This window comes from Chryseobacterium sp. C-71, assembly GCF_020911865.1.
Classification (GTDB): domain Bacteria; phylum Bacteroidota; class Bacteroidia; order Flavobacteriales; family Weeksellaceae; genus Chryseobacterium.
The window spans coordinates 461,369-1,384,114 of the sequence record NZ_CP087131.1 but is presented as its reverse complement, the minus strand read 5'-3'; the positions used below and the strand labels follow the sequence as shown (position 1 = coordinate 1,384,114).

Here is a 922,746-nt window from a genome sequence, read left to right as displayed (position 1 = left end):
TCCTCCATGCTTTAACCCAAATGCATAATAATCGTTTTTATCTACAATGACCGCTGCGCCGCCTTCTCTCACAAAGCTTAATCTTACATTTCCTAAATGATCGTTATAGTTGTAAATATAGCGATTATTTACAAAATCAAAATATCCTTCTGAAGTGGTAAAAAACTTTAAATTCTGCCCGGCAAGGCCAATATTTGCGGTATCTTCACTATATTGAAACCCATCTAAATAATCTGTTGTTTTTACTGCAAGAAGCTGACTTCCAAATTCTTTATAATAGTGTGTTTTTTTAGTTTAGTACCATCTGCACGATAAAGATATTCTGTATTTACATATTGTTTATTACCTTTTCTTTCCACATAATTTTTAAACTTAATATATTTTGGAAGATTAAGGTCATTATATTTAATCTCCAAAATTCCTTTATCAATATGGTCAGTCATATTCCCGTTAAAGTCATAATTGATCGTATTTCCTGATGTATCGGGATATCCGCTGTAATTATTCTTGTGGTCAACCACAGAGGTCAGCCTGTTACCGTCATTGTAAGCATATACCAGATCATCAATTTCCTGTAAAAGTCCACTGTCTTTTTCGTTTCGTTTCAGATTGACAATGTTTCCGTTGGCATCATAATTCATCGTTTCATTATAGAAACCAGCTTGCGGAAGAGTAGATTCAGGTTCCTGATAGAGTGCTGCTGTCAGCCTGTTGTAGGGGTCGTATTGGTAGCTGTATTTTTTCAGTACACCGTCTTCTGCATTCTTCCATATGGCTTCGGTGATGTTTCCGTTATAATTTGCCTGAGCTACAGAAGGATTAGAGGTGGCATCAAATTTAAGTTCATACCCGAAAAGCTTACCGCCCAGATTGGCAGGATCATTCACTTTGGTCATCCATCCTCTGATATTGTATGCATAATCTATGCTCTGCAGGTTATTTCCCACTTTTTTGTTGATGACCTGTCCCAGTTCGTTGTAGGTGTAGTCTGCCAAAAGTTCTTCTGCATTGCTGTTGACTTTATGATACTGCTGTTTGAGTCTGAAATTATTATCATAAACAAATCTTTCATTAATGACTACTTCGGCATCTGCGTTTGATCTTTTGTGAAAAGTATTGGCAGAAAGTACAGCTCCCGAGAAATCAAGCTCTTTCTCTGTTTTTAATAATATTTTTTGAATAACCGTTTTTGCAAATTCCTGTATCACTAACTCTGATACACGAGGAATGGTCTTCAGTCATTTGAATATATTTTTATCGCCAAAAATAAACAAGAGTAGGGAATGCCTACTCTTGTTATGATTGTTTAATTATTAATAGCTATTGAAAATCAGTGATTTAAATTTTGGAAAACTGTCATCACTAACTTTGATACATTACCGGATTGAAAGATTCTTCTACAAACTTTATATACTCATTAGTAGTAAGATATAACATATCGTAATAAAAATAGGCGTGACGTTTTAAACCTTCACTAATTTTGTCAATGTTATATAATCTTACATTACCATCATCTAAAAACTCTTTTTCTGTACCATTATCGAAAACTGTTTCGTTTTCACTTACATCAAACATTGTTTTTGAGCCAAAGAATGCCGCAAAATTGAGTGCAGGAGGATCAAAGTGTGGGTGTGCAAACCTTTCAAAAGTAACAACTTTGTTTATTTTTTTGGCGCCAAGCTTTTCAAAAATAATGAGTTTATATTCCGGTTCCTCCCACCATCCCTTTCTGAAATTGTTCTTACAGGATTGGTAATCTGTTTCTATCCCTAAAAAATATTTTCCCTTAAAAGGTTTATACTTTATAATGATTTTTCCAGAAACTATTTTTTCCGAAAATTCAGGGAACTTGACATCTAATAATTTTTGATAATATAATATCCAGCCTTTTACATTAAAGAACGGACTGTTTACCAAAACATGATAAAGTTTTTTTTCGGAAACTATTTTATCTTCAAAACTATTAAAACTGCAGATGTTTTGATATACCTTTTCTTCATCTTCACTTGCCCAAAATATTTCCTTAGAGAAATTTTCCTTTTCATACAGCAAAGGAGATAAAATTCTGGAATTATCATAAGTTCGTCCTAGATTATCTAGTGCTAAAACCTGATAACCTGACATTTTGTTTTTGTATTCTACTGTTTCATAATCAATAATAAACTCTAAATGAGACAACCTTTCTTTTAAAAACTCTATATGTTTATTCAAATCACCATATCTAATTCTAGGATCTAAGATATTTATGAATAGACTGCTTATCAAACTGCTATTTTGATTATTAAGTATATAATCTACAGTTTGATTGGCTAACTTTTTCTCATCAAGTTCTATATGTGAAAATTTATTCATATTTAATTATCATTAATTTGGGATTAACCTTACTAAAATGCTTAAAATAAGCATGGTAACAGCCGCTGTTGCGCCAAATTCATTTACTGTTTATTAAAGTAATTAAAACCAATGATAGTATAAGTAAAATGTTATTTTTATTCATTTAAAGATTCTCTATTAATGGGTAAATTGTAAGTATCTAATTTATTACAAGCCTCTACAATTACCTTCTTTAATTGCATGCTAGGTGGTAAAATTACTTTTTCAAGTTTTATACACCTATGTAATTGTAGTTTTTCAATGTGTGGATTTTCTGTTAAATTAAGTTCCATAATAGATCCGTTATAAATATAAAACTCCTTTAAGTTTGGGAAATTCTCTAAAATAGTATTTGATTTTTGATTTTCATACCATAAAATGAGCTTCTCTACAGTCTTAAATTTGTCCAATATCTTTCCTTTAAAAGTTTTCACCGATAAAAAGGTAATCTCTTTTAAGTTTTTAAAATTCTTTTCTGAGATATTGATTTTGGATTTTTGTCCAACAACTAAATGTTCTACATCCAAAACTACATCAGATAAATCTGCCGTAGTTTCATGAAAAGCAATCGTCTCAAATTTATATTTGGCAAATACTTCTTTTATACTTTGGAAATATGTATTATCAACATTATCAAATCCAAATCCTTTAATTTCATATTTATTAAGGTCTGTTATAGATGTTTTTATAAATTCTATAACTGGATCCATACCGATATCCATTCTTTTCTGAATCTCAGCAAAATTGCTTGTTATTAATATCCCTTTATCTTTTGGAATATAGTAAATATTTGTATCTATCATATTTTTAATATCCATCTTGTTTCATGTATAAATACCCCCATGATTGTATTACATTATAGTTTATAGGATTCATATATCCTTCAGGATATTGGGGTAAAACTTTATCTCTCTGCATTCTCTTGTACTCATCTTTATGTGATTCTCTTTCTGATATTGAAGGTGTCCATTCAAAAGATGTTGCTAATCTTTGATGTTGACCTATCCTATATACAGCAGAATCAAACATTCTATTAATAGGACCTTTTCCGTGATATTTATAACCTCCTTCAAAAGTTATTGTATAAGAACCGGGCTGCCCCATTCTTTCTCTTATAGGGAAAGATTTAGCTTCTGATTTTACATCACTTAGAGAAAATGTTCTGCTACCGAAAGTACGATAAAAATATCTAGTACCTGCATACTCTGGAATGTGTGCAGAACTAAAGGTTTTGTCAAGTACATACCACAGAGAAAGAACACCAGCTCCTGATGAGATTGTAAACCCTCTTGCTAAAGTTAAAGCATCGGGACAGCAATTTTGTACTAAATTCTCTCCAGAATTATTCGATTGAGCAAATCCAAGCTGCGAGAAATTAATTCCACCACCAATATTCGACTGCATCCAAGAACTCAATCAGCTTCCTCCACCACCGCCACCTGCGGAACCACCAGCATCAATGTAACTAAAGTTAAATGACGGAATTCCGTTATTTGAACTGTTACTATATCCCGAAGACATACCTTGGAGCAAACTAAGCATACCCGCAGCATCGTCTCCATTATATACCATGTGACTTCCATCTCCATTTACGTCTATTACATTTCTTCCGTCAGGATCAATAAACCTCATTGGATTATTTACAGCATAATTGTAAGGTGAGTGTCTTGTGTATATCTCCGCTAGCGGATCTACCACACCCCATCTACCCAAGTCGGGCATATAGAATCTTGCTCCGTAATCATACATTCCAGTCTCTTGGCGTTCTTTACTATTTAATATTTCTTTTAAAAAATAACAAGAGTAATTTATTACTCTTGTTATTGGGTTATTATAGTCATAGTCTTTGATACATTACCATTTTTAATACTTACCAAATTTTAATGGATAAAGCAATTATGAATAAATTGATTATTATCAGAAGAAGTATAATAATTTGATTGATTTTATTATTTTTATTTAGGAAAGCATTAGCAAACATAGACATAATAAGAAAAAAATATATTAAAGACTTAATTTCTGGTATCTTATAATTAAAAAAAATATAAATATTGTCGAAAACATTCTTGTTTGATAAGCTATAAAAAATTCTTAAAGCAAAAATAAGTAATGCAGTAATTGTATGTACTAAATACAGGATTTTGATTTTCATTTCTATATTACTTGTAATTTCTATGAATAATTTTACCCCCACTTAAATATCTATGTGTGGATATGTCATATATTTTAATATCGGTATATCCACCGCCACCATTTTTTCCAATAACTACATTCACATTTACTGTTACACCTTTATCAAGCATTGGATTTCTCTTGTGTAGTTGATCATACCTATAGTCAGCATTTTTATAAATATCCATAAGTTGACTAAATCTATCACCTTCCATATTAACAGAAGTTCCTATAACTCCTGTTATTGCACCTACCACTGATGCCAAGCTTGGGTTAAAATTTTTAAATTTCTCTACCGTCTCTTTAATAGTTTTCAAATTGTCAATAGCAAAAGTACCATAACCAGCTCCCCCCATTTTATCTCCTACAGAATCAAAATATTCTTTTAATTTTCCTAAAAATTCCATAGTCCCTTGATATTCATCAGTCCAATTTGCATGATCTAATTGATATTGATCTATACTCTCAATAGCACCAAAATAAGAATTTGTTGTTTGTTGAAGATATTTTCTAAACGGATCTCCAGGACCAAAACTATTTCCAATATTATTCTGCATCCAAGAACTCAGCGAGCTTCCACCGCCACCGCCTCCACTAGAACCACCTGCATCAATATAACTATAACTGTAACTTGGGAACGTAAAACTTGAGCTGTTATTAAATGAATTAAACATATCTATTGCATCCTGACCATCATATACCATGTGACTTCCATCACCATTTACATCAATAACACCACGCCCGTCGGGATCTGTAAATCTAGTAGGATTATTTACAGCATAATTGTAAGGTGAGTGTCTTGTATATATCTCCGCCAATGGATCAACAACTCCCCATCTTCCCAAGTCGGGCATATAAAATCTTGCACCATAGTCATACATTCCGGTTTCCGCTTGTAGCTCCTTACCATTATATTCATAGTTGTAACCTACACCGGATTGATCAATTACACTTCCTCCATGCTTTAATCCAAACGCATAATAATCGTTTTTCTCTACAATGATCGCTGCGCTGCCTTGTCTGGTAAAGCTTAATCTTACATTTCCTAAATGATCGTTATAATGGTAAATATAGCGATTATTTGTAAAATCAAAGTACCCTTCTGAAGTGGCAAAAAACTTCAGTGTGTAAGGACTTATATTTTGTATTTCTTCATACTGAAAACCATCCAGATAATCTGTGGTTTTCTTTCTGTAAATAGATGTTTCAGAGTATCGGTGTTCTTTTCTCAGTTTTGTTCCGGCTGCGTTGTAGAAATACTTAATGTTGACATTATCCCAAAATCCTCTCGTAAAGTATTGTTCATTAAACTTTATATAAGAAGGCAGGTTAAGGTCATTGTACTTAATTTCCAAAATTCCTTTGTCCACATGATCGGTCATATTCCCGTTCAAGTCATAATTGATCATATTTCCTGATGTATCGGGATATCCGCTGTAATTATTCTTGTGGTCAACCACAGAAGTTAACCTGTTGCCATTGTAAGCATATTCAAGATCATCAATTTCCTGTAAAAGTCCACTGTCTTTTTCGTTTCGTTTCAGATTGCTAATGTTTCCGTTGGCATCATAATTCATCGTTTCATTATAGAAACCTGCTTGCGGAAGAGTAGATTCAGGTTCCTGATAGAGTGCTGCGGTCAGCCTGTTGTAGGGGTCGTATTGGTAGCTGTATTTTTTCAGTACACCGTCTTCTGCATTCTTCCATGTTGCTTCGGTGATGTTTCCGTTATAATTTGCCTGAGCTACAGAAGGATTGGAGATAGCATCAAATTTAAGTTCATACCCGAAAAGCTTACCACCCAGATTGGCAGGATCATTCACTTTGGTCATCCATCCTCTGATATTGTACGTATAATCTATGCTCTGCAGGTTATTTCCTACTTTTTTGTTGGTGACCTGTCCCAGTTCGTTGTAGGTATAATCTGCAAGCAGTTCTTCTGTATTGCTGTTGACCTTGTGATAATGCTGTTTGAGTCTGAAATTATTATCATAAACAAATCTTTCATTAATGACTACTTCCGCATCTGCGTTTGATCTTTTGTGAAAAGTATTGGCAGAAAGTACAGCTCCCGAGAAATCAAGTTCCTTCTCTGTTTTGGTATATCCGCCCAGATGGTTTTTCCCCTGACTTCCGATGGCTCTTCCCAACTGATCGTACCAGATATGGGTAGAAGACCATGCATCATCGTCCAGATTTTTCACCAAAGACGCTGTAGGCATAGATTTAAGGTTTCGTATACTGCTTACATTATTAACGGTAAGATTCACAAAACTGCTGAGTGTCTGCACACCCAATATGTTTTGAGGCACTGATGGAGTTCCCGGATAGGTATCATAATAATTGACAGAATAAGGAATAAAAGCTGCTGAAGGATAAGCGGTATTGGTATAGAATATTTCCTGCCCGTTCAGTGTAAAAGATTCAGTGCTTCTTGTTTCATTATTTAAGCCTTTCGCATTTGCATTGGTTTGTTCCTGCGCTCTGGTACCTCCCGTGAAAACTCCGGTATACAATACCCTTCCGAACTTGTCATATCTTGTAAACATCCACCTGTTAGGATTGGCAGTATTGTTTTTCATATTGGCATCCTGAGAAGCCACCATACGGTTCTGCTGGTCGTAGACCATATATTCCCATCCTTTTCCGGGAAGCTTTTTCTCGACCTGCCTGAACCGGTTGTCATACACATACTGATAACAAAGGTCATTTAAAATCTGAGAAGTGACTACATTACCATTGGTCGTGATCTTTTCATTTCCTTTGGGTGAGATGACGAATGCCAGCTGGCTGTAATTGTTATAAATATAATAGGTATCCAGCTTTCCGGCTGAGCTTTCTTTCCTTAGAAGCACTGTTTTTCCTTCAGAGTTTTTAAAATCAATCGTGATGTTTCCGTCTTCATCGGTTACTTTATTCTTAGACAACTGATTCGGTGCATAAAACGTAACATTGGTAATGGATGTAGTGAGTACACCGTTACTCCATGATGCTGTGGTATTGAATCTTTTAACCTGATCTCCTTCAATATTCGTGAGATACTGCATTTTGGTGGTGTGTCCCGAACTCATTGCCCATGCTGCACCGGGATGTGCCACTTCTAGCACTCTACCCAAAGGGGAAGCTTCTAGTTTTTGCTCAGAATAGGCATTGGCAACTCCGTAATAGCTGTTAACGGAGTTTTCATCTACCGCCTGTATTCCAGAGTTGGCTGTAGATACAGGGATGGGAAGCAGTGTTTTGGTCTGTCTTCCTAATGGATCATAAGTTATGGGTACCACAAGATCCTGACCTAACGGGGTAGCTTTTACCTGAACGACCTGCTTGGGTCTTCCCAATCCGTCAAAATACTGTACGGTTTCAGATTTTTTGCTTCCGTCCGGAGAAAGATAGACTTTGGTGTAAACATAGTTTTCACTTGTGGTAAGAGTTTGTGCCAGAATGAGGTTGACCGCAAACAATAAAACTAGAATGATTATTTTTTTCATGATTTTGGTTTTTAGTGTTTGTAGTTGTACTTGTGCTCTTTGATGGTATTGCCGTTAACATCTACGGTTTTCAGCAGTCTGTTGAAAGAATCGTATTTGTAGAGTTCCATCATCCCGTTGGGCGGTATGGTGGTGGTGATTCCTATCAAAGGATTGTAAGTATAACAGGTAATCATGAAATTCTGAAGGGAAACATCATTTTTAAAAGTATTCAAAGCATTGATCAAAGCCTGTTCTTTAGCTTCTTCCTGAGCCACTGTAGCCATTCCGTCTTCATTGGAAGCGTTCACTATCGCTGTAATGAATGATGCAGGAATGTCAGATAATTTAGCACCTTCTATTTTTGCAATAGGAAGGGTTTTATCATATCCATAGATAATGGTCGTAGATATTCCGGTACTTCCTACCTCAGGAAATGAGGTATACTGAACAAGGTTTCCTTTATCGTCATAGATGTCGAAAGATGCATTTTTAAGAGACTGCGAAAGATTATCCGGCAGAAAGCTGAGCTGTGAGGTTGGATAGAAATGGGAAGTGTTTTCAAACTTCGTTTCAGATTTTGAAACTACAGAGCCGTTGCGTTTAGCTTCCACCGTTAGAGGAATGCTTCTCATATTTTTATTCCAAAATCTGTTTGATCGTCCAAATGGATAGGTAATATTGGTTTCTGAAACTGCTCCATCAGCACCTGTACTTTTTTCATACACTACGTTATAGCTGCTCAAGTCACGTTTAATTTCTGAAGTATTGGAATATGCACCTGATGGATTGTAGATCTTAGAAATTGTTTTCTGTTCTTCAATAAGGCCGTTTCTTAAAACATCATAGTAATTCCCGTAAATGCTTCCTCCTCCTTCAAAAACCGCTAAAGGACTAAGTTTAGATACAATGCTGTCTTTCTGAACAAGAGAATGATTAACGTCAAAAACTTCTCTTTTTTCCAATAGTCCGTTGGCTAAGATATTGACATAGCGTAACTCGTTAGAAGGTCCCGCCGGGCTGTTGATGTCAAGAGGGTCATGCAGTGTTTTATAATAGTATTTTGTGTATCCCAGACTTTCTCCTACAGTCTCTTTTATATTTTTATAAACGACAAATTCCTGTTCATCAATTTGATTAAGATATCCGCTTGTTGGCATGCTTCCATCAAATTTCTCATAGTTGAATTTTCTGGTCAAAGCATCATTTACAACATTGTTTTCCAGATATTGTATGTGTTTAATTCTGACTCCCTTTCCGGTAGAATAATTTGGAAGAGGAACAGATTTATATCGCAGTCTTCTTATTTGGAAATTTCCTGTACCTCCTGTTCCGCTAATGACAATCGTATTGTTACCGGGAGGATATTTTTTATATCCGTTTACGTCAGTTATTCCTCCGGTGATAGCACCATTCAGAAAATAATTGCCATCACTCGGCTGAAATGGTCCGTTCGTATATAATGTACCTACAGCCAGATGCTCAAACAAATAACTATAGCCGTCCGGCTCATCAGGATTGTATGGAAGATTAAAGGTGATGTATTTAGGGCCTGCAAGAAAATCAAAAGAAAAATCGCCGATATTTTCAAAATACTGAGCGTCACGGTCTGTAATCTCATAAGGAGTTGCTGTATATTTATAATCAGGAAAGCTCTTATCTACATAATATTGGTTGGGCTCAAAAGTGTATTTAACCTCCGTTCCGTTGGGATGTTTTATAGATTTCAAAAGACTGATACCTAGATATTTGGGATTTTTATATTCTTCGGGAAAACATTTGTTTAAAGGATCTACATTGGGGAATTCCGTCCAGCTGTCATTAAAAGATAAGTTATCAAAGTAGTCAGGATAGGTAAACTCCGTCTTTTCATAAGCAGAACCGGTATCGTATTTAAGCACCTTGGTCAGCCTTCTTTTCCATTGATTTTCTTTAATGTAACATGGAGCGGGATTTCCTCCGGGGATGAAACCCAGCGGATATTCGAATTGTGCAGACTGCGATTCCAATACATATCTTTCAATTTGCCTGCCTGCTTTATTTTTCAAAATGACAGAGTTGAGTTGATAAGGATCCTGGTAAGATTTTCTGTCTCCACTGTTGAAAGTATAATTAAAATGTACACTGCCAAAGTCATTAGATGTAATCGTGCTTATCTTCATCGATTTCACAGGTTTAGGGGTATTGTTTCCTAAGCTTGTTGGGACAGTGTAATTATCTTCCTGATAATCGAATAACACTAATTGATTTCCGTTTACATCATCAATTCGGGTCAGGTAGTAGCATCCGGTATAACTGATATTTGAAATTAATGCAATATCAGAATAGTATGAAATATCCAGAGTCTCAAAATAGTAAGAGATTCCGTTTTCATCAATAATTTTAAACTTATAAAGATTAGTTCCTGTTCCTGTTTCTGTTACTGAAATCTGATAGCGATTTTCTGTAACTTTCTTCAAGTCTAAAGCGCCACCATGTGGCGTAAATTGAAAAGTTCCGGACTTCCCAAGAAAATTGAAGTGATAATTGTAACCAGGCATTCCGGACGAATTAATTTCCCTGTAAATTAAATTGGTAGCTCCTGCTACGTTCCATCCTAAACCTACATCACTGGCTTTACTTTCCATGAAAGTATTGTTGGGATGATAGGTAAGCCCAAGGTTAATGGCAACCCCCTTTTGATGGGTAGCCAATGAAAAAAAAGGAATTTCAATCTCAGGAATTCCTGTTGACATTGCTGATGGTGATTTTATTTTACTGGCAATCCCAGATGCCGTAGGAGCAGTAATATTTGACCCTAGAATTGTTGATTCGTAACCCTGTGCGTTCAAAAAAGCAGAGCAGATCATTATTAGAAAAACTAAAAATTTATTCATTGTTTTGTGTTTTTATTTCTTAATTAATTTAGCATTAGCAGTTTTATTCGCATCCGTTTTCACCGTCACCAAATACGCCCCTTGAATCAGATTCTGCGTATTGATCTTCGTTACCTTATTTTTAGTTTTTAGGCTTTGAATCTGTCTGCCACCCATATCGTAAAGCGTGATATCAGCTTCTTTAAAACCTTGCTCTGAGCCTGTCGAAGAGTCAAAACCAATCTCAACATAACAGTAATCAGATACCGGATTTGGGTAGATCTTAATGTCTGATTTTTCGATCAGCTGATCCAGTTGTTTATCACCCAGCTTCACAATTTTCCAGTTTTCTTTCCCCAACTCTTCTGCACTGGTACCCGCCAACACAATAGAGCCGTCTCTGTTTAATTTAATGTCAGATAACCTTTCCTCCTTTTTTCTGGATTCTCCTTTCACATGCTTTCTCCACTGCTCATTTCCGTTTTGATCAAGATAGATCATCCAAAAAGTCTCATCATCTGATTCTATTCTGCCTTCCGCCTGAGTATAACCGCCAAGCAAAATTCCTTTTGAAGTTTTATCGTCTCCGGTTTTCACCACATTCATGCCCATCAGAACATCTCTGTTCTTAAAATTGTAGGATTTCTGCCACAGTTCTTCACCTCTTTCATTAAGGGAGATCAACCAAAGGTCTGTTCCTTCTTCAATGCTGACGGTTTTATTTCCGGATCTTTCAGATCTCGATTCACCACCCACGATAAATCCTGTGGAAGTCATTGCCAAAGTTCTTAAATGGTCATCGCCTTTTCCTCCAAAGTTCTTCTCCCATTCTACTTTTCCGTCTTTATTAAGCTTGACGATCCAGTAGTCACCTTCACCAAAGTTTTCAGACTTTTTTGAAATGGATAAGACTTCGTTTGAGATCGCATGGGTTTCTTTACTTCCAGCTTCAGACTTCAGACTTCCAGCTGAATTTCCGCTTCTCGAATACATCCCTAGCAATGCACCTCCATCTAAGGTCGGAATCATCTTCTCCACTTCATCCAGACCTTTTCCACCTAAAATAATCTGTGAAAGCTCTTTTCCGTTTTTATCGATTCTTGAAATTAGTACATCTTTAGATCCATATCCTTTGGGTGCGTTCTGAACATTTCCGGCAACAAAAAATCCGAAATCTGTAGTTTGAATCACTGCTCTGGCTTCCTCATCCTGAGAAGTTCCCAAAGTTTTCTGCCATAGCTCATCACCATATTCATTGATTCTAATCAGCCAGATATCAGATCCCCCTTTAGCATCCTCTTTTTTATCTAACCCTTTTCCGGAGTAAGAAGTCCCGGCCAACAGAAAACCACCTTCCTGAGTAGCGACTGTTGCGGAAAGAAAATCATGGTTCTGTCCGGAGAAATACTTTTCCCAGACTTCTTCACCTTGTTGGTTGAGTTTTACCAAGTGAAAATCGTAACCATTGTTAGCCTGTTGTTTATCTGAAGCTGAAATGGTACTTCCTGCACCCAGCTTCCCGCTTCCTGCTTGGATACTGCTTCCTGTAATGAGATATTGCTGGTCGATTGTTGTGGTGACCTGCGAAAGAAAATCCTGAGTAGAGGATTTAATGTCTTTTTGCCATACCACATCCTGAGCATACCATACTGCGGTAGTGCATAGTAGAACTGCACTCATGTAGAGTTTTTTCATGATTTATGTTTTTAATAATTGTTATTTTTTTGCTAATATAAAAATATATTTAACTCCTGCTATAAGGAAAACCTTAAAAGAAGTAAATATTGATTATAATTTAATTTTCCATGTTTTTTCATATCATTTTTTATCTTTACGAATGCCCGCAATAGTAATAAACCAGTTTTTACCATTCACTTTTCACCGTTCTTTTTTTATCATTCACTTTTAGCAGCCACTTTGTCATCCCGTAGGGATCTGGACACAGTAAAAAAATGAGTTATGATTCCTCCAGAAATCATACAAAGTCAATAACAAAGTGACTGCTAAATTTCATTAATACGATTAATAAAAGACATTCATTTTTATTTTTTTTATACTCTCTACGCAAATATCAATATCTAATGCGACAGAAGATGACGTGTTATTTTAATTCAAATTTATTATCTCTAGAAAATAAAAAGGCGTGGAGCTATATCTACTGCCTTGGAGATACTAGTATATCTAATGAACAAATAGACAAGCCCACGCCAAGCGTGAACACTGCTATTCTTGTTCATCTTATAAATTACCTTAATCACTTGTCAAGATTTCTTTCCGAGACATACAGAAACTATTCCGTGATATACATTTTGTTTTTCGAAGCGTACAGATGATATTCCGAGTAACACATGAAGCATTCCATAGTGTACAGCTCATTTTCCGAAGCAGACAGATGGTATTCCGAGATATACAGAAAGCATTCTTTGATGTACAGATCATATTCCGAAGCGTACAGCGACCATTCCGAGGCATAAACTTGTCATTCTCTGTTAAACATTTCGTATTCAGATACTTTCATCTAATATTAAGAATTGGCAAGCTGATATTCCTCAACTGTTAGACCGTATTCAGCAATAAACAGAACATATTCATATTATATAGATGTAGTTTCAAATCAAATAAATCTTATTTCTATTCATTGAAAGAAACAATCCACCTTCAGAATTGATATTATTAAAAATTCATAAGCTTCTTCATTACTCTCTGTTTAGAAAAAAAATAAAATCAGTATGTTTGCAGCGAGGCAGTTTTACTTAAAAATTAAAATAAAATCACACGCTTAGGACAGATTATTCTATTCTGAATCGCCCAGCAGTGATTTGCCCGATTGTATTTCTTTTTGATTTTTTTTAATAAAGGTGATAAAGATTAGTCTGATGGTTTTATCTATAATCAAAGAAAAATAAGTAAATTTGTGAGCATTAATAAAAATAAATTAAAACAACAATAAAATGTCAATTTTAGTAAACAAAGATTCTAAAGTAATTGTACAAGGTTTTACAGGTAACGAAGGTACTTTCCACGCTGGTCAGATGATCGAATACGGAACCAACGTAGTAGGTGGTGTTACTCCAGGAAAAGGAGGTAGCGAGCACCTTGGGAAGCCGGTATTTAATACCGTTGCTGACGCTGTTGCAAAAGCTGGGGCTAACGTAAGTATCATTTTTGTACCACCTGCATTTGCTGCAGATGCTATCATGGAAGCTGCTGAAGCGGGTATTAAAGTAATCGTATGTATTACAGAAGGTATTCCTGTTGCAGACATGGTAAAAGTAAAATCTTATATCGCTGACAAAGAGTGCAGATTGATCGGGCCAAACTGTCCGGGAATCATCACTTCTGATGAAGCTAAAATTGGTATTATGCCAGGTTTCGTTTTCAAAAAAGGGAAAGTAGGGATCGTTTCAAAATCAGGAACGCTTACTTATGAAGCTGCTGACCAAGTTGTAAAAGCTGGTTACGGTGTTTCTACAGCGATCGGAATCGGTGGTGACCCAATCATTGGAACTACTACAAGAGAAGCTCTTGAATTGTTCATCAACGACCCGGAAACTGAAGCGGTTGTAATGATCGGTGAAATCGGTGGTGGTCTTGAGGCTGAAGCTGCCAGATGGTACAAAGCTAGTGGTTCTACAAAACCGGTTGTTGGTTTTATCGCTGGGCAAACTGCTCCTAAAGGCAGAACAATGGGTCACGCAGGTGCTATTGTTGGAGGTGATGAAGATACAGCTCAGGCTAAAATGGAAATCATGAGAGAAAACGGTATCAATGTAGTAGATTCCCCTGCTGACATTGGTGTTACTGTTGCAAAAGTTTTAGGATAATTAAACAACAAAATGATGTGAAATCGCTTTACTGTCTTAGAGCTAAAAACTCAGATAGTTAAGGGATAACATATTTCCTTTAAAAACAATACAAACTACATATGAAAAAATTTTTATTAGCATCAGCTTTAGCATTTTCTGCTTTATCATTCGCACAGATTGATTTTAGCAGTACAAGATTCGGTGTTACTGCTGGTGGAAACTATTCGAGAGTGAAAAATGCACACAATCCTTCTGGGCCAAGATTTGCTTTTCAGGGTGGTGTTTTAGCTTTAATCCCAATGGGAGGTTCTAACCAGTTTTATCTTCAGCCGGAAGTAGTTTACTATGGTGCCGGAGAATCTGGAAAAGATAAGGATGCTAAAGGTATAAAAGGGTATGACGCTGTTTATGCTAATAACTACATCAGTGTTCCTGTATCTTTCAAAGGATATTTTTCTGAAGCAGAATCAGAATTCTTTGGATTGATTGGCCCGAGATTTAATTTTTTACTTGATCAGAAAGTTAAAAATGAATCTCGTGAAATCTATAAAACAGATCAATTGGGTAAAGCAAAATCATTTAACTTCGCAATAGGTGCAGGTATTGGTTACAGCTACAAAAGACAGCTAGAATTGGCTTTAAAGTATGACTTTGGTTTATCAAATACTTATCCAGATCTGGATGAAAGCAAGATTGATGCAAATTCTTCTAAAAAGAAATCTGAGCAGGTTCTTAGTTTAAGCTTAAGCTATATCTTCGAATAAAAATTTTTCATTCGACACATAAAAAATCCCGGGATATTATATCTCGGGATTTTTTTATCTTAAATATGATGTTTGATAGCAAACAGATTTAACTCCTAATCCATTTCCAAAGCTCCTTTAAGGTCGCCTTATTTCCATACATCAAAATTCCTACTCTGTAAATTTTTCCTGCAAGAAAAATCATGAAAATAGTGGTTGCTAATAATAAGAAAATAGATAAAGCAATTTCCCAAGCCGGAACGCCGTAAGGAATTCTCGCAATCATCGCTACTGGTGACGTGAAAGGAATGATGGATAGCCAAAATCCTAACGGTCCGTCAGGATTATTCATCAGAGAAAAACTTCCGTACATCCCCAAAGTCAAAGGTAAAATGGCAAATAAAGTAAATTGCTGTGTTTCCGTCTCGTTATCCACTGCAGAACCAATTGCTGCGTAAATTGAACTGTAAAAGATATATCCTAAAAGGAAAAACACGATAAACACAAAGATGATTAAAGGGAAATTAAGCTCCAACAAGCTATGGGAAATCTGTGTAAAGATCTGTAGAATATCCAATTTACTTAAAATACTTTGATCACCTCCCGGCATGTTTTTCTGCATGGAAGAAAATCCGGTGTTCAAAACTAATGCGCCAATTACAGACATAGATATCCAAACGATAAATTGTGTCAAAGCAACCATTGTAACCCCGAGAATTTTTCCCATCATCAGTTCAAAAGGTTTTACCGATGAAATGATAATTTCCACAACACGGTTGTTTTTTTCCTCAAGAACGCTTCTCATGACGCGTACTCCGTAAATGATGATGAACATAAAAGTAACATACATTAAACCTAGGCTTAAAGCTGTTTTTACCCCAAAAGCAAGGTCAGAGTCTTCTTTGTTATCTTCAGAAACATTGATGGTTTTCAGTTCAAAGTTTTTATCAAGATTATTAAGCTGAGATTCTGCGATACCTAATTGCTTGATCTTCTCTTTCTTAATCACATTGCTGATGTCAGAGATAATCCGCTGTTTAGTATCAAGACCGATTTTAGTGTTGACAACTAATCTTGTATTTTTCTCTAAATCATCAAAATTCTGACTTGCTATTTGAGGCAAGATTAAAATACCATCTAAAGACTCGTTGCCTTTAAGGTTTTTAAGTTTAGATTTTTCATCAGCCGTCGGAACAAAAATGTATTCAAGTTTATCATTAGATTTTAGCTGACCTTTAAAAAGTCCGCTGTTGTCTACAACTTCAATAATATTATGAGACTCGTTGGCTTTAAACATCAGTCCGATAACCGCTCCGAATCCTATAATCATTAAAGGAGCCAATAATGTCAGTAAAATGAAAGATTTTTTCTTAACCTGCGTAAGAAATTCTCTTTTTGTAATTAAATATATATTGTTCATAAATTTAAGAATGATTACCTACGGCATTAATAAAGACTTCATTCATACTCGGAATTTTTTCGTCAAATGATCTTACTTTTCCTGCCTGTACAAGATCAAGCAGAATGTCATTTTGATTTACCGTGTTTTTAAGATCAAAAGAAATCAGATTATTTTGCTCAGACAAATTGAAAACTTCATACTTATTCTGGAAGCTCTGAAGCTGCTCGCTGTTCACATCAGAAAGTGTAATTCCAAAAATATTTTTCTTGAATTTTTCTCGCACGTCAAAAACTCTTCCGTCGATTATTTTCTTAGAATTGTCAATTAAAGCAACATAATCACACATTTCTTCCACACTTTCCATTCTGTGGGTAGAAAGAATAATGGTCGTTCCGTTATTTTTAAGTTCAATGATTTGATCTTTAATTAAATTGGCATTTACGGGGTCAAAACCTGAAAACGGTTCGTCAAGAATCAACAAATGTGGTCTGTGAAGAACAGTCACTACGAACTGTATTTTCTGCGCCATTCCTTTGGATAGTTCAGAAAGTTTCTTCTTCCACCATTGATCGATATGCAGTTTTTCAAACCATTTTTTGGCTTCATTCAGCGCATCATTTTTTTTCATTCCCTTCAGCTCTCCGAAGTAAAGAATCTGATCTCCGACGCTCATATTTTTATATAAACCTCTTTCTTCAGGCATATATCCGATGTCTTTGATGTGATTGGGATTGAGCTTTTCTCCATTGATGAAAACATCTCCGGAATCTGCTTGTGTAATTTGATTGATGATACGGATAAAAGAGGTTTTTCCTGCTCCGTTGGGTCCTAGAAGACCGTAGATACTTCCTTTCGGCACATGTATGCTAAAATCATCCAATGCTATTTTTTTTCCTGCATTGTAGGTTTTAGTAATATGTTCAGCTTTTAGCATTCAGTTGTTTTTTATAATGAGTATAAAAATAATCCGAAAGTTACGGAATTAAAAGAATTTTGCTAAAAGAAAAAATCCTGATGTTGATCAGGATTTAATATTATTGTTTTACTATTTGAGTAACCTTTTGCGTATTGTCGCTGAGAATGTAGCGAATCAGATACTTACCGGGTTTTAATTTTTCAATATTAATTTCAGCCTTATTCGTATTTACATTATAGTTGGCAACCTGCGTTCCCAATATCGAATAAAATATCACTGATTTAATTTTTAAAGAAGAGTCTTTGGCTTTTACCACCAAAAAGTCTTTCGCAGGATTTGGGTAGGCAGTAAGAACACCATCATCAGACTTTTGTGAAGTAGAAGAAGGCTCTTTGATTTGTGCTTTAACATTGTCGGAAAAACCAACAAAAGCGCCCATAAATATAATTAAAAGTAAAAGTTTTTTCATCTAACGTATAATTTGCATAACTATTACTAACAAAAGTAATAAATTCTATAATCATCTGCAATAGTTTTTTATAGAACTTATATTAAATTTGCAATAAATTATTCAAAAAGTATTCCAAAATGATATATTCGAGAAACAGAAGATTGAGAGTAAATGAATCTATGAGAGGTTTGGTAAGAGAATGCAGCCTTTCTACAGACGATTTTGTAATGCCGATCTTCGTAATGGAAGGTGAAAATAAAGAAGAAGCAATCTCATCAATGCCAGGAATTTTTAGAAGAAGCATTGATTTGACGGTTAAAGAATGTAAAGAATTATTTTCTTTAGGTGTAAAAGCAGTCAATCTCTACATGAAAGTTTCGGAACATTTGAAAGACAACACCGGAAAAGAAGCCTGGAACAAAAATGGATTGATGCAAAATACCATCAAAGCCATCAAAGATGCCGTTCCTGAAATGGTGATTATGCCTGATGTGGCTTTAGATCCATATTCAATCTACGGTCACGACGGAATTATAGAAAACGGAAAAATCCTGAACGATGCCACAAACGAAGCTTTGGCAAGAATGTCTGTTTCACACGCAGAAGCAGGAGCAGATATTGTGGCACCAAGTGACATGATGGATGGGAGAGTTTTGGCGATTCGTGAAGCGTTGGAAGAAAGTGGTTTCCATGATGTTGGAATTTTGAGTTATGCAGCAAAGTATGCAAGCTCATTTTACGGGCCTTTCAGAAGTGCTTTAGATAGTGCACCGAAAGACAATATGGAAATTCCGAAAGACAAAAAAACGTACCAGATGGATTTTCACAATTCTCGTGAAGCTTTAAATGAGGTTTTCAAAGATGTGGAAGAAGGTGCAGATATCATCATGATCAAACCAGGTTTGCCGTATTTGGATATCGTTTCAAAAGTGCGTGAAGCCATCGATTTACCGATTGCAGTTTATAATGTAAGCGGAGAATATGCCATGTTGAAAGCCGCTGCACAAAACGGTTGGCTCGATAATGACAAAGCCATCATTGAAAGTTTAACGTGTTTCAAAAGAGCGGGAGCAGACATGATTTTCACATATGCTGCAAAAGAAGCTTCGATTCTTTTAAACAGGTAATTAGTTTGAAGTTATTAGTTATGAATTATAAGTCAAACGTTTCGCTGATTTTTTTCAACTTAACAAACTCATAATTCATAACTTTTAACTTTCAGAAAACCTATTTGAAGTCAAAATCTTTACCTTTGGTAAATTTAGCCGCAAAAGGAGCCTGATTTCCGGAATATTTTAAAACAAAATGTTTCTTCGTATCCGTATCCACTTTGGCTTCCACTTCTACATCCTGTGTCTGAAAACTGACATCTAAGCCAACTCCAGATTCTTTTTCTAAGAAAATTTCTACACTTTCAGCATAGAATAATGAAGTGCTTAAATAATTAAATTTGATATTTTTCCGATACGTTTTTGATTCTGAATCTGTGAATTCAGAATATTTTCTAAGAATTTCAATTCCTGGAGAATCGATATTGGTAATTCTAGATTTTGTCACTCCGTTGACACGCACAGAAAAACTTTTCGCACTGTTGATATTTCCATTGATTCCGATATTAAAAAGAGAAGGCAACGCGAGACCATATTCGACCATGCTTCCTTTGGTAAATTCAAAATCAGGAATCAAAGCTGGATGTTTGGGAATACTTAAAAGTTGATCTTTTACGGTTTTTAAGTGTTCATCTGAGAATAAGAAACCAATCAGATTATTATTAGTTGTTCTCCAGTTTCTGCCGTTCCATTCGTAAATTTCACAAAGCAACGTGTCTGCGGAAGAATGGGGAAGAAGGTCGATATCCTGCCATTTGAAAACCTCTTTTGCGTAAGGTCTGCGGTTGATGAGATTAATTCCTAAATCTAATGCGAGTAAATCGGTTAATTGTTGATTATTTTTCATAAAATTTAAACTGTGGTTGGTGTTTTAAATTTAATAAAAATATCAATTAATCAGATTCATAAAAGGAAAATTTATATTAAAATTACAACCAGCCTTTTTTGTTGTGAACATAAGTATTGTCAAATTGCTCGTCGCTCATAAACAGATAAATAATTCCCTCGATAAATGGAATGATTGAAGCTACTCCACAAGTAACAACATTTAATACCAATTGAATAACTCCTTCTTTTGTATATCCCAAATAGAATTTGTTTAAAGCTAACCAACCGACAAGAAGACCTAAAAGTGCAGCCGGAATTTTCTTCTCTGATTTATAAGGCATATTGTTTTGTTGTTGAGCATTGCCGTCTTTTGTGTAACCGTAATTTTCCATATAAAATTTTGTTTTGTTGTTTTTGATAAGTAGCAGTAATACAGCCATCGTTACAGAAGATTTCAGGATTAATGAAAAATTAATATTGATTTATACAATTGTTCGCAATTTGTCGTCATCAAAAATACATTGTATTTCATTGTTAAGTTTACGCCTTTGTTTAACTTAACAACGGTCAAGATTTAAAATTCTTTATTTGGCTTTGCGTTAAATTAAATGTTATGACAAATTGCGGATGTTCAATTTAATTTATTAAAATATCATAAAACTGAAACAACCATTTTTAATCTGAAATTTAAATTCAAAAAAACTTTATCTTTGCCTTTATGATTTTACGAGGAGAAAACTTAATCAAAGAATACGGTCCCAAAAAAGTTGTAAAAGGCGTTTCTGTACAGGTTCAGCAGGGAGAAATTGTAGGTTTGCTGGGTCCGAACGGAGCCGGGAAAACCACTTCATTTTATATGATCGTAGGTTTGGTAAAGCCGACTTCGGGAAGAATTTTTCTTGATAAGCAGGAAATTACAACCGATGCGATGTACCGAAGAGCCCAAAAAGGAATCGGTTATTTGGCACAGGAAGCTTCCGTTTTCAGAAAACTGTCTGTGGAAGATAATATCATGGGAGTTTTGCAATTGACGAAACTTTCGAAACGTGAACAGCAGATCAAATGTGATGAGCTGATTGAAGAATTTTCATTGCAACACGTCAGAAAAAACCGTGGAGATTTACTGTCCGGAGGTGAAAGACGTAGAACGGAAATCGCAAGATGTTTAGCAACAAGTCCGAGTTTTATTCTTTTGGATGAGCCTTTTGCCGGAGTTGACCCGATTGCCGTTGAAGATATTCAGAAAATTGTAAGAAGCCTTACCGACAAAAACATCGGAATTCTGATTACCGACCACAACGTACAGCAAACGTTGGCAATTACCAATAAAACGTATATTATGTTCGAAGGGAAAATCTTAAAAGAAGGTCTTCCGGAAGAATTGGCAAATGATCCGCAGGTAAGAGAAGCATATTTAGGTGAAAACTTCGTCTACCAAAGTATTTTCGATAAGCCGAGTAAGAAAACTTACGCATACAATATCTGGGCAGGAAATTTTGAATCTAAATCTCAGCTACAGGGCTTTGTGAATGAACATTTCGCTCAATATGATGATTTAAGATTAATGTATGGTTTTGAAGATATCAGTTTTGCATCTTTAGCCAACTCTGAAATTGAGCATATTTTTGCAGATGTTGTTGATAAAAACGCCAATAATTCTTTTGTTTTCCAAAAAAAGGAAATCAATTCACAATATTCTTTGGATCAGGCTGAAACGGAATCTAAAACTGCGAGTAAATCTAAGTTGCATTATCTGACGACTTATGTTTACGAAGGATAAAAAAACTTTCTGCTTAAAAATAAACTCAAAATTTTTAACATTAAGAATCTTCAGAAAATAAGAACGATTCTTAATGAATTATCGAAGAGAATCTTAAAAAATTCTATTAGTATTTGTTCTTAAAACTTTAATCTCCTTAATGTTTAAAAAACATAAATTTATTAAAACATTTGCCCTGAAAAATAATAAAACGTACCTTTTCTCTCTGAAACGGTACGTTTTTCTTTTAAAACCAATTCATGGCAAAACCATTCACAAGAGCACTGAGTATTTTCGGGATTTACAGACAACTTAAACCTTTCATTAAGCCGTATCGGCTGATGATTTATGGAACCTTGTTTCTTACTTTTTTAGGAGCAATCACGGCTCAGGTCAACGCAGTGGTTTTAAAATATACTGTTGACGAAGTTGAGAAATTAACCAAACTTCCCAATCCGATGTCGCAGGGAATTCATGTGCTTTTGGTGATTTCTGCAATACTTTTAGGAAAAGAGATTGCTAATATTTTCATTAGTTTCGGGCAGAAATTTTATGGTGAGAAAATAAGAATTAATGTTAGTTCGGTTTTAGCGCAATCAGCAATTGATAAAATTTTGACCTACAAAGTTGCCTATTTCAGTGATGAAAACCATGCTTCAGGAAAATTACAAACCAGAATCGACCGTGGAATTGAAAGTTTGACCAAGCTCGTTCAAAATTTTTTTATAGATATTTTGCCGATGTTCTCTAATGCTATTATTGCTTTGGTCATTATGTACATGCAGAATGTGTATGTAGGTTTGGTTTCTACAATTATTGTCCCGATTTATTTTTATGTAACCTCAATGCAGGCGAAAAAATTGGGTGGTGTAAGAAGGCAGCTTCGAAATCAACGCGAGCAGAAAACTTCGGGATTATTGAATTTAATCAATTCAATATTGGTAATTAAAAGTTTCGTTAGGGAAAAATTTGAAGGTAAAAAGCAATTTGATCTTCAGATGCAACTGATGGAAAGCCAAATGTACACCCGGAAAACCAGTTTTATCTACGAAGGTTTAAAAACATTCATCGAGCAGATTGGTGTCGTTCTGATTATTTTGCTGACGGTTTATTTAGTACTGAATCAGCAAATGACAATTGGTGCAATAATGCTCCATATTATGTTATTTAATAACGTTTCGTCACCCATACGACAGCTTCACAGAATTTATGATGATATGAATGATGCGATGATTTATGCCGAAGGTTATTTTGAAATTTTAAATGCTGACGAAGAAGCAGAGCCCAACGGAACTGTAAAGCAAACCAAAACTTCTGAAAATTTTGAACTAAAAAACGTCAATTTCACCTATCCAAACGGAACGCAGGCTTTGCATCAAGTCTCAATGACCATTGAAAATGGAAAAACGACAGCTTTGGTTGGCTTAAGTGGTGCCGGAAAATCTACAATTATTAACCTTTTATGCAAATTTTATCTTCCGAATGATGGTGAAATTTTATTGGATGGAATCAATCTCAATCAGTATGATAATGCCTATCTGCGAAATGATGTAGGTCTGGTTTTACAGAAAAATCATATTTTTCAGGGGAGTATTGAAGACAACATCCGCTATGGAAATATGAACGCTAGCTTTCAGGAAATCGAAGAAGCTGCCAAAAAAGCGTATCTCCACGAACAAATTTTAGATCTTCCTGAAAAATATCAACATGATGCAACTCAACTTTCTGGAGGACAACAGCAGAGAATTGCCATCGCAAGATTATTCCTGAAAAATCCACCGATTATTTTTCTGGATGAACCAACAGCAAGTTTGGATGCGATTGCAACTGAACAGATTAAAAACTCTCTGGATGCTATCAAAGAAGGAAGAACGGTAGTTATTATTTCGCATTCGCTTTCGCAGATTTTAGATTCAGATAAAATTTATGTCATGAAAAAAGGACACGTCGTGGAAAGCGGAACGCATGATGAACTAGTACAAATGAATGGAACTTATAGAGAAATTTTTGATGCCTCGGCAAGAAGTTTGAATTTGGATAAACTGATGAATACGTTTAAAGATAATTAATTTAGTAATTAAGACTTAGTAATTAATTTTACTAAAACACTAAAACACTAAAACACTAAAACACTAAAACACTAAAACACTCGAACTCTCACACTCAATGAACGATCACTACCTCAAAAAACTCGACCGCGTCACTGCCATTCTCACCCAATTACAATCAAAACCGATTGTAAGAGCACAAGATTTGGCCGAAAAATTTGAAGTAAGCATAAGAACGATTTACCGTGATGTAAAAACATTGGAAAACGCAGGAATTCCCATTGTTGGGGAAGCGGGAAGCGGTTATTCTTTGATGGATGGCTACAAACTTCCACCTGTAATGTTTACCAAAGAAGAAGTTTTAAGTTTCATTACTGCTGAAAAACTGATGCAGAAATTTTCACATGAAAGTTTGGGAAATCATTATAAAACGGCAATGGAAAAACTGCGGTCGGTATTAAGAAATTCAGATAAAAATTTAATTCAGAATATTGAAAATCAGATTGATATTTTTGATTATAGTCCAAAATCTGATGATTCTATCAAAAATGTTATCCCGATTATTCTTGAAAGTATTGCCGAGAAAAAACAGCTTTCTATTGAATATCAAAGTGTTGGTGCACAGGTTTCAAATCGTACCATTGAAGCCATTGGAATTTTTTACGAATTTACCTATTGGTACATCATGGCTTTTTGTACGTTAAGAAAAGATTTCAGACAGTTCAGAGTCGACAGAATTTTGAAAATTTCAAAAACAGAAGTTTCTTTTTCACAGGAATACGGAAAAATCAATGACCATCGAAGAATAACCTCAAAAACCACCACCAAAGTAAAATTGCTGGTCGATAAAAAAATAATGGGATATTTAATCAATTCTAAAAGCTATTATGGATTGATTGAAGAAAAAGAAACTGATCAAGGCATTGAAATGACCTTCGAAACCGAGTGGATTGATGAAGGATTTCCACGCTGGCTGATTACTTTCGCAGATTACGCAACAATATTGGAACCTGAATTATTAAAAACTAAAATGAAAAATTTAATTACTAAAATTGCAAAAGATTTTAAATAAATGAAGACCCTATTTTTACGAAGCTTACTTTTAATTTCACTTACTACTTCTATTTCCACTTCTGCGTGTTCAGCATTTTTACTGAAAGGAAAAGATTACTGCGTGATTGGTTTTAATGAAAACTGGAAAACGATGCCCGGAATGATTGTCGTTAATAAACGAAATGTTCAGAAAAGAAATATCAGCTGGGAAAATCTAACGACCGACAATTTAAATTCAAAAAAAGAATGGAATTCAAAGTATGGTTCGGTTACTTTTAACCTTTTAGGGTGTGATTTTCCTTGTTATGGAGTCAATGAAAAAGGACTTTTTCTAGTTGAATTATATCTTGAAGAAACCACAAAAGTTTTTAATCCTAAACAGTCGAATATGTTTTGGGCACAGTGGATTCAATATCAACTGGATAATTACAAAACAGTAAAAGAAGTTGTGGATCATTTGAATGACGGTCCGAATATCGATTGGTGGCCAAATGCAGCGGGAAGCCATTTTTTTGTTACAGATGCCAAAGGAAATACGGCAACTATTGCTTTACTTGACGGCAAATATAAAGTGCTTACCGATAAAGAAATGCCGATGCCACTTTTATGCAACAATCAGTACAGAAAAGATTTTCAAAGTGCTCAAAAATTTGATTTTATGGGAGGAAAAGAAAAGTTTGATTTTGCGCAACAGGGAAAATGGGAAGACCGTTACAATCGTGCCTATTATATGCTACAAAATTATCAATACGACCAAAAACCGGTAGCGTATGCCTGGAATATTTTAAATTCAATTCATGCGGGAGAATGGCAAACCGTGATTGATGTAAAAAATATGAATCTCACTTTTCGTTCAGACCTTAAAAAAGAAGTGAAAACCATTGATCTTAAAAAACTTGATTTTTCTAAAAATACTGAAGTGAAATTTTTAGATATTCATACCGATCATTTGGGTGAGGTTAATAAAGATTTTCAGGTTTTAACTTTAAATAAAAACAACGAATATGTTGAAAAAGGATTTCCGATTGGCTATGACAACAAAGAATTCGGAACTTCTGATATTTTTATTAAACTGAAAGAAAATATCAGGAAATTCTTTCAATCTGTATTACCTGACTAGATTTTTCAATTCGTCAATTTAAGTATTTTTCATAGCGTAGAAAAATGTATCGAGAATCAGTGAAACACTAACAGCCATTTAATCAAAAACTTCTCGATACGATTTTTTGCAAAATTTACACGAAATGACGGTAGTGTAAACTTAAAAAAAGCTTTCAGAGAATTTCTGAAAGCTTTAAAAATTCATTAAAGGCTAAATCTTTCCCAGAAGAAAGGCGGCTCAATTCCTAGAGCTCTTAAATAGACAAATCCCTGTCCACGGTGATGCACTTCATTATCCACAAAATAAAGAATATTCTGATATACAGGAAATTCGTACTGACCGAACAAGTTAAAAGTTTCCTGAAATCTTTCCTCTGAAATCTGATTAAAATAATGGTTGATCACTTCCGTTTCAGAATCCCATTTCGCTAAAATTTCTTCTTTCGTTTTCGGTTGAAAAGCTTCTTCAGAAAACTCTTCGATTTGTGTTTCAACGATTCCTTTCAATGCAGGACCAGCAATGCTGATTAGTTCAACTGCTAATTTTGCAAAAGGTCTCATTCCTCCAATTGAAAACTCGAATAATTCTTTTTCAGGGAACATTTCAATCACTCTTCTTGTCAGGTTTCTGTGTCCTTGCCAATGCTCTAATAGTTGTGCTGAAGAGATAAACTGTGTCGTTGCAGTTGCTGTAGTTGTCATAATTTTTGTTTTAAGTTGTTAATCTTATGACAAAGATAATTCGGGTTGATGACAACAGTTTGTCAGTAGGATTTTTGATGTTTAAAAATTATTTTAATTTTTTTCAAATAATTAAATATTTCTCACGTTAGATGGATATCCGATACACAAATGTTTCAATTGTAAATATGTAGAGGTAGATAAATAATTTTGAATGAGGCCAATCTTTCGGGGTTGGTCTTTTTTATTTTATTAAATTTTTAGGAGCTTAATCCGGCTATCCGCTGTATCTTTTTTTTTCAAAAAAAGGATGCCGCTTCTATCCGGGCTAGGAATTCAGTTTTTTTTCCAGAACATTTGTGTTTTCATTTTTTCCTCTTTGTAAAAAAAACTAATTTAGTAACATGAAAAGCCTTGATTGATGGGCATTCAGAAACCAAGATAATTTACCTATGAAAATATATACCAAGACAGGAGATAAAGGACAAACCGCTTTGTACGGCGGCACGAGAGTTTCAAAAGCCAGCGCACGAGTAGAAAGCTACGGAAATATTGATGAACTCAATTCCTTTATCGGAATTTCAAAGAGTCATATTACGGACGATGAAGTTTTAAAACAACTGAAAAAAATTCAGTTTGACTTATTTACAGTCGGTTCTGAAGCAGCAACTCCGGTTGATAAACTGATGTTAGCGAATGGGAAATCACGTCTTCCTTTAATTATTTCTGACACCGAAATTGAAGAACTGGAAAACTGGATGGATGCTTTTGAAGAAAAATTAGAACCATTACAATATTTCATCCTTCCGGGTGGAGGAAGATCAGCCACTTTTTTACATGCTGCGAGAACGATTTGCAGAAGAGCAGAACGCTCATTGGTTTTCTTAAATGAATCTGAAGAAGTACGGCCAGAATTGATAAAATATCTTAACAGACTTTCAGACTATCTGTTTGTTTTGGCAAGATATATATCAAAAATCAACAACGAACCGGAAGAATATTGGAATCCGAACGAGAGATAAAATGAAAAAAATATTTCTACTATTCATACTTTTATTTTCTCACTCTGTTTTTTCTCAGGATATTACGGTTTATCTTGATGAAGGAGATGAATTGATCTCTAAAAATAAATTTTCTGAAGCTGAAAATACTTTTAGAAAAGGTTTGAAAGAAAGTCCCGAAAATCCGATTTTAAAATCACAATTGGCTTTGACGTTGATCAATCAGGATAAGAATGATGAAGCGGAAAAAGTTATTACCGAAATTTTGACTATTCAACCTGAATTTACTGCTGCACTTTGGTATGGCGGAATCAATAATTTTAATAAAAAAGTACCGGATTTTAGAAAAGCAATTTCTTATTTTGAGAAAGCCTATCCTGTGATTGATGTAAATTCCTCACAATATTTTGCGGTAAATTATTACATCGGAAGATCTTACAGGAAGCTGTTGTACAGAGAAGGTTTAACGTATCATGAAGTCGACAGAATGCTCGAAACCTACAAGAAATACATAGAATTGCAGCCCAATGCCGAAGACATCATCGACGCAAAAAGTTTTGTAAAAAAAGTGGAAGAAAAAAGACCCGGTAAAAATGTAGGGAAATGGATCATCACAACAGAGCAAAACGTTGAAGAATTAATCAATAAAACAACAGCTCAATGACAAAAGTTTTATTATTCATCAACGGCGATGCTCCGAAATCATTTCCTGATCCTGAAAATTATGATTTGATTGCCTGTACTGACGGTGCATTTCATTATCTTAAAAATCTAAATTTCCCTTTAGAAAAACTGGATTTTATCTCTGGCGACTTTGATTCACATTCGGGAGTTGATGAAAATGTATATGAAGATAAATTTATTTACACTCCTGATCAGGAAAAGACCGATTTTCATAAAGCTTTAGAGATTATTGCAGAAAAAGGCTTTAAAAATATTGATGTTTTTGGGGGAAGTGGAGGAGAACAGGATCATTTTTTAGGAAATCTCACCGTTGCTTACACCTTTAAAGAAAATTTAAACATAAAATTTTATGACGAGTTTTCTGAATATTTTTTTATTCCTAAAACTTTTGTCTTGAAAGATGTAAAAAATAAACTCGTTTCACTATACCCTTTTCCAACTGTTGAAAAAGTTACAACAAAAGGTCTAAATTGGGCTTTAAATGATGAAAATCTGAGCATTACCTCAAGAATCGGAACGAGAAATTTTGCAATTAAAGAGAATGTTTCGATTGAATATCAAAGAGGAGATTTGCTGGTATTTGTCGGTCGAAATTATCTCTGATTTTTACATAGAAAATAACGATTTCAGTAATATAAAATCTGTGAAAACTTTAAGAAAATTTAAAACTAAAAAATCAAACTTTTTTAGCAATTTTGCATTCTTAATTCACTTGTCAAAAAATGAAAATAAAATACTCGGAACTTATTGATCAGACATTGTATTTTCCAACGGAAGAATTCAATGTTTCTGAGAACAATTTGTCTTTTCACGATATTCCTTTGATGGAAGTTGTTGAGAAGTTTGGAACGCCTCTTAAGGTAAGTTACCTCCCGAAGATTTCTCAAAATATTCAAAAAGCAAAAGGCTGGTTCAAGGAAGCTTTTGAGAAAATCGATTACAAAAAAAACTACAGATACTGTTACTGTACAAAATCCAGCCATTTCAAATTTGTGATTGAAGAAGCTTTGAAGAACGATATTTCTATCGAAACGTCTTCGGCTTACGACATGGATATTGTGAAATCGCTTTACAACGAAGGTAAAGTGACCAAAGATATTGAAGTGATCTGCAACGGTTTTAAAACTGACGATTATCTGGCGAAAATTTCAGATATGATCAACAGTGGTTTTGAAAACATTACTCCGATTTTGGATAATTACCGTGAGCTTGATAAATTAACGGAAAGCATCGATACCACTTTTGACATCGGAATCAGAATCGCTTCAGAGGAAGAGCCTAAATTTGAATTCTATACCTCAAGATTAGGAATCGGATACAAAGATATTATCCCATATTACAGCCAGAAAATTGCAGAACACCCGAATGCAAGACTGAAAATGCTTCACTTTTTCATCAATACCGGAATTAAAGACACGGCGTATTACTGGAATGAACTGTACAAATGTCTTCGAGTTTACGCACGTTTGAAGAAAATTGCTCCCGAAGTAAATTCATTGAACATCGGTGGTGGTTTTCCAATCAAAACTTCTTTGAATTTCGATTACGATTATCAATACATGGTAGAGGAAATCGTTTCTCAGATTAAAAAATTCTGTGAAGAGGAAGGAGTAGAAGAACCAAATATTTACACTGAATTCGGAAGCTTTACAGTAGGAGAAAGTGGCGCCAATTTATATAAAATCATTTCTCAGAAGCGTCAGAACGACAGAGAAAAATGGAACATGATCGATTCATCTTTCATGACTACACTTCCTGATACCTGGGCGATTTCCAGACACTTCATTATGCTTCCGTTAAACCGTTGGGAAGATTCTTACGAAAGAGTTTTCTTGGGCGGTTTGACTTGTGATTCTGATGATTATTATAATTCTGAACAGCATACGAACGCAATTTATTTGCCTGTTTTCAGCGATACAAAACCGTTATACATAGGTTTTTTCCATACCGGAGCATATCAGGAAACCATCGGAGGTTACGGCGGAGTTCATCACTGTTTGATGCCTCAGCCGAGACATATCCTGATTCAGAAAGATGAAAATGGAGAATTCCAATATGAAATCTTTAGAGAAAGACAGGAACCTGAAGATATTTTGAAGATATTGGGTTACTAAGTCATTCAATAGGAATGGGCTTTAGCCCGTTTTCATAAAATAAAAAATCAATTGGCTTTAGCCTAAACTTACAAAAGCAGCTCTCAGTTTTTTGAGAGCTGCTTTTTATTTAAAAGAATTTCGAAATCTTGCCAACTTCCAACTCAGAATAATCTGAAACGATAATATTCGCCAAACTGTAGTCCTGATTATGAGTATGCAGACTTTTATACGCTGCACAGAAAATATTGGCACGATTTGCCGCCAATATTCCGTTGGTAGAATCTTCAATGACCATACAGTTTTCAGTAGGTTCGTTTGCCATTTCAGCAGCCTTAATGAAAATCTCAGGATGAGGTTTTGATTCTTTCAAATCGGCACCGCTGATTTTTCCACTAAAATATTTTTCAAGTTCAAATTTTTCAAAAACCATGTTGATGGTCGTCATTGTTGCGGAAGATGCGAGAATCAGAGTAACTCCGTTTTCATAATAATGCTCGATAAGTTTTCTGACGCCGAGAATTAAATCAAACTCTTCATCATGATAGAAGTAATCTTTGAAGTGTGCTCTCTTGATGCCTGCAATCTCTTCAAAGGTTTGAGAAAGATTGAATTGATGAATTAACGTGTCACAAACTCTCTTCGTTGAAGCACCTGTGAACGATGTGTAAAGTTCTTCCGAAACCTCAATTCCCAATTGATTAAATGTTTTGAAATATGCTTTTCTGTGCAAAGGTTCTGTATCTACAATAACGCCATCCATATCGAACAGCACAGCTTTTAAGGACATGTATTGAATTTTTGACAAAGGTAGGGAAAATTGATTGGAAGCTTTAACCGAAAAAGAAACAAAAGATTCAACTGGAATATAAGATTATTAAAAGGAAGCAAAATAAGAGTATTACATTTTGCAAACTTCTGTAATTCTCTATTCCCAATCATTTCTTTTGTTCCTTTTGCGGTAAAAATCAGCAGTTCGCTTTCTTTTCATGTAATCAATAAACTACTTATCAATTAAATTAAATAAAAATTCCACACGAAACGGATTTTTTCTTTCGGTTTTTCTTTGGAAATTTGTGATACAAAACAAAATGTAAATGTCCACACAAGACGAAATAGATTATCAGAGAATTGCCAAAGCAATCCACTATATCCAAAGCAATTTTAAACTTCAACCCAATTTGGATGAAGTTGCTGAAAAGGCCAATTTGAGTCCGGCACATTTTCAGAAGATATTTACAGATTGGGCAGGAACAAGTCCAAAGAAATTTTTGCAGTTTATCAGCCTCGAGCATGCGAAAAGTTTATTAAAAGAAGAAAAAGCTACGTTGTTTGATGCAACTTTAGAGACAGGACTTTCAAGTACGAGCAGATTGCACGATTTGTTTGTGAAGATTGAAGGAATGTCACCTGCAGAGTATAAAAACGGCGGTAAAAATTTAAAGATCAGTTACAGTTTTTCTGAAAGCCCATTTGGAAAAATAATCACAGCTTCCACAGAAAAAGGAATCTGTTATATGGCTTTCGAAGAAGATAAAGAAAATGCATTGAGAGATTTACAAAATAAATTTCCCAATGCATCTTTTATGGAAAAGGAAGATGAATTTCAACAGAATGCTTTGTCAATTTTTAATAAAGACTGGACGAAACTCAACACGATAAAACTTCATTTAGAAGGGACCGATTTCCAGCTCAAAGTCTGGGAAAGCTTACTGAAAATTCCACTTGGAAAATTATCAACCTACGGAAATTTAGCGAATGAAATTGGAAATCCAAAAGCTTCAAGAGCAGTTGGAACGGCAATCGGAAGTAATCCTGTTGCATTTTTAATTCCTTGTCACAGAGTGATACAATCTTCGGGAAAAATTGGAGGTTATATGTGGGGAAGTGACAGAAAACAATTGATCATTGGTTGGGAAAGTGCGAAAATTTATTCTGATGATTCTGTTTTACTTTAAATAATTTTCTCCCGCAGATCACACAGATTTTCACAGATTTTTTGTGCTTATTCGTGAAAATATTTGTGCGATTTGTCTTTCAATATTTAATCTAAATAATAAATAAAACTGATGAATCTATTTGAAGAAATGCACGATTTTCCCATTAATATTCTTCCTAAAGATGGAAGAGTTGAGTATTACGGAAAGATCTTTTCTGATGCTGAATGTGGAAAATATTATCAATATTTATTCAATAACATTCTCTGGGAAAATGACGAGGCTGTGATTTTTGGAAAACTGATTATCACCAAAAGAAAAGTTGCTTGGTTTGGTGAAAAACAATTTGAATACACCTATTCCAATCGAACAAAATATGCTAAACTCTGGACTCCTGAACTATTGGCTTTAAAACAAAAGTGTGAAGAAGTTTCCGGCGAAACTTACAATTCATGCCTTCTGAATTTATACCACGATGGAAGCGAAGGAATGGCCTATCACAGCGACGGCGAAAAAGATTTAAAGAAACATGGAGCGATTGCTTCTCTCACTTTCGGAGCGGAACGCAAATTTTCTTTTAAACATAAATTCTCCAAAGAAAGAATTGATTTGATGCTTGAAAACGGAAGTTTACTCGTGATGAAAGGGACAACTCAGGAAAACTGGTTGCACAGACTTCCGCCAACCAAAAAAGCGATAACTCCAAGAGTAAATTTGACTTTCAGAACTATTGAAGAATGAATTTTAAACATAAGAATATATTAAATATAAAGTTTGCCATTCCGAAGGAATCTAAGCAATAGTATTAAAATTTAATCTCTAATAATTGCGTCGAGATTCCTACAGAATAACAAACTAAATGTTTATTTTATCTCGCAAATAGAGCAAATTTAGCAGATAGCTATTTTGAAAATCTGCGTCATCAGCAAAATCAGCGAGAGAAAAAATAAAAAAGCTGTTCAAATCGAACAGCTTTAAAATTTATTTCAAAACCTCAACCTCAATCGCAGAATCTTCAAAAACTTTAATAAACGCTTTAGTATAATCTTCCTTAGAAGCCATATTCGGATTGTCTAAAAATTTCTGTGGATTCACCGAGAAAAGTGGAAACCATGTTGACGAAATCTGGATTTGTATTTTATGTCCTTTCTTAAACGTATGCACAACATCCTGCAATCTAAAATTCACCGCAGTTTTCTGATTCACAACCAATGCTTCAGGTTTTTCTTTCGAATTTCTGAATCTTGCAGGCATAATTTCGCTTCGTACCATCTGATGATAATTTCCGTAAATCACACCTTCTTTCTTTTCCTTTGGTTTAAAATCTTGTGGATAAACATCAATTAATTTCACTGCAAAATCTGCATCTGTGGAACTTGAAGCGATATTTAATTTAGCTAAAATTTCTCCTGCAAAAGTCATGTCTTCCGTCAAAACTTCTGTTGTGAAAGTCAGAACATCAGGTCTTCCGACTGCAAAACGCTGATCTTCCGACATGTAATTTCTTGGAGTAAATCCGTTAAAATCTTTAAGATTATCCGAACTTAAAACCGGATTGTTTGGGTCGCTGTAATATTCTGAAGCACCTTGTCCGGCGGTGTTTTTTAAAGTTTCATTCGCTAAATAGAAGTTGACTTTCTGAGAATTTTTTGGTGGATATTGCGCAAATTCTTTCCATTCTTTTGCTCCGGTGTCGTACATCATCGCTTCGGGTAAACCTGCGTCCTGCTTAGAGTTTCCTTTTAAATAATGATTGAAAAATTTGGTCTCCAAATTCTTTTGGTAGTATGTGGCAATACTATCACCGAAATAAGTTTGATTATGAAAATGTTTTCCATCTTCACGTCCCCAGCCACCATGAGAAAAAGGTCCCATAACAATCGTATTTTTGGCTTTTGGGCTTGTTTTTTCAATCGTTTTGTAAATATTTAGCGGTCCGAAAAGATCTTCGGCATCGTACCAACCTCCAACTGTCATTACGGCATGATTGATATTTTTAAGATGAGGTAAAAGACTTCTTTTCTGCCAGTATTCATCGTAATTCGGGTGATTCATAATTTCGGTCATGAAGAAGTTGGCTTTGTAATATTTGTCATATCCATCTTTCAAAGTTCCCATATCTCTGTAGAATTTAAGACCGTCTTCTGAAGTAGCTTTAATCATAGAATCTGAATACCAAGCTTTGTTTTCAGCCTTTGTTTTCTGCACTCCGAAAACAGGGAAGGTTCTGAAATAACCCAACATAAATTTTCCGTTATGAAGAAAATCGTCATTCCAAAAATCTGAAATAGGAGCTTGAGGTGAAGATGCAACCAAAGCCGGATGTTGCGCCAAAGTTCCTACAGCGGTGTAAAATCCGGGATATGAAGTTCCGTATTGTCCTACTTTTCCGTTATTGTCTTTGATGTTTTTAATTAACCAATCAATGGTGTCATAAGTATCGGTGCTTTCGTCGACATCTTTTTTTGTTTTACGCTCAACCTGTGGCGTCATGTTGGTAAAAGTTCCTTCACTCATATATCTTCCTCGCACATCCTGAAATACAAAAATGTATTTGTCTTTCATCAAATATTGATTCGGACCGAGTTTGTTTCTGTATTCATTTTCACCATATGGCGCAATGCTGTAGCAGGTTCTCTGCATCAGAAAAGGATATTTTTGCTTTTTCGAAATATCTTTTGGAATATACACCGCAGTGAAAAGTTTTATACCGTCACGCATCGTGATATAAAATTCTTTTTTAGTGAAATTATCTTTGACAAAAGAGTCAGATGGAGTGCTGCTTTGTGCTTTTCCGAAAATAAAAACCAGAATTAATAAAAAAGAAAAAGGAATCTTCATAATTGAAATTTGCGGCTAATTTAAATAAAATTCTTCTTTATATTTGAGATAAATTTTAATATAGATGGCTATATGGCAATATACTTTAATATTAATTCCAATTGATAATTTTGAAGAAAATTACAAAGAGTTTATCAGTCAGATAGAAACTGATTACAGAAAGGAAACGTATTTTTTTTGGAAAAACTTTTATTTAAACAAGAAATTGATTAGTGAGAAGATTGATTATCATATTTCTGAATATAAAAGAGAAACAAAAAATTCGATTTTTTGGAAGGGCAATGTCGAAAAATTTCAAGACAACGATTGCAGTTTGTTTTTTGAAGGAGATAGTATAAAAGAATTTACTATTCGATTCGATATTAGAAATAAGGAAAATACAGAAAAATTCGTTGAATTAATTTTGCAATTAGCAGTTGAGCATAAACTTAAATTGATGAATTTAAAATATCGTTTTTTTGAACCTCAAAAGGAATTACTATTAAAAGATATCATGGATTCTAATGCAAACAAATTTCTGAGCAATCCAGAGGATTTTTTAAAATTACTTACGGGTAATAAATTCTAATAAAAAAACATGGTGAATGCTTTACTTTACTTCTAAAAAAGAAAATGATCAGAATTTCTCCTGATCATTTCTAAATATATAAAGGTTTGGTTTGGTCTTTCCCAGTGCGGTAATGCGACGGAAACTTACAATCAAAATCGTTGCCAAAATTTACTTTTTTAATTAATTTTTTAAAATACTTGTAAATATAATTCGTGAATAAAAAAACACCTCCAAAAGAGGTGTTAGCTATTTATAAATGCGAAATTAAACTTATGCTTTCAAATATCTTGAGTATGCGTAACCTTCCTGCCCGTCAGCAGTTTTTACTTTCCACCAATCGTCAGAAGTTTGCTCCACCAAAGTTACTGAAGAACCTTTTGCAGCTTTGCCAACAATAGCAGCTTCCGTAGAAGGCTCTTGTCTGATGTTCAGGTTAGAGTCTTCTGTTGCAATCGTAAGTGCTGCACCTGCTGCAAGACCTGCAACCTGTACATCGATATTGATATCTGAAGCAGAATAGGTAGAGTCGATTGCTCCTAACGCGTTCCAAACTGCATCTTTTGCTGCAGTATTAGATGCGTTTCCTGAAACATAAAGAATACCGTCTTGCTCCTGAACCTGAAGATTTGAAACTCCCGCAGACTGAGCCGCAGAAACCACACTTGAATATTTATCTTGTAATGTGCTCATCTCTAGTTATTTTACAGTATAGTTAAAGTTTACTTTTCCAACTTTCAAAGCATCTACAGATTCTTTGATTTTTCTAGCTTGTACAGAAGATGCAGTTCCTGTAAGAGTCAATTCTCCATTTACTACTTCTACGTTTACAGATGGGAAATCTTTCAATGCATCTTTCACTTTTTGCTGAACCATAGGATCTACAGCAGCTGTAGTTTCTACCGGTGGTGGAGGTGGAGCTACCTCAGCGATAGTCGCCATATCGTGTACATCTTTTACTCCTTTGATTTCTTTTAGAGATTTGATAGCTGCGTCTTTTTCAGCTTGTGAAGCAAATGTTCCTCCTAAGTGAGCAACACCTTCTTTTACTTCTACTGTTGCAGCAGGGTTAGCAGCAACAATTGTAGTAGCTGAGGTCTGAAGATCAGCATCAGATACTTTCTTTTTACACGAAATAGATCCAAACGATACTGCCAAAGCTAAGGCAGACATTGCGATTGTTTTTTTCATAATTGATTTTATTTAATGTTTTAATTAGACTCAAATGTAATAATAAAATCTATACCATTGATCTAAAAAATAAATAAATATATCAAGGTTTTAATTTAATCGTTTCATTATCTGTATATTAATTTTTTCTCATTGAATTTTAAGTAATTTTAACATAAGTTTAGGCCTCATCAATAAAACCATTATATTTGTGGCTATTGAACTCTATATATGAAAGGACAGAATAAATTATTTATAGCAATTATCATTGCATTGGTTGTGGGCGTTGCAATTGGTGGATTTGTACATATTCAATATCCTGAAAGTGCGATACCATTCTCTCAAAACATTAAACTTTTGGGAACCATTTTCATCAGATTGGTACAGATGATTATTGCGCCATTAGTTTTTACAACTTTGGTGGTTGGAATCGCCAAAATGAGTGATATCAAAATGATCGGAAGAGTAGGTTCTAAAGCGATGCTTTGGTTTATTTCAGCTTCTTTGGTTTCTCTTTTTATCGGTTTGATTTTGGTAAATTGGTTAGAACCGGGACACGTTACTAAGCTTCCTATTCAGGATGCAGCTTCTGCCGATGAGCTTTTAAAATCGAGCAAGGGTTTTTCTCTGGAAGACTTTGTAAAACATATTATTCCTAAAAGTATTTTTGAGGCTTTTGCAACCAATGAAGTTCTTCAGATTGTGGTTTTCTCCATAATGTTTGGAGTTGCTTTAGCAAATTTGGGTGACGAATATGCGCAGCCTGTCATCAAATTATTTGATGTCATTGCTCATGCAATCCTGAAAATGGTAGGATATATCATGTGGTTTGCACCGCTTGGAGTTTTAGGAGCAATCGCTGCTGTTGTTGCTACCAATGGTTTTGAAATATTTAAAGTCTACGCAATTTATCTCAGAGACTTTTTCTTTGCGATCGCAGTGTTGTGGGCTGTACTTTTATTGGTTGGATATCTGATTTTAGGCAAACGTCTTTTTGAATTATTAAGAAGAATAAAATCTCCATTATTAATTGCTTTCTCTACGACGAGTTCTGAAGCTGTTTTTCCTAAATTGGTTGAAGAATTAGAAAGATTCGGATGTAACAATAGAGTAGTGTCGTTTATTTTACCTTTAGGATATTCATTTAATTTGGATGGAAGCATGATGTACATGACTTTTGCATCAATCTTCATCGCTCAGATCTACGGTATTGAAATGTCAGTAGGACAACAAATCACCATGCTTTTAGTTTTGATGCTAACTTCTAAAGGGATTGCCGGAGTTCCGAGAGCTTCTTTGGTCATCATCGTGGCAACCTGTTCTATGTTCGGAATTCCACCGGAAGGAATCGCCTTAATTTTACCGATTGACCATTTCTGCGATATGGCGAGAAGTATGACCAATGTTCTAGGAAATGCTTTAGCAACGTCTGCAGTTTCAAAATGGGAAGGGCAACTAGATAATCACGGTGGAGATATGTAAAATATTAATTTAACTTAAAAAAACGGTCAATAGAGAATTTCTTCTCTGTTGACCGTTTTTTTTATGAAATTTGTATTACTTTGCTGAGTGAAACGCCTTTGCGAACAAAAAATATTTTCAATCATTTAAATAGAAACTTTGCGAACTTGCGTTAAAAATAGATTAAGAACCTATCATTAAATGAATTTACAACAACATAAAAAGACAATTGCTGATAAAGGATTTTCTGTTATCAGCAATGTTTTTTCTACGGAAGAAATTGAAAAAATAAGTGATGTCATTCAAAATATTGACACTTCAAAAGAAACATTCAGAAAATCTGAAGATCTTTTTGCAATCAGACAGTTTTTAAAGGAAATTCCTGAAGTGAAAGATTTGATTTTTAATAAAAATTTAAAAACTATTATTAAAGAAATTTTTGGAGAAAACTATTTTGTAGTAAAAAGCATTTACTTTGATAAACCTGAAAAATCCAATTGGTACGTTGCCTATCATCAGGATTTGACGATTTCGGTTGATAAGAAATTAGAATTGGAAAATTTCGGTCCTTGGACGACCAAACAGAATCAGTTTGCTGTTCAGCCACCTTTAGATATTCTTGAAAATATTTTTACCATAAGAATTCATTTAGACGATACCGATGAAAATAATGGTGCATTAAAAGTAGTTCCGAAATCTCATTCAAAAGGAATTTACAGACCCGAAACAATCGATTGGGATGTTGAAACAGAAACCATCTGCAACGTCAATAAAGGCGGAGTAATGATTATGAAGCCGCTTCTTCTTCACGGTTCAAACCGAACAACAAATGGTAAAAAGAGAAGAGTGATTCATATTGAGTTTTCAGATAGAGAATTGCCGGATGAGTTGCAGTGGTCGGAAAGAATGAATTAATATTGCTCATGATTAGTAATAAAATGTAAGTTTTAAAGTGTGTTTGTCATTCCGGAGGAATCTCTACGTTGTAATTTAAATATAAACGTTGTTGAGATTCCTGCGGAATGACAAACTATGCGTTCATTATTACTCTAACCAATAAAAATAAAAACCTCTTCCAAATCGAAAGAGGTTTCATTATTTAAATCAAAAATTTTACTTCACAGAAATCTCATCCACAAAAATATAAGCATCTCCACCTGCGCCTTGATGCCATTCCGGAAGTTTTCCAAAATGATACGCTTTTACTTTCAGATAACGGGCTTCGGTAGGAAGAACTTCAGTTGTAAAATCTTTTATCTGAACATTTTCATCTTTAGCGTCAATGTTATTTTCCAAAGTTTTCAGGAGAATGAAAGTTTTTCCATCCATTGAAGCGTAATATTCGACTTTCTTTGGCATTAAAATCCATGCTCTGCTGTCTTGAAGATATGTCGAAGAAATTTGATTGATCTGCTGAGGCGATTTAAAATCAATAATGGCTTCAAACGTTTGTCCTTGGTAACCTTGCCATTCGCCTTTTCTCCAGTTCACGTCGCCGTTGATTCCGTCGATGATCGCCAGTTTTCCACCTGCTGTGTACTGCGGATTTACCGTTGCATTAATCGTTACGTCCCAATGATTTGGTCTTTTATTGAAATTAGATGTTGTAATCGAACTCTTCTCACCATTTCTTTCAGCATAAGTAGAAACTTGTGTTGTTTTGCTGATGGTAAATGGTTCTTTATACACTTTAAAAGTCTTTCTAACGTTGGCATCATTTTCATCCATCGTCATGTAATAGACTTTATCTTTTTCGTTCAATGGTGTGATTTTCACCTGAGTCGTAAAATCAAACAATCTGTCGGCAGCAATGACCGGAGAAGCGGTTTGTTCAGGATATTTTAAATCTTTCGCAACTTTTACATTTTCAAAACCTAAATGTTTAAGCTCACTTTTTGGAGTACTTTTCGTAATAACTCTTGTCGTACCGTCTTCTAAATATAATTTAATTTCATCAAAATAAGGTGTTACCGTTTCCCATTCAGGTTTCCCTGGAGTAACTGAATAAATTCCCATTGAGCTTAAAATAAACCATGCGCTCATCTGTCCACAATCTTCATTTCCAATCAAACCATCCGGAGCATTTTTGTAGAAATTATCTAGAATATATTTTATTTTCGCTTCTGTTTTCTGCGGTTTGTCAACGAAATTATAAAGGTAAGCGATGTGATGACTCGGTTCGTTTCCCTGTGCATATTGTCCCATCAATCCTGTAATATCAACTTGTTCTCTTCCTGTCGTTTTATCAGAAGCTGAGAAAATCGCATCAATAAATTGTTCAAATTTTTCTTTTCCGCCATGGGCTTCAATCAATCCCGGAATATCCTGCGGAACGGAATAAGAGTAATGCCACGAATTTCCTTCTGTATAATTATTGTTGACTTCACTTGGGTCAAATGGCTCATACCAGTTTCCGTTTTTTCTTGCCTGCATAAAACCGTTGTTCGGATTGTAAAGATTTTTCCAGTTTTGAGAACGTTTCATGAAATATTCGTAATCTTCTTTTTTGTTTAAAATCTTCGCCATCTGAGCAATACACCAGTCATCATAGGCATATTCTACAGTTTTAGAAACACTTTCATGCTCATCATCAATACTGATGTAGTTATTTTGTTTGTAAGCATTTAAACCAAAAATATCCTTCATTGCTGAATTTTTTGAAGCCTCAAACGCTTTTTCATAATCAAAACCTGTAATTCCTTTAGCCATCGCATCTGCAATGACTGAAACTCCGTGATAACCGATCATACATTCCGTTTCATTGGAAGCGAGTTCCCAAACCGGAATTCTTCCACCCTGTTCACGTTGCTTAATAAAAGTGTTAATGAAATCTGCCGTTCTTTTTCTGTCGATTAAAGTCATCAACGGATGCGCTCCTCTGAAAGTATCCCAAAGCGAGAAAACAGAGTAGTACCCGAAATCCTTCGCCATATAGAATTTATTGTCTCTCCCGCGGTATTTTCCGTCAACATCCATATTAATGTTGGGTTGCGTGAAAACGTGGTACAAAGCGGTGTAGAAAACCGTCATTTTATCTTTGTCGGCAGATTTAACTTCAATTTTGGATAGTTCTTTGTCCCAATCTGCAACTGCCTGGTTTTGAATTTCGTTGAAATTATTCGATTTTCCTTCAGCAAGCATATTTTTTCCGGCACCTTCATAACCTGTTGGAGAAATCGCCACTTTCACACTGATTTTTTCACCTTTCTTAACCGCTGAAGTTAATGCTAGAACTAATTTCGTTCCGGAAAAAGTATTGTTTTCATTCTCACCGTTGAATTCCTTTTTTGAAATCTTCATCGGTTTTGAAAACTCAATTCTTGCATAAATGTGTTGGTTCGTCGCCCAGGCTTCACTTCTTCTGAAAACTTCGATGGTTTTACTGTCGATGATTCTTACTTCACCTTCCAATAATTTATCTCTGTGATTTAAATCTAAAATAATATTGCCATTTCCGGCTTTGTTAAATTTATATTCATGATAGCCGACTCTTTTTGTCGTGGTTAAACGCACGTCGATGTTGTGTTTGTCTAATTTAACCGAATAAAATCCGGCAGTTGCTTTTTCGTTTTTATGCGAAAATTTTGATGAATATTCTTTTGGCGTTAAACCCGGATTTCCCATTGTAGGCATCAGCATAATGTCTCCGTAATCCGAAACTCCCGTTCCGTTGAGGTGCGTATGAGAAAATCCGTAAATCACCGAATCTGAGTAGTGATAACCGCTACAGCCATCCCAGCTTCCGTCGATTCTGGTGTCGGGTGAAAGCTGAACCATCCCAAAAGGCACTATTGCACCGGGAAAAGTATGACCGTGACCGCCTGTTCCGATAAACGGATTAACGTATTGAGAATAATTCTGAGCCTGTAAATAAAGGGTGAAAATAGAAAAAAAAAGTACGAATTTTTTAGAACTCATTGTAAATAATTTGATGTAAAAATGGTCTTAATTGATTTTAACAAATCTAACAAAAATCAACTACATATTGAAGATTCGTAAATAAATTTATTAATAAGCTAAGTAAGGAATCACCATAAAGTAGTATATCAATCAATCTATAAATTACCTAAATTTGATTATAACTAATAATTACAAACGCCATGAACTTTAAATTAATTGAAGTCGCCATCGGGCTTATCTTCGTGTATCTTTTACTCAGCATTTTTGCGATGGTTTTTATGGAAATGATCTCTACATTTCTGCGAATGAGAGGCGAGTTGCTGAAAAATACAATTGAAAAAATGCTTTTTAATAAGAATGAAAATCCAGAAAAAATCAACAAATTTTATGATCAGCCGCTTGTACTTTTTCTGGGTGATGATGTGACAACGTGGTCATTTCTGGATCGATTTATTTCAAAAAAATTTAAAAAGCTTCCCAGTTATCTTAAGTGTGAAGATTTTTACAGCACGTTTCTCACTTTTATCAATGATGAAAAATTCTCAGATTCTCTCACAGAAATCGAAGAGAAAATCTCTGCCGCTCCATTTGCTGAAAATACAAAATCACATCTCCGTTTTCTAATTCAGAAATCAAAAGGTGATGTCGTGAACTTTAAGAAGGAAATCTCTGCATGGTTTGAAGAATGTATGGCTCGTGCAAACACCTGGTATTCCAGAAAAGTACAGTATATCTTACTTTTCTTGGGTTTTGTAATTGCTGTTTCGGTAAATGGAGATACTTTGAGAATGATTCAAAAACTTAATAACGACGAAAAATTAAGAAATGAACTGGTAAAATCTGCAAGTGATTACATAAAGGAAAATCCTGATGCTCCTAAAGTTAAAACAGATGTAATTAAAACAAAAATAGGAGAAGAGTACAACAACCTCATCAGCGAATCTCATCAATTATTAGGTTGGGAAAAGAATTTGGATAAAAAATATTTTGATGATAAGCTAGACTTTCAGAATATTTTAGTTAAAATTTTCGGATTTTTACTCACAGCTGTTGCTATAAGTCTGGGTTCAAATTTTTGGTTTGATCTGCTCAAAAGACTTTTGAATATCAGAACTTTAGGAAAACCAACACAAAAATAATTTTGCCATGATTTTATATCTGTTTCTAATTGTTGCGCTCGCATTCATTGGCGCATATTTTTACGACAACTATTCTTCTTCATCAAGAAAAAATGAAGAGATTATTAAGAGTACAAGTATTCAATTTCCATACTATTTTGTTCCTCAGAAAGCTGTACAATGGTTTGATTTTTCAGGGCTTATCAATACTTTTAGGAGAGTTTCTCTGTCGGCAGATATTTTATCGGTTATTGATAAAAGGGAAGTTCAGACTGCGATGGGAAAAGATTCCGGAAAAGAACTTATCGAGAACAAATTCAATGCTTCCAAGGATGAGTTTTGGTTTGATTTTGTAGCGGATACTGGTGATGGTTTCGATCCTACGACTACTGTTCTTTATCACATGACTAGAGATTCTTACAATTATGAATACGAAAACCGGAATGATAACAACAAAGAAAAAATCACTTTAAACAGAGGTTATGCTTTGGTGATTGGCGGAGACCTGGTGTATCCTGCAGGTTCTGAAATGAATTACAGAGACCGATTCAAAGGACCCTTAAGATTTGTAGCATCAGCTACTGGAAAAGAAAGTCCGATATTGATTGCTACACCCGGAAATCATGATTGGTATGATGGTTTGAGTGCTTTTTTCAGACTGATGTGTCAGCAATGTAAGATTGGGGGTTATAAAACGGTGCAGAACAGAAGTTATTTTGCGTATTCTTTGAGAAAAAATGTTCATTTATTAGGAATAGACAATCAGCTTTTAGGTGATATTGATATTCCGCAGATGGATTTTTTCACCAGATATGTCAAAGATAACTCGCCCGAAAATTCTAAAAACCATATTATTCTTATCATTGCAGAGCCTTATTGGTACAATTACGATATTAAAGACCGCTACAAAAGAAGACAGAGAATGGATAGTCTCGAATTTATCATTCGCAGGCTTACTAATGCAGTTGTCAATCTTAAAAATAATTCCGAAATTATTTTCGATGTTATTGTAAGTGGTGACATACATCATTATTCGCATTATGAGATCGGTCAAAATCCTCAAAACGATAGTATAAACACAAAACATCTTATCACATCAGGCGGTGGTGGAGCATTTGGTCACGTCACCGATTTTTTGAAGGATAAAATAGCAATTCCGATATTGAACAAGGCTTCGGAGAAAGGAGTTGATTATGAATTGAAAAAAGTATATCCCTCTAAGGGAAAATCGCGTAAAAAAGTATTTTGGAATCTTATTTTCTTTATTCTGAATTACAAATTTACTGCTTTGATGCTTTTCTTTTCTCTTGCAATCACGTACATCTATAACTACAATGAAGATTTTATTCTTAGATTGATCATGTTATCGTTTTTCCCGCTAGTCCTGAATCTTATTGTGAATCAGGTGGCAAATCCGGAATGTTCAAATAAAGAAAAATGGATTAACAGGATTTCACATTTTGTGCTTTTTTCCGTCTCATTGGCTATCCAGATTTTTATATTTTACATCATTCCTAAATATGGAATTATCAATTTAAATGATATACAAATTTCGTCAAACATTGGTTTTATAAAAAAATGGCTGATTATTCCTGATAAGGCAGAATATTTCATTTTTCAGTGGGTAGTTTCCGGTATTTTGCAGTCACTCATTTTCGGGTGGTACATATTTTTTAGTTATCGGTTTTTCAAAGTTCATATCACAGAGGTTTCTTCAGGGAAAGTAAATAAAAATGATAAAAACTTTCTGAAGTTTAAAGTGACAGATACCGAAATTGTAATTTATGTAATTGGGATCGAAAAGTCTTACAACTGGATGTCGGTACTCAAAAAGAAAAAAGCTTCCGACTTACAAAACGATATGAATAATAAAGATCCGAAAGATTTTCTGAAAGATAATTTTGACATCGATGCGGATGAAAATGTGAAAATAATTGATAAAATAACCATAAAACTATAAAACCATGAGTACAAATTCAAATCAATCAAATGAAGGTTCGAATGAAGCTTTAATTTCTTATCAACAACTTAGAATGTTTATCGGAGTATTGGGACTTTTTCTATCATTAATGCTGTTTGTAACTACATTTTTATTGAATGATGAATCTCCTTTTAAGGTAAGTATCAGTCATTATTATTATAGTTTTGGACATATAATTTTTGTAGGAACACTTTGTATCATGGGAGGATTATTCGGAACATACAGAGGCAAACGAAAATATGAAAATATGATTTCAAATATTTGTGGAATTCTTGCAGTATTAGTCGCTGTTTTTCCGACAAAATTTGAAGGCTACGGAGGAAGCGTTTATATCCATGTAGAAAATTACGAAGAATGGTTTTCTTATGTGCATTATGCAAGTGCAGGATTGCTTTTCGCACTTTTTTCTGTTTATTGCTTTGCGTTTTTCCCAAAAACTGATGATGTGCCTGCAACTCCTCAAGAAATATTAAAGAAAAAACGTAGGGATATTTATTACAGAATTTGTGGTTGGGGAATTATCTTCAGTATTTTATTCATCGGGTTTATTGCCGTTATGGATCTTAGTAAAGATATAATTGTATCCAGCATGTTTTTGACATACTCAACTTTGATTTTTGAAACTACGTCTTTATTTTTCTTCTCCACTTCGTGGCTTTTAAAATCAAGCTCAACATGGAAAATAAAAATGTCTTTTTTCAGATAGCGCAAAATTTCAGGATTTATTTCACAATTTTCTTCCGTAAAAGAATTTGTCTATCTGTCTCTTTATTGATTCTAAATAGCTAAAATTTCCGTAAATTTGTAGACAATTTATATTTTTATGTTGACTAAAGAAAAAGTTCAGGATTTCCTTAAAGAAATAGAAGTGGATGATTTGGTGAGTAACTTTCAGGTAATGGGCAGCGATGTGTATATCGACATGACCGCTCATTCACCGGCAATGCACGAAAAAAAGAAGCTTGAGGCAGCAATGAAACAGGCTTTTGCAAGTGAATTTGGAGAAGAGATTAATTTAAAGCTAAAAATAGTTTCTCCCGAGCCAAGCGAAGTTCAGCTAAGTCAGATCAAAGGAAAACAAATCCCTGGAATTCAAAATATTATCGCCATCGCATCCGGAAAAGGAGGGGTTGGTAAGTCTACTGTTGCTGCCAATCTTGCGGTAACTTTAGCAAAAATGGGTTTTAAAGTCGGGATTTTAGATGCCGATATTTACGGGCCATCTGTTCCTACAATGTTCGATACAGAAGGTCAGAAGCCAATTTCTGTTGACGTCAACGGAAAAAGCTTAATGAAACCTATCGAAAATTACGGTGTGAAAATGCTTTCCATCGGATATTTTTCAGGAGCAAATCAAGCGGTGGTTTGGAGAGGTCCGATGGCTTCAAAAGCTTTGAACCAGATGATCAGAGATGCAGCTTGGGGAGAATTAGATTTCTTGTTGATCGACCTTCCTCCGGGAACTGGGGATATTCATTTGTCTATCATTCAGGAAGTTCCGGTAACGGGAGCAGTGATTGTAAGTACACCTCAACATGTTGCTTTGGCGGATGTTAGAAAAGGTATTGCAATGTTTAATATGGAAAGTATCAACATTCCTGTTCTTGGATTGATAGAAAATATGGCATATTTTACGCCGGAAGAATTACCTGAAAATAAATATTATATCTTTGGAAACCAGGGAGCGCAATATTTGGCAGATGATTTAAACATTCCTGTTCTGGGTGAAATTCCGTTGATTCAGAGCATTAGAGAAGCGGGAGATGTGGGAAGACCTGCAGCGCTTCAGGAAGGTTCTAAAATTGCAGAAATTTATACAGAAACTGCAAGAAAAATGGTAGAGAGTTTAGTAGAAAGAAATAAGTTTCTACCACCTACAGAAGCCGTGAAAATCACGACGATGGCAGGTTGTTCACCGAAAAAATAAATAATGATTTCAAATTAATTTTTGAAAAACCAAATTCGAATATGGAGACAAATATAGCACACGAACAAACTGTAACCAAGGTAATGGAAGCTCTTGAAAGCATCCGTCCCTTTTTAAATAAAGACGGTGGCGATATCGAGCTTTTGGATGTAAAAGATAATACCGTTTTTGTAAAACTTCTGGGAAACTGTTCAGGTTGCTCTCTTAATTTCTCAACTTTGAAATTAGGGGTAGAAAATACCATCAAACAACACGCTCCCGAAATTGAAAAGGTAGTGAATGTAGAATAAAAAATACGACGATATATTTTTTGAAGACAGATCTTGAAGGTCTGTCTTTTTTTGTTAATCAATTCAGTAGAAACGGGCTTTAGCCCGTTTTGAAATTAAAAAATTCCATTGGCTTTAGCCAAAATTTACTGTACATACATTCCTTTCTACTGGAATATTATTATTTTTGAATTTGACGGGAAATACTTAAAGCTAAAATGAAGAAACAAAACCCTGCAAATAGTAATATTCTAGAACTTCATCTTGAAAATCTTATTGAGAAATCATATCAAAATGACTTTGGAATAGATTTAGAGAAAATCCATCGTTCAAAAAAGCCTCGGTATGGAAATGAGAAAAGACTTCTTAAGGAGATAAATGAAAATAGTAGAATTGTTTTTCAAGATGGAATTAGTAAAGAATTTAAATTAATAAATTATAACGGACTTAACTATTTGATCGGAGATAAATCTGCTTATCCTTGTTCAGACATTGTCAGAATTGGGAATGGAATGAACTGGGTTATGTGTTACGCATTACCAAATAATCATAACATATCCGGAGAAACGGATATTAGAAAATCTGGAATTATTCTTCATTATTTTTCAGAAGTAATTTCACAGTTTAAAACTGAAGAGGAATTTAAAAGATTTGTAAACGCTGTTGAATTTGCATTTGGTGAAAACGAATGGTTTAATAAAAATAACTTTATTTTAAATCATTATCGGAACGTAAAGTTTTGGACGAGGAAAGAAAAGATAGATAAAATTTTGAGTGAAGGATTGGTTTCACCAAGAAAATATCTAATATATATTCTTTTCAAAAAAGAGAATTTAAAAACTGAAAAGATTATTCATAGTCTTTTAAGAAGTTTATCATTTAGTACTAAGACAATAATTAATGATGAATTATTTTTAGAATTTTTAGATCAATTGAATTTAGAGGAGATTGAAGAATTCTTTTGCTTGGATTATCTACGCAGTAATACTAAAATTGATAAAATTTCATATACTCTTTTAGGAGATATGTTAGTCATAAATAATAACTACAGTAGACAATATGTAGATTGGGACAAGAAAATTTTTATTTCTGATGAGGTTAAAAAGATTTTTTATTCTCGTCTAAAAAACAATTATCGAAATTTAGAAAATCATATTCGGCAGGAAAAAGGATTTGATGAAGTTGGTAGTTATGTCTTGGAAAAGCATTTGCTTCAGCTAGTGTCGAAAGAATTCCCAAATTATGCCATTATAAGTCAACATTCTCCTAAATGGCTGCAAGGACAAAGGTTTGATATTTTTATTGAAGAATTACAGGTAGCCATTGAGTATAACGGTATTCAACATTTTAAATCAATAGATTTTTTTGGTGGCGATGAAGGTTTAGCTAAAACTCAATTTTTGGATAATCAAAAACGAGAACGATCTTTAAAAAATGGAGTGAAAGTCTTTAATATTGATTACAATCAAGATTTTAATGAAAGTTTTTCAAAGTTGATTATTTCACTCAAAAATTTAAAAATTTAAAATTGCTTCTTATGAATAAAAACAAAAAGCCCCGAAAAATCTCGAGGCTTCATTAAAATCAAATATGAAAATTTTACTTTACAATTACTCTCTTCACTTCTCCTTCTGAAGTTTTAATTAAATAAACTCCGGTGTTTAGTTTTGAAGTGTCGATGGTTAAGGCAGATTTTTCTTTTCCAAGAAGTTTTCCGCTCATGTCATACAATTCATAACCCTGAGCTCTGTTGAAATATAAGGTGTTTCCTTTGTTCACAGGATTCGGGAAGATGTTGAAGGTTGCTTTCTCGGTTTTAACTTCACCCGTAGATAACGTTGACGAAAGGGCAACTTCATACATCGACAAAGTTCCGCTGATCTCGTTGGCAACGATAACGTAACCTTTTCCGTTATTCATATTTGCAGGCGGAATGTACGTGATTCCTTCCGGACCGTTGTCTCCTCCAAATGCAGAAGTTGATCTTGAATGTTTGTAATCTACAAAAATCACGTTGTTCGGATCTGTAACGTTATAAACCATCACACCGCCGGTTCTTTCCAAAGTGATGAATGCGAAAGTCTGCGTTCCGATGGTTCCTAAAGTTACGCCTTCCGGTTCAGGACCTTTTGCACGACTTCGGGTTTTGGCTCCGTTGGCTTCGTTATCGGCATTGAAAATCAATGGATGGTAGGCTGCAGTGTGTCTTTCAAACTGATCTCCGCTATCGAAAACTAACTGTTTGGTATCTGTATTGAAAATTGAGAATGATCTTGCTCCCAAAGCATGAATTTCTTCGTATTCAGCATCACCATCTGTATTTCCGTTGACACTTGTTGTTCTGAATCTTCCTAGATTATGAGAAGCTTTTAAAATCGAAGCATTCGGGAAAACTGTTGAATCTAAACCATATCCATTGGCTCCCACTGTTGTTCTTTCACTAAATCCGCCTAAATCTTTTTCGTCTCCTTCGTTTGCAGTAACCAGATAATTGGTATTTCCGATTTTATAAGATGCCATTGCATCTGGATTGTAATACGCTTTTACAGGCCAGTTGGCAATCAAAACTTCACCGTTATTGTCTGAAGCGTCGAAGCCGTTTCCGGGAAGACTCATGTCTTTTTTACCTAATCCCCAAATTCCAGTCAATGCTTTTGTCGCTAAATTAACCTCAATGATCGCATTGTTTTCCTGACAAGAAACCCATGCCTTCTGGCTGTCCGGACTGATAGCAATGTATTCAGGTTCTAAATCCTGAGCCAAAGTGCTCGTTGACTTTACTTTTCTTCCTCCGGTCGCTGCCAAAGTAGCTTCCGTTCCGTTAAACTGAGTGAATCCAAGTGTGGTAACATTCGTTTGCGTCAAAGCCTGAATTCCTGCCACCGTCAAAGTAGGTACGTCAATAATGCTGATTGAACCTTCGGGATCTACTGTGTAGGCATCGTTGGGTTCGCCTTCGTTGGCAGTCATTACTTTTGTTCCGTCTGGTGTAAACGTGATCATGTCTGGCAAAACGCCAACGTTAAGTTGTTTCAGGAAAACTCCATTAATGTCGAAAAATACAACCGAACCATTTCCTTGAGGATTTGTTCCGTTCGGAGAAGCTACTGCGATAATTCCGTTCTTTACTGCGATGCTCGTAATCCCTCCGTAAGGTGCCATATTAACAGTTTGAATAACTGTTGGTGTAGTCGGATTTGAGAAATTAATGATATCAAAAACATCGGTTAACGAACTGATCGTAAATAATCTTTGTGTTGCTGCATCGTGAACTACAATTTCAGTAGAACTTGTGCTGTTTCCTGAAGGATCAAAACTTCCGATATAATTTAATGAAATTTGATTGGAAGGAACCGGAGCCGCTTTATCATTATCAATAATATAAACAGTAGAATTAGTATCGCCTGTAATCGTTGCACCAACCGGATTCTCAAGGCCAACCACAAAATATTCAGCCTGCTGCTCTTCCAAAGTATCGTCGATGATCGGAATATTAACTGTGACGCTTGTCGTTGATGGCGTAATGTTAATGGTTTGAGTAGCTAAAGTAAAATCACTGCTGTTAGCTGTATTGAAAGAAGCGGGTTTTACCACCAAATTCACAGTTGCATTCGAAGGGTTGGTCACATTGATCTTAAATGCTAAAGTTCCAGCATTTTCATTGACTTTAATTAAGTTTTTCTCCAGGACAATGCTCGTTCCTGCTGTAGTGAAAGTACTTGAAGCCGCCGCCGTTACCGCATTGTCGCTCGTATCTTCAATTAGATTGGGTTTTAAAGCTAAATAATAGGTCTGATTCGGAACCAAACCAGCGGTTGGAATTACCGTTATTGCATTGTTGGCGAAAGTCGTGGTGAAAGGAACAACAGTTCCGGTAGCGTTGTTTAATCTTAATTCAACCAAACTTTGAGCGTTCGAAGAAGTGATTGCAGAGTTGTCAATTAATCTTACGTTTTCGTTAAATGTAATCGTAGGATTTACTGTTGTAGAAGCGTTGTTCACGTTGTTTGCAGGCAAATAGGCAACGGTCGGTGGAGTCGTGTCAACACCTCCTGTCGGAGTGGCATCAACGGTGAAGTTATCAAATCTGTTGTTTCCTACAGCTCCTCCGCCACCTTGAGAGAATTCTACTTTTAACTTAAAATTTGGGTTGTTTGAAACTCCTGCAATTGCTGAAAAATCAAACGTGATCAATTGTGGGTTGGCGTCCTGTGAAGTTACTGTTTGGTAAGGGACAAAAGTAGTTCCGTCTAAAGAGTAAAACCAGTTTTGATTTCCTGCTCCTGATCCCGATCTTCTTGTTGTGAATTTTACGACAACATTGTTATATCCTGTAGTTGGTAAAAGAAACTGCACATTTCCGTTGATCGGATAATTATATCTTAAATGTGTTCCGGAAGCGTCACCGTTTCTGGCGTTCAAATTTTCAATATTGAAATTTTGATTGGTACCATTTGCAAAATCAACGTAAGTATCAGTATTTCCTGTTCCGGTAGACACTGCTGTGATTGAACCATTCAAAAGCGATGATGTTGGAGTGGTAATTGCTGCAAGAGATGTACTGTTGTTAAAGTTCCAGTAATGAACTAAGGTAGTCTGTGCAGTAAGCGCACCGTGAAATAATGCGGCGATAGGCAAGAGGCCTCTCAAAAGGTATTTGTTCTTCATTTTTACAATTTATTATTTATGCAAAAATGAAGGTTGTAGGTTGTGAGGGTTTTACGGGAAGGTTATGAAATGGTTAAATATTTAATTAAATAATGAACGTTCTTTAAATTATTATTAAATATTGTTAGCATCACAAAAATAATAAAATGACTTTTCATTTTAATTGTATTTGGTCAAATTATTCTTCATCAGGGAGAAGTCCTGTTTTATGACCGCTTACTTTTCCTGATTCTTCAATAGATTTCATTTTCTTTTTTTCTAAAAATTTTCCTGTCCATGGATTAAAAACATAAACATCAAATTTATATATAATACCTTTCCTATCTTCTGATTTTTTATAATGAATTTTGTCAACTAGATTTGTAATATAATATCTAAAATGACCATTATAAAACTCTTTAGTTTTCAAGCTTTCCCAAACTAAATAATCTTGAACTTTCCCACTATTGTTGCTGTTAAGTCCTTTTTTATTTGCAATTGCGATTGCATCATCTTTTGAAATTCTGAATATTTTATTTTTTTCTTTAATTTTCTCAAAACCAGCGTAATTATAATAATGTTCTTGGGGAACAAACTGTCCGTTCTTATCAATTTCAATTCGTAAGTAGGTTGGCTTATCAGTTTTTTTTAATCTAATACTGTAATCGAAAATAAAGCGATTGGGTCTATCTGTCAAAGGTTCATCCCACGAACCTACATATTTACTATTTTCATATGCAGAACAATAAAACTCGAAAATCACATGATTATTCATGAATTTTTCACCATAATTTTCAAGAATCAATTTATCTGCTTTTTTTTTCGTCTCAACTAATAAATCGTAATATGGGTAAAGCTTTGAATTAATAATACAAGTATTTTTATCATAATCTCTAGAGTACATCAAATCACCGTCTTCATTATATTCCTGCCAAAAGCCTAGCCGTTTATGTTGTTTTGTGGTCCAGCCTTTACTTTTTAATTTTAGTGTGTCATTGATAAATGTAACTTTACTCCAAATAGAATCTTTATACTTGTATATTTCATTAAAAACCTTGTATTTTGAATTTTTAATTATTTCAATACGGGTACTATCAGTCTCTATTATTTTCTTTTCAAATTGGGCATAAAAAAATATATTTAGAAAAGTAAGATTGATTATTATAATTTTCTTTAAATACATAATTCTTTACCTTAATTATTCAGAAACTTGAGTTATTATGATTACTTCCGTTAAGCAGAATTTGAATGAGGAAATTTTTTACTTATAACATGTATAACATTATTCCTCCCCCGAAACCCTCTCATAAATATTATGAATCAATCCATCCGCAACAGAAATTTTCGGAACAAAAATTTTGTTGATTTCTGCCCAATGCATCACGAAATTGTAGATTTTCAAGGCGTGAACCAAAACATCCGCTCTGTCCTGTCGGAAACCATATTTGGTCATTCTTTCCTCAACGGTTAAATCATTAAATTCTTTGTAAGCCTTCTTCAGATAAGCGATTGACATCGGTTTGCCGTCTTTGGTTTTGCTCATCGAGAACACTTTATTGATGTTTCCGCCTGATCCGATGGCGACAATCTGTTTTTTGCTGCTGATGTTGGCCTTTATTTCCTCTTTCATTTCCTTCCAGTTGTCTTCTGTCACGAGATTGTTGAGAAGACGGATCGTTCCGATGTTGAAAGATTTTTCGTAGACCATTTGATCGTTTTCGTAGAAAGTAAGCTCTGTAGAACCACCGCCAACATCTACATAAAGATAGGCGAAATCTTTGTCAAGACCTTCTGCAACGTGGTTTTCGTACACTAAAGTCGCTTCCTCATCTCCGGAAATAATTTCTATCGAAAGATCTGCGTAATTTTTTACTTTTTCAATAATATCTTTTCCATTTTCGGCATCTCGCATCGCACTTGTAGCGCAGGCTCTGTAATGTTCAACTTTATAAATTTTCATTAAATCACTGAAAATTTTCATTGAATCTAAGACCATTTTTTCTCTTTCAACCCCGATTTTTCCAAGGGTGAAGACATCCATTCCTAATCGTAAAGGGATTCGCAGGAGATTTAATTTAATAAATTCCGGTTTTCCGTTTTGAATTTTTACCTCGTTGATTAAAAGTCGGGCTGCATTACTTCCTATGTCTATCGCTGCAATGATCATTTTTAGATTGTATTTTATTGAATTTCAGTTGTTTAATTTAAAATCGAATGTTTTTAAAAATCGAATGTACAAAAATTTATTGTTTATAATGATTTTGAGCTACTTTAAACCCTTATCATGAACTATTTTCCAGTCGTTTTCGCTTTCAGATATTTATACGTTTCAATTTGCGAGCGGCATTCTTTCTGGTCGTTGCTGATGTACTCGTTGCTCAGTTTTTTATCTAAAATTCTTGCTTTCACATTGTCTCTCAATTGAATATCCAAAATATCTTTCAGCTCTTTTTTTAGATTTTTATCTGTGATTTTTGCAGCGGCTTCAATTCTGTAGTCCAAATTTCTGTTCATCCAGTCGGCTGACGAAATGTACATATCTTCAGAACCTTTATTGTAGAAATACATTACTCTTGCATGCTCAAGATATTCGTCTACAATACTGATGGCTTTTATTTTTTCTTTAAAATCTTTCTGATTAATGGCACAATAAATTCCACGTACAATTATTTTAATCACCACACCTGCTTCTGCAGCTTCATACATTTTTAAAATCAATCCACGATCACTTATAGAATTGGCTTTTACGATCATTTGTGCTTTTCTGCCCGCTTTTGCTTCTTCAATTTCTTTATCGATATGCTGCACAATTTTTTCACGCATAAACTGTGGACAAACCATTAGGTTTTTGCACGTTTTCAACACAGAAAGATAATCTTCTTTAGGTTTTTTAAGTACCGTGAAAACTTTATTAATATCTGCCATAATGCCTCTGTCAGAAGTCATTATCAAATGGTCACCGTAGATTCTAGCGGTTTTTTCGTTGAAATTTCCTGTGCTTACAAAACCATATTGCAACGTTTTGTTGTGTACACGTTTTTTGATGATACATAATTTAGCATGAACTTTTTTGTCAGGAATTCCTATTAAAACAGTGATTCCTTCCGGTTCAAACATTTCTTTCCACATCAGATTTGACTCTTCATCAAATCTTGCCTGAAGCTCAAGCATTACCGTCACTTCTTTGCCATTTCGGGCAGCGTAGATTAAAGCGTTGCTTATTTTTGAATTGCTGGCTAAACGATAAGCCGTAATCTGAATAGATTTTACATCGGGATCCATTGCGGCTTCACGCAACAAATCGATTACTGGCGTATAAGTATGATAAGGAAAACTTAATAAGACATCTTGTTTCAAAATTACATCAGTTACTCTTTCACCGTGCTCAAAAGCCTGATGCGTAAATGAAGTTCTTTCTACAGGTTTTTTATAATATTCAAAAACATCCGGGAAATCCATAAAATGTTTGAAATTATGAATCTTTCCACCAGGGATGATGCTGTCTTTCTTGCTTAAATTTAATTTTCGGATGAGCAGTTCGAGTAAAGCCTTATCCATATCTTTATCGAAAACAAAACGGGTAGGTTTTCCTTTTCGTCTGTTTTTAAGACCTTTTTCTATTTTCTCGGCAAAATTGGTTTTGATGTCATTATCGATGTCCATTTCTGCATCTTTTGTGACTTTAAAAGAGTTGGCAGAAAACTCGTCATATCCGAAATAGGAAAAAATGTGTGGCAAGTTAAATGTAATGACATCTTCTAAAAGCATGACATTTTTTTCTTCTAAATCTTCAGTAGGCAAAAGCACAAATCTTCCCACAAAACGTGAAGGAATCTCAATAATTGCATAATTGCTGTGATATTGCCAGTCTTTTTTTCTCATGGCAACGCCCAAGTACAAACTTTTGTCTCTGTAGTAAGGCATTGGCGTATTTTCATGAAGAAGAATAGGAATCACGTTTGATTCTACGACCTCATCAAAATATTGTCTTGCAAACTCCTTTTGTCTCGCACTCAGATTTTTTGAAGTTTTAATGAAAACTTTCTGCTCTGCCATTTCAACCTGAATTTTTTTCCAGGTTTTGTCGAAGTCTGCCTGTTGTTTGATGACAATTTCGTTAATCCTCTGAAGAATTTTCGATGGCGGCTGATAGAAAGATTCTGCAATTACTTTTTCCTTAAAATCCATTGCACGTTTAAGACCTGCAACTCGCACTCTGAAAAATTCATCTAAATTGTTTGAAAAAATACCAAGGAACCTGATTCTAAGATGCAAAGGCACATTTTCGTCCATTGCCTCTTGTAAAACTCTTTCATTAAACGCCAACCAGGTAATATCTCTGGGATTAAAATGTACTGACATAGGTATTAGTAAAATTTATCAAAAATAATAATAAAACTCATGTTTTATCTGATTCTAAAGTTAATTCTTAATTAAATTTTTAGTTGAAGGAAAAGTCATTAAAGCAATGAAATTATTTTTTAGACACATAAGTCACATTAGATTTACAGAAAATGTTTGAAAGCAACAGAAGGCTTCGACAGAATCAGTCTGACACCGGCGATGATTAAAAAAATCTAAATAATGTCATCTGAGCTTGTTGAAGGATTTTGTAAACTTTTTAATAATAAAACATTTTAAAAATCTTTGTCACTTTTGAGGTGAAAAAACAAGTTGATTACTGTCATCTTAGAACATATTATGTTTAAAATTTGTCTCGGTTTTATTTAAAAATAATCGAAACTGTCAATTTGTCACAAAAATTCTAATGGTACAGATATTGAGAAAGTGAGAGTGTAATTAAACTTTAAAATTAGAAAATAAAATATTATGAGTAAAATAATCGGAATTGACTTAGGTACTACCAACTCTTGCGTTGCAGTAATGGAAGGTAAAGATGCTGTAGTGATCCCTAATGCAGAAGGAAAAAGAACAACGCCTTCTATTGTAGCGTTTACAGAAGATGGTGAAAGAAAAGTAGGAGATCCTGCAAAAAGACAGGCTGTAACAAACCCTACAAAAACTGTATATTCTATCAAAAGATTCATCGGAACACATTTCAAAGATGATGCTTCTGAAGTTTCAAGAGTACCTTACGCAGTAGTAAGCGGACCAAATGATACGGTAAAAGTAAAAATCGACGACAGAGAATATACGCCACAGGAAATTTCTGCAATGATCCTTCAGAAAATGAAGAAAACTGCTGAAGATTATCTTGGACAGGAAGTAACAAGAGCGGTAATTACTGTTCCGGCTTACTTTAACGATGCTCAGAGACAAGCTACTAAAGAAGCAGGAGAAATCGCAGGTCTTAAAGTAGAAAGAATCATCAATGAGCCTACAGCAGCAGCTTTGGCTTATGGTATGGACAAGTCTCATAAAGACCAAAAAATCGCAGTTTACGATTTAGGTGGTGGTACTTTTGACGTTTCTATCCTTGATTTAGGAGACGGAGTTTTCGAAGTATTATCTACAAATGGTGATACACACTTAGGAGGTGATGACTTTGATGATGTAATTATCAACTGGATGGCAGACGAATTCAAAGCTGAAGAAGGTGTAGATCTTAAAGGTGATGCTATCGCATTACAAAGATTGAAAGAAGCTGCTGAAAAAGCAAAAATCGAATTGTCTTCTTCTCCTCAAACTGAAATCAACCTTCCATATATTACAGCTACAGCTACAGGTCCTAAACACTTAGTGAAGACTTTAACTAAAGCTAAATTTGAGCAGTTATCTGCAGACTTGGTAAGAAGATCTATGGAGCCTTGTAAAAAAGCGCTTTCTGATGCAGGTCTTTCTATCTCAGATATTGACGAAGTGATTTTGGTAGGTGGTTCTACAAGAATCCCAATTATTCAAGAGGAAGTTGAGAAATTCTTCGGTAAAAAACCTTCAAAAGGGGTTAACCCGGATGAGGTTGTAGCAATTGGTGCAGCTATCCAAGGTGGAGTTCTTACAGGAGATGTGACAGACGTACTTTTATTAGACGTTACGCCACTTTCTTTAGGTATCGAAACTATGGGGTCTGTTTTCACTAAATTAATTGATGCAAACACAACGATCCCAACTAAAAAATCTGAAGTATTCTCTACAGCTTCTGACAACCAGCCAGCTGTAAGCATTAGAGTAGGACAAGGTGAAAGACCAATGTTCAACGATAACAAAGAAATCGGTAGATTTGACTTGACAGATATTCCACCAGCACAAAGAGGAGTTCCTCAGATCGAAGTTACTTTCGATATCGATGCAAACGGAATCTTGAGCGTTTCTGCTAAAGATAAAGGAACTGGTAAAGAGCAATCTATTAAAATCCAAGCATCTTCAGGTCTTTCTGACGAGGAGATCGAAAGAATGAAAAAAGAAGCTCAGGAAAACTCTGCAGCAGACAACAAGAGAAAAGAAGAAGTTGAAATCTTCAACAAAGCTGACGGATTGATCTTCCAGACTGAGAAGCAATTGAAAGAATTTGGTGATAAATTATCTGCTGACAAAAAAGCAGCGATCGAAACTGCTCACGCAGAGTTGAAAACCGCTTTCGAAGCTAAAAACGGTGACGATGTAAAAGCTAAAACCGAGGCTCTAGATGCAGCTTGGATGGCAGCATCTGAAGAAATGTATGCACAAGGTCAAGGTGCTGAAGCAGGAGCACAAGACCAAAGTCAGGCAAACGGAGCGGAAGACGTTCAGGATGCAGATTTTGAGGAAGTGAAATAAGACTCAGCGAGTCAAGCAATATATAGAATCCCCGAGCTTAAGAGCTTGGGGATTTTTTGTTATTTTGTAGAGTATTAAAAAAATATATTTTCTATGATGAAGAATCTATTGAATAAAAACCTGATTTATTTAGGATTGTTTTTTGTTGGTGTTATATTGCTTATAGTTTTTTTTACTAAAATTAAAAAAACTGATGAAGATGTTCATCAAAGTAAATTTGAGGAGACGAAAAAATATATAAAAGGTTCGATAGCAAATGTAAATACAAGTCAAGTATATATTTTAGAGCCAACTCCTGAATATTCTATAAAAAAACCACTTATTCTTAAAGTTGTTGATGTCAAAACAGATACAATAAAGATGATGAGGTTTTCGAAAGATAAATTCATAAATCTTAATCCTTACTTATCTGTAAAGGAATTACTTAAAGAAGAAAATAGTGGAAGGATTGTTTCACTTTCCAAGCAAGATTTAATAAAAGCGATAAGAAATATAGACGAAGTTGTTGCATCTCCAAAATCTGATTTTCTTTTTGAAGGAGTAAAGTATTGGATTTCGACTGTTTATAATATTGAAAGCCCATTCTTTGAAGTAAGAAAGTTTCGGAAAGATTCAGGTAGTGGCAAGGATGACGGTTTTGTTATAATAAATTATGGAGGAAGCGGGAAAATTTTATCAATAAAACCTATTGAAAATGAAGTGAGGATAATTACTCAGTTTCCCAAAAAAATATCATATTTTGATAATAATGGGAGTCAAAATGCTTTTATAAAAGTTGAAGCTGAAAATCTTTATTATGATAAATATTACAATTTTAATATGGAAGTTTTAGATTCACTTAATCATAAACTTTTATTCAAGATTTGTTTGAAGTCAAATGATAACTATATTTATCAATTAAATAAAGAATAGAATATCAATTATCAATCAATTATTAATAAATGAATCCCCAAGCGAAAGTTTGGGGATTTTTTTTGTTTACAAATGAAGCATTTTAAGTTGTTAATGATAATGCGATTATATTAATTAATTGTTAAGTATTTTATAATGAGTTGTTTATTGTTTATTCTTTCCAGTGAGATTTGAGCAGGTAACTGCAGGATAGCAAAAATTTATGATAACTATACTTTTAAGAAAATTAAAACATGAGAAATATCATGTCTTTAGGATTTAACCTTTCTTAAATTTTAATACAAATAAAAGCATCAAGTAAATAATCAATAATCACTAATCTTAGAATGAAGAAATCTATAGTGACTCTGGGTATTTTATTAAGTACCACAAGTTTTATCTTCGCACAGGAAAAACAACCGACCGGTACGACCAAAAATCAAGATACTTTACAATCCAATAATAAAACTAAAGATATTGAGGAAGTAGTCATCATTGCCTATGGTACCCAAAAAAGAGGAGAAGTTACCGGTTCTGTGGGTAGAGTAAGTGCCGAAAGCTTTAAAGATCGTCCAATTTCGAGAGTCGACCAGGCATTAACTGGTCAGATTGCCGGTGTTAAGACGCGTGCAACTTCAGGAAAACCAGGCGAACCATTAGAAATTAGAGTTCGTGGTACCGCTTCAATTTCTGCAAGTAATTCACCAGTGTATGTAGTTGACGGAATGGTTGTAGACGATATGGCTAACGTTTCTCCAGATGATGTGCAATCGATTGAAGTGCTGAAGGATGCTGCTTCTACAGCAATGTACGGATCTCGTGGTTCTAACGGTGTAGTGATTGTAACTACTAAAAAAGGAATGACAGGAAAACCATCATTTACCTTCTCTCAATATTACGGTGTGCAAACCATAGAAAAGAAGCTGGATGTTATGAACAGCTCAGAGTGGATTGATTATGCTACAGAATCAATCAATAAAAGATGGGTTGCATTAGCACCGGGTAATTCAACATCAGATAGTTACGAAGTAAGGGCTAAGTATTTTAATTTAGCAAACACAACCAATTATAATTTGGCGAATGTCAATTACATGATTGATCCTCGATGGGGAACCAATCAGGTTGCTAATATCGATTGGCAGGATGCATTTTACCGTCCGGCATCTATTCAGAATTATCAGTTGTCTGTGAGAGGTGGGAACAAGAATGTGAAGTATGCTATTTCGGCTGCGTATTTCGATCAGGAAGGTTTGGCTCTTAATACCGGATTCAACAGATTTAATTTAAGTGCTGTGGTTGATGTTAATATTTCAGATAAGTGGAAAGCTGGGATTGCCTTGAGACCAAGTTACTCCCAAAGTTACGGAGCAGCAGTAGACGGAAAAGATAATGAAGCGCACAAAATGCTTTCAATGGTACCCATAGCAGAATTGTCTGCAGGTCTTTATACTAATTTCTGGAAAAATGATCGGTACCGATGGGCAAGTTCTTCACAGAGTCCGATTGGAGTGTTAGAAAATACGACCAACAATACCAATGAATTCAGGTTACTATCCAGTTTATATATGTCTTATGATATTTTGCCAAGTTTAAACTTGAAAATTTCAGGAGGAGCAACTAATAACTTTAATCTTAATAACGGATATACACCAACTTTTAACTTGGTGACCAATATTCCGGGGCAGGTGAGTATTGCCAGTAGAAGAACCGTTAATTACAACCGTTATTTAGGAGAAGCTTTATTATCCTACAAAAAAACTTTCGGAGATCACAGTGTTAATGCAATTGCAGGTTACAGTGCTGAAAATTATAGAACAACAAGTCAGTACAACCGAAACAGAGGGTTTCCTAATGATGATTTAAAGACCTTTAACTTCACACAGTCAGCATCTGTACTTAATTCAGAATATACCGCTTCAGAATGGATGTTGGTTTCTATGTTTGGTCGTGTGAATTATGATTACAAAAAGAAGTACATGTTGTCTGCCAGTATTCGTAGAGATGGATCTTCGAGATTCGGGTGGAATAATCTTTGGGGAACATTTGCAGCATTCGGAGGTGCCTGGAAAATAGATGAGGAAGAATTTTTAAAGGATTCAAGCTGGCTGACCAACTTGAAGCTGAGATACAGCTGGGGTGAGAACGGAAACAATTCTATTGGTGACTACAGAGCCTTCGGAACTCTTGCAGGCGGAAATTACTCATTTGGCGGAGCCTTATCAAACGGTTTGATACCAAATACGATTCCTAATCCGGATTTAACTTGGGAAAAAACAAGATCTTCAGATTTTGGTTTTGAATTAGGATTATTCAACAGAATTGATTTCACAGCCGATTATTATATCAAAAAAACCAATGACCTTCTTTTGCAACAGCCAATACCATACGTTACAGGATACAATATCATGTGGAAAAATGTAGGTTCAGTGCAGAACAAAGGTTTGGAATTAGATTTAACGACAAAAAATTTAACCGGAGCTTTCAAGTGGAATACATCTGCTAATATTGCATTTAATAATAATAAAGTATTGCAGTTAGGAACTGATAATGCACCTATTTATACAGGTTTTAGTAATAGTACCAATATCATTCAGGTAGGAGAAGAGTTGAATTCGTTCTATTTGTATGAAGCAATAGGCGTGCTTTCTAGCGCAGATATTGCCAATGCAGGTATTGCTAAAACCAATGGCGCAATCGCTGGTGATACAAAATACAGAGATGCAAACGGTGACGGAATTATCAATGAAAACGACCGTCACATTATCGGAAGTCCAACTCCTGATTATTACTGGGGTTTTACCAACACTTTTTCTTACAAAGGGTTTGATCTTTCTGTGTTTTTCCAAGGTCAAAAAGGTGGGTACAGCTATGCTTTGCTAGGTCGCGCAATTGACCGTCCAGGAATGGGTACCACAACCAATGTGATGGGGAACTGGGCAAACCGCTGGCGTTCTGATGCGGAACCAGGAGATGGAAGAACTCCAAGATTAGACGGTACAACAGGGAGTTTGCTAGATACAAGATGGCTGTACGATGCAACTTATATTCAGCTTAAAAATATTACTTTAGGATATAATTTTGAGCAGGATTTAGTGAATAAATTAAAAATTTCTAACCTTAGAGTGTATGTCAGCTTAGAAAACGTCTGGAGAAAAGATCATTATTATGGTGGCTACAACCCAGAATCTGTGCAGTCAGACGGTACAGATTACGGAGCATATCCGAATGCTAAAGTGTATATGATGGGCTTAAACTTTAACTTCTAAATTTAAAAAAAATGAAAATCACTAAAATAAATACTTCCCTTTTACCTATAAAGATGAAATCTCTTACAAAAGCATTGATATGTGGAACCATGATGCTGGGGATGCTCAGCTGTGAAGACGATTTGATGCTGGAACCTGAAAATAATATTACCCAAAACTCCTTTTACACTACTGAATTACAGATTCAGCAAGCTCTTTCGGGAGTTTATTCGGCAATGGTGAATGCTTCATCAAGAGGAGGGTATGATGTTAATTTTTACCTGTTGGCGTCAGAAGTTCGTTCAAATAATTTTAATGCAATTTCGCAGAACGGAAACAGAGATTATTATGCAATCAACCGTTTTCAGGATACTTCTTCCACTGATGAGATGGAAATTCTTTGGGAAGATGCTTATCAGCAGATCTCTTACGCAAATACGCTTTTAGCGAGAATAGATGCAGTGCCGTTTGCAAATCCGGCAACTAAAGAACAATACCGCTCTGAAGCTCGTTTCTTAAGATCTTACGCATATTTTGAGTTGATGAGAAGTTTTGGAAAAGTTCCGTTAATCGATAAACCGGTGAGTCCTGAAGAGGCCTCTAAAATTCCAAGAACAGATCTGGCGACCCTTTACAATTTCGTTACATCAGAAATTGAAGCATCGGTAGCAGGTCTGAAAGATGTGTATGATGCCGCAAATAAAGGAAGAATTACGAAGTCTGCAGCTCACGCAATGTTGGGGAGAATTTATCTTACGGGATCAGGATATCCGCTGAACAATGGTTCTTATGTTACAAAAGCAAAGGATCATTTGTTTGCAGTGATTCAGGGGGAAGGGCAGTTCGTGACTTTTGCTCCTAATTATGCAGATCTTTTTAAAAGTGTCAACGATAATAAATACCATATTTTTGAAATTCAGCATATCGGTGGAGGTTTGTCACAAGGTTCTTACTTACCAAGCTATGTATCGCCGAATTTTGGTTCTGCTGATCCCTATTACAATGCGCAAGGTAGTTTATTCAGCTCGGCTGAATTAGGAGTTTCTCAATCATTGATTGATACTTATGAGCCGGGAGATTTAAGACTTCCTTTAACGATCAAAACAAGTTTTATTGGGACAAACGGACAACCTGATCAGGCTAAATTTTTCGTAAAATTCCGTGAAAAAGGAATTGTTCTCAGCAACAGATACGACTGGCCGATCAACTTCCCAATTATAAGGTATGCGGATGTTCTTTTAATGTATGCGGAAATTTTAAATAATCAGGGAGCTACAAGTACTGCGGTTGAGTACTTAAACAAAATCCGTCAGAGAGCAGGTCTTACACCGGTTTCTACATCGATATCTGCTGCTAATTTTACTACAGCACTTCGCAAAGAAAGAAGAGTAGAGTTTGCCGGTGAGGGTGTGTATTGGCACGATTTGGTTCGTTGGAATACGGGAGTTACTGTCATCAATCAGGCTGCCGCTGCATTAAACTATAATTACACGATTACTACAAATGATTATTTGTATCAAGTGCCTTTATCTCAGATTCAGGTGGCGGGATATGATCAAAATCCTTAAAATATTTTTTTAAAAACTTAAATACAAAATCCCCGAGCGTAAGCGAGGGGTTTTTTATTGAAATATCTAAGTAATATTTATTTCAATAAAACGACTACGCCCAAGCTGAAAGCTTGGGCGTAGTCTATTGCAAAATTTAATTCTTCTTAAACATAATCTCATCCAGTCTCGTCTGGTTAAGATAAATCTGTTGAAATTCAACCGGCATATACTGATACAGAATATTCCATTGTTGGCTGTCAGTATGTTTTTTTAAACTTCCGAATGACCTTATAAATAAATTTTCGATAATGTGTTTTACGTTGAAAGTTCCGTTTTTGTAAATCCATTCCATCATTTTGATGTTTCTGTTGACAATGTTGATTTTAGATTCCTTTAAAAGAACTTTTAGATAATCAACGGTCGACTGAATAATGCCCGGAAAATTGTTTTGTGCAGAAAGCTGCGAAATTTCGTTCTGAATTGATGGATAAAATATTTTTAAATGCTCGATTGCCTGAGTTTCATTAATAGTATCCGCTTCAAAATTCTTCATTGTTAAAATATTTTTTTAAACATTCTAAGACTTACTAAAAGTGTACCAAAATCAGTGGAAAAATTAAAATATTTTATTATCACTATTTTGAGATTTGTTGTCTCAGTATCAAATTTTTCATATATTTAAACAAACTAATAGATTGAATGAAAATAACCTTAAACAGTTCAAAATACTTAAAAAAAATCAATAAAATTGAAGCTATAAAAAATTTATTTGATTTTAACTTGGGAAGTGCATTAACTGAAATTTTAGATGTAGATTATAGTATAGAAATGAAAGCTTTTTTACTTCTATTCAATACGTCTAGAAACACAAACTTACAAATATCGAAATCGTATGGTAAAGATCAACTCAATAAAGAATATGATTTAGTTGCAATAGCGAATGAATTTCAAAAAGAATATAAAAATTTTTTAGAACAAGAAATTACTATTACGAAAGATTTTTTTGAAAATATTTTAAAACATGATAATGGTTATTTAATAGCATCTTATAATTTGTTTAAAAGATTTTGTGATCAATTAGAAATAAAATTACCGAAAGATATAAGATACATCTATTACGTAAATTTTAGAGAAAATTTAGCAGAAGAATTTCAAAATTATCAAGAGAGATATGAGGAACTTATTGAATTTTTTAATAATCCAATTTCTTTGCAAAATGATAAGTTCTCACATTTGTTAAATAATTATAATGATTTTAAGAATCACTATACTAAACCACTTCAAGACAGAGCAGGAACTAAAGAGGCACTAAATGATCTATATATTGAGCCTACATTCTCCATTCATAAAAATAATCTTAAAAACATAGAGGAAAAGGATGAGTATAAAGATTTTCATAATTTTTCTGATATTAAAACAATTCATGATTATTTCGGAAACTTTTTTTTGTTAAATAAAAAACACGAAAATCTTAACGAAAATTATAATATGGCTTTTGTTTTGGGACAACCCGGTCAAGGAAAAACATCTTTCTGTTATAAACTTGTTTACGATTACTTAGAGAAGTATTCAGATTTACCACAAATACCAATGATTTTTGTTAAAATAAGAGATTTGGTAGCAAAGGATTTTGTGAATGATCCTCTGAGAGAAGTTGAAAAGCGGTTTAATTTTGTAGATTTTAACAATGATGAACTTGTTTTAGTTTTAGATGGATTAGACGAAGCATATATGAGTGGAGGAATTACAGATGATGATTTGAGAAATTTATATGATAGATTGAAAAAAAGAGCAAATAATAAAGTTAAAATTATTTTGACTTCTAGATTTAATTATTTGAATACTTATGATGCTTGTTTGGATAAAACTTTAATATTGCATTTAAATAATTTGAATGATCAACAAATAATTAAATATTGCGATAAATTTAAAAAATTTCACCCAAATAATTTATTTGTTAGAAATATTGATTTAATAATAGAGCAAAATCAATATAAACATATAAAAGAACTTTTAAGACAAGCTGTCCTTATTTATTTTATTGCAATTTCAGATATTAATATTGATGAAAAGGATTCAAAAGCAGTTATTTATGATAAAATATTTGATTCTTTAGCTCAAAGAAGTTGGGATTCAAATGGACAGTTAGAATATATTAATCCTAAAATTAAAGCAAATTCAAAATTATATAAATCTTATTTAAGAGAATATATCAGAAGTATAGCATTTGAAATTTATAAATCACCGAAGCTATATATAACTGTAGAGAAATTGCTTGAGCTTGAATCTACAAAACTTTTCATTACAAGATGTTTTACAAAGGATCTTTTAGCTTCAGAAGAAAAGCTTAAGGAGATAAGTAAATATCTTTTAATAAGTTTTTATTTTCAGCAATCTAATAGAGATAATTCAGATACTGCTTTAGAATTTTTTCATAATTCTTTGTGGGAGTTTTTAACTGCAGAATATTTTTGGGAAGAAAATAAAAATATTTTACTTCAAAAGGATGATTATGAAGAGTATAAAATCATTAATCAAGAAAATTATTTCAACTTTATTGATAAAATAGTAGGAAATAAGAATTTCGCGGAATTTTCTATTAAAACAAATCTTATTGAAATAATTAGCAATGAAAATGAAATTATAAAAAAAGACATTTTTACGCAATCAATTACGAATTTTCAAGAATTGTTGAGCAAACAATTTGTCTTAAGATTTAATTTTGAAAAAAACGGATTCACTGTCATTGAAAAAAGTTTTCAAATTTTTAATGTTTTTTGGTGCTTTATAAATGAATCTAATAAAAATTTGAATAGCCCGATTGAATTTTCCGGAAACGAAATTAATTATTTATTCAGAGATAATAAATTCATTAATAATAATGTAAGTAATGTAATATTGACTAATAATTTATTCGGTCTACAATTTATAATAGAATCAAGACTAGAAAATGTTACCTTTTCAGGTGGTGTTTGGGCTTTAAGAATAAATAAATGTGATTTAATTAATGTTAAGTTTGAAGATGTTATATTTGAAGAAACCGTTTTTACAAATACAGATGTTATAAATGTAAAGTTTTTAAACACTTATTTTGGGAATAAAGTTGAATTTAAAAACATGAAATTTGATAATATTATCATGGAAAATATTAATATTCCTGACGAAGAATGGTTTGAAAATTTCATAAAAAATAATTATTTTGAAACTGTATTTATTGAAAAACATAAAATAGAGAAAAGGTTAGTCGTTGATTACGAAAATATTGAAAAAGAAAAGTTTTATATAGTTTATAATGATTCTAATATTTAAGAATAGTTTTTATCTTTGCAGTCCACAAAAAATCAAAGATGTTTTCAAAAATTGCAGTACACAGAGTCGGAAATAAAATCAACGGTGAATCTCTTATTCTTTCTCAGGAAGAACTTCAGCTGGATGAAGGAACCGTAGAATTGTTGGAGAATTATTTTTTAGGTTCATTCAAAACTGAAGAAACGTATCAATTTTATAGTGATTCTTATTTGGTCAATAATCCTGTATTCAGTTCAGTGTCAGAAATTTTTGAAGACAAAGCCAAGTTCCTTTGGGAATCTGAAAATCTGGCAAAACATCTCTTTGAAGCTGCCGAAAATCCACGAGTTCAGGGTGGCGAATTGTTTGTTGTTTATTTTGAAGACGATAGAGAAGGTGACGACAAAGTGGATAAAATTGGTATTTTTAAAACTGAAAAAAGAGAATCTTTCCTAAAGATTTTTCCTAAAAATGAATCATTCGAGATCGATAAAGATCAGGGAATAAGTCTTTCGAAAATCGATAAAGCAGCATTGATTTACAACAGCAGTAAAGAAAGCGGTTACGTACTTTCTGTAGTTGATAACAATAAAAATGGTGACATGTATTATTGGTTCGAAGATTTCCTGAAAGTGAAGCAGCGTGACGATGAATATTTTCACACACAGGAAGCTTTGATGGTTTATAAAGATTATATCATCAAGCAACTTCCGCAGGAATTTGAGGTTTCAAAGGCTGACCAGGCAGATTTTCTGAATCAGTCTATTAATTTCTTTAAAGAAAAAGAAGAATTTAAGCTGGATGATTTTGCGGCTGAGGTTTTGAAAGATGAGCATGTCATTGAAAGCTTTAATAATTTTAAGACTGATTACGAACAGGAAATGCAGATTAATATTGCAGAAGAATTTCCAATCAGTGAAGCGGCAGTGAAAAAAACGCAGAGACATTTTAAAAGCATTATTAAATTAGATAAAAACTTCCATATTTACATTCACGGAGACCGAAAAATGCTTGAGCAGGGTCAGGATGAAAAAGGGAAATATTATATGCTTTACTTTGATAAAGAGGTTTAAAAAAGATGAGTAATTTAATATTTCAAGCTCCAGAATATTATGCATATCACAGAATATTTTAATAAAAATTAACTGTTATGCTTTGATAATCAGATACTTGTGTTAAATTACTATTAAAAAGTAATAATTTTTATTAATAATCAGTACAAATTTCAACTTGAGTACCACAAAGTGTTTATCAGGTAATAAAAATGATTAACTTTGATTCTTTAAGTGTTATTTATGAATTTTGTTGAATGTCATGAAGAGCCCATTCATATTCCGGGCTACATACAAAGTTTTGGTTACCTGATTGGCATTGATGCAGTATCTCACACCATTACGTTTTTCAGTGAAAATATTACAGATGTTTTTAATGTTGAAAATTCTGAAATCTTTTTCGGAAAGAAACTGACAGACTTTCCGGAGCTTTTTCAGACAGTTATGACTTCTGATATTTTCGAATCTTTAGAAAATCTTACCCGTAGAGACAACGAAACGTACTTCGATAAAATTTTTATCGGAGATAAAGAATATCACTTTTCAATTTTTAAAAATCAGAATCAGATTTTTTTGGAGTTTGAAGCACTTCTGAAAAATCATGAAAAAAGAATCACTAATAAGTACGATAATTTTTACATCATCGATAACGATCAGGAAATTTGGGATCAGCTTTTAAGCACGCTTTTCAATATCATCAATTATGACCGTATCATGGTCTACAAATTCATGGAAGATGGTTCCGGTAAAGTGATTGCCGAAAAAATCAATGATAATCTTGAAAGTTATTTAGGCTTACATTATCCCGAATCTGATATTCCGAGACAGGCTCGTGACCTTTATAAAAAGAAAAGAAAACGAATTTTTAGCAATGTGCATGCAGAGCCGGTGAAGTTGGTTAGCAAAACGGTCGATAGCATTGATCTTACTTTTGTTTCATCACGTGTAATGTCGCCTATTCATGGGCAGTACATCAAAAATTCAGGTGCTTCTTCAAGTTTCAGCGTGTCAATTATTATTGATGACAAACTTTGGGGCTTAGTGACTTGTCAAAATTCTGAACCCAAACATATTGATCTTGAAGATCGTGTGCAGGCCGGCATTTTCACAGTTTTGGCATCCAATGCCTATTCTTCATTTAAATCAAAAAAAGAATTAGAATATCGTTTAGATTTAAATTTAAAAGCATCACAGCTTAAATCTGAATTTTTAAAACACAACACCTTATTCGAATCGCTTGTAGAAAATAAATCTGAAATCAGAAATCTTCCTGAAGCTGATGGCTTGGCGGTAGTTTCAGAAAATTATGTCGTGACTGACGGTGCGACGCCGACACGTGAGGTTATTCACAAGATCGTCGACTGGGCATATCGAAATACTGAAGAAACCATATTTATGAGCCGTAGTTTTCTTAAAGATTTCGGTAATGAATTGGATCTTGATGAAACAGTAGGTGGAATCGTTATTTATTTTGTTGAAAAAAGTAAAAACGAATTGCTGATTTGGTTCAGAAAAGAATTTGACGATCATATCAATTGGGCAGGAAATCCCGAAAAGAAAATCGGAGTATTTTCTCAAAATGGAGAAGAAAGAAATATTATTTCACCGAGAACGTCTTTTGAAGTTTTTAAAGAAGAAATTAAAGGGAATTCCAGAAGATGGAGCAGCAGAAACGAAATTTCGGTACAGTCTATTCGTGATGTGATTTTGGAGACTTCTCACCGACAGTACGTCACTATCAAAAGACTGAATGAGCAACTTAAAAAAGTAAATGAAGAATTAGACAGTTTTTCATACACCATTTCGCATGATCTTGGAACACCGTTGACTGTGATGAAACTGAATGCGCAGATGCTACTGAAAAGCCTTTCTGATACTTCAGACAAAAACAAACGGCAAATCAGTTCTATAATTGACGAAATCGACAATATGGCTGAAATGATGCATGACGTTTTGCAACTAAGCAGAGCCAAGCACAGTGAAATTGAGCTGGAAGATTTAGAAACGCAGCGTACCATAGAGAAAATTACAGAAAATGCAAAAATGACTTTTGACACTCCGAAAAGTGTGGTAGTAATCAAAGATTGTCCAAACGTTATGGCAGACAAAACCTTATTGCATCAGGTGTTTTTAAATATTATCAATAATGCAATCAAGTATTCATCTAAACAGGATCAGCCTGAAATTCTGATAGAAGGAATGGAAGACGGTGAGCAGGTTATTTACAAAATTACAGATAACGGTATCGGAATTCCTGAATCTGAAAAGCACAGAATGTTTAAGATTTTTAACAGGATGGATAACGCCAGAAAATTCAAAGGAAACGGAATCGGACTTTCAATTGTTCACCGAATCATGAATAGGATTGGTGGAAACGTCGATTACGAGAGCAGTGTTAACGGAACTTGTTTTATTTTGACGTTTCAAAACCCTAAATTTGTGAAACAACTTTAAAATTAAAACAAAAAAAATGGTATCTGAATATCTAAAACAAAACACGGTTGAATTTCATGATGCAGCTGAAAAACTATTTAGTTCTGATAAAATCTTCAGCAAAACTTTCACTTTAGAAGATTACAAGAAAATCATCAATACCAATTATCTGATGCTACTTCACAGTGAGAACAAAATATTCAGTAACCTTTCAGAAAAATTTTCAGCAAAACTTCATTTAGATAAAAGAGTCAAACTTCCGTTGATTGAAAAAGATCTGGCGAGTTTAGACTTAGAAAATCAAAAGGCTTCTCACGATCTTGAATTTGCCAATGAGCATGAAGCTTTAGGAGCAATGTACGTGATTGAAGGTTCTACTTTGGGTGGAAATGTAATCGCAAAGCAGCTTTCAAAAACTGAAGGTTTTGATGAGGTAACATTCAACTTTTTTGGATGCTATCAGGAAAATACAGGTCCGATGTGGAAGAACTTCAAAGAAGTTTTGGATACTGAAGTGACGGAAGAAAACTATGACGAAGTACTGTCTGGAGCGAAGAAACTTTATACGTTTTTACTAAACGTTAATTAATTTCCTTAAATAATAATTAAAATTCCCGAAAGATTGCCCAATTTTTCGGGAATTTGTACATTTGGGAAGCAAAAATTTAAACTAACAAAATAAACAATAAATATATTATGAATCTGTAAAGATCCATAATTCAAGTAAAACAATAAATAAACATATTATGAAACTATAAGGTTCCATAATTCCATTAAAAACAATAAATAAACATATTATGAAAGTAACCGTAGTAGGTGCAGGTGCTGTAGGAGCAAGTTGTGCAGAATACATCGCAATGAAAGACTTCTGTTCGGAAGTAGTTTTAGTAGATATCAAAGAAGGTTTTGCTGAAGGAAAAGCAATGGACTTGATGCAGACTGCATCTTTGAACGGATTTGATACAAAAATTACAGGTACAACAGGAGATTACAGCAAAACAGCAGGTTCTCATGTAGCAGTTATCACCTCTGGTATCCCAAGAAAACCGGGAATGACAAGAGAAGAATTAATCGGTATCAATGCGGGCATCGTAAAAGAAGTTACTGAAAACTTAGTTAAAAATTCTCCTGAAGTAATCATCATCGTGGTTTCTAACCCAATGGATACGATGGCTTATTTGGTACACAAAACTTCAGGTCTTCCTAAGCACAAAATCATTGGTATGGGTGGTGCTTTAGATTCTGCAAGATTCAAATACAGATTGGCTGAAGCTTTAGAAGCTCCGATCTCAGACGTAGACGGAATGGTAATCGCTGCTCACAGTGATACTGGTATGCTTCCATTATTGAGCAAAGCAACAAGAAACGGAGTTCCAGTAACTGAATTTCTTGACGATGCTAAACAAAAATATGTAATCGAAGAAACTAAAGTGGGTGGAGCTACATTAACTAAATTGTTAGGTACTTCAGCTTGGTATGCACCAGGTGCAGCAGTTTCTGTAATGGTTCAGGCAATTGCTTGTGACCAAAAGAAAATGATCCCTTGTTCATTAATGCTTGACGGAGAATATGGCGAAAGTGATATCTGCTTAGGTGTTCCTGCAATTATCGGGAAAAACGGTGTTGAAAGCATCGTCAATATTTCTTTAACTGAAGAAGAGAAAGCTAAATTTGCTGAAGCTGCACAGGCAGTAAGAGAAGTGAATGGTGATTTGAAGTTTTAATATTCATTAAACTTTTCGTAAAAAAGAACCGCGCGCCCAAGGGGCGCGCGGTTCTTTTTTACTATCAAATAAAGTAAAAAAAAATTTTTCTAAAAATCATGGAATTTCTATTTTTGTTTATTAAAAAAGTTGTTTTATTGAGTGTTTAGCTGTTTTAATTTAAATGTAATATTTTATTGATAAAAAGTAAACTAATTATCTACAAGAAGAAAATAATGTAGTTTTGAAAATTATTTAAAAACACATTTATTTCAAAATGGAAAAAATTTCCGTTCTTATTGCTAACTACAATAATATCAGGTATTTTAGAGATTGCTACGATTCATTAATAAGCCAAACATATAATAACTGGGAAGCTATTATCGTTGATGATGGATCTACGGACAATTCTGTAAATATCATAAAAGATATCATCAAAAATGACAACAGATTTTTATTTTATGAAAATTCAGAAAATAAAGGTTGTGGTTTTACTAAGAGAAAGTGTGTAGAATATGCCACTGGCGAAATTTGCGCTTTCTTAGATCCTGATGATACTCTTTATCCTGCTGCTTTGAAAAAATCTGTTGAAGAATATTCTCGAAATAAAAGTATTGTTGCTACGTACTCTAAAATGATGTTGTGTGATGAGAATTTAAAACCTCAAAATGTGTTTGGTAGTACTAAAGAGATTTACAATGATAAATATTTTTTTAATTGTCCTATTCAATTTGCACATTTTTTTACTTTTAAAAAGGAAACTTATCTAAAGACTTCCGGAATAAATCCTGATTTAAAAAGTGCAGTTGATCAAGATTTATATTTAAAAATTTTAGAATTAGGTAAGGTGAAATTTATTCGAGAGACTTTATATAACTATAGACTTCATTCTAGTGGGATTTCTCAAGAAAATTCAAAGCAAATAGCCAAAGAATCATTTGCTTATGTGATTTATGAAGCTATGAAAAGAAGAAATATTAAAACTATTAATTCAATAGATGTTCCTTCAATATATAAAAGTTCCGACGAAATTTATTTTCTTCTCAATTATCAAACAGGATTGGCATATAGATTAATTATAAAACTTAAATCATTGTTTAGATAATATGACAGTTTTTTTAGTAAGTACCTTGACATGATTTTGTATAATAACAGCGATTATTTTATTTGGATTTCATGAAAAATTTCAATCTTCCTACTGTTTTCCTATTCCAAAATTAAATGATTTTTTTAGTAAAAATACATAGATGAATATGAATTTATTGTTTTGGATATTGGTAAAAGGAATTCTGAAATAAAGAAACTTTCACAATTGTTACTATATAAAACGACTTACAGAATTAGTCACTTCAGATAGCTAATACAAAGTTCGGTGAAGAAATTGGATCAGATCCCTTGCTATTGAGATTCCTCTTCAAGAAGAATCCCATAAATTCGGGATTATTAGTTATCGAATTACATAAACTAATTACATATTCAAGATAATTAACTATAAAGGTCGGGCTAATGCCCGACCATAATTAAAGTTATCAAATTTGCCTTTAGCCAAAACTTATTTTAAAATCGATGAAATCAAGATGATTAAGAAAATCACAAAAGTTCTCGATATGCTCTGCCATTCGAATTGACGATGTAGTGAACTTTCTCCTTAAAAAAAATTACTTAACAACCGTCGCCTCCATCTCAACTTTCAGCGTTTCAAACAATGTTTTGACTTCAATTACATTACTTGCCTGTTGAATGCCATGTTGAGTAATCCAATTTTGCCAGACGTCAAAATTCTCAAAAAATGCGGGATGGTCTGTCGTATAGACATTGAGGCGAACAATGTTTTTCACCTCAAAGTCTGCCTGTAGAATTACTTTCTCAAGATTTTCAAATGTCTTAATAATTTGCGTTCTCATGTCGGCATCGCTTGTAATTCCGTCATCGTTGATAGCGGTTTGTCCGGAAACGTAAAGCGTGCTCTGAACATTTTTAACTTCCACAGCTTGTGCATAATTTCTGTCGTCTTGCCAAGTCCAAGGGTTGATGATTCTTTTTTCCATTTTGAAATATTTTAATTAAATTAATGGAACAAAGTTCGGCAGAGTCGGGAAATTGATGCTGTGACGTGCGTCACTATTTTATTGCTTTTTTAAACCTGATTCTAAATACAATCTGCTTAATGTTTCTCTGGAAACTCCTAAATAAGCTGCTAAAACGGTTTTTGGAACTCGCTGGATGAGTGTGGGGTAGAATTTCAAAAATTGTTCGTATTTCTCTTTAGCATTCATTGTCATCAGTGAAAGAATTCTTCTTTGGTTTGAAATATGTCCGCCAATGGCTTTTTTCAGAAAGAAATCGGTCATTTTGGGAACTTCAGTCAGGAGCTGCTGATAATCATTAAAAGAAAGTTTTAAAACTGAAGTATCTTCCAGACATTGCAGGGATTGAGTAGCTTTGTTTTGGGTATAGAATGCTGCGTAATCGCTTTCCCACCAATCTTCCATTGAAAACGAAATGATGTGTTCTTTGGCTTCAGCGTCAGTGTAAAAAAGTTTTAAAAGTCCGGAAACAATAAAATAAACATGGTCAACCTGATCATTTTCTTTGATAATCATTTCACGTTTTTTGAAATGCTGTTCTTCAAAAAATAACTCAACAACCGAAAATTCTTCGTCGGTCAAGGAAATTGTTTTGCTGATATGATCTTTTAGGACATTCATTTATTTTAATTTAATAATCAGTTGTACTAATTATCTGTACAATTCAAGATCAAGAAAGTTATTGTTTTTAACTAAATTTTTCTTAGCTTTTTCTGTTCCTGCCTTTTTTAAAGCATTTGTATCCATTTCATTCCCGTTTTCGTCGTAGGATTTGAATTGAGTAATCTGTGGGTTCATGAGCAAAAACTGTTCGTTTGCGCTAATCGGGTTTTTCCTGAAGTCGTTCCATTTTTTATTAAACTGCTTTCTGTTGACCTCATAATTTTTCAGTAAATGAGATGGCTTGATCACAGAAGTTCCATTATTGGTTTTATAATTGGCGATGAGTTGAAAAGAATGATGTTTTTTGGAATCTTCAATAGCCACAATTAAACCCGGAAGTTTCCTGAATAAATGCGGACCATCCTGAAATGGCAATTCTGTGGTAAACCAAGCCGTCCATTCTCGCCTTCCAAATTTTAAGATTGCTTTCTGGCAATTATAGTTTTGAATCTTTTTTGTTTCATCAATTAATGTCCAGTTAAAATCAGTTTCATCCGTTACTTTATAAGATTCCATTCCGACGAATTCTGTTGAGTAATTTTTGATATTACTTTTATTTTTCCACACGAACATTTTGATATTTCCGGGTGAAAGGTCTGTGCCCACATGCCCATTTTTTTTCTGCGAAGATTTTACAACGGCAGAATCTCTTTTAGCTTTCATCTCACTCAAAAACTCCGAATGATCTTTAAAAACTGTGAGACGCATATTTTCGGTTAAAACACTGTCAATTTTTATAGAATCGGGAACATATTTGTACTCATAAATAAATCTGTGATTCTGGGCATTTAGTTTTAAAATGAATGTGAAGGTTACGAGAAAGAAGATTTTATTCATTGATATTTGATATGATTAATCAAATCTACAAAATTGATTGAATATCTATTCCTGTTTTAAAAACAATCCGTCACCAATTCCATATTCACTATTGCTCCGGCTACATTTCCAGTCATCACCGCATTCGAAACTGAACGCATCATCGAAGAATTGTCACCGCACACAAAAAGTCCGGGAACATTTGTTTTCTGAAACATATCTGTTTTGATATGCCCCATTTCTGTAAAATCACAACCCAAATCTTTAGGAATTTCAGAGTGTTGTTTGAAAGGAAACGCACCGTAAACCGCTTCAAAATCGATTTCTTTTCCGTCATCAAAGACCAGACTTTTTACATAGCCGTTTTCATTTTTCAGCTCAGAAATTTCGGTTTCAATAATGTCAATCTGATTATTTTTAAGTTTTTCCAATTGTTCAGAAGTGAAATTGGCTTTTCCTCTCGTAAGAATCGTAACATCTTCAGTTAAATTTTTAACTAAAGAAGAAATATGAACAGCCTTATCTCCATTCGCAATAATTCCAGTTTTCTTGCCTTTGTATTCGTAGCCGTGGCAATATGGGCAGTGAATCAGTGAGATTCCCCAGGATTCTTGAAAACCTTTGATATTGGGAACTTCATCGATAATTCCGGTAGCAATAATCAGTTTTTTTGAATTAAACTTTTCACCTTTTTCTGTTGTAATTTCAAATCCAAAATCTGTTTTTTGAGTTGAAATTGCTTTTCCATTATAAAACTTTACCGTATCATATTCTTCAACCTGACTTTTAGCTATTGTAGAAATCTCGGCAGGTGAGCTTCCGTCATGAGTCAGAAAATTATGCGAATGAGGCGTTTGCTCATTACAAGGTTTTCCGCTGTCGATGACCAAAGTCTTTCTTAAAGATCTTCCTAAAGCCATTGCTGCAGATAATCCTGAGTAACTTCCCCCGATGATGATAACTTCGTATTGTTCTGTATTCATGATTTTAAATGTTTAATGAATTTAAATAGATTTCAATTTCTTGTTTGAAAGTTTGGCAAAGTTAGAATAAATTTTTATTATTGCAACATAATCGCATTAACAAAATGATAAGAAGAAGTACCCCAACGAAAGATGCTGTTTTAAATATTTTAACAGATTCAAAAAAAGCCATGAGTCCCGATGGAATTATGCAGAAAGTCGACATCAGTATAGACCGTGCTACGATTTATCGTGTCCTGAACCGTTTTTGCGAAGACGGAATTCTACACCGCATTGTGGCAGAAGATGGGAAACAGTATTTTGCAGTCTGCATCAAATGTGAAGAAAAGAAACTGGCTTACCATCATTTTCATTTCAGATGTACCAATTGTCAGACGATAGAATGTTTGCCGGTTCCTGTTCAGTTTTCTTTACCACAAGGGTATCAGGTAGAAACTGTGAACTGTATTCTGACTGGAATTTGCAAAGATTGCGCATAAAAAAACCTCAGCAATATATACAGAGGTTTGATTGTTTTATATTTGGTGAAACTACTTTTTCTTTGAGTCTAAAGAATCTGTTTTGGACATTTCTTTGACAATAGACATTTTATTTTCAAAAGGTTTAGCTTCTAAAACTGTAATGCTGGTCTGTTCTTTTCCGAGATTAAATTGTACGAAAACGGTTTTTTCTGTACTGCGGATGATGTAAGTATTTACGTTTTTCCAGTTATTGCAAGAGTGCATATATCCTAAATTATAAGCCTCCGGATCTTCTCTTTTCAGGCGTTCTTCTTCACCTTCTCTTAGCGGTTCGCCGGTATTTATTTTTACACCACCCACATTTTTTATCAACTCATCAAAGCTCTTCTGAATCTCGAGCGGAGAGAATTTCTTATCTTTAAACGCCTCAGATATTCTTATTTCTGCTTTAAAGGTTTTCCCTTCCATTGCAGTGTACGTTCCGTGGTCATAGAAGTATTCTTTATCAAAATCTTTGGTTTGTCCGTTACCATGATACAAGCTGGGGTCAGTAAATGCATATCCTTCCGGAAGCTTAAAATAAGGGAAGATTCCATGAAATTTATCGGTCACCGGAATTTTGCTGATGTTGTAGCCTGTATCTGAAATAACTTCTGTTGGATTTGTATTTTTGCGATTATTAGCATTTACAGCGTCCTGTGTAACAGTTTCATTCTGATCTTTCTTACTACACGACCACAAAGTAAATGCAGCCAAAGCACTTGTTAAAAGGATATTCTTCATAATTCAATAAGCTGAGAAACATAATTCTGCCATTCTGTAGGAGCAAATTTGGTGCTAAAGAGAATGAATAAAGTTTAAAATTATGTTAAATCACGAATTGTTTTTATGTTACATTCTGCCTTTTCAATTCGGAAGGTGAAATTCCAAATTCTTTTTTAAACACAAAAGAAAAATGAGAAAGATCTTCAAATCCCAGATCGACATAAATTTCTGATGGTTTTTTGTGCTCTTTATCTAATAAAAAATAAGCTTCCTGAAGACGTTTTTTAATCAGCCATTTTCCCGGACTGTTATTGAAAACTGCTTTGAATTCCCTTTTAAAAGTTGATAAACTTCGCCCTGTCATAAACGCAAAACGTTCGAGACTGATGTTGAATTTATAATTATGATTCATAAATAGCTCTAAATCAATTTTATGCGGAACATTGAAATTGAAAAAAATATCTTTCAGATCAGGATTGTTTTTGAGCAGAATCATCAATAATTCTTCACGTTTTATGTCAACAAAAGTATCGTCCAACTGCTCGGTTCCGTTGTAATAAGGTTCCAGAGATTGTACGAAATTCTTTATTAATTTATCTTCATTGATGAACAGAAAAGAATCATTATTATCTGTTGGTTCGGCTTGATAGGGATGGCGTTCCAGAAATTTCTTTAAAAATTTTTCATCAAAAGCAATAATCACTTTTTCAAAATCTCCGTCTTCCTTGTATTTTGTATAGCGAACCAAATGATTTTTCCGTGCAATACAGTAATCGCCGGGCTTCATATTGTAATGCCTGTAACCATCGTACGAAACCATCGAACCTTTAAGCAAAAACAAAAAGAAATGCTCGGGAATAAACTGTTCCGGAGAAATTTCGGGACCGAGATGACAGGAATGTAGATTGTTAAATTTCATTTTTTAATAATTAATTTCTTTTGTCTTGAAATCGAAGATTCGACATAGTCAAACAAAAGAAACAATCTCGAAGCTTCAGAACAAGATTTGGAAACTTACGTTGAAAATTTAAAATTAATCCTAAAATCCACAAAACTTGTGCGAATTTAATATTGGTTTTTTCAGTTTAATATTTGAGCCGCACTTCGAACAGAGGGAATTTGACTCAATACTCATATTTTACATATGAATCGTCGAAACATATGGTTTTTTAACGGATTAAGTTTAAATTTTCTTAACGCTTCAGTTTTTCAATGTCGTTTCATATTTGTCAAAGTTTAACTGTTGGTTTTACATTGACTTGTCTTACAAATTTACAGATTTACCATCAAACTATCTGCACTTGCCAATAAAGCGTCTTCATGGCTTCTTGGATTCCACTTTAAGATGGTTTTTGCTTTTTCGTTGGCCATTTCTTTGTACAATTCTTTGCCGATTGGTTCTAAATTTTGAATGTCAGAAGAGTATTGAGGTCTTTCTTTTCTGAACAGCTCGGCAACATCGTAAAAGCTCATCACGCCGTCTGAAGTGGCAATGAAACGTTCTCCTGCAGCATCAGGGTGAAGCATAGCTTTGATATGAATGTCCGCAACATCTCTCACATCTACAACTCCCATAGTAAATGGTGGAGTAGTTTCAAGATTACCGTTCAGAATTCCAGAAACGGCAATATCCAACGAAGCCGAAGTGATCCCACCAATCACAGGACCGAAAATCCCTACAGGGTTAATAACCGATAATTCCAAACCATTGCCTTCACTTTGTATAAATTCCCATGCTGATTTTTCTGCAATTGTTTTCGATTTTATATAAGCCGGAAGTTCTGCATTCACATCTGTCCAGTCATCCTCAGTGAAAATATGGTTTTTCTTGTCAATACTGTAGCCGACTGCTGCAAAAGAAGAAGTTAAAACCACTCTCTTCACACCGGCATCACGAGATGCTTTCAAAACACGCAAAGCCCCGTCTCTTGCAGGAATAATAAGTTCATTTTCATCTTTTGGATCCTGCGCGGGGAAGGGTGATGCAACGTGAAGAACATATTCACAGTCTTTTGTAGCCTCACTCCAATTGCTGTCGTATGTAAGGTCAGCTTCAATAAAAGTAAGGTTCGAAAAATCTGTAATTCCTCCTTCTTCTAATGCTTTGATGATGCTGTCTTTTTTGGCTAATGAACGAATTGTGGTTTTCACCTCATATCCTCGCTGTAATAATTGCAGAATAGTATGAACTCCTAAAAATCCTGTGCCTCCTGTTACCAAGACCTTTTTGTTTGTTTGTCTGTTTTCCATTTTGTTTAAATTTTATCAGACAAAGTTGAGGATTATTGAGGAAGAGGATTTTGTTGTGAAGGTCAATTTTTGTTTGTTGTGGAGTTCAAAATTTATTTGAAAAAGAGATTTGTTTTTTTGAAAGTATACAGTTATATTTTGATTTGAATCTGGAGGACTAAATGAAATTATTTCAAATCATTCAAAACTCTTTCAAACTCTAAGTCTTTTTTATCTAAAATATCTTGGTCTTTATATTTTATCAGTTCATTGATTCTGACTCCTATTTGCTGGGTTTGGGAGTTATCAGGATAGAAGATTCCGTTTCCTGTAAATTCTAAAAGATAATCTCCGGGTAATTTTACTTTCACCAGATCACCGTCTCCACCAGAAGTTTGCTGGCCAATGGTTAATGATTGAGGAAATATTTTCTGCAGACTCATAGAATACCATTCGCTTGCACTTCGGGTTTCCGGATTGACGAGAATGAAAACTTTTCCTTTGTAATTATGTGTTGTTTTATCGGGAATTGACGGGAAATAATCGTAATCCTTATAGATAAATGTTCCGATGTTTTTTAAATTGGGTTTGTAATATTTTCCAAAATAATTTTCAGCAGGCGAGAAGTATTTGTAGATATAATGATAAGGAAAACCGCCCCAATCTGGATACGCTCTCATGTCAAAAACAATCGCTTTTTTCTGTGAAGCACTGCTTAAAATACTATCCATCTCCGCATCTATCTTGTCATCATCTACATTATTGATAAACCCTAATGTTTCATTAATTTTAAAGTAGGCAATATCCTTATGAGTTATTTTGCGGCTTTCTAACTTCTTGATTTTATCTTGAAGATAATTTACAATAATCTCGTACTTTTCCTTATTGGAAGTGTCGATCATATCAATTTTTGTAGAAACTTTCTTGTTACTCTTAGCTGATTTTAGTTCTAAAGTTTTTTGTGGAAGATCATCGGGCCAGATGAGATTATTTTCATATTTCGAAAGAACATACACCAACTTTTCTCTGTTTGAAGTAGACAAAAGTTCTCCTTTTTCTTTAATGATTTGAGAAATGCTTTTTCCATTGATGGATGTGATTTTGTCGCCCACTTTAATTTGAGCTTTTGAACAGAGTTCAGGTAAAATAAGATGCGTTACCAAAATGTGATCATCGACAATTTGAAAATCAAATGGTGCAAGATAGATCATGTGATAAATATCTTTCTTGTAATTCAGCTGTTTGTAAAAACTAAACGCATGACTGTCTTTAAATTTTGAAACCAATTTAGCTAATATAACTTCAAAATTTTTTCTCGAATTTACTTTTGAGTTTTCATCTAAACTATTGCTGAAATATTCATCAATGCCTTTGTCCATGATATACTTATGCGGGAAGAGGTAATCAACAACTCCCTGTATTTTAGCCAAAGCCAACAAACGATATTCTAAAGGCAAATTTTCTGTTTTCGGGAAAGGATATTCTTTTTCATCACTGACCAGTTTACCTTTTGGCAGATTTTCAAAATTGTATCGATGCTTATAAATATTGTTGAGTAAATCTTTATTGCCATCGCTTATTTTTTTGTTCTTCTGGAACCAGTCAAAATTCTGATTCTGCAACATTAGATCCTTTGAAGTCTCAATGGGAGCAGGTGTGGTGAAATTTTTGTTCAGCTTTGACGTTAATTTATTGATGACGGAATTAAAATCATCATTGGTATTTACACCTTTTACATTTGCCAAAAACAAACTGTCGGCATTTACTTTTCCGCTGGCAAGATCGGGATGATAATATTTAATAAAATTCCAGGTTTTGAAAAAGATAAATTGTTGTTCGGTTTGTGCGAACAAGTTTTGTTGGAAAAGGAATAATATTAAGGAAAAGATTATTCTCCTAAGATGAAATTTAGATTTAGGCATATTGATTTTTGTGATTGGAATCATTTTTAGCTGTGATTTAAACTAAAAGCTAATGTGTCAAATTTAAATAAAATTTCACATACCAAAACCCTGAAAACCCGTAAATTTGTGGTCACAAAAAAAGTTATTCAATGCTAAGGAAAATTACGATTGCTGCAGTTACTTTCATTTCTTTAATGACGGTGAACGCTCAGAAAAGCAAGAAATCACAGTTGGAAAGACCAAAATTGGTAGTAGGTTTGGTAATCGATCAGATGAGGTGGGATTATTTGTACCGTTTTTATGACAAATACGGCGATGATGGTTTCAAAAGATTGCTAAACAAAGGTTTTTCTTTTAATAATGTAATGATTCCTTATGTTCCTACGGTTACGGCGATTGGTCATACCACCATTTATACAGGTTCAGTTCCATCCATTCACGGGATTGCCGGAAACGACTGGACAGATAAGGCAACCGGAAAAAATGTGTACTGTACGACAGATACCGACGTAAAAGGGGTAGGAACAAACGATAAGATTGGTGGTCATTCGCCAAAAAATCTTTGGAGTACCACCATTACCGATCAGTTGAGAATTGCAAGTAATTTTCAGTCAAAAGTAGTTGGAGTTTCATTAAAAGACCGGGCGTCTATTTTGCCGGCAGGTCATAATCCGACCGGAGCTTTTTGGTTTGATGAAACGAATGGAAATTTTGTGACGAGTTCTTATTATACGAACAGTTTGCCGGATTGGGTAAACAAGTTTAACGATCAGAAATTAGCTGAAAAATTGGTTGCTAACGGATGGAATACGTTATTGCCTATTAATCAATATACAGAAAGCACAAGAGACGATGTGCCTTGGGAAAAACCTGTAGGAACTGCGAAGAATCCAACTTTTCCTTACAGCAATCTTGCCGCAGATTTTGCAGTAAATAAAGGTGTCTTAAGAACTACACCATTTGGAAATACCTACACTTTAAAGTTTGCTGAAGCTGCCATCGATGGATATCAGTTAGGTGAAGATCAGATTACAGATTTTCTAGCTATAAATATTGCGTCTACAGATTACGTGGGTCATGCCTATGGACCCAATGCTATTGAAGTGGAAGATACCTATTTGAGATTAGATATTGAATTGGCGAATTTTTTCAAAATGCTCGATAAAAAAGTAGGGAAGGGCGAATATTTGGTTTTCCTTTCGGCAGATCATGGTGGCGCTCATGCTGAGGGTTTCATGAAAGAAAATAAAATGATGACCGGGTTTTTTGATGATGGTTTAGAGAAAAACCTCGGTGCAGAATTAGAAACAAAATACGCTTCAACTAAACTGATTTTAGGGATTGATAATTATCAGATTTATCTTAATCATCAGTTGATTACAGAGAATAAATTAGATGAAGTTGCCATCAAAAAAAGCATCATTGAAAATCTAAATAAAGATCCCCGTGTTTTATACGCAGTTGATTTGAAAGATGTGGCCAATGCACCAATTCCTGAGCCAATTAAAACCAGAGTAATCAACGGATACAACTGGCAGCGAAGTGGTGATATTCAAATCGTTTCTCATGACGGAATGCTGCCTACGTATGCTAAAAAAGGAACAACGCACAGTGTCTGGAATTCTTATGACGCACACATTCCTCTCATATTTATGGGTTGGAAAGTTCCGCATGGCGAAAGCAATGCTTCGCATTTTATGACCGATATTGCCCCGACAATCGCTCAGTTTTTGAGAATTGAAAACCCTAGCGGAAATGTAGGACAACCATTAATGGAAGTTTTAGGAAAATAAGATTTTTAAATATTATCAAACAGGATCGGGCGCAGCTTTGCTGCGCCCGATCCTGTTTGATAATGATTTCCTCTATAGGAAACCTTAAAGGTTTAATTCTGTCGTAAATAATTTATTACTCAGTTGTTTCATCTTCATCAGAAGCCCCTTCATCGTCATACTGTTCCAGATAATATGCAAAAGAAAAATCTTTCACATCATCTTCCGTGTCTTCTAAAGTAGTAAGTAAGTCTTCGAAGATTTCTAGCTGATCTACACTCATATTGACAAATTCTAAATGCAGAGGCATTTGCAGTTCACCAGAAATGACATCTGAAAGAGCATCAAGATTATCTCCGAAATGAGCGGGAAGTTTAATTTTTTCTTTAAGCTGAGTATAAAAATCTTCGTAATCTCCAAGGTCTGCGAAGTCGATGTATGTTGTATTCATAGTTTTATTTAAATTTTACTGTGCAAATGTATGGGTTTTTATGTCATTGAAAGAGTATAGGGGTTACCGCGTCATTGCGAGAAGCGAAGCGACGAAGCAATCTCTAAACATCTCTATTTCAGAAACGATCCATAATATTTTGAATATCATCTGTCAAATCTCTCCATTCAGGATTCATTGAATTAATTAAATCTAATTTCTTTTGTCTTGAACCTGCCTTTATTTGTTTTTCCCGAAAGATTGCATCTCCAATTTCCTGAAATGCTTCCCAATATACCAACTTATTAACATTGTATTTTGCACTGAAACTCTGCTCGTGAAATTTTTCTTTATGTTCCTGAACTCTTTTCGGTAGATTTGAAGTAACACCTGTATAAAGAACGGTATGTTTTTATTGGTCATGATGTAAATAAAGCCAGATTTCATTTGTGTTGTTTTAATATTATTTATAAAGATTGCTTCGTCGCTTTCGCTCCTCGCAATGACAGATTACTGCTTCTCAAAACTCTTGTAATGATTTTTAGTTAAATAAACCTCTCCATTTTTAGTGAAAACAATTCGGTCGCCATTTCTGTTTCCACAACTGTAATTGACGTCGGCTTCAAAGTATTTTATCCCTTTCGGTAGCTTTCCTTCTCGGTTTCCAAAGTAATCTCCACCAATTGCTTTTCCTGGTAAAATTTCACAAAGATTTCCCTGAGAAGGATTCCAGCCCGATTTCTTGGCTTCATTTTTTGTAATGTAATAGTCAGGAAGCTGATGGTTTTGTTTGACGTAATTGATTACTGTATTTTCTTTGGTAAGTTCATCAATTGCTTGCCTTTCAGATTGGTTTTTTGAAGCTTTCGAGACATTCTCAGTTTTAATCGGGGTTTTCTTCTCAGCGATGAAATTATTATAAATATACATCACCGACATTCCGAAAAGAAGCCCCATGCATGCAAAAAGTACCGAGCGAATTTTAGAATTCATAAAAATAGTTTAAATGTTAAAGTGTAACAATGTAGAAAAAATGCATTGGTAAACTTTTACACAGATAAATTGTTACATTAATTAACTTCTCCATTCTTCCGGAATGTCGCACACCGGTATAGGATTGATTTTATGCTGTGCAGCCTTATTCATTCTGCTGAAAATTTTAAACACTTCCAAATCTCTTCCGCTATAGTCTTCTTCAGTTTTGGTTCCCCATTCTTTTTGGATTTTTTCCAATTCAGGGTAGGTTGCGCCAATCTGCATTTCGTCGGTTCTTTCAGCATCCCAAAGTCCGTCTGTAGGAATGGCTTCCTGAATGTTTTTAACTAAGTTTAAAGCTTTCGCCAATGCATAAACTTCAGTTTTGTAAAGATCTGCGATAGGAGAGATGTCTACGCCACCATCACCATATTTTGTGTAAAAACCAATCCCGAAATCTTCCACTTTATTTCCTGTTCCGCAAACCAAAAGTCCGTTGATTTGTCCATAATAATAGAGAGTAAGCATTCTCAAACGTGATCTTGTGTTGGCAAAAGCCAGTTTCTCGTTAGGGAATTCGTCGTCGTGAACATCAAAAGTTTTGTATAATTCCTCAAATGCTGGCGTAAGATTCACAGACATGGCTTCAACATTCGGGAATTTAGTTTTTAAATCATTCATGTGTTCCCAGGCTCTGTTTACCTGATCTTCCTTTTGACGAATCGGCATTTCAATCAGCAAAGTTTTCAAGCCGGTCATTGCTGCCAAAGTAGAAACCACTCCGGAATCAACGCCACCGGAGACTCCCAATACATAGCCTTTAACTCCTGATTTTTCGGCATAATCTTTTAGCCACTGTACGATATGATCGGTTACTTTTTGTGTCTGCATTGTATATTTTTATTATTTAAAATTTTCTTTTTTAAGTTCGTACCAAAAGCAATTATCGCCTTCGTCAATGAAGGTTTCTTTTTCCTCGAAACCTAATTTTCTCAAAACATGATTGGATATGTCATTCTCTACATCAGCGTAGGCAAAAACTTGGTCGAGTTTCATTTCGTTAAAAGCATAATTTAAAACGGCAATAGAAGTTTCTGTAGCATAACCTTTTCCCCAATACTCCGGTGTGAAACGGTAGCCAAGATCGTGAATATTCTGATGATTGTTGATTTCTTTAATCAGTTTTAAACCGCTCCAACCAACCAATTTTCCATCTTCTTTTCTGATGACAGCCCATCTTCCGATTCCGTTTTCTGTATATTGATTTCGGATGCTTTTAATCATTTCTGCACTTTGGCTGATGTCGGTTAAAGGTTGTATTCCAACATATTTTACGACTTCCGGATTGCTGTCCATCGCAAAAAAAGCTTCAACGTCTTCGAGAACGATCTCCCTTAAGATCAATCTTTCGGTTTCAAGATAAATATTCATCGTTTGTATGGTCTTATTTTAAAGATTTTAATATAATTTTTATAGCCACAAAAAAATCCTTTTTCGGCATAAGTTTATATTTATATCCTTATTTTTGTAAACTTAAATTTCATGTAAAAATAATGAAGATTTTTAGAATTGCCGCACTTTCATGCCTTTTAGTTTTAAGTTTGAATTCTTGTAAAAAAGAACAGAAAACTGATTGGAAAGTAGAAATAAAAAATCCTGCCGAAAAGGTGGAGGTTACCGATATCTCAAAAGAGTTTTATGACCAGAATGTTTCTTTGGAACAATTCACGACAAAGTTTCCCTGGTTTCAGGGCACCGTTCCTGATGAAGATTTTGGGAAAAGAAGAGCAGATGCACAAGAAATAAAAATCTACAAAGAAGCGATTAGCAAAATTGATCAGAAGAAATTGCAGAATGAGCTTCAGGATTTGTTTTCGCACATCAAGTTTTATTTTCCGCAGTTTAAAAGTCCAAAGGTTTTCCTTTTTTCATCAGCTTTACAGATGGTTCAGGAGCCACTTTTGTATGATGATAAAACCAATTTCCTGTTTATTGATATTACAGGATTTATGGGTGATAAAAATCCAAATTACAGAGGTTTGGAACTGTATTTTCAGAAATCTATGAACCCGAACAACATTGTTCCGAAAGTTTCAAGAATGTTTGCCGAAAACATTGTTCCGTATACTGGGAACAGTCAAAAATTCATTGATTTGATAGTGTATAACGGTAAAATCATGACTTTACAGGATGCATTTTTACCCGAAACGCCGGATTATCTGAAAATGGATTACACGAAAGAACAATATGACTGGTCAGCTGCAAATGAAGCCAATATTTATAATTATTTTGTTGAGAATAATTTAATTTTTGGTGATGATCACCGATTGGCAGAACGTTTCATTGCTCCCGGGCCATTTTCAAAATTTTATACAGAAATTGATAATAACTCTTCGCCGATGGTCGGAATTTACACAGGGTGGCAGATTTGCAGAGAATATTTAAAAAAGAAACCTGAAACAAAATTAGTAGATTTCCTGAAAATGGATGCTACACAAATTTTTAATGAAGCAGGTTACAAACCGAAATTGGAAGAATAATAAAGTTTAGAAAAAATAGGAAAATGAGAAAGACTCAAATTACGATAGATGTAGAACTGGATGAAAATCACATCCCGGAGTTGATGACTTGGAATGCGGCGGATGGCGGCGTAGAAAAAGAGGAAACAAAAGCAGTAATGATTTCCGTTTGGGACGAAAAAGCATCTGAAGCTCTAAGAATCGATCTTTGGACGAAAGATATGCCGGTTGATCAAATGAAAATGTTCATGCATCAGATTTTTGTTTCTATGGGAAGCACCTATCAAAGAGCAACAGGCGAAGATGATGTAGCAGCATGGATTGAGCAGATTGCCGAAGAATTTGCTGTAAAATCCGCGATAAAAATGTAAATAAGCGATTGGCTTTTGGCAATTGGCGGCTAGCTTTTTGACAAAAGTTTAAATGAATGAAAATTTTATTTTTGGCGGTTAGTATTGAAGCTAAAAGCCAAAAGCAATAAGCTAAAAGCAAAAATATTATGAATTTTAATACAAAAGTTATACACGGAGGACAACATCACGAATCTGCGACAGGTTCTGTGAATGTTCCTGTTTTTTTAACATCAACTTTCGCACAAAAAAGTCCGGGAGTACATTCGGGATACGAATATTCAAGAGCGGCAAACCCTACAAGACAGGCTTTGGAAGACTCTTTGGCAAGCATCGAAAACGGAGCGAGAGGTTTAGCTTTCGGTTCAGGTTTAGCTGCTATCGATTGTGTTTTAAAATTATTAAATCCGGGCGACGAAGTTGTTGCTGTGGATGATTTATATGGTGGAACCTACAGAATGTTCACCAGACTTTTTGAAAAATATCAGTTGAAATTTACTTTCGTTAATTTTGATGATGCTTCTAAAATCGCTGACGTTATTACAGATAATACTAAATTAATCTGGGTAGAAACTCCAACCAACCCATTGATGAAATTAGTAGACATCAAAGCAGTTGTAGAAATTGCAAAAGGAAAAGATATTCTAGTTGCGGTTGATAATACGTTTGCAACGCCGTACCTTCAGAGACCAATCGATTTGGGAGCTGATATTGTAATGCACTCTGCAACAAAATATTTGGGAGGTCATTCTGATGTTATTGCTGGAGCTTTGATTGCTAAAGATGCTGAATTGGGTGAAAAACTACACTTCATTCAGTTTGCAAGTGGTGGAATTTTAGGTCCACACGATTCTTATTTGGTTTTGAGAGGAATTAAAACCTTAGCTTTAAGAGTTCAAAGACATTCTGAAAACGGAATGGCTGTTGCAAAATATCTTGAATCTCATCCGGCAGTTGCGCAAGTAATTTATCCGGGATTGGAATCTCATCCGCAATATGAATTGGCAAAAGCTCAGATGAAAGATTTCGGAGGAATGGTTTCTTTCACTTTCAAATCAGGGAAAAAAGAAGACGCGATCAGATTTTTGGAGAGAGTAAAAGTATTCACTCTTGCTGAATCTTTGGGTGGAGTAGAATCTTTGGCTAATCATCCGGCACTGATGACTCACGCTTCGATTCCTGCAGAAAAACGTGCAGAATTGGGGATCACTGATGATTTGGTTCGTCTAAGCGTCGGGATCGAAGATGCTGAAGATTTGATTGCAGATTTGGAAAAAGCATTTTCTTAAAATAATAAATCATAAGCATCCGTTTTTACAGCGGATGTTTATTTTTAATCAATTTTAAAATGAAAAATACAAGAAAAGCCACGATTCAGGATTTACCTCAATTAGCAGAATTGTTTGATCAGTACAGAGTTTTTTATCATAAAGAATCTGATATTCCGGCTGCGAAAAATTTTTTAAAAGAAAGAATTGAGAAGAATGATTCTGAAATTTTTGTTGCTGAAATTGATGGGGGATTAGTTGGTTTTGTACAGTTATATCCATTATTTTCTTCAACGAGAATGAAACGTTATTGGTTGTTGAATGACTTATTTGTCAATGAAAATTATCGTGGAAAAGGTTTTTCAAAACAATTAATTGAAGAAGCCAAAGAATTAGCAAAATCAACAGATTCTGCAGGAATTCTCTTAGAAACGGGAAAATCAAACGATATAGGAAATAAACTTTATCCAAGTTGCGGATTTGAAATTTACGATGAAGTGAATTTCTATGAATGGACGAATAGATAATGTAACAATTTACCAATGTAACAGTTTACCAATTTTTTCAATTGTTACATTGCTAAATCGATACATTGTTACATTAAAATATTACTCATTACCAATTACTTATTATTCTTATTACATGACAGATTTCGAAAAATACATCCAGAGATATTTAGATTTAATTCCATCTGAAAATTGGTTGGAGGAATTAAAAAAAGTTGGTGAGAAAACGGTTTCTCTGTACTCTTATTTAACAGAAGAACAATCAAACTACGCTTATGCAGAAGGAAAATGGAGTTTAAAAGAAGTTTTGCTTCATCTATCGGATACCGAAAGAATTTTTCAGTACAGAATTTTAGCTTTTGCGAGAGGTGAAAAATCTGAATTGCCAGGCTTTGATGAAGAAGGTTACGCTGCCAATTCTTTCGCCAACGAGAGAGGTTTAGAATCTCTGCTGGAAGAATATCAATTAGTAAGAAATTCTTCTCAGATTTTATTGGAAACATTGAATCCTTCAGTTTTAAGTAACATCGGAACTGCTAATGGAAACAAAATTTCTGTGGAAACGATTTGTAAACTGATTGTTGGGCATAATATTCATCATTTTAATGTGGTGGAAGAGAGATATTTGCCAAAGTTGTAATTTTTTTTAATTTTATTGTCATTGCGAGGAGCGATAGCGACGAAGCAATCTCATAATTTTAAAAACCACACAAATGAAAGCCGGATTTATCTACATCATGACCAATAAAAATAATATTGTTCTTTACACAGGTGTGACATCAAACTTACCAAAAAGAGTTCAAGAACATAAAGAAAAATTTCATGAATTGAGCTTCACTTCAAAATACAATCTTAATAAATTGGTTTATTGGGAATCTTTTCAAGAAATCGGCGACGCGATTTTTAGAGAAAAACAAATTAAGGCAGGCTCAAGACAGAAAAAAATAAATTTAATAAATTCAATTAATCCTGAATGGAGAGATTTGACTGAAGACATTAAGGATATTATGAGTCCTTTTTGAGATTGCTTCGTCGCTTCGCTCCTCGCAATGACAAGAAAAATGGAAAACATCATCAACATATTAAAATCTGGCGGCACAATTTTATACCCAACAGACACCATCTGGGGAATCGGTTGCGACGCAACAAACATAGACGCCATCAATAAAATTTTCGAGATCAAGAAGCGCGAAAAAAATAAATCGATGATTATTTTGGTAGAAAATGAGAAGCGATTACAAGATTTGGTTGACGTTCCGGAAATGGCTTGGGAAATTATGGATTTAAGCGAAAAACCTGTAACATTGGTTTATCAGAATCCCAAAGGTTTACCGAAGGAATTGTTGGCAGAAGACGGAAGCATCGGAATTCGTCTCGTGAAAAATGATTTTTGTAAAAAACTGATTACAAAATTGAACAAACCTTTAGTTTCAACTTCAGCTAATTTCAGTGGTGATAAAAGTCCGTTGAAGTTTTCGGATATATCAAAAGAAATCATTGATTTAGTAGATTTTGCGGTGGAAGAAGACAGAGAAAAAGTGTCACAATATTCAGGCTCTTCAGTGATCAAAATCTGGAGTGATAACAGAATAAAGGTTTTAAGAGAATAGTTTTTGTCCCGCAGATCTCACAGATTTTTTAGAACGGCAAAATAAAAATCTTTGATTTTCAAACTTATGTGTTCTAATATTCTCTAAGTATTAAACTTAAAACTAATGTGACTCATGTGTCATAATATCTTTTTGATTTGCATTTTCCACAGATTACAATATCAGCGGTGTCAGGCTGAGCCTTAAAAATCTTTTGTCACTTTTGTAGTTAACGAAACAACGTTCTACAGTAAATATTTATCTTTGCAAAATTAATTCATCCAACATCCAGCATCAAAAAAATGTTCATCAACCTCAATCAAAATCAAAACTTAAAACTTTTCAAACTCATTTCTGAAGTCGCAGCGGCAAATAACCAATCGGTGTACATAGTTGGTGGTTTTGTGCGTGACCTTTTAATGAAAAGAAAAGCGTCTACCGATATTGATTTTGTGACCGAACAAAGCGGAATTGAACTGGCTCAAAATGTAGGAAAAGAAATTGATCCTAAAATGAAGGTTTCTGTTTTTAAAACCTACGGAACTGCGATGATCAGATACAAAGATCTTGAACTGGAGTTTGTCGGTGCAAGAAAAGAAAGTTATACCGAAGACAGCCGTAAACCTGAAGTGGAAGGCGGAACGATTGAAGATGACCAGAAAAGAAGAGATTTTACCATCAATGCGATGGCGATTTCTTTAAACAAAGATAATTTCGGGAAACTGATTGATCCTTTTGACGGAATTGGTGATTTACAAAAAGAAATTCTCAGAACACCTCTGGAACCTGCACAAACCTATTCTGATGATCCTTTGAGAATGATGCGAGCAGTTCGTTTTGCATCAACTTTAAATTTTACTATCGAAGAGAACTCTTTAAACGCCATCAGACAGGAAGCGGAAAGAATCAAAATTGTTTCTATGGAAAGAATCATGGTTGAATTTAACAAAATCATGCTTTCGAAAAAGCCTTCTGTTGGTTTGAAATTAATGGAAGAAACAGGTTTAATGAAACTGATTATTCCTGAATTAATTGACTTAAAAGGAGTAGAAGAAGTAGAAGGACAAACACATAAGGATAATTTTTACCACACTTTGGAAGTGGTTGATAATATTTCTGAAAATACGGATAATCTGTGGCTTCGTTGGGCAGCATTGCTTCACGACATCGGAAAAGCACCGACAAAAAAATTCGTTGACGGAACGGGCTGGACTTTTCACGGTCACGAGTTTTTAGGTTCAAAAATGGTGAAGACCTTATTTCAAAAACTGAAATTACCATTGAATGCTGACATGAAATATGTTCAGAAAATGGTAAAACTTTCGTCGCGACCGATTGCGTTGATTACAGATGATGCTTCTGATTCTGCGCTGAGAAGGCTTTTGTTTGATGCTGGAGAAGATATGGAAGATTTGTTTACACTTTGTAAAGCAGATATCACAACCAAAAATTCTAAAAAACAAGATAAGTTTAAAAAAAACTTCCAATACGTTGCTGTTAAGATCAAAGAGGTTGAAGAGAAAGATCAGGTAAGAAATTTCCAGCCGCCGATTTCCGGAGAAGAAATTATGGCAATGTTTAACCTAAAACCCGGCAGAGAAATTGGTATTTTAAAGGAAAAAGTGAAGGAAGCGATTTTGGAGGGTGAAATTGCCAATGACAGTGAAGAAGCTAGGAATTTTGTTATTGCAGAAGCAGAAAAGCTTGGTCTTAAAATACTTTCTTAGAAAATTAGAAAAAGATTTAATCTAAAATAAAAAACCTCTTTCAAATAATCTTGAAAGAGGTTTTTATTATTTTAAACTCATCTTATTTTGAGATAATCAACTTCAGATTTTGTTTATTGGAATTGTTATCAATCTGAATGATATAATTTCCATTAGATAAATCTGAAACATCCAATGTTTTATTAATGGTTTTTCCTTGTTTTACCAGAGCTCCGTTTACACTGTAGATTTTCACTTCAACATCCTTATTTGTATTGATTTTAATGAAATCTGATGCAGGATTCGGGTAAAGAATGATTTTGGTTTCTGCCTTTTGATTTTCTGCTGTTGATAATATATTAAATTCATTAATCACACCCACGGCATCCAAATCAAATCCTGAAGAACCGCCCGGAGTTGGGAAAGGGTCTATCGCAACATTTCCAAAGCTGTCGTATGTTCTGTAGGTCTCAATATTTGTCCCAATAACATCGATTATTTTCACATGCGTGATTTGTTCTTTATTCAAAAGCGGGTTGTCCGGAAGATCGCTGATGTCGAAAGGAGTTCCGAAACCAGAGGTATATTTTCCTGCAAAATTATTAAGATATGTCGCATCCATTGTTGCAAAACCCGAACCTCCTATATCTGTAGTATTCTGAATGAAATTTGCAGGATATTGATTATGAGAAGGGAAACGGAAGAAATTAATACCGTCTGAACTCACTTCTACAAAAGCCAATTCTAAAAATGCTCTGCCGGACTGGCCAGACATAAATCCGTTTTCAAATACGGCAAAGTCAAAGCCGCTTCCGTTGGTAATTGGTTTTGCAAAAGTGAGTATAGCATTACCACCGTCTCCCAGACTTACAATAGATCCGTTAGAAGCTCCAGTTGCATTAGCATCAACACCAGCATTAGCAACTGCAGATACGGTACTGTTAATCTGTTGGTAACCACGCAATACAGTAGCACCAGTAGCCCAAGATTTAAAAAGCGAACTGTTAGCAGGAATTGCAGTAGACCCCGCAACGCCGGCTTGTGGAGCATAACTTTGAGCCATTAGAAAGTCAGCAGAAAGAAATGCAGCAGCGATGAATATATTTTTCATTTTATTTAAATTTTATATCAAATTACTTGATGATGAATTTCTCAGTTTGCTGAACATTCTTACCTGAAATCTGAATCATATAATTTCCTTTATTTAAGTCTGAAACTGTAATTCCGTTTTGGTAAACGCCAGATTTTACAATTCTTCCTGAAAGATCAACGATTTTATATTGTGAAGCATTCGCATTTTTGATATAAAGAATGTCTGATACCGGATTTGGATAGATTGAAATGGTCTTGTTTAGTTTTGTTTCTGCTGTTGAAAGACTGGCTGGGGTAAACACATTTTTATAAACATTGTTGGCACCGATTGTAGTCGTAAATGTATTCAATAGAGTTCCGGTTTGGCTGTAAACATTTAAAGTCGAAGTAGGACCGAAATCGTTAGCATTTCCCTGAAAAATTTTCCCGTCAATTGCTGCAAAACCATAAAAATCTCCGTTAAATGTACTTGGAGTTGTAGTAAAAATAGGAGTGCTGCTGAATGTTGCTAAATCTGTATTTAAAGAATATACATTAGTACCTCCGGCAATCAAAAGTTTTGTACCTTCTGAAGTGAATTTTAGTGCTTCATATTGAGATGGTGGTACAACGGAAGTATTTGCTATACTTGCTGTCACCGTATCTGTAGTTGTATTGATTTTATAAACTATAGATCCTGTAGATCCTGTACATAAAGCGAAAATATCGTTTCCAACAACCGTGATAGACTGCAATCCAGCGCTTAAAGTAATGGTGCTCATAATTGCATTGGTAGTAGGATTGATCACTTCAATACTGTTTCCTGCTCTGTAAGAAGATTTATTCACGTATACTTTTCCGTTCACGGTAACGATCTCTTCAGGTTCTTCGCTTAAAGGAATGCTGGTGATGTACGCTAAAGTTGTTGCATCATGCACAGAAACAAAATGTACTGTATCACCATAATCGCCAGCATTGGTGGTGAAAATCTTCCCGTTGACAATGGTAGTAGATCTTGGTCTGTCTATGTTACTGGTAATTACAGCAGACTTTACAAAGCTTGCCCTGTTGGCAACGACTATTTTGTTTGAATTATTTAAAACTAAATAAGATTTATCTCCGTTAAAATAAATAGACTGCAAGATGTCTCCCAAAGCCTCACCATTGTTGGCTAAATGATAAACATTATTAGTGATATTGTTGTTGGCATCAATGTAAGAGATTTCTCCGTTTGGTGGATTTGCATTATAGTTTCCTTCATTGGAAACAATGTAACCGTTCGAATACTGTGCAGATGTCAATACAAAGCCTGCCAATGCAAAACTTAGCTTTAAAAATTTAGAGTAAAAATGTTTCATTTTTTTTTGTATTATTTATTTTAAATTATTTGTATAAAAAAGTTAAATGTCCCGGAATGTCTCCAGTTTTGACTTTCCATTTTAATTTTCCGAATTTGTTGTAGCAGAAAAGTTCGCCGGAAGAAGTGTAATCTTTAGCGTCTGAAATAAAAATATCACCATTGACAGGGTTTGCAGCAATGCCGTATGGAATGACAATTTTGGTATCTGATCCGTCTGTTATGAAATTACTGCTTGTTTTTTCTAGCGTGTCAGTATTAATGATTCCGTAGCTGCTTACAGTTCCTCCCGAAGTCCATTCATAACTGATATAGTAAAGTCTGTTTTCTACAATTGAAAAATTACTTACAGGAATATTAAATTCTTTGATAACCTGATCATTTTGAGGATTTAAAACATACGTTTTTGGAGGAATATTTCCGAAGTTTCCTCTAGAGGTTATCCAAAGCTTTCCAGTGTCATCTTTTTTAATTTTACTTAAATTGATGGCAACAGGTATTTTTTTAATCTCGGTGAAAGTATTCAGATCAATGACAGAAACAGTATTATCATAATCAGGACCACTGTATGCACCGGAATTCGCAACATATAATTTATCTCCTACAACTTCCAGTTCGTCGGGTTGTTTCCCAACATAGAGCTTACCGACAATTTGCAGGGTATTGACGTCTACTTTTACCACATATCCAGGTTGTGATGCTCCCACGGCACCACCGTAAGATGTAATGTAAGCATAATCTTTATGAAAATTAATGTATCTGCAGTTCTGAATCTGGATTTCACCAATGTGTTTAGCTGTTTTGGCATCCATCACTTCAATATAATTGGAAAGATTGATGACCGCATACAGTTTATCCTTATACGTTTTAATATCATTACCTACATCTCCCAGACTGCCTACAACATTAGGATTTTGGGCATTGTAATAATTTTCTGTAAAAACTCCGGTAGAATAATCAAAAAAGTCAATCGAAGCTTTGTTGCTTCCCATATTGCCTTCATTAAGTACATAAAGACCTTTGATGTTGATGTCTTCCGGCTCCTGAACTCCCGTGTAGACTGCACCATAGTTAATGTAATCATAATCTTCCCTACAAGACTGAGTTGTAAGAATTAAAAAGAAAACTAAGAATAAATATATTTTTTTCATGTCTGAATCTCATTAAAAGGTTACTCTCAGGCTGACTCTGTAATTTCGTCCTGGCATTGGGTAATTCTGGATAACGCTGTAATTCTGATCCAAAAGATTATTTACTTCCAGGCCTAATCTGAATTTCCAGTCTTTCATATTAAATTCTTTCGTTCCGGAAATATCGCTGGTGTACCAAGGCTGTTCGTAGTTTACCGGAATGTTTTCAGACATATTGTACCGTTCGCCAACGTAGACGAAACTGTAATTAAGCTGCCAGTCTTTATAAGTAAGACCCAATAATGCACTCGCATTATTCTTTGCGGTGTAAGGAATCTGATGCCTGTAGTAAGAAGTAATATTGGTTTTGCTAATATTTAAAGCTTCTGTAAAAGTATAAGTAAAACGGTTGCTCAATAATAAATTTTCTGAAAGAAGCCAGATTGCCAGTGCCGAAAGATCAACTCCTTTTATTTCCACCTCACCCAAATTCTCCATCGTCCAGCGGAATTGTTGCCCTTTTGGATAAGCAATGATTTTATCCCGAACACGATTGTAATAAGCATCAGCAATCAGGTTGATATTTTTTAAAACACCTGAATTAAAATCTTTATTAAATGTAAATCCAAGATCATACTGATTGGTAAATTCTGGTCTCAATTGCGAACTTCCGACTTCCGTGTAATACAAATCATTGAAAGTTGGCATTCTGAAAATTCTCTTATAAAAACCATGAACTTTAAATTCTGCAGAAAACGGCTGATAAGAAGCAAATATAGTAGGCGTAAACTCAGAGCGGTTTTGAGGTGTCGAAAATAAGGTGTTTTCTATTTTTTCCTGCACAAAAGTTCCTAAAACGCTTCCCTGTATTTTAAATTTTTTAAAATCAAACTGTGAAGCCAATGCCACAAGTTCTGTATTTCTTTCGGGATATGCAAACTGTCTTAAATTGGCATCCAAAGTATTAAATTGATAATCTACCGATAAATTGATTTTCCAAAATTTGTAAGGAGAATATTGGTGTGCCGTAGAAACGTAGACCTCTTGCTGTTTATAAGTATTATCTATAAACAGAGGTGTTCCGCCAGGATTGCCATTATAATAACGAGTGTAGTCATCAGCAAATTTAGAGCTGATTAAGAATTTGTATTTTGTAGAAAGTTCTTTCTCAAAACTCCCTTGTACAAAAAAGTTTTTATCCCATTGTCTACTCGAGAAAATATCATTGTTTTTTGTCACTGCGCCAGGAACTCCTCTTTCAGAATCATAATAATAGGTTTTCAGTTTCCATGTTCCGTTATTGATTTTACCAAAAACTCCTACTTCAGCCCTTAGAGCTTCCACATCACCGTTGGTTCTTGTACCTTGGCGTTCCCAACCGAGGCTTCCATCGGGTAAAGCAACTCTCTGATGAAATTTATATTCGCCATTTGCGGTAAGATATTCTGTGCTCAAGGCAACGCTTATATTGTCATTAAGTTTCTGTTCAAGCAATACTGATGGGTTAATTACTCCAAAAGATCCCGAACGGAAGTGAAGATTCACATTGGTTTTTTTTGAATCTGTGAAAACCGGAGTTCTACTTTTCAAATATATAGATCCCGAAGAACCAAAGTCTTTCGCAGACTGAAAAATTTCACTTTTCTGACCATTGTACAATGAGATGGATTCTAAATTGTCTAAAGAAAACCTTCCTAAATCTACCGTTCCGTTTTGCGCATTTCCAAGTGCAATTCCGTCGTAGAAAACACCAACGTGCTGTGTTCCCATCGCCCTGATATTCACGGTTTTCATTCCGCCAATTCCGCCATAATCTTTCAATTGGACTCCGGAAAAATACCTCACAGCATCTGCAACAGAAGTACTGTTCAGTTTTTCAAGCTCGGCACCGGAAAGTTTTTGTGAAGAAATAACACCGGTTTCCTGACGTTTCATATTGAGGATAAGAGCCTTGATTGTTTCTGTACGAATGCTGTCACTTTCTTTTTCTTGTGAAAAAAGAGAAACAGGTGTAGCCAACAAAAACAGCAGCGAAGCAGAGTAAAAATATGTATTCATTCAATTCTAATAAAGCCTTAGTGGTAGCTTTGTGAATGTAATGAATAGAAGGAATTAACCTATAATTGTTTGATACAAATAGGTTTTTAAACCGACTACGCCTCACTCCACGAAAGCTTCATCTATATAATGAATTTAAAAAGGTGTCTGACTTGTGTATGTTTTCTTAATATAATAAAACATCACTTACAGTAGCGGGTCTGCTTCGGATTTTCACCGAATTCCCTTTTTTAAATCAGTGCAAATTTAAGTTTTTAATTAATAAGAGGCAATGAGAAATTGTTAATTTTTAGAATGGTTTTTTAAAAATTCTATAAAACATCAATTGAGAGAATTTTCTCACACAAAAATTTTAAATTAAATTTTTAAGATCAATTTTATCTGTGCAAATCTGCATAATCTATGGGTTTTGCACTCAATTTTTAAACCCAAGTTTTGGCCTTAATCTTACCCTTAACCTACAAAAACGTCGAATCAAAATAAAATGGCAGCAAATCTTTAATAGAATTTACCTTAAAAACTTCCTCATTTAAATTTGAAAAATAAATATCAATATTTTCATTCTGCTTCGTTTCATATTCCATCAGACTTTGTCTGCACGCTCCACAAGGCGGAATTGGCGGAGTTTTTTCTGAAAAATCTCTCGGTCCGCCAATAATGAATATTTTCTTGATGATTTCATTAGGGAAATTAGCGCCAATCCAAAACAGAGCGGTTCTTTCCGCACAAAGTCCTGATGGGAATGCTGCGTTTTCCTGATTGTTTCCCGTGTATATTTCTCCATTCTCCAGCAAAACCGAGCATCCTACCAAAAAGTTGGAGTAGGGTGCGTAGCCATTTTCACGTGCTTGTTTTGCTTTTTCAAAAAGCAGTTTTTCTGTTTCAGTCAGTTCGCTGATGCTTGTGAAATGTTCGTAACCGATTTGTATATCTTTTTTCATTTTGTCGCCGTAAAAAGGGCGATAAATGTAATCCTTTTTAGGGAAGCTGGCAATATCTTTGTTACGATACTAAATTTGTAATTTTAAACTTTTAAAAATTCAATTCAATGTTATATACTCCGATAAAATTTAGAAATGTAGAGATGAAAAACCGTTGGGTGATGTCGCCAATGTGTATGTATTCTTGCGAAAACGGATTGGCTAATGATTTTCATTATGTGCATTACGGAAGTCGTGCTCAGGGTGGAACAGGTTTAATCATGGTGGAAGCTACCGGCGTAGAACCTCGTGGCCGCATTACCAATCACTGCATGGGAATCTGGAACGACGAACAAGTGGAAAAACTTCAGAAAATCGTAGAATTTGTACACAAGAACTCAGATTCAAAAATCGGAATTCAAATCGCTCACGCAGGCAGAAAAGGTTCAACTTGGGAAAATAAACAAATTTCTTTGGAAGAAGGCTGGGAAACTATTGCTCCAAGCCCGATTCCGTATCATCCGACAGAAAGAATTCCGCATGAATTGTCTGTGGAAGAGATAAAAGACTTGGTTCGAAATTTTAAGGATGCTGCAAAAAGAGCGGTCAAAGCAGGCTTCGATGTGGTTGAAATTCATGGTGCCCACGGATATCTGGTTCATCAGTTTCTTTCACCCCTTTCAAACGTACGAACTGATGAATATGGCGGAAGTTTTGAAAACAGAAGCCGATTTTTATTGGAAATCGTTGATGCTGTAAATGAAGAATTGAATGAAAATGTTGCACTTTTTGTAAGAATTTCCGGAACTGAATATGCTGAAAACGGCTGGGATATCAATGATAGTGTAGTGTTAGCTAAAATTTTAAAGAATCATTCAGTCGATTTAGTAGACGTTTCAAGCGGCGGAAATATTCATGGTGCAAAAATTTCTGTTTTTGACGGCTATCAGGTTCCGTTTTCTTCTCAGGTTAAAAACGAAGCGGATGTTAAAACAGGAGCTGTTGGTTTGATTACTTCAACTTCTCAGGCTGAAGAAATTTTACAAAAAGGTGAAGCTGATCTTATTTTTGTGGCAAGAGAGATCCTCAGAAACCCATATATTGCGGTTCAGGGTTCTTTTGAAATGAAAGAAGAAAGTTTTTTCCCACATCAATACCTCAGAGCGAAAATTTCTTCTTAATTTTAGCCTCATCAAAATCACAAAAATAAATTATGAAGATTGAAGACTATATGCTGCCATGCCCAAGCAAAAAATTCTTAGGGATAGAATGTTTCGGATGTGGTACCCAAAGGGCAATTGTATTAGTTTTTAATGGTAAGTTTACCGAGGCATTCCACATGTTTCCAGCAGTGTATACTTTGCTCTTGTTTTTTGGTTTTGTAGCCCTCAATTTTATAGATAAAAAAAGAAATTATGGTCAGATTTTAATATTTTTAGCAATTATTAACTCACTAATCATGGTATTTTCTTACTTTTATAAACATTATTTTTAAATCAAAATATTAAACATTAAAAAAATCAAATTATGAATCAAAAACTGCCAAACGCACAAACAGTGCTAATCTTGGGAATCGTGTCAATCGTTGGAACTTGTTGTTGTACAGGTTTAGTAGGTATTATCTGCGGACTTATCGGATTAAACAAATATAAAAGTGATAAGCTTTTGTATGATCAAAATCCATCAGAATATTCAGATTTTAGTAATTTGAATACTGGAAGAATTTTATGTATTATTGGGCTTGTCTTAGGAGCAATTCAGCTTATTTATACTATTTTCATTCTTGCAACTGTAGGAGTAGACGGTTATATGCAACAGTATGATCAACTAAAAAATATGGGTAGATAATTACGCCTCGTATAAATTATACTAAAAAACCGCAGCAATGCGGTTTTTTTATGCTTAATATTTTTTGGGGAAATTTATTAAGACATAAGAGTAAGTCTTATATTTGATTTAAATTTTAAACCTAAATTTCTATTTCAGAATGAAAAAAAGCAATTTTCTTAACGGTCATCAGCATATTTGTAGTCACAATTGGTTCTGTTATTTTCATTAAATTTGAAAATGACCACAAAGAATGCAGTCAGAAAATTGAATTTTCAATAGGTGAAAATGGAGAAAAAATAAAAACAGAAAGGCATATTTGTAAGGAGAAGTTTAATTTTTAAGCTAAGTTTAAATTAAATCTTATTAAAAGGAGTTTTAAAATTCAAAACAATTAGATGTAAAATTATTACTGGATTCCAAAAACACCCACACTCTCAAATAAACCATTATTAATTTTAGTGATTGACAAAAAAAACTTATTTTAGTTACACCAAATAAAATGTCACCACAAATATTAATATTGAAAAGTAAATGGGAGTATTAGTTACCAACGAAACAGTAAAACAACTTTTTCACATCGCCCAGTCAATTGCGAGAGAGAATTACAATGCGACATACGACGGTCCGCACATTCTTCAGGCTTTAATGCATAAAGATATCGGACTCAATGAATTCTTAAAAAACATCGATAAAGATCCCGGATATTTCTACGAATGGGCAGATGTGCGCATCGAAGATTATCCCAAAACAACACATCTTCCCAGTGAAGTAGGTGAGGGCGAATTTGTAGATCAGATTCTTGAAGAGGCTGACGACATCAGGTTGAAATTGGGATTGGATGAGATTACCCCAATCTGTATTTTGACGGCGATCGTAAAACCACAGGTTGCCTTTACTTTACAACAACTCAAATCTTTGCCTCTCAGAGAGCACGAAATATTTAATTTATACAGAAAAGATACCCCTTATGCTTCACCAGAAAACAGTGAAATTTCATCGCTCTTTTCTAATGGAAATGACTATTCAGACAATTCTTTTCCTTCGATTAAAAGTTATTGCATAGACCGAACTGCTCAAGCCAGACAAGGTACTTTAGAAAATATTATCGGTCGTGATAAAGAACTGAGAATGCTGGTGGAAATTCTTTGTAGAAGAACAAAACCCAATGTGATTATCATCGGTGAACCAGGTGTCGGTAAAACCGCTTTGGTAGAAGGTTTCGCTACAGAAATCATTAAAGGAAATGTCCCGGAAATGCTTAAAAATGCTACTTTACTAGAATTAGACACTGGAGCTTTATTGGCTGGGACTTCTTACAAAGGCGAAATTGAAGACCGCTTGAAAAAAGTAATCAACGAGTGCAAGAAGATTGAAAAAGCGATTCTTTTTATAGACGAAATTCATGCACTTTTAGATCCCAAAGGCAGCATTGGAAATATTGGAAATATCCTTAAACCTGAATTGGCAAGAGGGGAAATTACCGTAATCGGAGCAACCACCCATGAAGAATACAGAAAAATAATTGAACCGGAACAGGCCTTCAACAGACGTTTCGAAGTTTTAACGGTTAACGAACCAGATGAGCAAACTTGTGTCAAAATGATTGATGTTCTTCTGGATGGTTACAAAATGCACCACGGTATCGAAGTTGATAAATCGGCACTTCCCGAATGTGTACGTCTGGCAAAAAGATATGCAAAAGGTAAAAAATTGCCTGATGCTGCAATTGACCTGCTTGACCGAACAATGGCTGCCATCAAAATGCTGGATGAGCTTTCTGAAAAAGAACTTCAAGACTGGAAAGAAAATTATGAGAATATTCTGAAAGAAGAATTTTTGGATGAAAAAGATAAAGCCGACGAATTAATCTGGAATTACAATTTACTGAGGGATAAAATCAGCCCGATTTTGTGGGGATCTTTGCGAGAGCAGCCACAGATTGATAACTCTATGCCGATCGAGCATCTTCAGAAAATCATTGCAGATACTTTTACAGAATTGATAGAACATGCTTCTGTAAAAAGAGAAAAAGTAGGTAAGCTTGAATTGGCGGCTGTAATGGCGGCAAAAACCAATATTCCGATTGGGAAACTTCAGGCTCAGGAAAAAGAGAAGCTTCTGAATATGGAATCTCTTTTACTAAGCAGAGTCGTTGGTCAGGATCATGCATTGAAAGTGCTTTCTGATGCCATCGTTGAAAACCGAAGTGGGTTAAACAAACCCGGTCAACCAATCGGATCATTTTTCCTTTTGGGGCCAACTGGAACCGGGAAAACTGAATTGGCGAAATCTATGGCAGAACTCTTTTTTAATGATGAAAAAGCGATGGTTCGTTTTGATATGTCAGAATTTAAAGAAGAGCACTCAGCAGCATTATTATATGGTGCGCCTCCAGGATATGTCGGTTATGAGGAAGGTGGAATGTTAGTTAATAAAATCCGTCAGCAACCTTATACCGTAGTTTTATTTGATGAGATTGAAAAAGCGCATCATTCTGTTTTCGATGTCTTTTTACAAATTATGGACGAAGGAAAAGTGCATGATAAATTAGGAAAAGAAGGAGATTTCAGCAATGCATTAATTTTATTTACTTCAAATATCGGAAGCGAAGAAATTGTAAAACAATTTGAAGAAGGAAAAGTTCCCGAATCATCTTCTCTGATGCAGATTATGTCAAATTCAGGCAGATTCAGACCAGAATTTTTAGCAAGAATTACAGAAATTATTCCTTTTGCACCAATCACGGAATCTATTGCTGAAAGAATTTTTAATATTCAGTTAAAATCACTTCACAAATCACTTCACAGATTAGGAATGACGCTTTCCATCACTGATGAAGCGGTGAAAAATTTAGCTTTAGGCGGATTCAGCAGCAAATATGGAGCGAGACAGATTTCCGGAGTCATCCGATCTCAGCTGGCAAGACCGATCTCTAAAATGATTGTGCGCGAAGAAGTGAAATCCGGGCAAACTCTTACTGTTGATTGGAGCCAAACTGAAGAGAAAATCGATTGGAAAGTAGAATAATTGATTCAATTGAAAAAAATCAGAATGCTGAAATTTATTTATGCATTCTGATTTTTAAATTAAGATAGTAATAATGAAGATTTATTTCAATAAAATAGTATTTGCAGCAGTCTTTTTTGTTTCTTTTGAAATGGCATCTGCTCAGTATCTCTCTGCTAGTGACACTTCTGAAAGCAGTGTGAGAAAGTACAAAAACATCATCAATGCAAATAAAGACGTTGTTCAGTTTATAGAAAATTCTTTAGCTAAAAAGGGACTTCCAAAGCATTTGAGAAATTTACCTTTAATAGAATCTCATTTTGACAGAAACATTACTTCGCATGCCGGTGCAGTAGGGCTTTGGCAGTTTATGAACGCCCACGCCAATCAATACGGTCTTACCGCAGATCGTCGTAACGACATTTACAGAAGTACTAAAGTGGCAGTGGTTTCTTTGGGAAATCTTTATAAAAAATATGGCAATTGGGTAACTGTTATTGCGGCATACAATTGTGGAGAAGGGAATATTGCCAAGGCGATGCAGTCTGCCAATTCAAGTCAGTATCATGTTTTCTCTAAATATTTGCCGGCAGAAACGATTAACCATGTTAAAAAATATCTGAATGCTTGTTATGCGACAGGAGAACTCAACAGTGTTTTGACCAATTACAATTCTTCAAGAATGCAGAAAGTATTTGATGCAAGATCCGGCTTGAAAGAAGAATCATCATTATCTGAAACCGAAATTAATGCAGGATTCAGCTTAAAAATTATTGCTGAAGAATTAAAATTAAGTTTAAATGACATTCTCAATTGGAACCCTGAAATTGAAGAAGAACTTCAGACTACAGGAGAAAGTACTTTATACCTTCCAACAGATTTGATGCCTGATTTTTTATTGAAGAAAAATAAGATTTTGTCCCGCTCTATAAAAGAAGGGAACATTACTTCAAAATAAATTTTTACTAAACAAAAACTAAAAGACTTCCCTGCAAAAGAGAAGTCTTTATTTTTTTAATTAAAATAATCTTACTTCACAATAAACTTCAAGCTCGATTCATCTAATTTTAAAATATAGATTCCTTGCTGAAGATTTCGTGTTCTGATAGATTTTCCGTTTTTAAAAGGCTGATTTTCCGTTTGCATCACCTTCCCTTGAAGGTTGTAAATTTCGGCTTTTTGAATGTTTTCAGTTTCACCTTTTACAAAAACCTCTTGATTTGAAATAGGATTTGGGTAAACTTGCAACTCATAGGATTGCGTATTTTCTGTATTCATTATACTTTGTCTTGCAGATCCTGCAGAACAAGTCCAGCTTAGATTGTCGATGGCTACTCTGTTGCTTGAAGAATTATTGACCAAAGTGACAATCACATTTCCTGAAACATTGATGTTGTTAATCGTTGTTGTCGTTGCAGTTGTGCTGTACGGAATTGTTCCCACATTTGCGCCATTGACCAAAACATTAAAACTTCCGCTGCTTCCACTGAATTTCAACTGCGTTGTTACCGTTAAAGAATTAATACCATTACTGAATGAGCTCGATTTTAGCGAACCGTTTCTTACCGTAATGGCTTTATTGGAAATCGTTTGGTCACTTCTTGAATCTGTAGCTGTCCATGTAATTCCGCTGTTTGTCCATGTTTTTGTAGTGTAAGATGATGCGCCGGATGTCGGGATGGTTTCAAAAGTTTCGTTTACACAATTGGTAGGGTTCGGGTTTGTTGTTCCTGCGTTTGTGGTTGCCGAAACGGTTGAACTATTTGCAGAAGCATTACCTGCAGCATCTTTCGCTTTAATATAGAAATTATAAGTTGTCGAAGGATTTAATCCTGTAACCGTCGCTGAGGTTGTGTTTACATTAGATTTTAAACTTCCGTTCATATAAACATCATAAGAAGTCACTGCGACATTATCAGTTGCGGCAGACCAAGCTAGAGAAACACTGTTTGTGGTTTTCCCGGATACTGTAAGGTTCGCCACAACAGTAGGAGCTTGTGTATCCTGAGTCGGAGTTGGTGATCCCCAAATTTGATTCACATAATTCTGATTATCAATAAATGGATTTCTATTTCCCTGAAAAGTATACGAGGCATTATTTCTGTTGATTTCAGCCTGAGAAACGGGATCCTGATTATGCCAGGCCAGCAAAACATTCAGCTCCCAAGTCTGCAAGCCAGGAAATGCTGAACCTCCCAACATATTTCCTGAAGAAAAACCGGATAATTGATTTTGGTATCTGGTCACAAAATAAAAAACCATTCTTGCAACATCTCCTTTAAACTCATCAATCGGCTCGAAAACCGTTCCCGAAAACCCTGAAGATGACGAACTTCCCAATTTTGAACCGTTTTGAGAAGTGAACGTTGTGCTTCCCACTTTCCCGAAAGGATAATTTGATCGCATTCCGTTTACCTTTCCATCGGTGGCTCTGATGAAATGCACGTCATTTTTCATTGGTGAAGCTTCATTAAATAAGCTTTGCGGAACGATGTGTTCGCGGTTGTAACAATTCCCTTCAGTAGAATATGTTCCACATTGGTTTCCGCCAGGTGTGTAGTTGTACGGATCAGATGAGGTTGGTCTTTCAGAATAAATGTCTAAAATAGAGCCGTCATTTTCGTAATTTTTGTCAATGTCGGTAGTTTTGTAGGCAGTCCAAAGTCCGCTGTAGCCTTTGTCTTGATGTCCGCTGGTAATGATTGAGCTTAAAGCGGTTTTCAGAGGAGCTCCTGTAAGTCCGTTTGCGGAGGAGTAGTATCCTGATGGAGCTTGAGCATTAGCGAATTGTGCTATTACTAAAAATAGAAGATGTTTTTTCATATTAAATTTATTTGATGATTTGGTGATTACAATTTTAAGAATTTATAAAATATAAATGTCAGTTTTTAGATTAATTTTTGATTATTTATTTAATTTTATTAGCTCCTATCCAAAATTCAGAATTCTCATTGCTTGAATTTGAAATAATGAAAATCTATTAACATTGATAAATATTTATGATTATTTGAATTAAAACTAATTATTAAATAGTTTTAAGTTGATAAAAGTCATGAGAATTTAGAATATCATAATGAAAACTAATTTCTATTTTTGTGATTATTATTTTTATTTAGAATGATTAAAAATTTATCAACTAAACTTTTCGTAAGTTTATCAATTGCAGGTTGTGTTTCAACCTATGGGCAATGTACCCCGGTGAGTGAGTTTTCAGAAAACTTCGATACTTTATCGTGTTGCGCTTTTGGGGTTGTTCCCCCATGTTGGAACAGTTATGTTACTCAGGATGGAGGGAATCAGATTATTTCAAGTACGGCTCCTGCATCGAGTCCAAGTAATGTGTATCAGATTGGCTATAATAAGGTATCCATAGTAATTATGCCTCCGTTGACAAATATCAATGCCGGTACGCATCATTTCAAATTCAAAGCGAGAGTTAATCCAGGGTCTACTCCCGGCTTTTTAGAATTTGGTTACATTACGGACATCGGAAATATATCAACATTTGTTGTTTTGCAACCGATTACAATTGCAAATGGAACTTACGACAACACATCGGAGAGAATTTTCGATGTACCTGCTACAGTTCCTGCAAATGCGAGATTGGCAATAAGAAATCCTGGAACGACCTGGGTAGGACATTATTGGGATGACGCAGTTTGGGAGAGTAAGTCAGGACTTGGCACAAAGGAATCAGAACTTAATGATTTGAAAATGTATCCAAACCCATTTACTGATGTAATTACGATTTCAGATACAAGCGAAATTCAGAATGTAAAAATTACAGATATTTCAGGAAGAGTGATCAAAACCATTGATAAACCGACTTCTACAATTAATTTGAGCGAGTTGAAATCCGGAGTCTACTTTATGACAACTTATCATAAAGACGGAAAATCAAAAACTCATAAAATCATCAAAGAATAATTTATTTTTAACGTAAAAAGGTCAATACAAAATTTTGTACTGACCTTTTATTTTTTAGAATTTTAAAATTCTTATTTTTTCATTCCCGGAGGATAGTTTGCCATAATTTCAGCTACAATCTGAGGGATTTGTTTTTGCTTCGCTTGCGGTCTGTCTACAGAAATACCGCTTCCGATTCCCTGCCAAACTAACTTGTTGGTTTTAGAATCAATTAAATTTACGATGATTGCTCCTTCGTTATAGTTGCTCGTCCAGGTTCTGTTCATACCGATTCCCCATCCGAAGCCACCGCCCCATCCCCACATTCCGCCGGGACTGGTTGTGTTAATATCCGTGATTTTCTTATGATTAGCTTTAATGTTGACGATCAAATCAGGATTTTCTCCGGATTGAAGGCCTTTTGTCTGCAATTGCTTAGACAATTCGTTCAACACTCTGTCTTTATCAATATCATTCAGTTTCAAATCGTCAATTCTTATTTTGTAAGTTTTGTAAGAAGTGAAATTTGCAGTTTCTGCATAATCTGAACGTACTTTAAAAGGACTGCAAGAAGATAAACCTAAAGTCGCTGCCAGCAAAATAAAAATATATTTCTTCATTTTATTTATTTTTTTTAATGATTTTTATAAATGTGTCTGTCTTTTTATCGTATCCGTACGGGCAGTGTCTGCAGCCGCTTTTACAGCAATATCCACGTTTCAGATGGAATTTTTCTGTGAAAACCTTGTAGCCTTGCTCGTTGTAGTAAAAGTCTTCATGTTCTTTGATGTCAAAATGCGCCATAAGTTAAATCAAAACTTTTATATTTGTTATTATGATAATTGTGTGCCAAAAACTCCTCAAAAATACAAAAATAAACGGCATTACGCTTTATCCTTTTATTTTCATTAAAAATCCTGAAGATAAGAAGAATAGAGTGCTCATCAATCACGAAAAAATTCATCTCAAACAACAACTAGAGCTATTGATTGTCTTCTTTTATATTGCTTATGTTGCAGAATATTATTATCATTTATTTAAATTAAAAAATGGTCATAAAGCTTACCGCGCTATTTCTTTTGAAAGAGAAGCGTATGCAAACGAGCATGATCTAAATTATCTGAAAAAAAGAAAGATATGGGGATTCTGGAAATATTTTTAATTAATTAGAAATGTTATAACGTTCCGAAGATTCCCCTCCTTTGGAGGGGTGGCGAAAATTCAAAGAATTTTTGACGGGGTGGTTTAAAAAGCATATTCAAATAAACTCGTAAAACAAATATCATTTAGAACAAAGATGCTATTACAAGTTCCAACACAAAAGATTCCAATTCAGGAAATTCAGATTAATAAAAACGTAAAACTTTTCATCAAAAGAGAAGACCTCATTCATCCTCAAATCTCAGGAAACAAATACTGGAAGATTTTTTATAATCTTAATCACTATCTCGAAAGCCGTCCCGAAAAACCTTTAATTATAACCTTTGGTGGTGCTTATTCCAATCATATTTCAGCAGTTTCGGCAGTTGGAAATTTATTTGGAATTCAGACTTTAGGAATTATCAGAGGGGAAGAATTAGAGAAAAAATGGAAAGATAATCCGACTTTAGTTGCTGCCAAAAGAAATGGGATGAATCTGAAGTTTGTTACCCGTGAAGAATACCGACACAAAGAAAAACTGACTGAGTTTCTGCAACAGGAATTTCCTGAAGCTTTGATTATTCCTGAAGGCGGAACAAATGAAAACGCTGTTCAGGGAATCAAAATGATGCTGAATGACGATACAAAAGATTTTGATTATCTTTGCACCGCAGTTGGAACCGGAGGTACGATTGCCGGAATTTCAGAGTTTTGCGAAGAAAATCAGAATGTTATAGGTTTTAAAGTCGTTAAAGACACTTCTTTGGAAAACAGAATTTCAGAATTAACCTCAAAAAGAAATTATCATCTAATCGATGCTGCTCTTGGTGGTTACGGTAAAATAAATGATGAAAATATCCGTTTTGTCAATGATTTTAAAATAAAGTATGATGTTACGTTAGAACCTGTTTATACAGGGAAAATGATGCAGAAAGTTTTTGAAATGATTGATAATAATTATTTTCCTGCAGGAAGCAGAATACTATGTTTTCATACTGGTGGTTTGCAGGGAATAGAAGGAGCCAATATGCTTTTAGAGAAACAAAATAGAAATTTAATAATGTAAAGTTGTATGAAATGCTCATGACGAAATCTGAAAAGATAATTTCCAGAAGTTTTGCATTTTAGCTTTATAAAAAAATAAAAATAGAAACATGAAAAGACTTTTCTTACTAATTAGCCTTTTAGTTTTATCAAAATTCTCAGCTCAGACCTGGGCTACTGAAGATCAATACATCCAGAAATTTGCACAGTATGCAGTTGAAGAAATGGAAAAATACAAGATTCCTGCTTCAATTACGCTTGCACAGGGACTTTTGGAAACCGGTGGCGGACAAAGCAGATTGGCTCAGGAAGGGAAAAATCATTTCGGAATAAAATGTAAGGAAGACTGGACCGGGAAAACTATGAAACATACCGATGACGCTCCGAATGAGTGTTTCCGTGTGTATGAAGACCCTAAACAGTCTTATGAAGATCACTCAATATTCCTGACGACTAGAAAATATTACACCAAGCTTTTTGATCTTGATATGAAAGATTACAAAGCGTGGGCGCATGGTCTAAAAAAAGCAGGTTATGCTACAAATCCGAGATATGCATCAATTCTGATTGGAAAAATTGAAAGATATAAATTATATGAATTTGATGAAGTAAATTCCACAGAAGTTCTCTATGCCATTCTAAAAAAATATCCCGATCTGAAGGACGACAGAACCTTCATGGCTCGTCTTGAACCCGCAAAAAAAGTTAAAAAAACGGAACCAGTTACTGTGAAAGTTCCGTACAAAGCAACTTCTTATGCTCAGCAACAACAGAGGGTAGAACGTATTAAAACGAAAGCAGAAATTCTTAATTCTATTTTAATTAAAAGCCATCCGAATGGTGGTTTGAAATATGTGGTCATTCCTGAGGACACGAATGTGCAGTTTATCGCAAAAAAATTCAAAATCAGTGACAGCAAATTGACCAAATGGAATGATCTTGAATCTGATATCCTTAGAAAAGATGATATTGTATTTCTTGAATCAAAAAATTCTGAAGGAAATACGGCAACTTATAAAGCAGAATCTGGTGAAGATATGCACGACATCGCTCAGAAATTCGGAGTGAAACTCAATAAACTATACGCAAAAAACAGAATGGATGAAGGTCAAAAACCGGCTGCAGGACAGCTTATCTATCTGATTGACAAAAAACCTAGAAACTAAAATTGGTTGTTGGTTTTCAGTTGATGGTTGTTGGTTTTAATACTGATAACTATTTGCTTTAAACTAATACCTATCAACTTACTATAATGAAATACCAAAGAAGTTCAGCTTTATTTGAAGAAGCTTACAAATATATTCCGGGTGGAGTAAATTCTCCGGTTCGTGCCTTTAAATCTGTAGGCGGAGTGCCCGTTTTCATGAAATCTGCAAAAGGAGCATATCTTACAGACGCTGATGATAATACGTACATCGATTACATCAATTCGTGGGGGCCTGCAATTTTGGGACACACGCATCCTGAGGTTTTAGAAGAATTAAAAATTCAGGCAGAGAAAGGTTTTTCTTTCGGTGCACCAACAGAACTGGAAACCGAAATTGCTAAATTCATCACAGAAAATGTTCCGAATATTGACCAGATCAGAATGGTTTCTTCAGGTACAGAAGCTTGTATGAGTGCGGTAAGATTGGCGAGAGGATTTACAGGAAGAGATAAAATTGTAAAATTTGAAGGCTGTTATCATGGTCACTCAGATTCGTTTTTGATCAAAGCGGGAAGTGGTGCTGCAACTTTTGGAAATCCAAATTCTCCAGGAGTAACAGCAGGAACAGCGAAAGATACTTTGTTGGCACGATATAATGATTTTGAGCAGGTTCAGGATTTGTTCAGACATAATCAGGGTGAAATTGCTGCGGTTATCATTGAGCCGGTTGCCGGAAATATGGGTTGTGTTTTACCAGAAAATAATTTTTTGCAAAACTTAAGAAAAATCTGTGACGAAAACGGAGCTTTACTAATTTTTGATGAGGTGATGACTGGTTTCAGATTAGCTTTTGGTGGTGCGCAGGAATTGTATAATGCAAAAGCGGATTTGGTAACCTATGGAAAAGTAATCGGAGGCGGTTTGCCGGTTGGTGCTTTTGCCGGAAGAAACGAAATTATGAATCATTTGGCTCCAAAAGGGGGCGTTTATCAGGCGGGAACATTAAGTGGAAATCCTCTGGCGATGAGAGCAGGTCTGAAAACTTTGCAACTGATCAAAAGCGACGAAAATTTCTTTAATAATCTGAATAAAACCACCGAAACTTTAGATTTTGAAATCGGGAAAATTTTAAATGAAAAAGGAATTGCTCATAAAATCAACAGAAAAGGTTCTATGATGTCAGTGTTTTTCCACATCAACAGAGTTTCGAATTTTGATGAGGCACAGCAGGCAAATCATTCATTGTTTAATAATTTCTTTCATCAGATGCTGACTAACGGAATTTATCTTCCACCAAGTGGTTATGAAACATATTTCATCAGCGATGCGATTAAAGACAAAGAAATCGATATGACTTTGGAAGCGGTAAGGAAATTTGAGTATTCTTAAAATTAATTAATATAAATTCTTGAGGGATGAGGTGTAATGCTTCATCTCTTTTTTATAGGTATATATTGGTCATACATTCATATTATTTTTTAGGATAGAATTAGCTTATTATCTACATCAAAAAATAGCTAAATACTTAAGAATAATCTTTCAATAATTGTCGGTAACTCGTTAATATAGCTGACTTGGAAATAAATCCTATAAACTTATTTTCTTCATCAACGACCGGAAGATTCCATGTGGAGGTATCATCAAAAGTCTGAATAATCTTCACGGGCTTATCGCTCAACATTACTACTGCAGCAGGTACTTTTACCAGTTTTGAGAGATTCAGTTTTTCGTTTTCGTTAAATAAATAAGGTCGAACGTCGTCCAGTGTAAGAGTTCCCTTGAGCTGATGATTGTCATCAATTACTGCAAAATTGTTTTTTCTTCCGTTGCTGATGAGGTCATATAAATCCTGCAATGATGCGTTTTCATTGATGGTCTGAGAATCAAAATCTATAAAATCTTTTGTTTGTAAGGTAGATAATAGGTTGCTGTCGTGCTGATGGGTAAATATTTTCCCTTGGTCTGCCAATGTTTTAAGTTCCGGAGAAATCGGAGCAAACCATTTAGCAATTAAATAAGAAATTACAGCAACAATCATCAGCGGAATAAACAGATCATACCCAAAACTAGATTCTGCAATAAGGAAAATCGCCGTTAAAGGAGCGTATAAAACTCCACTCATGGCACCAGCCATTCCGACCAGAATAAGATTAGTGACAGGAACATCTGAGAATCCCAGATTTTGACAAATTACTGCAAATAGAAAACCTACAGACCCGCCAGCAAATAAAGAAGGCGCAAAATTTCCACCATTTCCACCACTGAAAATAGTAAATGAAGTGGCGAAAGCTTTGAGAAGACAAACCAAAATCAGAAATAGAATGATTGTCCACTGCTTGATTTCAAAATATCTGAAAAAGCTGTTGTGAATCACTGAGTTTACATTTCCGTTGGTGAAATCTTTAACGGTATCGTATCCTTCACCAAACAGAGGCGGGAATAAAACACACAACAAAGAAAGTACGGCACCACCGAACATTGCTTTTCTCAGTCTGGTAAGCTGTAAACCATTAATAAAATGTTCAACTTTTTGTGATACCACAACGAAATATCTTGCATATAATCCGGTAATAATTCCAAGGATGAGATAGTAAGGAACATTCAGGTAGTTAAAAGGTTCTCTTGTATAAAATCTGAATAGAATATCTTCCTGAAGTAAAATTCTGGACAGTAAACTTCCGCAGACCGCAGCAACAACCAAAGGAATGAAATCTGTAAAAACTACGCCTGTAAGTAAAATTTCGAATGCAAACATGATCCCAGCAATAGGTGCATTGAAAGCCGAAGCAATACCCGCAGTAGCGCCAGCCGCCAAAAGTAAAGTGCGTTCTTTGTAACTTAATCGGTAAGTACGTGCGTAGTTAGAACCGATGGCTGCACCTGTAACAGCAATCGGGCTTTCAATTCCGGCTGAACCACCCAATCCTACGGTGACAGCACTCTGAATGATTTGAGAATACATCTTAACATTCGAAACGATACTCGAGTTTTGAGCAATTTCGTATAAAATAGCACCAATTCCTTTTCTGTCTTGCCCCTTGAATATGGCAATGACAATGGCTGCTGTTAAAACAATTCCTAAAAACGGAAAAATGATGTAGAAGATAATCTGATATTCAAAATGAACATCATGAGTAATAAAATGATGAATGTTATGGACAATGGTTTTTAAGATCACCCCTGCCAAACCCGCAGTACATCCTACAAGAATTCCTGATAGCACCAAAAATTGGTTTCTGCTTAGACGGTTTTTCAGCCAATGCAGAATAATCTCGTAGCTGCGTGCTTTTTTGAGACCATATTGTTGAAAATCTCTTTTAAACTTTAGAAAGCTTACGTATTTTTTTTTGTTTTGGAAATTCAAATCAGTCTGAAAAATGAAATTAGTAGTTGATGATCTATTGCAAAGGTAAATAATTCTTAAGGTTTATGTGAAACATTAACCAATGCTTTTTTTTAATATCACAATCTTTTTTAAAAACCATTTTAACGTTTGTTTAACTCCTTACGCCATTTATTTTAGCAAGGATATAAAACTAATAGCCGTACATTTAGCCACTATAAAATTGATGTAAGATGGGGATAGTTGATATGTTTACGGAAGAGATTGCGATTGATCTTGGGACGGCTAATACTTTAATAATTCATAATAATAAAATCGTCATAGATGAACCTTCAATCGTTGCAATAGATCGTTTGACGGGGAAGGCAATCGCAGTGGGAGAGCAGGCAAAACTGATGCAGGGCAAGACGCACGAAAATATAAAAGTAATAAGACCGTTAAAAGATGGTGTTATTGCAGATTTTCACGCTTCTGAACATATGATTAAAGAATTTATCAAGAAAATTTCTGAGATCAAAGGTAAATTTATACGTCCGGCACTGAGAATCGTGATCTGTATTCCTTCAGGGATTACAGAGGTTGAAAGAAGAGCCGTAAGAGATTCTGCACAAAAGGTCAATGCCAAAGAAGTAATATTGATTTATGAGCCAATGGCAGCAGCAATAGGAGCGGGTATCGATGTGGAAAGTGCGGAAGGTAACATGATTGTTGATATTGGTGGTGGTACCACTGAAATAGCTGTGATTGCATTGGGCGGAATCGTGGTCGACAAATCAATAAAATTGGCAGGTGACGTTTTTACAAACGATATAACTTATTTCATAAGATCGCAGCATAATTTGGATATTGGAGAAAGAACCGCTGAGACAATTAAAATTGAGATTGGTTCTGCATTAGAAGAATTAGATTTTCCTTTAAAAGAAATTTCAGTTCGCGGAAAGGATCTTCTTACCGGAAAACCGAAAGAAATCATGGTCAATTATCAGGAAATTTTCAAAGCCTTAGACAAATCTATTATGAGAATTGAAGATGCTATTATGGAAACACTTTCAATTACTCCACCGGAATTGGCTACGGATATTTATAAAACAGGAATTTTTCTTGCAGGTGGCGGTGCGCTTCTACATGGATTGGCAGACCGTATTCACAGAAAAACAGGATTGCCTGTATTTGTAGCAGAAGACCCTTTGAGAGCTGTAGTTCGTGGAACGGGTATTGCGCTTAAAAACATCAATAAATTCAGATTTTTGATGAAATAATCTGATCTGAAAATATTGGTCTTAGATTATCAACTAAAAATTCCTCAGAAATCTCTGAGGAATTTTTTATTAAGGTAAAATTTATTTAAAAGATTATAATCCAGACCAGCCTGCAGCCCAGATTGGTACTAAAATACCGTTTCCTGCTCCGGTGGCATCAGATTTCTTTGTGTAAGTTGTATCAATAATTGGAACTGTTGCACCTGCAGAAGATTGTAATGAGACTTCTGTTGTTGTGTCTTCAAATAAGAGATTTGTGATTCTCTTTTTTCCGTTAAAACGTGCAACAGTAGAGTCGCTTTCTATGGTAACGCCTTTTGACCAGTTAGAAAAAACGATATTGTCTAAAACAGCATACGTTCCTTGTTTAAGTTTTATTCCGTCAGATTCGCCTGAAGTTGCACCGATAAACGTGACGTTTTTGATAGTTGGGTTTGATCTTGGCGAAGCATTATCATTACTCGCATTATTGATGCCTGTAATTCCTGTATTTCCTGTGCCGTCTGTTTTTCTTTTGGTGTAAATATTTGACGCATTGCCAACCCATCCGTCTTTATAGCTGAACGCATGATTGGTGTTGCCAACAGAAACGATGTTTGCAACATTCACTGTTCCACCATAAATTTCTATACCATCATCAGCATTATTTAAAAGTGCTATACTTTCAACTTTTGTTGCATTCCCAATTCCGAAAAGTGAAAGTCCGTTGAATTTTTTGCCAGCAGAAAATTCAGCCCCCGCATATTCAATTCGTACAAAATTTAAAGATCCGGAATTATCGGTCGCTTCAGTTCCACCATAGATGGAATTTGCAATTTCAGAAGAGCCGGAACTTCCTGTGTTAATAGGAGCTTTTCCACAAATCACGATTCCGCCCCAGTTTCCTGCTTCGGTGGTTTCTGACGTGAATACGACAGGAGATGCCGCCGTTCCGTTGACGTAAATTTTCCCGCCTTGTTCCACCAAAATATAAGATAAAGCACCTGCTGTTGCAGTAATTTTTATCCCGGCAGGAATGACTAACGTTCCACCGTTTTTAACGGTAACAATACCGCTGAGCTGATAGGATTTCAGTGGATCAAGCGTCACCACTTTTCCGCTGGTCACTTCACCTTTGAAATTATCAGGATCCTGAGCAATTCCTATAGTTGCTATTTCTGTAATTGTTTCTTCATCTTCACTGCATGAATAAATGATGGATGACGAGCCAATGACAAATGCAGTAATGATTAAAGTAAAGTAATTTTTCTTCATAATTCTCAGGTTATTCTCTTTCAACGAATTTTTTGTCAATCTATTTTGAATGAGAATACCAAATTACCATTTTTCTGCTTAGTTCCCAATTCAAACTGCAATGAATTTAAATCTTTCTAAAAAAAATAACTGCGCCCGGAAAGTAAATTTCCGGGCGCAGTTTTTAATTTGATATGAAGAAACTAATTACTTGATTGAATTAGATACCTGCCCATCCTGCAGCCCAAGTTGGTGTTGCAGTACCACTTCCAGCTCCAGTTGCATTAGCATCTTCTGTGTAAGTGTTTGGTAATAACGTAGCAGCAGCACTTCCTGTAGTTGCTTTTACAGAGGCTTTTGTCGTTACGTTGTCAAATTTCACTTTTGTAATTTTGTTCTGACCATTGAAGTACGTTACAGACTGATCGTGTTCTACGTTGATACCTGTAGTCCAGTTAGATAAAACAACGTTATCGATTGATGCGTAAGTACCTTCTCTTAATTTTAATCCGTCAGCTTCACCTGAAGTAGCACCAATAAATGTTGCATTTTTAATAGTAGGATTTGATCTTGGGTTTGCATCTTTATTATCTGCATTGTTATCAGCTTCAATACCTCTATTACCTACACCAGTTGTTCTTCTTTTTGTATAAATATTGGTTGCTGTTCCATTCCATCCTTCTGTCCAGTCAAAAGCATCATCTTCATTTCCAACAGAAATAATGTTTGATACATTCACTGTTCCACCAAAGAACTCAATACCATCATCAGTTCCATTGATCATAGATACATTATCGATTGTTGTTCCACTACCTACTCCGAAAAGAGAAAGTCCGTTAAATTCTTTAGTACCGGTATATACTGCTCCTGCGTATTCGATTCTTACAAACTTCAATGATCCTGAGTTATCATTTGAAACAGTACCACCATAAATTGCTTCTCCTACTTCTGAAGTAGCAGTAGATCCTCTATTGATTGGAGCTTTTCCGCAGATTACCAAACCTCCCCAGCTTCCCGGTGTAGGAGCAGGAGCTGTTAATACAACTGGAGATGCAGCTGTACCATTTGCAAAGATTTTACCATCTTGCTCTACTAAGATATAAGCAGAAGTACCTCCATTAGCTTCAATTCTTGTTCCTGCAGGAATTATTAATGTACCGCCAGCTTTTACTTTTAAAGCACCTGTAAGTTTGTATAACTTTGTTGCATCTAAAGTTACTGTTTCTCCAGACTTGATTTCGCCCTTAAAATTGTTTGGGTCTGAAGCAGCACCAGATCCTGGGTTTGTGATAATCAGTTCTTCATCATCACTATCGCTACAAGAGTGAAATACTACAGCTGTTGTCGACATAATGAATGCAGCAGCTAATAATTTTAAAGTGTTCTTTTTCATTTTACAATATTTTTTATAATTTATTTTCAGTAATTTAAAATTCGTAAGAAACGCTAGCACCTATACCTGCTCCTCTTTTATACTTTCTAGAAATTTGTTCTCCCACAGTGTTGTCCTGAACTCTAGTGAAGTAGGGATTAAGCAAGTTTCTTCCATTTACAGAAAAGCCCATTCCGTTGGTTAATTTAATTTTGACAGTTGCATCTAACGTACTGAATGCCTTGTCTACCAAATTTCCTTTTTCTAAAGTACCAATAGCATATACATTATCAGAGATATAAGAGTAAGAAACTACAAAATCCATCGTGTTTTTGTTTCCCCATTTTTGCTCGATACCCAAGTTGGCATTAGCCAAGAATTCTGAAGCTCCTTGTATTTTATCTTTGTCTGAATTAAAGTTTACACTAAACTTACTGTTTCGGTTTTCTCGTATTACTTTTTGATCATCAAGATCTTGTTCTGTATTTAGATATGTTCCGTTTAAGAAGGTATAAAGTCTTGTTTTACCAGAATCATAGATATCTTTTCTTATTTCTGCTTCCAAACCAAAAACTCTACCTCTGTCTCCAACATTAATAAATGAAACTGAGTTTGAAGACGAAGCAATTACTACTCTTGCTAAAGGATTTTCGATAAGTTTACCAAAAGCTGTAACTGAGATCAGTTCGTTTTTCTTCGGAAACCATTCCCATTTCAAATCGACATTGTAATTGTCTGCAAGATAAGCGTCTCTGTTACCAATACTTGATTCGTCGATATCTTCGTATTCAAAAGGAGCAACCTCCAATAATAATGGCGTGGTATATGTTTTTGAACCTGCTAATCTTAAATTATGTTTGTCATTCAGACTATATTTTAAGTTGAATGCTGGTAAAATTTTAGAGTAGTCTTTATTTACTTTTCCTCCGTCTGCGAATAGAGCAGTGTTATAGATGATTTCCTGTTTCAGGTTATCATAACGCACTCCAACCTGTGCGGTGAGTTTTTCAGAGAATTTATAATCTACGTTCAAATATCCTGCATTGTTCATGATTTCTGAAGTGAAATACTGAGGTACAAAAGCATTTTCGTTAGATTTTATATCACCTCTAAACGTAACAATATCAAAAAATCCTCCCGCCTGATAATTGGCATTGTTAAAGAAAGAATCATAATTTTTAGGGTCTACAAAATAAGATCCTTGTACAGGTAGAATTCTGAAGTTATATTGAGTTGCTTTAAAATCACTATCCTTATATCTTCCACTATAGCCTAAAGTAATTTTAGCTTTTTCACCTAATTTGTAGTCGGCATGTAAATCTCCTACATAATCATTTTCTAATAACCTATCATAATATCTGTTGTTAGCACCTGGGTTAGAGCTTGCAAAGAAACTGGTGTCATTAAGCTTATCATAAATTGTTACATTTTGCTGTCTATCAGGTCTTCTACTGTCAAGTCTATTATAACCAATATTCCAACTTATTTTTAGCGGCTCGGTGATTGTATGCTCACCCCTAAGTTGATTTACTAATAAGTCATTGGTTCTGTATGTAGCACGTCTTAATTGTGTAACATATCTCTCCTGAGACACATCCACATCATAATAATCTCTGTTATATCCGTTATAGTTACCAAGTTTTTGCTCAGTAGTGTGGATGTAATTTGAAGATAGATTGATATTGTGGTTAGAATTAATTTTATAATTGATATTTACTAGACCTGTAGTATTGGTGGTATATTTAAATTCTTCAGAATTATCATAGATTTTATTAGGCCCCTTTGCAGTATCAAATGAACCACCGGTGATTCCTTGGAAATAATCGTAGCTGTTATCAAATCCTCCAAATCCGAAAATGCTTAATTTGCCTTGTTCTCCAATCTTAAAATTAGTTCCAAAATCAAAACTTAGAGCAGAGTTAATAGGATTATTAATTTCCTGATTTTTTAAAGAAGTTGTGAAAACATATCCCCTATTTAATACAGCATTTTTAGATGGTTTTTTCAAAATTTCCGAGCCAAAATAATTAGGTCCATCTTGTAAGAAATAATTATTCTTCTGAACTGCATTAAAGTTTACAGAAGATCCCAGATTTACTTTAAAATAAGGTTTCCCAGTATAAACTTTTGTAACGATATCCACATTTGCTCCAGAAACATCTCCCCAAAGTTTCGGATTGTATACTTTTTCTAATCCTACAAAATCAATCATATCGGTTTTAATGATGCTTAAATCGATATTTTTGAATAAAGGATCGTTTGAAGGAACCTGAAGTCCATTTATAGTAGTAGAGTTGTTACGGTCACCAAGACCACGGATGAAGATTTGTCCGCTGCCTTCTTGTTTTTGTGAACCTGTTGCCTTAGTTACTGCAACCGAGACATCACCTACACCTTGTTTTTCAAGCTGTACAGAACCTACTCTTTCAATTACTTCAACAGATTTTCTCTGTACGCTGATGATGTTGGCCTCACCTCCTTTTTTTGTTGTACCTTGAATAACTACACCTTCAATTTTTTTTTCGTTCTTTACAGTGTCGTTTTTTTCTTGAGCGTAAAATAAAGTTCCGGAAGTTGTAAGGAACAAAACAGCGATACTCAGTTTTCTAAAATTCATTTCTTTTTTACTAATTACTTTCGGTGCAAAGAAATAAAACAATTGGGTCGTAATTGGTTTAGTTAATTTTAAATATTTCTTAACTAAACATTACGAAATGCCCTTTAATATTAAGTTTATGTGAATGAAAACTAATTATCAATCATGTTGCTTAAATTTTGTTAACTTTGAAATGTAAAAATTGAAAATGAACCAAAAAAAGATTCTATTAATTGATGATGAACTGGATATTCTGGAAATTCTTTCATACAATTTAGAAAAAGAAGGCTATGACGTTACCACCGCTACAAACGGAAACGAAGGTATAGAAAAAGCAAAAGAAATTATCCCGGATCTTATCTTATTAGATGTCATGATGCCAGAAAAAGACGGTATCGAAACTTGTCAGGAATTACGTAAAGTAAAAGAACTTCAAAAAAGTTTGATCGTTTTCCTTTCTGCAAGAAGCGAAGAGTTTTCTCAGTTGGCAGGTTTTCAGGCTGGTGCAAACGACTACATTGTAAAACTTATCAAGCCGAAAATTTTAATTTCTAAAGTAAACGCTTTATTACAGTTGACTTCTCAGGTTTCTGATAATGCAAAACTTATCGAAGTGGGAGACCTTATAATAGATAAGGACAACTTTAGAGTTTCAAAAAGCGGACAGCAGTTTTTACTTCCAAAGAAAGAATTTGATCTTTTGTATCTTTTAGCTTCAAATACTGAGAAAGTATTCAAAAGAGAAGAGATTTTAGAAAGAGTTTGGGGAAATGATGTGATCGTAGGCGAAAGAACCATCGATGTACACATCAGAAGACTGAGAGAAAAATTAGGAATCAATACCATTCAGACTTTAAAAGGAATTGGATATAAACTGATTGTTTAATTCAAAAAATCTTATCTTTACTTATAACCCCTTAAATATTTGTAAAATTGAAATTTTACAGACTTAGTTTCATCTCATCATGTCTGTTGACATTGGTGATGTTGGTTTTGGTCGTCATTTTTGATGCCCTGAACGAGAAATATGACCACAACTCATTTTTTAAAATAGGTTTTATCATCTCTGTTTTGGTCATGTTTGTTGTCAATTACGTAGTTCTCGAATTACTTTTCAGTTACTATGCCAAAAAGCAGGTAAGAAATATCTCCAAAATTTTGCCGGAAGAGATTGTTTACGACAATCAGGAAAACATCACCTTAAAAGAATTAGGTGAAAGATTCTCCGACTTCAACCAGCAAAAAGTCACCGAGATGGAAGTGATGAAAAAGATGGAAAGTTACCGTAAAGAATACATCGGAAACGTTTCTCATGAGCTAAAAACTCCTCTTTTTTCAATTCAGGGATACGTAGAAACCTTGAGCGAAGGTGGCGTAGAAAATCTGAACATTAGAGACAAATATCTCGAAAGAATCGGTATCTCAGTCGAAAGATTGATTGCGATCGTCAATGATTTGGATATGATCAATAGGCTGGAAGCAGGAGAAATAGATGTTACCGTTTCAAAATTTGATGTTAATATCTTGGTTAAAGAAATTTTCGATCTTCTTGATCTGGAAGCTGAGAAAAATAATACTGTTCTGCAATTACAGACTTTACAAAGTCAGATATTTGTAGAGGCCGACAAACAAAAGATATCGCAGGTTTTCATTAATCTCATTTCAAACGCAATACATTACGCCAATAGGCAGGAAGCCAAGGTTGTCGTTAAAACAAGTGTTCTCAGAAACAAAGTACTCATCGAAGTGATCGACAACGGAATGGGAATTAAAGAAGAACTTCTCCCAAGAATCTTCGAGCGTTTTTACCGTGTAGAAACCAGCCGAAGCCGACGACAGGGCGGTTCTGGTTTGGGTCTTGCTATCGTGAAGCACATATTAGAAGCTCATAACGAAAACATTACGGTAGAAAGTGTGTATCTTGAAGGTACCAAATTCAGTTTTATGCTCGAAAAAAGCAAATAAGCAGCGTAAAATGTAAGCAAAAAAAAATTCTAAAAATTTTTTAAATATTCTTTTCTAAAATCTCATTTATTATATATTTGCAACAGAATTTGATCAATAGAAATAAGGTAAAAATAGAAATTGGAATAGTAGTATGGTTTACAAAATCCGTGTAATATTAGATACAAAAGAAGATATTTTCCGTGATGTTGAAATTAAAGGAAAACAAACACTCTGGAACCTTCATTTAGGAATCAAAAGTGCTTTCAACCTTAGTGGTGATGAGCTTTCTACTTTTAATCTCCTCGAAGAAGATGGTACCATTGTGAAGAGCGTTCCTCTGGAAGATATGAGTGATGAAGGGGATGGCGAGATTATGTCAGACGTTTACATCGATGAAGCATTTGAAAATGCTGGCGACAAAGCACAGTTTCAGTACGGTTTGCTTGACCTGTGGGAGTTTTTCTGCGAATTGGTAGAAGTAAACGAAGAAACAAAAGGGGTGAATTACCCGATTACCGTTTACAGATTCGGAAATGCTCCATTGAAAGCTCCAAGCAAAAGTGGAGGTGCAGGCTCAAAAAACAAAAAATCAGCAATGCCTTTGATGGATGATGATTTTGGTTTTGAAGATGACTTCGGGGCAGTCAACAGTTTTGCAGACGAAGATGATGATAGCTTCGATGATGACGAAGATGACGACTACAACGATGATGTATTCGATGATGAAGATGACAGCGACGACGATAGAATCTAAAAAAAATACAGCCCTGAAAATTTATTTTCAGGGTTTTTTTATTAAAATTAATCACAAGATAATTCAATACTCAGACTCAAAAAAACTCTTCTACTTTATCAGGAGCTATTTCCCGTCATCCACTCATACTCCTCGCAAGCCAGCCTGTCCTGAGCCTGTCGAAGGGCTTGCTGTGGGGTAACCGTTTCTATCGGGGCTAGGGAAGAGGTCAATTTTACAGATTTCGCTGATAATAGAATATAAAGTAAAATTCACAGATTACAATTCACTTTTAAATCTTCAAATTCCTATTTTTGTTTAAATTAATCAAAGAATTGCTGCTTAACCGCACTATTTATGGGATAGATTTTTATTCTAAACCACTCAAAAACATCAGAAAAACATGGATTTACCTACAGAATGGAAACATACCACCAATATTTACGAAGTTAATCTAAGACAATATACTCAGGAAGGAACTTTCAAAGCATTTGAAAAAGAAATGCCACGCCTCAAAAACATGGGTGTGAAAACCCTTTGGTTCATGCCTGTTACTCCCATTGCCCAACTTAATAAAAAGGGGACTTTGGGAAGCCAATACGCCGCTTCAGACTACACAACCATCAATCCCGAATTCGGAACGATGGATGAATTTAAACACATGGTCAACGAAGCACATCGATTAGGCTTTAAAGTAATCATCGACTGGGTCGCCAATCATACAGGTTGGGATCATGTGTGGACAAAAACTCATCCCGAATTTTATTTAAAAGATCCGGACGGAAGCTTCCACAAAGCTTCAGGAATGGATGACATCATCGAACTGGATTACAAAAACCAGGAGATGAGAAAAGCGATGATTGATGCGATGAAATTTTGGGTAAAAGAAACCAATATCGATGGTTTCAGATGTGATTTGGCATCGTGGGTAGAATTAGATTTTTGGATCGAAGCAAGACCCGAAGTCGAAAAACTCAAACCTCTTTTCTTCATCGGAGAATATGATGAACTCGAAAATCCTGATTACGGAAAAGTTTTTGATGCAAGCTACTCGTGGAAATGGATGCACAAATCCGCAGATTATTACAAGAAAAACGAACCTCTCAGCGAATTGATAGATTTGCTTAAACAATATTCTGCCATCGGAGATTCATCCATGAGAGCATGGTTTACAACCAATCATGACGAAAATTCATGGAACGGGACAGAATTTGAAAAATATGGCGATATCACATTGCCAATGACTGTATTTTCTGCAACCTGGAACGGAATTCCGCTTTTGTATTCAGGTCAGGAACTTCCCAACTTAAAAAGATTAGAGTTCTTCGAAAAAGATGTCATCGACTGGAACGGGAAGTATGAAATGGCAGATTTCTATAAAACACTATTAAACTTAAAGTCTTCAAATCCTGCTTTGCGAGGAGGAGATTCCGCAGTTTCAACTTATCTGCTAAACACCACAGCCAACGATAAAATTTTGGCGTATGTGAGAAAATACGGACAAGATGAGGTTTTAGTGGTTTTAAATTTTTCAAATGATCCGGTGAATTTTACCATTCAGGATGAAAATTTAAACGGAACTTTCAATAATGTTTTTGACAAAACAAAAAAAGATTTTAATCAAGGAAAAGATTTTAATTTTAAAGTTTCTGATTTCGCTGTTTTTGAAAAATAAAGGATAACTTAAGGTAAAGTATTTTAAAACATCAATAGGAGCGGGCTTTAACCCGCTTTCAGCTTACAATACTAAATTGGCTTTAGCAAAAACTTAATTTTCTTCACTTCTATTTAATTTATAAACTCAAAGATTGCTTTCAAAATGAATAAAGAAAATATACTGCAAATTCTTAAAGATAAAATTTCAGAAAAAATAAAAACCTTCGAAAATCTTATTGCTGAAACCCGTGCTTCAAGCAACGACACGAAAAGTTCGATGGGTGACAAGTATGAAACTGGTCGAGAAATGCTGCAGCAGGAAATCAACAATATCCAAAGGCAATTAAACGAAACCTTAAACCAACAGAATTTCGTGAAAAAATTAAACACAGAGGTCTGTACAAAAGTTCAGAATGGAGCTTTGGTAAAGACAGATAAAGGATTTTTCTATATTTCGGTATCGTCAGGAGAAATTGTTTTTGAAGGCAAAAAAATAATGACTATTTCAAGTGAATCACCGTTGGCAAAAGCAATGTTTGGCAAGAAAATAGCTGAGACGTTTATCATCAACAATGTCAATCAAGTCATTGAAGAAATCGGATAAAATATGACATCTCTTAAAAATTTTCTGCCCGCTTTATTTTTAATTATTCATTCCTTTGCTTTTGGACAAATTAAAGCAAATATTTCAGCTAAAACCAACGACTTACAGTCTGTAGATATTACCATTGAAGATTTGACGATTCAACTAAATAGTAATGGCGAAATTTCAGGTTTTCAAACAAACAATTTAGACGGAGAGGTAGATTATTATGATGACGCGAATTTTGATACATACAGATTTGGAAAATTAAAAAACATCGGAAGTTTAAAAATTGATTATTGGGATATTTTAGATAAAAGTGATGTCAGATCTGGCAAGATTAAAAACGTAGGCAATGTTTCAATAGATTACTATGATAATTTCGATAAAGAAAAGTTAGGTAAAGTAAAGAACATCGGGAACCTAAAAATAGATTACTGGGAAAAAGATATCATAGATAACAGCAGATTGGGAAAATTACAATCCATAGGAAATATATCGATTGATTACGGGCAGAAAGACATCACAGATTCTAGCAAGTACAGGAAACTAATCAAGTTCGGTACTGTAAATTTAGACTATTGGAACGATAAAATCTTTAATAAAGAGAAATTCGGAAAATTAAAATCGATTAAAGGAAATTCAAAAGATGTTTCCGTTAGTTTAGTTTGGTAATCTAAAAATTTAAGAAAAATTTACCATTGCTTCATATTGAATCTTAAATTGATTGTCGTAAATTTAGGATAGATTAAATACAAACAAAAATTTTATCAATATGGGAATTTTAGATAATAAAGTAGCTCTGGTAACAGGAGCAGGTTCAGGAATCGGATTGGCAATTGCTCAGTCTTACGCAAAAGAAGGTGCTAAAGTTATCGTTTCTGATATCAATGAAGAGCACGGAAATCAGGCGGTAGAAAAAATAAAATCTGAAGGCGGTGAAGCATCTTTCGTAAAAGCTGATACTTCGAAAGCAGAAGAGGTAGAGGCTCTTGTGAAATCAACTGTCGAAATCTATGGAAGATTAGACATTGCTTGTAACAATGCCGGAATTGGCGGTGAAGCCAATCAAACAGGAGATTACAGTCTTGAAGGATGGAAAAAAGTAATCGACATCAATCTAGACGGAGTTTTTTACGGTTGTAAATATGAACTTACTCAAATGGAGAAAAACGGAGGTGGAGTAATCGTCAACATCGCTTCGATTCACGGAACGGTTGCAGCACCACTTTCTTCAGCATATACTTCAACCAAACATGCAGTGGTTGGCTTAACAAAAAATATTGGCGCTGAGTATGGACAGAAAAACATTCGTTGCAATGCAGTTGGTCCGGGATATATTGATACACCATTATTGAATCAGCTAGACAAAGAGCATAAAGATGCATTGATCGCAAAACATCCTATGGGAAGGCTTGGGACATCTGAAGAGGTTGCAGAGTTGGTTCTTTTTCTAAGCTCTGAAAAAGCATCATTCATGACAGGTGGTTATTACCTTGTTGATGGAGGTTATACGGCAGTCTAATAGATTTTAATTAACCTGAGTTCGGGATAAGAATACAAAATAAATTTGCAATAAAAAGCAATAATTCGTATATTTAAGTATCTAACATTCAAATATTTAAACGAACTATTGCTTATGATTTTGAAAGACCAAATTACAAATATTTTTGTACAAGTTGATGATTTCTGTAAAGAATTTGATTTCCAAATCAAACACATGAAATTTCAGGCGCTCGGCGACCAAAAGAAGAGAAGAAACAGAAGATCTATGATGTCGGATTCTGAAATTATTACGATTATGATTGGTTTTCATCTGGGTGCACACAAAACATTTAAGCATTATTATCAGGAAATAGTTTGTGGTTATTGGAATAATTTGTTTCCCAAAGCCCTTTCCTACAATAGATTTATAGAACTTCAGCAAAGAAGCTTTGTGGTTTTTGCCTTATTTTTGAAAGAAAAATGTCTGGGTAAATGTACTGGAATCAGCTTTATGGACAGCACAACTTTAAAAGTTTGCAGAAACCAAAGGATTCACAATCACAAAGTTTTCAAAGGTTTGGCAGAGCGAGGAAAATCTTCGATGGGTTGGTTTTATGGGTTTAAACTGCATTTGGTTTGTAATGAAAAGGGAGAACTTTTATCCTTTTATATAACGAAAGGAAATATTGATGACAGAAACCCAAAGCATATCAAAAAAATGACGCAGCAGCTTTTTGGAAAACTATTTGCCGATAAAGGATATCTTTCCAAGGCTCTTTGGGAAATGCTTTTTGCTGATGGAATCCAGCTTTTTACTAAACTTCGTAAGAATATGAAGAATCATATTATGAAAATGGAAGACAAAATTTTGCTCCGAAAAAGAGCCATCATTGAAACGATCAATGATGAATTAAAGAACCATTGTCAAGTGGAACATACTCGCCACAGAAGTGTTAGTAATTTTATGATGAATATTTTGGGGAGCTTAACTGCTTATTGTTTCTTCCCCAAAAAACCATCATTAAACTTAAAAAAAGTAAATGATGGTCAATTGTTTTTAAATTTTGCTTAAACCGAACTCAGGTTAATTAAATAAACGATACGAAGCATTCATCAAAATGGATGCTTTTTTTATTCCTTTTTTGGATAAGAATCTTTAAATTTGGAACTTGAAAATTCTTTTAAAATGCAAAATTATTTAGACCTTCTAAAACATATCAAAGAAAACGGAATCGACAAAACCGACCGTACAGGAACGGGAACGAGAAGTGTTTTTGGATATCAGTTGAGATATGATTTGTCTAAAGGTTTTCCGATGGTAACAACCAAAAAGGTGCATTTAAAATCAATTATTTACGAATTACTTTGGTTTTTGAAAGGCGATACCAACGTACAATATCTGAATGACAACGGCGTTAGCATTTGGGACGAATGGGCTGATGAAAACGGAGATTTAGGTCCTGTTTACGGTGCTCAATGGAGAAGCTGGAACGGAGCGAATAATAAAGTGGTTGATCAGATTTCGGAAGTGATTGATCAGATCAAAAAAAATCCGGATTCCAGAAGATTGATTGTTTCTGCATGGAATGTTGCAGAAATTCCTAATATGGCTTTGGCACCTTGCCACGCACTCTTTCAGTTTTATGTAGCTGACGGTAAATTATCTTTACAGCTGTATCAGAGAAGTGCCGACGTGTTTTTGGGAGTTCCTTTTAATATTGCGAGTTATGCGCTTTTATTGATGATGGTTGCGCAGGTTTGTGACCTTGAAGTGGGAGATTATGTGCACAGCTTCGGGGACGTTCATATTTACAACAATCATTTTGAGCAGGTTGACAGACAGCTTTCAAGAGAGCCAAAACAACTTCCTACTATGAAATTGAATCCTGAAATTAAAGATATTTTCGATTTTAATTTTGAAGATTTTACTTTAGAAAACTACGATCCGCATCCAGGAATTAAAGCTCCGGTGGCGATTTAATATTTAGTAATAATTTCATTAACTTTGATTTAAATCAGGAATTATGGAAATAAAAATCAGTTTAGACGAATACGCAGATGTTCCTTTCATCAAAAAACTTTTATCACAAATAAAAGGTATTACGAGTTTTGAGGTTTCTGAGAATGACAAAATTGATTCTTGGAAAGAGATTGAAAATTCTGATGAATTTATAAAATTGATTGAAAAAAGTCGTAATGAGATCAAAAATGGAGAATGTAAAGACTATTCGGAAGAATTGATTGATTCCATTTTTAAAAAGTAATGAAAGTTATATTTTCAAATACTGCGATTGAAGGTCTTAAAAATATTATTGATTTTTTAAATAAAAATTGGACTCAAAAGGAACTGAAGACATTTAATAAAGACTTAGAAAAATTGGTTGAGTCATTTTAATGATCAATTAATTTCATATCAGACTATAGATTCAGATAGTCAATTAAGATTTGCATTATTGGGAAAGAAGCAAGTTAAGGTATATTTTGATGTGAAAAAAGATTGTGTAGAAATTTTGTTATTTCTTCCTTCAAAAGGCAATCCTGAAAATATTCAGAAACTATTTTTAAAATAAATAAAATATAAAAAGTGAAGCCAAAAAACTTCACTTTTTTTGTAACTAATATTCATAAAATACTACTTATTTATTATGGAATCGGCATCATTGGTTTAGATTCGCAAATGTTGATGAAGATTAGGCGATAACATATAGCCTTAAAAAAAACAATAAAATCTACATATGAAATCAATTAAAATTAGCTTGGAACAAAATGTTGATGCCGAGAATTTAAAACAAATTCTTTTGCAGATAAAAGGAGTAGCTTCAATTGAGATCATCGATGAAGAAAATCCTGAAAGCGAGCTGAAAAAAGCTTTTGCCAAGACTAAAGAACAGCTCAAAAAAGGAGATTACGAAACTTTAGTCAACGATATTTTCGAAATCATTACAAAAAATAATATAAAAAAATAAAGGAAGAAATGAAGAAAATCATTTTATCTGTTGCAATATTGGGAGCTTTGTTTTCCGGAAATGTATCTGCACAAACTGAAACTTCAGGCAGAGAAAAAGTATACAGAGCAACATCTGCAAAAGTAACGGAGCTTAAGCATACCAAACTTAAAGTCAATTTTGATTATCAGAAAGAGCAGATGAATGGGGAAGAATGGTTAACGGCTTCGCCTTACTTTTATGCGACCAACGAATTGATTCTGGATGCAAAAGGCATGCTGATTCATGAAGTTGCGTTGGATGTCAATGGAAAAAAATCTCCTTTAAAATTTGATTATAAAAATGATGTTTTAAAGATTACATTAGACAAAACTTACCAGAAAAATCAAGATTATACGGTTTATATCAAATATACAGCTCGTCCGAATGAAGTGAAGCAGGAAGGAAGCATGGCAATCAGCGATGCAAAAGGTCTTTATTTTATCAATGCTCAAGGTCAGGATCCTGATAAACCCACTCAAATCTGGACGCAAGGAGAAACTGAATCTTCTTCAGCTTGGTTTCCGACGATCGATAAATCAATCCAAAAAACAACTCAGGAAATCTACATGACGGTTCCTGATAAATATGTAACGCTGTCAAATGGTATTCTTAAAGATTCTCAAAAAGAATCAAATGGTTTAAGAACCGATCATTGGGTAATGGATAAAAGGCACTCAACCTACCTTTTCTTCATGGGAGTGGGTGAATATGCCGTGGTAAAAGACAAGTGGAAAAATATTGCGGTTGACTATTACATCGAGAAAGAATACGAGCCGTACGCAAAACAGATTTACGGAAACACACCAGAAATGATTGAGTTTTTCTCTAAAAAATTGGGTTACGATTATCCGTGGTCAAAATATGCACAGATTTCCGGTAGAGATTACGTAAGTGGTGCAATGGAAAATACCACAGCAACGTTACACGGAAGTGATATTTTACAAAAACCAGGACAGTTAATCGATGAGAATAAATGGGAAGATACGATTGCTCACGAATTATTCCACCATTGGTTCGGGGATTTGGTGACGGCAGAAAGCTGGAGTAATTTAACCGTAAACGAATCTTTTGCCAACTACTCAGAATATCTTTGGAACGAGTACAAATACGGAAAAGATCAGGCAGATTATCATCAGATGGAAGATGTGAATCATTACATTCACAATCCTTCAGATTTCAAAAAAGATCTGGTGAGATTTGATTATGCTTCTCGTGAAGATGTTTTCGATTTGGTAACGTATCAGAAAGGTGGCGGAATTCTTCACATGCTGAGAAATTATTTAGGAGATGAAGCATTTTTTGCCGGAATGAATGATTATTTGAAAACCTATGAATACAAAAATGCCGAAGCTCACCAACTGAGATTATCTTTCGAAAAAGTTTCAGGAAAAGATTTAAACTGGTTCTTCAATCAATGGTATTTTGGAAGCGGGCATCCAAAATTGAATTACTCTTACACTTTTGAGCCGGTAAAAAAACAAGTGACTGTAGTTGTCAATCAGTCTCAGGAATTGCCTTTCGAGTTTCCTTTGACCATCGATGTTTACGATAACGGAAAACCAAAAAGACAACAGGTTTGGGTTAATGCAACGGCAAAAAATACATTCAGTTTTGATGTCTCAAAAAATCCTGATTTGGTCAACATTAATGCAGACGGAATATTGGTTGCAGACGTTACTGAAACTAAAACACCCGAGCAGAATCTGATGCAGTTTACAGGTTCGAAAGAATTTAAAAGCAGATACAATGCTTTAACGGCTATCAAAGATCAGGTAGGAAAAAGCCCTGCAGCAACTAAATTATTGTCTGCGGCGTTAAAAGATCCTTATTTCAGAGTAAGACAGAAAGCTTTGGAATTAATGGACTTATCAAACGCTGAACAACTAAAAGCTTTAGGAGCAGATGTTGAAAGATTAGCTTCAAATGATCCTAAAACTTTAGTTCAGGGAGCCGCAATTGCAGCTTTGGCAAAGACAAAAGATAAAAAATACCTTCCGATTTTTGAAAAAGGTGTCAATGCCGTTTCAAATTCTGTAAGAGGAAATTCTGTTGCAGCAGCTTTAGATGTTGATCCTTCCAAGGCAAATACTTTGGCTGATAAAATCGATTTGAACGGAGCTTCAGAAGATTTGTTAAGTAAAATGCTTCCTGTTATTGTTAAAAATAAAGTGACCTCACAAATGTCGAATATTGCTTCATTGGTTGCTTTCTATCCTTTTATTAAATTCCAGAATCCTGAATTGGGCAAGTCTGCCGAAGAAGGATACAACTGGATCATGACTTCCGATAATTTAAAAGCTACGGAAAGCATTACCAAAATTCTTGGTCAGGCAAAAGGTCAGATGGGAGAAAATCCTCAGGTGAAAATGATGATTTCTCAAATGTTAAAAGATGGTTTGACGAAGAAAATGGAACTTCTGAAACAAAATCCTCAAAAAGGTTCAAGCATCAATCCACAGATTGACGCAATTAATAAAGCAATTGAAAATTTCAAATAGTAAATCAATATATATTTTTCTAAGCATCTCCTTATTGGAGGTGCTTTTTTATTTAAAACTTGTTTATAATTCCTGATTTTAAGAATTGAAAGACTTTGTGTTCTCTGCTCAGTGGAACGCCTTTGCCTCAATTTATAAATTGATTATTTGAATCGGCGAAACTTCGTTTTGTGAAATTAAAAACTGTTAATAGTCAAAAAAATCTCAGCGAACTTTGCATTAAAAATAATTTTCGGACAAACACAAAGTAATAAAACTTTAATAATTCCTCAAAAATTTAGACGATAATGAAGTTTTTTTTGCAACATCTTTTATAAATTCGTGTTAAAATTAAACGATTATGGGTTTTGGAATTGAGGCAGCAAGTTATTATGTGCCTTCTTTGTATTTGGAAATTAAAGATTTAGCAGAAAAAAGAGGAATCGAACCGGCAAAATTGGAGAAAGGTTTGGGTTTACACAAAATGGGATTTCCGGATGTTCATGAAGATGCTGCAACTTTTGCAGCAGAAGCTTTGTTAAAATTAATCAAAGATTATCAAATCAATCCAAAAGAAATTTCCCGTATTTATTTAGGTACAGAAAGTGCAATCGATGCCGCAAAACCTACCGCTTCCTACTCAATGCAGATGGTAGAAAAGGTTCTGGAAGAAGAATTCGGAGAAAGATGTTTCAAAAACTGTGATGTTGTAGATATGACTTTTGCGTGTATTGGCGCCGTAGATGCGCTTCACAATTCATTAGATTTTGTAAGAGTAAATACTGATAAAAAAGCAGTAGTCATTGCAAGCGATTATGCAAAATACGAGTTGGCTTCTTCCGGTGAATATACGCAAGGTGGAGGAGCAGTTTCTTTGCTAATTTCTGCCAAACCTGATTTAATTGAGATAGAAAACAACTGGGGAATTGCTACCGAAAGTGTTTTTGATTTTTTCAAACCAAGAAGACATTTCAAAAAAGAAGATTTAATCAATGCTCCCGAAAACTTTCCCGATAAAATTGAAGTCTTCACCGACGAACCAGTTTTTGACGGGCAATATTCCAACCAATGTTATCAGGATAGAATCAGAGAAGCGTATGAACATTATAAAGTAGTTTCAAGAAAAGAAAAGCCTTACGAAAACTGGAAATATTTGATTTTCCATCTTCCATACGCATTCCACGGGAAAAGAGTTTTTACTGAAATTTACAGCTTAGAAAACGGACTATCCTATTCAAATCCTGACGAACAAAAGGCGGTTGCGAAATCTGAGGAGTATTTAAAATTTATTAGTGAGAAAATTGAAAAAACGCAGAGTGCATCATCAGAAATTGGTAATATGTACACGGCATCTATTTTCATGGCTTTACTTTCAGGTTTACAGACTTCTTTTAATGAAAATGAAGAATTAACCGGACAGGAAATCGGGTTTTTGGGTTACGGAAGCGGCTCTAAATCAAAAGTTTTTGCCGGTAAAGTTTCTGAAAACTGGAAAAGTGTCGTTGAAAAATGGAATTTATTTGAAAATCTTAATGGACGGCTAGCCATCGATTTTGATACCTATGAAAAACTTCACAGAAAACAATTGGAACATTCTGTAAATCCTGATTATGACGGATTTGGTTTAGAATCTGTAGAATTGGAAAATCCTCTGTTGAAAGGAGCGAGGTATTATACTTATAAAGGTTAAAAATCTTGGAAAGCATCTCGGTTGAGGTGCTTTTTGTAATTTTAAACAACCAACAACCAACAACCAACAACTAAAAACTAATTGATTTATTCTGATAACTCTTCGGCGTCACCCCAACCAACTGCTTAAAAACTCTGGTAAAGTAATTCGTATCTGAAAAACCAGTCTGAAAAGCAGTTTCCTTGATGCTGTTGTTTAAAGCTAAAAGTTCTTTCGCTTTATTAATGCGCTCCTGAAGAATAAAATCATTAGGCGAAGTTCCCAGCTCGTCTTTGAACATTTTGAAAAAATTAGATTTGCTCACATAAGCCAGTTTCGCAATGCTGTCGATAGAAAGTTTCTGATGAATATTATTTTTGATATAATCTACTACAAAACCAATTCTTGATTTATTTTTAGCCAAATTTTTCTCAACCATACTTCTTGCCTGTGTTTGCATAAGTCTTATCAATAGTTCTTTCAAAGCGAAATCAGCCATGATGTCTTTTTGAGAATTATCATCCATGGCGATTCTCATAATGTTATTGGTGGCTGAAGCCAATGATTTGTTATTAAATAAAAAATATTCGTCAAGCTGTAGATTCCATGATGAGGTTTCATCTACTTTGGCGAAATTATAGTTCAGATGATTCAGAGAGTTTTCGATAAATTCAGGATTTAAACTTAAAGAAATACATTGTGAAGGCGTTTCATCAGCATCAGGAAAATCAATCACCATTGTTTCTCCGGGCGCAACCAAAACACTTTCTCCGGGTAAATAATCGCAATAATTGGTTTTGTTTTCTAGCTTCATGTATTTTCTACCTTGAAGCATTGCCGTGAAAGCAATCGTGTCAAAATGCAGTTTAACATCAAAAGCTGCTTTGTGGGTTTCATAAATGCTGAATTCACAATTGTTAAGATTAAATTTAGTCTGATTTTCAACTAAGTTGATAAGCTGATTTTCCTTCTTTAATTCAGGAGTATTCAATAAAAACTTATGATTGTTCATTTCTAAATTTATTTAAGTTGCGACTTCTACCAAATATAGAAATTATATGATTAAAAACATGTTAATGAAATGATAAAGTCTGCCTTCTACACTATTGTGAAGTTTTTTTGTAGGATTTTGCTATATGTTTAATTGTAGTCGACGTAATTTGGTTGAAGATAAAATCAAAACAATACGAATATGAGCACAGCAACAGAACAAAAATCAGACACGGTATTACAGTGGCCTGAATTCAAAAAACAATACGATAACTTCATCAACGGTGAATTTACTGCACCCGTAAATGGCAAATATTTCGATGTCATTTCTCCTGTTGACGGAAAAGTTTTTACACAGGCAGCACATTCTTCAAAAGAAGATTTAGAGCTGGCAGTCAATGCGGCAGAAAAAGCATTCCAAACCTGGAAAGACACTTCATCAACCGAAAGAAGCGTTATTTTAAATAAAATAGCCGACAGAATCGAGCAGAATTTAGAATATCTTGCCATTGTAGAAACCATCGATAATGGTAAAGCCGTAAGAGAAACTTTAGCTGCAGATTTACCTTTGGCAGTGGATCATTTCAGGTATTTTGCTTCGGTTATCAGAGCAGAGGAAGGTTCGCATAATGAATTGGATAAAGACACGGTTTCATTAATCGTTCACGAACCGCTTGGTGTCATCGCACAAATCATTCCATGGAATTTCCCAATCTTGATGGCTGTCTGGAAGTTAGCTCCGGCATTGGCAGCAGGAAACTGTGTTGTCTTAAAACCGGCAGAAAGTACGCCAATTTCAATTCTTATATTGGTCGATTTAATTAAAGACTTACTTCCGGCTGGAGTTGTGAATATCGTCAACGGTTTCGGAGCTGAATTGGGAAGAGCTTTAGTAACCAATCCGAAAGTGAACAAAGCTGCGTTCACAGGTTCTACGGCGACAGGTCGTTTGGTTATGCAGTATGCAACAGAAAATATTATTCCGGTGACTTTAGAATTGGGTGGGAAATCTCCAAACGTTTTCTTCAGTTCAGTGATGGATGCTGATGATGAATTTTTAGATAAAGCTATTGAAGGTGCGGTTCTTTTTGCCTTAAATCAGGGTGAAATCTGTACTTGTCCGTCAAGATTATTGGTTCAGGAAGATATTGCAGATGCGTTTATCGCAAAAGTAATCGAAAGAGTGAAAGCCATTAAAGTAGGAAATCCTTTAGATAAAACCGTAATGATGGGAGCTCAGGCTTCTAAGATTCAGAAAGACAAAATTCTTTCTTACATCAAATTAGGGAAAGAAGAAGGGGCAGAAGTTCTTGTAGGGGGTGATGTTAACAATGTTGGAGAAGGCTTAGAAGAAGGATATTACATTCAGCCGACAATTTTCAAAGGAAATAACAGAATGAGAATTTTTCAGGAAGAGATTTTCGGACCGGTTTTAGCCTTCACTACTTTTAAGGATGAAGCAGAAGCTTTAGAAATCGCAAACGATACGATTTACGGACTTGGAGCGGGAGTTTGGACGAGAGACGCGCATCAGTTATACAATGTTCCGCGTCACATTGAAGCAGGTAGAGTTTGGGTAAATCAATATCACTCATATCCTGCAGGAGCACCTTTCGGAGGTTACAAGCAGTCAGGAATCGGTAGAGAAAACCACAAAATGATGCTCGATCATTACCGTCAAACTAAAAACATGTTGATTTCTTACAACAAAAACAAATTAGGTTTCTTTTAATTTTTAAATATTACGGGCGTGTCCGTTTGCCTCGTTATGCAACGAGGCAAGACGGTCAGGCTATCCAGGGCTACACTACGTTTCGGTGCTTCGCACCGGCGAGTTCCTCGCCGCCCTTCCTATCCCTCACGCAAAAGCAGTGTGTAAAAACACATCTCTATATTTGGTTTAAGTACAGCCTGACAATGCTTGTCTTGTCAGGCTTTTTTTAACTTTATAAAATATATTAACTTACTCAAAAGTTTCACAAACCAAATGTTGTTTCAAAGACATCAAAAGTGACCTAGGAAATGGAGGCGTTAAGAAAATAAGCTGTATGAACGTTGAAAAAATTCTTCTGTTCGAAGCGCAACACAAATTTTCAACAGAAGAAAAAATTAAGCCCTCGCGCAAGTTTAGAATTTTTAGTGAATTGAATTAATTTTCAGCGAAAGAGTCCAAGTCTTGTCCCGAAACTTCGGGATTGGTTCTTTTGCTTCAAGGCAAAAGAAGAATAAAAAAATCATTATGGAAACAAAAAAAATATCAAGACTCTCAGTAACAGAAAAAGCCCTCGAGCTCATTTGGGAACTTGAAAAAAAGCACGGCGAACTGATGTTTTACCAAGCCGGAGGATGTTGTGAAGGCACACAACCCCAATGTTTCGAAAAAGGCGGTTACTTTCCGAGAATGAATGATGCGATGATCGGAACCATCAACGGTCACGAATTCTGGATCGATCGTGACCTTTTTGAATATTGGCAGTACTCACATTTCACCTTAGATGTTCTGGAAGGCTTCGGCCCAGGCGGATTTTCTTTGGAAACACCTTTAGGAAAAACATTTAAAGTACATTACAAACTATTTACAGCGGAAGAATTAAAGAATTTAGAAGAGGTGAAACGAAGCGAGTAAACCGTTTATTTTCCCACAGATGACACAGATCTTCACAGACTAGGAATAAATATTATAAATCTGCTTAATCATTAAAATCTGCGAGAGAATGATAGCAAAATTATAAAAAATCTGTGCGATCCGTGGAGATAGTTCTCGCTGATCAAGCAGATTTTTAATGATTCAATGATTGTTATTTATTATCATTCGTGTAAATAATTCATGAAATTCGTGTTTAAAGAAACTCAGACCTTCACAAACCGATTCACAAACATTGCCGCCACAATATCTCCCACAGCATTCAAAACAGTAGCCAAAGGATCAACCAAAGTTCCGATAATAATCACTGCAGGAATTGCTTCCTGTGGCAATTGATATACAGAAATCATCAGCATTTCTCCGATATATCCGCCATTCGGAATTCCACCAGCTACGATGCTGACGAACACAGTAATTCCCAACGCCAATAAAAGATTTGAAGGTTCAAAAAAATCTCTTCCAATAATCTGAAAAGCAACGTAGATTTTAATGATAGAAGACATCGACGAACCGTTTTTATGAAGCGTCGTTCCAATCGGAATCACTAAATTCGCAATTGAACTGGGAATTCCAATCTTTGATGCTGCTAATAAGTTTGTAGGCATTGTTGCAAAACTGCTGCAGGTACTCAATGCTGTTAATGTCGGAAGAATAGCATTTTTCCAGAAACTTTTGATTCCGGTCTGTCCGTTTGCCATAAATGCATAGAGGGTGAAAAATACGAAGAAATAAATAATTCCTGCGATGTAATACAGTCCTAAAGGTTTAGCATAAAATCCGAAAAGCTGAGGTCCTAAGGTCGCTACCTGATATGCAAAATAGGCTCCCAGACCGATCGGTGCAATTTTCATAATCATTAAAAGCAATTCCTTCATTACTTCATATCCTGATGCTATGAAAACTCTGAAAGGCTTTCCGTTTTCTCCCGATTTTCTTGTGGCAAAGCCTGTCATGAAAGCGAAAATCAATAATGCAAGCATATTTTTCCGTGAAAAGAGCTCGGTGAATTCTCCTACCGTGAAGAAACTGACAATTTTGTTACCCCAGTTTTCTTCTTTTGTCGCTTCAGCAATGATTTCTGAGCTTCCCGAAATAGATGAGACCGGAAATAAATATACCGCTCCGATTGTAAACACAGCAGCCGTTAAAATGAAAAAAAGAAAAGTAAATGACATGACCATAATGATTTTGCCAAACTTAGATTCCTGTTCTAGCGAAGCAATAGAATTGGCAACAGCAAAAAATACCAATGGGACTACACTTACGAAAAGCAGATTCAGGAAAATATCTCCCAAAGGTTTTATGTACTCAACGATTTGTGGAGCTACAATTCCGATAATACTTCCGACAGTGATTCCTAGAAGGAGAAAAAGAATTCCCGAATAGTTTTTTAAGACCTCGTTCATGCCATGATTTTTATCAAAGATAGATTTATTTTTAACAATTTCTAAGATGTTTGTTTGCCTTAATTGTTCTAAATTTGAGTAAACATTCGTTTCTATGGCTTATATAGATTATTACAAAATTTTAGGCGTAGACAAAAGCGCAACGCAGGACGATATCAAAAAAGCGTATCGAAAGCAGGCAAGAAAACTGCATCCAGACCTTAACCCCAACGACAAAGAAGCTGAGCGAAAATTCAAAGAACTGAATGAAGCCAATGAAGTCCTAAGCAATCCAGAAAATCGTTCAAAATACGATAAATACGGTGAGAATTGGAAACATGGTGAACAGTACGAACAAGCTCAACAACAGCAGCAAAGACAATATCAAAGCCAAGGCGGAAATTACGGAGGTGGTTTTTCGGGTGCTGATTTTGGAGAGGGTGAAGATTTTTCAGACTTTTTCCAAAGTATGTTTGGTGGTGAAGGAGGCGGATTCGGCAGAAGCTCGCGCGGAAGTGCTTCGGGAAAATTCAAAGGACAGGATGTTCAGGCAGAATTGAATTTAAGCTTAAAAGAAGCTGCAAAAACACATCAACAGACTTTCGATATTAATGGGAAAAAGGTAAGAATTACCATTCCTGCGGGAGTTTCTGATGGTCAAAAAATCAAACTCAAAGGTCACGGGAATCCTGGCTTCAATGGCGGACCTGCCGGAGATTTATACATTACATTTAATATTACTCCAGATCCGAATTTTGAAAGGGTAGGAGATGATTTAAAATCAAAAATCAGCATTGATCTGTACACCGCAGTTTTAGGCGGAGATGTAAAAGTGGAGACTTTAGAGGGTAACGTGAATCTCAAAGTAAAACCAGAAACTCAAAGCGGAACAACGGTGAGATTGAAAGGAAAAGGTTTTCCGGTCTATAAAAAAGATGGTGAATTTGGTGATTTGTTTGTGACCTATGACGTGAAATTGCCCACAAATCTTACGGAAAAACAGAAAGAACTTTTTGAACAACTTAAAAATTCTTAAATCATGAGCGAAAGAATATCACGGGAAGAACTCGTAAAAATATACAATGTTGAAATTACTTTTTTTGATGAATTGGTTGATTATGGTTTGTTGAGAGTAGAAACTGAAGATAACATTCGGTATCTGATTTATGAAGATCTTCATGTTTTTGAAAAGTTTACCAATTGGCACTATGACCTTGAAATTAACCTGCCTGGTTTGGAGGTAATTCATGATATGCTCAGTAAAATGGAAGATTTAAAGAGAAAAAATCGCGAATTGATGAATAAACTTTCAGCAATTAGTGAGAGATATGAGGATATTTAATTTAGTTTTGTAAACTAAAACACGCATTATATGGCTAGAATCAACGACGATAAAATCATCAACTTAAAAATCAATAAAAAAGATTTTGAAGATATTTATCTCAACGGAAATCAGGGAAGTTTGTTTTTGTCGCCTACAGTAAAAGGAAAACTCATCACTACCATCGTAGTTGCAGTGATTTTGTTGATATTGTTTTACTTTAAAGACGATTTGAGCAAAGAAAAATTCGGGATTTTATACTTTGTAAGTTTTCTTTTTCTGCTTTGTGCGGTCTATTTATCTTTAGCCATCAACAAGGTTTCAAAATGGAAAAAAGAAGTCGTGAAGTATCTGAAAACACTTGAGAATACTGAGATTTATCAGATTCAGTTTAATGCTAAAGTTTTTAAAGTAAATCTTAATGACAATAAAGAAACCAGTCTTTGGACAGAATTTACAGCTGCCGAAATCAGCGATAAATTTATCGGTTTAGAAGGAAAATTCAATTATATGTTTCCGAAAAAATCAATGTCTGAGGCAGATTTTGAATTGCTGAAAGAAGCTGTTCAAAAAAATGTTTTAAAATAAAAAAATCAGAGCCAACGCTCTGATTTTTGCTTTTATAAGGAGTGTCGATTAATCTAACCAACCCATTTCTTTCATCCACTCGTCGTTGTAGATTTTCCCTACATATCTTGAGCCGTGATCATGAAGTAACACAACTATCACATCGTCTTTCGTAAACTGATCTTTCATCTGAACCAAAGCTGCCATTGCACTTCCCGCAGAATATCCACAGAAAATTCCTTCTTCTTTTGCCAATTTTCTTGCGTAGATCGCTCCGTCTTTATCGGTCACTTTTTCGAAATGATCGATGACAGACATATCGTAATTTTCAGGAAGAATATCTTCACCAATACCTTCTGTAATGTAGGTATAAGCGTTTTCTAATTTAATTTCACCCGTTTCGTGAATTTCCTTTAAGATTGAACCGTAAGTATCAACTCCAAGTATTTTAATGTCTTTATTTTTCTCTTTAAAGAACATTCCACAACCTGTAATTGTTCCACCTGTTCCGGCTCCCACTAAAAAATGAGTCAGTTTTCCGTCAGTTTGTTCCCAGATTTCAGGTGCAGTAGACTCGTAATGAGCTGCTCTGTTTGATAAATTATCATATTGGTTGACGTACCATCCGTTTTCCGTTTCTTTAGCCAATCTCTTAGAAACTGAGTAATAAGAACGAGGATCTGTAGGTTTTACGTCTGTCGGACAAACGATAACTTCAGCTCCAACAGCACGAAGAATGTCACATTTCTCCTTAGATTGTTTTGCGTTGGTCACAAAAATACATTTGTAGCCTTTGATAATGGCTGCAAGAGCCAATCCCATTCCTGTATTTCCTGAAGTTCCTTCGATGATGGTTCCACCTGGTTTTAATCTTCCGTCTTTTTCGGCATCTTCAATCATTTTCAGAGCCATTCTGTCTTTTACAGAATTTCCTGGGTTGAAGGTTTCTACTTTTGCCAACACCAATGCCGGGAAATCTTCTCCCAACACTTTATTAATTTTCACAAGAGGTGTATTTCCTATGGTTTCGAGAATATTTTCTGCGTATTTCATACTTGTTTTTTTTCTGCGGGGCAAAGATACGGCTTTCAAATGAGTTAAAAAGAAGAGATGCTATTAAATGAATTTCAAGGTTGAGTTTGTTTTTTTAGAAGCTAAGTTCCTGCTTGTAGTTTATACTGAGCGAAGTCGAAGTGCTATATCTTTTGTTCTGCCTTGCTTCACAGTGAGTCTTCAGGAGTTGAATCTGGTCTAAGTAGCTATTGACTGACCTTTGTGTACTCACGTTTTAAACCACCCCGTCAAAAATTCTAAAAGAATTTTCGCCACCCCTCCAGAGGAGGGGAATTCTTCGTTACTTATATTTGTAATGATATAGGATGTGAAGCAATTTACAAATGCATTAAAAACATTTAATCAAAATAAATGTCAGATTTTACGTTCTGCTTGTAAAATTCAAATTCAAATTCAAATTCACATTTAAAATTTATCTTTTAGCTATATTTAATAGACTTCACCGGAGAAATTTTACTGATCAGATAGCTTGGGATAATCAATGCTAATCCAGAAATAAATAATATACCGGCAGAGATTGAAAGTATAATAAGAGGATTTAAATCTACAGGAACAACGCTGACATAATAGTCTTTCGGGTCTAATTTAATAATTCCGAAAAACTTTTGAATTAATAGAAGTCCAAGACCAATAGCATTTCCAAAAAGCAATCCTGGAACCATAATGATGAGTGTGTAATTGATAAAAGTAGCTCTTATCTGACCATTCGTAGCCCCTAAAGTTTTAAGTAAACCAATAGAATTTGTTCTTTCAATAATCAAAATAAGCAGAACCATAATGATATTAATAATCACAACCGTTAGCATAATGGTAATAATGATCCCAATGTTGGTGTCAAAAAGACCTATCCAATCATTGATCTGAGGAAATTTATCAGTTGCCTTTTCTGCATAGTTTTTATAGCCAATTACTTTATCAATCTCTATCGAATCTTTGTCAATGTCATTTATATTTTTAAAGAAAATATCAATTCCGCCAATATCTTCAGGCGTCATATCCTGAATTTTTCTCACATGATTCACATCGCCAATCACAAACTGATCGTCAATCATTTTGATGTCGGTTTTGTAGATTCCAACTACCTGAAATTTTCTGTAGATCTGCTTTTGATCTTCCTTTGCAAATACCGTTACAATACTGTCGTTGAGTTTCAGATGCAGATCATTGGCTATCTTTTCCGAAATAGTAATACCGTTGTTGTAGCCTTCTTCTGTAATCTTTGGAGTTTTACCTGCAATCAGAAATTTTTTAAATCTTAAGCTGTCAAAATCTTTTCCTACACCTTTAAAGATAATTCCTGCAAAACTATGCTCGTTACGCATAATTCCTGTTACCATAGCGTATTTTTGCACGCTTTCAACATCCGGGATTTCTTTCAGTTTAGCAATATTTAAACCTTGCTTGTCAAGAATTGAAGTATTGTAAGATGAATTTGAGCGGGTTGATTTTACAGTAATATGTCCGCTGAAATCTGCCAGTCTCTCTTTAATGGCTTTTTTTGAACCAAAACCTGTGGAAACGGTAATCAAAGAAACAATGATTCCCAGAGCAACAGAAAGTCTGCCGATGAAGATGATCACCCGTGATAGGTTATTTTTGTTATCTTTGGAAAACGCTATTTTTCTAGAGAAATATAAAGGAAATTTCAAGCTTATGAATTTAGATTTCAAAATTAAAACTTTAGTTCTTATTTGCCTAATTTTTTTAGGAGTAATCAACCCATATTATTCTCAGTCTCAAGATCAGGAATGTTTCAAAACCGGTGCAGACCGACCGGAACTTTATTTGCCTTTACTGAAAGATAAAACCATCGGAATTGTAACCAACCAAACCGGTTTGATGAAAGACAAAACCCATGTCGTCGATTTTCTCGTGAAAAACGGAATTAAAATTAAAACAATTTTTGCTCCCGAACACGGTTTCAGAGGTGATGCAGATGCAGGAGAAAAAGTGAAAAATGGGGTAGATGTTAAAACAGGAATTCCTATTATATCTCTTTACGGAGCTAATAAAAAACCAAAACCGGAGCAATTAAAAGGTTTAGATATTGTTTTGTTTGATATTCAGGATGTTGGAGTTCGATTTTATACCTATATTTCTACTTTAACCTATTTAATGGAAGCCGGAGCAGAAAATAATGTCGAAATTCTGGTTTTAGACAGACCAAATCCTCATGACGGATATATTGACGGACCGGTTTTAAAAAAGAAATGGGAAAGTTTTGTCGGAATGCATGAAGTTCCTGTAGTTTACGGCTTAACGATCGGTGAATACGGAAAAATGGTGAACGGAGAAAAATGGCTGAAGAATGGGGTGCAGGCAAAATACACTTTGATTCCGATGCAGAAGTATCATAAAAAACAGCGTTATGCCATTTTAGATAAGCCATCTCCCAATTTGCCCAATGATAAATCGATTAATCTCTATCCGAGTTTATGTTTTTTTGAAGGAACTCAGGTTTCTGTGGGAAGAGGAACAGATAAACCTTTTCAAATATATGGTTCACCGTGGACGAAAAATTTACCTTACCAATTCACTCCAAAACCGAATTTCGGAGCGAAAGATCCATTTTTAAACGGGAAATTGTGTTACGGAGAAAATCTTTCAAATTATTCTCAGGATTTGAGAAGTCTGAATTTAGAATGGCTGCTCAAAGCATATCAAAATTATAAAAATCCTCAGCAGGATTTCTTTTTGAAGAATCTTTTCTTCGATACATTAGCAGGAAGCGATGAATTAAGAAAACAAATCGTTGCCGGAAAATCTGAATCTGAAATCAAGTTGTCTTGGAAAGCCGATCTTGAAAAATTTTCAAAAATCAGAAGTAAATATGTGATTTATGAAGAATAAAAAAAATGTCAACTGCTAAACTTACAGTTGACATTTTTTTATGTTTTTTCTCAATCAAAATTCTGCGGTGGGTTTTTATCATCTTTCCCTTTATTTAAAATAAAAAGTCCGATAGATAGACCAATAACTCCTGCAAAAGCGGTCATGAGTGCACGCTGCAATTTATCTGCTTCCTGATTTCCCAAATAATTCATCAAAAATAGAATTGCAAAAGTAATAACCGATATGATAATGTGGTTTCTTCCGAATAATTTCATATCACTTTAATTTATAAGATATCATTACCCCTCCTCTGTATGGGAGGATTTCGCCACTCCGATTATTTCCTTCTGCAACATCGTATCTTTTTCCTGTTTCACGATCGTAGCCTTTGTAAAAATCCTGGGATGTACCTACCGTTCCATAAATATCCATGTTTAATCTGTCTGATAATCTGAATTGGTAACCGGCTGTAATTCCAAATAAAACAGAATATCCTTTTTGATATAAATTTGACTTTGTAAAAACTTCACCATTATCATTGATGTAATCACCATCACCCCAATAATTCCATTTTTGCAAAACAAAAGACGATGCAGCAACATTTGCTCCTACATACCATCCATTGAATGCTTCTTTAAAATAATACCTCCCTTCCGCAGAAACCGAGTAGTATTGTAACTCATGCCCTGCAAAAGATTTCCAAGGAGAGATAATAACATCACCTTGTAATGTGTATTTTGAGTTGAGTTGATATTCAAGGCCGGCATTTACAATTCCCACAGGGATAAACAAAGCGTTTGCTTTTATGCGCAGACCATTTTCTTTTTCAGAAACTTGTTCCTGAGCTGTCATTTTGCTCACAGAGGCTAATGCCAGGGCTGTTATGAAAATTTTGTACTTCAAAACCTTTTTTATTTGATTTTACTTAATAACTCTGTTGCTAAATTGGCATCTTTTCCAGATTGCAAAGCCATGTTTTTTGATAATTCAGCGAAGTTTTTTGCTAAGTCTCTGCTTCCTAAATTGTAATATATTTTTGCTAAAATATAGGTGTTTTCCGGAGTTTCACCACGCATGACCGATTTCTCCGCCCATTCTGCTGCTTTCTTTAACGAAGATTGTGTTTTGATATTGTCTGAAAAAATCCAGGCTGCTTTTAAAAGTTCGTTGGGTTCAAAAGAATCTGCGTTTTTATAATATTCTAACGCTGCTTTTTCGTATTCCGGGAAATTGGCATTTTGTTCGTAATACGCTAATTTGGTTTGATTTAATTTTAAAATCGCCACTTCTTTCCCAACTAACGGTTCAGCAGTTTTTAAAAAATAATCGTCGTTGATTTTTTTAGCTTTTTCGTCAATCGATTCTTGTACTACTTTGGCTAAAACCAATTGATTATTAAATTCGTTATAGTTTTCTTCAGGTAAAAATTTGATGATGTCTGCTTTTTGAGAAACAAATGTTTTGTAGTTGAGATCTTCTGTTGATTTTAAGAAATATAAAAGAAGACCAACATCGTCTTTCGTAAACTCGTCTGTTTTTTTTCTGTTGGAGAAGTATCTTTCAGAAGCTTGTTTTGCAAATTCGTAGTCAGCACTCGAATTTAGCTTCATAATGTTGATGAGAAAATCTTTGTCTTTTTCACCATTTGCAAACCGTTCTTTCAGCGAACCTTTTTTATTATTTGGAGAATTGATATCCTGAGCCATTGCTAAGAAAATACCTTCTTCCATATATCCATAGTTTTGTGAAACCAATTCGCCGTCACCATTCAAAAACAAATAAGTAGGATAGGAGCGAACGCCAAATTTCTGCGCAACCTCTCTTCCTTCACCTTTTTCCATGTCAATTCTCGCATTGACAAAATTTTTATTATAAAAATCGCCTACAGATTTTTTGGTAAAAACATTTTTTTCCATCATCTTACAAGGGCCACACCAGGCAGCATATGCATCAATAAAAACAAGCTTGTTTTCTTTCTTAGCTTTTGCTACAAGATCTTTAAAAGGAAGATCCTGAAACTGAATTTCGTCCTGAGCAAAACCAAATATGGTGATAAAAATAAATAATCCGGAGATAATATTTTTCATTTTCAAATAAAAATTTTTAATAAGCGAAGATACTTAATTTTGACTGATAAGAATTGTTAAAAATATGTAAAAGTGTAAAAGCAATTTTGCATTTTCCATGTAATTGCTGATAAAAAAATCCCTTTCTAAGTGAAAGGGATTTGAGTTAGTATTTGTTGTGCTTAATTTTTAATGACTTTTTTTATTAGTATTCCTTTTTCTGTATTTACTTTAAATAAAAATACTCCTGAAGAATTACTGTGGATCGTAAGCTTTGTACTTTGATTGTTGATGCCGATTTGTTTCTGAATAATTCTTCCCTGTATATCATAGACTTCAATAGAGGAAATTTTAGAATCTGCATTAATATTTACCTCTCCATTTGTCGGGATCGGGAATATTGCAATTGAATTATCAATCTTAGCTTCTACTGTCTGCAGTACACTGCCACTTTCAATTGTAGTAATGGCATCGTTGGTAACAATTGGGAAATTATAATCGAAATAAATATTAGCTTTATTATTGACATTGTCTCCTGATGCTAATGTATTCTTAGATAACATTTTCATCAGAATATTTCCGTGACCTCCGTTTCCTAAATTGGCATATTCCATGATAAACTCTACTTTATTATCTTTCACTCTGGTATAAACCTGATGAGAGGCATTTTGTAGCTGAAGAGTGGAAATATCAAAATCGTTGGGATCAATATCCATTTCAACAACAATATTGGTTGCAGGAGCTGTACCGGTGTTTTCAAAATTAACAATATAGTGAAGGTATTTTCCTACCATAGATTGTGGAATAGAATTTCCTTCTATACAAACAATGTCATTAGGATCAAAAGAGTTTACTACTGTTTGTTTATAACTGAAACTATTATCTTCAGGCTTAAAGTCTCCTGCAAGAGGATTTACGACAGCTGAAAAATTTAAAATATCTCCTGAGTTCACCGGATTTGTTGGATGAGTGGGAGTATTTATTTTAAAAATAATTTCTGAAGCTGTATTAGCATATGGTTTTAGATTAGAAAAATTGAATGTTATCTGATTTCCGACAATTGATGCATATGGTAATACAGAAGACATGAAAGTCATCTTTGAGCTGTCAAAGGTAAGAGTTACATTTCCTGAAAGGGTAGTGTTACCTTTGTTTCTCCACATCAGCTTGTATTTTGCATCAAAACCGGGTGTTGCATTCGTTTCGGGAGCGATCACAACTTCCAGATCATTGGCGTTCCCATTTTTTGTTACGCAGATATTTTGAGTGAAAATATTATTATTGTTATTTGGGAAACTTGTCGTAAAAGTAAAAGGTGTTACAGTGAAAAGTGTCGGATTCTCAGGTTCTGCGGTCACAGTAAAGGTTCCAGCCGGAGTATAAAAATCGTACTTGCCGTTGTTTTTCACAAAAGTTTCTCCTGTTGAAGTTCCGTCATTAATTTTCAATTTCATGTGTTCGAAAAATTCGTCATTGGTAGCTATATTATAATTTTTCAGATGAAGAAAAGCCTGTTCTTTATTTCCCTTTTTATCAGAAATTTCAGAAAGCAGTTTTTCACAGTTCATAACAGCTTCGGGTAAATCGAGATCTCTGGAAATTTTCAGACTTTTATTAACAAAATCAGAAGATCGGTTAAGATCATTTTCATTAAAATAAATTCTTGCTAAAAATAAATAGGTATTTGATAATCCAAATTGATTCTCAGTGCTTTTACATATTTCTTCTGCTTTTAGCAAGTAATTTTTTGCAGTTTTAAGATCTTTTTTAACGACATAATACTGAGAAATATTATTGTATAATTCTCCCATGCCCCTTCCATTCGGACTTTTCTGAAATTCTTTTAAGCTTTCATCAAAAAACTGTTTGGCTTTTACCAGATTATTTTCAGTCAAATAGATCAAACCTATATTAGAGCATGAGACGGCAAGATTGGGATCTTTTATTTCTTTTTGAATCTTATAAGCTTTAAGGTAATAATTCAATGCCTTTATGTCATCATCAATTGAATCATAGATCACTCCGATATTATTGTAGATTTTTGAAAGTTGGACTTTATTATCAATACTTTCATAAAGCTTCATTGCTTTAAAATCATTTTCCAGAGCTTTTGCATAATTATTCTGTTCAGAATAAACAATTCCTTTGCTTCCGAATACTTTTGCCAGAGCTTCCTTGATTATTTTGTCATTTTGGTCTAGTCCAGAAAGTATTTTTTCGGATAGATTAAAATATTTAAGGGCATCATTATAATTTCCAAGAATAATATAAGATGTTCCCAAATTCTGAAGCGCTTTTGCTTCCTCTTTTTTATTATGTATTTTTTTTGCGTTTACCAGTGCTTTATGAGCATACTTTTGCATGGCATCAGGATCAGAATTCTTGTAGGCATCAGAAATTGTATTCAGAAGCTCTGTTTTTAGAGAAACATCTGTGGTCTGATATAAAGCATGAATCAGAGAATCTACACCGGTATTTTGTGCATGGATAAGAAATAGTGATAGTGTGAAAATAAGGACGTAAACTTTTTTCATCATTTGTGTTAAATTGAGAGCAAATTTAATTAAAATATGAAAAAATAAAAGAATGAATGAGGAAACTATCTTTTTGAATTAGAATTTGATCTTCAAATTTTTTAACATAATAAAAATGCTTCTAATTACATGAACGATTTTGAAAAATAATTTTGTTAAAAGTGTGGTATATTGTATTTTTGAAGATTCCTCTAACTCCTCTAAAAAACGATATGAAGAAATTTTATTATCTATTTCTAATTTTCTTTTCTCTGCATTTATTTTTTGCACAAAATCTCAAGTTAGAAGCGACCATCGACAGCAATATTATAGCTGCTACATCTGTAGATGATTTAAAAGAAAGAGAAAAACGTTTACTTGATTTGAAAACAGAATCTGAGAAGCTGAAATATAATGATGGAATTTTAGAAAGTGGTGATGATTTGATGCTTTTGTATATTGATCAGAGCAGATATAATGAGATGATATCTCTTGGCAGACAACTGATAGAATTTGGAAAAGACAAAAGAGATAAGCACGGTTTTATTTCCAATATATACCGTAAAATGGGCTTAGCATTAGGATACATCGGGCTGGATGACGAAAGTATGAATCACTATGACGAAGCAATAAAGCGTACTAGAGATATTGTGGACAGTGACAAGCGTAATTACATTCTTTCATTGTGTTACGTCAACAAAATAACCTACTTTAACAATAAAAGATATGAAAATAAGAACCTCAGAGATTCAATTTTGGTTAATCTTAGCAAAAGTAACAGGGCATTATTTAAAATAAAAAACAACAGCAAGACAATATCTGCTGATCTGAAATATGACTCATTTATTTTAAATAATATAAGATTAGGTATTTTCTATCTGGAGCAACCAGAAGTAAAAGGAAGCTTGCAATTAGCCGAACAATATCTTATGGAGGCTCTTGCAGTGTATGAAAGTGGTATATATAGAACAAAAGAGTTTACTAACGTCATGTTGCTCAATCAGATCAGCTGGCTCTATATGGAAAAGAAAGAACCTCAGAAATCAATCGATTTCGCCAACCGTGCTCTGGAACTCGAAAAGAAATACAGAGATCCTTATCACAGGGTGGAGTCTTATGAATTTCTGGCAAACGGATATATGGAAAAAGGAGATAAGGAAAAATCTAAATTCTTTATGGATAAATATTCTTTTCTAAAAGATAGTCTCGCTATTGTAGATAAGAATAATGCGGACACCACTGTAAAAAAAATAGTAAAAGAAGTAGATGAAGAGCATGAAGAAAATTCAAAGCTACAACTTATTATAACTGCGATACTCATAGGAATCGCTTCAATAGTGACTGCAATACTTTGGAGACGCAGAAACCGCCAGATGCTTAAAAACTACGAACTGCTGAAAAGAAAAATGGAAAATAGTGAAAAACTTTTTCAAAATTTAAACTCTAAATCTGGAAATAGCAGTAAGAGCACTGATGAAAATATTCTGATATCCATTAAAAACAGAATCAACCCTGAAACGGAGGTGAGAATCCTAAATGACCTTGAAGTTTTTGAGAAATCTGAAGCCTACCTTACCAAGGATTTTACCACAACAGTGTTGGCTAGTCAGCTAAATACCAATCCGAAGTATCTTTCTGAAGTAATAAAAAACAACAAAGCACAGAATTTTAGCGATTATATTAACACACTGAAAATTAATTATATCGTCACCAAGCTTTATCATGAGCCCAAATACAGAGATTACAAAATAAGCTATCTTGCAGAAGTCTGTGGTTATGCATCTGCTCAGGTATTTACCATAGCTTTTAAAAAAGTAAATGGGGTAACACCCTCGTATTTTCTTCAAAAACTAAAGGAAGAAAGTACTTTCTACTAAGATTTTTAATACGAATTTTCTTTTGACCCATTAATTAGCTTCTTTATTGCGTTCTTCATATGTGCGCATTAGGAAGATCACTTTATTTTTAACCAAAATTAAGGTTGAATAATCATATCCATATCGTAGAGTCACTTTGTTGTGTCATAAAATTGAATTATTAAAACTCAAATAGAAATTTAAAGCAGAGCTAAAATTTATTTTAAATTAGTTATGTAATTTATTTCAAAAAGTTTTGACTTAAAGTTATCTCTCTAAAGATATAAAACTATTGTAAATTTCTACAAAAGTTTATGATTTAAAACAACTGTAATCAAGTTGAATTTTTTATTTAAATTTTTGAAATCTCCTCTAAGTAATCTTTTCTTCTCCAAATACTCAATAACGATTATTGAGATTAATCAAGAAAATTCATATACAACTTATTCGGCAAATTTTCAACGTTCATCCAAGACTTATGATATTTTCATCATAATCATAATATTTTGATTATCAGTATTACTTAATTGTAAATAATTAAAATATTGAATGATTACCGCAAAGATGAAATCCATGTTTTTGCCCTTAGCGTATATCATAGTATTATTGTGTCAATTGTGATACAGATACACTGTATTTTTCTAAATGAGAAAATATAAATTATAAAGTGGAGATGTGTTAAGCATTAATGTGATTGCGTTCAGAATATACAGAATCAAATCATTATCATCAAAAATATATGAGGTGATAATATTCAAAATCTTTGTTTTTTTACAATTTATGCAATTTATTTAAGATTTATGCTTGCCATCAGTTATTAAATACTTCTCGCTTTAAGTTGTATCATATAATTAAATAATTTAATCAAAACTAAGCTAAATGCTTTTTTTGAAACATAACTAATAATTCCATGGTAAACAATAATTTATGATGAAATTATATTTTTTGTTCCTCATTCTTTTTCCTTTCCATCTTTTTTCTTTGCGAGATTATTCGCTGGGCGAAATAAATGTTTATAAAAACCTGAAGATCGTGTCGGAGGTATCAAGTATGATTGAAAATAAGAAAGATTTTAAATCGGTTTTCAGTAGTAAAATATACAGTGATGCCTTTATTTCGAATTTTCTTTTTGAATATGATTTAGAATTGAGACATTCAAAATTAAATGAGCATAATAATGAAGATTTTAAAACTTCCACGAAATTAAAAACAGAAGTTGGAGATAATGATAAGCGGAATTTTGTTCTGGCAAAATATTATCAAAAATCACTGGAATATTTAATCAATAAAAAAATCGAAAAAGGAAGATCCAAAGATTCTATTCTGTTGTGTTTGAACAAGAGTAGCGAAGCGTTGCATAAAATTAAAGACAATAGTAAGACAGTAACCCCTGACCTTAAATATGATGCGATTATTCGAAATAATATTCTATTTGGGATTTTCTATCTGGAACACAAAAATCTCACAGAGAACTTGGGTGTTGCAGAAAAATACCTTATGTATGCTCTTCGAATTTGCGAAACTAAGAAGTATAAATTTAGCTCCTCAAACTATGTTGTCTTACTGAATCAATTGGGGAGGCTCTACCTTGAGAAAAAAGAATTCAAAAAATCAATTGTTTTTGTTAAACGGGCTATAGCTTTGGAAAAACAATACTATGACCCCTATCACAGAGTAGAATCCTTAAAATTACTTACCAATAACTATTTACAGATCGGAGATAAAGAAAGATCTAAATAACCTGAGTTCGGGTTAAGCGAAGTTTAAAAAAAGTTGACCGTCATTTACTTTTTGTAAGTTTAATGACGGTTTTTTTGGAAAGAAACAATACGCAGTCAGCCCTCCCAAAACATTCATCATAAAGTTGTTCACGCTTCGATGTCTGGTGTGTTCCACTTGGCAATGGTTTTTTAATTCATCATTTATGGTTTCAATAATCGCTCTTTTTCTGAGCAAAATCTTGTCTTCCATCTTCATTATATGATTTTTCATATTTTTTCTAAGCTTGGTAAACACTTGAATACCATCTGCAAAAAGCATCTCCCACAAAGCTTTTGAAAGATATCCTTTGTCTGCAAATAGTTTCCCAAAAAGTTGCTGGGTCATTTTTTTAATGTGTTTCAGATTTCTGTCATCCACATTTCCTTTCGTAAGATAAAAGGATAAGAGTTCACCTTTTTCATTACAGACCAAATGCAACTTAAATCCATAAAACCAGCCCATTGAAGACTTTCCTCGTTCTGCCAAACCTTTGAAAACTTTATGGTTGTGTATTCTTTGATTTCTGCAAACTTTCAAAGTAGTGCTGTCCATAAAACTAATTCCTGTGCATTTTCCCAAGCATTTTTCTTTTAGAAACAAAGCAAAAACCACAAAACTTCTTTGCTGGAGTTCAATAAATCTGTTGTAGGAAAGGGGTTTTAGGAAATAAGTCTTTCCAATAACCACAAACTATTTGCTGGTAATAATGTTTAAAAGTTTTATGAGCTCCCAAATGAAAACCAATCATAATGGTGATCATTTCAGAATCTGACATTAGAGAGGCTCTGTTTCTTCTTTTCTTGCTATGGCAGAGTGCTTCAAACTTCATTTTTTTAATTTGAGCATCAAACTCTTTACAAAAATCATCTATTTGTACAAAAATTTTTATAATTTGGTCTTTCAAATTCATAGCAGTAATTCGTTTAAATATTTGAATGTCAGAAACTTAAATATACGAATTATTGCTTTTTTGTACAAATTTTATTGATGTTCTTATCCCGAACTCAGGTTAAATATTATCTTGAGAACTACACTTTTCTTAAAGACAGTATTGCAATCGTAGATAAAAGCAATGCAGACAAGATCGTAAAAAAACTTTTGACTGAGGCTAATAATAAACATCAAGAAGATTATAATAAACAGCTTATTTACATGGTTACTTTTCTAGCAATTGTTTCCATAGCTATGATTTTTTTTTGCATGTGGAGAAATAAATTTTTGAATAAAAATTATGGCCAGTTAAGAAATGAGTTTGAGAACAATAAAGTGTTTATTCAGAACGATACGGAAATCGATAAAAATAATACTAGTGATGACAGTAGACAGACATTAAATAAAAATAGAATAAACACCGAGACAGAAACGAGAATACTTAATGAGCTTAAAGCTTTTGAGAATTCGGAAGCTTTTCTCGAAAGAGATCTTACCACTACCGTTATAGCAAATCTTCTGAATACCAATCCTAAATATTTGTCTGAAATAATAAAAAAAAACAGAGAACAGACCTTTAGTGAGTATATTAATAATCTGAAAATTGATTATATCGTGTACAAGCTGTACAACGAACCAAAATACAGAGATTACAAGATAAGCTATCTGGCAGAAGTCTGTGGTTACTCTTCTGTCCAGGTGTTTGCAATTGCCTTTAAAAAAGTACATGGTGTAACGCCATCTGATTTTTTACGGAAACTGAAAGAATAAGTCTACAAAATTGAAATTGTATTAACCTATTTTATTTTTAAAGCAAGGGCTTGTTGAACCTGTAAAACAACATATGATAGTATTTGTTTTTTCTCAAGTAGACGTCTGAATTGTCTAAAGTATTTCTTCTCAGACTTTCATGTAGATAAAGAAATGAATTTTTATAATGAAAAATATTTTGTGGAAATAGGAGTCTTTACATCTTTTTGATTAAAATAATATAGATTTTTTAGGTTTATGATTTTGATTTTTTTTGTTTTTTTAAATAAACGGGCTTTTTGTTTGTAAAATTATCATTTGTAATATAATAAAGTTACGAAATGTTTATTGATAGTATTGTATAGCGTGTTTTTGAATAAATTTTAAAATTAAAGCTTAGTTTCGGAATATTTGTAAATAGTTGATATTCATGTGTTTTTAATTGTAAAATAAACATGATTGAAGGATTCCCGAATTGATTAATTGTTATTTTTTGTTAAAATTAAATATCAGTGTAATATTGTACAGTTCAATAAAAGTTCCCTCTGTATTATTGAAACAGAATTAAAAAACTTTAGCTTATGATGCGAAAGAATTGCAACCCAATTTCCACTTATGTGATATCAAAATGTCTCACATGGAAATTGGGTCTTTTTTTTGCAATGCTTCCTATTTTATTTTCATCTCATCTTTTGGCTTCAGAAAACCCTTCATCAGAAACTGTTGTTTATGCCGAAGCAGATGTACCAGCTGAAATGGATTATGTTGAAAATCCTATACTGTATGTAAACGAAGGAACTACAGTATATGGTTTGGAGAACGTTTCTCAGAAAACATATTCTGAATCTCCTACAGAAAAAAAGTTAGTCAAGAAAAAGGCTAAAATTAAAGTTTCTGCAGTTTCAAAAACACATCACAAAGCAACGCAGCAAGATATCAAACCACCGAAAGCGATTGCTCCCATTTTTTCAAATCACGTTAAAGATGTTTTTAAAATATCCACTCACCAGAGTGGTATGGGGATGATTACTCCGCATCATTCTTTCAAAGTAGCTTTACTCAATGAGTTGGCTTATTTTTCTTTTCAATATTTTGTCAACACAAATTCATTATATATTAACTCGCCTTTTATTGCAGGAGGCGGTGCGAAGTTATTTCTTTTCACTCGGCCGCCTCCTCGTGGTTAGTTGTTACCAGAGATTGCAGATTTCTTTTTGTAGGTAATAAATGATATCTATGTATAACACTACAGTTATTCTGAGAATGACATGTGTATTTACAAGTATATTCCTACTAGATAGCATAAGAAATTTTACACGACAATCTTCTATTACCTTTTTATTATTAATTGTCAGAAAAGCTTACTCAATCACTTTATTTATTTGATGGTAAGTACAATATTTTAATGATCGCTTATTGACGATACGTTTACAACTTTCTATTAATAAAAAACCAATAATGAAAATAAGTTATTTTCTAAAACAGCTAAGTCGTATGTTGATAGCATCAGTCTTAGTTCTTTCTACCATAATAACTGTAGAAGCACAAGGGTTAAGCAAAAGCATATCACCCTCATCCATAATAGATGGCGGTACCGCAACCTATACGTTCACGGTAAACAACACCCAAACAGGAAGTGTTGCTTTATCTGGGATCAACTTTACAGATACTTTGCCGAGCGGTCTTCGTATTGCCGGTACACCCAATGTAGTAGTTACAGGTCTTACAGGAGGTACTACCACTGCGGCCGCAGGTGGTACATCTATAGCAGCATCCGGATATTCGATTGCAGCCAATACTGCAGCCACTATTACGGTGAATGTCACAAATGTCTCAGGGCAGACTAATACCAGTTGTGGCAGTAATCCGGCAGCGTTTACCAATACAGCAGCCAACATCAGCAACCTGAGTGGTAATCTTGCTAATAATGTAGGGAATATTTGTCTATTAGTAACAGATTATCCATTCGTTTGCCCACCAGCTCCTTATGCGGCGCAGCAGACTTGGTGGTTACCCAATGGGACTTCAAAAGTGAGAGTAGATTTCCAGACAGGGTCTCCGGTACTGAATAATCCTGCTACAGGGTTTTTAGGACAGGGTGCTGCAGGCGGTTTTGAAGGAAATGTTGCAGTAACAGATCCTACAAACGGAGCATTGCTTTTTGTAACCGATGGTGCCAGAGTGTATAAAGGCTCTACAGGAGTTTTGGCATCAGGAGCTCTTATTGGAGCGAACAATTCTACATCAGAGGCAGCAGCGGTAATACCAGACAGACAGGGGATTTTGGGTAGAAATTTCATCATTTTTGGAAACACTTCATTCAATACCGGAGGTACTTTAAACAGTGCGAAATATGATCTTCAGACCAATACAGTTTCAAATGTCACCTCCCTATTACCTGCAGGTACTGTTTATGCGGCATTAGAGGTAATACCGCATACCAATGGTACTGATTATTGGGTTTTGCTGTACACCAGCAATCAAAAAGTAAATTCTTATTTATATTCAGCAACCAGTGGGTTCAATCCCACTCTGGTTTCTTCAACTGATGTTCCTAATCTTGCAGGAACTACAGCTTCATTTATTGCAACAAGTACCTTTATTTCTTGGGATCCTAGAACTCCCGGGAAAGTTTTGATAACGAGACATAATAAAATAGGTTTAGCCAACTTCAATCCTACAACAGGAGCATTGGGGGTTTGGGATGTAAAAGTGACTGTAACATCAGGTACCACTGATGAAAGTACAGGTTCAGGATATTCAGCAGCATTGTCGCCAAACGGGAGATATATTTACTATGGGGAGTATGTGAGTGCAAGCAATATTACTCGTCTTAAATATTTTGACACGGTAAATAACACCACCACAACCCTTGACAGTACTGTGGGACCGCCTACAGGCATCAAAATAGCACCAGATGGAAGAGTTTACCGAATGGGTTATTCGGGAGGCGGAATCAATCAGCTGTACTATATCAATGCAAATGCAGACACACCGCCTGCAACCACAGGATCACAGGTACTCTTCAATACAGGAGGCAGAGAAATAAGTCTGCAGTTTCCCAACAATGTGTATTGGGGATGTTTCATCTGTAATGCAGGAAGTATAGCTCCGTCACTCTCAGGAACTATGCTTAATCCTGCTTGTCCGGCAACTACAGCAGACCTCAACAGTTTGCATAATGGCACAATACCGTCAGGCTCCACTCTTGTTTGGTTTACCAACAATACTCATACAGGTACAGCATACGCAACACCTAGTGCAGCAACAGCAGGTACATATTATGCATTTTATTATGACAGTGCCAATGTTTGCTACAGCCCTGCAAGCGCAGCGGTAGTAGTAAGTTTGCCAGACTGCACAGACAGTGATAATGATGGATATATTAATTCTGCTGATCTTGATGACGATAATGATGGTATTCTAGACGCCAGTGAGATGACCTGCCTTACCATCAATGCAGTGCAGCCTACACCAGCAGGAGCAACCAATTCATTTACGAATACAGGAAGTCCTTCTTTCGCTGCCACTTTTAGAGTTTCTACTGTACAGACTGCAGCATATACTTACGTGGCTAATATTTTCGGATACACCAATGTAACCTCTGTAGCAGCTCAGACCAATACAGGAAGTCCCATACTGACAGCAAGTTTTAATAGACCCGTTTATAGTTTAGATCTAGCATTAGATGATGTTGACGGATCAGAAACAGCAACGTTGAGATTTTATGATGCTTCAAATAACTTAATTCAGGGGTCTGTAGTACAGCAGTATGTCGTTTTCACGGGTAATCAGTTAAGCAGCGTTACTTACCCTTCAGGTCAAAGTATCTATGTAGTTGGAGGAGCTGCCGCAAGTACTACAGTACAGGCTTCATTACGAATTACCTTTCCGAAGACGATAGGGGTAAGCCGTATAGAATTTGAACAGGTTACTGCTTTGAATGGGACTTCAAATAGTGGACTGGTACTAATGAATGGTTGTGTGGATGTTGACACTGATGGCGATGGCATTTGGAACAGATTAGATTTGGACAGTGACAACGATGGTTGCGTAGATGCCATTGAGGGAGACGAAAATGTAACTCCATCACAATTACTAACAGCAGCTAGCGGTCTTTCCGTAGGGACAGGATCTACGGCGTCAAATCAAAATCTCTGTGCTACAAATACGTGTATTGATGCACAGGGGGTTCCTTCAATAGTAAACGCATTAGGGGCTGCAGATATAGGAAGTGACCAAGGACAGGGTGTAGGCACTTCGCAGTTTGCCCTTCTTACGCAGTGTGCGAGTTCTGTAAACTGTAATAAACCGGGAACTACAGGTACTGCGCTTCCTACAAAGGTGGGGATTATTACCAAAGCCAGACCTGCAGCGGGATGGCCTCAGAATGTACCTGGCGGAACAGTTGTTTGAGATTACCGTTCCGCTTGGCGTTATCAAATATTATAAAGAAAACCTGAAACAACTGATGACGCCTGAAAATGTTGAAATTCCGAAAGGATTGGAAGCGACGGGAAATCGGGGTGTTATTTATAAAGAACCTTTCGGGCCGACTTTGGTCATCGGACCTTTCAACGCTCCGGTTTTATTACTGCTCGATCCTGCGATCGCTGCTTTGGCAGCTGGAAATCCCGTGATTCTGAAACCGGCGAACACTACACCTACTGTGGCTGCACTTTTTCAGGAATTGATTCCTAAATATTTTGAACCTGAAGCCGTAAACATTGTTACAGGCGGAAGAGAAGAGATTACTTCACTTCTGGAGCTGCCTTTCGATTTTATTTTCTTCACAGGAAGTTCGAATGTAGGAAAGGTGGTTATGCGTGCTGCCGCAGAAAATCTCACCCCAATTATCCTTGAATTAGGCGGACAAAACCCAACGATTGTGGACGAAACTGCTAATCTTGATATTGCCGTCGACCGCATTGCGTGGGGACACAATGCGATTTCCGGGCAGTGGTGCATCGCTCCGGGATATGTTTACGTCCACGAAAGTATTGCCAATGAATTTATCGAAAAACTGAAAGCATCCATCCGGAAAATGTATGGAGAAAATCCACAGGAAAGTCCGGATCTGGCGAGAATGATTAGCGAGCACGATGCCGAACGGGTAGCTTCCTACATTATTCCCGAAAAGGTGGTAATTGGCGGAAGGTACGATGTTGCATCAAGATATGTAGAACCTACTGTACTTTATCCGAGCACCTGGGACGACCCGGCTTTGCAGCAGGAGGTTTTCGGGCCAGTACTGCCAGTGATGGCTTATTCTGATTTGAAAGAAGTAACCAACATTATCAAAAGAAAATCAAAATCTTTAGCAGCTTATATTTTCAGTAAAAACCAGAATAATATTGACTATTTCTTGAACTCTGTTTCTTTTGGTGGTGGTTGCATCAATCAGACCAATCTGCACTGCTGGATAGACAGCCTTCCGTTTGGCGGAGTGGGGTATGCCGGAATGGGTAAATATTACGGCAAAGCAGGTTTCGATGCATTGAGCAATACCAAGGCAATGCTTGTGGGCAATCCCGATTTGGAGCTGGATGTTTTTCCGCCCTATGAAGGAAAAGATATTGGAGCATCGCTAAGTCTGTTCAGTTCTTAACAAAATTAATTCAATTAAATTTTAACTATGATTACCAACGTATTAAGAATCAAGCCTTTCAATGACAAAGAAGAGGCTACGCTAGACTGGATGCAGAAAATGGCGGCAAAAGCAGCTGAAATGGCAGGATATATAAAAACAGAAATTGTTGAAACCAACCGCAGGGTTACTGAAAAAGAATTTTTAACGATTCTGCAGTTTGATACCAGAGAAAATCTATCGGTATGGGAAAACTCCACTTTCAGAAAAGAACAGATGATGTGGGCAGAAGATAACCTTGCAGATATCAATAACACGCCACTTTTTGAAGAATTTGGTGTATATCAGGAAAGCGGTCCGGGAGAACAGCGTCATCCGAACCGTTTCAAGGTTTATCTATTGGCAGTCTGTGTTATTTTCACTTTAATCAGCACCCTTGCACAGTATGTTCTGATGCCATTGGGGAAATTCCTCGGTACGCCGCCACTGCTGATAATTCTTCTGAATGTGGCAACCTTGGTTGCTATTGTAAGCTTTGTGGTGATGCCGTTTCTTATCAAAAAGCTGTATAGATTTTTGGTTTAATCTTTCCGCCAGAATTATTAAAAATAAATAAACAGATGAAAAAAACGATACTATTATTTTCGATGCTCTTTTGTATTCTCAATGTACAGGCACAACAGAATACAGAGCCAGTAAAACCTGTGGCAACTACAGCTGCAGCTCCTCAGCCTGCGATTCCGATTGAGTTTGTTCCGGGTTCGGACAGGTTTTATTTTCAGGCGATTATTTCAAGGGATATCCCGGAGACCAAAGGAAAACTTAGATTTATATCTGTCACCAACTATGCGACGGAGTATAAAAATGACAACGCCCGTGATAACGACTTTACATCGGTTAATATCGTCAGTTACAAATTAGGAAAACATATTGGTGTGGGTCCGTCTGCAGCAAATGTTGCAGGATTGGGCTGGATTCCGAGTGTCGGATTTCAGTTCGGGTGGAGAAAATCTTCTTGGTCATTGATTTTCAATCCGGCAATCAGTATCAATAAAAATACGAATACCAACAACGTTTTGGTCGCTGAATACTTCCCTGAAATTTCTAAAAATCATAAGTGGAGATTGTATGCAAGATTTCAGGCGCTTTATATTTATGATTTTAAAAATGATATGCATTCGAGAAGTCAGTACTTCGCAAGAATCGGTGTTTCTTACAAACAGTTTACCATCGGAGCGGCAGTAAATTACGATTATTACGGAGCCTCCAAAAGAGAAAAACGCAACTTCGGACCTTTCCTGAGAGTGACACTGTAAATCAATGATCCAATTGATAACTAAGATGATGATTCAGAAAGTTTTAGTATTTACTTTATTGCTTGGTCTAATGAGTATTTCTGCACAGGAATCTAAAGAAAATTCGCTAAAAATAAGTGGATCTGCAGAAGTGTATTATCAATTTGACACTAATAACCCGGAGAATAATACTCGTCCGGGTTTTGTCTACAGCCATCATCGCAACAATGAAATCAATATCAATCTGGCCTTTATCAAAGCCAATTATGAAACCGAAAATCTGCGGGCAAATTTAGCTTTGGCGACCGGAACATATATGAATGCCAATTATTCTGAAGAACAGGGTGTTTTGAAGAATATCTATGAAGCCAACGTTGGCTTTAAAATTTCAAGGCATAAAAATATCTGGATAGATGCCGGAGTTTTTCCTTCTCACATTGGTTTTGAAAGCGCAGTTGTAAAAGACAACTGGACTTTGACGAGAAGTATCGCCGCAGAAAATTCGCCCTATTTTGAAACCGGCGCTAAAATTACGTACACTACCGACAGTGGAAAATGGTTAATGAGCGCTTTGGTTGTCAACGGTTGGCAGCGCATTCAACAGGTTGATGGCAACAGCGTTCCCTCTTTTGGGCACCAGCTGACGTATACACCAAATGAAAAACTGACCCTTAACAGCAGTTCATTTATAGGAAACGACAGACCAGACAGCATACGACAGATGCGGTACTTTCACAATTTGTACGGAATTTATAAGATCAATAAGCAATGGGCGGTGAGAGCGGGTTTTGACATTGGTGCTGAGCAAAAAACTAAAGGAAGTGATTCTTATAATATTTGGTATACCCCGGTTTTGATTGCCAAATATTCACCGACAGAAAAATTCAGTATTGCCGCAAGAGGTGAATATTATCATGACAAATATGGTGTCAAAATAGCCACAGGAACCGAAAATGGCTTTCAGACCTTCGGGTATTCTCTGAATGCGGATTACCAAATTTTGCCAAACCTGCTTTGGAGAACGGAAATCAAAAATCTCAACAGCAGAGATGCCTTATTCATGAATCGAAATAAAGAATTTGAAAGAAATAGTTTTACAACGGTGACTTCTTTGTCAGTTTATTTCTAAACTTAAATCCAAAAATTTTATGCAATCTTTTTTACTATTTTCAAGAATAATAAATATGAAGTGCTGCTTGCTGCATTGCTTCTGCATCTTTTGTAGGTATTTTAGTTACCCATATAGAATTTTATCAGGAAGTTCTTTGGCCTGTGAATATGGCTATTCTGGGACTTGCAAGCATCTGTATTTTTTCAGAGAAAGGTAAAGCTAATGTGATTATAAGAAATATTCTTATAATTTTGGAAGTGTATTGCCATTGCTTTCTTTTTGTCAATAAATTATTGGTTTGGGTGAATTTTTAACAAATCTAAAAAAATAGTTAATTACTTTAATATCTAAAGCGTAAATTCTAGTGATATTGAATTACTCCTCAATTAGATGTTCATTTTGGTCGTCTTTTCTATGAATAAAAACTAAAAGCAAATAATTTTTTAAATAAAAAAATAAGGAAAAGTAATTTTTGTCTTTGAAAGTCTGTGTCTTAGTAAAATTAGGTAATCAAATATGATGTTTTTTTTGCAAAAATTAAAAAAAGACATATATTTGCACAAGTAAAAATGACAGCAGAAATTTTTCTCAATTTATTTTTTAAAATAAAATTGATCCGGTAGTTCAGCTGGTTAGAATGCCGCCCTGTCACGGCGGAGGTCGCGGGTTCGAGTCCCGTCCGGATCGCAACTACAATATCAAAGTAGTGCAAAAAGCTTTAAAACATATGTTTTAAAGCTTTTTTTTGTTTCGTGTATTGGTAATGATTCAGGACTCAATACTGATCAATTCCAAAACTTGGGGACTAGGCAAAAAGTTTGTATAATCTAAAGAGGAAAAACGTTCTGTCTTTTACACCTTTAAACTAAACAATACAATAATTAGTAAAGATTTATCAGCTACGAATTGATTTTTATTTAAAAACAACTACAAACACCAAATTAGTAAAACTCATGGTAAAATCTAATTGAATGTCTCACTGATTTCATCAATATTAAAATTTTTATATTGGAAGTAAATATGTGAATGGAAATCATTTATTTTTCTGAGCATTTCCAAGAGTTCATTTTTTTCGTTATTTTCAAGTTTTCCGGCAAGAATTTTTGACGTCATATTCACTTTTTCTACGGAACGATGAAAAAAATCTTTACCTTTTTCGGTAAGATTCAATCTTTTACTTCTTTTATCCTCCAAATCATTTTTTTCTTCAATTAATTGATGCTCCAGAAGTCTTTTGATGATTTGCGTTCCGGTTTGTTTCTCGTGGCCGTTTCTTTCAATGAGTTGAATTTTAGTCAAATTCGGTTCGTCTTTCAGTCGGTAGAGATACGTAAATTCTTCGTTTGCAAGCTCAGGAAAATCAGCCAATCCTTTTCTGATAAGCTGTTTAGAATATCTTCCCAAAAGTAAAACCTGTTTGCAGATCTCATTTTCCGTAAAAGAAACCTGATGCTGTTCATTTTTAAAAAGTTGAGTCGGGCTTTCCTTTCTGTATTTTTTATCATTCATCCAAATACGGAAATCCTCAACCGTATAATGAGGTTTGTAAGCTTCAGAATTTTCAAATTCTTTAACCTGATGCAGCAAATCAATGAAAAAATCAGTATTCATAGCGCAAATTTAATCTAAGTATTTTAAATATTTTTTATAATCTAATAAAGAGGTTTAAGAATATAAATCCTCCAACTCTCCAACCCTAAAACTCTCTAACTCTAAAGCTTAACACTTCCCATTCCGCCATCAATTCCAAAAACCTGTCCTGTAATCCACGAAGATTTATCCGAAACAAGGAAAGCCGTCATTTCCGCAATTTCTTCAGCCGTTCCCACTCTTTGCAACGGATGTCTTTTTGCTGAAGCTTCTCTTTTCTCTGGTGTTGCCAAAAGCTGTGATGCTAAATTCGTGTCCGTTAAAGAAGGTGCAATTGCGTTCACCCTGATTTTCTGAGCCGAAAATTCCGCCGCCAGACTTTTCGTAAGACCTTCCACTGCATTTTTACTCGCCGCAATAGAAGCGTGAAAAGGCATCCCCAGTTTTGCCGCAACGGAACTGAAAAGCACAACAGAGGCACTTTCCGACTTTTTAAGATTCGGCAACAGTTTTTGAATAATTTTAACCGCTCCCAAAACATTGATCTCAAAATCATTTTTAAAATCATCTACAGAAAGTCGGTTAAAAGGTTTTAAATTAATGCTTCCCGGTGCATAAACCAATCCATCCACCACTTCAGGGAAAGTAATTTCATCTAAATTTCCGGAAAGAATATCCATTGGATGAAATTCAATATTCGGATGACTCAGTTCAGGATTTTCCGTTCTGGAAATTCCGATGATCCTGTTATGTTCTGCAAGAATTTTTGCCGTTGCTAATCCGATTCCCTTTCCGCAACCGATGATGACTATATTTTTCATAATGATTTATTTTTAATTTTTTGAACATGATGTTTACTACGTTTTCATTTTGAGACACTTCGACAGGCTCAGTGTGACATCTCTAATACTATTCGTTTAACTATCTCTTAATTGTCAGGCTGAGCTTAGTTTATCCTGAGTCTGACGAAAGAAAGTCTCTATTTACAAAGCTTTTTTGCTCTTTTGAAGAACTTTATTTCCAAACAATTCTTTTGTGCCTTTTGCGGCTAAATCAACTACCTTTTCGAGATTTTATTATTGCTGATGATTCTCTGTCTGCTGCATTTAAAGCGATCGATCGCTTCGCTTCTTTTCTTCAGATGTTTCTGGCTTATTCCCGAATTCACTCTTTTTCTCCAAAGCTTAAAACTCGATTCTTTAAGTTCTGAGCGCATAAGTTCAATTACTTCTGATTCACTTATTCCAAACTGAAATTTTATCGCTTCAAATGGCGTTCTGTCTTCCCACGCCATTTCGATGATTCTGTCAATTTCTTGTATGTTGAGGTTTTTATTCATTTTTTAAATTTTATCGTGAAATCCTTCGACAAGCTCAGGATGACATCTCTAATACTAACTTTTACTTTGCGTTGTCAGGCTAAGCTTAGTTTATCCTGAGCTTGACGAAGGAAAGCCTCTATTAACAAAGCTTTTTTGCTCTTTTGAAAAAACTTTTTACCAATCAATTCTTTTGTGTCTTTTGTGGTTAAAAAATCATTTCAGATTTTCAATAAATTCCTTTGCAGTTTTCAAATGCTGTTTTCGTTTTTCTTCAGGCATTTTCTCCAGTGTTCTCAGCATCATTCCCAATCTTGGATTTTTGGGAAAAAAATCTTGATGGTCATTAATAAAATTCCAGAACAGCGCATCCCATTGTTCCGCCCAATCTCCGTCAGGATAATCACTCATTTTTTTAATATAATTGCTTCCGCTGATGTACGGTTTTGTGCTCATCTTTCCGCCGTCCGAAAAACTGCTCATTCCATACACATTCGGAACCATCACCCAATCGTAGGAATCGATGAACATTTCCATAAACCATTGGTAAACTTCATGAGGATTGAACTGGGCAAGATTCATAAAGTTGGCAAAAATCATCAGTCGTTCGATGTGATGTGCATAACCGGTTTTCAGGATTTTCTTAAGCGAACTGTCAATCGGACGGATTCCCGTTTTGGCGGTGTAAAAAGATTCCGGAAGTTTTTGCTTATGTTTCCAGTAATTTTTATTCCGCTGATACGTTCCCTGATAAACATAAACCCCGCAAACAAATTCTCTCCAACCCAAAATCTGCCGCACAAAACCTTCCAGAGAATTCACCGGAATATCGTTGTTTTTTGCAAATGAAATCGCTTTTTCCAAAACATTTTCAGGTGTTAAGAGCCCGACATTCATTAACGGAGAAAGCACGCTGTGATGCAGAAAATGTTCCTTTTCCACGATGCTGTCCTCGTAAATGCCAAATTCCAGAAAACGGTTTTCCAGAAACTGTTCCAGCCATTGTTTCGCTTCCTTGAAGGTAGTCGGGTAGAGCTGTTCATCCGTAAGCGTTCCGTAATTCTTGGCAAAATGCTTTTCGGCGTATTGTTTTGCTTCCTCGTAAAATTCATTGTTTTTCGGAAAATGAATTGCGGGCGCTTTTTTATTTTTCGGATATTTTTTCCGGTTTTCGGTGTCGTACGTCCATTTTCCGCCCAAAGGTTTTCCCGCTTTCATCAGGATATTTCGGGTAATTCTCTGCTGCTTATAAAAATCAGTCTGATGATAGGCTTTTTTACCTTCAAAATAATCTTTCAGCTCTTCTTTGCTGTTGATGAAAAGCGGACTATCCAAAATTTCGAGTTCCAGTTTTGTTTCTTTTAATCTTTTTTCCAGCCAATTGTCGCAAACATCTGTTGTCTTTATCGTTGTAAAACTATCTTTTTCAAGCTTCGGAATTAAATTTCTGATGTCCGAAAATTTCGATGAAATTTCTATATATTCAACTTCAAAACCTGTCTTTTTTAATTCATTTTCATAAAATTTCATTGTTGCACGGTGAAACGCAATCTTCTGTTGATGAAATAAATACTGCTTAAAAAACAGAAATTCCTCTATCAAAAATACAGGCTGACTTTTATCCAGATAATCCATATCCTCAAAAAGCTGATGCGGAAAAATCAGTTGGGCGGTATGTTTTACTGTTTTAGCCATAATTTTATGAATTCTTGGTTAGAATCGTACATTTCTGCCTGTTTTTCAGGGTTAAAAGTCCGGTCACGGTTGTCATTTCCGACTCCGGCGAGATACATCCAATTGCCGTAATTGCTGTGAACATCATAATCAATCAGCATTTCCTCAAAATAAGCCGCTCCGATTATCCAGTCCTGTTTCAGGATTTTGCAGAAATACGAAGCTACATTCTGTCGACCGCGATTGCTCATCCAGCCTGTATTTTTGAGTTCGAGCATATTCGCATTCACGAAATCGGAATCCGTTTCTCCATCCTTCCATTTTTGAATCAATGTTTTATTGTTTTCAACGAAATATTTCTGATGATTGATTCCGCTTTTCGAAAAAATCAAATCTTTGTACTGTAAAGAAACATATCTGAAAAAATCCCTCCAAAGCAGCTCAAAAATCAACCAATACGTTGAATCATTGGCTCCGAATTCCTCCTCATATTTTTTTATTTCGTGGTAAATGGTTACCGCAGATATGCTTCCATCCGACAGCCAAGCGGAAAATTTTGAACTGTAATCTATTCCCACCAAACCGTTTCGGGTTTGTTTGTATTGACTCAGATTTTGCGTTTCTGAAAAATAATGATGCAATCTTTTCAATGCTTCATTTTCTCCGCCCGAAAAAGGAAAAGCTGTTCTTTCGTCCGTTTCAAAATCTTCAAAACCGATCGATTTTAATGAAATGGCATCGCTTTTAAAATGAATCTCCGATTTGTTGTATATCAAATCTTTCGATTCAAATTCAGGGCGAATCAGCAGATTTTTTTCAATTTTCTGCCGGAACGCGGTAAAAAGCATCGGAATTTTATCCAAAGTCTTAAAAACAAAAAGCGGATGAACCAGAAACTGAGAATACGATTTTTCCCAAATGGCAGCCGGAACCACACTTCGGATTTTTGTATGAAGTTCGGTTTCCTCTTTAGTCCATTCTTCCTGACAGAAAATCTTCACGACTTCAAATTCCTCGGAAATGTCTTTTAAAACGTCTTCCGTTTTGCTGTATTTGACTAAAAAAGGAATCTTCTGTTTTGCTAAATTCTGCTTTAAATTTTCTACACTTTCCAGCAAAAATTTTGCACGGTATTTTCCGATTTTTCTGGAACCGAATTGTGTCTGAGCAAAAAATTCAGAGTCAAAAACATACACTGCAATAAAAGGTAACTCTTCCTGCATCACATTGTATAAGGATTCTGAATCTCTTGTTCTCAAATCTTTGGTGATCCAGAGGATGTTGATTTTTTGTTTTTTCGGCATCTTTCGCTGCAATATTTTACTTCGTCCCAGTTTTTTTTCCACTTTTTCCGCCAGTTGAAAGGCAGTCCGCAGACTTCACAGATTTTGGAAGGCAATCCTGAAGGCATATTTTTTATATTAAACTTTAAATCAAATACAATTGTAATGTTAACAGGTCGCTCCTACGGAGCTTCCTTTTTACGGCTTTCTATTTTCTATTAACAGTACATTCCTACGGAATTTTATAATGCTCCGATAGGAGCTGACTGTTAATAGCTAACATTTTTATAAGATATGAGCTCCGTAGTAGCGACCTGTTAATGATTCATTTATTTCAACAGAATCGTTTTCAAACCTTTCGGCTCTTTTAATAACCTGTAATTCATCAAAATCTTTTGTGACTTTTGACTCCGTCGAATCTTCGATTTGCGGTTAAATATCACTTACAATAATTTTTAAAATTATTAATCGCCACATCTTTCGCTTTAAGATCGTGCATCATATTATACAGTCCGAAAAATGTTCGGTTCAGGTAAATGAAATGTCGGGAACCGCGGTTCGTATTCATTCCTTTCATATCACTTGCTTTCGCATATTTCTGTCCCAGATCGGCAATTTCCTGAAAGAACGACTCATCTGAAAAGTCAAATTTTTCCTGATTAAACGGTCTCGTAAACAATTCAAGCAATTCGTAGAATAATTTGGCAAAAAACTCTTTTTCTTTTTCTGAATCTTCTGTTCGAAGAATTTCCAGCGTGAACAATTTCTCACGGAAAATCTCAGGATTTTTCAGATTTTCTTCTTTCGCCAGTTCGAAATACGGAATGTAGAAATCTTCCGGAATCTCTTTGATACAGCCAAAATCGATAACCAATAATTCATTGTTTTCCGAAATCAGGAAATTTCCCGGATGCGGATCGGCGTGAACTTTTTTCAGAATATGCATCTGATACATATAAAAATCCCAAAGCGTCTGTCCAATTTTATTCAAATCCTCCTGCGAATTCTGTTTTTTAGTAAATTCCGAAAAATGAATTCCCGACATCCAATCCATCGTAATGATCTTTTCACACGAATATTCAGGGTAGTAATGAGGGAATTTCACATTGGGAAGATGACTGCATTCTTCTGCAAAATGCTGACTGCGTTTCAGTTCCAGATTATAATCGGTTTCTTCAAACAATTTGTCTTCCACTTCCTGAAAGTAAGATTCTGAACCTTCTTTTTTGATGTTAAACATCTTCATTGCAATCGGTTTTACCATTTTCAGGTCGCTGGAAATACTTTCTCTCACACCTGGATACTGGATTTTTACCGCTAGTTTTTTACCGTCTTTTTTCGCAGTATGAACCTGTCCGATACTCGCAGCATTAACCGATTCGGCGGAAAATTCATCAAAAATATCTTCCGGATTTTTCCCGAAATATTTTCTGAAAGTTTTCTTTACCAAAGCTCCCGACAAAGGCGGAACGGAAAATTGAGAAAGTGAGAATTTCTCTACATATTCCACCGGAAGAATGTTTTTTTCCATACTCAGCATTTGTGCGACTTTCAAAGCAGAACCTTTCAATTCTTTTAGTGAGTCGTAAATGTCTGTTGCGTTGTCTTCATTCAGAATTTTTCGGGCTTCTTCTTCATCTTTCGTGATTTTATTTCCGTAATATTTCAGGTAATTAATACCGACTTTTGCACCTGCTTTGAGCAGGCTACTTGTCCGTTTAATTTTTCCTGTGGGGATTTTATCTAATGTTTTCATTTTAAATTTTGTTTGTTTTGTATTTCTTAAACGCAAAGTGCGCACAGATTTTTTTTTAGATGCTAACTGTTTCAAGGTCGCAAAGGCGTTTGATTACATCGAATCTTTGATTTCACTCAGCAAAATCTTAAAATGTAAATAATTAGATATTTTTCAGATGCCAAGATATAAAAGCGAATCGCCAAAAGCCATTCATCAGCTCATTTTAAACTTTTCCTTCCAAATGAATTTTCCAAGGTCAAATACTTTTCTCAATGGTTCGTTGTCCATCAGTTCAAAACCCGTATCAATGGTTTTCTCGATGAAAATGTCGGTTTTTTCAAAATCGGGAGAAGTATCTTTTTTCCAGAAGTCAATGGCGGAAACCAAATGAAGCCAAAGTACTTCCTGTCTTGATTTTTCGTTAAATTTTCGGATATCTTCTTTCGCTTTCTCAATCATTTCCCATTCGTTAAAGTTTAAAGTATTGATAAATTGTTTATGATTTTCACGAAGGTTCTGAAGGATTTTGATTTTCTGAAGTTTATTATTTCCCAAAATTGACAAAACCAAAGAACGGTTCATCGTAAGATTTTCAAAGAAAATGAAATAGACATTTAATAATTTTTCTTTTGTAGCAACCTCATCAGAAGAATTGACTTCCGAAGCCAGTTCTAAAGATTTAGTAAAAAGATGATTCAGCATTTCTCTTTCAATCTGCTCAAATCCTGAAAAGTAATGGTAAAATTCTTTTTCCTCAAAATTGTTTTCTTTAGCAAAAAGGTAAACATTTTTTGGCTTTTCTCCATGATTCAAAAGATAATCACCGTATAGTTCAAATATTTTTTCCTGTGTGATATTGGCTTGTTCTTGCATAATAGAATTTATTTATTGACAAATTTAGTAATTAATTTTATTTTTAATTAAAATAAAGTATAAATTTGTACTATATAAACCATTTAATTTTTGAATTATGTTGACAATACAGGCACAATCGAATATACCTACAGATTTTGGAATGTTTACTGTTTATGCATTCTCAGAACACGAAGACGACTGGAGCCCGCATTTGGTTTGGGTTGCAGAAAATACAGATTTCAACAAAACGGTGAATGTTCGTTTTCATTCGGAATGTATTACAGGTGAAGTTTTTCATTCGAAAAAATGTGAATGCGGACAACAGCTTGATACTGCAATGAAATATGTGTCGGAAAACGGCGGAATGATTATTTATCTTCGTCAGGAAGGGCGGAATATCGGAATCATCAATAAATTGAGAGCTTATGCGCTTCAGGAAAAAGGTTTTGATACCGTGGAAGCCAATTTAAAACTGGGTTTGCCTGCAGACGGAAGAAATTTTGATGTAGCGGTGGAAATGCTTAAGATTCTGAATGTGAAAGAAATTAATTTGCTGACCAATAATCCGGATAAGCTTAAATCTCTTGAAAACAGTGGAATTATTCTCAATCACAGAGTCCCTTTGGAAATAGAATCTAACGAAGTGAACGAAGGTTATCTTTCAAAAAAGAAAGATTATTTCGGACATCTTTTAGAAAAGGTATAATTTTCTCATTATGTTGAGAAAAAACTTCCAGTCACCAAAACCAATCTTATGAAAAAAATTCTGCTTACCGGTGCTACCGGATACATCGGGAAACGAATGATTAACGTAATCGCTGCTCAAGGCTATCAAGTCATCTGCTGCTGCAGAGACAAAAACCGTTTTTCTAAAAGTGTGGATATTGATGATGCACAGATTGAAGTGGTGGAAGTGGATTTTCTGAAACCCGAAACACTGGATAACATTCCGAAAGATATTTCAGGAGCGTATTACTTGATGCATTCGATGAGCAACAGCAACGATTATGCAGAAGTTGAAAGACAATGCGCTGTTAATTTTTCAAATTATATTGAAACTACCGACTGTAAACACATCGTTTATCTTTCGGGTTTGGCGAATGAAAAAGAATTATCACAACATTTGAGTTCAAGATTTGAAGTTGAAAAAATCCTGATGAAATGTAAAGTTCCTGCAACAGTTTTAAGAGCGGGAATTATTATTGGTTCAGGAAGTGCATCGTTCGAAATCATCAGAGATCTGGTGGAAAAATTACCGGTAATGGTGGCTCCGAAATGGCTCCACACAAAATGTCAGCCGATTGGAATTGCCAATGTTCTGGATTTTCTGATCTTTACTTTATTTAAAGAACAGGCATATCACAAAAATTTTGACATCGGATGCGATAATGTTTTGACCTACAAAGAAATGCTTTTGGAATTTGCCAAAATCAGAGGACTGAAAAGAAAAATTTTCACCGTTCCTGTTATGACTCCGAAATTGTCTTCGTATTGGCTGTATTTTATTACTTCAACATCTTACAATCTGGCTTCTGCATTGGTCGGAAGTATGAAGATTGAAGTTATCTGCAGACCGGAAAGCCTTGCGGAAATCAAACATATTACCGGAGTTCAGCCTTTTTCTTATGATACGGCTTTGAGAAGAACTTTGGCTAAAATTCAGGACAACGAAATTGCTTCAAGCTGGAAAGACAGCTTTATCAGCAGCAGAAGCGATTCCAGCCTGAAAGATTATCTGGATGTCCCAAAATATGGCTGTTTTACAGATTTGAGAACGGCAGAATATGACGATCGTGAACGATGTCTTGACCGGGTTTTTTCTTTAGGTGGTGTAAACGGATGGTACGGACAAAGCCTTTGGGAAATACGGGGTTTGATGGATTTAATGGTCGGAGGTCCCGGATTGAGACGGGGAAGAACACATCCCGATAAACTTCACGAAGGCGATGCGCTTGATTTCTGGCGTGTTTTATATGCCAATAAAGAAGAAGGAAAACTGATTCTCTTTGCAGAAATGAGACTTCCCGGAGAAGCTTGGCTGATGTTTAAAGTGTACAAAGGCAAACTTTGGCAGAAAGCCGTTTTCCGGCCTCAAGGATTGACGGGAAGGTTGTATTGGTATTCTGTTTTGCCGTTTCACGGGATTATTTTTAAAGGGATGGTGAGGAGATTAGCTGATAATTCTTTAAAATAGATTTTTTAGTAGCATAAAATATTTATTATCGCTATTTTATTTAAGTCTTTTGTACCACTATTCTTACAACGTTCTGCAGATAATTAGCAAGAGCCATAAATGGCTTAATGGGTGTGAAGTACTGAAGTCGAGTTCGTATACAATTTTATAGTGAGCTAAAAAAAATGGCTATCAAAGGTAATTTTCTGCAAACTGTTGAGATAGAATTATTTAATTAAATGAATTTAATCCTTAGCCAAGTTAACCTTAAAGCATTATCTGCATAGGTTTTTCAAATGTTTATTTAAAAATTTTAATTTTCAGTGTTTTTCCTATGCGATAAACAGTGTTTATCCTGTGGTATGTAATATTATTATTGCACAACTTTGGTAGTATAAACTAATGCCATGAAAATCACAGAGTTTCTTTCGAAACTTGTTACTGCAGTAAATGCAGAAATAACAGGAATCCCTATTGTCGAATTGGCCAATATAGCTACTTTGAACGATGGAGATGAGTTTCTGTCTTCCAAATCTTCCATCATTTTATCGATTGTCAACATTGAAGAAGATAAGGTGATGAAAAATCAAACTTTATATAAAAACTATATTCCCTCAGGCAATACGGTAGAAAAATATAAGAATCCTACTCAGAATTTAATTTTATCACTTTTATTTGCCTCCTATAATATCGATCAGTCGAAATACACAGAAGGAATAGATAAGCTGGAAGCAGTGATCAGATATTTTCAGAATAATCGTGTTTTTTACTGGCAAGCTCCAGATTTATTAGAATATATTCCCGAAAGCGGATTTTATGACAAGCTCATCTTTGATATGGTCAGTCTGAAAACCGATCAGCTCAACCAGATGTGGTCTTATCTTGGGGCAAAATACATGCCTTCGGTATTGTATCAGGTACAGATGGTTTCAATACAGGCAGAAGAAACTTCGTCAGAAGAAATCATTAAAAAAGCTACAATTCAACTTTGGGAAAATGATCCCAACGATTCTACCGGACATTTGGAATCCGGCACTTTCACCAAAAACGACGATAACGAAATTATAACAACTACTTAAAACTTAGCAATCATGAATATTAGTGCCATTAAAACTCCCGGAGTATACGTCAACGAGATTGATGCATTTCCACCTTCTATCGCTCAAGTAGCAACTGCCATTCCTGCATTTGTAGGATATACAGAAAAAGCCACTTCTCTGAATGTTCCTACTCGGATTTCTTCTTTAATGGAATACGAGCAGATTTTTGGCGGAGCTCCGGTTGCTGCGAATATTACCGTAGATCTTGATAGTAATCTCATTCCATTAGATACATCTTCTGTTACAGAGAGCAACTTTAAGCTTTACAACAGCATGCGTTTGTTTTATGCCAATGGAGGAGGAGAATGCTATATCGTTTCAATCGGAATTTATACTGATAATCCCTCTTTTGATGCTACCACAAAAGGTAAATTTACTGACGGAATTGACAAGCTGGAAAAATATGATGAACCAACATTAATATTATTTCCTGATGCTGTTAATTTATCAGCAGCTAATTTAGGAGCAGTACAGGTACATTCATTAATGCAGTGCCAGAAACTGATGGATCGATTTACGATCATGGATGTCAAACAAACTGCAAACTTAATTGATGACAGTGAAGATTTCAGAGATGAAATAGGAAACCAGAACCTGAAATACGGAGCAGCTTATTATCCTTATTTACAGGCTAATTTCCCATATCAGTTCAGATTTAATGATATTAACGGAATCGGTTCGGGAAAAGTAAATTTTGCTTCTATTTACGCAACTGATTTACTGATAAGTCCATTATTAAATAATTTTGATGTCACTTATAAAAAAGTGTATCAAAGTACAGCTCCGGAAGGATTTGACACTCAATGGGATAATCTTGATAAAAGCAATTATTCGATCAATATTCTTGATGATACTCAAGATTATGTAGATCAGTTGTGGAGTTATCTGAAAATTCTTGGTCAGACCAGCAGTTTAGCCAGTCCGTTTAAGGGTTATGTTGAGACACTTATTTCAATTTCACTTAAACAATATGCACAGAAAATAGTTGATTTTTCAGCTGCTTACGGTGAGTTGCAAACTCCGGGAGCAGATCCTGAAGTAGATCCTCCTGTTGATTTAGATAACTTAGATCTAAATCCGGAAGCTGATTTTGATGATGTAATCTGGAAAAGTGTCTCGTTTACAGCTTCGGGAACAAATCCATATTCAGGAACAGCATTAAGTACTTCGGGTTTTGCGGATCAAGGAAAAATCCAGGCAGCATTAGATAAATTGAATTCTCAAATTATTGCTGCAATGAATTCAGCAATGAGCGCATTGGAAAATTATGTTATGGAAGAAGAAAATAATCTGATTTCAAACATTCCGCTTTTCTCGATCATTGTTTCAAAACTTTCCCAATCGATGAACACGGTTCCGCCTTCTGGAGCTATTGCGGGAATTTATGCTCAAACTGATGCAACAAAAGGTGTTTGGAAAGCCCCGGCGAATGTAAGTGTAAACTCAATAATAGGTTTAACGGATGACATCAACGATAAAGATCAGGAAAATATGAACATCCACGAAACCGGAAAATCAATCAACGCAATCCGAAAATTTACAGGAAGAGGAAATCTTGTCTGGGGTGCGAGAACGTTGGCAGGAAACAGCAACGACTGGCGATATGTCAACGTAAGAAGATTAGCAAATATGATCGAAGAATCTGTGAAAAAAGCCTGTATGCAGTTTGTGTTTGAGCCGAATGTTGCACAAACATGGGTCAATGTAAAAGGGATGATCGAAAATTATTTAACGACCCTTTGGAACGACGGTGCTTTGGCAGGAGCGAAACCCGAACACGCATTTTTTGTAGCAGTCGGACTTAACCAAACCATGTCTGCACAGGATATTCTTGAAGGCAGAATGATTGTAAAAATAGGATATGCTCCTTCAAGACCTGCAGAATTTATCATTTTGGAATTCAAACAAATGCAGCAAAAATCTTAATTATTAATTCTAAAACTATACATCATGCCAAATACAGATTTTCCGCTACCCAAATTTCACTTCAGTGTAGAATGGGGCGGTAGCAAAATAGCTTTTACAGAAGTGTCCGGATTAAACAAAGAAATGGATGTCATTGAACATCGCGTGGGATCAAGCCCAGAATTTTTCAAAAAGAAAATGCCCGGAATGCTGAAACTCAGTAATATTACTCTCAAAAGAGGACTGTTTGCAGGAGATAATGAGTTCTATGATTGGTACAATACTGTTGCACTAAACACAGTAGAACGCCGAAATATCACCATTTCTTTATTAGATGAAAATCACGAGCCAAAAGTGGTCTGGAAAGTAAAAGACTGTTTTATAGTTTCTTTAAAATGTACAGACATGAAATCTGATGCGAATGAGGCAGCCATAGATACTGTAGAAATAGCCAATCACGGATTTACAATGGAACACGTATAAATCTCAACATCATGCCTGACAGCAATCCCATCCCCGGTTTTTACTTTTCTGTAATCTTTGAATTATTACCACAATTTAGTGTAGATACAAAGTTTCAAAGCGTTAACGGACTGAAAGTTACGATGGAAACCGAATCTTACACCGAAGGCGGACAAAATAAATTCAAACATAATTTGCCGCTACGTTCCGGATATCAGGATTTGGTTCTGAAAAGAGGATTAACTTCAGATATGTCTGGTTTATCAATGTGGTGCAATCAAGCATTGGAAGATTTTGTTTTCTACCCGGCGAATCTGGTCATTTCTTTACTGAATGAAAAAGGAAATCCTTTGAAGGTTTGGTATGTATCACATGCTATTCCGTTGAGCTATGAATTGAGTGATTTCGATGCAGAACAAAATAAAATTGTGATCGAAACCATTACGTTGAAATATAATTTTTTTAAAGAGCTTCCGGTTCCTAATTTTTAATAATTGAAAAGATGGCCATTCAGATCAAAGAATTACATATCAAGGTAAAGATTGAGGAAGAGTCTGTAAATTCTACACTTTCTCACCAACCGATAGATTCTGTAAAAATACAGGAAATAAAATCGCAACTCGTAAAAGAGTGTACCCGTGAAGTATTAGAAAAATTGAAAGAAAAACAAGAAAGATGATACAGGCCGCATTAGGGATTATAGAAAAAATGCGAATAGAGGTTTACGATGACAGTACATATTCTACTCCCAAGAAAACAATTTTCGTACAGCTAAATCCGGAAAAATATTCACGCAGAAACAGTGTCGTATTTTCTGAAGACCAGCCATTGGGAGCTTCGGCAAATAATCTCAAATTCAACAGGACTCCGAGTGAAGAAGTAACTTTTGATTTTGTTTTTGACAGTTCAGGTGTAGTACCACCAGGAAAAATAAAAGACGGAAAAGGTGAATTGTCTTTGTTGGATAAAACAGGAGATGTTCTGGGTGCACTTGCGCCGGCAATCGTCAATCCTTTTGCAGAAGTAAAATCTGTAGAAGAAGATGTGGAAGCATTTAAAAATCTTACCATCGGCTACAACGGAGACACCCATCAAACGGCTTATCTGCAGCTACTTTGGGGAGGATTCAATTTACAGTGCCGGCTGAAGAGTATGGATATTGATTATACCCTTTTCACAAAAAGCGGAAAACCAATAAGAGCAAAAGTAAAATGTGTTTTTAAAGCTACTGCAACTCATCAGATCATGGTGGCACGGCAAAATAAAACATCACCTGATCTTACGCATCTCAGAACAGTTAATATGAATTATCATCTGACGCTTATGGCAGAAGATATTTATAAAAATCCTTCCTATTATATTGATGTTGCTCAAACCAATAAATTATTAAGCTTTAGAAAAATAGAAACCGGGCAAAACATTACGTTTCCGCCTATTAAATAAAATATTATGCCTGCTCAACCATACATACCAGCCGATGATCTTCTCAATCTGGAATTTCTTACAGATGGAACAAATAATGGTCTTGATACCTTGCTGATGGAAGGACAGGTTTCTTTTGAGCTTAATAAAATACCTTCTGCTAAATTTACTTTTATAGGATCAAACGCTGATGTGGATCAAGAAACGGTGCAGCCAACGGACGATCTTAAAAAAGGTCAGCAAATCGAAGTGAAAGTAAAAGTTGATAACAGGCCTCAAACTCTATTCAAAGGATTTATTAAATCAATTGAAAAAAGCATCAGTGAGAGTTCTGTTACGCTTAGAATAGAATGTAAAGACGATGCTTATCAATTGACAACAATTTCCGAAGAACGAGAAAATAACAGTCAGACTTTCGAAGATAAATTAAAACTTTTTACAAAAGGTCTTACGCTGAGCGACACACTTTTGGGGAAAGAGTGGGGACAGGAAAATATTTCTCACAACGTTCATACAATTCCATGGGATTATCTGGTCGGATTTTTAGATTCAATCGGGATGATGGTCAATGTAAGAAATGGAGAATTTAATGCTTTAGATATTTTAGAAGCCGTTCCGGAAGAAAAATATGCAGCAGAAAACGGTATCAATGTATTCGCATTTTCAGGAAGAGAAGACGAATCAAAAAAATTAAGCAAAGCTTCAATCGAATATTGGGATCCATCTTCTCAATCGATGGAAAAAATTGAAGCTGAACAAGACGCTGAAAAAAATATAAAAACATTGACGCTTAATGAAAGCCGTTTTCTGACTTCTACAATGACAAGGATGGCAAATACATTTCTTAAAAAGAGTGCTCACGCTGTAATTCAGGGAAATATCACAACGTACGGTAATCTGGAAGCCAAAGCAGGAGATTTTTTGATTTGTAATAAAATAAGCAAAGAGATTGATCAAAAGAAATTACTAATCAGTAAAGAATTTCACACTTTTGAAAATGCAAGCTGGAAAACAGAATATACTTTGGGTTTAGAATCCGTACAGTCTTTTACAGAAACAAATTCGCTATCAATTCCTGCTCAGCAGGCGCAAACCGGACAAACCAATTCGGTGAGCGGATTACAGATCGGTGTTGTGACTCAGATAGAAGAAGACCCTGATAATCAGTTCAGAATAAAAGTAAGAATTCCAGCACTTTCAGAAAACGGGGAAGGAGTTTGGGCAAGATTATCCAATGTATTTTCAGGAAACGAAATGGGAAGTTTTTTTATTCCTAATGTTGATGATGAGGTGATTGTAGGTTGTCTGGGAAATAATCCCGATACGCCGATTATTTTAGGAAGCCTTTACAGTGCACAAAACGCAATGCCGTTTCCTATTGAAAAAGAAAATTATACGAAAGCTTTTGTAACCAAAGAAGGGACAAAAATACAGCTAGACGACGAGAAAAAATCTATTGAGCTGAGTACAAAAAAAGGAAATAAACTTTTGATCAGTGATGATGAAAAAGGCTTTATACTCGAAGACGAAAATGGAAATAAAATATTGATGAATGCAGACGGAATCACATTAGACAGCAGTAAAGATCTTATTCTTAAAGCTAGGATGGATTTCAAAATGGATTCGGCAAAAGCGGCGCTTTCGGCGTCTGCAACAATGGATGTAAAAGGATCAATCATAAAACTCAATTAATATGCCCGCAGCAGCAAGAACCAGTGACATTCACGTTTGTCCGATGGTTACAGGAACAGTACCCCATGTAGGAGGTCCTATTTTACCGGGAGGAAATTCGACAGTATTAATTGGCGGAATGCCGGCTTCGGTAGTAGGAGACAGTTGCGTTTGCACAGGACCGCCCGATACCATTGTAAAAGGATCGTCAACAGTACTGATCGGCGGAGGTCCTGCCGCAAGAATGGGAGATTCTACAGCACATGGAGGAACAATCGTTTTAGGTTGTCCGACAGTGATAATAGGAGGTTAAAAAACTAAAAACTATGAAAACAGATGACTTCTTAGGAAAAGGATGGGGATTTCCTCCGACTTTCAATGCGATCACAAGAACGGTTGAAACAGTTTCCGGTGAGAAAGATATTCAGGAAAGTCTTCAGATTTTATTGAGTACACAGCTTACGGAGAGGATCATGCGATCAGACTTCGGCTGTGATCTCACACCACTTCTGTTTGAAAACATAACAGTAACGCTCCTCACAAAAATTAAAGGCATCATTGAACATGCTATTTTAACGTATGAACCGAGAATAGATGTAAATGATATATATTTTGGCTCAGAAACCAATGATACACAAGGAATTATTAGAATTGAGATTGAATACACGATTCGTGCCACCAACTCTAGGCTTAATTATGTATTTCCGTATTATCTAGAAGAAGGAACTTTTATTAAAATCTGACATCATGGAAAATTGTTCTTCAAAAATATCAATCCATCAGGGAATGGGAACAACCCAAAATGCAAGGTTTTTATCTGCCTTACAACCTGATTATTTTCTTCTTGACGAAAGAGAAGAAATCGATTATGTTGTATTGGCTCAGAAAATATCCAAATATCTAAAATATTTTAACGAATCTGATTCTCATAACGCACAAAGCGACTGGTCACCATTTTTTGCTTGGGAATCTACAGCAATTTTAGCCCAGATTTTCAAATGGAATATAGAAGATTATGAGAAAAAATATGAAAATGATAGAAAATCTATTGCATTAATCAATGATAACGGAGAGCAGAAAAAAATCATAAAAGAAGTTTTTGAAAAAATTCAATATGATTTTATCAAACTTACAGACAAAGTAGAAACTTTAGATAATACTATTTCAATAAAAGAATTTTTAGTAAGTTCTAAAACAGCAATTGAAGCTCAATTGAATGGTATTCTTTCAAAGATTACCACCGAAAATTCAATTTCGACTTTATTACAAAGCTATCAATTCAACAAAAATATTCAGAATCTTTTCGGATTGCTTTTATATTGGAAAAACAGCACCGAAAAAGCATTCACGCAACAGTTAGAAAGCTATCCTTCCCACACTCCGCATTATGCTTTGTTTCTGGCTTTTTTAAAGCTTTTAGGCATCGCAAAAAATCATCTGAATGACTTCACCAAAAGACATCTTGATTTTTATTACAAAGATGTTTTACAGTTGCTTCCACAGAAAGCACAACCGGATTTTGTTCATTTATTGATCGAGCCGACTCCAAATAAAAATGCTTTTCTGCTACCGAAAAACACCATTTTTTCGGCAGGAAAAAATACGGCAGGAAAAAATAAATTTTACGCTTCCACTTCAGATCAGGCGATTAATTCTGTGAAAATTAAATCTTTTCTAAGTCATCATATTGATCAGAATAGTTGGAAAAAAACAGACTTGTTTCCTTTAAATGCAACAAATACCCCTTTTTCTGCTTTTCCTTCTTCCTCAGAAAATACGGAAACAGGTTTGCTTCTGGCAAGTCCGTTATTTTATATGAAAGGCGGAATTAGAACCATTACATTAAAATTTAATCCTCAGATTTTAGATCCGAATGCATTTGATTTTTGGATTACAGGAGAAAAAAAATGGGTAGAAATTACTGAGGAAAATAAAGAATTAACTCAGGATAAATATATTAAACTTACCATTCCAGCTGCTGAAAAAGCGATTGTTCCGTTTAATAAAGAAATTCATACGGGAGAAATTATTGCAACGTTACATCCTGTACTTAAAATAATTCCTAAAAGCAATACAGAAAAAATTGACTGTAAAACTCTCGAAATCGGAATCACGGTAATTGGACTAAAAAACTTAATTGTCGCAACAGACACAGGAATTGTAGATATCAACAAACCCTTTAAACCTTTCGGAGATTTTCCTAAAAATGGAAATGGATTTATCATCGGATGTAACGAGTTTTTCCTGAAAAAAGGAGCGACTGCACAATTTTCAATTGAATCGGATGCTTTGTCGTCTTCTTTGTTTACAGGTACGGTAAATTCGAGCTTAATAAATTCAAATATAACATCAAACAGCGCTCAGATTTCTAATAAAGTTTCGGCAATTCAATCATTTACAGAAACAAATACAGCTTCGTTATTTCAAAATCTGAATATTCAGGGAATCAATGTTTCGGCCTATTCCCATCGTGATCTTGTAGACAATTCTTTGTTATTTGAAATGAAGAATGGAAAATTTAGTAATGAAGGAAATAAAACTTTTGATTCTGTTTACACAAACAATAATCCTGTAAAAGAATATTTGGAAGATGAAATTCCTAACAAGGAAACTGTTTCCGGATATATCAGAATTCAGTTGGAAGATCCTAAATATGAAGGTGAAAAATTTTTGCAGGATTATATAAAAGCAGCGAAATTAGAGTCTCCGGTTTTGCCGAAAGTTCCTGTTATTCAGTCTTTGGTGATGGATTATTCTCTCACTCAAAAATATAATTTCAATGCTTCAGATGATACTCTTAATGTGCTGGAATATTATCATCTTTTACCTTTCGGATATGAAAAATTAAACCCGAAATCTTCTTTATCATTAATTCCGGATTTACCACAAAAAGGAGAAATTTATATCGGATTTGAAAATGCAGAACCCGGAAACGGATTAAGTATCCTTTTTCAAATGGCAGAAGGAACAGCGAATCCGAGAAAAGAACCCGCAAAAATATCCTGGGAATATTTATCCGGAAATCAATGGAAATCAATAGATTCACACGATATAGGAGACGAAACGCTCGGTTTATTGCAATCCGGAATCATCAATGTAACCGTTCCCGAATTTGATAATACGCAAACTGTTGTCTTACCTAAAAATATTTTCTGGTTAAGAATTTCAGTGGATGAATTAGACAGAATCTGTCATTTTGTAGGCATTCACGAACAAGCTCTGAAAGCCGTTTTATGTGATTTTGAAAATAACGGAAGCGGTTTTCTGGAAGTTACTCCAAAAGAAACAGTTTCAAAACTTTACCAACCTAATTCTTTTGTTAAAAAAGTAAAACAGCCATATCCTTCTTTCGGAGGAAAAAAACAGGAAGAACATACGCAGTTGTACCAACGCAGCAGCGAAAGACTGAGACATAAGCAAAGAGCAATCACTTCATGGGATTATGAAAGACTCATTTTACAGGAATTTCCCGAAGTATACAGAGTAAAATGCTTAAACCATTACCGATACGATTCAGGAAGTGTTTCCAATGTTTCCGCGGGTTATGTAACGCTGATTCCTGTTGCGAAATCACTTAGTTCATCCACCGTTTGGGAATGGAAACCGCTATTAAGTTTAAGTACTTTACAGCGCATCAAAAACAGAATCATGGGATTGTGTTCTCCGCATGTTCGGTTATGTATAAAACCACCTGTTTTGGAGAAAATACAGATTACCTGTAAAGTAAAATACAAAGAAATTCCCGGAGCAGATACACGTTTGTATGCAGGTCTTTTGAAAGAAGCAATTAATTGTTACATCAGTCCATGGGCTTTTAACGATCTCGAAATTGATTTTGCCAAGAAAATAGAATTGTCCTCATTGATTCAGTTGATCGACAATCAGCCTTTTGTAGATTATATTATTGATTTTAAAGTCAATCAGCTCATTTTGGATGATGAAGAAAATACGGTCATCAAAGAAATGGCAGATGTAAAGGAAATTGTTCCGCAGACAGATTACACTTTATTTATTCCGAATGATACCCATGAAATTGAAGAACTCAAAAACAACTGTTAACCATGAATCCCGAATATTACATACCGTCAGAAAGAATATTAAAGCCTTCGCAGGATTATGATTTTTTGCGAAAAGAAGGCTTAAAATATATCGAAAAACTGGGAAACACTTTCTGGACAGATTACAATGCACACGATCCGGGAATTACTATTTTGGAAGCACTTTCTTATGTGATAACAGAACTGGGATACAGAACAGATTTTGAGACTAAAGATCTTTTGACCAACGCAAACGGACAAATCCTGAACGGGTCATTTTTCACCGCAAGAGACATAATGACCAATGCTGCTTTGACAGAACTTGATTACAGAAAACTTTTGATTGATATTGAGGGAATTACAAACGCCTGGTATTTAGGAACAAGAAAGGAAACCGATCAATATGATTATCATTCACCCCATCCTGCAGAACAAAAATTATACATCAATATTTTAGAAGATAAATTAAGCTTTGCTTCAAAAGATAAAAACAATAAATCATTAGAACAGCTTTCTGTAAGAGGTTTAAATAAAATTATCATCGAACTGGATGAAGATGTAGCTCTCGGAGATCTCAATACAACCGGACTTGAATTTGCATTTTTAAATTCTTCACGTTGGGTACAGGTGAATATAACTCCCGAATTTTCTTTGTGGAATGATCCTAAAGCTCTCCTTTTGAGCAAAATGGATAAACCTTCCAAAATAAAAAATAAAAAAGTAGAGATAAAAGATAATAAAGTGGTCATTGTTGTTGAAAGAACTATTCAAATCAATGATACTTTAAAATTTATCATAGAACCTGTTGATAAAAATGAGCTTCAACTCGTGAAAGATCATTTCAGCACAGAAAAACCAATCTGTGAAATCATTACTTTATTAAAAGAGAAAAAAGAAAAAGTGGACGGAATTTTCAGAACCGTTCAGCAAAAACTACATCAAAACAGAAATCTTACCGAAGATTTTCTTTGTGTGGAAACCATCCAAAGTGTCGAAATAAGCTTCTGCGTTGATGTAGAATTAGCTCCTGAAACCGATTCCGTAGAAACAATGGCTCAGATTCAGATGGCGATTGAAAAAATCCTGAATCCGCCCGTTCGTTTTTATACTCTTTCACAATTAGTGGAGCAGGGTTTAAATTCTACCGAAATATTTTTAGGACCAAAACTAAAACACGGTTTTCTGAATGACGAAGAACTTGAAAAAGCCCAACTTCCGAGCAGCATCCACGCTTCAGATATAATTGCTGCGATTATGGAAATCAAAGGAGTGGTTTCTGTCGAAAATCTTTTGATGACGGCTTATAATTCTTTGGGACAACCGATTACGGGAAGTATGAATCAAAAATGGTGTCTGCATTTATCAGGACAAGAAAAACCTTTGTTTTCTGCTGAAAAGTCAAAAATATTGCTGTTTCAGAAAAACATTCCTTTCCTTTTGTCTGAAAACAGCAGGATGTTGGTTGATCAGAAAGTTCAACAGCTTAAAGCTCAGATCAAAAATTACAAATTATATTCAGTTCAAAGCGATTTACCTGTTCCGAAAGGACAATTTTATCAATTGGATGAATATTACAGCATTCAGGAAGAATTTCCGGTGAATTACGGTTTAGGCGCCAACGAAATTTCTGATAAAGCTCCCGAAAAAAGAAAAGCCCAGGTGAAACAACTGAAAGCGTATCTGCATTTTTACGATCAGTTACTGGCAGATTTTTTCAGTCAGTTGTATCACGCTAAAAATATTCTGGATATTGAACCTGTACAATATACTTATTTCCCTAATTATCTGGATAAAAACCCGAAAACAGGAAAAGATTTTTACTCAAAAGAAATTTACAGAGATGATTTTAAAAATGCACTATTAAACGGCGAATCTGAATTTGATGTTTCCTTGGAAGAATCGCAATCGGTTTTCAATGACAGACGAAACCGTTCTTTAGATCATTTGATGGCTCGTTTTAGCGAAAGTTTTAACGATTATGTCTTTATGATGTACAAAGTAAGTCAGGATTCCGGAGGTTTGGGAGAAATGACTTTTCAAGCTCACGATCTGATTCACGATAAAGAAGCATTTTTAAAAAATTATGTAGAAATCAGTTCTGAGAGAGGTTTGGGAATAGATTATCTCAACACAAAAATCAACAATAATAAGTTTGATTTTCAGGATTTCTGGGAAACAGATCACAGAGGAGGCTATGAAAAAAGAACCGCAAAATTATTAGGAATCAATAACATTGGTTTGAGAGACATCGTAACAGAAGATGAGGTTCAGGCGCAATGGACATTGCCTGTAAAGATTAATAATCAATCTGTGATCTGCAAAATTGTACAGCCTGCAACAGATTTAGACGAAAAATGGAAATGGACACAGCAAAATTTACTCAATACAGGCGCTTATTTTATAGATGATCGAGATTATGTTATTAAAGATAAAGAAAATGAAAAAGAGTCGAAAATAGAAAAGCGATTTTTCATTTATATAGGCTTAAAACCAAAGAAAATTGCTACTATCGACAAAACTTTTTTAAGCTATGAAGATGCCTCAGAATTTTTGTATCAACTGATTCAATTGCTTAACGAAACTTATGAAAACTTCTACTGTTTAGAACATATTTTAATCAGACCTTTTCCTCCTTTTAATAATGATGAAGAAGATTTGTTGACGGTTTGTTTAAAAGATGATTGCAAAGACGAAGCAAATAATGATCCTTATTCTTTTAAGGCAACCATAGTGTTACCTGGATATTTATCAAGATTTAAAAATATTAATTTCAGAAGATATGCAGAGCAAATTTTCCGTCAGGAAGCTCCTGCTCATGTTTTACTCAAAATTTGCTGGGTAGGATATGAAGACATGCTGAATTTCCAGAAAGCGTATAAAAACTGGCTGGAAAACTACAGATATTTCAGACTTAAATATTGCAGTAAAACTTTAATTAAAAAAGATTTTACAATTTTTAGTCAGTATCATAAAGAGCTGATAAAAAGGCTTAAAGAACTCAACACTATTTATCCTGAAGGAAATTTATACGATTGTCAGCTTAGCGAAACCACCAATCCGATTGTACTAGGTAACACCTCATTAGGAACTCTTTAAAATTTACAACCATGAAAACTCAAAATCCATCCAAATATCCTGTTTTTGAAGCCGATCAGGTTTTAAGTCAGAAACACCTGAACCGTGCCATAAGTTATCTTGAAGAGCAAGATCGGATTACCCGTGTCGGAGGCATCGGCATTGGTATTGTCTGTGGTCTGGAAATTTCGCATCCGCAATCGAATCAGATTACCATAAGTTGCGGTACAGCCATTACTTCATTGGGTTATCAGATCAATTGGGAAGAAAAAACGTTCAGTTATTATCATCCAATCGAATTGTCTGCTGATTTTCTCGCTCCGAAATTTATCGATGGCGAATATCTTGACCTTACGTTACCTCACTCCAAAAAATATGAGCCGTTAAAAAATTCCATTGAGCTTTTACCGAGCAATACACTAGAAGTTGACCGGATTGCGATCCCGAATAATTTTTTCAAGGATAAAATTGTAATTCTGCTGTTAGAAACTTCGTTGATTGATGAAAAAAACTGTGTGACAACCAATTGTGATGATAAAGGGAAAAGAATTGAGTTTAAAATAAGACCGTTATTGATTTCGGTTAATCAGCTAAATTCTTATCTGTTCCCGGAATATCCGAAAGTGGTGAATTTTGAAAAAATTACATTACCGAGATATAATGTTCCTCATAATCAATTGATAACAGGTTCGGATGTTTTAAATGAGTTTAAAAAGAATTTGTCAGATTCTGTCATCAGCAATGTTTCAGACAAAATAAGTCTGGCGTACAAAAGTTACAAATCAATCATCAGCAATACCGTTGATTTTAATGTGTTGAATAATCCGAAAACCGCTTTGGAAACGGTAATTAATGCTCATAAAAACAGTATTAATGTACAATATTTATGGGATTGGATGTCGGATATTTCTTCCGCTTACAACGAAATTATAGAGTTTAATGAACGAAATCCTTCTTTATGCTGTGTGGATGAGACGATGTTTCCATTTCATGTTGTTTTAGGAAAAGTGGATGATAATGATGTTAATTACAGAACTCCGTTTTTCTCCACTCAAAATAGTTCGTTAAAAAACAATCAGAAAAGAAAAGAACTGTCTCTGTTGTTTGAAAGACTGGTTCATTTGATTAAATTCTGGAAAGTGCAGAATAACGGCATCAAAGTAACGCCTTCTGTTTACGGAGATGTTCCGCTTTCCAAAAAATCAATACCTTTTTATTATGACAATATTTTAGAACTAAATAAAAAATGGAGTCCTAAGAAAACAGGAAAAAATAAAAATAACGAAATCCTTTCTTACCATTCTGAAGTTGCAGGTTACACCAATCTGGATTATGTAAAAAAACCTTTGCTTTATGATATTGAAAAGTTCAATTTCTTTACTATTGAAGGTCATTTAGGAAAAAAATACACAGACGTGGTTGAAGAGCTGAATATTATGAAAAACAGCTACAATCTTCCATTTAAAATTACTGCTTTGAATGCGACTGATTTTGTCGGAAAAGTTCTGGATATTTCAAAATTTCAGGGAAGATGGGACGATCTGGAAACGGATTATGATTTGGCAAGAAAAAGATTATACAACATTACAGAATTTGTAGTAAACTGGATTACAAGCAATAAAGCGACAATCGTTCAGCAAAATTTATTGGGAGCGGAAAGTGTCGATAATTTAAAAAATATTTTAAGCCAGATCAAAAATTTACTACCAAATGATCTGAAAGATTTTCTTCCGAATTTCGTTAGTTTCAATCAGGTTTTCAAACAGTTGAACCAGACTTTCCTGATTCACAGATGGTGTATTCAGTTCACAAAACCTCAGTTATCAACGACTGCAGAAGATTTGATCGATAGATTTGATGATATTAATGAACTCTTTTTGGAAGATCCGTTTGCGGTAATTTATGAGGAAACGCAGATTCGTTGGCAGAAGATTTATAAAGATATTTTCTTTTCGACTTTTATCCAAAAACATCCAGGAATTGAACATAAAGCCGGCGTTACAAAAGGCGGAACTTTTATTTTGGTGTATGTAGATTCTGCGATTTTTAAAGCCGTAAAAACCGCTTTTACCTTACACTCAGATCCTGACTTTACTCACGAATTATCAGAATAATTTTACTCAGGTTCCGACAAGTGTAAAACAGGATATTGAAGCAAGTATCAATTTTAAAGATTATACAACACAAATTATCACTCCGCCGATCGAAGAGCTTGATAAATGCAAACAGGAAACCGAAAACATTAAAGCAAATATCCTGAAACTGGCAGATTTTAATATGTCTCCGACATACACTAAAGAAATGAAATCTTATTTATTGGGAAATCTTTCTCAGGCTATGCAATTTCAGGTGAGTACAGCGACCGATATTCCTAATCAGCAAATGGTGATTGCAGATTTTTTCCTTCCGTATTTATGTTGTGGCGAAGGAAATACTATTGAGATTAAAATAGAAAAAGCCGAACCTTTGTCTATTGCACTGAAAACTTTACAATATTGCAATACCGATGATAAAGAATATGAAGTTGTGATAAAAGGAAAATCCGGCGGAACTTTTTCGGGAACTGCAAAAGATGCAATCGTTCAGAAAAGTGATAAATATTTCTTAAAACCTAATCATGCTTCCATTAAAAAAGCCGGAAAATATACTTTACAATATGAATTTGAAGGAGAAGTTAGCAACAGCTTAGAAATTGAGATTTCCGAACCAAAAGAAATTGCTAATTGGAACGCTGTAAGAAATTCCAGAGATATAACAGCTTTTGAATTCATCAATGCGGATCAGGAAGATAAAAGCGAATATGAAATTGATTTTGGAGATAAATCTGAAAAAATCATCACTGATAAAAAATCAATCAGACACACTTTTCCATTCAACGAAAAAGTGAAATCATTCACTGTAAATATTAAACAATTGGGTGGAATATGCCAAAATACACAGAAAATTATCGTGAAAATCGGAGATTTTAACAATCCTGATTTTGATGGAAATGACTTTGATACTCAAAATAATAACCCTATAAAACCTTAATATCATGGCAACAAGAGATGTAATAGAGAAAAAAATAAATGAAATTAGTGACGGAGGAAACAATTCCGCAGCAGAAATGCGTGATGTACTTACTGATTTATTAAATTATACAGAGAATACAGATGTAAACGTACAGTTACCCCTATTTGAATTTTGGGAAGAAGGCGCTCTTTTATCTGAAAAAGGAACGGGGAATTTATGGTATTCATTTCGAGGCATTGAGAAGGCTTCTGTAAATTTTACTTTCAGATTGATTATAAGAGAAGCAAACGTAACAAACTTTATATTTAGAATAGATCCTAAAATTTCTGGAACGTTGAATAGTTTTTTTCAACAATATGACGATGCATTAATGTCCTTTGTTGTGGCTGTAACAGATTCTGGGAAGAAACTAAACAGAGTTTGGATGATGAGCTTCCAGTTTAGAGAGGATATGTTGAGGATAATGTTGAAAAAAGAAAACACGACACAAGATAGAATACAAGCAGAAGATGAAGTCTTCACCTCAATTCAGTTTCATTGTCCATCATTTAATTTTGGTAAAAGATAAATATGCATCTTCTCCAAAAACATATTGTCGATGTCCACTGCTCTTCTCAAATTTTGGGAAAAGAGATACAAAATACATTATCTGATATTCTGGAGAAAGATTTTTACCCGAAATTAGAACTCATTTTAGACCAATATTCAATAGAAAATTACGAATGGGAAATTGAAAATCTGTCGATTGAGTTACCGGAAATTTCTCAAAAAGATTGGAAAAAAGAGTTTGTAAATCAGACATTGCTCAAAATTGAAGAGTATTTAAAAGATCATTTTCCAGTTTTGGAATTAAATAAAAACAAAGGAAAATTAGAGGATTTCGGATTTGAATCACAAACAAAATTTGCAGAAAAGTTATTTTTTGAATATTTAAAAACAGGAATCATTACCGAAAATTCATACTCGAAAAATATAAATGAAATTGTTGAAACAATAGAAGTTTCAGAGCTTTTTATTGAAAGAATCATTACTATTTTTGATGGAAACAAAACTGCGTTAATCAGATTTTATTTTAATTGTAAAGATTCTTTTAAAGAAAAAGTATATTCTAAAATTTTAAAATATTCAACCTCAAGTCAACCGATTTATCAATTGGTAAAAGTCTTTTTTAATTCTGAAATTAAATTTAATTCTATTGAAGATTTGAAAAACTGGTTAGAAAATCAGAATGTTTTCCCTGAAAATAAAGATTTGCAAAGTAGAGATAATCAACGATATGATTTTAATGAAAATTATCAAAAAAGGAAGCTTTCTAAATCTGATAAAAATGTTTTAAATCAAGAAAATACTAATGAAGTTGAGGATAAAAAAATTTCTATAAAAAAGGGAAAAAACCCTGAAAGAGAAATGGAAAATAGTGTTAATTTTAATGAAGTGAATGATAAAAATATCAATGATTTAGAAACCAATACTTCAGAATTGCAAATTTCATCACTTTACATTGATAATGCAGGTCTTGTTATTCTGCACCCGTTTCTTTTAAATCTTTTTCAAAAACTAGATTTATGTAATAATGAAGTTTGGATTGATAAAGAAAGTCAGCACAAAGCTGTATTGTTGATTCAATATTTAGTTACAGGTCAGGAAGTATTTTTTGAAAATGAATTGATTTTAAACAAATTGATGTGCGGCTTTCCGATTGAAAGTGTGATCAATACCAAGCAAAAAATAAGCAAAAAAGAAAAAGAAGTCTGTAATGATCTGCTCTTAGTCGTTTTAGAATATTGGTCGGTCATGAAAAATTCATCAGTAGAAGCTCTCAGGGAAACTTTTTTACAAAGAGCGGGAAAATTATCACTTTCAGAAACTCATCCTTCGGAACTTTGGGTAGAGGAAAAGGGAGTTGATGTTTTATTAGCCAGTTTACCTTGGGGAATAGGCTTAGTACAAACACCTTTGATGAACAATTTTTTACATTGTTATTGGAACTAAAAAACTAATTATCATGATAACAAATCAACAAAAAACAAAAATATTACAGGTTATCAATGTTTTTGAAACAGGAAGTAAAGACGGAAAATATGATACCTTGGTAATCTACGCCGATGGTAAAAACGGAAGCCGACAAATTACCTACGGAAGAAGCCAGACAACCGAACAAGGGAATCTAAAAGCTCTCGTTCAAATGTACATTACCAGAAATGGAATTTTTGCTACACAACTGAAGGTATTTGTAAATAAAATAGGACAAGAAAGTCTGGTAGATAGTACGGCTTTCAAAAATTTGCTCAGAAGATCTGCTCGTGAAGACATCATCATGAGAACCTGTCAGGATGATTTTTTTGACATTTTGTATTACAAACCGGCTTTCCAGTTTTTTCAAAGCAATCGGTTTACCACTGCTCTGAGTCTGTTGGTAATCTATGACAGTTTTATACATTCCGGAAGTGTCCCTTCTTTTTTAAGAGAAAGATTTGCTGAAAAAATACCTGTAAACGGAGGCGATGAAAAAAAATGGATCACTCAATATGTCAATACAAGACATCTTTGGCTGGCCAACCATTCCAAAAAAATATTGCAAAAAACCATTTATAGAACAGAATGTTTTAAAAATCAGATTACGAATAAGAATTGGGATTTATCCAAAGAAATCATAGCTAATGGGACAAAAATAAATTAGCACATCATGGAAACACTGAAAACTCAAAAAGAACAGAAAACACAATCGAAAAAGAATCATACAAGCTTTTTCAAACCTGTTATTCAAAAGAAACTGAGTGTTGGGTCGGCTAATGATTCTTACGAAGTAGAAGCAGATCAGGTCGCAGATAAAGTAATGAAAATGAGAGAACCTTCTCCACAAGTAACTCATACAGGAGCTTTGGTTCAGAGAAAATGTGCCCATTGCGAGCAGGAAGAAAAACTTCAGATGAAACCTTTAGCCGAAAATATTTCTCCATTCATTCAGCGTTCATCACCAAAAAGTGTAGGGGAATCTCATGCTCCAAATCATGTAGAAAGCCAAATAAATTCGAGCAAAGGAGGAGGAAACAGTATGGATAACGGAACCAAAAACTTCATGGAAAGCCGTTTCGGAACAGATTTTTCAAATGTGAAAATTCATACAGGAAGTGAAGCAGTACAAATGAGCAGAGAATTGAATGCACAAGCTTTTGCTGTGGGAAATGACATTTATTTTAATGAAGGCCAGTATAATCCTGTGTCAGGTGCAGGGAAACATTTGCTGGCGCATGAACTGACACATACTGTACAGCAGGCAAATGGAATAAAAACAAAAATACAGCGGGTCGAATTATCTTATGACGATGGACCAGATGCAGCAGGAAATACAAGGGCAGTATTAACAGCATTAAATTCTGGCGGGGCCAAAGCTACTTTCTACCTGGTAGGCCAGCGGGTGCTGGAAGGAAACAATTGGGAAGTAGTTTTTGATATTGCAGCAACGGGCCATTGGTTGGGCAATCATGCATTTGATTGGAATAACACAACTGATAACCACATTTTCATGAGCGGAACTATGGAAGAGCGGGCAGTTAAGATTCTCGAAACCGAAATTGCCATTCGTTCCGCACTTCGACGGGGGAAAACACACGCTATAGCAGCAGGTCAATGGAATGCAATACCTGCACAAAACCGTACATATATTGATGATGTGATTGCGACGGGCACCGGAAGATTCAGAACTCCAGGCTTCAGGAGTCATTTTTATAGCCCGGGTGGTATCACCCAACAGGCAGCTATTGAAGTAGCCAATAGGGTAGCTGCAACTGTAGGGCTACGAAGTTTTATTGCTTCAGACGATGTTGATGTTGACCCGGAAGATTGGCGTTCCGGAAGAACAGCCGATCAAATATATGATTCGGTTCACGGGGGAGTAGACGAAAACTCGGACTCAGTATTGCTTCATTCAAGAGTGGCTGCTTCAGCTTCTGCAACGCCACGAATCGTGGCTGACTTATCTTCCCGAAGTAGTTATACTTGGGATGCGCCTACAAGAGGATCTGTAGAAAACAGGTTGCCTGGAAATGGTTTTGCCGGGATGTCTACCATTTCCAATCCTCCGACACATGCTCAAATTATGAATGCTCGTACATTCTTGATGGCAAATTTGAGTGCTGGTCCAATAGTGTTAGGCGAAACAGCGATAGCTATTTGTCAAATGGCCAGGGTTGCAGGGGGAACAGAACTTTCTGACTTTATTACTTTTCTTGAAACAACACCAGCGCCGGCGGGTTCTGTATATAGTAATATGGTTTATTATTTGTATCAGAATGCTTCATTCAGGGTAACGTATTTAATGCTTGTTTATTGGCTTGGAAGAAGGCCATTGCCAGCAGATTATGAAGCAGGAGGAAGACCAACAGGCCGATAAGAGTGTGCTCTTTTATAAAGTTGTAGATATGTCGATGAAATGAAAAGGCCACAGGAATGAAATCCATTCGTGTAAATGCTTCAATCGCTAAACACAAAGTATATTTTTTGGAAACGATTTTTTTTTGAAGTTTAATAGAATGTCCGCACTTCCATATTACCCCTGCCCCTCTCTCCAAAGTCTCCTGACTTCGGAGTATAATCAAAAAGTAAAGAAAAATTGTAATTACATTCTAAAATTCTAAACTTAAAAAAATGCCTTTTAAAGTCCTAAAATCCTATATCATTCAATCGCTTCTTCCTCCAGCGGAAGAGGGGGAGGAAAACTATGATTTCCAAAACACGTTCTCGCAAGTCTTACAACAAGAAACAACACACGATGAAGTTGTGATTTTATTATTAGCATTAGTCCCTCATGTTCTGCCGAACTTTTTTGATGATATAATTAAAGAACTCCATCCCGAAGGAGGCGAATTTCCCGAATTGGGAGGCATTCGCTTGGAAAATCACAGAGGAATGTTGCCAACTGGTGAAACAGCACAATACATTCTAGCCAAAGAAAGTATAGAAAGTCGTCTAAAAATCCAACAGCTTTTTGATACCTCTCATTGGTTTTTTAAAGACCAGATTATTACCATAGATTCTGTAAAAGAAGGTGAACCTTTAATGAGCGGAAGACTTATTCTAAAACCAGAAACCGTACATCTTTTATTATATGGAGAAAAATTAAAACCAAAATTCAGTCCTGATTTTCCGGCTAAAGAAGTTTCTACCCTGTTAGAATGGCAGGATTTAGTGGTAAATAACACCGTTCAGAATCAGATTCATCAGATGAGGCTTTGGGTAAAGCATAATCAGACTTTACGGGGAAGTTGGGGGATGGGAAAACACCTTCTTCCGGGATACAGAGCGTTGTTTTATGGCCCTTCGGGAACGGGGAAAACACTTACTGCAACTTTATTAGGTAAAGAATTTCAACGCGAAGTATATCGTATCGATTTGTCACAGGTCGTTTCTAAATATATTGGAGAAACAGAAAAAAATCTTGAAAAAATCTTTATTCAGGCAGAAAACAAAAATTGCATATTGATTTTCGACGAGGCAGATGCTCTGTTTGGAAAACGTACCCAAACCAAATCTTCAAATGATCGATATGCTAATCAGGAAGTGAGTTATTTGCTTCAAAGGGTAGAAAATTTTAATGGATTAATTATTCTTACTACAAATTTTAAAAATAATATTGATGATGCGTTTCTCAGACGATTCAATTGTTTAGTCAGTTATAGTAAACCTGATGCTGACGACAGATTTCTATTATGGAAAAAAATGATTCCGGCAAATATAACTTTAGAAGATGCTGATATTTTACGTAAAATTGCTACAAATTATGATTTAACCGGAGCTCAAATTGTTTCCGTCATTACTTACGCTTGCTTACAGGCAATTGAACAAAGAGATTCGGTTCTCAAAAATGTTTTTCTATTAAAAGGTATAGAAACTGAATATCTGAAAGAAGAGAAAACATTTAATCATATATAATATTGTATCCTTCAGTAAACAGACATTTTAATTATCAATCACTTGACAGTGTCTGCAAAATGCACAACAGGTATTATAATTATCTTACTATATTATATAAGGAAAAGTCTTTTTCCTTAGCAGTTTTTTCCCGCTCTCCATGTAAGTCTCCCCGAACGTTGGACAGAATTATACCCTCATTTTGTTTTGTAAAACTATAAAATATTTCATTCTGTTGTTGATGCTGGCAAAATTTGTTGAAAAGGAGAAAACTCGGTGTTGGGATTAGCGTCTGGCGAGTTTTCCTTTTTTAACAAATACTGCATTGGAGATAGGTTTCCCAAGCTTTCATGAGGTCTGTTATTGTTGTAATGCTCCATCCAATCAGAAGTTATTTCCCGTACTTCTATCAAATTATTGAAGATTCTTGCATCCAGAACCTCTGTTCTATAGCTTCTGTTGAACCTTTCAATAAAAGCATTCTGAACAGGTTTCCCCGGTTGAATGTACCGGATTTCAATTCTGTGTTTATGACACCAATTCGTAAAAACAGAACTCGTAAACTCGGGACCATTATCTGTTCGTATTGCTTTTGGTTTTCCTCTTTCCTTTACAATCCATTCCAATAGATCGGTCATATGCATCGCTCCGATGGAAAGCCCGGCTTCGATCCAAATCGATTCTCTGTTATGATCATCAATAATGTTCAACGTTCGGAATCGTCTTGAGTTAAACAAAGAATCACTCATAAAGTCCATACTCCAAACTTCATTGTATTTTTCAGGAACTTCCAAGTTTTGTCTTTCTCTTGAAGCAAGTCTTCTCCTTCTTTTTCTCAAAATATTCAGTCCTAATTTCTTGTAAATTCTATATACTTTCTTATGATTCCAACCAAAACCCTCATTACGAAGACTGTGAAACATTTTCTTGAATCCATAGCTGGGATGTTTTTCAGAAAGTTGATTCAGGCAATCAATGACGTCCGTATCATCTTTTCTTTTAGGATGATAGTAATAGCTGCTTCGCTCCAAATTCAAAGATTTACACGCCTGCCGAATGTTCATCGGATATTCTGAAACCAGATAAGCAACCACTTCCCGTTTTGTGGCAGGCTTTACCACTTTTTTGAGAGTACGTCTTTCAGTGCTTCATGTTCCAAACTAAGGTTGGCAAACATCTTTTTCAAGCGATTATTCTCTGATTCCAGTTCTTTAATTTTTGCCAGTTCTTTGGTAGAATTAATCCCGCTGAATTTCTTTTTCCAATCGTGCAAAGTCTGATAATGAAATCCATATTTCCGAGACAATTCTTTTGCAGTCTGTCCCGAATCATACTCCTTTAAAATAGCCAAAATTTGGCTGTCTGTAAATTTGCTCGTTCTCATAACCTAAAATTAATCGTTTTTTGTTAATATTTTCAGGGTTATAAAATGTCCAGTTTTTAGGGAGACTTACATCCATTCATATTCCTCGCGCCAATTCTTTTCCTAGCGCTTGCTGCGGGTAACCTTTTCTATGGGGGCTAGGGTGGAGGTCATTATACTAATATTTGTCAGAGTAAATAACCTTCATTTAAAAAACGAATGCTTGAGTTCGCTCAGTAGCGCCACATTCATAGCCTGACTCGTTGACATGAAAGATTTAACTCCGAGGAGCCACTGTTTATACTATATATAGATAGTCTAAAGTTTGAGATCCTTTAGGAGCGGTCTATTTGTAGATATTATTACCAAGATTAAAATTTTGAGCTCCTGCGGAGCTCACTGTTCATAGATAGTCGGATAGTATAAATTTTGAGCTCCATGGGAGCGTCCTGTTTGTAGTGTAATTTACAGTAAAGAAGATGAGCTCCGTAGGAGCGGCACATCATATTGCTAATTCTTCACCCGCTCCCTGCCACTCTGTGCTTCTCCAATCCTCCTTTTTGAATGCTCCTCGTTCTAGTCTTTCCTAACATTCACGCTCACAGTCATTCATGCCACCTTTCAAAACCTTTCAAAAGCTCCAACAAACAAACTCTCTAACTTCTCCCGACACAAACCCCCGTCCTCCATCCTCCAACCTCCAGTTTCATAAAAATTTTTCTCTCATGTTTTCAGCTATTTAGCATCAAATATGAATAAAATATGAATTTTATGTTAAATAGATTTGGAAGTAGGGGTATAAACGTACTACTTTTGCCCCACTGAAAACGAGAGTATATCAGTAGCGCAGGAGCGCCTCCGGGCGGATAATTTAAGTTACTTTAATAGGATGTAGATCAAGAAACATTCATTAAAATTTTTAGCGATAAAAATTTGTGAGTTTAGAAAAGATTTGTATCTTTGCAATCCCAATACGGGGAGCGCAGGAGTAGCGGATTAAGGGTTTGAGAAAAGAGTTTAGGGTTACTTAAAAAACTTTAAAATTTCTTCAAAAAACATTTGGTCAATTAGAAATAAGTTATTACTTTTGCACACGCAAATACGGCAACGCCCAACGACAGAAAAGGGTAGCTGAGGAAGCGGAAGAAGAGAGATCATTGAAAAATAGATATAACAACCAAGTAAGGAAAAACTAAAGCGTCAAAACTTTGAGTGAGTCAGACAAACATACAATGGAGAGTTTGATCCTGGCTCAGGATGAACGCTAGCGGGAGGCCTAACACATGCAAGCCGAGCGGTAGAAGATCTTCGGATCTTTGAGAGCGGCGCACGGGTGCGGAACACGTGTGCAACCTACCTTTATCAGGGGGATAGCCTTTCGAAAGGAAGATTAATACCCCATAATATAAGAAACGGCATCGTTTTTTATTGAAAACTCCGGTGGATAGAGATGGGCACGCGCAAGATTAGATAGTTGGTGAGGTAACGGCTCACCAAGTCAATGATCTTTAGGGGGCCTGAGAGGGTGATCCCCCACACTGGTACTGAGACACGGACCAGACTCCTACGGGAGGCAGCAGTGAGGAATATTGGACAATGGGTGAGAGCCTGATCCAGCCATCCCGCGTGAAGGACGACGGCCCTATGGGTTGTAAACTTCTTTTATACTGGGATAAACCTACTTACGTGTAAGTAGCTGAAGGTACAGTATGAATAAGCACCGGCTAACTCCGTGCCAGCAGCCGCGGTAATACGGAGGGTGCAAGCGTTATCCGGATTTATTGGGTTTAAAGGGTCCGTAGGCGGACTCGTAAGTCAGTGGTGAAATCTCATAGCTTAACTATGAAACTGCCATTGATACTGCGGGTCTTGAGTAAGGTAGAGGTAGCTGGAATAAGTAGTGTAGCGGTGAAATGCATAGATATTACTTAGAACACCAATTGCGAAGGCAGGTTACCATGTCTTAACTGACGCTGATGGACGAAAGCGTGGGGAGCGAACAGGATTAGATACCCTGGTAGTCCACGCCGTAAACGATGCTAACTCGTTTTTGGGTCTTCGGATTCAGAGACTAAGCGAAAGTGATAAGTTAGCCACCTGGGGAGTACGAACGCAAGTTTGAAACTCAAAGGAATTGACGGGGGCCCGCACAAGCGGTGGATTATGTGGTTTAATTCGATGATACGCGAGGAACCTTACCAAGGCTTAAATGGGAATTGATCGGTTTAGAAATAGACCTTCCTTCGGGCAATTTTCAAGGTGCTGCATGGTTGTCGTCAGCTCGTGCCGTGAGGTGTTAGGTTAAGTCCTGCAACGAGCGCAACCCCTGTCACTAGTTGCTAACATTCAGTTGAGGACTCTAGTGAGACTGCCTACGCAAGTAGAGAGGAAGGTGGGGATGACGTCAAATCATCACGGCCCTTACGCCTTGGGCCACACACGTAATACAATGGCCGGTACAGAGGGCAGCTACACAGCGATGTGATGCAAATCTCGAAAGCCGGTCTCAGTTCGGATTGGAGTCTGCAACTCGACTCTATGAAGCTGGAATCGCTAGTAATCGCGCATCAGCCATGGCGCGGTGAATACGTTCCCGGGCCTTGTACACACCGCCCGTCAAGCCATGGAAGTCTGGGGTACCTGAAGTCGGTGACCGTAACAGGAGCTGCCTAGGGTAAAACAGGTAACTAGGGCTAAGTCGTAACAAGGTAGCCGTACCGGAAGGTGCGGCTGGAACATCTCATTTTAGAGCGTCTTTCGACGTTAAACAAATAAAGGTACTTTACTGTACCATGTACTTACTTAAAAGAAAACGTTTTAGTTTTTTACTCGGTTGCTTATATTATAAAAATACAAAACCCACTAGAAATTAGTATCAGGGAAAGAGAGATTTTAGTTACAGAAGTTAGAGGTTAGATCATTAGAAGTTAGTATTAAAGCTAACAACTAAAAACCGACAACCGACAACTAAAAACATGAAGTCTCGTAGCTCAGCTGGTTAGAGCGCTACACTGATAATGTAGAGGTCGGCAGTTCGAGCCTGCCCGAGACTACTAATTTTGAGTACAGGAGTTTGAGAGTATAAGAGATAATGAGTTAACGCTCAAACCCTCCAACACAATCACTCGCCAACTCAACTAGAGGGGAATTAGCTCAGCTGGCTAGAGCGCCTGCCTTGCACGCAGGAGGTCAAGGGTTCGACTCCCTTATTCTCCACAATTACTGAAAAGTAATGAAAAGATTACAGAGATGTAACAAGAATAGAAGTTATTTAAAAAAGAAAACAAAGGATTTTAGCCGATAGGGGCTAGAGCATCCCGATTCATCGGGAAGGTCAAGGGTTCGACTCCCTTATTCTCCACAGTTTTGCGAGTTTGATTTAAAAGTAAGATGAATAGAGCCAAAACAAATATTCATTTATCAGACAAGCAGAAAGACATAAGATCATTGACATTAACGGTAAAAATATCACAAAGAGAAAACCGAGCGCAATTAAGCGTTTGAGTTTACAAAATAGTTTAACAGCGATGTTAGACAAAAAATACTGAACTAATTAATAATTAGGAAAGAAATCGTTAAGGGCGTATGGCGGATGCCTAGGCTTTCAGAGGCGAAGAAGGACGCGGTAAGCTGCGAAAAGCTGCGGGGATCGGCACACACGAATTGATCCGCAGATGTCCGAATGGGGCAACCCGGCATGTTGAAGACATGTCACCTCGTAAGAGGAGCAAACCAGGAGAACTGAAACATCTAAGTACCCTGAGGAAAAGAAATCGAAGAGATTCCGTAAGTAGTGGCGAGCGAACGCGGATTAGCCCAAAAGTCTTTATATATTTAATAGAATGTTCTGGAAAGAACAGCCATAGAGGGTGATAGCCCCGTACATGAAAGGTATATTTAGATGATAAATGAGTAGGGCGGGACACGTGAAATCCTGTCTGAATATGGGGGGACCATCCTCCAAGGCTAAATACTCCTGAAAGACCGATAGTGAACAAGTACTGTGAAGGAAAGGTGAAAAGCACTTCGAATAGAAGGGTGAAATAGAACCTGAAACCGTACGCCTACAAGCGGTCGGAGCCCACAAGTTGGGTGACGGCGTGCCTTTTGCATAATGAGCCTACGAGTTAATGTTACTAGCGAGGTTAAGTACTTCAGGTACGGAGCCGGAGCGAAAGCGAGTCTGAATAGGGCGCTTAGTTAGTAGTATTAGACGCGAAACCTTGTGATCTACCCATGGGCAGGTTGAAGCTTTGGTAACACAAAGTGGAGGACCGAACCGGTTGACGTTGAAAAGTCTTCGGATGACCTGTGGGTAGGGGTGAAAGGCCAATCAAACTGGGAGATAGCTCGTACTCCCCGAAATGCATTTAGGTGCAGCGTCGTGTATAAGTTTATTAGAGGTAGAGCTACTGATTGGATGCGGGGGAGTCAAATCCTACCAATTCCTGACAAACTCCGAATGCTAATAAATGTTCCACGGCAGTGAGGGCGCGGGTGCTAAGGTCCGTGTCCGAGAGGGAAAGAACCCAGACCAACAGCTAAGGTCCCCAAATCTCTATTAAGTTGAAGCAACGCGGTTGGACTGCATTGACAGCTAGGATGTTGGCTTGGAAGCAGCCATTCATTTAAAGAGTGCGTAACAGCTCACTAGTCGAGCGGTCCGGCATGGATAATAATCGGGCATAAATAGAGTACCGAAGCTATGGATTTACAACTTAGGGTTGTATCTGGTAGGGGAGCATTCTGTTTGCACAGAAGCTGAGTCGTGAGGCTTGGTGGAGCGTACAGAAAAGAAAATGTAGGCATAAGTAACGATAAAGCGGGCGAGAAACCCGCTCACCGAAAGACTAAGGTTTCCTCAGCCATGCTAATCAGCTGAGGGTTAGTCGGGACCTAACGCGAACCCGAAAGGGGTAGTGGATGGACAATGGGTTAATATTCCCATACTTGCTCACACTAAAAAGGGGACGGAGTGCCGTACTTACTGGAGACTGACGGAATAGTCAAGACCTAGCCTTCGGGCGAAGTTGCTGTAAGGAAAGTGCTTCCAAGAAAAGCCGAAGTGAAGCAACCCGTACCAAAACCGACACAGGTAGTCGAGGAGAGAATCCTAAGGTGCTAGAGTGAATCATGGTTAAGGAACTAGGCAAAATAGTCTCGTAACTTCGGAAGAAGAGACGCCAGCAGCAATGCTGGCCGCAGTGAAGAGGCCCAGGCGACTGTTTATCAAAAACACAGGACTCTGCTAAATCGAAAGATGCTGTATAGGGTCTGACACCTGCCCGGTGCTGGAAGGTTAAGGAAGGGCGTTAGCAGCAATGCGAAGCGTTTGACTGAAGCCCCAGTAAACGGCGGCCGTAACTATAACGGTCCTAAGGTAGCGAAATTCCTTGTCGGGTAAGTTCCGACCTGCACGAATGGTGTAACGATCTGGGCACTGTCTCAACCATGAGCTCTGTGAAATTGTAGTAACGGTGAAGATGCCGTTTACCCGCAATGGGACGAAAAGACCCTGTGAACCTTTACTATAACTTCGTATTGACTTTGAGTAAGTAATGTGTAGGATAGGTGGGAGACTTTGAAGCAGGCACGCTAGTGTTTGTGGAGTCAACGTTGAAATACCACCCTTTACTTACTTGGAGCCTAACTTGATTTATCAAGGACACTGCGTGGTGGGTAGTTTGACTGGGGTGGTCGCCTCCAAAAGAGTAACGGAGGCTTTCAAAGGTACCCTCAGCACGCTTGGTAACCGTGCGTAGAGTGTAATGGCATAAGGGTGCTTGACTGTGAGACCTACAAGTCGATCAGGTGCGAAAGCAGGACATAGTGATCCGGTGGTTCCGTATGGAAGGGCCATCGCTCATAGGATAAAAGGTACTCCGGGGATAACAGGCTAGTCTCCCCCAAGAGCTCACATCGACGGGGAGGTTCGGCACCTCGATGTCGGCTCGTCACATCCTGGGGCTGGAGAAGGTCCCAAGGGTTGGGCTGTTCGCCCATTAAAGTGGCACGCGAGCTGGGTTCAGAACGTCGTGAGACAGTTCGGTCTCTATCTATTGCGGGCGTTAGATGTTTGAGAGGGCTTGATTCTAGTACGAGAGGACCGAATTGAACAAACCTCTGGTGTATCAGTTGTACCGCCAGGTGCACCGCTGAGTAGCTACGTTTGGAAGAGATAAGCACTGAAAGCATATAAGTGCGAAACTCGCCTCAAGATGAGACATCTTTTAAGGGTCGTTGGAGATGACGACGTTGATAGGCTACAGGTGTAAAGTTGGTAACAGCATAGCCGAGTAGTACTAATTACCCGTAGATTTATTGCCTAATTGGCAAGCCTTAATTGCGCAATCAAGGTTCTCTCTTTGTGAACATTTTTATCGATAAAACAGTTGACAGTAGGGAGTTGACAGTTGATAGTATCATACCATCAACAATCAACCAAAAACTGACAACCATATACAACCTTTAGGGTGGTTTTAGCGGTGGGGCTCACCTGTTCCCATTCCGAACACAGAAGTTAAGCCCACCAGCGCCGATGGTACTGCGAAAGCGGGAGAGTAGGTCGCCGCCAGTTTTTATTTAAAAGTCTCATACATTCAGTTGTATGAGACTTTTTTTTGTTCTAAATCTACCTAAAAGTAAACGAATCCGCCATCTGTAAATCAAATTTTAACCTCCAATATTCAAGGTTTGAGATCCGGTTTGGGGAAAGAAGTTGATGAAAGTTCAAGTTGAATGTAATCTATCGAAAGCAAGAATCTAAACAGTTGCTCCTTAAAAGCAATATCTATGTAGAAAAAAGCTGACGCGTTCCTATGGAAGGCTATCTATTCCACCATTTATATTTTTTTAACGACATTACAAGTTGCTCCGTAGGAAGGATATTTGTGTAGGAAAAGTTAATGCGGGGAAAAGTGCATTCCGTCGGATCGATATCTGTTTATCATCTAAGAAGTGATTTGTCTCAGGGGTTGAAATAATGTACAGGTCGCTCCTAAGGAGCTTCTCCATCCGTGAGCTGTATTCTTTTTCTATTAACAGTCCGCCGCTCTGCGGCTTTTCAAGCAGTTGTACTTATTGCAGAACTATTTGTTGTACGTATTTTGAATAGTTTAAGATGATTGCAAAACCTTGGTTATAATGAAATAGTAAGAAATCATTACCTTTTAAAATATATCCAGAAAATGTAATTTTGAATATGCATCAAGCATCAAGCATCAAGCATCAAGCAAGCCTAAATCAAGCTTTTAGAACGAAAAAAAGTCATTGGTTATTTTGACAGATAATCAAAAGAATGCAGTCACCCCTAGCCCAGATCGCAACGGCATCCTTTTTTGTTGCAATGAAAAAGCACAGGCACAAAAAAGATATAGTGAAGAGCTGGATAAAGCTTCTGAAAGTCTTAATTAATTACAGGTATCAAATGATCTAAATATTGTATGATTTTATAGTATAAAAAATTACCATCATTGCTGATGGTAATTGTGGTTATTAGCTTATAATGAAATTACTTTTTTATCTCATCTATAATTTGAGTCTTTATTTTTTCCGCTGTTTTTAAGATTTTTATTTTAAAAAAACTTCTTCATTAGAATTGTTGACGATATACAATTCATTAGAAAAATGAATTTTTGTAATAATAGAATCATTTTTTGGTAAAATGGATCAAGAAAGAAAAGAAAAAACTTTCGCCGAGAGAATATTAAATACTGAGTCTTTATGCTGGTGGGCTCAAGATCAATGAAATTGCTCAGAAACTTTTTATTACAGCAGATACCGTTAAATTTCATCAAAAAAACTCTTTGAAAAAATTGAAGTGAGTAATATTGCTGGAGCTTTAAATTATGTTAAAATCAATAAATTATTGTAATCTAAATCTTTTTCCCTCATTCTAATTTTTTCAGTACCAATTAAGTACATTTGTTAGGGAAATATTTTTTCTCATTTAAATGTTTTTAGGTCTGATATTTGTATCTTAAGTACAAACTCAATGGCCTCTACTTATTTATGAAAAAATTATTTTTGAAACAATCATTATTCTACACTTTATTTTTTGCATTATTACTTACTGGATGTAGGAAAGATAACGAAAAAATAGACAACCAGTCACAAGGTACATCTTCAGGAACATCAACAGACGAAAAAAAATCGGATTCGGTAGCTACAAAAACTGAAATAAAAGAATCTGCACCACCTGCAATGCAGGAAAATGGTTTTTATAATGCTTTTGCCATTCCGAAAGATAAGAAGCTAAGAGATTCCTTATATTCAATTTTTAGTAAAAAATATACAGAAAGAGAACGTTACGCAATTTTAGCACTCAACAGATTAGATTCTAAAAGCAAGTGGAATTCTGATACGTTAGTTGTTCCTGCAAAGATTGATACTACTTTGATGGCTTATTCTCCTTTTCCAATGCAGCTTGATGTGTTGAGCGAAGTGAAAAAGTTTGTTGTTTTCTCATATCCGATTCAGGCTTATGGAGTTTATTCCAATGGAACGTTGGTGAAATGGGGCCCGACAAGTATGGGTAAAAAAACAGCTCAAACTACAAGAGGTTTAATGTTTGCAAATTGGAAGAAAAAATTGGCTATATCTACCGTAAAAAGCGAGTGGAAATTACCATACAATTTCAATATTCATAATACTCATGGGATTGGTTGGCATCAATATGACCTTCCTGGCTATCCTGCTTCACATTCTTGTTTGAGATTATTGATGAAAGATGCAATTTGGTTATACAGTTATGCTGATACCTGGATATTAAATCCGGGTGGAGCAACTACAAAAGCCAACGGAACACCAGTAATCGTTTTTGGAGATTACCCATGGGGAAAAAGAAAACCTTGGAGAAATCTTTTAAATGATCCGAATGCCAACAATATTTCTGTCGAGGAAATGACTAATTTGATTAAACCTCACGTTGAAAAAATGGTAAAAGAACAAACCAACAGAGAAAAAGTTTCCGATTCTATTAAAGCAGCAAAAGCTATGGAAGTTACAGCTCATATTGCAGAACCGGAAGCTTCCAATTAAATTTTCTTTTCATGATGTAAGGTCGATTCTTCAGCAAACTTTCTAAGTTTTTTCATCTCATCTTTAGCTTTCATTTGTCCTATCCTTGCAGCAGCATAGGTTACCGCAATACAAAAAAGCATTGCGAATGAAGCATTTAAAGCCCAAGGATATTCAAAACTTTTGATTTGCTTTTCAACGTAATACATGGTGAAAAATGTCATCCAGAGAATGGAAAACAGAAAGTAGAGAAACATAAAGAATGTCCAGACCGAAGAACTTGGCCCAAAAACTCCTCTTATAACGGTTTGATCATCTTCAATTTCTGTACGAAGAGACAATTGAGGTTGCCAATATTGTTCATATACGGTTTCTACGCAAATGGTGGCCATTTCTTTGTTGATATTGCCGGAAAATTCACCTTTATGCTCAGCCAGATATTTTTTTAGATTTTCGGCATAAACTTCTTTACTCAAATGGGTGTACATTTTGAATCTCGGCCGATTTCTTATTTTGTCTAAGGTGGTTTCTTCTGTTTGCATATTAATCTTGATAGGGTATTGGGTCTTCTAATGTAAAACTAAGGCGAAGTTCCTGATTTTTTCTGATAATATTCATATTTATTGTCTTGCCTTCATCAGATTTCATCATTTCCATGATTTTTTGCAAGGTCATATCTGAAGTTTTCTTTCCGTTGATGGTGATGAGTTGATCACCTTTTTTCAATCCTGCTTTATCGGCTGGCGAATCTTTTCTTACTCCGGCAATCGAAAAGAAAGGTTTTAGAACAAATTTATATTGTAGACTGTTGTTGATAAGTTCCACTCCATTACCTCCATTATCTTTCTTTTTGCTTTCGAGATTAAACAAATCTTTTTCCCACTGCAATCCGTCTTGTTGAAAATCTAAACCACTCATGTTGAAGTGAAATGGATCATTATAATTCTTGTTTTTTCTGAGATATAATTTTTGGTTTTGATAATCAAAAATTGCTGTGAATCTTCTAAGAATATCTCCACCAACCGAACCTTTTCTTTCTACTACCAAATTCACATGCTGAATAGAAAATTCATCGGGCATTGCCATTAGCGGTTTTTCGAATTTAAAATCACCCAGATAAAAATTGTGAATACGACTTCTTTTGCCAAAAATATCACCATTGAATCCCCTACCTAAATAATCGTCAATATTTGGTCTGTTGTAAACGAAATTTTTAATAAGAGTAGGGAAGAGCCAGATAGCATCGCTGTTTCCCATATCAATTAAAAGTTTTGAACTTTTTTTCTCGTTGGTCATTTCTATATCAGCGAAAATGTAAGGCTTATTTCTTTCAACGGAAATAGGTAATTCATCAAACTTTTTAATTCTTTTTTTGAATAAATCATCATTATTGTAAACAGTGATTTTCTTCGAACTGTAATCTATCGCAATAGGATAATTTTTAAAAAAATGATAACCAATAATGCCGTTCACAGGAATTCCAACGTGAGATGAAATATTAAAATCCTGATCCAAAATAATAAAAAGAGTAAAAGAAGTATTGATAAAATGTTCTCCTATTTTGCCAATATTGTGATCAGATTTAAAGCCTTCAATACTTGCACTTCCTCCAAGTCCGGAAAATTTCATTTTTTCTAAAGGTGAAAGTTTTAATTCTTTATTTTCGAGACTGAAAATGGTAGTTTCTGCAACTCCGGTGTCCAGCATAAAAGTAAGTTCGGCACCATTTACTGTAATCGGAATAAAAATCAAATTATTAATCAGCTTAAAAGGAATCACTATTTTTTTTGCATCTTTTATCTCAAAACTATTTTGAGCATTCGCAAAAATGCTGAACATACAAATGAATAAAAAATGCATTAATTTCATCTTATTAAATTACTAAAATAATTGAATTAAAAATAAAAAACATTCTCAAATTGTTGAGAATGTTTAAAAATGATCAAGGAAATGTCTTTTATTTCGAAAAGAATTCCATTAAATCGATATAATTTTTTTGATTGACGCCGTGACCGCTCATGTATTCTCTGAAAGTGAAATAACAACTCAGATCATACAGCAGATCTGCAGCTTTTCTTCCCCATTCCATAGGAATTATGGCATCATCTGTACCGTGGGAAACGAAAAACCGAAGTTTCTCTAGCTTCTTTTTATCTTTTACGATGTCTGTCAGCAATTTCTCTTCGGGATAACTGCTCAAACACGCAATATAATTAAAGAGATCAGGATATTTTAAAGCTAAACTGTAGCATAAAATTCCACCTTGGCTGAATCCACAAAGATGTGTCTTGTTATCCGTAAGTCCATATTTGTTGGATATAGCTATGATGTTCTGTAAAACACTCTCCAATGCTTCTTTTGCCTGATCGATGTCTATAAACTGCTCAGGATTATTAAAATCAATATCAAACCATGAATATCCTTCAAACTGGGTTTCTCTCGGAGCTCTGAAACTTACCAGAATCCAGTCAGCGGGTAAGCTTTCTCTAAAACTGAAAAGATCCTGCTCATTGCTTCCATAACCATGAAGCATAAATAGAATAGGAGTTTGAGGAGTAATATTTTCCGGCTCTCTGACGATGTAATCTAAATTCATATACTAAGAATCTATTTTTTATTGTTAAATGGAATCGCTTTAAAAATTAATTTAAATCTAAGCGATTGATAGAGCAAAGATAATTAATAATGATTTATTTATCTTGAAAATAGTAAGTTGCCAGAATGAGAATTGATCGAAGCGAAATTGATTGCTGGTGTTTTGTTGAATTGCTATTGATTGTATTTTTTTATTGGAAATTTTACATAAAAGTTATTTTTATATTGATAAAAATCCTATATTTGAAACATTAAAAATCTATTCGGAGAAATGAAGCAAATTTACAAATCAAAAAGTTTACATAGACTTTCATTAATGGTAGTCGCATTATTTTCTGTAGTATCTGTTATGAATTCTTGTAAAGATGATGACGAAGACGAGTTTCAAGATCACCTTGTACAGTTTGAAGCAAAACTGGTAAAAGGTACGGGAACAGCAGTACCAGTATTTAAAACGATAGTTACTCAGGTTGGGGTAAGTCAAAATACTAATTTTGATACACCAGGTCTTGTATGGGCGAGTGATGAATTTTTCGTAAACTCAAGCCAGTCTCAACTTAATTTAGATGCAAATGCGCTTCTTACAAATGCAGATTCTCAATTAATCGTTACATTATACGTTGATGGAGTGGTTGCAAAATCTGACACCGCTACAGGAGTAGGAACACAAGACGCTTCTATTGATTACAGCTTTTTAGAATTGTAATTAATTTAAAAATAAAATAAAAAAACCGCCAAAGGCGGTTTTTTTGATATAGATTGAAATATTATATTGCTTTTACAATAAAATAATTCTTTTTTCCTTTTTGAAGTAATAAAAATTTACCGTCGATCAGATCGCTTTCATTGGCAGTATACACTTCATTTACTTTTTCTTTATTTACAGAAATTGAATTTCCTTTCAATTCTCTTGTAGCCTCACTTTTAGATTTTAAAAATCCTGATTTTTCAGAAAGTAAATCAACAATATTAATTCCTAAAACATCATTTTTAGCTACTTCTTTTTTTGGAACTCCATCAAATATTTCAAGGAAAATTTCTTCGTCGAGACTTACCAAATCTTCAGCAGTAGATTTTCCGAAAAGAATTTCTGAAGCCTTTAAAGCTCTTTCATATTCCTCTCTTCCGTGAACCCAAACCGTAACTTCTTTAGCTAATTTCTTCTGTAGTTTTCTTTCGTGCGGAGCAGTTTGATGTTCTGTAATTAAATTTTCAATTTCTTCTTGTCCTAAGAACGTATAGAATTTTATGAATCTTTCTGCATCAGAATCTGTTCCATTTAACCAAAACTGGTAGAATTTATAAGGTGAAGTTTTCTGTTTATCTAACCAGTAATTTTCACCGCTTTCCGACTTTCCAAATTTCGAACCGTCAGCTTTCGTAATCAAAGGAACTGTCAAAGCAAAAGCTTCTCCCTGTGCTTTTCTACGGATTAATTCTGTTCCTGTGGTGATATTTCCCCATTGATCAGAACCTCCCATCTGAAGTTTTACACCATTATTTTGATATAAATGTAAAAAATCATATCCTTGAATTAATTGGTAAGTGAATTCTGTAAAACTCATTCCGTCAACACCCGCTTCTCCTGAAAGTCTCTTCTTTACAGAATCTTTTGCCATCATGTAATTGACTGTAATGTTTTTCCCAACATTTTTAGCAAAATCAAGGAATGAAATTTTCTTCATCCAATCGTAATTGTTCACCAATTCTGCTCTGTTGGTTTCATTTCCTTCAAAATTCAAAAATCTTGAAAGTTGGTTTTGCAGACAATCAACATAATGTAAAAGCGTTTCTTCATCCAAAAGATTTCTTTCGGCGGATTTTCCTGAAGGATCTCCAATCATTCCTGTAGCACCACCAACCAATGCAATCGGCTTGTGACCGTGCTGCTGAAAGTGAGCCAAAATCTTAATCTGAATAAGACTTCCGATATGTAAAGAATCTGCGGTAGGATCGAACCCGATATAGGCAGTTGTCATCTCCTTATCCAGTTGTTCGTCGGTTCCGGGCATCATGTCGGCAAAAAGGCCACGCCATTTCAGTTCTTCAATAAAAGAGTTCATTATTTTTTGTTTAAAATTTAAGGAGCAAAGATAAGTAAAATATAGAATGTGAAATCAACAGACTGTTCTGCAACTTAGTTTAAATCACCTAAATCCCAAATTCTTTTAATTTTTTAATTATTAAATCTTTTAATTTTAATAAATTTGTTAGTAATGAAAGACGAACAATTATTTTCGCTCATCCAACAGGCAAAGGAAAAAGACCAAAAAGCTCAAACCAAGCTCATCAATGTTTTTTGGGTAGATGTTTTTTCTTTTGTGATGAAAAAAGTGCACGACGAAAATGATACAGATGAAATTACCGTCAATGTTTTCTCAAAAGTTTTATCTAAATTGGATATGTACGATCCTCATTTCCAATTTAAAACCTGGATTCTGACGATTGCCCAAAATACAATTATCGATTTTTGGCGGAGAAAAAGCAGAGAAAATCAAGACCCAACAGAAAATTTAGATGAAGTAAAAAATCATTATGCAAAGTCTCCTGAAGAACTGATGATTTCTGATGAAGAACAAAAGAAAATCATCAAAACCATCGAATCTTTGGACGGTAATTATCAGGATATTATTAAACTGAGATTCTTTGAAGAAAAAAGCATCAAGGAAATAGCCGAAGAGCTTGGGATTTCTGTTGCCAACACGAAAGTAAGAGTCATGCGCGCAAAAAAAGTCTTGGCTGAATTGCTGAAAAATAATGAGTTTGAGGATAATTAATTTTTGCAAAGCAATGTTTTTTGCCACGAATGCACGAATTTTTTAATTCAAGCAAGAAGCCAATAATAATTCGTGCATTCGTGGCAAAAATAAATTATCATTTCCATCAATTTGCATCGTAGACGCAGTCGATAAAAAATTCCTTAACTTTGAAGTCAATTTGAGAGATAAATGGAGAATTTAGTTCAGGATACTACCGTTCAAAAACCAAAATGGATTCGTGTAAAACTTCCTACCGGAAAGAATTACAGAGAACTTCGTACATTGGTTGATAAATATAAATTAAATACAATTTGCCAAAGCGGAAGCTGCCCGAATATGGGTGAATGTTGGGGAGAAGGAACTGCAACTTTCATGATTTTGGGGAATATTTGTACCCGAAGCTGTGGATTTTGCGGGGTAAAAACCGGAAAACCAATGGATGTCAATTGGGACGAACCTGAAAAAGTGGCTCGTTCAATCAAATTAATGAAAATCAAGCATGCAGTTTTAACTTCAGTTGACCGTGATGATTTGAAAGATATGGGATCAATCCTTTGGGGTGAAACTGTAAATGCTGTAAGAAGAATTTCTCCAGGAACGACGATGGAGACATTAATTCCTGACTTTCAAGGATTGACAAAACATTTGGACAGAATGGTGGATGTAGCTCCTGAAGTGATTTCTCACAACATGGAAACCGTAAAACGTTTGACCAGAGAAGTGAGAATTCAGGCAAAATATGAGAGAAGCCTTGAAGTTTTAAGATATTTAAAAGAAGCTGGACAAAACAGAACGAAAACTGGATTGATGCTTGGTTTGGGTGAAGAAAAACATGAGGTTTTTCAAACAATTGAAGACATTAGAAATGCCAAAGTAGATGTGATTACGATGGGACAATATTTGCAACCAACGAAAAAACATTTGCCTGTGAAGAAATTTATAACTCCGGAAGAGTTTGATGAATTTGGCGATTTTGCGAGAAGCTTGGGTTTCAGACACGTTGAAAGTTCGCCTTTGGTAAGAAGTTCTTATCACGCAGAAAAACATATTCACTAAAAATATACATCGCTTCATTTTTGAAGCGATTTTTTTGTAAAGAAAAAATCTCATTTTAATAAAGTCAAAACAATGTTTGTCATTCCGGAGGAATCTAGACAATGTTTTTTCCCAAAAAGATTCAACAAAATAAGCTTAGATTCCTCCGGAATGACAAACTAAGTGTCACTATTGATTTGCAAATAGAAAATATAAAACGCAAACATCTTTGAGATCCGTGAGATAAATAGATCAAACTTCTACTTTATTCAAATGCTTTTTCTTAAAAGCAGTCGGGGTTTCTCCGATATAATTTTTAAATAATTTATTGAAATAAGAAAGACTTTCAAAACCGACCTGAAAAGAAACTTCCGAAATACATAAATTCTGCAACAGCAACATTTTTGCCTGATTAATTCTATAGTTATTCACAAAATCTGTAAACGTCATATTGGTCTGTTTTTTAAAATATCTGCAAAAAGCAGGTGTGCTCAGACTTACCATTTCAGCAATCGTATTCACATTTGGGTTTTTATCATAATTTTCGTTGATGTAGTCATAGATGGTTCCCATTCTGATTTTATCGTTTAAAAACCATTTTACCCTTGTGTCTTCTTTATTTAACTCTTTAACCTCATCTGATTGAGAAAGGATTTGCAAAACTTCCATCAAGGCAATCAGTGATTCAAAAGGATTTTTTTGTTTGATGAGATGAAGTTTTTTAACAACGATTTTTTTTGTTTCTCCGAAAAAAGATAATCCAAGATAGGAGCGGTCTAAAAGTTTTTTAATATTATCAAATTCAGGAACGGGAAGAATCATTTCCTCCAAAAAATTTTCTTTAAGCTGCAATACAACCTGCTTGTATTCGGTTTTAATTCCATAATCAAAATTCAAATGCGGAACATTTGAACCTACCAAAAGAAGATCACTTTCCATAAAACCGGAAATATCTTTACCTACATGACGAATTCCGTTGAGAGCTTCTACATAAACCAATTCAATTTCAGGGTGATAATGCCAGAAAAAACAATGTTTCATAGAGGGTTCGAAAATTTTGAAAGATTTACCCTTTTCAAAGTCAATGATTTCTTTCTGAATTTTCATAAGGTTCTATTTTGATTAATAATTATTACAAATTTATTTAAAATTGTCAATACGGAGCAATGATTCATCATTTCAGAACAAATAAAAACCGTTATTTCTCTCGAATTTTGCACTTTGAAATTGGAAGAGATGTTTGATAGAAGAATTTTGCCTTTGGCAATCGGTGGTTTGGCGATCGGAACTACAGAATTTACGATTATGGGATTGCTTCCCGATATTGCAAAAACACTGCAAATTACCATCCCGCAAGCGGGTCATTTGATTGCGGCGTATGCTTTGGGAGTAGTGATTGGAGCGCCCATCTTAATTGGTTATTCTGTGAAATTTCCACCCAAAAAAGTGTTGCTGGTTTTGATGGTGATTTTTACCATTTTTAATGCTTTATCGGCAATCGCTCCAGATTATAATTCGATGTTGATTATCAGATTTATGTCCGGTTTACCACACGGAGCTTTTTTTGGAGTTGGGACTGTGGTTGCGTCAAGAATGGCAGGAAAAGGGAAGGAGGCATTATATATTTCATTGATGTTTACCGGATTAACGGTGGCCAATTTAGCAATGGTTCCTTTGGTGACGTACATCGGGCATGCATTCCACTGGCGTTGGTATTTTGCCATCGTTGGAGTGATTGGTCTGGCTACTTTATTGGCGTTAAAACTTTGGCTACCAGCAATGGAAAAAAAGGAGGACAGTCATTTTCTGGAAGAATTGAAATTCCTGAAAGGCAAACAGTCTTGGTTAGTTTTAATGATTACGGCCATCGGATTTGGAGGATTATTTACGTGGTTTAGCTACATCACACCTTTGATGACGGTTGTTTCGAAGATTGAAAGCAGTCATATGGCTTACGTCATGATTCTTGCCGGTGCCGGAATGGTTGTCGGAAATTTAGCAGGAGGTTTTCTTTCAGATAAATTAGGACCGGAAAAAACCTGTGTGTTATTGCTATTTTTGATGATGTGTTCTTTGTCAGGAGTGTTTTTCCTTTCAGAATATCAAAGTATTTCTTTGGTTTTGACATTTATTTGTGGGGCTTTATCGATGTCGGTTGCTGCACCCATTAATATCATGATGATGAAAGCCGCACCTAAAAGTGAAATGATGGCCGCTGCTTTTATGCAGGCTGCATTTAATATTGCCAATGCGATGGGCGCTTTCTTGGGAGGAATTCCTTTAGAACATGGCTTGCCTTACAATTATCCTTCGCTAGTGGGAGTGGGGATGACGATTATTGGTTTAGTGATCAGTATCATTTATTTTTATCTGTATCGCTCAACCAAGGTGGCAGAAAAGGAATTGATGACGGAATGTGTTACCTGTGATCAATAAAAAAAGAGAAGCAATTTGCTTCTCTTTTTGTTTCTAATCTTCAACTTCGTTGCCGTTCTGACACCAATATAAGGCATTATAGAGATTTTCTTTTGGAAAAGATTTAAATTCTCCGGGCATCAGAACACTGAAAATATCCGTGAAATTTTGTACTCCCTCTTTATCGGTGACAATCGCTGCACGATTCCATTTTGAAAGATTTTTTATGCCTAAAAGAGCATCCTGAAGCCAGGCTCCCATGGTGAAATTGCTTAAATCTGTGTCGAGATACAAAAGATAGTTTAATTCATCAAACTGTTCTACTTTATTTTTCACATGAGGAATGACAAGATTTTCAAAATCTTCTTTAGTAACATCTCCAGTTGCATTGAATGCAGCTACATTTTCAGGGGCATCATTAATAATCGTGATCATAATTTATATTTTAAATGGTTTTGGTAGCTTTAAATTATCAATAATTAAACCAGAAATATGTAATTACTCTATTAAGGGCTCAATTATTGATTGACAATTGAAAAATAATTTCTATGGACTTGAAATCTAACGAACCTTTCTGGCTTTTGAAAAATGGCCTTGTTTCTTCTTACCCTTCTCTGAAATCTGATGAAGAATGCGATGTTCTTATTATAGGAGGCGGAATCACAGGAAGTCTCATTGCTCATCAAATGATAAAAGAAGGATACCAAACGATTTTAATTGATAAACGTGAAATCTGCAACGGAAGCACTTCTGCAACAACATCGATGTTACAATATGAAATAGATACTCCATTGTACGAATTGATTGAAATGATTGGTGAAAAAGGGGCGGTAGAAAGTTATAAAGCCTGTTCAAAATCTATTGATGACCTTGAAAAATTAACGAAAGAAATAAAAGCTCGTTCAGGTTTTAAAAGAAAGCAATCTTTGTATTTTGCTTCTAAAAAGAAGGATGCAATTTGGTTAGAGAAAGAATATGAAGTAAGAAGAAAAGCCGGATTCGACGTTACCTGGCTCGGAATTGAAGATATTGAAGATAAATTTGGTTTCCAAAATACGTATGGCGGAATTTTGTCGAAGCAAGGCGCAAGCATTGATGCCTTCAAATTTGCTCATGAGCTGCTGAGATTTAATGTCAATAAAGGTTTAAAAGTTTTTGATAAAACTGAAATGAAATCGGTGAAATATTTGCGTGATCATAATTTAGCATTGACGACTGATGGGTTTAATATTAAAGCTAAAAAGATCATTTATTGTGTAGGTTACGAAAGTTCAACAATGATTAAAGAACACTTTGTTGATCTGAAAAGTACATACGCAGTTGTTTCTGAGATCGACAATGATAAATTTAAGAATATAGAACATACACTCGTCTGGAATACCGATGATCCCTACATATATATGAGAACAACCGATGATGAGCGACTTTTAATCGGTGGTGGTGACGAAGATTTTTCTGATCCCGAAAAACGTGATTCCTTATTAAATAAAAAAGAAAAAGAGATTCTCAAAAATCTGAAAAGAATAAAACCCGATTATCATTTTTATACTGATTTTGTCTGGGCAGGAACTTTCGGAGAAACAAAAGACGGCTTGCCTTACATCGGAGCTCACGACCAATTTAAAAACTCTTATTTTGTCTTAGGTTTTGGCGGAAACGGAATTACTTTTTCGGTAACCGGAATGGAAATGGCTTCTGCGTTTATGAAAAATAAAAAACACGAGCTTTCTGAGTATTTTAAATTTGGAAGATAACTTTATTTCAAATTTACCGTTTGAAAAATTGACTGATAAAGTTTCGGGGTTCGGCGAAGCCGAGCCCCGAAATAAAATAAAACAATACTTTTGATAGGATTTCATCCTATCCTTTATTAAGTCGTCCCTTTGGGACTTTATCAACTTGAATATCAAATCTCATATCCATATATTGTAGACTCGCATTGCAAAACTAAAAACTATATCCATTTTTCTTAGCCAATTCTAGAATAGATTTTTCAATTGCTTTTCCTAAATCATCGCCTTCAGCATTTCCTCGCTTTTTCATTTCAGAGTCGATGAAACTTTGTCTTTGTTTTGCCAAAACTTCAATTTCTTTTTGGATTTTGTCACGGTCTGCAGATTTTTGAGCTACAATTTTTTGAATTTCAGCTTTGCTTTTTCCTTTTAGTTCAGAAGGCAGTTCTTCTTCTTTCATCGATGTAATGTAGGCTTTATCTTTTTCAACTTTATCTACCAAATCCCAATGATCATTTTTGTAAGCATTTTTCTTTGATTTGCTCACTGCTCTTTCCACAGCATTTGACGCAGAAAGAGATTCTGCATTAACGTCCTGAACAGACTGTTTGTTTTTCATTTCAGAACCACGACTTCCATAGGAAATATACGTGTTGTTTAATTGAGAATTGTATTGCGAAATTTTCATATCATAAGGCGTCTCAATATAAATGACCTTTCGGTCGCTATCGATATTAAAGAACTTTCCGTCACCAAGACTCGCTCCGTTTTGCCAGAAAGTTTGAATTCCCTCATCACGACTTCCGCAAAAAATGGTGTTGGTGTAAATGTTTTTTTTCTTTGCACCCGAAATTGTTTCTTTATAATTGATTTTTCCCTGGTCAAACGCTTCATTTCCGGCGATGTAAATCAGCTTCATGCTCTTTTCATTTCCGTCCCATTTCAGATTGGTTGACGCATCACGAATGACCGCTCCACAATATTCATTTCCGCCATTGGTTTTTAGAGCGAAAAGTTTTTCTGAAACCAAATCTAAATCCTGCGTAAGCGGAGTTACCTGTCTGATGTAATTTTCATCCTGCAACCCGTCATTTCCGTATTCATAAAGAGCAATTTCCACTTGTGGAGCTTTTCCGTTGTATTTTAAAGTGGTTAACGTATTGACGATATTCCAAAGTCTGGATTTTGCCTGATCGATTAATCCATCCATGCTGTTGGACGTGTCCAAAAGTAAAGCTACCTGAATTTTATTATCCTTTGAAACTGAAATTTGCGGTTGATTTGAAATAGTACTTTCTACAATTTCTCTGTCGTTATTTTTACTGCAACGATTGTCTGAAATTTTACCTGCACTCAAAAAAGCAATTACACTTGCTGTTATTGTTAAAACTTTTAATGTGTTCATATTGTATGTTTTTAATGATTTTTATTTAATTTTTACTAAATCTTTTTTGTTGGGAATCGCAAAGGCGCAATTTTTATTTTGATAAACTTTTAAAGAAGCAAGGATTTTATCTTCGATGAAATTTATTAGCAATTTCTAAATGAAAATCTTCCGTCACACTGAGCGAAGTCGAAGTGATCTTGTGCCTTAAAAACAGTTTGTTTTTCCTAAAACCTTTGCGCCTCTGCGATTAATAACTTTTTTAATAAGACTTCATCATATTCTTTAGAAGACCGTCCCTTTAGGGCTCTCTCAACTGCACTCAGACTCTCAAACCCTCAAGCCCTCAAACGTAGTTAACGACTGTAATACTGAATCTGCGTTTCTTTAGGATATTTTACTTCATAAGAGAAATTGATTTTTTCTGAACTTCCGCTGTTGATTTTTCTGTTCCATAGAATACTTCCGGTTTTAGCATCAAACTCTCCGTTTCCGATGTCTAATGTTTTGACTGTGATTTTCTGATTTTCACTTAATGGAATCTGGTCTAAAATTTCCAGCTCGATACTTTCTTTCGTGTTATTTCTGATTGATATTTCGTAAGATTCTGTTTCCAGTTTATTTGAGCTGAGAGATTTCTGAGCAGTTTTATCTTCAATTTTGATGCGTTTTACCACAATTCTTTCATCAACTCCAAGTGAAATAGGGAACTCGTCTTTTACATAATTGCTTGCAATATTGGTTTTTCCGATGTAATTATCTTCAAAATAAATATTCGCTTCACCTGAAATCAGATTTAAATTCTGCCAGTTTTTCACAAAAGCCATCAAGAAAACCTGATTGTTAAGCTTCGGAACAGTATGATATTTATAAGTAGATTCTACGTTTTTCTTATCTAAAATCACGTATTGTTCTTTTTCCTGACTTACGATAGTTTGGTCGTAATTTAATTCATACAAAATATTCATCTGATTATCCGAAACTGTTGCCACAGGAATCTGACTTGCTGCAGCAACTTCCGCTCTCATCTGGTAAGAATTAGACATATCTGCTTTTGCTTTTTGCATATAACCTACCTTTGCATCCTCATTATTGTAAGCGGTATATTCTGCGACATAAAGCGGTGATAAAATAGGTCTGTTTTGGTTATAAGAAGGTCGATAAGTGGAAACAAAAAGTTTCACATTTTTCCAGTCTTGTCCTGTTTTCTGGTAGATTTTTCCTTTGTATACAATTTCTAAAGGCTTTTTAATTGATAAAGCTCTTAAATCGTATGAAGGAACCCAACCTGCGTTGGAAACGATGTAGCTCACTCCAAGATTCAGATTCATTTCGTTTTCAGCAAGAATTTCAAGAACTAATTCTTTTCTGTTTTGCGTTTTATGAATCTGTTCTTCAGAGAATTGTTTGTTGATTTTAGTAATGCTTTCGTCAAATGTAGTTTTTTGTTCGGTCAAAAGAAAAACCTGATTGTCGATTTCCAGCATTCTTTTTCTGTAGAATTCAGTCAGTTTAATCAACTGTTGCTGTGGCGTCGATTTATCGTTGGTTGAAACTTTAAGATTATCATTAATGATGTTTTGTTCACCCGTCAGATTTTTAATCTGAATATTTAGCAAATTAACTTGTCTCTGAAATTTTTTTCTTTCATCATCCAGTTTTTTTTCGCCATCAGTCAGTTCATCGTCTTTAAGATAACTGCTTTGTGGAGTAATTGATAAAAGGGTAGTGTTTTTTTCAAGATTTATTTTATAAGTGTTTTCGTCCAAATCATTCGGAAGGTTGATAATTTTCACCGTGTTTCTTCCTTTTTGGAGAGTTACATTCGTGCTTCCGAAAACTTTCGCTCCCTGCAAAAATACGGTTGCCTGTTTCACATCGATTTCCTTTTTAATTTCCTGAGATTTAAAAAGCGAAACCATAAAAATGAGTATAAAAATTGAGTGTCGCATTGTTTATTATTTTAAAGTTCTACAGTAAAATTACCTCGATTAGAAACTGAAAATTTGAAGACTTGGTGAACTGAGGTTTTCACTTGGTGGAAGTTTTTAGACAAAAAAAGACAGCCATTTCTGACTGTCTTTTCACCACATTAAAGAATCTCGTATCTTGTTTTGATACTGTATTTCAGCTTAATGTTTTCGATGTTATCAAAAGCAAAATCAACACTTTGATCGGCTGCTTCCAATTGTACGTTCGCCATTTTGCTTCTGTAGGCTACCGGCATTACAGAGTCGCTCATGTAGTCTTCGATTTCTGTGATTTCCAAAGGCGTTCCTGTTTTTTTACCGATGCTTTCCAAAAGATAATCTGCTTTTTCTTTGGCCGCTTTCAAGGCATTGATTTTAACGGTTTTTCTGAAATCTGCAATTTTTGTGTTTTTAATTTCTGCAATATTCAGATTGCTTACCCATTTTTGATTCAAATCTTCAAAAAGCTTACTCACATTGGTTTTAGCATTGACTTTAAACTGAAAACTCTTTGTGAATTTTGTTGTTTTAGAATACAAATTCTGATACATCGATTTGAATTTGATGTCTTCATTTTTTACTCCGTTGGTTTTCAGAGTTTCAAATAAAAGTTTTTCGTTGTCTGCCAATTGATTTTTGTTGTCGGCTTTTATTCCGATGTTAAAGATGATTTCATCCGGTTCGACTTCCATTTCTGCAACTCCCGTTACTTCAATTGCGTTTTTTTTGATTTCCTGCGCATTCACCAAGCTTCCTGCTGCAAAGATTCCTACTAATAAAAGGTGTTTCAGTTTCATAATAAATTCTTTATTTTAAATTTCTAAAGTAAAATTACTGCGAATAGAAACTTGAATTTTACAAACTTGGTGAACTGAGGTTTTGACTTGGTGAAAGCGATTCTTTAGGAAAAAATCTAACTAAATAGAGCTTAGCGATTCTTTTTAAAATCATATTTAATGCTCATGTTGATAATATATTGTATTCCGATTTCAGGATCTTCGTTGTTGATTACTTTATCAAAACCATTATATGGAGTTCCTTCATAGTAAAAGGTTTTTCCTTTTTTTTCCATTTTTTTAATCATCAGATCATTGTTGTTGTAACCTCGCAATAAATCGAAATCTGAACTTTCATAAGCGGTATATTGTTGATACTGTGAAGACGGAAAAACATAATTAAAACCAGAGTTCATCGTTGGTGTTCCGATAATTTCTTTCTTGAATCTTTTAAAATAATCCTCTTTTTTCCATTTGGCAATTTTGCTTGCTTCGGTCATTAAATCCTGATGAATTTTTTCAAGATTAGTGTTCATATAATCAATTTTAATAATGTCATAAATCTGATAATCTGAGGCTTCATAGATGATTTTCTCGATTTTAGAATGGTCATTGGTTTTAATAATGATATTTTTCTTGATTTCAAAACCTTTAATTTTTTCACTGATCAATTTTTTATCATCAGAAAGGCTCACATCATACACTTTGGTCTGGGAAATAAAATCCACATAAAAATCGTCTTTATTTATCCCTAAAACTCCAAGTCTTTTGATGAAATTCTGTATTCGTATGTTCATGTTTTCAATGGCTTTTTTAGGAGATTCTGCTTCATCATTCAGTCCTAAAGTAATTTTAAACTGATCTGCTTTTTTATTCATCAATACATTGACGTTAATCACCATCGTAGAATCTGTAGCATAAAAATGCTTCACATCAGAAAGTACAGGACGATTGTTTTCATAGGAATTTCGGTTTCTGTAAGCCTGATTTCCGGACATTTGTGCTTGAATAGAATAAATAGAAATTAAAAGAAGCAGCAAAGTGAAGAATTTGGTTTTGTTGTAGTAAAAATTGTTTTTCATGAGAATTAAGTTTAAATTATATCACAAACTTAATCGTCTTTTCAAAGCAGTTTAAAAACAACTTGGTGAATGCAGATTTTCACTTGGTAAGCACAAAAAAAGACAACTCCGAAAGAATTGTCTTTAATTTTTTATAAAGAAAAATGGTTATGGTAAAAAATAAACTTTGATAATTTTGCCATCTTTAATTTCATAAATCGCCGTCGCTTCTACTTTTTGCCCTTTTCTCATACCTGAAACGCTTTCCTGATCAATGACGAAATTACCGTTTATGATTCTGTTTTTAATTTCGCAATGAAGCTCCGGAAGGTCTTTAAACATAGTGGAATAATCTTTTCGCATCGCTTCTTTTCCTTTGCTGATGAGTTGATTGGGGAACATATATAATTCTGCATCTTCTGAATATGGTTCAAGGAAAGCATCAATATTTCTTGCATTATATCCGTTTACTTGCTTCTGAACCAACATTTCTGGAGTTTCTTTGATTGTTTTTTTAGAATCTACCATTTCTCCGTTCTTGAAAACAAGATTTACTTCGGTAAGATGCTCGATATTTTCTACGGGATTTGAATTTAATAAAACCAAATCAGCAATTTTACCTGTGGAAACACTTCCCGAAATATTTTCTTTATTGAAGATTTTCGTCGGATTAATGGTTGCCGACTGTAAAACCTGCCAATTACTCATACCGCTTTTTTTCATGGCGTTCAGTTCAGAAATAAATGAGGTTGCATGTTGAGTTCCGATGTTTCCGGCATCTGTTCCGGCTGCAATGGTTACGCCTCCGTCAGATAATTTTTTGAGATTAATGGTTTGTATTGAATCTTTTTTTGAAATATAAACATCCATTTGTGGCAGATTAAATCTCGTTTTCAATCTTTTTACAGTCGCAGAATCAGAAGAGCCTGACAAATGTTTTAAATCTTGAATAGAACCAATCGCTTCAGGATTTGAATTGTTGAGCTCGAAAGTATTGTAATTGTTTTTCTGTCCATAAGTTTTGTAGTAATTGCCTGCAACAGTTAAGGTGGGATTTAAAATAACTTTTTTTGATTTTAATAATTTCACAAAGCTATCCGGAACGATCTCATCTTCAATATTGTGTACAAGAAAATCAGCACCGTTTTCAACTGCAATTTGTGCTGTAATTCTTTCTGTAGCGTGTACAGCCACTTTCAGATTGTTTTTATGAGCTTCATCAATAGCACTTTTTACAACTGTTTCATATTTTCGGGCATTTGCTTCCAGATCCTTTTCATCCCCACTTACAATGTACCATATTTTTATAAAATCGGGTTTGTAGGGAAGCTGCTCCTGAACCATTTTCCTGGCATCTTCTGCTGTTAAAACCAATTTGAAAGGTTCGTCTTTGCCACGATTTTTAAAAACCTCAGGTTCATATGTTGTCAACAAAGGCCCTGTCATGTAAACCGTAGGTAAGTTTGTTTTTTGAAGCGAATTTTTCTGAGATAAAAAGCTATAGGTTGATCCCACATCAATTACAGAAGTAATTCCTAATTTTAAATAACGATTCAGAAAATCTTCCATATTTTGATGAACCCACGAAATTTCCTTTTCGTACGATACCTGATTTCTCAGATCTAATGCATCCGGTCTTGTATATAAACCTCCGCTTTGGAAAAAATGTACATGAGAATCTGTCATACCGGGAATTAGAAATTTCCCTTCACCATTAATGATTTTAGCATTGTTAGGAATTTTTATTTTCTTTGAAGGTTTAATTTCTGAGATCAGCTCCTTTGTAAGAACTACGGTCTGATTCGGAATAAGCTTTTGGTTGATAACATCTACAAGAGTAACGTTATGAATATAAGTTTGTGAATAGAAATTGGTAATTACAAAACACAACAGAAAGACGATAGAAATTTTCTTTTTCATTTATTTCATGATTAATTTAGATTTCAAAGATAAAAAAAGCAACCTTACAGAACGGAATTAAAATTTTTGAATTAAAACTTGGTAGACCTTACTTTTCACTTGGTGAATCATTTTTCTTACGTCAATTATATGTATATCTTTGTTTTATGAATTTAATCAGGCTTTTTACATTTGTTTTTTTGCTGCTTTATGTGAATAATTTGTATTCGCAAAGTAAAGACACAAAAGAAATTGTGGCCGAAACTTCAAAGCTTAAAAAAGCATTGGATACCAAAGACGAATCTGCAGAAGCCGACTCTTATTACAATATTGGTGAAACCTACTTTAATAATGGAAATTTCCCAAAAAGTGAGGAGTATTTCATAAAATCGAAAGGGATTTATGAAAAATTGAATGACAAAAAAAATCTCGAAAAAGTAACTCGGAAATTAGCTCAATCGCAGGAAAATCAAAACAAACTGAAATCAGCGGCAAGCAATTATGAAAAAGCTTCAAATATTGGATATTCTAAATCGAAAAGAGTATTAAATGCCAATGACGCTTCCAGACTTTCATCGCCGGTTGTAGAAAATAAGGCAGAAGCCATTCAAAACAATATCGATATTAGCCGAAAGGAAAATGAAAATGCTGACTTAGCTGCAAGTTACAGCCAAATGGCAGAAGTGAATATCGAACAAAAAAATATTCCCAAAGCAGAAGAAAACTTTACGAACGCTTACAAAATTTCGAAAGATAATGCTCCACAACAAGCCTTGGCAATTAATCAGAAACTGACGGATTTTTATGTTGAAAATAAAGATTTTGATAAAGCCATTAAAGCAAAAAAAGAAGTTTTAAAAGAAGATTTTGTAAAAGATAATTCTCAGAAAAAAGTTGAGCAAATTCAGGAACTTGCTGATATTTATATCAAAAAAAATGATCCGAAGGAGGCCATAGTTCTATTAAAAAATGCTTACGATATTGCTTTAAATAAAGGTCACACTTTGGAAGCGCAAAAAAGTGTCAAAAGACTCGATAGTTTGTACGCAATTTCTCAAAACACCGATGCTTCTGTACAATTGTATCGTGATTTTTTAGGGAAATTACCTGATTTGGTTTCTAAAGACAGAAGTTTGGTTGATAACAAAATTCTCGAAGATACAGAGCAACGAATTTCACAGCTCGAACAGGAAAAGAAGCTAAAAGATGAGCTGATTCGTAAAAAGAATATTTTCAATTACAGCTTAATTGGAGCTTTAATATTATTGATAGGCTTAATTATTTTCATTTTCAGAACCTTAAAAAAAGTGCAGATTAAAAACAAAAAAATCGCTTTGCAATCGCTTCGTCGTGAGATGAATCCGCATTTTATCTTTAACAGTTTAAATTCTGTGAATCATTTTATTGCGACTAATAACGAACTGGAAGCCAATCAATATTTAACCAAATTTTCAAAACTCATGCGTGGCGTGATGGAAAATTCTACAGAAGATTTTATTCCTTTTCAGCAAGAATTAGATTTGCTTCAGAATTATTTAGCTTTAGAGAAAACACGTTTTGCAGATAAGTTTGATTACGAAATTGAAGTCGACGAAAGTTTAAATACCCAAAGTCTGAAAGTTCCCGGAATGCTCATTCAGCCGTTTCTTGAAAATGCAATCTGGCATGGCTTACGATACAGAACAGAAAAAGGATTTTTGAGCTTGAAATTTGAAAAAAATAACGATTCTTTAAACATTTTCATCGAAGACAACGGTATCGGAATTGAAGAAAGCAAAAAGCAAAAAACCGAACATCAGAAAACCAGAAAAGGCCGCGGAATGAAAAATACTTTAGAAAGAATTGCTTTGCTAAATGATTTGTACAAAAAAGATATTTCGTGTACTGTGAAGGATTCTGAAAATGGTGTTTTTGTAAAAATTACAATGAATTTCTAAAAAAAACCTCAATCTTAACCTCAACCAAAAAAGATGAAAATAAGATCAGTAATCATAGACGACGAAAAAATTGCAAGAGAAGTTCTGAGAAATTATCTCACAAAATACTGTCCGCAAGTCGAGATTTTGGGCGAAGCAGAAAACATCAAAGAAGCCGTTCCTTTGATAGCAGAAACGCAACCTCAACTCGTTTTTCTGGATGTTGAAATGCCTTTCGGAAACGCATTTGATGTTTTGGAAGCGACGAAAGAATTTTCTTACGAAACGATTTTTATCACCGCTTTTTCACAATATTCACTTCAGGCTTTAAACAAATCTGCGAGTTATTATATTTTAAAACCAATCGATATTCAGGAATTGATTTTGGCGGTAAACAAAGTTGCAGAAAGCATTCAGAACAAAGAAGAACTCAATCGAAATAAAATTCTCTTAGAAAATTTAAAATTAAAACCCGAAAAGCAACAGTTAATTCTTCCTACTTTACAAGGTTTTGATGTGGTGAAAACTGAAGATATTGTAAGACTTCAGGCAGACGGAAATTTCACTCAGGTTTATCTTACAGACGGTTCAAAAAAAATGGTTTGCCGATTTTTAAAGCATTTCGATGATTTGCTTGAAAATCCTTTTGTGAGAGTTCATCGTTCCCATATTATCAACACTAATTTTGTGAAATCTTACCATAAAAGTGGAACGGCAACACTTTCAGACGAAACAGAAATTGAGGTTTCCGGAAGTTTCAAAGAGCAGTTTCTGAAAGTTTTTTCTTAGAAACTTTCAAATCAAAAATTTATTTAAACCATTAAGACGATTTAAGTAGTTAAGTTTTATTAAGAAAATCAGATAGATTTTTTTATCAAGCTTGTTGCTTAAAGGGAAGCTCAACTTAACTATTCTAAACTTCTTAATAGACCTTAATGGTTCAAATTAAAAATGTACTGTCAACTCTAAACTCTAACTAGGCATTATTTTTGAATTTTCATGTCAGCAAAAATATTTCAATATGAAAACTTTTCAGAAAATAGCCATTCCAGTTTCTTTAGGGATTATCGGATTATTACTTTTTAATTCGTGTTCGGTGGGAATTACTAAAGGTGCAACGGCAGTTACCAATTTTAATTCAGATAAATATCTTGGGAAATGGTACGAAATTGCCCGTTTCGATTATAAATTTGAAAAAGATCTGGATAATGTGACCGCCAATTATTCTCTAAATTCAGACGGATCAATTAAAGTTCAGAACAGAGGATACAATTACGTTAAAAAAGAATGGAAAGAATCAATCGGTGAGGCAAGATTTGTTAATGATAAGTCTGAAGCGAGATTAAAGGTTTCGTTTTTCAAACCGATTTGGGCAGGTTATAATGTGATTGACATTGATGATGATTATCAAAATGCTTTGGTTGTAGGAAACAGTACAAAATACATCTGGATTTTATCCAGGAACAAAGAAATTCCAAACAGTATCAGAGAACGATTTTTAGCAAAAGCACAAAAGTTGGGTTACAATACGAGTGATTTAATTTGGGTAAAACATAATTAGTCATTGCGAGGAGCGAAGCGACGAAGCAATCTCAAAAATAATTTAACATAAAGTTTGTCATTCTGACGAAGGAGGAATCTCTACAATTAAAAAATAGATTCTTCACTCCATTTCATTTCGTTCAAAATGACAAACTTTATGTTTTAATTCAAGCTCTTGTACTCTTTCCATTCCAAAAAACGATGATCAATAATCTGTTTCATCAAATCATAGTTTTCCCAACTATCTTCAATATGATAAAAAGTTTCATATTCAAAATCATTTTCTTCCGTTACCGAATCAAAAATGTTGATGTAATCTGTCGCAAATGAACTGAATTTATCGCCGAAATCGGTTTCGTCAACGTAATAATCTTTCGCAAAGGCATTTCCTAAATCATTCAAATCATATTCAGAAAATTTTCCGTCTAATGTATCGATGACAAAGTCGGCACCGGTGATTTCTCTTCGTTTTAACTTTTCGATTTCATCTTCGGAATCTTCTTTAAATTCTTCCGAAACCAAATGATTGTTAATACACCAATTGAGAAACATTCCCGTGTGAGTTGCACTGTTTTTCTTGGGAATCCCCTCTGGAAAATCTCCTCCATAATGCCATGAAGCATCATCATATTTAGTCATATTCTTTATTATAGTTGTAGACAGTTCAAATCAAAGATATAAAAAATCATTTTCTTTTGTTCACTACAGAGATTTTCACGTCATTTGTAATGAATTTATTCAAATTTAAAATATGCAAAACGCAGTTCTTATCACCATTGGTGATGAAATTCTTTCAGGAAATACGGTCGATACCAATTCAAATTTCATTGCAACCGAACTCAAAAATATCGGAGTCAAAGTGGTACAGATTTTCACTATTTCAGATGAGATAGAAATTATTAAAAATACTCTGAAATCTGCTTTCGAATTGGGAGATTTAGTCATTACCACCGGAGGTTTGGGACCAACTAGAGATGATAAAACCAAGAAAGCTTTAGCGGAATTTTTTGATGATGAAATTGCTTTGGATGAAATTACTTTTGAACATCTTAAAGCGTATATGGAAAAACGCGGAAGAATTGAAATTCTTGAAAGAAACCGTGAACAGGCTTTTGTTCCTACGAAATCTACTGTTTTTCAGAATCATTACGGAACTGCGCCTTGTATGATGATGGAACAAGATGGAAAGCTGTCGTTCAGTTTGCCGGGAGTTCCATATGAAGTAAAACCGTTGATTAAAGACCAGATTGTTCCTTATTTAAAAGAAAAATTTAATCTGAATTATATTTCCACAAGAATTGTTTCTGTTGTAGGAATTCCCGAAAGTATTTTGGCTGATCGAATTGAAGAATGGGAATTGGCGTTGCCGGAAAACCTTGCCTTATCTTATCTTCCTGTGGGAACGAGAGTGAAATTGAGACTTACAGCAACCGGAACTAATGATGATGCATTACAAATTCAGTTGGAAGACGAAATTCAAAAGCTATTTCCAATTATCGGAGAAAATATAATTGCGACATCAGAAGACAAAATTGAAAAGATTTTAGGGGAAATTTTAAGCGAGAAAGAATTAACAATTTCTTCTGCTGAAAGTTGTACTGGCGGACATTTATCACAAATGCTCACCTCAAATCCGGGAAGTTCTAAATATTTCATTGGTGGAGTAGTCGCCTACGCAACACAAAAAAAGACAGATATTCTTCATGTTTCAGAAAGTACAATCGAAAGATTCACGGTAGTGAGCAGAGAAGTTGCCCGTGAAATGGCAGATGGTTGTCAGAATTTATTTAAATCAGATATTTCTCTTTCTACGACAGGCGTTGCCGGTCCGGGAAAAGGAGAGGATGGTAAAGATGTAGGCTTAGTGTATTACACGATAAATGTCAACAACGAATCTGAGACTTTCAAACTTCATCTTCCGCATTTAGACAGACAGGATTTTATTTATTTTGTCTCGCAGAAAATTATTCAGGATTTGGTAGGGATTTTAATTTCAAAATAAAGAACTAAACATTTGCAACTTAAAAATAAGTTAACTTTAACGTAACAAAATTTAAATTAAATATACTTATAGTATAAATTATTATTACAATGAAAAAATTAACGCTTTCTTTGTTTTTATTAGCAGGAGTTTGTTCGCAAAATACGCTGAACGCTCAGGCTAAATCAACAAAATCAGTATCTACTACTGATACAGGATTAGACATCAGTTTGATGGATAAATCTGTTCGTCCACAAGATGATTTCTACAACTACGTAAGCGGAACGTGGATGAAAACGGCTAAAATTCCTTCTGATAAACCAACTTGGGGAAGTTTCAACAAATTGGCTGATGATACAGACAATAATTCAATGACGATTTTAAATTCTCTTCTGAAAGATAAATTTGCAGATGGAAGCGAAGGCAAAAAAATCCAGGATTTGTATGCGACATATATGAATATGGAGAAGAGAAATGCAGACGGAATCAAGCCTATTCAGGAGAATATCAATAAAATTGATGCAATCAAAAATCTTACAGATTTACAGAATTACTTGACGGCTGTAACTAAAGATGGCGACAACACATTCTACGGGTGGGGCGTATATTCAGACTTGAAAGATTCTAATATGAATGCTGTTTACTTGGGTGACGCTTCATTAGGAATGGGTAGAGATTACTACCAGAAAGTGGATGTTAAAAACACAGAAGCTCTTGCAGAATACCAAAAGTATGTAGCTTCTATGTTGAAAGAATTAGGCTACAAGAATGCTGATGCAGCTGCAAAAGGTGTAGTAGACTACGAAAAAAGCATCGCAAAAAATTTGCTGACTAACGAGCAGAGTAGAGATAATACACTACAATATAACCCAAAAACGATTGCTGAGCTTTCGACTTTGGTGAAAAATATTGACCTTGCTTCTTATCTTAAAAAAGTGGGAGTAAGTACCGACAGAGTAATCATTGGTGAATTGGGCTACTACAAAAACTTTGACCAATTGGTGAACGCTAAGAATCTTCCTGTAATTAAGGATTATTTGAAGTTTCACATGATCAACGGTGGAGCTTCTTATTTGAGCGAAAAATTAGGTGATACAAAATTTGCTTTCTACGGTAAATATTTAAGAGGTCAGCAGGAGCAAAGAGCTTTAAACAAAAGAGGATATGAGTTAATCAATGGTTCTTTGGGCGAAGCTTTCGGAAAATTGTATGTTGAAAAATACTTTCCGGCTGAAGCAAAAGCTCAGATGGTTGAGTTGATCGATTATTTGAAGAAAAGTTTCGCAGTTCACATCAACGGTTTGACGTGGATGTCTTCTACAACTAAGGAAAAAGCAATGACTAAACTGAATAAATTTACAGTGAAAGTTGCTTATCCTGATACTTGGAAAGATTATTCTAAATTAAATATCACTCCGGAATCTAAAGGTGGAAATTTATATTCAAACCTTCAGAATATTGCTGAATGGCAGTACAATAAAGATTTAGCAAAAATCGGAAAGCCTGTTGATAAAACAGAATGGGGAATGACTCCGCAAACTGTGAATGCATATTACAACCCGGTATATAACGAGATTGTTTTCCCTGCTGCGATTCTTCAGCCTCCTTTCTTCAATCCTAAAGCTGATGCTGCTGTTAATTTTGGTGGAATCGGTGCGGTGATCGGTCACGAAATCAGCCACGGATTTGATGATTCTGGTGCTCAGTTTGATGCTGACGGAAACTTAGTTGACTGGTGGACTCCTGAAGATAAAGCCAACTTCGAAAAAGCAACAAAAGCTTTGGCTGCTCAATACGACAAATACGAGCCGGTAAAAGGAACTTTCGTAAACGGAACTTTTACAAACGGTGAAAATATCGCTGATTTAGGTGGTGTAAATATCGCTTATGATGCATTACAAATGTATTTGAAAGATAAAGGAAATCCTGGTGTAATCAGTGGTTATACACAAGATCAAAGATTCTTCTTAAGCTGGGCAACGGTTTGGAGAACTTTATCAAGTGAAAAATACATGGTAAACCAAGTAAAAACAGATCCACACTCTCCTGGATATTTCAGAAGTTTTGGTCCGTTGACCAACGTAGATGCTTTCTACAAAGCATTTGATGTAAAACCAGGTGACAAATTATACAAAAAACCGGAAGACAGAATCAAAATCTGGTAATCAATATCAAACCGTTCAGTAATGAGTGGTTTTTTTTATTCAATAGAAACGGTCTTTAGCCAAAACCTATTTTTTATTTTTAAACCTTTATGCATTTTTGACTATGCTTTAAATTATTGATATTTAAATGATGGTATTTCTTTGTTAAATGAAATGCCTTTGTTTATCTTAAAAAAATCAATCCGAAAAAACTTTGTCTTCCTTTGCGATTGAAAAACGCAATGATAGATAAGGGTTTATTTATTTCCGAAAGACAAAATTTAAAATGTACAATTAGGTTTAAAATATTAGAAATTCCCAAAAACAATTTAACATAAATTCCTATATTTGATCAAACTGATTACAATTCAAAATTAATTTAATGAAAAACGTAAATATTGCAGTACTTGCATTCTCTGGTATCGTATTTCTAAATTCATGTGGAACGAGAAAAAATGTTGAAGCACCAAAATTAGAAACAACTGAAGCAGTAGCTGCAGAGCCAGCGAAAGAAGAAATAAAAGAAGAAGGTATCAATTTATCTTATATGGATAAAACGGTTCGTCCGCAGGATGATTTCTTCAGTTATGTCAACGGAAATTGGGTCAAAACCACTCAGATTCCTTCTGATAAAGCGAGTTGGGGATCTTTCAATGCTTTGAGAGAAAATGTAGATGATGCATCTTTGAGTATTTTAAATAAAATTTTAACCGAAAAATATGCTGAAGGTTCAGAAGGTCAGAAAATACAAAATCTGTACGCATCTTTTATGGATATTAGCAAGAGAAATGCTGATGGTTTAAATCCTATTAAAGGTGATTTGGCAAAAATTGATGCGATTAAAAATGTAAATGATCTTCATAAATATCTTTTAGAAGCTACAAAACTTGGCGACAATTCATTCTATGGATGGAGAGTCGGCGCAGATATGAAAAATTCTAAAATGAATGCAGTATATCTTGGCGGCCCGGATCTTGGTTTGGGAAGAGATTATTACCAAAAAGTAAATGAAGCCAACACAAAAACTTTAGCAGAATATCAAAAATATGTTGGGCAGTTATTTGGCGTTTTAGGCTATAAAAATTCTGATGCAGCAGCAAAAAATGTTGTAGATTTTGAAAAGCAATTGGCCAATTATTTACTGACTTTAGAGCAAAACAGAGATGCCAATTTAAGATATAATCCTAAAAACGTATCTGAACTTTCAGGGTTGGTTAAAAATGTAAATCTTGCTAAATATCTTACAGATGCAGGTGTAAAAACAGATAAAGTAATCGTTGGTGAACTGAAATATTACCAGAATATGGATCAGTTTATCAACCAGAAAAACCTTCCTCTGTTGAAAGATTATTTGAAATATCATGTAATCAACGGCAATGCAAGTAATTTAGGTGACAGTTTAGATAATATCAGATTTGATTTTTATTCTAAATATCTTCAGGGACAAAAAGAGCAACGTGCCATGAACAAAAGAGGTTTGGCGTTGGTGAATAGTGTTTTGGGTGAAGCTTTCGGGAAATTGTATGTTGACGAACATTTCAGTCCTGAATCTAAAAAACAGATGGAAATGTACATCGATTACATTTTAAAATCATTTAAAAAACATATCAATGATATGGATTGGATGTCTGCTGAAACCAAAATAAAAGCTCAGGAAAAACTGTCTAAATTCTCTGTGAAAATAGCTTATCCTGATCAATGGAAAGATTATTCTAAATTAAAAGTAGAATCTCCTTCTCAAGGTGCGAGTTTGTATTCAAATCTTCAGAATGTTTCAGCTTGGCAATATCAGAAAAGTCTAGAAAAAGTAGGAAAGCCTGTAGATAAAACAGAATGGGGAATGTCTCCTCAAACGGTCAACGCATATTACAGTGGTTCAAATAACGAAATCGTTTTCCCCGCGGCAATTCTTCAGCCACCGTTTTACAATCCTAAAGCGGATGCAGCAGTTAATTTTGGTGGAATTGGCGCCGTAATCGGTCACGAAATTTCTCACGGATTCGATGACAGTGGATCGAGATTCGATGGTGACGGAAATTTAAATAATTGGTGGACAGAGCAAGATCGTAAAAACTTCGATGAAAAAGTCGGACAGTTAGCAGCTCAATACAATGCTTACGAACCTGTAAAAGGAAGTTTTGTTAACGGTAAATTTACGAGCGGAGAAAATATTGGTGATTTAGGTGGAGTAGCGGTTGCTTACGATGCACTTCAAATGTACCTAAAAGATAAAGGAAATCCCGGATTAATTTCAGGATTTAACCAAGATCAGAGATTTTTCATGAGTTGGGCAACAGTCTGGAGAACAAAATCTACCGATCAGTACATGATGAATCAGGTGAAAACAGATCCGCATTCACCGGGATATTTCAGAGCTTTTGGGCCTTTGGTCAATCAGGATGGTTTCATGAAAGCATTTGATATTAAACCAGGAGATAAGCTTTATAAAGCACCCGAAGAAAGAATCAAAATCTGGTAAAAAATTATTGAAATCTTAATATGGGAAACGCACCTTTTGGTGCGTTTTTTTATTTATTTTTCATAGATTAGTGACACCAAAAAGTATTAACAATCATTTAATTCTCATTCATAAATTGATTTATTTAAAGAAAAATCATTACAAAATTTTGTATGTTACAGTTTTTTTATAAATTTAAACAATGGATTGGTCATAAATTTGCTAATTCAAAACCAAAACAACAATCACAAAACAATAATAATATGGCAATGTTTAATTATGGTGTTGGCGGAAACGAGGTCAAGGTCGACGCTAATGAAGCTATTCAGGAAATTCAAGAAAATAAATCTCTTATTGTAAGTCAGCTTACCACAGATGAAACTTATGTTCCCGAAATTGTAACAGGTCTAAAAACGGTAGACGATGTTTTCAGACATTTTCAGCCCTCAGTTGCTGTACAGCACGAGACCGAAGACGGAAATATAGTAGAAGAAGAATTTCGTTTTCAGAATCTTGCAGACTTTACTCCCAAAAATCTTGTTCAGAAGTCAGATTATCTTCAAAAGCTCAGCATGGAGCAGGAGCAGTATAATAAAATTGTACGTCAGCTGAAAACTAATAAAATTCTTCGCAATATGCTGGAAAATGAGCAGACAAGAGCTGCTTTTATTGAGGCACTAAAGGATGTGGCACAAGAACTTGAAAAATAACCCAAAGAACCTACACAAATATTATGGATAGCAAATTGCAGGCTGCAGAAAGCCAACAACATAATCAACAGCAACAAGGCGGTAAACCGAAAGGAAATCCTGTTGAAGAACTAAATAAAATTGGAGGTTTTGGCTTTATAGAATCTGTCGTAGACGGAATTGCCAATATGAACCCAACCAGAAAAGCAAGAAAAGAAATTTTCTTGAATGACTCCAATAAAACGGATGAAAGAAAAGAATTGCTTCAGAAAATCAATCTTTGGGTTGAGCTATTAAGTACTAATGAGTCAGCCGAAAAAATGGCTGATACCTGCAAAACAAAAGCACAGGCAGCGGAACAAAATTTAAAAACAAATTTAAAAAACAGTCTTGATGCAAGTCGTCAGTTAGAAACTTCGTACAGAACGGTTGCGCAGTTTTACAAAAATACTGAATTAGATAAAGTTGATAACGTTAGCATTGTCAATGCGACTTTAGAGCAGATGTCAGACTTAGATAATCCTTTATTTATTGATGCGGTTGCTGAAGAATTTAAGCAGTATTATGATCGTCTGGATTTAAGAGATAACTATTCAATCCTTGCGATTCCGGGATATTTGGGATCCAATAAAGTTATTGAAAAATGGGCTAAAATCTGTAACGAAAACAAGGTAATGATGGTTACCGATTTTGCTAATCTTGATAAACCGGATGATGTTGTAGATTTATTCCACTCGGCAAATCTTACCGGTGGTGAATTGCACAGAAGTAATGTCATTATGACTTGTAACTGGCTAGTTGGCCGTGGAAGAGCTGAAGAAGTTGGTGAAGAAGAGAACGTAGAACTTCCGCCTTCAACTTCATTGGCAGGAAAAATTCACAAAACTTTAATGTCACAAGTTGCAGCAGGTAAAAAGCATGGTAACATCAACGAAGTAGACGCCGTGAAATTCGAATTGAAGAAAAGTGAAATTTCTCAATTAGAAAAAATGGGACTTGTACCAATGGTGAACGAATATGGTAAGATCATGGCTTTCTCTGCAAAAACCTTGTTTACGGGAGATAACATTGGTCTTCAGACCTATTCTGTAGTTCGTGTATTCGATTACGTAACAAAAGTTTTATTAGATTTCCTAAACAGAAGAGCCTTCGAAAACTGGAATGCGAAAAACGAAGATGATTTAAGAAAGCAAATAGTAACGTTCTTAGACGGTATCAAAGGTGCTGATAAGTTAATTGAGAAATTCAAAATTGTACGTTTCGAACAAGATAAAGTAAATAAAGACAGAGTTTGGCTAGACATTCGTTTGACTCCTTATTTCCCTACTAAAAGTTTTGTAATTAAACTTGATGGTCACAAAGGTGATGACGGTAACGAATGGGATGCAGAATATATCCAGGATTAATTTTCAATTAAAATAATAATTAAACCGATGTTTCAAAAGCATCGGTTTTTTTGTGGATTTTTTTAAAGTTAAATGCTTAATTTGAATTTAAAACTTTCTTTTTTATTTCAGTATACAGTTTCGTAGGAGCAAGATGTTTGTAGAACACGTAGCATCCAAGGTAGACTGAGCTCCGTAGGAGCGATACTTTTTTAATATAAAGCACAGAATATTTCTTTCAAATTTCTTCAGCCATCTTACAATTAATCAAATTTAAAATCATAAAAACACGACAAATAATAAATTATCTTTGCAGATATAAAACGAGACGGCTTTTTGGAACAGAACAAAAAAACATCAGACTTTCTTCATATCGGAACCAAACTTTTGAAGTGGTATGATATAAATGCAAGAGATTTACCCTTCAGAAATACAAAAAATCCCTACAAAATCTGGATTTGTGAGATTGTTTTTCAGCAAACCAGAATTGCTCAGGGCTTAAATCATTACAATAATTTCATCAAAAGATTTCCCGATGTTCAGACTTTAGCAAACGCTGAAGAAAATGAAGTTCTATTATATTGGAAAGGTCTAGGATATTATTCAAGAGCAATAAATATTCACAAAGCTGCGCAGCAAATCATCAATGATTACAACGGAGTTTTTCCTTCTCAATACGATGAAATTTTAAAACTAAAAGGGGTAGGCAAATATACAGCCGCAGCGGTCTCAAGCATTTGCTTTAATGGAAAAATGCCTGCCGTCGATGGAAATTTCTATAGAGTTTTAAGCAGGATTTTTGCGGATGATTTTGATGTTTCAAGTTCAAGAGCGTTCAATTATTTTTCAGAACTGTCACATTTAATTATGCCTGAAAATGTGGGAGATTTTAATCAGGCGATGATGGATCTAGGTTCAGAAATCTGCAAACCCCGAAATCCTTTATGTGGGGAATGTCCTCTAAATGATGACTGTTTAGCTTTTTCATTAAATAAAATCTCAGAATTTCCTGTAAAAACTAAGAAAGTAAAAGCGCAGGATTTAGGGTTAAAGTATTATTTTGTTCACAGAAACGGAGAGTTTTTAATTCGACAAAGAAAAGATGATTTTATCTGGAAAAAACTGTTTGAATTTCCGCTTGAAATTCCGGATGCATTAATTCCTTTTATTAAAAGTGCAAAAACCATTAATCATAAATTGACTCATAAGAATTTAAGTATAGAAATATTTAATGTTGAGGTAGATTCAGAAGATGTTTGGAGAAATTTTATTGCTCAAAATGAATATATTATCGACAATGTTGAAAGTTCTCACGACAAATCGTTCCCAAAACCGTTAGAAAATTATATTCAAAATTATCATACGGCCTACAGAATTCTTTAAGACTTTCATTACGTCAAAAATTGAACTTTGCTTTCTTTGCTAAGTGAAATCGAAGATTCGACGTAGTCAAACGCCTTTCCAAACTTAAAAACAGTTAGTAGTCAAAAAACTTTGCGAACATTGCGTTAAAATAAATTCTTATCAAAAGTAAAATTCAAAACTCATTGAAATGCTGAAATTTGTGTCCTAAAATCTAAAATGTAATTTGTATTTTTGCAAAATGATTAGAAAAGTCATTTTTATTTTTGCTTCAATGCTTTTAATTTCTTGTGAGAAAGAGACTCAACCGAAACCTTATGGTGAATTGAGATTAGAATATCCCACACCGAAATATCAGAAATTTGATAAAAATTGTGCTTATACTTTTGAATATTCAGATTTTGCTAAGATTGTAGATGCCAAAAAACCTTGCTGGTATTACATGAATTACCCAAAGATGAAAGCAAAAGTATTTATCACTTATTTTCCTGTGAAAGGTGATTTTGCAGACCATGTCAGAGAGTCTGAGAAAATGGTCTATAAGCACACGATAAAGGCAAGTTCGATTGATACTAAATTTTTTCAGTATCCTGAAAGAAAAGTTTATGGAAATTTCTATGAGCTGAAAGGGCAGACTGCCTCTAATCTTCAGTTTTATGCCACAGACAGTACAAAACATTTTGTCACTGCTTATTTGTATTTCGATACAAGACCAAAACCAGATTCTTTAGCACCGGCAGTTGATTATATCAAAAAAGATATCATGCACATGCTGGATACTTTTGAATGGAAAAATTAATATTAAAAAAACAAGAAAATACATATGACATCGCTAGATTGCATATGACCTTTAAAAAAATATAAAATACATATGAAACTTTTAGTTGTAGGAAGTGTTGCGTTTGATGCAATAGAAACACCATTTGGTAAAACAGATAAGATTTTAGGAGGAGCTGCCACGTATATCGGGATTACCTCATCAGTGATGGGTGTGAAATCTGGAATTGTTTCTGTTGTGGGAGGAGATTTTCCGCAAGAGCATTTGGATATGTTCACGAAAAGAGATATCAACATTGAAGGATTAGAAATTGTAAAAGAAGGAAAAACTTTTTTCTGGTCAGGAAAATATCATAACGATTTAAATACAAGAGACACATTAGCAACTGAAGTGAATGTTCTTGAAAACTTCGACCCGAAAATTCCTGAATCTATGCAGGATGCGGAGATTTTACTTTTAGGAAATCTTCATCCGGGAGTTCAATTGTCTGTTCTTGAAAAAATGAATCAGCGTCCAAAATTGGTCATCTTAGATACGATGAATTTCTGGATGGATTCTGCTTTGGATATTTTAAAGGATATGATTGCTAAAACTGATGTGATCAGCATCAACGACGAAGAAGCAAGACAACTTTCAGGTGAATATTCTTTGGTGAAAGCTGCTAAGAAAATTCATACAATGGGACCAAAATTTGTCATCATCAAAAAAGGGGAACATGGTGCTATTCTTTTCCACGAGGGTAAAATATTTGCAATTCCTGCGCTTCCATTAGAAGAAGTTTTCGATCCAACGGGTGCGGGAGATACTTTTGCTGGAGGTTTTGCTGCATATTTAGCTAAAAAAGGAAAGTTTGATTTTGAAACAATGAAGTCTGCATTAATTGTAGGTTCTGCGATGGCATCTTTCACCGTAGAAAAATTCGGAACAGAAAGAATTGAAGAAGTAAACGAGACTGATATGCTGGAAAGAATCAATCAATTCAAAGAATTGACGACTTTTACTGTTGAGTTGTAATCAAACAACTCTTTTTAAGAAATATTTATAATAAAAAATTGAGTGTAATTCGTTAAGAATTATAAATTTGCAACTCGTTTAAAATAGTAAAATGATAAATAAATTAAAAATTGCTTTTCTTTTTGGGATTTTTACTTTGTTGTTTTCAACAAAAGTGAATGCTCAGCTAAAGCCGGGTCAATTAATCGACGGTATTGCGGCTGTGATAGGCAATGAAATTGTGCTTGAATCTGATGTAGAGGAGCAGATGAATTACGGGAAGCAGCAAGGTGCTGGTACCACTGATAAATGTGACTTTTTAGAGAATTTGATCAACAACAAATTTCTTGTTTTTGAAGCTAAAAAAGACACGCTGATCGAAAACCGTTCTGCGGCAATCAAAGATCAGGCAAATGCTAAATACAACCAATTGCTTTCTCAGTTTCCTGACGAAAAAGCGATGTTGATAGCTTATAAATTCAGAACCGGATACGAGATGAAGAATGCTATCGAAAAGATAGATACAGATACCTATTACGGTCAGGCAAAATATCAGAGAATTACAGAAAAAGCTGACGTTACTCCTAACGAAGTAACAGATTTTTATAATATGTTTAAGACTCAATTGCCTGAAATTAAAGATGAGGTTTCTCTTTCGCAAATCGTAATGAATCCTAAACTGACTGAAGCTCATAAAGATGAATTGATTAATAAGCTTAAAAAAATCAAAGCAGATATTGCGGGTGGAGAAAGTTTTGAAAGCCAGGCAAGAATATATTCTGAAGATCCGGGTTCTGCAGCGAATGGTGGTTTGATGAAAAATGTTTTCAAAGGTCAGATGGTGAAACCGTTTGAAGCAGCAGCTTTAAACTTACAGGAAGGCGAAATTTCTGATCCTATTGAATCTGAATTTGGATATCACATCATACAGTTGGTTAAAAAATCTGGTAAAGTGTATGACGCAAGGCATATTCTTTTAAAATCAACTCCGACCGCTGAAGAAATTACTACTGCTAAAAAGAAATTAGACAGCATCAGAGGTTTAATCTTGGCTGAAAAAATTACTTTTAAAGATGCTTCATTTAAATTTTCTGACGATAAAAGAACGAAATTCAACGCAGGTATAATTCCTGGTGGAGATGGTTCTAACAAAATTGAAAGAGAAAGTATTCCAGGAACAATAAGCTACGAATTGGCTGGTTTAAATAAAGGAGACATTACGACAGCTTTCGATGATAAAGATGACAGAGACAGAAGCGTGGTGAAGATTGTAAAAATCGAAGATGTAATTCCTTCTCACCAAATTACTTTAGAAACCGATTACGATCGAATCAAACAGATGGCTCTTCGAAAGAAGCAGGCTGAAATGGTTGAGAAATTTGTAAATTCAAAACTTTCAACAACCTTTATTTCTATCGACGGTCGTTATGACAATTGTAATTTTAAAGGAAACTGGAAGAAAGAAGCCATGAAAAAATAAAATCAAAACCTTCAGAATGATCTGGAGGTTTTTTTTATGCAAAGTATTTAGTCTTTGCTGAGTGAAATCGAAGATTCGACGCAGTCAAACGCCTTTGCAAACTTAAAAGCATTTAGTAGTCAAAAAAAACTTTGTGGACTTTGCGTTTAAAATAAATTTGAGCATGAAATAGGCTTAAAAGTAAAATCAAAACCTTCAGAATAATCTGGAGGTTTTTTTAGGTAAAAATCTTTCGGAATGTCTTGTAGAATCTGCGTTTTTAGTATTTTTACAATATGAGCAATTTTATAGATTTCAATTCAGCGAAAAAACTTCACGAGATGCAGGAAAACAGAAATAGAATTACCGAACTCTTTAATATTCAATATCCTATCATTCAGGCAGGCATGATTTGGCATTCTGGATGGAGATTGGCATCAGCAGTTTCAAACTGTGGCGGATTGGGTTTGATTGGTTCTGCAAGTATGTATCCCGATATTTTACGCGAAAATATTCAGAAATGTAAGAAAGCTACCGATAAACCTTTTGGAGTAAATGTAGCTTTGCTATATCCGAATTTAGAAGAAATTATCAATATCATTTTAGAGGAAGGTGTAAAAATAGTTTTTACCTCAGCCGGAAGTCCTAAAACGTATACAGAAACATTACAAAAGGAGGGAGTGAAAGTTGCTCACGTCGTTTCGTCAACCAAATTTGCGATGAAGTGCGAAGATGCAGGAGTTGATGCTGTCGTAGCCGAAGGGTTTGAAGCGGGCGGTCACAACGGAAGAGATGAAACAACCACTTTTTGCCTGATTCCCAATGTTAAAAAGCATATTTCTAAACCGTTAATCGCAGCTGGTGGAATTGCTCTTGGTTCTCAAATGAAAGCGGCCATGATTTTAGGTGCAGACGGCGTTCAGATTGGAAGCCGTTTTGCCGCAACAGTAGAAGCAAGCGCTCATGATAATTGGAAGAAGAAAATCACCGAACTGAATGAAGGAGACACTCATCTTACTTTGAAAGAATTAGCGCCCGTAAGAATGGTTAAAAATAAATTCTTCAATGAGTTGGAGGAAATATATAATGTAGGAAGAAATTCAGAGTCTTTGGTTGCTGCTTTAGGACGAGCCAGAGCAAAAAAAGGAATGTTCGAAGGTGATATGGAAGAAGGCGAACTGGAAATCGGTCAGGTTTCAGCTTTGATCGATGAGGTTTTACCTGTGGAAACTGTTTTTGCAAATCTTTTGAAAGAATTTGAGGACGTGAAAATGCCTAAATTTTAATAAACTTAAAATTAGAAAGTCCCAATTCCATTCCTCTGGAGGGGTGGCGAAAATTCTGAAGGAATTTTTGACGGGGTGGTCGAAATATTTTCAAACCAATTAAAAAATATCAATAGAAGCGGACTTTAGTCCGCTTTCTTAGTTTATAATCAATCGGCTTTAGCCAAAATTTATAATTGCCCGATTTCAAATTCAATATTTTTCCTCGCTTGAATTTCATATTTTTCGCTAAAATATTCAGTTTTAAAAATACTTTCCAGCTCCAAAAAATGTTGCAAAACTTTTTTCCTTCCCGGTTTGTAAAGAAAATCTGGATAAATAGAATATTCCTTTCTGATTTGCTGAGTGTACTTTATATAGGATTCAATATCTTTTCCAAGAATTGATAAATCAGCATCCAGCAAATAATTAATGTCATTATTTTCCGATTTGTGATGAGATTTTGTCGCTAAAATCTGCTTTGGAATTTCTTCAATATCAGTTTTATTTAAACCCAATTTTTCAAGTCTTAACATTGCAAATTCTGCGCTTTCTTCTTCGTTCAGTTTTGAGCTTGCATCATCAATTACATCATGATAAAATACTGAAAATGAAATATTAGTGAAGTTTAGAATTCTATCTTTCACCAATTCCAATTCAGAAAACATATTTTCTAAATGAGTTAAGTTGTGGTAATATCTCCCTTTCCCAGTATATTTTTTCTCAATTTCAAGCCAAAAAACCTCAACCAGCATTTTGTCTTGATTGAATGGTGAACAGAGTTGAAAGAATTTTTCTTTTAAAATCATTATTAATGATTATTTGATTAACCGCATCATGTTTGAAAAGCCTTTTTTTTCTTTGCTGAGTGAAACGCCTTTGCGAGCCTTAAAAACAGTTAGTAATTTTAAAAAAGGCTTTGCGGACTTTGCGTTAAAATTAAATTCTACGAGAAATAAAAGCAGTAAAAAAAACTATATCAATTAATTTCAAATAAAATTAAGATATAAAAAAAAGGAACTTAAAAAGTTCCTTGATTTGCTTCTAAATGTGCTTTCAACTCAGCCCATCCGCCACCGTTGTAGCCGTCTTCTAAACCTTGAGACTGTAGGAAGTCTAAAGCTTTTCCGCTTCTGTTTCCGCTTCTGCAGAATAAAACAACCGGCTTATCGATTGATAAAATTTCTTCTTTTCTGTCTTCTACTTCACCCAATGGGATATTTTGAGCGCCCTCTATATTTCCGTCCATTTCCAATTCCATGGGTTCACGAACGTCGATTAATGCATAATTTCCTGATTTTAATACTTCTGCTAATGACATAATATTGCTTTCTTTTAAGTTAAATTTAAAAAAGGAAGGTGAACTTTTTTCACACATCCAAACTCCAACAAATTTATAAAATAATCTTAGTTTTGCAATGCGAAATCTATGAATTCAACTGCCGAAAAATATTCAAAATTAATCAAGTCCAAAGCTAAAAGTTTTGGGTTTCAGAATTGTGGAATTTCAAAAGCAGATTTTCTGGAAGAAGACGCTCGCCATCTTGAAAAATGGCTGAAGAATAACTACCATGGAGAAATGAAATACATGGAAAATCACTTCGACAAAAGGCTTGATCCGAGATTATTGGTAGAAGGTTCAAAATCTGTAATTTCACTTTCTTATAACTACTTTCCTGAAGAGAAAATTTCAACGCTGGAGAATTTTAAAATCTCAAAATACGCGTACGCCGAAGATTATCATGAAGTGGTAAAAGAAATTCTTCGGGATATGGTTGCTGAATTGCAGAATGAAATCGGTGATTTTGGGTTTCGGGTATTTGTAGATTCTGCTCCTGTTTTAGAAAGAAGCTGGGCAAAAAAATCAGGAATTGGCTGGGTTGGAAAAAATGCCAATCTTATTACCAAACAAAGTGGTTCGTTTTATTTTTTGGCTGAAATTATTTGTGATTTAGACCTGATTCCAGATTATGCAACGACCGATCACTGCGGAAGTTGCAGAAAATGTATCGATGCTTGTCCGACTGATGCGATTGTTTCAGAAAAAATCGTAGACGGAAGCAAATGTATTTCTTACGCAACTATCGAATTGAAAAATGAAATTCCGGATTACTTTAAAGACAGAATGGAAGACTGGATGTTTGGTTGTGATATCTGCCAGGATGTTTGTCCGTGGAACCGTTTTTCTGCACCGAATCTTCAGGCAAAATTTAAACCTAACGAAGCTTTGAAAAATTTCAAAAAAGGAGAGTGGAAAGAATTAACTCAGGAAATATTCTCCGAAATTTTCAGAAAATCACCTGTTAAGCGGACAAAATTTGCAGGTTTGAAAAGAAATATTGAGTTTTTGAATCAGTCTTCAGAGAAATTTAAGTAAAATTCTGTTTATCTGTCGTATTTAAAAATGCCTTTATGTTTTTTGCTGAGTGAAATACCTTTGCGAGCCTTAACACCGTTAGTAGTTAAAAAATCTTAGCGTTCTTAGCGTTCAAAATCAAGATGACGGCATTTTAATTTATAAAATCTAAAGGTGAAAATATCTGTTCGGAAATTTTACTTTCCAAAAATAAAGTGGGTAGTTCACCATTCCTTAAAAGTTGAGTTTTAAAGAAATAGAAGATTTTAATTTGTGAAAATTTAAAAAGCCCTTTCCACAAAAGAAAAAATGACTTTCAAAAAGAGAATATCTTTAAGAAAATCAACGTTTTTTTTGGGTTCTTTTAGGAGCTGTTTTTACTCTTACTTTAAATCTTTTCTGGGATTTCATGTTTTTATTCATATTTCCAAGTGTTTGTTCTTTAAATTTACTGATATTTCGGAATAAAACAAATACTTTTACGAAAAATTCAAAATTAAATTTTATTAAAATTATATTCAAAAAACATGAGTGCGAAAATTATATTCATTTATATTCTAAAAACCATCGGAATTATCCTGGGAATCGTTGTTGTATACTGTCTTTTGGGATATCTGCTTCCTTTTATAGAAGTTTCTGCAAAAGATGACGGAGAGAAAAAGGAAATTCCTATTTATATCTATACCAACGGTGTTCATACGGACATTGTGATGCCTGTTAAGAATGATTTGTACGATTGGAGTTCTAAAATACCTTTTGAAAATACTATCTCAAAGAAAAAAGATTATAATTATATTGGAATCGGATGGGGCGACAAAGGTTTTTATCTCGACACCCCCACTTGGGCAGATCTGAAATTTTCTACTGCGGTGAAAGCTGCATTTTGGATGAGCGAATCTGCCATGCATACGTCATTCTACAAAACCATGACCGAAGCTTCTGACTGCAAAAAAATAATGATCAGTAAAAAGCAATACTTAGATTTGGTGAAATTTATCGATGCTAAATTTGATAAAGATGCCAACGGAAATTATCTCCTGATTCCGACAAAAGCAGTGTACAGCGATAACGATGCATTTTATGATGCGCAGGGAAGTTATAGCTTTTTAAATACCTGCAATACGTGGGCAAATGATGCGCTGAAAGCTGCAGGACAAAAAGCTGCATGGTGGACGCCAACAGATTTCGGAATTTTCTTACATTATAAATAATCGAGTGAGAATTTTTTATTTCATTTTCCTAGTTACGGTTTTTTCGGCTTGTAAAAATGAGGCGAAAGATTCTGTCGTTACTAATATTTTTCAGAAAGATAAAGTTGAAGAAATCCAAAAACACAAATTAGATTCCATCAAAACAAAAAAGAAAGCACAAGAAGCTTTAGCATTTTGCAAAAACAAAAAAATGAACGAGGATTTTTGCATTTTGATTGATATGAGTCTTCATTCTGGCGTGAAGCGTTTTGTGGTTTGGGATTTTAAAGAAAATAAAATTTCAGGAAAATATTTGGTCGGTCATGGTTGTGGAAACAATTCGTGGAGCAGTGACGAATCGAAGGACAATCCGACATTCAGCAATCAAGACGGAAGTCATCTTTCATCTTTGGGGAAATATAAATTGTCAGGCAGAGGCCACAGCGATTGGGGAATCAACGTCAAATATCTGATGCATGGCTTGGAGGAAACCAATAATAATGCTTTAAAACGGTTTATTGTCTTCCATTCCTGGAATCTGATGAGTGATGATGAAACGTATCCTAAAGGTTCACCAGAAGGTTGGGGTTGTCCGACAATTTCTAATAATGCGATGCGGAAATTAGATCCTATCATTCAGAAATCTCAAAAACCGGTGTTGATGTGGATTTATAATGAATAATCTTTCTTTTTTTAAATCAAGTTCATTAATTGATTGGAAAAATCATTGAGAACACTAATCATTTTTCTTTGATCAAAATTTTCTGCGATGTAGTTTTCGATCTATGGCTAATGTCTTTGTATGATTCTTTGATGAAAGTTTTTAGTGCTGAAAAAGCAAGCGAAAATATCAGTTTTTACGATGGATGGGCTTTTTTTTCTCTAATTGAATGAAAAATTTTTCATGAATGTTGAAATTTTTTAATAATTGTAAAAATCCATATTTTATTTAATAAAATATTAATATTTATTACATAGTATTGTTTTTAGTCATATAATCTTCTTACAGTCAGATATATTAGATTAAAGATATGCATTTTTATAAAGTAATATTTTAGTTTTTAGTTAAAATTATTTAACATAATAATTTATTGGTATGCAAGTTGCAAGTAAGTAGGGACGTACGAAAAAAGTCCTGCAGTAGACACTTTTGGAATAGTGAGTATTCCAAAAACTTTAAAAGTAGCAATACTTTAATAATTAAATTTTAACGATTAAAAATAATATGAAACTAAGTTTAGCAATTTTTTCATTAGCGTTAGCTATGCCTGCTTCAATGATGGCACAAGACAGCCTGAAAGTATCAAATGGTGAATATCCTAATACATTTACATCCGGTTCTGCCAATGTAAGTCCTTTTACTCAACAATCTAAAAGATTCAATGACTGGGCAGTGTCTTTTGGTGCTGGTGTACCTTTGATGCAGTCTGCAGATTTGACGTCTATTAAAAACGGAAATGGTAAAAACCTATTTGGTTACTCTGCTTATGTGAGTATTGATAAGGCAATCACGCATGCTTTTGGAATTAACCTTCAATATGACAGAGGAGAAACAAGACAGGGTTGGTTCAATACAAAAGATGCAGCTCCTGCAAATGCTTCAGTAACCGGACAAGTTGGTGCAAGAACTCAATATGATGCGATTTCAATTTTAGGAGATATTAATTTTTCTAATTTAATGAGACGTGTTGATAACAAATCTCCTTACAGATGGGCTTTACACGGTTATGCAGGTGTTGGAACTTTAGCATACAGAGCATATCAGAAAGATGAGTTCGGACAAAGATTAATGACTGAAATTAAACCTTTTAAATTAAATTCTTTCTTCGGACAGGCTGGTGCAGGTTTAAAATATAAAATCAACAACAGATTAGATCTTGAAGGTAGAGTAATGTATGTAGTAACTACTGATGACCAGTTTGACGGTGGTGGCGAGCAGTACAGTACAATCAATAAAAGAGAAGATCAGGTTTCAGATAATTTCTTCAATGCAACCTTAGGTTTGTCTTTGAAATTAGGAAAACACGATTCGCATTTGATGTGGCACGATCCTTTACAGGAAATCTACTACAAGCTTGATGTGTTAGCTGCTAAAAACGAGGATGTAGAAGTTTGTAAGAGTGGTGACAATGATAATGACGGAGTTTGTGATGATTGGGACAGACAGCTAGATACTCCTGCAGGTGCAAGAGTTGACGGATCTGGTGTCGCTTTAGATGTTGATTTAGATGGAGTGATCGATCTTTATGACAAATGTGTAACGGTTCCTGGCCCTGTAGAAAATAACGGATGTCCTGAAGCAACTTCAGGTGCTGTGACGGAAACAGAAACAAAATTAGACGGAATTGAATTTGATTTAAATTCAGACAGAATTTTACCATCAAACACGCCAATTTTGAACAATGCTGTAAACTACATTAATTCTTCAAATGGTGCTTACACCGTAATTGGTACTACAGACACAAGAGGTTCTGAAAACTATAATCAGAATTTATCTGAAAAAAGAGCCAACAGTGTGAAAGATTATCTGATTAAAAATGGAGTAGAATCTACAAAACTAGATGCACAAGGAAGAGGTAAAAAAGATTTGAAATATCCTGAGTGTGATCCTGCAACAAAGTGCCCTGAATGGAAAAACAGAGCCAACAGAAGAGTGTATTTTGAAGCTAAATAATTAGATTTTCAAACGACAATAAACGAAATAAGTCATGCATTTTGCGTGACTTATTTCGTTTTATATTAAATTAGATTTTTATTTCAGTTCAACCCAAGAGGGAGCGTGGTCGCTGCTTTTTCCCCAATCCCATACATGTTTATTGACTCTAAATATTTAATTAAAAATATTTTCACAAATATTAGAATTTTTTCCTCTGAATAAGGTTTGTATGGCACAAATTCTGTTATAGTAAAAGCACATCAAAAAAATAAAAAATATGGAATCGATCAATGTTAAAGTGGCTTTTTGTACAGAATGTAAAGGATATTATGCAGCAACTCCTACGAAAAAAGAAGATTGCAATCACCCGGAAATTATCGACCATTATTTTTACCATGGCGAACCATATTTTACTTTAAATCAGCGTTCCTTCGAATCAAATACTCAATTATCAAATACAGAAGTTCGTATTTTAAAATTATCTGATCATCAGGCAAACGATCATCAACATTGTAACTGTGTTAAAGATATTGTACAAAGGAAAAAAATTGCCTCAAAATCGGAATACAACGAGAGTAAATTGATCACAAGCACAGAAAATTCTGAAATGGAAGCTGATGTTTATTTTACAGATTTATATTGTACTTACAATAATTTTCATGGAATAAATACATCTGTCGGCCGTTCTGCTTCTGCATAATTCTCTAATTTTTAAATAAAATTTATAGATAAAAATATTTTACTGACTTTTAAACGTCATCAAAATAACGATATTAAACAAAATTATTTTAAAATAAAAAGCCTCTGGAAATTAATTAAAACACCGCCAATAGAATCTATTAGCGGTGTTATTTGTTGTAATTTTTTTTAAATCAGATTTAGTTATTTCTTTATAAAAGATTTAGAAAAAGAAGTTTTATCGCCTTTGATCTGAACAAAGTAAACTCCGGTAGATAAAAATTCAGTATTTATTTTTTGATGGTATTGAGAATTTGAAGATGATAATTTCTTGACAGAAACAATACTTCCTTTTGCATCAATAATATTTAATGTCAGTTTTTTATCAAGTGAACTAAATCTTATATTGATTTCATTACTCGCCGGATTTGGGTAAATAACCAATTCGTTTTGTTTTTTCTCAGCATCATTTACAGAAAGTACTGCTGTGTCGCACACAGGGATTCTGTTTACACCATCAATTCCCCAAGATGATTGCACCGGAATACACAACCAGTTGAGCACAGTAGGGAAGAGGTCTGTCTGTCTCGGTGTATTCAGATAATTCTGAATGGTAAAGGTTTCTGATGTCTGAAGATTTCTCGTCGGAGATCCAGTGATGGTTGCATTATTACCTAATGGTCCTGAATCTGTCAAATTTCCTGAAGCTTCAGTCATTTTATAATTTGCTAAAAGATTAGAGTAGAAAGGATGAGCGCTCGTCACGTCCTGATTTGCCCACTGTACAATGGCTTCATTGGATAATTTTGCATTCCAGATTCTTACATCTTTGTAAGAAGCAGCCAAATTAACACCATAAGTATTGGTTCCGTCCTGATTGATGGTTAATGGTAAATTTGAAGTGATATCACCGATATTATTCATTTTTCCAATGGTTACCGGAACTCCGTCGTCATACATGGTGGCAAGACCGTCTCTGTCGAACGTTACAGCGATATGTTTCCATTGGTTTGTTACCAATTTTCCTCCGGTCAGATCCAGTCTGTTGCTGCCATCACCTATATTCATTTTAAAGGTCTGACCGGAATATCCTGAAATGACAAAACCTTTGTTGTAGCCATTATTCCAGTTTTTATTTCCGATAAATACGGGGTCGCTGGTATAACTTGCATTCGGCTTTATCCAAAATTCAATCGTAAAGTCCTGTGTGGCTCCGAAATTAAAGCCGCTCTGCACAGATGGCTTCGCATACGTTCCTGCAGGAAAATTCAGACGGTTATAAGTTGGTGTATTCTGAACTTGTGTTTTACTGATTTGCTGAGGAACAAACGATGGATTGGAATAAATTGAAAAAATATCCCGTTCTGTAAGATTTCCTCCTCCATGTGAAGCACCTTCTCCACCGTGATCGGTAGTGACCACTACCAACCAGTTTTCGTTATTATAAGTGCTTCTGTTTTTCATCGCAGTGAGAATCTCACCGATATAAGTATCGGTAGTCTGAATTGAGTTTACATACTGAGTTGATGTGGAAGAAAAACCGTATGAATGTCCTGCACCATCCACATCGTCAAAATCCACGAAAAGTGCATCAGGATTGTCATTTTGAAGAGCATTCACTGCCGCGTTTTTTACCGCAAGATCAGTTGAAAAGTTTGTTTTAACATCAGCAGTATTGATGATATTGTTGTTAATAGGAGCCCAATGAACTAAAGAAATAGTTCTCAAAGTAGGATTGTACGTCTCAATTCTTGTTAAGAAATCACGATAATTTACGTAGTTAGGATTGGTAAAATTATTATCCGGTACATTGTGCTTATCCAAACCCACTCCTGTAAGCATAGAACTCCAGCCGTTTCCGCTGATGGTTGGTGCTAATGTAATGGCATCTAAAGAATATATTGCAGTCGGTAATAATCCCTGGATGTTCGGAGTGTTGGATGACATCATCACATCAGGCCTGCAGCCATCTATTCCGATGAAGAGGACTTTTTTGGTCTGTGCGGTCATTAATGCGCCGGTCATGACCAAAAGAGAAAGAAGTTTTGTTTTCATAATAACTATTTTAAAGATTTATTTTTGAAATTGAATTAAAACTGATTACAGAATTACCTCCGTAACCAGTTCTGTGAAGGAATTAAAAAAGGATATGTTCAGCTTCTGAAAGATTGTTTAAAATATGATCGGGCAATGCCAATTCAAGTTGTGCTCTGGTTTGTGCACCGCTCAGAACGGCAATGGTCATTCCACAACCTGCATTTTTTCCTTCTTGGATGTCGATGGCAGAATCTCCGGCTTTCAAAACCTCTGTCGGATCTGTAATTCCGAATTTTTTCATTGCGAGGATGATCATTTCAGGACTTGGTCTGCTTTCCGAAACATCATCAGCAGTAATCAGTGCATCATAATGAACATCAATTTTCCAGTTGAGTTTTGTAAGCAATTGTTGAGCAATTGTCTGATTGTAACCGGTATTTAGAGCCACTTTTTTACCTTTAGATTTTACTTTTAACAAAAATTCTTCAACTCCAATAATAGGTTTTACGGTAAGATTGTTATAAGCAAGAGCCAATTCATCAGAAAAGTTTTCGAATATGGCTTCAGTATCTTCCGTATTTCCGCCAATATTTTCGAGTAAATTTTTAATAGCCTCCGCTTTTTCCATTCCGGCACAGATTTCAAGCACTTTATTTAAAGTCACTTCGTAGCCATAGTCATTCACGGCTTTTGTAAGTGTTTTATACACCACATTATCTTCATCGATCGTTGTTCCGGCCATATCCAGAACCAATAATTGTATGTTCATTTTTAAGAAAAAATTGTATTGATATTAAATTTTGAATAACCACCGCTTCCGGTCATTCCTTTTCCGCCGATACCTGTCACGATATGAATTTTGGGCGATACATTGTGCTCGAAAATATCTTTGGTTTTGCACTGAGAATAAATTCCGAACCATCTTCTCTGAATTTCGTAGGTTGGCAAATCGATAATCTTTTTTGCTTCATTAATCATAAACTCATCGATGTCCATATTTAAATCATAACCGAGATCATCTGCATTTTTGGCATCTGCATATTCATGAGAATCGCCAATAATGACTGAACCGTCTAAAGCCTGTTTGAATAAAATGTGAATCCCGAATTTCTTTTCAAATGAGTTTTTGTCTTCACCATCTTTTATTTTAGCAAAAGATGCACATTCGGTAAAAGATTCATATCTTCTGATGGAAAGTCCGGTCAGAATATTTCCTGGCAGTGAATAAATTCCCTGTGGTTTGGTTTGAAGCATCTGCAGTTTGCTGACTTCCAGATCACTATCATTAAAAACTTCAGGGTACAAAATTTTAAACTCGTGTCCGCCACAGATGATCAATTTAGATGAGGTAAATTTCTTCCCATCTGCAGTTGTAACGGTGCAATTAGAATTATTTTCAATGGTTTCCAGAACAGTGGTATTGTAAAAAATGTCCAACCCTTCCTGATTTTTCAGATATTGATGAAGTTTGACAATCATTTCACTTGAATCGACTGAAATCTCCTGCGGAAAGAATAATCCGCCTTTGCAGTAATCAGATCTCAAACCGTCAAACTTCTGAATGCATTCACTTTTAGAAAGAATTACAGATTCGTAATCGTTGTTTTTGTTGATCTGTGAAAGTTCTTCAATCAACTGAAGTTCTTCATCGTTGGAAGCAATATATACAGAACCATTTTGTCTTACGGTAAGATCAGTTTTAGACTGTAGATCTTTATAAATATTTAAACTTTCTTTTCCGAAATTCTGCCATTTAATGTCCATTCCTGATGGAACAACCTGTCCGAAATTTCTTACGGTTGCGCCTTGTGGAACAGAATTTCTTTCCAGAATGGCGACTTTCAAGTTTTTCTGTAAAGCGTGATAAGCGTGAAAGGTTCCTAAGATTCCACCACCCACAACGATTAAATCATATTGAGTATTCATATGTATTATTTTAAATTTTAAAAGCATCAAAACGAATTACCTGTGATGTTTCTTCGTCTTCAGCATTTGATTTTGACCTTGATTTTTTTTTGAATGCTAAAAAAGCAATGATCGAAAAAAGCAAAACGACGGCGGCGATGATATAATTGAGATTAATATAAAAATGAAGCCACGAGCGATCCTGTGATCCTAAATTTTTTAGAAACAGCACCGATACACTTCCCAAATATCCAAATGCGTCAACGAAATAAATGAAGAATCCTACATTTCCTTTAATTTTAAATGCAGCAATCATCCTGTCAAAATAAATTCCGTTAAATGGAATATAGCAGAGATACATCCCGAAACCCGATACCATCATCCATAAAAATGGAGAGATGATGTTGCCTTGAAATAAAATGGTGGATAAAGCAACCAAAATAATTCCGCCAAAAAGAATATAATGATAGTAAGCAAAGGCTTTTCTGTTGTTTTTTACCTTAACCATAAAACCGAGAATCAGTAAAACCATAATGGAAATCGGAACCTCTGTCAAAGTGAAAACTGAACTGTCTGCGTTACCGTTCAACTCATCCCAAATTTCACGACTGAAGTTGTCCCGGAAATCCCTTAAAACAGTCAGACAAATGTAAAGAATCGTGATGCTGACCAATGGAAGGAAAAACTTTTTGACCAGACTACTTCTTTCTTCTTCACTCAAAGGTTTTCTTTCTTTTTTAAGAGCAATATCTTCCTCATCCGGAGCAGGATTTTTATTTAATAAAACAGCAAAAATGATTAATGGAATAATGAAAATCAAACCTGTTGTAAACGGCATCCAGAATTCTGAAATTCCGAAACTGTCCATTAAAAATTTCCCTGCAGATTTTACCACTCCTGAAGAAACCACAAAGCTTGAACAGAGAAATAATCCAATAATTTCTGTGGTTTTTCTTCCTTCAATATAGGAAAAAACAATTCCCCAGATCATTCCCAAAGGAATCCCGTTAATGAACATGAATAAAATATTGTATGGTGCAGGAACGACTGCAAATCCAAGCAATGCAAGCTCGGCAACCCCGATAAAAATCAGAAGAAAAAGGATTCGTTTCTGAGGTTTCAGTTCCGAAATAAATTTAATTCCGATAAATTTTGAAATAAAATACCCGACTGCCTGTGCTATGATGATCAGGATTTTATAATCGAAACCAAAAAATTCCAGATTGCTGAATGAGGCTACAGCAAAAGGCTTTCTGAACGCATACATGCAGAAGTAGACCCCGAAAGCAGCGATGGCCGCTTTCAGAGTTACATTCAATGTATTGTTTTTTGATGGAGAAGTCATCATGGCTCTAGAAATTAAGTTTTACCCCGATATTTCCTCTTACACCATAATATTCTACCTGTTCAGGTCTTTGCTCATCTTTTCCGAAATGATAAATCAACGGTTTGTTCAGAATGTTGTTGACATCGGCAAAAACAGTGATATGCTTATTGATTTGGTACGAAGTTCCGAAGTCAAGATTGCTGTATTTTCCGTAGTAAGAATCGTAAAGATCTTCTTCGGCATATTCTACTGCAAATTTTCCTTTGTGATTGTAAGCCAGCCTTGCGTTAAATCCTTTTTTCTCGAAGAACAACTGAATATTGTACAGTTCTTTCGCCTGATAAGGTAGTTTTACCATTCTTCCGCTTGGTTTTTCCATTTCAGAAGTCATGAAGGTAGCATTCAGCTGTGTTCCGAAATACTGAAGGAATCCCGGCAAAAAATCAAATCTTCGGTTGATTCCCAATTCGATTCCGCCTAACCAAGCTGCTTTTCCGTTGTTTGGAGCACTGAATTGTACACCATTAATTCCATTATAATTTCCGATAAAAGAATCCTGGAAAATCGGGTCAGTGATTGATTTATAGAAAACTCCACCGCTCAAAATCCCGACATTGGAGAAATAATATTCACCCATTAAATCCAGATTGATAGAGTAGGTCGGGTTCAGGTTCGGATTTCCGCCTTTAAACTCATTATCTGCTTCACTGTATGTACCACCCGGAGTAAGATCCCCAAAATTTGGTCTTGAAAACGTACGGGTTGCAGCAAATCGTAAGTTGGTCTTATCGTTGATCATATATTTTAAATGCAACATCGGTAAAACCGCAAGATAGTTTTTGGTATTTTCCACTGGCGTCAATACGTCACCAACAACATTGTAACCTTTCACTTTGGTGTGCGTGTTCGATAATCTCAAACCTCCTAAAACGGTTATTTTGTCATTGATTTTATAAGTTCCCATACCGTAAGCATCTGCATGTTTTTCGAAAACATCGAAATTTCTTCCTAAAGCTTTGTTGTATTCTAATGCCTCAGAATCGGTTTTGTTGATGGTTAAATTCCCCTGATTCTGGAACCAGAACTGATCCATCCCGCCTGTAGAAAGTACAGGTCCGAAAGTGTTTCCGATATTCGTATTCATTTCACTCAGATAATTCGCAGCTCCGGGTTGAGTGGTGATATGCTGACTGAAATCTGACAACAACGGAGCTGTTCCGTTTGACCAATTGTAGAAAATGTCAGAAAAGCGTGCGTTACGTTCTTTGTCGCGGTATTTTAATCCGTATTTCAAAGTTAATTTGTCTGAAGCATTAATTTCGTGGTTGAAACCCGCAACGATTTTATCTTTCTCCTGAACATACACTTTATAAAATTCAAGATCGGTGAATCTCATTTGAGAAGCATCCATTTTAAAATTCGGGTTGCTGTAAAAACCAAATAATACATCTGGATCTTTTAAATCTAGTTTTCCGCCATCTGCTTTCCAATACGCTCTCGGGCCATTTCCTTTATCTGAAATATAATCCGGGTTGATGCCTACACCGCTTTGAGTATATTTAATCACGTAGTAAGAATTATTCTGCTTATCCGGAATATTTCCGTATTTAAAAAGATTGTTATAATAAGAAAGATCCCAGTCGATTTTACTTTTGTTCAGCTGATGAACTCCGCCCAAAGAAACCGAAGTCAGTTCTGTGATCAGTAAATTATGAATATTCTGAAGCTCAACTCTAGCCGTGTTATTGGCCGCACTGAATTTATCAAATCTCACTCTGTGTTTGTAGTGAGTTTCGTCATCAGAAAGGGTTCCGTACATTCCTTTCAGATACAAGGTGCTTTTCGGAGACAACACATATTCTAAAGCAGCATTTGCTCCTGTAGTTTTTCTTACCCCATTATAATCACGAAGTTCCATTCTGAAAACTCCTTCGTCACCACTTCGTCTTGCTTCAAAATTATCCGTTGACCAGTTTCTGATGAAGTGTGAAAAATTAACAAGATATCCGAATTTTTTATCTTTTGTTCTTCCTCCGTAAAGCAGACCCAGATTGTAAACGCCTTTATCAGACTTTGCATTGTAACCCGTTCCTAAGGTTCCTCTGAATTCCGTTTTCATCGGTGGAGTTTTGGTGATGAAATTCACACCGCCGCCAATTCCGTCTGCTTCCATATCGGGAGTGAACGATTTGTTGACGTGTACGTAAGAAATTAATTCAGTAGGGAAGAAATCGAATGCAGTAGCTCTTGAAGTTGTTTCTTCTTCTGCAGTTGGAAGCCTGTTTCCATTGATAGTTGTTGAAGCCCAGAATGGCGGAAGTCCTCTTAATGAAACAAATCTTCCTTCTCCCTGATCACGCTCGATGGAAACTCCCTGAACTCTTTGTACCGTTTCAGCAGCGTTTCTGTCCGGTAGTTTTCCGATACCGTCTGAGGCGATGACGTTTGAAATATTGATTGCGTTTTTCTGCATATTCAAGGCACGGGCTTCGCTGTTTTTCAAAGATCCGGTGACTACAACTTCATCAATATTTTTCTGTTTCTGAAACATCGAAATAATTCCCAAATCTAATGACTGATCTGATACCAAATCAATCGTCATATTTTGAGGTTCATAACCGATGTATGTAAATTGTAAATCGTAGTGACCAGGCTTAAGATCATTGACAGAGAATTTTCCGTCAACATCTGTAATAACGATTTTTGAATTGCCTTTGATCTTAACCGTTGCACCCGGAAGTGGCTGATTGTTATCTGAAACGGTTCCGGTGACAATTTGTTTTTGTGCCGATACAAATATGGTACAGCAAGCAAAAAGAGGAAATAAAGATTTTTTTATAATTGCATCCATTGTTTACATATATTAAATTTCTATTGCAAAACAACTTAATAATTTTAATATATGTAAATTTTTAATATTAATTTATATTTAATAAATAATGGATGATTATTAACCCAATCTTACGGATTTACGACACTTAATACATTGAAATTTTAGTGTTGAAATGTGTTAAAACATTGTTTAATAGGGAGTTATTTAAATAAATGAAAAATGAACTGCCTTTGAGCAATTCATTTTGTTTGATCTTGAAGTGTGGAATTTATGTTAACAATCTTAAATATGAAAAAAACTGAATTTTACTATTTGTAAACTTTTGTTTTGAAAAATATAAAAATTATATGATTTTTCAGCTTTTATCTGAGTAAAAATAAAGCACCAACATCATACAATCTTCATCGGAAATACTGACCGGAACGTGCGGTAATTTTCCATTGAAATAAAGCGAGTCGCCTTCCTGAAGCTCAATTTCTTCATTATCAATAATGTATTTTACTTTACCTTTTAAAATATATTTAAATTCCCAAGCATCCGTAATTACTTTATCTCTTTTAGAATTGGGCTCTAAGGTGAGCAAGACCGCTTCAAAGCCTAATGAATGAAGACTTTTGCTGAAAATATGCATGTATTTAAAACCTTCAGCTTCCACTTCTTTTTCTATAACCTGTTGATTTTCTTTAGGTACAAAAATGAATTTAGCATTAGATTTTTTCTCAACGCCTTCAAAAAAATAACTGGCATCAATATCCAAAGACTGTATCAGTTCAAGTAAAACAGGCAGTGATGGAATTGTCCTCCCATTCTCGATTCTTGAAACCAAACCATTACTCACATGAGCTTTTGATGCAAGATCGTTGATGGTAAGATTGTTTTTCTTCCTTATATCTTTTAATCTTTTTCCGATACCAATTAAAAAGTCACTCATGTTATATGAAATTTCAAGCTTTTGTATTATTTATTTTGAGTGTAAAAATAGCAAATAAATAAAATGCTTTAGTAAATAAATGTTACAAATAGTAAATATTTTACTATCTTATTTTTAGATTAATAATAATAATGAGTTTAGAGCTAAAAAAAACCGGAAATAAAGCGAGTGATCACCTCTTTCCGGTCTTGTACCCATAACCGAAGAGATATCGAAAGATTTGGCGAAAAATTTAGAGAGAATTTCGCAGTTGTCCGGATTAAAAACCCAATCTTATCTGCATTTATTCAATATTTTATATTAATTCTTTAGTTTAATTTTTACTGACATAATTTGATTATTATCATCTACATATTTAAGGATTATTTTTCTGTTTTTTCGGAGTAATTGATCGTATGTATAAATGTCTTTACTTACGACATTATTGATTGAGATAATCTTCTGCTCTTTTTTCAGTCCTTTTTTATAAGCGTCGGTATTTTCCATGACATTTGATATTATAATATCGTTTCTGTCGTCGCTATACTCAAAAGAGATAGGTTTAGCTAATGGTTCAAAATTTTTATTAAAGAGACCGTTAGGCTTTAAATAAAGATTTTTATTCTTATAGTCGAGTATAAAATTAAACCTATTAATGATCTCGCTTCCCAAGATCTCTAAAAGATTGTCTAAAGAACTGACCTTGCTTATCCGAGGATAAAAAAAGATTTAACGAAATAAAAAAACTCATCCCAAATATCACCGAAAAAAATGCTTTCAATTCAATTGAAAAGTTTAGAAGAGGACGGTATTATAAAAAAAGAAGTTTTTAATGTAAAACCGCCCTTAAAAGTAGAATATTCATTAACTGATTTTGGCAAAACACTTATACCTTTATTACAATATTTGGTTACTTGGGGAAGTTTTGTTGTCAAAGAAAAATCATACTCAATACACACAAAAAAGTAATCCCGAAAGCATAGATACTGCAGATATTTAATCGAAAAATATCGATACCTATTTATCCAGTTTATTCATGAAGCTACGGATTTTTTCGATGATTGCCTCACCTTCTTCTTCCATGGCAAAGTGACCTGTATCATAAATATTATAATCGATGTTTTTGACATCTTTTTTATACGCTGCTGCACCGCTTTCCGGAAAATAAACATCATTCTTACCCCAAACAACGAGTAATGGTGGCTGATAATCACGAAGATATTTTTGCCATTTTGGGTATAGCTTGACATTATTTTGGTAGTCATACCACAGATCAAGATTTACCTTGTGTGCATTGGGGCGAGACATACGCAGATAATCTAACTGCCAAGAATCAGGATTTATATTTTCTTTATTTCTGGTGCCGTGCGTGTATTCATTTTTCAGACCTTCAAGAGTAAAAGCTGGTAATAAAACTGATTCTGTTTTCTCATTCCGATCTTTCCATAATTCTCTTATAAGTTTCCATCCTTCACCGAGGCCTTCTTCATAAGCATTTCCGTTTTGTGTTATAATAGCAGTAACTCTTTCCGGATGTTTTGTAGCGATTCTAAATCCAATAGGAGCACCATAATCCTGCATTACTATGGCATAAGAGCTTAACCCTTTTTTTTCTAAAAAATCATCAATAGTATTGGCTATATTATCAAAAGTGTATTCATATTGATCAGGCGCCGAAAGGTCACTATCACCAAATCCCGGATAATCTGGTGCAATCAAATGGTAGTCGTCCGATAACTGATCAAGCACTTTTCGGTATTGATGGGATGAAGCAGGATACCCATGTAAGAGTACCAGAGTAGGCTTTTCTGAGTTCCCTGCTTCCCGGTAAGCGATGTTGATGCCGTTTACCATTAGTTTTCTAAATTTTGTTGTTTTCATATCTGCATCTGTTATAGAATGATTATTTATTTCGGTTGATTCTTTGGATGTTTTATTACATCCAAATAGTAGTAATGCAAAAAATAAAATTGTTGTGTGTTTCATAATAATAAAATTATTTTATTTACCGACCTTTCGGTAAAATTGATATTGAAATTTTTTATTTGATATATCTTTGTTCAATATTTTTCAATGCATTTTCAAAAATGGTCTTGTTATTTAGTATTTTAGAGAGAACCAAACTACCTTGAATGTCTATTAAATTTTGGATAGCGAATTGTTCTGCTTTTTCAGGTGATAAATGAAATGAAAGTCCAATGTTTACGAATGAGTTAATCCATTGTTGCATGCTTTCTTTGAGATTATTCTCAAAAAGTTGTAAACCTGCGTCCATAGATAGTGCTTTGAATATACACATGTTTTCGCCTCCTTTGTAGAGCAGTCGGATTTGTTCCAATCCTGTTTTTAATCCCGTAACTGAATCTTTTTTTTCATTCGTTAGTGCAGAAAAAACATGACTTTCAACCCACTGGTCAAGATATAATAAAACAGATTCTGCCATTTCTTGTTTTCCATTAGGGAACCGATGATAAAGACTGGCCTTTTTCAATCCTGTTTCGTCTGAAAGTTCCTTTAAGCTGGCTCCTTCATATCCAAATGCACGAAAAGTCTTGGACAGGCTTTCCATTAAATCGTTTTCTGATACTTTTTGTGGTCTCATGCTGCAAAGATAATGTATTAGATTTAATTTTACCAAACGTTCGGTAACTGTTTTATTCGATATTTTAGATAGAAACTTTAAATGCAAAAATATTTCAACTAATGATAAAAATCCCCGAACAATTGAATCGGGGATTTCTCTTTTATGAGACTATGTAATAAGAGGAAACTTGTCTTAAATAACAAATGACCTTACTTCAATAATGAGTCCATCTTTAAATTTCCAAATATCGCAGTAAGAACTTTCCTTTTTATTGTCAATATTTTCAAAAACGATCTGACCAAACTCGATGACTAGATCTTTTTCTGTGATATGATCTTCTGTGGTAAAAGTTATACCATCATAAGAAGAGTTAATATATTTAAGGATTTCTGTTTTACCATTAAATGTACTTCCGCCAACATTAATCCATTTGATATCATCAGCGCAATACTCAATAAATTCTTCATATTTTCCTTCCGCCAAAGCTTTGTTAGCCTTGATAAAAATTTCCTCGTTATTCATAATCCGCTTTATTTAATATATGTTTTAGTTACCGATTTGAACACCAATCTTTCCATAAAAATCAGGATCACTATCTCTAAATTCAAGCAGACTGTGTGCCTTACCTATTTCTGCTAATGGGAAAACTTTGTTTAGCACAGGTTTTAATTTCCCAGACTCGATTAGTTTCGTAAGTTCATCCAGTTTGTTTCTGTTCTGTCTTGTAAATACAAAATGGTAAGTCGCATTTTTGCCCCATGCATGAATTAAATTTTGTGGAATTTCAATATCAACTAAAGTAACGACTTGTCCCATTTGGTTGAGAACCTTTCCGCTGTCCGAAAGGGTAGTGCCACCAATGGTATCAATGACAACATCTACACCTTTACCGTCTGTTAGCTCTAAAATAGTGTCGATATAATTTTCTTTTTCATAGTCGATGACATAATCCGCACCCAATTCTTTAAGGAATTCATGGTGAACGCTTCTGGCTGTCGTATAAACAGTTGCGCCCATTGCTTTTGCCAATTGAATAGTCGGTATTCCTACACCTCCAGCACCACCATGTATCAGGATCGTTTGATTAATCTTAAGTTGGGCTCTCGTGTAAAGCATCTCCCATGCAGTTCCCGCTGCTAAAGGAAATGTGGCGGCTTCTACATGACTGATATTTTTCGGTTTAATACCGATTATGGATTCCTTGGCGACATGATATTCTGCATAGCTTCCATGGCCATTAAAAATTTCAGGAGTGTAATATACTTCGTCGCCCACCTTAAAGTTTTTGACGCCTGTTCCAACTTCTACAATCACACCTGAAACATCGTGTCCTGTGATTACAGGCAGTTGCAATTCATTTTTATAATCTCCTCTGCGAACCTGAAAATCCAAGGGATTCACTGATGTTGCCATAACTTTCACCAGAACTTCGTCAACTCCCGGTTTTGGGGTTGGAACATCTAGTATTTCAAATTTTTCTACTGAGCCGAACTCGTTTAATACTGCTGCTTTCATAATGATTTTATTTATTTGTTATTTATGTATTTACCTATTTAGGTAAAATTCTAATTATTGATTGAAATTTTTTTTATTTATTAATCGTGAATTATTCTTTTCTATGTATGAATTTTTCCAATACAAGTTTTGAGAAGTTGTACTTAAATTTGCGTTTATCTTCTGTTTACTAAGCAATTTAAATCAAACTATAACCATAAAATTAAATCTGATATTAAAATTACCTAATTAGGTAAATTCCTAAATATTGTTATAAAAATTTTTATAAATCTTCTTTTATCAGTCTGGCTAATTCCTGAATTGCTTTTTCATTTCTCTTATAGTATGTCCACTGTCCCTTTCTGGTTGCAATCAGAATCTCAGCAGATGACATTGTTTTTAAATAATCAGAGACCGTAGGAACAGACATTCCTGCTTTCTGAGCAATGTCAGATACGCATACTCCTAAATCGGGACTATAATTATTTAATTCTTCCTTAGGAAAATGATCAAATGGATCTTTTAACCATGTTAGGATATTAAGACGTGTTTCATTTGATAATGATTTAATTACCTCTAGTAATTTCATACTTCATTAATTTTATCTTGCAAATTTAGGCAATTTCCTAAATGTCTACCAATTTTTCGTATGTGATTTTTAATATGAAAATAATAGACAGTGACTATTATTAAATATTTTATTCTATCGATTGTATGTTTTTATTACTCAAAGCGGTTTTCATTCCCCATTCTGAAATGGATTGAAGAATAGGGATGAGAGTTTTGCCGAAATCGGTTAATTCATACTCAACTTTAAGCGGAGGTTTACTTGTATGAACAGTACGTTTAATTAAACCGTCTGCTTCCATTTCTTTTAATTGCAGGCTTAAAGTACGCTCTGTGATCATAGGACATTCTTTCCTTAATTCATTATAACGCTTCTTTTCAATTAGGTGCATCAGGATTACCGCTTTCCATTTACCGCCTATATATTTCATGGTAAGGCTTGTGGTACAAGGGAATTTTTTGTTATCTATACAATACATAGGGTACTATCATTTTTATCCGTTATTGCAAAAATAATAAACTATACTTAATTTTGCAACTATAAAAAATATAGTTTAAATTTAAAATTAGAGAATATGAATTTTTTAGAGTTGACCAAAAAAGGTACACTACCAAGAAGTATAATCCGGACCATCAATTGTTTACCTTTGGAGATAATCATCCAATCTATTTAAAATCAAATCGTAAGATAAGTATGTATATTTGAGAGTATTGGCAAGGCTAATACAAAACTTATTAATACAAATTTTCACAAGTAAAAATTAAAAATATGAAAGCAATAGGATTTAAAAAATCGTTACCTATCTGCGATCCTGAAAGTTTCATTGAATTTGAAACTGATAAGCCAAAACCAACAGGAAAAGAACTTTTGGTAAAAGTAGAAGCTATTTCCGTAAATCCGGTGGATTACAAAATCCGACAGAACAGCCTTAAAGACAAAACTCAGGATGAACCGAAAGTAATTGGTTGGGATGCTGTAGGCATAGTTGAGGAAGTTGGTAATGAAGTTACATTATTTAAAAAAGGTGATAAAGTTTTTTATGCAGGCGACATCACAAAACCCGGCTCAAATCAGGAATATCAACTTGTGGATGAAAGAATTGTTGGGTTTGCACCAAAAAACCTTACCATCGAGGAAGCTGCAGCAATGCCACTCACTGGGCTTACAGCATATGAAATATTATTCGACCGTATGGGAGTGTCAAAAGAAAAAGATGCCGGAAAATCTATATTAATTATTGGTGGTGCAGGCGGTGTAGGTTCTATTGCGATTCAAATAGCTAAAAAATTGTTGGGATTGACGGTCATCACTACAGCATCCAGACCGGAAACTGTTGACTGGTGTCAGAAAATGGGAGCGGACGTCGTTATTAGCCATGCAAATTTAATAGAAGAAGTACATGATGCAGGTTTCGAAAACATTGATTTCATTGTAGATTTTGTAGATCTTAATCAATATTGGGATGCACTTGTCACGTTAATCAAGCCACAAGGGAAAATTGCTTCCATTAGTGATCCCGTACATCCTGTGGATCTTCGACAACTCAAAGGAAAGAGTGTAAGTTTTTATTGGGAGCTTATGTTTACGAGAGCTATGTTTCAGACCAATGATATGATTCGTCAACACGAAATTTTAAATACAATTTCCGATTTATTAGATAAGGATATTATAAAATCAACTTTAAACAATACCATAAACGGTTTCTCCTCAGAGAACCTCAGAAAAGCACATCAGCAATTAGAATCAGGTAAAACAATTGGGAAATTAGTGATCAAGTATTAAAGGAAGTATAATGTTTCAATAGCATAAATAAAATGAAGAAAGATTTGCGGTCTGGTTTAGAAAGTTTTAGGTTTTTGATATACATTACCTCGAATGTTCAATTTAAATCAGATATATAGATTGTTTGAATTTTGTACTTTTATGCAATGATATCACAAACCGTCTTTCCGGATACTTACATCCAGGCAGCCCTAAAGCATAGAGGATTCAAAGTTGGCAGAAGCAAAGTGTCAAAAAGTGCCGCAAGCACATTTGGTAAAAGGCATTTCTACAAAATTGTTTTAAGTATAGGCAACGTAACTGTTCTTTATGGAGAGCATTTACTGAAGCTGAACGGTGCTTATCTTTTTGTTTCTAATCCGCATGTTCCCTATTCAGTAGAGATAGTCTCTGAAGTCCAAACGGGGTATTCTTGTCTTTTTACTCAAGAGTTTATACAGCCAGCGAGATTGGTTGAGAGCCTGCGGAAGTCTGTTCTTTTTGATAGAAGTATAATTCCTTCCTACAAACTTAGCGATGCGCAATGTGAAAGGATAAGTGATTTATTTGAGAAAATGATTACAGAAGAAACTTCGGGATATGAGAATAAAGATGATATAATGAGGCTATATGTATCTATGTTGCTTCACGAGACAATTAAAATGAGACCAAATGAGGAGAGGGTATTACCTGTAGATGCATCCTATAGAATAACAAGACAATTTTTGGAATCGTTAGAAAATCAGTTTCCTGTAGAAAACCTGAACAGATCATTAAATTTGCATACACCACAGGACTTTGCAAACCACTTGGGTATCCATGTGAATTCCCTTAACCGAGCCATAAAAAAAACAACTGGAAAATCTACCAACATACTAATTGCCAATAGAATTACTACAGAAGCCAAGGCACTTCTAGAGTTGACAGATTGGAGTATTTCAGAAATTGCTTATGCCTTGGGATTTGAATATCCGAATTACTTCAGCACATTTATGAAAAAAAATACGGGTGAAACGCCAAGATTTTATCGAAAAAGTTAGATTGATAGTTATACTTTTTGGTTTGAAAAGTGTATAAATACAACCGCAATAGCACCTACCTTTGTTTGGCTGTCTGAGAGACTGAAGTTTGTCTCAACGGATGAATAACAATAAATTCAATTGGATATATTATGGAAAAAAGAAAGGTAGGACTTAGCGGTCTTGAAGTATCGGCTATCGGCTTGGGATGTATGAATATGAGCCACGGATATGGCAATATTGTAGAGAGAAAAGATATGATAAAGCTAATACATTACGCTTTAGATAACGGTGTTACTATGTTTGATACAGCAGAAATGTATGGTCCGTTCACCAACGAAGAACTGTTAGGTGATGCTTTAATGAAAAAACATGACCAAGCAATCATAGCTACGAAATTCGGATTTGATTATGATTCAAAAACAAACGAGATAAAAGGATTGAACAGCTATCCCGACCATATAAGGAAAAGCGTTGAGGATTCTTTGAAAAGGCTTAAAACCGACCACATCAATTTACTTTACCAGCATAGAGTAGACCCTAATGTGCCGATTGAAGATGTAGCAGGTACCGTCAAAGAGCTTATTGCTGAAGGAAAAGTAGGATATTTCGGGCTTTCTGCTGCCGACGAGGAGACTATCCGCAAAGCTCATGCAGTTCACCCTGTTACGGCATTGCAAAGTGAATATTCTTTATGGAATCGTGATCTCGAGGAAACCATTTTTCCGGCATTGCACGAATTAGGTATTGGGTTTGTTGCCTATGGACCTCTAAGTCATGGTCTTCTTACTGGCAAAATTGATGCTGATACAAAGTTTGTAAGCAATGATATCAGAAATCGTTTGCCTCAGTTTTCAGAGGAAAATCGAAAAAAGAATCAATCTGTCTTTTCATTATTTTCTGAGTTTGCAGCAACTAAGGAGGCTACCCTTGCTCAACTGGCCATAGCTTGGATAATTAATAAAAATTCCGAATTTATACCGATTCCCGGGACAACTAAACTCTCTCGGTTGGAAGAAAATATCGGTGCTGCACAGATTAAACTCTCACAGAAAGATATTGAAGAAATTGAGCAAATTGTGAAGGTAGAAAAGTATCTAGATTAAAATCATTTTTCACCTTTGCTGTCTTTCTTCTATGACAGTTTCAACAATCAGCTATGGTAAGGTGTCTCCATATAGCAATAATGAAATTTTCAAAATATTTTAGTAATTTTGGAACAGTCGGGTTATAGGCTTCACGCATAATGATGGAATTCGTTGGAAAAAATACAAAAAACAAATCTTAAGAATTTTAACTCAATAATCATGCATCCTCTATTTCATTATATCAATCAATATGCTTTAATTTCCGAAGAAGATTTTGAGATCTTCAAAAGCCACTTTATTCAGAAAAAATTAAGCAAAAAACAGTATCTATTGCAGGAAGGAGAGATCTGTAAATATTTAGGGTTTATCGTAAAGGGTGCTATGCGTAAATATTATATAGATGAAAAAGGTGTTGAGCATACTGTAAATTTATATGTTGAAAACTGGTGGGCAGGCGACCGGGAGAGTTTTGTCATGCTAACTCCAAGTGCCTATAATCTAGACGCATGGGAAGATTGTGAATTACTTCTTATTTCCAGAGAAAGTACCTTAAAATTGCGTAATGAATGTCCTGCTTTCAACGAATTAACATTGAAGCTCGATGAACAGAGTACGATTTCTACTCAAAAAAGGATAACTTCTTCCATAAGCCTTACTGCTGAAAAACGCTATGAAGATTTCGTCAATAACTATCCGCATTTTACTCAGCGTTTTCCGCAACATATCATTGCTTCTTATCTTGGAATTACAAAAGATACACTAAGCAGGGTTCGTAAAAAAGCACTTAAAAAATAGGCTGAAAAACTTATAGTTGAGTCATTTACATATAAACTCAACAACGTAATCTGAAATTAAAAAATAATTAGACAAACTTTGTTAAGGGAAGTTTGTATTGATTTATAGACATTTGTCGTCTATTTTGTGGTTTGGTATTGTCTAATTTTGATTATTAATTTAAATAAATTGTATGAATAATCAAAACGTAATCAAGACTGTAGCGGTAACTAGTGCAGGTCGTGTACTCGGACTTAAGTTAGCAGTAGGGTTTGCTGAAAAAGGCTATAAAGTCTTTTGAAAAAACGATAAAATACTTTTCAGAAAAGAAAAAGAAGTAATTCATTGCTATTCTTATGAATCAACTATTTCGTTACATAAATAACTATGTTTCAACCCCCATTTCTAAAGAAGATTTTAAGGATTTACAAAGTTATTTTATTCGCAAAAAGCTAAATAAAAAACAATTTCTACTGCAGAAAGGTGATATTTGCACCCATTTTGCCTTTGTAGTAAAAGGAGCTCTACGACAATATTATATTGATGAAAGAGGGGTCATCATTCTGTTAATTTGTATACTGAAAATTGGTGGGCAGGTGATCGTGAAAGTTTTGTACGGTTTACACCCAGTATATATAGTATAGATGCGTTGGAAGATTGTGATGTGCTTATTATCACAAGAGAAAACGTATTAAATTTATGTCGTCAGTGTCCTGCTTTTAACGAATTGTTGTTGAAACTTAATGAGCAAAATAGCATTGCTGTACAAAGAAGAATAGCCTCTATTAGTTTTACTGCGGAAAAACGCTATAGATGTTTTGTTGAAAATTATCCATTCTTTATTAATCGCTTTCCGCAACATATTATTGCCTCTTATATTGGTATTACGAAAGATACTCTAAGCCGGTTACGCCGTCAATTGGATAAATAAACGCTTTATTTTTATCCTGTAATTATTAAAGTTTTGAATCCCTAATATAAACTCTGATTAATGCTTTTTGAACAAAAGCCCAACGAAATGTCGGGCTAGATTATTCTTAAAAGAACATTCTGAAGAATCTTCTTTTGTATTATTTATGATAGATTGAGCACGTTATTTATGATTACGTAATTCTTTTATTTTTTGAATGCCTGTTTCATCCATCCACTGTTCAAAACCAGTTAGTTTTGGCATCCAACTAGCTATAAATTCGTAATCGATGGGATCATAGCCTTCTTGGTCAATCATTTCAACCAATCGTGCAAATGTTTCACTTTGTTGATGAAGTATTTCTAATGGTACCTGTACGAATTCGATGGGTTGTTTCAACTTCTCTTCCAATAGTTTTAAGACTTGTTTCGGGGCGAAAAGTTCACCTCCAAAATCAACTGTTTTGCCATTAAATGCTTGATAATTCTGAAATATTATTCGTGCAAAGGTACCAATGTCGTTTGTAGTTACCCAAGAGATTGCTGTTTCTTCAGGCAGGGGATTAATAAACTTGCCTTCCCCTAATCCGAAACTTGGTAACAATAGATTTTCCATAAAAGAAGCGGGTCTTATTACAGCTCCCTGCAAATTACTTTCTAACAAATATTTTTCGATGGTAAATTTAAATTTTGGTCTAAATGCATCCTGCTTATCGGAAGCAAGAACAGATGAATAAAGAACAAATTTAACGCCTTGTTCTTCTGCTAATCTGATTGCTTTTATACCGAGTTCCGCTTCTTTCTCATCCGTTTCTTTGCTGGAAATCCATACTGGAGGAAGAACTAGATAAAGCCCGTCAATTTTTTTAAATAGATCACTTAAAGCTTCAATATTTTCTAAATCGCCTTTTACCAACACTGCTCCTGCCTTTTCTAAATTATGAGCTTCCGAAGATTGCGGATTTCTGGTAAGCGCAAATACCTCAAAATTATTTTTCAGCAATTCATATACTGTGGCAGTGCCTTGTTTTCCGGTTGCACCTGTAACTAAGATTGTTTTCATTTTAAAATTCTTTTAAGCAAAATTACTTTCATTATTTAGTAATTTTGTGTTTAGTAACCTTTAGGAAAGTGGTATGGAAAAGAAAATAAAACCTTGTATAGAAAATGAAGAAATCTTAAAACAAAGATTTTTAGCATTAAGAGATACCTTAGATTTATTAAGTGGTAAATGGCGTTTCTGTATTCTTTTAAATTTACATTACTATGAAAAATTAAGGTTTAAAGATTTTTTTGAAGTATCAGAAGGCATATCGCCTAAAGTACTGAGTTCTGAACTGACTACTTTGGAAGCACATCAGCTCATTAAAAAAAATATTGAATTTACCCCTTCACAAGATATTACGTATTATGTGCTGACGCAGCATGCTCAGGAAATCTGGACTGTGTTGAATACATTAATTGAATTTGGACTATCCAATCGTAAAGAAGTCATCAAATCACTATCGGATAAAGATAAAACTTAGTTTATATCAAAAAAAACATATTCTATTTCATATTACATTAAACTAAATGCTACTACTCTAAATAATAAAGCTTTAAACACTTTTCATATGCTTCTTACACCCTATAGCTGATAGTTATTATGTAGAAATTCAACTGCAATATTCACTATTTGCTGCATTTTCTATTTCATAGACATTTGTCTACAATTTTTTCTTTCCATTTGACGCAACTTTGAATTATTAACTTTTAAATCAAAAGAAAATGGAAAAATCACCTAAAATTGGTCTTCAAGGTTTACTTCGCCCTGAAGACAGTATCGTAGTGCTAATCGACCATCAACCGTTTCAGGTTGCTAATTTGCATAGCCATGAACCTACATTGATTATTAACAATACAGTTGGGCTTGCAAAAGCTACAAAAATATTCAACGTGCCAACTATTCTTACTACCGTTACGGAAGAACGAGGAGGCTACATCATTAAAGGTCTTCAGGATGTATTCCCGGAACAAAAACCTATTAATAGAACATTCATCAATACATGGGAAGATCCTGCAGTTACTGATATCGTAAAAGCAAGCGGTCGTAAGCAACTGATATTAGCAGGATTATGGACAGAAGTTTGTGTTGCGATGCCTGCAATTCAAGCTTTGGGAGAGGGTTATGATGTATTTGTTGTTACAGATGCTTGTGGTAGCGTTAGTCCTGAAGCGCATGATATGGCAGTGCGTAGAATGGTTCAGGTAGGTATCGTGCCAATCAATTGGTTAGCTGTTGTTTCAGAATGGCAACGTGATTGGGCTCGTCTGGAAACAGCATCTCAATTGGGGCCTATTCTGTTCGATCATGGTGGAGGAAGTGGTGTTGCTTTAGCTTGGGAATGGCAGTTACTTGCTACAACACCTCCAGAACAATAATATCTCCTATAGTTAGTATTTAGCTGAAAGGTTGTTTCATATTTTATCAAACAGCCTTTTAGTTACTTATCGAATGATTTTTTAGATAAAATAATAACAAAAATTGACCGTATGAATAATAATCTAGTCCTTCTTATGGAAGAAAATTTAGCTTTGGTATGGAGTGAAAGAGATGCTTCCAAAAGGATGAAATCCATAGAGACTATCTATTCGCCTGAAAGCACATTATATCATGTAGGACATCAGACGAAAGGGTATGAGGCTATCAATGAAAGCGTAAATAATATTCTGGCTAATATGCCTGAAGAATTTAGCTTTTTTAAATTAAAGCCAATTGTAATCAATAATAATGTAGGCAGGCTAATTTGGGGAATGGGCCCGAATGAAGAATCAATTGTTGCTACAGGAATGGATATTGCCGTTTTTGAAGATGGAAAAATAAAGTCATTATATGTATTCCTTGATTAAGCTAAAAGAAAATGGAAAATAAAGAAATAGTATTAAAAGCAATGAACGAGCTGTTTCATGAAAAAGACAGTACAGCCATCGAAAAATACTGGCATGAAAATTATCAACAGCACAACCCATCGATGATTAATGGTCATGAAGGATTAAGAAATCTATTACCTGTTTTAGATTCAAATTTTAAGTGGAAGCCAGGTATAATCGTTGAAGAAAATGATATAGTTATTACACATAGTTTGGTTCACGGTTGGGGACCAACTCCGGTTATCGTAGTCGATATTTTCCGTTTGGAAGATGGGAAAATAGCAGAACATTGGGATGTAGTACAGGAAGAAATTCCGGTGTCAAAATCAGCTAATGGAAATTCAATGACTTCTTTTTAAAATTGATAGAAATGAAAAATAAATTAACAGGAAACCGATACATAATGGATGTGGGCGAACTGAAAACCGAGCTCTTTTTCGAAACCGATGAATCCATGATCTTCACGGTGATAGAGGGTGGTTCTCTAACCGAAAGTGGCTACTCAGAAAAAGTAAAGATCACAGTGGCTAAAGTTCGTTCACAAGTATATATGATTGCATGGAAAGAAATTTCAGGAGCTACGGTAACGCATGTGGAAGATCATAAAAATGGAATTATTTACAGCAATGCGACATTGCCTGATGGTAGTTTTTATACCATGAAAGGTACAATACATCCTGTACAGGATTTAGTTACGGAATAGAAAAGCAGTAATTCTCAGAAATTATGACAAATTCAAATGAAACAAACAATCCCATTCGCATCGGTTACAGCCTTTCACTTTCAGGGCCTGTAGCCGAAAATACAAAGGCGGTGAAGCTGGCACACAGTATTTGGGAAAAAGATATCAATAATAGAGGAGGACTTCTTGGGCGTAAAATAGAGCTTGTATGCTACAATGATAACGGAGAATCTTCACAAGTAGCCGATATTTATAAAAAACTTTTGGATGAGGAAAAAGTCGATTTAGTCATTGGTGGTTATGGAACAAATACCATAGCGGCTTCTATGCCTGTTGTTATGGAACGTAATCGTTTTTTGATTGGCCTGATGGGATTAGGTGTTAATATAAATCTTAAATACCCTAATTATTTTGCGATGATTCCTACTGGTCCTAAACCAAATTCGGCACTTACAGAAGGTTTTTTTGCCCTTGCAGCTTCCCAGAATCCTAAACCGTTAACTGTAGCAGTACTTTCTGCCGATGCCGAATTTTCAAAAAATCCGGTTATAGGCGCCAGAGAAAATGCGGAAAAATATGGTTTTCAGATTGTTTATGAAGAAACTTATTCGCTTTCAACAGAAGATTTTACACCTTTAATAGAAAAGATAAAAGCAACTCATGCAGACTTATTTTTTATCTGTTCTTATTTAAATGACTCAAAAGGCTTGGTGCGAGCGATTCATAAAAGTGACTATAGGCCAAAAATGGTGGGTGGAGCTATGATCGGCCCACAAAGTGCTTCTGTAAAAACTGAGCTTGGACCACTATTAAATGGATTTGTTAATTATGAATATTGGATGCCGGTTCCAAAAATGAACTTTCCGGGTGTTGCTGATATGTTGGCTAAATATCAAGCTAAAGCCAAAGAAAAAAAGGTAGATGAATTAGGATATTATATGGCTCCTTTAGCGTATGCTCAGATGCAGGTTTTGGCGCAAGCTGTTGCTGTTACGGAAAGTCTGAATGATGAGGTTCTTGCAGAATATTGCAGATCGAATACTTTTGAAACAGTAATAGGTAACATTAGCTTCGGTGAAGGAGGCGAGTGGGCGGAGCCACGTGTTGTTCAGGTACAATTTCAAAATATTGAGAATAATGATCTTGAGACCTTTAAAGACAGTCGTGTGCAAGTGGTTGTTGAACCCTCGGAATATGCATCTGGCTCGCTGATATATCCATATGCACCATAATTTCAAAGATTTTGTGGAGGTATTATTATATTTAAAACCGTTAAAAATAAAAGTTAAGTATGGAAGAACATGAATACCCAAACGGAGAAATTACCATTCTTTGGAAACCTAAATTATGCATCCATGCAGCAGTTTGTGTAAAGACATTATCGAAAGTATATAATCCCAAAGACCGTCCGTGGATAAAAACCGAGAATGCAACTACACAGGAGCTTATTGATCAGGTTGCAAAATGCCCGTCCGGAGCATTGAGTATAAAAAAATAACGAATAGTGGAAAATATAAAAGTAATCTTTACAAAAGACAGTGTCGGAGAGGTGCAGTTATTTTCAGATGATAAGAAAGCAGGTAAAATGGATATTTCAGTTTCAGACGGAAAGCTGCGGGTGTACCATACAGAAGTAGATGCCGAGTACGAAGGAAAAGGTTTTGCAAAACTATTGCTTAATCAATTAGTAATTTATGCTAAAGAAAATAATCTCAGAATTATACCACTTTGTCCGTATGTTCTCGCACAATTCAGGCACCATCCGGAAGAATATGCAGAGGTTTGGCCTCAAAAAAAGGACATTAATGACTAAAAAATTAAATGAAGTATCTTTTAGAAAGTCTATAAAAGGAACGATAGCCGCTACCTGACAACATAAGTTAGCCGGCAAGCGAACCTGCTCCCAATGTTCTTTCGTGACTCAATAAGAGTATTCCAATAAATATAATATTTTAAAAAAAATGGAAATAGGAATTGATAGTTTTGCATCTGCCATGTACGGCAGTAATATGCTTACCGGTGTTGATGCAATGGAACAGCTGCTGGAAAGAATTGTTCAGGCCGATGAGGCAGGGCTTGCCATTTATGGTATTGGTGAGCATCATAAGAAAGAGTTTCTGGATTCTGCTCCCGCTGTAATACTTGCAGCTGCAGCAGCAAAAACAAAAAACATCCGTTTGACCAGTGCGGTTACTGTTCTCAGTACCTCTGATCCTGTACGTGTTTATCAAAGCTTTGCAACTTTGGATCTTATATCCAAAGGTAGGGCAGAGCTTGTGGTGGGAAGAGGCTCCGCAATCGAAGCTTATCCGCTTTTTGGATTTGATTTAAATGATTATGATGCATTGTTTAAAGAGAAACTAGACCTATTGTTAAAAATACGTGAACAGGAATTCGTTACCTGGTCTGGGAAATTTAGGCCGGCATTAAATAATCAGCCTGTCTATCCCAGATCTGTTCAGGAAAAAATCCCGGTTTGGTTAGGTGTTGGAGGAACTCCCGAATCGTTTGTAAGAGCAGGAACTTTAGGACTGCCATTAATGGTAGCGATTATTGGTGGTGAAACAGCACGTTTCCGTCCTTTGATTGATTTATATAGAGAAGCAGGCCTTCAGGCTGGCTTTGCTCCGGAACAGTTAAAAGTTGGCTTACATTCACCGGGTTATGTAGCTGCAACCAACGAAGAAGCTGTTTCAGATTATTATCCTGGTTATGCTGAGCTGTGGACAAAGGCAGGCAGAGAACGGGGATGGCCTCCGGTAACCAAAGCTCAGTTCGACGCTTCGGTTGCTCCTAAAGGTGTTCTGGTAGTTGGTGGTCCTGAGCAGGTAGCAGAAAAATTATTAAAACACAGTGAAGCACTGGGTGGCATTGACCGCTTTACATTTCAGATGGACAATGCAGGACTCACGCATGAACAGCTGTTACGTTCTATAGAAATAATTGGTAAGGAGGTTATTCCAAGGGTTTCTAAAGGTTAAGGTAAGTTTATGATGTACCGATAAGCAGAAAAATCAATTAAAATATACGAATCATACAAATATTACAAGTAACCTTCCTATTATTGGTGGTAAATTTTTCTGCTGTTCGTGAATATCAAAGAACGACGCTAAAACTATTTTAGCTAATACCAAATGCGTTGTTTATAAAATATGTTTGAGAGTATAAAATGAAGAAACTTTAAGCGGCCTACCTATGAAATTAAAGATTGTCATACTTTCATTAATATTTTTAACACAGGAGTTTTATCACGCGCAAAATTTTAAACTCATGCGTTATGATGAAGATTATTATAGGCTGAAAGACAGTGCGAAAACTTTTTATAACAAAATAAAATACATTCCTCTTTCACGAGCAGGTAATGCTTATCTTTCGCTTGGAGGCGAGATACGGGGAGAGCTGGATTATGCAGTTAATGAAGATTGGGGAAAGATGAATACCGGTACCGATATTTTTGTACTTCAACGCTATCATCTTCATGGCGATTTGCATTTAGGTAAGAGGATTCGTGTTTTCGGACAATTACGGAGTGGTTTGGAAGATGGTCGTAAGAACGGCCCTCGTGGAATTGATGAAGACCAATTGAACGTTCAAAATTTTTTTGTGGATATTATACCTTTTAAAAAATCTGATCAAATCATTACGTTGCGATTGGGTCGGCAGGAGATTCAATACGGTAGTGGTCGTCTCATTGATGTCCGGGAAGGTCCCAATCTCCGCCTATATTTTGACGGAGCCAGAGTTGCTTACGCATCGTCGAATCTCAAACTTGATGCATTTGTGATGGCAGATGCGGTGGTGAATACCGGAGTTTTCGATAACGCTTCAACACGTAAAGCTAACCTTTGGGGAGTCTACGGTACCTATATTTCTCCGAAAAGTGGCAATCTTGATTTTTATTACTTAGGAATCAATCGTTCTGATGCAGTGTTTGATGAAGGGGTAAAGGATGAATCCAGACACACAGTCGGAGCCAGAGCTTGGAGAAACGGCGATGGCTTTATTTACAATTTCGAAGTAGCTTATCAATTTGGAAAATTTGGCTTAGGAAACATCAATGCCTTTGGGATTTCATCTGAGATTGGTTATCTGTTTAGCAATGTGAAGGGAACACCTACTGTGAAGCTAAAAAATGATTATGTTTCCGGGGATAAAATCAAAGGAGATGGTAGATTGGGAACTTCTAATGCTATGTATCCAAATGGCGGATATTTCGGAATGAATCCTCAGGCAGGTCCGGCAAATTTACTGTCTGTGCACCCTAATCTGACCTGGAATCCTGCAAAAAATGTAACGCTAACGGCGGCAGTTGTGTTTAATTGGCGTAGCTCTCTGCAGGACGGTGTGTATGGTCCAAATGGCTCGTTAAGACTATCATCATCCGATTCAAAAAGAAAATATATTGGTACGGCATACACGACTACCTTTTCATGGAAAATTAATAAATTTTTCAGTTATAGTGCCGGTGTACAGTATTTTCAAACAGGTAATTTCATCAACGATGTAATATCACAGCATCGTGATGGTTTTTTTGTAGGATCGGTAATAGGATATAAGTTTTAATGTTTTTTTTAGAAAAAATATTTTCTTGTAATTAAGAATGATATATTGAGGGGGAAATTCAATTAATATTTATAGTTTGTAATATGGATGTATCATGAAAGAAAATTTTGGATAATTTTTTTCTCCTATTTATTTCTGTAAATTTGATTTATAAAAATAAATCTTAAGTAAGATTAGATATTATAATTCCATTATACCGTTGTCTATCAAGGTTATGGGGTATTGGAGAACAGATCTTTTGATCTATATCTTGCGGGGAACTTTGTCTAATAAGGTGGCAGTATGTTTTGAAATATAAAGTTAGAATAAACAAATAAGAACTTGATTTTGGAATAGATCAAAAAAGGATAAAAAATAAATTAAAATGGTACATTCTTTTTTATTGGTAGGGCAATCCAATATGGCAGGACGGGGTTTTTTGAAAGATGTAGACATCATTTATGATGAACATATAAAAATGCTTCGAAACGGGAGATGGCAGACAATGGTAGAGCCTGTTAATTTTGATCGTCCCAATGCAGGAATTGGTCTTTCAGCATCGTTTGCCGCAGCTTGGCGTATAAAAAATGTAGCAGAAGAAATTGGTTTAATTCCATGTGCAGACGGAGGAACTAGTTTGGATGATTGGGCAACAGACGGAATGTTATTTCAACATGCCATTGCACAGGCAAAATTGGCTCAAAAGTCCAGTAAGCTAGAAGCTGTTTTATGGCATCAGGGCGAAAATGATGCTAATGCAACAAGTGCTCATCTTTATCATGAAAAGTTTTCTTTGATTGTACAAGCATTTCGGACTGAACTCAATGAACCGAATTTACCTGTTATCATAGGCGGACTTGGGGATTTTTTGGATAAAGGATCTTATGCAGAGCATTTCTCAGCTTATCCAGTTGTAAATGACGCTCTCTTAAATTTTGCTAAAACGATTCCGAATTGTTATTTTGTAACGGCATCGGGTCTGACTTCAAATCCCGATTATATACATATTGATGCAACTTCTCTGCGAAAATTTGGGGTTCGTTATTTTGAAGCTTTTGATAAGCGACAGCATATTTTAAAACCTCTGGTTGAAGAAGATCAAACGATTGAAAAGATATACCAAAGAGAATTGACCAATAGCGAGAAAATTGGGCTATTGAATGTAAAGTTTTTCAGCGGAGCATTGTCGGAAAATGACTACAATGCAGAACTAGTCAAATTAATGTAAATTAATCAAAGACATTTTCCATCTGTTTGGTTCCTGCTGAACACTCTCATTTTAATTATTGAAATCATCGTCCAGAAGATACAGTAATGAAAAGTTCATAAAAAGCAAGACAAAACCGATTGCCAAAGCCATGAATATTTTAGTCCACATTATTTTTTCATTCTTTACACATTTCTTTCCTGAGCAATTCAAAGTCAGCTAAACTAAGACAAATATAGCAATCACTGGCTGTACGTGGCGGTATTGGGCTAAATGTTTATTACAATGTACAATGGTAATAAATATAAAAAGCACCTCAGTAATACAGACACAACAAACCGTAATTTGGAAACACGCATCACTTTTTATTTTATGAATTTTGCTATATAACAAAATAGATAAACAACAATGCAAAAAGTTAGTTTTAAAAATAGAACTTGGGATGTAGCAGGACATTTATATTTTCCTGAAAATTTTGATGAAACTAAACAATACCCTGCTATTGTTTGTGTTCATCCGGGCAGTAGTGTGAAAGAACAGACGGCTGGCTTATATGCCAGTCAGCTTGCTGAAAATGGATTTATTGCTTTAACCTTCGACGCTTCTTTTCAGGGGGAAAGTGGAGGCGAACCTCGGTTTTTGGAAGACCCTACAACTAGAGTTGAAGATATTCGTTGCGCAATAGATTATCTTACCACATTATCTTTTGTCGACAACGACAGAATTGGGGCAATGGGTGTTTGTGCAGGTGGTGGTTACGCAGCTAATGCTGCTATTTCAGAAAAAAGAATTAAGGCGATAGGAACAGTAATAGGAACCAATCCAAGCAGAGCTTTTCGCGAAGCTAATCCAGTAGAAACACTCAATGCGGTTGCTCAACAACGAACTGCTGAAGCTAACGGAGCCGAAAAACTCATTAATAATTGGATACCCAATTCAAAAGAAGAAGCGCAGCAATTAGGTGTCCAAGAAATGGATTTACTGGAAGCGATTGATTATTACAGAACCCCTCGCGGGCAACATCCTAATTCCTGCAATCAGTTGCTTTTTACAAGTATGAGTAATTTGATTATGTTCGATGCTTTTCATTTGGCAGAATATTTTCTTACACAACCTTTATTGGTAATTGTTGGAGACAAAGTAGGTGGTTTTGGTTCTTATAGAGATGGTTTTGATTTGTATAATAAAGCAGCTTCCACCAACAAAAAAATACATGTTGTACAAGGTGCAAGTCACTACGATTTGTATGATCAACCCCAAGCTACTCAAAACGCATTAGAACAATTAGTGCCTTTTTTTCAAGAGCATTTGTAGAGAACGTTGAGACTTTATCAACTGACGTACAGAAAATAAATATTATCTTTAGCTATACTGATTTGCTATGAATGTAGTTCTGAAAATATTAGGTATTCTTTTTTTTATTGCAGGTTTTGTACTTACACTAAAACCTGATTTGCTGGGAAAGTTTTCTTCATCCATTGACGCTTACCAAATGATTGAGAAGCGTGTACGATGGGGATTGCTCGTTGGTTTGGGGCTGTTCCTTGTATTCAATAGCAATTGGAATTCATGGGGTTTAGGTATCACTGCATTCCTCTTTGCTATTACGTTAGGCATCATTATTTCCAGATTAGCGGGTTTTATAAAAGATGGATTTTTCATACAACAATTATGGTGGTTGCTGATCGAATTATTTGCTTTATTGCTTTTCGGATTTTTGTATTGGAAACAGAAATGATTAAAACCGTCAGTCAAAAAATTTATAAAATTTAATTATGCAAGTCATTCACTCGCTTTCAGAGTTTCATCGTTTGTTATCTATACCGCCGCCATTGCATCCTTTGGTAAGCGTTGTTCAGGTATCGGAGTTACACGCCGTAGTTTCTGATGTTTGGAAAAAATTCAGTACAGATTTTTATACCATTTCGCTGAAGAAAAACATCCAATCTAAAATAAAATATGGTCAGCATTATTATGATTTTGACAGTGGCACAATGACTTTTATCGCCCCAAAACAAGTTCAGTCCATCGAAGCAGAAAGTACAAACGAATTTAACGAAACTTCCGGAAGCGGTTATGTACTCATGTTTCATCCCGATTTTTTGGCAAAGCATCCATTAGCTGGTAACATTAAAAATTACAATTTCTTTTCTTATTCTTTAAACGAAGCATTGCATCTTTCTGAAAAAGAAGAAAATAATGTAATCGCCATTTTAAAAAAAATTGAAGAAGAATACCAACATATTGACCAGCATACGCAAGCTGTTATTTTGTCGCAGATCGATTTGTTACTAAATTACAGCAACCGTTTTTACGGCAGACAATTTATTACCCGAAAAGCAGTAAATGACAGCTTGCTTATAAAAGTTGAGCATTTTATTGCAGACTATTTCAATAGTGAAAAACCTTTACAGCAAGGTATTTTAACGGTAGAATATTTAGCAGGTCAACTCAATTTGTCTGCAAATTATTTAAGTGATGCCCTACGTTCCCTCACCAGACAAAGTGCACAACAGCACATACACGAAAAATTGATTGCAAAAGCAAAAGAGTATCTTACCACATCAACTTTAACCGTTTCTGAAATTGCCTTTAGTTTAGGATTTGAACGTCCTCAATCTTTCAATAAACTATTCAAAAATAAAACTGAAATGTCACCGCTGGAATTCCGCCAGGCGTTTAATTAGGGATAATTTTTACGGCCTTTTTTCTATGTTTTTTTGATTGTATTGGCAATTTCTTATAAAAAAATATGATAGTGGATGTCGGTTTTTGGCCGATTTCTACTTTTGCGCTTTGTCAGTTATTTTTCAAAATATGAATTTTGTCCAATTAATTCTCTTGGCGACAAGCCATATTGTTTTTTGAAAGCAAATGAAAAATGGGAAAGATTTTCGAATCCGATTTCATGATAAAAATCAACAGGGTTTTTATTTTTCTCAGTCAATTCATAATGTGCCATTTCCAGGCGCTTTTTGGTAAGCCATCGCTGTGGTGTCATATGGAATGCTTCAATAAAATCCCGTTTGAAAGTGGTCAGACTACGACCAGTCAGGTATCCAAATTTTTCCAACGACATATTGAACATGAAGTTTTTTTCCATAAAAGTTTTCAGGTCAATTTTTCCTGGTTCTTCAAAATTGTTCAGAACTGCATCGATTTTCGGGTCAATGGTTCGCAAAATATTGATTGCCTCATTGATTTTTAACGAGGCAATATTTTCAGGGAAATCATTTTGTATTTCGAAATAAGGAATTAGCGAATTTAGACAGCTTTCCAGTAAAGGATGTGGGTGAAAATGAATGATTTTTTCGGTTTCAATTTCCGGCTTGACAGATTGATTGTCAAAAAAATCTCTTAATCTCTTTGTCGAAAGGTGCATCGCAACTGCTTTGTGTGGCAATTCATCTTTGGGATAATTGATGATGGTTGCCAATTGGTTTCTCGGAATCAAAAAAGTACTGCCTGCACCGAAAACAAAACTTTCATCTGCCTGAATAATTTTGGTTTCACCTGAAATCAACCAGACCAGTAAATGATCTTGAAATGCTGCTTCCGTTTTGAACAACTTTCCTTCGTAACAGGAAAGTTTAAGTTCCGGATTGATATAATTGACTTGATAATCCATGTCTTACAAATGTACAAATATCAACTCAGTTCAAATGAAATGCCTGTCATTTCTTCACTCAAATTCCATAAGCGTTTTGCATTTTTTTCATCCATTGAATAAGCTTTAATTCCGCCTATAATCGATACATCTGAATTAAGATTTGCTATTTCAACGTTTTCACAATAAACACCTCCTACATCATTAAGCAATGGACTTGTGGCGCACCAAACCGTAGTTGCTGCTCCTTGGGGAATGGTTTTCAGGGAAGCGGCAACTTCCGGTAAAATGTTTCCTTCTGCATCGCTATAACCCAATTTTTGAAACAAATCTGCAGGTGCATCTCTTGATAATTCCGTTTCTCCTACAGCTCCGGGGCATAAAGCATAGCTTCTCACATTGTACTTTTTTGCACGATTGTCAAGCTCGAGCGAAAAAAGATTGACAGCGGTTTTAGATTGTCCATAGCCCAGTAATGTTTCATATTCACGATGGATAAAATTCGGATCTTCAAAATTGAAATCAGAAAACTGATGTCCGCCGGAAGAAACATTTACAACCCTTGCGCCGTTAGCTTTTTTCAATGCAGACCACAATCTTGCTGTGAGTTGAAAATGTGCTAAATAATTGATTGCCAATTGCGATTCGAAACCACGATAATCTCTGCGTAACGGAACCCACATGATGCCCGCATTGTTGATGAGCAAATGAAGCGGACGTCCTGAAACTAGAAATTTTTCGGCAAAAGCATCAACAGAATCAGGATTGGCTAAATCCAGCTCTTCCAATTCCACATGAGCAATTCCGGCAAGATTTCTTTTTGCTTTTTCGAGGTTGCGAGCCGGAACGATTACGGTTGCTCCTGCTTTGGATAAAGTTTTAACTGTTTCCAAGCCAATTCCCGTATTTCCTCCGGTAACGATAGCGATTTTTCCTTCGAGATTAATACCCTTAATAACTTCATCTGTTGTTGATTTTGCATTAAACCCAGAATTAATGGGCTTTTGCAAATGACCTTGATCATTGTATTGTTTCATCTTTTTTAATTTTAATTGTTTGTTGAAACAAAATTAAGAGGTTATAGAATGAAGAACTTTGTTGAAACGTCCTAATTTACTTTGTTGAGAAATCCATAAAAATGAGAGGTTATCTTTTTAATAAGTCAGCCTTAGTTCTGTCTTTTATTTCGTTTCCGTTTCTTCCCATTAGCAAAATTCTGTTCCTCGAATCTATGTCTTTTGCTTCGGGCAATAACCGCCAAATGCTTCAGTCAAACCCTCTTCGTGTTTTTCATCTGCCGGATGGGAAAGATATGATACTGTTGAATGAAATAATTAATGTCGCTGTTTGACATTTAATAGCTAAGGATTTTTTTGACTACATCAACAGTCGTTTTGGATAAATCCAACATCTAACGTTATCCCATATTTGTATCAACAAAATAAATAAAAAATGGAAAACAATATTAAAAATTGGACAGCTGCAAATATTCCTCAAAGAAAAGACGGTTTAGCTGTAATCACAGGTAGTACGGAAGGTATTGGTTACGAAGATGCTTTGGCATTATCTTCTGCAGGTTGGAGGGTGATTGTAATGGGACGAAACGCTCAAAAAGGAGCTGATACAATTGCTAAAATCCAACAAATTAATCCGAAGGGAAAAGTGAGTTTTGAAAAAATAGACCTTGCCAACTTATCTTCCATCAAATCCTTTGCTTCGAGAATGATTGAAAGAGGCGAAGCCATTGACTTATTGATAAACAATGCTGGCGTAATGACACCACCAAATAGGCTGGAAACTGCCGATGGTTTTGAGTTACAATTCGGAACCAATCATATTGGTCATTTTGCATTGACAGCCCAATTGCTTCCATTGCTTCATAAAGCACAAGATGCTCGTGTGGTTACGGTTTCAAGCATAGCCAATCGTGATGGCCAAATTAATTTTGATGACCTACAGTCAACAGCTTCGTATGTTCCGGGGAAAGCATACAGTCAGGCAAAAATTGCGAACTTAATGTTTGCTTTAGAACTTCAGCGACAAAGTGAAAAGCACGGTTGGGGCATTACAAGTATTGCTTCTCATCCGGGTGTTTCCCGAACCAATCTATTGCTAAATGGTGCCGGAAAATGGAGTACTCCGGGAATTATGCGAAGATTTTTTCCGTTTTTATTTCAGCCACAGTCACAAGGAGCATTACCCACTTTATTTGCAGCCACGTCGCCGGAGGCTCAAGGCGGATTATATTACGGACCTAACAAAATGAGTGAAATCCGTGGCTTTCCATCTATCGCAAAAATCCCTGAACAAGCAAATGATTTAGAAGTTGCTCAAAGATTATGGGAAGTATCGCAAAAGTTAGCAAAGGTTGAGTTTTAGTATTTCAATGAAATTTAAAAGAATTCAATAAATTAGTAACGTAAGTTTTTAAAAACAAAACGATGGTAAAAAGTATAATTTCTTTGATGTTGTTACTAATGTCGGTTTTTCTGGCATTCAAACACGGTTGGGACACATTTAATTACAAAAAACATCCCGAAGCAATGAAAATGATGAGTGAATTAGGCATTACAGAAACAATGATACCCATTTTCGGTGGGGTTACATTATTAATTGGTGTATTGTTGCTTATCCCCAAAACATTTTTCTTGGGCAATGTGCTCAATGCTATTTCTATATTAATAATTATGGCGTTGGCAATGAGGATTGGAAATTTTAAAATGGTATTGATGGAAATTCCGTTTTTAGTGATGCCTTTGGTGTTGATTTGGTTGAAATATCCGTTTTTAAAAAATTAATCAAATCTGTCTTATGGAAAAGCCAATCCGAATAAAAACCATTTCTGAGTTGCACAAATTAATGGGTTTGCCTAAACCGCATCATCCATTGATTGAACTCATTGATCTATCTAAACAAAAAAAGGATACGGGAATTTTTGCTGTACTATTTGATTTGTACGTGATTACTTTAAAAAGAGGTTGTGACAAATTGTTTTACGGACAGCAACAATATGATTTTGATGAGGGCGTAATGGCATTTTTATCGCCTGGACAAATTTTACGCGGAGAAAGTGATAACATTCCGGAAAATATAGACGGCTGGATGTTGTTTATCCATCCCGATTTTTTATGGAATACTTCTTTGGCTAAAAAAATAAAACAATACGATTTTTTTGGCTACACCATCAATGAGGCCTTGTTTTTATCGGATAAGGAAGAAACAATGATAAATGGGATTGTTGAAAACATCAAAAACGAATATCAAACAAACATAGACCAATTTAGCCAAGACATCATCATTTCACATCTAGAAACATTATTGAATTATTCGGAACGGTTTTACCAGCGACAATTCATTACCCGTAAAAAAACGAACCATCAAATCCTCGACCGGTTGGAAGTATTACTTTCAGATTATTTCAACAGTGATGATTTGGTTTCAAAGGGATTGCCAACTGTTCAATACATTTCGGATCACTTAAATGTGTCGCCAACCTATCTGCGTAGTTTACTCAAAACATTGACAGGCTTGAATACGCAACAGCACATTCACGAAAAACTGATTGAAAAAGCAAAGGAAAAATTATCAACAACGGATTTAACGGTAAGTGAAATTGCTTATGAATTAGGTTTTGAGCATATGCAATCATTCAGCAAATTGTTTAAAGAAAAGACCAATCAAACTCCGTTGGGGTTTAGGGCTGGTTTCAATTAGAAATATCAACCAATACTAATTAAAAACATTCCACGATTTTGTTATCAAAAACCTCAGTTGGGTTACAAACCACATTTTAGATAGACTGACCTTTGTTTTTCAAACATTTAAAATAAAAGAAATGAAAAAAGCATTAATTACGGGAGCGAACAAAGGCATTGGTTTGGAGGTAGCAAAACAATTGTTACAAAAAGGATACTATGTTTATCTGGGTAGCAGAGATTTAAAAAATGGTAGAGAAGCCGTCGAAAAATTAAAAAATGAAGGGCTCGAAAATGTTGAATTGTTAGAAATAGATGTTACTAGTCAGCAGTCGGTAAACAATGCCCGCATAGAATTGGGCAAGAAAACACAGGTACTGGATGTACTGATCAACAATGCCGGTATTAATGGAATAGAATTTAAAGATGGCAAACCAATAATGCACACTGCAAAAGAGACAGATGTAGATGTTTACAAGAAAGTCTATGAGGTAAATGTGTATGGCGTGATAAGAGTTACACAGGCTTTTTTAGATTTATTGCGAAATTCATCAGCACCCAGAATTGTCAATGTAAGTTCAAGCCAGGGCTCGCTCACTTTACACAGCGATCCAAATTTTATTCATTACAACTTTAAAGGTTCGGTATATCAATCTTCAAAATCAGCCCTAAATATGTACACCGTTGTTTTAGCGTATGAGCTGAAGGACTTGCCCTTTAAAATAAATGCTGTTAGCCCAGGTTCTACAAAGACAGATTTTAACCATAATTTGGGGCAAGGTTCTGTTGTAGATGCCGGCAAACGAATTGTAAAATATGCCATCATTGGCGAAGACGGGCCGACAGGTAAATTTTTCTCGGAAGATATGAATACGGTTACCGGCGAAATTCCGTGGTAGAAAATCACTAAATTTATGAGATGAAAAAGGACAAATATATTCCTTACCATTACAATTCACTTACAGAATTGCATCGGATGCTTGGGTTACCTAAACCCTTGCACCCGTTGATTAGTTTTTTTGATAATACCAATAAAAAGATAGATTACAGCAACATCGCAGACCTGCGGACTTCAGCATTTTACAAGATCTCTTATAAGTCAAATCTTATAGGGCAGTTAAAATACGGGCAACATTATTATGACTTTGATGAAGGCGGATTGTTTTTTGTATCGCCCAATCAGGTTACTGCAAATAGCGACAACAACGGCGACCAATCTGGTTATACTTTATTAATTCATCCCGATTTTTTATTATCCTATCCTTTGGCAAATAAGATAAAGCAATATGGCTTTTTCGGCTATTCTGCCGATGAAGCATTGCATCTTTCAGATAAAGAAAAAGACACCATTATTTCTATTTTCAAAAATATTGATGAAGAATTGCAAAGCAGAATTGATGATTTTAGTCAAGATGTAATGATCTCACAAATAGAAACTTTACTCAATTACAGCAATCGATTTTACAAGAGACAATTTATAACCCGAAAACAAGTAAATAACGACCTTTTACAAAAAATGGAGAAAATTTTGGATGAACTATTTAAAGATAAAAATCTGGCAATCCAAGGTATTCCTACAGTCCAGTATCTTTCCGAAAGCCTCCGTCTTTCGCCAAGCTATTTGAGTGATATGTTACGTTCTTTAACAGGGCAAAATGCACAGCAACACATTCAAAACAAGATTATTGAAAAAGCAAAAGAAAAATTATCTACTTCTGATTTATCCATTTCAGAAATAGCTTATGAATTAGGTTTTGAATATTCGCAATCTTTCAGTCGCTTATTTAAAGCCAAAACCAGTCAAAGCCCGCTGGAGTTTAGGGCAAATTTCAATTAGAAATATCATCTACTTTTAATAACTAAAAACCATCCGATATTTTGTTATAAAACCAACCTGAGTCACTTTTTACCAAATGGTAATTCTTTAATTAAAATCGCTTCCTAACTTTACAACAATGGATAAATTAATTGAATATATACTGCATTTTGGCAATTTGAACCAACAGCAAATTGACTTTATCAAAAGCAAGGCAACGGAATTGGAACTGAAAAAAGATGATTATTTTTCCGAAGCAGGAAAAATTCCAAAATACATTGGTTTTGTTTTGGAAGGCGTTTTTCGTTTTTGCTATTACAATAATAAGGGCGAAGAAATAACCTATTATTTTATTAGCGAAAACAGCTTTGTTTCTGACCAACAAAAATTTGATGCACAGGCAGCAGCGACTGATTACATCCAAGCTGTGACCGATTGTAAAATGCTGGTGTTTTCTAAAAAAGATTGGGACGAAATTTTAAATACAATTCTGGATTGGGATAAGATTTCTGCTAAAATAACACACAAATGTTTAACCGAAGCTATGGACAGAAGAAGTCCGTTGGTTTCGGAAGATGGAACTACCCGTTACTTGTCATTCCTCGAAAAATATCCAATGCTGATTAATCGTATTCCGCTTTCATTGGTCGCTTCGTACTTGGGCGTTACCCAACAGTCGTTGAGCAGAATTAGAAAAAACATCCGCTAATAATCTCTTTTTACCAAATGGTAAATGTTTTCATTTTTAAAGATCGGAAATTTGTATCATTAATTTAAAACAAAATATAATGAGCAAAAAAATAGTATTAATTACAGGAACAAATAGCGGATTTGGATGGCTTACCGCAAAAAGTGTTGCAGCCTTGGGACACCAGGTTTACGCAACAATGAGAGATACAAACGGTAAAAATTCAGATAAAGCAAAAGCTCTATCAGAGGTAGAAAACATCACAGTTTTGGATGTTGCACTTACTGACGAAAATAGTGTGCAGAACGCCATAGATACCATCATCGCAAAAGAAGGAGCAATAGATGTTTTGGTAAACAATGCGGGATTTAGCAGAAACGGTGTTGCCGAAAGTTTTACAACTGCCGATGTGCAGGAAATATTTGATATCAATGTCATTGCGCCCTGGCGACTGATGAAATTGGTGTTGCCATTTATGCGTAAACAATCCGAAGGTCTGATCATCAACATCACCAGCGGATTTGGTACCGTTTCATTTCCTTTTGCCACAATGTACAGTGCTTCGAAATTTGGTTTGGAAGGTATCAGCGAAGGTTTGCATTACGAAGTAAGACCATTGGGTATTGACGTTGCCATCCTGCAGCCAGGTGCTTTTCCGACAGAGATGTCACAAAAATTCAACCCTGGTTCTGATGCTTCGGTTAACGATGCTTATCAAGCTATAGCAGATTATCCTAATAAAATGGGTGCTGCTATTGGTAAGGCATTCGAAACTTTAAATCCTAATCCACAAGATGTTGCAGACGCTGTGGTCAATTTAATCAGCTTACCCAAAGGTCAGCGCCCGATAAGAACCAATGTTGACCCTTTCACAGGACAATACATCAAAGCTGCAAATGATGCCGTACAAGCTGAATATGATAAAACGTTAACGGCTTTTGGAATGGGAGATTTGTTGAAGTAAAATATTGAAGTCGCAAAATTTCCTTTGTATTTAAATTTAAAACCTTCTTTCAATAGAGGGTTTTATTTTTTTGGTGATCGGACAAGTAATTTTTTATGTAATTATTGAATTTAAAATGTAATAATATCATAAACGAAATAGTAGAAACATCAAAACCTTATTTTATGATGATATTTTCCGAGTTCCTTCAGTAGAGAATCCATAATGTGTAAGCTTTCTATGAACTGTGGTTCTGTCCAGAAATCTGTGGGCTGCATTTTTCTTTAAATCTAATATTTGATTCTATCAAACAGCCAATCATTAAAAATCTTAAACTAGTTCAAGGCTATTTCTTCTATTTGTTTATTGACAATTTTTGTGTGATAAGTTCAATTTTGTAATAAGATTCTAACGATACAAATCAACGTAAACGAAATAATTTTAAAACTAGAAATAATGAATCATAACAAGAACAAAGTAAAAGAGAAAATTTTGAATTTCGAATCAGCCCTTAATTTGGGAAATATTGAAGATGTTTTGTCATTTTATTCCGATGAAGCCATCTTTATGCCTGACGGAAACAAAACATTAAAGAAAAGTCAGATTGGAAAATCAGGAGCAGAATTTCTTATTGAGAGCAATTTTAAGATCCAGTTTGAAAATGTGAAAATTGCCATTGATGAAAACTATGCATTTGTAGATGCGATTGCACAAACATCACAGAATGATAAAGAAATCTCATCGAAATTGGAAAGAACAAGCAGAGATTTTTTTGTATTACGAAAAGAAGAAGGCGATTGGAAAATTTTCAGGTACATTTTCAATAATAATGTAATAACCTCGAAATTGTAATATCTTAAAACGATGAAAGCAGCTGTTTTATACCGTGCCGGCGAACCAGAGAATTTGCGTCTGGAAGAAAGAGAAATTTCGTCTCCGAAAGAAAATCAGATTTTGATTAAAATCAAAGCTTTTGGATTGAACCGTTCAGAAATAATGACGAGAAAAGGCTATTCCGAAAGTGTTCAGTTTCCGAGGATTTTAGGAATTGAGTGCGTAGGCGAAATTGTTGAAGACCCTTCAAATGAATTCCAAAAAGGTCAAAAAGTGACTGCTTTTATGGGCGGAATGGGGCGTGACTTTGATGGCAGTTATGCAGAGTATGCAGTTTTACCTAAATCAATTATCAGTTCTTTTGAAAGTGATTTATCTTGGGGAATTCTTGGTGCTCTGCCGGAAATGTTCCAGACGGTTTACGGTTCATTACATTCAGCGCTTATGATTAAAAAAGGTGAAACCATTCTTATCCGTGGTGGAACTTCTTCCATTGGTCTTTTAGCGGCAGAACTGGCAAAATCTGAAGGTCTGAAAGTCATTAGTACAACCAGAGACATCACCAAAACAAATTTATTGATTGAAAATGGAGCCGATGAAGTATTGATTGACGATGGAAATCTTTCACAACAAATTTCGATTCAAAACTTAAAAATTGATAAGATTCTAGAGTTGGTGGGAGCATCCACTTTAAAAGATTCATTAGCATCGGTTGTTCGGGGTGGAATCGTTTGTATGACCGGAATGCTTTCTGAGCAATGGTCAATCAAAGATTTTGCGCCGATGGATTATATTCCGGCTGCAACTTTTGTCACCGTTTACGATAGCGGGCAGATGCGGGTGGAAGGAAAATATTTTCAGGATTTTATTGATGAAATCGAAAATGGGAATATTCATCCGAAAATAAAAAAGGTTTTCAGTCTGGAAAAAATTGCAGAAGCCCACACTTTTATGGAATCCAATTACGGCGGCGGCAAGATAGTTGTAGTTCTCTAAAAACCCAAAAAACAAGATTTATGAATTCACAGGTGGAAACAGAGTTTCAGACACAAAATGACTCCAAGGAAACTTTTCTGGCAGACGTTCTCGAAGGCTTGAAAAGCAGTCCGAAAAAATTACATTCAAAATATTTTTACGACGAGGCAGGTGACAGACTTTTTCAGCAGATTATGGATATGCCGGAATATTATCTCACCAATTGCGAGCTGGATATCTTCAAAAATAAAACTGAGATATTGGCAAAAAGCATCCTGATCGATAATGAACCTTTCGATTTGATAGAATTGGGAGCTGGCGATGCAATGAAGTCCAGTTTTCTGCTAGAACATCTGACCCAAAAAAATATCGATTTCACTTATATGCCGATTGACATTTCCGGCCATATCTTGGATGAATTGAGTGAAAAGTTCAGCAGAGATTTGCCCGGATTGGAAGTCATCACTTTGGAAGGCGACTATTTTAATATGCTCGACAAGGCAATGACCATCTCGCAAAGAAGAAAAGTGGTTCTTTTTTTAGGAGGAAATATTGGTAATATGGACTTAGAAGAATCTTATCATTTCTGCAGAGAACTCAGAAGAAAGCTCAATCGTGGCGATATTCTTCTGGTTGGTTTTGACCTTAAAAAAAATCCGCATACTATTCTCAATGCCTACAATGATGAAGCAGGAATCACTTCATCGTTTAACCTGAATCTTCTCATCAGAATGAACCGCGAACTGGAAGCCGATTTCGATGTTTTGAATTACCAACATTACCAAACCTACGACCCAATATCAGGCGCTTGCAAAAGTTATCTTGTAAGTCTTGCCGAGCAAAATGTACACATTGGAAACCAAGTTTTCCGGTTTGAAGAAAATGAATTGATTGATATGGAAATCTCACAAAAATTTTCTCTCGAAGATATCACCAAACTTGCACGGGATTCCAAATTTCACATCATTAATGAGATTGCCGACTCCAAAAGATGGTTTGTAGATTCTATTTGGCAAGTATTATAATTTCAAAATATATTACAATGAAAGAAAATTCCGTTCTTACAATATCAAATTCCATAAATGATTGGGCAGAGAAATATTTAGAAATCAGAAATCATTCCGTTAAAATCTGCGAACCTTTAGAAATCGAGGATTATGTGGTTCAGCCAACTGTCGATGTAAGTCCACCAAAATGGCATTTGGGTCACACGACTTGGTTTTTCGAGACTTTTATTTTGGAACCCAACTTTCCTGGTTATCAGGTTTTCGATGCTCAGTATAATTTCGTTTTCAACAGTTACTATGAAACGATTGGTGCAAGAGTAATCCGTACTGACAGAGGAAATCTGAGCCGTCCATCAGTTTCTGATATTTACAAATACCGAAAATATGTCGATGAGCAAATGGATAAATTTCTTCAAAGCGAATATTTAACAGAAGAAATCAAACCTTTACTCGAACTCGGACTCAATCACGAGCAGCAGCATCAGGAATTATTAATGACGGATATCAAATATATTTTAGGTCACAATCCACTTTTTCCGGCTTACAAAAATGAAGCTTTTTCAACGAAAGAACATTCTGAAAACATCGAAATGATTCACTTCAATGAAGGTGTTTATGAAATCGGTTTTCAGGGAGAAGGTTTTAGTTTTGATAATGAACTAGGAAGGCATAAAGTGTATCTCAATGATTTTAAAATTGCTGACCGTTTAGTTTCCAACCAAGAATATTTAGAATTTATGGAAGCAGGTGGCTATAATGATTTCAGACATTGGCACGCCGAGGGCTGGGATTGGGTGAAACAGAATGAAGCAAAATCTCCTTTATATTGGCATTTGATTGATGGTAAATGGATGAATTATACTTTGAATGGACTTCAGGAATTAGATTTAAATGATGCCATTTGTCACATCAATTTTTACGAAGCTTCAGCCTTCGCCTCCTGGAAGGGCATGCGTCTGCCGACCGAAGCGGAATGGGAAGTTGCTTCCAATCATTTCAAATGGGGAAGCCGCTGGGAATGGACCAACTCTGCCTATTTACCATATCCAGGATTTAAAAAAGAAGCCGGCGCAGTAGGAGAGTATAACGGAAAATTTATGGTCAATCAAATGGTTCTGCGGGGCGCATCTGTTGCAACGCCAATCGGACACAGCAGAAATACATATCGTAACTTCTTCCAGACTAGCTTGAAATGGCAGTTCACAGGAATAAGACTTGCTCAATAATTGCCCATGATTACAGTAGAATCGGTTTCAAAAAGTTTCAGCGGAAAACCAGCAGTGGACAATATTTCTTTTCAAGCCAATGATAAGGAAATATTGGTGCTTCTGGGAACGAGTGGTTGTGGAAAAACGACCACTTTAAAAATGATTAACCGTCTCATAAAAGCCGATTCCGGAAATATTTTGATTGATGGAAAAAATATCCGTAACCAAAAAGTGGAAGAACTCAGAATGGGAATCGGTTTTGTGATGCAAAATTCCGGTTTGTTTCCGCATTATACGATTAAACAAAACATAGCTGTTGTTCCGGAATTATTAAAATGGAACAAGCAAAAGATTCAAAAGAGAACCGAAGAACTCCTGCACAAACTTCATCTTCCTGAAGATGTTCTTTTCCGTTATCCTAACGAATTAAGCGGTGGCCAACAGCAGAGAGTGGGTATTGCCCGGGCTTTGATCGCCAATTCACCGATTCTTTTGATGGACGAACCTTTCGGAGCATTGGATAATATTACAAAGGCCGATATTCATTCGGAATTCAAATCGCTGGAAGAGCTTAAAAGTAAAACCATTATTCTTGTCACACACGATGTTCAGGAAGCGTTTGAACTGGGACACAGAATTTGTTTGATGGATAAAGGAAAAATTATTCAGACCGGAACTCCAAAGGAAATGTTGTATCGACCAGAAAATGATTTTGTGAAAGATTTCTTTGCCGAAAACAGACTGTTATTGGAATACAAGGTCGCAAGCTTAAATGATGTCAAATCTTTCATCAATTCAGAAAATTTTATCGATGAATTTCAATTTACAGAAGAGACAAGCATTTGGAATGCCTTACAAAAATTAAGCTCTGACCATAAAAACACAGATGCGTACGAAGTATTGATTAAAGCTTTCAACGATTACCGAAAATTACAAATCCTATGACGCAACAAAGTCTTTGGCAGTTCATTATCGAACAGCACGAAAAATTACTGACCCAAGTTGTGCAACATTTGGGATTGACATTTTTGTCATTAGCTTTAGCGATTGTTGTAGGATTACCATTAGGAATTTTAATTGCCCGAAAAAGAAAATTATCAAATCCTGTTCTTGGTTTTGCCGGAATTTTACAGACCATTCCAAGTATCGCTTTGTTAGGTTTTATGATTCCAGCATTTGGAATTGGTGCAACACCAGCCATTGTCGCTTTGTTGATTTACGCACTTTTACCGATTATCAGAAATACTTTTACCGGAATTACGGGTGTAAATCCGACAGTCATCGAAGCTGCCAAAGCTATGGGAATGAGCCGGAAACAGCTGCTCTTCAAAGTCGAACTTCCGCTGGCAATGCCCGTGATTATTGCAGGGATTCGCACCGCTGCCGTTATCAATGTTGGTGTGGCAACCTTGGCTTCTTTTGTAGCTGCTGGCGGTTTGGGTGAATTTATCTTCGGTGGAATTTCTTTAAACAATACCAATATGATTTTGGCAGGTGCCATTCCTGCAGCACTATTATCGATTTTACTCGACCAGACGATTGCTGTTTTGCAGAAATCTGGCTATCAGTTTTTAAAGAAATTAAAGTACATTATCCCAGCAATCTTAGTGGTATTTGGAATTGTTTATTTGATGAGTTCCGTTTCAGATAATAAGTTGAAAGCAGGATTTACTCCCGAATTTATGGGAAGACAGGACGGAGATTTAGGTTTGCGCTCGGTTTATGGTTTGAATGTCAATCCTAAAGTCGTGAATGATGCCGTGATGTACAAAGCTGCTTATGAAAATGAATTGGATTTAATCAGCGGATATTCCACAGACGGTAGAATCAAAGCGTTTGATTTGTACGTTTTGGAGGATGATAAGAAGATTTTTCCTCCGTATTTTGCAGCACCGATTATCAAGACGAAAACTTTAGAAAAATTTCCTGAACTTGAAGAAACTTTGAATTTACTTTCCGGAAAATTTAACGATTCAATAATGACAGATTTGAATTACCGTTCAGATTATCTCAATCAAACGCCTGAAAAAATTGCCAAGGATTTTTTAATGAAAAATAAACTGTACAGAGTTTCCAGAAACGGAAATTCCGGAACCGTTCGAATCGGTTCGAAGATTTTCGGGGAGCAGTACATCCTCACAGAAATGTATAAAATGCTAATTGAAGGCTATACCAATTATAAAGTGGAAACCAAAACCGGTTTGGGCGGAACGAAAATCTGTTTCGATGCTCTAATGAACGACGCCATCGATTTTTACCCTGAATACACAGGAACCGGACTTTTAGTTTTATTAAAACCATCAGCAAAATCCATCCAAAACGTTTCGAAAAGTGCCGATAAAACGTATCAATTTGTGGATTCTGAATTCAGGAAACAATATGGAATACAGTGGTTGGAACCGCTGGGGTTTAATAATTCTTATGCCTTAATGATGCGAAAAAAACAAGCCGATAAACTGAAGATAAAAAGTATTTCTGACCTCAAAAAATATTTGGATTCAAAGTAAAATTTAAATGGCGAACACATACAATTTTGATGAAATCGTCAACAGACTGGGAACCAATTCGGTAAAATAGGATTTGGCAAAAGATGAGGTTTTTACCAATGTATGTTGCAGGTATGGACTTCAAAACAACACTCGAAATTACTGAAGCGATTGTAAAAAAAGTTTCTAACGCCGATTTTGTTTTCGTAGGTCACCAACATATTCCTTTCATATTAATTGCTGAAAATTATAATTTGGAATAGGTTTCCTGTAGTTCGCTCTGTAAAACTTTCAATCTTGCAGGTTTCCGATCTCGTATGTGATTTTTGAGAATAGAGCAATTTTAAATAAATTAATAAAATATTGGTTGTTCGAAGTATTTGGTCAGGATCTCACAGGTCTGCGCTATTTTATGCAGGGTAATGCCAAAACATGTGTATTCCTTACGGAAACAATCAATCTGTAGGACATTATGTACAATCTGATGATGCAAAGATCTACTATGAAATCTACGGAAAGGGAAGTCCGATTGTTGTACTGCACGGCGGAATCGTAGGTTCACCTTTGGAAATGGGTCAGCTGATCGATAGTCTTTCTCAGAAACATCAGGTGATCTCTATCTCTACACGCGGACACGGAAGATCCGAAATGGGTAACAAAATTCCAAGCTATGTACAAAAAGCCAAAGATGAGAGTGCGGTTCTTGAAAAAGTGACCAAAGAAAAAGTGACGATTGTAGGCTTTAGTGATGGCGCTTACACGGGCTATTTTTTTTGCTGAGCAATATCCAAATAAAATTGAAAAACTCGTTGCGATCGGAGCAGGAGAGTGGAAGAAAAAGAAAGGTTTCCGTGAGTTTAAAATGGATTATAAAAGCTTTTCTGCAATGGATAAGATCTTTTGGAAACAGCAAATGGCCATACGACCAGAACCGAAAAGGATCGACGAATGGTTCAGCACTCTAAGCAATTATTACAACAACCTGAATATCGATAAAACCACTCTAGGCGAAATGTCCTGTATTTGTGCTGGCCGGTGAAAGAGATCAGAATGCACCGTTGGATACCGTGATTGCTGCATACAAAATGATTCCGAATGCACAACGGGTTTATTTATAAAGTATAATTCTTTGTTTTAATCCGTTCGGACTTATGAACCATTCAAGTATATTAACACCTAGAATAATTGCAGAATTTCACTGATCACTCTGTAATTTTGTTGTGATAAAAATTAGATTAATTTTTTTACAGGATGTAAAGAATTGCAAATACCTAAATTTCTTATGATTAAAATTTAATTACTATTTGAAAAACAAAGTCTCGCTATTAAATAACTGACTGTAGACTCTGCACCTTGATTCAAATTAACGCTTTTCTTTTCCAGTCCTGTTCCCGGATTATAAATGATTCGATTCAAATGATTTTTTACCAGAAACCAGTTAATGGCATCCTGCATCATTACGGAATAAGATTCATCCCGAAACATTCCTGAAATTTTGACAACGTTAAAATGGTATAAGCAACATCAATCGTTTGTTCACCGTCGTTTGAGTATAATTTTATTTCGTGTTTCTGAAGCCATCCTTTGTTAGAGATTACTTTTATAGCATTATTACGAATATCTTTGACAAAAGAAACTGAAAAGATTCCAGCGCAATTTTTTTATAACTATTTTTACCGGAAGCCATCCATGCGCATAACATGGCTTCCGGTAAAACGCTGTTTCCATAGGTGAGATAACTTTCAAACCAATGCCAGTTTTCTTTTGCCTCATGAAGATACATTCTTTCCAAACGACCAGCTAACAGATCAAGTAATGTTATATAATTGTCAGAATTTTGATAGTGCAAACCTTTTATAATGAAGGCCATTGATCTTTTTGAATTGATCTCGTGTACAAAAGGAAGATTTTTCTGAATAATTATTTCCGCTTTTCCAACAAAATGTTTGTTAAGAATATCTCTTTTTGAAATCAAATATCCTAAAGCCCAAAGTGCTCTTCCATTGGAATCTTCTAAGCTGGTCTCATAATTCTGTTGCGTAAACTCTTTTTCTTCGTTTACATAATTTAGAAAACTACCATCAGTCTGCTGGCAATATTCTATAACATCAAGATAGATCTCAATCAATTTTAGGTCTTTTTCATCTCGGGTTTGTTCATAATGTTGACAGATGGCAATTAAAGCACGGGCATAGTCATCCAAGTTATATCAGGATTAAATATCAGGTTTATTGATTTTAGAAAACTGCCCAATTTCTGCCAGTTTTTTAAATCTTTAGAAATTGCGAGAGCTCCCAATGCATTGATGCCATCATAGGCTATGTAGGTAAGGTAGAAAATATCCTCAATTTTAACGATTCTAGGATCTTCAATACCATGCTTCTCATATTCAAATTCAGTTTGTAATATCGGATATTCATATCTTTCCTGAACCTCTAAAGGATTTAAAAGTGAGCAATACCCAATTGTTGAAATGTTTCTCTTGGCTACTGCTCTATAAAAAAGATATGTTTTCCCATGATCTTTGATTACTGCAGGATTTAGTACACCATCACATTCAAAGTCTAATTCTGTTTTTTTTTTAAGAAGAATTCCCTTTTTTTTACAGCTATCATTGTTGATCCTTTAGTTTATTTTGATCTCGTTTTTCTTTACATTTTGTTAGTTTATCAACACGTTTTTCTTTTGTTGTTTTTAGAAGCAACTGTTTTATCCGTAGATTTTTTATTATCTTTTTCTTTTGACATTTTGTATTGATTTTGGTTTAAAGTAAAGTTGGTCTATTGTAAACGAAAAACGTTGCAAGAGTCTTTGTAGTTTTTGCACATATCACACATAATTAGAATTTTATGCTTTTGGGAATCAAATGATAGATTAACCTTTTTCTTTATTTGTAATCGTTCTTAAATAAACATTTCATAATTTTGATATGTGAAAAAGTGGGTTTCCATATTATTGCTCTCTCTCTATTTAGTTTCAACAACTGAGCTCAATCAGATTTTGAAGCTCCCAATTCTTGTTGAGCACTATTGTGAACACAAAAAGCTAAATCCAGATATGTCTTTCAGTGGATTTCTCAAAATGCACTATGATCATCCTGCGAAAGACGCAGATTATAAGACCGATAGAAAACTTCCTTTTATCATACACTCTACTTTATCGCTTGTGTTTACGATCAATACGGCGTTCAGTTTTGAGTTTTCCGGCAAAGAATACAAGTATTACAAAGTTCACAACATACCTTCTTTTGACGAAGATTTTTACATCAAAGGTTACCTGCATTCTATTTGGCAACCACCGAAGTTCGCTTAATTCATTTCTTGAGATTTAATTCTAAATCTCAAATTTCTACAAATTATAAAATTTATATCTGAATGTTTAGAAGCATTCAGGCTTAACTGGTTCTACTGTTAAATTCTTTTTAAACAAATGAAAACAATATTTGCTGTCACAATGTTGGCACTATTCTCGGTTTTTGCTAACGCACAGACACGTTTCGAACAAGCGAAAAAAAACGCTTCCGAGCAAAACGAATTGATACTTCTCAATTTTTCCGGTTCAGATTGGTGCATTCCGTGTATCAAACTGCACAAAAATATTATTGAAACTGATGCTTTCAGGAAGCTTTCAACCGACCATATTTTAGAATATGTGAATGCAGATTTCCCAAGAAGCAAGAAAAATCAACCTTCTGCAGAAATCAAAAAAGAGAATGTAGTTTTGGCAGACCTCTATAATCCAAAAGGTTTATTTCCGTATACAATTTTATTAGATTCTGAAGGAAAAATTCTGAAAACATGGGAAGGTTTGCCATCGCAGGACGCACTTGCTTTCAGCAATGAGATCCGAAGTTTCTATCAGAAAAAATAATTAAAAATGCAGAAAGAGTTTCGCAAATCCCAAAAATTGATGGGAAATATGTTTGAGATCACAGTCGTTGATGAGAGTGAAACAGTTGCTTTAAAACATATAGAAGCGGCTGTTTCGGAAATCGTCAGGATTGAAAAATTGCTCACGACTTACAGCGATGACAGTCAGACCAATCTCATCAACAAAAATGCAGGAATAAAATCTGTAAAAGTAGATGCAGAGGTTTTTCAGTTGATCGAAAGAAGTCTGCGAATCAGTGATATAACTGATGGCTATTTTGATATTTCTTACGGCGGAATCGATAAAACCTTTTGGAACTTCGACCGTGAAATGGTGCAGCTTCCCGATCCTGAATTGGTAAAAGAACATCTGAAACTTGTCAATTATAAAAACATTCTTTTGAACGCAGAAAGTCAAACGGTTTTTTTGAAAGAAAAAGGAATGCGAATAGGTTTTGGAGGCATTGGTAAAGGTTACGCTGCCGAAATGGCTAAAAGAATTCTTCAACAAAGAGGTGTTTCTTCTGCAGTTGTAAATGCTTCCGGAGATCTTACAACTTGGGGATCACAGGCAGACGGAAAACCGTGGACGATAGGGATTGCAGATCCCGATAACGCTGTGCTTCCGTTTTCTTATATGAACATCACTAATACTTCCGTGGCAACTTCCGGCAATTACGAGAAATTTGTAGTGATAGACGGTAAAAAATATTCTCACACCATCAATCCCAAAACGGGAATGCCGGTTTCGGGGATTAAGAGTGTGACTATTATTTGTCCGAATGCCGAGATTGCTGATGCGATGGCAACGCCCGTCACAATTATGGGAGTTGATGCGGCAATTGGTCTTGTGAATCAGATCAATCATTTAGAATGCATCATCATCGATGATCAAAATAAGATTCATTCATCCAAAAACATCAATTTTAAATAAGATTATAGATTCTCTTTAAACACAAATAACAATACGTAGTGCAGTTAAAGATTCCAATTAATCTTTAAAATAAAAATTCAAAATTAGAATCATCGATTGTGCTTGTGACTTTTTAATAATCAAACAACAATTCCAAATGAAAAATATTTCAATAAAAATAATAATGGGCATATCTGTCTTTTTTGCCCTTTCACTAACTCATTCTTGTACAACAGTAAAAGAATACGAAAAAAATAAACTCAATGATGCTGAAATGGTTTTGGGAAACCGAACAATTGAAAAAACAGAACTGAGTTTCCAATCTTATCGTGAAGGTTCTTCGGGAGCTAATGCCGGCAAAGTTGGCGGTGGGTGTGGATGCAATTAATTACTAATATTTAAAAAGAACTAAAATGAAAAAAGTAATTATAAGCATCATTGCGCTTTTCGGATTTTTCAACGCTCAAGCACAGGAAAATACCAGTACCGAACCATCAAAAAAACTGAGTCTGGATGAGATCAATCTCGTGTCAAGCTATTATAAACAAGACGGAAACAATGCTGCGGTAACTGGCGGTGTTGGGTCAGAAAAGCTCACAGATATTTCCAATTCCATAGATGTCGTTATGGTGAAATATGACAAAAAATTCAGAAAGAATAAGTTTACGTTTGATCTTGGGATAGACCATTACACGTCTGCATCGTCAGATATGATCGATCTGAAAGCCAATTCTTCAGCTTCAAGTGCAGACACCAGATTTTATCCTTCATTGGGCTGGAGCCGTGAAAACGAATCAAAAGGAAGCACGTTAATGGCTGGCGTTTCATATTCCGGAGAATACGATTATCAGTCGATGGGTGCAAATATTGGTTTTGCTCAAAAGACACCTAATAGAATGGGCGAGTTTACCGCAAGGTTTCAGACATTTATCGATCAGGTATCGATGATTGCACCAATAGAACTGAGGGAAGATTCTTCCGTACAAAGTACCGGGACAAGCGGAAGAAATACGTTTGCATTTTCGCTATCCTATTCACAGATCATTAATAAGAATTTTCAACTGGAATTAATGACTGATGCCGTTCAACAGACAGGTTATCTCAGTCTGCCTTTTCACAGGGTTTATTTTACCGATGGTTCTGTGCATCAGGAAGCTTTGCCGGACAAAAGATTTAAACTTCCGGTAGGGATTCGAGCTAATTATTTCTTTGGTGATAAAATAATTCTGCGAAGTTATTACCGCTATTACACCGACGATTGGGGACTGAAATCTCATACCATCAATATAGAAACGCCTGTGAAAATTTCGCCTTTCGTTTCTGTGAGTCCGTTTTACAGATACTATTCTCAAAATGGTGCGAAATATTTTCTGCCCAATCAGCAACATACCGCTTTTAATGATTTTTATACCAGCAACTACGATCTTTCAACCTTCAACAGTCATTTTTATGGAGCAGGAATCCGAATCAATCCAAAAAACGGATTATTCGGAATACAGCGACTCAATATGCTGGAAATCAGATATGGTCATTACACGAAATCCATCGGTATGAAGTCAGATATTATTTCATTAAATCTTAGATTTAAATAATGGTAAAATTGCTCACCATGTCATTCATCTTGTATTGCTCAATGCTTTTTTTTGGGCAGTACAAAGTGATGAAAGATTCTGTAATTATCACTGCAAAAGAATCGAAAAAATATAACGATGAGATGTATCATTTCAGTTATAAAAAACTGATAATTCCAACAGCTTTTATAGGTTTCGGTGTGATAAGTTTAAATTCCGATGCGCTAAAAAATCTTAACAGTACAACAAAATATGAGATCAACGAACATCAACCCAAGCAAATAAAGCTTGATAATTATACTCAGTATCTTCCTGCAGCAATGGTGTACGGATATAATATTGCAGGGTTAAAAGGTAAGCACAATTTCAAGGAACGGACCATTATCTACGGAACATCTCAACTTATTGTAGCTTCTGTTACTTTACCTTTGAAACATTTGGTGAAAGAAGAACGTCCGGATGGCTCAAACAATCTTTCATTTCCTTCAGGACATACGGCAACGGCTTTTTCATCGGCGCATTTTCTTTTCAGGGAATATAAAGATGAAAATATATGGCTTGCAATTTCGGGATATCCAATTGCAGCTTTTACGGGGATTTATAGAGCTTTTAACGATAAACATTGGGTAGGAGATATCATTGCAGGAGCAGGTTTCGGTATCTTAAGCACCGAGATTGCTTATTGGATATTTCCCATCGTCAATAAGATTTTTAAGAATAACGAATCTAAAGATGTAACTTTCATTTATCCAGTTATTCATTCTAAATCTGTCGGTTTGGGTTTGGTGTTAAATCTTTAAAATTATGCATTATCCAAATGAAGTTGGATATTATGTTTTTGCAACTAATGATAAAAAATATAATATCTTAAATGGAGCTTGCTTCGTGATTAATACAAAAGTGAATTAAAAATGGCATATATAGATATTGCAAAGGAAATCTTAAAAGATAATATTAAATCAGCAATTTATATTGATGATAATGCTCGTGAATTCGATAACAATGATGATGCATTGACTGGTGAAGAAGAAGAAGAAGAAGAAGAAGAAGAAGAAGAAGAAGAAGAAGAAGAAGAAGAAGAAGAAGAAGAAGAAGAAGAAGGGTTGTCCTTAGAATTATATGCCAAATTTAGAAAATCAGGTGTTTCTTTAGAGCCAATAAGATATGTTCGAGATAGTGAAGGTAATGAAGAATGTGTGAACTATTGTTTAGATAATAGAGATTTAATTTTACTAAATTGGCATTTAGAGGGTCAATCCGGAGAAAAACAAAGTTTAAAGATCTTAAATAAAATAATTAATAAACCTAATGTCCATTTCTGTGTAATTTATACAAGTGAAGATAGACTTGATGATGTATTTCGAACTATATTAACTAATTATTGTAATTTAAAACCTGAACTATTTGAGGAATACAAAGAATATACAGAGGGTATATTTGGTGAGGGATTTGATTTTGTTGATTTTCATAAAATCAGCCTTGGAAGAGATAAAAAAGATAATTGGTGCGTTTTTGAGCAAAGATGGCAATAAGGACAAGATAAATAAATTTAAAGAGGCAACTTCTATTACTGATAATCTATTTGCTATTTATAAAATATCTACCTGTAATTTAAGCACTGTTTATGAAGAGCTAAATCATCCTCTTCCTTGTCCAAATATTATTAATCAAGAAAAGTACTTATTGGAAATTAATAACACGATAATTACAATTTTTAACAAAAAAGAAAATGAGCCAGATCATTTATTAGAGAATTTTTTTGATCACATCATTAACGATACAGATAGTTATAATCAACTATTAGTAATAGATTTTTTTAATAGAATTTTTAGGGTTGGAATTATAAATAATGACAATAAAGTTAATTTTACTAAAGATGCTTTATTTCAACATCGAAATCGACTTAACGAAGAAGGTTTAGATAGTTTTTACGAAGAATTTATAAAGGAATATTGATTGAAAAAATGAATCTTTCATTAAGAGATTCACAATCATCCCTATTATCAGAGGACATCTATAAAGAATTACATAACCCTGCTATTGAAGTTAAGAGTTTAGATAGACAGAAAATGAAGGTGTGCGTAAAGCAAAACAAGTAAAATATATTACAACTATTCGTCAAAATTATGCTCAAAGAATAGCTAATCATGCTTTTTCTTATCCATTACGAGTAGGTGTTGATTTTGTCAAGCTGTAATTTTAGCCACCCTTTTGACACCCTCAAAATCAAAAACCTCTGAAAATCAAATGATTTCAGAGGTTTTTTGTACCCAGTACCAGAATCGAACTGGTACATCTTTCGATACTAGAGTTTGAGTCTAGCGCGTCTACCAATTCCGCCAACTGGGCTTGATGTTTGTTTTAAATTGGTGTGCAAATATAGGAACTTTTTTTAATGTTCAAAAACTTTTTATTAATTTTTCTTTAAAAATTTATCTCCAAACCATCGTAACCAAGGTGTATTCCGGCAGGAAGTAACTTATCTTCAACATCATGCAGGCCGAAATGGTGACTCAAATGTGTCAAAAATAATTTCTTAGGTTTTAGCTCTTCGTAGAGTTTTATCACATCCGGCAATATAAAATGGGCAGGATGCGGATCAAATTTACGAATGCAGTTTAAGATAAGAATATCTAAATTTTGCAATTTCTCTTTTTCAATGTCAGAAATAAAGCCGGCATCTGTGATGTATGCTAGGTTTTTAAATTTATACCCGAAAACTGAAATTTTGTAGTGAATAACTTCAATTGGGATAATTTCGCAATCTAAAATTTCAAATGGAGTGTTCTCAATCGTATGCAGATCGAATGCAGGAGCTCCCGGATATCTTTCATCGGCAAAAGCATACGGAAAACGATTTTTAACTTCATTTCCGACCCTCTCGCTGCAATAAAGCGGCATATTTTTTCCACTTTTAAAAATTAGCGGGCGCATATCGTCAAGACCAATCACATGATCATTATGCTCGTGGGTGAGAAGAGCGATGTCGATATGATTTTCTTTGTTAATCAGCATTTGCTGACGAAAATCGGGGCCACAATCGATGAGAATTTTTCTATTTTCATCGGTTGTCACCATTGCAGAAGCTCTAAAACGGTTGTCTTTCGGATTTTGAGATGTGCAAACCTCACACGTGCAACCAATAACGGGAACACCTTGCGAAGTTCCGGTTCCTAAAAATTTCAACTTCATTTTGTTTTGAGGTTGGTTTAATTTTGGTAAATTTACGAAAAATTTAATGTCCTAATGTATCAGAAACTAACTCCTAAACAAAAAGCATTAACAATTAATCTAGATCCTACTATTTATGGTACTTTCGCAGAAATTGGAGCAGGGCAGGAAACTGTACGACACTTTTTTAGAGCAGGAGGAGCTTCCGGTACTATTGCTAAGGCGATGTCAGCTTATGACAAAGATTTTAGTGATGCCATCTACGGAAAAGAAGCAAAAAACAGGTATGTAACTCAGAATAGACTTCGTAAGATGCTTCGTTATGAGGTTTCATTGATTGAAGAAAGAATTTCCAGAGAAAACAGCCCAAACAGAAAGTTTTTTTCTTACGCAAATACGGTAACGACCATCAATTTTGATAAAACGGTAAAAGGTCACGGTTGGGTAGGAATCCGTTTTCAGGTAAAAGAAAATGAAGATTATAATGAGGTTGTCATTCATGTAAAATTTAAAGAGAATGATGCTACTTTGCAGCAGGAAACTTTGGGCAATCTTGGTGTGAATCTTATTTTTGGTGCCTTTACGTATTTCGATAACCCTAGAAGGTTAATAGAGTCTCTTTATGATGATGTGGCTACAGACAATCTTGAGATTGATATGATTGATTTCAGCGGTCCAGCTTTCGCCTATGTTGACAATAGATTGATGTCTTTGCAGCTTGTGAAAAATAACATGACCGATGCAGTAATCTTTAATTCTCAGGGGAACAATATGCTTCCTGCAGATGTTTTGTATAAAAAGAATATTTTCGCAGTGAGAGGAAGTTTCAGACCGGTTACTAGAGTAAATATTGATATGCTCCGAAACGGAATGGATATGTTTCTGAAAGATGCCATCTGTACTCAGGAAGAAACTGAAGTTCTGATCGAAATTACCATCTCAAACCTGCGTGCAGACGGAGATATCGATGAAAGAGATTTCTTGGATAGGGTAGACGTACTTGGTAAATTGGGATATACCGTAATTATTTCAAACTTCTCAGAATACTACAGATTGATTGATTATTTCTCACATTATACGAATGGTGACATTGGTGTTGCGATGGGGGTGAATAATATGTTGATGGTATTCGATGAGAAATATTATAAAGATCTGTCTGGTGGAATTCTGGAAGCTTTTGGTAAGTTTTTCCGTAACGGAATGAGAGTATATCTTTATCCTTACAAAGATCCTGAAACTCACGAATTGCTTGATTCTGAAAACCTTAAAGTGGAAGAAAGTCTGAAAGAATTATATAAATATTTCAAATTAAATAATCGTATTGTAGATATTAAAAACTACGATCCGGAGTTTTTGGAAATTTATTCGAGAGAAATACTGAGAAAAATAGCCTGCAACGTAAGCGGTTGGGAAAATCAGGTGCCGGAAGGTGTTGCTGAAATGATAAAAGAAAGAGGAATGTTCGGTTACAAACAGGAGCTTTCTCTAAAACAATTTTCTTAAAACAAATTTAAAATGTCTGAATTAAAAAAAAGACTTTCGTCTATTCTTGAAAGTCCAAAGCATAATACTGAAGAGAAACTTGAGAAAGTTTGTCATCTTTTAGATCAGGAAATATCCTATTTCAACTGGACTGGTTTTTATTTTAAAAACGGCGATAAAGACGAGTTGAAGTTAGGTCCTTATGTGGGTGCAGAAACAGATCATATTATTATCCCTTACGGAAAAGGAATTTGCGGACAGGTTGCAGTTTCAAACGAAACGTTTATCGTTCCTGATGTTCATTTGCAGGATAATTATCTGAGCTGTTCGATTGATACAAAAGCAGAAATTGTAGTTCCTATCTTCAAAAATGGAGAAAATATCGGGCAGATTGACATCGATTCTCACACCATCGATCCTTTCACGAAAGAAGATTTAGAATTGCTGGAATGGCTTTGTAATGAAGTTTCAAAAATTTTGTAATCTTATTTAATTTAAAATATAAACTCCGACGAAAAATCGGAGTTTTTTTGTGATTGAAATTAGTTGACAATATACTTAAAATGGACAGGATTATCTTTTTACTACTCATAAACAAATAAAATGTTTTTATAGCAAATAATATTTTTCTTGTTTTAATGCATTCAAATGTAGAGATGTTTTTTCATTTCAATATGTTTTAAATAATTAACGTGCACGGATGTCCGCACACGCTAATTGTTTTTCATTTAACTGTAATGTGGTTTTTACAGTAAAAGTTTATTTGTCAATATTTACCTCTTGATTACTTTAACTGTTTTTACTGTGTTATTGTCTGCATTTACATTAATCACATAAACTCCTGATGGTAGAGAAGAAACATCAACTGTACCTTTTTTATCATTGATGATTTTAGTAAGAACTTGTTGTCCGCTAGCACTGTAAACTGTTACTGAAAGAATCTTTTGATCGAAAGAGATATTAAGAATATCACTTACAGGATTTGGGAAAACTTTAAGGTTATCTGTAGTTGCTGAAGTTTCTTCAACGGCTAAATTACTTGTAGGACATGCAAGCTGATTGAAGGTAAGTTTCTGAACACTGGTACCATCGCCCAATTGTCCATAATTATTACGTCCGGCAACCTTTAAAACACCATTGTCATTTAAAGATAGAGTATGCCATCCCCCTGTAGAAATTATCGTCATATTATTGCCGATAGTTGTCCAATTAGATGTATTGGTGGTCGTATTGTTACCAAATGGTCCTGTACTATTGTTCCCACTGGCAATCACATTTCCTGATGTTGTTATAGCTATTGTATTAAAACTACCTGTAAAAACTTTTTGAATTGCATCTGCTGCTAGCGAAGGAGTCCACCTGCTGCTTGTAGTTCCATCAGCTAATCCCCCAGATCCATTAAATCCCCAAGTAAAAAGAAGTCCATTTGTCTTTCTTCCTGCAACATGCGAATTTCCTACTGCCATGTCTGCCCAATCGGTAGCAGTTCCTATTTGTTTTGGTAAAATACGATTTGTTGATGTGCCGTCACCTAACTGCCCATGACCATTATAACCCCAAGCCCATAATGTACCATCTGTTTTTATTGCCACTGAAAAGAATGTACCTGCTCCTACACTTTTCCAATTGCTTGCTGTTCCTATTTGGGTGGGTATAAGTTTGTCTGTAGTTGTTCCATCTCCTAATTCTCCGCTTACATTCATTCCCCACGCCCATAGAGTTCCGTTTGATTTTATTCCTAATGTATGAGATTCTCCAACTGCAATATCTTCCCAGTTAGTGGCTGTTCCTATTTTTGTTGGAATCGTTTTATTAATAGTTGTTCCGTCTCCTAATTGTCCCATTATATTATGTCCCCATGCCCAAAGTGTTCCATCTGTTTTGATTGCAACACTGTATTTTTCACTTGCAAAAACTTTTTTCCAATTCGTTGCAGTTCCTATTTGAAGTGGGGTATTTTTTGCGACATTCGTTCCATCTCCCAATTGATTATCAATATTATTACCCCAAGCCCAAAGCGTACCATCTGTTTTTATTCCTAGTGAATGGTAAGAGCCCGCGCTTATAGCTTTCCAACAACCAGTATTGGCAGAAAGTGTTGTAAAAGACCCTCCCGACACCCAAATACTTTGACTGGATCCGCAGTTAGCTGAAACCCACCAATAATAAGTTGTATTAGGTAGTAAATTTGCTATATCTGCTGATGTTACTGCAGTATTTCCATTTGGATTTCCTATATTTTGGCTAGTGCTATAAGCATATACATATGCTGCAGTAGGTGCTGATGCTGAAGGAAGCCAGTTAAGAGTAGCTGTATTTGAAGTAATGTTGGAAGTATACAACTGGGTAGGAGGATTACAATTTACAGGGCAAACTATTGATGTTAAAGTCAGTTTATTTACAGTTGTACCATCACCCAATTGATACATCTCATTATTTCCGCAAACTTTCAAGAAGCCGTCTAAATCTAATGATAAAGTATGGAAGGCTCCCGCGGAAACCAATTGATGATTGCTGGCGTTTCCTACAGAAACCCAGTTCCTGTTCGTGGTTGTGTTATCTCCTAATTGACCGGAATTATTATACCCACAAGTAAACATATTTCCAGATATTGTTATTCCTACAGTATGATGTGCTCCTGCATCAATACTTTTAACTTGATCAAATACTGCAGTTGGTGTTAAACTGTTTGTATTGTTATTATTACCCAGCTGTCCTTCATTATTTCTTCCCCATGTATAAAGTACTCCATTTGATTTTCTTGCTACAGAATGAAAATATCCTGCTGCAACTTCCGCCCAATCTGTATCTGTACCAATCTGTGTTGGAGTATTTTTATTTGTAGTGGTACCATCACCCAATTGACCATTTTGGTTATTTCCCCAAGTCCAGAGGGTACCATTCGTTCGCAATGCCAACGAAAAACCATTTCCTGCTGCAATACTTTTCCACGTATTGATGGTTCCGATTTGAGCAGGTACGTTCCGGTTTATGGTTGTTCCGTCACCCAGCTGGCCTGTATTATTGTTACCCCAGCTCCAAAGTGTTCCATTTGTTTTTATGGCTAATGTATGTTCATTTCCAATTGTAATATCCAGCCAATCATTAGCTGTTCCTACCTGTACGGGATTATTTTTATTAATTGTAGTTCCGTCACCAAGCTGCCCTTGGCCGTTGTAGCCCCAAGCCCATAATGTTCCATTTGTTTTTATTGCGACTGAATACTGAGCGCCTGCAACTACTTTTTTCCAGTCTGTTGATGTACCTATCTGTTTAGGAGTTTGCCTCGTTGCCACGGTTCCGTCACCCAATTGACCATAAACATTATAACCCCAAGCCCAAAGTGTTCCATCTAATTTTATTCCCAATGAATGCGTTACACCTGCACTTACACTTTGCCAACATCCTGCAGGAGAAAGTGTTGTGAAAGATCCACCTGAAACCCAACTGCTTTGATTTGATCCGCAGTTAGACTTAACCCACCAATAGTAAGTAGTGTTTGGAGATAAATTGATTAAATCTGCCGAAGTAGCGACTGTATTACCATTTGGGCTTCCCATTGTCTGCGATGTACCATAGGCATATACATATCCTCCAGAAGGTGCCGTGGCTATTGGTGACCAGTTCAAAGTAGCTGTTGTAGAAGCCACATTCGAAGTATGCATTTGAGTAGGAGAGGCACAGAGACTGGAACTTGGTGCCATTTTTACCAAACCAAGCTGTAATGTTCCTAACCAAATAGTTCCTGAGCTTTGTGTTCTAACGGTGCTAAAATAATTGTCAGGTAAACCTGAATTGGTATTTGTCGTATTATAAGTTGTACAGTTTGTGAAATTTTGTACGCCGGCTCCGCTGAAGCCAATCCATACTTTGCTGTTATTGTCTACATCCAAAGCATTAAGCTGAGGTCCTGCCAGACAAGAACTGTTTGCATAGGTAAATGTGATATTTGTTCCACTTGTCGTTAAAGTTATTAAACTGTCAAAACCTTTCACATATACTGTATCGTTGGCAATTCTCAATATTTTTTGAGTGCCTTGCGCTACGAAATTGAAAGTACTGCCATTCAATTTATACAATACTCCGTTATTTGTAACCCAAACCCCATTACTGCTGTCCGTTGCTACAGAGTTCAGATTTGATATTGAATTATAGGTAGTCCACGTAGTCCCATTGAATTTTGTAAGTCCCGCACTGGTTACCACCCAAAGGTTATTTTGCCCATCAACCGCTATATCAATGATCTCATTACTTGGTAATCCTGAATTGGACGTTGTGTAATTGGTCCAGGTATTTCCATTATAAGAAATGATACCGTTGAATTGAGAAGCAATCCATTTTCTTCCCAATCCGTCAATTTCAATTTTTGTTATTGAATTAGATGCAATCCCGGAATTAGTGGTATTGTAGTTTGTAAAAGTTGTTCCGTTAAAAGTTGAAACGCCGTTATAAGTAGCAATCCACAGCAAACCGTTGGCGTCCGTTTTAATATCGGCGATATAGTTGCTGCCAATTCCTGAATTTGAAGTATTGTAAGTTGTGTAACTGTACGTTTGTGCAAACACAGAAATTGTAATGAGAGTTAAGAGTAAAAAGTAGAGTTTTTTCATGGTTTTTAATAAAATAATTCTCTTCATATTTAATTTTCAAGAGTTTTTCCTACTCGTATAGCTTTTCGGTTTCGCTTCGTTTGAATGGTTTCTGAACTCCATAAAAATATCGAAATGCATAAAACATTTCAAAATTAAATTAAGTTAAAAAAACTTAGATCAATGATAGACAATGATTTTGAAAGGTGTGTTTGATGATTAAATAATTCAATAAGTGCTATTGATTTATATTTCTAAAGAAATTTAAGAACTTAAAAATGTTTTAAGCTGTCGGAAACAATCAGTTTTGATAAATTAAAAGAATTATGTAAAGTTCTCTTCATGGTTTAATTTTTTTTCAATTAGTTTTTATTTTTTAGTAAAAACAACATAATAATAGATATGACCCAATGTTTTGAACTACAAAAATATGTTTTTTTTTCAATGTATAAAAAAAGCTTATAAAAATTTAATTGATAATGTAATAAGGATTGTATTTTATGTAAAATATCAATTTTATTAGCTGGAAAACAGATAATTAGATTATAAAACAAGCGACATCTGATTTTTTTTTGTTTCGAAGCATTCAGATATATAGTTATCTAAAATCATCAATAGGAAAGGGTTTAGCTCATTTAATAATTACAAAAATCATTCGGCTTTAGCCAAGACTTAATGATTAAATTCAGCAATTAATTCCTTAAAATAGTTCTCACACTTCGCAATATGCGTCCCATACCAGGAAAAAGCTTCGCCATCAACGATGATAATTTTCTTTTCGGGGTAAAATTGATTCAGTTCCTCAATATGTTTTTCTTTAAACGGAAAAGGCTCTGAAGAAAGCATAATTACATCAGCTTCTGCTAAATCTTTAATCTGAATTTCAGGATAGCGGGTTTGATTTTTAAATATATTTTCAAAACCTATTTCGGATAAAACATTGTGGATGAAAGTGTCTGAACCAATAGTCATATAAGGATTTTTCCAAATCAGATATGCGGCTTTTATTTTTGTATGAATTTTTGCGTCATTAAGAACTTCGTAAATTTTAAGATTAAAAATCTGTGCTCTTTCTTCTTTGTTAAAAAGTAAACCCAGATTTTTAACTAAGTAATAATTATCTTCAATCGTCTCCGTATTATAAACAATCACTTTGAAATCTTTCATTAAAGTTTCAACCTGTTCTTTTACGTTTTCTTCTTTGTTGGCTAAGATTAAATCGGGTTTTAAAGACTTTATTTTTTCAATATTCAAGTTTTTTGTACCGCCGATTATTTCTACATTTTTTACTTTGTCTTCCGGATGGATACAGAATTTCGTTCTGCCGATAATTTCGTTTTCGGTTAATCCCAAATCAAATAAAGCTTCAGTAATTGAAGGTACCAGAGAAATAACTTTCATGAGTAGATTTTAGACTTTGCCTAAAATTACAAAAGTTTTCCGGTTAAGAAAAGTCCGGCAATCGTAAAGTAAATAATTAAACCTGTTACGTCAACTAAAGTTGCCACGAATGGTGCGGAAGAAGTTGCCGGGTCAAGGTTGAATTTTTTAAGAATAAAAGGAACCATTGATCCCGATAAAGTTCCCCAAAGGACGATCATAGCCAAAGAAATTCCGGCACTTATACCAATAAAAAACCAATAATCACCGTAATCAAACCAGCCCATTTTGTGCCAGATCATAATCCTGAAAAACCCGATTACCCCAAGAAATGTTCCCAAAATAAGACCTGTAACCAATTCCTTTTTCATAACAATCCACCAGTCTTTGATGGTGATTTCTTGAAGTGCCATCGCACGGATAATCAAAGTTGCAGCCTGCGAACCCGAATTTCCGCCACTCGATATAATTAATGGAATAAAGAGAGCTAAAACTACCGCTTTTTCAATTTCGTTTTCATAATATCCCATCACGGAAGCAGTGATCAGCTGTAAGAAAAACAAAACAATCAGCCAAAGACCTCTTTTTTTGATCATCTCAAACCAATGCGTTTGGATATAAGGATCATCCAAAGCTTCAACACCCCCGAATTTCTGAATGTCTTCGGTATTTTGAGACTCAATTTGATCTAAAATGTCATCAATTGTCACAATTCCTACCAAAACTCCGGCATCCGTAATAATGGGAAGTGCGGTACGGTCATATTTTTCAAAGTAGGTTACGGCATCTTCTTTTGAAGTTGTTGTCTTGATGGCTACAAACTGATTGTCGGTAAGATCTGAAACCAAAGTATCATCTTCAACTAAGAGTAAACTACCCAATGCTAAATCATCAATCAAGCGGTTTCTCTCATCAACTACATATAAGTGATTGATGGTTTCCACCCTTTTACCGACCTTTTTGATCTGCTGAAGACATCTTTTAACCGTCCATTCTTTACGAATTTGGATGTAATAAGGTGTCATTAGACGGGCAATAGAATCAGAATCATACCCCAAAAGCTTCAGGGCAATTCTTCTTTCTTGAGGATTAAGGTGATTGATAGAATATTTAATCAATTCATCAGGAAAATCTTCAAAAAGTGCGGTTCTGTCATCGGGTGTCATCGCATTCAGAATCTCAGAAACCTCGTCACTACCAATACTTCGGATGGTTTCTTCCTGAAAATCAGGATCTAAATGGGAAAAAACATCGGCTTTGTATTCTTTCGGAACTTTCAGGAAAGCCAATAGCCGTTCGTCAGCATGGAGTTCGCTAAGTCTTTCGGCAATGTCGGCTGGGTTAAAGGTAAGTTCGTCTGTGTGATTCAAAACCTGAATTTTTTGGATATGCAAAAATAATTCAAAATTTCAACAAACAAGAATGATAACGTAAATTTAAGGATTTATTAAAGGTTAAAAACCGGCTTCAGAAGAGGGTTTCTGTTTTCTCAGTTCTTTCAGAATGCTTTTCATCGCACCATTGGTACCTATTTTAATAGAATTTTCTGTGGAACCCAAAAGACGCATGTTTTTACGGTAGGTGTCGTAATCTGATGATGCAATGAAGTTTCCCTCAGCGTCAAAAAGTTTCATGCTTACGACGACCTGATTAGAAAATACATATTTTCCTAAACCTACTTTGAAATATTTTACTTTGGGAACCACCACAAAATCGGCATCGTTGTTTTTGCTGTATTCTGATATCGTCTTAGAATCGATGCTGTCATAAGAAACCTGAACTTCAGATCTCAACATTTTGTTTTTTCTAAATCCGCTCACTTTATCTGAAACTGCACTGAAAAATGCATGATTCGTGGGTTCCTTAATCTCCTCAAGATCAGGTTCTACTTCAGGATTAAAGTATAAGATTTTCTTTATTTTGTCAACAGTATGAGCTTTCTGCGCTTTTACAGAAGAAATACTGGTGATAAACACAGTAGAAATAAGCGTAAAAAATAAGATTTTTTTCATGTCTTTGTCACTGCAAAAGTACTGTCTTTTAGTGGAATTGCATAATTTTATTAAGGAAAATTTAACATATTTTTCTATCTATTTTAATATATAGAATCGATTATGTTTTGCTGAGTAAGAAAATAGTCGTACTTTTGCACCCGTTACATAATAATCATTAAACAATATTGGAATGTACTTAACAACAGAAAAAAAAGCAGAAATTTTCGCAAAACATGGAAAATCTGCACAAGACACAGGAACAGCTGAAGGACAAGTTGCTCTTTTCACTTTTAGAATCAACCACTTATCTCAGCATTTGAAGGCTAACCGTCATGACTTTGCTACTGAGAGATCTTTGGTAAAATTAGTAGGTAAAAGAAAAAGTTTGTTAGATTACCTTAAAAACAAGGATATCACAAGATATAGAGCAATTATTGCTGAACTTGGATTAAGAAAATAATCTATTAGATTTCCAAAAATAAGAAGCAACTTCGCAAGAGGTTGCTTTTTTTATGCTTTGATTCTATTTTATTAAATACATCAAAACAAGGTAAAAATGGACAATTATTTCAATAAAATTGTTCAAATCACCATATAATGTATATCTGAAATTCGATAAATCATTATAATACATTATCTTTGCAAACGAAATTTAGACGAAATATCAATAACTAAAGCACTCAATACGGAGTGCAACACAAAACAATTTATGAGTATACCTCAAGCAATTACAGAGACGATCATTCTTGCAGACGGCAGAGAGATCACAATTGAAACAGGAAAATTAGCAAAACAGGCTGATGGTTCTGTGGTCGTAAAAATCGGCGGAACAATGCTTTTAGCAACTGTTGTAGCCAGCAAAGAAGCAAAGGATGGTGTAGATTTCTTACCATTGACAGTAGATTACAGAGAAAAATTCTACGCAGGTGGAAAAATTCCTGGAAACTTTTTTAGAAGAGAAGCTAGACCTTCAGATCAGGAAATCCTGACAATGCGTTTGGTAGACAGAGTTCTAAGACCACTATTCCCTGAAGATTTCCATGCGGAAGTTCAAGTGATGATTTCATTGATTTCTTATGACGGACAGTCAATTCCTGACGATTTAGCAGGTCTTGCAGCTTCGGCAGCAATTGCAATTACTGATATTCCTTTCAACGGACCGATGTCTGAGGTAAGAGTAGTAAGAATTGACGGGAAATTAGCGGTAAATCCTAATTATGAAGATCTTAAATTGGCTGACCTTGACATCATGGTGGGTGCAACTAAAGATTCTATCGTAATGGTGGAAGGTGAGATGAAAGAAATTTCTGAGGCAGAAATGCTTGAAGCAATCCAATTCGCTCACGTAGAAATTAAAAAACAAGTTGAAGCTCAGGAAAGACTAGCTGAAAAAGTAGGAAAGTCTTTACCAAAAAGAGAATACAGCCACGAAAATCACGACGAAGCAATTCGTGAGAAAGTGTGGAAAGAAACATACGATAAAGTATACGAAGTCGCAAAAATTCCTTCAGGAAAAGAGGAGAGAGGTGAGAAATTCAAAGCTGTTTTAGCTGAATTCTTAGCTCAATATGTTGAAAATGCTGAAGAGTTAGAAAGAGTAACTCCTTTCGCTAAAGTATATTTCCATGATGTGGAGAAAGAAGCGATGCGTCAGATGATTTTGAATGATAAAATCCGTCTTGATGGTCGTGATCCTCAAACGATTCGTCCGATCTGGAGCGAAATCGATTATTTACCGGGAGCTCACGGTTCTGCAATCTTCACAAGAGGTGAAACTCAATCTTTGACAGCTGTAACTTTAGGTTCAGTAAAAGATGCGAACATGGTAGACAGTGTAATGGTAAACTATGACGAAAGATTCTTCTTACATTATAACTTCCCGCCGTTCTCAACTGGTGAAGCTCGTCCTTTGAGAGGAACTTCAAGAAGAGAAGTTGGTCACGGAAACTTAGCTCAGAGAGCTTTGGCAAACATGATTCCGGAAGAAAATCCTTACACAATCCGTATCGTTTCTGATATTTTAGAATCAAACGGTTCATCTTCTATGGCGACTGTTTGTGCAGGAACTTTAGCATTGATGGATGCGGGTGTGCAAATCAAAAAGCCGGTTTCAGGGATTGCGATGGGATTGGTAACTGATGTGAAATCAGGTAAATTCACAGTACTTTCTGATATCTTGGGTGATGAAGATCACTTGGGAGATATGGACTTTAAAGTAACCGGAACTGCAGACGGAATCACCGCTTGCCAGATGGATATCAAAGTTCAGGGATTGTCTATGGAAATTATGGAAAAAGCGCTTCTACAGGCTAGAGACGGAAGATTGCATATTCTTGATAAATTAAATGAAACGATTTCTGCTCCAAGAGAAGACGTGAAGCCTCACGCTCCGAAAATGGTGATGTTGGAAATCTCTAAAGATTTCATCGGTGCGGTAATCGGACCTGGTGGAAAAATCATTCAGCAGATGCAGAAAGATACTGACACGGTTATCGCCATTGAAGAAGTTGGAGAAATCGGTAGAATCGAAATTTCTGGGGTTAGCAGAGAGAAAATCAACGAAGCGATTGCAAGAATCAACGAAATCACTTTTGTACCGACTGTAGGTGAAGTTTACCAAGGTAAAGTTGTTAAAGTGATGGATTTCGGAGCATTCGTAGCGATTGCAAAAGGTACTGAAGGTTTACTTCATATCTCTGAAATCGAATGGGCTCGTCTAGACAAAGTTCCTTACAAAGAAGGTGATGAGGTTGAGGTGAAATTTATGGGTTATGATGACCGTAAAAAAATGAAACTTTCAAGAAAAGTTTTGTTGCCAAGACCAGAAAGACCGGCACAAAAGCCAAGACCAGAAAGTCAAGTGAATCCTGAAGGTAAAGACCAGCCGGGTGAGCACAAGCCTTTGAATGAAGCTTAAGATTATTACGATCAATTATATGAAACCACCGAATTTTCGGTGGTTTTTTTGTGTGGGGATTGATTTTTTGTAGAGAAAAATTATTGTTTCGAGGATATAAATTATTGATTGCAATTGAGTGAACAGAATTATCAATGTTCTATAACTCTGGACTATGCCTTGAGGTAGTTTATTCTATTTTAAAGAAGAAAAAAGCTACCGCTGCCCATTCTTTTTTAATTCCATTAGCATAACCGACCGTACTGTGACTACTGTTTTCTACCGTTCCATTGTCTTTGATGTACCCAATTGCTGAATGGCTGCTGTTTTCTACCGTCCCGTCTTTTTTAACATACCCTACAGTAGAACCGCTTTTATTTTCTATTGTGCCATCACTTTTGATTCTCCCAATTGTGCTGTGGCTTTTGTTTTCAACCGTACCATCGCTTTTAATATAACCTACTGTAGAATGACTTTTGTTTTCAATTGTTCCGTCTGATTTGATGTAACCTGCCGTATTACGGCTTCCCGATTCAATGGTTTGAGCACATACAATAGAAAGATTAAAAAGAATAGAACAAATGATTAGTCCTTTTTTCATGTTTTTTTTTTAATAGTTATTATTTTGATTTAATAAATCCCTTAGGATTGTGCAACTTATAGTTATGACTTTTTATAAAGATAAAAATTTTTTAAGAAAGCGATTGGAAAATAAAAGGCACACGATAAAATCGTGCGGAAACGAGGGTTATGATGACCGTAAGAAAATGAAACTTTCAAGAAAAGTTTTGTTGCCAAGATCAGAAGAACCGGCACAAAAGCCAAGGAATGAAGGAAATGTAAATCCTTAAAATCAAGAATGACTGGGAGAACACGAGCCTTTGTACGAAGCTTAAGATTATTACATCAACTATATAAAACCACTGAATTCCAATGGTATTTAATTCAACAATTTCAATATTTGTTTTATTTTTAACCACTTAAAATATCAACTATGAAAAAATTATTTATTCTATTCTTAATCAACGCATCTGCATTAGTATTTTCTCAAACAGTAAAATGATGTCCCACTAAAAGATATCGACGTAGACTACGTTCAGATTATCGGGACTGGTCGTTCTTTAAGTACAAAAGTAAATGTGGAAATCGATTTCGGACAGGAAACCAAATCTATCTCATTTAAAAACGGAACCAATATCAAAGACGAAAGAGGAAGAAATGTGAAATTTAATTCTATGATGGATGCTCTGAATTTTATGTCTGCAAATGGCTATGTATTCCAGTTTGCTTATACCACAAATGATGAAAAAGATAAGGCTGTTTATTATATTTTAAAGAAAAATAAATAACTCCACTGAAATCTCAGTGGAGTTATTCTTAATAAACAAATATGGTTTTTAACCTAGAATTTCCGACATAGCAGAAACCAAAACTCCTAAAAGCTGAGGATTTCCTGCTGGCGAAGTAATTTTTACTGTCATTTGACCGCTATCTGAGAAGCTTACAGAAGTTGAAGATCCGCCAGATCCACTAGCACTGAAGAAAGGCCAGAAACCTGTACTTGCTCTAGCAGTGATAACCTGCTGGTCACTTGAAGAATAACTTGTTGCAGAAGTCATTGTGATGTCAATTCCGTCAACAATAATCAAAGATGTTGCAGAACGCTGCAAGTTACCATTAGGCCCGAAAGTGGTGTCCCATGATGGTAAACCGTTTTTCCAAACCGTATTGTCTTTGGTACCATAAGCTCTTGACAATGCTGCGCTGTTATACCAAGGCGTGTATTGGCTAAGGATAGGATCTGTAGAAGTTTTTGCTAAAGGAGCTCCCGGCAATGTCAATACATGTTTGAAGCTTGCACTGATATTAATACCTGCTGAGGTAGCTTCCTCTGTAAGATTGTCATAGCTTGCGCCACCTCCGAAATCAAACAAGTCGAAAAACACAGATGTACTTCCGCTTGCCCATGTGTGAGATACATCAGAAGACTGTGTTTTGCTATCCATCGTAAAGCTTTTTGCCGGAGCAGACTGTATTGCATTATTTAAATCTGAAATCGTAGTATTATAAGCATATCCTTTCCCTGCGGCCTGTGCAGAAGCGAACATTGTGTTGGCAATCGTTACGATATCATTGTAGAAAGACTGAATCAATGATGCGCTGCATCCCATCTGAGAAGGAGCATAAATCATTGCCCATTTCTTGAAGGCAGACTGCATAGCATCCGGGCTGTCAAAGATATTAGAAGGACATTTAGGAGATTGAATATAATTTAACCAATTCGTATAATAATCTCCCATACAATTCTGGAAGCTATTATCTGATAGTGGTTTTAAGTTAGCAATTACTGCCTGATAATCCTGAGAAAAATTGTTAGATTGACTAGGGTCATAACTGTTGTTCACAGATTTTGGAGGAACGGCATCAAAAATTTTCCAAAGCCAGTCTGATGTTGGTCCTACAGGTTGTGTTCCCTGGTAAAGCTGGAAGTTGTTAGGACTTAAAGATAATCCTGTAACCAAGGCATTGTACCATTGTTGAGTTAGAGTTTGCATTGCTGCTTGTGCTTGTGACATAATATTAGTTTTTTGGTTTCCTACTCTTTTAAATATCAGGCTTTTCGGAGGCCGCCTAGATTCATTGGAAGCTTCTCATAATGAACAATACAAAGTAACTTCTAAACATTCGGAATTGGTAGAGTAGAAAATACCCAAATTGATAATAGGTATTTGTACTTCTGTAAGGCGGAATATACTTAAGTAGTTTTACGTAATTGAAAAATAGTGTTTGTGGCAATTTGATAAGCATCTAATTTTTAGTGGAAAAGAAACTAAAAGGTCATTTTTTGTTTTCTAAATAATCTGAAATTCAATTATTTAAATAATAGTCTTCAAAATCCGTGGAATTGTCGTATATTTGCATTATAATTAAGAAGAAGGTTTCTGCTTTTCTTAAACTATAACAGTTTAGAATACCCTTTATCCCTCAGTTTTCTTTATTCTGACTGCCGTTTTCATTTTTATTTCTTGTAAATGAATCTTAGCCGGCAATATGAATCACCACGACTGACCACCTGTAGAATACCTTTTTACTTCTTTTCGGGAAGTTGAAATGGTTGTAATCATCGAAAAACTTTCTGGTAACGATCGTAAATTCTAAAAAATTTATTATCTTAATGCAGTGGAATCATTAGAAGAATTTCAACAGAAATCTTTTGGTGATGGTAAACAATACCCTTTGATGAAATAAATGAAAAATCATCAGAAAATTAAATTCAAGAATAACAATTAATATACAATAATATATGGCGGATTCTTTCTCAAAAAAAGAAAACTTTAAGAAAAAATTACAGAAGCAAAAGGAAAAAGCGATACGTCGCGAAGACCGAAAAAACACCAATGACAAAGGGAAAAGTCTTGATGACATGATCATGTATGTAGATGCAAACGGTCAGTTAACAAGTACGCCTCCTGATAACAGCAACAAAAGTGTCATTGATTTGGATAACATTCAATTGGGTGCAGCTCCTATTCAGGAGGAGGATCCAATCAAGTCTGGTATCGTTACTTTTTTCAGCGACAAGGGCTACGGATTTATCACAGAAGATAGTTCTAAAGAAAATGTATTCTTCCACAGCAACAACTGTGTGGATATCATTAAGAAAGGGAACAAGGTATCTTTCGAAAAAGAAAGATCACCAAAAGGTTTCTCTGCAATCAATATTAAAATCATCAGATAGTTTTTTAAACTATATATAAAACAAACCGCTTCAGCAATGAGGCGGTTTTTGTTTTAGGTATAAGGATTTTCTCTTATTTCTATTAAAATTTTTGTCGTTTTTTCTAAATCCGGGTATTCCGTGGTGGGAATGTAATTTCAGGATGTGGAAATGTGGCTTCACGATGCAAGAATATAATTCTACAAAGAAAGAATATTAACTTGCATCGTGTCAATGTGAAATAACATCGCAAAAAAAATATAGTTACATCAATGGTTGGAAAAATGAGGTCGCAATTTGTTGTTAATTTCTGTCGATTCATTTACGATTTTTCTTGATGGTTTTTAAAATCTTATTTATTATCAATGATTATTAATGTCTTAATATTTCAAAAAAGGAGATTAAGATGTTGTTTGTTAAATATTTAAATATCATATTTATTACTTGTAAATCTTTTATCCAATAAAATATAGATATATTTAATTATTCGTAAAAATAAAGTATTTATTTATTAAAAATTTATAAAATAATATTAATTAATTAAAAATAATTTAATTATAATAAATTTATGGTATGATTTTAGTTACGTCATTTAATTGTGAGATAGTTAAATTTCACGCCAAATAATTTATTTTATGAAAAAACTTTTAAGCATGGTAGTTTTGTCTACCTCAATTTTTTTCTCATCACAGGCAATGGCTCAGGCGCCGGTTTTGGGAACAGCTGCTGATTTCGCTCTCTTCTCATCCAATGGTGCAGTGAGCAACACCGGATTATCGCAAATCACCGGAAATGTTGGCACCAATAATGGCGCAAGTACCAACTTCGGAAATGTAGATGGGGTAATGCAAGATTCCAATGGAGCTTCAGCAGCAGCCGCCGCATCATTAACGATTGCTTATAATCAGCTGAACGCGGCAATTCCTAACTTTTTTCCTGCACCACTTTTGGGTAACGGACAAGTATTGGGAGCGGGAACCTATTCGATCGGGCAAAGTGCAACACTGGATAATACTTTGACTCTTGATGGAGGCGGAAATGCCAATGCAGTATTTATTTTTAAAATACAAGGCGCATTCTCTTCTACAGCTGCTTCTAAAGTAATACTTACCAATGGTGCACTTGCCTGTAATGTATTCTGGAAGATAGAAGGTTTGGTAAATCTTGCTACGAATACAGAAATGAAAGGAACGGTGATTGCAAACAATGCAGCAATAGTTCTGAACAGCGGCGTTTCTATAGAAGGACGTGCGCTGTCTACAACAGGTGCTGTTACAGTTTCGGGCGTTACAGTAAGAACACCTATCGGATGCGGATCACCGATTTTAACTGGTCCGGTTGCACCTATGCTAAGATCAGTTGCGTGTTTCACAGTTTTCACAGGTAGCGGAACGGTGACTAACTCAGGAGTTTCTTTTGTAACGGGAGATATTGGTTCTAATGTAGGACTTACAACGGGCTTTCAGGCTAATAATGTAACAGGAACAATTCATAGCAATCCGGATTCTGCTACTGCAATCTGTGCACTGGATCTTGGTACGGTTTACACTTATCTGAATACTTTACCGACAGATATTGAGTTGCTTTATCCTGCTGCTTTTGGGCAAAACTTAGTGCTGACGCCGCATACTTATCTTTTGAATGCTGCTACCGTTCTTAACGGAACCGTTACCCTGAATGCGCAAGGAAATCCTGATGCTGTATTTGTTATCAAAATCGTAGGTGCATTGTCTACAAGTACTTATGCCAATGTAGTATTGCAAAACCAGGCTCAAGCAAAGAATGTTTTCTGGAAAGTGGATGGCGCAATCAGTCTTAACGACTACGCAAACTTCAAAGGAACAGTGATTGGTAATAACGGTGCCATCAACCTTAATACGGGAACCGTGATAGAAGGCCGTGTTCTCAGTACTACCGGAGCGGTATCTACAGCGAGCATCAATGCAGTAATGACACCAGGATGTGATCTTTCAACATTAGCGGTAAGTTCATCTACTCATGTGAGTAAGCCAGCGAGCTTTTATCCAAATCCTTTTTCCTCAGTACTTAATATCATTCTGGATGATGCTGATAAGGGATCGGAATTAATGATTTTCGATGCCGCAGGATCTAAAGTTCTTGAGAAGCGTTTGTCTGATAAAAACACCCAACTTCAGGTAAAACTTCCGGCGGGAACTTATTTCTACCAATTGAAAAATAAAGATGGGAAACAGAAAGGCGGGAAACTGATTTCTAAACCTTAAAAAAACCTTAACTTCACTTGTCCTAAAAATGTAATACAGAGTATAGGTCAAAAATAATTAACTAAACCAAAGCAGAATCTTTCTGCTTTGGTTTTTTGTTTTATAAGTTTTTCAGATTGGTAATATATTTGAAAAGGATTGTAGTTTCCTATTTGAAGGAGAGAAATTAATTATTTGTATAGATTTTCTCTTATTTCCACTAAAGTTTTTGTTGTTTTTTCTAGATCAGGATATTCCGGAAGTGTCGAGATCGAATGATGGTATTCAATCGACTGAATCAAGGTTTCGGCTTTCTTCATAACATCATCATAAGACCAGTTTCCGGCTTTGATATCTAATAATTCATCACGGTTTTCCACACGGATATTTAAAGAATTGGTTTTAAAAATCTGCTCACACGACTGCAAAAGGCGAATGGTGTGCATCATGTTTTTGCTGTCGTAGTTTTGTCCGTGGTTTTGATTGACGTTGTAACGGTCTTCATTTCTTTCACAAACCCACTTCCAGTATTCTCGGTAATCTTTGCAGTACGTGGAGTAGGCGTCAAGATTACAGAACATAAAAGCCACCGATTTTTCTCCTTTTGGAATCGATGAAACGGAAACCTGATTGGCTTCTTCGTTCTGGATGATTCCTTTGTAGCCTAAATCTCCCGATTCATTGTAGAAAACGGCAAACATTCCTTTGGTGTTGTCGATGTTCACCAATCCGCATTTTTCCTGAATTCTTCCGTTTTCTGAAAGCCATTTTTTCAACGGTATGGAGCTGTTATTTTCTAAAATATAACAGAAATCAAGAATAGATTTTTTTTCCTTTTCAATAGGATTTAAAATCTTCTTATTGAGTCCTTTTGCTTTTTTGATCTGCGAAATTGCATATCCTGCAAAGGTATCTTTGCATAATTTGGAAAGGAAATCTTCAGGCTTCAACAAACCCATTAACGGATTTTTATGTTGAATACAATCTTCCGGACTTGCCAGAATTTCTAAAATATTCGGATTGTTTTTCTGTAATAATTCTACAAATCTCCCAATTTCATAATACGAAATGTCATTCGTTTCATTAGAAATCTGCGGAATATAATTTAAGCCGAAAAAATCTTCTTTCGTTAAATAATATACTCCTCGGATGTCTGTGTCTGAGTTTTCTGTTTCGAGGCCGAAGGAGCGGCTTCCGGAGATGGCTTGGAAGAGGATGAGGTTGCGGGATTTTATATCTTGAATGGTCATTTTAGAATCCATATTTTTCTTCGCGTTTTTTGAATGCTTCTTTTCCTCCCTCAACAATTTCTGCTATATGTTCTCTAATTCCCATAGACTCTAAAAACCTTATATCATCATCGGTTTTTGATTTAGTTTCTTCTAAAGAACCATTTATATAATCAAATTTATAAAGTGAAAGATCTTTTTTATTATTTTCATCTTTCTGGTTAGCAATTATTATATTTTCAGCATCTGCATTTACCACAATATTTGCGTTATGAGTTACTAAGATAATTTGTCGTTTTATTTTTTTATCTCTCAAATAGTTTACAAGTTCTGTTGAAATTGACCTGTTATCAAGATTATCTTATGGTTGGTCAATTAAAATAGGAGCTTCAGATTTACTTAATTTTATAATTAATTTTAACAAAACAAAGCTTGCCTTACCTGTCGACATATTATGTATTGTATCGCTTCCAGATTTAACTTCCCAATGGTCAAAAAAATGATTTTCTAATAAAATTCTACAAGCTTCTTTTATATTGAAGTCTTTAATCAAAGGATAATTTCCTGTATGGATAGTTTCGAAAACATTTTTTAATTCATTAATAATACTTGTTTTATTTATTAGAGATAAATTATTTAAATTATTATCATACAAATACTCAAAAGGATTTTGGGCTTTTAATTTTCTTAAATCAGTAATATTGTCTATACTTTCTTTAAATTTTTTAAAATTAAACTTAGTAAAACCTTCTATGTCAATTTCATCATTGTCTTTGTGTTCTATATTTTTTGTTATTGGTTCTAAATCGGTAATTACTTTTTGATATTGATTAAAGTTATTTTCGATACTGCTAAAAATTTTTTCTTTTTGTGTAGCCAATTCAATTGTAAACTGTGTTATTTGTTTTTCAATTTTAATAATATATTCTAGTTTTTCATTCTCTTGTTGTATATAATTTTGTAATCTTTCTATTTTCTCTTGGGATTCTTTTTGTCCAATTAAAGGTTTTATTTTGTCTTGTAATTCTATCCTTTTTTGGTTATTAAATGTCAGTTGATTTTTGATAGAACTATCATTAATTAAGCTTTTGTTTTCATTTAATGAGAGAAGTTTTTCAATTTGATTGAGTTCATCAAGTGAATTTTGAATGAAATTATATTTTACTGTGAATTCAGTTTTAATTTCCTCATTTTCTAAAGTATTTATTGACTCATTCTTATCTAACAATAATTGATCTAATGAAATTTTTATTTTTTGATTTAAAGATTTTAATACACCATAATCAGACACGATTTTTTTATTTTCATCAGTGAATTTCTGAATTTCCTCATTATATTGATTGTATAAAGCTTTATTTTCTTCTGAAATATCTTTTTGTAATTCTAAAATTTCATCTCTTTTAGATTTGATACTTGTAATTAAAATATCTTTACTTCCTTTATCCTGTAAATCCTTTTTTAAAGTATTAATTGTGTCCTTAATGTCAAAAAAAACATCAATATCTTTTGATTTTTCAGTATTATTAGCATTTATATTAGCGTCAAAGTCTTTAAATATATCATTGTCATCATTTTCTAAAATAAGGTCTTTAATAAGTTCTTTTAAAGTATTGCCGTTTTTCTTACTCCTATCAACAAGATTGGACAAATGATTTTGTGGTATGTATTTAATTTCTGGTAGATAACTTGGTTCTGTGTCATTTCTGTCTGAGGATTGTTCTAATCCTGATGCCAATTTAACATTAAGAGTAAAGGGAAATTCATTCTGCAGATCATCATAAAAGTATTTGTATTTGTTATCAGTAGTATCAAAATATTTTAAAACACCTTCATTGCTTCGATCTTTATATAAAGCTTTGGCGATGTGATATAGTAAAATGGATTTTCCGGAGGATTTACCACCTATAATCACGTTAAGATTATCATTAAAATAAATAGTATCATTAGAGAAAAGATTATTTGTGCTAATGAATGATACTTCTGTGATTACTAATTTTTCATCTTTTTGATCAGGTATATTTTGTTGTATAGATACTCTTTGATTAGGCTCGTGTAAAATTTGTCTTAATCCTTCAAATGTTGGTTGAGCTTTAATCCAAGTATTACAATTTCCAATTCTGTCTTTATCTGTTTCTGTTGAAAAATAATGAGCATCACTACAGTCTAACAATAAATCATTAACACCTTGATTGGTTAATTGACTTTTAGCTTTAGTGAAATCAGCTATAGATTCTGCTGCTGTAAAAACTATATCTGCTCTGTTTATTATTGATTTTTTTGTTGCAATTGAGGCATCTGTCCATTTTAAATCTCCCCATTCGGTTTTTCCAATAGCAATAAGATATTTACCTGTGAAACAGTCCTTATTCAATGATTTAAATATTTCTTCTTCTCTTATATTTAGATTATTAAATCCTTCTGTTATATCAGAACCATATTTATGTAATTCAGATGTTGGAACATTTGATTTTATTTGCTTTCCAAGTTCTTCTACACTTTGCGGTGTAATAGCTCTTGTCCAAGGCTCTCCGCTTTCTAAATAATAACTTTCTCAAGTGTATTCAAGAATTGGCTTTGAATCGTTTCTAAAGGTATTTCATCAGAAAATATTACATGTAAATTGATTCTTTTAAGTTGTTCAAAATTTATTCCTGCAAATTTTTCAATTCTAAATTCGACAACTGGTAATAGTTTGATATTAGGAATTCTAGAATTTTTTGTTTGCTCTTCTTTTAACTTAGCATAACCATCAAGAAATAGGTAATCATTTATACCTACAACAGCAAACTCGTCAGATAAATTTTCTAAATCTAAAATATATTTTTCCCAAGTATTTTCATCGTTATTTCCAAAGCGTTGATAAATAGAAAAAGGTGTATGTACATGTAAATCCCATTTTCTCCATTCTGAACCTTTATTAATTGTCATAGTTTTAGTTTTTTCTAATATATAAATATTCTAGGAAAGTTCTTTTAACAAACAAATATATATTTAAACAATAAGGAAAGACTACGGCTTCCCATAATCTTTCCATATTTAAATTAATATTTCTCTAAAAACCCTTTCCATCTCATTTTTGTCATTTTTTCCCGCTGATAAACTTTTAGACCTTTCCTCATTATCCTTCACCATTTTCTCCAAAAATCCAAACAATTCCCAGTCATTCGGATGGTAGTAAGATTCTCCTTTTGTAGCTTTTAAAGCGATTAAATTTTCTATTTTCGCTCTTGTAAAATCATCGACCAAAACCAGCAATTCACTGAACAAAACGGGTGGAACAGTTCCTTTTTCTACTATCCATTTTCCAGTCAGGGCTGTTCGAAGGCAGTAGAAATAACTTTTCAGTTTTACTTCATCGGTTCTGCAGGCTTCGAGATATTTTTTGCTCATGCTCAGATAATGGTAAGAAACCGCTATCGGAGAAAAACAGGAATCTGCTAAAGGTTTAAAAAGTTCATAAAACTTTTCATTTTTTACATAAACGATAGGAGAGTAGAACCAACTCAACAAAGCCGCATTCGACTTTAATAAGAGATGAAAAGTCTTTCTAAGATCCCATCCCGAACCGTCAAGATCATCTTCGGTCATAAATTCTATCGTTTCATCTTTGTCCAATGGCGACAGATACCAGTCTTTTTCGTGGCGGTATATGAATCGTATGTCATAATCGCTGTCGGGAGACGCAAAACCCCATGCCCGGCTTCCCGATTCAACGGCAAGAAGTATTTCTATGTTTCTTTTTGCCTCTATTTCTTTTAATTTTTCTAATATTTTTGGTGTCATTGTTTTATTTTTTATTTGGTTAAAAGCAAAGGCGCAATTTTTTAAAGACTTCAAGCCATAAGGCGCAAAGATTTCATCTTCGATAAAATGATTTGTCTGTAAGTTGGTGAGTTTGATTTCTTACCATATTAATATGACATAGGAAAATGGAGCGTTAAGAAAATTAAAAATTAATCCGTTAAAAAATTCCCACTGTTTGGAGCGCGGCAAAATCTTGAACCGAAGAACTCATCTTGAATTCGCGCAAGTTTTGGGAATTTTAGGATTAAATTTTAATTTTTAGCGGAAGTTTCCAAGTCTTGATTTTTTGTTTCTTTTGTATTAAGACAAAAGAAATAATTATGCTTTTCTAAATTTCTTCTTTTTCTTCCATGGCGCATTCTTCTGCACGTCACCCGCCATAATACATCCATAAGGCAGCACTTCATCCAGCACTTCACACAAACCGTATTCTTCGATTTGGGCTCTTACGTTTTTGGCGCTTTTATAGGCGGTCGGAAGTTCAGAAATATCAATTTCATTCGAGAAAAAACGGATATCTAATCCTTGAGTTTCTTCTGCAAAAACTTCTTCAATGGTTTTATGAGCCAATGATTTTTTATGCTGCGTTCTGCTGAAATTTCTTCCGGCTCCGTGAGGGGCAAAACCTAAGTTTCTCTCATTGGTTTTCCCCTGAACGATCAAAACGGGTTCTGACATATTCAACGGAATCAATCTTGGTCCCGTAATATCAGGCATGAATTTATCATCGAGCGGAGTCGCACCTTTTGCATGGTAAAATAAATCTTCATCCTTGAAAACAAAATTATGTTCGTTCCAATATCTGTTTTCTTTCTCAATGTTCATTTTGTTTAAAACGGCATCGTGAATTGAAGTATGATTTTCTTTCGTCCATGTTCTTATCAATTGCAAAGCTTCCCAATATGATTTTCCTTCTTCAGTTTCATACGGAATCCATGCGTTTTCTTTCAAAGTTTCTGGCGAAATTTCCTGTCTGAAACGGTTGGCTACTTTCATTCCTTTATCGTACAACGCAGCTCCTGGAGCTCTTGATCCGTGATGCGTAACCAACATTGTATTTCCAGTGTTTTTTGAAATTCCGACGAACAAGAAATGATTTCCGTCACCCTGAGTTCCCATATGAGAACGTGCAATGCTGATTAATTTCTCATCATTTAAGAAGTCATTTTCTCTGAAAGCATCCATCAATTCCTGAGACATTTCCATCTGCTCACCTCTCGGTCTTCCTCCATATCCAAAGTGCGTAATTGAATGGGCTGCATCCAAAACTTCTTTAGGGTCAGCTTTTCCAAAATCTGTCAACATCACTGAACAACAGATATCTGCGCTATGAAATCCAGGGTGAATTGCGTTTTTTGCCACAACAACTCCACCCACGGGAATCTGACCTTCAGGACCTGTCGGACAGGCATCGGGCATGATCGCACCTGCAACCAAAGTTGGAGTTTTCATCAGAACTTTCATGGTGTTGATTACTTTTTCGACGTTATCATTTTCACTTTCGTGTTCAGCTTTAATGTTGATGATAAAATCTTTTGGCGTTTCATGAAGCGGAATCAAGTCCGGCTGTTTGAATTGTTCCAAATATGCTGTGATTTGATTTTCATCTAAATTATTTTCGTTGATATGTTCGATAGCATCTTTAAACCATTTTGATGGTCTGTATCCTAATTCGATTAAGTTGTTTCCGTTAAATTCCATTTTTATTTCGTTTTGATAATGCAAAGTAATTGTCTTATTGCGCAGTAATTTTGCGTAGATGAAATTATTTTGATTATTTTTGAGAAAATTAATTATTAACAACGTCATTGCGAGGAACGAAGCAATCTGTGGTTGAGATTGCTTCGTTCCTCGCAATGACAAAAAAATAAAAAATATGTTATTTGAACAATTAGAAAAATCAGCGGAAGAAATACAGTTTAAAGATGTCATTGCATTTATTGACGAACATTACGATTTTACTCCAACAAAATTTACCAACGGAAATATCGTGAACGAGGCAGATCAGAACAATGGTTCTTGTAAAGTTTTCAGTTTTGCGAAGCTGAATGATTTGCCAAAAGAAGATACTTTAAACCTTTTCGGAGAGTTTTACCGGGAAGATGTTTTGAAAAATCCTGAAGGTACAGATCACCAGAATATCAGAAATTTTATTGAATATGGCTGGGATGGGATTTCTTTTGAAGGGAAGGCTTTGAAGAGGAAGTAAGCTTGTAAGACATATGTATATTGATAACAACTCGCTTAACCACACCGTCAAAAATTCTATGAATTTTCGCCACCCCTCCAAGGGAGGGGAATTTTTCTCGCTTCGATCTTAACTTTAATCTTAATCTTAACCTTTAACTATGTCATCCAATAAAAACGCTCTTATCCGCTACAAAACTTTAGATAAATGTCTGAAGAATAAGTACAAAAAATACACTCTGGAAGATTTAATCGATGAATGTTCTGAAGCGTTGTTTGAATTTGAAGGTAAAGAATCTTTTGTCAGCAAACGTACTGTACAATTGGACTTGCAAAATATGCGGAGTGAAAAATTCGGGTATGAAGCTCCGATTGAAGTTTACGAAAGAAGATATTACCGCTACAGTGATCCGGAATACAGTATTCATCAGATTTCAGTCAATGAAAATGATTTGAAAGCGATGAATAATGCAATACAGATTTTAAAGCAGTTTAAAGATTTCTCAATGTTCAAAGATATGAATGGGGTGATTCAAAAACTGGAAGATTCTATACATTCGACCAGCCAAAAATCGATTATTCATTTAGATAAAAATGAGCAACTGAAAGGTTTGGAGCATATTGATGTTTTGTATGAAAATATTTTAAATAAAAAGGTTTTAAAGATTTGCTATAAAAGTTTCAAAGCGAGAGAATCGAATATTATTACTGTTCATCCTCAATTATTGAAAGAATATAACAACCGTTGGTTTTTGATTTGCTGGCATAAAAAAGCGATTTACAATCTTGCTTTAGACAGGATGGAAGAAATTGAGATCGATGAAACTACAGAATACATTGACAAGGATTTTGACGCAGATCGTTACTTTGGTGAGGTCATTGGAGCAACGGTTTCTGAGACGCAAAGACCACAAAATGTCATCTTTTTTGTTAATTCGCAACATGCTCCTTATGTAAAAACTAAGCCTTTTCATCATTCTCAGGAAATTATCAAAGAAGATGAAAACGGCACGACTTTTAAAATTTGTGTTCAGCTCAATTTTGAATTAGAACGAATGATTCTGGGAATGGGAGAGTTTTTAACGGTTTTAGGTCCAAGAAAACTGAAGCATAGAATCGCCAAAAGTATTAAAGCGGCACATTTAAATTATCAGGGTAATGAAACGGAGAATGAGGAATTATAATTTAGTTATGTTATAAAAATTGGCTTGAAACTTGTAATTGTTTTTGAAAATAAAATTATTATGAAATCAAGAATATTAAAAGCGGTACTTGCAATGGTTGTTCCCATTGTCATTGAATATGTTATCAAGAAATTTACAGAAAAAAAAGGAGAAGTGAAGGATCCGAACAGACAGATTCCTTCTCCACATTAACAACGAACCAATTATAACCTTAGCCTTACAATTTTTGTAAGGCTTTTTTACACGAAATCATACACACCGTTTTTCCAGCCCAGAACTTTTGATGAATCGGCATTCAGCCAATTTTTAAGAACAGTTGCATAGACTTTTCTGAAATCTTCAGTGTAAATTAAATCTCCTTCTTTCAGATTTTGTAAATCGGGTAGAGCGTTCAGAATACCTCTCTTTTTTAAGCCGCCACTGATGAAAAACATTTGATTTGCTGTTCCGTGATCGGTTCCTTTGCTTGCATTTTGAGCGACACGACGACCGAATTCTGAAAATGTCATTAGTAAAATATCATTAAACAATCCATTCGCTTTCATATCGGAAACGAAAGATTTTACTGCATCATTAATTTCTCCAAACAGTTTTTGCTGTCTTTCATTTTGGTTGACATGCGTATCAAAACTTCCTATTGAAAGATAATAAACCTGCGTGTTGATGTCTGATTTAATCAATGAAGCAACGGTCTTGAAATCTTTTCCCAATTTAGAATTTGGGTATTCCTGAGTCGATTTTTTTGCTTTACTTTTTTCAAAAATATAATCAGCATTGTTGATGGTTGAACCTAAAGTTTTGTATAAATAAGAAACCGTTTCGTCGTCGTGATGGTGGTCGCTTTCATACAATGATTTGAAATATTTCTCTTGGCTGGTTTGATACAATTTTTTTGGATCTTTAAAGGCAAAAGCTTTGTTGTTTTCACCTTTTAAAGCCAAACTGAGCATATCATCAACTTCCAAAGCCTGTGTTGGATGTTCGCATTTGTAGCATTCTTCATCCAAAAATCTTCCGAGCCATCCTGTTTCCAGAAACTCATCACTTTTACTGGCAGAATGCCAAATATCCATGCTTCTGAAATGGGATTTGTCAGGATTCGGGTAGCCGACATTATTCATCAGGGAAAGTTCACCACTGTCAAATAATTCTTTAAAATAAGACAAAGCCGGATTGATTCCAGTTTCATCATTTAAAGCCAAAGAATCATTGATGGCTATATTATTTCTTTCTTTAAAATAAATATCATTTTTTGTCGGAATAATCGTATTTAAACCATCATTTCCACCTGTGAATTGAAGGACGATCAGTATTTTCTGATTCGGATTCAGCGCATTGTCTAAAGTCATCGACTGTAGAAAATTCGGAACAAATAATGAAGCAGTTGCCAATGAACTGATCTTTAAAAATTCTCTTCTTTTGATGATCATAATTTCTTTGCTTAGATTTAATAAAACTAATTTTCAATAACTTCTAACTTCTAACTTCTAACTTCTAACTTCTCACATCAACTGATATTCTGGTGTTGACATAAGGTTGATGATATTCATTTTGATACTTTGATCTGAAAATTGTTTAACAGTGTTCATATCCAGAGATTCTGAGTTGACGATCAAATAGTCTTCTGCTTTTTTCTGATTTAAAGCTTTGTCAACCTTGCTCCAATCGATTATTATATTCGGATTTTTAAAACTTTTATTTAGAGATTCTCTTGATTTCATGCCCATATCCATATCGTCGTCTTCTTTCGCAGAATATTCCATCGGCCTCAATCCCGACCATATTTGTGGAATCTGAAGTCGCAGCATTAAAGTTGAGCTGTCTATCCAGGATTTTCCGTTTGGCCAGCCAGAGACGTTGGGCGGATAAAGCAGCATTTGCCCCAAAAGTTTTTGATAAACAGTAATGTTTTCAGGATTTTGAATTTCCATTGGCAGCATTCTCATCATCCCTACAAGAAGTTCTGTTGGCGATTTTATTCTGTTTCCGATATTTTTTTTATCATAAAACCATGAACTTGAAAAGACCTCAGTCATTAGTTTTTTGATGTCATATCCTGATTCATAAAAGTTTTCGCTGAGGTTTTTAATGATTTTTAAATCAGGTTTTTCATTAACGAAAAAGGTGTAAATCTTTGTTGTGATGAATTCGGCAGTTGCTTTTTGTTCCAAAATAATATTTAAAACATCGTCGCCTGTAAAGTTTCCTGTCTTTCCCAAGAAAGTTTTTGTGCCTTCGTCGTGCTGTTTTTTTCTTTCAAGAAATTGACCTTCTTTATCGTAACCCCATCCGGTAAAAGCTCTTGCCGCTTCACGAATGTCTGTTTCTGTATAGTTTCCTCTTCCCATCGTGAAAAGCTCCATCACTTCGCGGGCAAAATTTTCGTTGGGATGATTTTTTTTATTCTGTTGATTATTCAAAAAGCTTAGCATTGCTGGAGAACGGCTGACTTCAAATAATAAATCTTTAAAATTACCTAAAGACTTCTCCCGAATTACATTCAAGAGTTGTTGGTTGAATTTTGGATTGTTAATTCTCGTAGCAAAATGCCCATGCCAGAAAAAAGCCATTTTCTCTCTCAGCTGTTCATTGCTGGTCGTAAATTTTTTAAGAAAATTAAGATTAAGCTCATTATTTTGCTTTTGATTTACTTTCTGAATTTCCCTTTTCTGCTGGGCAGTGGCTTTAGGATCATTATATTCAATGGGTTCGATGTCGGGAGTTTCATACACAATGGGAGAGAAGGTTTCTTTATTGAAAATTTCCTTCAGAATCGTCTTGATGTTTTTATTTTTCAGGTCATCTACTTCGTTAATTCCCGGTCCGAAACCTGCACGCCAAAGAAGATGTTTATTATTAATAAATGAAGCAACCATAGTCCTGATTTTATTTTTTGATGATTAAATAAAGAAGAGGTTAAAGTGTATAAACAAATATTAATGATTATTTATTGCTTCACCTTATGTAAAGTTAAACAACTATTTAAATAAAATAAAATTTAATCAATTGATTTTCATTATTTTATGGTGATGTTGAGATTTGATTTTAATAATTGTGAATTATTTTGGCATGATTTTTCCTTGTCTCATTTTAGTAAAATTTTAAAAAAAATCAGAGTTATGAAAATGTTTAAGCAAGCTATTTTAGGAGCGGGAATTTTGACGGCAGGTTTAGTTAGTGCGCAAAGTGCTCAGATGAATAATATGATCAAAGTGGGAGCAACGGCAGGTATTGCGGTTCCTGCGGACAACCTTTCTGCAGCAGTAGGTGTGGATGTAGCATATCAGAATCTAATTACTCCGGGATTTGGATTAGGTATTGCAACAGGTTATACTCATTATTTTGCAAAGAATAATAACGGATATGATAATAATGACGTGGGTGTAGTTCCGGTAGCGGCGTTATTCAGAATTTACCCTAAGCAGACTGGCTTCTATTTCGGAGCTGATCTTGGTTACGGGTTTTTAGTAGGTGACGACAAAGTTGCGTCAAACTCTACAGCAGACCGACCAGACGGAGGTTTTTATCTAAAGCCAGAGATCGGATATCACAACAGAGACTGGAATTTCTTCCTTCAATATCAGAAAGTATTTTCAGGAAGTAACGGTGATATCGCAAACCAAGACTATAATGTGGGAAGCATCGGAGCCGGATTTTCTTACAATATTCCTTTAGGAAAATAATTATAACCAATATAATTAGTTATTAACCAAGCCTTTTCGATTTTTTGAAAAGGTTTTGTTTTACCTAGCACAGATTACCAAAACAATTATTATATTTGATAAAATTAGCGATTATGAACTTAAATCCAAAATTTCCACTTTTTTTACCGGGAGTAAAAAACAGCAGTAATGATAATGTTTCGATCATTGGTGTAAACCTACGTGAAGATGTTACTACGATCGCTTATTATGTCTCTAGTAATGGTGGAATTGAAACTAAAACTCAAAAAAATTATCCTACAAAAGAATATGCTGCATTTTCTGAAATTCTTACCCAGTTTATTCAGGAAGAGCAGTTAGAGAATGTAAAACGTTTAGGAATCTCAGTTCCGGGACCTGTTTTGAACGGAAAAAGTAATCCTGCAAGATTAGGCTGGAGCTTTGATGTTGAAGATTATAAAAATGCATTCGGTTTTGAAGAAGTAACAATGTTGAATGATCAGGAAGCTTCGGCTTACGGTATCGCACTTTTACAAGACAGTGATCTTGATGCCATCTACAGCAGCGGTCATCTGGAAAAAGGAAATGTTGCCATCTTAGCACCAGGAAACGGATTGGGTGAGGCAGGATATTTCTTTGACGGGAAATATTTAAGACCATTCGCTACAGAAGGCGGTCACTCAGAATTTTCTCCAAGAACAAATGTTGAGGTTGAATTTTATCAATTCTTAAATAACATTTACGGAATTGTAAGTTGGGAAAACGTATTGTCTAAAACAGGTTTATTCAATATCTACAGATTCTTAAGAGATGTAAAGAGACATCCGGAACCTGAATGGCTTTCTGAAAAGCTGACAAACGCCAATGGTAATTTCACAGAAGAAATTTTCAAAGCAGCAGTGGAGGAAGATGTACTGATTTGTAAAATCGCATTAGATACCTTCTTAGAATTTCTGGCGAGAGAAGCCAATAACTTAACGTTGAAGTTAAAGGCAACAGGAGGTTTATTGATTGCCGGAGATATTCCGCAAATTATCAGACAATATATTGATAAAGATAAATTCTACGAGAAATTTAAAATAAGTGATAAAATGGAAGATATGTTGAAGAACATTCCGATTTATCTGATCAATCCAGACAGCACGAGCATTGACGGTGCTGCGCTCTACGCCGCTTACTATAAAGAATAAAAAATACAGCTCCGAAGAAATTCGGAGTTTTTTTATGGATGATTTTAGTCATAGAAATATTTTTTAAAATTGATGTACATCAACAAAAACTACCAATTAAGATATTTACATTTGCACCAATAAATAATTAAACAATTTTTATTCATGAAAAAAATATTTTTATTAGCAGTTTTGGCTAGTGGTTTGGCTTTCGGGCAATCAAAAAAAGTAGTAACATCTGATGTTCACTGGTGGGGTTATAAAGTTGCAAAAACTGAATCTAGTTCTCATGACGGAACGGTAAAAGTAAAATCCGGAAACATGATCATGAAAGGAAATGAGCTTATAGGAGGAGATTTCGTTTTAGATATGAATTCTATCAACGCTACAGATCTTTCAGGAGAATACCAGGGAAAACTGAATGGGCACCTTAAAAACGGAGATTTCTTCGAAGTTGAAAAATTCCCGTCAGCAAGTTTCAAAATCACTTCTGTAAAGAAAAACAGCGATAAAGTGTACAACAAACTGGTAACAGGAAATCTTACGGTAAAAGGAAAAACTAGCCCTGTTTCTTTCCCTGCAAAAGTTTCTTATGCAAACGGAGTAGTAAGTTTAGAGTCAAATAAATTCTCTTTTGACAGACAAAAATTTGATGTTGCTTACAAATCTTCTATGAAAGATGTTTTTGTGAAAGATGATATCGATATGCTTGTAAAAGTGACTGCGAAATAATTTAATCAAAAAAATATTATTAAAAGTGTAGAAGTTCTACACTTTTTTTTATTTTTGTTGAATTGTAAATAAAAAAGAATGAAAAGATTATTATTGTTTGTTATGATGTGTGCGAGCATATCATTTGTATTTGCTCAAAAAAAGGGAGATAAAATTTCTAAAGTGATCACTTCTGAGATCAAATGGTGGGGACACAAGGTTGTAAAAACCAAAGCATCTTCTCATTATGGAAGTTTGAAACTGAAAAGCGGAAAATTTAATTTTGATAAAACGGTTTTTGTTGATGGTGAATTTGTTATCGACATGAGAAGTTTGGTGGTAGCTGATCTTTCTGGTGCCGATCAGGTGAAACTGACCAACGAACTGAAAGGAACCAATTTCTTCGAAGTTAAAAAATTCCCGACTGCAAAATTCCATTTGAAAAAAATTATTCCTCTGGCGAACAGCGAGTACAATTCTACCATCGTAGGAGATATTACCATCAAAGGAATCAGAAAAACAATTTCGTTCCCAGCAAACGCTCATATTACGCAGTTTACGGTAGAGATTGAGTCTTCAGTATTCTCATTAAACAGAAAAGACTTCAGAATTTTCTATCAGAATTCTTTGAAAGATTATTTCATCAAAGACGAGATGGATATTCAGTTTAAAGTTTCTACTCAAAAATTGGATAACGAAAGACCTTTGTAAGGTTAAAATTTTCATAAATCATCATGCACAGCTTTTATTAAGTTGTGCATTTTTTTATTTTAGTACTACAAGAACGATCTGCATTAATAATCAGTCAAAAATGCTTGTGGACTTTGCTGAGTGGAACGCCTTTGCCTATCATTTTTTTATTTAATTTAAGGTATCGGCGAATTTCATTTGCGAACGAAAAATATACATAAAGAATTTAAAGAAAATCTTAGCGAATTTTGCATTTAAATTAAGCATCGGGATTATTACGTGATATCAACAAAATTAATTCAAAACATTAAATCTCAGTTTAATCCCAAAATTATCTTTAAACTCTGAAGTCTGATAATGTCCCAATCTGTAAGAAAATCCAACCCCGAAATTTCTTCCTAAGAATCGATTCCAGATCAAACCAACTTCCTGATAATAATGATCCAAAACCTGGAAATCAAACTGATGGTCGCCTCGGTTTTTAAAATCTCCAATCGCGGCCTGATATTCCAGTTCGATGTTTGAATATCTCGATCCAATCGTTTTAAATCTGAAAGGAAGATATTGTGAAACCTTAAAGGCTACAAATTTATCGGCAAAGAAAGTTCCTGAAGGCATCGTTGCGAAAGCTAAATTATTCGGAGTATTGATGTTTGAATACCAATGTTCCGGATTTCTGTCGTTCTGACCTGCAATTTCAAAATTCTTCCAAATCGGAGCTGTTCCTGAAGAAATTCCACCGAAAAGTTTGATGTTGGTGTAACCCAATTTAGATCTGAACTGATGAATAATCAAAGCGTCTAATCGGTTGTAATCAAGATCTCCGTTTAAAGTTTCAAAACCTTTTTCGAAATTCACATAGACTTGAGGAAACCCTTTTTCATAGGTGTATTTTCCGCTTGGCGTCATGATATTTTTATCATTTGGAGAGAATTTGAAGGATAAAGTGGCACTGGTATTATCGAATTGGTTGCCTAAATTTTTATAGTTATAATCAAAAAGAGCCTGTTGTTTTTCTTTATTCACGGCAATTTTCATGCTTAAAGAATTCGAAATATCATAAAGATAAGACGCTCCCCATTTTTGATTTTTATAGAAATTGGCATTGTGAAGGTCAAGATTAATGTCGTTTACTTTCATCATCATATCCCACATAGTATTGCTGAATCTTCCTGCTGCAAAAACATCATCCACATAATCAACTCTGAAAATCGAGGTTTTTTGGGAAGATAATTTTACATCTAAACCTAAACCGTATTTCCAGGTGTGATCTTTAAATCCGTAACCGAAATATCCGTCCGGAGAAAATGTTTTGCTGAATTTTTCATTCAGTTTTACGCCTGCCCCTAATCGTAAACCCTGGTATTTATCGTAACTGAAAAATTTAGTCAGGTCAAAATCAATGATTTTATATCGCAGATTTCCTCTCAGCATTTGGGTCAGAAAGCTCAGTTTTTTCTCAAAATCATGTTTCTGTACAAAGCTGTCAATTTTCGTATAGGTTGCGCTTTCTCTTGCGGTAAGACTGTCGGTTCTGTATTTTTCAAGCAGACTTCCGTCTGAGTTTTTCATTTCCAGAGAATAGCCTTTGAATTCTGATGCCTTTTGTTCTTTATTAAGTTCAAAATCAAAGAATCGGTTTTTTACATACAGGTAATTTCCAAATGTTTTCTGGTTGTATTTATGTCGGTCGCTGAGATGTTGACCTTTCTTCAAAGTATCGGTTTTTACGCTGTCTTTCTTTGAGATATTAAAAGTCTGGTCGCCCATTTTCAGTTTAATATCTTCATAATCCAGAAACCATTTTCCGTTAATAGGTTTCCAGACAGAGACGATGTCGCCTTCATTTCTTTTTTTATTGGCGCTTTCAAACCTTTTCAGAGCGTATGTTTCAGAATCGACATAGATTTTACCGTTAAATTTTCTTGGGTTCTGCTTTTTCTTGTTGGTGATTTCCTTGAATTTAATGACGAATGTTTTTCTGCCGTCAATCTGCAAAGTATCTGAAAGGTAGAAATTAAAAAGCTTTCTGTTTTCCGGTCTCAACTGTCGTGGAGTTCGGTCTAGATGAGAAAGATTAATCGCCACCGCTTCATAAATCGGATTTTTAAAACCCGACATTCTGTTGTCGATGATATTGGTTTTTTCGCCAAAACTTTTAGAGTATTTATATTCCGTTGCTTTTTCCCAAAGAAACATCTGGCTTTCCTGGGAAGCGTCAAGTAGATCTTCTCCGATTAGAGAATCTTTTATTTCTTTTTCTTTCTGCTTAAAATCTGTTTTCTCAACTTTTGAAAGAGAGTCTTTTCGTACGGCTAAGAATTTTTTAAACGTATCAATCGTATCTTGATCAACATCGATAGAAAATTTAGCATACGATTTAAAATTATAAGAATCTAAAGATTTTGGAGAGTTTTCTTTGGCTCTTTTGTTGAGTTCATCTAAAATTCTCAACGCTCTCGGATCACTTTTATCCTGAATCACCACTCTGTCTATATTGCTCATTTTATCGGATAGAGGCTGCATCGAAACTTCCATCGATTTTTTAACATCCACTAAATCATCTTCAAAATTGCTGGCAAGAACTTCTACCTTTTTACATTTCGTTTTAAACGATAAAACGCCTTCATAATTGGTTTTCCCGAGAAGATTGTCTTCGCAGTAAACGGTTGCATTTTCAATTGGCTTTTTAGTGGTTTTGTTTAAAACTTTCAGTTGATTTTGTCCGAAAAACAAAAGGGTAGTGAATAAAAACAGAGCGGATAAAAGTTTTGTCATTGAGTTTTTTATTAATAAGACAAAACTATTGATAAGAAGGTTACAAAACTATAAGAGAAAATATAATCTTTTGTTAAAAATAAAATTGACTGTATTTCAGTGGAGTAGAGCAGGTTTTTATATTCTTCAATTCCCGAATGAATGAGAAATGGGATTTTATTTAAGAATTTTTAAGGCTTTGTATGTATAGAGATTGTAGAGCTTTAAGTTTTTCATTTGAGTTTGAAATAAAAGTTGCTTTAGTGCACGTAATTATCTATTTTTAAAAAATAAAAGTTTGAATTACGAACTGTCAATTCAAATATCATACAATATAAAAACTGTAATTATTAATACTAAACATAATGAAAAATATTGACGAGTCTTATCTTGAATTTGAAAAGATAAAAGAAGATATTGAAGGTTTTATAATACAAGATCATAATGAATCAGATACGAGATCTAAGATAATAGACAATTATTTATTGAACGTATTAGGATGGGATGAAAAAGAAATAAAAAGAGAAGGTCATTTAGATTCTGGTTATTTTGATTACAAAATTAGTTGTCCAGCAATTTCTTTTGTTGTAGAAGCTAAAAGGGCTTTTAAAGAATTTATTTTACCATCTGGACACAAAAAAACAAAGTTTAAAAGTATTTACAAAGAGAATATTGATGTTATCACGCAAATACGTAGTTACTGTGGAGATATTGGTCTTCAATATGGTATTATAACTAATGGAAAGCAGTTTATTATAGGTAAATTTTTTAATACTGACGGAACTGACTGGAAAGATAATTTTTGTTTATTATTTCACGACATAGAAGATATCAAAAGTAGATTTGTAGAATTTTTTGAAAATACATCAAAATTTGCTATAGTAAATCACGGAGGTTTTAAATTTGATTATTTACCAATCGATATAGAAGCGAAAACAATCCTATCAACATTATTAAATCGTGATAAAGAGATAGATAGAAATAATCTTAGCGCTCAAATCTCTCCACTGATTGACCGTTTTTTTGGTGAAATATTTTCATCAGAAATTGAAGACGATATCGATTTTATTAAAGAATGTTTTGTTGAGAATAAAGAAATAAAAAAGAACAGAGATGAAATTGAAAGATTATTTGCAGATAAAGTGCCAGAAATAGCCAACGTTGTAAAAGCTGTAAACACAATTAGTATTGTTGATCAAATTAGTGAAGAGATTAATTTTGATATTATCAATATAAAAAATCCAACTCCACCAAAACCAATCATTATTATTGGAACGAAGGGTGCAGGAAAAACAACCTTTATAAATCATCTGTTCAAAACAAAAGATGAAGAATTTGAACAGAATCATTTAGTAATTTACATTGATTTTCGTGAGTTTTATGAAGCCAATCATTCTTTTGAACATTCTACAATATCTAAAGAAATCTATGAAAAGTTAATTGAAAAATATGAAGCTTTGGAACTGCATAAACTCAAAGCATTAAAAAGAATCTATCAGAAAGAAATAAAACAAAATAATGAAAGTATTTGGCTTTATGCTCAAGACAAGAACGAGATATATGACCCTTTATTAGCATCTTTTTTAACAAATAAATTATCAAATTATTCCAAACATTTAGAACATTTAAATAACTATTTAATTAGAGATAGACGAAAGCGAATAATTGTTATTATAGATAATGCTGATCAATACAAAATTGACATTCAAGAACAGATTTTCTTATATGCACATTCACTATCAAGAAATTCAAATAGTGGAGTTATTTTTTCATTAAGGGAAGGCTACTATTATAAATGGCGCAATAAGAGTCCTTTTGATGCATACGAATCAAATGTATATCATATAACAGCACCAAAGTACTCCGAAGTTCTATTAAAAAGAATTGATTTTACTTTGGAACATTTAAATAAATTGGAGGGTACTTCGTCTTCAATCACTAGAAGAGGTTTGAAAATTGAAATTTCAAACCAATCTGTTATTGAGTTTTTATCAGGCTTGAAAGACTCACTATTTTCTAAAAGTAATAGCAATCTTATTGATTTTTTAAGTTTTACAACATATCCAAATATACGTGAAGGATTAAGAGTTTTCAAACAATTTTTAACTTCAGGTCACACTGATGTCAGCAGTTATATTCTTAGAGAAGTTTACAAGGAAAACGATAGGAAAAATAAACAAGTAATTCCAATTCATGAGTTTGTAAAATCTCTAGGTCTACAGAATAAACTATATTATAACTCAGAGTATAGTATTATTAATAATATATTTATCCCTCCCAAAGATTCAAATGATCATTTTATAAATTACTTTGTTCTCAAAAGATTTTTTCAAACATATGAAACAAAAGGAATTGCAAATAAATATTTGTCTTTAGAAGATGTTTTATCATCTTTTAAAGATTTGGGATACAGAACAAGTTTTATTATTGATTCAATCGAAAAATTAATTGAATACGAATTGCTAGAATCCGAAGAATTTTTATCTGATGTTGAACTTAAAAAAATTGAGAACAATATTAATTTATGCATTTCATCAAAGGGCTATTATTATTTTAAAGAACTAATAAAAAAATTCCATTATATTGATCTTATATTGCAAGATACTCCTATTTTTTCTCAAGAACATTTTGAAAAAATCAAGAATATCTTCCCTCTATCAGAGCAAAATGGATATAGAAATTTAAGTGAAAGGGTTGAGGCTGTTAAACTATTTATTGAGTATTTAGTAGAAGAAGAAAAAAAACAGGCAAATGCGGTATTAAGAATTTTTGGTAGACCAGTAGATTATATTAATGAAGATTTGATTGCAGATATTCAAAAAATAGAAAGTAAACTACAATAAGATTTTATCTGAAAATAGCAATATACATAAAACCTCGCCCTCTGCGAGGTTTTCCCATAAAAAAGTTACAATCTCAATTCCATTGTATTCAAAAATATTTTTATATTTGTTTTAAGAACAACAAAAACAAAATGATGATATTTAAAAATAATTCCGCAGTTCATGCGCAGGTTTCCGGCACCATCGGATCCCATAACCCCAAAATTGTAACCAACAACCTACTGAACTCAAAAAAACAATAAAGCATTACGTTTGATTGCTCAAGGAGTTCGAAGACCGCTTCAACCAATTAGAAACAGCATTCAAGCATTTCACTGAGGCAATCAACCTCTTCGAAAGGTCGTTCAAGTACTTCGTTAAGGCAATCAACTGTTTCGAAGAAGCAATCAAGCAGTTCGAAGAGGCGATCAACCAGTTCGAAGAGGCAATCAAGTACAATTTGTTATCTACCAATGCTTTACAGGCTTTTTGTAAAAGTTGATGAATGAACGAAAAAGATAAACTAGATTTCAAAACTATATTTTAAACACAAAAACAAATCAATTATGAAAAAAGAACAGGTTATCCGTAGTTTCAGATTGGCAGATGCAGTACTGAAACAAAAAGCAGATGAATTAATCGATTTAATCGACAGAGACATCACCGAATTTACAGACCGTGGCTACAATGCCGCAAAAAAGACCGAACTGACGACCGCCCGAAACATCGTAGACAGTTTCCCAAGCGATGAACAGCTCGAAGCCATCAAAATCAATCTCACCGAACAAAAAGACGCTGCAAGAAAAGCCCTGGAAAAATCCATGCGCAGTATTTTTAATGCGGCAGAAAATGTTTTCGGACAGCACAGTGCCAAATACAAGGAATTTGGCAATGCCTTAATCAGTCAGCAAAGCGATGCTGAAATTGTACGTGTCGCCAAAATCATGAGCCTTACCGCAGATAAATATCTCACTGAACTTTCTGATGAAGGTCTCACTTCAGACAAAATCAACACGCTTATCACCCAACGTGATGCTCTGGATATCGCTATCGATGCGCAGGCTCAAGGGATCTCCGATCGTGATGTCGCTACAGAAAGTAGAGTAGAAGCGCTCAACAAACTCTACCAACTGCTTACAAAATACGCAGGCATCGGTCAGGATATTTTCTACGAAACCAACGAAGCCAAGTACAACGACTACATCATCCACGACACCCCAAGCGGGCTGCCGGAAGCTCCACCTGCTGATCCAGTGTAAATAATAGGCTCCGTCAGTCGCTCCGTCAGTTCGAGTGTCCCGATGAAATCGGGATGTATCGAGAACCCGTGAAACGAAGCACGAAATCTGTCTTTCATTCACAAGCTTCTCGATACGATTTTCTTCAAAAATCTACTCGAAGTGACGTCCGGTTTCCACAACATCAAATTCGCTTCGTCAGTCGCTCGTCAGTGAGTGTCCCGATGAAATCGGGGTGTATCGAGAACCCGTGAACCGAAGCACGAAATCTGTCTTCCATTCACAAACTTCTCGATACGATTTTTTTCAAAAATCTACTCGAAGTGACGTTTCGTTTACACAATACCAAATACGCTCCGTCAGTCATCTCCCGTCAGTTCGAGTGTTTCTCGCAGCGCAGCGGAGAAAAATGTATCGAGAACCCGTGAACCGAAGAATAAAATCTGTCTTCCATTCAAAAAACTTTTCGATACGATTTTTTTCAAAAATCACTTGAAGTGACGACCCCATTGAATCAAAACTTATTAATACAATTAATCATGCAAACTTCATTTGTTTACATCCTACTTTGTGCCGACAACACCTATTACACAGGTGTCACCGAAAATGTCTACAAACGTTTTGACGAACATCAGGACGGAAAACACTTCGGCTCATACACCTTCTCAAGACGACCTTTGCAGTTAGTCTATTTCTGCCAGTTTATGGACATTGAACAAGCAATTGAATTTGAGAAAAAGATCAAGAAATGGTCTCAGGCAAAGAAATTAGCATTGATTGAAGGAAGGTATGAAGACCTGCCAAATCTTGCGAAAAAGAAATTTGATAAATAATTTACCTGTATCGTCAGTCGCTCGTCAGTTCGATTTCTATGACATAAGCAAATTATTTTTATACACAGAATTATTTTTTATCAGAGCATAAACTCTGTGTATGATTTTATTTCTAATTGCATTTAAGACAGACATTTTATTCTTTCCCTCTAAAACCTTTCTTTGAAAATATGAAGCGAGATCATTTTTCAATCTTATGGAGCTCAACGCAGCTAAATGTAAAATCTTTTTTAATTCCTTATCAGCCATCGTAGAGACTCGAGGTTTGTAATAGATTGATGAACCTGAGCGATGATCAAACGGAACTACCCCTGAATAACAAGCCATCTTTCTTGCCGATTGAATCTCTGTAAATCCATTAGTTTTAACAATTAGCATAGTAGCCAATACTTTTCCAACACCTGGGACAGTCTGTATTCTTTTATATTGATCCTTCAATTCTACATTCGATTCAATAATCTCTACCATCTTTTTCTCAACTGTTTTAATCTGCTTGTCTAAAAGTAAAATCAATTGTTTATTAAGTTTTATAATTTCCTTATCTGTATGATTTTTAAGAAAGCTTAAATCTTTCATCTGTCTTAATAAACCTGCTTTTATTTTTACTCTGTGTCTACGTTCTGCATTGAGTAAACTTATCTTTTGAATCTCTGAAGATTTAGCAATCCAAGGCTCTAAATCCATGTGGTTTTTCTCCAAAAAAATACAAATTCTCTGACTGTCGAGTTTATCATTCTTACCCCTTAAAAAACCGATGCTTTTCTTTAAATGAAGTGGATTTATAACAAAAACTAAAAGGTCCATATTACTTAGAACTTCGTAAAGTTCAAAATTATACCTTCCTGTATTTTCCATTCCTACAACGGTATCTGCAGTATTGGAGAAACTTTTGAAAAACTTTTTGATAGCTTTCGAATTATTCTCAATTTGATAATGCTGTGTTTTAGAACCTCCCTTAACGAAAACATCCAGAGTTAGTTTACTAATGTCAATTCCAATAAAAACTTTTTCCATAAATTTGTTTTGATTAATTGAAAGAGAAACTTATCATCATCTCAACTCCTTAATAATGGGCTCCAATCCCGAATTTCTATCTGAGTTTTTTGATAAGAAAGTGTTTAAGTCTTAATCGAACTATGAGTTTTGCTCGGAGTGATTATTAGTTTACTTAAACACTTGTCTCTTCTTAATAAAAGTATCAATTTTCTTTTTACAAATCTAAAGGAGTGTTTTTCGTAGCGAAGCGGAGAAAAATGTATCGAGAACTAGTGAACTGAAGGACAAGATCTGTCTTTAAACAAAAACTTCTCGATACGATTTTTTTCAAAATCTACTCGAAGTGACGTTTCGTTTACACGATACCAGATACGCTCCGTCAGTCGAGCTTATTCGCAGAAAGTTCTATAGTATTCAGCAATTCAAAAAGTTGTACCGCATCATAAAAGGAAGGTGCTTTCCGAGTATTGTTTCTAATGTCATCTGCGAGCAACTTATAGATTCGGGCAACACTTCCTACCATTGGATCTTCGGGGAAATTATTCATAACATCCGCAGGTACTTTTATTAGCTGGAGTTCTTTCTCGGTTCCTTTCGCTCCAAAGATAGAGAGAGGCACCAATTGTCCGTGTCCCAAATCGCCTCTTACCTGTATATCACCCTCTGTTCCGTTAATTTCCCATAATAGATTAGTACCTCTTGAAATGCCACCACGATAATGTACAGAAATAGCTGCACCATTATCTAATGTACCGATTATCATAATTTGGTCTTCTGCTGTTTTCGGTTTTACTTCACCTGTTTCCAATACTTTCACTGTATCAAAATTGCTTGTCATTTTGGAACGGAGCTCCGAAAAACTTCCCAAGACACGGGTAACACCAGCTAATGTATGTGCCAATGGTATCGTTAGCATGGTTGCACCATTATTTTTATCCGACAAATAAGATAAATCTGCAACGGTCTCGTTTCCCCAATTTCCGCCGGAACCAATCAATGTTGTAGATAGAACTTTTCCTACAAAACCATCCTTAATGATTTGCTTCAAATACAAAATTTCGGGTGCTACCACCATCTGAGTTCCTACAACTGCCACAACATTTTTCTTTGAAGCTATCTCCGCTAAAAGTTGGGTTTCCTTTAAGCCATTTCCAAGTGGATGTTCACAATAAACGTGTTTGCCTGAATCCAAAGCAGCTTTTACCAACTCAAAATGATAAGGTACTTTCACCGTAACGATTACTAAATCTATTTCTGGAGAGTTGATCAGTGCTTCTGCATTCTGAAATGCATAAGGAATTTGGAATGCTTCGGAAGCTCTTTTTGCACTTTCGTAGGTCGTATTTGCAACACCAAGAATTTCAAAATCATCTTCTAAAAACTTTAAGGCAGGTATATGTGATTTTGATGCCCAATGGCTATCGGGATTTACACCAATAATTCCGACTCTGATACGATTTGTTTTCATTTTTACTTTTATTTGAATTGCAAATTTACAAGCAAACAATTAGCTTTGTATAATAGACATACAATTGTATGGTACATACAAAAATGTAAGTAATGGCAAAAACTAAAGAAACCTCGACAAACAATCAGAATAAAATTTTTATTGCCGATTGCAACGTAACATACGCCGTTCACTTGGTTGGAGGCAGGTGGAAACTTCCTATTTTATTACAATTGGAAAAAGAGAAAAAGCGTTTCGGAGAATTAAAAAAAATAATTTCCAATATTACCGAAAGAATGCTCACGCTCCAGTTAAGAGAATTGGAAAAGGATGGTTTGGTGACAAGAACAGTGTATGCGGAAGTTCCGCCAAGAGTTGAGTATGAATTAACGAATATTGGAAAGGAACTGATGCCTGTTTGCACAGAACTGCATCAATGGGGAGCAAAGCATAAAATGGGATTAATTGAAAGTGATAACGATAAAATAAAATAATAATTGTTCTAAGTAATTTACTTAATTAGGACATCAATAATTTATTACGAGAGTCTTTGAATCAGAGTTTGCCTATGAATCACAAACTTCTCGATACGATTTTTGTCAAAAATCTACTCGAAGTGACGATCTGTTTATGCGATACAAAGTAGCTTCGTCAGTTCGAACCCCCGTCAGTTCGATTTCTATGACATAAGCAAATTATTTTTATACACAGAATTATTTTTTATCAAAGCATAAACTCTGTGTATGATTTTATTTCTAATTGCATTTAAGACAGACATTTTATTCTTTCCCTCTAAAACCTTTCTTTGAAAATATGAAGCGAGATCATTTTTCAATCTTATGGAGCTCAACGCAGCTAAATGTAAAATCTTTTTTAATTCCTTATCAGCCATCGTAGAGACTCGAGGTTTGTAATAGATTGATGAACCTGAGCGATGATCAAACGGAACTACCCCTGAATAACAAGCCATCTTTCTTGCCGATTGAATCTCTGTAAATCCATTAGTTTTAACAATTAGCATAGTAGCCAATACTTTTCCAACACCTGGGACAGTCTGTATTCTTTTATATTGATCCTTCAATTCTACATTCGATTCAATAATCTCTACCATCTTTTTCTCAACTGTTTTAATCTGCTTGTCTAAAAGTAAAATCAATTGTTTATTAAGTTTTATAATTTCCTTATCTGTATGATTTTTAAGAAAGCTTAAATCTTTCATCTGTCTTAATAAACCTGCTTTTATTTTTACTCTGTGTCTACGTTCTGCATTGAGTAAACTTATCTTTTGAATCTCTGAAGATTTAGCAATCCAAGGCTCTAAATCCATGTGGTTTTTCTCCAAAAAAATACAAATTCTCTGACTGTCGAGTTTATCATTCTTACCCCTTAAAAAACCGATGCTTTTCTTTAAATGAAGTGGATTTATAACAAAAACTAAAAGGTCCATATTACTTAGAACTTCGTAAAGTTCAAAATTATACCTTCCTGTATTTTCCATTCCTACAACGGTATCTGCAGTATTGGAGAAACTTTTGAAAAACTTTTTGATAGCTTTCGAATTATTCTCAATTTGATAATGCTGTGTTTTAGAACCTCCCTTAACGAAAACATCCAGAGTTAGTTTACTAATGTCAATTCCAATAAAAACTTTTTCCATAAATTTGTTTTGATTAATTGAAAGAGAAACTTATCATCATCTCAACTCCTTAATAATGGGCTCCAATCCCGAATTTCTATCTGAGTTTTTTGATAAGAAAGTGTTTAAGTCTTAATCGAACTATGAGTTTTGCTCGGAGTGATTATTAGTTTACTTAAACACTTGTCTCTTCTTAATAAAAGTATCAATTTTCTTTTTACAAATCTAAAGGAGTGTCCCGATGAAATCGGGATGTATCAAGAACCCGTGAACCGAAGCACAAAATCAGTCTTTAAAACAAAAATTTCTCGAGTAGGTTTTTGAAAAAAACCTACTCGAAGTGACGTTTCCTTTGTACGGTACAAGATACGCTACGTCAGTCGAGTGCTTCGTCAGTTCGAGTGTTTTTCGCAGCGTAGCGGAGAAAAATGTATCGAGAACCAGTGAACCGAAGGACATGATCTGTCTTTAAATCACAAACTTCTCGATAACTCGAAGTGACGGAAAGATTAAGTGTCTTTAAATACAAACAATCCCTTTCAAAACTGAAAGGGATTGTTGTTTACAATAAATTCGGATCATTAAATCCTTATAGAAACCGCAAAGTGGAATATTTATTAGAAATTAAATTAAAGATTCAAAGCCTTCTGATAAGCATTTTCTAAACCATCAAGATTTTTACCTCCTGCTGTTGCGAAGCCAGGATTTCCGCCGCCACCGCCTTGGATTTCTTTTGCTAAATCTTTCACAATTGTTCCAGCCTGATAACTTGTTGCCAGATCATCGGAAATTCCAACGGTAATCATTGGTTTTCCGTCGTAATCTGATAAAACAATCGTCACAGAAGTAGGGATTTCTTTCTTCAGTTGGAATACAATATCTTTTACCGAACCTGCATCCAACGATGTTTTCTTTACCAAAAGCTGTTTGTCGCCTTTGTGTTCGTAAGCCGTTTTCCAGTCGCCGATTTCGCCTTTTGCTTTTTCTTTTTTCAGAGATTCAACTTCAGATTTTAAGGCTGAATTTTCTTCGATTAATTTCTCAATTGATTTTACAATGTCTTTAGATTTCAACAATTGAGAAAGTTCAACAACCTGTTTTTCTAAACTCTTGAAATACTCTTCAGATTTGTCTCCGGAAATCGCTTCAATTCTTCTGATTCCTGCAGCAGCAGAACTTTCAGAATTGATTTTAAAATGACCGATTTCGCTGGTATGTTGTACGTGAGTTCCACCGCACAATTCTTTTGAACTTCCGAATTGGATCATTCTCACGCTGTCACCATATTTTTCACCAAATAATGCCATCGCACCTTTGTCAATCGCCTCCTGAATCGGAATATTTCTAAACTCCTGAAGAGCGATATTTTCTTTAATTTTTGCATTGACTTTTTCTTCAATCAAAGCCAATTCTTCTTCAGTCATTTTACTGAAATGCGAGAAGTCAAAACGCAGATAATCTGGACCAACAAATGAACCTTTCTGTTCAACGTGAGTTCCCAGAACTTCTCTCAAAGCTTCGTGCAACAAGTGGGTTACTGAGTGGTTTGCCTGGGAGTTTTTTCTTTCGCTTGCATTTACTTTAGCATAGAAAACAGCTCCAGCATCTTTCGGAAGTCCGTTGATTAAAGAAATGATCAGTCCATTTTCTTTTTTGGTTTCTAAAACTTCAAAGCTTTCAACTGCATTTTCCAAAACGCCTTTATCACCGATTTGTCCACCACCTTCAGGATAGAAAGGGGAGTTGCTCAGCACGATCTGATAAAATTCGCCATCTTTATTTTCTACTTTTCTGTATCTTGTAATGTAAGTTTCCGTTTCGATTTGATCGTAACCTACGAAAGTTTCTGGTTTTTCTTCCAAAACAACCCAGTCGTAAACCTTTGAAGCTGAGTCTTTTTTAGAACGTTCTTGTTGTTCTTTTCTTTTAGCTTTAAATCCAGGTATGTCAATTGTCAAACCTTTTTCTTCTGCAATAATTCTCGTTAGATCATCAGGGAAACCGTACGTGTCGTATAATTCAAAAACTTCCTGCGTTGGCAATACTTTTTTACCATCAGAAATAGTCTGCTGAATTAATTTTTCAACTCTTATCAAACCAGTTTCAATCGTTTTTAAGAAAGATTCTTCTTCACTCTTAATCACCTCAGTGACCAATTTTCCTTGCTTATCCAGTTCCGGGAAGAATTCTCCCATTTGGTTTTGAAGTACAGCCACCAATTCAAAGAGGAAAGGTTCTTTTCTGTCTAAAAATCTATAAGCGTAAGAAATTCCTCTTCTTAAAATTCTTCTGATCACATAACCAGCTCCTCCGTTTGAAGGCAACTGTCCGTCTGCAATCGCAAACGAAACAGCTCTGATGTGATCTACCACAACACGGATCGCAATATCTTTTTCGTCCGTTAAAATTCCTGTATATTTTTTTCCTGAAAGTTCTTCCACTTTAGCAATCAAAGGTGTGAAAACATCAGTATCATAATTGGATTCTTTTTGCTGTAAAGCCATACATAGACGCTCAAATCCCATTCCTGTATCAATGTGTCTTGCAGGAAGATTTTCAAGAGAGCCGTCAGCTTTTCTGTTGAACTGCATGAATACTAGATTCCAGATTTCCACAACTTGCGGATGATCATTGTTAACCAATTCCAATCCGGAAATTTTAGCTTTCTCCTCTGCACTTCTCAAATCAACGTGAATCTCCGAACAAGGTCCGCAAGGTCCGCTTGCACCCATTTCCCAGAAATTATCTTTCTTATTTCCGTTGATGATTCGGTCTTCAGAAATGAACTGTTTCCACAAATCATACGCTTCAGTATCTCTATCTAAATTTTCTTTTTCATCACCTTCAAAAATAGTGACGTACAAATTTTCTTTAGGAATTCCGTAAACTTCCGTCAACAATTCCCAAGCCCACGAGATGGCTTCTTTTTTGAAATAATCGCCAAAAGACCAGTTCCCCAACATCTCAAACATCGTATGATGATAGGTATCACGACCCACATCATCCAAATCATTATGCTTCCCGGAAACTCTTAAACATTTTTGAGTATCGGCAATTCTTGAGGCTTTAGGCTCTTTGTATCCTAAAAAATAATCTTTGAACTGCGTCATTCCAGAATTGGAAAACATCAGCGTAGGATCATCTTTCAACACGATAGGCGCTGAAGGGACGATGAGGTGGTTTTTACTTTTAAAATAGTCTAAAAACTGTTGTCTTATTTCCTGTGAAGTCATTTTTTATAGCTTTTGATATCAAAAAAATTGATAAGGATGCAAATTTAATATTTTTAAGTGATTGTAAGATACTGTTGTTCGGAATTTATAGATTTTCTGAATTGTTTTTTTACTAAGATTAAGATGATGATTTCAAAGACGTTTTTGTCATTCCGGAAGAATCTTACCGAGAGTCAAACGTTTAGATTCCTCCGGAATGACAAACTCTGGAAAAATATGATCAAAAATTTTCATTTAAACTCTAAATTAAAACCGCTCAGATTCGTTTTTTCGTATATATTATAAAAGAAATTGATCGTTGAAAATTAAACTTGAATACAATTTAATTTTAGCGTGAAATTTGCATCTAACAAAAGTGCTTTAACAAATTATGTCAAAAAAATGATTAACAAACAAAAAATGAAAAACATATTCATATTACTCGGGATGTTTCTCGGAATTGCCGTTTTTGCAGCCAGCTGCGGAGATTCTAAAAAAGTAAAACCAACAGAAACTAAAGAAGAAAATCAAAAAATTATGGAAGCAGGAAATGTAAAAGAAATTTATTTTGCAGGCGGATGTTTTTGGGGAACCGAACATTTATTTCAGCAAGTGAGAGGTGTAGTGGGAACTGAAGTGGGATATGCCAATGGAAAAACTAAAAACCCAACTTACGAAGAAGTGGTGAGTCATACGACAGGTTTCACGGAAGCGGTGAAAGTGAAATACGATGCTGATGAGGTAGATTTGAAACTGCTGATTGAACTTTATTTTAAATCTATTGATCCGACAACTCTGAACAGACAGGGAAATGATGTGGGAGATAATTACCGTAGCGGAATTTACTTTACTGATAAAAACACCGAAGCAATCGTAAAAGCTGAAGTTGAAAAATTAGCTAAAAATTATTCTAAGCCGGTCGTTGTAGAAGTTGAAACTTTAAAGAATTTCTACCGAGCAGAAGATTATCATCAGGATTATCTGAATGCAAACCCCGGTGGATATTGTCACATTGAACCAGGACTTTTTGAAGAAGCCAGAAAAGCAAATCCGCCAAAAGCGAAAAAATAAAATTGAAAAGTTGTCGAAAGGCAACTTTTTTAGTTTAAAAACCTTTCTTTGATGCTGAACATGGAGATGTTTAGGAAGATTAGGAAGCTGAAGATTAGGTAGAAGGCTTCTTTTGGAAGTTGGCTAAGTTGAAATTTGAATTTTGTATAACCTTTATAATAATCATTTTCTTCCACATACGTATTTATAACTCCACCACAAATTGAAACGTAATCCATCTCTTTTATATCAGGGTCTTGATAATTAACGGTTGCGAAAAGATGCCCTGTTTTGTTTAAATCTAAACCGTAAGTTTCCTGCTGAGCAATAGCCATATCATTAAGTAAAGAAGCAAAATCACCGTAAGTATTGTTGTTATCTAAAATAAATTCGATACCTGTTTCTTTCTCGTTTCTTTTTTGAAGTTCCTTAAGTTTTGAAACATAAAATGCAGAATTGTTTTTTGCGGAATTTGGCTGAACGATTATTTTTTGATAATTCCAGTTTCTAAGAGGTTCAAAAGAATAATTGTATTTAGCAGGAAGTCCCATATCCATAACATTTGGAATTGGTTCACTTAGTTTTCGATTCCCAAAATGCCAAAACAAAACAGGAATTAATAATGCACTTATTAAGCCCGGAACATAGTATATTTTCTTTCCTGAAATCATTGGTTTAAATTTAAATAAAAAAAGTGACTCAATAATGAATCACTTTCGTATTTGAATAATTTATATATGATAACTAAAAAATTACCAATCTCTTTTCTTTAAAATCCAGTAAGAACCAACGATGAAAATGGCACACCAAACCAGACAAGCAATTAAACTTTCTGTAGGGTAGGTGAATTCATATTTCAAACCCATAGCTTTTGCTAAATTCAATCTGAGCATAGGGTTCGGAATTAAACTTGACATGCTTTCTAAAGGTAAAAGCTTGCTGAAGAAAAATTCGTTTTGAAGAACTTCATTTCTTTGTGTTCCCTGCATTCCGCTTACTTTGGAGAACGTTTCAATACCACCAAGAATTGATTCGCCAATCCAGATCACAAAAAATGCTAAAAATACAAAGATCGATTTTCTTAATAAAATGGAGAGAAACATCAGGAAACAGAAGAATGAAAACAATTTAACGAAATAATTTCCAACAAAAAATATTTCTTTGTAAACCATTTCAGAATCCGTTACTGTAGAATAACTGTTACCTAAAAACAAGGTAATTGCAAACACGATAATTGTAGAAATAAGTGTAAAGATGGTAATCGTCAACAATTTTGAACCAATAAATTCTTCTCTGCTCAGCCCGTCAATGGTATTTTGCTTAAACATTCTGTTGCTGAATTCCTGTGAGATGGAAAAAACAATAATTAGACCTAAGAAAATCTTCAGCAAACCAACAATATAAGTAGTGAAATTCCAGATTTCAGGGAAGTTGTAGATGCCTTGCTCTTTTAAATTAATGGTTTCGCCAAACAGTTCAAAATCGAATAAACCGATACATAGCAGCGCAATTAAAATGGCAAAATAAAAGATCGTGAAAACCTTAAATGGTCTGTAATTCAAGTTTTTATAATATTCTAGTTTTAATAGTTTCATCATGATTATTTGTTTTTTACAAGTTCAAGGAATTGAGTTTCAAGCGATTGTTTTTTCTTAGCTAAATGGGATAAGAAAATACCTTTCTCAGCCAATTTTTGGTTTAATCCTGATGCGGAAATCGAAGCATCATCACGAATCTGAGCTTTAATTATTTCACCATCAATTTTCACTAAAGTAAACCACTGAAGTTCTTCCAAAGCACTTAAAAGTGAAGTATTGTTGTCAGCTTTTAATTCAAAAAATCCGGTGTTGGTGGTCATTCCGTCTACGCTTCCTGAGTAGATGGCGTTTCCTTCTTTCAAAACAATCACATGGCTGCATATTTTTTCGATCTCATCCAAAAGGTGACTTGCGATGATAATCGTGATGCCCTGTTTTGCAATCGACCCGATAATTTCTCTGATTTGGATGATTCCTTCAGGGTCTAAACCGTTTGTAGGCTCATCTAAGATCAAAACTTCAGGATTATTCAGCAAAGACGATGCGATTGCCAAACGCTGTTTCATTCCTAAAGAAAAGGTTTTGAAAGTATCTTTTTTTCTTTCTAAAAGTCCGACAGTATTCAGAACTTCGTCAATTCTTGTGTGCGGGGTTCCTTTGATTTCAGCAACAATTTTAAGATTAGTTTCAGCACTTAAATATGGATAAAAGTTAGGTTGCTCGATAATGGCGCCTATTTTTTTCAGCGTTTCAGAATCTGTCCCTTTTTTGCCAAACCAAAACCAGTCACCACTTGTGGGATTGATTGTGGAGAGAAGCATTCCGAAAGTAGTAGATTTTCCGCTTCCGTTCGGGCCGAGAAGTCCGTACACGTTGCCTCTTTCCACATCAAAGGAAATATTGTTGACAACAACTCTCTTGAATTTTTTAGTCAGATTTTTGACCGATAAAACTTTTTCCATGTTATTTATTGTATATGCAATAGGTTTCTCTTTTTCGTGAAATGTTACAGCGATATTTGAATAATGTTAAAAAAAAGTAAAAAGAACCAGGTATGAAGAACCAAGTAGAAAGTAAAAAGTATTTTTGATAAACTTCCAACTTCCAACTTCCAACTTCCAACTTCCAGCTTCCAGCTTCCAAAAACTGTCATCCATCTTCTGAAAAATTTCATTAATTTTGATTCAAAGATGATTTATGAAGTTAATAGAACTTGCAAAAGAATTGAATGTGTCACCGGAAAGCATCAAACAGTTTATTCAGGATTTTGATCTGGATCTGATTGATTGTATATCGACTCAATTTGAAGTGAAAGAAGATTTTGAAAAATTTGCCCGCGAAAACATAGATTTTTTAAAGCAATATGAGAATGATTTAGACGAAAACAAAACAGTCGATCAAATAGCAGAAACCATCAATCAGCCGAAAGAAAAGATTGAAAAAGCGATGCGTGAAGGTCAAACCAATATTTATGACAACGGATTTTTTCGCTCGTCGGTTTCAAGTTATGGAATTGATAATAAATTAGGCGGCAATTATCAATTTGTCTACAATTATTTTGGCAATAAAACCAAGCTTCAGCAAAGAGATTTTATCGGTTACAGAGATTTATTCTTTTATATTTCAGGGGTTTTGGAGCCGTTTTTAAATCCGCAACAAATCAAAGATTGGGGTATCAACAAACCTGTAGGGATTATTTTGTACGGCCCTCCGGGAAGTGGTAAGATTTTTTGGGCAACTAAAATTGCTGAAATCATCAATTATAAATTTAAAGAAGTCAAGAAACATTACTTAGGAACCTCATTTGTTGACGGAATTCAAACCAATTTCAACGATTTTCTTTTAAAAATGATGAAAGAAGATAAGGTTTTGCTATTTCTTGAAGATTTTGATGAAATCATGATGGCGAGAAGTGCTGAAAATAATGTCGCTTCCTGCAATCTTGAATCTCAGGAAGTGATTCTTCATTACATTTCAAAATTTGAAAGCGAGGATGTTCTTATGGTGGGTTCAGCCAATTCGGTTGCGGATATTGATAAAGAAATTCTGGCACCTGGGAGATTTGATGTTGTAATTCCTGTTTTTCCTCCTAATGCTGCGGAAAGATCAGAGATTATTCTATATTCAATGACTAAAAATTTGGATAAAGATTCTCTGCTTTTTAAAATACTTAAAAATAACAAAGCTGATAAAATTCCTTTTTGGAGCAATATTGCATCTAAAATGAAAGTCTTCAGCAACACCATGTTAATTGATTTTACCCAAAGCTTAAAGAAACGGATTAAAAACCGTTACCAGAAAACAAAAAACGAAAAGTTAATCATTGATGAGACTCTTTTAAATGGTGCTTTGCGTGATGCGGGTGCAAAATTAACCGAAGAATATCTCAACCAAATTGCTCAGTTTTTAAATGATGTTATCATCAATAATTTAGATGATTTCCAGATGCGAATTCATTCTCTAAAATCTGAGTTGGAATCTTACAAAGAGGTGGAAATACCGAGAAGAGAAATAGGTTTTCAGCACAATGATGAAAGTGAGGCTTAAGTATGGATTTAGAAACTCAAAACTCTCAACTTTAAATCTTATTTTTGCAAAAAAGAATTATTCGTGATCAACAACGACCAGATAAAAGAAATTCAATCAAGAATTGAAGACCTTCATAAATATCTTCAAATAGACAAAAAGAAGATAGAAATTTCTAATGATGATGAAAAAACAGCAGCTCCGGAATTTTGGGATAATCCTAAAACAGCTGAGGTGTTCCTAAAACAACTGCGTTCTAAGAAAAAGTGGGTAGAAGATTTTGAAGAGATCAATACTCAGTTTGAAGACTTGCAGGTTTTAATGGAATTTGCCAAAGAAGATCCCGATTCTGAAAAAGAATTGGATGAAAGCTTTCCAATTCTCATGGAAAAAATTGAAAACATCGAGTTCAAAAATATGCTTTCCAATGAAGGTGACGAACTTTCGGCGGTTCTTCAGATTACAGCGGGAGCAGGTGGAACGGAAAGTTGTGACTGGGCAGCCATGCTGATGAGAATGTACAACATGTGGGCAGAAAAGCAAGGATATAAAATAAAAGAACTCAACTATCAGGAAGGTGAAGTTGCCGGTGTGAAAACCGTAACCTTAGAAATTGACGGCGAATATGCTTTTGGTTATTTAAAGGGTGAAAATGGTGTTCACAGATTGGTAAGAATCTCTCCGTTTGATTCTAATGCAAAGCGTCATACGAGTTTTGTTTCAGTCTATGTTTATCCTTTGGTGGATGATACGATTGAAATTAACATCAATCCTGCTGATATTTCATTTGAAACCATGCGAAGTTCAGGAGCGGGTGGGCAGAACGTAAATAAGGTAGAAACTGCCGTTCGTCTTCGTCACGCACCAACTGGTATTATCATTGAAAACTCAGAATCTCGTTCTCAACTTCAGAATAAAGAAAAAGCAATGCAACTCTTGAAATCTAGATTGTATGAAATGGAATTGGAAGAAAGACTGAGAGCAAGAAACGAAATCGAAGCCGGAAAAATGAAAATAGAGTGGGGAAGCCAGATCAGAAATTATGTGATGCACCCTTACAAATTAATAAAAGATGTACGCTCAGGTCACGAGACTTCAGATGTTGATGGTGTGATGAACGGAAATCTTACACCATTCCTCAAAGCGTTTCTGATGGCAGACGGAACGGCGGTTTCGGATGACGATCTCGACCTATAAAATATCATGTTTACATTTTTGTTAAAATATGCTAATATGTTTTCAGCATAATTTTATTAAGCTTATTTTTGTTCATCATCATTACATATGGAAGATTACAATAGCTGGAGAGATTTATTAAACCCCGAATTTTACATCAACATGGGTGGGTTTTGGGTTATTTTGTTCATTATTTTTGCCGAGACAGGCTTGTTTGTAGGGTTTTTCCTTCCGGGAGATTCACTGCTTTTTGTGTCAGGAATTTATGCCGTAGATATCATTTCACAAACATTTGGTTCTACAGGAAGTGATTTTTTAGACACCACTCTTTTGGCATCTGCTGTTGCAATTGCTGCAATCATAGGGAATCAGGTAGGGTATTGGTTTGGTAGCAAAACAGGCCCGGCTTTGTACAAAAAACAAGATACTTTTCTTTTTAAGAAAAAATATCTTTATCAGGCACATGATTTTTTTGAAAAAAATGGTGCATTAGCTGTTATTATGGCTAGATTTTTACCTGTGGTAAGAACTTTTATGCCAATCGTTGCTGGTATTGTAAGGATGGATAAAAAAGCGTTTCTGCGTGATAATATTATCGGTGGTGTGCTTTGGTCTTTCAGTTTGATTTTTGCAGGACATTATCTTGATAAATTATTCATGGATCAATTTGGAATTAATCTGAAAGAAAAACTAGAATTTATCATCATCATTATTGTTTTGGTTACTACTGTTCCTGTAATTCTTAAATTTATGTTTGGAGCACCAAAAGAAAACCCGAAATTGGAAGATGAGGTTTTGGAAGATTTGATTGACAAAGAAAAATAATCGAAAATAAAAGATAAAAAAATAACCTGCAGTTTTGCGGGTTATTTTTTTATCCATTCCAGAATGTTGGGATAAATAATGCTGTCTCTTTTAGTTTTGTTGAAAAATCTCGGTGCATGACCGGTTTTATCCATAAAAACCAATTTGTGGGGTACATTCATCGCTGTCAAAGCTGAATCTAGTGCCAAACCTTGTTTTTGATTGACCAAAAAATCCTGATTTCCCTGAAATAAAAGGGTCGGAACATTGGTAATATTAGCAATCGGACTTGCTTTTTGGAATTCTTCAGATAAGTTTTTTCGGTCAAATTTACTTCCTACCATTTTCTGTACAGTTCCTGAAGTATATTTTGAATAAAATGAATTTAAATATTCCGGAGAATAAAAATCTGTCGGGCCACTTAACGAAATAATTTTCTTAATCTTATCTGAATTCTGATAGCCGTAAAGAAGAGCTAAATGTCCGCCTGCACTTTCTCCCAAAAGTATATAGTTGTCGGGAAGAAGTTCTGCTTTTTCAGAAAGTGAGTTGAATGTCTCAATCGCTGATTGAATGTCTTTCAACTGATCTCTATAAGTGAAATGCTTTGAAACCAAACGGTAATTCATATTCACACTCGGAATATTATTTTCAAAAAGCATCTTTTGAATTTTAATCATGTGTTCCTTTCGACCGTACTTCCATGCGCCACCATGAAGAATTAAAACGACTGGCGAATCTGTAGCATAATCTGCAGGGAGAAAAATATCCATTTTCTGGCGTTTGTGTTCGCCATATTTTAGATTATAAATTTTTTGACTGTCTTTTCCCACCCAAACTCTGAATTTTGTATTGCATGAATTTAAAATCAAGCCTATCAATCCTAAAACAAAGAAATGGTAATTGAGAATCAGCTTTTTCATAGAGTAAAGGTAAGGAGAATTTTATTTTATGTTTGAATTAATAATCTTAAATCAGTCATCAAAATCAAATTAAATCTATATTTTTGTATGACTTAACATTTATTAAAAAAATATTAAAATACTATGGCTTCTGGTTTTTTTGCGATTTTAGATGATATCGCTGCTTTGATGGATGATGTTGCTGTAACAAGTAAAATTGCAACCCAAAAAACAGCAGGTATTTTGGGTGATGATTTGGCGGTAAACGCAGAAAAAGCGACGGGTTTCCTTTCTTCAAGAGAGATTCCTGTATTGATGAAAATTATGAAAGGTTCGTTTATCAATAAGTTGATTATTGTTCCTTTTGTTTTCCTCTTAGAGTGGCTGTATTCGCCTGCTATTAAAATTATTTTAATCATTGGCGGATTTTATCTGGCTTATGAAGGTGTCGAAAAAATTGTAGAATTTTTATTTCACAGAGAAAAAAAAGGTCACGAGGTGATTGAGGAGGCTGACGATGTGATTGAAGAAGGCGAAGAAGCTGAAAAAACTAAAGTGAAATCTGCTGTTACAACTGATTTTATATTGTCGCTGGAGATTGTCATTATCGCATTGGCGGCGGCAAAAGATGGCTACGAAGCTCTGAAATCTGAGTTTAATCCATTGCTTGTAGAGATAGTTACCGTTTCAGTGGTTTCTATTATTGCTACGGTTGGCGTTTACGGAATTGTAGCATTAATTGTGAGAATGGATGATGCCGGCTTTAAATTAATTAAAAAAAGTAATGATAAAGGCTTTTTTGGAAAATTAGGGCATCTGCTGGTTAAAGCACTCCCTTTTGTTATAAAAGCTTTAGGAATCATAGGAACCATCGCCCTGATTTTGGTTGCAGGCGGAATTTTTGACCACAATATTGATTATCTTCATCATGCACTACCAACATGGAATGAGATGCTGAAGCAAGTTATTTTTGGAATCGCTGGAGGATTAATTGCGTTGGCAATTATTAGTGGCGGAAAGAAAATGTATTCATTAGCAACAAAGAAATAATTGTTAGATCTTGATAAAAAATCCTGCCTCAGTCTTTTGTAGCAGGATTTTGTTTTTTTAAATTTTATGAAAAATTAGTTTTCTTTAAGCCATTTATCAATTTCAGCAAAACTTTCAGCCGCATCTTCAACCCACGGAAAATGACCTGCCTTTTCTATCAATACCAATTTAGAATTAGGTAACGTTTTGTGCAGTTGTTCAGCAAATTCAGGTAAATTATTGGTGTCTGATTTTCCATTCAGAATCAATGTTTTTGTTTTAATCTCGGAGAATCTTTTCTGTTGATTATAATAATACTTCAATTCTTTCTCTTGCTGAGGTAATTGACCGTTCACAGGTTTTCTTCTTCCTGCTTTTGAAATTTCTTTCATGATTGGAATTACTTTTTGTGAAGATTCTTCATTATAGCACCACCATTTTAAAGGAACTTCTGATAAATCTCTTCCGTCCGGAGCTTTTTCGGTTTTGTGGGTGTACATATAGTCCCAGTCTTTTACGACCTGCGAAAACCATTCAGATTCTTTTATTCTTTTGTTTTCAGATTCTTTTTTTCTATTATAAACCTTTTCTGGTGATGCGATTAAAGAAGTTCCCATTAATATCATTCCCTCAACATGATTCGGATGTTCCAGACTATAAAGTATGGCGATTCCGCTTTGGTCAGAATGCCCGAAAAACCAGATTTTATCGACGTTGAGTTTCTTTCTTAGTTCTTCAATTTCTAAAACACTTTTCTCAAGGCTATAATCTTCCACGTTCTTTGGTACAGCTGATTTTCCGGTTCCACGTGAATCATAATAAACCATTGTGAAATTTTTTTCTAAAGGTTGTAATGTCAATTCATACCCTGTTTTCCCTGAATTAGGGTGTCCTGCAAACATCACCGGGCCGTTTCCTTTGATGGTGTAGTTGATGCTGATACCGTCAATTTTTTCTGTGAAATTTCCGTTTTTAAGCTCTTGTGCGCTTGCAAAAAAGATAAAAAATGAATGGGTTATAATCAATGCTTTCAGTCTGAAGTTCATAGATGGCAATAAATGGTTTAAAAAGCCAAATTTAAATTATATCTTAAAAAAATATGAATTATTTTCTTTAAATAAAATGAGTAGAACTTAGAATTCGTTCTGTAATTAGTATTAAATATTTATTTTTGCAGAAATTGAAACATTGAATTATCATTAAATTTAATGAACTTCACTTTCAATAAACTATGGGTAGAAATTTATCAATTGATGTTTTAAAAATAATACTGGCATTTTTTGTCGTTTTTCTACATATGAATTTTTTGAAAGAAACGTATCCTGCTTTGAGTTACATCTTAGTCAACGGACTTTTCAGAATTGCCGTTCCCGTTTTTTTAGTCATTACTGGATTTTATTTTTTCCATATCGACAATAAAGTAAAACTGAAAAAATGGCTTTTCAGAACGTTTTTATTGTATGCCATCTGGATGTTGATTTATATTTCTTATTGGAAAGATAACGAACAAATTTGGCTGACTGTCATTTTCGGATACCATCATTTATGGTATTTAATAGGAACTTTTTTTTCGGGAATTATTCTTTACTTTTTAAGAAACCAAAATTCAAAATTATTGATTGCTCTGGCGTTAGGTTTTTTCTTATTGGGTTACGGAGTTCAGGTTTTAGGGAATCTTCACTACTTTAAAAACGAAAATGATTCGGTGCTGAATATGTATCTGCTCTACCGAAATTTCCTTTTTGTGTGTTTCCCTTTTTTAACCATTGGATTTTTGATCAATAAACACAAAATTGATTTATCAGAATATAAAAATTCTTCGCTACTGGTAATTCTGTCTGTCTTGTGTGTCGTTGCCGAAGCTTTTTTTAACTACAAAAATATCAGCAGTGAAAGTACCGATATTTTGTTTTCTCTAATTTTTGCGAGTCCTTTGCTGTTCTTGTACTGCCAGAAAATCTATGTCAAAACCACTTCGAAAATTTTAGCCAGTTTTTCTACAGCAATTTATGTGGTGCATCCGCTGATTATGAAATCTGATTTTTATAAAAATATTCAGTCGTATAAAATCCTGATCTTTTTAGCGATTTTAATTCCGGTAAGCTTTGGCTTGGTTTATCTCAACAAGAAATTGAAATATTTGCTTTAAATTAATCTAATCCTGACCATTCATCGGAAGAATCATTCCGGCTTGATCGTATTTCAGTTCTCTTACTTTAAGGCTTCTCAGATAACTTTTCCCACCAGAATTTTTAGAATCATGATAAAAAAGATACCATTTTTTATCAATTTCTACGATGCTGTGATGTGTTGTCCAGCCAACGACTGGCGTCAGAATTTCACCTTGAAATGTAAACGGTCCATAAGGATTATCTCCGACAGCGTAAACGAGTTTATGGGTTTCTCCGGTAGAGTAGGAAAGGTAATATTTGTTGTCGTATTGATGAATCCAAATACCTTCAAAAAAACGTCTGTGCTGATCTCCTGATTTTAACTGATTTCCGTTTTTGTCTACAATTAAAACATCTTTTGGTTCCTCAGCCAGTTCTTTCATATTGCTTTTCAGTAAAGCAATTTTTGGCAATAAAGCGTTTTCGTCTTTCTGAAGTTCAGGATAATCTTTAGAATGCTTATTATTTCGGTATTCTTGAAGCTGACCGCCTTTTAATCCTCCAAAATAAATATAATATTGTCCATGATCATTTAAAACCGTTGGGTCAATGCTGTACGTTCCGCTAATTGGAGTTTTTTCAGCTTTAAAAGGCCCAGTCGGACTTTTACTTGAAGCTACCCCAATTTTAAATAAATCATTGTGATCTTTTGCAGGAAAATAAAGATAGTATTTGTTTCCTTTTTTAGCAACATCAGGAGCCCAAAGCTGTTGTTTTGCCCAAGAAATATCTCTTAATTTCAACGCAATGCCGTTGTCTTTTGCTTTCTGATTCACATTGTTTAACGTCAGAACATGATAATCTTTCATGTTAAAGTGAGCTCCGTTGGCAGCATCTTTCACATCAGTCTGAATATCATGAGATGGATAAATGTAAATTTTACCATCAAAAACATGCACAGAAAAGAGTCTGCAAAATACAAATGATCAAATAAATATTTTGGACTTTCCTGTGCGTAACCGATTACACCGAATAATGTAAGAATGATAAATTTTCTCATGAATTGGGCTTCCGTAATTAGTTTTACGAAAAAAGAGAAAATTTTTAGTTTAAATTATAATTCATAATCACCAGTCTCAAGATAAAATGTACAAAGTCTTGCTGTGCATCATTTCTGCTAATGAGTTTGTTTTTGTATTCGTAAGTTCCGAAAACCTTTATCAGGGTTTTATAAGTATTATAATCTTCATCCTTGATTCTGATTTTCACGTGCCCGTCTTTTCTTTTGATCAGTTGATCATCTAAAGTTCTCACTTTAAACAATACTTCACAAGATTTTGGAACAAGTCCATAATATCGCTCTACAATATTTACTTTGAATGCATCAAAAATTATTGTATTAAATACAAGATTACCATTAGAGTCTGGCGTACGAAGTTGAAGTTGATAGTTCATTTTGAATTGCTACCTTAAAGATATAAATAATTTAATATACTATGAAAGTGAAAAAGAGACTTTTTGCAAAGCCTCTTTTATTTTTTTAATTGAATAGATCTTTCACCTTATCAAAGAAAGTCTTTTCCTTTCCGGATGGTTCTGCAACCATGTCACCACTAGACATTTGCTTTTCAAAGAAATCTTTTTGTTCTTTGTTTAGCGTTTGCGGCGTCCATACATTGATGTGGATAAACATATCGCCTTTTCCATAGCTGTCAATGCTTGGTAAACCTTTCCCTGCTAATCTTAAGATTTTCCCGGATTGAGTTCCTGCATCTACGGTGATTTTTACTTTTCCACCAACAGTTGGTATTTCTTTTTTAGTTCCTAAAGCCGCTTCGGCAAAAGAAACATATAGTTCCTGATGAAGATTGTCACCTTCTCTTTTGATGGTTTTGTCTACTTCTTCCTCTACGATTACCAATAAATCTCCAGGAATTCCACCGAAAGGTGCATCATTTCCTTTTCCTCTCACATTCAATTGGATGCCGTCTCTTGCACCTGCAGGAATGTTGATCGAAATTTCCTCCTCATCTTTTATTAAACCTTGTGCATTAGCTCCGGCAGGAATTTTGTCGGCAACTTTCCCAATTCCCTGGCAAGTTCCACAAGTGGTCTGCGTTTGCATTTGTCCGAACATTGTATTCATCACCTTCATCTGAACTCCGGCTCCGTTACAAGTAGGACAGGTCTTTGAAGTGGCACCTTCTGCCATCTTCATTTTTTTTACTTTAAGAGTTTTTTGGGTTCCGTTCACCATCTCTTCAAGATTCAGCTTGATTCTGATTCTTAAATTAGAACCTTTCACCTGCTGACGACCTCCGCCGCCACCGCCGAATCCTCCAAATCCACCGCCGAAAATGTCGCCAAACTGACTGAAGATGTCTTCCATATTCATTCCGCCACCGAAGCCACCGCCGCCGTAACCTCCGGCACCGCCCATTCCGGCGTGTCCGTATTGGTCATAACGAGCTTTTTTATTGTCGTCGCTCAATACTTCGTAAGCTTCTGCAGCTTCTTTAAATTTTTCTTCAGCCCCTTTATCTCCCGGATTTTTATCTGGGTGATATTTGATTGCCATTTTTCGGTATGCTTTCTTTATTTCGTCGGCACTCGCAGATTTGCTGACCTCAAGAACCTCGTAATAATCTCTCTTTGACATATATAATTATAATTGATGATAGATGAATAATAATTGCTATAAGATTAATTATCACTCATCATTTATCATTAATGAATTTTAGTTTCCTGTTACAACTTTTGCAAAACGAATTACTTTGTCACCTAAAGTATATCCCGTTTCGATAACATCTACGATTTTACCTTTCAAATCTTCAGATGGAGAAGGAATTTGTGTAATTGCCTCGTGGTAGTCAACATTAAAGCTGTCACCCGCTCTTACTTCCATGATTTTTAAACCTTTCTCAGTTAATTTGTTTTTAAACTTGTTGTAAATCAATTCAACTCCCTGAAGGTCGGCTTCGTTACCATTTTTAGCGATTTCTTTTAAAGCTCTTTCAAAATCATCCAAAACACCTAGCATAGAAACCATCATCTCTTGGTTGGCGTAAGTGAAGAAGTCCATCTTCTCTTTTGAAGTTCTTTTTTTATAGTTTTCAAACTCTGCGTACAATCTGATGTAACGGTCTTTTTCTACTGCCAAAAGTTCTTCTGCAGTAGGAATTTCTGTCACATTTTCTTCTGTTGTAGTTTCCGTCTGAGGATTGATTTCTTCCTGATTATTGATATTTTCTTCGTTGATATCCTGATTTTCCATGTTTCAATAACTTTTTATAACACATCTTTGTCAAAGATTTTGCCAAAGAAAAAATCAGGACATTTAGGCAGACTAAAGATGACGATTAAAAAGATAATCGCGGATTCTCTCAAAGCTTTAAATTAATTATTTACAATTTAGCGTTGTTTTTTTATGAAAACTTAAAACCATTCTCACAATTTTTCTCTCTCAATCAAAATCCGTATTTTTGTGCATCTAAAAAGTAAAAGAAAGAATGAATTCCTACAAAAATCCATTGGAAGAGCGTTACTCCAGCCAAGAAATGTTGTTTAACTTTTCTCACAACAACAAATTCCAGAATTGGAGAAAGCTTTGGATCGCTTTGGCTGAGATTGAAAAAGACTTGGGTCTTGATATTACAGACGAGCAAATTGCAGAGTTGAAAGCCAATGTTGACAATATCGATTATGATAAAGCGGCAGAATATGAAAAGAAATTCCGTCATGATGTGATGGCTCACGTTCACGCTTATGGTGATGTGGCACCTTCGGCAAAAGGAATTATTCACTTGGGAGCAACTTCAGCTTTTGTAGGAGATAATACTGACCTAATTCAGATCCGTGACGGACTTTTAATTTTAAAGAAAAAGTTGGTTAACGTGATGAAAAATCTGGCTGATTTTTCAATTCAATATAAAGACCTTCCGACTTTAGGATTCACCCATTTCCAACCAGCTCAGTTGACAACCGTTGGAAAAAGAGCTACACTTTGGTTACAGAGTTTGGTTCTTGACATCGAAGAGTTGGATTTCTTCCTTGAAACTCTACGTTTTAGAGGGGTAAAAGGAACAACCGGAACTGCTGCAAGTTTCTTAGAACTTTTCAACGGCGATTATTCTAAAGTTAAACATTTAGATAAAGAATTGTCAAAAAGATTTGGTTTCGAAAAAGTTTTCGGAGTTTCTGGACAAACTTATGACAGAAAGATTGATGCTAAAGTTGTTGCTTTATTAGGAAATATCGCTCAATCTGCACATAAATTCACAAACGATTTACGTCTTCTTCAAAATTTGAAAGAAATTGAAGAACCATTCGAGAAAAACCAAATCGGTTCATCTGCAATGGCTTACAAACGTAATCCAATGAGAAGCGAAAGAATCGGAGCTTTAGCAAAATATGTAATGTCTTTAACGACAAGTTCTGCAATGGTCGCTTCAACACAGTGGTTTGAAAGAACATTAGATGATTCTGCAAACAAGAGATTAACAATTCCACAGGCGTTTTTAGCGGTTGATGCAATTCTATTGATTTGGAACAACATCATGAATGGAATAGTGGTTTATCCAAACAGAATCAACAAACATATTATGGAAGAACTTCCTTTCATGGCGACAGAATATATCATCATGGAAGAAGTGAAAGCTGGTGGCGACCGTCAGGAAATCCACGAAGTAATCAGAGTTCACTCTATGGAAGCTTCGAAACAGGTAAAAGAAGAAGGAAAAGAAAACGATTTGATCGAAAGAATCTTAAATGATCATTCTTTAAAACTTGATAAATCAAAATTAAAAGAAGTTCTCGACCCGAAAAACTTCATCGGTTTTGCGCCAATACAAACGGAAGAGTTCATTGCTAATGAAGTTCAGCCTATTTTGGATGCCAACAGCGAATTGATTGGTTTAGAATCTGATCTGAAAGTATAAATTACATGCAGTCTTTCGGGCTGCATATTTTAATTTTATAATTAAGTTTTGTATTTTAGTTGAATAGCACTTCAAAATTATAGGAATATTCTGAGGAGATTCTGACTCGAAGAAATTTATGAAAGAAGATAATTATTTGTCTGCCATTGATGTCAATTTGATAAAGAACATTAAACATATTGTTCTCAAGGCTCGGGCAAATACTTATCAAAGAATAAATAAAGAATTAATTCTTACCTATTGGGAAATTGGGAAAGAAATTGTGGAGGCGGAAAAGAGAAATAATATTGATTATTCCACATCAAGACAGATTATTCTAAAATTATCTAAACTGTTGACAAAAGAAATTGGAAAAGGTTTTTCTCGCTCTAATTTGTTCAATATGAGGAAGTTTTATTTGGAATATTCAAGTGTCCAGTCAACGACTGGACAGTCTGAAGTTCTTTTATTATCTTCCATACAACTTACGTGGACACATATTTGCGAATTACTCATCATTGAAGATAAAAACAAAAGAAGTTTTTACGAAAAAGAAACGGTGAATGCGCATTGGTCGATTCGGGAATTGAAAAGACAAATTGACAGTTCTCTTTACGAAAGGCTTTTGCTGTCTCAAGGAAAATCTAACAAAGAAAAGGTTTATGAGCTTTCTAAAAAGGGACAAGAGCTTAGTAAGGCTGAAGATATTCTAAAAAGTCCTTATGTTTTCGAATTTCTGGGAATACCGGAAAATAAACCTTTGCTTGAAAAAGATTTAGAAAGAAAACTAATCCGCCATATCGAAGATTTTTTGTTAGAATTAGGAAAAGGATTTATGTTCGTAGGTTCACAACAAAGAGTAACCATCAATAATACACACTATTATGTTGATATGGTTTTCTACAATAAAATTTTGCAATGCTATATTTTAATAGAATTGAAAACCACAAAACTAAATATTTCAGATGGTGGCCAACTAAATACTTACCTTAATTATTACAAGACAGAAGTGAATGATGATAATGACAATCCGCCAATCGGAATTATTTTGTGTGCTGAAAAAGATGAAATTACAGCAGAATATATTTTGGGTGGATTTGAAAATAATCTTTTTGCCTCAAAATATATTACTGTTTTGCCGGATAAGCAAAAGTTAATAGAAGAAGTTGAAAATGTGATGAATATTAGTAAATAAAACTTATTTTCATCTCAATAAAAATAATAAATCTAATAAACGATTTTAGAAAATGAAAGGCTAAAATCTCATATCTATAAAAATGAACAAAAGAATTTTCGTAGAAAAAAGAGGAATTTTCGATGTAGAAAGTCCAAAAATTTTTGATGAAGTAAAAGCGGTGGTTCCGTCTATCCAAAGCGTAAAAGTGTATAACGTTTACGATATTTTTGGATTAAATGATGGTGAATTCGAAAAAGTTGTAAACAGCACTTTCGTTGATCCTGTTACCGATATTTTAATCGAAGAAAATCCTGCAAAAGGAGTTTATTTCGCATTAGAATTTTTACCGGGACAATATGACCAACGTGCCGATTCTGCTCAAAAGTGTATCGCTTTACTGACTGAAAATGAAAAATCTAAGGTAAGAAGCGGTAAGCTCATCGAGTTTGAAGGCGTTTCTGAATCTGATTTGGCAAAAATCAAAGACCTTCTCATCAATAAAGTAGAATCTCAGGAAAAAGATTTATCAACTTTAGATATTCCTGCAGAAGAAACTCCGTCAAAAGTGATTATTCACGAAGGTTTTATCAATTTTGATGATGCTCAGATTGAAGAATTCTTTAATAATCATGGCTTTGCTTTAGGTCTGGATGATTTAAAATTCATTCAGGAATATTTTAAAACTGAAAAAAGAAATCCTACAGAAACAGAACTGAAAGTTTTAGATACATATTGGAGTGACCACTGCCGTCATACAACGTTTGAAACAGAATTGTCAAATATTGAATTTGAAGGACAGTTTAAACATACATTGGAAACTATTTTCAATGATTATATCGAAAAAAGAAAATTCTTAGGACGCGAATTAAAACCAATTTCCTTGATGGATCTGGCGACAATTTGCGGAAGATATTTCCATAAAACAGGAAATTTGGACAACTTGGTGGTTTCCGATGAGATTAACGCTTGTACAATCCAAATCGAAGCTGAATATGATGGTAAAAAAGAGCCTTGGTATTTATTATTTAAAAACGAAACACACAATCACCCGACGGAAATTGAACCTTTTGGTGGTGCTTCAACGTGTTTAGGAGGAGCAATCAGAGATCCTTTGTCAGGACGTTCATTTGTTTTCCAGGCGATGAGATTAACGGGTGCTGCAGATGTTCTGGAGCCGGTTGATCAAACTTTGCCAGGGAAATTACCTCAAAAAACAATCACAAAACAGGCGGCTAACGGATATTCATCTTACGGTAACCAAATCGGTTTGGCGACTACAATGGTTTCCGAAATCTACGATGAAGGCTACAAAGCAAAAAGAATGGAAGTTGGTTTCGTTACCGGAGCAGTTCCTGTGGATTGGGTAAGACGTGAAAAACCTGAAGCTGGTGATTCTATCATCATTTTAGGAGGTGCGACGGGTCGTGATGGTGTTGGTGGAGCAAGCGGAAGTTCAAAAGAACAGGACGAAACTTCTATTCACACGATGAGTTCTGAAGTTCAGAAAGGAAATGCCGTTGAAGAGCGTAAAATTCAGAGATTGTTCAGAAATCCAGAAGTGACGAGATTGATTAAAAAATCTAATGACTTCGGAGCTGGAGGTGTTTCCGTAGCAATCGGTGAAATCGCTGATTCTTTGGAAGTTAATCTCGATGTTTTACCTTTAAAATATGAAGGTCTGAACGGAACTGAACTTGCTATTTCTGAATCTCAGGAAAGAATGGCGGTTGTGGTTGAACCAAAAGATAAAGAAAAGTTTATCAAATTCTGTGAAGCTGAGAATATTGTGGCTGTAGAAGTTGCAAAAGTGACAGATTCAGGAAGAATGCAGATGTTCTGGAAAGGCGATAAGATTGTTGATCTTTCAAGAGAATTCTTAGATACGAATGGTTGTTCTAAAAGCCAGGAAGTTAAGATCACGCATCTTAATGAAGTAAAAGAAGAAACTCAAACTTTTAACGAGGAGAATTTCTTAAAAATCTTAGCAGATAAAAACGTTGCTTCTCAAAAAGGTTTGTTGGAAATGTTTGACTCATCCATTGGTGCGACTACAGTTGCGATGCCTCTAGGTGGAAAATATCAACAGACTTTGATGGAAGGAAGTGCTCAGACGTTACCTATTTTAGGAGCAAAAGATATTGAAACCGTTTCCTTTGCAAGTTGGGGATTTGATGCTGAAATTTCAAAGCAAAACTCGTTATTGGGAGCTTCTTATGCAGTCGTTGAAAGCGTTGCGAAAATCGTTGCGATGGGCGGCGATTATAAAAATATCAGATTAAGTTTTCAGGAATATTTTGAAAAATTAGGTCAGAATCCTGAGAAATGGGGCAAACCTTTGGCTTCTCTTTTGGGAGCTTATGATGCGCAGATCAACCTTGGTTTGGCAGCGATTGGAGGAAAGGATTCAATGAGTGGAACATATCAGGATTTGAATGTTCCGCCAACCTTGATTTCGTTCGCTTGTGCTAATGGAGAAAAGAAAAATGTGATCTCTCCTGAATTTAAACAGGCAGGAAATAAACTGTATTTCTTCAATCATATTCTTCAGGAAAACGGACTTCCAAACTATGATAAATTAAAGGATGTTTACGAACTTATTTTCGAAAATATCAAAGCTGGAAAAATTGTTTCTGTGAAGACTGTGAAAGAAGGCGGCATTGCGGTTGCTTTAGCGAAAATGAGTTTCGGAAACAGATTGGGAGCTGAAATAAATACCGCTGATGAGAACATTTTATTAGCTAAAAATATTGGAAGTTTAATTATAGAATCGACTGAAGAATTAAGTTCTGTTGATCTTCAATTAATCGGTGAAGTTAAAAATTTAAATATTCTCAAAATCAATGGTTTAAATTTTGAAATCGAAAAATTACTTGAAGCCAATACAAAAACTTTTGAAAACCTATTCTCAACAGTAGAAAAAGAAAAAATTACGGTTGAACTGGATTCAAAACTGAACTCAATCAACCCAAGAAATATTCAAATCAAAAAACACGGAATCGCTCAGCCAAGAGTTTTCTTGCCTGTTTTTCCGGGGACAAATTGCGAGTATGACACGCTGAATGCATTCCAAAAAGAAGGTGCAATTGTAAGCAGCTTGCCTCTAATCAATATCAATCATCAGTTACTTGACGAAAGCATTGATGCGTGGGTAAAAGAAATTAAACAATCACAGATTTTAGCATTCTCCGGAGGTTTCTCTGCGGGTGACGAGCCGGACGGTTCTGCAAAGTTTATCGTGAATGTTCTGAAGAATGAAAAGATGAGAAATGCCGTTCATGAATTGCTTGACAGAGACGGAATGATCATCGGAATCTGTAACGGTTTCCAGGCTTTGGTGAAGTCAGGATTGTTGCCTTACGGAAGGATTAAGGATTTGGATGAAAATTCTCCGACATTAGCTCACAACGCAATCAGAAGACATATTTCTCAAATGGTCAATGTTAAAGTATTGAATGACGAATCACCTTGGTTGAAAGGAATGAAAGATCAGGTTTTCACAATTCCAATTTCTCACGGTGAGGGTCGTTTTATGGCTTCGGAAGAAGAAATTCAGAAGTTGTATGAGAACGGACAGATTGCTACACAATATTTAGATTTAGATGGAAACATTGCTCACGGAATGCCATTCAATCCAAACAACTCATTGTTCGGAATTGAAGGAATTACGAGTCCGGATGGAAAGATCTACGGAAGAATGGGTCACCCTGAACGTTTTGCAGAAGGATTGATGAAAAACATTCCAACTGCAAATTATCATAACATCTTTAAAAACGGGGTTGAGTACTTCAAATAATAATAAAAAGAAAATGGCTGTCATCAATGGCAGCCATTTTTCTGATTTGTCGGGATTCTACGAAGAAGTTTCTCAGGTTTTGATGAAAGGTAAAGATTGGAAAGTCGGAACTTTGGATGGCTTTGATGATATTTTGTATGGAGGTTTCGGAGTTTTTGAAAATAAAGATGAACTTGAAATTATCTGGAAAGACTCTCAGAAATCAATTGAAGATTTAGGTTTTAAAGCAACCAAAGAATTTTACAAAAATAAAATTAGACAGGGAAAACCTTTCAATATCAATTTAGCTCAGCACAAATTGAATGATTTGATTGACGGAAACGGACAAACCTTGTTTGAAATTCTGATTGAAATTGTAGAATCACATCAAAATATAACCCTAATTTTAGATTAAAAAAAAATGAAGAAGAGAATGGTGTATGGATTATTTTTCGGTGACAGCATTACTTACGGAGAATATGACGGCGTGTTTGGAGGATGGGTTGATATTCTTAAAAGATTTGCTTTACAAAAATACAATGAAGGAAGTGATGAATTAATTCTTTTCAATCTTGGTATTGGCGGTGAAACTTCAGAAGGTTTGGTGAAAAGAATTCAAAATGAGATATCCGCAAGAAATGCGGAGGATGGAAACATGATTTTCATCGGTTATGGAGCTAATGATTTAGCCATAAAAAATGGAACTCAGATGGTAAATCCTGAAGATTTCAAAACTAATATTTTAACAGCAATTCAGCAAACTAAAGTATATTCACAAGATATTTACTTGGTAAGTATTCTTCCGTTTTCTAAAAAAGTGGATGGAGTAGTAGTTGCTTCCGGAAAGTTGAGAACAAATGAAGACGTTTTGGTTTACAATCAAATTCTTAAAGATACAGCGAGTGAAAACTCTTTAAATTACATTAATTTTCATTCAGCGTTTTTAGAAGACAAAGAGATTTTGCTTTCCAAAGATGGTGTACATCCCAATGAAAAAGGATATGGGATGATGGCTGAAATTGCAATCCCGATCATTGAAAAATATTTATAAATGCCAAATTTATTTTCTTACGGAACTTTACAGAAAGAGCAGGTTCAGCTCGAAACTTTTGGAAGAATCTTAAAAGGTGAACAAGATATTCTGAAAGACTATCTATTAAAAATGTTGGAAATCACAGATCCTGAAGTTTTACGCAAAAGCAATCAAAAATATCATCCGATTTTGGAATTTTCAGGAAATAGTGCAGATGAAGTGGAAGGTCTTTTGTTTGAAGTGAGCGATAAGGAAATTCTTCAGGCTGATGAATACGAAGTGGAAGATTACAAAAGAATTGAAACGGTTTTTAAATCCGGAAAGAAAGGATTTATCTATGTTGGAAAATAGTGTTTAAAACATTCTTCAACGAATTGTAGCACAAAGATCCGTGATAATTTAAGAAATTTGTGGTACAATTAATCGAAAATATATTTCCAGTACACAAAAACTCCAACCACAACAGACGCTGCAGCAATTAAAGTCACAGCTCCAGCTGAAACATCTTTAATAAAACCAATTCTTTTATCAAACTCAGGATGAATGATATCGCAAATCTTTTCAATGGCTGTATTGAAAGTCTCAGCGCTTAAAACTCCGATAGAAACTGTTAAGACCAAAACGGTGTCAATCGCAGAAAGGTTTAAATAAAAGATTAAAAAAATATTAATCAGCAAAGCCATCACTTCAATCTGAAAATTTCTTTCAGACTTCAGCATCATCCAAATGCCCCGAAAGGAGTTGATGAAACTTTTATGGATGGGAGGTTTTCTCATTTTTAAAATTGATGCTTAGCAAAGATAGTGGATTAAATATTTCAGAAAAAAATAAATTCTTTTGATGGATGTTAATAACTCTCAGTATTATTCTTTTCTATCTGTTTTCTATTTGTTATATTTGTAAAAACTTATTTTTAAATCTATGAAATTTATTATTTCAAGTGGTGAACTGCAGAAAGCATTGCAAACTGTAAGTGGCGTAATATCAAGCTCTCAATCGAGACCGATTTTAGAAAACTATCTTTTTGAGTTAAACGAAAATAACCTTACCATTACAGCGTCTGATGGCGAAACAACTTTGGTAACTTCATTAGATGTAAAGTCTGATGATGCAGGTAAATTTGCGGTTCCTGCCAAAATTTTTCAGGATTTTATCAAGACTTATGGCGAACAGCCTTTGACGCTTGTTGTAAAAGACAATGCAGAAGGTACTGGCAGCCAGCTTGAGATTTTAGATGAGAAAGATAATTTTGCCGTTGCATTAGACAACGCAGATGATTATCCTGAACTTCCGGAATTCGAATCTGCTCAAAGCGTGACGATGCCTGCGGGAGTTTTATCTGAAGCTTTAACAAATACACTTTTTGCAACAAGTAACGATTCTCTTCGTCCGGTAATGACAGGAGTTCTATTCCAGTTTGGGGAAAATGAAACGAATTTTGTTTCTACAGATTCTCACAGATTGGTAGTTTACAAAAGAACAGATTTGATGAATGCCGAGCCCATGGAATTCATCATGCCTAAAAAACCTCTGAACATCTTCAAAAATATTTTAGCAAGTTCAAACGAAGACATTACGATTGACTTCAATGAGAATATGGCTAAATTTACTTTTGGTAAACACTTTTGGATCTGTAGATTAATCGACGGAAAATATCCAAATTATACTGCGGTAATTCCTAAAGAAAACCCGAATGTTTTGACGATCAACAGAAACTTGTTATTAGGAGCAATCAAAAGAGCTTCTATTATGTCAAATAAGTCGACGAATCAAGTTAGATTTAAATTGTCTGCTAACATTCTTCACCTTCATGCAGAAGACACAGAATATGCAAACAAAGCAGATATGCAGATTCCTTGCGACTATAACGGTGAAGATATCAACATCGGTTTCAGTTCTAAATTTTTAACTGAAATGTTAGGTATTTTGAGCGCAGACGATATCACGATGAAAATGTCTCAGCCCAACAGACCAGGAATCATTGAGCCGCTTGATGGTCTTGAAGAAAACGAAAATATTTTAATGTTATCAATGCCTGTTATCGGATTGTAAGATTAATTTAAATAAATTCTAAAAGAGGTTGATTTTTCAGCCTCTTTTTTGTTTTTTAGACTCAGTTGAAAGGTTAAAAATTTCTCTGTTTCTCAAAAAAACACGATATTTGTAACTTGAAAAAATTCAAAATAAATTTTCAAAATTAAAGGATGAAAATATCAAATAACTGGCTGAAAGATTATATCAAAACGGAACTGAAATCTGAAAGAATAGGAGAGTTTCTTACAGATATCGGTCTTGAGGTAGAAGGAATAGAGAAATTTGAAAGCATCAAAGGAAGTCTGGAAGGTGTGGTTGTAGGAAAAGTTTTGACCTGCGAAAAGCATCCGAATGCCGATAAATTAAAGAAAACAACCGTAGACGTTGGAAACGGAAAAGTTTTAAATATCGTTTGTGGCGCTCCGAACGTGGAAGAAGGACAAACCGTTCCGGTTGCAGTTGTGGGAACTAAAATCTACGATAAAGCCGGAAATTTCTTTGAAATCAAAGAAGCTAAAATCAGAGGTGAAGTTTCTCAAGGGATGATTTGCGCTGAGGACGAATTAGGCTTAAGCGAAGATCACGGCGGAATCATGGTTTTAGATGAAACCAAATATGTAGTCGGAAAGAATTTTTCAGATTATTTTGAACTGACAAACGACGAAGTCTTCGAAATTGGTTTAACGCCAAACAGAACCGATGCAATGTCTCATTACGGTGTTGCAAGAGATTTGTATGCCTTTCTTTCAACGAATCAGCAAAAAGGTGATTTTGAAAAAGTATCTTCAGTTGCTTTAAATAATGAAGGAACACATGAATTTACATTGGAAGTTGAAGACGCTGAATTAACTCCAAGATACATCGGAGCGGTGATTGAAAATGTAAAAGTTGCAGAATCTCCTTCTTGGTTAAAAGACAGACTAAAAGCAATCGGTTTGAGCCCGATTAACAATATTGTAGATATTACCAACTATATTCTTCATGGTTTCGGTCAGCCGCTTCATGCTTTTGATGCAGATAAAATTGCGGACAAAAAAGTGAAAGTAGGAACTGTTGCCGAAGGAACAAAATTCACCACTTTAGATGGTGTTGAAAGAACATTGAATGGTTCTGAAATTATCATTAAAGACGGACAAGATAATCCGATGTGTATTGCCGGAGTTTTTGGTGGTGCCAATTCCGGAGTATCTTCAGAGACGAAAACAATCTTCTTAGAAAGTGCTTATTTTAATCCGATTGCGATAAGAAAAGCGGCTAAAGCTCATGGTTTAAATACTGATGCTTCTTTCAGATTTGAAAGAGGAGTTGACCCAAATATCACCAGAACAGCCATTACTCATGCCATCACAATGATTCAGGATTTGGCAGAAGGGAAATTGCTTGGAGATTTATTGGAAGAATATCCGAAGAAAATAGAAGATAATTATGTGATCATCAGATTCTCAAAAATCGAACAGATTTTAGGAACGAAAATTCACAGAGAAAAAGTAAAAGAAATTTTAAAAGCTTTAGAAATTCAGGTTTTAAATGAAATTCAAAATGGTTTTGAAATCTCTGTTCCTGCTTACAGAGCTGATGTAACAAGAGAAATTGACGTTATTGAAGAGATTTTAAGAATCTACGGTTATAATAAAATTGAAGCTCCACAAAAAATTGCGTTTACTCCAGTAAAGCTCAATGCAAAAGATCAGGACGAGCTAGAGAATAATTGGGCGAGAACTTTACAGAGCTTAGGTTTTAATGAAGTGATGAACAATTCTTTAACTTCTGTGAAAGATGAAACGGATGCAGTGAAACTGTTGAATCCTTTAAGCAATGATCTTGCATATATGAGAAAGTCTTTATTAGAAGGGCTTTTACAGAATGCAATCTACAACATCAATAGAAAAAATCAGGATATCAAGTTCTTCGAATTTGGAAAAATTTACCATAAAAAAGAAAAGTACGAGGAAAGAAAACAGTTGGCTATTTTAGTAAGTGGAAGAAATGTTTCTGAAAATTGGTTACAGCCAAAATCTGCGACTGATTTCTATAATCTGAAAGCTTTTGTGAAAGTTTTATTAGAAAGATTAGCTATCGACTATAAAGAAGTGGCTCTTTCTGATGATAGATTTTCTGATGCTTTGGCGTACGAATCTGAAGGTGAAACTTTAGTGAGAATCGGAAAAGTTGCTCCTCAAATGCTGAAAGATTTTGATATTGATCAGGATTGTTTTTATGCAGAAATTGAATTGGAGCTGGCTCAGAAGTTACGTTTTAATAAAGAATTGAAATTTAATGATATTCCGAAATTCAACAAAATCAGAAGAGATCTGGCATTGTTGATTGATAAAAATATTACATATCAGGAATTGTATCAGACTGCTAAAAAGAACAAATCTCCTTTTATTAAAAATATCAATTTATTTGATGTGTACGAAGGGAAAAATCTTCCGGAAGGCAAAAAGTCTTATGCAATGAGTTTTGAATTGTTAAACGAAGAAAAAACTTTAGAAGAAAAAGAAATTTCTGCAGTGATGGATTCTTTGATTAAATCTTTCCAGAAAGAATTTAATGCGGAATTGAGGTCTTAAGAAAACAACTTTTCAACGATACAAAAAAACGGACAAAAGTCCGTTTTTTTGTGGAATCTTATTTATAAATAATTCTAAACAATAATATTTCCGTAAATTTGGTTTAAATCAAAAAGAAGAATGAAACATCTGTTGCATTTGACTTTTAAAATAAAAAATCTAAAATGAAAAAAATCTTTTTAAGTTTATGTACGGTTGCTGTTTTGGCATCGTGCGGAACAATGTCAAATACATCATCATCTAAAGTCGGAAAGGCGCAGCCATCAATCGCTGCTACCAAGTGGGTTTTGGCAGATAATGTAAAAGGTAAAACACCAACGTTGAATATTGATGGAGCGAAAGTAAACGGAAACGCAGGATGCAACAGTTATTTCGGAACTTTGTCTACTGATGCGACTTCAGGAACTTTTACAGCATCTCAGCTGGGTTCTACCAGAATGGCTTGTGATAACATGAGCGTGGAGCAGAATTTTATGAGCATGATGGGAAAAGTCAATAAATATGTGGTTTCGGGAAATACGTTAGAATTGTATCAGGATAACCTGCTACTTTTGAAGTTTAATAAAGCTGAATAAAAATAAAAAAGGAACTCAAAATTTGAGTTCCTTTTTTTATGAGTAATAAATTCTTATTCTTCGTCTTCCTCGTCGTCGTATTTCGCCAACTCTTCATCACACCATTTGAATGCAGCTTCTACTACTTTTGTAGCTTCGTCTGCCATAGTTTCTTCATCGTCTCCTTCTAAATCATCCAACCATTCAACTTCCTCCTCCTCAACATTCAAAATGAATCTAGGATATTCTGTGTGAACTACAAATAAATCTTCAGGAAATTCCGAATTGTCTGCTAATAAAAACTTTGGTAATTTCATTTTTTTTAATGTTTAAACTTTCTCAAAGATAAATAAAATTATTGGTATTTGTTCTTGTCAATTTTAATTTTTTGCAAAACTTTATACGTAGTGATGGTCGTTTTCTGCAATGTATCCTGTGGTTTGAAAGTGAACTTAACTTTAGGATTAACAGTACTTATTAGCTCTGCAATCTGCACTTTTTCAAGGTCTTCCACATCATCCACATAAAATAAAAGTGGTGAATTTTCTAGTTTTTCTGATTTTAAAAAGATAGAAATTTCTTTTCTGTTTTCCAGATAAAAACCTTTTGAAAGCCACGTAAAAACCATTCCTGATAAGAGACTTAATACCCCAATTGTATAAGTTTTTAATCTGAAAATTTCGAAAACTTTTTTCAGATAAACCAGCCAGATAGGAAAAGTAAAAGGTGCTAATAAGCGATAATCTAAAGGATCAATCCCATAAAAATACTGTACAAAATAAGAACAAATAATTCCCGAAACACCAAGCAGAATGATGAATTTTTCAGTTTCGGTAAGTTTGTTTTTTACGAATAAAAATACAATTAAAGATATGTTCAAGATTCCAATTCCGTAAATTCCATAATTAATAATTCCTCCATTGGGATTAGACATGTGAATGAATGGGTTGAATGAGGTTGCTAATCCTTGGAAAAGCTCCGTAAGAAGTTGAGATGTAGGTTTTAGACCAATTTCTAAAACTTGATTCACATAATTTTGGTTGAATTGATCTATAAATAAAAACTTGTACAAAACAATGTATACAACTGCCAAAGATGCAGAAGTAATAAAGATCATCGCATAATTTTTTCTGAATGACAAAAGACCAAATAATCCTACACCACCAATCATGAAAAGAGCACTATATCGAATGTTAAAGATTAAAATTAAAGACAATGTCAGGCAGAGAATGCTTTTTGTTTTTGTCCATTTTTTTTGAATGATGCAATTTGACACATACATCAAGATAAAGATAAAAGGTAACATTAAAGCTTCACTTAAAGTCGCTGAAAATATGCTGACAAAACTTAGAAATGAACAAACAACAATAGATTCTTTAAGATAAAAATCTTTTTTCCACGCAAAGATGATGATCAGAAGAAATGAAATGATTCCGACAATTTTACTACTCCAAAATTCATCAAAAGCAAAGTAAGTGAAAAATCGGATGCTTAAAGGATAGCCTAACGGAGTAATTGTATTATCTATTGTTGGTAAAGCATCTGCAAATCGCATGTAACGAATAGAATCGGGTGTTACTCTTCCTTTCTCATTTAATAAAAAACGCAAAATGGTCATCACTAAAGTAATGATGACCATTGATATTTGAATGTATTTTTCTTTAAGTTTCATCGGGTTGCATTAGATTGCAGCCAAATTTATAACTTAAAACTCACAACTCATAATTAAGAAGTTATTTTGAAAACATTTTTGCCACTTTCTCAGCTTTTTTGCTTTCAGAATAGTCATAAAAACCTTCTCCGGATTTTACTCCCAGTTTTCCGGCCATTACCATATTTACCAATAATGGATTCGGAGCATATTTTGGATTTTTGAAACCATCGTACATCACATTTAAAATTGCCAAGCACACGTCAAGACCAATAAAATCAGCTAACTGCAAAGGTCCCATCGGGTGAGCCATCCCTAATTTCATTACGGTATCGATTTCCTCTACTCCGGCAACGCCATTATATAAAGTTTCAATCGATTCATTAATCATCGGCATTAAGATTCTGTTGGCTACAAACCCTGGATAGTCGTTTACTTCAACAGGAACTTTTCCTAAATTTTTACTCATTTCGTAGATGGCATCAAAAGTTTCTTTAGAAGTAGAGTAGCCCTTGATGATCTCAACCAATTTCATGATAGGAACAGGATTCATAAAGTGCATTCCGATCACTTTATCAGCTCTTTTTGTTGCCGATGCAATTTTAGTAATAGATATTGAAGAGGTATTGGTAGATAAAATGCAGTTTTCAGGAGCATACTCATCCATCTCAGCAAAGATTTTCAGTTTTAAATCCTGATTTTCTGTAGCTGCTTCCACCACTAAATCTGCATTGGTAACCGCATCTTTCAACGCAGTGAATGTTGTGATATTTCCTAAAGTTTCTGATTTTTGTTCTTCTGTAAGGTTTCCCTTTGCAATTATTCTGTCAAGGTTGGTGGTGATGGTTTTCAATCCTCTGTCTAAAGCATCCTGAGAAACATCTACCAAATTTACACTAAAACCGCTTTGTGCGAAGGTGTGTGCAATACCATTTCCCATGGTTCCAGCCCCGATAACTACAATGTTTTTGATCATTTTAATTGTTCTTTTTTATATGAAATTAAATTTTTTATTTGAGTTAAATCATTTTTCTTCACAAGTTCAGAGCTTGTGAAAAAAACAGTTCCGCCGCTGTTTTTGTCTCTTGAATTGTTTTGCGAATTGACGGTAGTTTCCAAACCTTTTACAAATTTAATTCTCTTACTTTTTGGAAGTGCGTCAATCCCGATATACAATGCAAATTCACCTTCTCTTCCTAAGCCGGATTTTCTGAAAATCTCAACCTTTTTTGCTTTAGATTTACCTTGAAAACTTTCAATATAATTCATCACAGGAGCAGTGGAGGGAGTTCCGCAACACATGCTGCTGTAACTTAGTTTTAGATAGCTTTCGCTTTTCTGCGCAAGAAAAAGTGCACAGCTAAATAGTGCGAATGATAATATTATTTTTTTCATAAAATTTGTTTTAAAAATAAGCTTTAATATTTACTTACTAAAATCATCCCAAACTGCTTTTGAAATGTCTGAAATTATTTTACAGTTCACCACATCAGATTCTGTGGAATTGCTTACAAATACGGCAATTGCGTAATGTTTTCCGTTGGGTAAAGTGACAATAGCAATCTCATTTTCTGCACCTGTTAATCCTGCATCATTTTTCCCTGAAGCTCCCGTTTTTCTTGCAACAGGCGTGTTTTTCGGAAGTTGCTCGACTAATTTATTCAATCCTGTAGAGGTTGAAAGCATGACATTCATTAAATAATCTGTTGATTTTTTTGAAAGTAATTTCCCGTCATAGAATTTTTTCAAAACATCAACAGCAGATTGTGTGGTGCTGTAATTTTTATATTGCACATTCCAATCTTTGTGCATTTCAGCTTCATTGTATTTGATCTGAAAACCTTTCACACCTTTAGAATCAAAAAATTTCTGAACAGTTTTTGTACCTCCGAGCAGTTTTAACATGATATCGCATCCATTGTTGTCGCTTTTCGCAACAGTCAGTTCTAAAATTTCACTTAAAGGAACTTCTACACCGCCATTTGGATACTTGTCTCGAAGAGGAGACCAGGTATTTTCAAGCAAATTAGATTGGTCTAAATGAATTTTCTGATCTAATGAAAGTTTTCCTTTATCCACAAAATCCAAAACAGCTGCTGCAATATGGAATTTAAATACACTCTGCATCGGAAGTTTTTTGTCTGCGTTTCTATTGTATGTAAAACCATTCTCAAAGCCCAATACGGAAACTCCTACTGTGGCTTTTTTATTTAAAAGAATGACGTTGATTTTATCGTGCAGACTTAATTTTTGTCCAAAACTAACAGTAGAAATCAAAAGAAACAGCAGAATTATTTTTTTCATACGAAGATTTTTAGCGGAAATTTTTGTTTAAAATAAATCCCTTTTAGATTCTAAAAGGGATTTGCAATTTAATATTTTTTATTATTTCAATTCAAAAGAATTTATATTAATGCCATAGTTTTCAAAATAAATCCTGATTTTATTTTCTCCCTTTTTAAGGTTAATTTCTTTGATAGAAGTTGTTTTCCAAGTTTCATTTCCACCGGTAGATTGTAAAGATAGCGTTGATAATTGTTTTCCTGAACCATCTTCAATTCTGATTTTCCCGTCTTTAGCGCTTGCATATTTTATCTCAAAACTATAAGCTCGATCCGTTTTCGAATTGATAGTGTACTGAAGCCATTCTCCGCTTTCCGTTTTTCCAACGTAATAATTGTTGTCTTTTGTTTTATAAATATCAACTCCGTCATTTCTGAGTTGATTTCCTGAATTCCATTCAGATCTTTTTGCAGCGTCACTCACCCAAAGATTGATGAAATCTTTATCCTGATAAGCAGAACCTATTTGCCCCAAATCATAATCAGTTGCGTTCACCTTTCCGGGAGCTTGGTGATTTTTAAAAGGTTTTGTTGAGTTATCTTTCGTCTGTCTGAACATCGCATCGATCACGTCGTTTTTAATTTCGACATTGCTGAATTTATAATTTTCTGCAATCTGCATCAATGCTTTGGTTGCGAATTCTTTGGATGGTTTTTCGCCTCCGTTTTTCCAGTAATTTAACAATTTTTGATATTCAGGAGTGATTTTTACATTGGTAATTCCTGCAATGTTATCGATTTTTTTCATTGGCCAAAAGGCATAGCCAATATTATGTTTGTCTAAAAGCTGAATCAGTTCTGTAAACCAAACGTTTGAATTTTCTCCCGTTTCGCCCAACCAAATTGGCATATTGTGTTTTTCTCTCAGATCTAAAGCGAACTTTAAGGTCTCATCATTGTTGTAATTCCAATATTTATGGAAACTGAAAGCCATATTGTCATCCCAAATTGGGATTAACCCGTTATAATTATTTCCCCATCCGTTTCCTTCAAGAAAAATAATGTGTTTTTTGTCAACCTCACGGATGGCTTCTGTAATTTCTTTCTGTAATTTCCAAAGTGGAGCGTTCGACATTTCGTCTGTACCATTCGGGTTTTTTCCGGTGAAGTTGATATTGGGTTCGTTGATTAAATCATAACCTCCAATCCAGGGTTCATCTTTGTATCTTTCTGCTAATTTTTTCCAAAGAGCAATGGTTTTCTTTTGATTGTCTTCATTTTCCCAAAGTGAAGGTTTGGATTTGTCATTGTCTGAAATATTCGCATCATTTCCCTGCCCGCCCGGAACAGCGTGAAGGTCAAGTATTAAATAAATTTTGTTGTCTTTGCACCATTTCAATAAGTCATCGGTCATTTTAAAACCTTCTTCCAACCAGGTGTTTTGACCTTTTACCTCTTCTTTTTCGATGGGTAAAGTGTATAAGTTATAGTGCATCGGAAGTCTGATAGAATTGAAACCTGATTTTGCTAAAAAATCAATGTCCTGCTTTGTAATTCCGTTTTTCAGGTAAGCCTTGTAAAAATTTTCCATTCCTTCCTGACCAATCAAATCGGCAATTTTTTCTTTGATTTTAAATTGCGGACCTGCAAAATCTGCCGTTTTCAGCATGTAGCCTTCCTGTAACATCCAGCCTCCCAAACCTAGGCCTCTTAATTGAATATTTTCTCCTTTGTCGTTTACAATTTTTTTTCCGTCGGTTTTTAATAATTGCGATGTCCCAAATTGAGACAATAAAAGTGCGGATAATAGGATGGTTCTTTTCATTGGATTGATTTTTAAATATGAGGGGAGTTTTGAGTATTTTGATTTTAACAAATATATTTAAAAATTGTTGAAAAAAATCCTATTTAAAAATAAGTTTATCAAAACAAAAAACGGAATTATTTAATTCCGTTTTAATTATTTTTGATTGTAGATTTTAACCGCAAACTATCGAAAAATTGATTTCCAAATTTGGCATTTATATTACTATTCATCATATTTTTATAGCAATTCTCATTTATTTCTGTTTGAGAAGAAGGTATACATCCTGCGGGAAATAAGGTGTCGAGAGTAATTTGATTCTCTTTCAAAAGCCGGCTGTACTCCTTTCTGTCAAAACTTTTATCTGATTGAAGATAATCATAATAAACAAATTTATTGTTCTTAAAATCATTTTTGGCTTTTTCATGCTGTTGCTCACAAGAGAGACTGCTACTTTTATCACAAGCAACTAAAAGTATTGATATAATAATGAAAAAACCTTGTTTCACTTAACTGATCAGTTTCATAATCTCTAGAGCAACTTTCAACGCTTCAGTTCCGTCTTCCAGAGAAACTTCCACATTTTTATCTTCTAAAATGGCATCTGCGAAAGAATTTAATTCATCCAATATTGCATTATTAGGCTGAATGTTTGGATATTCAAACAAAATCTGATTTTTCTCACCTTCAGCATTCTCTATAATCATATCAAATGGAGTAGGGTTCTCTGGAGCGTCTTTCATTCTGATCACTTCCGCTTTTTTCTCTAAGAAATCTACAGAAACATAAGCGTCTTTTTGGAAAAATCTGCTTTTTCTCATCGCTTTCATGGATATTCTTGAAGTGGTCAAGTTGGCAACACATCCGTTTTCAAACTCGATTCTTGCGTTGGCAATATCTGGGCTTTTGCTTACCACACAAACGCCACTTGCGTGAATTTTTTTAACTCTAGATTTTACAACACTCAATAAAATATCCAGATCGTGAATCATTAAGTCTAAAACCACTGAAACATCAGTCCCGCGAGGATTAAATTCTGCCAGACGGTGAATTTCAATAAACATCGGATTCTGAATATAATCTTTAGCTCCGATAAATGCAGGATTGTACCTTTCAACGTGTCCTACCTGTGCTTTGATGCCAAATTCACGACATTTATAAAGAATTTCTTCTGCCTGTTCAAGCGTTTGGGTAATTGGTTTTTCTATGAAAAAATGAAGACCTTTATCGATGGCTTTCAGAGCGTAATCATAATGATAAAGCGTTGGTGTTACAATATCCAACATGTCGATTTGACTTAACAAATCTTCAAGGTTTTCAAAATATTTGTAACCAAATTCGGCTTCCAGTTTTTTACCATTTTCTGCATCCTTATCGTGGAAACCGATAAATTCATATTTATCAGACTGATTGAGAAGTCGTAAATGTATTTTTCCCAAATGTCCGGCACCTACCAAACCTGCTTTCAACATAGCTTTTTAATTTTTGTAAATATAGTAATTTTAGATATTCGGAAACTGATGATAGGTTTTAGGTTGACAAATAATGATTGTTTTAGTATTTTTGTGATAAACTAGCGCCTGCTAACTAATAACAACGATCTGATGACGCACGATTCATTTGTACACAAAGGGAAAAGAAGGAATTTAATCAATTATCTACGCCAGCAAATTGGGATTTCTGACGAGAATGTACTTTCTGCGATGAATGAGATTCCGAGACATCTTTTTATCGAAAGTATTTTTGAAGATTTTGCTTATGAAGACCGTGCATTTCCTATTTTGGCTCATCAGACAATTTCGCATCCTTCGACGGTAGCAGAGCAGTCGGAACTTTTACAGTTGAAACAAGGAGAAAAAGTTCTTGAAATTGGTACTGGTTGCGGTTATCAGACTGCCGTTTTATTAGCTATGAAAGGTTTGGTGTATACGATTGAGAGGCAGAAAGATTTGTTTGATTATTCTAAAAAGAAATTCAGAGAATTGCATTTGTATCCAAAGTTTCAGAGTTTTGGGGATGGCTTTGCCGGGCTTCCGACTTTTGCGCCTTTTGATAAAATCATTGTGACTTGCGGAGCTGCAGTTTTACCGACAGAATTATTAAAACAATTAAAAGTTGGCGGAAAAATGGTCATTCCATTAGGTCCTACGGACGAGCAGGTTTTATACAGATTTACAAAAATTTCACCTACTGAAATTGAAAAAGAAGAGTTTGGTGCATATAAATTTGTACCGATGTTAAATAATACTAATCAATAAATCATGATCAATCCGGATATTCTTGATTACAACGAAAAGCAATCTGATTCAGATCAGGAAATCTGTGCTTTACTTTCAAAAATTATTGACTTAGAATTAAGAGATTCGGAAAATAAAATCTGGCATGCACATCCCGTCTGGTTTTTAGAAGGAAATCCAATCGTTGGTTACAGCAAACAGAAAAAAGGAATCCGTCTCATGTTTTGGAGCGGAAAATCTTTTAATGAGGAAGAACTGAATGTGGAAGGTGAAAAATTTCAAGATGCTTCAGTGTTTTTTAATGATAAAACTGAAATTGATGAAGTTGATTTGAAGCGTTGGCTCGGAAAATCTACAGAAATTCAATGGGATTATAAGAATATTGTGAAAAGAAAAGGTGAACTAGTGAGACTAAAATAACTTTTTCGGAACGAAAATTGAAGCAATTAATCATAATTTAACCTCACTTTTAAAAGTTGTGAGGTTTTTTATTTGAAATAAATAATCATAAAAATAATGAAAGTATTCATCAATAAAAGAATTCCCGAAATAGGAATTACAATGCTGGAAGAAGCAGGTCTGGACGTTACTGTTTCAGAAAATCCAGATTTAACGCAGGAAGAATGGTTAGAACATTGTAAAAATACAGACGCAATTCTCAACGTAGGACAAAATAAATATGATAAAGATTTTTTTGAGAAATTCCCAAATGTAAAAGCAATTGCATTGTATTCTGTTGGTTTTGACCATGTGGACATCAATGAAGCTAACGAGAGAAATATTCCTGTAGGAAATACACCGGAAGTTCTAAGCAAAGCAACTTCTGATGTTGCATTTTTATTAATGCAGTCAGTCGCAAGAAGAGCAAGTTACTATTTTCAAAAGGTGAAAGACGGTGATTGGGGAGAATTTGATCCGCTTCACGAGCTAGGTCAAGAATTATACGGAAAAACTTTAGGTGTTTTTGGGTTGGGAAGAATTGGTTATGAGATGGCTGAAAAGTGCAAGAAAGCTTTTGATATGAATATTATTTATCATAACAGAAGTCATAACGAAGAAGCTGAAAAAGAACTCGGCGCAAAGTACGTTTCGTTCGAGGAATTGGTGAGTCAGTCTGATGTTTTGAGTATTCATGCTAATTTTACGGAAGAACATTCTGAACTTTTCAATAAATCTGTTTTTGAAAAAATGAAATCTAATGCGATTTTCATCAATACCGCAAGAGGAGGTTTTCATAATCAGAAAGATTTATATAATGCATTGGTTTCAGAAAAAATTTGGGGAGCTGGTTTGGATGTGACGAATCCCGAACCTATTAAAGATAACGATCCTATTCTGAAACTTTCTAATGTATGTGTTTTGCCTCATATTGGTTCGGCAACAATTGAAGCGAGAAACGGAATGGCAAAATTAGCAGCAGAAAATTTAATTGCTTTCTCTAAAGGTGAAAAAATGCCGCATTGTGCAAATCCTGAAGTTTATCAATAATAATCGAATCTTGGAATCATTTTTGTCTTATCACTTACAACACTAAAAATAATATTATGATTCCACAAGACAATACTGAAGAGCAAGAAAGAAATTTACAAGAAATGGATTACAATCCGGGTGAAGACATTTTCAATAAAGAAGAGCATATTCCTTTGGACGGCGACGGAAATCCAATCATCAATCCCAATCATGTAAATAACGGAATGCCTTTCGGGCTAGATGTTCCCGGTGCAGAAGATGATGACAATTTTGAGCAGATTACAGATCAGCTTCCGGATGAGGAAAATGATTTTTACAGCCAGAGCGATAATGAAGACGATCACGAAGAAGAGAACGATGATATCGTAAGCTAGTAGGATTAAAAGTATAAAAATTTAAGCTATCTCAATTGAGGTAGCTTTTTTTATTTAACCCAATATTAATTTTAGACAAATAATTATTTAATATTATTTATAATACATTAAAAATGTTTTATGTTTGTAAAATATTTATTTATAATTATTATTGTTTAATTAAATTTTAATCCATTCTGTGTGTATGAAAAAATATTTATCGGTTGTATTTTTATTAATTTTAATATCGGTCTTTTCCCAAACTCCACTTCAGGTAAAGATTAAAGATGCTTCGGGAAACGAAAATTTCCATGTAACGTGTACCAACGATCTGGATGCTAACGGTTGTATTCAGCTTCATGCAGAATTTCCTGTGCTGAAACAGACTTCAAGTTATGCCGTGACCCCAGAAGTTTATAATCCCGCAGCTCCTTTAAACCAGGGAACGCCTTTGAATGCCAATTTTGATGATGCTTTTGCCGTAAAATTGGATCTTCCTTTCTCGTTTTGTTTCTTCAATCAAAATTTTAATGCACTTGTGGTGGGTTCTAACGGAATGGTCACTTTTGATCTCAGCCAGCTTGGAAATATCAATTATCCCAATGTTTTTTGGCAAAATCCGAATGTGAGTCTTCCGAAAAATTCAATTTTTGGGGTGTATCATGATATGGTTTTTGCAGCCGGAGATTCTTCAGAAATTTATTATTCAACGGTAGGAGCTGCGCCTTACAGAAAATTTGTGATTAATTTTTATGACGGAAGGGTATCGGGTTGTACAGATCGCTCATCGTCTCAAATCGTCCTTAACGAAACAACAAACATTGTTGAGGTTTTTGTAGATAAAAAACTGACTCCTTGCCCAACGAGAAAGTTTGAAAATGCAGTGATCGGAATTATGAACAATGACGGTAGTTTAGGCTATTCCCCGGCTTCAAGAAATACCGGGAATTGGCAAGCGACACAGGAAGCTTACAAATTTACCCCAACCGGTAACACGATTCAGCCGGAAGTTACGTGGACTAATTCTACAGGTCAGGTCGTTGGAAACGGTGTGCAAACCAATATTTGTCCGACTCAAAATGATACATATACAGCTACGGTTAAATTTAATGTTTGTGGAAGCAGTTTTCTGACGTTCACAGATGATTTTTTATTAGATTTTGATGCGACCTATCCGGTTGCAAAAAATTATAGTCAGAATTTTTGCGGAAATGTTCCGGTAAATATTAATCTGAATGATTTTAAACAAAATTTAACTTCACAAAATCCTGCGAATTTCAATTTTACTTATCACTCAACTTTGTCCGATGCACAATCTGGGCAAAGTGCCTTGTCTCCCAATTATGGTTTGACTGCTAACTCAGTTTTTTATGTAAGAATTCAGAATCCCAATGTGCCGACCTGTTTCAGAGTTTCAGTTCTTACCCTTAATTTTTTGAGTAAAAATCTTCTTTTAGATTTGATTTTACTTTGTGATACCAATAATGATGGTGTTGAAAATGCGTATGATTTAACTTTATTAAACAATCAGATTCTTCCGCCAAACACTGCCGGAATTACATATCATGCAAGTCAAAATGATGCTCAAAACAACAGCAATCCAATCGTCACAGCAAATATTACAGCGACAACAAAAATTTGGGTCAGATTACAGGATACGAATTGCGTGTATGTTTTAGGACCATTAAATTTTGCCTTAAAACCAGGCGTTAATGCTAATTCCCCCGGTCTTTATTCTTATACCATATGTGACATCAATGATGATAATCTCGAAGAATTTGATTTTGCTTTAAATCTTGGACCATTGATTTCCAGTCAGCCAGGAGTAGGTTTTTCTGCTTACAGTACTTATGCCGCAGCTTTTAGCGGAACAGGATCTATTTTAGGAACAATAAAGGATGGGTTACAGACTGTGTTTATCAGAGTGCAGATTGCAGGAGGTTGTTTTACGGTGATTTCTGTGACTATGAATGTTACTTTTACTCAAATTAAAGCAAATGATAAAAATGAATACATTTGTTTTAATGGAACTGAGGATGTCAATGTAGATTTGCTTGCGCTTTCTGCAAATATGTTGATGCTGCCTACGACGGCTCTGTTTACAGAATTTTATCAGACTTATGGAGATGCAGAATTAGGAATAAATCCGATTTCTTCTAATCAGACGATTACGACCAACGGTGATTTCGTTTCTCAGACGTATTATGTGCGTTTTAAAGAAACAGATGAGTGTTATACCATCAGACCAATTAATGTATATCTGGTTCATCCCGTAGTTTCGACTTCGGCTTTCAGTATTTGCGATTTTAATAATGATAACTCTGAAAATGTTTCGCTAACAGCTTTCACTGGAGCTATTATCGGAAGTCAGAACGCAAGTGTTTTATTTTATCTGAATCAGGCAGATGCGCAGGCGGGAAATAACGCAGTAACAAACGCAACAATTACTGGAAACAACCAGCTTTTCGCAAAAATAACTTCTTACAATTGTACCAAGATTTATCCGGTAAATTTCTCTTTGGTTTCAACACCGGCAGTAAATTCTACAGTAAACGTAACCTTAAATAATATCTGCGATAACAATAATGACGGAGTAGAAATGTATAATCTTACACTCTCACAACCACAAATTTATAACGGATCTTCGAATGTAATTTTTACTTATTATGCTTCTTATAATGCTGTGAATCATACTTTTTCAGGACAAATTACGAATCCTACACAATTTATGGTACAAGGAACTGCGACAGTGTATGTAAAGGTGAAATTTAATAATAATGAATGTTTTTCAGCATCTCAATTAAATGTTCAGATGATATTTTTACCCGCAGTTGTATTGACAAATGCGGTGTTAAATATTTGTGATGAAGATTTTAATTTAAGTGAAACTTTTCAATTGAATGATGCGGTTTCACAACTGTTTATACCTGCTCAAAATACGTATACGCTTTCAAATATGAATATTTCATATTACCTCACCGCAGCAGAAGCCAATGCAGGAAACACTGCAAACCAAATCGGAAATTCTTACACAACCAATATTTCCAATGTTCAGGTCTGGGCGAGATTTCAGTCGAAAACGACTGGATGTTTTTCTGTAGCTCCGATTCAATTGAATACGTATTTTCCTCCAAAAGCAATCAATTCAAGTATAACGATTTGTGATGAAAATTTAGACGGAACCTATGAAGTCAATCTGATGAATTATACAAATTTGTATATTGATATTCCAAACCAGATGAATACGTTTAGTTTCTATCTGACGCAGTCTGATGCTCAGAATGGTATCAATGCAATTGCAAATCCGACAAACTTCACCGCTCAGCCATTCCCGGCTCAGATTTGGGTGAAAATTCAGAATATTCCGGCTTGTGATGATATTGCTAGTATTAATTTCATCTTTGGAAATAAAATTGTTCTTCAGAATGCAGGACCGTTTAATTTAAATAATTTCTGCGACAATGGTAATGACGGAATTGAAAATGTAAATTTAACCCAGTTTCAACAGCAGATATATTCAGGAGCGAATGCAGTATTTACCTATTATCTGTCTTTAGCGGATTTAAATGCAGGAACAAATGCGATTGCAAACCCTTCAACTTATCCATTCAATCAAAACACGGGACCGAATATTATTTATGTAAAATTCAGTGCTCCAGGATTATGTCCTGAGATGACGACCATCAAACTTTCGTTAAAACTAGTACCGATATTTGAGATTCCAACTCAATATTTCTGTCCGGACGGAACCTTTACATACACTTTAAAAGTTGAAGGACACAATATTGTAAGCTATGTCTGGACAAATCCTTCAGGGCAGGTAGTTTCTACTACAGATACGATTACAGGAATGAATGTTGTCGGAACTTATTCGGTAACTGTTACGTCTGACAATGGATGTTCTTACACGGTGACATTTGAAGCAAAATATTATGATGTTCCTGTCATTCAGCAGATGGTTGCCAGTGGAAGTACCTACACAATTACTGCAACTGGTTCGCAGCCAATTGTCTATTCTATTGACGGAATAACCTGGCAGTCAAGTAATGTTTTCTACAATTTGCTAACAGGAATTACCACTTTCTATGTAAAATATGTTGAAGGAAAATGTATCGTAAAGCAAGACGGGGTAATTTTAGATATTAAAAATGCCATCACACCAAACGGAGACGGCGCTAATGATCAATGGATCATCAGAAATCTTCATGTTTTCGGAACTAAAATGACCAATGTAAAAGTATTTGACCGTTATCAATATTTGATTTTCGAACAAAACACCAACACTCAAATCATCTGGGACGGAACAATCTCAGGCAGACCAATTCCTACCTCAAGTTATTGGTATGTTATCACACTTCCGGATGGAAGATCTTTTACCGGATGGATTTTGGTGAAGAATAATAATTAAAATATTTAATGATTAACTTAAATAGAATCCGCAGCAACGAAGTTGCCGCGGATTTCTCTTAAAAAGTATATGTGTTAAATTTTAATATGTTGATTGATAGGTGAAATACATTTCAATTAATATGATTATTTTAGCGGAAACTAATTTAGATAATTCTTTATGAAGAACATTTACTGTAAAATGTTGCTTATTTTACTTTGCAATGTAATTTTTTCTAATCTTTATTCTCAGGATAAGTATGTAAAAGACCCTAATTTTAATGCGGCTTTTCAAACCAATAAATTCTTTATTGACGGAAGACAGGGAATCGATTTCAGTGTTTCCCAGCCGGATGGTAAAATTCTTGTGATTTATAAAACGTATGGCTATGTGGTAGGAGGAGATTCGTATAATGTTGTAAGAATCAATCCTGATAATTCTATTGATACAGGTTTTACGACGGCAGCTTTCGACAAAGAAGTAAAAAGCGTTGCTTTACAGAATGATGGTAAAATTATTGTTGTCGGAGCTTTTAATATTCACAATAATGTTGCGACAAATTATATCATAAGACTGAATATAGACGGAACCAGAGACACTACGTTCAATGCCGGAACATTTGCGTTTCAGCAGTTTGCTACGAAAAAAGCATTGGAAAAGGTTGTTGTACAGCCGGACGGGAAAATTATAGTGTGCGGGAACATTACGGCGTACAATAGTGCGGCTCACAATTTAATGGTAAGATTAAATCCGAATGGTTCTACCGATACAACATTTCTGGCAAGTACAACATATGCTCCTGTTACTACAGGAATGTCTCATTTTGCATTACAGCCAGACGGAAAGATCGTTGTTGTATACTCCGGATCTTATTTAAAAAGGCTTAATGCAGATGGAACTGATGATGCTTCATTCTATATTTATACCGGAGGATCATTTATTAATATCAGAAGTATTGCCGTAAGAAATGACGGTAAGATATATGTAGGGGGTAAAGGTGTATTTTTTGGAAATACTCAATATTTAACTCGTTTAAACGCCGATGGATATCGAGACACCACTTTTCCGACTAAGGCATTTTATCAAAATTTTGCTCCAAGTCCTTCGGCAAACGGAGTTTTTGCGCTTTTAATTCAGCCGGACGGAAAATTGTTGGTAGGAGGTAATTTTATCAGCTATGGCGGACAGGCAGTTGCAGGAATTATGCGTTTGAATGACAATGCCACATTGGATACTACATTTGAAGGAAAAGTGACTCATATGGTCAGCGGATATTCGTTTCAGGATCATATAGACAACCTGAGTTTTCATTCGAATGGTAATTTGATTGCAACAGGCTTTATTAGATATTATAATGGAGATTTTGCAGGAAATATGATAATGACCGAACCTGTAAATGGTAACAGAATTACTTCTTTTCAAAATATCTGTAAAGGATTTGACAGGGCTCCGGAAAAAATGTATGTTCAGCCGGACGGAAAAATTATCCTGACAGGTGATTTCTATTCTTATAACGGAAAAGTAACCGACAGAATAGTTCGTTTAAATGTTGACGGAAGTGTTGATAATGGTTTCAATGTTCAGTCTCATTTATTTTTAGACGGTTCAAGCCAAACTCCCGCAGGAATCAGATTTTTACCTGATGGAAAAATATTGATGGGAACAGAAGGCACAACTTATTTGAACAGGAACGGCGGCGGTATCGTAAGATTAAATTCCGACGGAAGTCTTGATCCTACATTTTTCAGCCTTGTAAATAATGATGTAGGGCTTATGGGATCTTTAAGAATAAGAGATTTTATTGTATTTAATGACGGAAAACTCCTGACCCCGGGAATGTATTATTATCTTAAAAATAATGTTTCTACTTCCATCAATTATTCATTTGTAGCATTAGATAGCTCAGGAAACATCGATAATTCTATCGATTATGCAGAACCTTTTGCAGAACTTCTTAAGGTGAAATTATTACCCAACAACAAGATCTTAGTAACAGGATTAAATTCAGGAAACAGCACTATAAAAAGGCTTTTACCTAACGGACAAATTGATAATACTTTTGTTACTGTAACATCGCAGCCTTTTATTACCGAAATTTTTCCCGCTGCAGACGGAAAGATTTACGGAATATCAAACAGAACTTCAGGACATAAACTAATGCGTTTCAACGAAGACGGGACATTGGATAATACTTTCGTTCCACAATCTTTCAATGATGGAATGGTAACGGATCAGGAAACCTTAGAATTTGAAAATAACGGTAAGTTTTTTACAGCATTGCCGGTAGCAGCCAGTTCAAAAGGATTGGTAAGACATAATGCAGACGGAACCTATGATACAAGTTTTGATATTGGAATAGGCTTTCAGAATCCTTTGCTAACACTTTACAGTGATGTGGTTTCCACAATCAAAAGACAGGGAGATGGATTTTTAGTAGGGGGAGAATTCAGAACCTTCGATGGTCAGCCAGTGAGGGGATTGGTAAGACTGATTCCTCAGGATTTTTTAAATATCAAAGAAACAAAAACAGAGAAAAAGAATTTAATTTATCCAAATCCGACAACAGGAATCATTAATATAAAAACTGAAGGATTTATTCAATACGAAATATCCGATAATGTAGGAAGAACAGTTGTAAAATCAAGCGAATTAAAATCGACAATTGACGTTTCTTACCTTTCTGCAGGTGTTTATTTTATTAAGCTTAAAGGAACAAAAGATACTTCAGTACAGAAATTTATTAAAAAGTAGAATTAAAACGATATGACTTTTCAGGAACAGATACAACAAGGAATTCCAACAGAATTGCCTCAACCAAAACCATACGAAACCCACATCAACCACGCACCAAAACGTAAAGAAATTCTATCAGACGAAGAGAAAAAACTCGCTCTGAAAAATGCTTTGCGTTATTTCGAACCCAAATTCCACTCAGAATTGTTGCCGGAATTTAAAGAAGAACTGGAAAAATACGGTAGAATTTATATGTACCGCTTCCGTCCGGATTATGAGATGAAAGCAAGAGATATTGCAGAATATCCCGGAAAATCTGAACAGGCAAAAGCAATTATGCTGATGATTCAGAATAATCTGGATTATGCGGTAGCGCAACATCCGCACGAACTGATTACTTACGGTGGAAACGGTGCGGTGTTCAGCAACTGGGCGCAGTATCTTCTGACGATGAAATATCTGTCGGAAATGACTGACGAACAAACATTAACGATGTATTCCGGACATCCGATGGGATTGTTTCCTTCGCACAAAGATGCTCCAAGAGTGGTGGTGACGAACGGAATGATGATTCCAAATTATTCCAAGCCGGATGATTGGGAAAAATTCAATGCGCTGGGTGTTTCGCAGTACGGACAAATGACAGCAGGATCTTATATGTACATCGGTCCGCAGGGAATTGTGCATGGAACGACGATTACCGTTTTGAATGCTTTCAGAAAAATTAATAAAGAACCAAAAGGCGGATTATTCGTCACTTCCGGTTTGGGCGGAATGTCCGGCGCTCAGCCAAAAGCGGGAACCATCGCAGGTTGTGTTACAGTGATTGCGGAAGTGAATCCAAAGATTACCAAAATTCGTCACGACCAGAAATGGGTGAATGAAATCCATGATAATCTTGATGAACTGGTAGCAAGAGTCAGAAAAGCTCAGGAAAATAAAGAAGCGGTTTCTCTGGCTTATCTTGGAAACATCGTTGAGGTCTGGGAAAAATTTGATGAAGAAAATTTAAGAATTGATATTGGTTCAGATCAGACTTCGCTTCACAATCCTTGGGCGGGCGGTTATTATCCAGCCGGACAAACCTTTGAAGAATCAAACAAAATGATGGCAGAAAACCCTGAATTATTCAAAGAAAAAGTTCAGGAAACATTGAGAAGACACGCTTCCGCTATCAATAAACATACATCAAAAGGAACTTATTTTTTTGATTACGGAAACGCATTTTTACTCGAAGCTTCCAGAGCCGGAGCCGATGTAATGTCAGATCATCCTACGTTGGGAAGAGAGTTCAAATTCCCTTCTTACGTTCAGGATATTATGGGACCGATGTGTTTTGATTACGGTTTTGGGCCGTTCCGTTGGGTTTGTGCAAGTGGAAAACCGGAAGATTTGCAGAAAACAGATGAAATTGCCTGTCAGGTTTTAGAGGAAATGATTAAAACATCTCCCAAAGAAATCCAGCAACAGATGAAAGACAATATCACTTGGATTAAAGGCGCTCAGGAAAACAATCTGGTCGTTGGTTCGCAGGCGAGAATTCTGTACGCCGATGCGGAAGGAAGAATGAAAATCGCTGAAGCCTTCAACAAAGCCATTGCCAACGGAGAGATCGGAGCGGTGGTTTTGGGAAGAGACCATCACGATGTTTCGGGGACGGATTCGCCGTACAGAGAGACTTCCAATATTTATGACGGCTCAAGATTTACGGCAGATATGGCGATTCACAATGTGATTGGCGACAGTTTCCGTGGCGCGACCTGGGTGAGCATCCACAACGGTGGTGGCGTTGGCTGGGGCGAAGTGATCAACGGTGGCTTCGGGATGCTGCTCGACGGTAGCAATGATGCCGACAGAAGATTAAAATCAATGCTTTTCTGGGACGTTAACAACGGAATTTCCCGACGAAGCTGGGCAAGAAATGAAGGTGCAGTTTTCGCCATCAAAAGAGCAATGGAAGCAGAACCGAATTTGAAGGTGACGTTGCCGAATTTTGTGGATGAAAATCTTTTCTAAAAATGACTGTTCAATCTAAAGATTCTTTAATTTTTAAAGGAAAGCGCTATTCAATTAATGCTAATTTATCTGATTTAGATTTATTATCACATTTAGATATTGAAAAATACACAGCAAAATCTTCTCGTAATTGGAGAGGGTATACTGCACAATTTATTATAAGAAATAATTTTTTATGTCTTAATGAAATCTTCTTACATAATGATGAGGAACAATGTAGAATAGAACAAACATTACAAAAGTTCTATTCTAAATATGAAGATGGAAGAATTGAGTGGTTAAATGATGTTGTAATTTTAAACGAAGATGATAAAAATGAACCAATCAGAATTATTTTAGAGATTTCAAACGGTTTGCTTTCACAAGTTTTATTTTGTAATGAAGAAGAATTTGAAGAACTTGAGAAAAGGCAATTTAAAAATTTCATTGGAAGTGATGAGTATAAAAGAAAAATAGAATTTTATCTTTCTATGAATGATAAAAAAAATGCCTTTTTTACAGAGGAAAAAGTTGTAGGCTTTATGGAAAAAAATATTTTTTCTTACAGTACAAAATTGTATTGAATGAGAGTTTGTTTTAAAACTTTCAGATATAGAAAAACCTGCTGTGAGGAAGGTTTTTACTTTTATTTGTATAGATTAATTACGTTTTTTAGTTTTTCTAAAATTTCCAAACTTTGGATCCGATGCAGATAGCCCAGTTTTTTCATAAATTTCTCTTCTCCTTTCTTCTTCTGTTTTTTCTTTTGGTAAATTATGAGAATCTTTTTTCTTTTTAATAGGGAGTGTTGTGGCGATTCTTTCATTCGAAACACCAGTTGATTTATTAGGTAGCCACTTATTTCCACAATTTAAACAATGTATTTGAATTTTATTTGCTCCAACAGTACCGGCTACTAATCCTAATGGTCCAGCAACAAAAATTCCTGCTATGGCTTTTCCGAATCCAAATCCTTTTTTTTGTGAAGTGATTTGCTCTGAATTACATTTTGGACATCTTATCATTGTTTTTATATTTATTAGTTTAATACATAAAATTTAATCTAGTAATTAGAAAAATCTTCTGTGAAGTTGATCTTCATAATTTATTAATTATTTAATAACCTTTACGGCAGAGCGTATTGTTCCTGAGTAGCCTCCTAAATCTATCGTTATATACCATCTTCCAAAATTTGGAACTGAAACTCGATAAGGAGAATGCTTTATATATCCTCCATAATATTTATGATTTTTTCCATATTTATAATTTGAAAAGTTTGAACTATCCATAAGTTTAACATTTGCAGCAGTTCCTGCTAAAGTCACTTCAACTATTTCTCCACCACTTAATTGACCTAAATCGTGTACTTGATATTTCATTTTTTTAATTTAAAAATTAGTTCTTGTCAATAGATGAAAATTTCTTAGTAAAGTTTACAAAAATTAGTTCGCAAAATCGTCCAAGATAATAACCTTCAAAATCTTCAACTTTCCCAGTGTAACTATCAAACTTAAAAACTTGTGATGTCAAATATTGATTGTCATTATCTGTTATTAGTTTTATAACTCCCTTATCTCCCCATTGCCCAATATGTTTCAAATATTCTGTACTATTTATTGTTAATATTTTCCACGTTGACAACTTTCCTTCGTTGATAAGTTTTATAATTTCATTTTTGAAATCAGTTGCATTTGATGTTTTGAACTTTAATGTCATAATGTTATTTTTCTCAAAAGTATATAACTTAACTTAATAAAAATTACGGATTTCCGTAATCTAATAATTAAGACTCACTTAAACTCTAATTCACATCTCCGGACATTATATCATCCTTAAAACAAACCTCCTGCACCTGCATTTTGTTTAAAACAACCCTATTCATAACTTCCTGCAATTGCATTTTATCTAAAACAAGGTTGTTTCTAACCTCCTGCAATTGCATGAAGTCTCCAGCAAGTTGCGGGGAACTTCATGCAACTGCATTTTATTTCCCACAAAATGTTTTAAACAAAATGCAGAATTTTTTATATTTGTTTTGAGTAATTAATACATTTTTAACCTGAGTTCGGTTTAAGCAAAATTTAAAAACAATTGACCATCATTTACTTTTTTTAAGTTTAATGATGGTTTTTTGGGGAAGAAACAATAAGCAGTTAAGCTCCCCAAAATATTCATCATAAAATTACTAACACTTCTGTGGCGAGTATGTTCCACTTGACAATGGTTCTTTAATTCATCATTGATCGTTTCAATGATGGCTCTTTTTCGGAGCAAAATTTTGTCTTCCATTTTCATAATATGATTCTTCATATTCTTACGAAGTTTAGTAAAAAGCTGGATTCCATCAGCAAAAAGCATTTCCCAAAGAGCCTTGGAAAGATATCCTTTATCGGCAAATAGTTTTCCAAAAAGCTGCTGCGTCATTTTTTTGATATGCTTTGGGTTTCTGTCATCAATATTTCCTTTCGTTATATAAAAGGATAAAAGTTCTCCCTTTTCATTACAAACCAAATGCAGTTTAAACCCATAAAACCAACCCATCGAAGATTTTCCTCGCTCTGCCAAACCTTTGAAAACTTTGTGATTGTGAATCCTTTGGTTTCTGCAAACTTTCAAAGTTGTGCTGTCCATAAAGCTGATTCCAGTACATTTACCCAGACATTTTTCTTTCAAAAATAAGGCAAAAACCACAAAGCTTCTTTGCTGAAGTTCTATAAATCTATTGTAGGAAAGGGCTTTGGGAAACAAATTATTCCAATAACCACAAACTATTTCCTGATAATAATGCTTAAATGTTTTGTGTGCACCCAGATGAAAACCAATCATAATCGTAATAATTTCAGAATCCGACATCATAGATCTTCTGTTTCTTCTCTTCTTTTGGTCGCCGAGCGCCTGAAATTTCATGTGTTTGATTTGGAAATCAAATTCTTTACAGAAATCATCAACTTGTACAAAAATATTTGTAATTTGGTCTTTCAAAATCATAAGCAATAGTTCGTTTAAATATTTGAATGTTAGATACTTAAATATACGAATTATTGCTTTTTATTGCAAATTTATTTTGTATTCTTATCCCGAACTCAGGTATTTTTAACAAACAAACACATTAAACGATGAAGATTTCATTAGTGAGACTGAGCACCAAAGACCTTGCGACTTTGGCTCAAGGAATTACCAGCATTCAGTCAGGAAAATAACCTGTGAAAAGCAAAACTATTTATTCCCCTTCAATGTCACCCCAACAGAAATTACAGGTTTTGAAAACTGACTGCCATTGGCAACATCTCCATTACCGAAAACAAACTGATAGCCTGCTCTTGTGGTGAGATATATACCAACCTCTTCTTTTGTGAAACTTCCCAATTTCAGCGAAAAATCTACTCCACCCTGGATGTTGTAAAAGAGATCACGGTTGAGCTTTCGCGGTACTTCATATTGATTCTCCATCCAGATGCCGTCCACTTCGCTGTAGGAAGTTTCAGTCGTTCTGTCGTCAGGATTGACGAGGCCTAAAAAATAAAAACCGGTCGAGAGATACGTGCTGAAAAAAAAATTATCGCTATTGATCACATCATTTTGAACTAAAAAATTGATAATCAAATGATTTGACCAGGTTCTGTTGGCAAAATAGCCAAAATTTTCAGAATGCTTTTCGCCCGTGTAACTCATTGCTGCACCCAATGAAATACGGTTATTCACATAGCCCCGTCCATTAAGTTGTATCGCAGGCTGATACTGCCGAATTGCAGGCTGCCATTCTACTCCTCCGTAAAATGCGATCTTGTCTTTCTGTGCAAAACAGAGGTTGCCACACATTAGAAACACCAGAGTATAAAGTACTTTCTTCATAACCAATAAATTTAAAGTTCAACAAACAAAAAAGAATTTTTAATTTGAAAAAATGTCTTCATTCTTTATTTATTAGACTTTAAAATTTTGAAAAGGTTGCCCAGATTTCCGAGATTTTTCAGAAAAATGAAAACCTCTAGTGTGAGGCAGGTTTTTTGAAAGTATTTTGAACCTTGAATGTGTAGATTTTAAATCTGTGTCTAAGCTTTTTTGTGAATTTTTACGGATTGAAAGTCCGCATTAAAAATATTCTAATCACATTCTCTATCTTTGGTTTTTACAAATATTATAATGAACACATTAGAAGATATTCTCCAAAAGCAAACCAACGTAAAAGTGATTGACGCTTCCATCGATACCAAAGATTATGTGGCGATTGATCTCTCGGCTCGGCATACGGATGCTTTAAATCTGGATCTTACCAATGCAGAAAAATTTGAAGAATTTATTGAAGAGCATCTATTAGAAAATAAAGCGAAAGTAGCATTTGGCGGTTATCTGGAAAGGCGAAATCTGTATAAAAGAAGCGAAAATTTTAATGCCGAAAATACAGAAGAGAGAAACATTCATCTTGGTCTGGATTTGTGGATCAAAGCAGGAACTCCTGTGTTAAGTGCTTTGAACGGCACCGTTCACAGTTTTCAAAACAATACTTTTCTGGGCGATTATGGTCCGACGGTTATTCTTCAGCATGAAATTGAAGGCGTTACTTTTTACACGCTGTACGGTCACCTTAGCCTGGAAAGTCTTGATGGAAAAAGTGAAGGTCAACCCGTAAAAAAAGGAGAAAAGATTGCCGAACTCGGAAAACCGCCGGTGAATGGTGATTATGCGCCACATCTGCATTTTCAGATCATTAAAGATTTGGAAAATAAAAAAGGCGATTATCCCGGAGTCTGCAGTGAAAATGATCTCGGTTTTTACAGTAAAAATTGCCCGGATCCGGATATTTTGTTGAAGATTACCGAGTAGGTCTTTTAAAGAAAACAGATCAAGAACTTTTTGAAAGACAGGCAAAATTCTGTGCTTCATTTCACTGGTTCTCGATACATTTTTCTCCGTTTAGCTGCGAAAAACACTCCTTTAGATTTGTAAAAAGAAAATTGATACTTTTATTAAGAAGAGACAAGTGTTTAAGTAAACTAATAATCACTCCGAGCAAAACTCATAGTTCGATTAAGACTTAAACACTTTCTTATCAAAAAACTCAGATAGAAATTCGGGATTGGAGCCCATTATTAAGGAGTTGAGATGATGATAAGTTTCTCTTTCAATTAATCAAAACAAATTTATGGAAAAAGTTTTTATTGGAATTGACATTAGTAAACTAACTCTGGATGTTTTCGTTAAGGGAGGTTCTAAAACACAGCATTATCAAATTGAGAATAATTCGAAAGCTATCAAAAAGTTTTTCAAAAGTTTCTCCAATACTGCAGATACCGTTGTAGGAATGGAAAATACAGGAAGGTATAATTTTGAACTTTACGAAGTTCTAAGTAATATGGACCTTTTAGTTTTTGTTATAAATCCACTTCATTTAAAGAAAAGCATCGGTTTTTTAAGGGGTAAGAATGATAAACTCGACAGTCAGAGAATTTGTATTTTTTTGGAGAAAAACCACATGGATTTAGAGCCTTGGATTGCTAAATCTTCAGAGATTCAAAAGATAAGTTTACTCAATGCAGAACGTAGACACAGAGTAAAAATAAAAGCAGGTTTATTAAGACAGATGAAAGATTTAAGCTTTCTTAAAAATCATACAGATAAGGAAATTATAAAACTTAATAAACAATTGATTTTACTTTTAGACAAGCAGATTAAAACAGTTGAGAAAAAGATGGTAGAGATTATTGAATCGAATGTAGAATTGAAGGATCAATATAAAAGAATACAGACTGTCCCAGGTGTTGGAAAAGTATTGGCTACTATGCTAATTGTTAAAACTAATGGATTTACAGAGATTCAATCGGCAAGAAAGATGGCTTGTTATTCAGGGGTAGTTCCGTTTGATCATCGCTCAGGTTCATCAATCTATTACAAACCTCGAGTCTCTACGATGGCTGATAAGGAATTAAAAAAGATTTTACATTTAGCTGCGTTGAGCTCCATAAGATTGAAAAATGATCTCGCTTCATATTTTCAAAGAAAGGTTTTAGAGGGAAAGAATAAAATGTCTGTCTTAAATGCAATTAGAAATAAAATCATACACAGAGTTTATGCTTTGATAAAAAATAATTCTGTGTATAAAAATAATTTGCTTATGTCATAGAAATCGAACTGACGGAGCGAACTGACGGTATTTTCATTGCAGATTCCATGAAATTTATTAATGAATGTCTGTATTAAAATGATATTTTTGAAACATGAAAATGTTTAAAGCTAATCTCTATAATATATACGATGACCGAGGCTGTCTCGTGGGAGAACAGGTTTTCAGTTCTTTTATAAAAGGAACACATGAACATTTGAAAGTGGATGGTAAAGCTTACTATCACAAGAAAATAGGTTTTTTCGGCAGAGAGATTCATTATTATAATGAGGATGGAAAATTAATGCTGAAAATAGATTCTGTGCACGAAAGAATATTTTACTATGGTGGAAGTTATACCGAAATCTATTACTATAAATCCAAAAGTTGGTATAAAAGTTTGATTTCGCTTTATCAGTTTGAAAACGACAAACTGCTGGTAAAATTCAGAAGAAGGTACAGTTTTCGAAAACCGATCTATGAGGCTCAGGTAGAAGAAAATTTTCACAATAAATTACTTATTTCAGCATTTGTATTTTATTATATCAAAGGCTATGAAGATGTATAAAGAACAACTATTAATATGAAAAAACTAGGCATCATAGGCTTCGGCTGGCTCGGCAATCACATCGCAAAGAGACTATCAGAACAATACGAAATTTTTGCAACCACCACCACAGCATCAAAAATTGAAAGTATAGAATCCAAAGGTTATCATGCTAGTTTAATCCGTTTTTCACATGAACTGTATTCTGAAATGAAAGAATGGAAAGTTGCAAAAGAACTGGATGCCATTTTTATTTGTGTGCCTTTTTCTGGACTTCGGGGAGCCAAAGTTCCGATGAATGACAAAAGGCAAAACCTGCTCAACTTTCTGGGAGATTACAAGGGTCAGTTATTCTTGGCAAGTTCCACAGGTGTTTACCCTGAAACCGAAAAAGAATTTACAGAAGACGATCAGCCTGCGAAAGAAGTAGAAAGTGAAAGTTTTATTTTAGAAAAATTTCCTGAAACAAATATCCTGAGATTGGCTGGTTTGATGGGTGGTGACAGACTTTTAAAAAATTACAACATCTCAGGTCTGGATCAGTTGGTGAATCACATTCATTATTCAGATATCGTTTCGGTGATCGAAAAAATGCTTGAAAATAATTCTGAATCTAAAGTCTATAATGTTGTTGCACCAATTCATCCAAACAAAGAAGAGGTGATCAATGCGCAGAAAGATTTGCCTTACAATGGAGAAAGAACAGCGATTGGAAGAACTATTTCTCCTGAAAAATTGATTACTGAATTGGATTTTGAATTTCAATTTCCCGATCCGAGGTATTTTCATTTGTAGAATTTCTATCTGTGGACTTCGACGCAAGATTTAATTCAAAGCTAAAAATTTTCAAAAGAAAAGAAGATTTTTATTACATTTGTCTCATAAGTCGATACCAAAATATATAAAATTATGATAGCTGAAATAGAAAAATATATAGAGATTCAAAATAACATTGATGAGATTCTGAAAAATTCTCCTTTCAAAATGTCATACATTATTGAGAAATCAGGAATTAAAAAGCCTACTTTTTTCAAAAAACTAAAAGAAAAAAGATTTACGCCGGAAGAACTTTTAGTCATTTCTAAAACGATTGAACCTAAAGAATGGAGAAATGAAACCAAAGAAGAAATTCTGGAATCGTTGAAAAAAGCTCAGGAAGAAATTGATAATGGGAAAACTACGGATTTCTACGACTTTGTAGCGGAACGCAGGGAAAGATTAAAAACTTTGAAAGATGCGAAAGGTTAAGATTTCTTCTGAAGCAAAATTAGATTTAATTGGAATTGAAGAATATTTGCTAAATAAATGGAATGAAAAAGTAGCAGATGATTTTTATCAAAAACTAATTGATGCAATTGATATTTTGGAAACTGCTAATGTGAATTTTGAAAAATATTTGGATACCGACTTTAGAAAATTTCTTTTAACAAAACATAATACGATAATCTATAAGGTAATAAATGATGAAATAACTATTGTTCGCATCCTGCAGAACTTCCAAGATCCCGATGAAAATTATAAATCATTAGAAAAATAATCACAAACACATTAACTCGGCAATTTTGCTGAGTTTTTTATGCCTCAAAAAGTATATTAAATTTCATTCAAAAACCTTGTAAATAGAGCAAATCTATGAGTTTGTTATTCGGAAAGTCGATCTTAAACTCTAACTTTATTCTTTCAAATTTCAAATTATTAAAAATAAAAATTTATGAGTTCAGCAAATACAGAATCATTCAAGGAAATTTTTAAAAGCGAAAACGAAATCCCCGAAGAATATAAAGTTCAGGAAATTCATCAGAGAGTTTATCTTTTAAACGGCGAATTGGTAGAGTGGAAGGGTGACGTTACAGAAATTTACTCTCCGGTCTGCATCCGAACGGAAAACGGGTTAGAAAGAAAATTGCTGGGTAGCATTCCCAATATTGGTGTCGGTGAAGCGATGGATGTACTTGACGCATCTGTAAAAGCCTACAACAATGGCCTCGGCGAATGGCCAACCATGTCTGTAGAAGGCCGCATCAAATGTATGCAGAAGTTTGTGTACTTAATGATTAAAGAACGTGATCTTATTATCAAATTATTGATGTGGGAAATCGGGAAAACCTTACCGGATTCCACCAAAGAATTCGACCGTACCGTAGATTATATCAACCAAACCATTGATGCCTTAAAAGATTTGGATCGTGAGTCATCCCGTTTCCAACAGGCGGAAGGTACCATTGCACAAATCAGAAGAGCGCCGCTTGGAGTGGTTTTAAGTATGGGACCGTTCAATTATCCGCTAAACGAAATCTTTACAACGCTGATTCCTGCATTGATTATGGGGAATACGATTATATTTAAACTTCCTAAGCACGGTGTTTTGGCACATTACCCTTTATTACATGCCTTCAAAGAAGCTTTCCCAAAAGGAACGGTGAATACTTTATATGGAAAAGGTTCTGAAATCATCACCCCAATTATGGAAAGTGGTAAAGTGAACGTCTTGGCATTTATCGGTTCTAGTAAAGTAGCCAACGGACTGAAAAAACTGCACCCAAAAGTCAACAGACTTCGTGCAATTTTAAGTTTAGATGCAAAGAATGCAGCCATCGTGACCAAAAATGCCAATCTTGATATTGCTGTGAGCGAAATTATTCTCGGAGCACTTTCTTTCAACGGACAGCGTTGTACGGCTCTGAAACTGATCTTCGTACAGAAAGAAGTCGCCGAAGAATTTACAGCTAAATTAAATAAAGCCGTTTCAGAATTAAAACCAGGTTTACCTTGGGAAAAAGATGTGAAAATCACGCCGCTTCCCGAAGCTAATAAGCCTTCATATCTTAAAGAATGCATTGAAGATGCTGTATCTAAAGGAGGAAAAGTTCTCAATGAAAACGGTGGTTACAACGAAGAATCTTTTGTATTTCCTGCGGTGGTTTATCCGGTGAACAGCGATATGAAATTATATCATGAAGAACAATTCGGACCAATCATTCCTGTGGTGCCATTTGAAACAATTGAAGAGCCAATTGATTATCAGGTCAACGCTTCACACGGGATGCAGGTGAGTATTTTCAGTGAAGATGCTTTGGAAGTTTCACAATTAATTGATCCTTTTGTGAATTTGGTAAGCAGAGTAAATATCAACTGTCAGGCACAGCGTGGCCCAGATGTTTTCCCATTTACCGGAAGAAAAGATTCTGCCGAAGGTACGCTTTCGGTGTTTGATGCGCTTCGTTCGTTCTCTATCAGATCTTTGGTTGCTGCAAAATCTACTGAGTCTAACAAGAATCTTCTGAATACCATTGTCAGAGATCACGATTCTAATTTTTTGAGTACGGATTATTTGTTTTAGAATAAAAATTAGAGTGAAAAATTTCATCAAAATTCATATCCCCGTTCCTAAAGGGTGTCATTATGAAGAAATTTAAATCAATTCCGTCCCTTTTTTGAATTGAGGTGAGGTAAAGAAAATTGATTTTATAAAAGACAAACCTGCTGTGAGGCAGGTTTTTGTTATTTTATTTTTGATGTTTTTGGATTTTTACTTCCATGTCTTATTGTCAAAACATAAAGGTTTTCACCTATGATTTCATAATAAAGTAAATATTTCTGAATAACTTTAACCTTCACATCTTTAATATCGGTTTTTCTTCCAATTTCAGGATACTGTGAAATTAAGATAAGTTGGTTTTCAATGAGTTTATTTAGTTTTTGCTAAAAGTATTAGATTTATTTCTGTCCATCCAATATTCCAGAATTTCCATCAGTTCTTTTTTAGCTTTATTCGTCCAAACTATTTGTTTAGCCATTCATCAATATCTTTTTGAACATCAGTATTGTAATGAACTTTTCCTTCGGCAACCTCATTTCTGGCTTCAGCAATTGATTTTTTTTCTTCTTCATCAGTGATGTAAACTGATTTTTCAGTCTGAAATTTCAGCAATTGCAAAAGTTCTTCAAGTCTTACCTTATCGGTGATTGAATTGATTCGGTTGATAATATCAATCTTTAAATCTGCAGTATTCATGATAGTGCTTTTAATTGTCCTATAAAATTATGAAAATTATTTATTCGTCAAGATACTCTCAATAGACTCCACAATTTCTTTTTCTACACTTTCTTCATTTAAGCTCTCAAGCGTGTAGGTTTGTTCTTTCATAGCGGAAGTTCCGGTTCCGTTTTGGAAAATGGTGTCCTGATGAACGCCTATTTTTTTATAGAATTTATCGGCAATGAACATAATGTGCGGAAACTTATTATTGGTATAAAAATTAGAATCCACATTTCTTGCAATCTGAAGTTTGATGTTGGTTTGCCCATTTATTCCTGTTGCATTTTTACTTTCTTCATTCAGAGAGATTTTGCAACCATAGCCGTTTTGTCTCAGCATTCTTCTGAATTCTTGCATTTTTGGGTCGATGAGGTTTTTGCACAACGTTTTAAAACCTTCAATAAATAAATCTTCTTCGCTTTTTTGCTTTTCCTGGCTTTCTTTCAGTTTCTGTTCTTCCGTTTTTAAGTTTGAAAACAGAGAATTCAGTTTATTTAAATTTTCTTCTTTCATTTGATTTTGTATTTTCGAATTGGTTTTGATGTACCAATTTTTATTTCTTTAAATATTTTTCAAATATAAATAAATCAGGACAAAATTATTTGGTAAATCTCAAAACATAGATTAACAAAATCCATATTTACGAATAACAACCGCACATTACAAAAATTCATCTTCTTTGTCAGGTTGATTTTTGCGAAGAAAAAGACGAGGTAGATGAATATGCTTAATTTTCTATGGTGAAAATTATAAAAAATAACAAAACCTGCACTTAGGCAAGTTTCGAGGGTGCGAGCATCTTTCTTGTATTCATTATATATTTGAAATCACTTGCATTACATAACTAAGGAATTTTTTCGAATATCTTTTTAGTCATTTCACTAGCTTCTTGTGTTTCAAATATTAACAAGTTTAAAACATCTAAATATTGATTTTTAGCTTCTTTAAAAATAATAAAATTATATGTAGGCATACTTTTTAGAGTATTTCTTAAAACTATAAATTTTTTCACTGCGAAATCAATTTGAGAAGGAACTTGTCTTAATAAATTACTATCACCTCCAAAATTTTCGAACTTTAAATTAAAAATCTGAAGATTAATCAGTAATTTTTCAAAAGCACTAATGCCTACAGAATATAATTGTGAAAACAACTCTATCTCAGTTTCGGTTCTCTTTGCAGTTAAATTCATTGTCTTAGATAATGCTTTGTAAAGAATTGAAACTTCGGAACTATAATTAATAGATTTTTTTTCGTTGAGTAGGGAAAATTGCTCAGTCTTTTTGCTTATTTCTTCTGATTGTAGATTCATAATTGCTGTAATATTATTTATGCAAACAGTCGCATCACTAATTGATTCTAAATCTGAAATTATATCTTCGAAATCATTAGAAGCAACTCTTCCACGATAAACATCAAATTTTTCATCGTTTTTCTCAGAAGTAATTTTTATGAGTCTATTTTGTGATTTTTCGTTAAATTCTTGTTTGAATGGAATTTCAATTTTCCATCTTTTTTTATTTTTTTTGAAATTACTTTCTTTAATCTCTTGCCAATAAGTTTTTCCTTCTTCTGGAATATGTGCTATAAGGATGATTGGAATACAAAGGTTTATCCAATAATTGTAATGAATATTAGTAACATAATGGGAAAGTCCTTTTTCCGTTTTGTAAAAGTTACCGGAACCACTTTTAATTTGAACAGCAATAAATTTTCCCGTTGGTTCACCATTTTCAATCTGTTCAATAATTGCATCTAAACCAACATCCACAATTGGCTGCTCACGAAAAATCCATCCAAGATTTTGGATTACAATTTTTTCTGTTTCATTAACTCCTATTCTTTCTGTTGGATTATATCTATTCATGACGTTATTACCAGCGTTCGTTTTATTGCAATGTGTTAATGTTAAATAATTTCTAAATATAACTAACTCAATCCACTCTTAAAAACGTTTTCACGTAATCTCAATAAAAATTACACTCTCCAAAACATCCCCGCTTGAAACCCAATAATTTCTATAAGCTCAAAATAGTATGAAAACTATATTAAAATAAGGATTAGGTCACATTAGCATAAATAATTATCCGTGATTTGGAAAAGATACTCAAAATTTATTTTAATTTGATTACTTTGATGTAAGGGTTTTCTGGCTGGGAATTTTTTACTCTAACATTAATGAACTAATGAAAGCAGCGAATAACTCCACACAGACAACACCTATAGATTCTCCAGAAAAACCATAAAAGAAATGGGCTGCAAAATATCTGTAGCCCATTTTTATTTATGATGAATTTTCGTTTGGTTTAAGATTGATTTAACTTTAAATCATTAAGATTTTTTCTAAACTTTAGAATTTCTGAGATTACCTTCTCTCTCTTCCAATCTCTGCTACCACAAGCGTTCCTGCAAGGTTATCATGCAGACATTGATTTTTTTCGTTGAAGAAAAACATCAGATAGCCGATGAAAAATGTAAGGACATTCAGGATATTTGCAAAGAAACGACCCGTGGACTGACCAAAATTAATTTTAGCACCATCGGTGCTTACTAATTTGATATTGACCGCTTTTTGTCCAAGGGTTTGCTGGTCTGCGCTGCAATGCATCAATGCAAAATACAACCATCCGGGAAGTATTGGGATAATAGCAGATGGCAATACGATGATTAAAACATCAAGTATTCTTGCACCCAATCGCTCACCAAAATTAGCGAAACGATAGTGCACGATGTCGTTTTGTTCGTAGACTTTGATGGTGTTGTCTGATAAATATTCTACATAACCGATTTTCTGTTTTATAGAAGTTTTCTGAGGGATGTGTATCGGTAAATTGTTACTTACAGCTGGTGGCGAAACTAGATTAAATAAGCTTTTAAGTTCTTCGATTTGCTCTGCTTCTGTCCAGTTCGTAATACCTCCGTGCCAGACGAGATCGTTTTTTTTGATATTTAATTCCTTTAGTTGTTGAATTGTAAACGGACCTTTTCTGTCTGATCCATCAATGAGAAAGTATTTTTGTTCCATAATTTGTATTTATTTTATCTCTTAAATAGGATATAAATTGTTTATTTAAGAATTGCCAAATATAAAGAACCTCGTTCATTCATGAAAATGTTATTTTGTAATTTTTTGGCTTAAATCTAAAAAAAAAATGAACCGCAAAAAAATCTTGCAGTCCATTTTTATTTGTGATGAAATTTTTAATTTAAATTGACTTAAAAAATCAGGTTTAAATTAGTTACCATTTAAAAAAAAGGTAATAGTTGCATTCAACTGTTCGGCATGAGTGACATTTAAACCATGCGGTGCACCTTCGATGATTACAAAATTATTGTTTGCAATACTTTCTGCTGCTTGTTTTCCGGCTGTGTCGATGGGTACGATCTGGTCGTTGTCACCATGTACAATCAGCGTTTTTACATTTACATTTCCAAGTTCCGGTCGGAAATCTGTATTTGCCCAGCTTTCAGCACATTTTATGGTGGCAATAGGAGAGGCGCATGAGGCAATGCTCCAATCGTAGTTTAGTTGTGCCTGACTTACCGTTTGTGAAAGCAATCCGTAGTTGTAAAAGTTTTTGTGAAATGTTTCCAGGAAAGTGACTCTATCGGTTTTAAGATTTTCCATAATTCCATCTAAGTCTTCCTGCGGAACACCATTCGGATTGTCATCTTCCTGTTTTACCAAAGGAATAATTGATGAGATCAATGCAATTTTATCTACATTTTCAGAACCATAATTTGTTAAATAACGAACCACTTCACCACCTCCCATTGAAAATCCGAAGAGAATAACGTTTTTTAAATCTAACTGAGTAATAATTTCATGTAAATCAGCTGTTAATCCATCATAATCATATCCATCTGAAGTCGGTGCCGATTTTCCGAAACCTTTTCTGTCGTAGGTAATGACTCTGTAACCTAAATCTAGGAGAACCGGAACTTGCAGCTCCCAAGATTTTCCGCTCAAAGGCCACCCGTGAATTAAAATAATCGGCTGTCCCGAACCGAAATCTTCATAATAAAGTTCAAAATTTTTGCTGTCTTGTTTTGTAATGTAAGGCATATTAATATTTTTTTGTGATGTGATTACTTTAGACACAAATTTTGCGCCACCACAAGTGTGAAATAAAAATGTGGTATATTTTTTTGGATTTTAATTATTTTTAAAAGATTTAAAATTTAATATGCTTTTGGGTTGTTTGTGTGCGTCCACGCAGAACCTTTTAAAGGTTAACTTACTGTGTTTAATTTTGGAATCTTTAATCGCAAAGCGAGACAAAGTTTTTTTTATTTTCTTGCTGTTTTTAAGATAAACAAAGTCGTAAACTTCGGAAAGAAACACAAGTTATTATTAAAGTGATTTAACCTTGACAAGGTTGCCGAATGAAAAATGATTGAAAACTTATTAAAGAAAAAATAAAAAAACTGTAACATTTATTTCAAACAACTACTAACTCCATAGAGTTGAAAGCCATGACCTCATTAGAACAGGAATTTTTACATAAAATCGAAAAACATAAAGGAATCATTTTTAAGATTTCTAAAATGTACATGGATGATAAAGATGACCGCGACGATCTTTTTCAGGAAATTACTTATCAGGTCTGGAAAGCGTATGCAGGTTTCAGAGGTGAAAGTGAATTTTCAACCTGGCTGTACAGAATCGCTTTGAATACAGCGATTGTCTTCTTGAAATCTGAAAAGAAAAGAAGCTTTATCAACAACGAAGATTTTACTGATTACAAAATTGTGCAGGATGAATATGACCTCGAAAAAGAAGAGAAACTCTCTGCAATGTACAAAGCTATTAATCAATTAAATCCCATCGATAAAGCATTTATCTTTTATTATCTGGAAGATTTCTCAGGGAAAGAAATTGCCTACCAAATGGGGATTTCTGAAGGAAATGTACGTGTGAAAATGAACCGAGCAAAAAACAAACTGAAAGATATTTTAAATAATTAATAGGCAGGATGCTGAAAGTTTGAAGCTGGAAAACTTCCAACATCCATCTCCCAACTTCCAGCCAAGAATTTACAAAAACCAACATTATGAATATAGATGACCTTAAAAATACATGGAATGACGATGTTTCAGAGGAAACACCCGAAATCAGCATCGAGCATAGCAACAAAATCAATCTTCCGTTAGAAAAAATCAGAAGAAACATGAGAATGGAGTTTTGGTCAACGGTAGGAATTTTAATTTTCGGATTTCTCATCGTTTGGATTCCTATTCCTGAAGCTCCGTTTAAATTTAAGTTTTATCTGACGGTATTGCTGTTTTCAATGGTGATTGTGGTGTCGTTTTTCTTTAGTAAATTTTTCAAATTGTATAAAGATATTAGCAGTCCGATGATGAAAACTTATGAGAATCTGAAGGATTTAAAGTATCAATTTGATCTGAACAAGCAATATTATCTTTCATTTATGCTTTCATTCGTACCGTTTTTGGTATGTGAACTGATTATTGTAATTGAATTTATTCCTAATCCCAAACCATTGAGTAATGTTCAGATTGCTACAACTATTCTTTCAATGCTTGCAGTTGGGCTTTTTGGTTTATTCTTACTTGGAAAGTATTGGTACAGAATTTTTTACGGAAAATATGTGAGTCAGATTGAAAGTCTATTGATTGAGCTTAAAAAATAACATTTAGATTTTCGATTATAGTTTCGGCGGGCCTTTGGCCCGCCGAAAATCGTTAATTATAAAAATTTACACCTTTCTTAAATTCAAAATACTTTTTGCGGAATCTGATGCGATCACCAATCCTGCTCCCATCATAATGACATCTTTTATAACCAATCTCCCTGCTCCTGAAAGCAACGGAAATCCGTGTTCGGAACCTCCCAAATCAGGAACCCAGACTTCGGGTGTTGTAATGAGAAATGAAAGAGTTACAAAAGACATTCCTGCCGTTAAAATTCCACTTATTAAACCAATTTTTGGATAAAAAATTCCCAATAAAACTGAAATTCCGATCAGAACAATTGCCGTTCCTAATCCGTAAGAAAAAGTATATGTTCCGTTCGCTTCATGCCATTTTACATTTTCGGGAATTACTTCACCTTCTTTGTTTTTATGAAGCTTGTAATTATCTTCATCTGAAACATTGTTATTCAGCATAAAATTCATAAAAGGTGAGTTTGCTACAAAAGGAATAATTCCTTCCGCTTCGTAATGAAAGGCTTTCAGGCCGCCGATCCAAGCCATTACAATAAAAATGCTTATTCTTAAAAAATGAATAAAATTTTTCTGTGAGTTTGCTAAGAGTTCTAACATAATTTATTTTTTGACAAAGTTATGCTGAACCCAAAGCCTATGAAATGGATGATTGTGGACGTTATTTGTACAAATCTGCCACGATGGAAATTCCTGTTTCTTTTCTAAATTGTGTAGGCGAAATACCGACGTATTTTTTGAAATATTTACTGAAATGAAATTCATCATTAAAATTGAGTTCTACAGCTATTTCTTTGATTGATTTTCTTGTGAGATGAATCTGTTTTTTCGCTTCCAGAATTACCCTTTCCTGAATAATCTGAGAAGGGGTTTTATTAAATTTAGATTTAATTTTTTTGCTTAATGTGTTGGAAGTTACATGAAGTAAATCTGCATAAAAAGACAGATTCTTTTCCGAAAGGAAATGTTCTTCCACCAAATTTTGAAATGATTTGAGTTCGTTAAAATCATCTTTAATTAATTCTTTATCCGGAAGTAATTTATTCTTTTCCCGACTAGAAATTGCTAAAATCAGCTGAAGATATGACTGTAAAACAGAACCTGAAAAATCTTCATGGTGATTTACTTCCTGAATTTTTGAAAAGTATTCTGAAATTTCAAAATAAACTTGTTCAGTCAACGAAAAATGTGGAAAAAGATAGATGTTGTTGAAAAGTAAGCCATTGCATGCAACTTCCTTTTTATGAAATTCTATACAATAAAAGTCACTGTGAAAATTTAGAACTTCAACATCGATTTGAGCTTCACTTATAATCTGAATATTCTGAAAAGGGGAAGAAAAAAATACAGTTTTTCCGGTAAAATTATATTCTACAAAATCAACGACGATTTTTCCGTTTCCGTCAAACAGAAAAATATGATACATTGAATCGGCGAATATATTTCTGAAATACTCTGAACTCTCTTTCTGGACAGAAAAAAATGTATTTTTCATATGATAAAACTACATATTTTTTTATGCTTTTCTTAAATTGATGCTTCTTTAATTAGATTTACTGTGTATAAAAAGCCGGAAATTCTCTCAGAATAGAATAAAAATCCCGCCATTCAAAATATCTCGGACTTGCACTGCTTACATTCTCAAATCCTTTGTCTTTAAACAATTTTTTAGTTCGTGTTACGTGAAAATATTGTGAAACAACGATAAGACTTTTAAAGCCATACTTCTTTTGAATTTCTAAAGTATTTTCAACGGTTAATCTTGTATTATCTCCTTTGTTATCAACGATAATGACAGAATCTGGAATGCTTTTGTTAATGAGGTGTTCTTTCATTTTTGAACCTTCATAAAATCCTTCTTTTCCCAAACCGCCACTTACAATTATTCTTTTAATACGATGATTTTGATACAATTCAACTCCGGTTTCAAGACGTTTTTCCAATCTTTCAGATAATGTTCCGTCTTTATTTACTTTATTTCCAAGAATTACTGCAACATCTGCTTGAGCTCCGTTATCAGATAAACCATCATAAATAATGTACACAGAGTGAATGACAAACCATGTGAAAATGGTAAAACAGATAATTTTTAAAACTTTAAAGAAGTGTTTCATTGACTTAATCCTGAATTTTATTATCCTTCAATTTCTGAATATTATTCTTTACCCAATCTAGCTGTACATCTTTTTTATCAATAATATCTTGCATATTTTGGGTAATCTCAATATCAGGAACAACACCTTTTTGAGTATTTCCAAAGGTAATGTTGGGTTGAACTAAAAGCACTCCGATCGGTAAATCTATTTTGGAGTTGGGAAGTTTTTGGTAAGAATAAAATCCGGCAACTGTCCCGTCATTGGCACCACCTGTTTCTTCTCCTACTAACGTTACACGCTTGTCAAATTTTAATTTAGATGAAATAATAGACGATGCCGAAAAACTTCCGCCGTTAATCAGAACATATACTTTTCCTTTGAAAGCGTTTTCTTTTGGTTTGGTGGATTTATTTTCCTTCATTTTATAATATGCAATTCCGTCTTTTCCTTTGTAAACGTTAAGCGCCTGATACAAGAAATATCCTGGATAAGCCAAACTTTTGTAAGTGTATTCCAATGGATTTGATTTTCTGAAATAATTGGTTTTCAAAGGAGTCACTCTTGAAACTAGCTGAGAAGGTTTTATCAAAACAAAAGGTTCTGGAGCCAAATAAGAATACAATTGATTGATTTCATACAACGATCCACCGTAATTTTCACGAATGTCGATGATGAGGTAAGAAGATTCTGCATTTTTGATCCTTGCAAAAGATTCTTTGTAAAATTTATCTGAAAACGTTCTGGAGAAACTTTTTATTTTAATGTAAGCAATCGTACTGTCTTTATCTAAAAATTTAAAATTTCTGTTATAAGAGCTTGTTGCAGCCACATAATCATTCAGCTTTTTCTCAGGAGTTCGTTTTTTCTCGGCTTTATCTTTTTCAATTTCTGTTTTATTTTTTGACTCTCTTTTTAATGTTAAAATTTGTTTTTCGTCATTGTAAAGTGTTTCAATTTTAGCACTGTCCATAATTCCTTTTTCGGCAACGAAAAAATTAAAGAAAACATCTTTCAGATAATACGGATAGAAAGTGGTGTTGTAACCGTCACTGCTTATTAATTGACGGTATTTTTTCAGATAATCTGAGACTGGAACACCATTAATACTTAAAAGTTCAGTTCCGGGTTTAATATTTTGAATGGAATCTTTGTTTTCAATAAAATATAAATGATCTTCTTCTACGTGGTATTCAAATCTTCCGAAAAGTCCTTTTTTGTTTTTTAAAGCTTTAATTTCTTTTTTAGAAAACCTTTTTGCAGGAATTCTCAATGATAAATGTCCCTCACGGATTTTTGCAATGACAGGCTGTAATTTAAAATAAAACTGAGTTGAAGTGAGAGGTTTATTGATAGTGGTTTTTAAACTGTCAAATTTAAAATCAAGTTCTTGTTTTGAAATATACCAATTCAAATTTGGATGTATTTCCTGAAGTTTTCGATAGGCAAAATCTACATCTTCACGAAGTTTTTCTGGTGAGATCAAGCTTACTCTTTGTTCATTATATTTTTTTACGGAACTGCATGAAAAAAGACAGAGAACGAATAATGCGGTTAAAAAATATTTCAAGGCGTAGTTTTTTTAATAAACGAATTTAAAAACTTTTAAATATAATCAGAAATAAAAAAGTAAATTTCATTTTCATGCGTCAGTGATGAAAGAGTAGTAAACTTAGAGAAAGTTTTTTACATTTGAATTTCAAATTTTCACAATGATCTATTTTATCATATTGGTTGCAGTTATTGCAATTACAACGTATTTAGTAATGTCACAGCAGGTTTTCGGAGCAGAACCAAAAGGGAAACGTTTAGAAAGAATGCTGAAATCTGAACATTATAAAAATAAACAGTTTCAGAATCTGAGTTACACGCCATCTTTAGCAGAAGGATATACAATGCCGAAAGTAATGTTTGATTTCTTCTTTAAAAAGAAAGATCCTTTTTTGAAACCACACCACAGCGTACCTGCAATCCACACTAATTTAAAAAATCTTCCGAAAAATGAGGATGTTTTTATCTGGATGGGGCATTCATCGTACTACATACAGATTGATGGGGTTTCTTTTTTGATTGATCCTGTTTTGAGTAATTACGGTTCGCCTTTTAAATTTTTCAACAAAGCTTTTCCTGGTGCAGATTTATTCAAACCTCAAGATGTTCCGAATATTGATTATCTGGTGATTACCCATGATCATTACGATCATTTGGATTATCCTACCATCAAAGCAATTCAGTCGAAAGTTGATAAAGTGATTATGCCGTTGGGAGTTGGGGCGCACTTTGAAAGATGGGGTTATAGCGAAGATCAACTTTTGGAAGAAGAGTGGGGAGCTTCTCTTAATCTTAAAAACAATTTTAAAATTACCTTCACTCCGGCAAGACATTTCTCAGGAAGAAAACTCCACAGAAATAATACATTATGGACTTCCTACGTTCTCGAAACACCGAATAAAAAACTATTTTTAGGCGGAGACAGCGGTTATGATACTCATTTTAAAATGATTGGCGAAAAATACGGTCCGTTTGACTACGCCATCATGGAGAACGGGCAATATAACCCAGCCTGGAAATACATTCATGCATTGCCGGAAGATGTTATTCAGGCGAGTATCGATATTCACGCAAAGAATATTATTCCGGTGCATTCGGGGAAATTTGCTTTGGCTCTGCATCCCTGGAATGAGCCTTTACAAAAAGTAACAACCCTTGGGAAAGAGAAAAATTTACACATTCTCACTCCGAAAATCGGTGAAAAATTAGATTTAAATAAAACAGATCAACATTTTCAGAATTGGTGGGAATAATTTAGTCATGCCAGATTCCTTTGTAGCGTTTTGGGTGGTTTTCTAATTGCTGTCTTACAAAATCGCATTCCGGATCGATCATCAGATCTTTTTCCTCAGCATAATTGACCAATTTATCTAAAAGAAGTTTGGCGTAACCACGTCCTTCCAAATCTTCATCGATCTTGGTATAATATACATTCATCAATCTTCCGTCCACAGAAATCGACATATAACCTACTTTTTTATCATCTATTAAAAGTTGTAGTTCGTCCTGATACGGTGTTATATTAAATTTTATATTTTCCATAATTTCTATTTTTTTGTGAAAACTCTTTCTTAAAATTACAAATTAAATTTTTTATTAGAAAGATTTACCAATAATTGGAGTTAATTTATAATCATTTAAATTAACCTGAGTTCGGGATAAGAATACAAAATAAATTTGCAATAAAAAGCAATAATTCGTATATTTAAGTATCTAACATTCAAATATTTAAACGAACTATTGCTTATGATTTTGAAAGACCAAATTACAAATATTTTTGTACAAGTTGATGATTTCTGTAAAGAATTTGATTTCCAAATCAAACACATGAAATTTCAGGCGCTCGGCGACCAAAAGAAGAGAAGAAACAGAAGATCTATGATGTCGGATTCTGAAATTATTACGATTATGATTGGTTTTCATCTGGGTGCACACAAAACATTTAAGCATTATTATCAGGAAATAGTTTGTGGTTATTGGAATAATTTGTTTCCCAAAGCCCTTTCCTACAATAGATTTATAGAACTTCAGCAAAGAAGCTTTGTGGTTTTTGCCTTATTTTTGAAAGAAAAATGTCTGGGTAAATGTACTGGAATCAGCTTTATGGACAGCACAACTTTGAAAGTTTGCAGAAACCAAAGGATTCACAATCACAAAGTTTTCAAAGGTTTGGCAGAGCGAGGAAAATCTTCGATGGGTTGGTTTTATGGGTTTAAACTGCATTTGGTTTGTAATGAAAAGGGAGAACTTTTATCCTTTTATATAACGAAAGGAAATATTGATGACAGAAACCCAAAGCATATCAAAAAAATGACGCAGCAGCTTTTTGGAAAACTATTTGCCGATAAAGGATATCTTTCCAAGGCTCTTTGGGAAATGCTTTTTGCTGATGGAATCCAGCTTTTTACTAAACTTCGTAAGAATATGAAGAATCATATTATGAAAATGGAAGACAAAATTTTGCTCCGAAAAAGAGCCATCATTGAAACGATCAATGATGAATTAAAGAACCATTGTCAAGTGGAACATACTCGCCACAGAAGTGTTAGTAATTTTATGATGAATATTTTGGGGAGCTTAACTGCTTATTGTTTCTTCCCCAAAAAACCATCATTAAACTTAAAAAAAGTAAATGATGGTCAATTGTTTTTAAATTTTGCTTAAACCGAACTCAGGTTAAATTAATAATTGCAGTTAAGGCAAGATGTAAAATTGCTTTTAATATTATGAATGCTCATTTTTTTAATTGTTTTTTTCAATATTTCATTTTGAATTTTCGGTATGTTTTCTTTGATTAAAAACACCGACTTTTGTAAATCTTTTTAATCTACCGAAGTATTTAATTTCCAAATGAAAACGCTCAAAGAAAAAAATCAGTTTATTGCTACGATATTGGCTTTTGCCGTAATTCCGATGTCGGGTTTGGCAACAGATATTTATCTTCCATCAATGCCGAGTATGGCTACAGAGCTTCATCAGCCGGAAAGCAGCATTCAGCTTACACTTTCTATATTCTTAATCAGTTATGGGCTTACTCAGTTTTTTGCAGGAAGTGTTGTCGACTCGTTCGGTAGGTTCCGGGTTTCTGCCATTTCTCTGGCTTTGTTTGTTGTTAGTTTTTTGATTACTGCTTTGACGAAAGATATTTTGGTAATTTATGCAATGCGCGTTTTGCAGGGGATTTTGTCAGGATTTGCAGTTGTCTCGAAAAGGGCATTTTTTGTCGATGTTTATGAAGGCGAAAAGCGAAAACATTATCTGAGCATCATGACCATTGTTTGGTCTGTAGGTCCCATCATTGCTCCTTTTATTGGTGGTTATCTTCAGAAATTATTTGGATGGCAATCTAATTTTTATGTTTTAGCAGCATATAGTTTGATTTTACTGATTTTTGAATTGGTTTTTTCCGGAGAAACTTTAAAAATCCAGAAGCCTTTTAATTTCAATTATGTACTTAAGGAATATGATCTGATGTTCCGGACAAAAGATTTCTTTTACGGAATGCTGATGTGCGGAGTGAGTTATGCAATGGTGATTTTCTTTAATTTGTGTGGAGCTTTTATCATCGAACACAAGATGGGATATTCCGAAGTTGTTGCAGGATATGTTTCATTGATTCTCGGCTTTGCCTGGATGACAGGAGGATTTTTAGGTAAAGCTTTAATTAAAAAAGCATTTCTTCCGAAAATTAGATATGCAAATTTTATTCAGATCTTTTTAATTGTAGCAATGATTTTCTGCTCTTTTTACCTGAATAATATTTTTACATTGGTTGCATTTGCGTTTGTTATACATGTGACGGCAGGATTTATCTTTAATAATTATTTTGCGTACTGCATTGGAAGATTTCCTGATTCTGCGGGTATTGCAGGAGGTTTGACAGGTGGAGTAGCCTTCATTATTACGTCAGCAATCAGTTACGGAATTGTAGCTTTAATTAAACCCGAAATTCAGCTTGAAGTTGCACAAGGATATTTTGTCCTGGGAGTTTTAGGATTGATTATTTTGAGTATTACGAAATTGAGAAAAGCGCATATTTGAATAATTAGAAATTAGAAATTAGAAATTAGAAATTAGAAATTAGAAATTAGAAATTAGTTTTTTGATAAATTTCAAATTTTGTATTAATCAATATCAATAGGAGGGCTTTAGCCCGCTTTATTTTTTATAATATAACGATTGGCTTTAGCCAAAACTTAAAAACATTTCGTTATTACTATGCTTAGGTTCCTCCGGAATTACAAACTCTTGTATATTTTACCGTGTTATTAATGAAAAATATTTGTGCTATTCGTGTTTTAACGAAACAAAAAAGCCCCTTTAAAAAGGAGCTTTCAATTTATATTAAATTCGAAAATTAAATTCCGTCAATAATTTCATTTAAAACCGTACTTGGTCTCATTGCCTCATACGTTTTGAAAGTATCAGTTTTGTAGTATCCATCAATATTTTGAGGCTTACCTTGAGCGCCAATTAATTCAGAATTGATCACTTCTTCGCTTTCCTGCAATGCTTCTGCAACCGGAGCAAATTGATTTGCCAATTCAACATCAGCAGTTTGGTTAGCCAAAGCTTCTGCCCAATACATTGCCAGATAGAAATGAGAACCTCTGTTATCGATTTGTCCTACTTTTCTTGCAGGAGATTTATCAGTCGCTAAGAATTTAGCATTTGCTTCATCCAATGCATCCGCAAGAACCTGAGCTTTCGTATTTCCTTGAGTTTGTGCTAAATGTTCTAAAGATGCTTGTAAAGCTAAGAATTCACCTAAAGAATCCCATCTTAAATAACCTTCTTCTAAGAATTGCTCAACGTGTTTTGGAGCAGAACCTCCAGCTCCAGTTTCGAACAAACCACCACCATTCATCAATGGAACGATAGAAAGCATTTTAGCAGAAGTTCCTAGCTCAAGAATTGGGAAAAGGTCTGTAAGATAATCTCTCAATACATTTCCTGAAACAGAAATCGTATCTTTTCCTTCTCTTGCTCTTTTCAACGTTTCCGTCATTGCATCTTTAACATCAAGAATTTTGATATCCAATCCGTTTGTATCATGGTCAGCAAGATATTTTTCAACTTTTTTGATCATTTCTCTGTCGTGCGCTCTTCCCTTGTCTAACCAGAAAATTGCCGGAGTATCAGAAAGTCTTGCTCTGTTTACAGCTAATTTTACCCAATCCTGAATCGGAGCATCTTTCGTCTGACACATCCTGAAAATATCTCCGGTCTCAACTTTTTGAGAAAGAAGAACGTTTCCGTTTTCGTCCTGAACTTCAACTGTTCCTTCAGCAGATGCCTGGAAAGTCTTGTCGTGAGATCCGTATTCTTCAGCTTTTTGAGCCATCAAACCAACGTTCGGAACAGAACCCATTGTGGTAGGGTCTAATTTTCCGTGTGCTTTCATATCATCAATCACTGACTGATAGAAACCTGCGTAAGAACGATCAGGGATGATACAAACTGTATCTTCTTCTTTCCCTTCTTTGTTCCACATTTTTCCACCGCCCCTTACCAAAGCAGCCATAGATGCATCAACAATGATGTCAGAAGGAACGTGGAAATTCGTAATTCCTTTATCAGAATTTACCATTGCCACTCTTGGTCCGTTTGCCAAAGCCGCTTCAATATCCGCTTTGATTTCAGCTTCCTGAGCATTTCCTTTGATTTTATCGAAAAGGTCAGCAAGACCGTTGTTTGGATTTACATCTAAAGAATCGAAAGTCTCAGCATATTTAGTGAAAACATCTTTGAAGAAAGTCTCAACGATCGCTCCGAAAACGATTGGATCAGAGATTTTCATCATCGTAGCTTTCAGGTGAGCCGAAAGTAATACATTTTTATCTTTAGCTTCTTGAATCGCTTCCTTAACGAAAGATTTCAAAGAATTTAAATTCATTACAGAAGAATCGATCACTTCTCCGGCCTTTAGATCTGCGAAATCTTTTAATAAAGTTTCTGCACCGTCATTACCTTTAAAAACGATTTTATATTTTGTAGCGTTCTCAAGAGTCGTCGAAGTTTCAGTTCCGTAGAAATCTCCGCTGTTCATGTGAGCAACGTCAGTTTTGCTGTCAGATGCCCAGTCGCCCATTCTGTGTGGGTTTGTTTTTGCATAGTTTTTAACGGCTTTTGGAGCACGTCTGTCAGAGTTTCCTTCTCTTAACACAGGATTTACAGCACTTCCTAATACTTTAGCATATTTAGCTTTGATGGCTTTTTCCTCGTCATTTTTCGGTTCTGCAGGATAGTTTGGAACTGCGAAACCTTTAGCTTGTAATTCAGCGATTGCAGCATCTAGCTGTGGTGCAGAAGCAGAAATATTTGGTAATTTGATAATGTTTGCGTCAGGCTGAGTCGCTAATTCACCCAATTGAGCTAAAGCGTCATTGATTTTCTGATCATCTTTCAAAAACTCAGGGAAGTTTGCTAAAATTCTTCCTGCCAAAGAAATATCCGGAACGGCGATTTCAATGTTTGCTGGTTTTGTAAACGCTTTTACAATCGGTAAAAACGAGTGTGTTGCCAACATTGGAGCCTCATCTGTAAGTGTGTAATAGATTTTTGATTTTTCTGACATTATACTGTTATTTATTATTTAAAGTTTTAGTTTCACAAATTTAGTAAATATCATCGTTTTATCAGGAGTCTTTGTGTAAAAAAAGAGGCTTTTGCCTCTTTAAATTATATTTGTGTAATTGTATAAGTTCCTGTTCCGTTAAATTGTATTGTAAAAGTAATTTTATAATTTTTTGGTGTACTCGTAGTATTAGGAAAATTGATATAATCGCCATTTAAGTCGAGACTTCCGTCGTTTAAATTATCGCCTAATGTTTCACTGAAGCTATTATTATTCAAAGAAATTTTAAATGCTTTTGCATTTGTATTGGTTACTCCAGAAACATTTATGTTAAAAACATTAGTAGATACTCCATAAGTCAATCCAGATACTGTTGCCGTTCCACTGTCAAATATTATAGTAGGATTAAAATTATTAAAATATACTCCATAAAAAGTAACTCCATTAACATTTCCTTGAGCAGCCACTCTAATTTGATAAAATCCGTTTGAATTGATCAAATATTCATTTCCGTTAGGAATAAGATCATTACCAGTATTAGATCCATAAGTTTGAGCTCCTGAATTTTGAGCTCCAGTAAATTTAAATGTACTATTAGCTGCAAAATATTTATATCCTATTTTATCACCGTTAGCTAATCTTAGCAGTTCAGCATTACTTGCGTTGTACGAATTATAGGAACCATACATATATAAATTTGTAGGTATTATCTGACTAACTGTATTTGAGTTTGTAGGCAAACTCAAAGTTCCCGCATTATTTACACCTAAAGTATAGGCTGTTCCATTTGGAGATGTAAGTGTAATGCCTTGTCCCGCTCCTGTTACAACAGTTTTACTAACCTGAGAATAGGGTACACTCATCAATTGATTTACCCCAACATTCGTATAATTACTTCCGCCTGCAGGATCCATTTCTACTTTTACAAATTTTGTATTAGTTCCCCAATTAATCGCTCCAAAATTTCCTGTTGTAGGAGTTCCTTGTCCGATATTTAAGTTAACCAAACCTTTTGAGTTTGTTGTTTTATTTTGAGTTTCAGTATATAAAACAGTTCCTGTCGCAGAATTATCTAAAATGCTTATTCTTAAAGCAACATTTCCGTTGGCAATTGGAGCACCCGTAGCGTTGAAAGCAATTGTTTGATAACTAAAAGCTTGCGGAACTTGTGCGCTTAAGAAAGAAGCGATAAATAATCCTAAAGTAGCGTATAATTTTTTCATGTTTGATTAGTTTTTAAGGTTTTTTAATAATTTTAATTGGCTTGATGTCAGGATTTTTGAACGTCATCATGTAAGTGCCTTGACTCAATGTTCTTAAATCTAATTTGTCTGACTGTAATTTTGTTTTTAAGACAAGTCTTCCTGCAAAGTCGTATATTTCAACTTCGTCGATTTTTGATTTTGAATTTAATTTTACATAAACGAAATCAGCGGTAGGATTCGGGTAGATTTTTACAGTCTCTTTTTCCAATTCACTTACGCCCAAAACCTGTAATACAGTCTGATAAAGCATTCCCATTGTTCCCGAATTGTTTTGGTCAGGATCTGTAGGAATCACATAGATTTCTCCTACAGAATGCGTGAAATTATCTGCAGATACAGCTCCGGAATTGATGTTGCCAATTACTGACTGGGCAAATCCGAAGCATGGTACTGCAAATAACAACAGAGTAATTTTTCCTCGCATGGTTATTAATTTTTTTTTAAGTGCGTAAATCTAATTAAATTTTGATATTGAAAAGATGATTTTAATTATAAGTATTTTTATGTTCATTTTAAGAATTATTTAACCTTTATTTCAAATGAAATCGGCTGAAAATTGAATAAATTTGAGAAACTTTAAAAAATTAAATTATGTCTAATATTACTTTAAAAGGAAACGCAGTACACACATTAGGAAAACTTCCTGAAGTAGGTTTTACCATCAAAGAATTTGCTTTGGTAGATTCAGGCTTAAATGTAAAAACTTTAGAAAGCTTTGAAGGAAAGAAGAAAGTATTCAACATCTTCCCAAGTATCGATACACCTACATGTGCATCTTCGGCAAGAAAATTCAATGAAGAAGCTAATAACCTTGAAAATACAGTTGTCATCAATGTATCTAAAGATTTACCGTTTGCTTTAACAAGATTTTGTGCTGCTGAAGGTCTGAATAATGTAGAAACACTTTCAGATTTCAGAGGAACTTTCGGTGATGATTATGAAGTAACCATCACAGATTCTCCAATGAAAGGTCTTTTGAGCCGTGCTGTAATCGTTACTGACGAAAACAATAAAGTAGTTTACACAGAGCAGGTTTCTGAGATTGCCAACGAGCCAAATTATAGCGCAGCTTTAGATGCTTTGAAATAAATAATAAGTATTTCTCATCAATTAGAATCATTCTGTTAGTTTAATAGAATGATTTTTTTATTTTTGTGAATCAACGCAATAACCAACCATTGAAAAATAAATTTACTTCTTTAGCAATCATCTGTTTTCTTTTTTACGGAAATACAGTTTTTATAGCGCAGGAAGCTGCGGTAATTGTTGATTTAAAAAGTAAGCTTTCGAAATCAAAAGACGAAAAAGAAAAAAATCAGCTGATTCGGGATATCGCAAATGAGTATATTAAAGCTAAAACTGTAGACAGCATTCTGGTCTATGGAAAAAAATCTTTGCCCTATTTAAAGAAAACTAATGATTTTGTAAGATTGGGTAACGTCAATTTGGTTTTAGCTCAAATTTTAACGTCAAATCTTACATATAAAGACTCAGAGTTTTATCTTAAAGAAGCAGATAAATATTATAAAGCAGCAAACAATTCTGATAAAAAAGCCGTCGTTAACTATTATTTCGGTTTACTATATTCTTACGAGAAAAAATTTGCAGAGTCAACAGATTATTTACAAAGAAATATTCAGTATTATCTTGATGGGAAAGAAATAAACAAAGAAAACAAGTACTATATAATGCTAAGTTATCAAAGTTTGGTTTCAAGTTCTTTTGTGCGGCAAAATTATGGTGAGTCATACAAATATCTTAATACCTACATTGATTTTATAAAAAAGAATTATCCTGAAAAGATAGAGTATGCACACGAAATGTTGGCAGGCTTCTATCTTACAACAGAAGATTCAAAAAAAGCGTTGAATGTTTATAAGAACCTTCTGCCTATCTATACTAAACAAAAGAAATATGAAAATTTAGCATATGTAAACAGAAATATTGGATCTTCATACTACGGTCTAAAGAAAATGGATTCTGCAAAAATTTATTTGAACGAAGCACTCAGATATTACGAATCTAAAAATGATAATGAGAAAATGGCTGACATCAATAGTATTTTGTCTCATATTTATTTTGATGATAAAGACTATCAGAAATCTGAAGATTTAATAACCAAAGCTATACAGTTGTCACCCGAAAAAAGTGATAACAATTTTAATCATAAATCCTATTATTCAGCTGTGAAGGTTTATAATATGTTTCGAGATAGTGCTCAGATAAGAAAAGATGTACATAAAAGAGCAGAATTAGAAAATATTATCACAGATCTTAACAAAATCTCTTTAGCTGCACAAAACGAAAGATGGTTTGTAGACCCAAGTGTGACGATTACAAACTACACTACACTTTCTAATGCTTACGAACTTCTGGGAGATTATAAAAAAGCTCATATGTATTTTCAGAAAGCAATGACTGAAAAAGACAAAGCGTATGGAAATGAAAAAATGAAAGAACTTTCTAATCTTCAATCTGAAACAGAAGTTGCCAATGAAAGAGCAAAAGTAAAGCTAGAGGAAGAAACCAAACGCATCCAGTTACAAAAAGAAATAGAGCTAAAAGCGCTCCGTTTTGAATTTGAAAAAAAACAAGCAGCTGCAAAAACCAATGAAGAGCGTAAAAGGCTATTGCTAGAGGAAGATTTAAGAAGAAAAGAAATTCAATTTAAATTTGATCAGAAACAGCAGGCGGTTCTCTTAAAATACAATCAGGAAAAAAATATTACCAAAATTAATCAGGAGAAAAAAGATGCCATTGCAAAAGCTGAATTAGAAAGTTCTCAAAATCAAAAAAATATTTGGGCAGTCGGAGCTGGTCTGTCACTTCTTTTATTAGGTTTTGCAGGATTTTCATACAACCAAAAGCGTAAAGACAACAAAAAAATTGCAGAAGAAAAATTAAAATCAGATAATTTACTCCTAAATATTCTTCCGCATGAAGTTGCTGAGGAACTTAAAGAAAAAGGGAAAACCAATGCAAAACATTTCGATGAGGTTTCAGTTCTGTTCACAGATTTTGTCAACTTTACGGCAAATTCCGAACGGATTGGCGTGCAGGAAGTTCTCAATGAGCTGAATATCTGTTTCACAGAGTTTGACAGCATCATGGAAAAATACAATTTAGAAAAGATAAAAACCATCGGTGATGCGTATTTAGCAGTGAGTGGTTTGCCTGTTTCGAACGATCAACATGCAAAAAATGCAGTCAATGCAAGTTTAGAAATTCTTTCTTATATTCAACAAAGAAAAAAAGACAACCCGAACGCTTTAGATATAAGAATAGGAATTCACTCGGGACCTATCATTGCAGGGATTGTGGGTGTGAAAAAATTCGCTTACGATATTTGGGGAGATACGGTGAATACGGCAGCAAGAATGGAGCAGAACAGTTCATCGGGAAAAGTAAATGTTTCTGAAGCAACCTATCAACTAATAAAAGATGATTTTACTTTTGAGCATCGCGGAAAAATCGAAACCAAAGGTAAAGGTGCAATGGAGATGTATTTTGTTAATCAAATTTAATTTTATCACAGTGAAAAAAAATCTACTCCTAACATTTTTACTTTTCTTGTTAATAGGATTGCAAAATTTCTGTTTTGCACAAAATTCTCGTGAGAAACCTAAAGTTTTTACCGAAAAGGAAATAAAAAACGGCGCAGAAATTTCTGAAGCAAGTAAATTTTTTGCAGGTGACAATCCGGCTTTTGCATCTGTTGAATTCGATGATTCTAATTGGAAAAACCTTGAGTTTTCATCCAAAAAAAATTATACTAAAGATCACCCTTATTGGATTAGGTATTATTTTAAAATAGATTCTACAATGATTAATGAGTCATTGTGTTTTGATGTGAAACAGGTTGGAGCATCTGAAATTTATCTAAACGGTAAAAAAATCGAAACTATTGGCAAAATAGGAGATAGCAAAACAAGTGTGTTCAAAATAAAAAATGAAGTTCCGCAATTATTTTCTTTAAATAATACAGAAGTTAACGTTATAGCCATTCGCTTTTTACCCATCGTTGGTAAAAAAATAAGCATCAATTATAGTCCTGTAACGCTGGATGTAGAGTTGGTTTCTGCCAAGGAGTTTTTGGATGAAAATATTAAAATGATGAAGGGGTTCAATTTTGTGGCTATGCTCATCTGTGGCGTTTTTTCAGCTCTAGGTTTCATTCATTTGCTCTTATTTTTATTTTACAGAAAAGCGATTTACAATCTGTATTTTTCAATATATAATCTTTCCATCGGTTTGCTAAGTTACATGGTTCTTTCGTTTTACGAAATGACAGATCCTTCAAGTGTAGATATTTATGGTTTCTTTTCTTTTTTCTCAGTACTGGCTTTTGGAGCTTCGCTTACAGGTTTCGTCAATACTTTATTTGGAAGAAGTAAGATCAGGTTAAATGTTTTACTTATTATTGCGGCTTTGCTTCTTATTGTGTATTATTTCAGTGCGGCTGCGGCTATAAGTACTGTTTTTTTCTATATATTTTTCGTTTGGTTTGAATCTCTTTATCTCATTATCAGAGCAATGATTAGAAAAGAAAAATCTGCATTTATTGTTGGTGGCGGAATTCTTACATTTTTTGCAATCATTATTCTTACCATCATTGCTAAGATTTTAGATTCTTTAAATATTGAAATGCCCACAATGTTTTCGGGAGATGAATTTGGCATATTTGTCTTAGTTCTGATTCTTGTAAGTTTCCCTATTTCGATCTCTGCTTATTTGGGCTGGCAATTTGCATCAACCAATTTAAGTCTGATAAAACAGCTCGATGAAGTCAACCGACTTTCTGATGTCAATTTAAAACAAGAACAGGAAAAACAGCAGATTCTTCAGGATCAAAATGACTTACTTGAAAAACAAGTTGATGAAAGAACCTTCGAATTGCAGAAAGAAAAACAGAAAACAGAAAACTTACTACTTAATATTCTTCCACATGAAGTAGCTGAAGAATTAAAAGAAAACGGAAGTTCTGAAGCCAAATATTACGATGAAGTGACTGTTTTATTTACCGATTTTGTTAATTTTACCCAGAGTTCTGAAAAATTGGGTGCCGAGAAAATGCTGGTAGAATTGAATGAATGTTTCACCGCTTTCGATATGATTATGGAAAAGCATGGTTTAGAAAAAATAAAAACGATTGGTGATGCTTATTTAGCGGTGTGTGGTTTACCGCTTAAAAATGAATGCCACGCTTATCAGACAGTTTTGGTAGCTTTGGATATTATTGATTTTATTGAAGAACGAAAAAAATCAAATCCAAATGCTTTAGATATAAGAATCGGAATTAATTCAGGATCTTTGATTGCCGGAATTGTTGGTGTTAAAAAATTCGCTTATGATATTTGGGGCGACACCGTAAATACTGCTGCAAGAATGGAGCAAAACAGCGAAAAAGGGAAAATAAATATCTCAGATTCAACCTATCAATTGGTAAGAGAAAAAATTAACTGTGAGTACAGAGGAAAAATACACACCAAAGGAAAAGGCGAAATGGATATGTATTTTGCTATTGAAACAAAAGAGGATTTATAAATTATTTACAACTATTAGTACAAAAGACTTTGTAATCTTTGCTGAGTGAAAAACCTTTGCGAACTTAAAACAGTCAGTAGTCAAAAAAACTTTGCGAACTTTGCGTTAAAAAATTAGCATCGCTGTAAACAAAAAAACACTTTCTATTTAAATATGGAATACGAAAAATTAAATAAAATAATATTAAAAAGACTCAAGGAAAATCTTCCGGAGCACCTTTCTTACCACAGCGTGATGCATGTGAAAGACGTTATTGATTCTGTCGAAAAAATTGCGAAGTCAGAAAAAGTCAATGATGAAGATTTAGTTCTGCTGAAAACGGCAGCATTATTCCACGATACAGGATTTTTGTACGGTTCAAAAGAGCATGAGGCAAAATCTTGCGAAATTGCAGAAGAATATCTTTCAGAACATGGTTATTCTCAGGAGCAGATTGAGAAAATCAAAGGAATGATCATGGCGACAAAAATTCCGCAGACTCCGCACAATCACTTAGAAGAAATTTTAGCCGACGCTGATCTGGATTACCTTGGAAGAGACGATTTCTTTGTGATCGGAGATAAATTATTCGAAGAACTTTCGATGTTTGGAATCGTAAATTCTGAACGTGATTGGAATTTATTGCAGGAAAAATTCCTTGAAAGCCATCATTATTTTACCCAGACAACCATCAACAACAGAAAACAGAAGAAACAGGAAAATCTTGATATCATCAAATCAAAACTAAAAAACGACTAATCCTAATATGAGCTCAGCTTCAACTAAACATGGTCCGCTATTTTCAATTTCGGATATTATCTATCTCGTTTTGGGAGTGATTTCGGCAAGTTTTGCTTTAAAATCTTTCCTGGTTCCTAACCACTTTTTAGATGGTGGTGTTACCGGAATTTCACTTTTATTACACGAAGTTTATCATTGGAATCTTGGCGTGATTTTACTGGTTTTAAATATTCCTTTCATTGTTTTGGCATATTTCCAGATTGGAAAACACTTTGCTATCCGAAGTTTTTTGACCATCTTATTGATCATTATAACCATTTATGTTGTTCCTTTTCCTGAATTGACGCACGATAAACTGCTGGTCGCCATGTTCGGCGGATTTTTCATGGGAATCGGAATTGGTTTAGCTATGAGAGGTGGCGGAACGTTCGACGGAATGGAAGTTTTAGCATTATTAACATTCAAAAAAAGCAGTTTCAGTATTACTGAGATTATTCTAGGAATGAATGTCATTATCTTCATTATTGCGGTAAAATTCTTGAATGTGGAAACGGCTTTATATGCAATTATGACGTATTTGGTGGCAAGTCAGATCACAAAATACGTCATTGAAGGTATCGAAGCATATACAGGCGTTACCATCGTTTCGGGGAACAGTGAAGAAATTAAGAAAGCTTTGGTTTTAACGATGAATAGAGGAATTACAGTCTACAAAGGCGAAAGAGGTTTTATGAAAGAGTCTTTTGAGCAAAGTGCCGATGCCGATATTATCTTCACGATTGTAACTCGTTTAGAAGTAAGAAAATTACAGAATATCGTTCGCTCTATCGATCCGAAAGCATTTATTTTCACCCAAACCGTCAGAGAACCTCAGGGCGGAATTGTAAAGGAAATTATAAAACATTAAAGTTTAAATTAATATTAAATATTGCCTTGTGGAAATTGTTTTCGCAAGGCTTTTTTGTTAATTTTAAACTCAAACAGCACAAATGTATTACACAAATAAACACAAATGTTTTCATCAATAGGAACGGGCTTTAGCCCGTTTAATAAGTGAAAAATCGTAATGGCTTTAGCCAAAATTTATAGTTCTCTTTTCGTGAAATTTGTGACAAGAATTTGTGTTCTTCGTGTTTAAAAAACTGCTTCAAATCATCAAAATTATTTATAATTAAAACTACCTTTACGGAATGAAACGCTCCGGAACCGCAACATTACCTCTTCACTACGGAAAAGTTCCGCCTTGGCTTTACGAGCGTATGTCTGTACTCGGGCTTTCAATTGTAGAAGTAATGTTGGCTGATTACGGAAAAGATGAGGTGCTTAAAAGATTGGCAGATCCGTTTTGGTTTCAGAGTTTTGGTGCAGTGATGGGAATGGATTGGCATTCTTCAGGAATCACAACTTCCGTAATGGGCGCTTTGAAGCGCAGCATCAATCCGAATTCAAAAGAACTCGGAATTTATATTTGTGGTGGAAAAGGCAGGTTTTCAAAAGAAACTCCGAACGAACTTCTCGTTATTGCAGATAAAACAGGTTTAAATGGAACTGAATTAGTTCGTGCAAGCAAATTATCGGCAAAGGTTGACAACACGGCAATTCAGGATGGTTATCAGTTGTATCTGCATAATTTCATTGTTTCAGACGAAGGAAATTGGGCAGTCGTACAGCAAGGCATGAATGATTCAGACGGAACTGCAAGACGTTATCATTGGCATTCTGAAAATATGGAATCTTTTGTTGATGAACCCCACAAAGGAATTCAGGGAATCAACCAAGGTCAGATCCTGAATTTAACAGCTCATGAAGCTCAGGAAAGCCGGAAAGGAATTTTAGAAATTTCTCACACCAATTCAGAAAAGATCATGCAGGATTTTGCCAATTTGATTTTACCTGCGCATCATGATGTTCGTGCTTCTGATGTTGATTTGAAAAAACTGGGAACACTTTTGTACATGACCAGAGAAAATCAGCCTGAGAATTTTGAAGAATTGCTTTTATTGAAAGGTGTGGGACCAAGAACTCTACAAAGTCTGGCGTTGGTAAGCGAAGTTATTCACGGAGCGCCTTCAAGGTTCAGAGATCCTGCAAGATTTTCTTTTGCTCATGGTGGAAAAGACGGGCATCCGTTTCCCGTTCCCATCAATGTTTATGACGAAACCATCAATATTCTTCAGAAAGGAATTGAAAAATCAAAGCTTGGAAATTCAGATAAATTACAGTCAATCAATAAACTTCACACTATTATTTCTGAAGCAGAGAAAAGTTTCACTCCAGATTTCGATATTAATGATGTGATTGAAGAAGAACGTCAAAACTCATGGCGTTTCGGCGGGAAAACAGTCTTCGGTGATGCAGAAAAACCTTCGAAACAAAAACCAATTCAGCTTTCGTTATTTTAATTGATAAAAGATTGGTTTAAATGAATTATCAAAATAAATTTACTTTTCTCTGTGGTTTATTTTTCAACTAAAATATCTGATGTCTTCATAACTTTTGCAACTTTTGTGTTTTAAATTTAAATATTTCACTTTTAATTCCAAATAAAAATTTAATTTTAAAGCCTTAAAAACATTATTTGGATGAGCACAAAAGCCTTTAACGTTTACCACGATTTTCCTTTTTTCTTCCCTGAAGAGCTTAATGAAATAATTAATGCACACGAAAAAGTATTTTTTCAAAAAGGCGATTTTATTTTGGAAGAAGGAAAAACATCCAACGAATATTTAATTTTAGAGAAAGGTTTAGCTCGGTCTTTTGTGAATGATTTTAACGGAAACGAAGTGACCACCAATTTCTTTGTTGAAAACGAAATTATCATTGAAGTTTCTTCATTGTTTCAGAGAATTCCTACCCAGGAAAACATTGTCTGCATCACAGATTGTGAATGTCAAAAAATCGATTTTGATACTTTTCAGGAATTATATCATAAAATACAAAACCTAAGTGAATGGGGGAGAGCTTGGATGTCGCAAGAACTTTTCACCTATAAACAACGTTCCGTAGAAATGTTTACACTATCTGCAACAAAACGTTATCTCAATCTTTTAGAACAAAAACCTCATGTAATACAATTTGCACCACTAAAGCAAATTGCTTCTTATCTTGGTGTGACAGACACTTCATTAAGCAGAATCCGCAAAGAATTGGTTTCGCATCCTAAGAAAAATTAAATCTTGTCTTATGGCAAGTTCATTTTCATCCTGACTTGGTAATTTTGGTTAAATGTTTAACCTTTAAAATTACAAAATGGAAATCACGGATATTTATGTAAACCTTCCCGTAAAAGATGTTCAGAAAACGAGAGATTTCTGGACTAAACTAGGCTTTTCGATTAACGAACAGTTTTCAGATGAAAAAGCGATCTGTGTAGTGATGAAAGAAAATCACATCTACACCATGTTTTTGCATGAAGAATTTTTCAAAACTTTCACAGACCGACCTGTCGCAAACGGACAAACTACACAGACTCTTTTGGCAATCGGCGTTAAAAGCCGTGCCGAAGTGGATGAAATGGTAAAAACCGCCACCGAAAATGGAGGTTCAGAATACAGCGAACCACGAGATCACGGATGGATGTATCAACATGCTTTTTCAGATTTAGATGGGCATCAATGGGAGGTTTTGTTTGGAGATGTTTCTCAGCTTCCGACATCATAAGATTCTAATTATTATAAATTTAAAATCACGAAAATGAAAATCAATCAGATTTATGTCAACCTTCCGGTAAAAGATGTTCAGAAAACAAAAGACTTCTGGAAAAAGCTCGGATTTACGATTAACGAACAATTCTCAGATGAAAAAGCGGTTTGTGTGGTTTTAAATGATAACACTTTCGTTATGTTTTTAACTGAAGAATATTTCCAGACTTTTTCTGAAAGACCTGTTCCAAAGGGCGATACCACACAAGTTTTGGTCTCAATTGGTTTAGATAGCCGTGAGGAAGTTGATCAGGTAGTGGATGCTGCTGTAGCAAATGGTGCAACTCAGCATGAAGAACCGCAGGATTACGGATGGATGTATCAAAACTCTTTCTGGGACATCAATGGTCATGGCTGGAATGTAACTTTCGCAGATTTATCTCAAATGCCTTCGCAACCTTAACTTTAAACCTTATAGCTTATACTTATGGACACACCAAAATCACAAAAACTAGAAATTATCATTCCTGCGTTTCGTGGACACAGCCAGAATTTTTTAATGGTTCTTGATGGAATTACTGAAGAAGATGCTTTGAAAAGAATTGAAGGCAGAACCAATCACATCGTTTGGATGGTAGGGAACTTTCTCGATATGCGCTACGCCATGGGAAATGTTCTCGGAATTGAAGAAAAATTTGAATTCAAAGAATATTTCTCTGAAGGAAAAGCGTTGGATGAAAATTTCAAATATCCGACTTTACAACAGTTGAAAGACAGTTTCCATAAAATTTCACCTTTAGTTTATCAAAAATTACTTGAAGTTTCTGATGAAGATTTAGATAAAGATTTCCCAATGGGAATGAATATCGAATTTTTCCCGGAAAACGTTCTGAATTTTGTCGGAATGTGCATAGGACGTGAAGATTATCTCTCCGGACAAATCGGACTGATGCGAAGAATTCTCAATTACGAAGGAATGAAATATGACTTTGATGAGAACATGAAATATTAAACTATTAAATATTCAATTTTATTTTAACCTAAATCTAAAAATCATGCCTAAATTAAATCCATACCTCAATTTTGACGGTACAGCAGAAGAAGCTTTTACATTTTACAAAACTGTTTTCGGTGGCGAATTCGTTGGTGAAATCCACAAAATGGGGAATGCTCCCGGAACTGAAAACCTTTCAGAAGAAGAAAAAAACAGAGTAATGCACATCGCACTTCCAGTGGGGGGTGATCTTTTGATGGCTTCAGACATCGTTCCTTCATTCGGACAAAATTTAACAGTTGGGAACAACAATTATTTTTCTATTTTCCCGGATTCAAGAGAAGATGCAGAGAGAATTTTTAATGAACTTTCTGAAGGTGGAAACATTGAAATGCCACTCGAAGACCAGTTTTGGGGTGATTATTTCGGAAGTTTCCAGGATAAGTACAATGTGTATTGGATGATCAATTACAATGAAGAATACACAAAATAGTTTTATATTTAACTTACTAAAGGGCAGCTGTAAAGTTGCTCTTCTTTTAAAATAAGTAAACATTAATAAAATGGATCAGATTAATATAGATATTACAATTTTAGCACAGGTAAAAAAAGTTTGGGAGTATTACAACAAACCTGAACATATCGTCAAATGGAATTTTGCCGACGAAAGCTGGGAGTGCCCGAGTTCTGAAAATGATCTCAAAGTAGGTGGAAAATTCAATAACAGAATGGAGGCAAAAGATGGAAGTTTCGGATTTGATTTTATAGGAATTTATGATGAAATTATAGAATTTCAACTGATTAAATACCATATTGAAGATGGTCGAAGTGTTGAGATTATTTTTGAAAAGGTAGACGAAAATACAACGAAAGTAAACATCAGTTTCGATCCTGAAAAACAAAATTCTGTAGAGATGCAGCGCGAAGGTTGGTACGCAATTTTAAATAATTTCCACAAGTACGTGGAAAATAATTAAAGTAATTTTTAATCGTGATTAATCTGATCATCATGGCAAAGTCTATAAAAGCAATATGTATTGATCGTCATTCCGTTTCAAACGATTTTTTAAAAGGCATTGTAGCAATGCCTGCAAGAAGAGCTTTGGAAAAAAAAAAAATAGATTCTTTAGAAAAACTAACAGATTATTCTGAAGAAGAGCTTTTGCAGTTTCATGGTTTTGGGAAAACAACGATTCAGAAATTGAAAATTTACATGAGAGATCATGGTAAATCGTTTAAATTGTGAGAATATTTTAACCTCAAAAGTACAATTGTTTGTACAAGATTAATGACGTTAAAGATGATATTTAAAGATTTTTAAAAGAAATAAAATTATGAACAACAATATTTTCCCGTGTCTCTGGCACAATGAGGACGCAAAAGAAGCAGCAGAGTTTTATTGTAAAGTGTTTAACGGAACAATCACCACAGATACTCCGGTTGTTTTAAATATTGAACTTTTTGGTCAGAAATTTATGCTTTTAAATGGCGGTCCTCAGTTTGAGAAAAATGCTTCGGTTTCGTTTATGGTATTGTGTGAAACTGATGATGAGGTTCAAGATTATTGGGATCAATTATCAGACGGAGGAATTGTTTTAATGGAACTGGGGGAGTATGCCTGGAGTAAAAAGTACGGCTGGGTTCGGGACAAATTTGGTACGACTTGGCAATTATATCTTGGTGAAAAGCAGGGCGATCAAAGAATTATTCCAACATTGATGTTCATCCACCAAAACAACGGAAAGGCAATTGAAGCAATGGAATTATATACTGAAATTTTTCCCAATTCTAAAATTGGAGGTGTGCTTAAATATGTAGACGGTGTAGGAAATGAAACACATGAAGTTCCGGAAAATATACAGCATGCACACTTTGAAATTGATAATTATAGCTTTTTCTGTATGGATAATTCTTATGACCACAAATTTGATTTTAATGAAGGGATTTCTTTGGTTATCATGACCGATAATCAGGAAGAAACAGATCATCTGTGGAATTCTCTTACATCAGATGGCGGAAGAGAAAGCATGTGCGGCTGGCTGAAGGATAAATACGGAATCAGTTGGCAAATAGTACCTAAAAAATTAATTCAATTAATGAATGATTCTGATCAGCTGAAAGCTCAAAAAGTCGTTCAGGCTATGATGAAGATGCAGAAAATTGTGATTAAAGATTTGGAAGATGCGTACCATTCTTAAATATTTGGTTGGAAGCTTGATGATGGAGGCTGGAAGTAATATAAAGCCTGAAAATAACTTCCAACATCCAGCTTCCATCATCCAAACTATTTCCTCTTCGGCTTGCTGTTTGTTGTTATGAATGAAAAAAAGATTTGCTTATGAAAACGCAGAACAAGTCAAAATCATTATCGAAAGTTCCAAAAGACGGATTGTATCCAGAAATTATCCGAAAAAATTATTTAGGAAGTAAAAAACTATTGAACAAAAAAGCCATCATTTCCGGCGGTGATAGCGGAATCGGCCAGGCAGTTGCAGTCCATTTTGCCAGAGAAGGTGCAGACGTTGCCATAATTTATCAGGAAAATGATAAAGATGCAAAAGAAACCGCAAAGCTGGTAGAGGAGGAAGGTCGGCAGTGTATTCTGATGAAAGGTGATATTTCCAAAAAATCATTCAGAACAAAGAGTCTGGAGAGAGTTAAAAAACAATGGAAAACCTTTGATATTTTGGTTAATAATGCAGGAATTCAGTTTCCTAAAACGGATGTTGAAAAAATATCTGATAACCAGATTGCCAAAACTTTTGAGGTGAATATCATTTCGATGATTTCTTTCACGAGAGACTTTTTAAATATCATCAATAAAGGTGGAAGGATCATTTGCACAACCTCAGTTACAGCGTATCGTGGGAGCAATCATCTCATCGATTATTCAGCAACAAAAGGTGCGATTGCGACATTTATTCGGTCACTTTCTGTAAATCTTGCTGAAAGGAAAATTCTCGTCAATGGAGTAGCTCCAGGACCAATATGGACACCGCTTGTGAAAGAAACTTTTGAAGACATTGCCTCTTTTGGAAAAGACACTCCTTTGAAAAGAGCTGGGCAGCCCTCTGAAGTTGCACCGGCTTATGTTTTTCTGGCTTCGGAAGATTCTAGTTTTATTACCGGTGAAATTATCCACATCAATGGAGGAGATTTTGTAGGCGGATAATTAGTTTTGACATCAAACATTAAACATCAAATATTTTTATGTATGGAAACTTTAGAATTTAAAATTGACATTGAAGCGGCTCCCGAAAAAGTGTGGACGGTACTTTGGGACGATATGAGTTATAGACAGTGGACATCTGCTTTTACCAAAGGTTCGTTTTATGTCGGAACGTGGGAAGAAGAGAGCATCATGAAATTCTTTGATCCCGAAAACAATGGAATGTACAGCCGCGTTCTTAAAAATGATCCCAACAGAGAGATGGTTTTTATTCATTTGGGAGAAATATTTGATGGTGTTGAAGTGCCTCAGGATTGGGGTGATGCCACAGAATCTTATCTTTTGGAGGAGACAGAAGATGGAACCAAATTGACTGCGAAAATTAAAAGTTCTGAAGAATTTAAAGGGTTTTTCGAAGACAAATTCCCCAATGCACTTAAAAATGTAAAGCATCTATCTGAAAATCAATTATAAGGAATCTCAGATTTCACAAATGAACTGTACGAATATTCAAAGATTACTTACTTTAGTGATGTAGAATGTTAGTGCTCTTCGTGTTTTAATTAAATAAAAAAATAAAAATTATGGAAACATTATCTTACGAAATTATCATCAATGCACCCAAACAAAAAGTCTGGGACGTTCTTTGGGGAAAAGATACATACAGTGAATGGACACAATTTTTCGGTCCAGGATCGCAAATGAAAACCGACTGGAAAGTGGATGGGAAAACCTACTTTGTAAATCCTAAAGGTGCCGGAATGGTTTCTACCATCGACAGTATTGAAGAACCGGATCAGATGATTTTCAAACATCTCGGAATGGTTGATGAAAATGGAGTAGAAGATACAGAAAGCATGGAAATCAAGCAGTGGAGCGGTTGTTTCGAAAAATATATTCTCATAGATTATGATGGCAAAACCAAACTTCATGTGGAAGTACAGACCGAGAAAGATTGGGAAGAGCACATGCAAAATGGTTTTACCAAAGGTTTGGAAGTAGTCAAAAATCTTTCCGAAGCCAATTAGCGGGAGTTGAATAGCTGTTCATTTGGTATTTGAGTATAGATTACAACTTTTAGATTAAATTTACAATTAAAATCCATAATCTGTTAGGACATGAAATTATTAAGCGTTCTTTTTGTTACATTTATTATAGCTTTAATCGGGTGCAAATTCATTCAGGGAAGCTGGAATTTTTTGTTTGCAGGAAATTTAGGAATGACAGTCTTTATCATTTTCACAGGTTTGTCTCATTTTAAATTTCAAAAAGGAATGGCTTTAATGATCCCTGATTTTATTCCTGCTAAATTATTCTGGGTTTATTTTACAGGAATTTTAGAAATTGCCGCAGGAATTGGTTTGATGATTCCTTCAATTCGGGAGATTACAGCGATTTTATTGATTGTTTTTTATATTTTGGTTTTTGCAGCCAACATTAATTCATCCAAAAAGAATGTCAACATCTTTAAAGGAGATTACTCAGGTCCCGGAATGGCTTATCTGTATAAAGAAAGAATTCCGATGCAGATTATTTTAATTTCTTGGACTTGGTATTTCGGAATTTATTTGAATTAAATTAAGGAATTTTCATATCATCATAAAACCGGAAAGTAATGTACTTTTCGGTTTTCTTTATGAATAAATTGGCAATAAAAAAAAGTATGTAACAATTATGTATTTTTAGTTGTCTAATATAGACACTATTATTTATTAAAGTAATAGATCATTTTAAAACTAAATCCCATAGATATTATGACTATTAATTCTAAAATTTTTACAGCCGCTCAGGTGGTTATTTCAGCAATAATGATGAATGCACAGACTTCCACAACAAAATTACCTGGAGATCCTACATTGGTGTCTTCCAAAGCTACTTTAGAAAAATTGATCTCGTACGATAAAGGAAACTTTAAATACAAGGTTGAGGATTATTTTGCAATACCCAAAGCCTCGCAGTTTAAAATCTCGCCTGACGGAAAATATTTGTCTTATAAAGAAAAGGATAAAGACAGTAAAAATCATGTTTTCGTAAAAGACCTTGCGACGGGAAAAGTGACCAAAGCACTTGTTGAAAAAGAAGATCTGATAAGAAGTTATGGCTGGTTGAATAAAAAACGTCTTTTTTATACTCAGGACAAGAGCGGAAATGAAAATCTTCATTTATACGCAGCAGATATTGATGGAAAAAATCTTAAAGATCTCACCCCTTTCGATGGAGTAACCATTGGTTTGGTGCAAATCATAAAAGATACTGACTTTGTTGTGGTCACCATGAATAAAAACAATAAACAGATTTTTGAGCCTTTCAAAATAAATTTTGTTACCGGTGAGATGACTCAGCTTTATGAAAATAAAGATCCTAAAAATCCTATCGACGGCTACCTTTTTGATAAAGAAGGAAACTTGAGAGGATATACGATTTTAGAAAACGGATTAACAACAAAGACCTATTATAAAAATCAGCAATCCGGAAAGTTTGATCTGATAAAATCAACAGATTGGAAAGATACATTCAGTATCATGAGATTCAATGATAACTCAAAAAATAAAGATGAGGCTTATGTCGTTACGAATCTAGATAGTGACAAATCTAGAATTGTACTGTATGATTTAAAGAAAAATGCTGTCATTAAAGAGGTTTATTCAAATCCAACTTTTGATGTGAACTCTGTAAGTATCGCTGGTAAAAACAGAAATTATGAATTAGACTACATCAGTTACAATGGTATTAAGAATGAAACCATTCCTGTAAGTTCATTTTATAAAGAAGTTGATGCACAGTTGAAATCTGAATTTGGTGAAAAACAGTTTTATGTAGTTTCTTCCGATGACAACGATTCTAAACTTTTAGTGGTGGTTGACAGTGATAAATTATACGGAAAATATTATGAGTACGATACCAAATCCAAAAAACTAAAACTTCTTCTCGACCTGATGCCACAATTAAAAGAAGAGGACATGGCGGAAATGAGACCTATTGAATTCAAAAGCAGAGATGGCTTGACGATTCATGGATATATTACTTTACCGAAAGCAGCTGTTGATGGTCAGAAAGTTCCTTTGATTGTAAATCCTCACGGTGGTCCGCAGGGAATCAGAGATGATTGGGGATTTAATCCGGAAACTCAATTATTTGCAAGTCGTGGGTATGCAACTTTGCAGGTTAACTTCAGAATTTCTGGCGGTTATGGTAAAGAGTTTCAGAATTCGGGCTACAAACAGATTGGAAGAAAAGCAATGGATGATGTGGAAGACGGAGTGAAATATGCTATCTCGCAAGGTTGGGTCGATAAGGATAAAATTGCCATCTATGGCGGAAGTCACGGTGGTTATGCTACTTTGATGGGATTGATCAAAACACCAGATTTATATTCTTGTGGTGTTGATTACGTGGGTGTTTCAAATATCTTCACATTCTTCGATTCTTTCCCTGAATACTGGAAACCGTACAAAGAAATGGTAAAACAGATATGGTACGATTTAGACAATCCTGAAGAAGCTAAAATTGCGAAAGAAGTTTCACCTGTTTTCCAGATTGATAAAATTAAAAAGCCATTATTTGTGGTGCAAGGAGCAAATGATCCGAGAGTGAATATAAATGAATCAGATCAGATTGTAAAAGCTTTGAGAGGTAAAGGTTTTGAAGTTCCGTACATGGTTAAATATGACGAAGGTCACGGATTCGGAAAAGAAGCCAATAGACTAGAATTGTATAAATATATGCTGGGTTTCTTCGCTGAAAATTTTAATAAATAAATTTCAAAAAAATCTATAAAAAGAAACGGGAAGTATTTTGCTTTCCGTTTTTTTGTTAAAATAACGACACAATTTTGTTACAATATTTCAGCGCACAGAATTCCCCTCCTCTGGAGGGGTGGATCAATTTTCAAAGAAAATTGAGACGGGGTGGTTCTATAGCCCGGATAGAAACGGCTACCCCACAGCAAGCGATGGAAAAAGCATAGGAGCGAGGAGTAATAGTGGATAGCCGGATAAGCTCCCGAAAAAATATTGCAACAAAAACACGATTAACAGACGTAAAATTGTAATGTCAAAAAAAATCTCTACATTCATTAAAGTAAAACAAAAAGTACAATCGTCATAGCAATATGGAGATTGCCGAGAAAATAACAATGCCACAGAAGGAAAAGGAAAACATTATTTCGCAAACCGTATCAAATTACGGTGGAAAACTGATGTCTTTCATTCGCCCGAAAGTGAAAAATACCGAAGATGCGGAAGATATTCTGCAGGAGGTGTGGTACCAGTTTAGCAGTTTGACCAATCTTTCTGAAATTGTAAATGTCGGCGGGTGGTTGTACCGGGTTACTTCCAACAAAATCATCGATAAATACAGAAAAAAGAAAACCGAAAACCTTGAAGATTTCGTCTACGAAGATGAAGACGGTTCGTTTTCGATAAAAGATATTCTGTTGCTCGACGACAGCGCCGGCCCCGATGTGAAAATGTTTCAGGATGAGATTTGGAAGAAATTGTTTGGAGCTTTAGAAGAACTTCCGGAAAAACAGAAATTGGTTTACATGGAAAATGAACTGAATGATAAAACCTTGCAGCAAATCGCTGATGAACAAGGTGAAAATATTAAAACTATCATCAGTAGAAAAAATTATGCAGTGAAGCATTTGAGAAACCGATTGAGACAATTGTACGAAGATTTAAATAATTAGAAATAAATAAAATGAACAATAAATATAAAAAAAGCTGGGCGCTTTTAATTTTATGTCCGCCCTTGATTTTCCTTGCCGTTGCGTTGATTGTGATGTGGCTTTGGAACTGTATTCTTCCCGAAGTTATCGGTGTGAAAAGTATCAATTACTGGCAGGCGATGGGAATTTTGGTATTAAGTAAAATTCTTTTCGGAGGTTTTCACGGAAAATTCGGAAGAGGAATGCGAGACATGAAGGAGAAGCATTTGCAACATAAAATGGAAGGAATGTCTGACGAGGAAAAAGAAAAATTCAAAGAAGTCTGGAGACAGAAATGTTCAACAGGATTTTTCAACAGAAACAACGAATAGTTTGAAATTTTTGAAGTAGTAAAGTAAAAACTAAAACGAATTCGTCTCTATAAAAAAGAAGTAGTTGTCTTATCAATATTAAAAACCTTGTGTTCTTAGCTGAGTGAAACGCCTTTGCCTCAATTTAAAAATTATTTTTATTTGAATCGGCGAAACTTTGTTTTGCGAAACTTAAAAACAGTTAGCTGGCAAAAAAAAAGCTTTGTGGACTTTGCGTTAAATATTTTTGATTTTGTAAGACCTATTTAAAAACAAGAAGTAGTAAAATTTAAAATTTAAGAAAATGAAAAATTCAGTATTAAAAGGTGTTCTTGGAGCACTTGCTGTTGCCGGAGTTGCAATGGTTGCCAAAAAAGTAATTGAAAGAAAAAGATTTGTAAGAGGTATTTTCAACGAATACGGAATCAAAGAAAAATCGCCTTTTGGATTGGCAGACAAAATCAGAGAAATGGATGAAGAGCAGTATCAGGAACTGAAAGGAAAGTTCAAAAAAGAGTTTGCTTCAAGATGTTGCAGAAAAGATGCAAGAAAAGAAGATTTTGCAGAAGCATAAATAGAAAGTAACTAAATTGAAATTGTTTAATTCCGGCGCGGGAAGCAAAGCTTCCCGCGCCGGAATTTTTTGTTGCGAATGATGGCTGAGGTTTTTGAAGACATCAACTAATTTTTTTTCAATTAAAATTTAAAATAATAATGTTTGTCATTCCGGAGGAATCTCGGCGACGCAACTAAATAATAGCTTAGATTCCTACGGAATGACAAACTTGGAAAATATTCAGAGTTAGTAAGAACTAATAAGATCTTTACTTTTACTGAGTGAAATCGCAGATTCGATGTAGTCAAACGCCCTTGCGAACGGAAAATATTCTCAATCAATTAAAAATCCTAGCGTCCATTGCGTTAAAAAAGAAATTACTGCAATTCACTCGCAATGATGAAATTCGTGTATTCGTGGCTGCTTTATTTTTGTCCGCAACAACAAAATTCTTATTTTTGTTAGCTTAAATGAAAGACTACTACTATTTTCTCGGGATTTCTCGTGATGCTTCGGATGAAGACATCAAAAAATCCTACAGAAAACTTTCATTAAAATATCATCCCGATAAAAACGAAAACGACGATTTTTTTGCTGAACGTTTTAAGGAAATTCAGGAAGCCTATGAAATTTTAAGTGATAAGGGTAGAAGAATAACCTATGATCAGAATTTAGAAAGTTTACAGAAAAGTTTCAGATATACGGTACCGCCTTCGATTAAGACTTTTTCGGCAAATAAAATTCATGCGAAAAAAGGGGAAGAGATTATCATTACCTGGCAAACTCAAAATGCCGATGTGGTCAAAGTTTTACCGTTTGGTTTGGAAAAAGCGTATGGTGAAAGAATTTTTAAGATTACCGAATTTAAAAACGGAAAATTCCAGTTGTTGCTGCATGCAAACAATTCCCTTTTGCACAAAACCGTCGTCCAGGGAATTACGATAACAGAAGTTTTTGAAAGTGATGGTGAGAAATTCAGAGATCGGGCAGAAGAACTCTTTAAGTCACAACCACGAACTGCAACAAATCCTAAAGGTCGGCCAAAAATTTTCAGATTAATTTTTGGATTATTGATTTTAGCTTTAGCAATTTATTTTTTAATCAGCAGTCTAACTAACTAACTAACTAACTAACTAACTAACTAACTAACTAACTAACTAACTAACTAACTACGCCAGCTTCTTATTTCCCGGGCATTTTTTACAACGTTTCCCTTTTTTGAATTTTTTACAGCAAGATTTTTTGTCGCCACAGAACATTTCTTCATTTTTGAAAGAAAATACCGGAGTCAATGGCGGAACTTTAAATGGAGTGATGTTATTCATATTGCAAATATATTAATTTAGAATAAATATAATTAATAAAATTTAAATTTTCTTTAAATACTGATTAGCAAAGAGTTTATAAAGATTTATTATGGATTTATAATTAATCCTTCTATCATTTCAATACGAAAAACTTCGTGAGCTTTTATAAGTGAAACGCCTTCGTGAAACTTAAAGCATTTAGTAGTAAAAAAATCTCAGTGTCCTTAGTGTTCAAATAAGCAATTATGATCAAGAAATTTTAAACCCAAATCATCCCGATAGAAGATTTAAATAAATTCCACTTTACTACTTGTAATCACACATTGATAAGATTCAAAGCACTAATTATAAAGCCAATAGCAAAAAGCTAATTACTATCAGCTACTTAGGTTGCGAAATCATTTTAAAAATCGTAATTTTACGAATCTTTTTTTTCAAACAAAATCTAATATATAAAAATGAATACAGAGCAGTTTGTGAGCCGTCACATTTCCCTAAACGAAGCCGATAAGCAGGCAATGTTGGAAAAAGTTGGCGTTTCAAGTATCGAAGAATTGATTTCTCAAACCATTCCATCATCTATCCGTTTAGAAAATGATCTGAACATTTCAGAACCACTTTCCGAGTATGAAATGCTGAATCATTCGAAAGAATTGGCATCGAAAAATACTGATTATACAAGCTATATCGGTTTTGGATATCACAACACCTTGTTGCCGTCGGCGATTCAGAGAAATATCTTTGAAAACCCAAGCTGGTACACAGCTTACACGCCTTATCAGGCGGAAATCGCTCAGGGAAGATTAGAAGCTTTGCTCAATTATCAGACTGTTGTGTGCGATTTGACAGGTTTTGCTTTGGCAAATGCATCTTTGTTGGATGAGTCTACGGCAGCTGCAGAAGCGATGCACATGTTCTTCAACAACAGAACGAAAGATCAGAAAAAAGCAGGAGCTAATAAGTTCTTTATCTCTGATTTGGTTTTACCTCAAACAGTTTCTGTGTTAAAAACAAAAGCTGAAGGTTTAGAAATTGAAATCGTAGAAGGTGACCACAAAACTCACCAGTTCGACGAATCTTACTATGGAGTTTTACTACAATATCCTGGTAAAAACGGAATCGTTTTAGACTATACTGAAGATATTGTTGAATATAAAAAATTAGACTTACAGGTTGTTGTAGCTTGTGATCCGATGGCTTTGGTTAAATTGAAATCTCCTGCATCAATGGGCGCTGACTGTGCCGTAGGTACTTCACAGAGATTTGGTATTCCTTTAGGTTATGGTGGTCCTCACGCAGCATTTTTCTCTTGTAAAGAAGATTACAAAAGAGATATACCGGGAAGAATCATCGGGGTTTCTCAGGATATGTACGGAAAACGTGCATTGAGAATGGCTTTGCAAACAAGAGAGCAGCACATCAAAAGAGAAAGAGCAACTTCAAACATCTGTACTGCTCAGGTTCTTTTAGCGGTTATGGCAGGAATGTATGCTGTTTATCATGGTCCAAAAGGATTAAACTATATCGCTGACCAAATTCATTTCAAAGCAAATGCTTTAAAAGGTGGATTGAAAGCTTTAGGTTATCAGACGGTTGAAGAGCCAATCTTTGACACTGTAAAAATCATAATGGCTGAAGACGAGAAAGCAAGATTGATGAGAATGATGCTTGATCACAAGTTAAATTTAAACTATTTCACAGAAGGGGTAATCAGCATTGCGATCAACGAAAGTACAACGTTGGAAAAACTGAATGTTTTGATGGCTTCTTTCGCTCAGTTTAAAGACAAGCAGACTTTTAAATTAGAAATAAAAGAAGGATACAGCATTCCTGAAGAAAATCTTAGAAAAGATGAGATTTTGACGGAAGAAGTATTCAACAAATACCATACAGAGACTGAATTGATGCGTTACATCAAACGTCTTGAAAGAAAAGATTTATCATTAACTCATTCGATGATTTCTTTGGGTTCTTGTACAATGAAACTGAACGCTGCAACTCAAATGTTGCCCCTGTCTTGGGATAATTGGGGAGCTGTTCACCCATTTGTACCGGTAAATCAGGCAGCAGGTTATCAGGAAATGATCAAAGAATTAGAGAAAGATCTTTCTGAAATCACAGGTTTTGCAGGAACTTCTCTTCAGCCAAACTCTGGTGCACAGGGAGAATATGCAGGATTGATGGTGATCAGAGAGTATCACATTTCAAGAGGCGAAGGTCACCGAAATGTAGTGTTGATTCCTCAGTCTGCACATGGAACAAACCCAGCTTCTGCAGCAATGGCAGGAATGAAGATTGTTGTCGTTAAAAACCTTGAAAGCGGAGAAATTGATTTCGAAGACTTCAAAGCAAAGACTGAACAGCATTCTGAAAACCTTTCTTGTGTAATGATCACTTATCCGTCAACTTACGGATTCTTTGATGCCAACATTAAAGAAATTACTCAGTTGGTTCACGATCATGGCGGACAGGTTTATATGGACGGTGCCAACATGAACGCTCAGGTAGGATATACAAGTCCTGGAAACATTGGAGCAGACGTTTGTCACCTTAATCTTCACAAAACTTTTGCTATTCCTCACGGAGGTGGAGGCCCTGGTGTTGGACCAATCTGTGTTGCAAAACATTTGGTTCCTTTCTTGCCAACCAATGCCAACATTAAAGTAGGTTCAAAAGAAGCAATCGAAGGAATTTCTGCAGCGCCTTATGGTTCTGGATTGATCTTAAATATTTCTTACGCTTACATCAAAATGTTGGGAACTTCAGGTTTGAAAAAAGCAACCGAACACGCCATTTTAAATGCCAACTATTTAAAAGAAATCTTAGCGGAACATTTCCCTATTTTATATTCAAATACAGAAGGTAGAGTAGCACACGAGTGTATCGTAGATTTCCGTCAGTTCAAATCTTTAGGAATTGAAGTGGCAGATGTTGCAAAAAGATTGATGGATTACGGTTTCCACGCACCTACGGTTTCTTTCCCGGTTGCAGGAACATTGATGATTGAGCCTACAGAATCTGAAAGCAAATCTGAAATCGATCGTTTTGCAGAAGCATTAATTGCTATCAAACAAGAGATAGATGAGATTGCTAATGGTGAGGCAGATCAGGCAAACAACGTGTTGAAAAACGCTCCTCACACTGAGCAATTGGTAATTTCTGATTCTTGGGATAAACCTTACAGCAGAGAAAAAGCAGCTTATCCGTTACATTGGGTAAGAGATCACAAATTCTTTGCTACTGTTGCAAGAGTTGATGAAGCTTACGGAGACAGAAACTTAGTTTGTACTTGTGAGCCGATTGAAGCTTATATGTAATTAAAAGTTTTTTAGATATAATTAATCCCTTTCATTTTTGAGAGGGATTTTTTTGCTTTTAACTTCTCCATTCAGGGATGTTTTTACTTTTTGCTTTAGAGGCGATAGGATGCGCCAATAAAGAATTGTTTTTCCGCATCATGTTGAAGTCCATAATTAATTCCTGCATCAAACTTTAAGTCTTTTACAACTTCCATTTGAACAGCTGCATTTAAAAAATTGGAGAATTGATGAGCTTTAAAATCGTAAGTATAATAAGTTTCTACGATTCCATCAACATTTTTTATTAATTGATGACTGAGTGTCAATGTTTGTAGAAATTCTGTGTGCATGGCTGGTTGATCCTGATCTTTTAATCTGTCAACTTCCACCTGAAAACCTAAATTCCATTCTCCTGGTAGTTTATATTGCATTGGTACAATCAAACCTCCTTCAAAACGACTGTTTTCATCATATTTTGAAGTTGGAAATTTAATGTAAGGTAATAATGCTAAAGCAAAATTTCCATGATCATTTCCGATTAAATTTTGTTTAATTCTCAGAGTCATATCACCAAAACCATGCGTTGTTTCTGTACTTCCAGAAGCAAAATCTGTTTCTTTTTGTCTTCCATAGGTCTGAAAACCTATTTGTATTGCAGTATTTTTTGTAAGTCCGATCTTTATGTTTGCCTGATTGATCAATAAAGTGTTGGTTTTCTGCATCTCAGATTTTTCTTTTATCAATCTCACAAAGTCGGTTTCATATTGAAAATGTCCCGCATCTACTGTATAAGGAGATTCGGTTACATCTGGTCTGTCGGTTTCCATTTCTCTCACCATCGTTCGAGGAACAGGATTGAAAAGCGAATAATTTTGATGCAATTCTTGCTGACCGTAACATACAAAAGGCAGAAGCAACACACCAAAAACGATCTTAAAAAACTTGTGATTATTTTTCATGGTTATATTTTGTGCTTGTGTGAATTCACTTTTAAAATTAAAAATTCACTCTTATATCTTGCGGATTTTCTAGAATAATTTTGATTTTTATAAGATCATCGATGATTTCAGCATCAATTTCGGCAAGAGTACCATCATCTTGTTTCTTTTGTAACTTAACATCTCCAAAACCTATTTCGTCTTTTGGAATTTCAAGGAAATAGTTATTGTTTTTTTCGTCATGAATGAAATGTTCTTTTTTAAATTCAATAAACTGCATAATAATATTTTTAGTGATTTTATACTTTATTTAAATTATCAGATCACTTTTAAAGGCAAATCTTAAATTTAAATTGTCATATTTTTCGTAACGCAATAACAAAGCCAGAGAATAAATACTTATGAGATTTATTTTTTCTAGTAACAATATTTCCGTACATCAATCGAATCAAAATATCATCTCTGAAATTGAAAACATATCGATTGAAAAACAATTCTTCATTCAATCTCAAATAATTATGAAAAACAGAATTTGAAGTTTTAAGTTTAAAAAACGGGAAATCTTATACTCTTTTATTTTATGATTTTCAGTATGTTGAAGTTTATTTAAGTAGTGCGAAAAAGATGATTATGATTGTAAATGTTTGATTTTTAGGAAGTGGCAGGATGGGACAGGATGCTCATATTTGAGTTTGTTTTTAGCTTGGTTAACACAAAATTAATATTACATGAACAAGAAAACTTTACTCATTAAGCAAGCTTTAAAATCTTTGCTGTTGTGTGGATTGACCTTATCCGCTGCTGGCTTAGATGCTCAGACATTAGCATTTCCTGAAGCTACCGGTTTTGGTAGATATACCACCGGAGCAAGAGGTGCAGCCAATCCTCAAATTTATTTAGTTACGAATTTAAATGATAGCGGTGCAGGCTCTTTCCGTGATGCGGTGAGCCAGCCGGGAAGATTTGTCATCTTTAAAGTGGGAGGGATTGTTAATTTACAATCTGTAGTTGCTGTTGCTGCCAATACAACGATTGCAGGACAAACCGCTCCGGGAGAAGGGATTTTGTTTTTAGGACCGAGAGTTTCTTTTTCAGGATCGAGTAATACCATTGCAAGATATATGCGTATCCGTTATGGCGGAACGTCGCAAAATCAGGATGCATCTGGAATTTCCAACGGGGCGAATATCATTCTGGATCACATGACGTTTACCTGGGGAACAGATGAGGTTTTCTCCATCAATTGGGATAATAATGGTACGAGTCCTGATAATATTACCATTCAAAATTCAATTATCGGACAGGGATTACATCGTCACAATCATTCTGCGGGAGGTTTGATGCAACCGTCTGCCGGAGGAAAAATCAGTTTAATAGGGAATTTATATATCTGTAATAAAACCCGAAATAATAAGGTAAAAGGAATCAACGAGTTTGTAAACAATGTCGTTTACAACTGGGGGAATTATGGAAACACGTACGGACACACTCAGTCTGGTGAAGCGTACATTATGGGTGGAGATTCTGCAGGTGCTTCATATGTAAACATCATTAACAATTATTTTATCGGAGGTCCTAATACCAACAGCGCAGTAACTACACCTTTCAGTGTTGGTAATGCCAATTTTAATTTATACGGTTCCGGAAATTACTTTGATAATAATAAAAATGGTGTTTTAGATGGAGCTTTAGTTCCACAGGATCTGACGGGATATCCTGTGGGAGACATCAATGCAATACAGCCAACTTCGTACGATTATCCGATGAAGAACCCTGTATTGACGGCTCAGGGTGCATTTGATAATATCATTGCAGGCGTGGGAGCATCTTATCCGAAACGTGATCAGGTGGATGGTCTGATGATTTCAGATCTGCAATCGAAAGGAACAACTGCTGCGTATGTGTATGTACAGACTGATTTAACCACTCAATTTGGTTTTACCAATGGCGGTGCAGGCCATATTTATGGTGCTCCGGCTCCTTTAGATACCGACAATGATGGGATGCCCGATGCATGGGAAACTGCAAACGGATTGAATCCAAATGTTGCAGATGCATTAAACGTAAGCACAACAAATGCTCCTTATCTGAATATTGAGGTTTACATTAACGGTTTACCTAATACACCTGCTCCGGATTTTGTTATCCCACCATCAGGGGTGAATTTTACGAATGCTTTGACATCGGGAACTCCAGCTACTAGTTCTTTAACTGTAAATTGGAGTGATAATGCAACGAATGAAACCAATTATGTATTAGAACGTTCATTAAATGGTACTGCATTTACAGTTATTGCTACATTGCCTGCGAATACCACAAGCTACAATGAAATAAGTTTAACACCGAATACTCAGTATTATTACAGAGTAAAAGCGACCAATGCTACTGATTCTTCTGTCTATACAGCGAATGCGTCAATCACTACACCACCAGTTCCATCAGCTCCTACAAAAGCAACCACTCCAACACCAGCAAACGGGTTTAATGATGTACAGTTGACGAACGGAAATTTATTGTTAAAATGGACAGGCAGTACCAATACCACTACTTACACCGTTCATTTTGGAACAGACCCTCAAAATTTAACGAATGTGGCAACCGTACCTTATTCTGCGACACCATCATATCAGTTGACCAATTTAAATACAGCAACCAATTATTACTGGAGAATTGATTCTTCTAATGCATTGGGCTCTGTAACGGGAGATGTCTGGAGTTTCCGTGCGCTGACGCCGAGTCTTGTCGGAAACTGGCCATTCTCAGAAATACCGTCATCAGGTGAGCAAATTGCAGATGTTACAACGTATGCCAACAACGGAACTTTAAATGTTGCTTACGATAATGGGAATGTAAGAGTTCCGGGAAAAGAAAACTATGCCTTAGATTTGGCGACTTCGCCGAACACTCCTTATATAGCGAGTATTCCGCATCAGGATCAGATTTTGTTTAATACGAATTCATTTACCGTTTCTTACTGGATGAAAGCTCCGGCAAGTATGATTCCATCGTCTTCGGCAACGAGTCTTTATGTATTGTGCAAAGGTTCGATTACCAAAAATACGGCAACAGGTGCAACAGGAAAACGTTTCAATGTAGAAATGAAAGGTGGCCAGCTGCGTTTTGCGATTGATGATGATGTAACGAAAAAGGAAATTACATCTCCGATAGCGAATTATTTCAACGGAACGTGGCTGCACGTGGTTCTTCAGAGAGATATCACGGCACATAAGATCCGAATTTACAGAAATGGCATATTCATGGTAGAAACCGACGAAACTGCCGTAGGTGGAATTGGTGAAGCGAGTGATTTCATCATTGGAAATATTGGTGAACTCGAGTTTCAGGCTACCACCAATGCTTCGGCTCCTTATAGAGGTGCATTCGATGAATTGAAAATGTACAATTACGCCTTATCTCCAACGGAAATTTCTGCTTTGTACAATCAGGCGGTTTTAGCTAACTCAGAATTCAGCATCAGCAAAAATGTTGGAAGTGTATATCCGAATCCTGTGAAAGATCAGTTATTCATTAAACTTCCTGAATATAAAAAATCAAGCTTAACGGCAACCGTAATGGACATGACCGGAAAGGTGATTATCAAAGAAAAGTTGAATGCCAACGGAAACGGAACTTTTAACCTGAATATGGGTGGCAGAAAAGTATCAGGAAATTATATTCTGAATGTTTCAGGGGATAATCTGAACAGCAACTTTAAAATTATTGTTCAGTAAAAAATAAGAGCACACTTAGTTTATTTCATATTACATTAGAAGATCCTTTCATTTATTTGAAAGGATTTTTTTTCTGTTTTACGCTTTTAAAACCACCCCGTCTTTTTCCTTTCGGAAAAATCCACCCCTCCGGAGGAGGGGAATTAATTACGGCTTGAAATTTTTGCAATGTTTAGATTGAATTATGACTCCCCTCCAAAGGAGAGGTGGCAAAAATTCAAAGAATTTTGACGGGGTGGTTTTATTAACCTTATGAATCTAATCCTTTTGTTTTTCTGATTCGTGTCAGTTTGAAATTACGTGTTGTTTTTTGTGTTGGAAACTTTGTTTGCAGTCTTCATCATCTTGTTTGTTAAATCTGCTAATTTTTCTAAAATGCCTGTAAGGTGTTGAAATATAATAAATTGTATTTGATTGCCTCTTAGAAACGATTGATTGCTTCAATTGAATACTTGACTGCTGTTTCTAAACGGTTGAAGCGGTCATCGGATCACTTAAGCGATCTATCGTACTATTTTATTGGTTGAAATCAGAAATTTGTCTCATAAAATCTAGATGAATGTTAGATACTTAATTTTTTAAAATACGCACAGGTTCCGCCAAAAGTTGAGTATTTTTTTACCGATTTTGGGAAGATGCTGATTCCTGTGATTTCTGCGCTGGGAAATTAGGGTGATGCGAATGAAGAGATTGCGGGAGATGATTTTGGGGAGGATGGGGAAGGAGAATGGATGAGTAGTAAGTAGAAACTTGTAAGTTTGTGCTGGCTTGTTATTTTCTCTGTTTTAAATAGTTTAATAAATCGATAATATGCTGCTGGATGTGACCAGAAAAAATAAACTGAAAATACCAAAGTCCGTCATCAGAGCTGTTGTTTTCTATTCTCCATTTTATTTGTAATAGATCAAGGATAATATCTGATAAATCGTCTATTGCATCACCGATTGCAGTGTTATCTTTTGCACAAGTATCCATAAGATCAAGAGCAATGTTGTAAAAACCAAAGTCTGGAAAATTACTTTCAACATTCTTTCTTATATCAGCATATTTGTGTTCATTGTATTCTGAATAATCAGTATTGTCATGTTCATAGTTAATGTCAAAGTATAAACTGTAAATAGTTATCAGAGATTTTTCCAAGGACAGATCTCTTTCATTTTTAGTGATTATTAAGTTTGGCTCTAATCCAAATTTTACGATTTGGTCTATCGTATGAATCAGTTTTGTTATCATTATTATTTCTTCTGATTGGGATAGAATTTTAAATTAAATATCAATTCCATTTAATTTAAAAAATGCTTCGTCATGAAATGTTTTTACACTTAAATCTGAATCAAGATTGATTGATAAATAGGCACTCTTTTCATCATCTTTAATGAAGAGTATATTATCAATTAAAGCAACATGAAGTTTTCTACACAAATATAATTCGGTAGCTTTCAGATCTTTTGTATTCAAACTGTAAAGTCTTTGATAATGTTTATCCTGATAAGCAACAACAAGTATGTTTTTGTGAAATTTTAAATATTTACAGCCGAGAGACATTCCCATATTATTAAGTGGTGGTTGCCATGACACGAGAAAATTATCTTGTGTGAACATTACCAGATCTTTGCCTGCACTGTTAAATTTCCACCAAGCAAGATTATCTAAATATCTGTCACAAAAATTTATTATAATTTCGTTTTCTGCGCCGAAATTATCTTTCCACTCAATTTTATCTGAAGTAATTTCTGCATCAATATTTTGGTGAAATAATTCATCGTCAATTAAATTTAGTATCTCATTCATTTCAATTAAACTTATTTTGGGTTGTGAAAATACTACAATGTGTTGACAATAAATTTAAAATTATTTTTTTATTTTCCCTTCATCCCAATAATAAGAATCCGGATAAATTCTCGCTCCGAAAACCGCTGTTCCCACTCTCACAATCGTAGAACCTTCTTCAATTGCGGTTTCCAGATCGCTGCTCATTCCCATGGATAGTTCTTTCATTTCTACATTGGCAATGTTTTGCTGAATGATTTCCTCTTGTAAATTTTTCAGGATTTTAAAACACTGTCTTACGTTTTCGGTTTCTACACTGAAAAGTCCGATCGTCATGAGACCTTTGATTTTTAAAGTATGAAATTTAGAAACTTTTTCAATCAAATCAATGGCGGAATCCGGATGAATTCCAAATTTACTTTCTTCATCAGACGTATTTACCTGAATTAAAACATCCATCGTTTTTCCTTCTGCTGAAAGTTTTTGATGAAGTTTCATGGCGAGCTCAAAGCGATCGAGAGATTGCAGACACCTCACATCATACTTTAAAATATCTATGATTTTATTGGTTTGAAGATGCCCTATAAAGTGATTTTCGTGCGGAAAACTTTTTAAATCTTTATGCTTTTCTTTCAGTTCCTGGACTTTATTTTCGGCAATTAAAGTCTGTCCGTTTTCTAAAGCTATTTTTATTCTTTCTGCCGAAACAGTTTTGGTTGCCAGTAACAATTTCACTTCATCAACGTTTCGACCAGCTTTTTCACAGGCGTTTTTTATTCTGTTGTTGATGATTTCTAAGTTGTGGAGAATATCTTCTTTCATTTTAGACTTTGTGTTTAGCTTCCAATTTATTAATCAAAACTGATTTTATAACAGTAAAAGCATAGTCCTTGGCTTCAGCAAATGAAATTTCATATTTCCTTTCAATATTCCTTACATCTTCAGGGAATTTTGCAAGAAGACTGTCGTAAAAAGAATCAAGAAATTCTTGTGAAGGCATTTCGTATTTTATTTTCAGTTGAAAACGTCTGATAATCGCAGTATCAATGATTTCAGCGTGATTGGTGGCGCAAAGTAACAATGCATTTTCGGGATAATAATCAATCAGCTGGATTAAAGTATTTACCAATCTTCTCATTTCGCCAACATCTTTATCGTCACTGCCACGAGCTTTCCCGATCTGATCGAGTTCATCAAGGAAAAGAACTGAGCGTTCTCTTGCTGCTTTATCAAAAATCATTTTAATGTTTTGCGAAGTTTCTCCGATTCTTGAGGAGACGATATTGCTGAGGTTGAGGATGATAATATTTTTCCCTAAAGCATTTGCAATTGCTTTTGCCGTCATGGTTTTTCCGCAGCCTGAACTGCCTTCGAGAAGGATTTTATTGTTGACGGAAAGTCCGTATTCCTGCAGTTCTTTGGCGTAGGTTTGCTCTTTGATGAGCTGTACAAACTGTTCCTTATTTTTTGGTTCAAGGAAAACATCATTGAGCGTCACTTCTTCTTTGTCTTGAATAATAAGATTGTACAGATTCATAGTATAGATTTAAATTTAAGCTTTCATTTGATGTTCGGGGCAGTCGATTCTGAGGTCTTCGGCGTACAAAACCTTTTGCAGTAAACCACAAACAGGCTCTTTCCCCTCAGATGATGGCCGGAAATAGGCGCAGGTTGTACACATTCTCTGAATCGTAATCACTCCTGATTTATTAAGATGATTAATCATTCCAAACAGACTTTCCAAAAGATTGTCTTTGGTTTCTTCATCTAAATTCTGCAGCGGAATGCTCATTTGCCTGGTAAAATAAGATGTTTTATCGGCAATTTCCTTTCCTTTCTGGGTAAGATGAATAATGTAGCTTCGGGTGTCGTGAGGCTCGTATTCTTTGGTAATCAGATTTTTTTGTTCGAGTGATTTTACGGTTTCGCTGATGGTGGCTTTTGTCATGTTAAATTCATCAGCCAGATAACTTACTTTTCTTTTTTCATCGCTGTGATTCAAAAGAAAAATCAAAACCTGCACCTGAATCGGGCTCAAAGCATGTTCTTTACTTTCCTGCCAAAGCAAAACACGGAAAGCCTGCGAAATCCTTTCTAAGGAAGCCACGATTTTGCTTTCCGTGCTTTGGTTTTGATGCTTTAAATTAAAATCTGATTCGTTCATTTATACATTACAATTTTCCATTTCTATAATGGTGTAGCCTTTTTCATTAATCTCGGTTTCCCATTGTGGGAGAAGTGTTTCTATATGGCAGAAACTGCATTCCTTAGAAGAAAGTTCCTGATTTTCCTGTCCTTTTCCTTTTAAATAATCTTTTCCGTATCCGTAGATTACATCTGCTGAGGTTATTTCTTTTGGAGCAATGATATCGAAGTGCATTACTGTTCCGTCTTTTTTATTGACATACGTGTCCCAAACTGCTACCTGCATATTTATTAAAATTTAATTATTGTTTTAAATAAGAAATAAAAATGCTTCACAAAGGTAGTAGTCCTAACTATGTGAAGCAAATTTTTTTTTAACCTTTTACTTCATCCATGGAAGCACCAAAGTTGATGTGAAGAACATTTCCATTAGGAGTTACCAAAGCCGGAACAGATTTTACACCCGCTTGATCTGCTTCTGCAATTCTTTCCTTGTTATCGCCAAGATGGACAATTTCTACATTTTCTTGACCGATTAAACTAATGATGTCATGTTCTGCACTTACACAGACCGGACAACCTGCATGATAAAAAACTGATTTTTTCATTTGATAAATTTTAATTGTTTAGAATAATTTCTACTGCAAATATAGTTAGGATTCCTAACTAAAAATATGATTGGTTTGAATTTAACAAAAAATTAACGTTTACTAAAGTCCTTGGAATTTAAATTTATCTTATTAAATAAATGAAAGTCAATCAATTAATTAGAATTATTGCATAGATGATTTGAAATCTTCAATTAAGTTTTCATTTGAAAAATTAATAAAGAAATGTTTTTGCCAATCCTGAGTTTTCGTTGCTTGTTTGTTTTCAGGAGAATCCCAAGTTGGATAAACTCTGAAACCTCGTTTTCCATCTTTAGAAAGAGTAGTGAGAATCTGTTTTTGAGCCAAAATATTTTTGGGGAAAAAGAAAAATCCGGATTTCTCATTGTAATCACAAAAGATAATATAGAAATCAAAAGGATCTTCGCAAGTGAAAGGTTCGGTTTGTTTGCTTTCAGGATCTCTTTTCCATAAAGTCACAAATTGTCCGATTTTCTTAGGAGTGATTTTAGCCTTTCTGAATTTAATGCTGAATTGGTTTAATTGGAAACTGTGACCAAAATATTCTTCACATTCAGAATCTGGCTGTAGATGGGAAATGATTAAGTTGAGCTTGGAAAAAACTGAATTTTGAAGTTGCTCGAGTTCTGTAATCATTTTGTTATGTTTTTTTGCGCTGCTTTACTCCGGTTGAGTAAAACAGCGGGCAGTCATTGAGACTGCAAACATAAATAATACTAACTGATAAATTTGTTAAATAGGCAGGTTAATTTAATCCTGATTAGTTGTTTTCCTTCTTTACAGTTGCGATGTAAGATGAAACTAGTACTGCACATGTTGTTAATCCGATAATTGCGATCATAATTTTTGAATTTTTATTTATTTTAATATTTATTGCGAATTCTGTAATGCAATATTACGGCTTTCAAATTGTATAGGCAATACAAATACTATGATGTATGTCAGGTTGTTACGGGATTATTAAGCTATTTTTGACTAGATGTTAATTGACTAATTTTAAATTTTAAGTGTAAATTTTCTATAAAATAAATTATTTTATTCGCAAAATAATGTGAATTTGTTAATATATTCGTATTGTGTGTTTAAGACTTGATAATCACAATAAGATAAAAATGCTCAGCATAATAAAAATTAGAGCATCATTTAGGATGCTCTAATTGATACAGATGAATAAAATTTAATAGTCAAATTTTTGGATTTTCAACCAAGTGAGATTAATATAACTTCTGATCTTTCCCGCAGAAGAAACTTGTTCGTTTACTTTTCCCTGTATCTTTTTTAATGACTTCTGCGCCACAAACCGGACAGTTTTTCTGATGATAAATTTGGAAATGCTTGCTGAGAACATTGGCTTTTTTCCATTTTTTAAAATCAAAACCATAGTTTCTTGCTTCGGCGATGATTTCTTTTAACTTTTTCGGAGGTAAATTTCCAATCAGACTTTCCGGATGAATGCCAACTCTGAATAATGCTTCATTTTTAATAATGTTCCCAACTCCAGAAAATATATCCTGATTCATCAACGCATCACAAATCATCATTTTAGGAGCTTCTCTTAAGGTCTTTTCAGTTTTTTCGGGATTCCATTTGTCACTCATGATATCGGCTTCCCAATCAATTTTTAACAGAAAACTTTCATCAACGACTTTTACCACGCAGGTATAAAAATACATTCCGCCATCTTTAAAAGTCAATCCTAATCGAAGCGTGTCAATATCTTTTCTTTTATATAAACTATAAGAACCGAACATCATCAAATGAACTTTAAAAATAATGGTATCAAAAATTAGAAACGTTTGTTTTCCAAAAGTTTTAATCTCTCTTAAAATTTCGCCTTTGATTTTGGAATTTTTTGGAACTTCACTTCCAGTAACATCAATAACCTTTTCACCTACAAATTTTTGCAGATCTTCTTTCATCAGAACAATTGTTGGACCTTCAGGCATAGCTTTGTTTTTAAAGAAAAACTCAAATATTATTCCTTTAAAAGTAAAAATTGAATTAATTTTGGAAAATGATGAATTTGAATCAGATTTTTACGAATCAGCGCACAGGAAATAATCCACATACCAAAGCTTCACGAACAGATTTTCAGAGAGATTTCGACAGAATTATCTTTTCTTCTGCATTCAGAAGACTGCAGAATAAAACCCAGGTTTTTCCGCTTCCGGGAAGTGTTTTTGTGCACAACCGTCTGACGCATTCTTTGGAAGTTTCGTCTGTGGGAAGAAGTTTGGGAAGTGTTATCGGAGAATTTATTCACGATAATTATCAAAGTGATCTGACGGAAGATTCCAAAAGTTTTTATCTACATAATTTAGGAAATGTAATTGCGGCAGCTTGCCTTTGTCACGATGTTGGAAATCCTGCGTTCGGGCATTCGGGAGAAGATGCGATTGCCAGTTATTTTGACCGAAATGAAAATGATCTTAAACCTAAATTTAATGAAAAAGAATGGGCTGATCTGGTTAATTTTGAAGGAAATGCCAATGCAATAAGAGTTTTAGCTCAACAGCAGCAAGGAAAAGATGCGGGAGGAACTCAGCTAACGTTTGCCACTTTGGCGAGTATTGCGAAATATCCTTGTGAAGCGATTGCGAGAGACAAGAAAATTATTCACAGAAAGAAATTCGGGTTTTTTCAAAATGAAAAAGATATTTTTCTTGAGATCGCAAAAGGAACAAATTTGATCTCAGAAAGCGAAGACCCGCATATTTTCAAGCGACACCCGTTTGTTTGGCTGGTGGAAGCTGCGGATGATATCTGCTACAATATTATCGATATGGAAGATGCCCACCGATTGGGTATCGTATCAACTGCAGATTGTAAAAATCTATTTTTTGAATTGGTAAAATCCGAAACTGATGATGTAGACAGAGTTAAAAGAAAGCTTGATTCTATTGGAAATGACAACGAAAAAATTTCATATTTAAGAGCGAAAGTTATTAATGCTTTAATTAATAAATCAATTTCAATGTACAAACAGAACTTTGATAAAATTCTTGAAGGAAATCTTGACAAAGCTCTGCTTGATATATATAAAGGTGAAAATAAAGCATTGCAGGATATTGCAAGCTTTTCAGTTGAAAAAATTTACAACCATAAAGCGGTCGTCGAAATTGAAAATGCCGGCTATAATGTAATGTATGAATTGTTGGATCATTTTATTCCGTCAATTTTAAAATCTGAAGAAAAAATTAAATCGTACGATATAAAAGCGTTGAAACTAATCCCAAAACAATTCATTTACGAAAACGGAACTGATTACCAAAAAGTTCTCGGTGTGATCGATTTTGTTTCGGGAATGACAGACAATTACGCAACTGATCTTTACAGAAAAATCAAAGGAATTGACATTGGAATGACCATGTAAATTTTTGGTAGGGAAGATGGGAGCTGGAGGCTGGGGATTTGCTTTAGTCAAAATAATAACTTCCAGCCTCCAACTTCAAACTTCTAGCAAATTAACCGCACAATTTGTTTGCATCTTCAATTAATGATTTCATTAATGTTGATGCTTTTTTATGTTTTAAAATTGGAGCGATTTGTCCTGACCAGAAGAAAACCAATTCATGTTTCTTTTGCTCCAACGCTGCTTTTCTCATAGATGAAATGAAGGTTGTCTGCAAAGGAAACGGCAAAGTTTGATCTGTTGCTGTCAAGAGTTTTCTTGTGATTTCTGTCGTAATTCCGCGTCCTAATCTTCCTGTGTAGGCTCTGGAAAGGGTAGTAGATTTTGCTGCGTCTGAAAACAAAAATTCTTTATGAATTGGCAATGCTCCGGATTCTTCGGTAGCTAAAAATGCAGTTCCGATTTGTGCGGCTTCTGCTCCCAAATTCATTGCTGCTGCGATTCCGCGACCATTGGCAATTCCGCCAGCAGCTACGATTGGAGTTTTCACTTTATCTTTTACCAATTGAATCAAAGCGAAAGTTCCGATCGTTGAAAGTTCGGCTTTATCCAAAAATGAAGGTCTGTGACCGCCACTTTCAAAACCTGATGCGACAATCACGTCTACCCCGATATTTTCCAAAGCGATGGCTTCATCTAAAGTTGTGGCATTTCCGGCGACGATAGTTCCTTGGTTTTTCAGTCTTTCAATGATATCCTGATCCAAAAGCCCGAACATGAAGCTGAAAACTTTAGGTTTAATATCAAAAACAACCTGCAGCTGATTCTGAAATCTCGACTCAAAAGAGGGTGGAAGCGCAGGAACCTCAATATTTAAGCTGTCATAATAAGGCTTGAAAAGTTCAACCGTCTTTTTATATTGATTCTCAGTGTGTTCCTGATCAATAATATCATGATCGTTTACCCAAAGATTGAGGTTGTAAGGCTTGTCTGTTTTTAATTTTATCTGTTTATCAATTTCGTAAATTTCTTCGGGAGACGATGTGTAAGCTCCGAAACCGCCCAATCCACCGAGATTGCTGACCGTAGAAGTCAATTCAACTGTCGATAATCCGCCACCAAAAGGTCCCTGAAAAATTGGATATTCTATGCCCAATAAATCTGTTATTCTGTTTTTATTCCACATGATTTTGATGATTTTGGTTTAAAAAATTAAGGTTATTAGTTTGAAACCTTTTTTTTACTTTGCTGAGTAGAACGCCTTTGCGAACCTTAAAAGCATATAGTAAATTAAAAGATCTTGCGCGCTTTGCGTTAAAAAATAATTAGAGTTGTACATCAGTTAATGTTTTATTGACGATGAGCCATTTACCATCAATTTTATGGAAAGTTATAAAATTATAGTAATTAAAATCATACATTTTTACATTTAATTTTGCTGTAGCAATCGTGTTTATCACTTCGATTGAGATGATTGTAGGGGTAAAATCTTTCCCCGATTTTTGGGGACTTATTCTGCTTCCGACACCTTCAATATACTGTGCGGCGGTTTTGTAGTAAGGAACACCTTTTATATCTCCGAAAAGTAGGGCATCTTTATGAAAAACCTGTTTCAAAAGCCCGGTATTACCTTCATAGATTCCTTTAAAATAATATTGCTCGATGGCATTTCTTATTTCTGTTTCTTGTGCTGTGTCTGCTTTCATGACTTTGATTTTTTGAGCAAAGCTGTTTACCGGAAAGATAAACAGCCATGCAAATAATAGTAGAACTTTCATTTTTACAATTGATGACCTGCGCCCATTCCTTTATCTACATTAATGATGGCGCCTGAGATAAATGTGTTTTTAGCAATAGCATGAACCATTTGAGCGACCTCTTCCGGTTCTCCGATGCGATTGATCAGGTGAATTCCCGCATTGTTATCGATACTTTCATCGTGCATCGGCGTTCTGATGAGTCCTGGTGCAACGATATTTGCTCGAAATCGGTGCCGTTGATGGAAATTGTGCGATTGAATGATACACAAGCGGAGTTTCGATATTGATAATAACTCCATCTTTTTGTTTCTGCATTTGAGGAATTACGGATTGCGTTGTGAAGAATGTTCCCTTTAAATTGGTATTTAAAAATTTTTCTAAATATTCTTCCGTAACTTCCAGAAAAGGTTTATTCTCATAAATTCCGGCATTGTTGACCAATACATCAATCGAACCAAATCTTTCAATCGCCGTTTTTGCTAATTTTTCTCCAACGGTTTTATCTGCAACGCTTCCTGCAACCATTGCGAGGTTTTCACCTGCTCCTAATTCGTTATAAATCTTTTGTAATTTTGATTCTGTCTGTGAATTGATCACTACATTATCACCTCTGTCCATAAAATAACGAGCAATTTCTAAACCGATTCCTGATGATGCGCCAGTAACGATTACTGTTTCTTTTTTCATGTCTGATTTATTTTTTTTCATTTGAAAATCCTTGTTCTTTCAATACGGTAACCTGCTCTCCAGCGTATCCCCAGTTGTCGTCTTCGATTTCATTGATCACAATGTGTGTCAAATGAGGATCTTTATTCAAAACTTTTGTTACAGCTTTATTGAGTTCTCTCATTAATTGTTGTTTTTTTTCGCGATTAAGATCTTTGCGCAAAACATCTACTTTTATGAATGGCATGATGTTAAATTTTAATTGTTAAGTTAATTTGAACTATTATTTTAACCGCAAAAGAGACAAAAGCTATTTGGACATTTAACCTTTATTTAATTATTAGAAAACAAAGTTTTTCAAAAGAAAAAATCAAAGATTTTTTTAAATTTATGTGTTCTTTTTTGCTGCTTGTTAATGAACTTAAGATAACTTATGTGTTAATCTTTTGTGACTTTTGACTCCGTCGAATCTTCGATTTGTGGTTGAAATAAGAATTGAAACAAGTTTGTTGTTAATAAATTACTGTGCTTCCGCAACTAAATGAACATTCAAATCAAAATTGTTGTAGATCAAAGTATCTCCAAGATTGCTGAAGAAATTTGATGATCTGAATTTGATGTTGAATTTTGTTCTGTCGATGACAATTTTAGTGTCTAAAACCGCACCGTTGTCTGTCTTTACGATCTGTAAAGTCGCTTCAAGAGAATGTGTAATTTCTTTGATAGTAAGGTCTCCGGTTATGTGGTGAAAATTGTTTTCACCTGGTTCTGCGTGTCTGATCTCGAAAACTGCGTCAGGAAACTGATCTGAGTTAAAGAAATCATCAGAAGCCAAATGATTGGCAAATTATGCATTTGTTTCAGAATCATCGATATCAAGAATTTTGATTGATCTTGTGTTGATGACAAATTTTCCTGAAGAAAGGATGTTGTTTTCAAAAGTGAAATTTCCTTCTTTTACTTCGATTGTTCCGTTGTGAGCTCCGGTTATTTTTCTTCCGATCCATTTAACTAAACTGTTTTGGCTGTTTACTTTAAAATTTTTTGTATCCATTTTGATTTGTTTTAAATGATGATACAAATGTCAGCCGACTGAAGGAAAAAGTTACGTGATGTAGATCACGAAATATGGAGGTTTTTAAGAGCTGGAAGATGGGAGCCAGAAGTCAGAAGTTGTAGGATGGAAGATGTTGATTTTTTAAAGATTTAGATTAAATTTTAAAACAGATTTACGTTTAATAATCAGAAATTACCGTTATAATAGTAACTTCCGGCTCCCATCTTCCAACTTCCAACCATTTTTTACTGATGAAGTCTGCTTAAAGTCTCCCTTGTAACACCTAAATAAGCCGCTATCAAATGTTTCGGAACCAAATTGTACAATTGAGGATACAAAGCTAAAAGCTCTTCATACCTGAATTTCGCATCGTTATTCATAAAAGAAATAAGGCGTTTTTGTGCTGCAACATAGCCTTTATTTGTCCGCCATCTGAAAAAATGTTCAACATCGTGGATTTCTTTGCAGATTTTCTCTCGGTCTTCATTGGAGATTGACAAAATGCTTGCATTGGTGATGCAGTCAACGTTGATGGTTGCTATGTTTTTGGTGTAAAGCGCATCAAAATCTGTTACCCACCAATTCGGCATGGCAAACTGCAGAATAAACATTTTCATACTATCATTAAGGTAAAATGCTTTCAGACAACCGTCGACAACGAAGTATTCATGATGCACAAAATCTCCTTCAGTGATCAGCATTTGTCCTTTTTTTAATTTGATGATATTAAAATGTGAAAAGACATATTCGAACTGCTCGTTAGTAAGAGAAGCATATTTTAAGATGTGTTCTTTTAATATTTCTTTAGCATCAACCATATTGGGTAATTAATATTCAAAAGTAAGTTTTTTATTAAAATGTTTTTCTAAGAGCTTACAGAATAATGGGTGAATTTTAAATATGGTACAAGGGTTTTGATTTTCATTACCTTAAATAAAAATATTTTACCTATTTTTGAGGATATGGGCTTTGAATAGTTCTGATGATATAACACAAATAACTTCCACAGTTAAAAATTAAAACTATGATATACTTTGGTATTTTGGTCTTTTTCGGACTGATCACATTATTTGCATCTTTTTTCACGGTCAAGCAGGAATCTGCGGCAGTTGTAGAAAGATTAGGCAAATTCTTAAAAGTAAGCCACGCCGGTTTGCACTTGAAAATTCCTTTTTTGGATCAGATTTCAAAGCGTCTGAATCTTAGAATTCAGCAGTTGGATGTTATCATTGATACCAAAACTTTGGATAACGTTTTTATTAAAATGAAAGTTTCCGTTCAGTATCAGGTGATCAGAGAAAACGTAAAAGATGCTTATTACCGTTTGGAAAATCCTGAAAATCAGATCACATCATATGTTTTTGATGTTGTACGTGCAGAAGTTCCAAAAACGAAATTAGATGATGTTTTTGTAAGAAAAGATGATATTGCGGTTGCTGTAAAAAGTGAATTGCAGGAGGCAATGCAAAGTTATGGTTACGATATTATCAAGGCTTTGGTAACCGATATCGATCCTGACGAACAGGTGAAACACGCAATGAACAGAATAAACGCTGCAGAACGTGAAAAAACAGCTGCGGAATACGAATCTGAGGCACAGAGAATCAGAATTGTTGCGGTTGCAAAGGCTGAAGCAGAATCTAAAAAACTGCAGGGACAAGGTATTGCAGATCAAAGAAGAGAGATTGCAAAAGGTCTCGAAGAATCTGTAAAAATGCTGAATGCTGCTAACATTAATGCGCAGGAAGCTTCTGCATTGATCGTGGTTACACAGCATTATGATACTCTACAGTCGATTGGAGCCAATAATAGGAGTAATTTAGTTTTACTTCCAAATTCGCCAACAGCGGCAAGTTCTATGTTGAATGACTTGGTCGTATCTATGGCAGCAACGCAAAAAATGGATGAATTAAGCACTGCCAATTATCCCAAGCCACCGAAAGATTTTGGACAATCTGGACACTAAAATAAAAAAAACCTCTCAGTAAATTTATACTGAGAGGTTTTTTTTATTTCTTTGTTTTAGAAACCTGTTGTACCAAGGTATATTTGATTGACGAACCGTCCATTGGCGGATTTTCAATTTTCTCTGTTTTTACTTTTAAAACATATTCAAATCCGGGCTCGTAGGTGAAGCCTTCGATGTTGCTGTAGAAATTTCCCCAGCTGTCAGATTCTTTTTCTTTTACCTGAAGGCATTTCATTGGAGCAACTCCAGTGCAGTCGACGGTTTGCGAAGCAATGATGAAGGTTTTTTCATCTCCTGACGATCCTGAATTGGGCATCGGTTTGCACTGCGTCATTACCAGCATTGATGCCATCGGAAGAATGATAGAAAGTGATTTTAGAATATTTTTCATAACAAATATTTAAGAGTTATTAAAATTAAGCTTTTTCCTGCGTTCTGAATTTCTGCCTGCCAATCAACAGTTCGAAGAATAATTTAAAATCAGAAAGCAACGACCAAAGTGGGTATTTAAAAGTTGCAGGTTTATTTCTTTCAATAAAGGCATGACTCAGCCACGCAAAACCATACCCAACAATCGGAATGTACCAGAGAAATCTTTCTTTTCCGGTGTAAATCACGAAACCAATGACGAGAAAAACAAATAGAATTCCAAGAAAATGAAAAATTCTTGTTCCTAATTTCTTGTGTTCGTCGAGATAAAACTCATAGAACTCCTGGTATGTTTTGATTCTTTCAGACATGGCATTAATTTTTAAAGTTCTTAGATGAATCTTAGCAATTATTTCGCCAATTATTTATTTTAATATAATATTTTCTTTTGTTTAGATGATTTATTCAAATATTGTATTACTTTCTTAAATGAAATGTCTTTGTTTTTCTTCAACAAAATACAGGTTGTCAAAAACTTTGTCTTTCATTTCGATCATTAAACGCAAAGCTAAACAAAGAGTTAGCTAATAAGGTTTTCAAATTAAGATATACAAAGGCGTTCCACTTATTTTTGAAAAACAAGGATTGGATTAATATATCAATAATTTAAAGTTCCAATCATAAACGTTTTGGAAGCGTTCAATGCCTGTGAAGTTTGGGTTGATTCCTTTACCACACCTTTGTTTTTGATGTAGCTTGAATGAACAAAATAAGTATCTTTATTTTCTCTCGTGATAAATCCTGTATGGAAGTCGAGACCGACAATATACACTTGGTTTTTATCTTTACTTAAAATATATTTTTCTAAATCCTGTCTTTTGCCGAAGTATTTGATGTCTTTACAAAGCTTTTTGATCATCACAGAAGAAGCTTGTTGCGCCAGATACGTTCTGTTGATGTCGAAACCAAAGTCAGTCAGCGTATTGGTGACAAAATATCCACAGGCAATCGTACTTTTCTGAGGTTCTCTAGATGTTCCGTTGAATGACCAAGGCGTACCTATCCAATTATTGGGAATATCATAGTTGATAAATTTAAACAGATAATTTTTCTTTTCTTCCGCAGTCTTTTTGTTGATTGAAACTAAAAAATCTTTGTAAGGAATCTTCTTCACTTCTGAATTCTCTAAATTAAAATCATTGTCAGAATTAACTTTAGATTTGCTGCATCCGATGATTATTAAACATAGCAGACAGAGAAGATGTTTCATCAATTAGTCAGCATTTCTCAGTTTGCTGTTTCTATATCCATAACAGAAATAAATAACCAATCCGATGGCAAACCAGATTCCGAAATAAAACCAGTTTTCGTGGCTCATTCCTGTCAATAAATATAAACAAGAGCTTAAGCCGATTAATGGAATCAAAGATAAATTTTTGATAAAGGTCAAAACGCAAAGGCCTAAATTAATCAAGATAAAAAAGAAAATAGAAGCTCGGAATTCTCCGTTTTTAGGATCATTCCATTCCATTAAATGATCAAAAAACTCCGGCTGGAAGTAATGAAATCCTACCAAAGCACCGATGAAAATCACAGGAAAAATAATCTTTCCATTAATATAAGGAAGGTGAAAACGACCTTTGATTTTTTCTTTCGGAGGAAGCATTAAAACTCCAGCACAAACCAACACGAAGGCGAAAATAGTTCCGATACTGGTAAAATCTAAAATGAAACTTTTGTCTGTGAAAAGAATCGGAACTCCAACCACAATACCCGTAACAATCGTTGCGAACGAAGGGGTTTTATATTTTGGATGAACTTCCTGAAATTTTTTCGGCATCAAACCATCACGGCTCATCGCATACCAGATTCTAGGTTGGCCCATCTGGAATACCAATAAAACTGTGGTAATCGCTACAATTGCAACAAATGAAACCGTCAGTTCCATCCATGCAACATTAGCGTTTGTTTTTTCAAATATGAATGATAAAGGATCTCCAACGCCGTCGAATTTTCTGTAGTCGACCATTCCGGTTAAAACCAAAGTCAGACAGATGTAAATTACGGTACACAGTGCCAGAGAAATGATCATTCCTTTCGGTAATGTTTTTTGCGGATCTTTTGTTTCTTCTGAAAGTACACTTAATGCATCAAATCCTATATACGCAAAGAAAACTCCTGAAACGGCACTCATCACTCCTGCAAAACCATTCGGCATAAATGAACGTGTTCCGGTTTCTATGCTTACCGGCGTCCAGTTTTCGGTATTGATGTACGAATAACCAACTAAGATCACCAAAACGATGACCGCTAATTTTAAAATTACTAAAGAATTGTTGAAGTTTTTACTTTCCTTCACTCCCCGGTAACACAGCCACGTAATCAATCCGTTAATCACTAATGCCGGAATATCGACAATGAATTTTAAACTTCCCAATAAAGGAGCAGACGTCCACGCATTGATGAGTTCTTTATTTTCAGAACCATTTAAGAAAGCTTTTTTCGCTTCGGTATAACTACAAGTCAAGTAATCAGGAATGTGCATTCCCAGGCGCTCGAGGAAACTTGTAAAATAATCTGACCAGGAGAAAGCAACGTAAATATTTCCGAAAGAGTATTCCATAATCAAAGCCCAGCCAATTACCCAGGCTATTAATTCACCAAAACTGGCGTAAGCATACGTGTAAGCCGAACCTGCTGTAGGAATTCTGCTGGCAAATTCTGCGTAGCATAAAGCAGTGAAACCACATGCAAAACCACAAATCAGATAGAGTAGGATAACACCGGGGCCGCCTCTGAAAACGGCTTCACCCAAACTGCTGAAACTTCCGGCTCCGATGATGGCGGCAATTCCGAAAAAAACGATATCCCAAGTTCCTAAAACCCGCAAAAGATTGGTGGAAGTATCTGTTGCTGAATAGTTTTTCCTTCTGAAAAGTTGATTCATTTAATAGTTGTATAAAAGTTGAAAAAAACAAATGTAATTATTTCTGATAAATAATTAAGATTTTCTTAATATTTCTTGTTGAAAAGTTAATTAGTATTAAAAAATAATCCACATACTAACAATATGTTAAAAGGCTTGTTTATACAATATCTTTTCGATATTTTCGTTGATAATTTGTGGATAAAATCTTATCTTAAAATTAAAATATTTGGTCTCATTTTTGAAGACCTTTCCATTTTAAAATTTGATGTTAATGAAATCAAAAAAAATACTTTTAGCGGCTGCTGTTTTCTATTTCGGGGTTTCCGAAGCGCAACAGTCTCAATACTTTACCCAAAAGGAAAACTATAGGTTTAATCTTGCTCAGAATCTTTATCAGACCAAAATATACAACGCTTCTCAATACGAATATGCACGACAGTATTTCTACAATCAGAATCTGGAGCAGTCGAGGAAAGAAGCTGCCCAGTTTTTTGATAACGTGATAGGAGTGATTCTGCAGAAAAATCATGCGGAAGAAGGATTGACGGCTTTTATGAAAGAATATCCGAACTCTGCGTATTTTGCTCAGGCTAATTTGCCTTTGGCGGATTATTATTTGTCTAAAAAAGATTTTAAGGAAGCTTTAAAAACTTTAAAAAAGGTTAATCAATACCAACTGACCAAAGAAGAGAATACCCAGTATATTCTGAAATTGGGGTACGCTAAATTTATGATGGGTGATTCTAAAGGGGCAATTGATGCATTGGAAGAAGCTCACAAAACGGCAGACGAATCTCAGAAAGGTGATATTGCGTATATGTTGGGTCATTTGTATTATTCAAGTAAGCAAAATGATCAGGCGTTTCAGTATTTTGATTCGATAAAAGATCAGCCGAAATTTTCAAAACTGGTGCGTCCGTATTATGTGCAGATGCATTACAATGATAAAGATTATGACAAGGCGATTTCTGAAGGAAATGCTTTGCTGAATGAAGATATTTCTGCGTCTTATAAAGCGGAGGTTCATAAAATCATCGGTGAATCTTATTTCATGAAGAATGATTATGAATCGGCTTACCCGCATTTGAAAGATTATCTGAGTGTTCAGCAAAACCCGTCTGAAAATGATCTGTATGAAATGGGATTTGTGGCGGCTCAACTTAAAAAATATGATGAAGCGGTTTCTTATTACAATCAATTGATCAACAGTAATTCGGCTTTGGCTCAGAATGCTTATTATCAGTTAGGAAATGCTTATTTGGCGGTTGATAAAAAGCAGGAAGCACTTTCAGCGTTCCGTTCGTCTTATCAGATGGATTACGATGCGAGTGTAAAACAGTTGGCTCACGAACAATACGCAAAATTGGGTTACGACATCGGAAACCCCTTTGAAAGCCCGACGACGGTAATTCAAAATTACATTACGGCAAATCCAAGCGGTGCTAAGAATGCAGAAATGAGATCGCTTTTGGTGAAATCTTATCTGTATTCCGGAAACTTTAAAGAAACTTTAAGTGCAATCGATAAATTGCCAAATTCAACTCCTGAAACCGATAAAGTAGATCAGGAGGTTTCTTATTTATTGGGAACAGAGGAATTCAATAAAGGTAATTTCGACGAAGCGGAAAGATATTTCTTAAGAAGTTTAGAATTTAATATCAACAAAGAATTCAACAGCAGAGCTTTATATTGGTTGGGACAGGTTTATTATCAGAAAGGAAATTATCCTTCTGCGATTGCCCGTTACGAAAAACTGACCAACGAAACTTTCCCAGAAAAACAACAGTTGCCTTACGATTTGGGATATGCTTATTTTAAATCTAAAAAATTCGATCAGGCAGAACAGTATTTTACACAATATTTAAAAAATCCAAAACCTGAATTTAAAAATGATGCCGAGCTTCGTTTAGCGGATATTAATTATGCCAACAACGATTTGGATCAGGCGATTGCGATTTATGATAAAAATGAAGATGCTACCGATTATACTTTATATCAAAAAGCTTTAGCTTTAGGATTTAAAAATGATAACGTTGCTAAAATTACTAACTTAAAATCATTAATTTCAAAATATCCGGGATCTGATTATATTGATGATGCACAGTACGAAATAGGTGTTGCTTACGCTGCTCAGGATGACTTTACCAATTCTAATGATTTCTTCGGAAAGGTGATTAAATCTTCTTCTGATAAAGATTTGGTAGCTAATGCTTCGATTTATAGAGCGCAGAATTATATTGATCAAAATCAAAATGACAAAGCATTATCTGAATTAAAATCTCTTGGTGAACAATATAAAAATACGGCTTATGCACAGAAAATTGTTCAGGCTGCGAAACCTATTTTCACCAAAAACGGTGATGTTTCAGGTTATGCTGGTTTTGCGAGAAATGTAGGTGTCAATATCGACGCTTCTGAAATTGACGAAATCAATTTATCCACAGGGAAGCAATACTTCACGAAAAAAGATTACAAAAACGCAATCTCTTATTACGAGAAATATTTAACGCAGAATCCAACCGGTGAAGGTCTTTATCAGGCTAAATATGAGTTGGGAGAAAGTTATTATCAGACAAATAATCCTACAAAGGCATTATTAGTTCTTCAGGAAATTGCCAATATTCAGAATGATTATCAGGACGACGCAGCAACGAGAGTTGCTCAGATTTATATCGCACAAGGAAATTCTGCTGAAGCTAAAAAGTATTTAGAAAACATTAAAAATTCATCCAACATCAACGTTAAAAATTATGCTAATGTTGAGTTGATGAAAATGTATGCGGAGGAAAAGAATTTCTCAGAAGCTGAAAAATTAGCGAATGCTGTAATTGCCAATAATAAAAACTCTGCGGCAGTTATTGAAACTGCAAAAGTAATCAAGGCGAGAAGTCTGATGAATTCAGGGAAAGATAAAGATGCACAGACCGCTTATACTTCGCTTGAAAAATCTTCAAATACTGAAGTTGCTGCAGAAGCACTTTACGCAAAAGCATTCTATCAGAATAAAGGAAAAGCATTTAAATCTTCTAACGAAACCATCTTTAAATTGGCTAACAATTACGCTTCAGAAGATTATTGGGGTGCAAAAGCATTGGTTTTGATGGCGAAAAATTATATTGGTTTGAAAGATAATTATCAGGCAAGCTACACTTGCGATCAGATTATCTCAAACTATGCAGATTTCCCTGAAATTGTGGCAGAAGCAAAGGAAGTTAAAAAGCAGATTAAAAAGTAAAATGTACTGTCGTATTCATGTAAAATGTGTTTGGGTGATTTGATCATCAATACTTTTTACTTTATACATTAATACAACATATATGAACAAGAAAATTCAAATACTATCTATATTATTTCTGGGAATTTCGTCGGTGGCGTTTTCTCAGATCAAAGAGGAAAAACTGATTCTTAATAAGAAAAGAGAACCGGAAGTAAAGAAAATTGAGAAGAAGAAAACCTCAGTAGAAACGGTGAAAAATTATCCGCCGGAGGAGAAATCGGCGAATCCTGTGAAATACAATATTACAGATGTTCCTGCGGTGTCAGATTTTAAAACCTCTACTATTCAGGGTGAAGATGTTGCTCCGAAATTTGACGGAACGGCCCAGAATAACTATTTCCAGTTTGGAATGGGGAATTACGGAAAGATTGTAGCAGATGCCAACATTTCTAAAACGCTTGAGAACAAAATCGAAGTTGGAGCGGACGTTCATGTGCTTTCTACCAATGGTTTGAAAAAAGTTTACGATTGGGATTCTAATCAGAGTTCGGCAACTTTGGGGGCTTTCTTAAATTCTTATGGGGAAAAAGGGAAAATCAATGTCAACGCTGAATACGGTTTAGATAATTATAACTATTACGGAATTTACGCATTGACGCCTTCTGCAGATGTAGATTTGAAGCAGAAAGTGAATCAGTTTAAAGTGAACGGTTATTATGATTTTTATTCAAATGAAATTTTAAATGATGTAAGGGTAAAATCTTCCTTTTTGAGTGACCATTTTGATGCAAAAGAAAATCAGGCTTCCATTTTGGCCAACCTTTCAAAACACGCTGTTGAACTAGGAAAAAGCGGAGTTGTTTTAAATGCTGATTTAGGTTTAGGTTTAGAAACGGTAAAAACAGATTTTGCTTTATTAAATAAAAATTCATCAACATTCTTTAATGCAGATATTGCTCCGAAAGTAACTTTTGCTAAAGGTGAATCGTATTTGATGTTGGGTTCTTCTTTTTCATTTTTAAATGCGAGAAATTCTAATTTAATTTTAGCTGAAGAATTAAAAAACAATAAAACATATTGGTTTCCACAGGCTGAGTTTCAGGTAGCTGCTGCTAAAGAATTTAAGTTCTATGGTGGAGTAGACGGTGGTTTAAAGTTGAATACTTACAGTGAATTGTTGCAGACAAACCCGTTCTTGGTTTCAGACCAGATGCTGAGACCTACGGAAACGCAATATCATTTTTATGCAGGTTTAAGAGGTGATATCGACGAAACTTTTAAATATGATGTTTCTGCAGGATTCGGAAAAATGAGAAATATTATGTTCTTCCAGGGAAATAATTTGTTCGACAATACATTTACTTTAGACCGTCCTGGTTATGATTTTGCCAATACATTTTCTGCAGTTTACGATGATGGAAATGTGAGTGATATCAAAGGTAGTTTACAATATTTCCCGCTTGAAAACCTAATTGTTGATGCCGATGTTAGATTTTTAAAGTATGATTTAAAGAATTACGATAATATTTACAACGTTCCTTTAGTAACTGGAAGCATTGGTGCAAAATACACTATGTTCGAGAAAAAACTATCATTAGGCTTCAAAGGAATCTTCGCAACAGACAGAACTACAAACTCGTATATGCTTGAAGGCGTGGGAAGTCCGTCGTTGATTTTCCAGTCAACGGAAGATACAAATGATAAAGTTGGAGGGTATGCAGATTTAAACTTGTCTGCAGAGTATAAAATTCACAAAAATTTCAGTATTTTCGCACTCGGAAACAATCTTCTAAGCTCAAAATACCAAACGTACAAAGGCTACAAAGTTCTTGGTGCACAGGTTGTAGGAGGTGTGAAGATTACGTTTTAGAGTTAGAGAGTGGTAGAGTTAGAGAATTTGTCTAGAACTCTACCACTCTCAGACACTCAAAAAGAAACGGCTTCGTAGTTCAACTGGATAGAATATCGGATTTCGGCTCCGAGGGTTGGGGGTTCGAATCCCTTCGAAGTCACAGATTTTTAAAGCACTTTTAGGAGTGCTTTTTTTGTTTTATAAGAGATTGTTAATTAGCAAGATAATCTCTCAAAGAGGTACTTAAAACTGATTGCGCAAAATCACCTAAAAGCTAATAACTCTATAATAGAAGATTGAAACTTTTAAAACAATGGATAATTTAAATAAATGATTTTATAAAATTTTCACGTTTTTAGATAAAATATCAATGCTTTTCTCCATTTCTTCCATACTTAAATTTCCAAAGCCTAATCGCATTGCAGTTAGATTCTTATTTTGGTAAAGCAATGTTTTAGGAATAAAGAGATTGTCTTTAGTGCAATGGTGACTGAGCTGCATTAGATTTACAGGAGTTTTCCATTTTATCCAGACTGCCAAACCTCCCGAAGGTTTTTTAAAATCAAGATATTCACCTAACCGTTGTTCCAAAAGCGTGGTGAAATAATCTCTGCGTTCCTTGTATATTTTTAAAGATTTTTTTAAGTATCTATTGATTTCGCCTTCTGCTATCATTTCACCCAAAACATGTTCCATAAGAACATCACCCTGGCGGTCTATAATTCCTAAGTACTTTCGCATTTCATCCATCAAATTTTCAGGAGCAACGATAAATCCCGTTCTGAATCCGGGAACCAAAGATTTACCGAAAGATCCGATATAAATGACCATTCCATTGGTGTCGGCACTCGCTAGAGGAAGAATAGGGCTTTTGTCGTAATTGAAATCATAATCGTAATCATCTTCAAGGATAATAAAGCCGTACTCTTGAGAAAGTTTCAGTAATTCTAATCTTCGTTGTGCGCTTAACGTTACCGTAGTAGGATAGTGGTGATGCGGTGTAAGATAAAGCATTCTGATTTTCTGCTTCTTGCATATTTTTCTTACTTCTTCCACATCTATCCCTTCATCGTCAATCGGTATTGTCTGAATATTAACTTTAGATTTCTGAAAAATCATATTCACTGAAAAATAGCTTAATTCACCAACCAAAACAGTATCTCCACCTGAAAGTAAAATTTCAGAAACAATATAAATACTCATTTCTGTGCTTCTTGTAATGAGTAGATTGTTTTTTGAAATGGGTAAACCTCTTGATATATTTAAATAGTGTGAAAGGTTTTTCTTAAAAAATTCGCTGCCGTCGTTATTGTAATGTCCTACCTTGTGTGCTTTTCGCTTCAGTGTGGAACTGTAAATTCTTGAATGATGATCTATCTGCGTAAGTCGAACGTCAGGAGTGCCGTCATCAAAAACAAATTCGCAATCTGAGTGCTCAAAAGGATTGTCAAGAATATTAGATGTTTTAAAGGTGAAACCAGTAGATTTTGGATAATTTATGAGTTGTTTCTTCTCAAAACTTAAAATATTTACGGGTTTTTCGTTCTCTTTTCCAATAACAAAGGTTCCTTTATTGGGTAGGCTTTCAACCCAACCCTGGGAAAATAATTCATCATAAACTGCCACAATCGTATTTCTGTGAACTTTCAAATTGATGCTTAAAACTCTGGTTCCAGGAAGCTTGGTTCCGAATGGAAGAACACCTCTTTGAATAGCATTAATTAATTGAGTTGAAATCTGCATGTAGATAGATACATCAGAATTTCTATCTATTTTAATAAAACTCTCATAAGGAAATTCAACCGGACTACTCATAATGTAAAAACTGGTACTACTGAACCATCCGGCAATATACTACTTTTGAGCCAAATCAAAAATAAATGGAATTTTACGAACTTCTTGAGAAAATAGTGCTGAATCATCACACCCATGCAAAATGGCTTAATACACTTTCTTTCATGGAAAATGCAGGAGCCAGAAAGATTTCTGCCTGTGAGCATCCTACTAAAGTAAACCTAATTCAGCTGAAGCATGCCTGTGAAGAACATCGTCATGCATATTATCTCAAAAAACAAATTGCAAAAATAGATTCAGAATCTTGTAAAACTTATGAGAATGAAGAGCTTTTAGCGCCTATCGCAACACGTCAGTATCTTCATTCTTTGGATATTAAAGCCTGTAAATATCTTTATAACAATTTCAATCTTACAAAAGATGAATTGAAATACGCAGCGTATCTTTTTGTGACTTATGCTATTGAAGTTCGTGCCGATGAATTGTATCCTGTTTATCAGGATATTCTTACCAAAACATCTTCAAAAATTATGGTAAAATCTATTATTCTCGAAGAAGAAGGTCATTTGGAAGAAATGATTAATCAATTGGATGAATTTTCTGAAAATTGGAAATCACACGCTGAAAATATTTTAAAAATCGAACATGAACTTCATGACCAATGGATCAATGCCATCGTTGAGGAAGTTGCCAAGTTGAATTATGCTTAAAAATTTTCATCATTTTCAAGAAGCTCTTAACAAAAGAGAGATTGAAGGAACTTTGAGGATTTTAAAACCACAATCAGAAGGAATAGATTTTTATTCTAATGATTATTTAGGATTTGCACAAAGCAAAGAGTTTCAAAACTTATTGTTAAAAGAAGTGATGAATGATCCTCATTTGTTATCGGGAAGTACAGGTTCAAGACTAATCAGCGGAAATAGTGCTGAAGTGGTTAAAACAGAAAAATTGATTGCAGAAGAACATCAGTATTCTGACGCGCTCCTTTTTTCTTCGGGATACAATGTTAATCTGGCATTATTCTCAACGCTTCCGACTAGGCATGACACAATTATAGTCGATGAAAAGATTCATCGTTCTGTACATGATGCTTGTAAAATGTCTCATGCGAAGAAAATAAAGTTCAGTCATAATCATGTCGGAGATCTGGAGCGTATTTTAAAAAAACAAAACGGAAAATCGTACATCGCCATAGAAAGTCTTTATTCTATGGATGGAGACTTTGCGCCTATTCAGGAAATTGCTGAAGTTGCTGAGAAATACGATGCGTACTTAATTGTTGATGAGGCACATTCTTTTGGAATTTTCGGGAATGGGTTAGTTGATAAATTTCAACTTCAGAAGAAAGTATTAGCCACTATTATTACTTATGGGAAAGCATTGGGTTCACACGGAGCAGCGATTCTATGTAATGATGTGGTCAAGTCTTATCTCGTCAATTTTGCATCTCCATTTATTTATACAACCTCGGCTCAGGATATCCAATGGAGAAGTATAAAAATAGGGTATGGATTTTTGAAAGAGAATGATAATGAAAGAATCAAATTACAGCAAAATATTGAATTTTTTCGTCAGCAAAATTTGAAAACGATTTCTTCTGCAAAAAGTCCGATTCAGGCAATCTTAATTCCTGATCATGACCGACTCAATAAAGCGAATCAAGTTTTATCGGATGAAGGATTTTTGACCTACGCTGTTTTTAGTCCTGCTGTAAAAGAAGGAGCCGAACGCCTTAGGATTTGTCTTCACAGTTTTAATACTGAGGATGAGATTGTGAAGCTTACAAAAATTATTAAAGAATTTATTTAAATAAAAACAGGAGGTATTTATGAAATTATTCGTAACAGGCATAGGAACGGAAGTGGGGAAAACTGTTTGCTCAGCAATTTTAGTTCAATATTTCAAAGCTGATTATTGGAAACCGATACAGTCAGGAGATTTGCATTTTTCAGACAGTATGAAAATTAGAGATTGGGTAAGTGAAAGTATTATTACTCATCCGGAAACATATCGTTTAAAGCTTGCAGCATCGCCTCACCAATCGGCTGCGGAAGAAGGAATCTCAATTCATTTAAATGATTTCACGCTTCCTGAAACTCAAAATAATTTAATCGTAGAAGGAGCGGGTGGATTGATGGTTCCGTTGTCTGACAGCGAATTTATGATTGATTTAATAGAAAAACTAGATATTCCGGTTGCGCTTGTCGTGAGAAATTATCTAGGCTGTATTAATCACAGCTTATTGTCGATCATGGCTTTAAATCAAAGAAAAATTAATCTAAAATATTTGATTCTTAATGGATATTTCCCACAAGATACAGAGCGAATTATCTGTAAAAATATTCAACAGGAAACTGAAATTATCAGAATTCCGGACATCGAAAATTTAACAAAAGAAAACATAGAAAGTGTTACAAAACAATTAACAAAATAGGATAATGGATAAAACAAAATTGAAAAATAATTGGACAAAAGGAGAAATAGAAGAGATTTACAATTTACCACTACTCGAACTTATTTATAAGGCAGCCACCGTTCATCGTGAATGGCATAATCCTGAAGAAGTTCAGATGTCAACATTACTTTCAATAAAAACAGGTGGTTGTACAGAAGATTGTTCGTATTGCGGACAGGCGGCTCGCTATCATACCAATATCAAAGTCCAGGCTTTGCTTCCAACAGAAAAAGTCATCGAGCATGCCCAAAAAGCAAAAGACAGCGGCTCATCACGTTTCTGTATGGCTGCAGCATGGAGAGAGGTGAGAAATAACCGTGATTTTGACCGGGTGATTGATATGGTGAAAGGGGTCAATGATCTCGGACTTGAAGTTTGCTGTACCCTTGGAATGTTAACGGAAGAACAGGCGATCCGCCTTCAGGAGGCAGGTTTGTATGCCTATAATCACAATCTTGACACTTCGGAACAATATTATGAAGAAATTATTTCTACGAGAACTTTTGACAACAGAATTAACACCATAAATAACGTTAGAAAAGCGGGAATTACCGTTTGTTCAGGAGGAATTATTGGTTTGGGGGAAACGCATACGGACAGAATATCCATGCTGCTCACCTTAGCAACCATGCCTAAACATCCGGAATCTGTTCCCATCAATGCATTGGCACGAGTAGCCGGAACTCCGCTTGAAAATAATGAAAAAACAGATACGTGGGAAATGGTGAGAATGATTGCTACCGCAAGAATTGTAATGCCTTCATCAATGGTTCGTCTGAGTGCAGGAAGAATTGAAATGACAGAATTTGAGCAGGGTTGGTGTTTTATGGCCGGAGCAAATTCAATCTTTACAGGAGAAAGAGAAACTTTATTGGTGACACCCAACCCTGGAGTTTCCGAAGATATGCAAATGCTGCAAACTTTAGGATTAAAACCGATGAAAAGACAAGCAGAAAAAGTGATGGATCACTTTGAAACCTGGAAAACTAACGCCTAGTCTAATTCCTGAAAATTATGAATTTACAAGAACGCGACAGAGCTGTCAATTGGCATCCTTATACCCAAATGAAAACAGCGGATGATATTATTCCCATTATTAAAGGAAAAGGAGTTTATCTTTTTGACGATAAAGGGAACAGGTATATTGATGCCGTTTCTTCATGGTGGGTAACACTGCATGGTCATGCGCATCCTTATATTGCAAAGAGGGTTTCTGAACAATTGAATACCTTGGAACAGGTTATTTTTGCAGGTTTTACGCATGAACCGGCCATACAACTCTCTGAAAATTTATTAAAAATTTTACCCGAAAATCAACAAAAAGTTTTCTATTCTGACAACGGCTCAACAGCGGTGGAAGTTGCTTTGAAAATGTGTATTCAACACGCCTATAATCAGGGAAAAGAAAAGACAAAGATTTTAGCTTTTAAAAATGCTTATCATGGTGATACTTTCGGGGCAATGTCTGTGAGCGGAAGAAGTGTATGGACAAAACCTTTCGGAGAAATGCTCTTTGAAGTTATTTTCATAGATACTCCGACTTCTGAAAATCTGGAGAATTTAAAAAATCAAATCCGACATCACGCAAATGAAATTGCATGTTTTATTTATGAGCCACTTATCCAAGGCGCAGCGGGAATGTTGATGTACGATGCTGAAGATTTGGATGAATTAATGAAATTCTGTCGTGGACAAGAAATTTTAATGATTCAGGATGAAGTTTTTACAGGTTTTGGACGAACAGGAAAGCTTTTTGCAGCCAATCATCTTTCGGAAAATCCTGATATAATGTGTTTTTCAAAAGGTTTAACAGGCGGTACGATGCCAATGGGAATAACAACCTGTTCGAATGAAATTTATAATGCTTTTTTATCAGATGAAAAATATATGACATTGTTTCACGGACATTCTTTCACTGCAAATCCGTTAGCTTGCACGGCGGCTTTGGCAAGTATGGAGTTGTTATTAAATGATGAAACGCAAGAAAATATTCGGAGAATTTTTGAACAGCATTATAACTTTTCAAAAATATTAAAACAATATCCACACGTTGAAAATGTCCGACAGACAGGAACTATTTTGGCCTGGGAAATTAAAAATGATCAAGAAACCTCTTATTTTAATAAAATTGGAAAAAAACTGTACGATGACTTTCTATCACGGGGAATCGTTATGCGTCCATTAGGAAATGTAATGTATCTGGTGCCACCTTACTGTATCTCTGCAAAAGAATTGAATTTTATTTATGAAAATATTTTAGAAGTATTGAATTACGATTAAAAATTTTGATTCTTTCTGGTGTATTGAGCTTAACATTATAGAATATTACAACAGAAAAGCTTATTGTTGAGTAAGAATAAAGTGTGTTTAGCAATCATAATCGTAAAAATTTATGAATATTTACGTCATAATTCAATATTGTTTAAAAAATGTACTTTAAATTGGCTTAAAATATTTTATCTTTGAAATTGTAAATAAGAATATGATGGAATACATTCTTTATATTCTGTAATCAAAAAGATATTAATATTATAAAGGCAAGATGAGAGTTTCTAATGGTACTGTTGCGAAAATTACAGCATACAGTCTTTTAATTTTGACGACAGTGATGCTGCTTTGTTTCATAGCAGTTAATCAAAATATTTTAGAGAGTCTGTTTTTCGTTGCAATTACTTTACTGATCGTGATATTAACAAAAATCAGGATTGTTACTTATGAATTTTCAGGTGGATGTGTAACCATTCGAAAGATGCATCCATTCACCTTCAAAAAATTTACTTCTCCGGCAGTTGAGTTTCCACAAAATTACATTTGTGATTATAGTGTTAACAATCATATCGTTTCAGGGTCTTTAGTATTAAAAATAAATTCTAAAAGAAATAAGAAATATGCGGTGAAAATTAAGCTTTTCGGATTCACCTATGCTCAGCGAGAAAAAATATCATCTTCATTGGTTTCTATTGTATCTCAAAATAGTTTTTAACCATCTTATTGATTATTAAAAAGTTACTCGCAAGCGAAAGAATTTTCTCAAAATTGACACCCAAATCATCATTATATTAAGAAATCTCCATAGTTTTATGTTAAACTGGAGATTTTTTTTTTGAACTCAATCAATTTTTGATGTAAATTTTCACCTTGGTTTGATGTATGTCTGATTATGCCAACTATTATTTCATTTATATTGAAAAAGTAAGGAATTTGTGTTGACATGATTTTTTATATAATTATTTAGTTATAACCAATGAATTTTGTAAATAATTTACATTTTATTAGTGTATGTCATATATATACTTTATATTTGTAGAATAATAAGGCAGCGATTTTTAATTTTAAACATATTTAAAAAGAAATAACAGCTGGTCAATTTTGTCATTAATATTTTAGGTGCTCTACCTTTTAAGAAGTTCGATTTTCACTCTTAAATTCTATTCATCCATATTTTTTTCTCAAAAGTTATTATCGTTTTGGTTTATACCAAGGCACAGGGATAAGTAATCCTATAAAATAGAATACAATAATTTTTAATACATAATACAATGCAACAAGGAACAGTAAAATTCTTTAACGAAACTAAAGGATTTGGTTTTATTACTCCATCTACAGGTGGTCAAGACGTTTTCGTACATACTTCAGGTTTGGTAGATAACATTCGTGAAAATGATGTCGTAACATTCGATTTACAAAATGGAAACAAAGGTGTTAATGCAGTTAACGTTAAAATAGCGTAACTCCAATAAATAACCTTATACGTTATACAAAGAGCAGATAATTTATTTTATCTGCTCTTTTAATTTTTGGTATGAGTGTTTAATGTTAATGATTTCTGGCCTCTAAAAAATTATAGATGAACAATCAAATATTAAGGGTCTATAATCAGTATTAGTTCCTAACCCTTTGTGCATTTGTAGACACTGTCAAGTAATTGATAGTTAAAGTCTTTGTATTTCTTTGCTAAATGAAATGCCATTGTTTATCTTAAAAACAGAATTTATTGTAAAGACTTTGTTTTTCCTAGCGATAAAAAAACGCAAGACTATACGAAAATTGTAAAAAAGTATAGATATTAAGCAAAGCAAAGCTGTTTCAATTATTTTCGAAAGACAATGATTTAAAATGCAAACAGATTAATTCCTATAATTTATTGAGTTTATTGACCAGATAACTAATCATCTGTGCGACACTTTCAGCAGGTTGGGCAAAATCATTTTCAATCCAGTTTTTGATGACAGCAATGCTTCCTTTTTCACCGAATTGATAGGCCATTTCCAGAAAAGGTTGTGTTTCCGGGGTGAGTTCGATTTGATTTTCAACCGGAAAATGATTTCTAACATTGGTCAGGATGCGAGATAAAATTCCGCTTCCGTCACCTTTGCTGAAAACTATTTTACTCATCTCTTTGTCATTTTCCAGCAGTTGGCAGCTCAGCAATATCACCTCGTCCATTTTATAGCTTTTACGTAGCACGGCCGATAATTTTTCAAAAACTTCTTCTTCCAGCTCCAGCAATATATCCATTGGAATTGTATAATGTCGATAAAATGAATTTCTATTGACATCTGCTGTTTTACATAATTCCGTTATGGAGATTTGGCTCAGTTCTTTGTCCTTCAATAAGTCAAACAATGCCTCTCGAAGTACTTTCTTGGTATACTGTACACGTCGGTCTTTTCTTAATTCCATCTTAATTTTTTTTATTTACGCTACAAAATCACTGATTTTTGTTTCCTATTAAACAGAATTCATTGGTTTGCAACGCTAATATTATCTCTAAGTAATAGTTTTACAATGCGATCGTAATCAAGCATCATGTTAGATAATGAACAAAATGTATAACAAATATATATTTTATTTCTTGCGGTTGCGATTGAATAAACAAATCATTTTTAATCTAAAACAATGAAAGATACAATTGTTACTACAAAAAAGAGAATTCTTCTCACTGGTGCGTCGGGAACGGTTGGTTTTGAAACTTTGAAGCATTTGATGAAAAATCCCAATTATGAAATTACCGTTTTTGATGTGAAAACTCGAAAATCCGTTAAAAAATTAGCTCCTTTTCGTAACCGTGTGGAGATTGTTTATGGTGATATCTGTAGTGCTTCTGAGATGGAAAAAGCGAGTCAAAATAAGGACGTTGCCATTCATTTGGCGGCAATTATTCCGCCCTTTGCAGATGTAAATCCCGAATTGGCTTACAAAGTCAATGTGCAGGGAACAGCAAATCTCATTCACGCTTTGGAAGAAAAATCACCTCAATGTTATTTGCTCTTCAGCTCAAGTATTTCGGTGTATGGGGATCGTATTAATAACCCCGAAATCTCTGTGAATGACCCATTGAAACCTAGCCCGGGTGATCAATATGGTGAAACTAAGGTATTGTGTGAGCAGGCAATCGTAAAATCAAATTTATCTTGGTCTATTTTTCGTTTGGCTGCCATTATGGGTAATCATAAAATCTCAAAACTGATGTTTCATATGCCGCTCGATACGCCGATGGAAATCTGTACACCTGAAGATACGGGACGGGCTTTTGCTAATGCAATTGCTTTTCAAGACCAGCTTGAAAACCGGATTTTTAATTTAGGTGGAGGAGAAGACTGCGTTATCTCTTACCGCTCCTTCCTTGTGAAAATGTTTGATGCATTTGGACTTGGTAAAGCCAATTTTCCTGAAAAAGCGTTTGCGGAGAAGAATTTTCATTGTGGAATACTATTTGACGGTGATCAACTAGAGGAAATCATCCGTTTTCGTCGACAGAATTTAGCCGATTATTTCGAGATGGTTCATCAACAGGTAAATCCTTTTCAGAAAAAAATAACCATTCTTTTTAGAAACTTTATTAAACGCTGGTTGCTTTCAAAATCGGAACCTTATCAGGCTTACCGAAACGGGAATGAAGAAGAAATGGAACATTTTTTTAACAAAAATGAAAAAAAAGTTATAGAACCGGTTTATCAATAAACTTAAAAAACAAAACGTATGTTACAGAAAATAATAGGGATAATATTCTTGATTACCATCAATACAACTCTTTTTGCACAACATCATTTTACGGTGGAAGTATCTGATTTAGTGCCTGATAAAGGCTCTGTCTATCTTGGGCTTTACAATAAGAAGGTTGGTTTTTTGAAGGAAGATATTGCCTTTGCCAATGCTAAAGTAAAGGTTGCGGGAAATAAAGTGAGTTACATATTTAAAAATCTACCTGTCGGAGAATATGCCGTTGCAGTTTACCAAGATGTGAATAGCAACGGAAAATGCGATCGAAATATGATAGGATATCCAACTGAAGGATTTGGGTTTTCCAAAAATTACAGACCCAAACTTTCCGCTCCCGCATTTGATGATGTGAAAATTGCAGTCAAGCAATCCACTAAAGCCAGTATTGCTTTGATTGGGAATTGAGTCGGTTCTGACATACAGAATCTGTCCGGAACGGTCAGCTAAAATAAACTTTCAGAAGTCATCGATTGTTTAGCTTCCTTTGCGTGGTAATTTTTGTAGTCAACTTTTTCTGCTTCTACCAATACGACAAAGGATTGACTTTTCCTGTTTTTTCCAAGTCCAAAGCATCAGGGAAATACATTCTGTGCGGCTCACATCACGATACTGATGTATGGAATACCGTATGGTTTGTCTGAATTTTTACAATAAAGCTCCTTTGTCGAGTTTCTAGGCTGCAATAGTTTCAGAAATCTGAATATTGCAATCGTTTTAAATTTTGTGAAATACAGTTTAATGAAAGAATGAAAGCAAAAATAAAAAAGTTTTTCTTCGGAAATGCTTTAGCAATTGTATGGATCATTGAATGCTGTTAAATAGTTTTGTCAAATATAAATACACTGATGCAGGATAATATGAAGTAATTCTGTAAAATTTTTTACCAATTATATAGTTGCTATTTGATGCATAATTATTTGGTTAATGTCAATGGTGATAGGTGTTTGTTCATATTTGTGTAATATTATATTTATTGTATTTTTTTTAAATTATGATAATGTTTATTGTATTTTAAGTGATAAAAAATTGCTGATTTCATAAAAATAATTAAATTTGTCCATTACCAAATTACTAATTTTATGAAAAGCCGCTCTAATTTTTTACAGTTCTATTTCTCTTTAGACGATGATATTCCTTAAAATGTTCTTTTATACAGATAAAATCACTACGTGTAATTTCGCAAATAATGTATAATTCAGAATATTTAGATATGAATAAATTTTTACTGACTATAACCTTTTTCTTAGCCTTTATAGCTGAAATTTCAGCGCAATGCGCTGCGGTTCCGGTACCTTTTTCAGAATCATTCAGTGCCGGTGTGTTACCCAATTGCTGGATAAGCCAAAACCCAACCACTACATCAACAAGTACGTATGTCAAATGGAGATTTTCGGGAGCGGCAGGATATGGTTCTACAGGAAATGGTGGACGACCTGCAGGAACATTTGCATGGGTAGACGCAAGTTCGCCTTACGCCAACGAACATACTGTAGAATTGCTTACTCCTCAAATAAACCTTACAGGATTGACAAATCCGTATGTAAAGTTTGAATGGTTTAAAAATCATTTAACATCACTTACCGGAACTGTTCCCAATTATGAACACAATCAGCTGAAGCTTGAGATAAATAGTGGAGCAGGATGGATACAGATTTGGGCAAGCAATACAAACGATCCTGAATGGAGAACGGTTGGTGTTCCTTTGGCTGCAACATATGTGGGAGCAACAGTTCAGCTTAAATTCACTGTTGATAAAGATGTAGCCGGGAACGGATATTTCTACGATGATGTTTTATTAGATGAGATCCAGGTGATCCAGGCTCCGACCTGCTTTGAGCCGACAACTCTTCCGGTGACGAATGTTACTCCTAGTTCAGGAACAATCAATTGGACTGCACCTTTAGCTCCAGCTCCGGCTCCTGCAAACGGATATGAGTATTATTATTCTCCTACCAATACTCCTCCAGTTGCTGCTACCGTTGGAACAGCAACTCCAGGATTGACAGCTGGCATATCGCCATTGATTTCGGGAACTACGTATTATTGGTGGGTAAGATCGGTTTGTTCAGCTACTGATAAATCTCCCTGGGTTGCAGGTACTCCTTTTACACCGGGTCAGATTGGTGGCGGAACTGCCACGCATGCTTACTTGCCTGTTTATTCTTGTTCAGCATTTAATTATTCTCAGCAAATCTATACTGCTTCAGAAGTTACAGGGGCTGTGGGGACTAATACTTATATTACTTCTATTAAATTCTATGTTTCTACGACTGGAACTACACAGGCAAACTACAATCAATGGGTAGTTTATATGGGAAATACGGCTCAGACTGATTTTGCAACAACTACAAGTTGGGTTCCTTCTTCATCTTTAACGCAGGTTTATACCGGTACTTTACCGGCAATGACTGCGGGAACTTGGGTTACAATTCCGTTGAGTACACCTTTCCTTTGGGATGGAACAAGCAATGTGGTAATCGCTGTAGATGAAAATGTTACAGGAACTTCATGTACTGCCAATTGGGGTAGCTATTCTGCAGGAACGAATAAAGGAATGTTGTACTATAATACAACCACAAATCCTAATCCTGCAACTCCGCCTACAGCTACAAGCAGATATTCTGTAATTCCAATTATCCAGATGGTAGGAACATCTTTGGTGCCTTGTACAAATACTCCTCCTACCAATATTGCAATGAGTAATGTATCGGCAACTTCTGCGAATGTTTCGTGGACACCTGCTGCCGGAGCCACATATGTTTTAAGATACAGATCGCTTCCCGGTGGAACCTGGACCACAGTCAACCTTACAACACCTTTGACAAACACCTATACTATAGATGGTTTATTGGAATTTACTCAGTATGAAGTTGAAATAGAGACTGTTTGTAATGGAAGTCCTGCAGGAGCATTTTCTACTCCTGTCACCTTTACAACACCCGGAGTTTCATGGTGCCCTCATGCTGCACAATATACCAGTGCAACATATGGATGGATATCTAATGTAACAGTAAATCCTGTAGGATCTACCTCATTAAACAATACATCTGCGCAATCTCAGTATACTGATTATTCTACAAATCCTGCTTTGAATCTTACTCTTGTAAGAGGTACTCAAAATAACTTGATTTCTGTAGGAAAAACATGGCCGGGAACTCAATATGCAAATTACACCAATGTTTGGATTGATTTTGACAGAGACGGTATTTTCGATACAAGCGAATTGATATACAGCAGCGGAGCCAGCACTTCATCACCTGTTTCGGGAACATTCAATGTTCCGACAGTAACCTATAATGGTACTAATGCAACAAGAATGAGAGTTGTGGTTTCCTACGCAGCTGCCGCTGGTGCATGTTCCGGAAACACCTATGGAGAAGTTGAAGATTATGCTGTCAGATTTATTGATCCTGTACCTTGTACAAGTGCTGCACCTACCAATTTAACGGCGACAAATCTTACTCCTGTGAGTGCTGTTTTATCATGGATGCCTGCACAGGGAGCAACATCTTATATTGTACAATGGAGAGCCGTAACTACTCCTGCTTCAGTTTGGATTCCGGTAACGCCAAATCCTACAGTGAGTACTCATACGCTTACAGGCTTAAATGAGCAAGTTCAATACGAGTTTAGAGTAGCTTATATTTGTAATGGTGTGCAAGGTAACTTTTCGGTGCCTGTACAGTTTACAACACCTGCAATTTCTTGGTGTCCTCATGCTGCACAATATACGAGTGCAACATATGGATGGATATCTAATGTCAATGTAAACCCCGTAGGATCTACAATATTAAATAATACTTCTGCACAATCTCAGTACACTGATTACTCTGCCAATCTGGCTTTGGAGCTTACCCTTGTAAGAAATACTCAAAACAACTCTATTTCTATTGGGAAAACGTGGTCAGGTACTCAATATGCAAATTATACTAATGTATGGATTGATTTTGACAGAAATGGAATTTTCGAAACCAGTGAGCTGATATATACCAGCGGCTCTAATGCTTCATCACCTGTCTCAGGAACGTTCAATGTTCCGGCTGTAACTTATAATGGTCCTAATGCGACAAGAATGAGAGTTGTAGTTTCCTATGCAGCCGCTGCTGGTGCGTGTTCTGGAAATACATACGGAGAAGTTGAAGATTATGCAGTTAAGTTTATCGATTTGCAGCCATGTAGTACAACGGCTCCGGTGCCTACAGTCTCTAATATGACCTCTTCCACAGCGTATGTATCTTGGATACCTACTGCTAATGCTACCTACAGAATCAGATGGAGACAAGGAACTACAGGAGTTTGGCAGTTGCAGCCTTTAGGTTATGTAGAACTGGCTGCCGGACAAAGTTTTTATAATATTACTAATCTTTTAGAGCAGACAGCCTATCAGGTACAGATTCAGGCAAAATGTGGAACTACCTGGGGTGCTTTCGGTGCTTCAGTGAATTTTACAACTCCTTCATTGACATATTGTAATATGATAGGAACGGGAATTAACGATTACATTTCTAATGTGAAAGTAACACCGGTGAATTTTCCTTTAATGGATAATACATCTCTTCAGACTAATTATATCAGCTATACCACTCCGGCCACATTAATTAATTTAGAAGTGGGATCTACGGGAAACCAGCTTTCGGTTTCTAAAGCTTGGGAGGGTACTACTTATGCCGATGCTGTTTATGCATGGATTGATTGGAATAGAGACGGTGTATTTGCAGATTCTGAAAGAATAATGACTTCAGCATCAAGTACAACTAGCCCTGTAACGGCCACATTTGATGTTCCATCAGCAGGAATCTATACAGGGGCTTATACAACTACCATGAGAGTTGCTTTGAAACGTGGAAGTGCTCCGGTAATCTGTGTTGACCCTGTAAATGGTGAAGTGGAAGATTACGCTGTAAAATTGAGACCTTGTAGTAATAATACCCCAACCAATTTAAATATTAATCCTGTCACTCATAATTCAGCTACGGTTAACTGGACGCCAGCAGCAAATAACAATGCTTTTGTTCTGGAATACAGAGCGGTGACAACACCTGCTTCCAATTGGACGGTTATCAATGCATCAGTTCTTGGAGGTAATCCTCCGGTACAGCTTACAGGATTAACTCCGGCTACAACTTACGAAGTAAGAGTGGCTGCGGTCTGTGGTAGTGGAGGTGCTGGTAGCTATACACCAGTACAAACATTCACAACAAGATGTGATCCTACACCTCCGAATGTAACGGTAACAAACATAACTTCAACATCAGCAGTTGTAACGTGGAATCCATTGGTTCCTAATGCGACTTACATCATCAGATACAGACCGGTAGGTACTGCAACATGGATTACGCCTACAGCACCTCTTCCACCAGCTAACTCTTACACTATTACGGGATTGACATCTTTTGTAATGTATGAAGTACAGGTAGCAAATATCTGTGCTGGTGAAACGGTTCCAAACCCATGGTCAAATCCTCAGGTATTTACAACAGTAAGAGTTTGTGAAATACCTCCTCCGGGATTAACAATTACTATATTAACGCCAACAAGTGCAGAGGTAGTTTGGGATGCCTATACCGGGGCAGGAGCAACAGGAAGTTATGTTTTAAGATATAGAAAAGTAGGTATTCCTAGCTGGACGAATATTTCGGTGAATGTCAATACATATACAATTACAGGTCTGTTAGAATTGACCAAATATGAAATGCAGGTTGCAAATGTTTGTAGCGGAACACCGGGTAATTTTACCCCGCTCTACTATTTTACAACACCTACAGTTGTGTATTGTCAAATGGCATCTGCTAATTCAGCAACAGAGTTTATCTCTAAAGTTACCACAAAACCTACAGGTAAACCTGAAATGATCAACGAATCTTTGGGATCTAACTACACAGATTATACAGGTGACCCAATGAAACATATTGAGCTGGTGCAGGGTTCTACAGGAAATCAATTAATTATTGATAAAACATTAAGCAACGATGGCAAAGCAGGGGTAGCAGTCTGGATTGACTTCGACAGAAATGGATATTTTGATCTTCATGAAAGAATTCTCGCTGACGGCCCAAATGCAAATCCAACGGCGAGCGCAACATTCAATGTTCCTGCAGATGCGTTTGTAAGCATGACAAATTACAAATATGTAGTAATGAGAGTAGCGATGCAAAAAGATGGAATCCCGGTGAATTGTCTGAATTTTCCTAACGGTGAGGTAGAAGATTATACCGTGAGAATTTCTAAGGTGCCAGTTGCCAATTCGTTAAATCAGGATGAAATTCTAATCTACCCTAATCCGGTAAGTACTATCTTAAATGTTAAAAACATTAGTGCAAAAGCTAATTATAAAATTTACAGTGCTTCCGGAAGATTGGTGTCATCGGGTCTGATTGTAAATAACGCAATTGACGTAAGCAGTCTGATAAACGGATTGTACATCATCGATATAGAAGATGTAAAAGGTACGGTGAAGAAGAAATTTATTAAAGAATAATATAAACTTAGTTTTTTCTGTAGCTGTGTGGTATCCAGATGCAGCTATAGTTTAAAACAATAAACAAATCCTCTCAATCATTTTGAGAGGATTCGTTGTTTTTACAATGTTACAATGGTGTCGGTGTCGGATTTTCCGGCAGACCGCTTGGCGTGTTGTAGATGATGTAATCGTTGTATTTGGCTTCATTGGTTTCATAGAAAATATCCTGTCCGATGCCTGCATATTTGCTGAGTAATCTGTAGAGCCTGTTCAGCGCTTCGATGCGTCCTTCCGTTGCAAGATTGCGGTCAGATATGCCTTTTGCCTGAGCATCAATGGCTGCATCCAAAGTTTCACGTTGGGTTGTGAGCGTAGTAATTTTATCCTCAGTGAGCCCTTCTTCAGCAAGTTCCGTCAGATATTTCGTGGCGGTTGCGGTCATGGTTTTGGCGATACGCACCAGTCCAGAATCACTTTGCTGGCTTACTGCTGCATTGCCAAATTCCTTGTACCTCGCACCGAACTGTCCGAAAACATTCTCTGCCATATTGAAAATGCTGCGCATGGTTTTTTCCAAGGCACTTCTTGCGGCATCTTTTTGGGCAGTCAGATCCATTTTAATGGCTTCCAGCTGCTCATCATTCGGGTAATTTTCCACGGCGGTGCGTGCTTCAATAAGCTCTGTTTTCTTTGCAGCATTGTAGCCACGGTCTGTGAACTCGGTGATGTCTCTGTCTATCAAATTCATCAACTCATCTGCTTTCTGTTTCAACACAGAATCTGCAATGATGAAATCTCTTTTTACCTGATCTTTTTTCATAATGAAATTTTTTGTTTGTGTTTATAAATTGAACTTAATAATCGTCTACAATAACTGGTATTTCGTTATTTGTATCTTTTTAAAGGCGGTGTAAAGTGTTGATATGTAATAAATTGTGCTTGATTGCCTCAACTAAGTGCTTGAACGCTTCAACTAAATGCTTGATTGCGGCAACTAAACGATTGAACGCCTTAACTAAATAGTTGATCGTCTCAACTAAACGGTTGAATGCTCTGACGAAGCGGTTGAAAACCATAACTGAACAGTTGAAAGCCTGATCTAAACGCTTTTCTGCTGCTTCTTACCAGTTTTTCGGTTGTATGAACTGATAATTTGAAATGAGTTGAAAATTGTGGAGTTGGCAAAGATTCTTGCGCGTGCGGAAGGGTAAATTGTGGTAATCATCATTTTGTTTTTTTTGTGTGTTCTGATCACAAATATAAAATTAATATTGAAAAAATAGGTTTATCCGATAAAAAATTTCTAAAAAAAGTTATCGTGGTTGATATCGTACAAAACCCCCGCTTGTGGGCGAGGGTTGTTGTTTGTATTCTGCTGGCGTTAACATATTGCTCGTGCCCGTTTGTTTTTTTTAGTGGAAGCATGAGCGCGAAGCTTGCGCTAAAGGGGTAGCGGATAATTATTCTAATTGTAGCTTCTTGAAAAATATTTTATTTCTCAAGGTTGCATCATCCATCATTTTTTTAAAGCTTAAAACTTCAACATACATATTATAACCTCTATGAAACCCAAAATATCCTTCATCATCAGGACTTTTTGTTAACGAATGAAGATTTTCTGCAAACTCTCTGATTTTTGTTGTTAAATCACAAACAATGTAAGAATAAACAGGAGTGAAGTCATTAACTTTTATTTTTTCTAATCCTTCTGGCATTTCATATTTTCCTGCTCTAATATCTTTAACGTATTTACCAACTTGCATTATTGGATCGTCATCTGCTGTGTAGTTTTCTCTTTTAGGGCGTTTAAATTCAAATATAGTCAGAGGATTACTGTAATTATTATCTCCACTTCTAAATGATTGTTTTTTATCAAAAACTACCAAATCAGGTTCCCCCAAAGCATCTTTTTTCGTAGATATTTTTTTATCAGAAGCTACATATTCAGAAAAAATTAATCTTTCGTCCAAAAGCCATAAGTTATGATCTTGATAGTCACAATTTTCAGAAGTTTTCCCCATTGGAAATATTAGATTATGAACCTCTTTTTCTAATTCTCCCTTGCCATTTTCATTTCTTTTCAGTGACTGTTTAAATGCATCGAGAACGATTTTTCTATTAAACACATAATGTGCTAAATCACTCTTTCCTATTTCTGAAATTTTTGATATAGCTTCTGCCATCTGCCCATTATAAGAAACTTCAGGATTACTTAAAAATTCTTTAATTTCTGCTCTGGTCTCTTGCTCTCTTTTAAACTTTACCTCTTGTAATGCAAGTTCAATATTTTCATCTTTTAAATTGTAAGGTATAGTTGAAATATCTAATTCATTTAGGTAAGATTTATGCCAAGGAGCAGATTCATTAACATAGTTTCTTATTTGTTCACTTTTTTTCTGAACTCTTAGCTGTATATCTTCTCCAAATGAATTCTTAGATAACTCACTTGCTTTTTTTTCAAGATCTACTTGGCTAAAAGGAAAGTATATGTCTTTAGATTCCTTTGGGAAGTCAAAAGTTTCACGTTCTAAAGACACATTCTCATCTAAATATTTACCTAAAATGTAAGTCTTTATTATATAATTTTTTCTAATTCCATTTTCATCCTCTTCAAAAAACTCATCTTCAAATTCTGGAATATATTTATACAGTGGCGTGTCAGTTACCTCTCTATTGTGTCCTGTTAAACTAATCCTACTTTTTTGATTTCCAGGATAGTAAATTTTAAATACTTTCGCTGTAAATTGATTTTCTTCATTTTTGTCATCATAGAGGAAGAAATCTTCACTTTTCCAAAGTTTAATTTCATTGATTTCTGTAAGGTAATCGTTTAGTACAATAGAATGATTTCCTTGTGCTTCCTTTAAAATTATTGTAGGAGCTATAAAAGTATCATTAATGAAATATATTAGTATTTTGTCAAGTATCTTTCGGGCAATTGTTTCTAAATGCTTATCAAATGTGTGTCCTGACTTAATATTTTCAAGAGTTACTGTGCTAAATGTATCACTAGCTGTAGAAGGTGTGATTTTTTCATCAACAATAATTTCGTATTCTTTACCAAAACGAAAATATCTTAATTGCAGAATATTTTGTGTATCTATAAAAACACTGTTGACATATACATTATCAAAATACTTTACATACATAAATCGACCAAATCCCTTTCCTCCTATTGACTTTTTATATTCACTATAAAAAGTATCAAAACTATCTCTATTTTCTTGTGTAAATCCAATTCCATTATCTTTTATTTCTATAGTTTTCACATTTGGAATAGAATTTTCAAACTCGATAATATTTTCCCTATGAAGAATTATTTCAATTTTACCATTAGTAATTTGTTTCAGAACAATTGATTGTATTGAGTTAACAATAGCTTCAACTATTGGAGTGTAAATATTTGATTTACTTCGTATATTGTCAATTGTTCCTTGTATGTTTATTCTACTCATATGGCCGTTGGTAAATAGTTTTTAATGTTATAAGAATAAGATACTTCTTTCCTCTCTAAGACTTCATTTTCGTAAATGTAAATCAATTACAATTATTTTGCAACAATTTTATCATGCAAAAAAACTTTACAAGTTGCTAATGTTTCTTTATATGTGAAAAATGTAATGTAATTATTTATGTAACATAAAATGTTGTCCATTATTTAAATTATAATCAAATTAAAAACAAACCCTCCCACGTAACAATTTGTTAACACTAAATAAAAATATCGCCTTCTGAAAAGGTGTAATTTTACTTCATGGGAAAAAAGAAAAAAAAGGTAACGAAAGAGCAGTTGGATGAGCTGAAAGGTTTAAGAAAACAGCTTTCACCGCAGTTATCTATTGACAATAAAATCAATACTTTGATTCAGGTAAGTCAGGTATTGAGAACGATAAATTTGACGAGTACTTTTGCAAGCAATATCTCTACAGAGTTTACCGGACTGGAAGTTTTCGGAGAACGCTATAACAATTTCCCGAGAATAACTTCTGTGATTGATGATGCGATTCTTTTTTACGACGAGCAGCTTAAGGCTTTTTAAATCAAATAATAAGTAAGTTATTAAGACTTTAATAAAATAGAGATTTGCCCAGTTGGCAGGTCTCTATTTATTTTTTGCATAAAAAAATTAGAGTTTCATGATTAATTAAACTAGTTAAATGTGCGAGGTTTTTTATTGCCATAAATTTGCCACATAAAATTAAGAATAGGCAAGAATTCAAACATAAATACATATGAAAATATTAAATTTTTTGGTCATAGGAAAGAATAACGAAATTCTTGAAACATTAAAAAGAATCATCGAAAATAATGAAGGTTGGAAAGCTGAGGTTCAAAGCGATGAAAATATCTGTTATAATTACATCAAAGAAAATCAGGTAGACATCGTTCTTTTGAGTTCTGGTTTAGAGGAAGAATTTGAAAATCATATTAAAGTATTTTGCGAAAATTTAGATAAAGAAGTTAAGGTTATCGACCATTACGGCGGAGGAAGCGGACTTTTAAAGAATGAAGTTTATACACTTTTCCCTAATTTGCAGCCATAAACTTATTTTTATGTTTGAAAATATCATCAAGAACGTTACCCGTTTCATCGATCTTAACGCTGATGAAGAAAAATTCTTTACAGATTTACTGGTTTGTGAAACGATTCCTAAGAAAACAATTTTACTTCGGGAAGGTGAAATTTGCCAGTTTGAAGGCTTCATCCACAAAGGTTGTTTAAGGGCTTACTATCTTGATGATAATGGTTTTGAAGTGACGATTCTATTTGCTATTGAAGATTGGTGGATTAGTGACATTGCTTCATTTCAGGATCAGAAACCTTCCAATTTATATATTGAAACCATTGAAGATTCAGAGATTTTTATGCTGAATCCGATCACCAAAGAAAAGTTGTTGCAGGAAATTCCAAAATTTGAAAGGGTATTCAGAATGTTGGTTCAGAGAAATCTGTTTACGCTCCAAAACCGTCTGGTGAATACTATTTCCAAAAGCGCATCAGACCGGTATCTGGAATTCATAAAAGTGTATCCAACGATCCCAAAAAGAGTTGCGCAGTATTATATTGCTTCATATTTGGGTGTTTCTAAAGAATTTGTGAGTACAATCAGAAAGCGTTTGGCAACTAAAGAAAAATAATTTCTATTATCAAATAATAATACTCTGGGAATTCCCCTCCTTTGGAAATCGAGGAACGAGATTCGCCGAATCAATTAAATAAATAAAAAATATTGAGGCACTAGTGGCGAAAATTCAAAGAATTTTTGACGGGGTGGTTTATACATGGCGTGTAAACTATCCTGTCTTTTTGTTTAAGAAACTTACCTAAATTATCCAAGAATGAGTTGTAATATGTAAATCGACATATGAAAATGGAGCGTTAAGAAAATTAAAATTTAAACCGTTAAAAAATTCCCACTGTTCGAAGCGCGAGACAAATATTCTAATGATAACTAATTTCGAATTTGCGCAAGTTTGGGAATTTTAGGATTGAATTTTAATTTTTAGCGGAAGTTTCCAAGTCTTGAATTTTTGTTTCTTTTGTTTCAAGACAAAAGAAAATTTAATTTATTAAACTAGTTAAATGCACAGCAATTCTCATCACCATAAATTTGTCTTATCAATAACGAATAAACAACAAAACAGATATGGACAGAAAAGATTTTTTAAAGAAAGGATTACTCGGAACAGGAATGTTCGTAGCAACTGCTTCATTGGGAAATACAATGAAAAATGAGATTGACGAAATAGAACCATTGGAACCGATTGGATACAATCATTTACCCAATACAGATTCAAAAATCAAAGATAATTCGGTCATTCACAAAGCCGATTCCAGAGGAAAGGCAGACCACGGCTGGTTGGTGAGCAATCATACGTTCAGTTTTGCGAATTATCACAATCCTGAAAGAATGCACTTTGGTGTTCTTAGAGTTCTGAATGATGATAAAGTAGAGGCGGGAAGAGGTTTCGGAACGCACCCTCACGACAATATGGAAATCATCAGCATCCCTTTGGAAGGTGATTTGGAGCACAAAGACAGTATGGGAAATTCGGCTATTATTAAGAGTGGAGATATCCAAGTGATGAGTGCCGGAACCGGAATCATGCACAGCGAATTCAATAAAAATAATGATAGTTTGGTGAAGTTTCTACAAATCTGGATATATCCAAATAAAAGAAATGTGGCACCAAGATATGATCAGATTACTTTAGACAAAACAAAAGGTCAGAATAAATTCCAGCAGATTCTTTCTCCCAATGCAGATGACGAAGGCGTTTGGATTCATCAGGATGCCTGGTTTCACTTAGGAAACTTCGAAAAGAATGTTGAAACCAACTACCCAATCAAGAAAAAAGGAAACGGTGTGTATGCTTTTATTTTAAAAGGAAGCGCAGAAATTGAAGGACAAAAAGTGGAAACGAGAGATGGTTTCGGAGTTTGGGATGTTTCAGATTTAAATATCAAATCAACAACTGAAGGTACAGAAATTTTATTGATGGACGTTCCAATGACGATGTAAAGAAGCTTGAAGATATTTTGAATGTTTACAGATTTTTAGTTGATTAAAACTACCATAACCATTGAAAGAAAATTTCGGATAATTTTTTTACTGGTTTGCATTTCCGTAAATTTGACCCGTAAAAATAAAATAAATCTTAAGTAAGAATGGAAAAGTATAATTACGGGGTCATTGGTCTCGGTGTAATGGGGCGAAATCTTCTTTATAATATTGCCGATAACGGCTTTTCAATTGCAGGATTTGATCTTGACGAACAAAAAATAAAGGATTTACAGGAAGGTGCTGCTTCAGAAATGAAGGTAATAGGTACTCAAACTTTACAAGATTTTGTAGCCGCATTAGAAAGCCCGAGGAAAATTATTCTGATGGTTCCTGCAGGAAAGCCTGTAGATGCTGTTTTAGGGAACATCACCCCACTTTTAAGTGAAGGAGACATCGTGATTGATGCAGGAAATTCTTATTTCAAAGATACTGAAAGACGTATTGCTGATTTAGCCTCAAAAAATCTACATTTTATGGGAATCGGAGTTTCGGGAGGTGAACAGGGAGCGAGAAGAGGACCAAGTATTATGCCCGGAGGAGATTTAGAAGCTTTTAAATTAATTCAACCGATGCTGGAAGCTATTTCAGCAAAAGTGAATGGAGAAGCTTGCACAGCTTATATGGGAAAAAGTTCTGCCGGAAACTATGTAAAAATGGTTCACAACGGAATTGAATATGCCATCATGCAACTCATCAGCGAATCTTACGATTTATTAAGAAAAGGAGCAAAACTGAATAACGATCAACTATACCAAGTTTTCAAAGAGTGGAACAACGGTGAGATGAATTCTTTCTTAATTGAAATCACGAGAGATATTTTCAAGCAAAAAGATGATTTGACAGACGGTTATCTTGTTGACCAGATTTTAGATAAAGCAGGAGCAAAAGGAACCGGAAAATGGACTTCCGAACAAGCCATGGAAATTGGTGTTTCTATCCCGACTATTGATATTGCCGTAACTTCAAGAATCTTATCAGCTTACAAAGAAGAGCGAGTGAAAGCTTCTCAATTATATTCTAAAAATGAAATTGTAAGTCCTGAAAATACAGAACAGTTCATCAAAGAAGTTGGCGAAGCACTTTATTTGGCAACATTAATCAGCTATGCACAAGGTTTGGCATTGTTGGTAAAAGCATCTGAAGAATATCAGTTTGAAATTCCTTTAAAAGATGTTGTCAAAATTTGGAGAGGAGGCTGTATCATTCGTTCGGTTTTATTGGAGAAATTCTACTCAGCATACACGAAAGACACTAATTTATCTAATATTTTATTAGACAAAGATATTTCTGAGATCGTTAAAAATAAAATCTCTTCATTAAGAAAAACTGCGGCATTTGCTGCTTCAAACGGAATTTCAAGCTTAGGGATTCAGACCGCTTTAGGATATTTTGATGCGTACACTACAGAATCTTTGCCGGTTAATTTGATTCAGGCTCAGCGTGATTATTTCGGAGCACATACCTATCAGAGAACAGACAGAGAAGGTGTTTTTCATGCATCTTGGCAAACTGCAAATAACTAATATTCGGAAAAAATGAGTGAAAATAAAATCCTGCAGCCAACGACAATCATTATTTTTGGTGCAACGGGAGATTTAGCCAAAAGAAAACTCTTTCCGGCGTTTTATAATTTATACATCGATGGCAGAATGCCGAAAGGCTTCAATATTCTGGCACTCGGAAGAGCAGATAACAGCGATGAATATTTTAAAAATTACATCAAACAAAATCTGGAACAGTTTTCAAGAAAGAAAGTAACTTCAGAAGATTGGGCTGGGTTTCAGGCACATATTACCTATTTCCAACATCAGCTGGATGAGGAGAGTTCTTACAAAGATTTGTACCAGAAATTAGAAAAATTTGACACTGTCTACGGAAAAAGAGGAAACAGATTGTTTTACTTATCCATCGGGCCAAATTTCGTTTCTACGATTTCCAATCATATCAAAAATACTTCATTAGCATCTGATCCTCAAAAAGACAGGATCATTATTGAAAAACCTTTCGGACACGACAAACAGTCGGCAATAGAGCTCAATAGTTTGCTGGCCGAGACTTTCGAAGAAGAACAGATTTACCGTATCGATCATTATTTAGGGAAAGAAACGGTACAGAATATCTTGGCTTTCAGATTTGGAAATTCCATTTTTGAACCTTTATGGGACTGCAAACACATTGAATCTGTACAAATTACGGTTGCTGAAGAAGTGGGTGTAGAAACCAGAGGAAGTTTTTACGAACAAACCGGAGCACTTCGTGATATGATTCAGAATCACTTGCTGCAAATCCTTTGTATGGTGGCGATGGAACCACCAGCTTCTTTGGAATCAGGCGAAATCCGGGATCGTAAAGTAGATGTTCTGAAATCAATCCGAAGAATTTCATCCGATAAAGTAGATCATTACGCCGTGAGAGGCCAATACGGAAAAGGTACTATCAATGGAGTTAAAGCCAAAGGGTATCGCCAAGAAGACGGAATTGCTCCTGATTCAAATACAGAAACTTTTGCAGCGGTAAAATTCTATCTGGATAACGAAAGATGGCAGGACGTTCCTTTCTACGTTCGCACAGGTAAAAAAATGCAGGAAAAACATTCCTATATTACGATTCAGTTTAAACCGCTTCCACATTCTACATTCTCTGAAAGTTCACAATTGTTGTCTGCCAACAGGTTGATTATTAATATACAACCTTTAATGGATATCAGATTGCAGTTTATGGCAAAACAACCAGGGCTTTCTTTGGTTTTGAAGCCTGTTGAAATGATTTTCGATAATTTTGCCTGTCAGGAAGATACTCCGGAAGCTTACGAAACCTTATTGCTGGATGCACTTATTGGTGATCTTACTTTGTTTATGCGTTCCGATCAGGTAGAAGAGGCTTGGGATGTGGTAAAAACAATTCAGGAGACTTGGGAAGGTAGAAAAGATTCATCTTTTCCGGATTATGAAGCGGGAAGTTGGGGACCGGAAGACAGTATTGCTTTGGTTGAAAGACAAGGCCACAGCTGGGTTTAGGATGATTTAAATTTAAATAAAAAGAAAATGAATATCACCGTATTTGACGATTTAGATACATTATATAAAAAAGCAGCCGATAGTTTTGTTGAATTATCAAAAAAATCGATTAACAGACACAATCGTTTTACCGTTGCACTAAGCGGAGGCTCTTCTCCGAAAGCAATTTTTAATTTGTTGGCGACTCAGGAATATGCAGATAAAATTGATTGGAATAAAGTTTACTTTTTTTGGGTTGACGAGCGTTGGGTTCCTTTAAATGACGAAAAAAGCAATGCAAAAATGACCTTTGAAGCACTTTTTGATAAAGTTCCTGTCAATAAAGACCAGATTTTCCGGATGTATAAAGACGGAATTGAACCTGAAGAATATGCTAAAGAATATGAGCAGGAAATTAGGAATGTTGTCGGTGATGAAGGTGTTTTTGATTTTATTCTTTTAGGAATGGGAGATGACGGTCACACGGCTTCTTTATTTCCTGGTGAGAATATTTTAGACGAAAATGAAAAGTGGGTGGATGCCTATTATCTAAAACCTCAGGAAATGTTCAGAATCACTTTAACTGCTCCAATTATTAACAAAGCGGAAAATATTTTGGTTGTAGCATTCGGTGAAAATAAAAAACATGCTCTGAATGAAGTTTTGAATGGAGAATACAATCCAAAAATGTATCCGTTACAATTAATTAACAAAAAAGAAGGATTTGAGTTCTTTACGGATGAAAAAGCAATGAGTTAAAATAAATTTTTAAATTTTGCTTAAAATCAGCTTTAAAATAAAGAAAATCAGTCATATAAAGCAAACAGCACCATTGGAATTCTAGTGGTGCTGTTTTTATTTAAATTTCACAAAAAGTTTTATCCTTTATGATAAGGACAACCCGCTGGCGGATTAACTTCACTTGAAAAAGAATTAATATTTGCTTTCGGACCTTCAAAAAACTGCTCTTCTATCACACGTCTTTGATCTGCGGGAATATCTTCCAGTTTACGAAGGGTATTTACCTGAATGTGTGGCCAGCTTGTCGTACCACCATCATCACCAAACATAAACTCAAAAAAGATGATCTGCTCATATTGTAACTGAAGAATTTCTTTTCCGTTTTCGATTACTGTTTCAATCCACATCCGCATATTCATTTCAACTGTTGGCACAAAACGGTTGACAAAAGGAACATTTAAAATACCTCCTTGCGCACCTGTTTTGTTTCTTGAAGACATCTGGACGAAAACGTAGTTGCTCACATTTTGCCCGCTTAAAGTATCTCTCAATCGCATATCTGGTCGTACAGAATACGGATATAAATCGTGAGCTAAAATTCGTTGGGTATAGATTTTATTTTCACCAGGATCATTTTGGTCATTCAATTTTTCATGAACCCAAGCCGGCGCGGGTTGATCAAGATTGATCGGATTTTTAACACTTGCACCAGCTCCGCCCATAGTCGGTGATATCGAAAGAAAATCAGGATTCCATGTTGCATCGCCTGTCGGAAATTTTGGCGATCCATCAATCAGATAACCCGATTGATTGGGCACAATATCACCAAGCAATGTAATTGTGCTTCCGTGAGGAATAACACCGCTTCTCGAAATAGAATAATCCGGAATAAAATAAGGCCCTTGATTGCCTGCACCCGGTTTCAACTCTTTTGCAGGGATGATTTCATAATATTCCTGGCCTTCTTTTAGATCGCTTAAAAGAATGTACTGCTTATTGTTTTCATCCGATGAAATCTGAACCAAAGGCTCATTTCTGTATTCTCCTTTGTAACCGTAATCTTTAAAATCCTGTTCATCAAAAGCATGAATTCCACGGTCTCTTTCAATCGATTCTTTGGTTGCTGCATGATTGTAGACATCGCTTAACCATAGATACATTCCGTTTTCCTCATGAATCGGAGTGTATTTTAAAGCAGATTGCCCTTCTACGGTATTTACACTTTGAATGCTCTGCTCATATTTGATGGCACCGCAAAATAATTCATTTCCGCCGCCACGATTACGAACGCCGCCGGGAACTAAAGAAAATGTCAGCTTTTCAATATATTCTTCACATTCAAAACTGAATTTTCCGGGAATGCTTCCTGAATTAGTGCCCGGAGAAGGCATAATCGTCGTATGAATTCCGCTTCCGTTTAATTTTCTGTCGATATTAGAATTGTAATCAGCATTATAGCTTACCCAGGTGCCATCCAATACTTTTAAAACACCATAATCTACGTCATTTCCTATTTCCTCAAGATTTTTTTCCTTAAACGGAAATAATGGGTCATCAATCGTAAGTTTAGAATATCCGGACATCAGTTCTTCTAAAACTCCTTTCTGGGTCTGAACAGATTGCTTTAGTAATAAATTTTCGTTTTCAGAACTTTCTTTTTTTCTTTTAAGCATAATATGTTGTTTTTATGGTTATTAAAAATGTTTTTATCAGCTAAATATATCAGAAACTAATCTTTGCCAGAAATGATTTTCTGGTTATTAAAGAATTCGTGGTTATTAGTTTTAGCTATCCAAAATTACTCAGATACCATTAGAATTAATTCAGTATTTCTACTTAAATTTCATTTTTGATCTGATGAAAAGTGTGAATTACGATATTCAAATTCAAGATTTATAAAAATTAAATTTGCAACCATAATAGAAATTATCTTAAAAATACTTCAACATGAAAGAGCAGGATGCTGTAAGTACATAGAATGTATATTTTTATGAAAATGAAATGAACGAATGATTTTACTTTTGACTGTCCGAATCTATATGTAATTAAAAGCCTTTGTACTCATTGTTGAGTGAAATCGAAGATTCGACGAAGTCAAACGCCTTTGCGAACCTTAAAAGCATTTAGTGGTAAAAAAATCTTTGCGAACTTTGCATTAAAAATTAGCGTTATAATAAAGTAAGGAGAGACTAATTGAAAGTTATTTTACTGATTTTTATGTTTTGTAAATAAGTATTCAGAAAAATCAGGTCATACAGCAATATAAATATATTATGAAATTTCAAAATACATCCAAATTCGTTTGGTCTCTATTCATTCTCGCTTTATGTTCGAATGGATTAAAAAGTCAGGACAAATGGCCAGACGGAACTAAAATTGACAAATGGTTTAAAGAAAACAAACCAACAGACATCAATAAATTAGGAAAAAAATATATCCTTACTGAAAACGGCGTGAAGAATGACAGCACGGTTCTTCAGACGAAACAACTGCAGGCAATCATTGATTTGGCAGCTAAAAATGGCGGTGGAGTCGTGGTAGTTCCGAAAGGAACTTTTCTCATCAGTTCAGTTTTCTTTAAGCAGGGAACGCATTTGTACTTGGAAAATGGAGCGAAATTAAAAGGAAGCGACGATATCAATGATTTTCCGGTTGTAATGACAAGAATGGAAGGTCAGACTGTCAAATATTTTCCGGCTTTGATTAACGCAGATGGATTGGACGGTTTCACGATTTCAGGAAAAGGAACTTTGGATGGAAACGGACTTCGTTTCTGGAAATCATTCTGGAAAAGAAGAGAATGGAATCCTAAATGCACCAATATGGACGAAATGAGACCAAGAATCATCTACGTTTCAAATTCTAAAAACATTCAGATTGAAGGAATTACGATTAAAAATTCACCTTTCTGGAGCACACATTATTATAAAAGTGATTTTGTTAAATTATTAAATCTGACCATTCTTGCTCCAAAAGAACCTGTAAAAGCACCAAGTACAGATGCGGTTGACATCGATGCTTGTACCAATTTCTTAATTAAAAATTGTTATTTGTCAGTCAATGACGATGCTATCGCTTTGAAAGGTGGAAAAGGTCCCAAAGCAGATGTTGACCCGAATAACGGAGAAAACAGAAACATCATTATCGAAGACAATACTTTTGGATTCTGCCATTCTGCGCTCACTTGCGGAAGCGAATCAATTCATAATTACAACATCATTTTCAGAAATTCTACCGTGAAAGATGCGTCAAGATTATTACACTTGAAGATGCGTCCAGACACGCCTCAACATTACGAATACATCACGCTCGATAACATCAAAGGAAATGTAAAAACATTCATTTATGCAAAAGGTTGGAATCAGTTTTTTGATTTGAAAGGAGAAGCAAAACCGAAAAAAGGCTTGGCTAATAATATTACCATCAAAAATATAGATTTAAGTTGCGAGACAGCATTTTCTATTGAAAAATCAGATTTGTTTGATTTAAAAGATTTCACTTTTGAAAATTTGAAAATCAAAGCTTTAAAACCAGAAATGGAAAATTTAAATAACATTCAAAATTTAAAGCAAACCAAAGTCAATGTGACGAAAGTAGATTCTCTTACGCAATCTTACGATAAAAAAGACGACTCCGACACTGCTGCAAAATAATGAATTTTTCTTCCAAAATATTCGCTCTTTTATGTGTCTGTTCACAGCTTTTGTTTTCTCAGTCTAAAGAAATTCAATTCTTAACTGGGAAAGATGCTGAGCATACAAAAGAATGGGATTTTTGGATAAATTCTGGTAGAAAATCGGGAAGTTGGAGCAAAATCAATGTGCCTTCTCATTGGGAACAACAAGGTTTCGGTTCGTATAATTACGGTCGGGATTATGTAACATATGGTAAAAACTTCAAGTTTCACGACGAAACGGGTTTATACAAACACAAATTTTTGGTTCCAAATTCATGGAAAGGAAAAACAATCAACATCGTTTTCGAAGGTTCAATGACCGACACGGAAGTCAAAATCAATGGGAAATCGGCTGGAGCAATTCATCAGGGCGCTTTTTATGAATTTAAATATAATATTTCAGATAAAATTCAATTTGGAAAAGAAAATATTCTTGAAATCAAAGTTTCTAAAATGTCCGGAGACAAATCCGTCAACAATGCAGAACGTCTTGCAGATTATTGGATTTTAGGCGGGATTTTCCGACCTGTTTATTTGGAAGCTAATCCGAAAGAACATATTTCGTCAACAACGATTGAAGCCAAAGCAGACGGAACTTTTCGTTCCAATATTTATTTAAATGAAATTAATTCTGCCAACAATATAAAAGTAGAGTTATTTGATATTAAAAACAATTTGGTTGGCGAATCTCTGGTTCAAATTCAAAAAGGAGATACTTTAAAACAGATTCAATTTTCGGTTAAAAATCCAAAACTTTGGACAGCTGAAACACCGAATTTATACAAAGCAAAATTCACTTTAAATAAAAATAAAAAATCAATCAGTCAAAGTGAAGAAAAATTCGGTTTCAGAACGATTGAAATCCGAAAAGGCGACGGAATTTTCATCAATGGAACAAAGGTGAAAATGAAAGGCATCAACCGTCACGTTTGGTGGCCGGAAACGGGTAGGACTGTTACAGAAAACATAGATTTAATGGATGTTCAGCTCATCAAAGAAATGAATATGAACGCCGTTCGTTGTTCTCATTATCCGCCAAATAAATCATTTTTAAAGATTTGCGATTCGCTCGGGTTATATGTTTTGGATGAATTGGCGGGTTGGCAAAAAAAGTACAGCACAGAAGTGGGGAAAAAGCTTGTGAAGGAAATGGTGACGAGAGACACCAATCATCCTTCGATTATTTTCTGGAGCAACGGAAACGAAGGCGGACATAATTTTGATTTGGATGCAGAATTTGCAAAATACGACTTGTCAAACCGTCCCGTTATTCACGCACATCACAAGCCAGGAAACGCTTTCAACGGCATCGACTGCAATCATTACGAAGATTATTACAGCACAAAAAAAATTCTCGAAGGAGAAAATATTTATATGCCGACCGAGTTTTTACACGCACAGGACGACGGCGGTGGCGGAACTTCACTAGCCGATTATTGGGAACTTCACTGGAATTCCAAAAAAGTCGCAGGGGGTTTTCTCTGGGCGTTTGCCGATGAAGGTTTGGTAAGAACCGATTTTAATAACCAAATAGATGTGAATGCGATTAACGCTCCGGATGGAATTGTCGGTCCGCATCGTGAGAAAGAAGGAAGTTTTTACGCAATCCGCGAAATTTACAGTCCTGTAAAAATTGATTTGAAAACTTTGCCGAATGATTTTAACGGAATCATTCCAATTGAAAACCGTTATCATTTTACCAATCTAAATGAATGTCAGTTTGAATGGAAATTAGTAAAATTTAAAACACCTTTTTCTTCAGAATCAGGTTTTGATATTATTAAAACAGGAAAAGCAGAATCTCCGAATATTAAACCAACAGAAAAAGGAGATGTTAAATTAAATCTTCCTTCAAACTGGAAGGAAAATGAAGGTTTGTTATTAACGGCAACCGATTCTTTCGGAAAAGAAATTTACACCTGGACTTGGAAATTGAAGTTGAATAATGAAAATTCAAATCAGTTTTCAGAATCTTTAACGAAAGAATTTCCGGTTTCTATCGTCGAAAATGATGTTGAATTTATTTTAAAATCAGACGAAAAAGAATTTGCCATTGGTAAAAAAGACGGCTTATTAAAATCTATTATTGTCGATAAAAAAGGCAAAAAAATAACTTTTAAAAATGGCCCTGTTTTCGTGAACGGAACAATGGAATTATCTTCCATAAAATCTTTTGCAGAAGGACAAAATCAATTAATTGAAGTCAATTACAAAAACGGAAATAAAATCATTTGGAAACTCAATCCTAACGGAATTTTAGAGTTAAATTATGAATATTCTTTGTCTGGAGATTATCAATTTTCTGGGGTGAGTTTTGATTATCCTGAAAACTATGTCATCAGCGCAAAATGGCTGGGCAAAGGTCCGTATCACGTTTGGAAAAACAGAACTCAGGGACAAACATATAATGTCTGGCAAAATTTGAGAAATTCAACCCGAACTGGTATTTCGCCTTGGATTTATCCCGAATTTAAAGGTTATTTCGATGATATTTCTTGGTTGCAATTGAATACAGCAGAAGGGAAAATCACTGTTGGAACTAAAGAAGAAAAAATGTTCATCAGACTTTTTGATTTTTACGGAATTTACGGTGCAGAAGGTTTCCCGAAACTGCCAACAGGAAATATCTCTTTCCTCGATGCGATTCCACCGTTGGGAACTGTTTTGGCATTTAATATTAATAATGATACTTCCACTTTAGGTCCTGAAAGTGAACCGAATCATCTGAACGGAATGTTTAAAAGAACATTGTACTTCTATTTCGGACTGCCGGATTTGGGCGATGAAAATAAACAGTTTACAATGCCAAAAGAAAACATTTTAACAGATTAAGATGAAGAACGGGATTTCACTTTTAATCGTTTTTTTCTGCGCAACGATATTTGCACAGCAAACCACTTTCAAATTCGATTTTGGTGGAAGTACAGTTGAAAATGGTTTCATTCCAATTAATTCGACTTCGAAATTCGATAAGAAAATCGGTTACGGATTTATGGATATTTCCGGTTTGAAATCTGATGACAACGGAGGAAATGCTTTGAAGGGAGATTTTATAACCAGCGACAAACCCTTCTATTTTTCAGTAATAGTTCCTGAAGGAAATTATAATATTACATTAAATCTTGGCGATTCTAAAGGAACTTCGGAAACAACCGTTCGTGTAGAAAATCGTCGTCTGATGCTCAATGACGTCAAAACTAAAAAGGGCGAAATTCTTGAAAAACAAATCACGGTTCACGTCAAAGACAGCATTATTCGAAATCAGAACGGAACTCAAATCGGAATTGTAAAACTAAAACCTAGAGAAAGAAAATATCTGCATTGGGATAACCTGTTAACGATTGAATTTAATGATAGAGCTCCGAAAGTTTGTTCGGTCATCATTCAGCCCAACAAAACGGCTAAAACCATCTATATCACTGGAGATTCAACGGTTGTGGATGCGCAATACGAACCTTGGGCGTCGTGGGGACAGATGTTGCCTTATTTTTTCGTTCCAAATGACGTGGTGATAGCCAATTATGCCGAAAGCGGAGAAACCCTGAAAGCCTTCGAAGACCGCCACCGAATCGATAAAATCTGGAATAAAATAAAATCCGGAGATTATCTCTTTATCCAATTCGGGCACAACGATCAAAAAGCGGGAAACAGCACAAAATCCGGTTACAGAAAACGATTAAAGGAGTGGATTTCAAAAGCCAGAGAATTGAGAGCAATTCCCGTTTTAGTCACCTCAATGAACCGTCGTGTTTTTAATAAAAACAATAAAATCGTTAATACTTTGGATGACTTTCCCGATGCAATGCGTGAGATTGCGAAGGAAGAAAAAGTCGATTTAGTTGATTTGAATGCGTTGAGCAAAACCTTATTTGAAGCAATGGGACCGGAAAAAGCAAAGAAAGCATTTGTTCATTATCCCGCAAATTCTTATCCCAATCAGCCAACCGCTTTGGCGGATGATACGCACTTCAATACTTATGGTGCTTATGAATTGGCAAAGTGCGTTGTAAAATCTATCGTTGACCAAAATTTACCTTTAAAAAAATATATTTCGAAAAATTATAAGACTTTTAACCCAAATAACCCCGATGATGTCGAAAAATTCCACTGGCCGGAATCTATCTTTATGGAAACTGTGAAACCTGATGGAAATTAACAAAAATCTTTGATTTTTTAAACTAATGTGTTCTTCTTAGCAATCGAATCACTCACTTAAAAAATAACTAATGTGTCCAAAATCTTTTGTGACTTTTGACTCCGTCGAAATAATATTCATCGACTGAAAGGAGATAATCTTCGATTTGTGGTTAATTTTAAATGGTACGCGTGGTTAAATTTAAATGTAAATAATGAAAATTAAAAATATAGTCAGTCTAAGTCTTCTCTGTTTTGCCTTCGGAAATCTCTCCGCACAAAACCCGTGGCCAAAAACTACCGAGACCGCAAAACCCTGGACCCGCTGGTGGTGGATGGGAAATGCCGTCGACGAAAAAGGATTGGACAAACAACTCACGACTTTAAATAAAGCAGGTTTCGGAGGCGTAGAAATCGTCCCGATTTACGGCGCAAAAGGTTTTGAGAAACAATACCTCAATTACCTGTCTCCGGAATGGATGAAAATGCTTCAGTTCACCACGAACAAAGCAAAAAGCCTGAATATGGGCGTAGATATGGCAGTCGGAACAGGTTGGCCAATCGGTGGACCACAAGTTGACGAACAGGACGCTGCGACAAAAATGATTGTTCAGACTTATACCATTGTATCAGGCGAAAAATTTGCAGATAAAATTGTACTGAAAGACGAAAAACAGAAGAATTTAAAAACCATAAAACTAGATGTTGTAACGGCTTACAATGAAAAAAATGGAGCGGTAGTTTTAACAGATAAAGTAAATGCTGACGGAACTTTAAACTGGAAACCAGCATCAGGAAAATGGACAATTTACGCAGTTTTCGTTGGTAAAACTTTGCAAAAAGTAAAACGTGCAGCGCCAAGTGGAGAAGGATATACTTTAGACCATTTTTCACCGGATGCAACTAAAGATTATCTGAAAACTTTCGATAAAGCATTCGGAAATTCAAATTATGGAATCCGTTCTTTTTTTAATGACAGCTATGAAGTTTACAACGCCGACTGGACGCCGGATTTTTTAAATGAATTCAAAAAAAGACGTGGATACGATTTAAGTCTGTACATCAAATATCTCGTGAGCAACGAGGAAAATGAAATTGCAGTAAGAGTAAAATCGGATTACAGAGAAACCTTGAGCGAACTGATTTTAAATAATTTTACCAAAGATTTCACCAATTGGGCGCATTCAAAAAAATCAAAAAACACCAATCAGGCACACGGTTCGCCGGGAAATTTATTGGATTTATATGCAGCAGTAGACATTCCTGAGTCTGAAACTTTTGGAAGTTCAATTTTTGAAATTCCGGGCTTGAAAAGAGATACTGCAGATATTCAAAAATCAGATATGCCGGATTTTAATATGTTGAAATTTGCTTCTTCGGCAGCGAATGTGACGGGCAAAAAATTAACTTCAAACGAAACTTTTACCTGGCTGACAGAGCATTTCAAAACCTCGTGGTCACAGGCAAAACCCGAAGTGGAGCAGGTATTTTTATCGGGAATCAACCACGTTTTTTACCACGGAACTACATACACTCCGGCTGATGTTCCGTTTCCGGGATGGCTGTTTTATGCGTCGGTGAATTTCGTTCCGGAAAACAGTTTATGGCCTCATTTGAAAGGATTAAATTCTTATATTGAACGTACGCAAAGTGTTTTACAAAGCGGAAAATCGGATAACGAATTGCTGATGTACTGGCCGATTTACGACCAATGGGCAAATCCGAAAGGGAAGGACGTGACGTTCAAAGTTCATAATGTTGAAAAATGGTTACAGCCAACTCCGATGTATGAAAATCTGAATAAACTCAGTAAAATGGGTTACTCTTTAGATATGATTTCGGACAAAATGATTGGCGAATCGAAGTCGGAAAATCAGAAAATTCAGGTTTCAAAAGAAGGTTCTGCGTATCAGGTTTTAATTATTCCTGAACTGACTTATTTGCCGGAATCTACTTTAAAAAACATTTTAGATTTGGCTCAAAACGGAGCATCAATTATTTTTCAAAACGAACCGAAAGATATTCCCGGAAACTTGGAGGTGGAAAAAAGAAGAACGCAGTTGAAATCTTTATGGAATCAGATTCCGTTTCAAAACCAAGATGGAAATATAAAAATGGCAAGCTTCGGAAAGGGAAAGATTGTTTTGAGTTCCGATGTAGCAAAAGGTCTGGAATATTTAAAAATTGAAAGAGAAAAATTGACAGACACCGGATTGAAATTTGTGAGAAGACAGTTCGACGGCGGAAAATACTATTACATCGTCAATCATACTGCGAAGGAAATCAATCAAAATATTCCGCTGAATTTTGTTGGAAAACAAGTCGCTTTGATGAATTCTGAAAATGGAGATTATGGAATTGTCGACACTCAAAATAATTCAGTGAAAATTCAATTAAAATCCGGTGAATCTTTAATTGTAAAAGCTTCTGAAACTGCAGATAATTCTGTGGAAAAGTGGAAATATGTTGAAAAAACTGAAGCACCGATTTTTTTAAATCAGCCTTGGCAATTATCTTTCAAAGAAGGCGGTCCTGAACTTCCGAAACCCAGAACATTGACAAAACTTCAACCTTGGACGAATTTCACAGAAGATGCTCAAACGCAAAGCTTTTCGGGAACCGGAGTTTACACAACTACTTTCAATTTAAAGAAAAATAAAGCCGACGATTATCTTTTGAAGTTCGATAAAATCTACGAAAGTGCAACCGTGATTGTCAACGGGAAAGAGGCCGGAATTGTTTGGAGCAACCCGTTTGAAATCAACGTTGGAAAATATCTTAAAAAAGGAAAAAATACGATTCAGATTGAAGTAAGTAATCTGATGGCCAACCGAATCCGTTATATGGATAAAAATAAAGTTGAATGGCGAAATTATCACGAAATCAACTTTGTGAACATTAACTATAAGCCTTTTGACGCATCTAACTGGAAAGTTCAGCCTTCCGGTCTGGATGGCGAAATTCAATTAATACCAATTCATTATTCAAAATAAAAATTAATTATGACTAAAAATATCATAAAAACATTCACATTAGGAACTTTGCTGACCTTCAGTTTTTCCAATGCTCAGCAGAAACCGAAAGTCGTTTTAGACAACTTTTTCAACAACGAAAAGAGAGAAAACAAAGAAACCAAAGCATTGGAATCCTGGCATTACACGTGGAATGACACGACCAACGGCGGGTTTTCTTTGCTGGGAGAAATCTTCACAAAACAAGGCGCAGAAATTAGCACTTTGACAACTGTTCCGACAAAAAAAGATTTAAAAAACGCCAACATTTACATCATCGTTGATGCCGATATTGACAAAGAAGCTTACGGCGGAAAGGCCAATCTGATTGACCCGACCAGCAGCAAAAACCTGACGGATTGGGTGAAAAAAGGCGGCGTTTTGGTTTTGATGAGCAACGATAATGGCAATTCTGAATTTGAACATTTCAATAAACTAGCACAGGAATTTGGAATTCATTTCAATGAAGACAGTTACAATAGGGTTCAGAAAAGAGAATTTGAGCAAGGAAAAGTAATGGTTCCGGCTGGAAATGAGATTTTCTCTGAGCAGAAATTATATATGAAAGAAGTGAGTTCCATCGACGTGAAATCTCCTGCCAAAGCTATTTTGACTGCAGAAGGTAAAAATATTGGAGCGATTGCAAAATTCGGCAAAGGGACGGTTTTCGCATTGGGCGACCCGTGGTGCTACAACGAGTATATCGACGGCAAGAAACTTCCAGCAGATTTCACCAATTATCAGGGAACTGAGGAATGGGTAAAGTGGCTGTTGAAGCAAACTTCTAAAAAATAATTTGTGAAGTGCAATCGGTTGAAATTGTTTAAGAAGATTTATTTGGGCAGCTATTTCCGCCTTCCACTCCCAATCTTTTTTGCAAGACGATTTCAGTTTAAATAGAACTCTAAGAACAAGCAAAAAAGGATTTCCGCTCAAGTCGGGCTGCGAGAGATTCGGCGCAAAAAAATCCTTGTCAAGGTTCCAAACCTTGACAAGGATAAAATCATATCGAAAATTATCAATAGGAATGGGCTTTAGCCCGTTTAAAAAGATGAGATTTCAAATTCGGCTTTAGCCAAAACTTATTAAAACAAGATTTATGAAAATCAAATATATCTTCATTACCTCCGCCATTTTTCTTTCGCAACCATTTTTTGCCCAAAGACAAATGGAATATCTGAAGCGAGGAATCGTTGCCATTCCAGCAGATTCCGGTGTTTTTGTAAGTTGGCGTTTGCTCGGTACAGAAGCTCAGAATACTCATTTTGATTTGTACCGAACTGAAAGTAATTCAACCAAAAAGCTGAACGAAAAACCACTTTTGAACGAAACTAATTTTTTAGATAAAACAGCCGACAAAGCAAAGAATTACACCTATTTCGTCAAATCAAATACTCAGGATCAATCGGTTGATATCGATTCTGCAAAATATGTAGCGAATCAAAAACCTTATTTTTCAATTCCGTTGAAAACACCTGCAGGTTACACTCCGAATGACGCATCAGTAGCTGATTTGGACGGAGATGGGGAATATGAAATTATTCTTCATCAAGTTGGTAGGTCAAAAGATAACAGCCAAAAAGGAGAAACCGACCCGCCAATTATTCAGGCTTATAAAATGGATGGAAAGCTTTTGTGGGAAATTAATTTAGGTAAAAATATACGAGAAGGTGCGCATTACACTCAGTTTTTAGTCTATGATTTAGACCAGGATGGAAAGGCGGAGATTGTAATGAAAACTGCCGACGGAAGCAAAGACGGAAAAGGGAAATTCATTGGAGACCCGACAAAAAATTACGTCAACGAAAACGGAATGATTCTTTCCGGAGCGGAATATCTGACGGTCTTTGACGGACAAACCGGAGCGGAAATTAATACAGTCAATTACCAAGTTCCAAGATTTGCAGGCAGTTTGAATCCAACCGATGAGGAAATGACAGAAACCTGGGGCGATGCAAAAGGAAACCGACTCGACCGGTTTTTAGGAGCAGTTGCTTATTTAGACGGAAAAACTCCGAGTGTGATTATGTCGAGAGGTTATTATACAAGAACGGCGATTGCAGCTTGGGATTATAAAGATAAAAAACTCAGTTTGAAATGGCTTTTCGATACCGAAAGTTCGGAAGAAAATAAAAAATACCGCGGTCAAGGAAATCATAATTTGAGTATTGCAGATGTTGACAACGACGGAAAAGATGAAATCGTTTTCGGTGCAATGACGGTTGATGATGATGGAAAAATATTAAACAGCACAGGCTTCGGTCACGGTGATGCCTTGCATGTAGGAGATTTGGACCCATCGAATCCGGGATTGGAAATTTTTGATATTCAGGAGAGATTTGATGATGCAGGAGCGCATTTCAGAGACGGGAAGACCGGAAAAGTTTTATGGAAATTACCATCTACAGTTTATAGCAAACAAGGGAAATTTCAAGGACCGGGACGGGGTTTGTCATTAAATATTGACCCTCGTTATGAAGGTTCAGAATCGTGGGCTGCCGGAGCTGGACTAAAAGGCGTTTACGATACCAAAGGAAAAAAAATCAGCGAGAAAAACCCAGTTGCCAATATGGGAATCTATTGGGACGGTGATTTTTTAAGCGAGATTTTAGACGGAACCAACGTTTCCAAATGGGATTGGAAGAATGAGAAATCAAACCTCATTTTCGATGCTAAAACTTTTCAGTGCGAATCCAACAACGGTACGAAGAAAAATCCAGCCTTAGTTGCTGATTTATTCGGAGACTGGCGGGAAGAAGTGATGTACAGAACAGCCGATAATCAGGAATTGAGAATTTTTTCTACAACAATTCCAACAAAGCACAGATTGTATACTTTGGTGCACAATCCGCAGTATCGTTTGAGCATAGTTTGGCAAAATGTGGGCTATAATCAGCCTCCGCATACCGATTATTATCTGGATGAATCGATTAAGGAAATGCCAAAACCGAGTTTTATAACCACAAAATAGATTTTACAAGAAAGTAATTTTAACCACAAATCGAAGATTCGACGAAGTCAAAGTCACAAAAGATTTTAGACATATTAGTTATTGTAAGTTGATGATTCGACTTGTGATAAGAACACATAAGTTTCGAAAATCAAAGATTTTCATTTGTGTCTTATATAAGCGAAGCGGCTTAGTGAAACGAAAAAAGATTATTTAAATAAAAACTCAGTGAACTTTGTGTTCAAAAAAATAAAAGTATTATGAAAATAAAATTCATACTTCCAATTTTAACTTTGATTTTAATTATCGGAGCATCATTTAAAAAAATTCAGTATAAACCGGTGCTTTACATCATCGGAGATTCTACGGTACAAAACGGTTCCGGTAAAGGAGCAGATTCACTTTGGGGATGGGGAAGTTTTATGGATTTATTTTTAAATACCGATAAAATTGAAATTCAGAATCACGCAAAAGGAGGCAGAAGCAGCAGAACTTTTTTGACGGAAGGAAGATGGGATTCAATTATGAAAACCATTAAAAAAGGCGATTATGTTTTGATGCAATTCGGTCATAACGATGGTGGTGAATTGGCAGATACTTTAAGAGCACGAGGCACCATCAAAGGAATAGGGGAAGAGTCAAAAGATATTTATAATCCGATCCGAAAAGTAAATGAAACGGTTTATACTTACGGATATTATATGAGGAAATATGTGAATGAAGCAAAATCTAAAGGCGCAGTTCCAATCATTGTTTCACCAATTCCAAGAAATAAATTTGATGAAAAAGGCAAAATTGAAAAGGATCAATACGGAGTTTGGTCAGAGGAAGTAGCTCAACAAACCGGAGCTTATTTTTTAGATTTAAATGCAATGGTTATCGAGAAATATCAAAAAATGGGAGCCGAAAAAGTAAAAGCTTTCTTCCCGAAAGACCATACGCATACCAACGAAGCAGGAGCAGTTCTGAATGCAGAATTGGTAACGAAAGGTATTAAGGATTTAAAGAAATGTGAACTTAGAAAGTATTTAAAGTAATAAATCATATCCTAAACGCTATGATCGCAAGGGTTTTTTGCATTTGTGAAAACACTTCCGGTCGCAAAGGCGTTCTACTCAGCTAAGGCTTCTGCTGTCATTTGCTGAACGAAGTGCCCTTGCGAACGGAAAAATATGCAGATGTTGATGAAAATTACTTAGCGAACACTGCGTTTAAATAAAAATTAAAATAAATATATACTTATGAAAAAGCTATTAACAACAAGTTTTTTTGCACTGATCATCGGAGGATTAACTTCCTGTTCGGTACAGAAGAATGCTTCAGCAAGCAAAGTGGAAATTCCCAACAAGAAAGAAGTTTTGGAAGTTTCCAGAAGAGCCAACCAATATTTTATGAACAAGTGGCCGGATACCAAAAAAGATATTGTCGGCAAGAAAGTTTGGCCAAGCAATCTTTGGACGAGAGCAGTTTATTATGAAGGATTGATGGCTTTATATTCTGTTGATCCAAAAAAAGAATATTACGATTATGCAATGTCGTGGGCAAACAATCACAACTGGGATTTACAGCGTGGAACATACACCCGAAATGCCGATCATCAGGCTTGCGGACAGACGTATCTTGACCTTTACGAAATCGATGGAAGAAAAAATCCTGAAAGAATCAAAAATGTAAAAGCGGCGATGGACAGTATGATTGCCACTCCAAAAGTTGATGACTGGTGGTGGATTGATGCCCTTCAAATGTCGATGCCTATTTTTACGAAACTGGGTAGAATTACAGGTGAGCAAAAGTATTTTGACAAAAACTACGAAATGTATGCCTACACAAAATATAAGCACGGTGGAAACGGTTTATATAATCAGGCGGATAAAATCTGGTGGAGAGATAAAAGTTTTGTGCCGCCGTACAAAGAACCGAATGGCGAAGATTGTTACTGGAGCCGAGGAAACGGTTGGGTAGTTGCTGCTTTGGCGAAAACCCTGCAAGATACGCCGAAATCTGATCCTCATTATCAGGAATATTTACAGGATTATAAAGATTTGTTGGCGGCATTGCTTCCCATCCAAAGAGAAGACGGTTTTTGGAATGTAAGCTTACACGATCCAAACAATTTCGGTGGAAAGGAAATGACAGGAACAGCTCTTTTCGTTTACGGAATGGCTTACGGCGTAAATAATGGATTAATCGACAGAGAGACTTATTTACCCGTTTTAGTAAAAGCCTGGAATGCCATCGCAAAAGACTCAGTTCAGCCGAACGGATTTTTAGGCTGGGTACAGGGAACAGGGAAAGAGCCGAAAGACGGTCAGCCACTTTCTGTAAGCAAAGAACCTGATTTTGAAGACTATGGTTTAGGTTGCTTGTTGCTTGCGGGTAGTGAAGTTTACAAATTGAAATAAGTTTTGCTTTTTAAAATAATTAAAAGACTTAATAATGAAAATTGTTAAGTCTTTTTGTTAAATATGAAAAAGAATTTCGGATATTTCAATTCTAAATAATACGAAATAATGAAGGTTAACTGTTTATTTCAGTAAAATAATGAATAGCGAAAATTATCTAAATAGATTGTAACGTACATTATATTAACTAGTTGTACGTTTTATTTCAAATATTAGAAAAAATCTTATTTTTCCATAATGTTTAGGCATGACACTACAAGATGCGCAACCGATTACATCTTGTTAATTTTCAAATTCAATCAATCAGAAAAATTATGAACGCACTATTAGGAGTACTATTTCATTTTCTCGGAGGCTTTGCTTCGGGCAGTTTTTATATGCCTTACAAAAAAGTAAAAGGCTGGCAATGGGAAACTTTCTGGTTAGTGGGCGGCGTCTTCTCATGGATTATTGTTCCGCCATTGGCAGCATATCTTACCATTCCCGGATTTTGGGATATTATTCAGAATGAGAGTTCATCCATAATAGGTTTAACCTTTTTATTCGGTGCATTATGGGGAATTGGAGGTTTCATGTATGGTTTGGGCGTTCGTTATTTGGGCGTGGCATTGGGAAGCAGCATTATGTTGGGGCTTACGATGGTCATTGGCTCACTCGTTCCGTCTATTTTTTATGAATTTTCTCCGCAGGCCGGAAAAGATAATATAGGTTTAATGTTTTCAGAATCTTGGGGTCAATTTGTTTTGCTCGGACTTTTCGTTTGCGTCATCGGAATTGTTATCAGCGGAAAAGCTGGTGTGATGAAAGATAAAGAACTTCAAAACGAAACCACAATAGACCCACATGGCGTAACGGTAAAAACTGAATATAAATTTGGATTAGGTTTAACAGTAGCTATTATTTCCGGAGTTTTGAGCGCATGTTTCAATTTCGGTTTGGAAGCAGGAAAACCAATGGCAATGGTTGCCAACGAAGCTTGGAAAATTGCCAACCCAAATCAGGGAGAGTTCCTTTTTCAGAATAATGTGACTTACATTGTTGTTCTTTGGGGAGGTATGGCTTCTAACCTTATCGGTTGTCTTTATTTAGCTTTTAAAAATAAGTCGTATACAGATTATACCAAGAAAAATGTACCTGTAATAAAAAATATCATCTTCTGTGCATTGGCAGGAACGATGTGGTACTTGCAGTTTTTCTTCTACGGAATGGGAGAAAGCAAAATGGGGAACGGTGCCAGTTCATGGATATTACACATGGCATTCATTATTTTAATTGCCAACCTTTGGGGTGTAATCATCAAAGAATGGAAAGGCGTTTCCAAAAAAACAATTATGACCATTTCTGCCGGAATGTTTGTTTTATTGATTTCTATTTTAATTGTAGGTTACGGAAACTCATTAAGATAGTAATGGAAAGAAAAGCCTTCAAAATGTTCCTTAACAAGGGTTCTGAAGCTGAATATAAAAAGCGTCATGAGGAAACCTGGCCAGAGATCAAAGATCTTTTGAAAGATGCCGGTATTGCCAATTATTCTATCTTTTTAGATGAAGAAACAGGCGTTATGTTTGGCGTTTTAGACTGTCATGATGAAATTAAATATCAAAATATTCCGCTTCAACCGATTATGCAAAAATGGTGGGATTATATGAAAGATCTGATGCAGACCAACGAGGATAATTCTCCGCTAAGCATTTCTCTGACAGAAGTTTTTTATTTAAAATAATTAATAATATATTTTTTAAACAAGCTAAAGTGTTTTTTTAGAATTTAATCAAAATTTTAAAGGCAGCTGATTCTTTTCAGTTGTCTTTTTTGGGTATTTGAGTTCCAATTTTGAAATTTTGAAATGTTAAAATATGACAAATGTCACCTTAGATGATAACTTATTTATTTTAAATAATTTATCTAATTTTATAATTAAATTGATAATATTTTCACTTTTTATTGTAAAAATATGTAAATTATTAAGAAAAATTATGAATTTTACAATGCAGGATAAGGCAGGATGCCAAAACATTTGCAACGATGTACTTTGGTAACAGAAATTAAGTAATGTAAATAAAAATTAATATATGTCTTTAATAATTAAACACAAGAATTTTAAGCCACTCATCGCACCGCTGTTTTTACTTGCGTCTGGCTTTATGTTCGGACAGAAGGTAGCAAGTGATACTGCTAAAGTAGATACAAAAGATATCGAAGAGGTGGTGGTTATTGGTTACGGAACAGTGAAAAAATCTGACCTTACAGGATCTGTATCTTCAGTATCTGCAAAAGAGCTTGCTGCAACACCTGCAATGAATGCTTTGCAGGCATTACAGGGTAGAGCTGCCGGTTTAAATATTGTCACGGCGGGTGGTGCTCCCGGAGCAGGAGCTAACGTTACTGTGCGTGGTGGTGCTTCTATCACTCAGGGTACAAGCCCTCTGTATATTGTTGATGGTTTTCAATTAGATAATGCTTTAAATATTATTAACCCAAATGATATCGAAAGTATTGATGTTTTGAAAGGAGCTTCAGCAATTGCAATTTATGGTGCTCGTGGATCAAACGGTATTATCGTAATTAAAACAAAGAGTGGAAAAAAAGGCAAGACAACCATCAATTATAATTCTTTTATGGCATTTGACATGCTTTCTAAGAAATTGGATATGGTTTCAAATGCTGAGCAGTACGTCAAGTATCAGTATGAGTTGGCACAACTTGGTGGAAAAGCATCACAATGGAGCAATGTTTTTGATAATGGTTTGGGAACAGATTCACCAGGATTTTATACAGGAGCTTTTAGCAGAATCAGTAACCGTTACGCATCAGCACCTACCTTAGACTGGCAGGATAAAGTATTTGGCGGTACAGGTTTAACTCAAAATCAAAACGTTAATATTTCTGTAGGTAATGAGAAAACTCAGGCATTCGTAAGTTATAACTATAACAAGCAACTGGGTATTCTTGCTAATCACGATGAAACCCGCAACTCATTGCGTGCTAATATTAAATCAGAACTTTATAAAGGTTTAAGAGTAGATTTTGGGTCAATGTTTACCTCAAATTCTGTGAATGGAGGAGGATCGTATGGTGGAATGAAGAAAGTACTACTACAGCCTATCACAGGGGGAACCAAATTTTCATTGGATCAGTTATATAATACACAAACTTTTGGTGATTTTTCTAGTTTAGATTCTAGTTTTGATACAGAAAATCCATATATAGAGAACAATGCCTCTACAGCTAACAGACGTTCTCGTTCATTTGTTGCCAATGCGGGGATCGAGTTTGACTTCCTGAAAAATTTTACACTCAGAACTTCAGGTCAATATACATGGAATAGCAGTAAATCTACCGCATTTTCTGATGAAAACTCCAGATCTTTCCTTACAGATCCGGTGAATACTGGAATTAATGGAAGTATAAGTAATAGCGAATCGTATAGTTACCAGATTACCAATACGGTGACTTATAATAAGACTTTTGCAGAAAAGCACAGAGTTAATGCTCTTATCGGTACAGAGACTATATATGGAGCATCTGAAAGCAATAATATTTCACTTATTAAATTTCCTGCATATGTAAATTTTGGTCTTGACCAAATTGATAACGCTACTGTAAGAGATAAAAGTGCAGACAGACCATCACCTGTAACAATGCTTTCATACTTTGGACGAGTAAACTACAATTATGATGATCGTTACCTATTGACGGGTACAGTACGTAGAGATGGAACTTCTAAGTTTTATAAAGATAACCGATGGGGAACTTTTCCTTCTGTAGCAGCTGCATGGCGCGTATCTCAGGAGGGTTTCTGGAAAGATCATAAGATCAATGATTTTGTTAATGAGTTGAAATTCCGTGTTGAATACGGAGAAACCGGAAACAATGATGTTCCTAGCAACTTGTGGAGAACCAACGTTATCCTGACAGATTATCCTTTGAACAATACAATTGGTAACCCAGCGTATGTAACCAGCTCTACCTATGGAAATATCGATCTTCAGTGGGAAGCTATGAAATCGACAAATATTGGGGTAGACTTAGCTTTATTCAATAATAGAATTAAACTAACATCAGAATACTATAAAAATGATGTAACCAATATGCTTTTATTAACCATACTTCCAGCTCATGCAGGTTATTCAAACCAGTACCAGAATATTGGTACTATGAGTAATAAAGGTTATGAATTCACTTTGAATACCATCAATTTTAGATCAGGTAACTTCAGATGGACGACAGATGCCAATATAGGTTTTAATAAGTCTAAAGTTACTTCTCTTGATAATGGAAGAGACTTTAGAACATTCTCTGTAGGAAGTAACAGAGGTGGTCAGGTAACTTATTATGCCACAGTAGGGGAAGAGTTGGGAGACATGTACGGATATGTTTACCAAGGTATATATACTACTGATGATTTTACACAGGCAGGAAACGGAACATTGACGTTAAAACCTGGTGTTGTGAAGCCAGCAACAGGAACTGCAAAGCCCGGAGATATGAAATTTGCTGCAGATAACGCTGCAGGTGACCAGTTTACGAGAAAATTGGTGAAAATAGGAAACGGTACTCCAGACTTTATTGGAGGTATTAGCAATAATTTTTCATACAAAGGTTTTGATTTAGCAATGTTTATGAAATTCAGCGTTGGTGGAGATATTTATAATGCTACCAAACAAAGTCTGAGCCCATATGCACTCTATCAGAATGTTCCTACAGAATTTGGAAACAATTACTATCATTTGATTGATCCGGCTACAGGACAGGCAACGAATAATTTAGTAAGATTAAAAGAACTTAATCCAAATGAAAGTTCAAATCTTTGGAGTTTAAGCAACACAAATACTGCTAACATTACTTATCCTTCTTCATATTATGTGGAAGATGGTTCTTACCTTAGAATTGCTCAGTTAACTCTTGGGTATAGTTTGAATAGGGAGTTTCTAGAAAAGATTTCAGTAGCTAATGCGCGTATATATTTTACAGTTAATAACTTAGCTACGATTACAGGATATTCTGGCTATGACCCAGAAGTAGCGGCAGCAAGCGGTGTTTCGGTAACACCAGGATATGATAGCTCTGCTTATCCGCGTTCAAGAAGTTATGTTCTTGGTATCAATTTAACTTTTTAATATTTAGATCATGAAAAATATAATTAATAAACACACACTTATAAAGGGCTTAATAATAATTCCATCATTCTTTATCGCCTCGTTGAGTGTAACTTCATGCAGTGAAGATTTCTTGGATCAGCCATCTACTAATACATCTGATACAGAATCAGTGTTTCAAAGTTTGGAAACTGCAGACATTTATGTTCAAGGCTGTTATAGAGGCATAGTTCCAACAGAGATGTATTATCAGTTAGGAGCGGGTGATACAGTGGTTCACTCTGCAGAAGACGGTACCACAAATAATTCCAAATACAATATTTGTAATTATTTTTATGATGCAAAAACACCATACACCCTTACAGGGGTTTATTCAGTAATGTATGCATCTATAGAGAGAACGAATATTGCAATCAGCGGATTAAGTAAGCTGCCAGAAAGTACAAAACGTAATGCTTTATTAGCAGAAGTAAAAGCTCTCCGTGCATTTTGTTATTACAATTTGATAAGAGTTTATGGAGATGTGCCTGCAGTCTGGGTTCCATTAGTGGAAGCGGATCCTAATGATCCTAACACTTTATATCCAAAACGTTCGTCTCGTGATGGGATTTACGATCGTATTATCGCTGATATGCAGGAAACGGTAAATGATTTGCCGACTACCGGAACAACTGAACGTTTGAAAAAAGCGTCAGGCAATGCTTTGTTAGCTAGAATTGCTTTGTATGCAGCAGGATATTCTCTTCGTTGGGATCTGAATACCGGAGCAGCGGGAACAATGTCTCGTCGTCCTGACAATGCAAGAGTGCAGCAACTGTATCAAATTGCAGATGCCGCAGCAGCAGCTGTAATCAATGGGGGTACCAATACTTTAGTACAGGCTCAAGGAGGTAAAAGTGGTTTTGAAGCGATGTGGTTCAATTTCTGCCAGAGAAAATATGGAGTGAGTGATCCGGAAATGCTTTGGCACATTGCGGAATACGGACCTAATACAAACTCAGCCTTTGGTGTCTATGCAATGGAAGGTTCCAGAGGTGGTACGTATGGCTCACGTAAAGCATTACAGTTCATACTCCCAACTTATTATTTATCGTTCAGACCAGGTGACACACGTAGAGATGTTTCTTGTACATCTTACAGCGTCTATTTCCTAAATACTGGTGCAGCAACTGATACTTGGGTCAATGCAGGAACTACCTTCTCATGTATTTTACCAGGTAAATTCAGAATGGGATGGGGTGTAGCACCACAATCAGCAAGTGAGCGTAATTTAAACATTCCTATTATCAGGTATGCAGATGTTTTATTAATGTATGCGGAAACTCAAAATTATTTAAACGGAGGACCTACGGCTGCAGCATCTGCTGCTTTGATGCAGGTAAGAACCCGAGCTGGAATTGGCAGTTTTGCGGCACCATCAGGCCAGCAAGCATTCGACGATGCCCTTGTACAAGAGCGCAAATGGGAGTTTGCTGGAGAATTTAATCTCCGTACAGATCTGATAAGAATGAATCGCATAGCATCTGAAATAAATGCTACAAAACAAGCAATGAAAAACTTATCAAATCGTACCGGTTTGTATGCAAGTACCCCTATCTACCGTCTGTATAAACTTCAAAAAAATGCACAGATTTACGGAGATCCAATCTTGCAGGTACCTTATGTTGATTTGACAAACCCTGCTCAGATTGCAGCAGTTCAGGCAGTTCCTACTACTGCAGCTGGTTATGCAGCTTATCAGACAACTTTAAGAGGTATTGCAACTGCAAACGGATTAACAGTTGCAAACGATGATAAATTTTATCCAACCAATATGTTTCAGGCTTATACAAGTACCTTTAATGGGAATGCAAGAAAAGCTGCAGGATTTGTAGGAGGATTTAATCAACTTCAGATTGGTGCAATTATTTACACCAAACCAACAGGTGCTTTTGAAAATGGAGGAGTTTATCCTGATTGGATAGAAGGAAATGGTGATGGTCTTTTCTACGGATTTGTACCAAATAAAACAGAATTACTTCCTTTTGCATCTGCTTCTGCAGGTCACCCAATGATTGACAACCCGAATTTGACACAGCTTCCTGGGTATTAATCGGCCAAAATTTTAAAATTTATTTTAAACATTAAGAAAGTTGAAAGATTGATGGTTTTCCCAATTCTCTTGTAAGCTTTCTTAATGTTTATATTTTAACACATATCTAATCACAAAATAATAACCTGAAAGTAAATTCACTGAGATTGTGATTTCTTCAAAAAAAATCAAAAGTTAATTTATCCTTAACTAAAGCGTTTGTCAGTATAGTACGGGATAGTGCAACGGGTAAAACAATCTAAATTTGAGTAAAATTCAGAAAACAAAAAGAAAACAAATGGAAAACGTAAAAACATTTAAATACGTAGATTATTTATGGGACGAAAGTAAGGCGGCTTCTCTTGGAGATGATCAGGTTGCTTTATTTTTATACCGTTCAAACATATTAGGTGCAGATCTTAGAATTACTAATTATGGTGGTGGTAACACAAGTTGCAAAACAATCGAAAAAGACCCATTGACCAACGAAGAAGTTGAGGTAATGTGGGTGAAAGGTTCAGGTGGTGACATCGGAACTTTGACAAGAAAAGGAATCGCCGGATTATATACGGAAAGACTGAGAAATCTTAAAAATGTTTACGGAGGTTTAGCAGACGAAGACAGAATGGTAGGGTTATTTGACCACTGTATTTTCGATCTGGAAAGCAAAGCTCCTTCTATTGATACACCTCTTCATGGTTTACTTCCATTCAAACATATCGATCACCTTCATCCGGATGCTTTAATTGCCGTTGCTGCGGCAAAAGACAGCGAGGCAATCACCAAAGAAATCTGGGGAGATACAATGGGCTGGGTTCCATGGCAGCGTCCCGGTTTTGATTTAGGTTTACAGTTAGAAAAATGTTTAGCTGACAATCCTGGAATAAGAGGAATTGTTTTAGGCAGCCACGGTTTATTCACTTGGGGAGAAACTTCTTACGAATGTTACATGAACAGTTTAGAAGTTATCGAAATGGCTTCTGAATATATCGCTAAGAAAATCGAAGAAAACGGACAGGTTTTTGGCGGACAAAAAGTAGAATCTCTACCTGCTGACGAACGTAAAAACAAAGCTGCTCAGATCATGCCTTTGCTAAGAGGTTTAGCCTCTTCTGAAAACAGAATGGTAGGTCATTTTACTGACAGCGATGTCGTTCTAGAATATATTAATAGTAATGATCTTGAGCGTTTGGCTCCGCTTGGAACTTCTTGCCCGGATCACTTCTTGAGAACAAAGATTCAGCCTTTGGTGTTGACTTTAGATAAAAATGAAGATTTGTCTGATTCTAAAGCTATTTTAGAAAAATTAAATCCGCTTTTCGAACAATACAGACAAGAATACAAAGAATATTACGAAACTTGTAAGCATCCAAACAGCCCAGCAATGCGTGACCCGAATCCGGTAATCATCATTTATCCTGGAGTTGGAATGTTCAGTTTCTCAAAAGATAAGCAGACAACTCGTGTTGCCAATGAATTTTATGTGAATGCAATCAACGTAATGCGTGGTGCAGAAGCGATTTCTGAATACACTTCTCTACCAAGACAGGAAGCATTCGACATCGAATATTGGTTGTTGGAAGAAGCAAAATTGCAGAGAATGCCAAAAGAAAAACCGCTTTCAAGAAAAATTGCTATAGTAACCGGAGCAGGCGGTGGAATCGGACAGGCAATCGCTGATAAAATGGTTCAGGAAGGTGCTGTTGTAGTTTTTACAGACTTAAATAAAGAAGCTGCGGAATCTGTTACGGCAAAATACAGCAAAGATCAGGCAATTGCCGTTCAGTGCGATGTAACAAGCGAAGAAGGAATTGCAGAAGCTTTCAAGCAAACGATTTTAGCTTTCGGTGGAGTAGATATTATTGTACATTCTGCAGGTTTGGCTATTTCTAAATCTTTAGAAGATACAACAACCAAAGACTGGGAATTACTTGAAAATGTATTGGTAAAAGGTCAGTTTTTAATGGCTAAAAGCGGTACTGAAATCATGAAAAAGCAAAATTTAGGAGGAGACATCGTAAATATTGCAAGTAAAAACGGATTGGTTGCCGGACCGAACAACGTAGCGTACGGAACTGCAAAAGCCGCACAACAGCACATGACAAGATTATTAGCAGCAGAATTAGCAGCTGATAAAATCAGAGTTAATGTTGTAAATCCTGACGGTGTAATCGTTGGAAGCAAAATCTGGGAAGGTTCTTGGGCTGAAGGCCGTGCAAAAGCAAACGGAATTTCTGTAGAAGAATTACCGGCATTTTACGCAAAAAGAAATTTATTAAACGAAATTATCCTTCCTGAAGACATCGCAAACGGAGTTTTCGCTTGTGTAGCAATCTTAGATAAAACAACAGGAAATATCATCAATGTAGATGGCGGAATGGCAAATGCGTTCCCAAGATAATATTTTTGGTTGTCGGTTTTTAGTGGTCAGTTGTTAGTTTTTAACTTTCAATTTATTTGAGCAGCTTAATCCGCCCTCCGTTCCCGCTTTTTTGCTCGTCGTACCTCCTCACAAAAAGAGCTCCACTCAGGTCGGGCTGCGAGCGATCCGAAAGTAATAGAAGGAACGGAATAAAATATTTAATGCTAATTTTAGTCCATCAATACAACCTTGACAAGGTTAAAAAAAAATCAAACAAAAGCTTTTGTGACTTTTGTGGTAAAACAAACAAACTATGATTATAGGAAAAGATATCATTGAACAACACAATAAAAACGAAGTCGAAAACTTTAATTCAGACTTTGATTTTCTACAAAATAAATTAACAAAATCAGGTGCAGACGTTGCTGAAATTGTTAACAAAATCGCTGATTTCCAAGTGGCAATTCCAAGCTGGGCTTTAGGCGCTGGCGGAACCCGTTTCGGAAGATTTTCTTACGGTGGCGAACCAGCAGTTTTGGAACAGAAATTAGATGATGTTGGACTGCTTCACGCACTGACTCATTCTGCCGGAGCGGTTTCCCTTCACATTCCATGGGATATTCCAAGTGATGTAAGTGCTTTGAAAGAAAGCGCAGCGTCTCACGGATTGATCTTTGATGCGATGAATTCAAACACATTTCAGGATCAGTCGGATGCAAAACATTCGTACAAATTCGGTTCTTTAAATTCTGTAAACGAAGATTCAAGAGCTTACGCTGTTGAACACAATAAAGAAGTAATCAGAATCGGAAAAGAATTAGGCTCAAAAAGCTTAACCGTTTGGTTGGCTGACGGAGCTAGTTTTCCTGGGCAGTTAAACTTTCAGACGGCTTTATCAAACACTGAGAAAAGTTTAAAAGAAATCTACGCAGGAATGCCCGAAGATTGGAAATTGTTCATCGAGTATAAACCTTACGAACCGAATTTCTATTCAACAACCATTCAGGATTGGGGAACTTCTTTCATGCTGGCAAACGCTTGCGGTGAAAGAGCCTTCACATTGGTTGACCTTGGACATCATTTACCGAACACCAATATTGAGCAGATCGTTGCAACCTTGATGTACAAAGGAAAATTAGGTGGTTTCCACTTCAACGACAGCAAATATGGAGATGATGATTTGACGGTAGGTTCTATTAAACCTTATGCTTTATTCTTGATCTTCAACGAATTGGTGTACGGAATGGAAAACAACGCCAACAATCCTTATCCAGCTTGGATGATCGATGCAAGTCACAATATCAAAGATCCTTTGGAAGATTTATTACAGTCCTTAGAAGCTATTTTAATTGCTTATGCTCAGGCACTTCTAGTTGATCAGAAAGCTTTAAAAGAAGCACAACTGAACAATGATGTTGTTGCTGCTCAGGATATTTTGCAGAATGCATACAGAACAGATGTTCGTCCGTTGTTGAAAGCGGCAAGATTACAGACTGGTGCGGCTTTGGATCCGATCGCAGCTTATAGAAGTTTAAAGGTGAGAGAAACCTTGATTTCTGAGAGAGGCTGGGCAAAAGCAACCGGATTGTAAAATCCGTTTTATTTGATAATTACTTTCAGGTGCAATCGAAAGTTTAATTATATGTATCCTTATTCACCGTTGAGACCCGAGTGTTTAGAAAATTAATGATAGACTTCTTTATTTAAGAAATCAGTGGATTTTTTTCTTAATTATTTTTAATCACTAAACACTCCTTGATGGTTTTAAAAATTTAAAATGAATTTAAACAAATTTTAAATTTTACACAAAATAAAAATCTTTTGTGACTTTGCTAAGTGAAACGCCTTTGCGAACTTAAAAACAGTTAGCTTGTCAAAAAAACCTTAGCGTACTTTGCGTTAAAATAAGAATTTTTTAAATGAAATTTTGAAAAAAAACTAATAACCATTTTATAATAAATCATTAAATTCATCTCAGGAATGTCCAAAAAAAAGGTAACCATCGTATTTGATATTGGAAAAACCAACAAAAAGTTTTTTTTATTTGATAAAAATTACAAAGAAGTTGTGCGTGAATATACCGAACTTCCCCTTACCACCGATGAAGATGGTTATCCTACAGAAGATCTTGCTGCACTCCAAAACTGGATCAAAGATAATTTCAATGCCATTCTCGATGATGAAAATTTTGAAGTAAAAGCCATCAATTTTTCTACGTACGGAGCGAGTTTTGTGCACCTAGATCAGAAAGGAAATGTTCTGACGCCGTTGTACAATTACACTAAACCGATGGATCAGGAAATTCTTGATCTCTTTTACGAAAAACATGGCAGTAAACTGAAAATTGCCCGCGAAACAGCATCTCCTCAAACCGGAATGCTGAACTCCGGACTGCAGTTATTCTGGTTAAAATACAAACATCCGGAAGTTTTTAAAAAAATCCGTTACAGCCTTCATTTACCTCAGTATTTATCATACTTATTCACCGGAATATGTGTTTCGGAATTTACTTCAATTGGCTGTCATACCAACTTGTGGGATTACGACAAAGCAGATTATCACGACTGGGTTTATGAAGAAGAAATCGATGCTTTATTGGGACCCATCGTTCCGACTTCTGCGAGCATCAACACTTCTTACAGAAACAAAAAAATTAAAATCGGCGTTGGAATTCACGACAGTTCTTCAGCGTTATTGCCTTATATTTTAAGTAAAAAAGAACCGTTTTTATTGCTTTCAACAGGAACTTGGAGTATTTCTTTGAATCCATTTAATGATGAAAGTTTAACGGATGAAGACATCGAAAACAACTGTTTAAATTACATGAGAATCGACGGCAAACGTGTGAAAGCATCCCGTTTTTTCATGGGGAATGAATACAAAATTCAGGTTGAAAAATTATGTGCTTACTACGGAAAAGAATATGGTTTCCACAGAGAAGTGCAGTTTGATCAGGATTTGTATCTGCGTTTAATGAAAAATAAAAATATCTATTTCCGTTTTGAAGGCATTATTTTAAAACGAAAAATGATTACCGCGACAGATTTAAATTCATTCGCAACCTTTGAAGAAGCATATCATCAACTGATGATTGAGTTGATGGATCTGCAGATTCATACCATCACAAATGCCATCGGAAATTCAGAAATCAAAAATATCTATATCGACGGAGGCTTTACAGACAATGATGTCTTTATGAAACTGATGTCGCATCATTTCCAACATTACAATGTGATGTCTACGCATTCTCCGTTGGGCTCTGCTTTAGGTGCATCGATGGTGATTTCAAACAAAAAAATCGACGAAACATTTTTACAGCAGCATTATCAGATGAAAGTGCTTCAGCCTTTAATCTTAAATTTGTAAAGAATATAGTTGTTGGTTGACGGTTGTCAGTTGATGGCACTCTCAAAAACAATCAACCAACAACAATCAACTGACAACCAAAAACAAACAACTATTTATGTCCTTTCCATTTGATACCAATTACGCTTCCCTCGAATTGCTGATCGAAAAAGCAAAAAAGAAAATGCCCCGATTCGCTTTCGAATATCTCGATGGCGGCTGTAACGAAAATATCAACCGCGACAGAAATACAAGTGAATTGAGAGATGTTCTCCTTCGTCCGCAATATTTAAACAACAACTATACGGAGGCCAATATGGAAACGGAATTATTCGGTGTGAAATATTCTGCACCGTTCGGAATTTCTCCGGTTGGTTTACAAGGATTGATGTGGCCGAATGCTCCGGAAATTTTAGCGAAAGCAGCTTTTAAGCATAATATTCCTTTTATTTTAAGTACGGTTACCACAAGCAGTATCGAAAGAATTGCAGAATTGACCGAGGGAAAAGCTTGGTATCAACTTTATCATCCGAGAGAAGAGTGGCTAAGAGACGATATTCTTGACCGTTGTGAAGCTTCAGGTTACGATGTTTTGTGCGTTTTATCTGATGTTCCGACTTTTGGATACAGAGCAAAAGAAATCAGAAACGGTTTGGCAATGCCCCCACAACTGAATTTCAGAAATGTTACGCAGGCTTTATCAAGACCAGATTGGTGTTTTGAAATGTTGAAACATGGTATTCCAAGTTTTAAAACGATGGAAAAATACATGGATAAAAACATGAACGTGAAACAGTTGGGTCAGTTTATGAACTCTACTTTTTCCGGAAGATTAAATTCAGACAGAATTAAAGCCATCCGTGATAAATGGAAAGGAAAGTTGGTCATCAAAGGCGTGGCTTCCGATGAAGATGCTGCAGAAGCAGTACGTTTAGGTTTCGACGGAATGATTATTTCTAATCACGGCGGAAGACAACTTGATGCCGGAGAATCAACGATTGCCGTAGTGAAAGAAATTAGTGAAAAATACAAAGGTCAGATTAAAATTATGATGGACAGCGGCGTAAGAACCGGTCCGGACGTTGCCCGTGCTTTGAGCTGTGGTGCAGAATTCACCTTTATGGGTAGAACATTTATGTATGCCGTTGGAGCTCTTGGCGATAAAGGCGGCGATCATATTATAGAAATGCTTAAAATGCAGTTCAGACAGGTGATGGAGCAGGTTTGCTGTGATACGCCGGAGGATTTGCAGAATTTTAGGGTGAAGTGATTGCGGAAAATTACCAATCTTGTAAGCTTGTTACCTTAGTTATCTATAATTGTTTAAGTTTCGTAAGACAGTCATTATATTTTTCTTCGTAAATTATTTGTTGGTGAATTGGATTTAAAAGAATCTTGAAGTTATTATTTGAGCAAGTGATAATTCCACTAATTTGCAAATTTTGATAGAATTCACCCAGTTTTGTCCATTCAAGTCCGAGAGTTCCTATATCGGTGGTAAATGTATTTTTTGAATCAAAATCTATAAATTCCACGCTAGATCCTAAAAAATATTCTTCAAATTCATCATGAGTAAATCCACTCGCAAAATCAAGGTCAACACATATAAAGAATGGAAGTTTTTGTGTAGTAATTATACGATTATACTTCTGCATTTTCTTTGTAATTTCATTTGGACGCTGATTTTCAAATTGTTTTAGTTTGCCAATTTTATAGTCGATATTACCTGAATTTATACATGAGAGATAATTCATAGTTTGACTTACTGCTATAACTTTAAATGTAAAATCATAATCTAAAAATAGTTCACTATTTATGGTTGGCTGTTTTTCTAACCATGCTTCAAATTTCGTTTTTATTCTATCAATTTGCAATTCATCATAATTATCATAATTATCATCAATTGTAATCTTTATAACCAAATTTGACGGAATCTTTTGAAGCTGTTCTTTTAAAGAATTTTCAAAATCTGATCTTTTTTGATCTTTATTACTTCTTCCAAGACGATAAACTTCGCAAATTATAGGAAATGCAGAGCTATTTAAAGTCCAGTCAGGCGTTTTATCTTCAATTTTTTCATCATATTTTATTTCGAAATCAAGCTTTTGAAAAAAATCGCCAAATCTAATTTCAGATACTGTTGAAAGAAAAGAAGTTCTGTTTTCAGCACTTTTTAATTTTCTAAGAAGTTTTTCCCGATTAAGTTCAGAAAATGAGTTTAATCCTTCCATAAATTCCGGATGATAATTGAAAAAAATTGATAATAAATTCATCGTTTAGTCTTAAGCTATTTCAGATAACATAAATATACATAATTCATTCAAAAAAAATTAAAATTAGCAAATCCACTTTTCTGAATTTTCATCAATTACTAACTTATTAACCTACTTTTTCTTCTCAGATCTCACCGCCTGTCTCGCCAGCAACTTCCAGTCATTTTTAACCTTTATCCAAACCAATAAGATATCCAAAGTCACATCGCCCGGAGCTTTTCCCAAATCAGCAGTCGTCGCATAAAAATGATGACGGACAATTGCTGTGGTGCCTAAGATTTGTATGTTTTGATTAGTAATCTCAATAGTCAAAAAATCAGATTTTTTACTGACCAGTTTTTCAACAAATTCCTTAGCATCATCAATATGACCTCCCGAATGTCCATAAGTCAGTTCAGGTACAATTAAAGATTCTAACGCTGATTTTTCACCGCTGATCATTGCTAATCTCAGTTTTTCTGCTGCATCTGTTACTGCTGGGGTATCATTTTTTTTCTGTCCGAAAACAGTGATTACCACTAAAAAACTCATGGCGAAAATTATTTTTTTAATCATAATTATTAACTATTTTTTTAAATAAAAAGAAAAGTTACTGTGTAAATTTAAACGCAAAGATTTAACAAAAAAACCAATCATTTAAGTAGCAAAGTATAGCGACAAAGTCGTTGATGAAGCTTTCATACATTCGCTTGGTCAGAATCAATTTATTGATTCCAACCTTTGCTCCTTAGATATTCAAAATAAAAATAAGACTTTGCGTTTAAAAAAAATCTTCATTAAAACTTTAAAAACTATAAAGATTCCCTTTGAATAAATTTAAAAACATTATTCACCTGCTCCTTCTTGTTCTTCAAAATCATATACGCAGCAGATTCGCCCATCGCCTTAAAATCAGTTGTAATCACGGTAATTCCCAGCAATTCTTTCAAAGGAGTTTCGTTGTAGGAAATAATTCCGATGTCTTCACCTAATTTCAGATTTTTCTGACGGATTTGTTTCACCAGATTCACCAGATCACGCTCACGAATCGTGATGAAAATATCTTTGTCCTGCAATTCCATGTCGGGATAAATTTCATCCAAAATTTCATAGTCGAGTTTAAAATCCCTGCAAAACTGCTCAAAACCACGCACAATACGGAAAGGGTAGGGATGAATCGATTTATCTGGATAAACCAAAATGATCTTTTCATATTTTTTAATTTTATCTAAACCTTCCTTTAAAGCATCATAAATATCATGCTCAAAATCCTGGAAAATAGAACCGTAATCCCCTGAAATATTGGGTTTTGTATTGTCTAAAAGCAATAATTTATTCTTCGGGATCTGTTCGATAATGTCTAAAACTTCCTGCGTTGAACTTGTATGTTTCGACTGCTCATCACGGAAATGCGGCATCACAACATAATAATCAAAACCACCAAGATTTTTTTTCAAAGCATTGATAAAAAGCGTTTCGTCGCAGTGATAGATATACATCTCCACATTGCCTTTGGTACCGATTGCATTGACGAAATAATTGTAAATCATCATTTTATAAGTACTCGGCTTGTTGATCAGAAAGAAAATATTGATGATGTCGTTCTTGTTGATACGGGAAATATAGTAGCCTTTACCCTTTACGGATTCAATGATCTGCCTTTTGCGAAGCTCTTTGTAAGCCTTTTCTACAGTATCTCTGGAGAGAAAACAGGATTCGCTGAGTTCATTGATTGACGGAATTTTTTCTCCGATTTTTATTTGCCCTCCATCAATTCCGTTCAGAATAGAATCTACAATCTGCTTGTATTTCGGAACTCTGGAGTTTTCATTGATGTTGATTTCTAATGTTTCGGCCATAATTTTTTACAGATAGGAAATGCAATTCAGTTAAAAAAAAGCTAAAATCAAAAGCGAGTAATAGCTGAAAACAAGATACAAAAATTTGAACTAACAGATTCATGAATGTTTTTTATAATAGTAATAGTTTTAAACTGTTAATTTTCAATTTTTTATAAATTTTATAATGAATAGCTGTAATTTATTGAAAACTCCCATTTCTACCTTCAAGGTTTTTAAATCTTAAAAGTTTCAAATATTTTCCACCCTACAAGCCCCAAACCCTCTAACTCTCTAACTAAAAAAGCCTGCCCCTCCCGGAACAGACTTCAGAAACTATATGAATGTGAAATTTTTTAAGGCATCTTTTTAAAACCCTCCGCTTTTATTTTCCAGCTTCCGTCTTTCGGGAAACCAGGGAATTCTCCTGTCGAAGCGTCCCAACCTTCAAGCATCATTGCAACGGTCGTCAAAACACCACCATTTCCTGGTAGATAAATTCTAAGCCTTTTATCCTGAAAATTATGTCCGTTTTTAAGATAAGTGTTGGTTTGAATGTTCATAAACAAAGCATCCAACGCTTTATTTGGAAGTCCCAGTCTTGCTGCGTTCATTGCAGTCATCGGAAAATCCCAGCCCCAGGTATGTTCCCAGTTCCATCTTTCCCAAACGATATCCAGCGTGTTTTTCATTATTTTTTTATCCAGTTTCGGAGATTCCGGAACCATTCCCAATGCTCCTAAAACAGCAGGGTGGTCGGTCATCCATTTTGGAAATGTGAATGAATCTTTTGCTGATTCTGTCGATAAATAAACCCCATCCTGAACCGGAAGCGGCGCTAATTTATTGATGACATCATCCCATTTTTTATCTCTCGGCTGTCCTAATCTTTCTTTCCATTGCTGAGCAATTTTCAATGACCAATCCCAATACGCCACTTCATAAGTCGGGTTGTAAGTATCTTTAGCAGGGAAAACTTCCTGCGCCGGAATCACGCCTTTTCCTAAATTGTAACGATTTTTTTCCTTGTCATAAGTCGCAAAATCAGCCATAAAATCTGCAGTTGCAAAAATCAGATCTTTATATTTTTCCAACACTTTTTTATCCTTACTATTTCGATATAAAAGTTCTGTCATATAAATAATGTGCGGTTGTTCCCAAATCAAAAATGCAGCAACAGAAGAAGGACTTTCGTTTCCTTCGTTATCCGACATTTTAATCCATCGAACACCTTTGTAGCCTTGTCTTTCGGCTAATTTTTTAGCTTTATCAAAGGTTCTGAAATAATAATCAAGCTGTTTTTCCAAAATTTCCGGTCTTCCCCACAATGCGTAATGAACGCCGTGCCACCAATGCATTTCGGTGTGCGGTTTTCCGTACCAACTGTTGAAGGTCAAGCCCGTTTCCTGAGGTGGATTACTTCCTCCACATTGAACTTTTGTTAAATATTCTGAAAGAATAACTCTTCTTTCCAATTCATTGGCTCTTGGGTCTGTACTTCCTTCAAAATCAACAGCAGCACCACTTTCCCAGAAATTTTTCCAGCCTGGCGTACTTTCTTTTTCAGCGTCAGCGAATAAAGATCTGTTGGATTTCGGACTTTTAGCTGAAAACTCAACACTTAGTTCTACAGTTTTGTTTTTCGAAGAAGGTTCATAAACAAAGTAGTGTTTTCCGGCTTCACGAAGTTTTCCTTCCGTAAAATTAAATTGAGTATAATAATCTGTACTTTGCAACGTATGCTGAATTAAGCCCTGCGTCGGTTTTGAAGAAATGATTTTCGTGGTATGGTCATTTTCATTGCCATAAAAAGCAGCGTCATCCAGAAATTGTCCGGTAGGAGAAGGATAGCGTGCAAAAACTTTCAGTTTCCCTTTAGCAATCAAATCAGATTCAATTTTCACCCCAATTTTATCTGAATTTTGAAAAGAAGCAGTCCAGACTTTTACCGGAATTCCTTCCAAAGAAAATTCGCTGGTGATAATTCCCGTCCACAAATCAATTTTCTGATTGATGTTGGTTAAATCTGAAATTTTCGCTTTCTGACCGTCTTTTTTAATTAATTCAATTCCAATATTTCCCAATTGCAAGCGATGTTGATTAACACGAAAATATTCAACTGCACCTTTGTTGCGTTCAGGTTCTTTGATTTGAACAGAGTATAAAGCTTTTCGCCCGTCGTTATTGAAATCATAAGGCTTTAAAGTTTCCTCAAATTTATAATTTTCTTTATTCGGAAAACTGTTCCACCCCCATTCAGACTGGGTTCCGAGAGAAACTCCATTTTTGTAATATTCAGGAAACGACTGCATTCCTGTGATGTCAACCGTGTAGGCAAATTTTCCGTTTCCAACTGTTAAAGTTGAAAGGGTATCGGCTTTTGTGTTGACCACATTATGTCGCTGAACGACTTTCTTTCGGTCGATTTTTTGAGCATTTAAGGATGAAAATCCAACGCAGAAAATACTCAGATATATTGCAATTTTCTTCATTTTTTAATTTATTTTTTTAGCCACGAGGCTTCGACAGGCTCAGCCTGACAATTCTAATACTAACTGCGTTTTTGCGCTGTCAGACTGAGCTTGTCGAAGTCTTGCATTTTATTTATATCACATTTTTAACCATACTTACAATTCGTGCATTCGTGGCATAAAATCTTACCTCAAAACCGTCGCACTCATCATTCCAATCACTACGTCATTGCTCACGGCTGTTAATTTTATCGATTTTAATTCTTTATTCGCATCAATTGGCAAATCCAAAATTGTTGCAGAACCGCCATCCACCTGACGGTCTGTAAATCCTTTTATGCTTGAATATTTGTTTAAAGTTCCGCCTTTGTACAATTCTCCTGTTTTCAGTTTTACCCGATACGGAATTTTATCATCAGGAATTTCAAATGCAAAATTATCATCAAACAAATCCTGCTCAATCGGCCACCAATTCGTCGGATTTTTCAATTCTAATTCTGAAGTCGAACCGTCAACATACTGAACGGTAATTTTTCCATTTACAATCTGTGACTGCATCGGATTGGTAGAACCCGCCATCAGAAAATAAATTTTCTTTCCTTTCCCTGAAATCGGAATTTCAAGAGAATCAGAATAATTATCCCACTGACTTACAAAAGCAATATTTTTATCTGTTTTATCAATTAAAAATGGAACTCCGAGAAACTCAATTTTGCCATTTTTTCTTTTGTTCATCAATCCGCTGTCATCGATTTGAGCGGTAATTAAAGGATAACACCAGTTTCCGATTCCCTGCCACGGAAGCTGTAAAGTCGGAACTTCAAGTCTTGGTGAAAGGTATTTCTGATTGAAAATTTCGGTTACTTTTTCATTGTATTTTGAAGCTAATGAAATGTTGTTAAACTGCCCTTTATTTTCAATTTCCCAATCGGTGATTTCAATATTTTGTTTGATTCCGTTGTATTCAAGTACGATAGAGTTTGTTCCTTTACTTAAATAATTTATAGGAATTTCAAGTGATGTATTTTGATTTTTCTGAATAGTGAAAGTTTTATTTAAACCATTAACAGAAAGTTTTCCATTAATTGGATTGGATGATTTGGACTGAATCTGCAGTTTTTTATTCACCCATTTTGCTTCCAAAGGAAAACGGATGTCAACATTGATAGGTTGCCACCAACTTGTTCCGTTTTGCTTGAACTGAATAAAGAAAGTTCCTTTTCTTTCTTCTTTAACCAAATCAAACTTTGGGTTAACCACCCCGTCTTCTCCCTTTGGTCGAATCCACCCCTCCAGAGGAGGGGAATTTTTAATCAGTCCTTGTGGGTCGTAGATATTTTTGATTTTCTTTTTTGAATCAAAATTCAATTGAAGATTTTCAGAAATATAATTAGTGAAATCAGTTTGTTCGTTTTTAATTTCTTCGCCCGAATAATTGATTTCGATTTTAAAGTCTTTTCCTTTCGGAGTTTCAAACTGAACAATTGGCTGTAAAATGGAATTTGGTTTAATTTTCCAATCCACTTTCTTTCCATTCACTTTCACAGATTTGATATTGGAATAATTTACAGGAATCTGCATTTCCAACGCCACCGGATTTTGATATTTTGATTTAAATAAATACTCGGTTTTTCTTGAAGTTCTGGTAAACTGATATTCCCAATCAGGAAGTTTCAATTCGGCAGAATTCCAGTCTTTTGGGAAGCCAGGCTTAATGCTGATTTTATTTTCCAGTAAATTCGGATAAACTCCGAAAAGTCCTTCCGTTAAAGTTCTTGAAGCCACACCAATTGGGTCAGCAAAATCACGGTACAATTCTCCACGAAAAGCATCGTAATGAGAAAGCTGTTCAAAGTTCCCCGGACCGATGCCGTAATACATCGACTCAACCAAATTTCCCTTCCAAAGTTGGTACGCATCTTCAGTTCTTCCGGCTTGCCAATATGCCAAAGCGGTCTGTAAATTTTCTGCCAAAGCAACATTATTTATAGACCAATCGTATGGTTGCCAGTTGGTGGTTGCTAACGTAAAATAGTTTTTATTATCAGCACCTTTTACCGTAATCGGAATTTTTGGTGTGTGATTATTGATGTATTGTAAATTCTGATAATCCTCAAACTCATTCAAGATAAATGCATCCGAAACGTGATAAATCGACCAAACTCCTGGTTTGTCGTGAACGATTTGATTACCTAACGCATCTTTATATTCAGAAAAATAACCCTTGTTTTTAATCCAAAGTTCATTTTTCATTGCCTTTAAAATCGCATCAGCTTCCTGCTCGTAAGGTTGAGGATTTTCGCCAATGATTTTTGCCAGTTTTGCCATCTCACGGTTGGCTCTGTAGTTATAGGCTGAAGTGTGTGTTACTTTTCCACCTGAATATTGCAGCGCATCGCTCGCCCAAATTGCGGCATACGCATCATACAAATCGCCACGTTTGAAATTTCGTTTTTCCCAATCCATATGACGAACCATCGTTGGCCACATTTTCTTCAGAAACTCTTGGTCTCCTGTGTAATTGAAATGCGAAAACATCTGGTCAAAAAACACCAGATTCATATCATAATGGTGCGGTTTTGTGTTGTCATTCGGATTTCTGGAAATATATCCGCTTGAAAAAACCGAAGTTCCCATTTTTTCTTCGTGACGGGCAAGATGACGCATCGTATCCATTTCTACAGGGGCGAAATCTGGTTTTAAAACCTGAGAATTGGCGTAGCTTTCAAAATGTTCTTTTGCTCTGTCGTGCCAACTTAATGCGTCGGCCGTGTAAGCGCCACGCCAAGCATTCAACCGCATTCTCCACGCCACGGCACCGTGAAGGAAGGTCGGGCTTTCCCAAATTCCATCCGCTGCAACCGCTAAATTCGCTCCGAAATTATTTAAATCGGCATCCGGAGTTTTAAGCTGAATTCTGTTCGTTAATGTCAAACGGGATTTTTCCGCTTCATTAAATATATTTTTCAACTCTTCATCCGAAAAGTTTTTGTCTGATTTTCCTTTGACAACCTGAATGTAAACCGGTTGTTTTTGAGAAGAATACGAAGCGTAGACAATTGGAGATTTGTCCGTTTTATTTTGAGTAAACTCAGACAATTTTTCCAAAGTCGTCGCATCGGTTTGCTGTAAAGAATTTACATTTGAAAAACTTCCGCTGACCGTTTGATTTTCTTTTTTCTTATTTAAATAATTAAGCTGAAAATGATTTTTATTCAACTGAAACTGATTGTTCAGACAGTATTCAGGCAACAGATAAAATCCGGATTCCGGGTCAGCGCCGATATCGCCATTTCTGCTGAAAGTCGTTCCGCTCGCACCGCCAAAAACTGCATAGATTTTTGATGATGAATCTATATTGACAGTTTCCATTTTTAAAACCAAGCCTTCTTCTTTAGCCTGCGCCAAAACGGTCAATTTTAAAGTTCCGCTACCCAAAATCGGGTCTTTGATTTCATACAACATCGTTCCCGGTCGGTAATGCGTTTCAATTTTATCAGCCTTTATTAATTGTCTAATTGAATTTCCCTTCTGAATAACGAATTGAAGATTTCCACCCATTCCGGGAAGATACAATGCGAATTCCGGCAAATCTCCGGCTTCAACTCTCGACGCACGGTTATCGCCATACAAAGCCCGATTGAATCTGTATTTTCCGTTGACCAACAAAAAATCGCCTTTGTCTTCTTTGTAATGCAGTTCACGCTCGTTATTCTGCCAGTGTTTCGACTGGGAAAACGAAAGTGAAAATGCCGACAAGACAAGAAGTCCGGCGAAAATGGTTTTTTTGCGCATTTTAATTTTTAAAATATTTGATATTCGTTTCTGTCACATCGAATTTTTGAACACTAAGCTTACAAAGATTTTTGATAATCATCTATTAATTTTAGTATCACAAAGCCGCTTCGCTTAAAAAAGCACAACTTTTTACAAGAAATCTTATATAAGCGAAGCGGCTTTGTGGACTTTTAAGCAATATAATTTTTAAAAACATTGTGTTCTTTGTGTTCATTTGCGCAAACTCTGAATAATTTATTTTATGGTTTTAACTCAGTTAATGGCTTTCCGTTAACGGTTACATTTTTCAGTGTTACATTTTTCATATAATCCACTTTGTATGGAATCTGAACGCCAACCATTTTAGCATTAATCATTGTAAAATCAGTTACCGGTGAAGATTCGTAAGCATCAGAAAATACAGCATATTTTCCACCTTTGTCAACGGTTAAATTTTCAACCCAGATATTTCTCATCGTCGGAATATGATTTCCAGGTTTTTCATAATGCATATTGAAACGTACCGCTGCTTCTTTATACGCACCCACTTTTGTGTTGTAGAAAAATACGTTTTCGATGATTCCACCACGGCTTGAGCTGGTTTTAATTCTTAAAGCACGGTCAAGATTCTTGCTGTCCATCACGTTTCCGATGGCGTAAATATTTTTTGCTCCACCTGCAATTTCGCTTCCGATTACAACACCGCCGTGACCGTCCTTCATCTCGCAGTTTTCGATGATGTGGTTTTCGGCAGGTCTTCCGATGTCTCTTCCGTCCTCATCTCTTCCGGATTTGATGGCGATACAGTCGTCTCCTGTGTCAAAATAAGAATCTTTAATCCATACATTTTTACAGGCTTCGGGGTCGAAACCGTCGTTGTTTGGTCCATGGCTGATGACTTTTACTCTTTCAATCAAAACATTTTCACACAAAACAGGATTCAGATTCCACATCGGAGAATTTTTCACCAAAACATCCGCCATATAAAAGTTTTTAGACTTGTAAGGCTGAACGAAATTTGGTCTTAAATACCATCCGTCGCCAAAAATTCTTTGTCTCGCAGGCGTTCTGTTCGCCATATATTCGTGAAGTTTGGCTCTTGCAGGGTTTTGTCTTCCCGGACGTGATGTGTTGTACCCATATTTTGTAGCACCACACCAAAACCACCAGTTGTCTAAATCTGAATTTCCATCCAAAGTTCCTTTTCCGGTAACGGCGATATTTTCTTCCTCATAAGCGTAAATCAAAGATGAATAATTCATACATTCCATTCCTTCCCAACGGGTGAAAACGATAGGGTAATCATTACTGTCCTGACTGAATAAAATTGTTGAACCATCAGTTAAGTGTAGGTTGACATTGGATTCCAAATAAATTGCACCCGTTAAAAAGACTCCGTTTGGAACGACAACTCTTCCGCCACCTTCAGCACTGCATTTTTCAATCGCTTTTTTGAAAGCTTCCGTATTTTTTGTTTTTCCGTCCCCAACTGCACCGAAATCTGTAATTAAATAATCTGCTTTTCTGAATTTTGGAGCTTTGATTTGTTTCTTTAAAGCTTTGATTTCTTTTAAAGGTTGTGTTGCGGAAGTCCACGGTTTGTATTGAGCCGATAGCGATATTGATATTAGAAATGCGAAGAGAATTAAGATTAGCTTTTTCATAATGTCTGCAAGTTGTTTAGTTTAAAAGAAAGTTCTGTATTTTAATAATTTCCTTTTATTAATCGCAATCTAAAATAATTGAAATAATAAATTATCCTGCACTGTCGGTTTATTAATTTTTTGTAATCGATTGCATAGTTTCAAAGATAATTAAACTATTGAAATTAAAATTTAATTTTAAAAAGCTGCGTTTTGACTAAGAATTTGACGTTTTCCTAATGCATCATTTTTCTGGTATAAACCGAAACAAAGATTGAATGCATGAAAATTATGACCCAGATTTGATAAACATATTTAATAATTTTTAAAGATTAGATACCACATCTGCTTACCTAAATTATGTTTAGCATACAATTTGTTTATAGACAAGTATCTAATAATTTTTTTTAAAACAGGATAGAAGATCAAAATTATTGTATACATGAGTCAGGCTGTTGTTAAGGAGCAATAATCTTTTTTAATCGTAAGTACATCCCTTTTTTAATTATGCATTAGTACCATGAAGAGGGATATTTATACAGATTATAAAATGCCTAATGAAAACAAAGAACTCAAAAAAGTATACAGATAGTGAACTGTATCTTTTAATACAACAAAAAGATAAAAGAGGTTTTGATCAACTCTATAATCAATACTCTTGTATGCTATACGGATTAGCCCTACAGTCTGTTCGCTCACGAGAATATGCTGAGGAAATCACGACATTAACTTTTGAGAATGCGTGGAAATCTATACAATCATACAATCATGAAAAAATGAAGTTGCATATGTGGATGGTTTGTCTTTTGATCACGAGTACCAAAGATTATCTTTCTAAAAAAAGTTTGTCTTATACTTTTAATACTGATAATTTCCCTAATTTTTCTTTCGACATTATTCAGGAAAAAGCCTGTTAAGTTTCTATCTTATATACTACCGAATTCAATATCGAAAATATTTCCGCTTGAAAGAAAATTTCAACTAAATAATAGAAAAAACTTATCATACTCACAGAAGATATTATTAAAACCTCAGATGTACTATATTGAATTTGTTTTTTATATTTATTAAGATTACTTCCACTGTTTTTCAAGTGTTCTGAAATTTTGAATAGTCGGCAAAGGTTTTATAAGCAATTTTTTTTCTTCTTTCTTCAGAATATTTCCTGAACCCAAAGCTTGTGTGATTTCTGTTTTTATACCTTTTAAAAGATCAAATTCAACTTCGGTTGTATAATCTTTACCACCCCAGATTACTGATGAAAAATTGACTAATTCAAAGTTTCCTTTATTGAATTTAAATTTATCCTGATAATGAAAATCTTTTATTTCAGAATCGATAACCAAATATCCATCTTCAATAAATGCATACGGAATTTGATCTCCACCATATTTTCCGTTTGGATATTGTGGATTGAAGATATTTGTGGACGAAAAGAATAATTTGAATTCTCCGTCAGATTGTTGAAAATAGATCTCTAATTTGAGTGGCTGATTTACATCAACGGTATCCATCAAAATCACAGTTTTATCTGGTAATCCGTCTTGATTGAGATCACCGAATTCTTCTCGTATCTGTATAATGAAATGATCAGTATTTCCTTTTTGTTGAGCCATTGAAACAAAAGAAATAAGGACGAATAAGATTAAAATTATTTTTCTCATTAATTAAGTTTACAAAAGAACGAGTTGTTCTGAAAAATTCAGAATATTTTTGGTTAGTACCTTATCAAAGGTAATATTTTATCTGTTTTGTCCGCTCTTTAATCTCTATTTTTGCACCATCATTTTATTTCAATTTAATACAGACAATTTCACTTGAATAATCTAAAATATTACTTAGCTGCAATACTTGCATTTTCTATTTGGGGAACATTTAGTTTGGTTTTAAAGCCACTGCATTCATACCCATCACTGGATATTCTTTTTTATCGTGTCTTCAGCTGTGCCATTATTATGACGGTAGTTTCTGTAGCTTTCAAAAGAGAAAAAATAAAGAATAATGTAATTTTTTTTAAGTCTCTACCGAAAAAGAGCAGAAGAGAAATGATTGTTTTAAATGTTGGAAGCAGTATTTTGTTGACAGCAAATTGGTTTTCATTCATTTATGTGATGAATCATGTAAGTGTGCGGGCGACTTCTGTAGCTTATTTGGTTTGCCCGATTATTACCACCATACTTGCTTATTTTCTGCTGCGTGATAAATTGTCAAAAATGCAATGGCTATCGGTATTTCTGAGTTGTATAGGGTGTGTGTTTCTTTCTTATGCCAATATGATTGATATGTTTTATAGCAGTCTAATCGGTTTTACTTACGCTGCTTATTTGATCAGCCAAAACAAAAATACCAAGTTTGATAAGTTTTTGGTTCTCAATTTTCACATACTCTTATCAGCGTTTATTTTAATTCCATTTTTTCCAGCTTTCTCAGGACCGATTCCTACAGATTTTAAATTTTATTTCTATGTTGAAATCATCGCTGTACTTTACACCATTGTTCCATTATTGCTGAATTTATTTGCATTAAGCGGAATAGCTTCGTCAAAAGTAGGAATGATTTTAAATATCAATCCTATAATCGCTTTTGTATTGGCTGGAGTTGTTTATCATGAGCCTTTGGGTATTTTGCAGATATTTTCTTATGCACTTATTTTCTTGGCTGTGATTGTATTTAATGGCAACCAGATCTTTAAAATAAAAGATTCAAACGTAAATTAATTTTAAGTATTTCTAAATCAATTCACGTTTGAATCGATAATAATTATTTTATTTAAATTAATCTTCATCCATCAACATCTGAAATCTTTCAGTAAAAAGCCCGACATGATAGCCATCCATTAAGGCATGATGCCCATGAATTGAAACGTTCATTGTTTTAATGCCATTTGCATCCATCATTTTTCCAAATGAAATTTTCGGGCAGCTGTCTGAAATAGAAAATTTTCTTGCATGTGAAATCGAAGTAAAATTTAACCAAGGAACAGCAGAAAAATGAATAACATTATCTCCTCCTTTTGCCGGAAGCAAGGTATTGGATGATTTCACCCTTTCAATTTCGTTTTTGGCTATTTTTTGAAAAACAGACTCATCAGAATCAAAATCGATATATGAAAAACCAAAAGTATTGTTTGGACGGTTGATTGTTGCTGAAGCGTGAATAACATCATAAAGAAATGGCTTATTTTCAACAATTCGATATCTGAAATTTTCAATTTCATTAGCCGCTTTTATGGCTCTGTAAAGATAATAGAGGAAAAACGATTGATTTTTTTCTTTGGCAGCTTGGTAAGCTTTCGTACAATCTACGCTCACCGTTGTTCCGAAAAAAGGCTCTTCAAACTGAGAGAAAAAAAGGTATTGTTCTTTACGATCCCATTCGTTGATTGTTATTAATGTCTTCATTTTTATTATTTATTATTGTTATTTCGAAAAAAAAAAATTGATTGTTTTTCTATATTTGCATGTTTTACAGCAGCAAAATTCTTAAATACCCAAAACAATAAAAAGGACATTTGTCCCTGACATCAAATGTTAAGAACCAATCAGTCATTTTTGGCTTATGTAAGTGATCTTTATGAGAAGCAAAACCGCAAAGAAGATATTATTGTAAGATCTTTTGAGGCAGGGGAGTTACTGGTATCTCAAAATGAAGAGGTTAACAAGGTAATGCTTTTGAGAGAAGGTATTGTAAAATGCAGTCTGACTGAGAAAAACCGGAAAGAATATATCCTTGAATTTTCCGGCAGTGGAGAAATTATTGGCGAGTTAGAAAGCATTCGTGAAGTAAAAGCATTATGTACGATTGAAGCACTGACAGCGGTAAAAGTTTATTCCATCTCAATTCCTTATTTCAGAAAACTTTTAAAAGAAGATATTGTTTTCAATTGGTTTTTGTTAAATGTTTTTGCAGAACGCATATCCAATACTTCATCGCGCGCCTCGTACCAGCAACTTTACACAGTGGAGGAAAGTCTAAACAGGTTATTAGAACTTCAATCTGAACAGGACATAAAAATTTCGAAAGAAAATATGGCAGCCTATCTTGGAGTTTCGGTGAGAAGCTTAAACCGAAGCCTAAAGAGTATGTTGAATAAAGATGAATAGTTTTCTCAAAATAACATTATTACCTACTTTCATCAAATTCTTCCTTTGTAATTGCAAAAACATCCATTTCTTTATGATTGTAAATTGTCTTTTTATACAAAGTCATTCCGTTTTTTGCGGCGACTTTCTTGGAGTTTTCATTTTCCGGAAAAATCATTGAGATTAATCGATCATGAAAATTATTTTCAAAAGCAAATTCTTTACATTTCATAGCACTTTCAAGCGCAAAACCTTTTTTTCTGAAATTGGGAAGAATAGAATAGGCGATTTCAAGTTCAAATTTATTTTCGATTTCCCGTACCAAAAGTCCGCATTGACCGACTAACTGATTGGTTTCTTTGGAGATGAGAGCGTTTTGCCCGCCGAGATCATTTTCATAACGATGAAAAGTCCATTCAAACCCATTCTTCGGCATTTTTAAACTCAGACATCCCAAGAAGCTTTGTAGTTTCTTCATCCTTAAATAGTTCCATCCAAATTTCAAAATCAGAATGTTCCAATTTTCTGAATCTGAGTCTGTCGGTTTCCTGATGGGTTAAGAGAAATTTCATTGTTAATGATACTTAGAATGTTTATAAATCTACCAAATTTAGATTATAAATCACTAATTAAGCCATTTATCAATGAGTTTTTATAGAAGAAAGGGGTGATTTTTAAGATTTAAATTAAATAATTCACGTTTAACATTAAATTTTTTCATCAATGTTAGGCTGGATGCATCTGAAAACATATATTTGCACCCTAAATTTTTATAGACATGAAAGAACTTATTGAAAAAATCAACGCAGAATTCGAAGCGTTTGCAACTGAAGCAAACCAACAATCAGAAAAAGGAAACAAGGCAGCGGGTACTAGAGCTCGTAAATCTGCTTTAGAATTGAGCAAATTGTTCAAAGAATTCAGAAAAGTTTCTGTAGAAGAATCTAAAAAATAATACAGACTCGGCCGGCTTTTTTAGCCGGCTTTTTTTTAACTCAATTTTTCAAAGTTTTATTTACTTTAGGTCTTCGTTTCATCACAGACAAATAAGATGATGTAAAAGCAGAGAGACTTTTGTAACCTACTTTAAAGGCAATTTCGCTTAATGTGAATTGTTTCGAATCAATCAGTTCTACACTTTTCACAATTCTGATCAACTGAATATATTTCTTCAGGCTGATTCCAGTTTCAGATTTAAAAATTCTTTGTAGACTTCTTGCAGACATATTTCCTTTTTCAGCTAAATCTTCAATACTTAAGTGCTGTTTAAAATTGACATTAATAAAATTGCAAACTGCCGTCAGCCTCGAATCTACAGGCGCCGGAATCTGAAGGAAATTAGTTTCATTGCAAAAATTAGGTAGACTTGTGAGAATTGCGTTCATAAAAGTACTTTGTTCTGCATCTTCAGTCAGCAATTTGTTCCATTTTGAAGCGTAAAGCAGCATTTCTTTTAAAACCGGAGGTGCCGGAAACACATGTACTTCTTTGTAGAAATTATTCTCTAAATCTTTTTTAAATAAAACAACCATCAGCTTTACAGTTTCAGATTCTGAAGTAATTCGGTGTTTTTTTGAACCTGGAATCCAAATAACATGATTCTGAGGTACGAGATATATTTTTTGATCAATATGAAAATACTGATAACCTTCTTCTACAAAAGTAAGCTGAGAACGTTCGTGAAAGTGCTCATAATCATCATGCTTCCAGTCTTGTTCGTACCAAACATAGATGTCTTTATCAACAGAATCAGAAAAATATCCCGGAAGATCTTCCGATAAACTGCATTTGGTTTTGGCGTTTTGCATATTGTTTTTGGCAAAATTAATGAAAATAGCCTTCTTAATTTTGTACCATCAATTATTTTAAAATTTTCATGAAAAAGACAAAAGGAATTTTTACATTCATTCTTTTATTTTTAATCACAAATATTATGCTGGCACAAGACAATAAAACAAAAGTATTGGTTTTGATTCATTCAGATAATGGCGGAACTTACGAACTGGCAAAAGAGATTTCTAAAGGAATTGAAACTGATGGAAACACCAAAGCAACCATTAAACTTGTAAAATCATCATCACATGAAAAGTTGAAAGATATTCCGGTTGCAACGGTTGACGACTTAGCTTCGTATGACGGAATCGCCTTTGGTTCACCCGTTTATTTCGGAAATATAAGTACCGGAATGAGCGAATTTCTTGCTAAAACGGTTGATCTATGGACGCATCATGAGTTGGAAGGAATGCCTGCAACCGTTTTTATGTCTGCAGGAAGCGGAGCAGGAAACGAACTGGCTGTTCAGGCATTTTGGAACAGCCTTGCAGTTCACGGGATGGTCTTGGTTTCAAACGGTATTCGTGGTAATGACAAAATAGATTCTACGATTCCGCAGGGAAATACGGTATTGGGAGTAACGAGTTTAGCTTCAGTAAAAAATGTGCAGCGGCCAAGTGAAAATGAAAAGACTTTAGTCAGAATTCAGGGTGAGAATTTTACGAAAGTTGTCTCAGCATTGAAAGGTACTTTTCAAAAGAAAGTTATGAAGGAAGCTTTAAAAACAGAAACTGTTGATGCAGTTTTAAAAAAGAAAAACATCATGCTGCCCAGCGTTCCAAAGCCTGCAGGAAATTATCAGCCGTTTGTAAGATCAGGAAATTTGGTTTTCATTAATCAGGTGGCTTTGAAAGACGGTAAAATTTTACATCCGGGGAAATTAGAAGTTTCAGTTGATGAAAATCAGGTGAAAGAAGCTACAAAACAGACGATGCTGAATGTTTTGGCAGTGTTGAAAGAAGCTGTGAACGGAGATTTAGACAAAGTAAAAAAAGTTGTTCAGCTCACCGGAATTTTCAATACAAAAAACGACTACACGAAACATGCAGATTTGATGAATGTCGCTTCAGATCTTGCAGTGGATGTTTTTGGTGAAAAGGGAAAACATGCAAGAGCTACGTTGGGTGCTTCATCAATTCCTGTGAATTCTTCGGTAGAAATTCAGGCCATATTTGAGGTTGAATAAGTGTAGAAAACCGTTAAAGAAAATTAAATATTCACAAATAATATTAAATATATCAAACTGCATTGAAATGTAACCTGTTTTGAATTTATATTTGCTCCGCTAATAACCAATAGCGGAGTTTATTATGAAACATATTTCTTATCTGTTTGTCTTTTTATCAGCAGTTCTTTCTGCTCAGAAAATCCAGATTGTCGATTCTGAAAACGGTCAACCAATCGCCAATGCAAGGATTCTTTTACCAAATCAATTGCTTTATACCAACGAAGATGGTTTTGCACCTGTCGATGAGAGTTCTAAAGATTTTGAAGTTTCTGCGTCTGGTTTCAAAAAAGAAAAGATTAAGAACTTTAGCTCTGTAATCAAGCTTCAGCCTGCTTTTAAAGATATTGAAGAAGTGAAAATCGTCAGTGTAGATATCAAAAAGCTTTTTGAAGATGTTTTTAAAAATTATCACAAACGTTATTATGATGAGCCTTCGATATACGATGTGGTGATGAAGCAGAAGGCTTTTGATAATAATAAGCTCCATTTTATGTCCATTTCTGAAGCTAAATTATGGAGTAAAACCAATTCGTATAATTACAAAGACGGTTATAATAAAAAATATGACGACATTCTGCAATTACAGCTTAATAATGTAAAATACCTCAAAATAAATAAATCTGACAGTGTTTTTTCTGCCAAAGTAGAAGAGTTTAAGCATGAATATATGGGGAATTATTTCTTTAATTATGAGCTGAATCGAACCCTTACGAACATAAGGTCTCACCAGGCAAAATATTCAGGAACATTAGTTTCAGAGGAAGATGGTGAGCAGTTGATCAGCTTTAAAATAAAAACTATAAGAGGCACCAAAATAGAGGGGAATTTGAAATATAATACAGCAGACAAAGTGATTACGTTTTTTGTGGCAAACTATGCGATGGATGATTTACCTATCGAAAAAAAGGTTTCAACAGACGGAAGATCGTTTGATTATAAATATGGAAATGCTATTCTTACCTTCGATTTTTATAAAAAAGACGGTCTTTATGTACCTGCTTTAAATAAATTTGAAACTGATAATTACACGATGTTTTACAAAGACGAAACTCATGTGAAAAAGGCAATGCGAGAGATTGTGTACAACACATTTGCGAAGTCTGATAAAAAAGGATTAGACCCAAAAGTAGATTTTGCTAAAAGCATTTGGGAAAATATTCCTGTAAAAGACGATAAAGAATCAACGGTTTTACTCTCAAAAGAAGAGCAGGAATTCATCAACCAAAAATAATATCCTATGAAAAATTTAGTTGTAATAGCTTTTATCTTTTCGGTTTTTTTATCTAAAGCGCAGACGTATCGTTTCATTTATGATGTGGAATACAAAAAAGATTCGACGCAAAATACCACCGTTAAAGAAAATTATCATTTGGATATTGAATCTGAAACAATGAAATATTATCCTCGTGATTTTTTTATAGGAGATTCTTTGGTGACCAATAATCTGCAGATCGCAAACGGAACCAGATTCAATACTTCTCATATTATCACACATCAAATTGGTTCAGCAGACTATGATTATTACGATGTTCTCGAAAATGTGGTATTGAAACTTGCGTCAAAAAACATTCAGGATTGGAAGCTTACTGACGAAAAAAAGAAGGTGAAAGATCTCAATTTACAAAAAGCAACCACCAGTTGGGGCGGAAGAAACTGGATTGCCTGGTTTACTGCTGATATTCCGTTTCAGGAAGGGCCATATAAATTCCACGGACTTCCAGGTTTGATTGTAGAATTGTTTGATGATAAAAATGATTACAAATTTGAACTGGTAAAAACTCAAAAGATTATAAAGCCTGTTAAGAATACATACATCGATTATATGTTGGGAAATAGCGTCTCGGTAGATGATCAAAAATACAGAGATTCTAAGTTGAAATATTATGACTCGCCCGTTAATTATTTGAGAAATGCAACGCAACAAACCCGATCAAATGATGAATTTTATCTGAACGATGGAACCCAAGTAGGACAGACTAACTCGCGTGAAGTCAATGAAAGATTAAAAGAATCCATAAGAAAATATAACAACCCGATTGAGCTCGATAAAGCGATAAAATATCCTCTATAGTTTATTGATAGTGATTAATGTGTAACTAGCAATAATTGAAAAATTCGTTATGTTATCACATCTAGTAATGATATTGTTATAATAGAATCTGTGCAAATCTGTATCATCTGTTGGATAAATAAAATTAACTTCCCGCTGATAACACAAATTTGTACAGATTTTTTTTTGTTTAAAAATGACGATTTGAAAATTGACAATCATGAGCTTTAAACATTAATAGAATATTTAAGAATTTTAATTTTCATCAAATAACTTTATCTTTATGCCAATCAATAAAAAGTATGAAGATAAACACCTTTTTTGCAGTTCCTGTAGTCGTTTTGGCGAGCCAGTTTTGCCATGCGGAATCCACCGTTCAGAAATTAAATCCTATTGTTGAAAGTATTGTCAATGAAACGAATAATCATTCTCAGCTGGAAGATATGGCATTCGAATTATTAGACGGAATCGGGCCACGTTTGGTCGGAACTCCCGAAATGCTTAAATCGAATGAATGGACAGCCGATAAATTAAAATCATGGGGAATCGATGCAAAACTTCAGCAATTCGGAACCTGGAAAGGCTGGCAAAGAGGAACGACTCATGTTGATATGGTGTACCCAAGAATGAAGTCGCTTTCGGCAACACAGTTAGCTTGGAGTCCTTCCACCAAAAAAGCTGTGGAAGCAGAAGTTATTGTTCTTCCTAAAGTGTCTTCGAAAGCAGAATTCGATCAGTGGCTTCCTTCAGCAAAGGGAAAAATTGTTTTGATGGCGCAGTATCAGAAAATAGGTCGTTCGGATGAGCAGATCAAAGAATTTGCAACTCCTGAATTATATGAAAAATTAAAAGCCGAAAAAGAACAGGCTGCAAAAGACTTCCGTGATTATGTAAAGAATATTGGTTATGATAACAATACGCTTCCTGAATCTTTAGAAAAAGCAGGAGCGGCGGGAATTGCGATTTCAAACTGGACTGGAATTATGGGTGCCAATCGTATTTTCGGAGCAAAAACTTCCAAAATCCCGATGTTTGATATCGATGTGGAAGATTACGGAATGCTCTACAGAATGGCTGAAAAGGGAACGAAGCCCAGAATCAAGGTTGATGCACAATCTAAAGTTCTTCCTGATGCCAAAACATTCAACACCTTTGGGATGATTAAGGGTTCAGAAAAACCTGACGAATATATAATACTTTCAGCTCACTTAGACTCTTGGGACGGAGCTCAGGGTGCAACAGACAACGGAACGGGAGTTTTAACAATGCTTGAAACGATGCGAATTCTAAAAAAATATTATCCGAATCCTAAGAGAACTATTGTTGTAGGATTGTGGGGAAGTGAAGATCAAGGATTAAACGGTTCAAGAGGTTTTGTGGCAGATAATCCTGAAATCATCAAAGGAACTCAGGCAGTTTTCAATCAGGATAACGGAACGGGACGAGTAATTAATATTGCAGGTCAAGGCTTTGTAAAATCTTATGATTATATTGGAAAATGGCTGAATGCAGTTCCTAAAAATGTACGTGACCATATCAAAACAGATTTCCCGGGAATGCCTGGTGGAGGAGGTTCTGACCACGCTTCATTCGTTGCGGCAGGAGTTCCCGGATTTTCTTTAAGTTCATTAAACTGGGGATATTTCGGGTATACTTGGCATACCACGAAAGATACCTATGATAAAATTGTTTTTGATGAGGTTAAAAATAATGTGATTCTTACCGCAACTTTAGCTTATATGGCATCAGAAGATCCTGAATTTACGAGCAGAGAACGCAGAGCAATGCCATCAGATGATAAGGGAGACATCACAAAATGGCCGGAAGTAAAAGAACCGAGAAGAGATTCTAAAGATTTTAAATAAAACAAAAAGTAGCCTGATTTTCAGGCTACTTTTTTTGTTCTAACAGTTTTTTGATTTCCAACAACTGACTTTCTTTTATGGTATAAGTATGACAAAGTTTATTGTTCATGTGCATACTTAAATCTGTTCTAAAACGTGTTTGAGTTCCAAATGCTACATTTCTAGTGGTGTGTTCTGAGAATTTGGGATAAAAATTTGCCAGACAAAGAAAATTTCTTTTTAAAGATTTTGAGATTTCCGGATAATTTCCATAATCATCAATTACTTTTATTTTAAAAATTTTCTTACCTAAAGTTGTTCCCCAAAGGGTTTCGGTGATACTTCCGAATATTATAACTAAAGGAATTGAACCAATGAAGGAATAAATTATAGGTAGGTGAAAAATAAAATATAAAACTAAAAAGAACAGTATCATATCAATAAATTTTGCAACTTGTCTTTTTTGGTCACTGCCATAAAAATCTATTTTGTAAGGCAAATCATATTCAAATTCATTATAAATACGTCGACCTTCCGAATCAAAATTTCGTGTTGCTCTGCGAGTCGTTTTTCTTTCTGTGAGTTCTGAAATTCTCATAACTTCTGATTACAAAATCATACTCAACTGAATCCTCTTCCTCGCCTCATCCACTTCTGTTACTCTCACCTGAACGTGCTGATGCAATTTCACCACTTCATTCACATCAGAAACAAAACCGTCTTTCAATTGTGAGATATGAACCAGTCCGCTTTCTTTAATTCCCAGATCAACAAAACATCCGAAGGCGGTAATATTATTGACAATTCCCGGTAGAATCATTCCGATATTTAAATTTTTAATGCTTTTTACATTCGGATCAAATTCAAAAACTTTAGCGGCTTTTCTCGGATCTAAACCAGGTTTTTCAAGTTCTTTTAAAATATCTTTTATTCCTAAAATTCCGATGTCTCCGGTAATATATTTTTCAGGTTGAACCAAAGCAATTTTCTCTTTATTAGCGATAAGTTCATCGGTTTTTATACCTAAATCTTTTGCCATTTTTTCAACAATTCCGTATGCTTCAGGGTGAACGGCTGAATTGTCTAAAGGATTCTTTGAATTGGTGATTCTGATAAATGCTGCAGCCTGCTGATAGGCTTTCTCTCCCAACCTCGGAACTTTCTTTAATTGTTTTCTTTCTTCAAAAGCTCCGTTTTCAGCTCGGTAATTCACAATGTTTTCAGCCATTTTTTCACCAATTCCCGAAACGTAACTTAATAGTGATTTGCTTGCCGTATTTAAATTAATTCCAACTGAATTTACGCATCTCATCACGGTAGAATCCAGCTCGTTTTTAAGCTGAGTCTGGTCTACATCGTGTTGATATTGCCCCACACCGATTGATTTTGCGTCAATTTTAACCAACTCTGCCAAAGGATCAGAAAGTCTTCTTCCAATAGAAACCGCACCACGAACCGTCACATCAAAACTTGGAAATTCATCTCTCGCAATTTTACTGGCTGAATAGACGGAAGCTCCGGCTTCAGAAACTACAAAAACCTGCAAAGGTTTATCGAAAGCAATTTTTTTAATGAAAAATTCAGTCTCACGGCTTGCAGTTCCGTTTCCGATAGAGATCGCCTGAATATTGTAAGCATTCACCATAGAACGGATTTTCTTCATCGCCATTCCGCTTTCGTTTTGCGGAGCGTGAGGGTAAATCGTTTCGTTGTGTAGTAAATCTCCTTTTTCATCCAGACAAACAACTTTGCAACCACTCTTATAACCAGGATCGATGGCTAAAATTCTTTTTTCACCCAAAGGTGGAGCGAGTAAAAGCTGGTCTAAGTTTTCAGAAAATATTTCAATCGCTTTTTTGTCCGCTTTTTCTTTAGCTTCATGTAAAGTTTCATTTGAAATTGCGGGTTCTAAAAGTCTTTTGTACGAATCTTTAATGGCTAAAGAAATCTGTTCTGAACTTACGTTTCTTGATTTGATGATGGCATTTTCTATAAAATAAATTGCTTCATCTTTATCAATTCCGATATTGGTTTTTACAAAACCTTCTGATTCTGCTCTCAGCACGGCCAGAAGTCTGTGTGAAGGCGTTCTGTTGAGACTTTCTTCCCACTCAAAATATTGAGAAAACTTCTGCGCTCCCTCTTCATCTTTCTTGGCTTTTACCAATTTAGAGGAGATGATTGCTTTACGCTGAAAAAGTCGACGGAGATTTTTACGGACGTACATATTTTCGTTGATCCATTCTGCCATGATGTCTCTCGCTCCCTGCAAAGCTTCATCTTCAGATGGAACCAGATCATTTAAATATTTTGAAACCAAATGCTGCAGATCATTTGCTTTTTGGCTCATAATAATTTTGGCTAAAGGTTCTAAACCTTTTTCTTTAGCAGCATCAGCTTTGGTTTTTCTACGCTTTTTGAAAGGTAAATACAGATCTTCAAGCTCTTGTATATCAAAACTTTCTTCAATTCTGGTTTTTAATTCTGAGGTTAAAGCATCTTGCTCTTCAATCGATTTTAAAATACTTTCTTTTCGCTTTACAATTTCTTCAAACTGTTTATTTAATTTAAAGATACTTTCAATCGCAACCTCATCCAAATTACCTGTCGCATCTTTTCGATAACGAGAAATAAACGGAATGGTGCAGTCTTCAGATAGTAATTTTAAGGTAGCGTTAATGCTTTTTTCGGATAAGTTGAGGGAGCTTTTAATGTATTCAGTAGTATTCATTCTTCATTTTTGGAAGTGCTAAAATACTGACTTTTTTAGACTATTAAAATTTGAATGTAAACAAAAAACCAATCACAGAATGTAATTGGCTTTTAATGATAAAATTGAATTATTTTAAAATATCGTTGAAGTAGAGTGGGGTATCCGTTTCTTCATCAAATCCGATAATGATGACTTTAAAACTTTTTGCATCATCGTTGTTGTAGAAATTTATTTTTGTAGACTCTTTCGGTTGATTCGGCAGATAAGGATTCCAGTATAAAGTACTGCGACTGTCTTTGGAAAGACTCTGAGCGTCTATGTCGTTATATATTTCATTTTTAAAAGGTTCTTCCTTGTCATAGCCTTTTAAAGTCATGTCTTTCAAAATTTTTGATCCATTATCAGGAACAGAACCGGTAATTCCACCTCGGCGTGTGTAGATGATGATCGCTCCGTTCCCGCCACCTGAACTCCCTGAGAACATTCCTCTGATCACTTTGATCATGGCAACATCCGAAACAGATATGGAAGAAATTAGGGAGGCATCAGCCCTCATCTCGTCAAGAAAAAGTTCTACAGGACCGCCACGCATGGTTGCAGTGGCATTTATCCCTTGCGAACTAATCTGTAAACCGGGAACTCTGCCCTGTAGCCACTGAAGAATGTTGATTGCTCCTGCGCCATTATTGTCATTGACAAAATCAAACACCATTTCGTTGGCACTTTTAAATAAAGGGCTACTTAATGCCTCATTCAGTTTTTGTGTTTTGTTTCTTCTGTCACCTTTTATTTTTACCTCTTCAATATCCGTTATTTTTTCATTGATAAATTTTTCAGAGGTTAAATTCGCAACAGATTTAGCTACTTTTTCAGTAACTTCTTCCCCCTGAATTCTGTCTGTAAGTATCATTCTACTATATGGTAAATCTTTTCGAAGTGGTACAAAACTGAAATCTGGCTGGAAGTAAACCTGTGTACTGCTTATTGCTGCTTTATCTTTTGAGTTGAGTTGATAAGAGAATTTCATGGTATCTTCAAAAGCCAGATTATTTAACGAAAAAAGTCCGTTGGAATCAGTTTTTATCAGATTAAACTTCATCCCTGCTTCGGGCATTTTAAAAATTAAATTAAGCTCCGAATTGGCTGCAGGTTTTCCCTGTGACATCACTTTCCCTTTATACGAAATATACGATTGAGGTTTATTTTTGATCAGCGGATAATTTCCGGATATGATGTTTTTCCATTCAAATCTTTTGTATTTTTCAGATATTAAAAGAGCATCTAAAGCCTCAGAATTATTATTTTCAACAAAGTACTGTGCAGGTTTGAAGATGTGTGAGCTGAAATCTCCGCTTATCCATAGACTGCTTAATAAACTATTTTCCTCTTCTGAACTACTATCTTCAGCGTCTATCACTAGAGCGCTATAAGAGTTGTAGTGTGTATTGTTTGCAATAGTTATAGAGTTTTTACTACGACTAGAGGTGTTGATTGCATTTGCAAGAACAGGTTTCTTAATATTTAAAACATTGGGCTGTACAAAACACAAACGCTGTGCAACTACATTTTCATTAGCATCAAATACTGTGAGCTGTAAGATTCCGTTAATCAGTTTATCTGCAGGTATCGAAAACGTTTTGCCCGACATTTTTTTAATCTCAGCGCGGTAAACCATCTGATTATTAATTGTGCCTAAGATTTTGTATGATTGATCTTCCGCAATATTTTTTGATGTAAGAGAATATTTTACAGCAGTATCTGTACTTTCAACATGCAGACTTAATCCCGAAGTCGCCACTTGAGGCAGGTCGACTATTAATGTTTTTCCTGCTTTATCTTCTACAATGAGCTGATATTGTTTCCCGGCTACTGGCGTAATGCCAAATGATCCTACATTTTGGTCAAAACCTTTGAATTGTGCAATCGCTACATCAGGTTTTCCTGTTTCAACAACAGATCCGCTCCATTCTGATGGCGTCACCCCTTTTGACTGAAGTCTTACAGCAAATTTTGTAGGGATACCGTCAACAAATGTTCCGCTTTCGGGATGTACAGTGGCAGACCAAATAGCTTCAGTGTTCGGTTGGAGTTTTTTGAGTGAAGCAGGATTGTATATTGAAATAGGTTGTAGATAATTGAAATCATCACTAAAGTTAGTCATCCATGTGGTATAAGCTCGGATGAAATAAACATCTTCCTGTAAAGTATTGGCTAAAGAAAAACTTCCGCTTCCTTCACCTTTCAGAAGAGGAACCATCTTTTTGTCAATTAACTTTTTATTATTGTCATACAGCTCTACAAAAAGAGAAGTGGAAATATTGGAACGGTTATATCCATCAAAAACGAATGATTTAAACCAAAGATTTTCTCCCGCTACATAATGATCTTTGTTCAATAGGAGGTGGATTTTTTCCTGCGGATATTCCTGTTCAAATTTCTGAATAGCTTTTTCAGCTTTGTCTTGTGCATAAGAGATGCATCCGGCTGATAAAGTAAGTACAAGGGCAATTCTTTTTAAGAATAAACTACTCATAGTGCATTGTGTTTTTAAAATTTTTCAAAAATACATTTTTTTCTTACTCTAGAGAAGTAAATGGTATTAACTGTGAGTTTTTTTGAATTCTTAGTAATGTTGCTGAAGTGATTATCGCAGCCTATGAGAAAAACATTCAAGGCGAGTTGCCCCGCCTTGAATGTTTTCACAACTCTGATTTTCAACATTAATTAAATTTTCAAGCTGTGATCAATCTCGAAGATAATAATTTTTGAAAGTTTAATAAAAATCAAGGAATAATCTTATCAAAATAAACCGGCGTATACTTCTCGTTATCAGATCCCATGATGATAAATCGGAATTTTTTTGCGGTGTCGTTATTGTAAAACTCAATTTGGGTAGGGTTGGCTTCGTCTGCTTCCAAAGATGAATTCCAATAAAGAACTGTACGGTAATCATATCCTATTTTTGAAAGCTCAGAATTTCCGTAATCGGAATCAGGGTATTTTTCATATTCATTATAGCCTTCCATTACAAAAAAGTTAAGATTAGCAGTGTTCAGTAAGTTACTTTCAGGAGCTTTGGGCTGAGTGTCACCTCTTCTGGTATATATTAGTACAGCACCATTTCCGCTGCCGCTCATTCCTACGCTGCCGTCTTTAATTATTTTTACCATGGCAATATTTGAAGCTGAAATTCCACTCAAAGAACCTGCATCCATCAACATTTCATCTAAATAAATATTAGCTTTCGCTTGGCGAATGTATGGCGTAGGAACTCCATTTTCAAAATTGATGTTCAATCCTGCAACCCGGCCTTGAAGCCACTGCAGAATATTGGGTGAACTTGCTGCAGATTGGTTTTCATTAACAAAATCAAAAACAACTTCATTCATGCTTTTGTAAAGCGGACTGCTGAGTTTTTTGTTGAGCTCTTCAGTGAGGTTTTTCTTTTTGGCCTTTATTTTTACTTCTTCAATTAAAGTAACCTTTTCGTTATATTCTTTTTTATATTTTCTTGCCTCAATAGTTTTGGTAATTTCAGCTGATTGTGAAGCTTCGGAAGATGAATTTCTGTCAACAAGTTTGTATTTTTCTACTGCAGGTAAATCTTTTTTTAACGGAATAAAAGTATTGGCAGGGTTAATGAAAACATTGGTTCTGCTTTTAAGTGCAGCATTAGCTCCGTTTATTTGATAGGTTATTTTAATAGGCTTTTCAAAAATCAAATTATCAAAAAAGAACTCTCCGTTACTATCTGTTTCTACTTCCATGATTTGATTTCCCGAAATGTCTCCGTCCACAAGCATAATGAGGTTTTGTTGAGCCGCAGGTTTTGCGTTCACCGTAACTCTACCTTTGTACGAAATGTATTTTGAAGACTGATTAATGATGGTAGGATATTTTCCTGAAATGATTTCTTTCCAGTCAAACATTTTCCATTGTTCGGAAATAAGTAAAGCATCAAGAGCTTCGGTATTTCTTTTTTCACTGAAATATTGTGCAGGACGGTCGATTTTAGATTTAATAATACTGGTTAACCATAAAGAACTCAGGAGATTTTCGTCTTGCAGTGACTTCTTATCTTCAGGATCAAACACTGCGACAGAATAATTCGGAACATCTTTAATAGATTTAATATCAAATGAATTCAATCCTCTTTTTTCAGTACTTACCGTCTTCGCTTTAACTTCCGGAACGGAAACGAGAAGATTCTGAGGCATTACAAAACACATTCTGCTTGCCAAAACATTTTCTTTATCATCAAAAACAGTAATCTGTAATACGCTGTTGATTAACTGATTGGTTGGGATCGCCTGAAATACATCTCTTAATTGATTAATTTTCGCTTTATAAACTACCTGATCACCAATATTAGCAACGACAGTATAATAAGGATAGCTTTGCGAAGTATTCTGAATTTTGTATTTTACATTATCTTTTTCGCTGAGCACCTGAAGACTTACTCCTGTTTCAGCAACTTTAGGAAGAGACACAGTACTTTGATTGCCCTCACTATCTTTGATTACAGCTTCGTAAATTTTATCTTTTTCTGGGGTTAAAGTGAAAACTCCTATGTTTCCATCTAATCCTTTGAAAGTAGAGATTTTCTTTTCCGGATTACTTTTTTCAATCACATAACCTTCCCATTGTGACGGAGGCGTTCCAATAGAATGAAGACGCACTGCAATTTTACTTTGAATTCCTTGTATAAAAGAATTTCCTTCAGGATGTAATGTTGCTGACCAGGAAGAGGTCTTATCTAAAACCAGTTTCTTTGGTGAATCAGGATTGTAAATCGGAATTTGCTCTAAATACTGAAAATCCTCACTCAGATTACTCATCATCGGAGTATACGCCCGAAAGAAATAAATATCTTCGTTCAGGCTTTCAGGTAGCTGAATGCTGCCCTGTACAACGCCGTTGAAAATAGGGAAACGTTTTTTTAAAACTTGCTTCTTGTTACGGTCATATATCTCAATAAAAAAGTTTGTTGAAATATCTGATGTTGTAAAATTTCTGAAAACCATGGCATTAAACCAAACCGTTTCACCGGAAAGATATAAGTCTTTATCAGTAAGAATATAGATGCTTTCCTGAGAAAAATTTTCGTTTAAAGTCTGAAGTGCTTTGTCAGCAGATTGTTGTGAAGAAAACTGACCGGAAGAAGCCAGGAATAAACAGAATAGAAGTATTCTTTTCATTGTCTTACTGCATTAAATTATATACAAATTAAGACAAAAAATAAATACCCAAGAAATTAATAAGAAATTTTATGATTTTGAAAATACTTTGTCACTTCTTAATATTATAAAATACATCTGAATTAGTTATTTCATCAGATTATCTGCATTCAAGAAACTAAATGTAATATTTAAAAATTTAATATCTATAAAACCCGTTGCGTATTTTGCAGAAACTGTCAAATAATTGATAATTAAAGTCTTTGTGTTTCTTTGCTAAATGAAATGTCATTGTATAACTTAAAACAGAATTTATTGTAAAAACATTGTTTTTCCTAGCGATAAAAAAACGCAAGGCTATAAAAAAGTACGGATATCAAACTAAACAAAGCCGTTTCACTTATTTTCGAATGGGAATAATTCAAAATGCACAAAAGGTATTTATAAATCATTTTTAATAATTAAAATATGAATGATGGAAGAGTTTTAAACTCATAACCAATAACCCAAAACTCATAACTTTACAAAACCTTCTCATTATGAATTTGTTAATTAATAAAACTTTTAGTGGTTAATTCATTAAAAATCACTAATTTCGCACCCGTAAAAATCATTCATGCAAAACATTAGAAATATTGCGATTATCGCACACGTTGACCACGGTAAGACTACCTTGGTTGATAAGATTATTCATGCTACAAACATTTTCAGAGAAAATCAGGAAAGTGGAGAATTAATAATGGATAACAACGATCTTGAAAGAGAAAGAGGAATTACCATTTTATCAAAAAATATTTCTGTAACTTATAAAGACGTTAAGATCAACGTTATCGACACTCCTGGTCACGCCGATTTTGGTGGTGAAGTAGAGAGAGTTCTTAAAATGGCAGACGGTGTAATCTTGTTGGTAGATGCTTTCGAAGGACCAATGCCTCAGACAAGATTCGTATTGCAAAAAGCTTTAGAATTGGGTCTTAGACCTTTAGTTGTTATCAATAAAGTTGATAAACCAAACTGTCGTCCTGAAGAAGTTCACGATCAGGTATTTGATTTGTTCTTTAACCTTGAAGCTACTGAAGAGCAGTTGGATTTCCCTACGTTCTACGGTTCATCTAAACAAGGTTGGTTCAATACTTCGTTAGAAGAAACTGAAAACATTTTCCCATTATTAGACGGGATTTTACAATATGTTCCCGAGCCTAAAGTAGAGGAAGGTAACTTGCAGATGCAGATCGTTTCTCTAGATTTCTCTTCTTTCTTAGGAAGAATTGCAATCGGGAAAGTAATCAGAGGTGAGATCAAAGAATCTCAGTGGATTGGTCTTGCGCAAGCTGACGGTAAAGTTTTGAAAGGAAAAGTAAAAGAATTATACGTTTTCGAAGGTCTTGGAAAGAAAAAAGTATCTGAAGTAAAGGCTGGAGATATCTGTGCTGTAGTAGGTTTCGATGCGTTCCAGATCGGAGATTCATTCGTAGATCTTGAAAATCCTGAGCCATTGCCAAGAACTTCAATTGATGAGCCTACGTTGAACATGACGTTCTCAATCAACAATTCACCTTTCTTCGGTAAAGACGGTAAATTCGTTACTTCAAACCACCTGAAAGAAAGATTGACTAAAGAATTAGAGAAAAACTTAGCATTAAGAGTTGAGCAGACTGGTGATGCAAACACATTCTTGGTATTCGGTAGAGGTATTCTTCACTTGTCAGTTCTTATCGAAACAATGAGAAGAGAAGGTTACGAAATGACCATCGGTCAGCCACAGGTTATCTTAAGAGAAATCGATGGAGAAAAATGTGAGCCTTACGAATCTTTGGTTGTTGACGTTCCTGAAGAATTTGCTTCTAGAGTAATCGATTTGGCAACTCAGAGAAAAGGTGACCTTCACATCATGGAAACTAAAGGTGAAATGCAGCACATGGAATTTGAAATTCCTTCAAGAGGTTTGATCGGATTGCGTTCTCAGATGTTAACTGCTACTGCTGGTGAGGCTATTATGGCACACCGTTTCACAGAATACAAGCCTTTCAAAGGTGCTATTCCTGGAAGAAGCAATGGCGTATTGATTAGCAAAACTCAAGGTCCTGCGACTGAATATTCTATTGCTAAATTACAGGATAGAGGTAAGTTCTATGTTGATCCGGGCGAGGAGATCTATGCAGGTATGGTGATCGGTGAGCAAAACAAACCGGGAGACTTAGTTGTAAACATCGTAGAAGCTAAACAGTTGAATAACATGAGAGCTTCAGGTAAAGATAAAGATACAGGTGTTGCACCAAAAATCTTATTCTCTCTTGAAGAATGTATGGAATATATTCAGTCTGATGAAGCAATCGAGGTAACTCCAAACTTCATCCGTATGAGAAAGAAAATACTTTCTGAAGAAGAAAGAAAAAGAATCGAAAGAGGAGCGAAAGCTTAATTTTATTCTTAGTAATTATATAAGCCTCGAATTTTTCGGGGCTTTTTTGATTTAAATTTTCTAATTTAGCATTATTAAATTATATGAAAATGACAATTACTAAAGAAAAACTACAAAAACAAATTGATGAATTTCCAGATGAAATTAGTATTGATGATGTAATTGAGAGATTGATTATGATAGAAAAAATTGAAACCAGAATTCAGGAATCTGAAAACAATGAAACCATTTCTGAAGAAAATCTTAAAACTGAAATAGAACAGTGGTTCAAATAAAATGGTTAAAATCAGCTAAATCTGATTTAAAAGAAATTTACGATTTTATAAGTTTAGACTCGAAGAGATACGCAAGATTTCAAATTGAAAAAATCCAGCACAAAACTGAAATTTTAAGAAATGGAAACGTGATAGGGAAGAAAGTATCAGAAATTGATGATGAAAATGTGAGAGAAATTTTTGAAGGAAATTATAGAATTATTTACCGTATTATTTCAAAAGATGAAATTCATATCCTTTTAGTACATCATGGTGCAAGAGATTTGTTGCAAAAAATTAAATCATAATTTTGTTGCCACTTTTCAGGCTTTTTTTGTTTTAAATTCTAATAAATTTATTATCTTGAATTTTTTAAAGCCGTAAATAAAATAGTCTATCGCAAGATGAAAATCTCCAAAATAAAAATAATATTCCTACTAGGTTTTTTTGCGTCAGTTAGCAGTTCTTGCTCTGTACAGAAAAATGTTTCTACAAGTAAAAATCCAACAAAAGAAAATAGATACAAAACTAAACCTACTGATTCTACTATTGCCGTTAAGCCACAGATAATCACACCCATCGAAGAAAACTTTAAAGTAAACCTTCCTGCAATCAACCGAGAGTTCCGTGGTGCTTGGATTGCGAGTGTTGCCAATATCAACTGGCCTTCGAGAAACAATTTGTCAGTTGATCAGCAAAAAGCCGAAGCCATCAGTATGTTGAATATGCTTCAGGAAAATAATTTTAATGCAGTGATTTTTCAGGCACGTCCGTCTGCAGATGCTTTGTACACAAGCGAATTAGAACCTTGGTCATATTTTTTAACAGGAAAAACGGGAGAGCCGCCTTATCCAAATTACGATCCTCTACAATTCTGGATTGAAGAATCTCACAAACGAGGAATGGAGCTGCATGTATGGTTAAACCCTTACAGAGCACATCATTCAAACGGTGGGTCTGTTTCAAGTCAGTCGATGGTGAATAAACTTTCGGATATTACCATTAGATTGAAAAACGGAATGTATTGGTTTGATCCTGCTAATCCGAAAACGCAGGGACATGTTTCTAATGTCGTGAAAGATCTAGTGAAAAGATATGATTTGGATGCCATTCACTTTGACGATTATTTTTATCCTTACGCAACATATAACCGTGGCGCAGATTTTCCGGACAATTCAAGTTGGAACGCTTATCTAAATTCTGGAGGAACGCTGTCAAGAGCAGATTGGCGAAGAGATAGCGTTAATAAATTTGTAGAAAGAATTTATAAAGAAATTCATGCAGAGAAAAATCATGTACGTTTTGGAATCAGTCCTTTTGGGATCTGGAAACCCGGATTTCCGGAAGGAATTGTCGGTTCTTCTCAATATGACGAGTTGTATGCTGATGCCAAATTATGGTTAAATAAAGGCTGGGTAGATTATTTTTCTCCACAATTGTATTGGCCGATAGAATCTAAGGGTCAACCTTTTGCAAACTTATTAAACTGGTGGAAATCCGAAAACACCATGAACCGCCATCTTTGGCCTGGATTGAATACCGTTGAGATTAAAGTTGCAGACCGACCTACCGAAATTAAAAATCAAATTGAGCTGACAAGACAAATTCTTCCTCAATCGACAGGAGAAATTCATTGGAGCATCGCAGGTTTAACGAGAAATCAAAATATGCTTCCGACTTTAAAAAACGGACCGTACAAAGAAAAAGCGTTGACTCCGAAAAGTCCGTGGATCAAAGCTCTTCCTTTAGAAAAACCAACTTTATTTACCAACGATAACGGAAGTTTTATTCAGACAAGCTGGAGTTCTAAAAATATTGGGAGTGTTTTTCAATGGGTTCTTTTCAAACAATACAACGGAGTTTGGGAAACTGAAATTCTTACTTTGGACAACCTTTCAAAAGAAATTCCAAAAAGCAAAGATGGAAAAATACTAAATGCAATTGCCATCAAAGCGATTGACCGTTTAGGAAATGAAAGTGATTATATGGCGAAGAAAGTAAAGTAGAGTTGGGGAGGATTTGAGTAATTCTCGCTGTCAATCTGAATGAAACGAAGTGTAATGAAGAATCTCTTAATAGTCTTATCAACTAAATAAACCTTAATGGTTCAAAATATTTAAATTAAGTCAGTTCTACAACGAACTGGCTTTTTTATTTTAGACTCACTATAAATTATCTGTATAAAATTATGATTGATAAGTGTTTATAGATTGTTGGTTTTCATTAATAATCAAAAAAAGTTGTATCGGAACCATTTTTGTATCCTTTAAATAACAAATACTAAAATATACAGTTATGAATACAAACAGACTTTCACCTAGACTGGAACAGGCACTAAGCGACCAGATGAATACCGAAGATTTACAGTCAAGAGTTTACTTTTCTTATGGAATTTGGGCTGCTGATAAAGGGTATGGTGGAATTTCAAACTTTTTATTCCGTCATGCTCAGGAAGAAAGAGATCATGCAGTGAAATTTATGCAATACGTCCTCAACAGAGGCGGAAAACCGAAAATTACAGAACTTCCCGCACCAGGTGAAGAGCCAACCAGCCTTACTCATTGTTTTGATCTTGTTTTCAAACATGAAGTAGATAATACCACAGCAATTTACAATCTAGTAAACATTGCTTTTGAAGAAAAAGACTGGGCATCATGGAATTTTCTACAATGGTTTGTAAAAGAACAAATTGAAGAAGAAACATTTGCAATGAATCTAATCGATAAATTGAAAATTGCAGGTGGAGACAGAGCAAGCGACGAATCTCTGTTCACATTAGATAAAACATTGGAAACACTTCCTGACGACGCAGAGCTTGCGCAACACGCTACAGGAGCAAACCCATAAAAACACACTGATAAAAATTATTATTTCTAAAAATCTGTCATTTACTTGGCAGATTTTTTTATTATGAATCTGTCTTTAAAATTACTATCTTTGCACACCTTTAATTTTAGCACGCAATAAGCCTAAAGCCAATTGCCAAAAACAAAGGTGAAATATGAAACCGAAAGGAATCATAACACAATAAATTAAAACAAAATTTCGTTATGAAATGTGGAATCGTAGGCTTACCCAATGTAGGTAAATCAACTCTTTTTAACTGCTTAAGCAATGCTAAAGCGCAATCAGCAAATTATCCTTTCTGTACTATTGAACCCAACTTGGGAACAGTTTCAGTGCCGGATCAGAGATTATTTGAGCTAGAAAAACTGGTAAACCCTGAAAGAGTTTTGCCGGCTGTTGTAGAGATCGTTGATATTGCCGGTTTGGTAAAAGGAGCGAGCAAAGGTGAAGGTTTAGGAAATCAGTTTCTTGCCAACATCAGAGAATGCGAGGCGATTATTCATGTTTTAAGATGTTTTGAAAACGGAAATATCATCCACGTAGAAGGTTCTGTAGATCCGATGAGAGATAAAGAAATTATCGACATCGAGTTGCAGTTGAAAGATTTGGAAACTGTTGGTAAAGCAGTTGAAAAAGCTAAAAAATTCATCAAGTCTGGTAAGAAAGAAGATATTCTGACTTATGAAACGCTTCATAATTTAGAGAAATTTATCGAAGACGGTAAAAATGCAAGAGAATTCCCAATGGATGATTTTGCGGCATCTATTATATCAGATGTTCAGTTGTTGACCAATAAACCTGTTCTTTACGTTTGTAATGTAGACGAAAATTCTATCAAAAACGGAAACGAATGGATTGCCAAGATTGAAGAAATGGCTCAGAAAGAAAAAGCTGAAGTAGTAGTTTTAGCTGCTCAGATCGAAGCAGATATCAATGAATTGGATACTTTCGAAGAAAGAGAGATTTTCTTGGAAGAATTGGGCTTAACTGAACCGGGTGTAAACCGTTTGATCAGAAAGGCGTATGATTTGTTGAAACTTCAGACGTACTTCACGGCAGGTGTAAAAGAAGTGAGAGCGTGGACTATCGGACAAGGCTGGACAGCTCCTCAAGCTGCAGGGGTCATCCACACTGATTTTGAGAAAGGATTCATCCGTGCAGAAGTAATCAAATATAACGATTACGTGAGCTACGGAACAGAAGCCAAAGTAAAGGAGGCCGGAAAGCTTTCTGTTGAAGGAAAAGAATACATCGTACAAGACGGTGATATTATGCACTTCAGATTCAATGTTTAAAAGTATTAAAAGTTAGTTATAGTATTTTAAAAGAACGCTTCCATGAATTTGGGAGCGTTTTTGCTTTGACAAATGTTAATCGGAAAGGGCATGAAACTTATTTGTGACATACTTTTGAAAATTAAATTACAAAAAAATGTTTTAAAGTATAATTTTTTAAAAAGTTGAAAATCTGTGATTTTTCAAAAAACTAATGTGTTCTTTTCAGTATTCGGATCTTTCTCTAGAGTTTACTTATATGTTAAAAATATTTGTCGTTTTTAAAGTAAAATAATATTTACTAATTCCTATATTTGATTTATACAAATTTCTCATCATGGAAAAAATAGCTCATGCATCTTTAGAAGACTTTTATGGCGAAATGGCAAAAATGCTCGGAAAAGATCTCGAAAGTATTTTCCCAAAAGGACTTCACAAAGATATTGGTCATTTTAATGTTTTTGATATTGCACACACGCTTGCTACTTTTAAAAAGAACTGTGAAATGCCTTACAACAGAAGAAAGTATTATAAAATCAGTCTGATACGAGGAAAGAACAGAGCTGAATATGCAGACAAAATAATTTCCATAAAAAAGAATGCACTGCTTTTTGCGACGCCGAAAGTTCCTTATCATTATGTTCCGGAAGATGAAAATCAGTCCGGAAGCTTTTGTGTTTTTACCGATGATTTTTTTAATAAAAATCAATCTCAGAATATTCTTGAAGACTTGCCTTTGTTTCAACCTGGTGCAATCCCTGTTTTTGAGATTGACGATGAACTGGCAGATGAAATTGAAATGCTATTTTCAAAAATCAAAAAAGAAATCGATTCTGATTATGCTTTTAAATACGATCTGATCAGAAATTATGTTTTTGAACTGATTCATTACGGGCAAAAACTGCAACCTGCCGAAAAAAATTCAACTTCTCAGAACGCTTCTTTGAGAGTAGTTTCACTGTTCATCGAATTGCTGGAAAGACAATTTCCGATAGAGTCTCCCGATCAGAGAGTTCAACTGAAAGTCGCTAAAGATTATGCAGAAAGATTGGCGATTCATGTGAATTATTTAAATAAAAATTTAAAAGAAACAACGGGAAAAACGACCACTGAATTTATTGCAGATCGCATTATTCAGGAAGCTAAGATCTTATTAAAGCAAACTAAATGGAATGTGTCTGAAATTTCTTATGCTTTGGGATTTGAAGAAATTGCGCATTTTTCTAATTTTTTTAAGCGTAAAACTTCATTTGCACCATTGGAATTTCGTTCATGATTTGAATTATGCAAATTTCAGATTGATTCAAGCAAATAGTTTTGAGTAGATTTAAATGAACTTTGTTACAAGAAAAAATATTAAAAATGAGTACAGCAAAAATCGCATTGATAACTGGCGGAAGCCGTGGATTAGGAAAAAATTCAGCATTAAAAATTGCTGAGAAAGGTTTGGATGTTATTATCACGTATCATAGCAATAAAGAAGAAGCTGAAAATGTTGTAAGTGAAATTAAAGCTTTAGGAAGAAACGCAACAGCTTTTCAACTCGATACCAGAGATGTTAAAAGTTTTGATTCATTCATTCAAAATGTAACTGATCATCTGAAAGAAAGTAGAGGAAATGCAAACATTGATTATCTGATCAACAATGCAGGAACCGCTTTGTATTCTCCAATTACAGAAACTACCGAAGAGCAATTGGATGAGATGTTCAATATTCATTTCAAAGGGGTTTTCTTTTTAACTCAGAAGTTTCTGCCATTCATCAATAACGGTGGAGGAATTATCAATATTTCTTCAGGATTGGCAAGATTTGCTTTGCCAGGATCATCAGTTTATGGTTCAATGAAAGCGGGTGTTGAAATGCTGACGAAATACATGGCGAAAGAATTGGGATCAAGAAAAATCAAAGTCAATGTAGTTGCTCCGGGAGCGATTGAAACCGATTTTGGTGGCGGAAGAACAAGAGATGATGAAAATATCAATGCAATGATCGCAGGAAATACAGCTTTAGGAAGAGCTGGTTTGCCGGACGATATTGGTGGAGTGGTAGCTTTCCTTTGTACCGAAGACGCTCGCTGGATTACCGCGCAAAGAATTGAAGCTTCTGGTGGAATGTTCTTTTAAATAAATTATTTTTCTCTCGCAGATTGAGCGGATTACGCAGATCAAAAAAAATCTGCTTGATTTGCTGAATCTGCGAGAAATTTATTTTTTAAAGTTTTGCCAAATTCTCAATTGCCTTTTCCAGAGTTTCCTGCTTCTTAGCAAAACAAAGTCTGATCACATTTTCATTCAGTTTATTTTTATAAAAAGAAGAAAAAGGTACACTTGCAACTTTATGATTAATGGTAAGTTCTGTGGCGAAATCAAAATCTGGTTTGTCTGAAATTTTGTCATATTTCAAAGCCTGAAAATACGTCCCTTCACAATCGAGTAATTCAAATGAAGTATTCACTAAACCTTGTCTTAAAAAATTTCTTTTTTCCTGGAAAAAATCATTCAAACCAAGATAATGCTCATTATTTTTCATATATTCAGCCAAAGCCAGCTGAATCGGTGTGTTGACGGAAAATACATTGAATTGATGAATTTTTCTGAACTCATCTGTTAAAGCTTTCGGAGCGGCACAATATCCGATTTTCCAGCCGGTCACGTGGAAAAGTTTCCCGAAAGATGCAACTAAAAGACTTCTTTCTTTGAGTTCGGGATATTTGCAGATACTTAGATGTTTTTTTCCGTCAAAAACAATATTTTCATAGACTTCATCACTTAAAATAAGAATCGAGGTATCTTTTACTAATTTAATTAATTCCTGAAAATCATTTTCCTTTAAAATTTTTCCTGATGGATTGTTCGGGTTATTCAGAATGATCATTTTTGTTTTTTCTGAAACTAAATTTTTCACGACATTCCAGTCGATTTCATAATCAGGAGCTTTCATTTCGAAACGTTTTACAATTCCTCCGAAAAGTTCAACTGTTGGTTCGTAGCAATCATAAGCAGGTTCAAAAATAATTACTTCATCATCTTTCTTAACAAAAGTAGCAATCGTTGTAAAAATTGCCTGAGTTCCGCCTGCGGTAATGGTAATTTCTGAATCAGGATGATAAGTCGTTTGATGACTGTTTTCAATTTTCCTTGCAATTTCTTCTTTCAAGCCAATCATTCCGCCCATTGGTGCATATTGGTTAAAACCTTTTTGAATAAAATGATTCACAAGATTCAACAATTCTGAATCAGGCATAAAATCCGGGAATCCCTGAGACAAATTGATGGCTTCATTTTCATTGGCCAATTGAGTCATCTGACTGAAAATTGTGGTTCCTACATTTGAAAGTTTAGAAAAAGGAAGTTGTATCATGAAAGAAAATTTTGCTTAGTTCGAATGTACAGCATTTTTTGAAATTTAAAGATATTTCGTTATTAAAAATTATTTCGTAACCAAAAAATAAATCTGTAGTTTTTATCTGAAATTATCATAAAAAAACGAGTCGAAATATTCGGATATTTTTGTTCTATTTCGTACTTTTGTATGTTTGCTGAAATAATCTATGTCACAAGAAATAAACCCTGTATATTCCGAAGATAACATCAGAACCCTCGATTGGCAGGAGCATATTCGTTTACGTCCTGGTATGTACATCGGGAAGTTGGGCGATGGCTCGTCTGCGGATGATGGTATCTATATTTTGCTGAAAGAAATTCTCGATAACTCGATTGATGAGTTCAGAATGAAATCTGGTAAAAGAATTGAAATAAAAGTCGACGACGGAAAAGTTACGATCCGTGATTTTGGTCGTGGAATTCCGTTAGGAAAAGTGGTGGATGCCGTTTCAAAAATGAATACCGGTGGTAAATACGACAGTAAAGCCTTCAAAAAATCAGTAGGTTTGAATGGTGTCGGAACCAAAGCGGTGAATGCCCTTTCAGATTATTTCCGTGTAAGATCTTTCCGTGAAGGGAAGATGAAAATGGCAGAATTCTCCAGAGGAATTATTACCGAAGATCATGGCGAAAAAGATACGTCTGATCGAAACGGAACGGAGATTTCTTTTGTTCCTGATGCCGATATTTTCCTTCATTTCAAATATAGAAAAGAGTATATCGCAAGAATGCTCCGCAATTATTCTTATCTGAATCCCGGACTGAAAATTATTTTTAACGGTGAAACTTTCTATTCTGAAAACGGTCTTAAAGATTTGTTAGAAGAAGAATTGGAAAGCGATGTATTGTACCCTATCATTCATTTAAGAGATAATGATATCGAATTGGCAGTTACGCATACCGATAAATCGCAGACAGAAACGTATTTTTCATTCGTTAACGGACAAAATACAACGCAGGGTGGGACACATTTAAATGCCTTTCGTGAAGCGTATGTAAAAACAATCCGAGAGTTTTTTAATAAAAACTTTGATGCTTCCGATATAAGGAAATCTATTGTTGCGGCCATTTCCATCAGTGTAGAAGAACCAGTTTTCGAATCTCAGACGAAAACCAAATTGGGCTCCAACGATATCGGTCCGAATGGACCGACGGTGAGAATTTTCATCATTGATTTCTTAAAAAGTAAACTGGATAATTTTCTTCATAAAAATCCCGAAATTGCTGAAGCGATTCAGAGAAAAATTTTAATCTCAGAAAGAGAAAGAAAAGAACTTTCAGGAATTCAGAAATTGGCAAGAGAAAGAGCCAAAAAAGTTTCGCTGCACAATAAAAAACTTCGTGACTGCAGACAACATTATAACGATCAGAAAGCAGAACGAAAAGCGGAAACTCAAATCTTCATTACGGAAGGAGATTCTGCATCAGGCTCCATCACAAAATCAAGAGATGTTGAAACGCAGGCTGTATTTTCTTTAAAAGGTAAACCGCTGAACTGTTATGGTTTAACCAAAAAAGTAGTCTACGAAAATGAGGAATTCAACCTTCTTCAGGCCGCTTTAAATATTGAAGAAAGTCTTGAAGATTTACGATACAATCAAGTCATTATTGCAACCGATGCCGATGTAGACGGAATGCACATCAGACTTTTGATGATTACATTTTTCCTTCAGTTTTTCCCGGATGTGATTAAAAACGGACATTTATATATTCTTCAAACGCCATTATTCAGAGTAAGAAATAAAAAGGAAACGAGATATTGCTATTCTGAATTGGAAAGAGTGAAAGCTTTAAATGAATTAGGAAAAAATCCTGAGATCACCCGATTTAAAGGTTTAGGAGAAATTTCGCCGGATGAATTTAAAAATTTCATAGGAAAAGATATTCGTTTAGAGCCCGTTGTTCTTGGAAAAGATCAAACCATCGAACAGTTATTAGAATTTTATATGGGGAAAAATACTCCCGACCGACAGGTTTTTATTCTTGAAAATCTGGTTGTAGAAGATTCTAACATCAGCGATAAAGAAATTCTAACCGAAGCAGAATGATTGTAAAGAACACCACCACAAATGAGACTAAGTAACCGAAACAAAGCTCCCATCTATAATTTTGTTAATACATTATTATTGATGATGTTATTGGGTGGAATTATTGCATTTCTATTAGAGGAATATAGATTTAATATTTTAGGAGTTGAAAGCTATCTTTTAATCATCACTCCACTCATTTTATTAATTTTTTTCTACCTTAATGGAAGGCAGATTTTTGAATATGACAGCGACGGAGAAGCGATCCATTTTAGAAACAGAAACATTATTCCATTTCTAAGCAAGGCATTAAGCGATGAATTTCCAAAATACAAACTCATTAAATATGATGTGATCACTATTTTTTATGTTAAAAGATTGTATTTAACCATTTCCAGTAAAAATAGTGGTTCGACCATGTTAAAATATGAAATTTCTTATTTAACAAAAAAAGAAGTTAACGATTTGAAAATTTCACTCAATAAAATAGTCAAAGCAAATAAAGAAAGAAGATAGTAAGAAGTAATGATAGAAGAAAACTCTCACGAAGGCGAAAGCTTAAAAAAAGTTTCAGGACTGTACAAAGACTGGTTTCTGGATTATGCATCTTATGTAATTTTAGATAGAGCTATTCCGTCTGTTTATGATGGATTCAAGCCTGTTCAGCGTAGAATTATGCACTCTATGCGTGAGCTTGAGGACGGCAGATACAACAAAGTTGCCAATATTGTCGGAAATACGATGAAATATCACCCGCACGGTGATGCATCGATTACCGATGCGATGGTAGGAATCGGACAAAGAGAATTACTGATTGATACACAAGGAAACTGGGGGAATATTTATACAGGAGATTCTGCTGCGGCTGCGAGATATATTGAAGCAAGACTGACGCCTTTCGCTTTGGAAGTGGTCTTCAATCCTAAAACTACGGTTTGGTCAAAGTCTTATGATGGCAGAAATAACGAACCAGTAGATTTACCCGTAAAATTTCCTTTGCTTTTGGCACAGGGTGTTGAAGGAATTGGAGTAGGACTTTCTACTAAGATTCTTCCTCATAACTTTAATGAATTAATTAATGCTTCTGTTGCTCATCTAAAAGGCAAAAAATTTGAAATTTTCCCGGATTTTCTGACGGCTGGTTTTCTTGATGTTTCAGAATACAACGACGGTCACAGAGGCGGAAAAGTAAGAGCCAGAGCCAAAATTTCTCAGGTCGACAAACATACTTTGATGATTTCTGAGCTTCCTTTTTCTAAAAACACCGGCGATTTGATTGATTCGATCATTAAAGCCAACGAAAAAGGAAAAATTAAGATCAAAAAAATTGAAGACAATACTTCAGATAAAGTTGAGATTCTGATTTATCTTCATAATGAAGTTTCGCCCGACAAAACAATTGATGCTTTATATGCATTTACCGATTGTCAGGTAACGATTTCACCAAATGCGTGTGTAATTGTTGGTGACAAACCGATGTTCCTGAATGTTTCTGAAATTCTAAGAATGAATACCGATCATACGGTTTCGTTATTGAAAAAAGAATTGGAAATAGAACTCAATGAATTGCAGGAAAGCTGGCATTTTTCTTCATTGGAAAGAATTTTCATCGAAAACAGAATCTATCACGATATTGAAGAGGTGAAAAGCTGGGAAGATGTTTTAAAAACGATTGCAATTGGGCTAAAACCTCACACGGCGCATCTTTTAAGAGAAGTTACGGAAGAAGATATTCTGAGATTGACTGAAATCAGAATCAAAAGAATTTCAAGATTCGATTTAGATAAATTTAAAGAAAATATATTATCACTCGAAGGTAAAATAGAGCAGGTAAGACATCATTTGGCCAATCTGATTGCGTATGCGATTGATTATTATTTAAATATTCAGAAAAAATACGGAAAAGGCAGAGAACGTAAAACGGAATTGAGGATTTTCGATACCATCGACGCATCAAAAGTTGCCGTTGCCAACGAAAAATTCTATGCTAATTTTGAAGAAGGTTTCGTGGGAACTTCATTAAGAAAAGACCAGTTTTTGTTTGATTGTTCAGACATTGACGACATCATCACGTTCAGAAAAGATGGTAGCATGAAAGTCGTAAAGGTGGAAGCCAAAACTTTCATTGGAAAAGACATTCTGCACGTTGCTATCTGGAAGAAAAATGACAAGCGTACGGTTTACAACATGATTTATCGTGAAGGAATGCAAGGTCCTTACTACATGAAGCGTTTTTCTGTAACGGGTGTGACCAGAAATACAGATTATCGTTTAGCTTCAGATGCAAAAGGTTCTGAAACTCTTTATTTTTCAGCCAATCCCAACGGTGAAGCAGAAACAGTGACGGTACTTTTAAAGCCAAATCCAAGAATCAGAAAAAACAAAATGGATATTGATTTCTCAGAAATAGGTATCAAAGGCCGTGATTCTAAAGGAAATTTAGTTACCAAATATTCAGTCAAAAAAGTAGATTTAAAAGAAGAAGGTGTTTCTACTTTAGCACCAAGAAAAATCTGGTTTGATGAGACGGTAAGACGTCTGAATGCAGATGTGAGAGGAACGTTGTTGGGAAGCTTCAAAGGAGATGATAAAATTCTGACCATCAATTCGCAAGGCGAAGCAAAATTAATCAGTTTTGATCTTGGAAACCGTTTTGATGACGAATACATCATCCTTGAAAAGTGGCGACCGCAACAGCCAATTACCTGTATTTATTATGACGGCGAAAAAGATATTTATTTTATCAAGAGATTTTTGCTTGAGAATACGATCAATCCGCAGACCTTTATGCCGTCTGAACATCCGAAGTCTTTTATTGAAAGGATTTTAGTGTCAAATGGCGCAACTGCTGAAATCATTTTTGCAAAAGATAAAGGAAAAGAACGTGATCCTGAAACTGTAAACATCGATGAGTTCATCGCAATAAAAGGTATAAAAGCCATCGGAAATCAGTTCACAAAATTTAAAGTAAAAAACATCAATATTACCATCCCAGAGCCAGAAGAAGAGGAGCTGGAAGTTTACGAAGAACCAGATTTTACTCCATCAGCAGATGATGATGGCGGTACGATTGGCGATTTGTTTGAAGGTGGAAATACTGAGAATTAAGAAAAGAAAATATGGGAATTTTATTCATAACTATAGCAATTACTGCGATTATAAGCTTCATCGCTTTTAATAATCAGGTTATTTTTGAAAAATATAAATTTAACGTTGGAGCAATTCGAAATAAAAAAGAATACCTACGATTGCTTTCTGCTGGTTTTCTACATGCTGATATTATGCATCTGTTATTTAATATGATGACATTGTATTTTTTTGGACCTGTAATTTTGGAAGGATTTGGCACTGTAGGATTTATTATTATTTATATAGGATCAATTCTTTTGGGAAACATTTTTTCTCTTTTTATTTATCAGAAGCAACCTTGGTATTCTGCAATCGGTGCAAGTGGAGGAGTTTCAGGGGTTTTGTTTGCGGCTATCGCTATGGCTCCCAATATGAGTCTATATCTATTTTTTATTCCAATTCCAATTCCCGGATTTATCTTCGGTTTGCTTTACTTTGGATATTCTGTGTACATGATGCTAAATCCAAAGCAATGGGATAACTTAGGACACGCTGCTCACTTAGGTGGTGCTTTTTTTGGTTTGGTTTATGCAATTGCCAACCAACCTGAAGCAGCTATAGAAAATTCTTTATTTATAGGAATTATGGCATTACCACTTCTCTATTTATCTTACGAAATATTTATAAAGAAAAGAATCGGTTAGAGATAACCGATTTTTTTTGAATGTTTGTATTGATAATCTTATTTCAAACCAATCACAAAACGGTCGTTTCCGCTTAAATCTTTTATCAATTCAGCATTTGAGAGAATATCTTGATATAATTCCAAAGTTTCCGAACCTAATTTTTGATTGATCTCTAAGAACAAAAAACCGTTTTTATTTAAATGCTTTATAGAATCTTCTGCAATCTTTTTATAAAAAATTAAAGCGTCTGATGTTGGCGAGAAAAGAGCGATTGTAGGTTCAAATCCTTTTACAGAATTTTCAATTTCTATTTCTTCCTCAATCCCGATATATGGTGGATTTGAAATGATAATATCATAGTTTTCATTCAATTTAAAATTCAAATAATCTGCATGAATAAAATTAACTTCGAGCTGATGAAATTCTGCATTTCTTTTCGCAACTTCCAAAGCTTTTTCCGAAAAATCAATTGATGAAATTTCAGCATTTGGAAAATATTTCTTCAAAACCAAAGGAATAATCCCGCTTCCGGTTCCAATGTCTAAAATCTTTAAACCCTGAACATCAAAATCTGAATTTTGAATTTTCTGAATGGCCATTTCCAGCAATTCTTCAGTTTCCGGACGGGGAATCAATACATTTTCATTCACAAAAAAAGTCATTCCGTAAAATTCAGTTTCACCTAAAATATGCTGATAAGGTTTTCCGATTTTCAATTCGGAAAGAATATTTTGAAAATGATTTTCGTTTACATCTGATAATTGCTGATCAGACATCATCCTTTGTTGAATTTGATTTAAACCTAAAATTTTCTCAACAAAGACTGAATATAGAAAGTCTGTTTCAGAATCTGTATACAATCCTGAAAGTTCCGTTTTAAAGTACTTTTTTAATTCTGAAATTGTCATTTATCTTGTAAAAACCAATTTAGTATCCGTAGATTTTTCCTCATTAATTCTGTAACCTTCATAGTTGAACGCCTTTACGTCATTCAACGTTTTTGCTTGGGTTTCTGCGCAGAATCTCACAACCAAACCTCTCGCATGTTTTGTATAAACCACGATGGTTTTGAGCTTTCCTTCTCTCAATTCATAAAATTCAAAATCGATGATTTTGTGGTTGAGCTTTTTTCGGTCGATCACTTTTCCGTATTCATTGCTGCATAAAAAGAGAAGAGGTTCGTTCTTTTTCATTTCAGAATTAAGCTGTTCTGTCACTTTTTCAGTCCAGAAGCTGTAGAGATTTTTGTATTCATCAAATTCAAATGGTCTTCCCATTTCCAGTCGATACAACATGACCTTGTCGGAAGGTTTAAGCAAACCGTACAATCCGGAAAGCATTCTGTAATTTTTCTGAAGATAATCTACTGCTTTTTTATCTAAAGTTTTCGCATCTAATCCTCTGTAAACTTCTCCTGTAAAGGCAAACATTGCGGGAGCAGATTCTTTTGCGTTTGGTTTTGCTTTCCATTTTTGATTTCTTTCCCAGTTTTCATCTGCCAGTTTTGGAGAGATTTCCATCAGTTCAGAAAGATATTTTGGAGATTTATGTTTTAAAAAAGAATGGATGAATTCCGCTTCTTCAATGAATTTCGGGGTTGTACTTCTCAACAGATCTGTTGAGTTTTCTGTGTTCATTAATTTTGCAGGAGAGGTTATGATTTTCATAGTTTAAATAGAAGATAAGTTTTTAAGATCAGTCAGATTCATAAGCATTAAAGAGATAAAGTCAAACATAAAATGACAGATGATCAAAATTTTAATATTTGAATATTTTTTGTAAAACAGCGCAAATACAATTCCGATAAAAAAAGTAATAACAACCTGACCAATTGTTCCGTAAGTGCTGTGTAGAATTCCAAATAACAAAGCTGAAATGGTAATTCCTAAAACCGGACTGTTGTATATTTTTTCAATTCTAGGCTGAATGTAAGCCCGCATCAATAGTTCTTCAATAACTCCCGCTGTAAGACAGGTGAAAATGATCAGAAAGTAATTGTTTTTAAAAATATAACTGAGATGTAGCAATTTATCACTGACTTTTTCATGAGTGAGCAACTTGATAATTCCATTCAAAAATGTTCCACCAATCACACAGATAAGATAAAGGCAAATTACTGCACCCAAATAAAAACCGGCTGAATATTTTTTGTCTTCCCAAACGAAGAATGATCGATTCTCAATGAAAAAATTATAAAATAATACAAGAATTAAAACCAACCACAGTGACAGTCTGTTGTAGAAAAAGAGTTCAGTGGTTAATGTTTTAAAATTAAAAAATAAATTAATTAAAGGAATTGAATAAAGCATTGACAGTACAAGCAGCACAAAAGTAAGTGCAATGCCTACAGCATATTTTCCGTTGAGACTCATATTGTAAGAATGCTTCTAAATTTCTCCTTTTCCTTGTCTGATTATTTCCGGCTCGCCTGATGTCAGATCTACAATGGTAGAAGCAACATTATCACCATATCCGGAATCAATAACAATATCTACTAAATGATCATATTTCTCAGCAATCAATTCAGGATCAGTGGAATATTCAATGATTTCATCGTCATCTTTTATCGACGTTGATGCAATCGGATGTCCCAATTTTTCAACTATCAATTGCGGAATCGGATGATCCGGAACTCTGATACCAACTGTTTTGTGATTTTTATAAGCTAAAGGCAATGCTTTATTAGCTTCCAAAATAAAAGTGAATGGACCTGGAAGGTGACTCTTCAAAAATCTGAAAACTGAAGTGTCGATGGGTCTTGTAAAATCAGAAAGGTGGCTGAGATCATTACAGATAATGGAGAATTTTGCTTTATCCAGTTTCTGTTTTTTAATCTGAGCGAGCTTTTCCATGGCCTTAATATCAAAAATATTACAGCCCAATGCATAAACAGTATCAGACGGATAAATAATCAGTCCGCCATTATTCAGGGATTTAATCACCTCATTGATAAGGTTTTCCTGAGGATTGTTGGGGTAAATTCTTAGTATTTTTGCCATATAACAAAGATACAAATATTTAAATTATTGAGCGAAAATGCTGTATTTAAAAGAAATCCTTGTAATGTTAAAATTTATTCGTACATTTGCAATCCAATATCGCGGGATAGAGCAGTAGGTAGCTCGTCGGGCTCATAACCCGGAGGTCATCGGTTCGAGTCCGGTTCCCGCTACTAAGTTTAAGTGTTTTCGGTAAACACTCTAAAAATACACCGCGGGATGGAGCAGTAGGTAGCTCGTCGGGCTCATAACCCGAAGGTCATCGGTTCGAGTCCGGTTCCCGCTACTAAGTTAAGTGCTTTCGGTAAGCACTCTAAAGATACACCGCGGGATGGAGCAGTAGGTAGCTCGTCGGGCTCATAACCCGAAGGTCATCGGTTCGAGTCCGGTTCCCGCTACTAAGTTAAGTGTTTTCGGTAAACACTCTAAAGATACACCGCGGGATGGAGCAGTAGGTAGCTCGTCGGGCTCATAACCCGAAGGTCATCGGTTCGAGTCCGGTTCCCGCTACCAATAGGAGAATTACGAAAGTAGTTCTCCTTTTTTTGTATAACTAATTAAAGATTGTACTTGAAGAAATTTGTTTATTGAAATCTCTGAATCTAATTAGACTACTCAATGTTTTTAGAATAGTAATTAATTTAGATTTATGGAAGAAATGGAAATGAAAATCCTTTAGATTGTAAAAAAGAAACACAAAGATACTGGAGGAAACAATGGGAATTTCTTTGGAGATTTCGATCATATTCTAAATATGCCTATTCCGCAAAGAAATGCATTTTTGCAAAATATGGTCAATAGAAAACTGATTGTTTTTCGTGAAGGAAGTAATGCAAGAATGATAATGTTGCCGAAATAATTGCAAGAGTCTTAATTGGACTCTTTTTTGTTTCAAAAATTACAGACATAAATACTTAGTAATGAAACTTAAAGCAATCATCCGGGAAGAAGTCAAGACTTCAGACAAATCGATTATTGTCGAGTTCGAAGGAGACGAAAAGAAACAGCATTTTGAAGTCAGATGCTTATTCAGTCCTTTTATCTGGAGATGAAAAAATGGGAATCGTGGATGCTAAACATCAAAATGGAAAGTGAAATCTATACTGAACCGAAAACCGGAGAGAAATCTTACTTTACACATCTCTTGTGCAAAAAGGCTGAATTAATAAATTCACCACATAGAAAAGACTAATACTATTTAAATCCGTAAACAACACTTTATTGTCTGTTTCTCAAAATATCTTCTAAATTTAAAATCTCTTGCCCTCTTTCATCGTTTTTAATAAACTTATTTCCTTTCAGTATAAAATCCCCTGTGATTCGACCGTTAAAATTTAGTGAAAAAGAAGAAGAAGTAAAACATAAATCGTCAGCCATATAACGAAAGACGTTAACAGAAATTATAGGATTCTCTCTCAAATCTTTATCATTTTCTTGGTCACTAGTAATAATCTCTTCAAGTGTTTCATGAGCTATAGTTAAATCATGTAATTTGTTAGTACTTTTAATATGGTCTGAGGCATATATATAATTAGTAGGTTTTACATAGAAATTTTTTATGGAACTTTTTCTATAAAAAATTTCTAAATACCCCTTATTAAGATGCACCATTTCATCATTTAAAGAATGAAATAATCCTAATTTTTTTAGATCAATCTTAAGATTTTTTGATTGTTTAATGTACTCCCAACCCATCTTGTCAATAATATTATCTTGTATAATGTCTACCAGACTTATGACATTTAAACCATCATAAGAAAATGTGTCGATAAACATTTTAGTTTCTTTACCTGCTCTGTGAGCTACATCTAAAGACATTTCAAAATTAAGTGAAAACTCATGAACAACCTTTCTAACAGGTATTTTTAAAATTGTCTCCCACCTTTTATCTAAAGCAGAATATACTGTCAAGCATTCAATACCATAACTCTTTGCTTTATTAAGAGCTGCTGAACTAAATCCCTTAGAACAAATTAGTATACCTTTGTTAGCATTTACATCTTCAATTACCTGCTGAAACTGATCGACCACTTTTATGTCAGCTTTAATTTTATAGTCTTTTGCCTGAACAATTATCAAGTGATCAGTTCCCGCAAACTGATATTTAATTGAAACATCTATTTGTCTAGAAATTTTTGCACGCTCATCATAAATGTGATCATCATGGGTGATTTCTGCATTTGGTTCTAAACTTCGATACATTTGCTCTATTAAAAGTTCATACTCTTTGCCTGCTTTCATTTGGATATAAAATGGTTACTATTTTAATTAAGTTTTCGTATGACAAATTCGTTCCATATATCCTTCTACCGTCAATTTCCAATTGGAAGCTATTATCAAGGACATTCACTGTAACGAATTGATTGTAAGTATTCAAATATGAAAATCTTTTTGTACTTCGAGCTTTAAATCCGAAGGACTTTAATTTATCTATTTGATCTTTAGAAATTGCCATTGAGTAAATATAGTAATTAATTAGTGATCTTTTATAAGCCCCAACTCGTAAGGCATAGGTAAAAATCATATAATTTTTAAAATAGAACTTAAAGTAATAAATAAAATTAGGCTTCCAAAAAATGAAAGCCCAATAAGAATTCTAAACGGTTTAATAAACCGGCTATGTAAATTTAATAAATATTTCTATATTCGTGAAAAACTATTATCAATATGGAAAATAACGAAAATAATTCATTAGAAAATATTGTTGATGCAATGACAACAATTGCAACAGGTATTCCAGCTCCAATTCAGAAAAACTTTTGGACTTCAGTTGGAAAACTTTGCACAGCTGCCGTGGATATTCCGGTTGCATATTTAGAAGGACAGGCTGATTTACGAAGAGCGAATACCGAGGCAAGGAAATTACTTATAGGAAATATTACAGAAAATATGAGTGATCAAATTGAGGTGCCTGAAGTCTATAGCATAAAGGCTGTTGAAAGATTTGCTTCAAAGATTATTAAACAGCAGATAAATTTAGACCAAATAGTCAGTAATGCAGCTAATAATTTAGCTCATACACACATTTCAGATTCCGAAACTGTCGATGAAATTTCAGAAGATTGGTTAAATAGTTTCGAAGAAATCGCAAAGTTGAAAAGTAGTGATGACATGAGACTTTTCTATGGCAAATTATTATCAAATGAAATTTCAAATCCTGGTTCTTTCTCTTTAAAAACCATCAATGTTGTATCTCAATTAGATTCGGCAGTTGCCTCTATTTTTTTAAAATTTTGTAATGCGTCTTTTTATATTCCACTCGAAAATAAAGTTCCTATTGCAATGATGCCTGTTTTAGGAGACGGTTTTAAAGATTATACAGCATTGGGTATTCTATATCATGAAATACAGACTTTACAGAATTATGGCTTGATTCATAGTACAACATCAGGACTTAGATTATCTGAATTTCCAGATACTACAACTACAATTTCTCATGGAAAAAAAGAATACTATCTTGAAACTATTGAACTAGGCAAAAATCCCCAAAATATAAATCCTACAGGATACTTTTTAAGTATAGCAGGATTAGAAATAATGCCTATATTAGATTTAAATGGAAATTTGGATGTTCTAGAAAATTTTTCAGAATTCTTGAAAAGTAAAAATATTAAACTTACAGAAAAGAAAGAATAAAAAATTCCGTTATATTAACGGAATTTTTTTATTCTTTTATATCCTAATTTTTATCTAAAAACTAAAATATAAATCAGATTCTGCCTTCCACGTCTAACTAAACCTCGCAGTTTTACACCTTGAGCAGTAATGTACCTGTTTTCAAACCAATCCTTAATAACGTCTTTCGATGATTTTTTATTGATCAAATCAAATAATGTAGAAGATCCTCCGGTATTATATGTATGTGATACTAAAGCATCAAATTGACTTTGGTTTTAAAGCCTCAATAGTTTTAGGACCTACTACACCATCATCGGCAACACCAAGAATTCTTTGAAGAATTTTAATGCCCCAAACTCCGGAAGTTCTAGTCCGGTTCCCGCTACCAATAGGAGAATTACGAAAGTAGTTCTCCTTTTTTATGTTAATAATTATGAAGTAATTTTCATAAAAAAATCATAAATTAGTTGTTTAAGTAGGGATTTGTCAAAATTTTAATAACTTTAATGGTAAAGTTTTAGATTGTATTTAACTCAAATACGAATTAAAATAACTTGAAATTGTTAAACTTGTTTTGAAACTCAAATTTTAAATAGTTCAAAAAGAATAATTCAAATAAAAGATTTATGGAAAATTTACAGCAAACGAAAGTCGAAAAGATTGAAGCATTTATGAAAAAATGGTTTGAACATTTTGACCGATTAGATGAAAACAGCTTCTTCCTTCAATATTTGTCTGAAGATGTAAAAATGAAGTTCCCAGGGAATGATTTGTTTACCGGGCATGAAGGATTTAGCAATTGGTTCACAGAATCTAAAAACCATCTTGTAGCCAATACAACGCACTATGTTTCTGATATTAAGATTACAGAAAATGCCAACAACCAGTTTGATATTGCTTTTGACGTAAGATATGTAGCAGAAATGAAAGACCAGAAAATTGATATGGATGTGAAAGAAGATTGGAAATTGACCTGGGATGACGTTAAAAATCAACCTTTAATATCAGAATACATCGTAAGTTAGTTTACATATAAAAAAATATACTCGAAAAAAAATCCCGCTTCGTAGAAGCGGGATTCATTATTTAGTTAACCAGAGTACTGAAATTCTGAAGTTTATAGTCGTCAGATTTAAGCTGGTCGAAGTAAGTCGATTTGTTGTTTCCTTTCATCTTTTTCACAGCGCCTACAGCTCCTGAGAAATCTTTGTCAATTTTTGAAGCGATTTCTGTTGGTTTGAAGTCTAGCTTTACGCTGTCATCTTGCACTCCTAAGTATCCGTTCTTTTTAGTAACGTAATTGATGTAGTTTTCGTAGATTCCTAAAGTATTTCTGAAATATTGTGTGTGATAGTTCATGCACTTTTTAGTTAGCTTAGATTTTCCTAAGATACAGCTTGCCATATTTCCTTTATAAAGATCAAATTCCTGAGACACTTTATCGTACTCGTTTTGCAAAGCAGTTTTTCCGTTATCTAAAACAGTGGTATTTCCTTGTTTTTCACTGATTTTTTTTAAATGTTCTACGACGATAGGAACCGTAGCTTCGATTTTTGATTTAGCCTCGGTCACTGAGCCGAAAACTGATGACACCTGAGCCGATGTTAAGCTAAAAATAAATAATAATAAAACAGTTAGTAGATTATATCTTTTCATGAGAAATTTTTAAAGCACTAAAATAAATATATTTTCTCAGTTTAAGCAAGTAGATTTTAATTTTATTTAATAAATTTTAACAAGTTTTATGAATTTATGACTTTATGAAGTCGATTGATGCTAATATTTAGTCATAAAATAAGGTCAGTTAAAAATTTAACATATTTTAATAAAAAATATAATACTGATAATCAGGGATTTAATTAAATCAAATCTTTATCACTAAAAAAATAGTTGTTCGATTGAATTTAATTTCTACATTTGTATAACTAATTTACTAGTGATATAGAAATCTCTCGTAAAAATAAGATAATGAAAGCTATGAAGATTCAAAACTTAACAAAAGCAGAAGAGCAGGTAATGCAATATTTATGGAAACTCGAAAAAGGTTTTCTAAAGGATGTGCTTGATCTTTTCCCGGAGCCTAAACCTCATACGAATACGGTTTCAACCATTTTGAAGGTTTTGAAAGAGAAAGAATTTGTCGACTACAATATATATGGAAGGCAGCACGAATATTTTTCTTTGGTTTCTAAAGAGCAATATTCTGGTAAGACGATGAAAAGTCTTGTGAAAAATTACTTTAAAGGTTCTTACAAAAGTGCCGTTTCTTTTTTGGTTGAAAAAAACGAAATGACCGTCGAAGATCTTGAAATGTTACTCAACGAACTCAAAAAGAAAGACTAATATGGAAGCACTGATTTTATATTTCGGAAAAGTAATCATCTGCTCAGGTGTACTATTTTTCTATTATCAGTTGTCTCTTAAAGACAAGACGTTTCATCATTACAACAGATTTTATTTATTGTTTGCGATGATTGTCTCTCTATTTCTTCCTTTAATAAGAGTAGAAGATTTTACGATTGAAGTAAGCAATGACATTTATTTGCTCATTAATAAAATACAGAATTTAAATACAAATAAAACAGCAGATCATGATTACATTTATTTTAGAATTGTTTTTTCAGCTTTGGGATTGGTGTCTTTCTATTTTTTAGGAAAACTGATATACGGAGTTTTAAAAATTATACAATTTAAAAAGCAGTTTCAAAAAGAAACTTTCGAAGGGGTCAATTTCTACCAAACCAACCTTTCAGAAGCCCCATTTTCATATTTCAAAAATCTCTTTTGGAAGAATACGATTGTCATCAATTCAGACATTGGAAAGCAGATTTTAAAGCATGAAATGGTTCACATCGAGCAGAAACATTCGTATGACAAGATTTTCATCGAGATCATTACCGCTATTTTCTGGTTCAATCCGTTCTTTCATATTATCAAAAAAGAAATAAGCTTAATTCACGAATATCTGGCTGATAAAAAGGCCGTCAAACAATCGGACACCAAAGCATTTGCGCAGATGCTATTAGCAAGCCACTTTTCCGGAAAAGAGTTGCCAGCGACCAGTCCGTTTCTAAGTTCAAACCTTAAAAAAAGACTTAAAATGTTACAAAAACCACAAACCAAATTCGGTTATGCGCGTAGAATTTTTGCATTACCGGTGTTATTTACAGTTGCTTTCGCATACATGGTGAACGCAAAAAACAAAGAAATTGCCGAAACCAATATTGAAATCGAGAAAGCAGTTTCTGAAATTAAAAGAGATACCATTTCTCCTAAAAACAATGTGGATCAAATTGTAGAAAGCCAGGAAGCCAAACTTTCAAAAGCAAGTGATAAGCTGAAATTACAGTCTGAAAAGCTGAAAACTTTAAGTGAAAAATCAAAAGAAAAAGCTGCGGAACTGAAGAAAATTGCCAAAGAAAAAGGTGATAACAGCTATGAATTTGAATTGAAGGCAAAAGAATTGAAACAGCTTTCCGGTGAGATGGATAGAATTATGGATAAAGATCTTTCTTACCATTTGGATATGGAAAGTGTTGAAAAGCTTCAGAAAAGATTGGGATTTCAAAATCCAAAATTAAACTTAGAGAATAGAAAATCAATCAGGATTTCCCCGGATGGACACAAATACAAAGTTAGAATAAATGGTAATGACGAACAAGGTTATGATGTGGATGAATTTTTGTATTCAAAAGACTTCAAAGAAAAATCTGGGCTTTCAGATGATAAAATTAGAACTATGAAAGAGGCTCTAAATTTGTCAGGCCGCAAAATAAATGAATTTTATATCAGTGGTAATAAGATTTTTTCAGACAGTAGTGTCCCTATGCCGCCAACTCCTATAACTCCTCCAATAGTAGCTCGTGGATACACAGGAGTAGCAAAATATACTGATGTAAAGCCCTATGTTTTATCTAAAAAAGACCAGAGAAAATTTGAAAAATTATCAAAAGAAAAGGCTGAGTTGGCAAGAAAACAAGCAGAAATTTCTAAGAAGCAGGCAGAAATTGTAAAAGAACAAATACCGGTAGGAAATCCTTGGATCATTTCAGTGGATGCACATGCAAAACCAAAAACCAATTATTCAGTTACTTCCAGCTACACGGAGTCAGGAATGCCTGCAAACAGTAAAATTCTTTCTAAAAGTTCGGTTTACACAACAGTTGCAAAAGATATGATTGTTAGTAATTCAACGGATAATATAAAAATTTTCATTGATGGTAAAGCAAGTTCGAATGAAGAAATGAAAAAGCTTGACACTAATAAAATATCCAGTATAACTGTGAATAAAACAAAAACAACAGGAAATGAGGCAGGAGAAATTCATATTAAAATGAAAGACTAAATTATCATAAAACAAAATCATGGAAACTGTAACCTACTGTTTAAAAGCAATTGTATGCTCCGGAATATTGTATGCGTATTATCTTCTATTTCTGAAAGACAAAACATTCCATCATTACAACAGATTTTATCTTTTATTGTTGGTTGTGGTTTCACTGATTTTGCCATTGCTGAAAATTGAATATTTTACGATAGAATTCAGCAATCAGGTTTTTCTCGTGATCAATAAATTTCAAAGCTTTACAGATTCTAAAAACACAAATGATGGAATCAATTACTGGGAATATATCAACTTTGGAATTATAGGAATTGCAATACTGCTATTGTCAAAACTCGTATTTGGAATTTTAAAGATTATTCGATTTAAAACTCAATTTAAGAAAGAAAATTTTGAAGGAATCAATTTTTACCAGACCAATCTTTCAGAAGCTCCGTTTTCTTATTTTAAAAATTTGTTTTGGAAGAATACAATTATCCTCAATTCAGATCTTGGAAAGCAGATTTTAAAGCATGAGATGGTTCACATCGAGCAGAAACATTCGTATGATAAGATTTTTATTGAAATCGTTACCGCTGTTTTCTGGTTCAATCCGTTTTTTTATTTAATTAAAAAAGAAATTAACTTAATTCACGAATATCTGGCGGACAATAAAGCCGTGAAACAATCGGACACCAAAGCATTTGCGCAGATGCTTTTAGCAAGTCACTTTTCTGGAAATCAGTTGCCTGCGACCAGTCCTTTTCTCAGTTCAAACCTTAAAAAAAGACTTAAAATGATTCAAAAACCAAAGACAAAATTCGGATATGTGCGCAGAATTTCAGCGTTGCCGGTTTTATTTACCGTCGCTTTCGCTTATATGGTGAACGCAAAAAATAAGGAAATAGAAAAGGTTAATCATGATGTTGAAAAAATAGTTCAATCATTAGAATTTAAAAATAATCCTACAGAAGTTCAACCGAATACTGAAAATGTTTCAGTTGAAATAATTAGAGATACTATAAAACCACCGGTGTCTGAAGTTTCAAACACCAACACTATTTCAAACCTGAAAATTACTAGCAGTGTAGAAAATTCTTGGGGAAACCAATTGAAAGATGCAGGTGAAAGCGATATATTTCTTGTGGACGGTAAGAAAGTGAGCAAAGATGTCTTTATTGATTTTTTTGGTAAAAATATAGATACACCCAATTATATTTTTAGCCACTCAACGCCTAAAAATGATGATATTAAAGTAATGATTTATAGTGCTGCCAAAAATAGCGATCAACTTTCCAGTGCTGTGCGAAACAAACTGATGAAGGAGAATAAGGTGGGTAATGATATGTTTTTGTACATGACTAAAATGATATCTACTGATCAAGAAAGAGAAAATCTGAGACAATCAGTTTTGGAAGCAGCAAAAGCAAGAAAAGCAGTGGAGGAAGCACAAGATAAGAGGGGAAATGAGGTAAGCAAAAATTTGGATTTCAAAAAAGGACGTGATTATAATAAAAACCCTTTAAATCAAAACGAAATTAAAGAGCTGCGAGCTGATGCTGAAAAACTTAAAATTAAATCAGAAAAAGAGTTTGAAGCCAGAAAAGATAATATGATTATTTTCAAATATGATGCAATTGTTTCTTATGTTAAAAATGAAGATCAATCAATAACAAAGGATGATAGAAAAGATCCTGTAAAAGCAACCGTAATGATGATGCCTCTCATAGATGGAAGATTTTTTGTTGACGGAAAAGAATTCACAAAAGAAGAGCTGAAAAAATACATGAAGAGTTTTGAAGAAGACGTTTTTAGAAAAGATATTGCTTCTGCAAAAGCTCCTTTCAAATCTGTAAAAATGTACAGAACTCCTTACGGAGATAAAGGTTTCTCAAAACTTGATAAAGTAGAATTTTCCACAAAATAAATTTTAGATGAAACTAATAATCTCTCTGAGTGTATTTCTGATTACCTTCTTAGTGAATGCACAGAATAAAAGGTTTACCTACGAATATAAATTTATCCTGGATTCTACCAACGTTTCCGATGTGAAAAATGAATTGATGAATCTGGATGTTTCAGAATCAGGATCAAAATTTTACAGTTACACGGTTTATCATTCAGATTCTATTGCAAAAATTGATTTGGAAAAACAATTGGCAGCAACTGGTGCAATCAACATTAAATCTGATATGCGAAAAGGTTTGGTGAGATATTCAGTTACCAAAAAATATCCTAAATATGAGGTTTTCTTACACAATAGAATTTTGATGGATCAGTATAAGGTTTCTGAAGAAAGACCGATTGTGTGGAAAATCACTTCTGAAAAACTGAAAATCGGTGAGTGGACAACCCAAAAAGCAGAAGCTGGTTTTGGCGGAAGACATTGGTATGCATGGTTTACGACAGATATTCCGATTCAGGATGGGCCATACAAATTTCATGGACTTCCCGGATTAATTGTAAAGCTGGAAGATCAGACCCAATCTCATCGTTTTACTTTGCAGGCTGTGAAAAATATCAGTTCGCTCCCAGAAGATATTTTTGCAGCTAAAGAAATTTTAGTTAATTCAAAACAATATAATAAATTGGTAAAAGAATACGAGACTGATCCAACGAAAGGTCTTCAGCAAATGCAGATGGGTGGCATGACGATGATTATGAAAGAAGGACAAAACAAGCACATGAAAGATCAGGAAGAACGTTTGAAGGCAAGATTGAAAAAAGATAATAACCGAATTGAACTCATTAAAAATTAATAAAATGAAAAAAATACACACCCTATTATTTCTAATCATTGGATGCAGCATTTTTGCTCAAAACCGTTTTTACTATGAATACAAATTTATTCCAGATTCTACCAACAGAGCAGATATTAAAAAAGAAATGATGCTTTTGGATATTGACAAAAACGGATCTAACTACTATAGTCAGGATAAATTTATCGCAGATTCTACATCGAAGGCCGATTTGGAAAGACAATTAAAGGCAGGTTCGGGAAATTTCACTATCAACCGTACGGATAAGCAGGGAAGTGTTGGGTATAAAGTTACCAAACAGTATCCGGATTTTAAAACATTTCTTTTTTTGAAGGTCTCTTCCGACAATTATAAAATTGCAGAAGATCAAAAACCAGAATGGAAAATACTTCCAGACAAGCAGAAAGTCGGAGAATATAATGCTCAGAAGGCTACCACCAGTTACGGTGGAAGAGAATGGATAGCATGGTTTTCTACGGATATTCCTTTTCAGGACGGACCTTACAAATTTTATGGGCTTCCTGGTTTAATCGTAAAAATTGAAGATAAAACAGGATCTCATTCAATGACTTTGGTCGGGAATAAAACGGTACAAACGACACAGAATGCTGAGCCGGAGCTTCCACAGGGAATTCAGTTGTTTGGTGCAGGACAAGATATTGAAGCCAACAAAAATCAGTTTAAAAAAGTTTGGAAAGCTTACCTCAATGATCCCACTAAGAATATGCGCGAAATGATGATGAAAAACAGCGAAACTAATCGAGTTATCTTTAAATCAAAAACAGCTGATGGAAGAGAAATTTCGGACCCGAATCAGGTTTTTAGAGAAGTCGAAAAAAGAACCAAAGAAAGCCTTAAGAAGAATAATAATTCTATCGAACCAGATTTATATAAATAGAAAGTATTTCAAATTAGAAAGTTAACAACTGTCTAGAAGGTTAATTTAACTACGTTACTGAAAAAAATAAATGCGGTGAAAATTGTCACCGCATTTTTTATTTACTTTTTACCGGTAATCCACTGATTTTGAAGTTTCAGTTCGGCAGGAGTAGGATTTGCTTTAAATTGAAGCGTTTCGATAGTCATTTTATCTAAAACTGCTTTTCCTTTAAGATCAATTTTGTCGGTTTTATCACCGTTTTTTCTAAGAACAGTTACCGTTACATTTTGTCCGTCTTTGATGGTTTTAGAATAATTGATAAACTCCTGTACGTTTTGAATGTTAATTGTTTTGCCGTCCAAAGCAAAAACCTCATCAGTGATTTTAAATCCTATACTTTTTGCGAATGGCGACAAAGCTGAGTTTTCGTCAAACACAAAGGTGTTGTTTTTTTCGTTATAACCAGTTTGGTTAGGATCTTTTATCATCCAGAAAATTGGCGGAGTGTCCTGCTTGTTGATTTCTACCCCAACCATATTAAGATATTCTGCATAAGGTGTTGGCTGGCTTCCGGCGATGTATTTATTGTAAAAATCTTTTACCTGAGGAAATCCTGTGATGGTTACCAACTCGTCAATCAGCTTATCATCTTTGAAAGGTTTGTTTTCACCAAATCTCTGAGATAATTTTCTGATCATATCACGGTAGCCCATTTCACCGTTGGATAGTTTTCTCAGTTCAATATCAAGACACATCGTCAAAAGCGTGCCTTTTTCGTACACATTTCTGTACTGATCTTTATATTGATCCTGAAGAATATTTTTACTCATCACCGTAAACGGCATCGTGTCATTATAGCTTTTAGAATTTTTGATTTTGTCGCTCATTCTCTGAAGAAATTGATCTTTGGTAATCAATCCTTCCTGAATCTGAAACAAATTGGCAAAATATTCAGTTCCGCCTTCATACATCCAAAGGTGCTGAGACATTTTCGGATCTGCATAATCGAAATAATGAATTTCTTCAGAATGCGTTTTTAATGGATTCACTGTATGGAAAAACTCGTGAGAAACTACATCCACAATCGCTTCATCGATGGCTTCTTTAGGCATCATCTCGTGAAGAACAACGCTCGTAGATTCGTGATGTTCAAGCGCTCCAAAGCCTTTGATCTGCGGGCCTTCAGTTCCTGCAAGATAGAGCATAATCGCATATTTTTTATTCGTATTCATATCACCCAAAAATTTCTTCTGAGCAACCACCATTTTTTCCAGATTTTCTTTAAAGTCTGCTGCTTTGTACTTCCCGGTCGGAGAATAAACTCCTAAAACCAAATCCATTCCGCCAGCATTGAACGTTATAAAATCGGGCTTAGAGTACATTAACGGAGAATCTGTAAGCTTAGCGTAATTTGCTAAAGTAAAAGTATCGGTAGCCTCAGATTTATCCTGATCTACAAGAGCGGTCGTTCCGTAAAAATCATTAGGTTTTTGAATCACCAGTTGATAAGGCACATCCTGCATATTATCAATATATCCTACAAAACCGTGGGTATTGATCATGAAGATTTTTCCTGCTTCAATATCGGTTCCTGAAGGCGAAAATACCGCTTTATGCTTTTCTGTTTCGTTTTCTTCATCAAAACTGTCATTCACCAAATACGTAATTTTGCTTAATGCCTGAGCATTTTTTAGTGAATACGTATTGTCATTTACTTTGGTGAAAGCCAATTCTTTTCCTTTATTATCTAAAAATTTAATTCCTTCGATGAATCTTCCGTAATCATCCACAGAATATGTTCCGGGAACGGTTTTAGGGAAATGAAATTTCACATCTCCGGATTTCATTTTCGGAAATTCCATTGTTACTGCTACTTTATCGTCTTTCACATTCACCAAATCAATATTGGTTTTAATTGACTGCGCATTACTGAAAGCTGCAGCAAGAATTCCTAAGCTAAGTGCTAATTTTTTCATTAGATTTATTTTATAGATAAGTAGTTGATAGAAAATTGGTTTTGTTACAGAGATTCTAAAATATTAAAGATAAATTTTTGTTAAATCTTGCTTATATATTTATCATTAATATGGTTCTGTATTTTAGATTCGTCCATAAGTGAATATTTTTCAACATCTTCTTCTTTGAACAATACAGTCAAATGGTCTGCTGTATAATAATTGTTTTCAGATTCTGTTATTTCAAATGCTGAAATCCAAAGACTTTCTTCTTGAATGTTGATTCTCCACGTCATTGGCAGTCGAGTAATTTTCTTTCTGCCTTTTGGGATGTATATTGTTAAAAATAAGCGATATTCCTGGCTTTCGATCTTTTCCCAATAAACTTCAACTGAAAAGATTTTTCTATTGATTTTATTAATCCAATTTTGATTTTCTGTAACATCAATAGTTTTAAACCTTCTCTAATTTTTATTTCAGACAGTTCTTCAAATCCAATTCCGTAACAACGAAATTCATTATCCCATTTTATTTGCAATAACTTACCATTGTCAAGTAGAAATATTACATTCATATCAATAGAATGAATGTTTTGTGAATGTTCCCAAAATTCAGAATCAATTTCGTAGTTGATTTCTTCATAAAAAACTTTTTGAATTTTTCTTCCTACAAAATTAGAATCTATGCTTTCAATATATTCTACTTCTTTTTGCTGAGCAATATTCATATTGTTTTTTTCTTGTTGAAATTTATCACTACACCTTCTTATATCTCAAATAGTAATTCTTATTAAACTCAACCGGCTGGCTACTTTTAAGTGTAATTTTCTGCCAAGACTCAGTGGGAGAAATTGTCTGTTCACCAAATCTTACAGGAAGATTCAGATTTTTTACTACGTTGGTAAAACGGTATTTTAGCTCTTTGTCATTTTGAGAATACTCTAAAACCGGAACTTTTGTGGTTCTTAAATATTGGTTAAAAACTGTAGAAAAATCAATTCCTGATTTCTCCGAGATGTATTTTTCAATCTGCTCTGTTGTTACCGTTTGATGATAAAAATCTTTATTTAAACCTCTCAAAATCTGTCTGAATTTTACATCATCATTCATGATTTGTCGCATTGTATGAATCATGCTTGCGCCTTTCGGGTACATATCACCGCTTCCTTCATTTCGTACCCCGTATTTTCCGATAATCGGAACGTCGTTGGCGATATTGTTCTGAATTCCCTGAGCATAAATATCTGCAGATTTTTTATCCATATAATCTTCGGTAAATAAAACTTCAGAATACATCGTAAAGCTCTCATGAATCCACATGTCTGCCTGATCTTTTGCAGTGATATTATTGGCAAACCATTCATGACCACTTTCGTGAATGATGATATAATCCCAATTCAATCCCACGCCTGTTCCGGAAAGATCATTACCCAAATATCCGTTCACATATTGATTTCCGTAGGCAATATTGCTCTGATGTTCCATTCCCAAATAAGGAGAATCTACCAATTTGTAAGAATCTTCATAAAAAGGATAAGGCCCGAACCAGTGTTCAAAGGCTTTTAACATCGGTTTTACCTGCTGAAACTGTTTTTTTGCCCGATCCAAATTATAATCAATTACCCAATAATCGAGATCTAGTTTTCCTTTTTCTCCGGCATAAGAATCTTTGAAATTGACATATTTACCAATATTCGGAATGATAGAGTAGGCGTTAATAGGATTTTTAACTTCCCATGTGAAAATATTTTTTCCGTTTTCTGTTTTTTTATCAGTCAATCTTCCGTTTCCAATTCCTACTAAATCTGATGGAGTTATAATTTTCATCACGATTCCGTTTTCAGGCTCGTCATTCCAGATATCTTTTACGGGAAGCCATACAGAGGCACCAATTCCTTCATCTGCAACGCTCATCCAAGGATTCCCTTTTTCGTCTTTGGTGAAAACCCAGCCGCCATCCCAAGGTGCATTTTTTGCAATCGTAGGATTTCCGGAGTATGTGATGTCTATCGTAAATTTTTCTCCCTTTTTGAAATTTTTCTTTGATGAAATGAAGATAAAATCTCCATCTCGTTTAAAGCCGTCAATCGTTGGAAAACTGCAATCGATTTTATCAGCTTTCATCGGTTTTTGAAGGTCAATCTGAAAAACAGGATTGGTGACATCTTTTAGAATTTCAAAACTGATTTTGTTGTTTCCTCTAATACTTTTTTGTTCAAAATCGGGCTCCACAGAAAGTTCATATTTTTTGACATCCCAAAAATTCCTGAATTCTGTATTTGAACCTTTTAAAGTATCCTGTTTGGTGAACTTTTTATTTTGCTCAAAAAATTGACCAAAAGCCAATCCTGAAGCCAATAAAATCGAGTAGGAGAGTTTATACATAAGTTGTGAAATTTGATGTCTTCAAAAATATAAAATTTAAAATCAATTGAATAAAAAAGTGTAAAGAAATGCAGGAAGTGAAGAATTTTTAATGAATACTTTCAATTTTTAGCTAAAAAAAAGATTGTTTTAAGTTTACAGTCTCTAATTTTTATTTAAAAGAGACAACGGTTTTTCACTTTTACCCTCTGTCTTCAACAAGGTTCCATTGCTTGTTTTCCCATTGACGATATAATTTCCGTCAGCAAATCTGCAATCGTGGCTTCCCACATAACCGAACATTCCGTAATGCAAGTAAGCATAGTGATGAAAACCCGATATGGTAAAATAAATGTTATTTTTAGTTTCTAAAATGATGCTGTCTGACTTTTTAAAGTTTTCAAATGGGATGTTCGTACTCAAATAATTGTCGGGTTCTGAGACTTTATATTTGAGAATGGTATCTTTGATAATCGTATTATTTCGAATTAAATAAAACTTTAATTGATCAATTTCATTTTTTCTAAATTGCCCCACTATAATGGTTGGTTTTTCTGTAATTGTGGTGATACTATCACATTCTTTCGAATATTTGATGCCGTCTTCTTCCGCTCTTTCGTGGCTGGTTTCCATTGACCACCAAAACCATCCAACAAGCATTCCGATAATCAATATCAATACTGCTAAAGCAATTAAACAACCTCTTAAATATTTATTCATTTCAAAAGTATCACATGATGAGCTTTAAATTTAAGTATTTCTAAATTATATATTCGCAAACGATAAATTAAAAGTTTCTGAAAGTAATTGGATTGGATCAATTATGAAAACAAAGCGGCGGAAAAATCTTTGATTTTTCCGCCGCTACTATATTATTAATTTCAGCCTTAGCCTCAACTTATTTCTAAACCACCGGTAATTTAGCTTCTCTTTTCTGCACTTTTCTGTACGTATAAGCACACATTAAAATACTGAATTCATATAAGAAAAGTAACGGTAAAGCCGCCATCATCATGCTCAAAACATCTGCCGGAGTAATGATTGCTGCAACTACCATAATCAGAACAATCGCGTGTCTGCGGTATTTTTTCATGAAAGCCGGGTTTAGAATTCCAATCGTCGTTAAAAAGTAAATCAGCACAGGGAAAAGAAATACAACACCCATTCCCAAAACTACTTGTAAAAACAAAGTGGTATAATCACTCAAATCGTAGAGCGGAATAATAATGTCTGAGATCTTAAAAATAACTCCGAAATTAACCGCAAATGGCAAGATTAAAAAGTAACCACACAAAACACCCATCATGAAAAGAATCCAGACAGAATTGATGATAAAGATGGAATTTTTTCTCTCGTTAGGATGCAAAGCAGGACTTATAAATCTCCACAATTCCCAAACAATATAAGGGAAGCCGATGACCAAACCACCAAAAATAGAAACGGCCATCATCACATTAAACTGCTGATACAATCTCTGCACACGCACCGGAAATTCTTTAGGTAAAGTAATGCTGTCTTCACCCAAAATCAATCTTGAAAAATGATTGACTGCTTTAAAAGTAGGAAAATCATTTCTTGTTGGTCCAAAAAAAACATGATCCATAATCCAATTGATATTAAAACCAACTACAAAAGCGGCAATAATAATAGCAATAATCGAACGGATAAGATGACCTCTCAGCTCACCAATATGTCCAAAAAAGGACATGTCTTTACCTTCACTCACAGAATTTTTTTTAATGTTTTCAAATTTATGAAAAAAAGTGGGGAGTTGGATGATGGAAATTTGAGATTCATTGTTTTAATCTATCTTTTGTAATATTTTCACTTTAATTAAATCTTAACCTTTTCCTAATTAATTCCCTCGTCTAACAGCTTATGAATGTCAATAATCCCGAAATACTGACCGTTTTCTGTCACTATCAGCTGTCCGATATTGTTGTCTTTTAAAATTTTCATGGCTTCTTTTGCCAAAGCATCTTTTTCAATACTCTTAGGATTTCCGGACATGATATCTTTGGCTAAAACTTTTGAAATATCGTCTCCATTCAACAACATTCTTCGCAAATCTCCATCTGTAATCACTCCGAGAATTTTTTCTTCGCTGGTTACAACAGTGATTCCGTGACTCGAAGCGCTGATTGAAATAATCACGTCTCTGATTGAAGATTCTTCGGTAACCTGAGGTTTTTGTGAAGAAACAAACTGTTCAACTCTCGCCGTTAGATTTTTACCTAAACTTCCACCCGGATGAAATTTGGCAAAATCATTTTCTCTAAAATCATTTAATTCCATCAAAGAAATAGCCAAAGCATCTCCCAATGACATTTGTAAGGTGGTAGAACTTGTTGGAGCCAATTTATTCGGACAAGCTTCCAAATCAACATGAGTATCAAGAATTACGTCAGAATATTCTGCCAGTTTACTTTTTCTGTTTCCCGTCATTCCTATCAATGCAGAAGAATAGTCTTTAAGATAAGCGACAAGATTAATGATTTCCGGTGAATTCCCGGAATTTGAAATGCACAACACAACATCCTGCTTCTGAATAACTCCCAAATCACCGTGAATGGCTTCTGAAGCGTGTAAAAACTGCGAAGGAGTACCTGTAGAATTTAATGTAGCAACAATTTTATTCCCGACATGTGCAGATTTTCCAATCCCTACGACAATCAATTTACCTTTTGCAGAATGAATGATTTCCACGGCCTTTACAAACTCTTCGTCGATTCTGTTTTTTAATTTTTCTAATTCAGCAATTTCGATTGCTAACGTGCTCTTAGCGATTGAAATAATATTTGATGTATCCATTTTTCCGGTATGATTTGTATCTAAATAGGCTAAAGTAAAACCGTATCATTTAAGAATATTTAACGCTGGTTTTATTTTTAATAAATCTCTTTACTTTTATTTTCAGTAAAAATGTTATAACTTTGGGTTAGATGCAAATTTAGCAATACAAAATTAGATGAGCGCAAAAAAAGCCAATTTATCAGGCGAGTTAAAGAAATACTTCGGATTTTCTACTTTCAAAGGTCAGCAGGAACTTATTATTGAAGAGCTGTTGCAAGGCAAAGACATTTTTGTCTTGATGCCGACAGGAGGTGGTAAATCTTTGTGTTATCAACTTCCCGCCCTTATTTCAGAAGGAACTGCTATTGTGGTTTCACCATTGATTGCTTTAATGAAAAATCAGGTGGATGCCGTCAACGGTCTTTCATCTGAAAATGGAGTAGCCCATGTTCTTAATTCTTCTCTTAACAAAACCCAGACCAAACAGGTTTTTGACGATATAAAAAGCGGGAAAACCAAACTATTATATGTAGCTCCGGAATCTTTAATCAAAGAAGATTATCTGGAATTTTTCAGAGATGTGAAGATCTCATTTGTTGCGATTGACGAAGCACACTGTATTTCAGAATGGGGACACGATTTCAGACCCGAATACAGAAACTTAAAATCAATCATCGATAAGATTGCAGATGTTCCGGTTATTGCACTTACAGCAACGGCAACGCCAAAAGTTCAGGATGATATCCAGAAGACTTTAGGAATGACAGATGCTTTGGTTTTTAAAGAAAGTTTCAACAGAGCTAATTTGTATTATGAAGTTCGCCCGAAAGTAAATGTTGATAAAGAAATTGTAAAGTTTATCAATAAACACAAAGGAAAATCAGGAATTGTATACTGTTTGAGCCGAAGAAAAGTAGAGGAATTTGCCCAGCTTTTACAGGTTAACGGAGTTAATGCGCTTCCTTATCATGCTGGTTTAGACCAAAAAGTAAGAGTGACGAATCAGGATAAATTCCTGATGGAAGAGGCTGATGTTATTGTCGCAACCATCGCATTTGGGATGGGAATTGATAAGCCGGATGTTCGTTTCGTGATTCACTATGATTTCCCGAAATCTCTGGAAAGCTATTATCAGGAAACTGGTCGTGCAGGTCGTGATGGAGGAGAAGGTCATTGCTTGGCTTTCTATGATCCAAAAGATATTGAAAAATTAGAAAAATTCTTGGCTCAAAAGCCTGTATCCGAAAGAGAAATCGGATTACAGCTTTTAAATGAAGTGGTAGGTTACGCTGAAACTTCGATGAGCAGAAGACAATATATATTGTATTATTTTGGCGAAATTTTTGACCCAGTCACAGGTGAAGGTGCAAATATGTGTGATAACGCATCAAACCCTCCAAAATTAAAAGATGCAACCAATGATTTGAAAAAAGTCTTGGAATTGATTGATACAACCAAAGAAAAATTTAAGTCAAAAGATTTGATTTCTGCAATCGTCGGAAAAGAAAATGCTGTTACAAAGTCTTATAAACTTGAGCAAACTTCGTTTTTCGGCTTCGGAAAAGATGAAAAAGACAATTATTGGAAAACAATTTTAAGACAGGCAACAGTACAGAATTTTTTATTGAAAGATATAGAAACGTACGGTGTTTTAAAAATCTCGCCTAAAGGTCATGAAGTTATTAACGGAAAATTCAAAGAATCTTTCCTGATTGCCGAAGATCGTGAGTTTGATTTGTCACAAACCAAAGCAGACAGCGATCAGGTACAAATGCAGGCGAACGGAAGTCTTGATCAGAATTTATTTGCTCTATTAAAAGAGCTCAGAAAAAAGGTTGCCAAAAAACATGGAATTCCTCCTTACACGGTTTTTATGGACCCGAGTTTGGAAGATATGACCGTTCAATACCCGATTACTCTCGAAGAAATTGCAAAAGTTTACGGTGTCGGAGAAGGAAAAGCAAAGAAATATGGTAAAGAATTCGCTGATTTCATCTCTAAATATGTTGAGGACAATAATATAGAACGTACTCAGGATATGGTCTTGAAAAATGTGGCGAATAAATCAAGTCACAAAGTTTTCATCATTCAAAGTACAGATAAAAAAATTGATCTTGAAGATATTGCAAGAGCAAAAAATCTCTCAATGAATGATTTGTTGAAAGAAATGGAACGTATTGTTTATCAGGGTACTAAATTGAATATCGATTACTATATTGAAGAAAATTTTGATGAAGATATGGTAGATGAATTCATGGAATTTATGACAGAATCTGAAAGCGATAGCATGAAAGTCTTGCTGGATGAGTTTGGTGATGAACTTTCTGACGAAGAAGTGAGAATGCTGAGAATCAAATTCATTAGCGACGTTGCAAATTAATTTTTTAGATAAAAATTAAAATGGAAAATCCTATTATAGAAGCAAAAAAGGAACTCATTCAGTGGATAAAAGAAATGGATGAGTTGGAGGACATTGCAGAACTGCTAGAAATCAAACACAGAATGGTTTCAAATGTAGTAGTTGCAGAAGCTCAAGCTGAATATGTTGTGAAAGATGATTTTGATGATAGGTTTGCCAAAGGATTAACTTCTGCAGAATCAAGAAAAAGAACTAAGGAATTTATTGAAAAATTGCCTTGGAAGAAATAATTATCTATTCGGAAAAATTTAATCAGTCTCTTGAAGAACTAGTTGAAGTATTATTTACTAAAGAATATTTTGGATTTAGAATTGACTGTGAATTATATGCTGATAGAATTTATGATTTTGTAGATTTTAATGTTAACAAGCCTATAAGCCGAAATACTCCGGACAAATTCCAAAAGTATGGCAGAAAATTTTTAAAATATAAAGCCAATAATAATACTTCATGGTATATTTTTTTTGATCAGAAAGGCGGCCAATTTTTGATTAATTATATAATAAATAATCATTCACATGAATTCCCTGATTTAATAGATTTGATTTAAACAGCAAAAAATAATTATTTTTTCAAACGAAATGTTCCAATGAACAAGAAAATTTCTATCATGTTTATTCTGCCGGATCTCGAAACCGGAGGCGCAGAAAGAATCGTTACCACGATTGCAAATCATCTCTCCCGAGATCGTTTTGAGCCTAAGATTTTGCTTCTTCGCAAACAAGGTGGTTATCTTGATTTTCTTAAAAAAGATGTGGAAATTATCGATATCAATACCGAAAGAATCAGACATTCATTAAAGCCTATTTTAAAAGAAATTTACCGAAGAAAACCCGATATAGTTTTTTCTGGTTTTGGGGAGGTGAATGCTTATCTTTCAATGTTTATCAAGCTTTTTCCGAAGGTCAAGTTCATTGCAAGAGAGACCAATGTTGTTTCGCAACACGTGACAAAAAAAGAGATTAAATTTTTCTACAATTTCTATAATAATTATCAGCAGATTATCGCACAAAGTGATGATATGATGAATGATTTGATTGATAATTTTAAAATCAACCGTTCAAAAATTATTAAAATTAATAATCCTGTCGACTTCGATTTTATTGATGAAAAACTGAAGGTTTCCCATAAGCCTGAAAGTTTTAAATACAATTATAAAAACGTTGTAGCAATTGGCAATCTATCTGCCAGAAAAGGTTTTGATAATTTACTGAAAGTTTTTTCCAGGTTAAAAAACGAGAAAATTTTACTACACATTTTGGGTGATGGCAAAGACCGAGAAATTCTTCATCAGATGAAAGATTTTTTAGGTTTAAAAAATGTGGTTTTTCATGGTAAACAGGAAAATCCGTATGAATATTTAAAATATGCAGATCTGTTCATTCTTTCTTCAAGATATGAAGGATTTCCTAATGTTTTACTGGAAGCTGGTGCTTGTGGAACATATTCTTTAGCCAATAATTGCCCTGGCGGAATTAATGAAATCATTCAGCATAACACCAATGGAGAAATTTCTGATATTGAAAATCATGAAAAATTTTCACAAAAAATTATGCAGATTTTACATCAGTCGCATGATCAGGATGCCATCAAGAATTCTATAAAGGCTCGTTTTTCAAAAGAGATTATTTTGAATAATTACGAAAAGGTTTTGTTGGATTTAATGAAAAGAAGATAATCTGTATATTTCCTTAAATTTGCAGTTCAATTTTTATAAAGACCAATATTTCATTCATGAAAAAACTTCCGAAACTGGGGTGTGCCTGCGAAAAACACGACTTAATCGAATCTGAATACAGAACTTCAAGCTTGGGAACAGATCTTACAGATGACAGAAAAGCAGAAGTAAATGTCATCCAATGCAGACTTTGCCAGAGAATTTGGATAAAATATGATATTGAATTTTCAAACTCTCCAGAATCAGGAAGATGGTACAAAGGAATCATCGCCAAAAAAGATGTTGCAGGAATCAAGCCGGAAGATGCTGTGGAGCATCTCGAAAATCTTGAATGGTACATTTGTGGAGGATCGTTTTTTGGAAATAAAGAAGAATTTGGACGAGGAAAATTAAATTTAGATTTATAAAATTGCCTGGATGATGCTAAGATTAGAATTCAAACAAAAAATATTCTCAATCTATTAAACTTCCATCATCGAGCATTTGAAAACTTGACAAAACTCACTTTGCTCCTTGTAAATTAATCAGTAAATTTGTAATCATTAAGAATAGCTAATAATAAATTATAAAAATAAAATGAGTCAATTCGATGTTACCGTAATAGGTTCTGGTCCTGGTGGTTATGTTGCCGCAATTCGTGCAGCACAATTAGGTTTCAAAACAGCAATTATCGAAAAATATTCAACTTTAGGCGGAACTTGTCTTAACGTTGGATGTATTCCTTCAAAAGCGCTTCTAGATAGTTCTGAACATTTCGAAAACGCAAAACACAATTTTGCAGGTCACGGAATTATTATTAATGAACCTCAAGCTGACATCGCAAGAATGATTGAGCGTAAAAATGAGGTTATCAAACAAAATACAGACGGAATCAGCTATTTGATGAACAAAAACAAAATCACTGTTTTTGAAGGTCTTGGAAGCTTCGAATCTGCTACTCAGGTTAAAGTAACAAAAAACGACGGTTCTACAGAAACGATTGATTCTAAATATACCATCATTGCAACAGGTTCTAAACCAACTTCTTTACCTTTCATCACTTTAGATAAAGAAAGAGTAATCACTTCTACTGAAGCATTAAATTTAAAAGAAATTCCTAAGCATTTAGTAGTTATTGGTGGTGGAGTTATCGGTCTTGAATTAGGTTCTGTTTATTTGAGATTAGGATCTCAGGTAACGGTTGTTGAGTTTATGGATAAGATTATTCCTACCATGGATGGTGCTTTAAGTAAAGAATTAACGAAAGTTCTTAAAAAGCAAGGAATGAAATTCATGCTTTCTACAGCAGTTTCGGCAGTTGAAAGAAATGGAGATACTGTAAAAATTACAGCTAAAGATAAAAAAGGAGAAGAAGTGACCGTTGAAGGAGATTACTGTTTGGTTTCTGTAGGTAGAAAGCCTTACACAGACGGTCTTGGATTAGAAAAAGCAGGTGTTGAATTAGACGAAAGAGGAAGAGTGAAAACTAATGATCACCTTCAGACTAACGTTGCAAACATTTACGCAATCGGAGACGTTATCAAAGGGGCAATGTTGGCTCACAAAGCTGAAGAAGAAGGAGTTTTTGTAGCTGAAACATTGGCTGGACAAAAACCTCACGTTAACTATAACCTAATTCCAGGTGTTGTTTACACTTGGCCTGAAGTTGCGGGAGTTGGTAAAACTGAAGAACAGCTAAAAGAAGAAGGTGTAGCCTATAAAGTGGGTTCTTTCCCAATGAGAGCATTAGGAAGAAGCCGTGCAAGTGGTGATGTTGATGGTTTGGTGAAAATCATCGCAGACGAAAAAACTGACGAAGTTTTAGGAATGCACATTGTAGGAGCAAGAGCTGCCGATTTGATTGCAGAAGGTGTTATCGCAATGGAATTCCGTGCAAGTGCAGAAGATATTGCAAGAAGTTCTCACGCTCACCCAACGTATGCAGAAGCTATCAAAGAAGCTGCTTTGGATGCTACGGGTAAGAGACCTATTCATATGTAACAAAGAAATTTTGGTATCTTAAATACACTAAATAAATATTTTTAATAATGCAGAAATTCCTTTGAGTTTCTGCATTATTTTTATAAAATATGTGGTATTTTTGATTAAACTAAAAATGAATGTTATGAAAATTACACGTTTACTTTATTTATTATTGCTTATTCTGACTTTTTCTTCGGTAAAGGCACAAGATTTTTTCACTCCTATTAATGAAAGAAGTATAAAAGCTGAAGCGAAAAGCAGAACAGTGACACCAGAAAAGTTCCTTACCTATCAATTAAATGTAGGGAGCATCAAAAATTATTTTAATTCTGTACCTGAACTAAAAGATAATGATTCTAAAAATAGTGCAAGCATTATCATCCTACCAATGTCAGACGGAACGAAGGCCAGATTTAAAATTTGGAAATCATCTGTAATGGATCCTAAATTGGCAGCACAATTTCCAGAACTTGTTACTTTTACAGGACAAGGTGTTGATGATGCTTATGCTACTGTAAAATTAGATTTTACAGAATTAGGATTTCATGCTCAGATAAAATCTGTAGTGACTGGAGATTTATATATTGATCCTTATTCGAAGAATGATATTAATAATTATATTGTATATAAAAGAAGTGATTTAATCAATAATCATGTCAGAACCTGTGGTGTAAAAGATGATGTAGAAACAGGAAAAAAAAACGTAACACCAAGCGTCGGCACCCAAATTAGAATTTTCAGATTGGCAGTTGCTTGTACTGGTGAATATGCTATAGCTGCAACAGGTTTACCTTCTCCTACTGTAGCTCAAACCCTTTCTGCTATTGTAACTACTGTAAACAGAGTCAATGGTGTGTATGAACAAGAAGTGGCTGTAAGACTGGTTTTAATAGCTAATGAAGCAAGTATTATTTTTACAAATCCTAATACTGATCCATTTACAGGAAATGATGATGCAGATATATTAATTGATGAAAGCCAAACCAATATTAATTTATTAATTGGTTCTGCAAATTATGATATTGGACATACTTTCAGCACCGGTGGAGGTGGATTAGCAGGATTGGGAGTGATTTGTATCAATTCTGATAAAGCAGCTGGAATTACTGGTTCTAGTAATCCTGTTGGAGATCCTTATGATATTGATTATGTAGCACATGAAGTAGGACATCAGTTCGGTGGACCTCATACATTTAATGCTACGACAGATAATTGTGGTGGTGGCAATCGCTCAGGAGCGAATGCAGTAGAACCGGGAAGTGGAATTACAATCATGGCCTATGCAGGAATTTGTGGAAATTTAAATGATCTTGCTGGTAATAGTATTGCTACTTTTCACACACGCTCATTTCAAACAATAACTTCGACAGTTTTGGCAAAAACATGTCAGGTTACAACTCCAGTGTCTAATACTGCTCCCGTTGTAAATGCAGGAAGTAATTATACAATACCTGTAAATACACCATTTAAATTAACAGGGTCGGCTACAGATGCACAAAATGCCGGGCTTACTTATTCTTGGGAACAAAATGATACTGGACCTGCAGGAAATTGGAATGCTCCTACTGGTAATGCCCCATTATTTAGATCATATTTGCCAACTACCGTTCCGTACAGATATTTTCCAAAAATTCAAGATGTATTGAGTAATACAGTTACAAAAGGTGAATTTTGGCCAAATTATGCGAGATCTCTAGAATTTAGATTAACCGTAAGAGATAATAATGCAGGTTGTGGTGGTATTGCAAATGACGATGCAGCGATTACTGTTAGCGGAGCTTCAGGACCTTTCAGAGTAACTGCTCCTGCTACAGCCGTAACATGGAATGGAAGCAGTTCACAAACAATAACATGGAATGTTGCAAATACTACTGCGGCTCCCGTAAGTTGTGCTAACGTAAGTATTCTACTTTCTACAGACGGAGGTCTTACTTATCCCATTACAATTTTAGCATCTACACCTAATGATGGTTCAGAGATAATCACAGTTCCTAATGTTAATACATCACAGGCAAGGGTTATGGTGGCAAGCGTAGGAAATGTTTTCTATCATATTAATCCTTCTAACTTTAGTATTAATCAGGTTTTAGCGGTGAATGAAGCTACTCAGGATAATGACGCTTTTGTAGTTTATCCTAATCCGAGTAAAGGGATATTAAATGTTAAATTTATCAGACAAAACGAAATTCATGATATCAGCTTATATGATTTAAGTGGTAAGTTAGTTTTCAGAAAGCTAAACAATACTACGGGTAGTGATAGAATCGCTACTTACAATTTAGATAAATTAGTAAAAGGAGAATATTTAATTAATATTAAATCTAAAACAATTGATAAAACGATAAAGTGGATTAAAGAATAAAATTAATTTTTAATAGATTTTTTTGATTATCAGAATTAAACTAACATAAAAAGAGAAGCAGCTGCTTCTCTTTTTTATTCCATATCATTGTATTAGATTCAGAAGAAGGGAAAGATATAGATTGCGTGAAATAATGTAAGATACTTTTAAATAATCTGAAAATTTCAAAATAAATGATTAAAGCAAAAATCAATTTTTATCTTTAATTAAAATTCCATTACTATTAAACCTTAAAACTCTCAAACTAATTTCCGTACCTTTGCCAACTAAATTATCATTAATGCAAATCGGAAGAACTCAGACTTTAAAAATTTCAGAAAAAAATAATTCAGGATGGATGCTTGAATCCGAAACGGGCGAGACCGCTTTTATGTCTAAAGTTTTCATTCGTGACGAAAAAGAAATTGGTGATGAAATAGAAGTGTTCGTTTATCAGGACGATCATAAGCTAAAAGCTACAACTGAAACACCGTTGGCAGAAGTTGGAGAATTTGCGGTGATGAGCTGCGTACAAAGTCTCCCAAGCGGTGCTTTTATGGATTGGGGAATTATCAAAGATCTTTTCATTCCCTACAAACAGCAAAAATCTAAAATTCTTGAAGGAAAAAGATATCTTGTGAATCTTTATATCGATGAAGAATTGGAATTGATTACAGGAACCACAAAGTTCAAAAGAAATCCGCAATACGAAAATGTACCTTTTCAAAAAGGTGATAAAGTAGAGCTCATCATGATGAACGAAAGTGAGTTGGGTTGGAATGTGGTCATCAATAAAAAATACCTCGGATTGATTTACGCATCTGATGTTTATAAAAAAGTATATCCGCTGTCTGAAGAAGAAGGTTATATTAAAACAGTCCGTGAAGATGGTAAAATAGATGTTTCTCTTCAACCGGAAGGTTTTGAAAATATTGATGAGTTTAGACAAAAAATTCTAAACAAATTAGAGCAAAACTTTGGTTTACTTCACTTATCAGACAAATCTTCTCCTGAAGAAATTAAAGATGAACTTCAAATGAGTAAAAAGAACTTCAAGAAAGCACTTGGTGGTTTGTATAAAGATAAAATCGTGGAAATTTTAGAAGATAAAATTAAACTTGTATAAGTTTACACTCAAAAATAAATTGATAGTCTGAGCATTTTGTTCAGACTTTTTTTATGATAATAATCACGGAAAATCACTTAATTATTTTGTTTAACAATTTTGTCAAAACAAATGTTTGATATATATTTGCACAAAATTGTTTAACAAAAATGTCAAAACAAGAAAAAAAAGATCAAACGCAAGAATTAATCAAAGAAACTGCAAAGAATTTATTCTTTGTGCAGGGGAAATTTAACGCAACTACACAAGAGATTGCTGATGAGGCAGGTGTTAATAGAACGCTCATTAACTATTATTTTCGATCAAGAGACAATCTTATTCAAATTATTTTTGATGAAGCTCATCGAGTAGAAAAAGAGAAATCTGAATTGATTATGAATTCAGATTTACCTTTTAAAGAGAAAATAGCCAATTTCATAGACGGAAGTCTTCAAACCAGTCTTCAATACCCATACCTGGAAACTTATATTGTGTCGCAAATCAACAAAGGAAGCTGTCACAAAAAAGATGTGGAAGAAAAAGAATTGAAGAAATTATATGAGGATATCGAAAAAGAAATGCAATTGGGAAACATTGAGAAGATGGCACCCGTACAGTTTCTTATCAACATGGTTTCGTTATTAGTATTTCCTAGTGCAGTTCGGCCTTTGTTTTTGGAGAATTTAATGATTACAGATAAAGAGTTTGATAAAATAATTTCAGAAAGAAAAGATATCATCCTCAACATGCTTTTTAAAAATTAATTAAAAATTGTTAAAGTAATTATAAAATTGAATCGTCCTTTAGGAATAAATGACTGCAAGAAATCAAAATTATTAAAAAAATAAACGAAGTAATAAATTATGAATAGAAAACTTGTAACTGCAAAAAAGCTAAAAATTGGGATAGCTGCAGCATTTATGATTTTCGGCTCTACGTCTACTTTTGCACAGCAAGAGGTTTCTTTACAAGAAGCCATCAAACAGGCTCTGCAAAATAAAGCAGAAGCCAAAAAAGCAGCTTTGCAAATCAAGAAAGCAGAGTATAAAATCGCTGAGGCAAGAGCTGGTGCGTTGCCACAAATAAGTGCAACTGCCGGGTTGACGTATAATCCGGTGATTCAAGAGTCACTTTTGGAATTTGGAGGAGAAAGGATCCGTGCTAAATTGGGTCAGCCTTGGACTTCAAGCGCCGTGGTGACTTTGAATCAGGCTATTTTTGACCAAAGAGTTTTTACAGGATTGAAAGCTGCAAAGTCTACCAGAGAATTCTACGTTTTGAATGCTCAGCTTTCTAACGAGCAGATTATTGAGAATGTAGCAACTGCCTATTATCAGGTTTTTGTACAGGAAGAAAATCTTAAAACATTAAATGTAAGTTACACGAATACCGAAAAGGTAAGAAATGTAATCAAAAGTTTAGTGGAAAACGGTTTGGCAAAAGGAATTGATCTTGATCGTACCAATGTACAGCTGACGAATATCAGTGCGAACAGACAACAATTGGTGAATGCTGTTGAGCTTTCAAAAAATTCTTTGAAATTCTATATGGGAGTTCCTATCGATACCCCAATTGAGCTTGAAGAAAAAATTATCGAGCCAAAACCTGAATTGATTGCCGGAAATGTAGATTTAGATTCTCGTACAGAGGTGAAAGTTTTACAAAAAAACAGAGAGCTTTTACAATTCAATAAAAAAGCAACTGAGGCTTATCTTTATCCAACGGTTGGGCTTACGGCTAACTATGGTTGGGCCGGTCAGGGTGGAAAATTTCCTTTGACCAACGGATTGAATAATGGAGTTCTTTGGAGCGATTATTCTGCGATTGGTTTAAATATTAATATTCCTATTTTCACGGGAGGTTCTACGAAATCAAAAATTCAGCAGGCTGAGATTGATATTTTAGACTTAGATCAGGATATTCAAAATACACAGTTGACTTTAAGCTTAGATTATAAAAATGCAATCACAAATATCGAAAATTCTTTGATTACGATTGAAAGCATGAAAAATAATGTATCACTGGCTGAAAAAGTTCAGAGAGATACTCAGGCTAATTATCAATATGGTTTAGCAACATTAACTGAAGTTTTAGATTCTGAAAATGCTTTGACAGATGCAAAACAAAATTACACCACTGCATTATTAGACTATAAACAGGCTGAAATTAAATTAATCAAGGCTAAAGGCGAACTTAATACATTACAAAACCCATAATAAAATGAAATCGCTATGAACTATAGTATAAAAAAAACTTATGAAAATGTGGCGATTGCATTTGACCTTTAAAATTAATAAATAACTTCAAATGAAAAAAACTTTAATATATATCATCGTCGCTGCTGTACTTGTAGGTTTAGCGGCTTGGAAAATTGCCGACAACAAAAAGAAGCAGGAAACTGAAGTAAAAGAAGTAGCAAAGCAGGTTGATAAAATCAACGTGAATGTAATCACCGTTGCAAGAGAAAATATAGATACAGATTACTCTGCCAATGGAACTTTTATCCCAAAACAAGAATCAAATCAGTCTTCTGAAATTTCAGGACGTATTGTAAGCGTTATGGTAAAAGAAGGTTCTAGAGTAGGAGCAGGTCAGGTTTTGGCAACCATTAAAAGAGATGCGATTGAAGTAGATGTTACTCAGGCTCAGAATAATTTACAGAATGCCATTGCAGACAACCAGCGTTATGAAAATGCTTTCAAAACAGGAGGTGTTACAAAACAACAGTTGGACAATTCAAGATTACAGTTGAAAAATGCTCAGGCTGCTGTAAGAGCTCAAGGTGTAAAAGTAAATGATACAAGCATCAGAGCCGGAATCAGTGGAATCATTAATAAAAAAATGGTTGAGCCGGGAATGGTCGTTGCGCCGGGAACTGCTTTATTTGAAATCGTAAATATTATCAGCTTAAAACTTTCAGTTTTGGTTGATGAAAGCCAGATTGGAAGAATTCAGTTGGGTCAGGAAGTTTCAATTAACGTCAATGTTTTACCTGATGAATCTTTCAGCGGAAGAATTACGTTTATCGCTCCAAAAAGTGATGCTTCTCTTAATTTCCCTGTTGAAATTGAAGTTCAGAATAGAGGAAACCTGAAAGCGGGTATGTATGCAACGGCTTTATTTAAAACAAATAACGGTGCTGAAACTCAAAATATGCTAACAGTTCCTGCTGAAGCTTTCGCAAACGGAGTTAGCTCAGGACAGATCTTCATCGTTCAGAACGGAACCGCTAAAATGATTACCGTAAAAACAGGAAAAGTATATGGTGACAAAGTGCAGATTATCAGCGGACTGAATGGAGGTGAGCAGGTAATTACCAGTGGACAGATCAACCTAGATAACGGTTCAAAAATCAATATCGTAAAGTAACAGAAGATGAAGTTAGCAGAAATATCCATTAAAAGACCGTCCCTGGTTATCGTATTATTTACGATCCTGACGTTGGGAGGTTTATTAAGTTACTCCATGATGGGGTACGAGTTGATTCCGAAGTTTGAAACCAATATGGTGACGATTTCTACCGTTTATCCGGGAGCTTCGCCTGCAGAGGTAGAAACTTCGGTGACCAGAAAGATCGAAGATGCTGTAGGTTCTTTAGAAAACGTTAAAAAAGTAGAATCTTCTTCTTACGAAAGTTTGTCGGTGATTATGGTTCAGCTGAACACAGGTGCCGATGTAAACTACGCTTTGAATGATGCACAGAGAAAGGTAAATGCTATTTTGGCAGACCTTCCTGAAGATGCAGATCCGCCATCTTTACAGAAATTTTCATTGGATGATTTACCAATCATGACTTTGAGTATTACCAGTAATAAACTGAATAATAAAGAACTTTATGATCTTTTAGATAAAAAAATTGAGCCTGTTTTCTCTCGTGTAAACGGTGTGGCTCAGGTTGACCTTGTTGGTGGACAGGAAAGAGAAATTCAGGTGAGTTTAGATGAAAAGAAAATGCAGGGTTATGGTCTTGCGATCGGAGATATCCAGCAGGCAATTCTTTCATCCAACTTAGATTTCCCGACGGGAGCTTTGAAAACAAGAACTTCAAGATCTACGATCAGACTTTCCGGGAAGTATAGAAATGTACAGGAGATGAACAATCTTGTAATTTCTAATAAAGACGGAGCACAGGTTCGTTTGTCAGACATTGCAACAGTTTTTGATACACAGAAAGATATTGAGAAAGTAGCAAGATTCAATCAGAATCCTACGATTTTGATGCAGGTGAAGAAACAGTCTGATGCAAATGCAGTATCGGTTTCAGAATTGGTTCAGAAAACAATTGCTCAGGTTCAGACCAATTATAAAGCTCAGGATGTTAAAGTGAGTATCGTAGATGACTCTACAGACTTTACTTTGGAAGCTGCAGATCACGTAATTTTCGATTTGTTCCTTGCGATTATTTTGGTGGCAGTAGTAATGTTATTATTCCTTCATAATATCAGAAATGCATTCATCGTAATGGTTTCTATTCCGGTGTCATTGATTGCAACGGTAATTGGAATGTATTTAATGGGATACACGCTAAACTTAATGAGTTTATTAGGACTTTCATTGGTAGTTGGTATTCTTGTGGATGATGCGATTGTGGTTCTTGAAAACGTTTACCGTCACATGGAGATGGGGAAAAGCAGAATTCGTGCAGCTTATGACGGAGCTTCAGAAATTGGGTTTACGGTAACAGCAATTACAATGGTAATCGTGGTGGTATTCTTACCGATTGCGATGAGTTCAGGATTGGTATCTGATATCTTGGCGCAGTTCTGTGTCACCGTAGTTATTGCGACCATGTTCTCATTGTTGGCATCATTTACCATCATTCCTTGGTTATCTTCAAGATTTGGTAAATTGGTTCATTTGACAGGTAAAAATCCTTTTGAGAAATTTATCCTTTGGTTCGAAAAACAATTGGAGAAATTCACCCATTGGATTTCAGGAATTCTGGAATGGGCACTTAAAACAGGATTGAGAAGAATAATGGTGGTTGTAGTAACTTTTATTATTTTAATTTCATCATTTATGTTGGTAGCATTTGGATTTATCGGTGGTGAGTTCTTCCCTAAAATGGACAGAGGACAGTTCCTTGTTCAGATGGAATTACCGAAAGATGCTTCCGTAGAAAAAACAAACCAGATTACTCTTGAAGTTGAAAAATACCTTCGAAACGATAAAGATGTTGTAGATATGATTACTACAGTGGGTCAGCAATCATCAGGTTTTGGTGGTGCACAGGCGACTTTGTATCAATCAGAAATTCAGGTGATTTTAGTTGATAAAGCTGAACGTGACGAAAGCACAGATATTAAATCAGCTAAAATCAAGAGAGCTTTAGAAGAAAAATTCACCGGAGTTGAATTTAAAACAGCACCAATCGGATTAATGGGAGCAGATAATGCACCAATCGAAATGGTGGTAACAGCTCAGGATAACGCAACGGCAAATAAGGAAGCAAACAGAATTTTGGCTTTACTTAAAAAAGTTCCTGGATCTGTAGATGCTGAATTATCAACCGATTCTGGAAACCCTGAAGTCCAGGTGAATATCGACAGAGATAAAATGGCTTCTTTAGGATTAAATCTTTCAAGTGTAGGACAAACGATGCAGACTGCATTTAGTGGAAATACAGACGGAAAATTCAGAGCCGGAGAATATGAATATGACATCAACATCCGTTTTGGTGATGCCAACAGACAGTCGATTGATGATGTAAGAAACTTAATGTTTACAAACCCTCAGGGACAGCAAATAAGATTGAGCCAGTTTGCAGATGTGAAAATGGGTTCAGGACCAAGTTTGCTGGAGCGTAGAGATAAGGCACCATCAGTAAAAGTTAAATCTAAAGTGGTAGGTCGTCCTGTAGGTGATGTTGCCAACGAATGGTCTGCTCAATTTATGGATAACGAAAAAACAAAACCAGCTGGTGTAACTTATATTTGGAGTGGTGATATGGAAAACCAGACCGAAGGTTTCGGTACTTTAGGAATCGCTTTATTGGCGGCTATCGTATTGGTTTACTTGGTGATGGTTTCATTGTATGACTCTTTTGTATATCCGTTTGTGGTATTGTTCTCAATTCCATTGGCATTGATCGGGGTAATGGTAATTCTTGCCATCACTGGGAACTCACTGAACATCTTTACGATGTTGGGGATGATTATGTTGATTGGTTTGGTAGCGAAAAATGCGATTATGATTGTAGATTTCGCCAATATGAGAAAAGCAGCGGGTGCAAATACCCATGACGCTTTGATTCAGGCCAACCACGCACGTCTTCGTCCGATCTTGATGACAACGATTGCGATGATCTTCGGTATGATTCCGATTGCGATTGCAAAAGGAGCAGGAGCGGAGATGAACAACGGTCTGGCTTGGGTAATCATCGGTGGTTTGACCTCATCATTATTCCTTACTTTGATTATCGTACCTGTGGTTTATTCACTATTCGATTCATTATTAAGAAGAATGGGTAAAGGTGAGCCTGTAGATTATGACGCTGAAATGAAAGCCGATTATGAAGAAAAAGAACTAAGTGAAGACGGATATACTCCGAAACACGTAGACTAATGTAACAACCTTAATTAACCTAAAAGCGTATCAATTTATTGATGCGCTTTTTTTGTCATTGCGATGAGCAAAGCGAAGAAGCAATCTCTAAGATAAGCAGGATCTTTATCATCCCGTAGGGATCTAGACACGAATCTTTCCGTACTATTTTCTAAAAAATTTGTTTACTACCATAAAAAAGGCTTCCAGAATGAACTGAAAGCCTTTGCTTATTTTTTTATGTGGAAAAATTAATCTGCCATTACTTCACCAGACTTTCTGTAGATAAAATTTCCATAGATATGTCTTCTTGCAAAACGACTTGGAGAATCCGCATTCACCATTTTGATATAGGTATTTCTTGGAACTCCGATGTATTCGAACATTTTACCGTTCAAATGCTGAACTTTCAGAATTGATTTTTCCAAATAAAAATCAGTGATGATAGAAGTAGTAATCGTTTCCGTGTATTCTTCTTTATATTTTTCCTGCGTTTCAGGGTTGATGCTTACCAAAAAGTGATAGGCTTCAATCACAGATTTGCTTTTTTCTTCCGCTTCCAGTTTCCCTTCTTCATTATTCACAAATTTATCAGGATGCGTATCTTTCATCACATTTCTGTAAATTGTTTTTAAATCTTTTAAAGTAGCAGTATTGTCTACCTCAAGAAGTTTTCTGTAATCACCTATTTTTTTCATAACGTACAATCCTTATTTCGGGGTGCAAAATTAGGCTTTTTAATTGTAAAAATCGTAAGTTTTTGATTATTAATTTATTTGAGTGAAAATTTTATATAAATATTTTGAAATATAAGGGATAGTTTCAAATAATCTTATGTAACTTAAGCAAAAACTGCATTATTAATATTTTTCAAAGCAATCTTAATAAAATTAGGTTTTGTTGCAAATAAAGTAATTTTTCTACTATTCCATTGTTCCATTTTATGAATAATTGCATCAACATTATTTACATTTTCTGTTTCTTTGATATAATCAACAGTAGATAACAATTCAAGTGCGAAATTGGAATAGAATCCAGATAAAAATATTTTTGTGCTATCCGCAATTTTTTTATATGCCAAATTTTCATCTTGATTAAGATATTCAAGAACATCTTTTTCTGTATCTAATATTAATCCTAATTCTTCAAAGGGTTTTTTATCTTTGGAACTATAACCTGTAATATAACTTCCATTAAGATGATATAGAACATGTTTTACCTTACCTGAATATGGACCGTAGAAATTTTGTTTATATTCTAATTTAAAAACATTTTTTGCTCCAAATTTTTGTAAAAAATAAGCAACTTTTTCTGCTGAAAATTCAGATAAAAATTCACCGTTTTTTACCAAATCAAACAGAACATATAAAAGCATTGCGCGAGCTGGAGTTAGAGAGGTTCTTTCTTTTTTTAAAACTTCAATAATTTTTGTATTTGGCTCAAATATTTGGATATCGCAATCAATATTTTGTAAATAAGTTTGGAGAATTTCTTTTACAATATTCCAATTTAGGCCACCGTTTCCAGCTCCCAAAGGTGGAATAGCTATAGAATTTATTTTCTTTTCTTTTATAATCTTTACCAAATCAATTAATCCCTCCTTAATATATGCATATTCTGAAGGTTTTCTCCAACTGGTTTTAGTAGGGAAATTAATTATAATCTTCTTACCTTTTAAAAGTGTTTGCTCTTCAAAAACGAAAAGCTTACCAATTCCGATTTCATTATCTTTACAAGCCTTAACATATTGTTTATAATTGTTTGGGAATTGATTTTTAAATTGTAATGCTATACCCTTTCCCATAACACCATCGGTATTAACAGTATTTACTAATGCATCTGCCTCACTATCCAATAAATTTCCTATTTTATACTGTATCATTTCAAAAGTAATGTTGAGGTTTGATTACAATTTTGTTTGTTTCAATCCCAAAAGATATTAATTTTTCTTGAGCGTCTTTATTAAAACAAATATAGCCTAAAATATTATTCAGCGGCAAATCAGTCTCCAATAAAAATTCAGCTTCTTTTTTTCTTTTCTTATCTAAATCGTTTTCATCAATCCAATCTCTAGAACTTATTGCGTTAAAATCTAAAATAGTCTCAACGTTACCTATTTGATTTTTAGAAAATTCGGATGTAAGATGATTATTTGCATGTCCATCAGTAAAGATAAAATTTAAATCAGAATTTAGAATTTGTTGTACAGCCGTTACACAATAAATTATTTCTTCAGGCTTTGTTGGTAAAACACCATTAAATCCTTTCTGAATGACATACAGCATCGGTGTTCTTGTTGCAAAATAGAACGGAATGTAATCTCCAATCGTCTTACCTGAATTTAGTTGAAAATGATTTCTTGTTGAAATAATTGAGTTATCACCAATCGGAATATAATTTATATTACAATTATTAGAATTTTTATGTGTAATTCCGTATTGAAGTATATGTGGAATATTTTCAATATGGGTCATTCGATATAGATACAATTTATTTAAGTTTGCCATTAATATTTTGAATTAATGCTAATCTACAATTTTTTCAGCAAAAAATAGATGTCTAAACCTCCCTCTTCAACTCTCCAATTTTCTCCTCAATAAACCCCGCTTTGTCCTTTTTTACCTCATTCAAAATCCTCTTCTGACTCTCAGGGATTTCAGAATATTTTTCTGCCCACAGATTAATTTCGATAAGCAACGGAAGAAGATTAATCCCTTTTTCTGTGAGTTTATATAAGACTTTAGCTTTACTATCAGGATGATCTTGTTTGCTGATAATGCCATTTTCTTCTAGCATCAAAAGACGCGAAGCCAAAATATTGGTCGCAATTTTCTCGTCAGATTTTAGAAATTCTCCGTAAGTACTTTGTTTTTTAAACATCAAATCTCTCACAATCAGCAATGACCATTTGTCCCCCCATACGTCTAATGAGCTGCTGATAGGGCAATTTGATCTCTTTTTTGAACTCGACATAAAATTATTTTAAATAATTAAATAAAAAACACTTGCATTTTGAAAGTAATGTTATAGATTTGTACTTGCAAAACGCAAGCAAATTTACCGAATTAAATTTAAAATACAATGGAAAACATTCTTTTTGATGCTTACAAGAGCAAAAACTTAGATTTGAAAAACCGTATCGTGATGGCTCCAATGACCAGAAGCCGTTCAGATAATCAGGAAAATAAAGCGACCGAACTTACAGCAAAGTACTACCAACAGAGAGCTACCGCAGGTTTGATTATCACAGAAGGTACTTTCATCAGTCCCGAAGCGGTTGGTGTAATCAATGTTCCCGCAATTTATAATGCAGCACAAATCGAAGGCTGGAAAATTACCACAAAAGCGGTTCACAAAGAAGGCAGCAAAATTTTTGCCCAACTTTGGCACACAGGTGCATATTCTCATCCCGATTTGCACAACGGTAGAAAACCTTTGGCTCCGTCAAACGTCAATCCACAACAGCAAGTTTTTACAGCTACAGGTTTTCAGACAAGTGAAGAACCTCAACCGATGACTAACGAAGATGTAAAACAGACAGTTAATGATTTCAAACAGGCTGCACTCAATGCTTTTGAAGCTGGTTTTGATGGAGTAGAGCTTCACGGTGCAAACGGTTATCTGCTTCAACAGTTTTTTAGCAAAAATTCCAATCTCCGCACTGATGAATATGGTGGTTCGGTAGAAAACAGAGCGAGAATTCTTTTCGAAATTCTGGATGCTATCAAAGAAGTTGCAGATTTAACCAAAGTTGCAGTTCGCTTAAACCCATCTCTCAACGGAATTATGGGGATTTTAGTAGATGATGAAACCATTGAACTCTATAATCACATCGTCAACCGTCTGAACGATTACGATTTAGCATATTTACATTTGATAGAGCCTTTTACAGACGTTTCGGGTAATTCAAATGCTGTTCAGGAAGTCGCAAAGCATTTCCGCAAAATCTACAACGGTACTATCATTATCAACAGAGGCTTCAACAAAGAAACTGCCACAAAAGTTTTACAGGATGGCGACGCAGATTTGGTTTCTTTCGGAACTCCTTTCATTGCCAATCCCGATCTGGTAGAGCGTTTCAAGACCGATGCGTCACTCAATCAGCCGGATCAGGCAACTTTTTACACGCCCGGCGAAAAAGGCTACATCGATTATCCGACTTTGAAGAACTAAAATAATTTGGGCGAACGGGCGGGCTTTCCGCTGTATCTTTTGTTTCACAAAAGGATGCCGCTGCAATCCCTGTCGCAAACCCTACCATAACAACAATACACAACATTTAAACAAACAAAAAATGAAAACAACAGGTAATACAGTATTCATCAGCGGCGGAAGTGCCGGAATTGGTTTAGCCATCGCAAAAAAACTGAATGCAGAAGGCAACAAAATAATCATCAACGGAAGAAATGAAGAACGTCTTCAGAATGCTTTGCAACAATTAGAAAACGCTGTAGCAATTCAGGGCAATCTTTCTATTGAGGCAGACAGATTAAGAATCGCAGAAGAACTGAAAACAAATCATCCGGAAGTCAATATCATCATCAATAATGCAGGTGCAGCATTTGCCTATTTACTGAATGAAACTCAAAACGCACACGAAAAAGCAGCGATTGAAATGAACACCAATTATTTCAGCATCATCCATTTTACAGAGCTTTTGCTTCCTCATTTAGTTCAGAAAACAGAAGCTGCGGTAGTCAACGTTTCGTCAATTGCCGTATTTAGAAGCCATAAAATGCTGCCGACTTACAGTGCATCTAAAGCAGCTTTACACGGCTACACAGAAGCATTAAGACAAACTTACGAAGAGCAGGAAAATGTTCAGATTTACGAGTTATATCCACCATTGGTAAATACAGAATTCTCTGCAGAAATCGGTGGAGCCAACGGAATTCCGCCTTCTGAAGTTGCTGACGAATTATTTTTGGCACTTGCAAAAAATCAATATGATGTTCCGGTAGGAGATTCAAAGCAGTTTTTTGCAAAAGAATTAGCTTAATCCAAACTAGGAAAAATTCTCTTTTAAAAATTTCATAAAAATTTACTCCCTTTAGGGTCAGGGGAAATTAATTTTTATGAAATTTTTAAACACACTTTAAATTTAATAACAGATAATTTAACTTTTAAATTATAATCATGGAATTAAAAGGAAAAACAATTTTAATCACTGGCGGAGTTTCCGGAATTGGTCTCGAAGCTGCGAAACAGTTTTTAGAAATCGGAGCTAAAGTCATTATCACAGGACGAAATCAGGAAAGACTGGATGCCGCAAAAAAGCAACTTCCCAATGTGACTGCCATAAAAAGTGATGTTTCTGTCGAAGAAGATTTGAAATCACTTTTCAATACAGTTTCGCAATTGGGTGGAATTGATATTCTTTATAACAATGCCGCTGTATTGACCTCTCCGTTGAATTTAGGTGTTGCCAATGACAATCATATTGCAAATGCAGCTTATGAAATGGAAGTCAATTATTTTGGAGTCATTAGAATAAATAATATCTTTATGGAAATGCTGAAATCGAAAAAAGATGCTGCCATTATCAACACAACCTCTATCCTAAGTATGGTTCCTTCTTTAATTGAAGCGACCTATTCATCGTCAAAAGTTGCACTCGCTTTTTATACGATTTCGCTGCGTGAACATTTGAAAATTGTGGGAAGTAGCTTAAAGATTTTTGAACTGATCCCACCACTTGTCGCTACAGAAATGACAGCTGAAAGGAATGATAAGAAAATATCTACAGAACAAATGGTAAAAGGTCTGATCAAAGGCTTACAAAAAAACCAAGATACCATCCGAGTAGGAGATGCAAAACTCGTTGACATCATCAGAAGATTTTTTCCTAAAACGGCTTTTGGATTGGTGAATCCGAAGAAAGCAAATCAAATTTTAAAATAAAAACTCAAAACATGAAAGCATTTAGTATTAGCCGTTACAAAAAGGAAAGCGACTTGAAATTGTTGAACATACCCGAACCGATTGTAAAAGAAGATGAGGTTTTAATTGAAATTCATGCAGCAAGTGTCAATCTTTTAGACTCAAAAATAAAAAGCGGTGAATTCAAATTAATTTTACCTTATAAAATGCCGTTGGTTTTAGGTCACGATGTTGCCGGAGTCATTATAAAAGTTGGTTCAAGAGTAAACAACTTCAAAGTGGGTGATGAAATTTACTCAAGAGCATCAGATTTTCACATCGGAACTTTTGCAGAATTTATTTCCATCAACGAAAAAGATGTTGCTTTAAAACCAAAAAACCTTACGATGGAAGAGGCTGCCTCAATTCCTTTGGTTGGTCTGACGGCTTGGCAAGCTTTGGTTGAAAAGTATAATCTTCAAAAAGGTCAGAAAGTTTTTATTCAGGCAGGATCGGGTGGAGTAGGAACTTTCGCTATTCAGTTGGCAAAATATCTTGGTGCGACGGTGGCAACTACAGCGAGTGAAAAAAGTTTTGATCTCTTGAAAAATTTGGGTGCAGATGTCCTGATCGATTATAAAACTCAGAATTTTGAAGACCTATTGATTGATTATGATTTTGTATTGAACAGTTAGGATGATAAAACGCTTGAAAAATCTTTCGATGTAGTAAAATCTGAGGGTAAAATTATTTCAATTTCCGGTCCGCCAACTCCGGTATTTGCAGAAGAATCTAATCTGCCTTGGTATGTGAAATTCGCTACAAAATTCTTGAGCAGTAAAGTCAGAAAAATAGCAAAGAAACAAAATGTCAATTACTCATTTCTTTTCATGAAAGCGGACGGAAAACAGTTGACAGAAATTACAAAACTCATAGAAGCTGAAAAAATAAAACCTGTCATCGACAAAGTATTTCCATTCGAAAACACCAATGAAGCCATAAAATATGTTGAAAGTGGTCGTGCAAAAGGAAAAGTAGTGATTAAGATGAAATAAGCTCTTAGTTTTTAAATAAAAATTAATTACTCACCTCAATCAAATTCAAATCGGGATCTCTGAAATACACCGATCTTATGTTTTATCAAGATCAGCTACGGTTAAACCGATATGATCGATATTACTTATTTTCATTTTTTCATTCTCTTTTGAAATTCAATAAATGCTTTAAAATTTTCAGAAAATCCAAAGTGATAAATCGCATCGGAATAAACAAAAATCATAACGTAAAACGGGACTTCTTGTAATAGACTGAAATCAGATGAAAAAATGACTGAAAGTGCCAAAATAATCGCCAATGAAAACAGGAATATTGAAAGAATACGTGCCCAGTTTTTACCAATATAGACTAAATAGAGAAGTCCAACTGTTAGAAAAAAGCGAATGATTTGTGAAATGAGTTTTTGAATATCAATTTCCGGCCGGGAAGATTGATTAAAATAAATGGTATATAAACTCACCAATAAGACAGCTGCAAAGACGGAATGAGTTCTTCTCTGTCCTTTTTTTTCCAAATAATTCATTGATGTTTATCTTAAAATTATCTTTTTACTCCTGATCCAAATACGTTAGTTTAGCATCTTTCACAAACTCATCAAAACTCATGTTTTTAGCAGCTTTAGAATTCGTTAATTCAAAAAAGTAAATAATAGGGTTCGGCAGATTTCTGTTTCTGGTTGTCAGTCTAAATCTCTTCACCTTTTCATTTAAATTAAGAAAAAGAAGTTCTGAAATTTTCACAGAAATATTATTCACGTCAAAAGATGCTTTCGGATCTTTTTGCAGTTTTAAAAATCTCTTTTGAGTTTTATCGGTGGTTTCATCCAGAAATTTCTGCATTTGGTAGTCGGTCAACAGCTGAGGATAAATCAAACCTTGTTGTAACATTGAAAAAGTCATTTTATCAGATTTATCAAAGAAAATCACTTTATCATCAAACAGAACCTGATTATCTTTTGGCGTGATTTTCCCTTCAAATTTTTTGTAATTTTTCTTTTTGTATTCGGTTTTAAAATGCTCGACAGCGTGCTGATCTTTCGTACTCAACCCATCTTTTTTCTGAGCGAAAACGGCAAAAGAAAATAATAAACAAAGAATCAGTGAATATTGCAGTTTCATAATTTTATTTTTAAATAATCTATACTAAATTTTTAAGCCTTACATGCTGAAGCAGCATGATGGTTTTGGCATCTTTTATCTCTCCAGAGTCAATCATTTGAAGTGCTTTTTCAATATCAATTTCCAAAACTTCGATGTCTTCACCTTCTTCTTCAAGACCGCCGCCGTTTGTAATTTTCATATCACTTGAATATTCCGCGATGAAAAAATGCAGAATTTCTGTGACAGATCCGGGTGACATATACGCTTCAAAAACTTTTTCTACTTTTGATATTTTGTAGCCGGTTTCTTCTTCAGTTTCCCTTTTGATACAATCTTCGGGATGGTCATTATCCAATAAACCTGCACAAGCTTCAATCAACATTCCGTCAGTATTTCCGTTGATGTAGGTTGGCATGCGAAATTGCTTGGTCAAAATTACATTTTTTGTACTTGTGTTGTACAATAAAATGACTGCTCCATTTCCTCTGTCATAGGCTTCTCTGCTTTGGGTTTCGGTGGTTCCGTCTTTTTTTAGAATATTGAATGTGATTTTTTTTAAAGTGTACCAGTTATCTGAAAGAATTTCAGTCTTTTCAATATGAACGTTTGTATTTTGCATAGATTTTACAATCTTTTTTATATATTTTATTTAAATTAATTTTTCCTGAATAGATCCTCCAAAGCATTTTTCAGGTTCGGAAATTTAAATTGAAAACCTGAATTCTGAAGCTTTTCCGAAGATGTTCTTGAGCCTTCAAGCAGTGCAACAGACAGTTCGCCAAACATTAGCTTCATCACAAATCCCGGAATATTAGGCATAAATAGGGGTTTGTCTAAAACTTCCGCAATTTCTTTTGTTAAATTTTCATTATCAGTATGTTGTGGTGCTGATGCATTGTAAGCACCTTTTATATTTTCGTTTTTCACGGCGTATTCAAAAACGGAAGAAAGATCATCGATATGAATCCACGGAATGTACTGTCTTCCTGTTCCGATCGGCGACCCGATACCAAGTTTTACCGGAGCAGCCATTTTTTTCAAAGCACCCTCCTTTTCAGAAAGAACGATGGCGATTCGAACTTTTACCACTCTTTCGGCAACACCTTTTTCTAAAAACTCGTCCGCAGCTTTTTCCCAAAGAATAACGACTTCACTAAGGAAATCATTTCCTTTTTCGTCTTCTTCCTTAAAAATTTTCTCAGAAGTAATCGCTCCGTAAATACCAACGGCAGATGCTGAAATGAAAGATTTCAGTTGAATGTTTTTCTTTTGTAAAGTTTTTAAAATCAGTTGTGCAGAGTCTACACGGCTGGAAATAATTTCTTTCTTACGCTCATCAGTCCATCTTTTTTCTGAAATATTGGCTCCTGCTAAATGGATAACGTGACTGATGTTTTCAAAGGCTTTTTCGTCGATCGTTCCGTTTTTAATATTCCACTCAAAGTCATTTTCATGCTTTTTGGTTCGGGTTAAAAACCGAACAGTGTATTCATTTTCAAGTTTTTTAGCTAAAACTTTTGCGACAGATCCGCCGGCTCCGGTAATTAATACGACTTCTTTCATGTATTGATTTTGGGATTCTTTTAATTCTTAACAATTAAAATATAATCATCATCTAAAAGTTTATAGCCTTGGTCGTAAATAAACTTATATTCAGAACCATTTTTGTAAACTTTAATTTGTGTAAAATAATTAAAATCAAATCCTAAGCCACTCAATTTAGATTGGGCAATTTTAGTTTTACCTTCCAGATTGATATCGCTCAGAATACGGTAATTTCGGCGGAGTTTATTATTCACATTCCGCATCAGATTACTCGAATCTTTATTTTGTTTGTTGTTGTAAGCATTTCTACAGGCGTCATTGCAGAATTTTTTATCTGATCTTCCAATGATTTTTTCGCCACATTCAAGGCATTCCATAGCAATTAATTTTTCAATGGGTGTTTGTGTTTTTTATGTAAAAGTCTTTTCCATTTCGTACTCGTCGGATAGCTTCTGTTTTTAGTAATATTATTAAAAAATAAAGCAACTAAAAGCAAAATAATACAACCCGACAAAACTGGAGAAAGTACGTACCAATATCCTAAATCTGCAATTTTCCCGGGAGAAGTCACGGCAATCAAAGCTGTTGCTCCGCCTGGCGGATGAAGCGTTTTGGTGTACTGCATCAAAACAATTGAAAATGCCACTGCCAAAGGTGCAGAAAGCCATAAGATATTAGGAACAAACTGATAAACAGTGACACCTACCAATGCTGAAATCACATGACCGCCGACAAGATTTCTCGGTTGTGCCAACGGACTTTGAATAGCTCCGTAAATCAATACACTTGATGCGCCGAACGAACCAATTAAGAAAACATTTTCCTGTTCCAATAAATACTGTGACTGCAGAAAAGCGATAATTCCGATTCCGAAAAATGCGCCGAGAAATGACCAAAAATGTTCTTTATAATCAACGAGAGTTTCTTTATAGATTACATATTTTGATACACGGTAGGTTCTTCTGAGCGTCTTCTTCACAGTTTCTGATATTAAAATTTAAAGATACAAAATATCCGTTTACAAACGGCTGTGGAATTTCATTTGCTAAATAAATTCAGCTTTAATTTTTTATTCTCAGAAAAAAGTTTCAATTTTGCCTCATCAATGGGGTGCTGCACGATTGCGGCTGAGATGATACCCAGGAATCTTCCACACCTGATCCGGATAATGCCGGCGTAGGGAATTTGATTTTATCATCTCATCATTTAATTTATAAAAGTTAATTTGATGCAGGAAATTTTACTAAAGACAACCTGGCCGGAATGGCTTGGGGTCTTCTTTTCAATTTTTCAGGTTTTATTGGCCCGAAAAAACAATTCAAACAATTATCTTTTTGGTATTGCCGGAATTTCACTTTCGCTGTATGTAATGTTTTTCGCAAAACTCTATGCGGAATTTACCTTAAATCTTTACTATCTGATGATGAGCATTTACGGCTGGTTGTACTGGAAATTCGGAAAGCAACAATCTGAAACAGTGATTTCAGAAACAACCAATCAGGAAAAACTAATCACCGCTGGAATTGTGTTTGGAACTTTCAGTTTGTTCTGGTTTTTTCTTACGCATTACACCGATTCCGACGTTCCGATTTGGGATTCATTGGTCAGTGCTTTTGCATGGGCAGGAATGTGGCTGATGGCGAGAAGAAAAATCGAAAACTGGATTTTGCTCAATGTCAGCAATATCATCGCAATTCCGTTGTTGATTCACAAAGATTTGTATTTGTATGCGATTTTGACGGCTTTCTTATTCATTGTTGCTATTTCAGGATATTTAGAGTGGCGAAAAATTATTAAAAAAAGAGAAAATGCTTTCGCATAAAGAGATCAGAAATGAAATGTTGGCGGCGTCTGTGGTTTCTCCAGGAATAATGAACGTTATTCATGAGCAGCGTTTGCTTCAGATTTGGGTTCCAAAAAAATATGGCGGATTAGGTTTTCGGTTAAAAGATGGTCTGTCGGTATTATTCGATTGGTCAAAAATTGATGGAAGCTTAGGCTGGATGCTCACTTTATGTTCGGGAGCCAATTTTTTTTCTAGAAATTTAAAACCAAATATTGCTTCAACACTTTTCGCTAACCCAAAAACCTGTTTCGGAGGAAGCGGAATGATTGGCGGAACAGCAGAAAAACAAATCGACGGAACATTCATCATCAACGGACTTTGGCATTTTGCAACGGGAGCGCCACACCTAAGTCATTTTACTTTAAATGCTCAATTAACTGAAAACGGAAATCCTTTGTTGGATGAATCGGGTTCTGAAATCATTCTGTCATTTGTGATTTCTAAAGATCAGGCAGAAATTATTCCCAACTGGAAATCGATGGGCATGAAAGCTACCGGAACGTATTCCTTTAAAGTTAATGATGCAAAAGTTTCTGAAGATTACAGTTTTATTTACGATGAATTTTTTACCGATGATGTTTTAGACAAAATTCCATTTAGGATTTTTGCAGATTTGACTTTACTCGTCAATTATCTTGGGATGGCAGCGCATTTTTCGGAGGAAGCAATTAAAATTCGGCCAAATCTTGACTTGAAATTATTTAATAAAATGATCAATGACAATTTGGAAAAAGCATTTCAATTTGCCGATGAAATTGAAAATTTACTGAATGATTTTAAATTAATAAGTTCTGATAAACAAACAGGGATTCATGGCTTTTCTACAGATTTAGTAAAGAAATTATCGCATCAGATTTTGGAAATTTATTTTCAGTTAGGACTTCGGGCAACGCATACAGATTCTGAAGTTTATCAGATTTTTTGTGATTATTTTACGGCGACGCAGCATTCGAATTTTAGGAGGGAGTTTGGGGAACCAAAATTCAAGATTTCACATCGTAGCTAATGCTTTTCATTTCAATTACAAACCCGTATTTTGTCAATACAATATAAACTGTAGTCATTATAAATCATCATAATTTTTTTCAACTTTATCAATGTTTTTTTTGATAAAATGAAAAATTTTTGTTTCATCTTTTAATTGACTTTTATTCCATATTATCATTTCTTTCATACTATCTAATTTTTTTAAGTTTATATTACATATCAAAATAAAATATAGCTTTATTCTTAAATTACGCCTTTTGTTTAAAAATTTATATCTGTCTAGAACACCAAAATTAGTTTCATATTTCATGTAAACTATAATGAAATATAGGATAGGTGTAAAAATTAAAGTTAAAAATGGAGATATAAGAAATGTTTTAAAATTTCCATAGTTGAAGTACTTATTGAAATCATTGATAATGTTATAAAAAGTAAATCCTAAAATGAAAAACCCGAAGAGTGCGAGAATAAACTCTAAAAGTTTTGTTACTGTCTTATATTTAGGACTTGATTGGTTTTTATATGATGAAATTTGAAATATAATAGATAAAAAGAAAATTAGTGGAACTAAAATCAATTCTGTGATTAAACTAAATGACTCTAAATTAATTACATATTCTAAAAACGTAGTTATTGTTAAAGCTTCTAAAATAATTTTAATAAAGTCAATTAATCTATTTAATTCGTTTAGTTTATAAAATAAAACAATACCAGTTGTTACAATCCAAAAGATCAATTCTTTATAATAAGAAATTTCCCAAATATTTAGTTTGGTTAAGTATATAATTATAAAACCGAAGTAGAGAGATACGAAAATATATAAGACAATTAAGTATTTATTTAATAGAAGTGCAAAAAAATGTTTTACACTTTTTAAATCATTAAATATTAAAAAAAGAACAGATACAGATGACCAAAAAATAATTGATAAGTCTCGATTACTAAGTGAATTTATCAGTTCGTTCATTATTTATTGTAGCTAACTCTCAAATATACGAATTAATCAGAATTTTTTTAAAATACATTTTATTTATCTTTTGCCTTCTAATAAAGGTTTTAAGCGATTTTGATATAGTAATATGCGTTTTCAAACGACTACAAACGAATTTAAATAATTTTAAACCGAATAAATTTTGAAACCTGATGAATCTTTGCAACAGAGATTTGAGAAAACAGTGAACGTCTCTTATCTGAATATTAATTTTAAAAATACAAAGTTATGTCACTAAGAAACAAAGTAACCCTAATTGGTCACACAGGAAAAGAAGTAGAAATGATGTCTTTCGACAACGGAACTCTTAGAGCTACCGTATCATTGGCAACCAACGATCATTACACCAACGCAAAAGGGGAGAAAGTAGAGGAAACACAATGGCACAGTTTGGTAGCTTTCGGGAAGACCGCCGAGATATTTCAAAAATATGTTCCGAAAGGAAAAGAAATCGCCGTTGAAGGAAAGATCAACTACAGATCGTATGATGATAAAGACGGCGTGAAAAGATATATTACCGAGATCAGAGTAGATGAACTTTTACTTTTAAGCGGAAAATAAATGTTGAATTCTAAAATCACGAATGATGCAAATAAAAGTTTTAAAAGTAAGAATTGCTGATGAATTCTTGCTTCAGGATCAAAAAATGATTGATGATTTTCTGAACAATCACGAGATCATAAAAGTGGAAACGGCTTTTGTTCATGATGAAAGTTTCTGGTCTGTTGTTTTATATTTTAACGAATATAAAGATGTAGTAACCAAAAATATTGTTAAAGATTCAAAAACGGCAAAATATTCTGCTGAAGACGAAATGCTGAGTCCGGATGAAATAGTAATCTTAGATGCCCTGAAAATCTGGCGCTCTGAAAAAGCAAGAGAACAGAACCTTCCTTCTTATTTTATAGCCACCAACAAAGAACTCATTTCTGTAGCAAAATACAAGCCTGCTAAAAAAGAGGAACTGCTTGATATCAAAGGTTTCGGAAAGCATAAAATCGAAAACTATGGCGAAGAGATTTTGGAAATTCTGGAAAGTGTCTAAAATAAAAACAAATGATTAAATGAAAGGTCGCAGAAATATAATCTCCGGCTTTTTATTGATTTAAAAGTCCTTTCAATTCCTTATTTTTGCATCTCAAATCATTTATCAATCATCATAATGAAGCCAAGCTTAGCAAAAGGAACGAGAGATTTTACATCACTGGAAGTTTCAAGAAGAAAATACATCATCAATATATTACAGAAGAATTTCGAATTATTCGGATTTCAGCCTTTGGAAACTCCAAGTTTTGAGAATCTTTCCACTTTGACAGGGAAATATGGAGAAGAAGGAGATCGTTTGATTTTTAAGATTTTAAATTCAAGCATCAATGAAGCTAAAGATGAGAAAAAAACTCAGATGTTGAATGATTTTCAAAAAGCTTTAGATAAACCTTTCAGTGCTGAAAGCCTTACCGACAAAGCACTTCGTTACGATTTAACAGTTCCTTTCGCAAGATTTGTAGCGATGAATCACGGGAAACTAACCTTCCCGTACAAACGTTACCAGATTCAGCCAGTTTGGAGAGCAGATCGTCCACAAAAAGGGAGATTCAGAGAGTTTTATCAGTGTGATGCCGATGTTGTAGGAAGTGAAAGCCTTTGGCAGGAAATTGATTTGGTGCAATTGTATTTAAAATCATTTGCTGAATTAAAAGTTTCTGTAACCATTCACATCAACAACCGAAAAATTCTTTCAGGCTTGGCAGAATACGCCGGAATTACAGACAAATTGATTGATTTCACCGTTGCATTAGATAAGCTTGATAAAATCGGGAAGGATGGAGTAGTAAAGGAACTTCTAGAAAGAAATATTTCTCAGGAATCGATTGATAAATTAGATTTCCTTTTCACTCAATCGAATGATGCTTTAGAAAACCTTCTTCAGTTAAAAGAAAAATTTGTCGGAAACGAAATAGGTTTGAAAGGTGTTGAGGAATTAGAATTTGTTATCACGCAGTCTCTAAATTTAGGGATAGATATTCAGAATTTAGTTTTCGATATTACTTTAGCGCGTGGATTAGATTATTACACCGGAGCAATTTTCGAAGTGAAAGCCGACGAAGCTCAGATGGGTTCTATCGGCGGCGGCGGAAGATATGATAATCTGACTGAAGTTTTCGGAGTGAAAAATGTTCCAGGAATTGGTATTTCTTTCGGTTTAGACAGAATCTACCTCGTAATGGAAGAACTGAATCTTTTCCCTGAAGATGCAACGTCAAACACAGAATATTTATTTGCAAATTTTGGTGGTGAAGAAACTTTGGAAGCTTTAAAATTGATTATCCAATTAAGAGAAAAAGGAATTTCGGCAGAACTGTATCCTGAAAGTACAAAAATCAATAAGCAATTCACTTACGCAGAAAAGAAAGGAATTAAAAATCTCGTATTCTTAGGGGAAGAAGAAATTAAAAACAGAACGGTTACTTTTAAAAATCTCGAGGCTGGAGAACAAAAGACGGTTTCTTTGGAGGAGTTTTTAGGTTAATCTATTGAGTTTCGAACGGAAAAAATATTATAGTAATAATCACCTTTTCTTTATTGGAATGGTGATTATTATGTTTCTACGTGGATGCTACCAAGACCAAAGGTATCATGAGACGATTAAAAACGGTAGGAAAACTTCTCATAAAGTAATATCTCAAAATTGTAGATATGGACGCAGATCTTTATCCACCGTAACGATTAATGTAAAAGACAAAATATATTCTATAAAACTGAGTTCTGGAGTTTGTGAAAATTTCCCAGTGCAGTCAATAATTGATGTTTTTTACCTAGATAAATATGATGAGTACATTTACCAGGTCAAAGAATACCAAGATAAGTCTAATTTTTTGTTGGTGATTTTGCTTATTTCATTATTACCGTGGACTTCTCTTTTCAACCAATATATTTTTAGTTATCAGAATAAAAAAATTAAATAATCACTACTCCCAGCCACAAAGCGTTTTTCCTAAAGTCTGTGCTTTTTTTAGACTTACCTTAATAATCTCATGTTTGCAATTAGATAATCCACGGCAGTTTTTTGAATAATGATATTTCTTGCCGCCAGAGCTGTCACAGAGATAAACAGCAGATGCTTTTATAGAAGTTCCGTTTAGATTTAGTAAAATGGTTAATGAAATTAGAATCATATTTCTCATAAAATTGAAGTTAATTCAGACTCTTCATCATTGGTGTTTTCTTAATTCTCACTAAGATTGTATTTTCTTTGGTAAAGATAGATGCTTTTAACTGCCAATTTCACATAGTCAGGTTATTTGGCTTCGTTTTCAAAAAAAAATTATATTTACCGAAAATAAAACCAATGGAAAATTATTTAGACATCAACAAAAATTCTTGGAATGCCAGAGTAGAACCGCATCTTGAGTCTGATTTCTATTTTGTAGATGAATTTTTAAAAGGAAGAAATTCTCTTAATTCTATCGAATTAGATTTATTGGGAGATGTAAAAGGAAAAAGTATTTTGCATTTGCAGTGTCATTTCGGGCAGGATTCTATTTCGCTTTCCAGAATGGGAGCAAGAGTAACAGGAGTCGATTTATCTGATAAAGCTATTGATGCTGCGAAAGATTTAGCAAAACAATGCGGAACTGATACTGAATTTATCTGCACAGATGTCTACAATCTTCCGAATGTGTTGAACGAAAAATTTGACATCGTTTTTACAAGTTACGGAACGATTGGCTGGTTGCCAGATTTAGATCAATGGGCCAATGTGGTGAATCACTTTTTAAAACCTGACGGAGAATTTGTGATGGCAGAATTTCATCCTGTAGTTTGGATGTATGATGACGATTTTGAAGGAGTAGCCTATAATTATTTTAACGAAAAACCGATTGTAGAAACCTCAGAAGGAACCTATGCAGATACTTCTGCAGATATTGTACAAGATTATATTTCTTGGAATCATCCGCTTTCAGATGTTTTGCAGAGTTTAATTAGCAAAAATTTAGTTTTAGAAAATTTCAGAGAATTTGATTGGTCACCATACTCATGCTTCAGGCATGTTGAAGAATTTGAAAAAGGGAAGTGGAGAATCACAAAATTTGGAAATAAAATCCCAATGGTCTATGCCATAAAAGCAAAAAAGAAGTCATCGTAATGATGACTTCTTTTTATATGAATGTAAATAATATTAAAATATGTTATCTAATCTTAGATATTTGAAGCTGTATCTTCAACTTTAGCTTTCGCTTCGTCAAATTTATTTTGAGCTTGTGAAGCAACATCATTTGCTTTTGTTTTCAGATCATTACCCCATTTGTTAAGGTTGTCTTTTGCACTGTTGATTTTATCTTTTACAGCTTGTTGCTCTTCTGGAGTAGATTTTTTGTATTTCCAATATGCAAGAGCTCCAATTCCTAATAATGCTAATAATCCGTTTGTCTTATTTCCCATGATTTCTGATTTTAAAAGTTATATTAAATTGTTATACAACTAAGTATGTAAAATACGTGCCAAAAAATAATTGGGATTGATAAATATATGTTAAATTTTAATTAAAGATTTTAAAATTTTCTCCGTCAAAACTTGTGAAGACCATGGTAGGATAAGAATCCTGATGATAAATGTTTCCGGATTTATCAATTGCAATCGCACCTGCGAAGCCATCTATTATCTTTAATTCTGCAAAAGTTTTTTTGAAAGCTTCTTCCAGATTCATTCCGTCTGTCACTCTTGTTACGATTTTTGTCGCTGTTGCATTGCTTACGATATCTTCACCAACTCCTGTACAGCTTACCGCACAAAATTCATTGGCATAATTTCCCGCAACTGTTGCAGAGTCAGAAATTCTTCCCGGAATTTCAAAACCTTTTCCTCCTGTGGATGTTGCAACCGCTAATTTCCCGTCTTTATCAATAGCAACACAGCCTACAGTTCCTTTTCCGCCATTGTTTAATTTGGCTTCGTATTCCTTTCTTCTTTGAGGAATTTCAGTCGAAAAGTTTTCAAAACCATGTTCTGATGCATAGTTTTTTGCTCCGCTTCCGCCCAAAACTCGATCATCTTCTTTCATTAAATCTTTAGCGACCAAAATTGGATTTTTCACATCCTGAATATTGATAACGCCACTCATTTTCTGCGTTTTACCATCCATAATCGCAGCACTCATTCGGATAATTCCGTCACTTTGAATTTGTGAACCAATTCCGGCATTGTACAACTCATCATCTTCCAAAAGGGAAACTGCATAAGCAACCGTTTCAAAAGCTGAATGAGTTTCTAAATAATGATGCGCTTTTTTAGCAATATCTTTCAAAGAATTTTGCTTAGCAACTTTAACCTCATGGCTTTGGTCGCTTTCAGAGAAAAAACCTCCGTGGATTATAATTTTCATGTTGATTATTTAATTTTAAATATATAAAAAAAGTGAAGAAAAACTTCACTTTAAATTTATTTTACGTTTGCGGGATTGGATTAAACTGAGAATTTTCTATCGTTAATTTCCTCGTCGTTAAATCGTAATGGTCATTCATAGACATTACATGAACAGTAAGATTATCTATTGAAATAGGTTCGCCCAAATTGATATTGGTAAGATTGGTATCTTTAATAAATCTTCCGTCAACAATAATCACAAGTCCTGAACCAACAGCGGTCATCGTGTCGTTGTGAATAAACAATCCTGTATCTTCACCCAAACCGATTCCCAAAGTTCTCGGATTATTAACTACAGCCTGAAAAAGACGCCCGATTCTGCCACGTTGTACAAAATGTGTGTCAACGATAACGTTATCGATTAATCCCAGACCTTGAGTTGTTTTGATTTCACCTTTCAACAAGGCTTCAGAACTGCTTCCCTGATAAATCATGTTTTCAGATGCAGCCGCAGCTCCCGCAGAAGTTCCGGAGTAGATAAAATCCTGCTCCATGTATTTCAACAGAATGGTATCGTGAAATCTTGTTCCGCCAAGAATAGAAGTTAATCGTAACTGGTCACCACCTGTGAACATTACTACATCGGCAACGTTTGCGCGGGCAACTATGGCATCAGAGTTTGCTTCTTCACGATTGTGAATATCAAGAATGTTTACGTTTTTTGCTCCTAAAAATTCAAAAGCTTTTTTATATTCAGCACCTACAATTTGAGGAATTTGGGATGCTGTAGTGATTACTTCAATGATTGAATTTTCTTTGTTTTTAGATTCAGTAATAATTTTTCTTAAAATTCCTCTTTCAAAAAAATTAAGGTTTTTTTCAATATTCTGATCGTAATCGGTTTCGGAGAAACTGCCTTTATTAACAGCTCCACCGATAATAATTAATTTTCCAACAGGTTTCATAGCTCGCAAAGTTAGAAAATTATTAATAGTTGACGAAATATTGAAGGCTTTTTAACGTATTTGCTTTGATTCTAAATTGATTACAAAACATAAACTTTTTTAATAAATCTTTAATTAGCCTGTAGTTTTTGTTAAGGTTTTGCATTATCTTTGATTTTAAAAGATATTTTTATTAATATAAATTACGTCATTAAAATATGAAAATTGAGAAAATACAAGCTTTAAGGGGTCCTAATATTTGGAGTATTAGAAGAAAGAAGCTGATACAGATGCGTTTGGATCTTGAAGAGTTGGAAAATTTTCCTACCAATAAAATTGAAGGCTTCCGTGAAAGAATAGAAAAACTGATTCCATCATTAATTACTCATCGGTGTTCTGAAGGTACCCATGGCGGTTTTTTCCATCGTGTAGAAACAGGAACATGGATGGGGCACGTCATAGAGCACATTGCTTTGGAAATTCAGACTCTTGCAGGTATGGAATGTGGATTCGGGAGAACTCGTGAAACAAAATCTCCGGGTATCTATAATGTGGTATTTGATTATATTGAAGAAAATACGGGGATCTACGCTGCCGAACAAGCAGTTGAGATTGCTCATGCATTAATTAATGGAGACGAATATGATATCAATGCTTGTATTCAACGACTAAAAGAAATCAGAGAACGTGTACGTTTAGGTCCATCTACAGGAAGTATTGTACAAGAGGCGGTTTCAAGAAAAATCCCTTGGATTAGGTTGGGTACAAATTCTTTGGTACAATTGGGTTACGGTGTTAATCAACAGAGATTTCAGGCTACCATTACCGGAAATACCAGCTCAATTGCCGTAGATATTGCGTGTAACAAAGAATTAACAAAAAGAATGTTGCACGATGCAGCAATTCCCGTTCCGATTGGTGACTTGGTTACCAATGAAGAGCAGTTGCAAAGTGTAATCAGAAAAATTGAATATCCTGTGGTACTTAAACCTTTGGACGGTAACCACGGTAAAGGATCTTCTATCAATGTGAATGATTGGGAAGTTGCAAAAATCGGTTTAGAACATGCTCAGAAATATTCAAACAAAGTAATTGTTGAAAAATATATTACAGGTTACGATTTCAGAGTTTTAGTTATCAATAATAAAATGGTTGCAGCAGCAAGACGTGTTCCTGCGCATGTAGTCGGAGATGGAGAAATGAATCTTCAGCAACTCATTGACAAAGAAAATCAAGATCCGAGAAGAGGTTATGGACATGAAAATGTGCTTACCGAAATCGCAATTGATAAAGATACTACCGAATTACTCGAAAAACTTAATTATACTTTAGATACAGTTCCCCAAAAAGGAGAAGTTGTTTATCTTAAATCAACTGCTAACCTTTCTACGGGTGGAACTTCTATTGATGTCACTGACATGGTGCATCCTGAAAACATCACCATGGCAGAAAGAATTTCTAAAATCATTGGTTTAGATGTCTGCGGAATTGATATTATGGCAGAAAACCTTACCCAGCCTTTAAAAGAAAGTGGTGGAGCCATTATCGAAGTAAACGCTGCACCAGGTTTCAGAATGCACTTGGCACCAAGCGAAGGTCTTCCAAGAAATGTCGCTGCACCGGTTGTAGATATGCTGTATCCTCAAGGAAAACCATTCACAATTCCCATCATTGCAGTGACAGGAACGAATGGTAAAACGACGACGACAAGATTGATTTCACACATCGTTAAAAATAACGGATACAGAGTTGGTTTTACAACATCAGACGGTATTTATATCCAGAATACGATGTTGACTAAAGGTGATACTACAGGTCCTATTTCTGCTGAGTTTATCTTAAAAGATCCTACGGTAGAATTTGCGGTTTTGGAAACAGCAAGAGGTGGAATTCTACGTTCAGGTTTAGGCTTTGGACAATGTGATATTGGTGTTTTAACCAATATTAAAGAAGACCATTTAGGCTTAAATGATATTCACAATCTGAAAGATTTAACCAAAGTAAAAAGGGTAGTTCTCGACAGCGTAAAGAAAAATGGGTGGAGCGTCTTGAACGCAATGGATGAATATTCTATGCGAATCATCAATGATCTACCAAGCAATGTAGCTATTTTCAGTTTAGATGAAAATAACGAACATATCAAAAAATTTGCTAAAGAAGGCCGTACAACATGCGTCTACGAAGAAGGATACGTCACCATTAAAAAAGGTGACTGGAAAATCAGAATCGGAAAAGTGAAAGACTTCCCTATTACGATGGAGGGAAAGGCGAAATTTATGATCGATAATGTTTTGGCTGCAAGTTTAGCATGTTACCTCTATGGTTTCGGAATCGAGGATATCTCAAATTCCCTTCGTACATTTATTCCGAGTGCACAGCTGACTCCGGGAAGATTGAATGTATTTAATTTTAAAAACTTTAAAGTTCTTATTGATTTTGCTCACAATCCTGCGGGATATGAAGCAATAGAAGATTACCTTAAAAATGTAGAGTCTACCAAGAAAATCGGAATTATTTCTGGTGTAGGAGATCGTCGTGATGAAGATATCAGATTATGTGGGAAGATTGCAGGTAGAATGTTTGACCATATCATTATAAGAAACGAAAAACATCTTAGAGGAAGAACTGAGGAAGAAATCAACGGACTGATCATTGATGGAATGCAGGATTCTGGAAGAGATGTAAGTTATGAGACGATTCCAAAAGAAATTGATGCACTAAAGCACGCAATGGGAATGGCTGAAGAAGGTACCTTTATTACCGCTTTGAGTGATGTTATTTCTAATGCCATTGATTTGGTTCAGGATTATCAGGCGAGAGAATTGCTTGAGGATGGTAAGATTTAATTAGATTATACTAACATAAACAATAAAACCTCAGAATTTTCTGAGGTTTTATTGTTTAACAAATATCTTAATCCGCAAAAAATGCATTAGAACTTCCAATCCAGATAGCATCCTTTTTATTAAAATCAACGTTTACCATTGCTGCTTTCGTCATTCTTCCCAAATTTTCCAGCAAAATCGGACGTTCATCCTGTTCTCTCCAGATGTAAAGCAAACGTATTTCAGCTTTTGAAAATTCTCCATTAATGTCTTCAAAAACGGGTTCATAAGTTACTTTTCTCTGCAAAATGTAGTTTTCTTTATCTTCAATCGCATCTGTAATTTCTTTTTTCGGATTTAAATTAACTCCGCTTCCTGCAAAAGAAAACAAAGGTTTCAAAACAAAATTTTCAAGGCTTTCGCCTTCAGGAAACTCATGTAAAAAGTAACTTTTCGGAACGAATTGATGTTTCAACATGGGCAAAAGGAATTTTGAAATTTTAAAAAACCAGTTCGGGTGCGTGATCCATTTTACATCTGCTTCTTCACGGAAATCAAATTCAAGTTGAAGGTCGGGAATTCGGTCTAATTCGTCAAAAATCACACGGTTATAAATTCTGTTAATCTGAATTTTCTGACCGTCATTTTCATAGAATAATTTCTTTCCTTCCTTTTTCACTCTGGTCAGACAAACCGTTTTTATTCCCAGTAATTTTTCTGTAAGAGCAAAATCTATTGCTGTCTTTTGTTTTTCAGGATAAATTTCGAGTAAGATGACGTTTTCGGGATTTTCATCACCGACAATCAATTCTTTGATATAATTTTGAAATTCTTCCTGAGGAATTTTACTTTTAATTTCATTTAAAAAAGGATAGATCTCAGAGAAAGTATCTTCAAAAACTTTCTGAAAAGCATATAAAGATGGGAAAGCCTGCAATTCGATAAGCTGAGGTTCTATTTCTCCGTTTTCACTTCTGCAGATTCCAAAATCGATGGTGAAAAAATGAGGTTGTGCAGTATCGTTGGGAACTTTGCAGTTTTCTGGTATTGCTTTTTCTAAAGTACCCGCTGGTAAAGCTTTGATCTGATCGATAATGCTTTCACTGGCATCAATAAGTTTGTTTTTAAATTCGTTGGTAAGAAACATTGGACTTTCAGAAAGCCTGAAGGCAGGAAGTAACCCACTTTTTTCTTTTAGAATTTTTTGAAATTCTTCGTATTTTTCCTGACTAAACTCCTGATTAAACTGTTTTCTGTATTTTGGAATCATATTCTTTTTCTTTGTGATTTTAAAAAATCGAGCAGTTATGCTCGATTTTTATTATTAATTTATTTTAATGAAAATTTAAGCCATTGCCTCAATTTCTCTCAAAATGTTTTTTTTTGCTAACCTTAGAAATCTTGGTAAAATCTGAGCCTGAGTCAGCATGATTTTATCTTCGTCATCCATTCTGTCTACCGTTTCGAGATATTTTTCCATCCCGAAATTTTCAATCATGGCTTCTTTGTTTTTTTTGTCTTTCAGGTTTTCAATCATGCCTGCCGGATTGGCTTCCGGATGAAACTGCGTTCCGAAAATCTCATCAGAAAAACGAATAGCCATAACAGCTCTTTCTAAATTGATATGCGGACGGAATTTCTCAATCGCAACGATTTTCATTCCCAATTCTTCAAAACGATCAACATTCGGCTCAATAAACTGGTAAGCTCTGGAATCTACTGCGTAGAAAGGATTCGGGAGATTTTTAAACAAAAATTCCTGCTCACCTTCCTCACTTTTATGGATGGGCATCACTCCGAAAGAATAAGATTTTCTTTTGCAGATATTTCCCAAATCCCAATGAATGCTCGCCAATTGGAAAGAGTGACAAATTAAAAACAAATACTTTTTTGTCTCATTTTCCTGATTATATTGATATACTGAATCTAAAAACTGAGCAAATTTCTCTTCCCATTCAAATCCTTCACGATGCGGGTTTCCCGGACCACCGGATGAAATGAAGATGTCAAAATCTTCTATATTTGGAATTTCATTTTTAAAACGGACATCAAAAACTTCGATGCTGATGTTTTCTTCAGACTGCTGCTTAAAGGCTTCAGAAATTTCTTTAATATTTTTAAATCCCTGATTCACATGATTATTATTCATGTCGAGCAAAGCAATTCTTACATCTCTCATAACTTCATATTTTATGCAAAGTTATTAAAAATATTATGAAACATTTTCGCTGTGCGTGATGCCATATTCAGTCTCAGAGATCATGTAATCAACGACTTTCTTCAGATCTCCGGTTTCTTTATACACTGCAAGTTGTCGGTCTGCACCAGTTCCGTTTTCCAAAATCTTCCATGCATATTCCACTTCTTTTCTGCATCCTAAATCGTCTACAACATCATCGATGAATTCAAGTAATTCTTTCAATAAATCTGCATAAGGAACAGATTCTTCTTTCCCAAAATCAATTAAGTGAGAATGAATTCCGTCTCTTGAAGCACGCCATTTATTTTCATTAAGCAATAATCTTCTGTAACTTCTGAAACTCAAATTCTGCTGATGCAGTTTATAAATTTTAGCCACTAAACTTTGCATGATTGCAGCCAGACAAACCGTTTCTTCGATTCTCAAAGGCATGTCGCAAATTCTGAATTCAATAGTAGGGTAGAAAGGGTGAACACGCAGATCCCACCAGATTTTTTTAGCATTATCAATTGTTCCGGTTTTTACCAAAAGATCAACATAGCTGTCAAATTCTGCCAAAGAATTGAAGTAACTTGGAATTCCTGTTCTTGGAAATTTAACGAAAATCTCTTGTCTGTAAGATCTGAATCCTGTATTTCTACCGATCCAAAACGGTGAATTTACTGAAAGTGCATAAACGTGCGGCAGAAAATAACGCATCACATTTTGAATTCTCACTCCTTCTTCACGATTCGGAATCCCAATGTGAACATGCAGACCAAAAATGAGATTTCCACGGGCAACATCGCCCATGTCGTCTACAATTTTGTTGTAACGTTCACCGTTGGTAATCGTATTGTGTTCCCAATTTGAGAAAGGGTGGGTTCCGCCTCCCGAAACACGAAGTCCCTGCTCGTGTGCTGTTTTGATGAGATGTCTTCTCAGATTCGTCAATTCTGCCTGAGCTTCCTGTATATTTTGGCAAATTCCGGTTTCCATTTCAATCATTGATTCGTGCATTTCGTGCTTTAAGTTTTCACTTAAAACAGCCTTGCCGCCTTCGATGATTTTTGAAACATGCGAAACTAAATCTCTGCTTTCTAAATCGATGATCTGGTACTCTTCTTCAATACCAATTGTAAACTGATGCATTTTTAATTTGTGTTTTGGTGGTTTTATTTTACTGAATCTTTTACGAAAGTTCCCCAAGAGATATTTTGTTTTCCAGGAACATATTCTTTTGCTTTTTCAATTGCCAATTTTGCTGAGTGCTCTACAATCCATGCGAAATTTTCTTCACCTACAGAATTTCTGTCAGCATCGGGTGCAGGATTACAGAAGTCGATTGCGTAAGGAATTCCGTCTCTTACAGCAAATTCTACGGTGTTGAAATCATATCCTAAAGCTTCATTCATTTTGATGGTATAATCATGAATTACTTTTAATAGTTTTTCTAAATCTTTTCCTTCTGTCTGATGAGTCGTTGCATATCTCAAATGATGAGGGTTTCTTGGTTCGTAAGGCATAATATGAACATATTTTTTACCTAAACAATACACTCTGTAATAATCCTGAAACACAATTTCTTCCTGAACCATCATCACCAACTGCTCAGTTTCTGATAATTTATCCCAAAGATCTTCCGGACTTTCAACTCTGTAAACGCTTTTCCAACCACCACCGTCGTGAGGTTTCATATAAGCCGGAAAGCCAACATAATTAAAAATATACTCCCAATCGTGAGGGAATTTCAGGTTTCTGAATGATGTTTCTGTAGTGTCAGTCGGTCTTTCATGAGAAGGTAGCAAAACTGTATTTGGTAACGGAATTCCCAATTTAGACATCAAAGCATTATTGAAAAACTTTTCGTCTGCACTCCACCAAAATGGGTTGTTGATAACGTAAGTTCCGTTCAATGCTGCGTTTTTTAGATAAGCTCTGTAAAAAGGAACGTCTTGGGAAATTCTGTCAATAATTACTGCATAACCGTAATCCGCACCTTGCTCCAATTTATCAATCGTCACAGCTTCAGCCACGATTTCACCTTTTCCTAATTCATTAACTTTGTCTATAAACGCCCAAGGAAATGTATCTTCCATCCCGAATAAAATTCCTACTTTTTTTGCCATAATTTGTCTTTTTAATGATTTACTATTAATATTTGAATTGTTTAAATTTTAAGAAAAGAATGTTCCGATAAAAGTTGGAAAAGCCATTCTCCAAAGTGGCCAGTCGTGATTGATCCACCTTTTTTCGTCATACCAGAAATCAATTCCTTTTGCACGCAGAATATTGGCCATCTCTATGTTTTTATCCTTGCAAATGTCTTCGTCTGATGTGCTCAAAACGATATGCATGTGTTTGTATTTCCAGGCTTCATCATTTTTTACAAACTCCCTAGGACAGTTGAAATAAACTAACTCGTCAGAATATCCGTCCATGAAATTCCTAATGCTGAATGCTCCGGAAAGTGAGAATAAGTGAGAAACCACATCCGGAAATCTGAATGCAAAATTTGATGCATGATATCCTCCGAAACTTGCTCCTGCAACGGCTACTCGGTGAGTTCCATGAAGTTTCTGGATGTAGGGTACAAATTCCTGAATCAGAAACTGTACATATTTTTCATAATTTCTGATTCTTTGCTGTGGTGAAATTTTTTCGTCATAAAAACTCCACGCATCAATCGTTTGAATATTGTATAATTTTACTTTTCCCTGCTCAACAAACCAATTGATGCTGCTGTTCAGTTGAAAATCATGGTTTTGTGTATATTGTCCTTGCGAAGTAGGAAACATGATAATCGGGTAACCGAAATGTCCTGTAACCTCTACTTTAAGGCTCGTTCCTAATATGTTAGAGTAATAATCTGTGTGTTCTATATGTGGCATGTACTATAGATTTTAGTTTTTTTTGTGTTTAAATTTTTTAGGACGAAATCGTATTTAATTAAATTATTACTCAAACTCCAAATTAATTCATTTTAAATTAATAAGTTGCTGAATGTCAATTAATTTAATAATAAATAATCGTTACGCTGTCGGTTTTTCTTTTGGTGGAATAATATTGAGAAGATGTGCATGAATTTTTTCTGCTGCACGATCCAATCTCTCTACAACCTTGTCAGAATCATTTGATTTGTAAACAATTCCTACATGATAATCTATCGGAAGAAATTTTACGACTTCTTCACATTCAAATTGGTTGTAATCGGGTTCTTTATCTTTGATTAAAGCAACGATTAATCCTGAATAATAACCTGTAGGTTTAGAAACTTCGTAATTTTTTCCTCTCAGAAGCGCATCTTCAATTTTTGCCCATTCACGCCAGATGTTGATGTTGCTCGAAGCTTCCACCAAATCAGGAATATGTGCACCGCCAACTCGTGATGATGTTTCCAGAAAATACCATTTACCATCTTCTTTTCCACGTATAAACTCTGTATGAGTGGCACCATTAAGCAACCCAAAATTCATCAAAACTTTCGTATTGGCTTCATCTAATGCTTTAAATTCATCGGAATATCTTCCTAAAGTTTTGGTTCTGAAAACTCCGCCTTCGTGAGAAACTTCCATGGGTGGAGCGAGATATTTTGAGGCAGAAGTGAAAACAATCTCTTTATTGAACGTTAAACTGTCAACGTGATATACATCGCCGGGTTTAAAACTTTCTAAAAGAAATAAATGACGCTCTTCGCCCAGTTTTTCTAATGCATCCCAAAGTTCTTCTTTGGTTTTTAATTTTTTAATTCCGGATGCTGATGCTTCGGATCTCGGCTTCAAAACCCACGGAGCAGAAACTTTATTGGTGAAGATCTCGACTTCATTATCATTAAAAACAGCAGTGAATTCCGGAACATTGATTCCTGAATCTTTAGCTTTCTGGCGCATGGCCAGTTTGTCTCTGAAATAACGGTGTGTCGTCTGTCCCATCCCCGGAATACGGAATGTCTCACGAATGAGTGCGGCCTTCTCTACATCGTAATCGTCTAAAGCAATTACAGCGTCCACTTTTCTGGTTTTCATCAGATGAGAAAACCCCTGAATCAGATGATCAAGATTCCAGACAGACGGTTTCACTTCGGGCATATAGAAAACCTCACTAATGGCGTCCCAAGGCCAATTTTTTTCTTTGAGGTTTTCGGATGTTACCAAGATGATTTTATTGCCGAGTTTCTTCATCTCGTCCATAAAATCGTAACCTTTGTAATAGCACGAAATGCATACAATAGTTTTCTCCTCCATATAATGTTTTTTTAAATTTGATGAATATTCAAAAATAAAAGCAATTTTTTATTGATGTTTTAATGTTAAAAATCAATAATCAATGCGTATTTGAAAATCACTAATCAATTATACAGAGAAATTTCGAAATAAACTAATTTTTAGTGATAATTTTCAATTAAATCGGCTAATAATTGCACGCCATAGCCTGTCGCAGCTTTATCTTTAGCATATCCTACATTGCCGAATGCAACTCCTGCAATATCGAGGTGTGCCCAATTAGGATGTCCTTCAATGAATTCTTCCAAAAATTTTGCGGCAACAATACAGTCTCCGATAGGTTTCATTGAGATATTTTTAAAATCAGCAACATCAGATTTAAAATCATCTTTCCAGATGTCCCAAAGCGGCAAATTCCAGACTCTCTGGTTGGTTTTGTCGCCGGTTTTTATCAAAAGATCCTTTAATTCTTCATTATTAGAAAACATCGCTCCGCAAGTATCACCAAACATTCTTACGGAACTTCCGGTAAGTGTTGCCAAATCAATTAAAACATCAGTTTTAAAGTTTTTAGATAAATATGAAAGTCCGTCTGCTAAAGTCATCCTTCCTTCTGCATCGGTATTCAGGACTTCAATCGTTTTTCCATTATAGGCAGTGATTACATCGCTTGGAAGATAAGCGTTTTCTGAAACTGCGTTATCGGTAATAGGCAAAATAGCAGTAATATTTACAGGTAACTGCATTTGTGAAGCGTAAATCAATGCGCCAATTACTGCTGTTGCGCCACCCATATCAGATTTCATATAATGCATATTGTCTGATGCTTTGATAGAAATTCCACCGGTGTCAAATAAAACGCATTTCCCTACCAAACCGAAGGTTTTAGCATTTTTGACGGTTGTTTTGTACTCTAAAATGGTAAATGCCGCATCATAAGCACTTCCCTGATTAACCGAAAGAAATGCTCCCAATCCCAGTTCTTCACATTTTTTTCTGTTGAAAACGGTGTATTTAAGCTGATTTTTTTTAGCTAAATTTTTCAGATAGGTATTGATGGCTTCGGGTCTTTTTAAATTGGCAGGTTTATTAAGCCAATCCTGACAGGCAGTTTGTCCTTCGCAAAGCGCATCGGCTCTGCTGGAAATGACGTCTAATTTTTTCTGACTTAAATTTCCAAAATGAAACTCGAATTTTTCATTCCAAAATGGATGATTTTTATCAAAAGGATAATTATAAGTTCCAAGGAAAAGGCCTTTTACAAATTCTTCAAACTGTTTTTCATTAATAAAATCAGCCGAAATCAAAGTTGGGACAGCCTGAAAATTTTTCTTTTGGCTCTGAGAGAATTTCATCGCCACCTGCTGAAATTCAAAATTCTTAAGATCAGATTTCCCAAGTCCGATAAAATAGGTGATCGTCTCCTCTTGAGCATCGATAAAAACGTCATTTTTCTTTCCTGAAAAAAGAATTGAAATGTTTTTATTATAATTTTTGCTATTTTCTGTCCAGGTTTCTTCTGTGAATAATTCGAAAACCTGTGCGTAATTTTTATTTCTTTTATTGAGTAAGTTCATAATTTAATTTTTAATAGAATCCTGATGTGGAGTAACTTCCACCGGATTTTCTGTGTTGTTGTAAAAAAGCCATTCTATCGCTCTCGGGAATTCCTGAGACCAGTAAAATTCGCTGTGAGAACCTTCGGGGTTGATGTTGGTTTTAAATTCAAAGTCAAAAAGATTTTTCTTTTCCCATCTTTTGAGATAATTTTCGAAAACCTGAATTCTTTTTACCATTTTTGAGCCTTCCTGCTCACCACCGTAGAGATAAATTTTAGTTTTAAAAGGAACTCTGAAGCTCATCATAGGAAAGTTATTATTTGGTTCTACCCAAAGTGAAGGTGAGAAAATCAATAATTTTGAATACACTTCGGGATACAGAAATCCGCTGTAAATACTGATTAACGCGCCTAATGAACTTCCGCCAATTCCTGTATTGTCACGGTCTTTTTTTGTACGGTAATGTTCGTCAACAAAAGGCTTTAAAGTGTCTGTAATAAAACGGATATATTTCTTGCCTTCAGAACCGTTTGCTACATTATCGTTGTCAAAAATATATTCTTTGATTCTCTCTTCGCTTCCGTGCTCAATGGCAATAATAATAACATCACCACGACCATATTCTGCAAGAATCGAAAGTTTTTTATCAATTTCCCAGTTTCCGTAAGGACTTCCTTCGTTGAATAGATTCTGTGCATCCTGAAGATAAAGTACCGGATAGCTTTTGTCTGATACGTAATAATCATAAGGTAAAAGTGCCCAGACCTTCCGGTGTCTGTCAAGCTGTGGAATATAAAATTCTTCTGAAATAATTTCAACAATCGGAAAAAATTCCTGCTTAAATGGTCCCCAATTGTATCTCCATTTTTCAACTCTGTGAGAAACTTCGCCGTCAGATTTTAAAACTTTCTTATTGGGAGTGATGCTTCCATACTGATCAAGTTCCACATTTTCCCAGCCGCCTTTTGTAAATTTAAACTCTACAATGTCAGGAAGAAACTCATCAAATATCTCGATGTAGTAATTGTTGGGATCTATTTGTGTGAGTTGATATCGGGGATCTTTAGGATTCCAGATGTTAAAATTTCCGGTTATAAATATCGGCCTTTCATCGGCTTCACTTGTGTAAAGTGTAAACTTCATATTTGTGTTTAAAAAGTAAGTAAATATATTAAACTCATAAAAGTAGAAAAAATCTTTTTATTTAAGTTAATTAAAATTAATAAAAAAGAGTACTTGGCAAAGGATTTATTTATATATTTGATAGTCATCGATACTTACAAAATAAACTGTTTTAACATAAAATCTTTTTCGGTTTTTTTATAATCATTGCTCATGACCAATATGACGGAAAAAACACTATGATGAACTCGGTAAAAACCTATACACTTTTCACAGACCATGACGTTTACCTTTTTAAAGAGGGTAAGCATTATCGATTATACGAAAAATTCGGTGCGCATTCTGTAGAAAAAGACGGCGTGAAGGGAGTTTACTTTTCTGTCTGGGCTCCCAATGCAAAAAAAGTTTCCGTAATCGGGAATTTTAATAATTGGAATCACAAAGATCATATTCTTTTCCCACGTTGGGATGGTTCAGGAATTTGGGAAGGCTTTATTGCTGGATTAACCTGGGGAACATTATATAAATATGCCATAGAAAGTTTAGGTAAGATTTTAGAAAAAAGCGATCCTTACGCACTGAGCTTGGAACAGAATCTTCAAGCTGCATCATTAGTTTCTACCAATTGGTACGAATGGACTGATCAGAAGTGGCTTGATAAACGCTGGAAAAATAACAGTTTAGAATCTCCTATTTCTGTCTACGAAATGCATCTGGCTTCTTGGTGCAGAAATGAAGATTTTCCGGAGAAATTTTTGAACTACACAGATATTGCAGCAAAGTTAGTTCCTTACATCAAAGATATGGGTTTTACCCATGTAGAATTTATGCCTGTGATGGAATATCCTTACGATCCGAGTTGGGGATATCAGATTACTGGCTTTTTTGCAGCAACTTCACGTTTTGGTTCGCCACAAGATTTAATGTTCTTAATTAATGAACTCCATAAAAATGATATTGGAGTGATTCTCGATTGGGTTCCTTCACATTTTCCGGGTGATGCCAATGGATTGCATCGTTTCGACGGAAGTTATTTGTATGAACACGAAGATCCCAGAAAAGGCTTTCATCCCGACTGGAAATCCTATATTTTTAATTACGGAAGAAATGAGGTGAAATCTTTTTTGATTTCAAATGCCATGTTTTGGCTCGACCGTTATCATGCCGACGGTTTGCGGGTAGATGCAGTGACTTCTATGCTTCATTTGGATTACTCAAGGAATGAAGGTGAATGGGAGCCGAATATTTACGGAGATAATGTCAATCTGGAAGCAAAAGCTTTCCTGCAGGAATTTAATACGGCGGTTTATAAAGAATTTGGAAACAGTATTATGACAATTGCAGAAGAAAGTTCAGATTTTCCTTTGCTTACAAAACCTGTTCACGATGGCGGAGTTGGTTTCGGAATGAAATGGATGATGGGCTGGATGCACGACACCTTAGATTACTTTAAAGAAGAATACGAAAATAGAAGACATCATCATCATAAGCTGACGTTTGCATCCATGTATATGTATAATGAAAACTATATGATGCCTTTGTCCCACGATGAAGTAGTACACGGAAAAGCGAGCCTTATTTATAAAATGAAAGGTGACGAATGGCAAAAATTTGCTAATTTAAGGGCGCTTTATGTGTATATGTTCACGCATCCGGGTGCAAAGTTGCTTTTCATGGGAGATGAATTCGGGCAGACCAATGAATGGAATTTTAAACAAAGCTTAGACTGGCATTTGCTTGATTTTCCAATTCATAAAGGCTTGCAGGATTTAGTGAAAGATTTAAATCATTTATATAAAAGTGAAACAGCTTTCTACGAAAACCAATTTAACCCAAGCGGTTTTGAATGGGTAGAAGCTGATGATACCGATAATTCCGTTTTGATTTATTTAAGAAAAGGAAAGAGAAAAGATGATGTTCTGATGGTGATTTTAAATCTGACCCCAAATACATTTGATTATAAAGTTGGAGTAAATGAAGGAACACATTGGGAAGTGATTTTCAATTCTGATCACAAAAAGTATAACGGAAGTGGAGTAGAAACAACCATTTTCAGAGAAGAAAATGAAGAATGGATGAGCCGTCCGAAATCTATTTTCCTTAAACTGCCACCGCTTGCCGGAATTGTTTTGAAAATGAAAAAAGACAGAAAGTATAAATTGAGTAGAATAAAACAACATAAAAAATAATAATGACAATTTATCACCTTAGCACAGAATGCTATCCCGTTGCCAAAGTAGGAGGTTTGGCAGATGTTGTGGGAGCTTTGCCGAAGTATCAGAACAAAATAAAAGATGTTGATGCCAAAGTGGTAATGCCTTGGTACAATAAATCTTTTGTCTACGATCACGAGTTTGAAGTGGTTTTTGACGGCTTCATTCACCAAGGGCAGAATATGCTTCAGGTTCAGGTCATGAAAGAGAAAACAAACACTTTGGGGTTTGAATTATTTATGGTGAAAATTCCCGGGCTTTTAGATCGTGAAAATCCTTATGGATATCAGGATGAGAGTTTTCAGTTTTTGGCATTTCAGCAAGGTATTTTGCATTGGCTTACTGCTATGCAGATTCGTCCTGATGTTTTGCATTGTCATGATTATCATACAGGATTAGTTCCTTTTATGGTAGAGCATTGTCCGGAATTTGAATTTTTAAAAGGAGTAAAAACGATAGGTACCATTCACAACGGAGAATATCAGGGGATGATGCGTTGGGATATGATTCATTTTATGCCCGCTTTTGATCATTATAAATGGGGACTTCTCGATTGGAACGGATTTATTAATCCTTTAGCAAGTATGATTAAATGCTGTAGGGCTTTCACAACGGTTTCTGAAGGATATTTAGAAGAGCTTTTTGTCAGCTTTAAAGGTTTGGAAAGTCTTGTTCGTGATGAGTTTGGAAAAGCTTACGGAATCATCAACGGAATTGATACCGATGTATGGAATCCTGAAACCGACCCAATGATTGATTTTAATTTTAATAAAAAAAATGTTCTGAAAATTAAAAAGAAGAACAAGCAGAAATTGTGTAAAGAATATGGTTTAAATCCAGATTTACCTCTATTTGCTTTCATTGGAAGATTTGCCACAGAGAAAGGTGCAGACTTGCTCCCTGAGGTAGTTTGGAGAAGTATTAAACAAACTTATGGCGCTTTAAACATTATTATTTTAGGTTCCGGAAATGCTTATATTGAAGATAAATTGAAGGAATTAAATTACGTTTATGCCAATTTTGCTACGGATATTGGATATAAAGAACATTTATCTCATAAAATCTACGCTTCGGCAGATTTTTTGTTGATGCCTTCAAGGGTAGAGCCTTGCGGTCTTAATCAGATGTACGCAATGCGTTACGGAACGGTTCCGGTTGTGAGCTATACAGGCGGATTGAGAGATACCGTTAAAGATATTTCTACCGGAGGTTCGGGATTAAATTTTACCTATCCCGGAGTTGATGATATTATTCATGCGATGGTTCGAGGGTTGGCGATTTACAATCAAAAAAAGGCGATGGATGATTTGGTGCTTTCAAATATGAATTTTGATTTTGCATGGGAGAAATCTGCGGAAAAATATTTAGCTTTATATAAGAACTAAATATTTACCTTTTAAAAATTAAAATAAATTAAAACTATTCAAAAAAAGTATACTAATAATAAGATAAACCACAGATAAATTTATGAATCCAAATGTTATTTCAATCGTTTTGGGAGGAGGTAGAGGTACAAGGCTTTTCCCATTAACCTATTCAAGATCAAAACCCGCTGTTCCGATTGCCGGAAAATACAGATTGGTTGATATTCCTATTTCTAATTGTTTGAATTCAGGTTTAAATAAAATCTTGGTTCTTACTCAGTTCAATTCAGCATCATTAAATGCACATATCAAAAATTCTTATCATTTTGATATTTTCAGTAAAGGATTTGTAGATATTTTAGCCGCAGAGCAGAATGTTGAAAACGAAAGCTGGTTTCAGGGAACTGCCGATGCCGTACGTCAATCGATGAAGCATTTAGAAAAATATGATTATGAATATATTTTGATTCTTTCGGGGGATCAGCTGTATCAGATGGATTTTAATGCAATGCTAGATTTCCATATAGAAAATGGTGGTGATGTAACAATTGCTACAATTCCGGTGAATGCAAAAGATGCTACAGGTTTTGGAATTTTAAAATCTGATGAAGAAGGAAATATCACTTCATTTATTGAAAAACCAAGCTATGACCTTCTCAACGGCTTACAGTCTGAAGTTTCAGATAAAAATAAAATGGAGGGTAAAGAGTATTTAGCTTCAATGGGAATTTACATTTTCACTAAATCTATTTTAAAGAAAATGTTTGAAGATGGGGCTGGTGATGATTTCGGTAAAGACATTATTCCAAGTTCAATAGGGAAGTACAGCACTTTAAGCTATCAATATGAAGGATATTGGACGGATATCGGAACTATAGAATCTTTCTACGAAGCGAATTTAGATCTTTGTCAGGATTTTCCGCAGTTTAATCTTTTTTCGTCTTCACCGATTTATACAAGAGCGAGAATGCTTCCGCCTTCAAAAATTAACGGTTCTTATGTAAGTAAGGCAATTTTTGGAGATGGATGTATTGTCATGGCTGATAAAATTGAAAATTCAATCATTGGTCACAGAACAAGGATTGACAAAGGAAGTACAATTGTAAATTCTTATGTGATGGGTGCAGACTTTTATCAAAATACAAAAGAAATTGTGATTAATGATAGCAAAGGACAACCTAATATGGGAATCGGTAAATACTGTTATATCGAAAAAGCAATTTTAGATAAAAACTGTTATATCGGCGATAATGTAAGAATCATTGGCGGTAAGCATATGGAGGACGGAGATTACGGAACACACTCTGTGCAGGACGGTATTGTCGTGGTGAAAAAAGGAGCTGTTCTACAGCCTGGAACTCATATCGGATAATAATTTAAACAACATAGAAACTAGAGTGATCAATATATTGGTCACTTTTTTTATTTGTATTACTTTTGTGCGATGCGTTTTTTCAAAATCATAGCCATAATTATTTCTTTGCTTGTGGGAGCTTATGCGGCTTCTATGTATTTCTTTGTAGACGAAAGCAAAAGTTTCAAGGTAGAAAAAGAGATTGATTTTCCTTTAGATAAAGTGTTTAATCAGTTTAATAATTTACAGCATTTCACAAGATGGAATAACTTCTTTACGAGTTCAAAAACCATCACCATTGATTATTACACGCCTTACGAAGGGCAGGGAAGCGCAATCAGCTACAATGATCCGAAGAGTGAAGACGGCGGCGAAATGTTTATCCGCTACGAAAACCCTAACAAAACTTTAAGGTATCAGCTCTTTGAAGACGAAGATGAAAACCCGACTTTAATTGACGTTAAATTTAAAGCCGTTTCAGCAGAAAAAACAAAGATTACCTGGTTTGTACATACTCCGAAATTATCGGTTTTAACGAGAGCTCAGAATTTCTGGACCGAAGATAAATTCACCGAAAACATTGATAAAAGTATGGTGAATCTTAAAAATGTCTTAGGAAATAAAGTTTCAAAAGACAATCAGCTTGCTTCGATAAAGTACGACAGTCTGATGGTGGAGAAAGAAGAGGCAAAAATGATTTTGGGAGTAAGCGTGAGTACTTCCAATAAAAAAGATGCATTGTACAAAAATATTGTCATGAATTATAATAAAGTCTACAATTATGTGACGATGGATTTAGGCAAAAAAGATGATGAATTTGGTTACTCAATCCTGATTACTGATGCAGATAATTTCAAAGACAATGAAGTTTCTTATTATTTCGGAATTCCTTTGTCTAAGAAATTTGGGGTTAACGACAATAATTTCAGCTTCAGATCCGTCAATCCTACTCAAAATTATGTGATTTATTACAAGGGAACTTATGCAGGAAGAGTAAAAGCAATTCAGCAACTAATACAAAAAGCTAAGACAGACGAAATGCGTTACGGTGACATTTATCAGACGTTTATAGAGCAGCCTCTGGAGAATCAGGATGTCAATATGAAGCTTTCGTTATCTGTTTATAAATAAATATGATACAAATCATTCCTTTATGTTTTTTTTAATAGTTTGAGGCTGTCCCAAGTCGGTTTTTTTTATTAAATTTGAAGATTAATACGACTAACAAAATTTAATAAATAGACCAACTGTAATAATGGACAGATTTTCATTCCTAAACGCAGCTCATTCTCAGTTAATTGAGGATTTATACCAACAGTACTTAAAATTTCCGGACTCTTTAGAACCATCATGGAAAGCCTTTTTTCAAGGCTTTGATTTTGCATTGGAGAATTATTCTGATGAAGAAGATATTCAGCAAATCAAAAACGTGGGAAATTCTTCTTCTGCAGTTCAACAGATTTCTCAGGCGGCTTCAAACGGTGAAGTTCCTGAGCACATCAAAAAGGAATTTAAGGTGGTGAATCTTATCGAAGCTTACAGAACGAGAGGCCACTTGTTTACAAAAACCAACCCTGTCCGTGAGAGAAGACATTATACGCCAACTCTAGATATAGAAAATTTCGGTCTTTCTCAGTCAGATTTGAATACAAAATTCAACTGTGCCACAGAAACCGGGATGAAAGGTCCTGCAACTTTACAGGAACTGATCAGACATCTTGAAACTATCTACTGTGACTCAATTGGTGTAGAATATACCTACATTAACAATGTTGAGGAAAAAGATTTTATCAAGCAATGGATTCAGGTTAACGAAAACCATCCAAGCCTTAATGCAAACGAGAAAACTGAGATTTTACTTAAATTAAATCAGGCGGTAGCATTTGAAAATTATCTTCATACAAAATTTGTAGGTCAGAAAAGATTCTCATTAGAAGGTGGTGAAACTTTGATTCCTGCTTTGGACCAGTTGATCTCAAGATCTTCACAGTTGGGAGTTGATGAGGTTGTTTTGGGGATGGCTCACAGAGGGAGATTAAACGTACTGACCAATATTTTCGGGAAATCTTATAAGCAGATTTTTTCAGAATTTGAAGGAAAAGAATTTGAAGAAGATGTATTCTCCGGTGATGTAAAATATCACTTAGGTTCATCTAAAAAAATAAAAACAGCGTCCGGAGAAGAAGTTTCTATTAACTTAACTCCGAACCCATCTCACTTAGAAACTGTTGCTGCTTTAGTAGAAGGTATTTGCCGTGCTAAGGTAGATGATAAATATAAAGACTATTCTAAAGTATTACCAATTATCATTCATGGTGATGGCGCTTTAGCTGGTCAAGGTATTGCCTATGAAGTTGCTCAGATGATGACTTTGGAAGGATACAAAACGGGCGGTACTGTGCATATCGTTGTGAATAATCAAGTTTCATTTACAACAAACTACATGGATGCAAGATCTTCTACTTATTGTACAGATATTGCAAAAGTAACAGAATCTCCTGTAATGCACGTAAATGCAGATGATGCAGAAGCGGTGGTTCATGCAATTCACTTTGCAGCTGATTTCAGAGCGAAGTTTGGTAAAGATGTTTACATTGATTTGCTAGGATACAGAAAATATGGTCATAACGAAGGGGATGAGCCAAGATTTACGCAGCCTAATTTGTATAAATTAATTTCAAAGCATCCTAACCCGAGAGAAATCTATAAAGATAAACTCTTAAAAGACAGCATTACTTCAAACGACGTTATTGCAAAAATGGAAACAGAATTCAAAGCGCTTTTAGATAAAGACTTTGATGCTTCTAAGGAAATCGAGAAAAATGTGATGGATATCTTCATGGCAGATGACTGGACGAATTTCCCAATTGCAAAAAGAGGTGCCGTACAAGATGCTGTTGATACAGGATATGATTTAGCTAAACTGAAAGAATTGGCAATTAAAATGTCAACGCTTCCTGCTGATAAAAAATTCATCAATAAAATTACAAGACTTTTTGATAACAGAATCAAGGCTATTGAGGCAAACTCTTTAGACTGGGCTCTTGGAGAGTGGTTGGCTTATGCTACACTTCTTGTTGAAGGTCACAACATCAGAATTTCTGGTGAAGATGTGGAAAGGGGAACGTTCTCTCACAGACACGCTGTTGTAAAAACTGAAGATACTGAGGAAGAATATATTCCTTTAAAAGAAGTTTCAGAAAGTAGATTTGATGTTTTCAATTCTCACCTTTCTGAATACGGAGTTTTAGGATTCGATTATGGTTATGCAATGGCATCTCCGAATACTTTGACAATTTGGGAAGCTCAGTTCGGAGATTTCGTCAACGGAGCGCAGATTATCGTTGACCAATATTTGGCTGCAGCAGAAGAAAAATGGAAGATTCAGGACGGTTTAGTGATGTTACTTCCGCACGGTTCGGAAGGTCAAGGTGCAGAGCATTCTTCAGCAAGACTGGAGAGATTCTTGACGCTTTGTGCCAACGAAAATATGGTGGTAGCGAATATTACTTCACCTGCCAACTATTTCCACTTGTTGAGAAGACAGCTGAAATGGTCATTCAGAAAACCATTAATTGTGATGAGTCCAAAGTCATTGTTAAGACATCCAAAAGTGGTTTCTCCGCTTGAAGATTTCTCAAACAAAGGATTCCAGCCGATCTTAGATGATCCAACTGCAGATCCTGCGAAAGTTGAAAAATTAGTATTGTGTTCAGGTAAATTATACTTCGAATTATTAGCTAAAAAAGAAGAATTAAATTGTGAAAATGTTGCTTTGGTGAGATTTGAGCAGTTGTACCCGCTTCAAAATGACGCGATCGAAGCTGTTTTTGCTAAATATGAAAACAAAAAATCAATCATTTGGGCTCAGGAAGAACCGGAAAATATGGGAGCTTGGTCTTATATCCTGAGAAATTTCAGAGATACAGGAATTCAGGTTATCTCTCCGGTACCAAGTGGTGCTCCGGCTCCTGGAAGTCACAAAATGTTTGAGAAAAACCAAAACTTGGTTATCAACAGAGTTTTTGATAGAGATGATGCTCCGGCAAAAAGACCTGTTACCGCTTAATTATAATAAATATCCATTAAAAAAATAAAAAATACGATATGTCAATTTTAGAAATGAAAGTTCCTTCACCGGGAGAATCAATTACAGAAGTTGAAATTGCAACTTGGCTTGTAAAAGATGGTGATTATGTACAAAAAGATCAACCAATCGCTGAAGTAGATTCAGACAAGGCAACTTTAGAATTACCTGCAGAAGAGAGTGGTGTGATCACTTTGAAAGCTGAAGAAGGTGATGTAGTACAGGTAGGTCAGGTTGTTTGTTTAATTGATATGGATGCTGCTAAACCGGAAGGTGGTGCTGCTCCGGCTGCTGAAGCTCCAAAACAAGAAGAAGCGCCTAAAGCTGCTGAACCTGCAAAAGTAGAAGCTCCAAAACCGGCTCCTGCTGCTCCTCAATCTTATGCTACAGGTGCTCCGTCTCCTGCTGCAAAGAAAATTCTTGACGAAAAAGGGATTGACGCTTCTCAGGTTTCAGGATCTGGAAGAGATGGAAGAATCTCTAAATCTGACGCTGAATTAGCTGCTGTTCCTGCAATGGGAGGAAGTTCTTTAACGGCTACAGGTGCAAGATCTACAACCACAACGAAACTTTCAGTTCTTAGAAGAAAAATAGCTCAAAGATTGGTTTCTGTAAAGAACGAAACTGCAATGTTGACGACTTTCAACGAAGTTGATATGTCTGAAATCTTTAGACTAAGAAAATTATATAAAGAAGAATTTGCTCAGAAGCACGGGGTTGGACTTGGTTTCATGTCTTTCTTCACAAAAGCGGTTACAAGAGCATTACAAATGTATCCTGATGTAAATGCATCGATCGACGGAGATTTTAAAATTAATTACGATTTCTGCGATATTTCAATTGCCGTTTCAGGTCCTAAGGGATTGATGGTTCCGGTATTGAGAAACGCTGAAAATATGTCTTTCGCAAACGTTGAAGGAAATATCAAAGATTTAGCGATCAAAGTAAGAGACGGTAAAATTACAGTTGACGAAATGACTGGTGGTACTTTCACGATTACTAACGGTGGTACTTTCGGATCAATGTTATCTACGCCAATTATCAACCCGCCACAATCTGCAATCTTAGGAATGCACAATATCATCCAAAGACCGGTTGCGGTTGACGGCCAAGTTGTGATTCGTCCAATGATGTATGTTGCAATGTCTTACGATCACAGAATTATCGATGGTAAAGAATCTGTAGGATTCCTTGTTGCGGTAAAAGAAGGTATCGACAATCCGGTAGAAATTCTATTGGGTGGAGACGAGAAAAAAGGTCTTGGATTATAATTAATTATTTCCTGGAACATCATATAAAATCTCGCCTTCAAAAAAGGCGAGATTTTTGTAGTAAATAATAAAACGCACAAAATGTTTTCTAAAATTACTTCGAATATTAGGGTGTCTGTGATACCTGAGTATGATAGCAAAAACAGTTATCCTTCTGAAAACCGATTTGTTTTTAAATACAACATCGTGATAGAAAATGAAGGAAATTTCCCTATCAGAATTCTAAAAAGAAAATGGCTCATCTTTGACGTAGGATTTGGTTTTACTGAGGTGGTAGGAGATGGCGTCATTGGTCTCACTCCCGATATACAGCCCAATGATCAGTTTGCTTATTTTTCAAACGTTATGCTGCGTTCAGGCGTCGGAAATATGAGCGGAATGTATCTGGTGCGGAACGAAGAAACTCATGAAAATTTTGAGATTGATATCCCGAAATTTAATTTGCTTTCAGCAGTCCTTGTGAATTAATAAATAAATACAGCTTTATCTTTATTACTTTGGGCAGCTTTTTCCGCCCTCCGTTCCCGCTTTTTTCTATCATTGCGATAGAATTTTCGGTAATCAGTAGAACATTCACACAATCGCAATGACAGAAAAAGAGCTCCACTCAGGTCGGGCTGCAAGATCGGTTTGAAGATCAAAGGATAGTCAGAAATTCAAATCTTTACAATTTCTTAAGCTTAGACTGAAAACAGTCATGAATTTCATCTGTACTTGTAATAATTAGTTTTTCAAAACCTAACAATGCAATTCTTGCACAAGCTTCAGCATCATCGCCAGCTCTGTGGTGATTAAATTTGATCTGATGATGTTCTGCTAAATGTTTCAAACCATATTTAGGGAGATAATTCCATGATTTTTTTGCCACCTGAATGCTGCAGAGATAATTGATATTGGGTTTAAACATTCCATAATAATCAAGACAGCTTCTCAGAACTCCTGCATCAAAACTGGCGTTGTGAGCAATCATTAATGTCCCATACATCATTTCCTGAACTTCATACCAGATTTCATCAAAAGTAGGAGCGTCTTTCACATCATTTGGAACGATACCGTGCACATCAATATTCCTTTGATTAAAATAAGGAAAACTTGGCGGTTTTATCAGCCATGTTTTGGTAGAAACAATCTGTGAATTTTCAACCACGCAAATTCCCAATTCGCAAGCCGAATGTCTTTCGTGAGTAGCCGTTTCAAAATCTATTGCGCAGAAATCCATGTGATTTTTTATAATTGATGAATGGTTATTGGTAAATGATTTTAACTTTTTTTATTTCCTAAAAAGTGCTTAAAAATAAGCCATTCGGTTTGGTAATATTTTTTAATATGATTTTTTTGACGAAGTTTTAAAGTGCCAGGAATCTGAGAATAGAAACCAAAATGACCTCGTAAAACTGCCCAAAGATGAGAGAAGCCATTTTTATAGGCAAAATAGAAAGCTGCAGCTCCGTCTAATATCATTCTTGAAAATAATATCCAAATTAAATTTGGAAAAGGTAAGTTTTTCAACATCATCGAAAGATTATTTCTGATGTTGAGAAAAGTCTTTTGCGGACTTTGTTTATTTAAAGTTCCACCTCCAACGTGATATATTTTTGATTGCCCGGTGTAATATATTTTTCTTCCTGAATTTTTCAATCTCCAGCATAAATCAATTTCTTCCTGATGTGCAAAAAATCTTTCATCAAAACCATTTTGCTCCCAAAAATCTTTTGATCTTATAAAAAAGCAACATCCGGAAGCCCAAAAAATTTCAGTCTCGTCATCATATTGGCCTTTGTCTTCTTCCACATCATCGAAAACACGACCTCTGCAGTAAGGATAGCCTAAGTTATCAATCAATCCGCCTCCGGCTCCTGCAAATTCGAAATATTTTTTATTTGAGTAAGATAAAATTTTAGGCTGAATGGCTGCAATCTGATTATCAATTTTAAATAAATTAAGAACAGGATCAATCCAATTTTCGGTGACTTCAACGTCTGAATTCAGAAGACAGTAATATTCTGAATTGATTTTTTTTAAACCTTCATTATAACCACCTGCAAAACCATAATTTTTATCATTTAAAACAATCTTAACAGTTGGAAATTTAGCTTTTAAAAAGTCTACGGAATTATCATCAGAAAAATTATCGATGACATAAATCTCAGCATTTTGAGAATAGTTGACTACGCTTGGAAGAAATTTTTCTAACCAGCTTTTCCCGTTCCAGTTGAGGATAACAATGGCTAAGTTTTCTGACATTAGTATTTAAAGTTTTTCAGAATCAAAAGTTTTAATAGAATCCTGATATTTCCATTTTCTGTGTGACCAAAGGTAATTGTCGGGTCTTTTTATAATGGTATTTTGTAATAATTGATGGAACTTTCTTACCACTTCATTGGTTACAAATTTTTCCCCTTCAGGCATAATTCTATAATAATTGATTTGATAATGACCGCGTTTTACCTTTTTCATTTCTGTGTAGATAAATACCAGATCCATTCTTGTCGCTAATTTATCATATCCAATAAATGCAGGTGTTCTTTGATTAAGAAATTCTAATCCGTAGTTCACATGAGAAGAATGCGGAGTTTGATCAGCTACAAAAAGATAAATAGAATCTCCATTGTTTTTGTTTCTTAAAATATTCATAATCACCTCATTGGCTTCTAAGGCAACGTTTCCAAATTTGCTTCTCACTTTTTTCATTTGGTCTTCCCAAAAAGTACTGTTCACTTTTCTGTAAACAGGATGACAGTTTGTTTGAGGAACCATAGTAGCCAAAGTATTCATCCATTCCCAATTGAAAACGTGACCTGCCAATAAAATGATATTTTTACCTTCATCTTTAGCTTCCTGAAACAAGTGTTGATTGATATGTTGCATCCTAACCTTGGTTTCTGTTTCAGACATGGTAAAAGATTTTACAGTTTCTATAAGGTAATCTGAAAAATTTAAGTAAAATTTCTTTCTTATTGCTGCAATTTCTTTGTTTGATTTTTCAGGGAATGAATTTTTCAGATTCTGCGTGATTATTTTTTTTCTGTATCCTACAAAATAATAATTTAGGAAGAAGATAATGTCCGAAAAAATATATAATATTCTTAGCGGTATTTTAGAAATCAAGTAAAGTATTTTGATCAGAAAATTCATAAAGTCTACAAATTTACTAATAATAAAATTATGGTTTCATTTTTGCTACAAATAAGTATTATTTTTTTAATTTTATAGTATGAAATCGCCATGATCTGGAAGCACAAGTTCTAATAAATATTAGGCGATTGCATACGACCTTTAAAACAATTATAATTTACGTATGAAAAACATATCAAAAAATTTAGCAATTCTCAGTTTTCTTACATTAGGAAGTACTGTATTTGCTCAAGATATAAAAGAAACAAGCTCAAATGTTAAAAACTCTAACGACAAAGCGCTTATCGTATCACCCGAACAAATTGCCGAGCAAGAAGCAAAAAAGAAAGCAGCACTAGCTGAAAAAGCTAAGTTGCCAAAACCGTATGACGCTAAAGCCAATGCTGAAAAAGACATCGAAAATTTGGTAGCAAAAGCGAAAAAGGAAAATAAGAACATTATGATTCAGGCAGGAGGGAACTGGTGTATCTGGTGTTTAAGATTTAACCAATACGTTCAGACAGCTCCGGAATTGAAGAAGTTAGTCGATGATAATTATTTGTATTATCACCTGAATTATTCACCGGAGAATAAAAACGAGAAAGTTTTTTCTAAATACGGAAACCCCGGTGATGAATTTGGTTATCCGGTATTCATTGTTTTAGATCAAAACGGAAAGATGATTCATGTGCAGAAAAGTGATGTTTTGGAAGAAAATAAAGGCTACAGTTTAGAAAAAGTAAAAGAGTTTTTCAAAAGCTGGACAACAAAATCATAATAACAGAAAAACCGAGAATTTTCTCGGTTTTTTATTTTATAAAAGTTTCTTAATCCACTTTATTTTATTCTCGGAATAGGGTGGATATTTTAAATCTGGCTCACCCCAAGTTGCTCTATCCAAAATAGCTTTTTGATGTGAAAAAGTTTCAAAACCAAATTTCCCGTGATAGCTTCCCATTCCAGAATTTCCGACTCCGCCAAACGGAAGATTGTCGTTTCCTAAATGCATGACCACATCATTGATACAGCCACCACCAAAAGACAATTTTTGAGTAAATAAATTTTTCTCTTCATCATTATTGGTGAAAATGTAGGCTGACAAAGGTTTTTCCAATTCCAAAACTGAGTTTAAAGCATGATGGAAATTTGTAAAAGAAAGTATTGGTAAAATAGGTCCGAAAATTTCGTCCTGCATCACATCATCTTCCCAATTGACATTATCTAAAATGGCAGGTTCGATGTGAAGATTGTTTTCATTAAAATTCCCTCCAAAGTATACTTTTTGTGGATTGATTAATTTGATAAGTCTTTCAAAATTTTTCTTATTGATAATTCTTGTGTATTGCTCGGAATTTGATTCATATTTGAATTCTTGAATGTATTTTTTTAATGATTCTAAGAATTGCTCTTTCACAGATTCTTCAACTAGAATATAATCTGGCGCAACGCATGTTTGTCCGGCATTTAAAAATTTCCCCCAGACAATTCTCTTGGCTGCAACTTCGATATTCGCTTCTTTTGTAACGATTACTGGCGATTTTCCTCCTAATTCTAACGTTACAGGTGTCAAATGTTCTGCGGCAGCTTTGTAGACGATTTTACCCACCTTTGTGCTTCCGGTGAAAAATATTTTGTCGAATTTTAATTTTAAAATTTCTGTTGTTTCATCAACTCCTCCCTCAACAGCGTAAATGTATTCTGGTGGAAAATTTTCATTGATGATTTTTGCCATTACTTTCATTGTATTTTCGGCAATTTCACTAGGTTTTAGAATACAACAGTTTCCGGCAGCAATTGAGGCTATTAATGGCGATAAAGAAAGTTGATAAGGGTAATTCCAGGCTCCGATGATTAACGTGCAGCCAAGAGGTTCAGAATGGATTTTGCTGGTAGCAATCTGATTGGCTAAATTGGTTGTGACTTTCTTTGGTTTTGAAAGTGAGTTTAAATTTTTCAGATAATAATCAATATCTTTTAAAACAAATGAAATCTCGGTAACATACGTTTCAAACTGAGATTTTCCAAAATCTTTATCAATTGCTTCGTAGAGTAAATTTTCATTCTGAATAATTAAATCTCTCAGCTTTTCGAGATACATTTTTCTGAATTTTACATTCTTCGTTTTTTGCGTGTTGAAAAATTCCTTTTGGGAGTGGAGTATATCTTGGTAATTCATTCTTTATTTATTGAAAATCAATTACGGTAAAAAATATGCCAAAGTGTAGCCATAAAAAAACCACTTCTTGCGAAGTGGTTATATATTTGAGAAAATCTCTTTAGAATCTTAAGCTTCTTCAGAAGGAGTTTCTTCTACTGCAACTTTTTTAGGAGCAGCTGGTTTAGGAGCTTCTACCGGAGCATCAGATACTACATCAAACTCGAAGTTGTACTCTACATTTCTGTGAAGTCTAACTACTGCAGTTACTTTACCAGTTCTCTTAATCGTGTTTCCTGGGATTTTGATGTATTTCTTCTCAACTTGTACACCAGCTTTAGCCAATGCTGCAGAAAGATCTGCATTGTTGATAGATCCGAATAATTTGTCACCAGAACCTACTTTAGCAGGAATAGTGATAGAAGTTTTCTTCAATTGATCTACTACAGCGTTTGCAGCAGCAACCAATTTAGCTTCTTCTTCTTTTCTAGCTTCCAAAGTAGCTTCTAAAGTAGCTTTGTTTTTTGGTGTAGCTAAAAGAGCGATTCCTTGAGGTAACAAGAAGTTTCTTGCGTAACCTGGTTTTACATTTACTGTATCGAATTCAAGACCTAAATTTTCTACGTCTTTTTTAAGGATAATTTCCATTGTTGTTGTCCGTTTTAGAGTTCCAAGTTCCGATTATTCATCGGGTTTCTCTTCACTTCGTTAGAATTTAATATTAATTCAGCAACAAAAGCCAAAAGCTAAAAGCTAGTAGCCAATTGCTAATTGCAATTTTTACTTTAATAAGTCAGCTACGTAAGGCATCATTGCAAGGTGTCTTGCTCTTTTGATAGCCGAAGAAACTTTTCTTTGGTATTTTAAAGAAGTACCAGTGTATCTTCTTGGTAAAATTTTACCTTGTTCGTTCACGAACTGTAATAAGAAATCAGCGTCTTTGTAATCAACGTGCTTGATTCCGAATTTTTTGAATCTACAGTACTTTTTATCAGTTTTTGTATTGATATCAAGTGGAGTAAGGAATTTTACTTCAGATTCACCTCCAGCAGAGGCTTGTTTAGCCATATCATCTATTGCCATGTCTTTGTCTTTTTTAAATTTGGGTTAGTAATATTAAGCTCTTGAAGCTTTAAGTTTAGATCTTCTAGTTACAGCGTACTCTACAGCGTGCTTGTCTAGTTTTGTAGTAAGGTAACGAATTACTCTTTCGTCACGTTTGAATGCCAATTCTAAGTCAGCAACTACAGTTCCTTCACCTTTAAACTCGATTAAAGTGTAGAATCCATTCTTTTTTAATTGAATTGGATAAGCTAATTTCTTCAATCCCCAATTTTCTCTAGTGACAATCTCACAGTTTTTTTCTTTGATAAGATCTTCAAATTTTTTCACTGCTTCCTCCACCTGAGCATCAGATAGAACGGGAGTTAAAATGAAAACAGTTTCGTAATTGTTCATAATGTAAATGAATTTGTTAATTATTTCGAGGTGCAAAAATATGAATTATATTTGTAATACACAATGAATCAGATGTTATATGATGAAATTATTTAATGATTTTTGTAGATTTAGAATTTTAAACAGAGAAATCTAATCCGTTTCATTTTCTTTACTTCTAATTTCAGTAAGAAAGTTTACTTTTAGTACATCATACAAAGAATGTCTGCTCACTAAAATAGAAGCAATAGAAGAGACCATCCCTGCCAACATTAAGTGAAAAATTAAAGAATGTCTGTCAGTCATTTCTAAAACAATGATTGCTGAAGTAAATGGAGCTCTGGTGATTCCTGTTAAAAAAGCGACCATCCCAGCAAGAATCACAACATTCGTTTCATTTGGTGTTAAACGAATTGCTCCAGAAATTACCGATCCTATACTTGCACCAGCCGTTAAAGCCGGAGCGAAAATTCCACCTGCGCCGCCGGAAGTGAAAGATAGGGCAGGACCCAACATTCTCAAAATAGGAACATACCAATCTTCATGCTTATCCTGAGTGAAAAGGACACGTTCCATGATTTCTTTTCCAGAACCTAAAACTTCTCGGCTGATAAAAAAAGAGATACAAGCGATTATTAAAGCAGAACCAGTAAGAAATAGAACATTGGCTTTATCTGTTTTCAATTTTCTCTTTTTCCAGTCATTCATTTTGAGCATGGTTACCGAAAGCTGACTTGCCAAAATTCCTGCAACTCCACCCACCAAAATAATGGGAAACATCACCATTAATGAAACATCATTCGTTTTAGGGTATCCTAAATATAAATAAGAGCCTGCTAAGGTCTGTGCTGTTAAACCCGCAATAATAACTGCCGTGAAAAGTGCTGTTTTAAAGTAATTGATATGCGTTTTTGAAAGCTCCTCCACTGCAAATACAATTCCTCCAAGAGGTGTGTTGAAAGCAGCTGCCAATCCGGCTGCGGCTCCAGTCATAATCATGTTTTTCTTTGAGATTTTTGGCCACCATTCCGGAAGATATTCATTTACTTTCCTAAAAATCGAACCAGCAATTTGAATAGTTGGTCCTTCACGACCGACTGCGCCGCCACCAATAACTAATACAACAGATGAAATTATTTTAAAAACAATAATTTTTAAGCTTAAGAGACTTCGTATTTTTTTATGTTCCTTCGGATTTGCCAATTCTACAGCTGCCATCACCTGTGGAATTCCACTGCCTTTTGCGTAAGGTGCAAATTCTTTTACCAGCCACCACGAAAGCACAAAACCTGCCGGAGCAATAACGAAAATCATCCAATCATGCCAGTTGAGAATGAAGTGTAATAAATTTTCACCCCAAGCAAATATTTTCGCATACATTACTGCAAAAAAGCCCGTAATCACCGAACCAATCCAAAAGGGAATAGCTTGAAGCAAATTGTGTTTCAGCTGTTCGTTTCGGATGTTGTCGAAAGATTTTTTGAGACCTTTGCGAATCGATGACAAAATTTTACGCATAACTCAAAAATAGATTAATTTTTATTAAAATGAAAAATTAAATATGAAATTTCATTCAAAAATTTAGGAATTAATAATATTTAAATAAAAAAATAAGACAAAAAAACCTCCGAAAAAATTCGAAGGTTATATTTAAAATAATTGGCAATTACTCATCACCAACTACACATTACTTATATTTCAGTGTTCAAATCCCAGTTTTGAAGGTAATCATGAACATGCTTCAACATCATTCCACCTAGAGAACCGTCTACCACTCTGTGATCATAAGAGTGAGACATGAACATCAACTGACGGATAGCGATTACATCACCATCCTTAGTTTCAAGAACTGCAGGTTTTTTAACGATAGCTCCAATTGCCATAATTGCAACCTGAGGCTGAGGAATAATAGGTGTTCCCATTAAATTTCCGAAGCTTCCTACATTAGAAATCGTGTATGTAGCGCCTTGAGTATCTTCTGGTCTTAATTTTTTGTTTCTTGCTCTGTAAGCTAAATCGTTGATCGCTTTTGCTAAGCCAGAAAGTGATAATTGATCCGCATTTTTAATTACAGGAACGATAAGGTTTCCGTCTGGTAAAGCAGTTGCCATACCGATGTTGATATTTTTCTTCTTGATGATATTGTCACCATTGATAGAAACGTTGATCATCGGGAAATCCTGAATTGCTTTCACAATAGCTTTCACGAAAATTGGCATGAAAGTCAATTTTTCACCTTCACGTTTTTCGAACATATCTTTGTTTTTTGCTCTCCATTTTACAACGTTGGTTACGTCAGTTTCGATAAAAGAAGTAACGTGTGGAGCAATATGTTTTGCTTTCACCATGTTTTCAGCGATGATTTTTCTCATTCTGTCCATAGGAATGATTTCGTCACCTGCAGCTACAGAAATTGTAGAAGCCGGAGCTGAAGTTACTGCTGGTGGAGTAGAAGCTGCCTGAACCGGAACCGCTTGTTGCTGAACTGCTTGTTGTGGCTGATTTCCTCTGTTGGAAACGTGTGCTAGAATATCTTCTTTGGTAATTCTTCCTTCTAAACCGCTTCCTTTGATCGTTTTTAATTCAGATTCAGAAATATTTTCCTGTTGAGCGATAGATTTTACTAGTGGAGATAAATAAAGGTCTCCCGAAAATTCTACGTGAGAAGTAGCTGTTGGATTCAAAGGCTCTTCGATTGCTTTAATGGTTTCTGCATCAGGAGCTGAAGTTTCAGTTTTTACTTCTTCAGAAGCTGTACTTCCGCCTTCTCCTTCAATCTCTAAAATAGCGATGGCTTCACCTACTTTTGCAACTTCGTCTTTTTGTTTAAGGATCTTTATGATTTTCCCCGAAACCGGTGTTGGTACATCCGAATCTACCTTGTCTGTTGCAATTTCTACTACCGAATCATCTTCTTTTACCTGATCGCCTTCATTGAATAACCAAGTGATCACCGTAGCTTCCATCACGCCTTCACCCATAGAAGGAAGCAATAATTTGTATTCTGCCATTTTCTAATTTTAGATTTTGACAAATATATAAAAAAAATCGGTTTTTTTATGAAATAGATAATTTTAGAAAAATTCGATGTAAATATTTTCTCCGACGTTTAATCCGAAAAGGGTTTTGGCACCGTTCTTTTTACTGCCTTTATAAATGGTCAATTCAAGCTGTTGGCTGTCGTTAAAAATTGCTGCAGATTGCCCGTGGTATTCGGTTTCTCTGTCCCAATCGGATACAACTTCGGTGTGGCTTGAGTATATTTTCGATAAACTCAAATTTCTGAACTTTATAGTGAATTTTTCGAAACCTTTCGCTAAAGTTTCAAAGAATTCCTGACTGATATTTGATATTATGTTTCCGAAATTGTCAATGTACATTACTTCCCCAATAATCATCTTTTCGGGCTCATTATAGACCGGTTTTGGAAATAAAAGCTGTTTTGTGGTCTCAATTTTTCTTCCGATTACTTCCGGAAGTCCGCCGTTTGCCAAATGTACCGCAACAGGAACGAAAACATCAGTCGAAGTGAAATTGACTACGTCATCAAATCTGTTGTTGAGTGTAATTTCGTAAATCGCTTCAGGTTTAATATCAAAAAAAATCAAACTAAGCAATCCGTTGTCTGCCGCAAGAAAATAAGATCCGTCGGCTTTGTATAAAATATTTTTTCTCGATTTATGAAAAAAGCTGTCAACTGCTAAAATGTGAATCGTGCCTTTTGGGAAATAACGGTACGCATTTCTTACAATATAAGAGGTCTGAATAAGGTTATATGCCTGAATATCATGACTGATATCGATACTGTTGACTTCAGGATTCAAAGACAGAATTTTCCCTTTCATAGCCGAAACTCTGTAATCTAAACGTCCGAAATCTGAGGTGAGGGTAATGATTGACATGAATAAATCTGATAGAAGTGCAAATTTATCTAAAATAAAAGGAAAGAAATAAATAATGTGGATAAGAATTTGATTTAAATCTGAAAAAAAACTTTTAAATTTAAAAATCTAAACAATAAAAAAATTTGCATGTTTGAATTAACGTACGATCTTGAAGGTATTGATGCAAAAAACTTTTACGGAGTTAATAACCAATATTTCAATTTAATAAAATCCAGCTTTCCAACCCTTAAAATTACCGGAAGAGACCATCACATCTTTGCGATGGGTAATCAGGAAGCTCTTGATATATTTAAACAAAAACTAGACGATATCACTTCGTTCATTTCTAAAAACAATTCTATCGGACTTAAAGACGTTGAAAATTTCCTTAATCTGAAAGACGAAACTGAGAAGCATTTTGTGTTTGATCAGGATATTATCGTGAAAGGAGTTAATGGAAAAATTATCAAAGCAAAAACTACCAACCTTAAAAAACTCGTGAAAGAAACTGAGAAAAAAGACATGGTTTTCGCTATTGGTCCTGCAGGAACGGGTAAAACGTATACTAGTGTTGCTTTGGCTGCAAGAGCTTTGAGAGACAAAGAAGTCAAAAGAATTGTATTGACAAGACCTGCCGTAGAAGCAGGGGAGAGCCTTGGGTTTTTACCGGGAGATTTGAAAGAAAAATTAGATCCTTATTTACAGCCTCTATATGATGCGCTTCGAGATATGATTCCACATGAAAAACTGGAAGGTTTTATAGAAAAGAAGATCATCGAAGTTGCTCCACTTGCATTTATGAGAGGGCGAACGTTGGATGATGCCTTTGTAATCCTAGATGAAGCACAGAATACAACCCACGCTCAGATGAAAATGTTTCTGACGAGAATGGGGATGAATGCTAAATTTATCATCACAGGAGATCCTACACAGATTGATTTGCCTCCAAAACAACATTCGGGTTTAAAAGAAGCCATGCGGATTTTGAAAGATGTGAAAGAGATTGGTTTTGTGTATTTAACGGAAGAAGACGTGGTACGTCATCCGGTGGTGAAAAAAATCATTTTGGCCTACAACGAAGAAGATAAGAAAACCAGAGAATAACATAATCAGTAATTTTTTTTCATAAAAGTTTAAAAATATTTGGTGAATCTATAAAAAGTGATATATTTGGATTCTTAAAATTTGTTAAAAATATAAACTATGAAAAAATTATTATTGGTTGCTTCTGTCGTTTTGATGGGAGGTATTACAAAAGCTCAAGAAGTGAGATTTGGAGCTAAAGCAGGTTATTCGTTATCAATGTTAAAAGCTGAAGGAGAAGGAGAATCATATAAATTTGATTCAAAATCTACTTTTTATGCTGGTGGTTTAGTTGAGTATAAATTCAACGATAAATTTGGTATACAGGGTGAAGTACTTTATTCTCCAATTGGAGGCAAGCAGGAAGAATCTGTTTCTTACACTGAAATGGGAATTACGGTAACAGGAAGTCAAAAATCAGATTGGAAATTTGGCACTGTGCAAATACCTGTAAGTGCTAAGTATTTTGCTACAGAAAATTTGGCTTTTGGATTAGGTCTTAATGTAGGAATTGTTACATCAGCAAAGGTAGAAGTAAGTGCAACATTATCAGGATCTGGTATGGGTGAATCATTTTCAGAATCTACAAGTACAACTGAAGATGTAAAAAGTGAGATTAACACTTTAAACTTAGCGCCTTTTGTTGGAGCTGAATACACATTAGAAAATGGATTATTTTTTGATGCTAGATATAACTTAGGCGTGTCAAATCTTATTAAAAATCCAGAAGGAAATGAAACATTGAAAAACAGCTTCTTACAAGTTGGTGTAGGTTTTAAATTCGGAGGAAACTAAGGGTTGAAAGTCAATTAAATAGAATAGAGCAGGGCAAATTTGTCCTGTTTTTTTTGTTATGTGGTACCTGTCGGCACTTGTTTTGATATAAGATGAATTATTAAGTTAATAACAAATTTTAAATAAGTAAAAATGAAAAAATTATTATTACTAGGTGCATTCGCATTGTTTGGAGGACTCGCAAATGCTCAGTCAGGTTTTAAATTGGGAGGTCATATTGGTGCTCCTGTAGGTGATGCGGCAGATTATGCTTCATTCACTTTGGGTGTAGACGCTGCATATATGTGGAACATTATGAAAGGTTTGGATGTAGGTGTTGCTTCTGGATATTCTCATTTTTTCGGAAAAGACAGGTGGGATGACTTTGGATTTATCCCTTTGGCTGCGTCAGGTAAATACAGATTCAATGGATTACCGCTTTTTGTTGGGCTTGATCTAGGAGGAGCGATTTCTACTAAAGATGGAGTAGACAGTGGTTTATATGTATATCCAAAAGTAGGATTTCAGTTACCTAAGGCAGAGCTTTATTTGGGTTACCAAAATATAGGCAGTGAAAGAAGAGACTTTGACAGAGATAGAAGAATAGATTCTAATTTTGGTGCCATCAATTTAGGCGTTAACTTCTTTTTAAAGTGAAAATATTAAAAATATAGGTCATATTAAACTCCAATTGAAAAATTGGAGTTTTTTATTTGTTATCATTGAATTAAAGTTATTTAAATCTCATTACTGCGAGTTTAATTCGAAAAAGTCAATATCCATGGGTGATTTTTATCATGTTAACAAATTTTAATATTAAATTTTGTCATTATACATTTGCACCAAGAAAGTATAAAATTATTCAAAATGAAAAAATTATTAATTGCAAGTGCTGTTGCACTTTTCGGTTTATCAAACGCTCAGATCGCTAAAGGAACTGTATATTTGTCAGGATCTGTTGGTTATTCTCAAGAAGAAACTAACAACGGAAACACAAAATCAGAAAACTTTAACGTACTTCCTACAGCTGGATTTTTCGTAGCACCAAACTTAGCAGTAGGTTTAGGAATTGGTTTCCAAACTCAAAAGGATACTAATATTTCAACTACTACTACTCCTTTATCAACTACAGTAAACACTTTAGAAGAAAAATATCCTGCATTTGTTGTAGCTCCTTTCGTAAGAAAATACTGGACTTTATCTGATAAATTATATTTCTTCGGTCAGTTAGCTGTACCAATGCAATTCGGAAAAGCTGAAGTTGAAAATTCTTCTGTAACTACTACTGCAACTACTACTTCTACTTCTTCTATTTCTTCAGAAGCTAAGTATACTTCTGTTGGTGTAACTGTAAAACCAGGTTTAGATTATTTCTTAAACAAAAACTGGACTATTGAAGCTACAATTGGAGAATTCGGTTACAATAACTTTAAGCCAAAAGGTGGTGATGCTACAAACAACTATAGCTTCGGTTTAAACCTTGCTAACGTAGGTATCGGTGTTAAATATGTATTTGCTAAGTAATTAGACAATCATTTAATTGATATAAATCCTGAGATTTTTCTCAGGATTTTTTTTGTTTTGAACTGGAATTATTTATCAAAATTTTAAATAAAATAGTCATAAAGCTCAATCTAACAGACGCCATAGAGTTAATATTAGAATAGTTATCAGTCTGAGCTTGTCGAAAACTTTTGATAGTATTTAGAATTAAATATTATTAAGCATAAAAAAACTCCCAGAAAAAATTCTGAGAGTTGTATATTTTTAAAATTCTTTAATTATTTCCCGAACATTCCGCCCATTCCTGGCATATTTGGCATTTTGCTCATCATCTGCATCATTTGTTTTCCTTGCGGTCCCTGCATCATTTTCATCATTTTCCCCATTTGGTCAAACTGTTTCATCAATGCGTTTACATCTTCGATTTTTCTTCCTGCACCTTTAGCAATTCTGTTTTTTCTCTGCGTATTGATGATAGAAGGTCTTCTTCTTTCGTCAGGAGTCATAGAATGAATAATCGCTTCGATATGTTTGAATGCATCATCGCTAATCTCAACGTCTTTAATGGCTTTTCCAACTCCCGGAATCATTCCCATCAAGTCTTTCATGTTACCCATTTTCTTGATCTGGTTGATTTGCTTTAAGAAATCATCAAAACCAAATTCGTTTTTAGCGATTTTCTTGTGAAGTTTTTTTGCTTCCTCTTCGTCAAATTGTTCCTGAGCTCTTTCTACCAAGGAAACAACGTCTCCCATTCCCAAGATTCTGTCTGCCATCCTTTCTGGGTAGAAAAGATCTAAAGCTTCCATTTTTTCTCCGGTAGAGATAAATTTGATTGGTTTTTCAACTACTGAACGAATCGTAAGAGCAGCTCCACCACGAGTGTCACCATCTAATTTGGTTAAAACAACTCCGTCAAAATTTAAAGCATCATTAAATGCTTTCGCTGTGTTCACAGCATCCTGACCAGTCATTGAGTCAACCACGAATAGAGTTTCGTTTGGTTTAATGAAATAATGAACAGATTTAATTTCGTTCATCATCTGCTCGTCAATCGCCAAACGACCTGCTGTATCGACGATTACTACATCGTGACCGTTAGATTTAGCAAAACTGATTGCATTTTCAGCAATAGTAGAAGGATTTGTAGCACCTTCTTCTGTATAAACCGGAACTCCGATTTGTCCGCCAAGAACTTTCAACTGATCAATTGCAGCCGGACGGTAAACATCACAGGCAACCAACAAAGGTTTTTTAGATCTTTTTGTTTTTAAATAATTAGCAAGCTTCCCAGAAAAAGTAGTTTTACCAGAACCCTGAAGACCTGCGATAAGGATTACAGAAGGTTTTCCTGAAAGATTAATTCCTTCCTGAGATCCACCCATCAAACCTACCAATTCATCATGAACAATTTTTGTCATCAATTGTCCGGGAGTAAGCGAAGTAAGAACGTTTTCTCCTAAAGCTTTATCCTGAACTCTTTTGGTTAAATCTTTCGCAACTTTATAGTTAACATCGGCATCTACCAATGCTCTACGAATCTCTTTTACGGTTTCCGCAACGTTGATTTCGGTAATTTTTCCACGTCCGGAAAGATTGTGAAGTGCTTTGTCTAATTTATCCTGTAAACTATTGAACATATTAATTGTAAATTATAGATTGCAAAAATAAGGAATTTCAGTCAGCTATAAAAGGGCTATTGAATGTTTTTGGTTTGCAATATTTTAACTGATTTTTAGAATCATAACTTCTCTGCTAAAGTGTTTCTTTTACTGAATACTCGTCACAAGCAAATTTCTCGCTGCTTTCTCACTACATTTTTGATATTTTGAATAAGCTTTTGCGGCTCTTGTTCGGATTTGTTCATTAGATTCGTTTAATACATAACCTGAAATCGCATCGTGCAAAGTGTATGCTTCAGGGCTCATCAATCCGGTCGTCCAAACTATCGGATTGACGTTGGCTTTTGCTAAATGGGGTGAAAAATACTTTTTACTATAACATGCCAGAATAATCACATCACGCTTTTGCTGATCGGTATTTTCGAAGGTTTCATTTAATTGGAAATCCATCAAACCATCATGGCCGACGTAAGCCAATAATTTTGAATTCCCGCCGATTCCGATGGTAGTTTTACCTGCATTTAAAGTGTCTTTATTTCTCCCATTGCTGCTGTTTAGAAAATCAATAGTGGATTCTTTAATGAATTTTCCGTCGTAAGCATCTGCAACCAAGTAATAATTTTTGGTGACATGTTTAAAAATAATTCTTTCTAATTTTTCAGATTTTAATTTTCTAATTTCTATAAATTTCCATTCTCTACTCTTTTTAAAATAAGAACGCACTCCGAAAGCGCATCCCCAATACAAATTATTGTCGGGATCTTGTCCGTTTCCTATTTTTTCATGCACAGGAACGATTCCCTGATATTTGTTGTCGCATAATGCCACAAAAATATGAATGGTCTTTGCATCAGACGTAAACGGGATTCCTTGCTTTTCTTCCAAATTATTTTTAGCAATTTTAGATTTTTTTTGAATTTTATCATTACTGCAAGACAATAATAAAAAGTACAAAATAAATATGGGAAAGTGAAGGAGTTTCATGGTTTTGATGTGTGATTTAAATTATTGAATATTTTCAAATTAATAATAAATTTCATTTTTTACATTCGGGAATTTGAAAGTATAATCACCGGGAGAAAAACTATCCATTTTTGGCTGAGTTATTTTTTTATTTGCTTTTTGAGACTGAACAACTTTATTCTCACCATTTTCACAGTTTTCGACTGTTTTTTTATAAGTAGCATCACCTGTGCTGATGTTATAGTCGAAGCTTACCCAATAATCACATGGCGCACCAAAACCTGATGAGGCACCAATAAGATACCAATCACCATTCTGAAAACGATAACGATGCGTGTATTCCCATTTGTCTCTGCTTCCTCCGAAATGCTTGATGACAATGCTTTTCTTAGAAATAGAAATTCCGTTGAAAGGATTTCCCATCATTCCACCACTTTGTGAAGATAGTAATGGAGCCGAAGTCTGGTGCAGAATTTTCCATTTTCCATTTTGTTTTTTATAGATGGCAAGTACCTGTTCTGCATCTCCGTGATCGATATTTGGCATTTCGTATACGGCTGCAGCTTCATCGTTTTCATCTTCATCCAGATTTCCGTAGGCGATTTTCTTTAGTTCCCAATATTTTGGTGTAAAGTTTTTAAGGTCAGCAGATTCTTTTAACGTGATTTCTGCGTCGTAAGATTCATTATCAATAGCGCGTTTTTTCTCATCTAAATAAGAGCTATTCTTTTTAGCGATTTTTGTAATATTTGTTCTTATTTGGTTGATGATATCAGGCATTCTCGGAAGTTCATGATTCTGTTGCTGAGTATTTTCTGTGTAATATTCAATTTCACGAATTTCAATTGTGCTTAGTTTTTTCTTTCCAATAACTCCTTTAGTTGCTTCGCTGTTAAATCCTTTTTTGGTAGTCCAATTTCCTTCTTTGTCATATTTGTACTCGTATTCTTCGATGCTTCCGACAGATCCGTCGTAATATTTTGTTTGCTCAAAAGTTTTATTTCCGTATTGATCATATTGAGTATGTTTTTTTGAAGCTATTTCGGTTCCACGAAGTTGGTAATCAGATTCTATACTTTCTGTATAATCGTCGTTATAGCTGAATTCGGTTTTATTTTCCAAACCGTCTTTATCATACCAGATTTCTGAAATGAGGTGATCTTTTTTATCATATTTATAATATACTTTTCTGCCTTCAACTACATAACCGTCTACTTCATAAAGTTTGTAAATTCCATTCAATAAAGACAGCTTTTGAATTTTAGATTGATATAGCGGATTAATCTTTATTAAGTTTTTTTGATTGAAAATATAGATGTTGTCAGGACTTGAGATGCTGTCGGAACCAATTTCCGAAATGATGATCTTTTTTTGTGTCGCAGAATCTTCCGTTTTGTATGTTGTATAATTATTTAAAATTGTTTTGGTCTTATTTGTTTCAATTTCAACTTCTTCAGAAATAATCTGTTCATCATTATAAAAGTACCATCTCGAATATTGTGATGTTCCGTATTCTCTGTCGTATTGGTTTTCTTTTAAAATTAAATTCCCCGAAGATTTATTATAATAATACTTTGCTGTAGAAGAATAATTTCCTGAAATTTCTTTACGAAAACTTCTTCTGCCATCTTTTCTGTAAATCGTGTGATCTTTTAAATGCAACGTTTTTCCTTCGAATATTTTGTCATGTTCTCCTTTTTTGCCACTCTCATCAGACGTGTAATTTTTTATGGAATAAACTTTTCCTCTGAAGAGAACCTGGTCTTCTGACGATTCTGCGAATCCATTGATGTCAAGATTTTCGTTGATTAATTTGCTCGAAATATTTTGTTGCGAGCACATCGATGTGCTTAGAATAATTAAATATAATTGTAGGAATAATTTCATCATATTATTATGCTGTGATATTTCTATCAAATATATTTAAAAACGTTTAGATGTTGATTAAATTTACAAGACTTAGTGATATATTTAATTGTCAGTTTTTTAGAAATGTTATATTTAATATATTTATTCAAAATATAAAATGAGTTTGATCAACAATAAAAGTTTTCAGATAACGACTCAATTTTTCTTCGTTTTCTCTTTATTAATGATTGCTTTCAGCATTGCTGATGCTTTACTTCGAGATTTTGAAATCATTGAAATTACATTGACTTATCATCTCGTTTGGTTATGTGTGATATTGATAGGACTTCTGTTGTTAGCAATTTCAAAAAAATGGAAGAGTTTTTTCCTAATTCTATTTCTCGCAATTGGCAATTTTGTATTTGTAATTTATGTTATTTTATCAGAGCCAATAAGCAGCGAAGAACCCATTAAAAATAGCAACTATCTCTTGAGTGCAACTTCGCATCAATATAAAATACTAAAACAAAATTGTTGCTACAAAAAAGTAATTGCAGAAAAACCATCCGGAATTTTCTTTACGCCCGATATGAAAACCGGTTCAGTGGCATACTTTGATGTAAAGTTAATTTCAGAAAGTCCAGAAATGTTCATTTTAGAAATTGAAACTTCAGGGAAAAAGCAAATAGTAATAGATACTTTAAATAAAATAAAAAAATAACATTATATTTTTTAGACTTAAAAACACATCAAAAGTGGATATTGTAGTTTAATATTTCCGAAAAAGATTATTTTTGCAAAAAACAAAAAAGTAGACTTCGTTTTTTAGATATTAAAAACGAAAATAAAATCCGCACATGAAATCTAATCCAAACATTCTTGTTGTTATAATTTTCTTTTTAACATTTTTGATTCATTTTTCTTTGTGGAAATTTGTTTTTCATCTTGACGAAATTATTATCATTAAATTTTATCTTTTCCTCAGCGTAATGTTTATGATGATGATTACGATGATTATTTTAATTAATAGAGTAGTACCCGAATTTTTGGGCTTGGCCGTTATCGGTTTAATCCTTTTAAAATTTGGTTTAATGTATCTTATAAAGAATAAGCTTCATTTTGAAACAATTCCGGGCTATAAATTCCATTTTGTGATACCTTATTTTGTATTAACGGCTCTGCTTACGTATTATGCAATTCGGTTGATTAATCATGACAAAAAACAGTAAAAATATTTATTGAAACTAGAAAAAAAAATCTATTTTTGCACAACGAAAAAAACCTATCAATGTTAAAGAAATTTGCAGTTTTATTCTACAGTATTTTTATGTTAAGTCTAGTGTCTGCTCAGCATGGTGAGGCTACTGCTGTAGAGACTCCGGGTCAAGAGCTTTCAGAAAAAGACAAAGTAAGTAAAGAAAACAAAGAGTTCATCGATCATCACTTATTAGATGCTCACGATTTTACATTGATGGTTGACAAGGACGGTCATCACATTGGTTTTCCTCTTCCTGTTATTTTTTACGATAACGGAATCCACTCTTTCATGAGTAACAAAGAAGGTTTCATGCACGGTGATGTTGTAGAAAGCAACGGTTCTTATTATAAGCTTCACCACGAGAAAATCTATAAGACAGATGCAGCTGGTACTTTAACTGAAGATGATCATGGTCACCCAACAAACGAAAAGCCAATTGATTTATCTATTACCAAAAGTGTATTGATGATTCTTTTAGTATCTATCTTTATGTTAGTGTTATTTGGTGGGATGGCAAAATCTTACAAAAAATCAGAAATACCTACTGGTGCTGCAAGATTCTTAGAGCCATTGGTGATTTTCGTAAGAGACGAAGTTGCAATTCCAAATATTGGTCACAAGTACAAAAGATTTATGGGATATCTTTTAACGGTATTCTTCTTTATATTATTCTTAAACGTTTTAGGATTAATGCCTTTCGGAATTAATGTTACAGGTAATATTACTATGACATTCTTCTTAGCAATCCTTACTTATTTAATCACAACATTTTCTGCAAACAAAGATTACTGGAAACACATCTTTTGGATGCCGGGAGTTCCTGTACCAATGAAATTGATTATGTTGCCAATTGAATTATTAGGAACGATCACTAAACCATTTGCATTGATGATTCGTCTTTTTGCAAACATGACTGCAGGACACATCGTTGTAATGAGTTTGATTGGTTTAATTTACGTATTTAAAAATGTTATCGCCGGAGTTGCTTTCCCTTTCCTTACATTAGTAATTTACTTATTGGAAGTATTGGTGGCATTCTTACAGGCATATATTTTCACGATGTTGTCAGCGCTGTTTATCGGTATGGCTGTTCAGGATCATGATCATGAGCACGCTCATTAAGAAATAGAATTTAGTTTAAAACAATTTTTTAAAAATTATATATTATGGAAATTCCTAAAATTGTAGGTGCTGGTATCGTTGTACTAGGTGTTGGTATTGGTCTAGGTAAAATCGGAGCTGCTGCTCTTGAGGCTATCGCTAGACAACCAGAGCAGTCTGGAAAAATTCAAACAGCTATGCTTATCGCTGCTGCACTTGTAGAAGGTGTTGCGTTTGCTGCTCTATTTGCAGTAAACTAATCAAATTAGGCCATTCCCGTAACGGTTGGTTGCGGGACATGGTTTTTTTAAGAAATAGTAATAATTATTTATACATTATATAATGGAATTAATTCATCAGTTTTCATCAGGATTATTTATTATCCAAACGGTTATTTTTCTGGCGCTTTTGTTTTTGCTAGGTAAATTTGCTTGGAAGCCAATTCTTAAATCTATCAATGACAGAGAAACGTCTATCGTTGATGCTTTGAATCAAGCTAAATTGGCTAAAAAAGAAATGGAAGATCTTAAATCTGATAACGAAAGAATTATTCGTGAAGCTAAAATTGAAAGAGATTCTATCCTTAAAGAAGCTAGAGAAATTAAAGACAGAATTGTAGGTGAAGCTAAAGATGTTGCTAAAGCTGAAGGAGATAAAATGATCGAGGCTGCTAAGCAAACCATCCAGACTGAGAAAAATGCTGCAATGTCAGAAATCAGAACTCAGATTGGTGCTTTATCTGTAAATATTGCAGAATCTATCTTGCAGAAAAATTTAGAGAAAAGCGAAGCTCAGGACGAGTTGGTTCAAAATTATTTAAACAAATCTAATCTTAACTAAGAATGCTTACATCTAAAGTAGCTAAAAGATACGCACAAGGTTTGCTGGATTTCACAAACGAATCCGGACAGACTAATGCTGTATTTGCTGAAATGAAAGATGTTAAGAAACTGATGTCTGAATCTGAGGATTTGAACAAATTTTTCAAGACGCCTTACATCGATGCAAAAAAGAAAGAGGACGTTGCTAAAGAGATTTTTAAAGGTTTTTCACCCGTTTCTCAGAATTTGATTACTTTAGTGATCAGACATCGTCGTGAAAATCATTTGAAAAATATTGCTCAGGAATTCATCAATAAAGTTGAAGATATCAATGGAGTACAGAGAATTACTCTTACTACTGCGACTCAGCTTTCTAAAGAAAACGTTGACCAGATTTTAAAATCTACAGATTTAGTAAAAGCAGGTTCAAACTTTGACTTAAATCTTACCATCAATCCTGATATTTTAGGAGGATATATTTTAAGAGTAGGTGATCAGCAGATCGATGCATCTGTGAAATCTAAGCTTAATAATATCAAAAAAGATTTTCATTTAAATTAAGAAAAAAACAACCATATAATGGCAGAAATAAATCCGGCAGAAGTATCTGCGATCTTAAAACAACAGTTGGCCAACTTCGACACTCAATCTAATGTTGAGGAAGTAGGTACAGTTTTGACCATCGGTGATGGTATTGCTCGTGTTTACGGGTTAGAAAATGTACAGTACGGTGAGTTGGTAAAATTTGCTAGCGATGTAGAAGGTATCGTACTAAACTTAGAAGAAGACAACGTAGGTGTGGCTCTTTTAGGTGAAAGTAAATTGGTAAGAGAAGGAGATACAGTAAGAAGAACAAACAGAATCTCTTCTATCAAAGTAGGAGAAGGTATGTTAGGTAGAGTAGTTGATACTCTTGGTAATCCAATCGATGGTAAAGGACCTATCGCAGGTGAATTGTACGAAATGCCATTGGAAAGAAAAGCTCCGGGGGTTATCTACAGACAGCCGGTAACAGAGCCTTTACAGACAGGTATCGTTGCGATTGACTCAATGATCCCAGTAGGAAGAGGTCAAAGAGAGTTGATCATTGGTGACAGACAGACAGGTAAAACTACTGTTGCGATTGATACAATCATCAACCAAAAAGAATTTTTTGATGCTGGTAATCCAGTATATTGTATATATGTTGCCATCGGGCAGAAAGCTTCTACAGTTGCTCAGATTGTAAAAACTTTATCTGATAAAGGTGCTTTAGCTTACACAGTAATTGTTGCTGCTAATGCTTCAGATCCGGTTCCTATGCAGGTTTATTCTGCAATGGCTGGTGCTTCTATCGGTGAGTTCTTCAGAGACACTGGTAGACCGGCGTTGATCATTTATGATGATTTATCTAAACAAGCGGTTGCTTACCGTGAGCTTTCTCTGCTATTGAGAAGACCACCGGGCCGTGAAGCTTACCCAGGAGACGTTTTCTATCTTCACTCAAGATTATTGGAAAGAGCTGCAAAAGTGATTGCTGATGATACTATTGCAAGCCAAATGAATGATTTACCTGAGTCTTTAAGACCAATCGTAAAAGGTGGCGGGTCATTAACCGCACTTCCAATTATCGAAACTCAGGCGGGTGACGTTTCTGCATACATCCCAACAAACGTAATCTCTATTACAGACGGACAGATTTTCTTGGAAACTGACTTGTTCAACTCAGGAGTTCGTCCAGCAATCAACGTAGGTATCTCGGTATCTAGAGTTGGAGGTAATGCTCAGATCAAATCAATGAAGAAAGTTTCTGGTACTCTTAAATTAGACCAGGCTCAGTATAAAGAATTGGAAGCGTTTGCTAAATTCGGTTCAGACCTTGATGCTTCTACTTTAGCGGTTATCTCTAAAGGAGAAAGAAACGTTGAGTTGTTGAAGCAGCCGGTAAACTCTCCACTTCCTGTAGATACTCAGGTGGCAATGATTTATGCTGGTACAGAGAACTTGATGAGAAACGTTCCTGTTAAAAAAGTAAAAGAATTCCAAGAAGAATATATCGCTTTCCTAAGATCTAAGCACCCAGAGACTATGGCTGCTATCAAAGCCGGGAAAATCGATAACGATATCACAGGTGTTCTTAAGCAGGCTGCTAATGATTTAGCTTCTAAATATAACTAAAATTAGTTGATGATTGTTGGTTGATAGTTGACAGAATTTTCTAAAACTAGCAGCCAACAACCGACAACCAACAACTAACCCAATATGGCAAACTTAAAAGAAATACGAGGAAGAATCAGTTCAATTTCATCTACGATGCAAATCACACGTGCTATGAAAATGGTTTCGGCAGCGAAACTAAAGAAAGCACAAGATGCCATCGTAATGTTGAGACCGTATTCTGAAAAATTGCAGGAAATTATCCAGAATGTAAATTCTAGCTCAGATCCTGATCAGGTTTCTATTTATGCTCAAAAAAGAGAAGTTAAAAAAGTACTTTTCATCGCTGTTACTTCAAACAGAGGTTTGGCTGGTGCATTTAACTCAAATATTGTGAAAGAACTGAATATTCAGTTTCAGAATAATTCTCAGTACGAAATTGAAGTTCTTACCATTGGTAAAAAAGCTTATGATGCGGTAAGAAGAAGCCGTACAGTGTTTTCAAACGAAAGCAGTGTTTTTGATAAGTTAAGTTTTGATGTAGTTTCAAACGTTACCGAAACGGTAATGAGCAACTATAGAGAAGGTAAATTTGATGAAGTGTATGTTATTTACAATAAGTTCGTTAATGCTGCCACTCAGGATGTGATTACAGAAAAAGTTCTTCCAATCACAATGGCAGAAGTTGATGCTAAAGAGGCTCAGGTAGAAACAGATTATATTTTCGAACCAAATAAAGCTGAAATTTTAGATAATTTGATTCCAAAATCTATTAAGACTCAGGTTTTCAAAGCAGTGTTAGATTCAGTAGCTTCAGAGCACGGTGCCAGAATGACAGCGATGCACAAAGCAACAGACAACGCACAGGAGTTGAAGAATGATTTGGTGATCTTCTACAACAAAGCAAGACAGGCTGCCATTACAAACGAAATCTTAGAAATCGTTTCAGGAGCAGAAGCTTTGAAAAATTCGTAAGAATATATTCATAAAATATTAAAGCATCGATATCTTCGATGCTTTTTTTGTTAGTTTTATTTTATATATCTTTGTACAATAAATTATAATTTCTAAATGGACTCTGACATAGTCAGGCTTTTACTAGCCTTGTTTCTTGTTTTATTAAATGGCTTTTTCGTAGCCGCAGAATTTTCAATTGTTAAAGTTCGTTATTCCCAAATTCAGATAAAAGCTGCCGAAGGCGATTCGATGGCTAAACAAGCTGAGCATATTATCAAACATCTTGATGAGTATCTATCTGCCACGCAGTTGGGGATTACATTAGCTTCACTAGCTTTAGGTTGGGTAGGAGAAAGTGCAATGCACCATGTGATTGATAATCTGTTCCATTCACTCAATATTAATTTTAGTGAATCTACGGTTACTACAATTTCGGTGGTGATTAGTTTCCTGATTATCACGGTAATGCATATTGTTTTTGGTGAATTAATTCCTAAATCTATTGCGATCAGAAAAGCAGAAGCTACAACGATGGCAACTGCAGTTCCGTTGAGAGTTTTTTATACGGTTTTCAAACCATTTATCTGGTTGATGAACCTGATGTCAAACGGAGTTTTAAGATTAATGAAAATTCATCCGGCTTCTGAACAGGAAATTCACTCAACAGAAGAACTTCAGCTTTTGGTTAAGCAATCTGCTGACAGTGGAGAAATTGAAGAAGAAAACTATGAAATCATTAAAAATGCATTTGATTTTACAGACCATTCTGCAAAACAAATCATGGTTCCGAGACAGAATATTACCTCAATTGATTTTGCGGATGATTTAAATGAAATCATTAATAAAATCATGGACAGCGGATATTCCAGAATTCCGGTCTACGAAAACTCAATTGATAATATTATTGGGGTCTTTTACACAAAAGAAATCATCAGAGAATTCGTTAAAAGAAAAGGAGTTTTGAGTCATGAAGATTTGAGCGAATTGATGCGGGAGTCTTTCTTTGTGGTTGGAAGCAAGAAAATTTCAGATTTATTGAAAATTTTCCAACAGAAAAAACAGCATTTAGCAATTGTAATTGATGAATTTGGTGGAACTGAAGGAATCATTACACTAGAAGATATTTTGGAAGAATTGGTAGGTGAAATTCAGGATGAAGAAGATGATGAAGAGAAATTGGTTGATAAAGTTGGTCCCAATACTTTTTGGGTAAAAGCAACTCAGCCTTTGGATGAAATTAACGAATCTTTACCTAAAAAACTGACCGTTTCTGAAGAAAGTGAGTACAATACTTTGGCCGGATTTATTCTGCACGCCTTAGAAGATATCCCTGAAGAAAATCAGGAATTTGATTTGGAAAATTATCATTTCAAGATCTTAAAAATGAATAATAAGAGCGTTGAAATGGTAGAATTGATTTATAATGAACCTAATATCGTTGATGATATTTTAGACAAATTAGGAGAAGATTAAAATTTTTAGACAATGATTTTTTATAATAGCATAAAAGATTACGAAAATCCAAAACGTCAGTACGAAGAAGAAGTTCTGGTTTTGGATGAAACAGATGAAGTGTACAAATTAATTTTGCATAACGATGACATTCATACTTTTGATGATGTTATCGAAGCATTAATAGAAATTTGCAAACATGACCTCATACAAGCTGAACAGTGTACAATGCTCGTACATTACAAAGGTAAATGCACAGTGAAAACAGGCTCTATGGATGTTTTGAAACCCATGCACGAAAAATTAATTTCAAGAAGCTTAACAAGCGAAATCGTATAATACGAACTCCGGCAATCGTCGGAGTTTATTGTTTTTGGTGGAGAGTTTAAACAAAAAATCATATTGAATAAAATTTATTTCAATTAAAAAAACATCAGGCTTCTGACTTCAAACTTCCATCTTAAATAGTATATTTGTACAAACTATATTAAAAATGCTTGTAATAGGAATTGCGGGAGGAACAGGATCCGGCAAAACTACAGTTGTTGATAAGATTATTCAGCAGCTTGACATCGAAGGGATGAATATTTTGTCTCAGGACAATTATTACCACGATAATCACAATCTTACATTGACGGAAAGAGAAGCGTTAAACTACGATCATCCCAAGTCAATAGATTTTGAACTGATGCTGAAACATGTAAAAGCATTAAAAAATAACGAATCGATTGAGCAACCTGTTTACAGTTTTGTTACGCATTCAAGAACCGGAGATCACGTTACCGTTGAACCGAAAAATGTATTGGTTGTAGAAGGGATTTTGGTTTTAACGAACAAAGAATTATTGAAAGAATTTGATCTAAAAGTCTTTGTACATGCAGATTCTGACGAAAGATTGATCAGAAGGATAAGAAGAGATACACAGGAAAGAGGAAGAGATCTGAATGAGGTTTTACACCGTTATCAGACGACTTTGAAGCCGATGCATCAGGAATTTATTGAGCCATCAAAAAACGATGCCGATTTAATTATTCCAAACATGAAGCAAAATTCTGTTGCAATCGATTTTTTAACGACCGTTATTAAAAATTCACTGAGAAAACACTAGAAAAAATGGCTGAGAAAGAATTAATTAAAGACATTCAACCCAAATCTGAAACCATCAGATTTCTTCAGCATTATATTTTGAACAAATATGTCATTGCCATCTGCTTATTTTTGGTCTGGATGGTCTTCTTCGACAAAACTTCGTTTTTGGTAATCAATGAGTTAAACGGAGAAATCAATAAATACGAAGAGCAGCTCGATTATTATAAAACAGAATATGATAAGAATGATAAATTCTACAAAAAACTGATGAATAATAAGTCTGAGAAAGAAAAATACGCCAGAGAAAATTATTTCATGAAAAAACCTAATGAAGAAATTTTTATTTTAGTTGTTGATAGCACAAATATCGCCAAGAAATAATATTTTTAGTGAATGTTCAAATGTCAATTTCGCTCGCAAGTGAATTTGAAATTGACAAGTAATGCGAATTGACCTTTCACAATCTACCAATTCATACCCCTCATTTATGTCAAATATAGAAACCTTTTCCAATTGGGAAAATCTTGTTAAAAAACAGCTTAAAACGGAAGATATTTACACGATTCTGAAAAAAGAAAATTTAGAAGGAATTGATGTGAAACCTTTTTATGATTCTGTTGAAAAACCTTTGATCAATCTTCCGAAAGTGGAAGAAAGCACCCATTTGGTAGCAACGTATCACGAAACTTTAGAAGATGATGTTTTTGCATTTTTGCTAAATGAAAATGTTGAAAATTTGATAGAGAAAACCATTTTTATCAACAATAAAGCTTTGGCTGAACACATCAGTCCACAAGATGAAGACCAATATTTTTCGTTGATTGACGTTTTTGATGAAAACAATGCGGAAATTGATGATCAGTTGGTCAAAGAATTATTGGCAAAAAGTTTTAAAAGAAATATTTGTGTAGATGTTTCACTTCACCAAAATGCGGGTGCATCTATCGTTCAGCAGTTGGGGATTGCTTTGGCAAAAACAAAAGAACTGGTGGAAGTTTATGGAGAAGAAATTTTAAATAAAATACTGTTCAGATTAGCGGTTGGAGGAAATTATTTCTTTGAAATAGCTAAAATCCGTGCTTTTAAATTGGTTTTTAATCAACTTTCAAAAGAATATGGCTTAGATGATATTCCATACATTTTTGCGGAAACTTCACTAAGAAATAAGTCGGTTTCTGACAGCGAAAATAACTTGATTCGTTCAACTTTAGAACTGGCTTCGGCTATGATTGGTGGAGCAGATGCTGTTTTCAGTACCAATTATCAGATCGGAAATAATACCGAAAATTCGGAAGAAATTTCATTCAAGCAACAGATTGTTTTAGCATACGAAAGCATCATTAATGTTTTTGAAGACGCCTCAAATGGAAGTTATTACGTGGAAGATATTACGCAACAAATCGCTGAGAAATCTTGGCAGTTCTTTTTAGAAATTGAAGAAAACGGAGGTTATTTGGAATCTTTAAAACAAGAAATTCTTCAGAAAAAAATCTATAACCAGGCTGTTGAAGAGCAAAAGTGGGTTGAGGAAGGAAAAATAAAACTGATTGGAGTGAATTTATATCCAAAACTGGAGGTTAGAAAGACTGTTGCAGAGCTTTATAATACAAAAGAAATTAAAGCGGTTCGTTGGGCTGAAATGTTTGAGTGATTTGATTTGAATATCTGATGCCACGAATACACGAATATTTCTAGTAGGATTATCAATTTTTGAAAGGAGGTTATAGGTATGGATATTATTTATAAAGAAGAATCATATAAGATTATAGGAATTTGTATGGAGATTCATAATTTTCTTGGGCATGGATTTTCAGAAATAGTCTATAAAGATGCCTTGGAAATAGAATTAAGAAAGGCTGGTATTTTTTACGAAAGAGAAAAAGAATATGAAGTGGTCTACAAAGGTGTTGTCCTTCCACATAAATTTTATGCAGATTTTGTACTTTCAGAAAAGATTATTTTAGAAATAAAAGGTAAGAAAGAAATTATAGATGAAGATATCGCGCAGGCAATCAATTATCAAAGGTTTCTGAAAATAAATTAGCATTGATTATTAATTTTGGTGAATCAAAATTAAGTTATAAAAGAATTGTTTTATAATTAGTAAATAATTTAAAAGAATATTCGTGCATTCGTGGCATTCAAACAAAGAAATTCAAAATTACATCAATGCAAATCTAAATTCAGATCTGCATTCCCTATTATTAAAAAAATCACCGTTTCCTGATGTTTCTATGCAGGAAATCGTTCAGCAAATCAAAGGAAAACAGGTTGCTCAGAAAAAATTTCCGTTTCTACTGAAGGATGGAATTATTTTCCCGCCACAGCTCAGTTTAGAACAATCTTCATCAGATAAAACGGCAGTTTATAAATCGAAAATTTTAAAAGGAAAGAAGTTTATTGACCTTACGAGCGGTTTTGGGATAGATGCTTATTATCTTTCAGAAAACTTTGATGAAATTACTTTGGTCGAACAAAATCCTGAACTTTTAGAAATTGTAGAACATAATTGGAGTGTTTTAAATAAAAAAGCAAAATTTGTCAATCAAAAATTGGAGGATTTCCTTGGTGGAAATACTGAAAAATTTGATGTCATTTATCTCGATCCAGCCAGAAGAGGTCAGCAGAAAAACAAAGTTTTCTTGTTAGAAGATTTGTCGCCCAATATTCTTGAAATTCAGGATAAACTGCTATCGATTTCTAAGCAGGTTGTGATTAAGCTTTCGCCTTTGATTGATTTAAAATATCTCGTTTCTGTTTTAAAAAATATTTCCAAGATTGATATTGTTGCCGTAAAAAATGATGTGAAAGAGATTGTTGTTTTTTTAACGGCTGATATTTCAAAATCCATTCAATGTCATTGTATCAATCTTGAAAGTGGTGAATCTGACTTCCAATTTCAGTTTGGTGATGAAGAAAATGCCTACGCAGAATATGCTGAGCCAGAAAAATTTATTTATATTCCAAATAATACTTTATTAAAAGCCGGAATTTTCAATTTGATTTCCGAAAGATTTAGGCTTGAAAAATTACATCCAAATACTCATATTTATACTTCAAATACCAAAATTGAAAATTTTCCTGGAAGAATATTTGAAATGGAAGTAGTTGACGGAAAGCAGATTAAAAAGAAAGGGCAATTTAATATTATCTCTAAAAATTATCCGTTGAAACCAGAAGAAATTAAGAAAAAATATGGGTTGAAAGACGGTGGAAATGACTATCTTATTTTTACACAATCCAAAAAAGGAAAATTAATATTAAAATCAGTCTGAAAATGTTGCCGAAAAATGCAATATTTCTTACTTTTGGGCAATCAAAAAATTTTGGTACAGAATCGCAGTGCTTGTTACTCAAGAATATTGAGCTATTGCAGATGACCTTTTAAAGAAAATAAATAAATCATATGAAAAAATTAATTATATGTTTGGCTATCGCAACAGTAGCAGTAAGCTGTAAGAAAATTCAGGCTGGCGGAAACAAGAATACTTTGAAATTGGAAGAAGGTGTAGAAAGATATTCTGACGATCATCAAGGTGGTCATGACGGTCACAGCGCTGAACCTGCACATGCAACACCTGCTCATGGTGCTCACGAAACTGAAGCTCCTAAAAAAGACAGCGCAACAGCAAAACATACAGATTCTACAAAAGCAGAACACTAATTGGTTCTCAAAAATATACATTAATCCTGCACTTGTGCGGGATTTTTTGTTTTTAATGCTGTCCTGAAAGATAAAACCTTCTTTTTGTTTGTTCAGGCAGTCCAATTTTTTTAAATTTATCCAAATTAAATTGACAATGCAAGAGACATTAAATTACATCAACGAAAACAAACTTCGTTTCGTAGATGAATTGTTTGAATTATTGAGAATCGCTTCAATTTCTGCCGATCCGGCTTACAAAAATGAAGTTTTGTTATGTGCCGATAAAGTGGCAGAACATCTGAAAAATGCTGGTGCAGACGACGTAGAAGTTTGCCAAACTAAAGGGTATCCCATTGTTTTCGGACAAAAATTGATTGATAAAAATTTACCGACTATTTTAGTATACGGTCATTACGACGTACAACCGCCAGATCCTTTAGAATTGTGGAGAAAACCACCTTTCGAACCCTATATTGAGAAAACAGAACTTCATCCTGAAGGAGCAATTTTCGCAAGAGGTTCTGCTGACGATAAAGGGCAGTTTTTTATGCAGATTAAAGCGTTTGAAGCAATGATGAAGACTAACTCTCTTCCTTGTAATATTAAATTTATTTTTGAAGGTGAAGAAGAAGTGGGTTCAGTAAGTTTAGCTGATTTTGTAAATGAATTTAAAGAAAAATTGTCTTGCGATTGTATTTTGATTTCTGATACCCATATTTACAGCAACGAACAGCCGACTGTGACTACAGGTTTGAGAGGATTGAGCTATGTAGAAGTTGAAGTTGAAGGTCCAAACAGAGATTTACACTCAGGTCTTTACGGTGGAGCGGTTCCGAATCCTATTCATGTGCTTTCGAGAATGATAGCTAAATTAATTGATGAGGACGGACAAATCACTATTGATGGTTTTTATGACAACGTAGAAGACGTTTCTGATGCCGACCGAGCAGATATGAACAAGCTGAAAGATAATCCTGAAGAATTCAAAAAATCAATTGGCTTAAATGGAGTGGAAGGTGAAGCTGGTTACACGACTTTGGAGAGAACTTCAATCCGTCCGACATTAGACTGCAACGGAATTTGGGGCGGTTATACAGGTGAAGGTGCAAAAACCGTTATTCCTTCTAAAGCTTCTGCGAAAATTTCTATGCGTCTGGTTCCTTATCAGACTCCTGAAGAAATTACAGAAAAGTTTACCAAGTATTTTGAAAAAATAGCTCCGGACAATGTAAGAGTAAAAGTAACGCCGCACCATGGTGGAATGCCTTACGTCTTACCAACGGATACTAAAGAATATTTAGCTGCAAAAAGCGCAATGGAAACTGCTTTTGGAAAAGAAGTTCTTCCTTACAGAGGTGGAGGAAGTATTCCAATCACGTCAATGTTTGAGCAGGTTTTGGGTGCGAAATCAGTTTTGATGGGCTTTGGCCTTGATTCTGATGCAATACATTCACCTAATGAGCATTACGGATTATTTAATTTCTACAAAGGAATCGAGAGTATCCCTTTGTTTTTTGAGAATTATTCTAAATAGTAAAGTGATTAATTTGCGAATATCAAATCCTTAAGAGAGAACTCTTGAGGATTTTTTTAATTTTAACATTTTTTGTTTTAATGATATGTTAAAATTTGTTATATTTACGAGAATATTTTAAAATTAATTTTATGAAAAAAGTTTTACTACAGGGTTTTTTACTGGCAGCTTGTTTTAATTTATCTGCACAAGTTTTAGAATCTGACAATTACAATTCCTACACTGTGGGTAATGTTGCCACATCAACAACTGCTCCAGGTCAAGGAGGAATGAATCTGTACAATGGTACAGTAGCAAATTATCAAATTGTTGCAGGTGATGCTACACATGCGAATTATTTACAAGTTACTACAGGGTCTGAAGGGACTGCTGTTGCTTCTAGATATGTATATAAGACTACTTTATCTACAGCATGGACGAATAGAACATCTGGTAATAATATTATTAAAGGTGCATTCCAGCTTTATACGGGAACATCTACAAATAAACATTTATCAGGAGTTACTGTTTTTGGTGCTACTGATGGAATTGTGGGTATTGGTTATAACTCTCAAACAAAAACTATTAATGGAAGAGCTTATCTAAATATTACTGCCGATCCAACTCAAAACGGGTTTTATAATATTACAGGATTAACAACTAATACTTATCCTGCCAACACATGGATTAGTTTAGGATTTAGTTACAATAAAACTACTGGAGCAATAACATATAATATTAATGGTGTTACTCAAACATTAAGTGTAGGTGGAGCGACTACTGTATCCGGATTTGATCCGGCAGAATTTGATATTCATAGTGGAATTACGAGGCTAAATGCAACAGACCCAGTAAATTCAGGTCCAACAACTTTTGGTATTGATAACTATTATATCGAAGCTTCAAATAATGCAACATTAGGAACGTCTGATAATAGCATTAGAAAATCTGCAATAATAGCTATTGGACCAAACCCAACATCTGATTATTTAAATATCTTGACAGAACTTAAAATAAATAAAGTTGAAATTTTTGATATGTCTGGAAAAAAAGTTAATTCAGTTTTAGAAGGAAATAAAATCAATGTGAGAAATCTTAATCCTGGAAGTTATTTAATTAACTTGGAAACTAACGAGGGAAAAACTACTGAGAAATTCATCAAAAAATAAATACTGATAATCTTATGTATATTAAAAACGCTCCAATTGGGGCGTTTTTGTTATTTTAGAGAAATAAATTTTAAGAAATTATGATTGAAAATAAAGTTGCCTATATCACAGGCGGGACAAAAGGTATAGGATTGGGAATTGCTGAAGTTTTACTAAAAAATGGAATTTTAGTTGCATTTTCAGGAAGAAATAAAGAAGATGTAGAAAAGGCAGAAAGTGAATTGAAAAAGTTTTCGCAAAATGTTTTAGGATTGGTTTCCGATGTGCGTAGTTTAGAAAGCGAAGAAAAAGCAGTTCAAAGTATTATCGGAAAGTTCGGACGATTAGATTTTATAATAGCCAACGCTGGATTAGGAATTTTCAAGCCAGTTGACGAATTGACTTCTGAAGAATGGAATTCGATGATAGAAACCAATCTGACCGGAGTTTTTCATACATTAAAAGCATCCGTCGAAGAATTGAAAAAAACAGAAGGTTATTATATTACAATTTCAAGCCTTGCCGGAGCCAATTTCTTTGAAAACGGGACAGGTTACAATGCTTCAAAATTCGGGGTTGTCGGCTTTACGCAGGCTGCAATGATTGATTTAAGAAAATATAATATTAAATCTACCGTAATTATGCCGGGTTCTGTTGCTACAAATTTTAATGGAAATATTCCTTCTGACAAAGATGAATGGAAAATTCAACCAGAAGACATGGGGAATTTAGTGCTTGATATTTTAAAAATGAATCCGAGAGTTTTGCCGAGCAAGATAGAGTTTAGGGCATCAAAACCAAAGAGTTGAAAACTTATAATGCGCTGAATAATAATTAAATAAGTATTATGCATGCATAATATATTTTTTATTTATATTTACAACACTTAACAAACAAAATTGATTCTCTGATTTTATTGGCGAAGCAAAAGAAAAATATAGTATACTTATGAAAATATTAGTTTGTATTAGTAGTGTTCCTGATACTACTTCTAAAATTAACTTTACAGCAGACAAATCTGCATTTGACAAAAACGGAATTCAGTGGGTAATTAATCCGCTTGACGAATTTGCTTTAACAAAAGCAATCAAATTGCAAGAATCTCAGGGAGCAACAGTTACTGTGATGAATGTGGGTGATGCTGCTACTGAGCCTGTAATCAGAAAAGCTCTAGCAATTGGTGCAAATGATGCAGTAAGAGTAAATCTTGACCCGAAAGACAGCTATTCTACAGCGAAAGAGATTGCTTCTGTTGCTCAAAACGGAGGTTATGACTTAGTTCTTTGCGGTAAAGAATCAATCGATTATAATGGTGGTTCTGTACCGGGAATGGTTGCTCAGTTATTGAATCAGCCTTTCGTAAACGCTTCAGTTGGTTTAGATGTAAATGGAAGTGAAGCGACAGCTGTGAGAGAAATTGAAGGAGGTAAAGAAACGATTTCAGTTAAATTACCTGCTGTGATCGCTGGACAAAAAGGATTGGTTGACGAAAAAGATTTGATTATTCCAAACATGAGAGGAATTATGTCTGCAAGAACCAAACCTTTGCAGGTAGTAGAGCCTACTTCTTCTGAAGTAAAAGTTCAGGGAGTTTCTTATGACTCTGTTCCGCCAAGAGCAGCAGTAAAAATCGTTTCTCCGGATAATTTAGATGAATTGGTAAGATTACTTCACGAAGAAGCTAAAGTTATCTAATCTTTTAATTATTAAATTTTTTAATCTTAAATTCAAGAAAATGGCAGTATTCGTATACGCAGAAAATATAAACGGAGTTTACAAAAAAGCAGCTTTTGAGGCAGTTTCTTATGCTAAGGCAGTGGCAGATCAGGCTGGCGAAACAGTTACAGCAATCTCTGTAAACCCTACAGATTCTTCAGATTTATTATATAAATATGGAGCAACAAACGTAATCAACATCAAAGACGAAGGTCTTAAAAATTTCTCGGCAAAAGCTTATGCTCAGGCAGTAAGCGAGGTTGCTGACGGAAATATTCTTGTTTTTCCTCACACTACAGATGCATCTTCAGTGGCGCCAATGTTGGCTATAATGAAGAATTTTTCTTTAATTACAAACGTTTTGGAAGCACCGGAAAGCCAGTCTCCATTTCAGGTGAAAAGAAAAGCATTCTCAGGAAAAGGTTTTATGCATGCAAAAGCTGAAGGAACAGGAGTAATTCTTACGGTTTCTCAAAATGCTTTCGGTGTTAAAGAAAACTCAGTTTCAGGTTCTGAAGAAGTGAAAAATCTTTCAGTAGCTAATGAAGATACAAAAGTGATTTCTCACGAGCAAAGTTCAGGCAAATTAGACCTTAAAGAAGCTGAAGTAGTAGTTTCTGCTGGTAGAGGGATGAAAGGTCCTGAAAACTGGGGAATGGTAGAAGAATTAGCAAACGTTTTAGGTGCAGCTACAGCTTGTTCAAAACCGGTTTCAGATATTGGTTGGAGACCTCACACAGAGCACGTAGGGCAGACTGGTAAAGCTATTTCACCGAACCTTTACATTGCAATTGGTATTTCTGGAGCTATTCAGCATTTGGCTGGTGTAAACTCTTCTAAAACTATCGTTGTAATCAATAATGATGCTGAAGCTCCGTTCTTCAAATCTGCTGATTATGGTGTGGTAGGAGATGCTTTCCAGATTATTCCTGCATTGACTGAGAAAATTAAAGCAATCAAAGGATAAAAAGGTCAATTGTGAATTTTCAATTTGCGTAGCTTGTCACTTGCACGGCAAAATTGAATTTTAAAATTAAATTCACAATTCACTCATAAAAATTCAAACAGATACAATAAAAGCTCGGCTTCCGGGCTTTTATTTTTGTCTAAAAAGTAAAACCTACAATAAAAAATTAATTTATATTTGTAGTCATGGATTATAAACAGCTAATCATTCGCGGAATATCGTACAGCCAGACCCAATCGGGGGCATACGCTTTGTTATTGGAACATGAAGAAACAAACGTCAAATTGCCCGTAGTTATCGGGAATTTCGAAGCGCAATCCATATCATTAGGCTTAGAAAAAGACATTCATCCGCCACGTCCGCTTACCCACGATTTATTTACAAAATTTATCGTTTCAGCAAACTTTGAATTGGTATCAGTCATCATCTATCAGATTGTTGACGGCGTATTTTTTTCAAATATAAATTTTAAAAACTCTGCAACTGAGGAAGAATTGATTTTGGATGCAAGAACTTCTGATGCCGTTGCAATGGCGGTAAGATTTGATGCTCCTATTTTTACAACTCAACAGGTATTAAACGAAGCCGGAATTTTGCTTGAATTGGAAGATACGGCAAAAGAAGAAGATGTTTTTTCTGAAACTATGCAAGATGAAGAAACTTTAAAAAATGTATCAATGGAAGAATTGCAGAAGTTATTAGATGATGCTGTAAAAGAAGAAGATTTTGATACGGCTCTTGAAATTCAGGAGGAAATCAAAAGAAGAAAAAAGAAAATTGATTAAGATATTATAAAACACAATGAGTTTAAAATTACGATTGACCATTCTGAGCTTTCTGCAGTTTTTTGTTTGGGGAGCATGGCTTATAACGATGGCAAATTTTTGGTTCGGTACAAAGCATTGGGATGGAACTCAGTTCGGAGCCGTTTTCGGGACGATGGGTATTGCTTCTATCTTTATGCCGACAATTACAGGAATCATTGCTGACCGATGGGTAAATGCTGAGAAAATATTCTCGGTGCTACAGATTCTTTACGGAATTACACTTTTCATATTACCGCACAGTGAAAATCCCAACTCATTCTTTTCAGTGATGTTGGTTGCCATGTGCTTTTATATGCCTACAATCGCTCTTGCGAACTCTATTTCTTATACGGTTCTTAAAAATAGTAATTTAGATGTGGTAAAAGATTTCCCGCCAATTCGTGTGTGGGGAACCATAGGATTTATTGTAGCAATGTGGATTACCAATCTTACCGGCAATAAAGCCACAGAAGGTCAGTTCTACATCGGCGGAATCGCTGCCATCATTTTAGGGATTTACGCTTTGACATTACCAAAATGTCCTCCTCAAAAATTAATCGATAAAAGTGCACCGCTATTTGAACAGTTAGGTTTAAATGCTTTTAAGCTTTTCGGAAGCTACAAAATGGCGTTATTCTTTTTGTTTTCAATGCTTTTGGGTGCGGCTTTACAGTTGACAAACGCTTACGGAGATGTATTTTTAAGTGAATTTGCTCACTTTCCAAAATATGCAGACTCTTTTGTAGTACAGAGATCAACAATTATCATGTCGATTTCTCAGGTTTCTGAGACATTATTTATTCTGGCAATTCCTTTTTTTCTTAAAAGATTCGGGATTAAAAGGGTGATGTTGTTTTCAATGTTTGCTTGGGTACTAAGATTCGGATTCTTCGCTTACGGAGTTCCTTCAGGATACGGATTAGGATTAATTATTATGTCGTGTATCGTTTATGGGATGGCATTCGATTTCTTTAATATATCAGGTTCTTTGTTTGTGGAAACGACTACAGACAAAAAGATTCGTTCATCAGCACAAGGCTTGTTCATGATGATGACCAACGGTTTTGGGGCGGTTTTTGGAAGCTATGCGGCAGGTTGGGCGATTGATAAGTTCTTCACGCACAAGTTTACGACAGCGTCAGATTTATCAGCTTATTTAGACACAACAGCAGACAATGCATCTTTTTTAAATATCCTTAAAAACAGCTTCAATTCAGCTGTTAATCCTGACGGAACTTTATCAACGATTGTAATGGTAAAAGACTGGCAGCAGATTTGGCTTTATTTTGCAGCGTATTCTTTAATACTAGCAATTCTCTTCTGGGTTTTATTTAAACATAAACATGATCCTAAAGCAGTAACAAACATCAATCACTAATTTTATTTCACTGATTTTTAAAATATTAGATTGCACTTTGAAGAAAAGTGCAATTTTTTTATTTTTAAGGCAACCATTTTAAACTTTTGCCGTCTTATAGATAGAAACATATACATGAAAAATTTAGAAGAGAATTTTGAACTTGCCAAAAAACAGGATCGTAGAGCCCAAAAAGCTCTTTACGAATTGTTTTCAGCTAAAATGCTGGCAGTTGCAAATTCTTACACAAATAATATTCATGATGCTGAAGATATTTTGTTAAATGCATTTCTGAAGTGTTTTAATAAAATCGCAGATTGTAAAGAATGGAAAAGTTTTCCGTTTTGGCTGAGAAAAATTGTTGTAAATGACTCGATAACTTTCGTAAGGAAAAATAAAAACATTCTTTACTCAGATATTGAAATTGTCGACGATTATGCAGATGATGAAATTGATGAAAGGCTGACTGAAATTAATCTCGAAGAAATATTTTCACAAATGCCGACAGGTTATCGATTAATCTTTAATCTTTACGTTTTTGAAGACAAAAAGCATCAGGAAATCGCTGAAATCATGAACATTTCAGAAGGCACAAGCAAAAGCCAATTGAGCAAAGCCAAAAAATGGATTGCTGATTATTTAAAAGCAAAAGAAAATGGACAAAAAAATATTGAAACAATTAAAATCTGATTACGAAGAGCTAGAAATAAAGCCTTCTGCAGATCTTTGGGATCAGATTGATTCAGCTTTAGAGAAAGAGCCTGAATCTTTGCCAAAACCAGCTGTCTCATGGGGTTGGTGGAAATATGCAGCAGTTGTTTTGTTGTTGATTTCTGTCGGAACATTGATCTATTATAATCGTAAATTTAATACAGAAAAGACCGATTATTTCGTAAAACAAAATATCGAAAAAGCAGTATTTAAAACGGAAAATAATCCAGAAATAATTCCTCGGAAAGAAAACCCAATTGTAGAAATAGCTCCGAAAATTATTAAAGAAACTGATCAAAAAGTAAAACATAATCATGATCATAATAAAAATTTACTACCTCAGAAAGAAATTTTTAAACCTCAAATTTTAGAACCTTTAGAACCGAAAATCGTTATTACTCAACCTGAAAACAAAATAGACAGACAAGAAAATATTGAAAATAAAATAACTCCTGTAATTTCAGATAGCAAGAAAATTAGCTACGTTACTGCAAACGATCTTTTATTGGGGAACGAACTTGATAAATCCCGTGAAAAAGCTAAAACAGACACAAGAAAATTTGGTGTGATTAATCTCAATAAAGTACTTCCTAAATTTAATAACGTTGTCGTATTGGGTGCAACTGTTTATGTAGATCCTAGATAATTTAATGATTCTTAAAATAAAATTACTGCTACAAAAGTGTGCAGAAGTAAAATAATGTCTAAAAATAACTACCAAAATATGAAAACAAAAATCGCTGTAATCTCTGCATTAATTGCTTTTTCTTATGCAAATGCTCAAGAAACCAATCACACGGATATTCAAATGAGAAAATATTCAAAAAAAATTGACAGCATTGTCACTTCTGAAAAAGCGAAAATGAATGCCGAGTTTAAAATTTTAGATGAAAATTTTAATGCAAAAAAAATATCTGCTGAAGAGAAACAGATACAGAGAAATGAAGTTGCTACAAAATATGAGCAAATCATCAATACAAAAGTTGAAGACGAGAAAGCAAATTTAGAAAATGCAACCAAAGAAATGGTTAAAAATGCAGTTCTTGGAAAAGGACAAAGTAATTATGAATTTATTGTTGGTGAAGATAATGCTATATTGAGTTTTAGAGGTCCAAAAAAAACAAAAAAAGAACTTTTAAATGCTTATGATGTCAATGTGGCTTTTGGTTTTATAGATCTTACCAAGTCCGCATCTTCACTGTCAATTGGTGATAAAAGCTCAGATATGAGATTCGGAAAATCTGCTTCTATGGATTTGGAATTTAGAAGCACCAGACAATTTGGGAAGCTAACATCACCGGTTTTCTACAGATTTGGATTTGGGTATCGTGGAGATACTTTTGTGCCAAAAAATTCTAAAGTGTTTGCTCAGGAAAATGATGAGATTTTTCTTACTGATTTCACATTGGGCAATCTGAAAAAATCACGTTTTGTAAATCATTATGTTGTTGTTCCGTTAGATTTTGTTTTTATTTTAAATCCTAAATATACTGTTGAAAATGGAGAGAGAATTTTAGATAATTCTAAAGGGAATTTCAGGGTTTCTGCTGGAGTATATGGTGGAGTAAAAGTTTTAAGTCAAAGTCAGGTTATCTATAAAAATGCAGACGACCGCAGAGTACGACTTACAGAAAACATGAATGAAGGAACAAATAACTTTCTTTTTGGGGGTAAAGTAGCAGTAGGATATGGTGGGTTTAATATTTTTGTAAAGAAAGATTTTACATCTACTTTTAATAATCAGGCAAGATTAGGGAACAAATATGGTTTTCAAATAGGGATAGAACTTCTGTATATTAATTTGTAATTATTTATATAAAATTACTTTTCATTAAATTATAATTAATTTTTCATTAAATATTTTATCAATCTTAAATGCTAATAATCAAATAATTGATTTTGAAACACACTCAAAAAAAGTGTGTTTTTTTTTGTACTTTGGCTTTCTCAGAATCTTATAAAAAGATGAAAAATATACAGTTAGTTGGATTGATTTTGGTGGTGGTCGGAAGCTTCCTTCCGCTCGTACACGTTCCGATTATCGGAAATTGGAACTTTTGGAAAGTTGATCATTATTTAGCAATTGCCTGCTGGGTTTTCTCGGCTATTGCATTGTTTGGAATACTCAATAACAGCCCGAAAATCGTAAGAACGTCTAGTGTTTTATTAATTGTTTTGTTTCTCTTCACTATTATTGCTACAAAATACCAGGCATTCAGCTACTTCAGTTTTCTTCCTTTTAAATCTTGGACAGAGACTTTAGCTTCAACAGTAAAGCTAAAATGGGGTTGGGCTGTTGAATTTTTAGGGGCTATTATCATGCTATTTGCGACAAAGAAAAAAATATGAGAACATATTCATTTTTATTCATCATATTGATTTTCTGCTCTTCCAAAGTAAAATCTCAGGAACATTTCTTATTACCGGATTCGCCTGCGAAATGTCATTTTATGAAGGAAGGAAAGTTTATCAAAGAAGGTGATTCCGAAAAAAAATGGAATATTGTCATCAAAAAAGATTCTCAGCGGGAATATACCAATAACGGAAAAGATTACATCAAATATAAAATCGAATTTCTTGATGACTGCACTTATAAAGCAACAGTTACAGGAAAATCAGATGGTAAAAACCCAATCAGAATTGGCGACGTTATCACAAATAAAATTATAGAAACAGATCATCAGTTTATAAAAATTTCGTCTCAGTATTTTAATAAAACAGATGAAATTATCCTTGAAAAAATAGAATAAATTAAAATTAAATAAATTTCAACATATGAAATCGCCATGTTTTGGAAACGCAAATATTAGTAAAGATTCCGCGATAACATATGACCTTTAAAAAACAATAAATTTCAACATATGAAAGAAGTATTCATCGTTTCCGCAGTAAGAACTCCAATGGGAAGTTTTATGGGAAGCTTATCAACAGTTCCTGCTACAAAATTGGGAGCAGCAGCAGTAAAAGGAGCATTAGATAAAATTAATCTTGACCCGAAAAACGTTCAGGAAATATACATGGGTAACGTTTTACAGGCAGGTGAAGGTCAGGCGCCGGCTCGTCAGGTTGCTTTAGGAGCAGGACTTTCAAACGAAACTCCGTCTACTACCATCAACAAAGTTTGTGCTTCAGGAATGAAAGCAGTTACGATGGCTGCACAGGCGATCAAAGCAGGTGATGCAGACGTAATCGTTGCTGGAGGTATGGAAAATATGTCTTCAGTTCCACATTATTATAATGCAAGAAACGCTACCAAATTAGGTGATGTTAAAATGCAGGACGGAATGGTTTTAGACGGTCTTACAGACGTTTACAACAAAGTTCACATGGGTGTTTGTGCAGAAAAATGTGCTACTGATTACCATTTTACAAGAGAAGATCAGGACAATTTTGCTATCGAATCTTACAAAAGATCTGCAAAAGCCTGGAGCGAAGGGAAATTTGCTGAAGAAGTGATTCCAGTTTCGATTCCACAAAGAAAAGGAGATCCAATTATTTTTTCAGAAGATGAGGAGTACAAAGCGGTTAATTTCGACAGACTTCCTACACTTCCTACCGTTTTCAAAAAAGAAGAAGGAACCGTAACAGCAGCCAATGCATCTACTTTAAATGACGGAGCTTCTGCTTTAATCCTTGTTTCTAAGGAGAAAATGGAAGAATTAGGATTGAAACCTTTAGCTAAAATCATTTCTTACGCAGACGCAGCTCAGGAGCCTGAAAACTTCACGACTGCGCCTTCAAAAGCTTTACCAATCGCTCTTAAAAAAGCAGGTTTAGAGATTTCTGATATCGACTTTTTCGAATTTAACGAAGCGTTCTCAGTAGTTGGTTTGGCAAATAATAAAATCTTAGGATTAGATGCTGCTAAAGTAAACGTAAATGGTGGAGCAGTAGCTTTAGGACATCCACTAGGAAGTTCAGGTTCAAGAATTATCGTTACTTTGATCAATGTTCTAAAACAAAACAACGGAAAATACGGTGCTGCAGCAATCTGTAACGGTGGCGGTGGAGCTTCGGCTATTGTTATTGAGAATTTGTAATAAACCGAACTTATAAGGTTTTTAAAACCTTGAATTTTTTAGATAAATTAAAACCAAAAGCGTCATTGTTTTTGGTTTTTTTGTTTGATTAAATCTCTTTTTTATCATTAGTGGAAAAGGTTATGAAAATACATTTAGCTTAAAATATAGAGTGACAAAGTGAGAGATTATTGCTCCAGAGGAGCAAAATGTTTGTAGTAAAAATGTTGTCAGGTGTAATGAGCTCCGTAGGAGCGGCACTTTAGAAATTTAATATTCAATTATTTTTTGCTTAAAAAAATCATCAATTACAATTTATTTCTAATTTCCAATAAAATCACTACAAACCACATTTAATTTAAACTAAACAATAATATTTTCCTTAAACAAAATAAAAATCACCGAATATTCAGCGGTTTTTCTATTTTTGTGCAACTAATACATTTTAAAATGTCTGAAACTGAAATTCAACCTTCACAAAACATAAAGAACAACCCAAAGATCATGAAAGCCTGGGCAGTCTACGATTGGGCAAATTCTGTTTATTCTTTGGTGATTACGTCCGCAATTTTCCCAATCTATTATACCATTCTGACTACTGCCTACAACAAAAAAGAGTATGTAGAAGCGGCAAATGAAGTTCAGGAAATTCCGGTGAGAAACATGATCAAAGTTTTCGGGGAAACGTATGAACCGGAAGCGGTCTTGAGTTTTTCTTACGCCATCTCTTTCTTTTTGGTTGTGCTTTTATCTCCGTTTTTATCATCATTGGCGGATACCATTGGAAATAAAAAATCATTCTTACAGTTTTTCTGTTACTTGGGAGCAACTTCTTGTATGGGATTGGCCATGTTCACCGGAATGGAAAATATTTTCCTTGGTCTTCTTTTCAGCATCACGGCAAGTGTGGGTTTCTGGGGAAGTTTAGTATTCTACAATTCATTTTTACCCGATATTGCCACTCCAGAAAAGCAGGATGCGCTTTCAGCAAAGGGCTATATTTACGGATATTTAGGTTCGGTAGTTTTATTGATTATTTGTTTGGTTTTAATTCAGGTAGTTGCCAAAGGTGCTGAGCATACGAATATCTATATCAGAGTCAGCTTTTTATTAACCGGAGCCTGGTGGTTTGGTTTTTCACAATATACTTTCAAACATTTGCCTCAGTTTGGTGATGTGAAAGAGAAACTTCCTAAAGATTTGGTATTATTAAATTATAAAAACATCTTCAAAAGACATGAAGAACAAGGCGGTTTTTTTGAGGTTTTAAAAGACAACATCAGTTTCTATAAAGATATTGCTAAAGAAAGTTTCAGAGAATTGTTCAGAGTAGGAAGTAAACTGTTTGCTGATAGAAGCTTAAAATTCTTTTTATTAAGTTTTTTCTTTTACAGTGTAGGGATGCAGACCATTTTCCTGATGGCCGTACCTTTCGGAAGTACCGATATTTTCCCGAAGCAGGCAGATAAGTACAAATTAATTATTACCATTTTGGTGATCCAAATTATTGCTATTTTCGGGGCTTTCTTATTTTCAAGATTATCAAAAAAAATCGGGAACAAAAATGTAATTACGATAGCGGTTATTATTTGGATAGTTTGTTGTATTTCTGCATTCTCTTTAAACAAAGAAAATCCGAATCTTCAGCTTCAGTTCTATGCTTTAGCGGGTCTTATTGGTTTGGTAATGGGAGGTTTGCAGGCGATGTCTCGTTCTACATACTCAAAGCTTTTACCGGAAAACTCAATGGAAAACACGACATATTTCAGCTTTTATGATGTGCTTGAAAAGATAGCGATCATCTGCGGAATGCTTATTTTTAGTGTGATTATTCAGAAATTCGGAAATATGCAGTATGCTTTTATTGCGATGTCTACGTTCTTTGCTGCAGGAGCAATTACCATCAGATTCTTGAAATCTAAGGTTTAAAATACGTTATTGGCTTAAAATTTGTTAATATTCAGCAGAATACGTTAACTTTGCACAAAAGATTTATTACACAATGACGAACCCTCTATTTTACGCCAAAATTCTTCTCTTCGGAGAATACGGAATCATTGAAGATTCTCAGGGTTTAACGCTTCCGTACAGCTTTTATAAAGGGACTTTAAAGTTCTCATCATTAGATTCAGATTTTGAAAAGAAATCTAACGGTCATTTGATTAAATATTCAGAATATTTACAGAATTTAGAACTTCCAGAAGGTTTTGAATTGAATGTTTCTGAGTTTCAAAAAGAAATTTCTAAAGGTTTATTTTTCGATAGCAACATTCCTCAGGGTTATGGTGTTGGAAGTTCAGGAGCTTTGGTTGCTGCGATTTTCGAAAGATATTCTATCACAAAATATATTCCAGATAATATTTCTAAAGACCAATTAAAAAATCTAAAGAAGGTTTTTGGTTTGATGGAAAGCTATTTTCACGGAAGAAGTTCCGGCATCGATCCCTTGATTTGTTACATGAATTTGCCTATTCTTATCGAAAATAAGGAAAGTGTAGACAAAGTTTCAATTCCTAAAAGTGAAGCAGGAAAAGGTGCTATTTTCTTAATTGATTCAGGAAGTATAGGCGAAACAGGACCAATGGTTCAGATTTTCTTTGAAAAAATGAAAACTGAAGGTTTCCGTAAAACGTTGAAAGAAGAATTTATCCGTTACAACAATGCGTGTATCGATTCTTTTCTAAAAAAAGATATGAATCCTTTCTTCAGAAACCTTAAAAAACTATCTCATTGGGCTTATGAACATTTCCGTCCGATGATTCCTGAAAGTATCTTTAATGTCTGGAAAAAAGGATTGGATTCTAATGCTTATTACCTGAAACTTTGCGGAAGCGGAGGTGGCGGTTACATTTTAGGATTTACCAAAGACTACGAAAAGGCTGAAAAAATGCTTGACGGTTTCCATAAAGAAGTGATTTATAGATTTTAAATTTACCGGGAATGAATTCTGAAAAAGAAACTTTCCAGGAAAAGAATTTTGTTTCCAAATCTCTGTTTTACAGACTTTCACAATTCGTCGGTTTTCTTTTAGGAGCGCGGTTTTTTGTTGCTATTCTGCTGACGTTTGCCTTATATGTTTCTACATTTTTCCTGTTTAATCAGGAAGAATCTTTCAGAAATTTCGTCTTCGATTTTAGAGTTCACGGTATTATTTTCTGTACCGTTCTTTCCATACTTTCTGGCGGAATCATCAATCAGTTTTACGATTTTGAAAAAGATCATATTGTAAAGCCTTTCAGAACAAGGATTCAAAGTTTTATCAAGCAAAAATATTTCTTGTATGCTTATCTTGCTCTCACTGTTATTTCTTTGGGAGTTGCAAGTTTCATCTCTTACAGAGTGCTTATTTTCTTTCTTATTTATCAGTTTTTCATGTGGTTTTACAGTCACAAGATGAGCCGGATTTTAATCTTAAATAACCTCACATTCGTGAGTCTTACCTTATATCCATTTTTTGGAATGATGGTGTATTATGAGACTTTCTCCAAGAAAGTTCTGCTAATGGCCATCTTTTTATTTCTGATTCTTTTATGCATTGATATTGTAAAAGATATGTTGACCAAAAGTGTTGATAAAACTTTTGGCTATGTTACGATTCCCAATTATTTTAAAAGTAAAACGACCAAAATCATCATTATTTCTTTATTACTGATCACGATGGCAGTTTCTATGAAGCTTATTGCAAAAACAGGCATTTCGGGATTCATGGCTTATTATTTTGCATCAGGATTGTTCGTTATGATTGCGTGTATTTATTTACTTTTAAATTCTTCTAAAAAGTCTAAATTTTTCACGCTCAACATTTTACGTTTCTGGGTTTTTGTTGGAATTATCGCAATGTTGCTCAATGGAATTGAGGGTAAGCTGTAGAATATTTTTATTACAAATCGAACATTCGACCAAGTCAAAAGACACAAAAGTAATTGAAAAAAGAATTTAAAAAATTACAATATACAAAACTCTTTGATTTCGAATATTTAAGTAAGATAAATTTAGTGTTCTCTGCTGAGTGGAACGCCTTTGCGAACGAAGAATTATTTTCAATAATTAAAAAATCTTGGCGAACCTTTGCGTTAAAATAAATTTTAATGAATAATTAGAACTTCATTAGTTTTTAGTGCTTAAAAAACTAAAAAAATATATTTTAAAAACATTCAGGTTATTCTTACATTTGCCAAAATCAAAATTTAATAAAAAGGATGCTCATTTTTAACGATACTAAAGTCGCATTTGCCGATAAAACAGATGCTCAGTTGAGAAAAGCGTATTGGATGTTTAAGATGATTGAACAGCCGGCTTTGACCAATATCGGAACTTCTCTGCTTAATTTCACGGTTCATAATAACTTCCCATTCGTCAACGGAATTGTAAAAAACACTTTGTTTGAGCAGTTTGTAGGTGGTGAAACGCGTGAAGAAAGTATGAAAGCGGTGAAACAGCTTTTCAAAAGAGGTGTTGGAAGTATCTTCGATTATTCGATTGAAGGGAAAGAAGATGAGGAAACCTTTGATGCAGTATGTCAGGAAATTAAAGATATCATTAAATTTTCAGTCGGAAATCCTGCGATTCCTTTTATTGTATTTAAGCCCACGGCTTTCGGAAGAATTGATTTGTATGAAGCGGTCGGTAAAAATGCTGAGCTGACATCAAGCCAAAAAGAGGAATGGGCTAGAGTCGTTAAAAGGTTTGATGAAGTCTGTAAATTGTGTCATGAGCATGATAAGAAAGTCATGATCGATGCGGAAGAATCCTGGATGCAGGATGCGGCAGATCAGCTTTGTGAAGAGATGATGGAAAAGTACAATCAGGAAAAACCGATTGTCTGGAACACCATTCAGATGTACAGAACGCATCGTTTAGAATATATGGAAGCCAATCTTCAGCGTGCTAGAGAAAAGAACTATTTCATAGGCTATAAGATTGTGCGAGGCGCTTACATGGAAAAGGAAAGAGCGAGAGCTGCAGAGAAAGGTTATGCAGATCCAATTCAGCCCAATAAAGATGCTTCAGACAAAAATTATAATGCAGGAATCGATTTTATACTGAATCATTTGGATAAAGTTTCTGCTTTCTTTGGAACTCATAACGAAATCTCATCTGAGCTCGTTATGGATAAAATGAAGGCTAAAGGTTTAGAAAATAACAATCCTCACATCTATTTCGGACAGCTTTACGGAATGAGTGATAACATTAGTTTCTATTTGTCTGATAAAGGCTATAATGTGGCAAAATATCTTCCTTATGGACCTGTGAAAGATGTTGTTCCTTATCTTACGAGAAGAGCGAGAGAAAATACTTCTGTTGCCGGACAAACCGGAAGAGAATTAGGTTTAATTAAAAAAGAATTAGACAGAAGAAAGAAATAATTTCTTTTAAGCATAATTTAAAATTTTGCTGCATTTATTACAATAAATTGAATGTAAACTCAGCGAATATTTACTAAAAAAGCAATCCTACAAAAAGTGGGATTGCTTTTTTAATTTAATGATGTTGTCCATAAAAATTTTCTGGACAATTATCTTGATCGAGCGGTTTTCAATACCTAAAAACCCTTATTAAAGCATTAGGTATTTCTACTCAAAACCGCATTTGGTTATTTCTACTCTACAACAAATGTAATCTTCTTCGTTACTTTGAATAGCTTATTAATCCTATAAAATTTGGAATTATACTTAGATAAAATGTAAGGATATTATCTAAAATTTTTAAAACTATAGCTGTTCTAAAAAACTAAAAACAACATCATGTATACAGAAAATTACGACGTTATTGTCATTGGCGGTGGGGCAATAGGTCTTGCAACTGCTTATCATTTGGGTAAAAGAAAGGCAAAGACATTGGTTCTAGAGCAATTTACTTTTGCGAATCAATTGGGAAGTTCGGCAGGAGTTTCTCGTCAGTTCAGAATTCCTTATCCTGATGAATATATGGTACAGATGGCTTTAGATGCACAGCCTTATTGGGATGAACTGGAAAAAACAGCTTCTACACAATTGCTTGATAAAGTGGGTACACTTTGGTTTGGAGATCCTAATGTGCATTCCACAGAAGGAAATATAGCTGAAGCTGAGACGGCTTTAAAAGCTTTAAATGTTCCTTATACTACCTTAACAGCAAAAGAAATCGAAGAGCAATATCATTTCAGAAATTTGCCCGATACTTATACCGGATTGTTTCAGCCCGATGGCGCAAGTATTAATTTTAAAGCTACGATTGAGGCTCTTTTAGAATTGTGTAAAAAAGAAGAGACCGTTCAGTTACAGGAAAATTCACCAGTACTTGAAATTAAACAGATAGGAGAACTTTTTGAAATTATTACTCCAAACGGAGCTTACATCACTAAAAAGCTGGCAATTATTCCCGGCCCATACATCAACAGCGTGATCAATTTGCTTGAATTTAAAATTGAAGCAACCTATTGGAATATGTCTTCAGCTTATTTTAAAAAGACTGACCCTAATATTCAATATCCGACATGGTTTGTATTCCAGAATGCGATAGGTGAAAACGGCAATCAGTTTTACGGCTTTCCTTCTGTAGATTGGGACCATCCAGAATACATTCGGGTTGCACCTGATTTTGTGATCAATCCTTTGGATGAACCTAGTGACAGAACACTAATTCCCAATCCACAAGAGCTTGCCTATACTTCAGAATGGGTACAAAATCATATGATTGGCCTAAGCACAGAACCAGAATATACATCAACATGCCTTATCGCTTTAAGTAAAATTCCAAACAAAGAATTGTTGATCGATTTTGCTCCTGGCTATATACCGAATCATAAAAATATTGTTTTATATGCTACAGGATGGGCAGCAAAATTCACTCCCTTTTTAGGGAAAATCATGTCAGATCTTGCATTAGACGGTCATACAGATTTTGATATTACACCTTTCCAATTAGGAAGAAAATACTTTAAATCACTTTAAAACTAATATAATATGAATAAGAATACACCTTTAAATACAGGAAAAAATCCTGATTTGAAAATTGAAGTTGCCATTATCGGCGCAGGAACTTCCGGATTATACACTGCATATCGTTTGGTTACAGAGAAAAAATTTAAAGCTAGTGATGTACAGATTTTTGACATGAACAATAAACTTGGTGGAAGATTAGAATCTGTAATCATGCCCGGAATGAACTTTTGGGGAGAATTAGGAGGTATGCGTTACCTTACTTCTCAGCAGATTGTGACGACATTAATTGAAGGTTATGTTCCTAAGGAAGATCCCAACATCCGTATTCCTGTTTTGAAAGATAAAATGACTCCTATTCCTTTCCCGATGGGTGATCCGTCAAAATTATTAATGTATCTCAGAAAAGACCGTTGCAAGCAAAATGCTTGGGATGTGGCTCAGAAAAAAGGTGAAAAACTGGCAACACGATACTATCTGAATAATGATGATTACGGTTTTAGTTCAGACCAGTTATTCAATAAAATTATTTATGAAGTTCTGATGGCTGACACTTGGGTGGCTAGCACTTATGGAAGTAAAATTATTAAAGGTAAAGATTCAGAATACGATTATTCTTTTGAATTAACCAGCAGAGATTGGGATGATATTAAGCCAAAATTGGTCTACAATTTCCCTAATTCGCCTTACGATCAACGTAAAGTAAACGATATCGGATTTTGGAATTTAATTAAAGATCAGGTTTCACAGGAAGGTTATCAATTCCTGGCAAATGCAGGAGGATACTATTCAAATACAATCAATTGGAATTCTGCAGAAGCGTTTCCTTACATGGTGGGAGATTTCTCAGCAGGAACAATTTACAAAACCATTGAAGAAGGATATGACAGCATTGCTTATGCCGTAGCCAATTCTTATATGGAACATGAAGGAGCGTGCATTTGGTCTGAAAACAAGCTACTTACATTCACCAAAGATCATCATTTAGCAGATTCTTATAAGTATGAATTGATTTTTCTTAATTTGAAAACCAACACAGAATGGAAAGTATATGCCAATACAATAGTTTTGGCGATGCCGAGAAAATCTTTAGAGCTTCTGGATCAGAATAATTTCTTTTTCAATGCCAATAAAAATTCAGTCCTTAATGAAAATATCCGTTCTGTAATTATGGAACCTGCCTTTAAGATATTAATGGGCTTTGAATATCCTTGGTGGCAAAATTTAGGAATAGATTCCGGGCATTCTATCACCGATCTGCCGATGAGACAATGCTATTATTTTGGTACAGATCCACAAACTGACAACTCGATGCTGCTTGGAAGTTACGGAGATATGGAGACCGAAACATTTTGGAAAGCATTAACTGATGATGAAGTTTTATTTGAAGTAAAACCTGCAAAATCAGCTTCTTTAAGGGAGCTTCACCAATTGGATAAAGTTCAGGCAACGAAACTGATGGTCAATGAGTTGATGAATCAGCTTCGTGAACTTCATGGTGACGATGTGACGATACCTGATCCTTATGTAACCTACTTTAGAGATTGGACGGATGAACCTTTCGGGGCAGGATATCACGCCTGGAAAGCAGGATTTTCAGTTGAAAATGTGATGCCGTATATGAGAAAACCTGTAACTGATGAGCAAATTCATATTTGCGGAGAAGCATATTCAGATCAACAAGGCTGGGTAGAAGGAGCTTTCTGTGAAGCAGAAAAAATGCTTAACGAATATTTTAGCGTTGATCGTCCTCATTGGTTGAGTCCGGATTATTATTTGGGTTGGTAAAATATTTTAAGTAAAACTTAAAACAGAATTTTCCAATAAATAAAAACTAATAAAATGCTTAACATGAAAAATGTTGAGCATTTTATTTTTCCTTTAAAATTCAAAAAATAAAGTCTGATCAAAAATGGTCATACTTTTTATTTTTATGGCTCAAAACTTTCAAATTTTCCGTTTTCATAGAACAAAACAATTCGTTTTATCTTATTCGTTTGATTTTCAATAGCTTGATTGATAATTTGTTCGTTCGGTTTTTCTAATGGCTGAGAATCGGATATTTTTTCTTCAGCTTTACTTTGATGCGGAATAATCGATTCTCGAACGGCCGGAATTTCTTCAGGTTTTTCCTCTGCAGTTCCAAAATCTTCATCGTTGTTCATCATCGTAAATAAATCGGGAAGAGAAGTTGGTTTTGTTTTCTCTTCCGAATTTTCAATTTCTAAACTATTCTCAGTTTCCGGCAAATCAGATTTCAGCATTTCGCCGTCACCAGTCACCAGCCAATCCCAAAGAATCTCAGGAAACCTTGATTTTATTTTTATAATAAATTCTAAAGAGGGTTTATTCCTCCCGGAAGTAATGTGCGAAATGGAAGATCGCTGCACATCAATTTCGTCCGCAAACTCTGAAGAACTCAGTTTAGAATATTCGATAACCTTTGAAATTCTCTCATTTAAACTCATAAAAACAAGCTTTTAATCTTGTTACAAATGTAAATATAAAATTTACAATTGCAAAATACAAAAGTAAACTATATTAATAAGGAAAAGTATACAAAAGTAAACAATACTAAACGGCTTTTTATCAGATATTTAGACAATATTTTCATGAAATTTTAAAGTTTATCCACAAAATATTAATTAAGTAAATTCTAATAGTGTTACACTTAAAGTATAACTCGAGATAATATTTTTAACCAAAAATTTCGAAATTTATTATAACGCATAAAAGACCAATAATTTCCTCTATCTCCTTTCTGCAGGTATTTTATGAGCTGTCATCGTGTTGTAGAGTGGGAGAGAGGCTATATGGCTGGTTTTGTAGTGAATTAGTATATTCCATAGCATATGATTCTATACTAAACTGCTAATAAACCTTTATAGAAAGAAGTTTTAACAAAATATTAAGATTGGAATGACTATCACTTATAAAACTCTCAGCAACTATTTTTAGCATATTCATTTAAACTGACTTTGAGCTCATAATTTATGTGGATAAAATAATAAATAACCTTAATTTACATTTGTATAATGAGTGTAATATATAGCTTAATCCACATTGTGCATGTTTAATATAATAACACTCAAATAGGCTAAAATCGACTTATCTACACTTAAAGTAAAGATAAATTAACGATTTAGATAATTATTTTAAATATTTGAATTACAGTATATTAAATACGATTAATTAAATTATTAGCAATCCACAATTTAACTAACAGACTTTTTGGCAATTTACATCGTTTAACGATGTTACAAATGTTAATTTTATTTTATCCTTTAAAATCATTATTTTTGACTCATGTAAATTTCTTTAGAATGAATTTTGAACATTTGTATATCCAAAATCCCGATTTCCCAAATCGTTATATTTCCCCCGAAAAATTATTTTTTTACCTACAGAGCAATCTCAGCGATTATATTCAGGAGATTGGAAGATCCTATTTAGATAAACCTATTTACAAATTGAGTGTAGGAAATGGTGAGATAAATGTTCTTGCCTGGTCACAAATGCATGGCAATGAATCGAACGCAACACATGCGATGCTTGATCTATTATTTACTCTTGATAAGCATCCGGAATTAAAAGAAAATCTTTTCAATACAATCAGTTTAGATTTTATCTTTATGCTCAATCCTGACGGTTCTGAGAGATGGACGAGACTCAATGCTGCAGATATAGATCTAAACAGAGATTTCCATAATGAAGCAAGCACAGAAATAAAATTTTTGAAAAAATTGGTTTCTTCGAAGAAATATGATTATGCCCTGAATCTTCATGAACAACGAACTATTTTCACAACAGACGGAGTACATCCTGCGACACTCTCCTTTTTGGCACCTTCTGAAAATGAAGAGAGAACGGTTACCGAAAACAGAAAGAAATGTATGGCGGTCATTGGTCAAATTTATGACAGTTTAAAAGATGTGATACCTAATCAAATCGGAAGATATACCGATGAGTTCTATCCCACTTCTACGGGTGATAATTTCATCAAAGCCGGAATGCCTACGATTCTGTTTGAAGGCGGACATTTCATCGATGACTATACAAGAAAGGGAACAAGAAAATATTATACAATTGCTTTGTACTATGCATTAAAAGCAATCAGCGAACTAAAATCTGATACAATAGGCTGGGAAAAATATCTTGAAATTCCGGAAAATCAGGAGACGCATTACGATATTGTGTACAGAAATGTAAAGCTGAATACAGATCATGAATGTATTCTCGATATTGCCGTTCAGTACAGGGAGATTTTTGAAGAAGGAAAAGACGAAATATCATTTATTCCTTTTGTCGTAGAAGCGGGAGAGGTTAAGAAAAGAAAGGGTTGGCTGGAAATCGACTGCACCGGAAAAAGATTCATAAGCGAAACAAGATATCCGAAGCTGGATGCGGAAGTCAGTTTTAAAATAGAAGAATAAAAAAAGCGGAACAATTGGTTCCGCTTTTTTTATTCTTGTCATGCTGAGCAAAGTCGAAGCATCCCAATGAGTAGATTTTATAATCTGATTAGTTAACGACTTTAATTCCGTTAGCCACAAATCTGATTTCTTCTTTTGGCTTCGTGATTGCATCAATTTCTGCCTGAGGCTTTTTAGCATCTTCTGCATAATGTTTTTGCTCATCGATGGAAGTTACTTTTCTTTCGGCATTACCTTCTAACACTACGTTTTTACCTTTTAAAGCTGTCGGTACGAAAAACCCATAATCTTTCATTTTCACGAAAAACTGAGTATCGTCTTCAGTTTGAATGGTCAACCAACAACCTTTCTTATCACAAACGTCCACTACTTTTCCTTTGATGGCTACGTTTTCAACTTTTTTGTTGTCTTTTTTTAATTTTTTAGCCAGTTTATCTACGCTCATTGCTTTAGATTCTGCAGATGTAACTGTGGAACCGTAAGTATCACCTACGATTGCGTTTCCTGCCGGAGGTCCGAATTTCTTTCCTTCCTGTGCAAATGCAAACGTTGAAGCACTTACCGCTACTAAAAATAATATGGATTTTAATTTCATTCTTATATTTTTTCCAAAATTAATAATAAAAATCGAATTTCAAATGAATAAAAACTTGATAAAAAACAGTTCATTCATCAATTCAAAACAAAAAGCAAAAACAATTGCATATTTATCTATATTTGATGTGAATATTTGAATATGCAGAAAAAACTAAAACTTTGGGACGCTACCATGCTCGTAATGGGCTCCATGATTGGTAGTGGAATCTTTATCGTAAGTGCCGACATGATGCGAAATCTCGGCTCAGGTTACTGGATGATCGTGGTATGGATTATTACGGGAATTATGACCGTTGCTGCAGCAATCAGCTATGGCGAACTTTCAGCTCTGTTTCCTAAAGCGGGCGGACAGTACACCTATCTCACCGAAATTTTCGGTAAAAAAATGGGTTTCCTCTATGGTTGGGGATTGTTTACGGTTATTCAGACAGGAACAATTGCTGCCGTTGCAATGGCTTTCGGAAAGTTTACAGCCTATCTGGTGCCGGCACTTAATGATGCAGCTCCTATTTTCCAAAGCGGCGAATTTCAAATTACCTGGATTCAGATTTTGGCCATAGCCATCATTCTTTTACTCACTTACATCAATACAAGAGGGGTAGAAAGCGGAAAAATCCTTCAGAATGTGTTTACTGGTTCAAAAATATTAGCTTTACTAGGATTGATTGCTGCAGGTTTTATATTCGTCGATTTTTCACATTTGGCAGAAAACTTCAGTTTAGGAACAAATGCTTTTAATAATATTGATAAAGACACCACAGGAAATTTCTTAAAAACCGGCTGGGAATCAATTGATGGAATGACTTTAATGGGCGGAATTGCAGCTGCAATGGTAGGTTCAGTTTTCAGTTCTGTTGCTTGGGAAAGTGTGACTTTCGTTTCGGGAGAAATTGAAAATCCAAAGAAAAATGTGGTTAAGGCAATGATCTTGGGAACTTCCGCAGTAATGCTTTTATATATTGCAGTGAATTTTGTGTATTTAAATGCCATCGACCGTGATTCCATTGCATTTGCAGCCAATGATAGAGTTGCTGTTGCCGCTTCTCAGAATATTTTCGGAAGTGCAGGAACCGTAATTATTGCAGTTCTCGTAATGGTTTCTACGTTTGGTTGCAATAATGGATTAATCTTAGCTGGAGCAAGAGTTTTCCAGACCATGGCAAAAGACGGTCTGTTTTTTAAATCGGCTATCGACAACAATAAAAATGATGTTCCATCAAATGCCCTTTGGATGCAGGGAGTCTGGGCTTCTGTTCTGTGTCTGAGCGGACAGTACGGGAATCTTTTAGATATGATCTCATTTGTAATCGTTCTGTTTTACATGATCACCGTTTTCGGAGTGATTTATTTAAGATTTAAACAACCTAATCTAGAAAGGCCTTACAAAACTTGGTTATATCCGGTAACACCAATAATTTATTTGGTGATTGGAACAGTTTTCTGCGTTCTTCTTCTGATCTACAAGCAACAATACACATGGCCGGGCTTTTTGATTGTATTACTCGGACTTCCAGTTTACTATATTATTAATCGAAATAAAGACACTAATTCGTAATTTTTTTAGGAGCTTATTCCCGCTTTCACTACTCGCTTTTCCAGGTTTTTGGCGGCGGCAAAGCCGCCGCCAAAAACCTGGAAAGAGCTCAAACAGGCCGTTCAATAGGGGCTAGGGATCTGCACGTAGTTTAGTTTCCGTCATTGCGAGGAGCGCAGCTACGAAGTAATCTTTACATAAAACAAAGAGCATTTAAATAGAATATCAATTTTTCAAGCTAAACTATTTTAAGTAATGAAAACCTTTATGATCTTTTCTAAGTGAAACGCCTTTGTGTAACTTAAAAGCATTTAGTAGTCAAAAAATCCTTGCGCTCCTTTGTGTTTAAATTAGTTTTAGTCATTAGCAACTAAAGTTTCAAAAGATTATCATAAATTATTTCCCGAAAATGATTAATTTGGTATTTCATTTTAAATAATGACACCAAAAAATTAAAATAGAGAACAAAATATCTATGGACACACCAAATTACAGAATGCCCTTTGTGCCGTCAACCCTGATGTCTGAAGGGGGAAGTATAGACACCTGCGATATGGGTGAAAGTATTGCCCACAACATCATGTTGCTCATTACCACAAAAAAAGGCGAAAATAGATATGATGAAAATTATGGCAACGATGTTTGGAATCTGGAATTTGATAACGGAGTTACATCAGCCGTATGGGAAAATGTTTTTATCAAAAGTCTTAAAAAGCAGATTCAGGAATTTGAACCGAGAATCATTCACCCGCAAGTCGATGCCCATGTAGAAGTCGTAGAGCATAACTACGATACCAAAGAACATACAGAAATCAAGAAAAAAGTAAGAATTGCCATCAATGCAAAGATGGAAGCTACAGGAGAACGTTTCAGCTTTTCTACCGAACTGTTTCTGAGCCCGATGTCAATCGATTAATCACCACCTTATCACAAATATGAATTTAGATCAGAATATTTATTCGAAAGAGTCTGTAAAAGCACGAATGCTGCAAAATGCTACCAAAGTCTGGGGATTGAAAAGCCCGCAGTCACTGGATCCTTTTGTTAAACTTTTAATTGATGCTTTCAGTACTGAAGTTTTTAAAGCGAATAATGAAATTCAGACCGTTAATGCGAGAATTTTAGAAAAACTGGCGAAGCTTTTAACACCATCCATTTACACCCATCCGATTCCGGCGCATGCAGTTGCATTTACCGAACCTTTTGAATCTTCGGAAGTTCTGCTTGACCATACCGAATTTTTCTTCAGAAAACAGATGAATTCTACGGTAAAATCGGAATCAGATAAACAACTGAATATTCCGTTTACACCCATTGGAAGTGTAAAAACCAATAAGGCACAAACTGCCATTATGTTCGTTGGTAACACTTGCTACAGCATTGATGAACGTTTAAATAAAATTCCTATTTCAAGATTTCAGGGAAGACCTTCTGATTACAGAAAAGTAACAATTGGAATCAATGTTTCAAAATATACCAACGAGAAATTTCCAAGAACTTTAGGATTGTATTGTTCAAATCCTGCTTTTGAGCATTTAGATTTTGTCTATAAATTGCTTCCCTACATCACGGTTTCAAGTAACGGAAATCCTTTGTTTGTAAAGGAAGGTTTAACTTATCTTAAAAAAGAACAGACAGAAGGTTACGAACAGCTTTTTCATGAACAATCGATCCAGACAAAGATCATTCAGGATATAAAAAACATTTATCATCATAAATTTATTGAAGTAACCGGTCTTTCGAGAGATCTTTTTTCAGAAGTGGGAATGCTGCCACAGGATTTAGATTTTTTGAACGGAAGAGAAGAAATTCAGAAATATATTGACGGCAAAAACTTCTTGTGGCTGACTTTTGAATTTCCACCGCAGTTTTCTGCTGAGATTTTAGATAATTTCACTTTTGTGCTGAACGCTTTCCCAATTTACAATCGGGGTTGGAAAAAGACTGAATATAGCTTAGACATCATGGGAAATAATATTCCTTTGATCACTGAGGAAGGTGAACATTTCCTTTACGTAGATGAAGTTCAGGACGGGGAAGGAAGAAAGTACACAGAAATTCCATTCACGCCTTCTGATGATCTTAAAAAGGGGTTATACACCGTAAGAAAAGGTGGAATGGAAAGATTCAACAACAGAAATGCGGTGGATATGATTTCTAATGTTTTGGAATTGACAAGAGACGAGATTGCAGCTTTCTCTTTATTAAACCGTGACAACGTCAAAGGAATGCTGAGCGAAATGTCTGACAAGATGAAATCTATGGTGCAGAAAGTAAACAACGCCAAAAGAAGCATCAAGCAGGAACTCAACTACGTCATCATGGAACCTGTTGAGAAAACCGATCATACCTACGCATCATTCTGGATTACGCACTGTACTTTTGCCAATCACATGCGTCCCGGAACTGAACTTTCTAACCAATTAAAATCTCAGTCACTGATCCTTCTTACCGAAACCATCGGTGGTGCAGAGGAGCAGAAAGGTTCAGACAGTATTCAGGCTTACAAATATGCTTTGACGACCAGAGATAAAATTATTTCGCTTGAAGACGTTAAAAATTACGTGCGAATGGTTTTAAAAGATGAGCTAAAAGATGTCCGTGTAAAAAGAGGAACCATGATCAGTAACAAACCGAAGGAAGGTTTCGTTCGCACGGTTGAAGTCGAGGTTATTCCACAAAATTATTCTTTCTACGGAAGAGTGTACTGGGAAAATATGGCGAATATTCTGAGAAATCAAATTATCTCAAAAGCCATCGACGGAATAGAATATCGGGTAATGATTACCAATGAAGATGTAGATTTTTTTGAAAATTAAATTGAATAAAAATTCCGGAAAATGATTAATCTTCCGGAATTTTTATTTAAAATAAGATTAAATTATCCGATTCATTAAAGTTACTTCTCTGCTTTCCAACAAAGGAATAATTTGCTTCACAACCATATTCTGATAATGTTCTGAGTTTTTATGGAATTCTACCGCAGATTCATTTTCATAACCTTCAAATAAAATCAGTGTATTCTCATCGTTTTTACTCTGATGAATTTTGTAAAATAAATTTCCTTGTTCTTCTGAACTTTTTTGGGCAGCCTCTTTCATAATTTCCAAAACTGCATTAAGTTTCCCTTCTTTTACCTGCCATTTGGCATACAAGTAAATTGATTGTTCGCTCATCTTTTTATATTTAAATTATGATTTTTTAGATTCTAAAATCGAAACCATTTTTTCACCGACACCCTTTGCAGAGGCAGGATTTTGTCCGGTTACCAAGTTTCCGTCAGCGATACTGTTGGCAGACCAGGCTTCCGCAGCATGGAAAATAGCACCTTGTTCTGTTAAAGCCGTTTGCAAATCAAATGGAACATCTGCTCTTGCGTAGTTATCTTCTTCTTCAGTGGTGAAAGAAGTGATATTTTTACCATTTACCAAGTAACTTCCATCACTTAATTTCACATTCAATAAAGAAACAGGACCATGACAAACAGCTCCTACAACTGCATTTCTCTCATAAGCATCAGTGATTACCTTTTTTAATTCTGCATTTTCAGGCATATCCACCATCGGAGCCAGACCACCAGGAATGAAAACTGCATCATAATTGTTGACATCAACTTCAGATAATTTTGCAGCTTTGTGCATATCTTCCCAACCTTTACCTGTAAGGAATTTCAAATTATCAGGATCGCTGGCTAAATTTAATGCGTCTAAAAATGGAGATTCACCCGTTAAGCTTGCAAAATCAATTTGATAGCCTTCCTTTTCAAATTCTGCATAAGGATGTGCGACTTCAGATAAGAATGTTCCGGTTCTTCTGTGATTCTGACCGATTGCATTTGCATTGGATACAATTATTAATACTTTTGCTTTCATATTTTAAAATTTTAATTGATTTTTATTTTGTTTAAATTTCTATAGCAAATGTATGTCGATCCAAAGCCTCAATTGAAGGAGGGAAGTCACAAAAAAAGTGTGACCGAAATCACACCAAACCTTTGAATATTTTAAAACTTGAATTTTATACTTATTGTTGACAATATATCATAACTGAAAAAAACTTTGTGAGCTTTTATAAGTGAAATCGAAGATTCGACGAAGTCAAACGGCTTTGTGTAACTTAAAAGCAGTTAGTAGTTAAAAAATCTTCGTGTGCTTTGTGTTAAAATAAGATACTATGATTAAAAATCATAAATTAATTATTTAGTATTCGAATACAACCTGCTTAAAGTCTCTCTACTGACTCCAAGATATTCTGCAATGTATTTCTTTGGAATTTGCAGCATGAGATCGGGATAAAGTTTTGAAAACTCCTCATATCGTTGCTGAGGTGTACTCGATAACAAAAGTCGTATTCTTTCCTGCAAAGCAACATAACCGTTGGTAAGTTTGACCCTGAAAAAATGTTCCATTTTATGAAATTCTGATGATAATTTTTCTCTTCCTTTTAAAGTAAGACAGAGAACTTCACCATCAGTGAGACATTCTACGAACATGGCTGACTTATTCTGTTTAAAGTAACCGGAATAATCGGTCATCCACCAATTTTTTTTTGCAAACTGTACAATGTGCTCTTTGCCGTTTTCGTCAAGATAAAATACTTTGTAAATTCCATCTAAAACCAGAAATTCAAATTGTACATCATCGCCTTCATGAAGCAGAAACTGATTTTTTCGGACGTTCTTAAGTGTGAAAAATTTTTTAATAGATTCAAATTCTTCATCTGTAATTCTGGTTATTTCTTCGATATGCTGCCGTAATCTGTTCATGAATGTTTATTAATACACTGTAAATTTAGATAAAATTGATGAAGATAAAAGATAATGATTCTTGATAAGATTACAGAAAAGAAACAGGTGAAAAAGAGTTTCTTGTTGGTATCTACTTTTTGCTCAATAAAATTTAAGCAATCGACGAAATAGAATATCCTGTAATAACTACTTATGAGGATACAATCTTTTTTTACAATATATATATTAAAGAACTGTCACTAACTAAAAAGTTAATGACAGTTTTGTTTTACAATAATTAATCTGATTATATGATATGTATTTTTTTTAACTTTAAATTTCAAGTTGTTTATAATGAGAATTATTGTGGTATGATAATTTGTTTATAATTTAATTCTGATTTCGCCGGTACTTGTTTTGTATAGCTTACCAACTGCCAAACCACCTGTAGCCGCAGCTGCATCATTAGCATACGTTGGAAGTGTACTAAAATTAAAATCTGCTGCGGAAACCGACGCTCTTGTTACAGATTTTATAACACCTGTAGAAGTTGCAACTACAATCCTGTCTGCCGATGTTCCGGTGTAAGCCGTTGCATTGATATTTCGGATTCTGAGACCACCTCTGCCTGCAAACTGAGCACCTCCTAAGTCTAATAATTCAGTTGGTTTTGCATCATCTTCTTCACCACTTACGCCTATTGCAGTGTTACCATTTCTAAGTACAGTCATGGCATTGTTGAAAGTGTAAGGTGGTGTATAAGAATTACCATTACCTATCTGAAATAAAGCATCTGTGGAAACGGGTGCAGAAGTAAGAGACCCAGTGCGGATGGCGTTTCTTTCTCCGATTGCGGTTCCAACAAATGAGGCTGCAAGTGTCTGTCTTCCCATTGCTGTTGAAGCGTGTCCTTCGGCAGTTGTATAGGCGCCTATTGCTACAGACTGATCTCCACTCGCAGTTGCAGTGTGTGTACTTAAGGCAAGCGAATATAATCCACTAGCCACGGCATTTAAACCGATAGCCATGCTGAATATATTACTCGATGTAGGATTCATGCCAAATGCGGATGAATAATAACCAGTAGCTTTCGCATTTTGTCCTATGGCAACTGAATAATCTCCGGTAGCCTCTGATTGATTTCCTCCCATTGATAATGAATATGGGCCGCTAGCAATATTAAATGATCCAATTGCTTGAGCTCTTATACCACTTGCATTATTTCTCCAACCAAGTACAGTAGAGTTTTCTCCAGAAGCTCTGTTTTCTACGCCATAAGCTAAAGAATTTACACCAGGTATAGATGTTCCGTTAAGTTCATCAGCATGAGGTATACCTCCACGCATATTGCCTCTAATATCAAATTTTGCAAGCGGTTTTATTGCGGCAAAATCACCAATACCTACGTTACCATTTTGATAAATATTTTGGGTATTTATTGTGGCTGCGGTTGTTGTGTTTTCTAAATTCCAAGGGTTTGCAGCTGCAACAGAATCCCCATTCATTTTTTGCCATATATTACCATCAAAATAAAAATAGCCGGATGTTGTTACATTAACAGTCTTTGTAGTTGTAGAACTTGAAAGCAAAGCCTCAGTTATGTAAACAATAGCGCCGGTCTGTTGAGTGTCATAATTAGCATCTTTAGCTTTTAGTTCAGAACCTTTGAGTCTGGGAGCAATAAATCCATCGATTTTTGTAATGTCTGAGGGGGATGCCATTACATCTAACGTAGCTTTGGGAGTTTCGGTGTTAATACCTACTTGGGAAAAAGCAAATCCGGTAATGAGACTGCTTAAGAGAATAAATTGTTTTTTCATTTGTTTGTAAATTTTTAGAACTGTATTTTATTATCGTGTGTATTTTTTCATTTTAGCTGAGATTTATTATTTCCGTATGAATTGTTTTTGTGACTTTTCAAAAGTAGCTTTGTTGAGTTACTGCTACAAATATTTACTGGCTAGTATTCAGGAAAATGGGTGATTATAATCGAATTTCAAAGTATTGATTTTAAGTATTTTATATCTTATTTTGTAATGTTTTTTGTTCTCGAAATTTGTTGTTTTAAATAGGTGCTTATTGTATGTTAATTATTTAATTTTTCTTCATTTAAAGCCTGAAGATAATGTGACGGGGAAGTATCTGTGATTTTTTTAAATGCAATCGCAAACTTACTCTGAGAAGAAAAACCTGCTTCATCGGCTAAACTTGCTATTTTATATTTTTGGTATTTAGAATCGCTTTTGAGTTTTTCAAGAATATATTTTATTCGCAATTCATTGATATAATTATTAAAATCTTTATGCTTAAAATTATTAATCACATAAGACAAATACTTGGTATTGGTGTCACAGTAGGTGGCGAGATAGGGAAGTGATATAGAATTTCGAGTAAATAAAGTAGAATTTTCAAATTTTTCAAGTTTTGCAAGCAGTTTTTTCTCGGTTGCAGGCGTCATCATTGCAGGCTGCTCAAAATCTAAATTATTGATGATTTCTTTATCTGTACTTTCTTCTAAATTTATAACTTTCTGAATATTATTATCTTGGATTTGTTTTGTGTTTATTTTGATGTTTGTATGTTTTGCTTTATAATTCGAACTTTTAATAAAAACCACAATAATACAGATACAAAAAAGTATTATAAGAAGAATAAATATAAGGCTGTTTCTGTGAGATTTTTTTTCTTCAATTTTGTGTTTTTGTTGTGAGTCAGAATATTCTTTGTCGATAAAAGCAGCTGTGTTATAAGATATTTTTTCTTTTGTAGAGTCTTGTTTAATTTTTACTTCAGCTAGTTTTTCGATGTTTTTTGTAGCAAAATAGTATTGCTGAGAAGTATTATAAATTTCATCTTTTAAGCTCAGATAGTTAGATTGTTCTGCAATACTTTCTGCTTTATCAAGGTAAAATTTTGCTTTATCAAGATTTTTTGTTTCAATGTATACTTGTGCAATTCCGCTGAAAATTAAACCTTTTAAATAATTATCTGGCATTGGAGCTAAAATTGATTCTGCTTTCTGGTAAAGACTTAGTGCTTGTTCATAATCACCTAGCTTATATTTGCAGAGCCCTTCTAATTGGTAATTGTTAGCAATAAGCGTAGGTTCTTTGTTTCCAATAATTTTAAAAAGATGATTCGATTGATTTACATAATATAAAGCTCTTTTATAACTGTTAAACTCTATTTCACAATAGGCTTTTTCCTGCATCACAAACCCCAACATATTACTTGCGACAGATGTACTATTAATTTTTTTAATCACATACTCAGACTTATGGATATAGTCTTTAGCCTGGTTAAACAATCCCAGACTCCTATATTGAGATGATAGAAAACCATATATTTTTGATTGCCATAAATAATCATCAGAATTTCTAACATACTCTTCAGCCTTTAATGCATATTCTAAAGATTTTCTATCATTACCAGATTGTTGTATAAGCGTTGCAGAAAGCATGAGGCTTTTGGCTTTAAATTTTGGAGTTTCTGAAATATTATAAAGAGAATCTGCAATTTCTAAAGCTTTTTTAAAATCCTTTTGAGCGGTTTCCAAATAAGTCTTGTTGTACATCCGATTGTATTTCTCAGGATCTTGTGCTTTTAGATTGCTTGTAATTATAGCTATTACAAAATACAATGAGAGTATTGATAGATTTTTAACCATATATTATTAGTTTTAATGCTTTTGCATCTTAATTCCAAATTTAGTGTTATTTGAATGTGAAAATTGTGATTGTAATTTAATATTTGTTAAGATAGGAGAGATTGCAGTGGAAACTATCTGATTAATGATTAATAAAAAATCCTATCGTTAGAAATCGTTAAACATTTGATATATGAAATTGTATACTCTATACATTAATCATAATTCTAAACTAGTTTAGAATTATGATTGAATTTAGTATCAGATTATTATAATAAGAGTTATAATCCATATCATTTTACCTCAATAAAAATATGGTTTTGTAAATAATTATAAAAGAAAGAGTTTGACGTATTCCCGAAAATGAATAGTTTAAATAATAATTTTTGTCTTTTAATTCACTAATTATGAGGTTTTTATAAAAAAAAAATTTTATGAATTTTAAAATAGAATTATAACGAAAATGCAAGTCTTTATTTTCCTGAAAACGATTGGAGTAGAAAAATTTGTTGTCCTTCGATATTTGTAATTTTACAAACCTAAGTACTCAAATACAATTTTTCAATACCAAAAATCACTGGTTTATATAAATAACGAGTGATTTTTTTTAATCAAAATTTATATCTTGTTATGAAAATTAATAACAAAAATAACGTTAGAAATATTAGATTTTATCTTCTATTTCTTTACATCATATTAATCATCATCGCAATTGTTGTTTTAAAGGGATGTTTTCAGATTTTCATGATATGTATTGCAAATGCAATCTTATGTTTTGTTATATTTTTTAATTATTGCGAATTTGAATATTCGGGAGAATGTATTTCTTTTAAAAAATATTCTGTTTTCAAGAGTGGTTACATACGTCCATTTGTAGAAATGCCTGTTATTTATTTTAAAGATTTTGAAATAAAAAGATGTATGTTCACGTATATTTTAGTTATAACTTTTGATAATGGAACTTCAGCAAAGAAGAATATCAGTTTATCATTAAAATGGTATAATGACCAACAGATTACTAATATCACAAAAGTTTTAACCTTATTAAAAGAGAAGATCAATAGTGAAATTTCTTAAAAACGTTTTTAATTAAATTTAAATAAATTGATTAAGTTAAACGATAATGGTGCACTGTATTTTAGATTTAAAATTTAAAAAAAATGATGAGGTTCTGTTTAAATCCAGACGATTTTTAACTCAATAAATTCCATAAAATTCCGTAATTTTGCAAATCGTGATTTTCATGTAAGATCACCCCAAATTATGAGTGAATCAAAAGAATATATAGAAGTTTACGGAGCCAGAGAACACAATCTTAAAAACATTGATGTCAAAATTCCGCGCAACGAACTGGTGGTCATCACCGGACTTTCCGGAAGCGGAAAATCGTCATTGGCTTTTGATACCATTTTTGCCGAAGGTCAGCGTCGTTATATCGAAACATTTTCTGCTTATGCACGTCAGTTTTTAGGAGGTTTGGAACGTCCCGATGTTGATAAAATCGAAGGATTATCTCCCGTAATTGCCATTGAGCAAAAAACAACCAACAAAAACCCACGTTCAACGGTTGGAACGGTGACAGAACTTTACGATTATCTTAGACTTTTGTTTGCGAGGGTTTCAGATGCTTATTCATTGTCTTCAGGAAAGAAATTGGTAAGCTATACCGAAGATCAGATTCTTGATACGATTAAAGAAAATTATAAAGGTGAAAAGTTGATGTTGATGGCACCTGTTGTTCGTTCGAGAAAAGGTCATTATCATGAACTTTTTGTTCAGATGGCTAAAAAGGGGTACGGACAAGCCAGAATTGATGGTGAATTACAGGATATTGAATATGATTTAAAACTCGACCGTTACAAAACTCACGATATCGACATCGTCATCGACCGTTGGATCATCGGTGAATCTGCCTCTGAAACCCGAATGGAGAAATCACTAAGAACTGCAATGGAAATGGGTGAAGGCGTAATCGGAATTCAAAAGTTGGGAAGTACAGAGATTGAATATTTCTCAAAAAATTTAATGGATGCCGAAACAGGTCATTCATTGGCTTTACCGGAACCGAATACCTTTTCGTTCAACTCTCCGAAAGGAAGCTGCCCAAGCTGTAAAGGTTTAGGAACTATCAAGAAAATCAACACCGATTATTTTGTCGAAAATCCTAAATTATCGATCAATCAGGGAGGTTTATTGCCTCTGGAAGATATTAAATCGAATAAATGGATTTTAGCACAGATCAAAAATATTCTTGAAATTTTCGGGTTAGGATTGACGACTCCATTTAAAGATATTCCTGCAGAAGCGTTGGATTATATATACAACGGCTGTCACAAAGAATTTAATAAAGACCTGAAATATGCAGGAATTACCAAAAAGATAAAAATTAGCTTTGATGGTTTGATTCCTTTTATGGAAGAAATCATTGACGAAAAAGAGTCTTATGAAGGTGTTTTGCTGGAAAGGCATTTTACAACCGAAGAAACTTGTCCGGATTGTAAAGGAACTCGTCTTCAGCCGGGAAGTTTAAGTTTTAAAATCGACGGAAAAAATATTGCTGAGATCAATGGTTTGAGTTTAACCGATTTGAAAGATTGGTTGAGAGATGTAAAAGATAAATTTTCGCCGAAAAATGCAATTATCGCTCACGAGATTTTAAAGGAAATCGAAACCAGACTTCAGTTTTTACTGGATGTCGGTTTGGAATATTTAAGTCTGAGCAGAAGTTCAAAAACGCTTTCGGGAGGAGAATCTCAGAGAATCCGCTTGGCAACGCAGATCGGTTCTCAGTTGGTGAATGTTCTGTATATTTTGGATGAACCAAGTATTGGTTTGCACCAGAGAGATAACGAAAGGCTAATCAAATCACTTAAAAATCTTCGTGACATCGGAAACTCTGTTTTGGTGGTAGAGCACGACAAAGACATGATTATGGAAGCCGATGAGGTTTTGGATATTGGTCCGAGAGCAGGAAAATTCGGTGGAGAAATTCTTTGGCAGGGAAAACCTGCAGATCTACTGAAAGCAGACACCATCACAGCAGATTACATCAACGGAAAAAGAAAAATTGCCATTCCGGAAGTCAGAAGAGAAGGAAATGGTAAAAGTATCGTCTTAAAAGGTGCTACAGGAAACAATCTTAAAAATGTAACCCTTGATATTCCGTTAGGAAAATTGGTGGTTGTGACAGGAATTTCAGGAAGCGGAAAATCATCCCTGATTAACGGAACTTTGTATCCGATCTTGAACAAACATTTTTACAGAGCCGTTCAGGAACCTTTGCCTTACAAAAAAATAGAAGGTCTCGACAATATTGATAAAATTGTGGATGTTGATCAGACTCCGATTGGGAGAACACCCCGTTCAAATCCTGCAACCTACACAGGAATGTTCACCGACATCAGAAATTTATTTTCTGAATTGCCTGAAAGTAAAATCCGTGGTTACAAACCTGGAAGATTTTCTTTCAACGTAAAAGGCGGAAGATGCGAAACTTGTCAAGGAGGCGGTTTGAAAGTCATTGAAATGAACTTTTTACCTGATGTTTACGTGCATTGCGAAACCTGCAACGGAAAACGTTTCAACAGAGAAACGTTGGAAGTTCGCTACAAAGGAAAATCGATTTCCGATGTTTTGGATATGACGATTGATGAAGCGGTAGATTTCTTCCAGCCGATTCCTAAGATTTTTGCAAGAGTGAAAACTTTACAGGACGTAGGTTTGGGTTATATCACGATGGGACAGCAATCAACCACACTTTCCGGAGGTGAAGCGCAGCGTATCAAACTGGCAACAGAATTAGCAAAAAGACAAACAGGAAATACTTTATATATTCTTGATGAACCCACAACCGGACTTCATTTTGAAGACGTAAAAATTCTGATGGATGCCATTAATAAGTTGGTAGAATTAGGAAACTCATTCATCATCATCGAACATAATATGGATGTGATTAAATTGGCAGATCATATTATTGACGTTGGTCCAGAAGGCGGAAAATACGGTGGTGAAATTATTGCCAAAGGAACTCCGGAGGAAATTATTAAGTCGAAGAAGAGTTTGACTGGGAAGTATTTGAAGAAGGAGATGTAAAAATATTAGTCACATAATAAGGAAAACCACAATGTAAATTGTGGTTTTTTTATTTACTTTTGGGAAAAACTAATAAACATGAGCTTTAAACTTTTAGCGATTAGGCCTTTAGATGGTTGTAATCCAAAATTTCTTAAAAACTTAACTCCGAATCAGATCTACCAATTTTGTAATGATTATAAGTTTATCCAAGATAAGGATGAAAATGTAAACTCTATTGAGTATAATGAAACCGTACCCGAGGAACTTTATTATCAAGGAGACGGAGATTTCAAAACAAAAATTAATATCTCAGCTATTGTTGGAAAAAATGGAAGTGGGAAGAGTGCTTTGGTGGAGTTAATGGTTGCTTTTGTAGTAAAATTGTCTTTAGAAATAAAGAATGATTTTATTAAAACTGAAAACCTGTATTATGATTCTAATGAAGAAAGACGGAATGAATTGATTGCCAATTTTGATAATAGTAAAATACAGGATTTAAAAGACATTCATGTTGAATTATTTATTACACATAAGGCTAAACCTTGTATAATTCAAAGTGAGGAGTTAAAATGTTTTGGAAGCAATGCTAGAGAGAAAATTAGAAAAATTACATTAAAAGACAATGAAATTATAATAACAGATTTTCAAAAAAATAATGATATTTTCAAAAAAGAAAATTTTGATATTTCGAAGGAAATTTTAAAATCTGGACAAGAAATAGAACATTTAAAAATTAGTCGTGAAGAATTACATTTTTTCCAAGACTTTTTCTACACAATGGTTATCAATTATTCTCATTATGGTTACAATACATTGGAAACTGGAGAATGGTTAAAAGGTGTTTTTCATAAAAATGATGGTTATCAATTACCTGTAGTAATTAATCCTATGAGAGAAGAGGGAAATATCGACATCAATTCTGAAAAAGAACTCTCAAAATCAAGATTTTTAGTCAATATTCTTCAAGAACCTTCATTGCGTACTATTTCGGAAGGAAAAGAAGTAAAGTATCTAAGCATTGAGCTAAATGAATTTAAATTTTCAGGTATTAATGATGATAAACCAGAAGAATGGCATGATTGGGATAAAGAAAATAAGAAAAATAAATGGCTAGATATTTCGGAAGAGGATAAACTTGAAATTTTGAACTCTATTTTTTCAATATTTTATGAAGATGAAGTAATTACGATAAATACAAATCATTTTTTCTATCCATTCATACGTGATTATATTATTTCTAAACTGATCAGGATGCGCCATTATTCAGTTTATAATGATTTTAATGATTGTTTTAAAAGTAACGATGTTGAAGTTCCATATTATGATTCTATAATAATAAAAAGAAGATTATCAATTAATAACAAAGAAAAATTAACTTCTTATTTTAAAGCTATTGAACAAGATCCAAGCCATAATACAGATAAAGTTAGACAAGCTTTGTTTTTTTTGAAGTATTTGTATTTGGATGAAGCTGATCTTTATGAAAAAAATACTGAATTAATGAATATTGAAGTCCTTTATAAAAAAATTGATGAACCCTTTCAGAAATTAATGGAACCATATAAATATTTAGATGAGGCTAAGACAATTGAAATTGAACATAAATTTTCTATAAAAGAATCTTTACCATCAATTTTCAAAGTAAATTATTATTTTGAAAATAATCCTCATTCTAAGAATAATTTTGACAATTTTAGCTCTGGTGAAAAGCAAAAAATATTTAGCATTCATTCTGTTATTTATCATTTAAGAAATTTGAAATCTGTTAAAGCAGATCATGAAAGGGGAGAAAGAGAAAATGATAAGAAACTTATTTATTATAATAATGTGAACATTATTTTTGATGAAATAGAATTGTATGCCCACCCCGATTTTCAAAGAAAATTTATTAATGATTTACTTAAAGCATTAAATTCTGTCAAGCAGTTAAATCAAAATCTGAACCTCCTTTTCATCACACATTCGCCTTTTATTTTATCAGATATTCCTAAGCAGAATGTCTTGTTTTTGGAGGTGGAAAATGGAAAATCAAAACCAAGTTCTTATAAAGGAGATAACACATTTGGAGAAAACGTTCATCAAATGCTTACTGATGGCTTTTTTATTACAGACACAAAAGGAGCTTTTGTTACAAGTAAAATTAATGAGTTTTTAAAGCTTTACAAAAATACAATAAAACTGAATGAAACTGAAAAACCTATTGATTTTGAAAAAGAAATAAAAAAGTATGAAAAATTAATAAACTTGATTGGAGAAGATTATGTTAGGAACATATTGAAGAATCATTTAGAAGAATTATTTAAACATTTTAATATTCCAAGAAACAAAACTAAACAAGAATTGGAACATGAGAGAGCGGATTTAGAAGAAAAATTAAAAATCATTAATGACCAACTGAAAAATGAGAAAAATTAATTACCCACAAAAGGATGTCTTTAAATTAGCTTACTATAATTTAATAAAAGAAAAGTTTGAAGAAGGTGAAATTGATGAAATTTTAAAGAAAGTAGCTTTTGGTTGGAATTTAAAAAAGCTTTTAACTGCTGATTTCAGTGAGTTATTACAAATTATTAGTCTGAATGATATTAAAAATAAAGAAATAGAAAAGCTAAATTCTTATTTTAAGAAAGGAAAAAAGGGTAAAATAATATATGAATATGAATTAAAGCAACCTAAGATCTCTAAATTTATGATGGATAATGATATAGAAATGAAAACTTGTCATTACTGTAATATTGATTTTATAAACACGATAGAGGAAAATTTAAAATTTTCTTCATTAAATCAATTTTATTTAGAAGCTCCTTATGAAGTTTTAATGTTTATACCAAAAATAAAAAAAAATGAAGCCGAAGAAATAATAAATAAGAGATTTGGAAATAAAATTATTAATTGGTCAAAAGAAATCTCTCCAGAATTTTATAAATGGACTTTCAATAAATTTAATTCTAAAACAATATCCAATACGGAAAGACTTGATTTGGAAAATATAACAATAAAAAAAAATCATTTTACTTTAGATCATATTTTGCCGAAAAATAAATTTCCTTTTTTGTCACTAAGTATTTTTAATCTTGTTCCATCTTGTTATTCATGCAATTCTAAATTTAAACATCAAAGAGAATTTATACCAAATGAAGAATTAGAAAAAATAAGCCCAACGTCTGATAAATTTGAATTCAATGAGTTAATAAAATTTAAAATGAAATTTGATGTAGATGATATTAAATTTGAAAAAAAAATTAAGGAAATAAAAGAAATCAAGGATGTTGATATAAGGATTGAAAATAAAGATAATTTATCTAGTGTTGATCAGTTCATAGACATTTTTAAACTAAGACCAAGGTATGAATTTCATAAAGGCATTTCATTCAAAATGATAGATAAAAGAAAGAAATACCCTGATTCGCAAATAAGAGAAATTGCAAATCTTTTAAAATGTGATGAACAATCCATAAAAGAAGATCTTTTTGGTAAAGAATGTTTTGAGTCAAACAATGAACCTTTCGAAAAATATAAGCAAGATATCGCCAAACAATTAGGCATAATTTAACTCCAATGTTAACAATTCAATTATTTTAAAAATTTAATTAATTGATTATCAGTTGTTTAAACCACAATGTTAACCCAATGTTAACTCAATGTGAAATTAGTATGAATATTTTTTTATATCTTTGAATTAGAAATCAAAACAAATTTAATATCTAATTTAAAATCAAATGTTTATGAAAAATAAAATTCAAATATTCGTTGCTTCAATTTTCGCATTAGGATTAACAGCAATTGTAGGAAATGTAAAAGCTCAGACAACTTCAAACAATAATATGATTCAGGAAGTTCAATTGAATAAAAATGATGCTTTTAATGAAATCAGAAATCTGTTGATTGCAAATTTCGATTTTACAAATTCTGATTACAAGCAGGGAATCGTAAATTCTGAAGTCAAATTTGATATTGCTGACAATGGAAAAATCGTGAATGTACGTTCAAAAGGTGATTGTAAAAATGTAAGTAAAGAAATTGAAAATGTTTTAAGCCATCTTCAGTTTAAAATTGATGCAAGAAAACTTAATGAAAACATGATTGCCTCATCTTATGTGATGCCTGTGACTGTTGATATTACCCACAGATAAATTGAAATAATTGATCAAACAAACTATATACAATTTCCCTAAACTGCTTGAAAAAGCAGTTTTTTTATTTCCTGTAATTGCATACATTTGAATTTAAATTTTCCACACCGTGAATCCCATTCTTGATGTTGTTATTCGCTCCCTCTGCGTTTTCCTTTTTATGGTGATCGCCATTCGTCTGTTTGGGAAAAACCAGCTTTCACAACTGAATGCGGGAGATGTTGTTTTGCTGCTTTTAATTTCAAATGCTGTTCAGAACGCAATGGTAGGTGAAAACACTTCGTTGGAAGGCGGAATTGTAGCTGCCTTGGTTTTGTTTGCTGCAAATTTTATTTTAAAAAGACTCATGTTTTCAAGCCCTTCGTTTGCAAGTTTTATGGAAGCAGATCCTGTGATTTTAGTGAAAGACGGAGTTGTAGATCATGTGGCTTTGCGAAAGGTAAAAATTAGTTTTGATGAATTGAACGAATCCATCAGAGAACACGGAATTGAAAGTATCGAAAATGTGAAGCTTTCGATTTTGGAAGTCGATGGAAATATCAGTGTGATCTCTGAAGATCAAAAAGATAAACAGACCCATTATTCGAGAATTAAAAGAAAAAATAAAAGAAAATATCATTAAAAAATGAACTACGAAATAAGAGAAATGCTTCCTAAAGACGAAACCCGTGTGATGGAAATTTTTCAACAGGGCATTGATAGCGGAATTGCAACTTTCGATACCGAACTTCCCAATGTTGAGGTCTGGAATACAAGCTTTATCAACGACTGTCGCTGGGTTTTGGAAAACGAAAACAGTGAGGTAATTGGTTGGTGCGCTTTGAAGCCTGTAAGTAAAAGAGAATGTTTCAAAGGGGTCGCTGAGGTAAGTATTTATTTTGATCAGAATTATGTCGGGAAAGGTTTAGGGTCACTTTTATTAAGAAAGCTCATTGTCGACAGTGAAAACCACGGATTCTGGACTTTACAATCCAATATTTTCCCGGAGAATGAAGCTTCTATAAAATTTCATTTAAAAAACGGTTTTAGAACGGTTGGTGTCCGTGAGAAAGTAGGAAAGCTTCACGGAGAATGGAAAGATTTGGTCATGCTTGAAAGGAGAAGTGAAATTGTACTTTAAATCTCACTAATTTTTTTTTGGTTTGGATAAGTAGTCTTTTGGCATTTTGATTGTATCATTCAGATTATTAATTTAAAATAATTTGATTATGAAATTTCTTAAAAATACAGTCGCAATGCTAATCTTAGCGGGATTTTTTTCATCATGTGTTCCACATCCAAGCCAAAGACCGATGCCACCAGGACACGATAAAAAAGTAGAAAAACTGAAAGAAGCTCATCCAAAAAACAGAAATAGATAAGGTTCTACACATATGATTTTAGAAATTATTTCGTTATACGATTATAATCTTTCTCAATTTTTGGCATTATCATTGCATTTTTTGAGAAGTTAACTTGAAATTTTTATCATTATGAAGTTGTTATCTAAAGTAATTGGTGTGTTCTTAGTTATTTTTGCAGTTGCATTTTATCAGGCAGAACCTACCCAAAAACGCCATCATCCTCACTCGTACAAACATCATCATCGTGGCCATCACAAGATGAAGTACAAAAGAGTAGCGTACCATAAGGCTCCAAGGCATTATTATAAGAAACACTATTACAGACCTGCGAGACCTTACAGGCATTATACTCACAAAAGATACAGACAACCCCGTGTTTATCATAGCAGACCGGTTGTTGTGGTTAATTTATAAAAATAGGCTGTCTCAGAAATGAGACAGCCTATTTATTTTATCAGCTTGAAAAGATTTTGTCTAAAATATAAATTAGATTTTCTTTTTCTTAGGATTTAAAAAAGTATTAAATATCATTACTTCCTGTCCGAACTTTTTTTCGATTCTTTCAGAGATGTTTAATAGTTCACTCTCCATAAACTCAGTTCTTTTTTCTTCATCATCAAAAATCAAAAGAAGATTATAGTTTTTTCCGTCTTCAATGAAGTCGCTGTGTACCTCAGAGAGGATATATTTTTCGACATCCAAAAGATTTTCTGTCATCAAAACCAAGGTGTCATCCACGTAATTTTCCCATTCTTCGATATTGTCTTTTGTACAATGGAAAGTAATGCTCAATACGCTCATATTTTTAAGAATTTTTAAGATTATTTGAATAAATAGTTCGGCAAAAATCGGTAAAATTTTCGTAAATTAGCCCGTTATTAAATATTCAAATTAAATAGTTTTCAGGTTGTTTTTTAAACATCTGATTATCATTACAATAAAAGTTATATATGCAAAGAGAAGGAGAAAGATTGATTCCTATCAACATCGTTGATGAAATGAAGTCATCTTATATTGATTATTCAATGTCCGTTATTGTTTCAAGAGCTTTACCGGATGTAAGAGATGGCTTGAAACCTGTTCACAGAAGAGTACTTTATGGTATGTATGGATTAGGGGTTTTTTCAAACAGAAAATACTTAAAATCTGCAAGAATCGTAGGGGATGTTTTAGGTAAATATCACCCACACGGAGATTCTTCTGTATACGATGCAATGGTAAGAATGGCACAGCCATGGAGCTTGCGCTATCCACAGGTTGACGGGCAGGGTAACTTTGGTTCAATGGATGGTGATCCGCCTGCAGCAATGCGTTACACCGAGGCAAGATTAAAGAAAATTTCAGACGAAATTTTATCTGATCTTGATAAAGAAACGGTTGACTTTCAAAATAACTTTGATGACAGTTTGACGGAACCGAGCGTAATGCCCACAAAAGTTCCCAATCTTTTGGTAAACGGTACCTCAGGTATTGCGGTGGGGATGGCCACCAATATGGCTCCTCACAACTTATCTGAAGCGGTAGATGCAATTACAGCATACATCGATAACAGAGAAATTACTATTGACGAATTGATGCAGCACATCGTTGCTCCGGATTTTCCTACGGGTGGAATTATCTATGGATATGACGGGGTAAGAGATGCTTTTCATACAGGAAGAGGAAGAGTAGTTTTAAGAGCTAAAGTAAGCTTTGAAGAAGTACACAATAGAAATGCAATTATTGTAACTGAAATTCCTTATCAGGTTAATAAAGCTGAAATGATTGCGAGAACTGCTGAGTTGGTAAAGGATGAAAAAATTCCGGGTATCTACGAAATCAGAGACGAATCAGACAGAAACGGGATGCGTATTGTTTATGAATTGAAAAACGATGCGATTCCTAATGTTGTTCTTAACTTATTATATAAATATACTTCGCTTCAGACTTCTTTCAGTGTTAATAATATTGCATTGGTACACGGAAGACCGGAGCAGTTGAATTTAAAGGATATCATCCACCATTTTGTTGAGCACAGACACGTTATCATCGTAAGAAGAACGGAGTATGAGCTTAGAAAAGCAAGAGAAAGAGCACATATTCTTGAAGGTTTCATGAAGGTGATCGGAACCCAGGATTCTTTAGATAAAGCGATTGCGATTATTCGTCACAGTGCCAATCCACAGGCAGCGAAAGAAGGAATTATTCAGGAATTTGATTTGTCTGAACTTCAGGCTCAGGCGATTCTAGACCTTCGTTTGGCTCGTTTGACGGGAATGGAGCTTGACAAAATCCGTGATGAGTACGAAGCAATTATGAAAGAAATTAATAATTTGGAAGATATTTTGGCAAACGAACCAAGAAGATTCCAGATCATTAAAGATGAATTGGTTGAAATTAAAGAAAAATACGGCGACGAAAGAAGAACAGAAATCGATTATTCGGGAGGTGAAATGTCTATTGAAGATATTATTCCGAACGAAGCGGTAGTTCTTACGATTTCTCATGCAGGATATGTGAAGAGAACGTTGCTTTCAGAATACAAAATTCAAAGTAGAGGTGGTGTTGGGAACAAGGCTGCGACGACGAGAGATTCAGATTTCTTAGAGTACATCGTATCTGCAACCAATCACCAATACATGTTGTTCTTTACAGAAAAAGGTAAATGTTACTGGTTAAGAGTATTTGAAATACCTGAAGGTTCTAAAACTGCAAAAGGAAGAGCGGTACAAAATTTGATCAACATCGAGCCAGATGATAAGATTAAAGCATACATCAGAACCAATAACTTAAAAGATTCTGAATATGTAAATCAAATGAGCGTACTAATGGTAACCAAAAATGGCACAATTAAGAAAACCTCTCTTGAAGCATATTCTAGACCAAGAGTAAATGGTGTAAATGCAATTGAAATTAGAGAGAATGATATGTTGCTTGGTGCATACCTTACAAATGGTACATCTGAAATCATGATTGCTACGAAGAATGGTAAATGTATACGTTTCCCTGAAGCGAAAGTGAGAGAAGTGGGTAGAGGATCTATTGGAGTTCGCGGGATCAGCATGGAAGATAATGATGAGGCAATCGGTATGATTGTGGTGAACGATATCGAAAATGACACAGTACTTGTAGTATCTGAAAAAGGATATGGAAAGAGAACTGCTGTTGAAGATTACAGAATTACCAACAGAGGTGGAAAAGGTGTTATAACGCTAAATATCACTGAAAAAACAGGTAATCTTATTGCCATTCAAAACGTAACAGACGACGACGGATTGATGATTATCAATAAATCTGGTGTTGCGATCAGAATGAATATGAACGAGATGCGTGTGATGGGTAGAAATACTCAGGGTGTAAAAATGATCAATCTGAAAAAGAATGACGAAATTGCAGCCATCGCAAAAGTTGAAATGGATAAAGATGTAGTGGAAGAAGAGGAACTTTTAGAAGGCGAAGAAGGCGCAATTCTTCCTACAGAAGATAGCGACGCTCCTGAAATAGAAAATAATTCAGCGAACGAAAGCTCAGAAGATACAACTGAAGATACTACTTCTGAAGAATAATTAAAATAAAAATAAAATTGTTATTATTATGAAAAAGCTAATTTTAGGTATAGCTATCATTTCATCAGCATTTGTTTTCGGACAGAAAGATGCAAAGGATGTAAATGCGCAATTACAAGCTTCTAATAAAGCAGCAATGGATGCTTATCAGGCAAAAAACTATGCCGTTGCGGCTCCAAAGTTTTTAGAAGTTTACAACTTAATGAAGACAAGTGGTCAGGATGATAAAATCTATATGTATTATGCAGGATTAAGCTATGCCCTTGCAAATAATGTGGATGAGTCGATTAAAATTTATACTGATTTGATAAACTCAGGATATACAGGAGTTCAGACACAATATACTGCAAAGGATGTAAAAACTGGTGAAGTGACACCTTTAAATAAAGGTATTTGGGAAGGTTTAAAAAATACAAAATCCAAGGATTATACAGATTTTAAAACTGAACAGACTAAAAGTGTAGAGCCAGATTTATATGAGACTTTGTCAACTTTACTTTTAAATGCTAAAAAGAATGATGAAGCTTTAGCTTTGATTGAAAAAGGGTTGGCTAAATTTCCGGATAATGCTAAATTGAAAGAGTATCAAGGTTCTGCATTATATGCTACCGGAAATACAGATAAATTCTTAACAAATCTGAAAGAGCAATTGGCTAAAAATCCTAATGATGCGACCAATTGGTATAACTTAGGAGTTCTACAGGCGAAAACTCCTGCAACTGAAACTGACGCAATTGCTTCGTTTCAAAAAGCAATTGAACTTGCAGGAACTAACACGGCGTTGTTAAACAATTCATATCAGAATTTAGTTTATACGTCACTGGGAGATGATGCAAAGGCGGTGGAAAGTATAAATGCGTTGAGAAAGTCAGATCCGGACAAGGCAACAACATTAATTGAGGCAAGAAAAGAAAGATTCAATAAAGCATTACCTTATGCAGAAAAATGGCATCAGACAAATCCAGAAAATATGGATGCCATTACTACTTTGAGAGAAATCTATGTTATTACAAAAAATCAGGCAAAAGCTGCAGAAATGAAAGCTAAAGAAGCTGCACTTCAGGCTAAACAGCCAAAATAACATTTCATTCATTTGAATTCATATAAAACCGAAGCATTTTGTTTCGGTTTTTTTATGTGTATTTCGGTTTTGATTTCTTAAAAATGATCAATCAGTTTAGTTTAAATATTGCATTATTATCTTTAAAAATCAATCTGAAATCTCTCTCTAATTCCGTATATTTGAGAAAAATTTTTACAGAATGATCGAGTGGAAAACCGTAAAGGAATACGAAGATATTACTTATAAAAAATGCAACGGTGTGGCAAGAATTGCCTTCAACAGACCGGAAATCCGTAATGCTTTCAGACCCAAAACAACTTCAGAATTGTATGATGCTTTTTATGATGCATCAGAAGATCCTTCTATTGGTGTCGTTTTGCTTTCAGGAGAAGGACCAAGTTCGAAAGATGGAGTATGGGCGTTCTGTAGTGGAGGAGACCAAAAAGCCAGAGGTCAGCAAGGTTATGTTGGGGAAGACGGAAGGCACCGTTTGAATATTCTTGAAGTTCAGCGTTTGATCCGTTTTATGCCAAAAGCTGTGATTGCAGTAGTTCCGGGTTGGGCTGTAGGTGGTGGTCACTCGCTTCATGTGGTTTGTGATTTGACTTTAGCGAGTAAAGAACATGCTATTTTCAAACAAACTGATGCTGATGTGACGAGCTTTGACGGTGGTTATGGTTCAGCGTATTTGGCTAAAATGGTCGGACAGAAAAAAGCACGTGAGATTTTCTTTTTAGGAAGAAATTACTCAGCTCAGGAAGCTTTCGATATGGGAATGGTGAATGCCGTAATTCCTCATGACGAACTGGAAGATACTGCTTACGAATGGGCTCAGGAAATTTTAGCTAAATCTCCGACTTCCATCAGAATGCTGAAATTTGCAATGAACCTTACTGACGATGGAATGGTTGGGCAACAAGTTTTTGCAGGCGAAGCAACCCGATTGGCGTACATGACAGAAGAAGCAAAAGAAGGTAGAAATGCCTTCCTCGAAAAGAGAAAACCGGATTTCGGAAAAGATCAGTGGATTTCTTAAATAATAATATGGTCATATTGAAAAGAGGATTTGAATTTCTCAAGCAGCTAGAGAAAAACAACGACCGTGTTTGGTTTTCTGAGCACAAATCAGAATATGATTCACTTATAAAGGAAAATAAAATTTTTTTTGATCAAATTTATTCTCAACTTGAAGAATATGATAGTTTAGGAAAGATTCATATTTTTAGAATTTATAAAGATGTACGCTTTTCCAAAGATAAAACGCCTTATAAAACCAATTTTGGTGCAGGGATATCTCGGAAAAAACCAATGCTTAGAGGTGGTTATTATATTCATTTAGAACCAAATAACAGTTTTGTTGGAGGTGGTTTTTGGAGTCCGAACTCGGAAGATTTGCTTAGAATTCGAAAGGAGTTTGAGAGGAATGATACCGAAATCAGAAAAATTACGTCAGATAAAATTTTTGTAGAACACTTCGGCGAATTACAAGGTGAAGAAGGTGCGAAAATTGCTCCGAAAGGTTTTGATAAAAATCATCCTGCTATTAACTTAATCAAGAAAAAACAATATGTTGTGATGAGAAAATTTTCTGATCAAGAGGTTTTTTCTGACAATTTTCAAAAAGAAGTCATTGCCACTTTTCTAGCAATGCGTTCTTTTTTTGATTACATGAGCGAGGTTCTTACAACAGATTTAAATGGTGCATCTTTAATTTAAATAAAGATGCACTTTTATAAAAAACTGAGCTTCAATATTTAAATTAAATGGAACAAAACTTTCAAAACCCTCAGATTTTCGATCTTGAAATTCCTGATTTTAATGATTTAAAACTGACAGCAGTCTTGCCAAAATATCTCAAGATTATTTTATTGAATCTTGCCTTATTTTCTGTTTTTTTAGTCGGAGCAGTTTCTACAGCTATTTACTTCTTCTATTTTAATTTGACAATTCTACAAGTTTGGGCAATTGTGATTGGAGTTTTTCTGATGATTGTATTTCTTTTTCTGAACACAATCATTGGTTTTAAATTTAGAAAATATGCAGTTCGTGAAAAGGATTTGGTCTATCAGTACGGTTGGCTGAAACGAAGTATCATCATTGTTCCTTTTAGCAGAATTCAGCACATCAAAGTAGAGCAGGGTTGGTTTTCTAAAATATTAAATTTAAAATCGGTTTCTGTATTTACCGCAGGAGTGAGCGGTGGTGATATTACCATCAACGGTCTGCCAGAAGACATTGCAGAGGGAATTAACAATCACATCAGAAGAAGTATTTCTAAGGAAAAAACAGAAGATGGAGGAGAAGCTTAACTCTTTTTTTCGACCTCAAAGACAGTCTAAAACAGGGATTGCTCTGCTTTTTCTGTACAATATCGGAATGGTGATTAAAAACCTGTGGGTTTTCGTTATTCTTTTTTTTGTCAGAAAAGAAAAAATAGAACTTTGGATCATTATTCTTACCATTATCACTTTACTCACAATCTTGATTGTTTCTGCGGTTTTACAATACTATCATTTCAAATATTATATTGACGAAGAAAATGAAGAATTTGTTATTCATGAAGGAATTATCAATACTTCGGTAACGAAAATTAAAAGAGAAAACATTCAGGAAGTCAATATCTCGCAGCCTTTTATTCATCGGTTTTTTAATATTTATAAACTTGAAATTGACACACCGGGAAGCTCTGAAAAAGAAGTGAAGATTTCGGCATTAACGAAACAAAATGCGATTGATCTAAAAAAATATCTTTTAACGGAAAAAAGAATTGAAAAAAACGTCGAAGAATCAGATGAAACAATTCAAAATGAAGAGACTCAAGAACTTCCTTCAATTAAAATTTCAACGCTCAGTATTTTAAAGTACGGAATCACCGCAAATTATATTCAAAGTTTTTTTGCATTGTTAAGCTTGATAATTTATGGTTTTTCTGAACTTACCAACTTGCTTAAAAAAGCAGAATTTGATACAGATTTAAACTATGATACTGTAGAATCTCAGTTTTTGGCATTTTCAATTCCTGTTATTTTGGGAATTGTGTTGGTTGTGATCATTGTCGGAATTCTAATTAACACGGTTCGTACATTAATTAAATTCTTTAATTTTAAAATTACTGAAAATAACCAGAGTTTTTCCTTTGAATACGGACTGTTCAATACCCGAAATTCGATTGTCAATAAATCGAAAGTGCAGGTGGTCACCGAAACACAAAACTGGATTCAGAAGAAATTGAAGATTTCTCACCTGAAATTTCTTCAGATTGGTAAGAATGAAGAAGAGGGTGAAAAAAATGTAGCAGCTGTTCCCGGAATTAATAATCATGAAAAAGTAAAACTGATCTCAGCGATTTGGAATGAGAATCCTGTTTTCAGAAATTATTTAAAGCCTAATTTCAGGTTGATCGTTGTCAATACTTTTCAGTGGATTATGATTCCTCTGCTTTTAATTTCCATTATTGAAAAAAAACTATGGATAAACTACTGGTTTTTAGCGGTCATTTACATTGTTTTAGCGGAAATATTGATTTTAATTTCGTTTCTAAATTTAAAATTATTTTACAACGAAAAATTTATCAGATTAAAATCAGGAATTTGGGACATCGATAACCGAACTTTTGAGGTCGAAAAACTTCAAACTGTGAAAATTTCTCAGTATTTTTGGCAACGGAAAACAAACTTAGGAACAATCACTTTTTATACCTCTGCAGGACGCTTTAAAATAGCAGCTTTAAACTATTTAAAACTCAAAAAACTGCTGAATTACTGTATCTACAAAATTGAAAATTCTAAGAATAATTAAATAAAATTTAATGTCAGATTGGATAAAGGCTGCAAGGCTTAGAACATTACCGCTTTCTCTGAGCGGAATTATCATGGGGTCATTCATCGCAAAATGGAGACTTTGGGGCGAAGGCGGTACCTGGGACTGGAAAATATTTGCTTTGGCACTTTTAGTGACGCTATTGTATCAGGTTTTATCAAACTATGCCAATGATTATGGCGATGGTGTAAAAGGTACCGATGCTAAAAGAATCGGCGAGGCAGAAGCAAGAGCAGTAGCCTCGGGAAAAATTACGGCAAAGCAGATGAAAAATGCAGTTATTATATTCTCTGTTTTATCTTTTGTGGCAACGGTTGCGCTTTTATATTTGGCTTTCATTCCAGATTTTATGAATGAGTTTTACATCTTTATTGGTTTGGGTGTGGCGAGTATTTTAGCAGCAATTGGTTATACTGTTGGTAAGAAACCTTATGGATATATGGGATTGGGAGACGTTTTTGTTTTCATTTTCTTTGGTTTGGTATCGGTTTGCGGAAGCTATTTTCTTTTCACAAAAACATTCAGCTGGGATATGCTTTTACCGGGAGCCGCTGTAGGAATGATGAGTATGGCGGTTTTAAACCTGAATAATATGCGCGATATTGAAAGCGACAGATTATCGGGTAAAAACAGTCTTGCACTGAGGATGGGCTTCAGAAACGCAATGATTTACGAAATGGTTTTGTTGCAGTTTCCTTTGATTTTGATCCTAATTTTTTTAGCAATGAACGGTTTCATTCAATCGAAGCAATATTATGTTTTCATTGTGATGATTCTTTTATTGCCTCTTGCAAAACTGAGAAGAAAAATAATGCAAGTGAAAGAGCCGAAAGAACTTGATCCTTTCTTAAAACAAGTGGGAATAATAACCTTTATGATGGCTGTTCTTACTGCTTTCGGACTTAATTTTTTCAGTTAATAAACTTGTATTTTTCTTATCAAATGCACTGTTTTAATAGTGCTATTCGTGAGAAAATTTGTGTAATTGGTGTTTAATAAAAATAAATTAAAAATGAAAATACAATACTTAGGACAAAACTGTTTCTTGTTCACGTACAAAGAAAAAACAATTCTTTGTGACCCTTTTTACAACTATAAAAAAGCAGAATCAGGATTTGATATTACTGCACAGAAAATCGATTATATTTTGATCACTCATGCTCACGGTGATCACATTGCTGACGTAGGAGAGGTTTTACAACACTATCCTGAAGCTACCATTATCGGTCAGCCAGAAATCTGTGCATACTTCAAAGATGCTCAAAATAAAGACGATGTGAATTTGGGTGGATCGGCAAAAATCGGTGATTTAAAAATCTCTATGGTTCCGGCTCATCATACAAGTTCATTCCCTGACGGAAGTTATGGTGGAGTTCCTGCGGGATATATTTTCAGACTTCCTGAAGGTAAAAACGTGTATTTGGCGGGTGATACCGGAGTAATGGCAGATATGCAGTTGTTTCCTGCTTTATATGGTCATTTAGATCTTTCAATCCTTCCGATTGGAGGTCATTACACCATGTGTTCAAGAAAAGCAGCTTTTGCAGCAGCAGAATTATTGAAAACTCCAAAAGTAATCGGATGTCATTTTGATACTTTCCCGGCAATTGAGATTGATCATGAGAACGCTGTGAAAAATTTCAGTGATAAAAATGTTGAATTGATTCTTCCAAAACTAGGCGAAAGTTTCGATATATAACAAAAAAATAAAGAGATTAAGTAATTTAAATAAAATCATCTTAATCTCTTTATTTATAAAAATAAAAAATGGCAAGCTACCTAAATCACACCGCTCAACCAATTACCTTTGCTGCGTTCCCACCCTGGAGGATTCTTAGGAGCTGGTTGTTTAGGACTTGCCGTTGCAAAGATAGGAATTAATTGTAAACTTAAAAATATTATTACAGAAAAAATCTTAGAAAAACCCTTTATGACAGCTAAACCGTTGAAATTTAGACCAATATTTTTCAAGAAATTTTCTAAAAATCAGAATTATGACGAAAAGTCCAGTAACCTTAGGAATTTTATTGTATGCAGCTACAATGTTGATCTTTTTTGTAGTTTATTTTCTCTTTTCAGGAGTTGAGTATTTTGATACTTCGTTGAAAGTCAACGCATTCGTGTTGCCGATCTTTTACGCTCTAGCAGCGTTTTGGTCTGTAAAATCACGTTGGAATAAGTATAGAATGGGCTTCAGAGAAGCGTTCAAAAGAGCTTTTGTTCCGATGTTTGTAGGCGGAATTTTATCAATTGTAAGCATTTTTTCTTTCCTAAATTTCATTGATACCGATGCAAAAGATCTTCTTAATTACCAATATGTTCAGAGACAAAAATCAGAACTGGACAAAGAATATTTGTCTGCAAAAAAGATTTTGAAACACCAAAAAGACATCGACGAGCTTGAGCAAAAATATCAGGAAGGTCTTCAGAGATTTGATCCTAAAACAATTAAGGGAAAAGATATGTTGACGGCCAGTCATTTTTCAGGATATTTTGCGGCAATTCTTATATTTTACGTAGTTTTGTCAGTATTTTTCGGGGCGTTTTTCAGAAAGAAAACAATGCCTGAAGAAATCATTGAAGAATAATTTTTTATTAAAATTAAATGAATTTATCTATAGTTATTCCGTTGCTTAATGAGGAAGAATCTCTCGAAGAGCTTTTTACAAGAATTGATAACGTTTGCAAAACCAATAGCTTATCTTATGAAGTTTGGTTTATCGATGACGGAAGTACAGATTTATCGTGGAGCATTATTGAGAATTTAAAAGTTCAGCATCCACAGATCCACGGAATAAAATTTTCAAAAAATTACGGGAAATCCCAAGCTTTACACGCAGCTTTTGCAAGAACAAATGGTGATGTAATCATTACAATGGATGCCGATCTACAGGATTTTCCGGAAGAAATTCCTGAGCTGTACAGAATGGTGATTGAAGATAATTACGACATCGTTTCCGGCTGGAAAAAGAAACGTTTTGACAATGTCATGACCAAAAATGTACCTTCAAAACTATTCAATGCTGCGGCGAGAAAAGTTTCGGGAGTGTATTTGCATGACTTTAACTGTGGTCTGAAAGCTTATAAAAAACAGGTTGTAAAATCGATTGATGTATATGGAGATATGCATCGTTATATCCCGGTTTTGGCGGCGAATGCAGGTTTCAGAAGAATTACAGAAAAAGAAGTTCCACACCAGGCAAGACCTTACGGTACTTCAAAATTTGGTACAGAAAGATTCGTTCGCGGATTTTTAGATTTGGTAACCCTTTGGTTTGTTAGTCGTTTCGGTGGTAGGCCGATGCATTTCTTTGGAGCAGTTGGAACCATCATGTTCATCGTAGGTTTTCTCTCTGCTTTTTGGCTGGGTATTTCAAAATTAATTGATGTCGCAAGAGGAATTTACGGACATTTAATCACCAATAATCCATGGTTTTTCATTGCATTAACAATGATGCTTATGGGAACTTTGCTTTTCATTGCAGGATTTTTAGGTGAAATGATCATCAGAACAAACAGAGAACATAAGAACTATAATATTGACGAAGTGATATAAGATGAAAAAGATTTTTTATGTACTTTCATTTTTAGCTTTGGTTTCCTGCGGAAAAATTTCTCCAAAAGGCAACTTAGAAAAAAAGGAAATTGATGTCGAAGAATTTGTCAATTTAGATTTAGACGGAAAATTCCGTGTATTTTATGCACGAGGTCCTAAAAATTTTGTTGAAATAGAAACCTATCCCAATATTGCTGATAATCTGGATGTTGACGTAGATGATAAAACTCTTTCTATCAAAGAAGGCAGAAGAACAAAAGGGGTAGATTTCTACAATGTGACGATTTATTCTAAGTACAACTTGGAAAAAGTTTCTCTTTCAGATTCTGTTGAAATGAATATCTCCAGCGAAATTAAAACCGATAATTTTAGACTCAATTTAAAAAATAATGCTACTTTTATGGGTTCAGTAAACACAAGAAGAGCAGAAGTGGAAATGCTGAACCGAAGCCGCGCCAATTTTTTGGGTGAAACCAAAGATGCAGTGATAAAGATCTCAGATACAGCAAGTTTGATTGCTCCGTATTGGAAAATAACCAATCTTAATCTGGATTCTCAAAATGGAAATTATGCTGAAGTTAACGTTAAAGATTCACTCAAAGGAACTGTGAAGAATACTGCGAAATTTGTTTATTACAATGATCCGATCAGAGTTTTTAAAGTTGATAAGACGACGAGAGTAGAAAACAAGAAATTAGATTAGGCTGGAAGTTTGATGCTAGATGATGGAAGTTAAGTAGGTTTGAAAATTCAATATAAATAATCAATACAAATGAAATGAGTTTTAAATTTGAAAAGTTAATTATTTGGCAGAAATCTATGGATTTTGGAGAAAGTATTTATAAAATAACTTTTAATTTTCCAAAAGATGAAGCTTTTAATTTAACTTCTCAAATCAGAAGAGCTTCTGATTCTATTGCATTAAATATTTCTGAAGGAAGTATTTTGCAATCTAAATTAGAGTTTAGAAAATTTTTAGGTTATTCAATAAGATCATTAGCTGAAGTAGTTACTTGCCTTTACAAAGCAAAAAACAGAAAATATATTTCAGAAGAAGAGTTTAATAAATTATATAATGAAAGCTACAGCTTAATGAATCAAATCATAGCTTTCAGAAATCAAATAAAAGAATAATAAACAATAAATAAACGTGAAATTAGAAGTTAGAAGCTGGAAAACTCCCGGCCTCCATCTTCCAACTTCCAGCCAAGAATTTACAAAAATATGACAACATTAGAAAAAGCAAAGCTTTGGTTAAGCGATACCTTCGATAAGGAAACAAAAGATGCTGTTCAATTATTAATTGACAGCAATTCTCCGGATTTGGAAGATTCTTTTTACAGAGAATTAGAATTCGGAACAGGAGGAATGAGAGGAATTATGGGTGTTGGAACCAATCGTTTAAATAAATACACGTTAGGTCAAGCAACACAGGGACTTGCGAATTATATGCTACAGCAATTTCAAGGTGAGGAAATTAGCGTTGCAATTGCTTATGATGTAAGAAATAACTCAAAGGAATTTGGGAAATTGGTTGCTGATGTTTTAACAGCAAACGGAATTAAAGTTTTGCTTTTCAAAAACCACAGACCAACTCCGGAATTGTCTTTTACTGTTCGTGACAGAAAATGCAACGGAGGAATTGTGTTGACAGCTTCACACAATCCGCCAGAATATAATGGGTATAAAGTTTATTGGAATGACGGTGCACAGATAGTTCCGCCACATGATGAGGCGATTATCAATGAAGTATATTCTGTGAAATTTGAAGAAATTAAATTTAACGGAAATGATGATTTAATCGAATGGATCGGAGAGGAGCAGGATGATGTTTACATTGATGCCTGTATCGAAAATTCAACTTACCAAGATGTTGAAAAAGGAAATTTAAATATCGTTTTCACATCAATTCACGGAACGACCTATACTACAGTTCCTCAAGCTTTGAAAAAAGCAGGTTTTAAGAAAATTGACTTGGTTAAAGAACAGATGATTCCAAGTGGAAATTTCCCGACGGTAGATTCTCCGAATCCGGAAGAGCCTGCAGCTTTGGAAATGGCAATGGATTTAGCTAAAATCACCAATGCAGATATCGTCATCGGAACAGATCCTGATGGTGACAGATTAGGAATTGCGGTGAGAAATCTGGAAGGTGAAATTCAGTTATTGAATGGAAATCAATGTAATACCATTTTAACTTATTATATTTTAGACCAATGGAAAAAACAAGGAAAAATTACAGGAAAAGAATTCATCGGTTCTACGATTGTAACTTCAGATATTTTCTTTGATATTGCTGAAAAATTCGGTGTTGACTGTAAAGTTGGATTAACAGGTTTCAAATGGATCGGAAAAATGATTCGTGATTTTGAAGGTCAGGAAAAATTCATTTGTGGTGGTGAAGAAAGTTTCGGATTTATGACGGGAGATTTCGTTCGCGATAAAGATTCTTGTGGAAGCATTATTTTGGCTTGTGAAATTGCAGCTTGGTGCAAAGCCAACGGAAGAACGATGTACGAATACCTTATTGAAATTTATCAGGAAACCGGAATGTATTACGAAGGTTTAATTAATATCGTTAAAAAAGGTAGAGACGGAGCAGAAGAAATTCAGAATATGATGAAGAATTTCCGTGAAAATCCTCCGAAATCTTTGGCTGGTTCATTGGTTGAAGAAGTAAAAGATTTTAAGGAGCAAACCAATTTTGTAGTTTCTGAAAATCAGAAACACGTAATGGATGATATTCCAAAATCAAATGTTTTAATTTATTACACACAGGACGGCACAAAAGTTTGCGTAAGACCTTCAGGAACAGAACCAAAAATCAAATTTTACGTTTCTGTGAAACAAAATTTAAACTCAAAAGAAGATTTTGAATCAACTCTAAAATCTTTAGAACAAAAAATAGAAGAAGTAAGAAAAGATCTTCAGTTAAATTAAAATAAGGTTGCAGAAATTAGATTTAGATAATATTAAATTATATAAGTAATAGCAAATACCTTGTGTTCTTTGCTGAGTGAAATCGAAGATTCGACGTAGTCAAACGCCTTTGCGAACTTAAAAACAGTTAGTTGTTAAAAAAAACTTTGCAAACTTTGCGTTAAAATTAGAACAAATAACGGTTCCTATAATATAATTCCTGCAGCCTAAAAAATAATATATTAAAAGTAAATAAAAGTGAAAGTTTCAAAATTAGCAGCGAACCTCATTGGTTCTGAAATTGTAAAAATTGGTAACGAAGTAAATGATTTAAAGGCGAAAGGAGCAGAGATTGCTAATCTTACGATTGGTGATTTGAATTCTAATCTTTACCCGATTCCTGCAGAATTAAAAGAAGAAATTCAGAAAGCGTATCAGAATAATTTAACCAATTATCCGCCTGCAAACGGATTATTGTCTTTGAGAAATGAAGTTTCAAAAGACTTGAAAACAAGATGGAATTTAGATTATTCAGCGAATGATATTTTAATTACAGCAGGTTCAAGACCGTTGATTTATGCGGTTTATAAAGTAATTGTTGACGAAGGCGATAAGGTAATTTATCCTACACCTTCTTGGAACAACAATCATTACGCATATCTTACTTCTGCTGATGCAATTGAGGTGAAGACAACTCCAGAAAACAATTTCTTACCGACTGCTGATGATTTGAGACCTCACTTAAGCGGAGCTGTTCTTTTAGCACTTTGTTCGCCATTAAATCCTACAGGAACTATGTTCACGGAAGCTCAATTGAGAGAAATCTGTGAAATGATTTTGGAGGAAAACAGCAAAAGAGGTGCAGACGAAAAGCCGTTATATTTAATGTATGATCAGATTTATTCTAATCTTACTTTCGGTGCAAAACACGTTGATCCGGTTTCTCTTTTCCCTGAAATGAGAGAATTTACAATTTATATCGAAGGTATTTCTAAATGTCTGGCAGCGACTGGAGTTCGTGTTGGTTGGGGATTTGGTCCTGCCAACGTAATTGATAAGATGAAGGCTTTGTTGACTCACGTTGGAGCTTGGGCACCAAAACCGGAGCAGGAAGCAACGGCAAAATATTTCCAGAATGCTGATAATGTAAACACATTCATCAATGATTTTAAAAGAAAACTGGAAGCGAGTCTGAAAGTTCTTCACAACGGAATTCAGGATTTAAAAGCTAAAGGTTTAGCAGTAGAAAGCATCGAACCGATGGGAGCGCTTTATCTGACCATAAAATTAGATTACATCGGAAAAACAAAACCTGACGGAACGGTCATTGAAAATTCTTCAGACTTAGTTTTCTATTTAATCAATGATGCAGGAGTTGCTTTAGTTCCTTTCTCAGCATTTGGAGAGGCTAAATCTGAGCCTTGGTTCAGAGCTTCTGTTGGAGGTTTAGATATCACTGAAATTGAAGTAATGATGCCAAAATTAGAGAATGCTTTAAATAATTTGAAATAATTTTTTAGTTTATTGTAGAATTTGAACTTTAAGAAAAATCACATAAAATTGCCGAAGGTTTGTACTTCGGCAATTTTTTTAACCGAAATATTTAATTAAAAATTATCCATAATTTATTGATGAAATTTCAGAGGAGAACTTTTCTTGAAACAAAATGGTTAAGCTACTCAACGTTGGCAATTATCATTTTAGTTATTCTGAGTGTTTGGCTTTCCGGAACAAATTCTCACAGATCTTTATTTCAAAATTCTATATTATCAACTTCCATTTTAGCTACAACATTTTTTGTGTTTATTACTGCAGGATTATATTTTGGTTTGAAACTTAAAGATAATGTAGGTCATATTTTACATAAGGAAAGAATTAAAAAATATGTTGACAAAACTCCTAAAATTGATGGCTTAGATTTCGATGTTCCTGATTTAGGCGACGCAGAAGGATGTGGTGGTGTAATACTTTCGGTTATTTTATGGATTTTATTTACAGTTGTTCTTGTTTTTCTATTATATTTCTTAGGAGTTTTCTTTTGGGCGACGATTTTATTTTTTGTCGCCATGCTATATTGGATTTTTTTCCGAGCTTTACGATTAGTATTTAAAAATTCAAGGAAATGTAAAGGCAACTTACTGAAAAGTTTTGCTTTCGGATTTTTTTATTCGTTTCTGTACATCTCATGGATTTACGGAATTATCTTTTTAGTTAATTATTTAAACTAAAAAATCACTTTTAATAATTTATATTTAAATAAAATGAAAATTATCGCTGTTATTCCTGCGCGTTACGAAGCCAGCCGTTTTCCCGCAAAACTGATGCAGATTTTGGGTAAAAAAACAGTCATTACAACAACCTATCAAAATGTTGTAGAAACTGGGCTTTTTGATGAAGTTTTTGTGGCAACAGATTCAGAAATTATTTTTAACGAGATTGAAAATAACGGCGGAAAAGCTGTAATGACGGGACAACACGAAACGGGAAGCGACCGAATTGCAGAAGCTGTACAGAATATCGACTGTGATATTGTGATCAACGTTCAGGGAGACGAGCCGTTTTTAAAATTAGAACCTTTAAAGCAACTGATTCAGGTTTTTAAAGAAGATGAAAATCAGGAAATTTCCTTAGCTTCGTTAAAAATAAAACTTCACGAAAAAGAAGAAATTGAAAACCCGAATAATGTAAAGGTAATTACTGATAACAATGGTTTTGCACTGTATTTCAGTCGTTCGGTAATTCCTTTTCACAGAGAAGTTTCTTATGATGTTGATTATTTTAAGCACATTGGAGTTTACGCTTTCAGAAAACATGCTTTGCTTCAGTTTTCAAAACTGGAAATGAAACCTCTTGAAATTTCTGAAAAAATAGAATGCATACGTTACCTGGAATATGGGATGAAAATCAAACTGATAGAAACCAATTTCATTGGAGTCGGGATTGATACACCGGAAGATTTGGAAAAGGCGAGAAAATTAATTTGAAAATTTGGTAATTTGATATTTGAAAATGTTTTGTTATCGTCATTCATTTTCAAATTGACTGATTCTCAAATTTTCAAATTAAAAAACCTTATATTTGACTTGATAAAAATGATTGAATGAAGAAATTACTTTTAGTATTCGTCCTTATATTTTCGCAACTATCTTTCGCTCAGACCGCTAAAGAAATTATTGATAAAAACATTGAATTATCCGGAGGACTAACGAGCTGGAAGCTTTTAAATTCAGTATTACTTCAGGGAAAAGTAATCTTGGGAATTAAAGATGAATATCCTATTAAGATATATCAGCAAAGACCTAATTTAACCAAAACGGTTCTTACAATCAACGGAAAAGATACCGCAATTGAAGGCTACGACGGAACTAAAGGGTATGCAATGAATTACGCAGCCAATAAACTTCAGGTCTACGCAGAATATGTTCCGGAAAGTTTTGATAATGATTTTATCGACTGGGAGAACAAAGGATTTGAAGCTAAATATTTAGGCAAAGAAAAAGTAGGAGATATCTACTGTCATAAGGTGGAACTTACAAAAAATGTAAATAAAAATCTGTATTATTTTGATACCAAATCTTTTATGCTTTTAAAAGAAGTGAAAAAAGAAGAAACATTAAATTATTCAGATTATAAAAAAGTAGGTAACTTGGTTATGCCGTTCAGAATAGAATCTGCAAGCACAAAAAAAGACGGAGACTACGTCATGCTTCTGAACAAAGTGGAAATAAATAAAGTATTTCCTGCCAATATTTTTAAATTTTAATACTTGAATTAACATAACAGCAAAGCAGTAAATTAAATAAAAATGAAAAAAATCTTTTTAATATTACTTTCTTTCGTAGCATTTTTTAACAGCTGCGCTCAGAAAAAGACCGACGTTTCTAAAGCTAAAAGTAAAGAACTTATGGGAAAAACAATATACGATTACAAAGTAGAAGCTCTTGAAGAAGGGAAAGAAATCAATTTTGCTGACTTCAAAGGAAAGAAAATTCTTATCGTGAATACAGCTTCAGAATGTGGTTTCACGCCTCAATATGCTGATCTTGAAAAATTATCGAACGAATATAAAGATAAGTTAGTTGTTATAGGATTTCCTGCCAACAATTTTGGCGGACAGGAACCTGGTTCAAACGTTGAGATCGGAGCATTTTGCCAGAAAAATTATGGCGTAACATTTCCATTAGCTGCAAAAGTTTCTGTAAAAGGAGATGACATCGCACCAATTTTTAAATATCTGACCGAAAAAGAATTGAATGGAGTAAAAAACACAAGCATTCTTTGGAATTTCACTAAATTTTTGGTTGATGAAAACGGTAAGTTAGTAGATTCATTTATCAGTACCACAAAACCTACTGATGAAGCGATTACGAAGTATTTGAAATAAAAAATCTTAGTATTAAATAAAATAAACTCCGCTTAGAATTTTTCTGAGCGGAGTTTATTGTTTTGGATATTTATGTTTCAAAATTGACCATTAACGATTTGTAGTTAACATCAAGTTATTCATTACTTTTCTCTGCAAAGCCAAAAATATTTCCCAATTTAATACTTGAGTAACCGTTACTTTTTATCTTGCTCGAATTAATCATTGCCTTAGCTAAAACATTTGTAGGCAGAGGTTTCTGACTTTCAAAAAGACCGAGTTTATTGGCAAATTTGATAATTCTACTGCCTAAAACTTCGCCGGATCTTTCAGAATCTTTTCTTTCAAGCATTCCTGGTTTGAAAATAGTTATTTTATTAAAATGTAGTTTTCTCACCGCATCTTCTAATTCGCCCTTCATTTTAGAATAGAAAATTTTCGATTGAGGATTGGCTCCGTATGCGGAAACTAAAATATAATCTTCCACATTATTATCTTTGGCAGCTTTCGCAAACTGAAACTGATAGTCATAATCAACTTTTCTCTGTGCTTCTTTACTTCCGGCATCTTTGAGCGTAGTTCCCAGACATGAAAAAGCAACATCACCTTTTACTGAATCTTTCCATTCTTCAGGCTTTTCAAAATCAACAATGTGGGTTTTCAGTTTTTCGTTTTGAATAGTTAATGGTTTACGTACAAAAACATCTACCTGCTCGAAATCTTTATCGCTCAATAACTGTTTAACCAAATCTTTTCCTGTAGCGCCTGTTGCACCAATGACCAAAGCTTTCATAATAATTTTGATTTATGGATGTTTAAAATCCTGAGATTTCTTTCTTAAATTTACTAAATTTAGACCAAAGTTTAAGAATTAATTATTTTACCATCAGTCATCACCTACTAAATATTACTTATAAAAAATGGATGCCAACGAAATTTTAGATTATTGCTTATCCAAAAAAGGAGTTACCGAAACTTTTCCTTTTGATAATGAAACGCTTGTGATGAAAGTAGCCACAAAAATGTTTTTGTTGATGTCTTTAGAAAAACAACCTTTGACAATCGCAGTAAAAACCGATCCCGAATGGAGTGCAGAACTTCGTGAGCAACATCCGCAGATTACCGGAGCCTTTCACATGAATAAAACGCATTGGAACTCAGTCGCAATTGATGGTTTGAAAAAACAGTTAATTTTAAAATTGATCGATCATTCTTATGATTTGGTTTTTAAATCTTTAACGAAAAAATCGAAAGAGGAGATTGAGAATTCTTAAATTGATTTTCAGTTAATGTAATTTGATTATTTTTATTTATTTTGAACTTGTATTTAAATATAACTGTCATATAATTAGTTATTTAACATAATAAATTTGTCAATAAAAAGTGATAATTACTATTGTGAATATTACTTTTATTTTTTTTCTTTGAAGCGTTAAAACCCAAATGCGCAAAAAAGTTTAAACACAAATTTATTATTAATCAAAAAATTTTATTCAATGAAAAATTTTAAAAAATTATCTCGAAATGATCTTAAAACAGTAAAGGCAGGCGAGAGACAAACATGGTTTGTAGAAACCTCTTGTGGAGTATCTGCTATGACTACCCAAGACTGGACTTATCAACAAGTTGACGAATGGGAAGCAAAACTTGAAGCATATTACTGTCCGAAACCAGTTTACAGTGGTAATGATGCTATACATCTTGCTTAATTAATGTACATCGATGCACTTATAGTAGTAATAATTACTCTGTAAGTGCAATTTTATTTATAATTTATAGCTTATGTATTATCATAAAAAACTATTTCATCTGTTAGTTTTATTTTGTAGTGTTTTAATATCTGCTCACTCGAACAAAAAAGATACATTGCGTGGTGAGTTTACTTATCTGTTAAAAGCTAAATTCGACACACGAAATGATCTTAGAGCTGAAGAATTTTTTTCATTACAAGTAGGCGATAATCGTGCATTTTTTGCAGATGTTATATCTCTGAAAGGCGATTCGGTAATGGCTAATTCTAGAACACGAACCCAGAATTCCGATGGTAGTACAACTGTTGGTTGGAAAAAAGGGATAGTGATTCCAAAAACGAATTTTAACTTTACCATCATACAATCAAATAAAAATATACAGTATTTTGATTATGCAGGAATGTCATTACTCACCTATAAAGAATCGGTAATAAACAATTGGAAACTTGTAGATGAAGTTAAAGTAATCAATACCATCAATTGTAAAAAAGCGGAAGTTACCTTTAAAGGAAGAAACTGGATTGCATGGTATTCCCCCGAAATTCCGTTTCCTTACGGTCCTATGAAATTTAGCGGATTACCGGGATTAATTATAAAAATCATGGATGATAAAGGAGATTTTGACTTCGAATTGGTAAGATCTGTATCTGATTCTAAATTAAAAGGAAAATTGGTTAACATTAAGAAAAGCAGATATACTGAAGCGATAGAAACTACACAGCCCAAACTTAAACAGGCACAAAGAAATGCAAGAGCTAATTTGGCTGCTGAACTTGCAAGCTATGGAACTACCATTCTAGAAGGAAAAGAAATGTTAAGACAAAGAGAAAAAGAAAGAGAAAAGGCAATAGAAGAAAATAAAAAATATGCAAATCCGTTAGAATTAGAAAACTAAAAAAGAAACTCTTCCGTCAATCTTTTATCCTCATCCAATCTTTCAATCAATTTATCCAAACCTTCAAATTTGATTTCCTCATGCAGAAAATCTCTGAATTTCACAGTGATGTTTTCATCATAAATATCTCCCTCAAAATCAAGAATATAAACTTCAATAGTTAGTTTTTCTCCATTAACGGTTGGGTTTGTTCCGACGCTCAACATTCCTTTATATAGTTGATCTTTTATAAAAACTTCAACTATATAAGCACCTTTTTTAGGTAAAAGTTTAATGGATTCTGTCGAAATATTAGCCGTTGGATAGCCGATAGTTCTGCCTAATTTCTTCCCATGAACCACCGTTCCAGAGATAGAGTAGGAGTAACCCAACATTTCGTTGGCTTCTTTAATATTTCCTGCTAAAAGTGCATTTCTTATCTTGGTAGAACTGATATTATTCTCATGAATATTGATGGCTTCCATTTGTTCGACCTCAAAATCTAGTTCTGTTGACATTTTTTGAAGCAATTCAAAATTTCCGCTTTTATTTTTGCCGAAAGAATGGTCGTAACCGATGATCAGATATTTTACATTTAATTTCTCAATTAAAATCTGACGTACAAATTCTTCTCCGGTAAGATTTCTGAATTCATCATCAAATTCTTTTACAAATAAATTATTGATGGTATATTTTTCCATCAGAAATTTCTTTTCCTCAATCGTGTTGAGAAGTTTTAAATCTTCATTTGGATTAAAAACAAACCTCGGATGCGGCCAGAAAGTAAGGATTGCAGTCTCTAAATTATTCTCAGAACCCACTTTTTTCAGCTCGTCGATAATGTACTTATGGCCAAGATGCACACCGTCAAACATCCCTAAAGACAATGCTAAAGGCTTTTCTGAGTGGTAATCTTTAAAATTCTTGAAGATATTCAAAACGGAAAAATTTTGACAGCAAATATAAACATTATGTAACAATGTATCGATATAACAATTTACCAATGTTTTCAGCCGTAAAATGATTGGGAAACTAGTAAATTTTTACAATGGTAAATTATTGAAAAAGCATGATAAAAATCTTTTTTTTAGGAATTGCAGGTTTGTTAAGATTCATTATATTTGCACCAAGAAAAAATTTAGCAATGGCAAACCAAATTAAAGGAAAAATTTCTCAAATTATTGGTCCTGTAATCGACGTAGTTTTTAATAATGTGGAAGCAATTCCTAGTATTTATGATGCGTTAGAGATTATCAAAGGGAACGGTGAAAAAGTAGTCTTAGAGGTAGAACAACATATTGGTGAAGATACAGTAAGATGTATCGCAATGGATGCTACAGACGGTCTTCAAAGAGGGCAGGAAGTTATAGGATATGGTAATCCTATCATGATGCCAATCGGTGAAGCTGTAAACGGAAGACTATTCAACGTTGTTGGGGATGCTATCGACGGGCTTCAAAATATTTCTAAGGAAGGTGGTCTTCCAATTCACAGACCAGCTCCGAAATTTGATCAACTTTCAACTTCTGCAGAAGTTTTATTCACAGGTATTAAAGTAATCGACTTAGTTGAGCCTTACGCAAAAGGAGGTAAAATTGGTTTGTTCGGTGGTGCTGGTGTTGGTAAAACAGTATTGATTCAGGAGTTGATTAACAATATTGCAAAAGGACACGGTGGTCTTTCTGTTTTTGCCGGAGTAGGTGAAAGAACGAGAGAAGGAAATGACCTTTTGAGAGAGATGCTAGAATCAGGTATTATTAAATACGGTGATGATTTTATGCACTCAATGGAAAACGGTGGTTGGGATCTTTCTAAAGTTGACCTAGAGGTTATGAAAGAATCTAAAGCTGCTTTCGTTTTCGGACAGATGAATGAGCCGCCAGGAGCAAGAGCTAGAGTAGCACTTTCTGGTCTTACATTAGCTGAGTACTACAGAGACGGTGGAGAAACAGGACAAGGTAGAGACGTATTGTTCTTCGTAGACAACATCTTCCGTTTTACACAGGCTGGTTCTGAGGTATCTGCACTATTGGGTCGTATGCCATCTGCGGTAGGTTACCAACCAACATTGGCATCTGAAATGGGTGCGATGCAGGAAAGAATTACTTCAACTAAAAATGGTTCAATTACTTCAGTACAAGCGGTTTACGTGCCTGCGGATGATTTAACTGACCCGGCTCCTGCTACAACGTTTGCTCACCTTGATGCAACAACTGTACTAGATAGAAAAATTGCTTCATTAGGTATTTACCCAGCAGTAGATCCATTGGCTTCTACGTCAAGAATCTTGGCTCCGGAAATTATCGGTGAAGAACATTATAACTGTGCTCAGAGAGTGAAAGAAATTCTTCAGAGATACAAAGCTCTTCAAGATATCATCGCAATCTTAGGTATGGAAGAACTTTCTGAAGAAGATAAATCTGTAGTGTACAGAGCTAGAAAAGTTCAGAGATTCTTGTCTCAACCTTTCCACGTAGCAGAACAGTTTACTGGTATTCCGGGATCATTGGTAGACATCAAAGATACCATCAAAGGATTCAACATGATTATGGATGGTGAATTAGATCACTTACCGGAAGCTGCTTTCAACTTGAAAGGAACTATCGAAGAGGCGATCGAAGCTGGACAAAAAATGTTAGCTGATAACGCATAATAATGCTGATTGTCGATAGCTTATAGCTATTTGCCGAAAGCCAAAAGCAATTTTAAAATGAATATAAAAATTTTAACACCAGAATTCGTGGTTTTTGAAGGAGACGTAAACTCTGTATTGTTGCCTGGGAAAAATGGTGAATTCCACATCATGAAAAACCACGCAGGAATCGTTTCTTCATTAGTTGGAGGTAAGGTTAAATTGTATGCAAATTCTATCAACGAAGCTTTTGCTAAAAACTTTACTAAAGAAAATGAAAAAGACTCTGTTTTTTCATATCCTATAAAAAGCGGTGTGATAGAATTTAATCACGATAAAGGAATTATCCTTTGCGAATAATTAAATTAAGAAGCTAAATATATTTTCAAGAAAGTGTAACTTTGTTACACTTTTTTTATGCCTTGTAAAATCCGATTCATGCAGAAAAGTTTAATCATCTTCTTTACAGTTCTGAGTTTTATATTGAATGCTCAGATTATAAAAACTAAAAGAGGAATCGTAAGTCTCGACGGAACTCATGTAGCCAAAATTACCAATAAATCCAATGAATATACTTTTATGGATTTAAAGGAAACACCGATTTTCACTGTTGAATTTGTTGACAAAAGTGTTGTAGATTCAGTACGAGACAGTTACGTGAAATTAAATAGGGTGTATAATCGTGAGAAAACTTTAGATTTAGATTACATATCACCATCTGCATTTTCGGGTGACGAAAAATCTGCTGTGTATACTTGCATAAAAGGTTTAAAAATTATTGATGAAAGAGGAATCAACATCAAAAATCTGGATGAGCTTTTCAAAAATATGCCCAAACGAAAACTTGATACTAAAACCAAAGAAGCTTACACAACGCGGACAAAAATTGATAAATTAAACATCGAAGTCAACAGTGTTGGTGAGATTTTAAGCAATGGTGTTCCTGTAGGATATTTTACCAATTTACCGGTAAGTTTCGGTTCAGATGATCGTGTGACAGACAAAACTTTTATCGACATTGAAATCTATGATGCTAAAAGTAAATATATCGGAAAGTACATTACGACCACAAAACAAATCAAAACTGCGGGCGGAAAAACTTTTACATTATACAGAGAAATGTCGGGAAGAGCTTCGATTTTAAAATATCCCACTTACAAAGCAATCGCAGAACGTATGGCAATTTTGGATCCGAATTTTATTAAAATTCAGGAAAAAGTAATTGTGGGTGAAGTCGTGAAAGATGGAGTTGAAAAAGATAAAAAGTAAATTTTCTAAACAAATTTTTAATAAAAGCGAGGTAATTTGTTCAATAGGAACGGGCTTTAGCCCGTTTACCAAAAATTAAAGTTCAATTGGCTTTAGCCAAAACTTAAAAAATCCTGAGAAATAATTTTTTCAGGATTTTTATTTTATATACTGTCTATTCCTGAAATAACGATACACAAAAAAGAATCGTTATGAAAGAACCAGTGGAATCGCTTTATGTAAAGCGTACACAGAAAGATTACAGTTTGAGTTTTAAAGTTCAGATTGTAAAAGCAATTGAATCAGGAAAATTGGGAATTACAGAATGTCGTAAGAAATATGCGATACAATCTCGTTCCACGATTGTCAATTGGCTTAGAAAATACGGTAACTTTGATTGGGATAATCAAATACCAAGTTCTATGCAAAAAACTCCTGAACAAAGAATTATGGAATTGGAGGCTGAAGTAAAACTGCTTGAGAAACAAAAAGCCTTACTCGAAAGACAAGCCTACATTGCCGATAAAAAGGCTATCTTTTTCGATATGATGATCAACCTTGCTGAAAGCGAATACCATATCGATATCAGAAAAAACTCCGCATCCGCACAATCAACAACTTCCGCAGAACAGAAAAAGAAACCTTAGTTTTTACCTGTGGATTGTCCGGATTGGATAGACAAGTCTATTATAGAAGTTTGAAACGCAGCACAGTGCGAATGAGCAAAGCTCAACAAGTGGTCGCATTGGTGGAAGAAAAACGTATACTACAACCAAAGATTGGCGGTAAAAAGCTGTATTTTATGTTGAAAGAACCTTTAGGAGCTCTGAATATTGGCAGAGATAAGTTCTTTGGTATTTTACGGGCCAATCATTTACTGATTGTTCCAAAAAGAAGTTATCACGTCACGACCAACTCCCACCACCGCTTTAGAAAGCACAGAAATATGATATTGGACTATCAAATCACTAAACCCAATGAAGTTTGGGTGGCAGATATTACTTACATCGGAAACAGAAAGAATCCGAGTTATTTAAGTTTAATAACAGATGCATATTCCAAGAAAATTGTTGGGCATCACGTTGCGAATAATTTAAATACAGAAAGCAGTTTAATTGCATTGAAGAAAGCTTTTAAAAATAAAAAAGTGAATTTAGAATCGTTAATCCATCATTCTGACCGTGGTCTGCAGTATTGCTCTAATGAATACCAAAGATTATTGGGAAAGCACAACATCAATTGTAGTATGACGCAAAACTCAGACCCCTACGAAAATGCAGTGGCAGAAAGGATTAATGGAATTTTGAAACAAGAATTTGATATTGATAAATACGATATGGAAACAAAATTAAGAAGAAGGGTTGTAAATGAGTCAATTCAAATATACAATGAAGTAAGACCTCATTTTTCAAATCATTATTTAACCCCAAACCAAATGCACGAACAGTCCGTATTGAAAATGAAAACCTATAAAACAAAAAACCAAAGCAAAAACGTTTTTGCTTTGGTTTAATTATTTATTTTTGACCTATAATCTGTATCGATTTTTTAGGACGGGACATACATTATTAACAGTTAGTTTGTCATTCCGTAGGAATCTAAACTTATTTATTAGAAATAACTGCTGAGATTCCTACGGAATGAAAAACATTATTTTAAAAACTAAAAACTCACAAACTCAAAATCACTCCGTTTTCTTTCAATTGCTGCATCGGTTTTGAAAACCAGAATAATTCAAAATCTTCAAAATTATTTTCAAAATCAGTTTTCAATTGCTGTAAAGTAATGCGTTTCGGGTTCTCAAAAGTATTTTCCTGCAAAACTTTGATGAGCCATTCTCCTTTTTCCTGTTCAAAATCTACAAAAACAATATTGGTTTTTAAATGGAATGTAATTCTCTTGTACGCCCAAGAGTTTTGTTTTTTTGTTTTTATGTAATTCTCAGCGATTACGTTTTTCTCCAGAAAAATAATTTTTGAATTTCCTTTAAATGTAAAATTTTCTTCTTCCAAAAGTGAATCATGAATATAATCCGGATGAATCGTTGTTTTTGGAATTTTAAAGTCAAACCAATTTTGCAGCGGTAATTCAAAATTAATTCCGTGCATATAATTGAACAAAGATTTTTTTAAACCAAAACTAAATTTGCTGTGATCGATTCCGGTTTTGTCTGTAAAATCAATGTCGTTATTGGCAAATAAAATTTCTTGCTTGATTGGAGTTACTCCAAATTCCTCAGGATTCAATCCAACTGGTGAGTGAGCAGTCATCGCAAACTGGTGCCAAAATGCACTTTGCAGAATTCCCATCTCGAAAAGCTGACGAACCATCTCTAAAGAATCCACCGTTTCCTGAATGGTCTGAGTCGGATAGCCGTACATCAGATATGCATGAATCATTACTCCGGCTTCAGTGAAATTTCTTGTAACTTGAGCAACTTGTTCTACTGAAATTCCTTTATCGATTAATTTTAACAATCGGTCACTTGCAACTTCAAGTCCGCCAGAAACTGCAACACAACCTGAAAGTTTTAATAGAAAACATAGATCTTTGGTGAAGCTTTTTTCAAATCTGATATTCGTCCACCAGGTTACCACGAGATTTCTTCGCAAAATTTCCAAAGCAATTTCACGCATCAAAGCCGGAGGAGCCGCTTCATCCACAAAATGAAATCCGGTTTCGCCTGTTGTTGCGATTAATTCTTCCATTCTGTCAACCAAAATTTTAGCTGAAATAGGTTCGTAAATTTTTATGTAATCTAAAGAAATATCACAAAAAGTACATTTTCCCCAGTAGCAACCGTGCGCCATTGTGAGTTTATTCCATCTTCCGTCGCTCCACAAACTGTGCATCGGATTGGCAATTTCAATGACCGAAATATATTGATCTAACTGTAAATCAGTATAATCTGGGGTTCCAACCTGTGCCTGTTTATAATCGTGTTTTGTAGAATTATTTTTATAGACAACTTCTTCATTTTCAATTAAAAAGGTTCTCTTAAACTGAGAGTTTTCATTTTTATTTAATTTTTCATAAACCAATTCGAGAGGAACTTCACCGTCATCCAAAGTGATAAAATCAAAAAATTCAAAAACTCTTTTGTCTTTCACTTCTCTTAATTCTGTATTGGGAAAACCACCGCCCATTGCAATTTTAATATGTGGATAATTTTCTTTGATAAATTTCGCAGAACGAAAAGCAGAATATAAATTTCCAGGAAACGGAACCGAAAAACAAACCAATTTTGGCTGAACCAATTCCAGTTTTTTATGTAGAATTTTTAAAGTGATGTCATCAATAAAAGTCTGATCTGAATTTAATTTGGCGTACAATTCGTCAAAAGAATTGGCAGACTTTCCTAATCTTTCGGCATATCTGCTAAAACCGAAATCAGAATCAACATGTTCAACTATATAATCAGATAAATCTTCTAAATATAAAGTAGCCAGATGTTTAGCTTTATCTTGTAAACCCATATTTCCGAAAGCAAATTCCATATCATCGAGCTGATTAAAGCGGGAAGCTTCAGGTAAAAAATTCATTGAGCAAATCTGTCTCGCCAAAGTAGGATTTCTATTTTGTAAAAAAAGAATAACCTGATCGATAGTTTTAATGTACTCATCCCGTAAAGCAAAAATCCTCTGTGAGTTTTCGGAACTATTTTTTAAATCAATTTCTTTGTTGAAAATCTTTTGAATTCCTTCTTTTGAAAATAATTCCAAAATCACTTCAATCCCCAAATCAATTTGATAGCTTGATATATTCTTGGTATTTAAAAAACCTTTGATGTAAGCTGTCGCCGGATATGGAGTATTAAGTTGCGTTAAAGGTGGAGTTATAAGAAGAAGATCTTTCAAAAGTAATTTTTTGCAAATTTATTGTAAATCTTTAAGAATCTGCTTAGAATTTTGAAAAGTTTTTTAGCCACGAATGCACGAATTTATGTAATGCACACAAAAATATTAGTGCTTTCGTGGCAAAAAAATAAAAAAAAACCGTTAGAAAATTCTTCTAAAGGTTTTAAATTTATAAGTGTTAAAGCCAATAGCAAAAAGCCAAAAGCCATCAGCAATTTACATTTGCTTGTACTCAATATTCATTTGCTTTTCCATTTCTGCATAAGCTCCGGATTCTAATTTTTCTTTGATACCATCAAATGCTGCCAGAGTTTCATTGATTTCTGAATCTGTGTGTGAAGCGGTAGGAATTAATCTCAACAAAATCATTCCTTTTGGAATTACAGGATATACTACTACTGAAGTAAATACTCCGTAATTTTCTCTTAAATCTTTTGCTAAAAGGGTCGCTTCAATCGTAGTTCCCTGAATGAAAACCGGTGTTACACACGTATTGGTATTTCCAAGGTTGAAGCCTCTTTCTTTTAATCCGTTTTGAAGTTTATTTACGTTTTCCCATAATTTATCTTTAATTTCTGGGCGTGTTCTAAGCAATTCCAATCTTTTTAAACCTCCGATTACCATTGGCATTGTTAAAGATTTAGCAAAAATCTGAGAACGAAGATTGTATTTTAAAAATCTGATAATGGTTGCGTCTCCTGAAAGAAATGCTCCGAAACCAGCCATTGATTTAGCAAAAGTTGAAAAGTAAACATCAATCTGATCCTGACATCCTTGCTCTTCACCCGCTCCGGCTCCAGTCTTACCCAAAGTTCCAAAACCGTGTGCATCATCAACCAAAAGTCTGAAATTGAATTTAGATTTTAAATCACAGATTTCTTTCAGTTTCCCCTGCATTCCTCTCATTCCGAAAACACCTTCAGTAATCACTAAGATCCCTCCGCCGTTTTCTTCAGCAACTTTGGTTGCTCTCGCTAAGTTTTTTTCTAAACTCTCAATGTCATTATGTTTGAAAGTAAAACTTTTTCCCATGTGAAGACGAACCCCGTCAACGATACAAGCGTGAGAATCAGCATCATAAACAATTACGTCATGTCTAGTCACTAACGCATCGATACAAGAAACCATCCCTTGGTAACCGAAATTCAAAAGATAAGCAGCATCTTTTTGGGTAAATTCTGCCAATTCTTTTTCCAGTTGCTGATGTTGTTGAGTTTCACCAGACATTGCTCTAGCACCCATCGGATAAAACATTCCGAATTCTGCAGCTGCTTTTGCATCAGCCTCTAAAACTTCAGGATGATTACACAATCCTAAATAATCATTAGCACTCCAGAAAATTACATCTTTACCTTGAAATTTCATTCTCGGGCCAATCGGACCTTCCAATTTTGGGAATACAAAATATCCTTCTGCGTAGTCTGCAAATTGACCAAGCGGTCCCGGATTTTGTTTTATTCTTTCAAAAATATCTACCATTGTATGAGTATGTTTTATGTAAAAAAGCCTTTTGTGATTTACGAAAAGGCTTGATTTATATTAATTTATTTTTCTTATTTGATGAATTCTGTTTTGAAAACTTCATCATAGTTGTGGAAACAGTTGTTGATGAAACCTTGTTCTTCCATCCACTTATCGCTGTATACTTTTGTAATGTAACGTGAACCGTGATCTGGATAAATCATGACAACGAAATCATTTTCAGTCAGTTCATGAGATTGTGCATATTGTATCAATCCCTGAGTAACAGCACCTGTGGTGTAACCTCCCATGATCGCTTCCTTTAAAGCAATTTCACGAGTTCTGTACGCAGACATTTCGTCGTTGACTCTCACAAATTCATCCACTTTATCAAAAAGAAGGGCTGAAGGAATTAAATTTTTCCCCATTCCTTCAATTTGGTAAGGATGAACATCTTCTTTATGAATTTCTCCGGTTTCGTGGTAACTTTTCAAAATAGATCCGTCAGCATCTACACCGATGATTTTTATGTTTGGATTTTTTTCTTTTAAGAATTTTGCAGAACCAGATAACGTTCCGCCAGTTCCTGTACATGCAAAAAGGTGAGTAATTTTACCTTCCGTCTGTTCCCAAATCTCAGGACCTGTGGTCTGATAATGGGCATCAACATTCAATTCATTAAAATACTGATTGATATAAACAGAATTTGGGGTTTCGGCAGCAATTCTCTTTGCTACTTCATAATATGATCTTGGGTCATTCGCAGGTACATTCGCAGGACATATATATACTGTAGCACCAAGAGCCTTCAGATAAGCTATTTTTTCAGCTTTTGTTTTGTCACTTACAGCTAAAATACATTTATATCCTTTAATGATACAAACCATAGCCAGTGAAAAACCTGTATTTCCGGAAGTAGTTTCTACAACTACAGAATCTTCCTTTAATAAACCTTTTTTCTCAGCGTTTTCAATAATATGAAGTGCGATTCTATCTTTGGTGGAATGTCCAGGATTATATGATTCTAACTTGGCATAAACTTTTGCAGGAATCTCTTTAGTTACCGTATTAAGTTTCACTAAAGGGGTGTTCCCAATCAAGCCAAGAATATTATCGTAAACATTACTCATTATTTGTTATTTTTTTCAAATAAAATCTGACCGCAAAAATACAAAAAAATAAATAATTTTTAAACTTTTCAGAAATTATAAGTGCTGAAAGTAGAATTATCTCTTTAAGACCTGTAATTTGAAGCCTCCAAACGCTCACAAAAAGCAAGCCAATCTTTTAAATTTTGTTAAAATCAAAATAAAATGAAGTAAAAACCTTATTTTCGCACTAATTGATTTTATACTATGAAAAACTGGACTTTTAGGCAATGGAACACCCTTCTCGGATGGGTGATTTTCGTCATTGCATTTTTCACGTACTTGTCAACGATAGAACCCAATTTTAGTTTTTGGGATTGTGGTGAGTACATTTCTTCAGCCGTAAAATTAGAGGTAACACACGCACCGGGAGCAGCTTTGTTCCAGATTGTGGGTGCTGTGGCTGCGATGTTTGCGTTTGGGAAAGGTGAAAATTATTCTGTTGTAATTAATGGAATGTCTGCATTATTCAGTGCATTTACAATTTTGTTTTTGTTCTGGACAATTACGCATTTTGTAAGAAGACTTCTCAATAAAGATTTTGAGGAAGTTACAAAACATCAGGAAATTGCTATTCTTTTTGCCGGAGCAATTGGAGCTCTTTGTTTTACCTGGTCAGATACGTTCTGGTTTTCTGCGGTAGAAGGAGAAGTTTACTCAATGGCATCTTTGTTTATTGCTATTTTGGTTTGGCTCATCACCAAATGGGAGAACGAGTACAAAGAAGTAGATAATGAACGATGGATTATTTTAATCTTCTTTGTTGTGGGGCTTTCTGTGGGAGTTCACATGATGTGTATGTTGGCACTTCCTGCAATATGTTTAGTGTACTATGCAAGAAATTATGAATTTACCTGGAAGAATTTCCTTTGGGCAAATGCGATTACATTAGGAATATTAATTATTGTCTTCAAAATTATTTTCCCGGTAATCATGTCATTATTCGGAAAACTTGAAATCTTCTTTGTCAATGGTATCGGTCTTCCTTTCCACTCAGGAACGATTGCCGGTTTCATTATATTGGTTGCACTTTGTTATTTCATTTTGAAATATGCAAGACAAGCCAAGAAAAATATTTTTCAAACTATTGCTTTATCAGTAGTTTATATGATGATTGGTTTCTCTTGTTGGATGGTAATTCCGATCAGAGCGAATGCAAATCCGCCAATGAACCTGAATGATCCTGATACCGCAATTGGTATGCTTGATTATTACAACAGAGAGCAATATGGTGACTGGCCTACAATTTACGGTCAAAACTACACCGCATTTTTAGATAACAGCGGGATTGAAAAGAATGAAGACGGAAGTTTTAAAACTACAAAAACAGGAGAAGTTTTTGAAAAAGATGAGAAAACAGGAACGTACAGAAAAACAAGTGACCGTTTTAATTACGTTTTCAATCCGGCTCATGTAAGTTTGATGCCGAGAATGTTCAATGAGGATAAAGCTGTAATGGCAAATTATATCTCAATGTACGGGGCACCAGATTTTCAGTTTAATTATGCTAACGAAAATATTGCAGACGATCCTCAGGCTAAAGAAATATTTGATGAGCTTAGAGCTAAATATGAAGATAAATCAATCACGGTTCAGGATTATTTAAAGGTAAAACCTTATGAGCTGATTACTGTTCAGAGACCTTCTCTTGCTCAGAATATGGATTACTTTATCACGTTCCAAAATAATTATTACTTCATCAGATATCTGTTATGGAACTTCGCCGGAAGACAAAATGATTTGGAAGGAAGCAGTGAAAATACGAGTGGAAACTGGATTTCCGGGATTCCTTTTATCGATAATACTTTGTTAGGAAATCAGGATGCAATGCCTGCGAAGTTTAATAACGAAAGTACGGTAGCATTCTTCTTTTTACCTTTATTATTAGGAATTATCGGATGTTATTTCCAGTTTATGAGAGATTTTGGTAGATTTTATGCCATTTTATCATTATTTATATTAACGAGTGTGGGAATCGTTTTCTACACTGGAATGAAACCTTTCGAGCCAAGAGAAAGAGATTACGCAGTGGTCGGTTCCTTCTACGCCTTTGCAATATGGATTGGGCTCGGTGCCGGAGCAATTCTCTGGTATTTACAATCCAAAGTTAAATCAAATGCAGCCAACATCGGTTTTGGAGTTGTTCTAATGGCCATTCCTTTGATGATGGGCTTCCAGAATTATAATGTTCACGACAGAAGCGGAAGATATACAGCGTACGATTATTCATATTCAATGTTAAAATCTTTGCCAAAAGATGATATTCTATTTGTGTATGGAGATAACGATACGTATCCGGTTTGGGCGATGCAGGAAACTGAAAGATTCCGTGATGATGTGAAGGTGGTGAACTTTACGCTTCTTTCAACTCCTTGGAATATCGATCAGGTAAAAAGAAAAACATATAACGCCAGCGGAATCCCAAGTCAGTTGACCCACGACGATTACAGAGACGGTTCTAATGACCAGATTTATCTGATGAAAAAAGATGACTGGAAGAATATTTTAGCCAATCTTCAAGAGTCAGGAGCTCCTGCAAATCTTTTACAGCCGTTCCAGAAATATTTGGTTCAGGATTCAATGACATTAAAAGAAGCGGTGAATTTCCTTAAAGTGAAGTCTCCTGAAAAAGATGAAATTTTAAAAATGATCTTCGGTGAAGCACGTTATGAGAAATACAACTTCTTACCTGTAAACAAATTTATTTTACCAGTAAACAAGCAAAATGCTTTAAAAGCAGGAATCATTAATGCTTCAGACGTTCCAAATACGGTTAATCAAATCATGATTGACTACAAATCAGGAACGTTATACAAAAACAACCTGATGATGTTTGATATTTTGGCAAACTTTGATTGGAAACGTCCGATTAACTTCTCTTCAGGTGGAGTGTATGAAAGCGAAAACATTTTCTTCTTAGACGAATATCTTCAGTTTGACGGTTTCAGTTACAGATTAGTACCAATTCATACACCAAGAAGCAGTGATGGAGAAATGGGCAGAGTAGATGCCAACTCATTGTACAACGTTGTGAAAAACTTCAAATGGGGTAATTTCAAAGATCTGAATGTTCATTTTGATGAGACAGCTACTTCAAATATCATCAGCTACAGAAGTTCTGCAAGTAGAGCTGCCGCAGCTTTAGCTTTGTCAGGGCAAAAAGGAAAAGCTTTAGAGATTTTAGATTTAGCATCAAAAGAAATTCCTGCAGAGAAATACAATGATCCACGTTCGTTAAGTTCAATGGTTTACGGTTACATCGTTGCCAGACAAGAGCAAAAAGCTTTAAAATTAGCTGAAATCTTGAAGAAAGGAATTTTCGAAGAGTACGATTATTATTTAAGTTTAAGTAAATCTGAGCAGGCATTTACTGGAAGACAGATGAGATCAAAACCAATGGAATATTCTCTTGTAGTAACTGCCGTTACGGATGCTTATAAAAAGATCGGACAAAAAGAAAAAGCTTACGCTTACCTGGTGAAATCTATCGAACCAATTGATAAGAAATTCAATGTTTTCGTAAAAGATCTTCAGCAGATGGGCAAAGAAAAAGCGATGAAAGAATCTGAAAAAGTACAGGAAATCACCCCTTTCTATCAGTATTTATTTGATATTATGGAACCTTTTGATTCTACTTATTCAAAAGAAAAAGAAGATCAGATTACTTCAGCAATTATCAAAGCGACACAGTAAAAAATCAAATTTTAAAATACTTCAAAACGGAACTTCGGTTCCGTTTTTTTTATTGTTGATATTCAAGAATAATAGGATTATATTTGTGCATCAAAAAAACGCGATGGCCGAAAACACCAGTAAAAATCTCCCGCTGTATGCTGTAATCTTTGCAGTTATTGCAAAACTTTATTTTCTATTAACGCACCATATTCAGGAAGACGCTTTCATTACCTGGCGGGTTGCCCAAAATTTATTGGATTACGGAGTGATTGGTTTCAATGGTGATACCAAAATATCGGCTTCTACAACACATTTGTATGTTTTCGTTTCTTATTTTTTTAATTTAATTTTTGGGAAAGAAAACTTTATCGAACCTCTTTTGATTTTAAACACCATTCTTTTTACTATTGGAAGTTTATTTCTTTCTCATTTATTATTAAAAAATCCTTGGCATAAAGCAATCTTTATCTTTTTATTTGGGCTTCTGCCGCCTTCCATCAAGATTTCAATTCTTGGAATGGAATACGGAATTCTGTTCTTCCTTGAAATGGCTTTGCTTTATTATGGTTTTAAAAAGGAAAAAAAATGGGCACTGATTGTATTTCCTATTTTAATTTTATTTACAAGAATTGATACCGTAATTTTCCTCGGAATTGTCTTTTTAGTCGATACTTTTTGGAACAGAAAAATAAAATGGGCCTATATTTTAGGTGGAATTTTGGGAGTATCCGCAGCATTGGCTTTCAACTGGTTTTACTTTGGTGAATTGGTGAATAATACGATTGTTGCCAAAAAGTTGGCATACGACAGAGTGTATACTTTGCATCAGGATTTCGAATATTTCAGATTAAATTACGGAAACTTCTGGGGGATGCTGAAGCTTCCCGGTGACTTCAATCCGGTGACGATTGTTATTGCTGTTTTTGAGTTGTTATGTTTTATTTATTTAATCAGACAGAGAGAAAAAAGAAATTATTTCTTATGGATTATTTTCCTGTTTGCATGGACGAAACAGATTATTTTTCTTTCACAAAAAAGCCTTTTCGACTGGTATTATTGGGTGCCGCAGATTTTACTGTTCGTTCCGGTTTTAATCTTTGTTTTAGAACAAAAAGTAAAAAGAAACTGGTGGCTTTCGGCATTGGTTATTGTCTATATTTTACCGATGCTGGCTTTCCAAACAATCCATTCTATCGCAACAGGAAACGGTGAATGGAATTACAGAAGATCGATTGGCTTGTTTCTGAATATGTACGAAAAAGACAAAAAACAATGGATTTTGCTCGAACCTGCGGGATACATTCCTTATTTTTCTGGCTTAAAAACGATCGACGAAGTTGGATTGGTCGATAAACAAATTCAAAGCGAAATCAAAAAAGACAAGCCTCATTATTGGTTAAATACCGTTAAAAAAAGACAACCAAAATATCTGCTTTCCTACAATAATTTATTTGAAGGAAAAGATGCCTATTATTATAAAACACATTATAAATTGTTAAATGAATTTCGAGTGAAAAATCATCTGCAAAGTGACAACAAGATTTTAGAGAAAATTTACAAACTGAAGCCTTCCGGAACAGATTATAATCTTTATGAGAAAATTAAGTAATAAGTAAAAAGAGCCAAGTAAAAAGTAATTTTAACTCTAAAACTCTAAAACTCTAAAACTCTAAAACTCTAAAACTCTAAAAACCGATGAAATACTGTGCTTTCCTCCGAGGTGTCAATGTAAAAGGCACAAATATGAAAATGGCAGAAGTCTGCGAAGTCTTCAAAAATGCAGGAATGCAGGATGTTGTATCGGTTTTAGCATCAGGAAATATTATTTTTTCTTCAGATCAAAAAGTCGAAGACTTAAAAATAATTCTTGAAAAAGCAATGTCGGAGCATTTTAATTACGAAGCTTTTCTTTTTGTGAAATCTAAAGAAGAAATTGAAATTTTTTGGAATTCAAATCCGTTTGATAAAAATGAAGATTTGCACGTCTATACATTTATAGGAAATCAAGATGTGGAAAGTGTTTTGATGAAAGAATTTGAAGCTGCTTTAAAAACTGAAAATGAAGATGCAAAAATCGTTAACGGAAATTTTTATTGGCAGGTTCCGAAAGGCAATACATTAGATTCAAGTTTTGGGAAAATTTTAGGCAGAAAAAATATGAAAGATCAGTTTACAAGCAGAAATATTAATACATTTGAGAAAATTTTGAAAAAATAGCCACGCATTCACGAATTTGATCACTCATAATTTTTCTTTTAATTTAATTCTTCACTCACTTATCACATTAAAAAATTTATGAATATCCGTTTTTAATCATAACACCAAAATCATCAATCATTTTGTCATTCCGGAGGAATATAAACTGATTTATTTTCAGTGTGTTAAGATTCCTCCGGAATGACAAACAAACCGTTAAAATTAATTACGGACATTCATTAAAAAATTCGTGAATTCGTGGCAAAAACGGTTGCTAAAATCCTTTTAAATATCAAAAATATTAGCAGAATAAATAATTTCCAATTCTGAAACTTTATAAGTATTTTTACTGAACTTTTTAATTCAAATAAAAATGATTCAGTACTTAGACAATATACACCACAAAGATTCAAAAAACTTTTTCTTAATCGCAGGACCATGCATCATTGAAGGTGAAGATATGGCATTGAGAATTGCTGAAAAAGTAATTGAGCTGACTAATAAATACAATATTCCTTATATTTTTAAAGGAAGTTTCAAAAAAGCCAACAGAAGCAGAGTAGATTCTTTCACGACAATTGGTGAAGAAAAATCTCTGGAAATTCTTAAAAAAGTTGGGGAAACTTTCAATATTCCGACTACTACAGATATTCACGAAAACGACCATGCAGCTTTGGCGGCGCAATATGTGGATGTTTTACAAATCCCTGCATTCTTAGTGCGTCAGACCGATTTATTAATTGCTGCAGCAAAAACCGGAAAATGTGTTTCATTAAAAAAAGGACAGTTTCTTTCTCCGGAATCGATGAAGTTTGCCGTTCAGAAAGTGACTGATTCAGATAATCAAAAAGTAGCCATCATTGAACGAGGGAATTCTTTCGGATATACCGATTTAATCGTTGATTACAGAGGAATTCCAACAATGAGAGCATATGCTCCAGTAATTTTGGATGTCACGCATTCTCTTCAACAGCCTAATCAAAGTTCAGGAGTTACCGGAGGAAGACCAGATTTGATAGAAACTGTTGCCAAAGCAGGAATTGCCGTTGGCGCAGATGGTATTTTTATCGAAACACATCCCACACCGGAAACTGCTTTATCTGACGGAGCTAACATGCTTAGACTGGATTTATTAGAAGATTTGTTACAAAAATTAACAAGAGTTAGAGAATCCATTTTGTAATTGTTAAAAAATCCTTAATTTTAGAATTCTAAATAATTTCTTTTGAAAAAACTAGTTTTACCACTGAGCCTCATGGTTCCGATGTTAGTATTCTCTCAAACCAAAAAGAGAGATACAACGAGAACAACAGATATTGAGGAAGTCGTTTTCCAGAAAAAAGTAACAGGAAGCACGAATGACCTTACCACTGTAAAAATATCTGCAAAAGATGCTCAGAATGTGGCAAGCATTTCCGGAGGGATCGAAGGAATTATTAAAACTTTACCTTCTGTAAACTCCAACACAGAACTGTCTTCGCAATACATGGTGCGTGGTGGAAACTACGACGAAAACCTTATTTACATCAATGATATTGAGATCTACAGACCTTTTTTGATAAGAAATTCTCAGCAGGAAGGTTTAAGTATCATCAATCCTGATATGGTTTCTACAGTGAATTTTTCTGCCGGAGGTTTTGAGCCAAGATATGGTGATAAGATGTCTTCAGCACTAAATATTTATTATCGTGAGCCGGAAAAATTTGAACTTTCAGGAGAGGCAAGTTTGATTGGTGGAAGATTAACAACTGGTTTAGCTTCAAAAAATAAAAAATTAACAGCTTTATTTTCAGGGAGATATAGAAATACCAATTTGGTATTAAATACTTTAAATGAAGACACTGATTTTAACCCAGTTTATTACGATTTTCAAACCTATCTGAATTATCATGTGAATGATAAATTCACCATGTCATTCATAGGATACTATTCAAAGAACGACTATGACATGGTTCCTAAAGAGCGAAGTGTAGACTTTGGTTCTTTGCAGAGGCCAATTAATCTTTCTGTATTTTACAACGGTAAAGAAAACGATCAGTACAAAAATATGATGGGAACGTTCTCGATGAACTATAAACCGTCTGATAAATGGAGATTTACGTTAGATAGTTTTGCTTATCAAAACAGAGAAAAAGAATATTTTACCATCGCTTCAAGTTATATTTTACAGACATTTGATCCAATAACAGGAAATCCGATTACTTCTTACGATATTGGCGGGCAGATAGAACATGCTCGTAATGATTTGTTTGTAAGAACTTACGGAACACAGTTCAGAACCCGTTTTTCACCGAATGTAAATACAGATATTGAATTTGGTTTTAAATATGAAAAAGAAAATCTTCGTGATTTAACCAATGAGTATAAATTAGTAGATTCTTCAGGATACAGCGTACCAAGACCTCCGGATGATCCGAGATTTCCCGATGCTTCAGACTTAGATTTATTTTACAGCATTCAGGGTAATAATCATATCGAACCGACGAGAATGTCAGCGTATGGACAGTATTCGCAGAAGTTCTATTGGGGTTCGAGCAAAGTTTTTGTAAACGCCGGGGCGAGAGTTGCACATTGGAGTTTTAATGATGAAACCATATTCTCACCAAGAGCACAGTTTGCCATAAAGCCTGATTGGAATACAGATATGTTGTTCAGGGTTTCGGGAGGTATTTATTATCAGGCACCTTTCTATAAAGAAATTAAAGATTTGAATGGAAATTTTAATACGAATATAAAATCTCAGCGTTCCATTCAGGCAATTGTTGCCAATGATTTTGAATTTGAGTTCGACAACCGTCCGTTTAAATTAACAACAGAAGCATACTACAAGAAAATGGATAACCTGATTCCATATTATATGGATAATGTGAGAATTCGTTATTCTGGTAAAAATAATGCGTCAGGATATGCATACGGACTTGATACCAGATTGTTTGGAGAATTTGTTCCCGGTGTAGATTCTTGGTTGTCTGCAAGTTATGCCAGGATTTATGAAAATATTGATGGGAGAGGAGATATTCCAAGACCGACGGATCAAAGATTCAGATTTGCAATGTTTTATCAAGATTATATGCCGAGATTTCCGCAAATGCGTGTGAATCTTACCTTGACTTATGCAATGGGATTACCAAACGGAGCGCCGGTTTTCACAGATCCTTATCAATATCAGAAAACTTTGCCTTCTTACAAGAGAGTAGATTTGGGACTTTCTTATGCATTTGTAGATGCTAAAGAGAAAAAACAAACGTATGGTTTCCTGAGTAATTTTGATGAATTGACTTTGGGAGTTCAGGTTTTCAATGCTTTTAATATCAATAATACCGTTGCCAACCAATGGATTACAGATGCGAATACAAACTTAATGTACCCTGTGCCTGTACGTTTGACAGGAAGGTTCTTTAATGTCAAGCTTGAGTTTAAGATTAAATAAAAACTTAAATTTTATCGAAAATATACAATGACTCCTGAAATTTTCGGGAGTTTTTTGTTATCCGTAATTTTATAACAATATCACTAAATTTTGTAACAATCATTCAGTGGTTATTTTTACCTTTGTTTCAGCTTATGAAAAAGATTCTTCCCATATTATTTTCTATATTCTACTTCGGCTTTTCTTCCGGAGCAGTTTTTAGTATGCATTATTGTATGAAAGAATTGGTTTCAGTGACTCAAAAATCTGATGATACCTGCAGCAAATGCGGAACTAAAGAGAAAAGAGACTGCTGCAAAACTGAAATAAAATTGGTGAAAGTCGATGATTCTCAAAAATCAGATTTTTTGAAAATTGATTTTCTGAAAAGTATTTCAGAGGTTCAGCATCATCAGTTTTTCTTTACAGACAGATCATTTTCAGCTACAAAATTTTCTCAGATTCTGATCAATGCTCCGCCGGAAAATCGATCGGTTCCTATCTTTATTCATCATTGTAATTTTAGAATTTAAAATTTGTTAGTCGTTTGAACACCATATCGTAATGAACGACACGCTTTGTCGCATCATGCGATTTTCAAATTATCATTCAATCTAAAATTTTAAAAAAATGAAAAAATATATCATTACAGCCCTATTTTCTTTATTTGCAATCGTTTGTGTTTCAGCTCAGCTAAAATCTGACGCTCAGGTAACGAAGCTTTACCAAAATTATATCAACATCAAAGATGCTTTGGCCTCAGATAATGCCGACAAAACCTCTCAAGCTGCTACAGAGTTTATAAAAACGACTTCGGCAATTGATTACAAAGTTCTTTCTGAAGGGAATGTAAGTACTCTGAAAAAAGATGCAACAGTAATTTCAAATGCTAAAGATATTGCGGCTCAGAGAGAGACGTTCTTTAATCTTTCAGACAACATGATTGCTTTGGCTAAGCAATTCAAAATTTCAGCAGATCCGGTTTTTGTTCAATACTGCCCAATGGCAGACGGAAGCTGGCTGAGCAACGAGAAAAAAATCATCAATCCTTATTACGGGAGTTCTATGCTTTCTTGTGGTTCTGTGAAATCAGAGATCAAATAAATATCCTATTTATTTGTTTAATAATCAGTTGAATGCATTTAATTAAAATCTACTTTAATATTGTGGGTTAATGTTCAGCTATAAAGAATTTTGAAATATTATGAAAAAAATAATAATGTTTCTGATGCTTTTGTTCTCTGTTTTCAGTTTTTCACAATCCGTTAAGACATATTATACGTGTCCAATGGATAAAGATGTTATTTCATCAAAACCCGGTGACTGTCCTAAATGCGGAATGACTTTGGTAAAGAAAACCGTTGTCATACAACCTAAGATTGTAGAAAAACCATCAGTAAAAAATATACCGAAAGCAAAAGTAAAATCAGAAATAAAAATCAAGGCTAAGCCTAAGGTTGAGAAAAAAGTTGAAGTTAAAAAAGCAAGTAATAAGAAATCCAAAGAGATTACTCCTAATGCAAAACTTATTTTAAATTCAAAAGCTCAAACTAAACCTCAATCTCAATCTAAAATAAGCTACACTTGTCCGATGCATCCGGAAGTAGTTTCCGATAAACCCGGAAAATGCTCAAAATGCGGAATGGATTTAGTGGAAGTTGAAAATCATGCTCAATCTGAGTCTGAACCTACACCTAAAAATCCTGTTTTAAAAAGAAATTCCGAAAACGGAAAAGTACCTTTTGGCGGAAAAACAGTTCGCTATGATTTGTATGTAAAAGATACGATTGTCAATTTCACTGGAGAAAACCGCAGAGCAATCGCTGTGAATGGAAAATTACAGGCTCCAACCTTATATTTTACAGAAGGAGACACTGCAGAGATTTATCTTCATAATATGTTGAAAGAAAATACGGGTTTCCATTGGCATGGTGTTATTCTGCCTAATGAACATGATGGAGTTCCCTATTTAACGACAAAACCTGTGGAGCCGGGAGAAACTCATTTGTATAAATTCAGAGTTTCCCAGAACGGAACCTATTGGTATCACTCACATGAGGGTTTGCAGGAGCAAATCGGGATGAACGGAATTCTGGTTTTAAATAAAAGAGAAAGTGAGCCAAAAACGGAATATACAAAAGAAATCCCGGTGCTTTTAGGTGAATGGAGTAACGAAGATCCGATGCAGATTGCACGAAGGCTTCATATGGCGAATACCGATTGGTATGCGATTAAGAAAAATGCAGTGCAGAGTTATTGGGAAGCGATAAAATCCGGAAACTTCGGAACAAAAGCCCTTAACGAATGGAAGAGGATGGAAGCGATGGATGTAAGTGATGTCTATTACGATAAATTTCTGATCAACGGATTACCAAGTTCTGAATATTCTAATCTAAAATCGGGAGATAAAGTACGTTTGAGAGTCGCCAATGGCGGATCTTCTACTTATTTTTGGCTGAATTTTGGAGGCGGAAAAATAAAAGTGGTCGGAAATGACGGAAATGATGTCGTCCCTGTAGAAGTAGATCGCCTGATTGTAGGTGTTTCGGAAACATATGATATTGAAGTGACGATTCCAGAAAATAAAAGTTTTGAATTTCGTGCGACGTCAGAAGACAGAATTGGTCACGCTTCTTTATGGTTAGGTTCGGGTGAAAAAATTGAAGCTCCCAATTTACCGAGATTAAAGCTTTTTGAAGGGATGAAAATGATGAACGGAATGATGAAGATGAGCGGAAATATGAAACCGATGAACATGGTGATGGGTAACCAAATGATGGATATGAATGAAGTGATGTATCCTGAACTTTCTGAAAGTCAGCGAAAAATGACGATGAAGCATATGAATGAAATGATGGGGATTAAAGAAAAGAAATCAGAAAAAGAAGAAGACCATTCTCAACATTTGGGAATGGAAGAAGAGAAACCCATCAAAAGATTATCGTATAATATTTTAAAATCTCCCGAAAAAACGATTCTTCCTACAGAAAATGTTCGTGAAATGAAATTTACGCTGGAAGGAAATATGAATCACTATCTGTGGACTTTAGATAATAAAACGGTCACAGAAACAGATAAGATTTTAGTAAAAAAAGGAGAAGTTCTGCGAATTACTTTGTACAACAATTCAATGATGCGTCATCCGATGCATTTACATGGTCACGATTTTAGGTTGATTAACTCAAAAGGAGAATATTCACCGCTTAAAAACGTTGTAGACATTATGCCGATGGAAACCAATACAATTGAATTTGCAGCCAATCAGGATGGTGACTGGTTTTTTCACTGCCATATTCTGTATCACATGATGGCCGGAATGGGTAGGATTTTCAGTTACGAAGACTCAAAACCTAATCCACAATTACCCAATAGAAAATTAGCTTGGAAAAACTTTTTAAAAGACAACAGAATGGTTAGTTCTATGGCCATGTTGGATCTCCACAGCAATAAAATGCATGCAGAAACGATGACGATGTTCGGACCGAGATGGGCAAATCTGAATGAGTTTCATTCGAATTGGGAGTTTGATCATTTTGACGGAAACTTTAAAGTCGGTCGGTTTTTAGGAAAATTTCAGTGGGCGATTCCTTATGCAGGTTTGAGGATTCAAAAAAGTCATGAAATCATGGAGCGAAAAATGGCTCAAGAAACGGGTGAAGATTTTCATGGAAAGAAAACCTGGTTCGGACAACAAAAAGCTTCGAAAAGTAAGGCAACGTTTATCGTTGGTGCCCAATATATTTTGCCGATGCTGATTACGGCCGATGCAAGTGTTGACCACAATGGGAAAGTATTATTGGAATTGAGCCGGGAAGATATTCCGATTTCCAGAAGATTGAGAGGGAATTTCAGTCTCAATTCTGATGGTGAATTTACCTCAGGAATACGATATATTTTGCAAAAATGGTTATCTGTTTCCGGAAATTACGATAATGAAATGGGCTGGGGAGGCGGAATCACTCTGACCTACTAAATACAAAAGGCTGCTTTAATTTGAAGCAGCCTTTTTATTTATCTATTTAGAAATTTTCACCAAAGATCTTTCGAATAATTTACAAAATAATATCAGCAATCAAAGAATTGAAGAATCACATTTCCAACTGTAAAATTTTTTCAATCATTTTTTGATGAGTACTTTCAGGAATTAATCTCATCACGAAGTTTCGTAAAGTATTTCCTTTTTCCCACTGAGAAATCTGTCCGATTTTCCAGCTGGTATTGACGATATGATCCACTTTTTTTCTTCTGATCTTTTGAAATTCTTCAAAAACCGAGTTGAAATTTTTGTCTTTCTCCAATAGTTTCCCAATCACGTAAGCATCTTCAATGGACTGACAGGCACCTTGACCCATATTCGGCGTGGTTGCATGAGCTGCATCACCAATTAAACACAGGTTTTCTGCAAACCATTTTGGAATAGGAGCGAGGTCAATAATATCATTTAAAATAATATTTTCCGGTTTTGTAGCTTCCAAAATTTGTAGAACTAACGAATCAAAATCTCTGAAAGTCTCAATTAAATCTATATTTTCTCTATAATTATTTTCGTTGATTAAAGCATACCAATACACCTTATTTTCAGAAAGCTTCACAAAACCAAAGCGTTTTCCCTTCCCCCAAATTTCTAAAGCATGATGAAGATATTTTTCAGGAAGATTAAAATCTGTCAACCCGCGCCAGCATTTTTGCTGAGCATTTCTGATTTTTCGCGTCTTTAAGATCTGATTTCTGACTTTCGAATGAATTCCATCTGCTCCGAAGACTATTTTGCTTTCGACTTCACTTCCGTTTTCAAAGTGTAATTGATAATTTTCTTTCTTCTCAATCGTTTTTAAACTATGATTAAGTTTAATTTCAAAATTTAAATTTTCCGCTAAAATATTCTGTAAATCTGCTCTATGAATGGCAACATTACAAGAATTAAATTTCTTTTCCAAAGCCAGAACATTCGTTGTAGAAATGGTTTTAAGTTTTTCATCAGTGATAGAAATTCCATGAATTTTGTTTCCGGCATTTTCAATTTTTTCTTTTAAACCTAATTTCTCAAAAATCTGCATTGCATTAACGGCCATCATAATTCCGGCTCCGACAGGTTTTATTTCCGGTGCAGATTCGTAAATGGTAAAGTCTAAATTTTGTTGCTTCAGAATATTTCCTAAAGTCAAACCGCCAATTCCGGCTCCGATGATTGAGATGGGATTCATTTATTTTAGTCCGTATTCTAATAATAGACTGCCTCTTGTCGATAACAAATATGTAATCTTTTTAAATTCCTCTCTCTCTTCATCTGTTGCGTTAAAAATACCAATACCATTTTCTTTTAATAAACCAAAATTAAATAGTTCTTCTTCTAGTGGGATATAAAATTTTCCGTCTTTAGATTCCTTCAATAATATAAGATCATAATAGAATGATTTCTCAACTATATCAGCCAATTTTAAAAAATCGAAATAGCTAAATTGTTTATTAATGAAATTTCTAAATAGACGACCAATAATTTGAGGCTTCCCATCAGAATCAATCCTGTTTATTATTTCTAATATTTTTTCACCAACTTTCCGAGTATGGTTTCCTGAATCATCAATATATCGGATTTCTTTTAAAATAAATTCTTGATCTAAGTTATCTATTTCTTTTAAAAAATGAATTAATTTGTCTGTAAAAATTCTATCACTAATTGTATTCCCAATATTCAGTAATTTAATAATTGTTCCAATTATCGGTACATCTTTTATAATGCCGTCATCTGTAAAACTATCTAATGATATTTCTGCAATATCAGAGGCTAAAGCAAATTCTTCGCTTTTAATTATTTGGTTTAACTTATTTTCTTCCATATTCAAATATAAAAAAACGAAGCTTGAAAAATTCAAACTCCGCTTAATAAATTATTTAAACTAAAAATTATTTACCTAAATAAGACTTCAAAATCTTACTTCTGGTATTGTGTTTTAGTCTTTTGATTGCTTTTTCTTTGATCTGACGAACTCTTTCTCTTGTAAGATCAAAAGTTTCACCGATTTCTTCCAAAGTCATTGGATGCTTACCGTTCAGTCCGAAATATAATCTTACCAAATCTGCCTCTCTTGGAGTCAGTGTGTTCAACGCTCTTTCAATTTCAATCTGAAGAGATTCAAGCATCAAGTCTTTGTCCGGACTTGGAGATTCTCCAGAACGCAATACGTCATACAAGTTAGAATCTTCACCTTCTACCAACGGTGCATCCATCGACAGGTGTCTTCCGGAGTTTTTCATTGATTCTTTGATGTCTTCTTCACTCATATCAAGAACTTCAGCCAATTCTTCCGGAGAAGGTGGTCTTTCGTTTTCCTGTTCGAGGTGAGCGTATGCTTTATTGATTTTGTTGATCGAACCAATTTTGTTCAGCGGTAATCTTACAATTCTCGACTGCTCAGCCAAAGCCTGTAAAATCGACTGACGAATCCACCATACGGCGTAAGAGATAAATTTAAAACCTCTTGTTTCATCATATCTTTTTGCAGCTTTCATCAATCCTAAATTCCCTTCGTTGATCAAATCGGGAAGAGAAAGACCTTGGTTTTGGTACTGCTTAGATACTGAAACTACGAAACGAAGGTTGGCTTTGATCAATTTTTCCAACGCGACTCTGTCGCCAGCGCGGATTTTTTGTGCCAAATCAACTTCTTCGTCTGCGGTAATCAATTCTACTTTACCAATTTCCTGCAAATACTTGTCTAGTGAAGCGGTTTCCCTGTTGGTAACCTGCTTGGTTATTTTTAATTGTCTCATTTATCGTTATTCTCAAAATAGAGTTACTGTATATTATACGTTTGAAACGATCAAAAGGTTACACATGTTTCAATTATTTTTTATTTAATTAAAATAATGCTGGATTTTTAGTTGTAAATTATCGCTCTTGTTTCAAAAAATGAAGATAGATGATCCGTCACTTCGAGTAGCTTTCAACGAAAGCGTATCGAGAAGTTTTTGATTAATGACCTGTTTTGTTTGAAGTTCACGGGTTCTCGATACATTTTTCTTCGCTTTGCTACGAAAAACACTAGAACTGACGGAGCAAAAAAAAGTGAAACCGAAGCTTCACTTTATATATTTTGAATTTTAAAAATTGACTCTTAAAAAAGATCATTCAATACTTTAGCCAACCTCAAACCTCCGTAAAGAAGCTGTCTTTCCATCGTATCATTAAATTTATATTGGTAATCGTAAGCTAATTTTGAGTCGTTCGGAGTTTGCGCATAGATTTTATTGGCAATCTGATGAGAATCGTACAACCAGTTTTCTAACGTTCCGGATTGAATTTGCTTTACTTCATCTTTCGTTTTGATGTCTAAAAGTTTAGCGTATTCTGTGTAGCTGTATTTTTGAGAATCGACCAATTTACCGTCCCAAACTGAGTGTAAATTTGTTTTTTCACCAAAATAAGTGACGTTGATTTTATTTCCGCCTAAATCTTCAGATCGTCCGGTGTGCATTGGCTGAGAAAGATCTCCCATCATGTGAATCAGGAAAATCAGAGCTATTTTTCTGTCTTTTTCAGAAGTTTTTTCGTCTTTGATCTGGCTAGACAATACTTTGATTTGTGAATAAAGACTTGGTCCTGCCTGGGCTTTCAGATTTTTTTCAAATGATGTGAAATCTGTCTGTGGATCAATGTTTACATAATGCCAAACTGAAGTCTGCTTCCAAACTCCTGTAGTGTCAGACTTGATAAAATCTGGCCAGTTTGCCCAATACGCCAAACGTTCTTGCCCCATCATTTTTCTTATCTCCCTTTTTGCCTTACCAGATAAGTGGTTTTCTGCAATTTCTGCGATGACACGGTGACCCGTCAACCCCCAAGCAAAAGAATATACTGAACTGGAGATCATTAATAAAAGCAGCATTTTAGAATAAATACTTTTCATTTTTTTTAATAATAATTTTAGATGGCAAAGATAGGATAGACTTTTCAAAATCAGATGAAATTCGGAATATTTTCTTGTGATATTTATTGATTGTTAAATAAATTTAATCTGTCTTATTTTAATTTAAAAAATCTGCTGTTTTACTCATTAAATTATAAATTTATCACTAAATTGGATTAATAAATATTTTTAAAATCTGTGAAAATTACTTTTTCAAATTTTAGAGATATATTATCTTTACACTAACAACCAGAATCACGAATCACAAAGTATGTACGACAATAGCATTGTAGATATGCATTATAACAAACTGCAAACAGATTTTAAAGCTGAAGCAGTTGCCGTCAATCTACTGAAATACCATCGGGCAGTAAGCAATATTTTTATCGACAGAATCGGAAGTAACGACCGAGCTTATTTAAAGGATATCAAAAGTATTTCTAGTCAATATCTTGGTTTCGATGAAGAAGTTCTAAGCATAAAAACTTATAGAGAAGGTATTTATGACTATTTACCTGAAGGACTTTTTCACCCGCCCTCACTCAATACTTCAAGAAAAAATGTAGAAAATGTAGTAAACGAGATCCGAAAGCAAAAAAAAGTAGAAGAAGATGCACGAAAATTTTTCATGCCTTTCGAACTTGAAATTTTCTTCACTGAAATCGGTGCTTTGCTGAAAGAACATGATTTTGATCTGGCAAGCGATACCGATTCACTTTTAACTGTTTTTTCTGAGCTTTGGCCGGTTGTAAAGATGCTTGATAAAAAGAATGCTTATATTTTCATTCATATTTTACCTTTTTTCCATCAGATAAGAGGCGATAAAAAATGGTTCGAACGTTGTATGACTTCATTTTTGCAGGTTCCTGTAGAAATTACTTTTACACCAAATGTTATCGACAGAATTGAGGAGGAAGATGATTCTATTTTGTTGGGGAATTCGAGATTGGGCGTAACATACATCCCAAGTGGAAAACACATGGATGGAGAGAGGAATTGGGTAGTGAATGTAGGCCCGATTCCGTATGATGAGATGAAAAAGTATATTCCGGGAAATCCTTTCAGAAAAGTTCTTCAGGCTCTGTACGATTATTGCTTACCAGTAAACGTAGATATTGAAGAAAATTTTGTCACCGAAAAGAAAGAATATTCGTTTATGTTAGAAGACGATGAAAGAAATTCTAACAGGCTAGGTTTCTCTACTTTTCTGTAAAATATTTTATTATATTTACAATCATCAATCACAATCATTATTAATAGAATTAAATGGAATTTTCATCAGTCAAAGGTGTATTTTTAAGATTTATATTAGTGCCGTTATTGGCGGTAATTATGGTGGGCATCATGGGTGCTATCAGACGAAATCAGCCTGCCATTAAAATCAAGGTCATCATCATCTATGTATTGCTGTGCAGTTTGTGCTTGGCAATTCCCGGGTTTTTCGGTTTTTCCGGAAATCTCTTCAATCCTTATTGGTACTTGATTTCACAAGCTGTCTATTTGTTATTAGGAATTTTTCATGTTAATTTAATGCATCGATTCTTTAGAAAACATATTCAGTCTTTTGGTTTAAGCGTTTTATTTGAATCTGTACTTTCGATCACATGCGTTCTTTTGGGAGCATATTTGTTTGTTCTTATTTTCACTTGGATAAGTAAAGATCAGGGATATCCGGTTATGTCAGCGACCAGTGCTTTAATCTTTTTTGTACCAATGGTATTTCATTATTGTTACATTCAGTTTATCAGTATTCCGGTTGATATTTATAAAACCTGGAAATATTCTCCCGATCAGAAACTACCAGATTTTGAAGGAGCAGATTTTGACCGATTAATGGTTTTAAATGTTGAATTGAGCAAGAATCTTGAAGATGCCAACCGATTTAGAATAAAAGCTAAAACTTTACCGACAGGAGTTACTTTCGGAGATTGGTTTTTCCGTGTGGTAGACGATTACAACCACAAGAATCCCAAATCGATTATTCATCTGTCTGACGAAGCAAGAGAATCATATTACTGGATATTTTACACTAAAAAATCTTTTTTCAGCTTCAGAAAATACATCGATTTTGATCAGGATATCAACACTAACAATATTTCTGAAAATGAAGTGGTCATTTGTAAAAGGGTGATACAGCATGAGGAAGAAGGAAAAAGAAAAGCATAATCACAAATTTTAAAAAAGTATTACTATGATACAGCCAATCAAACATTTTGCAATCAACTGGGTCGACGGGATGAAAGTTTCCCAGAGACACCTTAATGATCAGGATAATTTCTTAATAGATACCATCAGAGATGCCAATTCTTTGGCGATTACTACATATAACTACGGATTGTTGCCAATTCCGAACGAGTTTACAGATAAAACTATTTTTGATGTTCACAATACCGCAACCAATGATGTACAGCTTGTTATTAAACATTGCAGCGCCGTGACATTGGCGGGTTACAGAATTGAGCTCAGAGACAGGAGAGTGAGTGTGAAATCGCTGGCGAAGTCGATGAATATGGAGGAAGATAACATCGATGGTGAATATTATATTCTCATTTCGGTAAATCCTTTTGACAAAGTTCCGTTTGGAGATATTGATCCTGAAGAAATTCCGCCAAGACATCCGAATGCGCATGCCAATTATCATATCGAATTGCTTCCGGTTTCTTCACTGAACAGCAGTTATTCGGGAGGAAATTATCTGGTTGTAGGCAAGGTCGATTTTAAAGGAAATATTACTCAGGTGAATTCTACTTTTATTCCGCCTTGTACTTCGGTACAAAGTCATCCTGCATTGATTGACTATTACAATGGATATGCAAAATCGATTGGAAATCTACAGCAATACGCTTTTAAAATCATTCAGAAAGCTTCTCATAAAAATCAAAACACAGCCTTAGCGTTAAATGTAAAATCGCTGTGTACGGTTTTGGTGAATACCTTTGGGGATATGTATTTCCAGTTCAGAAACGTAATTCCTTACCAGGCACCGGTTTTTTTAATTGAATCTTTTGCAAAACTGGCTTTAAGAATGTACAATGCAACTCAGGTTTTGGTGCCTGCAGAATTAGAAGAAATGCTTAATTACAGTTTAGAATGGAGCGAAATTGCACCTCATACTTTACTCAACCAATTATCAACGGTTGCAGAAACAAATTACGATCATCACAACTGTGGCGAACCGCTTTTGTACATTCATCAGATGTTGAGAAGTCTGGAAATTATTTTCTCTAAATTAAGCGAACTCGATTACATTGGTCAGCGTAAAGAGAACATTATTGTTAATGAACAGGAAGTTTCTTCAAACACCAATCCGAAAAGAGGTTGGAGTGTTTTAGATTAGTAATTTAAACTTAAAAATACCTAATCCCGTGATTCATATTTCGGGATTTTTTATGTAAAATTGTTGAGTGAAATTCATAAAAATAATTCTGTAATTATATTTAAAATGAACATCGAAAAAATAAGACAAGATACGAACGGATTGTCTGACAAAATATTTTTAAACAGCGCAGGTTCTTCATTAATGCCCAGCATCGTCGTAGAATCGATGATTGATTACTTTTATCAGGAAGAAAATTTCGGAGGGTACGAAGTTGCTAGCAGAAATGTTGATTTACTGGAACAGTTTTACAAAGAAACCGCAAAATTAATCAATTGCAAGCCTTCAAATATTGCTTTTGCAGCAAGTGCAACTGAGGCTTTTGCGAAAGCTTTGTCGAGTATTATTTTCAAAGAAGGCGATTGCATTATTACCACGGTTGACGATTATATTTCCAATCAGATTACATTTATTTCCTTACAGAAAAAACTGAATGTACAGATCATCAGAATGAAAAATCTTCCAGATAACGAACTAGATCTGGAGGGTTTTGAAAATTTAATTAAAAAACATCAGCCAAAATTAGTTGCTGTCACGCATATTCCTACCAATTCCGGATTGATTCAGAATGTTGAAGCTGTGGGGAAAATCTGCCGTCAATATGATATTTTATATCTGGTAGATGCTTGCCAGTCTGTTGGGCAAATGGTTGTCGATGTTGAAAAAATACAATGCGATTTCCTGACTGCTACGGGCAGAAAATTTCTTCGTGGACCAAGAGGAACTGGGTTTTTATATGTTTCAGATCAGGTTCTCGAGCAGGATTACGCACCTTTACTTTTAGATGCAATGGGAGCACATTGGTCAGAATTTAATGATTATGAATTATTTAAAACTGCAAAAAGATTTGAATATTTTGAACATTCATACGGCTCAGTTGTAGGCTTCATTGAAACTTTAAAATATGCAAACAATGTGGGGTTGGAAAATATTGAAAATTACAACAGAAAATTATCCGAAAAACTAAGAGAGAATCTTCAGAATTCAGGTTTTAAGGTTTTGGATCAGGGAAATCGCTTAAGCAGTATTGTGACTTTTTGTGGTGCCGAAAATGATTTAGAAAATATTCAGAAAGTTCTGAGAGAAAATAACGTATTCTTTTCTGTAAGTTATAAAAATTCAGCATTGATCGACTTTACCAACAAAAATGTGCCTGGTGCGGTACGTTTTTCTCCCCATTATTTTAATACGATGGAAGAAATTGAAAAAATATCCGAGATTTTAAAGAGATAGTTAAGGTTTCGAAAGTTATTCCCTTTTCTAAAGTAGCCTTGTTAAGGTTTAAACCTTGACAAGGATTTCTACAACAATTTTATTTTTTAACCAAAATTTTCTCGGTAGCTTTTTTACTTAAAACCTCTTGTTTATCGTCAACTTCAACGGTTACAGATTTATCAAAATCTTCAATTTTAATGATCTTTATTTTGGTATTCAGAAGAAGTTTTCTTTCGGTTAAGTAGTTCAGAAAAGCATCATCAGACAAGGTTACAGACGCAAAAACTACATTTTCTCCAACTTTGCAGTCGCTTAATTTCTGTAAATCCATGGAGATGATATTTCCGTCTTTGTCCGGAATGGGCTCGCCATGAGGATCAAATTTAGGATGATCTAAAATTTCATCCATTTTATCAAAAAATATTTTAGAATGAACATGCTCCAGCTGTTCGGCAATTTCGTGAACATTTTCCCATCCGAAGTTCATTTTTTTAACCAAAAACATTTCGGTCAGTCTATGTTTTCTGACGACCAAAGCCGCTTCACGTCTGCCTTTTTCGGTAACTTTCAGAGGTTTGTAGGTTTCGTAAACGACCCATTTTTTTTCTGAAAATTTCTTCATCATATTATTAACGCTCGGCATTTTCACATTGAGGAATTTGCTGAGTTCGTTAATCGTTACTTTACCTTCATTGTCAACTAAATGAAACAAAGCCTTCAGATAATTTTCTTCGGTTAATGTTGTCTTCAAAATGTTAGATGATTTTCATTACAAATCTAACAAAATAATATTTAAAATTGAGTCTTGTTATTTTAAGTTTTTTTAATTTTACACTATGAAATTTTCATTCAAAAACGACTATTCTGAGGGTTGTCATCCCAAAATTCTTGAAGCACTTGTACATTATAACCTCGATCAGCAGGCTGGTTATGGAGAAGATCAGTATTCAGTGAAAGCTAAAGATTTAATTAAAGAAAAAATAAATAATCCAGATTCTGATGTCTATTTTGTCTCAGGCGGAACTCAGGCAAATCTTATTGTCATATCTTCAATTTTAAAGCCTTATCAATGTGTGATTTCTGCATCTACAGGACATATTCTGAATAATGAAACCGGAGCGATTGAAGCAACAGGACATAAAATTTTAAGCATTGAAAAAGAAGACGGAAAATTAACTCCAGCTGATATTATTCCTGTCCTGGAAAATCACAAAAATATTCCACACCAAGTAATGCCGAAGCTGGTGTACATCTCAAATTCTACTGAACTTGGAACGGTTTACACTAAAAATGAATTGGAGGAATTGTCCCATTTCTGCAGAGAAAACAATTTGTATTTATTCATGGATGGAGCAAGATTGGGACACGCTTTAACTTCGGAAATCAGTGATTTAACTTTAGAAGATATATCCAAATTAACTGATGTTTTTTATCTTGGCGGAACAAAAAACGGAGCGTTAATTGGTGAAGCGATTATCATTAACAATAAGCTGTTGCAGGAAGATTTTGCATTTGATATCAAACAGAAAGGAGCGTTGTTGGCAAAAGGTCGTTTGCTAGGTATTCAGTTTTTAGAACTGATGCAGAACGATTTGTATTTTGATCTGGCGAAACATGCCAATCAACAGGCGATGAAAATAAAAAATGCTTTACTGAAAAAGGAAGCATCGTTTCTTTCGGATACATTTACCAATCAGATTTTCCCCATATTAAACCATGAACTTATTGAAATTTTATCAGAGAAGTTTGAATTTTACGTTTGGAAAAATATTGATAAAAATTCATCTGCCATCCGTTTAATTACCTCGTGGAATACAAGCGACGAAGCAGTTGATGACTTTATAGAAATTATTGATAATCATTAAAAAATCTCTTGCAGATTAAAGGGATAACGCAGATTTTTTTTGATTGAAATTAATCTGCGTAATCTACAAAATCTGCGAGAGTTTTAAACTTTCAATACACTTTTAAAGCATTATACATCTTTTGTTTCTCTGTGGTAAAATTATTAATTCAGAACTTCATTAATTTTCGGGTATTCTGAGATTTTCCTGAAAACAAAACGATTCGTTTTCTGCAGTTTTTCAATAAATAAATCTAATTCATTGACAGAATCAGCATCCGTTAAATATTGATCGTGTGTAAGAAAGACTAAATGTCTTGAAGTTTTTTCGAGATCATTAAAAAAGATACTGTCCACTCTTTTAAGCATTACCTGATGATTATCTTTCAGCTGCATTTTGTTAGTGGGTTTCCATTCAAGATCCCAGCCGATTATTTTGTAGCCTGCAGTTTTTAATCTGTTTGCAGCTTCATTTGAAGTTTTGATATCTGTACTCGTAATATTGTTGAGTCTCCAGATATTTCTTCCCGGAGTTCTGGCAATTTTATTTTGTAATCGTAAGCTGTCTTTCGCAGTATCAAAATCATGCACAACCATCGCAGGATTTTGATAGAAATCTGAGTATCTGTTGTGAGCGTGGGTGTGACTGTGATTGGCCAATTCGATTAATCTGTCTTTTCTGAGAGATTCGAGGTCGTCTTTTTGTCTTTTGCTTCCGTTGGCGTGTTCTCCAACTAAAAATGCAGTGGCACAAACATTTCGTTTATGAAGAATTTTAAGAAGGTTTTCAGTACCGCGATTGGGACCATCGTCAAAAGTAAGATAGATAACTCTTTTGTCTGACATGATTTCATCATCATCAATTTTCAAAACTTGCTTTGCGACGGGAGGTTCTTTAGAAGTCATCGTTTCAGATTCTTTCTTGTCTTTTTTCTGATTACAACCTGTAAACAAAATTGATGTTGCACCGAACACTGCAACCATCCCTAGAAAAGTCCTGTTAAAAGACTTTTCCGCAAAAGTTTTTTTCATAAAAATTGATGGATATTAAATTGTTAAAAAATGTTAATTTTCAAGTTTTAAATTTAGCAATTTTAATACCAATAATTGTGAGAAATTTTTAGATTTAATTAAATTTTAATAAAAATTATTAAGCCAAAATTTTTTGAAGATATAAACCATTTTTAATCGCCGAAATCCCCCAGGTATTATTGAAAAATATAAATGATTTCAAACCTGAATTTTTAATTTTCTCTGCCAAATCATTTAAAAAATCTTCTGAATATTCTGATTTATAAAGTAAAGGTTTTCCGTGAAGCCGATAGTAAAGTGTATCATTTGAATTGATTACAATATCTTCTAAAAGCTTTCCCGGAAAACTTACGCCGGAGAAAATAATTTTATTGTCTTGTAAAATTTTATAAATTTCATTATTCCACAAAGATTCATGACGGAACTCAATAACGTTTAAAAATTGAGAATCAATATTTTCTAAAATCCGGTTTAAATTTTCCTCTGTATTTTTAAATGAAGGCGGAAATTGATATAAAAATCCTGCAAGTTTTTCTTTTAAATTGCTTTGAATATGGATGCAAAATTCAGTGATTTCTTCTTTGCAGTTTTCCAATCTTTTTACATGTGAAATCGTCTTCGGAATTTTAATGAAAAATTTAAAATCTTCAGGAGTTTCATCATACCATTTTTGAAGTGTTTTGGCGGTTGGTTTTCGGTAAAATGTAGAATTGATTTCTACCGCATTGAATTGCTGAGAATACAAACTTAAATAATCTTTACTTTTGGCATCTTCAGGATAGAAAGTTCCCTTCCAATCGTTATTGTAAAAGCCTGAGCATCCGATATAATTTTTTTCTTTTTCCATTTTTGAATCTTTTATCAGAAGCATTGTCAGTTTAATGTACAAACTAAACTTGGATATTATTAAATTCTCTCGCAGATTTCACAGATAACGCAGATTTTTTGTAGACAGTTAAAAACATTTAGAAAGTAAATGGAAAATAAAATTTGCTTAATCCGCTTAATCTGCGAGAGCAAAATCATTAATCGAAATCTATTTCACATTCAAATCAACAGAATTCAATCTCAAAGAATTTAAAATCACAGACAAAGAGCTGATGCTCATCGCCGCTGCTGCAATCATGGGAGATAATAAAATTCCGAAAAAAGGATACAACAATCCTGCCGCAATCGGAATTCCCAAAACATTATAAATAAAGGCAAAGAATAGATTTTCTTTAATGTTTTTAAGGAGTTTTTCGCTTAGAATTTTTGCTTTGGTAACACCAATCAAGTCTCCTTTCAGTAAGGTAATCTCTGCGCTTTCAATAGCAACATCAGTTCCGGTTCCCATTGCAATTCCGATATTGGCTTGCGCTAAAGCAGGGGAGTCGTTGATTCCGTCGCCGGTCATAGCTACGATTTTCCCTTGCTGCTGCAATTTTTTGACTTCATTTAATTTATCTTCAGGTAGACAATTGGCTTTAAAATGCTTAATTCCAAGAGAGTCTGCAACGGCTTTTGCGGTGTGTTCGTTATCTCCGGTCATCATGATAACATCAATTCCGTCATTCAGAAGCAGTTCGACTGCTTTTTTCGAGCTTTCCTTTATTTTATCGGTAAAACTTATCAATCCTAAAACTTCATTTTCCTGCGCAACGTAAGAAATTGTATGTGCTTTTGATTGAATTTCAATTGCTTTCTGTTTTAAAATTTCAGGAATCTGAATTTGATTTGAAGTCAGAAGATTTTCATTTCCTAAATAAACGGTTTTTCCATTGATGCTTCCTTTCACCCCTTTCCCGGAAATGTTTTCAAAATGACTTACTTTTTCAGCCGAAATAATTTCATCTTTTGCTCTTTTAATTACCGCATTTGACAGTGGATGTTCTGAATTTTGATTTAATGAATAGGCTAACTTTAAAACTAAATTTTGATTATTATTTAAAGTTTCAATATGTTTAACTGAAGGTTTTCCTTCAGTCAAAGTTCCTGTTTTATCAGTAATTAGAACATTTACTTTATTCATTTGTTCAAGTGCTTCGGCGTTTTTAATTAAAATACCATTATTTGCACCTTTTCCAATTCCTACCATTAAAGACATCGGAGTTGCCAAACCTAAAGCACACGGACAAGCCACAATGAGAACGGCAACGGCATTCACAAAAGCAAACAAACTTTTTTTGCCTTCCGGTCCGAAAAACTGCCATGAAATAAAGGTAAGAACCGCAACTAAAATGACTACCGGAACAAAAACTTTTGCGACTTTATCCGTCAGTTTTTGAATCGGAGCACGGCTTCGGCTTGCATCATTGACCATTTTAATAATTTTTGAAAGTAAGGTTTCGTCGCCAACTTTTTCAGCTTTCATGATGAAAACCTGATTTCCGTTAATGGTTCCTGACGTTACTTTATCATCCAAATTTTTCTCAACAGGAATGGGTTCGCCGGTTATCATACTTTCGTCAACCACAGAATTTCCTTCAGTTATTTTTCCGTCGACCGGAATTTTTTCACCAGGTTTTACTTTTAATAAATCGCCAATTTTTATTTCGGATAAGGGAACTTTTTTTTCCTCGCCATTTACTATTAAGTTGGCTTCATCCGGAGATAAATTCATCAGTTCTTTGATGGCGTTTCCTGTTTTTTTGTGAGCGGCAGCTTCCATTAACTGACCTAAAATAACTAAGGTAATAATCACACAAACCGCCTCAAAATATAACGGGCTTTCATGATTATGCCCCCGAATTTCGTGAGGAACAATATCTGGGAAAAGCAAAGCAATAATGCTAAACAAAAACGCAGCGGAAACACCTAAAGCAATCAGGCTAAACATATTCAGGTTCCAAGTTTTAAATGAAACAAACCCTCTTTTCATCAAAAACCATCCTGAGTAGAACAGCACAGGAATGGTTAAAATAAATTCAATGTAGCCTTGAATCTGATGTGAATAAGGAAAATCAATAAACATTCCGCCCATCGAAAGAATAAAAACGGGAATTGTGAATGCCAATGAAGTGATGAATTTTCTTTTTAAAATATTGAACGTTTCATCTTCTTCATTGTTGCCATTTTTTTCGGGATATCTTACCAAGTCCATTCCGCAGACAGGGCAACCAACGTTAGAATCATATGTTTTATCTCCTTCACAAAACATCGGACAATAATATTTTCCCGCCATATCATCTGTAACTTTTGGTTTTTCCTGATGCTGATGATTGTGAGAATGTGAATGATGATTTGAAACTGAATTTTTAACTAAATCTTCCGTGATTTCTTCTAAATGCATGTGACAAACCGGACAGTCGCCTTTTTTAGCATAAATTTTGTCACCCTCACAGAACATCGGACAATAATAATCATCGATATGATCTTTAAAATTTTCAGGTAGATTGGTTTTAGAAAAAGTAGGTTTAAAATTGGGATCTTTTGCCAATTTTTCCTCAATCGGAACTAAAAACATGTTGCAAACCGGACATCTTTCACCTTGCTTAAAATATACTTTGTCGCCCTCACATTCCATCGGGCAATAATAAACTGAAGATAGAGAAATACGACCTTGAGGTTTTACAAAAACTTTTTCGGGATTATTAGGGTCTTCAAGCTTGTAATTTCCTGCTTCTTCTAAGGCTTTATTTAATTCATTTAAATTAATTTCTTGATCAGAATTGATGGTCGCCGTATTACTTTTGAGATCAACATCTGCATTTATATTTTTAAGACTATTAAGCTTTTCTGAAATTTTATTTTGGCAACCTGAGCAGGTCATCCCAAGTATTTTATATTGTTTTTGCATTATCTTACATTTATTCTACAAATTTCCAAAATGAAAGTGGAAGACTGTTATAAATTTAAGGATAATAGTTACAGAATTTGGTTAGTTGGTTAGAAGTATTTAACTATAAAACTTAATAACTGATTACTAATTGACTTTTCAAATTTGATCCAATGGTTTTCTGTTCTGAACTTCTAGCTTTTTAAACTGAGTAGGAGTGTATCCTGTTGTACTTTTGAATTGCGAGGAAAGATGCTGCACACTTTTATAACCCATGTGCCCGGCAATTTCGGTTAAAGTAAAATCGTTGTTGAAAAGAAGTTCTTTTACTTTTTCAATTTTTTGGAGAATATAATATTGCTCTAAAGTGACATTTTCGTTTTGCGAAAAAACTTTAGATAAAGAGCTGTAATCTTTATGTAATGCGCTACTTAAGAAATTTGATAAAACAAAATTTTCATCGGTATCTAATCTTCCTATTTTTAGAATAACAAGATTTTTAATATTTTCGATAAGTTGTTGAGAGGGATCTTTTAAAATTTCAAAGCCAATTTCTTCAAGCTTATTTTCAATTGGGAGCAACTCATTTTCTGAAATGTCAGATTCAGTTTCAACTTCTCCTAATAGGATAGATTGAATCTTAATTTCAGATTTTTTAAAAATATCAGCAACGGCTGAAATACAGCGGTCGCAAACCATATTTTTTATGAGAATTTTCATAGCTGACTATTGAGTCGGTCTTTTACAAATTCTACTTTTGTTTTTCCATGTGGTGAGGGGTTGCCGTCTTCATCAAGGTTGACCATTACTATTCTGTCGACAGTAATAATGGTTTGATGAGTCATTTTGTTTCTCACAGCGCATTTTAAAGTTAAGGAAGTTGAACCAAAAGCTGAAACTTCAATACCAATTTCGATAATATCTCCCTGTTTTGCAGAACTTACGAAGTTGATTTCTGAGATATATTTTGTTACCACTTTTTTGTTTTCAAGCTGAATTACAGCGTATAAAGCTGCTTCCTCATCGATCCATTGTAAAAGTTTTCCTCCGAAAAGTGACTGGTTGGGATTTAAATCTTCAGGTTTTACCCATTTTCTGGTGTGGTAATTCATGTAATTAATATTTGAAACACAAATTTAATGTTTAAAACTGAATTATTGAATTACAAAGAATTTATTAAAGTTATTACATGTATATACAATCTCAATTGTGTGATTCATTTAACCTAAAAAGCAATTTTTTACTTTTATAAACTGCTGATTTGATAGATTTTATATTAATTCAGTATTAAATTAAACGCATTTGTTGAAATAGTTTAAAAAAAGTTTTGATTTATTTAATTTAATTGTATCTTGCAAGCGTTTATATCAGGAATCAATATTATGTTCATTATTATGTTGCTTTTCTTTTATACCAGAATTTATATTAATTTTTAATTTTTTTTTTACAATGAACATTTTTGTTTCAAACATCAATTACGCAACTAAAGAATATGAGTTGCACGATTTATTCGCAGAATTTGGCGATGTATCATCTGCTAAAATTGTTACAGACAGAGAAACTGGTCGTTCTAGAGGTTTCGGTTTCGTAGAAATGGGTGACGAAGAAGGAGCTCAAGCTATCGAAGCTCTTAATCAAAAAGAACTTAACGGAAAGATTCTTAACGTGTCTGAGGCTAAGCCAAGAGAAGAAAAACCAAGAAGAAGTTTTGATAATAACAGAAGCGGAGGTGGAAGTTATGGTAACAACCGTTCAGGAGGTAATTCTGGAGGTGGTGGTTACGGAAGTAACAACAACCGTGGAGGTAACGGAGGCGGCGGAAGTCGTTGGTAAAAAATTGAAGCGGCTTTTTAGCCGCTTTTTTTATGTCTTTATTGCAAGAAAATAGTATTGAATTAATTTATCAGTTTTCTGTTTCAAACTATCAACTAAGTGCTAGTCTTTTTTCTTCTTCTTTTTCTTATCCTTTCCTTTTTTATCTTTCTTAGGATTCAGAATTTCTTCAGCATATTCGAGGGTTGGAGTTTTTACTTTTACGGGTTTCATCTCAATTTTAAGATCAAAATATTCTTTAAGATCATTCTGAGATACCAGATTTTCTTTAAATAAAAATTCTAAAATCTCTGTTCCCGAATTATTAAAAAAATTCTGTGTGAGTTCTCTCAATATAAATTTTTTATACTCGTCAAAAGGAACGATGACGCTGTATTTAAAAATCCTGCCTTCTTTTTCTGTAGATAAATAACCTTTTTCAACTAAGATTTTCAGGTAAGTAGAAACTGTGTTTTGATGCGGTTTGGGTTCAGGATGTTTCTCCATGACATCTTTTAAATAAAAAGAATTTAAGTCCCAAAAAAGCTTCATTAAGTTTTCTTCTGCTGATGTAAGATGATTTATTTTCATATTTAAATTTTATAAAATAGTAGGGTGTCGTTTTTTTGCAAAGTATTTATTTGATTGTGGTTTCCACAGGGATCACTTCAGTCGGTATATCATTGCGCTGATACTTATTGTTGCAATAAAGATAAATAAAAGAAACCAGAACAGCGATGCCTGCTCCCATAAATACTTCTTTTACAGTATGTCTTTTCAGAATAACTCTCGTAATTCCGACTAAAATTGCAATCGCAAGCCATGCAAAACCAATTTCCACATCAAAAGCAAAAAATAATGCAGAGACAAATACATTGAATGCCGTATGCATCGAACTTTTAATATATAAATTACTGAATTGTAATGCGAACAAAAGAATTAAAATAAACAACATTACGAAATCTATAAAGCCATTCTTAATATAATTGAATGTCAAATAAGAAACAATACAGACAGCAATGAAAATATACAATGTTTTTCTTTGAACTCTATTTGATACATCCATATTGGTATATCGACCTGTTTTCACATTCCAGATAATCCAAATAATTACCGGAAGAATGGTCATGAGTAAAATAGGCAAAAAGTGGGTGAAAGCTTCTTTAAAGGTGTAATTCTGAATACTGAAATACACGAAATAGATAACCAGAGAAACGAGAGGATTAAAAAAATCTGAGATAATTCTTGAAACAATGTGTAGTAATGAGGTCTTTTTTTCTTCCATATTGAAGTTTGTGATGTAAATATAACATTATAACTAAAAAAACAATTGCTCTATATATAATAAAAACAAAGTTTTTTTTATATTTTTGCTCAACTATTTCATAATAAATAAGCAAGAAGCTCGCACATGAAAGAATTTTCTAAAGAGGTATACCTTAAGTGGTATGAAGATATGACAATGTGGAGAAGGTTTGAAGACAAATGCCGTTCTCTTTATCTAAAACAAAAAATCAGAGGTTTTTTACATTTGTACAACGGTCAGGAAGCTATTCCGGCTGGTTTTACACATGCAATGGATTTAACTAAAGACAGCATGATCACTGCTTACAGATGTCACATTCATCCGATGGCAATGGGAGTAGACCCAAAAAGAATCATGGCAGAACTTTGTGGTAAAGCTACAGGTACTTCCGGAGGTATGGGTGGATCTATGCACATTTTCAGTAAAGAACACAGATTTTATGGAGGTCACGGTATTGTAGGAGGTCAAATTCCTTTGGGAGCAGGTATTGCTTTTGCAGATAAATATTTTGACAGAAAAGCAGTAAACATCTGTTTCTTCGGAGACGGTGCTGCAAGACAAGGTTCTCTTCACGAAACTTTCAACATGGCAATGAACTGGAAACTTCCGGTAGTATTTGTGGTTGAAAACAATCAATATGCGATGGGAACTTCTGTAAAAAGAACTGCTAATCACGAAGATATCTACAAACTAGGATTAGGTTACGAAATGCCTTGTTTAGCTGTTGATGCAATGGATCCTGAGAAAGTAGCTGAAGCTGCTTACGAAGCTATAGAAAGAGCTAGAAGAGGAGACGGACCAACTTTCATCGAAGCAAGAACGTACCGTTTCAGAGGTCACTCAATGTCTGATGCTGAGCCTTACAGATCTAAGGATGAAGTTGCTATTGCAAAAAAAGACGATCCAATTGAATTGATCAAAGCGAGAATCTTAGAAAACAACTGGGCAACTGAAGAAGAATTGGAAGCTACAGATAACAAATCAAGAGACTTCGTAGAAGAGTGCATCGAGTTTATGGAAAATTCTCCCTACCCGACTGCAGAAAAAATCTACGAGTATGTTTACGCTCAGGAAGATTATCCATTCTTAGACAAATTAGAAAACTAAACGATAATTAAGTCAATTTGAAAATTTGAAAATGAGGTCATAAACACATCCTTTTTTAATTTTCAAATTCCCAAATTTTCAAATTAATAAAAATATGGCAGAAGTTATTACAATGCCACGTCTTTCCGACACTATGACGGAAGGTAAGGTGGCGAAATGGCATAAAAAAGTAGGAGATAAAATAAAGGAAGGAGATATTTTAGCTGAAATTGAAACGGATAAAGCGGTTCAGGATTTCGAATCTGAAATTGAAGGTACACTTTTATTTGTAGGAGTTGAAGAAGGTGCTGCTGCGGCAGTAGATTCTATTTTAGCAATTATCGGTCAGGAAGGTGAAGATATTTCTTCTTTAAAAGGAGGAAGTGCTCCGGTAGCTGAAGGTGCTTCTGAAGAGAAAAAATCTGAGGAAGAGTCTAAAACTGAAAACGAATCTACAAGCGTTGAGCAGACTTCAGCAGAAGTTCCTGCAGGAGTAGAAGTAATTACGATGCCTAGACTTTCTGATACAATGACAGAAGGTAAAGTAGCCAAATGGCATAAAAATGTTGGAGATACAGTAAAAGAAGGAGATCTTCTTGCTGAGATCGAAACAGATAAAGCAGTTCAGGATTTCGAATCTGAATTTAACGGAGTTCTTCTAAAGCAAGGTGTTGAAGAAGGCGGAGCTGCACCGGTTGACAGTGTGTTAGCAATTATCGGCCCTGAAGGAACTGATGTTTCAGGAGTTGGAGCTGCAAAACCGGCAACAAAATCTGAAGACAAACCAGCTGAGCAAAAATCTGAAGCGAAAGCAGAAGAGAAATCGGTTGCACAAACTGCAAATACTTCTTCATCGGACAGAGTAGCTATTTCTCCTTTAGCTAAAAAAATGGCTCAGGATAAAGGCGTTGACATCAACAGTCTTCAAGGTTCTGGTGAGAACGGAAGAATTGTGAAAAAAGATATTGAAAATTATCAGCCTTCACAAAAAACTGAAGCTGCTCCGGCACAAACTCATGCGGCTGCTCAGGTTGCTTTAAGCTTTGTACAGGGAGAAGATACAGAAACTCCAAACTCTCAGGTAAGAAATATCATTGCTAAACGTCTTGCTGAAAGTAAATTCTCTGCTCCGCATTATTATCTAATGGTTGAAATCAACATGGATAAAGCGATTGAGGCAAGAAAAGAAATCAACTCATTGCCGGATACTAAAATTTCATTCAATGATATGATCATTAAAGCGACAGCTGTTGCTTTAAGAAAACATCCGCAAGTGAACTCAAGTTGGGCAGGAGATAAAGTAATTCACAGAGGAAACATCAATGTTGGAGTAGCAGTTGCAATTCCTGACGGATTGGTAGTTCCGGTTCTGAAAAACACAGACCAGATGAATTACACTCAGATTTCTGCTGCTGTGAAAGATATGGCGGGAAGAGCAAAATCTAAAGGTCTTAAAGCAAACGAAATGGAAGGTTCTACATTCTCTATCTCAAACTTAGGAATGTTCGGAATTGAAACTTTTACAAGTATCATTAACCAACCTAACGCTGCAATTCTTTCTGTAGGTGCAATCATCGAAAAACCAATCGTAAAGAACGGTCAGATCGTTGTGGGAAATATTATGAAACTTTCATTGGCATGTGACCACAGAGTGGTAGACGGCGCTACGGGAGCTCAGTTCTTACAGACTTTAAAAACATATTTAGAAAGTCCATTAACATTGTTACTGTAATTTTCTTTTTATATTATACTAAAACCTCTCATCTCGAGAGGTTTTTTTGTTTTAAATTTTACCTATTAGTGCAATTCTTAATTTTGCTTCTAACTTCTAACTTCTAACTTCTAACTTCTAACTTCTAACTTCTAACTTCTAACTTCTAACTTCTAACTTCTAACCTAAGACTCTTTGCCAATAGAGAATAATATCCTATTTTAGTGAAAAAATTTAAATGAAGAAAATTATTTTCGGAATGCTTTCTTTTTTCAGCATTGCAACCTACTCCCAAAATCAGCGGTTTTCTTATGAGTATAAGTTTGTAAGAGATTCCACAGAAAAAGATAAAGTTGAAACTGAAGTGATGCTTTTAAATGTGTTTTCTAGAGGTTCTCAGTTTTACAGTAAAGATACTTTTGATTCTGATTCAATCATCAATGAGGAATTTAAAAAACAATCTAAAGGTGGAAGTATGGACATCAATTTAACTGGATTTAAGGCAAAAGGAAAAGTGAGATATCAAATTGAGAAAAATTATCCTGATTATTCTGTAAACTTTTTCACACAGTTGGGTTCTTCGGAATATATGATCCAAGAATCTAGAAAAATAGATTGGAAAATATTGCCTGAAAATGAAAAAGTGGGTGAGTTTAACACTCAGAAAGCAACTTGCAGCTATGTCGGTAGAGTTTGGACCGCTTGGTTTACTACAGACATCCCAATTCAGGATGGGCCACATAAATTTCATGGTTTACCTGGTTTGATTGTAAAATTGGAAGACAAAACTAAATCTCATACTTATGAACTGAAAGGGGTGAAAAAATTTGGTGATGAAAGTGAATGGAAAAGCTTCAAAGACAAAGAAAGGTATGAGCCATTAATTGTTTTAAATGATAAAAAATACAAGAAAGTTTATTTGGATAATAGGGCAGATCCTAATAAAGGATTAAGAAGTCTTTTAGCAGAAGGCGGAAAAGTTGAAATGAAAGATGCTTCTGGAAAGGTCATGGATACCAATCAGATAATGAAGGATAGAGAAAAGAAACAGGTTGAAGCAAACAAGAAAAATAATAATCCGCTGGAATTAGACTTATTAAAATAATTTAGAAATATTTTAAATGATACAAACTAAAACATTACTAGTTACTATTTTTACATTTTTAAGTCTATATCTTACTGCACAAAGCCAACGATTTGCATATGAATATATATTCGTAAAAGACTCTACAAAAATGAATGACAAAGAGTCTGAGCTTATGTATCTTGATGTCGCCAAAAAAGGTTCGAAATTCTTCAGCCAGAAAAGAGAAATAGCAGATTCTCTACATTTGGAGATTGTAAAAAATCAAAATAAAGATTTTAGCGGAATTGACTATGGATTAGTTGTATATGTAGTTGAAAAATCTTATCCTGATTTTAAAATAAATTTATTTGATAACCTTGATATGAGTAAATACAAGATTTCTGATAATCGCAAAATGGATTGGAAGATTCTTTCGGAAAAAGAAACAATTGGAGATTTAAATGCCCAAAAAGCAACCTGTAATTTTGCCGGAAGAACGTGGACAGCTTGGTTTGTATCTGACATTCCCATCCAGGATGGCCCTTACAAATTTAATGGTTTGCCTGGATTAATTATTAAAATTGAAGATAAAACTAAATCGCATTTATTTGTTCTGAAAGAAATCAAAAAATTACGGTCTGATCAAGAATGGAAAAGTGACGGAGAAAAGAAAAGTTTTAATGCCATAATTGCAATAGATCAGGAAAAATACAAGAAACAGTTTAAAGATAACAGAGAAAATCCAACCAAAGGTATGCGTCAAATGATGTCTGGAGGTAATAAAATAATGATGATCGATGAAAAGGGGAAGCCTTTGGACATTGAGGAAATGATGCGTGACATGGAAAAAAATGCTAAAGCAAATAATGCTAAGAACAATAATGTTTTAGAACTTGAGTTATTACAATAATTAAATACAAATAATGAAAAACCTATTACTTACAATTTTTACTTTCTTAAGTATTATATTGTATGCACAAAATCAAAGATTCAGCTATGAATATAAATTTGTGACCGATTCTACAGCAAAAGATAAGTCTGAAACAGAACTGATGTATCTAGATATTTCAAAAAACGGTTCTAAATTTTACAGCCGCAATAAAGCTGTAGCAGATTCGCTGATGAAAGAAATGGATAAAAAAGGCAGTCATGATTTTGAAGGGATTAAGTTTAGCAAAGTACAGTATGTTGTCGAAAAAAGTTATCCCGAATATAAAGTTCATTTCTTCAATCAAATTGATATGGATGAGTACAAAGTTTTTGAAGACCGAAAAATTGACTGGAAAATTCTTCCGGATAAAGAAAAAATCGGCGAGTTTACTGCTCAGAAAGCTGTCGGTCAGTTTGCTGGAAGAAAATGGACAGCGTGGTTCACTACTGATATTCCTTTTCAGGATGGGCCATACAAATTCAACGGTTTGCCTGGATTGATTGTAAAAATTGAAGATAAAACAAAATCACATTCTTTTATTTTAAAAGAGGTGAAAAATTTAAAACCAAATGAAGTCTGGATTAGTGAAAATGATCAAGAGAGATTCAGGCCAATAATTATTTTAAATACAGAGAAATATAAAAAACAGTTCATTGACCAAAGAAACAATCCTACAAAGGGTATGAGGCAGCTAATGTCACAAGGAGGAAAAGTTACTTTTACAGATGCAAACGGAAAAGAACTTGATACCAGCAAAATGATGAGAGATCAGGAAAAAAGAGCTAAAGAAAATAATGCTAAAAATAATAATCTTCTTGAACTCGATTTATTACAATAAAAAAACGCCCGAAATTTTGTTTCGGACGTTCATATTTTTAAGCTAAAAATAATTAAGCTAATTTCTGAGAATCTGCAATAAACTGAGCCAATCCACTATCTGTTAACGGGTGCTTCAATAAACTCAAGATTGGAGGAAGCGGAGAAGTGATGACATCTGCACCGATTTTAGCACAGTCAATAATGTGCATTGAATGACGGATAGATGCTGCCAGGATTTCAGTTTCGTACATATAATTATCAAAAACCAATCTGATTTCTTCAATTAGATTTAAACCATCTGTAGAAATATCATCTAACCTTCCTAAGAAAGGAGAAACATAACTAGCACCTGCTTTAGCTGCTAAAAGAGCCTGCCCAACAGAGAAAATCAAAGTACAGTTGGTTCTGATTCCTTTATCAGAAAAATATTTCAATGCTTTGATACCGTCTTTGATCATTGGAATTTTCACCACGATATTTGGGTGAATTGCTGCCAACTCATCACCTTCTTTGATCATTTCTTCGTAAGTGGTAGAAAGTACTTCCGCAGAAATATCTCCGTCTACGATTTCGCAAATTGCTTTGTAATGATTTTTAATCGCTTCAGCTCCTCTGATTCCTTCCTTAGCCATCAATGATGGGTTTGTGGTTACACCATCCAGAATCCCAAGATCTTTAGCTTCTTTAATTTGCTCTAAGTTTGCAGTGTCAATAAAAAATTTCATTATGTATAATAGATTTATTACCGCAAAGATAATGAATACTTTGTAATTAAATATTGAGATTATATTACAAAACGGTTTTGGAGATTCTACAATTTATCATCAGTATTCTAAAAAATGTAACTTTGTTCTTCATGGAAAATAATCATTTCACAGCCAAGTTAGAGATTATAGGAATCAATCCTTTTGTTTTTGTACCTGAAGAAATTTTAAATAAAATATTCGAAAAAGCGGGTAAAAATAAGAGCCCGATTCCTGTAAAAGGATTTATAATGGAAAGGAGTTCAGACAAAATTTAATGAAATATCTTGGAGAATGGAGGTTGTATATCAATGTAACGATATTAGAAAATTCACCAAAAAGAATTGGTGAAGTGCTTGATGTTTCTATTGCTTAGGATGATGCTGAAAGAACTCTTACCATTCATCCGGAATTGGATAAAGCAATTAAAAATAATCCTACGGCGTTAGAAAATTTTGAAAATCTCATCCCTTCCAGAAGAAATGAGCTCATTAAATATATTAACAATCTTAAAACTGAAGCTGCAATTCAAAAAAATATAATTAAAATTGTCACTCATCTAAAAGGTGAAACAGATTTTTTTGGCAAGAAAATTAATTAAAAATAAAATTCATCTGCTATTGGTAAAAAACAAAATCCAGAAAAATTTTCTGGATTTTACTTTAACTATGAATTTAAAGCTTGGTTAAGTTTTACAGCATCCTGATTTGTAGGATCGTATTCTATAGATTTAGCGATATGTTCTTTTGCTTTGGTAGGATCGCTTTTTTGTTCTGCGAATGCAATATAAAAGTATGCATAAGCAAGATTTTTCTTATTCTGTTCGATCTCTGCAGGTTTTACAGTCGCGATATATTTTTCGTATGCAAGTTTTGCATTGGCATCATCTTTAGCAGATTGATATGCGTAAGCCTGGCTGTAATAAGAAGGTGCCCAATCTGGTAACAAAACAGATATTTTCTTCCATGTATCCACTGCATTTGTCCAGTCTGATGCATCCTGATACGCTGTAGCTAATTTTGCTAATGCTTCCGTATCTTTCGGATTTGCCTCAACTTGCTTTTTTAAACCCTCAATCGCGGGATTTGTTTGTACTTGGGCTGTCGTAGAAGCGGTAACTTTCACACTATCTGTTTTTGGCGAAGTTTGGGCAACAAGAACTCCTGTACTTCCTATCATCATTAAACCTACAAATAATTGCTTAATATTAATTTTAATCGTTTTCATATTTCTTACATTTTTAAAATTGTAAATATTAAAGTTCAAGAATAATTCCATTAAAAAGAAAGTTTTAGAACCTTTAAGTTTTTTTTGAAGGTATTAAGAGCCTGTTTAAATTTTATACAATAAATTTTTTATGGCAGATAATTTGACCATATTTTCTGAATTTTCCATTAGCAGTTCATAATTCCTGCACAATCTTCGGTCGTTATCAAACCAGGAAAAAGTCCGTTCAATAATCCATCTTTTAGAAATGGGTTTAAACTCCCATTTCTTTTCATCACTTCTCATGACCACATTGATCAAATAACCAAATTTATTTTTCACCTGTTCTGTGATTTCTCCTCTATAACCGCCGTCCGCAAGAATAATCTTCACCGGACTTAAGAAATACGCCAAAGTTCTCATGAGAAAATCTACAGCTTTACTGTCATGAATATTGGCTACAGTAACCATTATTGCTAATAAAAATCCGTTTTTGTCAACCACCACATGTCTTTTAATGCCTTTTACTTTTTTGTTCCCATCAAAACCATTTAATGAACGATTGTTTCCCCATCTTACACTTTGACTATCCATTATGCCTAGACTTGGTTCTCTATTTTGATTTAGTTTTAATCTGACTGTTTCTCGTAATTTCGAAAGAAGCAGATCAAAATCCTCTGCATTTGCCCATTTGCTGTAATAATAATAAACCAACTCCCATTTGGGAAAATCACCAGGCAACATCCGCCATTGACATCCGGTTTTCACTAAATACATAATGGCGTTCCAAATGATTCTTAAATCATATTTTCGTTTTCTATTATTGAGGTTCAAAGTCTTTTTTATAAATTGCCACTGATTGTCAGAAATGTTTGTAGAGTAGTGTTTCAATGTAGCTTAATTGATTAGTTACCAACAAGTTACGAAAAATAAAACACATAAACAACTGACAATCAATTTTTTATACGTTTATTTTATAAAGATAAACGCCATATAACTTTTTCTAATTTAATTTTTAAACAGGCTCTAACAGTTAACAGACTTTTTTTAGCGTATTTTTTGATTCTTACCTTGTTTGAGTTTATCTTTGTTTTATAACAAACCTATTATCTTTCATCTTATGAACATAATATTAGCTTCAACTTCTACACTTTTTGGTGGAGAGTATCTTGAATATTTAAAAGAAGAACTTATTGAATTATATAAAGGAATCGATGAAATTATTTTCATTCCATTCGCAAGACCCGGCGGAATTTCACATGATGATTACACCGTAAAAGCAAAATATTTTTTCGAAACTATTAATATTAAAGTAAAAGGTTTGCATGAATTTGAAGATAAAATTGAAGCTCTACATTCAGCAAAAGGATATTTTACTGGCGGCGGAAACACTTTTTTGCTGGTTAAAACGTTGCATGAAGAAAACCTTATGACTATTTTAAAGCAAAATGTGGAAAATGGAAAACCATATTTAGGATGCAGCGCCGGAAGTAATATTGGCGGGCAGAACATGAAAACAACCAACGATATGCCGATCGTTTATCCTCCAAGTTTTGAGTGCATGGGATTGGTTTCTTTCAATATCAATCCGCATTATCTCGATCCCAATCCGGATTTAAAACATAACGGAGAAACCAGAGAGACCCGTATCAAAGAATTTTTAACCCAAAACGACATCAAAGTTGTCGGACTTCGAGAAGGAAGCTGGATCAGAAGAATAGGTGATACAATTACTGTTGAAGGAAGCGAACTGACGAGGATTTTTGAGAAAGGAAAAGAGCCTTATGAAATAGAATCTGGCAGTCAGCTATAATTTATAGTTTATACTTTTATATTTGAATAAACAATTCTTTAATGAAAAAATCGCTTGCCTTAATCATATTCTCCACACAAATTATTTTTGCTCAAAATTTTGCTCAAAAATTAGATGATGCTACAAAAAATCTGATGAATTCTTCATTGGCTGTTTCATCAAATCTATCTTTTTATGTTTCAGATGAAAGCGGAAATTTGATTTACGAATATCAGGGGAGTAAAGGTTTATCAACGGCTTCAACCCAAAAAATATTTACTGCAGCAGCCGCTTTGGAAACTTTAGGTAAAAATTATACTTACAAAACGACTTCGGCATACTCAGGAACGATTTCTAATGGAAATTTAAACGGAAATCTTTTCATCACATCAAATGGTGATCCTACGCTAGGAAGCTGGAGATATGATGGCTATAAGCCTGAAAATTTCAAACAAAAATTGTTAGAAGCCATCAAAAAATCAGGAATTACAAAAATTTCCGGTGATTTAATTATTGATGATTCTTATTTTGACCATCAGACGATTCCCGGAGGTTGGCCTTGGGATGATTTGGGGAATTATTATGGTGCTGGGGTTTGGGGAGTCAATTGGCGTGAAAATCAGTTTGACATCAATATCAACGGAACAGATTTTAAAAGTTTCTCTTATCCTTTAGCCGGAATTAAATGGCTGAATGATTTGAAAGCAGCCGGAAGTTCAGATCAAAGCTTGATTTTTACGGCTCCACATTCTGAGGTGGCTTTAATTAATGGAAGTCTGCCCGCAGGAAAAGTGACCACAGTTTCGGGTTCTGTTCCCAATCCGCCTTTGCAATTGGGCGTAGAAGTTCAAAAATGGCTGAAAGATTCCGGAGTTGAATTTTCGGGAAAAGTTTTAACAAATTCTCAAATTGAAATTGAAGGAAAGAAAGCTATAGAATTTCCAAAAAATAATATTATTCTGACCTACGAATCGCCGACTTTAGATAAAATCGTTTATTGGTTCCTGAGAAAATCTGTGAATTTATATGGGGAAAATTTAATTAAAACTTTAGGTAAAGAGAAAAAAGGTAACTCAAGTTTCAAAAACGGAATTGCTTATCTTACAGAGTTCTGGAAATCAAAAGGTATTAATTCAAATATGATTAATTTCGCTGACGGAAGCGGACTTTCCCCACAAAATTATGTTTCAGCAAAAGCCGAAGTTCAGGCTTTAATTTATGCTAAAAAACAACCCTGGTTTGAATCTTATTACGACGGATTTCCTACTCAGGACAACGGTATGAAAATGAAAAGCGGAACGATGAGAGATACAAAATCATACGCAGGATATCACGCTTCAAAAGATGGAAAAAAATACGTTTACGCAATTATCATCAATAATTATCAGGGAAGCGGAAGTACAGAATTGCAGAAAATTTTAAATCTTTTAAAATAAATACAATTGAAAAAAAGATCCATTTTTGCCAGATTCAACAACTGGTTTATTTTTTCTTTGATGACGTTGGTTGTTGTATCCATCGTTATTACTTCTACCTTGGTTGTTAATTATTTGAAGAAAGATGAAGTAAAGCGAGTTGACATTTTGGTTAAAGCTCTAAAATTTCAACAAGATGTAACACCAAGTTTGGAAGTTCAGGAACTGCTTCTTGCAATTTACAGCTCCAATACCACAATTCCTGTGATTATTTTAGATAAAAATGATCAAATCATAGAATATAAACATTTACCAAAAGAGATTGGTGATGACTCCAAAAAAATAATTGCTTTAGCAAAAGGAATGGCAAAAAAATATCCTGCGATAGAAATAATCGTGCAGGGTGGAAATAATCAGTTTGTTTATTATGACAATTCAGAAATGCTTAATAATCTACAATATTTTCCTTTTCTGCTAGGTTTTTTTGTTTTGTGTTATTTTCTATTTTCATTCTGGTTTTTAAGAACGGTAAAGAAAACCGATGAAGGCTATCTTTGGGCAGGTTTGGCAAAAGAGACTGCACACCAAATTGGTACTCCATTGTCATCAATGATGGGGTGGATGGAAATTATGAAACTTGAAAACCCTGATTCAGAAGGAGTTCATGAAATAGAAAAAGACATTGAAAGACTGAGAACGATTTCTGAAAGATTCTCAAAAATTGGTTCTGTTCCCGAATTGAATGACATGAATTTTAACGAAACGATTCGTGAAAATTATGATTATTTAAAAACCAGAATTTCAAATAAAATCGACTTTACTCTTCTGCTTCCAACGTACAATATTTTGGTTCCGCACAATAAAATTCTGATGAGCTGGGTGATAGAAAATTTGGTCAAAAATGCCGTGGATGCAATGAAAGGTGAGGGTGTTTTACAAATGTCAGTTTTTGAACGCAACAAAAATATTTTAATAGAAGTAAAAGACAACGGCAGCGGAATGACAAAATATCAGGCTCAAAACGCCTTCAAACCAGGTTACTCAACAAAAAAACGTGGCTGGGGATTGGGTTTAAGCTTAGCCAAAAGAGTAGTGCAGGAATACCATAACGGTGATATAAAAATTTCTCAGACTGAAGTAGGAAAAGGAACAACCTTTAGAATCATCATAAAAAAAGGATAATTTTTAATTAAATCAATAATGCTAAAAGCTGATCAGAAGAAGCCAAAAGCAAAAAAAAATCACTATTTTTGAAGCATGATTAGAGCAAGTAATATCCATAAATCTTATGGTAATCTGGAAGTTTTAAAAGGAGTAGACCTTCATATCAAAGCGGGTGAAGTCGTTTCTATTGTGGGAGAATCCGGAGCGGGAAAATCTACACTTTTACAGATTTTAGGAACTTTAGACAGCCCTTCAAATCCTAAAAACTATAAAACGGAAATTGAGCTCAATGGAGAATCATTCATCAATATGACTGATAAGCAGATTTCAAGATTCAGAAATCAGAACATCGGTTTTGTATTTCAGTTTCATCAGCTTCTTCCGGAATTTACAGCATTAGAGAATGTTTTAATTCCAACAAAAATTGCCGGAGCGAACGAAAAAGAAGCCATTGAAAAAGCTTACGACTTGTTTGAAGATCTTAAAATAGGACAAAGACTGCATCACAAGCCAACTCAGTTGTCTGGTGGTGAGGCGCAGCGAGTAGCTGTTGCACGAGCTTTAATCAATTCACCCAAAATCATTTACGCAGATGAACCCACTGGAAATTTGGATTCTAAAAATGCGGATGATTTGCATCGGCTATTTTTTGATTTGAGAGACAAATACAACCAGACATTTGTAATTGTAACACATAATCCCAATTTAGCTGAAATAACAGACCGAAAATTGGTCATGAAAGACGGAATGATTATAGAGTAAGCTGCTTATTACAATAGACTTTTGACTGACAGCTTTAAATAGTAAAAAAATTTAAACACAATTTTGATGATGAAACAATTTATTTTCTTGTTTCTTTTTATTATTTCATGTTCCAAAACCCAATCTCAGCAGAGTCAATCGGTTTTGCCGGCAACAAAAATAGCAGAAATTAAAGATTTTCTGAAAGGGAAAAATTACAACCAGGAAATTGCGGTTTTTATTAATTTTAAAACACATTCCGGGAAATACAGATACTTTGTTTACGATTTAAAGAATGATAAATTTTTGCAAAAAGCAATAGTTTCTCACGGTTCTGGTTCTGTAGTTTCAAGATCAAATGATTTGAAATTTTCTAATGTAGAAGGCTCTTATCAATCTTCTTTAGGGAAATATGAAATCCGTGAAAGTTATGTTGGTAAGTTTGGCAAAGCTTACAGATTACAAGGTCTTGATTCTACCAATAACAATGCATTGCAACGTGCAATTGTTCTTCATTCCTTTGACTGTATTCCCAATCAGGAATCTGAAAATTTAGCTTGTTTAAGTCTTAGCTGCCCCATGCTATCGAAAATTGCCTTTAATCAAACTGCAAAATATATTGACCAATCAAAAAAGCCAATTATTTTATTTGCGTTTTATTAAATCTAAAAAATTAATATCTACAACCTAAATCATGTCTATAAAATTTCTTGCAGAAGACGACAGACCCAGAGAAAAATTTTTACTGAAAGGTAAAAATTCACTTTCTGATTCTGAACTTTTGGCAATCATCATGGGCAGTGGAAGCAGAGATGAAACGGCGGTAGAATTGGCAAGGAAAATATTGGCGTCAGTGAATAATAATTGGCATCAGCTGAGTTTACTGACGATAAAAGATTTAACTAAATTTAAAGGGGTAGGCGAAGTAAAAGCAATTTCTATCGCAACTGCTTTAGAAATAGGAAGACGAAGAGCTTCGCAGGAAATTCCCGAAAAACCACAAATTTCAAGCAGTAAAGATGCATATCAAATTCTGAAACTTCATTTGGCAGACCTCAGAACAGAAGAATTTTGGGCAGTTTTTCTAAATCAGAGTAACAAAGTAATTCATCTTGCCCAGCTCACGCAGGGAGGTATCAATCAGTCAATTGTGGATATCCGGATTGTTTTTAAAATAGCTTTAGAACATTTTGCTACAGGAATTATCATTTCACATAATCATCCTTCAGGTAACTTAAAACCAAGCGCTGAAGACATTAATATTACAAAAAAGATACAAGAAGCAGGAAATCTCATGAACATTCAGCTTCTCGATCATCTCATCATTACTCAAAATACTTATCTAAGTTTCGTAGATGAAGGCATATTATGATTAGAAGACTGAAATACAACGAAATAGATTATGAAAAATACACCCATTGCTTAGAAAATTCTGAGCAGCGAAAATACTCTGCAACAAAAGACTTTCTGGATATTACTTCAGATAAAAAATGGGAATTATTGGTTTACAATGATTATGAGGCGGTCATGCCGGTTCCTTACATCAAAAAAATGGGTTTGAAGTTTATAATTAATCCAAAACTTTGTCAGCAACTTGGAATTTTTTCGAAGAATGACGAAGTGTTTATTAATGATCAGTTTTTAGATTTTTTTAAAAGTAAATATAGAATTTGGTATTATGCTTTCAATGATGTTAATCAATTTAGCCAAACTTTAAAAAGAAGAAAAAATTATCTTATCAATCCAGAAAACTATGAATTGGTAAGACAAAGATATTCACCAAAACGGAAAAGAAAACTACGACTTGATCATGAAATTCTTGAAAATTCAGAGATTCAAAGAGTGAATTTTTTAGAAGCCGAAAACTTTATCAATGAAAATTCATTGGGTGCTAAAGATGAAAATGATAAAAGGAAATTCATGAAAATCTTTTCCGAATTGGAAAAAGCAAAACTTTTGGAAATAGTTGTTTTTATCTACCAAAAGAAAATTATTAATGCTTTAGCATTGTACTGCAACGAAAATACCATTGCATTATTAGGAACATTTAATGATAAAAAATATGTGAAACTATCCGGATCATCTGTTTTAATAGATCATATTATTTCTAAAAATATCAATTCTAAAATATTTGATTTTGAAGGAAGCGAAATTCCTTCCATTGAAGAATTTTTCACGGGTTTTCGCCCAGTTTTGAAAACGTATCCTGTCTTAAGCAATTCCAAAAAAGACTTACTTAAGAAAATTCTAAAAATCAGGTAATCTTTTTTAAAAATTTTAGCCTTTTACCGCTGTAAAAACAAAATGTTCATCACGCATGATTTTAAAACCAAAAGGTTTCAGATCTTTTTCTAAATCTGATGCGGTATAGGGATTGTGAATTTCTATAATGATGTTTTCAACGCTGGATAGCCATGAATTATTTTTGCTCAACAATTCAATTTCACCACCTTCAATATCAATTTTCATCAAGTCAATATCTGATAGACTGAATTTTGTTTTCAGACTTTCAATAGATATAGCTTCTGTTGAAATACCGTTTTTAGAAATTCTTTGATTATAAGATAATTCATTATTTGAAAAATTGACAAAACCATCCTCAAAGTATGCAGCAGCATGAATGCATTTTATATTTTTGAAAGATTTTGTATTGCTTTTAAGCAGTTCGAAATTTTCTGCAGAAGCTTCTACTGCATATATTTTGGCATCAGGATATTTTAAGGATAAATAAGTGGATGTAATTCCAATGTGCGCTCCCAAATCAACAATTATTTTTGGATCCTTTTTTAAAATGGAAAGATGCTCAGCGTAGGTTTTTTTCCAGAAAACTTCGTAGAAAATATCAATATCACCCTTAAAAGTTCTTAAATAGAAATCGAAACTTTTAGTTCCCATTTTTAGGTGATAAACAAAAGTTTCATTGTTGTTTAAATCTAAAGTCTTTTTTTTAAATCTTGAACTATATCTCTTAGAATTTACAATCAGTGATATCCAGGATTTTAAACTGTTGGTGATTTTTGAGGTAAAAGCTAATTTTGAGATATAGTTATTAAGAGACATTTCTATGATTTTGCGTAATAAGGCTGTAAATTTAGTTAAATTTTATTCTTAATAATGATAATTTTACCCGTTGCATATTTACTTTAAACCACTGACTCAACTGCATTTATTAAAACTTATTAAAATGATGATTAAATAACAAATATTTAGTAATTTTGCTTCCTCAAATTATGACAAATTTTTCAGACTATTTACCGTATGCATTTGCACTGATTGTGGCGATTCCGTTTTTGGTTTTGCTGAGACAATTTGTCTATACCTATATCAATTTAAAGAATCAGGAAATCAAGTTACTTTCTGTAAAATCAAATTCTGAAAATAAAACCCATTCTTACGAAAGAATGACGCTTTTTTTAGAGCGAATGAAACCTTCCAATCTTATTCAGAAATTTGATAAAGATTTGGCAGCTCATGAGTTTGTTTTTTTAACAGAACGTACCATTAATGAAGAGTTTGAATACAATTCGTCTCAACAATTATACTTAACGAAAAATTCATGGCAGAATATCGTTGATTCTAAACTCGCTATCATAGATTTGCTTCACAAAACTTACGAAAGTTTGAATAACAACCCTAATCTTAATGAATTTAAAACCGTTTTCATCATGAATTATATGAATGGAGATGATTACATCGGGGCAACCATTGAAGATTTGAGAAGAGAAATTTTAATAATTGCTTAAACTATAAAAATAAAGATAAATAAATGATTCCAAATTTTAAAGCACATCCGTGGCATGGGATTTCTGCAGGAGAAGATGCGCCAAACGTTGTCAACGTTTTCGTGGAAATTGTTCCTTCAGATACGATTAAATATGAAATTGATAAAGCTACAGGATATTTAAAGGTAGACAGACCTCAGAAATTCTCAAACATTATTCCTGCATTATATGGTTTTGTTCCAAGAACATACTGTAACGAAGAAGTAATGAAATTAGCTGTAGAAAGTGGAGCAGATGACGTTACAATGGGAGATCATGACCCTTTGGATATCTGTGTTTTGAGTTCTCACAATATTCATTCTGGTGGTTTATTGATGGAAGCTATTCCAATCGGTGGTTTCAAAATGATTGACAGTGGTGAAGCTGATGATAAAATCGTTGCAGTAATGGTAAGTGACCACGCTTTCGGACATTTCAGAGACATCGCTGAACTTCCAGAAGCTGAAGTAAAAAGACTAATGCATTACTTTTTAACGTATAAAAACCTTCCGGACGAGCCTGCTAAATGTAGAATTCAGGAAGTTTACGGAGCAGAACACGCTAGAAAAGTGATTATCGCTTCTCAAAACGATTACGCAAGCAAATTCGGAGGATAAAATTCTCTAAATGATAAGTTAAAAGAGTAAATGAATTTCATTTGCTCTTTTTTTGTCTCGATTTTTCAATAATCAATTATAGATTAACAATAATATTTTTTTGGCGCCTTTTCCGCCCTCCATTCCCGCTTTTTTTCTTTCATTGCGAACATAAGGAAGTCATTTACTACAAATTTTGCCCAATCGCAATGAAAGAAAAAAGAGCTCCACTCAGGTCGGGGCGTGTGCAATTCTACGGGTAAGAAGGATTTCCATAATGAAAATCTCGCCTTTTTTCTGATTGATATTAAGATTTTTTCAACTCCTCCTTAAGTTGATTTCTAGACTTTTAATGAATTTACATCATTTTTAATTTTATGAATAGATTTATTTGGTATATTTATTATTCTATTACCAAAAAAATATTAAACTATGGATCTATTTTATTTAGTGCCAATTTTTGGTGTTATCGCATTACTCTACACATTTCTCCAAAGCAATTGGGTAACCAAGCAAAACGCAGGAAATGAACGAATGAAAGTCATTAGCGGACACATCGCTGACGGCGCAATGGCTTTTCTGAAAGCCGAATACAAAATTTTAGCTTACTTCGTCGTCATTGTCGCCATTCTTCTGGCTGTTATGGGAACGACAAATTCAAATTCTCACTGGAGCATCAGTATTGCTTTTGTGATTGGTGCGGTATTTTCTGCTCTGGCAGGATTTATAGGAATGAAAATCGCAACAAAAGCCAATGTAAGAACTGCTGAAGCGGCAAAAACTTCATTGTCGAAAGCATTAAAGGTTTCTTTTGCCGGAGGTTCGGTGATGGGAATGGGGGTTGCCGGATTAGCAGTTTTAGGATTAGGCTCGCTCTATTTAATTATTAAACAGATTTTTGCTCCCGACGCAATGGTCGATTCTCATGAAATGGAAAGAACCATCGAAATCCTAACCGGATTTTCTCTAGGTGCAGAATCAATCGCTCTTTTTGCAAGAGTTGGAGGTGGAATTTACACAAAAGCAGCCGATGTAGGAGCTGATTTAGTAGGAAAAGTGGAAGCAGGAATTCCTGAAGACGATCCTAGAAACCCTGCAACCATTGCAGATAATGTCGGGGATAATGTAGGAGATGTTGCCGGAATGGGTGCCGATTTATTTGGTTCTTATGTAGCAACAGTTTTGGCAACGATGGTTTTAGGGCGTGAAACGATGTCGGACGATGCGTTCGGAGGTTTTGCACCAATTCTTTTACCGATGTTGATCGCAGGAACGGGAATTATATTTTCAATGATCGGAACGCTATTCGTTAAAATTAATGATGATGAAGATTCTTCTACATCAAGTGTTCAAAATGCTTTAAACCTTGGAAACTGGGGAAGTATTGTCATCACGGCAATTTCATCTTATTTTTTAGTTAATTATTTATTACCCGAAACCATGATTTTACGTGGTTTAGAATTTACCAAAATGGGAGTTTTCGGAGCCATTATGGTTGGTTTGGTTGTAGGAACTTTGATGAGTATCATCACAGAATACTACACAGCAATGGGCAAAAGACCGGTTAAAAGTATTGTCAAACAATCTTCTACAGGTCACGCTACCAATATCATCGGCGGACTTTCTGTTGGGATGGAATCTACATTTTTACCTATTATTGTTTTAGCTGGAGGTATTTATGGTTCATATTTGTGTGCCGGATTATATGGGGTTGCAATCGCAGCTGCAGGAATGATGGCTACAACAGCGATGCAGTTAGCAATTGATGCATTCGGACCGATTGCTGATAATGCAGGTGGAATCGCCGAAATGAGCGAATTACCAAAAGAAGTTCGTGAGAAAACAGATATTTTAGATGCCGTAGGAAATACAACTGCAGCTACAGGAAAAGGTTTTGCCATTGCTTCAGCGGCATTGACAGCTTTAGCTTTATTTGCAGCTTTTGTAGGCATTGCGGGAATTGATGGCATTGATATTTACAGGGCAGACGTTCTCGCAGGATTATTTGTCGGTGGAATGATTCCGTTTATCTTTTCATCATTGGCAATTACAGCGGTTGGACAAGCCGCAATGGCAATGGTGGAAGAAGTAAGAAGACAATTCAGAGAAATACCAGGAATTTTAGAAGGAAAAGCAGAACCCGAATATGAAAAATGTGTTGCTATTTCTACAGAGGCTTCACTTAGAAAGATGATGCTTCCGGGAGCAATTGCTATTATTTCACCTCTTTTGGTTGGATTTATTTTTGGCCCAGAAGTTTTGGGTGGATTTTTGGCGGGAGCAACAGTTTGCGGAGTTTTAATGGGAATGTTCCAAAACAATGCAGGCGGAGCTTGGGATAATGCTAAAAAATCATTTGAAAAAGGAGCAAAAATAAACGGAGAAACGTATTACAAAGGTTCAGAACCACATAAAGCTTCTGTAACCGGAGACACTGTAGGAGATCCTTTTAAAGATACTTCTGGACCATCGATGAACATTTTAATTAAATTAATGTCGATTGTTTCATTGGTGATTGCGCCAACTTTAGCAGTAATGCACAAAGATAAAATTGAAGCCAACAGACAAGCTAAAATTGAAAGTCTAACAGGAATGGCAGCTGTTAATTCAGTAAACCAAAACACTGCAGGTGTGAACGCTGTAGTTGCTCCACAAGAGATAATGGGTCAGCTGAATGAAAATGGTGATTTTGTGTATAATACAGGAGCCATTCAGGAAGTTAAACTGAAAGGTGGAAAAACCATTTCTTTAGGAAACCAAAGCCAGCTTTATGTAATGTATGATCAGATTAAAAATAATAAGCAGACAGTTTTAGATCCAAATTCTTGGTACACGATTGAAAACTTATATTTTGAAACGGGTTCAAGTGATTTAAAAGCAGGTTCAGAAGCTCAATTGATGAATTTGGCGGAAATTTTAAATGCTTATCCTAATCTTAAAATAAAGTTAGGCGGCTACACAGATAATTCAGGCAGTGAGGAAGCCAACAAGCAATTATCTAATCTGAGAGCACAAACCACAAAGCTTAAATTATTAGAATTAGGAATTGCTGCGGACAGAGTAGAAGCCGAAGGTTATGGCTCACAATATCCTGTTTGTGAAGCCAATGACACCGATGAATGTATGGCGCAAAACAGAAGGATTGATGTAAGAGTTTTGTCCTTATAATTAAAATATAACTTCAATAAAAATTAAACACCGCAAATTATATGCGGTGTTTTTTTATCTGTGAAAATCTGTTGATCTATGGGAATCTTTATAAATTCTTTCTCAAATGATCCAAAGCCTGAATAATCACGTCGTCTTTTTTAGCAAAACTAAACCTTATGTAATCTGAATCTTGTTTTGAATTATAAAACGCAGAAAGAGGTAAGCAGGATACTTTTTTTTCAATCGTAAGCCATTTTGTAAATTCAACATCGGTCATGCTTTTTGAAATATTTCTGAAATTCACCAATTGGAAAAAACCACCTTCAGATTTTTGCTCTATTTGCAATGGTGTATCTTTAATTAATTCGTTAAAAATATCTCTTTTATTCTGCATGATTTTTTGATTGTCAGACTGATCAAAAACCTCTAAATATTTTGCAATGGCGTACTGGCAAGGTGCATTTGAACTGTAAGAAATATATTGTTGGTGACATCTGAAATTATCAAGCAGTTCTTCTGACGCTAAAAGATAACTCACTTTCCAGCCGGTTGCATGAAACATTTTACCAAAAGAAAAAATAGAGAATGTTCTTTTCTTAAGTTCAGAATGAAGAAACGGACTGTAATGCTCAATTTCATCATAACAATAAATATCATAAATTTCTTCTGAGATCAAATAAATTTCCTGATTTTTAATCAATTGATAAAGTTGTTCCCAATCAGATGCCGTCCATGTTTTTCCTGTAGGATTCTGCGGAGAATTAATGATGATTGCTTTTGTCTTCTCTGAAATACAATTTTGAAGTTTCTCCCAATTTATTGCAAAATCATTATCAAGATCATAATATACAGGAACTCCTCCATTGAGGACAATAGACGGAGCATAAGTATAGTAAGATGGCTGGATGACAATCACTTCATCACCAGGATTCAATATAGATTTTAATGAAGTATAAAGAGCAAATGTAGAACAGGGAACTATATTAACTTCCTCTTTTTTTAATACTAAGCTGTTCGTTCTTTTTAAATTAAATTTAAGGATATTTTCTATAAGCAAAGGGCTTCCTGAGAGCGATTCATAACTGTGACTGATGATGTCGGCTGATTCTTTGAGATAATAGCGTAAGCGAGGGTCAATCTCAAAATCGGGTAGGCCTAATGACAAATCGTAGCTCTGATGTCTTGAAGCAAGTTCAGACATTTCGGTGAAAAATTTAAAATCATTAAATCCGTAATTTTTTTTCATCTCGTTGATCAAATTTATAAAATTGATTCTTAGTTAAAGTTAAATTATTTTTATTATTTTTAGAAAAATAATTTACGAATGAAAAAATTTCTGATTCCTATATTGTCTATCGTTGTTTTATCAAGCTGCGGAACTTCAAAAGTTGCCACAAACGGTCAAAATACGTCGAACTCAGCCAGTTCAAGTTTGTCTAAAACTGACAAGGCATTTCAGTCTGCTTATCAAAACATTAAGCTTGAAGATTTAAAGAGAAATCTTTATGTAATCGCATCTGATGAAATGGGTGGTCGAGACACAGGAAGTGCGGGTCAGAAGAAAGCAGGAGAGTATATGATTAATTATTATAAAAGTCTCGGGATCTCATTTCCAAAAACTTTAGGCTCATACTACCAGAAAGTTCCTTCTGAATATATGAAGAAAAGAGGTGGTGAAGACTTACCTGATTCAGAAAATATTTTAGCATTCATTGAAGGGAGCGAAAAGCCTGAAGAAATCATCGTGGTTTCTGCACATTATGATCACGTAGGAACACAAAATGGGGTAGTTTACAATGGTGCTGACGACGATGGAAGCGGAACGGTTGCCGTGATGGAAATCGCAAAAGCTTTTCAAAGTGCTAAAAAAGCTGGAAACGGACCCAAAAGATCTATTTTATTTCTTCATGTAACCGGCGAAGAGCACGGACTTTTCGGTTCTGAATATTATTCTGATAATCCGGTTTTTCCTTTAGCGAATACGGTTGTTGATTTAAATATCGATATGATTGGCCGTGATGATCCTGAGAACAGAGGCAAAAATTATGTTTATGTAATTGGATCTGAAATGCTAAGCTCTGAGCTAAAAGTGATTAATGAAGCCGCAAACAAAAAGACGGTCAATTTAGAATTGAATTATAAATATGACGACCCGAAAGATCCTCAGAGATTATATTACAGATCAGATCATTATAATTTTGCTAAAAATAATATTCCTGTAGCATTTTATTTTGACGGAATTCATGAAGATTATCATAAACCAACGGACGACGTTGAAAAAATAGACTACTCGATGTTACAAAAAAGAACTCAATTGGTTTTTGCTACGGCTTGGGAAATTGCCAACAGAGAAGCAAGAATTGTGGTTGATAAAAAATAATTTGAGCTCAATATTTACATTAAACCTATAAGAATTTTCTTGTAGGTTTTTTAAACTTAAATTTAAAATGATTATACGAGAAGCCAATATCGAAGATATTCCACAGATACAGATGGTAAGAAATGTTGTGAAAGAAAACACATTGTCTGATCCCAATCTGGTTACTAATCAGGATTGTGAAGAATTTCTGACAGTAAGAGGCAAGGGCTGGGTTTGTGAAATTGATGATATGATTGTAGGATTTTCGATTGTAGATTTAAAAGAAAATAATATCTGGGCATTATTTCTTCATCCAGATTTTGAAAATCAGGGTATCGGCAGAAAATTACATGATATAATGCTCAATTGGTATTTCTCTAAAACAAGTGAAACCGTTTGGCTGGGTACATCACCCAAGACAAGAGCAGAAATCTTTTACAGAAAATCTGGCTGGCAAGAAAAGGGAATGCACGGCAAAGAAATTAAATTTGAAATGAATTTTGATAACTGGAAAAATAAAACAGAGATAAAATGAAACAAACTATAAAATCAATCCGACCTTTTATAGGATCTAAAAATTTTGAAGAAAGTAGAGCTTTTTACAGAGATTTGGGCTTTGAAGAAATGGTTCTCGAAAACAACTTTTCGGTATTTAAAAAACAGGAAATCGCTTTCTATCTTCAGGATTATTATGCAAAAGAATGGATAGAAAACACCATGATTTTCATCGAAGTAGAAAATACTGACGAGTTCTACAAAGAACTTTTATCACTCAATTTACCCGAAAAGTATGCAAGCTCAAAGCTCTCTCCAATTCGCACAATGGATTGGGGTAAAGAATGTTTTCTTCATGACCCGGCAGGCATTTTATGGCATTTTGGAGAGTTTTTCAATAAAGATTAAATCATGATTTACGCATTTGATACTTATTACTACGAAGACTTTGCAAAAACGGTGTGTATAGCTTTTGAAGATTGGAGTTCAGAACAAGAGAACGAAATTTTTAATGAAAAAACAAAAATTACTGCAGAGTACGAAAGCGGTGCGTTTTATAAAAGAGAGCTTCCTTGTATTTTAAGTTTATTAGAAAAAATTCAATTAAAACCAAATGACATCATCATTGTTGATGGTTATGTTACTTTGAATGATGAAGGAAAAATTGGTTTGGGCGGTTATCTTTTTGAAGTCCTGAACAGGAAATTCCCTGTCATCGGAATTGCCAAAAACGGATTTTCTTCTCCCGATTCAAAGAGGAGGGAAGTTTTTCGGGGAGAAAGCAAAACGCCTTTGTTCCTAACTTCAATCGGAATCGACGTTGATGAAGTACAAAAGAAGGTTGAGAAAATGCATGGTCATTTTAGATTTCCGACTTTATTAAAAAAACTTGATCAACTGACGAGAGAAGAATAATATTTTAGAGTTTATAATTTTTATAAAAAGTTTGGTTTATCTGTCTTAAACTTTATTTTTGCGAAAAATAAGTACAAATGAAGAAAATAATCACATCAACCTGTTTTCAAAAGAAAAACCTTTAGGTAAATCTAAACAGAAGGATGATGACAAAAAAGAATCTGCCCTTTAGAGGCAGACTCAGTAGATAGATCTCATTTTTTTTAATTAGACAACAACAAAAAAGCACAGCCGACGATGCTGTGCTTTAAATTTATTTCAAATTTAATTGCAATTCCGAAAACGAAGAGAGCAAAAATTGATTTCATTTCAGTTTTATTACATAGTAAATGTAAGAATATTTTTAATACGCAATATCAATTTAATGTTAAAATTAACAACTTATCCACATTTTTTTGTGGATAACATTATATTAATTAAGCTTTTCAGCAATATACTTCGCCGTATGCGACTTTTTATTTTTCGCTAAATCTTCCGGCGTTCCAGCAAAAACAACTTCTCCACCATACTTTCCGGCTTCCGGACCAATGTCGATGATGTGATCGGCAGATTTCATAATATCGGGTTGATGTTCAATAACAATTACTGAATGTCCAAGGTCGATTAAAGCCTGCAGAGACTTCAATAACTTCTGAATATCATGAAAATGCAATCCCGTCGAAGGCTCATCAAAAATAAACAAAGTCTTATCTGTTGTCACACCTTTGACAAGGAATGAAGCCAGTTTCACACGTTGCGCTTCACCTCCGGAGAGGGTAGACGAGCTTTGTCCCAACTGCAGATATCCCAAACCAACTTCCTGAAGCGGAGTCAGTTTTGTAACGATTTTATCTTCTTTATTATCTTTAAAAAATGTCAGCGCTTCATCAACCGTCATGTGAAGAATATCCGAAATATTTTTTTCGTCAAATCTTACTTCGAGAATTTCATTTTTGAAACGTGTTCCTTTACAAACTTCACATTCCAGCTCGATATCAGCCATAAACTGCATCGAAACATTGATTACGCCTTCACCTTTACATTCGTCACATCTTCCGCCATCAACGTTGAAAGAAAAATGTTTCGGTTTGTAACCCATCATTTTCGAAACTTTCTGCTTAGAATATAAATCTCTGATGTCGTCATACGCTTTCAGATACGTCACAGGATTTGAGCGCGATGATTTTCCGATAGGATTTTGATCGATTAATTCAATATGCTTCACCAGTTTTTTTGGGAATTCCACAGAATCATAATCACCTTTTTTTCCGCCCATTCCCAGCTGAATCTGAATGTCATTAGTAAGAATTTCCTTCATCAAAGTAGATTTTCCACTTCCGGAAACTCCCGAAATCACAACCAGACTTTCTAAAGGTACATCAACATCAATGTTTTTCAGATTGTTCGTTCTAGCTCCTTTGATATGAATAAATTCTTTTGCTTTTCTACGTTTCTCCGGAACTTTGATCTCTAATCTTCCTGTAAGATATTTTGAAGTCAGCGTATCTGCATCTTTCAATTCTTTATAATCTCCGGCGAACACCAATTCACCACCTAAATAACCCGCTTCCGGACCAATATCGATGATGTAATCTGCTGCTCTCATCACATCTTCGTCATGTTCTACAACGATTACGGTATTTCCTAAATCTCGAAGATTTTTTAAAACTCCAATCAAATTTTCGGTATCACGAGAGTGTAATCCTATCGATGGTTCATCCAGAATATAAATAGAACCTACCAAAGAACTTCCCAAACTTGTGGCAAGGTTAATTCTCTGACTTTCTCCACCGGAAAGCGTGTTGGATGTTCTGTTAATCGATAAATATCCTAAACCAACTTTCAGTAGAAACTCAAGTCGGGTAGTGATTTCGTATAATAATCTTTTAGCAATATCCTTATCGTGTTGAGATAATTTTAAGCTGTTGATCATCGGAGACAACTCATCCAAAGGAAGCTCAATCATCGACTGAATATTGTGACCGTCAATTTTCACCCAAGTCGTTTCTTCACGCAAACGTAAACCTTCACAAGTCGGGCAAAGTGTTTTTCCACGATAACGAGACAGCATCACACGGTACTGGATTTTATATAAATTCTCCTCAAGCATTGCGAAGAAATTATTCAAAGAAGGGAAGGTCTTACTTCCATCACCTTTCCAAAGATAATTTTTCTGCTCTTTGGTTAATTGATGATAAGGCTTATGAATAGGGAAGTCTTTTGCTTTTTTAATGAAATCTTTTTTCCATTCGCTCATTGTTTCACCTTTCCATGATGCAATTGCATCTTCAAAAACAGATAAAGCTTTATTTGGAATGACTAAATCTTCATCAATCCCAATTACTTTTCCATAACCTTCACAGGTCGGACAAGCACCGTAAGGATTATTAAAACTGAAAAAATGAACATTTGGTTCAAGAAATTCCAACCCGTCAAGCTCAAATTTATTAGAGAACTCTTTACTTTCCGCTGTTTCAATATTTTTTAATGAACAATATCCTCGACCTTCGTAAAAAGCCATTTGGATGGAATCTGCCAAACGCTGAAGAAAACTTTCATCATCTTCATAAGAAAAACGGTCGATGACCAAATTGATCACCATTCCTTTTTCAGGCGCAAATCCGAAACTTTCCAGATCTTCAATTCCGGCAACATTTCCGTTAACTTCCAATCTTGTGAAACCTGCAAGCTTTAAAATATTTAAATTTTCAGTAAAATTTTCTAGATCATATTCCAAAGGAGCGGTTAAGAGAAATGCGGTGTCGCTTTTTGCTGATTTAATGTAATCAATCACATCAGAAACTGAATCTTTTTTTACTTCATCGCCGGAAACCGGAGAAAAAGTTCTCCCGATTCTTGCAAAAAGAAGCTTCATGTAATCGTAAATTTCTGTGGAAGTTCCTACCGTAGAACGTGGATTTGAAGAAATTACTTTCTGCTGGATGGCTATCGATGGTGCCAAACCTTTAATGTCGTCAACTTTAGGTTTTTCAAGTTTACCTAAAAACTGACGTGCATAAGAACTCAAACTTTCAACATAACGTCTTTGTCCCTCAGCATAAATCGTATCAAATGCCAAAGAAGATTTTCCACTTCCGGAAACTCCTGTAATGACGATTAATTTATTTTTCGGGATTAATACATCGATGTGTTTCAGGTTGTTAAGATGTGCATTCTTAACGAAAACCTGTTTTTTTATATCTATTTCTGTAATTGGAGCCATAGTAAAATTAAGACCAACAAAAATACGAAATTTTGACGGATTTAATTAAAATAAATCAACTGTGAAATAAGGATATTTAATGAATTTTTGTTTTTTAAAATACTTTATAAAATGATATCTTCAAAATATGATATTTTTAGAATTAATAACACTTTACTATTGTTTGATATATTTTTTTATTGTAAAATTGTTCTATTAAATCAGTGTTAAAAATGAGAGAATTTTTCAGACATTTGTATACACATTTAATGAGAAAAAGATAATTTACGTTTTAAAATTCCCCTTTAAAGATGCACATTGCTGCATCTTTTTTCATGACATCTATCATTTGCTACTTAGATAAAGTCTCCTAATTTTGGAAACTTCAAAAACAAACTAAAAGTAAGATGAACAAAAAACTACTCGCAGCTTTTTTTCTGGCCGGAATATACAGTGTAGACGCTCAGGAAAAAACAACCGAAATCGATTCTATAGAAATTCAGGGAAAATTCATTTCAACTCCATATAAAAATGCCAATCAAAATATTTCTGTTATTACGAAAGCAGATATTTTAAATTCCCCGGCAACCAGCATCGACGAAATCCTTCAGCAAATTCCGGGAATGGATATCAGAAGGAGAGGAGCCAATGGTGTGCAAAGTGATATAGGTTTTCGTGGTAGTTCGTTTGAGCAGGTTCTTTTACTACTCAACGGGATCAGAATGAATGATTCTCAGACCGGTCACAATTCTCTGAATGTTCCTGTAGATTTGGAAGATGTTGAGAGAATTGAAATCATTAAAGGTCCTGCAGCAAGACGTTTTGGGCAAAATGCTTATGCAGGAGCCATTAATATTATTACAAAAGCCAATCCCGGAAAACGAGTAAAAATAAGAGCAGAAGGTGGTGATTATGAAACGTATGGTCTTGGTTTAAATGCCAATTTTGGAAATGAAAAATTTTCAAACTTATTGCAGGCAAACTCAAATTCTTCACAAGGGTATAGACACAATACAGATTTTGAAATGAAAAATGTTTTCTATCAGAATCAATTAAAAATAAAAGACGGAAGTATCAGATTACAAGCGGGTATTTCAGAGAAAAAATTCGGGGCAAATGGTTTTTATTCTTCGCCAAATGCCACAGAACAATATGAAGAACTTCAGGCTTCTATCGTGAGTTTGTCTCATCAGCAAAGCTTTGGTAAGTTTAAATTAAACTCGAATGTGTATTGGAGAAGAGGTCAGGATATGTACCTTTTCAACAGAGAAAAGCCTGAGATTTACAGAAATATGCACATCGGAAACAATGTAGGTGGGGAAGTGAATTCAAGCTATACTTCAAATTTGGGAACGACCGGATTGGGTGTTGAATTGAGAAAAGAGTTTTTGGCAAGTAACAATTTAGGCCACAGAGAACGATTTGTTTCTCAGGTTTTCTTTGAACATCATTTTTCTTTATTAGATAAAAAACTGAACATTACACCGGGAATTTCGTGGGCAAATTATTCTAACGAAGGCAACTTCTTTTATCCTGGATTAGATGTCGGATATTCTTTTTACGAGAACAACAAAATATACGGAAATATCTCAAAAGTACACCGAGTGCCAACTTTTACCGACCTTTATTATACCAGCAAAACAGAACAGGGAAATGAAAACTTGCTACCTGAAAGTGCAGTTTATGCAGAAGTTGGGTATCAATATCAGAACAAAACTATTTTAGGAAAAGTAAGTGGTTTCTACAGAGGCTCATCGGATGCTATCGATTGGGTTAAAAACTCTTTACAAGATCCTATTTGGTATGCAAAGAATGTCGGTGATACAGAAATTAAAGGTATTGAAGCTGAATTGAGTCATCAGATTTTCGATTGGATGAAATATACTCTGGGTTACACTTATTTAGATAATAAATTTAAAGAATTCAATGACGGATATTCGAGATATGTTCTTGATAATCTGAAACATCAAGTTGTCGCAAAATTGCAGACCAAATTCTTGAAATACTTTACGAACGAATTGGTTTACAGATATAACGACCGTGTAAATTTGGGAAGTTATAACCTTTTGGATGAAAAATTAAGCTTTAATAAAAATGATTTTTCTGTTTACGTTTTGGTAAATAATGTGACTGATTCAAAATATACAGAAACTTTTGGCGTGCCGATGCCTCAAAGATGGTTTCACCTTGGTTTCATGTACAATATTAATATTAAGTAAACTTAACATTACGGCATTGTTAAATCGTTTACTTTTGCAAAAATTTTTTGGATGAAACTTCTTACAAGTCTTGGTTTTGTTTTGATGATGAGCTTTTTAAACGCTCAGGAACATATTTCCTCTTTCAATGCGTTGACCGTGACCTATAAGTTTCATCCAAAATTTTTCTTATATGCTGAAGGTCAAATGAGAGGTATAGAAGAATATACCTATCCCGATTATTACGAAATTAAAGGTGGTTTAGGGTACAACCTTACTAAAAGTCACAAACCATTTGTTGGTTTAGGGAGATATGCAACGTATAAAGATCATGCAATCGATAAAGAAGAATTCAGGGTTTGGCTACAGGATATTATTGATTTCAAAAAGGGAATTGTGAAATTTGAAAACCGTTTCAGAGCAGAAAAATCTTGGTTTTATGAGCCAAAAACCGATAAGAACTCTGAGAGAATGCGTTACCGTTACCGTTTGAATATTTCAGTTCCTTTAAATGCTAAAAAGATAGAGCCAGGAACTGTATTTGCAAACGTATATGATGAAGTTTTCTTTGTAACTCCTATGAAACCAACATTTGCCAGAAACAGACTATATGGCGGTTTTGGATATCAAGCTGATGAAACTTTCGGTATTGTAAGCGGCTATCTTTGGCAGAGAGAATTTGATGCAAAAGGAAATAAAAACGTTCACTTCGTTTATTTAGCCCTAAACATCAACATCGACGGAACAAAAAGCGAGGAAACAAAAACATATCATTTCCCAGGAGCAGATTAATATTTTTCAGAAAGATAGCGGTAAGCTTTTAGATATTTGTTGAATCTGTGAATGTCTTTTGAGGTCAATTCGCGGTTTACTCTACGCAAATCCATATTATCACGAAGATCATTTAACTTCACTGCAACGGCAAGAGGAGATCTTTCAGTTCTTTTTACAAAGTCATCATAGATTTCATCATCATCATATTTCGTAAGACAGCTGATTGCATAAAGAATATATTCTGGGAAACCTTCGTTTCTTAAATAAGCAAGGCTGAAATCTTCAGGGTTATCTTCTACAACGTCATGCAAAACTCCTACAATTTTCTCATCCATTGTCTTTCCATATTCCATGACACGCATTACGTGGGCAATGTATGGAGCGTGGTATTTGTCTTTCTGTCCTTTATGTGCTTTATCGGCAATTTTTATGGCTTTATGTAGCAGTTCTTCTTTTGTCATCTTGTAAAATAGAGTACAAAAATATAAAACAGCCATTACAAATTCTATATATTTCTAAATAATTTTAGAATATGTTATCAACAATCAAATGATTTTGAAAATTACTTTGCTGCCAGTTTTTTAGCTTTTAAAGAATCTAATGGATTAAAGATCTTAAATTGGGTATTACTCTTTACCGTTGCTTTCAAACTTGAATAAATTTTAGGATTGTCTGGTTTAGCAACCGGCATTTTATACAATTTCACCAAGCTGCTGTCTATAGAAGTCGGTTCAGTTTCAGGAATAATTGGCGAATTGAAATTGTGAAGATCCAAACTGTCTCTTTTTAATGGCTCAATCAGCGAGGTTTGAGCCGATAATAAACCTGACAGGAAGATAAGTGAACCGAAAATAATTTTCATAAAAATTTGTTTGATTTAAAATTATAAAAATATTTCAATATAAAGATGTGAATATCAAAAAAAATCTAAATAGAATTTTATTGCTTTAAAAAAAGAATTTATAGTTTTGCAAATAAATGATGAAATTGTACTACCTGCTTATATATTCTAAATGAAGTGGTAAAATCATAAATTCATCTGAATATGCTTTTGATTAATCAAATTTTGAAAATATATGCACCACAATTTACTCCTTATTCTTTTCCTTCTTTTTGCCGTGATGATGCTTGTTTTACTGGCGAAAAAATTAAAAGTTGCTTATCCTGTATTTTTAGTGATTGCAGGTTTGGCGATTAGCTTTATTCCGGGAATTCCTGTTTTGAAGCTTGATCCGGATATTATTTTCCTTCTTTTTCTGCCACCACTTTTGTATGAAGCCGCTTGGTATACCTCCTGGACAGATTTTTGGAAATGGAAAAGACCAATCACACTTTTGGCTTTCGGGCTTGTATTTTTCACTTCGTTGGTTGTAGCGTATATTTCATCATCCATGATTCCAGGATTTACTCTGGCTTTAGGATTTTTATTAGGTGGAATTGTTTCTCCTCCTGATGCAGTGGCAGCTGCAACCGTAATGAAAGGCTTAAAAATCCCGAAAAGATTATTGACTATTTTGGAAGGTGAAAGTTTAGTGAATGATGCAGCTTCGTTGATTGTCTTTCGTTTTGCTTTAGCTGCGGTTCTTACAGGAACATTTTCTATGCAACAGGCAACCGGACAGTTCTTTCTTGTTGCAGGAATGGGCGTTGTGGTAGGAATAATTGGTGGAAATGTAATGTATGCAATTCATCGTTTTTTACCAACCAATCCTGCTATTGATGCAGCATTGACAGTCATGACTCCTTACATTCTTTTTTTAGCAGCAGAACAGTTTCATTTTTCTGGAGTGATGGCGGTTGTTTCCGGAGGATTATTTATTTCTTGGCGTTCGCACGAGCTTTTCAAAACAGGAAGTACAAGATTAAATATGCTTGGAGTTTGGACGACGATGATTTTTGTGATGAATGCTTTAGTGTTCATTCTCATCGGATTAGAACTTCCCGAAATTGTACAGGGATTAGGAAGTCATTTGGTTTTCAAAGGTTTAAAATATGGAATCATTATAAGTTTGATTGTAATTGCCTTACGATTTTTGTGGGTTTATCCTGCTGCTCATATTCCAAGGTTTTTGTTTAAAAGTATCAGGAAAAATGAGCCAAGCCCCGGCTGGAAAGGCCCATTAATTACGAGCTACGCAGGAATGCGAGGTGTGGTTTCTTTGGCTACTGCTTTATCAATTCCGATCTATCTAGATGATAAAGGAACTTTATTTCCGGAAAGACACATGATTATTTTCATCACGTTTGTGGTCATTTTTATTACCTTGGTTTTCCAGGGATTAACGCTTCCATTAATTATTAAATGGATTAATATTGACGAAATTGATAGTAAAATTCCTGAAGATCAGCAGAGAAAAAAAATTCAGATTCGCTTGGATGAATTAGGTTTAAATTACATCAATGAAAATTATCAGACAGAAATTTTCCAGAATGATCTGATTGAATATTATAAAAATAGCCTCGAAAACGAGATTTCAAACAATCAAAAAAGTTTTGATTCTGTAGAATGCCGTGATACAAAAAAAGATGAAGTAGAGCAGTACCATCACTTGCTTTTAGAAATTTATGCACTTCAGAGAAAGGAGTTATTTAAAATGAGAAAACACAAAGAATTTGAAGATTCAGAAATCAGAAAAGCCGAATTGCAGATTGATCTGAATGATTTGAAAGTAACCGGAAATGAACATTAAAGAGGATTTAAGTTCATTTTTTAATTTAACATGAAAAACATTTTCACATTAATTTCTTCAATGAAGAAGATGCTCTTCTGAAAATTTTCGATGGCAGATACGCTGATAGATTTGCTCCTCAAGTTTTAGCTTTTTTGAAAACAGATGCTGTTTCATTTGATTAAATATCAAACCAAGGAGAATAAAAACTAAAATTAATTAGACTAATCAAAAAATATATTCTATTTTTGAATTTAACAATTAAAAATAATAAACGATGAAATGGTATTTAAAAGTATTAAAACAGTACGCTGATTTTAGCGGAAGAGCAAGGAGAACAGAATATTGGATGTATCTCTTATTTAATATTATTTTTTTATTCGCCGCAGCAATTTTGGATAATATTTTAGGTTTAAAATTTTCCCCAGAAATCCCTTATGGATTTATTTATATGATTTATGCTTTGGCAGTTTTTATTCCTGGGTTGGCAGTTACTGTAAGAAGATTGCATGATGTGGATAAAAGCGGCTGGTTCGTATTAATTGCATTTATTCCATTGGTGGGAGCGATTTGGTTATTAATACTTTACTGTACAGAAGGAACTCCGGGAACTAATCAATACGGTGTAAACCCAAAAGAAAACTTCAACGAGATCAACGAAATTGGTCAGAAAAATATTTAATTCTACAAAAAATCCCGAAAATATTTTCGGGATTTTTTATTCAAATATTTATAAAAGCGTTTCAGAAATCTGGAGCGCTTTATCTTTTAAACTAAGCTTAATAATGCCCTTTTGCAATAAAATGTGCAGCCACTTTTTCAGTTAGTCCTACAACATTCGGATGGTTGGTATATTTTGTAAATCTTCTTAATCCTGAAAGCATCATTCTTTGTTCGTCGCCTTCTGCGAAAGAAACGATTCCTTCTTTGGCAGCTGAGACTATTTTTTCGATTGCTTTATAAAGATTCAACTGAGCCATTGCAACTTCTACAGAATCAGCAGAGAAATGTTTTTCAGCTCTTAAAACTGCAGATTCTGCCATGTAGATCTGGTTAAGAATTTCGGAAGCATTTAATAATAAATGTTGTTGTTTCTCAATATCCATCATATATTTTTGAAGTGCAGCTCCTGAAACCATTAAAAATACTTTTTTAAGATTTGCCAAAATTGCTTTTTCCTCGCTCATCAATTCAGAATAATCAGGAACTTCAAATGATGGAATTCCCATCAATTCTTTAGAAATTGCCATTGCCGGAGAAAGTAAATCCAATTCACCTTTCATTGCTTTTTTGATCAGCATTCCTACAGCCAAAAGACGATTGATTTCGTTGGTTCCCTCATAGATTCTTCCAATTCTTGCATCTCTCCATGCAGCTTCCATTGGAGTATCTTCTGAGAATCCCATTCCACCATAAATCTGAATTCCTTCATCGGCAGTAACCTGAGTAAGATCTGAAACGAAAACTTTAAGAATAGAAGCTTCTACTGCGAACTCTTCCACACCTTTCAATTCAGCTTGTTGATGATTCATTCCTCCAGAAACCAATTCTTCAATCTTGTCTTCAACATTTTTTGCCAAGCGGTAAGAACCAGCTTCACTCACGAAAACTCCGGTTGCCATTTCTGCCAATTTCTTTCTGATGGCACCGAAAGTTGAAATAGAAACCCCAAATTGTTTTCTTTCATTTGAATATTGAATCGAATGGTTTAAGATTCTTCTTTGTCCGTCAAGGTTTGCAGCAGCTAATTTAATTCTACCAACATTCAATGCATTCAAGGCGATTTTAAAACCATTGTTTCTTTCACCCAGCATATTTTCAACAGGAATTTTCATGTCATTGAAGAAAACCTGACGAGTAGAAGACGAACGGATCCCTAATTTATGCTCTTCTTCACCAAAAGTTAAGCTGTTTGGATCTTCCAATTCTGAACGGTTGATCACAAAACCTGTAATGTTTTTGTCATCATCAATTTTTGCAAACAATGTGAAAGTATCTGCAAACCCTGCGTTTGAAATCCACATTTTTTGTCCGTTGATGATATAATGCTTTCCATCCTCTGACAATTTTGCTCTTGTTTTCCCTGAATTTGCGTCTGAACCAGCATCCGGCTCAGTCAAGCAATAAGCTCCGAATTTTGTACCTGTCGCCAGATCCGGAAGATATTTCTTTTTCAATTCTTCACTTCCGTAAAGAAGAGTGGGTAATGTTCCAATTCCAGTGTGTGCTCCGTAAGCTGTTGCTAATGAACCGTTTCCTCCTGAAACGTAATCGCAAGCCAACATTGTACTTACGAATCCCATTCCAAGACCGCCGTATTCTTCAGGCACGGTGATTCCCAGAAGTCCCATTTCGCCTAATTTGCGCATGGTTTCTTCAGTGAGTGCATAATCTTTTTTCTCAAAACGATCATGATGCGGAATTACTTCTCTGTCGATAAATTCTTTCGCAGAATCACGAAGCATTTTTTGTTCTTCTGAAAGTTCTTCTAAAGTGAAGATTTCGTTTGCAGGAATTTCTTTGATAAGGAATTCGCCGCCTTTTAGTGTTTTATCAAGTGTATCACTCATTTTTTTATTTTTTTAGATTATAAAAGTTCGAAAATTGAAGCTGCTCCTTGTCCTGTTCCCACACACATTGAAACCATTCCGTATTTATTTCCGCGTTTTCTCATTTCGTCAAGAAGCTGAACGGTTAATTTCGTTCCCGTACACCCAAGAGGATGACCAAGAGCGATGGCACCACCATTGACATTTAAAATATCAGGATTTAAGCCTAATTCTTTTTTAATTGCAACTGATTGAGAAGCAAATGCTTCATTTAATTCAATCAATTCAATATCTTTTAATTCTAGACCAGCTTGCTTTAGTGCTTTTGGAATGGCATAAATTGGTCCCATTCCCATGATTCTTGGCTCAAGTCCGGCCGCAGCGTACGCAACCAATCTTGCTTCAGGTTCCAAACCTAATTCTTTGACCATTTCTTCAGACATTACGATTACGAAAGCCGCTCCGTCACTCATTTGAGAAGAATTCCCAGCTGTCACACTTCCTCCGTTTGCAAAAACGGGTTTTAATTTAGCTAAACCTTCCAAAGAAGTGTCTAATCTTGGACCTTCATCTACAGAAAAATCAAACTTTTTAGTCTGCATTTTCTGATTTTCATCCAAGAAATTATATTCTACAGGAATTGGTATGATTTGATTCGCAAATTTACTTTCCTGATTTGCTCTCAAAGCTTTCTGATGAGATTCAAAAGCAAATTGATCTTGTTCTTCACGAGAAATGTTAAATTGTTTGGCAACTTCTTCCGCAGTATAACCCATTCCCCAATAATAGTCAGGGTTTGTTTTTGCAATTTCCGTTTCTGGAACAGGTTTGTAACCACCCATCGGAATGTAAGACATTGATTCTGTACCACCTGCAATGATACAATCTGCCATTCCTGCTTGAATTTTTGCTGAAGCAATTGCAATCGCTTCACTTCCTGATGCGCAATATCTATTCACAGTAACTCCCGGAACTTTGTCGGTATTTAATCCCATCAAAGAAATTAAACGTGCCACATTTAAGCCTTGTTCAGCTTCCGGCATTGCGTTTCCTACGATTAAATCGTCAACTCTGTCTTTGTCTAGTTGTGGAACGGCTGCCATCAGTTTTTCGATTACTGTTGCTGCCATTACGTCGGGACGCGTGAAGCGGAGTGAGCCTTTTGGCGCTTTTCCAACGGCGGTTCTAAAACCTTTTATAATGTATGCTTGTTTTGACATTTGTTTATTAATTAAAAATTAGTTTAAAAATTTTTGCCTCGTAGAGGAAAACTGTTAATAGCCATTTGTTTGTGTGTTGCAGAGCTCCGTAGGAGCGACCTGTTAATGTCATTCAATCCATTCAAACAAATATTTCGGATCATAATCTATTTCAAATCTTTCCAAAAAATCCAAATATTCGTTTTTAAATGTTTTGGTTTTATGATGTTCTTCTTGATTCAAAATGTATTTCACAATCGAATCTACACTGCTTTTAGAATAAGAAAATGCTCCATATCCTTCCTGCCAATTAAATTTTTCGTTCATCCACTTATTATCATTAATAAATTTTGAAGAACCTGCTTTAATATCTCTAACCAAATCTGAAATCGTAATCGTTGGCCTCATACTTACAAGGATGTGAACATGGTCAGGCATTGCAAAAACAGCAAATAATTTTTGACCTCGGTTTGAAACAATTCCCGTAATAAATTTATGTAATTCTTCTCTGTTTTCTTTTGAAATCAGGTTTTGTCTTCCTTTAACAGCGAAAACAATTTGAATATAAATTTGGGTGTAGGTGTTTGCCATAATTAACAGACCGCTCCTACGGAGCTAAATTAAAAATTGGTTCTACATTCTATTAACAGGTCGCTCCTACGGTACAGAGCTTTCCTTAATTTCTCAACGGTTTTCCTTTCTGTAACATAAACTGAATTCTCTCTAAAGTTTTTCTTTCACCACAAAGTTGTAAGAACGTTTCTCTTTCAAGATTTAGTAAATATTGTTCGGTAACCACAGTTGGTTCAGAAAGATTTCCACCTACCAGAACGTTCGCCAATTTATCAGCAATCAATTTATCGTGTTCTGAAATATATTTTCCTGTTAACATTTGGTCAGTTCCAACATAGAACATTCCAAGAGCATCTTTACCAAGAACTTTTACTGTTTGTTCGATCGGTTGAGTGTAACCATGTTCAGCTAAACTCTTTGCCATCATCTTTGCCGTCATAATCTGACGTTTTTTATCAACTACGACTACATCTTTTCCTTTTTCAAGAATTCCCATATCGTAAGCTTCATAGGCAGAAGTGGCAACTTTCCCCATTGCAATGTTCATGAAGGCTTCACGAAGTCTGTTGTTTTTTACATCATCACTATGGAACTCTCTTGAAGTTCTCAAAGCAAACTCTTTCGTTCCACCGCCGCCGGGAATAACTCCAACTCCAGTTTCTACCAATCCAATATAAGTTTCTGCTGCTGCGACAACTCGATCTGCGTGCATAGTCATTTCGCAACCGCCGCCCAAAGTCATTCCGTGAGGAGCCACTACAACTGGAATTGAAGAATAACGAACCCTCATCATCGATTTCTGGAAATAAGCAATGGCCATATTCAAATCATCCCAATCCTGCTCAATCGCCATCATTAAAATCATCGCTAAATTGGCTCCAACAGAGAAATTGGTTCCCTGATTTCCGATAACTAAACCATCATATTCTTTTTCGGCTAAATCGATGGCTCTGTTTAATCCATCTAAAACTTCACCACCCAAAGAATTCATTTTAGAACGGATTTCAAAATTGATAATTCCATCGCCCAAATCTTCAATCGATGAACCTGAATTGCTCCAAAGTGTTTTGTTTTTTCTGATATTATCTAAAATAATAAATGATTCCTGACCCGGAATATTGTTGTAGTTTCCTGAGTTTTTATCGAAGAAAATACTTTGTCCGTCCTCGTTAACTTTATAGAAAGATTCTACATTCTTAACCCAATCTGAAACTTCATAACCAGCTTCTGTAGCCAATTCAATTCCTTTTTGAACTCCAACTGCGTCCCAAATTTCGAAAGGTCCGTTTTCCCAACCAAAACCTGCTCTCATGGCATCATCAATTTTGTAAACTTCATCAGAGATTTCAGGAACTTTATGAGAAACGTAAGCGAATAATGCGCCTAAAGATTTTCTGTATAATTCTCCGGCTTTATCTTTTCCGCCAATTAAGACTTTAAAACGGTCAATTGGCTTGTCAATATTTTTAGTTAATTCTAAAGTAGGGAAGGAAGATTTACCTTGAAGTTCGTATTCTAAAGTGTCAAGATTTAAACCGTGAATTTCAGATTTTCCGTCAGCACTTTTCACTTTCTTGTAGAAACCTTGCTCGGTTTTTGAACCCAACCACTTGTTATCTACCATTTTCTGAATATAATCAGGAAGAGCAAAAACATTGTTGAAATCATTTGCTTCAGCCCCGCTGTTACGAACACCGTTTGCAACCATTACCAAAGTATCAAGACCGACAACATCGGCAGTTCGGAACGTTGCAGACTTCGGACGACCGATAATCGGACCTGTTAATTTATCAACATCAGAAACATTGAAACCTAATTTCTGAACATTATGAAGCAAATCCATCATCGAGAAAACTCCGATTCTGTTGGCGATAAATGCCGGAGTATCTTTTGCTAAAACGGTGGTTTTGCCTAAAAATTTAGCTCCGTAAGACATGTAGAAATCTGCAATTTCCGGATCAGTATCAGTTGTTGGAATAACTTCTAAGAGTGGAAGATATCTTACAGGATTAAAAAAGTGCGTTCCAGCAAAATATTTTTTGAAATCATCACTTCTTCCTTCAACCAACATATTAATTGGAATTCCGGAAGTGTTGGAAGAAACCAAAGTTCCAGGTTTTCTGAACTGTTCGATTTTCTCGTAAACCGATTTTTTGATGTCCAGTTTTTCAACGACAACTTCTATAATCCAGTCGGTATCTTTTATTCTCTTTAAATCATCATCAAAGTTTCCTACTTTAATACGCTCCGCAAATTTCGGAGAATAGAGTAGTGCAGGGCTGGCTTTTTTAAGTTTTTCAAAGTTTTCGGAAGCAATTCTGTTACGAACTGCCTTGTCATCTTTGGTCAAACCTTTTTTCTGCTCGGCTTCATTCAATTCAAATGGAACAATATCGAGCAATGAAACCTGCACGCCAATATTGGCAAAATGCGCAGCAATACCGCTTCCCATGATTCCTGAACCTAAAACCGTTACGTGTTTGATTCGTCTTTTCATTAATATTTTATTTTAGTTATTATCGCTTAGTTTTAATCTTTCTAGTTTATTTTATAATTCAAAAAGAGAGAAATTTATTTTCTGTTGTTTAAATCGGAAGCTATTTTCATAATTTCTGTCATGACTTCCTTGAAGGTTTCCAACTTTTCGGGAGCAATTTTTTCCATCACTTTTTTGTTGAAATTCACAACAACTTCCTTAGACATATTTCTTGAGCTTAAACCTTTATCAGTAAGCTTAATGATCACTTCACGCTTGTCGGTAGTGGTTTTTTCTTTATATATATATCCGTTATCCTCAAGGAGTTTGATGATTCTTGTGAGAGAAGTAGGTTCAATTGCCATTTTGGGTCCCAAATTGGTGCTTCTTGTACCTTCTTTCGGATCAATTTTCAATAAGGTAAGAGCCTGAACTGCAGTAGAATCGTGTTCTTGTGCAAGCTCGGTGTACATTTTCGAAACCGCTAACCAAGTCTGTTTTAGAATGAGGTCAACATTTTCTGTTTTTTCTTTATTATTATCCATCATATTTTTTTGCTAATCGGTTTTATCAAATGTAGCAAATATTATGCATGCATAGTATTTTCAAATGTTAAAATTAATTAACAGACTGATTGTCAATTGATTAAAATGTATGATTAGCATAATACTATGCATGCATAGTATGTGATATGAATAATTAAAATACTGATTTAATGAAGCTTTGAGATTAATTTAACTATATCTTCGAAAGATTCACATTGGTACTGTTTATTAGCAAATGAAATCTCCCAAATTGATTCATAATAGTTAAAATTGAACAATGACAAATCTTTTTGGAAGTTTTTTTGAAGCAAAGAATACAACATTTCTTTTTGAATCTGTGGAGATTTTATGGAAGGCGCTACAAAATTTTCGTTTATCTGAAACAGTGACGCACTCGTGAGCTCGTCATGCTGTAACAAAACATCTTCTACAATTCCGGAATATAAATGATTGTCTTTAATATACCACATTTTATCAGCAAATTCCTTTGCCAGTCTCCAGTCGTGAGAGGAAAATAGAATGAGTTTATTCTGCATTTTGGCTAATTTACGAAGCGTTTTAAGAATAATTAATTTATTCTTTTCATCAAGATGAGTAGTTGGTTCATCAAGAATAATTATTGGAGAATTTTGTGTCAAAGCTCTTCCTATAAATGCTTTTTGAAGGTTTCCGTCTGAAAGGTTTCTGAGAAGCGTATTTTTATATTGAGTTAAATCTAATTCGTGAATAATCTCCTTAACTTCCTCTCTGTCTTCTTGTTTCAATTCAAAATAGAAAGGATAGTAAATATATTTTCCGAGCGAAATAAGATCTTCAACCGTATGATTTTGCGGAATGACCGATTTAGAAAACACAACTGCAATATTTTCTGCAATTTCTTTTACCGAAAGTTCTTTTACATTTTTATTATTAATTAAAATTTCCCCTTCTAGTAAAGAGTTTTGATGAAGAATTGATTTAATTAAAGTTGTTTTCCCGACACCATTGTTACCAATCAAGAGACATACTTCTCCCAAATTCAAATCTGCATTGGCATTTGAAATTAAAGTTTTGTCGTAGCCTATGTTGGCTTGATTGATTTGTAGGTGCATTTTTTAAATAGAAATAAAAAAGATAAATAAAATAAGAGGAATGACACTGAAAATAAAATATAAAAATTTATCTTTTTTGACTTTAATTAAACTATAAATTCCTAAAAATAGAGAACCCCACAAGGCAGAAGGAATTCCAACCATAAACCACCAAATATGTCCGTATGAATAAATCCAATGCCTATCTATACTCATTCTAAAAAGTTTTGAATATTCCAAAATTGCAATACTTATCACAAACAAAGTTATGTTTGCGACAATTAATTGTTTTTGTGCTATTCTAAAATTCATTTTTTCAAATATATTTTGTCATAATAAAAGTATCTCTACAAAGTTAGCTTAGATTCCTCTAGAATGACAAAGTTGATGTTTTATTTTAAAATTTAATTATGAAATTATTTTCAATCATCTGCTCAATCAGTAAAATCTGCGAGAAAAATTAAAATTAACAATTCACTTTTATACCTTATTCTGTTTTAAAAGCATCAACAAAATCACAGGAATTCCAAACAGAGAACTGATAACATTTAAAGGAATCTGAGTTTTTTCAGCAGTAATTGAAAATAAAAGCATGATGAGCATTCCCAAAAACATATTCAAAATCCATTGTTGCCAAAGTTTTGACGGGTTATAAATCAATCTGCAGAAATGGGGTACAATGATTCCGATGAATAAAATAGGCCCTAAAAAAGCTGTGATAGAAGCAGATAAGAGTGAAGAAGTTACAATGATCAATATTTTTAAATGATTTAAATTAACTCCTAAACTTTGTGCATATGAGCTTCCTAAAGAATTTCCTATTAAAGGTTTGATGGTTTTAAAACAAAAAAATAATCCAATCCCGACTAAAATCGACAGTACGATAATCTGATTTCTAGAAACCATATTATTCGCTCCAAAAGACCACAAAACATAGTTTTTCAGACTTTGATTTTCAGCATAAAACTGCAAAAGAGAAACGATTGCTCCTGCAAACGCCGAAACCAAGAATCCGAAAATAATCAAATATGATTTGTCCTGAAATTTATTCGACATTGACAGCAGAACGAGCATCAAAAGCAAACTTCCAACAATTGCGGATAGACTTAAAAAGCTGTTCTGTAAAAATTCAGGCAGTAAAATGCTGTGCGAAAAGAAAATGTAAAATGCGACGGATAAACTTGCAACCGATGTAATTCCTAAAATATCGGGCCCTGCAAGTGGATTTTGAAAGTATTCCTGCATCAAAAAACCTGATGTCGGAATTGAAATTCCTGCCAAAAGCATGACCAAAACACGATTGATTCTTATTTCAGCGATTTGTCCGTTTTCAGAATTATGAAGAAAATCATGAAGATTTAAATTTAAAAATCCTGTGTTCAGATTAATGACCGCAGCCAATACAATTGCGATACATAAAACTAAACACAGGATTCTGAATTTTTTCGACATTAAATATAGTTTCTCGAAAAATTATTTAATAAAAGAATCAATTTTTGAATTTAGCAATTCTGAAGTCATCATTCCTAAATATTCATCCGTTTTATCGCCTTTTCTCATATATGTAAATGGTATTGCATCGCCTTTCCATTCTTTAAAATTGTTCTTAAAAAAAGTTTCATCAAGCTGACTGCCGTCTAAAAGAATGGTATTGTTTCTAATGCCTTGTTTATCTACGAAAGTAGGAACTTCAGTATTCCAGACTTCTTTGGTATCCAGACTGATAAATGTAATTTTCACCGGTTGACCTTTCAATTCTGTAATTTTATCTTTAAAATGTGGAATTTCTCTCACGCATGGCCCGCACCAAGTTGCAAAGAAATTGTTTACATATAAAGTGTCATTTTTAGTTTGTAAAAAATCAGTAGTTTGCTGCGGATTCAAGGCTTTTAAAGAAGGTGCTGCAGGAAGAGGTTCTGGAACTATATTTGAAATAGAATCGTTCGCCGCAGTATTTTCCTCCGTTTTTTCAGCTTCTTTTTTACAGCTAAAAAGGGTGACAGCTAAAAGTGTCGATAAAAGTATCTTTTTCATAAGTAAAGTTCTGTTGTTATCATGAAATATACGATGGGTATTTCTCACTGGTTTTATTGGTAAGAAAATTACGTCACAGACCGTTTCATAATTATTTTTTATTTATTTTTGAAATGAAGTATGGAACAACAAATCTATAAAGGAAAACTGACGCAGTTTCACGGCCTAAAAATAGCTAAAAAGGAAGACCTGACCAAAAATACTTTTTCGTTGGAGCTTGAAATTCCGGAGAATCTTAAAGAGAATTTTAAGTTTGAGGCGGGGCAGTTTGTCAGTATTAAATTCAATGCTGATGGAAAAGAAGTTATCAATGATTATTCGATGACTTCGGCGCCGTATGAGGAAAAAATAACATTAGGAATTAAAATTAATTCTCAGAACGGAGCAACTGCAGAACTTTATGATAACTATCAGGCTGGTGATGAATTACTTGTAAGTGAGCCTAACGGTAGATTTACCATTGTTTCGAAACCTAGTGAATTTCGTACTATTATTGGTTTTGCTGCAGGAATAGGGATTACTCCTATTCTGAGCCATTTTAAAAATATCCTTCATAACGAACCGAGAACAAGACTTTTTTTGTTTCTTGGAAATAAAAGTTCTGAAGAACTTATTTATCGTGATCTTTTAGATAATCTTGCTCATCAATATGGTGAAAGGCTTCAGATTTTTTACTTTTATTCTCAGGAAAAAACAGCAGACCAGTTTTTCTATGGAAGGTTAGACGCCAAGAAACTAAATTTAATCATCAATCAAATCCTTCATTTGGATGATACTGATGAAGAATCTACGATTTGGGATGCCGTAGATGAAGTTTTGATTTGCGGAAAAGGGGAGATGATAAAAACTCTTGCAAATGCGTGTTATCATCATGGAATTCCGAAGAAGAATATTCATTTTGAATTATTTGAAGAGTTTAATGATGATATTTATCCTGTGGAAAAAGACTTTCCATTGATTGAAAATGTACAGGTTGATTTTAAAATGTTTGGGAAAAATTATCAGACTGAACTTCCAAATAATAAAGAAAAAATTCTGCAACAACTTTTAATTCAAAAATTCAATGTTCCTTATTCCTGTAAATCGGGAATTTGCGGAAGCTGTGAATGTACTTTGGAAGAAGGAGAAGTTGAGCTTTTAGAAAACGAATATCTTACCGAAAAAGAAGAGGCTCAGGGTAAAATTTTAGCTTGCATGTCGATTGCAAAAACTAAGAAAATAAAGCTTAACTTTGACTTTAGTTGAGAATCATCCGAAACATATTTAAATTTATTTTTTTATCAATAGAATTGGTTTTTCTCTTGATATGTCTTTGTAATGTCTGGGTTTTTGGGATTACCAACGGCAGAACTTACAATAAGATTTCAAAAATTCCGCCACGAGAAATCGCTTTGGTTTTAGGAACTTCTCCCAGAATGCGTTCGGGGCTTTCTAATCCTTATTTTACTAAAAGAATGGATGCTGCTGCATTGCTTTATCATCACGGAAAAATAAAAAAAATCATTGTGAGTGGGGAAAAAAGCAAAGGTTACAATGAGCCGGCTGCAATGAAAAATTATTTGATTTACCAGGAAGGTGTTCCGGAAGATATCATTATTGAAGATCCTGAAGGTTTTAATACTTATAAAAGTATCTTACGCTGCAAAGATGTTTACGGAAAGAAAAACGTTATTATCGTTTCACAAGGTTTTCATAATCTTCGGGCATTATTTTTTGCAAGAAATAATAACATGAATGCGCTAGGATTTGATGCGCAAGATGTCAACAAACCCGAAAGTTTCTACAGAAACCAATCCAGAGAGATACTTGCCAGAGTGATTGCTGTAGTTTATTTTGTATTGGGAATTTCTGCGGACTAGAAAGGATATCCGAATGCAATATTCAGTGTAGGTTTTAAAGGTTGGAAATTATTGAATCTCCACCTTTCGCCATCAGGTTTGTTTGGGTCATAAATTTTATAGGCCAAATCTAATCTTAAAGTAATGTACGCTACATTTACCCTTAAACCAACTCCGCTGCCGACACCCATTTCTCTGATGAATCTATTGAATTTAAACTGATCATCAAAACCGTTGTTTTCCGTATTCCAAACGTTTCCGATATCTGTGAAAATGGCGCCTTCATACATATCATTAAATGGAATTCTATATTCTAAATTGGTTGTCAATTTCACATTACCCATTAAATAAGTTCTCACCCTTTCGTCAACCTGAGAACCTCCGGGACCTAATCCGCCAAAAGCGACCCAGGCACGAATATCATTAGCACCACCATTAAAATAAGATCGTACAAAAGGCATTGAAGAAGAGTTTCCATAAGGAATTCCTAATCCGATAAACTGGCGAAGAACCAAAGTTTGGTTTCCGTTAAATTTAAAATACTTTCTTACGTCAAAATCAAACTTCACAAACTGAGCATAAGGAATTCCGAAAATTGTACGTTCCGGACTTCTTAAAACTCCGCCATCATCTTCTCTTTTTTGATTGAATATACTCGGAATATTACCTGCAACTTCCATTTTCCCATTAAAATAGAATGCGTTTGGATAGTCTTTTTTACCGATTTCGTTATAGATAAAATTATAAATAAAAGATGAGATAATCACATCCTGAGTCTGTCTGTCTTTATTGACAAGCGTTCCCAAGAATGCCACCACATCATCAGCCTTTTTTTGATCTAGTGTAGATATATAATTATCATCTGTAATGATTTGTTCCGAAACCTGATCTCTTGTTAATGCTCCTGATTCAAATTGCTGTTTTAATTGAGGATTAAACGTAAAATAATCATCAAAAACGACTCTTCTCACCGCATCATCATTAACGAAGAAATCATAATAGCTGTCTTTATTTTTTGTTAAACTGAAAAGTGTATTAAATAAAGTCAATCTGTGTGATGACTGATCATTAACGTTAGCAAAATAATTTAAGCCTGTATTAAAGTTAACTCTTCCCAAACCAATATTATTCTGCACAGAAGCTCCCAAAACAATTGATGATGTTGGAGTGTATCTTTTAGGAATGAGTTTATAATAATTAAAAGGCAATAACAAACGTGGAAAACTCAATGAAGCCTGTGCCGAAAGTTCGTAAGCCCAAATTCTGTTGTCAAGATCCCTAGGATTTACAACACGTCCGAAAGTACCAGAAAGACTTGTAGAAAGGTTTTCTGCACCTCCAAACACATTTCTCGTAGTAAGATCAACTGAAGGAGATAATCCCCAATTCAAAAATTGAGAATAATTTAAATCTGTCCCTAATTTAAGTTCATACTTTGGAAGCGGTTTTAGTAAATATAGAACATCGATGATGCTGTCATTCGGCTTTATTGCGCCGCCTTGTCTTAAAGAATCTTTAGCTTTCAGAATGCTGAAATTATTCATAGCCAAAAGATTTCTTTTGGTTAAATCAAGTTGATTTTGATCATAAACTGATTTGTTATCAACGATAATTGCTCTCCAAATAGAATTGGTTTTGTAATTATCATTCATTTTATGAAATCTGATTCTTCGCAGACTGTCTTTCACCGTTTTTCTACCAAAATCACTCGGCTCATCGACGATGGCAACATCTATATTTCCAAATGTAGAACGTTTATATGGAGAATCTGCAGAATCTTTATGAATTTCAAGTGTTAAAGGAACATTTTTTCTATCTTTTAATGAGTCGGCAACGAAATAAACTTCATCGTTTGCATTATTAAATTTATAATAACCGCTTCTTCTCATCAGGTCATTAATTCTGGTCACTTCTTTTTCCAAGACAGTTTGATCAAGTACCTTTCGTGATTTTACAAGAGTTTCGTTGATGTTTTGCTGATAAAGACTTTTAACGCCAGCATCAGGAATATTATAGTAATATTCTTTAATATTGGTTGGGCTGTTATGCGTTAAAAAATAAGTTACCGCTGCTTTTTTAGAAGTTGAATCCAATTCATGTTTAAATTTAACCTCAGAATCCCAATAACCCCGGTAGGTCATTCTTTTTTTAATAGACTCTGCACTTTTGTCTGTTCTTGTCTGATCAAGAATTACCGGTGGTGTTCCGAAATTGTGTAAAATCCTATCCCACAATAAACTTTTTCCAACGCTTTCAGGCATATTGTATTTCACGAATAGTGAATCCCTTAGCTTTTGATCTCTCATTTCACTAGGGTAGGTCAAATATTCACTGAATAATGTATCGTACTTAGGATTTGCAGCATTGTGCAACAAAAGCCCAAGCGGCATGAAAAGCAATTCTTTCTTATTCGGTTTTTGCTGAACGTAATCTTTCAGTTCTTCATCAAAAAACTCTTTCTTATCTTCAAATTGAAAGTTGTTTTTTGTCAGTAAAAATTCACCTTCAGGTACTTTTTTTGTGGTACTACAAGCATAAAGGACACCAACAACAGTTGCAAATGATAGAATTTTATAATATTTTTGAGGAGAATTCTTAAAATGCTTACAGCTCATACAATAAAAGTTTTACAGTCTTTAGATAAAAAGAAGTTCAGGCAAAAATACAATTTGTTTTTGGTTGAAGGGAATAAAATCATTTCCGAACTTCCCAATTCTAACTTTAAAATTAAAGAAATATTTTCTACAAATCCTCAAAATTTAAATTTTAAGGAAACTCTTGTGCATCAAATCACTGAAAATGAACTGAAAAAGATTAGTTTTCTGCAAAATCCGAAAGATTCTGTTGCAGTTTGTGAATTGAATGAAGACTCTAAATTAAATGATCAAAATATCCAGTTGATTTTAGACGGAATTCAGGATCCGGGAAATTTGGGTACAATTATTCGTTTGGCAGATTGGTTCGGAATCGAGCAGATCATTTGTAGTGAAGACACAGTAGATTTTTACAATCCAAAAGTCATTCAGGCAAGTATGGGATCTTTTACAAGAGTGAATATCGTTTATTGCAATCTAGTTGACTATTTATCTGAAACTAAAAATATAAACATAGGAACAGATATGGATGGAGAAAACATCTACACTTTTGAAAAACCTGAGAAAATAAATTTAATTTTAGGAAACGAAGGAAAGGGAATGCGTGAAGAAACCGAAAAATTACTTCACAAAAAAATATCAATTCCAAGATTTGGAAAATCTCAGTCGACAGAAAGTTTGAATGTATCTATGGCGGCAGGAATTATTTTAGGGCAACTCTTTAGAGTTGGAGAGTGATAGATTTTTAGAGTTAGAGTGTCTGGTATTAGTCCTAAGATTCTCCAACTCTAAAACTCTACAAATTCAGATAAGTTGCTCCATACTGGATACACTTTTTGTTTTTTGATAAGCCTCTAGTTTTGTTCTAAGAAATTTCAAAGCCATTGGTGCAACATAAATTAATGCTGCGCCCAAAACTTTCTTTTTCCAGTTTGAGCTTCTCATATTTTTCTTGGCGTAATTGGCTACTAAAGCAGTAACAGCAAGTTTGACAACAGTGTCCATTGCATCACCTTTGAATGCACTTCCGGCAATTCCCATTGCGGTATTTCTGTTTAAGAATAAATCTTTTACTTCTGAGGTCAGCTGTTTTGCGATCACATCTTTTCTGAGAACTGTTGTTTCTTCACCATCTTCATCTATCTTTTCTTTTAGATATTGATCAGTTAAACCATTGGTGAATGCGCTTAAGCTTTCTTTGGTATTTTTGAAAGTCAGCAATCCTTCTAAATCCTCAACTTCACTTTTTAAAAGCTTTTTCTTTCTTCTAAGTTCTTCTAAGCTACTATAATTTCTGCTCATAATTAGTGATTTAAAAATTCTATTACTTTATCGGCTACAACGTTTACGATGCGCTTTTTAAAGGTAACAACTAAAATTGTGATAAGCAAATAAAATGCAGCAACAATTAAGAATCCATATGAAGTATTGTTCAACGCTTTACCGATAAAAAATGCCAATCCAAAATTAAAAAGGATAATAAAAAAAGCAAAAGCAACTAATAAAATAACTAAGTAAGCAATTACTCCTGCCGAAATTGACGACTTTTCTGTCGCCTGAATTTTTAGCAAATCTATTCGCTTTGATGCATATTCTTTTACAGTTTCAATCATTATTTTTTTTTAAAAGTTACAAAAAAAGGAACTTTAATTTGGTCAAAGTTCCTTTTTTTATTTAAATTAAGATGAATTATCCTTTTAGATCATTCAAACCTGTTTCAACGTCTTTTACAATATCAGTAGTTTTAGAAACAATCTGATCTTTATATTTGTCGTAACCATCTTTTACAGTATGCGCTACGCTGCTTGCTGTTTCTTTGAAAGTAGAAGAGATGTTTCCATACTGATCTTTTACTTTTTCAGAAACTTCTCCGTATTTATTTTTAGCTTCTTCCTTTAGGTCGTTGGCTTTGTTTTTAATTTTTTTTCTGGTTTCTTTACCTTCTTCCGGAGCATATAACATTCCTAAGATTACACCTGCCGCAGCACCTGCCAATAATCCTGCTAAAATACCTGCTGTATTGTTTTCTTTTCTAGACATTCCTTGTTTTTTTAATTATGTTAATAAATATTTATACTTTAAAGGTTACAATTAATATACCAAATGATAAATTTGACCTATAAAAATTGTTAATTTTTTAAATGTGTCAGTATACTTTCTATTGTCTCCTTCTTAGTAAGCATCGTGTTATCTATGACAATTGCATCATCTGCCTGCTTTAGAGGTGCAATTTCTCGCTCACTGTCGATTTTATCTCTTGCAATAAGATTTTCTCGTACTTGCTGTTCATCGGCTTCAATGCCTAAACTCAGTAATTCCTGATGTCTTCTTTTGGTCCTTTCTTCAATACTGGCAGTCAGGAAAAATTTAAAATCGGCGTTTGGCAGTACCACTGTGCCAATATCTCTGCCATCCATTATAATTCCGCCTTTTTCTGCCAAATTGCGCTGAGACTGTAAAAGAAAATCTCTAACTTCTTTTTGCTTGGCAATAAGGCTTACATTATCTGAGACTTCGTTTGAACGAATTTCTTTTGAAATATTGATATGATTTAGAAAGAGAACCAACTCGCCTTTATCATTTTTAAATTCAAGTTCAATTAATGAAAAAGAATCGAAAAGCTGGTTAAGATTGATGGTTTCGTCTTCATTCAGACAGTTTTGCAATGCAAACCAGGTAATCCCACGATATAAAGCGCCAGTGTCGAGATGTACAATTCCTAATTTTTCGGCAATAATTTTTGAAATAGAACTTTTCCCTGTAGATGAGAATCCGTCAATCGCTATCACTGGTTTTTTCATACTACAAATTTCAAAAAAAAATCTGAAAATGCAAGAAAATCTACATTGTATTCTTGAAAAATTTAAGTTATAAATTTAAAATTATTCTCCTTGATGACCGCTAAGATCTACAGAAATTCCGATTTGATTAACATTAGAAGAATTGTGATATCTCACATGTGCATAATCGATACGGAATCTTGAAACTTTGAGTCCGAAACCGGCAGAAAGCCCTGAGAAATTTCTTTGATCGGCAACTGCCAATTCATTTCCTCTTCTTACGTTGTATCCCAATCTGAAATTAAAACTTTTTTCTGGGAAAAGCTCCGCGCCTAAAGAGAAGTGATCGGCAATTTTGCGTCCCGCATTTACTTCTTGGCCGTTTACATTCAAATCTGAAGAAATATCAAATTGTTGTAAATCGTGAGCGGTAATGGTAATTGCTAAAGGAAATGCTTTTAATATTTTAGTATATCCTAAATCTATTCTGAAAGGAAGGTTTTCTCTTTCGCCGTTGAAAGATTTAAACTGATAACCGAAGTTTCTTATAACTACAGAAACAACTTCTTTAGTTCGTTTTGGATGATAGGTAACTCCTAAAGTTCCTGCCAATGCAGAAGAAGTGTAGGTATCGATTTTTGAAGTAATAAAGTTTAATCCGCCACCAATCGTCCAGTCTTCTTCAAATTGGTATGCATATCCACCACCCACAGCAACATCTGAAGCTGAGAATTCTCCCATTTCAAAACCGCTGTCATCCGTTCTTGGGATATTTCCGTAGCTCATATAACGAGCATTTACCGTTACCATGTGACCGTTATCTAGATCTCTGGCGTAAGCAATGGTTCCGTATTTTGAGTCTGCGAGATATGCCGTGGCATTTACAGATAGTTGTTTATCAGATTCTTTATTCAGCAAAGCAGGGTTGGCAATGGCAAAAGAGACATCGTGATCTCTCGTTGTAATTGCGTCGCCGCCTAAAGCAGCCTGTCTTGCGGAAACCGGAATATTCAGAAACGGATATACATTTGTTCCAGTTTGAGCAAATGAAACAATTCCCGAAAGAAATAGTGAAAAAATTAGAACTTTCTTCAAATCAGTAATTAATTAATGCAAAAATAATCCTTTTTCGAACTTATCAAAATATTTACTTCATTATTTAGTATTAAATATTTTTCTTTTTTCAATATTTATATTGATTATATTTGCAAAGTTAATTTTTAACGAAATTAATTCTCAAAAACTATTATAAATTTAAAGATGAAATATAAAAGAATCCTTCTAAAACTGAGTGGTGAAGCATTGATGGGGAACAGACAGTACGGTATCGATCCCGAAAGACTGATGGAGTATGCTCAGGAAATAAAAAAGGTAGTTGACTTAGGCTGCGAAACTGCTATCGTAATTGGAGGAGGAAATATTTTCCGAGGTGTTGCAGGAGCTGCAGCTGGAATGGACAGAGTACAGGGCGATTATATGGGAATGCTTGCAACAGTAATCAACGGGATGGCGTTGCAAGGCGCTTTGGAAGACGCAGGAATCAAAACAAGATTGCAATCTGCCATCGAAATGGACAAAGTAGCTGAGCCTTTCATCAAAAGAAGAGCGGTAAGACATCTTGAAAAGGGTAGAGTAGTAATCTTCGGAGCGGGAACAGGAAACCCTTATTTCACAACTGATACTGCAGCGACTTTAAGAGCTATTGAAATTGGCGCAGACGTTATCTTAAAAGGAACAAGAGTAGACGGAATCTACGACAGCGATCCTGAGACAAACGAAAATGCTGTAAAATACAACTCATTATCTTTCGACGAAGTATTCGAGAAAAATCTTAAAGTGATGGATATGACTGCATTCACTTTAAGCCACGAAAATAAATTGCCCATCATTGTATTTGATATGAATAAAGATGGTAATTTGGTAAAGATTGTAGAAGGAGAAAATGTAGGAACTTTAGTTAATATTTAAGAATTAAAAAAATAATAGGCAAAAGTAAAAAGGATTATTTAGTCAAAATTAATTATTACCATTACTTATTGCTCATATTTATTGATGTGTAACTTATCAAATTTTTATTATATAATGGAAGAATTAGATCTTATCGTAGAATCTGTAAAACATGATATGGAAGCGGCTATCAAGCACTTGGATCATGCATTTCAAAGAATCAGAGCGGGACGTGCATCTACGAATATGGTTCAGGATGTGATGGTAGAATATTATGGTGCCCCGACTCCTCTTAATCAGGTTGCGAACGTTTCTATTCCCGATGCGATGACCATCTCAATTCAACCCTGGGATAGAACTGCGATCGGAGCGATAGAAAAAGCAATTATCAATTCAAATCTAGGCTTTGCTCCATCTAATAATGGTGAAAATATCATTCTTAATGTTCCGCCTTTAACAGAAGAGAGAAGAAGAGAACTGGCTAAACAAGCTAAAGCTGAAACTGAAGATACTAAAATCGTTGTAAGAAACGCAAGACAAAACGGTATCAAAGAACTAAAAAAGCTGGAAGGTATTTCTGAAGATGCTGTAAAAAGTACTGAAGAAGAAATTCAGGTACTTACAGACAAACATGTAAAGCTTTGTGACGACCATCTTAAGACAAAAGAAGCTGAAATTATGAAAGTATAACTTTCGGTTTTAATTATACAAAACGTGGCTTTGAATATTTCGAGGCCACGTTTTTTTGTTTTACAGACATTTTATGCTGCCTTTTTTATCTTTATTTTTAAGAAGTAATGCGAAAGTTTCCTGAACTTCTTTTGCAGAACAATTTTTACTTTCTGTATTGGGAATATTTTCAGGATTCGGTTTTGTTGCAGCGCTGGATTTTATGGTAAACTTTTTTTCTAAACACTGAATGATTTTATTGTCTGAAAAATACATTCTTTGCTGAGTGACGTCATCTTTCGTTTCTGGTTTTTCGGGTGTACCGCCGTCAAAACTCCAAACGGTCTCATCTTTAAATACAAAAAACGGTTGATTATCATTAACGAAATAATTTTCTGTAGAAGAAAAATGGCTGTCTGCAGTGAATTGTTTAATGACTTTTAAAATTCCGTTTTCGGAATAATAAACGACATTTCCTGATCTTTCTTCGCACTCATATTTAAAACCAACAGAATCTAACTTCTTTGCAAGGAGTTTTGAATTTATCAGATTATATTCTTTTTTTATTCCATCAACTGAGCTTAAATCATTTTTTAAATTTAAAGAATCGACATTTGATTTTAAGTTTAAACTGTCTGAAGAATTAGAATTTTCAACAGTTTTTAATTCATTTTCTTTTTTGCACGAAAAAATCAGAAGTAAGCCGGAAATCAGAAGTGCTTTTTTCATTGTAATGATTTTAAGATTCGATGATTTCTCAAACAAAAAATGTGCAGTTATAAATATTATCTCTAAAATTCAGATTCAAAACCTGTTTTCAAAGCTTTCTTTTCAACTGCAGATAAGTTTCTTTTATTCACCTCTTCCCAAATTTTCGCGGCTTGGTCAAAAGATTCAATTCCAGCTGTTCTCACGTTGGCAGCCCAAAGTAGAATTGCATAATCCTTTTTACTGAAGTGTTCTTTACCAAATGAGATTGACGTTTCGTTGCGGTATTTCTCTTCAATTCTTTTAGTAAAATCAAGCTTTCCACCAATACTTTCTTTTTTGATGTAAGCTTCTTTATCATTTTGCTGAGCAAAGGTGAAAACGCTCGTACTGACTAATAAGATGAATAATAATTTTTTCATTTGAAAAGAATTAAATGATTAATGAACGTAATTAGTAATGACTTAGTTTTTAACGGTTTGTTTGTCATTCCGGAGGAATCTAAGCTATGTTTTGATTCCTCCAGAATGACAAAATGACTGATGATTTTAGCGTTGTATTTAAAAATGAACATTCTTAAATAATTTAATTAAAGGTAATAAAAAATATGATTTTAACTGTGAAAAAATACTGTTCGTTACCAACTTGATTTAAAATAAAAAGCAACCGCAAAAGCAGTTGCTCAATTTCTATTTGAAAAAAACTATTTACAGTTTTCGTTATAATCTAAAATTACTTCATCTACGATCTGAGGAACATTAGACATCACATCATCAATCTGACTTTTGATCAATCTTCCTAAACCTGATCTTTTTTTCTCATCATTTTTCAGAGAAGCATAAGAGCCGCTTGCAATTTTTCCTTTTACATAGCTGCAATCTGCGGTGATGATTTTTGATTCTTTAAGATCTAATTCTTTCAACTTGCTACCTTTTTTAGAATAAATAAAAGAAGGGTTTTTTCTCATTCTTTCAGTTTCCTGGTCAGCTTTGTCAATTTGACTTTGTCCGGCTGAGAAAGTGGTAGGGTATCCGTATAATTTATAAACCTTTATTTTACCGTCTGTCACGACTTCTGCAAACTGATTACTTTTGGTAAGATTATTAAACGCTTTGATGTTTCCGCTTAATCCGCCTGTTGCTGTGTTGAAACCTTCTTTGGTATTGGTATATTTTACCACTTCAAAATGTCTTTCGTTATTGCTGTCGTCGTAAGCAACGTATTCTTTCAAATCATCAGAATCCATTGTTTTGAACTTTTGCTTTTTCTTAGATTTGTCGATATCAGCTGTAGCAATGAATTTCACTTTCTTCTGATTGACCCACGGACTCATATCGCTTCCCGCCAGTCTTACGATTCCTTCAATTTTCTTTCCGTTTTTATCGACAACGTAGCCATACTTTTCATCGGCTTTCAGTTCGTAATCTGTGTTTTCTTCTTGTGCATACACGCTTGAAGTCATCAAACTGAACAAGCCAAACAGTAAAACTTTTTTCATTATTAATTTCATTTAAATTAGTTGATAAATATGAGATTTTTTTTTGACAATTTAATATTTTAAAATATTTTGATTGAAATTTAATTTAAAATCAAAGTAATTAATTTAAATAATTATTCAGTTTAACCAAAAAAATCCGGAGACAAGCTCCGGATATGATATTACTGATATCTTTTATGTTCTTTATCCTTTACAAAAAGCTTCGTAATAGGCTTTAAGAAAGCTTTGTATTTTTCAGCATCAAATAATTGAGAATCTGTCAACGCTTTATAAGTCATCAAAACCCCAAAAGGAAAGAGGATCATATTCGGAAGCCAGGCCGCCAAATAAGGACTCATTTTTCCCGACCAAGCTACGTTTTCAAAACCAACATTGATTACATAAAATATAATAAAAATTACAATCGCTACAATTACGGGAACACCCATTCCTCCTTTTCGGATGATTGATCCCAAACTCGCCCCAATCATAAAGAAAATAATACACGTAAATGAATAAGTAATCATTCTCTGCTGATAGATCACCACTTTATTAAAATATTTTACACTTGAATTAAGTTCCTGATTTTTTGAATCCAGCGTTGTCTTAAGATTGTCTAATCTGCTGTGTGCATTATAAATCATCTCAAGCTTTTTATCTTTTTTGATGGTATCAAATTTATACTGAGATTTTACAGGAGCTTTCGACTTATTTTTATCCATATAGCTCACAACAGAGCTTGTTTGAGATATTACTTCTGTACTGATATTGCTAACCAATTTAGCATTGTCTTTTTTGGTTTTAGTAATTGTGCCAAATAATTCTTCAAACGACTGAAAACGGAAATCTTCAGTAATTTTCTCTTGTTCAATTGCTTTGTTGATGATTTCACTGACATCAAAATGAGAAACCAGCGTATCAAATTTTATAGCCTGATCAGGTTGTTTTAATCTTACATTTTCTGCTTTTCCGGCATAGCTGTCTTCAAAAACGTAACCGTTAAATAAAACCAACTGCAGATAATTTTTATTCGGAGGTGTTACAAATTTTCCTTTTTCTGCAACGATTGATTGCTGATTTTCGAATGTACTTGCTTTTTTATGAATGAAAATTCCTTCAAGATCACGCCCGTCTTCACCTTCAATTTTATCAAATTTCACCATGTATCCCGGAATTTGATCGATAAATTGACCCGGTGTAAAATTCAATGCAGGTTTGGTCTGTGCAATATTGAAAAGCATATTTCTAGCCTTCCTTTGAAAATCGGGAATTATATTACTGGAGAAGAGATAGAGTAAGATTGCCAATAAAGTCACAACCCCTAAAAGCGGCATCATTACTCTCGTCAATGAAATTCCGGCAGCTTTCATGGCAGCTAATTCGTAGCGCTCGCCAAATTCACCAAAAGACATGATACTTGCCAGAAGTATCGTCAAAGGTAAAACCATGCTTACCACATTCACTCCCAGATAAAAAAGAAGCTTCATGATCTGAAACGTGGTAAGACCTTTTCCCATGAATTGCCCAAGCTGAATCCAGATAATGTTTACAATAAAAATGAAAAACAAAACACTGAATATAAAAAAGAACGGACCAAAAAAGGTTTTAATGATGTATCGGTCTAATATTTTAAACATTCGCCAAAATTAATGAAAAAGCCACAAAGTTTCCTTTGTGACTTTAAATTTTAATATATATTTAGAATTATAATTCTGTAACAAGATAATTTTTGAATTTATTTTTATCAAAAACAAACATATTCGGGTCTAATTGCTGGTTTTCTTTGTATTCTTTAATTGAAATTACCGCAATATCTTTATTGTTTCCATGCTGTTCGAGTTTAAGCATTTGCTTTTTGGTTCCATCAATAAAAATGTAGATTGATTTTAATCCGTTCGCTTTTACCGGAGTTAATGTGATGAAATCTGCGCTTACACCATCCACCGTTTTTTTACCGCTATACGTAACGTTGTAATCTTTTCTGTAAGAAGTAAGATAATTGATAGGTGAGAACATCGTTGAGCTTTCATTAGGCTTTGCTACCGTTACTTCCTTATCTTCTGTGTTGATATTATAAATTTTGCTGCCATCGAAAATCTGTTCGGTCTCCATGATTTTCAACTTGTATTTATCACCAGCTGAGTAGTAAATTCCGGGTTCGTTTTTACTTACAACACCGTTTACACCGCTTCCAAAAGCAAATTTGAAATAAGAATTCTTTTTAGATTTGTAATTTGCCGTCACATCATCTAATATTTTTTTTGCTTTAGCATCAATTTTCTGAGCCTGAGCAAAAGCCATACTTCCTACTACAAAACTTCCGAATACTATTTTTGATATTATTTTTTTCATTTTTTTCTAAATTTTCTACTACTTAGACCCTTTCAACTAACAAAAGTTAAAGTATGTCTATCTGTTTTTAATTTCGCAGGTCTTCCAAAAACTGTTCCAAAGAATTCAGATCGCTGATTAGAACTTCTCTCGCTTTAGCTCCATTAAATCCGCCAACGATGCCACTTGATTCCAACTGATCCATAATTCTCCCTGCTCTGTTGTAACCTAATTTCAACTGTCTCTGGAGCATTGAAGTAGAACCTTGCTGTGTAGAAACAATAATTCTTGCAGCTTCATCAAATAACTGATCTTTTTCATTCGGATCAAATGCTCCTACAGAGTTTGCTGCTCCTTCACTCACATATTCCGGAAGCATGAAAGCTGAAGCATACCCTTTTTGTTCCCCAATAAATTCTGCCAGCTTTTCTACTTCTGGAGTATCAATAAAAGCACACTGAAGTCTTAAAATTTCATTACCGTTAAAATAAAGCATGTCACCCTTTCCAATCAGCTGATCTGCACCCGGAGAATCAAGAATCGTTCTTGAGTCGACACTTGAAATAACTCTGAACGCCGCTCTTGCAGGGAAATTCGCCTTAATCATCCCTGTAATTACGTTTACAGAAGGTCTTTGAGTAGCAACAATCAAGTGAATTCCTACTGCTCTTGCCAGCTGTGCTAATCTTGCGATAGGAAGCTCAACCTCTTTTCCGGCAGTCATAATCAAATCGGCAAACTCATCGACAACCAAAACAATGTAAGGTAAATAACGATGTCCGTTTTCAGGATTTAATTTTCTTTCGCTGAATTTCTTGTTGTATTCTTTTAAGTTTTTACAGAAAGCATTTTTAAGCAAATCATATCGCTGATCCATTTCTACACAAAGAGAATTCAACGTATTGATTACTTTGTGAGTGTCTGTAATAATTGCATCATCAGAATCGGGAAGTTTCGCCAAATAATGTCTTTCAATTTTAGAATATAAAGAAAGTTCTACTTTTTTAGGATCCACCATTACGAATTTCAATTCACTTGGGTGTTTCTTGTAAAGTAGGGAAGTCAGGATTGCATTAATACCAACAGATTTACCTTGACCTGTAGAACCAGCCATCAAAAGGTGAGGCATTTTTGACAAATCGGCCATGAAAACTTCATTGGAAATTGTTTTTCCAAACACAACAGGAAGATCCATATCTGTATTCTGGAATTTTTGCGAAGCAATTACCGAACGCATAGAAACCATTGTAGGATTTTTTCTCGGAACTTCAATTCCGATGGTACCTTTTCCTGGCATTGGAGCAATAATTCTGATTCCTAAAGCAGAAAGATTCAACGCAATATCATCCTGCAGCTTTTTAATCGCAGAAACTCTGATTCCTGCTTCAGGTACGATTTCGTATAATGTAACTGTTGGCCCGATTGTCGCTTTAATTTCAGCAATTCCAACGTTGAAGTTCTTTAATAATCCAACAATTTTATTTTTGTTTTCTTCTAATTCTTCCTTATTAACCGATATTTCTTCATTTCCATAATCTTTCAGAAGATCTAAAGTCGGCATCTGAAATTTAGGCAAATCCAAACGGTGATCATACAGACCGTGTTTCTCTACCAAATCGTTTGAGTGCACTTCAGCATCAGTCAAAATCTCAACAGCCGGCGCAACTTCTACATTAAATTTAATTCCGTCGGTTGAAGGAGTTGATGGTTTCATATCAAAAGCTTCTTCAGGCCTAGCAACAGGAATTACAGGTTTTGTATTTAAATCTAAACTTAATGTTGATGAAGAATCTCTTTTAATTTCCTCAAATGAAGTCTGATTAGGCGTTACGATGGTTTCTATATTCACAGAAGGCTGAATTTCATTTGAAACTTTCGCAGGTTTTGCAGTTTCTTGCATTTTGACATTGCCGCAAACATCAGTTACAGTAACATTTGATGGAGAATCCTGAATTTCGCTTTCTAACTCTTCATCTGCTTCAAAATTTTCACTAGAATTTGGCATCATCGATTTTACTCTGCCAATCGTATTTTCATTGATTTCGTTAAATTTTGATTTGATTGAACTTGGACGAAGATTAAACTCAAGAATAAAATATAAAGCAATACTCACCACCAAAACCAGCCAAAGACCAACACTTCCGATGATTGCATTTAAAGAATCCATTATTTGGTAACCGTAAACACCACTTAAAACTCCGGCATTTCCCTGACCTTTTGTAATCGCTCCGAAGAAGATGGGAAGCCAACAGATAAAGAACAATGAATGTCCGAAAGTCATCCACGGCTTAAAGATTTTTTTCTTCAGAATCATTGTCCCGAAAACCACAAAAAGGAATGCAACAATAAATGAGGCAATACCAATGCTTTCAAATATAAAAATATTGCCCAGCCAGTCGCCCAATTTCCCAAAAATATTGGAAGATTGTATGCTTTTGTCGAGCATCGTTCCGGCTTGGCTTTGATCTGATTTCCAATTCATTAAATATGAAATGAAAGAAAGCGCCAGAACTCCCGAAAAAACAATAAACGTTAATCCGAAAAAGATGCGTGGCTTCGATAAAATTTTGCCTTTTTCAGGCGAATCGGTCTGCGGTTTTTGTGTTTTCTTTTCCATAATGTCAATCTCGGCAAATTTAGTGTTTTTTTAATATTGTGCCTGTTTTTTTTCGTCAAAACAAAGTCTTATTTCTGCACTGATTCACAGATATTTTAGATTTTCAGCAAAGAATTTAAAACTATTAAGAACGATTCAAAATAACAGTTTCATGGGGTTCTAATGACAAAAAACAGCTTTTTTTCTCTGCCTTTCGTTTTATCATCCTTATTTTTGCATGTCTAGTAAAAAAAATCATGAAGAAGATCCAAGATATTCTTATTTCAACCAGAACAATGGCAGTACTATTGCTGGTTTACGCATTTTCGATGGCTTATGCGACGTTCCTAGAAAACGACTACGGAACACCTGCTGCAAAAGCTTTAATTTATGAAGCTAAATGGTTTGAACTGATTATGGTTCTTCTTATTTTGAATTTCATCGGAAACATTGCACGATATCGTCTGTGGAAAAGAGAAAAATGGCCGGTTTTGGTTTTCCACCTTTCTTTTATTTTGATTTTTATCGGTGGTGCCATTACAAGATACATCAGTTTTGAAGGGCAAATGACCATCAGAGAAGGTGAAACTTCAAACGAAATTGTAACAGACAAACATTTCTTTAAAATTCAGATTGAAAATAAAGGCGATGTACTGAATTATCAGGATGTTCCTTATCTAATGTCACCATTACACAAAGACTTTAATGCAACATATGATTTCCACGGACAGGAAATTAAAGTGAAAACTTTGGATTATGTTCAAAGAAAAAAGGATAGTTTAGTTGCTGATCAAAACGGTGCAGAATATCTTCATTTAGTTTCTACAGCTGAAACGGGAAGACAGAACATTTACATCAAATCCGGAGAAACAAAATCAATCAACGGAACTTTGGTAACGTTCAACAGAGCTATTGATGGTGCAGTTGAATTTAAAAAAGAAAACGGACAGATTTTTATTAAAACTCCTGTTGATGCCAACTTTATGACAATGGCAACTCAGGCTACAGGGACAACTGTAAAAGATCAGTTTCAACCTTTGGTTTTAAGAAGTTTGTATAATATTAATGAACTAAAATTAGTTTTTCCTGAACCTCTTAGAAAAGGAAAATTAATAGCATTTGAAGGAGATAAAAAGAAAGACCAGAACGTTCCCGATGCAATGACTATCGAACTTCAAGGTCCGAAAACAAAACAAATCGTAGAACTTTCTGTGGAAAGAGGAAATCCAAACGCTTACAAACAAGTGACCATGGATGGATTGAATATTATGGTTGGTTTTGGTCCTAAGATCTACAACACACCTTTTGCAATAAAATTAGATGATTTCGTGATGGAAACTTACCCTGGAAGTTCATCTCCCAGTGCATATGAAAGTCACGTAAAAGTAATTGACGAAGGAAAACAGACACCCTATAAAATTTACATGAATAATATCCTTGACTATAAAGGTTACCGTTTTTTCCAGGCAAGCTATACGCCGGATAGAATGGGAACTTTGCTTTCTGTAAACCATGATTACTGGGGAACTTTAATCTCTTATATTGGTTATACATTCTTATTTGGAGGGATGTTTGTGATGTTTTTCTGGAAAGGAACACATTTCTGGAAACTTAATAAAATGCTGAAAGACATTAATAAGAAAAGAGCAGCAACAGTTGTTTTATTATTCTTGAGCTTAACATTAAGCGCTCAGAAAATTGAAATGCATGGAACAGACGACGGAAGTGGCACCCATGTACACAAAGAAGGAGATGGCCATACCCATGAAGTAGCTCCTCAAGCAGCTCAGCCACAAGGAAATCAACAGAATTCTTTAGCTTCTCCTTTGACGAAGATGAAAATAATTTCGCCGGATGAGATTATTTCGAAAAATAAAATTAGTAAAGAGCACGCAGACAAGTTTGGCTATCTTTTGGTGCAGAATTACGAGGGGAGAATTGTTCCAATTAATACACAGGCTTTAGATATTTTAAGAAAACTTTACCAAAAAGATAAATTTAAAGGAACTGAAGGAAAATATTTGACAGCTGAACAATGGTTTTTGTCAATTAATACAGATACACCAAGCTGGACGATGGTTCCTCTTATAAAAGTAGATGCGAAAGGAGGGAAAGCTCTTTTAAAACGCGTAAAGGCAAATGAAGATGGTTATACAACTTTGATGAATTTATTTCCATCGGATGCTAACGGAAATCTAACTTATATTTTAGATGAAGAATATAACACAGCATTCCGTAAAAAACCGGCATTACAATCGGAGTATGACAAGGAGATTATTAAATTAAACGAAAAAGTTCAGATTTTCAATGAGTTTTTCAGCGGACAATTCATGAGAATCGTTCCTGTGAAAAATGACCCGAATCATACTTGGCATTCTTGGCTTGACCAAAAAATGGAACCGGATATGGAATCTCAGAAAGTAATGGGACCATATTTCGCAGAAGCGCTTCAGGCTCAGAAAACAGGAGATTGGAGCAAAGCAGATGCTGAATTAAAAAAATTGTCAGACTATCAGCAGAAGTGGGGTAAAGCGGTCGTTCCTTCAAAATCAAAAGTAGATTTAGAAGTTTTTATCAATAAAGCAAACATCAACTTTTTCTTATTAATTTTCTACACCATCATTGGCGGATTAGTTTTTGTTTTAGGTTTTGTGGAATTATTTAAGCCCACCAAAATTCTTAACAAAATAATCAAAGGAATTATTTATATCGGACTTGTAGGTTACATTGTTCACTTTTTAGGACTTATTGCAAGATGGTATATTTCTGGCCACGCTCCTTGGAGTAACGGCTATGAAGCAATTATTTTCATTTCATGGATAGGAGTTTCTGCAGGGATGATGTTCTATTTCGGATTCGGAAATCCAAAATTGAAACAACAAGATTCTGAAAAGAAATTGTCAACTAAAAACCATTCTAATGCATTAATTCCGGCAGCAGGATTTATGGTTGCGGTAATTATGATGGGCTTTGCTCATGGAGCAGTAGCACTTAACCCGCAGATTACACCATTGGCACCAGTTCTTAAATCTTATTGGTTAGTTGTGCATGTTGCCATTATTGTATCAAGCTACGGTTTCTTCGCATTGTCGATGATTATTGCCGTAATTACACTGATATTCTATATTATTACAGATAAAAAACAGTTCCAATTGCATAATGATTCTACATTAAAAGAATTGGCAATTGTATCTGAAATGTCTTTAACAATCGGACTTTTTGCATTAACAGTAGGAAACTTCTTAGGTGGAATCTGGGCCAATGAATCTTGGGGAAGATACTGGAGCTGGGATCCAAAAGAAACTTGGGCATTTATTTCAATTATGGTGTATGCATTTGTTTTACATATGAGGTTGGTTCCGGGATTGAGAAGCAGATGGGCATTCAGCGTAGCAACAATGTTTGCTTTCTGCTCAATGGTTATGACGTATTTCGGAGTAAATTATTACTTGAGTGGACTTCACTCTTATGCAGCAGGTGATCCTGTTCCAATTCCGGCTTGGGTATATATAGGCCTAGCAGCCATGTTTACTTTAGCATTAGTGTCTTACTTTAAATTTATTGCTTTAAAGAAAAAGTAAATCATTAATATATATATGATATTTAAAACTCCCGAAAAATTAATTTTTCGGGAGTTTTTTTATTTTCAAATTTCATGACTTAGGAAAAAAGAACATTCCGAAAATTAAAATTTTATCATTTGAAAAAATTTTAAACTTACAATTCATAATTCAAAACTTCTACATATCTTTATGATATCAAATTAATATCAATTTAAAAATAAAAAATCATGGAAAAAGTTTTAAAACCTATGTCTGGCTATCTTGCCCTCGTTATTTGCTTAGTATTACTAGGAGCTTCAGGCTACCTTTTTATTATCGGAGTTGACGAAAATATCACATTTGTTATTTTGGCAATTGCATGTTTTCTGTTGAGCTGTTTCTTTATGAAAGGCTTGATGATTATTCAGCCAAACCATTCAAGAGTTTTGAATTTCTTTGGGAAATATGTTGGTTCGGTAAAAGACAACGGATTATTTTTTATCAACCCTTTGTATTCATCACAAAAAATGTCTCTTCGTTCTGAAAACCTTCAGGGACAAACATTAAAAGTCAACGACAAGATGGGGAACCCAATCGAAATCGCTGTTGTAATGGTTTGGAAAGTAGGAGATACTTACAAAGCAGCTTTTGATGTTGAAAGATATTCAGATTTTGTAAAAATGCAGAGCGAGGCAGCAGTTCGTCATTTGGCAATGAGTTTTCCTTATGATAATCTGGAAGACGATCATGCTCCGATCACATTAAGAGAAGGTGGTGAAAAGATCAATTCAATTCTTGAACAGGAATTGACAGACCGACTTTCAAAAGCAGGAATTATCATTCAGGAAGCCAGAATTTCTCATTTGGCATATGCATCGGAGATTGCAGGAGCAATGCTTCAGAGACAACAAGCGACAGCAATTGTGGCAGCAAGAACAAAAATCGTAGAAGGTGCAGTTGGAATGGTAGATTTAGCATTAAAGAAACTTTCAGAAGAAAATATTGTTGAATTGGATGACGAAAGAAAAGCAGCAATGGTAAGCAATCTGATGGTCGTTCTTTGTGGTGAAAAAGCAGCACAACCGATTTTAAATGCAGGAACATTGTACAATTAAAGTTGAGTTAAAAAGGATATTTTAATTAATTTAATTTAAAAAAACTCCGTGTTCTTCGCTAAGTGAAACGCCTTAGCGAACTTAAAAGCAGTTAGTAGTAAAAAAATCTTTGCGAACTTTGCCTTAAAATAATTAGTTTTTAAACCTGCTAAAAAATGAAATCTCAGAACCCAAAAAACTCGTCAGAAACCCTGGCAAAAGGCAAAAAATCTTTTGTCATCAGGATTGATGAGTCTACTTATAAGTTACTTGAAAAATGGGCAAATGATGAGTTCAGAAGTGTAAACGGACAAATAGAATATTTGCTCAATCAAAGTTTAGTCAATTCCGGGAGGAAGAAAAAAGAATAGAATAAGTTTAATTAAAATGAAAAGCAGAGAAGATATTCTTTGCTTTTTTTATTGAAAAATTCCGGAAAAATAATCACTGATGATCGTCCAGAAATTTTTACCTAAAAAATAAATGAGCGTAGAAGTGATAATTCCTTTCACTGTAAAGAAAATGATACCACCAATCCCGAATTTCTTTATAAGTTGCTTCCATCTGGATTTTTTCTCTTCATCAGGTTCTTGTACAGATTTATTGGTTTCCATTTCTGAAAGTGTATAATTATGTTACAAAGATAAATATGTTTATAATGATTCCAAATAAAAATAATGTTAAATCACAAAAATTTCATCATTCCCAATATTCTTTTTATCTTAGGCAAAACGAAAAGTAACATTTATGTCAAAAAAAATCAAAGATTTCGGAATTGAAAAATCTTTAAAAAATCTCGGAATAAAAGATGAAAATAAAGGAACTTCCATGGGAGGTAAATTTTTTGCTTCCGGGAAAACAATCGAAAGTTATTCACCGTCAGACGGAAGATTAATCGGAAAAATAAAAACTTCAGCAGAGAAAGATTATGACAAGGTAATTGAAACTGCACAACAAGCTTTCAAAGAATTCAGAATGATCCCAGCTCCTAAAAGAGGAGAGTTTGTAAGACAATTGGGTCAGAAATTAAGAGAATATAAAGACGATTTGGGGAAACTCGTTTCTTACGAAATGGGAAAATCTTTGCAGGAAGGTCTTGGTGAAGTTCAGGAAATGATCGACATCTGCGATTTTGCGGTAGGTCTTTCAAGACAGCTTCACGGGTACACCATGCATTCCGAAAGACCGGGTCACAGAATGTACGAACAATATCATCCGCTTGGGATTGTGGGAGTAATTACCGCTTTCAACTTTCCTGTTGCCGTTTGGGCTTGGAATACTGCTTTAGCATGGATTTGCGGGAACGTTACGATCTGGAAACCATCAGAAAAAACTCCTTTCTGTGCAATTGCTTGTCAGAATATCATGATGGAAGTTTTAAAAGAAAACAATCTTCCGGAAGGTATTTCGAGTGTTTTGGTTTCAGATCACGAGATCGGGCAAAAATTAGTTGATGACAAACGAGTATCATTAATTTCATTCACGGGTTCAACCAAAGTAGGAAGAATGGTTTCATCTAAAGTGGCTGAAAGATTCGGAAAATCAATCTTAGAATTGGGTGGAAACAACGCCATCATCATTTCTAAAGATGCAGATCTGGATATGTCAATCATCGGAGCTGTTTTTGGAGCTGTTGGAACTGCAGGACAAAGATGTACATCAACAAGAAGATTGATTATTCATGAAGATGTTTATGATGAAGTGAAAAACCGTTTGGTAAAAGCTTACGGACAATTAAAAATTGGAAATCCTTTAGATGAAAACATGCACGTTGGACCGCTTATCGACGTTCACGCAGTGAATCAATACGAACTAGCCATTGAAAACTGTATTCAGGAAGGCGGAAAATTTGTTGTGGAAGGTGGAGTTTTGAAAGGAAAAGATTACGAATCAGGATGCTACGTAAAACCATGTATCGCTGAAGTTGAAAATTCTTTTGAAATTGTACAGCACGAAACTTTTGCACCGATTTTATATTTAATTAAATACAAAACTTTAGAACAGGCAATCGCAATTCAGAACGATGTTCCTCAGGGTTTATCTTCGGCAATAATGACTCAGAATTTAAGAGAGGCTGAATTATTCCTTTCTCAGGCCGGTTCAGACTGTGGAATTGCCAACGTAAATATCGGAACTTCAGGTGCTGAAATCGGTGGAGCTTTTGGTGGTGAAAAAGAAACAGGAGGCGGTAGAGAATCTGGTTCTGATGTCTGGAAATATTACATGAGAAGACAAACCAACACGATTAATTACACAGCAAATCTTCCACTGGCACAGGGAATCAAATTTGATTTATAAAATATTTTATTAAAATATTCAAGTTATTTAAAGATTTAAAAAACAAGCATTCACAATTTTTAAATCTTTAAATATTTTTAATTATTCAATCACAACAATATGGAACATACAGTAGAAACAAAAATAAATAAAGTAAAAGAAATCGTAGGAAAGCACGTTCTGGCAGACGGTTTTGATTTTGTCATGGACATAGAAAACTCTCATGGATCTTGGATTCATGATTCACTTACAGGTAAAAATTATCTGGATATGTTTTCAATGTTTGGCTCGGCTTCGATTGGATATAATCATCCTTATCTGGTTGAAAAATCTGAATGGTTAGGCAAAATGGCCATCAATAAACCCACTTTGGCAGACGTTTATTCTAAAGAATATGCAGACTTTTTGGAGACTTTTGAAAGAGTTGTCATGCCGGAAGAACTTCAATATGCATTTTTCATTGAAGGCGGAACAATGGGCGTTGAAAATGCGATGAAAGCATGTTTCGACTGGAAAACAAGAAAGAATTTTGATAAAGGTCTTGATATTGAAGCAGGAATCTGCATTCACTTCAGACAGGCATTTCATGGAAGAAGCGGTTACACTTTGAGTTTAACGAATACTTCAGACCCAAGAAAATATCAGTATTTCCCGATGTTTGAATGGCCAAGAATTTTGAACCCGAAACTGACTTTCCCGATTACAGAAGAAAATCTTGAAGAAACCATCAATAATGAAAGATTAGCATTATTAAATATTGGTGAAGCAATTTTATCAAATCCTGACAAAGTTGCGTGTATTATCATCGAACCTATCCAGGCTGAAGGTGGCGACAATCATTTTAGAGATGAGTTTTTTGTTGAATTAAGAAAACTGTGTGACGAGCACGAAGTTTTATTAATCTTTGACGAAGTGCAAACAGGAATCGGAATCACCGGAAAAATGTGGTCTTTTGAACATTTCAGTGTAAGACCGGATATTATTTCTTTTGGTAAAAAAACGCAGGTTTGCGGTGTTTTGGCAAACAGAGAAAAGTTTGACGAAGTTCCAAACAATGTTTTTAGAGAAAGCTCAAGAATCAATTCAACTTTTGGTGGTAACTTTATTGATATGCTGCGTTTCCAATTAGTAATGGAAGTAATTGAAAAAGAAAATCTGGTTGAAAATGCAAAAGTTGTGGGCGAATATTTATTAGAAGGCTTACAAAATTTAGCTCAAAAATATCCTGAGAAAATTTCTAACGCTAGAGGAAGAGGGTTGATGTGTGCAATTGATTTGCCAACACAGGAACAAAGAAATGAATTGAGAGAAATCTTGTTTGAAGACGGATTAATCATACTTTCTTGTGGTGATCAATCTATCCGTTTCAGACCTCATTTGAACGTTACAAAAGAAGAAATTCAGATTGCTTTAGACAAAATTGATAGCAATATTAATAAAATTTAAAATTTCAAAATTTGGAATTGTAAAAAAAACGTCCTATATTTAGATACTCAAAATGTATATTATATGGAACGTAACACGAGAGTATCAGTTTTTGAAAGCGATAAACCTTCAGAAATTCAGTTGATCAAGTCTAAATTAGAAGATGCGCAAATTACCAATGCCGTAGAAAATAATTATCTTACTTTCACTACAACTCCTACTGCGACATCGCTGAAGGTAATGGTAGATTTGCAGGATGAGAAGAAAGCATTTGATGTAATTGATGCTTATCTTCAACAAAATCAGAATCAATAAAAATCAATTTCATAATTTTAAATTTTACTACTTCGGAACCGAAAATTAATTCAAATTAGTTTTCGGTTTTTTTTGCCAAATTTTAAAAATAAAATTATCGATTGTCAAATAATAAATCATTACAGATAAAAATTTTTCTGATTGTCCATAATTCGTAATGGGTGAAAAACTTTGAAAGCTTTAATAAGTGAAACGGCTTTGTGTAACTTAAAAAGCAGTTAGTAGTTAAAAAATCTTGGCGAACTTTGCGTTAAAATTAGATACTATTATTAATAACGGACATTCAATAAAATTTTAAATATTAAAAAATAAACTCAATGACTCAAAATAATACCTTCGAATTCAGGAAAGCTGAAACTTCAGACAAAGATATCATCTGGGAAATCATTCAACAATCTATTGAACGAAGAAGAATTGATGGCAGTACCCAATGGCAAAACGGTTATCCCAATGAGCAAACAGTTGAAAGTGATATTGCTAAAAATTTTGGTTTTGTACTTACAGTCAATGATGAAATTGCGGTCTATGTTGCCTTGATTTTCAATGATGAACCAGCCTACAGTACTATAGACGGAGCCTGGCTTACCAATGGTGAATTTGTTGTCATACATAGAGTTGCAGTCTCGGAAAAGTTTGCGGGGCAAGGTCTTGCCAAAAAACTATTCGATCAAATTGAAGATTATGTAAAATCTCAAAATGTTCAAAGCATCAAAGTTGATACGAACTATGATAATGCTGCAATGCTGAAAATTCTTGAGTCAAAAGGCTATACTTATTGTGGTGAAGTAATCCTCGCTGGTGGAGTAAGAAAAGCATTCGAAAAAGTATTGATTTAAAAAAATTCAAAAGGTTAAATCTGTTTCAATTGATTCTTTAAGAAACTATATATTCATAAACTCTATTGAGTTTGTTCGTTTAGTTCCGAACTAAGTTTTACTTTTGCTCAGAATTAATATGCTATGAATTGTAATTGTCAACAATCTACTTAAACAATTATATAGCTGTTATTAAAAATAAATTTCTACATATGAATAAAAGTATAGAAATTGACGAGAAGATCTTTCAGGATGCAGTAAAGTTTTGCAGCACGATGTTCAATCTTCCGCCATTGGCTTCTAAAATCTATTCCTATCTAATTTTCGATTTTGAAAAGGTAGGAATTACTTTTGATGAATTTGTGGATGTTTTTTCAGCAAGCAAAAGTTCGGTTTCCACCAATATCAAATTACTTCTCAATGCTCAATTGATTATTGATGTAAATAAAATAGATGAGCGAAGAAGGTATTTCTACACCAACAGCGAATACAAGAAAGTGAGGTTTGAAAAAATTGTTCAAAAAATGCAGGACGAACTCAACTTGATAGAAGACCTTCGGAAATTCAGAAAATTAAAGAAAGTAGATGATAAAGATTTTGAAGATAAAATGGAAGTCTACAAATCTCTTTTAAATAAAAATATCATAAATATTCAGGAATCTCTTAATAAACTATAAAAATGACAAACAAGCTTATACTATTTTCTGTAGCAGCATTTTCTTTGACTGCCTGCAAAAAAGAAGCTCCGAAACAGGATGGTCCAAAACCATATCCAGTAATTTCGGCGGAAAATAAAAATATAACGGGATATGATGTCTTCCCTGCAAGTATTGAAGGTAGAGTAAACAATGACGTGAGAGCTAAAATTTCGGGGTACATCACTCAGGTTTTGGTAGATGAAGGTCAATATGTTACAAAAGGACAACCTTTATTCCGTCTAGAAACGAATACTTTAAACGAAACTGCAGCAGCAGCGAAAGCAGGAGTAGGTGCCGCACAATCGAATATCGCAGCGGCTCAAGCGGCAGTAAACGCAGCTCAGGTTGAAGTAAATAAGCTGAAACCTTTGGTTGAAAAAAATATTATCAGCAATATTCAGCTTCAGACGGCTCAGGCAAATCTTTCTCAGGCACAAGCTCAGGTTCAGCAGGCAATCGCTGCGAGACAACAAGCCAATGCCAATTACAAAGGAGCAGCTGCTAACGTTGATTACTCAATTATCCGTGCGCCTATTTCTGGGGTGATCGGTAAATTACCATTAAAAGTAGGAAGCTTAGTTGGACCAACAGACCAGACAGCACTAACTACGATTTCAGATACTTCAGAAGTTTTCGCTTATTTTTCAATGAATGAAAAAGAATATTTTGACTTCCTTGAAAAATCTGTCGGAGCAAGTGTTCCTGAAAAAATTAAAAATCTTCCGATGGTTGAACTTCAATTAGCAAACGGAAGTATTTATCCTGAAAAGGGGAGAATTGAAGCGATTACGGGTTCTATTGATCCAACAACGGGAACTATTCAGTTCAGAGTTGCATTCAAAAATGCACAGAAACTTTTAAGCAACGGAAATAGCGGAACGATAAGATTCCCTAAAACATTTGATAACGTTTTGGTGGTTCCGGAAAGTGCAACTTACGAACAGCAAGGCATTGTTTACGTTTATAAAGTTGAAAAAGACACCGCAAGAAATACCGTTGTTGAAGTAATCGAAAGAATAGACAATTTAGCTTTAATAAAATCCGGACTTAAAAAAGGTGAAGTCATTATTGCAGCAGGAACTGGAAACATTAAGCCAGGAACTGCCGTAAAACCTAAAAAAGTTAGCATGGATAGTCTTGTTCAATCAGTAAAACCGAAATTCTAATGATAAAAAACTTTATTAACAGACCGGTTTTATCCACTGTAATCTCCATCCTGATCGTAATTCTCGGGGTTTTGGGACTTACAGCGCTTCCGGTTACACAGTATCCAGACATTGCACCGGCTACGGTGAGTGTGAGAGCAAACTATACCGGAGCCAACGCTGAAACCGTAATGAAGAGTGTGGTTGTTCCTTTGGAGGAACAGATCAACGGTGTTGAAGGAATGGACTACATTACTTCTACAGCAGGTAATGATGGTTCGGCTCAGATTCAGGTGTTCTTTAAACAAGGAGTTGATGCAGATATTGCTGCTGTAAACGTACAAAACCGTGTAGCAAGAGCATCCCCGTTACTTCCGAGTGAAGTGACAAGAGCGGGTGTGGTAACTCAGAAACAGCAGACGAGTGCATTGATGTACCTTTCTTTCTATTCTGAGAATAAAAATATTGATGACGTTTATCTTCAGAACTTTCTGAATATCAACGTTATTCCAAATCTTCAAAGAATCAATGGAGTAGGTGAAGCCAACGTATTTGGTGGAAAAAACTACTCGATGAGAGTTTGGCTAGATCCTGCTAAATTGGCAGCGTATGGAATCACACCAACTGAAGTTACAACTGCCATTAATGACCAAAGTAGAGAAGCTGCTGCGGGATCTTTAGGTCAAAACAGTGGAAGTTCTTTTGAATATATCATTAAATATGTCGGAAAATTCAGTGAAAAGGAGCAGTATGATGATATTATCATTAAATCTCTTCCAGACGGACAAAATTTAATGTTGAAAGACGTTGCTAAAGTAGAATTAGGTGGACTTTCTTATTCAGGTGTTGGTGAAAATGGCGATAATCCTTCCATCAGTATGGGGGTTTTCCAGACTCCGGGATCAAATGCGCAGGAGATTATTGAAAATATCAAAAAACAGCTTAAAGAAAATGAAAGTTCATATCCTGAAGGTGTAAAATATACTTTCAACTTTGATACTAATGAATTCTTGGATGCATCTATCGAAAAAGTAATTCATACTTTGATTGAAGCGTTTATCCTGGTATTTATTGTGGTTTACATTTTCTTACAGGACTTCAGATCAACCTTGATTCCGGCGATTGCGGTTCCGGTATCGATTGTGGGAACATTTTTCTTCCTGAATTTATTTGGATATTCATTAAACCTTTTAACGCTTTTCGCATTGGTATTAGCGATCGGTATTGTGGTAGATGATGCGATTGTCGTCGTCGAAGCTGTACACGCTAAGATGGAAAACGGTATTTCGAATGCTAAGAAAGCAACCGTTGAGGCGATGGATGAAATTACAGGAGCGATCATCTCTATTACTTTGGTAATGGCGGCGGTATTTATTCCGGTAACGTTTATTACAGGACCAACCGGTGTATTTTATCAGCAGTTTGGGATCACTTTGATTATTGCGATCATTATTTCAGCTGTAAACGCATTGACATTGAGTCCGGTTTTATGTTCATTATTCTTAAAACCACACGAAGATCATCACGAAGATTATAAAAATAAAAATTTCATTCAGAAGTTCTTTTATAAATTTAATATTGGATTTAAAACTGCAACAGATCGTTACGGAAGAGGATTTAATTTCTTAATTAAACATAAATGGGTGACCTTACTAATTCTCGTGGGCACTTGTGGAATTATCTATTGGGCAAACGGAAGCATGAAAAAAGGTTTCGTACCTACAGAAGACCGAGGAATTATCTTTACAGATGTACAACTTCCGCCGGGAGCATCTATGGAAAGAACTTATAATGTTTTGAAAACTTTACAGAAAGACGCTCTTAAAATTCCTGGAATTCAGAATGTCACTATTTCTACGGGTAGAGGATTATTGTCAGGAAATGGTAGTAATAATGGTCTTGCTTTCGTTAAATTAAAACCATTTGACGATAGAAAAGGTGATGGATTATCATCAGAAGAAATTTCGAAAAGATTATTTGGTCTGGCAGGAAAAGTGCCGGATGCGAAGGTAGTATTCTTCCAACCTCCAAGTGTACCCGGTTTTGGTAACAGTGCTGGTTTTGAGATGGTGCTTTTAGATAAATCAGGAGGCGATTTTGCTGATTTGGATGCTAAAACAAATGAATTTATCGGAAACTTAATGAAGAGACCGGAAATTGAATTTGCCCAGACTTCATTCAACACAAAATATCCGCAATACATGATGGAGATCAATGTTCCTTTAGCTAAGCAAAAAGGAGTTTCTGTGAATGATATTTTGGCTACGATGCAGGGATATATCGGTGGAATTTATGGTGCTGACTTTACCAAATATGGAAAACAGTTCAGAGTAATGATTCAGGCTCTTCCTGAAAACAGAGTAAGTGCAGAAGATCTTAACCAGTATTATGTAAAGACAAGTTCAGGAGAAATGTCACCGATTTCACAGTTTGTGACATTAACTAAAACGTATGGTCCGCAATCAGTAGGGCGTTATAACCTATTTACTTCAGTAAAAATTACGGGAGCCAACAAAGCCGGTTTCAGTTCTGGTGATGCGATTACGGCAGTTCAGCAAGTTGCGAGCGAAACTTTAGATCAGAATTATGATGTTGAATTTACAGGTCTTACACGAGAAGAATTAAGTTCAGGATCTCAGACTTTACTGATCTTTGCTTTAAGTTTGGTGTTTGTATACTTCATTCTTTCTGCTCAGTACGAAAGTTACATTCTGCCCCTAGTTGTGGTAATTTCACTTCCTCTTGGGGTGATGGGAGCTTATTTCGGACAGAAAATAATGGGACTTGAAAACAATATTTACTTCCAGATTGCATTAATCATGTTGGTCGGATTATTGGCGAAAAATGCAATTTTGATTATCGAATTTGCAGTTCAGAGAAGACATCATGGTGAAACGATTGTAGAATCTGCCATCAATGCAGCTAAAGCGAGATTGAGACCGATTTTGATGACATCATTGGCATTTATCTTCGGTTTACTACCGTTGGTTTTAGCAAGCGGAATTGGTGCTGTCGGTAACAGATCAATCGCAACTGGTGCTTCGATAGGACTATTGATAGGTACGATCTTAGGAGTTTTTGTAATTCCTGTATTATACGTGGTTTTCCAGACTTTGCAGGAGAAAATCAAGCCGATCAAACCAAAAGACATCAATCTAGCTGAATAAGAAATCTTTAAGATTTAAATAATGAAAAATTTATCAATAATAAAAGGAACTGCTTTTTCAGTGCTCACCGCTCTGGTTATTACTTCTTGCCATGTACGAAAGGAGTATGAAAGACCTGCAGCTGTAGTAGATGAAAAACTCTTCCGTACAGATATGCTTCCGCAGGATAGCACAAGCACGGCAAATGTTTCCTGGAAAGAAATATTTACCGATCCTATCCTTCAAAAGCATATTTCTAAAGCTTTAGAAAACAATTTAGATATAAGAATCGCTCTGCAGAACATTACTTCTGCAGAAGCGTATCTGAGACAGAGTAAAGCTGCCTATCAACCGACTTTAACGGTAGGGCCTGGTTATACTTTTCAGACTCAATCTTTAAACACTCAATTTGGACAGATCATCGGAGAGAGAAGGTATGTCAACCAGTTTGACATTACCGGAAGTATCGCTTGGGAAGCTGACTTATGGGGAAAATTAAAAGCCCAGGAAAAAGCGCAATTAGCAACTTACTTAGGAAATGTTGCCGCACACCAGTCTGTAAAAAGTGATTTGGTTTCTTCAATTGCTTCAAGTTATTATCAATTATTGACTTTAGACAATCAAAAAAAGATTATTAACGAAACTATAAAAGTTCGTGAGAATAATCTTGAAACTACGAAAGCTTTAAAAGAAGCAGGAACTTTAACGGAAGTTGCGGTTCAGCAAAGTCAGGCTTTGGTTTATAATGCACAGTCATTATTAATCGATATCGACACTCAAATTCAGCAGTTGGAAAACACGATGAGTCTTTTAATGGGTGAATCTTCACAAGCAATTGAAAGATCAACTTTAGAAAACCAAACTCTTCCAGCAAACTTTGCATTAGGTTATCCTGCCAATTTATTGGCAAACCGTCCCGATGTAATGCAGGCAGAATTTAGCTTGATGAATGCTTTTGAATTAACAAACTCTGCAAAAGCTCAGTTTTATCCAACATTAAAACTGACAGGAAGTGGAGGATTGCAGTCTGTTGACATCGATCATTTGTTTAGTGTGAATTCTCTATTTGCAAGTTTGATCGGAGGTTTGGCTCAGCCGATTTTGAATAAGAGACAGATCAAAACCAATTATGAAGTTAGTTTGGCAAATAAAGAAACGGCGTATTTAAATTTTAGAAAAACTGTTCTTACAGCCGGAAAAGAAGTTTCTGATGCTATCAGAGTTTTTTCGGTACAGGATTCTTTTATTGATTTAAAGCAGAAAGAATTAGATTCATACAAAAAATCTGTTGATTATTCTCAGGAGTTGGTCAACTACGGAATGGCAAATTACCTTGAAGTTTTAAATGCCAATGTCAACTCTTTAAATGCCGAATTGAATATTTCTAATGCACAATACAGTAAAATGAAAGCGGCAGTAGATTTATACAGAGCTTTAGGCGGTGGTTGGAAATAAAAAGGTTAAGCCTTCATTTTAGACTAATAAATCAAAATAAATTGAACGTATGCTGTTTTCAGCATACGTTTTTTTTTGATTATTTTTAGATTCCACTTGTAAATATGTAGTTAACTACGTAGTTTTGTACATAAATAAATTTATGATAGAAATAAAGCCGATAGGCAACCCATATTCAGAAGCAGTCATTGATTTAATTTTGAATATTCAGCAGAAAGAATTTAATGTTCCCATAACTATTGATGATCAACCGGATCTTCTTCGTATCGATGAATTTTATTTTGCGACTGGCGGAAATTTTTGGGGAGCATTTATCAACGGTGAAATTGTAGGAACGATAGCTTTGGTGAAGTTTGATGAAAAAGCGGCGGCAATCAGGAAGATGTTTGTCAAAAAAGATTTCAGAGGAAAAGAATACAGCATTGCGCAAAAACTGTTAGAAATACTCATTACGTACTGTCGTGAACATGGTATTGATGAAGTTTATTTAGGAACGGTATCTATATTACAAGCAGCATTACGTTTCTACGAAAAGAATCATTTCTCGATTATCGAAAAGGAAAAACTGCCATCAAAATTTCCTTTAATGAATGCTGATAACGTTTTTTGTTTCCTCGATTTAAAATCTTAGTTATGAATGTTATCAACGAATCAGGTATTTTGGCCTTATCGACAAGACTACAAATACTCAGTGAACAGTTGCGCAAGGACGGAGCTTTAATCTACAGAGAATTCGGAATCGATTTTGAGCCGAAATGGTTTCCTGTTATTTTCACATTACACCACAAAAAAATATTGAGTGTTGTAGAGATTGCTAATGAAATAGGGTACAGTCATCCTTCCACCATCAGTTTGTTAAAAGAACTTGAAAAGCAAAAAATGATCATTTCTAAAAAACACAAATCTGATGAGCGTAAACGTCTGATTGAATTATCCCCAAAAGGTTTAGATTTAATTGAAAAAATGCAGCCTGTTTGGGAGTTAATTTCTACGATTTTAGGTGAAATAGCAGATAATAACAATCATTTGCTGAGGGCAATAGAAGAAGCAGAAGAAAAATTGGCAACGCAATCATTTTTGCAAAGAGCAATACAAATGAAAAATACCAAATAGCTCTTTTAATTTTTGTCATTTCTTTAGAGAATTTTCAGAAAATCGAAATTGTCTTTAGATCAAAGCATTTTCTTAAATAAAATTTAACAAATTATTTGCAAATATGGTTTAATTACTTACTTTTGTACCGCTTCGTGTGAAAAGCGCAAAGATGACGGGGAATTAGCTCATTTGGCTAGAGCGCTACACTGGCAGTGTAGAGGTAACGGGTTCGACTCCCGTATTCTCCACTTAAACAAAACTTTATCAAACCATATTAAAAGCTATGAAGAAACTTTTTTTACTTTTAGTGACTACTTTTTTACTAATAGGATGTACTGCTGATGACGAAACAATCTATGATTATATAGGAACTTGGTCTGGCACGTACACAGGAAGCGATAAAGGAGTATGGAATTTTGTGGTTTCTGACGACGGAAATGTTAAAGGAACAATGCATTCTGAAGTCAATAACGAAAACTATAACATTTCAGGTCACTTGGACGCTTCAGGGCAATTAACAGCAGAACTTGGTTTGCCATCCGATGGACAATTTTCAGGAACTTTGACCCCAGATAAAAAAGGAAGCGGAAACTGGACAAACGCAGTACCAACGCCAACAAGAAGCGGTGCTTGGATTGGAGAAAAAAATAAATAATTTCTAAATTATACTATTGAAAACCTGTAAACAAAGTTTACAGGTTTTTTTGTGTTTCCAAGTTATCTATAGGCATAAAAAATCTGCTGAATTAGCCAAATCTACGAGAAAAAATCGACTTTCTATTTTCGAATAAACTTAAATTCAATTTAAAGAAATCCCATCTTAATAATTTCATCATCTTTTTTCAAAACTACAAAGTGAAACTGTACGTCGTTTCCGGAAAAATGTTTTTGAAAAACATATTCATTAAGCGGTTTTTCTGCAGAAATAATTTCTTTAAAATGCTCCGACTGGTATTCATCAAAATCAATTTTCAAAGTCTCCACAATGATTTCATCAACGCTGATACTTTTATCTAAAATTAAACTGTAATCCCATAATCCCGCAGAAATTGATATTAAATTTTCAAGACTTGGAATGATTCCAAATTGAAAGTCTTTTAGCATCTGCATACCTGTATCTGTAGCAATTCCGTTTTTCACAGTTCTTTTCCCCTTTTCTGAAATACTGTCTAAGTCTTTAATCTCAGTCATGAGCTTTGCAAACTTCTGATAGAGTAGGGCATCATCACATTCTTTAATATAGGGCTCCAGACATTGCCTGAAAGCTTTACCGATCTTAGAGCAATGACCAAATTCTGAACTGTTCTGACGAACTTTTTCGTACGATGCGCTTTTCTTAAAAGCATTTTTATTAAAGCCACTTTTCTTCCGAACGACATTTTTACCATTCAGATTATAAAAAACCAAATCTCCTACCGTTCCGTTAATTTTTAAAAAGCTTTCATACGTTGCCATGTTATCAATATTGAACTTCAAATATAATGATTATTTTTAATTATTATAATTTTAACATATAATTATAGTATAGTTGTAGTATAGTTATAGTATAATTAAATTTTTTATATTTATATTTGTTTTAATTAATGAGGTAGACTAAAAATCAATTAGATATGAATTTAAAATCAATACGATTTAAGGAAGTTTTAAGACAGTTTGTTTTTCTGTCAATTTCTGCAACGATCATCATTTCATGTGGAAGTTCGAAAGCTGTCTCCAAATCAAAAAACTCGTCGAGCTCAAAGGTTTCAAAATCAGAAAGCCTGAGAAAATTAGATTCAAAATTTGACGGTAAACTTTCCAGTTCAATGAAAAATATTTTAAAAGATGCTGAAAGATATTTAGGAACGCCTTATAAATTTGGTGGAAATACATCTTCGGGTTTTGACTGTTCGGGCTTGACCACAAAAGTCTTTGACGAAAATGGATTGAAGCTTCCTAGAAGATCAGCTGATCAGGCAAATGCCGGAAAAAATATAGATTTGGAAGAAGCAAAACCTGGCGACCTTTTATTTTTTGCCACAGCGGGTGGAAGTAAAGTTTCTCATGTAGGCATTGTGCATACTATTGAAAATGATGGAGAAGTAAAATTCATTCACGCATCGACTTCTAAAGGGGTAATCATTTCGTCTCTCAACGAAAAATACTGGAATAAAGCCTATCTTCATGCACAAAGAGTTTTGTAATTGGCAGTGAATTTAATGCATCTGGAATTATAAATAATTCGTTTTCAAAATCATAAGTTTGAAAGGCTTTTGCTGAACTTTTTTGTATATTTGACGACATATTTATTAAACTGATTTAAACTTAAAACATGTCGTTACAACAAACTATTGAAAATATCTGGGATAATAGAGATTTATTACAAAATGAAGACAGCAAAGTAGCTATCAGAGAAGTTATTTCTCTTTTAGATTCCGGAAAACTTCGTGTTGCTGAACCTACAGAAAACGGATGGCAGGTAAACGAATGGGTAAAGAAAGCCGTAGTAATGTATTTCCCAATCCAGAAAATGGAAACTATTGAAGTAGGTCCTTTTGAATTTCATGATAAAATGCCTTTGAAGAGAAATTATGCTGAAAAAGGAGTTAGAGTTGTACCTCATGCAGTTGCAAGAGAAGGTTCTTTCATTGCTTCAGGTGTTATTTTGATGCCTTCTTATGTGAATATTGGAGCTTATGTAGACTCAGGAACGATGGTTGATACTTGGGCGACGGTTGGAAGTTGTGCACAGATTGGTAAAAACGTACACTTGAGTGGTGGTGTTGGTATTGGCGGAGTTTTGGAGCCACTTCAGGCTGCACCAGTAATCATTGAAGACGATTGTTTTATTGGTTCAAGATGTATCGTTGTAGAAGGTGTTCATGTTGAAAAAGAAGCAGTTCTAGGAGCGAATGTTGTATTGACCGCTTCCACTAAAATTATCGACGTTACAGGTTCAGAGCCGATTGAAATCAAAGGGAGAGTTCCTGCGCGTTCAGTGGTAATTCCGGGAAGTTATACCAAACAATATCCAGCGGGAGAATTTCAGGTTCCTTGTGCTTTGATTATTGGTCAGAGAAAAGAATCGACAGATAAAAAGACGTCACTGAATGACGCTCTGAGAGAGAATAACGTTGCGGTTTAAATTGTAATTAACCTAAAACTAATCATCTTGAAAGAAAAATTTTTAAAGTTTATTTTAAACCCCAGATATATATTTGGGGTTTATCTTATTATAGCGATAGTAACCGCTATTTCGAAATACTCAAGAGGAAACTCCATCAATAATTATCTGATTTTTAAATTTACGTACATCAATACAATTCTTGAGAAAAATTTATATCTCCAATATCCGGAGCATTTTCAGGATTCTAATCATTACGGAATTTTTTTTAGCGCACTCATTGCTCCATTTGCTTTAATGCCAGATTGGCTCGGAATTTCTCTTTGGAATGTTGCCAATACCTTTATTTTTATTTATGCTATTCATAAACTTCCTTTCTCGGACGGTAAAAAAGCTATTTTCGCCTTATTATGTTTGCAGGAATTTATCACAGCAGCCTTAAGTTTACAATTTAATATTGCTCTTGTCGGCTTGCTGATGTTGTCAGCAACTTATATTTATGAAAAGAAAGAAGTAAAATCTGCAACCGCACTCATGGTTGGAGTTTTTGTAAAAATCTATGGAGTTGTAGGTTTATCACAGTTTTTCTTCATTAAAAATAAAACTAAATTTATCATTGCCGGAATTGTTATCGGATTATTATTCTTTGTATTCCCAATGATTTATTCAAGTCCTGAATTTGTTATTCAAAGTTATAAAGATTGGTCAGTCTCACTCGCAGAAAAAAACGGACAAAATCAAAGTTTAAACAGCTATCAGGACATTTCTCTGATGGGTTTTGTAAGAAGAATTTTAGGTGATGCATCTATTTCCAATCTCTCATTTTTAGCGTTTGGTCTGCCATTATTTGCTTTACCATATATTAGAATTAAGCAGTATAAAAATTATGCTTTTCAGCTGATGATATTGGCATCAACTTTACTGTTTTTGGTATTATTCAGTTCAGGATCAGAATCTCCTACTTACATTATTGCAGTTGCTGGAGTGATGATCTGGTTTTTCCTTCAAAAAGAAAGATCACCTTTGGTTTTGGGAATGCTTATTTTTGTAATTATTCTTACGTGTTTTTCGCCTTCAGATTTGTTTCCAAAATCTGTAAAAGTAAATTACATTATCAAGTATTCTCTAAAAGCAGTACCTTGCATTGTCGTTTGGTTTAGAATAATTTATGAATTAATGACCAGAGATTTTGAAAAAGATTATAGCCTGACATGATAGCTTATGAAATCGCCATTACAAATCTGCAAGCCTAAAAAGATTAGGCGATTCCATATGACCATTAAAAAACAATAAATATATACACATGAAAAAAATATCTATTGTAATTCCCGCCTATAATGAAGAAGGAAATGTTGCGCTAATTCACCAAAAAATTAAAGAAGTTTTTTCAGGATTACCTCATTATGATTTTGAAATTATTTTTGTAAACGACGGAAGCAGAGATAACACACAGCAACAATTAGAAATTTTATCTAAAAAATTTGACGAAGTAAAATTTATCGAATTTTCAAGAAATTTCGGACATCAGCCTGCTGTGAAAGCCGGTATGGATAGTGCGTTAGGAAATGCAGTAATTTCAATGGATGGTGACCTTCAGCATCCACCGGAACTCATTCCGAAAATGATTAAAAAATGGGAAGAAGGCAATGATGTTGTTCTGACAATTAGAAAATATCCTAAAGAAATTTCTGTCTTCAAAAGAAAAACTTCAGACTTTTTTTACAAGATTCTGTCAGGATTATCTGATGTCAATCTTACCAAAGGCGGCGGTTCAGACTTCAGATTGATGGATGCCAATGTAGTTGAAGTGATGAGAAAATTCAATGAAGATGATTTATTTCTGCGTGGGCTGACAAGCTGGATGGGCTTCAAACAAAGCGCTATAGAATTTACAGCTTCTGAACGGGTTTCAGGGCAAAGCAGTTACAACCTAAAAAAGATGATTACTTTTGCTTTTACAGGAATCACGGCATTCAGTGTAAAGCCATTGTACATCGCAGCATATTTAGGATTTTTATTTTCAGCATTTTCGGTAATTGGTTACGGCGCTTACGTTATTTATGCTTTCGTTGCACAAACGGAAATCTCAGGATGGGCATCATTGATTATGACCATCGTTTTTTTTGGCGGCTTGCAGTTGATTATTTTAGGAATCATAGGAATTTATTTAGGTAAAATTTTTAAACAGGTAAAAGCAAGGCCAAATTACATTGTAAAAAATAAAAACTTTTAAAAAGGGATTACAATCTTTCCAGAAGACTTTAAATCCGGAATTTTATATAAAATACAGTCATGAAGATAGCATTTGATGCAAAGCGTTTTTTTCACAATACATCGGGTTTAGGCAACTATTCTCGTGATTTAATCAGAATTTTGTCTCAATATTTTCCTGAAAATGAATATATCTTACTCAATAAAAATAAGTCTGAAAGAGGGAAAGAAATTTTAGAACAAAACAATGTTCATTTCATTGAATCTTCAAAAGGAAAATTTTCCCGTCAGTTTAAAATGGGGAAAGATGCACAGGCTCAAAATGCAGATGTATTTCACGGATTATCAGGTGAATTACCTTTAAAATGGGATAAAACTCCGATCAAAAAAGTAGTGACGATTCATGATTTAATTTTCATGCGTTATCCACAATACTATTCTTTTTTTGACCGGAAAATTCATTTTTGGAAGTTTAAAAAAGCAGTAGAATCTGCAGATAAAATCATTGCAATTTCCGAGCAGACTAAGCAGGATATTATTTATTACTTAAAAGTTCCTGAAAATAAAATTGAGGTAATTTATCAGGGCTGTCATCATGCTTTTAAAGAAAATCAATCAGAGGATTTCATTCAGAAAACCAGAGAGAAATTCAGTTTACCAGAAAGACTCATCTTAAATGTTGGAACAATTGAAGAGCGTAAAAATCTCTTAAACATTGTGAAAGCAATCGATAAAACTGAGATTCCATTGGTTGTTGTCGGAAGAAAAACAAAATATTTCAAAAAAGTTCAGTACTTTATCCGTAAAAACAAAATGGAAAATCAAGTCCATTTTCTTGAGGGCGTTTCGATGAATGAGTTGGCTGTTATCTACAAGCTTGCCGATATTTTTGTCTATCCGAGCTTTTTTGAAGGTTTTGGAATTCCTGTTATTGAAGCTTTATTTTCAAAAACCGTGACGATTACCAGCAACACAAGTTGCCTTCCCGAAGCTGGAGGTAATGATTCAGTTTATATTGATCCTAAAAATTATTTAGATTTAAGATCAAAAATACAGTTTCTTTGGGACAGTGAATCTGAAAGAAAACGCCGTGCTGATAAGGGTTTTGAATTTGTTCAAAAATTTAATGATGAGCCGATTGCCAATGAACTGATGAGTTTTTATCAAAAAATTATTTCGTAAAATTCTTGTCAGTTTAAAAATAAGTTCTACATTTGTACCACAATATTCAAAGAAAATGAAACCGAATTTCTCAACACTTCATCATTATCATCATCTCAGCTAAGGCGGAAGTGATTGATATTTTGTGTTGAATTCATAAAAATAAATTAAAAACCGTCTGAGTAAGAACGGTTTTTTTTGTTTCCACATTTCTGTGAAATTTTTATAAATCAACTTCATTTACTCAGACTAAAACTTATAAAAAAGTAATGAGTAAATTAAAAATTGCTATTCAGAAAAACGGTCGGTTGTACGAAGAATCTCTTCAACTTCTCAAAGATTGTGGCATTTCTGTAAACAACGGTAAAGATCAGCTGAAGGTTTTGGTAGATAATTTTCCGTTGGAAATTATGTATCTCAGAAACTCCGATATTCCGCAATATCTGGAAGATGGAGTAGTAGACATTGCGATTGTTGGTGAAAATCTATTGGCAGAAAAACAGAAGCAAAATGAGATTGTACAGAAATTAGGTTTCTCAAAATGTCGTGTTTCTTTAGCGATTCCTAAAGATGTAGATACTGATCAACCGCTATATTTTCAAGGAAAAAAGATTGCTACATCTTATCCCAACACCCTCAAAAAGTATTTGACCGAAAACGGTATTCAGGCAGATATTCACGTGATTTCAGGTTCTGTAGAAATTGCTCCGAACATCGGACTTGCAGACGGAATCTGCGATATCGTGAGCTCTGGAAGCACTTTATTCAAAAACGGACTGCGTGAAACCGTAACGCTGTTAAAGTCAGAAGCCGTGTTAGCAAAAAATATTAATCTGAATTCTTCTCAGGAAGAAATTTTAGATAAGTTGCTTTTCAGAATTAAAGCGGTTTTAAAGGCGAAAAATTCTAAATATATTTTAATGAATGTCCCAAATAATAAGATTTCAGAAATCTCTGATGTGCTTCCTGTTTTAAAAAGTCCGACGGTGATTCCGCTTGCTGAAGAGGGTTGGAGCAGCATTCATTCAGTTATTGATGAAGAACGGTTTTGGGACGTCATTGATGAATTAAAACTGAAAGGTGCGCAGGATATTTTAATCATTCCAATCGATAAAATGGTTATTTAAGATGAATATTTACAAAAATCCAAAAAGAGAAACCTGGTTTGAACTTACAAAGAGACCGATTTTTAAAAAGCAGGAAATTTCAGAAATCATCAAAGAAATCTTCGCTGAAGTTGAGAAAAATGGTGATCAGGCGTTAATTAAGTATGCTGAAAAATTTGATTCTGCAACAATTAATCAGTTACAAGTAACTCCAAACGAAACTGATCAAGCGGAAAATTTAATTTCGGAAGATTTAAAACTGGCCATTCAGACAGCGAAAGAGAATATTACAAAATTTCATGCTTCTCAGAAAAGTGAAATTCAGAAAATTGAGACTACAAAAGGGGTCATTTGCTGGAGAGAAAACCGTGCAATCGAAAAGGTGGGAATCTACATTCCTGGTGGAACGGCACCTCTATTTTCTACAGTTTTAATGCTTGCAATTCCGGCACAATTAGCGGGTTGCAAAGAGATTATTTTGTGTACACCACCAGATCAGAATGGAAATATAAATCCTGCAATTTTGTATGCAGCACAGCTTTGCGGGATTTCAAAAATATTCAAAGTAGGCGGAGCGCAAGCAGTTGCAGCAATGACGTTTGGTACAGAAACCATTCCGAATGTCTATAAAATTTTCGGTCCGGGTAATCAGTTTGTCGTTGCGGCAAAAGATTTCACTCAGAATTTTGGGGTGGCCATCGATATGCCTGCAGGGCCAAGTGAAGTTTTGGTCATCGCTGATGAAAATACTGTTCCTGAGTATTGTGCTGCAGATTTATTGTCACAAGCTGAGCATGGAAGCGACAGTCAGGTGATTTTTATATCTACAGATTTGAATGTTTTAAATGAAACGATTGATGAAGTTAAAAAGCAAATCAAAGAACTTCCCAGAAATGAATTTGCTCAGCAATCTTTAAACAATAGCCATTTTATTTTGCTGGATTCTGTGGATGAAGCATTAGAATTCAGCAATCTGTATGCACCAGAACATTTGATTTTAGCGGTTGATCAATTTGAAAATTATATTGAGCAAATTCAAAATGCAGGTTCGGTATTTCTTGGAAATTATTCGTGTGAAAGTGCCGGAGATTACGCCAGCGGAACAAATCACACACTTCCCACCAATGGTTTTGCCAAAAATTACAGCGGAGTTTCATTAGACAGTTTCGTGAAGAAAATTACGTTTCAAAATCTTTCGAAAAAAGGATTAGAGAATTTAGGAAAAACGATTGAACTCATGGCGGAAGCAGAAGGTCTTTTAGCCCACAAAAATGCAGTATCCATTAGATTAAAATAAGATGATGACAACAATAGATATTCAAAAATTAGTTAGAAAAAATATTTCAGAATTAAGACCTTACATCAGTTTTAGAGATAATAATGCATTTGAAAATCCTTTATTGATGGATGCGAACGAAAGTCCGTTTGGTGAATTTAATCGCTATCCGGATTCTACGCACAAGAATCTAAGAGAAAAAATATCGGCTTTTAAAAACATTTCAGCCAGTCAGATTGCCATCGGAAACGGAAGTGATGAATTGATCGATTTGATTATAAAGATTTTCTGCGAACCAAAAAAAGATTCTGTTTTGGTTATGAATCCATCTTTTGCGATGTATGGATTTTATGCAGCAATCAATGAAAATAAAGTTTTGCAGCTCAATCTCAATGAAAATTTTGAAATTGTAAAGGAAGATTTTTTAAATATAATAAAAGAAAATCAACCTAAAATATTATTTCTATGTTCACCTAACAATCCAACAGGAAATTCAATCGAGGACATTGAATTTTACATCCGAAATTTTAACGGAATTGTGGTTGTGGACGAAGCGTATATTGAGTTTTCAGAACAAAAATCTAGTCTTGAATTAATCAATGAATATCCCAATCTGATTGTTTTGCAAACATTCTCAAAAGCTTGGGGTTTGGCCGGAGCAAGAGTGGGAATTGCTTACTCATCGGTAGAAATCACTAATTTTATCTACACGGTCAAATCGCCTTACAATGTCAATATTTTGAGTCAGAATTTAGTTTTAGAAAAATTGGATCAGGTCGAAGATTTTCAAAATAATTTGAATGAAATTTTGAAAGAAAGAGATTGGTTAAAAGATCAGCTTAAAAACATAGTATGTGTTACGAAAGTATATCCCACGGATGCTAATTTTTTTCTGATTGAATTTACAGAAGGAGAAAAAGTTTATGAAAAATTACTTGAAAATGAAATTCTGACCAGCAAAAGATTTCCTCAGATTCCCAACTGCATCAGAATCAATGTCGGAAATAGAAATGAAAATGAACTTTTAATCAATACTTTAAAAAATATTTAAAATGAAAAAAGTATTATTCATCGATCGCGACGGAACTTTAATCATTGAGCCATCAACAGATTTTCAGGTTGATTCTTTGGAAAAGCTTGAATTTTATCCGGGAATTTTTCAAAATTTATCTAAAATAGCAAAGGAATTCGACTACGAACTGGTGATAGTAACCAATCAGGATGGTTTGGGAACAGATAGTTTTCCGTTTGAAGATTTTATAAAACCGCAGGAGAAAATGCTGCTAACTTTTGAAAATGAGGGAATTGTTTTCGGCGACATTCTGATTGATAAAAGTTTTGAGCATGAAAATTCGCCCAATAGAAAACCTGAAATCGGAATGTTGGGGAAATATGTTTACGGGAATTACGACTTGAAAAATTCCTTTGTGATTGGAGACAGGCTGACCGATATTCAGTTAGCTAAAAATTTAGGTTCAAAAGCCATCCTCATCAGTGAAGTTGAAAATGAAAATGCGGAATTGACGACGAGAAACTGGAATGAAATCTATCAATATTTAAGGCAAATTCCACGAAAAGCTAAAGTCTATAGAAAGACCAATGAAACCGAGATTGAAGTTGAAGTTAATCTTGACGGTAACGGAAATTCTGAAATCTCAACTGGTTTACATTTTTTTGATCACATGCTCGAACAAATTTCGAAACACGGGAATTTAAATTTAAAAATTAAAGTAAACGGAGATTTGCAGGTTGACGAACACCACACGATTGAAGATACCGGAATTGTTTTTGGAAAGGCAGTTTTACAAGCTTTAGGTAAGAAGAAAGGAATTGAAAGATATGGTTTTCTACTTCCGATGGACGATTGTCTGTCTCAAGTGGCGATTGATTTTGGCGGGCGGCCTTGGTTGGTATGGGATGCTGATTTTAAAAGAGAAAAAATTGGCGATGTTCCGACAGAAATGTTTTATCACTTTTTTAAATCCTTTACAGATGCTGCAAAATGCAATTTAAATATTAAATCTGAGGGTGAAAACGAGCATCATAAGATTGAATCAATCTTTAAAGCTTTTGCAAAAGCGATAAAAATGGCAGTTAATCAAACTGATCAAAACTATAATTTACCATCAACAAAAGGGAGTTTATAAAATGATAGCGATTATAAAATACAACGGCGGAAACGTGAATTCTGTTCAGAATGCTATAGAAAGATTGGGCGCAAATTCAATCATTACCGATGATTTTGAACTGATAAAAAATGCTGATAAGGTTATTTTTCCAGGCGTTGGAGAAGCTTCTTCTACGATGAAAGTTTTAAGAGAAAAAGGCTTAGATCAGTTAATTCCAAGTTTGAAGCAGCCTGTTTTGGGAATTTGCCTCGGGATGCAGTTGATGTGTAAAAATAATGAGGAAGGAAACACAATAGGAATGGGAATTTTTGATTGTGATGTTAGAAGGTTTCCACCTCTTGATCTCGTTCCTCACATGGGCTGGAATACGGTTTCTGAATTGAAAGAGCCTTTGTTCTCAGAGATTTCAGAAGAATATGATTTGTATTTTGTCCACAGTTTTTATTGTGAATTATCTGAAAGTACAACTTCAGTTTGTGATTACATTTTGCCTTTCAGCGCTTCTTTGCAGAAAGATAATTTCTTTGCGACTCAATTCCATCCAGAGAAATCGGGGGAATTCGGGAATCAATTACTCAAAAACTTTTTAAAAATTTAATTATGAAAATAATTCCTGCCATAGATATCATCGACGGAAAATGTGTGCGACTGTCAAAAGGTGATTACAATACTAAGAAAATTTATAATGAAAATCCACTTGAAGTTGCCAAAGAATTTGAAGATTCTGGAATTCAGTTTCTCCATTTGGTGGATCTGGATGGTGCGAAATCAAAACATATTGTCAATCAGAAAGTGCTTGAAACAATCGCAAAAGAAACGTCATTACACATCGATTTTGGTGGCGGACTGAAAACTGAAGATGATATTGAAATCGCTTTTAATTCAGGGGCTTCGAAAATTACCATCGGCAGCATCGCAGTTCAGAATCCTGAATTTTGTTTCCAATTAATTGAAAAATATGGTTCAGAAAAAATAATTCTCGGAGCCGATTGTGAAAACCAGAAAATAAAAACTTCAGGCTGGTTGGAAGAAAGTGATAAAAATGTGATTGATTTTATTCTTGATTATCAGAAAAAAAACATTCAAAATGTAATTTGTACAGACATATCAAAAGATGGAATGTTGGAAGGTACTTCAACCAAATTGTATCAGGAAATTTTAGATAAGACAACAATTCAATTAGTTGCAAGCGGCGGAATTTCATGTATTGAAGATGTTTATCTGATGAAAGAAATAGGATGTGCGGGAACCATTATTGGAAAAGCTATTTATGAGGGTAAAATATCATTAAATCAACTTCAAAATTTTATTCAAAATGCTTAAAAAAAGAATAATTCCTTGCTTAGACATTAAAGACGGAACGACAGTAAAAGGAATCAACTTTGAAGGGCTGAGAAATGCCGGAAATCCAATTGATTTAGCCAAAAAATACGAAAATGAAGGAGCTGACGAACTGGTTTTTCTCGACATTACGGCGACCATCGAAGAACGAAAAACTTTTGTCGAATTGGTGAAAAATATCGCTAAAGAACTAAGTATTCCTTTCACAGTGGGTGGCGGAATTGCTTCCGTAGAAGACGTCAGAAAATTATTGGAAGCCGGAGCTGATAAAATCAGCATCAATTCTTCTGCTGTTAAAAATCCTTATCTGATTTCTGAATTAGCAAAAGAATTTGGAAGTCAGTGCATCGTTGTAGCAATCGATACAAAATTCGTAAATGATGATGATTGGGTTTTTGTGAAAGGGGGAAGAGAAATGACTGCGTTGAAAACTTTAGATTGGGCTAAAAAAGTTGAAGAATTAGGAGCAGGTGAGATTCTTTTAACGTCAATGAATGGTGACGGAACGAAAAATGGCTTTGATTTAAGATTGACAAAACTGATTTCAGAAAATGTAAATATACCGGTTATCGCTTCTGGTGGTGCGGGAAAAATTAAAGATTTTGAAGATGTTTTTAACCAAACAAAAGCAACCGGAGCTTTAGCTGCCAGCGTTTTCCATTTTGGAGAAATTAGTATTGATGGCTTAAAAAATGAATTGAAAAATAGAAATATCAACATAAGATGAAAATAGATTTTAATAAAACAAACGGCCTTGTTCCTGTAATTATTCAGGACGAAAGAACATTGCAGGTTTTGATGCTTGGTTATATGAATGAAGAGGCTTTTAATAAAACAAAAGAAGAAGGAATTGTCACTTTTTTCAGCCGTTCAAAAAACAGATTATGGACAAAAGGTGAAGAGTCGGGGAATTTTTTAACGGTAAAAAATATTCAAATCGATTGTGATCAGGATACAATTTTAATTAAAGTCATTCCAAAAAATACAGTTTGTCACACCGGAAACTTCAGCTGTTTTGGCGAGAAGGATTCTAAAGGTTTTCTATATGAATTGGAAAGCAAAATTGCTCAGCGAATTGATGATCAAGTAGAAAATTCCTATACCTATTCTCTATTTCAGAGAGGCATCAATAAAGTGGCACAAAAAGTAGGCGAGGAGGCTGTAGAATTGGTAATAGAAGCAAAAGATGAGAATGCTGATTTATTTAAAAATGAAGCGGCAGATTTACTATATCACTTTTTAATTTTATTGAAAGCGAAAAACTTTTCTTTAGATGAAATTGAAGAAATTCTATTGGATAGAAATCAATAAAAAAACCTGCAGAATAGACTGCAGGTTTTAGTTTAGGATTATTTAATCATCACTTTTCTTACGACGGTATGATGATCTGTTTTAATGTGTGCTAAATAAACACCTTTTACAATTCCGGAGATGTTTATTTTAGTTTGATTTTCAGTTTTCAAAAAAGAATGTCCCAACAAATCTGTTAATTCAAAAGTGAAATTTTTCACATTCTTCGGTAATTCAAAATTTAGATAATCTTTTGCCGGATTTGGAAAAACAGTAGTGTTTTCTAACTCATTTGGAGAATTTTCATGAGTTCCCAAAATGGTTGTGGATGCTACAGCAAAGTGTTGAAGTGCCCCTACAGAAGCTTTCCCGACGTTGTAAATATATACAGGATCTGTATTGGCAAAAGTATCATTTGCAGTGTGGGGATAATTACTTCTGATTCTCTCAAAATAACCTGTGATTACTTCTCCTTTAGCTTCAAAAGGCATATAATCAGTGTTTTCAGCTTCATCAATATCTGTAAGTAGAGGTGAATAAAGACCTGTAAGAGTAACTAATTCTTGGGTTGCAGCAGCAGATGCAATAGTGTTATTTGGGTTTCCACCCATATCTTCGTCACAATAAATGGTATTATTTACATTCCCAGCTTTGCCACCTACCTGATCAAGATTAAACACCAATTTGATATCCAGCACACGGTTTGCACCTTGATAAGCAACTGTATTTGCGTAATGAGTGCTTCCTCTCAACCCTTGTTCTTCGCCTGAAAAATGGATAAATTTGATCGAATATTCCGTAGGTATATCTTTCAAAATTCTTGCAGCTTCCAAAATGATCGAAGTTCCACTACCGTTGTCATTGACTCCTGGTCCGTTGATACTGTCAAAATGCCCGCAGATAATAACAAACTTGTTTGGATAAACAGTTCCTATTTTTGTGATAACAAGATTCTTTGAATTGATTGTATTGCTTCCTGATTGGTAAGAAAAAGGATCTTCAACGATTTGACTTGCCGAATATCCGTATGAATTATATTTACTTTTGAGCCAGTTGAGAGCATTTACATTGTTTGTAGAACCAGTAGTTTTGATACCTAAATTAGAAAATTCCTGCAGATTTGTAGTGATATTGGTCTGAGTAACTAGATTTGCCCGGTTCTGGTAAGCTTGAATAAAGGTTTGAGAATATATGGAATTTAACCCTAAAGATAAAATCAGAAAACTAAATATTTTTTTCACTTTAAAAAATTTGAGCAAATGTATAAATAAAATGATTCCAAACAATAGCTTGGAATCATTATTTCGAATCAAATAAAAATATAATTAATTTGAATATTTCTTAATAAAAAATAGAATTTTAGTATAATTTACTTTTTAATAACTATTTTCCTTGTTACACTTTCGGTGTCAGTTTTTATTGAGCAAAAATAAACTCCGTTTTCTAAAGCGGACACATTGATTCCCTTTTGGTTTTCAGATTTTAAAACTAATTTCCCGCTCATATCAGTAATTTCAATATTGAAATTTTTGATTGTATTTGGTAATTCGATATTTAAAATATTCTTAGCAGGATTAGGATAAACTTTAACTGATTCTAACAGATTTGCGTTCGTTTCATTAACTGATAAAGTGGTATTCGCTATTGCAAAATGCTGAAGAGCGCCAACCGCAGCCTTTCCTACATTAAAAACATAAACAGGATCAATATTCGCAAAAGTATCATTGACAGTATGTTGATTTCCGCTCACTGGAGTTTCATAAAAACCTGTAATAATATCTCCTTTAGCTTCAAAAGGGACATAATCTGATGAAAAAGCATTTGACATAGTTGTCTGGAGAGGAGAGTACAGCGTCGTGCAATTTGCCAATTGCTGAGTCATTGCAAGGGATGGTGCATTATTGGCTGTTCCTCCTGCTGAAGTTTGATCACTTTCACAAACAATTGTATTACTTGGATTCGAAATTTTTCCTCCGACCTGGTCAATATTAAAAACAACTTTCAAATTAAGTTGACGAACATTATTATTAAAAACAACATTATTCACATAATGATTACTTCCGATTAAACCCTGCTCTTCACCCGAAAAATGAATAAACTTCACAGAATATTCTGTAGGAACATCTTTTAAGATCCTTGCGGCTTCCAGCAAAATAGAAGTTCCGCTTCCGTTATCGCTTACACCGGGACCGTTTATAGTATCGTAGTGACCACAAATAATAACGTAAGTGTCTGGATAAATGGTCCCTGTTTTTGTAACAATTAAATTTTTTGTTGTATTTCCGTTTACTGTAAAGCTGTCTTCGGTTATTTGACCTGCAGTATAGCCATAGGTTTGATATTTGCCTTTAAGCCAATTTAAAGTATTATTATTTGCGACCGAACCTGAAGTTTTCACACCTAATGCTGCAAAATCCTGCAATAGTGAGATGATATTAGCCTGCGTTACCTGATTGGCTCTGTTTTGATAAGCCTGAATAAAACTTTGAGCCTGTACGTTATATGTTGCTAATGAAAGGAGTAGAAGAGTAGTTAATTTTTTCACTTTTTAATAAGATACTTTAATATTCAGCAAATGTAGATAATAAAAAAATCCCGAGCAAAAAACTCAGGATTTAAATATTGATAACAAAAAATTTTACATTATTTTACTTGATCTACAACTGCTTTGAATGCTTCAGGATAGTTCATCGCTAAGTCAGCTAAAACTTTTCTGTTTAATTCAATGTTGTTCTTTTTAAGAGCTCCCATAAACTGAGAGTAAGACATTCCGTGCTCTCTAGCTCCTGCGTTGATACGCATGATCCAAAGTGATCTGAAGTTTCTCTTTTTCTCTTTTCTTCCACGGTAAGCATATTGCATTGCTTTTTGTACCGCGTTTTTAGCAACAGTCCAAACGTTCTTTCTTCTACCGAAAAAACCTTTAGCTTGTTTCATTAATTTTTTTCTGCGCGCTCTAGAAGCTACGGCATTTACTGATCTTGGCATAATTTAAATTGTTTTTTTGAAAAGGGCGGTAAACTGTTTCATTACACTTATCTGCACCGTTTCAGGGTTAAAATGTTGAATTGTTATTCTTATAAACCGAAAAATGATTTATAAAAACTACTTAATTGCTAATTGACGTTTAACGCCTTTTTCATCCACTTTCGCAACATAAGAAGTAGTAGTAAGATTTCTCTTCTGCTTAGTTTCTTTTTTAGTTAAGATGTGGCTTTTGAAAGCATTTTTTCTTTTAATCTTACCAGTTCCGGTAAGTTTAAAACGCTTCTTAGCACCTGATTTCGTTTTTAATTTTGGCATTGTTTGCTTTTTTATGTTTTTGTTATCAATACTTTAGCTATTGGCTAAAAGCTTTTGGCTATTAGCTTTTTGGGCGTGCCCCTCACTCGTTCATTCCGCTTCGCTCCATTCACTCATTCGGGTCAGGCTATCCATTTCAAGTCCTCGCTCCATGGCTTTTGCCAGCTCCTGCTGTGGGCTTTCCATTTCTATCCTTCACGCAGATATTCGGTTTGCAAAATTACGAAAAATAATCATACAAAAAGAGACTTTCATTAGAAAATCTCTCTATGTATATTTCGCAAGACAATGAGTCAAAAAAACTCATCATCAGATTGTCAAATTATTTAGCTGGTTTTTTAGGACTCATCATCATAATCATTCTCTTACCTTCAAGTTTAGGTAATTGGTCTACTTTCCCAACGTGCTCTAATTCCTGAGCCAGTTTAAGAAGTAAAATTTCACCTTGGTCTTTAAAGATAATAGAACGTCCTTTGAAAAATACGTAGGTTTTCAACTTTGAACCTTCTTCCAAAAACTTTTCAGCATGTTTCTTCTTGAAATCATAATCGTGCTCGTCAGTCTGAGGTCCGAAACGGATCTCCTTTACAACCACTTTGATTTGTTTTGCTTTAAGCTCTTTTGTTTTTTTCTTTTGCTCGTACAAAAACTTTTTATAGTCTAGTATCCTCGCAATGAAAGGTTCAGCTTTGTCTGAAATCACGACCAAATCTAATTCCTGCTCTTTGGCAATTTGTCTCGCTTTGTCAATCGGGAAAATTCCCGCTTCTACGTTGTCGCCCACTAAACGAAGTTCCCGTACACGGATCTTATCGTTTATCATGTGTAAGTCCTCCTGAGGTGGACGTCTTTGTGGGCCTCTGTTGTTAAATCGTTGTGCTATTGCTTTATAATTTTATTGGTTAATAACTAATTTTAAATTGAAGAATTTTATGTTTAAAAAAATTAAAATTACTTTTTATAAATAATATTAATATAATTTTAACGTTAAATCATGAAATCATCAATTATACTGTTGCTTCTTTTTTGAAGTAGGCTGCAAACTCGTCCATACTCATTACTCCAAGATCGCCTTCTCCACGTCTACGTACAGAAATTGTGCCATCTCTTTCTTCATTTTCCCCTACTACAAGCATGAAAGGAATCTTTTTTAATTCTGCATCACGGATTTTTTTACCCGTTTTTTCGTTTCTCTCGTCAATCAATCCGCTAATATCGTGAATTTCTAAAAATTCTGAAACTTTTTTAGCATAATCTACATATTTTTCACTGATTGGCAATATCGTAAACTGATCCGGACTCAACCACAATGGGAAATCTCCGGCAGTATTCTCTAATAATATTGCGATGAAACGTTCCATAGAGCCAAACGGCGCTCTGTGAATCATGATCGGTCTGTGTTTCTCATTATCGCTTCCGATATAAGTAAGGTCGAATCTTTCCGGTAAATTGTAATCCACCTGAATAGTTCCCAACTGCCATTTTCTTCCTAAAGCATCTTTCACCATGAAATCTAACTTAGGACCGTAAAATGCAGCTTCTCCGTATTCTGTAACAGTGTTTAACCCTTTTTCTTTTGCTGCAGTAACAATTGCGTTTTCTGCTTTTTCCCAGTTTTCATCAGAACCGATATACTTCTCTTTATTATCAGGATCTCTTAATGAAATCTGAGCAGTAAAATCAGCAAATCCAAGGGAACCAAAAACATAAAGAACTAAATCAATTGTTTTCTTAAACTCATCCATCAGCTGATCCGGAGTACAGAAAAGGTGAGCGTCATCTTGGGTAAATCCACGAACTCTTGTCAAGCCGTGAAGTTCACCACTTTGCTCATATCTGTAAACCGTTCCGAATTCTGCATATCTTTTTGGCAAATCTCTGTAGCTCCATTGTGAAGTTTTGTAAATTTCGCAGTGGTGAGGACAGTTCATTGGTTTCAGCATAAATTCTTCTCCTTCGTTTGGAGTTTTGATCGGCTGAAAGCTATCTGCGCCATATTTATCCCAGTGTCCTGAAGTCACATATAATTCTTTGGCACCAATGTGTGGTGTCATTACAAATTCGTAACCTCCTTTTTTCTGAGCATCAGAAAGGAAATTTTCTAATTTTTTTCTCAAAGCAGTACCTTTTGGCAACCAAAGTGGTAAACCTGCACCTACTTTTTCTGAGAAAGCAAAAATTCCTAATTCTTTACCTAATTTTCTATGATCTCTTCTTTTTGCTTCTTCCAGTAACTCAAGATATTCAGTCAGTTCTTTCTGTTTCGGGAAAGAAATACCGTAAACTCTTGTTAACTGAGGATTTTTTTCATTTCCTCTCCAGTAAGCACCTGCAGCGTTCAAAATCTTTACGGCTTTCACAATTCCTGTGTTTGGAATGTGACCTCCACGACAAAGATCTGTAAAATTATCATGCGTTACAAAAGTGATTTCACCATCATTAAGATTAGAAATCAATTCTACTTTATAAGGATTATCTGCGTAAGTTTTTAAAGCTTCTGCTTTAGAAACTGGGTATAGTGAGAATGTAGAAGCTTTTTTAGCATTTTCTAAAACTTTCTTTTCAATTTTCTCAAAATCTTTTTCAGACAAAACTTCGTCACCGAAATCTACATCATAATAAAATCCGCTTTCTATAGCCGGACCGATCGTTAATTGAGCGTTTGGATAAAATTCAAGGATCGCCTGCGCCAAAAGGTGGGCAGAAGAATGCCAGAAGGCTTTCTTACCAAGATCATCATTCCATGTCAAAAGCTGTACCGTAGAATCTGTGGTGATAGGCGTGGTAACCTCGACTTGGGTGCCGTTTACTACTGCGGAAATGGTATTTCTAGCCAATCCCTCGCTTATAGATTTTGCCACATCCAACGGAGTGACTTCTCCCTCAAATTCTCTGACGCTATTGTCTGGAAGTGTAATTTTTATCATTGTTTACTAAGAAATTTTAAGTTGCAAAAATACGCATTTTTTACATCTTTATGAAATCGTAGCATGATAATTCACAAAAAATACAATTTATTTTAAAATCTGACGTTAGTGCTTATTTTTCAGTAACCTTTTTAGCGTTTTAAATCGCTTTCAAAGAATGCCAAGTTTTGAATTGGTGACAAATTTTGAAATCTGCTGAAAACCGCAGCCCGACCTAAGTGGAGCTCTTTTTTCTGGCGATGCGATTGACCAACCGTGTAAATTATGATATCCCTTGGTTCGCATTGCCAGAAAAAAAGCGGGAACGGAGGGCGGAAAAAGCTGCCCTAATAAATAATTGCAAAAAAAATACTAAGCTTTCACTTAGTATTATCTGTTTTCCCTGATTTGTTTTCTGAAGATTTTTTCACATCTTCTTTATCTACATCGGGTGGATTTTGTTTTTTTGAAGAAGCAGGAATGTTTTGAAAATCTTCATTCTGCTTTTTGGTTTCTGCTGAATTTGCAGATTCATTTTTTTTGTTATCGTCGTTTGAGGTCATAATTTTGATTTTTTAAAGTCCAAGAACACCGAGTTGTCCGGTTTTGTCTTCTATCGTATAGTTCAAAGCCTTTGCCAAAACGAAAATATTGTTCAGATTTTCCATCAATTGTTGTTTGCCTTCACTTCTCAGTTTGTTTTGATCTACAGAATTGATTGCCGTTTGTTTCGCCTTTTGCTGAACAGTTTTAATATCTTTTTCGGAAATTCTGTTGATAAAAGAATCATCCAATGACTGAATTTCTACACTTGGAGTAATTCTGATATCCGCATTAGGAAGATCTGTGATAATCAGTTTTTTATTCACAGAATCGACTTCCATTTTCATTTTATTTAAATCATAGGAAACCTGCGCATTGGTTTTAGTGTAGGTAATAATGCTATTGCTTGTCATTTCTTTCCCAAAAAATTCGTAGCCGAATTTGGTTTTCTGCATCGCAGAGAAATCCTGCTCCAGAACGACCATTTTATTCATTTTCGAGATTTGATTGGTCAAAATATAATAATCAGATTTCTCGGTTTTCTCACTAACTTTTAAGCAAGATCTGAAACTGAAAAACAGAATCAGCATCAGGAGAATTCCCGCAACAAATGGAAGAACAAGTTTTAAATTTCTCAATTTTCTTTTTTAAATATTTCTTTGATCACCGACTTATCATCTTTCTTTAAGATTTCTACAAGATCTCTTTCGATATAACCTGAAGTCGGCATTTCAATAATTCTTCCAATTTCCTTGCCATATTTTTCAACGATGATGGTTGGAACTTTTTGGATGTTATATTTTGATTCGTCGCCGGTAGGAGATTCTTTCTTACGGTTAACCGCAATGATCGTCAATCGGCTGTCCGGATATTTTACTTCTTCCAAAATCTTCATCAATCTTGGGAAATCTCTGTGAGAATCTTCGCACCATGTTCCCATGAAAACAATCAGATTGTACGAATTGATTTTGTTTTTCTTTAGTTCCCCAACAGCTTTTTGATCTAAAGCATACTCGTTGAATTCTTTGGTATACCATTCAGAATAAGGTTCTTTTACAAACTGCTCTTTCAATTGGTTTCCCAAGAGCATTTTGCCATCGTTTGTCGTTTCCACCTCACGATTGACCACAACTTTCTGAGCGCTAAACTCCTGAACAGCCAATGAAATCATTGAAACTGCCAATATTTTGGTAATAATTTTCTTCATCTTAATATCTTAATTTTCAATGATTGTTTTTAAATCAGCAGGAGAGTAGTATTTGTTTTTCAAAACTTTGTGATCTGCTTTTCTGTATACATTGAATTTTTCTCCGGATTTTTCATAGAAAGATTCAACCTCTTTTGCTGCGTAAAATTCTACTGTTTCGTTTGCCTGCTCTTCATTATCACAAGCTTTAGACATATTTGAACGCTGAACTTCATTAAATAATTCAACAAATTTATCACCAAGCCCAAATTCTAAAACAGCACCGCTCAAAACATATTGCAAATCGCATAACGCATCAGCAATTTCTACTAAATTTTTATCTTCAATTGCTTGTTTTAATTCATTTAATTCTTCCTGTAAAAGCTCAACTCTAAGATTACATCTTTCCTGAGAAGGAATTTGTGGAGTCTCCAAAATCGGAGCTTTGAAAGTGGTGTGGAATTCTGCTACTTGGTTCAGACTGTCAATTTTATCCATGAAATTTTTAAATTTAAAGCAAATATAGTGATTTTGGGAAAATTATTTTAGAAGTTAGATATTAGATGTTAGATGTTAGATGTTAGATGTGAAATTACTTATTACTCATTGCCCATAAAAAAAGACCGCCATTTTCAGGCGATCTTTTCCACGTTTAATTTTTCAATGGTTAATTTTTGATAAATCTTTTTGAGATTTCTCCAATCTGGATCGTGTATGCTCCTGCGGTAAGGCTGCTTACATTCACTGTGCCTTTTTCGAGTTTTCCTGAGTTGATTAGTTTTCCACCCATATCGAAGATTTTATAATCTTCTGCATTCGTATTTGAAATATTTAAAATGTCTCTTACAGGATTTGGGTATAATTTAATATCAGTCAATACATTTTTGACATCAAAATCATTTCCTCTTCCTGATGAAAGAATATTTAAAGTATAATCTTCAACCTGCCCATAAGTGTAAGATCCGCAAGATGATGAAGGAACAGAATTGTACTGCATCATTACTCTCATTCTCGTGCTTCCTAAAGTTGCTGTTGAAGGAATCGTGATTGAACCTGTTACAGGAGTAGTTTGTGAACCTGTTTTTGTCCAAACCAATTCTCCGCTGTCTGTGAAATCACCATCTTTGTTATAATCGATATAAACAGCGTAGGCTTCATTGTATTTAGTTGAAGTCCAAACTGGAGTGATAGAAATTGTATTCGCAGTTCCACGAGTTACATTCGTAGAAATAGAAGTGAAGTTTTCATATCCGGCAGTTCCTGTTGAAGTATTATTGATAGTACCGAATTTTACATTTCCAATTCTTTCATCTGCAGTATTTGTTGCAGTTGCCGAACAATAAGTAACGGTGCTTCCCGCAAGAGTAGTAACGGTTGCAGTATTGCTTGCTGTAGAAACATTTCCTGCTGCATCCTTAGCTCGTACCGTAAAACTATACGTTGTAGAAGGTGTTAAACTTGTAACCGTATAATTCGTGGAAGCCGTATTTCCAATCAACGATGATCCTTGATAAACATCATAACCAGTAACACCTACAGCATCTGTTGCGCCAGACCATGAAAGATTGGTGCTTGTAGAAGTTGTTCCTGAAGCTGAAAGAGTAGGAGCTGTAGGGGCGATCGTATCGGTGCTTCCTGATCCTGCATTGACTGAAATATTAGCATTATTGACATCAAAGAAAATATGATTACTTCCTTTCACCATAATTCTTCCTGTCGTTGTCGAAACATTCGGTATTACAACCGCCTGAGAACCGTCATTCGGAGTTCCTGCCAACAAAGTAGTCCAAGTTGTCCCTGAATTTGTTGACCATAAAATATCTACATTGGCAGCGTTAACGCCGTTAGCAGTGGTTCCTGCAACATTCCAAGTAACGTTTTGAGAACTTCCACCCGTATAAGTTGTTGATGTACCTTGTGAAGTAATGATGAAAGGACCGGCAGTAGAGTTGACAGTGACTCTTGCATCGTCAGAATTATTTCCTGAACCTCCGGCTCTGTTATCTCGCACTGTAAATCTGAAATTTAAGGTTCTTGCTACAGAAGAAAGTGCTTCCACATTGATCTCAGCACCAGCCGTTGTCGTTGCACCAGCCAAAACAGAAGCCATTCTCGGAAAATACCTCACAGGAGTTGTACTTGGCGTCCAAGATCTGAAAGTTGGTCCGGTAGCTTTGGTAGCACTTGCTGCAGAACTTGTACCTGTCTGAGAAGATGAAGCATTATCAACTTGTTCCCAGATATAAGTGAGCGAATCTCCATTTGCATCAGTTCCTGTTCCCGTAAGCATAAACGGTGTACTTTTCGGAATGGTATAATCTAATCCTGCATCTGCTGTTGGAATTGAATTTCCTGTAGAAGTGCTTACCGGACAGGTTTTAGCTTTTATATTATTCGTAATCTGTTGAATACTTATCGCATGAAAGAAAGAATCTGAATGTGGCTGAATGTCCTGATTGGTAATTCCTGCATACCCCATAATGGTTGATCCTGATCCCGGTTCCATATTAACCCCGGTTCCTTCATTTGCATGAGAAAAAGTGTGATTTCCTCCAAACTGATGTCCTAATTCATGAGCAACATAATCAATATCGAAATTATCACCGGAAGGAATTCCGTCTGATGGAGAGGTGTACCCGCTACCTTTAGAACCGTTTACACAAACACAACCGATACAGCCTGCATTTCCGCCGCCGCCAGAAGCTCCAAATAAGTGTCCAACATCATAATTTGCCTCACCAATAACTGAAGTTAAAGTTGACTGAAGCTGAGAATTCCAATTGCTCATTTGCGCAGCAGCAGAATAGGGATCTGAAGATGCGCTTGTATAAATTACCGCATCATTATTGGCAATCAAAACCATTCGTGCTGCAAAATCTTTTTCAAAAACACCGTTTACGCGGGTCATTGTATTATTCATCGCCGCTAAAGCGAGAGCTTTGGTTCCTCCGAAATATGTTGTGTATTCTCCTGTTGAAGAAAGCGCCAGACGGAATGTTCTTAATTTAGCATCATCAGCGTTTGGCCTTGCCGCAAGAGTAGTGCTGCTGATTCCTTTTTGAGCAACATCGATAACGGTGCATTCAAAATTATTTAAATTATCTTTTTTATCAGATTTTTTATAAACTACATAAGTCGAAAGATCTTTGGTATAGGGCTCGATAAAAACAGCCGATTTGTCACCATAGATTTCCATTGAAGATAATCCTAAAGGTGAAATGCTGAAATAAACTGTAGAATTAGGATCCTCAAGACCTTCACCCACGTAAGATTTAATATCCGGATATTTTGCCGCAAGCTGAGGATCAAAATTTGAATTTTCTCTTACTTTAAAGTTTTCTAATTTTCCGTCAGAGTTGGGGAATGAAATAATAATTTCTGATTTTGCTCCCGCCGCTAATCTTTTTGGAGCATTAGCAAGGGCGTTTTTTAATCCGTTGATATCAAGCTGATAAATTTTAGGATTAAGGATGTTTGTTTTGTTTTCTAAAACTTCTGAGTTTGTTTTTGAAGAACCTTCAGACCAAAGTCGGTCGGTCTGAGCGAAAGCAATGCTTGATGCCAGCATTCCGATCACCAATAGTTGTTTTTTCATATAAATAACATTTTGATTGTGGAATATCAAAGCTAATAAAAATTTTATTACGAAAAACAAAAATTTTTAAGAAAATTTTAGATATTTAACTTAAATCATTATGCAATACATCAAATATTGTTAAAAACTTATATCAAAAAAAAGTACTCGCAAAATGCGAGTACTATAATTAATAATGTTATTGATCTAAATTTCTAAAATTTTTCGTCAGCTGTAGGGCCGTACATACCAGGAACTTTATTTCCTGTAGATCTTAGGTAAACAATGAGTTCACCTCTGTGATGATACAGATGGTTGTACAAAAACGAACGAATTACCTGAATTTTTGGCATGGGAGGAAAGATTGAATTTCCGTCCATTTCCATTTTCCATTCATTCATCATTGTATTTTCGTCCCATTTTTCTATAGCTTGCTGTGCATTCGCAACATTCTCTTCGAACTTTGCTACAATATTTTCTGCCTTAGAAATATCACCTTTGTCGTATTGGTATTTGCCCATATCCAAAACGTCTTGATTGAAAGTAACGTCATACCAATTATAAACTTCGGAGATATGAGAAGCCAACTCAGCTGTAGTCCAGTTGATTTCAGATGGTTTAAAATCCAAAGCACTGTCCGGAATTGCTTTTAACAGTTTTCTTGTGCTTTCTGCTTCATGCAAAAATTCGTCTAATAATGTTTTTTTGATCATTGTATGTGTTTTAAAATAATTTACTTTGTGATTTCTCTACCGATCACCAGTCTTTGGATCTCAGAAGTTCCTTCTCCAATGGTACAAAGTTTAGAATCTCTGTAGAATTTCTCAGCAGGGAAATCTTTTGTATAACCGTAACCTCCAAAAACCTGAACAGCATTGTTTGAAATTCTTACACAAGCTTCAGATGCGTATAATTTTGCCATTGCTCCTTCTTTAGTCATTTTTTGTTTGGCATTTTTCAATGTAGAGGCTCTTTGAATCAACAATTCAGCAGCATCAATTTCTGTAGCCATATCTGCAAGCATAAAATTAATTGCCTGGAATTCAGAAATTGCTTTCCCAAACTGTTTTCTTTCCTGAGCGTATTTTAAAGCAGCTTTATAAGCTCCTCTTGCAGTTCCTAGACTTAAAGCCGCGATAGAAATTCTACCACCATCTAATATTTTCATTGCCTGTTTGAAACCTTCACCAACTTCTCCCAAACGGTGAGAATCTGGTACACGAACATTATCAAAAATAAGTTCTGCAGTTTCTGAAGCACGCATTCCTAATTTATTTTCTTTTTTACCAGAAGTAAACCCAGCCATTCCTTTTTCAAGAACGAAAGCGGTTGAATTATTTTTAGCTCCAATTTCACCGGTTCTCGTCATCACAACAGCGATGTCACCTGAAATTGCGTGAGTGATGAAGTTTTTAGCTCCGTTAATTACCCATTCGTCACCATCTTTAACAGCAGTTGTAGACATTCCGCCAGAATCAGATCCTGTGTTATGCTCTGTCAATCCCCAAGCTCCGATTACTTTTCCGGTAGCTAATTGAGGAAGCCATTTCATTCTTTGCTCTTCGTTTCCAAACTCATAAATATGATTGGTACAAAGAGAGTTGTGAGCTGCTACAGAAAGTCCGATTGAAGGATCTACCTGAGAAATCTCATCCAAAATAGTCACATACTCATGATAACCAAGACCAGAACCACCGTATTGTTCAGGAATTACAATTCCCATGAAACCCATATCACCTAATTGATGAAATAATTCTTTAGGAAAAGTCTGACTTTCGTCCCATTCCATAATGTTGGGTCTGATATTTTTCTCAGCAAATTCTTTTGCTGTTTCAGCTATCATTTTAATGTTGTTGATAGTTTCTGTATTCATATTAGATAATAGTTAGTGCCCAAAGATACTTAAATTGCGGAAATACGAAAAAAAATTATTATCACCTCAATATTTTTCGTCTAATGTTTTATTTATCAGTTTTTTATATTGTATAAATTAACATATTATTAATGAAGTTCAATACACCAAATTACAATATTTTACTAATTTAGCCATCCAATTTTAAGAGAATGAAAAAAAAAATACTTCCTATATTTTTAATTTCATCATTTACTTTTGCACAAATTCCTGCAGGATATTATGATGGAACTACAGGCTTGACAGGATATACCTTGAAAAGTAAAGTACATGAAATCATCTCGGCAAATAATGTAAACTGGCATTATAGTGATTTGCCCAACCATTATAACCAAACAGATCTAGATAAGTATTATGACCATGGTGCAAGTAATACTAATTTTTTATTAGATATTTACTCAGAAATTCCTTTGGGACCAGATTCTTATGAGTATACATCTGCAAACTTAATCAGTTCTTCAGGAGCAGAAGGCTTGGGATACAATAGGGAACACGCAATTCCTCAGAGTACATTTAACAGTAATTATCCTATGTATTCTGATTTACATTTTGTGATTCCTACTGATGCAAGAATAAATCAGCTACGTAATAATTATCCTTATGGTATAGGAAATTCTACAATTCATTACTCTTTTACAAACACATCTAAAATTGCTAACAGTGCAATTCCGAATTACGTATATACCAATAGAGTGTACGAACCCATTAATGAGTTTAAAGGTGATATTGCAAGAATGTTGCTGTATTTTGCAGTAAGATATGAAGATAAATTACCTTCATTTAACTATTCAACCAACATTAATCCGGCAATCGACCGCTCTGCATTTGACGGAACAGCAGAACGTGCTTTTGATCCTGCGTACATCACCATGTTATTGCAGTGGCATCAACAAGATCCTGTTTCGCAAAGAGAAATAGACCGAAATAATGCCGTATATAATATTCAGAAAAACAGAAATCCTTTTGTCGACAATCCTCAATGGGTAAATACTATATGGACGCAAACTCCGGATGCTATTGTTCCGCAAGCGCCTTTGAATTTAAACTCTACGCAGACAGGAGCCTATTTTACAAATTTAACATGGTCGCCGAGTACCAGCACTGACGTTATCGGATATAACATTTATCAAAATGGAACGTATCTGACTACCACAAAATCAACCTCAATTATCATTGATCATTTAAATCCTTCAACCTCATATTCATTCACGGTGCGTGCATATGACAATGCTTACTTACAATCAGCTGACAGCAATACAACTTCGGTATCAACTTTAGCTACAGACACGAATTCTAGAGATCTTTTTGTCACCAAATACATTGAAGGAACAGATGATAACAAAGCAATAGAAATTGTAAACAAAACGGGACATGAAGTTGATTTAAATAACTATAGTATCAGAGTTCAGTTTTACAACAGCAACCCTCCAACACCTACTTATTATTTTGGAAATAGTTTTGAATTAGAGGGGAAAATTGCAAATAATGAAACTTTCATCATCCTCAATCCAAAAGCGACACTTTCCTGCGTACCAAATAATGAAGCAGATTTCCTGACAGCGGGTGATGCTTTGAATTTTTCGGGAACTCAATATGTAGAATTAGCACACAAATCTTCAACTGTAGATGCCATTGGAATGAAGGCTGTACAAAACAATAATGCAAATCTTTCTTTATACAGAAAGTCTACCGTAACACAGCCAAGTACAACTTTCAGCAGTGGAGATTGGGACTCTTATGCAGCAAACTACTGCCAAAATTTAGGTGGGCTTTCTACTTCAGAAGACCTATATGCTGCTACTGAAGAATTTAAAATTTATCCAAATCCGGTTCGTGATTATATTTATGTAAAAGGAAATCTGCGAAAAATTGATGATGCACAAATTCTAGATTTTTCAGGGAAATTAATTTTCACAGAGAAAAAACCTTTTAAAAACAAAGAAAATATTTCTGTAGGAAATTTACAGTCAGGAAATTATCTGCTTAAATTAGATGGTAAAGTCTATCCGTTTATTAAGAAATAAAATTAAAAATATTGTAACATTGATATAAGCAGATTCACTAATAATTAATATCTATAAGTGTATCTGCTTATAATTTTTACATATAAGTATTTATGCTTATATTTGCAGAATGATAGCGGTCATCACTGGTGATATTATTAATTCGCAACATGCAGACACTGAAGTTTGGATTACCAAACTAAAAAATCTTCTTGAAAAGTGGGGAAGTGCTCCACAAACATGGGAAATATACAGAGGAGACGAGTTTCAGTTCAAGTGCAGTATAGATGACGTGTTCTGGCGTTTTCTCGCCATCAAATCTCTTATCAGAAGTCAGGAAAATTTAGACGTAAGAATTGCAATAGGCATCGGTGAAGAAAATTTTTCATCCGAAAAAATTACGGAATCCAACGGTACAGCTTATGTAAATTCCGGGAGATTATTGAATGATCTTAAAAGTGACGGACACACCGTTTCTATCAGAACTTCCAACGATTCTTTAGATCGTGATCTCAATATTTTGCTTAAATGGTCTTCAAAAGATTTTGACAGCTGGACGATGGCAACAGCCGAAATCATCCACGAAATGATCATGAATAATGACATCACACAAGAAGATCTTGCAAAGAAATTTACGATATCACAATCATCAATCAGCCAAAGGCTGAAGCGTGCGAACTACGAATTGATCGTAGAAACCAATCAATATTTTAGAAAGAAAATTTCAGACCTTTAACATGATATTTACTCAACTCATATTGGCACATCTACTCGGAGATTTTATTCTTCAGCCAAATTCTTGGGTTTCAGATAAAGAAAACAGAAAACTGAAGAGCAAATATTTGTACCTTCACGTTCTGGTTCACACTGTGTTAAGTTTTATTTTTCTTTGGAATCTTGAATTATGGTGGGTTGCAGCATTGGTGGGAATTTCACATTTAATCATCGATTCCGCAAAGCTTTATTTTCAGAATATTAAAACTAAAAAAAGATGGTTTTTCATCGATCAGTTTTTGCATATTGCAGTGATTGCGGGAGTTTCTCTTTATTTTAATGAATTTAATTTTAAGTTTTTAAAAGATCAAAATACTTTAAAAATAATTGTAGCAGCATTGTTTTTATCAAGTCCTGCATCAATTATTATTAGAACTTTACTGTCTTCATGGACGCCCGCTCCGGAGACACAAACCAGTTTACAAACCGAATCTTTATCAAGCGCCGGAAAATATATAGGAATCTTAGAACGTCTTTTGGTTTTCACTTTTATCATGGTGAACCATTGGGAAGGCGTAGGCTTTATGGTCGCAGCAAAATCTGTTTTCAGATTCAGCGATCTTGCACAGGCAAAACAAAGAAAACTGACAGAATATGTGCTCATTGGTACATTGCTAAGTTTTGGAATGGCAGTTTTAACAGGAATTTTAATTAAGTAAAATAATATAAATCTAATGCAGAAACGGAAGTCGTAGATTCGCGAATTCCTTTTAAAAAAAGTAAAAATTATGAGTCAAAAGAAAGAAATGTTGTATGAAGGTAAAGCAAAACAGGTATTTGCTACCGATAATCCTGACGAAGTAGTAGTACGTTTCAAGGACGATGCTACAGCATTTAACGCTCAAAAAAGAGGATCAGTAGATTTGAAAGGTGAAATGAATAACGCCATCACCACTCTTATTTTTGAATATTTAAATGAAAAAGGGATTAAAACTCATTTCATTAAACAATTGGACGAAAGAGAACAATTGGTAAAAAAAGTATCTATTATTCCTTTGGAAATGGTGGTAAGAAACTATTCTGCGGGAAGCATGGCACAAAGATTAGGTGTTGAAGAAGGAATTAAATCTCCGGTAACAATCTTCGATATCTGCTACAAAAAAGACGAATTGGGAGATCCGCTTATCAACGATCATCACGCAGTTTTCTTAGGAGCAGCTACGTACGAAGAGCTTGACGAAATGTATGAATTGACTTCTGATATTAATGAAATTTTGATCGATTTATTCGACAAAATGAATATCATCTTAGTTGATTTCAAAATTGAATTAGGTAAAACTTCTGACGGCGAAATCATTTTAGCAGACGAAATTTCTCCTGATACTTGCAGACTTTGGGACAAAGACACGATGAAGAAGCTGGATAAAGACAGATTCAGAAGAGATCTTGGTGAAGTAACTGAAGCTTATGTTGAGATCTATAACAGACTGAAAACTTTACTAGGTAAGTAATTAGGCTAGAAGCCAGAAGTTGGATGCTGGAAGTTTATCGGCAAAAATTAAAAGTTTAGTTGTAAACTTCAGACTTCAAGCTCCCAGCTTCCATCATCAAAATTTAGAAAAAATAGAAATGAAAAGTTTAGACATTCATAAAAGTGAATATTTAAAACAGTTTGAAACTCAGACCTACGGAAGAAATCTTTTCAGAACGCAGGAAGAAGAAAGACTGGATGCTCCCAATGAGGAGTGCGGCATCTTCGGAATGTATTCTGATAATGATCTCGATACGTTTTCTCTTTCACAGTTCGGGCTTTTTGCACTTCAGCACAGAGGTCAGGAAGCGTGTGGAATTTCCGTTTTGAAAGACGGGAAAATCACCAATATGAAAGATGAAGGTTTGGTTTTGGATGTTTATAAAGAGATCCAGGATCCTGAAACTTTTATGGGAAATTCTGCAATCGGTCACACCCGTTACACGACTGCAGGAGACAAAAAGAAGTATAATTTTCAGCCATTTTTCGCCAAAAACGAATATGATCAGATTATACTTTCTATCGCTCACAACGGTAACTTAACCAATGCGAGAGAATTAAAAACAGAATTGGAAGCTGAAGGCGTTGTTTTCAGAGCCACTTCAGATTCTGAGGTTATTTTAAGATTAATTCAAAAAAATCTTGATCTAGGTCTTCGTGGAGCGATTAAAGCGACAATGGAGAAAATAGAAGGCGCATATTCTGTTGTAGGAATGACGAGAAATAAATTCTTTGCATTCAGAGATTTCAACGGAATCAGACCTTTGGTTTTAGGTGCAGTGGACGAAAAAACGTATGTAGTTGCTTCAGAATCTGTAGCTTTAGACGCTGTTGGCGCTCAATATGTGAGAGATATTCTTCCGGGAGAAATCATCTACACCAACGAAAACGAGCCCGGAAAACTGAATTCTTACATGGTGAATGAAGAAAGAGGAAAGCAAAGAATCTGTTCTTTTGAATATATTTATTTTGCAAGACCCGATTCTACCTTACAGAATATCAATGTGTACGAGATCAGAGAAAAGTCTGGTGAGAAAATCTGGGAGCAAGCTCCTGTAGAAGCAGATATCGTGATTGGAGTTCCAGACTCTGGAGTTCCGGCTGCGATTGGTTTTTCTAAGGCTTCTGGAATTCCTTTCCGTCCGGTTTTGATTAAAAACAGATACATCGGAAGAAGTTTCATCGTACCGACTCAGGAAATGAGAGAAAGAGTAGTTAACTTAAAACTAAACCCGATTATTTCTGAGATTAAAGGAAAAAGAGTCGTAATCATCGATGATTCAATCGTTCGTGGAACGACTTCTAAAAGATTGGTAAAAATTTTAAAAGAAGCTGGTGTAAAGGAAATTCACTTCAGAAGTGTTTCTCCGCCAATTATTGCACCTTGTTATTTAGGAATTGATACGCCATCGAAAGATGATTTGATTTCTGCAAATATGTCGACTGAACAGTTGAGAGATTATTTAGGAGTAGATTCTTTAGAATTTTTGAGTACAGAGAACTTAAAAATAATTTTAGGTTCTTCAAACCATTGTTTTGGATGTTTCACTGAAGAATATCCTGTTGCAAAAGGAGAAGAAATAGAATTGTTTAATTAAGATTAATAATTCATAGCAATAAAAAGTATACTGAATGGTTTTCAGTATACTTTTTATTTTTAGAAAAGTGTCAGTTTACAAGTATAAAATATCCTAATGCCACTATTCCACTCTAAATCAAAAAGTCTTATAATTTATATTATGTTAAATAGGATGTTTTTCAAGATTCGTATCTATCTGAATTACAGTTAAAAATAATGTTTTTTGAAAATCTAAATTTTTAAACTTTATTAGATTTTTAATATTTAAAATTTTAATCTTATCATTCATTCAGTTTTATAAATAAATTTTCTATTATGAAACTTGCAAAAAATTTTAATAAAATAATTTGTCTTAATTTTCAATTTTCCTAATCGCTGAGAATCAATTATTTTATTTTTCTTTGGAAATTATTCTTATAAACAAATCTACAGCATTTTCAATTTTGATATTTTTTTGTTGTTGACTTTATTTTTATTGATTGCATTTAAAGAAAAAAAAGTTTACCTGCAAAACACAAATAAACTTTTCGAATATTTAATTTAAATTATTTCAAATTTGCTCTGAAAAAACTTTCCAGTTTATCAAAAGGAATCACATCCGCTATATCATATAAATCCACGTGAACCGCATTTGGAATGATCATTAATTCTTTCGGTTCATTGGCAGCTTTAAAAATATCTTCACTGAAATATCTTGAGTGTGCATTTTCTCCGGCAATCAAAAGCATTGGTCTTGGGGAAATTTCTTTTATATAAGTCAAAATCGGCATATTCATAAATGCTATCGGATTGGTAATTAACCAAGCTCCGTTAGAGTTCACAGAATTAACGTGAAAGCCGCGTGGTGTTCTGTAATAATCGAAATATTCTTTTACAAACTGAGGTTCATTGCCTTTCAAACTTTCAGGTAAATTTCTTGGTCCGTCTGTCGGTTTTCCATTTTCGGCATCTTTCCAACGTTGCTGACCTAAATCTTCCAAAGTTTTGGTTCTTTGATCAGCCGTTACAGAATCGTTATAACCTTTTGACATCACTCTTGTCATATCGTATAAGCTTGTTGTCGCAACGGCTTTTACTCGTTTGTCAACTGCAGTTGCGTTCAATGCGAATCCTCCCAATCCGCAAATTCCGATGATTCCAATTTTATTTCTGTCAACATTTTTTTGAAGTCCCAAAAAATCAACGGCAGCGCTGAAATCTTCTGTGTTAATTTCCGGAGAAGCTAAATTTCTTGGTTCTCCTCCACTTTCTCCTGTGTAAGATGGATCAAACGCCAAAACAACAAAACCTCGTTCTGCCATTTGATTGGCGTACAAACCTGAAGACTGCTGTTGCACTGCTCCAAAAGGTCCGCTGATTGCAATTGCCGATAAATTATTTCCAGCATTTTTTGGAAGATATAAATCACCAGAAAGTGTAATTCCGTAACGGTTTTTGAAACTTGCTTTTTGACGGGTTACTTTTTCACTAATCTTAAATGTATAATGTTCTTTCGATGTATTCATTTTTTCTGAATTTTGATTGGAAGATTTCTGTTTCTTCTGCGCTGATATTTGCCCTAAAGACAATAAAGTCGCAGCAATTATTAATGTGAGTCTTTTCATTATTATTTTTGGTTGTTAACTTCATTAAATTCTACATCCGACACGGGTTGAAGCCAGGTAACCTGCACATCGTCTTTAAAATTGGTAATAGCAATATGCGTCATCGAAGTCTTTGCAGATGCGCCGTGCCAATGCTCCACATTTTCGGGAATATTGATGACATCGCCCTTTCTGATAGCTCTTGCAGGTTGTCCTTTTTCCTGATAAAATCCCGAACCTTCGGTCACAATTAAAACCTGACCTTTCGGATGGGTATGCCAATTGGTTCTTGCTCCCATTTCAAAAGTCACCGCTCCCGCAGAAAACTCGTTGTTTTTATCCTTTGCGACCAAAGGCGATAAAAAAGCGTTGCCTGTAAACCAGTCATTGGGTAATTTTTCTCCTTTCGGGAAAAGAGATGTATTTTCTTTGTCCATTTTTTCTTGATTTTTAGAGTTACACGATAAGTTTGCTACAGTCAAAAGAGTGAATAGCAAAACTGTTTTATAATTAAATTTAAATTGAATCATTAGTAATTTCTTTAATAATTTTAGCAGGAATTCCACCCACAATCATATTATCAGGAACATCTTTTGAAACGACTGCTCCTGCAGCGACCACTGCATTTTCACCAATCGTTAAACCAGGTAAAATTGTTGCATTAGCACCAATCCAGGCATTTTTTTTGATTAAAATTGGTTTGGCAATCAGTCCTTTTCTTTCTTTGGGATTCAATGGGTGGTTTTCTGTGATGAGATTGACTTTCGGACCAATTAAAACATCGTCCTCAATCGTAATTCCGCCCAATGCAAGAAAGGTACAATCAAAATTGATGAAGACATTTTTACCGATGTTGATATGCTTTCCGTAATTGATGTAAAGTGGCGTAAATACGGCAACATCCTGAATTTCTTTGTCTAAAATTTGTGATAATAACTTTGTAATCTCATCAGGATTTAAAGAATTATTCATCTGATTAAGCAAAACTTTTACAGCAAAAGCTTCCTCTCGCAATCTGTCTATTTGCGTATCGTTTGGAAAGATAGTTTCGCCGTTTAAAAGCCTTTCGAAAATATCTTTTTGAAAAGATTCCGGATTTGAAATAGGTTGTGAATCTGACATTTTAAATTGATTTGATGATCAGATACAAAGGTATTGCGACTTACAAGCAAGCCGTTAAAGAATATCAAACCAAAAGTTAAGAAAATCAAACTTCCGTCAGTCGAAAAGCTTTGGGATTGGTTCTTGTTTGTTTTTTAAAGAAATTATTAAAATAAGTTGGATATTCGAAACCCAGCGCATAAGCGATTTCGGAAATACTCCAGTCGGTGTGCTGCAAAAGTGCTTTTGCTTCTGTAATGATTCTTTCGGTAATATGCGAAGTCGTAGATTTTCCGGTAACTTCTTTTACGGCTCGATTCAGATAATTGATGTGAACATTCAAATGCTGAGCGTAATGTTGAGCGGTTCTTAACTGGAGCGGGTTTGCAGTGGTTTCAATCGGAAATTGTCTTTCCAATAATTCCAGAAAAACAGAAGTTAGTCTGGACGATGCATTTTTATTTTGCTCGTAATTTTCCGATGGTTCCATCTTCAGAGATTCGTGAATGATGAGACTGATGTAATTCCTAATCAATTCATCTTTAAATACATAATCACTTTCCTGCTCCATTATCATTTTCTGAAAAATGGTATTAAGGAAAATCCTTTGCTCTTCTGTAATTTTCAAAACAGGAGTTCCACCAATTTTAAAAAATGACGACTGTTGAAGGCTCTCCGAACGTTCAGAATTTTTAAAGAATTCTTCAGAAAAAAGGATTGTGTAACCTACATAAGTTGTAGAAATTGTTTCCCAGGAGTAAGGAATATGCGGATTGCCAAAAAAGAGAATCGTCCCTTCTTGTTCATAAGTTTTATCAGAATAATGAATTTTACTTTTCCCTGTGGTCAGGCAGATTTTATAGAATTCTTTTCTGCTGTAAGTACGCGTTTCATTACTGTCATTTTCAATTTGAAATGCCTTAAATCCCTGAAGTTTCAGTTCATTATTAAACTCAGACAGAACTCGTGTAACCTTCTCTTTCATCTTACAAAATTAAGAAATTCAAACTTATCTTATTTTAAAATTAATCTAAATATTAAAACGCCAATAGAATTCTCTGCCGAAACAAAAAATTCTACCGCTTTAAATGTTGTTAAATTTAAATTTTACGAAATAGTTCTCGACTCAATCATCACAAAATATCCGATTCTGTCTTTAATCAGCCATTTGCCATTTTGAAAAACATATTGGTCATCATACTTCACACTGTAATCTGTTAAAACATCCTTTCCGTCAGCTTCACGAATCATTTTAATCTGAGAAAAAGAAACGCCTGTCGCTGTTTCACCATCAATTTTTGTGGTATGCTGACCATTCAATGTGAAATAGGTTTTTACTTGTGAAGCGTGCAGATTAAAATCGGTTTCCATTTTTTCTCTACCCGAAACATCGGCTACCAAAGCACCATTCATATAGACTTTATAGGTAACGTCAGGCGTAAATAAATCCATCACTTCCGAGATTCTCCACTCATCACTCAGGTAGGCATAATCGTCAATTAAGTCTCTCAAATCTTGCTTGTTTTTTAAAATTTCTAATGTCATAATTTTGTTGTTTAATTAAATTTTACAATTACTTTCTGTAATTATTCTTGAACAAAATTATACTATATTTGCTTACATTTTATTAGTTGTTACCTAAAGGTTAGCGACTAACATAAACCAAAGCTATGGCAGAATCAAAAGAAAATCAAACAGATAACAAGGCATTCACCGAAGATTGCCATAAGGTTTTAATGGCAGTTTCGGATGCATTATACGCCATAGGTGGCAAATGGAAACTGATGATTATCATCGCAATGGCAAGAGGAAACAAGCGTTTTACAGAAATCCAAAGACAAGTCAGCGGAATTTCTGCAAGAGTACTTTCCAGTGAATTGAAGGAACTGGAAATTAATGGTTTTATCATCAAAAAAGTAGAAAATGGTTATCCCGTAAGTATAGAATACGAACTTCTACCCTACAGCCACACGCTCGAAGAAGTTGTGGGTGCAATGACAAAATGGGGAATGCAGCATCGGGAAAAAGTAAAAGCCGAAATGGGTTCAGAAAACTCTAAAAAATAATAATTAAGCATTAAAAAACCTTCTTAATTTAAAATCAAGAAGGTTTTATTTTTCAAATCAAATCTGCTTTTACAAATTCAATCTTATCATCTTTAAAAATAAAATCAAAGCTTCCGCCAATTTCACCCTCCGGAAATTCTCCTGTAAATTCTACTTCCAAGTAAGCCGAATTTTCTTTAATATCTAATTTCCTCAATTCAGTCTGAGTTTTGTATCCTATAAAATAGCTCACAAAATAATCTTTGATTCCATCGTGACCGATAAATTTTCTTCCGACTGAAGGGTCGTCCAAAACCGCATTTTCTTTGTAAAATTCCAAATATTTTTCGGTGTTATAATTGTTGCTGACTGCAATCCAATCTTTGATAAATGTTTCTATATTCATTTTAAATTTAGTTATGATAAAAACCTTGCTTGAATTGTACAGGCGTCTGATTGGTCTTATTTTTAAATAACTTATTGAAAGACTGCGAATGCTCAAAACCCAATTGGTAAGCGATTTCTGCTACTGAAAGTTGGGTCGTCGTGAGATAATCTTTTGCTTTTTCGATCAGTTTTTCGTGGATGAGCTGTTGAGCATTTTGCCCCGTCAAAGACCGAAGCATATCACTTAAATATCGTGGAGAAAGACTGAGTTCGGTTGCGAGAAACTCAACGGTTGGCAAACCTTGATTCAATCCGCTTTCTTTATCAAAATAGACATTTAAAAGTTCCTCAATTTTCGAAAGCAAATCGTTGTTCACTGCTTTTCTGGTAATGAATTGGCGCTTGTAAAAACGGTTGCTGTAATTGAGCAAAACCTCGATGTGAGAAAGAATAACATCCTGGCTGAAATCATCAATCGTATTATTCAATTCTTCCTTAATATTATCAAAAACTGAAAATATCGTTTGCTTTTCTTTGTCTGATAGAAATAAAGCTTCGTTTGCAGAATATGAAAAGAATCCAAAGCTTTTAATACGGGTAGCTAATGAATAATTTCTAAAAAAGTCGGGATGAATGAGCAAAGTCAAACCTTCATATTCCATATCATCGGCGCTCGTGGAAATGAGTTGATTAGGCGCAGTAAAAACCATTCCGCCTTCGTCAAAATCATAATAGCCCTGCCCATAACCAATTTTGCCTTTCAGTGTTTTTTTGTAAGAAATCTTGTAGAAATTGAACAGAAAATGCTGGTTCAAAAGATGATCGTCAACAATCATATTCGTGTTGTCATTAATGCTAATCAAAGGGTGAACAGGCTTCCCAAAACCCAGCATCTCGTGAAGCTGAGATATGGAATCTACTTTTATCGGATTATTCATTTCTTAATTTTTTTAATTGATTAAATCTCCAAATGCCATCTGTTTCATCTCCTGAACTGCAGCTTCGGAACCGATTTTCAAACGACGATTGTACAACTGGTTCGCAAATTCTCCCGTCACATATCGCAATTGGTTTTTCCCGTCTGTCGCCGCTTCATAAACCACATCTGCAATCCATTCTACCGGTTCGAAATTATCCGGATTCATTAATTCAAATAATTTCTGCATTCCTTCTTCATAAGCCGGATGGTTGGCAACGGCTAATGATTCTCCTGCAAAATTAGTTTTAATTCCGCCCGGCGCAATAGTTTTGATGCCAACATTATGCAAAGCCAATTCAAAAGACATACTTTCGCTCCAGCCTTCCAACGCCCATTTTGTAGCGTGATAAAGCGAATCCAGTGGGAAAGTCAGAAGTCCGCCAATCGAAGTCGTTGTGATAAATAATCCGTTTCTGTTCTTTCTGAAATAAGGAATAAAAGCCTGCGTCACGCGGATTACTCCGAGTAGATTGGTATCCAGCTGTTTTACGATTTGTTCGTCTGTCAACGCTTCCAAAGCTCCAATCAAACCATAACCTGCATTGTTAAAAACCACATCAATCGTATGAAATTCAATTGCCTTTTTTACCGTATCCTGAATCTGCTCCAGATTGGTGACATCCAGCGGAAGCAAGGTTACATTTTCCAATTGGGAAAGTTCGGTTTCGTTTTGAGGATTTCGCATTGTTGCGATAACTTTCCAGCCGTTTGACTGAAATAATTTGGCTGTCGCTTTTCCTAATCCTGATGATGCGCCTGTAATGAAAATTGTTTTTTGCATTGTAATTTTATTTAAATTTTATAATACAAATGTCCGCAGACGCAGTGAGGGAAATGTTGCCAAAATGAGTTTGGTTGTATCCGAAATGACGAAACAACATTCATTTAGTTTTAAACTATAAAAATATTTTACTTTAGAAGTCGCAAAGAATTATTTTAGTGATCTGATTAAAAAAGAAACCGGAAAAACGGCTCATCAATACATACAGTCAAAGGTGATTGATGTGGCGAAAGAGAAGATTTTTGATATCGCAAATCAATCAGTCAGGTGGCTTATGATTTGGGATTTAAATATCTGCAGCATTTTACGAGGCTGTTTAAGGAGAAAGTTGGAGTTTCGCATTTGGAATATGAAAAATCAGTTTTTACGATAACATAGTTTAAATCAGCTTTCCAAAAGTTCGTTCAAACCGTATTGTTCGAATAATACATTTCCTACTTCAAGCTTAGACCAACCCTCTTTTAATTGATAAGTAAATTTCAATTCATTTTGTTCCAAGAAACACTCCAGATGTAAAACTTTTATATTGTTATGTTTGGTAAGATGGTTTTCTATGACATTCAAATGGGTTGAAAAAATAAACATTGATTTTTCAAATTTAGATAAGCCATTAATGGTTTTTACCGTTATTTGCGAGGCGTCATTGATATTGGTTCCGCTGAATATTTCATCAAAAACCACAAAACAGTTTTTTGATTTTAATTCAATTAAAATTTTTTTCAAATTAATGATTTCCTGAGCAAACAGACTGTATCCTTCTTTCAGATTATCATTTACCGAAAAATGTAAAAAGATGCTTTCATAAAATGGAATATTACAATGTGCCGACGGAACTGCAATTCCTAAATGAGCAAGCAATACGATTGTACTTAGAGACTTCATCGCAGTAGACTTTCCAGACATATTGGCTCCGGTGAAAACAACTGTATTTTGATTCTTTACTTCAAAGTTATTTTTAACGGAACTTTTTAAATCTAAATGATAAAAATCTTTAATTGTAAATTCATTTTTGGTATTAAAATGTGGAAATTCCAAATCATGAACTCTTATTCCTTTAGATATACTGACATAGACGTCAAACATATAAAAGAAGTCCCAAAATGCTACAAATCTTTTGTTTTTATCTTTCGTTTCCTTTTCTAATTGGGTTAAAAGAGCTTTTCTCTGATTAAAATCTAATACTTTACCGTAACATTCATTGACTGACAGAGAATTGATAAATGCAATAGTGGTATCAATCTCTTTACAGTAGTCTAAATGGAGATTTGTTTTCTTAAAATTTCTTAGAATCAATCCAAAACGGTGAAAAAATTCTATAAATAAATTGATATTGTTGTTGGTCTCTCTGTAATACTCACGATATCTTATGCTGCTTAAAAGCGTGTAATGATCGGCATTATTCTCATCCAAAAACTTCTGGATATAAGAGACTTTATTCTCATTGAAATGAAAAGTTTCTAAAAGCTGAAAATTTTCCATGAACATCTTTAGCTTCTGCTGAACATACAAAGTATGTTTTAAGTCGAAAGATTTTTTACTAAAAAATAAGTTGAGATATTTTTTTGATTTTCTGGTTTGCGTAAAATTGAAATGGGCAATTAATTCATCAATATTCTCCATTAATCATTTGTGTTTATTTTTTTTAACTGTAAAACTATTTAAAAATTTTCAGTTTTCACCAAACAAAAGTTTTCTAAACGCTTCTGAAGCTAAAAGAACCTGAACCGACCAATCGTCTGCAGCATCGCTTCCTGCATCATCAGAAATATATTTTAAACATAGAAAAGGAATGTTTTCCTGCATGGCAATGAAAGCCAACGAATACGCTTCCATGTCGATGACATTATATTCGGTGTTGATGTGATTCATCTCAAAACTGTCGCCGCTGCCACAAATTCCTTCTTCCACGCCGTCCATTTTTAAACCATGTTCTAGAACAATCGGGATGTTGGATAACGGTGTTTCAAATTTTTTAAATCCTAAACCCTGCGCATCCATATCTCGCTGGATAAACTTCGTGCAACAGATAATCTCGCCTTTATGAAAACCTACTCCACCTGCCGAGCCAAGATTCACAATTAACTTTGGTTTTCTTCTGATGATTTCTTTGGTAAGTTCAATTGCTGCGCTTACTTTTCCGATTCCGGTGATGAGTTTTTGAGTGTGATCAAAAGCTTTTCCTGCTTCAGATACTAAAGCGAAAACAAAGAGGGTGTCTTCAACGGTAAACGTTGTTTGATTATTTATTTTTATCATTTTTAAATTGAAAAATAGCTTAAATTAAATACTGCAACCGTCTGCATCACAAGATAAATCAGAATCCTTGGAAGCTTTAAAAGGCTTTACAGTTTCGTTATACGTTTGCGTTAAAGCTTCCTCAAAAAGTTCTGCCGGCTGCGCTCCTGAAACGGCATATTTTCCGTTTAAAATAAAGAAAGGAACTCCGGTAACGCCATTTTTACGACCTTCAGTTACATCTTGATTCACTTCGTTATTAAATTCGTCAGAACTTAGTGTTTGCAATGCTTCATCTTTGTTGATGCCTAATTTTTCTGCTAAATTTGACAAGACTTCTGTACTGCCTACATTTTCACCATTTAAAAAATGAGCTTTAAATAATTCTTCTTCCATCTCTGAAGATTTACCGTGCTTTTTTGCTAGGTGAAGAATTTTGTGTGCTGGAAATGTATTGGTAATCAAAGCTTTTTCAAAATTAAAATCAATACCAGAAGCTTTTCCCATTTGTACAACCTGAGCGGTCATCTGCTTTGCCTGTTCTTCAGGAAAACCTTTCTTCTCTCTGAAATATTCTGCAGTAGTCTTTGTTTCCGCAAGTGCTAAAGTGGGATCAAGCTGAAAACTCTTCCACTCTACTTCTACTTCATCTTTAAACGGCAGTTTTTCTAATGCCTGCTCAAAATTTTTCTTCCCGATATAACAGAACGGACACATCACGTCTGACCAGATTTCTATTTTCATGAATTTATTTTAAGGTCAAATATATTAATTTGATATTACTTTCTTGCTAAAGAGAATATGTGCTGATAATGCCAACAACCCCATCACAACACCAACCGTACAAACTCCCTCCCACTGCGCATATTGCCATGCGACAGAAGCCAGCCATGTTCCCAACGAACCACCGATGAAATAAGAAACCATATAAACAGTATTCAAGCGGTTAACTGCAGTAGTTTTCAGTAAAAAATAATTGGTCTGATTCATAATATGGCTCGACTGCACACCCAAATCAATCAGCATAACACCGACAATCAATCCCCAATACGTATTTCCTGCAAAATAGGTGAATCCCCAACTTCCAATTAAAATCAACAAAGCGTATAAAATAATTCTGTTTAAAGAAATGCTCTTTTGCAACTTTCCGACTTTAGCGGCTGCTAAAGCACCAACTGCTCCTGCCAAACCAAAACTTCCGACTACGGAAGCTCCGACCTCAAACGGAGGTCTTTCCATATGGAAAACTAAAGTTGTGAATAATGCACACATCGACCCGAAAGCCATTGCCCCACGAAAGGAGGCCAACTGTAAAACAGGCTGAGTTTTTGCTAAATGGGCTACAGACCTCATCAATTCAATATACGTTCCTTTAAAATTGGGTTGTAACACCGGAAGCATTTTATAAACGAAAAGCCAGACTACCAGCATTAATCCAGCTGCGATTCCGTACATCGTTCGCCATCCCCAAAGTTCACCGACAATTCCACCAACAAATCTTGAAAGTAAAATTCCGAGTAATAATCCTGAAACGACCAATCCTATATTCCCTGATTTTTCTTTTTCTGAGGATAACTCAGCTGCAATCGGAACAAATAACTGTGGGATTACAGATGTAATTCCTATCAGCAAACTCGCTACATACAACATCCATACTTCCGTTGCAAATGTCATCCATAATAATGCTCCGAAAACTAATAGCAAATCGATTAAAATCAGTTTTTTACGAAGGAATTTATCGCCCAAAGGGACAATCAGAAGTAATCCGAAAGCATAACCTAACTGGGTAAGAACAGAAATTTTTCCTGCTGCGGTTTCAGAGATATTAAAGTCTTTCGAAATCAATCCAAGCAAAGGCTGATTGTAATAATTATTGGCAACCACCAGTCCGGAAATAACGGCCATTAGCCAAACCACGGTTTTTGAGATACGTGAAGAAGATGAATCGGGCATTAAAGTTTTTATTTGAAAATCTTTTAATTGAAAAAACTTAGTAAAGGTAGGCATTGTGTAACTGTTTTCCTGATAGAATCATTGAAAAAGATAAAATCTATGACTCCCCATGTATTGATTAAAATCTTATATTTGGTCACCCAATATGAATAACAAATGATCACAAAAAAGAAAACCTTCATACTCCTTCTTGCCCTTTTCTGCATTCAGGTATTTTCCCAAAAAAAGATAAATTTAGAATTAAAAAATACTCTCGAAAAGATTGTTTCAAACAAAAAAGCAGAGGTAGGAATTTCAATCATCGGATCTGGAAATGACGTTGTTTCAATCAATGATAATAAGCTTTATCCAATGTTAAGTACGGTTAAGTTTACCATTGCGCTGGCAATTTTGGATCAAATCGAGAAAGGGAAATTATCTATGAATCAAAAAATCTTCATTAAAAAAGAAGAACTTTTGGAAGATACTTGGAGTCCGTTTAAAAAAGAAAATCCCAATGGAAATATTTCTATAACATTGGAAGAAGCAATGAAATGGATGATTTCGTACAGTGATAACAATTTAACAGATATTTTGCTAAGGATCATTGGAGGAACTGAAACGGTGCAAACGTTCATCGACAGCGAAAATTTCATCATCAAAAATAATGAGGAAGATGATTCTCAGTTTGTCAATCAGATAAAACCTAACTATGCAACTCTATTGCTGAAAGAATTTTCTGAAGGAAAAATATTAAATAAAACTCACACAAAATGGCTTTATCAGGCAATGCTCAACAATACAACCGGAATGAAACGTCTGAAAGGAAAACTTCCAGCAAACATAGAAGTATCCCACAGAACAGGAACTTCTTTTACCAATAATGCAGGAATGACAGGTGCCATAAATGATTTTGGAATTATTGAATTGCCCAACAATAAGAAAATTTATATCGCTGTATTTGTGCACGACACATTTGAAAGTTTTGACGATTCTGAGGAGATGATTGCTGATATTGCCAAAGCTACTTATGATTTTTATTTAAATACAAAAGATTAAAGAATTTAGAAAAATGAAAATCTCTGAACTTATTATTCAAACAAGCGATTTAAACCAAACTGAAATATTTTATTCTACTATTTTGGAGTTTAAAATAATTAGTAAAACAGAAAGCTCGGTTTCATTTAATGTGGGAAATTCTATACTGACTTTCGAAATAACCAATAAAGAAATAAAACCAAAATATCATTTTGCATTCAACATCCCTTGCAATAAGCTCGAAGAGGCTATGCTGTGGATTTCAGAAAAGATTTCACTCATTGAAATTGATGGAGGCTGTGTTGCTCATTTTGAAAACTGGAGAGCGGAAGCGATTTATTTCTACGACAACAATAAAAATATTTTGGAATTGATTGCCAGGGAAGATTTGAATAATTACTCTGAAAATGAATTCAGTAACGAAAGTATTATTAGCATTAGTGAGATTGGAATTGTCACCGAAAAACCAATAATATTAGGAAACGAAATAATTAAAATTACCAAATCGGAATTTTTCTCAAAAGGTCCGAAAAGAGAAGATTTCGTGGCTGTAGGCAATGAAAACGGATTATTTGTGATTTCAAATAGTCAGCGCAATTGGTTTCCTACAAGCGATAAAGCTGAAAAGCAAAGAACTAAAGTAAAGATACAGGTTGATAATGCAGATTTTGATCTTGAATTTGATTAAGAAAGTGTAGCAACAATTTATGAAAAATGAAATACAAAATACAATTGAAAATCCTCCATATTAATAATTTTTTTAATAAAATGACCAAAATAATTCTGATCCTTCTTGTCCTATTTTTTTTTTCGGTAGACGCTCAAACCTCAACCGTTTATTCAAAATCTTACGGGAAAAACACAAATCCGGCAATCATTTTCATTCACGGAGGACCGAGTGGAAATGCTACCCTTTTTGAAGCTACAACTGCACAGAAGTTAGCAGATAAAAGTTTTTATGTGATTGCCTACGACCGTCGTGGCGAAGGCCGTTCAATCGACAGTGCGGCAACATTTACTTATGAGGAAGCGATTAGAGATTTAAATCAAATTTATAAGCTCTACAACAT

General features: G+C 34.6%; 839 protein-coding genes, 11 tRNA genes, 3 rRNA genes, 1 other RNA gene, 5 pseudogenes and 2 riboswitches (2 of these 861 only partly in view). Of the genes and pseudogenes, 519 read left to right on the top strand and 340 right to left on the bottom strand.

The window, feature by feature from the left end; genetic code table 11:
• The 9 genes from LNP04_RS06220 to LNP04_RS06180 all read right to left on the bottom strand — a co-directional run.
• Positions 1-72, bottom strand: partial view of a polymorphic toxin-type HINT domain-containing protein gene (locus LNP04_RS06220; protein ID WP_229985689.1) — the start only. It extends 1,485 nt beyond the left edge of the window; 72 of the gene's 1,557 nt are visible here — the first part of the coding sequence; the start codon lies at positions 70-72; its stop codon lies off the left edge, out of view.
• Between the two features lie 170 nt (positions 73-242).
• Positions 243-1,208 carry an RHS repeat domain-containing protein gene (locus LNP04_RS06215; protein ID WP_229985688.1) on the bottom strand — a complete coding sequence of 322 codons (966 nt, stop codon included), beginning with the start codon at positions 1,206-1,208 and terminating at the stop codon, positions 243-245.
• Between the two features lie 154 nt (positions 1,209-1,362).
• Entirely contained in the window at positions 1,363-2,352 is a 990-nt protein-coding gene (locus tag LNP04_RS06210; RefSeq protein ID WP_229985687.1) for a hypothetical protein, read from the bottom strand.
• 137 nt (positions 2,353-2,489) lie between these two features.
• Positions 2,490-3,176, bottom strand: a complete 687-nt coding sequence (locus LNP04_RS06205) for a hypothetical protein (RefSeq protein WP_229985686.1) — start codon at positions 3,174-3,176, stop codon at positions 2,490-2,492.
• A 4-nt stretch (positions 3,177-3,180) separates the two neighbouring features.
• Positions 3,181-3,777: a hypothetical protein gene (locus LNP04_RS06200; RefSeq protein ID WP_229985685.1), complete on the bottom strand. Its 597-nt coding sequence runs from the start codon at positions 3,775-3,777 to the stop codon at positions 3,181-3,183.
• A gap of 12 nt (positions 3,778-3,789) precedes the next feature.
• The gene (locus LNP04_RS06195; protein WP_229985684.1) at positions 3,790-4,122 is read right to left on the bottom strand and encodes an RHS repeat-associated core domain-containing protein; all 333 of its coding nucleotides are present in this window, start codon (positions 4,120-4,122) and stop codon (positions 3,790-3,792) included.
• Positions 4,123-4,532: 410 nt separating this feature from the next.
• The gene (locus LNP04_RS06190) at positions 4,533-8,033 is read right to left on the bottom strand and encodes a DUF6443 domain-containing protein (RefSeq protein WP_229985683.1); all 3,501 of its coding nucleotides are present in this window, start codon (positions 8,031-8,033) and stop codon (positions 4,533-4,535) included.
• An 11-nt stretch (positions 8,034-8,044) separates the two neighbouring features.
• Positions 8,045-10,888, bottom strand: coding sequence for a hypothetical protein (locus tag LNP04_RS06185; protein WP_229985682.1), 2,844 nt, complete (start codon positions 10,886-10,888; stop codon positions 8,045-8,047).
• A 12-nt stretch (positions 10,889-10,900) separates the two neighbouring features.
• On the bottom strand, positions 10,901-12,562 hold the full coding sequence (locus LNP04_RS06180; RefSeq protein WP_229985681.1) for a T9SS type A sorting domain-containing protein: 1,662 nt from the start codon (positions 12,560-12,562) through the stop codon (positions 10,901-10,903).
• A gap of 653 nt (positions 12,563-13,215) precedes the next feature.
• Here LNP04_RS06180 and LNP04_RS19485 point away from each other — a divergent pair.
• From LNP04_RS19485 to LNP04_RS06170, 3 genes are all read left to right on the top strand, one after another.
• Positions 13,216-13,341 (top strand): hypothetical protein, encoded by a 126-nt coding sequence (locus LNP04_RS19485; RefSeq protein ID WP_262907452.1) that lies wholly within the window; start codon positions 13,216-13,218, stop codon positions 13,339-13,341.
• A 477-nt stretch (positions 13,342-13,818) separates the two neighbouring features.
• Positions 13,819-14,691, top strand: a complete 873-nt coding sequence (sucD, locus tag LNP04_RS06175) for a succinate--CoA ligase subunit alpha (RefSeq protein ID WP_129534654.1) — start codon at positions 13,819-13,821, stop codon at positions 14,689-14,691.
• A gap of 101 nt (positions 14,692-14,792) precedes the next feature.
• Entirely contained in the window at positions 14,793-15,437 is a 645-nt protein-coding gene (locus LNP04_RS06170; RefSeq protein WP_229985680.1) for a porin family protein, read from the top strand.
• Between the two features lie 88 nt (positions 15,438-15,525).
• Here the strand turns inward: LNP04_RS06170 and LNP04_RS06165 are convergent, their stop codons facing one another.
• The 3 genes from LNP04_RS06165 to LNP04_RS06155 form a co-directional block, all read right to left on the bottom strand.
• Positions 15,526-16,836 (bottom strand): ABC transporter permease, encoded by a 1,311-nt coding sequence (locus LNP04_RS06165; protein WP_229985679.1) that lies wholly within the window; start codon positions 16,834-16,836, stop codon positions 15,526-15,528.
• Between the two features lie 4 nt (positions 16,837-16,840).
• Complete coding sequence (locus tag LNP04_RS06160) at positions 16,841-17,752, bottom strand: ABC transporter ATP-binding protein (protein ID WP_229985678.1); 912 nt, start codon at positions 17,750-17,752, stop codon at positions 16,841-16,843.
• Between the two features lie 100 nt (positions 17,753-17,852).
• Positions 17,853-18,203: a T9SS type A sorting domain-containing protein gene (locus tag LNP04_RS06155; RefSeq protein ID WP_129534649.1), complete on the bottom strand. Its 351-nt coding sequence runs from the start codon at positions 18,201-18,203 to the stop codon at positions 17,853-17,855.
• 119 nt (positions 18,204-18,322) lie between these two features.
• Here LNP04_RS06155 and hemB point away from each other — a divergent pair, with 119 nt between their 5' ends.
• Positions 18,323-19,312: a porphobilinogen synthase gene (gene hemB, locus LNP04_RS06150; protein ID WP_229985677.1), complete on the top strand. Its 990-nt coding sequence runs from the start codon at positions 18,323-18,325 to the stop codon at positions 19,310-19,312.
• 100 nt (positions 19,313-19,412) lie between these two features.
• On the opposite strand, the gene LNP04_RS06145 is transcribed toward hemB, so the two are convergent.
• Positions 19,413-20,141, bottom strand: a complete 729-nt coding sequence (locus tag LNP04_RS06145; protein ID WP_229985676.1) for a hypothetical protein — start codon at positions 20,139-20,141, stop codon at positions 19,413-19,415.
• 82 nt (positions 20,142-20,223) lie between these two features.
• Positions 20,224-20,514, bottom strand: a complete 291-nt coding sequence (locus LNP04_RS06140; RefSeq protein ID WP_407928644.1) for a TM2 domain-containing protein — start codon at positions 20,512-20,514, stop codon at positions 20,224-20,226.
• A gap of 326 nt (positions 20,515-20,840) precedes the next feature.
• On the opposite strand from LNP04_RS06140, the pseudogene lptB reads away from it, so the two are divergent.
• The 4 genes and pseudogenes from lptB to LNP04_RS06120 all read left to right on the top strand — a co-directional run.
• Positions 20,841-21,566, top strand: a pseudogene (lptB, locus tag LNP04_RS06135) (LPS export ABC transporter ATP-binding protein); the annotation flags it as partial.
• 656 nt (positions 21,567-22,222) lie between these two features.
• The gene (locus tag LNP04_RS06130) at positions 22,223-23,950 is read left to right on the top strand and encodes an ABC transporter ATP-binding protein (protein WP_229986276.1); all 1,728 of its coding nucleotides are present in this window, start codon (positions 22,223-22,225) and stop codon (positions 23,948-23,950) included.
• Between the two features lie 97 nt (positions 23,951-24,047).
• Positions 24,048-25,001 carry a YafY family protein gene (locus LNP04_RS06125; protein ID WP_229985674.1) on the top strand — a complete coding sequence of 318 codons (954 nt, stop codon included), beginning with the start codon at positions 24,048-24,050 and terminating at the stop codon, positions 24,999-25,001.
• A complete protein-coding gene (locus LNP04_RS06120) occupies positions 25,002-26,102 on the top strand; it encodes a linear amide C-N hydrolase (RefSeq protein ID WP_229985673.1) in 1,101 nt (366 codons plus the stop codon).
• Positions 26,103-26,287: 185 nt separating this feature from the next.
• On the opposite strand, the gene LNP04_RS06115 is transcribed toward LNP04_RS06120, so the two are convergent.
• Positions 26,288-26,785, bottom strand: a complete 498-nt coding sequence (locus LNP04_RS06115; protein WP_229985672.1) for a DinB family protein — start codon at positions 26,783-26,785, stop codon at positions 26,288-26,290.
• 431 nt (positions 26,786-27,216) lie between these two features.
• On the opposite strand from LNP04_RS06115, the gene LNP04_RS06110 reads away from it, so the two are divergent.
• The 4 genes from LNP04_RS06110 (at position 27,217) to LNP04_RS06095 (ending at position 30,563) form a co-directional block, all read left to right on the top strand.
• On the top strand, positions 27,217-27,786 hold the full coding sequence (locus LNP04_RS06110) for a cob(I)yrinic acid a,c-diamide adenosyltransferase (protein ID WP_229985671.1): 570 nt from the start codon (positions 27,217-27,219) through the stop codon (positions 27,784-27,786).
• A gap of 1 nt (position 27,787) precedes the next feature.
• A complete protein-coding gene (locus LNP04_RS06105; RefSeq protein WP_229985670.1) occupies positions 27,788-28,429 on the top strand; it encodes a tetratricopeptide repeat protein in 642 nt (213 codons plus the stop codon).
• Positions 28,426-29,052 carry a thiamine diphosphokinase gene (locus LNP04_RS06100; protein WP_229985669.1) on the top strand — a complete coding sequence of 209 codons (627 nt, stop codon included), beginning with the start codon at positions 28,426-28,428 and terminating at the stop codon, positions 29,050-29,052. Before LNP04_RS06105 ends, LNP04_RS06100 begins: the two co-directional genes overlap by 4 nt.
• Positions 29,053-29,171: 119 nt before the next feature.
• The gene (locus tag LNP04_RS06095; RefSeq protein WP_047442472.1) at positions 29,172-30,563 is read left to right on the top strand and encodes a decarboxylase; all 1,392 of its coding nucleotides are present in this window, start codon (positions 29,172-29,174) and stop codon (positions 30,561-30,563) included.
• A 109-nt stretch (positions 30,564-30,672) separates the two neighbouring features.
• Here the strand turns inward: LNP04_RS06095 and LNP04_RS06090 are convergent, their stop codons facing one another.
• Positions 30,673-31,332, bottom strand: a complete 660-nt coding sequence (locus tag LNP04_RS06090) for an HAD family phosphatase (protein ID WP_229985668.1) — start codon at positions 31,330-31,332, stop codon at positions 30,673-30,675.
• 307 nt (positions 31,333-31,639) lie between these two features.
• Between LNP04_RS06090 and LNP04_RS06085 the strand changes: the two genes are divergently transcribed.
• Together LNP04_RS06085 and LNP04_RS06080 are read left to right on the top strand one after the other, a co-directional pair.
• Complete coding sequence (locus tag LNP04_RS06085) at positions 31,640-32,500, top strand: methylated-DNA--[protein]-cysteine S-methyltransferase (protein ID WP_229985667.1); 861 nt, start codon at positions 31,640-31,642, stop codon at positions 32,498-32,500.
• 111 nt (positions 32,501-32,611) lie between these two features.
• Positions 32,612-33,220, top strand: coding sequence for an alpha-ketoglutarate-dependent dioxygenase AlkB (locus tag LNP04_RS06080; RefSeq protein WP_229985666.1), 609 nt, complete (start codon positions 32,612-32,614; stop codon positions 33,218-33,220).
• 240 nt (positions 33,221-33,460) lie between these two features.
• Here LNP04_RS06080 and LNP04_RS06075 read toward each other — a convergent pair whose 3' ends face one another.
• Entirely contained in the window at positions 33,461-35,320 is a 1,860-nt protein-coding gene (locus tag LNP04_RS06075) for a CocE/NonD family hydrolase (RefSeq protein WP_229985665.1), read from the bottom strand.
• A 64-nt stretch (positions 35,321-35,384) separates the two neighbouring features.
• Here LNP04_RS06075 and LNP04_RS06070 point away from each other — a divergent pair, with 64 nt between their 5' ends.
• Positions 35,385-35,888: a hypothetical protein gene (locus tag LNP04_RS06070; RefSeq protein WP_229985664.1), complete on the top strand. Its 504-nt coding sequence runs from the start codon at positions 35,385-35,387 to the stop codon at positions 35,886-35,888.
• A 252-nt stretch (positions 35,889-36,140) separates the two neighbouring features.
• Here LNP04_RS06070 and LNP04_RS06065 read toward each other — a convergent pair whose 3' ends face one another.
• Positions 36,141-36,560: an SH3 domain-containing protein gene (locus LNP04_RS06065; RefSeq protein WP_229985663.1), complete on the bottom strand. Its 420-nt coding sequence runs from the start codon at positions 36,558-36,560 to the stop codon at positions 36,141-36,143.
• Positions 36,561-36,566: 6 nt separating this feature from the next.
• Entirely contained in the window at positions 36,567-37,058 is a 492-nt protein-coding gene (locus LNP04_RS06060) for a BON domain-containing protein (RefSeq protein WP_229985662.1), read from the bottom strand.
• Between the two features lie 210 nt (positions 37,059-37,268).
• Between LNP04_RS06060 and LNP04_RS06055 the strand changes: the two genes are divergently transcribed.
• Positions 37,269-38,519, top strand: a complete 1,251-nt coding sequence (locus tag LNP04_RS06055; protein WP_229985661.1) for a dicarboxylate/amino acid:cation symporter — start codon at positions 37,269-37,271, stop codon at positions 38,517-38,519.
• Positions 38,520-38,699: 180 nt separating this feature from the next.
• On the top strand, positions 38,700-39,413 hold the full coding sequence (locus LNP04_RS06050) for a phytanoyl-CoA dioxygenase family protein (protein ID WP_229985660.1): 714 nt from the start codon (positions 38,700-38,702) through the stop codon (positions 39,411-39,413).
• A gap of 198 nt (positions 39,414-39,611) precedes the next feature.
• On the opposite strand, the gene LNP04_RS06045 is transcribed toward LNP04_RS06050, so the two are convergent.
• Complete coding sequence (locus tag LNP04_RS06045) at positions 39,612-42,416, bottom strand: GH92 family glycosyl hydrolase (protein WP_229985659.1); 2,805 nt, start codon at positions 42,414-42,416, stop codon at positions 39,612-39,614.
• A gap of 182 nt (positions 42,417-42,598) precedes the next feature.
• On the opposite strand from LNP04_RS06045, the gene LNP04_RS06040 reads away from it, so the two are divergent.
• From LNP04_RS06040 to LNP04_RS06015, 6 genes are all read left to right on the top strand, one after another.
• Positions 42,599-43,537 carry a hypothetical protein gene (locus tag LNP04_RS06040; RefSeq protein ID WP_229985658.1) on the top strand — a complete coding sequence of 313 codons (939 nt, stop codon included), beginning with the start codon at positions 42,599-42,601 and terminating at the stop codon, positions 43,535-43,537.
• A 7-nt stretch (positions 43,538-43,544) separates the two neighbouring features.
• Positions 43,545-45,476: a hypothetical protein gene (locus LNP04_RS06035; RefSeq protein ID WP_229985657.1), complete on the top strand. Its 1,932-nt coding sequence runs from the start codon at positions 43,545-43,547 to the stop codon at positions 45,474-45,476.
• A gap of 4 nt (positions 45,477-45,480) precedes the next feature.
• Positions 45,481-46,203 (top strand): hypothetical protein, encoded by a 723-nt coding sequence (locus LNP04_RS06030; protein WP_229985656.1) that lies wholly within the window; start codon positions 45,481-45,483, stop codon positions 46,201-46,203.
• A gap of 117 nt (positions 46,204-46,320) precedes the next feature.
• Positions 46,321-47,424 carry an Mrp/NBP35 family ATP-binding protein gene (locus LNP04_RS06025; RefSeq protein WP_229985655.1) on the top strand — a complete coding sequence of 368 codons (1,104 nt, stop codon included), beginning with the start codon at positions 46,321-46,323 and terminating at the stop codon, positions 47,422-47,424.
• Between the two features lie 41 nt (positions 47,425-47,465).
• A complete protein-coding gene (locus tag LNP04_RS06020) occupies positions 47,466-47,714 on the top strand; it encodes a NifU family protein (RefSeq protein ID WP_052188000.1) in 249 nt (82 codons plus the stop codon).
• Between the two features lie 197 nt (positions 47,715-47,911).
• On the top strand, positions 47,912-49,219 hold the full coding sequence (locus tag LNP04_RS06015) for a hypothetical protein (protein ID WP_229985654.1): 1,308 nt from the start codon (positions 47,912-47,914) through the stop codon (positions 49,217-49,219).
• Positions 49,220-49,292: 73 nt separating this feature from the next.
• Here LNP04_RS06015 and LNP04_RS06010 read toward each other — a convergent pair whose 3' ends face one another.
• From LNP04_RS06010 to ppk1, 4 genes are all read right to left on the bottom strand, one after another.
• On the bottom strand, positions 49,293-52,361 hold the full coding sequence (locus LNP04_RS06010) for a choice-of-anchor I family protein (RefSeq protein WP_229985653.1): 3,069 nt from the start codon (positions 52,359-52,361) through the stop codon (positions 49,293-49,295).
• Positions 52,362-52,539: 178 nt separating this feature from the next.
• The gene (locus LNP04_RS06005) at positions 52,540-53,523 is read right to left on the bottom strand and encodes a hypothetical protein (RefSeq protein ID WP_229985652.1); all 984 of its coding nucleotides are present in this window, start codon (positions 53,521-53,523) and stop codon (positions 52,540-52,542) included.
• 99 nt (positions 53,524-53,622) lie between these two features.
• Entirely contained in the window at positions 53,623-54,507 is an 885-nt protein-coding gene (locus LNP04_RS06000) for an exopolyphosphatase (RefSeq protein WP_229985651.1), read from the bottom strand.
• A gap of 122 nt (positions 54,508-54,629) precedes the next feature.
• Positions 54,630-56,702, bottom strand: a complete 2,073-nt coding sequence (gene ppk1, locus LNP04_RS05995; protein ID WP_229985650.1) for a polyphosphate kinase 1 — start codon at positions 56,700-56,702, stop codon at positions 54,630-54,632.
• A 468-nt stretch (positions 56,703-57,170) separates the two neighbouring features.
• Here ppk1 and dnaK point away from each other — a divergent pair, with 468 nt between their 5' ends.
• The 4 genes from dnaK to LNP04_RS05975 all read left to right on the top strand — a co-directional run bounded on the left by dnaK (position 57,171) and on the right by LNP04_RS05975 (position 64,761).
• Positions 57,171-59,057, top strand: a complete 1,887-nt coding sequence (gene dnaK, locus LNP04_RS05990; RefSeq protein WP_229985649.1) for a molecular chaperone DnaK — start codon at positions 57,171-57,173, stop codon at positions 59,055-59,057.
• A 93-nt stretch (positions 59,058-59,150) separates the two neighbouring features.
• Positions 59,151-59,969, top strand: a complete 819-nt coding sequence (locus LNP04_RS05985) for a hypothetical protein (protein ID WP_229985648.1) — start codon at positions 59,151-59,153, stop codon at positions 59,967-59,969.
• 326 nt (positions 59,970-60,295) lie between these two features.
• Positions 60,296-63,214, top strand: coding sequence for a TonB-dependent receptor (locus LNP04_RS05980; protein WP_229985647.1), 2,919 nt, complete (start codon positions 60,296-60,298; stop codon positions 63,212-63,214).
• An 11-nt stretch (positions 63,215-63,225) separates the two neighbouring features.
• Positions 63,226-64,761 (top strand): RagB/SusD family nutrient uptake outer membrane protein, encoded by a 1,536-nt coding sequence (locus LNP04_RS05975; RefSeq protein WP_229985646.1) that lies wholly within the window; start codon positions 63,226-63,228, stop codon positions 64,759-64,761.
• A gap of 136 nt (positions 64,762-64,897) precedes the next feature.
• Here the strand turns inward: LNP04_RS05975 and LNP04_RS05970 are convergent, their stop codons facing one another.
• On the bottom strand, positions 64,898-65,296 hold the full coding sequence (locus LNP04_RS05970) for a hypothetical protein (RefSeq protein WP_229985645.1): 399 nt from the start codon (positions 65,294-65,296) through the stop codon (positions 64,898-64,900).
• A 146-nt stretch (positions 65,297-65,442) separates the two neighbouring features.
• On the opposite strand from LNP04_RS05970, the gene LNP04_RS05965 reads away from it, so the two are divergent.
• The 6 genes from LNP04_RS05965 to LNP04_RS05940 all read left to right on the top strand — a co-directional run bounded on the left by LNP04_RS05965 (position 65,443) and on the right by LNP04_RS05940 (position 74,324).
• Entirely contained in the window at positions 65,443-68,052 is a 2,610-nt protein-coding gene (locus LNP04_RS05965) for an NACHT domain-containing NTPase (RefSeq protein WP_229985644.1), read from the top strand.
• A gap of 38 nt (positions 68,053-68,090) precedes the next feature.
• Positions 68,091-69,104: a nucleoid-associated protein gene (locus tag LNP04_RS05960; RefSeq protein ID WP_229985643.1), complete on the top strand. Its 1,014-nt coding sequence runs from the start codon at positions 68,091-68,093 to the stop codon at positions 69,102-69,104.
• A 222-nt stretch (positions 69,105-69,326) separates the two neighbouring features.
• Positions 69,327-71,537: an ATP-binding protein gene (locus tag LNP04_RS05955; protein WP_229985642.1), complete on the top strand. Its 2,211-nt coding sequence runs from the start codon at positions 69,327-69,329 to the stop codon at positions 71,535-71,537.
• Positions 71,538-71,553: 16 nt separating this feature from the next.
• The gene (locus LNP04_RS05950) at positions 71,554-72,105 is read left to right on the top strand and encodes a biliverdin-producing heme oxygenase (protein ID WP_229985641.1); all 552 of its coding nucleotides are present in this window, start codon (positions 71,554-71,556) and stop codon (positions 72,103-72,105) included.
• Between the two features lie 208 nt (positions 72,106-72,313).
• Complete coding sequence (locus tag LNP04_RS05945; protein WP_229985640.1) at positions 72,314-73,240, top strand: malate dehydrogenase; 927 nt, start codon at positions 72,314-72,316, stop codon at positions 73,238-73,240.
• A gap of 256 nt (positions 73,241-73,496) precedes the next feature.
• Complete coding sequence (locus LNP04_RS05940) at positions 73,497-74,324, top strand: glycosyltransferase (RefSeq protein ID WP_229985639.1); 828 nt, start codon at positions 73,497-73,499, stop codon at positions 74,322-74,324.
• A 553-nt stretch (positions 74,325-74,877) separates the two neighbouring features.
• Here the strand turns inward: LNP04_RS05940 and LNP04_RS05935 are convergent.
• The 4 genes from LNP04_RS05935 to LNP04_RS05920 form a co-directional block, all read right to left on the bottom strand.
• Positions 74,878-75,267 (bottom strand): RidA family protein, encoded by a 390-nt coding sequence (locus LNP04_RS05935; protein WP_229985638.1) that lies wholly within the window; start codon positions 75,265-75,267, stop codon positions 74,878-74,880.
• Between the two features lie 78 nt (positions 75,268-75,345).
• Positions 75,346-75,927 carry a Crp/Fnr family transcriptional regulator gene (locus LNP04_RS05930; protein ID WP_229985637.1) on the bottom strand — a complete coding sequence of 194 codons (582 nt, stop codon included), beginning with the start codon at positions 75,925-75,927 and terminating at the stop codon, positions 75,346-75,348.
• A 30-nt stretch (positions 75,928-75,957) separates the two neighbouring features.
• On the bottom strand, positions 75,958-76,806 hold the full coding sequence (locus tag LNP04_RS05925; RefSeq protein WP_229985636.1) for a GLPGLI family protein: 849 nt from the start codon (positions 76,804-76,806) through the stop codon (positions 75,958-75,960).
• Positions 76,807-76,862: 56 nt separating this feature from the next.
• A complete protein-coding gene (locus LNP04_RS05920) occupies positions 76,863-77,768 on the bottom strand; it encodes an NAD(P)/FAD-dependent oxidoreductase (RefSeq protein ID WP_229985635.1) in 906 nt (301 codons plus the stop codon).
• A 104-nt stretch (positions 77,769-77,872) separates the two neighbouring features.
• Between LNP04_RS05920 and LNP04_RS05915 the strand changes: the two genes are divergently transcribed.
• On the top strand, positions 77,873-78,247 hold the full coding sequence (locus LNP04_RS05915; protein ID WP_229985634.1) for a Fur family transcriptional regulator: 375 nt from the start codon (positions 77,873-77,875) through the stop codon (positions 78,245-78,247).
• Between the two features lie 51 nt (positions 78,248-78,298).
• Here LNP04_RS05915 and LNP04_RS05910 read toward each other — a convergent pair whose 3' ends face one another.
• The 4 genes from LNP04_RS05910 to LNP04_RS05895 form a co-directional block, all read right to left on the bottom strand.
• A complete protein-coding gene (locus tag LNP04_RS05910; protein WP_229985633.1) occupies positions 78,299-79,012 on the bottom strand; it encodes a hypothetical protein in 714 nt (237 codons plus the stop codon).
• Between the two features lie 103 nt (positions 79,013-79,115).
• The gene (locus LNP04_RS05905; RefSeq protein WP_229985632.1) at positions 79,116-79,913 is read right to left on the bottom strand and encodes an AraC family transcriptional regulator; all 798 of its coding nucleotides are present in this window, start codon (positions 79,911-79,913) and stop codon (positions 79,116-79,118) included.
• Positions 79,914-80,266: 353 nt separating this feature from the next.
• Positions 80,267-81,244, bottom strand: a complete 978-nt coding sequence (locus LNP04_RS05900) for an aldehyde reductase (RefSeq protein ID WP_229985631.1) — start codon at positions 81,242-81,244, stop codon at positions 80,267-80,269.
• Between the two features lie 167 nt (positions 81,245-81,411).
• A complete protein-coding gene (locus tag LNP04_RS05895) occupies positions 81,412-83,076 on the bottom strand; it encodes a S41 family peptidase (protein ID WP_229985630.1) in 1,665 nt (554 codons plus the stop codon).
• A gap of 200 nt (positions 83,077-83,276) precedes the next feature.
• Here LNP04_RS05895 and pafA point away from each other — a divergent pair, with 200 nt between their 5' ends.
• On the top strand, positions 83,277-84,920 hold the full coding sequence (gene pafA, locus LNP04_RS05890; protein WP_229985629.1) for an alkaline phosphatase PafA: 1,644 nt from the start codon (positions 83,277-83,279) through the stop codon (positions 84,918-84,920).
• Positions 84,921-85,035: 115 nt separating this feature from the next.
• Here the strand turns inward: pafA and LNP04_RS05885 are convergent, their stop codons facing one another.
• The 5 genes and pseudogenes from LNP04_RS05885 to LNP04_RS05865 form a co-directional block, all read right to left on the bottom strand.
• The gene (locus LNP04_RS05885; protein ID WP_229985628.1) at positions 85,036-85,350 is read right to left on the bottom strand and encodes a barstar family protein; all 315 of its coding nucleotides are present in this window, start codon (positions 85,348-85,350) and stop codon (positions 85,036-85,038) included.
• A 118-nt stretch (positions 85,351-85,468) separates the two neighbouring features.
• A pseudogene (locus tag LNP04_RS05880) lies at positions 85,469-85,672 on the bottom strand (GIY-YIG nuclease family protein); the annotation flags it as partial.
• A gap of 167 nt (positions 85,673-85,839) precedes the next feature.
• The gene (locus LNP04_RS05875) at positions 85,840-86,322 is read right to left on the bottom strand and encodes a ribonuclease domain-containing protein (protein ID WP_229985627.1); all 483 of its coding nucleotides are present in this window, start codon (positions 86,320-86,322) and stop codon (positions 85,840-85,842) included.
• 81 nt (positions 86,323-86,403) lie between these two features.
• Complete coding sequence (nadE, locus tag LNP04_RS05870; protein WP_229985626.1) at positions 86,404-87,195, bottom strand: NAD(+) synthase; 792 nt, start codon at positions 87,193-87,195, stop codon at positions 86,404-86,406.
• Between the two features lie 12 nt (positions 87,196-87,207).
• Positions 87,208-87,735, bottom strand: a complete 528-nt coding sequence (locus LNP04_RS05865) for a GNAT family N-acetyltransferase (RefSeq protein ID WP_229985625.1) — start codon at positions 87,733-87,735, stop codon at positions 87,208-87,210.
• A gap of 122 nt (positions 87,736-87,857) precedes the next feature.
• Between LNP04_RS05865 and LNP04_RS05860 the strand changes: the two genes are divergently transcribed.
• From LNP04_RS05860 to LNP04_RS05825, 8 genes are all read left to right on the top strand, one after another.
• Positions 87,858-88,844, top strand: coding sequence for a gliding motility protein GldB (locus LNP04_RS05860; RefSeq protein ID WP_229985624.1), 987 nt, complete (start codon positions 87,858-87,860; stop codon positions 88,842-88,844).
• A 23-nt stretch (positions 88,845-88,867) separates the two neighbouring features.
• A complete protein-coding gene (gldC, locus tag LNP04_RS05855) occupies positions 88,868-89,194 on the top strand; it encodes a gliding motility protein GldC (protein WP_229985623.1) in 327 nt (108 codons plus the stop codon).
• A gap of 128 nt (positions 89,195-89,322) precedes the next feature.
• Positions 89,323-90,462: a cystathionine gamma-synthase gene (locus LNP04_RS05850; RefSeq protein ID WP_229985622.1), complete on the top strand. Its 1,140-nt coding sequence runs from the start codon at positions 89,323-89,325 to the stop codon at positions 90,460-90,462.
• Positions 90,463-90,521: 59 nt separating this feature from the next.
• A complete protein-coding gene (locus tag LNP04_RS05845; RefSeq protein ID WP_229985621.1) occupies positions 90,522-90,968 on the top strand; it encodes a GNAT family N-acetyltransferase in 447 nt (148 codons plus the stop codon).
• Between the two features lie 115 nt (positions 90,969-91,083).
• Complete coding sequence (locus LNP04_RS05840) at positions 91,084-91,587, top strand: DinB family protein (protein ID WP_229985620.1); 504 nt, start codon at positions 91,084-91,086, stop codon at positions 91,585-91,587.
• Between the two features lie 73 nt (positions 91,588-91,660).
• The gene (locus tag LNP04_RS05835; RefSeq protein ID WP_229985619.1) at positions 91,661-91,969 is read left to right on the top strand and encodes a GIY-YIG nuclease family protein; all 309 of its coding nucleotides are present in this window, start codon (positions 91,661-91,663) and stop codon (positions 91,967-91,969) included.
• A gap of 39 nt (positions 91,970-92,008) precedes the next feature.
• Positions 92,009-92,557 (top strand): L-threonylcarbamoyladenylate synthase, encoded by a 549-nt coding sequence (locus tag LNP04_RS05830; RefSeq protein WP_229985618.1) that lies wholly within the window; start codon positions 92,009-92,011, stop codon positions 92,555-92,557.
• A gap of 281 nt (positions 92,558-92,838) precedes the next feature.
• The gene (locus LNP04_RS05825) at positions 92,839-94,263 is read left to right on the top strand and encodes a CCA tRNA nucleotidyltransferase (RefSeq protein ID WP_229985617.1); all 1,425 of its coding nucleotides are present in this window, start codon (positions 92,839-92,841) and stop codon (positions 94,261-94,263) included.
• 82 nt (positions 94,264-94,345) lie between these two features.
• Here LNP04_RS05825 and LNP04_RS05820 read toward each other — a convergent pair whose 3' ends face one another.
• The 5 genes from LNP04_RS05820 to LNP04_RS05800 all read right to left on the bottom strand — a co-directional run bounded on the left by LNP04_RS05820 (position 94,346) and on the right by LNP04_RS05800 (position 100,799).
• A complete protein-coding gene (locus tag LNP04_RS05820) occupies positions 94,346-95,353 on the bottom strand; it encodes a T9SS type A sorting domain-containing protein (protein ID WP_229985616.1) in 1,008 nt (335 codons plus the stop codon).
• A 22-nt stretch (positions 95,354-95,375) separates the two neighbouring features.
• Positions 95,376-96,671 (bottom strand): T9SS type A sorting domain-containing protein, encoded by a 1,296-nt coding sequence (locus LNP04_RS05815; RefSeq protein ID WP_229985615.1) that lies wholly within the window; start codon positions 96,669-96,671, stop codon positions 95,376-95,378.
• Between the two features lie 25 nt (positions 96,672-96,696).
• On the bottom strand, positions 96,697-97,821 hold the full coding sequence (locus LNP04_RS05810; protein WP_229985614.1) for a YncE family protein: 1,125 nt from the start codon (positions 97,819-97,821) through the stop codon (positions 96,697-96,699).
• A gap of 12 nt (positions 97,822-97,833) precedes the next feature.
• Positions 97,834-99,858 (bottom strand): TonB-dependent siderophore receptor, encoded by a 2,025-nt coding sequence (locus LNP04_RS05805; protein WP_229985613.1) that lies wholly within the window; start codon positions 99,856-99,858, stop codon positions 97,834-97,836.
• Between the two features lie 120 nt (positions 99,859-99,978).
• Positions 99,979-100,131, bottom strand: a riboswitch (cobalamin riboswitch).
• 185 nt (positions 100,132-100,316) lie between these two features.
• Complete coding sequence (locus tag LNP04_RS05800; RefSeq protein ID WP_229985612.1) at positions 100,317-100,799, bottom strand: cytidine deaminase; 483 nt, start codon at positions 100,797-100,799, stop codon at positions 100,317-100,319.
• A 107-nt stretch (positions 100,800-100,906) separates the two neighbouring features.
• On the opposite strand from LNP04_RS05800, the gene namA reads away from it, so the two are divergent.
• The 5 genes from namA (at position 100,907) to LNP04_RS05775 (ending at position 106,572) form a co-directional block, all read left to right on the top strand.
• Positions 100,907-101,959 (top strand): NADPH dehydrogenase NamA, encoded by a 1,053-nt coding sequence (namA, locus tag LNP04_RS05795; protein ID WP_229985611.1) that lies wholly within the window; start codon positions 100,907-100,909, stop codon positions 101,957-101,959.
• A gap of 32 nt (positions 101,960-101,991) precedes the next feature.
• On the top strand, positions 101,992-102,273 hold the full coding sequence (locus LNP04_RS05790) for a DUF2752 domain-containing protein (RefSeq protein WP_229985610.1): 282 nt from the start codon (positions 101,992-101,994) through the stop codon (positions 102,271-102,273).
• A gap of 32 nt (positions 102,274-102,305) precedes the next feature.
• Complete coding sequence (locus tag LNP04_RS05785; protein ID WP_229985609.1) at positions 102,306-102,626, top strand: CCC motif membrane protein; 321 nt, start codon at positions 102,306-102,308, stop codon at positions 102,624-102,626.
• 513 nt (positions 102,627-103,139) lie between these two features.
• Complete coding sequence (locus LNP04_RS05780; protein WP_229985608.1) at positions 103,140-105,635, top strand: ATP-dependent Clp protease ATP-binding subunit; 2,496 nt, start codon at positions 103,140-103,142, stop codon at positions 105,633-105,635.
• A gap of 73 nt (positions 105,636-105,708) precedes the next feature.
• A complete protein-coding gene (locus LNP04_RS05775) occupies positions 105,709-106,572 on the top strand; it encodes a lytic transglycosylase domain-containing protein (RefSeq protein WP_229985607.1) in 864 nt (287 codons plus the stop codon).
• A 71-nt stretch (positions 106,573-106,643) separates the two neighbouring features.
• Here LNP04_RS05775 and LNP04_RS05770 read toward each other — a convergent pair whose 3' ends face one another.
• Positions 106,644-108,437, bottom strand: a complete 1,794-nt coding sequence (locus LNP04_RS05770) for an endonuclease (RefSeq protein WP_229985606.1) — start codon at positions 108,435-108,437, stop codon at positions 106,644-106,646.
• A 294-nt stretch (positions 108,438-108,731) separates the two neighbouring features.
• On the opposite strand from LNP04_RS05770, the gene LNP04_RS05765 reads away from it, so the two are divergent.
• Positions 108,732-109,541: a T9SS type A sorting domain-containing protein gene (locus LNP04_RS05765; RefSeq protein ID WP_229985605.1), complete on the top strand. Its 810-nt coding sequence runs from the start codon at positions 108,732-108,734 to the stop codon at positions 109,539-109,541.
• 71 nt (positions 109,542-109,612) lie between these two features.
• Here the strand turns inward: LNP04_RS05765 and LNP04_RS05760 are convergent, their stop codons facing one another.
• Both LNP04_RS05760 and LNP04_RS05755 read right to left on the bottom strand, forming a co-directional pair.
• Entirely contained in the window at positions 109,613-110,140 is a 528-nt protein-coding gene (locus tag LNP04_RS05760) for a DUF4136 domain-containing protein (RefSeq protein WP_229985604.1), read from the bottom strand.
• Between the two features lies 1 nt (position 110,141).
• Positions 110,142-110,324, bottom strand: coding sequence for a DUF5522 domain-containing protein (locus LNP04_RS05755; RefSeq protein ID WP_229985603.1), 183 nt, complete (start codon positions 110,322-110,324; stop codon positions 110,142-110,144).
• 31 nt (positions 110,325-110,355) lie between these two features.
• Between LNP04_RS05755 and LNP04_RS05750 the strand changes: the two genes are divergently transcribed.
• The 4 genes from LNP04_RS05750 (at position 110,356) to hemL (ending at position 114,240) form a co-directional block, all read left to right on the top strand.
• Positions 110,356-110,682, top strand: coding sequence for a hypothetical protein (locus tag LNP04_RS05750; protein ID WP_229985602.1), 327 nt, complete (start codon positions 110,356-110,358; stop codon positions 110,680-110,682).
• A gap of 135 nt (positions 110,683-110,817) precedes the next feature.
• Entirely contained in the window at positions 110,818-111,726 is a 909-nt protein-coding gene (locus LNP04_RS05745; RefSeq protein ID WP_229985601.1) for a 1-aminocyclopropane-1-carboxylate deaminase/D-cysteine desulfhydrase, read from the top strand.
• Positions 111,727-111,814: 88 nt separating this feature from the next.
• Positions 111,815-112,870, top strand: coding sequence for a glycoside hydrolase family 73 protein (locus tag LNP04_RS05740; protein ID WP_229985600.1), 1,056 nt, complete (start codon positions 111,815-111,817; stop codon positions 112,868-112,870).
• A gap of 86 nt (positions 112,871-112,956) precedes the next feature.
• Entirely contained in the window at positions 112,957-114,240 is a 1,284-nt protein-coding gene (gene hemL, locus LNP04_RS05735) for a glutamate-1-semialdehyde 2,1-aminomutase (RefSeq protein ID WP_229985599.1), read from the top strand.
• 136 nt (positions 114,241-114,376) lie between these two features.
• Here the strand turns inward: hemL and LNP04_RS05730 are convergent, their stop codons facing one another.
• Positions 114,377-116,215, bottom strand: coding sequence for a chloride channel protein (locus LNP04_RS05730; RefSeq protein ID WP_229985598.1), 1,839 nt, complete (start codon positions 116,213-116,215; stop codon positions 114,377-114,379).
• Between the two features lie 212 nt (positions 116,216-116,427).
• On the opposite strand from LNP04_RS05730, the gene LNP04_RS05725 reads away from it, so the two are divergent.
• Positions 116,428-117,453 carry a rod shape-determining protein gene (locus tag LNP04_RS05725; RefSeq protein WP_229985597.1) on the top strand — a complete coding sequence of 342 codons (1,026 nt, stop codon included), beginning with the start codon at positions 116,428-116,430 and terminating at the stop codon, positions 117,451-117,453.
• Between the two features lie 93 nt (positions 117,454-117,546).
• On the opposite strand, the gene LNP04_RS05720 is transcribed toward LNP04_RS05725, so the two are convergent.
• The 3 genes from LNP04_RS05720 to LNP04_RS05710 form a co-directional block, all read right to left on the bottom strand.
• On the bottom strand, positions 117,547-118,707 hold the full coding sequence (locus LNP04_RS05720; protein WP_229985596.1) for a hypothetical protein: 1,161 nt from the start codon (positions 118,705-118,707) through the stop codon (positions 117,547-117,549).
• Positions 118,708-118,906: 199 nt separating this feature from the next.
• The gene (locus LNP04_RS05715; protein ID WP_229985595.1) at positions 118,907-120,079 is read right to left on the bottom strand and encodes a hypothetical protein; all 1,173 of its coding nucleotides are present in this window, start codon (positions 120,077-120,079) and stop codon (positions 118,907-118,909) included.
• Between the two features lie 34 nt (positions 120,080-120,113).
• Positions 120,114-122,675 carry a TonB-dependent receptor domain-containing protein gene (locus tag LNP04_RS05710; RefSeq protein WP_229985594.1) on the bottom strand — a complete coding sequence of 854 codons (2,562 nt, stop codon included), beginning with the start codon at positions 122,673-122,675 and terminating at the stop codon, positions 120,114-120,116.
• Between the two features lie 187 nt (positions 122,676-122,862).
• Between LNP04_RS05710 and LNP04_RS05705 the strand changes: the two genes are divergently transcribed.
• The 14 genes from LNP04_RS05705 (at position 122,863) to LNP04_RS05645 (ending at position 136,212) form a co-directional block, all read left to right on the top strand.
• Positions 122,863-123,540, top strand: coding sequence for a response regulator (locus LNP04_RS05705; RefSeq protein ID WP_229985593.1), 678 nt, complete (start codon positions 122,863-122,865; stop codon positions 123,538-123,540).
• Positions 123,541-123,587: 47 nt separating this feature from the next.
• Positions 123,588-124,619: a cell wall metabolism sensor histidine kinase WalK gene (locus LNP04_RS05700; protein WP_229985592.1), complete on the top strand. Its 1,032-nt coding sequence runs from the start codon at positions 123,588-123,590 to the stop codon at positions 124,617-124,619.
• 133 nt (positions 124,620-124,752) lie between these two features.
• Positions 124,753-125,355, top strand: a complete 603-nt coding sequence (locus tag LNP04_RS05695; protein ID WP_229985591.1) for a plasmid pRiA4b ORF-3 family protein — start codon at positions 124,753-124,755, stop codon at positions 125,353-125,355.
• 382 nt (positions 125,356-125,737) lie between these two features.
• Positions 125,738-127,009, top strand: coding sequence for an alpha-amylase family glycosyl hydrolase (locus LNP04_RS05690; protein ID WP_229985590.1), 1,272 nt, complete (start codon positions 125,738-125,740; stop codon positions 127,007-127,009).
• Between the two features lie 144 nt (positions 127,010-127,153).
• Positions 127,154-127,594, top strand: coding sequence for a GreA/GreB family elongation factor (locus tag LNP04_RS05685; RefSeq protein ID WP_229985589.1), 441 nt, complete (start codon positions 127,154-127,156; stop codon positions 127,592-127,594).
• Between the two features lie 3 nt (positions 127,595-127,597).
• Positions 127,598-128,248 (top strand): hypothetical protein, encoded by a 651-nt coding sequence (locus LNP04_RS05680; protein ID WP_229985588.1) that lies wholly within the window; start codon positions 127,598-127,600, stop codon positions 128,246-128,248.
• Positions 128,249-128,348: 100 nt separating this feature from the next.
• On the top strand, positions 128,349-129,098 hold the full coding sequence (locus tag LNP04_RS05675) for an SDR family NAD(P)-dependent oxidoreductase (RefSeq protein WP_229985587.1): 750 nt from the start codon (positions 128,349-128,351) through the stop codon (positions 129,096-129,098).
• A 114-nt stretch (positions 129,099-129,212) separates the two neighbouring features.
• The gene (locus LNP04_RS05670; protein ID WP_407928602.1) at positions 129,213-130,130 is read left to right on the top strand and encodes an IS982 family transposase; all 918 of its coding nucleotides are present in this window, start codon (positions 129,213-129,215) and stop codon (positions 130,128-130,130) included.
• A gap of 114 nt (positions 130,131-130,244) precedes the next feature.
• Positions 130,245-131,039 carry a thymidylate synthase gene (locus LNP04_RS05665; RefSeq protein WP_229985586.1) on the top strand — a complete coding sequence of 265 codons (795 nt, stop codon included), beginning with the start codon at positions 130,245-130,247 and terminating at the stop codon, positions 131,037-131,039.
• Positions 131,040-131,082: 43 nt separating this feature from the next.
• A complete protein-coding gene (locus LNP04_RS05660) occupies positions 131,083-131,322 on the top strand; it encodes a hypothetical protein (RefSeq protein ID WP_229985585.1) in 240 nt (79 codons plus the stop codon).
• Positions 131,322-131,453 (top strand): hypothetical protein, encoded by a 132-nt coding sequence (locus LNP04_RS19480; RefSeq protein ID WP_262907451.1) that lies wholly within the window; start codon positions 131,322-131,324, stop codon positions 131,451-131,453. The genes LNP04_RS05660 and LNP04_RS19480 overlap by 1 nt, the downstream gene beginning before the upstream one ends.
• 340 nt (positions 131,454-131,793) lie before the next feature.
• Entirely contained in the window at positions 131,794-132,024 is a 231-nt protein-coding gene (locus LNP04_RS05655) for a hypothetical protein (RefSeq protein WP_229985584.1), read from the top strand.
• A gap of 8 nt (positions 132,025-132,032) precedes the next feature.
• Complete coding sequence (locus tag LNP04_RS05650) at positions 132,033-134,543, top strand: M1 family metallopeptidase (RefSeq protein WP_229985583.1); 2,511 nt, start codon at positions 132,033-132,035, stop codon at positions 134,541-134,543.
• Positions 134,544-134,883: 340 nt separating this feature from the next.
• Positions 134,884-136,212, top strand: coding sequence for a hydroxymethylglutaryl-CoA synthase family protein (locus LNP04_RS05645; RefSeq protein ID WP_229985582.1), 1,329 nt, complete (start codon positions 134,884-134,886; stop codon positions 136,210-136,212).
• Between the two features lie 70 nt (positions 136,213-136,282).
• Here the strand turns inward: LNP04_RS05645 and LNP04_RS05640 are convergent, their stop codons facing one another.
• The gene (locus LNP04_RS05640; protein ID WP_229985581.1) at positions 136,283-137,203 is read right to left on the bottom strand and encodes a helix-turn-helix domain-containing protein; all 921 of its coding nucleotides are present in this window, start codon (positions 137,201-137,203) and stop codon (positions 136,283-136,285) included.
• A 180-nt stretch (positions 137,204-137,383) separates the two neighbouring features.
• Here LNP04_RS05640 and LNP04_RS05635 point away from each other — a divergent pair, with 180 nt between their 5' ends.
• Positions 137,384-138,913, top strand: a complete 1,530-nt coding sequence (locus LNP04_RS05635; RefSeq protein WP_229985580.1) for an aldehyde dehydrogenase family protein — start codon at positions 137,384-137,386, stop codon at positions 138,911-138,913.
• 507 nt (positions 138,914-139,420) lie between these two features.
• Positions 139,421-139,807, top strand: a complete 387-nt coding sequence (locus LNP04_RS05630; protein WP_229985579.1) for a DUF779 domain-containing protein — start codon at positions 139,421-139,423, stop codon at positions 139,805-139,807.
• Between the two features lie 224 nt (positions 139,808-140,031).
• Here the strand turns inward: LNP04_RS05630 and LNP04_RS05625 are convergent, their stop codons facing one another.
• Complete coding sequence (locus LNP04_RS05625; RefSeq protein ID WP_229985578.1) at positions 140,032-141,231, bottom strand: dicarboxylate/amino acid:cation symporter; 1,200 nt, start codon at positions 141,229-141,231, stop codon at positions 140,032-140,034.
• A gap of 94 nt (positions 141,232-141,325) precedes the next feature.
• Between LNP04_RS05625 and LNP04_RS05620 the strand changes: the two genes are divergently transcribed.
• From LNP04_RS05620 to LNP04_RS05610, 3 genes are read left to right on the top strand one after another with little or no spacing between them, the layout of a single operon-like run.
• Complete coding sequence (locus tag LNP04_RS05620) at positions 141,326-142,246, top strand: DnaJ C-terminal domain-containing protein (protein WP_229985577.1); 921 nt, start codon at positions 141,326-141,328, stop codon at positions 142,244-142,246.
• 3 nt (positions 142,247-142,249) lie between these two features.
• The gene (locus LNP04_RS05615) at positions 142,250-142,552 is read left to right on the top strand and encodes a chaperone modulator CbpM (protein ID WP_129534551.1); all 303 of its coding nucleotides are present in this window, start codon (positions 142,250-142,252) and stop codon (positions 142,550-142,552) included.
• 30 nt (positions 142,553-142,582) lie between these two features.
• Positions 142,583-143,119 (top strand): hypothetical protein, encoded by a 537-nt coding sequence (locus LNP04_RS05610; protein ID WP_229985576.1) that lies wholly within the window; start codon positions 142,583-142,585, stop codon positions 143,117-143,119.
• 48 nt (positions 143,120-143,167) lie between these two features.
• Here LNP04_RS05610 and LNP04_RS05605 read toward each other — a convergent pair whose 3' ends face one another.
• Together LNP04_RS05605 and LNP04_RS05600 are read right to left on the bottom strand one after the other, a co-directional pair.
• Positions 143,168-144,151 carry a PLP-dependent cysteine synthase family protein gene (locus LNP04_RS05605; protein WP_129534550.1) on the bottom strand — a complete coding sequence of 328 codons (984 nt, stop codon included), beginning with the start codon at positions 144,149-144,151 and terminating at the stop codon, positions 143,168-143,170.
• Between the two features lie 440 nt (positions 144,152-144,591).
• Complete coding sequence (locus LNP04_RS05600) at positions 144,592-145,821, bottom strand: FtsX-like permease family protein (RefSeq protein WP_229985575.1); 1,230 nt, start codon at positions 145,819-145,821, stop codon at positions 144,592-144,594.
• 4 nt (positions 145,822-145,825) lie between these two features.
• On the opposite strand from LNP04_RS05600, the gene LNP04_RS05595 reads away from it, so the two are divergent.
• Entirely contained in the window at positions 145,826-147,022 is a 1,197-nt protein-coding gene (locus LNP04_RS05595; RefSeq protein ID WP_229985574.1) for an exo-beta-N-acetylmuramidase NamZ domain-containing protein, read from the top strand.
• 50 nt (positions 147,023-147,072) lie between these two features.
• Here the strand turns inward: LNP04_RS05595 and LNP04_RS05590 are convergent, their stop codons facing one another.
• The 4 genes from LNP04_RS05590 to LNP04_RS05575 all read right to left on the bottom strand — a co-directional run bounded on the left by LNP04_RS05590 (position 147,073) and on the right by LNP04_RS05575 (position 151,607).
• Entirely contained in the window at positions 147,073-147,279 is a 207-nt protein-coding gene (locus tag LNP04_RS05590) for a hypothetical protein (protein ID WP_229985573.1), read from the bottom strand.
• A gap of 1 nt (position 147,280) precedes the next feature.
• Positions 147,281-147,907, bottom strand: coding sequence for a DUF3575 domain-containing protein (locus tag LNP04_RS05585; RefSeq protein WP_229985572.1), 627 nt, complete (start codon positions 147,905-147,907; stop codon positions 147,281-147,283).
• An 8-nt stretch (positions 147,908-147,915) separates the two neighbouring features.
• The gene (locus LNP04_RS05580) at positions 147,916-149,091 is read right to left on the bottom strand and encodes a thioredoxin fold domain-containing protein (protein ID WP_229985571.1); all 1,176 of its coding nucleotides are present in this window, start codon (positions 149,089-149,091) and stop codon (positions 147,916-147,918) included.
• Positions 149,092-149,252: 161 nt separating this feature from the next.
• The gene (locus LNP04_RS05575; protein WP_229985570.1) at positions 149,253-151,607 is read right to left on the bottom strand and encodes a T9SS type A sorting domain-containing protein; all 2,355 of its coding nucleotides are present in this window, start codon (positions 151,605-151,607) and stop codon (positions 149,253-149,255) included.
• Between the two features lie 209 nt (positions 151,608-151,816).
• Between LNP04_RS05575 and LNP04_RS05570 the strand changes: the two genes are divergently transcribed.
• Positions 151,817-153,460 (top strand): AraC family transcriptional regulator, encoded by a 1,644-nt coding sequence (locus LNP04_RS05570; protein WP_229985569.1) that lies wholly within the window; start codon positions 151,817-151,819, stop codon positions 153,458-153,460.
• A 906-nt stretch (positions 153,461-154,366) separates the two neighbouring features.
• Positions 154,367-155,179, top strand: coding sequence for a hypothetical protein (locus LNP04_RS05565; RefSeq protein ID WP_229985568.1), 813 nt, complete (start codon positions 154,367-154,369; stop codon positions 155,177-155,179).
• A gap of 12 nt (positions 155,180-155,191) precedes the next feature.
• Here LNP04_RS05565 and LNP04_RS05560 read toward each other — a convergent pair.
• Positions 155,192-156,110, bottom strand: a pseudogene (locus LNP04_RS05560) (IS982 family transposase).
• Between the two features lie 77 nt (positions 156,111-156,187).
• Here LNP04_RS05560 and LNP04_RS05555 point away from each other — a divergent pair.
• The 8 genes from LNP04_RS05555 (at position 156,188) to LNP04_RS05520 (ending at position 165,560) form a co-directional block, all read left to right on the top strand.
• Entirely contained in the window at positions 156,188-156,901 is a 714-nt protein-coding gene (locus tag LNP04_RS05555; protein ID WP_229985567.1) for an AraC family transcriptional regulator, read from the top strand.
• Between the two features lie 560 nt (positions 156,902-157,461).
• Entirely contained in the window at positions 157,462-158,067 is a 606-nt protein-coding gene (locus tag LNP04_RS05550; protein WP_229985566.1) for a hypothetical protein, read from the top strand.
• A gap of 271 nt (positions 158,068-158,338) precedes the next feature.
• On the top strand, positions 158,339-161,296 hold the full coding sequence (locus LNP04_RS05545) for a hypothetical protein (protein WP_229985565.1): 2,958 nt from the start codon (positions 158,339-158,341) through the stop codon (positions 161,294-161,296).
• Entirely contained in the window at positions 161,271-162,488 is a 1,218-nt protein-coding gene (locus LNP04_RS05540; RefSeq protein WP_229985564.1) for an aldehyde dehydrogenase family protein, read from the top strand. The genes LNP04_RS05545 and LNP04_RS05540 overlap by 26 nt, the downstream gene beginning before the upstream one ends.
• 27 nt (positions 162,489-162,515) lie before the next feature.
• On the top strand, positions 162,516-163,052 hold the full coding sequence (locus LNP04_RS05535) for a hypothetical protein (RefSeq protein ID WP_229985563.1): 537 nt from the start codon (positions 162,516-162,518) through the stop codon (positions 163,050-163,052).
• Positions 163,053-163,087: 35 nt separating this feature from the next.
• Positions 163,088-163,783 carry a hypothetical protein gene (locus LNP04_RS05530; protein ID WP_229985562.1) on the top strand — a complete coding sequence of 232 codons (696 nt, stop codon included), beginning with the start codon at positions 163,088-163,090 and terminating at the stop codon, positions 163,781-163,783.
• Between the two features lie 25 nt (positions 163,784-163,808).
• Positions 163,809-164,891 (top strand): porin, encoded by a 1,083-nt coding sequence (locus LNP04_RS05525; RefSeq protein WP_229985561.1) that lies wholly within the window; start codon positions 163,809-163,811, stop codon positions 164,889-164,891.
• 595 nt (positions 164,892-165,486) lie between these two features.
• Positions 165,487-165,560, top strand: a tRNA-Asp gene (locus tag LNP04_RS05520).
• A 276-nt stretch (positions 165,561-165,836) separates the two neighbouring features.
• Here LNP04_RS05520 and LNP04_RS05515 read toward each other — a convergent pair.
• The 8 genes from LNP04_RS05515 to LNP04_RS05480 form a co-directional block, all read right to left on the bottom strand.
• Positions 165,837-166,484, bottom strand: a complete 648-nt coding sequence (locus LNP04_RS05515) for a MarR family winged helix-turn-helix transcriptional regulator (RefSeq protein ID WP_229985560.1) — start codon at positions 166,482-166,484, stop codon at positions 165,837-165,839.
• Positions 166,485-166,585: 101 nt separating this feature from the next.
• A complete protein-coding gene (locus tag LNP04_RS05510) occupies positions 166,586-167,284 on the bottom strand; it encodes an SDR family NAD(P)-dependent oxidoreductase (RefSeq protein WP_229985559.1) in 699 nt (232 codons plus the stop codon).
• A gap of 236 nt (positions 167,285-167,520) precedes the next feature.
• A complete protein-coding gene (locus LNP04_RS05505) occupies positions 167,521-167,802 on the bottom strand; it encodes a TIGR03643 family protein (RefSeq protein WP_229985558.1) in 282 nt (93 codons plus the stop codon).
• A 195-nt stretch (positions 167,803-167,997) separates the two neighbouring features.
• Positions 167,998-169,476 carry a cryptochrome/photolyase family protein gene (locus LNP04_RS05500; RefSeq protein WP_229985557.1) on the bottom strand — a complete coding sequence of 493 codons (1,479 nt, stop codon included), beginning with the start codon at positions 169,474-169,476 and terminating at the stop codon, positions 167,998-168,000.
• Positions 169,461-170,759, bottom strand: a complete 1,299-nt coding sequence (locus LNP04_RS05495; protein WP_229985556.1) for a DASH family cryptochrome — start codon at positions 170,757-170,759, stop codon at positions 169,461-169,463. Before LNP04_RS05495 ends, LNP04_RS05500 begins: the two co-directional genes overlap by 16 nt.
• Entirely contained in the window at positions 170,711-170,866 is a 156-nt protein-coding gene (locus LNP04_RS05490; protein ID WP_082423549.1) for a DUF2256 domain-containing protein, read from the bottom strand. Before LNP04_RS05490 ends, LNP04_RS05495 begins: the two co-directional genes overlap by 49 nt.
• A gap of 311 nt (positions 170,867-171,177) precedes the next feature.
• Positions 171,178-172,494: an AarF/ABC1/UbiB kinase family protein gene (locus tag LNP04_RS05485; protein ID WP_229985555.1), complete on the bottom strand. Its 1,317-nt coding sequence runs from the start codon at positions 172,492-172,494 to the stop codon at positions 171,178-171,180.
• 195 nt (positions 172,495-172,689) lie between these two features.
• Positions 172,690-173,349, bottom strand: coding sequence for a TetR family transcriptional regulator C-terminal domain-containing protein (locus LNP04_RS05480; protein ID WP_229985554.1), 660 nt, complete (start codon positions 173,347-173,349; stop codon positions 172,690-172,692).
• Between the two features lie 97 nt (positions 173,350-173,446).
• Here LNP04_RS05480 and ribA point away from each other — a divergent pair, with 97 nt between their 5' ends.
• From ribA to LNP04_RS05380, 20 genes are all read left to right on the top strand, one after another.
• Positions 173,447-174,037 carry a GTP cyclohydrolase II gene (gene ribA, locus LNP04_RS05475; RefSeq protein ID WP_229985553.1) on the top strand — a complete coding sequence of 197 codons (591 nt, stop codon included), beginning with the start codon at positions 173,447-173,449 and terminating at the stop codon, positions 174,035-174,037.
• 48 nt (positions 174,038-174,085) lie between these two features.
• On the top strand, positions 174,086-175,525 hold the full coding sequence (locus LNP04_RS05470) for an SDR family oxidoreductase (protein ID WP_229985552.1): 1,440 nt from the start codon (positions 174,086-174,088) through the stop codon (positions 175,523-175,525).
• 386 nt (positions 175,526-175,911) lie between these two features.
• On the top strand, positions 175,912-176,583 hold the full coding sequence (locus LNP04_RS05465; protein WP_229985551.1) for a DUF4255 domain-containing protein: 672 nt from the start codon (positions 175,912-175,914) through the stop codon (positions 176,581-176,583).
• Positions 176,584-176,595: 12 nt separating this feature from the next.
• Positions 176,596-178,530 carry a phage tail sheath C-terminal domain-containing protein gene (locus LNP04_RS05460; protein WP_229985550.1) on the top strand — a complete coding sequence of 645 codons (1,935 nt, stop codon included), beginning with the start codon at positions 176,596-176,598 and terminating at the stop codon, positions 178,528-178,530.
• A gap of 24 nt (positions 178,531-178,554) precedes the next feature.
• A complete protein-coding gene (locus tag LNP04_RS05455) occupies positions 178,555-178,992 on the top strand; it encodes a phage tail protein (RefSeq protein ID WP_229985549.1) in 438 nt (145 codons plus the stop codon).
• 11 nt (positions 178,993-179,003) lie between these two features.
• Positions 179,004-179,462, top strand: a complete 459-nt coding sequence (locus tag LNP04_RS05450; protein ID WP_229985548.1) for a phage tail protein — start codon at positions 179,004-179,006, stop codon at positions 179,460-179,462.
• Positions 179,463-179,473: 11 nt separating this feature from the next.
• On the top strand, positions 179,474-179,650 hold the full coding sequence (locus LNP04_RS05445) for a DUF5908 family protein (RefSeq protein WP_229985547.1): 177 nt from the start codon (positions 179,474-179,476) through the stop codon (positions 179,648-179,650).
• Positions 179,647-180,414 carry a hypothetical protein gene (locus LNP04_RS05440; protein ID WP_229985546.1) on the top strand — a complete coding sequence of 256 codons (768 nt, stop codon included), beginning with the start codon at positions 179,647-179,649 and terminating at the stop codon, positions 180,412-180,414. The genes LNP04_RS05445 and LNP04_RS05440 overlap by 4 nt, the downstream gene beginning before the upstream one ends.
• A 6-nt stretch (positions 180,415-180,420) precedes the next feature.
• On the top strand, positions 180,421-182,085 hold the full coding sequence (locus LNP04_RS05435; protein ID WP_229985545.1) for a phage baseplate assembly protein V: 1,665 nt from the start codon (positions 180,421-180,423) through the stop codon (positions 182,083-182,085).
• Between the two features lies 1 nt (position 182,086).
• Positions 182,087-182,377 carry a PAAR domain-containing protein gene (locus tag LNP04_RS05430; protein WP_229985544.1) on the top strand — a complete coding sequence of 97 codons (291 nt, stop codon included), beginning with the start codon at positions 182,087-182,089 and terminating at the stop codon, positions 182,375-182,377.
• Positions 182,378-182,390: 13 nt separating this feature from the next.
• Positions 182,391-182,807, top strand: coding sequence for a GPW/gp25 family protein (locus tag LNP04_RS05425; protein WP_229985543.1), 417 nt, complete (start codon positions 182,391-182,393; stop codon positions 182,805-182,807).
• Between the two features lie 4 nt (positions 182,808-182,811).
• Positions 182,812-186,123 carry a hypothetical protein gene (locus tag LNP04_RS05420; protein WP_229985542.1) on the top strand — a complete coding sequence of 1,104 codons (3,312 nt, stop codon included), beginning with the start codon at positions 182,812-182,814 and terminating at the stop codon, positions 186,121-186,123.
• Between the two features lie 2 nt (positions 186,124-186,125).
• Entirely contained in the window at positions 186,126-189,197 is a 3,072-nt protein-coding gene (locus tag LNP04_RS05415) for a hypothetical protein (protein WP_229985541.1), read from the top strand.
• An 11-nt stretch (positions 189,198-189,208) separates the two neighbouring features.
• Positions 189,209-191,290: a hypothetical protein gene (locus LNP04_RS05410; protein WP_229985540.1), complete on the top strand. Its 2,082-nt coding sequence runs from the start codon at positions 189,209-189,211 to the stop codon at positions 191,288-191,290.
• Between the two features lie 163 nt (positions 191,291-191,453).
• On the top strand, positions 191,454-192,206 hold the full coding sequence (locus LNP04_RS05405; RefSeq protein WP_229985539.1) for a hypothetical protein: 753 nt from the start codon (positions 191,454-191,456) through the stop codon (positions 192,204-192,206).
• 4 nt (positions 192,207-192,210) lie between these two features.
• On the top strand, positions 192,211-192,756 hold the full coding sequence (locus tag LNP04_RS05400) for a hypothetical protein (protein WP_229985538.1): 546 nt from the start codon (positions 192,211-192,213) through the stop codon (positions 192,754-192,756).
• 2 nt (positions 192,757-192,758) lie between these two features.
• A complete protein-coding gene (locus LNP04_RS05395) occupies positions 192,759-194,180 on the top strand; it encodes a contractile injection system tape measure protein (protein WP_229985537.1) in 1,422 nt (473 codons plus the stop codon).
• 13 nt (positions 194,181-194,193) lie between these two features.
• On the top strand, positions 194,194-194,868 hold the full coding sequence (locus LNP04_RS05390; protein ID WP_229985536.1) for a chitosanase: 675 nt from the start codon (positions 194,194-194,196) through the stop codon (positions 194,866-194,868).
• A gap of 6 nt (positions 194,869-194,874) precedes the next feature.
• Positions 194,875-196,581, top strand: a complete 1,707-nt coding sequence (locus LNP04_RS05385; protein WP_229985535.1) for a DUF4157 domain-containing protein — start codon at positions 194,875-194,877, stop codon at positions 196,579-196,581.
• Between the two features lie 254 nt (positions 196,582-196,835).
• The gene (locus LNP04_RS05380; protein WP_229985534.1) at positions 196,836-198,119 is read left to right on the top strand and encodes an ATP-binding protein; all 1,284 of its coding nucleotides are present in this window, start codon (positions 196,836-196,838) and stop codon (positions 198,117-198,119) included.
• A 206-nt stretch (positions 198,120-198,325) separates the two neighbouring features.
• On the opposite strand, the gene LNP04_RS05375 is transcribed toward LNP04_RS05380, so the two are convergent.
• Entirely contained in the window at positions 198,326-199,219 is an 894-nt protein-coding gene (locus tag LNP04_RS05375) for an IS3 family transposase (protein WP_229985533.1), read from the bottom strand.
• Positions 199,213-199,482, bottom strand: a complete 270-nt coding sequence (locus LNP04_RS05370; RefSeq protein ID WP_229982911.1) for a transposase — start codon at positions 199,480-199,482, stop codon at positions 199,213-199,215. Before LNP04_RS05370 ends, LNP04_RS05375 begins: the two co-directional genes overlap by 7 nt.
• A 1,208-nt stretch (positions 199,483-200,690) precedes the next feature.
• Between LNP04_RS05370 and LNP04_RS05365 the strand changes: the two genes are divergently transcribed.
• The 8 genes from LNP04_RS05365 (at position 200,691) to LNP04_RS05335 (ending at position 208,500) form a co-directional block, all read left to right on the top strand.
• A 16S ribosomal RNA gene (locus LNP04_RS05365) occupies positions 200,691-202,207 on the top strand.
• 233 nt (positions 202,208-202,440) lie between these two features.
• A tRNA-Ile gene (locus LNP04_RS05360) sits at positions 202,441-202,514 on the top strand.
• Between the two features lie 89 nt (positions 202,515-202,603).
• Positions 202,604-202,677, top strand: a tRNA-Ala gene (locus LNP04_RS05355).
• 72 nt (positions 202,678-202,749) lie between these two features.
• A tRNA-OTHER gene (locus tag LNP04_RS05350) sits at positions 202,750-202,822 on the top strand.
• A 204-nt stretch (positions 202,823-203,026) separates the two neighbouring features.
• Positions 203,027-205,787, top strand: a 23S ribosomal RNA gene (locus LNP04_RS05345).
• Positions 205,788-205,930: 143 nt separating this feature from the next.
• A 5S ribosomal RNA gene (gene rrf, locus LNP04_RS05340) occupies positions 205,931-206,038 on the top strand.
• Together the 16S, 23S and 5S rRNA genes with 3 tRNA genes alongside form the textbook arrangement of a ribosomal RNA operon.
• A 1,132-nt stretch (positions 206,039-207,170) precedes the next feature.
• On the top strand, positions 207,171-207,284 hold the full coding sequence (locus tag LNP04_RS19560) for a LuxR C-terminal-related transcriptional regulator (protein ID WP_407928657.1): 114 nt from the start codon (positions 207,171-207,173) through the stop codon (positions 207,282-207,284).
• Positions 207,285-207,486: 202 nt separating this feature from the next.
• A complete protein-coding gene (locus LNP04_RS05335) occupies positions 207,487-208,500 on the top strand; it encodes a L,D-transpeptidase (RefSeq protein ID WP_229985532.1) in 1,014 nt (337 codons plus the stop codon).
• Here the strand turns inward: LNP04_RS05335 and LNP04_RS05330 are convergent.
• The 3 genes from LNP04_RS05330 to LNP04_RS05320 form a co-directional block, all read right to left on the bottom strand.
• Positions 208,497-209,021 (bottom strand): hypothetical protein, encoded by a 525-nt coding sequence (locus LNP04_RS05330; protein ID WP_229985531.1) that lies wholly within the window; start codon positions 209,019-209,021, stop codon positions 208,497-208,499. The genes LNP04_RS05335 and LNP04_RS05330 overlap by 4 nt on opposite strands.
• Position 209,022: 1 nt before the next feature.
• Entirely contained in the window at positions 209,023-210,339 is a 1,317-nt protein-coding gene (locus LNP04_RS05325; RefSeq protein WP_229985530.1) for a PDZ domain-containing protein, read from the bottom strand.
• A gap of 97 nt (positions 210,340-210,436) precedes the next feature.
• Positions 210,437-211,075 (bottom strand): alpha/beta hydrolase, encoded by a 639-nt coding sequence (locus LNP04_RS05320; RefSeq protein ID WP_229985529.1) that lies wholly within the window; start codon positions 211,073-211,075, stop codon positions 210,437-210,439.
• 270 nt (positions 211,076-211,345) lie between these two features.
• Here LNP04_RS05320 and LNP04_RS05315 point away from each other — a divergent pair, with 270 nt between their 5' ends.
• Positions 211,346-211,780, top strand: a complete 435-nt coding sequence (locus LNP04_RS05315) for a hypothetical protein (RefSeq protein ID WP_229985528.1) — start codon at positions 211,346-211,348, stop codon at positions 211,778-211,780.
• 61 nt (positions 211,781-211,841) lie between these two features.
• Here the strand turns inward: LNP04_RS05315 and tyrS are convergent, their stop codons facing one another.
• Positions 211,842-213,137, bottom strand: coding sequence for a tyrosine--tRNA ligase (tyrS, locus tag LNP04_RS05310; protein WP_229985527.1), 1,296 nt, complete (start codon positions 213,135-213,137; stop codon positions 211,842-211,844).
• Between the two features lie 153 nt (positions 213,138-213,290).
• Between tyrS and LNP04_RS05305 the strand changes: the two genes are divergently transcribed.
• Both LNP04_RS05305 and lipA read left to right on the top strand, forming a co-directional pair.
• Positions 213,291-213,851, top strand: a complete 561-nt coding sequence (locus LNP04_RS05305) for an RNA polymerase sigma factor (RefSeq protein WP_229985526.1) — start codon at positions 213,291-213,293, stop codon at positions 213,849-213,851.
• 171 nt (positions 213,852-214,022) lie between these two features.
• Positions 214,023-214,889, top strand: a complete 867-nt coding sequence (gene lipA / locus LNP04_RS05300; RefSeq protein WP_229985525.1) for a lipoyl synthase — start codon at positions 214,023-214,025, stop codon at positions 214,887-214,889.
• Positions 214,890-215,120: 231 nt separating this feature from the next.
• On the opposite strand, the gene LNP04_RS05295 is transcribed toward lipA, so the two are convergent.
• Positions 215,121-215,975 (bottom strand): AraC family transcriptional regulator, encoded by an 855-nt coding sequence (locus LNP04_RS05295; RefSeq protein ID WP_229985524.1) that lies wholly within the window; start codon positions 215,973-215,975, stop codon positions 215,121-215,123.
• Between the two features lie 129 nt (positions 215,976-216,104).
• Here LNP04_RS05295 and LNP04_RS05290 point away from each other — a divergent pair, with 129 nt between their 5' ends.
• The gene (locus LNP04_RS05290) at positions 216,105-217,304 is read left to right on the top strand and encodes an MFS transporter (protein ID WP_229985523.1); all 1,200 of its coding nucleotides are present in this window, start codon (positions 216,105-216,107) and stop codon (positions 217,302-217,304) included.
• A gap of 33 nt (positions 217,305-217,337) precedes the next feature.
• Here LNP04_RS05290 and LNP04_RS05285 read toward each other — a convergent pair whose 3' ends face one another.
• Positions 217,338-217,718: an STAS/SEC14 domain-containing protein gene (locus LNP04_RS05285; protein WP_229985522.1), complete on the bottom strand. Its 381-nt coding sequence runs from the start codon at positions 217,716-217,718 to the stop codon at positions 217,338-217,340.
• A gap of 113 nt (positions 217,719-217,831) precedes the next feature.
• Here LNP04_RS05285 and LNP04_RS05280 point away from each other — a divergent pair, with 113 nt between their 5' ends.
• Positions 217,832-219,037 (top strand): FAD-binding oxidoreductase, encoded by a 1,206-nt coding sequence (locus LNP04_RS05280; protein WP_229985521.1) that lies wholly within the window; start codon positions 217,832-217,834, stop codon positions 219,035-219,037.
• Between the two features lie 193 nt (positions 219,038-219,230).
• On the opposite strand, the gene LNP04_RS05275 is transcribed toward LNP04_RS05280, so the two are convergent.
• The 5 genes from LNP04_RS05275 to LNP04_RS05255 all read right to left on the bottom strand — a co-directional run bounded on the left by LNP04_RS05275 (position 219,231) and on the right by LNP04_RS05255 (position 226,127).
• Complete coding sequence (locus LNP04_RS05275; RefSeq protein WP_229985520.1) at positions 219,231-220,421, bottom strand: hypothetical protein; 1,191 nt, start codon at positions 220,419-220,421, stop codon at positions 219,231-219,233.
• 335 nt (positions 220,422-220,756) lie between these two features.
• Positions 220,757-222,352: a DUF4139 domain-containing protein gene (locus tag LNP04_RS05270; protein WP_229985519.1), complete on the bottom strand. Its 1,596-nt coding sequence runs from the start codon at positions 222,350-222,352 to the stop codon at positions 220,757-220,759.
• Positions 222,353-222,492: 140 nt separating this feature from the next.
• Positions 222,493-223,167, bottom strand: coding sequence for an SIMPL domain-containing protein (locus LNP04_RS05265; RefSeq protein WP_229985518.1), 675 nt, complete (start codon positions 223,165-223,167; stop codon positions 222,493-222,495).
• Between the two features lie 131 nt (positions 223,168-223,298).
• Positions 223,299-224,228 carry an SIMPL domain-containing protein gene (locus LNP04_RS05260; RefSeq protein ID WP_229985517.1) on the bottom strand — a complete coding sequence of 310 codons (930 nt, stop codon included), beginning with the start codon at positions 224,226-224,228 and terminating at the stop codon, positions 223,299-223,301.
• Between the two features lie 147 nt (positions 224,229-224,375).
• A complete protein-coding gene (locus LNP04_RS05255) occupies positions 224,376-226,127 on the bottom strand; it encodes an amidohydrolase family protein (RefSeq protein ID WP_229985516.1) in 1,752 nt (583 codons plus the stop codon).
• 146 nt (positions 226,128-226,273) lie between these two features.
• Here LNP04_RS05255 and LNP04_RS05250 point away from each other — a divergent pair, with 146 nt between their 5' ends.
• The 3 genes from LNP04_RS05250 (at position 226,274) to LNP04_RS05240 (ending at position 229,583) form a co-directional block, all read left to right on the top strand.
• On the top strand, positions 226,274-228,043 hold the full coding sequence (locus LNP04_RS05250) for a histidine kinase (RefSeq protein ID WP_229985515.1): 1,770 nt from the start codon (positions 226,274-226,276) through the stop codon (positions 228,041-228,043).
• 33 nt (positions 228,044-228,076) lie between these two features.
• A complete protein-coding gene (locus LNP04_RS05245) occupies positions 228,077-228,811 on the top strand; it encodes a LytTR family DNA-binding domain-containing protein (RefSeq protein WP_229985514.1) in 735 nt (244 codons plus the stop codon).
• Positions 228,812-229,043: 232 nt separating this feature from the next.
• The gene (locus LNP04_RS05240) at positions 229,044-229,583 is read left to right on the top strand and encodes a lipocalin family protein (RefSeq protein WP_229985513.1); all 540 of its coding nucleotides are present in this window, start codon (positions 229,044-229,046) and stop codon (positions 229,581-229,583) included.
• Between the two features lie 143 nt (positions 229,584-229,726).
• On the opposite strand, the gene LNP04_RS05235 is transcribed toward LNP04_RS05240, so the two are convergent.
• Complete coding sequence (locus LNP04_RS05235; RefSeq protein ID WP_229985512.1) at positions 229,727-230,203, bottom strand: hypothetical protein; 477 nt, start codon at positions 230,201-230,203, stop codon at positions 229,727-229,729.
• Between the two features lie 112 nt (positions 230,204-230,315).
• Between LNP04_RS05235 and LNP04_RS05230 the strand changes: the two genes are divergently transcribed.
• The 10 genes from LNP04_RS05230 to LNP04_RS05185 all read left to right on the top strand — a co-directional run bounded on the left by LNP04_RS05230 (position 230,316) and on the right by LNP04_RS05185 (position 244,099).
• Positions 230,316-231,566, top strand: a complete 1,251-nt coding sequence (locus LNP04_RS05230; protein WP_229985511.1) for a CinA family nicotinamide mononucleotide deamidase-related protein — start codon at positions 230,316-230,318, stop codon at positions 231,564-231,566.
• A gap of 89 nt (positions 231,567-231,655) precedes the next feature.
• Entirely contained in the window at positions 231,656-233,710 is a 2,055-nt protein-coding gene (locus LNP04_RS05225; protein WP_229985510.1) for a M13 family metallopeptidase, read from the top strand.
• A 361-nt stretch (positions 233,711-234,071) separates the two neighbouring features.
• Positions 234,072-236,168, top strand: a complete 2,097-nt coding sequence (locus LNP04_RS05220) for a M13 family metallopeptidase (RefSeq protein WP_229985509.1) — start codon at positions 234,072-234,074, stop codon at positions 236,166-236,168.
• A 152-nt stretch (positions 236,169-236,320) separates the two neighbouring features.
• The gene (locus tag LNP04_RS05215; protein WP_229985508.1) at positions 236,321-236,857 is read left to right on the top strand and encodes a type VI secretion system contractile sheath small subunit; all 537 of its coding nucleotides are present in this window, start codon (positions 236,321-236,323) and stop codon (positions 236,855-236,857) included.
• Positions 236,858-236,880: 23 nt separating this feature from the next.
• The gene (locus tag LNP04_RS05210) at positions 236,881-238,242 is read left to right on the top strand and encodes a DUF5458 family protein (RefSeq protein ID WP_229985507.1); all 1,362 of its coding nucleotides are present in this window, start codon (positions 236,881-236,883) and stop codon (positions 238,240-238,242) included.
• A 315-nt stretch (positions 238,243-238,557) separates the two neighbouring features.
• On the top strand, positions 238,558-239,604 hold the full coding sequence (gene mutY / locus LNP04_RS05205; protein ID WP_229985506.1) for an A/G-specific adenine glycosylase: 1,047 nt from the start codon (positions 238,558-238,560) through the stop codon (positions 239,602-239,604).
• Between the two features lie 220 nt (positions 239,605-239,824).
• Entirely contained in the window at positions 239,825-240,382 is a 558-nt protein-coding gene (gene gldD / locus LNP04_RS05200) for a gliding motility lipoprotein GldD (RefSeq protein ID WP_129536484.1), read from the top strand.
• A 72-nt stretch (positions 240,383-240,454) separates the two neighbouring features.
• Complete coding sequence (locus tag LNP04_RS05195; RefSeq protein WP_229985505.1) at positions 240,455-241,375, top strand: PfkB family carbohydrate kinase; 921 nt, start codon at positions 240,455-240,457, stop codon at positions 241,373-241,375.
• A gap of 91 nt (positions 241,376-241,466) precedes the next feature.
• Positions 241,467-242,834, top strand: a complete 1,368-nt coding sequence (locus LNP04_RS05190; RefSeq protein WP_229985504.1) for a peptidylprolyl isomerase — start codon at positions 241,467-241,469, stop codon at positions 242,832-242,834.
• A gap of 320 nt (positions 242,835-243,154) precedes the next feature.
• The gene (locus LNP04_RS05185) at positions 243,155-244,099 is read left to right on the top strand and encodes a nitronate monooxygenase family protein (RefSeq protein WP_229986275.1); all 945 of its coding nucleotides are present in this window, start codon (positions 243,155-243,157) and stop codon (positions 244,097-244,099) included.
• Between the two features lie 170 nt (positions 244,100-244,269).
• Here LNP04_RS05185 and LNP04_RS05180 read toward each other — a convergent pair whose 3' ends face one another.
• Both LNP04_RS05180 and LNP04_RS05175 read right to left on the bottom strand, forming a co-directional pair.
• Positions 244,270-244,887, bottom strand: coding sequence for a hypothetical protein (locus LNP04_RS05180; protein ID WP_229985503.1), 618 nt, complete (start codon positions 244,885-244,887; stop codon positions 244,270-244,272).
• Positions 244,888-245,099: 212 nt separating this feature from the next.
• Entirely contained in the window at positions 245,100-245,399 is a 300-nt protein-coding gene (locus LNP04_RS05175) for a rhodanese-like domain-containing protein (protein WP_129536489.1), read from the bottom strand.
• Positions 245,400-245,507: 108 nt separating this feature from the next.
• Here LNP04_RS05175 and queG point away from each other — a divergent pair, with 108 nt between their 5' ends.
• From queG to LNP04_RS05150, 5 genes are all read left to right on the top strand, one after another.
• On the top strand, positions 245,508-246,455 hold the full coding sequence (gene queG / locus LNP04_RS05170; RefSeq protein WP_229985502.1) for a tRNA epoxyqueuosine(34) reductase QueG: 948 nt from the start codon (positions 245,508-245,510) through the stop codon (positions 246,453-246,455).
• A 506-nt stretch (positions 246,456-246,961) separates the two neighbouring features.
• Positions 246,962-247,645, top strand: coding sequence for a TIGR02117 family protein (locus LNP04_RS05165; protein WP_229985501.1), 684 nt, complete (start codon positions 246,962-246,964; stop codon positions 247,643-247,645).
• Positions 247,646-247,649: 4 nt separating this feature from the next.
• Complete coding sequence (locus tag LNP04_RS05160; protein WP_229985500.1) at positions 247,650-248,306, top strand: murein L,D-transpeptidase catalytic domain-containing protein; 657 nt, start codon at positions 247,650-247,652, stop codon at positions 248,304-248,306.
• Between the two features lie 543 nt (positions 248,307-248,849).
• On the top strand, positions 248,850-250,298 hold the full coding sequence (locus LNP04_RS05155; RefSeq protein ID WP_229985499.1) for an OmpA family protein: 1,449 nt from the start codon (positions 248,850-248,852) through the stop codon (positions 250,296-250,298).
• Positions 250,299-250,557: 259 nt separating this feature from the next.
• Positions 250,558-250,980 carry a hypothetical protein gene (locus LNP04_RS05150; RefSeq protein WP_229985498.1) on the top strand — a complete coding sequence of 141 codons (423 nt, stop codon included), beginning with the start codon at positions 250,558-250,560 and terminating at the stop codon, positions 250,978-250,980.
• A gap of 182 nt (positions 250,981-251,162) precedes the next feature.
• Here the strand turns inward: LNP04_RS05150 and LNP04_RS05145 are convergent, their stop codons facing one another.
• From LNP04_RS05145 to LNP04_RS05115, 7 genes are all read right to left on the bottom strand, one after another.
• Entirely contained in the window at positions 251,163-253,013 is a 1,851-nt protein-coding gene (locus tag LNP04_RS05145) for a LamG-like jellyroll fold domain-containing protein (RefSeq protein ID WP_229985497.1), read from the bottom strand.
• Between the two features lie 82 nt (positions 253,014-253,095).
• The gene (locus LNP04_RS05140) at positions 253,096-253,764 is read right to left on the bottom strand and encodes a phosphonatase-like hydrolase (protein ID WP_229985496.1); all 669 of its coding nucleotides are present in this window, start codon (positions 253,762-253,764) and stop codon (positions 253,096-253,098) included.
• A 2-nt stretch (positions 253,765-253,766) separates the two neighbouring features.
• A complete protein-coding gene (locus LNP04_RS05135) occupies positions 253,767-254,921 on the bottom strand; it encodes a TIGR03364 family FAD-dependent oxidoreductase (protein WP_229985495.1) in 1,155 nt (384 codons plus the stop codon).
• A 10-nt stretch (positions 254,922-254,931) separates the two neighbouring features.
• Complete coding sequence (locus LNP04_RS05130) at positions 254,932-256,245, bottom strand: DUF5690 family protein (protein WP_407928656.1); 1,314 nt, start codon at positions 256,243-256,245, stop codon at positions 254,932-254,934.
• Between the two features lie 7 nt (positions 256,246-256,252).
• Positions 256,253-259,078 carry a TonB-dependent receptor gene (locus LNP04_RS05125; protein ID WP_229985493.1) on the bottom strand — a complete coding sequence of 942 codons (2,826 nt, stop codon included), beginning with the start codon at positions 259,076-259,078 and terminating at the stop codon, positions 256,253-256,255.
• Positions 259,079-259,415: 337 nt separating this feature from the next.
• The gene (locus tag LNP04_RS05120) at positions 259,416-259,991 is read right to left on the bottom strand and encodes a helix-turn-helix domain-containing protein (RefSeq protein ID WP_229985492.1); all 576 of its coding nucleotides are present in this window, start codon (positions 259,989-259,991) and stop codon (positions 259,416-259,418) included.
• Positions 259,992-260,291: 300 nt separating this feature from the next.
• Complete coding sequence (locus LNP04_RS05115) at positions 260,292-260,477, bottom strand: hypothetical protein (RefSeq protein ID WP_229985491.1); 186 nt, start codon at positions 260,475-260,477, stop codon at positions 260,292-260,294.
• 264 nt (positions 260,478-260,741) lie between these two features.
• On the opposite strand from LNP04_RS05115, the gene LNP04_RS05110 reads away from it, so the two are divergent.
• Positions 260,742-260,939 (top strand): helix-turn-helix domain-containing protein, encoded by a 198-nt coding sequence (locus tag LNP04_RS05110; RefSeq protein WP_229985490.1) that lies wholly within the window; start codon positions 260,742-260,744, stop codon positions 260,937-260,939.
• A 48-nt stretch (positions 260,940-260,987) separates the two neighbouring features.
• Here the strand turns inward: LNP04_RS05110 and LNP04_RS05105 are convergent, their stop codons facing one another.
• The 6 genes from LNP04_RS05105 to LNP04_RS05080 all read right to left on the bottom strand — a co-directional run bounded on the left by LNP04_RS05105 (position 260,988) and on the right by LNP04_RS05080 (position 265,094).
• Entirely contained in the window at positions 260,988-261,956 is a 969-nt protein-coding gene (locus tag LNP04_RS05105; protein ID WP_229985489.1) for an alpha/beta fold hydrolase, read from the bottom strand.
• A gap of 55 nt (positions 261,957-262,011) precedes the next feature.
• Positions 262,012-262,572: a TetR/AcrR family transcriptional regulator gene (locus tag LNP04_RS05100; RefSeq protein WP_229985488.1), complete on the bottom strand. Its 561-nt coding sequence runs from the start codon at positions 262,570-262,572 to the stop codon at positions 262,012-262,014.
• A 174-nt stretch (positions 262,573-262,746) separates the two neighbouring features.
• Complete coding sequence (locus LNP04_RS05095; protein WP_229985487.1) at positions 262,747-263,076, bottom strand: nuclear transport factor 2 family protein; 330 nt, start codon at positions 263,074-263,076, stop codon at positions 262,747-262,749.
• A gap of 24 nt (positions 263,077-263,100) precedes the next feature.
• The gene (locus LNP04_RS05090; protein ID WP_229985486.1) at positions 263,101-263,955 is read right to left on the bottom strand and encodes a zinc-binding dehydrogenase; all 855 of its coding nucleotides are present in this window, start codon (positions 263,953-263,955) and stop codon (positions 263,101-263,103) included.
• 376 nt (positions 263,956-264,331) lie between these two features.
• Entirely contained in the window at positions 264,332-264,637 is a 306-nt protein-coding gene (locus tag LNP04_RS05085; RefSeq protein ID WP_229985485.1) for a helix-turn-helix transcriptional regulator, read from the bottom strand.
• A gap of 109 nt (positions 264,638-264,746) precedes the next feature.
• Entirely contained in the window at positions 264,747-265,094 is a 348-nt protein-coding gene (locus LNP04_RS05080; RefSeq protein WP_229985484.1) for a helix-turn-helix domain-containing protein, read from the bottom strand.
• Between the two features lie 290 nt (positions 265,095-265,384).
• Between LNP04_RS05080 and LNP04_RS05075 the strand changes: the two genes are divergently transcribed.
• From LNP04_RS05075 to LNP04_RS05055, 5 genes are all read left to right on the top strand, one after another.
• Complete coding sequence (locus tag LNP04_RS05075) at positions 265,385-266,398, top strand: zinc-binding alcohol dehydrogenase family protein (RefSeq protein ID WP_229985483.1); 1,014 nt, start codon at positions 265,385-265,387, stop codon at positions 266,396-266,398.
• 146 nt (positions 266,399-266,544) lie between these two features.
• Positions 266,545-267,417: an AraC family transcriptional regulator gene (locus LNP04_RS05070; RefSeq protein WP_229985482.1), complete on the top strand. Its 873-nt coding sequence runs from the start codon at positions 266,545-266,547 to the stop codon at positions 267,415-267,417.
• 131 nt (positions 267,418-267,548) lie between these two features.
• On the top strand, positions 267,549-268,502 hold the full coding sequence (locus LNP04_RS05065; protein ID WP_229985481.1) for an aldo/keto reductase: 954 nt from the start codon (positions 267,549-267,551) through the stop codon (positions 268,500-268,502).
• A gap of 201 nt (positions 268,503-268,703) precedes the next feature.
• Positions 268,704-269,279: a Crp/Fnr family transcriptional regulator gene (locus LNP04_RS05060; RefSeq protein WP_229985480.1), complete on the top strand. Its 576-nt coding sequence runs from the start codon at positions 268,704-268,706 to the stop codon at positions 269,277-269,279.
• A 550-nt stretch (positions 269,280-269,829) separates the two neighbouring features.
• A complete protein-coding gene (locus tag LNP04_RS05055; RefSeq protein WP_229985479.1) occupies positions 269,830-270,189 on the top strand; it encodes a Crp/Fnr family transcriptional regulator in 360 nt (119 codons plus the stop codon).
• A 162-nt stretch (positions 270,190-270,351) separates the two neighbouring features.
• On the opposite strand, the gene LNP04_RS05050 is transcribed toward LNP04_RS05055, so the two are convergent.
• Entirely contained in the window at positions 270,352-271,230 is an 879-nt protein-coding gene (locus tag LNP04_RS05050) for an NmrA family NAD(P)-binding protein (protein WP_229985478.1), read from the bottom strand.
• A gap of 73 nt (positions 271,231-271,303) precedes the next feature.
• Between LNP04_RS05050 and LNP04_RS05045 the strand changes: the two genes are divergently transcribed.
• The 11 genes from LNP04_RS05045 to LNP04_RS04995 all read left to right on the top strand — a co-directional run bounded on the left by LNP04_RS05045 (position 271,304) and on the right by LNP04_RS04995 (position 279,529).
• Entirely contained in the window at positions 271,304-271,693 is a 390-nt protein-coding gene (locus LNP04_RS05045) for a helix-turn-helix domain-containing protein (protein WP_229985477.1), read from the top strand.
• Positions 271,694-271,994: 301 nt separating this feature from the next.
• Positions 271,995-272,588: a hydrolase gene (locus LNP04_RS05040; RefSeq protein ID WP_229985476.1), complete on the top strand. Its 594-nt coding sequence runs from the start codon at positions 271,995-271,997 to the stop codon at positions 272,586-272,588.
• Positions 272,589-272,699: 111 nt separating this feature from the next.
• Positions 272,700-273,056, top strand: a complete 357-nt coding sequence (locus LNP04_RS05035; RefSeq protein ID WP_229985475.1) for a nuclear transport factor 2 family protein — start codon at positions 272,700-272,702, stop codon at positions 273,054-273,056.
• Between the two features lie 41 nt (positions 273,057-273,097).
• Positions 273,098-273,436, top strand: a complete 339-nt coding sequence (locus LNP04_RS05030) for a nuclear transport factor 2 family protein (RefSeq protein ID WP_229985474.1) — start codon at positions 273,098-273,100, stop codon at positions 273,434-273,436.
• Positions 273,437-273,447: 11 nt separating this feature from the next.
• The gene (locus tag LNP04_RS05025) at positions 273,448-273,780 is read left to right on the top strand and encodes a MoaF-related domain-containing protein (protein WP_229985473.1); all 333 of its coding nucleotides are present in this window, start codon (positions 273,448-273,450) and stop codon (positions 273,778-273,780) included.
• A 23-nt stretch (positions 273,781-273,803) separates the two neighbouring features.
• On the top strand, positions 273,804-274,991 hold the full coding sequence (locus tag LNP04_RS05020) for an amino acid ABC transporter substrate-binding protein (protein ID WP_229985472.1): 1,188 nt from the start codon (positions 273,804-273,806) through the stop codon (positions 274,989-274,991).
• 59 nt (positions 274,992-275,050) lie between these two features.
• The gene (locus LNP04_RS05015) at positions 275,051-275,257 is read left to right on the top strand and encodes a (4Fe-4S)-binding protein (protein WP_047383837.1); all 207 of its coding nucleotides are present in this window, start codon (positions 275,051-275,053) and stop codon (positions 275,255-275,257) included.
• Between the two features lie 6 nt (positions 275,258-275,263).
• Positions 275,264-275,572 (top strand): GNAT family N-acetyltransferase, encoded by a 309-nt coding sequence (locus LNP04_RS05010; RefSeq protein ID WP_229985471.1) that lies wholly within the window; start codon positions 275,264-275,266, stop codon positions 275,570-275,572.
• Positions 275,573-275,720: 148 nt separating this feature from the next.
• Positions 275,721-276,740 carry an LLM class flavin-dependent oxidoreductase gene (locus LNP04_RS05005; RefSeq protein WP_229985470.1) on the top strand — a complete coding sequence of 340 codons (1,020 nt, stop codon included), beginning with the start codon at positions 275,721-275,723 and terminating at the stop codon, positions 276,738-276,740.
• Positions 276,741-276,954: 214 nt separating this feature from the next.
• The gene (locus LNP04_RS05000) at positions 276,955-278,322 is read left to right on the top strand and encodes an alginate export family protein (protein WP_229985469.1); all 1,368 of its coding nucleotides are present in this window, start codon (positions 276,955-276,957) and stop codon (positions 278,320-278,322) included.
• 364 nt (positions 278,323-278,686) lie between these two features.
• Positions 278,687-279,529, top strand: a complete 843-nt coding sequence (locus tag LNP04_RS04995) for a sialate O-acetylesterase (protein WP_229985468.1) — start codon at positions 278,687-278,689, stop codon at positions 279,527-279,529.
• A gap of 51 nt (positions 279,530-279,580) precedes the next feature.
• Here LNP04_RS04995 and LNP04_RS04990 read toward each other — a convergent pair whose 3' ends face one another.
• The gene (locus LNP04_RS04990) at positions 279,581-279,721 is read right to left on the bottom strand and encodes a YWFCY domain-containing protein (RefSeq protein WP_324292107.1); all 141 of its coding nucleotides are present in this window, start codon (positions 279,719-279,721) and stop codon (positions 279,581-279,583) included.
• A gap of 195 nt (positions 279,722-279,916) precedes the next feature.
• Between LNP04_RS04990 and LNP04_RS04985 the strand changes: the two genes are divergently transcribed.
• The 3 genes from LNP04_RS04985 (at position 279,917) to LNP04_RS04975 (ending at position 282,195) form a co-directional block, all read left to right on the top strand.
• Complete coding sequence (locus LNP04_RS04985; RefSeq protein WP_229985467.1) at positions 279,917-280,822, top strand: alpha/beta hydrolase; 906 nt, start codon at positions 279,917-279,919, stop codon at positions 280,820-280,822.
• 67 nt (positions 280,823-280,889) lie between these two features.
• Positions 280,890-281,246 carry a hypothetical protein gene (locus LNP04_RS04980; RefSeq protein WP_229985466.1) on the top strand — a complete coding sequence of 119 codons (357 nt, stop codon included), beginning with the start codon at positions 280,890-280,892 and terminating at the stop codon, positions 281,244-281,246.
• A 37-nt stretch (positions 281,247-281,283) separates the two neighbouring features.
• On the top strand, positions 281,284-282,195 hold the full coding sequence (locus tag LNP04_RS04975; protein ID WP_229985465.1) for an AraC family transcriptional regulator: 912 nt from the start codon (positions 281,284-281,286) through the stop codon (positions 282,193-282,195).
• Positions 282,196-282,311: 116 nt separating this feature from the next.
• Here the strand turns inward: LNP04_RS04975 and LNP04_RS04970 are convergent, their stop codons facing one another.
• Entirely contained in the window at positions 282,312-283,136 is an 825-nt protein-coding gene (locus LNP04_RS04970; protein WP_229985464.1) for an AraC family transcriptional regulator, read from the bottom strand.
• Between the two features lie 20 nt (positions 283,137-283,156).
• Entirely contained in the window at positions 283,157-284,152 is a 996-nt protein-coding gene (locus LNP04_RS04965) for an SDR family NAD(P)-dependent oxidoreductase (protein WP_229985463.1), read from the bottom strand.
• Between the two features lie 415 nt (positions 284,153-284,567).
• Between LNP04_RS04965 and LNP04_RS04960 the strand changes: the two genes are divergently transcribed.
• The 16 genes from LNP04_RS04960 (at position 284,568) to LNP04_RS04885 (ending at position 297,806) form a co-directional block, all read left to right on the top strand.
• A complete protein-coding gene (locus tag LNP04_RS04960) occupies positions 284,568-285,494 on the top strand; it encodes an SDR family oxidoreductase (protein ID WP_229985462.1) in 927 nt (308 codons plus the stop codon).
• 62 nt (positions 285,495-285,556) lie between these two features.
• Entirely contained in the window at positions 285,557-285,913 is a 357-nt protein-coding gene (locus tag LNP04_RS04955) for a hypothetical protein (RefSeq protein ID WP_229985461.1), read from the top strand.
• A 13-nt stretch (positions 285,914-285,926) separates the two neighbouring features.
• The gene (locus tag LNP04_RS04950) at positions 285,927-286,829 is read left to right on the top strand and encodes an AraC family transcriptional regulator (protein WP_229985460.1); all 903 of its coding nucleotides are present in this window, start codon (positions 285,927-285,929) and stop codon (positions 286,827-286,829) included.
• A 121-nt stretch (positions 286,830-286,950) separates the two neighbouring features.
• Positions 286,951-287,709: an SDR family oxidoreductase gene (locus tag LNP04_RS04945; RefSeq protein ID WP_229985459.1), complete on the top strand. Its 759-nt coding sequence runs from the start codon at positions 286,951-286,953 to the stop codon at positions 287,707-287,709.
• 20 nt (positions 287,710-287,729) lie between these two features.
• Positions 287,730-288,647: an AraC family transcriptional regulator gene (locus LNP04_RS04940; RefSeq protein ID WP_229985458.1), complete on the top strand. Its 918-nt coding sequence runs from the start codon at positions 287,730-287,732 to the stop codon at positions 288,645-288,647.
• A gap of 118 nt (positions 288,648-288,765) precedes the next feature.
• Complete coding sequence (locus LNP04_RS04935) at positions 288,766-289,335, top strand: Crp/Fnr family transcriptional regulator (protein ID WP_229985457.1); 570 nt, start codon at positions 288,766-288,768, stop codon at positions 289,333-289,335.
• Between the two features lie 79 nt (positions 289,336-289,414).
• On the top strand, positions 289,415-290,278 hold the full coding sequence (locus LNP04_RS04930; protein ID WP_229985456.1) for an SDR family oxidoreductase: 864 nt from the start codon (positions 289,415-289,417) through the stop codon (positions 290,276-290,278).
• 435 nt (positions 290,279-290,713) lie between these two features.
• The gene (locus LNP04_RS04925) at positions 290,714-291,109 is read left to right on the top strand and encodes a DUF4440 domain-containing protein (protein ID WP_229985455.1); all 396 of its coding nucleotides are present in this window, start codon (positions 290,714-290,716) and stop codon (positions 291,107-291,109) included.
• Positions 291,110-291,121: 12 nt separating this feature from the next.
• A complete protein-coding gene (locus tag LNP04_RS04920) occupies positions 291,122-292,087 on the top strand; it encodes a zinc-binding alcohol dehydrogenase family protein (protein ID WP_229985454.1) in 966 nt (321 codons plus the stop codon).
• A 20-nt stretch (positions 292,088-292,107) separates the two neighbouring features.
• Positions 292,108-293,091, top strand: a complete 984-nt coding sequence (locus LNP04_RS04915; RefSeq protein WP_229985453.1) for an L-histidine N(alpha)-methyltransferase — start codon at positions 292,108-292,110, stop codon at positions 293,089-293,091.
• 17 nt (positions 293,092-293,108) lie between these two features.
• On the top strand, positions 293,109-294,299 hold the full coding sequence (gene egtB / locus LNP04_RS04910; RefSeq protein ID WP_229985452.1) for an ergothioneine biosynthesis protein EgtB: 1,191 nt from the start codon (positions 293,109-293,111) through the stop codon (positions 294,297-294,299).
• Positions 294,300-294,305: 6 nt separating this feature from the next.
• Positions 294,306-295,226, top strand: coding sequence for an ABC transporter ATP-binding protein (locus LNP04_RS04905; RefSeq protein ID WP_229985451.1), 921 nt, complete (start codon positions 294,306-294,308; stop codon positions 295,224-295,226).
• Positions 295,223-296,788, top strand: a complete 1,566-nt coding sequence (locus LNP04_RS04900) for an ABC transporter permease/substrate-binding protein (RefSeq protein WP_229985450.1) — start codon at positions 295,223-295,225, stop codon at positions 296,786-296,788. Before LNP04_RS04905 ends, LNP04_RS04900 begins: the two co-directional genes overlap by 4 nt.
• A gap of 83 nt (positions 296,789-296,871) precedes the next feature.
• Complete coding sequence (locus LNP04_RS04895) at positions 296,872-297,030, top strand: hypothetical protein (protein WP_229985449.1); 159 nt, start codon at positions 296,872-296,874, stop codon at positions 297,028-297,030.
• A 169-nt stretch (positions 297,031-297,199) separates the two neighbouring features.
• Entirely contained in the window at positions 297,200-297,547 is a 348-nt protein-coding gene (locus LNP04_RS04890; protein WP_229985448.1) for an alpha/beta fold hydrolase, read from the top strand.
• Complete coding sequence (locus LNP04_RS04885; protein ID WP_229985447.1) at positions 297,516-297,806, top strand: hypothetical protein; 291 nt, start codon at positions 297,516-297,518, stop codon at positions 297,804-297,806. Before LNP04_RS04890 ends, LNP04_RS04885 begins: the two co-directional genes overlap by 32 nt.
• Before the next feature lie 254 nt (positions 297,807-298,060).
• Here LNP04_RS04885 and LNP04_RS04880 read toward each other — a convergent pair whose 3' ends face one another.
• From LNP04_RS04880 to LNP04_RS04870, 3 genes are all read right to left on the bottom strand, one after another.
• Complete coding sequence (locus LNP04_RS04880) at positions 298,061-298,252, bottom strand: hypothetical protein (protein WP_229985446.1); 192 nt, start codon at positions 298,250-298,252, stop codon at positions 298,061-298,063.
• A gap of 115 nt (positions 298,253-298,367) precedes the next feature.
• Positions 298,368-298,970, bottom strand: coding sequence for a hypothetical protein (locus tag LNP04_RS04875; RefSeq protein WP_229985445.1), 603 nt, complete (start codon positions 298,968-298,970; stop codon positions 298,368-298,370).
• Positions 298,946-299,296 carry a hypothetical protein gene (locus tag LNP04_RS04870; RefSeq protein WP_229986274.1) on the bottom strand — a complete coding sequence of 117 codons (351 nt, stop codon included), beginning with the start codon at positions 299,294-299,296 and terminating at the stop codon, positions 298,946-298,948. The genes LNP04_RS04875 and LNP04_RS04870 overlap by 25 nt, the downstream gene beginning before the upstream one ends.
• Positions 299,297-299,824: 528 nt before the next feature.
• On the opposite strand from LNP04_RS04870, the gene LNP04_RS04865 reads away from it, so the two are divergent.
• The 8 genes from LNP04_RS04865 (at position 299,825) to LNP04_RS04830 (ending at position 305,076) form a co-directional block, all read left to right on the top strand.
• Positions 299,825-300,079, top strand: coding sequence for a hypothetical protein (locus LNP04_RS04865; protein ID WP_229985444.1), 255 nt, complete (start codon positions 299,825-299,827; stop codon positions 300,077-300,079).
• Between the two features lie 117 nt (positions 300,080-300,196).
• Positions 300,197-300,637: a thioredoxin family protein gene (locus LNP04_RS04860; protein ID WP_229985443.1), complete on the top strand. Its 441-nt coding sequence runs from the start codon at positions 300,197-300,199 to the stop codon at positions 300,635-300,637.
• A 6-nt stretch (positions 300,638-300,643) separates the two neighbouring features.
• Complete coding sequence (locus tag LNP04_RS04855) at positions 300,644-301,570, top strand: FAD:protein FMN transferase (protein ID WP_229985442.1); 927 nt, start codon at positions 300,644-300,646, stop codon at positions 301,568-301,570.
• A gap of 136 nt (positions 301,571-301,706) precedes the next feature.
• On the top strand, positions 301,707-301,937 hold the full coding sequence (locus LNP04_RS04850) for a DUF4266 domain-containing protein (RefSeq protein ID WP_229985441.1): 231 nt from the start codon (positions 301,707-301,709) through the stop codon (positions 301,935-301,937).
• Between the two features lie 25 nt (positions 301,938-301,962).
• A complete protein-coding gene (locus LNP04_RS04845; RefSeq protein WP_229985440.1) occupies positions 301,963-303,141 on the top strand; it encodes a DUF3570 domain-containing protein in 1,179 nt (392 codons plus the stop codon).
• A 17-nt stretch (positions 303,142-303,158) separates the two neighbouring features.
• Positions 303,159-303,920 carry a phosphatase PAP2 family protein gene (locus LNP04_RS04840; protein WP_229985439.1) on the top strand — a complete coding sequence of 254 codons (762 nt, stop codon included), beginning with the start codon at positions 303,159-303,161 and terminating at the stop codon, positions 303,918-303,920.
• Positions 303,921-304,031: 111 nt separating this feature from the next.
• Positions 304,032-304,652, top strand: a complete 621-nt coding sequence (locus LNP04_RS04835) for a response regulator receiver domain (protein ID WP_229985438.1) — start codon at positions 304,032-304,034, stop codon at positions 304,650-304,652.
• Positions 304,600-305,076, top strand: a complete 477-nt coding sequence (locus tag LNP04_RS04830; RefSeq protein WP_229985437.1) for a hypothetical protein — start codon at positions 304,600-304,602, stop codon at positions 305,074-305,076. The genes LNP04_RS04835 and LNP04_RS04830 overlap by 53 nt, the downstream gene beginning before the upstream one ends.
• 311 nt (positions 305,077-305,387) lie before the next feature.
• On the opposite strand, the gene LNP04_RS04825 is transcribed toward LNP04_RS04830, so the two are convergent.
• Positions 305,388-305,469 (bottom strand) — tRNA-Leu (locus LNP04_RS04825).
• A gap of 75 nt (positions 305,470-305,544) precedes the next feature.
• Positions 305,545-306,312 (bottom strand): MBL fold metallo-hydrolase, encoded by a 768-nt coding sequence (locus LNP04_RS04820; protein WP_229985436.1) that lies wholly within the window; start codon positions 306,310-306,312, stop codon positions 305,545-305,547.
• A gap of 54 nt (positions 306,313-306,366) precedes the next feature.
• On the opposite strand from LNP04_RS04820, the gene LNP04_RS04815 reads away from it, so the two are divergent.
• Complete coding sequence (locus LNP04_RS04815) at positions 306,367-307,794, top strand: TonB-dependent receptor (protein ID WP_229985435.1); 1,428 nt, start codon at positions 306,367-306,369, stop codon at positions 307,792-307,794.
• Positions 307,795-307,806: 12 nt separating this feature from the next.
• The gene (locus LNP04_RS04810; protein ID WP_115950968.1) at positions 307,807-308,256 is read left to right on the top strand and encodes a GAF domain-containing protein; all 450 of its coding nucleotides are present in this window, start codon (positions 307,807-307,809) and stop codon (positions 308,254-308,256) included.
• Positions 308,257-308,546: 290 nt separating this feature from the next.
• Here the strand turns inward: LNP04_RS04810 and LNP04_RS04805 are convergent, their stop codons facing one another.
• The 4 genes from LNP04_RS04805 to LNP04_RS04790 form a co-directional block, all read right to left on the bottom strand.
• Positions 308,547-312,383, bottom strand: coding sequence for a T9SS type A sorting domain-containing protein (locus LNP04_RS04805; protein WP_229985434.1), 3,837 nt, complete (start codon positions 312,381-312,383; stop codon positions 308,547-308,549).
• Positions 312,384-313,034: 651 nt separating this feature from the next.
• On the bottom strand, positions 313,035-313,763 hold the full coding sequence (locus LNP04_RS04800; RefSeq protein ID WP_229985433.1) for an ABC transporter substrate-binding protein: 729 nt from the start codon (positions 313,761-313,763) through the stop codon (positions 313,035-313,037).
• A gap of 26 nt (positions 313,764-313,789) precedes the next feature.
• Positions 313,790-315,112 (bottom strand): magnesium transporter, encoded by a 1,323-nt coding sequence (gene mgtE, locus LNP04_RS04795; RefSeq protein ID WP_229985432.1) that lies wholly within the window; start codon positions 315,110-315,112, stop codon positions 313,790-313,792.
• 84 nt (positions 315,113-315,196) lie between these two features.
• On the bottom strand, positions 315,197-315,754 hold the full coding sequence (locus tag LNP04_RS04790) for a pyruvate decarboxylase (RefSeq protein WP_229985431.1): 558 nt from the start codon (positions 315,752-315,754) through the stop codon (positions 315,197-315,199).
• A gap of 172 nt (positions 315,755-315,926) precedes the next feature.
• Between LNP04_RS04790 and rpsO the strand changes: the two genes are divergently transcribed.
• Both rpsO and LNP04_RS04780 read left to right on the top strand, forming a co-directional pair.
• On the top strand, positions 315,927-316,196 hold the full coding sequence (rpsO, locus tag LNP04_RS04785) for a 30S ribosomal protein S15 (RefSeq protein WP_129536557.1): 270 nt from the start codon (positions 315,927-315,929) through the stop codon (positions 316,194-316,196).
• A gap of 249 nt (positions 316,197-316,445) precedes the next feature.
• Entirely contained in the window at positions 316,446-318,653 is a 2,208-nt protein-coding gene (locus LNP04_RS04780) for a polyribonucleotide nucleotidyltransferase (protein ID WP_229985430.1), read from the top strand.
• Positions 318,654-318,822: 169 nt separating this feature from the next.
• Here the strand turns inward: LNP04_RS04780 and LNP04_RS04775 are convergent, their stop codons facing one another.
• Entirely contained in the window at positions 318,823-319,233 is a 411-nt protein-coding gene (locus tag LNP04_RS04775) for a 5-fold beta-flower protein (protein ID WP_229985429.1), read from the bottom strand.
• A 103-nt stretch (positions 319,234-319,336) separates the two neighbouring features.
• On the opposite strand from LNP04_RS04775, the gene LNP04_RS04770 reads away from it, so the two are divergent.
• Positions 319,337-319,483 (top strand): hypothetical protein, encoded by a 147-nt coding sequence (locus tag LNP04_RS04770; RefSeq protein ID WP_229985428.1) that lies wholly within the window; start codon positions 319,337-319,339, stop codon positions 319,481-319,483.
• 288 nt (positions 319,484-319,771) lie between these two features.
• Positions 319,772-319,981: a hypothetical protein gene (locus LNP04_RS04765; protein ID WP_229985427.1), complete on the top strand. Its 210-nt coding sequence runs from the start codon at positions 319,772-319,774 to the stop codon at positions 319,979-319,981.
• A 48-nt stretch (positions 319,982-320,029) separates the two neighbouring features.
• On the opposite strand, the gene LNP04_RS04760 is transcribed toward LNP04_RS04765, so the two are convergent.
• Positions 320,030-321,208, bottom strand: a complete 1,179-nt coding sequence (locus LNP04_RS04760; RefSeq protein WP_229985426.1) for a hypothetical protein — start codon at positions 321,206-321,208, stop codon at positions 320,030-320,032.
• Positions 321,209-321,936: 728 nt separating this feature from the next.
• Between LNP04_RS04760 and LNP04_RS04755 the strand changes: the two genes are divergently transcribed.
• The gene (locus LNP04_RS04755; RefSeq protein ID WP_229985425.1) at positions 321,937-322,371 is read left to right on the top strand and encodes a cold-shock protein; all 435 of its coding nucleotides are present in this window, start codon (positions 321,937-321,939) and stop codon (positions 322,369-322,371) included.
• Between the two features lie 614 nt (positions 322,372-322,985).
• Positions 322,986-324,593, top strand: coding sequence for an ice-binding family protein (locus LNP04_RS04750; RefSeq protein WP_229985424.1), 1,608 nt, complete (start codon positions 322,986-322,988; stop codon positions 324,591-324,593).
• A 170-nt stretch (positions 324,594-324,763) separates the two neighbouring features.
• On the opposite strand, the gene LNP04_RS04745 is transcribed toward LNP04_RS04750, so the two are convergent.
• From LNP04_RS04745 to LNP04_RS04720, 6 genes are all read right to left on the bottom strand, one after another.
• Positions 324,764-325,822 (bottom strand): DNA polymerase beta superfamily protein, encoded by a 1,059-nt coding sequence (locus LNP04_RS04745; RefSeq protein ID WP_229986273.1) that lies wholly within the window; start codon positions 325,820-325,822, stop codon positions 324,764-324,766.
• Position 325,823: 1 nt separating this feature from the next.
• Positions 325,824-326,117 carry a hypothetical protein gene (locus LNP04_RS04740; protein WP_229985423.1) on the bottom strand — a complete coding sequence of 98 codons (294 nt, stop codon included), beginning with the start codon at positions 326,115-326,117 and terminating at the stop codon, positions 325,824-325,826.
• Between the two features lie 45 nt (positions 326,118-326,162).
• Positions 326,163-328,172 carry an AAA family ATPase gene (locus tag LNP04_RS04735; protein WP_229985422.1) on the bottom strand — a complete coding sequence of 670 codons (2,010 nt, stop codon included), beginning with the start codon at positions 328,170-328,172 and terminating at the stop codon, positions 326,163-326,165.
• A gap of 164 nt (positions 328,173-328,336) precedes the next feature.
• Positions 328,337-328,729, bottom strand: coding sequence for a hypothetical protein (locus LNP04_RS04730; RefSeq protein ID WP_229985421.1), 393 nt, complete (start codon positions 328,727-328,729; stop codon positions 328,337-328,339).
• Positions 328,730-328,837: 108 nt separating this feature from the next.
• The gene (locus LNP04_RS04725) at positions 328,838-329,584 is read right to left on the bottom strand and encodes a nucleotidyltransferase domain-containing protein (protein WP_229985420.1); all 747 of its coding nucleotides are present in this window, start codon (positions 329,582-329,584) and stop codon (positions 328,838-328,840) included.
• 339 nt (positions 329,585-329,923) lie between these two features.
• Positions 329,924-331,306 (bottom strand): RtcB family protein, encoded by a 1,383-nt coding sequence (locus LNP04_RS04720; RefSeq protein ID WP_229985419.1) that lies wholly within the window; start codon positions 331,304-331,306, stop codon positions 329,924-329,926.
• Between the two features lie 175 nt (positions 331,307-331,481).
• Here LNP04_RS04720 and LNP04_RS04715 point away from each other — a divergent pair, with 175 nt between their 5' ends.
• The 3 genes from LNP04_RS04715 (at position 331,482) to LNP04_RS19475 (ending at position 333,168) form a co-directional block, all read left to right on the top strand.
• A complete protein-coding gene (locus LNP04_RS04715) occupies positions 331,482-331,814 on the top strand; it encodes a HopJ type III effector protein (protein ID WP_229985418.1) in 333 nt (110 codons plus the stop codon).
• A gap of 139 nt (positions 331,815-331,953) precedes the next feature.
• Positions 331,954-332,976: a YafY family protein gene (locus tag LNP04_RS04710; protein WP_229985417.1), complete on the top strand. Its 1,023-nt coding sequence runs from the start codon at positions 331,954-331,956 to the stop codon at positions 332,974-332,976.
• Between the two features lie 60 nt (positions 332,977-333,036).
• On the top strand, positions 333,037-333,168 hold the full coding sequence (locus tag LNP04_RS19475; RefSeq protein WP_262510687.1) for a hypothetical protein: 132 nt from the start codon (positions 333,037-333,039) through the stop codon (positions 333,166-333,168).
• A 47-nt stretch (positions 333,169-333,215) separates the two neighbouring features.
• Here LNP04_RS19475 and LNP04_RS04705 read toward each other — a convergent pair whose 3' ends face one another.
• Both LNP04_RS04705 and LNP04_RS04700 read right to left on the bottom strand, forming a co-directional pair.
• Entirely contained in the window at positions 333,216-334,406 is a 1,191-nt protein-coding gene (locus tag LNP04_RS04705; protein WP_229985416.1) for a DUF1501 domain-containing protein, read from the bottom strand.
• A gap of 72 nt (positions 334,407-334,478) precedes the next feature.
• On the bottom strand, positions 334,479-335,852 hold the full coding sequence (locus LNP04_RS04700; protein WP_229985415.1) for a DUF1800 family protein: 1,374 nt from the start codon (positions 335,850-335,852) through the stop codon (positions 334,479-334,481).
• Between the two features lie 243 nt (positions 335,853-336,095).
• Here LNP04_RS04700 and LNP04_RS04695 point away from each other — a divergent pair, with 243 nt between their 5' ends.
• From LNP04_RS04695 to LNP04_RS04680, 4 genes are all read left to right on the top strand, one after another.
• Positions 336,096-336,659: a hypothetical protein gene (locus LNP04_RS04695; protein WP_229985414.1), complete on the top strand. Its 564-nt coding sequence runs from the start codon at positions 336,096-336,098 to the stop codon at positions 336,657-336,659.
• A 113-nt stretch (positions 336,660-336,772) separates the two neighbouring features.
• The gene (locus LNP04_RS04690) at positions 336,773-337,828 is read left to right on the top strand and encodes a glucokinase (RefSeq protein ID WP_229985413.1); all 1,056 of its coding nucleotides are present in this window, start codon (positions 336,773-336,775) and stop codon (positions 337,826-337,828) included.
• Between the two features lie 144 nt (positions 337,829-337,972).
• A complete protein-coding gene (locus LNP04_RS04685; RefSeq protein ID WP_229985412.1) occupies positions 337,973-338,539 on the top strand; it encodes a YceI family protein in 567 nt (188 codons plus the stop codon).
• 78 nt (positions 338,540-338,617) lie between these two features.
• Positions 338,618-339,229 (top strand): YceI family protein, encoded by a 612-nt coding sequence (locus LNP04_RS04680; RefSeq protein WP_229985411.1) that lies wholly within the window; start codon positions 338,618-338,620, stop codon positions 339,227-339,229.
• A gap of 273 nt (positions 339,230-339,502) precedes the next feature.
• Here the strand turns inward: LNP04_RS04680 and LNP04_RS04675 are convergent, their stop codons facing one another.
• Positions 339,503-341,986, bottom strand: a complete 2,484-nt coding sequence (locus tag LNP04_RS04675) for a DUF5686 family protein (protein WP_229985410.1) — start codon at positions 341,984-341,986, stop codon at positions 339,503-339,505.
• Between the two features lie 344 nt (positions 341,987-342,330).
• Between LNP04_RS04675 and LNP04_RS04670 the strand changes: the two genes are divergently transcribed.
• The 3 genes from LNP04_RS04670 (at position 342,331) to LNP04_RS04660 (ending at position 346,858) form a co-directional block, all read left to right on the top strand.
• Positions 342,331-344,808, top strand: coding sequence for a P-loop NTPase fold protein (locus LNP04_RS04670; RefSeq protein WP_229985409.1), 2,478 nt, complete (start codon positions 342,331-342,333; stop codon positions 344,806-344,808).
• Between the two features lie 545 nt (positions 344,809-345,353).
• Entirely contained in the window at positions 345,354-346,046 is a 693-nt protein-coding gene (locus LNP04_RS04665; RefSeq protein ID WP_229985408.1) for a hypothetical protein, read from the top strand.
• 518 nt (positions 346,047-346,564) lie between these two features.
• Complete coding sequence (locus tag LNP04_RS04660) at positions 346,565-346,858, top strand: GIY-YIG nuclease family protein (RefSeq protein WP_229985407.1); 294 nt, start codon at positions 346,565-346,567, stop codon at positions 346,856-346,858.
• Between the two features lie 36 nt (positions 346,859-346,894).
• On the opposite strand, the gene LNP04_RS04655 is transcribed toward LNP04_RS04660, so the two are convergent.
• Together LNP04_RS04655 and LNP04_RS04650 are read right to left on the bottom strand one after the other, a co-directional pair.
• A complete protein-coding gene (locus LNP04_RS04655; RefSeq protein WP_229983271.1) occupies positions 346,895-347,872 on the bottom strand; it encodes an IS110 family transposase in 978 nt (325 codons plus the stop codon).
• 361 nt (positions 347,873-348,233) lie between these two features.
• Entirely contained in the window at positions 348,234-349,322 is a 1,089-nt protein-coding gene (locus tag LNP04_RS04650; protein WP_229985406.1) for a Gfo/Idh/MocA family protein, read from the bottom strand.
• A 92-nt stretch (positions 349,323-349,414) separates the two neighbouring features.
• On the opposite strand from LNP04_RS04650, the gene LNP04_RS04645 reads away from it, so the two are divergent.
• Positions 349,415-349,795, top strand: coding sequence for a helix-turn-helix domain-containing protein (locus LNP04_RS04645; protein ID WP_229985405.1), 381 nt, complete (start codon positions 349,415-349,417; stop codon positions 349,793-349,795).
• A gap of 185 nt (positions 349,796-349,980) precedes the next feature.
• Here the strand turns inward: LNP04_RS04645 and LNP04_RS04640 are convergent, their stop codons facing one another.
• Both LNP04_RS04640 and alaS read right to left on the bottom strand, forming a co-directional pair.
• On the bottom strand, positions 349,981-350,958 hold the full coding sequence (locus LNP04_RS04640) for an IS110 family transposase (protein ID WP_229983271.1): 978 nt from the start codon (positions 350,956-350,958) through the stop codon (positions 349,981-349,983).
• Between the two features lie 608 nt (positions 350,959-351,566).
• Positions 351,567-354,170, bottom strand: a complete 2,604-nt coding sequence (gene alaS / locus LNP04_RS04635; protein WP_229985404.1) for an alanine--tRNA ligase — start codon at positions 354,168-354,170, stop codon at positions 351,567-351,569.
• A 399-nt stretch (positions 354,171-354,569) separates the two neighbouring features.
• Between alaS and msrA the strand changes: the two are divergent.
• Positions 354,570-355,208, top strand: a pseudogene (gene msrA, locus LNP04_RS04630) (peptide-methionine (S)-S-oxide reductase MsrA); the annotation flags it as partial.
• 41 nt (positions 355,209-355,249) lie between these two features.
• On the opposite strand, the gene LNP04_RS04625 reads toward msrA, so the two are convergent.
• The 4 genes from LNP04_RS04625 to LNP04_RS04610 all read right to left on the bottom strand — a co-directional run bounded on the left by LNP04_RS04625 (position 355,250) and on the right by LNP04_RS04610 (position 357,911).
• A complete protein-coding gene (locus LNP04_RS04625) occupies positions 355,250-355,870 on the bottom strand; it encodes a hypothetical protein (protein ID WP_229985403.1) in 621 nt (206 codons plus the stop codon).
• 81 nt (positions 355,871-355,951) lie between these two features.
• Complete coding sequence (locus tag LNP04_RS04620; protein WP_229985402.1) at positions 355,952-356,797, bottom strand: ABC transporter permease; 846 nt, start codon at positions 356,795-356,797, stop codon at positions 355,952-355,954.
• 2 nt (positions 356,798-356,799) lie between these two features.
• Positions 356,800-357,699 carry an ABC transporter ATP-binding protein gene (locus tag LNP04_RS04615; protein WP_229985401.1) on the bottom strand — a complete coding sequence of 300 codons (900 nt, stop codon included), beginning with the start codon at positions 357,697-357,699 and terminating at the stop codon, positions 356,800-356,802.
• Positions 357,700-357,743: 44 nt separating this feature from the next.
• Complete coding sequence (locus LNP04_RS04610; RefSeq protein WP_229985400.1) at positions 357,744-357,911, bottom strand: hypothetical protein; 168 nt, start codon at positions 357,909-357,911, stop codon at positions 357,744-357,746.
• Positions 357,912-357,934: 23 nt separating this feature from the next.
• On the opposite strand from LNP04_RS04610, the gene LNP04_RS04605 reads away from it, so the two are divergent.
• The 3 genes from LNP04_RS04605 (at position 357,935) to LNP04_RS04595 (ending at position 361,264) form a co-directional block, all read left to right on the top strand.
• Positions 357,935-359,284: an AAA family ATPase gene (locus LNP04_RS04605; RefSeq protein WP_229985399.1), complete on the top strand. Its 1,350-nt coding sequence runs from the start codon at positions 357,935-357,937 to the stop codon at positions 359,282-359,284.
• Positions 359,285-359,347: 63 nt separating this feature from the next.
• Positions 359,348-360,460, top strand: a complete 1,113-nt coding sequence (prfB, locus tag LNP04_RS04600; RefSeq protein WP_229985398.1) for a peptide chain release factor 2 — start codon at positions 359,348-359,350, stop codon at positions 360,458-360,460.
• Positions 360,461-360,547: 87 nt separating this feature from the next.
• Complete coding sequence (locus LNP04_RS04595) at positions 360,548-361,264, top strand: DedA family protein (RefSeq protein ID WP_229985397.1); 717 nt, start codon at positions 360,548-360,550, stop codon at positions 361,262-361,264.
• Positions 361,265-361,305: 41 nt separating this feature from the next.
• On the opposite strand, the gene LNP04_RS04590 is transcribed toward LNP04_RS04595, so the two are convergent.
• Positions 361,306-362,166, bottom strand: a complete 861-nt coding sequence (locus LNP04_RS04590) for an alpha/beta hydrolase (protein WP_229985396.1) — start codon at positions 362,164-362,166, stop codon at positions 361,306-361,308.
• A 123-nt stretch (positions 362,167-362,289) separates the two neighbouring features.
• Here LNP04_RS04590 and LNP04_RS04585 point away from each other — a divergent pair, with 123 nt between their 5' ends.
• The gene (locus tag LNP04_RS04585; RefSeq protein WP_229985395.1) at positions 362,290-363,195 is read left to right on the top strand and encodes a DUF808 family protein; all 906 of its coding nucleotides are present in this window, start codon (positions 362,290-362,292) and stop codon (positions 363,193-363,195) included.
• Between the two features lie 74 nt (positions 363,196-363,269).
• Here the strand turns inward: LNP04_RS04585 and LNP04_RS04580 are convergent, their stop codons facing one another.
• Positions 363,270-364,220 (bottom strand): alpha/beta fold hydrolase, encoded by a 951-nt coding sequence (locus LNP04_RS04580; RefSeq protein WP_229985394.1) that lies wholly within the window; start codon positions 364,218-364,220, stop codon positions 363,270-363,272.
• 251 nt (positions 364,221-364,471) lie between these two features.
• On the opposite strand from LNP04_RS04580, the gene LNP04_RS04575 reads away from it, so the two are divergent.
• On the top strand, positions 364,472-365,323 hold the full coding sequence (locus LNP04_RS04575; RefSeq protein ID WP_229985393.1) for an acyltransferase family protein: 852 nt from the start codon (positions 364,472-364,474) through the stop codon (positions 365,321-365,323).
• 6 nt (positions 365,324-365,329) lie between these two features.
• Here the strand turns inward: LNP04_RS04575 and LNP04_RS04570 are convergent, their stop codons facing one another.
• The 4 genes from LNP04_RS04570 to LNP04_RS04555 all read right to left on the bottom strand — a co-directional run bounded on the left by LNP04_RS04570 (position 365,330) and on the right by LNP04_RS04555 (position 368,559).
• Positions 365,330-366,244 (bottom strand): glycoside hydrolase family 43 protein, encoded by a 915-nt coding sequence (locus LNP04_RS04570; RefSeq protein ID WP_229985392.1) that lies wholly within the window; start codon positions 366,242-366,244, stop codon positions 365,330-365,332.
• 145 nt (positions 366,245-366,389) lie between these two features.
• The gene (locus LNP04_RS04565) at positions 366,390-366,740 is read right to left on the bottom strand and encodes a prevent-host-death protein (protein ID WP_129536622.1); all 351 of its coding nucleotides are present in this window, start codon (positions 366,738-366,740) and stop codon (positions 366,390-366,392) included.
• An 85-nt stretch (positions 366,741-366,825) separates the two neighbouring features.
• A complete protein-coding gene (gene dnaJ, locus LNP04_RS04560; protein WP_229985391.1) occupies positions 366,826-367,944 on the bottom strand; it encodes a molecular chaperone DnaJ in 1,119 nt (372 codons plus the stop codon).
• A 78-nt stretch (positions 367,945-368,022) separates the two neighbouring features.
• On the bottom strand, positions 368,023-368,559 hold the full coding sequence (locus LNP04_RS04555) for a nucleotide exchange factor GrpE (protein WP_129536624.1): 537 nt from the start codon (positions 368,557-368,559) through the stop codon (positions 368,023-368,025).
• A gap of 235 nt (positions 368,560-368,794) precedes the next feature.
• On the opposite strand from LNP04_RS04555, the gene purB reads away from it, so the two are divergent.
• The 6 genes from purB to LNP04_RS04525 all read left to right on the top strand — a co-directional run bounded on the left by purB (position 368,795) and on the right by LNP04_RS04525 (position 376,534).
• On the top strand, positions 368,795-370,222 hold the full coding sequence (gene purB / locus LNP04_RS04550; protein WP_229985390.1) for an adenylosuccinate lyase: 1,428 nt from the start codon (positions 368,795-368,797) through the stop codon (positions 370,220-370,222).
• 118 nt (positions 370,223-370,340) lie between these two features.
• Positions 370,341-371,396, top strand: coding sequence for a YhcG family protein (locus LNP04_RS04545; protein WP_229985389.1), 1,056 nt, complete (start codon positions 370,341-370,343; stop codon positions 371,394-371,396).
• Between the two features lie 82 nt (positions 371,397-371,478).
• A complete protein-coding gene (locus tag LNP04_RS04540; protein WP_229985388.1) occupies positions 371,479-375,171 on the top strand; it encodes a phosphoribosylformylglycinamidine synthase in 3,693 nt (1,230 codons plus the stop codon).
• 13 nt (positions 375,172-375,184) lie between these two features.
• A complete protein-coding gene (locus LNP04_RS04535; protein WP_229985387.1) occupies positions 375,185-375,565 on the top strand; it encodes a ribonuclease inhibitor in 381 nt (126 codons plus the stop codon).
• Between the two features lie 6 nt (positions 375,566-375,571).
• Entirely contained in the window at positions 375,572-376,201 is a 630-nt protein-coding gene (locus LNP04_RS04530; protein WP_229985386.1) for a GDSL-type esterase/lipase family protein, read from the top strand.
• Positions 376,202-376,534, top strand: a complete 333-nt coding sequence (locus LNP04_RS04525) for a gamma-glutamylcyclotransferase family protein (protein WP_229985385.1) — start codon at positions 376,202-376,204, stop codon at positions 376,532-376,534.
• A gap of 68 nt (positions 376,535-376,602) precedes the next feature.
• Here the strand turns inward: LNP04_RS04525 and LNP04_RS04520 are convergent, their stop codons facing one another.
• On the bottom strand, positions 376,603-376,959 hold the full coding sequence (locus tag LNP04_RS04520) for a diacylglycerol kinase (protein WP_229985384.1): 357 nt from the start codon (positions 376,957-376,959) through the stop codon (positions 376,603-376,605).
• 145 nt (positions 376,960-377,104) lie between these two features.
• Between LNP04_RS04520 and dnaN the strand changes: the two genes are divergently transcribed.
• From dnaN to LNP04_RS04505, 3 genes are all read left to right on the top strand, one after another.
• Positions 377,105-378,235 carry a DNA polymerase III subunit beta gene (gene dnaN / locus LNP04_RS04515; protein ID WP_229985383.1) on the top strand — a complete coding sequence of 377 codons (1,131 nt, stop codon included), beginning with the start codon at positions 377,105-377,107 and terminating at the stop codon, positions 378,233-378,235.
• A gap of 152 nt (positions 378,236-378,387) precedes the next feature.
• Positions 378,388-380,790, top strand: coding sequence for a phenylalanine--tRNA ligase subunit beta (gene pheT, locus LNP04_RS04510; protein ID WP_229985382.1), 2,403 nt, complete (start codon positions 378,388-378,390; stop codon positions 380,788-380,790).
• Between the two features lie 164 nt (positions 380,791-380,954).
• A complete protein-coding gene (locus LNP04_RS04505; RefSeq protein WP_229985381.1) occupies positions 380,955-381,365 on the top strand; it encodes an META domain-containing protein in 411 nt (136 codons plus the stop codon).
• Between the two features lie 53 nt (positions 381,366-381,418).
• On the opposite strand, the gene LNP04_RS04500 is transcribed toward LNP04_RS04505, so the two are convergent.
• The 8 genes from LNP04_RS04500 to LNP04_RS04465 form a co-directional block, all read right to left on the bottom strand.
• A complete protein-coding gene (locus tag LNP04_RS04500; protein WP_129536633.1) occupies positions 381,419-381,661 on the bottom strand; it encodes a hypothetical protein in 243 nt (80 codons plus the stop codon).
• Positions 381,662-381,699: 38 nt separating this feature from the next.
• Positions 381,700-383,016 (bottom strand): hypothetical protein, encoded by a 1,317-nt coding sequence (locus LNP04_RS04495; RefSeq protein WP_229985380.1) that lies wholly within the window; start codon positions 383,014-383,016, stop codon positions 381,700-381,702.
• Between the two features lie 61 nt (positions 383,017-383,077).
• The gene (locus tag LNP04_RS04490; protein ID WP_229986272.1) at positions 383,078-383,968 is read right to left on the bottom strand and encodes a 3-hydroxybutyryl-CoA dehydrogenase; all 891 of its coding nucleotides are present in this window, start codon (positions 383,966-383,968) and stop codon (positions 383,078-383,080) included.
• Positions 383,968-384,390, bottom strand: coding sequence for a hypothetical protein (locus LNP04_RS04485; RefSeq protein ID WP_229985379.1), 423 nt, complete (start codon positions 384,388-384,390; stop codon positions 383,968-383,970). The genes LNP04_RS04490 and LNP04_RS04485 overlap by 1 nt, the downstream gene beginning before the upstream one ends.
• Positions 384,391-384,420: 30 nt before the next feature.
• On the bottom strand, positions 384,421-385,299 hold the full coding sequence (gene bla-A, locus LNP04_RS04480; RefSeq protein WP_229985378.1) for a CGA/CIA family class A beta-lactamase: 879 nt from the start codon (positions 385,297-385,299) through the stop codon (positions 384,421-384,423).
• Between the two features lie 81 nt (positions 385,300-385,380).
• Complete coding sequence (locus LNP04_RS04475) at positions 385,381-387,102, bottom strand: cellulase family glycosylhydrolase (RefSeq protein WP_229985377.1); 1,722 nt, start codon at positions 387,100-387,102, stop codon at positions 385,381-385,383.
• A 131-nt stretch (positions 387,103-387,233) separates the two neighbouring features.
• Positions 387,234-387,590, bottom strand: coding sequence for a hypothetical protein (locus LNP04_RS04470; protein ID WP_229985376.1), 357 nt, complete (start codon positions 387,588-387,590; stop codon positions 387,234-387,236).
• A complete protein-coding gene (locus tag LNP04_RS04465; RefSeq protein ID WP_229985375.1) occupies positions 387,591-388,553 on the bottom strand; it encodes a Gfo/Idh/MocA family protein in 963 nt (320 codons plus the stop codon).
• 132 nt (positions 388,554-388,685) lie between these two features.
• On the opposite strand from LNP04_RS04465, the gene LNP04_RS04460 reads away from it, so the two are divergent.
• The 8 genes from LNP04_RS04460 to LNP04_RS04425 all read left to right on the top strand — a co-directional run bounded on the left by LNP04_RS04460 (position 388,686) and on the right by LNP04_RS04425 (position 400,840).
• A complete protein-coding gene (locus LNP04_RS04460) occupies positions 388,686-389,339 on the top strand; it encodes a protein-L-isoaspartate(D-aspartate) O-methyltransferase (RefSeq protein WP_229985374.1) in 654 nt (217 codons plus the stop codon).
• Between the two features lie 3 nt (positions 389,340-389,342).
• Complete coding sequence (locus LNP04_RS04455; RefSeq protein ID WP_229985373.1) at positions 389,343-389,738, top strand: DUF1801 domain-containing protein; 396 nt, start codon at positions 389,343-389,345, stop codon at positions 389,736-389,738.
• Positions 389,739-389,834: 96 nt separating this feature from the next.
• Positions 389,835-390,806, top strand: a complete 972-nt coding sequence (locus LNP04_RS04450; protein ID WP_229985372.1) for a D-glycerate dehydrogenase — start codon at positions 389,835-389,837, stop codon at positions 390,804-390,806.
• Positions 390,807-390,862: 56 nt separating this feature from the next.
• Positions 390,863-391,162: a hypothetical protein gene (locus LNP04_RS04445; RefSeq protein WP_229985371.1), complete on the top strand. Its 300-nt coding sequence runs from the start codon at positions 390,863-390,865 to the stop codon at positions 391,160-391,162.
• Positions 391,163-391,346: 184 nt separating this feature from the next.
• A complete protein-coding gene (locus LNP04_RS04440; RefSeq protein WP_229985370.1) occupies positions 391,347-395,549 on the top strand; it encodes a T9SS type B sorting domain-containing protein in 4,203 nt (1,400 codons plus the stop codon).
• Between the two features lie 159 nt (positions 395,550-395,708).
• Complete coding sequence (locus tag LNP04_RS04435; RefSeq protein WP_229985369.1) at positions 395,709-398,279, top strand: T9SS type A sorting domain-containing protein; 2,571 nt, start codon at positions 395,709-395,711, stop codon at positions 398,277-398,279.
• A 12-nt stretch (positions 398,280-398,291) separates the two neighbouring features.
• The gene (locus LNP04_RS04430) at positions 398,292-400,277 is read left to right on the top strand and encodes a urocanate hydratase (protein WP_229985367.1); all 1,986 of its coding nucleotides are present in this window, start codon (positions 398,292-398,294) and stop codon (positions 400,275-400,277) included.
• Between the two features lie 2 nt (positions 400,278-400,279).
• Positions 400,280-400,840, top strand: a complete 561-nt coding sequence (locus LNP04_RS04425) for a hypothetical protein (RefSeq protein ID WP_229985366.1) — start codon at positions 400,280-400,282, stop codon at positions 400,838-400,840.
• 75 nt (positions 400,841-400,915) lie between these two features.
• On the opposite strand, the gene LNP04_RS04420 is transcribed toward LNP04_RS04425, so the two are convergent.
• The 5 genes from LNP04_RS04420 to LNP04_RS04400 form a co-directional block, all read right to left on the bottom strand.
• Positions 400,916-401,281, bottom strand: coding sequence for a hypothetical protein (locus LNP04_RS04420; protein ID WP_229985365.1), 366 nt, complete (start codon positions 401,279-401,281; stop codon positions 400,916-400,918).
• Between the two features lie 87 nt (positions 401,282-401,368).
• The gene (locus LNP04_RS04415) at positions 401,369-401,635 is read right to left on the bottom strand and encodes a DUF1883 domain-containing protein (RefSeq protein WP_229985364.1); all 267 of its coding nucleotides are present in this window, start codon (positions 401,633-401,635) and stop codon (positions 401,369-401,371) included.
• Positions 401,636-401,651: 16 nt separating this feature from the next.
• A complete protein-coding gene (locus LNP04_RS04410; protein ID WP_229985363.1) occupies positions 401,652-401,972 on the bottom strand; it encodes a hypothetical protein in 321 nt (106 codons plus the stop codon).
• A 354-nt stretch (positions 401,973-402,326) separates the two neighbouring features.
• A complete protein-coding gene (locus LNP04_RS04405; RefSeq protein WP_407928602.1) occupies positions 402,327-403,244 on the bottom strand; it encodes an IS982 family transposase in 918 nt (305 codons plus the stop codon).
• A 228-nt stretch (positions 403,245-403,472) separates the two neighbouring features.
• Positions 403,473-404,108: a hypothetical protein gene (locus LNP04_RS04400; protein WP_229985362.1), complete on the bottom strand. Its 636-nt coding sequence runs from the start codon at positions 404,106-404,108 to the stop codon at positions 403,473-403,475.
• Positions 404,109-404,399: 291 nt separating this feature from the next.
• On the opposite strand from LNP04_RS04400, the gene LNP04_RS04395 reads away from it, so the two are divergent.
• From LNP04_RS04395 to LNP04_RS04365, 7 genes are all read left to right on the top strand, one after another.
• Positions 404,400-405,080 carry a peptidoglycan DD-metalloendopeptidase family protein gene (locus LNP04_RS04395; RefSeq protein ID WP_229985361.1) on the top strand — a complete coding sequence of 227 codons (681 nt, stop codon included), beginning with the start codon at positions 404,400-404,402 and terminating at the stop codon, positions 405,078-405,080.
• Positions 405,081-405,399: 319 nt separating this feature from the next.
• Entirely contained in the window at positions 405,400-406,377 is a 978-nt protein-coding gene (locus LNP04_RS04390; protein WP_229983271.1) for an IS110 family transposase, read from the top strand.
• A 94-nt stretch (positions 406,378-406,471) separates the two neighbouring features.
• Positions 406,472-406,924, top strand: a complete 453-nt coding sequence (locus LNP04_RS04385) for a hypothetical protein (RefSeq protein WP_229985360.1) — start codon at positions 406,472-406,474, stop codon at positions 406,922-406,924.
• A 15-nt stretch (positions 406,925-406,939) separates the two neighbouring features.
• Positions 406,940-407,698, top strand: a complete 759-nt coding sequence (locus LNP04_RS04380; RefSeq protein ID WP_229985359.1) for an NAD(P)-binding domain-containing protein — start codon at positions 406,940-406,942, stop codon at positions 407,696-407,698.
• Between the two features lie 114 nt (positions 407,699-407,812).
• Positions 407,813-408,151, top strand: a complete 339-nt coding sequence (locus LNP04_RS04375; RefSeq protein ID WP_229985358.1) for a hypothetical protein — start codon at positions 407,813-407,815, stop codon at positions 408,149-408,151.
• A complete protein-coding gene (locus tag LNP04_RS04370; protein ID WP_229985356.1) occupies positions 408,138-408,440 on the top strand; it encodes a type II toxin-antitoxin system RelE/ParE family toxin in 303 nt (100 codons plus the stop codon). Before LNP04_RS04375 ends, LNP04_RS04370 begins: the two co-directional genes overlap by 14 nt.
• Before the next feature lie 174 nt (positions 408,441-408,614).
• Complete coding sequence (locus LNP04_RS04365) at positions 408,615-410,243, top strand: NADP-dependent glyceraldehyde-3-phosphate dehydrogenase (RefSeq protein WP_229985355.1); 1,629 nt, start codon at positions 408,615-408,617, stop codon at positions 410,241-410,243.
• 161 nt (positions 410,244-410,404) lie between these two features.
• On the opposite strand, the gene LNP04_RS19555 is transcribed toward LNP04_RS04365, so the two are convergent.
• From LNP04_RS19555 to LNP04_RS04340, 6 genes are all read right to left on the bottom strand, one after another.
• Positions 410,405-410,548 carry a hypothetical protein gene (locus LNP04_RS19555; RefSeq protein ID WP_407928655.1) on the bottom strand — a complete coding sequence of 48 codons (144 nt, stop codon included), beginning with the start codon at positions 410,546-410,548 and terminating at the stop codon, positions 410,405-410,407.
• 136 nt (positions 410,549-410,684) lie between these two features.
• On the bottom strand, positions 410,685-410,918 hold the full coding sequence (locus tag LNP04_RS04360; protein ID WP_229985354.1) for a hypothetical protein: 234 nt from the start codon (positions 410,916-410,918) through the stop codon (positions 410,685-410,687).
• A gap of 36 nt (positions 410,919-410,954) precedes the next feature.
• Entirely contained in the window at positions 410,955-411,455 is a 501-nt protein-coding gene (locus LNP04_RS04355; RefSeq protein ID WP_229985353.1) for a hypothetical protein, read from the bottom strand.
• A 331-nt stretch (positions 411,456-411,786) separates the two neighbouring features.
• Positions 411,787-412,809 carry a DUF4365 domain-containing protein gene (locus LNP04_RS04350; RefSeq protein ID WP_229985352.1) on the bottom strand — a complete coding sequence of 341 codons (1,023 nt, stop codon included), beginning with the start codon at positions 412,807-412,809 and terminating at the stop codon, positions 411,787-411,789.
• Between the two features lie 498 nt (positions 412,810-413,307).
• Positions 413,308-413,967, bottom strand: coding sequence for an RDD family protein (locus LNP04_RS04345; protein WP_229985351.1), 660 nt, complete (start codon positions 413,965-413,967; stop codon positions 413,308-413,310).
• Between the two features lie 210 nt (positions 413,968-414,177).
• Entirely contained in the window at positions 414,178-415,008 is an 831-nt protein-coding gene (locus LNP04_RS04340) for an alpha/beta fold hydrolase (RefSeq protein WP_229985350.1), read from the bottom strand.
• Between the two features lie 410 nt (positions 415,009-415,418).
• On the opposite strand from LNP04_RS04340, the gene LNP04_RS04335 reads away from it, so the two are divergent.
• Both LNP04_RS04335 and LNP04_RS04330 read left to right on the top strand, forming a co-directional pair.
• A complete protein-coding gene (locus tag LNP04_RS04335) occupies positions 415,419-415,910 on the top strand; it encodes an RNA polymerase sigma factor (RefSeq protein WP_229985349.1) in 492 nt (163 codons plus the stop codon).
• 86 nt (positions 415,911-415,996) lie between these two features.
• The gene (locus LNP04_RS04330; protein ID WP_229985348.1) at positions 415,997-416,596 is read left to right on the top strand and encodes a hypothetical protein; all 600 of its coding nucleotides are present in this window, start codon (positions 415,997-415,999) and stop codon (positions 416,594-416,596) included.
• A gap of 66 nt (positions 416,597-416,662) precedes the next feature.
• On the opposite strand, the gene LNP04_RS04325 is transcribed toward LNP04_RS04330, so the two are convergent.
• From LNP04_RS04325 to LNP04_RS04310, 4 genes are all read right to left on the bottom strand, one after another.
• A complete protein-coding gene (locus tag LNP04_RS04325) occupies positions 416,663-417,229 on the bottom strand; it encodes a DUF417 family protein (protein ID WP_229985347.1) in 567 nt (188 codons plus the stop codon).
• Positions 417,230-417,290: 61 nt separating this feature from the next.
• The gene (locus tag LNP04_RS04320) at positions 417,291-418,124 is read right to left on the bottom strand and encodes an AraC family transcriptional regulator (protein ID WP_229985346.1); all 834 of its coding nucleotides are present in this window, start codon (positions 418,122-418,124) and stop codon (positions 417,291-417,293) included.
• Positions 418,125-418,182: 58 nt separating this feature from the next.
• Positions 418,183-418,743, bottom strand: coding sequence for a YdcF family protein (locus LNP04_RS04315; protein ID WP_229985345.1), 561 nt, complete (start codon positions 418,741-418,743; stop codon positions 418,183-418,185).
• Between the two features lie 4 nt (positions 418,744-418,747).
• Positions 418,748-420,292: a S41 family peptidase gene (locus LNP04_RS04310; RefSeq protein ID WP_229985344.1), complete on the bottom strand. Its 1,545-nt coding sequence runs from the start codon at positions 420,290-420,292 to the stop codon at positions 418,748-418,750.
• Positions 420,293-420,434: 142 nt separating this feature from the next.
• Between LNP04_RS04310 and LNP04_RS04305 the strand changes: the two genes are divergently transcribed.
• The gene (locus tag LNP04_RS04305; RefSeq protein WP_229985343.1) at positions 420,435-421,526 is read left to right on the top strand and encodes an MBL fold metallo-hydrolase; all 1,092 of its coding nucleotides are present in this window, start codon (positions 420,435-420,437) and stop codon (positions 421,524-421,526) included.
• Between the two features lies 1 nt (position 421,527).
• Here the strand turns inward: LNP04_RS04305 and LNP04_RS04300 are convergent, their stop codons facing one another.
• Positions 421,528-421,815 carry a GNAT family N-acetyltransferase gene (locus LNP04_RS04300; RefSeq protein ID WP_229985342.1) on the bottom strand — a complete coding sequence of 96 codons (288 nt, stop codon included), beginning with the start codon at positions 421,813-421,815 and terminating at the stop codon, positions 421,528-421,530.
• Between the two features lie 204 nt (positions 421,816-422,019).
• Here LNP04_RS04300 and LNP04_RS04295 point away from each other — a divergent pair, with 204 nt between their 5' ends.
• Both LNP04_RS04295 and LNP04_RS04290 read left to right on the top strand, forming a co-directional pair.
• Complete coding sequence (locus LNP04_RS04295; RefSeq protein ID WP_407928602.1) at positions 422,020-422,937, top strand: IS982 family transposase; 918 nt, start codon at positions 422,020-422,022, stop codon at positions 422,935-422,937.
• Between the two features lie 186 nt (positions 422,938-423,123).
• Entirely contained in the window at positions 423,124-424,314 is a 1,191-nt protein-coding gene (locus LNP04_RS04290) for an MFS transporter (RefSeq protein WP_229985341.1), read from the top strand.
• Positions 424,315-424,630: 316 nt separating this feature from the next.
• Here LNP04_RS04290 and LNP04_RS04285 read toward each other — a convergent pair whose 3' ends face one another.
• The 3 genes from LNP04_RS04285 to LNP04_RS04275 all read right to left on the bottom strand — a co-directional run bounded on the left by LNP04_RS04285 (position 424,631) and on the right by LNP04_RS04275 (position 428,539).
• The gene (locus tag LNP04_RS04285) at positions 424,631-426,850 is read right to left on the bottom strand and encodes an NADP-dependent isocitrate dehydrogenase (protein ID WP_229985340.1); all 2,220 of its coding nucleotides are present in this window, start codon (positions 426,848-426,850) and stop codon (positions 424,631-424,633) included.
• Between the two features lie 104 nt (positions 426,851-426,954).
• Complete coding sequence (locus LNP04_RS04280) at positions 426,955-428,073, bottom strand: hypothetical protein (RefSeq protein WP_229985339.1); 1,119 nt, start codon at positions 428,071-428,073, stop codon at positions 426,955-426,957.
• 13 nt (positions 428,074-428,086) lie between these two features.
• Positions 428,087-428,539 carry a T9SS type A sorting domain-containing protein gene (locus LNP04_RS04275; RefSeq protein ID WP_229985338.1) on the bottom strand — a complete coding sequence of 151 codons (453 nt, stop codon included), beginning with the start codon at positions 428,537-428,539 and terminating at the stop codon, positions 428,087-428,089.
• Between the two features lie 167 nt (positions 428,540-428,706).
• On the opposite strand from LNP04_RS04275, the gene tpx reads away from it, so the two are divergent.
• The 23 genes from tpx to LNP04_RS04160 all read left to right on the top strand — a co-directional run bounded on the left by tpx (position 428,707) and on the right by LNP04_RS04160 (position 448,879).
• Entirely contained in the window at positions 428,707-429,204 is a 498-nt protein-coding gene (gene tpx, locus LNP04_RS04270; protein ID WP_229985337.1) for a thiol peroxidase, read from the top strand.
• A gap of 89 nt (positions 429,205-429,293) precedes the next feature.
• A complete protein-coding gene (locus LNP04_RS04265; protein ID WP_229985336.1) occupies positions 429,294-431,639 on the top strand; it encodes an adenylate/guanylate cyclase domain-containing protein in 2,346 nt (781 codons plus the stop codon).
• A gap of 10 nt (positions 431,640-431,649) precedes the next feature.
• Positions 431,650-433,659, top strand: a complete 2,010-nt coding sequence (locus tag LNP04_RS04260; protein ID WP_229985335.1) for an adenylate/guanylate cyclase domain-containing protein — start codon at positions 431,650-431,652, stop codon at positions 433,657-433,659.
• 153 nt (positions 433,660-433,812) lie between these two features.
• Positions 433,813-434,397 carry an HD domain-containing protein gene (locus LNP04_RS04255; protein ID WP_229985334.1) on the top strand — a complete coding sequence of 195 codons (585 nt, stop codon included), beginning with the start codon at positions 433,813-433,815 and terminating at the stop codon, positions 434,395-434,397.
• Positions 434,398-434,404: 7 nt separating this feature from the next.
• On the top strand, positions 434,405-435,286 hold the full coding sequence (locus LNP04_RS04250; RefSeq protein WP_229985333.1) for a YitT family protein: 882 nt from the start codon (positions 434,405-434,407) through the stop codon (positions 435,284-435,286).
• 283 nt (positions 435,287-435,569) lie between these two features.
• Complete coding sequence (locus LNP04_RS04245; protein ID WP_229985332.1) at positions 435,570-436,781, top strand: DUF763 domain-containing protein; 1,212 nt, start codon at positions 435,570-435,572, stop codon at positions 436,779-436,781.
• Positions 436,782-436,961: 180 nt separating this feature from the next.
• On the top strand, positions 436,962-437,552 hold the full coding sequence (locus LNP04_RS04240) for a Crp/Fnr family transcriptional regulator (protein ID WP_229985331.1): 591 nt from the start codon (positions 436,962-436,964) through the stop codon (positions 437,550-437,552).
• A gap of 76 nt (positions 437,553-437,628) precedes the next feature.
• Complete coding sequence (locus tag LNP04_RS04235; RefSeq protein ID WP_229985330.1) at positions 437,629-438,039, top strand: VOC family protein; 411 nt, start codon at positions 437,629-437,631, stop codon at positions 438,037-438,039.
• A 33-nt stretch (positions 438,040-438,072) separates the two neighbouring features.
• The gene (locus LNP04_RS04230; protein ID WP_229985329.1) at positions 438,073-438,483 is read left to right on the top strand and encodes a VOC family protein; all 411 of its coding nucleotides are present in this window, start codon (positions 438,073-438,075) and stop codon (positions 438,481-438,483) included.
• Between the two features lie 24 nt (positions 438,484-438,507).
• The gene (locus tag LNP04_RS04225) at positions 438,508-439,032 is read left to right on the top strand and encodes a DinB family protein (RefSeq protein ID WP_229985328.1); all 525 of its coding nucleotides are present in this window, start codon (positions 438,508-438,510) and stop codon (positions 439,030-439,032) included.
• A 43-nt stretch (positions 439,033-439,075) separates the two neighbouring features.
• Positions 439,076-439,507, top strand: a complete 432-nt coding sequence (locus tag LNP04_RS04220) for a VOC family protein (protein WP_229985327.1) — start codon at positions 439,076-439,078, stop codon at positions 439,505-439,507.
• 70 nt (positions 439,508-439,577) lie between these two features.
• Entirely contained in the window at positions 439,578-439,991 is a 414-nt protein-coding gene (locus LNP04_RS04215) for an SRPBCC family protein (protein WP_229985326.1), read from the top strand.
• Positions 439,992-440,023: 32 nt separating this feature from the next.
• Positions 440,024-440,260 (top strand): DNA-directed RNA polymerase subunit alpha C-terminal domain-containing protein, encoded by a 237-nt coding sequence (locus LNP04_RS04210; protein WP_229985325.1) that lies wholly within the window; start codon positions 440,024-440,026, stop codon positions 440,258-440,260.
• Positions 440,261-440,348: 88 nt separating this feature from the next.
• Positions 440,349-441,212 (top strand): VOC family protein, encoded by an 864-nt coding sequence (locus tag LNP04_RS04205; RefSeq protein ID WP_229985324.1) that lies wholly within the window; start codon positions 440,349-440,351, stop codon positions 441,210-441,212.
• 140 nt (positions 441,213-441,352) lie between these two features.
• Positions 441,353-442,186 (top strand): SDR family oxidoreductase, encoded by an 834-nt coding sequence (locus LNP04_RS04200; RefSeq protein WP_229985323.1) that lies wholly within the window; start codon positions 441,353-441,355, stop codon positions 442,184-442,186.
• A gap of 42 nt (positions 442,187-442,228) precedes the next feature.
• Positions 442,229-442,657 carry an SRPBCC domain-containing protein gene (locus LNP04_RS04195; protein WP_229985322.1) on the top strand — a complete coding sequence of 143 codons (429 nt, stop codon included), beginning with the start codon at positions 442,229-442,231 and terminating at the stop codon, positions 442,655-442,657.
• A 110-nt stretch (positions 442,658-442,767) separates the two neighbouring features.
• Positions 442,768-443,211: an SRPBCC domain-containing protein gene (locus LNP04_RS04190; RefSeq protein ID WP_229985321.1), complete on the top strand. Its 444-nt coding sequence runs from the start codon at positions 442,768-442,770 to the stop codon at positions 443,209-443,211.
• Between the two features lie 90 nt (positions 443,212-443,301).
• Positions 443,302-443,760, top strand: a complete 459-nt coding sequence (locus LNP04_RS04185) for a hypothetical protein (protein WP_229985320.1) — start codon at positions 443,302-443,304, stop codon at positions 443,758-443,760.
• Positions 443,761-443,937: 177 nt separating this feature from the next.
• Positions 443,938-445,941 carry a S9 family peptidase gene (locus tag LNP04_RS04180; RefSeq protein WP_229985319.1) on the top strand — a complete coding sequence of 668 codons (2,004 nt, stop codon included), beginning with the start codon at positions 443,938-443,940 and terminating at the stop codon, positions 445,939-445,941.
• Positions 445,942-446,318: 377 nt separating this feature from the next.
• Positions 446,319-446,873: an RNA polymerase sigma factor gene (locus tag LNP04_RS04175; RefSeq protein WP_229985318.1), complete on the top strand. Its 555-nt coding sequence runs from the start codon at positions 446,319-446,321 to the stop codon at positions 446,871-446,873.
• A gap of 11 nt (positions 446,874-446,884) precedes the next feature.
• Positions 446,885-447,223 carry a hypothetical protein gene (locus LNP04_RS04170; protein ID WP_229985317.1) on the top strand — a complete coding sequence of 113 codons (339 nt, stop codon included), beginning with the start codon at positions 446,885-446,887 and terminating at the stop codon, positions 447,221-447,223.
• 283 nt (positions 447,224-447,506) lie between these two features.
• On the top strand, positions 447,507-447,776 hold the full coding sequence (locus LNP04_RS04165; protein WP_056080998.1) for a hypothetical protein: 270 nt from the start codon (positions 447,507-447,509) through the stop codon (positions 447,774-447,776).
• Between the two features lie 452 nt (positions 447,777-448,228).
• Positions 448,229-448,879, top strand: a complete 651-nt coding sequence (locus LNP04_RS04160; RefSeq protein ID WP_229985316.1) for a DnaJ domain-containing protein — start codon at positions 448,229-448,231, stop codon at positions 448,877-448,879.
• A gap of 48 nt (positions 448,880-448,927) precedes the next feature.
• Here the strand turns inward: LNP04_RS04160 and LNP04_RS04155 are convergent, their stop codons facing one another.
• Positions 448,928-449,083: a hypothetical protein gene (locus tag LNP04_RS04155; protein ID WP_229985315.1), complete on the bottom strand. Its 156-nt coding sequence runs from the start codon at positions 449,081-449,083 to the stop codon at positions 448,928-448,930.
• A 440-nt stretch (positions 449,084-449,523) separates the two neighbouring features.
• Here LNP04_RS04155 and gcvP point away from each other — a divergent pair, with 440 nt between their 5' ends.
• Positions 449,524-452,382: an aminomethyl-transferring glycine dehydrogenase gene (gene gcvP, locus LNP04_RS04150; RefSeq protein ID WP_229985314.1), complete on the top strand. Its 2,859-nt coding sequence runs from the start codon at positions 449,524-449,526 to the stop codon at positions 452,380-452,382.
• A gap of 95 nt (positions 452,383-452,477) precedes the next feature.
• Here the strand turns inward: gcvP and LNP04_RS04145 are convergent, their stop codons facing one another.
• A complete protein-coding gene (locus LNP04_RS04145; RefSeq protein ID WP_229985313.1) occupies positions 452,478-453,323 on the bottom strand; it encodes a transporter in 846 nt (281 codons plus the stop codon).
• Positions 453,324-453,360: 37 nt separating this feature from the next.
• Positions 453,361-453,582 carry a hypothetical protein gene (locus LNP04_RS04140; RefSeq protein ID WP_229985312.1) on the bottom strand — a complete coding sequence of 74 codons (222 nt, stop codon included), beginning with the start codon at positions 453,580-453,582 and terminating at the stop codon, positions 453,361-453,363.
• A gap of 448 nt (positions 453,583-454,030) precedes the next feature.
• Between LNP04_RS04140 and LNP04_RS04135 the strand changes: the two genes are divergently transcribed.
• Together LNP04_RS04135 and LNP04_RS19550 are read left to right on the top strand one after the other, a co-directional pair.
• Positions 454,031-457,033 (top strand): LamG-like jellyroll fold domain-containing protein, encoded by a 3,003-nt coding sequence (locus LNP04_RS04135; protein ID WP_229985311.1) that lies wholly within the window; start codon positions 454,031-454,033, stop codon positions 457,031-457,033.
• Positions 457,034-457,599: 566 nt separating this feature from the next.
• Positions 457,600-457,704: a winged helix-turn-helix transcriptional regulator gene (locus LNP04_RS19550; protein WP_229986270.1), complete on the top strand. Its 105-nt coding sequence runs from the start codon at positions 457,600-457,602 to the stop codon at positions 457,702-457,704.
• A gap of 100 nt (positions 457,705-457,804) precedes the next feature.
• Here LNP04_RS19550 and LNP04_RS04125 read toward each other — a convergent pair whose 3' ends face one another.
• The 9 genes from LNP04_RS04125 to LNP04_RS04085 form a co-directional block, all read right to left on the bottom strand.
• Positions 457,805-458,266, bottom strand: coding sequence for a DUF5063 domain-containing protein (locus tag LNP04_RS04125; protein ID WP_229985310.1), 462 nt, complete (start codon positions 458,264-458,266; stop codon positions 457,805-457,807).
• Positions 458,267-458,299: 33 nt separating this feature from the next.
• A complete protein-coding gene (locus LNP04_RS04120; protein ID WP_229985309.1) occupies positions 458,300-458,824 on the bottom strand; it encodes a hypothetical protein in 525 nt (174 codons plus the stop codon).
• Positions 458,825-458,884: 60 nt separating this feature from the next.
• Complete coding sequence (locus LNP04_RS04115; protein WP_229985308.1) at positions 458,885-459,625, bottom strand: YggS family pyridoxal phosphate-dependent enzyme; 741 nt, start codon at positions 459,623-459,625, stop codon at positions 458,885-458,887.
• A 1-nt stretch (position 459,626) separates the two neighbouring features.
• Positions 459,627-460,340, bottom strand: coding sequence for an AAA family ATPase (locus tag LNP04_RS04110; protein WP_229985307.1), 714 nt, complete (start codon positions 460,338-460,340; stop codon positions 459,627-459,629).
• A gap of 15 nt (positions 460,341-460,355) precedes the next feature.
• On the bottom strand, positions 460,356-460,967 hold the full coding sequence (locus LNP04_RS04105; protein WP_229985306.1) for a MarR family winged helix-turn-helix transcriptional regulator: 612 nt from the start codon (positions 460,965-460,967) through the stop codon (positions 460,356-460,358).
• Entirely contained in the window at positions 460,968-461,234 is a 267-nt protein-coding gene (locus LNP04_RS04100) for a DUF2024 family protein (RefSeq protein WP_229985305.1), read from the bottom strand. It lies immediately after the preceding gene.
• Positions 461,235-461,322: 88 nt separating this feature from the next.
• On the bottom strand, positions 461,323-461,556 hold the full coding sequence (locus tag LNP04_RS04095; RefSeq protein ID WP_229985304.1) for a thioredoxin family protein: 234 nt from the start codon (positions 461,554-461,556) through the stop codon (positions 461,323-461,325).
• Between the two features lie 165 nt (positions 461,557-461,721).
• A complete protein-coding gene (locus tag LNP04_RS04090) occupies positions 461,722-462,213 on the bottom strand; it encodes a MepB family protein (protein WP_229985303.1) in 492 nt (163 codons plus the stop codon).
• 578 nt (positions 462,214-462,791) lie between these two features.
• Positions 462,792-463,523: a DNA-formamidopyrimidine glycosylase family protein gene (locus LNP04_RS04085; protein ID WP_229985302.1), complete on the bottom strand. Its 732-nt coding sequence runs from the start codon at positions 463,521-463,523 to the stop codon at positions 462,792-462,794.
• A 71-nt stretch (positions 463,524-463,594) separates the two neighbouring features.
• Here LNP04_RS04085 and LNP04_RS04080 point away from each other — a divergent pair, with 71 nt between their 5' ends.
• Positions 463,595-464,950: a deoxyguanosinetriphosphate triphosphohydrolase gene (locus tag LNP04_RS04080; protein ID WP_229986269.1), complete on the top strand. Its 1,356-nt coding sequence runs from the start codon at positions 463,595-463,597 to the stop codon at positions 464,948-464,950.
• Positions 464,951-465,041: 91 nt separating this feature from the next.
• Here LNP04_RS04080 and LNP04_RS04075 read toward each other — a convergent pair whose 3' ends face one another.
• The 8 genes from LNP04_RS04075 to LNP04_RS04045 form a co-directional block, all read right to left on the bottom strand.
• Positions 465,042-466,115, bottom strand: a complete 1,074-nt coding sequence (locus tag LNP04_RS04075) for a nitronate monooxygenase family protein (RefSeq protein ID WP_229985301.1) — start codon at positions 466,113-466,115, stop codon at positions 465,042-465,044.
• Positions 466,116-466,254: 139 nt separating this feature from the next.
• Complete coding sequence (locus LNP04_RS04070; RefSeq protein WP_229985300.1) at positions 466,255-466,707, bottom strand: nuclear transport factor 2 family protein; 453 nt, start codon at positions 466,705-466,707, stop codon at positions 466,255-466,257.
• A 2-nt stretch (positions 466,708-466,709) separates the two neighbouring features.
• The gene (locus LNP04_RS19470; RefSeq protein WP_262907450.1) at positions 466,710-466,874 is read right to left on the bottom strand and encodes a hypothetical protein; all 165 of its coding nucleotides are present in this window, start codon (positions 466,872-466,874) and stop codon (positions 466,710-466,712) included.
• Positions 466,864-467,376: an SDR family NAD(P)-dependent oxidoreductase gene (locus tag LNP04_RS04065; protein ID WP_262907449.1), complete on the bottom strand. Its 513-nt coding sequence runs from the start codon at positions 467,374-467,376 to the stop codon at positions 466,864-466,866. The genes LNP04_RS19470 and LNP04_RS04065 overlap by 11 nt, the downstream gene beginning before the upstream one ends.
• A gap of 7 nt (positions 467,377-467,383) precedes the next feature.
• On the bottom strand, positions 467,384-467,602 hold the full coding sequence (locus LNP04_RS04060) for a 4-oxalocrotonate tautomerase family protein (protein WP_229985299.1): 219 nt from the start codon (positions 467,600-467,602) through the stop codon (positions 467,384-467,386).
• Positions 467,603-467,875: 273 nt separating this feature from the next.
• Positions 467,876-468,190: a YceI family protein gene (locus tag LNP04_RS04055; RefSeq protein WP_229985298.1), complete on the bottom strand. Its 315-nt coding sequence runs from the start codon at positions 468,188-468,190 to the stop codon at positions 467,876-467,878.
• A 12-nt stretch (positions 468,191-468,202) separates the two neighbouring features.
• Positions 468,203-468,409 carry a hypothetical protein gene (locus LNP04_RS04050; RefSeq protein WP_229985297.1) on the bottom strand — a complete coding sequence of 69 codons (207 nt, stop codon included), beginning with the start codon at positions 468,407-468,409 and terminating at the stop codon, positions 468,203-468,205.
• 248 nt (positions 468,410-468,657) lie between these two features.
• Positions 468,658-469,230: a Crp/Fnr family transcriptional regulator gene (locus LNP04_RS04045; protein ID WP_229985295.1), complete on the bottom strand. Its 573-nt coding sequence runs from the start codon at positions 469,228-469,230 to the stop codon at positions 468,658-468,660.
• A gap of 206 nt (positions 469,231-469,436) precedes the next feature.
• Between LNP04_RS04045 and LNP04_RS04040 the strand changes: the two genes are divergently transcribed.
• Positions 469,437-470,378, top strand: coding sequence for an SPFH domain-containing protein (locus tag LNP04_RS04040; protein WP_229985294.1), 942 nt, complete (start codon positions 469,437-469,439; stop codon positions 470,376-470,378).
• 43 nt (positions 470,379-470,421) lie between these two features.
• Here LNP04_RS04040 and LNP04_RS04035 read toward each other — a convergent pair whose 3' ends face one another.
• The 4 genes from LNP04_RS04035 to LNP04_RS04020 all read right to left on the bottom strand — a co-directional run bounded on the left by LNP04_RS04035 (position 470,422) and on the right by LNP04_RS04020 (position 473,697).
• A complete protein-coding gene (locus LNP04_RS04035) occupies positions 470,422-470,772 on the bottom strand; it encodes a DUF4377 domain-containing protein (RefSeq protein ID WP_229985293.1) in 351 nt (116 codons plus the stop codon).
• Positions 470,773-470,797: 25 nt separating this feature from the next.
• The gene (locus tag LNP04_RS04030; protein WP_229985292.1) at positions 470,798-471,121 is read right to left on the bottom strand and encodes a DUF962 domain-containing protein; all 324 of its coding nucleotides are present in this window, start codon (positions 471,119-471,121) and stop codon (positions 470,798-470,800) included.
• 287 nt (positions 471,122-471,408) lie between these two features.
• Positions 471,409-472,020: a hypothetical protein gene (locus tag LNP04_RS04025; RefSeq protein WP_229985291.1), complete on the bottom strand. Its 612-nt coding sequence runs from the start codon at positions 472,018-472,020 to the stop codon at positions 471,409-471,411.
• A 3-nt stretch (positions 472,021-472,023) separates the two neighbouring features.
• A complete protein-coding gene (locus LNP04_RS04020; protein ID WP_229985290.1) occupies positions 472,024-473,697 on the bottom strand; it encodes an APC family permease in 1,674 nt (557 codons plus the stop codon).
• Between the two features lie 253 nt (positions 473,698-473,950).
• On the opposite strand from LNP04_RS04020, the gene LNP04_RS04015 reads away from it, so the two are divergent.
• The 3 genes from LNP04_RS04015 (at position 473,951) to LNP04_RS04005 (ending at position 478,908) form a co-directional block, all read left to right on the top strand.
• On the top strand, positions 473,951-476,914 hold the full coding sequence (locus tag LNP04_RS04015; RefSeq protein WP_229985289.1) for a tetratricopeptide repeat protein: 2,964 nt from the start codon (positions 473,951-473,953) through the stop codon (positions 476,912-476,914).
• 82 nt (positions 476,915-476,996) lie between these two features.
• Positions 476,997-478,766 (top strand): TonB-dependent receptor, encoded by a 1,770-nt coding sequence (locus tag LNP04_RS04010; protein ID WP_229985288.1) that lies wholly within the window; start codon positions 476,997-476,999, stop codon positions 478,764-478,766.
• 68 nt (positions 478,767-478,834) lie between these two features.
• Positions 478,835-478,908 (top strand) — tRNA-Arg (locus tag LNP04_RS04005).
• A 176-nt stretch (positions 478,909-479,084) separates the two neighbouring features.
• Here LNP04_RS04005 and LNP04_RS04000 read toward each other — a convergent pair.
• Positions 479,085-480,563 (bottom strand): PLP-dependent aminotransferase family protein, encoded by a 1,479-nt coding sequence (locus LNP04_RS04000; protein WP_229985287.1) that lies wholly within the window; start codon positions 480,561-480,563, stop codon positions 479,085-479,087.
• Between the two features lie 65 nt (positions 480,564-480,628).
• Between LNP04_RS04000 and LNP04_RS03995 the strand changes: the two genes are divergently transcribed.
• From LNP04_RS03995 to LNP04_RS03965, 7 genes are all read left to right on the top strand, one after another.
• Complete coding sequence (locus LNP04_RS03995; RefSeq protein WP_229985286.1) at positions 480,629-481,252, top strand: hypothetical protein; 624 nt, start codon at positions 480,629-480,631, stop codon at positions 481,250-481,252.
• Complete coding sequence (locus tag LNP04_RS03990; RefSeq protein ID WP_229985285.1) at positions 481,245-482,354, top strand: pyridoxal phosphate-dependent aminotransferase family protein; 1,110 nt, start codon at positions 481,245-481,247, stop codon at positions 482,352-482,354. The genes LNP04_RS03995 and LNP04_RS03990 overlap by 8 nt, the downstream gene beginning before the upstream one ends.
• 19 nt (positions 482,355-482,373) lie before the next feature.
• Positions 482,374-482,979, top strand: a complete 606-nt coding sequence (gene bioD / locus LNP04_RS03985) for a dethiobiotin synthase (RefSeq protein ID WP_229985284.1) — start codon at positions 482,374-482,376, stop codon at positions 482,977-482,979.
• 4 nt (positions 482,980-482,983) lie between these two features.
• Complete coding sequence (gene bioB / locus LNP04_RS03980) at positions 482,984-483,997, top strand: biotin synthase BioB (protein WP_229985283.1); 1,014 nt, start codon at positions 482,984-482,986, stop codon at positions 483,995-483,997.
• Between the two features lie 17 nt (positions 483,998-484,014).
• The gene (bioA, locus tag LNP04_RS03975) at positions 484,015-485,280 is read left to right on the top strand and encodes an adenosylmethionine--8-amino-7-oxononanoate transaminase (protein ID WP_229985282.1); all 1,266 of its coding nucleotides are present in this window, start codon (positions 484,015-484,017) and stop codon (positions 485,278-485,280) included.
• A gap of 262 nt (positions 485,281-485,542) precedes the next feature.
• Positions 485,543-485,983: a hypothetical protein gene (locus LNP04_RS03970; protein ID WP_229985281.1), complete on the top strand. Its 441-nt coding sequence runs from the start codon at positions 485,543-485,545 to the stop codon at positions 485,981-485,983.
• Positions 485,984-486,539: 556 nt separating this feature from the next.
• Positions 486,540-486,731, top strand: a complete 192-nt coding sequence (locus LNP04_RS03965; RefSeq protein WP_129536735.1) for a cold-shock protein — start codon at positions 486,540-486,542, stop codon at positions 486,729-486,731.
• A gap of 403 nt (positions 486,732-487,134) precedes the next feature.
• Here LNP04_RS03965 and LNP04_RS03960 read toward each other — a convergent pair whose 3' ends face one another.
• Positions 487,135-487,683, bottom strand: a complete 549-nt coding sequence (locus LNP04_RS03960) for a TetR/AcrR family transcriptional regulator (RefSeq protein WP_229985280.1) — start codon at positions 487,681-487,683, stop codon at positions 487,135-487,137.
• Positions 487,684-487,899: 216 nt separating this feature from the next.
• Between LNP04_RS03960 and LNP04_RS03955 the strand changes: the two genes are divergently transcribed.
• The 3 genes from LNP04_RS03955 to LNP04_RS03945 all read left to right on the top strand — a co-directional run bounded on the left by LNP04_RS03955 (position 487,900) and on the right by LNP04_RS03945 (position 495,481).
• Positions 487,900-488,964: an NAD(P)-dependent oxidoreductase gene (locus tag LNP04_RS03955; RefSeq protein WP_229985278.1), complete on the top strand. Its 1,065-nt coding sequence runs from the start codon at positions 487,900-487,902 to the stop codon at positions 488,962-488,964.
• A gap of 18 nt (positions 488,965-488,982) precedes the next feature.
• Positions 488,983-489,408, top strand: coding sequence for a DUF2141 domain-containing protein (locus tag LNP04_RS03950; RefSeq protein WP_229985277.1), 426 nt, complete (start codon positions 488,983-488,985; stop codon positions 489,406-489,408).
• A gap of 805 nt (positions 489,409-490,213) precedes the next feature.
• Positions 490,214-495,481, top strand: a complete 5,268-nt coding sequence (locus LNP04_RS03945) for a GEVED domain-containing protein (protein WP_229985276.1) — start codon at positions 490,214-490,216, stop codon at positions 495,479-495,481.
• 109 nt (positions 495,482-495,590) lie between these two features.
• On the opposite strand, the gene LNP04_RS03940 is transcribed toward LNP04_RS03945, so the two are convergent.
• Complete coding sequence (locus LNP04_RS03940; RefSeq protein WP_229985275.1) at positions 495,591-496,283, bottom strand: hypothetical protein; 693 nt, start codon at positions 496,281-496,283, stop codon at positions 495,591-495,593.
• Positions 496,284-496,923: 640 nt separating this feature from the next.
• Complete coding sequence (locus LNP04_RS03935) at positions 496,924-498,918, bottom strand: ATP-binding protein (protein WP_229985274.1); 1,995 nt, start codon at positions 498,916-498,918, stop codon at positions 496,924-496,926.
• A gap of 299 nt (positions 498,919-499,217) precedes the next feature.
• On the opposite strand from LNP04_RS03935, the gene LNP04_RS03930 reads away from it, so the two are divergent.
• From LNP04_RS03930 to pgl, 7 genes are all read left to right on the top strand, one after another.
• A complete protein-coding gene (locus tag LNP04_RS03930) occupies positions 499,218-499,502 on the top strand; it encodes a hypothetical protein (protein WP_229985273.1) in 285 nt (94 codons plus the stop codon).
• Between the two features lie 193 nt (positions 499,503-499,695).
• A complete protein-coding gene (locus LNP04_RS03925; protein ID WP_229985272.1) occupies positions 499,696-500,007 on the top strand; it encodes a hypothetical protein in 312 nt (103 codons plus the stop codon).
• A 10-nt stretch (positions 500,008-500,017) separates the two neighbouring features.
• The gene (locus tag LNP04_RS03920; protein WP_229985271.1) at positions 500,018-500,602 is read left to right on the top strand and encodes a Crp/Fnr family transcriptional regulator; all 585 of its coding nucleotides are present in this window, start codon (positions 500,018-500,020) and stop codon (positions 500,600-500,602) included.
• A gap of 509 nt (positions 500,603-501,111) precedes the next feature.
• Entirely contained in the window at positions 501,112-501,987 is an 876-nt protein-coding gene (locus tag LNP04_RS03915) for a pirin family protein (RefSeq protein WP_229985270.1), read from the top strand.
• 146 nt (positions 501,988-502,133) lie between these two features.
• On the top strand, positions 502,134-503,552 hold the full coding sequence (gene gndA, locus LNP04_RS03910; protein ID WP_229985269.1) for an NADP-dependent phosphogluconate dehydrogenase: 1,419 nt from the start codon (positions 502,134-502,136) through the stop codon (positions 503,550-503,552).
• Between the two features lie 12 nt (positions 503,553-503,564).
• Complete coding sequence (gene zwf / locus LNP04_RS03905; protein WP_229985268.1) at positions 503,565-505,046, top strand: glucose-6-phosphate dehydrogenase; 1,482 nt, start codon at positions 503,565-503,567, stop codon at positions 505,044-505,046.
• Between the two features lie 27 nt (positions 505,047-505,073).
• A complete protein-coding gene (gene pgl / locus LNP04_RS03900) occupies positions 505,074-505,784 on the top strand; it encodes a 6-phosphogluconolactonase (protein ID WP_229985267.1) in 711 nt (236 codons plus the stop codon).
• A gap of 119 nt (positions 505,785-505,903) precedes the next feature.
• On the opposite strand, the gene LNP04_RS03895 is transcribed toward pgl, so the two are convergent.
• Positions 505,904-507,439, bottom strand: coding sequence for a peroxidase, FMP-type (locus LNP04_RS03895; protein WP_229985266.1), 1,536 nt, complete (start codon positions 507,437-507,439; stop codon positions 505,904-505,906).
• A 600-nt stretch (positions 507,440-508,039) separates the two neighbouring features.
• On the opposite strand from LNP04_RS03895, the gene LNP04_RS03890 reads away from it, so the two are divergent.
• The 16 genes from LNP04_RS03890 (at position 508,040) to LNP04_RS03815 (ending at position 536,086) form a co-directional block, all read left to right on the top strand.
• Positions 508,040-509,419 (top strand): glycoside hydrolase family 28 protein, encoded by a 1,380-nt coding sequence (locus LNP04_RS03890; RefSeq protein ID WP_229985265.1) that lies wholly within the window; start codon positions 508,040-508,042, stop codon positions 509,417-509,419.
• The gene (locus LNP04_RS03885; RefSeq protein ID WP_229985264.1) at positions 509,419-512,274 is read left to right on the top strand and encodes a glycoside hydrolase family 2 TIM barrel-domain containing protein; all 2,856 of its coding nucleotides are present in this window, start codon (positions 509,419-509,421) and stop codon (positions 512,272-512,274) included. Before LNP04_RS03890 ends, LNP04_RS03885 begins: the two co-directional genes overlap by 1 nt.
• A gap of 1 nt (position 512,275) precedes the next feature.
• Positions 512,276-513,598 carry a rhamnogalacturonan acetylesterase gene (locus tag LNP04_RS03880; RefSeq protein WP_229985263.1) on the top strand — a complete coding sequence of 441 codons (1,323 nt, stop codon included), beginning with the start codon at positions 512,276-512,278 and terminating at the stop codon, positions 513,596-513,598.
• Between the two features lie 193 nt (positions 513,599-513,791).
• A complete protein-coding gene (locus LNP04_RS03875; RefSeq protein WP_229985261.1) occupies positions 513,792-516,569 on the top strand; it encodes a glycosyl hydrolase in 2,778 nt (925 codons plus the stop codon).
• A gap of 9 nt (positions 516,570-516,578) precedes the next feature.
• The gene (locus LNP04_RS03870; protein WP_229985260.1) at positions 516,579-517,382 is read left to right on the top strand and encodes a lacto-N-biose phosphorylase central domain-containing protein; all 804 of its coding nucleotides are present in this window, start codon (positions 516,579-516,581) and stop codon (positions 517,380-517,382) included.
• A 304-nt stretch (positions 517,383-517,686) separates the two neighbouring features.
• Positions 517,687-519,558 carry a rhamnogalacturonan lyase gene (locus tag LNP04_RS03865; RefSeq protein WP_229985259.1) on the top strand — a complete coding sequence of 624 codons (1,872 nt, stop codon included), beginning with the start codon at positions 517,687-517,689 and terminating at the stop codon, positions 519,556-519,558.
• A gap of 239 nt (positions 519,559-519,797) precedes the next feature.
• Entirely contained in the window at positions 519,798-520,574 is a 777-nt protein-coding gene (locus LNP04_RS03860) for a rhamnogalacturonan acetylesterase (RefSeq protein ID WP_229985258.1), read from the top strand.
• Between the two features lie 204 nt (positions 520,575-520,778).
• Positions 520,779-521,939: a glycoside hydrolase family 88 protein gene (locus LNP04_RS03855; protein WP_229985257.1), complete on the top strand. Its 1,161-nt coding sequence runs from the start codon at positions 520,779-520,781 to the stop codon at positions 521,937-521,939.
• 314 nt (positions 521,940-522,253) lie between these two features.
• Positions 522,254-523,345 (top strand): L-rhamnose/proton symporter RhaT, encoded by a 1,092-nt coding sequence (gene rhaT, locus LNP04_RS03850; protein ID WP_229985256.1) that lies wholly within the window; start codon positions 522,254-522,256, stop codon positions 523,343-523,345.
• Between the two features lie 2 nt (positions 523,346-523,347).
• Positions 523,348-523,662, top strand: a complete 315-nt coding sequence (gene rhaM / locus LNP04_RS03845; RefSeq protein WP_229985255.1) for an L-rhamnose mutarotase — start codon at positions 523,348-523,350, stop codon at positions 523,660-523,662.
• 349 nt (positions 523,663-524,011) lie between these two features.
• Positions 524,012-527,059, top strand: coding sequence for a SusC/RagA family TonB-linked outer membrane protein (locus tag LNP04_RS03840; RefSeq protein WP_229985253.1), 3,048 nt, complete (start codon positions 524,012-524,014; stop codon positions 527,057-527,059).
• Positions 527,060-527,069: 10 nt separating this feature from the next.
• Positions 527,070-529,130, top strand: a complete 2,061-nt coding sequence (locus tag LNP04_RS03835) for a RagB/SusD family nutrient uptake outer membrane protein (protein WP_229985252.1) — start codon at positions 527,070-527,072, stop codon at positions 529,128-529,130.
• Between the two features lie 277 nt (positions 529,131-529,407).
• On the top strand, positions 529,408-531,510 hold the full coding sequence (locus tag LNP04_RS03830; RefSeq protein WP_229985251.1) for a bifunctional aldolase/short-chain dehydrogenase: 2,103 nt from the start codon (positions 529,408-529,410) through the stop codon (positions 531,508-531,510).
• A gap of 274 nt (positions 531,511-531,784) precedes the next feature.
• On the top strand, positions 531,785-533,062 hold the full coding sequence (locus LNP04_RS03825; protein ID WP_229985250.1) for a TIM barrel protein: 1,278 nt from the start codon (positions 531,785-531,787) through the stop codon (positions 533,060-533,062).
• A gap of 389 nt (positions 533,063-533,451) precedes the next feature.
• Positions 533,452-534,837 carry an FGGY-family carbohydrate kinase gene (locus LNP04_RS03820; protein WP_229985249.1) on the top strand — a complete coding sequence of 462 codons (1,386 nt, stop codon included), beginning with the start codon at positions 533,452-533,454 and terminating at the stop codon, positions 534,835-534,837.
• Positions 534,838-534,934: 97 nt separating this feature from the next.
• Entirely contained in the window at positions 534,935-536,086 is a 1,152-nt protein-coding gene (locus LNP04_RS03815) for an alpha-hydroxy acid oxidase (RefSeq protein ID WP_229985248.1), read from the top strand.
• Positions 536,087-536,129: 43 nt separating this feature from the next.
• On the opposite strand, the gene LNP04_RS03810 is transcribed toward LNP04_RS03815, so the two are convergent.
• The 6 genes from LNP04_RS03810 to LNP04_RS03785 all read right to left on the bottom strand — a co-directional run bounded on the left by LNP04_RS03810 (position 536,130) and on the right by LNP04_RS03785 (position 546,818).
• Positions 536,130-537,089, bottom strand: coding sequence for a hypothetical protein (locus LNP04_RS03810; protein ID WP_229985247.1), 960 nt, complete (start codon positions 537,087-537,089; stop codon positions 536,130-536,132).
• A gap of 111 nt (positions 537,090-537,200) precedes the next feature.
• On the bottom strand, positions 537,201-537,644 hold the full coding sequence (locus tag LNP04_RS03805; RefSeq protein WP_229985246.1) for a nuclear transport factor 2 family protein: 444 nt from the start codon (positions 537,642-537,644) through the stop codon (positions 537,201-537,203).
• A gap of 236 nt (positions 537,645-537,880) precedes the next feature.
• Positions 537,881-538,927, bottom strand: a complete 1,047-nt coding sequence (locus LNP04_RS03800) for a GntR family transcriptional regulator (protein WP_056076505.1) — start codon at positions 538,925-538,927, stop codon at positions 537,881-537,883.
• A 335-nt stretch (positions 538,928-539,262) separates the two neighbouring features.
• Positions 539,263-541,398 carry a hypothetical protein gene (locus tag LNP04_RS03795; protein ID WP_229985245.1) on the bottom strand — a complete coding sequence of 712 codons (2,136 nt, stop codon included), beginning with the start codon at positions 541,396-541,398 and terminating at the stop codon, positions 539,263-539,265.
• A gap of 165 nt (positions 541,399-541,563) precedes the next feature.
• Complete coding sequence (locus tag LNP04_RS03790; protein WP_229985244.1) at positions 541,564-545,172, bottom strand: DUF4450 domain-containing protein; 3,609 nt, start codon at positions 545,170-545,172, stop codon at positions 541,564-541,566.
• A gap of 242 nt (positions 545,173-545,414) precedes the next feature.
• Positions 545,415-546,818, bottom strand: a complete 1,404-nt coding sequence (locus LNP04_RS03785; protein ID WP_229985243.1) for a glycoside hydrolase family 28 protein — start codon at positions 546,816-546,818, stop codon at positions 545,415-545,417.
• Between the two features lie 536 nt (positions 546,819-547,354).
• Between LNP04_RS03785 and LNP04_RS03780 the strand changes: the two genes are divergently transcribed.
• A complete protein-coding gene (locus tag LNP04_RS03780) occupies positions 547,355-547,714 on the top strand; it encodes an RNA polymerase sigma factor (protein ID WP_229985242.1) in 360 nt (119 codons plus the stop codon).
• Positions 547,715-547,870: 156 nt separating this feature from the next.
• Here LNP04_RS03780 and LNP04_RS03775 read toward each other — a convergent pair whose 3' ends face one another.
• Complete coding sequence (locus LNP04_RS03775) at positions 547,871-548,461, bottom strand: hypothetical protein (protein ID WP_229985241.1); 591 nt, start codon at positions 548,459-548,461, stop codon at positions 547,871-547,873.
• A 153-nt stretch (positions 548,462-548,614) separates the two neighbouring features.
• Here LNP04_RS03775 and LNP04_RS03770 point away from each other — a divergent pair, with 153 nt between their 5' ends.
• Complete coding sequence (locus LNP04_RS03770) at positions 548,615-549,514, top strand: EamA family transporter (RefSeq protein WP_229985240.1); 900 nt, start codon at positions 548,615-548,617, stop codon at positions 549,512-549,514.
• A 57-nt stretch (positions 549,515-549,571) separates the two neighbouring features.
• On the opposite strand, the gene LNP04_RS03765 is transcribed toward LNP04_RS03770, so the two are convergent.
• A complete protein-coding gene (locus tag LNP04_RS03765) occupies positions 549,572-550,198 on the bottom strand; it encodes a CatA-like O-acetyltransferase (protein ID WP_229985239.1) in 627 nt (208 codons plus the stop codon).
• A gap of 126 nt (positions 550,199-550,324) precedes the next feature.
• Here LNP04_RS03765 and LNP04_RS03760 point away from each other — a divergent pair, with 126 nt between their 5' ends.
• Positions 550,325-550,900, top strand: coding sequence for a Crp/Fnr family transcriptional regulator (locus tag LNP04_RS03760; RefSeq protein WP_229985238.1), 576 nt, complete (start codon positions 550,325-550,327; stop codon positions 550,898-550,900).
• A 19-nt stretch (positions 550,901-550,919) separates the two neighbouring features.
• Here the strand turns inward: LNP04_RS03760 and LNP04_RS03755 are convergent, their stop codons facing one another.
• Both LNP04_RS03755 and LNP04_RS03750 read right to left on the bottom strand, forming a co-directional pair.
• Positions 550,920-551,315 carry a GNAT family N-acetyltransferase gene (locus tag LNP04_RS03755; protein ID WP_229985237.1) on the bottom strand — a complete coding sequence of 132 codons (396 nt, stop codon included), beginning with the start codon at positions 551,313-551,315 and terminating at the stop codon, positions 550,920-550,922.
• On the bottom strand, positions 551,296-551,451 hold the full coding sequence (locus LNP04_RS03750; RefSeq protein WP_229985236.1) for a hypothetical protein: 156 nt from the start codon (positions 551,449-551,451) through the stop codon (positions 551,296-551,298). Before LNP04_RS03750 ends, LNP04_RS03755 begins: the two co-directional genes overlap by 20 nt.
• Positions 551,452-551,657: 206 nt before the next feature.
• Between LNP04_RS03750 and LNP04_RS03745 the strand changes: the two genes are divergently transcribed.
• Complete coding sequence (locus tag LNP04_RS03745) at positions 551,658-551,834, top strand: histone H1 (protein WP_047446385.1); 177 nt, start codon at positions 551,658-551,660, stop codon at positions 551,832-551,834.
• A 40-nt stretch (positions 551,835-551,874) separates the two neighbouring features.
• Here the strand turns inward: LNP04_RS03745 and LNP04_RS03740 are convergent, their stop codons facing one another.
• A complete protein-coding gene (locus tag LNP04_RS03740) occupies positions 551,875-552,687 on the bottom strand; it encodes a helix-turn-helix domain-containing protein (RefSeq protein ID WP_229985235.1) in 813 nt (270 codons plus the stop codon).
• Positions 552,688-552,755: 68 nt separating this feature from the next.
• Between LNP04_RS03740 and LNP04_RS03735 the strand changes: the two genes are divergently transcribed.
• From LNP04_RS03735 to LNP04_RS03720, 4 genes are all read left to right on the top strand, one after another.
• On the top strand, positions 552,756-553,898 hold the full coding sequence (locus LNP04_RS03735; RefSeq protein WP_229985234.1) for an Atu1372/SO_1960 family protein: 1,143 nt from the start codon (positions 552,756-552,758) through the stop codon (positions 553,896-553,898).
• Between the two features lie 124 nt (positions 553,899-554,022).
• Positions 554,023-555,171 (top strand): hypothetical protein, encoded by a 1,149-nt coding sequence (locus LNP04_RS03730; protein WP_229985233.1) that lies wholly within the window; start codon positions 554,023-554,025, stop codon positions 555,169-555,171.
• 6 nt (positions 555,172-555,177) lie between these two features.
• Positions 555,178-556,011 carry a GLPGLI family protein gene (locus tag LNP04_RS03725; RefSeq protein WP_229985232.1) on the top strand — a complete coding sequence of 278 codons (834 nt, stop codon included), beginning with the start codon at positions 555,178-555,180 and terminating at the stop codon, positions 556,009-556,011.
• A 281-nt stretch (positions 556,012-556,292) separates the two neighbouring features.
• Positions 556,293-557,855 (top strand): M28 family peptidase, encoded by a 1,563-nt coding sequence (locus LNP04_RS03720; protein WP_229985231.1) that lies wholly within the window; start codon positions 556,293-556,295, stop codon positions 557,853-557,855.
• Between the two features lie 25 nt (positions 557,856-557,880).
• Here LNP04_RS03720 and LNP04_RS03715 read toward each other — a convergent pair whose 3' ends face one another.
• The 4 genes from LNP04_RS03715 to LNP04_RS03700 form a co-directional block, all read right to left on the bottom strand.
• Positions 557,881-558,432 (bottom strand): RDD family protein, encoded by a 552-nt coding sequence (locus tag LNP04_RS03715; protein WP_229985230.1) that lies wholly within the window; start codon positions 558,430-558,432, stop codon positions 557,881-557,883.
• 9 nt (positions 558,433-558,441) lie between these two features.
• Positions 558,442-560,565, bottom strand: coding sequence for a Tex family protein (locus LNP04_RS03710; protein WP_229985229.1), 2,124 nt, complete (start codon positions 560,563-560,565; stop codon positions 558,442-558,444).
• A 109-nt stretch (positions 560,566-560,674) separates the two neighbouring features.
• Positions 560,675-563,080 carry a hypothetical protein gene (locus tag LNP04_RS03705; protein ID WP_229985228.1) on the bottom strand — a complete coding sequence of 802 codons (2,406 nt, stop codon included), beginning with the start codon at positions 563,078-563,080 and terminating at the stop codon, positions 560,675-560,677.
• Between the two features lie 250 nt (positions 563,081-563,330).
• Complete coding sequence (locus LNP04_RS03700) at positions 563,331-565,745, bottom strand: hypothetical protein (protein ID WP_229985227.1); 2,415 nt, start codon at positions 565,743-565,745, stop codon at positions 563,331-563,333.
• A gap of 595 nt (positions 565,746-566,340) precedes the next feature.
• Between LNP04_RS03700 and typA the strand changes: the two genes are divergently transcribed.
• The 8 genes from typA (at position 566,341) to LNP04_RS03660 (ending at position 574,645) form a co-directional block, all read left to right on the top strand.
• Positions 566,341-568,146, top strand: coding sequence for a translational GTPase TypA (typA, locus tag LNP04_RS03695; protein ID WP_229985226.1), 1,806 nt, complete (start codon positions 566,341-566,343; stop codon positions 568,144-568,146).
• Between the two features lie 89 nt (positions 568,147-568,235).
• Positions 568,236-568,421 carry a hypothetical protein gene (locus LNP04_RS03690; RefSeq protein ID WP_229985225.1) on the top strand — a complete coding sequence of 62 codons (186 nt, stop codon included), beginning with the start codon at positions 568,236-568,238 and terminating at the stop codon, positions 568,419-568,421.
• A complete protein-coding gene (locus LNP04_RS03685) occupies positions 568,409-568,708 on the top strand; it encodes a type II toxin-antitoxin system RelE/ParE family toxin (RefSeq protein WP_229985224.1) in 300 nt (99 codons plus the stop codon). Before LNP04_RS03690 ends, LNP04_RS03685 begins: the two co-directional genes overlap by 13 nt.
• Before the next feature lie 96 nt (positions 568,709-568,804).
• Positions 568,805-570,406, top strand: coding sequence for a glycoside hydrolase family 10 protein (locus LNP04_RS03680; protein WP_229985223.1), 1,602 nt, complete (start codon positions 568,805-568,807; stop codon positions 570,404-570,406).
• A 289-nt stretch (positions 570,407-570,695) separates the two neighbouring features.
• Positions 570,696-571,247, top strand: a complete 552-nt coding sequence (locus tag LNP04_RS03675; protein WP_229985222.1) for a ferritin — start codon at positions 570,696-570,698, stop codon at positions 571,245-571,247.
• 203 nt (positions 571,248-571,450) lie between these two features.
• The gene (gene ychF, locus LNP04_RS03670) at positions 571,451-572,542 is read left to right on the top strand and encodes a redox-regulated ATPase YchF (RefSeq protein ID WP_229985221.1); all 1,092 of its coding nucleotides are present in this window, start codon (positions 571,451-571,453) and stop codon (positions 572,540-572,542) included.
• Positions 572,543-572,858: 316 nt separating this feature from the next.
• Complete coding sequence (locus LNP04_RS03665; protein WP_229985220.1) at positions 572,859-573,797, top strand: AraC family transcriptional regulator; 939 nt, start codon at positions 572,859-572,861, stop codon at positions 573,795-573,797.
• 86 nt (positions 573,798-573,883) lie between these two features.
• Complete coding sequence (locus LNP04_RS03660) at positions 573,884-574,645, top strand: SDR family NAD(P)-dependent oxidoreductase (protein ID WP_229985219.1); 762 nt, start codon at positions 573,884-573,886, stop codon at positions 574,643-574,645.
• An 88-nt stretch (positions 574,646-574,733) separates the two neighbouring features.
• Here LNP04_RS03660 and LNP04_RS03655 read toward each other — a convergent pair whose 3' ends face one another.
• Positions 574,734-575,882, bottom strand: coding sequence for a methionine aminotransferase (locus LNP04_RS03655; protein WP_229985218.1), 1,149 nt, complete (start codon positions 575,880-575,882; stop codon positions 574,734-574,736).
• 190 nt (positions 575,883-576,072) lie between these two features.
• Here LNP04_RS03655 and LNP04_RS03650 point away from each other — a divergent pair, with 190 nt between their 5' ends.
• From LNP04_RS03650 to LNP04_RS03635, 4 genes are read left to right on the top strand one after another with little or no spacing between them, the layout of a single operon-like run.
• Positions 576,073-577,953, top strand: a complete 1,881-nt coding sequence (locus LNP04_RS03650; protein WP_229985217.1) for a DNA topoisomerase IV subunit B — start codon at positions 576,073-576,075, stop codon at positions 577,951-577,953.
• A 21-nt stretch (positions 577,954-577,974) separates the two neighbouring features.
• Positions 577,975-578,448 (top strand): hypothetical protein, encoded by a 474-nt coding sequence (locus tag LNP04_RS03645; protein WP_229985216.1) that lies wholly within the window; start codon positions 577,975-577,977, stop codon positions 578,446-578,448.
• 9 nt (positions 578,449-578,457) lie between these two features.
• Complete coding sequence (locus tag LNP04_RS03640) at positions 578,458-581,040, top strand: DNA gyrase/topoisomerase IV subunit A (protein ID WP_407928632.1); 2,583 nt, start codon at positions 578,458-578,460, stop codon at positions 581,038-581,040.
• Positions 581,041-581,051: 11 nt separating this feature from the next.
• Positions 581,052-581,705, top strand: coding sequence for a rhomboid family intramembrane serine protease (locus LNP04_RS03635; RefSeq protein WP_229985215.1), 654 nt, complete (start codon positions 581,052-581,054; stop codon positions 581,703-581,705).
• A 38-nt stretch (positions 581,706-581,743) separates the two neighbouring features.
• On the opposite strand, the gene prmC is transcribed toward LNP04_RS03635, so the two are convergent.
• From prmC to LNP04_RS03615, 4 genes are read right to left on the bottom strand one after another with little or no spacing between them, the layout of a single operon-like run.
• A complete protein-coding gene (prmC, locus tag LNP04_RS03630; RefSeq protein ID WP_229985214.1) occupies positions 581,744-582,595 on the bottom strand; it encodes a peptide chain release factor N(5)-glutamine methyltransferase in 852 nt (283 codons plus the stop codon).
• Positions 582,596-583,354 (bottom strand): YaaA family protein, encoded by a 759-nt coding sequence (locus LNP04_RS03625; protein ID WP_229985213.1) that lies wholly within the window; start codon positions 583,352-583,354, stop codon positions 582,596-582,598.
• Between the two features lie 3 nt (positions 583,355-583,357).
• Entirely contained in the window at positions 583,358-584,059 is a 702-nt protein-coding gene (locus LNP04_RS03620; protein WP_229985212.1) for a CPBP family intramembrane glutamic endopeptidase, read from the bottom strand.
• A gap of 15 nt (positions 584,060-584,074) precedes the next feature.
• Positions 584,075-584,686: an L-threonylcarbamoyladenylate synthase gene (locus LNP04_RS03615; protein ID WP_229985211.1), complete on the bottom strand. Its 612-nt coding sequence runs from the start codon at positions 584,684-584,686 to the stop codon at positions 584,075-584,077.
• Between the two features lie 100 nt (positions 584,687-584,786).
• On the opposite strand from LNP04_RS03615, the gene LNP04_RS03610 reads away from it, so the two are divergent.
• The 5 genes from LNP04_RS03610 to LNP04_RS19465 all read left to right on the top strand — a co-directional run bounded on the left by LNP04_RS03610 (position 584,787) and on the right by LNP04_RS19465 (position 585,738).
• A tRNA-Met gene (locus tag LNP04_RS03610) sits at positions 584,787-584,859 on the top strand.
• Between the two features lie 40 nt (positions 584,860-584,899).
• Positions 584,900-584,972, top strand: a tRNA-Met gene (locus LNP04_RS03605).
• A 39-nt stretch (positions 584,973-585,011) separates the two neighbouring features.
• Positions 585,012-585,084: transfer RNA gene (locus LNP04_RS03600), tRNA-Met, on the top strand.
• Between the two features lie 39 nt (positions 585,085-585,123).
• Positions 585,124-585,199: transfer RNA gene (locus LNP04_RS03595), tRNA-Met, on the top strand.
• 407 nt (positions 585,200-585,606) lie between these two features.
• Complete coding sequence (locus LNP04_RS19465) at positions 585,607-585,738, top strand: hypothetical protein (RefSeq protein ID WP_262907448.1); 132 nt, start codon at positions 585,607-585,609, stop codon at positions 585,736-585,738.
• Between the two features lie 166 nt (positions 585,739-585,904).
• Here the strand turns inward: LNP04_RS19465 and LNP04_RS03590 are convergent, their stop codons facing one another.
• Positions 585,905-586,927, bottom strand: a complete 1,023-nt coding sequence (locus tag LNP04_RS03590; RefSeq protein ID WP_229985210.1) for a restriction endonuclease — start codon at positions 586,925-586,927, stop codon at positions 585,905-585,907.
• A gap of 426 nt (positions 586,928-587,353) precedes the next feature.
• Between LNP04_RS03590 and LNP04_RS03585 the strand changes: the two genes are divergently transcribed.
• Positions 587,354-588,322, top strand: coding sequence for a DUF2806 domain-containing protein (locus LNP04_RS03585; RefSeq protein WP_229985209.1), 969 nt, complete (start codon positions 587,354-587,356; stop codon positions 588,320-588,322).
• Between the two features lie 50 nt (positions 588,323-588,372).
• On the opposite strand, the pseudogene LNP04_RS19545 reads toward LNP04_RS03585, so the two are convergent.
• Positions 588,373-588,519 (bottom strand): annotated as a pseudogene (locus tag LNP04_RS19545) (hypothetical protein); the annotation flags it as partial.
• Between the two features lie 43 nt (positions 588,520-588,562).
• Positions 588,563-588,646: a putative peptidoglycan-binding domain-containing protein gene (locus LNP04_RS19540; RefSeq protein WP_407928654.1), complete on the bottom strand. Its 84-nt coding sequence runs from the start codon at positions 588,644-588,646 to the stop codon at positions 588,563-588,565.
• Positions 588,647-588,930: 284 nt separating this feature from the next.
• Between LNP04_RS19540 and LNP04_RS03580 the strand changes: the two genes are divergently transcribed.
• Positions 588,931-589,329 (top strand): hypothetical protein, encoded by a 399-nt coding sequence (locus tag LNP04_RS03580; protein ID WP_229985208.1) that lies wholly within the window; start codon positions 588,931-588,933, stop codon positions 589,327-589,329.
• 61 nt (positions 589,330-589,390) lie between these two features.
• Here LNP04_RS03580 and LNP04_RS03575 read toward each other — a convergent pair whose 3' ends face one another.
• Positions 589,391-589,960 (bottom strand): hypothetical protein, encoded by a 570-nt coding sequence (locus LNP04_RS03575; protein WP_229985207.1) that lies wholly within the window; start codon positions 589,958-589,960, stop codon positions 589,391-589,393.
• Positions 589,961-590,281: 321 nt separating this feature from the next.
• Here LNP04_RS03575 and LNP04_RS03570 point away from each other — a divergent pair, with 321 nt between their 5' ends.
• Genes LNP04_RS03570 through LNP04_RS03550 form a run of 5 tightly spaced genes read left to right on the top strand, consistent with a single transcriptional unit; the run spans position 590,282 to position 596,282 of the window.
• Complete coding sequence (locus tag LNP04_RS03570; protein ID WP_229985206.1) at positions 590,282-590,647, top strand: BlaI/MecI/CopY family transcriptional regulator; 366 nt, start codon at positions 590,282-590,284, stop codon at positions 590,645-590,647.
• A 1-nt stretch (position 590,648) separates the two neighbouring features.
• On the top strand, positions 590,649-592,649 hold the full coding sequence (locus tag LNP04_RS03565) for a M56 family metallopeptidase (RefSeq protein ID WP_229985205.1): 2,001 nt from the start codon (positions 590,649-590,651) through the stop codon (positions 592,647-592,649).
• A gap of 19 nt (positions 592,650-592,668) precedes the next feature.
• Complete coding sequence (locus tag LNP04_RS03560) at positions 592,669-594,552, top strand: M56 family metallopeptidase (RefSeq protein WP_229985204.1); 1,884 nt, start codon at positions 592,669-592,671, stop codon at positions 594,550-594,552.
• Positions 594,553-594,559: 7 nt separating this feature from the next.
• Positions 594,560-595,384: a GLPGLI family protein gene (locus LNP04_RS03555; RefSeq protein ID WP_229985203.1), complete on the top strand. Its 825-nt coding sequence runs from the start codon at positions 594,560-594,562 to the stop codon at positions 595,382-595,384.
• 4 nt (positions 595,385-595,388) lie between these two features.
• Positions 595,389-596,282, top strand: a complete 894-nt coding sequence (locus tag LNP04_RS03550; protein ID WP_229985202.1) for a GLPGLI family protein — start codon at positions 595,389-595,391, stop codon at positions 596,280-596,282.
• A gap of 101 nt (positions 596,283-596,383) precedes the next feature.
• Here LNP04_RS03550 and LNP04_RS03545 read toward each other — a convergent pair whose 3' ends face one another.
• The 7 genes from LNP04_RS03545 to LNP04_RS03515 all read right to left on the bottom strand — a co-directional run bounded on the left by LNP04_RS03545 (position 596,384) and on the right by LNP04_RS03515 (position 603,393).
• Complete coding sequence (locus LNP04_RS03545; RefSeq protein WP_229985201.1) at positions 596,384-598,240, bottom strand: peptidase M61; 1,857 nt, start codon at positions 598,238-598,240, stop codon at positions 596,384-596,386.
• An 80-nt stretch (positions 598,241-598,320) separates the two neighbouring features.
• Positions 598,321-598,515, bottom strand: coding sequence for a hypothetical protein (locus LNP04_RS03540; protein ID WP_229985200.1), 195 nt, complete (start codon positions 598,513-598,515; stop codon positions 598,321-598,323).
• A gap of 44 nt (positions 598,516-598,559) precedes the next feature.
• Positions 598,560-598,946, bottom strand: a complete 387-nt coding sequence (locus LNP04_RS03535; RefSeq protein WP_229985199.1) for a hypothetical protein — start codon at positions 598,944-598,946, stop codon at positions 598,560-598,562.
• Between the two features lie 28 nt (positions 598,947-598,974).
• Positions 598,975-600,603, bottom strand: coding sequence for a M1 family metallopeptidase (locus tag LNP04_RS03530; protein ID WP_229985198.1), 1,629 nt, complete (start codon positions 600,601-600,603; stop codon positions 598,975-598,977).
• A gap of 144 nt (positions 600,604-600,747) precedes the next feature.
• The gene (locus tag LNP04_RS03525; RefSeq protein WP_229985197.1) at positions 600,748-601,302 is read right to left on the bottom strand and encodes a hypothetical protein; all 555 of its coding nucleotides are present in this window, start codon (positions 601,300-601,302) and stop codon (positions 600,748-600,750) included.
• A 184-nt stretch (positions 601,303-601,486) separates the two neighbouring features.
• Positions 601,487-602,308 (bottom strand): twin-arginine translocase subunit TatC, encoded by an 822-nt coding sequence (gene tatC / locus LNP04_RS03520; RefSeq protein WP_229985196.1) that lies wholly within the window; start codon positions 602,306-602,308, stop codon positions 601,487-601,489.
• Positions 602,309-602,433: 125 nt separating this feature from the next.
• The gene (locus LNP04_RS03515; RefSeq protein WP_229985195.1) at positions 602,434-603,393 is read right to left on the bottom strand and encodes an SIS domain-containing protein; all 960 of its coding nucleotides are present in this window, start codon (positions 603,391-603,393) and stop codon (positions 602,434-602,436) included.
• Positions 603,394-603,550: 157 nt separating this feature from the next.
• Between LNP04_RS03515 and recQ the strand changes: the two genes are divergently transcribed.
• From recQ to LNP04_RS03455, 12 genes are all read left to right on the top strand, one after another.
• Positions 603,551-605,755, top strand: coding sequence for a DNA helicase RecQ (gene recQ, locus LNP04_RS03510; RefSeq protein ID WP_229985194.1), 2,205 nt, complete (start codon positions 603,551-603,553; stop codon positions 605,753-605,755).
• Positions 605,756-605,775: 20 nt separating this feature from the next.
• Complete coding sequence (locus LNP04_RS03505) at positions 605,776-606,024, top strand: hypothetical protein (protein ID WP_229985193.1); 249 nt, start codon at positions 605,776-605,778, stop codon at positions 606,022-606,024.
• Positions 606,012-606,344, top strand: a complete 333-nt coding sequence (locus tag LNP04_RS03500) for a hypothetical protein (RefSeq protein ID WP_229985192.1) — start codon at positions 606,012-606,014, stop codon at positions 606,342-606,344. Before LNP04_RS03505 ends, LNP04_RS03500 begins: the two co-directional genes overlap by 13 nt.
• Before the next feature lie 39 nt (positions 606,345-606,383).
• A complete protein-coding gene (locus LNP04_RS03495; RefSeq protein WP_229985191.1) occupies positions 606,384-607,472 on the top strand; it encodes a glycosyltransferase in 1,089 nt (362 codons plus the stop codon).
• 56 nt (positions 607,473-607,528) lie between these two features.
• Positions 607,529-607,879, top strand: a complete 351-nt coding sequence (locus tag LNP04_RS03490; RefSeq protein ID WP_229985190.1) for a hypothetical protein — start codon at positions 607,529-607,531, stop codon at positions 607,877-607,879.
• A 169-nt stretch (positions 607,880-608,048) separates the two neighbouring features.
• On the top strand, positions 608,049-609,452 hold the full coding sequence (gene lpdA / locus LNP04_RS03485; protein WP_229985189.1) for a dihydrolipoyl dehydrogenase: 1,404 nt from the start codon (positions 608,049-608,051) through the stop codon (positions 609,450-609,452).
• Between the two features lie 124 nt (positions 609,453-609,576).
• The gene (locus tag LNP04_RS03480) at positions 609,577-611,796 is read left to right on the top strand and encodes a reprolysin-like metallopeptidase (protein ID WP_229985188.1); all 2,220 of its coding nucleotides are present in this window, start codon (positions 609,577-609,579) and stop codon (positions 611,794-611,796) included.
• A 280-nt stretch (positions 611,797-612,076) separates the two neighbouring features.
• Positions 612,077-612,901: a S1 RNA-binding domain-containing protein gene (locus LNP04_RS03475; RefSeq protein ID WP_229985187.1), complete on the top strand. Its 825-nt coding sequence runs from the start codon at positions 612,077-612,079 to the stop codon at positions 612,899-612,901.
• A gap of 149 nt (positions 612,902-613,050) precedes the next feature.
• On the top strand, positions 613,051-613,644 hold the full coding sequence (locus tag LNP04_RS03470; protein ID WP_229985186.1) for a TetR/AcrR family transcriptional regulator: 594 nt from the start codon (positions 613,051-613,053) through the stop codon (positions 613,642-613,644).
• Positions 613,645-613,743: 99 nt separating this feature from the next.
• Positions 613,744-615,096: a TolC family protein gene (locus LNP04_RS03465; protein ID WP_229985185.1), complete on the top strand. Its 1,353-nt coding sequence runs from the start codon at positions 613,744-613,746 to the stop codon at positions 615,094-615,096.
• 91 nt (positions 615,097-615,187) lie between these two features.
• On the top strand, positions 615,188-616,249 hold the full coding sequence (locus LNP04_RS03460) for an efflux RND transporter periplasmic adaptor subunit (RefSeq protein WP_229985184.1): 1,062 nt from the start codon (positions 615,188-615,190) through the stop codon (positions 616,247-616,249).
• Between the two features lie 6 nt (positions 616,250-616,255).
• Positions 616,256-619,444: an efflux RND transporter permease subunit gene (locus LNP04_RS03455; protein ID WP_229985183.1), complete on the top strand. Its 3,189-nt coding sequence runs from the start codon at positions 616,256-616,258 to the stop codon at positions 619,442-619,444.
• A gap of 230 nt (positions 619,445-619,674) precedes the next feature.
• Here LNP04_RS03455 and LNP04_RS03450 read toward each other — a convergent pair whose 3' ends face one another.
• From LNP04_RS03450 to LNP04_RS03435, 4 genes are all read right to left on the bottom strand, one after another.
• The gene (locus tag LNP04_RS03450; RefSeq protein ID WP_229985182.1) at positions 619,675-620,121 is read right to left on the bottom strand and encodes a KTSC domain-containing protein; all 447 of its coding nucleotides are present in this window, start codon (positions 620,119-620,121) and stop codon (positions 619,675-619,677) included.
• A 143-nt stretch (positions 620,122-620,264) separates the two neighbouring features.
• On the bottom strand, positions 620,265-621,305 hold the full coding sequence (locus tag LNP04_RS03445) for a macro domain-containing protein (RefSeq protein ID WP_229985181.1): 1,041 nt from the start codon (positions 621,303-621,305) through the stop codon (positions 620,265-620,267).
• A 1-nt stretch (position 621,306) separates the two neighbouring features.
• On the bottom strand, positions 621,307-621,930 hold the full coding sequence (locus tag LNP04_RS03440; protein ID WP_229985180.1) for a DUF4433 domain-containing protein: 624 nt from the start codon (positions 621,928-621,930) through the stop codon (positions 621,307-621,309).
• A gap of 52 nt (positions 621,931-621,982) precedes the next feature.
• A complete protein-coding gene (locus LNP04_RS03435; RefSeq protein ID WP_229985179.1) occupies positions 621,983-622,396 on the bottom strand; it encodes a helix-turn-helix domain-containing protein in 414 nt (137 codons plus the stop codon).
• Positions 622,397-622,504: 108 nt separating this feature from the next.
• On the opposite strand from LNP04_RS03435, the gene LNP04_RS03430 reads away from it, so the two are divergent.
• From LNP04_RS03430 to LNP04_RS03410, 5 genes are all read left to right on the top strand, one after another.
• Positions 622,505-623,596 carry an alkene reductase gene (locus tag LNP04_RS03430; RefSeq protein WP_229985178.1) on the top strand — a complete coding sequence of 364 codons (1,092 nt, stop codon included), beginning with the start codon at positions 622,505-622,507 and terminating at the stop codon, positions 623,594-623,596.
• A 121-nt stretch (positions 623,597-623,717) separates the two neighbouring features.
• Positions 623,718-624,422 carry an SDR family oxidoreductase gene (locus LNP04_RS03425; RefSeq protein WP_229985177.1) on the top strand — a complete coding sequence of 235 codons (705 nt, stop codon included), beginning with the start codon at positions 623,718-623,720 and terminating at the stop codon, positions 624,420-624,422.
• Positions 624,423-624,559: 137 nt separating this feature from the next.
• Positions 624,560-625,324, top strand: a complete 765-nt coding sequence (locus LNP04_RS03420) for an SDR family oxidoreductase (protein ID WP_229985176.1) — start codon at positions 624,560-624,562, stop codon at positions 625,322-625,324.
• Between the two features lie 11 nt (positions 625,325-625,335).
• Positions 625,336-625,977: an NADP-dependent oxidoreductase gene (locus LNP04_RS03415; RefSeq protein ID WP_229985175.1), complete on the top strand. Its 642-nt coding sequence runs from the start codon at positions 625,336-625,338 to the stop codon at positions 625,975-625,977.
• Positions 625,978-626,028: 51 nt separating this feature from the next.
• Entirely contained in the window at positions 626,029-626,337 is a 309-nt protein-coding gene (locus LNP04_RS03410; protein WP_324292116.1) for a zinc-binding dehydrogenase, read from the top strand.
• Between the two features lie 131 nt (positions 626,338-626,468).
• Here LNP04_RS03410 and LNP04_RS03405 read toward each other — a convergent pair whose 3' ends face one another.
• The 6 genes from LNP04_RS03405 to LNP04_RS03380 are packed head-to-tail and all read right to left on the bottom strand — an operon-like array spanning position 626,469 to position 629,962.
• The gene (locus tag LNP04_RS03405; RefSeq protein ID WP_229985174.1) at positions 626,469-626,861 is read right to left on the bottom strand and encodes a hypothetical protein; all 393 of its coding nucleotides are present in this window, start codon (positions 626,859-626,861) and stop codon (positions 626,469-626,471) included.
• A gap of 25 nt (positions 626,862-626,886) precedes the next feature.
• Positions 626,887-627,456, bottom strand: coding sequence for a hypothetical protein (locus LNP04_RS03400; protein ID WP_229985173.1), 570 nt, complete (start codon positions 627,454-627,456; stop codon positions 626,887-626,889).
• Between the two features lie 19 nt (positions 627,457-627,475).
• Complete coding sequence (gene nudK / locus LNP04_RS03395) at positions 627,476-628,057, bottom strand: GDP-mannose pyrophosphatase NudK (RefSeq protein ID WP_229985172.1); 582 nt, start codon at positions 628,055-628,057, stop codon at positions 627,476-627,478.
• Between the two features lie 35 nt (positions 628,058-628,092).
• A complete protein-coding gene (locus tag LNP04_RS03390; protein ID WP_229985171.1) occupies positions 628,093-629,001 on the bottom strand; it encodes a TIGR01777 family oxidoreductase in 909 nt (302 codons plus the stop codon).
• Between the two features lie 20 nt (positions 629,002-629,021).
• A complete protein-coding gene (locus tag LNP04_RS03385; protein WP_229985170.1) occupies positions 629,022-629,360 on the bottom strand; it encodes a hypothetical protein in 339 nt (112 codons plus the stop codon).
• Between the two features lie 5 nt (positions 629,361-629,365).
• A complete protein-coding gene (locus LNP04_RS03380; RefSeq protein WP_229985169.1) occupies positions 629,366-629,962 on the bottom strand; it encodes an HPP family protein in 597 nt (198 codons plus the stop codon).
• A gap of 117 nt (positions 629,963-630,079) precedes the next feature.
• Positions 630,080-630,185, top strand: a riboswitch (TPP riboswitch).
• 23 nt (positions 630,186-630,208) lie between these two features.
• Here LNP04_RS03380 and pnuC point away from each other — a divergent pair.
• Both pnuC and LNP04_RS03370 read left to right on the top strand, forming a co-directional pair.
• On the top strand, positions 630,209-630,805 hold the full coding sequence (gene pnuC, locus LNP04_RS03375) for a nicotinamide riboside transporter PnuC (protein WP_229985168.1): 597 nt from the start codon (positions 630,209-630,211) through the stop codon (positions 630,803-630,805).
• Positions 630,792-631,835, top strand: a complete 1,044-nt coding sequence (locus tag LNP04_RS03370; protein WP_229985167.1) for a hypothetical protein — start codon at positions 630,792-630,794, stop codon at positions 631,833-631,835. Before pnuC ends, LNP04_RS03370 begins: the two co-directional genes overlap by 14 nt.
• A 57-nt stretch (positions 631,836-631,892) precedes the next feature.
• Here the strand turns inward: LNP04_RS03370 and LNP04_RS03365 are convergent, their stop codons facing one another.
• Positions 631,893-632,783 carry a hypothetical protein gene (locus tag LNP04_RS03365; RefSeq protein ID WP_229985166.1) on the bottom strand — a complete coding sequence of 297 codons (891 nt, stop codon included), beginning with the start codon at positions 632,781-632,783 and terminating at the stop codon, positions 631,893-631,895.
• A 252-nt stretch (positions 632,784-633,035) separates the two neighbouring features.
• On the opposite strand from LNP04_RS03365, the gene LNP04_RS03360 reads away from it, so the two are divergent.
• The 3 genes from LNP04_RS03360 (at position 633,036) to hisS (ending at position 635,337) form a co-directional block, all read left to right on the top strand.
• A complete protein-coding gene (locus LNP04_RS03360; RefSeq protein WP_229985165.1) occupies positions 633,036-633,368 on the top strand; it encodes a single-stranded DNA-binding protein in 333 nt (110 codons plus the stop codon).
• Positions 633,369-633,390: 22 nt separating this feature from the next.
• Positions 633,391-633,852, top strand: coding sequence for an HRDC domain-containing protein (locus LNP04_RS03355; RefSeq protein WP_229985164.1), 462 nt, complete (start codon positions 633,391-633,393; stop codon positions 633,850-633,852).
• Positions 633,853-633,969: 117 nt separating this feature from the next.
• Positions 633,970-635,337, top strand: a complete 1,368-nt coding sequence (hisS, locus tag LNP04_RS03350; protein ID WP_229985163.1) for a histidine--tRNA ligase — start codon at positions 633,970-633,972, stop codon at positions 635,335-635,337.
• A 439-nt stretch (positions 635,338-635,776) separates the two neighbouring features.
• Here the strand turns inward: hisS and LNP04_RS03345 are convergent, their stop codons facing one another.
• Complete coding sequence (locus LNP04_RS03345) at positions 635,777-635,983, bottom strand: hypothetical protein (RefSeq protein ID WP_229985162.1); 207 nt, start codon at positions 635,981-635,983, stop codon at positions 635,777-635,779.
• Positions 635,984-636,156: 173 nt separating this feature from the next.
• Here LNP04_RS03345 and LNP04_RS03340 point away from each other — a divergent pair, with 173 nt between their 5' ends.
• A complete protein-coding gene (locus LNP04_RS03340; protein ID WP_229985161.1) occupies positions 636,157-636,954 on the top strand; it encodes a bifunctional 2-polyprenyl-6-hydroxyphenol methylase/3-demethylubiquinol 3-O-methyltransferase UbiG in 798 nt (265 codons plus the stop codon).
• Positions 636,955-637,007: 53 nt separating this feature from the next.
• Here the strand turns inward: LNP04_RS03340 and LNP04_RS03335 are convergent, their stop codons facing one another.
• The 3 genes from LNP04_RS03335 to LNP04_RS03325 form a co-directional block, all read right to left on the bottom strand.
• A complete protein-coding gene (locus LNP04_RS03335) occupies positions 637,008-637,250 on the bottom strand; it encodes a YtxH domain-containing protein (protein WP_129536846.1) in 243 nt (80 codons plus the stop codon).
• Positions 637,251-637,347: 97 nt separating this feature from the next.
• Entirely contained in the window at positions 637,348-638,190 is an 843-nt protein-coding gene (locus LNP04_RS03330) for an isoaspartyl peptidase/L-asparaginase (protein WP_229985160.1), read from the bottom strand.
• 61 nt (positions 638,191-638,251) lie between these two features.
• Positions 638,252-639,136: a cyanophycinase gene (locus LNP04_RS03325; RefSeq protein WP_229985159.1), complete on the bottom strand. Its 885-nt coding sequence runs from the start codon at positions 639,134-639,136 to the stop codon at positions 638,252-638,254.
• Positions 639,137-639,333: 197 nt separating this feature from the next.
• Between LNP04_RS03325 and cphA the strand changes: the two genes are divergently transcribed.
• The gene (gene cphA, locus LNP04_RS03320) at positions 639,334-641,961 is read left to right on the top strand and encodes a cyanophycin synthetase (RefSeq protein ID WP_229985158.1); all 2,628 of its coding nucleotides are present in this window, start codon (positions 639,334-639,336) and stop codon (positions 641,959-641,961) included.
• 67 nt (positions 641,962-642,028) lie between these two features.
• Here cphA and LNP04_RS03315 read toward each other — a convergent pair whose 3' ends face one another.
• From LNP04_RS03315 to LNP04_RS03280, 8 genes are all read right to left on the bottom strand, one after another.
• Positions 642,029-643,210 (bottom strand): hypothetical protein, encoded by a 1,182-nt coding sequence (locus LNP04_RS03315; RefSeq protein WP_229985157.1) that lies wholly within the window; start codon positions 643,208-643,210, stop codon positions 642,029-642,031.
• Positions 643,211-643,285: 75 nt separating this feature from the next.
• Positions 643,286-644,119, bottom strand: a complete 834-nt coding sequence (locus tag LNP04_RS03310) for a type 1 glutamine amidotransferase (protein ID WP_229985156.1) — start codon at positions 644,117-644,119, stop codon at positions 643,286-643,288.
• Between the two features lie 33 nt (positions 644,120-644,152).
• Complete coding sequence (locus LNP04_RS03305) at positions 644,153-645,271, bottom strand: carboxylate-amine ligase (RefSeq protein WP_229985155.1); 1,119 nt, start codon at positions 645,269-645,271, stop codon at positions 644,153-644,155.
• Positions 645,272-645,294: 23 nt separating this feature from the next.
• Positions 645,295-646,248: a RimK family alpha-L-glutamate ligase gene (locus tag LNP04_RS03300; protein ID WP_229985154.1), complete on the bottom strand. Its 954-nt coding sequence runs from the start codon at positions 646,246-646,248 to the stop codon at positions 645,295-645,297.
• 48 nt (positions 646,249-646,296) lie between these two features.
• Complete coding sequence (locus LNP04_RS03295; protein ID WP_229985153.1) at positions 646,297-647,010, bottom strand: alpha/beta hydrolase-fold protein; 714 nt, start codon at positions 647,008-647,010, stop codon at positions 646,297-646,299.
• 141 nt (positions 647,011-647,151) lie between these two features.
• Complete coding sequence (locus LNP04_RS03290) at positions 647,152-648,363, bottom strand: acetyl-CoA carboxylase biotin carboxylase subunit family protein (RefSeq protein WP_229985152.1); 1,212 nt, start codon at positions 648,361-648,363, stop codon at positions 647,152-647,154.
• A 140-nt stretch (positions 648,364-648,503) separates the two neighbouring features.
• Entirely contained in the window at positions 648,504-649,919 is a 1,416-nt protein-coding gene (locus LNP04_RS03285) for a leucyl aminopeptidase family protein (RefSeq protein WP_229985151.1), read from the bottom strand.
• A gap of 3 nt (positions 649,920-649,922) precedes the next feature.
• On the bottom strand, positions 649,923-651,044 hold the full coding sequence (locus LNP04_RS03280; RefSeq protein ID WP_229985150.1) for an alpha/beta hydrolase: 1,122 nt from the start codon (positions 651,042-651,044) through the stop codon (positions 649,923-649,925).
• Between the two features lie 221 nt (positions 651,045-651,265).
• On the opposite strand from LNP04_RS03280, the gene glgB reads away from it, so the two are divergent.
• The 7 genes from glgB (at position 651,266) to apaG (ending at position 661,780) form a co-directional block, all read left to right on the top strand.
• Positions 651,266-653,212, top strand: a complete 1,947-nt coding sequence (glgB, locus tag LNP04_RS03275; protein WP_229986266.1) for a 1,4-alpha-glucan branching protein GlgB — start codon at positions 651,266-651,268, stop codon at positions 653,210-653,212.
• Positions 653,213-653,214: 2 nt separating this feature from the next.
• Positions 653,215-654,621, top strand: a complete 1,407-nt coding sequence (locus LNP04_RS03270; protein WP_229985149.1) for a glycogen synthase — start codon at positions 653,215-653,217, stop codon at positions 654,619-654,621.
• Positions 654,622-654,703: 82 nt separating this feature from the next.
• On the top strand, positions 654,704-655,972 hold the full coding sequence (locus tag LNP04_RS03265) for a glucose-1-phosphate adenylyltransferase (RefSeq protein WP_229985148.1): 1,269 nt from the start codon (positions 654,704-654,706) through the stop codon (positions 655,970-655,972).
• 72 nt (positions 655,973-656,044) lie between these two features.
• A complete protein-coding gene (locus LNP04_RS03260; RefSeq protein ID WP_229985147.1) occupies positions 656,045-657,085 on the top strand; it encodes an SRPBCC domain-containing protein in 1,041 nt (346 codons plus the stop codon).
• Positions 657,086-657,209: 124 nt separating this feature from the next.
• Entirely contained in the window at positions 657,210-660,023 is a 2,814-nt protein-coding gene (locus LNP04_RS03255; RefSeq protein ID WP_229985146.1) for a 2-oxoglutarate dehydrogenase E1 component, read from the top strand.
• A 38-nt stretch (positions 660,024-660,061) separates the two neighbouring features.
• On the top strand, positions 660,062-661,312 hold the full coding sequence (gene odhB, locus LNP04_RS03250; protein ID WP_229985145.1) for a 2-oxoglutarate dehydrogenase complex dihydrolipoyllysine-residue succinyltransferase: 1,251 nt from the start codon (positions 660,062-660,064) through the stop codon (positions 661,310-661,312).
• An 81-nt stretch (positions 661,313-661,393) separates the two neighbouring features.
• Complete coding sequence (gene apaG / locus LNP04_RS03245; RefSeq protein ID WP_229985144.1) at positions 661,394-661,780, top strand: Co2+/Mg2+ efflux protein ApaG; 387 nt, start codon at positions 661,394-661,396, stop codon at positions 661,778-661,780.
• Between the two features lie 196 nt (positions 661,781-661,976).
• Here the strand turns inward: apaG and LNP04_RS03240 are convergent, their stop codons facing one another.
• Genes LNP04_RS03240 through LNP04_RS03230 form a run of 3 tightly spaced genes read right to left on the bottom strand, consistent with a single transcriptional unit; the run spans position 661,977 to position 664,447 of the window.
• On the bottom strand, positions 661,977-662,531 hold the full coding sequence (locus LNP04_RS03240) for a 3'-5' exonuclease (RefSeq protein WP_229985143.1): 555 nt from the start codon (positions 662,529-662,531) through the stop codon (positions 661,977-661,979).
• Positions 662,532-662,572: 41 nt separating this feature from the next.
• Entirely contained in the window at positions 662,573-663,556 is a 984-nt protein-coding gene (locus LNP04_RS03235) for a glycosyltransferase family 2 protein (RefSeq protein WP_229985142.1), read from the bottom strand.
• Positions 663,557-663,562: 6 nt separating this feature from the next.
• On the bottom strand, positions 663,563-664,447 hold the full coding sequence (locus LNP04_RS03230; protein ID WP_229985141.1) for a lysophospholipid acyltransferase family protein: 885 nt from the start codon (positions 664,445-664,447) through the stop codon (positions 663,563-663,565).
• Between the two features lie 163 nt (positions 664,448-664,610).
• Between LNP04_RS03230 and LNP04_RS03225 the strand changes: the two genes are divergently transcribed.
• On the top strand, positions 664,611-665,204 hold the full coding sequence (locus tag LNP04_RS03225; protein ID WP_229985140.1) for a thioredoxin family protein: 594 nt from the start codon (positions 664,611-664,613) through the stop codon (positions 665,202-665,204).
• Between the two features lie 36 nt (positions 665,205-665,240).
• Here LNP04_RS03225 and LNP04_RS03220 read toward each other — a convergent pair whose 3' ends face one another.
• From LNP04_RS03220 to LNP04_RS03190, 7 genes are all read right to left on the bottom strand, one after another.
• A complete protein-coding gene (locus tag LNP04_RS03220; protein WP_229985139.1) occupies positions 665,241-666,602 on the bottom strand; it encodes an aldehyde dehydrogenase in 1,362 nt (453 codons plus the stop codon).
• 108 nt (positions 666,603-666,710) lie between these two features.
• Positions 666,711-667,229: a 50S ribosomal protein L9 gene (gene rplI / locus LNP04_RS03215; RefSeq protein WP_129536867.1), complete on the bottom strand. Its 519-nt coding sequence runs from the start codon at positions 667,227-667,229 to the stop codon at positions 666,711-666,713.
• A gap of 132 nt (positions 667,230-667,361) precedes the next feature.
• Positions 667,362-667,664, bottom strand: coding sequence for a 30S ribosomal protein S18 (gene rpsR / locus LNP04_RS03210; RefSeq protein WP_034757623.1), 303 nt, complete (start codon positions 667,662-667,664; stop codon positions 667,362-667,364).
• A gap of 33 nt (positions 667,665-667,697) precedes the next feature.
• Positions 667,698-668,039, bottom strand: a complete 342-nt coding sequence (gene rpsF / locus LNP04_RS03205; protein ID WP_129536868.1) for a 30S ribosomal protein S6 — start codon at positions 668,037-668,039, stop codon at positions 667,698-667,700.
• 132 nt (positions 668,040-668,171) lie between these two features.
• On the bottom strand, positions 668,172-669,536 hold the full coding sequence (locus tag LNP04_RS03200) for a chloride channel protein (protein ID WP_229985138.1): 1,365 nt from the start codon (positions 669,534-669,536) through the stop codon (positions 668,172-668,174).
• A 173-nt stretch (positions 669,537-669,709) separates the two neighbouring features.
• On the bottom strand, positions 669,710-671,029 hold the full coding sequence (locus LNP04_RS03195) for a dihydrolipoamide acetyltransferase family protein (RefSeq protein ID WP_229985137.1): 1,320 nt from the start codon (positions 671,027-671,029) through the stop codon (positions 669,710-669,712).
• A 63-nt stretch (positions 671,030-671,092) separates the two neighbouring features.
• The gene (locus tag LNP04_RS03190) at positions 671,093-671,920 is read right to left on the bottom strand and encodes an S-adenosyl-l-methionine hydroxide adenosyltransferase family protein (protein WP_229985136.1); all 828 of its coding nucleotides are present in this window, start codon (positions 671,918-671,920) and stop codon (positions 671,093-671,095) included.
• 129 nt (positions 671,921-672,049) lie between these two features.
• Between LNP04_RS03190 and LNP04_RS03185 the strand changes: the two genes are divergently transcribed.
• The 4 genes from LNP04_RS03185 to LNP04_RS03170 all read left to right on the top strand — a co-directional run bounded on the left by LNP04_RS03185 (position 672,050) and on the right by LNP04_RS03170 (position 675,283).
• Positions 672,050-673,006 carry a PhoH family protein gene (locus LNP04_RS03185; protein ID WP_229985135.1) on the top strand — a complete coding sequence of 319 codons (957 nt, stop codon included), beginning with the start codon at positions 672,050-672,052 and terminating at the stop codon, positions 673,004-673,006.
• 99 nt (positions 673,007-673,105) lie between these two features.
• Positions 673,106-673,780 carry a porin family protein gene (locus LNP04_RS03180; protein WP_229985134.1) on the top strand — a complete coding sequence of 225 codons (675 nt, stop codon included), beginning with the start codon at positions 673,106-673,108 and terminating at the stop codon, positions 673,778-673,780.
• A 132-nt stretch (positions 673,781-673,912) separates the two neighbouring features.
• Positions 673,913-674,416 (top strand): hypothetical protein, encoded by a 504-nt coding sequence (locus LNP04_RS03175; protein ID WP_229985133.1) that lies wholly within the window; start codon positions 673,913-673,915, stop codon positions 674,414-674,416.
• Between the two features lie 210 nt (positions 674,417-674,626).
• The gene (locus LNP04_RS03170; RefSeq protein WP_229985132.1) at positions 674,627-675,283 is read left to right on the top strand and encodes an outer membrane beta-barrel protein; all 657 of its coding nucleotides are present in this window, start codon (positions 674,627-674,629) and stop codon (positions 675,281-675,283) included.
• 257 nt (positions 675,284-675,540) lie between these two features.
• On the opposite strand, the gene ffh is transcribed toward LNP04_RS03170, so the two are convergent.
• The 3 genes from ffh to LNP04_RS03155 form a co-directional block, all read right to left on the bottom strand.
• Positions 675,541-676,902 (bottom strand): signal recognition particle protein, encoded by a 1,362-nt coding sequence (gene ffh, locus LNP04_RS03165; RefSeq protein ID WP_229985131.1) that lies wholly within the window; start codon positions 676,900-676,902, stop codon positions 675,541-675,543.
• A 129-nt stretch (positions 676,903-677,031) separates the two neighbouring features.
• A complete protein-coding gene (locus tag LNP04_RS03160; RefSeq protein WP_229985130.1) occupies positions 677,032-677,868 on the bottom strand; it encodes a hypothetical protein in 837 nt (278 codons plus the stop codon).
• A gap of 39 nt (positions 677,869-677,907) precedes the next feature.
• Positions 677,908-679,737 carry a hypothetical protein gene (locus LNP04_RS03155; RefSeq protein ID WP_229985129.1) on the bottom strand — a complete coding sequence of 610 codons (1,830 nt, stop codon included), beginning with the start codon at positions 679,735-679,737 and terminating at the stop codon, positions 677,908-677,910.
• 136 nt (positions 679,738-679,873) lie between these two features.
• Here LNP04_RS03155 and LNP04_RS03150 point away from each other — a divergent pair, with 136 nt between their 5' ends.
• The 34 genes from LNP04_RS03150 (at position 679,874) to LNP04_RS02985 (ending at position 713,100) form a co-directional block, all read left to right on the top strand.
• A complete protein-coding gene (locus LNP04_RS03150; protein ID WP_229985128.1) occupies positions 679,874-680,416 on the top strand; it encodes a hypothetical protein in 543 nt (180 codons plus the stop codon).
• A 567-nt stretch (positions 680,417-680,983) separates the two neighbouring features.
• The gene (gene atpB / locus LNP04_RS03145) at positions 680,984-682,075 is read left to right on the top strand and encodes a F0F1 ATP synthase subunit A (protein ID WP_229985127.1); all 1,092 of its coding nucleotides are present in this window, start codon (positions 680,984-680,986) and stop codon (positions 682,073-682,075) included.
• A gap of 44 nt (positions 682,076-682,119) precedes the next feature.
• Positions 682,120-682,314 (top strand): ATP synthase F0 subunit C, encoded by a 195-nt coding sequence (gene atpE / locus LNP04_RS03140; protein ID WP_002979108.1) that lies wholly within the window; start codon positions 682,120-682,122, stop codon positions 682,312-682,314.
• Between the two features lie 82 nt (positions 682,315-682,396).
• Entirely contained in the window at positions 682,397-682,894 is a 498-nt protein-coding gene (locus LNP04_RS03135) for a F0F1 ATP synthase subunit B (RefSeq protein ID WP_229985126.1), read from the top strand.
• A 2-nt stretch (positions 682,895-682,896) separates the two neighbouring features.
• Complete coding sequence (gene atpH / locus LNP04_RS03130) at positions 682,897-683,436, top strand: ATP synthase F1 subunit delta (RefSeq protein WP_229985125.1); 540 nt, start codon at positions 682,897-682,899, stop codon at positions 683,434-683,436.
• Positions 683,437-683,454: 18 nt separating this feature from the next.
• Positions 683,455-685,032, top strand: a complete 1,578-nt coding sequence (gene atpA, locus LNP04_RS03125; RefSeq protein WP_229985124.1) for a F0F1 ATP synthase subunit alpha — start codon at positions 683,455-683,457, stop codon at positions 685,030-685,032.
• A gap of 84 nt (positions 685,033-685,116) precedes the next feature.
• Positions 685,117-685,986 (top strand): ATP synthase F1 subunit gamma, encoded by an 870-nt coding sequence (gene atpG / locus LNP04_RS03120; protein ID WP_229985123.1) that lies wholly within the window; start codon positions 685,117-685,119, stop codon positions 685,984-685,986.
• Between the two features lie 96 nt (positions 685,987-686,082).
• A complete protein-coding gene (locus LNP04_RS03115; RefSeq protein WP_229985122.1) occupies positions 686,083-687,441 on the top strand; it encodes a hemolysin family protein in 1,359 nt (452 codons plus the stop codon).
• Positions 687,442-687,453: 12 nt separating this feature from the next.
• Positions 687,454-687,759, top strand: a complete 306-nt coding sequence (locus LNP04_RS03110) for an ATP-dependent Clp protease adaptor ClpS (protein ID WP_129536888.1) — start codon at positions 687,454-687,456, stop codon at positions 687,757-687,759.
• 154 nt (positions 687,760-687,913) lie between these two features.
• Complete coding sequence (udk, locus tag LNP04_RS03105; protein ID WP_050380023.1) at positions 687,914-688,528, top strand: uridine kinase; 615 nt, start codon at positions 687,914-687,916, stop codon at positions 688,526-688,528.
• Positions 688,529-688,533: 5 nt separating this feature from the next.
• Positions 688,534-688,890 (top strand): septum formation initiator family protein, encoded by a 357-nt coding sequence (locus LNP04_RS03100; protein WP_229985121.1) that lies wholly within the window; start codon positions 688,534-688,536, stop codon positions 688,888-688,890.
• 106 nt (positions 688,891-688,996) lie between these two features.
• Positions 688,997-690,160, top strand: a complete 1,164-nt coding sequence (locus LNP04_RS03095) for a methylmalonyl-CoA mutase family protein (protein WP_229985120.1) — start codon at positions 688,997-688,999, stop codon at positions 690,158-690,160.
• 78 nt (positions 690,161-690,238) lie between these two features.
• Complete coding sequence (locus LNP04_RS03090; protein ID WP_324292106.1) at positions 690,239-690,553, top strand: GxxExxY protein; 315 nt, start codon at positions 690,239-690,241, stop codon at positions 690,551-690,553.
• Between the two features lie 82 nt (positions 690,554-690,635).
• Positions 690,636-691,784: a class I SAM-dependent methyltransferase gene (locus LNP04_RS03085; RefSeq protein ID WP_229985119.1), complete on the top strand. Its 1,149-nt coding sequence runs from the start codon at positions 690,636-690,638 to the stop codon at positions 691,782-691,784.
• Positions 691,785-691,915: 131 nt separating this feature from the next.
• The gene (locus LNP04_RS03080) at positions 691,916-692,173 is read left to right on the top strand and encodes a hypothetical protein (protein WP_229985118.1); all 258 of its coding nucleotides are present in this window, start codon (positions 691,916-691,918) and stop codon (positions 692,171-692,173) included.
• Positions 692,174-692,309: 136 nt separating this feature from the next.
• The gene (locus LNP04_RS03075; protein ID WP_229985117.1) at positions 692,310-693,689 is read left to right on the top strand and encodes a dipeptidase; all 1,380 of its coding nucleotides are present in this window, start codon (positions 692,310-692,312) and stop codon (positions 693,687-693,689) included.
• A 131-nt stretch (positions 693,690-693,820) separates the two neighbouring features.
• Positions 693,821-694,837, top strand: coding sequence for a T9SS type A sorting domain-containing protein (locus LNP04_RS03070; protein WP_229985116.1), 1,017 nt, complete (start codon positions 693,821-693,823; stop codon positions 694,835-694,837).
• A gap of 80 nt (positions 694,838-694,917) precedes the next feature.
• A complete protein-coding gene (locus tag LNP04_RS03065) occupies positions 694,918-695,625 on the top strand; it encodes an SDR family oxidoreductase (RefSeq protein ID WP_229985115.1) in 708 nt (235 codons plus the stop codon).
• Between the two features lie 139 nt (positions 695,626-695,764).
• The gene (locus LNP04_RS03060; protein WP_129536897.1) at positions 695,765-696,511 is read left to right on the top strand and encodes an electron transfer flavoprotein subunit beta/FixA family protein; all 747 of its coding nucleotides are present in this window, start codon (positions 695,765-695,767) and stop codon (positions 696,509-696,511) included.
• Between the two features lie 40 nt (positions 696,512-696,551).
• Complete coding sequence (locus LNP04_RS03055) at positions 696,552-697,499, top strand: electron transfer flavoprotein subunit alpha/FixB family protein (protein ID WP_229985114.1); 948 nt, start codon at positions 696,552-696,554, stop codon at positions 697,497-697,499.
• Between the two features lie 185 nt (positions 697,500-697,684).
• Entirely contained in the window at positions 697,685-698,284 is a 600-nt protein-coding gene (locus LNP04_RS03050; RefSeq protein ID WP_229985113.1) for a bifunctional nuclease family protein, read from the top strand.
• 16 nt (positions 698,285-698,300) lie between these two features.
• Complete coding sequence (locus tag LNP04_RS03045; RefSeq protein WP_229985112.1) at positions 698,301-699,683, top strand: nucleoside permease; 1,383 nt, start codon at positions 698,301-698,303, stop codon at positions 699,681-699,683.
• A 114-nt stretch (positions 699,684-699,797) separates the two neighbouring features.
• Positions 699,798-700,352, top strand: a complete 555-nt coding sequence (locus tag LNP04_RS03040; RefSeq protein WP_229985111.1) for an RNA polymerase sigma factor — start codon at positions 699,798-699,800, stop codon at positions 700,350-700,352.
• Positions 700,318-701,019: a hypothetical protein gene (locus LNP04_RS03035; RefSeq protein ID WP_229985110.1), complete on the top strand. Its 702-nt coding sequence runs from the start codon at positions 700,318-700,320 to the stop codon at positions 701,017-701,019. The genes LNP04_RS03040 and LNP04_RS03035 overlap by 35 nt, the downstream gene beginning before the upstream one ends.
• A gap of 78 nt (positions 701,020-701,097) precedes the next feature.
• Positions 701,098-702,180 (top strand): hypothetical protein, encoded by a 1,083-nt coding sequence (locus LNP04_RS03030; protein WP_229985109.1) that lies wholly within the window; start codon positions 701,098-701,100, stop codon positions 702,178-702,180.
• 158 nt (positions 702,181-702,338) lie between these two features.
• Complete coding sequence (locus LNP04_RS03025; protein ID WP_229985108.1) at positions 702,339-702,722, top strand: hypothetical protein; 384 nt, start codon at positions 702,339-702,341, stop codon at positions 702,720-702,722.
• The gene (locus LNP04_RS03020; RefSeq protein WP_229985107.1) at positions 702,719-703,123 is read left to right on the top strand and encodes a hypothetical protein; all 405 of its coding nucleotides are present in this window, start codon (positions 702,719-702,721) and stop codon (positions 703,121-703,123) included. The genes LNP04_RS03025 and LNP04_RS03020 overlap by 4 nt, the downstream gene beginning before the upstream one ends.
• A 111-nt stretch (positions 703,124-703,234) precedes the next feature.
• Positions 703,235-704,413 (top strand): acetyl-CoA C-acyltransferase, encoded by a 1,179-nt coding sequence (locus LNP04_RS03015; RefSeq protein ID WP_229985106.1) that lies wholly within the window; start codon positions 703,235-703,237, stop codon positions 704,411-704,413.
• Positions 704,414-704,842: 429 nt separating this feature from the next.
• A complete protein-coding gene (locus LNP04_RS03010; protein WP_229985105.1) occupies positions 704,843-706,321 on the top strand; it encodes an MFS transporter in 1,479 nt (492 codons plus the stop codon).
• Between the two features lie 73 nt (positions 706,322-706,394).
• On the top strand, positions 706,395-707,321 hold the full coding sequence (locus tag LNP04_RS03005) for a mevalonate kinase (protein WP_229985104.1): 927 nt from the start codon (positions 706,395-706,397) through the stop codon (positions 707,319-707,321).
• Between the two features lie 11 nt (positions 707,322-707,332).
• Positions 707,333-708,262 (top strand): UbiA family prenyltransferase, encoded by a 930-nt coding sequence (locus tag LNP04_RS03000; RefSeq protein ID WP_229985103.1) that lies wholly within the window; start codon positions 707,333-707,335, stop codon positions 708,260-708,262.
• Between the two features lie 329 nt (positions 708,263-708,591).
• On the top strand, positions 708,592-709,758 hold the full coding sequence (locus LNP04_RS02995; protein WP_229985102.1) for a proline dehydrogenase family protein: 1,167 nt from the start codon (positions 708,592-708,594) through the stop codon (positions 709,756-709,758).
• A gap of 378 nt (positions 709,759-710,136) precedes the next feature.
• Complete coding sequence (locus LNP04_RS02990; protein ID WP_229985101.1) at positions 710,137-711,324, top strand: FAD-dependent oxidoreductase; 1,188 nt, start codon at positions 710,137-710,139, stop codon at positions 711,322-711,324.
• Positions 711,325-711,336: 12 nt separating this feature from the next.
• Entirely contained in the window at positions 711,337-713,100 is a 1,764-nt protein-coding gene (locus LNP04_RS02985) for an FAD-dependent oxidoreductase (RefSeq protein WP_229985100.1), read from the top strand.
• Positions 713,101-713,243: 143 nt separating this feature from the next.
• Here LNP04_RS02985 and LNP04_RS02980 read toward each other — a convergent pair whose 3' ends face one another.
• Positions 713,244-713,780 carry a helix-turn-helix domain-containing protein gene (locus LNP04_RS02980; RefSeq protein WP_229985099.1) on the bottom strand — a complete coding sequence of 179 codons (537 nt, stop codon included), beginning with the start codon at positions 713,778-713,780 and terminating at the stop codon, positions 713,244-713,246.
• A gap of 855 nt (positions 713,781-714,635) precedes the next feature.
• Here LNP04_RS02980 and LNP04_RS02975 point away from each other — a divergent pair.
• Positions 714,636-715,745 carry a M14 family zinc carboxypeptidase gene (locus LNP04_RS02975; protein WP_229985098.1) on the top strand — a complete coding sequence of 370 codons (1,110 nt, stop codon included), beginning with the start codon at positions 714,636-714,638 and terminating at the stop codon, positions 715,743-715,745.
• An 88-nt stretch (positions 715,746-715,833) separates the two neighbouring features.
• Here LNP04_RS02975 and LNP04_RS02970 read toward each other — a convergent pair whose 3' ends face one another.
• Positions 715,834-716,340: a DUF4920 domain-containing protein gene (locus tag LNP04_RS02970; RefSeq protein WP_229985097.1), complete on the bottom strand. Its 507-nt coding sequence runs from the start codon at positions 716,338-716,340 to the stop codon at positions 715,834-715,836.
• Positions 716,341-716,481: 141 nt separating this feature from the next.
• On the opposite strand from LNP04_RS02970, the gene LNP04_RS02965 reads away from it, so the two are divergent.
• The 3 genes from LNP04_RS02965 (at position 716,482) to LNP04_RS02955 (ending at position 720,695) form a co-directional block, all read left to right on the top strand.
• A complete protein-coding gene (locus tag LNP04_RS02965) occupies positions 716,482-717,897 on the top strand; it encodes an APC family permease (protein WP_229985096.1) in 1,416 nt (471 codons plus the stop codon).
• Between the two features lie 454 nt (positions 717,898-718,351).
• A complete protein-coding gene (locus LNP04_RS02960) occupies positions 718,352-718,792 on the top strand; it encodes a GPW/gp25 family protein (RefSeq protein WP_229985095.1) in 441 nt (146 codons plus the stop codon).
• 19 nt (positions 718,793-718,811) lie between these two features.
• Positions 718,812-720,695, top strand: a complete 1,884-nt coding sequence (locus LNP04_RS02955) for a type VI secretion system baseplate subunit TssF (protein WP_229985094.1) — start codon at positions 718,812-718,814, stop codon at positions 720,693-720,695.
• Positions 720,696-720,752: 57 nt separating this feature from the next.
• Here the strand turns inward: LNP04_RS02955 and LNP04_RS02950 are convergent, their stop codons facing one another.
• The 5 genes from LNP04_RS02950 to LNP04_RS02930 all read right to left on the bottom strand — a co-directional run bounded on the left by LNP04_RS02950 (position 720,753) and on the right by LNP04_RS02930 (position 726,269).
• Complete coding sequence (locus LNP04_RS02950; protein WP_229985093.1) at positions 720,753-721,052, bottom strand: putative quinol monooxygenase; 300 nt, start codon at positions 721,050-721,052, stop codon at positions 720,753-720,755.
• Between the two features lie 15 nt (positions 721,053-721,067).
• Entirely contained in the window at positions 721,068-721,748 is a 681-nt protein-coding gene (locus LNP04_RS02945; RefSeq protein ID WP_229985092.1) for a type 1 glutamine amidotransferase domain-containing protein, read from the bottom strand.
• Between the two features lie 323 nt (positions 721,749-722,071).
• Positions 722,072-722,641: a Crp/Fnr family transcriptional regulator gene (locus LNP04_RS02940; protein WP_229985091.1), complete on the bottom strand. Its 570-nt coding sequence runs from the start codon at positions 722,639-722,641 to the stop codon at positions 722,072-722,074.
• A 344-nt stretch (positions 722,642-722,985) separates the two neighbouring features.
• Positions 722,986-724,422: a hypothetical protein gene (locus LNP04_RS02935; protein ID WP_229985090.1), complete on the bottom strand. Its 1,437-nt coding sequence runs from the start codon at positions 724,420-724,422 to the stop codon at positions 722,986-722,988.
• A 266-nt stretch (positions 724,423-724,688) separates the two neighbouring features.
• The gene (locus LNP04_RS02930; protein ID WP_229985089.1) at positions 724,689-726,269 is read right to left on the bottom strand and encodes a tetratricopeptide repeat protein; all 1,581 of its coding nucleotides are present in this window, start codon (positions 726,267-726,269) and stop codon (positions 724,689-724,691) included.
• 609 nt (positions 726,270-726,878) lie between these two features.
• Here LNP04_RS02930 and LNP04_RS02925 point away from each other — a divergent pair.
• The 9 genes from LNP04_RS02925 (at position 726,879) to LNP04_RS02885 (ending at position 736,212) form a co-directional block, all read left to right on the top strand.
• Positions 726,879-727,325 (top strand): hypothetical protein, encoded by a 447-nt coding sequence (locus tag LNP04_RS02925; protein WP_229985088.1) that lies wholly within the window; start codon positions 726,879-726,881, stop codon positions 727,323-727,325.
• Between the two features lie 186 nt (positions 727,326-727,511).
• Positions 727,512-730,340: an excinuclease ABC subunit UvrA gene (uvrA, locus tag LNP04_RS02920; protein WP_229985087.1), complete on the top strand. Its 2,829-nt coding sequence runs from the start codon at positions 727,512-727,514 to the stop codon at positions 730,338-730,340.
• A gap of 78 nt (positions 730,341-730,418) precedes the next feature.
• Positions 730,419-732,737, top strand: a complete 2,319-nt coding sequence (locus LNP04_RS02915) for a hypothetical protein (RefSeq protein ID WP_229985086.1) — start codon at positions 730,419-730,421, stop codon at positions 732,735-732,737.
• Positions 732,724-733,875 (top strand): HNH endonuclease, encoded by a 1,152-nt coding sequence (locus LNP04_RS02910; protein ID WP_229985085.1) that lies wholly within the window; start codon positions 732,724-732,726, stop codon positions 733,873-733,875. Before LNP04_RS02915 ends, LNP04_RS02910 begins: the two co-directional genes overlap by 14 nt.
• 172 nt (positions 733,876-734,047) lie before the next feature.
• Positions 734,048-734,455 (top strand): hypothetical protein, encoded by a 408-nt coding sequence (locus LNP04_RS02905; protein ID WP_229985084.1) that lies wholly within the window; start codon positions 734,048-734,050, stop codon positions 734,453-734,455.
• A gap of 109 nt (positions 734,456-734,564) precedes the next feature.
• A complete protein-coding gene (locus tag LNP04_RS02900; RefSeq protein WP_229985083.1) occupies positions 734,565-735,077 on the top strand; it encodes a DUF421 domain-containing protein in 513 nt (170 codons plus the stop codon).
• 3 nt (positions 735,078-735,080) lie between these two features.
• Positions 735,081-735,575 carry a GNAT family N-acetyltransferase gene (locus tag LNP04_RS02895; RefSeq protein ID WP_229985082.1) on the top strand — a complete coding sequence of 165 codons (495 nt, stop codon included), beginning with the start codon at positions 735,081-735,083 and terminating at the stop codon, positions 735,573-735,575.
• 88 nt (positions 735,576-735,663) lie between these two features.
• A complete protein-coding gene (locus tag LNP04_RS02890) occupies positions 735,664-735,816 on the top strand; it encodes a hypothetical protein (protein WP_229985081.1) in 153 nt (50 codons plus the stop codon).
• A 111-nt stretch (positions 735,817-735,927) separates the two neighbouring features.
• Positions 735,928-736,212 (top strand): hypothetical protein, encoded by a 285-nt coding sequence (locus tag LNP04_RS02885; protein WP_229985080.1) that lies wholly within the window; start codon positions 735,928-735,930, stop codon positions 736,210-736,212.
• Positions 736,213-736,284: 72 nt separating this feature from the next.
• Here the strand turns inward: LNP04_RS02885 and LNP04_RS02880 are convergent, their stop codons facing one another.
• On the bottom strand, positions 736,285-736,599 hold the full coding sequence (locus LNP04_RS02880; RefSeq protein ID WP_047444144.1) for a DUF4286 family protein: 315 nt from the start codon (positions 736,597-736,599) through the stop codon (positions 736,285-736,287).
• 149 nt (positions 736,600-736,748) lie between these two features.
• Between LNP04_RS02880 and gyrA the strand changes: the two genes are divergently transcribed.
• The 8 genes from gyrA to LNP04_RS02840 all read left to right on the top strand — a co-directional run bounded on the left by gyrA (position 736,749) and on the right by LNP04_RS02840 (position 745,924).
• Positions 736,749-739,343 carry a DNA gyrase subunit A gene (gene gyrA / locus LNP04_RS02875; protein ID WP_229985079.1) on the top strand — a complete coding sequence of 865 codons (2,595 nt, stop codon included), beginning with the start codon at positions 736,749-736,751 and terminating at the stop codon, positions 739,341-739,343.
• A gap of 28 nt (positions 739,344-739,371) precedes the next feature.
• Positions 739,372-740,424, top strand: a complete 1,053-nt coding sequence (locus LNP04_RS02870) for a tetratricopeptide repeat protein (RefSeq protein ID WP_229985078.1) — start codon at positions 739,372-739,374, stop codon at positions 740,422-740,424.
• Between the two features lie 181 nt (positions 740,425-740,605).
• The gene (locus LNP04_RS02865) at positions 740,606-741,442 is read left to right on the top strand and encodes a 1,4-dihydroxy-2-naphthoyl-CoA synthase (RefSeq protein WP_034676149.1); all 837 of its coding nucleotides are present in this window, start codon (positions 740,606-740,608) and stop codon (positions 741,440-741,442) included.
• 8 nt (positions 741,443-741,450) lie between these two features.
• The gene (locus LNP04_RS02860; RefSeq protein ID WP_229985077.1) at positions 741,451-742,122 is read left to right on the top strand and encodes a DUF2461 domain-containing protein; all 672 of its coding nucleotides are present in this window, start codon (positions 741,451-741,453) and stop codon (positions 742,120-742,122) included.
• 47 nt (positions 742,123-742,169) lie between these two features.
• Positions 742,170-742,715 (top strand): PH domain-containing protein, encoded by a 546-nt coding sequence (locus LNP04_RS02855; RefSeq protein ID WP_229985076.1) that lies wholly within the window; start codon positions 742,170-742,172, stop codon positions 742,713-742,715.
• Positions 742,699-744,204: a PH domain-containing protein gene (locus tag LNP04_RS02850; protein ID WP_229985075.1), complete on the top strand. Its 1,506-nt coding sequence runs from the start codon at positions 742,699-742,701 to the stop codon at positions 744,202-744,204. The genes LNP04_RS02855 and LNP04_RS02850 overlap by 17 nt, the downstream gene beginning before the upstream one ends.
• A 10-nt stretch (positions 744,205-744,214) precedes the next feature.
• On the top strand, positions 744,215-745,144 hold the full coding sequence (gene menA / locus LNP04_RS02845; RefSeq protein ID WP_229985074.1) for a 1,4-dihydroxy-2-naphthoate octaprenyltransferase: 930 nt from the start codon (positions 744,215-744,217) through the stop codon (positions 745,142-745,144).
• Positions 745,145-745,237: 93 nt separating this feature from the next.
• Entirely contained in the window at positions 745,238-745,924 is a 687-nt protein-coding gene (locus LNP04_RS02840) for a metal-dependent hydrolase (RefSeq protein WP_229985073.1), read from the top strand.
• A 66-nt stretch (positions 745,925-745,990) separates the two neighbouring features.
• Here LNP04_RS02840 and ffs read toward each other — a convergent pair.
• An RNA gene (gene ffs / locus LNP04_RS02835) (signal recognition particle sRNA small type) lies at positions 745,991-746,087 on the bottom strand.
• A gap of 132 nt (positions 746,088-746,219) precedes the next feature.
• On the opposite strand from ffs, the gene LNP04_RS02830 reads away from it, so the two are divergent.
• The 10 genes from LNP04_RS02830 to LNP04_RS02785 all read left to right on the top strand — a co-directional run bounded on the left by LNP04_RS02830 (position 746,220) and on the right by LNP04_RS02785 (position 755,084).
• Entirely contained in the window at positions 746,220-746,813 is a 594-nt protein-coding gene (locus LNP04_RS02830) for a DUF4199 domain-containing protein (protein WP_229985072.1), read from the top strand.
• Positions 746,814-746,830: 17 nt separating this feature from the next.
• Positions 746,831-747,781 (top strand): glycosyltransferase family 2 protein, encoded by a 951-nt coding sequence (locus tag LNP04_RS02825; RefSeq protein ID WP_229985071.1) that lies wholly within the window; start codon positions 746,831-746,833, stop codon positions 747,779-747,781.
• 1 nt (position 747,782) lies between these two features.
• Entirely contained in the window at positions 747,783-748,484 is a 702-nt protein-coding gene (locus LNP04_RS02820) for a GIN domain-containing protein (protein WP_229985070.1), read from the top strand.
• A 74-nt stretch (positions 748,485-748,558) separates the two neighbouring features.
• Complete coding sequence (locus LNP04_RS02815; protein WP_229985069.1) at positions 748,559-748,915, top strand: four helix bundle protein; 357 nt, start codon at positions 748,559-748,561, stop codon at positions 748,913-748,915.
• A 90-nt stretch (positions 748,916-749,005) separates the two neighbouring features.
• Complete coding sequence (locus LNP04_RS02810; protein WP_229985068.1) at positions 749,006-750,721, top strand: phospho-sugar mutase; 1,716 nt, start codon at positions 749,006-749,008, stop codon at positions 750,719-750,721.
• A gap of 237 nt (positions 750,722-750,958) precedes the next feature.
• Positions 750,959-752,212 carry a pyridoxal phosphate-dependent aminotransferase gene (locus LNP04_RS02805; RefSeq protein WP_229985067.1) on the top strand — a complete coding sequence of 418 codons (1,254 nt, stop codon included), beginning with the start codon at positions 750,959-750,961 and terminating at the stop codon, positions 752,210-752,212.
• A 119-nt stretch (positions 752,213-752,331) separates the two neighbouring features.
• Positions 752,332-752,928, top strand: a complete 597-nt coding sequence (locus LNP04_RS02800) for a hypothetical protein (protein ID WP_229985066.1) — start codon at positions 752,332-752,334, stop codon at positions 752,926-752,928.
• Between the two features lie 33 nt (positions 752,929-752,961).
• Positions 752,962-753,684 carry a 3-deoxy-manno-octulosonate cytidylyltransferase gene (gene kdsB / locus LNP04_RS02795; RefSeq protein ID WP_229985065.1) on the top strand — a complete coding sequence of 241 codons (723 nt, stop codon included), beginning with the start codon at positions 752,962-752,964 and terminating at the stop codon, positions 753,682-753,684.
• Positions 753,685-753,800: 116 nt separating this feature from the next.
• Positions 753,801-754,463, top strand: coding sequence for an outer membrane lipoprotein-sorting protein (locus LNP04_RS02790; RefSeq protein ID WP_229985064.1), 663 nt, complete (start codon positions 753,801-753,803; stop codon positions 754,461-754,463).
• Between the two features lie 42 nt (positions 754,464-754,505).
• Complete coding sequence (locus LNP04_RS02785; protein ID WP_229985063.1) at positions 754,506-755,084, top strand: glutathione peroxidase; 579 nt, start codon at positions 754,506-754,508, stop codon at positions 755,082-755,084.
• A 115-nt stretch (positions 755,085-755,199) separates the two neighbouring features.
• Here the strand turns inward: LNP04_RS02785 and LNP04_RS02780 are convergent, their stop codons facing one another.
• Positions 755,200-755,856 (bottom strand): NAD(P)H-binding protein, encoded by a 657-nt coding sequence (locus LNP04_RS02780; RefSeq protein WP_229985062.1) that lies wholly within the window; start codon positions 755,854-755,856, stop codon positions 755,200-755,202.
• 127 nt (positions 755,857-755,983) lie between these two features.
• Between LNP04_RS02780 and LNP04_RS02775 the strand changes: the two genes are divergently transcribed.
• The 3 genes from LNP04_RS02775 (at position 755,984) to LNP04_RS02765 (ending at position 757,709) form a co-directional block, all read left to right on the top strand.
• Positions 755,984-756,337, top strand: coding sequence for an MmcQ/YjbR family DNA-binding protein (locus tag LNP04_RS02775; RefSeq protein WP_229985061.1), 354 nt, complete (start codon positions 755,984-755,986; stop codon positions 756,335-756,337).
• A gap of 222 nt (positions 756,338-756,559) precedes the next feature.
• Positions 756,560-756,772 (top strand): bacteriocin-like protein, encoded by a 213-nt coding sequence (locus LNP04_RS02770; RefSeq protein ID WP_229985060.1) that lies wholly within the window; start codon positions 756,560-756,562, stop codon positions 756,770-756,772.
• A gap of 73 nt (positions 756,773-756,845) precedes the next feature.
• Positions 756,846-757,709 (top strand): GLPGLI family protein, encoded by an 864-nt coding sequence (locus LNP04_RS02765; protein ID WP_229985059.1) that lies wholly within the window; start codon positions 756,846-756,848, stop codon positions 757,707-757,709.
• On the opposite strand, the gene LNP04_RS02760 is transcribed toward LNP04_RS02765, so the two are convergent.
• Positions 757,706-758,626 carry a bifunctional riboflavin kinase/FAD synthetase gene (locus tag LNP04_RS02760; RefSeq protein WP_229985058.1) on the bottom strand — a complete coding sequence of 307 codons (921 nt, stop codon included), beginning with the start codon at positions 758,624-758,626 and terminating at the stop codon, positions 757,706-757,708. The genes LNP04_RS02765 and LNP04_RS02760 overlap by 4 nt on opposite strands.
• A 206-nt stretch (positions 758,627-758,832) precedes the next feature.
• On the opposite strand from LNP04_RS02760, the gene atpD reads away from it, so the two are divergent.
• From atpD to LNP04_RS02735, 5 genes are all read left to right on the top strand, one after another.
• Entirely contained in the window at positions 758,833-760,341 is a 1,509-nt protein-coding gene (gene atpD / locus LNP04_RS02755) for a F0F1 ATP synthase subunit beta (RefSeq protein ID WP_229986337.1), read from the top strand.
• A 57-nt stretch (positions 760,342-760,398) separates the two neighbouring features.
• A complete protein-coding gene (locus tag LNP04_RS02750; protein ID WP_229985057.1) occupies positions 760,399-760,680 on the top strand; it encodes a F0F1 ATP synthase subunit epsilon in 282 nt (93 codons plus the stop codon).
• A gap of 78 nt (positions 760,681-760,758) precedes the next feature.
• Positions 760,759-761,589, top strand: coding sequence for a hypothetical protein (locus LNP04_RS02745; RefSeq protein WP_229985056.1), 831 nt, complete (start codon positions 760,759-760,761; stop codon positions 761,587-761,589).
• A 191-nt stretch (positions 761,590-761,780) separates the two neighbouring features.
• The gene (locus LNP04_RS02740; protein ID WP_229983440.1) at positions 761,781-762,215 is read left to right on the top strand and encodes a hypothetical protein; all 435 of its coding nucleotides are present in this window, start codon (positions 761,781-761,783) and stop codon (positions 762,213-762,215) included.
• A 14-nt stretch (positions 762,216-762,229) separates the two neighbouring features.
• Complete coding sequence (locus tag LNP04_RS02735) at positions 762,230-763,081, top strand: IS3 family transposase (protein ID WP_324292105.1); 852 nt, start codon at positions 762,230-762,232, stop codon at positions 763,079-763,081.
• Positions 763,082-763,238: 157 nt separating this feature from the next.
• Here the strand turns inward: LNP04_RS02735 and LNP04_RS02730 are convergent, their stop codons facing one another.
• The 3 genes from LNP04_RS02730 to LNP04_RS02720 form a co-directional block, all read right to left on the bottom strand.
• On the bottom strand, positions 763,239-765,425 hold the full coding sequence (locus LNP04_RS02730) for a radical SAM protein (RefSeq protein ID WP_229985054.1): 2,187 nt from the start codon (positions 765,423-765,425) through the stop codon (positions 763,239-763,241).
• 216 nt (positions 765,426-765,641) lie between these two features.
• Positions 765,642-766,904, bottom strand: coding sequence for a pyridoxal phosphate-dependent aminotransferase family protein (locus LNP04_RS02725; protein WP_229985053.1), 1,263 nt, complete (start codon positions 766,902-766,904; stop codon positions 765,642-765,644).
• Between the two features lie 74 nt (positions 766,905-766,978).
• Positions 766,979-768,016: a PLP-dependent cysteine synthase family protein gene (locus LNP04_RS02720; protein WP_162089074.1), complete on the bottom strand. Its 1,038-nt coding sequence runs from the start codon at positions 768,014-768,016 to the stop codon at positions 766,979-766,981.
• 225 nt (positions 768,017-768,241) lie between these two features.
• Between LNP04_RS02720 and LNP04_RS02715 the strand changes: the two genes are divergently transcribed.
• The 8 genes from LNP04_RS02715 (at position 768,242) to LNP04_RS02680 (ending at position 781,287) form a co-directional block, all read left to right on the top strand.
• Positions 768,242-771,727 carry a DUF2723 domain-containing protein gene (locus LNP04_RS02715; protein WP_229985052.1) on the top strand — a complete coding sequence of 1,162 codons (3,486 nt, stop codon included), beginning with the start codon at positions 768,242-768,244 and terminating at the stop codon, positions 771,725-771,727.
• A gap of 103 nt (positions 771,728-771,830) precedes the next feature.
• Positions 771,831-773,318: a hypothetical protein gene (locus LNP04_RS02710; protein ID WP_229985051.1), complete on the top strand. Its 1,488-nt coding sequence runs from the start codon at positions 771,831-771,833 to the stop codon at positions 773,316-773,318.
• Positions 773,319-773,404: 86 nt separating this feature from the next.
• Positions 773,405-773,926, top strand: coding sequence for a DUF1697 domain-containing protein (locus tag LNP04_RS02705; protein WP_229985050.1), 522 nt, complete (start codon positions 773,405-773,407; stop codon positions 773,924-773,926).
• Positions 773,927-774,278: 352 nt separating this feature from the next.
• Positions 774,279-775,088: a 3-deoxy-8-phosphooctulonate synthase gene (gene kdsA, locus LNP04_RS02700; protein ID WP_229985049.1), complete on the top strand. Its 810-nt coding sequence runs from the start codon at positions 774,279-774,281 to the stop codon at positions 775,086-775,088.
• Positions 775,089-775,130: 42 nt separating this feature from the next.
• A complete protein-coding gene (locus LNP04_RS02695; RefSeq protein WP_229985048.1) occupies positions 775,131-777,335 on the top strand; it encodes a TonB-dependent siderophore receptor in 2,205 nt (734 codons plus the stop codon).
• Between the two features lie 134 nt (positions 777,336-777,469).
• Complete coding sequence (locus tag LNP04_RS02690; RefSeq protein WP_229985047.1) at positions 777,470-777,847, top strand: HYC_CC_PP family protein; 378 nt, start codon at positions 777,470-777,472, stop codon at positions 777,845-777,847.
• Positions 777,848-777,944: 97 nt separating this feature from the next.
• On the top strand, positions 777,945-778,418 hold the full coding sequence (locus LNP04_RS02685) for a DUF3347 domain-containing protein (protein ID WP_229985046.1): 474 nt from the start codon (positions 777,945-777,947) through the stop codon (positions 778,416-778,418).
• A 100-nt stretch (positions 778,419-778,518) separates the two neighbouring features.
• Positions 778,519-781,287: a multicopper oxidase domain-containing protein gene (locus tag LNP04_RS02680; RefSeq protein ID WP_229985045.1), complete on the top strand. Its 2,769-nt coding sequence runs from the start codon at positions 778,519-778,521 to the stop codon at positions 781,285-781,287.
• Between the two features lie 115 nt (positions 781,288-781,402).
• On the opposite strand, the gene LNP04_RS02675 is transcribed toward LNP04_RS02680, so the two are convergent.
• The 4 genes from LNP04_RS02675 to LNP04_RS02660 form a co-directional block, all read right to left on the bottom strand.
• The gene (locus tag LNP04_RS02675; protein ID WP_229985044.1) at positions 781,403-782,518 is read right to left on the bottom strand and encodes an FAD-dependent monooxygenase; all 1,116 of its coding nucleotides are present in this window, start codon (positions 782,516-782,518) and stop codon (positions 781,403-781,405) included.
• The gene (locus tag LNP04_RS02670) at positions 782,519-783,151 is read right to left on the bottom strand and encodes a hypothetical protein (protein ID WP_229985043.1); all 633 of its coding nucleotides are present in this window, start codon (positions 783,149-783,151) and stop codon (positions 782,519-782,521) included.
• A 67-nt stretch (positions 783,152-783,218) separates the two neighbouring features.
• Positions 783,219-784,085: an RNA polymerase sigma factor RpoD/SigA gene (locus LNP04_RS02665; protein ID WP_034757900.1), complete on the bottom strand. Its 867-nt coding sequence runs from the start codon at positions 784,083-784,085 to the stop codon at positions 783,219-783,221.
• 344 nt (positions 784,086-784,429) lie between these two features.
• A complete protein-coding gene (locus LNP04_RS02660) occupies positions 784,430-785,221 on the bottom strand; it encodes a S1/P1 nuclease (protein WP_229985042.1) in 792 nt (263 codons plus the stop codon).
• A gap of 271 nt (positions 785,222-785,492) precedes the next feature.
• On the opposite strand from LNP04_RS02660, the gene LNP04_RS02655 reads away from it, so the two are divergent.
• The 4 genes from LNP04_RS02655 to LNP04_RS02640 all read left to right on the top strand — a co-directional run bounded on the left by LNP04_RS02655 (position 785,493) and on the right by LNP04_RS02640 (position 789,830).
• Positions 785,493-786,434, top strand: coding sequence for a type VI secretion system baseplate subunit TssG (locus LNP04_RS02655; RefSeq protein WP_229985041.1), 942 nt, complete (start codon positions 785,493-785,495; stop codon positions 786,432-786,434).
• A gap of 53 nt (positions 786,435-786,487) precedes the next feature.
• A complete protein-coding gene (locus tag LNP04_RS02650) occupies positions 786,488-787,387 on the top strand; it encodes a TssN family type VI secretion system protein (RefSeq protein WP_229985040.1) in 900 nt (299 codons plus the stop codon).
• Positions 787,388-787,412: 25 nt separating this feature from the next.
• A complete protein-coding gene (locus LNP04_RS02645; protein WP_229985039.1) occupies positions 787,413-788,558 on the top strand; it encodes a hypothetical protein in 1,146 nt (381 codons plus the stop codon).
• Between the two features lie 105 nt (positions 788,559-788,663).
• Positions 788,664-789,830, top strand: coding sequence for an aminotransferase class V-fold PLP-dependent enzyme (locus LNP04_RS02640; protein WP_229985038.1), 1,167 nt, complete (start codon positions 788,664-788,666; stop codon positions 789,828-789,830).
• A gap of 79 nt (positions 789,831-789,909) precedes the next feature.
• Here LNP04_RS02640 and LNP04_RS02635 read toward each other — a convergent pair whose 3' ends face one another.
• Positions 789,910-790,563 (bottom strand): metal-dependent transcriptional regulator, encoded by a 654-nt coding sequence (locus LNP04_RS02635; RefSeq protein ID WP_229985037.1) that lies wholly within the window; start codon positions 790,561-790,563, stop codon positions 789,910-789,912.
• An 85-nt stretch (positions 790,564-790,648) separates the two neighbouring features.
• Between LNP04_RS02635 and LNP04_RS02630 the strand changes: the two genes are divergently transcribed.
• Positions 790,649-791,677 carry a low specificity L-threonine aldolase gene (locus LNP04_RS02630; protein ID WP_229985036.1) on the top strand — a complete coding sequence of 343 codons (1,029 nt, stop codon included), beginning with the start codon at positions 790,649-790,651 and terminating at the stop codon, positions 791,675-791,677.
• A gap of 143 nt (positions 791,678-791,820) precedes the next feature.
• On the opposite strand, the gene LNP04_RS02625 is transcribed toward LNP04_RS02630, so the two are convergent.
• The 5 genes from LNP04_RS02625 to LNP04_RS02605 form a co-directional block, all read right to left on the bottom strand.
• A complete protein-coding gene (locus tag LNP04_RS02625; RefSeq protein ID WP_229985035.1) occupies positions 791,821-792,687 on the bottom strand; it encodes a polysaccharide deacetylase family protein in 867 nt (288 codons plus the stop codon).
• 118 nt (positions 792,688-792,805) lie between these two features.
• Positions 792,806-793,534: a DUF72 domain-containing protein gene (locus tag LNP04_RS02620; protein ID WP_229985034.1), complete on the bottom strand. Its 729-nt coding sequence runs from the start codon at positions 793,532-793,534 to the stop codon at positions 792,806-792,808.
• Between the two features lie 189 nt (positions 793,535-793,723).
• Complete coding sequence (locus LNP04_RS02615; RefSeq protein ID WP_229985033.1) at positions 793,724-796,465, bottom strand: heavy metal translocating P-type ATPase; 2,742 nt, start codon at positions 796,463-796,465, stop codon at positions 793,724-793,726.
• 138 nt (positions 796,466-796,603) lie between these two features.
• A complete protein-coding gene (locus tag LNP04_RS02610) occupies positions 796,604-797,164 on the bottom strand; it encodes an AraC family transcriptional regulator (RefSeq protein ID WP_229985032.1) in 561 nt (186 codons plus the stop codon).
• On the bottom strand, positions 797,161-797,556 hold the full coding sequence (locus LNP04_RS02605) for an acyl-CoA thioesterase (protein ID WP_229985031.1): 396 nt from the start codon (positions 797,554-797,556) through the stop codon (positions 797,161-797,163). Before LNP04_RS02605 ends, LNP04_RS02610 begins: the two co-directional genes overlap by 4 nt.
• A 337-nt stretch (positions 797,557-797,893) precedes the next feature.
• Here LNP04_RS02605 and LNP04_RS02600 point away from each other — a divergent pair, with 337 nt between their 5' ends.
• Positions 797,894-798,277 carry an RNA-binding protein gene (locus tag LNP04_RS02600; protein ID WP_229985030.1) on the top strand — a complete coding sequence of 128 codons (384 nt, stop codon included), beginning with the start codon at positions 797,894-797,896 and terminating at the stop codon, positions 798,275-798,277.
• A gap of 102 nt (positions 798,278-798,379) precedes the next feature.
• Here LNP04_RS02600 and LNP04_RS02595 read toward each other — a convergent pair whose 3' ends face one another.
• A complete protein-coding gene (locus LNP04_RS02595) occupies positions 798,380-798,847 on the bottom strand; it encodes a BlaI/MecI/CopY family transcriptional regulator (protein ID WP_229985029.1) in 468 nt (155 codons plus the stop codon).
• A gap of 46 nt (positions 798,848-798,893) precedes the next feature.
• Entirely contained in the window at positions 798,894-799,541 is a 648-nt protein-coding gene (locus LNP04_RS02590; RefSeq protein ID WP_229985028.1) for a phosphatase PAP2 family protein, read from the bottom strand.
• 126 nt (positions 799,542-799,667) lie between these two features.
• On the opposite strand from LNP04_RS02590, the gene pdhA reads away from it, so the two are divergent.
• The 5 genes from pdhA (at position 799,668) to LNP04_RS02565 (ending at position 805,194) form a co-directional block, all read left to right on the top strand.
• Positions 799,668-800,669, top strand: a complete 1,002-nt coding sequence (gene pdhA, locus LNP04_RS02585; protein WP_047443950.1) for a pyruvate dehydrogenase (acetyl-transferring) E1 component subunit alpha — start codon at positions 799,668-799,670, stop codon at positions 800,667-800,669.
• A gap of 94 nt (positions 800,670-800,763) precedes the next feature.
• A complete protein-coding gene (locus LNP04_RS02580) occupies positions 800,764-802,380 on the top strand; it encodes a pyruvate dehydrogenase complex dihydrolipoamide acetyltransferase (protein WP_229985027.1) in 1,617 nt (538 codons plus the stop codon).
• Between the two features lie 217 nt (positions 802,381-802,597).
• Entirely contained in the window at positions 802,598-803,464 is an 867-nt protein-coding gene (locus LNP04_RS02575) for a GLPGLI family protein (RefSeq protein ID WP_229985026.1), read from the top strand.
• A gap of 16 nt (positions 803,465-803,480) precedes the next feature.
• The gene (locus LNP04_RS02570; RefSeq protein ID WP_229985025.1) at positions 803,481-804,335 is read left to right on the top strand and encodes a GLPGLI family protein; all 855 of its coding nucleotides are present in this window, start codon (positions 803,481-803,483) and stop codon (positions 804,333-804,335) included.
• Positions 804,336-804,348: 13 nt separating this feature from the next.
• Positions 804,349-805,194 (top strand): GLPGLI family protein, encoded by an 846-nt coding sequence (locus tag LNP04_RS02565; RefSeq protein ID WP_229985024.1) that lies wholly within the window; start codon positions 804,349-804,351, stop codon positions 805,192-805,194.
• A 52-nt stretch (positions 805,195-805,246) separates the two neighbouring features.
• On the opposite strand, the gene fsa is transcribed toward LNP04_RS02565, so the two are convergent.
• Positions 805,247-805,900: a fructose-6-phosphate aldolase gene (gene fsa, locus LNP04_RS02560; RefSeq protein WP_229985023.1), complete on the bottom strand. Its 654-nt coding sequence runs from the start codon at positions 805,898-805,900 to the stop codon at positions 805,247-805,249.
• 53 nt (positions 805,901-805,953) lie between these two features.
• Here fsa and LNP04_RS02555 point away from each other — a divergent pair, with 53 nt between their 5' ends.
• Both LNP04_RS02555 and LNP04_RS02550 read left to right on the top strand, forming a co-directional pair.
• Positions 805,954-806,196 (top strand): hypothetical protein, encoded by a 243-nt coding sequence (locus tag LNP04_RS02555; protein ID WP_229985022.1) that lies wholly within the window; start codon positions 805,954-805,956, stop codon positions 806,194-806,196.
• Between the two features lie 134 nt (positions 806,197-806,330).
• Positions 806,331-806,519, top strand: coding sequence for a YdeI/OmpD-associated family protein (locus tag LNP04_RS02550; RefSeq protein ID WP_229985021.1), 189 nt, complete (start codon positions 806,331-806,333; stop codon positions 806,517-806,519).
• Between the two features lie 65 nt (positions 806,520-806,584).
• Here LNP04_RS02550 and LNP04_RS02545 read toward each other — a convergent pair whose 3' ends face one another.
• Both LNP04_RS02545 and LNP04_RS02540 read right to left on the bottom strand, forming a co-directional pair.
• On the bottom strand, positions 806,585-807,145 hold the full coding sequence (locus tag LNP04_RS02545) for a hypothetical protein (protein WP_229985020.1): 561 nt from the start codon (positions 807,143-807,145) through the stop codon (positions 806,585-806,587).
• A 105-nt stretch (positions 807,146-807,250) separates the two neighbouring features.
• A complete protein-coding gene (locus LNP04_RS02540) occupies positions 807,251-808,015 on the bottom strand; it encodes an IS5 family transposase (RefSeq protein ID WP_229983946.1) in 765 nt (254 codons plus the stop codon).
• A gap of 229 nt (positions 808,016-808,244) precedes the next feature.
• On the opposite strand from LNP04_RS02540, the gene pepE reads away from it, so the two are divergent.
• From pepE to LNP04_RS02505, 7 genes are all read left to right on the top strand, one after another.
• Entirely contained in the window at positions 808,245-808,937 is a 693-nt protein-coding gene (gene pepE / locus LNP04_RS02535; protein WP_229985019.1) for a dipeptidase PepE, read from the top strand.
• A gap of 41 nt (positions 808,938-808,978) precedes the next feature.
• Entirely contained in the window at positions 808,979-810,352 is a 1,374-nt protein-coding gene (dacB, locus tag LNP04_RS02530) for a D-alanyl-D-alanine carboxypeptidase/D-alanyl-D-alanine-endopeptidase (RefSeq protein WP_229985018.1), read from the top strand.
• A gap of 6 nt (positions 810,353-810,358) precedes the next feature.
• The gene (locus LNP04_RS02525; RefSeq protein WP_229985017.1) at positions 810,359-811,513 is read left to right on the top strand and encodes a HAMP domain-containing sensor histidine kinase; all 1,155 of its coding nucleotides are present in this window, start codon (positions 810,359-810,361) and stop codon (positions 811,511-811,513) included.
• Positions 811,514-811,588: 75 nt separating this feature from the next.
• On the top strand, positions 811,589-812,257 hold the full coding sequence (locus LNP04_RS02520) for an ABC transporter ATP-binding protein (protein ID WP_229985016.1): 669 nt from the start codon (positions 811,589-811,591) through the stop codon (positions 812,255-812,257).
• A gap of 66 nt (positions 812,258-812,323) precedes the next feature.
• Positions 812,324-812,899: a murein L,D-transpeptidase catalytic domain-containing protein gene (locus LNP04_RS02515; protein WP_229985015.1), complete on the top strand. Its 576-nt coding sequence runs from the start codon at positions 812,324-812,326 to the stop codon at positions 812,897-812,899.
• 31 nt (positions 812,900-812,930) lie between these two features.
• Complete coding sequence (gene radC / locus LNP04_RS02510) at positions 812,931-813,608, top strand: DNA repair protein RadC (protein ID WP_229985014.1); 678 nt, start codon at positions 812,931-812,933, stop codon at positions 813,606-813,608.
• Positions 813,605-814,498 (top strand): hypothetical protein, encoded by an 894-nt coding sequence (locus LNP04_RS02505; protein WP_229985013.1) that lies wholly within the window; start codon positions 813,605-813,607, stop codon positions 814,496-814,498. The genes radC and LNP04_RS02505 overlap by 4 nt, the downstream gene beginning before the upstream one ends.
• A 15-nt stretch (positions 814,499-814,513) precedes the next feature.
• On the opposite strand, the gene LNP04_RS02500 is transcribed toward LNP04_RS02505, so the two are convergent.
• A complete protein-coding gene (locus tag LNP04_RS02500; RefSeq protein WP_229985012.1) occupies positions 814,514-815,296 on the bottom strand; it encodes an FkbM family methyltransferase in 783 nt (260 codons plus the stop codon).
• Between the two features lie 170 nt (positions 815,297-815,466).
• On the opposite strand from LNP04_RS02500, the gene LNP04_RS02495 reads away from it, so the two are divergent.
• The 3 genes from LNP04_RS02495 to LNP04_RS02485 all read left to right on the top strand — a co-directional run bounded on the left by LNP04_RS02495 (position 815,467) and on the right by LNP04_RS02485 (position 819,761).
• Positions 815,467-815,979, top strand: a complete 513-nt coding sequence (locus tag LNP04_RS02495) for a hypothetical protein (RefSeq protein ID WP_229985011.1) — start codon at positions 815,467-815,469, stop codon at positions 815,977-815,979.
• 23 nt (positions 815,980-816,002) lie between these two features.
• The gene (locus tag LNP04_RS02490; protein WP_229985010.1) at positions 816,003-816,614 is read left to right on the top strand and encodes an inorganic pyrophosphatase; all 612 of its coding nucleotides are present in this window, start codon (positions 816,003-816,005) and stop codon (positions 816,612-816,614) included.
• A gap of 411 nt (positions 816,615-817,025) precedes the next feature.
• A complete protein-coding gene (locus LNP04_RS02485; protein ID WP_229985009.1) occupies positions 817,026-819,761 on the top strand; it encodes a sodium-translocating pyrophosphatase in 2,736 nt (911 codons plus the stop codon).
• An 88-nt stretch (positions 819,762-819,849) separates the two neighbouring features.
• On the opposite strand, the gene LNP04_RS02480 is transcribed toward LNP04_RS02485, so the two are convergent.
• The gene (locus tag LNP04_RS02480; RefSeq protein ID WP_229985008.1) at positions 819,850-820,989 is read right to left on the bottom strand and encodes an aminotransferase class I/II-fold pyridoxal phosphate-dependent enzyme; all 1,140 of its coding nucleotides are present in this window, start codon (positions 820,987-820,989) and stop codon (positions 819,850-819,852) included.
• Positions 820,990-821,067: 78 nt separating this feature from the next.
• Between LNP04_RS02480 and LNP04_RS02475 the strand changes: the two genes are divergently transcribed.
• The 4 genes from LNP04_RS02475 to LNP04_RS02460 all read left to right on the top strand — a co-directional run bounded on the left by LNP04_RS02475 (position 821,068) and on the right by LNP04_RS02460 (position 823,512).
• A complete protein-coding gene (locus tag LNP04_RS02475) occupies positions 821,068-822,123 on the top strand; it encodes a M28 family metallopeptidase (protein WP_229985007.1) in 1,056 nt (351 codons plus the stop codon).
• A 67-nt stretch (positions 822,124-822,190) separates the two neighbouring features.
• Positions 822,191-822,637 (top strand): GNAT family N-acetyltransferase, encoded by a 447-nt coding sequence (locus LNP04_RS02470; protein ID WP_229985006.1) that lies wholly within the window; start codon positions 822,191-822,193, stop codon positions 822,635-822,637.
• Entirely contained in the window at positions 822,634-823,005 is a 372-nt protein-coding gene (locus LNP04_RS02465) for a glyoxalase (RefSeq protein WP_229985005.1), read from the top strand. The genes LNP04_RS02470 and LNP04_RS02465 overlap by 4 nt, the downstream gene beginning before the upstream one ends.
• 3 nt (positions 823,006-823,008) lie before the next feature.
• Positions 823,009-823,512 carry an endonuclease V gene (locus tag LNP04_RS02460; protein ID WP_229985004.1) on the top strand — a complete coding sequence of 168 codons (504 nt, stop codon included), beginning with the start codon at positions 823,009-823,011 and terminating at the stop codon, positions 823,510-823,512.
• Between the two features lie 412 nt (positions 823,513-823,924).
• Here the strand turns inward: LNP04_RS02460 and uvrA (LNP04_RS02455) are convergent, their stop codons facing one another.
• Positions 823,925-826,714: an excinuclease ABC subunit UvrA gene (uvrA, locus tag LNP04_RS02455; protein WP_229985003.1), complete on the bottom strand. Its 2,790-nt coding sequence runs from the start codon at positions 826,712-826,714 to the stop codon at positions 823,925-823,927.
• A 386-nt stretch (positions 826,715-827,100) separates the two neighbouring features.
• Between uvrA (LNP04_RS02455) and LNP04_RS02450 the strand changes: the two genes are divergently transcribed.
• Together LNP04_RS02450 and LNP04_RS02445 are read left to right on the top strand one after the other, a co-directional pair.
• Positions 827,101-828,912 carry a TonB-dependent siderophore receptor gene (locus LNP04_RS02450; protein ID WP_229985002.1) on the top strand — a complete coding sequence of 604 codons (1,812 nt, stop codon included), beginning with the start codon at positions 827,101-827,103 and terminating at the stop codon, positions 828,910-828,912.
• 51 nt (positions 828,913-828,963) lie between these two features.
• Positions 828,964-829,683 carry a DUF2490 domain-containing protein gene (locus LNP04_RS02445; protein ID WP_229985001.1) on the top strand — a complete coding sequence of 240 codons (720 nt, stop codon included), beginning with the start codon at positions 828,964-828,966 and terminating at the stop codon, positions 829,681-829,683.
• On the opposite strand, the gene LNP04_RS02440 is transcribed toward LNP04_RS02445, so the two are convergent.
• Together LNP04_RS02440 and LNP04_RS02435 are read right to left on the bottom strand one after the other, a co-directional pair.
• A complete protein-coding gene (locus LNP04_RS02440; RefSeq protein ID WP_229985000.1) occupies positions 829,680-830,126 on the bottom strand; it encodes a phosphohydrolase in 447 nt (148 codons plus the stop codon). The two genes, LNP04_RS02445 and LNP04_RS02440, sit on opposite strands and share 4 nt — an antisense overlap.
• A gap of 101 nt (positions 830,127-830,227) precedes the next feature.
• Positions 830,228-830,527, bottom strand: a complete 300-nt coding sequence (locus tag LNP04_RS02435; protein ID WP_229984999.1) for a hypothetical protein — start codon at positions 830,525-830,527, stop codon at positions 830,228-830,230.
• A gap of 214 nt (positions 830,528-830,741) precedes the next feature.
• Between LNP04_RS02435 and LNP04_RS02430 the strand changes: the two genes are divergently transcribed.
• Complete coding sequence (locus LNP04_RS02430) at positions 830,742-832,355, top strand: Na+/H+ antiporter (protein WP_229984998.1); 1,614 nt, start codon at positions 830,742-830,744, stop codon at positions 832,353-832,355.
• A 256-nt stretch (positions 832,356-832,611) separates the two neighbouring features.
• Entirely contained in the window at positions 832,612-833,016 is a 405-nt protein-coding gene (locus LNP04_RS02425; protein WP_229984997.1) for a DUF805 domain-containing protein, read from the top strand.
• A gap of 97 nt (positions 833,017-833,113) precedes the next feature.
• On the opposite strand, the gene LNP04_RS02420 is transcribed toward LNP04_RS02425, so the two are convergent.
• From LNP04_RS02420 to LNP04_RS02380, 9 genes are all read right to left on the bottom strand, one after another.
• Entirely contained in the window at positions 833,114-834,904 is a 1,791-nt protein-coding gene (locus LNP04_RS02420; RefSeq protein ID WP_229984996.1) for an acyl-CoA dehydrogenase family protein, read from the bottom strand.
• Between the two features lie 17 nt (positions 834,905-834,921).
• A complete protein-coding gene (locus LNP04_RS02415; RefSeq protein ID WP_229984995.1) occupies positions 834,922-836,103 on the bottom strand; it encodes an acetyl-CoA C-acyltransferase in 1,182 nt (393 codons plus the stop codon).
• 108 nt (positions 836,104-836,211) lie between these two features.
• Complete coding sequence (gene tnpA / locus LNP04_RS02410; protein ID WP_229984994.1) at positions 836,212-836,673, bottom strand: IS200/IS605 family transposase; 462 nt, start codon at positions 836,671-836,673, stop codon at positions 836,212-836,214.
• Between the two features lie 85 nt (positions 836,674-836,758).
• Positions 836,759-839,152, bottom strand: coding sequence for a 3-hydroxyacyl-CoA dehydrogenase/enoyl-CoA hydratase family protein (locus tag LNP04_RS02405; protein WP_229984993.1), 2,394 nt, complete (start codon positions 839,150-839,152; stop codon positions 836,759-836,761).
• A 74-nt stretch (positions 839,153-839,226) separates the two neighbouring features.
• The gene (locus LNP04_RS02400; RefSeq protein ID WP_129537312.1) at positions 839,227-839,676 is read right to left on the bottom strand and encodes a MarR family winged helix-turn-helix transcriptional regulator; all 450 of its coding nucleotides are present in this window, start codon (positions 839,674-839,676) and stop codon (positions 839,227-839,229) included.
• A 167-nt stretch (positions 839,677-839,843) separates the two neighbouring features.
• Positions 839,844-840,767, bottom strand: coding sequence for an ABC transporter ATP-binding protein (locus tag LNP04_RS02395; protein WP_229984992.1), 924 nt, complete (start codon positions 840,765-840,767; stop codon positions 839,844-839,846).
• A gap of 3 nt (positions 840,768-840,770) precedes the next feature.
• Entirely contained in the window at positions 840,771-841,058 is a 288-nt protein-coding gene (locus LNP04_RS02390) for a hypothetical protein (protein WP_229984991.1), read from the bottom strand.
• Between the two features lie 168 nt (positions 841,059-841,226).
• The gene (locus LNP04_RS02385; RefSeq protein WP_229984990.1) at positions 841,227-842,198 is read right to left on the bottom strand and encodes an iron ABC transporter permease; all 972 of its coding nucleotides are present in this window, start codon (positions 842,196-842,198) and stop codon (positions 841,227-841,229) included.
• Positions 842,199-842,219: 21 nt separating this feature from the next.
• Positions 842,220-842,780, bottom strand: coding sequence for a TlpA family protein disulfide reductase (locus tag LNP04_RS02380; RefSeq protein ID WP_229984989.1), 561 nt, complete (start codon positions 842,778-842,780; stop codon positions 842,220-842,222).
• A 120-nt stretch (positions 842,781-842,900) separates the two neighbouring features.
• On the opposite strand from LNP04_RS02380, the gene LNP04_RS02375 reads away from it, so the two are divergent.
• Positions 842,901-844,025: a ferredoxin--NADP reductase gene (locus LNP04_RS02375; RefSeq protein WP_229984988.1), complete on the top strand. Its 1,125-nt coding sequence runs from the start codon at positions 842,901-842,903 to the stop codon at positions 844,023-844,025.
• Positions 844,026-844,081: 56 nt separating this feature from the next.
• A complete protein-coding gene (locus tag LNP04_RS02370) occupies positions 844,082-844,639 on the top strand; it encodes a vancomycin high temperature exclusion protein (RefSeq protein WP_407928626.1) in 558 nt (185 codons plus the stop codon).
• On the opposite strand, the gene LNP04_RS02365 is transcribed toward LNP04_RS02370, so the two are convergent.
• Complete coding sequence (locus LNP04_RS02365) at positions 844,636-847,233, bottom strand: BamA/TamA family outer membrane protein (RefSeq protein ID WP_229984986.1); 2,598 nt, start codon at positions 847,231-847,233, stop codon at positions 844,636-844,638. The two genes, LNP04_RS02370 and LNP04_RS02365, sit on opposite strands and share 4 nt — an antisense overlap.
• Here LNP04_RS02365 and LNP04_RS02360 point away from each other — a divergent pair.
• Positions 847,219-847,950, top strand: a complete 732-nt coding sequence (locus tag LNP04_RS02360) for an RNA methyltransferase (RefSeq protein WP_229984985.1) — start codon at positions 847,219-847,221, stop codon at positions 847,948-847,950. The genes LNP04_RS02365 and LNP04_RS02360 overlap by 15 nt on opposite strands.
• A 66-nt stretch (positions 847,951-848,016) precedes the next feature.
• Here LNP04_RS02360 and LNP04_RS02355 read toward each other — a convergent pair whose 3' ends face one another.
• The 5 genes from LNP04_RS02355 to porQ all read right to left on the bottom strand — a co-directional run bounded on the left by LNP04_RS02355 (position 848,017) and on the right by porQ (position 851,087).
• Positions 848,017-848,514, bottom strand: coding sequence for a phosphoribosyl-ATP pyrophosphatase (locus tag LNP04_RS02355; RefSeq protein WP_229984984.1), 498 nt, complete (start codon positions 848,512-848,514; stop codon positions 848,017-848,019).
• Positions 848,515-848,516: 2 nt separating this feature from the next.
• Entirely contained in the window at positions 848,517-848,825 is a 309-nt protein-coding gene (locus LNP04_RS02350) for a phage holin family protein (RefSeq protein WP_229984983.1), read from the bottom strand.
• 76 nt (positions 848,826-848,901) lie between these two features.
• A complete protein-coding gene (locus LNP04_RS02345; protein WP_229984982.1) occupies positions 848,902-849,252 on the bottom strand; it encodes a YtxH domain-containing protein in 351 nt (116 codons plus the stop codon).
• A gap of 89 nt (positions 849,253-849,341) precedes the next feature.
• The gene (cmk, locus tag LNP04_RS02340; protein WP_229984981.1) at positions 849,342-850,013 is read right to left on the bottom strand and encodes a (d)CMP kinase; all 672 of its coding nucleotides are present in this window, start codon (positions 850,011-850,013) and stop codon (positions 849,342-849,344) included.
• An 81-nt stretch (positions 850,014-850,094) separates the two neighbouring features.
• The gene (gene porQ / locus LNP04_RS02335; RefSeq protein ID WP_229984980.1) at positions 850,095-851,087 is read right to left on the bottom strand and encodes a type IX secretion system protein PorQ; all 993 of its coding nucleotides are present in this window, start codon (positions 851,085-851,087) and stop codon (positions 850,095-850,097) included.
• A gap of 165 nt (positions 851,088-851,252) precedes the next feature.
• On the opposite strand from porQ, the gene pyrH reads away from it, so the two are divergent.
• Positions 851,253-851,960 (top strand): UMP kinase, encoded by a 708-nt coding sequence (gene pyrH / locus LNP04_RS02330; RefSeq protein ID WP_229984979.1) that lies wholly within the window; start codon positions 851,253-851,255, stop codon positions 851,958-851,960.
• Positions 851,961-852,074: 114 nt separating this feature from the next.
• Positions 852,075-852,629 carry a ribosome recycling factor gene (gene frr / locus LNP04_RS02325; protein ID WP_229984978.1) on the top strand — a complete coding sequence of 185 codons (555 nt, stop codon included), beginning with the start codon at positions 852,075-852,077 and terminating at the stop codon, positions 852,627-852,629.
• 60 nt (positions 852,630-852,689) lie between these two features.
• Here the strand turns inward: frr and LNP04_RS02320 are convergent, their stop codons facing one another.
• The 6 genes from LNP04_RS02320 to LNP04_RS02295 all read right to left on the bottom strand — a co-directional run bounded on the left by LNP04_RS02320 (position 852,690) and on the right by LNP04_RS02295 (position 859,741).
• Positions 852,690-853,337: a hypothetical protein gene (locus LNP04_RS02320; protein ID WP_229984977.1), complete on the bottom strand. Its 648-nt coding sequence runs from the start codon at positions 853,335-853,337 to the stop codon at positions 852,690-852,692.
• A 62-nt stretch (positions 853,338-853,399) separates the two neighbouring features.
• Entirely contained in the window at positions 853,400-853,738 is a 339-nt protein-coding gene (locus LNP04_RS02315; protein ID WP_229984976.1) for a hypothetical protein, read from the bottom strand.
• Positions 853,739-854,019: 281 nt separating this feature from the next.
• Complete coding sequence (locus LNP04_RS02310; RefSeq protein WP_229984975.1) at positions 854,020-854,814, bottom strand: hypothetical protein; 795 nt, start codon at positions 854,812-854,814, stop codon at positions 854,020-854,022.
• 161 nt (positions 854,815-854,975) lie between these two features.
• A complete protein-coding gene (locus tag LNP04_RS02305) occupies positions 854,976-856,430 on the bottom strand; it encodes an LptF/LptG family permease (protein WP_229984974.1) in 1,455 nt (484 codons plus the stop codon).
• Positions 856,431-856,497: 67 nt separating this feature from the next.
• On the bottom strand, positions 856,498-857,145 hold the full coding sequence (locus LNP04_RS02300; protein ID WP_229984973.1) for an outer membrane lipoprotein carrier protein LolA: 648 nt from the start codon (positions 857,143-857,145) through the stop codon (positions 856,498-856,500).
• Between the two features lie 67 nt (positions 857,146-857,212).
• On the bottom strand, positions 857,213-859,741 hold the full coding sequence (locus LNP04_RS02295) for a DNA translocase FtsK (RefSeq protein ID WP_229984972.1): 2,529 nt from the start codon (positions 859,739-859,741) through the stop codon (positions 857,213-857,215).
• A gap of 236 nt (positions 859,742-859,977) precedes the next feature.
• On the opposite strand from LNP04_RS02295, the gene ccsA reads away from it, so the two are divergent.
• From ccsA to LNP04_RS02280, 3 genes are all read left to right on the top strand, one after another.
• Positions 859,978-863,301: a cytochrome c biogenesis protein gene (ccsA, locus tag LNP04_RS02290; RefSeq protein ID WP_229984971.1), complete on the top strand. Its 3,324-nt coding sequence runs from the start codon at positions 859,978-859,980 to the stop codon at positions 863,299-863,301.
• 209 nt (positions 863,302-863,510) lie between these two features.
• A complete protein-coding gene (locus LNP04_RS02285; protein ID WP_229984970.1) occupies positions 863,511-864,377 on the top strand; it encodes an SPFH domain-containing protein in 867 nt (288 codons plus the stop codon).
• Positions 864,378-864,532: 155 nt separating this feature from the next.
• Positions 864,533-864,727, top strand: a complete 195-nt coding sequence (locus LNP04_RS02280) for an Arc family DNA binding domain-containing protein (protein WP_229984969.1) — start codon at positions 864,533-864,535, stop codon at positions 864,725-864,727.
• Between the two features lie 48 nt (positions 864,728-864,775).
• On the opposite strand, the gene LNP04_RS02275 is transcribed toward LNP04_RS02280, so the two are convergent.
• Entirely contained in the window at positions 864,776-864,970 is a 195-nt protein-coding gene (locus LNP04_RS02275; RefSeq protein WP_229984968.1) for a hypothetical protein, read from the bottom strand.
• A gap of 133 nt (positions 864,971-865,103) precedes the next feature.
• Here LNP04_RS02275 and LNP04_RS02270 point away from each other — a divergent pair, with 133 nt between their 5' ends.
• The 12 genes from LNP04_RS02270 to LNP04_RS02215 all read left to right on the top strand — a co-directional run bounded on the left by LNP04_RS02270 (position 865,104) and on the right by LNP04_RS02215 (position 877,382).
• Positions 865,104-866,654: an aldehyde dehydrogenase family protein gene (locus LNP04_RS02270; RefSeq protein WP_229984967.1), complete on the top strand. Its 1,551-nt coding sequence runs from the start codon at positions 865,104-865,106 to the stop codon at positions 866,652-866,654.
• A gap of 99 nt (positions 866,655-866,753) precedes the next feature.
• On the top strand, positions 866,754-868,079 hold the full coding sequence (gene lat, locus LNP04_RS02265) for an L-lysine 6-transaminase (protein ID WP_229984966.1): 1,326 nt from the start codon (positions 866,754-866,756) through the stop codon (positions 868,077-868,079).
• Between the two features lie 63 nt (positions 868,080-868,142).
• Positions 868,143-868,373, top strand: a complete 231-nt coding sequence (locus LNP04_RS02260) for a DUF2007 domain-containing protein (protein WP_129537152.1) — start codon at positions 868,143-868,145, stop codon at positions 868,371-868,373.
• A gap of 317 nt (positions 868,374-868,690) precedes the next feature.
• The gene (locus LNP04_RS02255; RefSeq protein ID WP_229984965.1) at positions 868,691-869,209 is read left to right on the top strand and encodes a GNAT family N-acetyltransferase; all 519 of its coding nucleotides are present in this window, start codon (positions 868,691-868,693) and stop codon (positions 869,207-869,209) included.
• Between the two features lie 191 nt (positions 869,210-869,400).
• Positions 869,401-869,865 (top strand): transcriptional regulator, encoded by a 465-nt coding sequence (locus tag LNP04_RS02250; RefSeq protein WP_229984964.1) that lies wholly within the window; start codon positions 869,401-869,403, stop codon positions 869,863-869,865.
• Positions 869,866-869,867: 2 nt separating this feature from the next.
• Complete coding sequence (locus tag LNP04_RS02245) at positions 869,868-871,052, top strand: efflux RND transporter periplasmic adaptor subunit (protein ID WP_229984963.1); 1,185 nt, start codon at positions 869,868-869,870, stop codon at positions 871,050-871,052.
• Complete coding sequence (locus tag LNP04_RS02240) at positions 871,052-874,198, top strand: efflux RND transporter permease subunit (RefSeq protein WP_229984962.1); 3,147 nt, start codon at positions 871,052-871,054, stop codon at positions 874,196-874,198. The genes LNP04_RS02245 and LNP04_RS02240 overlap by 1 nt, the downstream gene beginning before the upstream one ends.
• A gap of 21 nt (positions 874,199-874,219) precedes the next feature.
• A complete protein-coding gene (locus LNP04_RS02235) occupies positions 874,220-875,632 on the top strand; it encodes an efflux transporter outer membrane subunit (RefSeq protein ID WP_229984961.1) in 1,413 nt (470 codons plus the stop codon).
• A 142-nt stretch (positions 875,633-875,774) separates the two neighbouring features.
• Positions 875,775-876,263 carry a GNAT family N-acetyltransferase gene (locus LNP04_RS02230; RefSeq protein ID WP_229984960.1) on the top strand — a complete coding sequence of 163 codons (489 nt, stop codon included), beginning with the start codon at positions 875,775-875,777 and terminating at the stop codon, positions 876,261-876,263.
• A 2-nt stretch (positions 876,264-876,265) separates the two neighbouring features.
• Complete coding sequence (locus LNP04_RS02225; protein ID WP_229984959.1) at positions 876,266-876,745, top strand: MarR family winged helix-turn-helix transcriptional regulator; 480 nt, start codon at positions 876,266-876,268, stop codon at positions 876,743-876,745.
• 156 nt (positions 876,746-876,901) lie between these two features.
• A tRNA-Ala gene (locus LNP04_RS02220) sits at positions 876,902-876,975 on the top strand.
• Positions 876,976-877,010: 35 nt separating this feature from the next.
• A complete protein-coding gene (locus tag LNP04_RS02215; protein WP_229984958.1) occupies positions 877,011-877,382 on the top strand; it encodes a hypothetical protein in 372 nt (123 codons plus the stop codon).
• A gap of 149 nt (positions 877,383-877,531) precedes the next feature.
• Here the strand turns inward: LNP04_RS02215 and LNP04_RS02210 are convergent, their stop codons facing one another.
• Positions 877,532-878,203 carry a hypothetical protein gene (locus tag LNP04_RS02210; RefSeq protein ID WP_229984957.1) on the bottom strand — a complete coding sequence of 224 codons (672 nt, stop codon included), beginning with the start codon at positions 878,201-878,203 and terminating at the stop codon, positions 877,532-877,534.
• 134 nt (positions 878,204-878,337) lie between these two features.
• Here LNP04_RS02210 and LNP04_RS02205 point away from each other — a divergent pair, with 134 nt between their 5' ends.
• The 13 genes from LNP04_RS02205 to hisIE all read left to right on the top strand — a co-directional run bounded on the left by LNP04_RS02205 (position 878,338) and on the right by hisIE (position 890,365).
• Entirely contained in the window at positions 878,338-878,910 is a 573-nt protein-coding gene (locus LNP04_RS02205) for a C40 family peptidase (protein WP_229984956.1), read from the top strand.
• A gap of 128 nt (positions 878,911-879,038) precedes the next feature.
• The gene (locus LNP04_RS02200; protein WP_229984955.1) at positions 879,039-879,851 is read left to right on the top strand and encodes a 2,3,4,5-tetrahydropyridine-2,6-dicarboxylate N-succinyltransferase; all 813 of its coding nucleotides are present in this window, start codon (positions 879,039-879,041) and stop codon (positions 879,849-879,851) included.
• Between the two features lie 21 nt (positions 879,852-879,872).
• A complete protein-coding gene (locus tag LNP04_RS02195; RefSeq protein ID WP_229986336.1) occupies positions 879,873-881,045 on the top strand; it encodes a glycosyltransferase family 87 protein in 1,173 nt (390 codons plus the stop codon).
• Positions 881,046-881,133: 88 nt separating this feature from the next.
• Positions 881,134-882,063 carry a glycosyltransferase family 2 protein gene (locus LNP04_RS02190; RefSeq protein ID WP_229984954.1) on the top strand — a complete coding sequence of 310 codons (930 nt, stop codon included), beginning with the start codon at positions 881,134-881,136 and terminating at the stop codon, positions 882,061-882,063.
• Positions 882,064-882,122: 59 nt separating this feature from the next.
• Positions 882,123-883,223, top strand: a complete 1,101-nt coding sequence (locus tag LNP04_RS02185) for a glycosyltransferase family 1 protein (RefSeq protein WP_229984953.1) — start codon at positions 882,123-882,125, stop codon at positions 883,221-883,223.
• Positions 883,224-883,471: 248 nt separating this feature from the next.
• Positions 883,472-884,329, top strand: coding sequence for an ATP phosphoribosyltransferase (gene hisG, locus LNP04_RS02180; RefSeq protein ID WP_229984952.1), 858 nt, complete (start codon positions 883,472-883,474; stop codon positions 884,327-884,329).
• A 1-nt stretch (position 884,330) separates the two neighbouring features.
• Positions 884,331-885,605: a histidinol dehydrogenase gene (gene hisD / locus LNP04_RS02175; RefSeq protein WP_229984951.1), complete on the top strand. Its 1,275-nt coding sequence runs from the start codon at positions 884,331-884,333 to the stop codon at positions 885,603-885,605.
• A gap of 1 nt (position 885,606) precedes the next feature.
• Positions 885,607-886,635, top strand: coding sequence for a histidinol-phosphate transaminase (gene hisC / locus LNP04_RS02170; RefSeq protein ID WP_229984950.1), 1,029 nt, complete (start codon positions 885,607-885,609; stop codon positions 886,633-886,635).
• 1 nt (position 886,636) lies between these two features.
• Positions 886,637-887,731 carry a bifunctional histidinol-phosphatase/imidazoleglycerol-phosphate dehydratase HisB gene (hisB, locus tag LNP04_RS02165; protein ID WP_229984949.1) on the top strand — a complete coding sequence of 365 codons (1,095 nt, stop codon included), beginning with the start codon at positions 886,637-886,639 and terminating at the stop codon, positions 887,729-887,731.
• 1 nt (position 887,732) lies between these two features.
• Positions 887,733-888,311, top strand: coding sequence for an imidazole glycerol phosphate synthase subunit HisH (gene hisH / locus LNP04_RS02160; RefSeq protein WP_229984948.1), 579 nt, complete (start codon positions 887,733-887,735; stop codon positions 888,309-888,311).
• 2 nt (positions 888,312-888,313) lie between these two features.
• Positions 888,314-889,036: a 1-(5-phosphoribosyl)-5-[(5-phosphoribosylamino)methylideneamino]imidazole-4-carboxamide isomerase gene (gene hisA, locus LNP04_RS02155; protein WP_229984947.1), complete on the top strand. Its 723-nt coding sequence runs from the start codon at positions 888,314-888,316 to the stop codon at positions 889,034-889,036.
• Positions 889,029-889,781, top strand: a complete 753-nt coding sequence (gene hisF, locus LNP04_RS02150) for an imidazole glycerol phosphate synthase subunit HisF (RefSeq protein ID WP_229984946.1) — start codon at positions 889,029-889,031, stop codon at positions 889,779-889,781. The genes hisA and hisF overlap by 8 nt, the downstream gene beginning before the upstream one ends.
• Positions 889,778-890,365 (top strand): bifunctional phosphoribosyl-AMP cyclohydrolase/phosphoribosyl-ATP diphosphatase HisIE, encoded by a 588-nt coding sequence (gene hisIE, locus LNP04_RS02145; protein WP_229984945.1) that lies wholly within the window; start codon positions 889,778-889,780, stop codon positions 890,363-890,365. Before hisF ends, hisIE begins: the two co-directional genes overlap by 4 nt.
• 38 nt (positions 890,366-890,403) lie before the next feature.
• Here the strand turns inward: hisIE and LNP04_RS02140 are convergent, their stop codons facing one another.
• The 13 genes from LNP04_RS02140 to LNP04_RS02080 all read right to left on the bottom strand — a co-directional run bounded on the left by LNP04_RS02140 (position 890,404) and on the right by LNP04_RS02080 (position 903,729).
• Complete coding sequence (locus LNP04_RS02140) at positions 890,404-891,585, bottom strand: M28 family peptidase (protein ID WP_229984944.1); 1,182 nt, start codon at positions 891,583-891,585, stop codon at positions 890,404-890,406.
• 128 nt (positions 891,586-891,713) lie between these two features.
• A complete protein-coding gene (locus LNP04_RS02135) occupies positions 891,714-892,889 on the bottom strand; it encodes a M28 family peptidase (RefSeq protein ID WP_229984943.1) in 1,176 nt (391 codons plus the stop codon).
• A gap of 98 nt (positions 892,890-892,987) precedes the next feature.
• Entirely contained in the window at positions 892,988-893,332 is a 345-nt protein-coding gene (gene rplT, locus LNP04_RS02130) for a 50S ribosomal protein L20 (RefSeq protein ID WP_047444038.1), read from the bottom strand.
• 117 nt (positions 893,333-893,449) lie between these two features.
• A complete protein-coding gene (gene rpmI, locus LNP04_RS02125; RefSeq protein ID WP_047444039.1) occupies positions 893,450-893,647 on the bottom strand; it encodes a 50S ribosomal protein L35 in 198 nt (65 codons plus the stop codon).
• 322 nt (positions 893,648-893,969) lie between these two features.
• Positions 893,970-894,470 (bottom strand): translation initiation factor IF-3, encoded by a 501-nt coding sequence (infC, locus tag LNP04_RS02120; RefSeq protein WP_047444040.1) that lies wholly within the window; start codon positions 894,468-894,470, stop codon positions 893,970-893,972.
• 184 nt (positions 894,471-894,654) lie between these two features.
• Complete coding sequence (gene thrS / locus LNP04_RS02115) at positions 894,655-896,574, bottom strand: threonine--tRNA ligase (RefSeq protein ID WP_229984942.1); 1,920 nt, start codon at positions 896,572-896,574, stop codon at positions 894,655-894,657.
• Positions 896,575-896,933: 359 nt separating this feature from the next.
• Positions 896,934-897,116: a hypothetical protein gene (locus tag LNP04_RS02110; RefSeq protein ID WP_229984941.1), complete on the bottom strand. Its 183-nt coding sequence runs from the start codon at positions 897,114-897,116 to the stop codon at positions 896,934-896,936.
• Between the two features lie 12 nt (positions 897,117-897,128).
• The gene (locus LNP04_RS02105; RefSeq protein WP_229984940.1) at positions 897,129-897,734 is read right to left on the bottom strand and encodes a DUF4230 domain-containing protein; all 606 of its coding nucleotides are present in this window, start codon (positions 897,732-897,734) and stop codon (positions 897,129-897,131) included.
• Complete coding sequence (locus tag LNP04_RS02100; RefSeq protein WP_229984939.1) at positions 897,731-898,303, bottom strand: thioredoxin family protein; 573 nt, start codon at positions 898,301-898,303, stop codon at positions 897,731-897,733. Before LNP04_RS02100 ends, LNP04_RS02105 begins: the two co-directional genes overlap by 4 nt.
• Positions 898,304-898,312: 9 nt before the next feature.
• Positions 898,313-898,780, bottom strand: a complete 468-nt coding sequence (locus LNP04_RS02095) for a nucleoside triphosphate pyrophosphohydrolase family protein (protein WP_229984938.1) — start codon at positions 898,778-898,780, stop codon at positions 898,313-898,315.
• 169 nt (positions 898,781-898,949) lie between these two features.
• Positions 898,950-901,877, bottom strand: a complete 2,928-nt coding sequence (locus tag LNP04_RS02090; RefSeq protein WP_229984937.1) for a reprolysin-like metallopeptidase — start codon at positions 901,875-901,877, stop codon at positions 898,950-898,952.
• Between the two features lie 194 nt (positions 901,878-902,071).
• The gene (locus LNP04_RS02085; protein WP_229984936.1) at positions 902,072-902,569 is read right to left on the bottom strand and encodes a DinB family protein; all 498 of its coding nucleotides are present in this window, start codon (positions 902,567-902,569) and stop codon (positions 902,072-902,074) included.
• A gap of 20 nt (positions 902,570-902,589) precedes the next feature.
• A complete protein-coding gene (locus tag LNP04_RS02080; protein WP_229984935.1) occupies positions 902,590-903,729 on the bottom strand; it encodes an acyl-CoA dehydrogenase family protein in 1,140 nt (379 codons plus the stop codon).
• Positions 903,730-903,920: 191 nt separating this feature from the next.
• Here LNP04_RS02080 and LNP04_RS02075 point away from each other — a divergent pair, with 191 nt between their 5' ends.
• The 5 genes from LNP04_RS02075 (at position 903,921) to purF (ending at position 909,614) form a co-directional block, all read left to right on the top strand.
• Complete coding sequence (locus LNP04_RS02075; protein ID WP_229984934.1) at positions 903,921-905,792, top strand: endonuclease; 1,872 nt, start codon at positions 903,921-903,923, stop codon at positions 905,790-905,792.
• Positions 905,793-905,901: 109 nt separating this feature from the next.
• Positions 905,902-906,507, top strand: a complete 606-nt coding sequence (locus LNP04_RS02070; RefSeq protein WP_229984933.1) for a SatD family protein — start codon at positions 905,902-905,904, stop codon at positions 906,505-906,507.
• A 1-nt stretch (position 906,508) separates the two neighbouring features.
• Complete coding sequence (locus LNP04_RS02065) at positions 906,509-907,204, top strand: DUF3307 domain-containing protein (RefSeq protein ID WP_229984932.1); 696 nt, start codon at positions 906,509-906,511, stop codon at positions 907,202-907,204.
• A gap of 69 nt (positions 907,205-907,273) precedes the next feature.
• The gene (gene purC / locus LNP04_RS02060) at positions 907,274-907,996 is read left to right on the top strand and encodes a phosphoribosylaminoimidazolesuccinocarboxamide synthase (RefSeq protein ID WP_229984931.1); all 723 of its coding nucleotides are present in this window, start codon (positions 907,274-907,276) and stop codon (positions 907,994-907,996) included.
• Positions 907,997-908,114: 118 nt separating this feature from the next.
• Entirely contained in the window at positions 908,115-909,614 is a 1,500-nt protein-coding gene (purF, locus tag LNP04_RS02055; RefSeq protein WP_229984930.1) for an amidophosphoribosyltransferase, read from the top strand.
• Between the two features lie 526 nt (positions 909,615-910,140).
• On the opposite strand, the gene LNP04_RS02050 is transcribed toward purF, so the two are convergent.
• The 5 genes from LNP04_RS02050 to LNP04_RS02030 form a co-directional block, all read right to left on the bottom strand.
• Entirely contained in the window at positions 910,141-911,199 is a 1,059-nt protein-coding gene (locus tag LNP04_RS02050; RefSeq protein WP_229984929.1) for an alpha/beta hydrolase, read from the bottom strand.
• Between the two features lie 2 nt (positions 911,200-911,201).
• Positions 911,202-911,615 (bottom strand): cupin domain-containing protein, encoded by a 414-nt coding sequence (locus tag LNP04_RS02045; protein ID WP_229984928.1) that lies wholly within the window; start codon positions 911,613-911,615, stop codon positions 911,202-911,204.
• A 79-nt stretch (positions 911,616-911,694) separates the two neighbouring features.
• The gene (locus LNP04_RS02040; RefSeq protein ID WP_229984927.1) at positions 911,695-912,300 is read right to left on the bottom strand and encodes a DapH/DapD/GlmU-related protein; all 606 of its coding nucleotides are present in this window, start codon (positions 912,298-912,300) and stop codon (positions 911,695-911,697) included.
• Between the two features lie 85 nt (positions 912,301-912,385).
• A complete protein-coding gene (locus LNP04_RS02035) occupies positions 912,386-913,264 on the bottom strand; it encodes an AraC family transcriptional regulator (RefSeq protein WP_229984926.1) in 879 nt (292 codons plus the stop codon).
• Between the two features lie 122 nt (positions 913,265-913,386).
• The gene (locus LNP04_RS02030; protein ID WP_229984925.1) at positions 913,387-913,824 is read right to left on the bottom strand and encodes a nuclear transport factor 2 family protein; all 438 of its coding nucleotides are present in this window, start codon (positions 913,822-913,824) and stop codon (positions 913,387-913,389) included.
• 125 nt (positions 913,825-913,949) lie between these two features.
• Here LNP04_RS02030 and LNP04_RS02025 point away from each other — a divergent pair, with 125 nt between their 5' ends.
• Complete coding sequence (locus LNP04_RS02025; protein WP_229984924.1) at positions 913,950-914,345, top strand: helix-turn-helix domain-containing protein; 396 nt, start codon at positions 913,950-913,952, stop codon at positions 914,343-914,345.
• A 52-nt stretch (positions 914,346-914,397) separates the two neighbouring features.
• On the opposite strand, the gene LNP04_RS02020 is transcribed toward LNP04_RS02025, so the two are convergent.
• The 7 genes from LNP04_RS02020 to LNP04_RS01985 all read right to left on the bottom strand — a co-directional run bounded on the left by LNP04_RS02020 (position 914,398) and on the right by LNP04_RS01985 (position 920,659).
• The gene (locus LNP04_RS02020) at positions 914,398-914,730 is read right to left on the bottom strand and encodes a nuclear transport factor 2 family protein (RefSeq protein WP_229984923.1); all 333 of its coding nucleotides are present in this window, start codon (positions 914,728-914,730) and stop codon (positions 914,398-914,400) included.
• Positions 914,731-914,737: 7 nt separating this feature from the next.
• Positions 914,738-915,649: an AraC family transcriptional regulator gene (locus LNP04_RS02015; protein WP_229984922.1), complete on the bottom strand. Its 912-nt coding sequence runs from the start codon at positions 915,647-915,649 to the stop codon at positions 914,738-914,740.
• A gap of 12 nt (positions 915,650-915,661) precedes the next feature.
• Positions 915,662-916,471 (bottom strand): SDR family oxidoreductase, encoded by an 810-nt coding sequence (locus tag LNP04_RS02010; protein WP_229984921.1) that lies wholly within the window; start codon positions 916,469-916,471, stop codon positions 915,662-915,664.
• Between the two features lie 384 nt (positions 916,472-916,855).
• Positions 916,856-918,091: a MutS-related protein gene (locus LNP04_RS02000; RefSeq protein ID WP_229984920.1), complete on the bottom strand. Its 1,236-nt coding sequence runs from the start codon at positions 918,089-918,091 to the stop codon at positions 916,856-916,858.
• 48 nt (positions 918,092-918,139) lie between these two features.
• Positions 918,140-918,727, bottom strand: coding sequence for a nucleosidase (locus LNP04_RS01995; protein WP_229984919.1), 588 nt, complete (start codon positions 918,725-918,727; stop codon positions 918,140-918,142).
• A 24-nt stretch (positions 918,728-918,751) separates the two neighbouring features.
• On the bottom strand, positions 918,752-919,450 hold the full coding sequence (locus LNP04_RS01990; protein ID WP_229984918.1) for a DsbA family oxidoreductase: 699 nt from the start codon (positions 919,448-919,450) through the stop codon (positions 918,752-918,754).
• Between the two features lie 24 nt (positions 919,451-919,474).
• Entirely contained in the window at positions 919,475-920,659 is a 1,185-nt protein-coding gene (locus tag LNP04_RS01985) for an MFS transporter (protein ID WP_229984917.1), read from the bottom strand.
• A 156-nt stretch (positions 920,660-920,815) separates the two neighbouring features.
• Between LNP04_RS01985 and bla the strand changes: the two genes are divergently transcribed.
• The 3 genes in view from bla to LNP04_RS01970 are tightly spaced (at most 26 nt apart) and all read left to right on the top strand, a layout consistent with a single transcriptional unit that may run on beyond the window.
• Positions 920,816-921,697 (top strand): class A beta-lactamase, encoded by an 882-nt coding sequence (gene bla, locus LNP04_RS01980; RefSeq protein ID WP_229984916.1) that lies wholly within the window; start codon positions 920,816-920,818, stop codon positions 921,695-921,697.
• A gap of 13 nt (positions 921,698-921,710) precedes the next feature.
• Positions 921,711-922,364, top strand: a complete 654-nt coding sequence (locus LNP04_RS01975) for a VOC family protein (protein WP_229984915.1) — start codon at positions 921,711-921,713, stop codon at positions 922,362-922,364.
• A 26-nt stretch (positions 922,365-922,390) separates the two neighbouring features.
• On the top strand, positions 922,391-922,746 hold the beginning of the coding sequence (locus LNP04_RS01970) for an alpha/beta fold hydrolase (protein ID WP_229984914.1). Its footprint extends 622 nt past the window's final position; 356 of the gene's 978 nt are visible here — the first part of the coding sequence; its start codon is at positions 922,391-922,393; its stop codon lies off the right edge, out of view.

Excerpts from the sequence above, each read along its gene's own strand:
- LNP04_RS04045 (WP_229985295.1), bottom strand. The coding sequence starts at position 469,230 with ATGGTTGATGCTAAAGAAATATTAAAAGAACACATCTTAAAATATGCT.
- LNP04_RS05175 (WP_129536489.1), bottom strand. The coding sequence starts at position 245,399 with ATGTCATTAGCAGAAGTATTAAAATCAGGAAATTATGCATTAATCGAC.
- LNP04_RS05760 (WP_229985604.1), bottom strand. The coding sequence starts at position 110,140 with ATGAAGAAATATATTTTTATTTTGCTGGCAGCGACTTTAGGTTTATCT.
- LNP04_RS05575 (WP_229985570.1), bottom strand. The coding sequence starts at position 151,607 with ATGATGAAAAAAGTTTACGTCCTTATTTTCACACTATCACTATTTCTT.
- LNP04_RS03455 (WP_229985183.1), top strand. The coding sequence starts at position 616,256 with ATGAAGTTAGCAGAAATATCCATTAAAAGACCGTCCCTGGTTATCGTA.
- LNP04_RS03855 (WP_229985257.1), top strand. The coding sequence starts at position 520,779 with ATGAAAAAGCTATTAACAACAAGTTTTTTTGCACTGATCATCGGAGGA.
- LNP04_RS05125 (WP_229985493.1), bottom strand. The coding sequence starts at position 259,078 with ATGGATGCAATTATAAAAAAATCTTTATTTCCTCTTTTTGCTTGCTGT.
- tyrS (WP_229985527.1), bottom strand. The coding sequence starts at position 213,137 with ATGAACTCTTTTATTGAAGAACTGAAATGGCGTGGCCTTTTTGCCGAC.
- LNP04_RS02445 (WP_229985001.1), top strand. The coding sequence starts at position 828,964 with ATGAAACTTCTTACAAGTCTTGGTTTTGTTTTGATGATGAGCTTTTTA.
- LNP04_RS05915 (WP_229985634.1), top strand. The coding sequence starts at position 77,873 with ATGATAAGAAGAAGTACCCCAACGAAAGATGCTGTTTTAAATATTTTA.
- LNP04_RS02830 (WP_229985072.1), top strand. The coding sequence starts at position 746,220 with ATGACGAAAAGTCCAGTAACCTTAGGAATTTTATTGTATGCAGCTACA.
- LNP04_RS03075 (WP_229985117.1), top strand. The coding sequence starts at position 692,310 with ATGCAAGAGACATTAAATTACATCAACGAAAACAAACTTCGTTTCGTA.
- LNP04_RS03005 (WP_229985104.1), top strand. The coding sequence starts at position 706,395 with ATGACGAACCCTCTATTTTACGCCAAAATTCTTCTCTTCGGAGAATAC.
- LNP04_RS05180 (WP_229985503.1), bottom strand. The coding sequence starts at position 244,887 with ATGATTTTAAAAGAAAAATTCTTTCAACTCTGTTCACCATTCAATCAA.
- LNP04_RS05380 (WP_229985534.1), top strand. The coding sequence starts at position 196,836 with ATGCCTTTTAAAGTCCTAAAATCCTATATCATTCAATCGCTTCTTCCT.
- LNP04_RS03095 (WP_229985120.1), top strand. The coding sequence starts at position 688,997 with ATGTCAAATATAGAAACCTTTTCCAATTGGGAAAATCTTGTTAAAAAA.
- LNP04_RS01975 (WP_229984915.1), top strand. The coding sequence starts at position 921,711 with ATGAAAATCTCTGAACTTATTATTCAAACAAGCGATTTAAACCAAACT.
- LNP04_RS04455 (WP_229985373.1), top strand. The coding sequence starts at position 389,343 with ATGATCAATCCGGATATTCTTGATTACAACGAAAAGCAATCTGATTCA.
- LNP04_RS04100 (WP_229985305.1), bottom strand. The coding sequence starts at position 461,234 with ATGCAGGTAGCAGTTTGGGACACGTATGTCAATAAAAAAGACGGAACA.
- LNP04_RS03755 (WP_229985237.1), bottom strand. The coding sequence starts at position 551,315 with ATGCCGAAGAATGGGTTTGAATGGACTTTTCATCGTTATGAAAATGAT.
- alaS (WP_229985404.1), bottom strand. The coding sequence starts at position 354,170 with ATGACTTCACAGGAAATAAGACAACAGTTTTTAGACTATTTTAAAAGT.
- LNP04_RS03590 (WP_229985210.1), bottom strand. The coding sequence starts at position 586,927 with ATGAAAGCAGGCAAAGAGTATGAACTTTTAATAGAGCAAATGTATCGA.
- cmk (WP_229984981.1), bottom strand. The coding sequence starts at position 850,013 with ATGAAAAAACCAGTGATAGCGATTGACGGATTCTCATCTACAGGGAAA.
- LNP04_RS02580 (WP_229985027.1), top strand. The coding sequence starts at position 800,764 with ATGGCAGAAGTTATTACAATGCCACGTCTTTCCGACACTATGACGGAA.
- fsa (WP_229985023.1), bottom strand. The coding sequence starts at position 805,900 with ATGAAATTTTTTATTGACACTGCAAACTTAGAGCAAATTAAAGAAGCT.
- LNP04_RS05485 (WP_229985555.1), bottom strand. The coding sequence starts at position 172,494 with ATGAAAACATTAGATAAAATCCCCACAGGAAAAATTAAACGGACAAGT.
- LNP04_RS04810 (WP_115950968.1), top strand. The coding sequence starts at position 307,807 with ATGTCTGAATTAAAAAAAAGACTTTCGTCTATTCTTGAAAGTCCAAAG.
- LNP04_RS06060 (WP_229985662.1), bottom strand. The coding sequence starts at position 37,058 with ATGAAAAAAACAATCGCAATGTCTGCCTTAGCTTTGGCAGTATCGTTT.
- LNP04_RS05815 (WP_229985615.1), bottom strand. The coding sequence starts at position 96,671 with ATGAAACATTTTTACTCTAAATTTTTAAAGCTAAGTTTTGCATTGGCA.
- LNP04_RS02050 (WP_229984929.1), bottom strand. The coding sequence starts at position 911,199 with ATGAAAAGACTCACATTAATAATTGCTGCGACTTTATTGTCTTTAGGG.
- LNP04_RS02865 (WP_034676149.1), top strand. The coding sequence starts at position 740,606 with ATGATCGAGTGGAAAACCGTAAAGGAATACGAAGATATTACTTATAAA.
- LNP04_RS02065 (WP_229984932.1), top strand. The coding sequence starts at position 906,509 with ATGATATTTACTCAACTCATATTGGCACATCTACTCGGAGATTTTATT.
- LNP04_RS02880 (WP_047444144.1), bottom strand. The coding sequence starts at position 736,599 with ATGAGCGTATTGAGCATTACTTTCCATTGTACAAAAGACAATATCGAA.
- LNP04_RS03690 (WP_229985225.1), top strand. The coding sequence starts at position 568,236 with ATGACAATTACTAAAGAAAAACTACAAAAACAAATTGATGAATTTCCA.
- LNP04_RS03420 (WP_229985176.1), top strand. The coding sequence starts at position 624,560 with ATGGAATTAAAAGGAAAAACAATTTTAATCACTGGCGGAGTTTCCGGA.
- LNP04_RS02895 (WP_229985082.1), top strand. The coding sequence starts at position 735,081 with ATGAACTACGAAATAAGAGAAATGCTTCCTAAAGACGAAACCCGTGTG.
- LNP04_RS05535 (WP_229985563.1), top strand. The coding sequence starts at position 162,516 with ATGATTACCAACGTATTAAGAATCAAGCCTTTCAATGACAAAGAAGAG.
- LNP04_RS02315 (WP_229984976.1), bottom strand. The coding sequence starts at position 853,738 with ATGAAAAAATTATTATTCATCTTATTAGTCAGTACGAGCGTTTTCACC.
- LNP04_RS02975 (WP_229985098.1), top strand. The coding sequence starts at position 714,636 with ATGAATTTTGAACATTTGTATATCCAAAATCCCGATTTCCCAAATCGT.
- LNP04_RS02395 (WP_229984992.1), bottom strand. The coding sequence starts at position 840,767 with ATGCACCTACAAATCAATCAAGCCAACATAGGCTACGACAAAACTTTA.
- LNP04_RS03385 (WP_229985170.1), bottom strand. The coding sequence starts at position 629,360 with ATGGAATGCCTTGAATGTGGCGAAAAAATCATTGGAAGATCAGATAAA.
- LNP04_RS02575 (WP_229985026.1), top strand. The coding sequence starts at position 802,598 with ATGAAGAAAATTATTTTCGGAATGCTTTCTTTTTTCAGCATTGCAACC.
- LNP04_RS02650 (WP_229985040.1), top strand. The coding sequence starts at position 786,488 with ATGGAATTTTCATCAGTCAAAGGTGTATTTTTAAGATTTATATTAGTG.
- LNP04_RS03730 (WP_229985233.1), top strand. The coding sequence starts at position 554,023 with ATGAAACATATTTCTTATCTGTTTGTCTTTTTATCAGCAGTTCTTTCT.
- LNP04_RS04365 (WP_229985355.1), top strand. The coding sequence starts at position 408,615 with ATGAGTTCAGCAAATACAGAATCATTCAAGGAAATTTTTAAAAGCGAA.
- LNP04_RS04495 (WP_229985380.1), bottom strand. The coding sequence starts at position 383,016 with ATGAAACTTAAAGAAAAATACATTCAAATATCAATGGTCATCATTACT.
- LNP04_RS04015 (WP_229985289.1), top strand. The coding sequence starts at position 473,951 with ATGAAATCAAAAAAAATACTTTTAGCGGCTGCTGTTTTCTATTTCGGG.
- LNP04_RS03835 (WP_229985252.1), top strand. The coding sequence starts at position 527,070 with ATGAAAAATATAATTAATAAACACACACTTATAAAGGGCTTAATAATA.
- LNP04_RS04965 (WP_229985463.1), bottom strand. The coding sequence starts at position 284,152 with ATGAAACAATACAATGATCAAGGTCATTTGCAAAAGCCCATTAATTCT.
- LNP04_RS05280 (WP_229985521.1), top strand. The coding sequence starts at position 217,832 with ATGGACTTGAAATCTAACGAACCTTTCTGGCTTTTGAAAAATGGCCTT.
- LNP04_RS04160 (WP_229985316.1), top strand. The coding sequence starts at position 448,229 with ATGAAAGACTACTACTATTTTCTCGGGATTTCTCGTGATGCTTCGGAT.
- LNP04_RS03390 (WP_229985171.1), bottom strand. The coding sequence starts at position 629,001 with ATGAAAGAAGTCGTATTAATTACCGGAGCCGGCGGATCTGTCGCAAAA.
- LNP04_RS05525 (WP_229985561.1), top strand. The coding sequence starts at position 163,809 with ATGATGATTCAGAAAGTTTTAGTATTTACTTTATTGCTTGGTCTAATG.
- hisC (WP_229984950.1), top strand. The coding sequence starts at position 885,607 with ATGATGACAACAATAGATATTCAAAAATTAGTTAGAAAAAATATTTCA.
- LNP04_RS05105 (WP_229985489.1), bottom strand. The coding sequence starts at position 261,956 with ATGAAACACACAACAATTTTATTTTTTGCATTACTACTATTTGGATGT.
- LNP04_RS04290 (WP_229985341.1), top strand. The coding sequence starts at position 423,124 with ATGAAAACGCTCAAAGAAAAAAATCAGTTTATTGCTACGATATTGGCT.
- LNP04_RS03115 (WP_229985122.1), top strand. The coding sequence starts at position 686,083 with ATGGACTCTGACATAGTCAGGCTTTTACTAGCCTTGTTTCTTGTTTTA.
- LNP04_RS02000 (WP_229984920.1), bottom strand. The coding sequence starts at position 918,091 with ATGGAGAATATTGATGAATTAATTGCCCATTTCAATTTTACGCAAACC.
- LNP04_RS03935 (WP_229985274.1), bottom strand. The coding sequence starts at position 498,918 with ATGAGTAGAATAAACATACAAGGAACAATTGACAATATACGAAGTAAA.
- LNP04_RS03710 (WP_229985229.1), bottom strand. The coding sequence starts at position 560,565 with ATGAATACTACTGAATACATTAAAAGCTCCCTCAACTTATCCGAAAAA.
- LNP04_RS04385 (WP_229985360.1), top strand. The coding sequence starts at position 406,472 with ATGAAAATGTTTAAAGCTAATCTCTATAATATATACGATGACCGAGGC.
- LNP04_RS03550 (WP_229985202.1), top strand. The coding sequence starts at position 595,389 with ATGAAAAAAATACACACCCTATTATTTCTAATCATTGGATGCAGCATT.
- LNP04_RS02515 (WP_229985015.1), top strand. The coding sequence starts at position 812,324 with ATGATGAAACAATTTATTTTCTTGTTTCTTTTTATTATTTCATGTTCC.
- LNP04_RS05900 (WP_229985631.1), bottom strand. The coding sequence starts at position 81,244 with ATGGAAAACAGACAAACAAACAAAAAGGTCTTGGTAACAGGAGGCACA.
- LNP04_RS03035 (WP_229985110.1), top strand. The coding sequence starts at position 700,318 with ATGGACAAAAAAATATTGAAACAATTAAAATCTGATTACGAAGAGCTA.
- LNP04_RS03235 (WP_229985142.1), bottom strand. The coding sequence starts at position 663,556 with ATGTCAGAAAACTTAGCCATTGTTATCCTCAACTGGAACGGGAAAAGC.
- LNP04_RS05445 (WP_229985547.1), top strand. The coding sequence starts at position 179,474 with ATGGCCATTCAGATCAAAGAATTACATATCAAGGTAAAGATTGAGGAA.
- LNP04_RS06210 (WP_229985687.1), bottom strand. The coding sequence starts at position 2,352 with ATGAATAAATTTTCACATATAGAACTTGATGAGAAAAAGTTAGCCAAT.
- LNP04_RS03015 (WP_229985106.1), top strand. The coding sequence starts at position 703,235 with ATGAAAGAAGTATTCATCGTTTCCGCAGTAAGAACTCCAATGGGAAGT.
- LNP04_RS04425 (WP_229985366.1), top strand. The coding sequence starts at position 400,280 with ATGACTGTTCAATCTAAAGATTCTTTAATTTTTAAAGGAAAGCGCTAT.
- LNP04_RS05540 (WP_229985564.1), top strand. The coding sequence starts at position 161,271 with ATGTACCTGGCGGAACAGTTGTTTGAGATTACCGTTCCGCTTGGCGTT.
- LNP04_RS05425 (WP_229985543.1), top strand. The coding sequence starts at position 182,391 with ATGAAAACAGATGACTTCTTAGGAAAAGGATGGGGATTTCCTCCGACT.
- LNP04_RS04730 (WP_229985421.1), bottom strand. The coding sequence starts at position 328,729 with ATGACAATTAATAAAGGTTCAGAATGGAGAAAATGGGATTTACATGTA.
- LNP04_RS02300 (WP_229984973.1), bottom strand. The coding sequence starts at position 857,145 with ATGAAAAAAATAATATCAAAAATAGTATTCGGAAGTTTTGTAGTAGGA.
- LNP04_RS02365 (WP_229984986.1), bottom strand. The coding sequence starts at position 847,233 with ATGAGCTGTAAGCATTTTAAGAATTCTCCTCAAAAATATTATAAAATT.
- LNP04_RS05025 (WP_229985473.1), top strand. The coding sequence starts at position 273,448 with ATGAAAAATAAATTAACAGGAAACCGATACATAATGGATGTGGGCGAA.
- LNP04_RS05395 (WP_229985537.1), top strand. The coding sequence starts at position 192,759 with ATGCATCTTCTCCAAAAACATATTGTCGATGTCCACTGCTCTTCTCAA.
- LNP04_RS05140 (WP_229985496.1), bottom strand. The coding sequence starts at position 253,764 with ATGAACATACAATTATTGGTTCTGGATATGGCCGGAACAACGATCGAT.
- LNP04_RS04430 (WP_229985367.1), top strand. The coding sequence starts at position 398,292 with ATGACTTTTCAGGAACAGATACAACAAGGAATTCCAACAGAATTGCCT.
- LNP04_RS02940 (WP_229985091.1), bottom strand. The coding sequence starts at position 722,641 with ATGAACAGATTACGGCAGCATATCGAAGAAATAACCAGAATTACAGAT.
- uvrA (WP_229985087.1), top strand. The coding sequence starts at position 727,512 with ATGAGTGAATCAAAAGAATATATAGAAGTTTACGGAGCCAGAGAACAC.
- LNP04_RS03230 (WP_229985141.1), bottom strand. The coding sequence starts at position 664,447 with ATGAATTTTCTGATCAAAATACTTTACTTGATTTCTAAAATACCGCTA.
- LNP04_RS06205 (WP_229985686.1), bottom strand. The coding sequence starts at position 3,176 with ATGATAGATACAAATATTTACTATATTCCAAAAGATAAAGGGATATTA.
- LNP04_RS05675 (WP_229985587.1), top strand. The coding sequence starts at position 128,349 with ATGGGAATTTTAGATAATAAAGTAGCTCTGGTAACAGGAGCAGGTTCA.
- LNP04_RS03930 (WP_229985273.1), top strand. The coding sequence starts at position 499,218 with ATGGGAAAAAAGAAAAAAAAGGTAACGAAAGAGCAGTTGGATGAGCTG.
- LNP04_RS03860 (WP_229985258.1), top strand. The coding sequence starts at position 519,798 with ATGAAAATAAAATTCATACTTCCAATTTTAACTTTGATTTTAATTATC.
- LNP04_RS03480 (WP_229985188.1), top strand. The coding sequence starts at position 609,577 with ATGAAAATTACACGTTTACTTTATTTATTATTGCTTATTCTGACTTTT.
- LNP04_RS05765 (WP_229985605.1), top strand. The coding sequence starts at position 108,732 with ATGATTAAAAATTTATCAACTAAACTTTTCGTAAGTTTATCAATTGCA.
- LNP04_RS03700 (WP_229985227.1), bottom strand. The coding sequence starts at position 565,745 with ATGAAAAGAATACTTCTATTCTGTTTATTCCTGGCTTCTTCCGGTCAG.
- cphA (WP_229985158.1), top strand. The coding sequence starts at position 639,334 with ATGAAAATTGAGAAAATACAAGCTTTAAGGGGTCCTAATATTTGGAGT.
- LNP04_RS04750 (WP_229985424.1), top strand. The coding sequence starts at position 322,986 with ATGAAAAAACTTTTAAGCATGGTAGTTTTGTCTACCTCAATTTTTTTC.
- LNP04_RS03315 (WP_229985157.1), bottom strand. The coding sequence starts at position 643,210 with ATGATTCCAAAATACAGAAAACAGTTTAATCAGGAGTTTAGTCAGGAA.
- LNP04_RS04580 (WP_229985394.1), bottom strand. The coding sequence starts at position 364,220 with ATGAACTTCAGACTGAAAGCATTGATTATAACCCATTCATTTTTTATC.
- tnpA (WP_229984994.1), bottom strand. The coding sequence starts at position 836,673 with ATGGCAAACACCTACACCCAAATTTATATTCAAATTGTTTTCGCTGTT.
- LNP04_RS05120 (WP_229985492.1), bottom strand. The coding sequence starts at position 259,991 with ATGAGTGACTTTTTAATTGGTATCGGAAAAAGATTAAAAGATATAAGG.
- LNP04_RS04530 (WP_229985386.1), top strand. The coding sequence starts at position 375,572 with ATGAAGAAGAGAATGGTGTATGGATTATTTTTCGGTGACAGCATTACT.
- LNP04_RS05215 (WP_229985508.1), top strand. The coding sequence starts at position 236,321 with ATGTTACAGTTTTTTTATAAATTTAAACAATGGATTGGTCATAAATTT.
- LNP04_RS05755 (WP_229985603.1), bottom strand. The coding sequence starts at position 110,324 with ATGGCGCATTTTGACATCAAAGAACATGAAGACTTTTACTACAACGAG.
- LNP04_RS04205 (WP_229985324.1), top strand. The coding sequence starts at position 440,349 with ATGAACAACAATATTTTCCCGTGTCTCTGGCACAATGAGGACGCAAAA.
- LNP04_RS02675 (WP_229985044.1), bottom strand. The coding sequence starts at position 782,518 with ATGAATCCCATCTCAATCATCGGAGCCGGAATTGGCGGTTTGACTTTA.
- LNP04_RS04605 (WP_229985399.1), top strand. The coding sequence starts at position 357,935 with ATGAAGTTAATAGAACTTGCAAAAGAATTGAATGTGTCACCGGAAAGC.
- LNP04_RS02235 (WP_229984961.1), top strand. The coding sequence starts at position 874,220 with ATGAAAAATTTATCAATAATAAAAGGAACTGCTTTTTCAGTGCTCACC.
- LNP04_RS02010 (WP_229984921.1), bottom strand. The coding sequence starts at position 916,471 with ATGCAAAAAACAATTTTCATTACAGGCGCATCATCAGGATTAGGAAAA.
- LNP04_RS04095 (WP_229985304.1), bottom strand. The coding sequence starts at position 461,556 with ATGAAAAAATCAGTTTTTTATCATGCAGGTTGTCCGGTCTGTGTAAGT.
- LNP04_RS04050 (WP_229985297.1), bottom strand. The coding sequence starts at position 468,409 with ATGGATACAAAAAATTTTAAAGTAAACAGCCAAAACAGTTTAGTTAAA.
- LNP04_RS02860 (WP_229985077.1), top strand. The coding sequence starts at position 741,451 with ATGGTCATATTGAAAAGAGGATTTGAATTTCTCAAGCAGCTAGAGAAA.
- atpE (WP_002979108.1), top strand. The coding sequence starts at position 682,120 with ATGGAAATTCCTAAAATTGTAGGTGCTGGTATCGTTGTACTAGGTGTT.
- LNP04_RS05245 (WP_229985514.1), top strand. The coding sequence starts at position 228,077 with ATGAAAATAAGATCAGTAATCATAGACGACGAAAAAATTGCAAGAGAA.
- LNP04_RS05565 (WP_229985568.1), top strand. The coding sequence starts at position 154,367 with ATGATGAAATTATATTTTTTGTTCCTCATTCTTTTTCCTTTCCATCTT.
- hisA (WP_229984947.1), top strand. The coding sequence starts at position 888,314 with ATGAAAATAATTCCTGCCATAGATATCATCGACGGAAAATGTGTGCGA.
- LNP04_RS04505 (WP_229985381.1), top strand. The coding sequence starts at position 380,955 with ATGAAAAAAATCTTTTTAAGTTTATGTACGGTTGCTGTTTTGGCATCG.
- LNP04_RS04540 (WP_229985388.1), top strand. The coding sequence starts at position 371,479 with ATGAACAAAAGAATTTTCGTAGAAAAAAGAGGAATTTTCGATGTAGAA.
- LNP04_RS02605 (WP_229985031.1), bottom strand. The coding sequence starts at position 797,556 with ATGAATTACCACACCAGAAAATGGGTAAAACCTGAAGATTTAAATCCC.
- LNP04_RS05115 (WP_229985491.1), bottom strand. The coding sequence starts at position 260,477 with ATGGAAAATACCGACGCTTATAAAAAAGGACTGAAAAAAGAGCAGAAG.
- LNP04_RS05685 (WP_229985589.1), top strand. The coding sequence starts at position 127,154 with ATGAATAAAGAAAATATACTGCAAATTCTTAAAGATAAAATTTCAGAA.
- LNP04_RS04575 (WP_229985393.1), top strand. The coding sequence starts at position 364,472 with ATGAATTTTTTGAAAGAAACGTATCCTGCTTTGAGTTACATCTTAGTC.
- LNP04_RS04390 (WP_229983271.1), top strand. The coding sequence starts at position 405,400 with ATGGAAAAAGTTTTTATTGGAATTGACATTAGTAAACTAACTCTGGAT.
- LNP04_RS02750 (WP_229985057.1), top strand. The coding sequence starts at position 760,399 with ATGAATATAAAAATTTTAACACCAGAATTCGTGGTTTTTGAAGGAGAC.
- LNP04_RS03775 (WP_229985241.1), bottom strand. The coding sequence starts at position 548,461 with ATGAGAAAAATAATTTTAATCTTATTCGTCCTTATTTCTTTTGTTTCA.
- LNP04_RS05270 (WP_229985519.1), bottom strand. The coding sequence starts at position 222,352 with ATGCGACACTCAATTTTTATACTCATTTTTATGGTTTCGCTTTTTAAA.
- LNP04_RS04895 (WP_229985449.1), top strand. The coding sequence starts at position 296,872 with ATGAGGTTTTTACCAATGTATGTTGCAGGTATGGACTTCAAAACAACA.
- LNP04_RS06160 (WP_229985678.1), bottom strand. The coding sequence starts at position 17,752 with ATGCTAAAAGCTGAACATATTACTAAAACCTACAATGCAGGAAAAAAA.
- recQ (WP_229985194.1), top strand. The coding sequence starts at position 603,551 with ATGAGCGCAAAAAAAGCCAATTTATCAGGCGAGTTAAAGAAATACTTC.
- LNP04_RS04935 (WP_229985457.1), top strand. The coding sequence starts at position 288,766 with ATGGATAAATTAATTGAATATATACTGCATTTTGGCAATTTGAACCAA.
- LNP04_RS02915 (WP_229985086.1), top strand. The coding sequence starts at position 730,419 with ATGAGCTTTAAACTTTTAGCGATTAGGCCTTTAGATGGTTGTAATCCA.
- LNP04_RS02270 (WP_229984967.1), top strand. The coding sequence starts at position 865,104 with ATGTCAAAAAAAATCAAAGATTTCGGAATTGAAAAATCTTTAAAAAAT.
- LNP04_RS04395 (WP_229985361.1), top strand. The coding sequence starts at position 404,400 with ATGAACACATTAGAAGATATTCTCCAAAAGCAAACCAACGTAAAAGTG.
- LNP04_RS03970 (WP_229985281.1), top strand. The coding sequence starts at position 485,543 with ATGAGAGTTTCTAATGGTACTGTTGCGAAAATTACAGCATACAGTCTT.
- LNP04_RS03840 (WP_229985253.1), top strand. The coding sequence starts at position 524,012 with ATGTCTTTAATAATTAAACACAAGAATTTTAAGCCACTCATCGCACCG.
- LNP04_RS05190 (WP_229985504.1), top strand. The coding sequence starts at position 241,467 with ATGATAAATAAATTAAAAATTGCTTTTCTTTTTGGGATTTTTACTTTG.
- LNP04_RS02935 (WP_229985090.1), bottom strand. The coding sequence starts at position 724,422 with ATGAAAAAACAATTTATTCTCTTAAGCAGTCTCATTACCGGATTTGCT.
- gldC (WP_229985623.1), top strand. The coding sequence starts at position 88,868 with ATGAGAAAGACTCAAATTACGATAGATGTAGAACTGGATGAAAATCAC.
- LNP04_RS02250 (WP_229984964.1), top strand. The coding sequence starts at position 869,401 with ATGAATAAAAGTATAGAAATTGACGAGAAGATCTTTCAGGATGCAGTA.
- ribA (WP_229985553.1), top strand. The coding sequence starts at position 173,447 with ATGTTGACAATACAGGCACAATCGAATATACCTACAGATTTTGGAATG.
- LNP04_RS02570 (WP_229985025.1), top strand. The coding sequence starts at position 803,481 with ATGATACAAACTAAAACATTACTAGTTACTATTTTTACATTTTTAAGT.
- LNP04_RS03100 (WP_229985121.1), top strand. The coding sequence starts at position 688,534 with ATGGCTGAGAAAGAATTAATTAAAGACATTCAACCCAAATCTGAAACC.
- LNP04_RS03305 (WP_229985155.1), bottom strand. The coding sequence starts at position 645,271 with ATGCATCAGTTTACAATTGGTATTGAAGAAGAGTACCAGATCATCGAT.
- LNP04_RS03045 (WP_229985112.1), top strand. The coding sequence starts at position 698,301 with ATGAGTTTAAAATTACGATTGACCATTCTGAGCTTTCTGCAGTTTTTT.
- LNP04_RS19485 (WP_262907452.1), top strand. The coding sequence starts at position 13,216 with ATGAAGCATTCCATAGTGTACAGCTCATTTTCCGAAGCAGACAGATGG.
- LNP04_RS04355 (WP_229985353.1), bottom strand. The coding sequence starts at position 411,455 with ATGAAAGAAGAAAATTTAAATAAACTGAATTCTCTGTTTTCAAACTTA.
- LNP04_RS04920 (WP_229985454.1), top strand. The coding sequence starts at position 291,122 with ATGAAAGCAGCTGTTTTATACCGTGCCGGCGAACCAGAGAATTTGCGT.
- LNP04_RS05405 (WP_229985539.1), top strand. The coding sequence starts at position 191,454 with ATGTCTCCGACATACACTAAAGAAATGAAATCTTATTTATTGGGAAAT.
- LNP04_RS19470 (WP_262907450.1), bottom strand. The coding sequence starts at position 466,874 with ATGCACGATGAAAGTATCGATAACAATGCGGGAATTCACCTGATCAAT.
- LNP04_RS05975 (WP_229985646.1), top strand. The coding sequence starts at position 63,226 with ATGAAAATCACTAAAATAAATACTTCCCTTTTACCTATAAAGATGAAA.
- LNP04_RS03705 (WP_229985228.1), bottom strand. The coding sequence starts at position 563,080 with ATGAGTAGTTTATTCTTAAAAAGAATTGCCCTTGTACTTACTTTATCA.
- LNP04_RS05240 (WP_229985513.1), top strand. The coding sequence starts at position 229,044 with ATGAAAACTTTTCAGAAAATAGCCATTCCAGTTTCTTTAGGGATTATC.
- LNP04_RS05450 (WP_229985548.1), top strand. The coding sequence starts at position 179,004 with ATGCCTGACAGCAATCCCATCCCCGGTTTTTACTTTTCTGTAATCTTT.
- LNP04_RS05150 (WP_229985498.1), top strand. The coding sequence starts at position 250,558 with ATGGAATCGATCAATGTTAAAGTGGCTTTTTGTACAGAATGTAAAGGA.
- LNP04_RS05435 (WP_229985545.1), top strand. The coding sequence starts at position 180,421 with ATGCCTGCTCAACCATACATACCAGCCGATGATCTTCTCAATCTGGAA.
- LNP04_RS06055 (WP_229985661.1), top strand. The coding sequence starts at position 37,269 with ATGAAAGGACAGAATAAATTATTTATAGCAATTATCATTGCATTGGTT.
- LNP04_RS04405 (WP_407928602.1), bottom strand. The coding sequence starts at position 403,244 with ATGATTTTGAAAGACCAAATTACAAATATTTTTGTACAAGTTGATGAT.
- bioB (WP_229985283.1), top strand. The coding sequence starts at position 482,984 with ATGGATAAAACAAAATTGAAAAATAATTGGACAAAAGGAGAAATAGAA.
- LNP04_RS04610 (WP_229985400.1), bottom strand. The coding sequence starts at position 357,911 with ATGAAATTTTTCAGAAGATGGATGACAGTTTTTGGAAGCTGGAAGCTG.
- LNP04_RS02390 (WP_229984991.1), bottom strand. The coding sequence starts at position 841,058 with ATGAATTTTAGAATAGCACAAAAACAATTAATTGTCGCAAACATAACT.
- LNP04_RS03220 (WP_229985139.1), bottom strand. The coding sequence starts at position 666,602 with ATGAATTACCAAGATATACTCCACTCCCAAAAGGAATTTTTCAACACG.
- LNP04_RS02985 (WP_229985100.1), top strand. The coding sequence starts at position 711,337 with ATGAATAAGAATACACCTTTAAATACAGGAAAAAATCCTGATTTGAAA.
- LNP04_RS05850 (WP_229985622.1), top strand. The coding sequence starts at position 89,323 with ATGAATTTTAATACAAAAGTTATACACGGAGGACAACATCACGAATCT.
- LNP04_RS05185 (WP_229986275.1), top strand. The coding sequence starts at position 243,155 with ATGCAGGAAAACAGAAATAGAATTACCGAACTCTTTAATATTCAATAT.
- LNP04_RS02870 (WP_229985078.1), top strand. The coding sequence starts at position 739,372 with ATGAAAAAGCTAATTTTAGGTATAGCTATCATTTCATCAGCATTTGTT.
- dacB (WP_229985018.1), top strand. The coding sequence starts at position 808,979 with ATGAAAAAATCGCTTGCCTTAATCATATTCTCCACACAAATTATTTTT.
- LNP04_RS05620 (WP_229985577.1), top strand. The coding sequence starts at position 141,326 with ATGGCTTATATAGATTATTACAAAATTTTAGGCGTAGACAAAAGCGCA.
- LNP04_RS06190 (WP_229985683.1), bottom strand. The coding sequence starts at position 8,033 with ATGAAAAAAATAATCATTCTAGTTTTATTGTTTGCGGTCAACCTCATT.
- LNP04_RS02765 (WP_229985059.1), top strand. The coding sequence starts at position 756,846 with ATGTATTATCATAAAAAACTATTTCATCTGTTAGTTTTATTTTGTAGT.
- dnaJ (WP_229985391.1), bottom strand. The coding sequence starts at position 367,944 with ATGTCAAAGAGAGATTATTACGAGGTTCTTGAGGTCAGCAAATCTGCG.
- LNP04_RS03440 (WP_229985180.1), bottom strand. The coding sequence starts at position 621,930 with ATGGCAAACTTAAATAAATTGTATCTATATCGAATGACCCATATTGAA.
- LNP04_RS04675 (WP_229985410.1), bottom strand. The coding sequence starts at position 341,986 with ATGACAAAACTTTTATCCGCTCTGTTTTTATTCACTACCCTTTTGTTT.
- LNP04_RS04380 (WP_229985359.1), top strand. The coding sequence starts at position 406,940 with ATGAAAAAACTAGGCATCATAGGCTTCGGCTGGCTCGGCAATCACATC.
- LNP04_RS05910 (WP_229985633.1), bottom strand. The coding sequence starts at position 79,012 with ATGAAGAATATCCTTTTAACAAGTGCTTTGGCTGCATTTACTTTGTGG.
- LNP04_RS04345 (WP_229985351.1), bottom strand. The coding sequence starts at position 413,967 with ATGGAACAAAAATACTTTCTCATTGATGGATCAGACAGAAAAGGTCCG.
- LNP04_RS03725 (WP_229985232.1), top strand. The coding sequence starts at position 555,178 with ATGAAAAATTTAGTTGTAATAGCTTTTATCTTTTCGGTTTTTTTATCT.
- dnaK (WP_229985649.1), top strand. The coding sequence starts at position 57,171 with ATGAGTAAAATAATCGGAATTGACTTAGGTACTACCAACTCTTGCGTT.
- LNP04_RS02080 (WP_229984935.1), bottom strand. The coding sequence starts at position 903,729 with ATGAATACAGAAACTATCAACAACATTAAAATGATAGCTGAAACAGCA.
- LNP04_RS02890 (WP_229985081.1), top strand. The coding sequence starts at position 735,664 with ATGAAATTTCTTAAAAATACAGTCGCAATGCTAATCTTAGCGGGATTT.
- LNP04_RS05155 (WP_229985499.1), top strand. The coding sequence starts at position 248,850 with ATGAAACTAAGTTTAGCAATTTTTTCATTAGCGTTAGCTATGCCTGCT.
- LNP04_RS03765 (WP_229985239.1), bottom strand. The coding sequence starts at position 550,198 with ATGAAGACATTAATAACAATCAACGAATGGGATCGTAAAGAACAATAC.
- LNP04_RS05980 (WP_229985647.1), top strand. The coding sequence starts at position 60,296 with ATGAAGAAATCTATAGTGACTCTGGGTATTTTATTAAGTACCACAAGT.
- LNP04_RS04145 (WP_229985313.1), bottom strand. The coding sequence starts at position 453,323 with ATGAAAAATAATCACAAGTTTTTTAAGATCGTTTTTGGTGTGTTGCTT.
- LNP04_RS03405 (WP_229985174.1), bottom strand. The coding sequence starts at position 626,861 with ATGAATTATTTGGAAAAAAAAGGACAGAGAAGAACTCATTCCGTCTTT.
- LNP04_RS19475 (WP_262510687.1), top strand. The coding sequence starts at position 333,037 with ATGAAATCAAGAATATTAAAAGCGGTACTTGCAATGGTTGTTCCCATT.
- LNP04_RS03195 (WP_229985137.1), bottom strand. The coding sequence starts at position 671,029 with ATGGCAGAATACAAATTATTGCTTCCTTCTATGGGTGAAGGCGTGATG.
- LNP04_RS05060 (WP_229985480.1), top strand. The coding sequence starts at position 268,704 with ATGCATCCTCTATTTCATTATATCAATCAATATGCTTTAATTTCCGAA.
- LNP04_RS03175 (WP_229985133.1), top strand. The coding sequence starts at position 673,913 with ATGAAAAAATTATTATTACTAGGTGCATTCGCATTGTTTGGAGGACTC.
- LNP04_RS05945 (WP_229985640.1), top strand. The coding sequence starts at position 72,314 with ATGAAAGTAACCGTAGTAGGTGCAGGTGCTGTAGGAGCAAGTTGTGCA.
- LNP04_RS04450 (WP_229985372.1), top strand. The coding sequence starts at position 389,835 with ATGAAAGTATTCATCAATAAAAGAATTCCCGAAATAGGAATTACAATG.
- LNP04_RS06185 (WP_229985682.1), bottom strand. The coding sequence starts at position 10,888 with ATGAATAAATTTTTAGTTTTTCTAATAATGATCTGCTCTGCTTTTTTG.
- LNP04_RS03945 (WP_229985276.1), top strand. The coding sequence starts at position 490,214 with ATGAATAAATTTTTACTGACTATAACCTTTTTCTTAGCCTTTATAGCT.
- LNP04_RS06145 (WP_229985676.1), bottom strand. The coding sequence starts at position 20,141 with ATGAAAAATAATCAACAATTAACCGATTTACTCGCATTAGATTTAGGA.
- LNP04_RS05470 (WP_229985552.1), top strand. The coding sequence starts at position 174,086 with ATGAAAAAAATTCTGCTTACCGGTGCTACCGGATACATCGGGAAACGA.
- atpH (WP_229985125.1), top strand. The coding sequence starts at position 682,897 with ATGCTTACATCTAAAGTAGCTAAAAGATACGCACAAGGTTTGCTGGAT.
- LNP04_RS02190 (WP_229984954.1), top strand. The coding sequence starts at position 881,134 with ATGAAAAAAATATCTATTGTAATTCCCGCCTATAATGAAGAAGGAAAT.
- LNP04_RS04845 (WP_229985440.1), top strand. The coding sequence starts at position 301,963 with ATGAAAAAAGTAATTATAAGCATCATTGCGCTTTTCGGATTTTTCAAC.
- atpD (WP_229986337.1), top strand. The coding sequence starts at position 758,833 with ATGGCAAACCAAATTAAAGGAAAAATTTCTCAAATTATTGGTCCTGTA.
- LNP04_RS02970 (WP_229985097.1), bottom strand. The coding sequence starts at position 716,340 with ATGAAATTAAAATCCATATTATTTTTAGTAGCGGTAAGTGCTTCAACG.
- LNP04_RS02740 (WP_229983440.1), top strand. The coding sequence starts at position 761,781 with ATGAAAGAACCAGTGGAATCGCTTTATGTAAAGCGTACACAGAAAGAT.
- LNP04_RS05260 (WP_229985517.1), bottom strand. The coding sequence starts at position 224,228 with ATGAAAAACAATTTTTACTACAACAAAACCAAATTCTTCACTTTGCTG.
- LNP04_RS04350 (WP_229985352.1), bottom strand. The coding sequence starts at position 412,809 with ATGAATAGATATAATCCAACAGAAAGAATAGGAGTTAATGAAACAGAA.
- LNP04_RS03515 (WP_229985195.1), bottom strand. The coding sequence starts at position 603,393 with ATGGATACATCAAATATTATTTCAATCGCTAAGAGCACGTTAGCAATC.
- LNP04_RS04930 (WP_229985456.1), top strand. The coding sequence starts at position 289,415 with ATGAGCAAAAAAATAGTATTAATTACAGGAACAAATAGCGGATTTGGA.
- LNP04_RS02375 (WP_229984988.1), top strand. The coding sequence starts at position 842,901 with ATGGAACAACAAATCTATAAAGGAAAACTGACGCAGTTTCACGGCCTA.
- LNP04_RS02350 (WP_229984983.1), bottom strand. The coding sequence starts at position 848,825 with ATGATTGAAACTGTAAAAGAATATGCATCAAAGCGAATAGATTTGCTA.
- LNP04_RS03870 (WP_229985260.1), top strand. The coding sequence starts at position 516,579 with ATGACTAAAAATATCATAAAAACATTCACATTAGGAACTTTGCTGACC.
- LNP04_RS06010 (WP_229985653.1), bottom strand. The coding sequence starts at position 52,361 with ATGAAGAACAAATACCTTTTGAGAGGCCTCTTGCCTATCGCCGCATTA.
- LNP04_RS04590 (WP_229985396.1), bottom strand. The coding sequence starts at position 362,166 with ATGAAAAAGCTGATTCTCAATTACCATTTCTTTGTTTTAGGATTGATA.
- LNP04_RS04755 (WP_229985425.1), top strand. The coding sequence starts at position 321,937 with ATGGCGGATTCTTTCTCAAAAAAAGAAAACTTTAAGAAAAAATTACAG.
- LNP04_RS04655 (WP_229983271.1), bottom strand. The coding sequence starts at position 347,872 with ATGGAAAAAGTTTTTATTGGAATTGACATTAGTAAACTAACTCTGGAT.
- LNP04_RS03225 (WP_229985140.1), top strand. The coding sequence starts at position 664,611 with ATGAAAAACATATCAAAAAATTTAGCAATTCTCAGTTTTCTTACATTA.
- LNP04_RS05680 (WP_229985588.1), top strand. The coding sequence starts at position 127,598 with ATGACATCTCTTAAAAATTTTCTGCCCGCTTTATTTTTAATTATTCAT.
- LNP04_RS04070 (WP_229985300.1), bottom strand. The coding sequence starts at position 466,707 with ATGAAAGTTCTACTATTATTTGCATGGCTGTTTATCTTTCCGGTAAAC.
- LNP04_RS04640 (WP_229983271.1), bottom strand. The coding sequence starts at position 350,958 with ATGGAAAAAGTTTTTATTGGAATTGACATTAGTAAACTAACTCTGGAT.
- LNP04_RS02815 (WP_229985069.1), top strand. The coding sequence starts at position 748,559 with ATGAGTTTTAAATTTGAAAAGTTAATTATTTGGCAGAAATCTATGGAT.
- LNP04_RS05465 (WP_229985551.1), top strand. The coding sequence starts at position 175,912 with ATGAAAATCACAGAGTTTCTTTCGAAACTTGTTACTGCAGTAAATGCA.
- LNP04_RS04775 (WP_229985429.1), bottom strand. The coding sequence starts at position 319,233 with ATGAAAAAAGGACTAATCATTTGTTCTATTCTTTTTAATCTTTCTATT.
- LNP04_RS05305 (WP_229985526.1), top strand. The coding sequence starts at position 213,291 with ATGAAAGACGAACAATTATTTTCGCTCATCCAACAGGCAAAGGAAAAA.
- LNP04_RS02255 (WP_229984965.1), top strand. The coding sequence starts at position 868,691 with ATGACTCAAAATAATACCTTCGAATTCAGGAAAGCTGAAACTTCAGAC.
- LNP04_RS05385 (WP_229985535.1), top strand. The coding sequence starts at position 194,875 with ATGGAAACACTGAAAACTCAAAAAGAACAGAAAACACAATCGAAAAAG.
- LNP04_RS04085 (WP_229985302.1), bottom strand. The coding sequence starts at position 463,523 with ATGCCTGAAGGTCCAACAATTGTTCTGATGAAAGAAGATCTGCAAAAA.
- LNP04_RS04010 (WP_229985288.1), top strand. The coding sequence starts at position 476,997 with ATGAACAAGAAAATTCAAATACTATCTATATTATTTCTGGGAATTTCG.
- LNP04_RS02955 (WP_229985094.1), top strand. The coding sequence starts at position 718,812 with ATGAATTTAGATCAGAATATTTATTCGAAAGAGTCTGTAAAAGCACGA.
- LNP04_RS03780 (WP_229985242.1), top strand. The coding sequence starts at position 547,355 with ATGAAAACAAAGAACTCAAAAAAGTATACAGATAGTGAACTGTATCTT.
- LNP04_RS04295 (WP_407928602.1), top strand. The coding sequence starts at position 422,020 with ATGATTTTGAAAGACCAAATTACAAATATTTTTGTACAAGTTGATGAT.
- LNP04_RS04820 (WP_229985436.1), bottom strand. The coding sequence starts at position 306,312 with ATGAAGTTGAAATTTTTAGGAACCGGAACTTCGCAAGGTGTTCCCGTT.
- hemL (WP_229985599.1), top strand. The coding sequence starts at position 112,957 with ATGAAATACCAAAGAAGTTCAGCTTTATTTGAAGAAGCTTACAAATAT.
- LNP04_RS04140 (WP_229985312.1), bottom strand. The coding sequence starts at position 453,582 with ATGCAGTTTATTGAATTTAAAAAAGAACATTTCATTCATGACGAAAAA.
- LNP04_RS02855 (WP_229985076.1), top strand. The coding sequence starts at position 742,170 with ATGGAACAAAACTTTCAAAACCCTCAGATTTTCGATCTTGAAATTCCT.
- LNP04_RS03450 (WP_229985182.1), bottom strand. The coding sequence starts at position 620,121 with ATGAAAAAAATAGGTGATTACAGAAAACTTCTTGAGGTAGACAATACT.
- LNP04_RS03650 (WP_229985217.1), top strand. The coding sequence starts at position 576,073 with ATGTCACAAGAAATAAACCCTGTATATTCCGAAGATAACATCAGAACC.
- LNP04_RS04545 (WP_229985389.1), top strand. The coding sequence starts at position 370,341 with ATGAAAGAAGATAATTATTTGTCTGCCATTGATGTCAATTTGATAAAG.
- LNP04_RS05705 (WP_229985593.1), top strand. The coding sequence starts at position 122,863 with ATGAACCAAAAAAAGATTCTATTAATTGATGATGAACTGGATATTCTG.
- LNP04_RS02450 (WP_229985002.1), top strand. The coding sequence starts at position 827,101 with ATGAACAAAAAACTACTCGCAGCTTTTTTTCTGGCCGGAATATACAGT.
- LNP04_RS05820 (WP_229985616.1), bottom strand. The coding sequence starts at position 95,353 with ATGAAAAATATATTCATCGCTGCTGCATTTCTTTCTGCTGACTTTCTA.
- dnaN (WP_229985383.1), top strand. The coding sequence starts at position 377,105 with ATGAAATTTATTATTTCAAGTGGTGAACTGCAGAAAGCATTGCAAACT.
- LNP04_RS06110 (WP_229985671.1), top strand. The coding sequence starts at position 27,217 with ATGAAAATATATACCAAGACAGGAGATAAAGGACAAACCGCTTTGTAC.
- prmC (WP_229985214.1), bottom strand. The coding sequence starts at position 582,595 with ATGACAATTTCAGAATTAAAAAAGTACTTTAAAACGGAACTTTCAGGA.
- LNP04_RS04305 (WP_229985343.1), top strand. The coding sequence starts at position 420,435 with ATGATCTATTTTATCATATTGGTTGCAGTTATTGCAATTACAACGTAT.
- queG (WP_229985502.1), top strand. The coding sequence starts at position 245,508 with ATGAATTCAACTGCCGAAAAATATTCAAAATTAATCAAGTCCAAAGCT.
- LNP04_RS04890 (WP_229985448.1), top strand. The coding sequence starts at position 297,200 with ATGTGTATTCCTTACGGAAACAATCAATCTGTAGGACATTATGTACAA.
- LNP04_RS05835 (WP_229985619.1), top strand. The coding sequence starts at position 91,661 with ATGAAAGCCGGATTTATCTACATCATGACCAATAAAAATAATATTGTT.
- LNP04_RS02435 (WP_229984999.1), bottom strand. The coding sequence starts at position 830,527 with ATGAAAATTATTTTCGGTTCACTTATCTTCCTGTCAGGTTTATTATCG.
- LNP04_RS03475 (WP_229985187.1), top strand. The coding sequence starts at position 612,077 with ATGCAAATCGGAAGAACTCAGACTTTAAAAATTTCAGAAAAAAATAAT.
- LNP04_RS03940 (WP_229985275.1), bottom strand. The coding sequence starts at position 496,283 with ATGAAAAAAGATCAGGTAAAAAGAGATTTCATCATTGCAGATTCTGTG.
- LNP04_RS05440 (WP_229985546.1), top strand. The coding sequence starts at position 179,647 with ATGATACAGGCCGCATTAGGGATTATAGAAAAAATGCGAATAGAGGTT.
- LNP04_RS05390 (WP_229985536.1), top strand. The coding sequence starts at position 194,194 with ATGATAACAAATCAACAAAAAACAAAAATATTACAGGTTATCAATGTT.
- LNP04_RS05865 (WP_229985625.1), bottom strand. The coding sequence starts at position 87,735 with ATGAATATTTATCTTGAAACCGAAAGATTGATCTTAAGGGAGATCGTT.
- LNP04_RS05875 (WP_229985627.1), bottom strand. The coding sequence starts at position 86,322 with ATGAATTCTAAAATTCGCTCGGTACTTTTTGCATGCATGGGGCTTCTT.
- gcvP (WP_229985314.1), top strand. The coding sequence starts at position 449,524 with ATGAATACAGAGCAGTTTGTGAGCCGTCACATTTCCCTAAACGAAGCC.
- LNP04_RS02655 (WP_229985041.1), top strand. The coding sequence starts at position 785,493 with ATGTACGACAATAGCATTGTAGATATGCATTATAACAAACTGCAAACA.
- LNP04_RS05770 (WP_229985606.1), bottom strand. The coding sequence starts at position 108,437 with ATGAAAAAACATCTTCTATTTTTAGTAATAGCACAATTCGCTAATGCT.
- LNP04_RS02775 (WP_229985061.1), top strand. The coding sequence starts at position 755,984 with ATGGATGCCAACGAAATTTTAGATTATTGCTTATCCAAAAAAGGAGTT.
- LNP04_RS02480 (WP_229985008.1), bottom strand. The coding sequence starts at position 820,989 with ATGAAAAAAAATTACGGATTTAATGATTTTAAATTTTTCACCGAAATG.
- hisG (WP_229984952.1), top strand. The coding sequence starts at position 883,472 with ATGAGTAAATTAAAAATTGCTATTCAGAAAAACGGTCGGTTGTACGAA.
- LNP04_RS05825 (WP_229985617.1), top strand. The coding sequence starts at position 92,839 with ATGTTCATCAACCTCAATCAAAATCAAAACTTAAAACTTTTCAAACTC.
- LNP04_RS04620 (WP_229985402.1), bottom strand. The coding sequence starts at position 356,797 with ATGATGAAACTATTAAAACTAGAATATTATAAAAACTTGAATTACAGA.
- hisB (WP_229984949.1), top strand. The coding sequence starts at position 886,637 with ATGAAAAAAGTATTATTCATCGATCGCGACGGAACTTTAATCATTGAG.
- LNP04_RS02420 (WP_229984996.1), bottom strand. The coding sequence starts at position 834,904 with ATGAGTGATACACTTGATAAAACACTAAAAGGCGGCGAATTCCTTATC.
- LNP04_RS05570 (WP_229985569.1), top strand. The coding sequence starts at position 151,817 with ATGAAGAAATTTTATTATCTATTTCTAATTTTCTTTTCTCTGCATTTA.
- LNP04_RS05510 (WP_229985559.1), bottom strand. The coding sequence starts at position 167,284 with ATGAAAAATATAGTCATCATCGGTTGCGGAAAGGGAATCGGATTAGCA.
- kdsA (WP_229985049.1), top strand. The coding sequence starts at position 774,279 with ATGATTCAGTACTTAGACAATATACACCACAAAGATTCAAAAAACTTT.
- thrS (WP_229984942.1), bottom strand. The coding sequence starts at position 896,574 with ATGATAAAAATTACACTTCCAGACAATAGCGTCAGAGAATTTGAGGGA.
- LNP04_RS05165 (WP_229985501.1), top strand. The coding sequence starts at position 246,962 with ATGAGTGCGAAAATTATATTCATTTATATTCTAAAAACCATCGGAATT.
- pepE (WP_229985019.1), top strand. The coding sequence starts at position 808,245 with ATGAACATAATATTAGCTTCAACTTCTACACTTTTTGGTGGAGAGTAT.
- LNP04_RS02660 (WP_229985042.1), bottom strand. The coding sequence starts at position 785,221 with ATGAAAAGTATTTATTCTAAAATGCTGCTTTTATTAATGATCTCCAGT.
- LNP04_RS04245 (WP_229985332.1), top strand. The coding sequence starts at position 435,570 with ATGAAACGCTCCGGAACCGCAACATTACCTCTTCACTACGGAAAAGTT.
- rhaM (WP_229985255.1), top strand. The coding sequence starts at position 523,348 with ATGGAAAGAAAAGCCTTCAAAATGTTCCTTAACAAGGGTTCTGAAGCT.
- LNP04_RS03240 (WP_229985143.1), bottom strand. The coding sequence starts at position 662,531 with ATGGATTTCTGCGCAATAGATTTTGAAACGGCTACTCACGAAAGACAT.
- bla-A (WP_229985378.1), bottom strand. The coding sequence starts at position 385,299 with ATGAAAAAAATAATTCTGCTGTTTCTTTTGATTTCTACTGTTAGTTTT.
- LNP04_RS05940 (WP_229985639.1), top strand. The coding sequence starts at position 73,497 with ATGGAAAAAATTTCCGTTCTTATTGCTAACTACAATAATATCAGGTAT.
- LNP04_RS04905 (WP_229985451.1), top strand. The coding sequence starts at position 294,306 with ATGATTACAGTAGAATCGGTTTCAAAAAGTTTCAGCGGAAAACCAGCA.
- LNP04_RS03355 (WP_229985164.1), top strand. The coding sequence starts at position 633,391 with ATGATGCAAATAAAAGTTTTAAAAGTAAGAATTGCTGATGAATTCTTG.
- LNP04_RS03335 (WP_129536846.1), bottom strand. The coding sequence starts at position 637,250 with ATGGGAAATAAGACAAACGGATTATTAGCATTATTAGGAATTGGAGCT.
- LNP04_RS03495 (WP_229985191.1), top strand. The coding sequence starts at position 606,384 with ATGAACAAGAAAATTTCTATCATGTTTATTCTGCCGGATCTCGAAACC.
- LNP04_RS02460 (WP_229985004.1), top strand. The coding sequence starts at position 823,009 with ATGATTTACGCATTTGATACTTATTACTACGAAGACTTTGCAAAAACG.
- LNP04_RS03640 (WP_407928632.1), top strand. The coding sequence starts at position 578,458 with ATGATAGAAGAAAACTCTCACGAAGGCGAAAGCTTAAAAAAAGTTTCA.
- LNP04_RS05920 (WP_229985635.1), bottom strand. The coding sequence starts at position 77,768 with ATGAATACAGAACAATACGAAGTTATCATCATCGGGGGAAGTTACTCA.
- LNP04_RS04025 (WP_229985291.1), bottom strand. The coding sequence starts at position 472,020 with ATGAAACATCTTCTCTGTCTGCTATGTTTAATAATCATCGGATGCAGC.
- LNP04_RS06195 (WP_229985684.1), bottom strand. The coding sequence starts at position 4,122 with ATGTATGATTACGGAGCAAGATTCTATATGCCCGACTTGGGTAGATGG.
- LNP04_RS04105 (WP_229985306.1), bottom strand. The coding sequence starts at position 460,967 with ATGAACGAATCAGATTTTAATTTAAAGCATCAAAACCAAAGCACGGAA.
- LNP04_RS03785 (WP_229985243.1), bottom strand. The coding sequence starts at position 546,818 with ATGAAAAAGCTAATCTTAATTCTCTTCGCATTTCTAATATCAATATCG.
- LNP04_RS03150 (WP_229985128.1), top strand. The coding sequence starts at position 679,874 with ATGAGTTTGATCAACAATAAAAGTTTTCAGATAACGACTCAATTTTTC.
- LNP04_RS02840 (WP_229985073.1), top strand. The coding sequence starts at position 745,238 with ATGAAAATACAATACTTAGGACAAAACTGTTTCTTGTTCACGTACAAA.
- LNP04_RS02225 (WP_229984959.1), top strand. The coding sequence starts at position 876,266 with ATGAATGTTATCAACGAATCAGGTATTTTGGCCTTATCGACAAGACTA.
- LNP04_RS04460 (WP_229985374.1), top strand. The coding sequence starts at position 388,686 with ATGACGCACGATTCATTTGTACACAAAGGGAAAAGAAGGAATTTAATC.
- hisIE (WP_229984945.1), top strand. The coding sequence starts at position 889,778 with ATGAAAATAGATTTTAATAAAACAAACGGCCTTGTTCCTGTAATTATT.
- LNP04_RS04925 (WP_229985455.1), top strand. The coding sequence starts at position 290,714 with ATGAATCATAACAAGAACAAAGTAAAAGAGAAAATTTTGAATTTCGAA.
- LNP04_RS05220 (WP_229985509.1), top strand. The coding sequence starts at position 234,072 with ATGAAAAACGTAAATATTGCAGTACTTGCATTCTCTGGTATCGTATTT.
- LNP04_RS19465 (WP_262907448.1), top strand. The coding sequence starts at position 585,607 with ATGAAACTTAAAGCAATCATCCGGGAAGAAGTCAAGACTTCAGACAAA.
- LNP04_RS02345 (WP_229984982.1), bottom strand. The coding sequence starts at position 849,252 with ATGTCTAGAAAAGAAAACAATACAGCAGGTATTTTAGCAGGATTATTG.
- LNP04_RS03490 (WP_229985190.1), top strand. The coding sequence starts at position 607,529 with ATGAAAAAACTTCCGAAACTGGGGTGTGCCTGCGAAAAACACGACTTA.
- LNP04_RS06015 (WP_229985654.1), top strand. The coding sequence starts at position 47,912 with ATGAAGAAACAAAACCCTGCAAATAGTAATATTCTAGAACTTCATCTT.
- LNP04_RS05230 (WP_229985511.1), top strand. The coding sequence starts at position 230,316 with ATGCAAAACGCAGTTCTTATCACCATTGGTGATGAAATTCTTTCAGGA.
- LNP04_RS04690 (WP_229985413.1), top strand. The coding sequence starts at position 336,773 with ATGAACTTAAATCCAAAATTTCCACTTTTTTTACCGGGAGTAAAAAAC.
- LNP04_RS05420 (WP_229985542.1), top strand. The coding sequence starts at position 182,812 with ATGGAAAATTGTTCTTCAAAAATATCAATCCATCAGGGAATGGGAACA.
- LNP04_RS04660 (WP_229985407.1), top strand. The coding sequence starts at position 346,565 with ATGCAAACTTCATTTGTTTACATCCTACTTTGTGCCGACAACACCTAT.
- LNP04_RS03285 (WP_229985151.1), bottom strand. The coding sequence starts at position 649,919 with ATGAACTTACTCAATAAAAGAAATAAAAATTACGCACAGGTTTTCGAA.
- LNP04_RS05255 (WP_229985516.1), bottom strand. The coding sequence starts at position 226,127 with ATGAAAAAGAAAATTTCTATCGTCTTTCTGTTGTGTTTTGTAATTACC.
- pyrH (WP_229984979.1), top strand. The coding sequence starts at position 851,253 with ATGAAATATAAAAGAATCCTTCTAAAACTGAGTGGTGAAGCATTGATG.
- LNP04_RS02590 (WP_229985028.1), bottom strand. The coding sequence starts at position 799,541 with ATGGAAGAAAAAAAGACCTCATTACTACACATTGTTTCAAGAATTATC.
- frr (WP_229984978.1), top strand. The coding sequence starts at position 852,075 with ATGGAAGAATTAGATCTTATCGTAGAATCTGTAAAACATGATATGGAA.
- LNP04_RS05455 (WP_229985549.1), top strand. The coding sequence starts at position 178,555 with ATGCCAAATACAGATTTTCCGCTACCCAAATTTCACTTCAGTGTAGAA.
- LNP04_RS02045 (WP_229984928.1), bottom strand. The coding sequence starts at position 911,615 with ATGGACAAAGAAAATACATCTCTTTTCCCGAAAGGAGAAAAATTACCC.
- LNP04_RS05250 (WP_229985515.1), top strand. The coding sequence starts at position 226,274 with ATGAATTTAATCAGGCTTTTTACATTTGTTTTTTTGCTGCTTTATGTG.
- LNP04_RS04210 (WP_229985325.1), top strand. The coding sequence starts at position 440,024 with ATGGCAAAGTCTATAAAAGCAATATGTATTGATCGTCATTCCGTTTCA.
- LNP04_RS02405 (WP_229984993.1), bottom strand. The coding sequence starts at position 839,152 with ATGAAAAGACGAATCAAACACGTAACGGTTTTAGGTTCAGGAATCATG.
- LNP04_RS06080 (WP_229985666.1), top strand. The coding sequence starts at position 32,612 with ATGAATCTATTTGAAGAAATGCACGATTTTCCCATTAATATTCTTCCT.
- LNP04_RS01995 (WP_229984919.1), bottom strand. The coding sequence starts at position 918,727 with ATGATAAAAATAAATAATCAAACAACGTTTACCGTTGAAGACACCCTC.
- bla (WP_229984916.1), top strand. The coding sequence starts at position 920,816 with ATGATCACAAAAAAGAAAACCTTCATACTCCTTCTTGCCCTTTTCTGC.
- LNP04_RS03295 (WP_229985153.1), bottom strand. The coding sequence starts at position 647,010 with ATGCCACATATAGAACACACAGATTATTACTCTAACATATTAGGAACG.
- LNP04_RS05950 (WP_229985641.1), top strand. The coding sequence starts at position 71,554 with ATGGTATCTGAATATCTAAAACAAAACACGGTTGAATTTCATGATGCA.
- LNP04_RS04960 (WP_229985462.1), top strand. The coding sequence starts at position 284,568 with ATGGAAAACAATATTAAAAATTGGACAGCTGCAAATATTCCTCAAAGA.
- LNP04_RS05555 (WP_229985567.1), top strand. The coding sequence starts at position 156,188 with ATGTTCTTATCCCGAACTCAGGTTAAATATTATCTTGAGAACTACACT.
- LNP04_RS05370 (WP_229982911.1), bottom strand. The coding sequence starts at position 199,482 with ATGAGAACGAGCAAATTTACAGACAGCCAAATTTTGGCTATTTTAAAG.
- LNP04_RS05430 (WP_229985544.1), top strand. The coding sequence starts at position 182,087 with ATGCCCGCAGCAGCAAGAACCAGTGACATTCACGTTTGTCCGATGGTT.
- LNP04_RS04410 (WP_229985363.1), bottom strand. The coding sequence starts at position 401,972 with ATGACATTAAAGTTCAAAACATCAAATGCAACTGATTTCAAAAATGAA.
- LNP04_RS06030 (WP_229985656.1), top strand. The coding sequence starts at position 45,481 with ATGAGTACAAATTCAAATCAATCAAATGAAGGTTCGAATGAAGCTTTA.
- LNP04_RS04240 (WP_229985331.1), top strand. The coding sequence starts at position 436,962 with ATGAGCACAAAAGCCTTTAACGTTTACCACGATTTTCCTTTTTTCTTC.
- LNP04_RS05015 (WP_047383837.1), top strand. The coding sequence starts at position 275,051 with ATGGAAGAACATGAATACCCAAACGGAGAAATTACCATTCTTTGGAAA.
- LNP04_RS03280 (WP_229985150.1), bottom strand. The coding sequence starts at position 651,044 with ATGAAGTTTACACTTTACACAAGTGAAGCCGATGAAAGGCCGATATTT.
- LNP04_RS05075 (WP_229985483.1), top strand. The coding sequence starts at position 265,385 with ATGAAAGCAATAGGATTTAAAAAATCGTTACCTATCTGCGATCCTGAA.
- namA (WP_229985611.1), top strand. The coding sequence starts at position 100,907 with ATGTTATATACTCCGATAAAATTTAGAAATGTAGAGATGAAAAACCGT.
- LNP04_RS06050 (WP_229985660.1), top strand. The coding sequence starts at position 38,700 with ATGAATTTACAACAACATAAAAAGACAATTGCTGATAAAGGATTTTCT.
- LNP04_RS05195 (WP_229985505.1), top strand. The coding sequence starts at position 240,455 with ATGAAACTTTTAGTTGTAGGAAGTGTTGCGTTTGATGCAATAGAAACA.
- kdsB (WP_229985065.1), top strand. The coding sequence starts at position 752,962 with ATGAAAATTATCGCTGTTATTCCTGCGCGTTACGAAGCCAGCCGTTTT.
- LNP04_RS02075 (WP_229984934.1), top strand. The coding sequence starts at position 903,921 with ATGAAAAAAAAAATACTTCCTATATTTTTAATTTCATCATTTACTTTT.
- LNP04_RS04725 (WP_229985420.1), bottom strand. The coding sequence starts at position 329,584 with ATGACACCAAAAATATTAGAAAAATTAAAAGAAATAGAGGCAAAAAGA.
- LNP04_RS01990 (WP_229984918.1), bottom strand. The coding sequence starts at position 919,450 with ATGAAAATAGAAATCTGGTCAGACGTGATGTGTCCGTTCTGTTATATC.
- LNP04_RS02400 (WP_129537312.1), bottom strand. The coding sequence starts at position 839,676 with ATGGATAATAATAAAGAAAAAACAGAAAATGTTGACCTCATTCTAAAA.
- LNP04_RS04665 (WP_229985408.1), top strand. The coding sequence starts at position 345,354 with ATGAAAAAAGAACAGGTTATCCGTAGTTTCAGATTGGCAGATGCAGTA.
- LNP04_RS04705 (WP_229985416.1), bottom strand. The coding sequence starts at position 334,406 with ATGATCATCAAAAGAAGAGAATTTTTAAAGATCAGTTCATTGGCAACT.
- LNP04_RS05020 (WP_229985472.1), top strand. The coding sequence starts at position 273,804 with ATGACAAATTCAAATGAAACAAACAATCCCATTCGCATCGGTTACAGC.
- ffh (WP_229985131.1), bottom strand. The coding sequence starts at position 676,902 with ATGTTCAATAGTTTACAGGATAAATTAGACAAAGCACTTCACAATCTT.
- LNP04_RS04215 (WP_229985326.1), top strand. The coding sequence starts at position 439,578 with ATGGATCAGATTAATATAGATATTACAATTTTAGCACAGGTAAAAAAA.
- LNP04_RS03090 (WP_324292106.1), top strand. The coding sequence starts at position 690,239 with ATGGATATTATTTATAAAGAAGAATCATATAAGATTATAGGAATTTGT.
- LNP04_RS03575 (WP_229985207.1), bottom strand. The coding sequence starts at position 589,960 with ATGAAAAGATATAATCTACTAACTGTTTTATTATTATTTATTTTTAGC.
- LNP04_RS04375 (WP_229985358.1), top strand. The coding sequence starts at position 407,813 with ATGATAGCTGAAATAGAAAAATATATAGAGATTCAAAATAACATTGAT.
- LNP04_RS02025 (WP_229984924.1), top strand. The coding sequence starts at position 913,950 with ATGGCAGAATCAAAAGAAAATCAAACAGATAACAAGGCATTCACCGAA.
- LNP04_RS03960 (WP_229985280.1), bottom strand. The coding sequence starts at position 487,683 with ATGGAATTAAGAAAAGACCGACGTGTACAGTATACCAAGAAAGTACTT.
- LNP04_RS05655 (WP_229985584.1), top strand. The coding sequence starts at position 131,794 with ATGAAATCAATTAAAATTAGCTTGGAACAAAATGTTGATGCCGAGAAT.
- LNP04_RS05650 (WP_229985583.1), top strand. The coding sequence starts at position 132,033 with ATGAAGAAAATCATTTTATCTGTTGCAATATTGGGAGCTTTGTTTTCC.
- LNP04_RS02110 (WP_229984941.1), bottom strand. The coding sequence starts at position 897,116 with ATGACCTCAAACGACGATAACAAAAAAAATGAATCTGCAAATTCAGCA.
- LNP04_RS03505 (WP_229985193.1), top strand. The coding sequence starts at position 605,776 with ATGGAAAATCCTATTATAGAAGCAAAAAAGGAACTCATTCAGTGGATA.
- LNP04_RS03185 (WP_229985135.1), top strand. The coding sequence starts at position 672,050 with ATGTTTGAATTAACGTACGATCTTGAAGGTATTGATGCAAAAAACTTT.
- LNP04_RS02200 (WP_229984955.1), top strand. The coding sequence starts at position 879,039 with ATGTCGTTACAACAAACTATTGAAAATATCTGGGATAATAGAGATTTA.
- hisD (WP_229984951.1), top strand. The coding sequence starts at position 884,331 with ATGAATATTTACAAAAATCCAAAAAGAGAAACCTGGTTTGAACTTACA.
- LNP04_RS03415 (WP_229985175.1), top strand. The coding sequence starts at position 625,336 with ATGAAAGCATTTAGTATTAGCCGTTACAAAAAGGAAAGCGACTTGAAA.
- LNP04_RS04370 (WP_229985356.1), top strand. The coding sequence starts at position 408,138 with ATGCGAAAGGTTAAGATTTCTTCTGAAGCAAAATTAGATTTAATTGGA.
- LNP04_RS05965 (WP_229985644.1), top strand. The coding sequence starts at position 65,443 with ATGAAAATAACCTTAAACAGTTCAAAATACTTAAAAAAAATCAATAAA.
- LNP04_RS04855 (WP_229985442.1), top strand. The coding sequence starts at position 300,644 with ATGCAGAAAGAGTTTCGCAAATCCCAAAAATTGATGGGAAATATGTTT.
- LNP04_RS06020 (WP_052188000.1), top strand. The coding sequence starts at position 47,466 with ATGGAGACAAATATAGCACACGAACAAACTGTAACCAAGGTAATGGAA.
- purB (WP_229985390.1), top strand. The coding sequence starts at position 368,795 with ATGAATTCCTACAAAAATCCATTGGAAGAGCGTTACTCCAGCCAAGAA.
- sucD (WP_129534654.1), top strand. The coding sequence starts at position 13,819 with ATGTCAATTTTAGTAAACAAAGATTCTAAAGTAATTGTACAAGGTTTT.
- LNP04_RS05400 (WP_229985538.1), top strand. The coding sequence starts at position 192,211 with ATGGCAACAAGAGATGTAATAGAGAAAAAAATAAATGAAATTAGTGAC.
- LNP04_RS03135 (WP_229985126.1), top strand. The coding sequence starts at position 682,397 with ATGGAATTAATTCATCAGTTTTCATCAGGATTATTTATTATCCAAACG.
- LNP04_RS04225 (WP_229985328.1), top strand. The coding sequence starts at position 438,508 with ATGGACACACCAAAATCACAAAAACTAGAAATTATCATTCCTGCGTTT.
- LNP04_RS05750 (WP_229985602.1), top strand. The coding sequence starts at position 110,356 with ATGATAATTGTGTGCCAAAAACTCCTCAAAAATACAAAAATAAACGGC.
- typA (WP_229985226.1), top strand. The coding sequence starts at position 566,341 with ATGCAAAACATTAGAAATATTGCGATTATCGCACACGTTGACCACGGT.
- LNP04_RS02100 (WP_229984939.1), bottom strand. The coding sequence starts at position 898,303 with ATGAAGAAAATTATTACCAAAATATTGGCAGTTTCAATGATTTCATTG.
- LNP04_RS02770 (WP_229985060.1), top strand. The coding sequence starts at position 756,560 with ATGAAAAATTTTAAAAAATTATCTCGAAATGATCTTAAAACAGTAAAG.
- LNP04_RS02625 (WP_229985035.1), bottom strand. The coding sequence starts at position 792,687 with ATGAAAAAAACTTTTGCGGAAAAGTCTTTTAACAGGACTTTTCTAGGG.
- LNP04_RS03325 (WP_229985159.1), bottom strand. The coding sequence starts at position 639,136 with ATGAAACCTGTTGGAAAATTAATTATTATCGGTGGAGCTGTTAATAAA.
- LNP04_RS03585 (WP_229985209.1), top strand. The coding sequence starts at position 587,354 with ATGGAAAATAACGAAAATAATTCATTAGAAAATATTGTTGATGCAATG.
- LNP04_RS03070 (WP_229985116.1), top strand. The coding sequence starts at position 693,821 with ATGAAAAAAGTTTTACTACAGGGTTTTTTACTGGCAGCTTGTTTTAAT.
- bioA (WP_229985282.1), top strand. The coding sequence starts at position 484,015 with ATGAATTTACAAGAACGCGACAGAGCTGTCAATTGGCATCCTTATACC.
- LNP04_RS04970 (WP_229985464.1), bottom strand. The coding sequence starts at position 283,136 with ATGGATTATCAAGTCAATTATATCAATCCGGAACTTAAACTTTCCTGT.
- LNP04_RS04415 (WP_229985364.1), bottom strand. The coding sequence starts at position 401,635 with ATGAAATATCAAGTACACGATTTAGGTCAATTAAGTGGTGGAGAAATA.
- LNP04_RS02040 (WP_229984927.1), bottom strand. The coding sequence starts at position 912,300 with ATGTCAGATTCACAACCTATTTCAAATCCGGAATCTTTTCAAAAAGAT.
- LNP04_RS02015 (WP_229984922.1), bottom strand. The coding sequence starts at position 915,649 with ATGAATAATCCGATAAAAGTAGATTCCATATCTCAGCTTCACGAGATG.
- LNP04_RS05805 (WP_229985613.1), bottom strand. The coding sequence starts at position 99,858 with ATGAATACATATTTTTACTCTGCTTCGCTGCTGTTTTTGTTGGCTACA.
- ccsA (WP_229984971.1), top strand. The coding sequence starts at position 859,978 with ATGAAGAAGATCCAAGATATTCTTATTTCAACCAGAACAATGGCAGTA.
- LNP04_RS04335 (WP_229985349.1), top strand. The coding sequence starts at position 415,419 with ATGACCTCATTAGAACAGGAATTTTTACATAAAATCGAAAAACATAAA.
- LNP04_RS04400 (WP_229985362.1), bottom strand. The coding sequence starts at position 404,108 with ATGAAGAAAGTACTTTATACTCTGGTGTTTCTAATGTGTGGCAACCTC.
- LNP04_RS05830 (WP_229985618.1), top strand. The coding sequence starts at position 92,009 with ATGGAAAACATCATCAACATATTAAAATCTGGCGGCACAATTTTATAC.
- LNP04_RS04805 (WP_229985434.1), bottom strand. The coding sequence starts at position 312,383 with ATGAAAAAACTCTACTTTTTACTCTTAACTCTCATTACAATTTCTGTG.
- LNP04_RS02990 (WP_229985101.1), top strand. The coding sequence starts at position 710,137 with ATGTATACAGAAAATTACGACGTTATTGTCATTGGCGGTGGGGCAATA.
- atpB (WP_229985127.1), top strand. The coding sequence starts at position 680,984 with ATGTTAAAGAAATTTGCAGTTTTATTCTACAGTATTTTTATGTTAAGT.
- hemB (WP_229985677.1), top strand. The coding sequence starts at position 18,323 with ATGATATATTCGAGAAACAGAAGATTGAGAGTAAATGAATCTATGAGA.
- LNP04_RS02205 (WP_229984956.1), top strand. The coding sequence starts at position 878,338 with ATGAATTTAAAATCAATACGATTTAAGGAAGTTTTAAGACAGTTTGTT.
- LNP04_RS05695 (WP_229985591.1), top strand. The coding sequence starts at position 124,753 with ATGGTTTACAAAATCCGTGTAATATTAGATACAAAAGAAGATATTTTC.
- LNP04_RS02070 (WP_229984933.1), top strand. The coding sequence starts at position 905,902 with ATGATAGCGGTCATCACTGGTGATATTATTAATTCGCAACATGCAGAC.
- LNP04_RS02965 (WP_229985096.1), top strand. The coding sequence starts at position 716,482 with ATGCAGAAAAAACTAAAACTTTGGGACGCTACCATGCTCGTAATGGGC.
- LNP04_RS05610 (WP_229985576.1), top strand. The coding sequence starts at position 142,583 with ATGGCTAGAATCAACGACGATAAAATCATCAACTTAAAAATCAATAAA.
- LNP04_RS05605 (WP_129534550.1), bottom strand. The coding sequence starts at position 144,151 with ATGAAATACGCAGAAAATATTCTCGAAACCATAGGAAATACACCTCTT.
- LNP04_RS03760 (WP_229985238.1), top strand. The coding sequence starts at position 550,325 with ATGTTAAGAACCAATCAGTCATTTTTGGCTTATGTAAGTGATCTTTAT.
- LNP04_RS06115 (WP_229985672.1), bottom strand. The coding sequence starts at position 26,785 with ATGACAACTACAGCAACTGCAACGACACAGTTTATCTCTTCAGCACAA.
- LNP04_RS03255 (WP_229985146.1), top strand. The coding sequence starts at position 657,210 with ATGGACAGATTTTCATTCCTAAACGCAGCTCATTCTCAGTTAATTGAG.
- LNP04_RS02280 (WP_229984969.1), top strand. The coding sequence starts at position 864,533 with ATGAAATCTCAGAACCCAAAAAACTCGTCAGAAACCCTGGCAAAAGGC.
- LNP04_RS05625 (WP_229985578.1), bottom strand. The coding sequence starts at position 141,231 with ATGAACGAGGTCTTAAAAAACTATTCGGGAATTCTTTTTCTCCTTCTA.
- LNP04_RS02030 (WP_229984925.1), bottom strand. The coding sequence starts at position 913,824 with ATGACATTAGAAATTTTAAAAAACAAGCAAGATTTGAGAGACTTAATT.
- LNP04_RS05235 (WP_229985512.1), bottom strand. The coding sequence starts at position 230,203 with ATGACTAAATATGATGATGCTTCATGGCATTATGGAGGAGATTTTCCA.
- LNP04_RS02930 (WP_229985089.1), bottom strand. The coding sequence starts at position 726,269 with ATGGTTAAAAATCTATCAATACTCTCATTGTATTTTGTAATAGCTATA.
- LNP04_RS05800 (WP_229985612.1), bottom strand. The coding sequence starts at position 100,799 with ATGAAAAAAGATATACAAATCGGTTACGAACATTTCACAAGCATCAGC.
- LNP04_RS02295 (WP_229984972.1), bottom strand. The coding sequence starts at position 859,741 with ATGGAAAAGAAAACACAAAAACCGCAGACCGATTCGCCTGAAAAAGGC.
- LNP04_RS03025 (WP_229985108.1), top strand. The coding sequence starts at position 702,339 with ATGAAAAATATACAGTTAGTTGGATTGATTTTGGTGGTGGTCGGAAGC.
- LNP04_RS02245 (WP_229984963.1), top strand. The coding sequence starts at position 869,868 with ATGACAAACAAGCTTATACTATTTTCTGTAGCAGCATTTTCTTTGACT.
- LNP04_RS05935 (WP_229985638.1), bottom strand. The coding sequence starts at position 75,267 with ATGGAAAAAAGAATCATCAACCCTTGGACTTGGCAAGACGACAGAAAT.
- pheT (WP_229985382.1), top strand. The coding sequence starts at position 378,388 with ATGAAAATATCAAATAACTGGCTGAAAGATTATATCAAAACGGAACTG.
- LNP04_RS05860 (WP_229985624.1), top strand. The coding sequence starts at position 87,858 with ATGAAGATTTTTAGAATTGCCGCACTTTCATGCCTTTTAGTTTTAAGT.
- LNP04_RS04790 (WP_229985431.1), bottom strand. The coding sequence starts at position 315,754 with ATGAAAAAAATCTTATTTTTTACGCTTATTTCTACTGTGTTTATCACC.
- LNP04_RS03890 (WP_229985265.1), top strand. The coding sequence starts at position 508,040 with ATGAAATTTCAAAATACATCCAAATTCGTTTGGTCTCTATTCATTCTC.
- LNP04_RS02545 (WP_229985020.1), bottom strand. The coding sequence starts at position 807,145 with ATGAAAACGATTAAAATTAATATTAAGCAATTATTTGTAGGTTTAATG.
- LNP04_RS03435 (WP_229985179.1), bottom strand. The coding sequence starts at position 622,396 with ATGTCGAGTTCAAAAAAGAGATCAAATTGCCCTATCAGCAGCTCATTA.
- LNP04_RS06165 (WP_229985679.1), bottom strand. The coding sequence starts at position 16,836 with ATGAACAATATATATTTAATTACAAAAAGAGAATTTCTTACGCAGGTT.
- LNP04_RS04030 (WP_229985292.1), bottom strand. The coding sequence starts at position 471,121 with ATGTCTGAAAGAATCAAAACATACCAGGAGTTCTATGAGTTTTATCTC.
- LNP04_RS03990 (WP_229985285.1), top strand. The coding sequence starts at position 481,245 with ATGCTTAAAAATTTTCATCATTTTCAAGAAGCTCTTAACAAAAGAGAG.
- LNP04_RS04850 (WP_229985441.1), top strand. The coding sequence starts at position 301,707 with ATGAAAAATATTTCAATAAAAATAATAATGGGCATATCTGTCTTTTTT.
- LNP04_RS05275 (WP_229985520.1), bottom strand. The coding sequence starts at position 220,421 with ATGAACACATTAAAAGTTTTAACAATAACAGCAAGTGTAATTGCTTTT.
- LNP04_RS02630 (WP_229985036.1), top strand. The coding sequence starts at position 790,649 with ATGAAATTTTCATTCAAAAACGACTATTCTGAGGGTTGTCATCCCAAA.
- LNP04_RS02440 (WP_229985000.1), bottom strand. The coding sequence starts at position 830,126 with ATGACAAAAGAAGAACTGCTACATAAAGCCATAAAAATTGCCGATAAA.
- LNP04_RS05330 (WP_229985531.1), bottom strand. The coding sequence starts at position 209,021 with ATGCAAACAGAAGAAACCACCTTAGACAAAATAAGAAATCGGCCGAGA.
- LNP04_RS02665 (WP_034757900.1), bottom strand. The coding sequence starts at position 784,085 with ATGAGACAATTAAAAATAACCAAGCAGGTTACCAACAGGGAAACCGCT.
- LNP04_RS03460 (WP_229985184.1), top strand. The coding sequence starts at position 615,188 with ATGAAAAAAACTTTAATATATATCATCGTCGCTGCTGTACTTGTAGGT.
- LNP04_RS02685 (WP_229985046.1), top strand. The coding sequence starts at position 777,945 with ATGAAAAAATATATCATTACAGCCCTATTTTCTTTATTTGCAATCGTT.
- LNP04_RS02950 (WP_229985093.1), bottom strand. The coding sequence starts at position 721,052 with ATGAGCGAACAATCAATTTACTTGTATGCCAAATGGCAGGTAAAAGAA.
- LNP04_RS04445 (WP_229985371.1), top strand. The coding sequence starts at position 390,863 with ATGATTCCACAAGACAATACTGAAGAGCAAGAAAGAAATTTACAAGAA.
- LNP04_RS05665 (WP_229985586.1), top strand. The coding sequence starts at position 130,245 with ATGCAAAATTATTTAGACCTTCTAAAACATATCAAAGAAAACGGAATC.
- LNP04_RS03655 (WP_229985218.1), bottom strand. The coding sequence starts at position 575,882 with ATGATACAACTTCCTTTTTCTAAACTTTCAAATGTAGGAACCACAATT.
- LNP04_RS02720 (WP_162089074.1), bottom strand. The coding sequence starts at position 768,016 with ATGAGTAATGTTTACGATAATATTCTTGGCTTGATTGGGAACACCCCT.
- LNP04_RS02240 (WP_229984962.1), top strand. The coding sequence starts at position 871,052 with ATGATAAAAAACTTTATTAACAGACCGGTTTTATCCACTGTAATCTCC.
- LNP04_RS03000 (WP_229985103.1), top strand. The coding sequence starts at position 707,333 with ATGAATTCTGAAAAAGAAACTTTCCAGGAAAAGAATTTTGTTTCCAAA.
- LNP04_RS06095 (WP_047442472.1), top strand. The coding sequence starts at position 29,172 with ATGAAAATAAAATACTCGGAACTTATTGATCAGACATTGTATTTTCCA.
- LNP04_RS04230 (WP_229985329.1), top strand. The coding sequence starts at position 438,073 with ATGAAAATCAATCAGATTTATGTCAACCTTCCGGTAAAAGATGTTCAG.
- LNP04_RS02945 (WP_229985092.1), bottom strand. The coding sequence starts at position 721,748 with ATGAAAGCAAAAGTATTAATAATTGTATCCAATGCAAATGCAATCGGT.
- LNP04_RS02620 (WP_229985034.1), bottom strand. The coding sequence starts at position 793,534 with ATGGAAAAAGAAAAAAATTATATCGGATGCTCAGGCTTTTACAATAAC.
- LNP04_RS05740 (WP_229985600.1), top strand. The coding sequence starts at position 111,815 with ATGAAAAGACTTTTCTTACTAATTAGCCTTTTAGTTTTATCAAAATTC.
- LNP04_RS05325 (WP_229985530.1), bottom strand. The coding sequence starts at position 210,339 with ATGCATTTTTTATTCATTTGTATGTTCAGCATTTTTGCGAATGCTCAA.
- LNP04_RS03265 (WP_229985148.1), top strand. The coding sequence starts at position 654,704 with ATGAATCCAAATGTTATTTCAATCGTTTTGGGAGGAGGTAGAGGTACA.
- LNP04_RS05630 (WP_229985579.1), top strand. The coding sequence starts at position 139,421 with ATGGAAACAAAAAAAATATCAAGACTCTCAGTAACAGAAAAAGCCCTC.
- LNP04_RS04780 (WP_229985430.1), top strand. The coding sequence starts at position 316,446 with ATGAGTATACCTCAAGCAATTACAGAGACGATCATTCTTGCAGACGGC.
- LNP04_RS04325 (WP_229985347.1), bottom strand. The coding sequence starts at position 417,229 with ATGTTAGAACTCTTAGCAAACTCACAGAAAAATTTTATTCATTTTTTA.
- rpsF (WP_129536868.1), bottom strand. The coding sequence starts at position 668,039 with ATGAACAATTACGAAACTGTTTTCATTTTAACTCCCGTTCTATCTGAT.
- LNP04_RS04815 (WP_229985435.1), top strand. The coding sequence starts at position 306,367 with ATGTATCAGAAACTAACTCCTAAACAAAAAGCATTAACAATTAATCTA.
- LNP04_RS06170 (WP_229985680.1), top strand. The coding sequence starts at position 14,793 with ATGAAAAAATTTTTATTAGCATCAGCTTTAGCATTTTCTGCTTTATCA.
- LNP04_RS03795 (WP_229985245.1), bottom strand. The coding sequence starts at position 541,398 with ATGAAGAAAATTGCAATATATCTGAGTATTTTCTGCGTTGGATTTTCA.
- LNP04_RS05925 (WP_229985636.1), bottom strand. The coding sequence starts at position 76,806 with ATGAATAAAATCTTCTTTCTCGTAACCTTCACATTCATTTTAAAACTA.
- hisS (WP_229985163.1), top strand. The coding sequence starts at position 633,970 with ATGAAGCCAAGCTTAGCAAAAGGAACGAGAGATTTTACATCACTGGAA.
- menA (WP_229985074.1), top strand. The coding sequence starts at position 744,215 with ATGTCAGATTGGATAAAGGCTGCAAGGCTTAGAACATTACCGCTTTCT.
- LNP04_RS03720 (WP_229985231.1), top strand. The coding sequence starts at position 556,293 with ATGAAGATAAACACCTTTTTTGCAGTTCCTGTAGTCGTTTTGGCGAGC.
- lat (WP_229984966.1), top strand. The coding sequence starts at position 866,754 with ATGGAACATACAGTAGAAACAAAAATAAATAAAGTAAAAGAAATCGTA.
- LNP04_RS04465 (WP_229985375.1), bottom strand. The coding sequence starts at position 388,553 with ATGTTGAAAGCAGGTTTGGTAGGTGCCGGACATTTGGGAAAAATACAT.
- rpmI (WP_047444039.1), bottom strand. The coding sequence starts at position 893,647 with ATGCCAAAATTAAAAACGAAATCAGGTGCTAAGAAGCGTTTTAAACTT.
- purF (WP_229984930.1), top strand. The coding sequence starts at position 908,115 with ATGAAAAGTTTAGACATTCATAAAAGTGAATATTTAAAACAGTTTGAA.
- LNP04_RS04520 (WP_229985384.1), bottom strand. The coding sequence starts at position 376,959 with ATGAGAAAACCTCCCATCCATAAAAGTTTCATCAACTCCTTTCGGGGC.
- LNP04_RS04710 (WP_229985417.1), top strand. The coding sequence starts at position 331,954 with ATGTCATCCAATAAAAACGCTCTTATCCGCTACAAAACTTTAGATAAA.
- LNP04_RS02995 (WP_229985102.1), top strand. The coding sequence starts at position 708,592 with ATGCTCATTTTTAACGATACTAAAGTCGCATTTGCCGATAAAACAGAT.
- LNP04_RS03270 (WP_229985149.1), top strand. The coding sequence starts at position 653,215 with ATGACAATTTATCACCTTAGCACAGAATGCTATCCCGTTGCCAAAGTA.
- LNP04_RS03470 (WP_229985186.1), top strand. The coding sequence starts at position 613,051 with ATGTCAAAACAAGAAAAAAAAGATCAAACGCAAGAATTAATCAAAGAA.
- LNP04_RS03615 (WP_229985211.1), bottom strand. The coding sequence starts at position 584,686 with ATGGCAAAAATACTAAGAATTTACCCCAACAATCCTCAGGAAAACCTT.
- LNP04_RS02020 (WP_229984923.1), bottom strand. The coding sequence starts at position 914,730 with ATGAATATAGAAACATTTATCAAAGATTGGATTGCAGTCAGCAACAAT.
- LNP04_RS03080 (WP_229985118.1), top strand. The coding sequence starts at position 691,916 with ATGAAAAAATTAATTATATGTTTGGCTATCGCAACAGTAGCAGTAAGC.
- LNP04_RS04485 (WP_229985379.1), bottom strand. The coding sequence starts at position 384,390 with ATGAAAAAAATAATATTATCATTCGCACTATTTAGCTGTGCACTTTTT.
- LNP04_RS05780 (WP_229985608.1), top strand. The coding sequence starts at position 103,140 with ATGGGAGTATTAGTTACCAACGAAACAGTAAAACAACTTTTTCACATC.
- LNP04_RS05085 (WP_229985485.1), bottom strand. The coding sequence starts at position 264,637 with ATGAAATTACTAGAGGTAATTAAATCATTATCAAATGAAACACGTCTT.
- LNP04_RS02690 (WP_229985047.1), top strand. The coding sequence starts at position 777,470 with ATGAAAAAGATTCTTCCCATATTATTTTCTATATTCTACTTCGGCTTT.
- LNP04_RS03540 (WP_229985200.1), bottom strand. The coding sequence starts at position 598,515 with ATGACGTGGAGAATCAACATTCAAGAAGAAAGTCTTTGGATTTCAGCA.
- LNP04_RS04280 (WP_229985339.1), bottom strand. The coding sequence starts at position 428,073 with ATGAAAAAATTATACGCTACTTTAGGATTATTTATCGCTTCTTTCTTA.
- LNP04_RS05315 (WP_229985528.1), top strand. The coding sequence starts at position 211,346 with ATGAAGCAAATTTACAAATCAAAAAGTTTACATAGACTTTCATTAATG.
- LNP04_RS04885 (WP_229985447.1), top strand. The coding sequence starts at position 297,516 with ATGGCGCTTACACGGGCTATTTTTTTTGCTGAGCAATATCCAAATAAA.
- LNP04_RS06090 (WP_229985668.1), bottom strand. The coding sequence starts at position 31,332 with ATGTCCTTAAAAGCTGTGCTGTTCGATATGGATGGCGTTATTGTAGAT.
- LNP04_RS02380 (WP_229984989.1), bottom strand. The coding sequence starts at position 842,780 with ATGAAAAAGATACTTTTATCGACACTTTTAGCTGTCACCCTTTTTAGC.
- LNP04_RS05065 (WP_229985481.1), top strand. The coding sequence starts at position 267,549 with ATGGAAAAAAGAAAGGTAGGACTTAGCGGTCTTGAAGTATCGGCTATC.
- LNP04_RS03155 (WP_229985129.1), bottom strand. The coding sequence starts at position 679,737 with ATGATGAAATTATTCCTACAATTATATTTAATTATTCTAAGCACATCG.
- LNP04_RS03625 (WP_229985213.1), bottom strand. The coding sequence starts at position 583,354 with ATGAAAATCATAACCTCTCCTGCAAAATTAATGAACACAGAAAACTCA.
- LNP04_RS04155 (WP_229985315.1), bottom strand. The coding sequence starts at position 449,083 with ATGAATAACATCACTCCATTTAAAGTTCCGCCATTGACTCCGGTATTT.
- purC (WP_229984931.1), top strand. The coding sequence starts at position 907,274 with ATGAGTCAAAAGAAAGAAATGTTGTATGAAGGTAAAGCAAAACAGGTA.
- LNP04_RS05460 (WP_229985550.1), top strand. The coding sequence starts at position 176,596 with ATGAATATTAGTGCCATTAAAACTCCCGGAGTATACGTCAACGAGATT.
- LNP04_RS03330 (WP_229985160.1), bottom strand. The coding sequence starts at position 638,190 with ATGAAAATTATAATCCACGGAGGTTTTTTCTCTGAAAGCGACCAAAGC.
- zwf (WP_229985268.1), top strand. The coding sequence starts at position 503,565 with ATGAGTGAAAATAAAATCCTGCAGCCAACGACAATCATTATTTTTGGT.
- LNP04_RS04940 (WP_229985458.1), top strand. The coding sequence starts at position 287,730 with ATGAAAAAGGACAAATATATTCCTTACCATTACAATTCACTTACAGAA.
- LNP04_RS05320 (WP_229985529.1), bottom strand. The coding sequence starts at position 211,075 with ATGAATTTAGATTACATCGTCAGAGAGCCGGAAAATATTACTCCTCAA.
- LNP04_RS03920 (WP_229985271.1), top strand. The coding sequence starts at position 500,018 with ATGTTTGAAAATATCATCAAGAACGTTACCCGTTTCATCGATCTTAAC.
- LNP04_RS06085 (WP_229985667.1), top strand. The coding sequence starts at position 31,640 with ATGTCCACACAAGACGAAATAGATTATCAGAGAATTGCCAAAGCAATC.
- LNP04_RS04720 (WP_229985419.1), bottom strand. The coding sequence starts at position 331,306 with ATGGAATTTAACGGAAACAACTTAATCGAATTAGGATACAGACCATCA.
- egtB (WP_229985452.1), top strand. The coding sequence starts at position 293,109 with ATGAAAGAAAATTCCGTTCTTACAATATCAAATTCCATAAATGATTGG.
- LNP04_RS04865 (WP_229985444.1), top strand. The coding sequence starts at position 299,825 with ATGTCTTTCAGTGGATTTCTCAAAATGCACTATGATCATCCTGCGAAA.
- LNP04_RS04065 (WP_262907449.1), bottom strand. The coding sequence starts at position 467,376 with ATGAAAAAAGAAACAGTAATCGTTACTGGCGCATCATCAGGAATCGGT.
- LNP04_RS04185 (WP_229985320.1), top strand. The coding sequence starts at position 443,302 with ATGAAATTATTAAGCGTTCTTTTTGTTACATTTATTATAGCTTTAATC.
- LNP04_RS04800 (WP_229985433.1), bottom strand. The coding sequence starts at position 313,763 with ATGAAAGTTATTTCTCTGGTACCTTCAATTACTGAAGCTTTATTTGAT.
- LNP04_RS04330 (WP_229985348.1), top strand. The coding sequence starts at position 415,997 with ATGAATATAGATGACCTTAAAAATACATGGAATGACGATGTTTCAGAG.
- LNP04_RS02355 (WP_229984984.1), bottom strand. The coding sequence starts at position 848,514 with ATGAGCAGAAATTATAGTAGCTTAGAAGAACTTAGAAGAAAGAAAAAG.
- LNP04_RS03365 (WP_229985166.1), bottom strand. The coding sequence starts at position 632,783 with ATGAACGAACTGATAAATTCACTTAGTAATCGAGACTTATCAATTATT.
- LNP04_RS19480 (WP_262907451.1), top strand. The coding sequence starts at position 131,322 with ATGAAAGTTATATTTTCAAATACTGCGATTGAAGGTCTTAAAAATATT.
- LNP04_RS04255 (WP_229985334.1), top strand. The coding sequence starts at position 433,813 with ATGGAATACGAAAAATTAAATAAAATAATATTAAAAAGACTCAAGGAA.
- glgB (WP_229986266.1), top strand. The coding sequence starts at position 651,266 with ATGAACTCGGTAAAAACCTATACACTTTTCACAGACCATGACGTTTAC.
- LNP04_RS05490 (WP_082423549.1), bottom strand. The coding sequence starts at position 170,866 with ATGCCTTCAGGATTGCCTTCCAAAATCTGTGAAGTCTGCGGACTGCCT.
- LNP04_RS05905 (WP_229985632.1), bottom strand. The coding sequence starts at position 79,913 with ATGAAATTTAACAATCTACATTCCTGTCATCTCGGTCCCGAAATTTCT.
- LNP04_RS03880 (WP_229985263.1), top strand. The coding sequence starts at position 512,276 with ATGAAGAACGGGATTTCACTTTTAATCGTTTTTTTCTGCGCAACGATA.
- LNP04_RS03790 (WP_229985244.1), bottom strand. The coding sequence starts at position 545,172 with ATGCGCAAAAAAACCATTTTCGCCGGACTTCTTGTCTTGTCGGCATTT.
- LNP04_RS02505 (WP_229985013.1), top strand. The coding sequence starts at position 813,605 with ATGATTAGAAGACTGAAATACAACGAAATAGATTATGAAAAATACACC.
- LNP04_RS04180 (WP_229985319.1), top strand. The coding sequence starts at position 443,938 with ATGACTATTAATTCTAAAATTTTTACAGCCGCTCAGGTGGTTATTTCA.
- udk (WP_050380023.1), top strand. The coding sequence starts at position 687,914 with ATGCTTGTAATAGGAATTGCGGGAGGAACAGGATCCGGCAAAACTACA.
- LNP04_RS04995 (WP_229985468.1), top strand. The coding sequence starts at position 278,687 with ATGGTACATTCTTTTTTATTGGTAGGGCAATCCAATATGGCAGGACGG.
- LNP04_RS04625 (WP_229985403.1), bottom strand. The coding sequence starts at position 355,870 with ATGATTTCAGGAAAGAAAATATACTATGTTCCGGGCTTAATAAGTGCA.
- LNP04_RS03370 (WP_229985167.1), top strand. The coding sequence starts at position 630,792 with ATGCTTTCGCATAAAGAGATCAGAAATGAAATGTTGGCGGCGTCTGTG.
- LNP04_RS03820 (WP_229985249.1), top strand. The coding sequence starts at position 533,452 with ATGTCCAAAAAAAAGGTAACCATCGTATTTGATATTGGAAAAACCAAC.
- LNP04_RS05035 (WP_229985475.1), top strand. The coding sequence starts at position 272,700 with ATGAATAATAATCTAGTCCTTCTTATGGAAGAAAATTTAGCTTTGGTA.
- LNP04_RS02490 (WP_229985010.1), top strand. The coding sequence starts at position 816,003 with ATGATTCCAAATTTTAAAGCACATCCGTGGCATGGGATTTCTGCAGGA.
- LNP04_RS03260 (WP_229985147.1), top strand. The coding sequence starts at position 656,045 with ATGCGTTTTTTCAAAATCATAGCCATAATTATTTCTTTGCTTGTGGGA.
- LNP04_RS04680 (WP_229985411.1), top strand. The coding sequence starts at position 338,618 with ATGAAAAGATTATTATTGTTTGTTATGATGTGTGCGAGCATATCATTT.
- LNP04_RS02385 (WP_229984990.1), bottom strand. The coding sequence starts at position 842,198 with ATGTCGAAAAAATTCAGAATCCTGTGTTTAGTTTTATGTATCGCAATT.
- LNP04_RS04190 (WP_229985321.1), top strand. The coding sequence starts at position 442,768 with ATGGAAACATTATCTTACGAAATTATCATCAATGCACCCAAACAAAAA.
- LNP04_RS03560 (WP_229985204.1), top strand. The coding sequence starts at position 592,669 with ATGGAAACTGTAACCTACTGTTTAAAAGCAATTGTATGCTCCGGAATA.
- LNP04_RS03665 (WP_229985220.1), top strand. The coding sequence starts at position 572,859 with ATGGAAAAAATAGCTCATGCATCTTTAGAAGACTTTTATGGCGAAATG.
- LNP04_RS04115 (WP_229985308.1), bottom strand. The coding sequence starts at position 459,625 with ATGAAAGAAGATATTCTCCACAACTTAGAAATCATCAACAACAGAATA.
- LNP04_RS04090 (WP_229985303.1), bottom strand. The coding sequence starts at position 462,213 with ATGATTACAGAACTCGAGCAACTTCAAAATTCAGTTTTTTCCAAGCTC.
- LNP04_RS05225 (WP_229985510.1), top strand. The coding sequence starts at position 231,656 with ATGAAAAAATTAACGCTTTCTTTGTTTTTATTAGCAGGAGTTTGTTCG.
- LNP04_RS03750 (WP_229985236.1), bottom strand. The coding sequence starts at position 551,451 with ATGAAATTTCTCTTAACCCATCAGGAAACCGACAGACTCAGATTCAGA.
- LNP04_RS03965 (WP_129536735.1), top strand. The coding sequence starts at position 486,540 with ATGCAACAAGGAACAGTAAAATTCTTTAACGAAACTAAAGGATTTGGT.
- LNP04_RS06100 (WP_229985669.1), top strand. The coding sequence starts at position 28,426 with ATGACAAAAGTTTTATTATTCATCAACGGCGATGCTCCGAAATCATTT.
- LNP04_RS03580 (WP_229985208.1), top strand. The coding sequence starts at position 588,931 with ATGGAAAATTTACAGCAAACGAAAGTCGAAAAGATTGAAGCATTTATG.
- LNP04_RS02960 (WP_229985095.1), top strand. The coding sequence starts at position 718,352 with ATGGACACACCAAATTACAGAATGCCCTTTGTGCCGTCAACCCTGATG.
- LNP04_RS03050 (WP_229985113.1), top strand. The coding sequence starts at position 697,685 with ATGGATTATAAACAGCTAATCATTCGCGGAATATCGTACAGCCAGACC.
- LNP04_RS03955 (WP_229985278.1), top strand. The coding sequence starts at position 487,900 with ATGAAAGATACAATTGTTACTACAAAAAAGAGAATTCTTCTCACTGGT.
- LNP04_RS03555 (WP_229985203.1), top strand. The coding sequence starts at position 594,560 with ATGAAACTAATAATCTCTCTGAGTGTATTTCTGATTACCTTCTTAGTG.
- LNP04_RS05135 (WP_229985495.1), bottom strand. The coding sequence starts at position 254,921 with ATGAATACTCAATATGATTTAATCGTTGTGGGTGGTGGAATCTTAGGA.
- LNP04_RS02925 (WP_229985088.1), top strand. The coding sequence starts at position 726,879 with ATGAAAATTAATAACAAAAATAACGTTAGAAATATTAGATTTTATCTT.
- LNP04_RS05410 (WP_229985540.1), top strand. The coding sequence starts at position 189,209 with ATGAAAACTCAAAATCCATCCAAATATCCTGTTTTTGAAGCCGATCAG.
- LNP04_RS06125 (WP_229985674.1), top strand. The coding sequence starts at position 24,048 with ATGAACGATCACTACCTCAAAAAACTCGACCGCGTCACTGCCATTCTC.
- LNP04_RS02910 (WP_229985085.1), top strand. The coding sequence starts at position 732,724 with ATGAGAAAAATTAATTACCCACAAAAGGATGTCTTTAAATTAGCTTAC.
- LNP04_RS02610 (WP_229985032.1), bottom strand. The coding sequence starts at position 797,164 with ATGAAAATTCTCATAAAAAATATGGTTTGCGACCGCTGTATTTCAGCC.
- LNP04_RS02465 (WP_229985005.1), top strand. The coding sequence starts at position 822,634 with ATGAAACAAACTATAAAATCAATCCGACCTTTTATAGGATCTAAAAAT.
- LNP04_RS02230 (WP_229984960.1), top strand. The coding sequence starts at position 875,775 with ATGATAGAAATAAAGCCGATAGGCAACCCATATTCAGAAGCAGTCATT.
- LNP04_RS05715 (WP_229985595.1), bottom strand. The coding sequence starts at position 120,079 with ATGAAAAAGAACACTTTAAAATTATTAGCTGCTGCATTCATTATGTCG.
- gldD (WP_129536484.1), top strand. The coding sequence starts at position 239,825 with ATGATTAGAAAAGTCATTTTTATTTTTGCTTCAATGCTTTTAATTTCT.
- LNP04_RS03800 (WP_056076505.1), bottom strand. The coding sequence starts at position 538,927 with ATGGCCGAAACATTAGAAATCAACATCAATGAAAACTCCAGAGTTCCG.
- LNP04_RS02810 (WP_229985068.1), top strand. The coding sequence starts at position 749,006 with ATGACAACATTAGAAAAAGCAAAGCTTTGGTTAAGCGATACCTTCGAT.
- LNP04_RS05415 (WP_229985541.1), top strand. The coding sequence starts at position 186,126 with ATGAATCCCGAATATTACATACCGTCAGAAAGAATATTAAAGCCTTCG.
- uvrA (WP_229985003.1), bottom strand. The coding sequence starts at position 826,714 with ATGGCTCCAATTACAGAAATAGATATAAAAAAACAGGTTTTCGTTAAG.
- LNP04_RS04955 (WP_229985461.1), top strand. The coding sequence starts at position 285,557 with ATGGTAAAAAGTATAATTTCTTTGATGTTGTTACTAATGTCGGTTTTT.
- LNP04_RS03925 (WP_229985272.1), top strand. The coding sequence starts at position 499,696 with ATGAAAATATTAAATTTTTTGGTCATAGGAAAGAATAACGAAATTCTT.
- LNP04_RS04985 (WP_229985467.1), top strand. The coding sequence starts at position 279,917 with ATGCAAAAAGTTAGTTTTAAAAATAGAACTTGGGATGTAGCAGGACAT.
- LNP04_RS06065 (WP_229985663.1), bottom strand. The coding sequence starts at position 36,560 with ATGAGCACATTACAAGATAAATATTCAAGTGTGGTTTCTGCGGCTCAG.
- LNP04_RS03290 (WP_229985152.1), bottom strand. The coding sequence starts at position 648,363 with ATGGAGGAGAAAACTATTGTATGCATTTCGTGCTATTACAAAGGTTAC.
- LNP04_RS03060 (WP_129536897.1), top strand. The coding sequence starts at position 695,765 with ATGAAAATATTAGTTTGTATTAGTAGTGTTCCTGATACTACTTCTAAA.
- LNP04_RS04360 (WP_229985354.1), bottom strand. The coding sequence starts at position 410,918 with ATGAATACTGCAGATTTAAAGATTGATATTATCAACCGAATCAATTCA.
- nudK (WP_229985172.1), bottom strand. The coding sequence starts at position 628,057 with ATGCAAAATACAAACGTTCATATTGAAAAGACTGAAATTCTTTCAGAT.
- LNP04_RS04110 (WP_229985307.1), bottom strand. The coding sequence starts at position 460,340 with ATGAATCTGTACAATCTTATTATTCAAGACAAAGAAGAAGTGACGCTC.
- LNP04_RS02615 (WP_229985033.1), bottom strand. The coding sequence starts at position 796,465 with ATGCAAAAACAATATAAAATACTTGGGATGACCTGCTCAGGTTGCCAA.
- LNP04_RS04645 (WP_229985405.1), top strand. The coding sequence starts at position 349,415 with ATGGCAAAAACTAAAGAAACCTCGACAAACAATCAGAATAAAATTTTT.
- LNP04_RS06180 (WP_229985681.1), bottom strand. The coding sequence starts at position 12,562 with ATGAAAAAACTCTACATGAGTGCAGTTCTACTATGCACTACCGCAGTA.
- LNP04_RS05810 (WP_229985614.1), bottom strand. The coding sequence starts at position 97,821 with ATGAAAAAAATATATTTATTCTTAGTTTTCTTTTTAATTCTTACAACT.
- LNP04_RS03805 (WP_229985246.1), bottom strand. The coding sequence starts at position 537,644 with ATGATTAAAAAAATAATTTTCGCCATGAGTTTTTTAGTGGTAATCACT.
- LNP04_RS03865 (WP_229985259.1), top strand. The coding sequence starts at position 517,687 with ATGAAAATCAAATATATCTTCATTACCTCCGCCATTTTTCTTTCGCAA.
- LNP04_RS03530 (WP_229985198.1), bottom strand. The coding sequence starts at position 600,603 with ATGTATAAACTCTCCTACTCGATTTTATTGGCTTCAGGATTGGCTTTT.
- LNP04_RS04275 (WP_229985338.1), bottom strand. The coding sequence starts at position 428,539 with ATGCGAGGAAAAATTACTCTGTTGTTATTTGCAGTACCATGCTTCGGA.
- LNP04_RS03110 (WP_129536888.1), top strand. The coding sequence starts at position 687,454 with ATGATTTTTTATAATAGCATAAAAGATTACGAAAATCCAAAACGTCAG.
- LNP04_RS03345 (WP_229985162.1), bottom strand. The coding sequence starts at position 635,983 with ATGATTCTAATTTCATTAACCATTTTACTAAATCTAAACGGAACTTCT.
- LNP04_RS02745 (WP_229985056.1), top strand. The coding sequence starts at position 760,759 with ATGCAGAAAAGTTTAATCATCTTCTTTACAGTTCTGAGTTTTATATTG.
- nadE (WP_229985626.1), bottom strand. The coding sequence starts at position 87,195 with ATGCAGACACAAAAAGTAACCGATCATATCGTACAGTGGCTAAAAGAT.
- LNP04_RS05550 (WP_229985566.1), top strand. The coding sequence starts at position 157,462 with ATGATGCGAAAGAATTGCAACCCAATTTCCACTTATGTGATATCAAAA.
- LNP04_RS03425 (WP_229985177.1), top strand. The coding sequence starts at position 623,718 with ATGAAAACAACAGGTAATACAGTATTCATCAGCGGCGGAAGTGCCGGA.
- LNP04_RS02725 (WP_229985053.1), bottom strand. The coding sequence starts at position 766,904 with ATGGTAGATATTTTTGAAAGAATAAAACAAAATCCGGGACCGCTTGGT.
- LNP04_RS03740 (WP_229985235.1), bottom strand. The coding sequence starts at position 552,687 with ATGCAAAACGCCAAAACCAAATGCAGTTTATCGGAAGATCTTCCGGGA.
- LNP04_RS05000 (WP_229985469.1), top strand. The coding sequence starts at position 276,955 with ATGAAATTAAAGATTGTCATACTTTCATTAATATTTTTAACACAGGAG.
- LNP04_RS02035 (WP_229984926.1), bottom strand. The coding sequence starts at position 913,264 with ATGAAAGAGAAGGTTACACGAGTTCTGTCTGAGTTTAATAATGAACTG.
- LNP04_RS02305 (WP_229984974.1), bottom strand. The coding sequence starts at position 856,430 with ATGTTTAAAATATTAGACCGATACATCATTAAAACCTTTTTTGGTCCG.
- LNP04_RS03675 (WP_229985222.1), top strand. The coding sequence starts at position 570,696 with ATGAATACAAACAGACTTTCACCTAGACTGGAACAGGCACTAAGCGAC.
- LNP04_RS04195 (WP_229985322.1), top strand. The coding sequence starts at position 442,229 with ATGGAAACTTTAGAATTTAAAATTGACATTGAAGCGGCTCCCGAAAAA.
- LNP04_RS04950 (WP_229985460.1), top strand. The coding sequence starts at position 285,927 with ATGGAAAAGCCAATCCGAATAAAAACCATTTCTGAGTTGCACAAATTA.
- LNP04_RS06140 (WP_407928644.1), bottom strand. The coding sequence starts at position 20,514 with ATGGAAAATTACGGTTACACAAAAGACGGCAATGCTCAACAACAAAAC.
- LNP04_RS06000 (WP_229985651.1), bottom strand. The coding sequence starts at position 54,507 with ATGATCATTGCAGCGATAGACATAGGAAGTAATGCAGCCCGACTTTTA.
- LNP04_RS02430 (WP_229984998.1), top strand. The coding sequence starts at position 830,742 with ATGCACCACAATTTACTCCTTATTCTTTTCCTTCTTTTTGCCGTGATG.
- LNP04_RS05095 (WP_229985487.1), bottom strand. The coding sequence starts at position 263,076 with ATGAATAACGAGGAAATTTTTATCAAGGCTAACAAAGCTTTGGCGGAA.
- LNP04_RS05515 (WP_229985560.1), bottom strand. The coding sequence starts at position 166,484 with ATGAATACTGATTTTTTCATTGATTTGCTGCATCAGGTTAAAGAATTT.
- odhB (WP_229985145.1), top strand. The coding sequence starts at position 660,062 with ATGTCAATTTTAGAAATGAAAGTTCCTTCACCGGGAGAATCAATTACA.
- LNP04_RS04585 (WP_229985395.1), top strand. The coding sequence starts at position 362,290 with ATGGCTTCTGGTTTTTTTGCGATTTTAGATGATATCGCTGCTTTGATG.
- LNP04_RS02565 (WP_229985024.1), top strand. The coding sequence starts at position 804,349 with ATGAAAAACCTATTACTTACAATTTTTACTTTCTTAAGTATTATATTG.
- LNP04_RS04120 (WP_229985309.1), bottom strand. The coding sequence starts at position 458,824 with ATGAATGAGATACTAAATTTAATTGACGATGAATTATTTCACCAAAAT.
- LNP04_RS06005 (WP_229985652.1), bottom strand. The coding sequence starts at position 53,523 with ATGTATTTAAAGAAAATTATAATAATCAATCTTACTTTTCTAAATATA.
- LNP04_RS05985 (WP_229985648.1), top strand. The coding sequence starts at position 59,151 with ATGATGAAGAATCTATTGAATAAAAACCTGATTTATTTAGGATTGTTT.
- LNP04_RS04475 (WP_229985377.1), bottom strand. The coding sequence starts at position 387,102 with ATGAAAAGAACCATCCTATTATCCGCACTTTTATTGTCTCAATTTGGG.
- LNP04_RS05580 (WP_229985571.1), bottom strand. The coding sequence starts at position 149,091 with ATGAAAAATATTATCTCCGGATTATTTATTTTTATCACCATATTTGGT.
- LNP04_RS03815 (WP_229985248.1), top strand. The coding sequence starts at position 534,935 with ATGTCCTTTCCATTTGATACCAATTACGCTTCCCTCGAATTGCTGATC.
- LNP04_RS03030 (WP_229985109.1), top strand. The coding sequence starts at position 701,098 with ATGAAAACAAAAATCGCTGTAATCTCTGCATTAATTGCTTTTTCTTAT.
- LNP04_RS04915 (WP_229985453.1), top strand. The coding sequence starts at position 292,108 with ATGAATTCACAGGTGGAAACAGAGTTTCAGACACAAAATGACTCCAAG.
- LNP04_RS02095 (WP_229984938.1), bottom strand. The coding sequence starts at position 898,780 with ATGGATAAAATTGACAGTCTGAACCAAGTAGCAGAATTCCACACCACT.
- LNP04_RS03180 (WP_229985134.1), top strand. The coding sequence starts at position 673,106 with ATGAAAAAATTATTATTGGTTGCTTCTGTCGTTTTGATGGGAGGTATT.
- LNP04_RS05480 (WP_229985554.1), bottom strand. The coding sequence starts at position 173,349 with ATGCAAGAACAAGCCAATATCACACAGGAAAAAATATTTGAACTATAC.
- LNP04_RS04715 (WP_229985418.1), top strand. The coding sequence starts at position 331,482 with ATGTTATTTGAACAATTAGAAAAATCAGCGGAAGAAATACAGTTTAAA.
- LNP04_RS03715 (WP_229985230.1), bottom strand. The coding sequence starts at position 558,432 with ATGAGAATTTCAGAACTCACAGAAAGAAAAACGACTCGCAGAGCAACA.
- LNP04_RS04315 (WP_229985345.1), bottom strand. The coding sequence starts at position 418,743 with ATGAAACACTTCTTTAAAGTTTTAAAAATTATCTGTTTTACCATTTTC.
- LNP04_RS04835 (WP_229985438.1), top strand. The coding sequence starts at position 304,032 with ATGGCATATATAGATATTGCAAAGGAAATCTTAAAAGATAATATTAAA.
- LNP04_RS03040 (WP_229985111.1), top strand. The coding sequence starts at position 699,798 with ATGAAAAATTTAGAAGAGAATTTTGAACTTGCCAAAAAACAGGATCGT.
- LNP04_RS03620 (WP_229985212.1), bottom strand. The coding sequence starts at position 584,059 with ATGAGTCTCAACGGAAAATATGCTGTAGGCATTGCACTTACTTTTGTG.
- LNP04_RS04900 (WP_229985450.1), top strand. The coding sequence starts at position 295,223 with ATGACGCAACAAAGTCTTTGGCAGTTCATTATCGAACAGCACGAAAAA.
- LNP04_RS03680 (WP_229985223.1), top strand. The coding sequence starts at position 568,805 with ATGAAAATCTCCAAAATAAAAATAATATTCCTACTAGGTTTTTTTGCG.
- LNP04_RS04175 (WP_229985318.1), top strand. The coding sequence starts at position 446,319 with ATGCCACAGAAGGAAAAGGAAAACATTATTTCGCAAACCGTATCAAAT.
- LNP04_RS03525 (WP_229985197.1), bottom strand. The coding sequence starts at position 601,302 with ATGAATAAATATTTAAGAGGTTGTTTAATTGCTTTAGCAGTATTGATA.
- LNP04_RS02485 (WP_229985009.1), top strand. The coding sequence starts at position 817,026 with ATGGATCTATTTTATTTAGTGCCAATTTTTGGTGTTATCGCATTACTC.
- apaG (WP_229985144.1), top strand. The coding sequence starts at position 661,394 with ATGTTTTCTAAAATTACTTCGAATATTAGGGTGTCTGTGATACCTGAG.
- LNP04_RS02500 (WP_229985012.1), bottom strand. The coding sequence starts at position 815,296 with ATGTCTCTTAATAACTATATCTCAAAATTAGCTTTTACCTCAAAAATC.
- LNP04_RS05635 (WP_229985580.1), top strand. The coding sequence starts at position 137,384 with ATGAGCACAGCAACAGAACAAAAATCAGACACGGTATTACAGTGGCCT.
- LNP04_RS05295 (WP_229985524.1), bottom strand. The coding sequence starts at position 215,975 with ATGAAAATTCAGAAAGAAATCATTGACTTTGAAAAGGGTAAATCTTTC.
- LNP04_RS06130 (WP_229986276.1), top strand. The coding sequence starts at position 22,223 with ATGATTTATGGAACCTTGTTTCTTACTTTTTTAGGAGCAATCACGGCT.
- lpdA (WP_229985189.1), top strand. The coding sequence starts at position 608,049 with ATGAGTCAATTCGATGTTACCGTAATAGGTTCTGGTCCTGGTGGTTAT.
- LNP04_RS03995 (WP_229985286.1), top strand. The coding sequence starts at position 480,629 with ATGGAATTTTACGAACTTCTTGAGAAAATAGTGCTGAATCATCACACC.
- rpsR (WP_034757623.1), bottom strand. The coding sequence starts at position 667,664 with ATGGCAATAGATGATATGGCTAAACAAGCCTCTGCTGGAGGTGAATCT.
- LNP04_RS03065 (WP_229985115.1), top strand. The coding sequence starts at position 694,918 with ATGATTGAAAATAAAGTTGCCTATATCACAGGCGGGACAAAAGGTATA.
- LNP04_RS06045 (WP_229985659.1), bottom strand. The coding sequence starts at position 42,416 with ATGAGTTCTAAAAAATTCGTACTTTTTTTTTCTATTTTCACCCTTTAT.
- atpA (WP_229985124.1), top strand. The coding sequence starts at position 683,455 with ATGGCAGAAATAAATCCGGCAGAAGTATCTGCGATCTTAAAACAACAG.
- lipA (WP_229985525.1), top strand. The coding sequence starts at position 214,023 with ATGGAGAATTTAGTTCAGGATACTACCGTTCAAAAACCAAAATGGATT.
- LNP04_RS03400 (WP_229985173.1), bottom strand. The coding sequence starts at position 627,456 with ATGAAACTGCAATATTCACTGATTCTTTGTTTATTATTTTCTTTTGCC.
- LNP04_RS05955 (WP_229985642.1), top strand. The coding sequence starts at position 69,327 with ATGAATTTTGTTGAATGTCATGAAGAGCCCATTCATATTCCGGGCTAC.
- LNP04_RS02905 (WP_229985084.1), top strand. The coding sequence starts at position 734,048 with ATGAAAAATAAAATTCAAATATTCGTTGCTTCAATTTTCGCATTAGGA.
- LNP04_RS05960 (WP_229985643.1), top strand. The coding sequence starts at position 68,091 with ATGTTTTCAAAAATTGCAGTACACAGAGTCGGAAATAAAATCAACGGT.
- LNP04_RS05530 (WP_229985562.1), top strand. The coding sequence starts at position 163,088 with ATGAAAAAAACGATACTATTATTTTCGATGCTCTTTTGTATTCTCAAT.
- LNP04_RS02475 (WP_229985007.1), top strand. The coding sequence starts at position 821,068 with ATGAAAAAATTTCTGATTCCTATATTGTCTATCGTTGTTTTATCAAGC.
- LNP04_RS02275 (WP_229984968.1), bottom strand. The coding sequence starts at position 864,970 with ATGGAAACCAATAAATCTGTACAAGAACCTGATGAAGAGAAAAAATCC.
- LNP04_RS05645 (WP_229985582.1), top strand. The coding sequence starts at position 134,884 with ATGGGTTTTGGAATTGAGGCAGCAAGTTATTATGTGCCTTCTTTGTAT.
- LNP04_RS04320 (WP_229985346.1), bottom strand. The coding sequence starts at position 418,124 with ATGAAAAATACATTTTTTTCTGTCCAGAAAGAGAGTTCAGAGTATTTC.
- infC (WP_047444040.1), bottom strand. The coding sequence starts at position 894,470 with ATGATAAACGATAAGATCCGTGTACGGGAACTTCGTTTAGTGGGCGAC.
- LNP04_RS04170 (WP_229985317.1), top strand. The coding sequence starts at position 446,885 with ATGAACAATAAATATAAAAAAAGCTGGGCGCTTTTAATTTTATGTCCG.
- LNP04_RS02885 (WP_229985080.1), top strand. The coding sequence starts at position 735,928 with ATGAAGTTGTTATCTAAAGTAATTGGTGTGTTCTTAGTTATTTTTGCA.
- pafA (WP_229985629.1), top strand. The coding sequence starts at position 83,277 with ATGCTAAGGAAAATTACGATTGCTGCAGTTACTTTCATTTCTTTAATG.
- LNP04_RS04165 (WP_056080998.1), top strand. The coding sequence starts at position 447,507 with ATGAAAAATTCAGTATTAAAAGGTGTTCTTGGAGCACTTGCTGTTGCC.
- LNP04_RS04525 (WP_229985385.1), top strand. The coding sequence starts at position 376,202 with ATGCCAAATTTATTTTCTTACGGAACTTTACAGAAAGAGCAGGTTCAG.
- LNP04_RS04075 (WP_229985301.1), bottom strand. The coding sequence starts at position 466,115 with ATGTGGAATAAAAACAGAATAACAGATTTATTGGGCATAGAATATCCA.
- LNP04_RS05615 (WP_129534551.1), top strand. The coding sequence starts at position 142,250 with ATGAGCGAAAGAATATCACGGGAAGAACTCGTAAAAATATACAATGTT.
- LNP04_RS06200 (WP_229985685.1), bottom strand. The coding sequence starts at position 3,777 with ATGCAGTCGAATATTGGTGGTGGAATTAATTTCTCGCAGCTTGGATTT.
- LNP04_RS02595 (WP_229985029.1), bottom strand. The coding sequence starts at position 798,847 with ATGAAAATAAATCATCTTACATCAGCAGAAGAAAACTTAATGAAGCTT.
- LNP04_RS03340 (WP_229985161.1), top strand. The coding sequence starts at position 636,157 with ATGGAAAATTATTTAGACATCAACAAAAATTCTTGGAATGCCAGAGTA.
- LNP04_RS04000 (WP_229985287.1), bottom strand. The coding sequence starts at position 480,563 with ATGAGTAGTCCGGTTGAATTTCCTTATGAGAGTTTTATTAAAATAGAT.
- ppk1 (WP_229985650.1), bottom strand. The coding sequence starts at position 56,702 with ATGTCAGTACATTTTAATCCCAGAGATATTACCTGGTTGGCGTTTAAT.
- LNP04_RS04035 (WP_229985293.1), bottom strand. The coding sequence starts at position 470,772 with ATGAAAAATATTCTAAAATCACTTTCTATCATTCTTCCGATGGCATCA.
- gyrA (WP_229985079.1), top strand. The coding sequence starts at position 736,749 with ATGCAAAGAGAAGGAGAAAGATTGATTCCTATCAACATCGTTGATGAA.
- LNP04_RS03735 (WP_229985234.1), top strand. The coding sequence starts at position 552,756 with ATGAAAAAGACAAAAGGAATTTTTACATTCATTCTTTTATTTTTAATC.
- atpG (WP_229985123.1), top strand. The coding sequence starts at position 685,117 with ATGGCAAACTTAAAAGAAATACGAGGAAGAATCAGTTCAATTTCATCT.
- LNP04_RS06035 (WP_229985657.1), top strand. The coding sequence starts at position 43,545 with ATGATTTTATATCTGTTTCTAATTGTTGCGCTCGCATTCATTGGCGCA.
- LNP04_RS02310 (WP_229984975.1), bottom strand. The coding sequence starts at position 854,814 with ATGAAAAAAGTTTTACTGTTTGGCTTGTTCAGTTTGATGACTTCAAGC.
- rpsO (WP_129536557.1), top strand. The coding sequence starts at position 315,927 with ATGTACTTAACAACAGAAAAAAAAGCAGAAATTTTCGCAAAACATGGA.
- LNP04_RS04500 (WP_129536633.1), bottom strand. The coding sequence starts at position 381,661 with ATGAAATTACCAAAGTTTTTATTAGCAGACAATTCGGAATTTCCTGAA.
- LNP04_RS04020 (WP_229985290.1), bottom strand. The coding sequence starts at position 473,697 with ATGAATCAACTTTTCAGAAGGAAAAACTATTCAGCAACAGATACTTCC.
- LNP04_RS04435 (WP_229985369.1), top strand. The coding sequence starts at position 395,709 with ATGAAGAACATTTACTGTAAAATGTTGCTTATTTTACTTTGCAATGTA.
- LNP04_RS05100 (WP_229985488.1), bottom strand. The coding sequence starts at position 262,572 with ATGAGACCACAAAAAGTATCAGAAAACGATTTAATGGAAAGCCTGTCC.
- LNP04_RS06075 (WP_229985665.1), bottom strand. The coding sequence starts at position 35,320 with ATGAAGATTCCTTTTTCTTTTTTATTAATTCTGGTTTTTATTTTCGGA.
- LNP04_RS04420 (WP_229985365.1), bottom strand. The coding sequence starts at position 401,281 with ATGATAAGATGTCCAAAATGTAATTCAGAGCAAATCACTTCACAAAAA.
- LNP04_RS04860 (WP_229985443.1), top strand. The coding sequence starts at position 300,197 with ATGAAAACAATATTTGCTGTCACAATGTTGGCACTATTCTCGGTTTTT.
- LNP04_RS04840 (WP_229985439.1), top strand. The coding sequence starts at position 303,159 with ATGTCATTCATCTTGTATTGCTCAATGCTTTTTTTTGGGCAGTACAAA.
- LNP04_RS05210 (WP_229985507.1), top strand. The coding sequence starts at position 236,881 with ATGGATAGCAAATTGCAGGCTGCAGAAAGCCAACAACATAATCAACAG.
- LNP04_RS05050 (WP_229985478.1), bottom strand. The coding sequence starts at position 271,230 with ATGAAAACAATCTTAGTTACAGGTGCAACCGGAAAACAAGGCACTGCC.
- LNP04_RS02470 (WP_229985006.1), top strand. The coding sequence starts at position 822,191 with ATGATTATACGAGAAGCCAATATCGAAGATATTCCACAGATACAGATG.
- LNP04_RS03645 (WP_229985216.1), top strand. The coding sequence starts at position 577,975 with ATGAGACTAAGTAACCGAAACAAAGCTCCCATCTATAATTTTGTTAAT.
- LNP04_RS05500 (WP_229985557.1), bottom strand. The coding sequence starts at position 169,476 with ATGGCTAAAACAGTAAAACATACCGCCCAACTGATTTTTCCGCATCAG.
- LNP04_RS03445 (WP_229985181.1), bottom strand. The coding sequence starts at position 621,305 with ATGATACAGTATAAAATAGGAAATTTATTGGATAGTGAGGCAGATGCA.
- LNP04_RS04760 (WP_229985426.1), bottom strand. The coding sequence starts at position 321,208 with ATGTCACAAGCACAAGCAGCAATGCAAACTCTAACTCAACAATGGTAC.
- LNP04_RS02360 (WP_229984985.1), top strand. The coding sequence starts at position 847,219 with ATGCTTACAGCTCATACAATAAAAGTTTTACAGTCTTTAGATAAAAAG.
- LNP04_RS03160 (WP_229985130.1), bottom strand. The coding sequence starts at position 677,868 with ATGAAACTCCTTCACTTTCCCATATTTATTTTGTACTTTTTATTATTG.
- LNP04_RS04125 (WP_229985310.1), bottom strand. The coding sequence starts at position 458,266 with ATGATAACAAAACTGATTCATACGATAGACCAAATCGTAAAATTTGGA.
- LNP04_RS05775 (WP_229985607.1), top strand. The coding sequence starts at position 105,709 with ATGAAGATTTATTTCAATAAAATAGTATTTGCAGCAGTCTTTTTTGTT.
- LNP04_RS04340 (WP_229985350.1), bottom strand. The coding sequence starts at position 415,008 with ATGCCTTACATTACAAAACAAGACAGCAAAAATTTTGAACTTTATTAT.
- LNP04_RS05595 (WP_229985574.1), top strand. The coding sequence starts at position 145,826 with ATGAATTTAGATTTCAAAATTAAAACTTTAGTTCTTATTTGCCTAATT.
- LNP04_RS04975 (WP_229985465.1), top strand. The coding sequence starts at position 281,284 with ATGCAAGTCATTCACTCGCTTTCAGAGTTTCATCGTTTGTTATCTATA.
- hisH (WP_229984948.1), top strand. The coding sequence starts at position 887,733 with ATGATAGCGATTATAAAATACAACGGCGGAAACGTGAATTCTGTTCAG.
- LNP04_RS04650 (WP_229985406.1), bottom strand. The coding sequence starts at position 349,322 with ATGAAAACAAATCGTATCAGAGTCGGAATTATTGGTGTAAATCCCGAT.
- LNP04_RS03885 (WP_229985264.1), top strand. The coding sequence starts at position 509,419 with ATGAATTTTTCTTCCAAAATATTCGCTCTTTTATGTGTCTGTTCACAG.
- LNP04_RS03190 (WP_229985136.1), bottom strand. The coding sequence starts at position 671,920 with ATGTCAATCATTACCCTCACCTCAGATTTCGGACGTTTAGATTACAGA.
- LNP04_RS02085 (WP_229984936.1), bottom strand. The coding sequence starts at position 902,569 with ATGATCAAAAAAACATTATTAGACGAATTTTTGCATGAAGCAGAAAGC.
- LNP04_RS02785 (WP_229985063.1), top strand. The coding sequence starts at position 754,506 with ATGAAAAAAATCTTTTTAATATTACTTTCTTTCGTAGCATTTTTTAAC.
- LNP04_RS03745 (WP_047446385.1), top strand. The coding sequence starts at position 551,658 with ATGAAAGAACTTATTGAAAAAATCAACGCAGAATTCGAAGCGTTTGCA.
- ychF (WP_229985221.1), top strand. The coding sequence starts at position 571,451 with ATGAAATGTGGAATCGTAGGCTTACCCAATGTAGGTAAATCAACTCTT.
- LNP04_RS06040 (WP_229985658.1), top strand. The coding sequence starts at position 42,599 with ATGAACTTTAAATTAATTGAAGTCGCCATCGGGCTTATCTTCGTGTAT.
- LNP04_RS05710 (WP_229985594.1), bottom strand. The coding sequence starts at position 122,675 with ATGAATTTTAGAAAACTGAGTATCGCTGTTTTGTTCCTTACAACTTCC.
- LNP04_RS05030 (WP_229985474.1), top strand. The coding sequence starts at position 273,098 with ATGAACGAGCTGTTTCATGAAAAAGACAGTACAGCCATCGAAAAATAC.
- LNP04_RS04595 (WP_229985397.1), top strand. The coding sequence starts at position 360,548 with ATGGAAGATTACAATAGCTGGAGAGATTTATTAAACCCCGAATTTTAC.
- LNP04_RS05790 (WP_229985610.1), top strand. The coding sequence starts at position 101,992 with ATGAAGATTGAAGACTATATGCTGCCATGCCCAAGCAAAAAATTCTTA.
- LNP04_RS05070 (WP_229985482.1), top strand. The coding sequence starts at position 266,545 with ATGATATCACAAACCGTCTTTCCGGATACTTACATCCAGGCAGCCCTA.
- LNP04_RS04250 (WP_229985333.1), top strand. The coding sequence starts at position 434,405 with ATGAGCTCAGCTTCAACTAAACATGGTCCGCTATTTTCAATTTCGGAT.
- LNP04_RS03875 (WP_229985261.1), top strand. The coding sequence starts at position 513,792 with ATGAAAATTAAAAATATAGTCAGTCTAAGTCTTCTCTGTTTTGCCTTC.
- rplT (WP_047444038.1), bottom strand. The coding sequence starts at position 893,332 with ATGCCAAGATCAGTAAATGCCGTAGCTTCTAGAGCGCGCAGAAAAAAA.
- LNP04_RS02715 (WP_229985052.1), top strand. The coding sequence starts at position 768,242 with ATGAAAAACTGGACTTTTAGGCAATGGAACACCCTTCTCGGATGGGTG.
- LNP04_RS03430 (WP_229985178.1), top strand. The coding sequence starts at position 622,505 with ATGGAAAACATTCTTTTTGATGCTTACAAGAGCAAAAACTTAGATTTG.
- LNP04_RS05545 (WP_229985565.1), top strand. The coding sequence starts at position 158,339 with ATGAAAATAAGTTATTTTCTAAAACAGCTAAGTCGTATGTTGATAGCA.
- LNP04_RS02415 (WP_229984995.1), bottom strand. The coding sequence starts at position 836,103 with ATGTCAAAACAAGCATACATTATAAAAGGTTTTAGAACCGCCGTTGGA.
- LNP04_RS05495 (WP_229985556.1), bottom strand. The coding sequence starts at position 170,759 with ATGCCGAAAAAACAAAAAATCAACATCCTCTGGATCACCAAAGATTTG.
- LNP04_RS03360 (WP_229985165.1), top strand. The coding sequence starts at position 633,036 with ATGTCACTAAGAAACAAAGTAACCCTAATTGGTCACACAGGAAAAGAA.
- LNP04_RS03895 (WP_229985266.1), bottom strand. The coding sequence starts at position 507,439 with ATGCTTAAAAGAAAAAAAGAAAGTTCTGAAAACGAAAATTTATTACTA.
- LNP04_RS05660 (WP_229985585.1), top strand. The coding sequence starts at position 131,083 with ATGGAAATAAAAATCAGTTTAGACGAATACGCAGATGTTCCTTTCATC.
- LNP04_RS04565 (WP_129536622.1), bottom strand. The coding sequence starts at position 366,740 with ATGAACTATCAACTTCAACTTCGTACGCCAGACTCTAATGGTAATCTT.
- radC (WP_229985014.1), top strand. The coding sequence starts at position 812,931 with ATGTCTATAAAATTTCTTGCAGAAGACGACAGACCCAGAGAAAAATTT.
- LNP04_RS02185 (WP_229984953.1), top strand. The coding sequence starts at position 882,123 with ATGAAGATAGCATTTGATGCAAAGCGTTTTTTTCACAATACATCGGGT.
- LNP04_RS04040 (WP_229985294.1), top strand. The coding sequence starts at position 469,437 with ATGATATACTTTGGTATTTTGGTCTTTTTCGGACTGATCACATTATTT.
- LNP04_RS02710 (WP_229985051.1), top strand. The coding sequence starts at position 771,831 with ATGGCCGAAAACACCAGTAAAAATCTCCCGCTGTATGCTGTAATCTTT.
- LNP04_RS05005 (WP_229985470.1), top strand. The coding sequence starts at position 275,721 with ATGGAAATAGGAATTGATAGTTTTGCATCTGCCATGTACGGCAGTAAT.
- LNP04_RS04615 (WP_229985401.1), bottom strand. The coding sequence starts at position 357,699 with ATGGAAAAAGTTTTATCGGTCAAAAATCTGACTAAAAAATTCAAGAGA.
- LNP04_RS05505 (WP_229985558.1), bottom strand. The coding sequence starts at position 167,802 with ATGAATAAAAACCTCAACATACAAGAAATTGACAGAATCATCGAAATG.
- LNP04_RS05725 (WP_229985597.1), top strand. The coding sequence starts at position 116,428 with ATGGGGATAGTTGATATGTTTACGGAAGAGATTGCGATTGATCTTGGG.
- tpx (WP_229985337.1), top strand. The coding sequence starts at position 428,707 with ATGTCTAATATTACTTTAAAAGGAAACGCAGTACACACATTAGGAAAA.
- LNP04_RS05690 (WP_229985590.1), top strand. The coding sequence starts at position 125,738 with ATGGATTTACCTACAGAATGGAAACATACCACCAATATTTACGAAGTT.
- LNP04_RS03310 (WP_229985156.1), bottom strand. The coding sequence starts at position 644,119 with ATGAGAGATGTAAGAATTGCTTTGCTCGACATGAATAATAATCATGTG.
- LNP04_RS03565 (WP_229985205.1), top strand. The coding sequence starts at position 590,649 with ATGGAAGCACTGATTTTATATTTCGGAAAAGTAATCATCTGCTCAGGT.
- hisF (WP_229984946.1), top strand. The coding sequence starts at position 889,029 with ATGCTTAAAAAAAGAATAATTCCTTGCTTAGACATTAAAGACGGAACG.
- LNP04_RS02215 (WP_229984958.1), top strand. The coding sequence starts at position 877,011 with ATGAAGAAACTTTTTTTACTTTTAGTGACTACTTTTTTACTAATAGGA.
- LNP04_RS05720 (WP_229985596.1), bottom strand. The coding sequence starts at position 118,707 with ATGAAGAAAAATTACTTTACTTTAATCATTACTGCATTTGTCATTGGC.
- LNP04_RS03915 (WP_229985270.1), top strand. The coding sequence starts at position 501,112 with ATGGACAGAAAAGATTTTTTAAAGAAAGGATTACTCGGAACAGGAATG.
- rhaT (WP_229985256.1), top strand. The coding sequence starts at position 522,254 with ATGAACGCACTATTAGGAGTACTATTTCATTTTCTCGGAGGCTTTGCT.
- LNP04_RS05110 (WP_229985490.1), top strand. The coding sequence starts at position 260,742 with ATGCTTTCAATTCAATTGAAAAGTTTAGAAGAGGACGGTATTATAAAA.
- LNP04_RS06025 (WP_229985655.1), top strand. The coding sequence starts at position 46,321 with ATGTTGACTAAAGAAAAAGTTCAGGATTTCCTTAAAGAAATAGAAGTG.
- LNP04_RS05785 (WP_229985609.1), top strand. The coding sequence starts at position 102,306 with ATGAATCAAAAACTGCCAAACGCACAAACAGTGCTAATCTTGGGAATC.
- LNP04_RS04670 (WP_229985409.1), top strand. The coding sequence starts at position 342,331 with ATGAAAAATATTGACGAGTCTTATCTTGAATTTGAAAAGATAAAAGAA.
- LNP04_RS05080 (WP_229985484.1), bottom strand. The coding sequence starts at position 265,094 with ATGTATTGTATAGATAACAAAAAATTCCCTTGTACCACAAGCCTTACC.
- LNP04_RS02090 (WP_229984937.1), bottom strand. The coding sequence starts at position 901,877 with ATGAAAAAACAACTATTGGTGATCGGAATGCTGGCATCAAGCATTGCT.
- LNP04_RS05130 (WP_407928656.1), bottom strand. The coding sequence starts at position 256,245 with ATGACTTCTCCATCAAAAAACAATACATTGAATGTAACTCTGAAAGCG.
- LNP04_RS02645 (WP_229985039.1), top strand. The coding sequence starts at position 787,413 with ATGATACAGCCAATCAAACATTTTGCAATCAACTGGGTCGACGGGATG.
- LNP04_RS05970 (WP_229985645.1), bottom strand. The coding sequence starts at position 65,296 with ATGAAGAATTTTGAAGCGGATACTATTAATGAAACTCAGGCAATCGAG.
- LNP04_RS03810 (WP_229985247.1), bottom strand. The coding sequence starts at position 537,089 with ATGAATTTATTATCAATTTTTTTCAATTATCATCCGGAATTTATGGAA.
- LNP04_RS04285 (WP_229985340.1), bottom strand. The coding sequence starts at position 426,850 with ATGTCAGAAAAATCAAAAATCTATTACACACTTACAGATGAGGCTCCA.
- LNP04_RS06105 (WP_229985670.1), top strand. The coding sequence starts at position 27,788 with ATGAAAAAAATATTTCTACTATTCATACTTTTATTTTCTCACTCTGTT.
- pdhA (WP_047443950.1), top strand. The coding sequence starts at position 799,668 with ATGAAAGAATTTTCTAAAGAGGTATACCTTAAGTGGTATGAAGATATG.
- bioD (WP_229985284.1), top strand. The coding sequence starts at position 482,374 with ATGAAATTATTCGTAACAGGCATAGGAACGGAAGTGGGGAAAACTGTT.
- LNP04_RS05885 (WP_229985628.1), bottom strand. The coding sequence starts at position 85,350 with ATGAATACAACATACATCGACTTCGCAGACCTTGGAGATTACGAAGAT.
- LNP04_RS04135 (WP_229985311.1), top strand. The coding sequence starts at position 454,031 with ATGAACAAGAAAACTTTACTCATTAAGCAAGCTTTAAAATCTTTGCTG.
- LNP04_RS05845 (WP_229985621.1), top strand. The coding sequence starts at position 90,522 with ATGAAAAATACAAGAAAAGCCACGATTCAGGATTTACCTCAATTAGCA.
- LNP04_RS03535 (WP_229985199.1), bottom strand. The coding sequence starts at position 598,946 with ATGAATATTGCTCAGCAAAAAGAAGTAGAATATATTGAAAGCATAGAT.
- LNP04_RS04945 (WP_229985459.1), top strand. The coding sequence starts at position 286,951 with ATGAAAAAAGCATTAATTACGGGAGCGAACAAAGGCATTGGTTTGGAG.
- LNP04_RS04980 (WP_229985466.1), top strand. The coding sequence starts at position 280,890 with ATGAATGTAGTTCTGAAAATATTAGGTATTCTTTTTTTTATTGCAGGT.
- LNP04_RS05145 (WP_229985497.1), bottom strand. The coding sequence starts at position 253,013 with ATGAAAACAAAACTTCTTTCTCTTTTGGTCATGACCGGCGCATTAATG.
- pgl (WP_229985267.1), top strand. The coding sequence starts at position 505,074 with ATGAATATCACCGTATTTGACGATTTAGATACATTATATAAAAAAGCA.
- LNP04_RS03635 (WP_229985215.1), top strand. The coding sequence starts at position 581,052 with ATGGGAATTTTATTCATAACTATAGCAATTACTGCGATTATAAGCTTC.
- LNP04_RS03570 (WP_229985206.1), top strand. The coding sequence starts at position 590,282 with ATGAAGATTCAAAACTTAACAAAAGCAGAAGAGCAGGTAATGCAATAT.
- LNP04_RS01985 (WP_229984917.1), bottom strand. The coding sequence starts at position 920,659 with ATGCCCGATTCATCTTCTTCACGTATCTCAAAAACCGTGGTTTGGCTA.
- LNP04_RS02670 (WP_229985043.1), bottom strand. The coding sequence starts at position 783,151 with ATGGAAGAAAATAAGTTAAACCAAATAATTAAAAGCGAAGAATTTGCT.
- LNP04_RS03660 (WP_229985219.1), top strand. The coding sequence starts at position 573,884 with ATGAGTACAGCAAAAATCGCATTGATAACTGGCGGAAGCCGTGGATTA.
- LNP04_RS03825 (WP_229985250.1), top strand. The coding sequence starts at position 531,785 with ATGATTATAGGAAAAGATATCATTGAACAACACAATAAAAACGAAGTC.
- LNP04_RS03200 (WP_229985138.1), bottom strand. The coding sequence starts at position 669,536 with ATGCGTAAAATTTTGTCATCGATTCGCAAAGGTCTCAAAAAATCTTTC.
- LNP04_RS02285 (WP_229984970.1), top strand. The coding sequence starts at position 863,511 with ATGGAAAAAGTTTTAAAACCTATGTCTGGCTATCTTGCCCTCGTTATT.
- LNP04_RS03020 (WP_229985107.1), top strand. The coding sequence starts at position 702,719 with ATGAGAACATATTCATTTTTATTCATCATATTGATTTTCTGCTCTTCC.
- LNP04_RS03300 (WP_229985154.1), bottom strand. The coding sequence starts at position 646,248 with ATGGCAAAAAAAGTAGGAATTTTATTCGGGATGGAAGATACATTTCCT.
- LNP04_RS04220 (WP_229985327.1), top strand. The coding sequence starts at position 439,076 with ATGCCTAAATTAAATCCATACCTCAATTTTGACGGTACAGCAGAAGAA.
- LNP04_RS05590 (WP_229985573.1), bottom strand. The coding sequence starts at position 147,279 with ATGAAATTATTCGGAAGAAACCACATTATCATATCGGTTATTACTTTT.
- LNP04_RS06070 (WP_229985664.1), top strand. The coding sequence starts at position 35,385 with ATGGCTATATGGCAATATACTTTAATATTAATTCCAATTGATAATTTT.
- LNP04_RS03950 (WP_229985277.1), top strand. The coding sequence starts at position 488,983 with ATGTTACAGAAAATAATAGGGATAATATTCTTGATTACCATCAATACA.
- LNP04_RS04695 (WP_229985414.1), top strand. The coding sequence starts at position 336,096 with ATGAAAATGTTTAAGCAAGCTATTTTAGGAGCGGGAATTTTGACGGCA.
- LNP04_RS04555 (WP_129536624.1), bottom strand. The coding sequence starts at position 368,559 with ATGGAAAATCAGGATATCAACGAAGAAAATATCAATAATCAGGAAGAA.
- LNP04_RS02800 (WP_229985066.1), top strand. The coding sequence starts at position 752,332 with ATGAAATTTCAGAGGAGAACTTTTCTTGAAACAAAATGGTTAAGCTAC.
- LNP04_RS04440 (WP_229985370.1), top strand. The coding sequence starts at position 391,347 with ATGAAAAAATATTTATCGGTTGTATTTTTATTAATTTTAATATCGGTC.
- LNP04_RS04300 (WP_229985342.1), bottom strand. The coding sequence starts at position 421,815 with ATGGAAAATATAAAATTTAATATAACACCGTATCAGGACGAACTACAA.
- LNP04_RS04685 (WP_229985412.1), top strand. The coding sequence starts at position 337,973 with ATGAAAAAAATATTTTTATTAGCAGTTTTGGCTAGTGGTTTGGCTTTC.
- LNP04_RS04235 (WP_229985330.1), top strand. The coding sequence starts at position 437,629 with ATGGAAATCACGGATATTTATGTAAACCTTCCCGTAAAAGATGTTCAG.
- LNP04_RS02705 (WP_229985050.1), top strand. The coding sequence starts at position 773,405 with ATGAAATACTGTGCTTTCCTCCGAGGTGTCAATGTAAAAGGCACAAAT.
- LNP04_RS02520 (WP_229985016.1), top strand. The coding sequence starts at position 811,589 with ATGATTAGAGCAAGTAATATCCATAAATCTTATGGTAATCTGGAAGTT.
- LNP04_RS03055 (WP_229985114.1), top strand. The coding sequence starts at position 696,552 with ATGGCAGTATTCGTATACGCAGAAAATATAAACGGAGTTTACAAAAAA.
- LNP04_RS06155 (WP_129534649.1), bottom strand. The coding sequence starts at position 18,203 with ATGAAAAAACTTTTACTTTTAATTATATTTATGGGCGCTTTTGTTGGT.
- LNP04_RS04535 (WP_229985387.1), top strand. The coding sequence starts at position 375,185 with ATGGCTGTCATCAATGGCAGCCATTTTTCTGATTTGTCGGGATTCTAC.
- LNP04_RS05285 (WP_229985522.1), bottom strand. The coding sequence starts at position 217,718 with ATGATCACGATTATTAATGATGCCCCTGAAAATGTAGCTGCATTCAAT.
- LNP04_RS02825 (WP_229985071.1), top strand. The coding sequence starts at position 746,831 with ATGAATTTATCTATAGTTATTCCGTTGCTTAATGAGGAAGAATCTCTC.
- LNP04_RS05640 (WP_229985581.1), bottom strand. The coding sequence starts at position 137,203 with ATGAACAATCATAAGTTTTTATTGAATACTCCTGAATTAAAGAAGGAA.
- LNP04_RS04060 (WP_229985299.1), bottom strand. The coding sequence starts at position 467,602 with ATGCCATTCATAAAAGTAGATGTTTTGCGCAAAGATCTTAATCGCGAA.
- LNP04_RS04880 (WP_229985446.1), bottom strand. The coding sequence starts at position 298,252 with ATGTTTCGGGATGAATCTTATTCCGTAATGATGCAGGATGCCATTAAC.
- LNP04_RS05045 (WP_229985477.1), top strand. The coding sequence starts at position 271,304 with ATGGAAAAGAAAATAAAACCTTGTATAGAAAATGAAGAAATCTTAAAA.
- LNP04_RS02640 (WP_229985038.1), top strand. The coding sequence starts at position 788,664 with ATGAACATCGAAAAAATAAGACAAGATACGAACGGATTGTCTGACAAA.
- LNP04_RS04080 (WP_229986269.1), top strand. The coding sequence starts at position 463,595 with ATGAATTTGAATCAGATTTTTACGAATCAGCGCACAGGAAATAATCCA.
- LNP04_RS05670 (WP_407928602.1), top strand. The coding sequence starts at position 129,213 with ATGATTTTGAAAGACCAAATTACAAATATTTTTGTACAAGTTGATGAT.
- LNP04_RS02600 (WP_229985030.1), top strand. The coding sequence starts at position 797,894 with ATGAACATTTTTGTTTCAAACATCAATTACGCAACTAAAGAATATGAG.
- LNP04_RS03545 (WP_229985201.1), bottom strand. The coding sequence starts at position 598,240 with ATGAAAAAATTAGCACTTAGCTTAGGAATTCTTGCTGCAGCTTTCAGT.
- LNP04_RS03830 (WP_229985251.1), top strand. The coding sequence starts at position 529,408 with ATGGAAAACGTAAAAACATTTAAATACGTAGATTATTTATGGGACGAA.
- LNP04_RS02820 (WP_229985070.1), top strand. The coding sequence starts at position 747,783 with ATGAAAAAGATTTTTTATGTACTTTCATTTTTAGCTTTGGTTTCCTGC.
- LNP04_RS02850 (WP_229985075.1), top strand. The coding sequence starts at position 742,699 with ATGGAGGAGAAGCTTAACTCTTTTTTTCGACCTCAAAGACAGTCTAAA.
- LNP04_RS02320 (WP_229984977.1), bottom strand. The coding sequence starts at position 853,337 with ATGAAAAAAGCACTTCTGATTTCCGGCTTACTTCTGATTTTTTCGTGC.
- LNP04_RS05840 (WP_229985620.1), top strand. The coding sequence starts at position 91,084 with ATGACAGATTTCGAAAAATACATCCAGAGATATTTAGATTTAATTCCA.
- LNP04_RS02495 (WP_229985011.1), top strand. The coding sequence starts at position 815,467 with ATGACAAATTTTTCAGACTATTTACCGTATGCATTTGCACTGATTGTG.
- LNP04_RS05290 (WP_229985523.1), top strand. The coding sequence starts at position 216,105 with ATGTTTGATAGAAGAATTTTGCCTTTGGCAATCGGTGGTTTGGCGATC.
- LNP04_RS02425 (WP_229984997.1), top strand. The coding sequence starts at position 832,612 with ATGAAATGGTATTTAAAAGTATTAAAACAGTACGCTGATTTTAGCGGA.
- LNP04_RS02680 (WP_229985045.1), top strand. The coding sequence starts at position 778,519 with ATGAAAAAAATAATAATGTTTCTGATGCTTTTGTTCTCTGTTTTCAGT.
- LNP04_RS03465 (WP_229985185.1), top strand. The coding sequence starts at position 613,744 with ATGAATAGAAAACTTGTAACTGCAAAAAAGCTAAAAATTGGGATAGCT.
- rplI (WP_129536867.1), bottom strand. The coding sequence starts at position 667,229 with ATGGAAATTATCCTTAAAAAAGACGTAGAAAATTTAGGTCTTGAATTC.
- LNP04_RS02780 (WP_229985062.1), bottom strand. The coding sequence starts at position 755,856 with ATGAAAGCTTTGGTCATTGGTGCAACAGGCGCTACAGGAAAAGATTTG.
- LNP04_RS04200 (WP_229985323.1), top strand. The coding sequence starts at position 441,353 with ATGAAAACGCAGAACAAGTCAAAATCATTATCGAAAGTTCCAAAAGAC.
- LNP04_RS02980 (WP_229985099.1), bottom strand. The coding sequence starts at position 713,780 with ATGAGTTTAAATGAGAGAATTTCAAAGGTTATCGAATATTCTAAACTG.
- gndA (WP_229985269.1), top strand. The coding sequence starts at position 502,134 with ATGGAAAAGTATAATTACGGGGTCATTGGTCTCGGTGTAATGGGGCGA.
- LNP04_RS05745 (WP_229985601.1), top strand. The coding sequence starts at position 110,818 with ATGCTATTACAAGTTCCAACACAAAAGATTCCAATTCAGGAAATTCAG.
- LNP04_RS02790 (WP_229985064.1), top strand. The coding sequence starts at position 753,801 with ATGAAGAAATTACTTTTAGTATTCGTCCTTATATTTTCGCAACTATCT.
- LNP04_RS03170 (WP_229985132.1), top strand. The coding sequence starts at position 674,627 with ATGAAAAAATTATTAATTGCAAGTGCTGTTGCACTTTTCGGTTTATCA.
- LNP04_RS05930 (WP_229985637.1), bottom strand. The coding sequence starts at position 75,927 with ATGAATGTCCTAAAAGATCATATCAGCAAAACAATTTCCTTGACCGAC.
- LNP04_RS02260 (WP_129537152.1), top strand. The coding sequence starts at position 868,143 with ATGGAACGTAACACGAGAGTATCAGTTTTTGAAAGCGATAAACCTTCA.
- LNP04_RS06120 (WP_229985673.1), top strand. The coding sequence starts at position 25,002 with ATGAAGACCCTATTTTTACGAAGCTTACTTTTAATTTCACTTACTACT.
- LNP04_RS04745 (WP_229986273.1), bottom strand. The coding sequence starts at position 325,822 with ATGACCATTCAAGATATAAAATCCCGCAACCTCATCCTCTTCCAAGCC.
- LNP04_RS03010 (WP_229985105.1), top strand. The coding sequence starts at position 704,843 with ATGTCTGAAACTGAAATTCAACCTTCACAAAACATAAAGAACAACCCA.
- LNP04_RS04700 (WP_229985415.1), bottom strand. The coding sequence starts at position 335,852 with ATGGTTGCTTCATTTATTAATAATAAACATCTTCTTTGGCGTGCAGGT.
- LNP04_RS05265 (WP_229985518.1), bottom strand. The coding sequence starts at position 223,167 with ATGAAACTGAAACACCTTTTATTAGTAGGAATCTTTGCAGCAGGAAGC.